Source organism: Nocardia sp. CA-119907, assembly GCF_050955995.1.
Lineage (GTDB): Bacteria > Actinomycetota > Actinomycetes > Mycobacteriales > Mycobacteriaceae > Nocardia.
The window spans coordinates 3,505,577-4,428,322 of sequence record NZ_CP192091.1 but is presented as its reverse complement, the minus strand read 5'-3'; the positions used below and the strand labels follow the sequence as shown (position 1 = coordinate 4,428,322).

General features: G+C 66.2%; 745 protein-coding genes, 25 pseudogenes and 1 riboswitch (2 of these 771 only partly in view). Of the genes and pseudogenes, 361 read left to right on the top strand and 409 right to left on the bottom strand.

The window, feature by feature from the left end; all coding sequences use genetic code 11:
- Positions 1 to 1,270: the 5' portion of a flavin-containing monooxygenase gene (locus ACQP2D_RS19395; RefSeq protein WP_433685105.1), read on the bottom strand. Its footprint begins 281 nt before the window's first position; only the first 1,270 of its 1,551 coding nucleotides appear in the window; it begins with the start codon at positions 1,268 to 1,270; the stop codon falls past the left edge of the window.
- A gap of 331 nt (positions 1,271 to 1,601) precedes the next feature.
- On the opposite strand from ACQP2D_RS19395, the gene ACQP2D_RS19390 reads away from it, so the two are divergent.
- The 3 genes from ACQP2D_RS19390 to ACQP2D_RS19380 all read left to right on the top strand — a co-directional run bounded on the left by ACQP2D_RS19390 (position 1,602) and on the right by ACQP2D_RS19380 (position 4,720).
- Positions 1,602 to 3,023, top strand: coding sequence for an APC family permease (locus tag ACQP2D_RS19390; protein ID WP_433685104.1), 1,422 nt, complete (start codon positions 1,602 to 1,604; stop codon positions 3,021 to 3,023).
- 139 nt (positions 3,024 to 3,162) lie between these two features.
- The gene (locus ACQP2D_RS19385; RefSeq protein WP_433685103.1) at positions 3,163 to 3,576 is read left to right on the top strand and encodes a YybH family protein; all 414 of its coding nucleotides are present in this window, start codon (positions 3,163 to 3,165) and stop codon (positions 3,574 to 3,576) included.
- A 103-nt stretch (positions 3,577 to 3,679) separates the two neighbouring features.
- Entirely contained in the window at positions 3,680 to 4,720 is a 1,041-nt protein-coding gene (locus ACQP2D_RS19380) for a crotonase/enoyl-CoA hydratase family protein (protein WP_433685102.1), read from the top strand.
- Between the two features lie 32 nt (positions 4,721 to 4,752).
- Here ACQP2D_RS19380 and ACQP2D_RS19375 read toward each other — a convergent pair whose 3' ends face one another.
- Complete coding sequence (locus ACQP2D_RS19375) at positions 4,753 to 6,141, bottom strand: phenylacetate--CoA ligase family protein (protein ID WP_433685101.1); 1,389 nt, start codon at positions 6,139 to 6,141, stop codon at positions 4,753 to 4,755.
- Between the two features lie 172 nt (positions 6,142 to 6,313).
- On the opposite strand from ACQP2D_RS19375, the gene ACQP2D_RS19370 reads away from it, so the two are divergent.
- Together ACQP2D_RS19370 and ACQP2D_RS19365 are read left to right on the top strand one after the other, a co-directional pair.
- Entirely contained in the window at positions 6,314 to 7,885 is a 1,572-nt protein-coding gene (locus ACQP2D_RS19370; RefSeq protein ID WP_433685100.1) for an alpha/beta hydrolase, read from the top strand.
- Positions 7,886 to 7,947: 62 nt separating this feature from the next.
- Positions 7,948 to 9,072: a BTAD domain-containing putative transcriptional regulator gene (locus ACQP2D_RS19365; RefSeq protein ID WP_433685099.1), complete on the top strand. Its 1,125-nt coding sequence runs from the start codon at positions 7,948 to 7,950 to the stop codon at positions 9,070 to 9,072.
- Here ACQP2D_RS19365 and ACQP2D_RS19360 read toward each other — a convergent pair.
- Positions 9,069 to 11,165 carry a serine/threonine-protein kinase gene (locus ACQP2D_RS19360; protein WP_433685098.1) on the bottom strand — a complete coding sequence of 699 codons (2,097 nt, stop codon included), beginning with the start codon at positions 11,163 to 11,165 and terminating at the stop codon, positions 9,069 to 9,071. The genes ACQP2D_RS19365 and ACQP2D_RS19360 overlap by 4 nt on opposite strands.
- A gap of 183 nt (positions 11,166 to 11,348) precedes the next feature.
- Between ACQP2D_RS19360 and ACQP2D_RS19355 the strand changes: the two genes are divergently transcribed.
- On the top strand, positions 11,349 to 11,957 hold the full coding sequence (locus tag ACQP2D_RS19355; RefSeq protein WP_433685097.1) for an HAD family hydrolase: 609 nt from the start codon (positions 11,349 to 11,351) through the stop codon (positions 11,955 to 11,957).
- On the opposite strand, the gene ACQP2D_RS19350 is transcribed toward ACQP2D_RS19355, so the two are convergent.
- The gene (locus tag ACQP2D_RS19350; RefSeq protein ID WP_433685096.1) at positions 11,954 to 12,601 is read right to left on the bottom strand and encodes a TetR/AcrR family transcriptional regulator; all 648 of its coding nucleotides are present in this window, start codon (positions 12,599 to 12,601) and stop codon (positions 11,954 to 11,956) included. The two genes, ACQP2D_RS19355 and ACQP2D_RS19350, sit on opposite strands and share 4 nt — an antisense overlap.
- Before the next feature lie 131 nt (positions 12,602 to 12,732).
- Between ACQP2D_RS19350 and ACQP2D_RS19345 the strand changes: the two genes are divergently transcribed.
- The 4 genes from ACQP2D_RS19345 to ACQP2D_RS19330 all read left to right on the top strand — a co-directional run bounded on the left by ACQP2D_RS19345 (position 12,733) and on the right by ACQP2D_RS19330 (position 15,252).
- Positions 12,733 to 13,881 carry an acyl-CoA dehydrogenase family protein gene (locus tag ACQP2D_RS19345; RefSeq protein ID WP_433685095.1) on the top strand — a complete coding sequence of 383 codons (1,149 nt, stop codon included), beginning with the start codon at positions 12,733 to 12,735 and terminating at the stop codon, positions 13,879 to 13,881.
- A gap of 35 nt (positions 13,882 to 13,916) precedes the next feature.
- Positions 13,917 to 14,669, top strand: coding sequence for a 3-oxoacyl-ACP reductase FabG (gene fabG / locus ACQP2D_RS19340; RefSeq protein WP_433685094.1), 753 nt, complete (start codon positions 13,917 to 13,919; stop codon positions 14,667 to 14,669).
- Between the two features lie 130 nt (positions 14,670 to 14,799).
- A complete protein-coding gene (locus ACQP2D_RS19335; RefSeq protein ID WP_433685093.1) occupies positions 14,800 to 15,018 on the top strand; it encodes a hypothetical protein in 219 nt (72 codons plus the stop codon).
- Positions 15,019 to 15,042: 24 nt separating this feature from the next.
- Positions 15,043 to 15,252: a hypothetical protein gene (locus tag ACQP2D_RS19330; protein WP_433685092.1), complete on the top strand. Its 210-nt coding sequence runs from the start codon at positions 15,043 to 15,045 to the stop codon at positions 15,250 to 15,252.
- Positions 15,253 to 15,267: 15 nt separating this feature from the next.
- Here ACQP2D_RS19330 and ACQP2D_RS19325 read toward each other — a convergent pair whose 3' ends face one another.
- Positions 15,268 to 15,987, bottom strand: coding sequence for an SDR family oxidoreductase (locus ACQP2D_RS19325; RefSeq protein WP_433685091.1), 720 nt, complete (start codon positions 15,985 to 15,987; stop codon positions 15,268 to 15,270).
- Between the two features lie 101 nt (positions 15,988 to 16,088).
- Here ACQP2D_RS19325 and ACQP2D_RS19320 point away from each other — a divergent pair, with 101 nt between their 5' ends.
- Positions 16,089 to 16,937, top strand: a complete 849-nt coding sequence (locus tag ACQP2D_RS19320; RefSeq protein ID WP_433685090.1) for a helix-turn-helix transcriptional regulator — start codon at positions 16,089 to 16,091, stop codon at positions 16,935 to 16,937.
- A 2-nt stretch (positions 16,938 to 16,939) separates the two neighbouring features.
- Here the strand turns inward: ACQP2D_RS19320 and ACQP2D_RS19315 are convergent, their stop codons facing one another.
- Positions 16,940 to 17,596, bottom strand: coding sequence for a hypothetical protein (locus ACQP2D_RS19315; RefSeq protein ID WP_433685089.1), 657 nt, complete (start codon positions 17,594 to 17,596; stop codon positions 16,940 to 16,942).
- Between the two features lie 61 nt (positions 17,597 to 17,657).
- A complete protein-coding gene (locus tag ACQP2D_RS19310; protein WP_433685088.1) occupies positions 17,658 to 18,080 on the bottom strand; it encodes a winged helix-turn-helix transcriptional regulator in 423 nt (140 codons plus the stop codon).
- A gap of 81 nt (positions 18,081 to 18,161) precedes the next feature.
- Between ACQP2D_RS19310 and ACQP2D_RS19305 the strand changes: the two genes are divergently transcribed.
- The 4 genes from ACQP2D_RS19305 to ACQP2D_RS19290 all read left to right on the top strand — a co-directional run bounded on the left by ACQP2D_RS19305 (position 18,162) and on the right by ACQP2D_RS19290 (position 22,787).
- On the top strand, positions 18,162 to 19,070 hold the full coding sequence (locus tag ACQP2D_RS19305; protein WP_433685087.1) for an NmrA family NAD(P)-binding protein: 909 nt from the start codon (positions 18,162 to 18,164) through the stop codon (positions 19,068 to 19,070).
- Between the two features lie 119 nt (positions 19,071 to 19,189).
- The gene (locus ACQP2D_RS19300) at positions 19,190 to 19,921 is read left to right on the top strand and encodes an arginase family protein (RefSeq protein WP_433685086.1); all 732 of its coding nucleotides are present in this window, start codon (positions 19,190 to 19,192) and stop codon (positions 19,919 to 19,921) included.
- A 208-nt stretch (positions 19,922 to 20,129) separates the two neighbouring features.
- A complete protein-coding gene (locus ACQP2D_RS19295; RefSeq protein ID WP_433685085.1) occupies positions 20,130 to 20,639 on the top strand; it encodes a hypothetical protein in 510 nt (169 codons plus the stop codon).
- A gap of 264 nt (positions 20,640 to 20,903) precedes the next feature.
- Positions 20,904 to 22,787: a serine/threonine-protein kinase PknD gene (locus tag ACQP2D_RS19290; protein WP_433685705.1), complete on the top strand. Its 1,884-nt coding sequence runs from the start codon at positions 20,904 to 20,906 to the stop codon at positions 22,785 to 22,787.
- 226 nt (positions 22,788 to 23,013) lie between these two features.
- On the opposite strand, the gene ACQP2D_RS19285 is transcribed toward ACQP2D_RS19290, so the two are convergent.
- Positions 23,014 to 25,296, bottom strand: coding sequence for an ATP-binding cassette domain-containing protein (locus tag ACQP2D_RS19285; protein WP_433685084.1), 2,283 nt, complete (start codon positions 25,294 to 25,296; stop codon positions 23,014 to 23,016).
- 285 nt (positions 25,297 to 25,581) lie between these two features.
- On the opposite strand from ACQP2D_RS19285, the gene ACQP2D_RS19280 reads away from it, so the two are divergent.
- Entirely contained in the window at positions 25,582 to 26,766 is a 1,185-nt protein-coding gene (locus tag ACQP2D_RS19280; protein WP_433685083.1) for a serine/threonine-protein kinase, read from the top strand.
- Between the two features lie 371 nt (positions 26,767 to 27,137).
- On the opposite strand, the gene ACQP2D_RS19275 is transcribed toward ACQP2D_RS19280, so the two are convergent.
- The 3 genes from ACQP2D_RS19275 to ACQP2D_RS19265 are packed head-to-tail and all read right to left on the bottom strand — an operon-like array spanning position 27,138 to position 29,367.
- The gene (locus ACQP2D_RS19275; protein ID WP_433685082.1) at positions 27,138 to 28,025 is read right to left on the bottom strand and encodes a TIGR03621 family F420-dependent LLM class oxidoreductase; all 888 of its coding nucleotides are present in this window, start codon (positions 28,023 to 28,025) and stop codon (positions 27,138 to 27,140) included.
- 47 nt (positions 28,026 to 28,072) lie between these two features.
- On the bottom strand, positions 28,073 to 28,288 hold the full coding sequence (locus tag ACQP2D_RS19270) for a hypothetical protein (RefSeq protein WP_433685081.1): 216 nt from the start codon (positions 28,286 to 28,288) through the stop codon (positions 28,073 to 28,075).
- 11 nt (positions 28,289 to 28,299) lie between these two features.
- Entirely contained in the window at positions 28,300 to 29,367 is a 1,068-nt protein-coding gene (locus ACQP2D_RS19265; RefSeq protein ID WP_433685080.1) for an NAD-dependent epimerase/dehydratase family protein, read from the bottom strand.
- A 111-nt stretch (positions 29,368 to 29,478) separates the two neighbouring features.
- Between ACQP2D_RS19265 and ACQP2D_RS19260 the strand changes: the two genes are divergently transcribed.
- The 4 genes from ACQP2D_RS19260 (at position 29,479) to ACQP2D_RS19245 (ending at position 32,088) form a co-directional block, all read left to right on the top strand.
- On the top strand, positions 29,479 to 30,093 hold the full coding sequence (locus ACQP2D_RS19260; protein WP_433685078.1) for a TetR/AcrR family transcriptional regulator: 615 nt from the start codon (positions 29,479 to 29,481) through the stop codon (positions 30,091 to 30,093).
- An 87-nt stretch (positions 30,094 to 30,180) separates the two neighbouring features.
- Complete coding sequence (locus ACQP2D_RS19255; RefSeq protein WP_433685077.1) at positions 30,181 to 30,492, top strand: nuclear transport factor 2 family protein; 312 nt, start codon at positions 30,181 to 30,183, stop codon at positions 30,490 to 30,492.
- A gap of 14 nt (positions 30,493 to 30,506) precedes the next feature.
- A complete protein-coding gene (locus tag ACQP2D_RS19250; protein WP_433685076.1) occupies positions 30,507 to 31,649 on the top strand; it encodes an alkaline phosphatase family protein in 1,143 nt (380 codons plus the stop codon).
- 70 nt (positions 31,650 to 31,719) lie between these two features.
- Complete coding sequence (locus ACQP2D_RS19245; RefSeq protein WP_433685075.1) at positions 31,720 to 32,088, top strand: hypothetical protein; 369 nt, start codon at positions 31,720 to 31,722, stop codon at positions 32,086 to 32,088.
- Between the two features lie 12 nt (positions 32,089 to 32,100).
- Here ACQP2D_RS19245 and ACQP2D_RS19240 read toward each other — a convergent pair whose 3' ends face one another.
- A complete protein-coding gene (locus tag ACQP2D_RS19240) occupies positions 32,101 to 32,526 on the bottom strand; it encodes an MmcQ/YjbR family DNA-binding protein (protein WP_433685074.1) in 426 nt (141 codons plus the stop codon).
- 147 nt (positions 32,527 to 32,673) lie between these two features.
- Here ACQP2D_RS19240 and ACQP2D_RS19235 point away from each other — a divergent pair, with 147 nt between their 5' ends.
- The 3 genes from ACQP2D_RS19235 (at position 32,674) to ACQP2D_RS19225 (ending at position 35,906) form a co-directional block, all read left to right on the top strand.
- The gene (locus tag ACQP2D_RS19235; RefSeq protein ID WP_433685073.1) at positions 32,674 to 33,894 is read left to right on the top strand and encodes a transcriptional regulator; all 1,221 of its coding nucleotides are present in this window, start codon (positions 32,674 to 32,676) and stop codon (positions 33,892 to 33,894) included.
- 90 nt (positions 33,895 to 33,984) lie between these two features.
- Positions 33,985 to 35,502 carry an acetaldehyde dehydrogenase ExaC gene (gene exaC, locus ACQP2D_RS19230; protein ID WP_433685072.1) on the top strand — a complete coding sequence of 506 codons (1,518 nt, stop codon included), beginning with the start codon at positions 33,985 to 33,987 and terminating at the stop codon, positions 35,500 to 35,502.
- On the top strand, positions 35,502 to 35,906 hold the full coding sequence (locus tag ACQP2D_RS19225) for a DUF779 domain-containing protein (protein WP_433685071.1): 405 nt from the start codon (positions 35,502 to 35,504) through the stop codon (positions 35,904 to 35,906). The genes exaC and ACQP2D_RS19225 overlap by 1 nt, the downstream gene beginning before the upstream one ends.
- A gap of 157 nt (positions 35,907 to 36,063) precedes the next feature.
- Here the strand turns inward: ACQP2D_RS19225 and ACQP2D_RS19220 are convergent, their stop codons facing one another.
- On the bottom strand, positions 36,064 to 37,617 hold the full coding sequence (locus ACQP2D_RS19220; protein ID WP_433685070.1) for a succinic semialdehyde dehydrogenase: 1,554 nt from the start codon (positions 37,615 to 37,617) through the stop codon (positions 36,064 to 36,066).
- 180 nt (positions 37,618 to 37,797) lie between these two features.
- Between ACQP2D_RS19220 and ACQP2D_RS19215 the strand changes: the two genes are divergently transcribed.
- Positions 37,798 to 38,166, top strand: coding sequence for a DoxX family protein (locus ACQP2D_RS19215; protein WP_433685069.1), 369 nt, complete (start codon positions 37,798 to 37,800; stop codon positions 38,164 to 38,166).
- Positions 38,167 to 38,209: 43 nt separating this feature from the next.
- On the opposite strand, the gene ACQP2D_RS19210 is transcribed toward ACQP2D_RS19215, so the two are convergent.
- Positions 38,210 to 39,487, bottom strand: a complete 1,278-nt coding sequence (locus tag ACQP2D_RS19210) for a hypothetical protein (RefSeq protein WP_433685068.1) — start codon at positions 39,485 to 39,487, stop codon at positions 38,210 to 38,212.
- Positions 39,488 to 39,676: 189 nt separating this feature from the next.
- On the opposite strand from ACQP2D_RS19210, the gene ACQP2D_RS19205 reads away from it, so the two are divergent.
- The 4 genes from ACQP2D_RS19205 to ACQP2D_RS19190 are packed head-to-tail and all read left to right on the top strand — an operon-like array spanning position 39,677 to position 43,505.
- Positions 39,677 to 42,172 carry a nitrate- and nitrite sensing domain-containing protein gene (locus ACQP2D_RS19205; protein WP_433685067.1) on the top strand — a complete coding sequence of 832 codons (2,496 nt, stop codon included), beginning with the start codon at positions 39,677 to 39,679 and terminating at the stop codon, positions 42,170 to 42,172.
- Entirely contained in the window at positions 42,150 to 42,545 is a 396-nt protein-coding gene (locus ACQP2D_RS19200; RefSeq protein ID WP_354960371.1) for a roadblock/LC7 domain-containing protein, read from the top strand. Before ACQP2D_RS19205 ends, ACQP2D_RS19200 begins: the two co-directional genes overlap by 23 nt.
- Complete coding sequence (locus ACQP2D_RS19195) at positions 42,542 to 42,916, top strand: DUF742 domain-containing protein (RefSeq protein WP_433685066.1); 375 nt, start codon at positions 42,542 to 42,544, stop codon at positions 42,914 to 42,916. Before ACQP2D_RS19200 ends, ACQP2D_RS19195 begins: the two co-directional genes overlap by 4 nt.
- Positions 42,897 to 43,505, top strand: coding sequence for a GTP-binding protein (locus tag ACQP2D_RS19190; RefSeq protein WP_433685065.1), 609 nt, complete (start codon positions 42,897 to 42,899; stop codon positions 43,503 to 43,505). Before ACQP2D_RS19195 ends, ACQP2D_RS19190 begins: the two co-directional genes overlap by 20 nt.
- 786 nt (positions 43,506 to 44,291) lie before the next feature.
- Here ACQP2D_RS19190 and ACQP2D_RS19185 read toward each other — a convergent pair.
- Positions 44,292 to 44,906 (bottom strand): hypothetical protein, encoded by a 615-nt coding sequence (locus ACQP2D_RS19185; RefSeq protein ID WP_433685064.1) that lies wholly within the window; start codon positions 44,904 to 44,906, stop codon positions 44,292 to 44,294.
- A gap of 381 nt (positions 44,907 to 45,287) precedes the next feature.
- On the opposite strand from ACQP2D_RS19185, the gene ACQP2D_RS19180 reads away from it, so the two are divergent.
- Complete coding sequence (locus ACQP2D_RS19180) at positions 45,288 to 45,515, top strand: hypothetical protein (protein ID WP_433685063.1); 228 nt, start codon at positions 45,288 to 45,290, stop codon at positions 45,513 to 45,515.
- 173 nt (positions 45,516 to 45,688) lie between these two features.
- Here the strand turns inward: ACQP2D_RS19180 and ACQP2D_RS19175 are convergent, their stop codons facing one another.
- From ACQP2D_RS19175 to ACQP2D_RS19165, 3 genes are read right to left on the bottom strand one after another with little or no spacing between them, the layout of a single operon-like run.
- Positions 45,689 to 46,186: a hypothetical protein gene (locus ACQP2D_RS19175; protein ID WP_433685062.1), complete on the bottom strand. Its 498-nt coding sequence runs from the start codon at positions 46,184 to 46,186 to the stop codon at positions 45,689 to 45,691.
- A gap of 48 nt (positions 46,187 to 46,234) precedes the next feature.
- Complete coding sequence (locus ACQP2D_RS19170) at positions 46,235 to 46,651, bottom strand: NUDIX hydrolase (RefSeq protein WP_433685061.1); 417 nt, start codon at positions 46,649 to 46,651, stop codon at positions 46,235 to 46,237.
- A gap of 25 nt (positions 46,652 to 46,676) precedes the next feature.
- Positions 46,677 to 47,165 carry a winged helix-turn-helix transcriptional regulator gene (locus ACQP2D_RS19165; protein ID WP_433685060.1) on the bottom strand — a complete coding sequence of 163 codons (489 nt, stop codon included), beginning with the start codon at positions 47,163 to 47,165 and terminating at the stop codon, positions 46,677 to 46,679.
- Between the two features lie 54 nt (positions 47,166 to 47,219).
- Between ACQP2D_RS19165 and ACQP2D_RS19160 the strand changes: the two genes are divergently transcribed.
- Both ACQP2D_RS19160 and ACQP2D_RS19155 read left to right on the top strand, forming a co-directional pair.
- Entirely contained in the window at positions 47,220 to 48,023 is an 804-nt protein-coding gene (locus tag ACQP2D_RS19160; protein WP_433685059.1) for an acyl-CoA thioesterase, read from the top strand.
- Between the two features lie 15 nt (positions 48,024 to 48,038).
- Positions 48,039 to 49,466, top strand: a complete 1,428-nt coding sequence (locus ACQP2D_RS19155) for an MFS transporter (RefSeq protein WP_433685058.1) — start codon at positions 48,039 to 48,041, stop codon at positions 49,464 to 49,466.
- 465 nt (positions 49,467 to 49,931) lie between these two features.
- On the opposite strand, the gene ACQP2D_RS19150 is transcribed toward ACQP2D_RS19155, so the two are convergent.
- On the bottom strand, positions 49,932 to 50,165 hold the full coding sequence (locus ACQP2D_RS19150) for a hypothetical protein (protein WP_433685057.1): 234 nt from the start codon (positions 50,163 to 50,165) through the stop codon (positions 49,932 to 49,934).
- On the opposite strand from ACQP2D_RS19150, the gene ACQP2D_RS19145 reads away from it, so the two are divergent.
- Positions 50,158 to 50,334 (top strand): hypothetical protein, encoded by a 177-nt coding sequence (locus ACQP2D_RS19145; RefSeq protein WP_433685055.1) that lies wholly within the window; start codon positions 50,158 to 50,160, stop codon positions 50,332 to 50,334. The two genes, ACQP2D_RS19150 and ACQP2D_RS19145, sit on opposite strands and share 8 nt — an antisense overlap.
- Before the next feature lie 164 nt (positions 50,335 to 50,498).
- On the opposite strand, the gene ACQP2D_RS19140 is transcribed toward ACQP2D_RS19145, so the two are convergent.
- The 3 genes from ACQP2D_RS19140 to ACQP2D_RS19130 form a co-directional block, all read right to left on the bottom strand.
- Positions 50,499 to 51,611, bottom strand: coding sequence for a winged helix DNA-binding domain-containing protein (locus ACQP2D_RS19140; protein WP_433685054.1), 1,113 nt, complete (start codon positions 51,609 to 51,611; stop codon positions 50,499 to 50,501).
- Positions 51,612 to 51,702: 91 nt separating this feature from the next.
- Complete coding sequence (locus tag ACQP2D_RS19135; protein ID WP_433685053.1) at positions 51,703 to 52,653, bottom strand: M56 family metallopeptidase; 951 nt, start codon at positions 52,651 to 52,653, stop codon at positions 51,703 to 51,705.
- Entirely contained in the window at positions 52,650 to 53,033 is a 384-nt protein-coding gene (locus ACQP2D_RS19130; protein WP_433685704.1) for a BlaI/MecI/CopY family transcriptional regulator, read from the bottom strand. Before ACQP2D_RS19130 ends, ACQP2D_RS19135 begins: the two co-directional genes overlap by 4 nt.
- A gap of 124 nt (positions 53,034 to 53,157) precedes the next feature.
- On the opposite strand from ACQP2D_RS19130, the gene ACQP2D_RS19125 reads away from it, so the two are divergent.
- Positions 53,158 to 54,036 (top strand): alpha/beta hydrolase family esterase, encoded by an 879-nt coding sequence (locus tag ACQP2D_RS19125; RefSeq protein ID WP_433685051.1) that lies wholly within the window; start codon positions 53,158 to 53,160, stop codon positions 54,034 to 54,036.
- Between the two features lie 214 nt (positions 54,037 to 54,250).
- Here the strand turns inward: ACQP2D_RS19125 and ACQP2D_RS19120 are convergent, their stop codons facing one another.
- Positions 54,251 to 54,967, bottom strand: coding sequence for a MerR family transcriptional regulator (locus tag ACQP2D_RS19120; protein WP_433685703.1), 717 nt, complete (start codon positions 54,965 to 54,967; stop codon positions 54,251 to 54,253).
- Between the two features lie 113 nt (positions 54,968 to 55,080).
- Here ACQP2D_RS19120 and ACQP2D_RS19115 point away from each other — a divergent pair, with 113 nt between their 5' ends.
- From ACQP2D_RS19115 to ACQP2D_RS19100, 4 genes are all read left to right on the top strand, one after another.
- Entirely contained in the window at positions 55,081 to 56,298 is a 1,218-nt protein-coding gene (locus ACQP2D_RS19115) for an erythromycin esterase family protein (protein ID WP_433685049.1), read from the top strand.
- A 43-nt stretch (positions 56,299 to 56,341) separates the two neighbouring features.
- Positions 56,342 to 56,713, top strand: a complete 372-nt coding sequence (locus tag ACQP2D_RS19110) for a nuclear transport factor 2 family protein (RefSeq protein WP_433685048.1) — start codon at positions 56,342 to 56,344, stop codon at positions 56,711 to 56,713.
- An 82-nt stretch (positions 56,714 to 56,795) separates the two neighbouring features.
- On the top strand, positions 56,796 to 58,067 hold the full coding sequence (gene dinB, locus ACQP2D_RS19105; RefSeq protein WP_433685047.1) for a DNA polymerase IV: 1,272 nt from the start codon (positions 56,796 to 56,798) through the stop codon (positions 58,065 to 58,067).
- 195 nt (positions 58,068 to 58,262) lie between these two features.
- Positions 58,263 to 58,640 (top strand): PLD nuclease N-terminal domain-containing protein, encoded by a 378-nt coding sequence (locus ACQP2D_RS19100; protein ID WP_433685046.1) that lies wholly within the window; start codon positions 58,263 to 58,265, stop codon positions 58,638 to 58,640.
- 21 nt (positions 58,641 to 58,661) lie between these two features.
- Here ACQP2D_RS19100 and ACQP2D_RS19095 read toward each other — a convergent pair whose 3' ends face one another.
- From ACQP2D_RS19095 to ACQP2D_RS19070, 6 genes are all read right to left on the bottom strand, one after another.
- Positions 58,662 to 59,828: a thiolase family protein gene (locus ACQP2D_RS19095; RefSeq protein WP_433685044.1), complete on the bottom strand. Its 1,167-nt coding sequence runs from the start codon at positions 59,826 to 59,828 to the stop codon at positions 58,662 to 58,664.
- Positions 59,829 to 60,035: 207 nt separating this feature from the next.
- Complete coding sequence (locus ACQP2D_RS19090) at positions 60,036 to 60,914, bottom strand: phosphoribulokinase (RefSeq protein ID WP_433685042.1); 879 nt, start codon at positions 60,912 to 60,914, stop codon at positions 60,036 to 60,038.
- A gap of 43 nt (positions 60,915 to 60,957) precedes the next feature.
- Positions 60,958 to 62,022 (bottom strand): class 1 fructose-bisphosphatase, encoded by a 1,065-nt coding sequence (locus ACQP2D_RS19085; protein WP_354956715.1) that lies wholly within the window; start codon positions 62,020 to 62,022, stop codon positions 60,958 to 60,960.
- Positions 62,023 to 62,037: 15 nt separating this feature from the next.
- Entirely contained in the window at positions 62,038 to 63,135 is a 1,098-nt protein-coding gene (locus tag ACQP2D_RS19080; protein WP_433685041.1) for an AAA family ATPase, read from the bottom strand.
- Positions 63,125 to 63,547: a ribulose bisphosphate carboxylase small subunit gene (locus tag ACQP2D_RS19075; protein WP_433685040.1), complete on the bottom strand. Its 423-nt coding sequence runs from the start codon at positions 63,545 to 63,547 to the stop codon at positions 63,125 to 63,127. Before ACQP2D_RS19075 ends, ACQP2D_RS19080 begins: the two co-directional genes overlap by 11 nt.
- Positions 63,548 to 63,563: 16 nt before the next feature.
- On the bottom strand, positions 63,564 to 65,006 hold the full coding sequence (locus tag ACQP2D_RS19070) for a form I ribulose bisphosphate carboxylase large subunit (RefSeq protein WP_433685039.1): 1,443 nt from the start codon (positions 65,004 to 65,006) through the stop codon (positions 63,564 to 63,566).
- A 126-nt stretch (positions 65,007 to 65,132) separates the two neighbouring features.
- On the opposite strand from ACQP2D_RS19070, the gene ACQP2D_RS19065 reads away from it, so the two are divergent.
- From ACQP2D_RS19065 to ACQP2D_RS19050, 4 genes are all read left to right on the top strand, one after another.
- Positions 65,133 to 65,999 carry a LysR family transcriptional regulator gene (locus ACQP2D_RS19065; RefSeq protein ID WP_433685038.1) on the top strand — a complete coding sequence of 289 codons (867 nt, stop codon included), beginning with the start codon at positions 65,133 to 65,135 and terminating at the stop codon, positions 65,997 to 65,999.
- Between the two features lie 271 nt (positions 66,000 to 66,270).
- Positions 66,271 to 67,443 (top strand): aminoglycoside phosphotransferase family protein, encoded by a 1,173-nt coding sequence (locus ACQP2D_RS19060; RefSeq protein WP_433685036.1) that lies wholly within the window; start codon positions 66,271 to 66,273, stop codon positions 67,441 to 67,443.
- Between the two features lie 136 nt (positions 67,444 to 67,579).
- Positions 67,580 to 68,845: a cytochrome P450 gene (locus ACQP2D_RS19055; RefSeq protein ID WP_433685702.1), complete on the top strand. Its 1,266-nt coding sequence runs from the start codon at positions 67,580 to 67,582 to the stop codon at positions 68,843 to 68,845.
- A 340-nt stretch (positions 68,846 to 69,185) separates the two neighbouring features.
- A complete protein-coding gene (locus tag ACQP2D_RS19050) occupies positions 69,186 to 70,061 on the top strand; it encodes a class I SAM-dependent methyltransferase (RefSeq protein ID WP_433685035.1) in 876 nt (291 codons plus the stop codon).
- Here the strand turns inward: ACQP2D_RS19050 and ACQP2D_RS19045 are convergent.
- The 3 genes from ACQP2D_RS19045 to ACQP2D_RS19035 are packed head-to-tail and all read right to left on the bottom strand — an operon-like array spanning position 70,052 to position 73,314.
- Complete coding sequence (locus tag ACQP2D_RS19045) at positions 70,052 to 71,329, bottom strand: FHA domain-containing protein (protein ID WP_433685034.1); 1,278 nt, start codon at positions 71,327 to 71,329, stop codon at positions 70,052 to 70,054. The two genes, ACQP2D_RS19050 and ACQP2D_RS19045, sit on opposite strands and share 10 nt — an antisense overlap.
- Positions 71,326 to 71,769, bottom strand: a complete 444-nt coding sequence (locus ACQP2D_RS19040; protein WP_433685033.1) for a hypothetical protein — start codon at positions 71,767 to 71,769, stop codon at positions 71,326 to 71,328. Before ACQP2D_RS19040 ends, ACQP2D_RS19045 begins: the two co-directional genes overlap by 4 nt.
- A 3-nt stretch (positions 71,770 to 71,772) precedes the next feature.
- Positions 71,773 to 73,314 carry a hypothetical protein gene (locus ACQP2D_RS19035; RefSeq protein ID WP_433685032.1) on the bottom strand — a complete coding sequence of 514 codons (1,542 nt, stop codon included), beginning with the start codon at positions 73,312 to 73,314 and terminating at the stop codon, positions 71,773 to 71,775.
- A gap of 117 nt (positions 73,315 to 73,431) precedes the next feature.
- On the opposite strand from ACQP2D_RS19035, the gene ACQP2D_RS19030 reads away from it, so the two are divergent.
- The 16 genes from ACQP2D_RS19030 to nuoN all read left to right on the top strand — a co-directional run bounded on the left by ACQP2D_RS19030 (position 73,432) and on the right by nuoN (position 90,298).
- Positions 73,432 to 73,842 carry an Rv3143 family two-component system response regulator gene (locus ACQP2D_RS19030; protein WP_433685031.1) on the top strand — a complete coding sequence of 137 codons (411 nt, stop codon included), beginning with the start codon at positions 73,432 to 73,434 and terminating at the stop codon, positions 73,840 to 73,842.
- A 421-nt stretch (positions 73,843 to 74,263) separates the two neighbouring features.
- A complete protein-coding gene (locus ACQP2D_RS19025; protein WP_433685701.1) occupies positions 74,264 to 74,632 on the top strand; it encodes an NADH-quinone oxidoreductase subunit A in 369 nt (122 codons plus the stop codon).
- 66 nt (positions 74,633 to 74,698) lie between these two features.
- Complete coding sequence (locus tag ACQP2D_RS19020; protein ID WP_354956693.1) at positions 74,699 to 75,253, top strand: NuoB/complex I 20 kDa subunit family protein; 555 nt, start codon at positions 74,699 to 74,701, stop codon at positions 75,251 to 75,253.
- Positions 75,250 to 76,020 (top strand): NADH-quinone oxidoreductase subunit C, encoded by a 771-nt coding sequence (locus tag ACQP2D_RS19015; RefSeq protein ID WP_433685030.1) that lies wholly within the window; start codon positions 75,250 to 75,252, stop codon positions 76,018 to 76,020. Before ACQP2D_RS19020 ends, ACQP2D_RS19015 begins: the two co-directional genes overlap by 4 nt.
- 8 nt (positions 76,021 to 76,028) lie before the next feature.
- Complete coding sequence (locus ACQP2D_RS19010) at positions 76,029 to 77,378, top strand: NADH-quinone oxidoreductase subunit D (RefSeq protein WP_433685700.1); 1,350 nt, start codon at positions 76,029 to 76,031, stop codon at positions 77,376 to 77,378.
- Positions 77,375 to 78,082, top strand: coding sequence for an NADH-quinone oxidoreductase subunit NuoE (gene nuoE / locus ACQP2D_RS19005; RefSeq protein ID WP_433685029.1), 708 nt, complete (start codon positions 77,375 to 77,377; stop codon positions 78,080 to 78,082). The genes ACQP2D_RS19010 and nuoE overlap by 4 nt, the downstream gene beginning before the upstream one ends.
- Positions 78,082 to 79,395, top strand: a complete 1,314-nt coding sequence (nuoF, locus tag ACQP2D_RS19000; RefSeq protein ID WP_433685028.1) for an NADH-quinone oxidoreductase subunit NuoF — start codon at positions 78,082 to 78,084, stop codon at positions 79,393 to 79,395. The genes nuoE and nuoF overlap by 1 nt, the downstream gene beginning before the upstream one ends.
- The gene (locus ACQP2D_RS18995) at positions 79,392 to 81,920 is read left to right on the top strand and encodes an NADH-quinone oxidoreductase subunit G (RefSeq protein ID WP_433685027.1); all 2,529 of its coding nucleotides are present in this window, start codon (positions 79,392 to 79,394) and stop codon (positions 81,918 to 81,920) included. The genes nuoF and ACQP2D_RS18995 overlap by 4 nt, the downstream gene beginning before the upstream one ends.
- Positions 81,913 to 83,745, top strand: a complete 1,833-nt coding sequence (gene nuoH, locus ACQP2D_RS18990; RefSeq protein WP_433685026.1) for an NADH-quinone oxidoreductase subunit NuoH — start codon at positions 81,913 to 81,915, stop codon at positions 83,743 to 83,745. The genes ACQP2D_RS18995 and nuoH overlap by 8 nt, the downstream gene beginning before the upstream one ends.
- A gap of 8 nt (positions 83,746 to 83,753) precedes the next feature.
- Positions 83,754 to 84,644, top strand: a complete 891-nt coding sequence (locus ACQP2D_RS18985) for an NADH-quinone oxidoreductase subunit J (RefSeq protein ID WP_433685699.1) — start codon at positions 83,754 to 83,756, stop codon at positions 84,642 to 84,644.
- Complete coding sequence (gene nuoK / locus ACQP2D_RS18980; protein WP_062982135.1) at positions 84,641 to 84,940, top strand: NADH-quinone oxidoreductase subunit NuoK; 300 nt, start codon at positions 84,641 to 84,643, stop codon at positions 84,938 to 84,940. Before ACQP2D_RS18985 ends, nuoK begins: the two co-directional genes overlap by 4 nt.
- A gap of 1 nt (position 84,941) precedes the next feature.
- Entirely contained in the window at positions 84,942 to 86,828 is a 1,887-nt protein-coding gene (nuoL, locus tag ACQP2D_RS18975; protein WP_433685025.1) for an NADH-quinone oxidoreductase subunit L, read from the top strand.
- Positions 86,825 to 86,947: a hypothetical protein gene (locus ACQP2D_RS18970; protein WP_433685024.1), complete on the top strand. Its 123-nt coding sequence runs from the start codon at positions 86,825 to 86,827 to the stop codon at positions 86,945 to 86,947. Before nuoL ends, ACQP2D_RS18970 begins: the two co-directional genes overlap by 4 nt.
- A complete protein-coding gene (locus ACQP2D_RS18965) occupies positions 86,944 to 87,066 on the top strand; it encodes a hypothetical protein (protein ID WP_433685024.1) in 123 nt (40 codons plus the stop codon). The genes ACQP2D_RS18970 and ACQP2D_RS18965 overlap by 4 nt, the downstream gene beginning before the upstream one ends.
- The gene (locus ACQP2D_RS18960) at positions 87,063 to 88,691 is read left to right on the top strand and encodes an NADH-quinone oxidoreductase subunit M (protein ID WP_433685022.1); all 1,629 of its coding nucleotides are present in this window, start codon (positions 87,063 to 87,065) and stop codon (positions 88,689 to 88,691) included. The genes ACQP2D_RS18965 and ACQP2D_RS18960 overlap by 4 nt, the downstream gene beginning before the upstream one ends.
- Positions 88,688 to 90,298, top strand: coding sequence for an NADH-quinone oxidoreductase subunit NuoN (nuoN, locus tag ACQP2D_RS18955; RefSeq protein ID WP_433685021.1), 1,611 nt, complete (start codon positions 88,688 to 88,690; stop codon positions 90,296 to 90,298). Before ACQP2D_RS18960 ends, nuoN begins: the two co-directional genes overlap by 4 nt.
- A 93-nt stretch (positions 90,299 to 90,391) precedes the next feature.
- Here the strand turns inward: nuoN and ileS are convergent, their stop codons facing one another.
- From ileS to ACQP2D_RS18940, 3 genes are all read right to left on the bottom strand, one after another.
- Positions 90,392 to 93,538 carry an isoleucine--tRNA ligase gene (ileS, locus tag ACQP2D_RS18950; protein ID WP_433685020.1) on the bottom strand — a complete coding sequence of 1,049 codons (3,147 nt, stop codon included), beginning with the start codon at positions 93,536 to 93,538 and terminating at the stop codon, positions 90,392 to 90,394.
- Between the two features lie 307 nt (positions 93,539 to 93,845).
- The gene (locus ACQP2D_RS18945) at positions 93,846 to 94,790 is read right to left on the bottom strand and encodes a serine/threonine-protein kinase (protein WP_433685019.1); all 945 of its coding nucleotides are present in this window, start codon (positions 94,788 to 94,790) and stop codon (positions 93,846 to 93,848) included.
- Positions 94,791 to 94,889: 99 nt separating this feature from the next.
- Positions 94,890 to 95,720, bottom strand: coding sequence for an alpha/beta fold hydrolase (locus ACQP2D_RS18940; protein WP_433685018.1), 831 nt, complete (start codon positions 95,718 to 95,720; stop codon positions 94,890 to 94,892).
- A gap of 300 nt (positions 95,721 to 96,020) precedes the next feature.
- On the opposite strand from ACQP2D_RS18940, the gene ACQP2D_RS18935 reads away from it, so the two are divergent.
- Both ACQP2D_RS18935 and ACQP2D_RS18930 read left to right on the top strand, forming a co-directional pair.
- Positions 96,021 to 96,614, top strand: a complete 594-nt coding sequence (locus tag ACQP2D_RS18935; RefSeq protein ID WP_433685017.1) for a TetR/AcrR family transcriptional regulator — start codon at positions 96,021 to 96,023, stop codon at positions 96,612 to 96,614.
- Positions 96,611 to 97,453 carry an alpha/beta fold hydrolase gene (locus ACQP2D_RS18930; RefSeq protein WP_433685016.1) on the top strand — a complete coding sequence of 281 codons (843 nt, stop codon included), beginning with the start codon at positions 96,611 to 96,613 and terminating at the stop codon, positions 97,451 to 97,453. Before ACQP2D_RS18935 ends, ACQP2D_RS18930 begins: the two co-directional genes overlap by 4 nt.
- Positions 97,454 to 97,616: 163 nt before the next feature.
- Here ACQP2D_RS18930 and ACQP2D_RS18925 read toward each other — a convergent pair whose 3' ends face one another.
- The 4 genes from ACQP2D_RS18925 to ACQP2D_RS18910 all read right to left on the bottom strand — a co-directional run bounded on the left by ACQP2D_RS18925 (position 97,617) and on the right by ACQP2D_RS18910 (position 102,730).
- Positions 97,617 to 98,825, bottom strand: coding sequence for a DUF418 domain-containing protein (locus ACQP2D_RS18925; protein ID WP_433685015.1), 1,209 nt, complete (start codon positions 98,823 to 98,825; stop codon positions 97,617 to 97,619).
- 101 nt (positions 98,826 to 98,926) lie between these two features.
- On the bottom strand, positions 98,927 to 99,700 hold the full coding sequence (locus ACQP2D_RS18920) for a hypothetical protein (RefSeq protein ID WP_433685014.1): 774 nt from the start codon (positions 99,698 to 99,700) through the stop codon (positions 98,927 to 98,929).
- 228 nt (positions 99,701 to 99,928) lie between these two features.
- Positions 99,929 to 101,335, bottom strand: coding sequence for a three-helix bundle dimerization domain-containing protein (locus tag ACQP2D_RS18915; protein ID WP_433685013.1), 1,407 nt, complete (start codon positions 101,333 to 101,335; stop codon positions 99,929 to 99,931).
- A 393-nt stretch (positions 101,336 to 101,728) separates the two neighbouring features.
- Positions 101,729 to 102,730 (bottom strand): zinc-binding dehydrogenase, encoded by a 1,002-nt coding sequence (locus tag ACQP2D_RS18910; RefSeq protein ID WP_433685012.1) that lies wholly within the window; start codon positions 102,728 to 102,730, stop codon positions 101,729 to 101,731.
- 177 nt (positions 102,731 to 102,907) lie between these two features.
- On the opposite strand from ACQP2D_RS18910, the gene ACQP2D_RS18905 reads away from it, so the two are divergent.
- A complete protein-coding gene (locus ACQP2D_RS18905) occupies positions 102,908 to 103,591 on the top strand; it encodes an AraC family transcriptional regulator (RefSeq protein ID WP_433685011.1) in 684 nt (227 codons plus the stop codon).
- Between the two features lie 387 nt (positions 103,592 to 103,978).
- Here the strand turns inward: ACQP2D_RS18905 and ACQP2D_RS18900 are convergent, their stop codons facing one another.
- From ACQP2D_RS18900 to ACQP2D_RS18890, 3 genes are all read right to left on the bottom strand, one after another.
- Positions 103,979 to 105,397 carry a S8 family serine peptidase gene (locus ACQP2D_RS18900; protein WP_433685009.1) on the bottom strand — a complete coding sequence of 473 codons (1,419 nt, stop codon included), beginning with the start codon at positions 105,395 to 105,397 and terminating at the stop codon, positions 103,979 to 103,981.
- Between the two features lie 62 nt (positions 105,398 to 105,459).
- Positions 105,460 to 106,056 carry a DUF308 domain-containing protein gene (locus tag ACQP2D_RS18895; protein ID WP_433685008.1) on the bottom strand — a complete coding sequence of 199 codons (597 nt, stop codon included), beginning with the start codon at positions 106,054 to 106,056 and terminating at the stop codon, positions 105,460 to 105,462.
- A gap of 88 nt (positions 106,057 to 106,144) precedes the next feature.
- Positions 106,145 to 106,780: a maltokinase N-terminal cap-like domain-containing protein gene (locus tag ACQP2D_RS18890; protein WP_433685007.1), complete on the bottom strand. Its 636-nt coding sequence runs from the start codon at positions 106,778 to 106,780 to the stop codon at positions 106,145 to 106,147.
- A 59-nt stretch (positions 106,781 to 106,839) separates the two neighbouring features.
- Here ACQP2D_RS18890 and ACQP2D_RS18885 point away from each other — a divergent pair, with 59 nt between their 5' ends.
- Positions 106,840 to 107,934: a fatty acid desaturase family protein gene (locus tag ACQP2D_RS18885; protein ID WP_433685006.1), complete on the top strand. Its 1,095-nt coding sequence runs from the start codon at positions 106,840 to 106,842 to the stop codon at positions 107,932 to 107,934.
- 238 nt (positions 107,935 to 108,172) lie between these two features.
- Here ACQP2D_RS18885 and ACQP2D_RS18880 read toward each other — a convergent pair whose 3' ends face one another.
- The 3 genes from ACQP2D_RS18880 to ACQP2D_RS18870 form a co-directional block, all read right to left on the bottom strand.
- Positions 108,173 to 108,622 carry a hypothetical protein gene (locus ACQP2D_RS18880; protein ID WP_433685005.1) on the bottom strand — a complete coding sequence of 150 codons (450 nt, stop codon included), beginning with the start codon at positions 108,620 to 108,622 and terminating at the stop codon, positions 108,173 to 108,175.
- 111 nt (positions 108,623 to 108,733) lie between these two features.
- Positions 108,734 to 108,976: a hypothetical protein gene (locus tag ACQP2D_RS18875; protein WP_433685004.1), complete on the bottom strand. Its 243-nt coding sequence runs from the start codon at positions 108,974 to 108,976 to the stop codon at positions 108,734 to 108,736.
- 362 nt (positions 108,977 to 109,338) lie between these two features.
- A complete protein-coding gene (locus ACQP2D_RS18870) occupies positions 109,339 to 110,289 on the bottom strand; it encodes a hypothetical protein (protein ID WP_433685003.1) in 951 nt (316 codons plus the stop codon).
- 699 nt (positions 110,290 to 110,988) lie between these two features.
- Here ACQP2D_RS18870 and ACQP2D_RS18865 point away from each other — a divergent pair.
- The 3 genes from ACQP2D_RS18865 to ACQP2D_RS18855 all read left to right on the top strand — a co-directional run bounded on the left by ACQP2D_RS18865 (position 110,989) and on the right by ACQP2D_RS18855 (position 114,453).
- Positions 110,989 to 112,503: a carboxylesterase/lipase family protein gene (locus ACQP2D_RS18865; RefSeq protein WP_433685001.1), complete on the top strand. Its 1,515-nt coding sequence runs from the start codon at positions 110,989 to 110,991 to the stop codon at positions 112,501 to 112,503.
- Between the two features lie 390 nt (positions 112,504 to 112,893).
- On the top strand, positions 112,894 to 113,301 hold the full coding sequence (locus ACQP2D_RS18860; protein WP_433685698.1) for a YciI family protein: 408 nt from the start codon (positions 112,894 to 112,896) through the stop codon (positions 113,299 to 113,301).
- A 6-nt stretch (positions 113,302 to 113,307) separates the two neighbouring features.
- Positions 113,308 to 114,453 (top strand): RNA polymerase sigma factor, encoded by a 1,146-nt coding sequence (locus ACQP2D_RS18855; protein ID WP_433685000.1) that lies wholly within the window; start codon positions 113,308 to 113,310, stop codon positions 114,451 to 114,453.
- A 183-nt stretch (positions 114,454 to 114,636) separates the two neighbouring features.
- Here ACQP2D_RS18855 and rox read toward each other — a convergent pair whose 3' ends face one another.
- Both rox and ACQP2D_RS18845 read right to left on the bottom strand, forming a co-directional pair.
- Positions 114,637 to 116,067, bottom strand: coding sequence for a rifampin monooxygenase (rox, locus tag ACQP2D_RS18850; RefSeq protein ID WP_433684998.1), 1,431 nt, complete (start codon positions 116,065 to 116,067; stop codon positions 114,637 to 114,639).
- Between the two features lie 883 nt (positions 116,068 to 116,950).
- Positions 116,951 to 117,841 carry an RNA polymerase sigma-70 factor gene (locus ACQP2D_RS18845; protein ID WP_433684997.1) on the bottom strand — a complete coding sequence of 297 codons (891 nt, stop codon included), beginning with the start codon at positions 117,839 to 117,841 and terminating at the stop codon, positions 116,951 to 116,953.
- 209 nt (positions 117,842 to 118,050) lie between these two features.
- On the opposite strand from ACQP2D_RS18845, the gene ACQP2D_RS18840 reads away from it, so the two are divergent.
- The 5 genes from ACQP2D_RS18840 to ACQP2D_RS18820 all read left to right on the top strand — a co-directional run bounded on the left by ACQP2D_RS18840 (position 118,051) and on the right by ACQP2D_RS18820 (position 121,795).
- The gene (locus ACQP2D_RS18840) at positions 118,051 to 118,257 is read left to right on the top strand and encodes a hypothetical protein (RefSeq protein WP_433684996.1); all 207 of its coding nucleotides are present in this window, start codon (positions 118,051 to 118,053) and stop codon (positions 118,255 to 118,257) included.
- Between the two features lie 35 nt (positions 118,258 to 118,292).
- The gene (locus ACQP2D_RS18835; protein WP_433684994.1) at positions 118,293 to 119,069 is read left to right on the top strand and encodes an ABC transporter ATP-binding protein; all 777 of its coding nucleotides are present in this window, start codon (positions 118,293 to 118,295) and stop codon (positions 119,067 to 119,069) included.
- The gene (locus ACQP2D_RS18830) at positions 119,066 to 119,842 is read left to right on the top strand and encodes an ABC transporter permease (protein ID WP_433684993.1); all 777 of its coding nucleotides are present in this window, start codon (positions 119,066 to 119,068) and stop codon (positions 119,840 to 119,842) included. Before ACQP2D_RS18835 ends, ACQP2D_RS18830 begins: the two co-directional genes overlap by 4 nt.
- An 86-nt stretch (positions 119,843 to 119,928) precedes the next feature.
- Positions 119,929 to 121,137, top strand: coding sequence for a site-specific integrase (locus tag ACQP2D_RS18825; RefSeq protein ID WP_433684992.1), 1,209 nt, complete (start codon positions 119,929 to 119,931; stop codon positions 121,135 to 121,137).
- A 133-nt stretch (positions 121,138 to 121,270) separates the two neighbouring features.
- Entirely contained in the window at positions 121,271 to 121,795 is a 525-nt protein-coding gene (locus tag ACQP2D_RS18820) for an AAA family ATPase (RefSeq protein ID WP_433684991.1), read from the top strand.
- A gap of 236 nt (positions 121,796 to 122,031) precedes the next feature.
- Here ACQP2D_RS18820 and ACQP2D_RS18815 read toward each other — a convergent pair whose 3' ends face one another.
- Positions 122,032 to 122,361, bottom strand: a complete 330-nt coding sequence (locus ACQP2D_RS18815; protein ID WP_433684990.1) for a hypothetical protein — start codon at positions 122,359 to 122,361, stop codon at positions 122,032 to 122,034.
- A 217-nt stretch (positions 122,362 to 122,578) separates the two neighbouring features.
- Between ACQP2D_RS18815 and ACQP2D_RS18810 the strand changes: the two genes are divergently transcribed.
- Positions 122,579 to 123,274, top strand: coding sequence for a lysophospholipid acyltransferase family protein (locus tag ACQP2D_RS18810; RefSeq protein WP_433684989.1), 696 nt, complete (start codon positions 122,579 to 122,581; stop codon positions 123,272 to 123,274).
- 73 nt (positions 123,275 to 123,347) lie between these two features.
- Here the strand turns inward: ACQP2D_RS18810 and ACQP2D_RS18805 are convergent, their stop codons facing one another.
- Entirely contained in the window at positions 123,348 to 123,920 is a 573-nt protein-coding gene (locus tag ACQP2D_RS18805; protein ID WP_433684988.1) for a TetR/AcrR family transcriptional regulator, read from the bottom strand.
- Entirely contained in the window at positions 123,907 to 124,758 is an 852-nt protein-coding gene (locus ACQP2D_RS18800; protein WP_433684987.1) for an alpha/beta fold hydrolase, read from the bottom strand. Before ACQP2D_RS18800 ends, ACQP2D_RS18805 begins: the two co-directional genes overlap by 14 nt.
- Positions 124,759 to 125,123: 365 nt before the next feature.
- Between ACQP2D_RS18800 and ACQP2D_RS18795 the strand changes: the two genes are divergently transcribed.
- Positions 125,124 to 125,534, top strand: coding sequence for a nuclear transport factor 2 family protein (locus ACQP2D_RS18795; RefSeq protein ID WP_433684986.1), 411 nt, complete (start codon positions 125,124 to 125,126; stop codon positions 125,532 to 125,534).
- Between the two features lie 51 nt (positions 125,535 to 125,585).
- Here the strand turns inward: ACQP2D_RS18795 and ACQP2D_RS18790 are convergent, their stop codons facing one another.
- Positions 125,586 to 125,729: a hypothetical protein gene (locus ACQP2D_RS18790; RefSeq protein ID WP_433684985.1), complete on the bottom strand. Its 144-nt coding sequence runs from the start codon at positions 125,727 to 125,729 to the stop codon at positions 125,586 to 125,588.
- A 292-nt stretch (positions 125,730 to 126,021) separates the two neighbouring features.
- Between ACQP2D_RS18790 and ACQP2D_RS18785 the strand changes: the two genes are divergently transcribed.
- Positions 126,022 to 126,597 (top strand): helix-turn-helix domain-containing protein, encoded by a 576-nt coding sequence (locus ACQP2D_RS18785; protein WP_433684984.1) that lies wholly within the window; start codon positions 126,022 to 126,024, stop codon positions 126,595 to 126,597.
- Here ACQP2D_RS18785 and ACQP2D_RS18780 read toward each other — a convergent pair.
- Positions 126,580 to 127,482, bottom strand: coding sequence for an alpha/beta fold hydrolase (locus tag ACQP2D_RS18780; RefSeq protein WP_433684983.1), 903 nt, complete (start codon positions 127,480 to 127,482; stop codon positions 126,580 to 126,582). The two genes, ACQP2D_RS18785 and ACQP2D_RS18780, sit on opposite strands and share 18 nt — an antisense overlap.
- Positions 127,483 to 127,581: 99 nt before the next feature.
- Here ACQP2D_RS18780 and ACQP2D_RS18775 point away from each other — a divergent pair, with 99 nt between their 5' ends.
- The 5 genes from ACQP2D_RS18775 to ACQP2D_RS18755 all read left to right on the top strand — a co-directional run bounded on the left by ACQP2D_RS18775 (position 127,582) and on the right by ACQP2D_RS18755 (position 129,568).
- On the top strand, positions 127,582 to 128,001 hold the full coding sequence (locus ACQP2D_RS18775) for a winged helix-turn-helix transcriptional regulator (protein ID WP_433684982.1): 420 nt from the start codon (positions 127,582 to 127,584) through the stop codon (positions 127,999 to 128,001).
- Between the two features lie 81 nt (positions 128,002 to 128,082).
- On the top strand, positions 128,083 to 128,556 hold the full coding sequence (locus ACQP2D_RS18770; protein WP_433684981.1) for a DUF5753 domain-containing protein: 474 nt from the start codon (positions 128,083 to 128,085) through the stop codon (positions 128,554 to 128,556).
- Positions 128,474 to 128,689: a DUF397 domain-containing protein gene (locus tag ACQP2D_RS18765; RefSeq protein ID WP_433684979.1), complete on the top strand. Its 216-nt coding sequence runs from the start codon at positions 128,474 to 128,476 to the stop codon at positions 128,687 to 128,689. Before ACQP2D_RS18770 ends, ACQP2D_RS18765 begins: the two co-directional genes overlap by 83 nt.
- 55 nt (positions 128,690 to 128,744) lie before the next feature.
- Positions 128,745 to 128,963 (top strand): DUF397 domain-containing protein, encoded by a 219-nt coding sequence (locus ACQP2D_RS18760; protein ID WP_433684978.1) that lies wholly within the window; start codon positions 128,745 to 128,747, stop codon positions 128,961 to 128,963.
- Between the two features lie 53 nt (positions 128,964 to 129,016).
- Positions 129,017 to 129,568: a DUF402 domain-containing protein gene (locus ACQP2D_RS18755; RefSeq protein WP_433684977.1), complete on the top strand. Its 552-nt coding sequence runs from the start codon at positions 129,017 to 129,019 to the stop codon at positions 129,566 to 129,568.
- Between the two features lie 32 nt (positions 129,569 to 129,600).
- On the opposite strand, the gene ACQP2D_RS18750 is transcribed toward ACQP2D_RS18755, so the two are convergent.
- Complete coding sequence (locus ACQP2D_RS18750; protein WP_433684976.1) at positions 129,601 to 130,998, bottom strand: amidase; 1,398 nt, start codon at positions 130,996 to 130,998, stop codon at positions 129,601 to 129,603.
- A 144-nt stretch (positions 130,999 to 131,142) separates the two neighbouring features.
- Between ACQP2D_RS18750 and ACQP2D_RS18745 the strand changes: the two genes are divergently transcribed.
- On the top strand, positions 131,143 to 131,781 hold the full coding sequence (locus ACQP2D_RS18745) for an MspA family porin (RefSeq protein ID WP_433684975.1): 639 nt from the start codon (positions 131,143 to 131,145) through the stop codon (positions 131,779 to 131,781).
- Complete coding sequence (locus tag ACQP2D_RS18740; RefSeq protein ID WP_433684974.1) at positions 131,778 to 132,125, top strand: hypothetical protein; 348 nt, start codon at positions 131,778 to 131,780, stop codon at positions 132,123 to 132,125. Before ACQP2D_RS18745 ends, ACQP2D_RS18740 begins: the two co-directional genes overlap by 4 nt.
- Positions 132,126 to 132,187: 62 nt before the next feature.
- Here ACQP2D_RS18740 and ACQP2D_RS18735 read toward each other — a convergent pair whose 3' ends face one another.
- Entirely contained in the window at positions 132,188 to 132,664 is a 477-nt protein-coding gene (locus ACQP2D_RS18735; protein WP_433684973.1) for a nitroreductase family deazaflavin-dependent oxidoreductase, read from the bottom strand.
- 114 nt (positions 132,665 to 132,778) lie between these two features.
- Positions 132,779 to 135,058: a molybdopterin-dependent oxidoreductase gene (locus ACQP2D_RS18730; RefSeq protein WP_433684972.1), complete on the bottom strand. Its 2,280-nt coding sequence runs from the start codon at positions 135,056 to 135,058 to the stop codon at positions 132,779 to 132,781.
- A gap of 358 nt (positions 135,059 to 135,416) precedes the next feature.
- Here ACQP2D_RS18730 and ACQP2D_RS18725 point away from each other — a divergent pair, with 358 nt between their 5' ends.
- Positions 135,417 to 135,707, top strand: coding sequence for a hypothetical protein (locus ACQP2D_RS18725; protein WP_433684971.1), 291 nt, complete (start codon positions 135,417 to 135,419; stop codon positions 135,705 to 135,707).
- Positions 135,708 to 135,890: 183 nt separating this feature from the next.
- Here the strand turns inward: ACQP2D_RS18725 and ACQP2D_RS18720 are convergent, their stop codons facing one another.
- A complete protein-coding gene (locus tag ACQP2D_RS18720) occupies positions 135,891 to 136,220 on the bottom strand; it encodes a rhodanese-like domain-containing protein (protein ID WP_433684970.1) in 330 nt (109 codons plus the stop codon).
- Between the two features lie 89 nt (positions 136,221 to 136,309).
- Between ACQP2D_RS18720 and ACQP2D_RS18715 the strand changes: the two genes are divergently transcribed.
- From ACQP2D_RS18715 to ACQP2D_RS18705, 3 genes and pseudogenes are all read left to right on the top strand, one after another.
- Positions 136,310 to 136,789, top strand: coding sequence for a MarR family winged helix-turn-helix transcriptional regulator (locus tag ACQP2D_RS18715; protein ID WP_433684969.1), 480 nt, complete (start codon positions 136,310 to 136,312; stop codon positions 136,787 to 136,789).
- 373 nt (positions 136,790 to 137,162) lie between these two features.
- Positions 137,163 to 139,418 (top strand): annotated as a pseudogene (locus ACQP2D_RS18710) (MMPL family transporter); the annotation flags it as partial.
- Between the two features lie 151 nt (positions 139,419 to 139,569).
- A complete protein-coding gene (locus tag ACQP2D_RS18705) occupies positions 139,570 to 140,370 on the top strand; it encodes a class I SAM-dependent methyltransferase (RefSeq protein WP_433684967.1) in 801 nt (266 codons plus the stop codon).
- 25 nt (positions 140,371 to 140,395) lie between these two features.
- Here ACQP2D_RS18705 and ACQP2D_RS18700 read toward each other — a convergent pair whose 3' ends face one another.
- Positions 140,396 to 141,106 (bottom strand): SDR family NAD(P)-dependent oxidoreductase, encoded by a 711-nt coding sequence (locus ACQP2D_RS18700; RefSeq protein WP_433684966.1) that lies wholly within the window; start codon positions 141,104 to 141,106, stop codon positions 140,396 to 140,398.
- Positions 141,107 to 141,434: 328 nt separating this feature from the next.
- Here ACQP2D_RS18700 and ACQP2D_RS18695 point away from each other — a divergent pair, with 328 nt between their 5' ends.
- Positions 141,435 to 141,614, top strand: coding sequence for a hypothetical protein (locus ACQP2D_RS18695; RefSeq protein ID WP_433684965.1), 180 nt, complete (start codon positions 141,435 to 141,437; stop codon positions 141,612 to 141,614).
- A gap of 106 nt (positions 141,615 to 141,720) precedes the next feature.
- On the opposite strand, the gene ACQP2D_RS18690 is transcribed toward ACQP2D_RS18695, so the two are convergent.
- Positions 141,721 to 141,993, bottom strand: a complete 273-nt coding sequence (locus ACQP2D_RS18690; RefSeq protein ID WP_433684964.1) for a hypothetical protein — start codon at positions 141,991 to 141,993, stop codon at positions 141,721 to 141,723.
- Positions 141,944 to 142,540, bottom strand: a complete 597-nt coding sequence (locus ACQP2D_RS18685; RefSeq protein ID WP_433684963.1) for an acyl-CoA thioesterase domain-containing protein — start codon at positions 142,538 to 142,540, stop codon at positions 141,944 to 141,946. The genes ACQP2D_RS18690 and ACQP2D_RS18685 overlap by 50 nt, the downstream gene beginning before the upstream one ends.
- A 287-nt stretch (positions 142,541 to 142,827) precedes the next feature.
- Here ACQP2D_RS18685 and ACQP2D_RS18680 point away from each other — a divergent pair, with 287 nt between their 5' ends.
- On the top strand, positions 142,828 to 144,150 hold the full coding sequence (locus tag ACQP2D_RS18680) for a family 1 glycosylhydrolase (protein ID WP_433684962.1): 1,323 nt from the start codon (positions 142,828 to 142,830) through the stop codon (positions 144,148 to 144,150).
- A gap of 67 nt (positions 144,151 to 144,217) precedes the next feature.
- Here the strand turns inward: ACQP2D_RS18680 and ACQP2D_RS18675 are convergent, their stop codons facing one another.
- The 5 genes from ACQP2D_RS18675 to ACQP2D_RS18655 form a co-directional block, all read right to left on the bottom strand.
- Positions 144,218 to 145,564, bottom strand: coding sequence for an LLM class flavin-dependent oxidoreductase (locus ACQP2D_RS18675; RefSeq protein ID WP_433684961.1), 1,347 nt, complete (start codon positions 145,562 to 145,564; stop codon positions 144,218 to 144,220).
- 9 nt (positions 145,565 to 145,573) lie between these two features.
- Positions 145,574 to 146,449 (bottom strand): ABC transporter permease, encoded by an 876-nt coding sequence (locus ACQP2D_RS18670; RefSeq protein ID WP_433684960.1) that lies wholly within the window; start codon positions 146,447 to 146,449, stop codon positions 145,574 to 145,576.
- A complete protein-coding gene (locus ACQP2D_RS18665; RefSeq protein WP_433684959.1) occupies positions 146,442 to 147,284 on the bottom strand; it encodes an ABC transporter ATP-binding protein in 843 nt (280 codons plus the stop codon). Before ACQP2D_RS18665 ends, ACQP2D_RS18670 begins: the two co-directional genes overlap by 8 nt.
- Positions 147,281 to 148,366, bottom strand: coding sequence for an ABC transporter substrate-binding protein (locus ACQP2D_RS18660; protein ID WP_433684958.1), 1,086 nt, complete (start codon positions 148,364 to 148,366; stop codon positions 147,281 to 147,283). Before ACQP2D_RS18660 ends, ACQP2D_RS18665 begins: the two co-directional genes overlap by 4 nt.
- Before the next feature lie 301 nt (positions 148,367 to 148,667).
- Positions 148,668 to 149,447 (bottom strand): IclR family transcriptional regulator, encoded by a 780-nt coding sequence (locus ACQP2D_RS18655; RefSeq protein WP_433684957.1) that lies wholly within the window; start codon positions 149,445 to 149,447, stop codon positions 148,668 to 148,670.
- 252 nt (positions 149,448 to 149,699) lie between these two features.
- On the opposite strand from ACQP2D_RS18655, the gene ACQP2D_RS18650 reads away from it, so the two are divergent.
- Together ACQP2D_RS18650 and ACQP2D_RS18645 are read left to right on the top strand one after the other, a co-directional pair.
- Positions 149,700 to 151,274: an FAD-dependent oxidoreductase gene (locus ACQP2D_RS18650; RefSeq protein WP_433684956.1), complete on the top strand. Its 1,575-nt coding sequence runs from the start codon at positions 149,700 to 149,702 to the stop codon at positions 151,272 to 151,274.
- A complete protein-coding gene (locus ACQP2D_RS18645) occupies positions 151,271 to 151,609 on the top strand; it encodes a 4Fe-4S dicluster domain-containing protein (protein WP_433684955.1) in 339 nt (112 codons plus the stop codon). The genes ACQP2D_RS18650 and ACQP2D_RS18645 overlap by 4 nt, the downstream gene beginning before the upstream one ends.
- Before the next feature lie 11 nt (positions 151,610 to 151,620).
- On the opposite strand, the gene ACQP2D_RS18640 is transcribed toward ACQP2D_RS18645, so the two are convergent.
- Complete coding sequence (locus tag ACQP2D_RS18640) at positions 151,621 to 152,319, bottom strand: TetR/AcrR family transcriptional regulator (RefSeq protein WP_433685697.1); 699 nt, start codon at positions 152,317 to 152,319, stop codon at positions 151,621 to 151,623.
- A 262-nt stretch (positions 152,320 to 152,581) separates the two neighbouring features.
- Here ACQP2D_RS18640 and ACQP2D_RS18635 point away from each other — a divergent pair, with 262 nt between their 5' ends.
- Positions 152,582 to 154,306 (top strand): GMC oxidoreductase, encoded by a 1,725-nt coding sequence (locus tag ACQP2D_RS18635; protein WP_433684954.1) that lies wholly within the window; start codon positions 152,582 to 152,584, stop codon positions 154,304 to 154,306.
- Between the two features lie 9 nt (positions 154,307 to 154,315).
- Here the strand turns inward: ACQP2D_RS18635 and ACQP2D_RS18630 are convergent, their stop codons facing one another.
- Entirely contained in the window at positions 154,316 to 155,935 is a 1,620-nt protein-coding gene (locus ACQP2D_RS18630) for a hypothetical protein (RefSeq protein WP_433684953.1), read from the bottom strand.
- 198 nt (positions 155,936 to 156,133) lie between these two features.
- Between ACQP2D_RS18630 and ACQP2D_RS18625 the strand changes: the two genes are divergently transcribed.
- On the top strand, positions 156,134 to 160,795 hold the full coding sequence (locus ACQP2D_RS18625; protein ID WP_433684952.1) for an FHA domain-containing protein: 4,662 nt from the start codon (positions 156,134 to 156,136) through the stop codon (positions 160,793 to 160,795).
- 335 nt (positions 160,796 to 161,130) lie between these two features.
- Here ACQP2D_RS18625 and ACQP2D_RS18620 read toward each other — a convergent pair whose 3' ends face one another.
- The gene (locus ACQP2D_RS18620) at positions 161,131 to 161,667 is read right to left on the bottom strand and encodes a DoxX family protein (RefSeq protein WP_433684951.1); all 537 of its coding nucleotides are present in this window, start codon (positions 161,665 to 161,667) and stop codon (positions 161,131 to 161,133) included.
- Positions 161,668 to 161,691: 24 nt separating this feature from the next.
- A complete protein-coding gene (locus ACQP2D_RS18615; protein ID WP_433684950.1) occupies positions 161,692 to 162,492 on the bottom strand; it encodes a dioxygenase family protein in 801 nt (266 codons plus the stop codon).
- A gap of 90 nt (positions 162,493 to 162,582) precedes the next feature.
- Between ACQP2D_RS18615 and ACQP2D_RS18610 the strand changes: the two genes are divergently transcribed.
- The 5 genes from ACQP2D_RS18610 (at position 162,583) to ACQP2D_RS18590 (ending at position 167,294) form a co-directional block, all read left to right on the top strand.
- Positions 162,583 to 163,032, top strand: coding sequence for a MarR family winged helix-turn-helix transcriptional regulator (locus tag ACQP2D_RS18610; protein WP_433684949.1), 450 nt, complete (start codon positions 162,583 to 162,585; stop codon positions 163,030 to 163,032).
- 85 nt (positions 163,033 to 163,117) lie between these two features.
- Positions 163,118 to 163,807 (top strand): organomercurial lyase, encoded by a 690-nt coding sequence (gene merB / locus ACQP2D_RS18605; protein ID WP_433684948.1) that lies wholly within the window; start codon positions 163,118 to 163,120, stop codon positions 163,805 to 163,807.
- A gap of 187 nt (positions 163,808 to 163,994) precedes the next feature.
- The gene (locus ACQP2D_RS18600) at positions 163,995 to 164,474 is read left to right on the top strand and encodes a hypothetical protein (RefSeq protein WP_433684947.1); all 480 of its coding nucleotides are present in this window, start codon (positions 163,995 to 163,997) and stop codon (positions 164,472 to 164,474) included.
- A gap of 1,180 nt (positions 164,475 to 165,654) precedes the next feature.
- A complete protein-coding gene (locus ACQP2D_RS18595) occupies positions 165,655 to 166,836 on the top strand; it encodes a cytochrome P450 (protein ID WP_433684946.1) in 1,182 nt (393 codons plus the stop codon).
- Between the two features lie 122 nt (positions 166,837 to 166,958).
- Complete coding sequence (locus tag ACQP2D_RS18590) at positions 166,959 to 167,294, top strand: histone-like nucleoid-structuring protein Lsr2 (protein WP_433684945.1); 336 nt, start codon at positions 166,959 to 166,961, stop codon at positions 167,292 to 167,294.
- A 280-nt stretch (positions 167,295 to 167,574) separates the two neighbouring features.
- Here ACQP2D_RS18590 and ACQP2D_RS18585 read toward each other — a convergent pair whose 3' ends face one another.
- From ACQP2D_RS18585 to ACQP2D_RS18575, 3 genes are read right to left on the bottom strand one after another with little or no spacing between them, the layout of a single operon-like run.
- Complete coding sequence (locus ACQP2D_RS18585) at positions 167,575 to 169,212, bottom strand: glycosyltransferase family 39 protein (protein ID WP_433684944.1); 1,638 nt, start codon at positions 169,210 to 169,212, stop codon at positions 167,575 to 167,577.
- On the bottom strand, positions 169,209 to 170,858 hold the full coding sequence (locus tag ACQP2D_RS18580; RefSeq protein WP_433684943.1) for an MFS transporter: 1,650 nt from the start codon (positions 170,856 to 170,858) through the stop codon (positions 169,209 to 169,211). Before ACQP2D_RS18580 ends, ACQP2D_RS18585 begins: the two co-directional genes overlap by 4 nt.
- Complete coding sequence (locus ACQP2D_RS18575) at positions 170,855 to 172,276, bottom strand: condensation domain-containing protein (protein WP_433684942.1); 1,422 nt, start codon at positions 172,274 to 172,276, stop codon at positions 170,855 to 170,857. The genes ACQP2D_RS18580 and ACQP2D_RS18575 overlap by 4 nt, the downstream gene beginning before the upstream one ends.
- 265 nt (positions 172,277 to 172,541) lie before the next feature.
- On the opposite strand from ACQP2D_RS18575, the gene ACQP2D_RS18570 reads away from it, so the two are divergent.
- The 4 genes from ACQP2D_RS18570 (at position 172,542) to ACQP2D_RS18555 (ending at position 175,750) form a co-directional block, all read left to right on the top strand.
- A complete protein-coding gene (locus ACQP2D_RS18570; protein ID WP_433684941.1) occupies positions 172,542 to 173,603 on the top strand; it encodes an alpha/beta hydrolase in 1,062 nt (353 codons plus the stop codon).
- 108 nt (positions 173,604 to 173,711) lie between these two features.
- Entirely contained in the window at positions 173,712 to 175,007 is a 1,296-nt protein-coding gene (locus ACQP2D_RS18565) for an NtaA/DmoA family FMN-dependent monooxygenase (protein ID WP_433684940.1), read from the top strand.
- 38 nt (positions 175,008 to 175,045) lie between these two features.
- Entirely contained in the window at positions 175,046 to 175,264 is a 219-nt protein-coding gene (locus ACQP2D_RS18560) for an SDR family NAD(P)-dependent oxidoreductase (protein WP_433684939.1), read from the top strand.
- An 18-nt stretch (positions 175,265 to 175,282) separates the two neighbouring features.
- Positions 175,283 to 175,750: a cupin domain-containing protein gene (locus ACQP2D_RS18555; protein WP_433684938.1), complete on the top strand. Its 468-nt coding sequence runs from the start codon at positions 175,283 to 175,285 to the stop codon at positions 175,748 to 175,750.
- A gap of 31 nt (positions 175,751 to 175,781) precedes the next feature.
- On the opposite strand, the gene ACQP2D_RS18550 is transcribed toward ACQP2D_RS18555, so the two are convergent.
- Together ACQP2D_RS18550 and ACQP2D_RS18545 are read right to left on the bottom strand one after the other, a co-directional pair.
- Positions 175,782 to 177,143 carry an NtaA/DmoA family FMN-dependent monooxygenase gene (locus ACQP2D_RS18550; protein ID WP_433684937.1) on the bottom strand — a complete coding sequence of 454 codons (1,362 nt, stop codon included), beginning with the start codon at positions 177,141 to 177,143 and terminating at the stop codon, positions 175,782 to 175,784.
- A gap of 11 nt (positions 177,144 to 177,154) precedes the next feature.
- The gene (locus ACQP2D_RS18545) at positions 177,155 to 178,396 is read right to left on the bottom strand and encodes an LLM class flavin-dependent oxidoreductase (protein WP_433684936.1); all 1,242 of its coding nucleotides are present in this window, start codon (positions 178,394 to 178,396) and stop codon (positions 177,155 to 177,157) included.
- 317 nt (positions 178,397 to 178,713) lie between these two features.
- On the opposite strand from ACQP2D_RS18545, the gene ACQP2D_RS18540 reads away from it, so the two are divergent.
- Positions 178,714 to 179,484, top strand: a complete 771-nt coding sequence (locus tag ACQP2D_RS18540; RefSeq protein WP_433684935.1) for a GNAT family N-acetyltransferase — start codon at positions 178,714 to 178,716, stop codon at positions 179,482 to 179,484.
- Between the two features lie 13 nt (positions 179,485 to 179,497).
- Positions 179,498 to 180,577, top strand: a complete 1,080-nt coding sequence (locus ACQP2D_RS18535; RefSeq protein ID WP_433684934.1) for an LLM class flavin-dependent oxidoreductase — start codon at positions 179,498 to 179,500, stop codon at positions 180,575 to 180,577.
- 67 nt (positions 180,578 to 180,644) lie between these two features.
- Here the strand turns inward: ACQP2D_RS18535 and ACQP2D_RS18530 are convergent, their stop codons facing one another.
- Positions 180,645 to 182,045 carry a lipase family protein gene (locus ACQP2D_RS18530; protein ID WP_433684933.1) on the bottom strand — a complete coding sequence of 467 codons (1,401 nt, stop codon included), beginning with the start codon at positions 182,043 to 182,045 and terminating at the stop codon, positions 180,645 to 180,647.
- Between the two features lie 202 nt (positions 182,046 to 182,247).
- Here ACQP2D_RS18530 and ACQP2D_RS18525 point away from each other — a divergent pair, with 202 nt between their 5' ends.
- Positions 182,248 to 182,886, top strand: a complete 639-nt coding sequence (locus tag ACQP2D_RS18525; RefSeq protein ID WP_433684931.1) for a TetR/AcrR family transcriptional regulator — start codon at positions 182,248 to 182,250, stop codon at positions 182,884 to 182,886.
- Positions 182,887 to 182,893: 7 nt separating this feature from the next.
- On the opposite strand, the gene ACQP2D_RS18520 is transcribed toward ACQP2D_RS18525, so the two are convergent.
- Complete coding sequence (locus tag ACQP2D_RS18520) at positions 182,894 to 184,264, bottom strand: ABC1 kinase family protein (protein WP_433684930.1); 1,371 nt, start codon at positions 184,262 to 184,264, stop codon at positions 182,894 to 182,896.
- Positions 184,265 to 184,615: 351 nt separating this feature from the next.
- On the opposite strand from ACQP2D_RS18520, the gene ACQP2D_RS18515 reads away from it, so the two are divergent.
- On the top strand, positions 184,616 to 185,833 hold the full coding sequence (locus tag ACQP2D_RS18515; RefSeq protein ID WP_433684928.1) for a PucR family transcriptional regulator: 1,218 nt from the start codon (positions 184,616 to 184,618) through the stop codon (positions 185,831 to 185,833).
- Between the two features lie 14 nt (positions 185,834 to 185,847).
- On the opposite strand, the gene ACQP2D_RS18510 is transcribed toward ACQP2D_RS18515, so the two are convergent.
- The 5 genes from ACQP2D_RS18510 to ACQP2D_RS18490 are packed head-to-tail and all read right to left on the bottom strand — an operon-like array spanning position 185,848 to position 190,521.
- Positions 185,848 to 186,426: a YbhB/YbcL family Raf kinase inhibitor-like protein gene (locus tag ACQP2D_RS18510; RefSeq protein ID WP_433684927.1), complete on the bottom strand. Its 579-nt coding sequence runs from the start codon at positions 186,424 to 186,426 to the stop codon at positions 185,848 to 185,850.
- Entirely contained in the window at positions 186,423 to 186,968 is a 546-nt protein-coding gene (locus ACQP2D_RS18505; RefSeq protein ID WP_433685696.1) for a 3-isopropylmalate dehydratase, read from the bottom strand. The genes ACQP2D_RS18510 and ACQP2D_RS18505 overlap by 4 nt, the downstream gene beginning before the upstream one ends.
- Before the next feature lie 8 nt (positions 186,969 to 186,976).
- Positions 186,977 to 188,224: an aconitase/3-isopropylmalate dehydratase large subunit family protein gene (locus tag ACQP2D_RS18500; RefSeq protein WP_433684926.1), complete on the bottom strand. Its 1,248-nt coding sequence runs from the start codon at positions 188,222 to 188,224 to the stop codon at positions 186,977 to 186,979.
- A gap of 6 nt (positions 188,225 to 188,230) precedes the next feature.
- Positions 188,231 to 189,100, bottom strand: coding sequence for an isocitrate lyase/PEP mutase family protein (locus ACQP2D_RS18495; RefSeq protein ID WP_433684925.1), 870 nt, complete (start codon positions 189,098 to 189,100; stop codon positions 188,231 to 188,233).
- The gene (locus tag ACQP2D_RS18490; RefSeq protein WP_433684924.1) at positions 189,097 to 190,521 is read right to left on the bottom strand and encodes an MmgE/PrpD family protein; all 1,425 of its coding nucleotides are present in this window, start codon (positions 190,519 to 190,521) and stop codon (positions 189,097 to 189,099) included. The genes ACQP2D_RS18495 and ACQP2D_RS18490 overlap by 4 nt, the downstream gene beginning before the upstream one ends.
- A gap of 184 nt (positions 190,522 to 190,705) precedes the next feature.
- Between ACQP2D_RS18490 and ACQP2D_RS18485 the strand changes: the two genes are divergently transcribed.
- The 4 genes from ACQP2D_RS18485 (at position 190,706) to ACQP2D_RS18470 (ending at position 197,400) form a co-directional block, all read left to right on the top strand.
- Complete coding sequence (locus ACQP2D_RS18485) at positions 190,706 to 191,749, top strand: Lrp/AsnC family transcriptional regulator (RefSeq protein ID WP_433684923.1); 1,044 nt, start codon at positions 190,706 to 190,708, stop codon at positions 191,747 to 191,749.
- 365 nt (positions 191,750 to 192,114) lie between these two features.
- Entirely contained in the window at positions 192,115 to 193,398 is a 1,284-nt protein-coding gene (locus ACQP2D_RS18480) for a hypothetical protein (RefSeq protein WP_433684921.1), read from the top strand.
- A gap of 13 nt (positions 193,399 to 193,411) precedes the next feature.
- Positions 193,412 to 194,017 carry a hypothetical protein gene (locus ACQP2D_RS18475; protein ID WP_433684920.1) on the top strand — a complete coding sequence of 202 codons (606 nt, stop codon included), beginning with the start codon at positions 193,412 to 193,414 and terminating at the stop codon, positions 194,015 to 194,017.
- Positions 194,018 to 194,235: 218 nt separating this feature from the next.
- Complete coding sequence (locus ACQP2D_RS18470; protein ID WP_433684919.1) at positions 194,236 to 197,400, top strand: multicopper oxidase domain-containing protein; 3,165 nt, start codon at positions 194,236 to 194,238, stop codon at positions 197,398 to 197,400.
- A 5-nt stretch (positions 197,401 to 197,405) separates the two neighbouring features.
- On the opposite strand, the gene ACQP2D_RS18465 is transcribed toward ACQP2D_RS18470, so the two are convergent.
- The 6 genes from ACQP2D_RS18465 to ACQP2D_RS18440 form a co-directional block, all read right to left on the bottom strand.
- Positions 197,406 to 198,377, bottom strand: coding sequence for an antibiotic biosynthesis monooxygenase (locus tag ACQP2D_RS18465; RefSeq protein WP_433684918.1), 972 nt, complete (start codon positions 198,375 to 198,377; stop codon positions 197,406 to 197,408).
- Between the two features lie 10 nt (positions 198,378 to 198,387).
- Positions 198,388 to 201,114 (bottom strand): molybdopterin-dependent oxidoreductase, encoded by a 2,727-nt coding sequence (locus ACQP2D_RS18460; RefSeq protein WP_433684917.1) that lies wholly within the window; start codon positions 201,112 to 201,114, stop codon positions 198,388 to 198,390.
- Complete coding sequence (locus ACQP2D_RS18455; RefSeq protein ID WP_433684916.1) at positions 201,111 to 201,938, bottom strand: FAD binding domain-containing protein; 828 nt, start codon at positions 201,936 to 201,938, stop codon at positions 201,111 to 201,113. Before ACQP2D_RS18455 ends, ACQP2D_RS18460 begins: the two co-directional genes overlap by 4 nt.
- Positions 201,939 to 202,092: 154 nt before the next feature.
- On the bottom strand, positions 202,093 to 203,109 hold the full coding sequence (locus tag ACQP2D_RS18450) for an alpha/beta hydrolase (protein WP_433685695.1): 1,017 nt from the start codon (positions 203,107 to 203,109) through the stop codon (positions 202,093 to 202,095).
- A 220-nt stretch (positions 203,110 to 203,329) separates the two neighbouring features.
- The gene (locus tag ACQP2D_RS18445; protein ID WP_433685694.1) at positions 203,330 to 204,364 is read right to left on the bottom strand and encodes an NAD(P)H-dependent amine dehydrogenase family protein; all 1,035 of its coding nucleotides are present in this window, start codon (positions 204,362 to 204,364) and stop codon (positions 203,330 to 203,332) included.
- A gap of 78 nt (positions 204,365 to 204,442) precedes the next feature.
- Complete coding sequence (locus ACQP2D_RS18440) at positions 204,443 to 205,468, bottom strand: Rieske 2Fe-2S domain-containing protein (RefSeq protein WP_433684915.1); 1,026 nt, start codon at positions 205,466 to 205,468, stop codon at positions 204,443 to 204,445.
- Between the two features lie 200 nt (positions 205,469 to 205,668).
- Between ACQP2D_RS18440 and ACQP2D_RS18435 the strand changes: the two genes are divergently transcribed.
- The gene (locus tag ACQP2D_RS18435; RefSeq protein ID WP_433684914.1) at positions 205,669 to 206,346 is read left to right on the top strand and encodes a TetR/AcrR family transcriptional regulator; all 678 of its coding nucleotides are present in this window, start codon (positions 205,669 to 205,671) and stop codon (positions 206,344 to 206,346) included.
- Between the two features lie 112 nt (positions 206,347 to 206,458).
- On the opposite strand, the gene ACQP2D_RS18430 is transcribed toward ACQP2D_RS18435, so the two are convergent.
- On the bottom strand, positions 206,459 to 207,103 hold the full coding sequence (locus ACQP2D_RS18430) for a dihydrofolate reductase family protein (protein ID WP_433684913.1): 645 nt from the start codon (positions 207,101 to 207,103) through the stop codon (positions 206,459 to 206,461).
- A gap of 15 nt (positions 207,104 to 207,118) precedes the next feature.
- On the opposite strand from ACQP2D_RS18430, the gene ACQP2D_RS18425 reads away from it, so the two are divergent.
- Complete coding sequence (locus ACQP2D_RS18425; RefSeq protein WP_433684912.1) at positions 207,119 to 207,382, top strand: hypothetical protein; 264 nt, start codon at positions 207,119 to 207,121, stop codon at positions 207,380 to 207,382.
- Between the two features lie 219 nt (positions 207,383 to 207,601).
- Positions 207,602 to 209,080: a dynamin family protein gene (locus ACQP2D_RS18420; protein WP_433684910.1), complete on the top strand. Its 1,479-nt coding sequence runs from the start codon at positions 207,602 to 207,604 to the stop codon at positions 209,078 to 209,080.
- Here the strand turns inward: ACQP2D_RS18420 and ACQP2D_RS18415 are convergent.
- From ACQP2D_RS18415 to ACQP2D_RS18390, 6 genes are all read right to left on the bottom strand, one after another.
- Entirely contained in the window at positions 209,075 to 210,514 is a 1,440-nt protein-coding gene (locus tag ACQP2D_RS18415; RefSeq protein WP_433684909.1) for an Hsp70 family protein, read from the bottom strand. The genes ACQP2D_RS18420 and ACQP2D_RS18415 overlap by 6 nt on opposite strands.
- 128 nt (positions 210,515 to 210,642) lie before the next feature.
- Positions 210,643 to 212,514, bottom strand: coding sequence for a dynamin family protein (locus tag ACQP2D_RS18410; protein WP_433684908.1), 1,872 nt, complete (start codon positions 212,512 to 212,514; stop codon positions 210,643 to 210,645).
- 66 nt (positions 212,515 to 212,580) lie between these two features.
- Positions 212,581 to 213,081: a hypothetical protein gene (locus tag ACQP2D_RS18405; RefSeq protein WP_433684907.1), complete on the bottom strand. Its 501-nt coding sequence runs from the start codon at positions 213,079 to 213,081 to the stop codon at positions 212,581 to 212,583.
- Positions 213,082 to 213,593: 512 nt separating this feature from the next.
- Positions 213,594 to 214,499, bottom strand: a complete 906-nt coding sequence (locus tag ACQP2D_RS18400) for a DUF4344 domain-containing metallopeptidase (RefSeq protein ID WP_433685693.1) — start codon at positions 214,497 to 214,499, stop codon at positions 213,594 to 213,596.
- A 581-nt stretch (positions 214,500 to 215,080) separates the two neighbouring features.
- On the bottom strand, positions 215,081 to 215,854 hold the full coding sequence (locus ACQP2D_RS18395; RefSeq protein ID WP_433684905.1) for a DUF4344 domain-containing metallopeptidase: 774 nt from the start codon (positions 215,852 to 215,854) through the stop codon (positions 215,081 to 215,083).
- 713 nt (positions 215,855 to 216,567) lie between these two features.
- Positions 216,568 to 217,215 (bottom strand): SanA/YdcF family protein, encoded by a 648-nt coding sequence (locus ACQP2D_RS18390; protein WP_433685692.1) that lies wholly within the window; start codon positions 217,213 to 217,215, stop codon positions 216,568 to 216,570.
- 231 nt (positions 217,216 to 217,446) lie between these two features.
- Here ACQP2D_RS18390 and ACQP2D_RS18385 point away from each other — a divergent pair, with 231 nt between their 5' ends.
- Positions 217,447 to 218,091, top strand: a complete 645-nt coding sequence (locus ACQP2D_RS18385) for a TetR/AcrR family transcriptional regulator (protein WP_433684904.1) — start codon at positions 217,447 to 217,449, stop codon at positions 218,089 to 218,091.
- 43 nt (positions 218,092 to 218,134) lie between these two features.
- On the opposite strand, the gene ACQP2D_RS18380 is transcribed toward ACQP2D_RS18385, so the two are convergent.
- The 10 genes from ACQP2D_RS18380 to ACQP2D_RS18335 form a co-directional block, all read right to left on the bottom strand.
- The gene (locus ACQP2D_RS18380; RefSeq protein WP_433684903.1) at positions 218,135 to 220,318 is read right to left on the bottom strand and encodes an MMPL family transporter; all 2,184 of its coding nucleotides are present in this window, start codon (positions 220,316 to 220,318) and stop codon (positions 218,135 to 218,137) included.
- Positions 220,319 to 220,352: 34 nt separating this feature from the next.
- Positions 220,353 to 221,786 carry a DHA2 family efflux MFS transporter permease subunit gene (locus tag ACQP2D_RS18375; protein ID WP_433684902.1) on the bottom strand — a complete coding sequence of 478 codons (1,434 nt, stop codon included), beginning with the start codon at positions 221,784 to 221,786 and terminating at the stop codon, positions 220,353 to 220,355.
- Between the two features lie 87 nt (positions 221,787 to 221,873).
- Entirely contained in the window at positions 221,874 to 222,386 is a 513-nt protein-coding gene (locus tag ACQP2D_RS18370) for a TetR/AcrR family transcriptional regulator (protein WP_433684901.1), read from the bottom strand.
- 43 nt (positions 222,387 to 222,429) lie between these two features.
- Entirely contained in the window at positions 222,430 to 224,340 is a 1,911-nt protein-coding gene (locus ACQP2D_RS18365; RefSeq protein ID WP_433684900.1) for an anthranilate synthase family protein, read from the bottom strand.
- Complete coding sequence (locus ACQP2D_RS18360; protein ID WP_433685691.1) at positions 224,337 to 224,966, bottom strand: isochorismatase family protein; 630 nt, start codon at positions 224,964 to 224,966, stop codon at positions 224,337 to 224,339. Before ACQP2D_RS18360 ends, ACQP2D_RS18365 begins: the two co-directional genes overlap by 4 nt.
- 44 nt (positions 224,967 to 225,010) lie before the next feature.
- A complete protein-coding gene (locus ACQP2D_RS18355; RefSeq protein WP_433684899.1) occupies positions 225,011 to 225,775 on the bottom strand; it encodes a 2,3-dihydro-2,3-dihydroxybenzoate dehydrogenase in 765 nt (254 codons plus the stop codon).
- The gene (locus ACQP2D_RS18350) at positions 225,772 to 227,256 is read right to left on the bottom strand and encodes an amidohydrolase family protein (RefSeq protein WP_433684898.1); all 1,485 of its coding nucleotides are present in this window, start codon (positions 227,254 to 227,256) and stop codon (positions 225,772 to 225,774) included. Before ACQP2D_RS18350 ends, ACQP2D_RS18355 begins: the two co-directional genes overlap by 4 nt.
- On the bottom strand, positions 227,253 to 227,516 hold the full coding sequence (locus ACQP2D_RS18345; protein WP_433684897.1) for a phosphopantetheine-binding protein: 264 nt from the start codon (positions 227,514 to 227,516) through the stop codon (positions 227,253 to 227,255). The genes ACQP2D_RS18350 and ACQP2D_RS18345 overlap by 4 nt, the downstream gene beginning before the upstream one ends.
- Positions 227,513 to 229,141 carry a (2,3-dihydroxybenzoyl)adenylate synthase gene (locus ACQP2D_RS18340; protein WP_433684896.1) on the bottom strand — a complete coding sequence of 543 codons (1,629 nt, stop codon included), beginning with the start codon at positions 229,139 to 229,141 and terminating at the stop codon, positions 227,513 to 227,515. Before ACQP2D_RS18340 ends, ACQP2D_RS18345 begins: the two co-directional genes overlap by 4 nt.
- Before the next feature lie 8 nt (positions 229,142 to 229,149).
- Complete coding sequence (locus tag ACQP2D_RS18335; RefSeq protein ID WP_433684895.1) at positions 229,150 to 230,184, bottom strand: ketoacyl-ACP synthase III family protein; 1,035 nt, start codon at positions 230,182 to 230,184, stop codon at positions 229,150 to 229,152.
- A gap of 197 nt (positions 230,185 to 230,381) precedes the next feature.
- Between ACQP2D_RS18335 and ACQP2D_RS18330 the strand changes: the two genes are divergently transcribed.
- The 3 genes from ACQP2D_RS18330 (at position 230,382) to ACQP2D_RS18320 (ending at position 238,097) form a co-directional block, all read left to right on the top strand.
- A complete protein-coding gene (locus tag ACQP2D_RS18330) occupies positions 230,382 to 231,719 on the top strand; it encodes a phenylacetate--CoA ligase family protein (RefSeq protein WP_433684894.1) in 1,338 nt (445 codons plus the stop codon).
- Positions 231,720 to 231,866: 147 nt separating this feature from the next.
- Positions 231,867 to 236,906 (top strand): type I polyketide synthase, encoded by a 5,040-nt coding sequence (locus ACQP2D_RS18325; RefSeq protein ID WP_433684893.1) that lies wholly within the window; start codon positions 231,867 to 231,869, stop codon positions 236,904 to 236,906.
- A gap of 375 nt (positions 236,907 to 237,281) precedes the next feature.
- A complete protein-coding gene (locus tag ACQP2D_RS18320; RefSeq protein WP_433684892.1) occupies positions 237,282 to 238,097 on the top strand; it encodes a hypothetical protein in 816 nt (271 codons plus the stop codon).
- Positions 238,098 to 238,345: 248 nt separating this feature from the next.
- Here the strand turns inward: ACQP2D_RS18320 and ACQP2D_RS18315 are convergent, their stop codons facing one another.
- The 13 genes from ACQP2D_RS18315 to ACQP2D_RS18255 all read right to left on the bottom strand — a co-directional run bounded on the left by ACQP2D_RS18315 (position 238,346) and on the right by ACQP2D_RS18255 (position 265,111).
- Entirely contained in the window at positions 238,346 to 240,067 is a 1,722-nt protein-coding gene (locus ACQP2D_RS18315) for an ABC transporter ATP-binding protein (protein WP_433684891.1), read from the bottom strand.
- Positions 240,064 to 241,827 carry an ABC transporter ATP-binding protein gene (locus ACQP2D_RS18310; RefSeq protein WP_433684890.1) on the bottom strand — a complete coding sequence of 588 codons (1,764 nt, stop codon included), beginning with the start codon at positions 241,825 to 241,827 and terminating at the stop codon, positions 240,064 to 240,066. Before ACQP2D_RS18310 ends, ACQP2D_RS18315 begins: the two co-directional genes overlap by 4 nt.
- Positions 241,828 to 241,895: 68 nt before the next feature.
- Entirely contained in the window at positions 241,896 to 242,138 is a 243-nt protein-coding gene (locus ACQP2D_RS18305; protein ID WP_433684888.1) for a helix-turn-helix domain-containing protein, read from the bottom strand.
- Between the two features lie 24 nt (positions 242,139 to 242,162).
- Positions 242,163 to 243,347: a thioester reductase domain-containing protein gene (locus tag ACQP2D_RS18300; protein ID WP_433684887.1), complete on the bottom strand. Its 1,185-nt coding sequence runs from the start codon at positions 243,345 to 243,347 to the stop codon at positions 242,163 to 242,165.
- Positions 243,344 to 244,660 carry an aspartate aminotransferase family protein gene (locus ACQP2D_RS18295; protein WP_433684886.1) on the bottom strand — a complete coding sequence of 439 codons (1,317 nt, stop codon included), beginning with the start codon at positions 244,658 to 244,660 and terminating at the stop codon, positions 243,344 to 243,346. Before ACQP2D_RS18295 ends, ACQP2D_RS18300 begins: the two co-directional genes overlap by 4 nt.
- A gap of 10 nt (positions 244,661 to 244,670) precedes the next feature.
- Positions 244,671 to 245,081, bottom strand: coding sequence for a type II toxin-antitoxin system RatA family toxin (locus tag ACQP2D_RS18290; protein WP_433684885.1), 411 nt, complete (start codon positions 245,079 to 245,081; stop codon positions 244,671 to 244,673).
- A gap of 46 nt (positions 245,082 to 245,127) precedes the next feature.
- A complete protein-coding gene (locus tag ACQP2D_RS18285; protein ID WP_433684884.1) occupies positions 245,128 to 246,909 on the bottom strand; it encodes an acyl-CoA dehydrogenase family protein in 1,782 nt (593 codons plus the stop codon).
- Positions 246,906 to 248,687: an acyl-CoA dehydrogenase gene (locus tag ACQP2D_RS18280; RefSeq protein WP_433684883.1), complete on the bottom strand. Its 1,782-nt coding sequence runs from the start codon at positions 248,685 to 248,687 to the stop codon at positions 246,906 to 246,908. Before ACQP2D_RS18280 ends, ACQP2D_RS18285 begins: the two co-directional genes overlap by 4 nt.
- The gene (locus ACQP2D_RS18275; protein ID WP_433684882.1) at positions 248,684 to 250,297 is read right to left on the bottom strand and encodes a PfaD family polyunsaturated fatty acid/polyketide biosynthesis protein; all 1,614 of its coding nucleotides are present in this window, start codon (positions 250,295 to 250,297) and stop codon (positions 248,684 to 248,686) included. The genes ACQP2D_RS18280 and ACQP2D_RS18275 overlap by 4 nt, the downstream gene beginning before the upstream one ends.
- Entirely contained in the window at positions 250,294 to 257,358 is a 7,065-nt protein-coding gene (locus ACQP2D_RS18270) for a beta-ketoacyl synthase N-terminal-like domain-containing protein (protein ID WP_433684881.1), read from the bottom strand. Before ACQP2D_RS18270 ends, ACQP2D_RS18275 begins: the two co-directional genes overlap by 4 nt.
- Positions 257,359 to 257,362: 4 nt before the next feature.
- On the bottom strand, positions 257,363 to 263,422 hold the full coding sequence (locus ACQP2D_RS18265; RefSeq protein ID WP_433684880.1) for an SDR family NAD(P)-dependent oxidoreductase: 6,060 nt from the start codon (positions 263,420 to 263,422) through the stop codon (positions 257,363 to 257,365).
- A 56-nt stretch (positions 263,423 to 263,478) separates the two neighbouring features.
- Positions 263,479 to 263,757, bottom strand: coding sequence for an acyl carrier protein (locus tag ACQP2D_RS18260; RefSeq protein WP_433684879.1), 279 nt, complete (start codon positions 263,755 to 263,757; stop codon positions 263,479 to 263,481).
- Positions 263,758 to 263,809: 52 nt separating this feature from the next.
- Complete coding sequence (locus ACQP2D_RS18255; protein WP_433684878.1) at positions 263,810 to 265,111, bottom strand: NAD(P)/FAD-dependent oxidoreductase; 1,302 nt, start codon at positions 265,109 to 265,111, stop codon at positions 263,810 to 263,812.
- 407 nt (positions 265,112 to 265,518) lie between these two features.
- On the opposite strand from ACQP2D_RS18255, the gene ACQP2D_RS18250 reads away from it, so the two are divergent.
- Positions 265,519 to 266,337, top strand: coding sequence for a UbiA family prenyltransferase (locus tag ACQP2D_RS18250; protein ID WP_433684877.1), 819 nt, complete (start codon positions 265,519 to 265,521; stop codon positions 266,335 to 266,337).
- Positions 266,338 to 266,367: 30 nt separating this feature from the next.
- On the opposite strand, the gene ACQP2D_RS18245 is transcribed toward ACQP2D_RS18250, so the two are convergent.
- From ACQP2D_RS18245 to ACQP2D_RS18210, 8 genes are all read right to left on the bottom strand, one after another.
- Positions 266,368 to 267,432, bottom strand: a complete 1,065-nt coding sequence (locus ACQP2D_RS18245; RefSeq protein WP_433684875.1) for a sensor histidine kinase — start codon at positions 267,430 to 267,432, stop codon at positions 266,368 to 266,370.
- 388 nt (positions 267,433 to 267,820) lie between these two features.
- Positions 267,821 to 273,331 carry a biotin carboxylase N-terminal domain-containing protein gene (locus ACQP2D_RS18240; protein WP_433684874.1) on the bottom strand — a complete coding sequence of 1,837 codons (5,511 nt, stop codon included), beginning with the start codon at positions 273,329 to 273,331 and terminating at the stop codon, positions 267,821 to 267,823.
- Between the two features lie 151 nt (positions 273,332 to 273,482).
- The gene (locus ACQP2D_RS18235; RefSeq protein WP_433685690.1) at positions 273,483 to 274,421 is read right to left on the bottom strand and encodes an extracellular catalytic domain type 1 short-chain-length polyhydroxyalkanoate depolymerase; all 939 of its coding nucleotides are present in this window, start codon (positions 274,419 to 274,421) and stop codon (positions 273,483 to 273,485) included.
- A gap of 76 nt (positions 274,422 to 274,497) precedes the next feature.
- A complete protein-coding gene (locus tag ACQP2D_RS18230; RefSeq protein WP_433684873.1) occupies positions 274,498 to 275,208 on the bottom strand; it encodes a thioesterase II family protein in 711 nt (236 codons plus the stop codon).
- Between the two features lie 35 nt (positions 275,209 to 275,243).
- Positions 275,244 to 275,747 (bottom strand): DUF2505 domain-containing protein, encoded by a 504-nt coding sequence (locus ACQP2D_RS18225; RefSeq protein WP_433684872.1) that lies wholly within the window; start codon positions 275,745 to 275,747, stop codon positions 275,244 to 275,246.
- Positions 275,748 to 275,786: 39 nt separating this feature from the next.
- Positions 275,787 to 276,176 (bottom strand): hypothetical protein, encoded by a 390-nt coding sequence (locus ACQP2D_RS18220; RefSeq protein ID WP_433684871.1) that lies wholly within the window; start codon positions 276,174 to 276,176, stop codon positions 275,787 to 275,789.
- Positions 276,177 to 276,434: 258 nt separating this feature from the next.
- Positions 276,435 to 276,908 (bottom strand): TetR/AcrR family transcriptional regulator, encoded by a 474-nt coding sequence (locus tag ACQP2D_RS18215; RefSeq protein ID WP_433684870.1) that lies wholly within the window; start codon positions 276,906 to 276,908, stop codon positions 276,435 to 276,437.
- Between the two features lie 260 nt (positions 276,909 to 277,168).
- Positions 277,169 to 277,819, bottom strand: a complete 651-nt coding sequence (locus tag ACQP2D_RS18210; protein WP_433684869.1) for a response regulator — start codon at positions 277,817 to 277,819, stop codon at positions 277,169 to 277,171.
- A gap of 667 nt (positions 277,820 to 278,486) precedes the next feature.
- Here ACQP2D_RS18210 and ACQP2D_RS18205 point away from each other — a divergent pair.
- On the top strand, positions 278,487 to 279,491 hold the full coding sequence (locus ACQP2D_RS18205; protein WP_433684868.1) for a heme/hemin ABC transporter substrate-binding protein: 1,005 nt from the start codon (positions 278,487 to 278,489) through the stop codon (positions 279,489 to 279,491).
- A 40-nt stretch (positions 279,492 to 279,531) separates the two neighbouring features.
- Here the strand turns inward: ACQP2D_RS18205 and ACQP2D_RS18200 are convergent, their stop codons facing one another.
- On the bottom strand, positions 279,532 to 280,821 hold the full coding sequence (locus ACQP2D_RS18200) for a metallophosphoesterase (protein WP_433684867.1): 1,290 nt from the start codon (positions 280,819 to 280,821) through the stop codon (positions 279,532 to 279,534).
- Between the two features lie 416 nt (positions 280,822 to 281,237).
- Entirely contained in the window at positions 281,238 to 286,700 is a 5,463-nt protein-coding gene (locus ACQP2D_RS18195; RefSeq protein WP_433684866.1) for a carboxyl transferase domain-containing protein, read from the bottom strand.
- Positions 286,701 to 287,097: 397 nt separating this feature from the next.
- Here ACQP2D_RS18195 and ACQP2D_RS18190 point away from each other — a divergent pair, with 397 nt between their 5' ends.
- Positions 287,098 to 287,463, top strand: coding sequence for a hypothetical protein (locus ACQP2D_RS18190; RefSeq protein ID WP_433684865.1), 366 nt, complete (start codon positions 287,098 to 287,100; stop codon positions 287,461 to 287,463).
- Between the two features lie 197 nt (positions 287,464 to 287,660).
- Here the strand turns inward: ACQP2D_RS18190 and ACQP2D_RS18185 are convergent, their stop codons facing one another.
- The 4 genes from ACQP2D_RS18185 to ACQP2D_RS18170 all read right to left on the bottom strand — a co-directional run bounded on the left by ACQP2D_RS18185 (position 287,661) and on the right by ACQP2D_RS18170 (position 290,905).
- Complete coding sequence (locus ACQP2D_RS18185) at positions 287,661 to 288,893, bottom strand: lipase family protein (RefSeq protein ID WP_433685689.1); 1,233 nt, start codon at positions 288,891 to 288,893, stop codon at positions 287,661 to 287,663.
- A gap of 235 nt (positions 288,894 to 289,128) precedes the next feature.
- Complete coding sequence (locus ACQP2D_RS18180) at positions 289,129 to 289,470, bottom strand: hypothetical protein (protein ID WP_433684864.1); 342 nt, start codon at positions 289,468 to 289,470, stop codon at positions 289,129 to 289,131.
- 345 nt (positions 289,471 to 289,815) lie between these two features.
- Positions 289,816 to 290,307: a nuclear transport factor 2 family protein gene (locus tag ACQP2D_RS18175; RefSeq protein WP_433684863.1), complete on the bottom strand. Its 492-nt coding sequence runs from the start codon at positions 290,305 to 290,307 to the stop codon at positions 289,816 to 289,818.
- Between the two features lie 10 nt (positions 290,308 to 290,317).
- Positions 290,318 to 290,905 carry an NADPH-dependent FMN reductase gene (locus ACQP2D_RS18170; protein ID WP_433684862.1) on the bottom strand — a complete coding sequence of 196 codons (588 nt, stop codon included), beginning with the start codon at positions 290,903 to 290,905 and terminating at the stop codon, positions 290,318 to 290,320.
- 137 nt (positions 290,906 to 291,042) lie between these two features.
- Here ACQP2D_RS18170 and sigJ point away from each other — a divergent pair, with 137 nt between their 5' ends.
- Entirely contained in the window at positions 291,043 to 291,933 is an 891-nt protein-coding gene (sigJ, locus tag ACQP2D_RS18165; RefSeq protein ID WP_433684861.1) for an RNA polymerase sigma factor SigJ, read from the top strand.
- A 200-nt stretch (positions 291,934 to 292,133) separates the two neighbouring features.
- On the opposite strand, the gene ACQP2D_RS18160 is transcribed toward sigJ, so the two are convergent.
- Together ACQP2D_RS18160 and ACQP2D_RS18155 are read right to left on the bottom strand one after the other, a co-directional pair.
- A complete protein-coding gene (locus ACQP2D_RS18160) occupies positions 292,134 to 292,616 on the bottom strand; it encodes a hypothetical protein (RefSeq protein WP_433684860.1) in 483 nt (160 codons plus the stop codon).
- A gap of 361 nt (positions 292,617 to 292,977) precedes the next feature.
- Positions 292,978 to 293,652, bottom strand: a complete 675-nt coding sequence (locus ACQP2D_RS18155) for an alpha/beta fold hydrolase (protein WP_433684859.1) — start codon at positions 293,650 to 293,652, stop codon at positions 292,978 to 292,980.
- A 286-nt stretch (positions 293,653 to 293,938) separates the two neighbouring features.
- Here ACQP2D_RS18155 and ACQP2D_RS18150 point away from each other — a divergent pair, with 286 nt between their 5' ends.
- The 3 genes from ACQP2D_RS18150 (at position 293,939) to ACQP2D_RS18140 (ending at position 295,217) form a co-directional block, all read left to right on the top strand.
- The gene (locus ACQP2D_RS18150) at positions 293,939 to 294,211 is read left to right on the top strand and encodes a hypothetical protein (RefSeq protein WP_433684858.1); all 273 of its coding nucleotides are present in this window, start codon (positions 293,939 to 293,941) and stop codon (positions 294,209 to 294,211) included.
- A 434-nt stretch (positions 294,212 to 294,645) separates the two neighbouring features.
- The gene (locus ACQP2D_RS18145; protein ID WP_433684857.1) at positions 294,646 to 294,843 is read left to right on the top strand and encodes a hypothetical protein; all 198 of its coding nucleotides are present in this window, start codon (positions 294,646 to 294,648) and stop codon (positions 294,841 to 294,843) included.
- Positions 294,840 to 295,217 (top strand): MbtH family NRPS accessory protein, encoded by a 378-nt coding sequence (locus ACQP2D_RS18140; RefSeq protein ID WP_433684856.1) that lies wholly within the window; start codon positions 294,840 to 294,842, stop codon positions 295,215 to 295,217. The genes ACQP2D_RS18145 and ACQP2D_RS18140 overlap by 4 nt, the downstream gene beginning before the upstream one ends.
- 226 nt (positions 295,218 to 295,443) lie before the next feature.
- On the opposite strand, the gene ACQP2D_RS18135 is transcribed toward ACQP2D_RS18140, so the two are convergent.
- Complete coding sequence (locus ACQP2D_RS18135) at positions 295,444 to 296,142, bottom strand: type 1 glutamine amidotransferase domain-containing protein (RefSeq protein ID WP_433684855.1); 699 nt, start codon at positions 296,140 to 296,142, stop codon at positions 295,444 to 295,446.
- A 117-nt stretch (positions 296,143 to 296,259) separates the two neighbouring features.
- Between ACQP2D_RS18135 and ACQP2D_RS18130 the strand changes: the two genes are divergently transcribed.
- From ACQP2D_RS18130 to ACQP2D_RS18090, 9 genes are all read left to right on the top strand, one after another.
- Positions 296,260 to 296,868, top strand: a complete 609-nt coding sequence (locus ACQP2D_RS18130) for a TetR family transcriptional regulator (protein WP_433684854.1) — start codon at positions 296,260 to 296,262, stop codon at positions 296,866 to 296,868.
- A 7-nt stretch (positions 296,869 to 296,875) separates the two neighbouring features.
- A complete protein-coding gene (locus ACQP2D_RS18125; protein WP_433684853.1) occupies positions 296,876 to 297,472 on the top strand; it encodes a YdcF family protein in 597 nt (198 codons plus the stop codon).
- Positions 297,473 to 297,764: 292 nt separating this feature from the next.
- Entirely contained in the window at positions 297,765 to 298,928 is a 1,164-nt protein-coding gene (locus tag ACQP2D_RS18120; RefSeq protein WP_433684852.1) for an ROK family protein, read from the top strand.
- Positions 298,929 to 299,083: 155 nt separating this feature from the next.
- A complete protein-coding gene (locus ACQP2D_RS18115; RefSeq protein ID WP_433684851.1) occupies positions 299,084 to 300,127 on the top strand; it encodes an ABC transporter substrate-binding protein in 1,044 nt (347 codons plus the stop codon).
- On the top strand, positions 300,124 to 300,972 hold the full coding sequence (locus ACQP2D_RS18110; protein ID WP_433684850.1) for an ABC transporter permease: 849 nt from the start codon (positions 300,124 to 300,126) through the stop codon (positions 300,970 to 300,972). The genes ACQP2D_RS18115 and ACQP2D_RS18110 overlap by 4 nt, the downstream gene beginning before the upstream one ends.
- Positions 300,948 to 301,670, top strand: coding sequence for an ABC transporter ATP-binding protein (locus tag ACQP2D_RS18105; RefSeq protein WP_433684849.1), 723 nt, complete (start codon positions 300,948 to 300,950; stop codon positions 301,668 to 301,670). The genes ACQP2D_RS18110 and ACQP2D_RS18105 overlap by 25 nt, the downstream gene beginning before the upstream one ends.
- A 12-nt stretch (positions 301,671 to 301,682) precedes the next feature.
- Entirely contained in the window at positions 301,683 to 303,026 is a 1,344-nt protein-coding gene (locus ACQP2D_RS18100; protein ID WP_433684848.1) for an LLM class flavin-dependent oxidoreductase, read from the top strand.
- Positions 303,023 to 306,856: an ABC transporter ATP-binding protein gene (locus tag ACQP2D_RS18095; protein ID WP_433684847.1), complete on the top strand. Its 3,834-nt coding sequence runs from the start codon at positions 303,023 to 303,025 to the stop codon at positions 306,854 to 306,856. Before ACQP2D_RS18100 ends, ACQP2D_RS18095 begins: the two co-directional genes overlap by 4 nt.
- A gap of 185 nt (positions 306,857 to 307,041) precedes the next feature.
- Positions 307,042 to 307,848 (top strand): VOC family protein, encoded by an 807-nt coding sequence (locus ACQP2D_RS18090; RefSeq protein ID WP_433684846.1) that lies wholly within the window; start codon positions 307,042 to 307,044, stop codon positions 307,846 to 307,848.
- A 226-nt stretch (positions 307,849 to 308,074) separates the two neighbouring features.
- Here ACQP2D_RS18090 and ACQP2D_RS18085 read toward each other — a convergent pair whose 3' ends face one another.
- From ACQP2D_RS18085 to ACQP2D_RS18070, 4 genes are read right to left on the bottom strand one after another with little or no spacing between them, the layout of a single operon-like run.
- Entirely contained in the window at positions 308,075 to 309,040 is a 966-nt protein-coding gene (locus tag ACQP2D_RS18085) for an ABC transporter substrate-binding protein (RefSeq protein WP_433684845.1), read from the bottom strand.
- A 28-nt stretch (positions 309,041 to 309,068) separates the two neighbouring features.
- Positions 309,069 to 309,842, bottom strand: a complete 774-nt coding sequence (locus ACQP2D_RS18080) for an ABC transporter ATP-binding protein (protein WP_433684844.1) — start codon at positions 309,840 to 309,842, stop codon at positions 309,069 to 309,071.
- Between the two features lies 1 nt (position 309,843).
- Entirely contained in the window at positions 309,844 to 310,617 is a 774-nt protein-coding gene (locus ACQP2D_RS18075) for an ABC transporter permease (protein ID WP_433684843.1), read from the bottom strand.
- Complete coding sequence (locus ACQP2D_RS18070) at positions 310,614 to 311,933, bottom strand: aryl-sulfate sulfotransferase (protein ID WP_433684842.1); 1,320 nt, start codon at positions 311,931 to 311,933, stop codon at positions 310,614 to 310,616. Before ACQP2D_RS18070 ends, ACQP2D_RS18075 begins: the two co-directional genes overlap by 4 nt.
- A 116-nt stretch (positions 311,934 to 312,049) precedes the next feature.
- Between ACQP2D_RS18070 and ACQP2D_RS18065 the strand changes: the two genes are divergently transcribed.
- From ACQP2D_RS18065 to ACQP2D_RS18055, 3 genes are all read left to right on the top strand, one after another.
- Positions 312,050 to 313,120 carry a LacI family DNA-binding transcriptional regulator gene (locus ACQP2D_RS18065; protein WP_433684841.1) on the top strand — a complete coding sequence of 357 codons (1,071 nt, stop codon included), beginning with the start codon at positions 312,050 to 312,052 and terminating at the stop codon, positions 313,118 to 313,120.
- A 168-nt stretch (positions 313,121 to 313,288) separates the two neighbouring features.
- A complete protein-coding gene (locus tag ACQP2D_RS18060; RefSeq protein WP_433684840.1) occupies positions 313,289 to 313,726 on the top strand; it encodes a TIGR03618 family F420-dependent PPOX class oxidoreductase in 438 nt (145 codons plus the stop codon).
- Positions 313,727 to 314,174: 448 nt separating this feature from the next.
- Positions 314,175 to 315,770 carry an ABC-F family ATP-binding cassette domain-containing protein gene (locus tag ACQP2D_RS18055; RefSeq protein ID WP_433684839.1) on the top strand — a complete coding sequence of 532 codons (1,596 nt, stop codon included), beginning with the start codon at positions 314,175 to 314,177 and terminating at the stop codon, positions 315,768 to 315,770.
- A 29-nt stretch (positions 315,771 to 315,799) separates the two neighbouring features.
- Here ACQP2D_RS18055 and ACQP2D_RS18050 read toward each other — a convergent pair.
- The 3 genes and pseudogenes from ACQP2D_RS18050 to ACQP2D_RS18040 all read right to left on the bottom strand — a co-directional run.
- Positions 315,800 to 316,063, bottom strand: a pseudogene (locus tag ACQP2D_RS18050) (alpha/beta hydrolase); the annotation flags it as partial.
- Between the two features lie 135 nt (positions 316,064 to 316,198).
- Positions 316,199 to 319,033, bottom strand: coding sequence for an ATP-binding protein (locus tag ACQP2D_RS18045; protein WP_433684838.1), 2,835 nt, complete (start codon positions 319,031 to 319,033; stop codon positions 316,199 to 316,201).
- Between the two features lie 26 nt (positions 319,034 to 319,059).
- A complete protein-coding gene (locus ACQP2D_RS18040; RefSeq protein ID WP_433684837.1) occupies positions 319,060 to 319,341 on the bottom strand; it encodes a hypothetical protein in 282 nt (93 codons plus the stop codon).
- Between the two features lie 96 nt (positions 319,342 to 319,437).
- Between ACQP2D_RS18040 and ACQP2D_RS18035 the strand changes: the two genes are divergently transcribed.
- Positions 319,438 to 319,899 (top strand): aminoacyl-tRNA deacylase, encoded by a 462-nt coding sequence (locus ACQP2D_RS18035; RefSeq protein WP_433684836.1) that lies wholly within the window; start codon positions 319,438 to 319,440, stop codon positions 319,897 to 319,899.
- Between the two features lie 48 nt (positions 319,900 to 319,947).
- Here the strand turns inward: ACQP2D_RS18035 and ACQP2D_RS18030 are convergent, their stop codons facing one another.
- The 3 genes from ACQP2D_RS18030 to ACQP2D_RS18020 form a co-directional block, all read right to left on the bottom strand.
- A complete protein-coding gene (locus tag ACQP2D_RS18030) occupies positions 319,948 to 320,148 on the bottom strand; it encodes a DUF6186 family protein (RefSeq protein WP_433684835.1) in 201 nt (66 codons plus the stop codon).
- On the bottom strand, positions 320,145 to 320,549 hold the full coding sequence (locus tag ACQP2D_RS18025) for a hypothetical protein (RefSeq protein ID WP_433684834.1): 405 nt from the start codon (positions 320,547 to 320,549) through the stop codon (positions 320,145 to 320,147). Before ACQP2D_RS18025 ends, ACQP2D_RS18030 begins: the two co-directional genes overlap by 4 nt.
- A gap of 164 nt (positions 320,550 to 320,713) precedes the next feature.
- Positions 320,714 to 321,760 (bottom strand): endonuclease/exonuclease/phosphatase family protein, encoded by a 1,047-nt coding sequence (locus ACQP2D_RS18020; protein WP_433684833.1) that lies wholly within the window; start codon positions 321,758 to 321,760, stop codon positions 320,714 to 320,716.
- 595 nt (positions 321,761 to 322,355) lie between these two features.
- On the opposite strand from ACQP2D_RS18020, the gene ACQP2D_RS18015 reads away from it, so the two are divergent.
- Positions 322,356 to 323,291, top strand: a complete 936-nt coding sequence (locus ACQP2D_RS18015; protein ID WP_433684832.1) for a hypothetical protein — start codon at positions 322,356 to 322,358, stop codon at positions 323,289 to 323,291.
- Positions 323,292 to 323,645: 354 nt separating this feature from the next.
- Here the strand turns inward: ACQP2D_RS18015 and ACQP2D_RS18010 are convergent, their stop codons facing one another.
- Positions 323,646 to 324,206, bottom strand: a complete 561-nt coding sequence (locus tag ACQP2D_RS18010; protein ID WP_433684831.1) for a TetR/AcrR family transcriptional regulator — start codon at positions 324,204 to 324,206, stop codon at positions 323,646 to 323,648.
- A gap of 37 nt (positions 324,207 to 324,243) precedes the next feature.
- Between ACQP2D_RS18010 and ACQP2D_RS18005 the strand changes: the two genes are divergently transcribed.
- Positions 324,244 to 325,284, top strand: a complete 1,041-nt coding sequence (locus ACQP2D_RS18005) for an epoxide hydrolase family protein (RefSeq protein WP_433684830.1) — start codon at positions 324,244 to 324,246, stop codon at positions 325,282 to 325,284.
- 459 nt (positions 325,285 to 325,743) lie between these two features.
- On the opposite strand, the pseudogene ACQP2D_RS18000 reads toward ACQP2D_RS18005, so the two are convergent.
- The 6 genes and pseudogenes from ACQP2D_RS18000 to ACQP2D_RS17975 all read right to left on the bottom strand — a co-directional run.
- Positions 325,744 to 325,923, bottom strand: a pseudogene (locus ACQP2D_RS18000) (IS21-like element helper ATPase IstB); the annotation flags it as partial.
- Positions 325,924 to 325,988: 65 nt separating this feature from the next.
- On the bottom strand, positions 325,989 to 326,573 hold the full coding sequence (locus ACQP2D_RS17995; RefSeq protein WP_433680362.1) for a DUF6262 family protein: 585 nt from the start codon (positions 326,571 to 326,573) through the stop codon (positions 325,989 to 325,991).
- Positions 326,563 to 327,024, bottom strand: a complete 462-nt coding sequence (locus ACQP2D_RS17990; RefSeq protein ID WP_433680363.1) for a hypothetical protein — start codon at positions 327,022 to 327,024, stop codon at positions 326,563 to 326,565. Before ACQP2D_RS17990 ends, ACQP2D_RS17995 begins: the two co-directional genes overlap by 11 nt.
- A 30-nt stretch (positions 327,025 to 327,054) precedes the next feature.
- Positions 327,055 to 327,216 (bottom strand): annotated as a pseudogene (locus tag ACQP2D_RS17985) (tyrosine-type recombinase/integrase); the annotation flags it as partial.
- Positions 327,217 to 328,813: 1,597 nt separating this feature from the next.
- Complete coding sequence (locus ACQP2D_RS17980; protein WP_433685688.1) at positions 328,814 to 329,935, bottom strand: site-specific integrase; 1,122 nt, start codon at positions 329,933 to 329,935, stop codon at positions 328,814 to 328,816.
- Positions 329,936 to 330,019: 84 nt separating this feature from the next.
- A pseudogene (locus ACQP2D_RS17975) lies at positions 330,020 to 330,541 on the bottom strand (ATP-binding protein); the annotation flags it as partial.
- 684 nt (positions 330,542 to 331,225) lie between these two features.
- On the opposite strand from ACQP2D_RS17975, the gene ACQP2D_RS17970 reads away from it, so the two are divergent.
- On the top strand, positions 331,226 to 332,677 hold the full coding sequence (locus ACQP2D_RS17970; RefSeq protein ID WP_433684829.1) for an amidase: 1,452 nt from the start codon (positions 331,226 to 331,228) through the stop codon (positions 332,675 to 332,677).
- Positions 332,678 to 332,741: 64 nt separating this feature from the next.
- Here the strand turns inward: ACQP2D_RS17970 and ACQP2D_RS17965 are convergent, their stop codons facing one another.
- From ACQP2D_RS17965 to ACQP2D_RS17955, 3 genes are read right to left on the bottom strand one after another with little or no spacing between them, the layout of a single operon-like run.
- On the bottom strand, positions 332,742 to 333,212 hold the full coding sequence (locus ACQP2D_RS17965; protein ID WP_433684828.1) for a nucleoside deaminase: 471 nt from the start codon (positions 333,210 to 333,212) through the stop codon (positions 332,742 to 332,744).
- A gap of 13 nt (positions 333,213 to 333,225) precedes the next feature.
- Positions 333,226 to 333,696 carry an ankyrin repeat domain-containing protein gene (locus tag ACQP2D_RS17960; protein WP_433685687.1) on the bottom strand — a complete coding sequence of 157 codons (471 nt, stop codon included), beginning with the start codon at positions 333,694 to 333,696 and terminating at the stop codon, positions 333,226 to 333,228.
- Positions 333,696 to 333,980 carry a hypothetical protein gene (locus tag ACQP2D_RS17955; protein ID WP_433684827.1) on the bottom strand — a complete coding sequence of 95 codons (285 nt, stop codon included), beginning with the start codon at positions 333,978 to 333,980 and terminating at the stop codon, positions 333,696 to 333,698. Before ACQP2D_RS17955 ends, ACQP2D_RS17960 begins: the two co-directional genes overlap by 1 nt.
- A gap of 117 nt (positions 333,981 to 334,097) precedes the next feature.
- Here ACQP2D_RS17955 and cynR point away from each other — a divergent pair, with 117 nt between their 5' ends.
- From cynR to ACQP2D_RS17935, 4 genes are all read left to right on the top strand, one after another.
- Positions 334,098 to 334,985, top strand: coding sequence for a transcriptional regulator CynR (gene cynR / locus ACQP2D_RS17950; RefSeq protein WP_433685686.1), 888 nt, complete (start codon positions 334,098 to 334,100; stop codon positions 334,983 to 334,985).
- A 158-nt stretch (positions 334,986 to 335,143) separates the two neighbouring features.
- On the top strand, positions 335,144 to 335,746 hold the full coding sequence (locus tag ACQP2D_RS17945) for a carbonic anhydrase (protein ID WP_433684826.1): 603 nt from the start codon (positions 335,144 to 335,146) through the stop codon (positions 335,744 to 335,746).
- Positions 335,747 to 335,852: 106 nt separating this feature from the next.
- Positions 335,853 to 336,323, top strand: coding sequence for a cyanase (gene cynS / locus ACQP2D_RS17940; protein WP_433684825.1), 471 nt, complete (start codon positions 335,853 to 335,855; stop codon positions 336,321 to 336,323).
- Positions 336,324 to 336,338: 15 nt separating this feature from the next.
- Positions 336,339 to 336,842: a nucleoside deaminase gene (locus ACQP2D_RS17935; protein ID WP_433684824.1), complete on the top strand. Its 504-nt coding sequence runs from the start codon at positions 336,339 to 336,341 to the stop codon at positions 336,840 to 336,842.
- Between the two features lie 94 nt (positions 336,843 to 336,936).
- On the opposite strand, the gene ACQP2D_RS17930 is transcribed toward ACQP2D_RS17935, so the two are convergent.
- On the bottom strand, positions 336,937 to 337,665 hold the full coding sequence (locus tag ACQP2D_RS17930; protein ID WP_433685685.1) for an IclR family transcriptional regulator: 729 nt from the start codon (positions 337,663 to 337,665) through the stop codon (positions 336,937 to 336,939).
- 231 nt (positions 337,666 to 337,896) lie between these two features.
- On the opposite strand from ACQP2D_RS17930, the gene ACQP2D_RS17925 reads away from it, so the two are divergent.
- A complete protein-coding gene (locus tag ACQP2D_RS17925; protein ID WP_433684823.1) occupies positions 337,897 to 338,787 on the top strand; it encodes a fumarylacetoacetate hydrolase family protein in 891 nt (296 codons plus the stop codon).
- Positions 338,784 to 339,548, top strand: a complete 765-nt coding sequence (locus tag ACQP2D_RS17920; protein ID WP_433684822.1) for an IclR family transcriptional regulator — start codon at positions 338,784 to 338,786, stop codon at positions 339,546 to 339,548. The genes ACQP2D_RS17925 and ACQP2D_RS17920 overlap by 4 nt, the downstream gene beginning before the upstream one ends.
- A 285-nt stretch (positions 339,549 to 339,833) precedes the next feature.
- Here ACQP2D_RS17920 and ACQP2D_RS17915 read toward each other — a convergent pair whose 3' ends face one another.
- Entirely contained in the window at positions 339,834 to 340,583 is a 750-nt protein-coding gene (locus ACQP2D_RS17915; RefSeq protein WP_433684821.1) for an SDR family NAD(P)-dependent oxidoreductase, read from the bottom strand.
- Positions 340,580 to 340,939 carry a nuclear transport factor 2 family protein gene (locus tag ACQP2D_RS17910; protein WP_433684820.1) on the bottom strand — a complete coding sequence of 120 codons (360 nt, stop codon included), beginning with the start codon at positions 340,937 to 340,939 and terminating at the stop codon, positions 340,580 to 340,582. Before ACQP2D_RS17910 ends, ACQP2D_RS17915 begins: the two co-directional genes overlap by 4 nt.
- Before the next feature lie 163 nt (positions 340,940 to 341,102).
- Between ACQP2D_RS17910 and ACQP2D_RS17905 the strand changes: the two genes are divergently transcribed.
- Positions 341,103 to 341,783 (top strand): class II aldolase/adducin family protein, encoded by a 681-nt coding sequence (locus ACQP2D_RS17905; protein WP_433684819.1) that lies wholly within the window; start codon positions 341,103 to 341,105, stop codon positions 341,781 to 341,783.
- A gap of 35 nt (positions 341,784 to 341,818) precedes the next feature.
- On the opposite strand, the gene ACQP2D_RS17900 is transcribed toward ACQP2D_RS17905, so the two are convergent.
- On the bottom strand, positions 341,819 to 342,298 hold the full coding sequence (locus ACQP2D_RS17900; RefSeq protein WP_433684818.1) for an SRPBCC family protein: 480 nt from the start codon (positions 342,296 to 342,298) through the stop codon (positions 341,819 to 341,821).
- The gene (locus ACQP2D_RS17895; RefSeq protein ID WP_433684817.1) at positions 342,295 to 343,197 is read right to left on the bottom strand and encodes an NAD(P)-dependent oxidoreductase; all 903 of its coding nucleotides are present in this window, start codon (positions 343,195 to 343,197) and stop codon (positions 342,295 to 342,297) included. Before ACQP2D_RS17895 ends, ACQP2D_RS17900 begins: the two co-directional genes overlap by 4 nt.
- A 131-nt stretch (positions 343,198 to 343,328) precedes the next feature.
- Here ACQP2D_RS17895 and ACQP2D_RS17890 point away from each other — a divergent pair, with 131 nt between their 5' ends.
- Positions 343,329 to 344,078 carry a GntR family transcriptional regulator gene (locus ACQP2D_RS17890; protein WP_433684816.1) on the top strand — a complete coding sequence of 250 codons (750 nt, stop codon included), beginning with the start codon at positions 343,329 to 343,331 and terminating at the stop codon, positions 344,076 to 344,078.
- Positions 344,079 to 344,285: 207 nt separating this feature from the next.
- On the opposite strand, the gene ACQP2D_RS17885 is transcribed toward ACQP2D_RS17890, so the two are convergent.
- The 5 genes from ACQP2D_RS17885 to ACQP2D_RS17865 all read right to left on the bottom strand — a co-directional run bounded on the left by ACQP2D_RS17885 (position 344,286) and on the right by ACQP2D_RS17865 (position 348,644).
- Complete coding sequence (locus ACQP2D_RS17885; RefSeq protein WP_433684815.1) at positions 344,286 to 345,926, bottom strand: long-chain fatty acid--CoA ligase; 1,641 nt, start codon at positions 345,924 to 345,926, stop codon at positions 344,286 to 344,288.
- Positions 345,927 to 345,958: 32 nt separating this feature from the next.
- The gene (locus tag ACQP2D_RS17880; protein WP_433684814.1) at positions 345,959 to 346,186 is read right to left on the bottom strand and encodes a hypothetical protein; all 228 of its coding nucleotides are present in this window, start codon (positions 346,184 to 346,186) and stop codon (positions 345,959 to 345,961) included.
- Positions 346,187 to 346,298: 112 nt separating this feature from the next.
- A complete protein-coding gene (locus ACQP2D_RS17875) occupies positions 346,299 to 347,150 on the bottom strand; it encodes an alpha/beta fold hydrolase (RefSeq protein WP_433684813.1) in 852 nt (283 codons plus the stop codon).
- Between the two features lie 3 nt (positions 347,151 to 347,153).
- The gene (locus ACQP2D_RS17870; protein ID WP_433684812.1) at positions 347,154 to 348,062 is read right to left on the bottom strand and encodes a VOC family protein; all 909 of its coding nucleotides are present in this window, start codon (positions 348,060 to 348,062) and stop codon (positions 347,154 to 347,156) included.
- Between the two features lie 39 nt (positions 348,063 to 348,101).
- A complete protein-coding gene (locus ACQP2D_RS17865; protein WP_433684811.1) occupies positions 348,102 to 348,644 on the bottom strand; it encodes a VOC family protein in 543 nt (180 codons plus the stop codon).
- 185 nt (positions 348,645 to 348,829) lie between these two features.
- On the opposite strand from ACQP2D_RS17865, the gene ACQP2D_RS17860 reads away from it, so the two are divergent.
- The gene (locus ACQP2D_RS17860; RefSeq protein ID WP_433684810.1) at positions 348,830 to 349,237 is read left to right on the top strand and encodes a YciI family protein; all 408 of its coding nucleotides are present in this window, start codon (positions 348,830 to 348,832) and stop codon (positions 349,235 to 349,237) included.
- A 23-nt stretch (positions 349,238 to 349,260) separates the two neighbouring features.
- On the opposite strand, the gene dmpG is transcribed toward ACQP2D_RS17860, so the two are convergent.
- The 7 genes from dmpG to ACQP2D_RS17825 all read right to left on the bottom strand — a co-directional run bounded on the left by dmpG (position 349,261) and on the right by ACQP2D_RS17825 (position 357,196).
- Positions 349,261 to 350,277, bottom strand: coding sequence for a 4-hydroxy-2-oxovalerate aldolase (gene dmpG, locus ACQP2D_RS17855; protein ID WP_433684809.1), 1,017 nt, complete (start codon positions 350,275 to 350,277; stop codon positions 349,261 to 349,263).
- On the bottom strand, positions 350,274 to 351,233 hold the full coding sequence (locus tag ACQP2D_RS17850) for an acetaldehyde dehydrogenase (acetylating) (protein WP_433684808.1): 960 nt from the start codon (positions 351,231 to 351,233) through the stop codon (positions 350,274 to 350,276). Before ACQP2D_RS17850 ends, dmpG begins: the two co-directional genes overlap by 4 nt.
- Positions 351,230 to 352,090 carry a 2-keto-4-pentenoate hydratase gene (locus tag ACQP2D_RS17845; RefSeq protein ID WP_433684807.1) on the bottom strand — a complete coding sequence of 287 codons (861 nt, stop codon included), beginning with the start codon at positions 352,088 to 352,090 and terminating at the stop codon, positions 351,230 to 351,232. The genes ACQP2D_RS17850 and ACQP2D_RS17845 overlap by 4 nt, the downstream gene beginning before the upstream one ends.
- 967 nt (positions 352,091 to 353,057) lie before the next feature.
- Positions 353,058 to 353,486: a DUF6069 family protein gene (locus ACQP2D_RS17840; protein WP_433684806.1), complete on the bottom strand. Its 429-nt coding sequence runs from the start codon at positions 353,484 to 353,486 to the stop codon at positions 353,058 to 353,060.
- Positions 353,487 to 353,649: 163 nt separating this feature from the next.
- The gene (locus ACQP2D_RS17835) at positions 353,650 to 355,368 is read right to left on the bottom strand and encodes a CocE/NonD family hydrolase (RefSeq protein WP_433684805.1); all 1,719 of its coding nucleotides are present in this window, start codon (positions 355,366 to 355,368) and stop codon (positions 353,650 to 353,652) included.
- Positions 355,369 to 355,836: 468 nt separating this feature from the next.
- The gene (locus ACQP2D_RS17830) at positions 355,837 to 356,454 is read right to left on the bottom strand and encodes a TetR family transcriptional regulator (protein WP_433684804.1); all 618 of its coding nucleotides are present in this window, start codon (positions 356,452 to 356,454) and stop codon (positions 355,837 to 355,839) included.
- A gap of 529 nt (positions 356,455 to 356,983) precedes the next feature.
- On the bottom strand, positions 356,984 to 357,196 hold the full coding sequence (locus ACQP2D_RS17825) for a hypothetical protein (protein ID WP_433684803.1): 213 nt from the start codon (positions 357,194 to 357,196) through the stop codon (positions 356,984 to 356,986).
- Between the two features lie 119 nt (positions 357,197 to 357,315).
- Here ACQP2D_RS17825 and ACQP2D_RS17820 point away from each other — a divergent pair, with 119 nt between their 5' ends.
- Positions 357,316 to 357,555, top strand: a complete 240-nt coding sequence (locus ACQP2D_RS17820; protein ID WP_433684802.1) for a hypothetical protein — start codon at positions 357,316 to 357,318, stop codon at positions 357,553 to 357,555.
- A gap of 625 nt (positions 357,556 to 358,180) precedes the next feature.
- Here ACQP2D_RS17820 and ACQP2D_RS17815 read toward each other — a convergent pair.
- Positions 358,181 to 358,291, bottom strand: a pseudogene (locus tag ACQP2D_RS17815) (IS5/IS1182 family transposase); the annotation flags it as partial.
- A 196-nt stretch (positions 358,292 to 358,487) separates the two neighbouring features.
- Here ACQP2D_RS17815 and ACQP2D_RS17810 point away from each other — a divergent pair.
- Both ACQP2D_RS17810 and ACQP2D_RS17805 read left to right on the top strand, forming a co-directional pair.
- The gene (locus ACQP2D_RS17810) at positions 358,488 to 359,198 is read left to right on the top strand and encodes a maleylpyruvate isomerase N-terminal domain-containing protein (RefSeq protein WP_433684801.1); all 711 of its coding nucleotides are present in this window, start codon (positions 358,488 to 358,490) and stop codon (positions 359,196 to 359,198) included.
- A 268-nt stretch (positions 359,199 to 359,466) separates the two neighbouring features.
- Positions 359,467 to 359,646: an alpha/beta fold hydrolase gene (locus ACQP2D_RS17805; protein WP_433684800.1), complete on the top strand. Its 180-nt coding sequence runs from the start codon at positions 359,467 to 359,469 to the stop codon at positions 359,644 to 359,646.
- A gap of 97 nt (positions 359,647 to 359,743) precedes the next feature.
- On the opposite strand, the gene ACQP2D_RS17800 is transcribed toward ACQP2D_RS17805, so the two are convergent.
- From ACQP2D_RS17800 to ACQP2D_RS17785, 4 genes and pseudogenes are all read right to left on the bottom strand, one after another.
- Complete coding sequence (locus ACQP2D_RS17800; RefSeq protein ID WP_433684799.1) at positions 359,744 to 360,532, bottom strand: FkbM family methyltransferase; 789 nt, start codon at positions 360,530 to 360,532, stop codon at positions 359,744 to 359,746.
- Positions 360,526 to 361,266, bottom strand: a pseudogene (locus ACQP2D_RS17795) (alpha/beta fold hydrolase); the annotation flags it as partial. The pseudogene ACQP2D_RS17795 and the gene ACQP2D_RS17800, both read right to left, overlap by 7 nt.
- Before the next feature lie 96 nt (positions 361,267 to 361,362).
- Positions 361,363 to 378,684, bottom strand: a pseudogene (locus ACQP2D_RS17790) (non-ribosomal peptide synthase/polyketide synthase); the annotation flags it as partial.
- Positions 378,661 to 384,957: pseudogene (locus tag ACQP2D_RS17785) on the bottom strand (amino acid adenylation domain-containing protein); the annotation flags it as partial. The pseudogenes ACQP2D_RS17790 and ACQP2D_RS17785, both read right to left, overlap by 24 nt.
- Before the next feature lie 637 nt (positions 384,958 to 385,594).
- Between ACQP2D_RS17785 and ACQP2D_RS17780 the strand changes: the two are divergent.
- The gene (locus tag ACQP2D_RS17780) at positions 385,595 to 385,768 is read left to right on the top strand and encodes a hypothetical protein (RefSeq protein ID WP_433684798.1); all 174 of its coding nucleotides are present in this window, start codon (positions 385,595 to 385,597) and stop codon (positions 385,766 to 385,768) included.
- A 1,068-nt stretch (positions 385,769 to 386,836) separates the two neighbouring features.
- On the opposite strand, the gene ACQP2D_RS17775 is transcribed toward ACQP2D_RS17780, so the two are convergent.
- Positions 386,837 to 387,835, bottom strand: coding sequence for an NAD(P)H-dependent flavin oxidoreductase (locus ACQP2D_RS17775; RefSeq protein WP_433684797.1), 999 nt, complete (start codon positions 387,833 to 387,835; stop codon positions 386,837 to 386,839).
- 320 nt (positions 387,836 to 388,155) lie between these two features.
- On the opposite strand from ACQP2D_RS17775, the gene ACQP2D_RS17770 reads away from it, so the two are divergent.
- The gene (locus ACQP2D_RS17770; protein WP_433684796.1) at positions 388,156 to 388,719 is read left to right on the top strand and encodes a PadR family transcriptional regulator; all 564 of its coding nucleotides are present in this window, start codon (positions 388,156 to 388,158) and stop codon (positions 388,717 to 388,719) included.
- A gap of 27 nt (positions 388,720 to 388,746) precedes the next feature.
- Here ACQP2D_RS17770 and ACQP2D_RS17765 read toward each other — a convergent pair whose 3' ends face one another.
- The 5 genes from ACQP2D_RS17765 to ACQP2D_RS17745 all read right to left on the bottom strand — a co-directional run bounded on the left by ACQP2D_RS17765 (position 388,747) and on the right by ACQP2D_RS17745 (position 409,697).
- The gene (locus ACQP2D_RS17765; protein WP_433684795.1) at positions 388,747 to 389,418 is read right to left on the bottom strand and encodes a DUF6875 domain-containing protein; all 672 of its coding nucleotides are present in this window, start codon (positions 389,416 to 389,418) and stop codon (positions 388,747 to 388,749) included.
- Positions 389,415 to 406,652, bottom strand: coding sequence for an amino acid adenylation domain-containing protein (locus ACQP2D_RS17760; protein ID WP_433684794.1), 17,238 nt, complete (start codon positions 406,650 to 406,652; stop codon positions 389,415 to 389,417). Before ACQP2D_RS17760 ends, ACQP2D_RS17765 begins: the two co-directional genes overlap by 4 nt.
- A gap of 830 nt (positions 406,653 to 407,482) precedes the next feature.
- Positions 407,483 to 407,992 carry a thioesterase family protein gene (locus tag ACQP2D_RS17755; protein ID WP_433684793.1) on the bottom strand — a complete coding sequence of 170 codons (510 nt, stop codon included), beginning with the start codon at positions 407,990 to 407,992 and terminating at the stop codon, positions 407,483 to 407,485.
- 25 nt (positions 407,993 to 408,017) lie between these two features.
- A complete protein-coding gene (locus ACQP2D_RS17750; RefSeq protein WP_433684792.1) occupies positions 408,018 to 408,914 on the bottom strand; it encodes an SCO6745 family protein in 897 nt (298 codons plus the stop codon).
- Positions 408,915 to 409,097: 183 nt separating this feature from the next.
- Complete coding sequence (locus tag ACQP2D_RS17745) at positions 409,098 to 409,697, bottom strand: TetR/AcrR family transcriptional regulator (RefSeq protein WP_433684791.1); 600 nt, start codon at positions 409,695 to 409,697, stop codon at positions 409,098 to 409,100.
- A gap of 159 nt (positions 409,698 to 409,856) precedes the next feature.
- On the opposite strand from ACQP2D_RS17745, the gene ACQP2D_RS17740 reads away from it, so the two are divergent.
- A complete protein-coding gene (locus ACQP2D_RS17740; protein ID WP_433684790.1) occupies positions 409,857 to 410,195 on the top strand; it encodes a hypothetical protein in 339 nt (112 codons plus the stop codon).
- A gap of 5 nt (positions 410,196 to 410,200) precedes the next feature.
- Positions 410,201 to 411,019 carry an enoyl-CoA hydratase-related protein gene (locus tag ACQP2D_RS17735; protein WP_433685684.1) on the top strand — a complete coding sequence of 273 codons (819 nt, stop codon included), beginning with the start codon at positions 410,201 to 410,203 and terminating at the stop codon, positions 411,017 to 411,019.
- A 45-nt stretch (positions 411,020 to 411,064) separates the two neighbouring features.
- Here ACQP2D_RS17735 and ACQP2D_RS17730 read toward each other — a convergent pair whose 3' ends face one another.
- The 14 genes and pseudogenes from ACQP2D_RS17730 to ACQP2D_RS17665 all read right to left on the bottom strand — a co-directional run bounded on the left by ACQP2D_RS17730 (position 411,065) and on the right by ACQP2D_RS17665 (position 423,328).
- Positions 411,065 to 412,066 (bottom strand): NADP-dependent oxidoreductase, encoded by a 1,002-nt coding sequence (locus ACQP2D_RS17730; protein ID WP_433684789.1) that lies wholly within the window; start codon positions 412,064 to 412,066, stop codon positions 411,065 to 411,067.
- A 26-nt stretch (positions 412,067 to 412,092) separates the two neighbouring features.
- Complete coding sequence (locus ACQP2D_RS17725) at positions 412,093 to 412,416, bottom strand: putative quinol monooxygenase (protein ID WP_433684788.1); 324 nt, start codon at positions 412,414 to 412,416, stop codon at positions 412,093 to 412,095.
- 35 nt (positions 412,417 to 412,451) lie between these two features.
- Positions 412,452 to 413,561, bottom strand: coding sequence for an acyl-CoA dehydrogenase family protein (locus ACQP2D_RS17720; RefSeq protein ID WP_433684787.1), 1,110 nt, complete (start codon positions 413,559 to 413,561; stop codon positions 412,452 to 412,454).
- Entirely contained in the window at positions 413,558 to 414,745 is a 1,188-nt protein-coding gene (locus ACQP2D_RS17715; protein WP_433684786.1) for an acyl-CoA dehydrogenase family protein, read from the bottom strand. Before ACQP2D_RS17715 ends, ACQP2D_RS17720 begins: the two co-directional genes overlap by 4 nt.
- Positions 414,742 to 415,779 carry a phosphotransferase family protein gene (locus ACQP2D_RS17710; RefSeq protein WP_433684785.1) on the bottom strand — a complete coding sequence of 346 codons (1,038 nt, stop codon included), beginning with the start codon at positions 415,777 to 415,779 and terminating at the stop codon, positions 414,742 to 414,744. Before ACQP2D_RS17710 ends, ACQP2D_RS17715 begins: the two co-directional genes overlap by 4 nt.
- Positions 415,779 to 416,231, bottom strand: a complete 453-nt coding sequence (locus ACQP2D_RS17705; RefSeq protein WP_433684784.1) for a MaoC family dehydratase — start codon at positions 416,229 to 416,231, stop codon at positions 415,779 to 415,781. The genes ACQP2D_RS17710 and ACQP2D_RS17705 overlap by 1 nt, the downstream gene beginning before the upstream one ends.
- A gap of 36 nt (positions 416,232 to 416,267) precedes the next feature.
- The gene (gene fabG, locus ACQP2D_RS17700) at positions 416,268 to 417,029 is read right to left on the bottom strand and encodes a 3-oxoacyl-ACP reductase FabG (RefSeq protein ID WP_433684783.1); all 762 of its coding nucleotides are present in this window, start codon (positions 417,027 to 417,029) and stop codon (positions 416,268 to 416,270) included.
- A gap of 22 nt (positions 417,030 to 417,051) precedes the next feature.
- A complete protein-coding gene (locus ACQP2D_RS17695) occupies positions 417,052 to 418,041 on the bottom strand; it encodes an NADPH:quinone oxidoreductase family protein (RefSeq protein WP_433685683.1) in 990 nt (329 codons plus the stop codon).
- 10 nt (positions 418,042 to 418,051) lie between these two features.
- Positions 418,052 to 418,804: an SDR family oxidoreductase gene (locus ACQP2D_RS17690; protein ID WP_433684782.1), complete on the bottom strand. Its 753-nt coding sequence runs from the start codon at positions 418,802 to 418,804 to the stop codon at positions 418,052 to 418,054.
- Positions 418,805 to 418,832: 28 nt separating this feature from the next.
- Entirely contained in the window at positions 418,833 to 420,050 is a 1,218-nt protein-coding gene (locus tag ACQP2D_RS17685; RefSeq protein WP_433684781.1) for an acetyl-CoA C-acetyltransferase, read from the bottom strand.
- A 324-nt stretch (positions 420,051 to 420,374) separates the two neighbouring features.
- Positions 420,375 to 420,678 (bottom strand): annotated as a pseudogene (locus tag ACQP2D_RS17680) (dehydrogenase); the annotation flags it as partial.
- A gap of 27 nt (positions 420,679 to 420,705) precedes the next feature.
- Positions 420,706 to 421,329, bottom strand: a complete 624-nt coding sequence (locus tag ACQP2D_RS17675; protein WP_433684780.1) for a TetR/AcrR family transcriptional regulator — start codon at positions 421,327 to 421,329, stop codon at positions 420,706 to 420,708.
- 660 nt (positions 421,330 to 421,989) lie between these two features.
- Positions 421,990 to 422,286 carry a hypothetical protein gene (locus ACQP2D_RS17670; RefSeq protein ID WP_433684779.1) on the bottom strand — a complete coding sequence of 99 codons (297 nt, stop codon included), beginning with the start codon at positions 422,284 to 422,286 and terminating at the stop codon, positions 421,990 to 421,992.
- 292 nt (positions 422,287 to 422,578) lie between these two features.
- Positions 422,579 to 423,328 carry a hypothetical protein gene (locus tag ACQP2D_RS17665; RefSeq protein WP_433684778.1) on the bottom strand — a complete coding sequence of 250 codons (750 nt, stop codon included), beginning with the start codon at positions 423,326 to 423,328 and terminating at the stop codon, positions 422,579 to 422,581.
- Between the two features lie 383 nt (positions 423,329 to 423,711).
- Here ACQP2D_RS17665 and ACQP2D_RS17660 point away from each other — a divergent pair, with 383 nt between their 5' ends.
- The 5 genes from ACQP2D_RS17660 to ACQP2D_RS17640 all read left to right on the top strand — a co-directional run bounded on the left by ACQP2D_RS17660 (position 423,712) and on the right by ACQP2D_RS17640 (position 430,827).
- Positions 423,712 to 425,589, top strand: a complete 1,878-nt coding sequence (locus ACQP2D_RS17660; RefSeq protein WP_433684777.1) for a peroxidase family protein — start codon at positions 423,712 to 423,714, stop codon at positions 425,587 to 425,589.
- Complete coding sequence (locus ACQP2D_RS17655; protein WP_433684776.1) at positions 425,586 to 426,707, top strand: catalase family protein; 1,122 nt, start codon at positions 425,586 to 425,588, stop codon at positions 426,705 to 426,707. Before ACQP2D_RS17660 ends, ACQP2D_RS17655 begins: the two co-directional genes overlap by 4 nt.
- A 125-nt stretch (positions 426,708 to 426,832) precedes the next feature.
- Positions 426,833 to 429,433, top strand: coding sequence for a LuxR C-terminal-related transcriptional regulator (locus ACQP2D_RS17650; protein ID WP_433684775.1), 2,601 nt, complete (start codon positions 426,833 to 426,835; stop codon positions 429,431 to 429,433).
- An 85-nt stretch (positions 429,434 to 429,518) separates the two neighbouring features.
- Positions 429,519 to 430,460 carry an FHA domain-containing protein gene (locus ACQP2D_RS17645; RefSeq protein WP_433685682.1) on the top strand — a complete coding sequence of 314 codons (942 nt, stop codon included), beginning with the start codon at positions 429,519 to 429,521 and terminating at the stop codon, positions 430,458 to 430,460.
- Between the two features lie 10 nt (positions 430,461 to 430,470).
- On the top strand, positions 430,471 to 430,827 hold the full coding sequence (locus tag ACQP2D_RS17640) for a hypothetical protein (protein WP_433684774.1): 357 nt from the start codon (positions 430,471 to 430,473) through the stop codon (positions 430,825 to 430,827).
- 233 nt (positions 430,828 to 431,060) lie between these two features.
- On the opposite strand, the gene ACQP2D_RS17635 is transcribed toward ACQP2D_RS17640, so the two are convergent.
- Entirely contained in the window at positions 431,061 to 431,687 is a 627-nt protein-coding gene (locus ACQP2D_RS17635; protein WP_433684773.1) for a hypothetical protein, read from the bottom strand.
- Positions 431,688 to 432,924: 1,237 nt separating this feature from the next.
- On the opposite strand from ACQP2D_RS17635, the gene ACQP2D_RS17630 reads away from it, so the two are divergent.
- The 4 genes and pseudogenes from ACQP2D_RS17630 to ACQP2D_RS17615 form a co-directional block, all read left to right on the top strand.
- Positions 432,925 to 433,122 carry a hypothetical protein gene (locus ACQP2D_RS17630; protein WP_433684772.1) on the top strand — a complete coding sequence of 66 codons (198 nt, stop codon included), beginning with the start codon at positions 432,925 to 432,927 and terminating at the stop codon, positions 433,120 to 433,122.
- A 1-nt stretch (position 433,123) separates the two neighbouring features.
- Entirely contained in the window at positions 433,124 to 433,693 is a 570-nt protein-coding gene (locus tag ACQP2D_RS17625) for a hypothetical protein (RefSeq protein ID WP_433684771.1), read from the top strand.
- A 377-nt stretch (positions 433,694 to 434,070) separates the two neighbouring features.
- A complete protein-coding gene (locus tag ACQP2D_RS17620) occupies positions 434,071 to 435,795 on the top strand; it encodes a phospholipase D-like domain-containing protein (RefSeq protein WP_433684770.1) in 1,725 nt (574 codons plus the stop codon).
- A gap of 73 nt (positions 435,796 to 435,868) precedes the next feature.
- Positions 435,869 to 436,048, top strand: a pseudogene (locus tag ACQP2D_RS17615) (alkyl sulfatase dimerization domain-containing protein); the annotation flags it as partial.
- A gap of 57 nt (positions 436,049 to 436,105) precedes the next feature.
- Here the strand turns inward: ACQP2D_RS17615 and ACQP2D_RS17610 are convergent.
- From ACQP2D_RS17610 to ACQP2D_RS17585, 6 genes are all read right to left on the bottom strand, one after another.
- Positions 436,106 to 438,811, bottom strand: coding sequence for a glycoside hydrolase family 73 protein (locus ACQP2D_RS17610; RefSeq protein ID WP_433684769.1), 2,706 nt, complete (start codon positions 438,809 to 438,811; stop codon positions 436,106 to 436,108).
- A 51-nt stretch (positions 438,812 to 438,862) separates the two neighbouring features.
- Positions 438,863 to 439,741 carry a hypothetical protein gene (locus ACQP2D_RS17605; protein WP_433684768.1) on the bottom strand — a complete coding sequence of 293 codons (879 nt, stop codon included), beginning with the start codon at positions 439,739 to 439,741 and terminating at the stop codon, positions 438,863 to 438,865.
- Positions 439,742 to 440,200: 459 nt separating this feature from the next.
- Entirely contained in the window at positions 440,201 to 440,752 is a 552-nt protein-coding gene (locus tag ACQP2D_RS17600) for a hypothetical protein (protein ID WP_433684767.1), read from the bottom strand.
- Positions 440,753 to 440,773: 21 nt separating this feature from the next.
- Entirely contained in the window at positions 440,774 to 442,027 is a 1,254-nt protein-coding gene (locus tag ACQP2D_RS17595) for a hypothetical protein (protein WP_433684766.1), read from the bottom strand.
- The gene (locus ACQP2D_RS17590) at positions 442,024 to 444,453 is read right to left on the bottom strand and encodes a hypothetical protein (RefSeq protein WP_433684765.1); all 2,430 of its coding nucleotides are present in this window, start codon (positions 444,451 to 444,453) and stop codon (positions 442,024 to 442,026) included. Before ACQP2D_RS17590 ends, ACQP2D_RS17595 begins: the two co-directional genes overlap by 4 nt.
- A gap of 65 nt (positions 444,454 to 444,518) precedes the next feature.
- Positions 444,519 to 444,704, bottom strand: a complete 186-nt coding sequence (locus ACQP2D_RS17585; RefSeq protein ID WP_433684764.1) for a hypothetical protein — start codon at positions 444,702 to 444,704, stop codon at positions 444,519 to 444,521.
- Between the two features lie 147 nt (positions 444,705 to 444,851).
- Here ACQP2D_RS17585 and ACQP2D_RS17580 point away from each other — a divergent pair, with 147 nt between their 5' ends.
- A complete protein-coding gene (locus ACQP2D_RS17580) occupies positions 444,852 to 445,649 on the top strand; it encodes an AfsR/SARP family transcriptional regulator (RefSeq protein WP_433684763.1) in 798 nt (265 codons plus the stop codon).
- Here the strand turns inward: ACQP2D_RS17580 and ACQP2D_RS17575 are convergent.
- The 4 genes and pseudogenes from ACQP2D_RS17575 to ACQP2D_RS17560 form a co-directional block, all read right to left on the bottom strand.
- Positions 445,542 to 447,329, bottom strand: coding sequence for a hypothetical protein (locus tag ACQP2D_RS17575; RefSeq protein ID WP_433684762.1), 1,788 nt, complete (start codon positions 447,327 to 447,329; stop codon positions 445,542 to 445,544). The two genes, ACQP2D_RS17580 and ACQP2D_RS17575, sit on opposite strands and share 108 nt — an antisense overlap.
- Before the next feature lie 64 nt (positions 447,330 to 447,393).
- Complete coding sequence (locus ACQP2D_RS17570) at positions 447,394 to 448,224, bottom strand: AfsR/SARP family transcriptional regulator (protein ID WP_433684761.1); 831 nt, start codon at positions 448,222 to 448,224, stop codon at positions 447,394 to 447,396.
- Positions 448,225 to 448,455: 231 nt separating this feature from the next.
- Positions 448,456 to 450,483: a hypothetical protein gene (locus ACQP2D_RS17565; RefSeq protein ID WP_433685994.1), complete on the bottom strand. Its 2,028-nt coding sequence runs from the start codon at positions 450,481 to 450,483 to the stop codon at positions 448,456 to 448,458.
- Between the two features lie 81 nt (positions 450,484 to 450,564).
- Positions 450,565 to 451,050 (bottom strand): annotated as a pseudogene (locus tag ACQP2D_RS17560) (hypothetical protein); the annotation flags it as partial.
- Between the two features lie 555 nt (positions 451,051 to 451,605).
- Here ACQP2D_RS17560 and ACQP2D_RS17555 point away from each other — a divergent pair.
- Entirely contained in the window at positions 451,606 to 451,764 is a 159-nt protein-coding gene (locus tag ACQP2D_RS17555; RefSeq protein WP_433685993.1) for a hypothetical protein, read from the top strand.
- A 27-nt stretch (positions 451,765 to 451,791) separates the two neighbouring features.
- Here the strand turns inward: ACQP2D_RS17555 and ACQP2D_RS17550 are convergent, their stop codons facing one another.
- Positions 451,792 to 453,171 carry an esterase/lipase family protein gene (locus tag ACQP2D_RS17550; protein WP_433684760.1) on the bottom strand — a complete coding sequence of 460 codons (1,380 nt, stop codon included), beginning with the start codon at positions 453,169 to 453,171 and terminating at the stop codon, positions 451,792 to 451,794.
- 365 nt (positions 453,172 to 453,536) lie between these two features.
- Positions 453,537 to 455,819 (bottom strand): glycosyl hydrolase family 65 protein, encoded by a 2,283-nt coding sequence (locus ACQP2D_RS17545; protein ID WP_433684759.1) that lies wholly within the window; start codon positions 455,817 to 455,819, stop codon positions 453,537 to 453,539.
- Between the two features lie 504 nt (positions 455,820 to 456,323).
- Between ACQP2D_RS17545 and ACQP2D_RS17540 the strand changes: the two genes are divergently transcribed.
- The 5 genes and pseudogenes from ACQP2D_RS17540 (at position 456,324) to ACQP2D_RS17520 (ending at position 460,774) form a co-directional block, all read left to right on the top strand.
- Entirely contained in the window at positions 456,324 to 457,532 is a 1,209-nt protein-coding gene (locus ACQP2D_RS17540; protein ID WP_433684758.1) for a glycoside hydrolase family 76 protein, read from the top strand.
- Positions 457,533 to 458,375: 843 nt separating this feature from the next.
- Complete coding sequence (locus ACQP2D_RS17535; protein WP_433684757.1) at positions 458,376 to 458,765, top strand: hypothetical protein; 390 nt, start codon at positions 458,376 to 458,378, stop codon at positions 458,763 to 458,765.
- Positions 458,759 to 459,097 carry a TniB family NTP-binding protein gene (locus ACQP2D_RS17530; protein WP_433684756.1) on the top strand — a complete coding sequence of 113 codons (339 nt, stop codon included), beginning with the start codon at positions 458,759 to 458,761 and terminating at the stop codon, positions 459,095 to 459,097. Before ACQP2D_RS17535 ends, ACQP2D_RS17530 begins: the two co-directional genes overlap by 7 nt.
- A gap of 91 nt (positions 459,098 to 459,188) precedes the next feature.
- Positions 459,189 to 459,434 (top strand): annotated as a pseudogene (locus ACQP2D_RS17525) (recombinase family protein); the annotation flags it as partial.
- 512 nt (positions 459,435 to 459,946) lie between these two features.
- On the top strand, positions 459,947 to 460,774 hold the full coding sequence (locus ACQP2D_RS17520; RefSeq protein ID WP_433684755.1) for a hypothetical protein: 828 nt from the start codon (positions 459,947 to 459,949) through the stop codon (positions 460,772 to 460,774).
- Between the two features lie 627 nt (positions 460,775 to 461,401).
- On the opposite strand, the gene ACQP2D_RS17515 is transcribed toward ACQP2D_RS17520, so the two are convergent.
- A complete protein-coding gene (locus tag ACQP2D_RS17515; RefSeq protein WP_433684754.1) occupies positions 461,402 to 461,959 on the bottom strand; it encodes a TetR/AcrR family transcriptional regulator in 558 nt (185 codons plus the stop codon).
- A gap of 103 nt (positions 461,960 to 462,062) precedes the next feature.
- Between ACQP2D_RS17515 and ACQP2D_RS17510 the strand changes: the two genes are divergently transcribed.
- Positions 462,063 to 462,992 (top strand): alpha/beta fold hydrolase, encoded by a 930-nt coding sequence (locus ACQP2D_RS17510; RefSeq protein ID WP_433684753.1) that lies wholly within the window; start codon positions 462,063 to 462,065, stop codon positions 462,990 to 462,992.
- 214 nt (positions 462,993 to 463,206) lie between these two features.
- A complete protein-coding gene (locus ACQP2D_RS17505; RefSeq protein WP_433684752.1) occupies positions 463,207 to 464,157 on the top strand; it encodes a TIGR03564 family F420-dependent LLM class oxidoreductase in 951 nt (316 codons plus the stop codon).
- Between the two features lie 113 nt (positions 464,158 to 464,270).
- Here the strand turns inward: ACQP2D_RS17505 and ACQP2D_RS17500 are convergent, their stop codons facing one another.
- The gene (locus ACQP2D_RS17500) at positions 464,271 to 464,531 is read right to left on the bottom strand and encodes a pyridoxamine 5'-phosphate oxidase family protein (RefSeq protein WP_433684751.1); all 261 of its coding nucleotides are present in this window, start codon (positions 464,529 to 464,531) and stop codon (positions 464,271 to 464,273) included.
- A gap of 323 nt (positions 464,532 to 464,854) precedes the next feature.
- On the opposite strand from ACQP2D_RS17500, the gene ACQP2D_RS17495 reads away from it, so the two are divergent.
- Both ACQP2D_RS17495 and ACQP2D_RS17490 read left to right on the top strand, forming a co-directional pair.
- Positions 464,855 to 466,369, top strand: coding sequence for an MFS transporter (locus ACQP2D_RS17495; RefSeq protein WP_433684750.1), 1,515 nt, complete (start codon positions 464,855 to 464,857; stop codon positions 466,367 to 466,369).
- 430 nt (positions 466,370 to 466,799) lie between these two features.
- Complete coding sequence (locus ACQP2D_RS17490) at positions 466,800 to 467,759, top strand: hypothetical protein (protein ID WP_433684749.1); 960 nt, start codon at positions 466,800 to 466,802, stop codon at positions 467,757 to 467,759.
- Here the strand turns inward: ACQP2D_RS17490 and ACQP2D_RS17485 are convergent.
- The 6 genes from ACQP2D_RS17485 to ACQP2D_RS17460 form a co-directional block, all read right to left on the bottom strand.
- Positions 467,756 to 468,415 (bottom strand): TetR/AcrR family transcriptional regulator, encoded by a 660-nt coding sequence (locus tag ACQP2D_RS17485; RefSeq protein ID WP_433684748.1) that lies wholly within the window; start codon positions 468,413 to 468,415, stop codon positions 467,756 to 467,758. The two genes, ACQP2D_RS17490 and ACQP2D_RS17485, sit on opposite strands and share 4 nt — an antisense overlap.
- A gap of 229 nt (positions 468,416 to 468,644) precedes the next feature.
- The gene (locus ACQP2D_RS17480) at positions 468,645 to 470,141 is read right to left on the bottom strand and encodes an AMP-binding protein (RefSeq protein ID WP_433684747.1); all 1,497 of its coding nucleotides are present in this window, start codon (positions 470,139 to 470,141) and stop codon (positions 468,645 to 468,647) included.
- Positions 470,142 to 470,358: 217 nt separating this feature from the next.
- On the bottom strand, positions 470,359 to 471,039 hold the full coding sequence (locus ACQP2D_RS17475; RefSeq protein ID WP_433684746.1) for a TetR/AcrR family transcriptional regulator: 681 nt from the start codon (positions 471,037 to 471,039) through the stop codon (positions 470,359 to 470,361).
- Between the two features lie 184 nt (positions 471,040 to 471,223).
- Positions 471,224 to 471,934 (bottom strand): hypothetical protein, encoded by a 711-nt coding sequence (locus tag ACQP2D_RS17470; protein WP_433684745.1) that lies wholly within the window; start codon positions 471,932 to 471,934, stop codon positions 471,224 to 471,226.
- A gap of 145 nt (positions 471,935 to 472,079) precedes the next feature.
- Positions 472,080 to 472,964, bottom strand: coding sequence for an SCO6745 family protein (locus tag ACQP2D_RS17465; RefSeq protein WP_433684744.1), 885 nt, complete (start codon positions 472,962 to 472,964; stop codon positions 472,080 to 472,082).
- Between the two features lie 990 nt (positions 472,965 to 473,954).
- Positions 473,955 to 474,254, bottom strand: coding sequence for a hypothetical protein (locus ACQP2D_RS17460; RefSeq protein ID WP_433684743.1), 300 nt, complete (start codon positions 474,252 to 474,254; stop codon positions 473,955 to 473,957).
- 496 nt (positions 474,255 to 474,750) lie between these two features.
- Here ACQP2D_RS17460 and ACQP2D_RS17455 point away from each other — a divergent pair, with 496 nt between their 5' ends.
- The 3 genes and pseudogenes from ACQP2D_RS17455 to ACQP2D_RS17445 form a co-directional block, all read left to right on the top strand.
- Positions 474,751 to 475,737, top strand: a complete 987-nt coding sequence (locus ACQP2D_RS17455) for a TetR family transcriptional regulator (RefSeq protein ID WP_433684742.1) — start codon at positions 474,751 to 474,753, stop codon at positions 475,735 to 475,737.
- Between the two features lie 492 nt (positions 475,738 to 476,229).
- Positions 476,230 to 478,062, top strand: coding sequence for an AMP-dependent synthetase/ligase (locus tag ACQP2D_RS17450; protein ID WP_433684741.1), 1,833 nt, complete (start codon positions 476,230 to 476,232; stop codon positions 478,060 to 478,062).
- Between the two features lie 90 nt (positions 478,063 to 478,152).
- Positions 478,153 to 478,710, top strand: a pseudogene (locus tag ACQP2D_RS17445) (SDR family oxidoreductase); the annotation flags it as partial.
- On the opposite strand, the gene ACQP2D_RS17440 reads toward ACQP2D_RS17445, so the two are convergent.
- Positions 478,693 to 479,226 carry a GtrA family protein gene (locus tag ACQP2D_RS17440; RefSeq protein ID WP_433684740.1) on the bottom strand — a complete coding sequence of 178 codons (534 nt, stop codon included), beginning with the start codon at positions 479,224 to 479,226 and terminating at the stop codon, positions 478,693 to 478,695. The pseudogene ACQP2D_RS17445 and the gene ACQP2D_RS17440 sit on opposite strands and share 18 nt — an antisense overlap.
- Before the next feature lie 134 nt (positions 479,227 to 479,360).
- Here ACQP2D_RS17440 and ACQP2D_RS17435 point away from each other — a divergent pair, with 134 nt between their 5' ends.
- A complete protein-coding gene (locus tag ACQP2D_RS17435; protein ID WP_433684739.1) occupies positions 479,361 to 482,726 on the top strand; it encodes a type I polyketide synthase in 3,366 nt (1,121 codons plus the stop codon).
- Between the two features lie 52 nt (positions 482,727 to 482,778).
- On the opposite strand, the gene ACQP2D_RS17430 is transcribed toward ACQP2D_RS17435, so the two are convergent.
- Genes ACQP2D_RS17430 through gmd form a run of 8 tightly spaced genes read right to left on the bottom strand, consistent with a single transcriptional unit; the run spans position 482,779 to position 492,585 of the window.
- On the bottom strand, positions 482,779 to 484,110 hold the full coding sequence (locus ACQP2D_RS17430; RefSeq protein WP_433684738.1) for a cytochrome P450: 1,332 nt from the start codon (positions 484,108 to 484,110) through the stop codon (positions 482,779 to 482,781).
- Positions 484,111 to 484,121: 11 nt separating this feature from the next.
- Entirely contained in the window at positions 484,122 to 485,417 is a 1,296-nt protein-coding gene (locus ACQP2D_RS17425; RefSeq protein WP_433684737.1) for a flavin-containing monooxygenase, read from the bottom strand.
- Positions 485,414 to 486,982: a glycosyltransferase family 87 protein gene (locus ACQP2D_RS17420; protein ID WP_433684736.1), complete on the bottom strand. Its 1,569-nt coding sequence runs from the start codon at positions 486,980 to 486,982 to the stop codon at positions 485,414 to 485,416. Before ACQP2D_RS17420 ends, ACQP2D_RS17425 begins: the two co-directional genes overlap by 4 nt.
- The gene (locus ACQP2D_RS17415) at positions 486,979 to 488,157 is read right to left on the bottom strand and encodes a nucleotide disphospho-sugar-binding domain-containing protein (protein WP_433684735.1); all 1,179 of its coding nucleotides are present in this window, start codon (positions 488,155 to 488,157) and stop codon (positions 486,979 to 486,981) included. Before ACQP2D_RS17415 ends, ACQP2D_RS17420 begins: the two co-directional genes overlap by 4 nt.
- The gene (locus ACQP2D_RS17410; RefSeq protein ID WP_433684734.1) at positions 488,154 to 489,350 is read right to left on the bottom strand and encodes a class I SAM-dependent methyltransferase; all 1,197 of its coding nucleotides are present in this window, start codon (positions 489,348 to 489,350) and stop codon (positions 488,154 to 488,156) included. The genes ACQP2D_RS17415 and ACQP2D_RS17410 overlap by 4 nt, the downstream gene beginning before the upstream one ends.
- Positions 489,337 to 490,317, bottom strand: a complete 981-nt coding sequence (locus ACQP2D_RS17405) for a GDP-mannose 4,6-dehydratase (RefSeq protein WP_433684733.1) — start codon at positions 490,315 to 490,317, stop codon at positions 489,337 to 489,339. The genes ACQP2D_RS17410 and ACQP2D_RS17405 overlap by 14 nt, the downstream gene beginning before the upstream one ends.
- A gap of 1 nt (position 490,318) precedes the next feature.
- On the bottom strand, positions 490,319 to 491,566 hold the full coding sequence (locus ACQP2D_RS17400) for a class I SAM-dependent methyltransferase (protein WP_433684732.1): 1,248 nt from the start codon (positions 491,564 to 491,566) through the stop codon (positions 490,319 to 490,321).
- Positions 491,563 to 492,585 carry a GDP-mannose 4,6-dehydratase gene (gmd, locus tag ACQP2D_RS17395; RefSeq protein WP_433684731.1) on the bottom strand — a complete coding sequence of 341 codons (1,023 nt, stop codon included), beginning with the start codon at positions 492,583 to 492,585 and terminating at the stop codon, positions 491,563 to 491,565. Before gmd ends, ACQP2D_RS17400 begins: the two co-directional genes overlap by 4 nt.
- An 86-nt stretch (positions 492,586 to 492,671) precedes the next feature.
- Between gmd and ACQP2D_RS17390 the strand changes: the two genes are divergently transcribed.
- Complete coding sequence (locus tag ACQP2D_RS17390) at positions 492,672 to 493,445, top strand: glycosyltransferase (RefSeq protein ID WP_433684730.1); 774 nt, start codon at positions 492,672 to 492,674, stop codon at positions 493,443 to 493,445.
- On the opposite strand, the gene ACQP2D_RS17385 is transcribed toward ACQP2D_RS17390, so the two are convergent.
- Genes ACQP2D_RS17385 through ACQP2D_RS17365 form a run of 5 tightly spaced genes read right to left on the bottom strand, consistent with a single transcriptional unit; the run spans position 493,417 to position 529,512 of the window.
- Positions 493,417 to 494,124 carry a hypothetical protein gene (locus ACQP2D_RS17385; protein ID WP_433684729.1) on the bottom strand — a complete coding sequence of 236 codons (708 nt, stop codon included), beginning with the start codon at positions 494,122 to 494,124 and terminating at the stop codon, positions 493,417 to 493,419. The genes ACQP2D_RS17390 and ACQP2D_RS17385 overlap by 29 nt on opposite strands.
- A complete protein-coding gene (locus ACQP2D_RS17380) occupies positions 494,124 to 494,537 on the bottom strand; it encodes a cupin domain-containing protein (RefSeq protein WP_433684728.1) in 414 nt (137 codons plus the stop codon). The genes ACQP2D_RS17385 and ACQP2D_RS17380 overlap by 1 nt, the downstream gene beginning before the upstream one ends.
- A 9-nt stretch (positions 494,538 to 494,546) precedes the next feature.
- A complete protein-coding gene (locus ACQP2D_RS17375) occupies positions 494,547 to 496,328 on the bottom strand; it encodes an acyltransferase domain-containing protein (protein WP_433684727.1) in 1,782 nt (593 codons plus the stop codon).
- Positions 496,325 to 508,513, bottom strand: a complete 12,189-nt coding sequence (locus ACQP2D_RS17370; RefSeq protein WP_433684726.1) for an SDR family NAD(P)-dependent oxidoreductase — start codon at positions 508,511 to 508,513, stop codon at positions 496,325 to 496,327. Before ACQP2D_RS17370 ends, ACQP2D_RS17375 begins: the two co-directional genes overlap by 4 nt.
- A complete protein-coding gene (locus ACQP2D_RS17365; protein ID WP_433684725.1) occupies positions 508,510 to 529,512 on the bottom strand; it encodes an SDR family NAD(P)-dependent oxidoreductase in 21,003 nt (7,000 codons plus the stop codon). Before ACQP2D_RS17365 ends, ACQP2D_RS17370 begins: the two co-directional genes overlap by 4 nt.
- A gap of 204 nt (positions 529,513 to 529,716) precedes the next feature.
- Here ACQP2D_RS17365 and ACQP2D_RS17360 point away from each other — a divergent pair.
- Together ACQP2D_RS17360 and ACQP2D_RS17355 are read left to right on the top strand one after the other, a co-directional pair.
- Positions 529,717 to 530,153: pseudogene (locus ACQP2D_RS17360) on the top strand (transposase); the annotation flags it as partial.
- Positions 530,154 to 531,038: 885 nt separating this feature from the next.
- A pseudogene (locus ACQP2D_RS17355) lies at positions 531,039 to 531,450 on the top strand (IS3 family transposase); the annotation flags it as partial.
- A gap of 183 nt (positions 531,451 to 531,633) precedes the next feature.
- Here ACQP2D_RS17355 and ACQP2D_RS17350 read toward each other — a convergent pair.
- Entirely contained in the window at positions 531,634 to 532,404 is a 771-nt protein-coding gene (locus ACQP2D_RS17350; RefSeq protein ID WP_433684724.1) for a DUF1707 SHOCT-like domain-containing protein, read from the bottom strand.
- A gap of 221 nt (positions 532,405 to 532,625) precedes the next feature.
- On the opposite strand from ACQP2D_RS17350, the gene ACQP2D_RS17345 reads away from it, so the two are divergent.
- Complete coding sequence (locus ACQP2D_RS17345; protein ID WP_433684723.1) at positions 532,626 to 533,684, top strand: NPCBM/NEW2 domain-containing protein; 1,059 nt, start codon at positions 532,626 to 532,628, stop codon at positions 533,682 to 533,684.
- Positions 533,685 to 533,917: 233 nt separating this feature from the next.
- Here the strand turns inward: ACQP2D_RS17345 and ACQP2D_RS17340 are convergent, their stop codons facing one another.
- Complete coding sequence (locus ACQP2D_RS17340; protein ID WP_433684722.1) at positions 533,918 to 534,091, bottom strand: hypothetical protein; 174 nt, start codon at positions 534,089 to 534,091, stop codon at positions 533,918 to 533,920.
- A gap of 52 nt (positions 534,092 to 534,143) precedes the next feature.
- On the opposite strand from ACQP2D_RS17340, the gene ACQP2D_RS17335 reads away from it, so the two are divergent.
- Positions 534,144 to 535,055: a hypothetical protein gene (locus tag ACQP2D_RS17335; protein ID WP_433684721.1), complete on the top strand. Its 912-nt coding sequence runs from the start codon at positions 534,144 to 534,146 to the stop codon at positions 535,053 to 535,055.
- Positions 535,056 to 535,084: 29 nt separating this feature from the next.
- On the top strand, positions 535,085 to 535,756 hold the full coding sequence (locus ACQP2D_RS17330) for a CDP-alcohol phosphatidyltransferase family protein (RefSeq protein ID WP_433684720.1): 672 nt from the start codon (positions 535,085 to 535,087) through the stop codon (positions 535,754 to 535,756).
- On the opposite strand, the gene ACQP2D_RS17325 is transcribed toward ACQP2D_RS17330, so the two are convergent.
- From ACQP2D_RS17325 to ACQP2D_RS17310, 4 genes are all read right to left on the bottom strand, one after another.
- Complete coding sequence (locus ACQP2D_RS17325; RefSeq protein WP_433684719.1) at positions 535,735 to 536,676, bottom strand: hypothetical protein; 942 nt, start codon at positions 536,674 to 536,676, stop codon at positions 535,735 to 535,737. The genes ACQP2D_RS17330 and ACQP2D_RS17325 overlap by 22 nt on opposite strands.
- A gap of 5 nt (positions 536,677 to 536,681) precedes the next feature.
- Positions 536,682 to 537,773 (bottom strand): diacylglycerol/lipid kinase family protein, encoded by a 1,092-nt coding sequence (locus ACQP2D_RS17320; RefSeq protein ID WP_433684718.1) that lies wholly within the window; start codon positions 537,771 to 537,773, stop codon positions 536,682 to 536,684.
- Entirely contained in the window at positions 537,661 to 538,533 is an 873-nt protein-coding gene (locus tag ACQP2D_RS17315) for a phosphatidate cytidylyltransferase (protein WP_433684717.1), read from the bottom strand. Before ACQP2D_RS17315 ends, ACQP2D_RS17320 begins: the two co-directional genes overlap by 113 nt.
- A gap of 70 nt (positions 538,534 to 538,603) precedes the next feature.
- Positions 538,604 to 539,455, bottom strand: coding sequence for an oxygenase MpaB family protein (locus ACQP2D_RS17310; protein ID WP_433684716.1), 852 nt, complete (start codon positions 539,453 to 539,455; stop codon positions 538,604 to 538,606).
- A 474-nt stretch (positions 539,456 to 539,929) separates the two neighbouring features.
- Between ACQP2D_RS17310 and ACQP2D_RS17305 the strand changes: the two genes are divergently transcribed.
- Genes ACQP2D_RS17305 through ACQP2D_RS17295 form a run of 3 tightly spaced genes read left to right on the top strand, consistent with a single transcriptional unit; the run spans position 539,930 to position 542,528 of the window.
- A complete protein-coding gene (locus ACQP2D_RS17305; protein WP_433684715.1) occupies positions 539,930 to 540,700 on the top strand; it encodes a hypothetical protein in 771 nt (256 codons plus the stop codon).
- A complete protein-coding gene (locus ACQP2D_RS17300) occupies positions 540,700 to 541,662 on the top strand; it encodes a hypothetical protein (protein ID WP_433684714.1) in 963 nt (320 codons plus the stop codon). Before ACQP2D_RS17305 ends, ACQP2D_RS17300 begins: the two co-directional genes overlap by 1 nt.
- Complete coding sequence (locus tag ACQP2D_RS17295) at positions 541,653 to 542,528, top strand: UbiA family prenyltransferase (RefSeq protein WP_433684713.1); 876 nt, start codon at positions 541,653 to 541,655, stop codon at positions 542,526 to 542,528. Before ACQP2D_RS17300 ends, ACQP2D_RS17295 begins: the two co-directional genes overlap by 10 nt.
- Positions 542,529 to 542,642: 114 nt before the next feature.
- Here the strand turns inward: ACQP2D_RS17295 and ACQP2D_RS17290 are convergent.
- Positions 542,643 to 543,154 (bottom strand): annotated as a pseudogene (locus tag ACQP2D_RS17290) (transposase); the annotation flags it as partial.
- Positions 543,155 to 543,988: 834 nt separating this feature from the next.
- Between ACQP2D_RS17290 and ACQP2D_RS17285 the strand changes: the two are divergent.
- Positions 543,989 to 546,520: a hypothetical protein gene (locus ACQP2D_RS17285; protein WP_433684712.1), complete on the top strand. Its 2,532-nt coding sequence runs from the start codon at positions 543,989 to 543,991 to the stop codon at positions 546,518 to 546,520.
- Between the two features lie 386 nt (positions 546,521 to 546,906).
- Positions 546,907 to 547,800: a hypothetical protein gene (locus ACQP2D_RS17280; RefSeq protein WP_433684711.1), complete on the top strand. Its 894-nt coding sequence runs from the start codon at positions 546,907 to 546,909 to the stop codon at positions 547,798 to 547,800.
- Between the two features lie 23 nt (positions 547,801 to 547,823).
- Here ACQP2D_RS17280 and ACQP2D_RS17275 read toward each other — a convergent pair whose 3' ends face one another.
- The 5 genes from ACQP2D_RS17275 to ACQP2D_RS17255 all read right to left on the bottom strand — a co-directional run bounded on the left by ACQP2D_RS17275 (position 547,824) and on the right by ACQP2D_RS17255 (position 552,798).
- Positions 547,824 to 548,432, bottom strand: coding sequence for a nuclear transport factor 2 family protein (locus ACQP2D_RS17275; protein ID WP_433684710.1), 609 nt, complete (start codon positions 548,430 to 548,432; stop codon positions 547,824 to 547,826).
- A gap of 1,206 nt (positions 548,433 to 549,638) precedes the next feature.
- A complete protein-coding gene (locus ACQP2D_RS17270; protein ID WP_433684709.1) occupies positions 549,639 to 550,061 on the bottom strand; it encodes a hypothetical protein in 423 nt (140 codons plus the stop codon).
- 6 nt (positions 550,062 to 550,067) lie between these two features.
- The gene (locus ACQP2D_RS17265; protein ID WP_433685681.1) at positions 550,068 to 551,339 is read right to left on the bottom strand and encodes a PucR family transcriptional regulator; all 1,272 of its coding nucleotides are present in this window, start codon (positions 551,337 to 551,339) and stop codon (positions 550,068 to 550,070) included.
- 130 nt (positions 551,340 to 551,469) lie between these two features.
- Positions 551,470 to 552,096: a hypothetical protein gene (locus ACQP2D_RS17260; protein ID WP_433684708.1), complete on the bottom strand. Its 627-nt coding sequence runs from the start codon at positions 552,094 to 552,096 to the stop codon at positions 551,470 to 551,472.
- Positions 552,097 to 552,246: 150 nt separating this feature from the next.
- Complete coding sequence (locus ACQP2D_RS17255) at positions 552,247 to 552,798, bottom strand: TetR/AcrR family transcriptional regulator (RefSeq protein WP_433684707.1); 552 nt, start codon at positions 552,796 to 552,798, stop codon at positions 552,247 to 552,249.
- A gap of 115 nt (positions 552,799 to 552,913) precedes the next feature.
- Here ACQP2D_RS17255 and ACQP2D_RS17250 point away from each other — a divergent pair, with 115 nt between their 5' ends.
- Both ACQP2D_RS17250 and ACQP2D_RS17245 read left to right on the top strand, forming a co-directional pair.
- On the top strand, positions 552,914 to 553,573 hold the full coding sequence (locus tag ACQP2D_RS17250; protein ID WP_433684706.1) for a class I SAM-dependent methyltransferase: 660 nt from the start codon (positions 552,914 to 552,916) through the stop codon (positions 553,571 to 553,573).
- A complete protein-coding gene (locus tag ACQP2D_RS17245) occupies positions 553,570 to 553,752 on the top strand; it encodes a hypothetical protein (protein WP_433684705.1) in 183 nt (60 codons plus the stop codon). Before ACQP2D_RS17250 ends, ACQP2D_RS17245 begins: the two co-directional genes overlap by 4 nt.
- Positions 553,753 to 553,755: 3 nt before the next feature.
- Here ACQP2D_RS17245 and ACQP2D_RS17240 read toward each other — a convergent pair whose 3' ends face one another.
- The gene (locus ACQP2D_RS17240; protein ID WP_433684704.1) at positions 553,756 to 554,055 is read right to left on the bottom strand and encodes a hypothetical protein; all 300 of its coding nucleotides are present in this window, start codon (positions 554,053 to 554,055) and stop codon (positions 553,756 to 553,758) included.
- Positions 554,056 to 554,252: 197 nt separating this feature from the next.
- Here ACQP2D_RS17240 and ACQP2D_RS17235 point away from each other — a divergent pair, with 197 nt between their 5' ends.
- Positions 554,253 to 555,323: a LacI family DNA-binding transcriptional regulator gene (locus ACQP2D_RS17235; RefSeq protein WP_433684703.1), complete on the top strand. Its 1,071-nt coding sequence runs from the start codon at positions 554,253 to 554,255 to the stop codon at positions 555,321 to 555,323.
- Between the two features lie 7 nt (positions 555,324 to 555,330).
- Here the strand turns inward: ACQP2D_RS17235 and mmsB are convergent, their stop codons facing one another.
- From mmsB to araB, 6 genes are all read right to left on the bottom strand, one after another.
- A complete protein-coding gene (gene mmsB / locus ACQP2D_RS17230; RefSeq protein ID WP_433684702.1) occupies positions 555,331 to 556,653 on the bottom strand; it encodes a multiple monosaccharide ABC transporter permease in 1,323 nt (440 codons plus the stop codon).
- Positions 556,650 to 558,203, bottom strand: a complete 1,554-nt coding sequence (gene mmsA / locus ACQP2D_RS17225) for a multiple monosaccharide ABC transporter ATP-binding protein (protein ID WP_433684701.1) — start codon at positions 558,201 to 558,203, stop codon at positions 556,650 to 556,652. The genes mmsB and mmsA overlap by 4 nt, the downstream gene beginning before the upstream one ends.
- A 98-nt stretch (positions 558,204 to 558,301) precedes the next feature.
- Positions 558,302 to 559,396 carry a multiple monosaccharide ABC transporter substrate-binding protein gene (chvE, locus tag ACQP2D_RS17220; RefSeq protein WP_433684700.1) on the bottom strand — a complete coding sequence of 365 codons (1,095 nt, stop codon included), beginning with the start codon at positions 559,394 to 559,396 and terminating at the stop codon, positions 558,302 to 558,304.
- 15 nt (positions 559,397 to 559,411) lie between these two features.
- Positions 559,412 to 560,806, bottom strand: a complete 1,395-nt coding sequence (locus tag ACQP2D_RS17215; RefSeq protein WP_433684699.1) for an L-fucose/L-arabinose isomerase family protein — start codon at positions 560,804 to 560,806, stop codon at positions 559,412 to 559,414.
- A 32-nt stretch (positions 560,807 to 560,838) separates the two neighbouring features.
- Complete coding sequence (locus ACQP2D_RS17210) at positions 560,839 to 561,543, bottom strand: L-ribulose-5-phosphate 4-epimerase (protein WP_433684698.1); 705 nt, start codon at positions 561,541 to 561,543, stop codon at positions 560,839 to 560,841.
- On the bottom strand, positions 561,540 to 563,210 hold the full coding sequence (gene araB / locus ACQP2D_RS17205; protein ID WP_433684697.1) for a ribulokinase: 1,671 nt from the start codon (positions 563,208 to 563,210) through the stop codon (positions 561,540 to 561,542). The genes ACQP2D_RS17210 and araB overlap by 4 nt, the downstream gene beginning before the upstream one ends.
- Before the next feature lie 643 nt (positions 563,211 to 563,853).
- On the opposite strand from araB, the gene ACQP2D_RS17200 reads away from it, so the two are divergent.
- The gene (locus tag ACQP2D_RS17200) at positions 563,854 to 565,974 is read left to right on the top strand and encodes an AMP-binding protein (RefSeq protein ID WP_433684696.1); all 2,121 of its coding nucleotides are present in this window, start codon (positions 563,854 to 563,856) and stop codon (positions 565,972 to 565,974) included.
- A 22-nt stretch (positions 565,975 to 565,996) separates the two neighbouring features.
- On the opposite strand, the gene ACQP2D_RS17195 is transcribed toward ACQP2D_RS17200, so the two are convergent.
- The 3 genes from ACQP2D_RS17195 to ACQP2D_RS17185 all read right to left on the bottom strand — a co-directional run bounded on the left by ACQP2D_RS17195 (position 565,997) and on the right by ACQP2D_RS17185 (position 569,296).
- Positions 565,997 to 566,170, bottom strand: a complete 174-nt coding sequence (locus tag ACQP2D_RS17195; protein ID WP_433684695.1) for a hypothetical protein — start codon at positions 566,168 to 566,170, stop codon at positions 565,997 to 565,999.
- A gap of 104 nt (positions 566,171 to 566,274) precedes the next feature.
- Positions 566,275 to 567,513, bottom strand: coding sequence for an MFS transporter (locus tag ACQP2D_RS17190; RefSeq protein ID WP_433684694.1), 1,239 nt, complete (start codon positions 567,511 to 567,513; stop codon positions 566,275 to 566,277).
- Positions 567,506 to 569,296 (bottom strand): HEXXH motif domain-containing protein, encoded by a 1,791-nt coding sequence (locus ACQP2D_RS17185; protein WP_433684693.1) that lies wholly within the window; start codon positions 569,294 to 569,296, stop codon positions 567,506 to 567,508. Before ACQP2D_RS17185 ends, ACQP2D_RS17190 begins: the two co-directional genes overlap by 8 nt.
- A 1,442-nt stretch (positions 569,297 to 570,738) precedes the next feature.
- On the opposite strand from ACQP2D_RS17185, the gene ACQP2D_RS17180 reads away from it, so the two are divergent.
- The 6 genes from ACQP2D_RS17180 (at position 570,739) to ACQP2D_RS17155 (ending at position 577,585) form a co-directional block, all read left to right on the top strand.
- Positions 570,739 to 570,918 (top strand): hypothetical protein, encoded by a 180-nt coding sequence (locus ACQP2D_RS17180; protein ID WP_433684692.1) that lies wholly within the window; start codon positions 570,739 to 570,741, stop codon positions 570,916 to 570,918.
- A gap of 425 nt (positions 570,919 to 571,343) precedes the next feature.
- Positions 571,344 to 571,499, top strand: coding sequence for a hypothetical protein (locus ACQP2D_RS17175; protein ID WP_433684691.1), 156 nt, complete (start codon positions 571,344 to 571,346; stop codon positions 571,497 to 571,499).
- Positions 571,500 to 571,566: 67 nt separating this feature from the next.
- Positions 571,567 to 572,805 (top strand): FxsB family cyclophane-forming radical SAM/SPASM peptide maturase, encoded by a 1,239-nt coding sequence (locus tag ACQP2D_RS17170; RefSeq protein ID WP_433684690.1) that lies wholly within the window; start codon positions 571,567 to 571,569, stop codon positions 572,803 to 572,805.
- A 16-nt stretch (positions 572,806 to 572,821) separates the two neighbouring features.
- Entirely contained in the window at positions 572,822 to 574,615 is a 1,794-nt protein-coding gene (locus tag ACQP2D_RS17165) for an HEXXH motif domain-containing protein (RefSeq protein ID WP_433684689.1), read from the top strand.
- Between the two features lie 22 nt (positions 574,616 to 574,637).
- Positions 574,638 to 575,873, top strand: coding sequence for an FxsB family cyclophane-forming radical SAM/SPASM peptide maturase (locus ACQP2D_RS17160; RefSeq protein WP_433684688.1), 1,236 nt, complete (start codon positions 574,638 to 574,640; stop codon positions 575,871 to 575,873).
- Between the two features lie 404 nt (positions 575,874 to 576,277).
- Positions 576,278 to 577,585, top strand: coding sequence for an acyltransferase family protein (locus tag ACQP2D_RS17155; RefSeq protein ID WP_433684687.1), 1,308 nt, complete (start codon positions 576,278 to 576,280; stop codon positions 577,583 to 577,585).
- A 74-nt stretch (positions 577,586 to 577,659) separates the two neighbouring features.
- On the opposite strand, the gene ACQP2D_RS17150 is transcribed toward ACQP2D_RS17155, so the two are convergent.
- Positions 577,660 to 578,070 carry a hypothetical protein gene (locus ACQP2D_RS17150; RefSeq protein WP_433684686.1) on the bottom strand — a complete coding sequence of 137 codons (411 nt, stop codon included), beginning with the start codon at positions 578,068 to 578,070 and terminating at the stop codon, positions 577,660 to 577,662.
- 474 nt (positions 578,071 to 578,544) lie between these two features.
- Here ACQP2D_RS17150 and ACQP2D_RS17145 point away from each other — a divergent pair.
- Together ACQP2D_RS17145 and ACQP2D_RS17140 are read left to right on the top strand one after the other, a co-directional pair.
- Positions 578,545 to 579,192 (top strand): annotated as a pseudogene (locus tag ACQP2D_RS17145) (tetratricopeptide repeat protein); the annotation flags it as partial.
- Between the two features lie 79 nt (positions 579,193 to 579,271).
- Positions 579,272 to 579,487, top strand: a complete 216-nt coding sequence (locus ACQP2D_RS17140) for a tetratricopeptide repeat protein (protein ID WP_433684685.1) — start codon at positions 579,272 to 579,274, stop codon at positions 579,485 to 579,487.
- 150 nt (positions 579,488 to 579,637) lie between these two features.
- Here the strand turns inward: ACQP2D_RS17140 and ACQP2D_RS17135 are convergent, their stop codons facing one another.
- The 3 genes from ACQP2D_RS17135 to ACQP2D_RS17125 are packed head-to-tail and all read right to left on the bottom strand — an operon-like array spanning position 579,638 to position 581,857.
- Positions 579,638 to 579,859, bottom strand: coding sequence for a hypothetical protein (locus ACQP2D_RS17135; protein WP_433684684.1), 222 nt, complete (start codon positions 579,857 to 579,859; stop codon positions 579,638 to 579,640).
- Positions 579,828 to 581,489 carry a caspase, EACC1-associated type gene (locus ACQP2D_RS17130; RefSeq protein WP_433684683.1) on the bottom strand — a complete coding sequence of 554 codons (1,662 nt, stop codon included), beginning with the start codon at positions 581,487 to 581,489 and terminating at the stop codon, positions 579,828 to 579,830. Before ACQP2D_RS17130 ends, ACQP2D_RS17135 begins: the two co-directional genes overlap by 32 nt.
- Positions 581,486 to 581,857, bottom strand: coding sequence for an effector-associated constant component EACC1 (locus ACQP2D_RS17125; RefSeq protein ID WP_433684682.1), 372 nt, complete (start codon positions 581,855 to 581,857; stop codon positions 581,486 to 581,488). The genes ACQP2D_RS17130 and ACQP2D_RS17125 overlap by 4 nt, the downstream gene beginning before the upstream one ends.
- Positions 581,858 to 582,048: 191 nt before the next feature.
- Between ACQP2D_RS17125 and ACQP2D_RS17120 the strand changes: the two genes are divergently transcribed.
- Positions 582,049 to 582,174, top strand: a complete 126-nt coding sequence (locus ACQP2D_RS17120) for a hypothetical protein (protein WP_433684681.1) — start codon at positions 582,049 to 582,051, stop codon at positions 582,172 to 582,174.
- Positions 582,175 to 582,929: 755 nt separating this feature from the next.
- Here the strand turns inward: ACQP2D_RS17120 and ACQP2D_RS17115 are convergent.
- On the bottom strand, positions 582,930 to 583,520 hold the full coding sequence (locus ACQP2D_RS17115; RefSeq protein ID WP_433684680.1) for a dihydrofolate reductase family protein: 591 nt from the start codon (positions 583,518 to 583,520) through the stop codon (positions 582,930 to 582,932).
- Between the two features lie 152 nt (positions 583,521 to 583,672).
- On the opposite strand from ACQP2D_RS17115, the gene ACQP2D_RS17110 reads away from it, so the two are divergent.
- Entirely contained in the window at positions 583,673 to 584,683 is a 1,011-nt protein-coding gene (locus ACQP2D_RS17110; protein ID WP_433685680.1) for a sigma-70 family RNA polymerase sigma factor, read from the top strand.
- 169 nt (positions 584,684 to 584,852) lie between these two features.
- Here the strand turns inward: ACQP2D_RS17110 and ACQP2D_RS17105 are convergent, their stop codons facing one another.
- Both ACQP2D_RS17105 and ACQP2D_RS17100 read right to left on the bottom strand, forming a co-directional pair.
- On the bottom strand, positions 584,853 to 585,398 hold the full coding sequence (locus ACQP2D_RS17105) for a dihydrofolate reductase family protein (RefSeq protein ID WP_433684679.1): 546 nt from the start codon (positions 585,396 to 585,398) through the stop codon (positions 584,853 to 584,855).
- Positions 585,399 to 586,091: 693 nt separating this feature from the next.
- Positions 586,092 to 586,316 (bottom strand): hypothetical protein, encoded by a 225-nt coding sequence (locus tag ACQP2D_RS17100; protein ID WP_433684678.1) that lies wholly within the window; start codon positions 586,314 to 586,316, stop codon positions 586,092 to 586,094.
- 413 nt (positions 586,317 to 586,729) lie between these two features.
- Between ACQP2D_RS17100 and ACQP2D_RS17095 the strand changes: the two genes are divergently transcribed.
- Complete coding sequence (locus ACQP2D_RS17095; protein ID WP_433684677.1) at positions 586,730 to 587,155, top strand: hypothetical protein; 426 nt, start codon at positions 586,730 to 586,732, stop codon at positions 587,153 to 587,155.
- Between the two features lie 80 nt (positions 587,156 to 587,235).
- Here the strand turns inward: ACQP2D_RS17095 and ACQP2D_RS17090 are convergent, their stop codons facing one another.
- Complete coding sequence (locus ACQP2D_RS17090) at positions 587,236 to 587,361, bottom strand: Rv1535 domain-containing protein (RefSeq protein WP_433684676.1); 126 nt, start codon at positions 587,359 to 587,361, stop codon at positions 587,236 to 587,238.
- A gap of 66 nt (positions 587,362 to 587,427) precedes the next feature.
- On the opposite strand from ACQP2D_RS17090, the gene ACQP2D_RS17085 reads away from it, so the two are divergent.
- The 3 genes from ACQP2D_RS17085 to ACQP2D_RS17075 all read left to right on the top strand — a co-directional run bounded on the left by ACQP2D_RS17085 (position 587,428) and on the right by ACQP2D_RS17075 (position 593,128).
- The gene (locus tag ACQP2D_RS17085; protein WP_433684675.1) at positions 587,428 to 587,694 is read left to right on the top strand and encodes a hypothetical protein; all 267 of its coding nucleotides are present in this window, start codon (positions 587,428 to 587,430) and stop codon (positions 587,692 to 587,694) included.
- Positions 587,695 to 588,161: 467 nt separating this feature from the next.
- Positions 588,162 to 588,554 (top strand): hypothetical protein, encoded by a 393-nt coding sequence (locus ACQP2D_RS17080; RefSeq protein ID WP_433684674.1) that lies wholly within the window; start codon positions 588,162 to 588,164, stop codon positions 588,552 to 588,554.
- Positions 588,554 to 593,128, top strand: a complete 4,575-nt coding sequence (locus ACQP2D_RS17075; RefSeq protein WP_433684673.1) for an HAD-IC family P-type ATPase — start codon at positions 588,554 to 588,556, stop codon at positions 593,126 to 593,128. Before ACQP2D_RS17080 ends, ACQP2D_RS17075 begins: the two co-directional genes overlap by 1 nt.
- Here ACQP2D_RS17075 and ACQP2D_RS17070 read toward each other — a convergent pair.
- From ACQP2D_RS17070 to ACQP2D_RS17045, 6 genes are all read right to left on the bottom strand, one after another.
- Positions 593,111 to 594,562 (bottom strand): phytoene desaturase family protein, encoded by a 1,452-nt coding sequence (locus tag ACQP2D_RS17070; RefSeq protein WP_433684672.1) that lies wholly within the window; start codon positions 594,560 to 594,562, stop codon positions 593,111 to 593,113. The genes ACQP2D_RS17075 and ACQP2D_RS17070 overlap by 18 nt on opposite strands.
- Positions 594,559 to 596,319, bottom strand: coding sequence for a DUF3556 domain-containing protein (locus tag ACQP2D_RS17065; RefSeq protein WP_433684671.1), 1,761 nt, complete (start codon positions 596,317 to 596,319; stop codon positions 594,559 to 594,561). The genes ACQP2D_RS17070 and ACQP2D_RS17065 overlap by 4 nt, the downstream gene beginning before the upstream one ends.
- Positions 596,320 to 596,352: 33 nt before the next feature.
- Positions 596,353 to 597,831 (bottom strand): class I adenylate-forming enzyme family protein, encoded by a 1,479-nt coding sequence (locus ACQP2D_RS17060; RefSeq protein WP_433684670.1) that lies wholly within the window; start codon positions 597,829 to 597,831, stop codon positions 596,353 to 596,355.
- Between the two features lie 128 nt (positions 597,832 to 597,959).
- The gene (locus ACQP2D_RS17055; RefSeq protein WP_433684669.1) at positions 597,960 to 599,192 is read right to left on the bottom strand and encodes a PucR family transcriptional regulator; all 1,233 of its coding nucleotides are present in this window, start codon (positions 599,190 to 599,192) and stop codon (positions 597,960 to 597,962) included.
- Between the two features lie 2 nt (positions 599,193 to 599,194).
- Positions 599,195 to 599,572, bottom strand: a complete 378-nt coding sequence (locus tag ACQP2D_RS17050; RefSeq protein ID WP_433684668.1) for a hypothetical protein — start codon at positions 599,570 to 599,572, stop codon at positions 599,195 to 599,197.
- A gap of 192 nt (positions 599,573 to 599,764) precedes the next feature.
- The gene (locus tag ACQP2D_RS17045; protein WP_433684667.1) at positions 599,765 to 600,094 is read right to left on the bottom strand and encodes a hypothetical protein; all 330 of its coding nucleotides are present in this window, start codon (positions 600,092 to 600,094) and stop codon (positions 599,765 to 599,767) included.
- Positions 600,095 to 600,861: 767 nt separating this feature from the next.
- Between ACQP2D_RS17045 and ACQP2D_RS17040 the strand changes: the two genes are divergently transcribed.
- The 6 genes from ACQP2D_RS17040 to ACQP2D_RS17015 all read left to right on the top strand — a co-directional run bounded on the left by ACQP2D_RS17040 (position 600,862) and on the right by ACQP2D_RS17015 (position 616,104).
- Positions 600,862 to 601,722, top strand: a complete 861-nt coding sequence (locus ACQP2D_RS17040; protein WP_433684666.1) for a neprosin family prolyl endopeptidase — start codon at positions 600,862 to 600,864, stop codon at positions 601,720 to 601,722.
- 876 nt (positions 601,723 to 602,598) lie between these two features.
- Positions 602,599 to 603,804 carry a M14 family zinc carboxypeptidase gene (locus ACQP2D_RS17035; RefSeq protein WP_433684665.1) on the top strand — a complete coding sequence of 402 codons (1,206 nt, stop codon included), beginning with the start codon at positions 602,599 to 602,601 and terminating at the stop codon, positions 603,802 to 603,804.
- A 13-nt stretch (positions 603,805 to 603,817) separates the two neighbouring features.
- Positions 603,818 to 606,907: a DUF6603 domain-containing protein gene (locus tag ACQP2D_RS17030; RefSeq protein WP_433684664.1), complete on the top strand. Its 3,090-nt coding sequence runs from the start codon at positions 603,818 to 603,820 to the stop codon at positions 606,905 to 606,907.
- Complete coding sequence (locus ACQP2D_RS17025) at positions 606,907 to 610,107, top strand: hypothetical protein (RefSeq protein ID WP_433684663.1); 3,201 nt, start codon at positions 606,907 to 606,909, stop codon at positions 610,105 to 610,107. The genes ACQP2D_RS17030 and ACQP2D_RS17025 overlap by 1 nt, the downstream gene beginning before the upstream one ends.
- A complete protein-coding gene (locus tag ACQP2D_RS17020; protein ID WP_433684662.1) occupies positions 610,107 to 614,324 on the top strand; it encodes a hypothetical protein in 4,218 nt (1,405 codons plus the stop codon). The genes ACQP2D_RS17025 and ACQP2D_RS17020 overlap by 1 nt, the downstream gene beginning before the upstream one ends.
- Positions 614,325 to 614,328: 4 nt before the next feature.
- Positions 614,329 to 616,104, top strand: coding sequence for a hypothetical protein (locus ACQP2D_RS17015; protein WP_433684661.1), 1,776 nt, complete (start codon positions 614,329 to 614,331; stop codon positions 616,102 to 616,104).
- 140 nt (positions 616,105 to 616,244) lie between these two features.
- Here ACQP2D_RS17015 and ACQP2D_RS17010 read toward each other — a convergent pair whose 3' ends face one another.
- A complete protein-coding gene (locus ACQP2D_RS17010) occupies positions 616,245 to 616,865 on the bottom strand; it encodes a glycosyltransferase (protein ID WP_433684660.1) in 621 nt (206 codons plus the stop codon).
- 46 nt (positions 616,866 to 616,911) lie between these two features.
- Here ACQP2D_RS17010 and ACQP2D_RS17005 point away from each other — a divergent pair, with 46 nt between their 5' ends.
- Entirely contained in the window at positions 616,912 to 617,226 is a 315-nt protein-coding gene (locus ACQP2D_RS17005; protein ID WP_433684659.1) for a CU044_2847 family protein, read from the top strand.
- A gap of 3 nt (positions 617,227 to 617,229) precedes the next feature.
- Here the strand turns inward: ACQP2D_RS17005 and ACQP2D_RS17000 are convergent, their stop codons facing one another.
- Complete coding sequence (locus tag ACQP2D_RS17000) at positions 617,230 to 621,369, bottom strand: NB-ARC domain-containing protein (RefSeq protein ID WP_433684658.1); 4,140 nt, start codon at positions 621,367 to 621,369, stop codon at positions 617,230 to 617,232.
- A complete protein-coding gene (locus tag ACQP2D_RS16995; RefSeq protein WP_433684657.1) occupies positions 621,356 to 622,456 on the bottom strand; it encodes a hypothetical protein in 1,101 nt (366 codons plus the stop codon). The genes ACQP2D_RS17000 and ACQP2D_RS16995 overlap by 14 nt, the downstream gene beginning before the upstream one ends.
- Before the next feature lie 114 nt (positions 622,457 to 622,570).
- Between ACQP2D_RS16995 and ACQP2D_RS16990 the strand changes: the two are divergent.
- Together ACQP2D_RS16990 and ACQP2D_RS16985 are read left to right on the top strand one after the other, a co-directional pair.
- Positions 622,571 to 622,687 (top strand): annotated as a pseudogene (locus ACQP2D_RS16990) (TauD/TfdA family dioxygenase); the annotation flags it as partial.
- Positions 622,688 to 622,855: 168 nt separating this feature from the next.
- Entirely contained in the window at positions 622,856 to 623,614 is a 759-nt protein-coding gene (locus ACQP2D_RS16985) for a peptidase inhibitor family I36 protein (RefSeq protein WP_433684656.1), read from the top strand.
- Positions 623,615 to 624,556: 942 nt separating this feature from the next.
- Here the strand turns inward: ACQP2D_RS16985 and ACQP2D_RS16980 are convergent.
- Entirely contained in the window at positions 624,557 to 624,985 is a 429-nt protein-coding gene (locus ACQP2D_RS16980; RefSeq protein WP_433684655.1) for an anthrone oxygenase family protein, read from the bottom strand.
- A gap of 248 nt (positions 624,986 to 625,233) precedes the next feature.
- Between ACQP2D_RS16980 and ACQP2D_RS16975 the strand changes: the two genes are divergently transcribed.
- A complete protein-coding gene (locus tag ACQP2D_RS16975) occupies positions 625,234 to 625,821 on the top strand; it encodes a TetR/AcrR family transcriptional regulator (RefSeq protein WP_433684654.1) in 588 nt (195 codons plus the stop codon).
- Positions 625,822 to 626,251: 430 nt separating this feature from the next.
- Here the strand turns inward: ACQP2D_RS16975 and ACQP2D_RS16970 are convergent, their stop codons facing one another.
- The gene (locus ACQP2D_RS16970; protein ID WP_433684653.1) at positions 626,252 to 627,184 is read right to left on the bottom strand and encodes an NADP-dependent oxidoreductase; all 933 of its coding nucleotides are present in this window, start codon (positions 627,182 to 627,184) and stop codon (positions 626,252 to 626,254) included.
- A gap of 122 nt (positions 627,185 to 627,306) precedes the next feature.
- Here ACQP2D_RS16970 and ACQP2D_RS16965 point away from each other — a divergent pair, with 122 nt between their 5' ends.
- Positions 627,307 to 627,726, top strand: a complete 420-nt coding sequence (locus ACQP2D_RS16965) for a winged helix-turn-helix transcriptional regulator (protein WP_433684652.1) — start codon at positions 627,307 to 627,309, stop codon at positions 627,724 to 627,726.
- Positions 627,727 to 627,917: 191 nt separating this feature from the next.
- Here the strand turns inward: ACQP2D_RS16965 and ACQP2D_RS16960 are convergent, their stop codons facing one another.
- Complete coding sequence (locus ACQP2D_RS16960) at positions 627,918 to 628,178, bottom strand: hypothetical protein (RefSeq protein WP_433684651.1); 261 nt, start codon at positions 628,176 to 628,178, stop codon at positions 627,918 to 627,920.
- Between the two features lie 179 nt (positions 628,179 to 628,357).
- Positions 628,358 to 629,641 (bottom strand): NADH:flavin oxidoreductase/NADH oxidase family protein, encoded by a 1,284-nt coding sequence (locus ACQP2D_RS16955; protein ID WP_433684650.1) that lies wholly within the window; start codon positions 629,639 to 629,641, stop codon positions 628,358 to 628,360.
- 61 nt (positions 629,642 to 629,702) lie between these two features.
- Between ACQP2D_RS16955 and ACQP2D_RS16950 the strand changes: the two genes are divergently transcribed.
- The 3 genes from ACQP2D_RS16950 (at position 629,703) to ACQP2D_RS16940 (ending at position 631,613) form a co-directional block, all read left to right on the top strand.
- Positions 629,703 to 630,284: a TetR/AcrR family transcriptional regulator gene (locus ACQP2D_RS16950; RefSeq protein ID WP_433684649.1), complete on the top strand. Its 582-nt coding sequence runs from the start codon at positions 629,703 to 629,705 to the stop codon at positions 630,282 to 630,284.
- Positions 630,285 to 630,399: 115 nt separating this feature from the next.
- Complete coding sequence (locus ACQP2D_RS16945) at positions 630,400 to 631,083, top strand: type 1 glutamine amidotransferase domain-containing protein (protein WP_433684648.1); 684 nt, start codon at positions 630,400 to 630,402, stop codon at positions 631,081 to 631,083.
- A 308-nt stretch (positions 631,084 to 631,391) separates the two neighbouring features.
- Complete coding sequence (locus ACQP2D_RS16940) at positions 631,392 to 631,613, top strand: hypothetical protein (protein WP_433684647.1); 222 nt, start codon at positions 631,392 to 631,394, stop codon at positions 631,611 to 631,613.
- 353 nt (positions 631,614 to 631,966) lie between these two features.
- On the opposite strand, the gene ACQP2D_RS16935 is transcribed toward ACQP2D_RS16940, so the two are convergent.
- Entirely contained in the window at positions 631,967 to 632,188 is a 222-nt protein-coding gene (locus ACQP2D_RS16935) for a hypothetical protein (RefSeq protein ID WP_433684646.1), read from the bottom strand.
- An 838-nt stretch (positions 632,189 to 633,026) separates the two neighbouring features.
- Positions 633,027 to 634,715, bottom strand: coding sequence for a sigma-54-dependent Fis family transcriptional regulator (locus tag ACQP2D_RS16930; RefSeq protein ID WP_433684645.1), 1,689 nt, complete (start codon positions 634,713 to 634,715; stop codon positions 633,027 to 633,029).
- A gap of 2,571 nt (positions 634,716 to 637,286) precedes the next feature.
- Here ACQP2D_RS16930 and ACQP2D_RS16925 point away from each other — a divergent pair.
- The gene (locus ACQP2D_RS16925) at positions 637,287 to 637,646 is read left to right on the top strand and encodes an ArsR/SmtB family transcription factor (protein WP_433684644.1); all 360 of its coding nucleotides are present in this window, start codon (positions 637,287 to 637,289) and stop codon (positions 637,644 to 637,646) included.
- 253 nt (positions 637,647 to 637,899) lie between these two features.
- Here the strand turns inward: ACQP2D_RS16925 and ACQP2D_RS16920 are convergent, their stop codons facing one another.
- Together ACQP2D_RS16920 and ACQP2D_RS16915 are read right to left on the bottom strand one after the other, a co-directional pair.
- Positions 637,900 to 639,534 carry a SulP family inorganic anion transporter gene (locus ACQP2D_RS16920; RefSeq protein WP_433684643.1) on the bottom strand — a complete coding sequence of 545 codons (1,635 nt, stop codon included), beginning with the start codon at positions 639,532 to 639,534 and terminating at the stop codon, positions 637,900 to 637,902.
- Positions 639,535 to 639,536: 2 nt separating this feature from the next.
- Complete coding sequence (locus ACQP2D_RS16915) at positions 639,537 to 641,369, bottom strand: phosphoenolpyruvate carboxykinase (GTP) (protein WP_433684642.1); 1,833 nt, start codon at positions 641,367 to 641,369, stop codon at positions 639,537 to 639,539.
- Between the two features lie 45 nt (positions 641,370 to 641,414).
- On the opposite strand from ACQP2D_RS16915, the gene ACQP2D_RS16910 reads away from it, so the two are divergent.
- The 12 genes from ACQP2D_RS16910 (at position 641,415) to ACQP2D_RS16855 (ending at position 651,429) form a co-directional block, all read left to right on the top strand.
- Positions 641,415 to 641,579: a hypothetical protein gene (locus ACQP2D_RS16910; protein ID WP_433684641.1), complete on the top strand. Its 165-nt coding sequence runs from the start codon at positions 641,415 to 641,417 to the stop codon at positions 641,577 to 641,579.
- Between the two features lie 131 nt (positions 641,580 to 641,710).
- Positions 641,711 to 642,094: a DUF5313 family protein gene (locus ACQP2D_RS16905; protein WP_433685679.1), complete on the top strand. Its 384-nt coding sequence runs from the start codon at positions 641,711 to 641,713 to the stop codon at positions 642,092 to 642,094.
- A 92-nt stretch (positions 642,095 to 642,186) separates the two neighbouring features.
- Complete coding sequence (locus ACQP2D_RS16900) at positions 642,187 to 642,993, top strand: alpha/beta fold hydrolase (protein WP_433684640.1); 807 nt, start codon at positions 642,187 to 642,189, stop codon at positions 642,991 to 642,993.
- 480 nt (positions 642,994 to 643,473) lie between these two features.
- Positions 643,474 to 644,055 carry a hypothetical protein gene (locus ACQP2D_RS16895; protein WP_433684639.1) on the top strand — a complete coding sequence of 194 codons (582 nt, stop codon included), beginning with the start codon at positions 643,474 to 643,476 and terminating at the stop codon, positions 644,053 to 644,055.
- Positions 644,042 to 645,781, top strand: coding sequence for a DNA polymerase/3'-5' exonuclease PolX (gene polX / locus ACQP2D_RS16890; protein ID WP_433684638.1), 1,740 nt, complete (start codon positions 644,042 to 644,044; stop codon positions 645,779 to 645,781). The genes ACQP2D_RS16895 and polX overlap by 14 nt, the downstream gene beginning before the upstream one ends.
- Before the next feature lie 90 nt (positions 645,782 to 645,871).
- On the top strand, positions 645,872 to 646,645 hold the full coding sequence (locus ACQP2D_RS16885; RefSeq protein ID WP_433684637.1) for an ABC transporter permease: 774 nt from the start codon (positions 645,872 to 645,874) through the stop codon (positions 646,643 to 646,645).
- Between the two features lie 344 nt (positions 646,646 to 646,989).
- Positions 646,990 to 647,325, top strand: a complete 336-nt coding sequence (locus ACQP2D_RS16880) for a hypothetical protein (protein WP_433684636.1) — start codon at positions 646,990 to 646,992, stop codon at positions 647,323 to 647,325.
- A gap of 37 nt (positions 647,326 to 647,362) precedes the next feature.
- The gene (locus ACQP2D_RS16875; RefSeq protein WP_433684635.1) at positions 647,363 to 647,869 is read left to right on the top strand and encodes a flavodoxin domain-containing protein; all 507 of its coding nucleotides are present in this window, start codon (positions 647,363 to 647,365) and stop codon (positions 647,867 to 647,869) included.
- A 118-nt stretch (positions 647,870 to 647,987) separates the two neighbouring features.
- Entirely contained in the window at positions 647,988 to 648,542 is a 555-nt protein-coding gene (locus ACQP2D_RS16870; protein WP_433684634.1) for a flavodoxin domain-containing protein, read from the top strand.
- A 454-nt stretch (positions 648,543 to 648,996) separates the two neighbouring features.
- Positions 648,997 to 649,251 carry a hypothetical protein gene (locus ACQP2D_RS16865; protein ID WP_433684633.1) on the top strand — a complete coding sequence of 85 codons (255 nt, stop codon included), beginning with the start codon at positions 648,997 to 648,999 and terminating at the stop codon, positions 649,249 to 649,251.
- Between the two features lie 357 nt (positions 649,252 to 649,608).
- Positions 649,609 to 650,526, top strand: a complete 918-nt coding sequence (locus tag ACQP2D_RS16860) for a universal stress protein (protein WP_433684632.1) — start codon at positions 649,609 to 649,611, stop codon at positions 650,524 to 650,526.
- Between the two features lie 33 nt (positions 650,527 to 650,559).
- Positions 650,560 to 651,429 (top strand): universal stress protein, encoded by an 870-nt coding sequence (locus ACQP2D_RS16855; protein ID WP_433684631.1) that lies wholly within the window; start codon positions 650,560 to 650,562, stop codon positions 651,427 to 651,429.
- A gap of 160 nt (positions 651,430 to 651,589) precedes the next feature.
- Here ACQP2D_RS16855 and ACQP2D_RS16850 read toward each other — a convergent pair whose 3' ends face one another.
- From ACQP2D_RS16850 to ACQP2D_RS16835, 4 genes are all read right to left on the bottom strand, one after another.
- Positions 651,590 to 653,851 (bottom strand): heavy metal translocating P-type ATPase, encoded by a 2,262-nt coding sequence (locus tag ACQP2D_RS16850; RefSeq protein WP_433684630.1) that lies wholly within the window; start codon positions 653,849 to 653,851, stop codon positions 651,590 to 651,592.
- Positions 653,852 to 654,162: 311 nt separating this feature from the next.
- Positions 654,163 to 654,441, bottom strand: coding sequence for a DUF1918 domain-containing protein (locus ACQP2D_RS16845; RefSeq protein ID WP_433684629.1), 279 nt, complete (start codon positions 654,439 to 654,441; stop codon positions 654,163 to 654,165).
- A gap of 198 nt (positions 654,442 to 654,639) precedes the next feature.
- Complete coding sequence (locus ACQP2D_RS16840) at positions 654,640 to 654,966, bottom strand: WS/DGAT domain-containing protein (protein WP_433685678.1); 327 nt, start codon at positions 654,964 to 654,966, stop codon at positions 654,640 to 654,642.
- A 386-nt stretch (positions 654,967 to 655,352) separates the two neighbouring features.
- Positions 655,353 to 655,712 (bottom strand): hypothetical protein, encoded by a 360-nt coding sequence (locus ACQP2D_RS16835; protein WP_433684628.1) that lies wholly within the window; start codon positions 655,710 to 655,712, stop codon positions 655,353 to 655,355.
- A 206-nt stretch (positions 655,713 to 655,918) separates the two neighbouring features.
- Here ACQP2D_RS16835 and ACQP2D_RS16830 point away from each other — a divergent pair, with 206 nt between their 5' ends.
- The 4 genes from ACQP2D_RS16830 to ACQP2D_RS16815 all read left to right on the top strand — a co-directional run bounded on the left by ACQP2D_RS16830 (position 655,919) and on the right by ACQP2D_RS16815 (position 659,815).
- Positions 655,919 to 656,539 carry a TetR/AcrR family transcriptional regulator gene (locus ACQP2D_RS16830; protein ID WP_433685677.1) on the top strand — a complete coding sequence of 207 codons (621 nt, stop codon included), beginning with the start codon at positions 655,919 to 655,921 and terminating at the stop codon, positions 656,537 to 656,539.
- Positions 656,536 to 657,516, top strand: a complete 981-nt coding sequence (locus ACQP2D_RS16825) for an amidohydrolase family protein (protein ID WP_433684627.1) — start codon at positions 656,536 to 656,538, stop codon at positions 657,514 to 657,516. Before ACQP2D_RS16830 ends, ACQP2D_RS16825 begins: the two co-directional genes overlap by 4 nt.
- Positions 657,516 to 658,478 (top strand): alpha/beta hydrolase family protein, encoded by a 963-nt coding sequence (locus ACQP2D_RS16820; RefSeq protein WP_433684626.1) that lies wholly within the window; start codon positions 657,516 to 657,518, stop codon positions 658,476 to 658,478. The genes ACQP2D_RS16825 and ACQP2D_RS16820 overlap by 1 nt, the downstream gene beginning before the upstream one ends.
- A 116-nt stretch (positions 658,479 to 658,594) precedes the next feature.
- On the top strand, positions 658,595 to 659,815 hold the full coding sequence (locus ACQP2D_RS16815; RefSeq protein WP_433684625.1) for an arylsulfotransferase family protein: 1,221 nt from the start codon (positions 658,595 to 658,597) through the stop codon (positions 659,813 to 659,815).
- 58 nt (positions 659,816 to 659,873) lie between these two features.
- Here ACQP2D_RS16815 and ACQP2D_RS16810 read toward each other — a convergent pair whose 3' ends face one another.
- The 3 genes from ACQP2D_RS16810 to ACQP2D_RS16800 form a co-directional block, all read right to left on the bottom strand.
- The gene (locus ACQP2D_RS16810) at positions 659,874 to 660,776 is read right to left on the bottom strand and encodes a helix-turn-helix transcriptional regulator (protein ID WP_433684624.1); all 903 of its coding nucleotides are present in this window, start codon (positions 660,774 to 660,776) and stop codon (positions 659,874 to 659,876) included.
- A gap of 101 nt (positions 660,777 to 660,877) precedes the next feature.
- Positions 660,878 to 661,441: a hemerythrin domain-containing protein gene (locus tag ACQP2D_RS16805; protein WP_433684623.1), complete on the bottom strand. Its 564-nt coding sequence runs from the start codon at positions 661,439 to 661,441 to the stop codon at positions 660,878 to 660,880.
- A gap of 238 nt (positions 661,442 to 661,679) precedes the next feature.
- Positions 661,680 to 663,167 (bottom strand): bifunctional phosphatase PAP2/diacylglycerol kinase family protein, encoded by a 1,488-nt coding sequence (locus tag ACQP2D_RS16800; RefSeq protein WP_433684622.1) that lies wholly within the window; start codon positions 663,165 to 663,167, stop codon positions 661,680 to 661,682.
- A 257-nt stretch (positions 663,168 to 663,424) separates the two neighbouring features.
- On the opposite strand from ACQP2D_RS16800, the gene ACQP2D_RS16795 reads away from it, so the two are divergent.
- The 3 genes from ACQP2D_RS16795 to ACQP2D_RS16785 are packed head-to-tail and all read left to right on the top strand — an operon-like array spanning position 663,425 to position 666,439.
- Complete coding sequence (locus ACQP2D_RS16795) at positions 663,425 to 664,909, top strand: flavin-containing monooxygenase (protein WP_433684621.1); 1,485 nt, start codon at positions 663,425 to 663,427, stop codon at positions 664,907 to 664,909.
- Positions 664,906 to 665,802 carry an SDR family oxidoreductase gene (locus tag ACQP2D_RS16790; RefSeq protein WP_433684620.1) on the top strand — a complete coding sequence of 299 codons (897 nt, stop codon included), beginning with the start codon at positions 664,906 to 664,908 and terminating at the stop codon, positions 665,800 to 665,802. The genes ACQP2D_RS16795 and ACQP2D_RS16790 overlap by 4 nt, the downstream gene beginning before the upstream one ends.
- 13 nt (positions 665,803 to 665,815) lie before the next feature.
- Complete coding sequence (locus ACQP2D_RS16785) at positions 665,816 to 666,439, top strand: TetR/AcrR family transcriptional regulator (protein ID WP_433684619.1); 624 nt, start codon at positions 665,816 to 665,818, stop codon at positions 666,437 to 666,439.
- 19 nt (positions 666,440 to 666,458) lie between these two features.
- On the opposite strand, the gene car is transcribed toward ACQP2D_RS16785, so the two are convergent.
- The gene (gene car, locus ACQP2D_RS16780; protein WP_433685676.1) at positions 666,459 to 669,938 is read right to left on the bottom strand and encodes a carboxylic acid reductase; all 3,480 of its coding nucleotides are present in this window, start codon (positions 669,936 to 669,938) and stop codon (positions 666,459 to 666,461) included.
- Between the two features lie 170 nt (positions 669,939 to 670,108).
- Here car and ACQP2D_RS16775 point away from each other — a divergent pair, with 170 nt between their 5' ends.
- The 5 genes from ACQP2D_RS16775 (at position 670,109) to ACQP2D_RS16755 (ending at position 676,697) form a co-directional block, all read left to right on the top strand.
- A complete protein-coding gene (locus tag ACQP2D_RS16775; protein WP_433684618.1) occupies positions 670,109 to 670,738 on the top strand; it encodes a peptide deformylase in 630 nt (209 codons plus the stop codon).
- Positions 670,739 to 670,856: 118 nt separating this feature from the next.
- Complete coding sequence (locus ACQP2D_RS16770) at positions 670,857 to 672,308, top strand: MFS transporter (RefSeq protein ID WP_433684617.1); 1,452 nt, start codon at positions 670,857 to 670,859, stop codon at positions 672,306 to 672,308.
- 191 nt (positions 672,309 to 672,499) lie between these two features.
- Complete coding sequence (locus ACQP2D_RS16765; protein ID WP_433684616.1) at positions 672,500 to 673,588, top strand: LLM class flavin-dependent oxidoreductase; 1,089 nt, start codon at positions 672,500 to 672,502, stop codon at positions 673,586 to 673,588.
- Positions 673,588 to 674,985, top strand: a complete 1,398-nt coding sequence (locus ACQP2D_RS16760; RefSeq protein WP_433684615.1) for an NtaA/DmoA family FMN-dependent monooxygenase — start codon at positions 673,588 to 673,590, stop codon at positions 674,983 to 674,985. The genes ACQP2D_RS16765 and ACQP2D_RS16760 overlap by 1 nt, the downstream gene beginning before the upstream one ends.
- Positions 674,986 to 675,101: 116 nt before the next feature.
- Entirely contained in the window at positions 675,102 to 676,697 is a 1,596-nt protein-coding gene (locus ACQP2D_RS16755; RefSeq protein ID WP_433684614.1) for a GMC family oxidoreductase, read from the top strand.
- Positions 676,698 to 676,703: 6 nt separating this feature from the next.
- Here the strand turns inward: ACQP2D_RS16755 and ACQP2D_RS16750 are convergent, their stop codons facing one another.
- From ACQP2D_RS16750 to ACQP2D_RS16740, 3 genes are read right to left on the bottom strand one after another with little or no spacing between them, the layout of a single operon-like run.
- Positions 676,704 to 677,441 carry an ABC transporter permease gene (locus tag ACQP2D_RS16750; protein ID WP_433684613.1) on the bottom strand — a complete coding sequence of 246 codons (738 nt, stop codon included), beginning with the start codon at positions 677,439 to 677,441 and terminating at the stop codon, positions 676,704 to 676,706.
- Positions 677,441 to 678,199 (bottom strand): ABC transporter ATP-binding protein, encoded by a 759-nt coding sequence (locus ACQP2D_RS16745; RefSeq protein ID WP_433684612.1) that lies wholly within the window; start codon positions 678,197 to 678,199, stop codon positions 677,441 to 677,443. Before ACQP2D_RS16745 ends, ACQP2D_RS16750 begins: the two co-directional genes overlap by 1 nt.
- Positions 678,196 to 678,864, bottom strand: coding sequence for an LppX_LprAFG lipoprotein (locus ACQP2D_RS16740; protein ID WP_433684611.1), 669 nt, complete (start codon positions 678,862 to 678,864; stop codon positions 678,196 to 678,198). Before ACQP2D_RS16740 ends, ACQP2D_RS16745 begins: the two co-directional genes overlap by 4 nt.
- 66 nt (positions 678,865 to 678,930) lie before the next feature.
- On the opposite strand from ACQP2D_RS16740, the gene ACQP2D_RS16735 reads away from it, so the two are divergent.
- Both ACQP2D_RS16735 and ACQP2D_RS16730 read left to right on the top strand, forming a co-directional pair.
- A complete protein-coding gene (locus ACQP2D_RS16735; protein WP_433684610.1) occupies positions 678,931 to 679,284 on the top strand; it encodes a PadR family transcriptional regulator in 354 nt (117 codons plus the stop codon).
- Positions 679,269 to 679,931, top strand: a complete 663-nt coding sequence (locus ACQP2D_RS16730) for a permease prefix domain 1-containing protein (RefSeq protein WP_433684609.1) — start codon at positions 679,269 to 679,271, stop codon at positions 679,929 to 679,931. Before ACQP2D_RS16735 ends, ACQP2D_RS16730 begins: the two co-directional genes overlap by 16 nt.
- A 415-nt stretch (positions 679,932 to 680,346) precedes the next feature.
- Here the strand turns inward: ACQP2D_RS16730 and ACQP2D_RS16725 are convergent, their stop codons facing one another.
- A complete protein-coding gene (locus ACQP2D_RS16725; RefSeq protein ID WP_433684608.1) occupies positions 680,347 to 680,694 on the bottom strand; it encodes a DoxX family protein in 348 nt (115 codons plus the stop codon).
- Between the two features lie 101 nt (positions 680,695 to 680,795).
- On the opposite strand from ACQP2D_RS16725, the gene ACQP2D_RS16720 reads away from it, so the two are divergent.
- Entirely contained in the window at positions 680,796 to 681,680 is an 885-nt protein-coding gene (locus tag ACQP2D_RS16720; protein WP_433684607.1) for a sigma-70 family RNA polymerase sigma factor, read from the top strand.
- Between the two features lie 117 nt (positions 681,681 to 681,797).
- On the opposite strand, the gene ilvD is transcribed toward ACQP2D_RS16720, so the two are convergent.
- A complete protein-coding gene (ilvD, locus tag ACQP2D_RS16715; protein ID WP_433684606.1) occupies positions 681,798 to 683,504 on the bottom strand; it encodes a dihydroxy-acid dehydratase in 1,707 nt (568 codons plus the stop codon).
- A 60-nt stretch (positions 683,505 to 683,564) separates the two neighbouring features.
- The gene (locus ACQP2D_RS16710) at positions 683,565 to 683,978 is read right to left on the bottom strand and encodes a MarR family winged helix-turn-helix transcriptional regulator (protein WP_433684605.1); all 414 of its coding nucleotides are present in this window, start codon (positions 683,976 to 683,978) and stop codon (positions 683,565 to 683,567) included.
- A gap of 73 nt (positions 683,979 to 684,051) precedes the next feature.
- Here ACQP2D_RS16710 and ACQP2D_RS16705 point away from each other — a divergent pair, with 73 nt between their 5' ends.
- Entirely contained in the window at positions 684,052 to 684,810 is a 759-nt protein-coding gene (locus ACQP2D_RS16705) for an alpha/beta fold hydrolase (RefSeq protein WP_433684604.1), read from the top strand.
- Here ACQP2D_RS16705 and ACQP2D_RS16700 read toward each other — a convergent pair.
- The 14 genes from ACQP2D_RS16700 to ACQP2D_RS16635 all read right to left on the bottom strand — a co-directional run bounded on the left by ACQP2D_RS16700 (position 684,807) and on the right by ACQP2D_RS16635 (position 704,356).
- Positions 684,807 to 685,043 (bottom strand): hypothetical protein, encoded by a 237-nt coding sequence (locus tag ACQP2D_RS16700; RefSeq protein WP_433684603.1) that lies wholly within the window; start codon positions 685,041 to 685,043, stop codon positions 684,807 to 684,809. The two genes, ACQP2D_RS16705 and ACQP2D_RS16700, sit on opposite strands and share 4 nt — an antisense overlap.
- A gap of 58 nt (positions 685,044 to 685,101) precedes the next feature.
- Complete coding sequence (locus ACQP2D_RS16695) at positions 685,102 to 685,575, bottom strand: HAD-IIIC family phosphatase (RefSeq protein ID WP_433684602.1); 474 nt, start codon at positions 685,573 to 685,575, stop codon at positions 685,102 to 685,104.
- A 165-nt stretch (positions 685,576 to 685,740) separates the two neighbouring features.
- Positions 685,741 to 686,517 carry an SDR family NAD(P)-dependent oxidoreductase gene (locus tag ACQP2D_RS16690; RefSeq protein WP_433684601.1) on the bottom strand — a complete coding sequence of 259 codons (777 nt, stop codon included), beginning with the start codon at positions 686,515 to 686,517 and terminating at the stop codon, positions 685,741 to 685,743.
- Positions 686,514 to 687,446 (bottom strand): diacylglycerol/lipid kinase family protein, encoded by a 933-nt coding sequence (locus ACQP2D_RS16685; protein ID WP_433684600.1) that lies wholly within the window; start codon positions 687,444 to 687,446, stop codon positions 686,514 to 686,516. The genes ACQP2D_RS16690 and ACQP2D_RS16685 overlap by 4 nt, the downstream gene beginning before the upstream one ends.
- Entirely contained in the window at positions 687,446 to 688,243 is a 798-nt protein-coding gene (locus tag ACQP2D_RS16680) for an HAD family hydrolase (RefSeq protein WP_433684599.1), read from the bottom strand. The genes ACQP2D_RS16685 and ACQP2D_RS16680 overlap by 1 nt, the downstream gene beginning before the upstream one ends.
- Positions 688,240 to 689,643, bottom strand: a complete 1,404-nt coding sequence (locus tag ACQP2D_RS16675) for a nucleotidyltransferase domain-containing protein (RefSeq protein ID WP_433684598.1) — start codon at positions 689,641 to 689,643, stop codon at positions 688,240 to 688,242. Before ACQP2D_RS16675 ends, ACQP2D_RS16680 begins: the two co-directional genes overlap by 4 nt.
- Position 689,644: 1 nt before the next feature.
- Positions 689,645 to 690,976: an aminotransferase class I/II-fold pyridoxal phosphate-dependent enzyme gene (locus tag ACQP2D_RS16670; RefSeq protein WP_433684597.1), complete on the bottom strand. Its 1,332-nt coding sequence runs from the start codon at positions 690,974 to 690,976 to the stop codon at positions 689,645 to 689,647.
- Entirely contained in the window at positions 690,973 to 693,717 is a 2,745-nt protein-coding gene (locus tag ACQP2D_RS16665) for a PEP/pyruvate-binding domain-containing protein (RefSeq protein ID WP_433684596.1), read from the bottom strand. Before ACQP2D_RS16665 ends, ACQP2D_RS16670 begins: the two co-directional genes overlap by 4 nt.
- Before the next feature lie 95 nt (positions 693,718 to 693,812).
- Positions 693,813 to 695,216: a cytochrome P450 gene (locus ACQP2D_RS16660; protein WP_433684595.1), complete on the bottom strand. Its 1,404-nt coding sequence runs from the start codon at positions 695,214 to 695,216 to the stop codon at positions 693,813 to 693,815.
- Entirely contained in the window at positions 695,213 to 696,934 is a 1,722-nt protein-coding gene (locus tag ACQP2D_RS16655; protein ID WP_433684594.1) for a fatty acyl-AMP ligase, read from the bottom strand. Before ACQP2D_RS16655 ends, ACQP2D_RS16660 begins: the two co-directional genes overlap by 4 nt.
- Positions 696,931 to 697,185 carry an acyl carrier protein gene (locus ACQP2D_RS16650; protein WP_433684593.1) on the bottom strand — a complete coding sequence of 85 codons (255 nt, stop codon included), beginning with the start codon at positions 697,183 to 697,185 and terminating at the stop codon, positions 696,931 to 696,933. Before ACQP2D_RS16650 ends, ACQP2D_RS16655 begins: the two co-directional genes overlap by 4 nt.
- Complete coding sequence (locus ACQP2D_RS16645) at positions 697,182 to 698,081, bottom strand: hypothetical protein (protein WP_433684592.1); 900 nt, start codon at positions 698,079 to 698,081, stop codon at positions 697,182 to 697,184. The genes ACQP2D_RS16650 and ACQP2D_RS16645 overlap by 4 nt, the downstream gene beginning before the upstream one ends.
- Positions 698,078 to 704,089, bottom strand: a complete 6,012-nt coding sequence (locus ACQP2D_RS16640) for an aminotransferase class III-fold pyridoxal phosphate-dependent enzyme (RefSeq protein WP_433684591.1) — start codon at positions 704,087 to 704,089, stop codon at positions 698,078 to 698,080. The genes ACQP2D_RS16645 and ACQP2D_RS16640 overlap by 4 nt, the downstream gene beginning before the upstream one ends.
- A gap of 3 nt (positions 704,090 to 704,092) precedes the next feature.
- Positions 704,093 to 704,356 carry an acyl carrier protein gene (locus ACQP2D_RS16635; protein WP_433684590.1) on the bottom strand — a complete coding sequence of 88 codons (264 nt, stop codon included), beginning with the start codon at positions 704,354 to 704,356 and terminating at the stop codon, positions 704,093 to 704,095.
- 828 nt (positions 704,357 to 705,184) lie between these two features.
- On the opposite strand from ACQP2D_RS16635, the gene ACQP2D_RS16630 reads away from it, so the two are divergent.
- Positions 705,185 to 706,402, top strand: a complete 1,218-nt coding sequence (locus tag ACQP2D_RS16630) for a PucR family transcriptional regulator (protein WP_433684589.1) — start codon at positions 705,185 to 705,187, stop codon at positions 706,400 to 706,402.
- Positions 706,403 to 706,531: 129 nt separating this feature from the next.
- Here the strand turns inward: ACQP2D_RS16630 and ACQP2D_RS16625 are convergent, their stop codons facing one another.
- Entirely contained in the window at positions 706,532 to 706,807 is a 276-nt protein-coding gene (locus ACQP2D_RS16625; RefSeq protein ID WP_433685675.1) for an SHOCT domain-containing protein, read from the bottom strand.
- Between the two features lie 749 nt (positions 706,808 to 707,556).
- Between ACQP2D_RS16625 and ACQP2D_RS16620 the strand changes: the two genes are divergently transcribed.
- Positions 707,557 to 707,811 (top strand): hypothetical protein, encoded by a 255-nt coding sequence (locus ACQP2D_RS16620; protein ID WP_433684588.1) that lies wholly within the window; start codon positions 707,557 to 707,559, stop codon positions 707,809 to 707,811.
- 7 nt (positions 707,812 to 707,818) lie between these two features.
- Here the strand turns inward: ACQP2D_RS16620 and ACQP2D_RS16615 are convergent.
- Both ACQP2D_RS16615 and ACQP2D_RS16610 read right to left on the bottom strand, forming a co-directional pair.
- A pseudogene (locus tag ACQP2D_RS16615) lies at positions 707,819 to 708,037 on the bottom strand (universal stress protein); the annotation flags it as partial.
- A gap of 56 nt (positions 708,038 to 708,093) precedes the next feature.
- Positions 708,094 to 709,843: pseudogene (locus ACQP2D_RS16610) on the bottom strand (SulP family inorganic anion transporter).
- A 124-nt stretch (positions 709,844 to 709,967) separates the two neighbouring features.
- Here ACQP2D_RS16610 and ACQP2D_RS16605 point away from each other — a divergent pair.
- On the top strand, positions 709,968 to 710,495 hold the full coding sequence (locus tag ACQP2D_RS16605; RefSeq protein ID WP_433684587.1) for a flavodoxin domain-containing protein: 528 nt from the start codon (positions 709,968 to 709,970) through the stop codon (positions 710,493 to 710,495).
- Positions 710,496 to 710,720: 225 nt separating this feature from the next.
- Here the strand turns inward: ACQP2D_RS16605 and ACQP2D_RS16600 are convergent, their stop codons facing one another.
- Together ACQP2D_RS16600 and ACQP2D_RS16595 are read right to left on the bottom strand one after the other, a co-directional pair.
- The gene (locus ACQP2D_RS16600; protein WP_433684586.1) at positions 710,721 to 711,194 is read right to left on the bottom strand and encodes an N-acetyltransferase family protein; all 474 of its coding nucleotides are present in this window, start codon (positions 711,192 to 711,194) and stop codon (positions 710,721 to 710,723) included.
- Positions 711,195 to 711,204: 10 nt separating this feature from the next.
- Positions 711,205 to 711,786 carry a flavodoxin domain-containing protein gene (locus tag ACQP2D_RS16595; RefSeq protein WP_433684585.1) on the bottom strand — a complete coding sequence of 194 codons (582 nt, stop codon included), beginning with the start codon at positions 711,784 to 711,786 and terminating at the stop codon, positions 711,205 to 711,207.
- Between the two features lie 239 nt (positions 711,787 to 712,025).
- On the opposite strand from ACQP2D_RS16595, the pseudogene ACQP2D_RS16590 reads away from it, so the two are divergent.
- From ACQP2D_RS16590 to ACQP2D_RS16575, 4 genes and pseudogenes are all read left to right on the top strand, one after another.
- Positions 712,026 to 712,139, top strand: a pseudogene (locus tag ACQP2D_RS16590) (Acg family FMN-binding oxidoreductase); the annotation flags it as partial.
- A gap of 192 nt (positions 712,140 to 712,331) precedes the next feature.
- On the top strand, positions 712,332 to 714,068 hold the full coding sequence (locus ACQP2D_RS16585) for a sensor histidine kinase (RefSeq protein ID WP_433684584.1): 1,737 nt from the start codon (positions 712,332 to 712,334) through the stop codon (positions 714,066 to 714,068).
- A 215-nt stretch (positions 714,069 to 714,283) separates the two neighbouring features.
- Positions 714,284 to 715,201 carry a universal stress protein gene (locus tag ACQP2D_RS16580; RefSeq protein ID WP_433684583.1) on the top strand — a complete coding sequence of 306 codons (918 nt, stop codon included), beginning with the start codon at positions 714,284 to 714,286 and terminating at the stop codon, positions 715,199 to 715,201.
- Positions 715,202 to 715,238: 37 nt separating this feature from the next.
- Positions 715,239 to 716,111, top strand: a complete 873-nt coding sequence (locus ACQP2D_RS16575; protein WP_433684582.1) for a universal stress protein — start codon at positions 715,239 to 715,241, stop codon at positions 716,109 to 716,111.
- Positions 716,112 to 716,132: 21 nt separating this feature from the next.
- Here the strand turns inward: ACQP2D_RS16575 and ACQP2D_RS16570 are convergent, their stop codons facing one another.
- From ACQP2D_RS16570 to ACQP2D_RS16555, 4 genes are all read right to left on the bottom strand, one after another.
- Entirely contained in the window at positions 716,133 to 717,971 is a 1,839-nt protein-coding gene (locus ACQP2D_RS16570; protein WP_433684581.1) for an AMP-dependent synthetase/ligase, read from the bottom strand.
- 285 nt (positions 717,972 to 718,256) lie between these two features.
- A complete protein-coding gene (locus ACQP2D_RS16565) occupies positions 718,257 to 719,228 on the bottom strand; it encodes an alpha/beta hydrolase (RefSeq protein WP_433684580.1) in 972 nt (323 codons plus the stop codon).
- A gap of 641 nt (positions 719,229 to 719,869) precedes the next feature.
- Positions 719,870 to 720,061, bottom strand: coding sequence for a hypothetical protein (locus tag ACQP2D_RS16560; RefSeq protein ID WP_433684579.1), 192 nt, complete (start codon positions 720,059 to 720,061; stop codon positions 719,870 to 719,872).
- 242 nt (positions 720,062 to 720,303) lie between these two features.
- The gene (locus ACQP2D_RS16555; protein ID WP_433684578.1) at positions 720,304 to 720,753 is read right to left on the bottom strand and encodes a tautomerase family protein; all 450 of its coding nucleotides are present in this window, start codon (positions 720,751 to 720,753) and stop codon (positions 720,304 to 720,306) included.
- Positions 720,754 to 720,764: 11 nt separating this feature from the next.
- On the opposite strand from ACQP2D_RS16555, the gene ACQP2D_RS16550 reads away from it, so the two are divergent.
- Entirely contained in the window at positions 720,765 to 721,043 is a 279-nt protein-coding gene (locus ACQP2D_RS16550) for a helix-turn-helix transcriptional regulator (protein ID WP_433685674.1), read from the top strand.
- A 61-nt stretch (positions 721,044 to 721,104) separates the two neighbouring features.
- On the opposite strand, the gene ACQP2D_RS16545 is transcribed toward ACQP2D_RS16550, so the two are convergent.
- Positions 721,105 to 721,524, bottom strand: a complete 420-nt coding sequence (locus ACQP2D_RS16545) for an ester cyclase (protein WP_433684577.1) — start codon at positions 721,522 to 721,524, stop codon at positions 721,105 to 721,107.
- 22 nt (positions 721,525 to 721,546) lie between these two features.
- Positions 721,547 to 722,350, bottom strand: coding sequence for an SDR family NAD(P)-dependent oxidoreductase (locus tag ACQP2D_RS16540; RefSeq protein WP_433684576.1), 804 nt, complete (start codon positions 722,348 to 722,350; stop codon positions 721,547 to 721,549).
- 58 nt (positions 722,351 to 722,408) lie between these two features.
- On the opposite strand from ACQP2D_RS16540, the gene ACQP2D_RS16535 reads away from it, so the two are divergent.
- The 4 genes from ACQP2D_RS16535 to ACQP2D_RS16520 all read left to right on the top strand — a co-directional run bounded on the left by ACQP2D_RS16535 (position 722,409) and on the right by ACQP2D_RS16520 (position 727,718).
- Complete coding sequence (locus ACQP2D_RS16535; RefSeq protein ID WP_433684575.1) at positions 722,409 to 723,071, top strand: TetR family transcriptional regulator; 663 nt, start codon at positions 722,409 to 722,411, stop codon at positions 723,069 to 723,071.
- Positions 723,072 to 723,408: 337 nt separating this feature from the next.
- Positions 723,409 to 724,989, top strand: coding sequence for a succinic semialdehyde dehydrogenase (locus tag ACQP2D_RS16530; protein WP_433684574.1), 1,581 nt, complete (start codon positions 723,409 to 723,411; stop codon positions 724,987 to 724,989).
- A 197-nt stretch (positions 724,990 to 725,186) separates the two neighbouring features.
- Positions 725,187 to 725,315 (top strand): hypothetical protein, encoded by a 129-nt coding sequence (locus ACQP2D_RS16525; protein WP_433684573.1) that lies wholly within the window; start codon positions 725,187 to 725,189, stop codon positions 725,313 to 725,315.
- Positions 725,316 to 726,212: 897 nt separating this feature from the next.
- Entirely contained in the window at positions 726,213 to 727,718 is a 1,506-nt protein-coding gene (locus ACQP2D_RS16520; RefSeq protein ID WP_433684572.1) for a catalase, read from the top strand.
- A gap of 334 nt (positions 727,719 to 728,052) precedes the next feature.
- Here the strand turns inward: ACQP2D_RS16520 and ACQP2D_RS16515 are convergent, their stop codons facing one another.
- Both ACQP2D_RS16515 and ACQP2D_RS16510 read right to left on the bottom strand, forming a co-directional pair.
- Complete coding sequence (locus ACQP2D_RS16515) at positions 728,053 to 729,330, bottom strand: RNA polymerase sigma factor (RefSeq protein ID WP_433684571.1); 1,278 nt, start codon at positions 729,328 to 729,330, stop codon at positions 728,053 to 728,055.
- A gap of 15 nt (positions 729,331 to 729,345) precedes the next feature.
- Positions 729,346 to 729,765 carry a YciI family protein gene (locus tag ACQP2D_RS16510; protein WP_433684570.1) on the bottom strand — a complete coding sequence of 140 codons (420 nt, stop codon included), beginning with the start codon at positions 729,763 to 729,765 and terminating at the stop codon, positions 729,346 to 729,348.
- A gap of 597 nt (positions 729,766 to 730,362) precedes the next feature.
- Between ACQP2D_RS16510 and ACQP2D_RS16505 the strand changes: the two genes are divergently transcribed.
- Positions 730,363 to 730,866: an NUDIX hydrolase gene (locus tag ACQP2D_RS16505; RefSeq protein ID WP_433684569.1), complete on the top strand. Its 504-nt coding sequence runs from the start codon at positions 730,363 to 730,365 to the stop codon at positions 730,864 to 730,866.
- A 209-nt stretch (positions 730,867 to 731,075) separates the two neighbouring features.
- Here the strand turns inward: ACQP2D_RS16505 and ACQP2D_RS16500 are convergent, their stop codons facing one another.
- Entirely contained in the window at positions 731,076 to 732,284 is a 1,209-nt protein-coding gene (locus tag ACQP2D_RS16500; protein WP_433684568.1) for an esterase/lipase family protein, read from the bottom strand.
- 352 nt (positions 732,285 to 732,636) lie between these two features.
- Between ACQP2D_RS16500 and ACQP2D_RS16495 the strand changes: the two genes are divergently transcribed.
- Together ACQP2D_RS16495 and ACQP2D_RS16490 are read left to right on the top strand one after the other, a co-directional pair.
- Positions 732,637 to 733,287, top strand: a complete 651-nt coding sequence (locus ACQP2D_RS16495) for a YdcF family protein (protein ID WP_433684567.1) — start codon at positions 732,637 to 732,639, stop codon at positions 733,285 to 733,287.
- A gap of 28 nt (positions 733,288 to 733,315) precedes the next feature.
- The gene (locus tag ACQP2D_RS16490) at positions 733,316 to 734,371 is read left to right on the top strand and encodes a fused (3R)-hydroxyacyl-ACP dehydratase subunits HadA/HadB (RefSeq protein WP_433684566.1); all 1,056 of its coding nucleotides are present in this window, start codon (positions 733,316 to 733,318) and stop codon (positions 734,369 to 734,371) included.
- Here ACQP2D_RS16490 and ACQP2D_RS16485 read toward each other — a convergent pair.
- Entirely contained in the window at positions 734,332 to 735,375 is a 1,044-nt protein-coding gene (locus tag ACQP2D_RS16485; RefSeq protein WP_433684565.1) for an LLM class flavin-dependent oxidoreductase, read from the bottom strand. The genes ACQP2D_RS16490 and ACQP2D_RS16485 overlap by 40 nt on opposite strands.
- A 169-nt stretch (positions 735,376 to 735,544) precedes the next feature.
- Here ACQP2D_RS16485 and ACQP2D_RS16480 point away from each other — a divergent pair, with 169 nt between their 5' ends.
- From ACQP2D_RS16480 to ACQP2D_RS16470, 3 genes are all read left to right on the top strand, one after another.
- Entirely contained in the window at positions 735,545 to 738,286 is a 2,742-nt protein-coding gene (locus tag ACQP2D_RS16480; RefSeq protein WP_433684564.1) for a discoidin domain-containing protein, read from the top strand.
- A 475-nt stretch (positions 738,287 to 738,761) separates the two neighbouring features.
- Complete coding sequence (locus tag ACQP2D_RS16475) at positions 738,762 to 739,229, top strand: hypothetical protein (RefSeq protein WP_433684563.1); 468 nt, start codon at positions 738,762 to 738,764, stop codon at positions 739,227 to 739,229.
- Positions 739,230 to 739,263: 34 nt separating this feature from the next.
- Complete coding sequence (locus ACQP2D_RS16470) at positions 739,264 to 739,413, top strand: Scr1 family TA system antitoxin-like transcriptional regulator (protein ID WP_433684562.1); 150 nt, start codon at positions 739,264 to 739,266, stop codon at positions 739,411 to 739,413.
- A 110-nt stretch (positions 739,414 to 739,523) separates the two neighbouring features.
- On the opposite strand, the gene ACQP2D_RS16465 is transcribed toward ACQP2D_RS16470, so the two are convergent.
- Positions 739,524 to 739,967 carry a TetR/AcrR family transcriptional regulator gene (locus ACQP2D_RS16465; protein WP_433684561.1) on the bottom strand — a complete coding sequence of 148 codons (444 nt, stop codon included), beginning with the start codon at positions 739,965 to 739,967 and terminating at the stop codon, positions 739,524 to 739,526.
- A 123-nt stretch (positions 739,968 to 740,090) separates the two neighbouring features.
- Positions 740,091 to 740,885: a murein transglycosylase gene (locus ACQP2D_RS16460; RefSeq protein ID WP_433684560.1), complete on the bottom strand. Its 795-nt coding sequence runs from the start codon at positions 740,883 to 740,885 to the stop codon at positions 740,091 to 740,093.
- Between the two features lie 53 nt (positions 740,886 to 740,938).
- Between ACQP2D_RS16460 and ACQP2D_RS16455 the strand changes: the two genes are divergently transcribed.
- Positions 740,939 to 741,376: a hypothetical protein gene (locus tag ACQP2D_RS16455; RefSeq protein WP_433684559.1), complete on the top strand. Its 438-nt coding sequence runs from the start codon at positions 740,939 to 740,941 to the stop codon at positions 741,374 to 741,376.
- A gap of 27 nt (positions 741,377 to 741,403) precedes the next feature.
- On the top strand, positions 741,404 to 741,643 hold the full coding sequence (locus ACQP2D_RS16450; RefSeq protein WP_433684558.1) for a hypothetical protein: 240 nt from the start codon (positions 741,404 to 741,406) through the stop codon (positions 741,641 to 741,643).
- 593 nt (positions 741,644 to 742,236) lie between these two features.
- On the opposite strand, the gene ACQP2D_RS16445 is transcribed toward ACQP2D_RS16450, so the two are convergent.
- From ACQP2D_RS16445 to ACQP2D_RS16410, 8 genes are all read right to left on the bottom strand, one after another.
- Positions 742,237 to 743,217: a TolB family protein gene (locus ACQP2D_RS16445; RefSeq protein ID WP_433684557.1), complete on the bottom strand. Its 981-nt coding sequence runs from the start codon at positions 743,215 to 743,217 to the stop codon at positions 742,237 to 742,239.
- Positions 743,214 to 744,518: an MFS transporter gene (locus ACQP2D_RS16440; protein WP_433684556.1), complete on the bottom strand. Its 1,305-nt coding sequence runs from the start codon at positions 744,516 to 744,518 to the stop codon at positions 743,214 to 743,216. Before ACQP2D_RS16440 ends, ACQP2D_RS16445 begins: the two co-directional genes overlap by 4 nt.
- Positions 744,519 to 744,627: 109 nt before the next feature.
- Positions 744,628 to 745,473: an alkaline phosphatase family protein gene (locus ACQP2D_RS16435; RefSeq protein WP_433684555.1), complete on the bottom strand. Its 846-nt coding sequence runs from the start codon at positions 745,471 to 745,473 to the stop codon at positions 744,628 to 744,630.
- 387 nt (positions 745,474 to 745,860) lie between these two features.
- A complete protein-coding gene (locus ACQP2D_RS16430; RefSeq protein ID WP_433684554.1) occupies positions 745,861 to 747,051 on the bottom strand; it encodes an ABC transporter permease in 1,191 nt (396 codons plus the stop codon).
- Positions 747,048 to 747,926 carry an ABC transporter ATP-binding protein gene (locus ACQP2D_RS16425; RefSeq protein WP_433684553.1) on the bottom strand — a complete coding sequence of 293 codons (879 nt, stop codon included), beginning with the start codon at positions 747,924 to 747,926 and terminating at the stop codon, positions 747,048 to 747,050. The genes ACQP2D_RS16430 and ACQP2D_RS16425 overlap by 4 nt, the downstream gene beginning before the upstream one ends.
- An 82-nt stretch (positions 747,927 to 748,008) precedes the next feature.
- Positions 748,009 to 749,031 carry an alpha/beta hydrolase gene (locus ACQP2D_RS16420; protein ID WP_433684552.1) on the bottom strand — a complete coding sequence of 341 codons (1,023 nt, stop codon included), beginning with the start codon at positions 749,029 to 749,031 and terminating at the stop codon, positions 748,009 to 748,011.
- Positions 749,028 to 749,978 (bottom strand): acyl-ACP desaturase, encoded by a 951-nt coding sequence (locus ACQP2D_RS16415; RefSeq protein ID WP_433684551.1) that lies wholly within the window; start codon positions 749,976 to 749,978, stop codon positions 749,028 to 749,030. Before ACQP2D_RS16415 ends, ACQP2D_RS16420 begins: the two co-directional genes overlap by 4 nt.
- 48 nt (positions 749,979 to 750,026) lie before the next feature.
- Positions 750,027 to 750,995, bottom strand: a complete 969-nt coding sequence (locus ACQP2D_RS16410) for a transcriptional regulator (RefSeq protein WP_433684550.1) — start codon at positions 750,993 to 750,995, stop codon at positions 750,027 to 750,029.
- 446 nt (positions 750,996 to 751,441) lie between these two features.
- On the opposite strand from ACQP2D_RS16410, the gene ACQP2D_RS16405 reads away from it, so the two are divergent.
- Positions 751,442 to 752,992: an acyl-CoA carboxylase subunit beta gene (locus tag ACQP2D_RS16405; protein ID WP_433684549.1), complete on the top strand. Its 1,551-nt coding sequence runs from the start codon at positions 751,442 to 751,444 to the stop codon at positions 752,990 to 752,992.
- A 212-nt stretch (positions 752,993 to 753,204) separates the two neighbouring features.
- Here ACQP2D_RS16405 and ACQP2D_RS16400 read toward each other — a convergent pair whose 3' ends face one another.
- The 7 genes from ACQP2D_RS16400 to ACQP2D_RS16370 all read right to left on the bottom strand — a co-directional run bounded on the left by ACQP2D_RS16400 (position 753,205) and on the right by ACQP2D_RS16370 (position 760,413).
- On the bottom strand, positions 753,205 to 753,813 hold the full coding sequence (locus tag ACQP2D_RS16400) for an Rv1733c family protein (RefSeq protein ID WP_433684548.1): 609 nt from the start codon (positions 753,811 to 753,813) through the stop codon (positions 753,205 to 753,207).
- Positions 753,810 to 754,457 (bottom strand): TetR/AcrR family transcriptional regulator, encoded by a 648-nt coding sequence (locus ACQP2D_RS16395; protein WP_433684547.1) that lies wholly within the window; start codon positions 754,455 to 754,457, stop codon positions 753,810 to 753,812. Before ACQP2D_RS16395 ends, ACQP2D_RS16400 begins: the two co-directional genes overlap by 4 nt.
- A 55-nt stretch (positions 754,458 to 754,512) precedes the next feature.
- Positions 754,513 to 755,355 carry an SAM-dependent methyltransferase gene (locus ACQP2D_RS16390; RefSeq protein ID WP_433684546.1) on the bottom strand — a complete coding sequence of 281 codons (843 nt, stop codon included), beginning with the start codon at positions 755,353 to 755,355 and terminating at the stop codon, positions 754,513 to 754,515.
- 48 nt (positions 755,356 to 755,403) lie between these two features.
- Positions 755,404 to 756,336: a helix-turn-helix domain-containing protein gene (locus ACQP2D_RS16385; RefSeq protein WP_433684545.1), complete on the bottom strand. Its 933-nt coding sequence runs from the start codon at positions 756,334 to 756,336 to the stop codon at positions 755,404 to 755,406.
- Positions 756,337 to 756,431: 95 nt separating this feature from the next.
- Positions 756,432 to 757,496 (bottom strand): fused (3R)-hydroxyacyl-ACP dehydratase subunits HadA/HadB, encoded by a 1,065-nt coding sequence (locus ACQP2D_RS16380; protein ID WP_433684544.1) that lies wholly within the window; start codon positions 757,494 to 757,496, stop codon positions 756,432 to 756,434.
- Between the two features lie 61 nt (positions 757,497 to 757,557).
- Positions 757,558 to 758,994, bottom strand: a complete 1,437-nt coding sequence (locus tag ACQP2D_RS16375) for a lipase family protein (protein ID WP_433684543.1) — start codon at positions 758,992 to 758,994, stop codon at positions 757,558 to 757,560.
- A 261-nt stretch (positions 758,995 to 759,255) separates the two neighbouring features.
- Positions 759,256 to 760,413 (bottom strand): lipase family protein, encoded by a 1,158-nt coding sequence (locus tag ACQP2D_RS16370; RefSeq protein WP_433685673.1) that lies wholly within the window; start codon positions 760,411 to 760,413, stop codon positions 759,256 to 759,258.
- Between the two features lie 335 nt (positions 760,414 to 760,748).
- Between ACQP2D_RS16370 and ACQP2D_RS16365 the strand changes: the two genes are divergently transcribed.
- Complete coding sequence (locus tag ACQP2D_RS16365) at positions 760,749 to 761,036, top strand: hypothetical protein (RefSeq protein WP_433684542.1); 288 nt, start codon at positions 760,749 to 760,751, stop codon at positions 761,034 to 761,036.
- Positions 761,037 to 761,041: 5 nt separating this feature from the next.
- Here the strand turns inward: ACQP2D_RS16365 and ACQP2D_RS16360 are convergent, their stop codons facing one another.
- Positions 761,042 to 762,157, bottom strand: a complete 1,116-nt coding sequence (locus ACQP2D_RS16360) for a lipase family protein (RefSeq protein ID WP_433684541.1) — start codon at positions 762,155 to 762,157, stop codon at positions 761,042 to 761,044.
- Between the two features lie 131 nt (positions 762,158 to 762,288).
- Between ACQP2D_RS16360 and ACQP2D_RS16355 the strand changes: the two genes are divergently transcribed.
- The 4 genes from ACQP2D_RS16355 to ACQP2D_RS16340 all read left to right on the top strand — a co-directional run bounded on the left by ACQP2D_RS16355 (position 762,289) and on the right by ACQP2D_RS16340 (position 764,384).
- Entirely contained in the window at positions 762,289 to 762,801 is a 513-nt protein-coding gene (locus ACQP2D_RS16355; protein ID WP_433684540.1) for a DUF2599 domain-containing protein, read from the top strand.
- A gap of 14 nt (positions 762,802 to 762,815) precedes the next feature.
- Positions 762,816 to 763,511, top strand: coding sequence for an NAD(P)-binding oxidoreductase (locus ACQP2D_RS16350; protein WP_433684539.1), 696 nt, complete (start codon positions 762,816 to 762,818; stop codon positions 763,509 to 763,511).
- Positions 763,512 to 763,543: 32 nt separating this feature from the next.
- Positions 763,544 to 763,846, top strand: coding sequence for a putative quinol monooxygenase (locus tag ACQP2D_RS16345; protein ID WP_354956968.1), 303 nt, complete (start codon positions 763,544 to 763,546; stop codon positions 763,844 to 763,846).
- A gap of 229 nt (positions 763,847 to 764,075) precedes the next feature.
- Positions 764,076 to 764,384, top strand: a complete 309-nt coding sequence (locus tag ACQP2D_RS16340; RefSeq protein ID WP_433684538.1) for a hypothetical protein — start codon at positions 764,076 to 764,078, stop codon at positions 764,382 to 764,384.
- Positions 764,385 to 764,425: 41 nt separating this feature from the next.
- On the opposite strand, the gene ACQP2D_RS16335 is transcribed toward ACQP2D_RS16340, so the two are convergent.
- On the bottom strand, positions 764,426 to 765,070 hold the full coding sequence (locus ACQP2D_RS16335; protein WP_433684537.1) for a TetR/AcrR family transcriptional regulator: 645 nt from the start codon (positions 765,068 to 765,070) through the stop codon (positions 764,426 to 764,428).
- Positions 765,071 to 765,116: 46 nt separating this feature from the next.
- Here ACQP2D_RS16335 and ACQP2D_RS16330 point away from each other — a divergent pair, with 46 nt between their 5' ends.
- Entirely contained in the window at positions 765,117 to 765,785 is a 669-nt protein-coding gene (locus ACQP2D_RS16330) for a class II aldolase/adducin family protein (RefSeq protein ID WP_433684536.1), read from the top strand.
- A complete protein-coding gene (locus ACQP2D_RS16325; RefSeq protein WP_433684535.1) occupies positions 765,782 to 766,735 on the top strand; it encodes a carbohydrate kinase family protein in 954 nt (317 codons plus the stop codon). The genes ACQP2D_RS16330 and ACQP2D_RS16325 overlap by 4 nt, the downstream gene beginning before the upstream one ends.
- A 39-nt stretch (positions 766,736 to 766,774) precedes the next feature.
- Here the strand turns inward: ACQP2D_RS16325 and ACQP2D_RS16320 are convergent, their stop codons facing one another.
- On the bottom strand, positions 766,775 to 767,662 hold the full coding sequence (locus ACQP2D_RS16320; protein ID WP_433684534.1) for a helix-turn-helix domain-containing protein: 888 nt from the start codon (positions 767,660 to 767,662) through the stop codon (positions 766,775 to 766,777).
- An 88-nt stretch (positions 767,663 to 767,750) separates the two neighbouring features.
- Positions 767,751 to 767,975 carry a DUF397 domain-containing protein gene (locus tag ACQP2D_RS16315; RefSeq protein WP_433684533.1) on the bottom strand — a complete coding sequence of 75 codons (225 nt, stop codon included), beginning with the start codon at positions 767,973 to 767,975 and terminating at the stop codon, positions 767,751 to 767,753.
- A gap of 443 nt (positions 767,976 to 768,418) precedes the next feature.
- Here ACQP2D_RS16315 and ACQP2D_RS16310 point away from each other — a divergent pair, with 443 nt between their 5' ends.
- The 3 genes from ACQP2D_RS16310 (at position 768,419) to ACQP2D_RS16300 (ending at position 770,045) form a co-directional block, all read left to right on the top strand.
- Entirely contained in the window at positions 768,419 to 769,216 is a 798-nt protein-coding gene (locus tag ACQP2D_RS16310; protein WP_433684532.1) for an SAM-dependent methyltransferase, read from the top strand.
- Positions 769,217 to 769,419: 203 nt separating this feature from the next.
- Entirely contained in the window at positions 769,420 to 769,653 is a 234-nt protein-coding gene (locus tag ACQP2D_RS16305; RefSeq protein WP_433684531.1) for a hypothetical protein, read from the top strand.
- A gap of 194 nt (positions 769,654 to 769,847) precedes the next feature.
- Entirely contained in the window at positions 769,848 to 770,045 is a 198-nt protein-coding gene (locus ACQP2D_RS16300) for a hypothetical protein (protein ID WP_433684530.1), read from the top strand.
- A gap of 16 nt (positions 770,046 to 770,061) precedes the next feature.
- On the opposite strand, the gene ACQP2D_RS16295 is transcribed toward ACQP2D_RS16300, so the two are convergent.
- Positions 770,062 to 771,216 (bottom strand): esterase/lipase family protein, encoded by a 1,155-nt coding sequence (locus ACQP2D_RS16295; protein WP_433684529.1) that lies wholly within the window; start codon positions 771,214 to 771,216, stop codon positions 770,062 to 770,064.
- A 289-nt stretch (positions 771,217 to 771,505) separates the two neighbouring features.
- Here ACQP2D_RS16295 and ACQP2D_RS16290 point away from each other — a divergent pair, with 289 nt between their 5' ends.
- The 7 genes from ACQP2D_RS16290 (at position 771,506) to ACQP2D_RS16260 (ending at position 779,591) form a co-directional block, all read left to right on the top strand.
- A complete protein-coding gene (locus ACQP2D_RS16290; RefSeq protein WP_433684528.1) occupies positions 771,506 to 772,765 on the top strand; it encodes a PucR family transcriptional regulator in 1,260 nt (419 codons plus the stop codon).
- Positions 772,766 to 772,850: 85 nt separating this feature from the next.
- Positions 772,851 to 773,285: a CBS domain-containing protein gene (locus tag ACQP2D_RS16285; RefSeq protein WP_433684527.1), complete on the top strand. Its 435-nt coding sequence runs from the start codon at positions 772,851 to 772,853 to the stop codon at positions 773,283 to 773,285.
- 220 nt (positions 773,286 to 773,505) lie between these two features.
- The gene (locus ACQP2D_RS16280; RefSeq protein WP_433684526.1) at positions 773,506 to 774,714 is read left to right on the top strand and encodes an aminotransferase class V-fold PLP-dependent enzyme; all 1,209 of its coding nucleotides are present in this window, start codon (positions 773,506 to 773,508) and stop codon (positions 774,712 to 774,714) included.
- 2 nt (positions 774,715 to 774,716) lie between these two features.
- The gene (locus ACQP2D_RS16275) at positions 774,717 to 776,003 is read left to right on the top strand and encodes a heavy-metal-associated domain-containing protein (RefSeq protein WP_433685672.1); all 1,287 of its coding nucleotides are present in this window, start codon (positions 774,717 to 774,719) and stop codon (positions 776,001 to 776,003) included.
- Positions 776,000 to 777,616 carry a decarboxylase gene (locus ACQP2D_RS16270; RefSeq protein WP_433684525.1) on the top strand — a complete coding sequence of 539 codons (1,617 nt, stop codon included), beginning with the start codon at positions 776,000 to 776,002 and terminating at the stop codon, positions 777,614 to 777,616. The genes ACQP2D_RS16275 and ACQP2D_RS16270 overlap by 4 nt, the downstream gene beginning before the upstream one ends.
- Complete coding sequence (locus ACQP2D_RS16265; RefSeq protein ID WP_433684524.1) at positions 777,616 to 778,935, top strand: pyridoxal-phosphate dependent enzyme; 1,320 nt, start codon at positions 777,616 to 777,618, stop codon at positions 778,933 to 778,935. The genes ACQP2D_RS16270 and ACQP2D_RS16265 overlap by 1 nt, the downstream gene beginning before the upstream one ends.
- Before the next feature lie 35 nt (positions 778,936 to 778,970).
- Positions 778,971 to 779,591: a TetR/AcrR family transcriptional regulator gene (locus tag ACQP2D_RS16260; protein ID WP_433684523.1), complete on the top strand. Its 621-nt coding sequence runs from the start codon at positions 778,971 to 778,973 to the stop codon at positions 779,589 to 779,591.
- Positions 779,592 to 779,731: 140 nt separating this feature from the next.
- On the opposite strand, the gene ACQP2D_RS16255 is transcribed toward ACQP2D_RS16260, so the two are convergent.
- The gene (locus tag ACQP2D_RS16255; RefSeq protein ID WP_433684522.1) at positions 779,732 to 779,977 is read right to left on the bottom strand and encodes a helix-turn-helix transcriptional regulator; all 246 of its coding nucleotides are present in this window, start codon (positions 779,975 to 779,977) and stop codon (positions 779,732 to 779,734) included.
- Between the two features lie 289 nt (positions 779,978 to 780,266).
- A riboswitch (M-box (ykoK) riboswitch) is annotated at positions 780,267 to 780,438 on the top strand.
- 231 nt (positions 780,439 to 780,669) lie between these two features.
- Here ACQP2D_RS16255 and ACQP2D_RS16250 point away from each other — a divergent pair.
- The 3 genes from ACQP2D_RS16250 (at position 780,670) to ACQP2D_RS16240 (ending at position 782,234) form a co-directional block, all read left to right on the top strand.
- Positions 780,670 to 781,389, top strand: a complete 720-nt coding sequence (locus ACQP2D_RS16250; protein ID WP_433684521.1) for an MgtC/SapB family protein — start codon at positions 780,670 to 780,672, stop codon at positions 781,387 to 781,389.
- A gap of 100 nt (positions 781,390 to 781,489) precedes the next feature.
- A complete protein-coding gene (locus tag ACQP2D_RS16245) occupies positions 781,490 to 782,068 on the top strand; it encodes an ABC transporter permease subunit (RefSeq protein WP_433684520.1) in 579 nt (192 codons plus the stop codon).
- Positions 782,069 to 782,105: 37 nt separating this feature from the next.
- Positions 782,106 to 782,234 (top strand): hypothetical protein, encoded by a 129-nt coding sequence (locus ACQP2D_RS16240; RefSeq protein ID WP_433684519.1) that lies wholly within the window; start codon positions 782,106 to 782,108, stop codon positions 782,232 to 782,234.
- 30 nt (positions 782,235 to 782,264) lie between these two features.
- On the opposite strand, the gene ACQP2D_RS16235 is transcribed toward ACQP2D_RS16240, so the two are convergent.
- Together ACQP2D_RS16235 and ACQP2D_RS16230 are read right to left on the bottom strand one after the other, a co-directional pair.
- Positions 782,265 to 783,386: a BTAD domain-containing putative transcriptional regulator gene (locus ACQP2D_RS16235; RefSeq protein ID WP_433684518.1), complete on the bottom strand. Its 1,122-nt coding sequence runs from the start codon at positions 783,384 to 783,386 to the stop codon at positions 782,265 to 782,267.
- A gap of 67 nt (positions 783,387 to 783,453) precedes the next feature.
- Positions 783,454 to 786,390 (bottom strand): tetratricopeptide repeat protein, encoded by a 2,937-nt coding sequence (locus ACQP2D_RS16230; protein ID WP_433684517.1) that lies wholly within the window; start codon positions 786,388 to 786,390, stop codon positions 783,454 to 783,456.
- 157 nt (positions 786,391 to 786,547) lie between these two features.
- Between ACQP2D_RS16230 and ACQP2D_RS16225 the strand changes: the two genes are divergently transcribed.
- From ACQP2D_RS16225 to ligD, 6 genes are all read left to right on the top strand, one after another.
- Positions 786,548 to 787,468, top strand: a complete 921-nt coding sequence (locus ACQP2D_RS16225) for a hypothetical protein (RefSeq protein WP_433684516.1) — start codon at positions 786,548 to 786,550, stop codon at positions 787,466 to 787,468.
- Between the two features lie 65 nt (positions 787,469 to 787,533).
- Positions 787,534 to 787,767 (top strand): hypothetical protein, encoded by a 234-nt coding sequence (locus ACQP2D_RS16220; protein ID WP_433684515.1) that lies wholly within the window; start codon positions 787,534 to 787,536, stop codon positions 787,765 to 787,767.
- A 42-nt stretch (positions 787,768 to 787,809) separates the two neighbouring features.
- Positions 787,810 to 788,910: an SPFH domain-containing protein gene (locus ACQP2D_RS16215; RefSeq protein WP_433684514.1), complete on the top strand. Its 1,101-nt coding sequence runs from the start codon at positions 787,810 to 787,812 to the stop codon at positions 788,908 to 788,910.
- Between the two features lie 32 nt (positions 788,911 to 788,942).
- Entirely contained in the window at positions 788,943 to 789,341 is a 399-nt protein-coding gene (locus ACQP2D_RS16210) for a cold-shock protein (RefSeq protein WP_433684513.1), read from the top strand.
- Between the two features lie 166 nt (positions 789,342 to 789,507).
- A complete protein-coding gene (locus ACQP2D_RS16205; protein ID WP_433684512.1) occupies positions 789,508 to 790,593 on the top strand; it encodes an ATP-dependent DNA ligase in 1,086 nt (361 codons plus the stop codon).
- Positions 790,593 to 791,603, top strand: coding sequence for a non-homologous end-joining DNA ligase (gene ligD, locus ACQP2D_RS16200; protein ID WP_433684511.1), 1,011 nt, complete (start codon positions 790,593 to 790,595; stop codon positions 791,601 to 791,603). The genes ACQP2D_RS16205 and ligD overlap by 1 nt, the downstream gene beginning before the upstream one ends.
- Positions 791,604 to 791,614: 11 nt before the next feature.
- Here the strand turns inward: ligD and ACQP2D_RS16195 are convergent, their stop codons facing one another.
- Complete coding sequence (locus ACQP2D_RS16195; protein ID WP_433684510.1) at positions 791,615 to 792,367, bottom strand: DUF4190 domain-containing protein; 753 nt, start codon at positions 792,365 to 792,367, stop codon at positions 791,615 to 791,617.
- A gap of 310 nt (positions 792,368 to 792,677) precedes the next feature.
- Between ACQP2D_RS16195 and ACQP2D_RS16190 the strand changes: the two genes are divergently transcribed.
- The gene (locus ACQP2D_RS16190; RefSeq protein WP_433684509.1) at positions 792,678 to 793,055 is read left to right on the top strand and encodes a hypothetical protein; all 378 of its coding nucleotides are present in this window, start codon (positions 792,678 to 792,680) and stop codon (positions 793,053 to 793,055) included.
- A 51-nt stretch (positions 793,056 to 793,106) separates the two neighbouring features.
- Here ACQP2D_RS16190 and ACQP2D_RS16185 read toward each other — a convergent pair whose 3' ends face one another.
- From ACQP2D_RS16185 to ACQP2D_RS16175, 3 genes are all read right to left on the bottom strand, one after another.
- The gene (locus ACQP2D_RS16185; RefSeq protein ID WP_433684508.1) at positions 793,107 to 793,766 is read right to left on the bottom strand and encodes a TetR/AcrR family transcriptional regulator; all 660 of its coding nucleotides are present in this window, start codon (positions 793,764 to 793,766) and stop codon (positions 793,107 to 793,109) included.
- Complete coding sequence (locus ACQP2D_RS16180) at positions 793,750 to 794,895, bottom strand: acyl-CoA dehydrogenase family protein (RefSeq protein ID WP_433684507.1); 1,146 nt, start codon at positions 794,893 to 794,895, stop codon at positions 793,750 to 793,752. The genes ACQP2D_RS16185 and ACQP2D_RS16180 overlap by 17 nt, the downstream gene beginning before the upstream one ends.
- A 133-nt stretch (positions 794,896 to 795,028) precedes the next feature.
- Positions 795,029 to 795,724, bottom strand: a complete 696-nt coding sequence (locus ACQP2D_RS16175) for a TetR/AcrR family transcriptional regulator (protein WP_433684506.1) — start codon at positions 795,722 to 795,724, stop codon at positions 795,029 to 795,031.
- A gap of 197 nt (positions 795,725 to 795,921) precedes the next feature.
- Here ACQP2D_RS16175 and ACQP2D_RS16170 point away from each other — a divergent pair, with 197 nt between their 5' ends.
- The 4 genes from ACQP2D_RS16170 (at position 795,922) to ACQP2D_RS16155 (ending at position 800,199) form a co-directional block, all read left to right on the top strand.
- Positions 795,922 to 796,860 carry an alpha/beta fold hydrolase gene (locus ACQP2D_RS16170; RefSeq protein ID WP_433684505.1) on the top strand — a complete coding sequence of 313 codons (939 nt, stop codon included), beginning with the start codon at positions 795,922 to 795,924 and terminating at the stop codon, positions 796,858 to 796,860.
- 112 nt (positions 796,861 to 796,972) lie between these two features.
- On the top strand, positions 796,973 to 798,157 hold the full coding sequence (locus ACQP2D_RS16165) for a hypothetical protein (protein ID WP_433684504.1): 1,185 nt from the start codon (positions 796,973 to 796,975) through the stop codon (positions 798,155 to 798,157).
- 104 nt (positions 798,158 to 798,261) lie between these two features.
- Positions 798,262 to 799,731 carry an SDR family NAD(P)-dependent oxidoreductase gene (locus ACQP2D_RS16160; RefSeq protein ID WP_433684503.1) on the top strand — a complete coding sequence of 490 codons (1,470 nt, stop codon included), beginning with the start codon at positions 798,262 to 798,264 and terminating at the stop codon, positions 799,729 to 799,731.
- Positions 799,732 to 799,809: 78 nt separating this feature from the next.
- The gene (locus tag ACQP2D_RS16155) at positions 799,810 to 800,199 is read left to right on the top strand and encodes a DUF2784 domain-containing protein (protein WP_433684502.1); all 390 of its coding nucleotides are present in this window, start codon (positions 799,810 to 799,812) and stop codon (positions 800,197 to 800,199) included.
- Here ACQP2D_RS16155 and ACQP2D_RS16150 read toward each other — a convergent pair.
- Together ACQP2D_RS16150 and ACQP2D_RS16145 are read right to left on the bottom strand one after the other, a co-directional pair.
- Positions 800,139 to 800,897, bottom strand: coding sequence for a thioesterase II family protein (locus ACQP2D_RS16150; protein WP_433684501.1), 759 nt, complete (start codon positions 800,895 to 800,897; stop codon positions 800,139 to 800,141). The genes ACQP2D_RS16155 and ACQP2D_RS16150 overlap by 61 nt on opposite strands.
- Positions 800,898 to 800,970: 73 nt before the next feature.
- Positions 800,971 to 801,876, bottom strand: coding sequence for a dienelactone hydrolase family protein (locus ACQP2D_RS16145; RefSeq protein ID WP_433684500.1), 906 nt, complete (start codon positions 801,874 to 801,876; stop codon positions 800,971 to 800,973).
- A 44-nt stretch (positions 801,877 to 801,920) separates the two neighbouring features.
- Here ACQP2D_RS16145 and ACQP2D_RS16140 point away from each other — a divergent pair, with 44 nt between their 5' ends.
- A complete protein-coding gene (locus ACQP2D_RS16140; protein WP_433684499.1) occupies positions 801,921 to 803,267 on the top strand; it encodes a CoA transferase in 1,347 nt (448 codons plus the stop codon).
- 176 nt (positions 803,268 to 803,443) lie between these two features.
- Here ACQP2D_RS16140 and ACQP2D_RS16135 read toward each other — a convergent pair whose 3' ends face one another.
- Positions 803,444 to 804,016 (bottom strand): TetR/AcrR family transcriptional regulator, encoded by a 573-nt coding sequence (locus tag ACQP2D_RS16135; RefSeq protein ID WP_433684498.1) that lies wholly within the window; start codon positions 804,014 to 804,016, stop codon positions 803,444 to 803,446.
- A 101-nt stretch (positions 804,017 to 804,117) separates the two neighbouring features.
- Here ACQP2D_RS16135 and ACQP2D_RS16130 point away from each other — a divergent pair, with 101 nt between their 5' ends.
- The 3 genes from ACQP2D_RS16130 to ACQP2D_RS16120 all read left to right on the top strand — a co-directional run bounded on the left by ACQP2D_RS16130 (position 804,118) and on the right by ACQP2D_RS16120 (position 807,291).
- Positions 804,118 to 805,326 (top strand): FAD-dependent monooxygenase, encoded by a 1,209-nt coding sequence (locus ACQP2D_RS16130; protein ID WP_433684497.1) that lies wholly within the window; start codon positions 804,118 to 804,120, stop codon positions 805,324 to 805,326.
- 61 nt (positions 805,327 to 805,387) lie between these two features.
- Positions 805,388 to 806,413, top strand: coding sequence for a nucleoside hydrolase (locus ACQP2D_RS16125; RefSeq protein ID WP_433685671.1), 1,026 nt, complete (start codon positions 805,388 to 805,390; stop codon positions 806,411 to 806,413).
- Positions 806,410 to 807,291: an amidohydrolase family protein gene (locus ACQP2D_RS16120; RefSeq protein WP_433684496.1), complete on the top strand. Its 882-nt coding sequence runs from the start codon at positions 806,410 to 806,412 to the stop codon at positions 807,289 to 807,291. Before ACQP2D_RS16125 ends, ACQP2D_RS16120 begins: the two co-directional genes overlap by 4 nt.
- A gap of 3 nt (positions 807,292 to 807,294) precedes the next feature.
- Here the strand turns inward: ACQP2D_RS16120 and ACQP2D_RS16115 are convergent, their stop codons facing one another.
- Positions 807,295 to 807,936, bottom strand: coding sequence for an NAD(P)-dependent oxidoreductase (locus ACQP2D_RS16115; protein WP_433684495.1), 642 nt, complete (start codon positions 807,934 to 807,936; stop codon positions 807,295 to 807,297).
- 117 nt (positions 807,937 to 808,053) lie between these two features.
- Between ACQP2D_RS16115 and ACQP2D_RS16110 the strand changes: the two genes are divergently transcribed.
- From ACQP2D_RS16110 to ACQP2D_RS16095, 4 genes are all read left to right on the top strand, one after another.
- Positions 808,054 to 808,548 carry a MarR family winged helix-turn-helix transcriptional regulator gene (locus ACQP2D_RS16110; RefSeq protein WP_433684494.1) on the top strand — a complete coding sequence of 165 codons (495 nt, stop codon included), beginning with the start codon at positions 808,054 to 808,056 and terminating at the stop codon, positions 808,546 to 808,548.
- A 286-nt stretch (positions 808,549 to 808,834) separates the two neighbouring features.
- Entirely contained in the window at positions 808,835 to 809,713 is an 879-nt protein-coding gene (locus tag ACQP2D_RS16105; RefSeq protein ID WP_433684493.1) for an Rv0361 family membrane protein, read from the top strand.
- A gap of 65 nt (positions 809,714 to 809,778) precedes the next feature.
- The gene (locus ACQP2D_RS16100) at positions 809,779 to 810,639 is read left to right on the top strand and encodes an Rv0361 family membrane protein (RefSeq protein ID WP_433684492.1); all 861 of its coding nucleotides are present in this window, start codon (positions 809,779 to 809,781) and stop codon (positions 810,637 to 810,639) included.
- Entirely contained in the window at positions 810,636 to 812,060 is a 1,425-nt protein-coding gene (locus ACQP2D_RS16095; RefSeq protein WP_433684491.1) for a neutral zinc metallopeptidase, read from the top strand. Before ACQP2D_RS16100 ends, ACQP2D_RS16095 begins: the two co-directional genes overlap by 4 nt.
- A gap of 16 nt (positions 812,061 to 812,076) precedes the next feature.
- On the opposite strand, the gene ACQP2D_RS16090 is transcribed toward ACQP2D_RS16095, so the two are convergent.
- The gene (locus ACQP2D_RS16090) at positions 812,077 to 812,478 is read right to left on the bottom strand and encodes a nitroreductase/quinone reductase family protein (protein ID WP_433684490.1); all 402 of its coding nucleotides are present in this window, start codon (positions 812,476 to 812,478) and stop codon (positions 812,077 to 812,079) included.
- Positions 812,479 to 812,526: 48 nt separating this feature from the next.
- Here ACQP2D_RS16090 and ACQP2D_RS16085 point away from each other — a divergent pair, with 48 nt between their 5' ends.
- The gene (locus ACQP2D_RS16085) at positions 812,527 to 813,123 is read left to right on the top strand and encodes a TetR/AcrR family transcriptional regulator C-terminal ligand-binding domain-containing protein (RefSeq protein WP_433684489.1); all 597 of its coding nucleotides are present in this window, start codon (positions 812,527 to 812,529) and stop codon (positions 813,121 to 813,123) included.
- A gap of 36 nt (positions 813,124 to 813,159) precedes the next feature.
- Here ACQP2D_RS16085 and meaB read toward each other — a convergent pair whose 3' ends face one another.
- From meaB to ACQP2D_RS16070, 3 genes are all read right to left on the bottom strand, one after another.
- Positions 813,160 to 814,161 (bottom strand): methylmalonyl Co-A mutase-associated GTPase MeaB, encoded by a 1,002-nt coding sequence (gene meaB / locus ACQP2D_RS16080; protein WP_433684488.1) that lies wholly within the window; start codon positions 814,159 to 814,161, stop codon positions 813,160 to 813,162.
- 91 nt (positions 814,162 to 814,252) lie between these two features.
- Positions 814,253 to 816,553, bottom strand: a complete 2,301-nt coding sequence (gene scpA, locus ACQP2D_RS16075) for a methylmalonyl-CoA mutase (protein ID WP_433684487.1) — start codon at positions 816,551 to 816,553, stop codon at positions 814,253 to 814,255.
- Complete coding sequence (locus ACQP2D_RS16070; RefSeq protein ID WP_433684486.1) at positions 816,553 to 818,430, bottom strand: methylmalonyl-CoA mutase family protein; 1,878 nt, start codon at positions 818,428 to 818,430, stop codon at positions 816,553 to 816,555. The genes scpA and ACQP2D_RS16070 overlap by 1 nt, the downstream gene beginning before the upstream one ends.
- A 175-nt stretch (positions 818,431 to 818,605) precedes the next feature.
- Between ACQP2D_RS16070 and ACQP2D_RS16065 the strand changes: the two genes are divergently transcribed.
- Complete coding sequence (locus tag ACQP2D_RS16065) at positions 818,606 to 819,298, top strand: TVP38/TMEM64 family protein (protein ID WP_433684485.1); 693 nt, start codon at positions 818,606 to 818,608, stop codon at positions 819,296 to 819,298.
- Between the two features lie 117 nt (positions 819,299 to 819,415).
- Here ACQP2D_RS16065 and ACQP2D_RS16060 read toward each other — a convergent pair whose 3' ends face one another.
- Complete coding sequence (locus tag ACQP2D_RS16060; protein ID WP_433685670.1) at positions 819,416 to 820,318, bottom strand: S1C family serine protease; 903 nt, start codon at positions 820,316 to 820,318, stop codon at positions 819,416 to 819,418.
- Positions 820,319 to 820,662: 344 nt separating this feature from the next.
- Here ACQP2D_RS16060 and ACQP2D_RS16055 point away from each other — a divergent pair.
- From ACQP2D_RS16055 to ACQP2D_RS16035, 5 genes and pseudogenes are all read left to right on the top strand, one after another.
- A pseudogene (locus tag ACQP2D_RS16055) lies at positions 820,663 to 821,068 on the top strand (metal-dependent hydrolase); the annotation flags it as partial.
- A gap of 86 nt (positions 821,069 to 821,154) precedes the next feature.
- Positions 821,155 to 821,349: a hypothetical protein gene (locus ACQP2D_RS16050; protein WP_433684484.1), complete on the top strand. Its 195-nt coding sequence runs from the start codon at positions 821,155 to 821,157 to the stop codon at positions 821,347 to 821,349.
- Positions 821,331 to 821,645 (top strand): annotated as a pseudogene (locus tag ACQP2D_RS16045) (NAD(P)/FAD-dependent oxidoreductase); the annotation flags it as partial. The gene ACQP2D_RS16050 and the pseudogene ACQP2D_RS16045, both read left to right, overlap by 19 nt.
- 242 nt (positions 821,646 to 821,887) lie before the next feature.
- Positions 821,888 to 822,022 carry a hypothetical protein gene (locus ACQP2D_RS16040; RefSeq protein WP_433684483.1) on the top strand — a complete coding sequence of 45 codons (135 nt, stop codon included), beginning with the start codon at positions 821,888 to 821,890 and terminating at the stop codon, positions 822,020 to 822,022.
- 34 nt (positions 822,023 to 822,056) lie between these two features.
- Positions 822,057 to 822,236, top strand: a pseudogene (locus ACQP2D_RS16035) (2Fe-2S iron-sulfur cluster-binding protein); the annotation flags it as partial.
- Between the two features lie 20 nt (positions 822,237 to 822,256).
- Here the strand turns inward: ACQP2D_RS16035 and ACQP2D_RS16030 are convergent.
- The gene (locus ACQP2D_RS16030; protein ID WP_433684482.1) at positions 822,257 to 822,625 is read right to left on the bottom strand and encodes a nuclear transport factor 2 family protein; all 369 of its coding nucleotides are present in this window, start codon (positions 822,623 to 822,625) and stop codon (positions 822,257 to 822,259) included.
- Between the two features lie 111 nt (positions 822,626 to 822,736).
- A complete protein-coding gene (locus ACQP2D_RS16025; protein ID WP_433684481.1) occupies positions 822,737 to 823,129 on the bottom strand; it encodes a hypothetical protein in 393 nt (130 codons plus the stop codon).
- Positions 823,130 to 823,294: 165 nt separating this feature from the next.
- On the opposite strand from ACQP2D_RS16025, the gene ACQP2D_RS16020 reads away from it, so the two are divergent.
- The 3 genes from ACQP2D_RS16020 to ACQP2D_RS16010 are packed head-to-tail and all read left to right on the top strand — an operon-like array spanning position 823,295 to position 824,995.
- Positions 823,295 to 823,612, top strand: coding sequence for a hypothetical protein (locus ACQP2D_RS16020; protein ID WP_433192451.1), 318 nt, complete (start codon positions 823,295 to 823,297; stop codon positions 823,610 to 823,612).
- A gap of 4 nt (positions 823,613 to 823,616) precedes the next feature.
- The gene (locus tag ACQP2D_RS16015) at positions 823,617 to 824,162 is read left to right on the top strand and encodes a DUF6879 family protein (protein WP_433684480.1); all 546 of its coding nucleotides are present in this window, start codon (positions 823,617 to 823,619) and stop codon (positions 824,160 to 824,162) included.
- Entirely contained in the window at positions 824,159 to 824,995 is an 837-nt protein-coding gene (locus ACQP2D_RS16010) for a helix-turn-helix domain-containing protein (protein WP_433684479.1), read from the top strand. The genes ACQP2D_RS16015 and ACQP2D_RS16010 overlap by 4 nt, the downstream gene beginning before the upstream one ends.
- A gap of 5 nt (positions 824,996 to 825,000) precedes the next feature.
- Here ACQP2D_RS16010 and ACQP2D_RS16005 read toward each other — a convergent pair whose 3' ends face one another.
- The 7 genes from ACQP2D_RS16005 to ACQP2D_RS15975 form a co-directional block, all read right to left on the bottom strand.
- A complete protein-coding gene (locus ACQP2D_RS16005) occupies positions 825,001 to 825,804 on the bottom strand; it encodes an LLM class flavin-dependent oxidoreductase (RefSeq protein ID WP_433684478.1) in 804 nt (267 codons plus the stop codon).
- A gap of 69 nt (positions 825,805 to 825,873) precedes the next feature.
- Complete coding sequence (locus tag ACQP2D_RS16000; protein ID WP_433684477.1) at positions 825,874 to 827,181, bottom strand: YhgE/Pip domain-containing protein; 1,308 nt, start codon at positions 827,179 to 827,181, stop codon at positions 825,874 to 825,876.
- A gap of 125 nt (positions 827,182 to 827,306) precedes the next feature.
- Complete coding sequence (locus ACQP2D_RS15995; RefSeq protein ID WP_433684476.1) at positions 827,307 to 828,938, bottom strand: tetratricopeptide repeat protein; 1,632 nt, start codon at positions 828,936 to 828,938, stop codon at positions 827,307 to 827,309.
- On the bottom strand, positions 828,935 to 830,755 hold the full coding sequence (locus ACQP2D_RS15990) for a hypothetical protein (RefSeq protein WP_433684475.1): 1,821 nt from the start codon (positions 830,753 to 830,755) through the stop codon (positions 828,935 to 828,937). Before ACQP2D_RS15990 ends, ACQP2D_RS15995 begins: the two co-directional genes overlap by 4 nt.
- Positions 830,752 to 832,044, bottom strand: coding sequence for an ABC transporter substrate-binding protein (locus tag ACQP2D_RS15985; RefSeq protein ID WP_433684474.1), 1,293 nt, complete (start codon positions 832,042 to 832,044; stop codon positions 830,752 to 830,754). Before ACQP2D_RS15985 ends, ACQP2D_RS15990 begins: the two co-directional genes overlap by 4 nt.
- Positions 832,045 to 832,217: 173 nt before the next feature.
- Positions 832,218 to 833,153 (bottom strand): CorA family divalent cation transporter, encoded by a 936-nt coding sequence (locus ACQP2D_RS15980; RefSeq protein ID WP_433684473.1) that lies wholly within the window; start codon positions 833,151 to 833,153, stop codon positions 832,218 to 832,220.
- A gap of 3 nt (positions 833,154 to 833,156) precedes the next feature.
- Positions 833,157 to 833,345, bottom strand: coding sequence for a hypothetical protein (locus ACQP2D_RS15975; protein WP_433684472.1), 189 nt, complete (start codon positions 833,343 to 833,345; stop codon positions 833,157 to 833,159).
- Between the two features lie 28 nt (positions 833,346 to 833,373).
- Here ACQP2D_RS15975 and ACQP2D_RS15970 point away from each other — a divergent pair, with 28 nt between their 5' ends.
- A complete protein-coding gene (locus ACQP2D_RS15970) occupies positions 833,374 to 833,652 on the top strand; it encodes a hypothetical protein (RefSeq protein WP_433684471.1) in 279 nt (92 codons plus the stop codon).
- A gap of 21 nt (positions 833,653 to 833,673) precedes the next feature.
- The gene (locus tag ACQP2D_RS15965) at positions 833,674 to 834,561 is read left to right on the top strand and encodes an LLM class flavin-dependent oxidoreductase (RefSeq protein ID WP_433684470.1); all 888 of its coding nucleotides are present in this window, start codon (positions 833,674 to 833,676) and stop codon (positions 834,559 to 834,561) included.
- Between the two features lie 52 nt (positions 834,562 to 834,613).
- On the opposite strand, the gene argS is transcribed toward ACQP2D_RS15965, so the two are convergent.
- Positions 834,614 to 836,377 (bottom strand): arginine--tRNA ligase, encoded by a 1,764-nt coding sequence (gene argS / locus ACQP2D_RS15960; RefSeq protein WP_433684469.1) that lies wholly within the window; start codon positions 836,375 to 836,377, stop codon positions 834,614 to 834,616.
- A gap of 204 nt (positions 836,378 to 836,581) precedes the next feature.
- On the opposite strand from argS, the gene ACQP2D_RS15955 reads away from it, so the two are divergent.
- Complete coding sequence (locus tag ACQP2D_RS15955; protein WP_433684468.1) at positions 836,582 to 837,121, top strand: DUF3558 family protein; 540 nt, start codon at positions 836,582 to 836,584, stop codon at positions 837,119 to 837,121.
- 79 nt (positions 837,122 to 837,200) lie between these two features.
- Here ACQP2D_RS15955 and ACQP2D_RS15950 read toward each other — a convergent pair whose 3' ends face one another.
- Both ACQP2D_RS15950 and ACQP2D_RS15945 read right to left on the bottom strand, forming a co-directional pair.
- Complete coding sequence (locus tag ACQP2D_RS15950; RefSeq protein WP_433684467.1) at positions 837,201 to 838,439, bottom strand: SPFH domain-containing protein; 1,239 nt, start codon at positions 838,437 to 838,439, stop codon at positions 837,201 to 837,203.
- Positions 838,439 to 838,870, bottom strand: a complete 432-nt coding sequence (locus ACQP2D_RS15945) for an NfeD family protein (RefSeq protein WP_354957258.1) — start codon at positions 838,868 to 838,870, stop codon at positions 838,439 to 838,441. The genes ACQP2D_RS15950 and ACQP2D_RS15945 overlap by 1 nt, the downstream gene beginning before the upstream one ends.
- An 80-nt stretch (positions 838,871 to 838,950) precedes the next feature.
- Here ACQP2D_RS15945 and ACQP2D_RS15940 point away from each other — a divergent pair, with 80 nt between their 5' ends.
- The 5 genes from ACQP2D_RS15940 to ACQP2D_RS15920 all read left to right on the top strand — a co-directional run bounded on the left by ACQP2D_RS15940 (position 838,951) and on the right by ACQP2D_RS15920 (position 845,097).
- Positions 838,951 to 839,778, top strand: a complete 828-nt coding sequence (locus ACQP2D_RS15940) for a DUF3097 domain-containing protein (protein ID WP_433684466.1) — start codon at positions 838,951 to 838,953, stop codon at positions 839,776 to 839,778.
- A gap of 209 nt (positions 839,779 to 839,987) precedes the next feature.
- Positions 839,988 to 840,806 (top strand): hypothetical protein, encoded by an 819-nt coding sequence (locus tag ACQP2D_RS15935; RefSeq protein WP_433684465.1) that lies wholly within the window; start codon positions 839,988 to 839,990, stop codon positions 840,804 to 840,806.
- 106 nt (positions 840,807 to 840,912) lie between these two features.
- Complete coding sequence (locus ACQP2D_RS15930) at positions 840,913 to 841,683, top strand: S1 family peptidase (RefSeq protein WP_433684464.1); 771 nt, start codon at positions 840,913 to 840,915, stop codon at positions 841,681 to 841,683.
- Positions 841,684 to 841,743: 60 nt separating this feature from the next.
- A complete protein-coding gene (locus tag ACQP2D_RS15925) occupies positions 841,744 to 842,424 on the top strand; it encodes an alpha/beta fold hydrolase (RefSeq protein WP_433684463.1) in 681 nt (226 codons plus the stop codon).
- A 243-nt stretch (positions 842,425 to 842,667) separates the two neighbouring features.
- Positions 842,668 to 845,097: an FHA domain-containing protein gene (locus ACQP2D_RS15920; RefSeq protein WP_433684462.1), complete on the top strand. Its 2,430-nt coding sequence runs from the start codon at positions 842,668 to 842,670 to the stop codon at positions 845,095 to 845,097.
- A 29-nt stretch (positions 845,098 to 845,126) separates the two neighbouring features.
- Here ACQP2D_RS15920 and ACQP2D_RS15915 read toward each other — a convergent pair whose 3' ends face one another.
- The 8 genes from ACQP2D_RS15915 to ACQP2D_RS15880 form a co-directional block, all read right to left on the bottom strand.
- Positions 845,127 to 846,188, bottom strand: a complete 1,062-nt coding sequence (locus tag ACQP2D_RS15915; protein ID WP_433684461.1) for a ferrochelatase — start codon at positions 846,186 to 846,188, stop codon at positions 845,127 to 845,129.
- A gap of 21 nt (positions 846,189 to 846,209) precedes the next feature.
- The gene (inhA, locus tag ACQP2D_RS15910) at positions 846,210 to 847,046 is read right to left on the bottom strand and encodes an NADH-dependent enoyl-ACP reductase InhA (RefSeq protein ID WP_433684460.1); all 837 of its coding nucleotides are present in this window, start codon (positions 847,044 to 847,046) and stop codon (positions 846,210 to 846,212) included.
- Positions 847,047 to 847,122: 76 nt separating this feature from the next.
- Entirely contained in the window at positions 847,123 to 847,839 is a 717-nt protein-coding gene (gene fabG1 / locus ACQP2D_RS15905) for a 3-oxoacyl-ACP reductase FabG1 (protein WP_433684459.1), read from the bottom strand.
- 97 nt (positions 847,840 to 847,936) lie between these two features.
- Positions 847,937 to 848,941 carry a VWA domain-containing protein gene (locus tag ACQP2D_RS15900; RefSeq protein WP_354957250.1) on the bottom strand — a complete coding sequence of 335 codons (1,005 nt, stop codon included), beginning with the start codon at positions 848,939 to 848,941 and terminating at the stop codon, positions 847,937 to 847,939.
- Entirely contained in the window at positions 848,938 to 849,888 is a 951-nt protein-coding gene (locus ACQP2D_RS15895) for a DUF58 domain-containing protein (RefSeq protein ID WP_433685669.1), read from the bottom strand. The genes ACQP2D_RS15900 and ACQP2D_RS15895 overlap by 4 nt, the downstream gene beginning before the upstream one ends.
- A 32-nt stretch (positions 849,889 to 849,920) precedes the next feature.
- On the bottom strand, positions 849,921 to 851,123 hold the full coding sequence (locus ACQP2D_RS15890; RefSeq protein ID WP_433684458.1) for an AAA family ATPase: 1,203 nt from the start codon (positions 851,121 to 851,123) through the stop codon (positions 849,921 to 849,923).
- 138 nt (positions 851,124 to 851,261) lie between these two features.
- Positions 851,262 to 852,689, bottom strand: a complete 1,428-nt coding sequence (locus ACQP2D_RS15885) for an NlpC/P60 family protein (protein ID WP_433684457.1) — start codon at positions 852,687 to 852,689, stop codon at positions 851,262 to 851,264.
- 265 nt (positions 852,690 to 852,954) lie between these two features.
- Positions 852,955 to 853,530, bottom strand: a complete 576-nt coding sequence (locus ACQP2D_RS15880; protein ID WP_433684456.1) for an Rv1476 family membrane protein — start codon at positions 853,528 to 853,530, stop codon at positions 852,955 to 852,957.
- A 331-nt stretch (positions 853,531 to 853,861) separates the two neighbouring features.
- Here ACQP2D_RS15880 and ACQP2D_RS15875 point away from each other — a divergent pair, with 331 nt between their 5' ends.
- Positions 853,862 to 856,678 (top strand): aconitate hydratase, encoded by a 2,817-nt coding sequence (locus ACQP2D_RS15875; RefSeq protein WP_433684455.1) that lies wholly within the window; start codon positions 853,862 to 853,864, stop codon positions 856,676 to 856,678.
- Positions 856,679 to 856,771: 93 nt separating this feature from the next.
- On the top strand, positions 856,772 to 857,338 hold the full coding sequence (locus tag ACQP2D_RS15870; protein ID WP_354958395.1) for a TetR/AcrR family transcriptional regulator: 567 nt from the start codon (positions 856,772 to 856,774) through the stop codon (positions 857,336 to 857,338).
- Here ACQP2D_RS15870 and ACQP2D_RS15865 read toward each other — a convergent pair.
- On the bottom strand, positions 857,318 to 857,668 hold the full coding sequence (locus tag ACQP2D_RS15865) for a hypothetical protein (protein ID WP_433684454.1): 351 nt from the start codon (positions 857,666 to 857,668) through the stop codon (positions 857,318 to 857,320). The two genes, ACQP2D_RS15870 and ACQP2D_RS15865, sit on opposite strands and share 21 nt — an antisense overlap.
- A 324-nt stretch (positions 857,669 to 857,992) precedes the next feature.
- On the opposite strand from ACQP2D_RS15865, the gene ACQP2D_RS15860 reads away from it, so the two are divergent.
- Positions 857,993 to 858,784 carry an SDR family NAD(P)-dependent oxidoreductase gene (locus ACQP2D_RS15860; RefSeq protein WP_433684453.1) on the top strand — a complete coding sequence of 264 codons (792 nt, stop codon included), beginning with the start codon at positions 857,993 to 857,995 and terminating at the stop codon, positions 858,782 to 858,784.
- A 158-nt stretch (positions 858,785 to 858,942) separates the two neighbouring features.
- On the opposite strand, the gene ACQP2D_RS15855 is transcribed toward ACQP2D_RS15860, so the two are convergent.
- The gene (locus ACQP2D_RS15855) at positions 858,943 to 859,704 is read right to left on the bottom strand and encodes an ABC transporter permease (RefSeq protein WP_433684452.1); all 762 of its coding nucleotides are present in this window, start codon (positions 859,702 to 859,704) and stop codon (positions 858,943 to 858,945) included.
- Positions 859,701 to 860,978 carry a glycosyltransferase gene (locus tag ACQP2D_RS15850; protein WP_433684451.1) on the bottom strand — a complete coding sequence of 426 codons (1,278 nt, stop codon included), beginning with the start codon at positions 860,976 to 860,978 and terminating at the stop codon, positions 859,701 to 859,703. Before ACQP2D_RS15850 ends, ACQP2D_RS15855 begins: the two co-directional genes overlap by 4 nt.
- 79 nt (positions 860,979 to 861,057) lie before the next feature.
- Between ACQP2D_RS15850 and ACQP2D_RS15845 the strand changes: the two genes are divergently transcribed.
- Both ACQP2D_RS15845 and ACQP2D_RS15840 read left to right on the top strand, forming a co-directional pair.
- Positions 861,058 to 863,643 (top strand): cytochrome P450, encoded by a 2,586-nt coding sequence (locus ACQP2D_RS15845; RefSeq protein ID WP_433684450.1) that lies wholly within the window; start codon positions 861,058 to 861,060, stop codon positions 863,641 to 863,643.
- A 41-nt stretch (positions 863,644 to 863,684) separates the two neighbouring features.
- Complete coding sequence (locus ACQP2D_RS15840) at positions 863,685 to 864,503, top strand: SDR family oxidoreductase (RefSeq protein ID WP_433684449.1); 819 nt, start codon at positions 863,685 to 863,687, stop codon at positions 864,501 to 864,503.
- 372 nt (positions 864,504 to 864,875) lie between these two features.
- Here ACQP2D_RS15840 and ACQP2D_RS15835 read toward each other — a convergent pair whose 3' ends face one another.
- Positions 864,876 to 865,667: a hypothetical protein gene (locus ACQP2D_RS15835; RefSeq protein ID WP_433684448.1), complete on the bottom strand. Its 792-nt coding sequence runs from the start codon at positions 865,665 to 865,667 to the stop codon at positions 864,876 to 864,878.
- An 85-nt stretch (positions 865,668 to 865,752) separates the two neighbouring features.
- Positions 865,753 to 866,262, bottom strand: a complete 510-nt coding sequence (locus tag ACQP2D_RS15830; protein WP_433684447.1) for a MarR family winged helix-turn-helix transcriptional regulator — start codon at positions 866,260 to 866,262, stop codon at positions 865,753 to 865,755.
- A gap of 149 nt (positions 866,263 to 866,411) precedes the next feature.
- On the opposite strand from ACQP2D_RS15830, the gene ACQP2D_RS15825 reads away from it, so the two are divergent.
- The 3 genes from ACQP2D_RS15825 to ACQP2D_RS15815 all read left to right on the top strand — a co-directional run bounded on the left by ACQP2D_RS15825 (position 866,412) and on the right by ACQP2D_RS15815 (position 868,595).
- Positions 866,412 to 866,837 (top strand): cupin domain-containing protein, encoded by a 426-nt coding sequence (locus ACQP2D_RS15825; RefSeq protein WP_433685668.1) that lies wholly within the window; start codon positions 866,412 to 866,414, stop codon positions 866,835 to 866,837.
- Positions 866,838 to 867,161: 324 nt separating this feature from the next.
- Complete coding sequence (locus tag ACQP2D_RS15820; RefSeq protein WP_433684446.1) at positions 867,162 to 867,620, top strand: hypothetical protein; 459 nt, start codon at positions 867,162 to 867,164, stop codon at positions 867,618 to 867,620.
- Positions 867,621 to 867,632: 12 nt separating this feature from the next.
- Positions 867,633 to 868,595 (top strand): hypothetical protein, encoded by a 963-nt coding sequence (locus ACQP2D_RS15815; RefSeq protein WP_433684445.1) that lies wholly within the window; start codon positions 867,633 to 867,635, stop codon positions 868,593 to 868,595.
- A gap of 65 nt (positions 868,596 to 868,660) precedes the next feature.
- Here ACQP2D_RS15815 and ACQP2D_RS15810 read toward each other — a convergent pair whose 3' ends face one another.
- The 3 genes from ACQP2D_RS15810 to ACQP2D_RS15800 all read right to left on the bottom strand — a co-directional run bounded on the left by ACQP2D_RS15810 (position 868,661) and on the right by ACQP2D_RS15800 (position 871,910).
- The gene (locus ACQP2D_RS15810; protein ID WP_063043281.1) at positions 868,661 to 868,894 is read right to left on the bottom strand and encodes a helix-turn-helix domain-containing protein; all 234 of its coding nucleotides are present in this window, start codon (positions 868,892 to 868,894) and stop codon (positions 868,661 to 868,663) included.
- A gap of 152 nt (positions 868,895 to 869,046) precedes the next feature.
- Positions 869,047 to 870,678: an ABC-F family ATP-binding cassette domain-containing protein gene (locus ACQP2D_RS15805; RefSeq protein ID WP_433684444.1), complete on the bottom strand. Its 1,632-nt coding sequence runs from the start codon at positions 870,676 to 870,678 to the stop codon at positions 869,047 to 869,049.
- 149 nt (positions 870,679 to 870,827) lie between these two features.
- Positions 870,828 to 871,910 (bottom strand): phage tail tip lysozyme, encoded by a 1,083-nt coding sequence (locus tag ACQP2D_RS15800; RefSeq protein ID WP_433684443.1) that lies wholly within the window; start codon positions 871,908 to 871,910, stop codon positions 870,828 to 870,830.
- Between the two features lie 161 nt (positions 871,911 to 872,071).
- On the opposite strand from ACQP2D_RS15800, the gene ACQP2D_RS15795 reads away from it, so the two are divergent.
- Positions 872,072 to 872,836, top strand: coding sequence for an SDR family oxidoreductase (locus ACQP2D_RS15795; RefSeq protein WP_433684442.1), 765 nt, complete (start codon positions 872,072 to 872,074; stop codon positions 872,834 to 872,836).
- A 121-nt stretch (positions 872,837 to 872,957) separates the two neighbouring features.
- Here ACQP2D_RS15795 and ACQP2D_RS15790 read toward each other — a convergent pair whose 3' ends face one another.
- The 6 genes from ACQP2D_RS15790 to ACQP2D_RS15765 are packed head-to-tail and all read right to left on the bottom strand — an operon-like array spanning position 872,958 to position 881,318.
- Positions 872,958 to 875,162, bottom strand: a complete 2,205-nt coding sequence (locus ACQP2D_RS15790; RefSeq protein ID WP_433684441.1) for an MMPL family transporter — start codon at positions 875,160 to 875,162, stop codon at positions 872,958 to 872,960.
- Between the two features lie 20 nt (positions 875,163 to 875,182).
- The gene (locus ACQP2D_RS15785) at positions 875,183 to 876,601 is read right to left on the bottom strand and encodes a cytochrome P450 (RefSeq protein WP_433684440.1); all 1,419 of its coding nucleotides are present in this window, start codon (positions 876,599 to 876,601) and stop codon (positions 875,183 to 875,185) included.
- A gap of 56 nt (positions 876,602 to 876,657) precedes the next feature.
- A complete protein-coding gene (locus tag ACQP2D_RS15780; protein WP_433684439.1) occupies positions 876,658 to 877,710 on the bottom strand; it encodes an NAD-dependent epimerase/dehydratase family protein in 1,053 nt (350 codons plus the stop codon).
- Positions 877,683 to 879,374, bottom strand: a complete 1,692-nt coding sequence (locus ACQP2D_RS15775; protein ID WP_433684438.1) for a fatty acid CoA ligase family protein — start codon at positions 879,372 to 879,374, stop codon at positions 877,683 to 877,685. The genes ACQP2D_RS15780 and ACQP2D_RS15775 overlap by 28 nt, the downstream gene beginning before the upstream one ends.
- Positions 879,371 to 880,279, bottom strand: a complete 909-nt coding sequence (locus tag ACQP2D_RS15770) for a hypothetical protein (RefSeq protein WP_433684437.1) — start codon at positions 880,277 to 880,279, stop codon at positions 879,371 to 879,373. Before ACQP2D_RS15770 ends, ACQP2D_RS15775 begins: the two co-directional genes overlap by 4 nt.
- Before the next feature lies 1 nt (position 880,280).
- Entirely contained in the window at positions 880,281 to 881,318 is a 1,038-nt protein-coding gene (locus tag ACQP2D_RS15765; RefSeq protein ID WP_433684436.1) for a 3-oxoacyl-ACP synthase III family protein, read from the bottom strand.
- Between the two features lie 455 nt (positions 881,319 to 881,773).
- Between ACQP2D_RS15765 and ACQP2D_RS15760 the strand changes: the two genes are divergently transcribed.
- From ACQP2D_RS15760 to ACQP2D_RS15750, 3 genes are read left to right on the top strand one after another with little or no spacing between them, the layout of a single operon-like run.
- Positions 881,774 to 882,877, top strand: coding sequence for a lycopene cyclase family protein (locus ACQP2D_RS15760; RefSeq protein WP_433684435.1), 1,104 nt, complete (start codon positions 881,774 to 881,776; stop codon positions 882,875 to 882,877).
- A complete protein-coding gene (locus tag ACQP2D_RS15755; protein WP_433684434.1) occupies positions 882,877 to 883,812 on the top strand; it encodes a Ku protein in 936 nt (311 codons plus the stop codon). The genes ACQP2D_RS15760 and ACQP2D_RS15755 overlap by 1 nt, the downstream gene beginning before the upstream one ends.
- A gap of 35 nt (positions 883,813 to 883,847) precedes the next feature.
- The gene (locus ACQP2D_RS15750) at positions 883,848 to 884,405 is read left to right on the top strand and encodes a GNAT family N-acetyltransferase (protein WP_433684433.1); all 558 of its coding nucleotides are present in this window, start codon (positions 883,848 to 883,850) and stop codon (positions 884,403 to 884,405) included.
- A 3-nt stretch (positions 884,406 to 884,408) separates the two neighbouring features.
- On the opposite strand, the gene ACQP2D_RS15745 is transcribed toward ACQP2D_RS15750, so the two are convergent.
- Together ACQP2D_RS15745 and ACQP2D_RS15740 are read right to left on the bottom strand one after the other, a co-directional pair.
- The gene (locus tag ACQP2D_RS15745) at positions 884,409 to 885,290 is read right to left on the bottom strand and encodes an SDR family oxidoreductase (protein ID WP_433684432.1); all 882 of its coding nucleotides are present in this window, start codon (positions 885,288 to 885,290) and stop codon (positions 884,409 to 884,411) included.
- Positions 885,291 to 885,398: 108 nt separating this feature from the next.
- Entirely contained in the window at positions 885,399 to 885,776 is a 378-nt protein-coding gene (locus ACQP2D_RS15740; protein ID WP_433684431.1) for a nuclear transport factor 2 family protein, read from the bottom strand.
- 87 nt (positions 885,777 to 885,863) lie between these two features.
- On the opposite strand from ACQP2D_RS15740, the gene ACQP2D_RS15735 reads away from it, so the two are divergent.
- Positions 885,864 to 886,643 (top strand): helix-turn-helix domain-containing protein, encoded by a 780-nt coding sequence (locus ACQP2D_RS15735; protein ID WP_433684430.1) that lies wholly within the window; start codon positions 885,864 to 885,866, stop codon positions 886,641 to 886,643.
- A 12-nt stretch (positions 886,644 to 886,655) separates the two neighbouring features.
- On the opposite strand, the gene ACQP2D_RS15730 is transcribed toward ACQP2D_RS15735, so the two are convergent.
- Complete coding sequence (locus ACQP2D_RS15730; protein ID WP_433684429.1) at positions 886,656 to 887,276, bottom strand: hypothetical protein; 621 nt, start codon at positions 887,274 to 887,276, stop codon at positions 886,656 to 886,658.
- 136 nt (positions 887,277 to 887,412) lie between these two features.
- Between ACQP2D_RS15730 and ACQP2D_RS15725 the strand changes: the two genes are divergently transcribed.
- From ACQP2D_RS15725 to ACQP2D_RS15715, 3 genes are all read left to right on the top strand, one after another.
- The gene (locus tag ACQP2D_RS15725; RefSeq protein ID WP_433684428.1) at positions 887,413 to 888,471 is read left to right on the top strand and encodes an isopenicillin N synthase family dioxygenase; all 1,059 of its coding nucleotides are present in this window, start codon (positions 887,413 to 887,415) and stop codon (positions 888,469 to 888,471) included.
- A 65-nt stretch (positions 888,472 to 888,536) separates the two neighbouring features.
- On the top strand, positions 888,537 to 888,869 hold the full coding sequence (locus ACQP2D_RS15720; RefSeq protein WP_433684427.1) for an ArsR/SmtB family transcription factor: 333 nt from the start codon (positions 888,537 to 888,539) through the stop codon (positions 888,867 to 888,869).
- Positions 888,866 to 889,393 (top strand): SRPBCC family protein, encoded by a 528-nt coding sequence (locus ACQP2D_RS15715; RefSeq protein ID WP_433684426.1) that lies wholly within the window; start codon positions 888,866 to 888,868, stop codon positions 889,391 to 889,393. Before ACQP2D_RS15720 ends, ACQP2D_RS15715 begins: the two co-directional genes overlap by 4 nt.
- A gap of 3 nt (positions 889,394 to 889,396) precedes the next feature.
- Here the strand turns inward: ACQP2D_RS15715 and ACQP2D_RS15710 are convergent, their stop codons facing one another.
- On the bottom strand, positions 889,397 to 890,263 hold the full coding sequence (locus tag ACQP2D_RS15710; protein WP_433684425.1) for a MetQ/NlpA family ABC transporter substrate-binding protein: 867 nt from the start codon (positions 890,261 to 890,263) through the stop codon (positions 889,397 to 889,399).
- A 130-nt stretch (positions 890,264 to 890,393) separates the two neighbouring features.
- Here ACQP2D_RS15710 and ACQP2D_RS15705 point away from each other — a divergent pair, with 130 nt between their 5' ends.
- The 3 genes from ACQP2D_RS15705 to ACQP2D_RS15695 are packed head-to-tail and all read left to right on the top strand — an operon-like array spanning position 890,394 to position 892,992.
- Positions 890,394 to 891,269, top strand: coding sequence for a MetQ/NlpA family ABC transporter substrate-binding protein (locus ACQP2D_RS15705; protein WP_433684424.1), 876 nt, complete (start codon positions 890,394 to 890,396; stop codon positions 891,267 to 891,269).
- Positions 891,266 to 892,276 (top strand): methionine ABC transporter ATP-binding protein, encoded by a 1,011-nt coding sequence (locus ACQP2D_RS15700; RefSeq protein WP_433684423.1) that lies wholly within the window; start codon positions 891,266 to 891,268, stop codon positions 892,274 to 892,276. The genes ACQP2D_RS15705 and ACQP2D_RS15700 overlap by 4 nt, the downstream gene beginning before the upstream one ends.
- A 53-nt stretch (positions 892,277 to 892,329) precedes the next feature.
- Positions 892,330 to 892,992, top strand: coding sequence for a methionine ABC transporter permease (locus ACQP2D_RS15695; RefSeq protein ID WP_433684422.1), 663 nt, complete (start codon positions 892,330 to 892,332; stop codon positions 892,990 to 892,992).
- Positions 892,993 to 893,071: 79 nt separating this feature from the next.
- Here the strand turns inward: ACQP2D_RS15695 and ACQP2D_RS15690 are convergent, their stop codons facing one another.
- Both ACQP2D_RS15690 and ACQP2D_RS15685 read right to left on the bottom strand, forming a co-directional pair.
- Positions 893,072 to 893,509 (bottom strand): DUF4189 domain-containing protein, encoded by a 438-nt coding sequence (locus tag ACQP2D_RS15690; protein WP_433684421.1) that lies wholly within the window; start codon positions 893,507 to 893,509, stop codon positions 893,072 to 893,074.
- 104 nt (positions 893,510 to 893,613) lie between these two features.
- Positions 893,614 to 894,066: a DoxX family protein gene (locus ACQP2D_RS15685; RefSeq protein ID WP_433684420.1), complete on the bottom strand. Its 453-nt coding sequence runs from the start codon at positions 894,064 to 894,066 to the stop codon at positions 893,614 to 893,616.
- A gap of 222 nt (positions 894,067 to 894,288) precedes the next feature.
- Here ACQP2D_RS15685 and ACQP2D_RS15680 point away from each other — a divergent pair, with 222 nt between their 5' ends.
- The 3 genes from ACQP2D_RS15680 to ACQP2D_RS15670 all read left to right on the top strand — a co-directional run bounded on the left by ACQP2D_RS15680 (position 894,289) and on the right by ACQP2D_RS15670 (position 897,456).
- The gene (locus ACQP2D_RS15680; RefSeq protein WP_433684419.1) at positions 894,289 to 894,399 is read left to right on the top strand and encodes a hypothetical protein; all 111 of its coding nucleotides are present in this window, start codon (positions 894,289 to 894,291) and stop codon (positions 894,397 to 894,399) included.
- Positions 894,400 to 894,426: 27 nt separating this feature from the next.
- The gene (locus ACQP2D_RS15675) at positions 894,427 to 895,809 is read left to right on the top strand and encodes a glycosyltransferase (RefSeq protein WP_433684418.1); all 1,383 of its coding nucleotides are present in this window, start codon (positions 894,427 to 894,429) and stop codon (positions 895,807 to 895,809) included.
- A gap of 117 nt (positions 895,810 to 895,926) precedes the next feature.
- Positions 895,927 to 897,456, top strand: coding sequence for an NERD domain-containing protein (locus ACQP2D_RS15670; protein WP_433684417.1), 1,530 nt, complete (start codon positions 895,927 to 895,929; stop codon positions 897,454 to 897,456).
- Between the two features lie 73 nt (positions 897,457 to 897,529).
- On the opposite strand, the gene ACQP2D_RS15665 is transcribed toward ACQP2D_RS15670, so the two are convergent.
- From ACQP2D_RS15665 to ACQP2D_RS15635, 7 genes are read right to left on the bottom strand one after another with little or no spacing between them, the layout of a single operon-like run.
- Positions 897,530 to 897,901 carry a metal-sulfur cluster assembly factor gene (locus tag ACQP2D_RS15665; RefSeq protein ID WP_433684416.1) on the bottom strand — a complete coding sequence of 124 codons (372 nt, stop codon included), beginning with the start codon at positions 897,899 to 897,901 and terminating at the stop codon, positions 897,530 to 897,532.
- Positions 897,898 to 898,392 carry a Fe-S cluster assembly sulfur transfer protein SufU gene (gene sufU, locus ACQP2D_RS15660; protein WP_433684415.1) on the bottom strand — a complete coding sequence of 165 codons (495 nt, stop codon included), beginning with the start codon at positions 898,390 to 898,392 and terminating at the stop codon, positions 897,898 to 897,900. Before sufU ends, ACQP2D_RS15665 begins: the two co-directional genes overlap by 4 nt.
- A 3-nt stretch (positions 898,393 to 898,395) precedes the next feature.
- The gene (locus ACQP2D_RS15655; RefSeq protein WP_433684414.1) at positions 898,396 to 899,649 is read right to left on the bottom strand and encodes a cysteine desulfurase; all 1,254 of its coding nucleotides are present in this window, start codon (positions 899,647 to 899,649) and stop codon (positions 898,396 to 898,398) included.
- A 1-nt stretch (position 899,650) separates the two neighbouring features.
- Entirely contained in the window at positions 899,651 to 900,427 is a 777-nt protein-coding gene (gene sufC, locus ACQP2D_RS15650; protein WP_433684413.1) for a Fe-S cluster assembly ATPase SufC, read from the bottom strand.
- A 37-nt stretch (positions 900,428 to 900,464) separates the two neighbouring features.
- On the bottom strand, positions 900,465 to 901,646 hold the full coding sequence (gene sufD, locus ACQP2D_RS15645) for a Fe-S cluster assembly protein SufD (RefSeq protein WP_433684412.1): 1,182 nt from the start codon (positions 901,644 to 901,646) through the stop codon (positions 900,465 to 900,467).
- Positions 901,646 to 903,082 carry a Fe-S cluster assembly protein SufB gene (gene sufB, locus ACQP2D_RS15640; RefSeq protein WP_433684411.1) on the bottom strand — a complete coding sequence of 479 codons (1,437 nt, stop codon included), beginning with the start codon at positions 903,080 to 903,082 and terminating at the stop codon, positions 901,646 to 901,648. Before sufB ends, sufD begins: the two co-directional genes overlap by 1 nt.
- Positions 903,079 to 903,900, bottom strand: coding sequence for a helix-turn-helix transcriptional regulator (locus ACQP2D_RS15635; protein ID WP_433684410.1), 822 nt, complete (start codon positions 903,898 to 903,900; stop codon positions 903,079 to 903,081). The genes sufB and ACQP2D_RS15635 overlap by 4 nt, the downstream gene beginning before the upstream one ends.
- 326 nt (positions 903,901 to 904,226) lie before the next feature.
- Between ACQP2D_RS15635 and mptB the strand changes: the two genes are divergently transcribed.
- The 5 genes from mptB to ACQP2D_RS15610 all read left to right on the top strand — a co-directional run bounded on the left by mptB (position 904,227) and on the right by ACQP2D_RS15610 (position 910,067).
- Entirely contained in the window at positions 904,227 to 905,972 is a 1,746-nt protein-coding gene (gene mptB, locus ACQP2D_RS15630) for a polyprenol phosphomannose-dependent alpha 1,6 mannosyltransferase MptB (protein WP_433685667.1), read from the top strand.
- 125 nt (positions 905,973 to 906,097) lie between these two features.
- Positions 906,098 to 907,033 carry an ABC transporter ATP-binding protein gene (locus ACQP2D_RS15625; RefSeq protein ID WP_433684409.1) on the top strand — a complete coding sequence of 312 codons (936 nt, stop codon included), beginning with the start codon at positions 906,098 to 906,100 and terminating at the stop codon, positions 907,031 to 907,033.
- Positions 907,030 to 907,821: an ABC transporter permease gene (locus ACQP2D_RS15620; RefSeq protein WP_433684408.1), complete on the top strand. Its 792-nt coding sequence runs from the start codon at positions 907,030 to 907,032 to the stop codon at positions 907,819 to 907,821. Before ACQP2D_RS15625 ends, ACQP2D_RS15620 begins: the two co-directional genes overlap by 4 nt.
- Before the next feature lie 141 nt (positions 907,822 to 907,962).
- Positions 907,963 to 908,937 carry a COX15/CtaA family protein gene (locus tag ACQP2D_RS15615; RefSeq protein ID WP_433684407.1) on the top strand — a complete coding sequence of 325 codons (975 nt, stop codon included), beginning with the start codon at positions 907,963 to 907,965 and terminating at the stop codon, positions 908,935 to 908,937.
- A 218-nt stretch (positions 908,938 to 909,155) separates the two neighbouring features.
- Positions 909,156 to 910,067: a 2-hydroxyacid dehydrogenase gene (locus ACQP2D_RS15610; protein ID WP_433684406.1), complete on the top strand. Its 912-nt coding sequence runs from the start codon at positions 909,156 to 909,158 to the stop codon at positions 910,065 to 910,067.
- 40 nt (positions 910,068 to 910,107) lie between these two features.
- Here ACQP2D_RS15610 and ACQP2D_RS15605 read toward each other — a convergent pair whose 3' ends face one another.
- The gene (locus ACQP2D_RS15605) at positions 910,108 to 910,941 is read right to left on the bottom strand and encodes a hypothetical protein (protein ID WP_433684405.1); all 834 of its coding nucleotides are present in this window, start codon (positions 910,939 to 910,941) and stop codon (positions 910,108 to 910,110) included.
- Between the two features lie 362 nt (positions 910,942 to 911,303).
- On the opposite strand from ACQP2D_RS15605, the gene ACQP2D_RS15600 reads away from it, so the two are divergent.
- From ACQP2D_RS15600 to ACQP2D_RS15590, 3 genes are all read left to right on the top strand, one after another.
- A complete protein-coding gene (locus tag ACQP2D_RS15600) occupies positions 911,304 to 911,513 on the top strand; it encodes a hypothetical protein (RefSeq protein WP_354958579.1) in 210 nt (69 codons plus the stop codon).
- A gap of 9 nt (positions 911,514 to 911,522) precedes the next feature.
- Positions 911,523 to 912,974 carry a flotillin family protein gene (locus ACQP2D_RS15595; RefSeq protein WP_433684404.1) on the top strand — a complete coding sequence of 484 codons (1,452 nt, stop codon included), beginning with the start codon at positions 911,523 to 911,525 and terminating at the stop codon, positions 912,972 to 912,974.
- Between the two features lie 145 nt (positions 912,975 to 913,119).
- Positions 913,120 to 913,794, top strand: a complete 675-nt coding sequence (locus tag ACQP2D_RS15590; RefSeq protein WP_433684403.1) for a respiratory nitrate reductase subunit gamma — start codon at positions 913,120 to 913,122, stop codon at positions 913,792 to 913,794.
- 5 nt (positions 913,795 to 913,799) lie between these two features.
- On the opposite strand, the gene ACQP2D_RS15585 is transcribed toward ACQP2D_RS15590, so the two are convergent.
- Positions 913,800 to 914,150, bottom strand: coding sequence for a hypothetical protein (locus ACQP2D_RS15585; protein ID WP_433684402.1), 351 nt, complete (start codon positions 914,148 to 914,150; stop codon positions 913,800 to 913,802).
- Between the two features lie 61 nt (positions 914,151 to 914,211).
- On the opposite strand from ACQP2D_RS15585, the gene ACQP2D_RS15580 reads away from it, so the two are divergent.
- Positions 914,212 to 915,177 (top strand): quinone oxidoreductase family protein, encoded by a 966-nt coding sequence (locus ACQP2D_RS15580; RefSeq protein WP_433684401.1) that lies wholly within the window; start codon positions 914,212 to 914,214, stop codon positions 915,175 to 915,177.
- 81 nt (positions 915,178 to 915,258) lie between these two features.
- Here ACQP2D_RS15580 and ACQP2D_RS15575 read toward each other — a convergent pair whose 3' ends face one another.
- Positions 915,259 to 915,861, bottom strand: a complete 603-nt coding sequence (locus ACQP2D_RS15575) for a TetR/AcrR family transcriptional regulator (RefSeq protein WP_433684400.1) — start codon at positions 915,859 to 915,861, stop codon at positions 915,259 to 915,261.
- An 86-nt stretch (positions 915,862 to 915,947) separates the two neighbouring features.
- On the opposite strand from ACQP2D_RS15575, the gene ACQP2D_RS15570 reads away from it, so the two are divergent.
- Positions 915,948 to 916,934 (top strand): zinc-binding dehydrogenase, encoded by a 987-nt coding sequence (locus ACQP2D_RS15570; protein ID WP_433684399.1) that lies wholly within the window; start codon positions 915,948 to 915,950, stop codon positions 916,932 to 916,934.
- A 74-nt stretch (positions 916,935 to 917,008) separates the two neighbouring features.
- Entirely contained in the window at positions 917,009 to 918,469 is a 1,461-nt protein-coding gene (locus tag ACQP2D_RS15565; protein WP_433684398.1) for an FAD-dependent monooxygenase, read from the top strand.
- Here the strand turns inward: ACQP2D_RS15565 and ACQP2D_RS15560 are convergent.
- The gene (locus ACQP2D_RS15560) at positions 918,466 to 919,455 is read right to left on the bottom strand and encodes a heme o synthase (protein WP_433684397.1); all 990 of its coding nucleotides are present in this window, start codon (positions 919,453 to 919,455) and stop codon (positions 918,466 to 918,468) included. The two genes, ACQP2D_RS15565 and ACQP2D_RS15560, sit on opposite strands and share 4 nt — an antisense overlap.
- A 386-nt stretch (positions 919,456 to 919,841) precedes the next feature.
- Here ACQP2D_RS15560 and tkt point away from each other — a divergent pair, with 386 nt between their 5' ends.
- Both tkt and tal read left to right on the top strand, forming a co-directional pair.
- Positions 919,842 to 921,983, top strand: a complete 2,142-nt coding sequence (tkt, locus tag ACQP2D_RS15555) for a transketolase (protein ID WP_433684396.1) — start codon at positions 919,842 to 919,844, stop codon at positions 921,981 to 921,983.
- Positions 921,984 to 921,989: 6 nt separating this feature from the next.
- A protein-coding gene (gene tal / locus ACQP2D_RS15550) for a transaldolase (protein ID WP_433684395.1) crosses the window boundary here: on the top strand, positions 921,990 to 922,746 show its 5' portion. Its footprint extends 374 nt past the window's final position; 757 of the gene's 1,131 nt are visible here — the first part of the coding sequence; it begins with the start codon at positions 921,990 to 921,992; its stop codon lies beyond the right edge, outside the window.

The window sequence follows — 922,746 nt, the reverse complement described above, 5'->3', positions numbered from 1 at the left end:
CCTCGGCAACCGCCAGCACCTTCGTGAAGCCGTGCGACTTCATGTGGTTGAGGATTCGGCAGAAGTATTCGGCGGCCAGATCCGCCTTCAGGGTCCAGGATGCGTTCGTGTAGCCGAGCACCAGCATCGCATTGGGGATGCCATCGAGCAGGGTGCCCTTGTAGACCACCCGCTCGCGGGTCAGCACCGGTTCGCCGTCCACTTCCAGCGTCGCACCGCCAAGGATCTGCACGGTCAGACCGGTCGCGCTGATCACGATATCGGCGGGTAGCTCCTCGCCGGAGGCGAGACGGATGCCGGTTTCGGTGAAGGTGTCGATGTGGTCGGTGGCGATCGTTGCCTTACCGCTGCGCAGCACCTTGAACAGGTCACCGTTGGGGACCACGCAGAGCCGCTGATCCCACGGGTTGTAGGACGGCGTGAAATGCCGCATGTCGATATCCTTGCCGACCTGCATTCGCACTGCGCCGAGGAACAGCTTCTTGGCCAGCTCGGGATTGGTGCGCGAGAGCTGGAAGCTGGCCCGCTGCAGGGCGATATTGCGCGCCCGCCCCGCCCGGTAGGCGACCTTCTCCGGTACCCGCGCCAGCTTCATCCCGACCGCGACCGGATCGTCGGCGGGCAGTGCGGTGATGTAGGTGGGCGAGCGCTGGAGCATGGTGATGTGCGCGGTGTCGTCGGCCATCGCCGGAATCAAGGTGATCGCGGTGGCGCCGCTGCCGATCACCACGACGCGCTTGCCCCGGTAGTCCAGATCCTGCGGCCAGTGCTGCGGGTGCACGATCGGGCCGCGGAAGTTCTCCTCGCCGGGAAATTCCGGGCGGTACCCGTTGTCGTAGTCGTAGTAGCCGGTGCAGCCGACCAGGAAGTTGCTGGTGAAGATCTCGGTCTCACCGGTCTGCTCGTCGAGCGCCTCGACGGTCCACTGTCCGGCCTCGCTCGACCAGCTGGCCCTGGTCATCTTGCGCCCGAAGTGAATGTGCTCAGTGACGCCGTACTCCGCGGCGGTCTCCTCGATGTACTGGCGGATATGCGGTCCGTCGGCGAGCACCTTGGTGCCGATCCAGGGACGGAAGCCGAAGCCGAAGGTGTACATATCGGAGTCGGAGCGGATGCCCGGGTACCGGAACAGATCCCAGGTACCACCGATGGCACGGCGGCGCTCCAGGATGGCGTAGCTGCGTCCGGTCTGCTCGCGGGTGAGATGGCAGGCCATCCCGATGCCGGACAGGCCCGCGCCGATGATCAGTACGTCGACATGCCGCGTCATTGAGGTATCCGTTTCGTCTGGTCTCACCCGGGCACCCTTGTCCGAGCGTCCCCACGAGGTTACGTGTTATCGACAGTAACGTCTAGTGGCCTGCTTTGCGATCGTGCAACCAGCCGCGCATTGACGCTTGCCCGAGAATTGCCCCCCTGCTGTATTGCGCCGCATGCAATACCGCGCCTGACGCGCAACCGCACGGCACGCATATTGGCACCGATGGTTGCCTGCCGGTCGCCCACAACCGCCCCGGCGTCAACCGCGTCGACTCCGCCGACCAGAATGGATAGCCGACTCCGTCCCGTCTGCGGAGCCAGAGCACGCAGTAAGGGAGTTCATGACCAGCGCAACCCGATGGCGCCGCCGTCAGCCCGACTCCGCGACGAGCCAGGAACCCGGGGCGACCCTCGAGCGCAGTCTGGGTCGCATCGATCTCACCGCCATGGGCGTTGGCACCATTGTCGGTGCGGGCATCTTCGTGATCACCGGAGTGGCCGCCGCCGAGAAGGCCGGGCCCTCGATCGTGCTGTCGTTCCTGCTGGCCGGTACGGTCTGCGTGCTGGTCGCACTCTGCTACAGCGAACTCGCGGCCATGACGCCGGTCTCCGGCAGTGCCTATACCTACACCTACGCCACACTCGGCGAAGGTCCGGCATTCCTGGTCGGCTGGAATCTGCTGCTCGAATTCGTCATCGCGGGCGCGGCCGTGGCGATCGGCTGGTCCGGCAGCGTGGTATCGGCGCTGGACACCATGTTCGGCATCACCCTGCCCACCGCGATCACCGCGGGCCCGTCCGAGGGCGGCATCGTCAACCTGCCCGCGGTACTCATCATCGCCGTCATCGTCGCGGTGCTCATCGGCGAGGTGACCCTGACGGCCCGGATCACCAAGGCGCTGGTCGCCGTGACGATCGGGGTGCTGGTCCTGGTCGTCGCGATCGGCGCACCGCATATCGATGTCGGCAATTGGACCCCGTTCGCGCCCTTCGGATTCGGCGGCATTGTCGGCGGCGCCGCCATCGCGTTCTTTGCCTTTCTCGGATTCGACGTGGTCGCCGCGTCCGCCGAGGAGGCGCGCAATCCGCGCCGCGATATCCCGTTCGCGATCATCGGCACCGTCCTCATCGCGACGCTGCTCTATGCACTGGTGAGCGCCGTGCTCACCGGCATCGCACCGTTCGCGAGCCTGAACAACGCGTCGCCGATCGCGACCGCCTTCGGAAATCTGCGCATCGGCTGGATCGGCAATGTCATCGTGATCGCCTCGATCATCGCGCTCACCAAAGGCCTGCTGCTCATCGTCTACGCACAGGTCCGGCTGATGTTCGCGATGTGCCGCGACCGACTGCTGCCACGCGGACTCGCCGAAACCGGTAAGCGCGCTACCCCGGTCCGGCTGACACTGCTGCTCGGCGGCGTCTGCGCGACCATCGCCGGTCTGCTGCCGATCGATATCGTGGTGGAGTTGGTGAATATCGGGGCGCTATCGGCCTTCGCCGTCGTATGCGTCGGCGTCCTCGTATTGCGCAAGCTGGAACCGAACCGGGAACGCCCGTTCCGCACCCCGCTGGTGCCGCTGGTACCGATCCTCGCGCTCATCGGCTGCGTACTGCTGGCAACCACCTTGGACGGGCTGACCTGGGTGCGCTTCGCGGTGTGGGTAATTGTCGGTATCGCGGTCTACCTGGGCTACGGTCGCAAACGCTCCACTTTGGCGACTCCGGCCGTAACCGTCTCAACGGTTTCAGCCGATCGGTAACCGGGGCGAATTTCGCCATTGGGATTCTGCACGAATGCATTCCGAGTCATTGCGTCGCACAGGCGAATTCGGCACGCTCTCTGAGTAAGAGCCACGGCGCATACCTCCGCGGCCGTGCTGGAAAGGACGACGACCCGATATGTCCGATGACGAAAAGCAGATCCGAATCCTGATCGAGCGGTGGGCGGCGGCGGTTCATACCGGTGATCTGCCCGGAGCACTCACCGACCACGCCGACGATATCGTCATGTTCGATGTGCCCCCGCCGAACGAGGGTGTGCGCGGTATCGACGCGTATCGGGATATCTGGCCCGGCTTCTTCGAATGGCAGGCATCGGGTGCGACATTCGACATCGTGTCGCTCGAGGTCGTCGCCGGCGCGGATGTGGCGTTCGCATATGCGCTACTGCTGTGCGGTACGGCGGAGGATTTCGCCCGCGATCCGGCCAAACGGCTGCGGATAACGTTCGGCCTGCGCAAGGAGTACGGTCGCTGGGTCGTGGTGCACGAACACCATTCCTTCCCCGACTACAGCGTCGGACCCGAGGTCTGAGACCACCCGGTTCGCTACGGTGGCATCGAGCGCAACGATGCACCGGCCGTCCGTGGCAGCATCGTTGCCGAGACCGCGGCATCGAGTGCACCGGGAGTTCCACGTGAATCAGCCTGATAACGACGCCTTTTCCAACCATGCGGGTACCCGCCCCGCCGCCTGGTACGAGAACTGGACGGAGGTCCCCGATTCGCCGTGGCGGGATCGGCCCGCCCCGGGCGACGAACGCGAATACCGCACGCTTACCTACGAGCGCGATGGACGCATAGCGCGGATCACCTTCAACCGTCCGGAGAAGGGCAATACGATCACCCCGGATACGCCGGTCGATCTCGCGCACGCGGTCGAGTGCGCCGACCTGGATCCGCGGGTGCACGTGATCCTGGTGTCCGGACGGGGCAAAGGTTTCTGCGGCGGCTATGACCTGGACATGTTCGCCGAACAGGGCAGCCACGGTGTCGATGGTTCGACCGAGACCACCGGCACCGTGGCCGATCCGGTGGTGCAGGCGGTCAATCACAATCCCTGGGGCACCTGGGATCCGATGATCGACTACGCCATGATGAGCCGGTTCAACCGCGGTTTCGCCAGCCTCATGAATGCCAATAAGCCGACGGTCGCCAAACTGCACGGCTTCGCCATCGCGGGCGGCACCGATATCGCGCTCTATTCCGACCAGATCATCTGTGCCGACGACACCAAGATCGGCTACCCGCCCACCCGGGTGTGGGGCATCCCGGCGGCGGGCATGTGGGCGCATCGCCTCGGCGATCAGCGCGCCAAGCGGCTGCTGTTCACCGGCGACTGCATCAGCGGGAAGCAGGCCGAGGAATGGGGTCTCGCGGTCGAATCCTGTCCGGCCGATGAACTCGACGAGCGCACCGAGGCACTGGTGGCCCGCATCGCGCGAATGCCGGTCAACCAGTTGATGATGGCCAAGCTCGCGCTCAATTCGGCGCTGCATTCGCAGGGCGTCACGAACTCCGCGATGATCAGCACCGTCTTCGACGGAATCTCCCGGCATACCCGCGAGGGTTACGCGTTCCAACTGCGTTCGGCCACCGTGGGGTTCCGCGAGGCCGTCCGCGAACGCGACGAACCGTTCGGCGACTACAAGCGCGCCCAGTTCCGATCCGAGGAATAGGGATCGAGCGCTGGTTCCCGATTCGCTCCGGCTCAGCGGGTGTAGCGGTGTTTGACGCCGGGTGGAAAGTAGTCGGGGTCGCCGGTGGGGCGTAGTTCGACGTGTGGGAGTTGGCGTTCGGCTGGCACGTAGTGTGCGTATTCGCTATTCCGGCGCAGCAATTCGTCTCGGATCGATGCGGCGACGCGGTGGGTACGTTCGGGTGTGTTCGCCGCATCGGGGACCAGTTCGACGATGACACGCAGCATCCGGTCGTGGTCGGCGTTCTCCCACACCTCCAGCACGAATTTGCCCGTCACCCATTCACTGACCTGCGGCTGTTCCAGTCCGATCGTCACGGTCTCCGGAAAGACGTTCGCGCCGAATACCGATACCGCGTGCAGTGTTCGCCCGAATACGTACACGAACGGCAGTTCGGGCCCGGTATCGGTACCGAGATCGAGGCCGTGCTCCGCACAGAACGCGAGCATATCGGCATGCGAGACCACGCCACCGTCATCGGCGATGTGATACCGGATCAGCGGAACTCCGGAGTCGGCGGTGAATGCCAGTGTGCCGTTGACGGATTCGAAGTACCGATCCGCCGGATCGTATTGCAGCAGCGTCGGCAGCCGCCGAGTGCCGAACAGTTCCACCCCGGCGGGATGGTCGTCCAGAAATCGGCGGATCCGCACGCTCAATGGCGTCTCATTGCCGAGCACTCCCCCATCAGCGGTCCCATAGAGGGAAGCCACATCCCGCACCGGGTCCAGCCCCGCCCGCCGCGCCATCAGATCGCGCCACTGCTCGCTGATCACCTCACCGGCCAGCACGAGTTTCACCGCGTAGCGCGACCATTCGATGCCAGCGCGCAGACCGGTGTCGATCACGTCCTTGAGGAACGGTGGATAGCCCAGCAGCACAACCTGGTCGACATCACCGCCCAACTCCGGTGTCACCCGCAGGATCTCCGCCTTGTTATTACCCGGCGCGACGATCGTCAGCGGCAACTCCGCGGTCAACGCACGCAGACACGACAGTGTGTACAGCCCGCCGACCCAGGTCCCGAGTGGAAAGCACACCACTGCCAGCGTGCGTGTTCGCGCGGCGTCGAATCCGTCGACGAGCACCTGCTCGAAGCGGCGCACCGATGCCGCCTCATCCGCGGCGGTGCGCGGCCAAAATGTCGGCGTACCAGTCGATCCCGAGGACACCGCGATCAGATCGCAATTGCTCAGATCACCGCCGCGGCACCGCTGCGGCAGCGGATAGCGTTGGTGATAGTTGGCCTTGGTCGTCAACGGCAGCTGCTGGAACGCCGCGGTATCGGTGATCTTCTCGGCGTCGATACCGTGCTCATCGAGAAATGCCCGGTACGCGGGCACCGTGGCCGCGGTCCGCGCCACCAGTTCGAGAATTCGCTGATTCGGATCGGCTGTCATGTCCGACCTTTCTCCCCGTTCGCGGCATCCACGCTACCGGCGTCGCCTTCACGACATGCCCTACTGACTCGATCAGAAGTGAGAAGATATTTTCATCGCCTTCGGCGTACGCCTCGGTGGAGGACCGACGTGGCGTCGAGGCAATCGCGCAGTAACCAGGGGGGGCCACACCATGCGGTATCGGTATCGGATCCTCCCGGCGCTGGCGGCCCTGCTGCTCATCACGACGGGCTGTGCGGGCTTGCTGACCGTGCCCGGCGCGCCGGTAGTCACGCAGCCGCTACCGACGGTCGAGGCCTATATGGCCCAGCACATCGACTGGCAGCCGTGCGAGAACGGCCAGGCCGAATGCGGTTCGATCCGAGTACCCGTGGACTATGCCGATCCGGGCGCCATGGCCATCAGCATGCCGCTGATCCGGCTGCGCGCCACCAATCCGGCGGCACGTATCGGCGTCCTGACCGCGAACCCCGGCGGGCCCGGCGAATCCGGCTACGAGCAGGTGCGTTATGCACTGAATCCGCGGGATACGAGCCTGCGCAAATTCCGTATCCGCTACGACCTGGTCGGTTTCGATCCGCGCGGCGTCGGCCGCACCGCCGCGGTCAGCTGCCTCAGCGATAAGGAAATGGACGACTACCTCGCCACCGACTTCACCCCGACCGATGCGGCGGGCGTGCGCCGGGTCGCCGACGCGCACAGGCGCTATACCGCCGCCTGCCTGCGCCATACCGGCAAACTCCTCGGCTTCCTCGGCAGCGAATTCGTCGCGCGGGATATGGACATCATGCGCTCGGCCCTCGGCGAGGAGAAGCTCAACTACTTCGGCTTCTCCTACGGCACCCGACTCGGCCAGTACTACGCCGACCGGTTTCCGGCGCATGTCGGGCGCATGGTGCTCGATTCGATCGACGATCCGAGCTGGACGACGAACCGTTGGGATTTCACCCCTGATCCCCAACCGCCGGATCCGACCCAGCTCTCCGCACGCGACCGGATCGTGCGCGACATGCTCACCGCCTGTGCCGCCCGCTCGGATTGCCCACTGGACCACAACCCCGATACCGCCATGCAACGGCTGCGAGAGCTGATCGACCGTGTGGACAAGGACCCGATTTCGACCAAGGACGGCCGCAAGCTCGGCTCGAATCTGGCGCTGCTCGGCATCTTCGAGGCCACCTACGACGAAGCCAAATGGCCGCGGTTCGAGCGGGCGGTCGCGGATGCGCTGCACGGCGATGGCACCGGACTCGCCCAACTCGCCGACGGCTATGTCGGCCGCAGTGACACCGGCCGCTACTCCTCCTCGGAACCCGCCTTCTGGGCAGTGCAGTGCGCCAACGACGATCCCAAGAGCTATCGCTCCAAGTCCGAGGAGCAGATTCTGGCGGAACTGCAGCACAATGCCGACCTGGCCGAGGTCACCTCGCCGCTGTTCGGCCGGAACCGAGCCTTCAGCACGCCGGTGTGTCTGTTCTGGCCGGTGCCGCCGACGAGCGTGTCGACGACCGTGCACGCGGTCGGCGCACCGACCATCGTCCTGCTCAACAACACCGGCGATCCGGCCACGGCGCTGTCCGACGCGCAGCATGTCGCCGAGGAACTCGCCGACGCGGTGCTCGTCATCCGCGAGCATGAGGGGCATATCGCCTTCGATAACGGCTCTGCCTGCATCGACGCCATCGTCGTCGGATATTTCTTCGACGGCGTGGTCCCCGACCGCGGCGCCCGCTGCACCGACTGATTGCGGAAACGCTCGGGTCGCGAAGCTCGATATTGATTTCGAGAACGGGAGGACTCACGGGGATGTCGGATATGCGGGCCCGGTTCGGTGTGCTAGGACCGGTTCAGTTGACGATCGACGAGGTGGCGCAGCCGCTCGGCGGCGTCAAACAGCGTGCGGTATTGGCGTACCTGGTGCTCAATGCCAACCGGCCGGTGTCGACGGAGGCGCTGGCGCAGGCAGTGTGGGAGGAAAACCCGCCGCCCGATATCCGCATCAGTCTGCACACCATGGTGTCGAATCTGCGAAAACCGCTACGGGAGGCCGGACTCGACGCACGCACCATCCTCTCCCGCGCCGGCACCGGATACCGGATCACGGTGGCCGGGGACGGCTGCGATGTTCAGCGGTTCCGCGCGCGGAAGGAATCGGGGCTGCGGGCGATGGCGGCCGGCCGGTTCTCAGTGGCAAGCGAGGTGCTGTCCAACGCGCTCGCGCAATGGCGCGGCACCGCGCTGGCGGATCTGCAAGGACTCGGGTTCGCTGATGCCTTCGCCACTGCCCTCGACGATGAGCGCATCGGGGCGGTGGTGGCCCGAGCGCAGGCCGAGATCGCGCAGGGCCGGGCCGACAATGTCATCTCCGAGCTGGCCGAACTGGCGGATAGGTACCCGTTGCGCGAGCCACTGTGGGAACAGCTGATCACCGCGCTGTATGTGAGCGGGCGGCAGAGTGACGCGCTGGAGGCGTTGCGTCGATTGCGTACGACCCTCGCCGACGAGCTCGGCATCGATCCGGTGGCATCGATCCGCGAACTCGAAGCGCGGATACTGCGTCAGGAACGGCTCACCCCGCCCGCGGACGCCGTCGCATCCGCGCTGCGCGCGACCACGATCGTCGATGTGGTAGCACCCGGATCCCACGCGCACCTGCGGGATTCGAGCGGGCAGACCTTCCCGATCACCGGCCCGTTCACCCGCATCGGACGCCTGCCCGATAACGATATCGTGCTCGACGACGGCAAGGTCAGCCGCCATCACGCCGTGATCGTCAGCAATGGGCTGTCGTGCCTGCTGAAGGATCTGTTGTCCTCCAACGGTGTTTATGTCGGCGGGGTCCGGGTCATCGATGGGATCGCGCTCACCGACGGCGCGGTCATCCGCATCGGCGATACCGAATTCACCTTCGGGATCGTGCCGCAGAACTAGCGGAAGTGCTTATCGAACCAATCCAGCAGTTGAGCTTCGGTTTTCGGGCCGGGCAGCGGATTCTCCGGTAGGAGTGTGCAGAATTGGCCGATCAGGCGTGCGTTGTCGTGCACGGCGATCAGGCAGGTCCGGGTGCCGATACTCGGATCGTTGTCCAGGAAGCAGAAGAACCGGCCGACCGGTTTGTTCGCCGTGCCCCACACATCGTCGGCGCCGCTGCCGCCACCGCAGGTGCGTCCGCCGAGCACGCCGAGATCGGCTCGGTACAGGGCCTGGGCCGACTGGCTATCCGGAAATCCGAAGAAGAGGGCGGACGGATAATCGGCCGGCGTACTGCACGCGATGGCGGCGTTGACCGTGCCGCCGGGCGGGGACATGTGCGCACAGTTCGCCGTCCGATAGTCGTTGCCGAGCCGGCTGAGGATCGCCCGGTCCTCCGGCGTGAAATAGTCCGGGTCACGGGCGGTTTCGTTGGTCAGGAACTGCGACGCGGTGAACTTGGTCAGGTAGTCGCGCAGCGGTTCATCGCTCGGTGTCGGCCAGATGAAGAATGCCAGCGCCAGTTGGGTTTCATCGGTCATCACCAGGGACGGCTTCGGCGCGTTCGGTGTTTCCGCGCGGTTGGCGACGCAGGCCTTGCGGCCGGTCTCCTTGCCGTCGAGGACAGAGGGTCCATCCGATCCGGCGGGGTCACCGGGGCAGTTCTTGGCCTGGAAGGTGCGCACCAGCAGGTTGTAGTAGTCGCGCAAGTCGTTGAGGCTGCGAAACCGCATGTATCGGGCCGCGGGTTCACTGGCTGCGGGGTGCTCAGCGCAGAAGATGACCGCGAGGGTGGTGGAGGTGTCGGGCTGCTCGTGCTGGCAGGTGGATCGTTTGCGGCCGGACTGGGCGACGATCTTCAGCAGGTCGACATCCGCGCCACGTAGCGCGGTAGCGTCGGCGAGCGCGGTGCCTTTGCGATCACCGAGCAATGTCCAGACCCCGAATCCGGCTCCGGCGGCGATGACGGCGGCGACGGTCAGGATGAGTGCGACAAGGACACGGCGACGCCGTCCGGGCTTCGGTGCGCCGGTTTTCTGGTCGCCGGTAGGCGCTTCGGGATGGGCAGGCTCTGCATCGCGGAGCCCGACAGCGGGTGAATTACCTATTCCCCCTGTGGCATTCGATGTTCGATCCGTGAGGGCATCCTGCACGCCGGTCGCGGGTCCAGGCGTTACCGAGGTCTGTGTGCGTCCCTCGGTGACGGCACCGGCACTCGTCAGCGCCGCCTGTGCGGCGCTCGCGAGTTCGCCTGCGGCGCTGAAACGTTCGCGCACATTCTTCGCCATGCCGCGGGCGACGACGGTATCGAGCGCGGGCGATACATTCGGCCGGATCATGCTCGGTCGCGGCACTGGCTCGAACAGATGCGCACTGATGATCTGGGCGTCGGTGGTGCCCGGATAAGGCCTTGCGCCCGTAAGGCATTCGTACAGCACACACGTCAAGGAATAGACATCGACCGCGGGGGTGGTGTGCTCGGCCCGGAATCGCTCCGGCGCCATATAACTGAACGAACCGATTACCGCACCGTGGGTTGTCAGCCGATGATCGGCACTCGAATGGGCGATACCGAAATCGACCAGATATGCGAAGCCATCCGGTGTGAGCAGGATATTGTCCGGTTTGACGTCACGGTGGATGAGTCCCTCGGCGTGCGCGGCATCCAATGCGGCGGCGATCTGCCGGATCACCGAAACCGCATCCGCCGGCGCCATCGGCCCATGGGTGTGCAGCACCGACGGCAAGCTGGCACCGTCCACCAATCGCATATCGATGTAGAGGCGGCCATCGATCTCGCCGTAATCGTGAATCGGGATGACATGCGGCTCCCGCAGCCGAGCGGCCGCATCGGCCTCGCGCTGGAACCGTTCGCGGTACCCGTCGTCCTGCGCCAGCTTTTCCAACAGCACCTTGATCGCGACAGTGCGGCGCTTGCGCAGGTCATAGGCCTCGTAGACCTCGCCCATGCCGCCGCGACCGATCAGCCGATCCAACCGGTAGTGCCCGAACAGCGAGCCCACCGCGAGTGGCTGGCGCTGCTGGCTCGTCATCTCGTCCTCCGCGATACAGACCAAAGCCGTTCGCTCGTTGGTCAACTGTAAATTCGGCCGCCGGTTCCCTGGGCGGTTTCGCACCGACTGCGGGAATGTTCCCCTCATTGATCTTCGCAGCGCCTCCGTTGGTTAACCAGGGATGCCGCGGCGCCGCGGATCGGGTGCCGATAGGGTCCAGGTGTGAGCTGGACCGTTGGCTTCGACCTCGATATGACACTGATCGATTCCCGCCCGGGCGTGAGCAAGGCGATCGACCAGTTGGGTGCGGAGTTCGGGCTGGCGCTGCGCGGGGCCGAATTCGCCGACCGGCTCGGTCCGCCGCTGGCGATGCTGCTGGCCGACGCCGGTGCGCCCCGGGAGTTGATCGCACCGCTCGTAGCCCGCTACCGGGAGATCTATCCCTCGATCGTGCCCTACATTCCGGCCATGCCGGGTGCCGACGCCGCCCTCGCGGCGGTGCGTGCGCGCGGCGGGCGGGTGCTCATCGTGACCGGTAAGCACGAGCCGCTGGCGCGGCTGCACGTCGCAGAACTGGATTGGCGGATCGACGCGGTGGTCGGTGATCTCTGGTCGGACGGTAAGGCGGTCGCACTGCGCGAGCACGGAGCCCACCTGTTCGTCGGCGATCACGAGGGCGATATGCGTGGCGCGCGCGCAGCCGAGGTCTACGCGCTCGGTGTCACGACCGGTCCGTGCGATGCCGAGGAGTTACGCGCCGCAGGAGCCGAGTGCGTTGTCCGCGATCTCCGCGAATTCCCGGACTGGCTGGCCGCGCACGGCCCGCGCTAACGTCCCCGCGCCGCACCCTCGAGCGTTGCGAAGCGCAACGCCAATCCATCCAGCAAGGCGCGCAGCCCGGTCTCGAATGCGGCGTCATCGATATCGCGCTGGCGCCCCGACAGCAGATGCGCCTCGTCCAGATGCGGATAGTTCCCGCGATAGACGGCCGCATCCTCGGGGAACCCGCCCGCGAACGACCCGAGCGTAGATCCGGTGACGAAGAACCGCATCAGCGCACCCACCTGGGTCGCCTCCCGCCGCGGCCAGCCCGCCGCCACCAAACCCCCGAAGACCGCGTCGGCCTGCCGCAACGCATTCGGTCGTCGGCCCATGCCGTGATTCAAGGCGGGCACCAACTTCGGGTGCGCCGCCAACGCCGCGCGATACGATCTCGCCCAATCACGCAGCGCCACTTGCCAATCCGAGATATCGGTGAACATCGACAGGTCGATTCGCCCGAGTACGGCGTCGACCATCGCGTCGAGCAGATCGTCCTTGGTGGCCACGTGGTTGTAGAGCGAGGGGCCCTGCACGCCGAGTTCGGTGGCGAGTCTGCGGATCGATACCGCTTCCAGGCCTTCGGCATCAACCAGATCCAGCGCGGCCGACACGATGCGGTCGCGGCTGAGCAAGGGCCGACGCGGTCTGCCCAATGGAAACCTCCTGGTAGATCCAATCCAGTGTTGCACGGCAGATGCCTGCGACAACAAACTTGCATCGTTAGTTTATCGAGGGTTAGCATGGCAGAAACTTTCACCGTTAGTTTTAGTAGCCGGGAGCCGTGATGAACCTGGAACTCAGCGACGAACAGGCCGCCGCCCAGCAACTCGCGGCGGACTTCGTCGACCGTGAGATCGCACCGCACGCCACCGCATGGGACCGGGCCGAATCCGTGGATCCCAAGATCGTGTCCGCACTCGGCGAACTCGGCTTTCTCGGCCTGACCATTCCCGAGGAGTACGGCGGCAGTGGCGGTGACCACCTCACCTACTGTCTCGTTCTGGAGGAACTCGGGCGCGGCGATTCCGCCGTGCGCGGAATCGTTTCGGTCTCTTTGGGTTTGGTCACCAAGTCGATCAACCACTACGGCACCGACGAGCAGAAGCGCAGGTGGCTGCCGCGCCTCACCGCAGGTACCGCACTGGGCTGCTTCGCCCTCACCGAACCCGGAACCGGTTCCGACGCGGCGCAGTTGCGCACGCGCGCGGTCCGCGATGGCGACGACTGGGTGTTGTCGGGAACCAAAATGTTCATCACCAACGGCACCTGGGCCGATATCGCACTCGTCTTCGCGCGCACCGGCGGTGAGGGACACCGCGGCATCACCGCATTCCTGGTGCCGACCGACTCCCCCGGCTTCACCGCCCGCACCATCCACGGCAAGCTCGGACTGCGCGGCCAGGCCACCGCCGAACTCGTATTCGACGGCGTCCGCGTCCCCGACACCGCCCGACTGCACGACGAGGGCAAGGGTTTCACCATCGCGATGGCGGCGCTGGCCAAGGGGCGGATGTCGGTGGCCGCTGGCTGCGTCGGCATCGCGCAGGCCTGTTTGGACGCCGCCGTCGGGTACGCCACCGAGCGCGAACAGTTCGGCAAGCAGATCGCGGGCCATCAGCTGGTCCAGGAGTTGCTCGCCGATATCGCCCTCGATGTGGACGCGGCTCGGCTGCTGGTGTGGCGGGTCGCCGATCTCATCGACCGCGGCGCCGAATTCGCGGTGGAATCGTCGAAGGCCAAGCTGTTCGCCAGTGAGGCCGCGGTGCGAGCGGCCGACCGCGCGCTGCAGGTCTTCGGCGGCTACGGATATATCGACGAATTCCCGGTCGGCAAATATCTGCGCGATGCGAAGGTGATGACCCTCTACGAGGGCACCAGCCAGATCCAGAAGCTGCTCATCGGGCGGGCGCTCACCGGGGTGAGCGCATTCTGATGACCGCCGTACACAACTCCCGAGGAGGACGTTAGATGACCAGATTCACCGACCGGGTCGCCGTTGTCACCGGCGCGGCCCAGGGCATCGGGGCGGCCACCGCGCGGCTGCTGGCCGCACAGGGCGCGCAGGTCGCGGTGCTCGACCGCAACGCACCGGAGGACACCGCCAAGCAGATCGTAGCTGCGGGCGGCGCCGCCCGCAGCTACGTCTGCGATGTCACCGAGCGCGCCTCGGTGGAATCGGTATTCGCCGAGATCGCAACCGATCTCGGCGGTCCGCACATTCTGGTCAATAACGCGGGCATCACCCGCGACGATCTGTTCTTCCGATTGTCCGAAGACGACTGGAACGCGGTGCTCTCGGTCAATCTGACCGGAGTCTTCCACTGCACCCAAGCGGCCCAGGAGTACATGGTCGCCCAGCGCTACGGCAAGATCGTCTCGCTGTCGAGTCGCTCGGCGCTCGGCAATCGCGGTCAGGCGAACTATGCCGCCGCGAAGGCGGGCATTCAAGGCCTGACCGCGACGCTCGCCATCGAGCTCGGGTCGTACAACATCAATGTCAATGCCGTCGCACCCGGCTATATCGCCACCGCGATGACGGCCGCGACGGCGAATCGGGTCGGGCTCAGTGCCGAGGCACATCAGCAGGCCGTGGCCGAGCGGACGCCGCTGGGGCGGGTCGGGCAGCCCGAGGAGGTCGCGGCGGTGATCGCATTCCTGGCCAGTGATGAGGCGTCCTATGTCAGCGGTCAGACGCTGTACGTCAATGGTGGGGCCCGCTGAAGGCTGTAATCGAAACCGATCGGTATGGGAAGATGGAGTCGGTTCGCGCACTCGGCAGCGGGAACCGACATATGGCATCAGGCCAGTAGAAATAGCGCATCGGAGATAGCCGTCGACTGAAGGAGCAACCATGCGCGCCAAGTCGAATCAGTTCTTCGGATCCGCGCTTGCCGCGGTATTCGGCAGCCTCATGATGGTGTCCGGTCCGGTCGCCATGGCTGAACCTCCGACTACGGATCCGACGCAGGAGTGCCGGCCCGGAGATTTTGAGGTCCAAGGCCCCTACGATTGCAACTGCGGGCAGAACGGCAAGTGGGTCTGCAACGAACGGGGGCACGGAGGCGTCTAAGGCGTGTCGACTGAAGGAGCAACCATGCGCGCCACGTCGAATCAGTTCTTCGGATCCGCGCTTGCCGCGCTGTTCGGCAGCCTCGTGATGACGTCCGGTCCGGTCGCCATGGCTCAACCTCCGTCTACGGATCCGACGCCGGAGTGCCAGGCCGGAGAATCTCAGAGCCAGGGCCCCTACTACTGCGTCTGCGGCGACGATGGTCAGTGGGTCTGTCACGTACAGGACCGCTGAGCCCCGGCGCGGCGTTCACCAGGGAACGGCGCCGAAACGGTTGAAGAACCCGCCGGTGGGTCCGTCCGGTCCGATCGTCGCCAGGTGCACGATCGCATCGGTGCCCTCGGTAACTGTTTGATGGCCCGAATTCCCGTTCAAATCCGTTGCGGTGTAACCCGGATCGGCGGCATTGACGCGCATCTGAGGCAGCTCGCGGGAGTACTGCGTGGTGATCATGTTCAGCGCGGTTTTTGAGGAGGGGTAGACCAGCCCGAGGATCTGCGATTCGATCCGGCTCGGATCGGAGGTATTGGTAATCGAACCGATGCCGCTGGACACCATGACGATGCGCGGGTGGGTGGCGGCACGCAACAGCGGTAGGAAGGCGCTGGTCACCTGGACCGGCCCGAAAACGTTGGTCTCGAAGACCTTTCGGAAATCGGCGGCCACGGTGTCGGCAGGCGTGGCGCGGGTGCCGCCGATACCGGCATTGTTGATCAGCACATCCAGGTGCGGCGTCCGGCCCGCGATGGTCTCGACGGCCGCCGCGATCGACGCGGCGGAGGTCACATCCAGCTGGACGAATTCGACATGCAACCCCTGGTCGGCGAGATCGAAGGCGGCGGCCTTGCCGCGATCCGCGTCGCGCGCACCGAGGAAGACCTGCCAGCCGAGTTCGGCCAGCCTGCGGACGGTCTCGCGGCCGAGTCCCTTGTTCGCACCGGTCACCAGGGCTGTGGTCGTGTTGCTCATGGCTCGAGCTTGGCCCGCCGGACGGGTTCGGCTCCAGGGCCGAGAACTCCTGGGATCGGCAGTACCACCCCAGCGCCTGGGCACTGCGGCATCATCGAGGCATGGATCGCACCGAACTCGCCGCACTGCTGCGCCAGGCCCGCGCTCGGGTGCGGCCGGGCGATGTCGGACTGCCGAACGGTGCGCGCCGTCAGGTGCCCGGGTTGCGGCGGGAGGAGGTCGCCCAACTCGCAGGTGTCAGTGTCGACTATGTGGTCCGCCTCGAACAGGGCCGGGGCCCGCGCCCATCCACCGCGGTGCTCGGCGCGCTGGCCCGCGCGCTGCGGCTCGAAGATATCGAACGGGATCTGATGTTCCGGCTCGCCGGTTCGGCGCCACCGCAGGAGGGGCGAATCGCCATGGTGGTGCGGCCGAGCGTGTTGCGGCTGCTGGACAGGATGGCCGATCTGCCCGCGCTGGTGATTTCCGCGAAAGCCGATGTGCTGGCCTGGAATTCGATGGCCGCGGCGCTGCTCGGCGATTTCTCCGCGTGGTCGCCGGCCCGGCGCAATATCATCTGGCAGTCGTTTCTCGGCACCGAGCCCTCGCGGGTGGTTTTCACACCCGAGGAGGCCGCCGCGGCGGCGGAGTCCTGGGTCGCCTCGCTGCGCGGCGCGAAGGCCGCGTATCCCGACGATCCGGATCTGGCCCGCTTGATCGCCGAATTGCGGTCGCGCAGTGAGCGATTCGATCGGCTGTGGCGCGAGGGGCGCACCGGGAACTGGCGCAGTGCCACCAAAACCATCGATCATCCCGAGGTCGGACGGATGGTGCTCGATTGCGATGCGCTGTTCGTCCCCGATACCGACCAGGCCGTTGTCGTCTACTCGGCGGCACCCGGCACCCCGGCCGCTTCCGCGCTGGAACTGCTGCGCATCACCGGGACTCAGCAGCTTTCCGAGCGGCGTTAGAGCTATGCCGAGAACTCATCGGCGAGAGTATTCCAGAACATGAGTTCGTAATTCTGGAACAGCCTCGCGTACAAATGCGCCTCCTCCGGCTGCAGCCGCCCGGTGTCGAGTCCGGCTTGGATGGCGGCGAGGACCCGCTGTTCGATCTCGGGGACATCGGCAGCGAAGAAGTCGAAAAACGCGCACGCGGCGTCGTCGAAATCGTAGTGGGTGCGCATGGCCTCGGCCACTGCCTTGCAGTAGCGCCCCCACGCGGTGAAATTCGAGTAGATGCCGGCCGCGGCGGCGGAGGGTTCGGCGTGCAACGCCAACCAGGCGACGTAGGCCGGATATGCCTGGCAACCCGCTCTCGGCAGTTCCATGCCCTGATCAGGTCCCGCCGCATCGACCAGCGCGTCCAGCAGATCGTGTGCCTGCTGCTCGCCCGGTGGAAGTCCGCCGAAGAAGGCTCTGGCGTTCGGTTCGTCCGTCCGCGCCGCCATGGCGTGGAAGCTACGCAAATCGCTGCTGGTAATGCGCTGTTCCTCCGCGGCGATCGCCGCGAAAACCGCCTGCGGGGCCTGGCCCGTCGTGATCAGCGGAAGCAAGCGGTTGTCGTCGTCGCGCGGGGCCAGCTCGGCCTGGATGCCGTCGAGTAGTGCACGGGCGGAAAGCGTCATCGGAACCTCCCAATCCGGGTGCCTCTATCTATTCAACCGCTCCGCGACGGCTGTCGCCGGGTCATTCGGTTCCGTCGACGCCGTGTTCGACGTCCCAGCGTTGCCGGGCCGAGGCGATGACGGCCTTGTGATCACGTGACCACTCGGCGAGCGCACCGATCGCGGCGGCGAGGCTGTGTCCGGCCTCGGTGAGCCGGTACTCCACCTGCGGTGGAATGGTCGGATAGGCGATCCGCTCCACCATGCCGTCGCGGCAGAGCCGTTTGGTGGTCAGTGTCAGCATCCGCTGCGAGATACCCGGAATCGCCCGCTCCAGTTCACGGAACCGGCGCACACCCTTGTTCAACTCCACGATCACCAGCACCGTCCACCGATCGCCGAGCCGGTCGAGCACATCGCGGATCCCGCAGTCGTCATCGCCACAGGGGCCTTCGGGAATAGTGCCCGCGACCTGTGCGGTGACCGCCGTGTTCGTGACCGACATGAAAGTGCCTCCTTATGCCGCGATGCGCGAGCGCCGATGCTGGGACGAGTTTCAACAACTACAACAATCGGGAGCTTTTCGATGATCCTGGTAACCGGCATCTCCGGATCCCTGGGCGGCCTCGTCCACCGCGGCCTGTCCGACCTCGATGACCTGACAGTGGTACCGGGCAGCCACTCGGGCGACGACACCGCCACGCGCCGAATCGATTTCGACGATCCGGCAACGCTGGCCGCGGGGTTGCGCGGTGTCGACGTTCTCGTCATGATCTCCGCCGGATACGCCGAGGACGATGTGGTGCTCGCGCGCCACGGCGCCGTGGTGGATGCCGCCGCGGCGGCCGGGGTTCGGCACGTAATCTATACGAGTCTAGCGGGTTCCGGTGATCTGATGACCATCGCCCTACCACATCGCTGGACCGAAAACCGGCTGGCCGCAGCACCTTTCGAGGTAACCATCCTGCGCAACGGCCTCTACGCCGAAGTGCCCGTAGGTCTGGCTGTCGCGGGTGCCGCCGCATCCGCCGAATCGGGTTTATTCGCGGCGCCATTCGGCACGGGCCGGATCTCGGTGGTGGCGCGCGAAGATCTTGCCGAGGTGGCCGTGCGGGTGGCCGCCGAGACCGAACGCGATCTCGCGGCGGGGCGGCGTAGTAGGCATGCGGGCAAGGTGTACGAGCTCGCGGGTGTCACCGCGATCGGCGGTTCGGATATCGCCGAAATACTGAGTGAATCCTTCGGCCGCGCGGTGAACTATTCGCCCATCTCCCTGACCGAAATGCGGAATATGTTGCAGGGCAGCGGATTGGAGCCGTATCAGATCACGCATACGCTGTCCTTGTTCGCGAACCTCGGTGCGGGATTGCTCGAGGCATCCGGCACCGACCTACTCGAACTGCTGCCGACCGCGCCCCGCGACGTTCGGGCGCTCATCACCGACGCGGTGCGGGCTGGCGGGTATCAATCCGTATCGGTCGGTTCGACCCGTTGAAGGCCGTTCTCGAGGCTTGCTTCCATGCGTGAAGAAGTCCCGCTGGCCAGCAGGGTGCTGAGTTCCGGCGTGCGAAATTCAGTGGCACGGCCGTTCACCACTGAATTAGTCTCGCGAAGATGCGCTTGCTCGTGCCGTACCACCTCGATGAGTATCGGCCGGAGATCGATGCTCCTATCACCCCGGACGCGGTGGTCACGGCCGTGCTGCCGGAGACCGACGATGCATGGGCTCGGATGGCCGTGCTGTATGACGTCGTGGCGGATCGGGTCGCGGAGTTGGTGCGCGGGGGTGAACGAGCGGTGGTCGCGTCCGGGGACTGCACGACCGCACTCGGGACCGTGACCGGGTTGCAACGGGCCGGGCTGGATCCCGCGCTCGTCTGGTTCGACGCACACGGTGACGTCCAGACCGTGGAGACCTCCGCCTCCGGATACCTCGGTGGATTCCCCCTGCGCATGCTCGTCGGCTACGGTCGCCACTTGCTCGCCGACCGAATCGGCTTGCGCGACGTCGCCGAAGATCGCGCCGTCCTGGTCGGCGGCCGCGACCTCGACCCGCCGGAAGTGGAGTACCTGCGCACCGCTCGGATCCGGCACCGCCCCGTCGACGATCTCGGCGAACTCCCGGACGGCCCGCTCTACTTACACCTCGACTTCGACGTCATCAACCCCGACGACCTCCCTGGACTCCTCTTCCCCGCCCCCGGCGGCCCCACCCTGTCTGCGGTCTCGGCCGCAGTGCACACCATCCTCGCCACCGGCCGAGTGGCAGCCTTCGGCCTCGCCTGCACCTGGCGCGATAACGCCGACGCCGCCCACCACGTCCGCCCCCTGATCGATTCCGCCTAACCCACACCCGGCGCGGCACCTCCACCAATCTCGCCCCTGATCTTCTCGACACCGCCGAGGACGACTGCACCGACCAACCATCGACCATCGATCGCAAAGCGGAAATGGTGGCTCGAGCAGGTAATACATCAAGTACCGACGATCGAGATCTCGGCGGGATACGACAGGTCCGAGACCATGAGCAGGCTCTCGCTTCTATCAAACTGAGGTGGAGGCCGACCGATGCTGGGATGATAGGCAGGTTGACATCCTTCGAACGAGCATCGACAGGAGAACAACCATGTTCAACAGTTCGCTTCGCTCGAATCTAGCCGTTGTCACCGGGGTAGTCGGCTGCTGCGGAGGAATCTTCGCGGCAACCGCAGCTGCCCAGCCGGCCTCATCGATCACTGTCCAGCCCGAACTCGGCTACAACGTCACCGCGTTGACCATCAACGGATCGGCTACTTGTGATGGCGGTGGAACCGCTGGAGTCGATGTTGTGGATGCTTCACTGGAACAAATGTTCCAAGGTGATATGGGTGGCCCGATCGCCGTGCAACTCGACGGACCGGTCATGGTCGACTGCGATGGCGCAGCGCACGCCTGGTCGGGCAATCTCACCGCGCCCGGTCGCGCACTGCCCAACGAATCTGGTGGCACGGTCACGGTCACCCTCAGCCAAGGCCAGACCGTCATCGCAACCACCGGCCCGCAGTCGGTTCGTATCGTGCGCTGAACAATTCCCTTACCGAGCATCGGGCTGCGACCCGGCATCCATGGCGGGCGCTGAAACCCGATGATGCTTGTCCGGGCGGGCCATCGCGATGTCCTGCCGCTTATCGAGCGGATTGATGCGGGCCCTATCTGGCGTAGGCCGCACTGGGCGTTCGATCACTGAGCGCCTGGTGCGGCCGGGCGGTGTTGTACAAGAATCTCACCAGCGATGCAGGTTCGAGCAAGTACGGCGCCGAGGTAGGTGACCGACGTGGATGAGCACGGCATGTTGGCCGTTGGTGAGGTGTTCGCCGGGTTCTCCATCGAGGCAGTGCTGGGCCGTGGTGGGATGGGAACGGTGTATGTGGCCGCCCATCCGCGCCTGCCGCGGCGGGTGGCCCTGAAGGTGTTGCACCCGAACCTGACTCGCGATGACTATGTCCGGACCCGATTCGAGTCCGAAGCCGATCACGCGGTGCGGCTCGAACATCCCAACGTCGTCACCGTCCACGACCGTGGCCGCGAGGGCGATCGGCTGTGGATCGCGATGCAGTACGTGCTCGGCTCCGACGCCGGACAGGCCCTCGCCGGCGGCGGCGCGCTGGATCCGGCGCGAGCGGTGCACATCGTCACCGAGACCGCCAAGGCCCTGGACTACGCCCACAGCCGAGGGGTGCTGCACCGTGACGTGAAACCCGGCAACATCCTGCTCGAACAGGACCGACCCGACCGCCCGGGGCGGGTCCTGCTCACCGATTTCGGCATCGCCAAGGCCCTCGACGAATCCCAGCACCTGACCCGCTCCGGAATGCTGGTCGCCAGCCTGCGCTATGCCGCACCCGAACAGTTCGAGGCCACCGCCCTCGATCACCGCGCCGATGTGTACTCACTGGGGTGCACCCTGTTCCACCTGCTCACCGGGCGGCCACCGTATCTGGGAACATCGCTGCCGCAACTGATGCACGGGCATCTGAGCATGCCGATCCCCCACCCCAGCCAGCTCCGGCCCGGACTACCCCCGGGATTCGATGCGGTGATCGCCTCGGCGCTGGCCAAGAACCGGGAGGACCGCTACCCCAGCTGCGGGGCGTTGGCCGCCGCCGCCCAGGCGGCACTGCAACCAGCACCCGAACCCGCATCGCCGCCGCACACACCGATCCGGCAGGAACGCATTCCGCTCGCAGACACCACAGCGTCGTCCGCGCTGGCATCGGATTCCGCGCGCCCCCCGCAGGAAGCCATACGGATCCATCCCGAGCCCGGATCAGTAGACCGGCAGGCAAAGCCGTCCTGGTGGCGCCGAACCTCGACCATGTGGGCAGCGGCGATCCTGTTCGTAGTGGTAGGGGCCGCCGTGGGGGTGATCGCGTACGAGGCACACAGGACTCAACCCCCGCCGAACCTCACCCAGACGGCACTGCCGTTCAGCGGGCTCAACGGAGTTGGTGGCGTGGCCGTGGACACCGACGGCGACCTCTTCGTCGCCGACGGTGTCAACAAGCGCGTGCTGAAGCTGCCTGCAGGGTCACAGACCCAGGTCGTGCTGCCCTTCACCGGGCTCATACAGCCTCACGGCGTAGCCGTGGACACCGACGGTCACGTCTTCGTCACCGACTACTACGGCAGTCGCGTGTACCAGCTGAATCCGGGGTCACAGACCCAGGTCCCAGTGGACTTCTTCGAGCTCGGCAACCCTGACGGCATAGCCGTCGACACCGCCGGCGACCTCTTCGTCGCCGACTCGAACCATCACAGGGTGTTGAAGCTGCCCGCCGGGTCACGGACCCAGGTCGTGCTGCCCTTCACCGACATCCAACCTTGCGGTGTGGCAGTGAATACCGCCGGCGACATCTTCGTCACCGAATACAGCAACAACAAGGTGTTGAAGCTGCCTGCCGGATCACAGACCCAGGTCGAGCTGCCCTTCACCGGGCTCGCCTACCCTTGCGGCGTGGCGGTGGACACCGACGGCGACCTCTTCGTCACCGACAGCGGAAACGACCGCGTGCTGAAGCTGCCTGCAGGGTCACAGACCCAGGTCGTGCTGCCCTTCACCGGGCTCAGAAACCCTGTCTACGTGGCCGTGAACACCGCCGGTGACCTCTTCGTCACCGACGGCGGCAACATTAGGGTGTTGATGCTGCCCGCCGCCGCTGTTCGCGGTCACTGAGTTTGCCGATGGTGGCATCATCGGCGGCCCACTCTCGGCGGCGGCGAAGTATTACATCGGTCGCGGGTCGATTTACCTACGAAACAGTCAACGGTGTCGGCTTCGCAGCGGCGTCGGCCTCGCCGACTTCCGCCTATTCGATGAGCAGGGCCTGATCGGGCGCGGCATCCAGACCCTGCTGTTGGGCACGCACGGACCTATGCGGCCCTCGGCCGCGCCCGATCGCTCAGGCGCCCTTGTACTTTCGCAGGTACTCACCTGTCAGTGACGTCGGGTGTGTCAGCAGTTCCGCGGGGGTGCCGGTGAAGACGATTTCGCCGCCGTCCTTTCCGCCGTCGGGGCCGAGGTCGATGACCCAGTCGGAATGGGCTACCACGTCGAGATTGTGTTCGATGACCACCACCGTATTGCCGCGGTCGACCAAGCCGTCCATCAGGGCGAGCAGCGTATCCACATCCGACATGTGCAGGCCGGTGGTCGGTTCGTCGAGAACGTAGGTGGTACCGGTGTTCTGGAGTTGGGTGGCCAGTTTGATGCGTTGGCGCTCGCCGCCGGAAAGGGTGCTCATTGCCTGACCGAGGCTCAGATAGTCGAGGCCGACCTCGTTCATCGTGCGCAATTTCGTGGCGAGTGCCTTTTCGGTGAAGAAGTTCAGTGCCTCCTCGGCCGACAGCTCCAGCACATCGGCAATCGACCTGCCGCGCAATGTCAATGCCAGCACCTCGTCGGAGAACCGCCGCCCGTCGCACGCATCGCAGTGGGTGGTCACCGGGTCCATATAGGCGATCTCGGTAATGATCACGCCGCGGCCCTCGCACTGCTTACAGGCGCCGGTCGAGTTGAAGCTGAACAGGCCGGGCGACTCGCCCGTCGCCTTCGCGAACAGCTTCCTGATCGGATCCATCAGCCCCAGATAGGTCGCCGGAGTCGAGCGGGACGAGGCGGCGATCGCCGACTGGTCGACAAAGATCGCGTCGGGATGCTCGCGCACGAACACATCCCGGATGAGGCTGCTCTTTCCGGATCCGGCGACCCCGGTGATCGAGGTCAGGATGCCGGTCGGGATCGCGACCGTCACATCCTTGAGGTTGTGCACGTTCGCACGCTCGATCAGCAACTCGCCGTTGGACTTCCGGAATGTCTGCTTGACGGTGAACGGCCTGCGCAATCCGGCGCCGGTCGGCGTATCCGCGGTGCGCAGGTCCGCGAAGCTGCCTGCGAACACCACCTGTCCGCCGTGCAGACCGGCCCGCGGCCCGACATCGACAATATGGTCGGCGATCTGGATGACATCGGGATCGTGCTCGACCACGAGCACCGTATTGCCTTTGTCCCGCAACGCCTTCAACAGGTTGTTCAACCGACCGACATCGCGCGGATGCAGCCCGACGCTCGGCTCGTCGAAGATGTAGGTCATCCCGATCAATGTGCTGGACAAGTGCTTGATCATCTTGAGCCGCTGCCCCTCACCGCCGGACAGTGTGGCGGTCGGGCGATCCAGGCTCAGATATCCGAGCCCGATATCGGTTACTCGCCGCAGCGCGGTCCGAATGGCGGCGGCCAGCCCGAGTGCGGCCGGATCGGTGATCTCGTCGAGCACCGCCATCAGATCGGTGATCTGCAGACCGGACCAGTCGGCAATGTTGCGGCCGTCGATCTTCGTGGCCAGCGCCGCGGGGTTGAGCCGTGCGCCGTCGCAGGACGGGCAGACGCCCTCGGTGAGGAACTTCTGCATCTGTTCGCGCGTCTTCTCGCTCAGCGTCGAGGTGTCTCGTTGCAGTCGCGTCCGGGTGAATTTGGCCGCCAGCCCTTCGTAATTCGCCTTCCAGGTGCCCTTGCTGAAGGTCAGCTCCACCTTCCCGCCGGTGCCGTAGAGCAGATCGGTGAACTCTTCGTCGGTGTAGTCGGTCAGCTGCTTGTCCGGGTCGAATCGCCCCGACTTGCCGTACATCTGCCACTCCCCGCTGCCAACGGCATAGCCCGGCAGCAGGATCGCACCCTCGTTGAGTGATTTGGTCCGGTCGAGTAGCCGGTCCGGATCGGCCCGCACCGTGACCCCGAGTCCGTCACAGTCCGGGCACATGCCCTGCGGCACATTGAACGAATAGTTGTAGACGAATCCGGCCGAAGGCGAACCGAATCGGGCGAACATGGCGCGCACCATGGAGTAGATATCGGTCATCGTGCCCACGGTCGAGCGCGGACCGCCGCCGACGGGCTGCTGGTCGATAATGACCGGAGCCGTCAGATTCTCCATCGCCTCGGCATGCGGACGCTCGTAACGCGGCAGGAAGTTGAGAATGAACGCGGGAAACGTCGCATAGAGCTGACGCTGCGACTCAACGGCAATGGTGTCGAACACGATCGACGATTTCCCCGAGCCGGAGACACCGGTGAATACCGTGATCTTGTTCTTCGGGATCTCCAACGACACATTGCGCAGATTGTGCTCACTGGCCCCGAGCAGGCGGATGACATCGGGAGCGGCGACGGAATCGGCAGAAGGCATGCCGACCACCATGCCATGGCCTACCGACAAAATGTCCGGGGAAATATGACGTAGATCACATTAATACCACTTGCACATTAATGCACTGAATCAGTCCGACCGGCTGTTCTCAAACCCGCGCTCAAGCTCGACCACGCCCTCGCTGGGCTCCCGTAGCAAACCGTGGAAAGTCCAACGGGTATTGAAATATCTGCTGGTAAAGCCGCCAATCAAGCGCAGACTCACTGCCGAGGCTGGCGATAGCAACCATCGTGCACGGTCGCGGCCTGGGCGAGAATGGTATGCATGCGGGAACTGACCCCAGGACAGGTGTTCGCGGGTTACAAGGTCCAACATCGGCTCGGCGCTGGCGGCATGGGCGCGGTGTATCTGGCCCGTCACCCCAATTTGCCGATGTCCATCGCGCTCAAGCTGCTGGACAGCACCGACGACGATTCTCGTGTCCGGTTCCTGAGGGAGGCCGAGCACATCGCGCTGCTCGACCACCCCAACATCGTCACCGTCTACGACCGCGGCAGCGAAGACGACCAGCTGTGGATATCGATGCAGTACATCGATGGCGGCGACGCCGCCAAAGCGGTGCGGACACGCGGTGCGCTACTGCCGGATCGGGCGGTGCGGATCATCTCCGAGGCTGCCAAGGGCCTCGACTACGCACACGCACACGGGGTGCTGCACCGTGACGTCAAACCTGCCAACATCCTGCTCGGCCGGCCCACCGGCGGTCAGGAAGAGCGGGTGGTCCTCGCCGATTTCGGTATCGCGAAGGCACTCGAGGACACCCAGGGACTGACCGGCAAAGGGATGCCGCCGGCCACCCTCGCCTACACCGCGCCGGAACGGTTCACCATGTCCACCGCACTCGATGCTCGTGCAGACGTGTACTCCCTCGGCTGCACGTTGTACCACCTCCTCACCGGATCCCTGCCCTATTCGGGCACGGCGACCCAACTTATGCGGGCTCACACCGAGGCGCCGATCCCACAGCCCAGCCGGGTGCCCGCGGCTCGCGACACCGGGCTGCCCAGCGCCATGGACAGCGTCATCGCACAGGCCCTGGCGAAGAACCCCGACGATCGTCCACCGAGTTGTGGCGCTCTCGCCGCGGCCGCCCGACAAGCCCTGGACTCGGCCCCACCCGCCCGAGCCACCGATGCGACCGGGACACGCTCGGGGCCATCTGTCGCCCGCCCTCCCCGGGACCGGCCCACCCGAAAACAGGTCCCCGCACCGTCTTCGCGACCATCGCCACCGCTCTCTGGACCAAGGATGGGATCGCTCGCTGATCACCGGCTGGCGGACCGTGCAATCCGGAACGAGCTGTGCACGAAAGGATGTGATCGCCGCCCACGCCGACCTTGTCGTAGCGATCGCAGACTCCGGGCTCGATCGTCGCCCGACGGTGATCAGCGACGGCCAGCGTGGCACCGCGAGGGTATGCGACCCCTCCACTGGAAAGGGTCTCGGTAGCCACGCGTTACCACGGCTTTCGGCCTGAATTGCGGGAGTTGGTCAGATGTTGAAACTAACGATTGTTCGCGAGACACCCTCGGGGGCAATGTTTGTCCGCAGATCGAACCTGTAGCGCATGCCGTGTACTCGGCAGCGTCAAGCGTTCGAGGGTTGGTGACCGGTAGTGCCAGGGACATCCGAGCGACCGAGAAGCCGCCATATCCGTTGCGACCCCTCGCAACAACCCGAGACCTGATAATCGGGGCCAGGAAGCGGTTGCCCGCGTCTACGAAATGCGAGTTGCGAAGGGCCCCAATCGACATTCAGCGCTGCTGAGCCCAAATGCTCTGCGCTGCTATGAGACTCGTAGGCCGATGCGGTCGACGCGCTCAGCGCAGCAATTCGATGACCGGAGCCAGCGACTCCATGCTGTCTTCCAACACGGTGATGTAGCTGAACCCGAACCGCTCCCGCCGCTGCTCCAAACGCTGCGCCATCTCCTTGGGTGTACCGATCAGCAATGCGGGCAACTCTTCCGGTTGTTCGGCGACATCGGCGGGCAGATGCGGCCCGTAGCGTTCCAGCGCTGCGGCCCGCTCACTCGGCGCCACCACCCGCTGCAGCAGGATATTCAACTCGACGTCCTCGATCCGCGGCCCGAGCAGCTCCCGCAGAAACGCGATCCGGTCGTCAGTGGCGGCGGGCCCGAGCAGTTGCAGCGGTCCGCCGTTGTATGCGGGCGCGGCTCCGGGCAAGGCGACGATATCGGCGTATTCGGACGCGACCCGCAGCAGCCGATCACCCCATCCGGCGATGGCCAGCGGCGGCCCCGCGGGTTGCGCGGGCCGCGGCTGATACTCCGGATCGGCGAACAACCGTCGCAAGGTTTCGGCGGTCGCGGCCATCTGCTCGACGCGCTCACCGCCGCTCGCGAACGCGATCCCGGCCGATTCGAACTCGGCCCGCACATATCCGGCCCCGAGTCCCAGTTCCACCCGCCCCTCGGTGAACCGATCGGCCGTTGCCACGTCCCGAGCCAGCAGCACCGGGTTGTAGAAGGGCGCATTCAATACGAAGGTGGTGAGCCGAACTCGCTCGGTCGCCTCGGCCGCCAGCATCAGCGCGGGAAATGGCGCCGGCAGCCCTAGATGATCGGCCACGCCGACCACGTCATATCCGAGTTGTTCTGCCCTGCGGCACTTTTCGACCCACTCGGCCCGCGAGGCGGGAGCCAGCAGAGTGACACCGAACCGGAACTTGCGTCGCGAGGCCGTCACCCCTCCTGTCTACCACCGCGCCGACCGCGCGCACCCCGGAACCAAGGTCAGCAGGGGACGAGCACCAGGCCCGCACACACCATCGCCGCCAAGGTCACGCCGACCGCCAGCACCGCGCCCGGGCGGCGCAACCTGGACCACACAACGATCCGTCGCGGCCAGCCGCGCCGCCGCGACGGACCTGACTCCGGCCCCGTCCGCGGTCTGCCCGACCAGCGCCGCACCAGCCCGACGGTGGCCACGATGAGTGTCGCGATCAACATGATCCGATCCCCTATGCTCCCACTGGATTCGCCGTGGCCGCCCGCCGCGGCGACGCGGCACCGCCCCGTGGGACGCGCACAATGCCGTGCTGAAGCAGACTCTCGGCCGTATCCAGGACGGTCTCGCGGACCGGCCGCATCGACCAGCCGAGTTCACTCCGCGCCTTCTCGGAGCTGAGCCGCTCGGTGCGTCCCAAGGTCGGCAAGGTCAGTCGAATTCCCTTGTCGAACAGGGCGATCGCCCGCACCACGACATCCGGGACCACCCGTGTCGGCACCCGGAAACCGCGCGGTCCGAACTCCTCGGCCAGCAGCCGCCCCATCTCGGCCATCCAAACATGTTCGCCCGCACAGATATACCGATTCCCGGCGGCCTCGGGAACCTCCAGCGCCAGCCGATGCGCCACCGCCAGATCTCGCACATCGACCACCGCCCACCCCACCCGGGGCGAGCCGGGCGCGTCCCGGGCCAGCAGTCGGCGCACCGGTTCGTGCGAGGTGCTGGTGGCGGCGGATTGCAATGGTCCGAGCACCATTCCGGGATTCACCACCACCAGGTCGAGGTCCGAGGCCGCCGCGAAATCCCACGCCGCACGCTCGGCGAGTGTCTTGCTCTTCGGATAGGCCGCGCTTCGTTCGACCACCGACCAGTCCGCCTCGGTGCGCACCGCATCCGTCGCATGGCCGGAGATCACCGCCACAATCGAGGAGGTGAGCACCACCCGCCGCACCCCGCCATCGGTACCGGCCCGCAGCACCCGCAAGGTCCCATCGACCGCGGTATCGATGAGTTCGCGTTCATCGCTCGGCGGTGCCGACGGAAACGGCGACGCCACATGCATCACATACTCACACCCCGAAACCGCCGCCGCCCAACCTGAATCATTGTTGAGATCCGCCGCGACGAACTCCAGCGCGCCGCCGACGCGGTCGGCCAGCGCCACCAGATGTGCGCGTTTATCCGTATTTCCGAGATCTCGCACCGTGCCGCGCACGGCGTACCCGTGCTCGAGCAGTTCGGCGATGACATGTCCGGCGACGAATCCTGTTGCGCCGGTGACGAGTACCCGTGAGCTCATATGCTTACCCGCTTCGAAGGAGGAGTCGCGGCCGATTTATCTGAGCGCCGCTCAGATCATCTAAGCACTGCATAGTTATGCTGTCCAGGAGGTGTCGAATACGCTCGATCGGTGACGAGGACGAGTTACCACCACGGCGCATTGCGCGATACGCTCCTCGCCGCCTGCCTGCGTCTGATCGAAACCGAGGGCATCGGCGCGGTGAGTCTGCGCCGGGTGGCCCGCGAGGCGGGGGTGAGCACCGGCGCCCCCTACCACCACTTCGCCGATCGTTCGGCCCTGCTCGCCGCACTGTCCACCCGGGGTTTCCAACACCTCGCCAGCGAACTGGCCGCCGCCCGCGCGACCGCCGATACGCCACAGACGGCATTGACCGCGCTGGCCGAGACGTACGTGCGGTTCTCCCAGGAACATCCTGGCTACTTCCGCCTCATGTTCCGCCCGGAACTCTCCCAGCCCGAGAAACATCCCGACGCCATGGCCGCGGGCGATGCGGCCTTCGAAGTCCTGGCCGCCACCATCGCCGAAGGCGTCACCGCCGGACTGCTACCCGCTGACCGGGCTGACACCCTGGCCATCATGTGGTGGAGCCTGGCCCACGGCATGGCCTCGCTGTGGCTGGACGGTCAGCTCGAAAAACGCAGCCGCCAACTGGGCACCACCGCGCCGACGCTGGTGGAGGACATCATGCGCACCTTTACCGCCTTGGTCGCGCCCGGCGCGTGACACCGAACGGTGCGCCGATCGGTGCCCTACAGTGAATGCCAAACGTTTGCTGTCAGATACACCCACACTCTTCGAGAGGGATGTCCGATGACGCAGCAGCTCGATCCCACGGTCCGAGAATTTGTCGACGCGCTCAATGCCAACGACCAGGATCGCTTCCAGGCGGTGCTCACCGCGGACGCGACCATGTCCGATGACGGAGTGGAGCGCAATCTCGCCCTGTGGACCGATTCCGAGATCTTCGCCAGCAACGCACGCATGAATGTCGAGTCCATCGATGACGGTGGCACCGCGCTGGTCGCCGACTACACGAATTCCCGCTGGGGATCGATGCGCACCGCATGGCGGTTCACCGTGCGCGACGGCAAAATCAGCCGATTCGAGACCGGCCAGGCCTGAGTACGCTCGAGCTCGTGCTTCTTACGCCCCACTACGGCACGGGCTCCCTCGCGGATCTATTCCCCTCCCTCCTCGCTGGGCACGGCGTGCGCGGCGAGGTCGATCGGCTGGGTCTCGAACTCACCGCCGGCCGTATCTGTGTGTTGCTGGTCGACGGCCTCGGCGCGGAGGCGCTCGCCGCGAATTCCGAAGTGGCGCCATTCCTGTCGTCTCTGGCGCAGCGCACGCTGACAGCGGGATTCCCGAGCACGACCACCGTCAGTCTGAGTTCACTCGGCGTGGGGGTCCCGCCCGGCGAACACGGGATCATCGGGTATCTGATGCGCGTACCGGGCTATGACCGGCTGATGAATGCGCTGACCTGGCGGCTGCACGGCCCCGGACCGAAAATCGACCTGCTGCGCGAACTGGTGCCCGAGCAATTCCAACCTACCCCAACGGTATTCGAGCGTGCGGCTGCCGCCGGTATCGCGGTGGCGCAGGTCGCCCCGCATCTGCAAGCGGGTTCCGGTCTCACCCGAGCCGTACTGCGCGGCTGCGAATTTCGCCCCTACGTCTCCTTCGGCGATTTCGTCGACGGTGTCGCCACCGCCGTGCGTGCGGGCCGGCGCTCGCTGGTCTACGCCTACCACGGCAACCTCGACACCACCGGGCATGTGCGCGGACCATCCTCTTACGCTTGGCTTTTGGAGCTCGCGCACGTCGACCGACTGGCCGCGACCATCGCCGAACACCTGCCGCCGGATGCCGCGCTCATCGTCACCGCCGACCACGGCATGGTGGAACTCACCGACCGCGTCGACTTCGACACCACCGAGGTCCTGCGCGACGGTGTGCGCCAGCTCGGCGGTGAACCGCGCGCCCGCCACGTCTACACCCAGGACGGCGCGGCCGCCGATGTCGCGGCGACCTGGCGCGAATACCTCGGCGCCGACTTCGAGGTCGTCACCCGCGCCGAGGCGATCGGGCGCGGGTGGTTCGGCCCTACCGTCACAACGCGGATCGCCGAGCGCATCGGCGATCTGGTGGTGGTGGCCGGTGGCCTGCGCGGCGTCGTGCGCACCGGGGCCGAACCGCTGGAATCGATACTCATCGGCCTGCACGGTTCGCTGACACCCGCGGAAATGAATGTGCCGCTGTGCACGTTCGGGTCGTAATCGCGCCGCTGCCCTAGGCTGTACCGCGACGTCGCGGGCATCGCCGCCCGCCCAGCCGCCAGGAGGAACCATGGGTGCAGCACCGCGTAGCGATTCGATGAGGGGTCGCGCTCGGGCGACGCATGGGCGCGTCGCGCTGTCACGGGTCGGACTCGCGCTCGCGGCGGTCGCGTTACTGCTGACCGGTTGCTCCGATATCCAGCGTGCGCTCAACCAGGGTGGTGACACCACCTGCCGCGACTACGTCAAGCAGGACCAGGACGGCAAGCGCATGACGATCACCAAATTCATCAAGCAGCAGACCAACGACGATCACGAACCCGCGGGAACGGCGGTCGACGCCACCATGATTCAGGTCGACCTGCTGTGCGGCGTCCAGGTCAATCAGGACACCCCGATCAAGAAGGCCGATATCGCAGGCATTTTCGTCAACAAGTAGGGGTGGGGCACCTCAGTCCGCGACGTTGTGCGCGGCCAGCCAGTCGGCGGCCCGCTTGCGCGAGGCCCGCGACAGCCAGGCATCTTGGATCACCTCGGCCAGTTCCTGCTTGCTGAGTTCGCCGATTCTGCTGGCGCGCACCAGGACCGACAGATGGCCATCGAAGTGTGGTGTGGTGAAGAACGGTGAATCCGGATCCTGCACCAGCGCCAGCTTGTCCGACTCCGAGGGCACCCAGATCACGATCACATCGGGATAGCGCTCACCGGTGTCCGGATCGAAGGCGTCCGGGCGCGGGTTGCGGAAGAATACGAAGGACTTGCCGCCGACCTGGTACACCGGATTGCCGCTCGGACCGTCCACTCGGCTGACGAACGGCATGCCGGTGGCAAGTTCGTGCACGTCGGCGAGCCGGGCCCGCCGCGATACGGTCGCCATACCAGCAGCCTAGAACCTTGGCCGCACAACGGGATCGAATTGTCAATGGGGACTGGTCGGTTTGCCATCAAAGCCTCCCCTAACCACCTTGCATACGCCATCATGAGAGAGCGAATGTGAGCTCACACTAACGATGGGGTTTACGAGGTGGCACAATCCCGCACCCTCACCCAGCAACGTGCAGCACTGGAAAAGGAATGGGCCCGGTGGGCGGCGGCTCCCAGCAGCGCCGTGCGCATACCCGTGGGCACCACCTCACTCCGCACCGAGGTGGTCGAATCCTGGCAGCGCTCACTGATGACCGTCGATCCGAATCGCACCGAGGCGCCCGGCCTGGGCGATATCCGCGATCGCTGGACCGAATCCCCGCTGCGCCAACCGATCACCGAACTCGCCGGTGATCTACGTGGGATCGCCGAGGATTCCGGATACCTCGCCGTGGTCACCGATGCCGCGGGCACCGTCCTGTGGTCGTGCGGCGATCGCGCCCTGCGCCGACAGGCCGAGGCGGTGAACTTCGCGCCCGGCGGCTGCTGGGACGAAAGCCATATGGGCACCAACGGATTATCGCTCGCCCTGCACGGCGACCGCCCGGCCAGTGTCTTCGCCGCCGAACATCTCGTCGCGGCACTGCACGGCTGGGTCTGCTACTCCGCACCGATCCACGCACCCGACGGCCGACAGGTCGGTGTGCTCGACCTGTCCAGTTCCTGGGACCGCTCGCATCCGATGGTGATGACCTCGGTGCGAGCCCTGGTGACCGCCGTCGAGACGATGTTGCGTGCCGCCGCACCCGATCCAGCCCCCGGTGTCCGGCTCGAATGTCTCGGTGGCGCACGGCTGGTCCGCGACGGGAGGCCGGTCCCCTTACCTCCGCGCCACCTGGAAATCCTGGCGCTGCTCGCCCTGGAACCCGATGGGTTCACGCCCGAACAACTGCAGGCCGCGGTTTATGGCGACCGTCCGGTCTCCTCCAGCACCCTCAAGGCCGATGTGTCGCATCTGCGCCGCACTACCGGCGGTGAGATCAGCAACCGCCGCTATATGCTGACCGGCCCGGTTTCCTGCGATGCGGTCGACCTGTTGGCCGCGATCCAGGCCGGGGACACCACCTCGGCGGTCTGGCTCTATCGCGGACCGCTGCTGCCCGCCTCGGACACCCCCGGCGTCCTGACCTGGCGCGACCATTTGGATGTCGGGGTCCGCACCGCCGTGCTGGCCAGCGATAGCGCCGACCACGCGGTGGCGTTCGGTGAGCGCTCCCCCGGTGATATCGAGGTGCACGAACACGCGTTGCGGCTGCTGCCCGACGACGATGTGCGCCGCGCCGTGGTCGTGGCCCGGTTGCATACCGCGCAGCGCGCCTGAGCATTCGCCGCCATCGCGGCGCCAACCTCGCACCAACCTTCTGGGGAGATAGTTGCCCCCGCAGAGATGATTCGCGAGGAGCGCCCACAGATGATCTATGCCAAACCGGGGTCGGCCACCGGCATCGTCAACTACGCCAGTCGCTATGAGAACTTCATCGGAGGCGACTGGGCGACTCCGGTCGAGGGTAGGTACTTCGACAACCCGTCGCCGGTCGACGGTGAGACCTTCTGCTCGGTCGCGCGTTCCACCGCATCCGATATCGATATGGCCCTGGAGGCCGCGCACCGCGCAACCGACGAGTGGGCCGCCACCTCCCCCACCGCGCGCGCCAACATCCTCAACAAGATCGCCGACCGGATCGAGCACAGCATCGAACCCCTGGCCATCGCCGAAACCTGGGACAACGGCAAACCCGTGCGCGAAACCCTCGCCGCGGACCTACCTTTGGCGGTCGACCACTTCCGCTACTTCGCTGGCGCCATCCGCGCCCAAGAGGGCAGCATCGCCGAAATCGACACCGATACGATCGCCTATCACTTCCACGAACCACTCGGCGTGGTCGGCCAGATCATTCCGTGGAACTTCCCGATCCTGATGGCCGCGTGGAAGCTGGCCCCGGCCCTGGCGGCAGGCAACTGTGTGGTGCTCAAGCCCGCGGAGCAGACTCCGGCCTCGATTCTGTTGGTGATCGAACTGATCGCGGACCTGCTACCGCCCGGAGTTCTCAACGTGGTCAACGGTTTCGGTGTCGAGGCGGGTAAGCCCCTGGCCGCCAGCCCGCGCGTGGCCAAGATCGCCTTCACCGGTGAGACCACCACCGGCCGGCTCGTCATGCAGTACGCGAGCGAAAACATCATTCCGGTCAGTCTGGAGTTGGGTGGTAAGAGCCCCAATATCTTCCTGCCCGATGTGATGGCCGCCGACGATGAATTCCTGGACAAGGCCGTCGAGGGTTTCGTGATGTTCGCGCTCAACCAGGGCGAGGTGTGCACCTGCCCGTCGCGCGCGCTGATCCACTCGTCGATCTACGACGAATTCCTGGCCCGCTGCATCGAACGGACCGAGGCCATCAAGGGCGGCAACCCGCTCGACGACACCACCATGATCGGAGCCCAAGCCAGTAACGACCAATACGAAAAGATCCTGTCCTACATCGATATCGGCCGGCAGGAAGGCGCCCGCGTGCTCACCGGAGGGGAAGTACGCAAGGTGGATGGACTGCCGGGTGGCTACTACGTCCAGCCGACGATTTTCGAGGGCACCAACACCATGCGGATCTTCCAGGAGGAGATCTTCGGCCCGGTGGTCGCGGTGACCCGGTTCGACACCGTGGACGAGGCTGTCAGGATCGCCAACGACACCCTCTACGGACTCGGTGCGGGCGTATGGACCAGGGATATCACCACGGCGTACCGGATGGGCCGGGCAATCAAGGCCGGGCGAGTATGGACCAACTGCTTCCACGCGTACCCCGCGCACGCCGCCTTCGGCGGGTACAAGAAGTCCGGCATCTGCCGGGAGAACCACAAAATGATGCTCGACCATTACCAGCAGACCAAAAATTTGCTGGTCAGCTATTCACCGACAAAGCTCGGACTCTTTTGATGCATGGCAGAGTGGCCCGCGTCGCCATAACCGAGCGGGCGCGAGAAGTGTTGCGCCGGTTGATCGAACAGCACGGCCCGGTGCTGTTCCACCAATCCGGCGGCTGCTGCGACGGCAGCTCACCGATGTGCTTCGGCGTGCGCGAATTCCGCATCGGCGGCGCGGATGTGCTGTTGGGTCGGCTGCCCTGGCATACCGAATTCTGGATCAGCGGCGATCAGTACGAACACTGGAAACACACCCATCTCACCGTGGACGTGGTGAGCGGACGCGGCGGCGGATTCTCGCTCGAGGCGCCCGAGGGCGTGCGGTTCATCATCCGATCGCGGCTGCTGACCGATGAGGAGACCACGGTGCTGGCGGACGGGCCGCCGCCGCGGACCGGAGCCGACCGAATGAACTGACTGCCGCGAGGCAGTCGCCTCGGCCCGATTCACGCCTGCGTAGGTGCGTCCGCGGGCGACAATCCGGTGATCGGCCAGGGGGTTCCGCAGCCCCGGGCCGACACCGCAAGGCCCCGCCGTCCCGTTGTGAACCGGGGCGGCGGGGTCGGGGGCCGGGTCAGCGGCCGGGCAGGAACCGGAAGCTGCGGGCCAGGGTCATCAGCAGCCGCTGCCACTTGTCCTGTGAGATCACCACTGGCGCATCGAGATTCATGAATCGCGTGACGACCACCGTCTGCGGTTCGGTGAACTTCAGCAGACCGTCCGGGCCGTGCCTGCGCCCGACGCCGGAAATGCCCATACCGCCCATCGGTGCGGCGGTGGTGCCCCAGGCCGGTGCGTATCCCTCGTCGACGCAGACAGTGCCCGCGTGCAGCCGCTCGGCGATCCGCTCGCCCGCCGATTTGCTCTGCGCCCACACGCTCGCGTTCAGTCCGTACTCGGTGTCATTGGCCAGCTCGATCGCTTGCTCGACATTCTCGACCGGGTAGATCGAGACCAGCGGGCCGAAGGTTTCATTGCGACCGCATTCCATCTCGTCGGTGACATCGGCGAGCACGGTCGGTTCGAAGAACAGCGGTCCCAGATCCGGGCGCGCCGAACCGCCGGCGAGCACCTTCGCGCCCTTGGAGGTCGCGTCGGCGACGTGTTTGTTGACGGTCTCCAATTGCGCCTCGGAGATCAGGCTGCCGATATCGGCCGAATAGTCATAGGCGGCACCGAGTTTCGCGGCCCTGACGGCGGCGACGAACTTCTCGGTGAACTCCGCGGCGACCGCCTTCTCCACGTACAACCGCTCGATCGAAATACACAGCTGTCCGGCATTGGAGAAGCAGGCGCGCACCGCGGCCTTGGCGGCTCGATCCAGTTTCGCGCCGCGGGTAACGATCATCGGGTTCTTGCCGCCCAGTTCGGCGGAGAAACCGATGAGCCTGCGCCCGCACTGTTCGGCCAGGGTGCGCCCGGTCGCCGAGGATCCGGTGAACATCAGGTAGTCGCAGCTGTCGACGATCGCGGTGCCGACCACGGTGCCCGGGCCGGGTACCACCGCGAGCAGGTCGCGGGGCAGCCCGGCCTGGTACAGCAGCTCCGCGCTGGCCAGTGCGGAGAACGGGGTCTGACTGTCCGGCTTGACGACCACCGCATTGCCCGCGAGCAGCGCCGGGATCGAATCACCGATGGACAGCAGCATCGGATAGTTCCACGGCGCGACCACACCGACGACGCCCTTGGGCTGGTGGCGCACGTTCGCGCGGTTGAGCACCGGGAAGGCGCCGGGCACGCGGTGCGCGTCGAGCAGATCGGGCGCGACCCTGGCGAAGTAGCGGGCCGCGAACATCAGGCCCATGATCTCTTCCTGGGCGGCCCAGCGCGCCTTGCCGGTTTCGGCCTGGATCACGTCCATCAGGAATTCCCGCTGTTCGATGACCAGTTCCCGATACCGCTCGAGCACCTCGGCCCGGTCCTTGGCCGACCGCGCGGCCCACCTGGCCTGTGCCGCCCTGGCCTTGCCGAAGGCGACCGTCACGTCCTCGGCGCTGCCCACCGGCACGGTGCCCAGTGGCTTGCCGGTGAAGGTCTCGGCGATCGTCTTGCGCGCACGCTCGGCCGGATCATCGATCGCGGCGAGCGCACTGAGACGGTCGAAGACTTCGGCATTCGGCGCGGGCATCGGTGCCTCCTACTTGTCAGTAACCTCGGGATACACACAACATACGCCGCGTGCGGTCACCGCAGCAGCCACTACCGCGTGGTTGACGGAGAATGGTGTGTATTCGGCTGGAACTGTCACGTTCCGCGGACCTGATTTGTCTGATGGACACCCCGCCCCCGACGAACTCAGGGAGGAATCATGAATATCGCCTTATGGATCGGACAGATCCTGCTGGCCATCGTGTTCACCGCATCCGGAATCGCGAAATCCACGCAGTCGAAGGAGAAACTGGTCGCATCGGGCCAGACCGGTGTCGCGGTATTTCCGAAGCCGGTCGTGCGACTGACCGCCTACAGCGAACTGCTCGGCGCCGTCGGGATCATCGTGCCCTGGTGGACCGGGATCGTGCCGGTGCTCACCCCACTGGCCGCGGTCGGCTTCGCCGTGGTCATGATCGGTGCGATCACCTCGCACGTGCGCCTGCGCGAACCCCGCAATATCGCGATCACCACGACACTGCTCATCATCGCCGTGCTGGTCGCCATCGGCCGCTTCGCCGGCCTGTGACCGCGGTGGCGAATTCGGTGGCGAGCCCGCCACCGAATTCGATTCAGGCGCCGCGTCTTTCCCAGATGCGTTCGAGTTTCGGGCCCAGCTCGAGTCCGATTTCGCGTTCGGCCCGCACCGAGCGGGCCAGCAGTTTGCGCGCACTGCGGAAGGGCAGCCGGTCGATGCTCCAACCCCACAGCCGTTCGTTGACCATCTTGAAGGCCTGCTCGCTCGCGGTGCCGACGATCGCGCCGCCGACCGCGCCGGGCGGGCCCGCGACAATGAGTCCGCCCATCGCGCCGAGTCCGGCACCGAGTGCCTTCGGCAGCACCTCGATCACGATGGGGCGCAATAGTTCCAGGCGATCGCGGGTGGAGTCGAGTTCGGCCGCCACGGCATCGGCTGCTTCGGCGAGGGCGCGGCGGGCCCGCTCGGAGCGGTCGGCGTCCTCGGCGGCGAGTTCGGCGCGCAGCGTCCGATAGCGGGCGACCGCCTTCTGCTCGCGAAGATCCTTGGCGCGCCGCAGCAGGGCCTCCGGGCCGCCGCGCGCACCGTCCAAGGTTTCCACGAGGTACGGGAGAAATGAAGGCGTCCAGGGCAATTCCTCATCGCGCCAGCCATCCCCGCCGGTGCGGCAGCGGCGGGCGAGCTCGGCGAAGACCTCCGCCTCGGTGGCGGCGCGCCGGTTGGCCGCGCCGACGCCGATCGCGCCGATCACCCGGCTGCGACACGCAGATACGACATGCGGTGCGCCGATCTGCTGTGCGTAACCGGTGAAGACCAGATGACCTACCAGAAAGCGCGCCAACTGTTTATCGCGTTCGTCGGGCAGTTGCGGGTCGAGATATTCCAGTGCCGGTTGCCATTGGTAGCGCATGCCGTGCAGCGTTCGCAGAATCTGGTCGGCGACGCCGCCGGGCACGAAGGGACCGTGGGCCATCCGGTCCTTGATCTGTTCCAGCGCGGCGGTTTTCGTTCGCTCGTACAGATCGAGCGCGACATCGACGTGCACCAGGGTCTGCTCGCCGTCGGCGTTCATCGCGCTGCCGAGACCGTCGCGGTAGTTCATCTCCTCGGTATCGAAGGTGTCCGGATAGTTGAAGGCGGGCAGCTTGTCGTGCAACACGATGAGGTCGAAGAAGGTCGCCAGCGCACCGAGATCCGCCGCGATAACCGACCAGCGATCGGGCCCGGCCGCCCTGCCCTCGAGGAAGAACTGGCCGACCCGGTACAGCAGCGGATCGACCACCACCGACAGCCCTTGCGGGACAAGGATTTCCCACTCCTCCATGCCGCTGATACGGACGTCGTATCGCGGGTCGATCGGACCGGCGTTCATCTTCTCAGGACCGCCTCTCACACCATCGCAATGCGCCGAATGTGCAGCGTAACCCCGGTCTGCTCGGTGCGCCAGAAGCCGTGTACATGCGCATTGTTTCCGGGACGGAACTATTTCGGATTGTCAAATCTCGTCCCGCTCACCGGGACTCGAGCAACGAAATGGTCACAACTGGTTTAGGTTGTGTCGATGTTCAGAGCGAGGCTCGGGGTCCGAACGCGGATTCTGGCGATCGCGCTCGTCCCGAGCCTGACTCTGCTCGTGGTCGGCGTGGGAGCGGCGGGATACCTGGTTGCCGAGGGAAATAAGGCCAAGGACTGGGCGTCGCAGAATCAGCAGGCGATTCCCTCGACCCGGGAATTGCTGGAGGCGGTCCAGGGCGAACGTCAGCTCACACTAGCCACGCTCACCGGCGACGAGACCGCGGGACCCGCGCTCGGCGCGGCCCGGATCCGGCTGGACAGCGCGCTGAAGGGCCTGCTCGCGGCTGGCGACAAGCTGCGCGCGGTCGACGATTCCAAGATCGGCGACAACGCCGCGAACTTCATGACTCTCTCGACGTCGATGACCCAGGTGCGCACCGCAACCGATGCGGGCGCACTGCCCGTCCCCGACGCGTACAACTTCTACAACCGGCTGCTCGACGTCATCTCCTTCGGCACCGAGATCGCCGAGCAGACCGCACCGGACGCCGAGATCGGCGTGCACATCGCCGACGGTATGCGGATCTTCCTGGCGGCCGAGGCGATGTCGCGCAGTAACGCGCTGGCGGCCACGATCGTCAATGCGAATGGGCCGATCCCGGTTCCGGTCGAGGAGTTCCTGCGCCAGACCGGCTTCTACCACACCGAAGTCGCCAATCTGGCGGGCGAACTCGACCCGAAGCAGCAGGAGAGCCTGCACTCGCTCATGGCCGGTCAGGCCTGGCAGCAGCTGACCGCCATGGAAAATGCTCTGGCGCAACGCAATATGACCGCGACCAGCACAACTTCCACCGGCACCAGTTCGTCGAGTTCGTCGAGCGCATCAAGTGGCACCACCAAGCAGTCGACGCCACTGCCACTTCCACTGAGCATGCAGGAGTGGCACAATGTCGCCGCCGAGGTGAACCGCGGACTGATCGACGTCTGGATCGACCAGAACAAGTACTCGCAGAAACTGGCCGAGGACAAGGCCGCCGACGCCACCACGAACTCCGCGTGGGCAGGCGGCGGTGTCGTGGTGGTCAGCCTGCTGGCATTCGTCATCGCGATCGTGCTGGCCAACCGAATCATCCGCAGGCTCAAGCGACTTCGTGGCGAGACCCTCGCCCTGGCCGATGAACGTCTGCCCGAGCTGATGCGGCGGCTGGGCGAGGGCGAACTCATCGATCCCGATGCCGAGGCGGCGAACCTGGATTACGGTTCCGACGAAATCGGCCAGGTGGCCAAGGCATTCCAGCATGCACACGCCGCGGCTGTCGCGGGCGCGGTGAACGAGGCGCGTACCCGCGAGGGTGTGAAGGCGGTCTTCCTCAATATCGCCCACCGCAGCCAGATCGTGGTGCACCGGCAGCTGGAGATCCTGGACAAAGCCGAAGAGCGCCAAGAGGATCCGATCCTACTGGATACGCTGTTCCGGCTCGACCATCTGGCCACCCGGGAACGCCGCAATGCCGAGAACCTGATCATCCTGGGCGGCGGTCAGCCCGGACGTCAGTGGCGCAATCCGGTGCCGCTGCTCGATCTGGTTCGCAGCGCGGTCGGCGAAACCCTGGACTACGCGCGGGTTCGGGTGGCCCGGCTTCCGGAGGCCTATGTACTGGGCGCGGTCGTGGCCGACCTCATCCACCTGCTCGCCGAACTGGTGGACAATGCGACCTCGTTCTCACCGCCGCAGTCGCGGGTCGAGGTGACCGGCAATGTGGTCGGCAAGGGTGTGGTCGCCGAGATCAGCGATCAGGGCATGGGCATGTCCGAGTCCGAGATCGCCAGGGTCAACGAAATGCTGCGCCAGCCACCGGATTTCGGTGTCGCTGCACTGTCGGCGGATTCGCGTCTCGGACTGTTCGTCGTCGCGCAGCTGGCCGCCCGCCACGGTGTTTCGGTTCGGTTGACCGAATCCGATTACGGCGGCATCCGCGCCATCGTGCTCATCCCGAAGTCCCTGCTCGCCGACGGAACAAGCCCCGCGCTCACCACAGGTTCGGAACCATCGGACTCGGTGCGCAGGCGACGGCATCCGGTCCCCTTCGTCGACTCCTCGCCCTATGGCGGCGCCGAGTCCGATTCCGCGGTGCTCACCGCGCCGCCACTGGCTCCGCCCGCGGTGGAGCCCGAGCCCTCGGCGGATCCGCCGAGGCCCGCATTCGAGGCGCCGCAGCCAACGGCATCCGACACCAGGCCCGCCCTGCCGCGCCGCAACCGGCAGGCCAGTATCGCACCGCAATTGGCGCAGCAGGCCCCGACGGAACCGGCTACCGAACAGCAGCCGGAGCGGGAGCGCTCGGCCGAGCAGGCCCGAGACCTGATGTCGGCCATCGAAAACGGGACGAGACAGGGCCGCCGCGCGGTCCCCGATTCCGCCATCCCTGATGCTGTGGTGCCCGAGGTGGCGTCCCCTGAGCATTTCGGCGCATCCGCTGCGCCTGCCGTCAATCCCTCGGATGAACAGGAAGGCAACGGTGACTTCTTCCAGCCCCGGTGACCTCAATTGGCTGCTCGATGATCTGGTCGATCGGCTGGCGGGCGTGCGCTACGCGGTGGTGCTGTCCACCGACGGCCTGCTCCTGGGCCGTTCCACCGCGATGACCCGCGAGGACGCCGAACATTTCGCCGCCATGTCCTCCACCCTCTACGGGCTGGCCCGCAGCGCGGGCAGCCGTTTCGACGGCGGCGGGGTCCGCCAAGCGGTGATCGAACTCGATCGGGCCGTACTGTTCGTGACCTCGGCCGGGGACAACGCCTGCCTGGCACTGCAGGCGGCCGAAACCGCGAATCTCGGGATGGTCGCCTACGAAATGAACGTCACCGTGCAACGCGTCGGCACCTACCTATCGACCCCAGCGCGACTGCCATGACACGCGGCGGCGGGCAATGGTTCGATGAGGACGCCGGTCCGCTGGTCCGGCCCTACGCGCTGACCCGCGGGCGGGTCATGGGAGCAGGCCACGATCTGGACATGCTCACCGTGGTCGTCACGGCCGATCGGGCGCCCACCCTGCGCCGCACCGAACCCGAATACGCGGACATCGTCGCGTTGTGTCGCGTCCCGCAGTCGGTCGCCGAGGTGGCTGCGCATGTGAAACTTCCCTTGGCGGTAACCAAGATCCTCGTCGGCGACCTGATCGGCGAAGGCCACTTGATCTTCCGGGCACCGGTGCAGCCGGACGCGGGCCCCGGCGATCTCAACGTATTGCGAGCGGTACTGGATGGCATCCGAAAGCTTTGACCCGACCCGTCCCGGTGCGACACCGCATCTGGCCGCCTCGGTCAAGATTCTCATCGCCGGTGGCTTCGGCGTCGGCAAAACAACCATGGTCTCATCGATCAGCGAAGTCGCGCCGCTGCGGACCGAGGAACTGATCACCGAGGTCAGCACCGGCATCGACGACCTATCCGGCGTCGAACAGAAGACCACCACCACCGTCGCACTGGACTTCGGTCGGATCACCATCGACGCCGACCTGGTGCTCTACCTGTTCGGCACTCCCGGCCAGGACCGATTCTGGTTCCTGTGGGACGAACTCTCGCGCGGCGCACTCGGCGCGGTCGTCATCGCCGACACCCGTCGCCTCGGCAATTCCTTTGCCGCCGTGGACTTCTTCGAACGCCGCGGCCTGCCCTTTCTCGTCGCGGTCAACTGCTTCGACGGCGCACCGGTCTACACCGTCGACGAGGTCCGCGACGCTCTCGACCTCGATCCCCACATCCCCACACTGCTCTGCGACGCCCGCGACCGCGCCTCCTGCAAACAAGTACTGCTCGAACTTGTACAACACCTCATCGAACGCGCAGGGCGGGCACCGGTCGCCACTTAGCGGTATTCGCGCCGGCTGCCGATGCAGTGGCCTGTACTCCCGGCGACCTTCCCGTCGTTGAACCAGCCGACGAGTCGGCGTTCGGTGTGTTCACCGAGCCCCGGTTCGAGGATGACCAGCCACATCCCTCGTGCTCGACGTCAAGGCCATGACCCCGGCGATCGCGGTCACCGTGGGCACGGTCAGGATGAGTAGTCGGCGCAACATGATTCACCACCGCACCAACGGGCCGTGCAGTAGTCGCAGCTGGCGCGGGGTGTCAGAAATCCGTTGGGCGGCAACTGGAGTCGACAGACGGCAGCGGGCATGGGAGTAGTGGTGCAGCCGAACGGAGTCCGGCGCTGACGCGGTGACCGCGCGGGTTGATGCCGGAGCATGGCGTAAACGATGGTGTCCGTGGCCATTTGCTGCCTGATCAGTTACTGGCGTTGGTCGCGGTCTTATCGGGCACGGCTGACACGATCCTTACCAGCACCCCCACTAGAAGGAACTCACGTTGTTCACTTGGTTCGGGGTCACGGTGCCGCCGGCGAGTTGACGCCTCCGCCGGTTCTTGTGGAGACGCCGACCGGCCAGCTCGCGGAGAAGCGTGGACACAAATGGCTTGCAGATCGCCCGGCGGTTCGCCACCCTCGGCCTCACGCCCGGCGACCTCGAGCCACACGTCAAAGGCAAACTCCGCGAGTACATCTCGCTCCGACCAGAAAGAGGGAGCCCTGACTCCCTCTTTGGCAGCGGCCCGCAGGATGACGAGCCGCGGTTCTAACCGTGGCAGGGCCCGGGGCATCAGTTCATGTCGGCAGTGGGGTCGATCTCGGCGGTGACGAGGTCCACGAGTTTCCCGGCCTCGCGGCTGTCGGGGTCGGTGGGCAGCTCCACGGACTGTCCGTTGATCGGGGCGGTCAGCGGCCGACGATTCGCCGGTGCCTTTCCAGTACCGTCGCCGAGCGGTACACCGGCCAAGGCCGCGATGCGGCCTATCCCGGTGTCGCCGACGTCCGCCGGGATGGCTACCGGCCAGGTAACGCCTGGGATGTCGAAGAACTGTCTGTAGCCGCCTATGTGCTGGTATCCGACCTGTTTCAGGTAGTCCGTCACCTTGGGGTTGAACGTGCCTTGGAATACGCCGTTGGTGGAGTCGAGGTGTGCATACTGGCCCGAGCTGGACGCCTGCTTGATCAGGTCGAACAGTCCGGGCCAAGGAGCGGGCAGGTTGTTGTCGGAGTAGAAGGTCTTGGCGCGATCGATGTCGTCCGCGTTCCAGACGTTCGGGATGACGTCGAGGCTGTTGGCGTAGCGCCGCCGGGGTCGGTGCCGCCCCTCCCCCACAGTATCGGCGACAACCGATACATCGACGGCGGTTACCGATCCAACGAGAATGCCGATCTGGCAGCCGGGCACGGGTGGGTACTGGTGCTGTCACCACTCGGCGGCAGATCACGGGCGCCACTGGACTGGCGCATCCGTCTTGCCGCGCCGCTCGACAAACTACGTGCACGCGGCAGCTGAGTCGAAATAATCTTCTCGGATAGCGACTCCCGCAACGCAATCGGCGTCACTCTGATGGATCTGTCGACGTGTCCGCCCTCGGCTCGGCAGGCCTGTCGTCATGGAGATCCTCAGCCAATTCCACTCACCGCCAGTCGACGACCGACACGACCTCGGATCTGGTGCCCGCAAAATGAGTGTCTCGTTGGGGCGCTCATGCATAGCTACTGTCCTCCCGTACCTGTTCGAATGTCCGTGCGGCCGAAGAGATTCGAGGCCACGGATCCGACACTCATGGGAGTTGTCCTGATGTTCAAAATGATTCGTGTTGTCACAATTGGCGCGGGCATCGCCGTTGCGGCGATCGCGGGTGCCGGGTCGGCAGTTGCCGACGAGGCACCCGTCGGCGCCGGGGCTCCCATCGCCTCCGACCCGCTCGTTCCGATCCTCCGTCAGATCGCCACCGGCTCCTTCAATCCTCGCTGCTTCTCGACCGACGACCCGACCTGCCTTTATTACTGACCGGTCGGATACGGTGACCGGCTGGTGGTCAAGTCCACCAGCCGGTCACCGCACGAACCGATCTGGCCGCCCAGCTGCGCCCACAATCGCTGGTCATCTTCTTGACGACCTTCGGCATGGAACGAGCGTTCGTTTTGCAGTAGCGGTCGTCGCATTCCCACGGCTCGGCAAGCTCAGATCTGGTGCAGCCAGGAAATGAAGAGCAGCACGCCGGCGACTGTCAACAGCAGCGATACCGGGAGCGGCCACCACGGACCATCCCGGCCGAGCAGCCGCCGGGTCAGCCGCACCTGCACGACGCCGAGTCCGGCAAGCAGCAGACCCCATGCGGGCAGCAGGCCGATCCCGAGCAGCGCGTGCACCGCCCAGGCCCCGGCCAAGGTCGGACCACCCCATGAGTGCTCCAGATCGTCGGCCGCTATCAGCGGGTAGACGGTCCCGCGCACCGCCGCGACGGCGGCCAGAAAGGCCAGAAACCAGGTCACCAGCCCGACCGCGGTGGCAAGCACCGAATGTACAGTCGCGCGCACCGCCAAGTTATCGCGCGGCGCGATGAAAATTCCGAGCATCCGGCGCGGAACGCGCAACCGGCTCGCGATGGGGCCGAGGGCGAGCACCGGCGCGACCAACGCGTATGCGGCCCAACGCAACAGTGTGCGAACCGTGGTCATGACATCGACGGTATCCCGCGCACGGCCCTCGGTGGGCGCGCTAGCGCATCATGCCAACTGACCCGCGTGGACGAGATCGTCGAAGAGCAGCTGATCCACCGGTGGCACCAGTGCGCGGTCGGCGTAGGAGAACCAGGCGACCTCTTCGATTTCACTGCTGGCCGCGAGCGTGCCGCGATAGTCGGCGGTGTAGCAACTCATCCGGACGATCACATCGGTGGCGGGTCCGTGCAACGCGGCCTCATAGGTTCCGACATGAGCGACGGTCTCCGGGACGAGCGCGACGGTCAGTTCCTCTTCGATCTCGCGCAGCAGCGTCTGCAGATCGGATTCCGTCCCCTCGCGTTTGCCGCCCGGAATGTAGAAGATGTCCTTGCCCTTCGGGCGGGCGCAGAGAATGCGGCCACCCTCGATGCGCACCCACGCGACCGTGTCGATCAGCTTCTGCACTCGCCCATCCGCCACCGCCGCAGCCTAATGGACGCCGCGCTCAGTGGGCGTGCTGGAGGTTGGCGGGCAGTATCGAGTGCGCGCCCGCGCCGGGCCCGTCGACGGGGCGCAGATCGGGCCCCTGCACGTGCTCACCGCATTCGGCGCAGACCGGTTCGATCACCGTGGTCTTGCCGCAGCGCTCATGGACCGCCTGCACCGGCGGACCGTCGGGCGCGGCCCATTCGTCGCCCCACTGCCGCATGGCGTTCACGACGAGCCACAGCGAGCGCCCCTTGGGCGTGAGCCGATAGTCGTAGCGGACCGGATTCTCCTGGTAGGGGACCTTGACCATGATGTCGTGCGCGACCAGGTGTTCCAGGCGCTGGGTGAGCACATTGCGTGCGATGCCGAGGCGCGCGCGGAAGTCGTCGAAGCGGGTCACGCCGAAGAGGGCGTCACGCACGATCAGCAGCGTCCACCACTCGCCGACCACCTCCAGACATTGGGCGACCGAGCAGTTCATCTCGTCGAAGCTGGTCCTGCGCATGAACCTCAGCATAGTCGGTTGCTTCAAAGAACTCGCTAGCCTATGGTTCGTTTCATGATGCAACTCACTAGCCGGCTGGGTGACGAGTTCGCCTTGGCCGAGACCGACTACCGCATCTGGCGGGCCCAGATCGATCAGACCTGGCGCGGCTGGACCGGCCCGCACGGTGGTGTTATCGCGGGACTGCTGGTCGAGGTCGCGCGACGCGCGGGCGGCGACGACCTCCCCGTGCGTGCGGTGGACCTGCGGTTCCTCGGGCGACCGGCGGACGGGGTGCTCACCTTCCGGGCGACTTCGCATCCGGTGGGACGCAGCACCGCGGTCATCGAGGTAATGGCCGATCAAGAGGGCAAATCCGTCGCATCCGCCGCGGTCACCTTCGGCCGGACGACGCCCACCCAGGTGCCCGATCTCCCGCCCACCACCGCGCCGCAAGTGCCCGCACCCTATGACTGCGTACCGTTCCGGCTGCCACCCGAAATCGTATCCGTCGGGGCGCATTTCGAGATCCGGCCCGCCCCTGGCCCGCTGCCGCTCACCGGCGCGGACGAGGCATGGATGTGCGCGTGGATCTCGCTGGTGCCACAGCTGCCGACCGATGCCGCGACGCTCGCGGTGCTCGCCGACGCGCTACCGCCCGCCTTCTTCCCCACCCTGACCATGCCGGTCGCCGTGCCGACGGTGGCCTTCTCGATGCATCTGCACACCGACCTGACCCAGTTGACCCATCAGCCGGTCCTCGTCCGCGCGACCAACGCCAGCACTGTCGGCGGTTGGTCGGTGGACGACATCGATATCTGGGATCGCGGCGGCGCGCTACTCGCCTCGGCTCGACAAACCCGCCGAGTGCTCGGCTGAATCGGAGACATAGTCGTGAGTTCTCTTGTCACATCGAAGGATCGGCCCGTCGATTCCCGGGTGGTGCTGGCCATCGTCTCGGTCGGCATCCTGCTGTCGAGCCTGGATCTGTTCATCGTCAATGTCGCACTGCCGGATATGGCCCGCGATTTCGGCGATACCCAACTCTCGGGCCTGTCGTGGGTGCTCAATGCCTACGCGATCGTCTTCGCCGCACTGCTGGTGCCGGCCGGACGACTCGGCGATCGAGGCAGCAACCGGGCCACATTCCTGATCGGGCTCGCCATCTTCGTACTGGGATCGGGGCTGTGCTCGGCGGCCTGGAATGTGCCGTCGCTGGTGGCGTTTCGGGTGTTGCAGGCGGTCGGCGGGGCGATGCTGACGCCGTCCTCGCTGGGTTTGGTGCTGGCCGCCACCCCGGCCGAACGGCGTCCGATGGCCGTACGGCTGTGGGTGGCCTTCGGTGGGCTCGGCGCCGCGCTCGGCCCGGTGATCGGCGGGTTGCTCGTCGAAATCGATTGGCGCTGGGTGTTCCTGGTGAATGTGCCGATCGGTTTGGCGGCGCTGGCGGTCGGGCTGCGGCTGCTACCGCAGGTGTGCGGAGACGGCGGCCCGCTGCCCGATGTCTTCGGTGCGGTCATGCTGATGGGCTCGATAGGCGCACTGATCCTGGCGTTGGTGAAGGGTGAGGATTGGGGATGGACGTCGGCGGGGGTGCTCATATCCTTCGCGGTCGCGGCGGTGTTCGGCGTCGCGTTCGGGATTTCCTCGGCACGCCACCATAGTCCGGTAGTGGACCCGTCGCTGCTGCGTACGCCGAATTTCGCACTGATGGTGGGCAATTCGCTGTTCTTCCAGATCGCGTTCGCGGGGATGCTGCTCTCGGTGGTGCTGTGGGCGCAGAACGTGTGGGACTGGTCGGCATTGAAAACCGGGCTGGCGATCGCACCCGGACCATTGGTGGTGCCGCTCGTCGCGGTTCTCGCGGGCCGGTTCATCGGCCGCGTCGGTGCGGGTCCGGTGATCGCCGCGGGCGGGGTGTTGTTCGCGGCGGGCATGGTGTGGTGGGCCCGGGCCATCACCCTGGAACCCGACTACATCGGTGGGCTGCTCGGCGGCATGGTGGTCAGCGGTCTCGGCGTCGGCCTCACACTGCCGACCGCCTTCGCCGCGGGCAGCGCGGGTCTGCCACCGCAGCGCTTCGCCACCGGCTCGGCGGTCCTGAGCATGTCGCGCCAGCTCGGTCTCGCCATCGGTGTCGCCGTCCTGGTCGCGACACTCGGCTCCCCCACCGGACCACAGGCCACCCTCGACGCATTCCACCGCAGTTGGTACGTCACCGCCGCCGTCGCGGCGCTGGCCGGACTCATCGGCTTCGGCGCACACATGCCCAAACCAGCTGCCGCACAACAGGAGTCGGTAAGCGAGCGCGTCACCGCCTGACCTCCCGACCAGTGCTCGCCTATCTCGAAGGTGGGCGAGCACCGGGCTGTTTCAACGGTTGAGTCGTTGAAAGCGCCCGACCCGCCACCGGGGCATCCACTGCGGCGCAACGAAAATGCTGGAGATCACTCGTCATCGGTCTACGCCTCGACCGGATCGCCGACACCGAAATCCGCGCACGGGCTCGCGCCTGGAGTCGCTACGTCCCCGCACCCTGTTGACGAAGGGACAGGATGCCGTCGCCTGCGCACCGAGTCCGATGGTTCCGAACCTGTGGTGAGCGTGGGGTTGTTCCGTCGGCGAGCAGAAACTTCCGATCACCCGACGGCAGGGTCTTACTGTTCACTTCCTCGCCGCTCGCTCTGGGCTTGCGCTGCGACACCCGCACAGGCCAGCACAGTGCCCACACCACCACCGCCAACGGCACACCAGCCGCCAGCACCAGCCCGGCCGTGCTCCAACTCATCACCCCTGCCTCCCACACGAGAACGCGGTCCACCGAGCGAAAGACATTCGCGGAGAAACGGTTTCGACATCCGCAACACACATCACCGCATGCAGTATCAGCGCATCCATGTGCAGCGGCGTCGGCATGATCACCGCATCCACATCCGCACCCCGAACCTGGTCGACCAGCGGCACCAGCGTGATGTCCGGCGGCCATACCAGGGCGTAGCCGAGCCTGCTGGCTGTGCGCATCCGCGACGTCGGTGAAGTGGTCGCGCAACGTGCGCTGCACCTCGCGCAGCCGCTGCTCGGACTCCTTGCCGACCGGAGGGGGACCTCGTCCATCTTGGTCCTCGACACCGTGACCGACCTGACCGACCAACGCTGCCTTCTCGAATTCCGGCTCGCTGCCGGCCGGTGAAGTACAACGGCACCGGCATAATTCAACATCTCAGGTCAACCGGCGGGCTTTCACACCGGTTGGGCCGAGCGCGGTCGAGGGTGTGGCGATTGTGCGCTCGCGCGACTGGCCGATCAGATATCAGCTAGGGGCACAACACAAGTCGGGCGTGAACGCGGCGTTCGCTATGCCACGTGCACAGCGAATCCGTTGTGGCTCATGGCGGCGGCGACGTGGTCGGCGGCGGCCTTCAGGTCGCGGGTCGGCGGCAGGGATCCGTCGAAGGTGGTGACGGACAGGTCGTTGCCGCTGATCTCCCATGTGCCTGCGATACGGCCGCCGATGACCAGGATCGGCGAGATCCAGCCTGCCGCCCGGCTGACTCGCGCGCGGTGCTCGGCGGGTAGCAGTTCGGTATCGCCGGTGCCGGGGCCGAGTACGTATTGGTCGAAGGCGCCCAGCAGATGTACCGAGGTGTCCAGCGGTTCGGTGGCGGCGAGTTCATCGGCGTGTTCGGTGAGCACATAGGCGCGACGGCCCGCGATATCGACCTCGGTCAGCTCCTCCCCCAATTCCGAAAACCACCGGCGCACCGTCGTTTTCTTCAGACTGTTGCGACTGAGCCACGCATCGAAGGTCTCCGGGGTGGCCGGGCCGTACGCGCCGAGATAGGCCGTGATGGCCACCGGTGCGGCCGCATCCGGATCGGGCAGGCCGCGCCAGCCGCGAATGAGGTGGGACGGACTGGTGAAGGTGACGCGATTGCCCTGCGCCGGACCGTGACACAGCGCGCCCTGCCAGGCCAGCGGCTTGAGCAGTGCACCCCAGCCGGAGCGCAACTCCGCACCGAGTCGATGGAAGGCGGGATCGGCGACCAGCGCGTCGACCAGTTCGTCGCGGCTGAGCACGACACCGTCGAGGACCTGCGACACCGCATCGGCCAATGCCGCGACCTCGGCCGGGGATGCGCCGAACGTGCGCTGCCAGGCGGGCTTTTCCCAGGTGCGGGCCGAACCGATCAGCGAAAGGACCGCCGCCGCCAGTTCCGGGACGAGCGCGTGCAGGGTGCCGCGCATGGCCCAGGTCTTCATCAGCGTGCCCGAGGCCAATTCCGGTAGTAGCGCGCCGGGTTCGGGTTTGCACCGCCGTAGCGCGACCGCGAGGTCGGCCGCCGCGGTCACCTGAGCCTGCACCCCGCACAGCCGCTCGACGATCTCGATGATCCCGATATCGACCGGTTTCGTGACGTACTGTCTGCGCAGTCTCCAGGTGAAGACCTGATCCCAGGTGACGTGCACCTATTTCCCCTTCTCCTATTCGACGGATCGGCGCGCGGCGAACTGAGCCGGGCACCGGATTGATCCCAGCGCCGGATTCATCCAGCCCGAGTCATCCCAGCACTGTGGTGCAGAACAGTACTCCGACGGCGATTTCGAGTAGACCGACAACCGTTGCCGCGATTACGGCGAGCAATGCCGTCCGGTTGGTCGCACGTCGCACCGGGCCGACCGGCGCGGCCAGGCGCTCGGCCCGCGCAAGTACCGCGGTCGCCGCAGCGCTGAGCGCACCCGCCGGGACCGGACCGGTCGCGCCGACGATCGCGAGCAGACCACCGAGCAGTGGCTCCGCGCCGTATCTGCGCGCAGCCCTATCGTCGGCGCACATCTCCAGCAACCGACCGATTTCGCCGACTCCGTCGGTCACCAGACGAACCCCGGGCAGGGTGATCGCGATGGCGCGCAGCAAGCCGATCAGCGTGCCATGGCGGCCGCTCAGATGCGCGTGTTCATGTGCGAGCACCGCGGCGAGTTGTTCACGGGTCAGCGCGTCGATCGCGGCGCTGGTGACGACAATGGTGTCGGGGCGTCCGGCCACACAATAGGCTTGGCGCTCCGGCGAATCCAGTACCACCGCACTCACGCCCGGCACGCGGCGGCCGACCATCCGCACGGCGCGCCCGTGCGCGTGAGTGGTGCGTCGGAAGCGCAGCATGGCGCGCGCGGTGTGCACCAGCATGCCGATGACGGCGATGGCGACCAGCGCCGCGAGTGTCAGGGTGCCCGTTCGGGCGATCGAACCGCCGGGTAGGTGGATGGGCGTGAACAGCACCGTGTAGGAGTCACGCAGGGTGTCGGCGGGATGCTGACAGAAGGTGGCGAATTCGATGATCAGCACTCCGGCCGCCATGGCCCATGCGCCGAGCGCGCCCGCGATCGCGACCAGCCAGGCGAGCACCCCCAGCCTGGGGGCGGCACCGCGGTGAGTGAGTCTGCGCAGCACGGTCGGGCCGAAGGTGGCCACCATGCTGCCGTAGATCATCAGGCTCACCGCTATGTTCACGGCGCCTCGGGGGTCTTGCGCGAGGTCAGCCGACGCAGCGCGGCGCGTAGCCCGGCCGACTCCTCCTCGCTGATCCGATCGACGAAATGGCTGAGCACCAGATCCGAGCGGCCGCCGGAGCCGAGCGCCTCGAGCATGAGCCGGGCACTGTGCTCCTCGCGGGTGAGGGTGGGCCAGTATCGGTATGCCTTGCCGGCGCGTTCGCGCGCCAGCCAACCCTTACGGTGCAGATTGTCCATGGTCGACATGACCGTGGTGTAGGCGATGCCGCGTTCGGCGGCCAGTTCGTCGAAGATTTCGCGGACCGTTGTGGTCTCCGCGTCCCGATCCCAAATGCGGTCCATGATCACCGCCTCCAAGTCCCCGAAACCACGCACGATGCCGACTCCCTCATCACTACTGGACTCCTCTGAAGTCCCAGGGTAGCTGCCCGGACCTCTTGCTACGTAGTCATACCGTAGATTCGCTCGTTAGGCTTTAGAACTCGGCTCGAGGAGGCAGACGATGGGCGATGACCTGGTAACCGGCGAATTCGCCATCGACGGGCTCGTCCGCACCTGCGCCGTGCGCCCGCCGCGTGCGCAGCACGCGCCGTTGGTGATGGTTCTGCACGGCAATCTGTCCGGGAATCCGGCCGCGGCCAACAGACCGATCATGTACGACTGGACCAGTTTCGCGGCCCACGCCGACGACTGGGGCATCGCGGTCGCCTACCCCGACGGGCACAGTGGTAGCTGGGCCGACGGCCGGGGCGCCACGACCGCCGACCAGGCGGGCGTGGACGATGTGTCATTCCTGCGCGCGGTGATCGATCGGTGCGCCGACCAGTTCGGCACCGCACCGGATCGGACCATTGTGGTCGGTATGTCCAACGGCGCCTTCATGTCGCACCGTTTCGCGCTGGCGGCCGCCGACCTGGTGCCCGTATTCGCCGCGGTCGCCGGTGGCTTCCCTGCGGCATTGCGCGATATCCGGCCCACCCATGCCGTGTCGGCGATGCTCGTCAACGGCGACGCCGACCCGATCCAACCGATCACCGGCGGCTTTTCGCGCCACCGCGGACCCGACGGTGAACCGCGCGGCCGCACATTCGGACTGCTCGAGACCGCCGAGCACTGGCGGGCACTCAACCGCTGTCGGAACGACCAGCCCGCGATCACAACCGAGACGTCGACCCGACAGACCGCGACCGGCGGCGCCGGAGGCACTCAGGTGACGGCCTGGACGGTATTCGGCGGCGGGCATACCTGGCCGGGCACACCGGTTCCGCCGGAATGGGCCGACCGCCCGGGTACCGGCGTGACCATGGAATTCGATGCCGCAAAGGAAATCCTCGGCTTCGCTCACCCGCTGCTCACCCCGCCCGAAGAGCGCAAACTCTGACGCGATCCAGCACACCCGCACGTGTGCGCCCTGAGACCGGCAACCATTCTTGGCGCGCTTCCGTCCTGTCTTGCGTCACGAAGTCGGCAGGATCTGCCAGCGTGGCGAAGGGCGGTGTGACCGCTCACTCTTGCCGAGTCGAGTATGTTGACCGGGCGCGCGGGGTGTGTGGCGGGCGGCGCCGTGCGGATGTTTCCAAGATCCTGCCTTGGCACTATCGCGCCGTGCGCCCCTGCTGCGTCTGATCGAGCAGGGTGAGATAGGTATCGAGCTGGGCCGCGCCGGCGAGAAGGTTGCGGCTGCGCACGGTCAGCCGGTCCTGCCAAGAGTCGAGGAAGGCGCGCAACGCGTCCGCCCCGCCCGCCTCGCGCAGCGATTCGATGAACTGCGCGACCTGGCGCAGCAGATACCCGCCTCGGCGCAGCTGTCGTGCGATCTCGGCGTCGCGCACACAGTCCGGTTCGTATCGGCGGTAACCCGTTGCCCGGTCGCGTTCGGGGCGCACGATGCCCGCGGTCTCCCAGGTGCGCAGCGTCGCCGGGTGCACGCCAAGTCGGCGCGCGAGTTCACCCACGGTCAGCGGTCGACCGTGGACCGGGGTCGGTGTCGTGGTGGACAGGCTGCCCAGGGCCATTGCGACCTCGGTGCGGGTGCCGCGTTCGGCGAGCAGCGCGACGTGCGCGGCGTCGATGAGCCGGTAGGCGGACTCGGTATCGCCCTGGTTGGTCGCACGCATGATTTCCATTGCCTGCTGATGTCCGTGGCCACCGCGCAATGCGAGGAAGGCGCGCAGGGCCTGCGCGTGCACGGGCGTGTAGATCCGGTAGCCGGCCTCGCTGCGCTCGGTCGGCGGGAGGATGCCCGCATCGTCGTAGTTGCGGATCGCCTGCGCGGACAAGCCGTGCTCTCGGGCGAGGTCGATGGGCCGCAGATTGCACCTCCGATTGAGGCTTTGATCTCTGAATCTTAGGTAGAAGTCGCCGAAGTTCCACCCGAATCTTCAACGATAGCGTCGAGGGCAGTTCCTTCTGAAAAGGGGTGTTCATGTCCACTACGGCATCACTGCGTGGGATCGGCCGCCAACTCGACGACCCGGCCAGCCTCGGCCGGGCCGTCGATGAACTGCTCGCCGCGCGAACCGAGCCGCCGACCCTGCTCGGCCTCGGCGAGCCGACCCACGGAATCGAGGCGTTCCCATTGCTGCGCAACGAACTCCTCGGCCACGTCGTCGAACGCGGGTATCGGTCGATCGTGCTGGAAATTGATGTCTTCGCCGCGTCCGTTGTCGACGACTACGTCGGCGGGGCAAGGACGGATGTCGATGAGGTGCTCGCGACCGGGTTCAGCCACGGGTTCGGCGCCGTGCCGGGCAATCGCGAACTCGTCGAATGGCTCCGCGCATACAACGCCGACCGCGCGCCGCAGGATCGGGTGCGCTTCTGCGGCTTCGACGCGCCGGTGGAGTACTCCGGTGCGCCGAGCCCGCGACGTGCACTGTCCTCGGCCAACGACTACCTGCCCGCTGGGCTGCGGTCTGAATCTGTCCGCGACCTCGACGCGCTGCTCGGTGCGGACGGGGACTGGACGAACGAGGCGGCCATGTTCGACCCGGCGGCGTCCATCGGGAACTCCGATCGTGCTCGCGCCCTGCGCATCGTCGCCGACGACCTCGCCAGCACGCTGCGCCGCGCGGCACCCGCCCTGCGTCCCGCCGACCCGAACGGCTACGACCACGCCATCGCGCACGCGCGCACCGCCCAGGGCCTGCTGCGTTATCACGCGGCCATGGCCAGCCCCGCACCCGATCGCATCGCGATCCTGCTCAGCGTGCGTGCCGAGATGATGGCCGAGAACCTGCTCGCGATCGTCGCCCAGGAGCAGCGCCGCGGGCCGAGTCTGGTGTTCGCGCACAACGCCCATCTCCGGCGTGCGCAGTCCGCCATATCGGACGGCGAGCACGACCTGAGCTGGGGCAGCGCCGGCGCGCTGGTCGGCCTCACCCTCGGCGAGCGCTACGTGTTCCTGGCAACCGACGCCAATCCCCATAGCGATCCGGGTACCCTCCAAGGCGTGCTGGCCGAGGCGACCACCCGCCGCGCCCTGTTCCCGACACCGGCCCTGCGCGCCGCCCTTGCCCAGCCGCTCGGCACCGGCGAACCGATCCTGACCGGCCACATCCCGCTCACCCCGGCAGACCTGGACGGTGCCGATGCGGTCATCTTCATCACCGATACCGACGGAAAACGGCATCAGTACTGGTAGCAAGTGTTGAACTGCAGCGACTACCCGCAGGAAAGGATTCGCCATGACCAGTTCCCCCGCCGCCCTCATGCGACGCAACCTTCTCGACGTCTTCAACGAACCCGACCCTGCGCGCCGGGCTGCGGCCATCGCCGAGACCTATGCCGAAGATGTGGTCTGGCACGAATCGGACCGAACTGTGCACGGGCGAAAGGACCTCGAACGCCGCGCCGGAGACTTGCGTGCCGAAAAACCGGACTGGGTCTTTCACCCCGCAGGCACCGCGGCGGAGCTCGACGACATCGGCCACCTCGGCTTCCAATACGGCCCTATCGACCAACCACCGGTGGTCCGCGGCATGGACATCGCTCGCACCAGGGATGGTGTCATCGTCGAGCTCTACACCATCGTCACCGAGATCCGTCAGCCGTCCTAGCTCAACGCCGAGATGACCGGACGGGGCTTTCCCGGAGACCCGGCACGAAGCTTGACCGGGACACCCCGATCTATGCGAACATATGTTCGTGTCCGAGTTGGTTCGCCCGCCGCAGCCCCAGGTCAATGGTGCTCGCGCGCGGTCGGGGCGGCCGCGGATCCAGGCGCGGGCCGACGCGTCGATTCTGCACGCGGACCTCGACTCGTTCTATGCCTCGGTCGAACAGCGGGACAATCCTCGGCTGCGCGGGCGTCCGGTCATCGTCGGGGGCGGGGTGGTGCTCGCGGCCAGCTATGAGGCGAAGGCGTTCGGGGTGCACACGCCGATGAATGGCGGTGCGGCGCTTCGGCTTTGCCCGCACGCCATCGTCGTGCCGCCGCGCATGTCGGCCTATGCCGAGGCGAGTAGGGCCGTCTTCGAGGTCTTCCACAACACCACCCCGGTGGTCGAGGGCATCTCCATCGATGAGGCGTTCCTCGATGTGGGCGGGTTGCGGCGGATCGCGGGCGAACCCATCGAGATCGCGCGGCGGCTGCGGGCTGCGGTGCGAGATCAGGTCGGGCTGCCGATTTCGGTCGGCATCGCGCGCACCAAATTCCTCGCGAAGGTGGCCAGCGCGGTCGCCAAACCGGACGGATTACGGCTGGTGCCACCGGAACTCGAACTCGACTTCCTACATCCACTGCCGGTCGAACGACTCTGGGGCGTCGGTGAGGTCACCTCGCGCACCCTGCACGAGCACGGCATCACCCGGATCGGCCAACTTGCCGAACTCGGTGAGGCGCCGCTGCGCTCGATCCTCGGACCTGCCGCCGCCCGGCACCTCTACGCACTGTCCTGGGCCCGCGACCCGCGCCGCGTCGAAACCGGCGTCCGCCGCCGCTCCATCGGAGCCCAACGCGCACTCGGCAGGAGGCACCGGCCGCCCGACGAGATCGAGGCCTACCTGCACGGCCTGACCGACCGCCTCGGCCGCCGACTGCGCGCGGCCGAGCGTGTCTGCCGAACCGTGGTGCTGCGCATGCGTTTCGACGACTTCACCCGTGCCACCCGCTCGCACACCCTGCCCGAGGCGACCGACCACACCGAAACGATCCTGTACGCCGCCCGCGCCCTGCTCGGCACCGCGATGCCCATGATCCAGGAGCGCGGCCTCACCCTGATCGGACTGGCCCTGACCAATCTCGACAATGCCGACGCCGTCCAACTCACCCTGCCCCTGGAACCCCGCGCCAACAACACCCTCGACGCCACCCTCGACGACCTGCGCCGCCGCTTCGGCTCCGCCGCCGTCACCCGCGCCGCCCTCATCGGCCGCGGCGAAGGTCTCTCAGTTCCATTGCTACCGGACTGATTCGGAGCACTCGACTCGGGCGGACACACGGCACGACGGCCGGAAATGTGGTGGCCCGACAGCCCGAACTGGACCGGACGCCACCGCCCGCACCGTGTATCCTCCATGCGGGCCGGTTCGGCGGGGGGTGAGCATCGAACTTCGGAAACCGCGGAAGAACAGGCCCCCAGCCACGCCGCGAACCGAGGAGTTCCGATGCCCTACGCGATACTCGGCCTGATCACCCTGGCCCTGTGGGTCTACTGCCTGGTCGACATCGTCACCTGCCCGGACGCGGGCATCCGTCACCTCCCCAAAATGGGCTGGCTCATCATCGTCATCCTGGTACCGACCGTGGGCGCGCTGCTGTGGTTGTTCGCGGGCCGCCCACTGTACGAGGCCCGCCCGCGAACAACCGCCCGCTACTCCGAATACGACCGCCCCGGCCGCTACGTCCCGCAGAATCCCGACGATGATGAAGCCTTCCTGCGCGGCCTGCGCGAACGCGCCGAAACCCAACGCCGCGAGGCCCGCCGCCAAGAGATAGAGCGTCAGCGCGATCTGGATCGGCGCCGCGAACAGGGCGAGCTGTAATCAGCAGCGGCGCAACGGAATCTACAGTCGCTCTATAATGGTGGCGTTGGCCAGACCGCCCGCTTCGCACATGGTCATCAGCCCGTACCGGCCGCCGGACTGTTCGAGGTGGTTGACCATGGTCGACAGAATGCGGGTACCGGAGGCGCCGAGCGGATGGCCCAGCGCGATGGCGCCGCCGCGGGGGTTGAGTTTGTCGGGGTCGGCGTCGAGGTCGTCAAGCCAGACCAGCGGGACGGGGGCGAAGGCTTCGTTCACTTCGTAGGTGTCGATCTGGTCGATGGTGAGACCTCCCTTGGCGAGCGCTTTGCGGGTGGCGGGGATGACCGCGGTGAGCATCAGCAGCGGGTCGTCGCCGGTGACCGCGAACGAGTGGAAACGGGCTCGCGGGCGCAGCCCGAGGGTCTTGGCCTTGTCTTCGCTCATGATCAGCGCGGCAGAGGCGCCATCGGTGAGGGGTGAGGAGTTGCCGGGAGTGATCGACCATTCGATCTCCGGGAAGCGTGCCTCGAGTTCGTCATCGGCGAAGGCGGGGCGCAGACCGGCCAGCCCTTCGGCGGTGGTGGCCCTGCGGATGGTCTCATCGGCGGTCAGGGTGCCCGCGGGGATGAGCTCATTGTCGAAGCCACCGGCCGCGGCGGTTTCGGCGGCGAGCCGGTGCGAGCGGGCGGCGAAGGCGTCGAGGGTCTCCCGGTCCAGCTTCCAGCGCTGGGTGATGATCTCCGCCGCAATACCCTGTCCGATCAGGCCTTCCGGGAAGCGGTGGGCCAGCGGGCCACGGTTGGCGTCCTTGCCCTGGGCATTGGAGAACATCGGCACCCGGCTCATCGACTCCACGCCACAGGCGATCGCGATGTCATAGGCCCCGGCGATCACGCCCTGCGCCGCGAAATGCGCGGCCTGCTGGCTGGATCCGCACTGCCGGTCGACGGTGGTCGCGGGCACCGACTCCGGGAATCCGGCGGCCAGCACCGCCGTGCGCGAAATATTGAACGCCTGCTCGCCGCTCTGGGTGACGCAACCGCCGATCACATCGTCGACGAGTGCGGGATCGATGCCGGTGCGCTCGAGCAGCGTCTCCAGCACCCCGGCCAGCAGCGTCGCCGGGTGCACATCCGAAAGTCCACCACCGGGTTTCCCTTTACCGGAGGGTGTGCGGACAACGTCGACGATGACTGCCGATGTCATGACGGCTCCTTGCTGTGTCTGCGATCGCCCGTGCGAACGACGATTAACTTATGACACTGTACGTCGAACCGATGCACGTCCGCGACCCCCCGGGTTCGCTCGCCATGCATTCGGACACCTACCCGCCTCCGCGCACGGCTCTCCCCGGCTCGACCTGGATTCGCCGCGGATACGCTGCCCATCGGCACCCGAACTGTCAGCAGCCCCTCAGCGAAAACGCTTGGGGCGCTTGTCCATCAGGCGCAGGATAAGGGGGGTGAAGATGAGTTGCATGGCCAGTTCCATCTTGCCGCCGGGGACGACTATGCAATTGGGGCGGGACATGAAGGAGTCGTGCAGCATCGACAGCAGGTAGGGAAAGTCGATCACCTTGGGATCGGCGAACCGGATGACGACGAAACTTTCATCGGCGGTAGGGATGGTGCGGGCGATGAAGGGGTTGGAGGTGTCGACGGTGGGGACGCGCTGGAAGTTGACGTAGGTGTGGGAGAACTGGGGGCAGATGTATTTCACGTAGTCGGGCATGCGGCGCAGGATCGTATCGATCACGGCCTCACTGGAGTAGCCGCGTTCGGTCTTGTCGCGGATCACCTTCTGGGTCCATTCGAGATTGACGATCGGCACCACCCCGACCAGCAGATCCGCATATTGCGCGACATTCACCGTATCGGTCACGGCAGCGCCGTGCAGGCCTTCGTAGAACAGCAGATCACTGCCGGGCGTCAGGTCCTCCCAAGGCGTGAACGTGCCAGCGGGTTGCCCATAGGGCTTGGCCTCGAACTCGTCGTGGAGGTATTTGCGCACCGAGCCGACACCGGTCTCACCGTAATCGCGGAACAGTGTCTCGAGCTCTTTCAGCAGATTCGCCTCCTCGCCGAAATGCGAGAAGGTGCGGTTGTGGTTCTGCTCCGCCTCGGCCATCGCGAGTTTCATCTCGTTGCGGTCGTAGCGGTGGAACGAATCGCCTTCCACGACCACCGCACTGATGCCTTCACGGCGGAATATCTCCTGGAATGTCCGCGTGACACTGGTCGTTCCCGCACCGGATGATCCGGTGATGGCGACGACGGGATGCTTGACCGACATGGCGCCTCCTCGATTGCCGGACAATATTCAATATGTGGGGCATTCAGCGCCCGGCCGGACGGAACAGCGACCGGGAACCGAACAGTGAGCTGTCGAAACTGGGCCCTTCCTCGGGCTCGCGGTGATAGCGCTCGATCCGCTCGACCTCATTGCGCGAACCGAAGATCAGCGGCACCTGCTGGTGCACCTGCTCCGGCGGCACCTCGAGCACCCGATCGCCGCCCGTGGTCGCCCATCCCCCGGCCTGTTCGACGATATAGGCGATCGGATTCGCGCCGTACAGCAGCGAGACCCGCCCCGGCCGCCGGGTGTCGTACGGGTACAGATACACCCCACCACGGGTCAGAATGTGGAAGGTATCCGCGACCAGCGACGCGACCCAGCGCATATTGAAATCCCGCCCGCGCGGCCCGTCCACCCCGTCGAGGCATTCGTGCACATACCGGCGCACCGGCCGCTCCCAGAACCGCTCATTGGCCGCATTGATCGCGAAACCCGAAGTGTCCTCCGGAATTCGCATTCGCGGATGGGTCAGCACGAACGCCCCGATCTCCCGATCGAGGGTGAATCCGTCGACGCCGCTGCCGGTGGTGAGCACCAGCATGGTCGCCGGTCCGTACAGAGTGAATCCGGCACAGACCTGGCGCACCCCCGGTTGCAGGAAATCATCGGCACTCGGGGGGCCGCCATCCGAGGCGCGCAATATGCTGAAGATCGTTCCGACAGGCAGGTTTACATCGATATTGGAAGATCCGTCCAACGGATCGAAGGCAAGCAGATATTTGCCGCGCCGGTGCGTGTCCGGCACCGGATGGACATCGGTCATCTGCTCGGACAACAGCGCCGACAGATGCCCCGTCCATTGGGTCTCGGCCACCATGATGTCATTGGCGATGGCGTCGAGCTTGCGGTGCACTGTCGGCGGCAGATTGTCCGGCTCGGCGGCGCCGAGGGAGCCGACGATGGCTCCCCTGGTCACCTGGTTGGCGATGATCTTCGTCGCGGTCGCGACGACATTCACCAGAGCGGAGAATTCACCGGACGATCCGGGATGCCGGTGTTCCTCCTCGATCGTGTATCGGGTGAGGGTCTTCAGTCCTTCTGGCATGGGTTCTCGATCTCGTCACGCGGGCGCCCTGGCGGTCGGCCCATCCGGCTGCTGTTCTGCCCGGTCGGATCGGCCGCACTCGCGGGGCCCTGCGTGCTCACGCAAGCTACCGCCTCCGGGTTCGTCGTTCGCGCCGCCGAACACACTGCTGCCGTAGACATCCCGGTCGGTCAGCGTGATCAGATCGGTCTTGGTGAGCGGTCGCCGCAGCTCGACCAGCCGCTTGGCCTGCCGTAACCGGCAGCGGTCCAGGGCATTGCGCACACTGCGCGCATTGGAGAATCGAGGTCTGCTCATCCGCAGTGCGAGATATTCACCGAAGGCGGCGGATCCGGTGTCGTCGAAGCGGAAGTTGTCGCGCGCCACCATGAGTTCGGCGATGCGGACGAGTTCGTCGTGAGTGTAGTCACTGAATTCCAGATGATGGGCCACCCGCGAGGACAGTCCCGGGTTGGCGGAGAAGAATTTCTCCATCCGATCCGGATACCCCGCGAAGATCACCACCAGGCTGGTGCGTTCGCTTTCCATTTCCTGCAGCAGGATTTCGATGACTTCCTGACCGTAGTCGCGTTCGTTCTCCGGGCGGAACAGGTAGTACGCCTCATCGATGAACAGCACTCCCCCGGCCGCCTTGGCGAGGGCTTCCTTGGTCTTGGGTGCGGTGTGCCCGATGAACTGGCCGACCAGATCATCGCGAGTCACCGTGTGCACCTTGGGTTTGCGGATATAGCCGAGCGCGTGCAGCATCTGCGCCATCCGCAACGCGACGGTGGTCTTACCGGTGCCGGGGCCCCCGGTGAAGCTCATGTGCATCGTCGGCCGGGACGCTTGCAGGCCGAACCGCTCCCGGGCCCGATCGATGAGCAACAGCGCCGCGATCTCGCGCACCCGCCGCTTCACATTCGCCAATCCGACCAGTTCGGCATCGAGCCTGGTCAATACGTCCTCGACATCACTGCCCGCGATATCGGTGGTCAGATCCAGTACGGCGTCCTCGGCCAGCACCTCGTCCGGTGGTGCGTCCGCGGGCACCGCTCGCACCGGTCTGCCGTCGTCGACGCCGGGCCGGTGCAATCGGAAACCGCTTGCCGCGCTCGACCTTTCAGCCGCCATAGCGGGTACCCGGCCGTTCGTCGGTGGCATACGGGCGCAGTCCGTAGATCTGCCGTCGGTCCGGGCCTTCGGTGCGGGTCAGCAGGAAGCCGGGTTCATCGGCGGGGCGCTGCACCAGAAAGCTCAATGCGGTGGTCTGCCTGCCGTAGCGGGCATCGTAGGCAAGGACCCGAATGTAGTGCCGCGGAAAGGTATTGCGACAGGCGTCGATCTCGGCGAGCACGCCGTCGGGCTCGTCGAGATCGAACAGCGGCAGCCCCCACATCTCCCAGTAGGCGTTGCGGGGGTGCGGATCATCGGTGTACTCGATGGACACCGGCCAGTTGTTGAGCAATGCGTAGCGCACCTGGGCCGCGATGTCGGCATCGGTGAACTCGGGCAGGTAGGAGAAGGTTCCGTGACGCAGATACATGGGAAGGTCCTGTCGTTCAGCGGCTGGCCGTCGGCACGGCATCCGGTGCGTCGGTGGAGGTGTAGTCGAAGGTGACATCGCCCCAGGTCGAGAGCGCGACATCGAGTGGGCGGCAGATCTCGGCGGCCTTGCGCAGCACCTCCGGACCTTCCTTCAGCAGGTCGCGACCCTCGTTGCGGGCCTTGACAACCGCCTCCAACGCCACCCGATTGGCCTCCGCGCCCGCGGCGATGCCGAGCGGGTGCCCGATGGTGCCGCCGCCGAACTGCAAGACCACATCATCGCCGAAAAGGTCGAGCAGCTGGTGCATCTGCCCGGCGTGGATGCCCCCGGATGCGACCGGCATGACTCCACCCAGACTCGCCCACTCCTGATCGAAGAAGATACCGTTGCCCGGGTTGGTCGGGATGTGGTTCTCCCGCAATGTGTCGTAGAAGCCCCTGGTCGTCGCCGGATCACCCTCCAGCTTGCCGACCACGGTGCCCGCGTGCACATGATCGACGCCGATCAGCCTGCACCACTTCGCCAGCACCCGGAAGCTCACGCCGTGGGTCTTCTGCCGGGTGTAGGTGGAGTGCCCGGCCCGATGCAGGTGCAGCAGCACACCGTTGCGCCGTGCCCAGTGCGACATCGACTGCATGGCGGTGAATCCCACGGTGAGGTCCATCATGATCACGATGCTGCCCAGTTCCTTGGCGAACTCGGCGCGCTCGTACATCTGCTCCATCGTCGCGGCGGTGACATTGAGATAGTGGCCCTTGATCTCACCGGTTTCGGCCACCGCGCGGTTGACGCCCTCCATGGCGAACAGGTACCGGTCGCGCCAGCGCATGAACGGCTGGGAGTTGATGTTCTCGTCGTCCTTGGTGAAGTCCAGGCCGCCCTTGCACGCCTCGTAGATCACCCGCCCGTAATTGCGCGCGGACAGACCGAGTTTCGGCTTCACCGTCGCACCGAGCAGTGGCCTGCCGTATTTGTTGAGGTACTCGCGCTCCATGACGGTGCCGTGCGGCGGGCCCTGGAAGGTCTTGACGTAGGCCACCGGAATCCGCATATCCTCCAGGCGCAATGCCAGCAACGGCTTGAATCCGAAGACATTGCCGATGACCGAGGAGGTGAGGTTGGTGATCGACCCCTCCTCGAACAGGTCGAGATCGTAGGCGACATAGGCGAAGTACTCCCCTTGGCGGCCGGGCACCTCATCGATGCGATAGCACTTGGCCTGGTAGCGATCGTGCGCCGTGAGACGGTCGGTCCACACGACAGTCCAAGTGGCCGTTGAGGATTCACCCGCTACGGCGGCCGCGGCCTCGATCGGGTCGACGCCCTTTTGCGGGGTGACGCGGAAGACGGCCAGGACGTCGGTATCTTTGGGGACATAGTCCGGCGCGTAGTAGCCCATCGAAGCGTAGGAGTGCACACCCGGATCCCAGCGGTTCGGTTCGGTTACCTCGGTCATCATTCCTCCGCTCCGGGTGAACGCCTGATGAGTTCAAGGATGACCGCGGTGTTAACGACAAACAATTTGATTGTTTCTCGGAATACTCAACGGATTCATAGGGTTTGATACCGTCGAATTGTGGGTATGGTGAGTGCGGCTCGGATGGAAACATTCCTGGCCGTGGCCCGGCAGGGCAGCATCCGCCGCGCGGCCACCCAGCTGCACATCACCGAGGCCGCGGTGTCCGCGGCTGTCGCCCATATCGAAAAGCAGCTCGGCGCGAAGCTCATCGCGAAGTCCGGACGTGGTATCGCGCTCACCGAGGCGGGGCGCATCTACTCCGAGTACTGCCGCACCATCCTCGGCCTCATGAAGGAGGCCACCGCGGCCGTTCGGCGCGCCGAAACCGGCAAGCTCCGGATCGGCGTCGTCGCCACCGCGGGTGAGTACGTGCTGTTGCGGCTGCTCGCGTCCTTTCGCAATCGCTATCCGGATATCGAACTCAGCCTGTCCGTGCACCCACGCGACGTGCTGTTCCTCGAATTGCACCACCACGAAACCGATCTCGTCATCGCGGGCCGCCCACCCCGCGACACCGGATTGGTCATCCGGGCCCGCCGCCCCAGTCAGCTCGTCGTCGTCGGCGCCCCCGGCTGCCCGGACCCGCTGCGCAGCACCTGGCTGCTGCGCGGCCGCGGATCCGGCACCCGCGACGCCACACTCAGCCTCATAGACCGCCTCGAAATCGCCCCGCCCACCCTGACTCTGGGCAGCCACGGCGCGGTCCTCGCCGCCGCCCGCGAAGGCCTGGGCGTCACCCTCATCCACAGTGACGCCCTCACCCAGGACTTGGAATCCGGTCTGCTGCAGGTACTCCCGGTGGACGGCACCCCCATGGACCGCCCCTGGCACGCCATCACCACCCGCACCCCCACCCCGACGACGCGCCTGTTCCTCGCCCACATCCTCGATCCCGCCGAGGTCGGCCCGCACGCCTTCCATGTCGGTTAGCTCCGGCACTCGCGGACCGCGCGGTCGATGCGCCGCAGCCGCTGATCCGGCAGGTGCACCAGCCGCGGCCGGTGCTCGGGCCGAATGCAAATGAACGCATGCCAACCGCGACATACCCCCGGGACCGTGTTGACGGTACGGCTGCATGCAGAGGCAGCGCCGGACTTCGGCAACGTCCTTGTCGTACAACGTCTTCCGAAATTATGGGGTACTGTCTGCGGGCCCGGCTGCTCGGGACAGTGTCGTCGTACTCCGGAATCGAGGCAAGCGCATGAACCACAAGCTCTGGTTGCTCGGGCGGTCCGCCACGGTCGGTGCTCATATGCTGGGCGAGAAGATCACCCGACCGAAGGCGCGGTCCGTCGACGATGTCCCGGTTTCCGGCGAAGAAATCGCTCCCGAGTGGCTGACGGCTGTCCTCTGCCGCGATGTTGCCGATGCCGAGGTGCTGTCGTTCGACACGTCCAACGGCAGCCGCGGCACGTCCACCCGGGTCGCGATCCGAGTCGAGTACAACGACGCGGGCACCCAGGCGGGCCTGCCCACGGAACTGTTCGCGAAGACGACCACGGCCTTCAGCCAGCGCATACTGCTCGGCGGCGGAAAGATGATCGAGGGGGAAACCCGCTTCTTCCGAGACTTCCGGCCGCGAGTCGAGATGGAGGCCCCGATCGGCTACTGGGGCGCCTCCGAGCCGTCGTCGTGGCGGTCGATCGCGCTGATGGAGGATATCGTCGCAACGCGCGGTGCGGTGTTCAGCGAGCCGACTGCTCCCATCGCCCGCGACCAGATGGAAGATCTGATCCGCAATCTCGCCCGGTTGCACGGCACGTTCTGGGAGGACTCGTCTATCGCTGTCCTCAACACCCCGGCCTACATGCTCGACGCTTATCTCGCTGCGATCGATATGAAGAAGCGCTGTGAGGTAGGCCTGCGCCGGGCAGAAGAGGTCGTTCCCGATGCCTTGCACGGGCAGAGCGAGCGGTTGTGGGCGGGGGTCGAGCGGGCCGTCGCGATCGCGACCAACGACGTTCCCGCGACCTTGTTGCACGGCGACCCGCACATCGGGCAAACCTACCTGACTCGCGCCGGACGAATGGGATATGTCGACTGGCAAGTGGTGATGCGTGGCGGGTGGGCGCACGATTTCGCCTATGCCGTCAACTCCGGCTGTGAGCCCGAGGACCGGCGTGCCTGGGACCGCGAACTGTTGGAGGCATACCTGGACGAGCTCGGACACGCCGGCGGCAAGGTGCCGTCGTTCGACGACGCCTGGCTGCTGTATCGGCAGCAGTCCATGTTCGCCTATGCGGCATGGGCTTTCACGATCGGCCGTGCGGCTTATCAACCCGAGATGCAATCGACCGAAACATGTCTGACGCTGTTGAAGCGCATCACCACCGCGATCGACGATCACGATTCGTTGGGAGCCCTCGGCGTCTAATCCCCTCGGGCGGGGTTCGGTTACCCAGGTCGGCAGGAGCAGCGGCTCGGCACAGCGCAGTGCCACAGCAACCTGCAAATACGAACAGTCTGGAGTCTTCTTCTTGAGTACGACGCAGTCCCAGGTGCGCCCACAGATGTGCCCGGTCGTCCACGGCTCGCCGATCGATTCCGACGGCCCGCGAATACCGCTGCACTCCCCGGAGTTCGCCGCCGATCCGCACCGTGTATACCGTGAAATGCGGAGACAGTACGGCTCTTTGGCGCCGGTCGAATTGGCACCCGGCGTGCCCGCGACGCTGGTGATCGGCTACAGCGCCGCGGTGCGAATCCTCAACGATCCCGATCACTTCCCTGCCGACCCGCGTGCCTGGCAGACGACGGTCCCCTCCGACTGTCCGATCCTTCCGCTGCTGGAGTGGCGGCCCATGGCCAGCAGAAGCACCGGGACCGACTTCGTGCGGTATCGGCAGGCGATCACCGCGAGCATCGACGCGGTGGATCTCTACGCCATGCACGACATCGTCGAGGACATCGCGACCCCCCTGATCAACAGCTTCTGCCAGGCGGGCCGCGCGGAGCTGATCAGCCAGTACGTGTACCCGCTGGTGTTCGAAGTCGTCAATTCGATGCTGGGCTGCCCGCCGGAGATCGGGCAGCAGGTCGCCGCCGGCACCGCCGCGTTGCTCGAGGGGGTCGATGCCGAAAAAGGCAGCCAGATGCTCGGCGCGGCACTGATGAATCTAGTGACCCTCAAACGAACGGAGCCCGGAAACGACATCACCTCGGTCCTGCAGCAGCATCCGGCCGCTCTGGACGATGTGGAGGTCTCCCATCACGTATCGCAGGTCTACGGCACGGGCATCGAGTTCGAACTGAACCTGATCGTCAACACTCTCCTGCTGATCCTCACCGACGATCGTTTCGGTGACAGTGTCCTGGGCGGGAATCTGTCCTCGCGGGAGGCCTTGGATGAGGTGTTGTTCGATGACCCGCCGCTGGCGAACCTGCTGATCACCTACCCTCGCCAGCCGATCCTCGTCGACGGCGTGTGGCTGCCTGCCAACCAGCCGGTCGTCATCAGCATGGCCGCCTGCAACAACGACCCCGCCATCCGCACCGACGACCTGACAGGCAATCGCTCCCACCTGGCTTGGGGCATCGGCCCACACGCCTGCCCCGCGCAATCCCTTGCCTATTTGATCGCTCAGGATGCCATCGACCAACTCCTCGATGCCCTGCCCGAGATCCGGCTCGACAAACGGGACGGCACGCCGACCTGGCGGCCGGGGCCATTCCACCGGGCACTGACGGAACTGCCCGTCACCTTTCCGCCCGCCTCTCCTTTGAACGCGAACATCGAACCCGTACGTCCACCCGACCCGCACGCAGCCAGACGCTAGTGGGTGATGTACGGGTACGCCTCTGCCGCTACGGGTGAGCCCACCGCTCGTACCGATCGATCGAGCTTCAGGCAGCGGGAAGGGTTGGGCGGTGGAGTCCGGGGTTACGACACCCGGACTCCACCCAACTGGCGATCGACTGATCGCGCAGGCTGTCGGCGGAAATTCACCGTTGCGATGATTGTTGCCCAAATACCGGCTCAACAGCATGTTTCCCTGTTACGAGCCCGTGAATATCGTGTTCCCAGACGGCCCGATTTCCCGTCCAGGTTCTCTCGGCGCGCACCGCCACGCCTGACCCTGCCCGACGAGGGCGCGCCGCTGTGCCAGACTGGCGCGCATGACCGGTGGGGAAGGGTTGATCACCAATGTGTCCGATACCGCGCGGTGGGTGGCCGCCTACCGGGCAACCGAGACGGTGCGTGCGGACGCGCTGTTCCGCGATCCACTCGCGCAACGGCTGGCCGGGGAGCGCGGCCATGCCATCGTCGCGGCCGCACCGCGGATCATGCGCGGCGGGTGGGCGGTGGTCACCCGGACCAAACTCATCGATGACCTGATCGCGACCGCTATCAGTGAGGGCTGCGACCGGGTGCTCAATCTCGCGGCCGGACTCGACACCCGCCCCTACCGACTGGACCTGCCCGCGGATTTCGTCTGGGTGGAGGCCGATCTGCCCGCCCTGACCACCGAGAAGGAAGCCGCCCTCGCGGACGAGAAGCCGCACTGCACCCTGATCCGCCGCGGCGTCGACCTCGCCGATCCGGCCGCGCTGTCAAATTTCCTGGACGCGGCCCTCGGCTCGTTGGGACCCGAAAACTCTCCCGCCACAAAGGCTTTGGTGCTCACCGAAGGCTTGCTCATGTACCTCGACGAGGAAACGGTCCGCACCATGGCCGCCGCCCTCACCCGGCCGGAGATCAGCTGGTGGGTCATGGACATCACCGTGGCGATGCGGCGCATGCGCGCCAGTTCGATGTTCGTGAACGCGCCACTGAAATTTGAACCGAGCAATGGCATCGCCTACTTCGAGGAGTTCGGCTGGCAGCCCCGGGAGGTCGAACATCTGCTCGTGCACGCCCGCAAATTCCACCGCGCCCCCTGGTACCTACGCCCCTTCACCTACCTCCCCCAGCCCGACCCGCGCCGACCGGGCCGCAACCCCTGGTCGGGAATCATTCGCTACCAGCGCGGCCAGCCTACGGATCAGAACTGACTGTGCTGGGAGTCGAAGGTCAGGATGCGGCCGCCGAGCAGGATCTGGCAGCCCGCGACCAGGGTGGTCGGGTGGTTCGGCATCGCCCGGATCCACTCCTGATGCCCCGGCATCCTGATGTAGGTACCGTTGGCCGACCCCTGGTCGATCGCGGTCACCTCCCACTCGACCAGTCGTATTTCCACATGCGCCCGCGACATTCCTCCCGACTGGTCCGGTAACCGAATCGGACGCGCACCGCGCCGCACCGCCGCGGCATGTTCGGGTTCCCGCCCGAGGACGATGTCATTGTCGAGCACGAACGATGTCCCGTCATCGAGCATCAGCAACCCGAGCGGCGGGCGAATCCCCTCGGTCAGCACACAGGTCAACTGATCCATCCGAATCCCGCACACCGCGCAGAACGACACTCGCGGGTCGTTCAGATGCTGCCGCGAACACATGAACCCCCGAACCACGACTCCGCCGCTATCGGGCATCACCACCGGAACCACCCCGCGCGTGCGAACCGGCACCGGAATCGGGACATTCGGCACCAACGTATCGGTGTCGAACTCCGGATCGGGCCAGGATTCCGAACTAGGGCGAGCATCCTCCCCCACCTCGTCAACCTTCCGAAGCCCAACCGGTTGCCCCACCCGGACGACCGATGGCGCCACCACCCCGTCGCCCGTCTCGTCCGATTCCGCTGACTGCGAAGTACGTGCGGCGCGCGACTTCGGTGCAGCCGTCCCACGATCGGCCGCAGGCGAGCCGAACCAGAGCACCGCCCCAGCGCCCGGCGCGATCCCCGCATCCAGCCCGGCGATACCGCGCCCCGGTAGCGCGCTCGTCCCGTCCTCGTCCACGAGCAACCCCACCCCGACATCGGGTGCCGGAATCACCACCCTATCCACGGTGAATCCGGCATCCCTGCCGTGCAGCACCTCCGCGCGATCCGAGTTCTCCAACACCGCTGTCACCCCGCCGTGCAGGAACAACGCCACCCCGTCCGCACTCGGTGTGATCACCCCGAACTCCACCTGATCCTCGTTGTCCAGGTTCATCAACCACGTGGTGGCAAGGCGTGCGAACATGCGTCCGGTGCGTGGTGTCTCCTCGGCGCCGGCCTCCCGCACCAGCCCGAGTAGCGCCGTCATCGTCCGGCCCGCGGGCGATTCGGCACTTGCCGCGATATCGGCGCGGTGGGCGACCACAACGACTACCCCATCGGCATTCGCGATCAGATGCGTACCACCCGGCAGCACCTCGAGCTGCGGATCGGTCACAGGAATCGACCACCCCGGAACCGCCACCGATGGAACACCGCACGCATCGGCCCGTTCACAATGAGCCAGAACACGATCCAGGTAGTGGTGAACTGGATGAGGAACGCAGTCAGCGAGGGGTGCAGCGCTCGCGGGAGCACGATGGTCGTGTAATGCACGAGGACCCACATCAGCGCCGCCTCGTTGACGATCGTCCAGAAGCCGAACAGTGTCGGCCAATCCTTCTCCCACCGGAACTGCTGCAGGAAATGGTAGAGCAACTCCCACAGCACGCCTACAAGCACGGTCGCGAGCAACACCGACAACGTCACGCGATACGCCTGCCCCAGTGATAGCGAGCCGGTCGGCAGCACCGGGGTAATGATCACCGCGACAAGGAATCCCAGGATGCCGAGTGCGAGTATGCGGGTCTGTATCCGCCCGTTCAAGGTGAGCAGCATCGTTCAGATCTTCTTGTTCGTCGCCCACAGCCACCATTGCCGGGTCGAGCGCAGCGGCCCCATGCGTTGGCAGAATCCCAGCGCCGCAAGATCGTCCGCGATCTCCTGCGCCGCGATCTGCAAGCCGAGGAAGGTATCCACCCCCGGAAAAGGACCACCCAGCGTCGCGCTACCAGATGCATAGATGCGTCCGCTGCCACTTCGCGTGCCGATCAATTCGAAGGTGGTCGCCACATCCATCCGCCCCACCGGATTACGCCCGGCCCCAGCGTGATCCAGCAGATCCGCCAACAAGCGATGCTCGCGCACATCGGCCTCCAACCCGGTGCAGTCGATGATGTAATCCGCGGCGATATCGAATGGCTGGGTCGGCGGCGCGAACGGCAGCGGCGCGGTCGGATCCGGCACGATGGTCGTGATCACCCCACCCCGGCCGGGTGCGGGCCGCAGATCACGCGCCGTGCCCGCCATCACCTGATACCAGCCCTGCTTGCGGCCGCGCCGCAATTGCTCCTGCCAACCGTCGCGGATGGGGGTGCTGGTGCCACCCATCTCCTGGTAGGCCCGCGCGCGCTGGTCTCCTTGCAGTGTGCGCATTTTCGCCTTGAGCTGCCCGCCCCACACCGACTTCGGATAGTTGAATCCCTGATAGGACCAGCCGTCCCCGGACCTGCGGCGGTTGAACAGGTTCGTCCCCTGCGTCTTGCCCACATAGTGGCGGAACAGGTGCAGGATCCGAGTATCGAGTTGAAGCTGGTCGCGATCGTCGATAATTCGCTGCAACACTCGGCTGGCAACGATCCCGCTACCGCGAATCATCACGGTGCACGGCCTGCGCTGCAGGGCCTGGTAAACGTGCTCATGCGGTTCGTAGGCATTGACCACCCGCGTCGGGTCGCGATACTTCTCTCGGTATTCCTGCAGATCGGGCAGCAACTTCAGTCCCGGATACCCAACAGCCACATGGGCATACGTACTGCGGAACGCGATCCGCTTGGTCGGTGTCGCACCGACAGGCGGGGTGAGGATGGTGAAATATCCACCGCCGTACCGCTTGCGCACCATGCGTACCTGCCCCTTGTGCAACGATCCAGCATACCCGATCCGATGGAACTCGCGCTCCATCGAAACGAACGCCTGCCCGGCCCTTGGCGTGTAGTAATTGGCGAAGATCGGCTCGGTGAACACATTCCACAGCGGCCGGATCGTTTTCTCCGCCAAGGCCTCGCGCACCGCATAGGACGGAAACCCCCAGATATTGTCCGGCGTCGACGCCGAATCACTGCGCAACCGCTCTCCGCGCGGAATCTGCGACACCCGCGTCAGATATTCATACGACGACCACGGCACCTCCTGCGGCCCGAGCACCGCCATCGATGCCGCCGCGACGCCGTAGATCCGCAGGGTGTCATAGGTGACGAAGGACCCGATACCGCTGCCGATCGTCACGAACGGAACATCCACCACCGGAATACCCGCCCGGCCCACCATCTCATCGGTCCACACGTCGGTTTCGACGAGCTCCCGGGTGATATCTCCCCGCATTTTCGGGATGCTACCGGCCGGGACTTAGCAATGGCTTTCGATTACCTTGTCCGACGCGCACCACCGATCTGCGCCAACCTGCCACGCCGCGTCCCCTCGCGGACGTACCATCCCTGCGTGGCCGACGCGAATCGTTCCACCCCGCTGCGGGTTCTCGTCTACAGCAACGACGCCGATACCCGGCGCCAAGTGATGCTGGCACTGGGCAGACATCCGCACCCCGAATTTCCCACCTTCGAATACCTCGAGGTGGCGACCGCCCCCGTGGTCATCGAGCAGATGGACGCGGGCGGTATCGACCTGGCCATCCTGGACGGGGAATCCGCCCCGGCCGGCGGTCTCGGCATCGCCAAACAGCTCAAGGATGAGATCGACCAGTGTCCACCGGTTCTGGTGCTGACCGGTCGCCCCGACGACGCCTGGCTCGCGAACTGGTCGCGCGCCGAGGCAGCGGTGTCGCATCCGATCGATCCGATCCGGCTCACCGAGGCCGTTGTCGCGGTGCTCCGCAATCGCACCGCGGCCTGACCGAATTTCGCTGGTAGGCCCGAGTAGATACGTCATGCCCGCGCCTTTCGGACGCGGGCACTCGAATGTCACGTGACGGGGCGATCGCTTAGCGATCCCGCGGATCGGATTACCCCCGATTCAGTCATAAATAGCAGTCCCGTTTTCGATCAAACACCCTATTCGAATGAACGGTCGACTCTTCGCGTCGGTTGTAGGCTGTGCCGTAGCTCACATGGGCGCGAGCCTCGATATGACAGACCCGCGCGGTGCGAGCAGGCCATGAGGCGAGTCTGACCGAGGCGGACAACGACGTCAGCCCGCCTCGGAAGCTGCCGTCATTCCGACGCCGACCAGCACAACTCCGGCGCCGTCGGGGGAAATGACGCCCAACCGCCAGCTACAGCTCGCAAGGAGGGGAAGTGCAGTCGTGAATATCGAGATGCCCACTCTGGTCCTCGGCGCGGTCGCCGCCGCATTCGCGGTTTTCTCCATCATCCTCTCGGCCCTCGTCGGCCCGAAACGACGCAACCGGGCCAAACAGGAGGCCTACGAGTGCGGCATCGAACCGACACCGCACGCCGTCGCGGGCGGGCCGGGAAACGTTACCGGACAACGCTTTCCGGTGAAGTACTACCTCACCGCGATGCTGTTCATCATCTTCGACATCGAGATCGTGTTCCTCTACCCGTGGGCTGTCCACTTCGATGCGCTCGGTCTCTTCGGTCTCGCCGCGATGGCGCTGTTCATCTTCAACGTCTCCGTGGCCTACGCCTACGAATGGCGCCGCGGCGGTCTCAGCTGGGACTGATCCCTGGCCCGCAAGGCATCAACGCCCGACGGACATACGCACAGTGGAAGTGAGAGTTAGTCGAACATGGGTCTCGAGGAAAAACTGCCCAGCGGCTTCCTGCTGAGCACGGTCGAAGATTTCGCCGGATACCTGCGCAAGGGCTCACTGTGGCCCGCCACCTTCGGTCTGGCCTGCTGCGCCATCGAGATGATGGCCACCGGCGCCGGACGTTTCGATATCGCCCGCTTCGGTATGGAGGCCTTCCGCGCCTCACCGCGGCAGGCCGATCTGATGATCGTCGCGGGCCGGGTCAGCCAGAAGATGGCACCGGTGCTGCGCCAGGTCTACGACCAGATGACCGAACCGAAATGGGTGCTGGCCATGGGCGTTTGCGCGTCCTCGGGTGGCATGTTCAACAACTACGCCATCGTGCAGGGCGTGGACCATGTGGTGCCGGTCGACATCTACCTGCCCGGCTGCCCGCCCCGCCCGGAAATGCTGTTGAACGCCATCCTGACCCTGCACGCGAAGATTCAGGAGATGCCGCTCGGCGTCAATCGCGAAGAGGCCATCCGCGCCGCCGAAGCGGCCGCGCTGGCGTCCACGCCGACCATCCGGATGGAGGGTCTGCTGCGATGACCTTCGATACCCCCGACAACACCGAGACCAGGACACCGCACGAGTTCATCGACGCCGCGGCCACCGCCGGTCCGGAAGGCACACCGCCGGAACCGGATTCGCCACCGGCCGAGGTGATCGGTGTGCGGCGCGGCATGTTCGGCGTCAGCGGTACCGGCGACACCTCCGGGTACGGCCGCCTGGTCCGCCCGGTGACACTGCCCGGCAGCACCCCCGCGCCCTACGGCGGCTATTTCGACGAGATCGTCGGCGAACTGCACGCCGCCCTCGGCGCGGTCGACACCCGCTGGGAGAGCGTCATCGAGAAGGTGATCGTCTTTCGCGGCGAACTCACCCTGCACGTGCGCCGCGAACACCTCGTCACCGTCGCCACGGCATTGCGTGACACCGCCGCACTGCGTTTCGAGCTCTGCCTCGGCGTGAACGGCGTGCACTATCCCGAGGACGCGGGCCGCGAATTGCACGCGGTGTATCACCTCATGTCCATCACGCACAACCGGCGCCTGCGCATCGAAGTCTCGGCACCGGACGCAGACCCGCATATCCCGTCGCTGTTCGGCGTGTATCCGACCACCGACTGGCATGAGCGGGAAACCTACGACTTCTTCGGCATCCTCTTCGACGGCCACCCCTCGCTGACTCGCATCGCGATGCCCGACGACTGGCGTGGCCACCCCCAGCGCAAGGACTACCCGCTCGGCGGGATCCCGGTCGAGTACAAGGGCGCGCGCATTCCGCCGCCCGACGAGCGGAGGGCGTACAAGTAATGAACGACATCGACACCCGGCCCGGCGTCAACAACGACACCGGGCCCGACCCCGCTGGCAAGCCGAAGTCGGAACCGACCGTGGTGACGGTGGCCGGCCAGGACTGGGACGCGGTCACCGAAACCCTCGACGGCGCAGGCGAAGAGCGCATCGTCGTCAATATGGGCCCACAGCATCCCTCCACACACGGCGTGCTCCGGCTGATTCTCGAGATCGAGGGCGAAACGGTCACCGAGGCCCGCTGCGGCATCGGCTACCTGCACACCGGCATCGAGAAGAATCTCGAATTCCGCAACTGGGCTCAGGGCACCACCTTCGTGACGCGGATGGACTACCTCTCGCCCTTCTTCAACGAGACGGCCTACTGCCTCGGCGTCGAACGGCTGCTCGATATCGAGGATCAGATTCCCGAGCGCGCCACCATCGTTCGCGTCATGCTCATGGAACTCAATCGGATCTCCTCACATCTGGTGGCGCTCGCGACCGGCGGCATGGAGTTGGGTGCACTCACCCCGATGCTGTTCGGTTTCCGGGAACGCGAACTGATCCTGGACGTCTTCGAGACCATCACCGGCCTGCGCATGAACCACGCGTACATCCGGCCCGGCGGTCTGGCCCAGGACCTGCCCGATGACGGTGTCACCAAAGTCCGTGAGCTGCTTGCGCTTTTGCCCAAGCGGCTGCGCGATATGGACCATCTGCTCACCCAGAACCCGATCTGGAAGGCGCGCACCCAGAATATCGGCTACCTGGATCTCACCGGCTGCATGGCGCTCGGCATCACCGGTCCGGTGCTGCGCTCCACCGGTCTGCCGCACGATCTGCGCAAGGCCGCGCCGTACTGCGGTTACGAGAACTACGAATTCGATGTTCCCACCACCACCGGCTGTGACTGCTACGGCCGCTACTGGATTCGGGTGGCGGAGATGAAGGAGTCGCTCAAGATCGTCGAGCAGTGCCTGGACGGACTGCGGCCCGGCCCGGTGATGGTGGACGACAAGAAGATCGCCTGGCCCGCCGATCTGCAGCTGGGCCCGGACGGACTCGGCAACTCCCCCGAGCACATCGGCCGCATCATGGGCACATCCATGGAGGGACTCATTCACCACTTCAAACTCGTCACCGAGGGCATCCGGGTTCCGGCGGGACAGGTGTATGTGGCCGTCGAATCGCCGCGTGGCGAGCTCGGCGTGCATATGGTCAGCGACGGCGGCACCCGCCCGTATCGCGTGCACTATCGCGACCCCTCGTTCACGAATCTACAAGCGGTGGCGGCGATGTGCGAGGGCGGTATGGTCGCCGACGTCATCGCCTCCGTCGCCAGCATCGACCCGGTCATGGGCGGAGTAGACCGATGACGGAGATCCTGCTGAAGCTTTCCACCCGGCCGCAGCCGTTCGCACCGTATGTGCGCGAACGGCTGGAGGTCGATGCGAAGGAGATCATCGCCCGCTATCCGGAGCCGCGCTCGGCGCTGTTGCCGTTGCTGCATCTGGTGCAGGCCGAGGAGGGCTGCGTCACCGGCACCGGCATCGAATTCTGTGCCGACCAGCTGGGCTTGACCGGGGCGGAGGTCACCGCGGTGGCCACCTTCTACTCGATGTACCGGCGCACCCCCACCGGCGACTACCACGTCGGTGTCTGCACCAACACCCTCTGTGCGGTCATGGGCGGTGATGCCATCCTCGATACGCTGCGGCAACGCCTCGGCATCGGGCACGGCGAGACCACCCCTGACGGGGCGATCACCCTAGAGCACATCGAGTGCAACGCCGCATGCGATTTCGCGCCGGTGGTCATGGTCAACTGGGAGTTCTTCGATAACCAGACCCCGGAATCGGCTGCCGCGCTGGTGGATTCACTGCGCAAGGGCGAACAGGTGACGCCGACGCGCGGCGCGCCGCTGTGCACGTTCAAGCAGACCGCGCGCATTCTGGCCGGATTCCCGGACGAACGCCCCGGCGTCCTCGACGGCGCGGCGGGCGAGGCGACGCTGGCCGGGCTACGCATCGCGCGGGAACAGAATATGCAAGCGCCGGAACCGAATTCGGAGGATGTGTGATGACACTGACTCCCGTACTCACCCGGTACTGGGATGACCCACAGTCGTGGACCATCGAGCACTACCGCAGCCACGACGGCTATCAGGCCCTGCGCAAAGCCCTGCGGATGCAACCCGATCAGATCATCCAGACTGTGAAGGACGCGGGCCTGCGCGGCCGCGGCGGCGCGGGCTTCCCGACCGGTATGAAGTGGAGCTTCATCCCGCAGGGGACGGGACCGGATGGCGTCACCAAACCGCATTACCTGGTGGTCAATGCCGACGAGTCGGAACCCGGTACCTGCAAGGACATTCCGCTCATGCTGGCCACCCCGCATACCCTCATCGAGGGCGTGATCATCGCGGCGTATGCGATTCGGGCGGCACATGCGTTCATCTACGTGCGCGGCGAGGTGGTTCCGGTGCTGCGCCGACTGCAGGCCGCGGTCGCGCAGGCGTATGCGGCCGGATTCCTCGGCACGGACATTCTCGGCTCGGGCTATGACCTGGAACTGATCGTGCACGCCGGAGCCGGCGCCTACATCTGTGGTGAGGAAACCGCGCTGCTGGATTCGCTCGAGGGCCGGCGCGGCCAGCCTCGACTGCGACCGCCGTTCCCGGCCGTCGCGGGCCTGTACGCCTGCCCGACGGTGGTCAACAATGTGGAATCCATTGCCAGCGTGCCGCCGATCATCCTCAACGGCACCGCCTGGTTCCGGTCCATGGGCAGCGAGAAGTCCCCGGGTTTCACGCTGTACTCGCTGTCGGGCCATGTCGCCCGGCCGGGCCAATACGAAGCGCCACTGGGCATTACGCTGCGCGAACTGCTCGACTATGCCGGTGGCGTGCGCGCCGGACATCAGGTGAAGTTCTGGACGCCGGGCGGTTCGTCGACACCGCTGTTCACCGATGAACACCTCGACGTGCCCTTGGACTACGAGGGCGTCGCCGGTGCCGGCTCCATGTTGGGCACCAAGGCATTACAGATCTTCGACGACACCACCTGCGTGGTGCGCGCGGTGCTGCGCTGGACCGAGTTCTACGCCCACGAATCCTGCGGCAAATGCACTCCCTGTCGCGAGGGCACGTACTGGCTCGTCCAACTGCTCACCCGGATAGAGGCGGGTCGGGGCACCGAATCGGATATCGAGAAGCTCCTCGATATCAGCGACACCATCAACGGCAAGTCGTTCTGCGCACTCGGCGACGGCGCGGCCAGTCCGATCATCTCCTCGTTGAAGTACTTCCGCCAGGAATACCTCGACCATCTGCGGCTCGACGGCTGCCCGTTCGATCCCGCGCGATCCACCGCCTGGGCCGAAGGAGTGCAATGAGTACAGCATCGCGTAGCGACTCCGTGAGGGGTGGCGGTCGGGCGACGGGTGGGCCAGCCACTGTGAACACCACTACCAGTGGGCTGGTTCCGGCCGATCTGGTCACCGTCACCATCGACGACACCGAAGTCAGCGTGCCACCGGGCACCCTGCTGATCCGGGCCGCCGAACTCATCGGCATCCAGATCCCGCGCTTCTGCGACCATCCGCTGCTCGACCCGGTCGGCGCGTGCCGGCAGTGCCTGGTCGAGGTCGAGGGTCAGCGCAAGCCGGTCGCCTCCTGCACGATGGCCGTCGCCGACGGCATGGTCGTGCGCACCCAGCTGACCTCACCCGCCGCCGATAAGGCGCAGGAGGGGGTGATGGAGCTGCTGCTCATCAACCATCCCCTCGACTGCCCGGTCTGCGATAAGGGCGGCGAATGTCCGCTGCAGAACCAGGCGATGTCCAGCGGTCGGCCCGAGACCCGGTTCGACGGCGTGAAGCGCACCTACCCCAAGCCGATTCCGCTCTCGACCGCGGTGCTGCTGGACCGGGAACGCTGTGTGCTCTGCGCCCGCTGCACCCGCTTCTCCCAACAGGTCGCCGGGGATCCGTTCATCGAACTGATGGACCGCGGCGCGCTCGAGCAGGTCGGCACCGCACAGGCCGAACCGTTCGACTCGTACTTCTCCGGCAATACCGTGCAGATCTGCCCGGTCGGCGCACTCACCGGCACCAGCTACCGGTTCCGGGCCCGCCCATTCGACCTGGTCTCGAGCCCGAGCGTCTGCGAGCACTGCGCGTCGGGTTGCGCACAGCGCACCGACCACCGGCGGGGAAAGGTATTGCGCCGCTTGGCCGGTGACGATCCGCAGGTCAACGAGGAGTGGAACTGCGATAAGGGCCGGTGGGCCTTCACCTACGCGACCGAACGCGACCGGCTGACCACACCGCTGGTACGCGGCTGGGACGGCAAGCTCGCCCCCGCATCCTGGTCCGAGGCGCTGGCCGCGGCCGCGGAGGGGCTGGCATCGGCCTTCGGCAACGCGGGCGTCCTGGTCGGCGGTCGCGTCACCGAGGAAGACGCCTACGCCTACGCCAAATTCGCTCGAATCGCCCTCGGCACCAATGACATCGACTTCCGCACCCGGGTGCATTCGGTGGAGGAGGCGGACTTCCTGGCGGCCCGGGTGGCCGGACAGGGCGTCACCGTCGACTACGACGCGCTGGAGAACGCGCCGGTCGTGCTGCTCGCCGGACTCGAGCCGGAAGAGGAGTCGCCGATCATCTATCTGCGACTGCGCAAGGCAGCGCGCAAGCGCGGCATGCCGATCTTCTCCCTCGCCGCCTACTCCTCGCGCGGTCTGGACCGGATGTCGGGCACCCTGCTGCAGGCCGTGCCCGGCATCGAGCCGCATCTGCTCGATGCCCTGCACACCGGTGAGACCGCAACGGACTCGGCCGCTTTGGCGACGGCTGCGCTGCTGCTGCGCCAGCCCGGCGCGGTGATCCTGGTCGGTGAGCGAATGGCCGGAATTCCGGGTGCGTTGTCGGCCGCGATCCGCCTCGCCGACGAGACCGGGGCCGCGCTGGCCTGGGTGCCGCGACGAGCCGGTGAGCGCGGCGCGATCGAGGCGGGCGCATTGCCCGGACTGCTGCCCGGTGGCCGCCCCGTGGTGGATCCCCGTGCGCGCCAACAGGTTCGCACGATCTGGAATGTCGCGGACCTGCCGGTCACCGTCGGTCGCGACACCGCCGCCATCCTGGAGGCCGCCCCCGCCCTGGGCGCGCTGATCGTCGGCGGGGTCGAGATCGCCGATATGCCGGATCCGCAGGCCGCGCTCGATGCCATCGACGCCGCCCGCTTCGTGGTCAGCCTGGAGTTGCGGCGCAGTGCCGTCACCGAGCGCGCCGATGTCGTCTTCCCGGTGGCCTCGGCGATGCAGAAGTCCGGCACCTTCCGCACCTGGGAGGGCAGGCCGCGGCAATTCGATGCCGCCCTCGGTGATTCGATGGTGCGCCGCGAACCCGCACCGCTGTCGGATCAACGGGTACTGCATGCCATCGCGGACGAAATGAAAGTGGCACTCGGACTCCCCGATACCGCCGCCGCGCGTGCCGAACTCACCGAACTCGGCGCCTGGGACGGCCCGCCGGTCGCCGCGCCCGCCCATCGGCCGCATCCGGTGCCCCAGACGGGTCCGGGCATCGCCATCCTCTCCGGCTGGCGGATGCTGCTGGATCAGGGGCGCATGCAGGACGGCGAGCCGAATCTGGCGGGCGTCGCGCGGCCGCCGGTGGTGCGCCTGTCCCCTGCCACTGCCGCCGAGATCGGTGCGGTCGACGATGACCAGATCGTCATCGCCACCGACCGCGGCACCGTCACGCTGCCGCTGCTGATCACCGATCTGCCCGATCGCGTGGCATGGCTGCCGTTGAACTCGCCGGGCTGCTCGGTCAACGAACAGCTCGCCACCCAGCCGGGCGGTGTGGTGCGGCTGCATCGCGCCGACGAGAGGATGAAGGAACACCGCCATGAGTGATCTCTCTCTTTTCGGCCACGACCCGCTGTGGCTTGTCATCGGGAAATCCCTGGCGATCTTCGCCTTCCTGCTGCTCACGCCGATGATGGCGGTGTATCTGGAACGCAAGATCGTGGCGTGGATGCAGATGCGCGTCGGCCCGAACCGGGTCGGTCCCAAAGGCACGCTGCAGGCCGTCGCCGACGGTGTGAAGATGGCGTTGAAGGAAGATATCGTTCCGACGATCGTCGACAAGCCGATTTTCATCCTGGCGCCGGTGATTTCGGTGGTGCCCGCATTCATGGCGTTCGCGGTCATTCCGTTGGGGCCGGAGGTCTCGATCCTCGGTCATCGGACCGCGTTGCAGCTCACCGATCTGCCGGTGGCGGTGCTCTATATCCTCGCCATCACCTCGATCGGCGTGTACGGCATCGTGCTGGCGGGCTGGTCGTCCGGCTCGACGTATCCGCTGCTGGGCGGGTTGCGTTCGACCGCGCAGGTGATCTCCTATGAGATCGCGATGGCGCTGTGCTTCGCGACGGTATTCCTGCTCGGCGGCACCATGGCCACCTCCGGCATCGTCAAGGCGCAAGAGGGCACCTGGTATGTCTTCCTGCTGCTGCCGTCGTTCCTGATCTACTGCGTATCGATGGTCGGCGAGACCAACCGCGCCCCGTTCGACCTGCCCGAGGCCGAGGGCGAACTGGTCGGCGGCTTCCACACCGAGTACTCCTCGCTCAAATTCGCCATGTTCATGATGGCCGAATACATCAATATGGCAACGGTTTCCGCGCTCGCCACCACGCTGTTCCTCGGCGGCTGGCACGCGCCGTTCCCGATCAATCTGTGGGACGGCGCGAATTCCGGTTGGTGGCCGGTGCTGTGGTTCACGGCGAAGATGTGGACGTTCCTGTTCGTCTTCATCTGGTTGCGCGGCACGCTGCCCCGCCTGCGCTACGACCAGTTCATGAATCTCGGCTGGAAGCTGCTGATTCCGACCTCGCTGCTGTGGGTGATGCTGGTCGCCACCGCCCGGGTGCTGCAGAACGAGGGCTACAAAGTCCAGACGCCGTTCCTGGTGATCGGCGGGCTGATCATCTCCGGACTGATGGTGCTGATGTTCCTGCTGGCCGGGCGCAGGCAGGGGGCGCCGCCGACGGCCGAGGAACCCAGCCGGGAGGAGTTGGGCGCCGCGGGCACGGTCTTCCTCGGCTTCCCGACGCCACCGCTGCCGGATCCCGCGACGCGACGTCCGGAACCGAAGCCCGGTCTGTTCGAACCGCTGGCCGGATTCGCGGTCACCCTGCTCACCATGTTCAAAAAGGCCAATACCGAGTCCTATCCGGAACAGAAGGTGCCGACCGCGCCGCGCTATCACGGCCGCCATCAGCTCAATCGGTATCCCGACGGCCTGGAGAAGTGCATCGGCTGCGAGTTGTGTGCGTGGGCCTGTCCCGCCGACGCGATCTATGTGGAGGGCGCGGATAACACCGAGACCGCTCGCTTTTCGCCCGGTGAACGCTACGGGCAGGTCTACCAGATCAACTACCTGCGCTGCATCGGCTGTGGATTGTGCATCGAGGCGTGCCCGACCCGGGCGCTGACCATGACCAACGACTACGAGATGACCGATGACAACCGCGCCGATCTGATCTACGAGAAGGACCGGCTGCTCGCCCCGCTGCAGCCCGGTATGACCGCACCGCCGCATGCGATGTATCCCGGTACGACGGAGGGAGATTACTACCGCGGCAATATCCCGGGCGGTGAAAGCGGTTCGAACACACCGGATTCCGGCACCACCAGGGAGCCCGCCACGGCGGGCGCGGAAGGAGGCGCACGGTGACCGAATTGATCCTTGCCGCCCGAACACTAGCGGCGGAGCCATTGACCCACACCTCCACCGGTGAGGCCGTTCAGTTCTGGATCCTCGGCCCGCTCGCAGTGATCGGGGCACTCGGCATGGTGTTCGCGGGTAAGGCCGTCCATTCGGCGATCTGCCTGGCGGCCACCATGATCGTGCTGGCCACGTTCTATATGGCCCAGGACGCGCTGTTCCTGGGTGTCGTGCAGATCGTCGTCTATACCGGCGCGGTCATGATGCTGTTCCTGTTCGTGCTCATGCTGGTCGGCGTCGACTCCCCCGAATCGCTCGGAGAAACGCTGCGCGGACAGCGTCTTGCGGCCGGCACCGTCGGTCTCGGCTTCGGGCTGCTGCTGATCAGCGGTATCGCGAACGGCATTCGCAACTCCGGAATAACCTATCCGGCAAAAGGTTTCGCGTACCAGGATGTGATCGCACAGCTCGCCGAGCTGATCTTCGTCCGGTATGTTTGGGCCTTCGAACTCACCGGCGCGTTGTTGATCACCGCGACCATCGGCGCGATGATCCTGGCGCATCGGGAGAACTTCGGACCCCGCATGGATCAGAAGGAACTCTCGCGCCGCCGGTTCCGCAGTGCCTACGACCCCAACCGCCCCTCGGATCGGGCCACCCCGCTGCCGACGCCGGGTGTGTACGCCAGGCACAACGCGGTCGATATTCCGGCGCGGCTGCCGGATGGCTCGTTCGAGGAGCTGTCGGTCAGCACGATCCTGCGGCACCGCCGCACCAGGGCGCTCGAGGAAGCCGCCGTCATCTCGGTCGGCACCAGTCCGACATTCGCTGGCGAAGCCCCGTACGAACCCGAAAACCCCACGGACGTCGACGATTCGACGCAGGCTGACGAGGAAGGCAAGCGGTGAATCCTGAGAACTACCTGTTCCTGTCCGCCCTGCTGTTCACCATCGGCGCGGCCGGTGTACTGCTGCGGCGCAATGCCATTGTGGTGTTCATGTGCATCGAGCTGATGCTCAATGCGGTGAACCTCGCCTTCGTCACCTTCGCCCGACTGCATTCGAATCTGGACGGACAGGTGTTCGCGTTCTTCACCATGGTGGTGGCCGCGGCCGAAGTCGTGGTCGGGCTCGCCATCATCATGACCATATTCCGCACCCGCCGTTCGACCTCGGTCGACGACGCCAACCTGCTGAAGTTCTGACGTGGATACCGCAACGCTCTGGGTGCTGCCCGCACTGCCGCTGGCCGGTGCCGTCGTACTGCTGCTGCTCGGACGCTACAGCGACAAGTGGGGTCATCTGCTCGGCTGCGCCACCGCGCTGGCCTCGTTCGGCTTCGCCGTCGTCGCGTTCTTCGATATGCGCGGCCGCGACGACGCCGCGCGCGCGATCCACAACGATCTGTTCAGCTGGGTCCCGGTCGATGGATTGCAGGTGGACTTCAGCCTCCAATTGGACCAGCTGTCAGTGTGTTTCGCACTGCTGATCACCGGGGTCGGATCGCTGATCCACATCTACTCCATCGGCTATATGGGCCACGATCCGGGACGGCGGCGCTTTTTCGCCTACCTCAATCTGTTCCTCGCGGCGATGCTGCTGCTGGTGCTTGCGAACAACTACCTGGTGCTCTACCTCGGCTGGGAGGGCGTCGGCTTGGCGTCCTACCTGCTGATCGGGTTCTGGTACCACAAGCCGACCGCGGCGACCGCGGCCAAGAAGGCATTCGTGGTCAACCGGGTCGGTGATATGGGATTGGCCCTTGCGATGTTCACCATGTTCGCGACCTTCGGCTCGATCGACTTCGGTGCGGTATTCGCGACCGCGCCGCGGGCGAGCGAGGGCACGCTGACCGCCATCGGGTTACTGTTGCTGCTCGCCGCCTGCGGTAAGTCCGCGCAGGTGCCGCTGCAGTCCTGGCTCGGCGATGCGATGGAAGGGCCGACCCCGGTTTCCGCGCTCATCCACGCGGCCACCATGGTGACCGCCGGTGTGTACCTGATCGCGCGCTCCGGGCCGATCTTCGATCTCGCGCCCAACGCGCGGCTCGGGGTGGTGCTGGTCGGTGCGGTGACGCTGCTGTTCGGTGCGATCGTCGGTTGCGCGAAGGACGACATCAAGAAGGCGCTCGCGGCGTCCACCATGAGCCAGATCGGTTATATGGTGCTGGCCGCCGGTCTCGGCCCGGCCGGATACGCCGTCGCCATCATGCATCTGCTCACCCACGGCTTCTTCAAGGCCGGGCTGTTCCTCGGGGCCGGATCGGTGATGCACGCGATGGACGACGAGACCGATATGCGCCGCTACGGCGGACTGCGCACACTGCTGCCGATCACCTACGTCACCTTCGGACTCGGCTATCTGGCCATTATCGGAGTGCCGCCGTTCGCCGGATTCTTCTCCAAGGATCGGATCATCGAGGCGGCGTTCAACCAAGGCGGCGCAAGCGGTTTCGCCTTGGGAACGGTGACCCTGGTCGGCGCGGGGCTGACCGCGTTCTACATGACCCGGGTGATGATGATGACCTTCTTCGGCGAACGCCGATGGAAGCCCGATACCCATCCGCACGAGTCACCGGCGGTGATGACCGGGCCGATGATTCTGCTCGCTATCGGATCGGTCGCCGCGGGTGGGGTTTTCGTCCTCGGGTCGTCGCTGCAGAACTGGCTCGAACCGGTTGTCGGGGCACATCACGGCGAGGAGGTCGTGCCCGCGGGCGTCGTGACCGCACTCGCCCTGCTGGTGGTCGCGGTCGGCATCGGCTTCGCCTACAACCAGTTCGCGCAGCGCGAAGTGCCCGAGACCGCACCGGAAGCCGTATCGGCGCTGACCATCGCGGCCCGCAACGACCTCTACGGCGACGCGTTCAATGAAGGCGTATTCATGCGCCCGGGTGCGTATCTGACCCGGTCGCTGGTCTTCCTCGACAATCGCGGCATCGACGGCATCGTCAATGGAACCGCCGCACTGATCGGCGGATTGTCCGCGCGGATCCGGCGGGTGCAGTCCGGATTCGTACGGTCCTACGCCCTGTCCATGTTCACCGGCGCGGCCCTGGTCGCGGCAGCACTTTTGGCGGTGAGGCTCTGGTGAGTTATCCCCGGTTGATCACGCGGGTGCGTCCGGCTGCGGCGGTGCTCGTACCCGATGTGTCCATGTTCACCGGCGCGGCCCTGGTCGCGGCAGCACTTTTGGCGGTGAGGCTCTGGTGAGTTATCCCCGGTTGATCACGCGGGTGCGTCCGGCTGCGGCGGTGCTCGTACCCGATGTGTCCATGTTCACCGGCGCGGCCCTGGTGGCCGCGGCCCTGCTGGCAGTGAGGCTCTGGTGAGTGACTTTCCCTGGTTGACCACGCTGTGGGTATTGCCGGTCGTCGGCGCGGTGGCGGTGCTGATGCTGCCCGCGTCCCGGCGCACCCTCGCCCGCGGGCTGGCGTTCAGTGTCGCGGTGGCGGTGCTGGTGCTCGGCATCGTGCTGGCCGTGCGCTTCGAACCCGGTGGGGCGCAATATCAATTCGTCGAATCCCATGAGTGGATTCCGGCCTTCGGCGCTGGCTATACGCTCGGTTTGGACGGAATCGCATTGGTGCTGATCCTGCTCACCGGGGCGCTGGTGCCGCTGCTGATTCTGGCCGGTTGGAACGACGAACGTGAGGTCGGCAGCGGACGCCGGGTGTCGCACACCTATGTCGCGCTGACCCTGCTCGTCGAGGCGATGGTGCTGATTTCGTTCGTCTCGCTGGATATTCTGCTGTTCTACGTGTTCTTCGAGGCGATGCTCATCCCGATGTACTTCCTCATCGGCGGATTCGGGCCGCGCAGCGCGGATCTCGCGCATCGCCAACAGCGTTCGCGGGCCGCGGTGAAATTCCTGCTGTACAACCTGTTCGGCGGTCTGATCATGTTGGCCGCGGTGATCGGGTTGTATGTGCTGACCGCGCGGCAGGGGCTCGGGTCCGGATCGTCGGGCACCTTCGACTTCCGCACGGTCGTCGCGGCGGCCAATGCCGGACAGCTCGGTGCGGGTCCGGCGGTGCTCAACGCGCTGTTCCTCGGATTCATGTTCGCGTTCGCGGTGAAGGCGCCGCTGTGGCCGCTGCACACCTGGCTGCCGGACGCGGCGGTGGCGGCGACGCCATCGAGTGCGGTGCTGATGATGGCGGTGGTCGACAAGGTCGGCACCTTCGGCATGCTGCGGTACTGCCTGCTGCTGTTCCCGGATGCTTCGGGAACCTATGCGCCCCTGGTCGTTACGCTCGCCGTGATCGGCATCATCTACGGTGCGCTGCTGGCCATCGGACAGACCGATGTGATGCGCCTGATCGCCTACACCTCGATCTCGCACTTCGGCTTCATCATCCTCGGCATCTTCGCGATGACCAGCCAGGGCCAGACCGGTGCCACGCTGTACATGGTCAACCACGGCATCTCGACGGCCGCGCTGTTCTTGATCGCGGGATTCCTGGTGTCGCGCAGGGGAACTCGCGCGATCGCCGCGTACGGCGGGGTACAGAAGGTGGCGCCGGTGCTCGCGGGCACCTTCATGATCGCCGGTCTCGCCACGCTGTCGCTGCCCGGTCTCGCGCCGTTCATCAGCGAATTCCTGGTGCTGTTGGGCACGTTCACCCGCTACGGGTTCGCGGCGGTGGTCGCGACGGCCGCGCTGGTGCTGGCCGCGCTGTATGTGCTGTGGATGTACCAGCGGATGATGACCGGTCCGGTCAAGGAGGGCAACGAGCGGCTCTACGATCTGGTCCCGCGCGAGCTGGCCGTGGTGGTGCCGTTGATCGCCGCGCTGCTGTTCCTCGGCGTCTACCCGAAACCGGTGCTGGACTTCATCAATCCCGCGGTGAGCCAGACGCTCACCACCATCGGCGTCCACGATCCCGCGCCGAAGACGCCCGCGATCCCCGAAGCGGGACCCGCCGGGGCCGATCACGGAGGTGCCCACAAATGACAGTGCTGCTCGCGGCCAGTGTGCCCGCGCCGAGCATCGAATACGCCAAGCTGTCGCCGATGCTGATCGTCTTCGGTGCCGCGGTGATCGGGGTGCTCGTGGAGGCGTTCGCACCGCGCCGCCACCGTTACGCCATTCAAGTGCCCCTCGGGCTCGCCGGATTGATTGCGGCGCTGGTGGCGGTGGTGCGGTTGTCGGGGACCAAGGCGACCGCGATGGTCGGTGCGGTCGCGGTAGACGGCGTGACGCTGTTTCTGCAGGGCACGATTCTGGTGGTGTCGATTCTGGCGCTGCTGTTCATGGCCGAGCGCGGTGCGGAGCCGCGGCCGCAGGGCCGCTCGGGACCGGGGACCTGGAGTCTGGCCGCGGCCACTGTCGGTAGCGGTGTGGACGCGTTCACCCCGCAGGCCTCCGCGGTTCCGGGCAGTGCGGGCGAATTGGCCGCGGTTCGTGCGGGTGTCGCGACCACCGAGGTGTTCCCGCTGGCGATGCTCGCCATCGGCGGCCTGCTGCTGTTCCCGGCGTCGAATGATCTGCTCACGATGTTCGTCGCGTTGGAGGTGCTGTCGCTGCCGCTGTATCTGCTGTGCGGGCTGGCGCGGCGCAGGCGCCTGCTCTCCCAAGAGGCGTCGCTGAAATACTTTCTGCTCGGGGCATTTTCGTCCGCATTCTTCCTCTATGGAGTTGCGCTGCTGTACGGGCAGGCGGGAACCGTCGAGCTCAGTGGTATCGCCGAGGCGATAAAGCAGCATCCACAGAACACCACCCTGGCGCTGCTCGGTGTGGCGATGCTGGCGGTCGGCTTGTTGTTCAAGATCGGCGCGGTGCCGTTCCAGTCCTGGGTGCCGGATGTGTATCAGGGCGCGCCGAGTGCGGTCACCGGATTCATGGCCGCCGCAACCAAGATCGCCGCAGTAGGCGCGTTGCTGCGGATCCTGCAGGTCGCCGTCCCCGGTCTGCGCGACGACTGGCGGCCGGTGCTCGCCGCCGTTGCCATTGCCACCATGGTCATCGGCGCGGTCATGGCCATTACCCAGACCGACGTCAAGCGCATGCTCGCCTACTCCTCGGTCGCGCACGCCGGCTTCATCCTCACCGGCCTGGTCGCGGCCAATGACGCGGGTACCTCGGCCATCCTGTTCTACCTGCTGGCCTACGGGCTCGGCACGCTCGGCGCCTTCGCGGTCGTCAGCCTGGTCCGCGACACCGCGGGCGATGAAGCCACCGCAATGTCGCAATGGGCCGGTCTCGGCCGCCGGTCCCCCTGGCTGGCAACGGTTTTCGCGCTCTTCCTGCTCTCGTTCGCAGGTCTGCCGCTGACCGGTGGTTTCGTCGCCAAGTTCGCGGTCTTCCAAGCCGCGGCCTCCGGTGATGCCACCTACCTGGTGATCATCGGTGTCATCTCCAGCGCGATCGCCGCCTTCTTCTACATTCGCGTCATCGTCCTGATGTTCTTCACCGACCCACCCGCCGAGGCCCCCACCGTCGCCGGCCCATTTTTGACCACCGCGGTGGTCGCCTTCACCGCGGGCGCCACGGTCCTGCTGGGCGTCCTCCCCCAGATGCTCCTCGATATGGCCGATCGCGCAGCGACTTTCGTCCACTGAGCCTGAACCAGAACACCGCCGGACCCTTCGTGGGTCCGGCGGTGTTCTGAGACGTCTTCGGCCGGTGCTCTCACGCTGTGCCGCGAGCGAAGCTCAGCTCGTTCGGGTGAGGTGAACGGTGAGTTCGGCCGAGCCCGCGGTGCCGTGGTAACCGTCGGTGAGGTCGGTGACCAGGGTGATGTCGTTGGCGAGTGTTTCTCGGCCGATGAACTCCCGGTGTTGCTTCACCGCGTCCAATACGTCGCCGGGGGCCGCGATGGTCAGTGTGATTCGGTCGGAGATGTCCAGACCGGCGTCGCGGCGGGCTTGTTGGGCGACGCGGATGACATCGCGGGCGATTCCCTCGACGGCGAGTTCGGGGGTGATGTGGGTGTCGAGGGCAATGGTGGTTCCGCGCTGGGTTTCCACGATCCAGCCGCTGCGCGGGGTTTCGGTGATCGATACGTCCGCACCGGTGATCTCGAGTGGTTCGCCGTTGTGATCGATGGTGGCTGTGCCGTGTTCGCGTAGCTGCGCGACAAGGTTCGAGGCGTCGGCGGCTCGGATGGCGGCGGCGACGGCGGGGGTTTGTTTGCCGAGGCGTTGGCCGAGGGCACGGAAGTTCGGCTTCACCGCGACATCGGTCAGGGAACCGGTCGTATCGAGGGCGTCGATCGTCTTGACGTTCAGTTCATCGGCGATGACTTCGATCAACTCCGGCGGGAGCTGGATGTGTGGCGGCAGGCCGAGAAATGCTCGAGCCAATGGTTGGCGGATGCGGATGCCGCTGGTTTTGCGGGCGGCGCGTCCGCCCTCGACGGCGGCGTGAGCGAGCGCGACCTGTTCGGACAGGGTGGCGTCGACCAGCGTGGTGTCGGCGGTCGGCCAGTCGCTGAGGTGTACGGATTCGACCGCGCCGGGGTTGCCGGGGCGGATGACGGTTTGCCAGATCTCCTCGGTGATGAACGGCATGATCGGCGCCAGCAGCCGGGTCAGCACGTCCAGGCATTCGTAGAGGGTCGACAGTGCATCCTGTGCGCCGTCCCAGAAGCGGGAGCGGCTGCGGCGCACATACCAGTTGGACAGATCGTCGATGAATCCGGCCAGCAGCCGACCCGCGCCAGCAGTGTCGTAGCCGTCGAGTTTTTCGTCGACCGCGCTGGTGAGAGTGTGCAGTTCGCCGAGGATCCAACGGTCGAGGATGGCGCGATCGTTTGTCGGGCGGGCGGTTTCGGGTCGCCAGTCGGTGTGGCTGGCGTAGAGAGTGAAGAAGGCCGCGGTGTTCCAATAGGTCAGCAGCACGCGCCGGATGATGTCCTCCAGCGGGCCGGCGCCGACACGGCGTGGTGACCACGGCGAGCCGGAGCAGGCCATGAACCAGCGCAGCGCGTCGGCGCCGTGGGTGTCCATCAGCGGGATCGGGGCGAGGATATTGCCCAGGTGCTTGCTCATCTTGCGGCCGTCTTCGGCCATGATGTGCCCCAGGCACACCACATTTTCGTATGGGGAGCGGTCGAAGACCAGGGTGCCGATGGCCATGAGGGTGTAGAACCAGCCGCGGGTCTGGTCGATCGCCTCGCAGATATACTGCGCGGGAAAGCGTTTCGCGAACGCTTCGGCACTGCCGGGAGCGTACGGGTAGCCGAGGGAGGCGAATGGCATCGCGCCGGAGTCGTACCAGGCGTCGATCACTTCCGGTACCCGCGTCGCGGTCCGGCCGCAGTCGGGACAGGGGAAGGTGACGGCATCGATGTAGGGCCGGTGCGGATCCAGATCCGACAGATCACGTCCAGCGAGCTGCCCGAGTTCGGCGCGGGATCCGATCGCGGTGATATGCCCGGAGTCGCAGCGCCACAACGGCAGTGGGGTTCCCCAATAGCGGGAGCGCGACAGGGCCCAGTCGATATTGTTGGCCAGCCAGTCGCCGAAACGCCCATCCTTGATGTGGTCGGGGAACCAGGTGGTGTGTTCGTTCTCCCGTTGCATCGCGGTCCGAACGCTGGTGGTGCGGATGTACCACGACGGCTGTGCGTAATACATCAGCGGCGTGTGGCACCGCCAGCAGTGCGGGTAGGAGTGCTCGTACTGCTGGAAGTCGAGGAGCAGCCCGCGCGCGGTGAGGTCGTCGGCGAGCACCTGGTCGGCGGCTTTGAAGAACAGCCCTCCGACCAGCGCGACGGTGTCGAGGAATTTCCCGTCGGGGGCGATCGGGTTGACCACCGGCAGATCGTTGGCCCGGCACACCGCCAGGTCGTCGGCGCCGAACGCGGGAGCCTGGTGTACCAGCCCGGTGCCGTCGGTGGTGGTCACGTAGTCGGCCACCACCACCCGGTGCGCGTTCGGGATCTCGACCAGATCGAACGGCCGCCGATAGCACAGCCCGGCCAACTCCCGGCCGGTGAACCGGGCCAGCGGCTCGGCGTGGTCCCCGAGCACCGCCGCCAACAGCGATTCGGCCACCACGAACAAACCGGCGGGGGTACGGGCCAGCACATAGGTGACGTCCGGGTGCACGGCGACGGCGGTGTTGGCGACCAGCGTCCACGGGGTCGTGGTCCAGATCAGTAGGTGCACATCGTCATATCCGGACAGCGGTTCGGTCAGCGGGAACCGCACGTACACCGAGGGGTCGGTGACGGTCTCGTAGCCCTGGGCGACCTCGTGATCCGATAGCGCCGTACCGCAACGCGGACAATACGGAGTCACCCGGAAGTCCTCGACCAGTCGGCCGTCACCGTGGATCTTCTGCAGCGACCACCACACGCTGTCCACGTACTCCGGGGACATGGTCGTATAGGGGTGGTCCAGGTCGATCCAGTACCCCATCCGGCGGGTGAGCTGCTCGAATTCATCGACGTGGCGCAGCACCGATTCCCGGCAGCGCGCATTGAACACATCGATGCCGATCCTCTCGATATCGGGTTTGCCCGACAGCTCGAGTTCCTTTTCTACGGCCAGCTCGACCGGCAGCCCGTGGCAGTCCCATCCGGCCTGCCGCGGCACCGAATACCCCTTCATCGTGCGATACCGCGGGAAGATGTCCTTGAAGACCCGGGCTTCGACATGATGGGTGCCCGGGGAGCCGTTCGCCGTGGGCGGGCCCTCGTAGAAGACCCAGCCAGCTGCGTCTCGGGTGCGTTCGGTGCTGCGGCGGAACACATCTTCGGCGCGCCACCAGTCGATGATCCTGGCATCGACCTGCGGCAGGTCCACCCGCGTCGGCAACACGGCAAACGGCGACGCCACAGCCTCGTCTGTCATCGAATCAGATCCCTCGCCTCGTCAACCCGCATGAGAACAGCCTGCTCATGCGGGGACGAAATACCCTGGCGCCAGGGAACTCCGCGGTACCACCCCGCTTGCACCAGTCGATACGGTGCCACTTCGTTCGCCGCTGTGACGTGCGGCCGACGTCCGGTTCTACTGGAGGTGGACCCCGTTCTTCCGGAAGCTCCCCGGTGATGGCCGGATCAATGCTGCTGCCGCGACTGTAACAAGCGTTGTCGGCCGCGCGCGAGATCTTTTCGGGCCCACGACCTTCGAACAGGTCGGCGCGCACGATATTCGCCTATCGCGGACCGGATTTCGCAGGTTCCCTTCGCCTGAATCTGGCGCTCAGCTGCGATCGGTTGAATGCCGTATTGAGGCGGTCCAGCAAGGGGGTGGGCGGATCGATGCCCTGTAGCGCCTCGGTGAGCAATCGGATCGGTTCGGTGCACGAGGTGTAGCGGGCGCCGGGGTCTTTGTCGAGCGACCGGTGCAGGATCGCGTCGACCTCGGGCGGGATCCAGTGTTGGCGCGCGGAGATTTCGGGCGGCGGGTCGTGCAGTTGGGCCTCGGCGGTGGCCATGAGGTTCCCGCGGGGGAACGGCGGGCGGCCGGTGAGCAGTTCGATGGCCGAGCAGGCCAGTGCGTACTGGTCCGTCGCTGGGCACACCGCGCCCGCCCGCAGCAGTTCCGGCGCGGCGAACGGCACCGAGACGACGACGAAACCATTGGTGGCCAGCGGTGGTTCGGGCCGGTGCAGCCAGCGGGCCTGATCGAAGTCCGAAAGTTTCACCGTCGCGGCCGCATCCGCGCCGACCAACACATTCGCCGGTTTGACGTCGAGATGGACCACATCGTTGGCGTGCACGAAATCCAGTCCGGCCGCGACATCGGTCAGCATGTGCAGCACCCACGGCAGATCCGGGCGTCGATGTGGCATCCGTACCAATGTCGACCCGGTCGAGCCCGCCACGTACTCGTGCGCCGACCACAGCCTGCCGTCGGTCTCGCCGTGGGTGTACATCCGCACGATATTGGGGTGCCGCAGTACCGACAGAATGTCGAACTCGTGCACGAATCGCGCACGCGCCTCGGGCGACCGGCTGTCCTCCGGCCCCAGAATCTTCAGTGATACCGGCCGCGACCGTTCCAGATCCTCGGCCAGATACACATCGCTGCTGCCGCCATGACCGAGCCGGGCCTTCACAACAAATCCAGCAAACTGGTCATTCGGCTCGAGTACCACGGCCTCACCATAGTTCGCCGACATCCGGCATCGAGGGCGCAACCCTCCGCTGCTGGGAAGAGATACTCCGCTGGTGAGTGCACCCGATGCGGTGCCGGCCTACGAGGTCGCCGCGAGCACCTCACGCAGTCGAGTGGCGAACGCGACTGGATCCTCGACGAATCCGGTGTGGCCGCCCGGGAATATGGTCGGCGTGACGCCGATGGCCGTGCCGAGGGCTCGGGAGGCGCGGTCACAGAGCTGATCGGTCGAATCGGCGCCGATGCCGATGATGACGCGCGCCGGAATCGATTGCAGCACATCACTGTTCGGCTCCCAGGTGATGGTGCCGCGGAGCTCATGGTCGAACCAGTAGCGCTCGCTGGCGAGTTGTCGTGGCTCGCGCTCGCCGCCGAACATCTGCTGCAGCACTGGTTCCGGCATGTGGATATTGGCGTTGGCCATGAACTTGCGCCATGCGCCGACCACATCGCCGGTGCGGTAGGTGGCGATCAGGTCTTCGGTGTTGGCGCGCACTCGATCGCGGTCGTCGAGCAATTCGCCGAGCGGAGGTTCGTGGGCGATCACGGTGGTGACCAGGTCGGGCTGGGATTCGGCCAGGGCCAGCGCACTCACGGCGCCGCCGCTGGATCCGAAGACCACCGCCGGACCGATGCCGAGGTGGGCGATGAGCCGGGCGAGGTCGTCGGCGCGCAGCTGCGGGGTCGAGTCCTGCTCCGGATCGTCTAGCGCACTGCCCTGATGCCCGCGCGGGTCGGTGGTGAGTACGGTGCGGTCCGTGGCGAGCAGTTCGGCCAGCGGAGCGAAGGCCGCCGCGTCCATCGGTGCGCCGACCAGCACGACCAGCGGTCCCTTACCGCGCACCTCGTAATGCAGCTGCGCGCCGGGCACGTCGAGGGTGTGTGCGGCGGCGGTCGAAATCGGGGTCATCAAGATCTCCTCGAGCAGTAGTCGTGGTTGTTCGTGAATATCGACCGCCCCACCGCCCCGAACTAATCGGTCGCCCACCAACTTTCTTGCGCAACCGTCCTGCCGCTACTCCCCTGCGCTGCACCCCGACTCCGGCGGAACGTCGCACGGCACCTGCGACGCCACGCTGCACCCCGGCTCCGAAGCGCTGCATCCGATTTCCCCGGCTCGAGTTGAGCGGGGTCGCCGCATACCTTGATGATTGCTAAAGCTAGGACTCTTAGGATATAACCTAAGTACCTTAGGTTTGAGAGGAGGGGCATGTCACCGCGTGCCGGACTCACTGCCGAGCGGATCACGCAGGCAGCGGCCGAATTGGCCGACGAACTCGGGTTCGACAACATCACCGTGGCGGCGCTGGCCAGGAAATTCGGCGTGAAGGACGCCAGCCTCTACTCCCACATCAGGAATCTCGAGGATTTGCGCAATCGGGTGGCCATGCTGGCCGCGGACGAGAAGACCGGCCGTATCGCCGCGGCGGTGGCCGGACGCGCCGGACGTGACGCGCTCGCCGCGTTCGCCGACGAGTGGCGCGGTTACGCATTGGCGCATCCGGGTCGCTATGCCGCCACGCAGCTGCCGATGGATCCCAGCGTCGCCGCCGGATGGGCCGGTGGGCGGCGCGCGATCGATCTGACCTATGGGATGCTGCGCGCCTATGGTCTCGGCGAACCCGATATCACCGACGCGGTTCGCCTGTTGCGCAGCACATTTCACGGATTCGCCACCCTGGAGACGAGTGGCGGCTTCGGCCACTCCCGGCCGACCACCGCGTCCTGGGACCGCATTATCGACGCTTTGCACATCACTCTGACCCATTGGCCGTCGACCGACGAGAAAGCGAAAACCCAGTGAGAACAGAAACATTGGCCGTGCCGGGTGCCACCCTGTATTACGAGGTGCGCGGGAGCGGCCCCGTGCTGCTCCTGCTGCCCGGCAGCGGCGGCGATGCCGGAATCTTCGATCTGATCGCCGATACCCTCGCCGAGCACTTCACCGTCGTCGCCGCCGATCCGCGCGGTTACTCCCGCAGCGTCCTGGACGATCCCGAACCGGTGGACCAGCGGATGGAGGTATTCAGCGACGATGCCCACCGGCTGCTCGAACACCTCACGCCCGCAGGCGAATACGCCTGTGTCGTCGGCATCAGCGGCGGCGCGGTCGTCGCACTGGACCTGCTCGCCCGCCATCCCGAACGACTGCGGCTGGTCGTCGCTCATGAGCCGCCGTGCTTCGCGATCCTGCCCGATGCGGACGTGCACCGGGCGATGGTCGAGGAGGTGATCGAACTGTTCAACGAGCAGGGCCCTGCCGCGGCCGGCGCGCGCTTCATGCAGGCCGTCGGCGTCCGGTCCAAGCCGCTGCCCGATCCCGCGGAGGTCCCGGCCCGCACCGCCGAAATGCTCGGCCGCCTCATGGCCAACACTGCCGTGATGTTCGCCCACGAACTGCGCCCGGTCACCGGCTACCGCCCCGATACGGTCGCACTCGCCGCCGTCCGGGATCGGCTCGTACTGGCCGCGGGACGCGAAACCCGTGGCCAACTCCCGTACCGCACCGCCGAAACCATCGCGAGCGAGTTAGAGCACCCGCTTGTCGAATTTCCGGGCGGCCACAGCGGAGTCCGCGAAACCCCAACCGAATTCGCCCGCACTCTGCTCGAAACGCTGACGGCCACCGCCGCCGAACGCTGATCCCGTCTGCACCATCGATACCGGTCGTGTGCGGAGCGGACGCTCGACGTGATCGGTGGTACGACAACAGTATTGGAGAGCTGGCCCGAGCCAGGGTCGACGCTGCGCTGAGCGAGCACCTTTCGTCCACATGCGGAATGTGCGCGCTCAGCGCAATGACCACTCAGTCCCGCTGCACCGAAACAGATTCCGACCGACGCCAGCCCGGAACCGATAAGTACGTCGCGGCCCGCAAAACCCACTCCACCGGCCCATAGGCATGCCCGCGCAACCATCGGCCGCTGAGCACGATCTGCACCGCATAGGTCACCAGAGCAATCCCGATGACGCCCGCCGGTGGCACATCGTCGGCCAGCGCGAACCCGTAGCCGGTGTAGATCACCATCAACACCACCGACTGCAGGATGTAGTTCGTGGCCGCCATCCGCCCGGCCGGGGCGAGTAGCGCGAGATACCTTGCGGTGCGGGCCGATTCGGTCAGCATGACGATCCCGGCGATATACGCGAAGGTCATCAACGGGTTCACCAATTCCTGGATCCCGGCCCAGTACGACGGCGAATCGAGCCGATCCATCACATTCGCGAAGGTCACCGCCGAGACCGGCAGCCCAACCGCCAGCCCGCCCACCAACACCCGAGGCGCCCAGCGGCGCAATACCTCCCGATCGGTGAACAACTTGCGCTTACCCGCCGCCATTCCGATCAGGAACAACCCGAGCGCCGGAACGCCCTGGGTGAACCAGATCAGGACCATCCATCCCGGCGCCTGCGACAACTGCATCGCGAAGGTGTCACCGAAGCTGCCGGTATACCCCTCGCGCAACGCCACCACGTCGAGCACATCGGCGAGCGCTACGACACCCCCGGAATTCGGCAGAAACGCCCACACCGACCACACTCCGTACAGCACCGCCCCGCTGATCACCGCGGTCCGCGGCTCCACCCACCGCAGCAGAATCAAGATCAGGCACAGGAACCCGTACAGGGTCAGAATGTCGCCGATCCACAGCAGAAAGACATGCGCCAGCCCGATCGCCATCAGTGCGCCACATCGCCGCAGCAATCGCGAATTCGCCGACACACCGGCCCGCTGCGCCGCCGCGATCTGCAGGGTGAACGAATAACCGAACAGGAATGCGAACAGCAGATAGAACCGGCCGCCGAACAGCGCCTCCACCACCGCGTTCACCACATGGTCGGCCGTGCCGTCGAAGCCGAGTCGCGGATCGTCGTCGGTACCGGCGAACGACCAGATCAGTGTGGCGACATTGACATTCACGATGAGGATCCCGAACAGCGCGAATCCCCGCAGAATGTCGACTTCGGGGATCCGTCGACCGGACGCCGGGGCGGACAGCACCGATTCGGACATGATCCGAAGGTAAGCGGCCGCACCGAACCGGTCGTCCTCCCATCGGCCGATTCCCACCCTGATTCGATTCACCCCGGACCGCTACCTCTGGCGTATTGACATCACGCCAGGTCGGCGACTTCCAGATGGATCTGCCGCTCGATGGCGATCTCGACGAGGAAGCCGCGCTCCCCACCCGCAGAGGTCGTCGTGTGGAATGCCGCCACCGCTATCTCCCCGACCCGCAACCGCTGGCCGGCGAAATCGCGCTGCCCCAGAATGATCGGCTGTGCCCGCTCGAACTCCAGCTCGCCGACATCATCGGGCAGCGGGTGGCCGAGCAGGTCGGTGACGGTGCCGGGGATCAGCCGGGCCGCGACGATCTGATCGAAACTCGGGCGTCGCACGATCCGATGCGCCAGATACATCTTGCCCGGCCGCCCGAAGCATAGATGCGTCAGCAGCTCGGCCTTGCGCAATCGATGCACATCGAGCTGGGCGAAGGATACGACGTTGCGCACCGTGACATCGATATCGCGCGCGATCACGGCGCCGCCGCGATCCAAATGGCCACGAATCAGATTGCCCCGGAACGCAGTTCGCGGATGTCGCGCGCTCGGATCGAGGTCGGCCAGCGACAGCCCCGCCGGAGCGAAGGCGTGACAGCCGACGAATCCTGCGCGTCGATCCGCGCCGAGCGCCCGGCGGCCGCGTTCATCCAGTTCGACATCGAGCAGTACTTGAAAGTCGTACGGCGCGAAAAACATCGGCCGATGCGAGAGATAGCAGTCGGTGCCGGTGCCGGTGCCGAACACCACCATCCCGTGTGTACCCACCGTGGGCGCCGACCGGCATGGACCCGCATGCACGGCCGTCTTGGTGAACATCCCACTCATGAGGAGGCTCCTTTCCTCCGTCCCCGACCTCCAGCCTGGCTCGAGCACGCCCCCCTGCCACGAGTGTCCGGCTACTCGAATCCCCCGACCCCCGCTACTCGACCTCCCAGATCCGATATGTCCCCTTCGTTCTCCACGATCCCCCGATGGCCCCGGCTGGGCAATCGGTCATGACCTGGACATATCGGTCGCCGGTACATGCCCTGGCGAAGGGCCTGCGGACCAGGACTAGTTGTAGGTCTTGGTGACGCCGTCGAGCAGGTGCTCGAGGGTGTCGTTGGTGGGGGTGTCGATCATGTCGATCAGGTCGGCCGCCACTGCGACGTGGTTGTCGGCGGTGACCTTGGCGAACTGAGTCGGATCGCTGGTGCGGAAGCCGTGCTCGGCGGCCAAACGCTGCAGGTCCGGGTCGGTGGTGAGCAGGCGGCCGACGCGATCACCGGACGCGTTCAGCGGCACCAGGGTGTGCTGGGAGAGCACGGTCGGAGACGGGTAGGTCAGCACCATGCCGGGCTTGATCTGCCCACGCACGGTCGCCTCGACGAACTGCGCCTCATAGATCCAGACCATCGGCGTCGGGCCCATGCCCGCCGAGAGGTATTCGCGGAATGGGCCCTCGGTGGAGTTCTCGGTGTACCCCTGCCGCACGAAGAGTCGCGAAACCGTGGGCAGCACGGCCTGTTCGGCGGCCGGGCCCTGCACGATGGTGTTGTCGTTGGCGACGTGGCTGGCAATGGCCAGGTACATGGCCGCGGAGTTCGAGGTGCGCGGATCGGTGGTGGAAACCAGGATGTTCTTGTGCACCGGGTACACGGTGTTGCCGGGAAGCTTGTCCCACTCCATGTCGGTGCGCACGAGCTCGAGATAGCGGGCCATGTCGAAGGTCGGCACCGGCCCCGGACGCAGCACGCCGGCCGCGGTCAGCAGGTCCGCGATCGGCTGGAAGGTCGCGATCGCCATCGGCGAGGAGAACGGCGTGTACTTGGTACTGATATTGCGGGCCCGCTGGATCCGATCGGCGGCCGGCGCACTGGACGGGAAGGCGAAGTCGTATTTCCCGAGGTCGACCGAGGTCGCGATCTGCCGCGACCCCGCCGGATCGACCGCCACCTTGACCCCCTTGCGGGCCAACGCCTCCACTACGCGCGGATCTTCGAAGAACGCCATCTTCTCCGAACCGACCACACCGTGCACCGTGCTCACCCCAGGCGCTGCCGCACCGGCTGCGGCTGGTTCGTCGGGCCGCCGCACGGCGAATCCGACGACGAGTGCGAGGACCAGGACCACAATGGCGGCGGCGAGTGCCAGCAGCCGCTTATCGGCGACGAACTTGCCCGCACCCGAGGCTACGATTGCGCGGATCCCCTGCGCCCGTATCCCCGAATCTCCCTGAACAGCAACAGCTTCCGTCGCGGGCTCGGTGGTTGTTGCGCTTTGGTCTTCCGTGGCCGCCGCCAATTCCCTGCGGGCGATCCGCTCGATGAGAATCGGCACGAATTCCCGCACCGGATGGCCTTCGAACCGCTGCCGTGCCGTGCCCACCACGGTCTCGACCTGCTCGGCCGGGTAGTCGTCGACCAGGCGATCGGTCAACCGCTGGATGGCCTGCTCTTCGCGGACAGTAACGACACCCACCACAGTCTCCTCGGCGTCCCTTCGGTTTTCCGGTCACGACGGCACTCACCCCTACCCGCGCCGCCGAACCCTACCGAAATTTTCCGCAACCCCGACACCGACGCCACCCCCATCGGTGGCGAGCGAATCCCATTTCGACTGCGCCAGTGGGCATCTGCCGCGGACCGGCACCCACCGCCTCTGCGCAGGTCAGCGCGAAATCACCGTGCGATGACCCGCTCGTATCAGGGCGGCCCCGCCCCCGAACCGGTACGAACTCCGGCCCGAACTCGCGCCGAAAGTTCAACGGGCTATTCACCTTTCGCCACCCAGCGTTGTCCGCATGTTTCCACCGCACCCTGGGGCCACCCAGCGGCAGACGCACAAGGCCAGCGTGTGGCGGCGGGCTGTGTGCTAGGGCACCACGACAAGCTTCCCGGTGGATTGGTTGTTCTCCATGTACCGGTGCGCCGCAACGATGTCGTCCAAGCCGAAGACACGGTCGACGTTGGGTCGGTAAACGCCGGTCTCGACCTCGTGGACGACCCGCTGCAACACGGTCCTGCCCGCGCTCCCCTCGAGGTTGTCGCTGTGGAAGGCCGTCAGCTTGGTTCCGGACGGGATCATCGCTATCGGTTCGAAATCTGGGATCAGCCATCCACTGAGCGAGCCCGCCACACACACCGTTCCGCCCCGACGGACCAGGTGCAGCGAGTCCACCGCCGTGCGCGCCCCGACGAGATCCAGCACATAGTCGGGCCCCTCGGGCCAGAGTGTGTGTATGCTCGCCGCCAGCGGTTCACCGGCGTCGATGAGCACGTGGTCGACGCCAGCCGCGGTCAAGGCATCGGACTTGTCTTGTCGCCGAGTGGTGGCAGCGACTTCGATTCCGTAGCTGGACGCGATCGACGCGGCCGCCATCCCCACCGACGAGGTCCCGCCGCGAATCAGCAACCGCCCCCCGGCACCCGGCACGATCCCCAACGCGTCCAGCGAGCCCCGCGCGGTCAAGTACGTCTCAGGTAGTGCGGCCAAGGCGTCCCAGGGCAGCGTGGTACTGACCGGCATCAGCAGCGAGTTCGGCAGTAGCGCATACTCCGCATAACCGCCGTCGAACTCCCGTCCCATCTCCCCCATCACCGCCGCAACGGTCGTCCCGTCCGGCACCGTAGGATCGGTCGAGGCTGCCACGATTCCCACACATTCGATCCCGAGCACACGTGGGAACCGCACATTCGGGGAATGCCCCTGCCGGGTCCTCAGCTCCGATCGGTTCAGGCCCGCGGCCTTGACCTGCACCAGGCTCCAGCCCTCCCGAACCGCGGGCATCGGCACCTCGCGGATCTCCAGCACGTCCGGCCCACCCGCCCGGACACAGACCGCCGCTCGCATTGTCGTCGTGATGTTCTCGCCCATGCGTTCACTGTGGCCGGCAAGCGGTGTGGCCTGCTACCGATAGAATGCCAACTTATGCCCGTTGGCCGCCAACTTCCCCGGCTCGGTGGCACATCCCTGCTATGGCCGTCCGGAGGGGTTCATCTATGGCCGTCGGGAGGAACAAGTTCGGCGCATTCCCATCCACGTGGACATCTGGTGTACGCGGCCCGTGGTGTCCTGTCGGTGCACACCGAACGCGGCACATCGATCGTTCCGGCCAATCGGGTCGCATGGACTCCCGCCGGGTTCATGCACTACCACCGTGCGCACGGCCAGACCGATATGCGGATCGTATTCCTCCCGGCATCCCTGGCCCGGCTCGTACCGGACCATCCTGCCGTGTTCGCGGCCTCCGACCTGGCCCGCGAAATCCTGCTGACCCTCACGGGCCCACGCAACTACGACCGTGCCGCACAGAACCAAGACCGCGCCGCGCTCGCTCGCCTTCGCCGAGTCCTCGTCGACGAACTCCACGAAGCACACGAGCAGCCACTGCAACTGCCGGAACCACACGACGACCGATTGCAGGCCATTGCGCAGTTGCTGTACCAGAACCCCGCGGACAACACGTCATTGGCCGAACTCGGGCTGACGATCGGAGCCAGCGCCCGCACTCTCAGCCGACTGCTCAACAACGAACTCGGCATGACCTTCTATGAGTGGCGCACACAGCTACGCGTCTATCACGCACTCGTCCTTCTCGCCCACGGCCACGACACCACCCACGTCGCCCACGCCTGCGGATGGGCGAACCCCAGCGGCTTCATCGCAGCGTTCACCAACATCATCGGCACCACCCCGGGCCGCTACCGCACCGGTCACCAACCCCGCGCCACCTGATGACCTGGGCAGCACGCCATGGACAACTGCTCACCCACGGTCGGAAGCCGATAGACAGCCCGCGATACCTCTGTATCTGTCGAGCCGCGTCGGTGTGATGGCTGGATTCGGTTGGGTCGCTGCGTCGTTCGTCTCGCGTCATCGTTGGCAAGGACAGATCGGCCAGGCCACGTTTGAAACAGCGCTTCGCCTCTTCCAGGGTCTTGCCTCAACCCCTGAAAACCCGAGCAGCAGCTCTACGTGGCGTTGCCGGCTCGGATCCGCCCGAGCCCAGCGGCGAAGACCTGTGCGCTGCCAGATCGCATCCGTTCAATGCCTGACCAGACCTGCCCGGTCGGTCGGAACAAGGTGCCGCGGCACCGCACGGCCGGTAGGACCCAGCCTGGATCACGGTGCGATCATGGCCTGGATATCGGGTAGATTCCCGATCCGCTGTGTCGCGGGCCGCCCCGGTGCGTCGGTTTGCGGTGAGCCGGTGGCGCGCAGCCGGGCCCGTACTTCGGCCGGGGTCTTGCGACCGGCGCCCGCGTCCGCCAGTCCCTGGTAGCTGGCGACCGAACCGACGACGATCGGGGATGCGCTCGAGGTTCCGCTGAAAGTGTCGGTGTACCAATAGTCTTCGTCGGTGCCGCCCTGCAGATCGCCGTATCCGGTGGTGGTCACCTCCAGGCCCCAGCCCTGTGCGTCGAGGCGGGATCCGTAGTTGGAGAACGCGAGCCGTGAGCGCGCGGGTCCGTTGTCGCGGCCGTGGAATCCCGGTGGCGGAGCACCCGCGCCGACCAGGATCGCGCCGGAATCGGCTGCGCCGCCACGGAACGGGTTGCGCCAGGAGGACGGGAAATCGGCGGGTCGGGTGTCGTAGAGCGCGCTGTCGAGGTCTTCGGCGCCATTGCCCGCGGCCCCGACCACGATGACGCCGCGTCCGATGGCATAGCGGATCGCCGCCCAGTCGTCGGGCCACCATTCGATCGCGATGTATCCCGCTTGGTCCGAACGGTTCTGGTAGTTGTAGCGCGGTCCGGGCCGATGCAGTTCGAGCAGGATGATGTCGCCCGCGCCGAGCGCGTCGGCGGCGGTGCGGATGGCCGCAGCGGAACCCGCGTCGAAGACCGACACCGCGCGGATGGCGGCATCGGCGGCAATGCCGGTAATGCCGAATGTGTTGACGTCACCACTGATCTCACCGGCCACCGCGGTGCCGTGATTGCGCCAGCCCAGATCCGCTGACGGCGCGTTGCCGATCACCCCGCCCTGGTTCGCCAACAGGTCCTCGTGGGTGAACCGCCACGCCCCCTCCACATCCACGATGCGCACGCCCGCGCCGCGACCACCGGGTCGGGTCCACGCCCAGCGCGCGTTCACCCCCTGCGGCGCGGCGTCCAGATATCCCTGCCGGACTTCGTAATTCGGCGTCACCGGCGGTGCGTCCTCGAGTCGCCGAGCCGCGATATCGGCCAGCACCACCGGTGGCGCGGTCGGCGGCTCGGCGGGCGGTTTGATGTAGGCCGCCTCGACCGCGTCATCGGCACGCAGCCGATCCGCGACCGCCTCGAGTTCGGCCGCGACGCCGCGCACCGCGAAGTAGTTCAGGTACTGCGCACCGATCGGCTCCTGATCGGTGTTCGCGATCCGCTGCGGCAGCCGATTGGCGGGCCCGAAGATCCGTAGCGGCGCACCGCCTTCGGGCAGCAACTCGACCAACCGGGATTGCGCGGCGAGACTCTCGCGCACCGCATTCTGGTCGATACCTGCCCGCGCGCCGTGGGTGACAACGATCAGTTCCGAACCACTCGCCGTGGGTGCCATGCCCGACAGTCAACCCGCCAACCGATCTTTGCGCCACCGCACCGATTCGAGTGTGTGCCAACTCAGTTCGGCACTGCCGGAATGGGCGCGGTGTCCTGGAGCGAGATGACCTCGCCCCGACCTCGGGCGACAGTGAGGATTTCCAGTGCGCCGATCACGATCGCGCAGCCACCGGCCGCGATGGCCAGTGCGTCGAACGAATCGAAGGGCACGACGATCACGACCATCCCGACCACCATGGTCAGCAGCCCGAATACCTCGTGCCAGCCACTCTCCGACAATTCGGCGGCCCAGACCGCGACGGTGGCCTGCGCGATGCCGCGGAGGGCCCAGCCGAGGCCGATCCATACCGCGAGCAACACCACCGAATCAGTGCTGCGTAACGTCAGCACGGCCAGGGCGACAGAGGCTGCGCCGCTGAGGAATACGAAGATCCGCAGCGCGGTCGCGAATCGCGAACTCATGGCGATGATGAGCTGTAGCGCGCCGCTCCACAGGAGATAGAGGCCGAACAACAGTTCCGCGGTCGCTTCGGTCTTGTGTGGCCACACGGCGATCAGCGCCCCGAGAATCATCGAGCCGACGCCTGCGACCAACACCGCCTGCCGCACTCCGCCGACAACCGAACCCCCAGGACCCGCACTCTCGTTTTCGGGCATAGCTCCATGGTATGACTCGAGAATGCGGATAGCCGAATGTTTGCTTTCGACTCGCGGAACTTCGATATTTTTACACCGGATTCCCGGCTTATGCCCCTATTGCGAGGATTACGCCGCGAGCGGTGGACCCGTCGCCGAGTTGCCACGGCACGCTTACTCGACCATGGGCCGTGTCAGGGGCGGCGGCAGTGTTCAAGACCTGGCGTAGCACTGCGATCACACCGCCCGACATCGCGATATCGGTCTGTGCACGTCCATCGATGGTCGAGACGAGTTCGCCTGCGGTGTCGGCGAGTTCGCCGACCGTGACGATGACCGACGGGTCCGGAGTGTTGCTCTCGCTCTGCGCCTGCGGCCGCGCTCGCCCGGTCAGTAGCGCGGCAATCTGGGCGGCCGCCACCGGATCCCGGGTTCCGTCATAGATCCAACGCTGGCCGAGCACGCCGTGTGTCGAGGTGCCGATGAGGGCTTCGTCGGCACCGTCGAGTCGCGCGCCACGGTAGGTCAGCGGCAGGTGGTAGGTGCGAGCGTCCGGCCCCGAGCCATCGGTCACCAGCATGAACTCGATGCCGACCGCACCCGCTGGATCGTCGAGCCGGAAGCCACCGGCCTTGGTCAGCTCCGGTGTGCGCCCACTGTCTCGATACCAGGGCCGGGTGGGCAACCAGGCGGTGAGCAGTTCGAGTTTGGTGGGAGACATTGTCGTGCGGTGGATTACAGCCATGGGGCACAGTATCCTTCGGCGACAGCGGATGCTGCTGTCGGCGCGGTTGTCACGTAGATGTGTCATCGATCCGCACGCCCGTTCACTTGGACGTGGTCTGCACGCGGCAGGCTGGTGTCGTGGTAGTTGCGTCTGATGTCGTTCCGGTGCGTGGTAGTGAGTACTCGGTCTTGTTACGTCGGATCCGGGAGGCGGATCTGTTGGACCGGCAGTTGTGGTACTACGGGTGGAAGAGTGCGATCACCGCGGGGGCGTTCGTTGCCGGGTGGGCAGGGTTCTTCGTCATCGGTGATTCGTGGTGGCAGCTGGGTGTCGGGGTGTTCCTGGCCGCGGTGTTTTCGCAGATCGCGTTCCTGGGGCATGACGCCGGGCACAAGCAGATCTTCGCTTCCCGGCGAGCCAACTACCTGTACGGCATGATCGCCGGCAATCTCGGTATCGGGCTCAGTATCGGCTGGTGGACCAGCAATCACAACAGGCACCATGCCCACCCCAACACCGAGGGTGCAGATCCCGACGTGATGGGAATCCTGGCCCATTCCAGCGCACGCGCACGCGCAGGCACGGGCATCCGCCGGCTGATCTTCCGCTGCCAGGCCTGGCTGTTCTTCCCAATGTTGTTGCTCGAAGGCGGCAGCTTGCACTATGCGAGCGTCCGGGCGGTGTTTCGCTGGCCGATCCCGAATCGCGTCTGGGAGGGTGTACTGCTGGCCGCGCACGGTGTCGGGTACCTCTCCACGGTGTTCCTGGTCCTGTCGCCGGGTAAAGCGTTGGCGTTCATCGTTGTTCAGCAGGGTCTGTTCGGGTTGTACATGGGCTGCACGTTCGCCCCCAACCACAAGGGGATGGAAGTTCTGCCCGAAGGCGACAACACCGACTTCCTGCGCAGACAGGTGCTCACCTCACGCAATATCCGCGGCGGCTTTCTCGTCGACACCGTCCTGGGCGGCCTGAACTATCAGATCGAGCACCACCTGTTCCCGTCGATGCCCCGCGCCAACCTGCGGCGAGCCCAGCCGATGGTCGCCCAATTCTGCGCCGAAATCGGTGTGCCCTATTGCGAGACGAGCCTTGTCGAGTCCTACGTCCAAGCGCTGAGCCACCTCAACGACGTCGGCCGCCAGACCTGGACGACACCTCAACCGGTCGAATAGTGCAGAGGGCCCGTAGGCGCCGATTCCGCATCGCACCGCTCACCGCGAACCACCCGCTACACCCCCTTCGGGTACCGACGTACGGGTCGCGATTTCGAGACCGCCGACCAGCATCGCATGGTTCATATGCTGGTCCATTCGGCCTACCAGGGGTTCCGGACTGGTGAAGTCGCATATTCAACTGTCGAGAGTTGTGGGGATGTCCCTGTGGCTTTCGGCGGCAGTGGGCGGCCCAGCGCTAGGCGGTGATCGCGGCGACAGGGTCGTGGAGTTGCGTGATCAGCTCTCGTATGGCCAGGGGCGCCGCAGGTAGGTCGCCTTCGATCCGGAGTTTGCCGCTGGTCGTTGCGAGGTGACGGCGATGTTGGGAGGCCGCGATGGCGTCTGGGTTGCCCGCCCAGACTCGTCGGGAAAGGTCATGGTGCGTGGCGTAATCGGCGACGATTCGGATTGCTGGCTCATCGACGGTGCCGCCACTCACCTCGAGCTTGTTGTCGCGGATGCGGATGAACCAGCTCAGCGTTCCGGCGGGCGTGTTGGCTCGCCCGGGTGGCGGGTTCGTCAGGTCCTCGCAGATGCAGTAGTCGAGTGCATCCAGCTCGTGGCCTTGCAGTAGGTCCGCGATAATGGAGGCGACGGCGTCGAGCCATTCAGGACTCCCGTATTCAAACTTGCTGATGGATGCCATCTTTCGGATGGTTCCACGAATCGATCCTCTGTTCTTGTGATGATCTGTGCAGACTCGGGCGAGGGTTTGCGAAGACGATGTTGGTAGAGACGGGTGAGGTCGTGCATTCCACTATCGCGGGTTCGATGGTCTCCAACCGGTGGGTGACCGGAGCCGGGACGCGGTGACGTAGCGGCTCCATGTGGTCGCCGCCTCGGCGGCGAGTTGCGTTGTGGTGGTGTGGTGGTAGCCGAGTGCTTCGGCGACAACCGCGGCCGGCATCTGCTGGACGTGCTGGCGCATGGCGGATGTTCGAGCCGGGACATTGGAGACGCCCAGCGCTTTGACTAGGCCGCTGAGTGTTTCGGGATGCATTGGCTGTCCGGCGCGTCGACCGGGGAAAAGCCAACGCGAGCCGCGGTTGGTCGCAGTGTTCATGTTGGTGCGGTTGGCGATCCAGGTAAGCAGGATGTTGGCGACCGGTTCCGGGACCGGAGACGGCGAACGTGACGTCATATCCGTTGTTTTCCGCGCGAGTTCTACCGGAACCCCTACCAGAAGCCCAGCTCAGTCTGGGCTTCTGCGTTCCGGTGCTACCTCGCGTCGGCCGATCTTCCAACTAATTCACAACTGAGTGTTCGATGCGCCTGGTCGGTCCCCACTGCTGATCTCCTCTGTGGACAGCTATTTCCGGAGACCGCTGTCGTCATCGAATTCGAAGGATGTATCGCGGTCTGCTATCCCGCAGCCGCATCGGATCCCGAGTCCCTTCGGCTCTCGCGAGATTCGGCGACCATATGGTCCAGCTGACGTTCCGCGCGCTCGGCCCGCGCCAATGTCTGCGCCCGGGCGTCATCGAGTGCGGCCAGCCGTTCGGCTGCTTCGCGGCGTGCCTGCTCGAGCGCCGCCGCCGACTCGGCGCGCACCGCCGCGACCTCCGTACTCGCCCCGCGGCGAACATCGGCGAGTTCGCCGCGAGTCCGATCCAGTTCCGTCCGCACCCGGTTCAACTCCTCACGCGCCTCGGCGACGGCCTGATTGCGTTCGGCGACAGCCTGTTCGGCGCGTTCGATGGCACGCTCGGCGTCGGCGGCGCGCTGCACCGCCAGATCGCGTTCGGCACCGGCCGCGGTGATCTGCTGGGCGGATTCGCGGCGGATCTGCTCGATCTCGGCGGACGCCTTGCGCCGCGCCAATTCCACATCCTCGGTTGCCTGCTGCCGCGCGCGTTCCACATCGTCGGCTGCCTCGCGACGGAGGGTACGAATCTCCGTTTCGGCCGCGCTGCGCGCCGCGAATACGTCGTCGGCGGCCTGTTTGGTTGCCCGCTCGACCTCACGCATCGCATCGGCCCGCGCAGTATCCGCCTGGGCGACCAGGGACTCCGCATGCTCGGCCGCACTCGCCGCATCGTCGGCCGCCGATTCCGCCGCAGCCCTGGCCTCGTCCGCCTCCCGACGCGACTGCTCGGCCGCGACCGTCGCGACCTCCGCCTCGGCGATCCGCCGCGCCGCATCCGCTTGCACGGCCTGTACCTGCGCCTCGGCGATCGATGGATCGGCGAGCGTGGACAGCTCGGCCACCGCCGCGGTCAGCGTATTACCCAATTGATCAGCCAGCCCACGGAATTGGGTGAGCAGCTCATCGGCACGCAACCGAGCCACCGTCACCGGCCCCTGCTGCGTCACAGTGACAGAACTCTGGGGTGCTTCCGATTCCTGTTGCTGCCGTTGCCGTTCCCGCCACGCCCGCCACCGCGTGTGGTCGGGATGGTCGCAGTATTCCGAGGGCCGCCCGGGCCCTCCTCCGCGCGTAATCGGTCGAGCGCACCCCGGGTAGCTACAAACGTTGGACACCGCAGAATCGTAGCGTTGATTTCGTCGATACCAACGTATTCACACGAAACGAAATACGTGTCGTCCCAGGAACTTCCCGTGTTAACCATCTCGTTCTAGCCCCCGATAAGTGAACATTATCGGGGGTCAACTCCCCTGACGCCGTCGCACATTCGCGGCTTTGGTTTCATTTCCGTTTGGTATGCGCAAACGAAACGTATCTCCAACGGAATTCATGAAAAACTGGGTACCCCCGCTCAGTCGAACCGTTCTGACCGATCGGTCAGATTCCCCGGTGATCTGTCGTAGCCGTCATGAGTTCTCCCCGATGTGTCAGGAAGGTGGCGTGCCGACAGTCTGAGCCGGCAAGGGTGTGTCAGTGCTGAATGCTGTTGAGCACCAGCGGGATTCAAGAGCGATGGTGCAGACTGGCGGTTAGAGGTTGTGTTCGTGGCCGCCGGTCGAGCGACGGGCGAGGTAGCCACCCGTGGTCGTCCACGAGATTGATGGGCCACGCAGTAGGTGATCTTCCGAAGGAAAGTGAGCACCCGCGTGAGTGTCGAACCCGAGATCCGCACGACTGCCGGAGTGGTTCGTGGCAGGTGGGAGAACGCCATCGCGGTCTTCCGGGGTATCCCCTACGCCGAGCCACCGTTCGGCTCACGACGCTTCGGGGCTCCCGTTCGGGTCCAGCGGTGGGATGGCATCCGCGACGCGTTGGAGTTCGGTCCACCGGTTCCTCGAGCGAGCAATGTCGGTGCGGCGATGTCGTCGGTGTCCGGCAACGTCGGTGACGGTTCCGAAGACTGTTTGACGCTCAACGTCTGGTCACCCGACCTCGGGGCCGCAGGACTGCCGGTGATGGTGTGGATCCAGGGTGGAACATACCTGGAGAACAACTCCGCCAACCCGGACTGCGACGGTGCGACGCTCGCCGGGTCCGGTGTGGTGGTGGTCAGCATGAACTATCGCGTCGGTGCGGACGGCTTCGGCCGCATCGACGGCGCCCCGGACAACCGAGGCATCCTCGACCAGATCGCCGCGTTGGGATGGGTCCAGGACAATATCGCCGGGTTCGGTGGCGATCCAGCCAATGTCACCGTTTTCGGCGAGTCCGCTGGCGCCGCGTGCATTGCCGCTCTGCTCGTCATGCCGATGGCGGCCGGGCTGTTTCGACGGGCGATCAGTCAGAGCATGCCGGGCACCTACTTCTCCGAACGGCTCGCCACCGCGATCTCCACAACGATCGCCGCGCAACTCGGCGTCCAGGCCACCGTCGACGAGTTGGCCCGTTTTCCACCGCGTGCACTGACCGACGCGACGGACGCGGTGATCCAGAAGATGCCAGAATTCGTCGAATCCTGGGGACCCATGGCGCTCACGCCGACGCCGTTCTCCCCCGTCGTCGACGGCGACGTCCTGCCACGCGCACCATGGCGTGCGCTGGCAGACGGCGCCGCGCGCGACATCGACCTGCTCATCGGCCACACCCGGGACGAATACCGGCTCTACACATCCCGGCCCGGCGGCGAGCCGACCGATGCGCGCATAACCGCAGCATTCGACCACCTCACACCCAGCACAGATGGCAGCAGGCGCTATCGCACCGCCTACCCGGACGCCACACCCGGGCAACGATTCGAGGTTCTCAACTCCGACTGGCTGTTTCGCATGCCCAGCCTGCACCTCGCCGATGCCGCACACGTCGGTGGCGGACCTGTGTGGTTCTATGAACTGGCCTGGAGTTTCAACTCCGAAGAAGGCGCCTCCCACTGCCTGGACTTCCTGCTCGTCTTCGGCACCCTCAGCCCCGAGGACGTGCGCGCCCACCGCTCCGCTCACCCGAACGCCGCGAACGAAATCACCGACGTCGCTCACACTATGCGCACCGATTGGGTGAGCTTCGCGACCACCGGAAAACCCGTCTGGGCACCCTACGATCCACACACGCGAACCACTCGCGTCTACAACACCGAACCAACCACCCAGCCCTACCCCGAGGAACGCTCGCGCCGCATCTGGTCCACACACCGATTCGACACCCTTGACCTAGCTCATGCCGAGTAAGAGTTGCTGGAGGCGGGCGACCTCGCTTCCTTCGGCGAACCGGAGCGCTACGAACACAGCTATCGGCTTTGCTTCGTCCGCGGCCCAGAAGCGTCATCGAGGACTTGGCAGAGCAAACCGGCTGACAAGGTCGTTCCACCGATGCGACGTCAGGTCATGCTGGTCGACCAGACGGTGTCGCAAACCGATCGAGCAACGGCGCGGGCGGGTCTGGCAGACCAGGAACCGCTTCGTGCCTCGGACGCGAAACGGCTCGTCAGGCGTCGAGTGCGCGGCGCCATGGAAGATCGCCGAAGAAATGTCGCGGTGGGATGTCGAGATCCCGAGTGCGGCTCCGTCCCCGAGGTGAACACGACCACAATGGGCCGTACCGCATCCAAGGAGAACATGATGGCCAAGTACCTGCTGCTCAAGCACTACCGTGGCGCCCCGGCATCGGTTAATGACGTGCCGATGGATCAGTGGACGCCGCAGGAGATCTCGGCCCACGTGCAGTACATGCGGGACTTCGCAGATCGGCTCGAGGGCACCGGCGAGTTCGTCGACGAGCAGGCGCTGTCCCCGGAGGGCACCTTCGTCCGCTACGACGGCGAGGGGCGCCCGCCGATCACCGATGGCCCGTTCGCCGAGACCAAAGATCTGATCGCTGGCTGGATGGTGATCGACGTGGACAGCTACGAGCGGGCATTGGAGCTGGCCGGCGAGCTGTCCGCGGCTCCGGGTGCGGGTGGAAAACCGATTCACGAGTGGCTCGAGGTGCGCCCGTTCTTTACCGCGCCTCCGACGGTTACGGAGTGACGCACGGTGGATGAGGCCCTGCTCCGGACTCTCACCCCCACTGTGATCGGGATCCTCGGCCGCCGCGGAGCCGACTTCGCGTCGGCCGAAGATGCCGTGCAGGATGCCCTGATCGAAGCGGTGCGGGTGTGGCCGGACGACCCACCGCGCGACCCCAAGGGCTGGTTGGTCGCCGTGGCCTGGCGCAAGTTCCTCGACGCCGCCCGCGCCGATACCTCCCGTCAGCGGCGCGAGGAGCTCGTCGACACCGAGCCCATGCCCGGCCCGGCCGAAACGGTGGACGACACGCTGCGGCTGTATTTTCTGTGCGCGCACCCGTCCCTGACCTCGGCCTCGGCGGTCGCGCTGACGCTGCGCGCGGTCGCCGGGTTGACCACGAGACAGATCGCGCAGGCCTACCTCGTGCCCGAGGCGACCATGGCCCAGCGCATCAGCCGGGCCAAGCGGACCGTCTCGGGTGTCCGGTTCGACCGAACCGGTGATGTCGCCACGGTGCTGCGCGTGCTCTACCTCGTCTTCAACGAGGGCTACTCCGGCGACGTCGACCTCGCCGCCGAGGCGATCCGGCTCACTCGCCAACTGGCGGCCATGACCAAGCATGAGGAGGTTGCGGGTCTGCTCGCGCTGATGCTGCTCCATCACGCACGGCGCGCGGCCCGGACGCGCAGCGACGGCAGCCTGGTGCCGCTCGCCGAGCAGGACCGCAGCCTGTGGGACACCCGATTGATCGCCGAGGGCGTCGAAGTGCTCCAGGCAGCCCTCACCCGCGACCGACTCGGGGAATTCCAGGCCCAAGCCGCCATTGCCGCGCTGCACGCCGACGCCCGCACGGTCGAGGAGACCGACTGGGTGCAGATCGTCGAGTGGTACGACGAACTGCTGCGGCTCACCGACAACCCCGTGGCCAGCCTCAACCGCGCCGTCGCCGTCGGCGAGGCCGACGGCGCACGGGCCGGACTGGCCGCCCTGGCGAAGCTCGACCCCGCCCTGCCCCGCTACACCGCCGTCGCGGCATATATGCACGAGCATGACGGTGACCCGGTGACAGCAGCCCGTCTCTACACCGAAGCCGCCCGAGCAGCACTCAACCTCCCCGAACGCGACCACCTCACGCGTCAGGCCGCACGGCTCAACGCAGAGCTCCGCGGTTGAGCGGCCGTACACAGCGGTGAACCTTGCCGCGGCCGACATCTCGCTTCGTACGGACCCCAAGACGATCGGCAGCCTGCTAGCCGATCCCGCCTCGCTCGATGCTGCCCTCGCCGCGGCCCTTGTGCGCGACCTTCCGGCCCTCAACCGGCTGCTGTACGGGGGTTGAGGACCTAAACCGCACGCTCAGCTGACGGCCGCGCCGAACCACTTGGGTAGCTGGCCGAGCAGTTCCTGCTGATCGTCGCCGACCCACGCCACGTGGCCGTCGGGCCGCAGCAGCACCGCGGGCACGTCCAGTTCCGCGCTGATATCGACGACGTGGTCGACCCGATCTGCCCAGCCCGTCACCGAGAGTCGGCCGGTCTGGTCGAGCAGCAGTCCGCGTCCGCCATGCATGAGCTCGTAGAGGCGCCCCCGCTTCAGCCCGATGTCGCGCAGCCGTCGGCCGAGCAGTTCGTGCCCGTCGCCGAGGTCGTAGCGGATCCCGATCGCGGTGATCTTCTCGGTCAGGTACCGATTCACTTCCTCGAAGTCCATCAGGTCCGACAGCAGTCGGCGCACAGACCGGGGACCCGGCTCGGTGGACATCAGCTCGGACTGCACCCGGGTGTTGTTCAGTACGTCGGCGGCTACCGGGTGCCGTTCGGTGTGGTAGCTGTCCAGCAGCCCCTCCGGTGCCCAGCCGTTGACCTCGGCGGCCAGTTTCCAGCCCAGATTCAACGCGTCCTGAACGCCGAGGTTGAGGCCCTGCCCGCCCAGCGGCGCGTGGACATGCGCCGCGTCGCCGGCCAGCAGCACCCGGCCGACCCGGAAGCGCTCGGCCAACCGGGTGGCGTCGCCGAAGCGGGACAGCGAACGCGGTGAGTGCACGCCGAAGTCGGTGCCGGCGAACACCCGCAGCTGTTGCTTGAACTCCTCGAGGGTCGGCGGGACCGACCGGTCCTCGGCCACCCCTTCGGCGGGCACGACGAGGCGGTACACCCCGTCGTCGCCGGAGGGCCCGGCACCGAACCCCTTGTGGATCTTGCGGACCTCGGCCACCACGGCGGCCAACTCCTCCGGCGGCGCGGCCACCTCCATCTCGCCCAGCAGCCACTCGACTGTGGCGGGCTCGCCAGGAAAGCCGACGCCGAGCAGCTTGCGCACCGTGCTGCGGCCGCCGTCGCAACCGGCGAGGTAGCGCGAGCGCAGCTGTGTGCCGTCGGCCAACTCGACGGTCACCCCGTCCGCGTCTTGGCTCAGCCCGACCACTTCACGGCCCCGCCGGATCTCGACGCCGAGTTCGGTGGCGTGCTCGTTCAGCAGGCGCTCGGTGACGGGCTGCGGGATGCCGAGGATGTACGGATGTGCGGTGTCCAGCCGGTCGGGCCGCGGCTTTGCGATCCCGGCGAAGAGGCCTCCGACCGGGTACTGCTTGCCGAGCGCGAGGAACCGCTCCAGCAGACCGCGCTGGTCCATTACCTCGACACTGCGCACGTGCAGGCCGAGCGACCGGACATGCCTGGTCGGCTCGGCCTCCTTGTCCAGCACGAGCACGTGCACGCCGTGCAGCCGCAACTCGCTGGCCAGCATGAGGCCGGTCGGTCCGCCACCGGCCACGATCACGTCGATCATGAAATCCCCATTCGCCTTGATTTCGCCCAGTTGCGACACGTGGTCCGCCGGCGCGCACACCGCACTTGGGTGCCGATTCCGGCGCTTCTACGTCCCGCGAGACCCGCACGCCGACAAGCGTGCACGTACTTCGCGCACCCCTGATTTCCGCAGGTTCTGACTTCGGCTGGAGATTCTGCAACACGACCGGGGTCTTGCCGCAAGGCCCCGGGTGCGTTATATGTTGAGAGTGGCAAGGAGTGGATTTTCTCCTTGCCTTCGCTATTTCTCCTCCGTTGTGGACAGACCAGCTCCTCCGAAGCGGTAGCGCCCGCGTACGGCGATACCGCCGCCAACTGAGCACACCTGGAGTCCATCCCTCCTCGGCGGCAAGGTCTGTGGCCAGGTCGTGCAGTGGCCGCCGCGAGTCGGGATGCAAGCGCGAAAGCTGTAGCAGCCCAGTATGTTCGAGGTTCGTTCGCTCGAGCGGGGAGAGTCGGGCTCAGCACATCTCGGTGGGCGGGCGCTCGCGGGCTGCTCGATGGAGTCCACATCCCTGGCGGTCCACATCCCTGGCTGTGGAGCCGACCTCGTAGCTCCCGAAGGCAGAGATCTAGACCCCTCCGTGCTGAGATACCGCTGTCCATCACCGATTTCGGCCGAGCGTGACCGGCGCGGGCGATCGGGGCGATTGTGAGGGTTACACCGATGCCGCCGCCGCATCGTCCGCGCCGGCCTCCTACCGAGATCTCGTAATTCGCTGCACGAGTTCGAAGTTCGACAACGGCTTCTCCGCTCCGCCCTCGACTACCGAAACGCACGGGCCCTTCGACGCACCTGCGGGTACGGGATCTGTCGCGCGGCACAGCGCGATTTCACGCAGCCTCGGTGAGATCGCCGGGACTCAACGACTCACGACGGTCTCGTGTTCTACACGCGACAGCTTCTCGGGATTGCGCACGATGTAGAGCCCGGTGATCAGGCCGTCATCGATGCGCGCCGCCACGACATTGTCGATCTCCCCGTCGATCCGCACGATCAGTGCCGGGCTGCCATTGATCTGTACCGGCTCGACCGACACCGCGCCGGTGACTCGGGGCAAGCCGACCGCCAGCAACCGAGCCACCCGATCGGCCCCCACGATGGGCCGCACCACGGCCTGCACGACTCCGCCACCGTCACCCAGCAGGACGACATCCGGTGCGAGCATGTCGAACAGGCTTTGCAGATCACCGGTTTCGATCGCCCGTCGGAATGCATCCAGCGCACCGCGGGTCTCGGCCGGGGAGACCGTCCCGCGTGGTCGTCGTGCGGCGACGTGTGCCCGTGCCCGGTGGGCGATCTGGCGGACCGCGGCGGGCGTCTTGTCGACGGCCTCGGCGATTTCGTCGTAGGCCAGATCGAAGACCTCGCGGAGTACGAATACCGCCCGCTCGGTCGGCGCGAGCGTCTCCAGTACCAGCAGCATCGCCATCGAGACGCTGTCGGCCAGTTCGACGTCCTCGGCCACATCGGGCGTGGTGAGCAGCGGCTCGGGCAACCAGGGACCGACGTAGGACTCTTTGCGGCGCCCGAGCGTGCGCAGCCGGGTGAGCGCCTGTCGGGTGGTGATCCGGACCAGGTAGGCGCGATGATCCCGCACGGTGTCGAGATCGACGTCCACCCACCGCAACCAGGTTTCCTGCAGGACGTCTTCGGCGTCGGCGGCCGAGCCGAGCATCTCGTAGGCGACGGTGAAGAGCAGGTTGCGGTGGGCGAGGAAGGCCTCGGTGGCGGGATCCGTGCGCTCGCTCATCGATGACTCCTGTCTGTTCGCTCTCGACTGTGTCACGCACAAGACGCCAGTCCGAACCGCTTTGTGACACCTACGCACAGTGGCACACGTCACGTCGCCGCACTTGCCACCAGGAAATGGTCGCCCGCATCTCGTGCCTCGTTCAGCCCTCGACACCCCCAAGAGAGGGCGAACCGCTCGAGAGCACACGATAGGCCCCAAGATCGCGCTTGCAGGCCGGGCTGCGCACCTGGGTGCACAATCTGCACAGCACCCTCGCCGACCACGGCATCTATGCCGCCGACGTGGCCGTCAACGTCATGATCGCCGACCAGGCACCCGCTGGCGTCCCGCATCGCTTCCCAAATGTCCTGGCGCAGCTGCATCGGGAGATCCATTCGGGCCGGGACCAGGCCGAATACGTGGGCAACCCCTGACCGGTCGTTCCTCGGCGCGACGCTGTGTTCGCCCCGTGTCGGCCACTAGAGCACAGTGGTCGCCGCCTTGCCCGGCGACCACGGGCCAGCAGCGCTACACCTTCGCGGCGACCGTCCTCGGCTCCGACCGGACACTGCTGCCGTTGATAGGGAATGGTGGGACGGTGCCGAATATCAGTCTGGATCGGGTCAGTGCGCGTCACGGAGACGCGCCGATACTCAGCGATATCACCGTGACGTTTCCCGCAGGTCGGTGTGCGGCGGTGGTCGGACCGAGCGGCACGGGCAAGACCACGCTGCTGCGGCTGCTCAATCGGCTCGACGAACCGAGCGACGGCCGGATCCTCCTCGATGACATTCCGATCACCCGGCTCCACGCCCCGGATCTGCGCCGCCGCGTCGGGCTCGTGCCACAGCGCCCCACGCTGCTCACCGATACCGTCGCCGATGAGATTCGAGTCGGCCGCGCCGATCTCGCGTCCGATCGCCTGGACACGCTGCTCGCCCGGGTCGGCTTGCCGGACTTTCGTGATCGGCGCTGCCTCGAGTTGTCCGGTGGCCAGGCCCAGCGTGTGTGCCTGGCTCGGGCGCTCGCCGTCGAACCCGAGGTGCTGCTGCTCGACGAGCCGACCTCTGCTCTCGACGCGGAATCCGCTGCGGCGGTCGGCGTTCTCATTCGGGAGCACACCGCGGGCGGCGGCGGTGCCATCCTGGTCAGCCACGACACCGCCTTCGTGACCGATGTCGCCGACGACATCTGGACACTGCGCGACGGGCACCTGTCCCTCAGCGATGAACGGAAATCCCAGTGACAGAACAGCTTTCCGTACCCGGCTGGCCCGGTGTCGCGACCTCGCTCGTGCTGGTCGCAGTGGCCGCCGCGATCGCCTACCGCCAGCAACTGCACCTGACGCGCGAACTGCTCATCGCCGCCACCCGCGCCGCGGCCCAGTTGGTGGCCGTCGGCGCCATCCTGGTGATCCTGTTCCGGCACACCGGATTGCCGGGCGCGCTCACGTGGGTTGTCCTCATGGTGCTGATCGCCGGACAGGTGGCGGGCCGCCGCGGCAAGGGTCTGCCGCGGGCGCGCCGGGCCGCCACCATCGGCGTCGGCGCCGGATCGGCCATTACGCTCGGCGCGCTGATCCTGCTCGGTGTCATCTCGACACAGGCCCGGGTCGTCGTTCCGGTCGGCGGCATGATCGTTTCCGCCTCGATGCAGGCCACCGGCATCGCGCTGCGCCGACTCCATGAGGACGCCCGCACTGCGCGCCCCGCCATCGAAGCCCGACTGTGCCTGGGTCTTTCGGCGCGCGAGGCCTTCCTGCCGCATCGCCGTTCCGCATTGCGCACCGCGCTGATCCCGACGATCGACGCGACCAAGGTCGTCGGCTTGATCAGTTTGCCCGGCGCCATGACCGGACTCATCCTCGCCGGTGTCGATCCGCTCACCGCTATTCGCTACCAGATCGTGGTCATGTACATGCTGCTCGCGGCCACCGCCCTGGCCGCGCTCACCGCGTCGCGGGTCGCGGAGTCCTATCTGTTCGATAATGCGCAGCGGCTACTGCCGCTGCCGGACTGACGGGTGTCGCGACGAGACGGGAATCGCCGCAGAACGCATAGGCTTTGGGCTGTCGAACTTCGGGCCGGGCAGATGGGAGCGAGCGGGTGGGCGATGCGGTGGTCGCGGTGCCGGAGTCGGTGCGTACGGAGTTACGGCGCGGGGTGCGCAGTGTGCTGGTGGATGCGGTCGCGCTGCGGTTGGTGCGGGAGCGGTTCGATGATGAGCAGGCCGGGGCATTGCGGCGCTATCTGGAGGCGTCGCAGTCGGCGAATACCTTGCGGGCGTATCGAACCGATTGGATCGCGTGGGCGGGCTGGTGTGCGGCGGAAGGTCGGCAGGCGCTGCCCGCCGATCCGCTCGATGTCGCGGTGTACCTGGCCGCGGCGGCGGATGCGTTGCGTCACAATGATGAGGGATCGCAGCGTTGGGCGTTCAGTGCGGCGACCCTCGAGCGCAAGTCGGCGGCGATCGCGGCGGTGCACGCCGCCAACGGACTACCATCGCCCACCCGCTCCGATGTGGTTCGCCTGACCTTGCGCGGCATCCGGCGGACCCGCCGCACACAGCCCAAGCGCAAGCGCCCGGTGCTGCTGCACACCCTCGAACAGTTGCTCGCCGAACTGCCCGAACCACACTGGCCGAGCGAACCGGCGCGCCGCCGCGATACCTTGGCATTGCTCGTCGGGTTCGCCGGAGCGTTGCGCCGCAGTGAACTCGCCGGATTGCGGATCGCCGATGTGCGGGTGGATCTCGACCACGGCACCGGTGAGCCGCTGCTGCTCGTACAGCTCCCGACCACCAAAACCGACCCCACCGGCATCGCCGAACAGCGTGTCGCGCTCCCGCGCGGCCAGCGTCCACACACCTGTCCGGTCTGCGCGTTCGCCGATTGGATCCAGCTGCTCGAAGTTCACTGCGCGCGTGGTGATGTGCGGGCCTGGCTCGACGACAACCCCGCGACGTCCCCGCGGATTCACCGCTGCCACGGTTATCGGGGCACCGCACTCGCCGAAAACGCCACGCTCCCCTTGTTCCCGACCATCACCCGCCACGGCGGCATCGGCACCGAGCCGATGTCCGGGCGCGCCATCGCCGAACTCGTCAAACGTTACGCGGCCCGCGCCGGACTGGATCCGGACCTGTTCTCCGGGCACTCCCTGCGCGCCGGATTCGCCACCCAGGCCGCACTCGGCGGTGCCAGCGACCGCGAGATCATGCGGCAGGGCCGCTGGTCCAATCCGCGCACCGTGCACAACTACATCCGCACCGCCAACCCGTTGGAAGACAACGCCGTCACCAAACTCGGCCTATAGATCCTGTTTCGGGATGAATCTCCCTGATCAGTAAACCCTCGCGCCAAGCCCCTCGAGTTCGGCGAGTAGTCGCATTCGACTGCCCCGGGCCAGCGGTCCGAACAGACTCGTACCAACCCGGTACGTTCGAAACATGATCATCTGGCTGAACGGAACCTTCGGAGCCGGAAAATCCACGACAGCAGGAGAATTGACCGCGCTACTCCCTGGATCGCGGATCTTCGACACCGAAGAGGTCGGGCTCATGCTCCGCCACGTCCTCGCCTCCGAGATCGTCCGGGACTTCCAGGACTGGCAACCCTGGCGCGGATTGGTCGTGGCTGCAGCGACACAGATCCTCGACTACGTCGGCGGCATTCTGATCGTGCCCCAGTCGGTCCTCGTCCACCAATACTGGCAGGAGATCCGCGCCGGACTCGAAAAAGCCGGCGTCCCACTGCATCACTTCGTTCTCCACGCCGATCATCGCGAACTCCTCCGCCGCATCCAAACCGATCCCAGCAAACCGAACTCACCATGGCGGCTGGAACACCTCGACGACTACAACGCCGCCCGCTCATGGCACAGCCAAGAGGCACACGTCATCGACACCACCGCACTGCAACCGCGCCAAGTCGCAACCCTCATCGCAACCCATACGGGTACAGTCATCGGCTGATCACCCGCGCAGACCAGCGAACCGAATACCGCACGGACGCAATACCGCTACGCCATCAGCCTCATGCGCAATGTTGTATCCGATGCAACTTCGCGCGCTGTGTGTGTTTCGGAGAGGCCGTGGCATGAGGCCGTCAGCGACGAGGGGTAACAGGCTGCCGAGTCTGCGTGCTGCCTGTCGTCGAGCCCGGATTGGTTGCACATCGGCTTTATCGCATCGGATGCTTCGACGCGTTGTCAGCCGCCGCCGCACCCTCCACCACCACAGCCTCCGCCGCCGCAACCTCCTCCGCCGCTGCAGCCGGAGTCGCCGCTTCCTGAGTCGCCGCCGCCGCAACCGCCGCCGTTGATGTAGGAAGCCAGGCCGATGCCTCCTGCGGCGGCTGCGCCGCGGGTGCGGGCGCTGGTGGTCCACAGTTCGGCGCGGCGGCGTTGGCGTAGGAAACGCACGAGTGCGACTGCGACGAATGTGGCGGCGATCGCGAATGCCACGGCGGCGGCGACCGGGTAGAACTGGACGAGTACGGCGCCCGCGAGTACGAAGACCACGGCCATCATTACCAACATCAAGACCTCCCCCACGGAAACGTTCTGTGATCAGGATACCCAGCACCACCGACGAACTCGGCTGCCCGACTGCCGATCTGCGGCAGGCCCCTCAGCGCCGAGCGGAAGGCCGGGCACCAGCTGATATCCAACCCGACGGAGTTTGTCGGGCCCATGCCATAGTCTTGCTGCGGAAGGCCGACGTGATGGGCGCGGCACTACACGGGGGCAGCGAAATATGACAGACAGCGCGTCATCGTCCGATCCTCGACGCGGCCGGCTTCGCCCGGTCGGGTTGGGTAAGCGTGCGTGGCTCACGACCAAGGTGGTGCGGCGCCTGCTGCGGTTTCTCGCCTGGTCGCGGTTCGTTCGCGTGACCGTGGTGAACCGGGAGGTCGTTCCGGCCCGCGGGCCGGTTCTGGTGGCCAGCAATCACATTTCGATGCTCGATGCGGTGTTCCTGTGGGGCGCATTGCGGCGGCGAGCGATGGCGGTGGCCATGGCGGAGTTGTGGTCGTGGCCGGTGGTGGGCTGGTTGGTGCGGCGGCTCGGGCATGTGCCGGTGGTGCGACGCGACCCCGAATCCGGGCAGCAGGCCCTCGAGCACGCCGAATGGATTCTGCGACACGGCGGCGTAACGCTCATCTATCCGGAGGGCCGATGCGTGCCGCCGGGAGAGTCCGAACCGTACAAGCCCGGCGTCGCGAAACTCGCACTGGCAACCGGTGTTCCGATCATTCCGGTCGCCACCACCGGCACCGACAATGTGCTACCCCTGCGCACCAAGGGCGGCGAGCGCCGCGGGTTCGACCGCTCCCATCTGGTCACGATTCGTTTCGGCACGCCGATCGACCCTACCGACTTCGACTCCCCCGAAAAACTCCTAGACCAGCTACGCGCCGATATCGAATCCCTGCGCGCCGAATCCGCCTGAACCACAGGTGGTCTCGGACTCTGCGGACTGGGACCGGCGAGGCTGCACAGAGCTCACAGGGGAATCGGCAGGCCTACCTCGCGGCGCGCAGTCCGCGATCGATGAAGTCGATCATCCAGTCGAAGCTGACCTCCGGGTCGCCGGTCCACTGGAAGCCGTGGGAGGTCTGGAGGGAGGCGAACCCGTGGAACGCGCAGCGCAGTGCGCGCAGCGCATGATCCATTTCGGCCTCCGGAATGTGGTATCCGCGCAGCACTGCCGCCATCGAATCCAACAGGCGGGCACTGGGTTCCAGCAACGGATCATCGGCGCCCTCGAACTCGGCGCCGATGGTGGCGGTATACCGGCCGGGATGGGCGATCACGTAGGCGCGGAACGCCCGGGCGAAGGCCGCCAAGGCGTTGGCGCCGGAGAGTCCGTGCATGGCATCGCGGATCTCGCGGTCCAGTTCGGTCATGGCCAGGACCGCGATGCCGTGTTGCAGGTCGGCCAGGTTGGCGACGTGCTTGTAGAGCGAGGGCGTTCGAACACCGAGCCGTTCGGCCAGCGGCGCCATCGCGAGATTGCCGTAGCCGACGTCGTCGGCGAGCTCCGCGCCCGCTCGAACGACGTCGGCCTTGGTGAGCCCGACCCTAGGCACGAGCATGCTCTCGCAGGAAGACCAGGGCGAGTTCGGCGACCCGGTCGGGCGCGTCCGCGTGCGGGTAATGCCCGGAGCCCTCCGACAATTCGACCCGGCCCAGGCCCTCGGGCATGAGCGCCACGATGGCATCGCCTTCGGCCTTCGGGTCCGGGAAGTCGGGGTCGGCGGTACCCATGACGATCAGCGCGGGCACGCTGAGGTTGGGCAGCTGTGCTTCGGCGTCGGCCGGAGTGGACTTGCCGGTCTTCAGGAACTCCGCGAATCGGCCCGGTTCACGCAGCAGCTGCGCCAGGTCGGCCATGTACTGGTCGTAGTCGGCGGGCTTGATCGGGTAGGCGACATTCAGGTAGCTCATCCACAGCCCGAGGCTCTTGAAGACCATCGCGCCCAGCAGTCGAGTCATGCCCTTGCGGTAACGCGCGACGGTGAATACCGCACCCGTGTCGAACTGCTGTGTCTTGGTGAACGGGTTGAGTTCGATGATGCCGCTGACGAGTTCGGGTGACTGCGCGGCGGCGATGGTGGCGGCACCCCCGGAGATGGAGTGGCCGATGATGACCGCGGGTCCGCCGAGGTGGCGGATCAGGGCGAGCAGATCACCCGCGATATCGGTGCGCGAGATGGCCGCACTGCCATCGTGGGAGGTCCAGTTCATGCTGGATTCCCCGTGTCCGCGCAGGTCGGCCGATGCGACCCGGAAGCCCGCCGCGACCAGCTTCGGCGCCAGCAGCCGATAGGCCTGGCGTCGGTCACCGATCCCGTGCGACAGCACCACCAGCGGGCCGTTGCCGGCCACTTCGTAGGCGATCTGTCCACCGTCGATGGTCAGGAACTCGGTCATGTCGAACTCCAAAGCGTGAGTAGCTAATACTGATAGCCATAAAGCTAATGCAATTAGCCTCGGACGTCAAGTGATGCTTCCGAACTTTCGAGGCCCGGCGGTAATCCGCGCGCTTGTCGCCCTCGGTCGCCGTCTTCGCTCCGCTGGTCTTGGCGCTCTCGACGCGCCAATAGGAGGCCTCGATGCCGGCGATCTCGCGGATTGGCCTGGAAGACAACGGTTTCGACGCGGCCGCGAGTGAGCGGTCAGCCCGATCTCGCGGTCAGGCGCCTCCTCGCCACTGCGCCATACTTCGTTGGTGAATCCAACGAATACATATATAGTTGGCGGCACCAATATTGGGTACGCCAACGAAAGAGGATGTCATGGCCACGGATACTCTGGTCGCCGACCGCATCGAGATCGCCGACCTGTTCACCCGCTACGCCCGCCTGCTCGACGAGAAGCGATGGGACGATGCCGCCACGATCTTCACCGACGATGTGGAGGTCGACTCGCCGCGAGCCCAACTCCGCGGCATCGACAAGGTCGTCGACTACATGCGACAGTCCGAGGTCGAGGGCGAGCACGCCCAGCACATGACCAACGACCTGCTGGTGAATATCAACGGCGACCAGGCCGCGGCCTCGGGAAACTCACTCGTGTACTTCTACCGCGACGGCCAACCGCCGCATCAAACCAGCGGCCTGCGACTGGCCTGCACAGTAGTACGGACGGCGGCAGGCTGGCGAATCAGCCGGACACAGATCATCCTCGCCTGGATGCGCAAGGATTGATCGCTCCCCGAGTGCTTGTAACGCCTCGAGCTACAAGCACTCGGGGCTCTGTCAGTGGATTTCGCGGCCAGCCTCGGCGCCATCAGGTCGGGCGGCCATGATGGCCTGCCAGGGTGTTGCGTCGAATATCAGCCTGATCGCGGTGATGCGCCCGTCCTGGATGCGAAAGTGCTCGGCTGTGTCGACTTCCAGCACCAGGCCGGTCAGGCGCTCGGCACATCGTGGCCAGGAACCGCCGCCGCTCCGCGAGCAGCACCGATATGTCCACCGCGTCTATCGGCCGTACGAACGAATCTGCGCAGCATCGACATTCAGCTGTCTCGCCAACCGTGCCACCGCCACTGGCGGCGCGCAGGCGACCTTGTCCGGCAAGAATCCCCGGTACCCGTGTGTCAGGGGCTGTTGAGCAGGGAATTCGGGTTTCGACTTGGGATTTCGGGGTGTTCGAACGGATTCGAGGTGAAGATCGCGGGGAGATCGGTTCCCGATGGGACAGTCATGCCGAAACCACATCACTGGGATCGGGGGTACGGACGTGTCGAACACTGGCAGTACGCTGCCGCGGCGGCAACTCGGACGGTATTTGCGCGACCTTCGGCAGCAGGTCGGGTTGACGTTGGATGAAGCGTCGAGATTGATCGAGCGCAGTGCCAGCAGTCTGCAGCGACTCGAGACCGGGCACGCGGAACGGATTCGGCTATTGGATGTTCGGGAGCTGTGCACGATGTACAACGCCGATGAAACCACGACGGCCGGGGCGATCGGGCTAGCGCAGCAAGCGTCGGTGAAGTCGTGGTGGCACCGGTATGGCGATCTCATCCCGAAGGACTCCGAGGTGTATCTCGGGCTGGAAGCGGCTGCGCGCCAACGCACTTCGTACACACCCGATGTTGTGCTCGGGCTGTTGCAGACACCGGGCCACACACCATTGACTGAACTAACGGGGGGCACCGAATCCGATCACCGGAAAGCCTGCGCTGGTGGATGGATACGCTCCGGCGACAATGACGCACTCGGAGACGGTGTTGCGGAGCTTCTACGACTTTCACCGCGACGCGGGTAGATGATTACGTGATCCGGGGGGTTGATCGGCGGCGAGGAAGGGCGTCACGAGACGGAGCAGTTCCCGGGGCCGGTCCAGCGGGATGATGTGGCCGCAGTCCGGAATGACCTGCCCGGTGAGGTCGTCGGTGATGGGGCGTAGTTGCTGTTCGAGCGCGGTGCCGACCGGGTGGGCGCCGATCGCCAGCGTGGGCATGGTGAGCCGCGCGTCGATCAAGGCGTCGTTGAGCTGGCGGGCGGTGGTGGGCAGTGCGCGGTAGTAGGAGAAAGCGCAGCGCAGCGCCTCCGATCCGGTGTAGGCATCGATGAACGCCGCGCGGATGTCCGGTCGCACGCCCTGGCCACGGGTGCCGGCCGTGAGGAACCAGTCGATGTACTGTGCCTCGTGTCCGATCAGAACCTTTTCGGCGAGGCCGGGGACGGCGTGGAAGCCGAACCACCACGGTGGCCCGGCAGCGAGAAAGTCCTCGGCGCCGGGCAGCGAGCCGAGCAGTGCCTCCATGACGATCAGCCGTCGTATCCGTTCGGGGTGCCGTAAGGCGAGCAGCACGGCGACCGGGGTGCCGGCGTCGATGGCGACCACGGCGGCGGTGGGTTCGGTGAGGGCATCGAGGATTCCGTTGATGTCGTCGGCCAGGGTGCCGGCGTCGTAACCCTCCGCTGGACGGGTGCTGGCGCCGAATCCACGGAGGTCCGGGGCGATGACCCGGTGGTGGATGGACAGCGGACCGATGATCTCGCTCCAGAGCGGCCAGGTGTGCGGGAAGCCGTGCAGCAGCACGATCGCGGGGCCGGTGCCGGCCGTGGCCACGTTGAGGTGGATGTCGTTGACGGCGATCCGGCGCAGCTGGACCTGCGGGACACGGGTTGGCGCGGTGTCGGGCACAATAACTCCCTGTCGGTTACTATTGGTTACCTCAAAACCGTAGGTAACTGCGGTTGAGGTTGCCAAGGCGGCACTTTGTCGACAGGTGGTGAGGTCAAGGTGACCACTCGGCCCGTGGATGCGCAGCGCGCAGGTCGCGGTGATCTGTTCGATCCCCGGTGCCCGACGCGTCAGCTGCTGGACCGGATCGGCACAAAGTGGACGTCGATGGCGGTCAAGGTGCTCGCCGAAGCCGTTCCGGGTGAGGTGCGGTTCGCCGAGTTGAGGCGGCGGATGCCAGGTGTCTCACAGAAAATGCTGTCGGTGACCCTGCACAGCATGGTCCGGGACGGGTTGGTCGCCCGCCGGGTCGAGCCGACTGTGCCGCCGCGGGTGCACTACCGGCTCACGGAACTGGGCCTGTCGCTGGAGGCCCCGCTGGCGGCGTTGCGGGCCTGGGCCGAGCAGCACATGGCCGAGATCGACCGCGCCAACGCCAGCAACGACCATGCGCAAGCCGACCCTCTCGGCGGCCAGTGACGCGTTACCCACACAACACGCGCACATGCCGCCGACAGCACGTTCCTCCAACCGTGGAGGCCAACACGCAGTCGACCTAGGTTGAGGTGCGCAGGCTTTGGTGCTCACCTGAATGTCATTCTCCTCGAGTGCGTGTTGCATCGCATGGTTGGCGGACCGAAAACCATGACCGCACAACTGCGCCATTTGGCAGACATGTCGACGTTGCCGAACGTAACCCTCCGGGTGCTTCCACTGCGTGCGGGGATTCCGCTGGGCGACCCGCTGGGGCAGTTCATCATCCTCGACTTCGATCCCGGCGCAACCGTGGAACCGTCCGTCGTGTACCCGCAAAGCTTCACGGGCAGCTTATATCTCGAGGACCAAAATGATGTGGGGCACTACCATAGGGCGTATCAAGCCATCCAACGTGCCTCGCTGGATGACATCGCGAGCAGGAACCTGATTCGTCGGGTAGCTGGGAGTACGCCTCGTGATCGACAAGTACGACGCCGACCTATCCAATGCGGTGTGGCGCAACAGCACCCGCAGTTCGGCCAGCCGGGAGTGTGTTGAGGTGGCGTTTCTCGACCGTGAGTTGGTCGGTGTGCGGGATTCGAAGAACCGCACGGGCCCAGCTCTGGTCTTCGCCTCCCGTGCATGGAATGCCTTCACGCACAGCATCATTGACGGCGATTTCGCGTCGTAGCCAAACCTACCGGACCGGGCCAGAAACTCTAGGCTGCAACGACAGGGGGTATCTCGTGATCCACGAGTACGAAGTCGATCTATCTCGCGCAGTGTGGCGCAAGAGCGGCCGCAGCTCGGGCAGTAGGGACTGCGTCGAGGTCGCGTTCCTCGACGCCGACCTCGTCGGAGTCCGGGATTCCAAAAACCTCACCGGTCCGGCTCTGGGCTTCACCAGCCACGAGTGGAACGCCTTCACCGCCGGGCTCATCGACAGTGAGTTCTCCGAACGGTGAATCCTGCTGAGGTGACACCTTTCCCCGCAGGGCGAACGATCCTCGTTCGAGACATGATCTTCGGCAGGTCGTTCACCGAATGGCCGCAGCGGGTCGTCGAGGACGGCGGCGACGAACTGCGGGTACTGCTGACGCCCGGTACGGTCGGGCTCGGTCCGGAGCTGTGGATCAAGTCGATGCGCGAGAACGACCCGGCGGCGCGCGGGCAGCTGCTCGAGGCGTATGCCCGCCGGGAATGGGCGATGGCGAACTGGACCTGGCAGCGCACCACGCGGCTGGCGATCATGTACGCCGAGCGCTACTTCGCCATTGCGCCGATGTGGAACGAGCGTGGCGAATTCCTGGGCTGGTATGTCAATTTCCAGCTGCCGTTCGTTCGGACCACCGACGGCGTCGATACCAGTGACCTGCATATCGACCTCGTCGTCGCACCCGATCTGAGCTACCGGTGGAAGGACGAAGACGAGTACGCACTGGCCATTCGGCTCGGACTGGTGCCCGACGAATGGCAGCGCGAGATCGAGGCCGCGCGCACCGAGGCGCTGACCATGGTCGAGCGTCGCGCTGGGCCCTTCGCTGCGGACTGGACCTCACTTCCTGTGTAGTGCAGGCCAATTGAATTGTAGTCCAAGCGGATTCAGTCTTGGATGCGGCGCCAAGGGCGTTCGGCTTCGAGCGCGAAGGCGATTTCCAGCAATGTGCGTTCGTCGCCGTAGGCCGCGGAGAATTGCATGCCGATCGGGAGCCCTTCGCTCGAGGTGCCCATGGGCAGCGAGATCGCCGGTGCGCCTGCGACATTGTTGAAAGGCGTGAAGGCGACCCAGGAAATCAGACGCTCGAACAGTTCGTCGAAGGGGACCGTCGGGTTCAGATAGCCCAGGCGCGGGGTGGCGTGCACCAGGACCGGTGACAAGATCAATTCGCTCTCGCGCGACATTTCGGCGTAGGCGCGTCGCGCCTGCGATAGGCGGTACAGGATGGCGGGAGTGCGCGCCATCGACTTCCGATACCGCGCGGCGAGTCCGCGGGTGAATTTATCGAGTCCGCTCGCCCGGAACCGCGGATCGATGGCGAACTTCCCGCCTACCGCGACCAGGAACGCCAACAACCCCCAGTAGACGGTGAAGTCGTCGACGAAACGGCGCCCGACCGGCGGCGGGACGGGCCGCACCTCGTGCCCCATCTTCTCCAGCACCGCGATGGTGTCATCGAGCACCGCACGGGTCTGCGGACAGGTTTCGGTGCCGGTGACCGAATCGGCGATCACCCCGATCCGCAGCCGCCGACGCGCCGGACCTTCCACCAGACCGACCGGCGGCAGCTTCGGATTGCGCCAATAGCGTTCGGCGGCGGCGAAATATGTCGCGGTATCGCGCACGGATCGGGTGAGCACCCCCTCGGACACCAGATTGATCGGCATCGACCGCGCCTGCGGCCCATCGACGTGGCGCCCCCGGCTCGGCTTCAATCCGACAATGCCGCAACATGCGGCGGGAATGCGGATCGACCCGCCGCCGTCATTGCCGTGCGCGATCGGCACCACGCCCGCGGCGACCAATGCGGCCGCACCACCCGATGACGCGCCCGGCGAATAGTCGGTATGCCACGGATTGCGCGTCGGATCGGCCGCGGCGAATTCGGTGCTCGCGTTCAAACCGAACTCCGGCAGCCGACTCTTGCCCAGCACCGTCATCCCGGTGCTGAGCAGCTGTTTGGTGTACGGCCCGTCCTTGGCGCACGGCCGCGCGACGAACGCCGCGGTGCCGTGGTTAGTCGGCAATCCCCGCACATCGGTGTTGTCCTTGACATAGGTCGGCACACCGAACAGCGGTGCGTCGGCATCACCCGAGACCGACCCGGTCGATTCGATCACGACGGCGCGCAATGTCGGATCCACGCGCGCCGCCCGCGCCCGCGCTGCCGCGGCGATTTCCGCGGCGCTGACGGCACCACGACGCACCAGATCGGCGATGGCCACTGCGTCGTGGTCGGCGAGCACATCGTCTGTGAAGGCATGTAATCGCTGTGTCGACATATCCGGATTCTGCGCGCTCCGATACCGACCATGTGCCGTTTTGAACGATCGTCCTATGTGGTGCGGCGATCTTGGTGGCGGTGGAGCCGACGGCATCGGGCTTCGATATCGTTCGACGAGCAACACACCGAGGAGACCTGACATATGAATAGCTCGATCACCGTCCCGCTATGCCTCATGGCCGTGGGTGTGCTGAGTATCGTTCCAGCACAATCGGCTTCGGCGGATGCGCTGCCCGATCAGTCCCGTACCGTCACCACCGAGGACGGATGGGAATTGACGGTCACCAAGGCCGCGGAAAACCTGGATCGAGTGCCCAATCTGGCGGATACCGCATTCACCCGCGAGGGGTTCGTCAGCCTGCGTGCGGTCGCCGATATCGGCGGCGCGGGCAGCGCGGCGGTGAACTCCGGAACGCTCACGCTGGGCTATCAGATCGGCTGCCAGATCGATGTGTCCAACGGGATATCGATCGGTCTCGCGGCCTCGGTCGGACCGAATGTCAATGTGATGGTCGCGCCGACCCCGGGGCTCAGTGTCGGCGTCGGCGCCGCCGCGCTACCCAGCGTGTCCACCACCTTCAAGCCGGGCACCATCACCACCATCCCCTTCGGCACCAAGGCCCTTGCCGGACCGCACGGTTCGATCACCACCGACCAGGTGCAGATCAAAATCGACGCCTGTATGGGGCCGGTCAGCCTGCGCTCGTATGTGATCGCCAATATCTCCACCAACACTGCGGACAATTCGGTCGCGGTGTACGGCGACCCGATCTGGTTGTGATCGCCGTGCCCACCACCGCCATCGCGTCCCATCCGCGACCAGCCGCCGCCGCACTGCTGGTCGCGGCCGCCGGCATCCTGGTCACCGGCGCCATCACGACCGGCACCGCCACGCTCGCGGCCCCGATCGTGCCCGCCACCACCTGCGACCGCTCCGTCGATCCCGACTGCACCGAGCCGGACAAGACGCCCCAGCAGGTCATCGTGCCGGCGCCGGTGGGTCCGCCCATCCTGACACCGGCCATGCCGCCTCCGCCCGCCAAGCCGAGTTCACCGGCGGCCGCGCTGACGCCGCCCGCGCCGGGCCCGAATCCAGGCGCGCCGATCGTGCCTGCCGCGCAGTGACCGCCATGTAACGACCGCAGCCGCGAGATGACCGGCAGCTCAGTGACCGACACCCGCCTCCATCAGCTGCGGCGCAGCTCGAAAATGCGGAAGGCCCGACTGCCGGACAGGTCGTACTCCATCTCGTAGCCCGGCCAGAACTCGACGGCGAGGTCCCACGCGCGTTTGCGGTCTACCCCGGTGACCTCGGTGACGCGCACCTCGAACTCCTCGCCCTTCAGCCGGGCGGTAGCGGTGCTCGCCGCACGCAGGTTGGCCGACCACATCGGATGCTTCGGGCTGCCCCAATTGGAGCCGACGAGCAGGATGTCGTTACCGCGCGGAACGTACAGCAGTGAGGTGGTCCGCGGAATCCCGGTTTTGCGCCCCGCCACGGTGATCTCGATCGACGGCAACCCCGCCAGATCGAGCACCCCGTGCCGACCGCGGCTGACCCACCGCACGAACCGCTCCAGCCACAGCACGAGCGGCGCCAGGCGCATGACCCAGCGTTGCTGCGCGATCCGGCGGGCTAGCGCGGGCAGCGGGTTCGACACCATAATCCGAAATCCTGACAGAAATCGCGCACCGGAGAGCGGCCGGGACCGTGTGATGAGACCAGCCTCACCCTCGGGGTTGCCGAGAGTGTGCCCTGAGTCACGAGAAGCGTTGGGCTACTGCGCAATCGAGGGTGGCTCATCGACGGCCAATTCCGGCAGCGGGCCGCGGTAGGGTTCGATCTCGACCAGGGCCAACTGCCCGGCGCACCCCTGACTGAGGGTGGACGCGGGCCGGTCCGCGGTCAGCACATTCGGGTTGCCGTGACGGCAGAACGTGGGGTCGGCCGGATCGGGGTCGTACCAGGCACCGGTGGACAACTGCGCGACCTGGGACCGGACCCCGTCGTCGACGACCAGACCGGCCAGACAACTCCCCCGGTCATTGAAGATCCGCACGATCTCCCCATCCCGGAGCCCCCGTGCCGCGGCATCGTCGGGATGCAACCGCACCGGTTCCCGCCCGGCGATCTTCACCGACCGGCTGTGCGCGCCGACATCGAGTTGACTGTGCAGTTTCGTCCGCGGCTGATTCGCGACCAGTTGCAGCGGGAACCGTGCCGCAGCGGCAGCGCCGAGCCATTCCTCGGGCTCGAGCCAGACGGGATGACCGGGGCAATCGGAGTATCCGAAGCCATCGATCGTCCCCGAGAAGATCTCGATCCGGCCGCTCGGCGTGGTCAGCGGGAAACGCTGCGGATCGGCGCGGAAATCCGACAGCAGCACCGGCGCGGGATCCGGCACCGGAAGCGCCAGCGACTCGCTGTCCCAGAACTCGTCGAAATCCGGCACCGCCGGATCCTTGGTCCCGGCGCGCCATTCCTCGTACAGATGGCGCAACCATTCGTCGACGGTGCGCCCCTCGGTGAATTCCTTACCGACACCGATACGTTCGGCCAACTCACCGAAGATCGCGTAGTCATCGCGGGACGAACCGTGTGGTCGGGTCAGCGCCTTCATCGGAAAGAAGTCGCGGTCGTTCTGCCCGGCGCCGTAGTCGTCGCGTTCGATGCTCATCGTCGCCGGGAGCACGAAATCGGCACGACGTGCGGTGGCGGTCCAGAACGCATCGTGCACGACCACTGTCTCCGGCCGCGCGAACGCCAGGTGCAGTCGGGCCAGGTTCTGGTGGTGGTGAAAGGGATTCCCGCCGCACCAATACACCAACTTGATATCCGGGTAGACCAACCGCGCGCCGTTGTAATCGAACGGCTGTCCCGGATTCAGCAGCATATCGGCGATTCTGGCGACCGGAATGAAGGTTGCCACACCATTGCGGCCTTGTCGAAGACGCGGCACCATGCCACCGTGCGCCGGTTCGCCGACATGCGCGGTCGACCCGTAGCCGTGTCCGAATCCACCACCGGGCAGTCCGATCTGGCCCAGCATCGCCGCCAACACCACCCCGAGCCACAGCGGCTGAACTCCGCGCTCGGCGCGTTGTAGCGACCAACTGACATTGATCATCGTTCGTGCCGCGGCCATCTCGTGTGCCAGCGTCCGGATCCGTCCGGCCGATATCCCGGTGATCGACTCCGCCCACACCGGATCCTTCGCTACGCCATCGGTTTCGCCGCGTACGTATCCGACGAACCGCTCGTACCCGACGGTGTACCGGTCCAGAAACTCCGTATCCGCCAACCCATCCGCGTCCAGCACCTGCGCGAGCGCGAGCATCAGCGCGGTATCGGTGCCCGGCCGCGGCGCGATCCACTCGGCCTCGGCTTCGGCCGGAATGTCATCGCGCAGTGGACTGATCGAGACGAACCGGCAGCCGCGCGCCCGCGCCGCGCCGATCCAGGTCTTGGTGTTGTGCCGTGACACACCACCCGGTGACACCGCGGAGTTCTTCGGCGACAAACCGCCGAACGCCACCACCAACTCCGCGTGCTCGACCAGCACACTCTTCGCGGTCGCGTGCCCCAACATCAGTTCGGCCGAGCCGATCACGTGCGGCAACAACACCTCCGAGGTACCGAGGCTGTAGCTGTTGACATGCCGCACATAACCGCCGAGGCAGTTCAGGAACCGATGCACCTGACTCTGCGCGTGATGAAACCGCCCCGCACTCGCCCAGCCATACGATCCGCCGTACACCGACTCCGCACCGTGTTCGCGATAGACCCGGCTCAACTCACCGGACAGCAGTTCGAATGCCTTGTCCCACGACACCGGCACAAACGGCTCATCACCACGCCCCGACGCCCCCGGCCCACGCTCCAACCACCCCTGCCGCACATACGGTTGGTCGATGCGCGTCGAATGATGCTGCGCCGACGCCACATTCTCGATCAACGCCATCGGCTCCGGATCCCCGCGCCACGGCCGCACCGAGGTCAACCGCTCTCCATCGCTGTCGGCCTCGAACACTCCCCAGTGCGTCAGATGCGTGGTCATCACCCCACGGTAGCCCGCCCCACCGACAGGCTCACCGCTTTATGAACGCCAGCGGCGTGCCGCCAGCCGCGAATTCCGAGCTGGCGCTTGCTCTATTGGGGACGCAGGCAGGGTTCCCGTGGTGCTGGGCCGCGCCACGATCCATGCTGGTCGTCGACGGGACGCCGAGTCTCGTCGACTGCGGCCGGTGTCGGTGATGGAGTATCGCGGAGCGGCGGCAATCGCCAGCGATCTTCGGACAATCGCTGTCAGGTGGACACCGCACTCTGCGGGGACCGGACCAAGGCAGGCGGCGGGCCCCCGACCAACTCGGCGATCACGAGGCCAGCAAATCCTGTGGCGCCGACCCCGTATTGCGGTGAGCGCACTCGATATTCACCTCGACGAGCTGCGGGTTGATGAACTCCTGCAGGTCGGCGACTGCTTGCCTGCTCGGCAACCTCAGATGCAGATGCTGAAGCTGAAGAAACCCAGCGGGATGTTGAAACACAACGCCACCGAACCACCCACCTCAGCGGCGGTCGGCGCGGGTGTTTCCGGTGCGGCCGACGCTACGGGAGCGGCGACGGAGAGAGCGATAGCGATCGCGGCGAATGCCGAAGCAATTCTTGTGGTCATCTCAACTTCCCTGGCTACTCGACGACGATGAGACCCCCGACCAGAAATAGTTACTCTTGAAATCATCCGCCGATCCCGGGGCGACCACAAGCCCGTATCTACTCGTGCACATGCGTCGGGCCTAGCACGAGCACCACTTGCGGAGCGCGGCGGCGGCGCTACCAGCCCTGATGCGTGGTCGGGCGGTGCACCACCCGACCACGACCCACCCGGATCAGGACTCGGATTCGACCGGCAGACCCGCCTCGGTCCAGTCCTGGATGCCAGCACGGTAGGCGCGGACGTTCGTGTAGCCGAGCGCGCGCAGTTTCACGGCGACGATCTCGCTGTTCTGGCAGGCGTTGTTGGCGCAGTAGGTGACGATCGGTGCGTGCTGGTCCGGAAGCAGCTGGGCGGCACGGGATTCCACATCGGCTTCCACCAGGGTGAGCGCACCGGGCAGATGCGCCTTCTCGTAATAGCCCGCACCGAGGGTGTCGAGGACGGTTACCGAACCGGCCTCGATCGCGGCCGCCAACTCTTCACGGGCGATAACTGTGGTCATGGGATTCCTTCCTAACGGTGCACGATTTTTATGTGCGTGCGCACGCTATTATATATGTGCGGGTGCACGCAAGCGGTTAGAATCGGTGCGTGACGCAATCGGAGACGCATCACCACGCGGCGAGCAGCGCGTGGTCGGCCCTACTGCGGGTGCACGCGCACCTGGTCCCGCGCCTGGACGCCGAGCTGCGCCGAGACTTCGGACTCCCGCTCGCGTGGTACGACGTACTGCTGGAACTCGATGGCGTCGAACCGCTGCGCATGACCGATCTCGGCGAACGCGTCGTCCTCAGCCGGACCCGGGTCAGCAGGCTCGTCACCGAACTGGCGGCCGCGGGCCTGGTTGCGCGCGAAGCGAATCCGGACGACGGCCGATCCGCCTTCGTCGCCATCACCGACGCGGGTCGCGAGCGCCTGCACGCGGCAACGCCCAGCTACCTCGCGAGCATTCAGGAATGCTTCGCCGACAAGCTCGATCCGGACGAATTGCGGACGCTCGCTGCGACTCTCGGCAAGATCCTGGGTCCGACCGATATCGCGCTCACGCCGCGGCCCCCGCGGAGTTCATAGGCCGCAACACGGCACAGCACGCAATTCGCTTGGTAGACAACCCGATCCGGTCGATGCTGCGGTCAGGCTCCCCGGGCGCGGTTATCCGTCCAGCCCGGCCGACCAGGAACGAGGCGAACTTCGATGTCTGTTGCGCCACAACCGGCACAACCGCGATCCATCGGGGTCATTCGATACACGTTCGCAGCCAATGCAATTCAGCTCACACTGGCACAATCGCGGCATCATTTCTGAAACAATGCCACTTCACATTGGTCTGTACCTTTGATTACAGGCACATCGAGCGTGCACCCCGGAAAGGATGCAGCCCCTTGGCGATCGACGCGGCAGAGCGAGCAGCACCACAATCTTCCCCGCGGCAAGGAACCCGCTGATGTTCAGGCGCTGGGGGGATCTCGTATACCGGCTGCGCTTCGCCGTCATCGGGATCGTGGTGGGTGCGCTACTGGCACTCGGCGGATACGGTTTCGGCTTGGACGACCATCTCAGCTCCGGCGGCATGGACGACCCCACCTCGGAATCCGCGCAGGCCGCGCGCCTCGCCGACGCCGCCTTCGGACGCAATCACGACTTCGACGTCGTCGTGCTCTACACCGCACCCGAGGGCAAGACGGTCGACGATCCCGAATTCAGCCAGCCGATCATCGACAACCTCACTAGCCTGCCGCACAGGTATCCCGACGAGATCATCGGCATCAACGCCTCCTATTGGCGCGTCGAGAACGCCAAGATCAGCGGAGCGAAAGCGGCGACCGAGGACAAGAAGCACGCGGTCGCCGCCGTCGCCATCGCCGGCGATAACGACACCGACTCCGTGCGCAACTTCCGAAAGGTCAAGGACGCCTTCGCCATACCCGGTATCGATGTGCAGGTCAGCGGGCTGCAGGCGGTGGCGGGCACACTCAACGACACCATGGCCGACGACGTCCACCGCATGGAAGTCCTCGCCATCCCCGCCGTCGCGATCCTGCTGTTCTTCATTTTCGGCGGCCTCGTCGCCGCCGCGCTGCCGCTGCTGGTCGGCGGACTCACCGTGATCGGCGCATCGGGCATCATCATGTTCCTGACGCGCTTCACCGAAGTGAATTCATTTGTCTCATCGGTGCTCTCGATGATCGGTTTGGGCCTGGCGATCGACTACGGACTGTTCATCGTCAGCCGATTCCGCGAGGAACTGGCCGCGGGCTATGACACCCGCCGCGCGGTGCGCCGCACCGTCATGACCGCGGGCCGCACCGTCGTGTTCTCCGCGACCATGATCATCGCGAGTCTCGGCGGCATGCTGCTGTTCCCCCAGGGCTTTCTCAAATCGATGGCCTACGGCGCGATCGCCACGGTCCTGCTGGCCGCCCTCACCGCCATCACCATCCTGCCCGCCAGCCTGGCCATCCTGGGGCCGCGCGTGGATATGTTGGGGTTCAAGCGATTCCGAAGAACCAGGACCGCCGAACAGGTCGAGAACGGACTGTGGGGCAAGACCACCCGCTGGGTCATGCAGCGTCCACTGACCGTCGCGATTCCGCTGGTCATTGCGCTGTTCCTGCTGATCATCCCGGTCAAGGACCTCATCTTCGGCGGTTTCAGCGAACGATATCTGCCACCGGACAACCCGACCCGCGTCGCTCAGCAACAGATCGACACCTACTTCCCGCAGCGCAGATCCGACCCCATCGAACTGGTCTTCGTCGCCGAGAGCAGCCGTCCGGTCGGCGATGCCTGGCGCGCCGCCGGGCATGCGCCGGGTCTGGCCGGTCCGTTCGATATGCCGTCCAAATCCCTGACGCAGGACAATGTCTACCGCACCAAGGCCACGCTGGTGAACTCCAACGAGGCGGGCGAAACCATCGAATACCTGCGCTCGATGGAACTGCCCGAGGGCGTCACCATGCTCGTCGGCGGAATCCCGGCAACGCAGAAGGACAGCATCGACGCATTGCTCTACCGAATCCCGGTAATGATCGCCCTCGTACTGCTGCTGACGACGCTGCTGATGTTCCTCACCTTCGGCTCGCTCGTCCTACCGATCAAGGCAGCGCTCATGAGCGCACTGGGCCTCGGCTCGACCCTCGGCATCCTGACCTGGATCTTCGTCGACGGACACGCCGCGGGGCTCTTGAACTTCACGCCACAGCCGATCCAGTCCAATGTGCTCGTGCTGATCATCGCGATCATCTACGGCCTGTCCACCGACTACGAGGTCTTCCTGCTCTCCCGCATGGTCGAAGCCAGGGCCAAGGGCGCGACCACTACCGACGCGGTGCGCACCGGCACCGCGCACACCGGACGCATCATCACCGCCGCCGCACTCATTCTGCTGGTGGTCACCGGTGCGTTCGCATTCTCCGATCTGGTGATGATGCAGTACATCGCCTACGGCATGATCGCCGCACTGTTCATCGACGCGACCGTACTGCGCATGCTGCTCGTGCCCGCCGCCATGAAGCTGCTGGGCGACGACTGCTGGTGGGCACCGGCCTGGATGAAGCGGCTCCAGGAGAAAATCGGACTCGGCGAACCTATTCTGGACGATGAACGCCCGGGCACCGAGGACAGCGCGCGCGACCTGGTCGAGACCACACCGATCACCGACACCGTCCGACCGAAGCTCTCGGCCACGACCGCAGGACGGTCGAAAGGTTCCTAGCAGAACCGACGGCTCCGCGAAAGGGACGCCACACGCCGCCTCGGGAGGTACGCTCTGCGCCGGAAAGCCCGCGGACCCGATCGCCGGACCTGGCGACCTGGTCAACCACCGGCCATTGGACCGAAGGACGACCGCGATGTGCAGCTACCGCCTCGATGCCGAATATGCCGATCCGACACCGCTGAAGGTGCGCATCGACACGCACGAGCGCTACTCCGAACGGCCCGACGATCCGGCCGCCGCCGTCCTGGCCGCGCTAGCGCTCACCGGAACCGAACATCTAGCCGACATCGGCTGCGGAGACGCGCGTTTTCTCGCCCAGCTCGCCGCCAGCGGTCACCAGGGTCCACTCGTCGGCATCGACACCTCCCCCGCAATGGTCGCCGCGGCCGATGCGGTACCAGGGGTGCGCGGGGTATTCGGCAGTGCGGAGCGTATCCCCTTCGACGACAACAGTTTCGATGTGATCACCGCGCGCCACATGCTCTACCACGTGGCCGATCCGATCGCCGCGCTCAGGGAGTTCAGGCGCACCACCAAACCCGGCGGGTCGGTCAGCGTGGTCGTCAATCATCCCGGAACCTACCCGTACACCAGCGAACTCGTGGCCGCGCATGCCGCGACCTATGGCGCAGGCTCCACGGTCGCCATGACCGTCGACTCCGATACGTTGCCGGAGATGATGACCCAGGTATTCGGCGATGTACGGCTACACCGGTCCGATAACGCTCTCGTCTTCGATACGCCCGAACCGCTGGTGCGGTTCGCCGAGGCGCTGCTCACGTTGTACGGCGTGACACCGAACCACCCACGGCGGCATGCCATCCTCACCGACCTGCGCGAGGACATCGAAGACTGGTTCACCCATCATCCGGAACGCACGTGGCGCGATCCGAAGGGCTACCTGGTCGCAACGGCCTTCGTCGAGTCGGAATAGTCGCGCCGCGGCAGCCGGTTTCGCATCACCAGGGCAGTGTGCCTTCGGCATCGAAGTAGCCACCGGTGGGTCCATCGGGCCCGATCTGCGCCATGCGCACAATGATCTCGGCGCCCTCTTCTACGGTCTGGATGCCGGTATTCACATTCAGATCGGTCTTCGTGAAGCCGGGCTCCACCGCATTGATCCGCATGTTCGGGAATGCCTTCGCGTACTGGACAGTAATCATGTTGACCGCCGTCTTCGACGCGGGATAGGCCACGCCGGGGTATGCGTATGCCGGGGTGCCCGCGGCGGTGACTCTGGTCAGTGAGGCCAGACCGCTGCTGACGTTCACCACGACCGCGGCGGCGGAACGCTGGAGCAGCGGCAGGAATGCGTGTAGGACGCGCACCGTGCCGAAGACGTTCGTGTCGAATGTCTTTCGCATGATGTCGGCCGTTAGGTCCGCGGCGCCGACCACGACATGGTCATCACTCATCTCTGCCTGGATACCCGCATTGTTGATCAGCACATCCAGCCCGCCCTCGGCCGCTATAGTCTCGACCGCGGCCGCCACGGACGCATCATCGGTGATGTCGAGCTGAACCACGCGGGCGCCCAGCTGATCGGCGGCCCGGCGACCGCGTTCGGCATCGCGGCTGCCGATGTAGACGGTGTGGCCCGCGGCAACGAGTCGGCGGGCGGTCTCGAAGCCGAGACCCTTGTTCGCTCCGGTGATCAGTGTTGCTGTCATGGCTTCACGCTAGGTTTTAGAGCGCGCTCGAAGTCAAGTCGACCTCTCCCCTCTGGGCTGAAGGTGATTGTTCGTGTCCTGCGTTGGGTTTGGAAGGTGATTTGTGGGTTGGGTTCATATGCTAGATTGCATGCGTAGATGCGCATATCTACCTAACTTAATGTTTAATTCGACATCTGCTAGACCTTCTCCGGCGACTCCTACGTCGATACGAACCCCCTGTGGGCCACTCCCCTCTCGGAGGGTCGGTCTTCGTGGGCCATGCCACTCCCCCACCCTGCTCCGAGCAGTCCCACTACATCCACTCCCCCAGCGGGCGCTGCTGAAGATGGCCGAGCCGGAGCTGGTGTGGGATCTGATCGAGAACACCGTGTCCGAGGCGGAGCTGCGGGCGGCGGTCGCAGCGATCGATCAGCTGGTGCCGCAAGCGGATCCGGAGTTCGACTCCCAGCGGCTCGGGAATTGGCGCGCCGATCCGCCACGGTGCGGGTGTTCCTGCTGGCGATGATGCGCTACCTCGACTTCGGCGCCGCCGGCGACGGCCTGCCGGTGCTGAAGGCAGTGCGGGAGTTGACGGATCTGATTGCGCCGCAATGCGGTCGCGGACTTCCGGGTCAGCGCGTGCCGAGCAACAGGGTCTGGGTACCGCGGCCGATCGGGCCGCTTTGATCGAACAGGCGCGACTCGGCTAGGCCGATGCCGCTGTGTTCCGGGTAGGTGGCCGCGTCCAGGCAGATCCACTCGCCGACCGGGTCGCCGTGCAGGGTCACGGTGAGATCGGTGTTGATGAAAAAGTATCGGCCCCATGGCAGGACGGAGCTGACGCCGTTGCCGAAGTCAGCGGCGGCGAGGGTGCGCCGCAACGGGCTGAGCGAGGTGCTGGCCACGATCGGGTAGCGCAGGCGAATCCAGCACACGGCCGGTCCCGGGGGTCCGGAAAGCGCCCGAGACGAAACGGTATTCGACCCCGGTGTGGAATCCGACCGGCTGCGTACTCGGGAAGCTGTGATCCGGGCTCGGCGTCACGGTCGCCGGGCCGGGCCGGGTGCCGGTTGGCAGCATCTCGGTCGGTACGTCGAGTTCGGGCTCGACTGGTCGAAGCCGCCAGGCGGTGGCCTTCAGCACCGGTCCTCGGTTGGAACTCAGTGTGGCCTCGATCAATTCGACACTGCGCCCGGGTTGGGCGACTCGCGCCTCGGCCCGGGTGACTCGTGTTTCGGCGCGCAGCGGCGCGATCGGCACCGGCCCGAGAAACTCCACCGTGACCCGTGCGACCCGGCACCCCGGCCGTGGTTCGCACTGCTCGATCACATACCCCAAGAGCGCCGACGGTGCCCCGCCGTGCTGTGCATCCGGCGACCACGGCCCACGGGTGAGTTCGGTGGGATGGAACAGGTCCGGGTCCGAGGCGTCGGGCAGGTAGAAAGCATCCATGGTGCTATTCCTTTCCGCCAAAGCGTGCGCGATTTCGATATGTTCGCTCTGGCGCCGAGTTTCGTGCGCACCAGCATCCAGCACCAGGTAGTGGGAGATCAGCAGGTGAAGAACTCGCGGGAGAGCCCGAAACCCTGAGCGCGACTTTCGCGTCACTGGACCCCATGTGCCGCGTAGATGCCTCGCGAAGGTCGACCGACCAGTTACTCTCGTCGCGTGGTCCTGCCCGACCCGGCACGCGCGCCGGAGGTCCATGAGCGCCCGTCCCCTCAGGAAGCAGGAGTTCGATGCGATCACAGAGTCGTCGCCATGTTTTGGTCACTCTGGCGGCTACCACTGCCGCGCTCATTGTCAGCGGTACCGTGCCCGCGGTGGCGAGCGCGGCCCCGCCCGCACAGCTGCAGCCGCTCGGCGCCGATTTTCTCTGGGGCGTAGCCGCGTCGGGCTACCAGTCCGAAGGCTATGCGCCGGATAGCAATTGGTCCCGATATGTGGCCGACGGCAAGACGAGCGATCCGTACCTCGAGTCGGTCGACTTCTTCCACCGCTACCGATCCGATATCGAGCTGGCCGCGAAGCTCGGCGTCAAGGTCTACCGCATCGGCGTCGAATGGGCGCGGGTACAGCCCCGACCGGGTGAATGGGATGAGGCCGGACTTCGCTTCTACGACAATGTGATCGCCGCGATCACCGCCGCCGGCATGCGGCCGATGCTCACCATCGACCACTGGGTCTACCCGGGTTGGGAGGTCGATCGCGGCGGGTGGTCGAATCCGAATATCGTCGCGGACTGGCTCGCCAATGCCCGCACAGTCGTCGATCGGTACGCCGCGAACAACCCCCTCTGGGTCACGTTCAACGAACCCGCCGCCTACATCATGAACGAGTCCACGCACGGCGGCCTCGACGCCACCGCCATCCCGGCGATGCAGGACCGCATCGCCCAGGCGCACACCGCCATCTACGACTACATCCACGCCGTTCAGCTCGGCGCGATGGTCACCAGCAACGTGGCCTACATTCCCGCGGGCGAGGATGTGGTCAATGGTCCGCTCATCGACAGGATCGCCGCGAAGCTCGACTACATCGGCATCGACTACTACTACGGCGCCTCCCCCGGCACCGTCACCCAGCTGAGCTTCAGCGAACTCTGGAAGAACCCGCTCGAACCCGAGGGCATCTACTATGCCCTGCAACACTATTCACGCAAGTTCCCGGGCCGCCCGCTCTACATCGTCGAAAACGGTATGCCCACCGAGAACGGCACACCGCGTACCGACGGCTACACCCGCGCCGACGACCTCCGCGATACCGTCTACTGGCTGCAGCGCGCGAAGGCCGACGGCATGAACCTCATCGGCTACAACTACTGGAGCCTCACCGACAACTACGAATGGGGTTCCTACACACCGCGTTTCGGTCTGTACACCGTCGATGTCCGGACCGACCCCACCCTCACCCGCAAGCCCACCGACGCCGTGCCCGCCTACACCGATATCACCCACAATGGCGGCGTCGCCCCTGGCTACCGCCCCACCCGCGACCCGAAACCCTGCTCATTCGTCGACGCCGCGGCCAGCTGCGCCGACCCGGTCACCGTGCCCCGCTAACTGGAGCACCGAGGTTCGCGGGCCGAGCGCAGCGCATGAAGTCGGCGGCGCAGTCAGGTCAGTGAAGTCATGCGCCGACTTCGGTCCGTACCCGTGCGAACTGGCTTTCCACCGGCGCCAGCCCGTAGTGCCCGCGCAGGGTGGTCGCGGTGTAGTCCGTGCGGAACAGGCCGCGTTCCTGCAGGATCGGCACGACTCGGTCCACGAAGACCTCGAGCCCGCCGGGAAGATACGGCGGCATGATGTTGAAGCCGTCGGCGGCACCGTTGTCGAACCACGACTGGAGTTCGTCGGCGATGTCGGTGGGTGTGCCCGCGAAGGTGCGGTGCCCGCGTCCGCCGCCGAGCTTGCCGATGAGCTGGCGCACGGTGAGGTTCTCGCGTTCGGCGAGATCCTTCACCAGTGTGAATCTGCTCTTGCCGCCCTCGATCTCGCTCTCCTGCGGCAGCGGCGGCAGTGGTGCGTCGAGCGCGTGTTCGGTGAGATCGACACCGAGCAGCGAAGACAGTTGCCGCAGTGCGTAATCCGGGGAGATGAGGTCGGTGAATTCCTGTTCCAGCGCCCGTGCTTCCGCGCGCGTGTCGGCGATGAACGGCACCAGGCCGGGTAGCACCTTCAGATCATCGGCCGAGCGGCCGTACTTCAACAGCCGTGCCTTCAGATCCCGATAGAACGCCTGTCCTTCCGCCAGTGATCGTTGCGCGGTGAACACCGCCTCGGCATAGCGCGCGGCGAAATCCTTACCGCTCTCCGACGACCCGGCCTGCACCAGCAACGGCCGCCCCTGCGGGCTGCGCGGCGAATTCAGCGGACCACGGACCCGGAAGCGCTCGCTGGCGTAGTCGATGGTGTGTACCTTGTCCGGATCGGCGAATACGCCCGCATCCGGATCGAGCACGATCGCCGAGGACTCCCAGCTGTCCCACAGCTGTACGGAGACATCCACGAACTCCTGTGCCCGCTCGTAGCGCCTGGCGTGCTCCGGAATAGCGTCGAAACCGAAGTTCAACGCCTCCTGTTCATTGGCCGAGGTGACAATATTCCATCCGGCCCGCCCACTGCTGATGTGGTCGAGGGAGGCGAATTTGCGTGCCAGATTGAACGGTTCGTTGTAGGTAGTCGACGCGGTTGCGATCAAGCCGACGCGTTCGGTCACCGCGGCGATCGCCGCGAGCAAGGTCAGCGGTTCGAACACGGCCAGCGTATTGCGCTCGATCCGCGGTCCGACCGCCAGTCCGTCGGCGAAGAACACCGAATCGAGTTTGCCGCGCTCGGCGATCCGTCCGAGTTCCTGGAAATGCCGCACATCCAGCACCCGGCGCTCCGCGGTCCGGGGATGGCGCCAGGCCGCCTCGTGATGGCCGACTCCCATGAGAAAGGCATTGAGGTGGAATTGCTTGCGAGGTAGAGACATGGGAGATCCTTAACGGGATGGTTCGGCGCGCCAGCGCGACAGACGCCGTTCGAGGGTGACCAGTACGCCATTGAAGGTCAGCCCCAACAGCGAGATCGCGAGGATGCCCGCATACATATTGGGAATCTGGAAGTTCTGCTGGGCCGCCGTGATCAGGTAGCCGAGTCCGGCCCGCGCACCGACCATTTCGGCGGCGATAAGCACCAGGATCGACGAGGCGGCCGCCATTCGCACACCAGTGAATATCGATGGCAGGGCGGCAGGCAGGATCACCTTCTGGAACAGTCGAATCGGCGAGAACCCGAGCGAGACAGCCGATTTGATCAGCAGCGGATCAACCGTGCGCACACCGGTGATGGTGTTCAGCAGGATCGGGAAGAAGCTCGCGTACACCACGAGCGCGATCTTGGACGTCTCGCCGATCCCCAGAATCAAGATGAACACCGGCAACAGCGCCAATGCCGCGGTGTTGCGGAACAATTCCAGGATCGGGTTGAGGAAATCCGCCACCGGTTTGTACCAGGCGATGGCCACACCGACCGGAATGGCCACCAACAGTGCGAGGGAGAATCCGGTCGCCGAGCGGGTCAGGCTGGTCGAGACGTGTTCCCACATCTCACCGCTCTGTACCAGGTCGACAAAGGCCTGCGCGACCGTCGAGAACGGCGGCAGGAAGACCTCGTCCACGAGCCCGAGCCGCGGCGCCGCCTCCCAGACCGCGACCAGCAGGCCGATGGCGAAGGTGGGCTTGAAGATTCGCCACGCCAGCAGCGCGATCGCGCGCAGCAGCCGCGCCGCGGCGATCTCCCTCGGTGCGGCGGATTCGGCCCGGCTCCGCACTACGACCGGCCGGGACTTTTCGACGACCTGTACTGCGCTAGACATGAACCGACTTCCTTTCGGTATTCGTGGTCGCGGACAGCGATTCCCGTTCGAGTCCCTGCGCCCGGGTGACCTCGCTCTGCAACTGCGACCAGATCTGATGCCGGGCTTCCCGGAAGCGTTCGCTCGACCGCACGTCCGCACCGGAATCGCGATCGATCTCGATATTGATCACGGCCTTGACCCGACCCGGCCGCGAGGTCAGCACGGCAACCCGCTGGCCGAGGTAAACGGCCTCATCGATGCCGTGGGTGATGAACAGAATGGTTTTCCCGGTCGCCCGCCAGATCCGTAACAGCTCGTCCTGCAACGACTCCCGGGTCTGGGCGTCGAGCGCGGCGAACGGCTCGTCCATCAGCAGCACCTCCGGATCGAAGGCGAGGCTGCGGGCAATGGCGACGCGCTGCTTCATCCCGCCGGACAGCTCATGCGGATAGCGATCGCCGAATCCGTCGAGCCCGACCAGCTCCAGATACTCCGCCGCGATCTTCCGGCGGTCCCGACGCCGGACCCCCTTGGCCTCCAATCCGAATTCGATATTGGCCCGGGCGGTGCGCCAGGGCAGCAGCGCATACTGCTGGAATACGATGCCGCGGTCCAGTCCCGGACCGCTGATCGGCTTGCCGTCCAACAAGATCCGCCCCGCGCTCGGCTTGCTCAGCCCACCGAGCAGATCCAGCAGCGTCGACTTCCCGGAACCGCTGGGGCCGACCAGCACCAGGAATTCGCCGTCATGCAGTTCCAGCGAGATATCCTCGATCGCGGTGAACTCCGCGTTGGCACCCCGGACCGGGAACTGTTTGCGCACTCCGGTGAGTGCGAGTTTCACCTGACTCATTTCGCCGCGACCACCTCTCCGGTCGGGCCGGTGGTCGGGCCGTAGGTGCCATTGGCGTACGGGTTGTCCTTATTGGTGAACAGATCCTTCGCAGACAGCTTTCCCGCAGGCAGATCACCGTTGCGGACCAGCCAATCGATCCAGATCTGCAGTTCCTTCTCGGCGATCACGGCACCGGGTACCGGAATGCCCGGACTCCTCCAGAATTTCAGCAGGTCGGTGTTCTCATTGCGCCCGCGCTTATTGATGATCGAGGCGAAGCGCGCCACCACCTCGTCACGCGGTGTCACCTGCAGCCAGCGCGTCGCCCGTGCGGTGCCCTGTACGAAGTCCTTGACCGCCTCCGGATTCTGGGCAATGTAGTCCTTGCGGAAAACGTAAGTGCCATAGTCGAATTGACCGAACAGGGCCTTGTCGGTGTAGAGCGGGTGGATACCGCCGCGCCCTTCCGCGCTCTCCCGGAACACGCCGCCGAGGGTGCCGACATCGATCTGACCCTTGCGCAGGGCGTCCTCGGTATTGGCGGGCGGCACCACGATCAGCTCGACCTGTTTGATCTCCTGGTCGGTCAGCCCCTGCTGGTGCAGCCATTCCCGGGTGATGAATTCATGGTGTGCGCCAAGGGTATTGACGCCGACCTTCTTACCGATCAGATCCCGGGCCGAGGTGATCCCGGAATCGTCGCGGACGAAGTAGCCCGTGAACGACTGCTCATCCGCGCCGTAGGAGCTCAGCACCGAGGTGACCGGCGCGCCGCCCGCGGACAACTTGACGACCGCGCCGTTGAACGCGCTGCCGAATTCGATCTGACGGGTCGCGGCGGCCTGGATATTCGCCGGGCCGCTGGTGGTGTCGCCCTCCCAGTGCAATGCGATCTTGGAGAAGTAGCCGAGGTCGTCGGCCAGTTCATAGGCCGAAACCTGGCCGGTCGAGCCCTGGTAGCGCAGCACGGCCTTGCCGTCGGCATCGGTGCCCGGCCCCGACTTTCCGCAGCCGGTGAGCACCGCGAGTGCGGCGGGAATGGTGAGTGCGGCGGCCAGTGCACGGATGAGCCGCGGCCTGGTTTTCTGGGACAACGTCATGGGGGTTCTTTCACCGAATGCGCCCTACCGCGCGGCGGCATCGGGCACGCCGCGACGGCAGGTAAGCGCGAGGATTACTGATTGTCGAATGCGGCTACCGTCTTTCGGCGACCGCGGATTCAGGCGCGACAGACTCCGTGCGGGAGGCGCATGAGATCCACCGTGCGACGGCGGATCAGCGCAATGGATTCAACCATGTCAACGACCTTCGTGGATTGTGTACAAGCGGCGACCCCGCGGCTGTGTGTCCATGGTGGGGTCGACCCCGCAGGGCGACAATGGCGATTTCACATTGTGAAAATCACCGTGAGTACAACTCGACCGGCACATCGGTAATGGCGGCGGTCGAGTCGAACAGTGGAGCGATCCGGCCCGCGATCTGGCGCATCGCCGGCACTATTCCCCGCACCAATTCCGCATTCAGACGTGCCGAACGAGCCTGCACGCCGAGCGCGCCCCAGACCTGTCGGTCGGGGCCGAGGATCGGCACCGCCACCGACCGCACCGGATCCTCGCGCTCGATGATCTGCTCGGCGAAACCGCTGCGGCGCACGCGATCCAGATCCGGTGGCGGCAGCGGCGTCGGGCGCCGGTCCGGTCCATCGGCAATGGCTCGCACCGGTGCGAATGCCAGCAGCGCGTGCCCGACCGCGCTGGATCGCAAGGGCTGGCGGGCGCGCGGTAGCTGGTTGGGGCAGAAGTACACCGGCGGCCGGGCCTGGAAGACGGTGACCGCGTCCCGATCATCGGCAATGCTCAGACTGACGGTTATCCTGATGCCCGCGGCCAGCGCATACAGATGTGGTGCGGCCGCGTCGATGCCCAATCGCGACAGTGCGGGCCGCGCCAGTGCGGCGAGCCCCTGGCCGATGCGGTAGCGATCGGTCGCCGGATCCTGCTCCAGCAACCGGCCCCGCACCAGCGCTTGGGCCAACCGATAGGTGGTGCTGACCGGCAGGCCCGCGCGATGGGCCAGTTCACTCACCGACAGTTCCGGATCATCACCCTCGAAGCAGTTCAGGACATGGATGGCCCGGTCGACCGCTTGGGCACCCGAACGGGGTTGATCGGCGGCAGTCATGGTTCCTCCTGATATTTCTACCGATCCGGATGTGGCCAGAACTATCGCTGGATGCGCCGGGCGCGGCAATGGTTCTGCGCCCGCTGCGCGGATTTCTCGCGCATCAATGCTCCGAGCGCCAAAATCGCGCTGATTCGAAGGGTTTTCCGCTGTCGATGACGCTCGTACATTTGGAATTCCTGCGCTGACCCCGCATTCCGCTGACGATTGCCGATTTTTCCGCCGCAATCCCGACGCCTCAGGAGCAGACGCATGAGTGAACTCTGGCAGACCGACACCGACGTCTTGGTGATCGGCGGCGGTCCCGCCGCGACATGGGCGGCCATCCACGCGCGCGAGTCCGGGGCCGAGGTGACCCTGGTCGATAAGGGCTACTGCGGAACCAGTGGCGCCACCGCGCCTTCCGGCACCGGTGTCTGGTACGTCGCCCCGGAGGCGACGGCACGTGCGAATGCGAAGGCGAGTCGCGAGGCGCTCGGCGGCCATCTCGCCGACCACTATTGGATGGACCGGGTCCTCGATCAGACCTACACGAATATGAATCACCTTGCGGTGGAGGGCAAGTACCCGTTTCCGATCGACCCCGCGACCGGCGAACAGCTGCGTACCGGGGTGCAGGGGCCCGAGTACATGCGCCGGATGCGGGCATGGATCAAACGACTCGGTGTCCGGATCCTCGACCACGCACCGGCTCTCGAACTGCTGGTCGACAATGACGGCACGGTTCGTGGCGCGGCCGGATTCCAACGCCAACTCGACCGCGACTACCGCATCACGGCGGGCGCGGTGGTGTTGGCCAGCGGCGGTTGCGCATTCCTCTCGCGCGCGCTCGGCACCAATGTCGACACCGGTGACGGTGCGCTGATGGCCGCCGAGGTGGGGGCGCGCTTCTCCGGTATGGAGTTCTCCAACGCCTACGCGATCGTGCCGAAGGGTTCGACCATCACCAAGACCGCTTACTACGGCTTCGCGACGTTCTTCCACGAGGACGGGCGGGTGCTCGAGGGCGCGGGCTCGACGAAGGGCCGATCGGTCATCGCCCGAACCCTGCTGTCCGAGAAGGTATTCGCGCAACTGGACCGGGCCGATGCGACGGTGCAGGCGCAGATGCGACTCGGCCAGCCGAACTTCTTCCTGCAGTTCGATCGGCGCGGTATCAACCCGTTCACCGACCGTTTCGAGGTCGACCTGCTCGCCGAGGGCACCGTGCGCGGCACCGGCGGCATCGATATCGTCGACGACGACTGCGCGACCACGGTGCCCGGCCTGTTCGCGGCGGGTGATGCGGCGACCAGGGAACGGATCTGCGGTGGTTTCACCGGTGGTGGCAGCCACAATTCGGCGTGGGCGATGTCGTCGGGGAGTTGGGCGGGCGCGGGTGCGGCGCGGTTCGCGCTCGGCTCGACGCGGCCCGACGCCGCGACCTTGCGCGGTGCGGGACGGGTCGGACTGCGGCCGACGGGCTCGGCCACACTGTCAGCCGCCGAGGTCGTCGAAGGGGCTCAGCAGGAGCTGATTCCGTTCCAGAAGAACTACTTACGCCACGGCGATCGACTGCGGCCCGCGCGCGCCGAACTCGACACGCTCTGGGAGCGCGCCGGTGCGGAGCTCGGCGGCCGCACCGGGGACGAGCGGATCCGCGCCCGCCAGGCCGCCGCCATCACCGCGGTCGGCAGGCTCATGTACGCATCGACACTGACGCGCACCGAGACACGCGGCATGAGCAAACGCGCCGACCATCCGGATCTGGATCCGACACAGCGCCACCACATCCACTCTGGCGGCCTCGATACCGTGTGGACCGCGACGGCCGAGGTGGCGTCATGATCGAACGCGTACTCGTCGACGCCTGCATCGGCTGCGATAAATGCGTCGACGCCTGCCCCACCAATGTGTTCGACCGCACCGAATCCGGAATCCCGGTCATCGCAAGGCAATCCGACTGCCAGACCTGCTTCATGTGCGAGGCCTACTGCCCCACCGACGCGCTGTACGTCGATCCCGAATCGACCCCGCTGGCTGCTGGCAGCCCCATCCCCGAAGAGCAGATCGGCCGCTACCGCGAGAAGCTCGGCTGGGGTAAGGGACGAACAGCAGGCGCGCTGGTCGCCATCGGCCCCCGCCTCCCGCACGGCGCACCCCCGCCCCGCCTCATCACCTGACCGCGGCCGGCTCAGCCGTGGTAGCCGAGTTGTTCGAGCAGACCCTCCAGTTGGAGTTCGAACAACTCGGCGCGATCGGCGAAGCTATCGGTGCCGTACTGGTCGAAGACGTCGAAGGTCACGGCACCGAAGAGTCCGGTCCACAGGGTGATGCCGCGGGCGATGAGCCAGTCCGGGACGTCGTGGCCGAAGACGGCTCGGATGTTCGCGAAATTTCCTGCGAGCGCCGATGATATCGGCCGCTCCCGCACCGGAGCGGTGAGCAGATTCGCGTGGTAGGCGCGGGCGAAGAGGGTCTGCATGGTCGCGATCACCCGGGTGCCGGGGACGGTGGTCTGTTCCGCCGGGGCGTCGTAGCCCGGGACCGGCGTGCCGAACAACAGCCCATAGCGCGCGGGTTCGGCCAGCGCCCAGGCACGCACGGCGCGGCCGACGATGCGCAGCCCCTCGATCGGATCGTCGGGGGCATCGGCCAGCGCCGCGTCCACCGCGTCACCGAGTGCGTTGTAGCCATCGATCACGAGCAGGGTCAGCAGTTCATCGCGGCTGCGCACGTAGCGGTAGACCGCCGAGGAGACGACACCGAGATCGCGGGCGACAGCGCGCAGCGACAGTGCTGCCGCGCCATCGGTGGCCAGATGCTCGCGTCCGATCCGGACGATATCGTTCATGGTCTGGGCCCTGGCGCGGGCCCGTGGTGTCGTCGCCATATCGATCACCATGCGCGCCGGCGAGAGCGATGTCAACTAATGCGAGCACCGCTCTTGATTCCGCGTCGCGGAGGCGTCCGCCCGTTCGTACTGGACTCCGCCGCCGGTGGGCAGCGCCTCGGCCTGCGCCCGACACCCATCGACCAGGCCATCGCGGCCACCGTCACTTGGCGGAATCCCAGCTCTGAACCCTCGAGCGAGGCTTAGCTACTCGGTAGTAGTGTTACCGGTGTCACTGGCGACACAGATCGAGGAGCACCACATGGACCAGCGGACGACGGATTTCGACGTACTCGTCGTCGGTTCAGGATTCGGCGGCAGCGTTACAGCACTGCGGCTGATCGAGAAGGGCTACCGGGTCGGGGTGCTCGAGGCGGGTCGGCGCTATTCCGATGACGAGCTCCCCGAAACCAGCTGGGACCTGCGCAAATTCCTCTGGGCACCTAAGCTCGGCTGCTACGGCATCCAGCGCATCCACCCGCTGCGCAATGTGCTGATCCTCGGCGGCGCCGGTGTCGGCGGCGGTTCACTGAACTACGCGAACACCCTCTACGTGCCGCCGGAGCCGTTCTTCCAGGACCAGCAGTGGCGCGATATCACCGACTGGCGCGCCGAACTCACCCCGTACTACGAGCGCGCGAAGAAGATGCTCGGCGTGGTGCAGAATCCGCATCTCACGCCGGCGGACGAGGTGTTCAAGAAGGTCGCCGATGATATGGGCGTCGGGGACACCTTCGTGCAGACCCCGGTCGGCGTCTTCTTCGGCGAACCGGGAAAGACCGTGGCGGATCCGTACTTCGGCGGCGTCGGCCCCGATCGCACCGGCTGCCTCGAATGCGGTGAATGTATGACCGGTTGCCGCCACGGAGCGAAGAACACCCTGGTCAAGAATTACCTGTACCTCGCGGAAAAGGCTGGCGCACAGGTGATCCCGATGACGACGGTGACCTCCGTCCGCCCGTTGCCCGATGGCACCTGGGACGTCTCGACCGAGCGCACCGGCGCGTGGGTGCGCAAGCGCCCGCACACCTACACCGCGGGCCATGTCGTGCTCGCCGCGGGCACCCTCGGCACGCAGAAGCTATTGCACGCCATGCGCGATCAGGGCGTACTTCCCGAATTGTCCAACCGGCTGGGCGAACTCACCCGCACCAACTCCGAATCCATTGTGGGCGCGGCGACCCGCAAGGTGAATCCAGATGTCGACTTCACCCGGGGTGTCGCGATCACCTCCTCGATCCACCCGACCGCCGACACCCATATCGAACCTGTTCGCTACGGCAAGGGCTCGAATGCGATGGGCCTGTTGCAGACCCTCATGGTCGACGGCGGCGGCCGGATACCGCGCTGGCTGCGCTTCCTCGGCCAGGTGGTGCGAAACCCGTTCACCCTCATCAGTTTCCTGAGCGTGAAGAACTGGAGCGAGCGCACCATCATCTCCCTGGTGATGCAGCACCTGGACAACTCCATCACCACCTACACCAAGCGCACCCTCTTCGGCCGCAAACTCACCAGCAAACAGGGCCACGGTGAACCGAATCCGACCTGGATTCCCGCGGGCAACGAGGTGACCCGCAAGGTCGCCGAGGAAATCGACGGCGTCGCCGGCGGCAGCTGGGGCGAAGTCTTCAATATCCCCCTCACCGCCCATTTCCTCGGCGGCGCCCCCATCGGCGCGGACCGCGACTCCGGCGTAATCGACGCCTACCACCGAGTTTTCGGCTACCCCACACTCAGCGTCGTCGACGGTGCCGCAGTCTCCGCGAACCTGGGCGTCAACCCGTCGCTGACCATCACCGCCCAAGCCGAACGCTCCGCCGCCTACTGGCCCAACAAGGGCGAACAGGATCAGCGCCCCCCGCAAGATGTTGCCTACCAACAGATCCAGCCCATCGCCCCCAAGAACCCGGTCGTCCCCGCCGAAGCACCCACGGCCCTGGTCCTCCCGATCGTCGAGATCCGGACCGACAAGTCCACCGCCAGCTGAGTCGCCCGGTCAGCGTCCAACCGATTCGGCGGCGGCCACCAATATCTGATGCAGCACCTGCGCGGGCGGTACAGCTTGCCTATTCATCACCACTTCGGTGAACGCCTCGGCCAGTGCCGCGGCGGGCTCGAACTGGCCGCGATGGAAACTACTGCCGCGCAACCGCGAACGCCACGTTCGGAAACCGGACACCGTGCGGCTGAGCGAACCGCGCTGCTCTCGATCCAGCTGGGGAAGGTACGCGGTGACGAGAGCACGGTGCGCGGCGGCGCGCGCACCAAATCCGCCCGCCACATCCAACGCGCCGCCGAGCTCGCGCACAATCGACGAATACACCGGCCGTTGCGCGCAGCCAGGGGCGAGCAGACCCTCCTGCTCAGCCCTGGCGACGGTCTGCGCCACATACTCTGGGTCGGTCGCAGCCCGAGTCCCGAGCACAATTCGTGCGGTGAACGGCGCCGGCCCATCCGGTCCCAGGTCCGAATCCCATTCCAGTCGAGTCAATTCCCCATCCGGGAGCTCATCGATGCCGATGGCGCGTAGGTCGATTTTCGCGTATTCCGGTAGCACGTCGTCGACCGCGGCTACCAGCTCCGTCAGCACATCGTCACGGACGCCAGGGGTTTCGAAGCCGAACGACCGCACCCCATGCCGCTCGGCGAGTTCCCGGGCGAGCCGGGCCGCGAGGGACTCGCGCGATTCACCTGCCTTGGATTTGTCGGACTTCCTTCCCGGAACAGGTGGTTTCGCGGCGGGTCTGCCAGGCATCCGCGGTGCACCCGACTCGGAACCAGGCGCGGAAACCTTCGGCGGGCCGCCGGATCCCCCCCTGGACCACGGTGTGCTGCTCGGCGCAGCGGCAGTCGACTTGTTCGCTGCCGCAGTGGCCACAGCGGCACGCGCTTCGGCCCTCGCCCGCTCCCGCGCGGCCTCGGCTGCCCGCGCCGCGTCGATACCGGGGACAGCCCGCCCACCTGAACTGGACGGGCGACTCCCACCGGACCGATCACCCGAACTGGACCGATCACCCGAACCGGGCAGGTTGCCTTCGGCCGGGTTCGCACCGCGCTGATCCCGACCACTGCGCGGCGGCTGCTGCGCGCCGGATGAGGCGGCAGTGACAGGCACTGACGTTTGGGGCGGAACTGGCGTCGCGGTGGTCGCCGCTTCGTTGGCATGCGGTGCACCGTTTTCGGCCTCCGCCGCGGCGGCCGATGGCAGGGTCGTCATCGGCATGGTCGGCGGGTTCGAGGTGAGTTGCGGTAGTGCAGTGCCATCCGTCGACAGCTGCGGTGTCGCTTCGTCCGGGGTCCGGTTTGCGACGTTCTTGATCAACATGGCGTTGTCCAAATCCGAGTTCTCGAAATTGGCCGCGAGCTGATGCAGGTCAGAGCCCGACTGTTGGAGCACCTGCACGAGGCTGGCCAGATCGGACATGGTCCGCTGTCTTTCCGGTATATATGAATCGGCGAAAGCGCGCCCGGCGTCGTCGTCACCCCAAGGCTCGCCTTGCTGAGCCAAGGTGTCGCGCAGTTGTTCAACGGCTTTCAGCACATCCGCGCCGATGTGATCGAAGTGCGGCGCGAGTTCCCGCAGCCGATTCCCGTCAGCAGAAAACCGCTCGCCCACTCCACGCTCCTTTCCCTCGACTGACCATTGTCGGTCAGCTGCGGCACGCGCGTTCATTCATGGACGAGAATCCGCTGTGCCGTACGGAAACCGTGGACGACGATGCGAGCGCACGGTATTCCCAATAGCGGTAAGAGTCTCGACGCCAGCTAACTACGCAACAATTGTTGCACGCACCTGGAAGGAGTGGGGCTATCGATGGCGGATGTGAGCAGCCTGCTGGCCGAACTGCCCGGCTTCGTCCGCGAACTGGTCCTCGGGCACTGGCCGAAAACCGAAGTCGAACCCATGCGCCGCTGCGGCGACGCCCATATGCAGCTGTGCCAGGCATTGAACAGCTCGGCAGACCAGTATGACGCCGAAGCACGACAGGCCGAAGCCGCGGTCGAAGGCAATACGCGCGGCGGGTTGGCCACGCGGCACCGCGCTGTCGCCCAGGCCATGCGCGATCAAGCCGCCGTCCATCACAGCTTCGGGCTGCAGTTCTACGGCACTGCCGACGCCACGCTGTCGACAGAACACCTGCTGATCGTCGCGGGGATGACCCTTGCCGCACAGGTCTCCTACGATGTACTCCTGTTCTACCAGGGCGGCGGGTTCAAGGCCCTCGCCGACCGAGCCGAAGCCGAAGCCGCCATGCGCGCCGCTGCCCGACAGCTACCGGTCGAGGTCGGCGAACGAGTCGCTGCGGGCACCGCCCAGCGCGTCGCCCTGCACGGCGCCATTCACGCCGCCAAGATCGGGGCGATGTTCGGCGCGGTCACGAGTGCCGGCGCGCAGGCCTGGGACCTCATCGACGGTAACCGCAAGACATTCGATGTGGGTGCATTCCTCGAACAAGTGGCAGGTGGCGCGCTAGGTGGCGCCGTCGGCGCGGAAGTCGGCCGTCGCATCGCTCCGGGTGTGCTCGGCAAACTCACCGGCAACGGAGCGAGTAACCTCAGCCGCCTCACCTCTCACATCGGCGGCACAATGATCATCGGCGGAGCAGGCGGGCTCTTCGGTGGCGTCGCCGGCGCAATCCCCGCACTCGTGCTGCACCACGAAGATATCCATAGTCTCGGCGACCTGTTCAAAGCCGTCCGCGACTCCGCGATTACCGGATTCGGCGGAGGTTTCGTCGGCGCGGCATCTGGCTCATTGCGGGTACACAAGGCGGGAGCCGATGCACACCGGTCGGCGGCACACCAACGCGAATTCAGTACCCACATAGACGAATTGCTGCGCTCGGGCCGACCGCCGCGCATCGAGCGCGTTACCCGCGCCGGTACCCTGGATAGTCCGCCGGAGTCTGTCCAACGCCTGACCTTCCACGACGGCACCCGCGTCATCCACACGGTCGTCGACAATCCACAGCAGGTCATCCAAGCGGCCCGGGCTCGCACGACGACCGGGGCCCCGGCGGTACACGTGGTCGGCAACCATATGTTCACGGAGATCGCACCGGGAAGATCAGCCGATGGCACTGCGAGCCACACCAATACCAACCAGAACCGGCAACGGGCCGAACAGCTTTCGCGAACAGTGGAGGGCACCCGTCGACAGCCACCCGAACGCGGCGTGTTCGTCCCGGCGCGCGGCGACCGGCCAGTCTCGCTCGGCGAGGATCCGCGCGCAGGCGTGTCCCGCATGCCGGGCAATGCGCGCCCCGCGGGTGACGGAGGTATAAGCGCTCCAGGCGGCCACGGCCCCGAGCACTATCGGGTACCGGAACCTATCGCCAGGGCCCACAGTGACCTCGGCGAACCGCCGGTACCGGGCCACCCCGATTCCCCCGCCAACCCTGCTGGAGAACACGCGCCCGGCGAGGGCTCTGTCGGTTTGATCACCGCGCGACACGAAGACCCGAACGGCGAGAGCGCAAGTGAACCTGAACCGCCGCACGAGCCGGATCCGTTCGACGACGATGCCGACGAGTACGCACTTCGACTGATCACCGCATCTGCGGGCTCGGGCCATAGCGACGACATTCCGCCGCCGGATCCGCCCGAGGGGATGAACTTCGAGGATGGCGACCCACCGAACGAGTCCGACCGCGAACTCGCCGCGCACGCGCTGTCACGACTCCCCGGTGCCGGCGAGAGCAGTGCGGAATCGGCGGCCGAACTGCTGCGACCGCTCGACCGATCGGCGTACTTGGACGACCACGCGAGCCCCGAGGACTTCGCCGCGCACGGACGCGCACAGGCCCTCAACAACTTGGCCTGGTGGCGCGGGCTGACCGACGAGTCGATTCCGGACGGCCTGCGTGCACAGGTCGCGCAGGAACGCTTCGAGAACTCCGGCTACGGATTGAGCAGACTCCAACGCGCCCTTCTGCGAACCCACCCCGAACTGCTCACCCGCGCCCTCGGCATCCCGGACGATGTCAGCACCCAAGCCTCCTTGCGTGTTCTGAAGGCGCGCATGCAGGCACTGATCGACAAGGCCGCGAGCGGAAGCAATTTCACCGGGGACGAACTCCTGGAGTACTTCCGGACCCCATCACTGATCGACTGCATCACCATGGATATCGACGGGGTACCGCACTATCTGCGGGATCTCGATCCGGTCACCGGTGAAGCGGCATTTGTCTTTGGGAACGCGGCCACCGCGGCCAAGCGAATCTATGTGGTGACGCCGATACATCCGAATACGTTCACGATCGACTATCACGAGAATTGGCTGACGGCCAAACGGCTCTACCAGGAAATGCAGCGAATGCAGCCGGGTGCCGACGTGGCCGTGGTGGGCTGGGTGCGCGGCACCGGCGGCGACAATGCCTCGGGCGATGCCCTCCGCGGCCCGCTGTTACGACGCGATATTGCCGTAGGAAACGCCATTTACCAACAGCACCGCGGAGTGGATCCCGATCTTGCCGCCGCGGGCATCGAACTCGATGTGGTCGCCGGCCACGATGTGATCACGTTCGACCACGCCTCGGCCGCCGCATACGCCGCACTGGGCGAAGACGGCCTGCACACCATTTACACGATCAATCCAGCCGAATCCCATGGGCCGTCGGCACCGCCGCACGACGTGTCGATGTACACCACCTACTCGCGGAAGGAGGACCCGCCCGAAACTCTGGCGCTGCACGGCGGACAGCGACTCGCCGCGGTCGACGGCACTTACCGTCCAGCTGCCCCCGACGCCGGCGAAGCGAACCCACTACTACGCGTGATGGCCCGAATCGGCCTCGGCCGCGACGTCTCCAGGTATGTCCCCGAGTTGTCCGATCATTTCGGGAATCTCGTACCCGACGGCCAGAACTTGCCCAGGGGCAACCGGGCACTCGTCGACCTCGGTGCCGACGACGTATTCCGTGTTCCCGATGGTCCGATTGCGTGGACTGCGCTCGAAGGCAGCGTCGGCGGCCGGCTGGTACCGGTCGCCGAGCTCGGACCGGGCCGATCCGATCCGGTGGATCAACTCATCAGCGATCTGCGGACAGGCGTGGCGCGCGACGACCACGGTGGCATCATCCCGGATGCGACAGCCGATACCTACACCGTCGTGCTCGACAACGGCACAACCGCCTACCGGATCGAGATGACCAAGGTCGGCGAGGACGTCATCGTATTCGATCCGCTCGTGGGCGGGCCCATGGAAGTCGGTCGCTGGCAGGAACTCCGGCTCCACCCGACCATCGACAAAGCCTGGGTAATCGCGCACAGCATCGACGGAGACGGCGTCCTGCGGCCGATCGACAGCACCCTGCACGATCCAAAGGTCGCCCACCCGGCGATGCCGTCACATCTCATCGGCAGCGAAGGCGTCCATGCGCCGCATGCCGAACGGGTCTCCGGAAAGCTGACTGTCTCGTTCGGGATCGTGAGCCGAACATTCCCGATGTCCATCGGAGGTGAGGTGCTGATCGGCCGAAGTGCCGCGGGTTCCTCGATGCTGGAGCCCTTCTCCAGTGTGTCCCGCAATCATGCCCGGGTCGGTGTGCTCCGGGACGGTCGTCTATGGATCGCCGATAGCGGCTCCAGCAAGGGCACATTCGTGAACGGCGAGCGATTGGCACCGGACGAGATGCGGGTGATCGGTCCCAACGATACGATCCGCTTGGGCCACGATTTCGAAACATCGATCAGTTTTCTTCCCAACCGGCCGCTGCCGGACTCGCATCCGCCCGTCGAACCGGTCGGACCGCCGAAGCCGGCCGAACCACCGCGGCCGGTCGAACCACCGCCGATGCCAGCCCAACCACCGCAGCCGATGCTCGGGTTCGGCGACACCGCCGACCCGATCCCATTGATTCCGGGCGAGATGATCAAACTTGGGCGCGCAGGCGATCCGCGGCTGCCGTCCGCTCTGCGGGAAAACCCGTACGTCTCCAGCAATCACGCCTTCATGTGGATCGATAGCCAGGGCCATGGTTGGATCCGCGACATAGGCTCCACCAACGGCACCTTCGTCAATGGCGAACGGATCAACCCGTACGAGAACGTGCGGGTACAGCACGGGGATAGGATTCTGCTCGGCCATACTTACGAAACGGAGCTACGTCTGCCGCATGCAGCGGCCGAGATCCCCGCCGCATTGCACCCAGCATTCATCCGGTCTCCGAACGACGACGGTCCGCCCTTGCGGCTGGATCCGGGTAGCGAATTCCCCCTTGGACGGCAAGACAGCCCCCTCGCGACAAGGCTCGGAGCCTTTACCGATGTCTCACGCAGGCACGCGACCATCGGCATGACCGAGAACGGCCGGGCGTGGATCCGCGACGAGGGCTCCAGCAACGGCACCTTCGTCAACGGCAAACGAATTCCACACGGCTATAAGGTTCCCCTCAACGGCGAAGTCCAAATACGTCTCGGCTTCGAATACCAACTCACCGCCAACTTCGATCCCCCCAATCCCCCCAACAAATAGCCCACCCCCCAAACCCAACCTCCAACCACCACCCCTCACCACCAGCGACTTGGACGAACGATCACCATGCGCTGATGCAGGCAAACGTCGAATGCACACCTGCACCAGCGCATTCTCGACGATTGACGTCAGGCGAGTCACGGTGGCTGGGGCCGCGCAGCGATTGCGCGCTGGGACGCGCGCATTGGCCATCGGCACTGATCCGGTCCGTGGCGACGGCGGGTGGGGACGCAGAGGAAAGCTGCCCCGGGATGGTGCTAGGCGGGGCGGCCTTTGCAGTTCGCGTGTGCGGATTCCCTTGCGGCCCTGGTCGGTACCGCAGTGCGGGGTGTGCGTTAGTTGCGTACGAGGAGGACTGCGCCAGCGGTAACCAATGCCAGCGCGATGGCTGCGAGGCCGAAGGTCAGGCGGTGGGTTCGCAGGGTGGGGATGAAGCGGTCGACAGCGTAGCGGCCGGGGCCGGTGAGGGACAGGGAGGTGGCGGCGAGGGTGAGGATCAGTTCGTATTCGATGCCCTTGGGGGCGAAGAAGGTGCTGCCCCATTTGACGGCGATGGCGTTGAGGAGGGTGCCGACCAGTGCTGCGGCGGCGAGGGGGGTGAGTAGGCCGATGGCGAGGGCGAGGCCGCCGAGGGTTTCGGTGAGTCCGGCGACGGCGGCCATCGCCTTGCCCGCGGGGTAGCCGCTCATTTCGAAGAACTTGCCGGTTCCGGTGAGGCCGCCGCCATTGAACCAGCCGAACAGTTTCTGGGTGCCGTGGGCGGCCATGGTGAGGCCGACGGCCGAGCGCAGCACCAGCAGGCCGAGGTCGTAAGGCTGTGTGGGGGCTGTGGTTTCGGTGCGCGGTGCGGGGGCGGTGAGCATGGCGGTCATGCGGATGCCTTTCGTGAGGGTGGATCAGCCGAACTGGATGGAGCGGCGGGCCATGCCCAGCCAGAACCCGTCGATCACGGTGCGTTGGTCGGCCAGATCGTCCGCCCCCGCGCCTAGGGCGACGAACAGCGGTGCGAAATGGTCGGTGCGCGGATGCGCGAGATGTGCCGCGGGGGCCTTGTTTTCGAAGTCGAGCAGGGCGTCGAGATCATGGGCGGCGAGGGTTTCCCGGCCCCAGTCGTCGAAATCGGCGGTGAAGCTGTGGACGCGCTCGTCATCGGCGGTGATGGCGCGCAGGTTGTGGGTGAAGAAGCCACTGCCGATGATCAGCACCCCCTCGGCGCGCAGCGGCGCGAGTTTGCGGCCGATCGCCAGCAGCCGCTGCGGGTCCAGCGTCGGCATGGACAGTTGCAGCACCGGAATATCGGCATCCGGATACATCTCCTTCAGCGGCACATAGGCACCGTGGTCCAGCCCGCGATCCGGGACATCGACCACGCCGCCGGCGAGCAGTTTGCGCACCTTGTCCGCCAGTTCCGGCGCCCCGGGCGCGGCATATCGCACCCGGTAGTAGCGCTCCGGAAAGCCGCCGAAGTCGTAGACCAGCGGCACCGTGGTGGTCGCACCGAGCGCGATCGGCGCGGCCTCCCAATGCGCGGAGATCATCAGAATCGCGGTGGGCCGGGGCAATTCGCGCGACCACGCGGCCAGCTCACCGGGCCATCGCGGATGGTCGGCCAAGGGCGGCGCGCCGTGCGAGAGGTAGAGCACCGGCATCTGCCCAGGCCCACCGCTCGTCGATTCGCGACGCGAAGCTGCACTCATCACTGCACTCCATCCAAGTAGTTCAAATTTGAACTCAGCCAGACTATAGCCTGTTGTTCAAATTTGAACAACCCGAGTAGGATGGATGCCGTGGCTGATGCGAAATGGCTCGATGAGCGGGAGATGCGCACCTGGCAGGGCTTCCTGGCGGCCTGGGCACTCGTCGGCCGCCAGGTCGAACAGCACCTCAAGCAGGAGGGGCTCTCGCACACCCAGTACGAAGTGCTGGTCCGCCTCGCCGCCGCCCCGGACGGCCAACTGCGGATGACCGAACTGGCCGATGCGCTCTACACCTCGAAAAGCGGTCTGAACTACCAGGTTACGCAGCTGGAGAAGTCCGGCCTCGTCCGCCGCGAGGCCTGCCCGACCGATATCCGCGGTGTCACCGCCGTTCTCACCGCGGACGGCCGTCACCGCCTCGAACAGATCGCACCCGGTCACGTCGAGACGGTCCGCCGCGTGCTCATCGATGTGCTGAGCCCCGAACAGCAGGAGGCCATAGCCACCGGACTCGGCGAGGTAGCACGCAGACTCGCGTAGGTCGCGCCCGCCGCACCAGCGTTCAAGACTTCCGATCCGCCCGGGCCGAGGCTGGGACACCGCACTTGGGTCAGGAGGTAGAGCAATGAACGATCCTTCCGCGGCGAAGCGGGAACAGGTTCGCGTGGCGGTGTACGCCCACTTCGCCCGCACCGGAACCGCCCCTACCCCAGCGGATCTGGCAGCCGAGACCGCACTCGCGCACCCCGAGATTCGCGACGCGCTCGCAGCGCTGCACGAACACCGCGATCTGGTCCTCGACACGCAGGATCGCGACCGGATCCTCATGGCGCACCCCTTCGCCGCCATCCCGCTCGGCTTCTCGGTAATGGGTGCCAGCACGCTGTGGTGGGGCGGTTGCGCATGGGATTCCTTCGCCATCCCACGCCTGCTGCATGACGAGCCGGACGTGCTGGTCGCCACGCGCTGCCCGGCCTGCGACACCCCCCACGCCTGGGTGGTCGGACGCGCGGCTCCGCCCGCCGGGGATCAGGTGGCCCACTTCCTCACCTCGGTCCCCCGCATTTGGAACGACGTCGTGCACAGTTGCGCCAACCAGCGCCTCTTCTGTTCGGCCGACTGCGTCGAAACCTGGCTCGAGAACACCGGGCAGACACCGGGTTACGTCATGGACCTGGCCACGCTGTGGCGGCTGGCCAGTGACTGGTACTCCGGGCGTATGGAATCCGGGTACATCCGGCGTGATCCGGCTTCGGCCACAGCCTATTTCGCCCAGGTGGGACTGCACGGAAAGTTCTGGGGTTTACCCGGATGACTCCGGCGCCGGTGTCCGACGAAAGGAGGACACCGGCCGCGACCATAGGCCGATGTCACGGCCCTGGGAACCCCGCAGAATCGGGGCCGTAAGAAATCTGTTGGGAAACTCTAAGCCCCAACAGATTTGATGCCCAGGTAGGGATGTGACGCTGATGGTCGCAGATTGACCCAGAACGGAGAAGACAGTGCCCACGACGTTTCCGAGTTCCGTGACCGAGGCCGTTTCGGATACGGTGCAGGACTGCCGCCGACGTGGGTGGACGGTCGCCGAAACGGTCAATGGCGTCTGCCTGATCACCGACGAGCAGATATCGGCCATCGAACTCACCGGCACACTGGCCGCCACCGTGCGCCGGTTCCTGCGGGCGAACAATCTGTCCGGTCCGGTGATCGAGATTCCGGGAGCGCACCGGCGCGAGATCCATGTGGTCGTCGGCGCCGCCAAGGCCGCGATGGCGATCGGCGCGCTGCGCGAGGCCGGCGCGATCGTGCACACCGGCGGTGCGAGCATCCCGTTGCCGCCGACCCGGCTCTCGGCCGGTTCGGCCTGCTGGGGAGTCTCCCCGGCCGAGGCCCGCTGGGTGCCGCCGGTCGTCGCCATCGCCGCCGCCGTGCGCGCCGCCGAAACCGGCCGCAAGCCGCACATCAGCGGCCTGGCCTGCTGAAATCTCGATCCACGACGCCGGAAATCGACTCGCGGGCAACGACCTTGCGCAGGACGCGTCGCATCCACGCCGGTGCCCACCGGCATGCGTCGCCGAGCTCGCATTGTCGCGGAGACCAGCACCATGCGCTGCACGGTCGATCCGACACGGATAAGGCCGAGGACGAGCACGCCGATGGGCAGATCTCGCAGTGGCAGTCGACCCGGTATTCATCGCCTGACCAGGGGATTCCGGCGCATCCGGCGGTCGCCCATACAGCGCGAACACCTGCCGACGACCGCTGGGTGTCGACCTTCGTCACGCGCGCACCTCCCAGCGCTCTTGTGTGCGCCGACGGTGGACCTCGATCACCGATGTGAACACCCGGTCCCAAATTTCTTGGGACAGCTGACCGGCGAGCCCTACCGAAGCTGGTGTCGGTCACAACCTGGGGCCCGCACGGCGTCACGACCACCCGCCGAACGAGCGAATGCGACTCGCACACACTGGTGCTCCTGTGGCGTGTGTGACGAGATGGCAAACCGGTAGCGCTATACGGCGGAGCCGATCCTCGACATTTGCAAGACGCCAGATTGCGACCGACTGAGTGCGTTCGACGTGGGCCAACGAATTCCGTGCCGAAAATGCGCGGCTTTGTCCACTGCCGACACGACTATCGGGCGCGTTAGCCCGGAGTCTGCTCGCCGGACTCCGGACGCGCCATTGTCTGCACTCCGGTGGATACAAAAGGTCCTCGTCCGCCGAGCTACGCCACGAACGCGCACGCTGTCAGCTACTGGACGGTCGGGTACGGCAAATATTCGCCGGTTTGCGGCGATAGTGCTATTCGGGCCGGTTCGCGCTGCGGACCGCGATAGGGAGGGAGTATGATCCCACGATGATCGAAACATGTTACGGTCAAACACATTTGGTGCACAGCTCGGTTTCGGACAGGCGTATGGACGATCGCGCCGACCGGGGACCGGGCACCGAGGTTCTAAACGCGTAAGGCCGTAACTGCCTGTGGATCAATGGGATCCATCCACCTCGTAGCGTTCCAGTAGCAATTTGCTTCGACCCGTATGACCGATAGTGGGCCGGCGATCTGGAGACGGTCGCATACACAGGCTTGAAAGACCGTGCAGTTGAACAGATCTCACCGTTAACGTGTTATTCGTTCTTGGGAGCTACTTTCTTGGCCATGTCCCTGCATTCGCCGGAGTTCGCAGCTGATCCGCACGCCGCATACGACGATATGCGGCGTCGTCACGGTCCGCTCGTTCCGGTGGAGATAGCCGTCGATGTGCCCGCGACGCTCGTGATCGGCTACCGCGAAGCACTGAACATCCTGAGTGATCCCGCCCACTTCCCGGCGGACCCGCGGGCCTGGCAGGCCACGGTTCCGGAGCACTGCCCGGTCCTACCGATGATGGAGTGGGGGCCCACCGAGTCGAAGGCGATGGGCGAGGACCATTCTCGTCATCGGGCCGCCTATACGGCCAGCCTCGACAAAGTCGATCTGTACGCCCTACGCCACGCGGTCGAAGCCATCGCGGTGCCATTGATCAACAGCTTTTGCGAGACCGGTTCCGTGGATCTGCTGGGCGAGTACGCCGTCCCGCTCACCGTGCGGGTGCTCAACGATCTGCTCGGGTTCTCGCCGGAGGCCGGGCAGGAAGCGTTCGCGGCCTTGGTGGCGCTGCGCGATGCCTCGGATGCGGCCTCGACCGAGCACAGCGAGCAGCGGTTCACAGCGGCGATATCGGATGTCGTGGCAGCCAAGCGCGTGGCGCCTGGTGCGGATGTAATTTCCTGGCTGATCGGACATTCCGCCCGATTCGACGATGCGGAGATCGTGGCCCAGACGGCGATGTTGTACTCGACGGGTACCGAACCGACGTGGAACCTTATCGTCAACGCACTGCTGTTGATGGTGACCAATGACCAGTTCCACGATGAGCTCCTGGGTGGCGCGCTGTCCATCCGTGACGCGATCGACGAAGTACTGTTCACCGATCCGCCGCTGGCGAACTTTTGTTCGCGCTTTCCACGGCAGCCACAGATAATCGGGGGTTCGTGGTTGCCGGTCCACCAGCCCGTTGTGATCAGTTTGGCGGCGTGCAACAACGATCCCGCGGTCGGTGGCGACCGGACCGGCAACCGGTCGCATCTGGCGTGGGGCGCCGGGCCGCGTTCGTGCCCGGCTCAGTCAATAGCCATGGTCATTGTGCAAGAAGCGCTCGACCAACTGCTCGACGCCCTACCCGATATCGAATTGGCCGTGCCCGCGGACCAATTGGAGTGGCGGCCGGGCGCCTTTCACCGTGCGCCGACCGCGGTCCCCGTGAACTTCCCTCCAGCACCACCGCTCACTTTCGTATAGGGAGAATCCCGGCCGAATTCACCGTGAGATTCCGGCCGAGCGAGACGCCTGCGAGTCGCCTCGCAGGCACTCGTTATGATCACGTTTCTCTGCCCGCTGTCGACTCATGAAGAGGAATGCCCATGGCACGCAAGGTCGTTGTGACGCTGGTCGATGACTACGACGGCAAGTCCCCCGCCGAGGAAACAGTGGCCTTCGCACTGGACGGGGTCGAATACCAGATCGATCTGTCCACGGACAATGCCAGCCAGCTGCGCGGCATCTTCGAAAACTGGACACCGAACGCCCGCAGAACCGGTCGCGTACCACGGAGTAAGGGCCACGCTTCTCGCTCGGCGAATGACCGCGCACGCACCGCCGCCATTCGCGACTGGGCGCGCAAGAAAGGCCTCACCGTCTCGGCGCGCGGACGGATTTCGGCCGAGGTGGCCAATGCGTACGAGAAGGCCAACGCCTAACCCGGCCATCAGGATTGCGCGCCCATACCGGCGGGGGAAATTTGGTGGCGCCATTACGGCGCGGCTTCCCGCCGCCGTGGACTGGGTTGGCTAAGCTTGCTGCGCTGTGCGACGTGGCGGCGTCCGCACAGCGAACGGGGAAGGGAACCCGCTCGGCGATACTCCGCGTATCGCCGGGCGGGCTCGCAAAGTCCACGACACCGTCAACTGATCCCGACTACCCGGTCCAGTCGCTGCGCTCGCGGCAGATGCTGCCCTGGCGCAGCGCTTCCGGGCGTGGTCACAATCCAGGATCGAGGACGGACGTGGTGCGGGTGCGCCAGAGTTCGGACCAGTTACTGGTCGGACCCAAGCATTTCCACACCGTCACCCTGCTGGAAATACCAGGGAAGCCGAGCGGGTCGTCGACTCGCACAACCGGCTCCACCTGGGAAAACAGCGGGCGCAGTGCTGGTTCCGCGGCTCCGGCGGTGATGTAGAGAACTGTTGTGGCCGAATCGGGCGGTGTGCCGAAGAAGGCGAAGCCGCGGTTGGGGCTGTACACCGCGGGCAGATCGGCGCCGCCGAGCCGATCGATCGCCGCGGCCTGCCAATAGGTTTGGGCGACTATAACCGTGCGGGGTCGTTCACTGGGATCCAGCCGCGCGTCGGCCGCGCGCACAGCGGCGACCAACTCCGACCACCCGGTGGTGCCGAATATACGCATGCGCGTTGACTGCTCGTGCGGTGTCCGCGTCGGGTTGTGCAATCGCGAGGTCGGCAATGGCAGCAATACGGTCAGCGCCACCGCGATCGTCACCGCCACCGCGACGACTGCGATGCCTACGCCGCGCCACCACCGTCGCAGGTCGCACACCGACACCCCCGCCGCACCGGCCGCGAACAGCACCGGCAACAACCCGGCCAGATAGTAGGGCCGCCCACCGGACACGAGCACGAATCCGATCTGGCCTGCCGCGGCGACAGCGAGGAACCGGTACTCACGCCATTCGGGATAACGAACCACTCGCCAAAACCCCCCTAGCGCCAGCACCGAACCGAGCACCCCTGCGAGGGTGGCCAGCTGGATCGGCACACTCGCCGGACCCCCTGCGGCCGCGAGCTGTTCCGAACGGATCACCGTTCCCATATCCAGCTGAGGCCACCCGTTTGCGGCCTGCCACCACAGCCCGGGAGCCGCGACGGCCGCGACAGTCAGCACCCCGAGCCACAGTGCCGGGCGGCCCAGCATCGCCCGGGGCCCGAAGACGATGACGCCGAGGCCGATCCCCGTTAGTAGCACCGGAATCAGTAGTTTGACTTCGATATCGAGTGCGGCGACCAACGCGGCGACCAGCAGCACGCCGTCGCGACGGGTCCGGATCCACACCAGCGACAGCCACACGATCACCGCGGACAAGGTGGCATCGAAGGCAAAGGTGGACAATGTCGCCGCCTGTGTGACCAGGAACGGACAGCTGGCATAACCGAGTCCGGCGAGCAGCTGTGCGCCGCGTCCGGCGCCGAACTCGCGGGCGAGCGCGGCGGCCAGCGCGATACCCGCAAGTCCCATGATGATCGCCGGAAGCCGCAGTGCGACAATTGATCCCGGTGCGATGGCGTCCATGAGCCGAGCGACGAGAGGAAGCAACGGCCCCTGATCGACATATCCGGCCGAGAGCCGCCGACCGGCGGCCAGGAAGTACAGCTCATCACCGAAATAGTCGTATCTGCCCGCCCGGACCACCAGGATCAGCCCGGCCACCGCCGCTATGGCCGCGACAGGTCCGAGCGCGAACGGCGCCAGAACCTTCGATGCGCCGACTGTCGTACGGCTCTTCGTCGCAACCGTTTCTATCGCAGCGTCGGGACCGGTGCCATCAGATGTCGTCGAGGTGCTGGCCGACCGCGGGTGGCTACGAGCTGTCGGGATGGTCATGAACTGTGCACCTTCGGCAGAGCCACAGTCAGTACGGTCAAGGCGAACGCGACACCGGACACCACCCACAGCACCGTCGAGTAGGCCGCCAGATAGGTGTGGCCTGTCGCCACACGAGTGGCCGCATCGATGGCCGTGGCGATTGTTGCATCACTTGCCGTACAACTGTGTTCGGCCAGCTTCGGAGTCGGTGATATCAACGCCGTGTGGACGCAGTCACCGAAGCCCTCGACGATACGAGCCTGCTGGTCGGCGGGCACACCGGTATCGGTGAGTCGTTTCACGAGAACGCTTTTCGCCTGTGCGGTACCCGCATCGGCCGCGCGGGCGACACGGTCGAAGAACAGCACACCGATCGCGGCCACCCCGATCGAGGTACCGAGTTGCTGCAGCGTCGGCACCGTACCCGTGGCCGATCCGGTGACCCGCTCGGCCACGCCAGCCATCATGACCGCCGGCAGCGGTGCGGCGAACCAGCCCATACCCGCCCCGGCAATGAGGACCGGGCCGCTCAGTTGTCCGAGATCAACGCCCGCCGCACGCGGGCTGATCGTCGCGGCCATTATCGCCACCCCGAGCGTGAACAGCAGCAGGCCGACGGTCAGGGTGCGCGATCCCCAGCGCGCGATGAGAATAGGCGAGGTCACTGCGCCGAATGCGCCGCCGACCGCGAACGGCACCAGCACCAGCCCCGTCCGCAGCGCGGAGAAACCCAATCCGGATTGCGCCGCGACCGACACGGTGAGCAGAGACGCCGCGAACAATCCGAAGAACACCATCGTGAGCACCGCCCCGACCGCGAACCCACGATCGGCGAACAACTCACCACGGAACAGTGGGCTCCCGCCACGGCGCGCCAACCGGTACTGCTGCCACCCGAATACCGCCAACAATGCGACCGCCGCCAGCATCATTATCAAAAAAGTTGGCGGCCAACTCTTTTCACGACCGACGGTGAGCGGATAGATCAACAGGAACAGCCCCGCCGTCGATAGCACCATCCCGAACACGTCCAGCCGCTCACCGGTCGCCGACACATCGAGATGCAGAAATCGATGCGCCAAGGCCAGAGCGATCAGTCCGATCGGCATATTGATCAGGAAGATCGCATGCCACCCCACCCCGAACGCACCCGAGGCGACGAGCAGACCGCCGACCAGCGGCCCGGCGATCGCGGCAAGCCCGGCACTGCCGCCGTAGAGCGCGAACGCCAGCGCGCGGCGGGCAGGGGGGAATGCGGCGGTGATGATCGCGATGATCTGTGCCGACATCGCCGCCCCTGCCAACCCCTGCACACCACGCGCCACGATCAGCTCATCGGCGCGGTGCGCCAGGCCGCACCACAGTGAGGCGCTCACGAATCCGGCCAGCGCGGTGCGGAACATGCGTCGACGTCCGATCAGTTCCCCGAGCCGCGCTGCCGTCATCAAGGTGCAGGCGAACGCCATGCTGTAGGCGGTCACCACCAGCAACTGCGCCGAGCCGGACGCGGCCAGGTCAACGGCGATATCGGGCAGTGCGGTATTGACGATCGTCAGATCCAGCATCTGCATGAACACCGCCAACAGGCACGCTGCCAGCGATCCCCACGCATCCCGCGAGACGACGGCGCGTGCCGGGGCTTCGACCGCTGCCGGTGCGCTCACGACGACACGGTGACGGGCACAGCGTAATCGCCGGTGGCCACGACCGCCGCGAAGACCGCCTGCAGCGCAGCGATATAGCATCGGATCGCCGCCTGCGCCTGCGGGGTGTCGGGGAACAGCAGGCTCAGCTGCGTCACGTCAGTGAACCGGTTCACCCAGATGTACACCTCGCGGGACAACCCGCGACTGCCGTACATGCCGCCGTTGATCTGGTCGAACATCTCGACACCGGGGATCTTGCGCACGTCGACATAGGAGAGCATGCGTGCCGACCAGCCCGGTTCGACGCGGATACCCAACTCCGGAGTGGCCAACTCCACCGCACGATGCAGTGACACATCGATGAGGTCTTTACCGCGATCGTGGGCCGCCTGGGCGGTCGCCACCACCGCGGTGAAACGGTCTCCGGCCCGGACCGGGAACTCGACCGGAATCAGGTTCGTGTACCAGCCCACCGACCCCGATTCCCCCGGCGTGCTACGGGTATTGGCGGGAGTCAGCCCGAAATACCATTCCCCACCGCCCAGTTCGGCCTCCGCCAGTGCGGCTGCGGCGAAGAGGCCACCGGTGAACCGCCCGCCGTGTAGCTGGCAGACGTGCTCGAATCGCACAGCATCGTCTTCACTGACCAACGGCACGGTTATCTGTGTGCCCCGAATATATTCCTGGTCACCGACCGCCAGATCCAGGGGGAATCCCGGAACGCCACCGCCGTTGCGCCGCAATAATTCCAACCACGTACGGACCTGTGGGGATCGCAGAGTCAATTCGGCGCTCGCTCGGCGCTCGCGCTCGCAATAGGCGAGATGTCCGTCCACCGGCGCGGATTCGACTTTGCCGCCGGACAATTCATTGCCGTAGAGCATCAGCAGATCGACACATGACAATGCCTGCGCGATACCATCGGTATGCAAATGATCGACCGCCGCGTACACGGTGAACGAATCGGCATGTTCGATCACCCCGAAACTGCAGCAGTCCCACCACAATGCCGCTGGCGTCTCCAGCTCCACATGTGCGCGTATCGCCGCACTCGCACCGAACTCGCCGTGCTCGGTCGGTAGGAATCGGATGGCCCACGGGCTCATCACATGCCGGCGTACGCTGCCATCGGGCTCGAAGGAGAACCAACTCCAAAAGGTGTCATGGCGCCGCAGGAATGCGTTGAAAGTCCTTGTCCAGGCGGGATAATCGGGTGCGCCCGGTATGGTGAAAGCGATCATGCACAACCGGGAGACCCGGAATCCGGCGTCGCCATGGCGGCGCACCGTGCGCAGATATTCCTCCTGCTGGTGCGAGGGCGGAGTCGGCACGATCGGCGCCCGCCGCGCTGCGTCCAGCGATTGCGGGGACGCGGTCCAACTGGTCAGTTTGCCCGGGGCGGGCACCCATTCCTCGATGAAACCGAAATTGACCACAGGTGCCTCAATTCATGCAGACAGGGGAATTCGCAGGAAAGACCGATGCGAACCAAATGCGCTGCGCCGCAGCATGATCACCGAGTTAACGGCAGAAACTTGTCGAGAGCCACAGGTCTTCGACAATCTTGTGACCGGAACCAGCCCGAAACCGATTCAACTGGGTGGGCACCCAAATCGACCGCCGACCGGTTGCCCGACAAGGAAACCGCGCCCTACCGTCGCCACAGGGCCGTCACCGCCGATTACCGCCGGGAGGTATCTAGTGGATGTCCGCACCGGAGCCGGCCTCGGCCGGGTCGCATGCCTTGCCCTATTCGCGACGGCGGCGCTCACCCTGCCGCTCGCGAAGCCAGTGGGCGTTGCCACCGCAGAACCAGCGGCGCGGCCCACCGACGCCGCGCCCACTGTTCCAGTGCAGCCCGACCCTGCCGGTGCACGCTTGCTCGGTATCGGTGCCGGAGTAGGTCGCATGCTCGACGTCGCCGTGCACTCCGCCGCGATGGACAGCGACATCGGCCTGGAAGTGTTTCCCGCACAGAACGATTCGAGCCCAGCACCGACGTTGTATCTGCTCAATGGCGCCAGCGGGGGCAACGAGGGCAGTACATGGTTCGACCAGACCGATATCGCGGACTTCTTCGCCGACAAACACGTCAATATCGTCATCCCCGTCGGCGGGGCAGGCAGCTACTTCACCGACTGGCACGACGACGACCCGGTTCTGGGACGGCAACGCTGGACCACCTTCCTCACCCGCGAACTCCCACCCATCATCGATAGCGCCTTCCACACCACCGGAACCAACGCCATCGCCGGCATCTCCATGGCCGCGACCTCGGTCTTCCAACTGGCGCTGGCCGCACCCGGGCTCTACCGCGCCATCGGCTCCTACAGTGGCTGTATCCAAACCTCTGATCCGCAAGGCCAGGGCATGGTCGCCGCCGTCGTCGGACGCTGGGGCGGCAACCCCATCAATATGTGGGGACCACCCACCGACCCCGCTTGGGCCGCCAATGACCCTTACGTGCACGCCGACCAGCTCCGCGGCACCACCATCTACGTCGCCACCGGCAGCGGTCTGCCCGGGACACTCGACACTCCCGACGCGGTGCACGGCAATGTCCCCAAGCTGGTCGGACAGCTTACCAGCGGGGTCATCCTGGAAGCGATCACCAACCAGTGCGCCCACCGGCTGCAGGATCGCCTGCGGGAGCGCAACATTCCCGCGATCTTCGACTTCCGACCCACCGGCACCCACTCCTGGGGCTACTGGCAGCAAGACCTGCACAACTCCTGGCCCCATTTCAGCGCGGCGCTGAATTGACCATTCGGCGAAGGCACCTCCGCACAATCGATTTCCGTGCGCATAGGATTCGCGTCCGACTGATCGCAATCCTGTTCGGCGGGCGGACAATACGGTTTGCTTCGGTAAATGAGTTCTGCACGACGTCGGCCGTTGAAGACGGTCACCGGAGTCAGCGGCGCGGTGAGCGTGTATGCGGCCGCCATCGACGCGAAGGAATCGACGGTGGCCTCCGCCATCGAGATCGCGAAGATCGCCGAGGCCGATAAGTTCGACGCATTGTTCGCCGCCGATCTGCTCAGCTTCGGTGCGCAGGGCGCGATCGGCGCACAAGAGCCGTTGATATTCCTGTCCGCGTTGAGCGCGGTGACCACACACGTCGGCCTGATCGCCACGGTGACCAGCACCTTTCATCATCCCTTCAACCTCGCCCGGCTGTTCGGAACCCTCGACCATGTGAGCAACGGCCGCGCCGCCTGGAACGTCGTGACCTCGTCGGTGGGTGAGGAGAATTACGGCGACCAGGACCTGCCGAGTCCGGAGGATCGGTATGCGCGTGCGACCGAATCGCTCGAGGTCGTCAACGCGCTGTTCGACAGTTGGGAGCCGGGGGCACTGACCCCCGACGGGCACGGTGGCGCGATCCTCGACGCGACCAAGGTGCGCCCGATCGAGCATGCGGGACAGTACTTCACGGTGCGGGGCCCGCTCAATATTCCGCCGTTGCCGCAGCGGCGCCCGGTCCAGTTCCAGGCGGGTCAATCGGCAGGGGGCATCGAGCTCGGCGCCCGCTTCGCCGAGGTGGTCTTCACCTCGCTGCCAACACTCGAGGACGCGGTCACCTACACGAAGACGGTCCGCGCCCGCGCGACAGAGCTCGGCCGCGCACCCGGATTGCCGCTGATCATGAGCTCACTGCACGCGACTTACGGAGCGACCGAGGAGCAGGCTCGCCAGCTCGTGCGCGAGGCAGCCGAAGCGACCGACTTCGACGCGGGCCGAATCCGCCTGGCCGATATGTTGGGCGGCGGCGTCGACCTGTCCGAACTACCGCTGGACCAACCGATACCGCAAACCCTACTGCCGGAGCTGAATTCGGTGAACCGCCGCCGGGGCCGCGTGGAGATCTTCACGAAACTCGCGGCATCGGGCCGCACACTGCGTGAGCTCATCATCGCGTCCAAGGACACCGGCCACTGGGCCGCCGCCGGAACTCCGGAACAACTGGCCGATGCCATCGAAGAGCGCTACCGCGCGGGCGTCCTCGACGTCATCTCACTGGGCGGACTGGCCGAACCCCGAACCCGCGACTTCGTCACCAACGGACTCCTGCCCGAACTACGCCGCCGCGGCATCGTCGGCAGCGACTACATCGGCGACACATTCCGCGACAATCTCGAACTCCCCCCACTACCCGCCCGCTGACCGCGGCGGTATGTCGGTGACCGCCGCGGTGCACTGTTATGGGATCGACGCCATCAACTATGGAGGCACACATGCCGGTCGCGATCGTCACCGGCAGCTCGCGCGGCATCGGCCGCGCCATCGTCGAACGGCTCGGTGCGGCCGGAGCGAGCGTCGTCGTCAGCTACCACTCGGGTCCCCCGCGACCGAACAGGTCGTGGCCAGAGTCCAACCCTGGCCGGAGTAGCCTGACGATAACCGCCCAATTCCACGATTGACGCCGAAAGGCCGATCCGATGAATGACAGCACACCGGACTGGCGGCTAGAAGGTGTACGGGTCGTCCCCGGCGACCGCCTCGACCCCAACACCGCGCAGACGCCCGGCATGTATCGCGAGGCCGCGATCAGCAATGCCATGGTGGGCGCCCAGAAGATCTGGGCGGGGACCGTGCGGATCGAACCCGGCGCCAAGACCGGTGCGCACCACCACGGCCCGCTGGAGAGCGTGATCTACGTGGTCGCCGGGCGCGCCCGCATGCGCTGGGGTGACCGGCTCGAGTTCATGGCCGAAGCGGGTCCCGGTGACTTCATCTACGTCCCACCGTTCGTACCGCATCAGGAACTCAATGCCGACGACGATGCGCCCCTGAGCTGCGTGGTGATCCGCAGCGATCAGGAGCCGATCGTCATAAATCTGGACATCCCCATAGCGGAGAATCCCGAATCGGTCCCGTGGATCGACCCGCACCACCCCGCTCGATAGACGTCCGAATTGTCAAGTCCCGCAACGGGACTCACGCACCGGCTGAAACCGCCGACCGCACCTTCGGGAGACCGAGGTTGTCGCGCAACGTGGTTCCGGTGTACTCGGCGCGCAGCGCGCCGCGGTCCTGTAGCAGCGGCACCACCTTGTCGACGAATTCATCGAGGCCCCAAGGGACCAGGTGCGAGCCGAGGATGAAACCGTCGGAGCCGTCGTTCTGGACGAAATTATCGATCTGCTCGGCGACCTGGGCGGGCGTCCCGACCAGGGGGCCGCGCTCGAACTGGTCGATCACCACCTCGCGCAGAGTGAGCTTCTTGGCCTCGGCGACCTGGCGCAGGCGCTCGACCGTGGCGAAGCGGTCCTGGTGTACGAAGGCGCGCCCCTGGATGATCGGTGCCGCGTCGGGGTCCGGATCAATATCCGGTACCGGGCCCTCCGGGTCATAGCCCGACAGGTCGCGGTTCCAGATCTGCTCCAGCAGAATCAGCGCGGTCTGCCCCGTGACCTGCTCATTGCGGATCGCGTGGAATTTCTCGATCGCCTCGGCCGCGGTCTCACCGAGCACGAAACTCGCCGACGGCAGGATCTTGATGTCCTCGGCCGCCCGTCCGGCCGCGACCGCGCGCGCCTTGATATCGCGGTAGAAGTCCGCGGCCTCGGGCAGCTTGCCGTACGGGGAGAAGATGGCATCGGCGTTGGCGGCGGCGAATGCGCGGCCCTGCGGTGAGACACCGGCCTGCAGGATCACCGGCCGACCCTGCGGGCTGCGCGGCACGGTGAACCGTCCGGAGATGTCGAATTGGTTGCCGTGGAAGGCGAATGCCCCGGCATCCGGGCGGGCCAGGAACCGGCCGGAATCCTTGTCGGCGACCAGATCGGCCGCATCCCAGGAATCCCACAGAGCGCGAACGGCATTCAGTGTCTCCTCGGCCCGTACATAGCGGTCGGCCGGATCGAGGTATCCGCCGCGGCGGAAGTTCTGGCCGGTAAAGGCGTCGAAGGAGGTCACCACATTCCAGGCGGCGCGACCATCGGATAGGTGATCCAGGCTCGCCAGTTGTCGGGCCAGCTCGTAGGGCTCGTTGAAGGTGGCGTTGATCGTGCCCGCGAGCCCGAGATGTTCGGTGACCGCGGCGATCGAGGCCAGCACGGTGAAGGTGTCCGGGCGGCCGATAATGTCCTGGTCGAAGATCTTGCCCGCGCGCTCGCGCAGGATGAGCCCTTCGGCGAGGAAGAAGAAGTCGAATTTGCCGCGCTCGGCAGTGCGCGCGGTGTGTTCGAAACTGCTGAAATCGATCTGGCTGCCCGCCTCGGGATGCCACCAGGAGGTGTGATGGTTGACGCCGCCGAGGTAGGCGCCCAGGATGACCTGCTTATGTGGAGTGCTCACGGTGACCTCTCTCAGGCAGTCGCGTAACGGTTGGGAACGTCGGTGGGCAAACCGAGCAGGGCGCGCAGCGAACCGTCCGGATAGCCGGTGCGGAACAAACCGCGGCGCTGCAGTTCGGGGACGAGCCGGTCGGCGATGGCGGCGAGGTCATCGACCGCGACACCGGGCCGCAACCGGAACCCGTCGATCCCGTGGCCACTCCATTCGATGAGCAGTTCGGTGAGTTCATCGGCGCTGCCGGCGAAAATCGCCGCATCCGAGGTGAATTCGGCAGCCCGGTTCAATCGCGCCAGGCGCTGTGGACCGGTCGCGTCATCGGTATCGAGGAAGACGGCGATGTCGGCATAGACCCGCAGCGGTTCGCCACCGCGATCCACCCGTGCCGCAGCGGCGGAGACCTGCTCGACAACCGGTCTGGGGCCGGCCGTGCGCGTCGGGGTGATGAAGACCAGATCCGCACCGCGGGCCGCGAATTCGTAGATCAGCGGGCCGTGTGCCAGCGCCGCCACCACCGGCTGCCCCTGCGGCGGGCGCGGTGTGATGGACGGTCCGCGGACGCTGAAGAAGCGGCCCTGGAAGTCGATGTAGTGCAGTTTGTCGCGATCGATGAAGCGGCGGGCGGCCGCATCGCGGATCTCGGCGTCGTCCTCCCAGCTGTCCCACAGTCGCCGCACCACCTCGACGGCGTCGGCGGCCTCATCGAACAGATCGTGCACTTCGCTGGGGAAGGTGCCCGACGCGACCGCTTCGGCCAACTCGGCGGCGGTAATGTCGCGCAGTTCCCGGCGTCCGAAATGTGCTGCCTCACCGGGGGTTGCGGACACCCGGACCTGCCAGCCCGCGCGGCCCCGCGAGGTGTAGTCGAGCGTGGCGATCGACTTGGAGACGTGGAACGGTTCGGTGTGGGTGGTCGTCACCGTTGGAATGAGCCCGATGTGCTGGGTCACCGGAGCGACCCGGGCGGCGATGAGGTTCGCGTCGATCCTGGCCCGGACCCGGTCGATGGTGTCGTCGGCAGGTGCGTGGCGGTCCCCCGGAATCGCCTGGCTGTCCTCGATGCTGACGAAATCGAGCAGGCCGCGCTGTGCGGTGGTGACCAGATCCGTCCAGTACCTTGCGCTGAACAGTTCGGTGGGCCGGGAATTCGGCTCCCGCCACGCGGCCGGATGCCAACCCGCTCCATCGAGCGCGACGCCGAGATGTAATTGTTCCGGTGCCATCGTCTCCCGTTTCTGTGCCTGCGCGAATGTCATGTCCTGCAACGCGCGAAGCCGGTGCGAGCCTCGTTCGAGCGTTGCGGTGCCGGTACTGCGGTGGTTCACCGATCTGTCGGCCGCGCTGCCCGTTGGCTCCCATACCTGGTGGCCAGGTGGGGGTCGTCGCGGCACGATCCCGCCCCGGCAGGCGTGCTGTCAACGATTGAGATCAGCTCGAGCGCTGGGAAATACCCGGTGGGCGAGCGGAATTGAAGGCCGCCACCGGATATGAATTGCGGTGAGCGCAACCGGTGCCAGCGGTCGTGTGCGTCGCTAACGTTCTCCGGTCGGATCCTGATGCGGAGGAGTGCGCGATGACCACCGAGTCGACCATCGACATCGATACCTCACTGCACCCGCTCGACGACCCGGTGCGGGCGTCGCTGCGTGGCGAGCACCGCAGGTTCGCGAGTTGGGTGGGCCGCGTCGGCCGCTACGACCCGGAGGTCGCCAGATTCTTCGGTCATCCGCCGGTATTCGACGATCAGGACTGGGCCGATCTGGCCACCCTGCTCGGACCTGGCGGCAGCACCGCACTGCGCGGCTACGGCCACGTGCCGCCGGCCGACTGGACGGTGCTGGACGAATTCGGCTCAGTGCAAATGGACGGCACCGCCCTGCGCGTCGCCCATGACCCGGAACTCGACGTACTCACCGCGGCGGATGTGCCCGAAATCCTCGACCTGATCGCCCGCACCGAACCCGGCCCATACGCGCCGCGGACCATTGAAATGGGTACCTACCTGGGCCTGCGAGTGGACGGCAGGCTGGTGGCGATGGCAGGCGAACGCCTGCATCCGCCGGGCTGGACCGAGATCAGCGCCGTCTGCACCGATGCCGAATTCCGGGGCCGCGGCTTCGCCGCGCGCCTGATCCGCGCGGTCGGCGCCGGCATCCGCGCCCGCGGCGAGACGCCATTCCTGCACGCCGTCGCCCACAACGCGACCGCGATCAGTTTGTACGAAACGCTCGGCTTCACCCTGCGCAAACGCTCGCCGCTGACGATCGTGCAGGCGCCAGCACTCAGCAGCCCGACTCCGACACCGAACCAGCCGTCGAATCGTCAAGACGCCGTACACCACTGAACAGGAATCATCCGTGAGTCTCGAATTCCTTTGGTACATCCCCAATCAGGTCACGCCCGGACACCGCGGCGAACCCGTCACGGCCGACCACAACAGCTTGGCAACCCTGCACGCCCAGGCACGGGCGCTCGAGGACCACGGCTGGAAGGGGGCGCTGATCGGCACCGGTTGGGGGCGCCCGGACACGATCACCGTCGCCACCGCACTGGCCGCCGGGACGACCACCTTCGAGCCACTCATCGCGATCCGGCCGGGCTACTGGCGCCCGGCCAACTTCGCCTCGGCCGCAGCGACACTCGATCATCTCTCCGGTGGCCGGGTCCGCGTCAATATCGTGTCCGGGAAGGACAACCTCGGCGCATACGGCGAAACCGAAAGCGACCAGCCCGACCGCTACGCCCGCACCAAGGAGTTCCTACAGCTCATCCGCAAGTTGTGGACCGAGGAGAACGTCACCTACCGCGGTGAGCACTACCAGGTCACCGAATCCACTCTGGAGCCACGGATCACCCCACGCGGCGACCGGCGGCACCCGACGCTCTACTTCGGCGGCGCATCCGAGGCCGCGGAACGAGTCGCGGCGACCGAGGCCGATGTGCAGCTGTTCTGGGGTGAGCCCCTCGAGGGGGTGCGGGAGCGTATCGAGCGCTTGCGGTCACTGAGCGAGGAACTCGGCCGTGAGCATGCACCCCTGGAGTTCGGCCTGCGGATCACCACATTCGTCCGGGACACCACCGAGCAGGCCTGGGCCGAGGCAGAGGCGAAGGTCGCGGAGATGGCGAAGAACGCGGGTGTGTCGCCACAGAACCCGCACGGCCGTACCGCCGTTGGACAGCAGCGACTGCTCGACCTGGCCGCCCGCGGTGACGTGCTCGACGACAATCTCTACACCGCACCGGGCCGGTTCGGTAGTGGCGGCGCGGCCACCACCTGGCTCGTCGGCTCCCCGGCGGACGTCGCCGCGTCGCTGCGCAAATACCGCGACCTCGGCATCACCCACTTCGTCCTTTCCGACACCCCGTACTTACGGGAGATCGAGCGTCAGGGCAGCCAACTGCTGCCGCTACTACAAGAAGTCGGCGCGAACACCTAGCGCCCGTTAGGTAACCCCACGCGCCCGCCAGTTCGGGAGGCCGCCACTGATCGACGCCGAATTTCGCTCAGGAACCCCCGCGGCATTCGTTCGGGGCGGGTTCGCCGCGCAGTCGTCCGTCGAGCCAGCCGATCTCGCCGGGGAAGCCGGTGAACAGGGCGATGATGTGCTCGCCGGGCTCGGTGCGGTGCACCGCGGGGACACCGCGGGCGCATTGGTCGCGGTAGAGGTCGTAGCCGTTCTCGAAGGGGATCCAGAAGTCGTTGGCGGCGTGGTAAATGTAAAGCGGGCCAGCGGATTTCCGGTTGGTCAGGGTGGTCCGCGCAAAGATCGCATCGGCGACATCGCTATTCAGCGGGTCGGCGATATCGGCCGCGGCCTCGATCGGGACGCCGACGACGCCGAGCGGGCCGTTGCTGTCACCACAGGTGTCCTTGATCGGCGAGGTCGCCACCCACTGCGCCAGGTGATTCATATGCCCGAGAATCTCCGGGTATTCCCGGCCCATTGCCAGCGCGACGACCAACAGAATGCCGGAGGCGGAGCTTCCATTGAAGCGGTGTGCGACCATTCGATAGTCGGTCACCAGTCCGCCCATGGTCGCGCCGGCCACCACACCGGCCAGTTCCGGCGCATACTCGTCGAGCAGCATCGCGGCCGCATACGATGCGATCGCACCGCCGGAGTACCCGCCGACCGCGAAACGGCTGCCGCCGAACTCCGCTGGCAATGTATTGCGCACCGCCCGAATGGCATCGAGCACCACATGCCCGGCGACCTTCGGTTCCGCATAGGCCATCCACGGACCTTCGTGATCGGGGATGAGCACCGCATAGCCACGGCTGACCGCCCACGCGGTGGTCGGCGGGAACAGATCACCCGCATTGAATTTGCTGTGCAGCCCGTGCGCCATCGCATAGCTCGGCGTGCAGCTGAGCCCGAGCGAATTGATCGGCAACGCATTGACCAGCACCGGCCGCTCCCCCGGACCGGTCCAGGCGGCAGCGGGAATCACCAAAGTCGCGGTACCGAAGGACGGCCTGCCCGTGGCGTCCGTCGTCCGGAATTTCAGCAGCACGGCCCGGTTGATCGGCACCACCACCAGCGGCGCGGAAGTCGCTGTCACATCACGCCATTCGACGATATCGCCAGGGGCGAGCGAGTCGAGACCACTCGGCCAATCGTCGAAGATCCGATCCCCCGACGGCGCGGACCGCACCGCTTGCCATAACGCGGCCAGTTCGGCGGGCAACACGCGCGCCGGCGGTGCTGGCGCGGGCGCGAGCGCTGGGGCCGGAATGTTGGCATCGATCCACTGCTGCAGCTCGGACGGCAGCGAACCAGCAGGCTGTGTCGGCGGTTGCGGATGTACGGAAGTACCGGGATCCGCGGATGCGGGCACCGGGCCGACCAACAGTGAGCAGCCCACCATGGCCGCAACGACAAGAACCGCTCGGAGTTTCGACATTTCGATCTGCTCCTCCGGAATTCGAGGCCGCCCCCTGAGCGGCCAGACTATGTCGCACCGGAACCGCGCTGAGCGCGGTTCCGAACTTCTCACAATCGAGGCTGTCTTCGGTGTGGCTCCAGCACAAAGCCGAAACCCACGGGCACGCAGGCGATAAGATGAGCGAGGCTCAGTTATTGTAACCGCACGTAGGAGGGGCCCGATGGCACCGAAGGCTGTCGGTCAGCGGCGCCGTCCGTCACAGGAGCGGGCGAAGGCAACCCGCGAGCACATTCTCGACACGGCGGCGCGGTTGTTCGGGGAGCGCGGTATCGCCGATACCTCGACCAATCGGATCGCGGCCGAGGCGGGGGTGAGCATCGGGACGCTCTACCGATACTTCTCCGATCGCGGTGTCATCGTCGAGGAACTGCTCGAGCGGTTGCTCGCGGATGTCGAACGGAGCTTCACGCAGCGGGTATTCGACCTCGCGGACAAGTCGGCGCACCGGCTGGTCGCCGACATCCTGGAGGTGATCTGCGAGGAACTGGTCGCCAACGCGCAATTGGTGCGGGCACTGGTGGCCGGAGTGCAGTTCTACAACAGCGGTATCCCGGAATTCGAACCGCGCCTGCGTCTGCTGGTCAAGGTGCTGTTGATCCAATTACTCGGTCCGGGTGACGATCACGAGTACGACGTGATGACATTCGTGCTGATCAATACGGGCTTCGCGGCGGTACTACGGGCAGCTGCCCTGGAGGTCGACAGTCATCAACGCAAAGAGGCGATCGATATGACCGCGCGCATGATGGGCGCATGGTTCGATGCCGAGTTCAAAAACCGCATGAAGAATGCGTCATGACTCGGCGTCATCGGCCGCCGCGCCATCGTGCGGTCGCCCGCCCGATTTCGGTTACCGGAGGCTCGTGGTAGAGCCACTCCCGTGCGATGCGATGCCAATTGTTGGTCGTCCGCAGCTGACCGAGTGCGGCGAAGGTGAACAGGTCCGCACGCCGCGAAAAGACGTGCTCCGGCGGCAGTGATTGGTGCCGCATACCGCGGAACTCGGCGGCTCGCGGGTCGACGGCGAAAATCACTGCGCCGGTGGCGAGCTCGGGGGTGATCGTGATCTGCTCATCGAGCAGATGCCAGCCGGCCGCCGCCCACACGTATTCCAGGCATTCCTGCGCGGCGACACCCGCGGTGGGGTCGATGATGCCGCGTCCGACCCAGGATTCGTACAGGTCATCGGCTCGGTATTCCCCGGCGGCGAGCAGGCACATGCGCTCGAAGTCGACATGCACCGGGTCCATTCGGTGGTAGAGCCCGAAATCCACGAAACCGAGCCGACCGTCCGCCGCGAGCAATATGTTGCCCGGATGCGGATCACCGCAGAATTCATAGTCGGTGAACAGCGAGCTGACGTAAAAGCGGTAGATCAGCTCACCGATCCGATCACGTTCCACCTCGGGCAGGGCCTGGATCTGTTGGAAAGATTCGCCGTCGACGAACTCCGTCACCAGCACATTGCGTGCGCAGTGCGCCTCGACGCTGTCCGGGACCGTGATGAAGGGATGGTCGCAGTAGCGCGCGGCGACCCGATGCTGGGTCCCGGCCTCGTGTAAATAGTCGAGTTCATTGCCGAGATTCCGGGCGATCTCATCCAATACGGCGCCATCGGCCGCACTCGGCAGGATCGACTTCCACAGCTTGCTGAACAACGCCAGATTGCGCATATCCGCCGCGACGGCCTCGTCCACGCCGGGATATTTCACCTTGACCGCCACCGCGCGACCGTCATGCAGTCTCGCCCGATAAACCTGACCGATCGACGCCGCGGCAATGGCCGTCTCGTCGAAATCGGCGAAGACCCGCGCCATCGGCCCGAGATCGTCCTCGATCACCTTCCGCATCGCCGCGAACGAGACTTCCGGTGCGCGATCCCGCAATTCGGCGAGCTTCACCCGGAACAATTCACGATGCGATTCCGGCACGAGATCCAGATCGAGCACCGACAACATCTGCCCGAGCTTCATTGCGGCGCCCTTCATACCGCCGAGCACCGTGACAAGTTGCTGCGCGGTCTGTAAGGCGGACCGTTCGGCGAGAATCTGGCGGGCTTCTTCGGTTCTGCCGACCATCGACAACCGAGCGCCCATCCCGCGCACGGCCTGTCCCGCGGCCAGCCGACCCAGCCTGCTCCCCCGCGCCAGACGGCCTTTGGGTACTCGACCGGCCACGATTCGCACCTCCATGGGGCTTGCGCGGCGGATGCCGCGCGTCACGATACCTACCCCGCATGCGCGCGGGTCAAGAGGCGAGCCCGATCGGGCGCCAGCCCTGCGGGCTCACCGACACCCGCTTCGTCGACCCATCGGATCCACAAAAACTGAGCACCGGTATTCAGAAACCGTTGCCCAGACCTCTTCGGCCGCTGCGGCTTCCGTCATCACAGCAGGTCAACGCAAGATCACCCGGAGAGTGAACCGAGCCGTGAAGCAGAGTGGAAGGTGAGCGCTCGACCACTTTAGAGTTCGATAACCCCATCGGAGTGCGGCCCGACCGCGTGACCGGGCGAAGGAGAGTCGACGATGACCGCCAACGAAACACTGCCCAGGGGACTCACCGTCTCCGGCAAACCGATGTCAACGCCGCTGCAGGACGTGCGCACGGTGTCTCGGCAACTGGTCGGACATTTCGTCGACAATGTGACCCCCTGCGCCACCCTGCCCGGCGATATCATCGCCGGCGATGTCACCACCGTCACCGGCGTCTGTCTCGAAGTGGCCGTCAGCATGCTCGACGGAGCCGATATCCCGGCCAAGACCGACCGGCTGGCCGAGGCCGCCGCCGGATGGGCCCGCGAAGGCGTGCCGATCGACACGATCCTGCATTCCATCCATGAGGGCTTCAAGATCGGTATGGACCTGGTCTTCTCCGATGCGACAGCGACCGACTACGAAAGTCTCGTCGACGGCGCCAAACTCGTCGTGGAAATGCTCGACACCATGAGCGCCACCGTCGCGCGCGCCTACATCCGCGAATACAAGGCCGTCGTCAGTGAACACCACACCGCCGTCCACACCCTGACCTCCGCCCTGCTCGGTGGCCACCCCAGCTCCACCATGGCCCGCGAATGCGGCATCACCATCGCCGAAACATATTCCGTACTGGCCCTTGCCATTCCGGCGCATGCCGATGAAGCACATCCGCTGGTGGACGGCAAGGTCGTCGCGCGCCGCAAACTGCGCCGCCTGCAGGCCGAACTCGCCCTCCGCTGTGGCGACACCGCCCTGTCGCTGCTGTCGGTGGACGGCGGCACCCTGCTCATTCCCACCGACACCCGCGCCGACGCCGATCTCGACGAACTGCTCGCCGCGTTGTCCAACGCCGCCCGCGTGCCGATCACCGCGACCGTGGTCACCGCGGCACCGGATCGGGTTCCCACCGCCGTCGACCAGGCCCACGAATTGCTGGACATGGTGCAACGCCTCGACGTCATCCCGGGTCTGTACCGATTCACCGAAATGGCACTCGAGTACCAACTCACCCGCCCCGGCCCGGGCCGCGAAACCCTCGGCGCCCTACTCGATCCCGTCGACGAACACCCCGAACTCTTGGAAACGCTCCAGATCCATATCAGCAATAACCTGAACCGCCAGCGCACCGCGCGTCGGCTGCACATCCACACGAACACCGTCGACTACCGGCTCAAACGCATCGGCGCCCTCACCGGCCTCGACCCCACCGCCAACTCCGGCCTCTGGTACCTGCGATCCGCCCTGATCGCCCGAACCTTTCGCCAGTAGGTTGCCCGCACAGATCAGCCGCGTTCGTACGTCCCGGTCAGCTTGCCCCGTGCGAGGACGTGTCCATCGATCGCGGACAGCGTGCTCGTTCGGGTCGCGTCGGTGCCGAGTCCGCTGGGTCGGTCGAGCGCGAACATCTGGAAGACGTAGCGGTGTGGACCATGGCCGGGGATCGGTCGCGGCCCGGCATAGCCACGGCGTTCGAACGCACCGACTCCGATCCGCATCGTCGCACCACCGGCGGTGGAAGTCGCTGCGGCCGAATCGATCCCGAGCGCACCTTCGGGAATGCCCATCGCGTGTGGGCCGATGCCGGTGACCAGTCCGTGCACGATCGGCCGCAGCAACGGGACATCCGGGTCTTCGATAATGAGGACCAACTCGACTGCGGAGGCCGGGATGTCCGACCATTGCAGTGGTGGTGAGATATTGTCTCCCACACCTTTTCCCGCGTAGCGGCGCGGTATGGCGGCGTTGTCCCCGAACGCGTCACTGGTCAGCGTAATGGTTTCCGGTGCGCCGTCGGTGGCCGAGTGGTACCAGGCAATGCTTCCGAATCCCGCGCGCACGGGGCGCAGCAGACGGCCGATCATGCGCCTGATCCGCTGTCGACGGGGATCGCACCGGATCGCAGGACATCGCGCAGTTCGATGGGCAGAAACCCCTGTTCGACCAGGCGGGCGAGAACACCACCGCTGGTGAGGATTTCCAGGATCAGCGGTGGTAGGGGCGCGGTATGTCCGGTCGCACCGGTGGTCTCGTTGCGGTATTCGCCGGTGGTGATGTCGAAGCTGCCCCGATCGCCATCGTCGAACACGTCGGTCACCCCGGGCGCGGTGAGTGCGGGCAGGCCCGCATTGACGGCATTGCGGAAGAACAGCGAGTTGAAGTCCTCGGCGATGAGTGCGGCGACGCCGAGGTGGCGAAATAGTGCCGCGACGGGACGCGACGATCCAACGCCAAAGTTCTTACCCGCGATCACGATGTCGCCGGGCTCGACGAGATCGGTCCAGCCGGACCGGATTTGGTAGAAGACATGCTTCGCGGCTTCGGAGATGTCGAGTTTCATGGCGAAGCCCGGATACATGGCGTCGGTATCAATGGATTCGCCGAAGACCCAGACCCGACCGGTAATGGTGGTATTCATGCGGTGACGCTCCGTGGATCGGTGATATATCCGGTGATGGCCGAGGCGGCAACCGTTGCCGGGGCGGCCATATAGATCTCGGCTTCGCTGCTGCCCATGCGGCCGCTGAAATTGCGGGTGCTCGAGGTCAGGCACACTTCGCCGGGACCGACCACACCCATGTGGTAGCCGAAGCAGGCGCCGCAGGTGGAATTGGTGACGACGCCACCGGCATCGGCGATGTCCTGTAGGTAGCCCAGTCGCATCGCGTCCCGGTAAACCGTCTGCGAGGCGGGCGTGACAAGTAACCGCACGCCGGGGGCGACGGTTCTGCCGCGCAGGATCTCGGCGGCGATGCGCAGATCGTCGAGCTGACCATTGGCGCAGGAGCCGATGAATGCCTGGTCTATCCTTCGTGTTTCGATCCTCGACACCGGTAATCCGTTGTGGCTGACGGTGCCCGGCCGGGCGATATAGGGCTCGAGGGCGGATAGGTCGACGGTGCGGACATCGAGGTAGCTGGCATCGGGGTCGGCGTCGGCGGGTTGGTAATCGTGGACGCCGCGGTCTCCGAGGAAGTCGCGGAGCAGTTCGTCTACACCGAAGGTGGCGAAGTCGGCCGATATTTCGGCGGCCTGGGTGGCGATGGTTCGCCGGTCGTGGAGGGGCACGCTCGACAGGCCGGGGCCGCCGAATTCGAGGTTCTGGTTGGTGGCGTCGCCGTAGGTGTCGGCGATGTAGAGGAATACGTCTTTGCCGCTGATTTCTTTCGGCAGCACGCCGTCGAGTTCGTACCGGACGGTGGGTGCCACCTGGAACCAGGTGGTGCCGGTGCACAGAATGGAGTAGAGCTCGGCAGGTCCGAGGCCCCGTGCGGCGGTGTTGTAGGCCCCGCCCGCGCACGTGTGCGAATCCGTGCACGCCAGCACCTCGCCCGGTCTGGCCAGTCCGTTTTCCGCGATCACCTGGTGGCAGATGCCGTGTCGGCCGACATCGAAGAACTTCTCGATACCGAAGTCGGAGACGAACTTTCGTGCCTTCGACCCGCCCTCGGCGTCTTTGAGCGTCGGGGCGGGGACCGCGTGGTCCATGATCACCGCGACCTTGTCCGGATCATGGATGCGGCCGGGTGGGATCCACAGCGTCGCGAATTGCAGATCGATCATGACGCACATGTCGACATCGACGGTGACGATATCGCCAGGCGCGACCCGTGCTCCCCCCGCTTTGCGGGCGAGCAGATTCTCGATCATGGTCATACCCATGGGTTTTCACACTCCTTCGGTGCGGTAGCGCTCGCCGAGTTCCGACCATTCGGCCAGGCCGACGAGATCGAAGAACTCGGCGGGCTTCGATGGCAGCAGCGGCGCGGGGTCCCGTCCGGCGAGTTCGGCGAGACCGGTCAGCATGGCGTAGGCGGCCGCGCCGAGTGGCAACGACGGATGGATGGCGATCGCGTACCCGAGGTCGCGCAGGCGTGCGGTGGATTCGATCGGGGTCAAGCCGCCGATGACGAGGTTGATCAGCAACGGCGCCTCGACGTCTCGGGCAATGCGCTCGATCTCCTCGACCCCTTGTGGAGCCTCGACGAACAGAATGTCGGCACCGGCGTCGGCGTAGGTATTGGCGCGCTCGATCGCGGCGTCGATGCCGAGCGGACCGCGCGCGTCGGTGCGCGCGATCACCATGAAATCGGGGTCGGTGCGGGCATCGAGAGCGGCGGTGAGTTTGGTGACGAACTCGTCGGTGGCGATCAGTTCCTTATCCGGCAGGTGCCCGCATCTCTTGGGAAAGGCCTGATCCTCCAACTGGATCGCGGCAACACCGGCCGCCTCGTACTCCCGCACGGTACGCACGACATTGAGCGGGGCACCGTATCCGGTGTCGGCATCGGCGATCAGTGGGATATCGCCGAGCGTGCGCACCAGCATCCGGGCACGTTCGACCATCTCGGTCTGGGTCAGCAACCCGATATCGGGCAGTCCGAATCCGGAAGCCGCAACACCCGCGCCGGTCAGGTAGGCGGCGGCAAATCCGATCCGGCACACCAGAGATGCGGAAAGGCCGTCGAAAACTCCCGGGGCGATAACGACGTCGTCAGCGGCAATGGCAGCCCGCAGGCGGGTCTGCGCGGCGGTCATCGGTTGCCGTCCAGGGCGCCTTCGACCGGCGCGGCAAGAAGATCGGCCAGTTCGCGGATGTCGGTGAGTTGGTCGAGGTTCAGTACCGCCCGCTGGATCGCGTCCAATCGCGAGGGCGCCACCAACGGGCCGACGAGGGCGCGGTACTTGGCGATGACGTCGTCGTCGGTGACCGGATCGTCGGGACCGCCGTGTGGTTGCACGATCCGCTTCTCCAGGACTGTGCCGTCGGTGAGGGTGATCGACAGCTCTGTCGCGAAACGCTCGCGCATCGGCCCGTTCTGGATGTTCTCGTCCAGCTTTACCTCGACCTTGTCGAGAAGGTCCCATACGTCGTCGGCGTCCAGACGCGCATCGGTGAATTGCGGCGGTAGGACCTGACCGTCGAGCAGGGCCACCGCGGCGGCGTAACCCAGATTCATTTGCGCGCCGATCGCGGTCAATGGACGCTCCGGCTGCCACCACCCGTGGTGATACACAGTGTGACCGACGCGAATCTCGATGTGCGAGACGGTTTTCGGATCGATGCCGTATTCGGCGCGCAGCTCGAGCGCGGCCTGGATGGTGCCATGCAGGCCGCCCTGGGCGGCGTAGGACTTGACCATGACGAATTCGGTATGCCAGCCCGCGCCGAGTCCCGCGATCACCTGTGTCGGGTCGGGATCGTGTCCCTCACCGAAGACGGCGAGGTAGCCGCCGTACGGGCGGTCGAAGACCTGCTTGATTCCGGTGTAACCGCCTGCGGCCAACCCGGCGGCGTAGTAACCGTTGCGAGCGGCGAATCCGTGCTGCATCCGCTTGGACATCGCTTCGTACTGGGCGGCCATCAGGCCCGCCGATTGGGTGCCCGCCATACCGAGTGCGTCCTCCAACTGTCCGGCCCCCAGGCCACGCAATTTGCCGGCGACCATCGCCGCGGTATGGGTGCCGAAGACCGGCCCGCTGTGCCAGCCCCGCGACAGCATCTGCGCGCCGTGCAGGGCCAGACCGACGCGTGGACCGATTTCGAATCCGGCGATCGCGGCCACCAGGGCCGCCGCGCCCGACGCGCCATCAACGTGCTGTGCGGTCGCCAATAGCACCGGCAGGATCAGCGCATTGTTGTGCAGCGGCGCGAGCGGATGGAAGTCGTCGAGTTCGAAGCCCTGGATGAAAGTGCTGTTGAGCAGCACAGCAGCAGGTCCGTCCGTGGTCTCGCCGGTACCGATGACCATCGCGTCCCCGGTCCCTTCCAGGGCGAGAACCGACCGGCGGGCAATACGCGACCACGGCAACTGGGCACCGACCAGACCGCAGGCCACGCCGTCGAGCAGTAGGTGTTGGGCGCGGACCTGAACCCGCTCGGGAATCGCGTCGAGCGTCAGTTGCTCGACCCAGTTCGCCAACGCGACCGTGACACCTGAAGTAGTCGATTCGCTCATGCGCCCAGTGAACGGCAAACACCACTTTCAGCTCCGAAACTGAAGGAAAACTCAACGGGATGTGCGAGGCTGCTCATGAAATACCCACCCACCACGCCGATAGTGTGGGTAATCAACACATCTCGGGACCGATGTGGTGTCCTCGATCCCGCCTCGGCCTCTCGACACCGGAGCGGAGCGTGTGGTGACCGCGGAACGACCGACACAGCGCGGCGTCGATGAGGTCGATGTGATGCTGCTGGATGCCCTGCACGTCAATCCGAGGGTCAGTTTCGAGCGGCTCGGGCCGGCACTGGGGATCTCGCCGGTCACCGCGGCCCGCCGCTGGCAGCGGCTGAGCGAATCGGGCCGCGCGTGGGTCTCATCGGTACCCGGACCACAGGTGGCGCTGACCGCGGCGGTGTACGAGGTGCGAGCACAACCGGGCCGCATTCTCGACCTCGCGCACGCGTTGGCGGTCGTTCCCCAAGTCGTCAGCGTGTACGCCACCGACGGCGCCTTCGACCTGCACACGCTGGTGCTCGCCGAAACCACTCAGGCCCTGAGCACGCTCCTGCTCGAGCAACTTCCGCGCATACCCGGCATAGCGAGAGCACAGTCCCACATCGGCATGGAGTGGTACAGCGGGATCCATTGGCGACTGGGCGCGATGGATACCGACCAGCAACAGTCGGTTGCAGAGCCCGATGACAATCGCCGACGCAGCAACCGCAACCGCACCCTCGAGCCCGAAGACCGCGACCTCTTCCTCGCCCTGCAGCGTGACGGTCGCGCCCGATTCCGCGACCTCGCACGCGAACTCGATACCTCCGAACATCTGGTGCGCCGGCGACTCGATTCGCTGGTCCGTCGCGGAATGCTGGGATTCCGAACCGATTTCACGCGTGGCGAGGGCGGCTGGCCGACCGAGTTCGTGCTCTGGTTGTCGGTACCACACCACCAACTGGTCGCCGCTGGCGCCGAGATCGCCGGATGGCCGCAGACCCGCATCTGCCTTTCCGCCGTCGGGTCCGCCAACCTGATGCTGATGGCACAGGTCCATCAGGTCGGCGGCCTGACCGATGTCCTCGAACGCATACGGCGCACCCTGCCCGACGCCGTCGTCGTCGACCAGCGGCTCGTACTGCGGGCATACAAATCCTGGGGCCGACTGCTCGACAGCGCGGGCCATGCCATCGGGGTGGTGCCGGTCGATCCCTGGGCGTCGGTCAGTGGGTCGACATCCTGACGTAGAGCTCTGCGGTCGCGCGGCGAATCGTCTCCGGCAGAGCGCGGGCGGCAGTATGCCCGGTCCGCGCGCCATGCGAAACACCTTGCGGTAGGCCGGGTCTGCGACTGATCAAGTTGCAACAGCACAAGCATCAACCACAGGCTCGGCGAATCGTTACCAATGCTCAGGATTTGCCTGTCATCCCCCGCGTCCCACCACCGCGCAACCTCGTCCCTTCGGCCGCGCATTTCACCGACGGTCCGTCGACAAACCCGCCCCTGCTTGCTCGATGGTATCCAGAGGTGTTGTCGCACAAGGGATCTTGACGTGCCCTGCGCAAATCTGCTTCGCTGAAAAGCAGACAACATCGTATGGGGGTCGAGATGTCTTCTCGCGTATCGCGTTTCACTCACCAAAGTCTCGTCGCCATCACGCTGTTGATCGGCCTCGTCATGCTGCTGGTGGCACCGTCACCGTGGGCAGGGGCGGATCCGGTCGATTGCGATGCACTGGTCGCGCAGATCCAGGCGCATAACCAAGCCGCCGATATCCACAATGCGAATCCACCGAATGCGAACGACGAGGCGGCGGTCGCGGCGTACAACGCCGAGGCCGAACGCGGTAATGCCGAAGCGGCGCAACTGAATGCGCAGGCCGAGCAGTGTCGCGCACAGGGGCACGACGAACCGGACGTCGGGGGCGCACCGACGCCCAACACCCCGACAACCCCCACCCAGCCATCCCCGTCGCCGTCTCCGGCGCCGAACCCAGCGGTCGCGATTCCGGCGCCGCCGACGCCCGCACCGGGCCGCGGCGCACCCGCCGCCACCGCCTCGCCGGCGGCACCGGCCCAGCCGGTTCTCGCTGCGCCGCAGGCGCTCCCGGTGCGCCCGAGCGCGGTGCTCGCGACCCCGAGCATCCAGCCCGGCACCGCCTACAACCTCGCCGCCGCGTCCGGCGCACGGCTCGGTGCGCCGTCGCCGCTACCCGGTAGCGTGGCCACCAATCCCCGCTTCTCCCCCGCCCCCGCCGAACCGATGCAGGCCCCAGGATTGAATACCCCCGCAGGACAACCTGGCATGACCGCCACGCAGCAGGAGTTCTTCGCCACCGCACCGCGACTGCTCGATCTGACCAAAGCCGCGCCCACTCCCTCGAATTCGGGCAATGGGCAAATCTATCGGCTGCCCGATCTCGACGGCAGCGGCACCGTCAGCAATAGCGGTCCCGCGCTCTATGTGGGGCCGGGCAGCACCCGCGCGGTCGCGGGTCCGCTCGACCCACTCGGCCGACCGACCGGCTCCTACGGATATCTCGACGCGGCCGGAGCCGTCAGCACCAGCGGCGGCGCGCCGACGATCAATGTGCCCGGCGCGGGTGTTCCCTATCAGCGAGGTCACCTGTGGCCCAACCGATACGGCGGTCCCGGCAATATTCCGCAGTTCCTCGCACCCGAACTCGGTGCGACCAATGTGGGCGCGATGCGCGTCTATGAGCGCTACCTCGGGCAGGTCGTCACGGGCGTCGACGATATTCCCCCGCAGAACGTCACCTATCTCAAGATCCCGATCTATATCGACGAAAAGGTCGTGCCTGACTACTATCTGCTCCAGGCATGGGGCGATCTGGGATGGAACCTACCGCCGACCTACGTGGAGAACTTCTAACCGCGAGGACCGAATGACCGCACTCGATGACCTCAAAGCCCTGCTGCCCCCACCCCTCGGCTACGGCCGCGACTACGACTGGGCCGGAGTGGCACAGCGGCTGGGCGTGACCGCCCTGCCGGAAGACTTCAAAGAACTGTTCGCCGCCTACGGCGATGTCCGGTTCTGCAATGCCATGCGCCTGTTCCGGCCCAGCGACAATGAGTACGTAGACTTGGCCGCGGTCACCCTTGCGGCACGAGAACCACTGGCCAGCGACGAATTCGGGGAGCCACCCGGATCGGTCCCCGACGGAGTTTCGCTGAATCCTGGCACGCTGATCCAGTGGGGCGCCTCTTTCGGCGGCGACTACTGTCTATGGGACGCCAGCAACCCCGACCCCGCCAAGTGGACACTGGTATTCACCGATATCGACAAACTCTTCTGGGGCTTCTACAACGGCACCGTCACCAGCTTCCTCAGCGACTGGCTACACGGCCGATTCGCACCAATTCCGATGTGGCGACTCGACAGCATACTTCCGCAGGGCACACCGCCGTTCTGCGAAATCTACGACCCCACCGACCCATCCGACACCGCCGTGTTCGAACGAATCGACGCCACACACACCATCGGATAACCACGCCACCCGAAACGCGACTCGACCGCAGTCCACAGGCCGCATTATCGGCCGGTCGCGGCACCTTGACTGAACCGAACGCATCACCAGGTGTCCTCGCCGCCGACCGGTCGGTATCAGATCGGTGAGTTCCCGAACCCCGGTCCTGTTCCTGAGTAGTCTTTGGATCGTCGATCGATGCTCTGGAACCCAGTCGCCGTCGTGGAGCGGGAACCCACATGGTCACCCATCGCAGGAATCCAATTGTCGCGGTCGTGGCGGTCGCCGCGTCGATCACTCTGGTGATCGCGGCATGCACGTCCGATCGGTCCGCACCATCGGGCGGTGGCAATGCCGGCCACGATGCCGCCCCGGTCGCCTATCGGGAGCCGGTCGAGCTCGCAAGCAAGGACGGCGTGCTCGAGGTGCGACTGTCGGCGCAGCAGGGCACCGTTGCCCTCGACACGGTCGCGAAACCGGTTTCGAACTTCCTGGTCTTCGGTTATGAACTCATCAGGGGAACCGCCTCGGATGGATCGACCAAGGGCGACAACGGCTATCCGGCCCCGACACTGCACGTCGATCCGGGCGAGCGTTTGATCGTGCACTTCGACAACGATCTGCGCGATCTGACGATCAGGGACTATTACAACCCCGCTTTCACTCCGGCCGGTGGGGATGTGCCGATCTACCCGCCCGCCCTCACCTCCTCGCCGCTGAACCTGCACACCCACGGGCTGCACGTGAGCCCCGGCGGGAACGCCGACAACGTCCTGCTCGATATCCCGTCGGGCAAGGGCAATGTCTACGACTTCGCGGTGCCGAAGAGCATGCCGAACGGCCTGTACTGGTACCACAGCCATCGCCACACGGTCACGGCTCAGCAGACCTACAAGGGACTGGCGGGTCTACTCGAAATCGGTCGACCCGACGGCAAGCTGCCGCTGGTCACGCGCAACAACATTCCGATCCGCACCATGGCGTTGCAGTACAACTTCGTCTTCGACCGCAAGGGCACCGGCCACCAGTTGAACGATCCGAACTGGCCGCAATATGTGAGCACGCTGCGGCCACCGGAGGGGGCACAGCTCGCCGACGGCACGTACCGGCCGAGTCTGGCCCCGGTGAACTTCGCGCAGACAACCATCGGCTCCCGGTATGTCACCAACTGGCACACCGGGCCGCTATCGCCCGCCAACCATCGTGGGCAGAACCAGTTCGTGCCGAGCAACCTGCAGAGCTTCACCAGCGATCCGACGACCCAACCGCCCGTCGCGATCCCGGCCGACCCAAGCCTGCCGGACAACCAGCGTGACGTGCAGTTCACGATCAATGGGCAGTTCCAGCCCGCCCTGCGGCTGAAGTCGGGCCAGACCGAGATCTGGGTGCTGGCCAATATCAGCGACTTCGCCTACATGCCGGTCACGCTGACCGAGACGGCGACGGGCAACCATCCGAAATTCGCGATCGTCGGCCAGGACGGCGTTCCCTTCCCCGAGGTCCACCTCCCGGTCGACGGCGACGGCACCCGGCTGGTCATCCCGCCCGCGTCGCGGTACGCGATCGCGGTGACGATGCCGAAGACCGGCGATCTCGTCCTCGAAATGCCCCCCATGCCAGGGGCCCGCCCGGTGACCAATCCCGGTGTGCTCTATACGAATAACGGCACCGATAACCCTCCCGCCGTCCTGGGTACGGCCACCGTGGACCCCGCGGTCATCAGCTACGAGGACGGCTTCTTCACCTTCCCCACCCAAAAGCTGCTCCAGGTGCGGCCCGACAAGGGCACCGGACAGACCACACCGTTCGTGCCCGGCCAGCAGCTCGACGCGTACACGTCTTTCACGGACACCTCGGTCAGCACGCCCGATGTGCGCCGAACGCTCACCGTCACAGGCGGATTCGGCAATGACAAGGCCAGCAGCAGCGATCCCAAGGCGTTCACCTACGAGTTCGACGACAACACCTTCCCGAATATCCCGCTGCTGCAGCCGCGACTCGAATCGGTCGAGGAGTGGCTGATCACGAATCTGAACAATGACGAGCACCCGATGCACATCCACGTGAACGATATGCAGGTGATGGCAATCGTCGATCCGGTGGCGAATTCCAGGACCGGCGTACAGATGTGGGGCGAGGACAACGTCAATGTGCCCGCGCCCGTGACCGACGAGTCCGAGAATCCGCTCGTGCCCGCCTCGGTGGCATTGCGCATGAGGTTCACCGAGTACACCGGCACCTTCGTGATCCACTGCCATCGCCTCAATCACGAAGACAACGGCCTGATGGCGCTCGTCAATGTGATTCCCGCGGTATCGACCTATGCGGTGGCGATCGCGGGTTCGACGGGCAGGCCCGCGACCGTGCGGGTCTACGACGGCAATGGCGACCGGCCGGTCGCGACGGTCACGCCGTTCCCGTCATTCGAGGGCACACCGACGGTTGCCATGGCCGATGTCAACGGCGACGGTGTGCTCGACCTCGTGGCCGGAACCGGTGCGGGAGTGGCCTCGGAAGTGGTGGCGTACAACGGTGCTGGCGTCGCACCCTTCAGCGCCGAACTGGCTCGGTTCGCGCCGTTCGGGCCCGACTTCCGTGGCGGGGTCGATGTCGCGGGGGCCGGTATCGATGGCAATGCGTCGGCCGACAACATCATCGTCGGCTCGGGTCCCGGCATCGAATCCCAGGTGAAGATCTTCTCCTCGACCCTGCCCGGTGAGCGGGGCAAGGCACCCGAGCAGTATTCGAGCTTCATGCCGTATCCCGGATCGACGACCGGCGTCACCGTCGCGGCCGGGCTCGTCGACACCGCCTCGGGCCGGGCCAGCATTGTGACGGCCCCGGGGCCGGGAGACGCCCCGCGGGTGAAGACCTTCCGCTATGACCTGTACACCCCGACCGCCGCCGCACAAGGCACACCGGACGCCGGTCATTCCGCCGAACCGATGATGACCTCGGAATTCCTGGCCTTCGACGAGAGCTACCGGAACGGTGTCTCACTCTCGACGGGATGGGTGGCCGGTGCCGAGGGCGGCGCGCAGAGCATTATCACCGGCATGCTCGGCGGCGCGGGCGCGGTGCGCGTGTGGTCGAGCGGATCGCGGCTCGACGGACAGCCGGTGATGTACACCGACAGCCCGAACCACCATGCGAGCCCCATCGCGTTCCGCGAGATCACCTCGTTCGCCCCGTTCGCCGACGGACCTGCTGGCGTCGGAGTGCAGGTGGGAACCACCAGCACGACCTCCGGTGCGGAGCTACTCGTCAGTGGGCAGGCGGGCGCTGGGACCGAGGTCCGAAAGTTCGGACTCGGCCGCGCCGAACCACAGGCCACCACCCTGACACCGACACTGATGAGCACGGTTCCCGCACCGACCGGACCCGCTCCGCTCGGCGGCCGATAGCAGGGTCAGGGCAGTGTCCAGAGCTGGGTCGTCACCACGTAGAAGATGACGACCCACACCAGCATGAGGGCGGCGACGACGGCGATGCCCTCGCGGTTCGTCTTACCGGCGGGAGCATCCGGGGGCGGCCACAGCCAGCGCCGCAGCAGCCGGTTCACGTAGTGGGGCATCGTCAAGAAACTCATCACGAAGCTGGACAACAGATTCCCGATGAGCAACCCCAGCCAGAGGGGCATGTGCAACGGTGACAATGCGAGGGTGAGCAGCACGACCGTCGGGTAGAGGCCGACCCACACCGCGACGGCGGTCTTGGTATCGGATGGGGCGGGAGTGTCGTGCCCGTTCTCGTCGAAGGCGAACCAGCTGCCGAAGGAGTTCTCGATGGTGCGCAATTCGAAGTCGCTGAACTTCTCGCCCTCGGCGAGCAGCTCCTGGCGCCGCTTCGAGGTGAGCCAGGTGGCCAGATTCGCGGCGGTATCGAAGCGGTAGAGTGCGGTCCACTCGTCCTGCACCCCCTCGATGGGACGGAAGAGTTCGGTGCCGCGGAAGCCTTCGAATTTCGCCTCCTCTTGGCTCAGATGTGCTTGCCATGCAAGGAAATCCGCGACGCTGTCGGGCGTAACGCGATGGGTCACGACGACCGTCACGAGGGGATCGACGGGCCGCGCGCCGCCGCTGATGACCTGCTGGGTGGCGGGACCGTCGAAATATTGCCGGCCGCGGTCCAGGAATTGCTGACGGGTGGCGCTGTTTATCCAGTCCTGTAGATGACCGACCGAGTCGAAACGGTAGACCACGATCCACTCCCGCTGCACCGCGGTGGGAGCGGCGATCTCCGCGCCGAGGAATCCGATATGCCCCGAGGCCGCCGCGTTCAGCTCCTCCTGCCAGATCTTGAACGCTTTCTCGAAACCCGGGCGCACGCGCTGGCCGATAATGACCGTCGCCGCACTGTCGGTACCTTTCCCGGCGTCCATCGCGCTCTCCTCACGGATCGGCTCGCGTCGGAACCGGCGCGTTCGCGATGAGCCGCCGGTAGATGCGCTCGGGCGTCAGCGGCAGCGCGCGGTATCGGATCCCCGTCGCGTTCTCCAGCGCATTGGCCAGCGCGGGCGCCACCGGGTTGACGCAGCATTCCGCTATCCCTTTCGAGTGCATCGCCCCGACGGAATCGGCGGAGTCGACCGTCAATACTTCGGTACGGGGAATATCGGCGTAGGTCGGGATGCGGTAGTTGCGCAGATTCGGGTTGACCATGACACCGTTCGCGTCGACGTGGAAGTTCTCGGTCAGCGCGAAGCCGATGCCCTGTGCCACGCCACCCTCGATCTGGCCCCGCACCTGGGCCGGGTTGATGAGGACTCCGGCATCGGTGGCGTGCACGCTGTAGAGGATTCGGATCTCACCCGTCCCCTGGTGGACCGCGATCCGAAATCCGTGGGAGTTGAAGACGACGCTGCGCGGCGATCCGAATGCCTTGCGCGCCTCCGTCAATCGAATACCGCGCCGGTGTGCGACATCGATCAGCTCCGATAGCGATAAGTGGCGGTCGCCGCAGATGACCCCGGTATCGCCCAACGTGCACGAAGCGATATCGACACCCAAATGTGCGGCCGCCAGAAACAGGATGCGATCGCGCAGGGCGTCGGCTGCCCGCAGCACCGCGTTCCCGGCGACGAAGAGTCCGGCGCTGGCGAATGCGCCGGTATCGAAACCCGTTCGGTCGGTATCGGATTGCACCAGACGCACCCGTGCCGGAGTGGTGCCGAGCCGATCGGCCGCGATCTGCACGTGTGCGGTCGGGGTGCCCTCGCCGAATTCGACAGTGCCGATGGCGAGTTCGTAGCTGCCGTCGTCACCGAGGGTCAGCCAGGCCTCGGAGAGGTGGTCGGTCGGTGGCGCGGTCTCGTGCAGTGAACTGGCGGTGCCGATGCCGATGAGCCACCCGTCGCCCGGTGGCGGTTCGGCGGTATTGCGCCGCAGCGCGCCATCGACGAGATCGATACAGCGCGCGAGGCCCCCCTCTCCGAACATGACATCGTCCGGGCCATCGTCGAATGCCACGAGCGCGTCACCGGGGCGCACGATATTGCGTCGCCGCAGCTCGAGCGGATCCATATCGAGTGCGACCGCCAGCTCGTGCATGGCGGATTCCATCGCGAACGCGGGCTGGGTCATGCCGTAGCCGCGCAGCGCGCCGCTGGGCACGGTGTTCGTATAGACCGAATACGCGTCGAACTTCTTAATGGGGCAGCGGTAGATCGCGACGGCGGCTCCACCGGCGAACAGCGTTTCGCCGCCGTGGTTTCCGTAGGCGCCGGTATTCGAAACATTGCGGACCTGGATCGCGGTGAGCGTGCCGTCGGCGCGCGCGCCGAGTTTGACCGTCATCGACATCGGATGTCGCGGCGAGGCCGTCGTGAACTCCTCTTCGCGGGTGAACTCGAAACACACCGGCCGGCCGGTGTCCAATGCGGCGAGTGCGGCCAGATCCTCGGTGATGACCTCCTGTTTGCCGCCGAACGCGCCGCCGACCCGCCGACAGAACACGCGCAGCTGATCGGGACGCAGATCGAACAGATAGCCGAGCTTGCCCTTGGCGATGGACGGGGATTGGGAGCTGGTGCGAACGTGCAGGCGGCCGTCTTCGAGCCAGGCGATCGATCCGTGCGTCTCGAGATGCGCGTGCTGAACGCGCGGTGAGGAATACGTGCCCTCGTGGATCACATCGGCCTCGGCGAATCCCGCCTCGACATCACCGATATGCCCGTGGATCTCGAGCAGAATATTGTGCTCGGGATCCCGCACGAAGGGGTCGTGCGAGCCGTGCAGCTGGGGCGCGCCATCGGCCATCGCCGCTTCCGGATCGAAAACCGCGGGCAGCACGTCGTATTCGACGATCACCGCGCGACAACCCGCCTCCGCCGCCCCGACGGTATCGGCCACCACCGCGACTACCCGCTGACCGACGAAGCGCACCACATTGTCGAGGATGTAGGTGTCGCTGGGATCGACCAGGTGATCGGTGTGGATCGCGGTCGTGAACCGCTTGCGCGGCACGTCCTCCCAGGTGTACACGCGATGCACACCTGGAACCGCGAGTGCCGCGGCGGTATCGATCGAGGCGATGCGGGCATGGGCATGCGGCGAGCGCAGCACCTTCAGATGCAGCATGCCCTCGATCGCGGTATCCATGGTGAATTCGGCGCGACCGGTCACCACCTCGGTGCCGGCCGGAGCGCCGACGCTGGTGCCGATGACTCGACCAGGCTGTGCGACCTCGATCCCGACGACACCGTGCACCGCATCTTCGATCGCCCGGTAGCCGGTACAGCGGCAGAGGTTGCCCTTCAGCGCACGCGACAGATCTTGTTTCTGGGCAGCGGTGAGCGCCACGCTGGTCATGATCATGCCCGCGGTGCAGAAGCCGCACTGAAAGCCGGGAGCATCGCGGAACTGCCGCTGCATCGGATGCAAGTCCGTTGGCGAACCGAGACCCTCGATCGTTGTGACCACACGGCCTTCGGCGCGGAAGGCGGGCGTGATGCAACTGTGCACGGGCTGCCCGTCCAGCCACACCGTGCAGGCACCGCAATCGCCCGCATCGCACCCCTTTTTCACCCCGTGCATGCCGAGCGAGCGCAGGAATGTGCGCAGACATTGACCGGGATTCGGCTCGTCCTCGAAGGTGTCTCCGTTCACGGTGTACATCACGCGGGACCGCCTTCGGTGAGCTCGACGCGGATCTCCTCGGCGAAGTGCCTCGCCAGGTGGGCTCGGTGGTCGGGGGTGCCGTTCGGATCGCTGAACCACAGGTCATCGGGGAGGGCGTCGATCCGCTGCCGCAGGGACTCGGCGTCGGGCATCCCGTCGAACGCCAAGCGCACCGGACGGGTGGTGCCCGCGGTGATGGTGAGCAACAGGTCCGCTGTCCCCGGCGACCGGGTGGCGATCATGAACAGCGTCGAGCGGCCCAGTCGCGTCAGGGAGAAGCGCCGGTACGCGCAACGCTTGCGCAGCGCGGTGACCGGGATATCGACGCGCCGCAGGATCTCACCGGGTGCGAGAAGGTTGCGGTGGTCGCCGATGACGAAGTCGGCGGCATCGATCGTGCGCTCGGAACCATCGGCAGCCCACAGGGTGTATGTGGCTTCGAGCGCGACCGTCAGTGTGATCATCGGGCCCGCGGGCAGCGACATGCAGATATTGCCGCCCACCGTCGCCGCGTTCCATACCTTGAATGAGGACAGGAACGCCTCGCAGCAGGTGCTGAACAGCGCGCTCGCGGACCAGTCACTCGGCGGCGCAAAGCCATTCAGCTCGGCGATGGTGCATGTCGCGCCGATCTCGAGGCCGTCGGCACCGGGCACCAGGCTGTCCCAGCCGAGTGCGGTGAGATCGACCAGACGCCGCAGTTCCGGCTGCTCGGTCGAGAACAACCACGTTCCCCCGGCCAGCCATGCGTCGCCGTCGCGCCAGGCGGCGCCCGGTCGGTCGGGGGGTCGCCGAACGATATCGGTGATCGTATTGAGATCCATAGCGCCGCTCCTTCGGAGAAGGTGCCGTGCTGCCGATCGCCCGCCGAGTTCGCCGCGCCACGAATTCCCTATCGAGGGCATCGCCGTTCACGTACTCGGCTGACGTCAACGTACCCGACTCGACGACGAGCATGGCGCTGATCAGCCCATATGCCTACAATCCCAGTCCCTGTGCCAGCACCGGCCAGGATGCTTTCAGTTCATCACCCCAGTAGCCCCAGGAGTGGGTGCCGTACGGGCGCAGCTCAACGGTCGCGGGGATATCCAGATCCGCCAACCGGGTGGCCATATTGCGGGTGCACTGCTCCACCGCGGCCTCGATGATGCCGCCGACCAGGATCTGGTTCGCCAGCGCGGCTCCGCCTCCGACCAGATGCCGATCACCGGCCTTGTCGTAGGGGCCGGGCAGTCCGTTCCCACTCGACAGATACAGGCTGATGCCACGCAGACCCGCCGCATTCAGGTACGGATCGTTCGCGCCCCACATCGGATCCTCCGGTGGGCCGTACATGTTCGCGGCATCACCGCCGCCGTAGGCCACGGTGAGACGGACATAGGCTTGACCGACCGCATCGGCGATCTGCGCGCATCCGCTATAGGCCGCCACCGCCCGATACAGGCCGGGCTTCGCGATCGGCAATTGCAATACCGAGGTACCCGACATCGACACTCCCGCTATCGCATTGATCCCGTTGGTGCCGAGCGCGGCATCGATGAGCGGGGGCAATTCCTCGGTCAGATAGGTCTTCCATTTCACGACGCCCAGCCGAGGATCCGGCGCCCGCCAGTCCGCATAGTAGGACGCGGCGCCACCGACAGGCTGCACCACATTGACGTTCTTATCGTTCAACAAGTCGGTTGCGCTGGTCAGCCCATCCCACGACGCCTGTCCCTTCCCGCCGCTACCGCCGCTGAGCAGATACAGGACCGGACGCGGCGCGGAGGTATCGGCCGGGCGCTGTACCTCCACCGTGAATTCGCTGTTCATCGCCGCCGAGAAGACGGTGAGAACGAGATGCCGATCATCGATGACGCGGGTATTCACGATCCGTGAACCGCCGGGCGAGGTATGTGCCCCATCGGGCACACTGACGCCCGGCTCCGCCGCTCCGGATGGTGTGAACGGTGTCGATGACAGCGTCGTACCGAATACGCCCGCCGCTATCACCATTGCCGCACTGCGCAAAAACGAGCGGTATCGCACTCTGAGCCCTGCTTTTCCTGCGCCACTGCCGATATCGCACAGCGGCGGCCACTTTCCGACAACTGAATCCGTCGCGCGGCACGGCGATAACTCGTCGGCTGCGCGGCCGCGAGTCTCACACCCCCTGACCACTCCTTGACCAACAGGAGGTTGCGCGTTGTTGTCTACGAAAGGGCAGCTTCACCCTTCAGCGCGATTGCTGCTTGAAGCGGCCGCCGAATCCGCGCAGGGGAAGGTCGGCGCTGGTGAGTATGCCGGGCGGCGCGGCGACGACCGATCGGATCGCGTTGAGAGCGGGCAATCCGGTGACGGTCATCCCGATGGATGCGAACGCTGCCGGATCGGACAGGTCGGTACCGGGTTTGGGGAGGATCATGTGTTTGCTGTAGATGCTCGGGTCACCGGTGATCTTGGTGATGTAGCAGCCCTTCACATTCCACTTCGGGTCCGTATGTGGTGTCATCTGCCACTCGAGATGGGCCTCGACCTTGGGTTCGCCGTCCACGATGCCTTGGTATTTGATGTAGTTCGCGCCCAGCGAGCCTTTGGGCAGGACGTACCAGCCGAGATCCACGTCCCGGGTGCAGGAGCCGAGTTCGTAGCTGAAGGCGACATCGTCGAGTTCGAGTCCGAAGCAGTCGGCCATCAGGTACACCGAGTCGGCGAATACGCGGGTGAACTTTTCCAAGGACGCGGGAATGGTCGGGTCGTCGATCGGGCGGCCGTAGCCGACGGCGATCCAGGTCTCGGCCGAGTGATGGCAGGACACGTCGACGGATTCGATAACGGTGACATTCTCGATATCGGCGACATCGCAAGAGTGGGTGATCCCCAGTATCTGGCAGAGGCCGGGATTCATACCCGTTCCGTAGAAGGTGGAGCCGCCGCGCTCGCACGCCGCTCGCAGCACCTCGGTGACCTTCTTCCCCGAAGGGTGCGGGTGGTTCTGGTCGCGATGGTGGCCGGTGATCCAGTCCGCGGTGGTGACGACATTGATGCCCGCTTCGAGGACGCGTTCGTAGAGGGCCTCGTCGGGGAAGACGCCGTGGAAGGTCATGACATCCGGTGCGGCGGCGATGATGTCCTCGACCGAGCCGGTGGCGATCACTCCGCTCGGAGGCAGGCCAGCGATCTCACCCGCGTCGCGGCCGATCTTCTCCGGGGTGTAGCAGTGCAGTCCGACCAGTTCGAGATCAGGGTGGTTGCCGATGCGTTTGATCATCTCGGTGCCGACATTGCCGGTGGCGACCTGGAATACGCGAAGCTTGTCTCGGTTGTGCACGTCTGATGGGGCCTTCCGTCATCGTGGCGTCGGAGCGATCGCTGGCGCCATGCGGGTTCCGGTCGGGTCGGGGTAGAACTGGGCCGCCCACTGCCGCAGGACCTTGAATCCCTGGAATTCCTTCTGCGACAGGCCGGGCGGGTCGGAGTAGCGCTGGTGGGCCCAAATGTGGATGTCGGCTTCGAACTGCTCGATGACGGCCCGAGCCAGCTGCTGGGCCTTGGCCGCCGCATCGGGGCGTTCGTTGCCGTGCGGGCGTCCGATCCATACCGAGAAGCGGACGTCGGAGGTTTCGTCGTCAACGGGTGTGACCGCCGAGAGCGTGCGGTTGTCGATCATCCCCCAGCTCTTGGTGACCGCCGCGCCCAGCCCGGCATTGATGGCGTGCACGCCGCTCTTGATCTCCTCGGCCACCGTCGAGTTGTCGAAGGCGATCGTGAAATCCACATACGACACCGGCTCGGCGAAGTCCTGGCGGGTGAACGTCGGGGTGATCGGAACCTTGTGGACGTACTTGAAATGGGCGAAGTCCACTCCGTTTTCCATGATGTATTGGGGGTGCAGTTCCAGCCGCTGCCGATACAGCGTGGACTGCGGGTAGGCCGGGAAGTAGTCGGCGGCGCTCAGCCCGTCGTCGAATCCGGTGAAGACGTCGGGCACCTCGAAGTAGGGACGCCGCTCATGGACGTCATGCCAGATCCAGATGGACTCGTTGCGCTCCACGACCGGGTAGCTGCGAATGCGTCTGCCCTTGTTCGGGTGTGTCTCGTACGGGACGCAGACATTGCGGCCCTCCTGATTCCATTCCCAACCGTGGAACGGGCACACGATGCGATCCCCTTCGACGCGCCCGCCGAAGCCTAGGTGCGCACCGAGATGTTCGCAGTAGGCGTCCATGACCGCGACCCGGCCGTCTGCCGAACGCCACGCGATCATCTCGCGGCCGAAGTACTTCATCCGGTGCACGGCACCGACACCGACCTCGGCCGACCACGCGACCTGGAACCAGCCCGTCGGCCGCATCGATAAGGGCGGTTTCGCCATCGCGGCAGTCCTCTCATCCGTCTTGGGCGGAGGACCCTTATCGTAGAAGTATCTTTGAAACTATACAAGAGGGTTCTGTCAAACTGGAAAAGGTCCTGCCCCAAAGGCTTTGCGGGACTCAGCACGCGGTCAGGCGGTGGCACGAACGCCTATTGCCCCGACAGCAGGAGACGGAAGGCGTGATGTCTAGGATTCGCACAATGACCGAGGCGGGTACAACGGGCAGGCGGAGCAACAAGCGGGGCATCGCCACCCGCGAGAGCATGCTCGAAGCCGCACTCGTGGCACTGGCCACCGGAGATCCGGGTGCGGCATCGGGCAATCGAATCGCCAAGGAAATCGGCGCCACCTGGGGTGTGGTGAAGTACCAATTCGGCGATATCGATGGACTGTGGGCAGCGGTGCTGCACCGCACCGCCGAGCGCCGCGGTGACCTGCCCGTGCGGGTCGACCCGACCGCCTCCTTGCGTGAGCGCGTCGCGGGCATTATCGAACTGATGTACACGGGGCTGACCTCGACCGATTCCCGCGCCATCGAGACACTGCGCGCGGCATTACCCCGCGACCACGCCGAACTCGAACGGCTCTACCCGCGCACCGCCGCGGAACTCGCCTCCTGGCAGCCGCTCTGGCACGACGCCTGCCAGAAGGCGTTCGCCGACTTGGACATCGACCCCGCGCGCGTGCGCGAAATGGCGGCACTCATCCCTGGCGCGATGCGCGGGCTGGTGTCCGAGAAACAACTGGGCACCTATTCCGACCTCGCCGAAGCCCGCCGCGGGCTCATCAACGCCATCGTCGCCTACCTCGAACACTCCCGGCCAGCCACGAAGCGATCCACCAGGCCGCCGAAGAGTCCTGACTCACAGAAACATTGACCGAATGGCCACGCGCTCGTAGCGTCGCCTCGTCAGCAGGCCGGGGATCGGTCGGTTCGGTTCACCGCCGCGCCGCACCCGACCGATGCGCGGCCCACCCATAAAGTCGCTGTCACTTTCTCCAGAAGAAGTGATGCACCACCCCGCTCGGGCTCGGGATCCGCTCCAGATGGAAACGGTCGACGAGTTCGTCGGGACTCGTCCAGAGTCGTTCGCCGCGACCGAGTTCGGCCGACGAGACGGCGATATGCATCGTGTCGATCAGGTCGGCCTCGAGGAACTCCCGGACCGTCGCGACCCCGCCGCCGATCCGCACGTCCTTCCCTTCGGCGGCTTCGAATGCCTGCGCCAGTGCGTCCTTGGGAGACGCATCGAGGAAGTGGAACGTGGTGTCGCCCAGCGTGAACGCGGGCCGCACGTGATGGGTGAGGACGAACACCGGCGTATGGAACGGAGGTTCATCCCCCCACCATCCCTGCCAGTCGTAGTTCTCCCATGGCCCCCGCTGCGGACCGAATTTGTTGCGCCCCATGATCTCCGCGCCGATGTTGTTGTGGAAGTCGCGAGTGCAATAGTCGTCGAGACCGTAGCTTCCCCCGGGGTCGGTCCGGTTCGGCCAGTGCGCGGTGGCGCCCGCCCACGAGAAAAGCGCACTCGGATCGGCGTGGCCGAACGGGCGCTCGAAGCTCTGCCTCTCCCCGGAACCGTATCCATCGCTGGACACATTGAAGTTCTGAACGCGGACCAACTGTGTCATCGGAACCCTTTCTGGTTGCAATCTGCAATCAGCATCCAACTCGTCCCGGTCATGGCCCAGCTGGGCGCCTGGGGCGCATCCTGGTTGGACACAACGCCGGAACTGACCGTGCGCGCCGAACTGCTGGCCGCCGGCGGTCCCCCGCTCTGGGAGCGATTCATGGCCGAACTGCGCGCCACCCACCTGGCCGGAGCGTCGATACCTACCGATGGAGTGCTCGCGGAACTGACCGCCGCCTATCACGAAGCAGCTGCCGAGCGCGGCCTCGAAGCCGAATAGGTCCGCGGAACTTCCGGGCCGATGGGCGATTCGTCGCCCCCGTCAGCTCACCGATCGCAATCAACCTGGCACGATCAACCGGCTCGCTACCGACGGGCAACTCGCCAAAGGCAGCATAGGCCTGCGTCGCGGATTCCGCGGCGCAATGATATTCGGTATGGACACAACCCTGCTGGGCGACGTTTCGACGCAGCTGGAACAGTTGATCCGGGCGCCGATATGAGCGCGCCGATCGCCAAGGTGGACAGAATCCTCGAGGCAGCGCACCGCGTCTACTTCGGTAACCGCGCGGTCACCGATCGGCTCGAAGCGGGTGCGCAACGACTGCGCGAACCGCTGCGGATAGCGTTGGCCGGGGCCGTCAAAGCGGGAAAGTCGACCCTGCTCAACGCGCTCGTCGGCCAAGACATCGCGCCGACCGACGCCACCGAATGCACTCGCGTCGTCACGTGGTACCGACACGGCGCTACGCCCGCGGTCACCGCCCGGCTCGCGGATGGCCGGTCGGCGAATGTTCCGGTCCAGCGAGCCGAAGGCGGTCTGACATTCGACCTGGGCAGCCTTTCGGCGGACCGGGTCGAGCAAATAGATGTGGACTGGCCCGTAGGTCGCCTGGCGCGCACCACGATCATCGACACACCCGGGACCACCTCGCTGTCGACCGAGGTGTCGGCGCGCACGCTGCGGCTGCTGACTCCGGACACCGGATCCGCCGGAGCCGATGGGGTGGTCTATCTGTTCCGTTCGCTCGACGATTCCGACCTCGCACTGATTCGTCAGATCGGTGCGCATGTCGGCGGCAGCGCCGGTCCGCTCGGCATTGTCGGCGTGGTGTCGCGGGCCGACGAACTCGGTGCGGGCCGCCCGGACGCCATGCATTCGGCCCGCGCGGCGGCCAAAGACTTCACGCGTGAGCTGGAGCTGACGGGGCTCTGTCAGGCGGCCGTGCCGGTCGCGGGTCTGCTCGCCTTCGCCGCGAAGACGCTTCGACAGAGCGAGTTCGTGGCCCTGCGCCAGCTCGCGCAGGTCGCACCGGCAGATCTGGAATTGGCCATGCTCTCGGCGGATCGATTCCAGCGAGCCGATCAGCTGCCGATCGATACCTCGACACGACAGCATCTCGTCAGACGTTTGGGGCTGTTCGGAATTCGTATGACACTGAGTCGATTGCGGGCCGGAACCGGCGATTCGCCGACGCTGGCCGAAGAACTGATCGCGCGCAGCGGCATCGGTGAACTCGAGCGGGTGATCGATATTCAATTCGGTCAGCGTGCGGACGAATTAAAGGCGCATACCGCTCTGCTGATGCTGATGCAGATATTCGATACCTATCCGGCCCCGTCGACCGCACCGCTTATCCGAGAAGTCGCGACGCTACTCGCGAATATGCACGGCTTCCATGAACTCCGGCTGCTCAGCCGACTCCGCTCCACCAAGACGGCGCTGTCCGAAGACGAACTCACCGACCTCCAGCGCGTAATCGGCGGTCAGGGGACAGGACCGGCCGAACGTCTCGGAATCGAGCCGTTCGCGATCGCGGGCGTCGGCCAAGACGTCGCATTGGCGGAAATCAGCCGATGGCGATCCCGTGCCGAACATCCGCTCGCGGATCAGTTCACGGCCAGTGCTTGTCTGGTGGCGGCACGCAGTGCCGAAGGTGTCCTCAGCGAGTTGCGGCACAACTCCGGTCAGCTATGAAACACGCCTGGTGGGGTACGGGATCGGGGTGGCGGACGGTGTCGGTGGAACCGAAACCTGTTCGCTCACTGCGGGCTTCGGCTCCGGCTTCGGGTCGGGTTGCGTCAGGGTGTTCGGCATGACGATCGCAACAACTCCGACAATCGCCGCGGCAATGGCGACTATCACCGCCGCGCCGAGCAGTGCTCGCTTGCGCCGACTGCCGACCTTTTCGCCACCTCCGCCGCCCTGCACAGACACCGACTTCGGGGCAACGACCAACGGCGGCTCGCTCTCGACCATGCCTGCGTAAGGATCCGGTTCCGGCGCTTCCGGTGCAGTAGTCGGTTCCGGTTCCGGCACGGACTGCGGCGGCGCCGATTCGGCGGCGCTCACCGAGGAAGACGCAATCAGAGCGGCGCCGTGCGCCGAGGTGAGGGCGGAATCGGTTTCTCCGATTACCGGCACATGGAACTCCGCGGACAATACCTCGGCGACCAGCGGGGTCGCTGCCGCACCACCGGCGAGCACCACTGCTCGCACATCACCAACATCGATATCGTTGGCGCGCAAAGCTTCTCGGATAAGTCCGGTCGAACCGACGACGGGCTCCCTGATCAACTCCTCTAGTTCGGAACGGACGATGCGCACCTCGTGACGGACACTTCCCAGTTCCACCTCGACCACCGCGACAGTCTCCGCGGAGAGCGTCTCCTTGGCCTGTCGGCAGCGCAGACGCAATTCGCTCAGCGGCGCAACCAATGCGGGATCCCCGAGATCGATATCGCCGAGTTCCCCATCCAGTCCACTGAGCACGTGCCGAAAGATCGCGTAGTCGATAGACGAACCACCGAATTCCGCGCTTCGAACGGTTGTGCCGATCCGCTCGGTGCCGCGGGCCAGCGAGATGCTGAGGCCATTGCCGCCGAGGTCGTACACCACAACGGTGCTGTCCGGTGGCAGGCCACGTGTCTCGTCGACTCGGGCGAGAATCGATCCGACCTCGTCCACGAGGTGCACACCCGTCATATCCATCCGATCGAGCGCCTCGCGCAACGCCTGCCGGTCGTGCGACTTCCAGTGGCTGGGATAAGTCGCCGCGATCGCGGGTGCCCCGGTGAACGCACCGGCCGAATACCGTGTCAGGTAGTGGACCGCGCCGGCGACCAGATCTTCCGGCCGATGGGCGGACCCGTCAGCGGCGATGAGGTCGATCGGATCACCGACGCGGTCGACGAACCCGGTGATCGCAAGTCCCGACTGCATCGGACGGGCGCCGCTGCCGAGGCGAGCGAGTGTCGGCGCTGTGCCCGGCGTCATGATCAACGTCGCTTGGTGCTGGGTCGTCTCGAGCCGCGGGGCACACCGTCCGGAACCCCCGGCCCGTGCCTCCGCCGCCACGGCAGCGGCAGCGAAACCGGTTGTGCCGATCTTGATGCCAAGACTTCCGGACATGTACTCCCTCTCGGTTGGTTGCTCTTACCTGCGCATATCAATCTCGTCCACGGCCGGATCGCGGGCCAGCTCCCCAAGTGCTGAGGCGGACCCCCGAAGGGGGTGGGGTTCATTCACCCAAGGTGAAGTTACGGCTGCGTTCGTGCGGCACTGGCCAGTTGACCGGCGCCGCTCGCCTGCGCGGTCTGCAACCTGCCGACGCTGTCGCGAACCCGGGCCAGCACGGCCAACTTCTTCTCGACCTCGGCGGCACGCTTTTCCCGCGCGGCGACCTCCAGGTTGGCAGCCTCCTGCGCCGCCTTCATCGAACCCTGCAGCGACGCCAACGCCTGATCGGCAGCTTCCCTGAAGTGATCGCGCAGCTCGCGCTGCACATTCCGGAGGCGGTCGCGGGAGAGCTTGTGCACCTGGAAGGAGACGTCGTCGAGGTACTTTCGCAGCGTGATCTGGGCTTCGTTGCGGCGGCGTGCGAGTCGTCCAGCCCGGTCCTGCTGATAGGCCTTCACACCGAGCGCGACACCGGCTCCGATCGTGATCGGATTCATCAGCGCCGCGCCGAGCATGGTCGCGCCCATGCCGATCATCATCGCGCCGCTGTAACCACCGCGCACCGCAGTCAAGCCCTTGTCCGCAAACGAATTCTTCGCATCTCTCAGCTCGCCGACCTGCAGTTCGGGATCGATGAGGTCGCCCTCGCAAATGGCATTGAGCGCTGGAAGATCAATGCGCGCGCCGTCATCGGCGAACGACGCCGCCACCCGCTCGGCCAGCGCCTGGGCGGACCGGAACGCCTCGACGAAATTATCGCCGACCGCGCCGCTCACCTGTTCCTGCACCCACCCGGTCAGCACCGGCCATTTCTTGTCCGGATCGCCGTCCGCCAATTCGGATTCGATGTACTTGCCGATGCTGCGCAGCCGTTCCCGAAGGTCATACTCGATTGCGGAATTGAGGTCCGTGACACCGTCGTTCAGCACATGCTGCCAGGACTTCGCCGACTTGATCCGCGCGTTCGATATTTCCTTCTCGGCCTTCAGCTCCTCGGCCATGCGCTGGTGGAAGGTCGGGTCACGCAACGCATTCAGTTCCGCTTCGAACGGCACTGTCAGGTGCTGCGCTACCGACTCGAGATCGCACGCCATGCGTACCCGCCGCTTGGTTCCGATATCTGCGAGGACCTCGCAGCGGAGAAACCGAAACAGCTCGGGATAGCCGGATTCGGCGTTGAGTTCCTTGTCATTGAGGCGCAGCGCGTGGCTGCGCAGCGTCGACGACATCGGAATGATCCGACAGTCCACCCCGGCATTCGCGAGATGGCGCCGGTCGGCGTCCGCGATCCGGCGCCATTCGGGGTAGAGGTCGATTTTGGTCAATGCGATGACGGCCGTGGGGCTCAGGCCGATCACCTGCTGCACGAACCGGAATTCGGGTTCGGTGAACTCTTGGCTGGCATCGCCGACGATGACAACGGCGTCGGCCTGCGCCACCTCGTTCAGTACGCGCGCCGCGTGCCGCTGGCCGGTGCCGCCGACACCGGGAGTGTCGACCAGGGCCAGACCGGTAGCAAGAGCCGCGACATCCACGCCGATCTCCGCGCGTGCCACCTGGCGGCCTTGTGCGCGTGGCGAATTCGCCAGGTCCGACTGCAATTCGTCGAGTGGCAATGGAACTGTTTCGAAACCCGCGGACTTTTCGATGACCAACCTCGCGGCCGGTTCGGCCGCCTGCCGGACCACCGTGACCACCGAGGTGGCCCGGCGATCACCGACCGCACAGACCTCCTTGCCCAGCAGGGCGTTGATCAGCTGGCTCTTACCCTGCTGGCGCAACCCGACAAAGACGACCCGGACGGAATTGTCGGCGGACCGGCGCCGCACGGCATCGAGGGTGCCGAATAGGTCATGCCGGTCCGCCGACCGGGCGAGCCGAGTCAGCGGATCGAGCAAGGCCGTAACGACGCCGACCGTGCTGCGGCCGTTCTCGGCAGCTGGCTTGTTCACCTGGTGCTGTCCTCCGATCGGCAGGCCCGAAGGACCTGCCTGTCGGTTGGTTGATCTGTCCTGCGCTCAGAAGGCGTCGAAAGCATCAGCGACGGCATCGCCGAAATCGGCCGCCGCGTCTCCGATGGCCTCGCCCGCATCATCGAATTCGCTACCGAAGCTCCCGTCCCACTGGGTCGCGTCACCGCTCGCCGCGTCGTCCCAGTTGACGTCATAGTCGGCCCAGTTGACGTCATAGCTGTCGTCGAATTCGCCGAAGACGTCGTCAGTCATGTCGCATGTCGACTGATCCACCGGCTCCCCTGTCGTCAAATCCACCGGCTCCCCCGGCGTCAAATCCACCGGCTCCCCTGGCGTCAAATCCACCGGCTCCCCTGGCGTCAAATCCGCCGGCTCTCCCGGCGTCAAATCCGCCGGCTCTCCCGGCGTCAAATCCACCGGCTCCCCCGGCGTCAAATCCACCAGTGCCTGCGGCGTCTGATCGACCGGCATGTTGTCGGAGGCGAAAATATCGCCCAGCTGATTCATGGCGTCGCGGAAACCAGGGTCCTGGTCCAGCTGATTCATCGTTTGCCTTCCATGGGTGTCTGTCGCTGAATGGTGATGAAGGAATCCGCGTCGGGACTTCCAAATATCACTGGCTCGTGATCCATGGTCTGGGCTTATGGCAGCCGAAAATAGGCACCCGAGGGGGAGGAAAGCTCACACCCTCGGTGATCGGTATCCGCCCCCTCCGGGTTGTGACGCAGGAGCGTTTCCGGAGCAGATTCAGTGCGAAAATAGCGGTGGATACGAGCAGATCCACCGCGGTCACCAAGCTGTTCGTCCCCTCGAGGCACCAGCGGCCATCGCCCGGTTTCGGCGAATTATCGACAAGCGATTACAACGAAGTCGGCGCTGTCTGAACGGCCGGAGACGCCGCTGAGCCGACGGCGGGGGGCGCCACCGGCGACCTCATAAAAGAATGGCGCCGCCACCCCGCCCGCCTGTCGTTGGGCGGACGGCGTCGCGAGGCCGGTGTTATCGGTGAATCAGATTCTGCGCTGGAATGCGTCGAGCACCTGCCGCGATGATTCGTGCTACCGCGTAGGGGTGGTTGTGGTCGAAGGCGTCGCATGCGCGCTGGTGCTGCTGCTGCCACTGGCGGGAATGCCGAGTTCGACCTTGATATAGGGCTTCAGAAGGGTCTCCCACGACGCCCGCATTTTGGTGTATTCGTCGGGACACCCGGCGGCACGCTGATAAGGCAGGCGCCCCTTTTCCTCCGGCTGACCCGGTTGTGCCACAAGCACCGAGAGCTTGTCGGGTACGGCACCGTAATCCCAGCACAACAGGTTGTAGGCACGTACCTGGGAGAGCGAGTGCTCATCGGCGAAGGTACGGGCATTGAGGGCCGCCGGGTTGTCGGAGATGTCGAACCAGAAGTCCGCCGCCGCGGCCACGCCAGCAGCGTCGCCGTAGCCGGGCTTGGTCAACTGCAGCAGGGCGCCGAGCTGGTCTGCCGAATCCTCCTCGCGACCTGTTGTGGGCAGCGAATAAATATTGATCGCCATGTGTGCGGACTCGTGGAAGGTGATCATGCGCGTTACGCCGTCGAAGTACAAGTTGTAGTAGTCGGGACGTCCCTCGGACTGCGCCTTCGCATAGCTGTCGGCGACTCCGAACATCTCGTAACAGAGGACGATCGACTGCTTCGTCGGGTCCCAGAAGGCGTTGAAATCACCGCATTCCGTGCCGACGACAGGAATATCCTTGGGCAGCTTGTATACCGACCCCAGCGCCTCGGCGATTTCCTCGATGACCTTGTTGTCCTGAGTGACCTGCTTGCCGGTCTTGGCCAGATCGGACATCATCGCACGGTCGTACTTGACCACGAACTTTCCGGTGTCGGCGACCTGGCTCGTCGTCGCAACGCTGGTCGTCCCCGATGACGCCGGTTTCTCATCCTTATTCGACGAACATGCTGCGGTCGCCGCCGCCAGCATGGCCACCGCACCAGCCCATCGACACCACCTGGGAACCATGGCAATCCGCCTCTCCAAACCGCAGGACCCCACCACTGCATGATTGCTAGATGGTAGCAATCGCGTGCGCGAAGCATGGCGGGTTTCTCTTACGCTCGCGACATCGTCTTGATCGCCGCAGCGACCACCATGACCGGCGATTGCTAGCCATAGCCGAATAGATGGCTCTGAACAGCCATGAATCGGCATCCAACAGCTCGAGAAGCGCCGATTTGAACGAGTAGCTGATAGTTGACACGCTCGCCTCGATGGACGGGCACAATGTTGCCACCCTGTAGCTAAACGGCCGCACACCAACCGAACAGGACAGCACCGCGCACCGCGACCAGCTCCCGGCGGCAGCCTGTCCGGCGCAGCGAGATGGCCGTCGCTGCTGGCGACGGTCGCTGCGCCGCAACCGCTTTCGTCGACGGACTATTTGTCACCTCGGCCGGTCGGAGTCGTGTTCGACCCAAATATGCACGGCAGGAGGAACTTCGGCGATCGTGTTGTCGGTGAACCGGGCAGGACCTGCGCCGGAATGGACCGCTCCGACGATTCTGCTACCGCGTCGGAGTGGTCGTCGTATAAGGGGTCGCATGGGCGGAGGTAGTCGCGGTAGCGGTGGCGGGGAGACCGAGGTTGATCTTGATATAGGGCTTCAGCAGGGTCTCCCACGAGGCTCGCATTCTGTTGTATTCGTCGGGACACGCGGCGGCACGCTGAGGCGGCAGGAGCCCGGTTTCCTCCTGCTGGCCCGGTTGTTGCACCAGAGCCGCGAGTCGGTCGGGCGCGGCACCGTATAGCCAGCACTCCAGGTTGTAGGCGCGTACCTGAGAAAGCGAATGCTCATCGGCGAAGGAACGCGCATCGAGGCTTGCCGGATCGTCGGAGACATCGAACCAGAAGTCCGCAGCCGCGCCCAACCCACCGAGGCCGCCGACGCCGGGGGCGGTCAACAGGATCAGGGCGCCGAGTTGGTCTGCAGCGTCCTCCTCGCGTCCCGTCGTGGGCAGCGAATACAGGCTGATCGCCATGTGTGCGGACTCATGGAGGGTGATCATGCGCGTTACGCCGTCGAAGTACACGTTGAAGAACTCGGTACTGTTCCCCGACCGCCCCTTGGCATATTTCTCGGCGATTCCGAACATCTCGTAACAGAGGACGATCGCCTGCTGCTTCGGGTCCCAGTAAGCGTTGAATTCACCGCATTCTTTGCCGACGACCGGAATATCCTTGGGCACCTTGTACACATTCCCCAGAGCCTCGGCAAGGTCGTCGATGACCTTGTTGTCCTGGGCGATCTTCTTGCCGTCCTTGGCCAGGTCGGAAGCCATCGCACGGTCGTACCTGACCAAGAACTTTCCGGTGTCCGACACCTGGCTCGTCGTCACGGCGCTGGTCCACGCCTGTGACGCCGGTTTCTCATCCTTACTCGAGGAACATGCCACGGTTGCCGCAGCCAGCATGGCCACCGCCCCAGCCCATCGACACCACCTGGGAACCATTGCAATCCGCCTCTCCAACCGCGGGGCCCCACCACTGGATGATTGCTAGATGGTAGCAATCGGACGCATCCGATAGGGCGGGTTCCCCTACCGTCGCAACATCATCTTGGCCAACATTTCGACAGCGCTGACCGATGATCGCTGGTCATGACCGAGGAAATGGCCCTGAACAGCCATGAACCGGCCTCCAGTAGCTGGAGAAGCACCGCCCTGGACGAGAATGGCGACGTCGAATTCCCGCAGTTGGTCGTCGACGGGTCGGCTTCAGCGGAACAGACGCGATGTTGCCAACATGTAACTATTGAGTCAGTCGCCCACCCCTGGTCGTCGTGGCACGTATCGACGGGCGTACACCGCCCGGCACGCGTCGTCGGAGGCCTGCGACACCGATCGTTCGCAACCAACTCGGTCGCGGCCTACCCGGCGAGCGACGTGGCCAGTCGGTGCTTGCGACAGTCGGTGTGCCGCAAAGGCTTTCGTCGACAATCGCTGAGGTTCGTCGTCAATTCTCGGTCGGAGATTCAGGGTAGCGGCGCAATCGGCTACTGGGGTATGGCGTTGATGGCGTCGCGGACTGTGGATTCTTGATTGCCGAGGAATTTCGGGGATGGGTGTGTGAGCATGTCGAATGCGGCCTTGGTGGCGGCTAGTTGGTCGCGGAGCCAGCACTTGTTGTAGGTGAGGTTGTGGGGTTGGGTGTCGTCGCCGATTCCGGTGGCGTCGATGCCTGCGTCGCGGCACAGGGCGATGGTGCGGGGGAGACTGAAGTCCTGGGTGACGACGATGGCCTGTCGGACGCCGAAGATCTCGTGGGCGCGGGCGCAGGATTCGTAGGTGCTGAATCCGGCGTAGTCGAGTGCGATTTTGTTGGCGGGCACGCCTTTGCTCACGAGATAGCTACGCATGGCGGTGGGTTCGTCGTAGGTCGGGCGGCCGTTGTCGCCGGTGAGCAGCAGTGCCCTGACCTTCCCGGTTTCCAGTAGCCTGCGGCCGAGGTCGAGTCGGGCCGCGAGATATGGGGAGGGCTGACCGCTCGCGTAGACCTGCGCGCCGGGAATCAACGCCACCTCCGCGGCGGGAACGGTGTCGAGCGAGTATGCATAATCGCTGGCCGCGTACCGAATCCAGATGATCGAGCTCAGGCCGATGATGGTGGCCAGTGCGGCGGCCACCGCCGCGATCCGGAGCATTGTGCGCACGCGAAGCCAGGATCGGATCCTCCCCCGACTTCGTGCCATGAAATCACGAAATCCCATTCCACCGAGTTTGCCAGATTGCGCTGACACGTTGCGAGCCGCCGAACGTCCACTGTGTGACGCCGGGGCTGTCGCGCAGGACGTCTCACCGACCGGCACACTCGACCACTCAATTCGGGCAGGTTTGGTTGTCATGCGATGTGTTCAGCTGCCAACATCGTCGGGGTGGCTGATTTGGGGTCTGCGGTGAAGCGCAATGGTCGCAAGGGTTCTTATCATTTCGGGGATCTGCGTAGCGCTCTTGTGCGGGCCGCGGTCGAACTGGCGGGGCGCGGTGGGCCATCAGCGGTGACCGTGCGGGCGGCCGCGCGGCGCGTGGGGGTTACACCGACCGCGGCCTATCGGCATTTCACCAATCATGGGCAGCTATTGCGTGTGGCCAAGGAGCAGGCGCAGCGCAGCCTTTTCGGAGCCATGTCGGCGGCACTGGCCACGCTCGAGCCGGGGACGCACGGAGTCACCCGGCTCAACGCCGCCGGGCGCGGATACATCGCATTCGCGATGAGCGAGCCGGGGCTGTTCCGAACTGCCTTCTGCGACACCGCCGATGACGAAGAGCGCGACTCACCTGCCTTCGACCTGCTGTCGGAGTTGCTCGACGAGCTGGTCGAGGTCGGGTTCACCGATCCGACGCATCGGCCGAATGCCGAAATGGCCGCGTGGTCCACCGTGCACGGCCTGGCGTCGCTGGTGCTCGACCGGGCCGGCATCGACGCGATCACGCGCGAGCAGACGATCACCGATACCTTGGCTGCCATCGAACGCTGCTTCGCTACCGGCCCCAACGCCACCGCCTACCACAGCCGATAATCCCCGGCCGCCGGATTCGACGGCCGGGGATCAGATGCGCGGGTCAGGTCAGCGCCGGCACGTCCGACTCGGTGGACGGCTTCGCTTCGGCCGGTGCGGGTTCGCCATCGGATTCCTGAATGCCGAACCGGGCGTAGAGCTTTCGCAGCGGACCCGGAGCCCACCATCCGGCCCGGCCGAGCAGGCGCATGATCGCCGGAACCAGCAGGATCCGCACGATTGTCGCGTCGAGAACGATCGCCGCCACCATGCCGACGCCGAAGAGCTTCATGGTGAGTACCTGACTGAAGGCCATGGCCGCCAGCGGAACACACATCAGCAGTGCCGCACTGGTGATCAACCTGCCGGTACGCTGCACGCCGGTAGCGACCGCCGCGGTGGGGTCGCCGAGCCGGTCGTACTGTTCGCGCACCCGCGAGAGCAGGAACACCTCGTAGTCCATGGACAGGCCGAAGATCAAGGCGAACAACATGATCGGCATATTCGGTTCGATGTTGCCGGTCGGATCGAAGCCGAGCAGGCCGGACAGATGTCCCTCCTGGAATATCCAGACCAGGATGCCGAAGGTCGCCGACAGCGACAGCAGATTCATCACAATCGCCTTGAGCGGCAACAATACCGAGCCGAAGGCGAGGAACAGCAGCACGTAGGTGGACACCGCGATGTACAGCAGCATCCACGGCAGCACCGCGCCGAGCTTGCGCAGCGTATCGTCGTACGCCGCGGTCTCACCGCCGAAGTACGCCGTCGCGCCCGGCGGTTTCGGCTGGGCCCGCAAGCGGTCGAGCAGTTCTCGGCTCGACTTCGATACCGCGGCACCGTCATACGACACCGACACCCGGGCCATCGTGCCCTCCGCACCGGTGATCTGGGCGTTCCGAACACCGGCAACACCGTCGAGTCGCGTCGCATAGGCGGCGAGCTCACTCTGCTGCGCGTCCGCGGGACCGGACAGCTTCAACACGGCGTCGATGGTCTTCGCACCGTCACCGTCGAAATCATGCGCCAGCATCTCGAAAACCTGTCGCCCCTGGGCGGTTTCGGGCAGCTGACGGGCGTCGTTGGCGCCGAAATCGATCTTCAGCAGCGGCGCGGCCAGCACCAGCAACAGTGCGATGGCGACCGCGGTCACCGCGATCGGACGCCGCATGACGCCGTGCGCGAGCCGGTACCAGAAGCCGCCGTCACCCGGGACGGCCGAACGCTGCTTCCACAGCGACAGCGCGTTGACCCGATGGCCGAGCACGCCCAGCGCCGCGGGCAGCGCGATCAGTGAGAAAACCATGGACAGCAGCACCGCGGCGATACCGCCGTAGGACATGGACTTCAGGAATACGAAGGGGAAGAAGCTCATCGAGGCCAGCGCCACCGCCACCGTGATACCGGATACCGCGACGGTGCGTCCCGCGGTGGCCAGGGTGTGCACGATGGCGTCCGCGCCCTCCCGGCCGCGTTCGGTTTCCTCGCGGTAGCGGCTGACGATGAACAGGCCGTAGTCGATGGCCACGGCCAAACCGAGGATGGTGACCAGGCTCATGGCGAATACCGAGATATCGGTGAACTGGGCCAGCAACCGCAGCACCGCCATCGAGCCGAGGATCGACAGGCCGCCGACGACCAGCGGCAGGCTGGCCGCGACCAGTCCGCCGAAGACGATCACCAGCAGGATGAACAGCACCGGGAACGAAAGTCCCTCGGCCATGCCGAGATCGCTGCCGACCTGCTCACCGGCCTCGTATCCGGCCGGAGTGTTGCCGCCGCGGATGGTCCGCAGCCCATCGACGCCGAGCTTGTCCTTGATCTTCAGATAGCTGTCCTGTTTGGCATTGTCATCCGAACCCGCCAGGTTCAGCCCCACATAAGTGGCATGCCGGTCCCGGCTGGCCAGATCCGGCGTGCCGGTGGTCCAGAAGTCGACCGATCCGCTGACCACTTCCTTGGGCAGCGCCGCGATCCGGTTCTGCACGGCGGTGCGGAAGGCGGAGTCGTCGACGGTCTTGTCGGTGGAGCGGTACACGATGACCGCATCAGGCGCGCGCTGCGGAAATGCCTTTTCGGCCAGTTCCGCGGCCTGCCTGCTCTCGGCGTCACGCGCCTCGAAACCGTTGGGCACCATATCGCCGAATACTCCGACGCCGTACGCCCCCGCCACCACCGCGAACAGCAGTGTCAATCCGAGCACCGCTTTGCGCCAGGTGTAGACGAACACTCCCAATTTCTCGAACATGATTACCTTCCATCAAGATTCGGTGCCGCAGCGGTCAGCCTCGGACCGGTGCCGCTTCGGGCTCGACGACCACGTCGGCCGGATCGGACGCCGCGGTGGCGGTCCGCCCGGGCAGCGCGATGGCGAACAGCGTGGCCGCACCGAGAATCGCGCAGCCCGCCCACACCGCAGGAGCGAAACCGTCGGTGAAGGTCTGTCCGGTCGCATAGCTGCCCTTGGCCGTGAAAACCGCACCGAGCGCGGCGATTCCGATCACAGTGCCGAGATTGCGCACGGTATTGGACACACCGGAGGCGACACCCTCGTACTCCGGCGCGACGTATTCCAGCGCCAGCCGGGCGATGGGCGGGAAGAACAGACCCATTCCGGCACCGCTGATCACGAAGGCGGGGACCAGCGCGGCATACGACACCTCCGGATCGGTGATGGCGGCCAGCCAGCCGAGTCCGATGGTCTGCAGCACCAACCCGGCGACCAACACCGGCTTACCGCCGATCCGGTCGATCAGAATGCCCGCGATCGGTGCGGTGAAGGTCGGCATCGCGGTCCAGGCCAGGGTGTACACGCCCGCCTTCAGCGCCGAATAATGCTGCACCGTCTGCAGGAACTGGGCCAGCAGGAAGATCGCGCCGAACATGCCGACGGCCATGGCGAATCCGGTCAGGATGGTCAGGGTGAAACCGCGACCGGCGAACAGCACGGACGGAACCATCGGTGCCGACGCGCGCAGAATCCACACCACGAATGCCGCGAGCACCAGCGCACCCGCGACGATCGGGCCGAGTACGCCCGCGCTCGTCCAGCCGTGGTCGTTGCCCCGGATCACACCGAATACCACACCGAACAGTCCGGCGGCCACCAGCACATTGCCGACCACATCCAAAGAGCCGTGCGCGCCGTAACTTTCGCGCACCATCCACACCGCGATGGGCAGCAGCACCACCCCGATCGGCACGTTCAACCAGAAGATCCACTGCCAGGAGGCGACGTCGGTGATCGCGCCGCCGACCACCGGTCCGAGCCCGACCGCCAAACCGCTCATCGCACTCCACATGCCAATGGCCGCACCGCGTTTCGCGGGCGGCACGGCATCGGCGAGCAGCGTCAGGGTGAGCGGGATGAGAATCGCCGCACCGATGCCCTGGATCGCCCTGGCGCCGATGAGGAATTCGATCGACGGTGCCAGCGCGCATGCCGCCGAGGCGGCGGTGAACAGCGCCAGTCCGAGCGCGAAGACCCGCTTACGTCCGAAGCGGTCACCGAGCGAGGCGCCCGCCAGCAGCAGCACCGCCTCGGTCAGGGTGTAGGAGTTGACCGTCCACTGCAGGCCGTCGAGGCCGGTGTGCAGTTCGGCACGGATGGTGGGCAGCGCGTTGAACACCACCAGGTTGTCCAGCGACACCATGAAGACCGCGAAGCCACAGACCACGAAGGTCCACACGATCCGATTCTTGTCGGGGTGTGTCATCAGTTTCTTCCCTGAGTTAGTTAGTGATCACTTAATTCCCGAGACACGGCAAAGGCCAAGGATCCGCGGGTTATTCGGCTGCGAGGGTTAGTCGGGCAGGTTCAGATCGAGTGCGCTGGCCACATTGAGCAGCATTCCGTCGGCCATGAATTTGGACTGCGCGTCCGGGTCCGCCCCGGTCAGCTCGTGCACCAGATCGAACAGTCGCTGGAAGCGCACCCGGCTCAGGTCGCGGATCTCCTCGTCCAGACTGGCCGCGGCGTAGACGTGCAATTGGAAGGTCAGCAGTTGGCGGTCGGCGAGCAGCGCGATATAGGCGTCCCCGATCGCCGCCAGGCGCTCTTCCTCGGTGTCGCCGACCGCATTGTCCCGAAAGGTCTGCTCGACAATGTCGAATGCGCGTTCGGCGGCTGCGAGGAAGATCGCCTTCTTGGTTTTGTACAACCGGAACAGGTATGGCTGCGAGACGCCCATCCGGCGGGCGATCGCTTCCGTCGCCGTCCCCATATAGCCACCGATCGCGAATTCGGCAATGGCCTCGGTGACGAGCTGCTCACGCCGCTCCTCCGAGGACATCCGCACTTTCGCCGGTGAACTCACATTCCCAACGTTAGTAATCAATCACATACTGGTCAATGAGTAGTCAGCTCATTGAGTAGTCGGCCGCGGCGCTGCCGACGGATTCGCCGAGCAGCAGCGGTGTGATCAGGCGATCGACGATGGCCGAGCCATTGGTCGTCATCACCGAGGCCGGATGGAACTGTACCGAGGCGAATCCGTTGCCGCGCAATGCGTGCACTGCTCCGGTGTGCGGATCACGGCAGACCTCGATCGGACCCGAGCGACGCTGGCTCCAGTAGACCGCATCGTCATGACGAGCCTGGAAGGTGTTGTAGAAGTACACCGATTCCGGCGCGCCGAACAGCTCGACGCGGCGCCGCACGCCCTGATTCGGGACCGGGCAGCGGACCACGTCCAGGCCGAGCTGGGTGCTGAGTACCTGATGGCTCAGGCAGACCGAGAAGAACGGCACCGGGCCGTCGAGCAGTGCGCGCGTGAGCGTGTGCAGCCGGGCGATCTTGGGATCGGACAGGTCACGGGGATCACCCGGACCGGGGCCCATGACCACCAGGTCATAGTGGCGCGGTTCGAACGGTGCGCCACATGGGTGCACGGTGACATCGAGGCCGAGTGCGCGCAGCAGCCGGGCGCCCATCGCGGTGAAGGTATCCTCGGCGTCCACGATCAGTACCCGGCGACCGGCATGCGGTCGCGCGATAGCCGTCGGTCGCAACCAGAGCGTTGCCAACGGCCCATTACGATCCGAAAGCGCCTGTTGCACAGCGGGATCCGCATCGAGATCACGGTTGGTTCCGATGCGGGCGCGGTTGTGCAGCGCGTCGAGCAGACCGGCGGCCTTGGCGCGGGTCTCACGCGATTCGGCGGCCGGATCCGAGTCACGCACCAGGGTCGCCCCGACCCCGATACGCAATCGGCCCACGCGATCCACCTCGGCGGTGCGGATCATGATCGCCGAATCCATTCGCGGGCGGCCGCGTTCGTCCCGTCCGGCCAGGGCGAGCACACCCGCGTAGTAGCCGCGGCCGGTCGGCTCGAATCGGGTGATCACCCGGCAGGCATTTTCCAGCGGGCTGCCGGTGACGGTGGGCGCGAGCAGCGTTTCGCGCAGCACCTCGCGATAGTCGCGGTCGCAGTCCCCGGCTATCCGATATTCGGTATGTGCGAGCCGGGCCATCTCCTTGAGCCGCGGACCGTGCACATATGGTTCGGGACAGATGCGGCACATCATCTTCAGCTCTTCGTCGAGCACCATATAGAGCTCATTGGTCTCCTTGCCGTCGGCCAGGAAATCCAGCACCCCGGCGACCGTGGGGCCCTCGGTGGGATAGCGGTAGGTACCGCTGATCGGGGTCATGGCGGCCGTGCCATCGGCCAGACTGACCTGTCGCTCCGGGCTCGCGCCGATGAAGGTGCGACCGCCGGTGTGCACCAGGAACGTCCAGTAGGCGCCGGTTTCCCCCGCGAGCAGCCGGACGAAGTACGCCACGGCGGTGCGCACACTCCAGTTGGTGACCTCGCATTGCCAGGTGCGGCGCAAGACGAAGTTGGCACCCGCGCCGTGGCCGATCTCCTCGGCGAGGACGCGACGGACCAACTCGGCATAGGCGGTGTCGTCGATATCGAACTCGCCCGGGCCCACCTCGATCGGCCAGTCGGCAACGGCGGCGCGCAGCCGGTCGACCGGCAGTCGGGTCTGCCGGTCGACATCGAGGCACAGCACCGGCGCACCGTCGTCGTGATGCGCGAAGCCGCGTTCGCCGATGGCCCGGTACGGCACGATGGCGAGCAGGGCGTGTGCGTCCACGGCCGGTGCCAGCGTAGGCAATTCGGCCGTGGTGGCCAGTTCCGACACCGTGCCGAGCAGTAGTTCGATCCGCTCCCCCGCCCCGGATTCCGGCCGGTGCAACAGCGCGAACGGCGTTGTTCCCGACAGGCATTCGGCGAGCAGCGGAGCGAATTCGTCGGGGCTCACCGTGCCGCCACCTCGGCCGCCGCGGACAGCTCGGCGAGCACCTGCGCGGATGCCACCACCCGGCCACAGCGGCTCGCGACGTAATCCAGTGTCATTCGGTGGAATTCGGGTGTGAAGTCGGCGATCGCGTCGGCGATGACGAAGGCCTGCTGATCGTTGGCGAAGGCGTCACAGGCGGTGAGCAGCACGCCGACGTGTCCGTATACCCCACAGATCAGCAGCTGATCGCGGCTGGTACGCCGCATCAGATCCAGCAATTCGGTGCGGTGGAAGGCACTGGCCCGCCATTTGGTGAGGACCGGATCGGCGGGCTCCGGGCGCAAATCGTCCGGGATGCCGCGGTGTTCGGGGGCCGCGCTCATGCCGGGGCCCCAGAAGTCCTTGAGCAGCCCGCGCTGCTCGTCGGTCATGCTGCCGGGTTGGGCGGTGTAGACGACCGGAACCGACAGGCGGGCACACAGATCGCGCAGTGCGGTGACATTGCGCAGCAGCGCGGTCAGCGGTTCCCGGCCCGTCGCATACGGCGCCAGGAAATAGTGCTGCATATCGTGCACGAGCAGTACGCAGCGCCGCGGCTCGATCCGCCACCGCACGGTGTTATCCGGCAGTTCCGCCGCGCCGGGCATCGGGTAGGGGGCTATCGGTGCGATGGCCACAGCTGTCTCCTTGTTCAAGCACCGAGCGTGGCGCCACCGTCGACGGTGAGCTGCTGCATGGTGATGTGGCGGGCCTCGTCGGACAACAGGAACAGGACGGCATCGGCGATATCGCTCGGGCGCGCGATCCGCCCGAGCGGGATGCCGATCCGAAAGTCTTGCGGCACACCCGCGATGGTGGCGCGCTCGGCATCCGAGCCGTCGAACAGCGCGGTCAGCATCGGGGTGGCGGTGGAGCCCGGAGCCACCACGTTGCAGCGAATTCCGTACTCCGCCAGCTCGAGGCCCAGGCAGCGGGTCAGCATGCTGGCCGCGGCCTTGGAGGCCGCGTACGCCGACATGCCGATTCGCGGTGTGGTCGCGGCATTCGAGGATACGGTGACGATCGCGCCGCGCCGACGCGACTGCATGCGTCGCGCCACGGCCTGGCAGACATGGAATACGCCACCCGCGTTCACGGCGAGGGTGGTCGCCCAATCCAGTTCGGCCATTTCCTCGATCCGGCCGTGTTGCAGAATGCCCGCGGCGTTCACCAGCGCGTCGACCGGACCGAGCACGGCTTCGGTACGGGCCACCGCCGCGGCCACTTCGTCGGGCACGGCGACATCGGCGGCAACGGCGAGTACCCGGCCACCCGCCGCGTCGAGCTTCTCCGCCAAATCCCACAGCGCCGGGATCCCGCGATCGACCAGGGCCACGGCTTTCTCGGATTCCACCAGGGCACGGGCGATTTCGCTGCCGATACCGCCCGCCGCACCGGTCACCAGTGCGACATTCATCGCCGCGCTCCGGCCAATATGCCCCCGACCACCTCGGCGGGCACCCCGAGGCAGCGGGTGGTGAACGAGCCGAGCGCGGTCAGATACCGCTCCCGCAACTCATCGACGTCGACGCCCACGCTGCCTCCGCCGGACAGCAGGACCTGCCCGCCGACGACCACCGTATCGACATCGTGGGATCCACCCAGCCACAGAAAGCTTTCCAGCGGACGGGGATTGAGCAGATAGCGCCAGTCGTCGGTGCGGATGAGCACCAGATCGGCCTGTTTGCCGACCTCGAGACTGCCGATCTCCCCGGCCCAGCGCAGGCCCTCGGCGGCGATACGGGTGGACATCGCCAGCGTGTCGGTGGGCAGCACATCGGTCTGGTCGGCGACCATCTCGTTGTACATCTGCCAGGCCGCGCGCATCGCCTCGGCCATTCCGGCGTTCGGGAGCGAGGCCCCGTCGGTGGACAGCGATACCGGCACACCCGCGCGACGCAGGCGCGACACCACACCGGTCTCGGTCAGCGTGGATTCGCCGGAGGGGCCGTACTTTCCGGGCGAATGGCTGATGTGCGCACCGGCCGCGCGTAGCAGCTCCTGCTCCTCGTCGTCGATGAACGCGCAGTGCGCGGCCATCAGCCGGTCGGTGACCAGGCCGAGGTCGTGCAGACGGCGAACGCCGGTGGCGCCGTAGTACTTTCGCATCAGTACCGGTTCGTTGCGCACCGCTCCGACGTGGGTGACGAAACCCGCGTCGTGGCGCTCGACGAGTTCGGCGAAACCGCGACCGAGTTCATCGGTCATATTGGTGACATACGCGATCGACGGACGACAGCGGATGCGGCCGGATTCGTCCTGGGCGCAGCTCTTCAGCAGCTCCTCGAGCTGGGAGAGTACGGCGTCGGCATCCCTGGTGCGGAGGAAGGAGTCGGCGGCGGGCGGGCAGATGGCATCGGATGCCCAGGTGGTGGCGCTGAACCGGATGCCGAGTGTGCGCGCGGCGGCGACGAGTGCGGCCGGGCGGTTGAGCGAACCCGCGTCGCCGAGCGTGGTGACACCACCACGCAATTGGGTCCACATCGAATATTCGGCGATCGCCTGGCCCTCGTCGGGGGTCAGACCGGAGATGAGACCGTCGAACGAGTCGAACATACCGGAGATCTTGTGCATATCGCCGCCACCACCGAACATGGCGACCTCATCGGCGCGGTCGCTGGCGGGACGCAGTGCGCCGCGCAGCGGGAAGCCCATGGCGAACATATCGTGCCAGTGCGCGTTGATCAGGCCGGGCAGCACCATCATTCGCGCGGCATTGATGGTGCGCAGTTCGGACCGCACCGGCTCGGCGAGTGCGGCCACCGCCGCGGCGACGGTCTCGGGGTCTCCGATCGCCGCGATCTTGTCGTCCACGACGAGAATCGAGCCGCGTGGGAGCACCGTTTCGGCGTCGTCGGCGGTGTAGACGACGCCGTTCTCGATCAGCAGGGCGCTCATGCGTTCTTCGCCCCCTGCGCGACGATGGCCGCGAAATGCCGCAGCCAGGCGGTCAGCGTGGGGGTGGCGACCAGTTCTTCGAATACCGCGGGCACCCCGGCCTTGTTCCAGCGACCGACCATGCGCATCAATTCGAGCGAACTCAGGCCCAGGACAACGAGATTGGCGTCGGGATCGAGTTCGGCGGCATCGACGAGGCCGAGTACGGGCGTGAGTTCGGCACGCAGCTGGGCCTCGGTGGGGACGGATACGACGGTCACGACGGCACTCCTGTTGTCGATGCGGCCGCGCGAGTGCGGACCAGGGCTTTCTTGTCGACCTTGCCCAGTGGGGTCAGGGGAAGTTCGACAACGATCTCGATGTCATCCGGAATCTTGTAGGCCGCGACCCCGCGGGCGTGCATGGCCTGCTTCAGTTCGGCCGGATTCGGCGCCGCGGCCGTGGGCACGACGAATGCGCAGGTGCGCTCGCCGAGGAAGGGATCAGGCACGCCGACCACGGCGACCGAGCGCACCCCGGCGCAGCCGAGCAGGTGTTCTTCGACCTCGCCCGCATTGACCTTGTCGCCGCCGCGAATGATCATGTCCTTGATTCGGCCCTCGATGACCAGATCGCCATCAGGGGTGAGCCGGGCCAGGTCGCCGGTCCGATAGAAGCCGTCGGCGGTGAAGGCGACTCGATTATGTTCCGGCGCAGCGTAATAGCCACGCAGCGTGTAGGGGCCGCGGGTGAGCAGCTCCCCCACCTCCCCCGGCGCCAGTGCGGTGCCGTCGGTGTCGGCGATCACGATCTCGTCGGCGTCGGAGATGGGCTTGCCCTGTGTGGTCAGCACCGACTCGGCGGGATCGTCCGGGCGGCTGAAGCACAGCAGGCCTTCGGCCATGCCGAATACCTGCTGCAGCTCGCAACCCAGTGTGGGTCCGATGCTCGCGGTGAATTCGCGGGTCATCCGTGCGCCACCGACCTGCAGCAGCCGCAGGCTGCTCAGATTCCAGGAGGCCCATTCGGCGACCTCCAGCCAGACCGCGACCAGCGAGGGCACCAGGGCGGTGACCGTCACCCGCTCCCGCTCGATCAGCGGGAAGCAGTCCATCGGATTCGGGGTGTCGGCCAGCACGACGGTGCCGCCGGTATGGAAGGTGCCGATCACGCCCGGACAGCCCCAGGCGAAGTTGAATTCGATCGGCAGCGCGGCGAGATAGACGTCGCGGTCGTTCAATTCGCACACCTCGGCGGCGCGCAGCGATTGATAGACGTAGTCGTCATGGGTGCGCGGGATCAGCTTCGGCAGTGCCGTAGTGCCGCCGGACAGCAGGAAGAACGCGACATCGGTCGGATCGGTATCCGGCAACTGCGCCTGATAGGGCTCCTGATCCGCGTCCTCGATCGAGACGAAGCCATCGGCGCGACCGCCGACCAGGAACAGGGTGCGCAACTGGTCGTGCGCCGCGCGGATGCGCTCGGCCATGTCGCGATGGCTGAACTCGCGGTGGGTGTCGGGCAGCACGTAATGGGTTGCGCCGCTGAGGCGCACCAAGTGGCCGACCTCGGTCTCGCGATGCGCGACCAGGCAGAACACGGGTTTCGCGCCGATACGCAAGAGCGCGAACGTAATCGCGACGAATTCGGGCACATTCGGCAACTGCACCAGTACCCGATCCTCCGGGCGCACGCCGTGCCGCTGAAACAGTGCGGCCAGTCGATCGGCCCAGGCATCGAGATCACGGTAGCCGATCCGACGGTCATCGTGGACCAGCGCGGTCCGGTCGCCATAGCGGTCGGCCGCCCGGCGCAATACGCTCCCCAGCGTTTCGCCGCTCCAGAACCCTTGGGCCCGATAGCGTTCGGCGAATTCCTGTGGCCAGGGTGTGAATCCCTCCAGCATCGACGCCTCTACTTCGCCGGCGCGGGCGCGAGGATCTCGACCACTGCGGCACCCGCTTCCATGCCGGTGCTCGCACCGATCATCAGCACGTGGTCGCCGGGGCGAACCTGTCCGGTCCGCCACACGTGTTCGAGACCGAGGAACATATCGGCAGCGCCGGTATGACCGATGGTGTTGGTGAAATCCCATACCTCCTGCGCCTTTTCGACGCCGAGCGGCTGCAGGAACATGGCCTCGAGTGAACCGCGGCCGAATCCGATGTGGCAGACCTTGCTGATCTTGTCGAACGAGACGCCCGCTTCCTCCATGGTGCGCTCGGCGATCGCGGCCACCGCCAGACCGAAGTTGCGGATCGGCGGGGCCTGGCCCGCGGCCCACTGTTCGCGGACCTTGGCCGCGCGCTCGTCGAAGTTCAGCCCGCGACCGCGGGTAATACCGGGCGGGAACAGCGCCTCACCGGCGCGGTGCAGGATTTCCATCGACGAATCCGAAAGCGAGCCGACCGCACGCACTTTCGCGAATCCCTCGCGCCGCGACACCACGGCCGCCGCGCCCGCGTCGGCGAACAGGAACAGCTTCGAACCGCGCCAGCGATCCACCAGCGGAGTGGAGAAGTTGTCACCGGTGGTGAGCAGCACCGCGTCATGGCTCGGGTTGGCGATGAGCCGGTTGGCGGCGGCCTCCAGCCCCGCCAGCATGCCGAGGCAACCCTGTTTGATCTCGACCGCCGGGATCGGGCGATCCACGGTGTTGTTGAGGATGTAATGCACGGCGGACCAGCCGTCGGGGCCCTGGTGGTGGGTGTAGCTGTGCAGTAGCGCACCGATATCGTCCGAATCGTGGCCGCATTCGGCCAAGGCGATGCGGGCCGCGCTGATCGCCAGATCCGGCGCCGGGGTGTCCGGGCTCACCACGCACGAGCGCATACCGGATGCGACGCGCTCGGCCTCGTCGTACCAGCCCGCGGCGACGGCGGATTCGGTGGAAATCGACTCGGGCAGGTAACTACCCACGCCGGCCAGATAGATATCCTCGGTTTGCATGCGGCCCAACTTTCTCGTGTCGCCGTGCTACACCTGGGATGCAACCATGCCGATGCGGGGAAATCGTGAGTAGTTGCTACTCAATTTCTGGGAGTCCGAAGCGCATTTTGCTCAATTGAGTAGCAATTGAGTAGCTGCCCGGCTGGCGTGGGCGTCGCGCGGGTGTTGTCCTAGGTCGTAGCATCCGAGGAGGATCGATGACCGTAATTCCCAAGGGCGATATAGCGGTTCGCAACCGTCCGGAAATCGGCGATTGGACCACGCCCGACGAACTCGCGCAATTACAGCGGGCACAGCTGCCGAGAATATTCGAGCGGGCCGCGCGGTCGCCGTTCTATGCCGCCCGATTCGAGCGCGACGGAACTCCGCGGGTGGTCGATGATTTCGCCGGTCTACCCCTCACGTCCAAACAGGATCTGCGCAATGCGTATCCGTTCGGAATGCTCGCGGTGCCCCGCGCGGAATTGGCGACCTATCACGAATCCAGCGGCACCTCCGGCGAGCCGACGGCCTCGTACTACACCGATGACGACTGGGCCGATCTCGCGGAGCGGTATGCCCGCAAGTGGGTCGGCATCACACCGGCGGACACCTTCCTGGTGCGCACGCCCTATGCGCTGGTGATCACCGGACATCTGGCGCAGGCTGCGGGGCGGTTGCGCGGTGCGACGGTGGTACCCGGCGATGCCCGCTCACTCGCACTGCCACTGGCCCGCATCGTCCGGCTCATGCACCGCCTGGATGTCTCGCTGACCTGGTGCAATCCGACCGAAGCCATGATGATCGCGGCGGCCGCCCGGGCGGCGGGGCTGCGACCCGAGCGCGACTTTCCGGCCCTGCGTGCGATGTTCGTCGCCGCCGAACCGATGACCGCGGCCCGCAAGCGGCGGCTGAGCGAGATCTGGGGCGGGGTGCACATCGTCGAGGAGTACGGCTCCACCGAAACCGGCACCATCGCGGGCGAATGTCCGGAGGGCAGGCTGCACCTGTGGGCCGATCGGGCCATCTTCGAGGTGTATTCGCCCGAGACCGGCACACTGTCCGATACCGGATGCGGGCAGCTGGTGGTGACGCCACTGTACCGCGCTGCCATGCCGTTGCTGCGTTACAACCTCGCCGACGATGTCGAGGTACGCCATGAAGCCTGCGCCTGCGGGTGGCGGCTGCCGACGGTTCGGGTTTTCGGCCGCACGGCGTTCGGATATCCGGTCGGCGGGGTGACGGTGCGGCAGAACGATCTGGAGGAAATGATTTTCCAACTGCCGCTGGCGTACGAGGTCGGCTTCTGGCGCGCGCGGGCCGAAACCGATGTGCTGCGAGTGGAATTCGAAGCGCCCGATGGTGTGCGCGACCGTGCCGCGGTGGAGTTGGCCGCGGCGATCGATCGGACACTCGGCGTCCGGCATGCCATTACGGCCCTGCCGGTCGGCAGCCTGGTGCCCGCCGAGGCATTGACCACGCAGCGCGACATCCTCAAGGCCCGCTATCTGTTCGGACCGGACGAGTCCTGGGATAAGGCACTCATGTATCAGTGACGCGGCCGATCACCGCCGCGTCCACCCGGACTCGTTCCGGGACAACACCTTCGCGTGCCTGCGCCGGGCGGTCTGCGGATCGCCGGTGCGGGCACCGCCGTTCGCACAATCGGTGAGGACCTTCTCGTGTACGAGCCCACTGCCCCTGTGACCACAACCGCCGACGACACCACCGCCGACGACCGGATCGCCGTCGTCGGGCTCGGCTGCCGCTTCGCTCCCGATCTGGGTTCACCGGACGAACTCTGGCAATTCCTGCTCGACAAGCGGTGCGCGGCCGACGCCGTACCCGAGGATCGGTGGGCGGCCCAGCGCGCCCACTCGCGCGAACACGCCGCGGTGCTCACGCGCGTCACTCCGCGCGGCGCATTCCTCACCGATATCGCCGGATTCGACGGCCGGTTCTTCGGTATCTCCGCCACCGAGGCCCGCCAGCTCGACCCCCAGCAGCGGATCGCGCTCGAAGTGGCTTGGGAAGCCTTGGAGCACGCCGGAATTCCACCGCACACATTGGCGGGGACCGATGCGTCGGTATTCATGGGCGTCGGCGCCGACGACTATGGCCGCAGGCTGCTGGAAGAGCTGCCGGAAGTCGAGGCGTGGACGGGTATCGGCGCCGCACCGTGCGCGGTGGCCAACCGCATCTCGTACACGCTGGACCTGCGCGGGGCCAGTCTCACCGTGGATACCGCCTGTTCCTCCTCGCTGGTGGCGCTGCACCAAGCCTGCGCCGCACTGCTGCGGCACGAGACGCCGCTCGCACTGGCGGGCGGGGTAATGGTAATGGCGGGCCCCGGGCTGACCACGGTGCTCGATCAGGCGGGCGCCATCTCCAAGGACGGACGCTCCAAGCCCTTCGATGCCGCGGCCGACGGATACGGACGCGGCGAGGGATGCGGCATCGTCGTGCTGAAGCGACTCTCGGACGCGCGGCTCGACAATGATCGGGTGCTGGCGGTGATCCGCGGCAGCGCGGTCCATCAGGACGGACGCACCGAAGGCATTATGGCGCCGTCCAGTTCGGCGCAGGAGCACCTGCTGCGCCGGGCATATGCCGCTGCCGGGGTCGATCCGCGCGAGGTGGACTACGTCGAGGCGCATGGCACGGGCACGAAGGTCGGCGACCCGATCGAGGCGGCGGCACTCGCCGCGGTGCTCGGACGTCGGGCCGACGGAGCCGCACCGTGTCTCATCGGTTCGGTGAAGGGGAATATCGGGCACACCGAGGCGGCGGCCGGGATCGCGGGGGTCATCAAGACCGTGCTCGCGCTGACGCGGCAGATCATTCCGCCGACCGTTGTGGTCTCCGGACCCAGGGCCGAAATCCCCTGGCACGATAATGGTTTGCGGGTGGTCACCGAGGCCGTGCCGTGGCCGCGGGTGGACCGGCCGCGCACGGCGGGTGTCGCGAGCTACGGCTACGGCGGGACGATCGCGCATGTCGTACTGGAAGAAGCGCCGCGGCACGGTGCCGGTGCGGGGCAACCCGGCATCGAGATCGCACCGGAGCCGGTGCGGCACAACCGATCCTGGATCTATCCGATTTCCTCGGCGACGCGGGCCGGGCTCGCCGCCCAGGCGGCGCGCTTGCTGCCTCTCGCCGAATCCGCCGAACTCGGCGATCTCGGACATACGCTGGCACGCCAGCGCGGACATCTCACGGTCCGCGCGGGTGTCGTCGCCGCCGATCGCGCCGAACTCGTCACCGGGCTGACCGCACTGGCCACGGGCGGCACCGAACGGTCGGTCGCCGTCGGAGAGCTGATCGGACACCAGGGCGATCCGGTGTGGGTCTTTTCCGGGCACGGCGCGCAGTGGTTGGGTATGGGCCGGGGATTGCTCTGTGCCGAACCGGTTTTCGCGGAAGTGATCGATCGGATCGGGCCGATCTATCGCGAGGAGATGGGGCTGACGCCGCGCCGGGTGCTGGAGAGCGGCCGATTCGACTCGGTGGATGTCATCCAGGCCATGCTGGTCGCCGTGCAGCTCGGACTGGCGGCGGTCTGGCGGCGCTACGGTGTGCGTCCGGGCGCGATTATCGGACATTCCGTCGGCGAGATCGCCGCCGCGGTGACCGCGGACGTGCTGACCGAGGCCGAGGGCGCACTGCTGGCCTGCCGCCGTTCCAATCTGCTGCGCAAGGTGGCGGGCAATGGCGCCATGATCATGGTCGACCAGCCGTTCGACGATGTGCTCACGCAGCTGGGTACGCGCACCGATGCGGAGGCGGCGATCTGCGCGGCGCCATCCTCGACCGTGGTGGCGGGCGAGGTCGACGCCATCGACGAGCTCGCCGCAGCCTGGCCCGAACTCGGCTGGACCATCCGCCGAGTCGATTCCGATGTCGCCTTCCACACCAGCCAGATGGAGCCGCTGGCCGCCGATCTCGCGATCGCCGTCGCCGATCTCGCCCCCTCCCCTGCCGCCGTACCGCGCTACGTCACGGCGGTGGACGACCCGCGCTCGGCACCGCCGCAGGACGCCGGATACTGGGCCACGAATCTGCGTGCGCCGGTGCGCTTCCACCAGGCCGTCGCGGCCGCGATCGCCGACGGGCACCGGGTCTTCGTCGAGGTTTCCGCGCACCCGGTGGTGAGCCATTCGATCCTGGAAACCCTGTCCGCCAACGGAATCGATGACGGGCTCGTCCTCCCGACCCTGCGGCGCAATACCGCCGAACAGGCGACCCTGCTGCGTTCGCTCGCCGCCCTGCATTGCCGCGGCATCGACATCGACTGGTCGGCGGCCGCACCCGCCGGTCGGCTGCTGGATCTGCCCACGAATGCCTGGCAACACCAGCGGCATTGGGTCGACGGTCCGCCGCGCGTCGAATCTCCCGTCGATACCCTGCTCGGCGCATACAGCGCGGTCCACGGCACCTCGGTCCGACTGTGGCGGACCACCCTCGACTTCCGTACCCGCCCGTATCCACGTCGGCATCCCGTACTCGGGACCGAAATCACCCCGGCCGCCGTGCTGCTGAACACCCTGGGCACCGCCGGAAGCACCACCGAACTGGTGGCGGTCCAGCTGAAACAGCCGGTGGTGGTACCCGATCCGGCGCAGACCCGCGAGCTCCAGGTCGTCCGCGACGGCACCGCCCTGCGTATCGTCTCGCGCCCCCTCGGCGCGGACGACACCGCATGGGCGACTCACACTCTGGCGCGTATCGGATCGGCTTCCGCCTCGGACCACCGATCCGTGCTCGACAATGCTGCGACCCGAGCCAACTCATCGCTCGACCCGAATTTCGTCGTCGATCGCCTGGCGGAACTGGGCGTTGCGGATATGGGTTATCCGTGGCAGATCGAGACCCTCCGGCAGGGCGAGACCACCCTGTTCGCCACCGCCACCGCTGATCTCGACCGCAGCTGGGCCGCCGTCCTCGACGCCGCCCTGTCGATGGCATCGGTCATCTTCCCCGGTCCCGCCACGCTGCGCATGCCCGCCCAGATCGACCGCGTCACCCTGACCGGCCCCGCACCGCGGCGCGCCGATATCGCCGTCCAACTCCACCCCGACCAGCCGACAACCGTTGATGTCGTTGTCGCTGGCGATGATTCGACGGCAATACTCATCGGACTGCGCTACGCCGAACTCACCGCCACTCCCGGCGCATCCGATGACCTCCACCTGCCCGTGACCCGCTTCGACCTCAGTTGGCAGCCCGTGGCCGACACCTCGCCGATCGCCGACACCTCGATCGTCGTGGTCGAATCCGCGGACGACACCAGGCTGGTCGATGCCGGACGCGGTGCGAACGTGGTATTCGCACCGCCGGTGGGGACGCCGTTCGACGCTGCCGCGACATTCGCCGCCGTCGTGCGACGAGTGGGCGCGGTTCCGGCGGAGCGACGGCCGCGATTGTGGGCATTGACGCGCGGGGTCCGCGAAGGCGATACCGCACAGGCACCCTTGTGGGGCATGGGTCGGGTTGCCGCGAGTGAGCATCCGGACTTCTTCCGGGCGGTCATCGATGTGTCCGCCGATGACGATCCGAATACGGTGACACGCAGGGTTATCGAAGCCGGTATCGCCGATCCGGTGGTCTCGGTTCGCGACGGCGAGGTCTTCGGACAGCGGATCGTGGCGGCCGAGCGCGAGCGGGATGCGGCCTTCGCCTGCCGTCCCGACGGAACCTATCTGATCACCGGCGGACTGGGAGCGCTCGGCCTGCTGGTCGCCGAACATCTGGCCGAGCGCGGAGCCCGACGCATCGTGCTGCTCGGGCGGCGGCCGCTGCCGTCCAGGGCCGAATGGTCCGATCACGACGAGCGGGTGACCGTGGTGCGGCGGCTGGAGAATGCCGGTGTGACCGTGCGGACCATCGCGGTCGATATCACCGATCGCGCGGCCACCGAATCCGCACTCACCGCATTGGATCTGCCGCCGGTGCGCGGTGTCGTCCATGCGGCGGGCACGGTGGACAGCGCGATGCTGCCCGACCTCGATCCCGAGGTGCTGCGAAAGGTCATGTGCCCCAAGGTGTATGGCGCGCGGGTGCTGCACGAACTGTTCCCACCCGGGAGCATCGATTTCCTCGTGCTGTTCTCCTCGGCCGGTCCACTGCTGGGACTGCCCGGCCAGGCCGCGTACGCCGCCGCCAACTCATGCCTGGACGCGCTCGCGGTGCAGCGCCGTCGCGCCGGCCATCGGGACACTGTGAGCCTGGCCTGGACCAGCTGGCGCGGCTTGGGCATGTCCACCTCGGCGGCCGCGACCGATCTCGAACTGGCCGCCCGCGGCACCGCCGATCTGACGGCCGAGCAGGCGCTCACGATCCTCGACGACGCCTTGGCCCACGCGAATTCCCCGGTGCAGGTCGCGCTGACCGTGCTCCGCGACCATCATGGCCCGCGCCCGGCGCTGCTGGATGAGCTGGTCCTGGAAACCTCCGAAACCGAATCCGCCGAACCGGATTGGGCCGAGCTGTCCGGTTCCGAACTGACCGACTACCTCCTCGATCTGGTCAGCACCCGCACCGCCACCACGCTCGGCGCCGCACCGGACGATCTGAACCCGCACCGCCCCCTCACCGAATCCGGCATCGACTCCCTGCTCGCCACCGCCCTGCGCGCGAATCTCGAACGCCACCTCGGCATTCCGCTGCCCGCCACCCTGCTCTGGAACTACCCGACGATCACCGATATCGCCCGCTACCTCGAGGAGGTCCTGCGGTCCCGCTGACCCGGCTGCCACATCCGGCTACCTGGGCCCGCCGCCAACGCACCGAATGCGATGGCGGCGGGCCCATAGTCTTTTGATCAGCGACCGCTTCATGCGCGGCGACAACGCCTCTCCAAACGGCAAACCACGAACTCCGGCGCCACCCTGTTCCAGGCTGCCTCCGCCCGCGCCGCACGACCCGGCCGCGGCGAGGTTTTCGACGCCGACCACGGACCTCGGATACCTAACAGCTCGGCAACGCTGCAGGCAAAGGCGGAACGTTGCTCTGCTGCCGTGCGTTATCGAGGCGTCCGGTCGTGCCGGACGAGGTTATCGGCATTCGATTGGGGGCCAGCAGCCATGGCAGATCCGACTTTCGGCGTCGGGGGGATGATATTGGCGGCGATCGCCACAGGGTTCGGGAGTCGCCTCGGTGAGGAGGGCGCCGCCGAACTGGTGAGCCGTTGGCGGCGAGCGTACGAGCCGCCGGTGCCCGCATCCGCCGACCTCGGCTCGCGCACCGGGGAGAAACGGCACAATCTCGCGGGACCGGGCGTCGTCACCAGCGATGTCGATCTCACGGTCCGATACCACCGGCAGCGGTCCGGGCGCACCAGCTTGGCGGTGGTTGTGTCGCTCCATGTGCGGGAGAATCTCAGCGATTGCCTGATTGTGCCGATGATGCCCGGCGAGACCGCCAAGCTGACCGTGCCGCGCAACAACTACTTTGTCGTCGCACTGGTGATGTCGGTTCCCAATACGCTCGGCACGCCGCCCACGCTGTACGGAATCGGCACGGCCATCGGACAGATCTCGTCGAACGACACGACCCGGGCCAGCGTGACCACTAAAGATCCGACTGTCGAGCGCATGATTGCGCTCGGACTAATGACCCCGGATGGCTACAGCCAGTTGCGGATCGCCGGGGCACAATCTCAGCAGTTGCCCGCGGCGCCATCGGCTCAGGCAACGCACGCCACGGGTTATGCCTACGGAAATGCTCCGTACAGCAACGGCAACAACGGGCACGGCAATAGCGACCCTTGGCATGGCGTCGGAACCAGCTACGCAAATGCTCCGTACGACAACGGCAACAACGGGCACGGCAATAGCGACCCTTGGCATGGCGTCGGAACCAGCTACGCAAATGCTCCGTACAGCAACGGCAACAACGGGTACGGCTATGGCAACACTTGGCCTGGCGCCATCTGAAACGGCTACAGCGGCCGAATATCGCTATGTTCCAACCGATTTCGGCAATGGCTGCCTTGCATACGGTTACGGCCGTCCGGGATATGCCCAGGTCGTATCTCCTGATGACCTGAGCCATTCGACGACGAGGGCCAGGGCGAATCCGGCGCGGCAGGTCAGGGCCAACTTGTCGTAGCGAATGGTGACGGCCCGAACGCACGTCGTCCCGCCGACCCCGGATCGGTCGGCGGGACGACTGCGTCGGAAGGTCAGCTGAGTGCCCCGACCTTCCATTCGGTGGCGCGGCGGCGCTGTGCCCAGAACGCCGCGTAACGGCCATCGGCGCCCAACAGGTCGTCGTGCGTACCCGCCTCGACAATCGTGCCATTGTCCAGGAACAGGATCTGGTCCGCGGCCGCGACGGTATTGAGGCGGTGCGCGATCACCAGCACCGTCCGGTCCGCGGTCAGCGCGCTCAGCGCCTGCTGCACGGCCTGTTCGTTCTCCGGGTCCAGCGCTGCCGTCGCCTCGTCCAGCAGCACGATCGGGGCGTCCTTCAGGATGGCGCGGGCGATCGAAACTCGTTGCCGCTCACCGCCCGAGAGACGGGAACCGCCCTCGCCGACCGTGGTGGCCCAGCCCTCGGGGAGGCGTTCGACGATCTCGTCGACTCGGGCGGCGGCAGCAGCCGCACGGACTTCGGCATCGGTGGCGCCGGGGCGACCGAGCCGGAGGTTCTCCTCGATGGTGTCCTCGAACAAGTAGACGTCCTGGAAGACAATCGAAATGCGCGACATCAGCTCGGCCGGGTCGATCTGGCGCACATCCACCTCACCGATCTGCACGCTACCGTCGTCGACATCCCAGAATCGGGCGATCAAGCGGGCGATGGTGGTTTTGCCGGATCCGGACGGCCCGACCAGCGCGGTGACCCGGCCGGCCGGAGCGGTGAACGAAACATCGTGCAGCACAGTGGATTCGCCGTAGCCGAAGCCGACCGATTCGAAGCGCACCGCATTGCCCTGCGGCACCCGGGCCTGCAACGGCTCGGGCAGCGGCCGTTCGACGACCAGCTCGCGCACCCGGTCCAGCGCGGATTCCGCCGTGCGCAAGGTGGATCCGAGGATGGCGAATTCGGCGATCGGCTCGGTGAACCGCACCGCAAGCACCAGCACCGCCAGCAGGGTCGGCACCTCGAGGCTGCCGCCGAGGGCCAGATAGGTGCCGTACACCAGGATCGTGGTGAATGCGGCCTGCACGATCAGGGTGAAGCCGACCAGCCCGGGCACACCGGTGACGAGTACCTTGCGCGACGTCTCATATTGGGTGCGCAGTGTGTCATCCAGCGTCTCCGCGCCGCGGCCGAATACCCGCAGCACCGGCTGCAGCTGCGCGAATTCCACCACCCGCCCGCCGGTTTCGGCATTGGCCGCGGTGCGCAGCTCGTCGGCGGTCCGGCTCAGCGACACACTCCAGCGATAGACCGCGATGATGACCGGAATGGTCAGCGTCGCGGCCAGCGCCAGTCGCCAATCGAAGACGTACATCAGCACGACGACCGTCACCGGCGTGACGAATGTGGTCACCATCGGCCGCAGCAGATGCGCCGGTACACCCATGATGTCCATGACACTCTTGGTGGCCAACTGCCCCAGCTGCCCCACCCGTTCGGGCCCGAACCAGCCCAGCGGCAGCCCGGCCACCGTGTCACCGATGCGCGTGTGCAGCGTCTTCGCCAGTGCCGCACCGACCTGCGCGCCGATACCCATGCTGACGTAGTACGCCAGTGCGTACAGCGCGGCCACCCCGAACAGGGTCCACAGCCACGGCCACACCGAATCCGGATCCGAACCCAGCAGCGCCTGCAGAATCGGCACCAGCAGCGCGAAGGCCAGACCTTGCAGCACCGCGCCGATCACCAGGACCGCGAGCATTTTGCGCAGCGCCGCCCCTTGTTCCGGGCCGACCACCGCGAGCAGTTTCCGAATCATGCCCCGGTCCTTTCCATCTGCCGGTTCCGCCAGCCCCCGGCATTCTCGTGCGCCCGCCACATCCGGGCGTAGCGGCCCTCGGCGGCAAGCAATTCGGTATGGGTCCCGCGCTCGGCGATCGCGCCGTTGTCGAGCACCACGATCTGGTCGGCCTCGACGACGGTGGCGAGTCGGTGCGCGATCATCAGCACGGTCTTGGCACCGGTCAGTGCCGACAGCGCGTCCTGCACCTCGGCCTCGGACTGTGGATCGACGTAGGCCGCGGCCTCGTCGAGCACGATGATCGGGGCATCGGCCAGCAGAGCCCGTGCGATCGAAAGCCGCTGTGCCTGACCGCCGGACAGCCGCGCGTCGTCCCCGATGACCGAGTCGTATCCGCGCGGCAGCGCCAGGATCTCGTCGTGGATGCGGGCCGTCCGCGCGGCGGTGTGCACCTCGAATTCCGACGCGTCGGGCCGGGCCATTCGGATATTCGCCGCGATCGAATCCTGCGCCAGCCGCACATCCTGGAATACGAACGCCACGCGACGATACAGCTCCTGGGGCGCCATCTCGCGGATGTCCACACCACCGACGCTGACCGCCCCGCCGGTGACATCCTGGAATCGCGGCAGCAGCGTGGCCAGGGTGCTCTTACCGGATCCGGACGGGCCCACCAGCGCGGTCACCGTGCCCACCGGCAACTCCAGGTCGATGCCGCTGAGCACCTCCGTCTCACCGTCATATGAGCACGACACCTCGGCGAAGCGAACGGCGTTGCCGCTGGGCAACTTCGGGGAGTCGACCACCGGAAGGGGTGCGGTGTCCAGCACCTCGGTGACCCGCGCCGCCGCCTCCTTGGCGAAGCGCAGTTCATAGCTCGCATAGAACAGTGCCAGGATCGGCGCGGTGAGTCCGACCCCGAGTAGCGCGAACGGCAGCAGATCCGCGGCGGCCAACCAGCCCCGGGTGACGAACCAGGCCCCGCCACCGAGCACCGTCGCCAGCACCGCGATCGGCGAGAGCACGATCTCGGCCGCGGTTTTGGAGATGAGCGTCGACTTCACCCAACCCAGGAAGAAGTCCGCGAAATCGCTTGCGGCGCTGGCGTATCGGCCGTGCGCGCGTTTGGCCTGACCGAAGGTCTTGACCACGGCGATGCCTTGCACGAATTCGACTGCGCTGCCGTTGATCCGGCCCATCGCCCGGTCGTATTCGGGCAGGTGCTTACCCATTCCGGCCATGGTGACGCTGTACAGACTCAGCCCGATCACCAGCGGAGCAATGGTCACCAAGGTCATCTTCCAGTCCACCCAGAACAGGTAGATCAACGCGGTGACCGGCAGCACCACGGCGGAGGTCAGCTCCAGCACAGAGTGCGCGACCAGGTGGTGCATCGCCGCCACATCATCCTGCACGATCTTCTTGACCGTGCCGGAGTTGTGCCCGGAGAACCAGCTCATCGGCACCTCGCCGAGCCTGCGCACCAGCCGTCGGCGGATGTCGAGGGCCAGCTCGCCGTCGGCGAAGTGGGTGAGCGCGCCCGCGGCCAGCAGGAAGATCAGCCGCACCAGCAGCGCGCCCGCGGCGACGGCGGTCAGCGTCCACGCCTGCCGGGTCCGATCGGGCCCGTTCTCGAGCAGCACCCGCCCCAGCTCGGCAACGGCGATGAAGGGCACCACCGCGGCAACGGACGAAATGGCTTGGGCGGCAACGGCTAGACGCACGCGAGCGCGGATAGGACGGAGCAGTTCGCCGAGAGCGGATCGTTCCGCGGCCATGGCGGAAACCTCCAATTTCGAGGGTCAGGAGTTCCTTGAGGAAAGATTAGTGATCACTAACAAACTAGTCAACGGCCGGAGGTGAGATCGAGCCTGCTGTGGATGCCGAGTTTGCTGTAGATACGGTGCAGGTGGTTCTCGACCGTGCGGACGGAGATGAACAGGAGCACTGCGATCTCACGATTGGACTTACCGTCGGCCGCCAGTTCGGCGATCACGGACTCGCGGCGGGTCAGCCGCGGATCGGTCTCCCGCAAACGCGCCGGATGGTGCGCGGTTCTGCTGGTCGGGTATGTGGTCGGCGCGGACATCGCGGTACTCCTGTCAGTAGCCGGTCAGGCGAAAGCGACCGGCGCGGGCAGGTGCCCGTGCCGGACGAAAAACGAGGCGTAGGTGCCGAAGAGCCGCTCGTCGATATTCGGGCACTCGATCCCGGTGCTGTCGAGCAGGCGGCGCGTGAGATGGTCGGTGAACAGCAGCGGTTCCTGCCGCTCCATCAGCATGGTGGTCCGGATCAGCGGGAACATCGCATTGGTGACATCGGCCGAGATGGCCTTGAGCCACTTGATGATGCTGACCTCTTTGATCTCGAATCCGGCCGAGCGGATGAAACCGAGAATGGTCTCGGAATCGATCGCCGCGGGTCCGATCTGGTGGTAGATCCCGCCGAGCGCGGCATCCTGGGCGGTGACCCCGGCGATGGCCGCGCACACGTAGTCGACCGGAACCAGATTCATCTTCAGCCGGAAGTTGCGCGGATATACCCCGGCCTGGATGGAGCCGGTGATGAAGCGCCAGACGAAGTCGTTCTTCTGGCAGGCGCCGGATTTCGAGTCACCCCACACCTGTGCGGGCCGGTGCATGGTGATCGGCACACCACGCCGATCGGCCTCCAGAATCAGCTGCTCGGCAACCCATTTGCTCTTGGTGTATCCGAGCGGCATATCCGCGGCGGGTCCGGTGGGATCCGATTCGCCGCGCGGATCCGAATCCGCGTCCCCGGCGAAGACGCCGAGCGTGGACACATGGTGCAGGGGCGCGGTCGCGGCGCAGGCGAAGCGCAACATCTCGTGGGTGCCCGCGATGGTCTGCTTGCGCAGCCACTTGTAGGGCGTGAGGAAGTTGACCTTCGCCGCGGTGTGGTAGCTGGCCTCGACCCGATCCGCGAGCTCGGCGTAATCGCCGTCGGATAGTCCGAACTTGGGCAGCGTCACATCACCGGGCACCACCCGGATCCGGTCGGTGGCAATGGTTTCGGCCAGCTCGTAGATGTCCAGGTTGGCGGTCAACCGCGCCAGGGCGCTGTCGACGTCGGCCGCGCGCACCAGGCAGTGCACGGTCCGTCCCCGGTCCAGCAGTTCCTTCAGCAGGAACACTCCGAGGAAGCCGGTTGCGCCGGTGAGGAATACGTCTCGCACCGAGGCCGCGCGCACCGCGGGAGTGAAGCCCTGGATATCGGCGGCCAGTTCGGTGTCGGCGGCCAACTGTTCGGCCGCGCCCTCGATTTCGAGCGATGTCATGACGATGCGTCCAATCCGGGTCGGGTCGGGTCGATGGCGGCGGCGGCCTGCTCGATCGCGCCGCGCAGCAGGAACAGCGCCTCCGCGACATCGTCGGAGGTGGCGATGATCGGCGGGATCAGCCGCAGCACTTCGGGTCGGCTCAGGCAGGTGGACACGACCAGGCCGCGCTGTGCGAGCCCGACCTGTACCTCACCGGCGAACTCGGGTGAACAGAAGTCCAGCCCCCACAGCAGGCCCCGCCCGCGCACCGCGGTGACGACGGTGTCGTGGTCGGCGACCAGCAGCGCCAGCCCCTCGGCCATTTCGCGCGCGATCCGAACCCCGTCGGCGACATGGGCTTCGATGGTGGCCAGCGCCGGGGCCACGGCCGAGACGCCGAGCGGATATCCGCTGAAGGTGGCGGTGTGCAGCACCGGATCCCCGGTCAGCGGGGCGTACAGCGCCTCGGTGCAGACCAGTGCCGAGACCGGCACCACACCGCCGCCGATCGCCTTGCCGAGCAGCACCGCGTCCACCGGCAACCCGTGCGCCAGGGCGACCGAGCGGTCACCGCAGCGGCGCAATCCGACCTGGATCTCGTCGGCGATGACGAATGCTCCGTGCGCGTGCGCGTCGGCACACCAGCGCGACAGGATCGCCGGATCCAGCAGCGTAACCCCGTTCTCCCCCTGCACCGGCTCGAAAATCAGTGCGGCGACGCGGTTTTCGGCCAGTGCACGGGAAACCGCGTCCGGGTCGGAAGGATCGATGTGCACGGTGTTGCCGAGCACTGGAGCCAAATTGCCCTTGAACCGCTCGTGGTGGGTGAGCGCCAGCGCAGCCAGTGTTTTGCCGTGGTAGGCGCCCTCGACCGCGAGTACCGTGCTGCGGCCGGTGGCCAGCCGGGCCAGCTTGGTGGCCGCCTCGACGGCGTCGGCACCGCTCAAGCCGAAGTACACCTTGGACAGTTCCGGCGCATCATCACCGCCGAACTCGGCGGCGGCCAGATATTCCACTACAGCCTCGGCGGCCTGCCCGGGCAGCGGGTTCAGCACCGACCTGGTCGAGGTCGGCATCCGATCCAGCTGTGCACGGACCGCCTCGACCACCGCGGCATTGCGGTGACCGAGCAGCGCGACGGCATAGGAACCGAAGTCCAGCACGGTGCGCCCGTCGGACAGGGTTACCCGGCTGCCGCTGGCCGAATCCTCGACGGCACCCTGACCGGTGAATTTGCCGGCCAGCGCCATCGACGGCGAGAAGTGGCGCTTGACCTGTTTGAAGGTGGCCTTCGCAATATCCTTGGCACCGCGAGTCTTGATGTCGCTCATGGCAATTCCCTCACCGTGCGGCCCGGGTGACGATCGAGTTCGCATAGCCTTCCAGCGCCGTGGCGATGGCCGGATGGATCATCTCGGCGACCAGCGGCAGCCCGATATCGAATTCGACATTGAGCTCCAGTTCGCCGCCCGCGCCGTCCTCGTGGAGCTGCCAGTAGCCGTGGTAGCTCTGCAGATCACCATCGGTCTGCCGGAATTCGATGCGATGCCGCTCGGCATCGATCAGATCCTCCTGCTCCCACTCCATTTCGGAGCCCTTGAGCTCGACGACCCAACTGCTCGTGCGGCGCGGACCGTCTTCCTCGAGGATTTCCACCTCGTTGACCCCGCCCATGTAGTCGGGGAAGGACTCACAGTCGAGCAGCACCTCCCAGACGTCCGCGGGTGCGGCCGTCTGGTGCCGCGAATTCATCGAGTACACAATGTGTCCTTCCAGGGTGTTACGTCCGAGATAGTGGTCAGGCTGTGGTCTCGCCGCTGGCCCGCAATTGGAACTGCCAGTGCGAGAAGAGTTTCCGGTCGCGGTGCAGGTCCAGCAGCACCGTCATGACGCGGTCCACGACGACCGCGTCGGTGACCGGGTCCGCCGGATGGAAGCCGCGCCAGATGCGCTCCAGGCACAGCAGCAGCACCGCACCGTCCGGGAACGGCGGAGCCAGCACCGCTGCCGAACGCACGACCAGGTGGATCAGTGCGGCGGCCGCGTGCAGTGCGCAATATTGTTCGGCGAGCCGGTAGATTTCGGCGGAGGCGCCGTAGCCGCGGCCGAGGGTCTGCTTGGCCCGCTGCTGTTCGAGCAGGATTCGGTCCAGTTCACCGAGTAGCCGTTCGGCGAGGTCGGCCGATTGTTCGAACCAGCTCCGCTGCTCACCTTCGCGGGTTCCGGCGAGTGCGCGCAGATCCGCGATCGCCTGCGGCAGAGCCAGTATGGCGGCATCACCGGCCCGGCTGAACAGCTGCTGCTGGGCGGGCTGCCACTCGTCGAGCTTCGCGTCGAGATCGTAGCTGCGCGCGACCTTGTCCGCCGCGGCGGACCGCTGTTCGACGGTCGCGGAATTGGCCGCGCTCAGGATCTGCTCGAGCTGCGCGCCAACGGATTTCAGATTCACCACGGTATTGCCGTCGGCGAATACCGACACCACGATATCGCGCAGCATCTTCTGGAAGATCGCGTAGTGCGGGTGGTCGCGCAGGTACAGCCGGGCGCCCAGCACCTCCGACAGCTGGGTCATGGTGCGCTCGAGCGAGGTCGGCACGAAATATTTGACGATGGCGGAATCGACCGCGATCTGCTCGGGCGTGGCCTGCAGTCCGCGCACGGCGCCGGTGGCCACCGCTTCGGACAGCAGCAGATCGGCGAAGCTCTCGGCGATCTGGCGGCGGGTATAGGGAAAGTCGACGACCTTCTGCCCGAAGATCTCCCGCGTCACGATGAAGTCGCAGGTGACCCGCAACGCGGTATCGACCGCACCGAGCGCCAGCCCGCTGATCGTGGTGCGCGCCACCTGGGCGCTTTTGAGCACCATCTCCAGGCCCTGGCCCTCGGCGCCGATGCGATGGCTGTCGGGGACGAAGAACTTCTCCAGCTGGATGCCGCTGAGATCGAGCGCGCGCAGCCCGTGCAGCCGCTCATTGGGCAGCTCCCGCACCGCGCCCGCAGGGCCGAGCCGCTTTTCGACCAGGAAGATGGACCAGTCGCCCGGTCCGCCGCGTTCGCCGGTGCGGGCGTGCACGGTCACCATATCGGCCAGGGTGGCATTGCCGATGAGGTATTTCTCCCCCGTCAGCAGATAGCCGCCGTCCACCTTCTCGGCCCGCATCTCATTCGAGAGCACATCGCTGCCGTGGGCGCGCTCGGACAGCCCCCACGCCAGCTTGGCGCCATTGTTGATCTGCGATACCAGCCGGGTCCGCTGCTCATCGGTGCCCGCGATCCAGGTGGGCATGAATGCCAGGTCGGTGAGCATCAGGGCGGCGGCGGTGGTGGGGTCGCGGCGGGCGACCAGGCGCAGCAGCGAAAATCCGGTCTCGACGTCACCGGCGCGGCCACCCCACTTGGCGGGCAGGCAGTATTCGTGCAGTGCCCAGCGCTGCAGCAGGCCGAGCAGATCGTGTGGGAACTCCTCGAGCTCGTCACAGCGCAGAATGCGCTGGAACGACATCTGATTCGCGGGATCGTGCGGATCGCCGAGGTAGCGTTCCAGCTCCTCGGCCAGCTCTGTCACGTACTGCACGGTCATGACGGTTCGGTTCCTTCCTCGGTGGCGAGCGGGAGCGGCCGCGCGGTGAACAGCCGACGGTCCCGGTGTAGCCGGGCGATCACGTCGAATGCGTTGTCCGCCAGCGCCATCGGCAATCGGGCGGTACGGCAGTCGGCTCGGTCGAGCAGTAATGCCAGTGCCGGGAGCAGCCAGTCGACCGATCCCGGGGTGGTGCCGTAGAGCGACCGGGCCCGGTTGAACCACCACAGCTGGACACACGCCGCAGCGGTGTGCAGGTAGGCGATGCGCAGGGCGAGATCCACTGTCGCGGTAGCGCGTTCGGAGGTGGACAGCTCGGTCAGACCGGTAATGTCGGCGCGCGCCGCCGCCAGCGCCTGCTCCAGCCGGTCGACCAGATCCAAAGCCCGGCCGGTGCACGGACGGGCCGCGCCGAGCACGGCGCGCATACCCGCCGCGGCCACCGGGAATCCGCCGGTGACGACCTCGAGCCCGCGCGCCGACAACGTCAGGTTGGTGAAATCCAGCGGGGGCAGGGTGGCGTCGAGATCAAAAGTGTCCGAGAGCAATTCGAGCGCGCCGTCCTGCGCCGCGGTGAAACCGGCTTCGACGAACCGGCCCAACTGCATGGCGACCAACCGGAGATTCGCGGTGGGGCTGGTATCGAAGTAGCGAACCACCGCATTATCGGCGCGCAGCACGTCGAAGGCGCCCTCGGGCCCCTCACGCAGTACGCCGCGGGTGCCGAGCACATCCGCACAGCGCGTGAACGCCTCGGTGGACAGCTCGGTGAGCACCGCTTTGAGCAGGCCGGACCACAGGCTCTGCGCCGCGGGGAAGGTGTGCATCGCACGCGCACAGGCCAGTGCGGCCGCATCGCTGGCCAGCAAGGCCCCCGCGGCCGTACCCAATTCGCGTCGGTTGAGCGCATGCTCGCCGACCGGGCGGCCCGCGACCACATGGCGCCCGGCGAACTCGAGGGTGAGCCGCAGCGCCGAATCGACCGCCGCCAGGTTGGCGCCCACGCTGGTGGCCCGGACCACCTGCATGGCGCGCATCGCGGTCTCCATCCCCCGCCCGATCCGCCCGACGATCGCGTCGTCGGCCACCGGCAGATCGGTGAAGTGGAAATGCGCGAAATCGGTGCCGCGCATGCCCGCCGGACGCTGCAGCCGGTAGCGAGCCGAACTCTGCCGCAGGGGATCGTGCACCAGCGCCATCGAGTACGCGGCCGGACCACGTCCGCCGGTGTGCGCGATCACCAGCATGGCGCCGGCCCGCTTACCGAATCCGGTGAGCCATTTCTCGCCGTCGAGCAGCCAGCCGCCGGTCACCGGATCCGGGGTCAGCGCACAGGTATTGGCGAGCAGATCGCTGCCGTGCTCGGGCTCGGAGAAGGCGAATCCGATGGACTGGCCCGAACCCAACAGCCGCACCACCTGATCGCGCTGCTCGGGCGAACCGGCGAGCAGCACACACAGTGTCGCGGTGATGTCGATCATCGTGGCGGGCATGATGGTCAGATCACGTCGCGCGGCCACCCGCACCAGCATCAGGGTCTGGTCGTAGGTGATCAGATCGCCGCCGTACTCGGCCGGGATATAAGACATCCGCAGCAGCGGTCCGGCGATATCGGCGAGCCCATCGGGAAAGGCATCCCGTTCGGCGCGTGCCAGCATGGCCGCGAATCCGAACGAATTATCCAGTGCCCCTGGATCTCCCAACGCCGCCTCCAGGGCCGCCGCCGCCGGATACGGTCCGAGATCGGTGGCGGCGGCGCGGCTTTCCACGGTGGTCACCGCGCGCCCCCGGAGTCGTCGGCCAGCGGTGCCGGACGGTAGTCGGCGCAGCCGCGCGGCACCCGCACGCCGTTCACGGCCAGCTGCTGGATGCGGGTGGTGAAGGCCGCACCGTGCAGCAGATTCAGCGCCACATCGGCGACCCGGCGGTTCTCGGTGGCGGCCAGGTAAGAACCGCGCACCCATTCATTGAAGCTGCCCATGGCCGGACCGCACCAGATCTGGTAGTCCAGGCCGCGATCGGCCTCACCCACCACGGCCCAGCGCGAGGCCATGCCCAGGTACCAGCGGAAGACCAGGGCCATCTTGCGCTTCGGATCGTCGGCGGCCCGGGTCAGCTGGTCCGGATCGCGGCGGGTGAAGTAGGCGACCACGTCCTGCCAGACATCTTCCACCGAGCGGCGCAGGATCTGTTGTTCCAGCCGGGCCCGCTCGGCGATCGGCAGCACGTCCAGACCGTCGTAGGTGCGGTAGAGCTCGTAGAGCCGCTTCGCCCGCATCGCGAACATGCTGCCGTTCTTCAGCACCTGCAGCTCGACGCCCATTTCGAACATATCCGCCGCGGGCGCCATATCCACATCCGCGACGCCCGCCGCCGCCAGCAGATGCCGGACTTCGTCGGAAGTGCCCGCCTCCAAGCAGGATTGGTTGACCGAACCGGTGACCACATAGTCGGCGCCCATGGCGAAGGCGGCCGCGGCGGCCACCGGGGTGCCGATACCGCCGGCCGCGCCCACCCGAACCGCCACCGGATAACCCAGATCCTGCTGCACCTGGTCGCGGCGGCGCAGGATGGACGGGAACAGTGTGGTCAGCGGGCGGCGGTCGGTGTGGCCGCCGGAATCGGCCTCGGCGGTGATGTCATCGGCCAGCGGCACGAATTTGGCCAACTCGGCCTGTTCGGCGGTGATCAGCCCGCGACCGAGCAGATCGGAGACGATCGCGGCCGGTGCGGGACGCATGAACTTCTCCGCGACCTCGGCCCGGGATACCTTGGCGATCACCCGATTCGCGATGAGCACCCGCCCATCGCCGGTGCGTGCCAGTCCGGCCACCCGGTAGCGGACGATATGCGCGGTGACGTCCATGAACGCCGACGCCTCGACACAGCGCACCCCGTACTTCAGGAACAGCTCGACCGCGGCGCGTTCCAGCTCCTCCTCACTCGGGCTGTGAATCAGGTTGGCGGCGTAGGGCAATCCGGGAATCTCGGCCGCGAATCGCTGCAGCGCGGCCTCCACGCGTTCGGGCAGCAACCCGGCCGCGCCGAACGAGCCGAGACAACCGGACCGGGCCAGCGCGATCACGTAGTCCTCCGAGGCGATACCACCCGCCATCGCGCCACCCATGTAGGCGTAGCGGACGCCGTGGCAGGCGCGGAAGGCGGCGGAGCCGAGCTGATCGGCGGGCAGCGGGCCGATCGCGGCGATGACCGAGGCATCGTCATCGGGACGGGTGGTGCTCAGACCGGTGCCGTGCGCGGTACGCACCACGTAGACCGGCTGGTGCAGGGCGGTCAACGTCTCGTAGAAGCCGTCCTGGCTGTGGTGGACAATGGGATCGACGGCGTAATCCGCGGTATCCCGCTCAGTTCCGACAGTAATGCTCATCGTTCGTCCTCTCTGCGTTCGTGAACCTCTACGGCGACGTTGGCGAGTTCATAGATGCGCATTCCCGGCTTCCACACATTGGCGTCGGCGATCACCAGCACCCGATCGTCGGCTCGCCGCACCTCCTTGACGTGCAGGTCGAAGGTCATCGGGCCCTCGGTGCGCAGAATCTGTCCTCGGTATTTCCAGACCATTTCGACATCCAGCGGCATCGCGAACACCGGGTCGGTGAAGCCGTCGCCCGCACCGATCTCGATCGCGTAGACCTGCAGTGCCTGGATCAGTGCCTCCACGCCGAGCGAGCCGGGCATCACCGGGTCGCGATAGAAGTGGCATTCGAAATACCAGTCGTCGTGGTCGATTCGGCGCAAGCCGCGCAGATAGCCCTGCCCGTGCGTGCCGCCGTCATCGACGACGTCGACCTCGTCGATCAGCCGCAGATGTCCATCGGCCAGCCGCAGGCCGGGGCGGGTGAACCAGCTGTCTTCGGTGCGCACCGCCAGCGTGCGCACTCGGCCCGGCGCGAGTTCGCCCTGCTGATCGAGCCAGGGCGCCACGTATTTGGCATTGTCCAGGCCGATCTGATTACTGAGGGCCTCGGCGGTGTGATAACCGAACATGGACTCGCCGTGGTAGAACAGCTCGCCGTCGGCGAAGAGCTCGTAGCGGAATTTCTGCAGCGAGGTACCCGGCATGATCTGGTTGAACAGCATCGTCGTGTGCTGGCGAATGGTCTTGCCGCGCAGGTCGATCTGCTTGACGACGGTGGCCTTACCGTCCAGGTTGCGGATATTGAGTTCCTGATCGGGCGTGGCCAGGCTGGCGCCGAGGTAGTAGCCGAGCAGGATGGCGGCCTGCAGCGAGGACTCCATATAGACGCAGTTCGGCATGCCGGGGAAGGCGTTCTCGTGGAAGTACCAGGCCTCCGGCGGGCAGTCGTATTCGGTCTCCATGGTGGCCCCGGCTTTGAGCTCACCGCGCACACCGCCGAACTTCATGATGCGGTCGACGAATCGGAAGTCGCCGTTGGGGATATAGGGCGCCTTGCGGTCGGCGTAGATCTCGAACTCCGGGCCCATGGCGGTGGCCAGGTCGCCCTTCGCCGCGTGCGCCAGATGCAGTTCGTTGATGAACGCCGGTTGCCCCGCCGCATTGCGGCGGCCCAGAAACGCTGGCACACCGCCGGTTTCGGGCCGATACGGCGTGCCGGGCTTCTCCCGGACCTGAACGCCGAAGTTGCGCATGCTGATCATCGCCTTATCGCCGTCGTAGACGATGATGTCGGCGATGATCGTCGGACGCGGCAGCATGGTGATCTCGGTGATCTCCACGTGGTAGCGGATGCTGGCCTGTTTCGGGGTGATCTGGCCGCGCACCTTCACCTGGGTCTTCAGCCCCGGCACCGACTGGAATTCGGCATCGGGCAGGACCAGATGCAGGCCGAGGTAGAGCGCATAGGTCTGCAGCAACTGCACGCCGCCCTCGGCGACCAGGGATCCGGCCAGCACCGGGTCACCGGTGAAGTGGCACTTGAAGTACCAGCCCTCGGGGTCCAGGTATTTGACCGCGGTCAACTCGCCCAGGGCGCGCGGGCCGCCGAGCCGGTCGATCGCGGTGATCTCGTCGATCATCCGCAGCATCCGATCCGGCAGGCGCAGTGAGCGATTCGAGCCATCGGCGGTCTGGTCCCAGGCCGGACCGAAGACCTCGGCCGGACGTCCGGCGGCGAGCAGTTCGAGATCCGCCGCGGTCAGGGCGGTCCGGTCGGTGCGCGCGAGCGGCTTGAACCAGGTCTTGGTCATCGACTCGCGGCGCTTGCGATCGGCGGCATTGAAGACCACGCCGAGGGAATCCTCGAGTTCGGCGGCGGAGAAGAAGCCCGCGCAAGCATCCAGCAGCTCCAGGATGAGCACACCGTCGGCGAAGCACCGGTAGTTGAAGAAGAACAGCAGGCTGTCGCCGTTCCAGACGAAGCGGTCGATCTTGATCTCGTAGCGCAGGGTCTGGCCCTCGCGGGGCAGGCCGCCGTGGAAGACCAGTTCGCTGTCGAGCAGCCGGTAGACCTTCTCGCCCCTGTTGCGGAAGTCGATGCCGAGGTAGCTGACCAGCAGCAGGTCGCACTGCCCGGCCTCGATGGTGACCGCACAGGGCACCAGCCCGTCCACCGAGTACCAGGCACCCTTCGGCACGTCGTATTCGGTGGTTATCGCCGACGGCACGTATTCGCCGGTGGTGGCCCGCAATTCGGTGACCCGGGTGACGAAGTGGTAGGGCGGCTCGGGCAGTCGCACCCGCACCGGGTAGGTATCGATCTCGGCGAACTCCGGGCCGAAGACATTGGCCACCTTGCCGTTCGCGAATTCCAGCAGCGCCGCCTCATCCCAGATCACCGGGCGCTCCGGTTTCGCTGCGGCGGAGGGAAATTCGGTCGGCGGGGGCGCGAAGCCGCGTCCCGCCTCGAGGTCGTCCAGGCTGCGCTGTACCAGGGCGCCGTGGACGCGCAGGAAGGACCGGTGCGCCTGCGAGACGCTATGGCTCATCGGCCGCAGCACCAGGGCACGGGCGGTGTCGAGCGGATCGGCGACGCGAGCGATCGGCGCGGCGGCCGGGGCGCCGACCGGAACTGGTTGCGGTGCGGGCTGTTCGGCGGCAGCGCGACGGGGCAGGTACACGAACGGCTCTCCCTCGATGATGATCCGATCCGGATCCACGATGGGGACCGCGGGGATGACGGTGACCGGATCCACCGTCGTGTGCGCCGCCGCCTGCTTCGCCGCCGCCAGGATCGGGGCGGTGCCCGCGGCGACCCGGTCGACCACCGATTCCCCTCCGCAGGTCACCGCGATGCGGTACCTCGGCTGGGCGGCGCCGGCTTCGGGGGCCGGGAACAGCAGGTCGAGGCGCACGGCGACGCCGTGGCTGACCAGCCGGGCCAGCGCCTGTCCCAGCGCGATGCCGCTCGGGATGCCGCGCCGGTCGGCGGCGATGGCGATATGGTCGCGGCCGGTGAGTGTTTCACCGATCCAGCGGGTGCAGGTGGCGCCGGGGCCGACCTCGACGAACACCCGGAACCCGCGGTCGTAGGCGTTGTTCACCAGTCGGGCGAAGTCGACGGTGCTGCAGAGGGTTTCGGCGATCCGGTCGGCTATGACCGCGCGGTCGGACGGATCCACCCGGTCGTAGTCGTAGCTGGACAGCAGCTCCAGGCCCGCAGCCGGATGACCGAGCGGGTGGCTGTTGAGTCCGGCGAAGGCGGCGCGTTCGGATTCGACTGCGGCACAGTGCATAACGTGGTTCGCCGGCGCCTTGGCGGATTTGCAGCCGAGCCGGGTGATCAGTTCCCGCACCGCGGCCGGACTACCCGCGACCACGACCTCACCCGGGGTATTCACATGGGTCAGGTACACCCGGTCCAGGTCGGTCATGGCCGCGCGCACCGCATCGGCCGGGGCCAGCAGCACCTGGGTGGTCCAGACCTCGCGGTCGGCCAGCGCGTCCGGCAGCCCCCACTGCTTGCGGATCAGCCGTTTCGGGCCGCGCAACTGGTCGACGAACAGCGGCGAGTTCCGCAGCGCGGCGTCATCGCGCACCGCGGCGTCCCAGACGTCCATCGCGAAGAGCATGCTGCTCTCCCCCAGGCTGTAGCCGAAGCCACCGTCGGCCCGGATGCCGAGCGAATCCCGCAGCAGCCGCGTCGACAGCACCGCGGCATTGGTGCCGATCGCCAGCATGGTGGGAATCGACTCGATGAGCTCGCCCTCGTGCCGCATCAGCGCGGTCCGGTCGATCCCGCGCGGCGCACTCGGATACAGCGCCGAATGCTTGTATTCGGCCCACGGCTGTTCCGATTCCCGCTCGAAGGCCGCGAGCAGCGATGGGAACAGCGAGAACAATTCGCGTCCTGCTCCCGGGTAGGCGGTGAACGCGCCCGGGTAGACGAAGGCGATCCGGGCGTCCGGTCCCACCGGCCGCGCGGTGCAGAAGCTGCCCGCCGGGGTGGCCCATTCCCCGCCCGCCGCAATGGTTTCCGGCAGATATCGCGCGGCGGCCTCCAGTTCCTTGCGCAGCTTGACGCCATCCGCGGCAACCACGACCGCGGTGTAGGTCCCGGACCGCGAAGCGGCCACACATTCGCGCGCCAGCTCGACCGGATCCAGACCCGCATCCAGCGCATCGAGACATGCTTCGGCCCGCGTGGCCAGCGCCGCACCGGTATCACCGTGCAGCGGGATCAGCAGCGGTCCACCGCCGCCCACCCAGTCGGCGACCGGCGCAGGTGCACCAACAGACCCGTTGACAGCCGAAACCGAGTCATCCGAGGTTCGTTCCTCGGAATGCGGCAGGGCGGTGGGAGCCGCCGAGAGCAGGATATGGGCGGCACTCGCGCCGCTGATCGCGTGCACCGCGGCGATCCGGCGGCGGTCGCGTGCCATGGCGAGCCAGCTCGCCGCAGCGTCCAGCAGGTGCAGGGCGGACTCATCGAGTTCCGCGGCGTCATCGGCGATCCGGCGCAGCGCCGCGGGGGCCGGTGGCAGTTCGCGGTGGCGCAGGGCGAGGACAGCGCTGACGACGCCGGCGAGCACTCCGGCCTGCTGTGCGTCGCCGGTCAGGGCGACGTGATTGCCGAGGGCACAGCTCGCGATGTCACCTGCTCGCGCCGGGAAGATTTCGGACAGCGCCGTCAGGTGGTGGCCGGAGACCGAGCCGGCGAGTTCCAGGTAGCCGACGTCGTCGGGCGTGACACCGGTTGCCGCATAGCTCTTTTCGAGCGCTTCGCGCAGCCCGCGATCGCCGCGGTGCGTGGTGATGTGGTCGATGGTCACCGGATCGGCGCCATCGGAGCGGCGCAGCACCAGGGCGGCGGCACCATCACCGAGATCCGGGTGGTCGCCTTCGGCGAGGACGCTCCGGACCAGCGTATTCTCCACTCCGGCCGCCAGTTCCACGCCACCGACGAGAACCGCTTCCACGCTCGGATCGAGCAGCAGCAGGCCGGCCACCTCGAGGGCTCGGGCGCCACCGGTGGCATCGGCCGAGATGGTGAAGACGGGGCCGGTCAGGTTGTGCGCGGAGGCGATCCGGCTGGCCATGATGTTGCCGATATAGCTGAGCACCTCATTGGCGCCGATCCGATCGTGCACACCGGTCCGGACCGCGGCCTCCAGCCGGTCCAACTCCTCCGGCCCCAGTTCGATACCGGCCCTGGCACATTCGGCCCGCACCTGGGCTCCGATATCGAAGCGAGCGCGATGCGCGTGCGAACGCGGCTCCATCTCCATGGCCACCACCACCGCCACCCGGCGCCCGGCCTGGTCCCGCCCGCTGCCGGTCAGCCCGGCCTCGGCCAGGGCCTCCTCGGCGGCCTGGAAGAACAGCAGATGTTGCGGATTCATCTGCGCGAGTTCGGCCGGCGGCAGTCGATAGGCGCGGATATCCACCTCGACGCTGTCGACATAGCCCGCGGCCCGCTCGTCGGCGAGTTCGGCGATCCCCACCTGTTCCGTGCCGTACCAACGGCCTTCGGGCCGCTGCACCAGCGCGGGTTGTCCGGACCGGATGGTCCGCCGCAGGGCGTTCGTCCCGGCCACCGCACCGATCCGAATTCCCATTCCGGACACCGACATTCGAGGCAGCTCGACACTGTTGGCGGCGTCCGGCGCGTCGATCGGAACCGGCGCAGCGAGGTTCGACTCGGGCGGCGAAGCCAGGACGAGGTGGGCATTGGTGCCACCGAAGCCGAAGGCCGAGACACCAGCGCGGCGCTGCGCCGAATCACGCTGCGGCCAAGGCTGATTGATGGTGACAATGCGGTCGGCGACGGACTGGGCGCCGGTCGGTCGGATCGCGTCGCCGACACCGGGCGTTGCGGGAATGACCCCGTGGCGCATGGCCAGCATCGCCTTGATGAGGCTGGTGAAGCCCGCGACCGTGAGCAGGTGGCCGACATTGCCCTTCACGGAGCCGAGCAAAGGCACATTCGCGCCGAAGAATTCGGCGAGTCCGCGCAGTTCGATCGGATCACCGACGGGGGTTCCGGTGGCATGACATTCGATGTAGTCGACGGCCGCCGGATCGACGCCGCCGTCGTAGGCCTGGCGGTAGGCGGCCAACTGGCCGTTGATATTCGGAGCCAGCAGGTGCGCGCCGGAACCGTCGTTACCGAGACCGATGGACTCGACCACCGCGTAGATGGTGTCGCCGTCACGCTGGGCGTCGGCCAGACGCTTGAGCACCACCACACCGGCACCCTGGCCGGTGACGATGCCGCTGGAATCGGCGCGGAACGGCTGACTGACACCGTTCTCCGGGAAGGCACGCAGATCCGAGAAGCACAGGTGGATGAGCAGCGGATCCGGCGCGCACACGGCACCTGCCAGCACCACATCGGCCGCGCCGGTGGCCAGATAGTCGCGGGCCAGCCCGATGCTGTACAGCGCCGACGAGCACGCCGCGTCCAGCGCCAGCCGCGGCCCGCCCAGGCCGAAGGCATCACCGACCACGGTGGTCGGCAGGCCCGAGGGCCACAGCGATTCGACCGGAACCTCCGGCTCCCACTGACGGACTCCGTTGTCCGGCAGTGGAAGTCCGGCCGCCCGCAGACCCTCGGCGACCGCGCGCCGGGTCAGCGGCACGCACAGGTCAACGGAGCGTTCGGTCGGGAAGGAATAGTTGCCGAGTACCAGGCCGGTGCGGGCGAGCACCGCGTCGTCCTCGGCGATACCGGCATCGGCCAATGCCTGCCGGACCACGTACAACGGCCAGCGCACCACCCGCCCCAAACCATCGATCCGCTCGGCCGAAACCCGCAGGCCGCTCGTGTCGATCGCCGGTTCGGTGACGAATCCGCCCCGGGTGGCGGTGATTTCGTGCTCCGGATCACCCCAGCCACCGGTGGTGGCCGGGTCGATCCCGAAGATGTCCGCGCCGCCCTCGGTGCGCAGATCCGCGCCGTCGAGCAGTCGGTCCCAGAATTGCCGTGGGGTGTGCGCACCGGGTAGCAGGCAGCCGATTCCGACGATCGCTACCGGCACGCGCGCCGCGCCGTTGTCCGTGTCTGACATGTCCTCACACAGTCCGATCCGTGTCGTCCGTCGTGAATTTCGCGCCGAGCGCCTCGCTGATCACCAGGTCGACCGCACCGAAGCGCAGCAGTACCCGTCCGGTCGCGCTTACCGCGGTGACCGTGCCGGTGGCCGTGGCCCCGCGGCTGATCAGCCGATCCACCACAATGTGGAACTCGACATCGCTGGGCACCGCGTCGTGCACCTCGATCGCGCCGACCGCGGTCGGCAGGCTGTTGTGTCCCGTGGTGCGGTGCACCTGGACCAGCGCGGCCTGCAACAGCAGATCGGCGAGCACCGGGCTGTAGTCCTCGGCCGCGAACGCACCGCCGAGCAGCGGTCGGTCGGCCAGGCGGCAGGTCAGCACCAGCCGCCCGTCCTCGGCCTGCACCGCGTCGGTGATACCGCGCAGCGCGGGACCGTGGAACAGCGTGCCGTCGGTGTAGACCGAAACCGGCTGTGCCGCGGCCATATCCGGCAGCCCGGTCAGGGTCTCCGGCGTCGGGTCATCGTCGACCACGCTCGCCCGGAATCGGGGCCGGCCGTCGGAGTCGGTCACCAGTACCGCGGTCGCCACGGCGCCCGGGGTGTAGGTGAGCCGCAGTTCCGTCGGCGCGGCAGCGTCGAGGACGACGCCCTTGAGCACCGAGAACCCGGTCAACCGCCGCACGGTCCGTCCGGTGATCCGCTGCGCGGTACCGAGGATCGTGCCGATCGCGGCCGTCGCGGGCAGCACCGGAACTCCGCCCACCGCATGGTCGGCCAGTACCGGATCCTGTGCGGCACCGGTGAGATCGCGCCGCACCACCGTCGGCTCGGCCGACAGTGTCCGCGGCGGCGCGGCCGACAGCGGCGCATTCGGCCCGACCACGCACACCACATCCGCGGACCGTGCGGTGCGGAACTGTTCGGTGAAGAACTCCACACCGGTGCGCAACGGGATCAGCGTGACCCCGCGCTCGGTGAACATCCGCTCCAACTCCGGTGTCACCATGCCGCCCGCCCACGCACCCCAGTTCACCGAGGTGACCCGGCTGCCGGGCATCCGCCGCCGCAGTGCGGCGGCCACCCGGTTGAGCGCCTCATTGGCGCTGGCGTAGCTGGATTGACCGCGATTGCCGAAGAATCCGGCGATCGAGGAGAACAGCACCACGTGCCGCAGCCGCTCCGTATCCAGGGCCGCCAGAGTGGACGCCAAACCGGTCAGCTTGGTCGCCAGCACCGGCGCGACATCCGCACGGCGCTGATCGGTGATCGCCTTATCGGCGAGCACCCCCGCGCCGTGCACCAGACCGGTGATCCGACCCCGGTACGGTGCCAGTGCCGCCGCGGTCGCCTCGGCGTCGGTGACATCGACGGCGAGGTATTCCGCGGTGGCGCCGGCGGCGCGAATCGCGGCCAGGGTGGCCCGGATCTCGCGGCCCGCGACCAGGCCGCGGAAGATCCGTTCGACCTCGCGTGGCGTCGGCTTACCGCCGCCCGCGCGCAGATCGGCGACAATGGCGCCCTTCAGCTGGGCCTCGGAAACGTCGGTCGCCCAAGCGGGTTCGGGCTCGAGCGGGCTGCGCCCGAGCAGCAACAGCCCACAGCGGTACTGTTCGGCGAGTCCGATCACGCATGCCGCGGTGACACCGCGGCCGCCACCGGTCACCACCAGCAGATCCGCGACGTCCGGTTCCGGCACCGAATCACCCTGCGGCAGCAGCGGATCGGTGCCGTCGTCGGTGGAGGCGCGCAGCGTGCGACGGGTGCCGTCGGCGCCGATGCCGACCTCGGCGGTGCCGGTATCGGCATCGGCGAGTTCGTCGAGCACCCGGGCCACCGCCTGCTCCACCGCGAGTTCCGGACTCACATCCAGTGCCCGGCAGAACAGCGAGGGTGCCTCGATCGCAAGGGTTTTCACCAGGCCGGGCAGTCCACCGAGCAGTCCGGCGGCGTCGACCGTCCCGGACAGGCCGAGCAGGCCGTCGACACGGCTGACCGTGAGGAAGGCCGCGCGGCCCCGCGCCGCCGCCTGTTCCAGGGTGCGCTGGGTCGTATGCGCCAGCTCCAGCGCATCTTCCAACGCCGCAATGGAACTCGACCACCGGGCCGGTGCCTCCGGGGCGAGGAATACGACCAGGTCCAGCCGGTCGTCGGGGCCGAGGTCGGCACCGGTGACGACCGACCAGCCCGCCGCCGCGAGGGCGGCGGCGAGCGGTTCGGCCAGCGCGCTGCCGCCACCGGCGATCAGCGCGACGGGCTCGGCCGCGTAGGCCCCGACGAGCGGGGCGACGGCAGGCAGCTCGGAAAGGCGCGCCTGCATCCGCGAGATGCGGGACGCGCCATCAGCTTTTGGGCGCACCACCTCCGCCGCGCCGACCGCACCGGAACCGCCGATCGCGACACTGATGAAGGCGATGATCCCGCCCAGTGTGCGCAACTCGCCCATCTGCTCCGGACCCGCCTGCGGGCTGTCCGGGAAGCGCTCCTGCAGTGCGCCCATGATCTCGACCCGTTTGATCGAGTCGATACCCAGATCGGCCTCGACATCCATGGATACGTCCAGCATGTCGGCCGGGTAGCCGGTCTTCTCCGCGACGATCGTCAGCAGCGCGTCCTGCACCACCTCGGTGGCGTCACCGGTGACCGGCGTCTCGGCCGGGGCGCTGACCACCGGTGCGGCGACCGCAGCGGTCGCGACCGGAGCCGGTTGCGCGACAACCGCTTCCGCGACGGGCTGCGGTGCGGCCACCGGCGCGGGCGCCGGGACCGGGGCGGGGGTGTACGCCGGAGCCGACACCGGAGCGTAGGTGGGGGCGGCCGTCAGTTCCGCCTGAGCCGCCAGCTCGGTCCGGGGCAGCCGCTCGACCGGGCGGCGGATGGCCGGAGCGTCGATGCTCTGACCCGCCTCCAGGTACGCGAAGCCCAGCAGCACCTCACTGGCCTGGCTGTGCGCATGTCCGATGGCCACGCTGTGGTCGCTGACCGAGGCCAGTCCGGCGATGGTGCGGTCGTCCAGGGTGCCCTGGCGCGAGTCGTATTCCAGGATGCCGCTGAGCCTTTCGGCCACCCGCAGCTGGCTGCTCAGGTACTCGCGGTGCAGCGCCAGGTGATCACCGGCCAGATCGCCCTGGCCACCGGCCGCCGCGAGGGCGGGCGGGGCGGCGGGCGCCGGGGCGGCATTGCCGTTGCCATTGCCATTGCCGTTCCCATTGGCGGGGGCGGGCTGCGGTACGCGATATCCGTTCTCGAGAGCGTCGCGGTAGGAACTGCGCCGCTCCTCCGAGACATAGTTGATGCCGTTCAAGGGGATCCTCATTCCTTTGCTTTCGACTACTTCGGATTCCTCGGCGCTGTACCGGTTCAGACCGGTCAGCGGCAGTCCCAGCACCGCGAGCCGCGCCGCGAGCTGCTTGAGCGCGCGGTCGCCGTCGGCGCCCGCGTCGGCGGCGAGCACCACGACGTCCGGCATATCGGCCAGGATCTTGCGCACCAGGGCGGAGAGCACCGACTTGGGGCCGAATTCGACGAAGACCCGGTAACCCGCGTCGTACATCTGCTGGATCTGCGGTGCGAACCCGACGGGCTGGGACAGCTGCTCCACCAGCACATTCCGGTTCGCCGCCAGATCGGCGCCGTATTCGGCGCCGGCGGCGTCGGCGAACACCTCGAGGGCGGGCTTGCCGATCGTCTCCTCGGCCACGGCCGCCCGGAACGCGTCCACCGCATGCGCCACGTAGGACGTGTGGAAGGCGGCGGCTACCGGCAGCAGCTGGGCGTGCAGGCCCTGCTCCTGTGCGGCCGCGGCGAATTCCCGCACCGCCTCGGTACCGCCGCCGACAACGGTCTGCTCCGGCGCATTGAGGTTGCACACCACCACATCCGGGTGTGCCGCCAACAATTCGGTCAGGGCGTCCGGACCGCAGCGCAGCGCCGCCATGGTGCCGCGATCGGCCGCACCCTCGGGCAGTGTGGCCATGGCGGTGCCGCGGGCGCGCGCCAACCGGTAGAACGTGTCGTCATCGAACGCCCCGGCCGCCCACAGCGCGGTGAGCTCACCGAAGCTGTGGCCGAGCGCGCCGTCGGGTACGAAGCCCAGTTCGTCCAGGAAGCGGTACTGTCCGGCGGCCAGTGCGCCGATGGCGGGCTGCGCGAAATCGGTACGGCGCAAAGCTTCTTCCTGGGCCGCGGCATCCTCCGGGGTGAACGCGGGCGGCGGGAAGATGGCCCGGCTCAGCGGATCGGCGGGATCGGAATACTTACTCGCGGCATCGAAGGCGGCCCGGACCGGCGGCACCGCGACGGCGGTCTGCGCGCCCATGCCGACGTACTGACTGCCCTGTCCGGCGAACAGCGCGCCGATCTTGCCAGCAGCCGCCGCCGCGCGCCGGTAGTAGGCACCACCGGGCACCTCGAACGCGTCCACCGACTGCTCGGCCCGAAGCCGTTCGACGGCCTTGTCCCGCAACGCCGTCAGCTCGTCATCGGACTGCGCGACCACGGCCAAGCGGGCGTGCGCCTCCGGAATCGCCGCATCCAGTTCGACACCGCGCGGCCGCTCTTCGATCGCGGCGAGCAATTCCTCCGGCGTCGCGGCGTGCCACGCGTGCACCCGGTAGTCCCGGTGCAGCGCACGGGCATCGGCGCCGGCGGGATCGTATTCCTCCAGCACGCAGTGGAAGTTCGTGCCGCCGAAGCCGAAGGAGGAACTGGCGGCCCGCCGCTTCTCCCGGCCCGGCTCCAGCACCCACGGCCGGGTCGCCGAGTTCACGTAGAACGGCGAGTTCGGGAAGTCCACCGACTCCTTGGGCCGCTCCACATTGATCGTCGGCGGCAGCACCTTCTGGTGCAGCGCCAGCGACAGCTTGATCAGCCCGGCCGCGCCCGCCGCCGCCTTGGTGTGTCCGATCTGCGACTTGACGCTACCCACCGCGCAGAACTGCTTCTCATCACTCGCCTCGGCGAAAACCTCGCGCAGCGCGGACAGTTCGGTGTAGTCACCGACCGCGGTACCGGTGCCGTGGCATTCCAGCAACCCGATCTGCTCGGGGCCGAATCCGGCATCGGTGTAGGCCCGGCGCAGCGCCAGCTGCTGCCCCTCCTTGCGCGGGGCGTAGATGCTCTTGAACCGCCCGTCGCTGGAGGTGCCGATGCCGCGCAGCACCGCGTAGATGCGGTCGCCGTCGCGTTCGGCGTCGGCCAGGCGCTTGAGCGCCAGCATGCCCATGCCCTCGCCGATCATGGTGCCGTCGGAATTCTCGTCGAACGGCCGGATGATTCCGGTCTTGGACAGCGCGGGCGTCTTGCTGAAGCACAGGTACATCAGGATGGTGTTCTCGGCGTCGCAGCCACCGCTGATCATCAGATCGGCCCGGCCGGACACCAGTTCGGCGGCCGCCATGTGCACCGCGGCAAGCGAACTGGCGCAGGCGGCGTCGATGGTGCAGTTGGTGCCGCCCAGGTCGAACCGGTTGGCGATGCGCCCCGACACCACATTGCCGAGCATGCCCGGGAAGGAGTTCTCCTCCCAGGGCGCGAAGGCCTTGACGAATTTGGCCGCGATCTCCTCGGCGTCCTGATCGCTCAGGCCGCAGCTGCGCACCACTTCCTCGAGCACCGGGGTCTGCAGGCGCGTGGCCAGCGGCTGGGTCAGCGAGTTGGCGCCGGTGATACCGAGAATGACGCCGGTGCGGCTGGGGTCGTACCAGGACGACTCGGGTGCGCCCGCATCCGCGAGCGTCTGCTTGGCCACCACCAGACTCAGCAGCTGCAATACGTCGGTGACCTCGAGGATGTTCGGCGGCAGGCCGAACTCCATGGGATTGAAGTCGATGGTGGGCAGGAAGCCACCGCGCTTGGCGTAGGTCTTATCCGGCGCGCTGGGGTCCGGATCGTAGTAATCCTCGATCTTCCAATGGGTTTCGGGTACGTCCTCGATGCAGTCCGCGGCCGCGACGATATTCGACCAGTATTCGGTCAGATCAGCCGAACGCGGAAACAGCGCGCCGAGACCGACGATCGCGATGGGCGTATCGCCGAGCCGGGTACTCGGCGTGGGCGAGAGCGTTGTCTGTGATTGCATGGGGTCACTGCTCCTCGACGGCGTTGAACGCAGCGGCGGTGGATGATTCGCGACACTCAGGCCGCGAGCCGGTCCTTCTCGGCGACGATGTACTTGGCCAGTTCGGCGATGGTCGGGTGGTACCAGAGCGCGGTGGTCTCCAGCTCGAAGCCCAGCCAGGACTCCAACTCACCCGCGAGCACCAGCGCCTCGGTGGAATCGAGGCCGAAGCTGTCGAAGAAGTCGTCCACCGACACCTCTTCCGGCTCGACGGACAGCTTGTAGGCGATCTTCTCCCGCAGCCAGTTCTCCACTTCCTCGACGGAAAGCGATGCGGTGGTGGCCTGCTCGGTCATGGGAAACACACTCCTGATGCGGTAACAGCGAATTGTTCGGATGAGGGAGAACTCATTGCGCGGGCGCGGCGGACAGGCTGCGCACCACCGCGTCGGCCGCGGCGGCGCCGGAATCGAATCCGGATTCGTGGTTGCCGACGATATCGATGCCCATCTTGCGCGAGTGGAAATACGAGCCCGCGAACTTGACCCGGGAGCTGCCCTCGTTGATGGTGTGCAGCACTGGACGCAATTGCCGGGCTTCGTAGGTGAAAATCGGGTGGCGGTAAGCCAACTCGCGGATCACCCGGTCCGGGTCGATGTCGACGCCGCAGTCCAGCGTGAGGAAGTAGTCGGTCTCGCTGGTGAAGCACTGCAGCTCGTTGAGGTAATAGACGACCCAGGACTGCATATCGTCGAGGCCGCCCGAGCGCACATAGTTCCAACTGCGCCAGATCGAACGGTCGCCGGACATGCAGACCGGATCGGTGTGCAGGGTGGCGCGAGTGTCGTTGTAGGACAGGGCTTCGAGCATGCGCTGTGCGGCCGTGGGCGCGGTGAGCATGGCCAGCGCGTCATCGGCGTGCGCCGCGATGATCACCTCGTCGAAGCGCCGGGGGCCCTCGGCGGTGTAGACGGTGACTCCGGTTTCGTCCTCGTCGACCCGATCGACGGCGGTGCCGAGCGCGATCTCCTGCCCGGCCGCACCCAGGTGCTCCAGCGTCGCGCGGACATAGTTGATACTGCCGCCGGTGACCGTATTCCACGGGGCGGTGCGCCCGCCCAGGCCCTCGCGGCCGTGCCCGAGAAAGAACGCGATAATGGTTGCCGCGGGCATTTCCCAGATGCGATCGGCCGGTACCGACCAGGCGGCGGTGGCGATCAGCACAATGAATCCGTAGCGGAAGTCCTGGCTATAGCCGTTGACGTCCAGATATTCACCCATAGGCATCTCGGCCTGCTTGCGGATGAAATGCTTGGGCGATTCCCGGTAGAAGCGCTCCGCCTCGGCCCACATCGGCACGAATTCCGGTCCGTACTTCGCCCGGATCTCGTCCTCGGGGAGTACGAAATCCTCCGAGACGAAACCCAGTCCGGTATCGGCGTGGTAGAAGCTGAAGGTGCCCGGATGCGATTGTGTCGGCACGCCCAGATCGGCGAAGAATTGCGTCAACCGCTGGTAGTGCGCCTCGTTGTAGACGATAAATGCGGTATCCAGTCCAAGGATACGACCATTATCGTTCACTTCGATAGAGTTGGCGTGACCACCGGCGTTCACTTCCTTTTCGAACAGGGTCACCTCGGCCCGTCCACGCAGGTGGTAGGCGGCGGACAGACCGGCGATCCCACCACCGATCACGGCCACTGCGGACATACTGCCCCCAATTCATCACGAAATGTCAGGAATTCGATCCCGAGGCCACTCCGACGCGGGATCGAAACTGACGATATCTGTTCGTTACCACCACCCCAAGGGACACTTTGGGAACATCGGGGCATGTATCGAAAGAGGTATGCGCCGCCATTACCTGGTCTTTTCGGACGATTTTCAGCGACATCGGAACTCTCCCCCAACTCTTCGTTAATTCGCCCCGAACGACCAGAAACGGATTCCCCGAATTAATCGGAAGATAAGTGTGGACCGCACTCGGGCGCTCGCGTTAGCGTTTGTCCATGGCCACCGCCGCAACGCAACAGCCACGCCGAGTACGCGCAGTAACGGAAACCGCCTACCACCGACTCCGAATGTGTTTCCTGGAAGCGCGGCCCATGGTTCAGCTGATGTTCTTGCTGCGTTTCCTGGCCGCATCCGCAATCGCTGCGGAATACGGTATGGGACACCGAGAATTCTCCGTCCGAAGTTATGGCTGCGCACTGCTGTCCTGGTTTTTCGCGACCGTGTGCATCTATCTCGCCAACGGCATTGCCGACGGTGCGAACGACCGGGTCAACGGCGTCGGCCGCCCGATCGGGCGCGGCGAGCTGACACCCGCACAGGCGCTGCCGGTCGTGGTCGCCGCCGCGGTCGGGGCCGTGCTACTCGGTGCGCTGGCGGGTCCGATCCCAACCCTGCTCGTCTGCGCGTTCCTGTGCATTGGCTATGCCTACTCGGCGCCACCGTTCCAACTGCGCCGCGGCTGGCTGGGTTCGACTTCGGTGGTGATAGCCGGTGGTCTGCTCACGTATGCGGCCGGGGTGGTGGCGGTCGGCGCGCGGCCGACGCCGACGCTGGTCGCCTTCGCGGTTGCGATGTCGCTGTGGATGGGCTGCATCGGCGCGGTGACCAAGGACTTCTCCGATGTGGACGGTGACCGCGTCGCGCGCCCGCGGACCCTGATCGCGCTGGTCGCCGAGTGGCCGCTGCGCCGTTTCGTCGCCGCGGTCGCGACCCTCATCGCACTCGGCATAGTGCTTGCCGCACAACAGATTCCCGGCCTCGTCCCGACCTGCGCCTGCCTGCTTCCCGGCGCGGTGGCGGTCGGCTATCTCACCCTTACCACCCGCCATCATCATCCGCGCCGACGCAGCCGCCGCCCCTACCACGCCTTCATGGCCACCCAGCTCGCCGCCAACGCCGCGATGGGTTTGAGCGGCCTGTAACCGGCCCGAACCGCAGAGGCCGGCCAGTGCTCAGATCGCACAGGCCGCCAGCACCGGAATCCACACCCCGACCGTGGTGCCGCCGTGCTTGCGCGAGACCACGGTCACCGCGCCGGAAAGCAGTTCGGCGCGTTCACGCATGGAGTCCAACCCGTTCGTGCGATGCTCGGCCCTCGGGTCGAATCCGATACCGTCGTCGGCCACCGTCGCCCAGACCTCGTGCGGTGCGATATCGACCGTGACCACCACCTGCTCGGCCGCCGCGTGCGCGAAGGCATTGCGCAGACCTTCCCGCAGGATCAGGAAGATCTCGTCGAGTACCGGCGAGTCCACCCAGGACTCCACCCCGTTGACCTGGATCCCGACCGTCGGTTCGGTCAGTCGCATGGCACCGACGAATGCGGTGAGCGCATCGCGCAGACTGCCGGTCCCGTCGTCGGTGCGCAGCCCGGTGGTGATGTACGAAAGTTCGTGCAGCGTATCGGTCAATGCCGCGATGGCGTCGGAGATGGTCGGATCGCCCGCGGGCTGCGACGCGGCGCACAATTCCAGCCGCCGCATCGCCACACTGATGCTATTGCCGATCCGGTCGTGGATATCGCGGGCCAGCATCCGTCGCTCGGCGTCGTTGACCATGCGCACCTGGTTGAGCAGGAACGAGTCGTAGCCCTTGGCCCCGGCCTCGAGCCGGGCGTATATCGCACGGTTCAGCGTGATGGCGGCGATCCCCAGGCGCCGCGTCGAATCCGGTAGCGGGGCAACGATTTCGGCCACCTCGGTGAGCACCAGCTCGGACAGCACCCGGGCCGCGCGCACCGAGGCATCCGGCCGAATACCCCGGTCACCGCGCCGCTGCGCCATATCGGCGATGGCGTGCAGATGTCGGGCCACAATGCCGACCCGACCGGAGGCGAGCGCATCGGCGCAGTCGGCAATGATGCGCTCGGCCTGAATCGAACATTCCCGCCAGGTGACCTCATCGGCGACCAGCGCACTGTCGATCGCCGCCAGTTCCGCGCGATAGCGGTCGAGAATCAGCTGCTGTCGAGCGCGCAGGTCAGCGACCGCTGCTGGCGGCCCCACCTCTGTTGTCATCGTGTCGATCTCCATCGACGGGCCGGACCTGCCCGTCCCACTGACCTCGGCGCGCGGCGGCACAGCGCTGTGTCCCACGCACCCGGTCGTCCTGCTGTCGGGTCAACCGATGGGTTTCGCCGACCCATCTGAAGTGAACGCAGTGTCACATCCGGGGCCGACTCGACCACGGCGCAACACCATCCAAGTCGTGACCATTCTTATACGGTTGTGTTAACTCGGCCAGTCGAACAGTAACGCCCCCAATATTTTCCGGACCGCCATACCGCAAATGTCCGCAACCGCGCCGAATGAGGGAAATATCCCAAATTTCAAGTTAGATCAACCGACCAGTTTTGGGACCGAAAGCGCCGCCACTACTTTTACTGAAACCGGTTACACTCCAATCTCATTCCTGCTCCGGCGAAAAAGGCGCGTCCCGCATCCAGTCGTCGATTGCGGTCGCGATCCGCAGGCGCAGCTCACTCGCGGCGACCACGGAATCCACCGACCCGACTCCCACCGCGCGTTCAATACTGTGCACCGCGTCGAATTCCGCAGCGAGCGTTGCCAGATGCTCGGCGCGCACCGCCGTGCGCTGGTCAACCAACTCGGCGGCCAGTTTGGGCCGCTCGGACACATCGGCACGGGCCAGGCGGTGTTCCAGGTCGCGGACGCGGGCGTCCGCGACGGTGCGTGCGTCCACCGTGCGCGCGAACACCACCGCCGCCGCCGGCGCCCCGCCGATCACCGAGGCGAAGGACCCCTCGACCGCGAGCACCGTCATATTCGGATTCAGTGCCTTGGAGAAGACCACGAAGGCGCCGCCGTGGTAGCGGGAGATCACACAGAAGACGATCTTGCCGTCGAAGTTCACCACCGCCCGGCCGATCTCGGCGCCGTACTCCAACTGCAGCGTGCGCATGGATTCCGGCGATCCGTCGAAGCCGGACAGATTGGCCAGCACCACCAGCGGCCGATTGCCGCTGGCCGCATTGATCGCCCGCGCCACCTTCTTCGACGAACGGGGGAACAGCGTGCCCGCGGTGTAGGTGTCCGGACCGTCTGCGGGCGGAAAACCATGTCGGACAACGGGCTTGGATTCTATCCCGATCAGGCAGACCGGCCAGCCGCCGATCCGGGCGTCGGCGACCACCGCGGTGTCCGCGTCGGCCATATCGGCCCAGCGTTCCAGCAGTTGGTGGTCCTGGTCGGTGACCGCGCGCAGCACCGCGCGGATGTCGAAGGGCTTCTTGCGATCGGGATTGGCGGTGGCGGAGAAGATTTCACCGACCGTGCGGAACTCCGCACCCGGATGCGGGAACGCGGTGATGTCGCGCGCTACCGGGTCGGTGCTGGCGGCCCGGCGCGGCACCGGCTCCCCCGGACCGCGGTAGCTGTGTGCGTAGTGCGCCAGCAGCACGTCGCGGGCCTGCGCCAAGTTCGCGGCCCAGTACTGCGCCTGCCCATTCGGGCCCATCACCCGCGCGTAGCCGCCGATGCCGAAGTTGTCCTCGGCCGACACACCACCGGAGAAGTCCAGCGACTGCTTGCCGGTCAGCACCATCGCGCCGTCCGGGATCATCACCAGGATGCCCTTGGTGTGCATCAACATGGTGGCCTCGGCGTTCCAGTACGGCTGCGCGCCCACATTGATACCGGCGACCACCACATTGATCTCGCCGCCGTCCTGGGTGAACGTGACGATGCGGCGCAGCGCGCGAGCCACCCAGTCCATATTCTCGGTGCCGGAGTCCAGCGAGATGCGCGCACCCGCCGAGAGCGCGAACCACTCCACCGGAACCGCAAGCCGCTGCGCCAGATCCAGCGCCGCGATGATACGGGCGCATTCGGCCTCCGATACCGCGCCGAGCGCCTTGGTGGGGTCGCCGAACAGGGTCACCCGGGACACGCCCTCCGGGTGCAGCGCGGTCGGCGTGGACGCCACACCCACCACGATGCCCGCCGTATTGCGCCCGCGCGGTCGGTCCACCGGGACCAGCCGCGCCGAGGTGGACTCGGAGTCGAGATCGTATTCGGTGAAGGTACCGACCGCACCGGTGAGCAGCGGGATCAGCTCGTACGGGTACACGGTGCCGCGCCGGCGCGCCCGCACCACCTTCTGGTCGTAGTCGTCGAGCGGTTCGAGCGCGACCTGCGGAGGTCCGTCGATGGTCACCTGTGCGCTGGAACCGGGCTCATAGCGCAATCGGGTGACCGCCTCCCGGAAGGGCCCCTCCCGGGTGGCCAGGCGCGCCTGGACCAGCACCTCCTGCACACCGGCCTCGGTGAATTCCGGTGCGACGGAACGCTGCCAGGCCGCGAACTCCGCCAGGTCGACCTCGATACCCGGCCGGATATCCAGCCAGATGTGGTTCATATCCAGCCAGGCCCCCGCCGGGTCCAGATCGTGGCGAGCGCGTCCGATCGCCTCGACGCACGCCGAGAGCACCGTGTCGACATCACCGACCGCCGCGATCGCCCCCTGTTCGTCGCGGGTCAACTCGAAGCGGCCGACCTGGGCCAGCGCCACCAGCCGCTGGTCGTCCGGGTTGTCCTTGGCCACACAGTGATACAGCAGAATCGCTTCGGGAGTGTGGATCCGCGACAGATGGAAGTGCCGCAACCGCCACAGCGACAGCCGCCGCCCGACCAGCGGGTGGACCCCGCGCACCAGCCGGTCCTCGACCAGATCCGATTCGGCCCGGCGGAAGGTGTAGAACTCCACTTCCGGTCCGGCCACGGCAACCACGATCCGCCGCGCCTGTTCGGACAGCCGGGCCGCGATCAAACCGCGGCACAGTGCCTCGGCGCGCTCGTCGGGCGAGGCGGGTGCGTCCGGCCAGACCAGGTGCAGGTCCGCCACGGCCACCTGCCCGACCGGCACCGCGAGCAGTTCGGCGCGCAATGCCGCCACCAGTGCGGTATCCGGCTGATCGGCGTACTCCGGCAGCTCGGCGAAGGTGCCCACGGTAGCGACGGCGGTGGTCGGCACGGCGTGGGCCGGATGCAGTTCCAGTCGATAGTCACAGACCACGAACGGACGGCCCGCGATATCGAAGGCGCGCAAGGCGTGCAGATGCTGTTCGCCGTAGTGCCAGCGGGCCAGCACCTCGAGCATGGGTTCGCGCGGGGCGAATCGACCGTCCGGACCGGCGAGCAGACGCTCGGCGAGGAACTCGTACAGCGGCTCCGGAATGTCGACCAGCGCGGCGATCCGACGCGACCGCTCCGGCGAATCCGGCGCCGCCGCGAGGGCGGCCAATTCTTCCGACACCCCGGTCAGCATGGCGGTACGGGCGGCATCGGTCGCCGGGCGCATGAACCAGGCGAACGCGACGCTGCGGGCCAGGTCGGCGACCGCGGGGAACCGCGAACGGGACATCCGGATCACCCGCTCCAAGATCTCGCGAGTGTGCGCGTGGTGCGCGACCGGCGGCGGATCCGCACCGATCCACAGCTTCAGCAGTTCGGTCACTGCCCTGACTCCGGCGGCAATCCGATTGGTGCCCAGGAAGATTCGGAAGACCGCTGCTTCCAGTTCGGGAGTCCGGTCCAGTTCCGCGACCCCGTAGTGGGCGAGTGCGCGCCCGAGCCCGATGCGGAACTCGGCCGGAATCGCGCCCCGCTCGGCGTCGAGGCTCTGCAGGTAGATGTGCAGCTGCTCGCGCGGACTGTCAGCGCCGCGGCCCGATGCCTCGGGGGAGGCCAATTCCGCGATATCGGCGAAGATTTCGGCCAACTCGACCTCGCAGACGAGCCAATCGCCGTCCGCGACCGCCAGCGCGTCGCGATCGAGCAGATAGCGGGCCCAAGCGTCGGGGGATGCGGCGTCGAAACCGAGCAGTTCGGCCCGCACGTCCGTCCGCGCGCGGCGCGCTCGATCGGCCGCGCTCGGCGGCTGCGCGGGCGACGGGATCATCAGATCGATCGACCGCGACGGCGCCACCCGTGTCGCACCACCCGCCGGTTCCACCCGCGCCAAGAGCTCCCCCGCCGCGACTTGACTGCCGACGGCGACCAGCAGCTCCCGCAGCCGACCAGCGCAGGGCGCGGGCAGTACGGTTTCCAGCTTCATGCTCTCGAGCACCAGCACCGGTGCACCGCTTTGCACTTCGCCGCCGACTTCGACCGGGGTCGCGACCACCAGCGCGGGCGCCGGTGCGCGCAGCACACCACCTTCGTCCCGACTCACCCGATGTGCGACGCCGTCGATCTCGACCAAATGGACCGCGCCGTGCGTGGCCGACACCAGGCGGTAGCGCTGACCGGCCACGGTGAGCGCGGCCAGGTGCTCGTCGATCCGCTCGACAGCCGCCTCGAATTCGACGCGATCGGCGATACCGTCCTCGATCGCGACCCAGAATCGGCCGAATCCGTTCTTGGCCACCGTGACCCGGTACCCGCGCTCGCCGACGCGCAGTTCGACGGCCCGACCGACCTCGTGCTGCACATGGGGACGCCGCCCGCGCCCACTTTCCCAGAGCCGCTCGCGGGCACCGTGTTCGGTGTCCTCGTAGCCGTCGATCGCCGCGGCCGCCAAGGCGAGGCCCAGATGGTGCTGGGTGGCCAGCCCGCCCTCGGCCGATGCGCGATCCACCCAACGGGTATCGGCGGTACCGTCGATCACTTCGGGCGCATCGAGCAGCGTCAGCAGGAAGCTCTTATTGGTCGCACCGCCCTCGATCACCACCGTCGTATCGGCCAGTGCCCGGCGCAGTCGCTGTAGCGCCTCGGTCCGGTCTTGGCCGTAGGCGATGATCTTGGCGATCATGGAATCGAAGTCCGCGGGGATTTCATCGCCCTCGCCGACACCGGTGTCCACCCGGACGCCCGGCCCGGTCGGCAAGCGCAGCAACGCGATTCGGCCGGGGGCCGGCGCGAAGTCACGGTCCGGATCCTCGGCGTTCAGCCTGGCCTCCACCGCGTGCCCGCGTTCGGCGGGCACCGGTCCGCTCAGCGGAATTCCGGCCGCCACCTGCAGCTGGGCCTTGACCAGATCGACGCTGGTGGTGGCCTCGGTGATGGGGTGTTCTACCTGTAGCCGAGTGTTCACCTCCAGGAACGCGAAGAACCGTTCGCCCGGGTGATACAGGAATTCGACGGTGCAGGCCCCGCAGTAGCCGACCGAAAGTGCCAGCCGTCGTGCGGATTCCTTCAGCTCCAGCGCCTGCTCGGCGGTGAGCACCGGCGAGGCCGATTCCTCGATGATCTTCTGGTTGCGCCGCTGCACCGAGCAATCGCGCACGCCCAGCGCCCAGGCGCCGCCCTGTCCGTCGGCGATCACCTGCACTTCGACATGCCGGGCACCGGTCACCTGACGTTCCAGGAACACCACACCGCTGCCGAAGGCCCGCTCGGCCTCCTCGCTGGTGCGCTGGTAGGCCTCGCGCAGGTCGGCCTCCGAGGCGACCACCCGGATCCCGCGTCCACCACCGCCCGCGGTCGCCTTCAACATCAGCGGGTAACCGATCCGCTGCGCGGCTTCGATTGCGGCGTCCAGCGTTTCGACCGGACCGCCGCTCCACGGCGCGACCGGCACGCCCGCCTGCTCGGCCAGCAGCTTCGCGCCGATCTTGTCACCGAGCCTGCGCATCGCCTCGGCACTCGGCCCGATGAAGGTGACCCCCACCCGCGCGCACAGTTCGGCGAAGGCCGGATCCTCGGCCACGAATCCCCAGCCGACCCAGGCCGCGTCCGCGCCGGTCTCCCGTAGAGCGCGTTCCAGCAGTGCCAGATTCAGATATGGGCGCTCGCTCGCCGGTCCCAGGCAATACCGCAGATCGGCTTCCCGCACGAAGGTCGCATGACGTTCGCCATCGGTGTACAGCGCGACGGTTTCGACACCCAACTCCCTGGCCGTGTGAATAAGCCTGCGGGCGGCCTCGCCGCGATTGACAATTGCGATCCGGGTGAACATCTGCTGCCTTCCGTGCACGCCTGTCCGACCGATCATCGGCCCCTATGCACTTACAACTGTGGCGGCAGATGCAATCCCGGTCGAATCGAGAGCACGAAATAAGTAGTGGCAGTGCCGATTCCAGCTGACCCCGACGAGCCGTTCGGCCCGGTCAACGGGAGTGGGCTGCGAAGAACTGCCAGCTGGCCTCCGAGGCGTCGAAGATGTCGGTGGTCGGGCCGATGAGGGCTTTGGGGAGGTACTGGAGGCCGCCGGGCCAGGTGTGTCCTCCGTTGTCGACCTGCATGAAGGTCACCTCGGTGCCGTCGGCGCACGCGGTGGCGGTGAGGCGGTGGACCTGGGTGGCGTCGTTGCCCGTTTCCGGGAGCAGCTCTTCGGTCGGCGCTTGGCAGCGGTCGGCCTCGCGCCAGCGCGCCGCGATGGTGCGGGCGGGCAGAATTGTCGATTGTCCGCCTCGGCCGGTCATGATTCCGCCGGTGAAGGGCACGATCGGATCGGCGGTGCCGTGTGTTTCGAGTACCGAGACAGGGCGCGTGGGCGCACAGTTGACGTTTGTACCCAGGGTGCCCGCGACCGGCGCGATGGCGGCGAATACATCGGCGCGATCACAGGCGAGTCGATCGACCATGAACGCACCGTTCGACATACCGGTGGCGAATATGTGACCGCGGTCGATATCGAAGTCGCGGGCGAGTTTATCGACGAGCGCGACGAGGAAACCGACATCGTCGATGCCCCGACGGTCCGGCTCGGACGCACCCCGGCCATCGGCCCAATTACGGTCGATACCATCGGGATACACCACGATGAAGCCGTGCCGGTCCGCGACGGCGTCGTAGTGCGTGAGCGATTCCTGGCCGTGCCCGGTCGAACCACCGCCGTGCAGGTTCAACACCAGGCCGGCCGGATGTTCGGATCCAGCGGGGACGTGCAGGCCATAGGTCCGCACCAACCCGCCGAACGACAATTGCCCGCGCTGATCACCATCGGAGCCGGTTTCCGCGCGCGATATGTGATGCAGACCCAAAACAGCTATGGCGCAGCTCATTACGCAAACCAACACCATCGTCAACACCGACCGACGGGGAATCCGGTTGTGCAGCCTTTCCGACACGAGGCAAAGATACCGCACGCTCGTGAACGTCGGTCGATGTCGAATCGGCCGCTCAGATAGAGCTATTGATCACCTTCGCGACCGCCGCCGGTTGGGCATCCAAATAGAAATGCGAACCAGGGAAGACATGCAGATCGAACGACCCCGAGGTATGAGTGCGCCACCGCGCGAGCTGGTCCGGTGTGACCACGGGGTCGTCGGATCCGGTCAGGCCGATTACCGGGCAGCGCACCGGATCACCGGGTGCGTAGACGTAATTCTCGATCGCCAGGTAGTCGTTGCGAACCGCGGGCAGCACGGCGGCGGCGAGTGCCGAGTTGGTACGCAGCACGGCCACTGACGCGGGATCATTTGCCAAGCGCTCCACTTCGGCGATCAGCGTGGCATCGTCGGTGTCGGCCAGCCGGTCGGCGGCGGGCTCGGACGGGGCCGTCCGACCGGATACGAACAGTGCGATCGGTGTCCGGCCGCGCGCCTCGAGCCGACGGGCGGTCTCGAAGGCGATGGTCGCGCCCATGCTGTGGCCGAACAATGCCAGCTCACCGCCGAGCAGTGGTGCCGAGGCCGCGGCGATATGGTCCGCGAGTTCGGTGAGGCATGGAATCAGCGCCTCGCCGATCCGATCGCGGCGACCCGGATACTGGACCGCGTAGACGCCGACCCCCTCGGTGATGTGGTTCGCCAGATCGCGATAGCCGCCGGCCGCGCCGCCACCTGGCGGAAAGCACACCAGGGCCGGTCGGCCGGGCCGTCCCGGGCGCATTCGTCTCATCCATACCGCGAACGGGTCCCCGGCCATCACGCATGCTCCCGACGCAGCCAGCGCTCGGTGAAGGCATCCACCGCACCGGAGTCCTCGATGATCCCTTTCGCGAAGGCCCCGGCGATCAACCGGCCCGCCATCGGAATTCCGGAATCGACCGTCACCGAGTATTCCGAGACGCATCCATCCGCGCTGTCGCGCAGCTCGCAGGTGCCCGCCATGGTGCCGACGCCAGCGATACTGCCGCGTATCTCGGCGCGGGCCACCCCCTCCACCAGCGGTGACCAGTGCTCGGAGTACTCCAGCCGCAGCCCGGACGGCCAAACCCGCGCCAACCGCGGCGGAATCTGGTCCGGGGCAACCGGTTTGGATATCGCGGCCATGAGCACGCCGTCGGCGTCACGACTGAGAGACAGTTCGGCATGCGGGCCGTCCAGCTCGGCCACGCGGGCCTGCCAGTACTCGGCACTGACGAGTGCCTCATGGAAAAGCACTGCGGGAAAAGAGAACTCACTGATCAAGCGAATCTTCTGCGGCATCACCACTCCTCGATCGGCTGGTCCGGCTAGGTTCAGGGGCTAGAGCGCGGAGATCCGGACTCGTGCGTCGGCCCAGGACAGCGGTATGTCAGCGGTCGACGCGCTCGACTCGACGAAACTCGGATCGCCGATCCGACCGGCCATATCCGCGAGCATCTTCGCGTGGGTACCGCTGTGCGCGAACTGGTCCATGGCCGCCTTGTCCGACCACGCGGACAGCGTCCAGAAGGTCTTGGAGATCAGCTTCGCGTCCAAGGCGAACCCGACGCAGCCCGGTGCGGACACCAGTTGGGTGCGAATCCGCATTGTCCAGTAGAGAAATCGGGGCACATCAATGTAGTTCGTCAGCGGCAGCCGGGAGGTGAGCACGTGCAACTGGTCACCGTCCGCGGGCTTGTGCACCCCTGCGGTCCAGGGCAGAGCGGGCATGGAAATCTCCTACATCAATGGGTTGGGATCAAACATTCTTCGGGAAGCCATCAAGGCCAATATGTAGCACTGTTCTGATGTCGGAAAAATATTCAGTCCGACCAGATTGTCGAGCGAAACCATGACGATCGCGATAATGGTGACGCCGGGGTCGGCAGCACGCGACGACAGCCGTGCCTGTCGTCGATGAATTCCATATTCAAGAATATGGCTTGTCACGCAATATGATCGCGCGATGAAACCACTCAGAATATGGCGTTATTCTTCACTGTCCGGGTCCAGTAGTTCCAGTTCCAGCACACTCGTGACATTCAGCAGCATGCCCTGCGCCATGAAATCGAACGCACCCCCGGCATCGCTGCCGGACAAGTCCTTCACCACCTGGTAGAGACGGTGAAACCGTTCGCGAGCGAGGGCGCGGATCTCATCGTCGAGCGCCGATGCCGCATACACCTGCAGTTGAAACGTCAGCTGCTGACGATCACTCAGCAGCTCTATATAGGCGTCCGCCATCGCGGCCAGCCGGTCGTCTTGCACGCTTTCCGAGGCGGCCGCACGGAAGGCCCTCTCGACGGCGTCGAATGCTCGATTCGCCGCGGCGAGAAAAATCTCCTTCTTGGTCTGGAACAAACGGAAGAGATACGCCTGCGAAATTCCGGCATGCCGCGCGATCGACTCCGTTGTCGTCGCCGTGTAGCCAGCGGCTGCGAATTCGGCGATGGCGACAGCCAATACCTGTTCGCGTCGTGCGCTCGCTGACATTCGCACCCGAGCCGGTGAACTCATATCCCGAAGTTTAGTGATCACTCACCTAACTGATCAACCGGTGCGGCGGACAGTTCAGCCCGAGTTAACAGACCGGACACCAGAAGCGCCACGATCCCGCATCTAATGCGCACTCACGACGTGCTATCGCGATCCACGACAGGCGACCGCGACGCACATAGATGGCCGCCGGTCACGGCGCGGCCCGCAGCGGCATGACGGTGTGATCAGTCCGGCGGGTACGGGACGATCAACTTGGCCGCCGTCGCCCGGTTGACCATATCCAGCCTCGACACGGCGCCGAGCTTCTGGAAGATATTGCGCAGGTGCCGCTTTACGGTGCCCTCGGTGATGCCGAGGGCATTCGCGATCTGCCGGTTGCTCATGGCGCTCGCGACCCGTTCGACGACCTCCAGCTCGCGCGCGGTGAGCGCCTGATCCGGCGAGGTGTTGCCCTCGGCCGATCGGCGATCCTCCTGCCAGGACACGTAGACGATGACCTCGCCATCGCTGTCCGCGGTGCGGATCGCCGACAGCAGCGTTTCCCGCCTGGCGCTCTTGTGCAGATAACCGGCGATGCCGCACTCGACCAATTCGCGGATCAGACCCATGTCCTGGTGCACGCTGACGATCAACACTCGCGTGTCGGGACTCACCTCGCGCAGCCTGAGCAGTGTCGTCATGACGTCTTCCCCGGGGATCTCGACATCCAAGATCACCACATTCGGGTGCAGCCGCTGCGCCTGCTCGATGCCCGAGCGGCCATCGGCGGCCTGGCCCACCACCGTGAGATCGCTCTCACGATCCAGGATTTCGCACAGCGCGCCGCGCAGCATGTTGTGATCGTCGATCACCAGCACCGATATCATCGCGGTCATCACGCCTCATCGATCGATAGTCGTATCCACAACGCGACGCGTGTGACTGCCGCCAGGATTCCTCTGCGGCCCTTGGGCCCTCCGGCCATCAGCCGGCGGCGATGACCGTCGGGAACGCGCCGGACCGCCACGCGGACGGGCACCATATCCGGCGGATGCTGCGTCATACACCGATCTCCCGGCCGCCCGGATAGTCAGCAATTGATCGGCTATTATTGCCGCGGCGAATCGCCCAGTGCCAGCACTGCATTCGTGCCACGGTTACCATTTCGGTTTCCCCTTTGATACCCACCCATGGTGCCCCGGGCTATCCCTCGATGGATATCCTCAGGCGAACCGCACTGTACCCAAGGATCGCACGGTGTTCGACCGGTCCACGGTCCGGTTCATCCGGGCGGACCGGACCGAAACGCACTGCCATACACCTGGCCGTTTGACCAATTTTCTTGCGGTTCAACCTGCTTTAACTTCCGCCGCGTCGAGTTCACTTCCGGACTCGCGCCCGTCCCCACCAGGCAACACACATCAAGACCTGGCAGCCGGTCCGCGATCGGCCAGTAAACTACTCATGAACGCCGGAAAACCATTGCGGGAAAACAACTTCCGATACAACATCCACAAAAATTGAGTAGCGAACAGTGCGCTGCCCCCGGATACTGTGACAATCATGTTCAGCCGCGCCGGACTCGGAATCCTGGCATTCGGACTCGCCTGCACGCTGGGGCTCAGTGCCTGTTCGTCACAAGGGCAGACCGATGTCACTACCAAGGGCGAAATCACAGCAACCCTGACAGATCCCGATCCGCAACCGATCGCAGCCGACCCGCGGCCGAGGCTGCCCGTCACCGTCCGCGGTTTCGACGGCACCGACGTGACGGTCTCCGACACCAGACGCATCATCGCGGTCGACCGCTTCGGCACCCTGGCGCAGACGGTGTACGCACTCGGCCTGGGCCCACATCTCATCGGTCGCAGCACCGCGGCGAAACTCCCGGCGATCATCGACCGCACCGACGTCACCCCAGGCGGTGAGGCCATGAGCGTCGAGGCCGTGCTGGCCTTGCACCCCACCGTATTGCTGACCGATACGACCACCGGGACCCCCGCGGTCTTCGAGCAGTTGCGCGCCGCTGGCGTGTCGATCGTCTTCTTCGATCCGGCGCGAACATTGACGGGAACCGGTCCGCAGATCCAGGCCGTCGCGGACGCGCTCGGCGTCCACGACCAGGGTGTCGCGCTCGCCCAGCGCACTACCGCGGAGATCGCTGCCGCGACCGCGGCCGTCCCGGCGGGAAAGCCCAAGCCGCGCATCGCATTCGTGTACCTGCGCGGTACCGCGCTCACCATGCTGGCCGGACCGGGCTCGGGCGCGGACGCGCTGATCACCGGGCTGGGGGCGGAGGACGCCGGAACAGCGGCCGGACTGACCGAGCCCTTCGTCACCATCACCAGCGAGGCGCTGATCGCGGCCCGCCCCGACATCCTCCTGGTCATGACCGATGGCCTCGCCTCGGTGGGCGGCCCGGCCAGCCTGCTCGAACTGCCCGGCATCAGACAAACTCCAGCTGGACGTGCCGACCGGATCATCGATATGTCCGATAGCGTCCTACTCTGCTTCGGCCCCAATACCGGACGGGTGATGACCGCACTGCTCCCAGCTGTCTATCGCTGACCGCTAACGGCGGCGGTACGGGCACCCGGCCAGCGCGACATCACGCCTGCCGCGAAGCGAGTTCGACCACGGTGATGTCGGATGGCGCCCCCACCCGGACCGGCGGGCCCCACGCCCCGGCGCCACGCGTGACATACAGTTGCGTGTCGCCGTAGCGCTCCAGCCCGGCAACGGTCGGATTGGCCAGGCCCGCAAGGAAATTGCCCGGCCATAGCTGTCCGCCGTGAGTGTGCCCCGACAGCTGCAGATCGACGCCGTGGGCAACCGCATCGTCGACCAGCACGGGCTGGTGCGCCAGGAGCACGGCCGTGCGCGACCGATCCCGATCGCCCAGCGCCCTGCCGAAGTCGGGACCTTGTCCGGTCGACGCGCCCTGCACATCGTTGATGCCTGCGAGGTCGAATCCGGGCAGCTCCGTTCGGGTATTGGCGAGCAAGTGCAGTCCCAATTCCTGGACGTGCTCGATCCATTCCTCCGCGCCGGAGAAGTACTCGTGGTTGCCGGTCACGAAATACGCACCGTGGCGGGCGCGCAACCCGGCCAGCGGCGCGACAGCGGGGCGGAGATCCTCGACAGTGCCGTCCACCAGATCACCGACGACGGCGATGAGGTCGGGCTGTGTGTCATTGATCGTGGCGACCACTCGCTCGGCGAACCCACGTCCGAGAATCGGCCCGAGATGGATATCGCTGACCACGGCAATACGGAACCCGTGCGCACGGCGAGGCAGTTTCGCCAGTGGCACGACGATGCGCCGCACACTCGGGCCGCGCAGCACACCGTAGGTTCCGTAGCCCACGGTCGTCACCGCGGCAGCAGCGGCCGCACCGCCCACGGCACGAGATACGAAGAGCCGGCGCGGAATTCGATTGACCGCAGCAGCGGCCACCTCCGACGATGACTCCGGCTGCGTCTCGGCACCGCGCCCCGGGATCGGCGCAATGGGGGCGGCCGTTTCTCTTACCGGGATCGTCGCGGCGGTGTCCCCCGCCGAGTCGCCGCGACCGGCCCATCTCAGCAACACGAATCGGACCACCTCGCCCACGAACAGCGCCATCAGCAAGTACACGAAGACAGCACCCCATAGAAAGCCCGGCCAGGCGATGACCTGAACGAGCCGAAACGGTGCCCGCATGCGTTCGGCGACCACGGTCCCGATCAGCAGCACAGGCCCAGCCACCACGATGGCGCTGCCGATACGCCGGGAGACGGAGCCCGCGACAGTCGTATCACGCACAAGACGCCGCCAGACATACCAGTGCAGCGCAACACCTGACACCGCGACACCGACAACCCCCACCACAACCGCGACAACCACAACAACGACCACCACGCACTCCCACATGCCGAAACCCGCGGCTCCCCAACCTACGTCACCGAACCGCCCACCGCGCCCGAACGACCCACAACACCAGCGGCTTTCAGAGCTGGCTCACTCGGACCCACCGGCCCGATCACCCTGCCGCTGCAATTCCGGGACCGGATAAGGACTTCCACGCCGATGCAGACCGACTCCCGTCGGCGGACTCGTACGAATCCCTGCACTGCTGCGGTGTGCCCGGTCCCGGTCACGCAGCCGAGCACGCGCGCCGCATCGAATCCACAGCGGCCTCAGACGCCGGGAGGCGGCGTTGGTACAACGCCGCCTCCTCCAGCTCGCCTCCGCGGGTAGCCGTTTCACCGACTAGGGGCCCGATATCGAGCCCGTAGTCCTGCCTGCCTCAGCAATCAGATGGTCCGCGATGGTCAGCCGGGCAGACCTGCCTCGATGGCTTCGATGATGCGCGGGCGCAGTTCGGCGGCGCGGATGATGGCATCCACCGAACCGACCTCGACAGCGCGCTGAATATTGTGCACGCGGTCGAATTCCGCTGCGACCTCACCGAGTTTCTCCGTGCGGACCGACGTCCGGACCTCGTCGCGTTCCGCTGTCAGTGCCGCGCGGTCGGCGCCGACCGCGTTCGCGGCGCGTGCCTCGAGGTCCCGCACCCGCTGATCGGCCGTGGTGCGCGCATCGACCTCGCCGGAGAACACCACCGCGGCCGCGGGGGCGCCGCCGAGCACCGAGGCGAACGAGCCTTCCAGCGCGAGCACGGTCATATTCGGGTTGAGCAGCTTCGAGAACACCACGAACGCGCCGCCGTGATAGCGCGAGATCACGCAGAACACGATGGGCCCTTGGAAGTTCACGATCGCACGGCCGATCTCGGCGCCGTACTCGAGCTGCAACTTCCGCATCGATTCCGGCGAGCCGTCGAAGCCCGACAGGTTCGCCAGCACCACCAGCGGCCGATTGCCGCTGGCCGCGCTGATCGCCCGTGCGGCCTTCTTCGACGACCGCGGGAACAGTGTGCCCGCCGTGTAGGTGTCCGGCCCATCGGTGGACGGGAAGCCGCGCCGCGGCACTCCCCTGGACTCGATGCCCAGCAGGCACACCGGGATACCGCCGAGCCGCACGTCCTGCACCACGGCCGTCTCGGCGTCGGCCATCCCCGCCCAACGTTCCAGCACCGGGTGGTCCTGATCGGCCACCGCCCGCATGACGGTCCGGATATCGAACGGCTTCTTGCGGTCCGGGTTGGCGGAGGCGGAGAAGATCTCGCCGACCGTGGTGAAGTCACTGCCCGCCACGACATGCGGGAAGTCGGAGACGTCGCGATCGATCGGGTCACTGGTCCGAGACCGCCGCGGCGACTGCTCGCCGGGTGCCACGTAGGTGTGGTCGTAGTGCGACATCAGCACATCGCGCGCGGCAAGCAGATTCGGCGCCCAGTACTGTGCCTGCCCGTTCGGGCCCATCACCCGGTCGTAGCCGCCGATGCCGAAGTTGTCCTCGGCCGACACACCACCGGAGAAGTCCAGCGCCTGCTTGCCGGTGAGCACCATCGCCGAGTCCGGCGTCATCACCAGGATGCCCTTGGTGTGCATGAGCATCGTCGCCTCGGCGTTCCAGTACGGCTGCGCACCGACATTGATGCCCGAGACCACGATATTGATCTCGCCGCCGTCCTGGGTGAATTCGACGATCCGCTTGAGCGCCGCCGCCACCCAGTCCATGTTCTCGGTGCCCGACTGCATCGAGATCCGGGCGCCGGAGGACAGCGCGTACCACTCCAGCGGCACCTGCATCCGTTCGGCCAGGTCCATTGCGGCGATCACGCGACGGCACTCCGGCTCCGAGAGCGCGCCGAGAGATTTCGTCGGATCACCGAGCAGCACCACCCTGGTGATGCCGTCCGGGTACTGCTCGGTCGGTGTGGTGACCACGCCCGCGACGATCGCGGCCCTATTGCGTCCCTTGGGTCGGTCGACCGGCACCAGCGTGTGGTCGGCATCGAGGTCGTACTCTGCGAACTCACCGAGCAGACCGGTCAACTCGTAGGGGTAGACGGTATTGCGGCTGCTCGCCCGCAGCACCTTCTGCCGGTACTCGTCGAGTGGCTCGACCACCTCGTCGGACCGCTCGCCGATGGTCACCTCGGTACCGCCGGTGGTGTCGAAGGATATGCGCACGGCGACCTTGATCAGCTCACCGGACCTCGGGGCCCGGTGCCGCGCGATGAGCAGGATCTCCTCCAGCCCGGCTCCCGCGGTCGTCGGCCGCACGCGATCGACGATCGTCTCCAACTCGGAGCGGGTGATGTCAACCGGCGGCCAGATGTACATCACGATGCGGTTGGTGTGGAAGCGCTTGGCCGACGGCCGCTGCGACTGTGCCCGGCGGATCGAGTCGAGGCAGGTGGCGATGGTGCTCTCGGCCGTCGGCAGTGCCAGCAGCCTGCCGTCGTGCTCACGCAGCGCGGCCAGGTCACGCACCTGGGCGAACGCGACGAGGCGCTCGTCGGACGGGTTTTCCTTCGCGATGCAGCGGAACAGGTAGATCTCCTCGTCCGAGGACGGCAGCCGGGTGAGGTCGAACTTGCGCAGCCGCTTCATCTGCATCCGCTCCGCGATGTAGGGATGCAGGCCGCGGATCAACCGCTCCTCGGCCATGCCCGTCGCGGACGGGCGGAAGGTGAAGTGATGGTGCATCACCGCGCCGCCGCTGCCGGCGACGGTCGCGGTGATCCGGTGGATCTGGTTCGGCATTGGCCGCGCACCGAGCACTTCCTGCAGCGCCGCCGCCATCGCGTCGAAGTCCTCTGGCTGCTTCTCCCAGCTCAGGTAGATGTCGACCTCGATGGACGCGGCCCCGCTCGCCAATTCGGTGAGACCGCGCAGCACGGTGTCGAGCGCGTCGAAACTCACCGCTGCGGACACCAGGCTCAGGCCCCGGCGCTCGGCGATCACGAAGGTGCACCCGCCGGCCTGTCGGGTCTGCACACTGGCCAGTCCCTTGTTTCCGTAGTACCGCCGGGTCAGCACCTCGAGCATGGCGGTGTTGTCCGCACTGCCGCGCACCAGCCGCTGACCGAGCAGCCGCACCAGCGGCTCGGTGCTGCGCACCATCTCGGAAATGCGCTCGGCGCGATCGGGCGTTTCCGGGTGCGCGTCGAGGTGGCTCAGCTGTTTACGGACATTGGTGTAGACGCGGGCGCGGTTGCGCCGCAGCAGCGGCTGGCCGAACCAGGCGTACACCAGGCCGCGGGTGAGGTCGGCGATCACCGGGAAGCGCACCTGCGTCGCGGCCACCAGTCGCTCCAGCGCCAGGCCGACCGGTTCGCGCAGCGCCCGGTCCGGCACCGGCTCGCGCAGCCATTCGCGCAGCAATGTGGTGATGACCGTGACGGTGTCGGATGGACGTTGCTGGGCGAGGAAGATCCGGAAGACCGCGGCTTCGAGCTCGGGAGAACGCTCCAGATCGGCGACGCCGTAGTGCCCGAGCGCCTTGGCGAGCGTGGCCTGATACGACTCCGGCAGCCCGGCCCGCTCGACATCGAGGCTCTGCAGGTAGGTGTGGAAGTACTCGCGGGCGCTGTGGACATGCCCGTGGCCACCGTCCTCGTCCCCCGACCGGTTGTGGCTCAGTTCGGAGAGATCGGCGAACACCTGCACGAGTTCGATTTCCTCGGCGAGGGGGCGACGGTTGTCCGCGAGAGCTGCCCGGCGCACGGCGAGGTAGCGGTCGAGTACGCGGCGGTCGTCATGCGGGTCCACGTCGAAGCCCAGCAGCAAACTGCGCAGGTCCTGCAGGCTGCGTGCCGTACCCTCGTGCGGTCGGTCCGGTGCGGACTCACCGGGCAGATCCAGCTCGACCGACTCGACCACCGCGGCGTCCGTGGCCTCGTCGTCCTCGGCGAGCGGCTCCAACCGCAGCAGCGGCGCACCGGTCTCCACCTGGGTGCCGACCGAAACAGCGCATTCCTTCAACCGAGCCCGGAACGGCGCGCGCAGCACCGTTTCCATCTTCATGCTCTCCAGCACCAGGACCGGCGCGCCCGCCTCGACCTCGGCGCCGATCTCCAATGGCGTGGCAACGACCAGCGCGGGAGCGGGCGAGCGAACGACACCACCCTCGTCTCGGCTGATCCGATGCGTCACACCGTCGACATCGACCAGATGAATCGGCCCGTGCGTACCGGTGATCACGCGGTAGCGGGTGCCGTTGACCACGATCTGCCCGGTATGGCGGTCGAAACGCTCGAGGTCGACATCAGCGGCGGCCGTATTGCCGCCCGCCTCGATGCCGACGCGGAACCGGTACGCACCGATACGTGCGACGCGCACGCGGTAGCCGACGCCGCGCAGCTTGAGGTCGTGCGGGCGACCGCTCTGATGCTGCACCTGGGGACGTCCACCGGCCGCCGTGGACAGCAGCCGGTGCCGCTCGACCCGCTCTTCCTCTTCATAGGCATCGATGGCGGCGACGGCCACCGCGATCGCGGAGTGTCGATGCGATACGAGACGCCCCTCGGCGCGAACACGGTCGATCCAGCCGGTGTCCGCGCTGGCGTCGATCACCTCGGGCTGGTTCAGCAGGTCGAGCACGAAGCTCTTGTTCGTCGCGCCGCCCTCGATGACGACCCGGGTCTTCGCCACTGCCCGGCGCAGCCTGCCCAGCGCTTCGTCGCGGTCCCGGCCGTAGGCGATGATCTTGGCGATCATCGAGTCGAAGTCGGCGGGAATCGTGTCGCCCTCGCTGACGCCGGTGTCGACTCGAATGCCGGGCCCGGCAGGCAGGTCCAGCCGCGCGATGCGGCCCGGAGCGGGCGCGAAGTCGCGGTCGGGGTCCTCGGCATTGAGCCGGGCCTCGATCGCGTGCCCGCGCTCCGCCGGAGGTTCGCCCTCGAGCTTGCCGCCCGATGCCACCAGCAGCTGCGCCCGAACCAGGTCGAATCCGGTGGTGCACTCGGTGATCGGGTGTTCGACCTGCAGGCGGGTGTTGACCTCGAGGAAGGCGAACAGCTGGTCACCCGGGTGGTACAAAAACTCGACGGTCGCAGCGCCGCGGTAACCGACCGCGATCGCCAACCGCTCGGCCGACGCCTTGAGCTCGGCCGCCTGCTCGGGGCGCAGCACCGGCGACGCCGACTCCTCGATGACCTTCTGATTGCGCCGCTGCACCGAGCAATCGCGGACACCGAGCGCCCACGCGGTCCCCTGGCCGTCCGCGATCACCTGGACCTCGACATGCCGGGCGCCGGTCACCAGCCGTTCCAGGAAGACCACGCCACTGCCGAAGGCGCGCGCGGCTTCCTGACGGGTGCGCTCATAGGCATCGACGAGCTCGGCCTCGTTCGTGATCACCCGGATACCCCGGCCGCCGCCGCCGGCGGTCGCCTTCAGCATCAGCGGGTAGCCGATATCGGCGGCGGCCTCGAGGGCCGCGTCCACGGTTTCGACCGGACCGCGGCTCCACGGCGCGACCGGCACGCCGACTTCCTCCGCGATCAGCTTCGCGCCGATCTTGTCGCCGAGCTTGCGCATGGCCTCCGGACTGGGGCCGATGAAGGTGACGCCGATCTGCTCGCAGAGCTCCGCGAACGCCGGATCCTCCGCGACGAAACCCCAACCGACCCACGCGGCGTCGGCCTTGGTCGTCACCAGAGCACGCTCGAGCGCCTTCGGGTCGAGATATGGGCGTGCGGACGCCGGACCGAGGTCGTAGGCGATATCGGCCTCCCGCACGAATGTCGCGTTCCGGTCGACATCGGTGTGCAAAGCGACGGTTTCGATCGGTCTCCCGGTCTCCGCGGCCAGATCTTGGACGGCATGGATGAGGCGCATGGCGGCCTCTCCGCGGTTCACGATGGCGATGCGGCTGAACACTCGCCCGCTCCTTCCACTCCACAGCACTGGCCCGCTCGGGCTAGGGGTTGCGACTACCGGTCCCGCGTAGTCTGCACCTCATACTGCTCGCAGGTACAGGGCGTCACGCGGTTACCCGCGCGTATCGTGGGAAATCCCTCATGCGAGCCCATGCCAGTCGGTGGCGGAATCCCTCGGTCCGGCCAGGTTCCAGTACCGTGCCCGTGATCGGGGGTAGTTCGGCCTAGGTATCGATGAGAGCATTCGAACGAGAGTGGCGGGCGGCGATTCCCGACCAGCATCGCCAGATGTGTTGACCTGCAACGTTTCTTCGTTTTCGAGCCCGCGCGGCGGCGGGGGCGTATCCGATTGGCGAGGGCACCCGAGCAGCTCTGCCGCAGTGTAGGAGGTGATCGGTGTGGCCGACATTGTCGATGCATTGCACGCTCGCTGCGCGGAGGTCGCGGGCGAGGCGATCCTCTCCGGAGCCGAGCACCCGACCCTCACCCTGAGCACGCGTGAGGTAGCCGACCTGCTCAACCATATGGCCGACCTACGCCGCCGGCACCACGACATCGACCTCGCCTACCGCGAACTCGACCACCGCTACACCGTGCTGCGCCGAGCCGCCAGCGATGCCACCGCATCGTTGGATCGGATCCGCGCTGTGCTGGAGCAGCGCACCGCGCATCCGGAAGCGCGTGCACGCCAGGCTTGCACCATCGCCCGTTTCGCTGCTCAGAACCTCACTGCCGCAAGCCTGAACACCGAGAAGGCGAATTGACCATGCGGCCCGCGATGCGGCTCGTCACGAAGATCAGGGTGAACACCTCGATATCGAGCCCGGTCAGGATCTTGCGGTCCGCCCGGTCGCGCCGCAAACCGGCGCGCGATCGGTGACGTGGACGACCAACGATTGCCGTCCACGCCACCGACACCGTGCTCGGGCCAAGCGACCCCCTACGACGATCCCGTCGGATCTCAGCAGGCGACAGGGGCCGGTTCGCCGCGAACCCGCCCCTCGAGCCACCGCAGCACCTCAGGTGCGCCCGCTGCCGCAGCGGTCAAATGCTCGGGCACGGACACCGTCATCGTCTGCAGCTGCACCCCGGAATTGCACCAGCGGCGGTCGGTGTTTTCGATGGCCTGGACCGGAACCAGCGGGTCGCTCGGCGAATGCCATTCGAACACGGGCATTTCCGGCACCCCTGGGTACAGCTCCAGGCTGTTTTCCTGTACCACAGTCCAGGCCTCGGGCCTGTCGAAGATCGAGGTGGTGGTGACGTACTCGCGAGCGCTGCCGTTGACGCCGATGGCGAGGATCTCGTTGGTGCAGCGGTTGGCCATGGCGTCACGCAGCGCCATGCCACGCTGGTTCAGATACCTGGCCATCGGCACTTGGTCCGGATACTCACGCTCCAAACCGATTGCCGTCGCCATGGCCAGCCCGAATGCCGGGTGCGGTTCGAGGCCGAGCGCCTCCGCCATTGTCAGCAGGTTCATCGGTGCGCCGCCGATGGCCGCGCCCGCGATCCGCAGCTCACCGGCGTAGGACGGCTGCAGCACTGACGCCCATGAGGTGGCCAGGCCGCCGCCGGAGTAGCCTGCCATCGTCACCGGGCTGTGCTGCACGGCGAGTTCGGGCAGCCGTTTCACCGCCCGGATGCCGTCCAATACGATGTGAGCACCCAACTGCGCAGCTCCGAGTGCGAACTGCGGTCCCAGGTGATCCGGCATCGCGACAGTCCACCCCTCCTGCAGCACCACGTTCAACATCGTCGCCGTCGCCGACAGATTCAGATCGCCGCTGTACAGCTTGTGCGATACCGCGCAGTCGGTGCCGAGCGCATTGATGAAGTGCTGATACGACAGCAACGGCGCATCGGGCTGATGGCCCAGGGGGGTGAGGACCGTTGTGGTCGCCGCGATCGGCCCACCATGCGAGTCGGTCGAGCGGAATTTGACCAGTGTGACGGTGGCGCCGGGGAAGAGAGGCACCGGCGGCATCGCCCGCACGTCGAGAATGTCACCGGGTTGGTGCGCTGCCACATCCCCCGGGGCGGCATAGAACGGGTCCGGATCGGCGGCCGGAAACAGCGGTTCGGCGGTTGCCGTCGTCGCCAGCAGCGCGAGTGCCACACCGCTGAGTACACCCAGGACCTTGATCCGAACGCTGCGTCTACTACCGGAGAAAGCATGGAACGGACGAGTCACGACCTTGACCTCCACGGATAGTTCGCGGACATTAGTCGACAAGCCAGGCTGAATACAAATACCACATCCGGCAAACCTCCAGCGACACTATGGAAAGAAAGCCGAATTGGTCCAAATAAGTAGCAGCCACGCATCCGCTGTGAACCCAAGCCGGTGGCGCTATCGTCAAACAATTCAGGGCAAAACGACAGCTACACCGACAGTTACGCCATGCCGGGACGCCCCCGGCATCCGCTCAACCGAGGCTGATCCGCAGCATGTCCGCGCGCCCGACAATCTTGACCCGCTCGCGTCCCGCACGTTCACCGCGTGTCCGCTCGAGCGCGTCGAGGCGATACCAGCGCGCCCAGGTCGGGAATGGAATGCCCTTGGCCGTCAGGAAGGCGATGACCGACTCCGGCGCGGAATCCACCGCACCTGGGCGGATTTCGCGATCGTCGAGCAAACAGGCCACGGTTTCACCGGCGTCGCCCTCGGTGTGCCCGATGAGACCGACCGGACCGCGCTTGATCCAGCCCGCGACGTACACACCCGGCAGGTAGTGCACCCAACCGTGCGCATCCGCATCGATCAGCACCCGACCCGCCTCGTCACCACACCCGCGCGCTTGTCGAACGGCAGCTCGGCCGGGCTCTGGAACAGGCAGCCGACGGCACTAGACGGCGCCCACCGGCCAGGCCCGGAAAACGCCTGTGCCCTCGACACTTCCGGTTCCGTCGAGCCGGGTGCGCGCGGTGCGCAGGCCGACGACGCCGAGGATCTCGGTTGTTCGGCGGCGCGCTCGCACTGCCCCTGGCCGTCAGCAGCCTGGCGTTGCAAACCGCCACCGGATGGCGCTGATCACGCCGATGACGGGGCCGATCGCAATGGGAATGCCGCCCACGGGGTTGCCGGTAGCGGCGGCCCCGTGGGCAGCGCATGATCACCCGTGCAGTTGGGCAGCGGATACGTCCACACCCAGTCCGTTCTCTCCCGGCGGTGAGCCCGGCAGCGGCGAGTTGTCGAGGTATCGGATCTCGTAGACCCGCTCGGTGAACTTCCAGCCGTCGGCCGTTCGCCGGTAGCGATCGTGGTAGATCGCGTAGTTCAAATGTGAACTGCCACTTCGTAACCGACCGAATTCACAGATATGGGCACGACCGGAGGCGGTATCGCCGTCGACATCGACCGCGCCTGGATGGGTGTGCTGCACGAAGTAGTCCCATGCGCCTTGCATTCGCGGCATTGCGTTCTCCAATTCGGCGCGTCCGGAAACTTCGATACCCGCGTCGGGGATACGCAACACCGCGTCGTCGGTGAACAGTGCAGCCAGGCGCTCGAAGTCGTGCATCATCACCGCGTCGGTGAATCCGGCGCAGAGCGCTTCGATCTCGATACGGTCGGCGAGTGACCGAAAGTCGTTCGGCGTAGACATTATTGGCTCCTCAGGAATTGACGAGAGTGGTTTCGGCACCGGTCTGCCGTAGCGGTGCGAGCGCGGCGCTCCATGCGAGGACCTGGTCCAGCAGCGCGTTCAGGGCCGTGGTGTGGCGGTCGCCCGGTGTGAAGGCGGTGTAGTTCTCGAAATCGGTGAGCACCGAGATCGTGACCTGTTGGCTCACATCGGCCATGCCCAGCGCGCTGCAGACCAGCCGCAGATGCTCCACCGCGCGGACGCCGCCACTCGCGCCGTAGGAGACGAATCCGACCGCCTTATCGGCCCACTGCGCGAACAGGTGGTCGATCGCGTTCTTCAGCACTCCGGGGGCCGAGTGGTTGTACTCGGGAGTCACTATCACGAAGCCGTCGAACGGGGCGATTCGCTCGGCCCAGGCTCGGGTGTGCTCATGGACGGAGGGGCCGAACATCGGCGCCACCGGCTCGTCCAGATGCGGTAGCGGGTGGTCGCGCAGGTCGATCAGTTCGAACTCGGCGTCGTCGCGACGCGATGCCGTGTCCAGAACCCACTGGGCGACCTGTGGGCCGTTGCGATTGGGCCGGGTACTGCCGAGAATGATGCCGATTCTGATCATGTCCGGGAACTCCTGCTCTGCTGAAGGTGTCACGACCTTCCGACGACGCAGCCGATCGGAATGTCAGGCCGCCTCACAGTTCGGGTCGCTATTTCGTCAATTGGGTGAGGGCCGCATCGACCGAAGGAGCCGACACCATGACCGATCCGCACCTGCGCTCGGTGATCAGCGAACGCCGGCAGCTGATCAATCTCGCCTACCGGCTGCTCGGCTCGCTGGCCGAAGCCGAGGATGTTGTGCAGGAGACCTATGCGCGCTGGTACGCGCTATCCGAGCGGCAGCGGCAGGATGTGGCGGCGCCCGGCGCTTGGTTGACGACGGTCGCCAGCCGCATCTGCCTCGATCTGCTCGGCTCGGCGCGGGCCCGGCGGGAACGCTATGTGGGCGAATGGATTCCGGAGCCGGTCCCCGACCGTGCCGAATGGCTCGGCGGTCCCGCCCCCGCCGATCCCGCCGACCGGGTCACCCTCGACGAGTCGATCAGCATGGCCTTCCTGGTCGTGCTGGATTCCATGACACCGGCCGAGCGGGTGGCATTCGTCCTGCACGACGTCTTCCGCTACTCCTTCGCCGAGGTCGCCGACATCGTCGGGCGCACCCCCGCGGCCTGCCGCCAGCTCGCCTCCTCCGCCCGCCGCCGCATCCACACCGCGCAGGCGCCGTCGAGCACCCAGCGCGCCGAGGTGGTCCGGGACTTCAAAAGGGCCTGGGAAACAAGAGATATCGAGGCGCTGATCGGCCTGCTCGATCCGCAGGCGACCGCGACCTCCGACAGCGGCGGCCTGGCCCCGGCCTTCCTGCACCCGATCAACGGCGGTGAGCAGATCGCCCGCGCCTGGGTCGAAATCGCTGCCCGAGCCCCCGAGGTGACGCTGCTCGAGCGCACCGTGAACGGCCAACCCGGCCTGGTCGCACAGCTCGCCGGCACCATCGTGTCGGTCTACGCCTTCGATATCGACGACGGCCGCATCACCCGCATCTGGGCGATCCGGAACCCGGAGAAACTGCGTCCCTGGACAGCGGACTGAACCGCGCACGCGGCGGGCGTGCGTGACCGTTCGACGGGATGAGCGGGGCGCGCAATTGGGCGGGCAGGTCGAGGTCACACCGCCTTGCCTGAGGCGGACCGGTATCTCGGATTCAGTGGGCCTTCTGGAGCCAGTCCTGGTAGTGCGTTGGTGCCAGAGTCGTTTGTGCGGATCCCTCGTGGTGACGGAGACAGCCGGGCTCAAAGAGCCGTGAAAGTACCCAACCCCGAGGACAGAGTGATGGCGAAGCCACCGGCGGTCGCGATGGCGACGATCTGTCCCGCCCCGGTGAACACCGGCACCGGACCCGGAGCGCAAGCGCAGGGCTGCTGCGCCGTTTCCCGATCTGCCACATCCACCACACCGATCGCTCCGGTCGTCAGGTTCGACCACTGAATCCGCGCGTGGGAGTCGAAAATGGTGCCACCGCTGAAGGGTGCCGGGTTGGCGACCCCGAAGGTAGTGACTCCCGGGGCGTCGCCGACGGTCGCCGTCAGGTAGATACTGAATTGCGATGGCACACCCCATGCTTGGGATATCTTCACCAGCGGCAACTGGAACGTGGTCAGTTCCGCGGCGCGAGCGGCGGTGTGCTGCCCCAGCACGGACGCACCGACCACCGCACCGATGACACCGAGTTTGGCGACCACGCCAGCAACCCGGCCAACCACGTCGTTCGTCACTAGCCCTCCTCACGGTCGATTCCGGCCTGCATCCACATCGGCGACGCCATGACCTCCGATGACGTGATCGCCGGATCAGCTTCACCGACAGCCCCATTCACAGCGCTGCCCGCGCATTCGACAAGGCGCCACGAACGGGCATCCCGCCTAGTAAACAACCAGAGGTGCGATATTTGCCGCATCGACCCGCCCAGACTTGCGGCTGCTGGTCGAGCGATAGGGCTCGAGCATGATCGGGACACCGCCCGGCGGCCATAAAGACATCGGCGCCCCTGTCGGCAGCCACGGTGCAGAAATCCGTGCCGACGGTGGCAGCGTTCGAGTCGTGTGAGCGCATCGGAAAGGCACGCCACGACGTCGGCTAGTGGCCGCCGAGCAGTCCTTGTTCAGCGGCGTACGCCTGTAGGCGGTCAACCAGCTCGCGTGGGCGGCTCAGGGCCGGGGTGTGCCCACTGTCGATCTCGTCGGGGGTGATACCCAGGCGCTCCTGGGTGATGCGGCGCAGGAAGCCAGCGGGGAACAGGCGATCGTCGCGACCGATCAGGACTCGCGTAGGGACATCGGGCCAGGTCCCGAGCGGTGACGGTTCGCCCATCCGGGCCTCGGACTGGGTGCGTGCTCGGTTCAGTGCTTCGGCGGCCAGCTCCGGCGGAACATCCTGGTAGAACAGGGCGATCGTATCGTCGTACCGGACCCGCACCTCCTCGCTGAATCTCGTATGGGTCCAGTAGTCGGCGGGCGCCTCTCCCGGCGCGGGGATCATGGGCGCGACCAGGACGAGCAGTTCCACCGCCACTCGGTCGCAGACGAGCGGGGCGGTGAAACCGCCGAAGGATTGTGCGACCACGATGAGATCGGTCCGTTCGCCGATGGCACCGACCACGGTGTCCACGTACTCGGGCAGGCCGGCCGAGTCGTCGTCGCATGGAAGATCCGGGGCGATGGCCTCATGACCTCGTGCGCGCAGTTCGGCCGCCACCAGATGCCAGTACCAGCCGACATCACCAGCGCCGTGGATCAAGACGAATGTGGCCACCCGGCCTCCCTTCTCGAGATGCTGCCGCCTGGCTCCGGTGCAATCGATCAGCCGCAAGCACTCCGGTTTCGTGCTGAGGTTAGGCGGCAGTACCGACAATCTCGGCCGCGTTGCCGGGCGTGAGGCACAGTGTTTGCCAGGGGAGTTGGGGTTTCTCACCGTCTCGATTGGTCAATATTTATGCAGCGGACCGTCGGTCCCGCGCGATCGGCGCCCGCCGCACACCCACACTGCACCACCCCGCCCGCGAACCGCGCGACCCTGCGCGAACAAGGAGGAAGAACAAGTGCGATCCAGCAAAGTCGGTGCCATCGCCATTGCACTGGCCGCCGCCACCGTGGCCGCGGCAAGTCCGGCGCAGGCCGATGAACCCGCCCCCGGTGCGCCCAGCGAGATCATCTCGATCGATCTCAACCTGCTGGGATGTTCCATCGGCGCTGGACTCGGCGTGGATCTCGTACTCGCCCTCGCCAGTAGCGGTTCCAGTTCCAACGCCAGCGTTTCGTCCGGTCTGGCGGCCCGCCTGCGCGCCGCCGGGTGCCTGCCCTGGCCTCGGTAATCGTGATGCCCCGCGTCGGCTGGCGCGATGTGGGTTGATCTCCCTATCCGCGGTCTCGGTGTGGCCTGGTAACCAGACCACACCGAGACCGCAACTAGCTTGTGTGGCAACGATTGTCGGTTCGGAATCGCAACAGCGTCGGTCGAGCTACTTGAACAGATCGCGCGAATCTCGCACTCCGATCGGCGATTCCGGATTCTCGATGTCGTCGGGCGCGCCCCCCGGAGGCTCACCGCCATGAGAACGTCAACTCCGTAGGGAATCACCAGGGACGCATACACATTCAAGCACCACCAGATCTGTATCAACCGAATCCACTGCGTACCAGCGACATTCGCAATATTCCCATCATCGGGAATGGTCGACAGGCAACGGCGACCCACGCCATCGGGTTTACCGGCAGGACTCAGCCCTCGCTGCAATGGAGCGTCCACGTGGGGTCAGATTCGTCGGAGGCCACCCGACGCGGTGGCATCGTCCCGCCCGGTTTCGTCGACCTCGAGCCGGGTGCCGGCGAATACCTTGTGGTGGCAGTCGATTTCGACCTCACCAGCCGCGGTGAAGCAGGGTTTCGTGACCTCGCGACGCTGCTGCCCGAGCCGGCCGCGGCAAGTACCTCGCCGCGTATGTGACGCTGCGCACCGGGTCCACCGCCGACGAGTCGGACCTGCGCGGCCACATGGCATCCACTGTCGTCGACCACCTTCGGCCCCACATCTATGTGCTGCGCACCGAAGCATCCGTCACCGCCAACGGCAAACTCGACAGACGCCGCCTCATCGACGGCACGGCCGCGCCAACGACACCGACCGCCGGTCCACCCCTGCGCACAGTCGTGGTCAATGACGATGACCAATACGCGATCTGGCCCGCGCACCGACCCGCGCCCACCGGCTGGACAGCGGTCGGCCGTCCCGGCACTCTCGACGAGTGCAAGGCACTCGTCCGTCGACTCTGGTCCGACATCCGCCCCTCCCGCCGACGACCCGCCCTCGAGACCTCGTAGCCGCGGCATTCGCCCCCGTGTGCCTACCGGACGCTATCGGCATCCCCATCATGGCCGCCGCGGTCACCCGAACTCGGCCGACACCAGCTGATGACGCTGGGCACCTACGCCTAGTGCGCGGCCGGGGTGGACCTCAGCGATCGGGTGATCAGATCCTCGACCGCGTCCGGGGCTTCCCACGGCGGGGTAGGTCCGACACCGGGCAGGACCGTGACGGCAGCGCCGCTCACCCGCGCAGTTCCGACACCAGCAGGTGCGCCAGCTTTTCCGAGGACTGCGGGTTCTGGCCGGTGTAGAGATTGCGGTCGGTCACCACGAACGGCCGCAGGGGCATGCCCTTCAGGTAGTCGACACCGGCCGCCTTCAGCTCGTCCTCCAACAGCCAGGGCGCCTTGCGGGCAAACCAGTTCAATCGCTCTTCCCGGTTCGACAAACCGGTCATCCGGTAGCCCGAAAACGCCGAACCGCCATCCGGATTCGTGGCCGCCAGGATCGCCGCCGGCGCGTGACACAGCAGGGCCAGCGGCTTATTCGAGGCGAGCCGATGCCTCAGCAGCTCACCCGAAACCTCGTCGTAGGCAAGGTCTTCCATCGGACCGTGACCGCCGGGATAGAACACCACATCGAACTCGTCGGCATCGACCTCGTCCAAAGGTCGCGGAGCGCTCAGCGCGGCGCCGATGCCGTCCAGGTAGTTCTTGATCGCACGCCGCTTCTTCGGCATCCCACCGGCGAAACCCAGACTCAGCTCATCGAGAGTGGGCGGCTTACCACCCGGTGTGGCGATCGTGATATCCCATCCGGCCTCGCTGAAGATCCGATGCGGAACCGCCAACTCCTCCGCCCAATATCCGGAGGGGTGGACGGTGCCGTCGCCGAGTGTCCAGCGATCCGCCGCCGAGACCACGAAGAGAACCTTTGTCATGTTTGCTCCGCCTCCTTGTGCGTGGTTCTTCGAGATTGAGTGTCACTGCATGACAGATATGTCATGTGTCGACACTTTTGGCAGTGTACGTCACATTTGGCATTGTATGCTTTTTGCATGGCAGTAGCGGACACCAGCGGTTTGCGCGCCCGCACGCGCGAGGCATTGAAGGAATCCTTGGCCGAAACGGCGATCGAGCTGTTCGACGAGCGCGGATACGACCAGGTCACGGTCAATGACATCGCAACGGCCGCCGAAATCTCCACGCGCAGCTTCTTCCGCTACTTCCCCAGCAAGGAAGACGTCGTCTTCGGCAGCCGAATACCCACTGCCGAGAAGGTCCGTGAAGCATTCGTCGCCAAGCTCGGCGACACCGATATCTGGTCCGCCCTGCACGCGACCTTCCGCGAGGGCTCCATCTGGATGGAGGAGGACGCCGCCAGCTGGAAACGCATCATGCGCGTGATCACCCACACCGGCGAGTTGCGGGCGAAGAATCTCGAAAAGCACCTCGCCTGGTCCGCTGCACTCTCCCCGGAAGTCGCCCGCCGTCTCGAGGCTCACGATGACACCGCTGACCTCGAGGCACGTGCAGTGGTCAGCGCCGCCCTGGGATGCTTCGAGGTCGCGCTATCGCAGTGGGCCGATAGCGAGGATGCGCGACCACTGCCCGAGATCATCGATCGTGTCTTCGCATTCATCCGGATCCGACCTCCTCTCGATTGAGAACCACATGCGGAAACGAACTCGGCTTTCGGCCATCGGTCTCGTGCTCGTGCTGCTGTGGGGCGAGTGGGAGAACTGGCGCGCTTCCCGCAGGCTGGTGGGATCGGCCACGGGTGGCTCCGAGGCCGTTGTGGTGCTCGGCTATCGCAACGCGGGCACCCGCGCGAACATCATGAACCGGTGGCGGGTGCGAGCCGGTCTGCGGTCCATCGACCCGCACGCGGTCAGCACTCGTCTCGTCCTCTGCGGAGGGGCATGCGCGGGCCCGCACACCGAGGCAGCCCTGATGGCCCGCTACGCCACGGCGACCCGCGGGTACCGCGGCGAGGTCGTCTTGGAAGACCAGAGCCGGACCACATGGGAAAACATCGGTTTCGCGCTCCCGCACCTGAAGGACATCGATCGAATCAAGATCGTCTCGCTGCCCCTGCACGCCGCGAAGGGGCGACGATACCTCGCCCAGCAGTGCCCGGAGCTGGCGTCGCGCCTGGTGCGAGGAGCGGAATACCGGTTCGGTGAATGGATAGCGGCAAAGCCACTGATGGCCGTCCACGGCCGGTGGCAGGACGCTCGCGACCGACACGGTGACCGTCCAGCTCGCTGATCCGAAAAGGCTACCGCGACAACCTTTCTGGGCCAGGCGCGGTGAGTGGGAAGTCCGCTCGCGCGTCAGCCGACCAGATACCGATCATCGTCTCGGAACCACAGGTGGGCCAGTCTGCGCGGCACCTGGCGGGGACATAAAGAAACCTGCAGCTCAGAAGGCAATTCGTGGCACGCCCCTCGGCGAATGGTCTGATTCCGGACGGACAGAATCGGCTCGAGCGCAACAGTTCCTCGAGGGGCGCGACTCGACGACGATGGGGGCGTTTGGGTCGAGGTGAAGGTGAGCTCGGATGGCGGTGGCAGGGGGCAATAGCGCGGGGGCGGTATTGCGGGCGGTGCTCGAACAGGGAGTGGCGACGCGGACCGCGATCGCGCGGGTGGCCGAGCTGTCACCGGCGACCGTGACCACGCAGGTGCGGGCGCTGGTGGCGGCCGGGTTGCTGATCGAACATCCGGAGACGGCCAGCCCGGCGGGGATGGGGCGGCCGCATTCGCCGCTGGAATTGAACAGCGCGGGCAATGTGGTGATCGGCGTGCACATCGCGGCCGAACACGTCACCGTCGCGGTGCTCGATATCGCTGGGACGGTGCGACTTACGCATCGGGTGCCGCACCCCAGTCTGGATCCCGATGCGATTCTCGATGGGGCGGCCGCCGAGGTACGGCGGTTGCGGGCCGAGCTCAGCGAACGGGTGATCGGGCTGGGGGTGGCGGTCGGCGGGTGGGTCGACAGTTCGGCGGGGGCGGTCGTCGATCATATTTCCCTGCGGTGGCGCAATGTCGCTGTGCGACAGTACCTTTCCGAACGAACCGGGCTTTCGGTCGGTCTGGACAGCCATACCAGGGCGCTGCTGCACGCGGAGCAGTTGTTCGGAAAGGCGCACAACGCCTCGGCGACGGTGGCGCTGTTCGCGGGCAATGTGATCGATGTGGCGTTCGCGGTGCACGGGCGAGTGCACTACGGTCCACGGTCGGCCGCCGGAGCCATCACGCGACTCGCCGGTGGGGAGGCGGCCGATGCGGCGCTTATCGAGTGCACCGATCGTGCTCTGGTCGCGCGGGCCAGGCGGGAGTCGCTTGCGGTCAGCGGCATTCGGGATCTCATCGCCGCCGCCGGGCGCGACGAGGCGGCGCGCGAACTGTTCAAGGATCGCGCCAGGGTGCTCGGCCGGGTGGTCGCGGTACTGATCGACCTGCTCGACCCGGATGCGGTGGTGATCGTGGATCCGGCCCTGGTGCGGGTGCCGGGCGTGCGCGCGACGTATCTCGATGTGGTGCGACGGTTCTCGTCGTGTGAGCGGCCCGAGGAGGTCGTCACGGGATCGTCGTTCATCGGGCGGGCACTGGAGACGGCGGCCGGCACCGTGGTGTTGCAGCAGCTGTTCACCGATCCGCTTGCGGTGGTGGCCGCGGCCGCGCCGGTCCCTCCGATCACGGCCTTTAATTCCGAGTAATTTTAAGTCGAACGAATGTTGCCCGATCGCAACGTCTTCCGGGACAGTCTGTGCATGGATAAGCACGCACGCGCCACCCGGTTCGAAATCCTCGATTGTCGCCGCACCTCGGATTTCCGTTATACATTCCGGCACTTGCCATCGAGGAGAGAGAAATGCGAACCACGATTCGCGGAATAGGATTGGCCGCCGCGGCGGCGGTACTGTTCCTCAGTGGCTGCGCCACCCGCAACAGCGGGGATACGGATCTGTCCGCCGGTCTGCCGACCGCGGTGCCGCCGGGCACGAAGCTATCGATTTCGGTGAACACCACCCGCGTGGCACTGCAAGCCGCCGGGCAGCTGAACACGCTGCCGTTCACCGTATCCGATTGGCCCGCGGTGCAGGCCGGACCTGATGTGATCCAGGCATTCCGCGGCGGTGCGCTGGATGTGGCCAGCAATGCGGGGATCCCACCGATCCATGCCCACGCGACGGGCGTGGACGCCAAGATCGTTGGGGTCAAGGTCCGGGAAACCCCGCAGTACAAGCTGGTGACCGCGCCCAATTCGGCGATCAACGCGCTCGCCGATCTGCGCGGTAAGAAGATCGGTTTCTCCCCGGGACAGGCGCAGGGCGTGATCGTGCTGCGCACGCTGCAGGCGGCCGGGATCGGGCTGAACGAAGTCGAACTCGTGGAACTCAACAGCACCCAATTCCTCACCGCACTGCAGGGCAAGCAGATCGATATCGCCCCGCTCGGGGAGCCCTCGATCACGAAATACCTTGCCCAATACGGTGATCAGGGCGCAAAGGCGGTGGACACCCCCGCCGTGGACGCACTGACCATCCTGTGGGCACCGACCGCGGTGCTGCAAGATTCCGCGAAACTCGCTGCCGTCACGGAATTCGTGAAGATCTGGGCACGTGCCGATATCTGGTCCTGGGAACATCCCGAGGAATGGGCCGACGCATATTACGTGAAGGACCAGAAGGTTTCGGCCGAGGACGCCCGGCGAATTCTGCGGACCGTGGAACGCCCCTATTACCCCGCGAATTGGGACGAGGCCCTCAAATGGGAACAGGAGACCATCGACCTGGTCACGAAATCGGGCTACTTCGGTAAGAGTTTCGACGCCGCCGCCCTGTTCGACCGGCGATTCGAGCAGTTGGCCGCCGATGCGGTGCCCACCCAATATCGGACCAAGGAGAAGTCATGACGCTCGCATTGCCGCGCCTCGCGGTGTCGGCCCCCGTGGCCGCGGACGGCTTCGTCGACCGGCGTAGCCTGCGTCGATTGGGACTGCGCAAGCCCGTGCCCTTCACCCGCCTGCTCGGTGTGGCACTGCTGCTGGGCGCCTGGGCCGCCGGAATCCATTTCGGCCTGCTCGACGAGCGCAAACTGTCCGCACCGTGGACCGTGCTGGACACCGGCTGGGAGCTGTTCCGCGACGGCAGCCTGGTGGACAATGTCGTGGCGTCGCTGCGCCGCGCGGCGCTCGGACTGGCAATCGGCGTGGTGGTCGGGACGGGACTGGCCCTGCTGTCGGGTCTTTCGCGGTTGGGTGAGTCGCTGATCGACGGTCCACTGCAGATCAAGCGCGCCGTCCCCACGCTCGGCTTGATTCCGCTGATGATCCTGTGGCTCGGTATCGGCGAGGAGTTCAAGGTCGTGCTGATCGCCTTCGGCGTGGTCATCGCCATGTACATCCAGACCCATGCCTCGCTCACCACCATCGATAAGCGATTCGTGGAACTGTCGGAGGTGCAGGGTGTTTCGCGGACGCAGTTCATCCGCCGGGTGGTGATCCCGGGCTCGCTGCCCGGCTTCTTCCTCGGGCTGCGATTGTCGGTCACGGGATCGTGGCTGGCCCTCGTTGTCGTCGAATCCATCAATGCCACAGACGGATTGGGCAAGATGATGAGCAGCGCCCAGAACTATGGGCAGGCCGATGTGATCCTGGTCGGCCTGGTCATCTACGGCATCTTCGGGCTGGTGTCCGATGCCGGTATCCGTTTGCTCGAACGCAAGGTGCTCTCATGGCGTCGAACCATCGCGAATTAGGCGTCCAGACCAGGGATCTGGTCAGATCCTTCGGCGACCGGACCATTCTGGACAAGATCACGCTGAGCATTCCGCCCGGCCAGTTCGTCGCCCTGCTGGGCCGCAGCGGCTCAGGGAAAAGTACCTTGCTGCGTGCGCTCGCCGGACTGGATCACGACGTGGCCGGGTCGGGCACGCTGCGGGTGCCCGCGAAAACCGCTGTGGTGTTCCAGGATTCACGCCTGCTGCCGTGGCAGCGAGTGCTGGCGAACGTGCTGTACGGACAACCCCGCGCCCTGCGCGACGCCGGTGCGGCGCTGCTGGCGGAGGTCGGGCTGGCAGGCCGGGAACGCGCCTGGCCGACGGAACTGTCCGGCGGCGAGCAACAGCGCGTGGCACTGGCCCGATCCCTGGTGGGTGCACCCGATCTGCTGCTGGCCGACGAACCCTTCGGCGCGCTGGATGCCCTGACCCGCATCCGCATGCACGAACTGCTGCGCGATCTGATCCAGCGGCACACCCCGGCCGTACTGCTGGTCACCCATGACGTGGACGAGGCGATCACCCTGGCCCAGCGCGTGCTGGTGCTGGATTCCGGCCGCCTCACCGTCGACCTTCCCATCGAACTTCCCGCCGAGCGCGACCCGGGCGACCCGGAATTCCAAGGCATCCGCCGCACCCTACTGACCGCGCTGGGCGTTGTCCCGGCCGGTGTCTGAAAGGACTCACACATGTCGAAACAACTGCACCTCAATGCCTTTCTGATGTCCACCGGGCATCACGAGGCCTCGTGGCGGCTCCCGGAATCGGATCCGCACTCGAATACCAAGATCGAGCACTATGTGCATCTCGCACAGATCGCCGAGCGCGGGAAGCTGGATTCCATCTTCTTCGCCGACAGCCCCGTGCTGTTCGGCGACACCGGACGCCGACCCAGCGGCAAGCTCGAGCCCACGGTGCTGCTCACCGCCATTGCCGTGCAGACCTCCCGGATCGGTCTCATCGCCACCGCGTCCACCAGCTACAACTCACCGTTCAACCTGGCGCGCCGGTTCGCCTCCGTCGACTGGGTGTCCAATGGTCGGGTCGGTTGGAATATCGTCACCACCGCCGGAGCCGATGCGGCCCGCAATTTCGGACTCGACGATGTGCCCGATCACAAGCTGCGCTATGAGAAGGCCGCCGAATTCGTCGAAGTCGCCACCAAACTGTGGGACAGCTGGGCCGATGACGCGGTGCTGGCCGATAAGGAATCCGGTGTCCACACCGATCCCGACAAGGTGCGCAAGATCGAGCACGAGGGCCGGTTCTTCAAGGTGGCGGGGCCGCTGAACCTGCCGCGCTCGCCGCAGGCGTATCCCGTTCTGGTGCAGGCCGGTTCGTCCGAGGACGGCAAGGAGTTCGCGGCGCGCTACGCCGAGGCCGTATTCACCGCGCAGCAGACCCTCGAGGACGGTCTCGAGTTCTACACCGACGTCAAGCGTCGTGCGATCGCACTCGGCCGCGATCCGGAATCGATCAGGATCCTGCCCGGCATCGTTCCCGTCATCGGCGACACCGAGGAGCATGCTCGCGAGCTGGACGCCGAACTGGAGCACCTGATCTCACCCGAATACGCGAAGCGCCAGCTCGCCCGCACCTGGGGTATTCCGGTGGAGGATCTCGACCTGGACAGCGAACTGCCCGACGACCTGCCCACCGAGGACGAGATCCAGGGCGCGAAGAGCCGGTTCACCCTCATCGTGAACCTCGCCCGGCGTGAACGGCTCACCCTGCGTCAGCTGATCGCCCGCCTCGGTGGCGGACGCGGTCATCACACCTTCGCGGGCACCGCCGAACAGGTGGCCGACACCATCGAGGAGTGGTTCACCCGCGGCGCGGCCGACGGATTCAACATCATGCCCGCGGTACTGCCGTCCGGTCTGGAGCGGTTCGTGAACGAGGTGGTGCCGATCCTGCAGCGGCGCGGTCTGTTCCGCACCGAATACACCGAGACCACGCTGCGCGGCCACTACGGCCTGGCGCGGCCGGAGAACCAGTACACGGCCGCGGATGCGCTGGTGGTCGCCGGATGAGTTCGGACTCCGGCTGTTTCGACGCCGCGGCCTCGGATTTCGGGGCCGCGCGGTCGACTTCCCACCCCTCGAACACACGGTCCACCGGTTGGATCCGATACCTGCTGCGGCGCTGTGCGGCGCATCGCCGGACGGTGCTCACCGCTGCCATAGGATCGGTACTCGCGGCGGTGCTGACCGCGGTGCTGCCGCTGATCGTGCGGCATACGGTCGACAGCCTCACCACCACCGAGGCATCGGTGCTGCCGTGGATCGGGCTGCTGCTCACCGTCGGCGGCGTGCGATTCGTCGCCGGATATCAGCGCCGCACCGGATCCTCGCGGCTGTCGCTCGATGTGCAGCACGATCTGCGCCGCGATCTGTTCGCGGCGCTGCTGCGCCTCAATGGGCGACAGCGCTCCGGCTTGTACACCGGGCAGGTGGTCAGCCGCGCCATTACCGACGTGACGCTGATCCAGATGTTCCTGCAACTGGTTCCACTGGTCGCCGGAAACGCGGTGCTGCTCGCGGTGTCACTGGTGCTGATGGCGACGATGTCACCTGCCCTGACGGTGATCGCGCTGCTCGTGGTCCCGGCACTGTGGCTGATCACGACACGCAGTCAGCGAGAACTGTTTCCGGCCAACTGGGATGCGCAGGCCCGCGCCGCCGAGGTCGCCATGCGGGTGGAAGCCGCGGTGACGGGCGTGCGGGTGGTGAAGGGGTTCGGTCAGGAATCCCATGAGCTGGATCAGCTGGCCGCCTCCGCCCGCGACCTGTACCGGTCGCGGTTGCGGATCACTCGGATCACCAGCCGATTCACGCCCACGCTGCAGGCGATCCCGGCGGCGGGCCAGGCACTGGTCCTCATTGTCGGCGGACTGCTCGCATTGCGGCAGTCCATCACCTTGGGCACCTTCCTGGCTTTCATGACCTACCTGGGGTCCTTCGTCCACCCGATCCGGATGTTCTCCATGCTGCTCACCGTCAGTCAGCAGGGAAAGGCGTCGCTGGACCGGGTGCGCGAGGTGATCGAGACTCCGGTCCCGGACGAGGCGCGCGCCGCCACGCCCGCGGCACCGATGCCGCCGGGCAGTGCGCCACGCATCGAATTCCACGGTGTGCGTTTCGGATTCGAGGATCAGCCGCCGGTACTCGACGGACTCGACCTGGTGGTCGAGCCGGGCGAGACCATAGCGATCGCGGGTGCGGCGGGCTCCGGAAAGTCGATTCTCGTGCAGTTGCTGCCGCGACTGTTCGATCCGGATGCTGGCCGAATTCTACTCGACGGCACCGATATTCGGGAACTGCCGCAGCTGCGCGGCCACGTGGCCATGGTCTTCGAGGACACCTCGCTGATGGCGGATACGGTGCGCGCCAATGTGTCCTACGGGCGTCCGGACGCGGACGACGAGCAGGTGTGGCACGCACTGCGTCTCGCCGCCGCCGACGAATTCGTGGCCGCGCTGCCCGACGGGCTCGACACACTCATCGGTGAACGCGGACAGCGGTTGTCCGGCGGGCAGCGGCAGCGACTCGCGCTGGCCCGTGCGCTGATCACCGATGCGCCCATCCTGGTGCTCGACGACGCCACCTCCGCGATCGATGCCCAGGTGGAGGAGCAGATCTTCGCGCGCATCGCCGGCGAGGTTCGACGGCGCACCACCATTGTTGTGGCGCACCGCATCTCGACGCTGGCGCTGGCCGACCGGGTGGCGGTGCTGGACGGCGGGAGAATTGTCGAACTGGGTTCGCTGCACGAACTGCAAAGCTCCGGCGAGCTGTTCCGCACCCTGTTCACCCCGCCCGATCCGGCGGGTATCGCCGCCGATCTGGATACCGTGGCGGAATCCGTGCCCACCGCCGGACTATGGCTGCACACCGAGACCGACGGCGACGAGACCCGGGCGCTCGAGCAGATGGCGAAGGCGTTCTCGCAACGGGCGGCCGGCTCCCCAGGAGCCATGGGCGGACAGCTGGGCGGCGGCATGATGTCGAGCGCCCCGCCCAGCGGCGATGTGCGGGCGCTGATCGATAAGCTGCCGCCGGTCACCGGGGAACCCGATGTGCCCGAACACTTTTCCCACACCCCGGATACCGCATTCGATCTGCGCGGACTGCTGCGGCCGTTCGCGCTGCCGCTGCTGGCCGGGCTGGGGCTGGTGGCATTGGACGCGCTGGCGCAGATTCTGATTCCGTTCCTGGTGCGCTACGGCATCGACCACGGTGTGCTGATCGGTGCGCGCGACGTGCTGCTGATCGCGGCCGGGCTGGCGTTGCTCGTGGTCGCGGTGGACTGGGCGATCACTGTCGCGCAGGTACGGGTGACCGGCAGGGCGGGCGAACGTCTGCTGTACGGGCTGCGGGTAAAGGTGTTCGCGCAGCTGCAGCGCCTGGGTCTGCAGTTCTACGAGCGAGAACTGGCCGGGCGCATCATGACTCGGATGATCACCGATGTCGACGGTCTGTCCACCTTCCTGCAGACCGGATTGGCGGTCGCCCTGACCAGCACCCTGACCATCGCCGGGGTGGTCGTCGCGCTGGCGGCGATCGATGCCGGGCTGGCACTGGTGGTTCTGCCCCTGATGCCGGTGCTGGTGGTATCGACGATCGCGTTCCGCCGTGCCTCGGTGCCCGCCTACAACCTCGCGCGTGAACAGGTCAGCGCCGCCAATGCCTACCTGCAGGAGAATGTCGACACCATCGCGGTGACCCAGGCATACCGTCGCGAGGCGGTCAACCAGCGCGAATTCGAGCGCCGCTCCTGGGGATACCGCAACGCGCGGCTGCGCAGCCAAACGCTGATGGCGGTGTTCTTTCCCTTTATCGAGATCATGGCGGTGATCGCCACCGCCGCGGTACTGGCGGTCGGTGTGCACCAGGTACGCGAGAACGCGCTCACCGCAGGCACTTTGATCGCGTTTCTGCTCTATGTCGACCTGCTGTTCGCGCCGATCCAGCAGCTGTCCCAGGTGTTCGACAGCTATCAGCAGGCGGTGGTCGGCGTGCAGCGGATCGCGGTCCTTATGCGGGAGCCGGTCACCACCCCCGACGTGGACCGCGCCCATCCGGTGCGGCGCCTCACCGGTGAAATCGAATTCCGCGGTGTCGGTTTCGCCTACGACCGCGATGGGAAACGAGTCCTGTCCGATATCGATCTGCGCATCGCGCCCGGCCAGAAGGTGGCGGTGGTCGGCGAAACGGGTGCGGGCAAATCCACTCTCGTGAAGCTGCTCGCGCGCCTGTACGACACCACCGACGGTGCCGTCCTCGTCGACGGCGTCGACATCCGCAACTACCGATTGCGGGACTATCGCAAGCGGCTCGGCGTCGTACCGCAGGAACCGTTCCTGTTCGGTGAAACCGTGCACGCGGCCATCGCCTACGGCAAACCCGCCGCCACTCCGGCCGAAATCGAATGGGCCGCGAGGGCGGTCGGCGCACACGAGATGATCGCCGCGCTGGAACACGGTTACCGCCAGCCCATCGGCGCACACGGCGCGAGCCTGTCGGCGGGCCAACGGCAACTGCTCGCGCTGGCCCGCGCCCAACTGGTGGAGCCCGATATCCTCATCCTCGATGAGGCCACCGCCTCGCTGGACCTGGCCACCGACGCCAGGGTCCGCGCGGCCGTCGATGTCCTGACGGCCGGACGCACCACCGTCGTGGTCGCCCACCGATTGGCCACCGCCGCCGACGCCGATCTGATCGTCGTGGTCGGCGAGGGTCGCCTGCTGCAGACCGGCCGCCACGAAGACCTGCTCACCGCGGACGGACCATACCGACGGCTCTGGGCCGCATACGTGGGCGAGGAGGTGAGCGCTGCACCACCGGTGCCATCAGGTCGTTGACCGCTCGAAGAACTCTGCGACGGCCTTCGGGGCGACTCGCCGATGAATTCCTGCGCCATCCGGCTGTGCGGTGGCGGCAATCGGAGCAAACTCTTAACCGGCTCGATCCCCTTTTTTCGAAACAGTGCAAGGCCGCCCGCCCAGATTCGACGCGGCGGATCCGCCCTCGATTAAGGAGACAAACCATGCCTACTCGTGACTCCGCTTGGCCACAGGGCACACCGTGTTGGGTCGACTGTCAGGTCGACGACACCGGCAAGGCCCGCGAGTTCTACGCCAATCTCTTCGGCTGGGACATCCAGGACAGCCCAGCCGAAGCGGGCGGCTATCTGATGGCGCTGCGCAACGGCAAGCCTGCTGCGGGTATCGGTCCGAAGCCCGAGGGTATGCCGATGCCCTCGGCGTGGACCACCTACTTCGCCGCGGACAGTGCCGACGATATCGCCGATAAGGTCACCACAGCGGGTGGGCAGGTGTTCATGCCGCCGTTCGATGTCATGGACGTCGGGCGGATGTTCGTCGCCGCCGATCCCGCGGGCGGCGTATTCGGCGTATGGGAAGCCAAGGCGCACACCGGCGCGGGCGTCTACAACGAACACGGCACCTACTGCTGGAACGAACTGCACACCCGCGGCTACCAGCCTGCACAGGACTTCTACCGCAAGGTGTTCGGCTGGAGCTACACCGAGATCGGCGACGGAGCGCAGTTCATCTACTCCACCTTCACCAACCCGGGCGGCGGCGACAGCGTCGGCGGCATCATGGATTCCAGCAAGGAGCCCGGTGAGGGTATGAGCTACTGGCTCACCTGGTTCCAATACGACAACGTCGACGCCGCCCTCGAACGCGCCGCCGAACTCGGCGCCACGGTCATGATGGGCCCCGATGACAGTCCCTTCGGCCGCATGGGCGTGCTGAGGGCGCCGCAGGGCGAGATCTTCGGCGTCATCGACACCAAGGTCACCGTCGGCGAGCCGCCCACCGGGTCCTAGATTCGCCTCGGCGGATCCGCCACTGAACCGGCGGATCCGCCACCGGCACCGGACACACCCTTTTCATCACCATCCGCTCACCGATGTGGCTGATCCCGCTGACAATATTCGCGGTCGGCTGAGTCGCCGGCGTAATGACCATGCGCGGCCGCCACTCGCGGTAGCCCCCCGCCCGGGATCGGGCGCTGATGTGGGTGATCCACGTGATCGAAGCGGACCTGACCCGCTAGCCGACGTGCGGCAGGAAGGCAGTCACGAGCAGGGTGCCGTAGTTCGGCAGCTGGGTCGACTGGTCGATCTTTCCCTGGGACTTGGCCCAGGTGCCGAGGCCCGTGAGATTGTCGGCGAGGTCGGACTGCAACTGAATCGTGTAGTCGAATTCGGGCAGGATCGTCCGGAGTAGGTCGGGTGCGAGCTGGGTGGCGGCGGCAATGGCCGAGATCGCGCTGTCGGTGCGCGTCGACAGTGCCGCGCTCGCCTCGTTCAGAGCCGCGAAGAATCCGCTCAGGGCAGCCGATTTCTGGGCTACCGCGGTATCGGAGGCCAGGTAGAGGCTGTGCTGGTTGTAGCTGCCGCCCGGGAGTTGGACCGCGTCCTCGCCCAGGGCAGCGATCACCTGCGCCTGATACGGCTGGAAGATGGAGACGGCGTCGACATTGTGCTGGGTCGCGGCTGTCAGCGTCGCCTGCGGCGCCACCTGCACCAGATCGGCTTTGATGCCATTGTCGGAGAGCGCCTTCGCGGCGAAATAGGCCGCACTGGTGCCCAGCGGGGTGCCGATGGATCGTCCGGCCAGGCCCTCGAGCGAGGTGATTCCGGCACTGCGCCGGGCGACGATTCGTGATCCCTGCCAACGGGACCCGTCGGCGACGACGCGCAGCGACGGGGACCGCGACAGGGTGGCGGCGGCCGGGACATCGGCGGCAGTCGCGACATCGACCTGGTGCGCGGCAAGTGCTTGCAGCGCTTCCACGCCCGAGGGGAAGTTCACGACTTTGACTTTCACGCCGTTCTTTTCGAACAATCCGTCGTGCTGGGCGACGGGTATCTGCGCCCAGGACGGATCGACGACGAACGCGACGGTGAGGGTAGTGGAATCGGACCCGTCGGAGCTGGCGCATGCGGCGAGCGTGGTGGATATCGCGGTGACTGTCAGGACTGCCGTGAGCAGCCGGTTCACAAGTGTTTTCACGGGTCTCTCTTCGTGTTGCGATAGGGATTCAGCTGTCGAGTAGCTGTCGAGCGACGTGCTCGACGCCGAGTTCGTGATGCAGGGTGCGGCGCAGCTCGCTGTAGCCGGGTAGATCGGCGAGCGCATCGGCGGGTCGCGGGCGGCTCAGCGGATTGGTGATGTGCCGGGTGAGCTGCCCGCCCCTGAGCACACTGATGGTGTCCGACAGCCGAATCGCCTCGTCGACATCATGGGTGACGAAAATGACGGTCCGGTTCAGCCGCGTCCACAGATCGATGAGCAGGTCCTGCATGCGCAGGCGGGTCAGCGCGTCGAGCGCCGCGAACGGTTCGTCCATCAGCATGACGGCGGGTTCGCCGGCGAGCATGCGCGCGATGCCGACGCGTTGGCGCATACCGCCCGAGAGCTGGCTCGGGCGTTGCTCGCTCACCTCGCCGGAAAGTCCGACGAGGTCGAGAAGTTCGTCGGTGCGCGCACGCCGCTGTTTGCGCGGAACGCGATGTGCGCGCAGGGCGTAGCCTATGTTGTCGGCAACGCTCATCCACGGAAACAGCACGTCGCGCTGGAAGGCCACACCGCGGCGCGGGTCCGGGGCCGTGACCGGTTCGTTGTTGTCGACCACGGTGCCGGAGGTGGGCGTGATGAGCCCGGCGAGACAGTGCAGCAGAGTCGATTTGCCGCTGCCGGACGCGCCGACCAATACGGTGAACGAGCCGTCGGGCACACTCAGCGTGATGTCCCGCAGTGCGGGGGCGGACTTGTTCGGGAATTGAACGACCAGATCCTGCGTCATGATGGTCATATCAGTGCTCCTCATGCGCCCAACGCGTGATCGGCGCGGAAATCGAGGCAATCGCCAGATCACATGCCGCTCCGATCACCCCGAGCACGATCAAGCAGAAGATCAGTCGATCGGCCTGCGAGAACAGTTGGGCTTGATAGATGCGGTAGCCGATTCCCGCTGTGGTCCCGGTCATTTCGGCGACGACGATGAGTACGAAAGCCATGGCCGCGCCCACTCGGAGGCCGGAAACCACATCGGGCGCCGCCTCGGGCAGCACGATCCGAGTCATGGCCTGCCAGCGCCGAGCGCCGAGGCAGCGCGAAGCCAGTAGGTAGTCGGCCGGGGTACTCGCGAATCCGGCATGACTGTTGATCCACACCGGGACGAACACGCCGAGCGCGATCACCAGGGTCTTGCTGCTCTCGCCGATCCCGAACCACAGAATCGCCAGCGGCACAACGCCGATCGTCGGAATGGGAGAAAGCAACCGGAGCACCGGTTGCAGAATTCTGTGCCCCAGCCAGGTGCTCGCGGTGATGATCGCCGCCGAGATTCCGGCGATTGCGCCCAGGACGAATCCGAACAATGCGCGCTGTAGGCTCGCTGTGATATCCGGAACCAGTAGCCCCTCGGACCACAGGATGTGCCCGGCCCGAATGACCTGCGGCACAGTTGGAAACAATTCCTTGGGGAAGCGCCCGGTGGCAACGATGAGGCTCCACAGAATTCCGGCCAGCGCGAGCCCGCCGACGATTCCCCCGATCGCCGCCCAGCGTTTGTCCGAGGTTTTCATGGCGCGGTCCGCCGGTCGACGGGTGCGGGAGCCGACAGCGGGGCCCCGATGGGCACCCACTCGAACGGAACCGCCTGTGCGCGATAGATGAGCGAGGTCCGGCTGAGGCGATCGACGCCCGGTACCCGGGGTTCGTGCACTTCCGGTTCCCCGGCGACCCCGTAGCCTTCGTACGGAGTCTGGTACTCCCAGACCACCTGGCCGTCCGGAGTCACCTGGAACAGACGGCCGTTCATGCCCTCGGTGATGAGGGTGTTGCCGTTGGGCAGGCGTTGGGCATTGCTCACGAAGGAGCTGAAGAACGTCCACGACGGCTGTCCGGAGTCCTCGGCCGTGTACTGCCACACGATCTGCTCGGTGGCCGGGTCGATCTCCAGGACGCGTGATCCCGCGTAGATCCCCAGCGCCGCAGGCGGATAGCCGGCCCCGCCCTGATTGTCGAAGACCAGAATATTGCCCGCGCCGGGGAGGCCGTCGGCGATGAAGTGCGGATTGTGCTGTCCGGAGATCTGATCGAGCGGGCGCGGCACCTTGTGCGCGTTGATCCGCTGATGCTGCGCCCCGGGCTCGGCAGCGAAATACGGACCCAGTTTCCACACAATGGCTTTGGTGGTCTTGTCGATCAGCGCGATCACATTCGCCTTGCGCAGACTGATGAGGATGTTGTCGGGATGGAATACGCTGCGCGGATCCGCGCGGTGCCACCGGTTCGGTCCCAGCGTCTTGGCGCTGTTCATCTCCAGATAGCCCCAGGGATCATTCGGGTCACGGGACACGGTGTCCCGCAATGCTTTCCAGCCATCCTCCGAGAAGCCGAGTTCATCGAGGTGGTCGCCGGCCCGCCACTCCCATACGATCTCGCCTTCGGGCGTGACCTCGTACAGTCCTTGGTCGCCGACGATCTCGTCGCCCAGACCGGGCACGATGCGTGGGATGGTGACCAGCAGCAGCCGATTCCCGTTCGGCAGCAGTTCCCAGTCGTGGTTCTGCCGCGCCGACCCGCCCGGGGCCCGCTCACCCCATTCCCATACCCGCTCCCCCGACCAAGTCAGCTGCCCCACTGTGCCATTCGCGTAGATGCCACCCCTGGCGTCACCGCTGGGCAACAGTTGCACGCCGACATCGCCCAGCCGACCACCGGTGAGTGCGGGATCAATGATGCGCGGCGGCACCCCCGCGAACGGCCACTCGTGCAGGACCGCACCGTTCAGGTCTATGAGGCGGGTGATCGAATCCGATCCGGTGTAGAGGACATAGCTGTGGTGCGCCAGATCGGGGTCGTAGTAGGTGACGCCAGTGAACCGAACGAATGCCATGCCAATTACTCCACCAGTCGGTTGTTAAGTGCGTGAATCGCGAGCGTTACCAATCTAATCGATTTGCGTAGGCTTCCCCGCGGTCGTAGCGTGTGAGAATCAGGACGATTCAAACCATGTCCGACCTGCACAATGTCGACCAGAATGGGGCAGTTGTGACCGTCAAGCGTGTGACCCTCGCCGACGTGGCACGGCGGGCGGGGACCTCCACCGCTGTCGTCAGTTACGTGCTCAACGACGGCCCGCGACCGGTATCGGATGCGTTGCGCGCACGCGTGAACGAGGCGCTGGACGACCTCGACTATCGCCCGGACCGCATCGCCCGCGCCCTACGGCGCCCGCGCCGATGGCGGCAGATCGGGCTGCTCATCCCCGACGTGACGCTACCGCTGTTCGGAGCGCTGGTCGGGCACATCGAGGTCGAGGCGCGGCTGCGCGACCATCTGACGCTGATCGGCAACACCGGATACGACCCGGAGCGGGAGCTCGAATTCGTCGGCGCCTTCGCCGACTCGGGTATCGACGGCCTGATCGTCGTCGGCGGCGCCAACGGTGCCGCTGCCGCGAAACTCTGTGCCCAGCACCGGATTCCGATCGTCTGGGTGCACAACAACCGGGACCACGTCGATGCGCCCGTCATCGGCGCCGACCATCTCGAGGCCGGTGCGCTGGCCACCCGTCATCTCGCCGCCGCGCACCACCGCGGCGACATCGTGTTCGTCGGCGGATTCACCAGCGAGGACGTCGAGCACGGTGACCGCGAAACCGTGGCGCAGCGCTATGCGGGCTATGCCGCTGTCGTGGGCACGGCGGCCGCACGCCAGATCCGCACCGATCTCACCCCGGCGGGGGCGTACCGCGCGGTGAGCCGGTACCTGGCCGACAACCCGACACCCGGCGGCATCGTCATCGGCACGTACGCACAGGCCGCCGCGGTGCTGCGTGCCATCACCGATACGGGAGCGCGTATCCCCCAGGACATTTCGGTCGTCGGCTTCGACGGCGACCGCACCAACGCCTACGGGCAGCTGGTCCTCACCACGGTGCAGCAACCCATCGACACAATCGCCCGCGCGGCCCTCAACGCGGTGCTGAGTACACACAGCGCTGCCGACGAGAGCCCGGTGGCCATCGATGTCCACCTCGATCTCGGGGAGACGTGTGGCTGTCGGCCGCCGATGTCCTAGCGCCGCTCCCGATCAGTTCGCGCAGGAACCAGCGGCCGGACCGGTCATGAATCGGTGTTCGCGATGCTCCGATGGTCAGGATCGAATAGGACCGGCCGGAGCATTGTTCTAATAAACGCACAACGGACCATGCGACGATCTGCCGGGCACACAACCATGGGAGATGTGATGACCACACTGGCACAGGCGGCTCAGCTCGCTCGTGACGAGAACGGCCTCGCCGTCGTCTCGACCCTCCGATCCGACGACACCATCCACTCCACGCTGGTCAATGTCGGACTGCTGGCTCATCCCCTGTCGGGCCAGCCGGTCCTGGGCTTCGTCACCTACGGCAAAGTGAAACTCGCCAATTTACGTATCCGACCCCAGGTGACCACCACCTTTCGGCAGGGCTGGGCATGGGCAACGGTCGAGGGCCGCGCCCAGATCGTCGGTCCCGACGATCCTCAGCCGTGGATCGACGCCGAGGGGCTGCGCCGGCTGCTGCGCGATGTGTTCACCGCGGCCGGTGGGAAACACGACGACTGGGACGAATACGACCGCGTGATGGCAGCGGAACGTCGCGCCGCGGTCCTCATCGAACCGAGCCGGGTCTACAGCAACTAGCACTTCACGACGGATCCGATCACCCGCGGCGCCGATAAGGTGTTGTCCTCGAAAATCCCCGGCGCCGCCGCACCTCTACCGGTGACTCCGAGAGGCGGATGATAGCGTGGGCGTGTGCTCATCGAGGTCGACAGACTCTAGCCGCCCTCTCGAAGGCGGCGCTCCCGATTACACATTCCTCGCGTCGCTCGAATGTGTCTTCCGCGTGCTCAATTGACCGCGGCCGCTGTCGCGTGCACTGTCAACCGCGCCGAATCGGCGTTCTCCCGATGGTGGTGTTCGTACCACCGAATAGGTGATCGTGCACGCCCGCGGTCGCGTGGTCGCACCCGCCTCGCCTTCGTCGGGTTCCGCAAAGTTCCGAAACCCCCACGCGCCCATGGTCCCTGTGGCCTCGGCGCGAAACTTCGCGGCCGCTCGCTCGCGAGCAGGAAGAGTCAACCGACCCATGTCCATCTCCACGCATTCGGCGATCACACTGCACGACCTGTCCTTCGAATGGCCCGACGGAACCGTCGCGCTCTCCCGTATCAACGGCGTATTCACCACCGGGCGCACCGGTTTGGTCGGACGCAACGGCACTGGAAAATCGACGCTGTTGCGCTTGATCGCCGGACTTCTCACACCCAGCTCCGGGCGCATCGAAACCACCGGCGAGGTGGGGTATCTGCCACAGACCCTCACCCTCGGCCGCGATGACACCATCGCGCAATTGCTCGGTATCGCAGACAAACTCGTGGCCCTGCGCGCGATCGAGGCCGGTGAGATCGGTGACAGGCACTTCGAGACGATCAGCGACGACTGGGACATCGAAGCCCGCGCCGATGCGGCGCTGCACGAGATCGGTTTCAGCGCAGCCGATCTCGATCGGCGGATAGGCGAGATCTCCGGAGGTCAGGCCGTTCTCGTCGCGATCACGGGACTGCGGATCCGGCGGACCTCGATTACCTTGCTCGACGAGCCCACCAACAATCTCGATCGCGAAACTCGCGCCGAGCTGGCCGGATTCGTGGATTCGTGGCCCGGCACCCTGGTGGTGGTGAGCCACGACCTCGAGCTGCTCGAGCATATGGATGTCACCGCAGAACTGCACGGCACGACCCTGGATGTATTCGGCGGCCCGCACAGCGCCTGGAAGCAGCATGTCGAACAGGAACAGGCAGCGGCCGTGCAGGCGGCCCGAACCGCAGAGCAAGCGTTGAAGGTCGAGAAACGGCAGCGGATCGATGCCGAGACCAAGCTCGCCCGGCGTGAACGGACCGGCCGGACCACCCAGCGCAACGGCGGTATTCCCCGAATCCTGGCGGGCAACCGCGCCAGTAGGGCGCAAGCCTCGGCCGGCGCGATGCGCACCACACTCGACGCGAAAATCATTGCGGCCCAGGATGTCCTGGACGCAGCAGCGGCTCGGGTGCGCCGCGAGGAGCGCATCCATCTAGATCTGCCCGATCCCGATGTGCAACGCGGCCGACGCATCGCGGAGCTGCGCGATGGCGACCGGAGCGTGGTCATCCAGGGTCCGGAACGCATCGCTCTCGTCGGTCGCAACGGTGCGGGAAAGTCGTCGCTCATCGAGAACCTGCTGCACGGCCGCCACCCCGAACGCGGCATCCTGTTCACCGACCGGGTGGGTTATCTCCCGCAACGCCTGGACGGCCTGGACGAGCAGGCCAGCGCTCTCGAGAACGTTCACTCGGCGGCCGCGGCCACTCCGGCGGCCACCATCCGCAATCATTTGGCCCGGATGCTCCTACGCGGCAACAGTGTCGAGCGGCCGGTCTCGACACTGTCGGGCGGCGAACGCTTTCGAGTCTCCTTGGCGCGCCTACTGTTCGCCGATCCGCCGGCCCAATTGCTGATCCTCGACGAGCCGACCAACAATCTCGATATCGCCAGCGTCGACCAACTCGTCGAAGCATTGGCCACCTATCGTGGCGCGATCCTGGTCGTCAGTCACGACTACCCCTTCCTGCGCCGGATCGGCATCGACACCGTCGTCGAGCTCGATCCCGCAGGCCGCATCCGCTCGCGCAGCTCTCTGTAGTACCGCCCGGGAGGCCCCGGCCGTGACGCTCAATGGTGGTCGGCATCGATGATCGCCTGGGCGAACGGGTGCGGGGCCTCCTGTGGCACATTGTGGCCGATGCCGTCGAGGACTCGGTGTTCGTAGGGGCCGGTGAACTTGGCGCGGTACGGTTTTCCGTCCTTCGCCGCGCCGTCGAAATCGCTGCCGATGGTGATGGCGGGCACGGTGATGGCGGGTCCGGTGGCGAGTTGCTGTTCGTAGGCGTCGTATTGCGACTCACCCGGAGCCAGGCTCAGCCGCCATCGATTGTTCTCGCGGCACCGGCCGCGAGTGCACCACCGAAAAGTCGTCGGCTGATTTCCATATGCCCGACGCTAGGCAGCGCGCGACCGCTGCCGCGACCGTCGGATGACGTAATCAGTGTCGGTGGGCCGCGCGAGTGCCGGTCACCGAGTCGCGTCGTCATCGGGCGGCAGCAGTGCCGCCAGATCGCTGCGCGAACTGATCCCGAGCTTCGGGAAGATGCGATGCAGATGGGTGCTGACGGTCCGATGCGACAGGTACAGCCGTTGGCCGATCTCCCGGTTGGTCAGTCCCCGCGCGGCCAGCTGCGCGATGCTCAGCTCGTGCGGAGTGAGCCGTTCTCGGGCATCCGGGCTGCGGTTCGGGCTCGATTCACCCGCACTGCGCAGTTCCAGGCGTGCCCGTTCGCTCCAGGCCGCGAAGCCGAGGGCATCGAAAGTTTCTCTGGCCGTGCGCAAATGGGTCCGGGATTCGACAACCCGGCGCTGTCGCCGCAGCCATTCGCCGTAGGCGAGGTGCAGGCGGCCACGTTCGGCCGGCCAGCCGGTGAGGTCGGCGGCCAGCGCGGCGGCGAACCGCTCTTCGGCCGCGTCGGTGGCGAGTACGGCCCGCGCATACCGCATTCCGATGTGCAGGGCGGGTGACGGTGTGGACGCCGCCGCCGATTCCAGGCCGCCCAGCAGATCCCGCAGGGTGTCGGCCTGTCCGGCGCGTACCGCGGCCTCGGCGAGTTCGGCGAGGAAATAGCCGCGCAGCGCCGGTGAATGGGACGGATCACGCGGATCGTGGATCCGACTCAGATCGGCGAAGGCATCGTCGAACCGGCCCTCGCCGAGCGCGGTGAGCCCGCGCGCGAGCTGGACGGTGGCCAGCACGGGGCGCGCACCGGAGGCGAGCCCGATCCGCTCGGCCTCCGCCGTGAGCGCGATCGCCTGCGGGTAATTCCCGAGCAGTGCGGCGATTTCGGCCTGGACGGCGGTGGCCAGTCCGTGCATGAACGGCTGGCCGGTCTCGCGCGCGAAGGCCGCGGCCTCGGCCGCGATGGGCGTCGCGGTGGCGAGATCACCGAGCCGGGCCAGACTCCAGGCGTGGACCGTGAGCGCCCGGGGCAGCAGCCCCAGCCGCCCGGCGGCGCGCAGTCCGGGAGCCGCGGCGTTGGAGAAGTGGGCGGCGAGGTCGAAGGCACCCACTTGCAGTGCCGCGCTGCCCAGGAAGCGGTCCACTTCCGGGTCGCGTCCGGTGGTCGAGGCCAAGGCGTGCAGGTGGCGCAGGACGCGGTCGCCGCGTTCGAAGGGAGCCACGTACGCGTCGACCGCGACCAGGCGGGGGTCGCTGTCGGCGATGGGGAGTGCGTCGGCGACGGCGAGCAGCGCACGCCGGGTGTCGGGTCCGGGTTCGGACCAGAAGCACCGCATGGCCGCGCCCCACAGAATCCGCATCGCGGCATCGGTGTGCCCGTCAACGGCGACGGATGCCGCCAGGGCGGCCAGTTCGCCTATGCGCGACGGGTTTTCGCGGATTCCATCGTCGAATCCGCTGAGCAGCCAGTGCGCGGTGCTCTCCTGTCGCGGCGTCAGGGACAGCGTGCGCGCGGTGTGCACCAGTCGTTCGGCGGTGTCGCGGCGGCCGGAGTCGACGGCCAGTTCGGCCGCCCGTAGCAGCCGGTCCGCGCGCCGCACCGGACTGTCGCTGAGCGCCGCGGCCTGCTCCAGCGCCGCGACCGCGCCCCCGCGGTGCCGCGCCCGTTCGGCGGCGTCCTCGAGTTCGATGGCCACCTGTTCGTCGGGAACCGATGCGCCCGCCGCGCGATGCCATACCTGCCGATCCGGCAGCCCGCCGAGTATCTCGGCCAGCGCGAGGTGGGTGCGGTGGCGCTGCTCGATCGTCGCTGCGGCGGCGAGAGCCGAGCGCACCAGCGGATGCCGGAAGGTCACAGTGCCGGAACCGATTTCGATCAGCCGTGCCTTCATCGCGGGTATGAGGATCTCGGGCTCGACCGTGCAGCCCAGGAGAACACCTGTGGCAGTGAGTGTTTCGGCGAGCGAGTCGCTGTCGTTGAGCGCCGCGACCAGCAAGGCGTCACGACTTCGCGCGGGCAATGCGGCGCACCGCGCGGAGAAGGCCCGCTCGAGGCGTTCGGTCAGCGGCAGGGCGGTGGCGAGTTCGGTGAGATCCGTAACGGCCGTGGGCAGTTCGGTCAGCGCGAGCGGATTCCCCTGGGCCTCGGCGAGCACGCGGTGGCGGACCGGCGCGGGCAGTTCCGGTGCCGTGTTGTCGAGCAGCGCCGTCGCGTCGTCGTCGGACAGCGGACCTATCCGCATGGCGGTCAGTCCCGCGTCGCAGAGCGGTGTTGCGGCGCCGTCTCGAAGGGTGGCGAGTACGGCCACGGGTTCGGTGTCGATGCGGCGGGCGAGGAAGGCGAGCACATCGGCGCTGGCGGCATCGAGCCAGTGCAGGTCTTCGGCGACGATCAGCAGCGGCCGCTCGGCAGCCGCATCGGTCAGCAATGTCAGTGCGCCCAGTCCCACCAGGTAGGGACTCGGATCGCCGATGGTGTCCGATACGCCCAAAGCGGTCGCCAGAGCGTCCGATTGCCGCACGGGCAGGGCGTCCATCCCGCGGCGGAGGGGATACAGCAGCCGATGCAGTCCGGCGTAGGGGAGGTTCTGTTCGGCTTCGACCCCGGCAGTCCGCAGCACCCGCACGCCCGCGAGGGCAGCAGCCGCCACCGTCTCGTCGACGAGCGCCGATTTGCCGATGCCCGGTTCCCCTTCGATCAGGGTTCCGCTCCGATCACCGGGGCCGTCCACGAGCGCGCCCAGGTCTTTCAGCTCGGTGTCTCGTCCGATCAACGGCATGGTGGGGTACCCCTTCTCCGGTCCCGCGCGACATCCGGGTCCCGCCGCGACCCTACCGAAACCGGAATACGTCAACCCAGCGTCATCCGACTGCTTCGCCGCCCCGCCCACGACGGCCACGGTGTTTCCATGGCTACCGTTCGTTTTCACCTGTTGTCGGCGCCGAACACGGCGCCGAGGCCACACGCCGCATCCAGGAGTTCGCCGCCGCACACATGGACCGGCCGGAACTGGATGGGGTACGCGCGGCATTCGCTGCGATGCAGGACATTTCGAGTGACGAGCAGACCCTCGCCGCCGCGCGCGGCGTGCTGCCGTCCTACATCGTTGACGACTGGGGCGACCAGCAGCGGTGGGCTCCCCTCCGGGATGCGCTGCGGGCGAACTTCGACGATGACGGTGCTGAGCCCGGCGGCCCTTCTCCGCACAAGAGTGACGTTCGGTCACGGCGTAGCAGGGCTAGCATGAAGGAATAGGGCCGCCGGGTTCGAAAGTGGTGCCAACCAGCCAGTGGAGGTTCCGTCATGCCCATATCACCGACCGTGCACACCTGCCTGAGCGATGCAGGTGTCGAATATGAAATCGTGCGTCATCCGCACAGCCATAGCAGCACCGAGACGGCCGTGACCGCGGCTATCCCCGGCGACCGGCTCGCCAAGACGATCCTGCTCGAAGACGAGCACGGGTACGTCGGTGCTGTGCTGCCATCCACTCATCACCTGCGGTTGGCGAAACTGTGGGACCAAACCGGACGGCGGTTATCGCTGGCCAACGAGTCGGACATACGCGAAGTCTTCAAAGACTGTGAACTCGGCGCCATCCCTCCGGTCTGCACCGCCTACGGCATGACGACGCTGATGGACGAAAGCCTGAGCGCACAACCCGATATCTACTTCGAGGCCGGCGACCACGAGACGCTCATCCACATGCGTACCGAACAGTTCATGCGCTTGATGGAACAGGCAGAAACGGGACTCTTCTCCTAGCGCACCAAGCCCAGATGTATCGGCGGGTTTCTCCTGCGCCGGCAGTAGCTACCGCGCGAGAAAGTGCCAGCCGACCCATCCCCACATGAGCACAGCGACAATCCTCACCACCCGGGCGTGCGTGAGGTAGGCGATCGTTTCCCCCACGGGCGCGACCAGATCCCGGCGCACATGCGTGACCACGACCACGCCGAGGGCGACCACCAGTACCAGCGCGAACCCGACGATGACGATCACCCGATCGCTCATCGCGACACCAGCCACCAGCCGACGCCCAGCCACACCAGCCATCCGGCGAACCGCAGCGGCCAATGCTCGAGTGCCGGATCCAGCAGCGTCGACAAGGTCGGGTGTGCGTAGTTCGCCCGCGTCCAATCCGGTTGCCGCACAAAGGCATACACCTCCCACGCCGACGCAGTGACCAGCAGCGTCGACCAGACGGCCACTCCGCGCCGCAGCCGGGCGGTGCGTGGAATCCGCTCGGGCCTCGCCCGGATAGCAAGCACCAAAACCACAACCACCGGCACCACGACCAGCACGGTTGCCGACCAACTGAACGGCCGGGTGGCCGCCCCACCCGCTGCCAACGCCGCACCGACGGCCAGCAGCACCAACTGCCACCGGAATCGTCGCGCCGCTGCCCATGTCACACGGGCAGAATAAGTCCCTGAGCACCGGATTCGGGCAGCTATCGGTGCCAGATCCTGCACACCGCAATGTCGACCCGACGATATTGCCGCGCCCTCACACTCGCTCGAGATCTGATGCACGCAACCACGCCAGCCACGGGCGGAAGCGCGCCCCATCCTCTCTTTCAGTCGGTGAGTTGGTATTCCGCGAGGATGCCTTTGTGGTCGCTGCCCCACTGCGCTGGCGTGGCGAGGAAGTTGTCCCGGGTCGGTTCTTGCCGACGGGTACCGCGCACGACGGACCCGCGCGGGCCGACGATGCCGACGGCGGACAGGCACAGCGCGGCACCATGAGCGAAGATGTAGTCGACGCGGTCGCGTTCGTCGGCCCCGGGAGCCCAGGCGAGCTCGGAGACATCCACATCGATGTTGTCCGAAGGCCAGGTGAGTCCGGGATACGTGGCCGGGTCCGGGTACATCGATCGGTAGGCATCGATGAAACCGGCTTGGTGCAGGCGTCGAGTGGTCTCCCACGCCATAACCACACCGTTGTGATCGAACAAGTTGGCAGTGGCAGGCGTCCAGTCCAGCAGAGACGGCTCGTTCAGGTCGCCACCGATGATGACCGAGGCCCCGTCGGCGATCTCGGCTTTCGCGTCGGCGAGAAAGCCACTGATGACCTCGGAGCGACCCGAGGCCGCGTTGATGCGCTGGATTGCGGCAGGGTCGGTCACTGGGCCGTCCGGCAGCTTGTTCCACTCGTGCTCGGCGAACTCGCCCGGCGCTGGGGTCCCGGGTCCGTATCCTCTGGGCAGGTTGGAGGCATACCAGCGATACTCCAGATGCGCGGAGTAGACGGTGAGGCGCTTTCCGTCGATGTTCAACCGCGCCTTGACCATCCATTGCAGATCGGCGCTGTCCTGGACCGGAAACACCGACAGAATTCCCGTGTCGTGCGAGGGAACGGCATTGAACTCGCGCCCCCGCCGCACCAGTTCGGCCGCGACGGCCGTGGTCGCCTCGGTTGCCTCCGAGAGCAGCACGATCGAGGCCTGCGTCGAGATGACGAGATCAGCGATCAGCTGAGTGCCATTGGAGATCTTGCTGCCGCTGTGCCACGTGTTCAATGCCAGCACCCGGATCTCTCGTGCCGCCGGAACGGACATCACCGAACCAGCCGCGAGCACTCCGCCCGCCCCCGCCGACCCCAAGTCATCACCGCTTCGCGTCATCAACCCATCATGGGGGGCGAACAGATCGGCTGCGCGGACATCTCGGGCAATCAATTCGCTATCTTCCGCCTGCCGCCGGCGGCCTGAGCCCTGGTCGTGGTGCCGCCCGCGAAAGCGCGGGGTGAAGGCGGCCAGGTGGTCGGAGTCGAGGCCGATCCAGCGGACCGGCGGTCTCCCGAGCCGTCGTGTCGGCGAACCCGGGGCCCTTGCCCGCGTTGCAGGTCTTGGTGGCCTGCCATGACACACCGTGGGCCTTCCGGAGCTTGCGCAGCGCCGCATAGCTGATATCGGCAATCTTGTTGATGCGCAAGGCAATCACGAAACTTCGCCGGGCTCCACACCGAGAACGGCAGACCACGTCACCGGAACAGTACCGAGCGATCTGACCGATACGCTCACGCGTCGCCTGATCGGTCTTGCGCGGCCTACCCCGGCTCCATTTCGGGTCCGCGCAGCATCCAGCTGACACAGGGTCCACGTTCCGCGATCCCACCTTCAGCAAAACATCAGCTACTAATATCGGCATGGTTGCCACGCCACGAGAGCCACGTCGCAAGCAGAGCAGCCGAACATGACACTGAAAGGGAAATATCCCATGCAGCGATCCACTCTCTACCGTGCGTTCGCGGTCACAGCGGCCGCCGTCATCGCATCCACCGGCGCACATCTCATTGCCGGATCCGGCACTGCGTCGGCACTGCCGTGGCCCGGTAGCGCCGACCAGTTCACCCTTGCCGCAGACAAGTCGGGGCACCGATGGGCGTCCGCCGCGTCCGCCACCATAACGCCAGGGGTGCAGATCAACACCCAGGGTGGGAGGCAGTGCACGGCGAACTACACCTTCGTCGACAATGCCGGCAACGTGTACCTCGGTCAGGCCGCGCACTGCGCGGGTACGGGTATCGGCGACCTGGCAGACCCCGACGGCTGCACCGCCGAGAGTCTCCCCCTCGGCACCGAGGTCACCTTCAACCGCGGCAGCCTGCTGATGTTCCCGGGCGAGGTCGTGGGCACCGGTCAACTGGTCTACAGCAGCTGGTTGGCCATGCAGCACGACGGCGAGCGGGACCACAATACCTGCATCTACAACGATTTCGCGTTGGTGAAGGTCGCTCCCCAGGACGTCGGCAAGGTCAACCCGAGCGTGCCGTACTGGGGTGGTCCCGTCGGCATCAACACCACCGGAACCGACATCGATGACTGCGTTTACGGTTACGGCAACTCCGGCCTGCGGTTCGGAATCGCCGAACTGTCCCCTCGGACCGGCCAGAGCAAGGCCGATGGGCAGGCTACCGCCGGTTGGACACACGCACTGACCGCACCCATGCCAGGGATACCCGGCGACAGCGGCAGCGCGTTCCTCGACCGCAACGGCTATGCCCTCGGGACGCTGTCGACTCTGGGCATCAGTTTGCCGATCGTCAACAACATCGGTGACATGAGCCACGAACTTGCCTACGCGCGAGCCCATTCCAACATCTCGGGACTCTCGCTGGTCCTCGGCACCGAGCCGTTCAACCCGAACCGCTGAGCGGAGCGGTCGGCTACGGCGATGACGAGCAAGACCAGCTCATGCAGACTGCGCTCTGAGCTCGCCGTGATGACACCTGACCTCGATCCGGCAGCACGGATCGGACTTTCTCGGTCTGTCGGATCGCAGGACCCAGCACAGCGGTGGGCCAGCTCGCTGGGCATGCATGGGAACCCCCTCATTCTCTTGGCCGCTCGCCCGACATCGGCGAGTTCTCCTGTGCGGCAAGTGGTTCGACCCCGGCGTGGGAATCTCGGGCGCCAGTGCCGTGATCGCGACGGGCGGGCAGATGTCAATGACTGGACCGCAGGGCTGACCAGAAGTGGAAGGTTCAGTACTTCTTGCGGTCGTGCATCACCCGTCGGCGAGGCGTTGGATGGTGGCGCTGAGCCAGGCCTGGAGATCAGCGGGGTCGCCGAGTTCGGAACGCAGGACCCGGCGGCGGGTCGAGACGCCGAGCACGAAGGCGTCGATCGCTGCGGCTCGGCTGCGGGCGTCCGCGTCGTCCAGGCCGCTGTCGCGCAGGTAGCGGTACAGCGGCTCCAGCGAGTTCGTGTCGAGGAAGGCGGCCAGCGCCTCCGCCGCTTCCGGGCGTTCGCCGGACGCGCGTTGCAGCACGAGCAGCGGATCCTGCCCGGGTGCACCGAACCAGCGCTGGACGATGCTCGCCGCGAGGCGCGAACCCAACGCGGAATGGTCGCCGTCGAAGGAGTTCGAGACCGGGATCTCCACCCGGGTTGCCGCCAGGAAAAGGCCATCCTTGCCGCCGAAATAGCGAGTGATGAGGTTGGGCGACACGCCGGCCGCGTCGGCCACGCCTTTGACCGTGATCGCTGCGTACCCGTGCTGGGCGAACTGGCGTTGCGCGTGCTGCAGGATCCGCTGCCGGGTGGCGGTCGCATTGCGAAAGGTCATGTGTACGAGCATACACATCATGTGTACGCTGATACACATGAACGACGAGATGCGGGAACGACTCCGGCGGACACGGCGGGTCACGACCCCGTGGAATGAGGACGGGACGCGCGGCATCAGCGGCACCCACCTCGACGAACTGCTCGAACGCTGGGCGAACGGGTACGACTGGGGCGAGCACGAGCGCCGCATCGGCGAGTTTCCTTGGGTGACGGTGCCCGCAGGCGACACCGACCTGCGTGTGATCCACCAGCGGTCCGCGGATCCCGGCGCCCCGGTTGTCGTGCTGCTGCATGGCTGGCCGGACTCGGTGTTGCGGTTCGAGCGCGTCCTGCCTTTGCTCGCGGACATGCACGTGGTGGTTCCCGCGCTGCCGGGCTTCCCGTTCGCGGCCCCGCTCACCATTGCCGGCATGACGGTCAACCGGATCGCCGGGATCGTCGCGGCCGCTCTCGATGAGCTCGGTTACTCGCGGTACACGGTGTCCGGCGGCGACGTGGGTGGCACCGTCGCGGAAATCCTCGCGGCCGAACACCCGGACCGGGTAGCGGCCCTGCACCTCACGAACATCGCCCCGCGGCGTGCGCTCACGGCGGACCCGACGAAGCTCGCGCCCGACGCGGCGGCCTACCTCGACAGGGCGGCGCAGTGGTTCCGGACCGAGGGTGGGTACATCGCGGAGCAGTCGACGCGGCCGAACACGCTCGCCGTCGCCCTCGGCGACTCACCCGCCGGCCTCGCGGCGTGGATCGTCGAGAAACTGGAGTCCTGGTCCGACGAGTCGGCCTTCACTCTGGACGAGCTTCTCACCTGGGTCACCGCCTACTGGGTCACCGGCACGATCGGCACCTCTTTCACCACGTATGTCGAACCGGTCACCCTCCCCGACCGGATCGACACGCCGACCGTCCTGTCGGTGTTCCCGCGCGACATCAAACCGGAGCCCCGAAGCTACGCCGAGGCGTTCCTGAATGTCTGCGATTATGTGGAACACCGTGCCGGCGGCCACTTCGCAGCCTGGGAACAGCCCGAGGCTTATGTCGGCGACATACACCGCGCGGTCGAGCTGGGCGGCTGAAACAGAGCTCGCGGATGCTCCATCGCTGCAACATCGTGCGCCCGACACAGCCCATGGCGTGGCAGCCGACACCGTGAACCTTCGCGGTCACGCCACTAGCCACAGTGCCTCAACTTCATGAGACAAATCCCAAAAACGCCTCAACTCGACGAGACTGCCTCGGATTCAACGAGATCGGACATCGGTTCAGGTCGGCTTGTAGGTCGGTGAGTGCGTAGCCGTCCGCGCCGACGAAGGCGTGGAAGGACTGCGCGACGGCCGGGTGGCTGTCGGTTAGCCAGTTGTCGATGAAACGTCAGCATCTCGGCGAGTTCGATCGCGTCGTCGACGGTGAGACCGGAAAAGAGCGGGCTGGGCTGGTCGTGGGTGTCGGGTTTGGTCATGGGTTGTCGTGCCTTCCGGTTCCTGGCCTGTGTTCGGGTGCCGGGGTGGTGTCGTAATTCGCCGATAGACCGCTGGTCAGGGCACGATTTCCAGCGGCTGCTGAGCATCGGTGAATACTGGTTGCTGCGGCGTCGGCGCCTGCGCAGTGGTGGTAGCGGTGTTGTTGAGGGCGGTGCGGGTGAGCCGGTAGGAGTCGGTGCCGGTTTCGATGATCTGCCCGCCGAAGGTGAGGCGATCGACGATCGCGGCGGTTATCTCGGCCCCGACTGCTAAATTATGTTGTTGACCAGCGCATTTGCGTCGTGGACAGGTGTCTTCGATTACTGGGCTTCGGTAGTTGGGGATGGTGGTTGGTCGAATTGGCCGAGTAGATAGGCGAATCGGATCAGGTTCTCGCGCAGGCGCTGCGAGGTGCAGGGGGCGCCGATGAAGGTGTCCAGGCTGACGCGGGCTGCTTGGTCAGCAGCGAGCCAGTCGTGCAACAGCTGCAGCAGTTCGCCGAGTTCGGCCAACTGCTGGCCGTCGGTGCCGAGGCGCGCAACGCGGAGCTGGCCGTGGGTGTGCGCGAGCGCGTCACGGAGCTGCTGGTTCTCAGCATGCAGCTCGCGTGTTCGTTCGTGGGCCAGGGCGAGCCGCTGGCGGATCGAATCGTCACTGGCCCGGGTGACGGTGTCGCGGACAAGGTCCGAGCTGGCCTGGCGGTTGCGCAGCTGATTGATCCGCTCCTGTAATGCGGGTTGGGTGTAGATCCACGACCGCGACACCCCGGCTCGGTCGGCCAGCCGTGCGACGGTCACCGGTTGGCCGGCGTCGGCCAGTTCGGTGAGGGTCTGCTCGGCGCGTTGCAGAGTTTCGCGATGCCGTCGGCGGGCGTGCTCGGCGAGTCGGTTGGGGTCAGCAGGCATGCGAGTCGCCGTTTCCGGTGCAGGTGCAGGATTTCCCGGTGCTGCAGCAGCTGCCGGGTGTGGTGAGGCCATCGATGATGGCGAGCAGGTTCTTCTCGACGGTGCGGTTCATCTCGGCCAGACGCTGGTGACCGTTGTGGTCGGCTTGGTTGATCAGCGCTCGGGTTTGTTCGAGCTGGTGGCGGTGCTGCGGCAGGAACTCCGGGGTCGTAACGAAAACCGGACATGTCAAACAAGCGTTGGCGAATTCGCACTTCTGCTGCACGGGCAGCGCGCAATAGCCGTTGGGCAGAGCCATTTTCGCGCGGGCGAGATTGTTCTTCATCCAGACGGCCTCGGCGAGCGGCCCGGTGTCGGGAGCCAGCTGCTCGCCGGCGATGTTGACCTTGCGGGCGCGTTCCCACTGTTGCCGGATGGTCTTGTCCGAGAGCCGGGCGTAGTGAGAGGTCATCGCGTGGGAATCGTGATCGAGAAGACGACGGACGGTCTCCTGCGGGACCTCGTTGTTGATCAGTCGGGTTCCGAAAGTGTGGCGCCAGCAGTGCGGAGAAACATGGACCAGGCGGCCGAGTTCGTCGCGGATATCGCAGGTGCGTAACCATTCCAGGAGTTCGCCTCGGAAAGTGGCGGTGCTGAACGGCAGCTTGCCGTCGGGGTTCCGGGTCGGGCGTGGAAGGAGATATTCTGGGTCGTCGAACTCGGCGAGGACGGCCTGCTGTTGAGGGTGATCGCCTCGGCCAGTTCGGTGTCGATGGGGACGAACGCGTCGCGGCGCATCTTGTGGTTGGTGTAACGCAGGTATGGCGCGTTCTGGTTGTCCCGGACGATGCAGTCCAGGCGCAGTCGGCTGCCGTCGCCGACGCGCAGTCCGGTGCTCATCAGGATCCGCGCCAGCAGCCGGCCGCGCGGGTCAGCGAAGCGGTCCAGGTTGGTCGGGTTTTCCAGCTGTGCCATCACCGCCTCCGACAATGCTCTGGGTGCGCCGGCGATCAGGCGGGGATAGTCCTCGGCGAACAGATCGACCTGCGGTGCCAGGCGGGGTTCCCAGCCGTGCTGGCGGGCCGCGCGCAGCAGACCAGCGAGGCTGCTGATCTGGCTGGTGCGGCTTTTCGGGTTGGGAAACCGGTCGGCCAGGTGCGCCAGGTGGACCTCGACCAGTTCACGGGTGAGCGCTTCGGGGCCGCGGTGCAGGACCGGGAACGATTGGGCGAACAGGGTGAGCGCGCGGATATCGGCAGCGACGGTGCCGACCACGATGCCCGTCGACAACCGCCAGCGGGCCCAGCGTTTGGTCAACTGTCGCAACCAGATCGGCTCGATGCCGGTGAATCGGAACTGCGCGTCCCGGCCGGGGAAGCCGAGTCTGCGCAGCAGCCAGACATCGCGCGGGAACTCCGTGTCCCAGCCGGTGCCGTCGATGACATCGTGCAGGTAGCCGATCGCATCCAGCAGGAACCGGCGTTCGATGTAGCCGCGCTCGCTGGAGAATCCGAGATAGCTCATCCAGGAATCAGGTGCGCGATCCAGCAGCGAAGCGACGCCGCCGCCCGGCAGTGCGCGCAGCAGCCGCCGGATCTGATGCGGGCGGGTCTGGGTGCGGCGTTCGTCGACGCGGCATTGGATCGCGTAGGCGATCTCGTGCCGCATCGGGACCGGTAACGGACGCAGATCGAATCGGTCCTGCCCGAAAGTAGAGCAGCTGATCAGCCAGGATGACAGCGGTGGCCGGTCCGCACGAATCCACCGGCTGCGGTGGTGATCACACAATCCCGCCTCACCCTCGGCGTCCAGGCCGCAGTCGGGGAACCGGCATCCGGTCGCGGCCGGCAACTCTGGGCCTCCGCCGCCGTCGGTGATCCATTCGGCCAGCTCGGGGCGGCCCCGGTTGTCCCAGCGACTGAAGTGGGAATGGCACAGTCCCTTCTCGCGGCCACTGCGGCGGCAGGTCGTGATGGCGCACTTGCGCGGCTGCTGCAACCAGCGGCGATTCGCCGGCGTCGCGGCGGCCCAGGCGCCGACGTCGGCCGGGCGGCCGTCGTCGTTCCAGCGCCGGTGGTGCGCCGAGCACTTGCCCAGCACCACGGCCTGCCGTTCGCAGACCGGAACCATGCATGCGGGTCCACCGATCACCGGGTCGTCAGGGTGGACCAGGATCACCGGCTGCGCGAACCGGGGACGCAGTCGATCAGCCACGTTCGTTCCGGAAACGTTGCCGCTGTCCGGGATTGGCTGCAACGTGGTCATTCGCTCGTCTCCATGGCGGGGGTGTCGAGGAACCCGGCGGCAGCCAATGCCCGGCGGGCGTCTTCGATCTTCAGATGGGAGTAGGTATCGACGGTGACGCTGATGCTCGAGTGACCCAACAGCTTCTGCACCACTTCGGCGGCGACGCCGCGACGAAGTAAACCGGTAGCGTAAGAATGACGAAATAGATGGGGCGAGAACATGATTCCCGTTCGGGTTCGCAGCCGACGCACCAGCCGGTCGACGCTGGCGTAGCTCATCGGCGCTCCGACCGGAGCGCCCCAGAGATTGACGAACACGTAGTCGCAATCGAGCAGCCCATATTCCTCATGCAGGTAATCGCTATAGAGACGGAACAAGGCCGCCTCGGCGGGGACCTCTCTCGACCAGGTCTTCGCTCGTGCTCGGTTCACATTCACCCGGGGCCGGACCGCGATCAGCCGACGACGGGCATCAATGTCTTCGTGCCGCAGACCCAGCGCTTCACCGATCCTCAGACCGGTGCTTCGCAGCAGGCTCAGCAAGAACCGGTCGCGCAGCCGGTCGCATGCGCTGATCAAGGCGGTCATCTCGGCTTGGGTCAGCTCTCGCGGCGGCCGTCGCTCCGCCCGCAGCGAGATCGCGCGATGCCGTTCCGGCCGCGCACCCAGATGCGCCAAGAACGGCTGCCACGATCCACCGCGCCGTCCGGGCCGCCACCGGGTCAGCAACTCGCCCAGGCCCACACCGTGGCGCTGATGGAACTCATAAAACGACGCCAACGCCGAAAGTTTCCGATTGACTGTCGCCGCAGCAAGATTCGCCTCAGCCCAGGGCAACATAGCCACTCGCCCGTCGCGAGCACTCTCCGGTAGCCGCAACCAGGCCACGAACCGGCCCAGATCCTCCAATACCACCCGATCCCATTGCAGCCCACGGCATTCCAGAAACTCGAAGTAGTCACGCAGATCGTGAGCGTAGGCGCGGATCGTGTTCGGTGACCGATCGATCGTGGTCAGATGCGCCAGAAACCGGTCCACCGACTCCACCACCAACCCGCCGGCCAAAACAGTCGCCGACTCCTCGCCCGAGGGCATCACCACCCGCTGAACCCGCACCCCGTCTCCCGTCCTGGGCATGGTGAACCCTGCTGTCCACCACAGCAGATTCGGCGCCGTCACCCGCAAGGATTGGACGTCATAGACACAGGGAAGCGATGGTCAGATAACGGCGCAGAGGCGCGGTTCGGGAAAGGTGTTCGACCAGCCGGAGAACGCCTCGTTCGAGGCGATCGCGACAGAATTCTTTTCCTCGCGTTCGGTCAAAACCTGGAACAACAACTCGGCGCCGCGCTTGTCGAGCTCCATATATCCGAGTTCGTCAATGCAAAGAAGATCCACTCACCCGTAGCGGGTGATCATCTTGGCCAGCACCTTCTCGTCGGCGGCTTCGACCAGCTCGTTCACCAGTTTCGTTGCCAGAGTGTATTTCACGCGGTAGCCGCGCATCGCGGCTTCGGTGCCCAACGCGATCAGCAGGTGGCTCTTGCCGGTCCCGGAGTCACCGATCAAACACAGCGGTGTGCCCTTGCGCACCCAGTCGCAATTAGCGAGGGTGTTGATCACGGCGGGGTCGATGTTCGGGTTGGCGTCGAAGTCGAAGGCCCGCAACGATTTATCGCGCGGGAACCCGGCGGCGCGGATGCGGCGTTCGGAGCGGCGCCGCGCCCGGTCGTCGGTCGACGCAGGCTACGCATGTCCGGTGACGAAATCCTCAGGCGGACTTAGTCTGTCTCGCGTGGTGAATTCTCGTAATTCCGGCACGCGCCAGAGTCCAGTCCAGGCGTAGGCATTGGACGGCGATCCGAACCGCGGAGCTATGCATCGCGGTTCGACAGCGTATCCGGCCGCATGGTGGAGTGGGTTGTGCTCATCGCCGCATGAAACGATGCTGCTCAACTGGCCGGAGGTATCGGCACGATCTGCAGTCCGTCGACGAGGGTGTCGATATCGGGTTGGTACATGTTCCGATCGGCGGCCGTGGCCTCGACCGACATTCGGATCGGGTACAGCATTTCGCCTTGCGAAAGATGTAGCCCAACAGGCAGCCGCACGCCTCGCCGAGGATGAGCGCATTCGGACGTTGCGTGAATCGCAGCAGGCTCAGCAACTCCGCAATCTGGGTCACGACGCCGGCCGACGAACAACTGAGGTCGCCCGACAGGCTCTGACATCGGAACGAGGACAGCAGGCACTACGTATTGCGAAGCGGATGGGTGCAGGGCTGAAGACACCGATCCCGCCGCGCATCGCCATGGACAGTGGTTGAGCGAAGGGTCTGCAGTGAAGGTGGTCTGTTTCGACTTTCTGGTGTGTGTGGGCGACTTGTGTGGGGTCGAGCGCCTACGGCAGGCCGGTAGGTTCGGATTCATGGAGTGGAGTTTTGTAGCGGCCGAAGAGCTTTCGGCCGCATTGCGTGCCGGTGAGGTGACCTCGGTGGAACTGACCGATGAGGCGATCGCCCGTATCGAGCGCGACGACAAGGTGATCAACGCGATCTGTGTGCCGGATTTCGACCGCGCGCGGGCCGCCGCGCGCAGTGCCGACGAGGCACGCGCTCGCGGCGAGGATCGGCCGCTGCTCGGTATTCCGGTGACGGTCAAGGAGTCCTACAACATCGCTGGGCTGCCCACGACCTGGGGGATGCCGCAGTACGCGAACTATCTGCCCGTTGAGGACGCGGTGGCGGTGTCGCGGTTGAAGGCCGCGGGCGCGGTGATTCTCGGCAAGACCAACGTGCCGTTCATGCTGCAAGATTGGCAGAGCTTCAACGAGATCTACGGCACCACCAACAACCCGTGGGATCACGGCTGCACGTCGGGCGGATCCTCCGGCGGATCAGCGGCGGCGCTGGCATCGGGATTCGGCGCGCTGTCCATCGGCTCCGACCTCGCGGGTTCACTGCGCAACCCAGCGCATTTCTGCGGTATCTACGCACACAAGCCGACATTCGGTCTGGTGGCGACCCGCGGGATGGTGCCGCCGCCCGCACCGGCGTTGCCGGTAGACGGCGACCTCGCCGTCTGCGGTCCGATGGCGCGCACCGCCCGCGACCTCACACTGCTGCTGGACGTGATGGCGGGACCGGACCCGCTGACACTCGGCATCGCCTACGACGTGACGCTGCCGCCCGCGCGCCACCAGCGGCTCTGCGACTTCCGTGTGCTGGTCCTCGACGAGCATCCGCTCATCGCGACCGGGTCCGCGGTGCGGGCTGGGGTGAACCGGGTCGCCGACGCGCTGGTCGACGGCGGGGCCCGCGTCGAACGGCACAGTCCGCTACTGCCCGACCTGACCGAAGCCGCGACGCTCTACGCGCAGTTGATGTTTTCGAACGTCGGCGCGCGTATTCCCGCCCAGGCGTACGAGCAGCTGCGGAACCGCGCTGCCGATCTAAGCGCGGACGACCAGGGTCTCGACGCGGCGCGGCTGCGCGGCATGGTCTTCAGCCACCGCGATTGGATCGAGGCGAACATCCGCCGTGAATTGCACCGCTACAGCTGGCGGCAACTGTTCGCCGAGTTCGATGCTGTGGTGTGTCCGATCACGCCGATTCCCGCGTTTCCGCACGACCACAACCCCGATCCGGTGGAACGACGTATCGACATCGACGGCATCGAGTATCCGTACTCCGACCAACTCGTCTGGGCCGGTCTGGCCACCATGCCCGGCCTGCCCGCCACCGCGATACCAGCGAGCCGGTCACCCGAGGGCCTGCCGGTGGGAGTGCAGCTCATCGGTCCGATGTTCGAAGACCACACCCCGCTGCGGCTGGCCGAACTGCTCGAGCAGAAGATCGGCGGCTTCCAGGCACCGAAGTAGGGCGTACTCCGCTCCGCTGTCCGCCGGGACACCGAGATGGGACCGTCGGCGTGGGGAATGACCGTCATGGATTCGCGGCGTAACGCCAGAACGGCGCGAGCGCCTCATCGCCCAGATTCGGGCCGGAGACGGTGACCGACGTGTCGCTGGACCCGATGACCTCGGCGCAGCGCAGGGCGAATCGTGGGTGCCCGCCGATGATCGCGGTGAAATCCGGCTCGGCGGCACCGAAGACGACGCGCGTGATCCCGGCTAAGACGACCGCCGCACTGCACATGGGACAGGGCTCACCACTCGCGTAGATCGTGGCGCCGATCAGCTCCCCGGCGTGCCCGGCCGCGATTGCGGCCGTGATGGCGACCAGCTCCGCGTGAGCGGTGACGATGCCCGTGCTCGCCACCTCGTTGCGGCCCTCGGCGACCACCGCGCCGCCGGCCGCGGCGATGACGGCACCGAAAGGACGATTGCCCTCGACACCGGCGTGCTCGGCGAGCGAGATCGCCCGCCGCAGATGGGTTTCCTCGCTCTTGATCATGTTGTTCCCTCTCTCATGCGTGGCCACGCAGAATCGAGACGATCGCGATCTGCCCAGAGCGCTGCGCGTTGTAGAGCGCGGTGCGGCCGGATCCGTCGCGGATCGACGGGTCGGCGCCGGCATCGAGCAGGGCGGCCACGACCCGTTGGTATCGCTCGGATCCGTCTCCGTAGACGATCGCCTCGTGCAGGGCGGTCCAGCGCGGGTTGTTGATGTGGTTGACGTCGACACCCGCCTCGATCAACATCCGGACGGTGGCGACGTAACCGTGTTCGCTCGCTGGGATGAGGGCTGTTCCCCCGTACCGGTTCGTACTTCGAAGGTCGGCGCCATTGCGCAGCGTCATCTCGAGGATGTCGTCGAGGCCTTCGGCGCCGGCATACAGGTAGGCCGAGTCCTCGAGGTCGTCTTTGGCGTTGACGTCGGCGCCTGCCGCGATCAACGCCTGCGCTGCGGCGGTGGCCCGGTTCTTCGTGGCCGCGATCAGCGGGGTGCGATCATGATCGCCTCGGCTCTCGATGTCGGCCCCGCGGGCGACCAGCTCTCGTACCGTCGCGGCGTCGTTGCTCGCGCAGCCCGGAGCAGGCCCGCGTCGAGGGCGGGATCACGCGGCCGGTGGATCGGCTGGGGCGTGCCGGTGGTCGGTGCTGGCGCGGATTTGTCGGCTGTCGGAGCAGCGAGAGGATCGGCCGAGCACGCCGCGGCGGCGAGAGACAGCGCGGCGAATGCGCTCGCGGCCAGCGCTGTTCGGAGAGGACGCTTGTTCACCCGAGATCTCCTGACTGGTTGTTGATTCCACCATGCCCAGCGCACCCAATAGCGTCCAAGACTTACTTTCCATGACACCGATAGATTTCATCTATGGTCATGGTCATGGTCATGGTCATGGAGCTGCGCCACATCCGATACTTGTTGGCGGTCGCCGATCACGGCAATTTCACCCGCGCGGCCGAGGCATTGCACATCTCCCAACCCACCTTGTCGCAGCAGATCAGGCAGGCCGAGCGAACACTGGGCGTACAGCTGCTCGACCGGTCCGGCCGCACCGTACGCCTCACCGAAGCCGGCGAGGCGTACGCGCATCATGCGCGACTCGCCCTGCGCGACCTCGACGCCGGCGAGCGCGCGATTCACGACGTGCAGGATCTGTCCCGAGGGCACCTGCGGGTGGCAATGACGCCGACCATCACCGCCTACCTCATCGGCCCGCTGGTGCACCAGTTCCACGTCGCGCACCCGGGCGTGACCCTCACCGTCGTGGAGACCACCCAGGATGGGATCGAGGCGGACCTGCTCGCCGACCGCGTCGATCTCGGCATCGCGTTCACCGGCACCCACGCCGCCGGGATCGAGAACTCCGCATTGTTCACGGAGAACCTCAGCCTGGTGGTCGGATCAACGCACACCCTCGCCGCGCGATCGCAGCCGCTGCCGGTTCAGGAGCTCGCACACCATCCGCTGGCGCTGCTCAGTCGCGACTTCGCAACCAGAGCCCACATCGACGCCTACTTCGATCAATGCGAGATCACGCCGAGCATCGGGGTCGAAGCCAACTCCATCGGCGCACTGGTCGAGTTCGTTCGCCGCGGTCGGCTCGCCACTGTCCTACCCGACGCCATCACGCGTGCCCACCCGGACCTGCTGCCCACAGCACTGACCCCCGCGTTGCCCACCCGAACCGTGGAACTCTTGCGTCGCAGTAGCACCTATCACTCGGCAGCCGCACGCGCCTTCGCCGCGATCGCCCAGGCGGCGGCCGCACAATCGAACTGAGCGCGCCGTACCAGAGGGCGTCGGATCGCCGTCGGATCAACTATAGATGAGACCAATCGTCACGGTGGGCAGCAAGTATTGGACTCTATAGCGACAGGTTGTGCATGGTGGGATCGGTCGGGACCAACCGGCCGAGCGACCCTCGAAGGGAGCGATCCATGCACGATCTCGCCGCCGGAGTCACGCACTTTCAACGCGATGTCTTCCCCGTCAAGGCGGATCTCTTCGCCCGCCTCGCGACGACCCACCGTCCCGACACTCTGTTCATCGGCTGCTCCGACGCACGCGTCGTTCCGGAATTGATCACCAACAGCGAGCCGGGCGACTTGTTCGTGATCCGCACGGCAGGCAATCTCGTCCCGGTCCACACCCGCGGAGCCGACGGAGTCGCGGCGAGCATCGAGTTCGCCATCGCGGTGCTCGGGGTTTCCCGCATCGTGGTGTGCGGCCACTCCGGGTGCGGTGCGATGACCGCCGTGGCGGAGCGCCACGACCTCAGCGGCACACCGGCGATCGCCGAATGGCTCGGACACGTCGATGCCACCGACACCCCGGCCACCGGCGCCGAGCCGGACGACCGTGTCTCGATGCTCGTGCGATCGAATGTCGTTGCGCAGCTGGCCAACTTGTCGACCCATCCGTCGGTGTCCGGCGCCGTGGACGCCGGCACCGTGACCGTCGAGGGATGGGTGTTCGATATCGGCACCGGCGCGGTCACCGTGTTCGACGCCGCCGGATCCGAAGCCGCACCGGCCGCCTGAGCGCGTAGTCACGGTCTCCGCGCGCCGCACGGGAACCACCCACCCTCGACAACGCCAACCCCTCCTTGCCGTCGGGACGGCGTTCGACCAGAAAGAAATCACACAGATGGTGCACGCACAGTTCGACCCCACCGCCCGCCAGGCACTGGCCGCCACGGCGGTGGAGGCCAAGACCGCGAAAAACCTCACCTGGCAACAGATCGCGGATGCCGCCGGTTACTCGGTGGCCTTCGTGACCGCCGCGGTCCTCGGCCAACACGCCCTCCCCGAGCAGGCCGCGACGGCGGTTGCCGAACTGCTGGGGATGGACGACCACGCAGCGATGCTGCTCCAGACGATCCCGACCCGCGGATCCATCCCCGGAGGCATCCCGACCGATCCGACGATCTACCGCTTCTACGAGATGCTGCAGGTCTACGGCACCACCCTCAAGGCCCTGGTCCACGAGCAGTTCGGGGACGGGATCATCAGCGCGATCAATTTCAAGCTCGACGTGCGGAAGGTCGCCGATCCCGAGGGCGGCGAGCGCGCCGTCATCACCCTCGACGGCAAGTACCTGCCCACCAAGCCGTTCTGAAAACGAGGACAACCCATGACCGATTTCGCACACCACACCATCGACCTCGCGCGCCGCAATGTCGCCGAGGGCGGGCGTCCGTTCGCGACCGTTGTCGTCAAGGACGGCCAGATCCTGGCGGAGAGCGCGAACAGGGTCGCGCAGACCAACGACCCCACCGCACACGCGGAGATCCTTGCCATCCGCGAGGCATGCACCAAGCTCGGCACCGAGCATCTGACCGGCACCACGATCTACATCCTCGCCCTGCCCTGCCCGATGTGCCTGGGCGCGCTGTACTACTGCTCACCCGACGAGGTCGTCTTCCTCACCACCCGCGATGCCTACCAACCGCACTACGTCGACGACCGAAAGTACTTCGAGCTCAACACCTTCTACGACGAGTTCGCCAAACCCTGGGACCAGCGACGCCTGCCCATGCGCCACGAGCCCCGCGACGAAGCGGTGGACGTGTACCGCCTCTGGCAGGAGGCGAACGGCGGCGAGCGTCGCGTCGCCGGCGCGCCAACCGCCGACTGAACCCCCATACCCAAGCCGTCCGAACAGCCCGCCGAAAGCAGCCGGTGTCGCGCCGGTCCCGTGCCGCACCGCGCTCTGTCCAGCGGCGACGATGTCACTCCCGCTTCCGAAGTGCATCGCGCCGCGCCAGGGTCGCCGCGATGCCGTCCGCGGCAGCGCGCACCGACGCCGCGTGCTGCTGCGGGCGGAAACGGGTTACCGGACCGGTGACGCTGACTGCCGCGAGGACCCGCTCATCGGCATCGAGCACCGGCGCGGCGACGCACACAATCCCGATTGCGGACTCCTCGAACTCGAAGGCGATCCCGCTCTCGACCACGTTATCGAGCTGTTTACGGAGCGTCCCCCGTGCGGTGATCGTCCGCGGCGCCAGTCGCGGCAGCGGCTCCGCAAGGACCGCCTGCCGCACGTCCGCGGGGGCATGGGCCAGCAGCGCCTTGCCGATGGCGGTGGCGTGCAAGGGCATCCGGCCGCCCAGTCGGGAAGGCGAGCGCACCTGGCGGTGGCCACCTATCTTCGCGACGTACACCACCTCGTGGCTCTCCAAGAGCCCCAGGTGCACCAACTCATGCGTGCGTTCGTAGAGGTCCTCGAGGAAGGGGGTGGCCACCTCGATCAGGCCTCGCTCAACCGAGGCCCGCATGCCGAGTTCGAAAAGATGACCGCCCAGATGATAGGCGCCGCCGACCCGATCCAGCAGGCGTGTCGACTCGAGATCGCCCAATATGCGGTGCAGCGTCGCCTTGGGCAGCCGCGTACGCCGTTGCAACTCGGCGAAACCGATTCCATGGTCCTCGACCTCGAACGCGTGCAGCACCGACATCACCTTGCCCAGCACTGTGTCCGGATCCGGCTCGGCGCGCCTTACGGAATCAGGCACCTCACGCCCCTCGATCAGCAGGCACCCAGTATCTCAGTCACGCCCTCTCTCGAAGAAGTGACCGCCCAGCAAATTTCGGCCTCCGGAATAGCGGGCCCGCCGAGCGAGCGAGCTTGACAACCCTCACGAAAGTGTGTGCACTTTAGGGAGCTCATCGATTTTTAAGGGGTTTTCATGTCGTCGCAGCGTTGGAGTCTCGTCCAATTCGTCGAGAACAACCGAGCCGAGCCGAGCATTGGCGTGCTCGCGGACGGCAAAGTCAGTCGAGCGCCGCGGTCGCTGTCCGGTCGCACCCTGCTGGAAGTCTTCGACCGGTGGGAGGAGTTCACGCCACTGCTGCAGAATCTCCAGCTCTCGGCACTGGAGGTCGCGCCGGACGCCGATCTGGTCGCCCCCCTGACCTACCCCCGCAAGATCCTCTGCGCAGGGGCGAACTATTACGGACACGCGCAGGAGATGGGCACACAGCGCCCGGACCCCGACGGCGAGCCGTTCTTCTTCCTCAAGCCACCGACCACGACAGTGGTGAGTGCGCACGCCGACGTGCGGCTGCCGGATAACGCAGACGTGGACTGGGAGGCCGAGCTGGCCGTCGTCATCGGCACGGGCGGGCGCGATATCGACGAGCGAACGGCCCTCGAGCACGTCGCGGGCTACACCGTCGCCAACGACCTGTCCGCACGCGGACGGTTCCCGAGGAAGGATGCGGTCCTCCCGCCATTCGGCTGGGACTGGTTCCAGCACAAGGCATTCGACGGATCGTGCCCTTTGGGGCCCGGAATCGTCCCGAGCTGGCAGATCGGCGACCCGCATGACCTCACACTTCGGCTGACCGTCAACGGGGAGATCAAACAGGAAGCATCCACCGCCGACATGGTGATCACGGTGCCACGGCTGATCGCTGCGGCGAGCCGCGTTCTGACACTCGAGCCCGGTGACGTCATCCTGACCGGAACGCCGGCCGGGGTGGGCATGCCGCACAAGACCTTCCTGCACGTCGGCGATCTGGTCGTCACCGAGATCGACGGCATCGGCCGACTGGAGAACAGAATGGTGGCGTCGTGACCACGGCGACAATGCCGTCGCACGAGTCGGTCTCCTCAGCCGAGAACGTCCTCACCCTCCTCATTGCTCTGCGCGAGCACGGCCGGTTGCGCGTGGCCGATGCCGCCGAGCTGCTGTCGGTGACGCCTCCTACCGCACACCGGCTGCTATCGACCCTGAAGCGACATGAGTTCGCTGAACAGGACCGGAAACGCGTCTACCTGCCGGGACCGCGGCTGGCGCGATTGCCGTCGGGCGCCGAGCCCCCGCATGACCTGGGCGCCCTGGCCCACCCCTATCTGGCGGCGCTCTCGCGCAAGGTGGGCACCACAACCTTTCTGGTGACGTTGCAGGGCAACGGCTGCCGCTTCATCGACGGCGTGGAAAGCAACCACGCGCTCCGAGTCGGCAGTCGCATCGGACTCCTGCTCCCCGCGCACACCACATCGGGCGGCAAGGTACTCCTTGCCCAGCTTCCGGACACCGAACTGGTCGCGCTCTACCCCAACCGCCATGTCCGGCTGCGCGATGGCTCGATGCGTGATCTTGTCACGCTACGTCGTGAGCTCGGTGTCGTCCGCCGGAAGGGTTATGCCCTCAGCCTCGAGGAAACCGAGCAGTGCGTGAACGCCGTCGGCGTCCCGGTCACCAGCCGGTCGGGCAAGGTCGTCGCCGCGGTCGTGCTGGTGTGCCCGTCGGTGAGCTCGAGCCGCCGGCAACTTGTCGATCTCGTGCCCGACGCCAGGGCGACCGCGACCGCGATCGCGGAGAACCTCACCTAGGAGCGGGCCTCGCTCCAGTCGGTCTGGTGCTGACCGCACCGCCGGTACGACGGCCTCCGCGAACTCTGCGACCTGCTCGGCGGACGCCCAGTAGACGAACGCATTCATCGGGTGTCGAGCCATCGGATTCACGTTGGCGCCGAACAGAACAGGCACCGTCATGGCGAACCCTCTCGCCCGGGACGGGACGGCCGGACCTCACATGCGAAGGTCCGGCCGGTCGGTCAGCGGGACGTGCTGCCCGGCATTCTCAGCCGGAGGCGGCGGTGAAGTCCTTCCCTTCGTTCATGCCCGCATCCACCCGCCGTCGACAACCAGGGTCTGGCCGGTAATGAAGGCCGCATGGTCCGAAGCCAGAAACGACATTGCCCCGACGAGGTCGTGCGGCTCCTGGGTCCGTTTGATCGCCTGCAGCTGGGCGAGCGCGTCGAACCATGCCGCTTGGGGGCCCTTCTCGGTGGTGGCCGTTCGCACCAGCCCCGGGGCAATCGTGTTCACCGTGACCCCGTGCTCTCCGACCTCGGCCGCGAGGGACCGGGAGAACCCGATCACACCGCCCTTGCTCGCGGTGTAGTGCGTGTTGAGTCCGATCCCGGAATGGAAGGTGGTCGAGGAGACGCTGATGACGCGACCCCAGCCCCGCTGGACCATGCCGGGAACGAAGGCCTGCCCGAGCAGGAATATCGAGTTGAGATTGACGCCCAGCACCCGCTGCCATTCCGCCCAGCTCATCCCGAGGAAGGCGGTGGCCGGGTAGATGCCCGCATTGTTCACCAAGACGTCCACTTGTCCGAATTCGCCCTCGACCTCGGCGGCGAATGCGCGCACGGACTCGGGCGAGGACACATCGCAATGGGCGGCGAACCCGCGGCCACCCGCCTTCTCGATCAGGCGCACGGTCTCGTCCGCTGGGCCGAGGTCGGCGACGGCAACCGCATGTCCGTCCACGGCCAGGCGCTCGGCGAACGCCTGCCCGATGCCGGCAGCGCCTCCGGTGACGACCGCGACGCGTCCTGTCGCGCTGCGCGTGGTCATGCGAACACCGGTGCCAAGTCGAAGAAGACCCGGTATTCATCGATCAGGCCGCTGTCACCGACGGTCCAGATCGACACCACCGGGATCGAGACCTTTCGACCATCCTTACGCGTGTACGTGACCACGAGTTCGACGATCGTGTCCTTGCCCACGACCCACTCGTTGACGATGTCGTGACGCATCCCACCGATTGTGTCGAAGAAGCCCGCGCAGCCGGCCTCGACCGCATCGCGGCCTTCGAGAGCGGCTCCGTTGCCGAAGGTGATCTTGCCGTCAGGTGCGAAAAGCTCGGCATAGCTTTTGGCGTCGAGAGTGTCGACCGCCTGGAAGGCAGCGGCGGTCAGAGCGCTGGTCATGGTGAATCCTTTCGAGCAGAAGTGCATACACCTTGACCTTCGATAGTGATGTCGGTCACGTCGAGTGCTCGCAGATTTCACCTAGCGGAACGAGTCCTCGGCAGGGCCACCGACTTTGCGTCCAGCGTGGTGTCGCCCTCGCCGAGTGCATACAGTTACCTGTGTGCGCTCCCTCATGACCCAGTCCCTCGATATCCAAGTTGCCGAAGCAGCGCGAGCCTTGGCCGCGCTGGGGCTCGTCGACGCGTTCGGGCACGTGTCCGCCAGGGACGTCGAGCACATGGTCATCACACCTGCGGCCGATTTGGCGGCCATCGCGGCTTCGGACTGCCTCCGCGTCCCGTTGACCGCCACGGCATTGCCCTCCGGGTGCCCGGCCGAGGCATGGGCCCACCTGGCCCTCTACCAGCGCTACCCAACGACCGGAGCGATCGCTCGTGCGCAGCCGGCGGCGTCACTGGCCGTCGGTATGCGCACCGACCGCATCGCCCCGACACATGGTCAGGCGTGCTGGCTCGGCGACTCCATTCCGGTGTATCCGTCCGCGCTGCTGGTCCGCGAGGCCGAACGAGGCCGCAGGCTCGCCGAGGCGATGGGGTCGGCGGACGCGATGATTCTGCGTGGCAACGGTGCGATCGCGATGGGCAGCGACCCGGCCACGGCAGTGGCCACAATGTCGGTGCTGGCGACGGCATGCACCGTCTGGCTTCAGATGAGGGGCGAACCCGCGGCGCCCCTGTCAGCAGAGGAGATCCGCTCTTGGCAGGCCGTCAAGCCGGAATTGCTGCCCCGACTGGGGGCGCACCTGCTGCGCAAAGCGGCAGCGGCGGGTCCGGCTCGCTGAGCCGGACCCGCCGCAACGGTTCAATCGACGGGAAGTCAGGTCGCGGGCAACGCGACGGGTGCTTCTCCACGCGCAACACGACGCATGGCGTTGAGCGTGGCGCCGACGGCCGCTATGTAGTGGGTCGTGGTCTCGTCGGCGTACGCCGACTCCTCGGGAGAACCGCTCTGGACGCCGCCGAGCACCAGCGCAAAGCTGAACCGGAGGAACAGCTCCCCTGCGTCCTCCTCGATGTCATTGGTGATCGTGCCGAGGACCGGACCCGAGAGGCGCGTGAACACCACCCGCCGCTCGGGCTGCAGGGCGATCCGTTCGGAATAGCGGTCACCGAACAGCTCCATCTCGCGATCGAAAGTCCAGTCGTCGAGGCGAGCGGTGACCTCGCAGTGCGTCATGGCCGGCACGAAGGGCAGCGCGTTGTTGGCCTTCATGACCAGTCCCTGCCACACGGCAATCCGATCGAGAGTGGGCTCGCCCGGCTCGTTGACCGGGAGGCGGTGGGTGACATAGATCATTTACTGACTCCTTGCGCGAGAGCGTCTTCGTGGGAAATCTGGTCGTGCACGCTGGCGATATCGAGTGCACCCCAGCCATCGACCAAGGCCTGGTCGAATACCGCTTTGGCCGCCTCGAACACCGGCCGACGCTCGCCGAGATCGTGCAGGTGCACCTCGACCTGGTCGAGGATCTCCTGCAACGTCGCGATGGGCCCGGGGGCGGGCAGCCATGAGCGGTGCGCCATGAGGGGACCTCGCTGCTGGAGCAGCGCCGAGCCCGCGATGGACGTCTCCAGGGTGCGCTGGACCATGTCCAGGTCCAAGTTGTTGCGGCGGGCCAGCACGATCGCTTCCGCAGCAGCGACCGTATGGGTCGCCACGAGCATGGAGGAGATGTACTTCAGGTGGGTGCCGGTGCCGAAGTCACCGGTTCTGACCCAGGGCCCCGAGATGGCGTCCAGGACATCTGCCACTCGATCCATCGCCTCCGCTGCTCCAGAGGCGAAAACGGTGGCCAGACGCGGGCCGACCATTCCGGGACTACCACTGATCGGACAGTCGAGCATGGTGGCCCCGACCTGCTCGAGCTGACGCATCAGTCCGAGTTTGCTCGTGACCGGGATCGTGCTCATCTCGAGGTGGACCGCCCCGGGGCACATCGTCGACAGCGTGCCCTCGGGCCCGCTGATGACGTGCTCGACATCGTCCGCGGTCGGCAGGATCGACACAATGACCTCGCACGAGGCGGCCAAGTCCGCCGGCGACGACGCGACGGCGCCACCCGCGGCCTCGAGCTCGGGACACTCGATGCTGCGCCGGTACCCGACGACGTCGAAGCCGCGGCCCAGCAGGTTCTCAGCGATCGGCAGGCCCATCTTGCCCAGGCCGATCACCCCGATAGTTCTCAAGTTCGTCACGTCCTCACGTGTTTTCGTGCGGGGAGGGGACGGCTACACAGACGCCACACCTCCGTAATACTGTATGCACTTTACCTGGCGGACACACGAAAGAGAAGGAATATGTATACACATCGCTTACGCTTATGGTCATGAGTCGCAAAGTGCTCGTCCCGCACATCACCAAAGTCGAGCTGCCCGAGGCACGCCAGGCGATCCCGCACGTACACGCCTACCTGCGCGAGCGAATTCTCGACGGCACGCTGCGACCTGGGACGAAGCTCTCGCAAGTATCGCTGGCCGAACAGCTCGGTGTCAGCCGTACGCCGCTGCGCGAGGTGCTGCGGATGCTGCAAGAGGAGGGCCTGGTCCAGATCGAACCGAACCAGCGCACCCGCGTCTCCGTACTCGACCCTCGTGAGCTCGACGAAATCTATGCGAGCCGAATCGTGCTCGAGTCGCTGGCCGTGGCCATGACAGTGGGCGACTTCGACGCCGACGCCCGACAGCAGGCGGATGACCAGCTGGCAGCCATGCGAGTCGCCGCGGAGGCGGGCGAGACCGAGCGCTGGTTCGTCATCCACTCGGCGTTCCATCGCACGATCACCTGCGGCGCCAGCGACACGATGCAGAAGCAGTTGCGTCAGCTGGCCGACCGGTGCGTCCGGTATATCCGGATCTACCAGGGTGGGGAGCCGAACAGCTGGCACAAGGCCGGTGATCAGGAACACGCGCAGATTCTGTCCGCGCTGGCGGAGGGCACCAAAGCCGTGGCCCAAGCTCGCATGGCCAGCCACTTGGCCCACACCGCCCTCAAGGTATTGAGCGACACCTCGCCCGACTACGAGCCGACCGCGGTGCCGGAGGCATTGGCGATGGTCGGCGTCCCGGACCAACGGTGAGCGGCCGCCTCGAGCAGCAACGATCTTCGCGATGAGATCGAAGCCAGGCTGACGCTGTGGCAGCGACAGCTCGGGGCGGACCGCACCGCCTCTCCGATCATCCGGACCACCACTTGCACCGCAGGCCATTTCGCTGGCTGCATGGGCATTTGCGGACCAACCCCGCGTCACCGACGGTGATGCGGGGCCGGTCACCGAGGGAAGCGCTCAGCCGAGCGTGGTGACTTCCATGTCGCCGTCGGCGTACTGCGCGCGCAGGCGCTTCTTGTCGAACTTGCCGACGCTGGTCTTGGGTACCTCGGCGATGAAGGTCCACCGTTCCGGCAGTTGCCATTTGGCGAACTTGTCGGCCAGGAATTCACGCAGCTCCTCCGGCTTCGCCTCGGCACCGTCGGCGAGCACGATGGCCACCAGCGGGCGCTCGTCCCACTTCTCGTCGGGCACACCGATCACCGCGGCCTCGGCGACGGCCGGATGGCCTATCACCGCGTTCTCCAGATCCACCGAGGAGATCCACTCGCCACCGGACTTGATGACATCCTTGGAACGATCGACCAGCGTGAGATAACCATCGGGGCTGATCTTGCCGACGTCGCCGGTGCGCAGCCAGCCGTCGTCGAACTTCTCCGGATCCACCGGCGCGCCATCCGGGGAGTAGTAGGAGCCGGTGATCCACGGCCCGCGCACTTCCAGCTCACCCAGCGACACACCATCGTTGGCCACCACACTGCCGTCGTCGCCGACCAGACGCGCCCGCACACCGGCGGGGAAACGCCCCTGCGTCACCCGATAGGCCCACTTGTCTTCCGCGGTGACCGCGGTCGCGGGCGGATGCGCGACACTACCCAACGGCGAGGTCTCGGTCATCCCCCACGCATGCAGCACCCGCACACCGTGGCTGTCCTCGAAGGTACGCATCATCGACGGCGGAACAGCCGAACCACCCACCACAACCGCACGCAAATGCGTGATGTCCTGCGGATTCGCCGCCAGCCCCGCCAACACCCCACCCCAGATCGTCGGCACCGCCGCCGCGAAGGACGGCTTCTGCGCGGCCATGCACTCCAACAGCGGACCCGGCTGCAGGAACCGGTCCGGCATCAACAGATTCGCACCCGACATCAACGCCGCGTACGGCAAACCCCAAGCATTCGCATGGAACAACGGCACGATCGCCAAGATCGTGTCGGTTTCGAACAGCCCCATCCCGTTGTTCGCGCTGACCTGCATGGCATGCAACCAATTGGAGCGATGCGAATACACCACACCCTTCGGATCACCAGTGGTGCCGGAGGTGTAGCACATCGCCGCGGCGGAGGTTTCGTCGATCACCGGGAAGTCGTAGCTATCGGGCTGCGCGGCCAGCAACTCGGTATAGGAATGCACCTGCACACCCTGCGGCGCGGTCAGCGCCGCCGCATCACCATTGGCCACGATGACATGGCGCACGGTCTTCAGATCGGGCAGGATCCCGGCGAACATCGGCACCAGCGAACCGTCGACGATCACCACCTGATCCTCGGCGTGGTTGGCCACGAAGGCCAACTGCTCGGGGAACAGCCTGATATTGAGCGCGTGCAGCACCGCCCCCATCGCGGGCACCGCGATATAGGCGACCATATGCTCGTTGTTGTTCCACATGAACGTACCGATCCGATCGCCGACACCAATTCCCAAGCCGCGCAACGCATTTGCTAGACGCGCCGATTCCGCGCCCAGCTCACGGTAGGTCATCGTGCGTACGCCGGTACCGGTCCAGGTCGATACGGTCGAATCGCCCAAGAACGTCGATGCGTAGCGCAGCAACGTCGCCAACGACAACGGCTCGTCCTGCATGGTGCTCAACATCGGAACTCCTCTTTTCTCCAATGACTTCCCGCTCAGAAAGCCAAGTCGGTATCGGCCACCTTCGGGGTCTGCGGCGTGAGCCCGTAGCGCAACATCCAGCGGATCCCCTCGGGATACAGAATCGGCTCGCCGCTGGTGCGCACGGCACATGACAGCGCACGCTCGGGGTCGGCCCAGGCCACGTTGTCGGTGAAGCCGAGATGACGGAGAGCACGCGTGGTATCGCGGCCGAACAGGCTGAGCACCCGACTGCCGAGCATCGGCCTGCACCCGAAATTTCATGCCCAACGTCGGATCCGGCTCGATCCGGGACTGCGGGACCGGCGCCGCCATGATGTTGTCCGGCGTATCGAGCGCGGGGGCTCAGCCAGGTCAGGCCTCGGACAGGAACGGTTCCACGACGCCGAGGAACTCGGCGGTCTTCTCGATCATGGTCCAGTGGCCGCAGTTGCCCAGCACGTGCAGCCGGACGTCGGGCAGCAGTTCCAACAACGCTCCCGAGGATTCCTTCCACGGCACCACCCGGTCGTCACGCCCGTGGATCATCAGGGTCGGCTGCCCCACCTGCGCCAGCTCGGCCCCCGAGAGTGCCAGGTCATCGACCCACCGTTGGCGCGGTTCGGGGAACATCGCCGCCCAGGATTCGGCAATGGCCGGCTCGGCACTGGCCCCGTAGCGCATCTGCACCAGCTGATCGGTGATCAGTCCGCGATCGTAGGCGAACAGCCCTATGATTTCGCGCATGTTCTCCATCCCCGGCCGGTAGCTCCAGACCGTATCGAGCCCCTGGGGCAGCGCCATCGCGACACCCATCGAGCCCATGAGGACGAGGCGACGAACGGCCTCGGGGCGCTCGGCCGCCAGCGAAAGGGCGATTGCCCCGCCCATCGAGTTGCCGATGATGTCGTAGGTCTCGATACCGAGTTCGTCCATGAGCGCGAGCGCGTGCCGGGTCCACGCTTCCCGGCCCCACGTGCGCGGCTCACCGGTGGCTGTGCCCCCGAAGCCCAACTGGTCGGGGGCGATGACGCGCCGGGTCGCCGACAGCGACGGCAGTACGGGACGCCAGTTTGCCGCGGCGCTGACACCGGGACCGGATCCGTGCAGGAGCAGCAGCGGCGGCTGCGTGCTCGAGCCGCTGGGTTCCCCGGTGTCGATGACGGCGGTGCGCACCCCATCGACCTCGCGGATCGATGCGGTCAGCTGATCGCTGGTGACGGTCACTTGCTAGCTCCTCGTTGGGGTGGAATGAGTTTCGGCCACCGGGGCCGGACGCTGTGTCGAGACCCGCTTGACCGGGCCCAGCCACATATCGATCGATCCGGGTTCGTCCGGATCGAATGTGCGCGGTCGCCAGGCCGCCTCATCCTCGATGCGACGCACCCCGAACGAGTACTCGTAGGTGAAACCCTCGGGGCCGAGAAAGTAGAGGAACACCGCTGTCGACTGTGGGTGGCGACCAGGTCCCATTTCGATCTGGACGTCGTGCTCTTGCAGGAAGTGCCAGGAACGGAACACGTCGTCGATGGACTCGACCTGAAAGTTCATGTGGCACAGACCAGCGCTCTCCCCCTGGAATACGGCGAGCTTGTGGTGCACGGGATCGATCCGCATCAGGCACGCGGCGTCGCCGATCCAATCCGATACGCGGGCGTTGAAGTGCCCGTTCCAGAACCTGTAGGCCTCGTGCACATCCGGGGCGTCGAGACAGAGGTGCCCGAACTCCGTGATGCCGGCCGGCCGAGTGAAAGCGACCGGGCGGGGGATCGTCTCCTGCTGGCTGACCAGCTCGATGCGATTGCCGAAGGGGTCGTCGAAGCCGATGAACTCGGCCACGCGCCGCGAACGAGCCTCTTGCTTCGCCCCCCGCCGCACCGCGAAGCCAGCCCGCTCGAGATCACTCTCGGCCGCCTCCAGCGCATCCGAGTCGGCGACGGTGAACCCGGAGGCCAGGACCCCCGACACCCCCTCGACCAGGGCGAGACAGTGGTGGCGGGAGTCGGCGCGAAGGTGTGCGACGCCCGGTTCGGTCTCGGCGGCGAGCTCGAGACCGACGATGCGAGTCGCGAAGTCGACGGCAGTCCTGAGATCGGCGACTCCTGACCGCACGTAGGCGATGTCGGTCAGCGTGATCATGGGTTTCCTCTCCTGTGGAACCTTGCCGAAGGCGCGCTGTCAGGAGTCGATCGCGTCCGGGATGAGGTTCTTCACCAGCCCCGGCTGCAGATAGCCGGTCTCTCCGTACCGAGCGACCAGCGCCGCGTTGTCGGCCAGCAGCTTCTCGATCGGTTCGGTGAGGTCGATCGCCGCCAGGAATGGCTGGCGGGCGGGCAGCCCGGTCTGCCAGTACACCTCGCACCGGTTGCCCTCGGGATCGAAGAAGTAGATGCCGAAGGCGTTGCCGTGCGTCACGATCATGTCGAAGTCGACATCGTGCTCGATGAATCTGCGGTGCATCTCGAGCAGCTCGGTCAGATGATTGACCCGGAACGAGACCTGCTGAATGAGCTTGGTGTCCTCGTCGGCGCGCGCCACGGTCCGGCCTTCGACGAGCTGGAACTCGTGGTGCTCGAAGTTCGGTCGGGCACTGAAGAACCGCATGCCCAGATTCAGATCCTCATCCGTGACGGTCAATCCGAGGACATCGCGGTAGAACGCTGTGCTGGTCTCCAGGTCATTGCAGAAAACTCCGAAATGACCGAGTTCAGCGATCGGCATGGTGAACCTTCTTTCGATGGGTGGTGGCCGGGTCATGTGGTGGTCGATGAGCTGCGCCTCGAACGGCTCGGCTGAGGAGTCCGCACGTGGCCTCACTCCTGTTCGCTAATACCGACCGTAATGTGTATGCACTTTTGCTGTCAAGATTTCTGGATACTCAGGCTCAAATTGCATACAGTTTTGGGATGGATTCATTGCCCCCCGCTACCGATCACTACACTCCGGAACTCTCACAGCTCCTGTCACGGCTCCTGGGCCGGGACTACTGGATGGTGACCTCGACTCCGGCAGACGGAACGACCGCCGAGGACATCGCCGCCCTCCTCCCGGCCCATATCGCCTACCTGCTGGACCTCGAGGAACGCCACCTCGTCTTCGTGTCGGGCCCCCTCCTCAGCGGCCCTGGCGCTCGCATGGGATCGGGCGTCACGGTCCTACGCGCCTCCGACGAGGCCGAGGCAACTGCCATCGCGTCAGCGGACCCCTTCGTCACGGCAGGTCTGCGAACCTTTGTTCTTCATCAGTGGCGCCTCAACGAGGGCAGCGTCTCGATGCGCCTGTCATTCGGTCGCGGTACCTACGAATGGCAGTGAGCGAGTAGGGAATTCAGCCTTCCCTATGAGGTGCGGGCGGCCGTCAGGTCCAGGGCGATGTCGATGATCATGTCTTCCTGTCCGCCGACGAGCCCGCGCCTCCCAACCTCCAGCAGGATGTCGCGCACGTCGATGCCGTATCGCTCGGAGGCGGCTTCCGCATGGCGCAGGAAACTCGAATAGACGCCCGCATAGCCGAGAGTGAGGGTCTCGCGGTCCACGCGGACCGGCCGGTCCTGCAATGGACGAACGAGGTGGTCGGCAGCGTCCTGAAGCGCGAAGAGATCACATCCGTGCTTCCAGCCGTACAAGTCGGCGACGGCGACGAAAGGCTCGATGGGACAGTTTCCAGCGCCCGCGCCGTGGCCGGCCAGCGAAGCATCGACCCGGGTCACTCCCTCCTCGACCGCCACCACGGAGTTGGCAACCGACAGCGACAGGTTCTCGTGCGCGTGAATGCCGATCTCCGTAGTCGGGTCGAGTGCGTCGCGATAGGCGCGAACGCGCTCGCGGACCCCGTCCATCGTCAGCCGTCCCCCAGAGTCGGTGACATAGACGCAGTGTGCGCCATAGGACTCCATGAGCGCCGCCTGCTTCGCCAGCTCGGCGGCCGGGGCCATGTGGCTCATCATCAGGAAGCCGGACACGTCCATGCCGAGTTCGCGGGCGGTGGCGATGTGCTGCGCGGAGACGTCGGCCTCGGTGCAGTGTGTGGCCACCCGGACGGAGCGGACGCCGAGGGAGTACGCCTGCTTCAGGTCAGCGATGGTGCCGATTCCCGGCAATAGCAACGTGGTCAAGCGAGCGTGCTCGATGGTGGCCGCGGCGGCTTCGATCCACTCCCAGTCGGTGTTGGACCCGGGGCCGTAGTTCAGGGAGCCCCCGGCCAGGCCGTCACCGTGCGCGACCTCGATGCCATCGACACCGGCGGCATCGAGCGCGGCCACGATTGCGGCGACATTCTCCGGCGTGATGCGATGCCGGACGGCATGCATGCCGTCACGCAGCGTCACGTCCTGGATGAACAGGTTGGCTGTCATCGGGCTTCTTCCTTCCGCTGGGCAATGCGCTCGGCCACCTGCACGGCGGCAGAGGTCATGATGTCGAGATTTCCGGCATAGGCCGGCAGGTAATGGGCAGCGCCCTCGACTTCGAGAAACACCGAAACCTGATGGGTGGGCACGATGTCGGTGCCCTCGCGCAGCAACGTGTGCACCGGTTGGCCGTCCAGGATCGGGCTGATCTGGACCGCCTGCTTGAGCCGGTACCCGGGCACATAGGCGGCCACGTCGCCGACCATCTTCTGCACCGATGCGGTGATCTCGGCATGGACCGCCGGGTCGGGGGCTTGCACGAGGCACAAGACGGTGTCGCGCATGATCAACGGGGGCTCGGCGGGGTTGAGGATGATGACGGCTTTACCGCGCTCCGCTCCCCCGACGCTGGTGATGGCATGCGAAGTGGTCTCGGTGAACTCGTCGATGTTGGCGCGTGTGCCCGGGCCTGCCGACTTCGATGCGATGGACGCCACGATCTCCGCGTACGCGACCGGCACAACCCGCGCGACGGCCGCCACGATCGGGATCGTCGCCTGACCACCGCAGGTGACCATGTTCACGTTCGCGGCGTCGATGTGCTCCTCGATGTTGACCGCCGGAACCACGAAGGGTCCGATTGCCGCCGGGGTGAGGTCGATCAGTCGCTTGCCGTACGGCGCCAGTTTGGCCGCGTTGGCCTCGTGCGCCTTGGCCGATGTCGCGTCGAAGACGATCTCGATGTCGTCGAATCCGGCCATGTCGATCAGGCCGTCGACACCGTCGGCCGTGATGGGCACGCCGAAGCGGCCGGCGCGGGCCAGGCCGTCGGAGTCCGGGTCGATGCCGACCATGGCGCCCATCTCCAGGTGCTTGGAGAGCCGAAGCACCTTGATCATCAGGTCGGTGCCGATATTCCCGGACCCGATGACGGCGACCTTGGTCTTGCCGACGTGGTTCATGCTGCCTCTCCTGCGTAGATGTCAGTGGTCTGGCTCGGGGTTGCGCCACCTGCGAAGCGCGCCTGGACCATGCCCAAGCCGCTGATCTCGGCGATGACGTGATCACCGGCGACGACCGGTGCCATCGGGCCCAGTGCGCCCGAGAGGATGATCTGGCCGGCCCGTAGCGGATCGCCGAATTCTCGGGCGGTTTCGGCGAGCCACCGCAGGGCTTCGAGTGGATCGCCGAGGCAGGCGGAACCGGTGCCGGTGGACACTTCACGACCGTTGATCCGCATGCTCATGGTGACATCGACCGGTTGGAACTCGCTCAGGTCGCGGCGTGCACTGCCGATCACGAACAGGCCGCTCGACGCGTTGTCGGCGACAGTGTCCCCGTAAGTGATGTCCCACCCGGCTATACGGCTGTCGACGATCTCCAGGGCGGGCGCGGCGTACGCGACCGCACGACATATCGAATCGATATCGAGCGGTCCGTCGTCCAAGTCCCTGTCCAGGACGAAGGCGACCTCCGCCTCGACCTTCGGCTGGAGCAGCCGGTCCATCGCCACGACCTGCTCCTCCGAACATTGCATGTCGGCGAAGAGGACACCGAAGTCCGGCCGGTCGACGCCGAGCTGGGCCTGGACTGCCGGTGAGGTCAAACCGATCTTCCGACCGACGATGGTGGCGCCGACGTCGAGCCGGGCGGCGGTCAGGCGCTCCTGGACGGCATAGGCGGCGCCGACATCGGTGCTGCCGATCAGATCACGGACCGGCGCACAGGGTTGCCGGGTCGCTGCTGCCCGGATGAGGCGGGCCGCGGCCGCCTCGACAACGTCGGGCCCGGATCCCGGGCTGTTATTTACGAAGGACATGGACATACCGTGACCCATCTATGTGCAGCGTGGCGACGGATGAGTTCCGGTGAGCCGAACTCTTCGCGATCCGTGCATTCCGACAATTCGCCGCATCGCACGAATCGGATGCTGGAACTTCTGATTCGAGCGCCGACCGAATCAGCGATCGACAATGCGTGCGGCGCAGACGAGCACGTCTCGCGGCGGGTGTTGTAGTTCTCGGAATCGGTGACGATCGCTTGCCGAACCATTGCCCCATCCATCCAGGGCACGATTGGCGATCAGCACGTGGTGTGTTCGAGTCCGAGTCGAGTTCGACTGGATCTCGAACTGGTGGGCCCGGCAAAAGATTCGTCTCCGACCGAGCCCCTCAGATGCCGCAGCGGGCGGCACCGGTCATGTTTGTTCATCGCCAGAGCCGCTGACAAGGCATGGGCTGCAATGCTTTGCGCATATCCTGATCGATTTGAATTGTTGCCAGTCCCATTTCATACACTGCCTTCGCAAAAGTGTGCGCTGCCACGGAGTCGGCGTGGAAGTGCAACGGCGGCCAACCCGGGAATTGGACTGTGACATGGCATTTCATTGCATTACCTTGGTCGTACGGCGCGGTCAGGTGCGGACCTCTCGGTAATGCTCTGATCGAGAAGCGGGCATTTCGCCTGTCGCATACTGATATCCGGCCGCTGGCCGATGGAATCTGTCCGGTGATCACCTGGCGATGGAACTGCCCCAGGTCGCGGCGGGCGGCTCGGGAGTCGGAGGGATGCGGCTCGGGCACTCGCCTCGTCGACTTCGGCGTACCGCAGGGTGGCACCGTCGAGCCGGACGGCCGGGCGGTCGAGGTGGAGCGCCGCAAAGTCCACCGCGATCGCGGCGAAGTTGGCATGAGCACTGGGCATGTGCATGGCTCCTTCGACGTGCCGGGCCGTCGGCCGGATCAGGCTCCGCACTTTCGAACGGATCGGTTGGTTGTTTCTTCGTGCTACTTCGTTCCGGGCCGACCACCGCTACCGCGGGCCAGGAGCGGAATGAGTACGGCGGCGACCGCCACGTGCATCAGGGCGAGCGTGGCTTTGGCGGTGCCGGATGCCTGGACGTAGGCCATGGGCGCGAGCGATACCAGCAACACGGTGACGGTCAGTCGGATCCAGACGGTCGGGGCCCGGTCGGCATACCGGTCCAGCCACTTCCGCGTCGCTGAGGCGAGCAGGGAGACGACGAGCGTGCTGCCGGCGACGAGGGGCAGGCCGACGACCTGGGGCGGCCGTCCGTTGCGAGCATCGACGCGAAGTTCGACGTCGAGGCCGCGGGCTGCGGCCCACAGCAGGGCTGTGCCCAGGACGGCGCCACCGATCGCGGATGCGTAGCGGAGAAGGCTCGGGCTGGTTCGACGGGTGGATGTAGTGGTCATCAGGGCACTCCAATTAGAGGTTGGGATGGTCTTGCCTGGGCGGGTTCGCCGCGGCGTGAACAGGGGTATGTGAGGCCACGCCGGTTCCGGGCCGGGCCTCACCGAGAGGGTGATCGAGACGGAGCGGACCGCCGGGTCGGCGCGCCTGGAGGGCATTCCGTTCTCATTCGCCGTCCAGGATCGGAAGGAGCAGGCGTGAGCTGGAGTGCACCGTGTTGACGCCCGCGATGCCGACGGGGGCGTGACTGAACAGCATCATGGGGCGGAAGTCCTCGCGGGTGTCGTCACTGGTGAGGATCAGCCGGATGCGGTGCCCGCGGCGGAACCGGCGGGCATTGGCCACCAGCGGGATGCGGTAGTCGACCGGCTCCCCCACCGGGATGGGATCCCGCGTCTTCATCGGAAGGACGGGCCTGCCCGTCGCACTCGCGTCCTCGTCGACGTGGCGCATGCTGGCGCGCAGCCAGCCCTGGGTGACGTCGGTGGACTCGCCGTCCGCTCCGATGTCTTGCAGGAGCAGGATCCATCCCGTGTCGGCCGCATTACTGGTTGCGGTGAGCCGTAGCTCGGAGTGACCGACCATGTCGAGGTCATCGGGAAGGGGGTCGCTGGTCCAACTCAGCTGTGCGGGCATGGCATTCGCGCCGTCCGTGGCGTAGCTGCGCTCCCCCGGCCGCTCGTCGGCCGTGAGGGAGCCGTCCGCGTTGAGGGACAGGGCCATGTGTGTGGCCGGCGGAGGCCAGGAGTCGGCGGTGCGCCACTGTTCGGCCTCGGGCAGCCAGTAGCGGACGGCAGGGCCTTCGAGAATGCCGGTGTCCTGCCCCTTGAGCCAGTGGTCGAACCAGGCGAGCGCCTCGATGTGCATGCTCTCCCATGGCCAGGGCAAGCTGTGCTCCCCGAGCATGGCCATGCGCACGTGTGGGTTGTGGGCGAGGGCCTGCCAGGCTTTGAAGAGGCTGGGCAGATGGAGAGCAATGTTGGACCACTCGCCGCCGAGGTAGACGGGAATATCTACACGGGCGAGCAATTCGGTCAGGTCACGGTCGTCCCACCACGCGTCCCGGATGGGGTGCTCGGTGGCTACTGCGTTCAGCAGGGTCTCCCATGGGTGGGCATCGTGTCGGAAGCGGCTGACCAGCCGCAGGCCGGCGGTCACCTGAACGGCGTCGGTGTGATCGAACCGGCGGTGGACGGCGGGAATGGCGAGAACTTTGCGCAGCAGACGGGACAGGCCCTTGCGGTAGAGACGGTCGCCGTGGGCGGACAGGAACCCCAGCGAACGGAACCAAGGGGTAATGAAAGACTCGCTCAACAGGCCGTTGTGGTAGCTGGCTCCCCACGCCTCGATAGTGACGTTGAAGGGAAACAGCGCCTTGAGGTGAGGCGGGCGCTGGGTGGCCGCCTCCATCTGGGTCATGGCGTAGTAGCTGATGCCGATCATGCCTACGTTCCCGTCGCACCACGGCTGCCCGGCGACCCACTCGATCAGGTCGAACAGGTCCTTGCGCTCCTGCTCGTCGAAGAAGGTGTAGGTGCCGCCCGAGCCCACCGTGCCGCGCAGGTTGGCAATGACATGGGCGTAACCGCGGGGCACCCAGAAGTCACTGGCGCCGGCCTCGATGATGGCCGCAGGGGCACCGAGGTCCTGGAGTTGGCGGGGATAGGGTGCCGCCGCGATGAGCGCGGGGAATCTGCCTTCCGCGTCGGGCCGGTGAATATCGGCCAGGAGCTGGGTGCCGTCACGGACCGGAACGGACACATTGTCCTCGCGGATCGTCCCGTGCAGAGCCGGGGACAGGTTGCGGTACTGACGACCTGTGGTCTGCGGTCCGTTTAGCTCACGCTGACCGGGCTCCACACCTGCGGCCTTGAATCGCGCCATTGCACTCCATTTCCACGTGTACGGAAATTAACAGTCCTCACCGTACGCGTGCCGGCTCACTGCGGGCAAGGAAAATTTCCACAGTCCGTGAAAATATGGTGGGTCTGGTCGGGTGCAGCCCCGAGCGGTCGCTGCTTACCAGACGTTCACGGGAGCTCGCCGCCACAGCGGCACACGTTCAGGGCGGGCACAGGAAGCCTTGGACACGCCCCTCCATCGGGCACGCGCTCGCCGCGGTGGCGCGGTAGGTCTACAACCCGAACCAGACGTGCTGGCCACGCGGGAGCAGGACCGCACCTTGCGGCGGACCAGGGCGTAGACCAAGAGCACGGGCCGCGCCCACCTCACCCTCGCCCCTGGCCCGGATCAGGCGGACAGAATGCGCGAACCGTCGGTGACGCCACCGGGCGCCGCACTACAAGGCGAAGGGCTGGCGGGCGATGTCCGGGCCCGGACACTCGCTTCCGGTCAGGCGTTCCCCGGGATGTCCTCGCCCAGGGCGCCCGTGAGGTAGTGCTGCACAGTTGGCGCGATCAGGCGGATGACCTGCTCTGAGGGGATGTCGGCGATGCGGTCGATCGCCCAGACGTAACGTGTCATCGCCAGGCCCACGATCTGCGTGGAGACCAGATCTGCACGCAACTCGGCCTCGTCGTGGGGAAGACTCGCCGACACGACCTGCAGGACAAGAGCGGAGAAGACGGAGCGGAGGCGCTCCATGGCGAAGGGCGCGTGACTTGCCGCGAGGATGATCGAGCGCAGGACCTCCGAGGTGGCCGGGTCGTCCCACATGCGCAGCGCCGCCTCCACGAAGGCTCGCCCCCGCTCCTCCAGCGGCACCTGGGCGGCCTCGGCAATGCCCTTACCGAAGGCATCCGGCGGCTCCAGCGCCGCCTCGAGCAGTCCCGTCTTGTTGGAGAAGTAGTAGTTCACCAGGGTGGGATCCACATCGGCGGCCTGTGCCACCGACCGCAGTGAGGTCCCGTTGTAGCCCCGCTCGGCGAAGGATTTGCGAGCCGCCGTCAGGATGCGGTCCGCCTGCGCGCCACGTTCCCCACGCGGCCCTCTTCCTGCTCGTGCCGCCATGTCCCACTGTCCCCCTTTTTGCCCGTTTCATGAGCGTGCGTGATTGCCTGGTGATGCTGTTTCAGCATCTACTGAAATATATTTCAGTATGCCGTGAAATTGCAACCAGGACGAGGCCTGGGGCGCTCTGGGCAGATCGGTTCGGCAGCGGTCGGCTTCTTCGGCCGGCCCGGCCGCCGCGAGCTCAGTCGTCCCTGATCCGTGCCGACTTCTGTTGACACTCCCGTGATCTGGCACGAAAACGTGGGGCAGGGATCGGTCCCATGCGGACCTGGGACGCATTGGGCCGAGTCCGCACCGTCCGCCGCTGAATCCCGCCCACGGCCACGGCATGAGTGCAGATCACGTTGCTTACGTCAGCACCCATTTCGATCTAGCAAACTAGTTGGATGCGCGACAGAGCAGTGGCGCACCTGCGGTTTTCTGCAGCGGTTCCCACATTCCCCTATACATAGTTAACCGACTGTGCGTAAACTGTGACCAAGCTGATATCAAAAGACGACCGGGAAGGTCGGCAGCCCTGTAGGCGCTAGGTCGAAACGATCACACGTCCCGCGAGTTGCCCATGAGGTCGGCGAGCAGAAGTCCACAACCGGCTCGCGATCTGCAGGCTCACCCTCTCGTCATCATATTGAAGATCGACCGCCATGACACTGCGGCGGACAGCAATAACGAGACGGTAGCCGCGATTTCGTGCGTTGCCGAACAGGTAAGCGTTTCCACAACACCAGAACTGCTGCATCGGCGAGCCTCAGCGGCTCTTGCTTCCCGGGTCCGCGCTACCCGACCACGTTGCCGGAACCCGATCCCCCTGTCCGAGAAACCAATTCACAAGATCAGTACAGCCACGAAGGAGCTGCAATGCGCAAGAAGGTCGAAGAAGCACTACATCAAGATTTCAATCGCTGGAGCGAACTGGTCGACCGCGCGGCACACGCGGATAACGAATTCGAAAGAGAGAAACCCGCTTTGGCTGCGGCAGAGCTGGAAATGAAGTGGATCCGCACCGCCGCCGAAGACTGGAGAACACTGCACGACCAGTGGTGCGAAAGAATCGACCGAGCGCGAGCAAGTCTGAAGTCCGAATACGCTCTGCTCTGAGCCATATCGTCGAATCGACCTGAACGGTCGAGGAGCATCACGAACCCGAGCGGTCCTGTACCGGCCATGTCTCAGATCGGCTGGTCACCGGTCAACTAGTGGCGATGCCGTACTTCCGTCCATTTGATGACCGGTGTGTATTGCCCGGTCCAGCAAGGACTTTGGTCAACGCCCGCATGGTGTTGCCCAGCCCTTCCCCAGGCGTGGGTTCACGCGTTTTGCGACCGCGAGAACGCGGCGCAATGGTGGTTGACCGCGCCCCAGGTCAAGCGTCGTCGAGCATGGCGGCGAGAAGTACGCCGTCGAGGAATCCTCCGGCAGCGGGTCGCCGACCACGCCTTGCTCACCCTGGGTCGCCGGAGTTACTTGCGAGTCGCCGGAGTTACTTGCGATCGGCCGCCGCGATCACAGCCAGCTCGACCACGTCGATGGCGGTTCCGCCAGCGAACCAGTGCCGCACCAGTTTTCCTGCCGCGAGCGACGATCGGGTGCCGACTCCCCACGACGGCGTCGCGGACAGCGAATACGGGTCGCAGCACCGTCACTGAACCGCTTCCAGTAGATCCCCAGCAGTCGGCAATTGCGGATCGGGCGAGCGAGCTTTCCGGGTAGAGGCGTGTCATGGTCATGCGGTCCGATCGTGCTCGATGTGAAGCAGCATGAGAGTCACGGCGACGAGAGCACCGATGCGCCACGGGCACAAGCTGATTCATTGCAGGGCTTTGAACATGGTTTGAGCAGAGGGGGCGGCTGCGGGCCATCACCCGTGCTGGTCGAGACTGCCGATTGCCCAGCCGTACCGGGCGGGCGAGCCCTCGTACGGGCACGCGCGATCGGGCTGACCCGCGAGACGATGAGCGACTCGCGGGCGAAGATGAGCAGTGTGAACTTGCCAGTCGATAGTTGTGCAATGACCAGGAGCAATGTCGATCATGAACGCTGAACGCCCTCGCACCGCCATGTCCGAAGCAACCGGTGAAGATATTGTGCTGCAGGCTTTCCGCGCGGAGAGTTCGCGATTGTCCGAGGTGCTCGGGGAACTGACCGAGGCGCAATTCGCCCTGACGACTCCGTGCCCGCCATGGAACATCGCCGAATTAGTGGTGCACATCACCTCCGCTGTCGCCCGTGTCCTCGCGGGACTCACCGCGCCCGCGCCACCTCGAGCGAATATCGTTGCCGCCGACTACTACCGGCCGGCGATCTTCGACGACGCTGCCAATGCCGAGCGGGTGCGCATGGCCCAAAGCGACGCCGCCATGTATCGGAATGCGACCGCGATCACCGCGGCATTCGACGACACTTGGCGGCAGACCGACACAGCGATATCGGGGCAACCCGCCGATCGCCTGATCACCACCCGATGGGGCGACGGCATCCTATTGAGCGAGTTCATGATCACCCGTGTGGTCGAACTGGTTCTGCACGGCCTCGACATCGCCATCGCACTCGGCGTATCTGCATGGACTACATCAGAAGCCGCTACCGTCGTGGGCGATTTCCTGCAGATCGAGCCAGCCACTACCCACCTGGGTTGGGACCGCCGGACCGCATTGGCCAAAGCCAGCGGCCGCTCCGCGCTGTCCACCAGGGAGTCAGCCGAACTCGCGCGCCTGAACATCACCTGGAGACGGTTCGGTTAGTTGAACAACAACTCGATTAAGACCGGCCGCCTGATGTCGGCCATCGTTGTGCGCAGATGCAGGCCGCCGCCGCGACAAGCCGGCCCCGCCCCCGAGTCGCCCCGTCAGCCGTGGTTGCCGAGAAGACCACGGGAGCGGCCGCCAGGACAATTCCACATTGCGGCAACATCTCTCATGTACTCCTTGATTCGCCGGCTCGGCCGCATGGACTCCGACGAGGAGTACTTCACGCTCCCGCTCGTCGTCCCTCTGGGCTCGGGCGCAGACGATGTCGACACACCACCGGATAGATCCCATCGGATCGCCGCACATCGACGACTCCATTCTCGAGATCGTCCCCAACTGCGGCCACACCAGCACACTCGAACAACCCGAAGCGATCACCGATCTGCTCGTCGCGTTCCCGACATCCCTCGACCGCGCGGCCACCCCGCCCCACGGCACCTGACCAGACCGAGGCCACCGGTTACGAGGTAGCTGTCCCGACCACGAACCGCTGTGCACAGGTAAGTCGACAGTCGAATATGCAGTCCGGCCACCGCTGGTCAGTCGGCGCGGGGCCTGGTGGCGAATACCTCGTGCATTTCGGTGCCGATCAAACGCGGGTCCTGGTGAGTCTGAGCGGACATGCCCTGCCGACCGAGCAACTCGCAGACTTCTCGCAGGCGACCGTCGCGATCATGGACTTCGGCGACGACAGCGTGGATACGACGCCAGTGCGCTTCGGTGATGCCATGCAGGACATCCAATTCGGCGCGCTCGACATCGACTTTGAGCAACCCGATCTCGCTGTCACGGCAGTGTTCGTCCAGTATCGCCGAAACCGTGGTGACCCCGACCTCCAGCGGTACGCCGTCGTGCAGGCCGGTGGTGATGAGCGCGATCGCCTTGTCGTCCAGGCCGCTGTTGTGCAGATAGATCTTGGTGGCTTCGTCATCTGCCTCGCGATCGGCGAAGAAACCGGAGTTCGCCGATGCGCGCGGATACCAGGTGAACGGGCGCGTGCCCGGCGTGGCGCCGACCGCGATCTGCAGGGATATCCCGCCCGGAACATGCGCTGCAATATTGCGGTCCAGGCAACGAAAGGTCATCGGCACGGGCTCGACCGCGATGACCTGGATTCCGGGGCAGGTGTCGGCGAACATCATTGCGGTGAGTCCGATATTGGCGCCGATGTCGAGGGCCACGTCTCCCGGGCGAAGGCGCGCGGCGGCACGCCGGTAGAACCCCTGCGTCGCGGTCGTCTCGCCCCACAGCATCCGGGCCTCCGCCGGGCTCGTGCAGGTCACCGTTCTGCCGTCGTCGAGACGCAGTTGCTGCAAAGTGGTCAGCATTGTTCCATGAACCTTTCCAGGACAGGGCCGACGATGGCCAGCGCATGTGGATGGCTCAACTCGAGGTGGCGGGCGTCGACAACGACGTTGTGAATGTCGCCGCTGACATAGGGCCGCCACGTGTGCGCGAGAGCGTCGTGATCTGCGGCGTCCTTTCCGGCGGTGAAGAAGACCAGGTCGCCGTCGAAGACATGCGGCCGATAACCGGCGGAGATATCGCTCGCGGTTCGGAAGCTTTCCATCACCCGATCGGTCTGTTCGGCGGTGAACAGTCCGGTTGCGATCACCTGCTCCCGGATGACGTGCCACGCTTGCTCGTTGGTGGTCGCCTGCAGCTCGTCGCCGAGGTCGAACAGCTCCCGCCAGCCGCCGAGCAGATCGGCCATCAGCTGTCCGGGTGCGGGCTGGCCCGCGCTGGATGCGGCGGGTTGCGATGGTGCACCTGCCGCACTGTCCAGCAGGGCCACGATGCCGACCCGGTCACCGTCGCGCTGCAGCTGGACCGCCATAGCGTGCGCGATCTGTCCGCCCAACGACCAGCCGAGCAGGTGATACGGACCCGTGGGCTGCACTCGGCGAATCTCGGCCACATAGCGTGCGGCCAGTTCGTCGACGGACTCCGCACCTGGTTCGCTGGATACGACATGCGGATCCTGCAACCCGTACACCGGCCGATCCGGATGCAGATGTTCGATGATGCCGCCGTAGAACCACGCCAGACCGCCCGCCGGGTGCACGGCGAAGACCGCTGGCTCGGATCCGCTCGCGCGCAGCGCCAGCAGCACCTTCAGGCCCGAGTCGCCGTCCGATTCGTCGGCCCTGCGCGCCAATGCCGCCGGAGTGGCATCCTCGAACATCCAGGGCAGTTCGAGTGTCACACCACGAGTCCGCAACTCTGTTACCGCCATGGTGGCCAGCAGTGAGTTGCCGCCCAGATCGAAGAATCCGTCGATCACCCCGACTCGCGGTGTTCCCAAGACCTGCGCGAACACATCGCTGATCACTTTCTCGGTATGAGTCCGCGGTGCGACGAACCGATATACCGCTCCGTCGAAATCGGGAGCGGGCAAAGCTTTTCGATCCAGCTTTCCGTTGATGGTCAACGGCAGATCGGGCAGGACCATGACCACCGAGGGCACCATGTAGCTCGTCAGCACCTCAGCGGCGGCCGCCCGGACCTCGCCTGGATCGATCCGCTGCCCATCGGTGCCGACGACGTAACCGATCAGCTGATCGATGTCGCGCTCGTGGCGGTGCACCGCCGCCGCGGCCCGCGACACCAACGGATGCCGTAGCAGCGCCGACTCCACCTCGCCCAGCTCGATCCGGTACCCGCGCAACTGAACTTGGGCGTCGCCCCGGCCGGCGTAGATCAACTCCAGCCCGCTGCTGGTCTCGCGCCAGCGGCCGACATCGCCCGTCCGATACAACCGGCCGCCGCTCGGATCGAACGGGTTCGCCACGAATCGGCTCGCTGTCAACGCCGGAGCCCGCAGGTAGCCGCGCGCGAGTTGCCCTCCGGCGATATAGATCTCGCCACGGACCCCGATCGGTACGGGCCGCAGCCGGTCGTCGAGCACATAGACGCGCAGCCCCGGCAGCGGTGCGCCGATTTTGGCTGTGCTCGGGTCATCGACCTCGGCGAATGTCACGTGCACGGTTGTCTCGGTGATCCCGTACATGTTGACCAATTGCGGCGATCCGGGGGCATGCGCGGCGAACCAGCCGGTCAACCGCGCCGCATCCAATGCCTCGCCACCGAAGACGACATACCGGAGCACGAGATCGCCACAGCCGCGACCGGATTCGCGATATCGGCGCTCCGCGTCGACGAATCCGTAGAAGGCCGAAGGAGTTTGGCTCAACACCGTGACGCGCTCGCGCGCCACCAGTTCCACCAAGGCCTCCGGCGACCGAGAGGTGTTGTAGTCGACGACGACCAGCCTGCCTCCGGTCAGCAGCGCGCCCCACATTTCCCACACCGCGAAATCGAAAGCGTACGAATGGAACATCGTCCAGACGTCGTCGGGGTGGAAGTCGAATCGTTCAGCGGCGTGGGTCAACAATGTGACGGCTTCGCGATGGCTGACGGCCACTCCCTTCGGGGTGCCGGTCGACCCGGAGGTGTAGATCACGTAGGCGAGGTTGTCCGGTCGCGCGGTCGGGGGCACCGGACAGTCCGGGATCGCGGCCCGGGATTCTTCGATCAGTACCGTCGGTGCCGCGTATGCCGGTACGTCCGTTGCCATTTCGACCGAGGTCAACACCGCGGCCGGACGCGCGTCGTCGAGGATGAAGCGCAATCGCTGCGGCGGGTTCGCCATATCCAGCGGCAGATATCCGGCGCCCGCGCGCACAACGGCGAGCAAGCCCACGACCAAGTCGACCGAACGCGGCAATGCCACTGCCACCAGGGTTTCCGGCCCCACACCGCGCTCGGTGAGCCGAACGGCGAGTTGGGTGGCGCGCCGATCCAGCTCCGCATAGGTCAGCTGCGACACACCAGCGGTCACCGCGACCGCATCCGGCTGCGCCGCGGCGCGGGAGGTGAACAGCTCGGCCAGGGTCACATCCGCGACCGCGACGCCGTCGACTCCGGCAGCGGCCAGCATCTCGCGCCGCTGGTCGGGATCCACGATGTCGAGATCACCCACGGCGACAGCCGGATTCACCGTCGCCTGCTCGAGGAGCCGGGTATACGCGTGCGCGAACCGAGTCATCGTCTGCTCGATGTACAGATCGGTGGCGAAGGTCAGTCGTCCGACCATGCCGGCCGGCCGGCCCCCTGCACCGAACCGTTCGACGAGCTTGACGTTCAGATCCGCGCGGGCCTGGTCGAAGCCGTTCTCGATCGGTTCGACGGTCAGCCCCGCCAGCTCCAATGCGGCCGCGCCGAGATCCTGGACGTCGAGCGTCACCTGATAGAGCGGCATGTGCGCGGTCGACCGCCGCGGATTGACCGCCTCCACGACCTCTTCGAAGGGCACATCGGAATGGGCGAACGCGGCGAGATCCGTCTCGCGGGTGGCAGCGAGCAGGTCGGCGAACGACTGCCGCGACGAGACCCGCGACCGCAACACCAGCGTATTGACGAACATGCCGATCAGATCGTCGAGTTCGCGGTCGCCGCGGCCGGCCACCGGTGTGCCGACAGCGACATCGTCGACGTCGGCCAGCCTGGACAGCAGCACGGACAAGGCGGCGTGCAGGACCATGAACACCGTCGCGTTGGCCGTGCGGGCGAGGGCATCGATGCGGGCGTGCAACTCCGCGGACAGCTCGAAATCGACCACGCGGCCGTGCATGGACGGCACCGGCGGCCGGGGCAGGTCGGTCGGCAGCTCGAGCAGTTCGGGCAGCCCGGTGAGGTGGTCGGTCCAGAATCGCAGCTGCCGGGAGACGAGTGAGTCCGGATCGTTTTCGTCGCCGAGCACCTCACGCTGCCACAGCGCGTAGTCGGCGTACTGGATCGGAAGGGGCGACCAGTTCGGTTGTGTCCGTTGCCTACTCGCCTCATAGGCCACGGCCACGTCCCGCGCGAGCGGCATCATCGACTGTCCATCGGCGCAGATGTGATGCACGCAGATCACCAGCACGTGATCACGGTCGCCGAGGGCGAACAACTCGGCTCGCACCGGAGGTTCTCGGGTCACATCGAAGCCCGTAGAGGCCACCTCCGCCGCCCGCTCCAGCACATGTTGTTCATCGACCTGGATCGGAGTCAGACCCGGTGCCACCTCGTCGACGCCGACCATGACCTGACAGGGCGTCCCATTGATCATCGGGAACTTGGTTCGCAGCGACTCGTGCCGGTCGATGACCAGCCCGCACGCGTGCCGCAGCGCATCGATATCGAGCTCGCCCCGCAGCCGGATCACCAGCGGAATATTGTATGCGCCGACCGAGGTGTCGAATTGATTGAGGAACCACATCCGCTGCTGCGCTGGGGACAGCGGTACCAGCGCTGGGCGGGTACGCGGTGTCAGCGGTACGTCGAGGTTCCGGTCGGCGGTGGTGAGATGCGCGGCCAGTTCGGCGACTGTCGGTGCGTCGAACAGGTCCCGAATACCAACCCGCACACCGAGTGCCGTGCGCAATCGCGCGACCACGCGCGTCGCCGACAGCGAATTACCACCGAGCTCGAAGAAGCTGTCCGCTGCGCCCACTCCGCCGCCACCCAAGACGTCGCCGAAAACGTCCGCGACGCACTGTTCGGTGTCGGTACTCGGGGCGACCCATTCCCGCTCGGCCGGGAATTCCGGCGTCGGCAATGCCGCCCGATCCAGCTTTCCGGTCGCGGTCAGCGGGAGCTCGGCGAGCGGCATCAGTACGTCGGGCACCATGTGCGTGGGCAGATGACGTCGAGCAGCGGCCTTGACCTCGCGCGGATCGATGCGTCCGTCGCCGAGCAGATAGCCGACGAGCCGATCGGTGCCGCGCTCGTCGGTGCGCAACACGACCACCGCGTGATCGACCCCGGGATGCTCGGCGAGCACGGCCTCGATCTCGCCGAGTTCGATGCGTTGACCGCGAATCTTGACCTGGAAATCACGACGGCCGAGGTACTCCACTGCGTGGTCCGAGGTCCAGCGGGCAAGATCGCCGGTGCGGTACATACGCGACCCCGCCGCGCCGAAGGGATTCGCCACGAAGGAACCCGCGGTGGTCGCAGGCTGGTTCACATACCCGCGCGCCAACTGGATGCCGGCGAGGTACAGCTCCCCCACTACCCCGACCGGCACCGGCCGCAACCACGGGTCGAGCACGACGGCCTCCACGCCGCGGATCGGTCCGCCGATCGTCACCACATCGCCCGGGTACAGCGGACCGCTGATCCCGGCCAGAATCGTCGTCTCGGTCGGTCCGTACCCGTTGAGCAGCCGTCTGCCCGGTTCCCACACCGAGACCAGTTCCGGTGTCACCGCCTCGCCGCCGGCCATCAGCACTCGCAGCGAATCCATACCGTCCGGTGACATGGTGGCCAGCACGCTCGGGGTGAGGAACGCATGCGATACCCGTTGCGCCCGAATCAATTCCGCCAGCGCGTCGCCGGCGAATGCGTCCGGCGCCGCCACCACCAGCAATGCCCCGTTCGCATGTGCCAGCAGTACTTCGAGGACCATCACATCGAACCCGGGACCGACCGCCTGCAGCACGCGCGAATCGGTGTCCACTCCGAAGCGGTCACGCACCACCGCGGAGAAATTCGCCAGCCCCTCGTGGGTGACCGCGACGCCCTTCGGGATTCCGGTCGACCCCGAGGTGTAGGTCACGTACGCCGCATCCCGGATCTGTGGCGTACGCAGGCGATCGGCGTCGGTAACGGCGGCCGCGGACTGCGCCACGAGAGCGGTCTCGATGTCCGGATCGTCGAGGACCAGCGGGCATACCGCATCGGGAAGCAGATCCCGTGATGCCTCGACGGTGAGCGCGACCCGCACACCGGAGTCCGCGATCATGTGTGCCACGCGCTCGGCCGGATTGCGCGGATCGATCGGCAGGAACGCCGCACCCGTCTTGGTCGTCGCCCACAGGCCGAGCACGAACTCCGCCGACCGGCCCAGCGCCAGCGCGACTTGGTCGCCGGGGCCGACACCACACTCGATCAACTGCCGTGCCAGCTGGTTCGACCGCGCATCCAACTCGGCGTAGGACATTGTCCGCCGACCCGAAAGCAGCGCTGTCGCAGTGGGATTCACGCTCACACCCGCGGCCAGCAACTCCGCCAGCAGCTGCGGCGACGCGGCACTGCCACCCGTGGCGGGCACCAATTCGCGCCGATCGACCGTGGACAGCAGATCGACCGAATCCAGCCGCGCGTGCGGATCAGTCGTGATCGCGCGCAGCACGATGTCGAGCCGGGCGGCGAGACCGGACGCAGTCTCGTCGTCGATGTGGTCCCGCTGGTAGCGCAGGCGGATGTGCAGTTGGTCGGTGTGGTGCGCCTGCACGGTGATCGGATAATGCGCGGCGTCGCGACCTTCCGCCGCGACCACCCGCATGCCATCGATGTCGGCGTCGCCCAATCCGCTGCTGTCGACCGGGTAGGACTCGTACACGACCAGCGTGTCGAACAGGGACACGGCGTCCACGGCCGCCAAGATCTGCGGTAGTTCGAGGTAGTGGTGGTCGAGCAACCGGGTGTTGTCGGCCTGCACTCGAGTCAGCGCGTCCTCGATGGTCCGGTCCCGGCGCACCTCGACGACGACCGGAATCGTATTGATGAACAGACCGATCATCGACTCGACCCCGGACACGTCGGACGGACGGCCGGACACGGTGCTGCCGAACACCACACGTTCGGCGCCGAGCAGGTTGCTCAACACCACAGCCCAAGCGAACTGGACGATCGTTGCCATCGTCACCGCGTGTGTCCGGCCGAATTCCACCAACGCGGCCGTCGCGGCGCGATCCAGAACGACCGGTAGATCGATCGGGATGGTCGCGGTCGTATCGGTGTGCGGATCGGCGACGAGCGTCGGCTCGGCGACACCGCGCAGCGCATCCCGCCACGCCTCGACGCTTCTGCTGTGGTCGCGCCGGTTCAGCCATTCCAGGTAGTCGCGGTAGGGCACCGCATCGGGCAACAGTTGCGGCTGTGCGTCCACCGCGTACAGGCCGATCAGTTCACGCCACAGCAGCGGCAGCGACCAGCCGTCGAGCAAGAGGTGATGGGCGGTCAATATCAGCCGGAAGTCCTGCGGCGCCACCGTAACGAACACGAACCGCAGCAGCGGCGGATCAGCTGGATCGAACCCGGCCACCCGCTCGGCATCGGTCACCTCGTCCAGGCCCGATGCGCTGTCGGACAGCGTAATGCTGCGCCAGGGAATGGCTGTATCGGCCGGAATCACTTGTACCGGAACGCCTTCGGCGGTTCGGGTGAAGGCGGCCCGCAGGTTGCCATGGCGTGCGAGCAGGGTCTGCGCGGCGCGCTCGAGCCGGTGCTCGTCGACCGCGCCCGACAGCGTGAGCACCGATTGCGCGATATAGACGTCGACCCGGCCCGCGGCGACCTCGGCGTGGAACAGCAGCCCCGCCTGCAGCGGCGCCAACGGCCACACGTCGCTCAATCGTCCATACCGGTCGGCGAAGTCCTCCAGCTCGCGCTGGGTGACCTCGACGAGCGGAACGTCCGCCCGAGTCAGTCCCCAGTCCTGGTTCGCGTCGGCCGCGATGGCGGTCAGGACATCGACCCATTCTTCGACGAGTTCGGCCACGTCGTCGTGGTCGAGCAACCGCGAGGCGTAGCCGACGTAGGCCGACAGCTCGGGTCCCGCCGCCGCGTCGACGATGTTGACGTCGATCGTGAGGACCGCCGCCGCCGGCATATCCGGATCGAATGCGGCCCGTCCGTCGAAGGATTCGTCGGTCGGAACCCATGCCAGATCCGACAGTGCCGTGAGATCGATGCCGGTTCGCCCGAGATTGTTGACACTGATCTGCGGCTCCGGCAGTGCCGCGAGCCGCTCGGCCGTCTCGGTATTGAGATGGCGCAGCAGACCGTAACCGATCCCCTTGTCCGGGATGTCGCGCAGCTGGTCTTTCACGGATTTCACCGCAGCGCGCACATCAGTGGTATCGACACCACTCAGGTCGAGCGCCACCGGATATCGAGTGGTGAACCAGCCGACGGTCCGGGAAAGGTCCGCGCCCTCGGCGATCTGCTCCTCGCGACCGTGCCCCTCCAGCAGGACCTTCATGCCAGCATGCGCAATGCCACGCCGCCGCCGCCAGCGGGTCAGGGCCACGGTCAGAGCGGCCAGCAGCGCATCGTCGACGCTGCCGCGCACGGCTTCGGGCACCCCATCGACCAACGCCGAGGTAACCGCGGCCGGGAGCGACACGGTCAGCTGACGCACGGTCGACTGGGTGTCCAGTGCAGGATCCAGATCCGCATGTCCGAGCAACGGATCGGGTGCCGAACAGATCCGATGCCACAGCTCGAATTCGCCGGCGCGCGCTGCCGCGGCGGCGACCGACGCGGCCGACCAGCGACGCATAGAAGTGCCCGGCGCGGCCAACTCGACCGGCCGTCCCTCGGTGATCTGCTGCCACGCAGTCGCGAAGTCGGGCAGCAGAATCCGCCACGACACCGCATCGACTGCCAGGTGATGGATCACGATGAGGGCGCGAGCCTGCGCGTCGACGCCCGTTTCGGGCAGCAGACACACGACGTGCACCATCCTGCCCGCCGCCGGGTCGAGCCGGTCGAACGCCGTGGTGGACGCCGCCTCCACCACGGCGGTGAAGCCGGCACTACCCGGCGCCTCGCCGGCACCGAAGGTCCGGACGGACACCGAACCGGCGGTATCGGCAGCGCTCGGTGGCAGCACCTCCCAGTGTCCGGCGTCGAGCCGCGAGCGCAGCGCATCGTGGTGTCCGACGATTGCCCGCACGGTCGAGCACACGTCATCGACGCGCACGTCACGCGGCAAGCGCACCAGCATCGACTGTGCGAACCGAGCCGGTGCCCCGAGTTCCTCGACGAACCAGGACACGATCGGCGTGAACGCAATCTCGCCCACACCACCGCCGGGCAGTTCGGCGAGCGACGCCCGCTCGGCGGCCTGCGCAACCTGGGCCAGGCCGCGAACTGTCTTGCGCTCGAAGATGTCTCGAGCCGTCACGCCGATGCCCGCCGCCTTCAGCCGCGAGGCCAACTGGATCGACATGATGGAATCGCCGCCGAGCGCGAAGAAGGAGGTTGTCGCGCCCACCGTCGGGACGCCGAGGACGTCCGCGAAGGCGGCCGCGACGGCGCGTTCCAGTTCGGTCGATGTCGCGGCGGCACCGTCCTGGGTGGTCTCGAAGACGGGCTCCGGCAACGCTTCTCGATCCACTTTGCCCGTCGAGGTGAGCGGCAGGCGGTCGAGCACCGTGATCGTCGCCGGCACCATGTGGGCGGGCAGGGCGGCCGCCGCGTGATCGAGTACTGCGCTCGGATCGGCGACCGCTCCGGCTTCGGCCGTGATGTAGGCGGCGAGCACAGAATGCCCGCCGGGCCCCCTACGACTCACGGTGACCGCGGTGGCGACAGCTGGATGCGTGAGCAGCGCGCCGTCGATCTCGCCCAGCTCGACACGCTGGCCCCGAATCTTGATCTGGAAATCGAGGCGGCCGATGTATTGCAGCGCGCCCTGCGTGGTCCAGCGGACGATGTCGCCGGTGCGATACATCCGCGACCCCGGCACACCGTAGGGGTTCGCCACGAACGAACTGGCCGTTGTCGCAGGGCGATTCAGGTAGCCGCGCGCCAGCGCGGTCCCTGCGAAGTACAGCTCCCCCGCTACTCCGATCGGTACCGGTCGCAGCCGCGCGTCCAGCACCACGGCCTCCGCACCGCGGATCGGTCCGCCGATGGTGAGCACCTCGCCCGGGTGCACAGGATCACTGATCGTGATCACGATCGTCGTCTCGGTCGGACCGTAGATGTGGTGCAATCGTCGACCGGCTGCCCAGGCGGCAATCAGATCCTCCGCCACCTTTTCACCGCCGACCGCCAGCATCCGCACCGAATCCACCTCGGCCGGCGACATCGTCGCCAGCACACTCGGTGTCAGAAACGCATGCGTCACCTGATGCGCTCGGATCAGCGCGGCCAGGTCCGCACCGCCGAGTACTTCCGGCGGCGACACCACCAGCGCCGCGCCGGCAGCGTGCGCCATCAACGCTTCGAGCAGGACCGCGTCGAAGGCGGGTGCCGCAGCTTGCAGCACGCGCGAGGTGCCGTCCACCTGGTAGCGCTCGCGCTGCTCGGCCGCGAAGGCCGCCAGCCCCTCGTGGGTAACCACCACGCCCTTGGGCGTCCCGGTCGAACCCGACGTGTAGATCAGGTATGCCGCGTCCCGAATCCGCAGTGCGCGTGGGCGGTTCGCGTCCGTGACCGCGTGGCGGGGACGTTCGGCGATATCGGCGGCCGTACGCGGCTCGTCGAGCACCAGCCAGCGGACGTCGTCCGGCAGGGCTGTGCGTGCGGCCGCGACCGTGATGCCGACTTCGGCACCGGAGTCGTGCATCAGGTAGGCGATCCGCTCCGGCGGATAGCGCAGGTCCACCGGTACGAAGGTGGCGCCGGTCTTCGTGATCGCCCACATGGCGACGTGGTAGTCGGCCGATCGCGGCACGGCCAGCGCGGCGCACGTTCCCGGCCCTGCGCCGCAGGAAAGCAACTGTGCCGCAAGCTGATTCGCACGATGGTCGAGTTCGATGTAGGTGAGGGTCCGGGAGCCGTCGATCAGGGCGATCGCCGAGGGGGTGGTTGCCACGGCCGAGGCCAGCAGATCGGGAAGCAGACGCGGCGCGGGGGCGGCGCTGCCGCGCGCCGGGACCAGCCGTTCGGCCTGCTCGGTGCCGATCAGCGGGATATCGCCCACCGGCCGCGTCGGATCGCAGACCACTGCATCGAGGACGCGGATGAACCGCTCGGCCAGCGATGCCGCGGTCGATTCGACGAAAATATCTGTGGCATAGATGATTTCGCCCTCGATACCGGCAGGTCGGTGCCCGTCGATGCGTTCGGTCAGCAACACCGTGAGGTCGGTCTTGGCCTGGGCGATTCCGGGATCGAGCAGTTCGACATCGACGTTCGGCAGCTCGAACCGGGCCGCCGAGGCGTTCTGCAAGCCGAACAGCACCTGATAGAGCGGCGTATACGCCGTCGACCGGGGCCGGTCGAGCAGATCGACCAGTCGCTCATGGGGCAGATCCGCGTGCGCGAGCGCCTCGAGGTCGACACCGCGCACCTCCGCGACAAGGTGGCGGAACGACATGTCGTCGCGGACCGACGTGCGCAGCACCACGGTGTTGACGAACATGCCGACGAGATCGTCCAGCGCTGGGATGCCGCGGCCCGCTACGGGCGTGCCGACCGATACGTCGTCGGTATGCGCGGTGCGCGCCAAGACGATTGCGAGTGCGGAATGCAGCACGACGAAGACGGTCACGCCCTCTCGACGGGCCAGCTGCACGACCTCGTCGTGGAGCCGCTGCGGTATGCCGAAGCGAACACTGCCACCGACCATCGACATGGTCGCGGGCCGAGGTCGATCGGTCGGCAGGTCGAGTAGCTCGGGGGCGTCGGCGAGAACCTCGGTCCAGTAGGCGATCTGGCGCGCGAGCACCGACGACGGATCGTCCTCGGCGCCGAGCATCTCCCGCTGCCACAACGCATAGTCGCCGTACTGGACTTGTAGCGGTTTCCATTGCGGCGCTCGTTCTTTCACCCGCGCGTGATAGGCGGCGAACACGTCGCGAGCCAGTGGCGCCATCGACGAGCCGTCGGCGGCGATGTGATGAACGGCCAGCACCAGAATGTGCTCGTCAGGGCCGGTGCGATACAGCCGCGCCCGCACGGGCACCGCTGCCGCGACATCGAAGCCCGTCTCGATGGTCTGCCGGATCCGCTCGCCGAGCACGATTTCGTCGGCGACCGGCTCCGCATCCAGTGCCAGGCCATCGACTACTGTCGCCACATCCCGCATGACCTGACACGGTTCGCCGCCGACCGTGGGATATACCGTCCGCAGTGGCTCGTGCCGGGCCACCAGGTCCTCGAACGCCGCACGTAACGCGTCGACGTCCAGCGCGCCGGTCAACCGGGCCGCGAGACCGATGTTGTAGGCCGCCGAGGCGGTATCGAACTGGTTGATGAACCACAACCGTCGCTGCGCCGCCGCCAGCGGGATCGTCGCCGGGCGCGGCCGCGGCACGAGCGGTATCAGCGCCGACCGCGTGCGCGGCGCCAGGCGTGCCGCCAATCCGGCGATCGTCGGCTCCTCGAAGATATCGCGGATACCGACCTGGACACCGAGCGCCGCCTCGGCGCGCGCGGCGATCCGGGCGGCCGAGAGCGAGTCGACACCGATCTCGAACAGGTTCGCCCGCACGCTCACCCGGTCGCCGCCCGTGATGGTGGCGACGATATCGGCCAGTGCCGCTTCGCGTTCGGTGCGCGCCGCCACGAACTCCTCGCCGTCATCGAATGTCGGCTGCGGCAACGCGGCTCGGTCGAGCTTGCCGTTCGGAGTGAGCGGCAGCTGTGCGAGCACCTCGACGCAAGCCGGAACCAGATACGACGGCAGCGTGCGCGTCAGCTGGTTGCGAATCGCGCGGCCATCGGTCACCGCTCCGGGCGCGAGCGTCACATAGGCGACGATTCGCTGCGAGGTGGCGACAGCAACGGCACGAGCAACCTCCGGTATCGCGCAGGCCGCCGCTTCGATGTCCCCCGGCTCCACCCGCTGACCGCGGACCTTCACCTGGAAATCGCTGCGGCCCAGAAAATCCAGCTCTCCGGTTCCCGCCCACCGCACCAGGTCGCCGGTGCGATACAGCCGCTCCCCCGGCGCGCCGAACGGATGCGCGACGAAGGCTGTGCACGTCAGGTCGGCGCGGCCGTGATAACCGCGCGCCAACTGCACACCCGAGATATACAGCTCGCCGACAACACCGACCGGCACCAGTTGCAGTCGCTTGTCGAGCACGTAGACCCGCATACCGGACACGGGCGCGCCGATCGGGACCGTCGCGGGAATCGTCACACCGGACAGGCAGCGCTGGGCGGTGACTACCTCCGCCTCGGCCGGGCCGTACCAGTTCACCACCTCTGCCTCGGTGAACACGCGCAACGCGGCGTCGACGGTGTGCTGCGCCAGCGCCTCGCCAGCGACGAATATCCGTCGGATCGAGGGCAATTCGGTATCACCGACCGCTTCGAGGAGAACATCGAGCATCGACGGGACGAAGTGCACGGTGCTGATGTTTCGGCTCGCGATGACCTGCGCGAGGTAGACCGGGTCGCGGTGCCCGTCGGGCTCGGCAACCACGATGTGCGCGCCGCTTTGCAACGGCCAGAACAACTCCCACACGGCGATGTCGAAAGTGATCGGCGTCTTGTACAGCACCGTGTCGGCCGCGGTGTGCGGCCACTGCTGCTGTGCCCATGCCAGCTGACTCATGGTCGCGGCATGGGTCAGAGCCACCCCCTTGGGAACGCCGGTGGAGCCGGAGGTGAACAGGACGTAGGCCACATTGTCCGGCCGCAGCGGTGCACACCGTTCCATGTCCGTGATCGGGGCGCCGGACAGCTCGGCCAGATCCAGCCGATCGACGCGAACGGAAGTGAATCCCTCGGGCAGTGCGTCGCCGTCCGCTGATGTCGTGAGCATCATCAGCGGTCGCGCTGCACCCAGCACACCGGCGATTCGCTCGCTCGGTTGATTCGGGTCGATCGGCAGGAACGCGGCACCCGCCTCGAGCACCGCATACAGGGCCGTCACGAGGTCGACCGAGCGCCGAATGGCTATGGCCACAACGGTTTCCGGCTTCGCACCACGCGATATGAGCCACCTGGCCAGCCGATTGACGCGGGCGGCGAAATCCCGGTAGGTCAGCGCGTCGTCGTCCGGAAGCCGAATCGCCGGAGCATCCGGGGTGCGTTCCACCTGTTCATGGAAGGCGTCCACGAGGGTTCGGCCCACTGATATCGGGTCGCCGGTGTCGTTCCAATGCTTGAGCACCAACTGCCGCTCGGTGCCATCGAGCAGATCGAGCTCACCGATCGGAGCGTCGGCGTCGGTCGCGACGCCGTTGAGCAGGCGAACGAACCGGTCGGCGAAACGCTGTACGGAATCCGCGTCGAACAGGTCGGTGGCATAGGTCAGGCGCAGCGTCATGCCGGTCGGCTCGTTGTCCGGGCCGTGCTCCTCCGTCATCATGAGCAGCAGGTCGTAGATCGCGGCACTGTCGCCGGGATCGATATTCTCGACGGTGAGACCCGGAAGTTCCGCGCGCGCCCGCACCATGTTCTGGTAGGCGAGCATGACTTGGAACAGCGGCGTGTGCGCTGTCGACCGTGCCGGATTGAGCGTTTCCACCAGCTGCTCGAATGGCACAGTGGCGTGGTCGAAGGCCTCGATGTCGCTGTGCCGCACCGCATCCAGCAGACTGGTGAACGTCTGATCGAGTGTGACGCGGGTGCGCAGGACCAAGGTGTTGACGAACATGCCGACCAGATGGTCGAGCGTTCGGTGGCCGCGACCCGCATGTGGCACGCCGATGGTGACGTCGTCGCTGCCCGACAGCCGTGACAGCAGCACCGCGAGCGCCGCATGTACCACCATGAACGTCGTCGCCCGGGCTCGCTGGGCCAGGGACTCCACTCGGCTGTGCACATGCGCGGGAATCTCGATGTGGATCAGCTCGCCGCGGTGACTCTGCTGCACCGGGCGCGGTCGATCGGCAGGCAGCTCGAGCAGTTCGGGTATGCCCGCGAGTCGGGTTCGCCAGTAAGCGATATCGCGGGACACGGGCGAATCCGGGTCGTCCGGCGAGCCCAGCACCTCGCGCTGCCACAGGGAGTAATCGGCGAATTGGACGGTGAGCGGCGCCCAGTCCGGCAGGTTTCCGGCGGTCCGCGCCCGATAGGCCGTCACGATATCGGCGGCCAGCGGCGCCACCGAATAACCGTCGCAACTGATGTGGTGCACGGCCACCGCGATGACCCAGGCCGTGTCCGGCAGCTGGTACAGCGCGACCCGCACCGGCACGCCCTTCGACACATCGAATCCGGTGTTCGAGAATGCGGCCAGCCGATGTGTCAGCTCGCGCTCATCGATCCGCTGTGGGCTGAGGTCCCAGCCCGCGACGATATCGGCCGCGTCCAGCACCACTTGCGTGGGTGTGCCGTCGACCGCCGGATACACGGTGCGCAAACTCTCGTGCCGCTCGACGACATCTCCGATGGCCGCCGCGAGCGCATCGACATCGAGCACTCCGTCGAGGCGAATCGCCAGCGGCACAATGTATCCCGGCAAATCCGGATCGAACTGATTGAGGAACCACATCCGGGCCTGCGCAGTCGACAGCGGCAGACGGTCCGGTCTCGGCTGCGCCGTCGGGGCCGGCAGGCCGGGCACCCCTCGCAGGTGCGCGATGCGCTCGGCCAGCTCGGCGACAGTGGGCGCCTCGAATATCATTCGCACCGGTACGGTCGCGTCGACCGCGGCGCCGATCCGGCTCAGCGCCCGCGTGGCGACCAGCGAATTCCCGCCGAGGTCGAAGAAGTCGTCGTCCGCACCGACCGTCGGCACGCCGAGCAACTCGGCGAAAACCTCGGCGACGACCTGCTCCACGAGCCCTCGCGGCGCGCGATATTCCGCATGATCGTTCAGGTCCGGAACAGGCAGCGCGCGGTAGTCGACCTTGCCGTTCGCCGTGAGTGGGACCGCGTCGATCCGAACGATCGCGGACGGCACCATATAGGCGGGCAGTCGCTCCAGCAGGAGGCGTCGAATCTGCTTGGTGTCCGATGTCTCCGGAGTGACCACGTAGGCGACCAAGCGTTGCTCGTCGCGGCCGGAATGCACCCGCGCGACGGCCGCGGTCACCTGTTCGTGCGCGAGCAGGGCTGCCTCGATGTCGCCCAATTCGATCCGCAGCCCGCGAATCTTCACCTGATCGTCGGCGCGGCCGACATAGTGCAGGGTGCCGCCCTTGTCCCAGCGGACAAGGTCGCCGGTGCGGTACAGGCGAGATCCGTGCGCGCCGTCGAGCGGGTCGGCGACGAAGGTCGCCGCCGTCAGATCGCGACGTTGATGGTATCCGCGGGCCAGCTGGATGCCGCCCAGATACAGCTCACCGGTCACTCCCACCGGAACGGGGTGCAGCCGCGAATCCAGCACGTGCACGATGACATTCGGCTCGGGCACCCCGATCGGCACCGCAGAGCCGTCGATCCCGTCGATGCGATGCGCGGTGACGCTGACCGCGGTCTCCGTCGGCCCGTACAGGTTGTCGATGCGCGCGTCGCTGAGATCTCGGAAACGGCGGACGATTTCGGCCGGCAGCGCCTCACCGATGCACAGCACGCGCCGCAGGTCCGGGAACCGGCGGCCGGCGGCCGTCTCGCAGAACACCGAGAGCAACGACGGCACGAAATCCGCTGTCGTTATGTGATATTCGGCTATCAATCGGGCCATCGCATCCGGATCGCTCCCGTTGCGACCCGCGACAACCAACTTCGCACCACATGTCAAGGGGCAGAACAACGCCCAGACCGACAGGTCGAAGGTGATCGGAGTCCGCAACAGCATGACGTCGTCGCCGAGTCGGTAGTGCTCGTGCATCCAGCGGAGTTGATTGACCACCGCTGCATGCGGTACCGCCACACCCTTCGGTACCCCGGTCGAGCCGGAGGTATAGATGACATACGCCAGGTTCGCCGGACGCAGCGGCTCGAGCCGATCGGCGTCCGTCACCGGAGACGCATCTTGGTACTCGCCGTCGAGTTCCGCGAGCGCCCATACCGGGACGTCTTCGGGCAGATTCACGTCGTCGAACCGACGGGTGAGCACCGCCCGCGGTCGCGCGGCAGCGAGGACGGCGCGCACGCGATCGAGCGGGTGATCCGGGTCCAGGGGCAGGTAGGCCCCGCCGGCCGCGTGAATCGCATACAGTGTGACCAGTAGGTCGATGGAGCGGTGCATCGCCACGGCCACAACGGTTTCGGGGCCAACTCCGCGTCCGATCAACGAGCGCGCGAGCGAATTCACCCTTGCCGCGAACTCTCGGTAGCTGAGTCGCGTGCCGTCTTCGGAGTCGAGCACTGCCGTGTTGTCCGGTGTCGCCGCGGCCTGCGCGGCGAACAGGTCAGCGATCGTCGCAGACGACGGCGGCATCGTCCCCCCGGTTTCGCGCACGGCCAGCGCGCGCGCCTCGTGCGCGGTCAGCAGCTCGATGTCGCCGACCGCGCGCGCCGGATCGGCGACTATCGCACGCAGCAGCAGCACGAACCGGTCGATCATCGAAATGATCGTTGCCTCATCGAAAAGATCTGTGGCGTAACTGAATTCGACTGCCATCGCGCCGGGTGCACCGTCGCGCTCCGCGGTGTCGACGAGATTCAGATGCAGATCGTATTTGGCCACGCTCGGATCGGCCGTCCGAGCCGATACCGTCAGTCCCTCGAACCGCACCGTGGGAATCTCGATGTTGTGGAACGAGAAACCCACCTGCGTCAATGGCGCGTGAGCCGCCGTGCGTGGTGGATTCAGCACTTCGACAAGGCGCTCGAACGGGATGTCGGCGTGGTCGAAGGCCGCCAGATCGGTAGCCCGGACCTGTTCCAGGATGTCCACGAAGGACGCGCCGGGTTCGATGCGCGTCCGCAGCACCAGGGTGTTGACGAACATTCCGACCAGGCGCTCGAGTCCCGGTTCGCCGCGACCGGCGATGGGCGTGCCGACGGCGATGTCACCGGTTCCCGAAAGCCTGGCCAGCAGTGCGGCATACGCCGCGTGCAGCACCATGAAGACCGTGACATCGCGGCTGCGGGCCAGGGCGACCAGGGCACGACCGAGGTCGGCGGGCAGTGTCGCCGACACCGTCGCACCGCGGAACGATTGCCGCGCCGGGCGCGGACGGTCGGTGGGTAGGTCGAGCACTTCGGGCAGATCGGCCAGAGCAGCTCGCCAATACTCGATCTGGGTGGCGGCCGGGCAGTTCGGGTCGTCCTCGGTGCCGAGCCATTTCCGTTGCCACAGAGCGTAATCCGCGTACTGCACGGGCAATGGCGACCACTGCGGCGCCACGTGCTTTGTACGGGCGTTGTAGGCGGTCATCAGGTCCGCGGCCAGCGGTGCGAGCGAGGATCCGTCGAAGCTGATGTGATGGACGATGAGGACCAGGGTGTGTTGATCGGATGCACTGCGCAGCAATGTGATTCGGAAAGGAACCTCGCGGGTGACGTCGAATCCGGCCGCGGCGGCCGCCGCGATGCGCGCCTCGATATCTGCCGCCGCCACCTCGACCGGCTCCAGCGGGGGAAGTGCCGCCTGCACCGGCACGATCAACTGGTGCAGTCCGCTGTCGCTGTCCGGGTAAACGGTCCGGAGAGCTTCGTGCCGGTCGAGCACATCGGCGATCGCCGCATGCATGGCGGCTACGTCGAAGGGGCCCGACATGTCCACGACCAGGGCGATGTTGTACAGCGCCGAGCCCGTGTCGAACTGATTGAGAAACCACATGCGGGCCTGGGCGGGAGACAGCGGGATCCGCGCCGGGCGTTCCTGCGGAATCAGCGGTTCCCGCCCGGGTGCGTCGATGGCCCGCAGATCCGCCGCGAATGCCGCGATGGTCGGCGCGTCGAACACGGTGCGCAGCGGAATTTCGACGCCGAATACAGCGCTCAGCCGCGCGGCTACCCGCGTCGCCGACAGCGAGTTGCCGCCGAGATCGAAGAAGTTGTCGAGGACACCGACACGATCAATGCCCAGAACAGCGCCGCACACATTGGCGACGATCTGCTCGGCCGCGTCGCGTGGCGCGACGAACTCGGCGGTCTCACCGCCGAACACCGGTGCCGGCAACGCGAGACGGTCGACTTTGCCCACCGATGTCAGCGGTAGGGCGTCGAGCACCGTCACCGCGTCCGGAACCATGTGCAACGGAAGGCGTTGCGTGGCATAGGCCGTCAACTCCGTGACGTCGACGGCATCCATTGCCGGCGTCACATAGGCGGCAAGCCGCGGTCCGCTCTCCGTCGCAATGCTGACCGTCACTACGGCCGCCACCGCTGGATGCCCGGCGAGGACGGCTTCGATTTCGCCGAGTTCGATGCGCTGGCCGCGGATCTTCACCTGGAAGTCGGTGCGCCCGATGTATTCGAGGGTGTGCTCGGGTGTCCAGCGGACCAGGTCGCCGGTGCGGTACATGCGTGCCCCCACCGCACCGAACGGATCGGCCACGAATGCCGACGCGGTGTCCGCGGGTCGGCCGAGATATCCGCGGGCGAGGTGGATACCGGAGATGTACAGCTGTCCCGTCACCCCGACCGGTACCGGCCCTAGATTCGCGTCCAATACCAGCGCCTCGACACCGCGGATCGGGCCACCGATCGTGACGCGGGCACCGGAGCACAGCGGATCACTGATCGCGACCATGATCGTGGTCTCGGTCGGCCCGTACCCGTTGAACAGCCGACGGCCGGGACTCCACGCCGCGGCCGTTTCCGCCGACACCGCTTCCCCGCCCGCGACCAATACCTGTAACGAATCCACATCGGCCGGCGACATCGTGGCCAGCACGCTCGGTGTGATGAACGCATGCGAAACCCGTTGCGTGCGAATCAATTCCGCCAACCGATCCGCCGCGAAGACATCCGGCGGCGACACCACCAGGGCCGCACCGTTCGGGTGCGCCATCAGCAATTCCAGAACCAACGCATCGAAGCCCGGAGCCGCCACCTGCAACACCCGCGCGGAACTGTCGATCCGATAGCGTTCACGTTGTTCGGCGGCGAAATTCGCCAAGCCCTCGTGCGTCACAGTGACGCCCTTCGGCTCACCCGTCGACCCCGAGGTGTACACCACGTACGCCGCGTTGGAGGCACGGCAGGCGCGGATCCGATCCGCGTCCGTCACGGCGGCCGCGGATCGGGCCGCGATGCAGACCTCGGTGCCCGGATCGTCGAGAATCAATCGCTCGACCGCGGAGGGAAGCAGCCCCTGGGTTGCTTCCACCGTCAACGCCACTCGAACATCCGCGACCATGAGCGCGACTCGCTCGGCCGGATGCCGCGGATCCACCGGGACGAATGCCGCACCCGCCTTCGCCACCGCCCACATCCCCACCACGAGTTCCACCGACCGCGCCATCACCAGCGCGACCTGATCATCCGGGCCTATCTCCCACTCGATCAGCAACCGGGCCAGCTGATTCGACCGGGCATCCAACTCCCGGTACGACACCGTGCGTTCTCCCGACACGATCGCCGCGGCATCCGGTTCCTGGACCGTCAGCAACTCCGCCAGCACCCGTGGCGCCTCGGCACGGCCGCCCGACGCGGGCACCAACGCGGCTCGCTCGGTCGTCGACAGCAGATCGACAGCACTCACTCGCTGCAGCGGATTCGACACGACCGACTCGAGGATCCGATTCAGTCGCGCGGCGAATTCCTCGATCGTCCCCCGATCGAAAAGGTCGGTCGCGTAGTTGACCCGCAGTGCGAGATCGCCTGCCGCCCTGGCATTCTCGGCGACGGTGACAATGATGTCGACCTTCGCCGGTTGCGGTCCCGGATCCAAGATCTCCGCAGTGAGCTCGGACAGCTCGAGGCTCGGGCGGTCCATATTGTCGAAGGCGAGGTACACCTGGCACAGCGGTTCGTGCGCTGCCGACGCCGTCGGATCGACCGCTTCCACGACGCGTTCGTACGGCAGGTCGCCGTGGGCGAAAGCCTCGATGTCGATGTCTTTGACTCGCGTCAGAAACTCCATGAACGATTCGTCGCCGCGCACCTGGGTGCGCAGCGGCACCGTGTTGACGAACATGCCGATGAGCGGTTCCAGCGCGCGCTGGCCGCGGCCCGCGACCGGCGTCCCGATGGTGATGTCCGCCGAATCCGACAGCCGGGCGAGCAGAACCGCCAACGCGGCATGAACGACCATGAAGGTCGTGACGTTCGCCGTGCGCGCCACGCGTTCGATCCCGGCGCACATCTCGGCGGGCAGCACGGTGTCGACGATGTCCGCGAGCATGGACCGGCGAGCCGGCCGACGGCGGCCGGCGGGAAGTTCCAGCGGTCGAGTCACACCCGCCAATTGCTCTGTCCAGTAATGTAATTGGCGTGCTGCGAACGAGTCCGGATCGCTTTCGTCGCCGAGCACATCGCGATGCCAGACGCTGTAGTCGGCGTACTGCACGGTCAGCGGTCGCCAATCCGGGGCGTGTCCCTGCGACCTCGCTCGGTAGGCCGCCGCGAAATCGGCGGCGAGCGGTACCAGCGACGATCCGTCGCAGCAGATGTGGTGCAGAACGACGACCAAGACGTGCCTGCGCTGGTCGGTGGATGCGAGCAGTGCGACCCGGATCGGCGGCCGTCGGCGCACATCGGTCCCGGTCGCGGCCAGCTCGCGGATCCGGTTGTCGAAATCGTCGGGATCGGTGAGCTGCGGGGTCGAATCGAGATCGGCGGCGACCTGCTCGGCCGACAGGATCACCTGCGTCCCTTGACCGTTCACGGCGGGATAGACGGTTCGCAGGGATTCGTGCCGTTCGATCACATCGGTCAGCGCCGAGCGCAGCGCCGAGGTGTCGAGGTGTCCGGTCAGCTGCAGCACCAGCGGAATGTTGTACGCCGCCGACTCCGGGTCGACCTGATTGATCAACCAGATCCGATTCTGCGCGGGCGCCAGCGGTATGGGCTCGACGCGTGGCCGCGCCCGCAGGGCGGGGCGGCTGGAATGCCGACCGGCTTCGATATGGACGGCGAGTTGGGCAGCGGTCGGCTTGCCGAACAGCTCGCGCACCGATACCTCGCACCGGGTCAGCTCGGCGATCCGCACGGAAGCGCTGGTGGCGGTGAGCGAATTGCCGCCCAACTCGAAGAAGTTGTCCAGCACGCCGATCTTCGCAGTGCCCAGGACCTCGGCGAAGACGTCGACGATGGTCTCCTCGACGACGGTGCTCGGCGCTACGTACGCCGCGGTCGAACCGACCGCCGGCTCGGGCAGCGCCCGATAGTCGATTTTGCCGTTGACGGTCAGCGGCAACGCCTGCAGAACGACAATGTGGGCCGGAACCATGTATTCCGGCAGCATCGACCCGACGTGCGCACGCAGCACCTCGGGCTCGCAGAGCGCGTCGACCGCTGGCACGACGTAGGCGACCAGCCGGGCCGCTTGCGTGCCCGGCAGGTGCACGATGACGACCGCTGTCGAGACCGCACTGTGGCTCAGCAGCGCACTGCGGATCTCGTCCAGCTCGATCCGGAACCCGCGCAGCTGCACCTGCTGATCGGCGCGTCCGCGATATTCCAACTCGCCCTTGGCATTTCGTCGAGCGACGTCGCCGCTGCGATACAGACGCCGGCCCGGCTCGCCGAACGGGTCGGCGACGAAGCGGCCCGCGGTCAACCCGGGGCGGCCGAGGTAGCCGCGGGCGAGTTGCGTTCCCGCGATATAGATCTGACCCCAGGCTCCCAGCGGCGCCGGGCGCAATCGTTCGTCCAGGATGTAGACGCGCAAGCCCGGCAGCGGTGGGCCGATCGTGCTCGGTGCGCCCGGCGCGGCGCTATCGGGTGTCAACCGGAGATAGGTGACGAAGACGGTGGTTTCGGTGATGCCGTAGCTGTTGGCCAGTACGGGCGGGTTCGGATTGTGTTCGTACCAGTCCGACAAACCCGCCGGATCGAGAGCTTCGCCCGAGAGAACGCCCAGTCGCAAGCAAACCTCACCGTCGGGCTCCCCGGCCTCCGCATATCGCTGTCGCGCGGCCGCGAATTGCTGGAATGCCGAGGGGGTCTGGCTGAAGATGCTCACCTTCTCGCGCGCCACCAGGCGCACGACGTCGTCCGGCGAACGCGTGACAGGGCCGTCCACCACGACCACCCGGCCGCCGGTAACCAGCGCACCGAAGATCTCCCACACCGAATAGTCGAACGCGAACGAATGGAACAACGTCCACACATCGCCGGCGCGGACGCCGATTTCGGTACACGCGTTCGTCAGGTAGGTGGCGACCGCGCGATGAGTGATCGGCACGCCTTTCGGCCGTCCCGTCGATCCGGAGGTGTAGATGACATAGGCGACGTTGTCGAGGCGCAGCGGGCGAGTGCGGTCGGCATCGGTGATCGGACGAGCGGTGTCCACACCCGAGTCGTCATCGAACAGCACCACGGAGCCGGCATTGCCGGGCACCTGATCGCGCATGCTCCGGTTCGTCACCACAGCGATCGGATCGGCGTCGTTCAGCACGTAGTCGAGCCGATCGAGCGGGTGCGCGAGGTCCAGCGGCAGATACCCGGCGCCCGACTTCAGCACCGCGAGAGCGACGACGATCAGATCGGCATCGCGCGGCATCGCGATGGCCACCAGCGATTCCGGCCCAGCGCCGAGGGCGATGAGCTTGCGGGCGAACCGGTTCGAGCGCTCGTCGAGCTCACGGTAGGTGAGAGCGGTCGTACCCGACGTGACGGCCACCGCGGACGGGGTGGCCGCGGCCTGTCGTGTCAGCAGATCGACGAGCGTCGCAGAGCTCGCCACGCCGTCGCGGCCGGCGAGTTCGCCCAGCACGCGCCGCTCCTCGGTGGGATCGACGAGCGGTATGTCGACCAAGCGGGTGTCGACAGGGGAATCCATCATGCGGTGCAGGAAGTCGACGAATCGACTGATGTGCAGGTCGAGTTCGTCCTGCCGGTACAGGTTGGCGTTGCCGTGCAATTCGATGAGCAGCGGCGCGTCGGCCCCGGAGCGGTACATATTGAGCTGCAGGTCGTCCAGGGCACCGGACGTCAGTGCGCGGTAGCGGCCGACCGCCGAACCGAGCCGAATCTCGGAATCGAAGAACAAGATATTGACGATCGGACCGAATGAGGTCGCGGCCGCGTCCAACGCGTTGGACTCGCGGCGCAGATCCTCGAACCGGTAGAGCTGGTGCCGCATCGCCAGGACGAGCTCGGACACCGACGCCCGAATCAGCCCTTCGACGGTGGTCGTCGCGTCCACGGCGAATCGGATCGGCACCATGTTCGCCAACATCGCGGCGGCGTTCCGCATGGGCATCGTCAGACGTCCGGTCACCGGCAGCGATAAGACGACGTCGTCGCTGTCTGTCATGCGGGCGAGAAACGCGGCGAACGCGGCCACCACCACTTGCGCGGTCGATGCGTGCTGGTCGACGGCGAAACGGTCGAGCATGGCCGTCAACCGCGACGGCAGCGGCCGACCGGCGAAGCGGTCGTTTTCGCTCCACTTGGCGGTGCGACCGGACAGACTCGTCGTCGGCGGCAGATCGGCGACCTTGTCGAGCCAGTACGCCCTATCGGTGTCGAACCGGCGGCTCATACGATATCGGCGCTCCGCCGCGATGATGTCCGCCAGCCGGGCCGCCGCCAGCCGAGCCGGCGGCCTGCCCTCGAGCAGCGCGTTGTAGTGCTCGGCCATTCGGCTCACGGTGTTGACCGCGCCATAGCCATCGATCACCAGATGATGGGCGCGCGCGTACCACAGATACCGGTCCTCGCCGATCCGGATGAGCCGCGTCGCGGCGAGCCGGTCCCGGGCCAGGTCGATAGCCTTGGTGTTGTAGTCACGGCGCATCCATTCCATCGCCGCTGCGTACGGATCGGCTTCGGCGCTGAGATCCAGCAGTGGCTCGTCGTAGACAATGCTGCGGTCGACGAATTGATACGGCTGACCGCCGGATTCGACCACCCGGACGATAAGAGACTCGGTCTCGTGGCCGGCGTCGTGCACCGCCTTGACGAACAGGTCGTAGGCTACAGGGCCCTCGATCTCGACGTAGTGTGCGATATTGACGTTCGGGCCGCCGGGCAGGTTGTCCGCGAGCCACATTCCGTATTGCGCCCTCGAAAGCGGAATCAGATCCGGATCTCGGTCGGCAGGTGTGGCTGAATTCCGACTCATCGTTTAACCCCTCCTCGAATTCCGAGAAACAGGAGCAGCGCGCAACAAAGACCCGTCCGTGCCCGGAACTTCCCGTAGGTGTTTTCTTCCTTACCGATGCAATTGCATATGCACTTCACCGACGTTCAAGCGAGCGTCCATCCGCTGCTGCGGTCATGCGCCCGCCGAAGCGCACGACCTCACTGATGACAGCTCGAAATCGTAGCCGCTCCATAGGCACAACAAGCCCTACCACCGAGCGTGCCGAGAAACTTTGCAAAAATTCGTCGTAACGGCGACACGAGGATCTGGCGCCGCAAGCGGGTAGACGTCCAGAAACCCCCTGTTCACGCGAGGTCGACAGCGACCACGCAGGACATCGAGCTACGTACGATATGTCCGTATTAAAAGATCCGCGTTATCGAAGCGGCTGATTCCCGCACCCCAACCTCGGGTTCGGGATCTCATTCCGAAGTTGAGTCCGGCCCGGGCGGCTGCTGCTTCGGACATTATCCTGCCCCTCAAAAGACAAGAGGCTCACACGTTCACGTGCCGGAACTGCATGTGGCAACCTTCTGCGCCCGTGATATAGGGAAACCCGTTGCGCCACATCCATCTAATGCTACTAGACTCCGGCCTTTTATGTCTCACACTGTACGTGAATCTCGACGCCCTCAACACTTCCGCAGCCTCCGGTTTTGTCCAGTATCCGCAACCAATGTTCGCTCCCTGGCTGTTCGCCACCATCCTCGCGGCGATAACCCGGGCAAGGCTTGATCTCTCGATCCTCAGCGTTGTGATCACCGCGATCATAGCTGGAGCCGATCAGTGATTCCCCTTCTGCCACACCGAGACGAGACCAGTTGGTCCCTCAAAGTGCCGAGGTCGTGTAGGTCGCGACTTGCCCGTCGACCGGCATGCGGTCCGAATCGCGAGCAGCGGCGCCAGCTCCGGCCTCGACCGAGAAGCAACCCGCGCTAGGGCCGCGGCGGCCGGTGCTGCCCTGTCGGCGACAGCGCATCGATCGGTTCATCGACAAGGCCCTGGCAGGTGTGGACGCGAACGTTTCACTCTCAGTGCACAATTCAATGATGAATCCTGCTAGCCGGGATCACCGAGATTCCTCGCATACGCACCAAACAAATAGCCGACCATCCGACGCAGATCGTTCCAGTTGTGGTGATAGGTGTTGCAACATTCAGGCATGAGGAACAAGCGCGCTCGAACCCAACCCGTGCCTCGACAGCGAACCATGAACCTCACCACCGTCCGCATCGCCTCTGCCCCAACGCAATCGGCGCGATGTTGCCAGACTCATGGTCATGCAAGCTCTCACGATCCTCGAGCACGGGACCGGACCGGCGGTGGCACTCGTACACGGTGGCCGGGCCGAAAACAACCTGGACCGGGCTGCAATCGTTGTCCGCACGGTGGACGCTGCTGCTCGTGCACCGACGGGGCTTCGGGGCGAGTCCACCGCCGCTTGGCGGGCGACAGGACTTCGAGATCGACGCGGACGATCTCGAAGGTATTTTCCGGCAGCGCCACCCGCACGTGGTCGCCCGGCAACCCCGGACCGTGCGCTCGCTACTGCTCGCCCGGTTGCGCGCCGCCAGCCTCGAAGAACCCGCCAACCTGTCCTACGAGTACTTCCAAAACGTCGACGACCCAGCGCATCTGGTGGTCTCGGGCGCTACACCGACGCCGAGGGCGTCGCCGCCCACCGCGAATACGAGCACTTCCGGATGCCGGGAATCGGCGAAATCATTCCGCACCTCGCTCGCAGACAGGTCGACACCTATCCGGTCGGCTGACACGTTTGAGTTGCTCCGAGCCGAAGGTAGCGATGACAGGGCCGATCATGGAGATATTGCGTCTCCAGTCCTAACGTGCGCGCCGGTCAGGCGAGCTGCGCGACACTGTCGACGCTCAGCGCTTTGTGGGCGAGAGCCCTCGCCGCCTCGTCGTACTGGGCCTTGAAGACGGCCACCAGGTCGGCGACGGTGAGGTTTTCCTTGATCGCGCCGATGCCCTGCCCAGCGCCCCAGATGTCCTTCCATACCTTGGCGCCCGAGTTGCCGCCGGAGCCGAAGTTCATGGCCGACGGGTCGGACTGGGGAAGGTTGTCCGGGTCCAGGCCTGCGGCGATGATGCTGCCGCGCAGATAGTTGCCATGGACACCGGTGAACGAGTTTGTGTAGACGATATCCCTGGCCGTGGACTCCACGATCATCTGCTTGTAGTCCGCAGCCGCGACAGCCTCGGCTGTCGACAGGAACGCCGAACCGACATATGCGAGATCAGCGCCAGCGGCTTGGGCCGCGAGGATGGATCGACCGTGGGCGATGGCACCCGACAGCAGCACCGGCCCGTCGAACCATTCGCGGATCTCCTGAACGAGCGCGAACGGTGACTGGGTGCCGGCGTGGCCGCCGGCGCCGGCGGCCACGGCAATGATGCCGTCGGCGCCCTTGTCGATGGCTTTGCGCGCGAACTCATCGCTGATCACGTCGTGCAGAACGATTCCGCCGTAGGAGTGGACGGCCTCGTTGATCTCCGGGCGCGCCCCGAGGGAGGTGATCACGATCGGCACTCGATGTTTCACGATCACCTCCATGTCGTGGTCGAGGCGGTCATTGGTGCGGTGGACGATCTGATTCACGGCGAACGGCGCCACCGTGGCATCTGGGTTGGCGGCCGCATACGAAGCGTTTTCCTCCGTGATGCGGTCGAGCCAGTCCGCCAGCTGTGTGGCGGGGCGGGCGTTCAGGGCGGGGAAGGAACCGATCACTCCGGCCTGACACTGAGCGATCACCAGCTCGGGCCCAGAGGAGATGAACAACGGCGATCCCACGATGGGCAGTGTGAGGCGACCGGACAGAGTTGCGGGTAGGGCCATGACGGGGGTCCTTCGGAAGATGCGGAAGCGTTTGTCTCGCGGCGCGTGGGCCGCGCAGGAAGGGCGCTACGACGAAGTTATCGCCGCGACAATCTTTATGCAATAAGTTGCATAAACATGTGGCGCCCATCACACTGACGGCCTTGCGCTCACCGTTGCGGCTGCCCGAAATGCGATGTGCCGGACCGAGGCACTCCCGACCGAGAGAGATTTCTCCGCCGATGATCGACTCATCACAGACTTCGCAGCGAACTTCTCGGCCGGAACTCGCGGATTCGGGCAGCGCGATCAGGTCGTTCGATGCTCTCTACGATGGGGCCGTGGCCCTGCAGTTTGCGATCCTGACCGCGTTGACCGAACGCGAGTCGACCGGCATCGAGCTCGCCCGGCGGTTCGACCGCGCATTCGGATACTTCTGGTCGGCCACGCACCAGCAGATCTATCGCGAACTGGATCGACTTCGCACTGGGGGGCTGGTCGCCGAGGTTCCCCAACAGGAGCCTCCCGGACGTGGCCAACCGAAGCGCTTCTCGATCACACCCGCGGGAACCGCCGCTCTCCACAGCTGGATGAGCGAGACCGACGAGCCGACTCCGCTGCGGGACGCGCTGATCGTGCGGTTGCGCGCCGCAGCCGCTGTCGGGGACTTCGAGGGCATCCGAGATGCGGTCGCCAACCATCTCGAAGTGCATGAAAGGACGTACGCGACCTATCGGGAGATCGAGGAGCGTGACTTCTCGGCTATCGGCGACAACAGCGACAAAGTGCGGCATCTGGTCTTGAAGGCCGGCCTAGGGACAGAACGCGCCTGGGCCGACTGGTGTCGCGAGGTCATCGCGACACTGGATGCCATACAGAGGCCGAGCGAATCGCGACCTACCTGACTCCGGCCGAGCGTCCAGCGGCGAACCTCAGGGAGCTTCGTCCGATGCCTCGGGTTCCTGTACCAGCCTGTCGGCCATGGTGGAAGCGATGAACTTGGGGATCGTGGGGGCGAAGAGTTTGAGGTAGGAGTCCATCCATTCGTGGCGGGTGTTGAGGAATGGGAAGTCGGTGGGGGCCATGTAGCGGACGGCGAGCATGGGCAGTGGCGCGTCGAGTGCGGGGAAGTCCGGGTTGTGCAGCCCCGGGGCGGTGCATCCGGGATAGAACTGACCGAGCATCAGACCCTTTTCGACGAACCGAGACTTCTGATCCTGTTGAATATCGTCGATGTCGGAGTACTCGGTGAGGTTGGGGAATACCGCGAGGACCGCCTTCGATTGGGCATCGGGTTCACCCTGCGGTGGCAGGGCGGGGAACAAGTCGTACAGATCGTCGATGATCGCGGCTATGCGGTCGGTATCGATGGAACGACTTTCGAAGGCGGCCCAGATGAACTCGTTCCGGACGGCACGGTTGGTGTAGGGACATACCGGGCCGGTTCGGCCGAGGTCGGGGTGCGGTCGGCACAGGTACTCGACCGTCCACCGCTGTAGTTCGGCGGCGCAGGGATGCAGGGCACCGCGGGTCGCCTCATCGGTAGCGAATAGGTTGACCGGCTCGACGCCGGAGCGGGTCCCGACGATTTGGGAGGTGGTCATGGTCGGCCTGTCCTTCCGGTTGTGATGGCCCCCGGTTGCGTGCTGCGGGCAGAGCGGAAGTGCTCGGTGAGGACGAGGCCGATCGCGCGGAGCGAATCGGGTTCGATCATCCGTTCGTGCCGGACCGGAATGGGATGTTCGGTGATCCGGCCGGTGATGAGGTCGTTCCATGCGAGGGCCGGATCGGGACCGCCGTCCGTGTCGTCGGCGGCGCGGAAGTAGATCAGATCACCGTCGAAGCGCGTCGGCCGGTGCTGCCGGGTGAGCTCGACGAGCCGGGTGTAGTCGTCGCGCAGAGTCACCAGATGCTCGGGGGTGACGGCGGTGAAGAGTCCACCTTGCTGGTGCAGCAACTCGGCCGCGGCCTCGGCGTTGAAATCGGCGGCGTCCGTCGGCATCGCGACTCCGCCGAACTCGGCGAGCATCTGCGTGATCGTCGGGGTGGAAACGCGGACGGTGCGGGCGGTGACAACGCGGGTGTCCATCATGGCCAGGGTGGCGACGGACTCGCCGTCGCGCCGGAGCCGGGCCGCGATCGCGTGGGCGATGGTGCCGCCGAGCGAGTAGCCGAGCAGGTGGTACGGGCCGTGCGGCTGGATATCCCGGATCTCTCGGACGTAGCGGGCGGCGAGTTCGTCGAGCGTCTCGAATTCCGCGGTGGCGTCGCTGAATGCCGGGGACTGCAGCCCGTACACCGGGCGGTCGGGATCGAGGTGCTGCACGAGTCCGCTGAAACCCCAAGCCAATCCGACGGCCGGGTGGACACAGAACAGCGGCGCCTCGGCACCGGCGGCACGCAGCGGGAGCACGACGGCGAGTACGTCGCCGGTGTCCTGTTCGTCGAGGCCGTGTAGTCGGGCATCGATGCGGGCAGCGAGCGTCGCCGGCGTCGGATCGGTGAAGATCCACTGCACCGGCACGGTCGCACCGGTCGACTCCACCAGCCGCGCCACCAATTGGGCGGCGGCCAGCGAGTTGCCTCCGATGGAGAAGAAGCCATCGTCGACGCCGACTCGTTCGATGTCGAGGGTCTCGGCGAAGGCGTCGCAGACGGTGGCCTCGAGTTCGGTCGACGGCGGCCGGTACGGGGAGTGACGCAGGTCGGGACTCGGCAGCGCCTTGTAGTCGAGTTTGCCGGTTGCGGTGCGCGGCATCCGGTCGAGGGTGATGATGGCGGTAGGAATCATATGGGTGGGCAGACGTGTCGCGAGTTGAGTGGTCAATGTGGTGATATCCGGCGCGGCGTCGGGGGCAGGTACGACATAGCCGATGAGCTGGCGGGTGCCGTCGGATCTGGTGTGGACGGTGACCGCTGCATTAGCTATATCGCGCTGGCTACGCAGCACCGTTTCGATCTCGCCGGGTTCGATTCGATGTCCGTGCATCGTCAACTGCAGGTCGCTGCGGCCGATGAACCGCAGTGTGTGGTCGACGGTCCAGGCGACGAGATCGCCGGTGCGATACATACGTGTCCCGGGCGGCCCGTAGGGGTCGGGGACGAATCGGGCCGCGGTGGTCGCGGATTGCCGGTGGTAGCCGCGGGCCAGGCCCGGTCCGGACAGGTACAGCTCGCCGGGAACACCGGGTGGGACGGGACGCAGTCTGCGGTCCAGTACCACGGCGGTGAAGCCGCGCACCGGACCACCAATTGTCATCGGACCGTCCGCATGCGCGGTCAGGGGAGCATCGGCGCAGCTCATGATCGTGTTCTCGGTAGCGCCGTAGGTGTTGATCACCGTGTGGCCCGGTACCCATCGAGCGGCGAGGTCGGGCGGGCAGGCCTCGCCGCCGAGGATGAGCGTCCGGAGGGTGTCGAGCCCATCGGTGGGCAGCGATCCGAGCACAGTCGGGGTGAGCGCGGCATGGGTGACGTGTTCGGCGTCGATCACCTCGGCCAGTTCGGCGCCGGCGGCCACCGGTGTCGCGGCCAGGACCAGAGTCGCACCGGCCGCCGCGGCCGTGAGCCATTCGAGGATCGAGACGTCGAAGCTCGGCGAAGCGGCACCAAGTATGCGGCTCGTCGGTGTGACACCGAACCGTTCCCGCGTTTCGGCGGCCAGGTTCGCTACTCCGGCCTGAGTGACCACGACTCCCTTGGGAGTGCCGGTGGAACCGGAGGTGTAGATCAGGTAGGCCGGGTGTTCGGGCCGCAGTGTGGTGGTGCGCTCGCGGTCGTCGATCGGGCGCGGCGCGGCCGCCTCCGTCGTCGCGGCGAAGGTGGGATCGTCGAGGTCGAGCCAGCTGATCTCGCCGGGTAGCTGATCTCGGTAGGTTCCGTAGGTCAGCCCGACGGCGGCGCCGGAATCGGCGAGAATGCCGGTGATCCGGTCGTGCGGATGGATGAGGTCGACCTGCACGAACGCGGCGCCGGTCTTGGCGACCGCCCATACGGCGATCATGGCGTCGATGGAGCGCGGTAGGGCCACGGCCACCACCGATTCTGGTCCTGCTCCCGCGTCGATCAGTACGCGCGCCCACCGGTTCGATGTTTCGTCGAGCTCGCGGTAGGACAGCGTCGCCCCGGCACAGACCAACGCTGCGGCGTCCGGCGTTGTCGCGGCCGCGTCCGACAACACCTGCGGCAATACCGACATCTCTGCGCCGGGCCGACCGCGGACGGGCACCAGCGTGGCCTGCTCGACCGGCGACAGCAGTTCCAGTCGGGCGAGGGGGAGGTCGATATGCGCGGCGATGGTGTCGAGCACCCGCAGCATCCGGTCGGCGAGGGCGTCGATCTGGTGTTGGCCGAAGAGTTCCGGCAGGTATTTGAAGGTCAACTTCAAATGCGTGTCGTGATGGACGATCAGGCCGAGCGGATAGTGCGCGGCGTCTCGTCCCTGGACGTCGAGGACGTGCATTCCGGCGATATCGGTGTCTTCGGACAATCCGGCCGAGTCGACCGGATAGGACTCGAAGACGGTCACGGTGTCGAACATCGCGCCGGGACCGGCCAGCTGTTGGATACGGGCGAGCCCGAAGTGGTGATGGTCGAGCAGCGCGGCCTGTTCGGATTGAATCCGCCGCAGCAGTTCGGCCAGGCTTTCGCGGTGATCGAGCCGAACCCGGACGGGAACGGTGTTGACGAACAGTCCGATCATCGATTCGATGCCGGGAAGCTGTGGGGGACGTCCGGAGACGGTGGTGCCGAAGACCACGTCTTCGCGGGCGGTCGCGTTGGCGAGCACGAGCGCCCAAGCCGCCTGGATGACGGTGTTGAGGGTGGTCTCCTGCTGCTGGGCCGCCGTGACCAGCGCCGCGGTGTGGGTTTCACTCAGCTGCACTTGGACCTCGCGCGGGGCGGTGGTGTTGCGGCGGGCGCGGTCCGCGGGTGCCAGCAGAGTCGGCTGCGTGATGCCATCGAGTGCCTGGGTCCACGCGGTTTCCGCCGCGGCCTGATCCTGGGCCTTCAGCCACGTCAGGTAGTCGCGGTAGGGACGGACCGAGGGCAGTGCTGCGGTGTCGCTGTCGGTGGCGTAGAGGATGAGTAGTTCCCGGACCAGCAGTGGTGTGGACCAGCCGTCGATGAGGATGTGGTGCATGCTCAACAGCAGTCGGTGCTGGTGGGGGGCGATGTTGATCAGGGTCAGTCGCAGCAGTGGGGCCGCGGTCATGTCGAATCGGCGGTCGGTGGTCATGATCTGTTCGAGTGCGGCCGCGGTGTCGTGGTGTGCGGTCAGGTCGATCTCGGTGAATGGGACCTCGACGGTGTGGGGCACCACTTGGACGGGTTCGTGGGCGCCGTCGCGTAGGAAGGCGGTTCGTAGGTTGGGGTGTCGTTGCAGGAGGGTGTGTGCGGCGCGGTGTAGCCGGTTCGCGTCGACGACTCCGCCGAGTTCGACACTGAGTTGCACGATGTAGGCGTCGATGGCGTCGGTGGCGAGTTGGGCGTGGAACAGCAGTCCGGCTTGTAGGGGTGTCAGCGGCCAGATGTCGTCGGGTGCCGGGTACCGGGTTTCGAGTCGGTCGATGGCGGGTTGGTCGAGGTCGAGCAGGTCGAGGTCGGAGGGGGTGAGTCCGCCGACGCCGGGGCGGCAGGCGTGGGTGGCCAGCGCCCTCACCGCCTCGCACCACAGGTCGGCGATCTCGGTGACCTCGCCGGTGGTGAGCAGACCGGTGGGGTAGTCCCAGGAGGCGGTCAGGGCGGGCCCGTCGGGTGTGTCGGTGGTGGCTGCGTTGATGGCGAGCACGGCTGCCGCGGCGGCGTCGGGGTTTTGGATGCCGCCGCCGTCGGCGGCGCCGCCGGCGGGCATCCATCCGATCTCGCGCAATGCGGTGGGGATGGTGTCGAAACGACCGAGGTAGTTGAAGCTGACCTGCGGGTCGGGTAGTTCGCCCAGGAGGGGGGCGGTGTCGGTGTTGAGGTAGCGCAGCAGCCCGTAGCCGATTCCGCGGTTGGGGATCTGGCGCAGTTGTTCCTTGACCGACTTGACCACCGCCGCGGCGGCCCCACCGGCGGTGTACGCGTCGTCGATGTCGATGCCGGACAGGTCCAGGCGCACCGGGTAGGTGGTGGTGAACCAGCCGACGGTGCGGGTGAGGTCCGCGCCGGGCAGCGGTGGGTCGTGGCGGCCGTGGCTTTCGAGGGTGAGCAGTGTTTCGGTGCTGTTCTCGCCGTGGCGGTGACGCCACCGGGTCAATGCCAATGCCAGTGCGGCGATCAGGGCGTCGTCGACGTTGCCGTGGAACGCGTGGGGCACGGTGGTGAGCACCGCACGGGTCACCGCGGTCGGCAGCGTCACCTCCACGGTCGCGACCTCGGCTTGCACATCCACATTCGGGTCGAGCGGGCGGGGACCGATCGGTGGGTCGGTGGTCTCGAGGGTGGCGCGCCACCAGTCGAGCTCGTCGAGGTGTTCGGCGGCGGTGCTCAGGCCGTGGGCCCAGCGGCGCATCGAGGTCCCCACGGGCGCGAGTTGTGGTGGTTGCCCGGCACTGATCTGAGCCCACGCAGTGGCGAAGTCGGGAACCAGGATCCGCCACGACACCCCATCGACAACCAGGTGATGGGCGAGCACGAGCAGCCGCCCGGGCCGGTCGGCCCAGTCGAACCAGACCAACTGCACCATGACGCCCGCAGCGGGGTCGAGACGCTCAGCGGCCGCCTTCGCCTCCGCGTCGGCGATGGCCGCGAAGTAGGCGCTGTCCGGCGCTACTGTCACCGGCACGCGCCGGATCAGCCGGGCGGCGCTCACCCCGTCCACGCTCACCCCGTCCACGCTCACCCCGGTCGGGGGCACCTGTAGCGCCCATCCGGTCGGGTGTGTGGGGTCGGGAAGGAGTTGGGCGCGCAGCATGTCGTGGTGGTCGATCACCGCTTGCACGGTGGCTTCGATTCCGGTCCTGTCGATGCCGCTGGGCAGTGTGAGTGTGACCCACTGGCAGAACCGGTCGAACCCGCCGCGTTCGAACATCCAACACATGATCGGCGTCAGCGGCACCGACCCCACGCCCGCCCCGGGAAGCTCCGCCGGCAACGCGACCACCGCGGCACTGTCCTGGACCGCGACCTGAGCCAGCCCGGCGACCGTCTTGCGTTCGAACACCTCCCGCGTGGAGAACACCACACCGGCCGCCCTGGCCCGGGTGACCAACTGGATCGACATGATGCTGTCGCCACCCAAGGCGAAGAACGAATCATCGAGACCGACCGTGTCGATACCCAACACCTCACCGAACAGCCCGGCCAGCATCCGCTCCACATCGGTCACCGGCGCCCGGAACTCGGCTCGGCTCGCGGTGAAGTCCGGCACGGGCAACGCGGCGCGGTCGAGCTTGCCGCTCTCGGTCACCGGCAGCGTGTCCAGCACCATCACGGTCGCGGGCACCATATGCGGGACCAACCGCTGTTCCACGAACGTGAGGACCCCGGCCGGATCGAGGTCGACCCCGGGCTCGGGCACCACGTACCCGACCAACCGGTCACCGACAGCGGTGCCATGGTGCACGGTCGCCACGGCACGGGCGACACCGGTACAGGCCAGCAGGCCCGATTCGACCTCGCCCAACTCGATGCGGAAACCACGCAGCTTGACCTGGAAGTCGGCCCTGCCCACATAGTCCAGTTCCAGACTCCCCTCCGGTTGCCGCAACCACCGCACCAGGTCACCGGTCCGATACATGCGCTGTCCCGACTCCGCGAACGGATCGGCGACGAAACGCGCCGCCGTCAGCCCCATCCGGTTGCGGTAACCACGAGCCAGACCGGGTCCCGTGAGATACAACTCGCCCACAACACCGACGGGCACCGGCCGCAACCGGGCATCGAGCACAACCTGCCCGACCCCGCGGATCGGTTCGCCGACCGTCACCATCTCTCCCGCCACCAGCGGCGCACTGGCATCGGTCTGGATCGTGGCCTCCGCCGGACCGTAGGTGTTGAACAATCTGCGGTCCGGCGCCCACCGCGACACCAGGTCGGTCGAGGGCGCTTCGCCGCCGACCACGACGGTCTCGAGGTGCTCCAGCCCGGCCGGATCGACCGTCGCCAAGGCCGTTGGCGTGAGCGCGGCATGGGTGACGCGCTGGCTCGATAGGATCCGCGCCAGCTCGTTGCCGCCGTAGACGGTCGGCGGTGCGATGACCAGCCGGCCACCCGATGCGAACGCCCACAGCAGTTCCAGCACCGCCGCATCGAAACTGGGGGACGCGACATGCAGGACACCCGCGTCCGGCCCGATGCCGAATCGTGAACATTGTTCTGTCACCAGGTTCGCCAGGCCCTGGTGCGTGACGACCACGCCCTTGGGCACACCCGTCGAACCGGAGGTGTAGATCACGTATGCCGCCTGGTCGAGCCGAACCGGTCCGGTTCGCTCCGCGTCGGTCACCGGCGCCGCCGACAACTCCCCCGCGTCGGCCGCCTCGTCGAGGACCAACCAGTGCACCGATCCGGGGAATCGATCCCGCCACTGTGACAGGGTGATCCCCACTGTCACACCGGAATCGGTGAGCATGTGCTCGATGCGGCCGGTCGGATACTGCGGGTCCACCGGAACGAATGCCGCCCCCGACTTCGCCACCGCCCACACCGCAAGCACCGACTCGACCGACCGTGCCAACCCCACCGCGACATTCGTCTCCGGCCCCACCCCTTGATCGATCAACAACCGCGCCAACCGATTCGACTCCGCATCGAGCTCACCGTAGCTCCACTGCCGATCCTCGTACACCACCGCGACCGCCTCGGGATCGCGCTGTACCGTCGCCGCCAACAGTTCCGCAAGCGCGCGACCTGGCACCGGCGGGTTGCCCGAAACCGGTGTCAACTCACGGTATTCCGCGGGAGAGAGGAGGTTGAGCCGGGCCAGCGGCAGATCCGGGTCGGCGGCCATGACGTCGAGCACGCGCAGCACCCGCTGCAGGGTCGCGTCGACTGTGTCGTGGTCGAACAGTTCGGGAAGGTACTTGATCTTCAGATGCAGTCGCGTGTCGACGTGCGCGACCACGCCCATCGGATAGTGCGCGCCGTCCACACCCATGACGTCGACGACCCGCATGCCCGCGATATCGGTATCCGCGGTCAGCCCGAAACGATCGACCGGGTACGACTCGAACACCGTCATCGTGTCGAACACCGCTGCTGGCCCGGCCACCCGCTCGATCTCGGTGAGACCGACGAACTGGTGATCGAGCAGAGCGGTCTGCTCCGCCTGAACCCGGTCGAGCAACTGCCCCAGGCTTTCGGTGGTGCCCAGACGGACGCGCACCGGCAGCGTGTTGATGAACAGCCCGATCATCGATTCGATGCCCGCCAGCTGCGGGGACCGCCCGGACACCGCGGCACCGAAGGTCACATCGTCGCGGGAAGTCAACGAGCCCAACACAATTGCCCAAGCCAGCTGGATCACAGTGTTGAGCGTGATCCCACGCGCCCTGGCCAGGTGGTTCAGCGCTGCGGTCTGCTCCTCGGTCAAATCGCCGACCACATCGCGGGACTCGGTGTAGCGACGGCCGGGATCGGCTTGCGCCACCAGGGTCGGCCCTTCGGTGCCGTCGAACGCTCCGGCCCACGCATCGAGCGCCGCAGGCAGGTCCTGCCCGGCGATCCAGGCCAGGAAGTCCCGATAGGGACGGACCTCGGGCAGGATCGCGGCATCGCCGTCGGTGGCGTAGAGCACCAGCAGCTCCTTCAGCAGCAGCGGCGTCGACCAGCCATCGAGCAGCAGATGATGATTGGTCAGCACCAGCCGGTACTGCTGCGGTCCCGTGCTCACCAGCATCCAACGCAGCAACGGTGCACGAGCCGGATCGAACCTGGTCGCCCGATCCGCGGCAAGCAGCACCTCCCACTCGCGCTCGCGTGCACTGTCATCGAGCCCGGACAGGTCGACCTCCGACCAAGGAGCCTCGACGTCCTGCTGGACCACCTGCACCGGACCGGCACCGGTGGCGTCGAACGCGGTGCGCAGATTCGGATGCCGGTCGAGCACAACCTGCCCGGCTCGGCGCAGCCGCTCCGGATCGACCTGTCCACGCAGTTCGAGGACCAGCTGGGTCAGATAGGCGTCCACCGACTCCTCGGACACCAGCGCGTGGAACAGCAACCCCTCCTGCAACGGAGTCAACGGCCACACATCGCTCAACGTCGGATACCTGTCCTCGAGTCGCTCGATTTCGGACTGCCCGAGCCGGACCAGATCCAGATCCGACGGCGTCCGTCCCCCGCTTCCGGCATGGCGGGCATGAATCGCCAACGCAGTCAAAGCCTGGCACCACGACTCCGCCACCGCAGATACCTCGTCGGCCGTGAGCACGCCGTCGGGATACGACCAAGTCGCCCGCAACCGCTGCCCGTCCCCGTCGTCGCGGGTGCAGGCATTGATGTCGAGCACCGCCGCGACCGGCATGTCCGGGTTCTGCGCACCGGAGAGCTCGCCGCCACCCAGGTCGCCGCTGCCGGCGATCGGCAGCCAGCCGAGCGCCGGTAGCCCTTCGGGAACCCCCGTCGAGATGCGGCCCAGGTAGTTGAATGCGATCTGCGGCCTCGCCAGCGCGGCGAGTGTCGGGCCGGTGTCCTCGTTGAGGTACCGCAGCAAGCCATAGCCGATCCCGTGATCCGGGATAGCGCGATGCTGCTCCTTGACGGACTTGACCGCTGCGCCCATCGCGGGCCCACCCGCGTACGCGTCGTCGAGATCGATGCCCGACAGATCCAAACGCACCGGGAAGCCCGTGGCGAACCAGCCGACCGTCCTGGTCAGATCCGCGCCCGCGACGACGCCTTCCTCCCGACCGTGTCCTTCGAGACCGATCAGCACATCCGTCAGCTTGGCGGTCTCGGACTGTCGGTCGCGCCGCCACTTCGTCACGGCGACCGCCAGCGCGGCCAGCAGCCCGTCGCCCACCCCGCCGTGGAATCTGGCGGGCACGTTGGTCAATAGCGCCTCGGTCACCTCGGGAGACAGCTCGACCTCGACCGTGCGGGCGGCGGCGGCCACATCGATCGCGGGGTCCAGGGGCCGCGACCCGATCATCGGATCGGGCCCGTCGGCCATCGCTCGCCACAGGTCGAGCTCGGCGGTGCGCTCCTCGCTGTGGGCCGCCTCGACCAGCCCATGTGCCCATCTGCGCATGGTTGTACCGACCGGGGCGAGCTCGGGCGGCTCGCCGGATTCGATCCGCGCCCACGCGAGCACGAGGTCGGGCACCAGCACGCGCCAGGAAACCCCGTCGATCGCGGAATGATGCACCAGCACAAGGGCCCTGCCCGGTTCCGCCGGGTCCACCGGATCGAACCAGACCACCTGCAGCACGATCCCGGCACCCGGATCGAGCCGGTCCGCGGCGGCCGTCAACTCCGCCGCCGCCAACGTTCGGAACTCGCTGCTTTCCGGCGTCGCGTCCATCGGCACCCGGTGGATCAGGTCATCGGCGCGAATCATGCCGACCGGCAGCGCTTCCCACGTCCAGCGCCCGTCGTCGTCTCGAGACAGCCGTGCGCGCAGCATGTCGTGCCGATCGAGCACCGCCTGCACCGTGCTCGCCATCCGCGGCTGGTCGATCCCGATCGGCAGACCGAGCAGCATCGACTGCGAGAAGCGGCCGAAACCCGACGCGGACCGCTCGAGCATCCAGTGCATGATCGGCGTCAGCGGCAGCGGTCCCACACCCCCGCCGGGCAGTTCCTCCGGCAAGGCGACAGCCGTGCGGTCGTGCACGGCGACCTGGGCGAGTCCAGCGACGGTCTTGCGTTCGAACACATCCCGTGCCGAGAACGCCACACCGGCTGCCCTGGCCCGAGTCACCAACTGGATCGACATGATGCTGTCGCCGCCCAGGGCGAAAAACGAATCGTCCAAACCGACCGCTTCAGTGCCGAGAATGTCGGCGAACGCTTGCGCGATGATGTGTTCGATCGGTGTGTGCGGCGCTCGGAATGGTTTGTCGGCAAGGAAGACCGGATCCGGCAGCGCCTTTCGGTCGAGTTTGCCGACCGGTGTCAGTGGGATACGGTCCAACACCATGATCGCAGACGGCACCATATACGACGGCAACCGGTCGGACAGGTAATCGACCACCAACGCAGTATCGATCGACTGCCCCGGAGCGGCAACAACATAGGAGACCAGCGACTGGGTACCCGCATCGTTACGATGACCGACAGTCACCGCGTAGGCCACGGTGACATGGGCAGCCAGAGCAGTATCGATCTCACCGAGTTCGATACGCAGACCACGAATCTTGACCTGGAAATCGGATCGACCCAGATGCTGGATCGTACGATCACTGGTCCACCGCACGACGTCGCCGGTGCGATACATACGCTGGCCCGGAATCCACGGACACGCGACGAAACGCTCCGCCGTCGTGGCCGCTCGACGATGGTATCCACGCGCGAGTAGGTCACCCGCAACATACAACTCACCCGCCACACCCGCCGGTACAGGCTGCAGCCGTTGATCGAGTACCCAGATCGAGGCACCGCAGACCGGGCGCCCGATGGTCACCAGCTCGTCTGCCGTCATGGGGGAGGTCAGCGTCGCGGCAATGGTGGTTTCGGTTGGCCCGTATTCGTTGAGCACTGTGCGGTTGTCGGCCCAGCGTTGGACCAATTCGGTGCCGTAGTCCTCGCCGCCGACCATCAGATACTTCAGATCCGGTAGCGGCCAACGGGTGTGGTCGATGGTGGACAACGCCGAGGGAGTGATCAGGACGTGGCTGACATGCTCGCGATCGAGCAGGGCGGCGAGCTCGTCGCCGCCGTAGACATCAGTGGGTGCGATGACCATGGCCGCGCCGCCGAGCAGCGGCAGGACCGTTTCCAGTACCGAGACATCGAAGCTGGGTGACGCCAAATGCAGTGTGCGGGACGTAGATTCGACGCCCATGGAGACGCGGTGTGTCGCTGCGAAGTTGCCGAGGCCGCGGTGGGTGACCGCAACGCCCTTGGGCAGCCCGGTCGATCCGGAGGTGTAGATGACATAGGCGATATCGTCGATCCGCAGTGGACGTACCCGGTCGCTGTCGGTGACGGACCGATTCGCGTCTGCGTCCAGGTTGTCGTCGGCTGAGTCGAGGTCGTCCGATATAAGCCAGCCGATGCTGTCGGGTAGTTGTGCTCGTACGGAATTCACGGTCAGACCGGTCGTTGCTTTCGCATCGGTCATCATGTGGATGATGCGTTCCGCGGGATGGGTCGGATCGATCGGCAAGAACGCCGCCCCCGTTTTGGCGACCGCCCACACCGCGAGAACAGAATCCGACGAACGCGGAATACCGATCGCGACAACATCTTCCGGCCCGATACCCCGCCGAATCAGCAACCGCGCCAACCGATTGGAACGTTCGTCCAACTCACGATAACTCAACCGCTGTCCGTCGAACACGATCGCAGTGGCATCGGGATCGAACGCCACCGCCGCACCCATCAGACCGGGCAACGTGGCCGGTGCCGCCGCAGGAGCACCGGAACGGGTCACCAGATCAGCTCGCTCGGCAGGCTCGAGCACATCGATCGACCCGACCGCAACGGTCGCGTCGGCGGCTATCGACTCCAGGATCCGAATCCACCGACGCGCAACCGAATCGACCGTGGCGGCGTCGAACAGGTCGGTGGCGTAGGTGACCGCGACGGTCATATCGCCGCTGTCGCGATCCTCCGACAGGATGAATTGCAGATCGAACCGGGAGACCTCATTGGGCAGATCGACCACCGACAGCTCGAGCTCGGGGAGTCGCAGTGTTACCGGTTCCAGGTTCTGGAACGCCAGCATCACCTGGAACAGCGGGTGCCGTGCCTGGGATCGCTGTACACCGAGTTTGTCCACTACCTGCTCGAATGGAACGTCGGCGTGTTCGAAGGCGTCCAGATCGGCTTGTTTGACCCGGCCGAGCAGGTCGGTGAACGATTCATCGAGATCGATCTCGGTGCGCAACACCAGAGTGTTGACGAACATGCCGATCATGTCGTCGAGTGCGGCCACACCGCGCCCGGCGATCGGTGTGCCGATCGGAATGTCGGTGGTGCCACTCAACCGGGCGAGCAGGACCGCCAACGCGCCATGGATCGCCATGAACAGCGACGAATTATGTTGGCGCGCAAACTGTTCCAATGCCCGTATCAAATCGGCAGGCACCGAGTAGTTGACAGTAGCGCCGCGATTCGACATCACCACCGGTCGCGGCCGATCGAATGGCAGGCGCAGTTCCTCGGCAACGCCGTCAAGAGCCTCGGTCCAGTATCGGATCTGCTGGGCAGACAGCGATTCCGGATCATCGGGCGCGCCGAGGGTGGCCTGTTGCCACAGTGCGTAGTCCGCGTACTGGACCGGCAACGGCGTCCACGCCGGGGCGCCACCGCGGATCCGCGCGGCATAAGCAGTCGCCACATCACGGGCCAGCGGCGTCAGGGAGAATCCATCCGCGGCGATGTGGTGCACCACGACGGCAAGGACGTGTTCCGGTTCCTCGCCACCGCTGACGCGGAACAATCGGGCACGCGCAGGCGCCTGTGTGCTCACATCGAAGCCTTCGGTGACGAATTCGGTTACCGCCGAGACCAACTCGTCCGGTACGACCGGCACCACCACCAGCTCGCGGTCCACATTCTCGACCGGCTCGATCTGTTGGATCAGCATGCCGTCGTGATCCAGGTACCGCGTTCGCAACGACTCGTGCCTACCCAGCACGTCGAGGACCGCCGAGTGCAGGGCGTCGATGTTCAATTCGCCGCGCAGCCGGATAGCGATCGGCATGTTGTACGCACCCGATGCGGTGTCGTACTGGTTGAAGAACCACATCCGTTGTTGGGCCGGCGCCAACGGCACAAGATCGGGGCGCGGCCCGGCGACCAGTGGCGGGCGGCGGCGTCCCGTGCCGGCATGCTGGTCGATGCGGCTGGCCAGTTCTGCGACCGTGGACGCCTCGAACAACAGCCGCACCGGAATCTCGGCATCCAAGGCGGTCCCGAGCCGCGCCGCGACGCGGGTCGCGACCAAGCTGTCGCCGCCCAGGGCGAAAAACGAGTCATCGAGACCGATGGTGTCGATACCCAATACGTCGATGAACGCTCGAGCGATCGTGTGTTCGGTCGGTGTCTGCGGTGCCCGGAAGGGTTTGGTGTCGGTGAATACCGGCTTGGGTAGTGCTTTTCGGTCGAGTTTGCCCACCGGTGTCAGTGGGATACGGTCCAACACCATGATCGCAGACGGCACCATATACGACGGCAACCGGTCGGACAGGTAATCGACCACCAACGCAGTATCGATCGACTGCCCCGGAGCGGCAACAACATAGGAGACCAGCGACTGGGTACCCGCATCGTTACGATGACCGACAGTCACCGCGTAGGCCACGGTGACATGGGCAGCCAGAGCAGTATCGATCTCACCGAGTTCGATACGCAGACCACGAATCTTGACCTGGAAATCGGATCGACCCAGATGCTGGATCGTACGATCACTGGTCCACCGCACGACGTCGCCGGTGCGATACATACGCTGGCCCGGAATCCACGGACACGCGACGAAACGCTCCGCCGTCGTGGCCGCTCGACGATGGTATCCACGCGCGAGTAGGTCACCCGCAACATACAACTCACCCGCCACACCCGCCGGTACAGGCTGCAGCCGTTGATCGAGTACCCAGATCGAGGCACCGCAGACCGGGCGCCCGATGGTCACCAGCTCGTCTGCCGTCATGGGGGAGGTCAGCGTCGCGGCAATGGTGGTTTCGGTTGGCCCGTATTCGTTGAGCACTGTGCGGTTGTCGGCCCAGCGTTGGACCAATTCGGTGCCGTAGTCCTCGCCGCCGACCATCAGATACTTCAGATCCGGTAGCGGCCAACGGGTGTGGTCGATGGTGGACAACGCCGAGGGAGTGATCAGGACGTGGCTGACATGCTCGCGATCGAGCAGGGCGGCGAGCTCGTCGCCGCCGTAGACATCAGTGGGTGCGATGACCATGGCCGCGCCGCCGAGCAGCGGCAGGACCGTTTCCAGTACCGAGACATCGAAGCTGGGTGACGCCAAATGCAGTGTGCGGGACGTAGATTCGACGCCCATGGAGACGCGGTGTGTCGCTGCGAAGTTGCCGAGGCCGCGGTGGGTGACCGCAACGCCCTTGGGCAGCCCGGTCGATCCGGAGGTGTAGATGACATAGGCGATATCGTCGATCCGCAGTGGACGTACCCGGTCGCTGTCGGTGACGGACCGATTCGCGTCTGCGTCCAGGTTGTCGTCGGCTGAGTCGAGGTCGTCCGATATAAGCCAGCCGATGCTGTCGGGTAGTTGTGCTCGTACGGAATTCACGGTCAGACCGGTCGTTGCTTTCGCATCGGTCATCATGTGGATGATGCGTTCCGCGGGATGGGTCGGATCGATCGGCAAGAACGCCGCCCCCGTTTTGGCGACCGCCCACACCGCGAGAACAGAATCCGACGAACGCGGAATACCGATCGCGACAACATCTTCCGGCCCGATACCCCGCCGAATCAGCAACCGCGCCAACCGATTGGAACGTTCGTCCAACTCACGATAACTCAACCGCTGTCCGTCGAACACGATCGCAGTGGCATCGGGATCGAACGCCACCGCCGCACCCATCAGACCGGGCAACGTGGCCGGTGCCGCCGCAGGAGCACCGGAACGGGTCACCAGATCAGCTCGCTCGGCAGGCTCGAGCACATCGATCGACCCGACCGCAACACTGGGATCAGTGGCGATCGATTCCAAAATCCGAATCCACCGCTGCGCAACCGAATCGACCGTGGCGGCGTCGAACAGGTCGGTGGCGTAGGTGACCGCGACGGTCATATCGCCGCTGTCATGGTCCTCCGACAGGATGAATTGCAGGTCGAGCCCAGGCGTTTCGCCGCTCGAGTCGACCATCGGCGGCTCGAGATCGGGCAGGGCCGACCCCACCGGCTCTTGATTCCGCAACGCCAACAGCACCTGGAACAGCGGATGCCTGGATTGGGACCGCTGCGGCGCCAACTGGTCCACCACCTGCTCGAACGGCACATCGGCGTGCTCGAACGCGTCCACATCGACTTGTTCGATCCGGCCGAGCAGTTCGGTGAACGATTCAGCGGGATCGATCTCGGTGCGCAGCACAACGCGCGCCGCGGTACCGTCCCCGGCGATCGGTGTGCCGATCGGAATGTCGGTGGTGCCGCTCAACCGAGCGAGCAGGACCGCCAGCGTGCCATGGATGACGGTGAACGGCGACGAACTATGCTGCTGGGCAAACCCTTCCACCGTCCGAACCAACTCGGCAGGCAGCGCGTAGTTCGCCATGGCCGCTCGATTCGACGACACCACCGGCCGCGGCCGGTCGAACGGCAGCGGAAGGTTCTCGGGCAGATCCGCGAGTGTTTCCCGCCAGAATGCCAGATTCTCACGGCGGCGGCGGATCCGAGCGCCTTCGCCAGCGCTTTCGGGGTGAACCTGCGCGAGCGCAGTGTCCGGCGCCGCGGCGAATGCGTCGAGGAACTCCTCGAACCTCGTGCAGTGCGCCGAGAGTTCGGAGTCGGTATAGAGGTTGGGATTGGCCAGGAGGTGCAGGATCGTCCGCGGCGGCTCCCCGGTCTGATACAGATCGATCAGCAGATCATCGACCGGCCCCGAACTGAGGATATGGAACTCCCCGGGCACCGATCCGAACCGGATCTCCTGGCGGAAGAACATCACATTCACCACCGGACCCGCGAAGCGCCGCAGTCCGCCGTTGTATCCGACGGCGGTACGGATGTCGGTCAGGCCGCACCGCTGGTGCCGCAACGCCCCGATCAGATCGGACTGCACCCGACGCGTCACCGTCGCGACGGTGTCGCCCGCATCGAGGGCGAGCGGAAGCGGAGCGACATTGACGAACATCCCGCCGGACCGCCGCAGTACCGCGTTCGTGCGACCGGAAACGGGAATGTTGACCATGACGTCGTCTCGGCCGGTCATCCGGGCCAGATAGCAGCCGAATGCGGCGATCACCACCGCGGCCGGGCTCGCGTCCAACGCTTTCGCGGCACGTTCGATCCGGTCCACCGTCGTCGGCGACAGCTCGGCCTTCGCGACTGTACTGTTCGCACACGCGGGTGCTTGCCCGTCGACCAGACTGGACTCGTCCCCGACATCGGCGAGTCTGTTCACCCAATATTCCTGGTCGTCGGTGAACCGCTTCGACTCCCGATAGTTTCGGTCGGCGTCGTAGAGCGCGCGTACGTCCGCCGCCCGGTTCGGCTCCGCCGCCCGTCCCTCCACGGCCGCCGCGTACAGCGCGGCGATCCGGTTGATGATCATCATGCCGGCGTAACCGTCCAGCGCGACGTGGTGGATTCTGCTGTACAGCAGGTAGTGCTGCTCCCCGACCTGGACGATCGCCGTTCCCACCAAGCGGTCTCTGGTCATCTCTAGCGGAGTGGTGTACTCCCGATGCATCCACTCCAAGCCCGCCGCGACGGGATCCGGTGCACCGCGCATATCGATCACCGGCGCCGGCGACTCGAGCGACGGGTCGAACACCTGATACGGCTCGCCGTCGACCTCTACCAGCCGCAGGTATCCGGACTGGAACTCGTGGCCTGCTCGAATCGACACCTCGCGCAGCAGATCGACGTCGAGATCTCCACGCAACTCGATGTACTGTGCCTCGGATATCGGCACATCCGGACTCAATTTCTGTGCCAGCCACAACCCCCGCTGCCCGGCCGACAGCGGCACTTGCTGCATTGCTGACGCGTCGGGCTCGGTATCGACGCTCGATCCCCGCTCGGGATGAAACTGCGGTCGCGAAACGGTCATTTGGCCTCCTTCAGCGCCGACCACAGCCAGTCCGAGTCGAATGATGTGCGTGTGCGTGCGCGGCGTTCGGAATTCGACGGCGAAATATTCACCGAATTCATCAAGGCAATTGGCGGCATACATGACTATCGCGGGATCCCGCCGGTGCGTATCAGATGTCGAATGGAAACCGCTGTCCCGCAGAGGCCTTCACCCCCGTGTCATCGACTGAATACGCTTACTTTCAACGACTTTCGTCTTGTATATAGTCAACCGAATCGCGTTCTCGAATTTCACAAATCGGCATAATTCACCCAGGGCCGTTAACGCATGACATTCGTATCGCGATTCTCGAATTCTCGCCCGAACCCGCTAACTGTTCAGCGCGGTCCACCACTGCTCTATCCGCCGGTGCCCCATCGCCCGTGGCGTCGTTCGCGCCAAGGCCACACCGGGGTAGCGGTGGTGTCGCGCCAGCATCTTCCCCCACGCCGCCTCATCAGTCGGGGTATAGATCCGCATCCACGCATACGGAACCGACGGCAAACCCTTCTCGTCAAGAAAATCTCCAACTCCCCCATCACCAAATTGCGAATCCGCTTCGTCCGACTCGCCGGAACCGCCACATCATTACGAGCCCACGAGGAAGCGAAACTCTCACTCTCCGAATGGACTGAGCACCACCCCCGGCGATTCCAGATAATACAGAATCACCTGAAGTTCTTCCAGCAGAGTGATTCCCGCGTGTGCGGTCGGCACTTCACCGCCGCGGCGGTGAAGCATTCCTCTGACCATTTCCATCACCGGGTGGGTGGCGATGGGGGGCGAGCACATCGGCTGGCCTGCATTTCTCAGTCGCGTGCGGGTGCGGCAACCCCCCGCAGCTCGAGCACACCGTGCTCGGGACCGAACCCCAGCGCACGGGTGCGCGCGATGGACTCGTCCAGACGCCGCGCCACCGGGTCGGGCAGGGCCGCTGGTCGGCGCGTCGCCAAATCGACATTCACACTGAGGAACTCGAATGAATTGGCGATCTCACCGGCGGTGCGATTGACGAGATAGGAGATGCCGTGCACGGCCTTGTCGGTGCGGCCCAGATCGCAGAGGTGTACCGAAACCTCCTGTCCCACCAGGACTTCCCGGTAATAGGTGAGGTGCTGCTCGCTGGCGAACAGCCCGAACCCGGAGATCTCGCCGAAGCCGAGCCGATGGTGCAATTGCCACATCGCCTCACCGTGCAACTGGAAGTAGCGCAGCACGTTCATGTGCTGGTTGCGGTCCTCGAATTCCGGCGGGACCAGCCGGGTGAACGCGGTTCGCAGCGCGAGTACCTCGGTGAGTTCCGGTTCGACTGCCTTCATGCTCGCCCTCTTCACCTGTCCGGATCTACCGTGCACCAGCCCGGATCGCTTTCCGGTAACGCTCCGACAGCGCCGGCGGGAAGCCCAGATCACCTTCGATCACCCGGATCGCCAACGGCGCGGCGAGCGATTGCAGTCGCTCGCATCCGGCCGCACCGATCGCCTCGTACGGATAGATCGCCAAGTCGTCGGTGCGGTTCTCGATCGCCTGGCGCCGCGCGGCGCCGTGCCCGCTCAATGCGATCTCATCGCGCGTAAGCCAGCCGCGCTCACGCAACCCCTGTACGCCCGCGGCCCACTCTTGTTCACTCCAGGATCGGCTCATACGCAGGACTTCCGGGGCGATCTCCCCCGTTGCGCTGTGCGTGATCAAAGCCTCGATGCCGCTCAGCCCCTCGGTCAGCAGCAGGGCGACATGGCCGTCGCCGCGGAACTCCCGCAGCAAGGACTGCGCATGCCACAGCACCAGATGCGGTTCGTCCGGCCAGGGCAGTGCCGCGTGGGCCCCGAATAACGGCCGTCCGTGCAGTCGCTCGCAGGCCCGCTCGGCGGCCCGCCTGGCCAGGTCGGCGGCCTCACGCACCTCCGCGCCGACGACGTCGTCACCCCACGCCTGCCGCAGTGATCGGTCGACTGCCTTCAGCCGCGCGCGCAGAATGTCCCCGGGAGCCGCGATCTCCCACGCGGCCGGCAGGACCGCGCGTACCGCGGCCGGGTTGAAGTTGAAGAAGGCGCCGATGGTGACCTCGGCGGGGACCGGGCCGAAGGCAGCGGACCGCGACGCGAAATACATCATTCGGGGATCGGTGATGCCGAGTTCGCGATACACCTCGGGACCGTGCGGGGTGAAGTAGATCATCCCGTGCACCGGTTCGAGGGCACGGAAGGTCAGCCGGGCATCCTGCGGGGAAATCTTGCTCACGAGATCGCTCCGATATCTCATCACGATGGAGAGGCCGACTCTGCTTGTGGCCATGCATCACTCGGATCATTCGCCACCGAACGTGACGAGCGTCATTACATGGTTACCCGAATCCGATGTCAACTTCAAGCCTTCGGATACGGAGCGACACCACCCTGTGGCGGCGATATGGAGCTGACCGGCCTACTTGCGCGCGCCCACGATCCGGAGTGCGAGATCGACGTAGTAGTCGCCGATATCCTCGGGCGACATCGGACCGTCCTCCCGATACCAGCGGGCGAGATCGATGCCGAGCGACAAAAGTGCGACCGCCGCCATGTGCGGGTTCGGATTGTCGAACGCGCCGGCCGTGACACCGCGTTCGATCAACTGGCGCATCTCCGCATCGATGACGTGCCGGATGGCTTTGATCTCCCGCTGATGCTCCGGGTTGAGCGCGGCCAGTTCGTAATTGATCACCCGGGCCACAGTGTGCGCCCGCGCGTGATGGATGGCGAAGTCCCGCATGACCGCGATCAACTGCTCTACCGGATCGTTCGAGGAGGCCATGGCGACCCGGATGCGGTCCAGCGTGTTCTGGTGCCCGCTGCGCGAAACCTGATAGAGCAGTTCCTCCTTTGAGCGGTGGTGCACATAGATGGCCGCCGTGCTCATGCCCGCGATCGAGGTGATGTCACGGGTGGTGGAGCCATGGAAGCCCCGCTCGGCGAAGGCGGCCACGGCGGCCTCCAATAGCCGAGCCCGCGTCTCGTCCGCGCGCGAGCGATCCTCTGATCCGGTCACTCGAACAGTGTGGCATCCGATCATTGAAAATCTCCTGGCGGTCCACCCGATATGGATTGCGTCGACTGAGAATCCCCCGCTCACACCATGATCCACATATTGAATCTGAACTCGGATTCAATTACGCTCGGTCCGCAGACGAAGCGGAAGGGGATTTCCATGATCAGCCCGACACCCCCATCGGCCGAGCACGGCCGAGCAGCGACCGCGCTGCTGTTCGACTTCGGCGGTGTCCTGACCTCCAGCATGTTCGGCGCATCCCTCGGTTGCGATCCCGGGCTGCCGTTACGCCTGATCAGCAAGGATCCCACGGCACGAGCCCTGCTGGTCGAACACCAGGAGGGGCGTTCCGCGCCGCAGACCACCGTGATGGTGGACAACCCGAGGCAGCATATCGACGCCGCCGAGCGGGTGGGGCGCACCGGCGTCCCGCATCGCGAGCCATCCGCCACCGCCGCGCTGTGTGGCGCACCGACCAACGAAAGGGCAATGCCGTGAGCCCGATCCTCCAGGAGTCCACCGATACCGTCTTGGCCGAGAAACGCGGCCCGGTGCTGATCCTGACCCTTAATCGGCCGGACCGACTCAATGCCTGGAACGACACGCTCGAACAGCGCTACTTCGAACTACTGGACGAGGCGGACAACGATCCCGGGGTCCGGGCCATTGTCGTCACCGGAGCGGGACGCGGATTCTGCGCCGGTGCCGATATGGCGGACCTGCGGCAGGTCAGCACCGCTGACGCCGCGAATCTCGAACTGCCCCAGCGAAACCGGCCCCGCGAGTTCCCACTGTCGGTCCGCAAGCCCCTGATCGCTGCGATCAACGGCGCGGCGGCCGGTCTCGGACTCGTGGAGGCGCTGTACTGCGATCTGCGGTTCAGCGCCCCGGACGCCAAGTTCACCACGGCGTTCGTACGCCGGGGGCTGATCGCCGAGTACGGCATCGCCTGGCTGCTCCCCCGCCTCATCGGCCGCGGACGCGCAATGGACCTACTGCTGTCCGGCCGCGTAATTCGCGGCGAGGAGGCGCACGCGATGGGACTCGTCGACCGAATCTGCCCGCCGCAGACGCTGCTGGACGAGGCGGTCGCCTACGCGACCGAGCTGGCGAACCACTGCTCCCCCACCTCGATGAGCCTGGTCAAAAGCCAGATCAATCAGGCCATGGACTCGAATTTCGCGACGGCGATCGCAGTCGCCGACGATCTCATGCTGTCGTCGTTCGGCCACCCGGACTCGACCGAGGGTGTGATGAGCTATCTCGAACACCGTGCGCCCGCCTTCGCCCCGCTGGGGCCGATCGCTACCGACCTGAAATGACAAGAGGCCCCGCCGCATTCAGCGCGGGGCCCCTCGTTTTTCCGCTCAGAGCGCGAGCACCAGTTTTCCGGTGTTTCCACCGCTGAACAGCATGTTCAAGGTCTCACCGAACCGGGTGACCCCACCCTCGACCACGTGTTCGCGGCTCTTCAGCTTCCCCTCTGCCACCCACTGCCCGATCTGCGCGACCGCTTCGCCGTAGCGGTCGGCGTAGTCGAAGACCACGAATCCGGTCATGCTGGCGCGGAAGACCAACAGCGACATGTAGCGTGACGGCCCGGGCCGCAGTGTCTCGTCGTTGTACGCCGAGATCGCCCCGCACAGCACGACGCGAGCACCGCGGCGGAGATTGGCGAGCGCGGCATCCAGAATTTCCCCGCCCACATTGTCGAAGTAGACGTCGATCCCCTTCGGCGCGAGCGCACGCAAACGCTGCAGGACGTCTTCGCTGCGATAATCGATAGCCGCGTCGAAACCGAGTTCCTCGGTGAGTAAACGGCACTTCTCCGGCCCACCGGCGATCCCGATCACGTTCGCGCCCTTGGCTTTCGCGATTTGACCGACCACGCTGCCGACGGCCCCGGCCGCGGCCGACACCACCACGGTCTCACCCTCCCGCAGCTTCCCGACCTCCAGCAGGCCGAAATACGCTGTCATGCCGGGCATTCCGAGCGCACCCAGCCAGGTGGGGCCGGGCGCGATACTCAGGTCCACCTTCTGGACGCCCTTGCCGTCGCTGATCGCGTATTCGGCAACCCCGAAGGCGCCGCTCACGGTGTCGCCGGCGACGAAGTCCGGGTGCTGCGACTCGACCACGGTGGCGATATCCAGTGAGCGCATCACCTCACCGAGCCCGACCGGCGGCACATACGAGCGCACGTCGTTGAGCCAGCCGCGCATGGCCGGGTCGAGGGAGATGAAGTCGACCTTCACCAGAATCTGCCCAGCGGACAGCGCGGGCAGCTCCTCGGTCGTCACGTTCCAGGTGTCGGCGTCGGGAAGTCCGGACGGCCGCCGCGCCAGCCGTACCTGCTGAGTTTTCGTCATTGAGAGACCTCTTCTTTCAGAGCGTTTCAGAGTGCGCCCTGCTCGGGATCACCGATCGGCAGCGGATCGAAGACCAGCACCTCCGGCGGTGCGGCGAGGGCGTCGGCCAAAGCCGCGCCGACCTCGGCCAGCGCCGCGCCCTGGCCGTGTGCGCGCAGCGCTTCCTTTGACGCCCACTTCTCGATCATCACGAAATGTTCGGGCTTGTTGCGCTGCCGGTGCAGCGCGTACCGCAGACAGCCGGGCTCGGCGTGCACGGCGGGGGCCGCCGCGCGCAGGGTCTTCTCGACCAGTTCCTCCTGGCCGGGCTTGGCGATCATGGTCGCCACCACGATATAGGGATCAGCCACGGGATCCTCCTCGGAAATTGGGTAGATGGATGAATTCAGTTGCCGCCCAGCCGAAGATCGATGAGCTCGGCGAGCGCCGACCGGTGCCGGCCGGGACTGCCGAGACCGAGCTGATCGGCCTTGGCGCGCTTGAGATACAGATGCACCGGATACTCCCAGGTCATGCCGATGCCGCCATGGAGTTGGACGGCCTCCTCGGCGGCCGTGACCGCGACATCCGCGCAGTAGGCCGCCGCGACCGCGGTACCGATGCCCACGTCGGGATCGGCGGCCGCGATGGCTGCCGCCGCATACCGTGCGGTGGCCGCCGCGGTCTCGACCTCGACGTAGAGGTCGGCCAGTCGATGCTTGAGCGCCTGGAAGCCGCCCACGACACGGCCGAACTGGCGGCGCAGCTTCAGATAGTCGACCGCCGTCTCCAGACACCACGCGGCGACGCCCGCTTGTTCCGACGCCAACAGTGCCGCGCCGATCGTCAAGCCTGCCTGCAGGGCTGCGACCCCTGAGCACGCCGGGACGACAACCCGGCCCGGAACGGATTCGACGACGATATCGGCGAGCTGGCGGGTCATGTCCAGCGATATCACCGGCGTGACCGACGCCGCGGCCGCGGAAATCGCGTGAATCTCTGTGCCGGTATCGGTTTCGACCGCGGCCAGCAGCACATCGGCGTCGAGAACGCCCGCGACGCTCGACACGCGACCCGACAACCGCCCGTCGGCATCCTTCCAGAAGGATGGAACTCCGCTCGCTGAGGCGGCCGTGAACGGTGCGAGCAGCGCCGCGGTCACCTCCCCCGCGGCGAGCTGACCGACCAGCTCGGAATCACCGGCGAGCAGCACCGTCGCAGCGATGACACTGCTGGTGAGAAAGGGAACGGGCGCGACGAACCGCCCGAGTTCTTCGAGCACGACCGCGGCGTCGCGGGCACAACCCCCAGCGCCACCGCGCTCTTCGGGCACGAGCAGTCCGGCGAGTTCGAGATCGCCGGCCAGGGCCTTCCACAGTCGCGTGGTGAGTGTGCGGTCGCCGTCGTAGACGCCCGCCACCGTACCCGGACCGCAGTTGGCCTCGAGCAGATCGCGTACGGTCCGACGCAGCGCGATCTCGGTGTCGGTGTCGAGCAGGAGGATGTCCTCACTCATCGGGCCAAGTCCTTCCAGGCGATATCCTTGTCCGCGCGCGGTTCCACCGGCAGGCCCAGGACCCGCTCAGCGACGATGTTCCGCAGGATTTCCGAGGTTCCGCCCTCGATCGAATTGCCTTTGGCGCGCAGATAGCGGTAGCCAGCGCTGCGCCCGGCGAAGTCGACCCGCTCGGTCCGCTTCATGGTCCAGTCGTCGTAGCGCAGACCATCCTCACCGAGGATCTCCAGTTCGAGACCGGACAGCTGTTGATTGGAACGAGCGAAAGACAGCTTGAGCGCGGAACTTTCGGGTCCCGGCTGCCCGCCGGAGACCTGCTGGCGCAGCCTGGTGGCGGCCAGGCGTCCGGCTTCGGCCTCCACCCAGAGTCGCAGCAGCCGATCGTGCAGTTCGGGGGTGTGCTTGTCCGGATTGTTGCGCCAGGTGTGCGCCACGGCTCCCAGGACGCCACTTTCGCGCGGGACAGCTCGCCCGCCGATCGAGACCCGCTCATTGTTGAGCGTCGTGGTGGCAACGCGCCAACCCTCCCCCTCCTTGCCCAGGCGGTGGGCGTCGGGGATGCGCACATCGGTCAGAAAGACCTCGTTGAACTCCGCTTCGCCGGTGATCTGGCGCAGCGGCCGCACCTCGACACCCGGGTCCGTCATATCGCAGATGAAGTAGGTCAGTCCGGAATGCTTGGGACGGCTCGGATCGGTGCGCGCTACCAGGATCGCCAGCTGCGCCTTGTGCGCGACCGAGGTCCACACCTTCTGCCCGTTGACAATCCAGTCCTCGCCGTCGCGGACGGCCCGGGTGCCGACCGCCGCCAGATCCGATCCGGCCCCCGGCTCGCTGAACAGCTGGCACCAGATCTCTTCACCGGTCCACAGCGGGCGTAGGAATCGCCGCTGCTGCTCCGGCGTGCCGTAGGCCAGGATCGTCGGTGCCGCCATGCCGAGACCGATGCCGTTGACTTCGGCGTTATTGCCCGGGGCTCCGGCCTTTTCGAACAGCTCGTCGACGAACGGCTGAAGTTCCCGGTCGACCCCGCGACCGCCCAGACCGATCGGGAAGTACACCCAGGCCAGTCCGGCATCGAAGCGGGCGCGATGGAAGGTCACCGCGTCGGTGGTGGTCGGATCGTGTTCGGCGAGTAGGGTTTCCACCCGTCCTCGCAGGTCGTCGCGAACCGAGTCGGTCATCGGTTCTCCTCCTTCACTGAGGTGATTCCGGCGCGCAGGAGGGGTTCGACCGCGTCCCCTATCTTGTCGAAGCCGGAGCCCACGGTCTGGCCGTGCAGATAGCGGTAGTGGATGCCCTCGAGGATGGCGCTGAGTTTGAATGCCGCCAGCCCGAGGTAGAACCCGAGATGCGCCAGGTCGCGGCCGCTGCGTTCGGCGTAGCGGTCCAGGATCTCGGTTTCACCGAGAAACCCGGGCGCACCGGATGCGTCACTGACACCGGGCAGGCCCAATTCGCCCAGCCGCTGATACAGCAGCAGCAAGGCCACATCGGTGAGGGGGTCACCCAAAGTGGCCATCTCCCAGTCGATGACGCCGGCAACGCGATCCCGTGCATCGACCAGGATGTTGTCGAGCCGGTAGTCTCCGTGAACGATGCCGTCCGGCGATTGTTCGGGCTGTCGCTCGGCGAGCAGTGCGTAGAGTTCATCCGCACCGGGCAGGTCCCGGGAGTAGGAGGCGTCGAGCTGCTTTTTCCAGCGATATACCTGCCGCTCCAGAAATCCGGTCGCACGGCCGAAGTCGTCGAGCCCTACTGAGACCGGGTCGACGGAGTGCAGCGCGGCCAGCGCGTCGACCATCCCGGCCGAGATGACCCGAGTCCGTTCGGGACCGACGGCCACGAGTTCGGCCGCCACCCGATAAGGCGTCCCCGCAACGTTTTCCATGAGATAGAACGGTGCGCCGAGGATGTCGTCATCCGCGCAGTGCACGTAGGTCCGCGGCACCGGGACGTCGGTACCGGCCAGCGCGCTCATCACCCGGTACTCCCGGCCCATGTCGTGCGCGGTCGCCAGCACGTGGCCGAGCGGTGGGCGGCGCAGGATCCATTCCGAGCTGCCGTCGCCGATCAGGTAGGTCAGATTGGATCTGCCACCGGCGATCAGTCGGCCGGTCAATGGGCCCGTGACGAAATCCGGCCGGGTGGCGGCAAGCCATGCCGCCAGGCGATCCAGATCCAGTCCCGGCAACTCCCTGACGTCCGAGTCGCCCATCACGGCACCAGCAGCGCGATGGACTCGGCCACGCATGCCGGTTTGGCAGCACCCTCGATCTCGACGGTCACCCGGCTGACGGCTTGGAATCCCATGCTCGCGGGCGCGAGCGAAACCAGCTCCACACCAGCCCGGACCCGCGACCCCACCGGGACCGGGGCGGGGAACCGCACCTTGTTGGCCCCGTAGTTGACTCCCATCGATAGACCCTCGACGGTGTAGACACTCGCGGTCAGCATCGGCAGCAGCGACAAGGTGAGGAAACCGTGCGCCACGGTGGTACCGAACGGACCGGCTGCCGCCTTCTCCGGGTCGACATGGATCCACTGGTGATCACCAGTGGCGTCGGCGAAGCCGTTGATCTGGTCCTGGGTCACCGTGTGCCAGTCGCTGTATCCCAGATGGGTGCCGACGGCCTTCTCCAGTTCGGGCAGGCCCTGGAAAATCTTCATCGTGTGCGATCCCCTTGTTCCGATGTCGTTGCGCGGCTAGTTCTTCGGCCCGCCGGCCACGTAGATGACCTGTCCCGAAACAAATCCCGCACCCTCGCTCACCAGGAACGACACGGTGTGCGCGATATCCTCGGGATTTCCGGCCCGCGCCATCGGGATCTGCGAGATCACAGCCTTCTTGAAGTCCTCGAAATCGACGCCCATGCGCTCGGCCGTGGCCCGGGTCATCTCGGTCTCGATGAATCCGGGCGCGACGGCATTGGCGGTGACACCGAACTTGCCGAGCTCGAAGGCCAGCGTCTTGGTGAAGCCCTGGAGTCCGGCCTTCGCCGCCGCGTAGTTGGCCTGGCCGCGATTGCCCAGCGCCGAGGTGCTGGACAGGCTGACGATCCGGCCGAAGCCTTGATCGATCATGTGGCGCTGCACCGCCTTCGAGCACAGGAACGCACCGCGCAGGTGCACGCCCATCACCGCGTCCCAGTCGTCGACGCTCATCTTGAACAGCAGGTTGTCGCGCAGGATGCCCGCATTGTTGACGAGCACGGTGGGCGCGCCGAGTTCGGCCACCACCCGCTCCACGGCTTTCGCGACGGCATTCTCATCGGACACATCCGCACCGACCGCGAGCGCCCGACCACCGGCGGCCTCGATCTCCGCGACGACCGGCTTGCACGCGGACTCGTCCAGATCGACTACGGCGACGGCCATTCCGTCCGCCGCGAGCCGCCGCGCGACCGCGGCTCCGATTCCCCGGGCCGCGCCGGTGATGACCGCTACCCGCTGTGTTTCGTTGCTCATCATGTTCTCCTGTGTGGTGTGGTTAGGACGACGGCGCGTAGACCACGCGCCCGACGGTCTTGCCGTCGGCCAGGCGCTGCACGCCATCGGCGATGTCCGCCAGGGCCAGTCGCTCGCTGACCAAGGGGCGTATCGCGCCCTCGGCGGCGAGGTGGGTCAGGGCCCGGTGGCATTCGGCGACGGCGGCCGGGTCGTGGGCGTTGTAGAGACCCCAGTGCAAGCCGACGATCGAGTAGTTCTTCACCAGCGCATGATTCAGTGCGGCGCTTTGGATTTCGCCGCCCGCGAAGCCCACCACCAGGATGCGGCCTTCGAAGGCGATGCACTTGGTCGAGCGCGCGTAGACCTCACCACCCACGGGGTCGTAGATGACATCGGCACCACGATTGTCCGTCACCTGCTTGACGACCTCGACGAAATCGGCTGTCCTGCGGTCGATGACGACGTCGGCACCGAGTTGCCTTGCGTACTCCGCCTTTTCAGCACCGCCGACGACGCCGATCACCCGTGCCCCGGCGGCCTTGCCGAGCTGGATGGCGGCGCTACCGACGCCACCGGCGGCCGCGTGCACCAGCAGGGTCTCCCCCGCTTGCAGTGCGGCGCGGCGATGCAAGCCGAACCATCCGGTCTGGTAACCGATGTACAGCGCTGCCGCTTCGGCATCGTCCAAAGTCGGTGGCGCGGGGAAGGTTTGCGCCGCCTCCATCAGGGCGTACTCGGCGAATCCGCCGTAGGGCAGCGAGGTGCCGCCGATCACGCGATCACCGATCGCGATCCCATCGACATCGTCGCCGACGGCCACGACCTCACCGCACAGCTCCACTCCCGGCGTGAACGGCAGCGGCGGCTTCACCTGATACAGGCCACGGCACATCAGGACATCGGGGAAGTTCGCCGCCGCACCGGTCACCCGGACGACCAGCTGCCGCGGACCAGGTTCCGGGCGCACCACGGTGTCGAGGCGCAAGACCTGCCCCGGCTCACCGAGTTCGTGTACGCGCCATGCCTTCATCTCGGCCAACTCACACACCGCCGGTCAGGGTGATGCCACCGTCGACGACCAGCAGTTGCCCGGTGAGCCAGGCGGCGTCGTCGGAGAGCAGGAAGGCGACCACGCTGCCGATGTCCTCGGGAACACCGAGCCGCTTGAGCGGGTAGGTCGCCGCGAGCTGCTCCTCGTGGCCTTCATAGAGGGCACTGGCGAATTTTGTCTTCACCACGGCCGGCGCGACGGCGTTCACACGCAGGTTCGGTCCGAGCTCGACCGCGAGTTCCTGGGTGATGTGAGTCAGCATCGCCTTGCTGGCTCCGTAGAAGCCGATTCCCGGCGCGGGTTTGATGCCCGCGACCGAGGAGACGTTCACGACCGCGCCGCCGTGCTCCTTCATCCACGCCTGATAGGTCTGCTGCACCCACGACAGTGCGGCCAGGCAGTTCACCTCGACGATCTTGCGGGCCGCGTCCAGGTCGAGCTCGACCATCGGACCGAAGACCGGGTTGATGCCGGTGTTGTTGACCAGCAGATCGGCGCTGCCGAAGGTGTCGATCGCCCGCTTGACCGTTTCGGCCTGATGCGCGACATCATCGGAGCGACCGGCCACCGCCAGCGCCCGCTCCGGCCCGCCCAGCACCCGTACGGCCTCGTCGAGCGCCTCCTGCTTGCGGGCGGTGATCACGACCTTCGCGCCCTCATCCACCAGACGCTGCGCGATACCCAGCCCGATACCGCGGCTGGCACCGGTGACAATGGCGGTCTTGCCTTCGAATCTGTTCACGGAGAAGTCCCTTCGGTTGTTGCTGCGGTCACGACAGCCGTTCGAGCACCATGGCCATGCCCTGGCCACCGCCGACGCACATCGTTTCCAGGCCGATCTGCTTGTCATGGAATTGCAGTGAATTGACGAGAGTGCTGGTGATCCGCGCACCGGTCATGCCGAAGGGATGACCCACGGCGATCGCACCGCCATTCACATTGAGCTTGTCGAGGTCGACCCCGAGCGCACGGGCGGACGGAATGACCTGCGCCGCAAAGGCTTCGTTGATTTCGACCAGGTCGACGTCGCCGATCGTCATGCCCGCGCGGGCCAGTGCCCGCCGCGACGCCTCGACCGGGCCCAGACCCATGATCTCGGGCGAGAGCGCACTGACACCGGTGGCGACGATGCGGGCGAGCGGAGTCAAGCCCAGCTCGGCGGCCTTGGTGTCCGACATGACCACCACGGCGGCGGCCCCGTCGTTGAGGGGGCAGCAATTGCCCGCCGTGACCGTGCCATCGGGCCGGAATACCGGCTTCAGCGCGGCGACCGAGTCGAGCGTGACGCCGGCGCGCGGGCCGTCGTCGGCGGATACGACGGTACCGTCGGGCAGGGTGATCGGCGTGATGTCGCGCTGCCAGAAGCCGTTCGTCAGGGCGATCTCGGCGAGGTTCTGGCTGCGCACCCCGAAGGCGTCCTGTTCCACGCGGGTCACCCCTTCGAGCTGAGCCACGTTCTCAGCGGTCTGCCCCATCGCGATGTAGACGTCGGGCAGCTGACCATTCTGCCGTGGATCAGCCCAAATCTGGCCTCCCGCACTGAATTTCACGGTTCGTTCGACCGCGTCGTCGAATCGCGGGTTCTGGGTGCCGGGCAGGCCATCGGCATTGCCCATGCCGTAGCGGCTCACCGTCTCGACCCCGGCCGAGATGAACACGTCGCCTTCCCCCGCCCGAATCGCGTGCAGCGCCATCCGGGTCGTCTGCAGGCTCGAGGAGCAGTAGCGGTTGACGGTGACTCCGGGCACCTGATCGAGCCCGGCCAGTACGGCGACAACGCGGCCGAGATTGAATCCGGATTCCCCGGCAGGCTGACCGCAGCCCAGTATCAGATCGTCGATCTCGGTCGGATCGAGCGCGGGTACCTTGTCCAGCGCGGCTCGCACGATCTGTGCGGCCAGATCGTCGGGTCGCATGTCCTTGAGCGAACCCTTGACGGCACGCCCGATGGGCGATCGAGCGACGGAAACGATGACGGCTTCGGGCATGGGGGCCCAACCTCCCAGCAATGAACTTACTAAGCGCTTATTTTCTTCCCACACCATGCTGGATTCGCCCCGTCCGGTCAATACCGTCAACCCGAGGTTTTGAGTGTGATATGTGGCACATTCATCACGAAAGCGCAGGTCGAGCCATGGAACTCAAAGTAATATTGAATTCGAGTTCAGATTCTGCTGGCTGCCGATCGACTCGATCCGGCGGCATTCGCCCAGAGGCGGGTAGCAGTCCGCACCATTCGGACACACCATGTACAGCGGCGCGGCGCGGGTGCGCGCGGAACCGCCTCGTCCACTACTTCGCGGTCTGCAAGAGGCCGCGTGGTAACGGCGCGTACCGGTGAGCCACCTGTCGCAGGCGGCGCCTTCGCAGCGGTACATGTCGAGCACTTCCGGGTGGGGCAGGATCAGGAATCGCTCGTCATCGATGGCGTCCAGCACGATCTCCGCGACGACATCCGGGGGGCAGGACAGCCCGGCGGAGGTCACCGCCCGGGTCGCCGCTTCGCCGAGCGCATCATCCGAATTCTCACCGGCCCGTGGCAGTTTCGTCTCCACAACCATTCGGACAACGGCAGCTCACTCGAATTCCTTTGTCGCCATGGGTAATCGACAGCCATCAGACCGAGCGCGGATGGAGTACGACTCAGTCGGACTTCAACTGCAGGCCATCGACCCAGAGCTGAGTCAGGGTATGCACCAGCTTCTCGAACGCGATGCGCTGATGCTGCACGAAGACCATGTAGGCCATGCGGCTGACCATCACCGACAGCGCCTGCGCGGCGATCATCGGATCGAGCTCCGCCCTGGCCTGGCCGGATTCCTGCAACTCACGGATCATCTTGGCATTTCGCTGCACGAATGCCTTGTTCCGTTCGATGCGCAAGCGGCGGAAGTCCTCGTTGATGAGGGCGACCTCCTCGAACACGGCCATCAGGCGCGCATTTCGCTTGTAGGAGAGCAGGTATTCACGATTGGCCGCCTCGATGAGATCTCGAGCATCGGTCACGCCGGTGCGCTTCCGGACATGCGGGTGCAGCATCTCCTCCCGCACCTGGTCGACCACCGCGGCGAAGACCTCTTCCTTGCTGTCGAAGTAGGTGTAGAAGGAGCCGGCGGCGGTGCCCGCGGCCTTGGAGATATCGGCGATCTTGGCGTCGAGGTACCCGTCGCGCTCGAAGATCTCACGCGCCGCGGTGATCAATGCGGTGCGCGTGCGCTCGCCGCGCTTCGTACGCGGGGGAACTCGACGAGGCTCGGCCTCGCTCACAACGGGTTCGGACGCCAACGCTGATCACTCACTCGCTCATCGGAACGGACTATCGATTTTGTCACCGTATCACCGCCGGCGCCGGCGGAGTTCCTTCCGCAGACCGTAATATCGCTGATCTACCTGCGCCGATAGCCCTGGATCGAGCAGCGGAAGCCGCTATGAACAAACCCCTCGAAGGTGAGCCCCGAAACCAACCCTATTACTCGATAACCGCTTTCGAGCGTTCCCTCTCTCCCACGGCGAACTTGCGTACCGCAGCATGGCATTCGGAGGTCACCTCGCCGAATCCGTTGCCACGGAGAAAACTGTCCCACGTCCTGCTCGCCTCGCTGACCGCGAGCCAACCGTTCCTCGTTGAACAGTCGACGTGGCGGTCCAGCCGTTGGCACTCGCGTCGGTTGTGCCGCTTCTGGATGCAATCGGCGGTGGGACGGTGTGGGAGCCGCGTCGACGTTGTCGCGGCTCTGGGCCGGGCCGCGGTAGTCGGCCGCCCGCAGCCTGAGCTCCGGATATAGGAATGCCACATCGAATTCCCAGAAATTGTCCGTTTGCCGTCGGGTCGCCTTGCATCCCTTCCTCGGTATGGCGCGCGAGTGATGTCGGACGGTCCCCAGACGGCCGCCATTTTCACTGCGCCGCGAAGATGTCGGCAATGTGTCAGCTCGGCGGGCCCATCGTGATTGTGCGAATCCTGTTGCGGGCCTCCTCCGCCGCCGCGCTGTCATCGCTGGCACCAACGACCTCGATGAAGGTCCTGGATCCCTGCGACAGGCAGGTGACCAGCACCGCGACCCCGGATCCGTTGAGATCACCGGCACCTCCGATGTGCGGGTCGGAGGTGAAGGTCACCGCGAGGCCGGTCTCTTGAATGGCGAATTTCGCGTCCCGGAAAGCCTCTGCTTGCGACTTGGCCCGTGTGTCCGAACCGACATGGATTGCTGGCGTTTGCACCATGATCGCCTCCTTACGAGCGTATGAATTCTGTTCTCCCGCACTGCCATCGTCCGCTGGGGCTGGATACCGAGCTAGGGTATTCTGCTACTCGATTCGCCTGTGGTTCTCGCAGTTCACGATCATGGCCGCAAAATACAGCGAAACCGTTGTCCCGGTGCCGGATGAACCGGCGGTTTCTACCGGAATTCGGGTCGGGAATTCGACAAGATGCGCCGAGGATGCGGCCGGCTCATGCGCGGCGGCGGGCCGTGCGGTCGAAGGTTGCTCGCGCCGCGGTTCGTCGGCGAAGGGATCAGCGGCCGATCGATCGCGCTCTCAACACGGCGAGCACCTGTTGAGTCTTGGTTTCGCCGGTCTCGATCTGCAGACCATGTCGACGTACTGCGGTCTCGAATCTGCGTTGTCGGTCGATGGCGCGGTTTCGTACTTCGGCGTGTGACTCACTGTGTTCGGGAGTGACTCTCAGTGACAACTCGAGCAGATCCAGGCCCGCGATCCTCCAGCGTTCGGCATCGACCTCCAGATCCCCTACACGCACCTGCGTCCACTTGGTCGACGAGATGGGCCCCATGGCCGTCAGGCGGTCAACCGCTACGCCCGGTGGTGTGCAGCTCACCAGGAACTGGCGTTGGGACGTGTCCAGGACGGTGGTGACGTCGGCACCGAGGATCGTGGCGTCGTGCAGGGATCCGGCCGGTCGCTGACTGACAGCAGAGGCCGACAGCGCCCGGCGGTCCGAGTTCCAGTCCTCTTCGATGCGATACCGCAGGGCATCGTTGGTGAAGGAGGTCCGCCATCTGCCGACCAGTTGCGATTGCAGACAGGGGCGCAGTTTGACGGTGATGTCGTCGTTCTCGCCGCTGCGTAGTCGGATCACGATCCGGCTCGACAGCAATGTCGGCGCTGGGTCGGGACCGGCGGGGCGGGGCTCGGCGAACCAGATACGACGGTCGATCGCCGCACGGCCCGTACACCCCAGGCAGGTCAGTGCGTCCGCGACGTCCCCGTCGAGATTGACCTTGATTTCGATCGGAGTGATCACCTGGACGCCCTTCCTGTTGCTTGCTTGCGGGTGCCGCCCGCTCTCGGGTAGCACCACCGAAGACAGAGTCGCCCACCCCTCGGCGGACCGGCGCGCGTACCGCGCTACCCGTTTGCTCGGTGTCGATACCCGTTGCCGCATTACGTCGACGGCGTCACCGCGATACGGGGAGCAACAGCCCGAGTTGCTCGCTATCGAGCGGCGCGCCCCGTGCGGGGAGGTCGACGCATTTCTCGGTCTCCGAGGACTGGCACTTCTGGTGCGGCGATCGGTGTTTGGAGTAGTCGACTACCCGTGACGGGTGTCTTCTCGGCCCCGGAGACTGGGCATTCGATTCGATCTTGGGCGCGTCCCAACTCGCGCCAGTCACCTGGAGGTTCTCGATGGTCAGAGCAAAATCGATGATTCCACCGCCGGTGACCGCTCCGCCGACCCCTCGGTCGGCCAGTGGCCGGTCGCCCATCGCCCGCTTGTTGGTGGCGGTTGCCGAGGCGCTCGACCGCGGCGTCGGCTGGTTCAGGTTGCCCACCCCGATTGGGTTGGCCGTCCTTGTCGGCCTGCGCAGTCGGCTGCGGTCGGAGAATCTCTTCGACACCGGTGCCCATCCGGCCGGGCCGCTGCCCGCTGACGGGTCGGCCGTCGGCGAACACCTGCGGGCACGAACCGTCGACGGGACCTACAACAATCTCGACGAACCCCGTGCGGGTTCGGTCGGCTGCCGGTTCGGGCGCAACTTCCCGCTGAAATACACCTACCCGGAAGATTCCGATCGGCTACTGGAACCCAACCCGAGGCTCATCAGTCAGGATCTGTTGACCCGCGACCGATTCCAGCCGGCGACCACCTTGAATCTATTGGCGGCGGCCTGGATTCAATTCGAGGTCCACGATTGGCTCAGCCACGGCGAAGCCGACACCGAGCCCTGGACGGTTCCGCTGCGCGATCGGGATCCGTGGCCGGCGCCGTGCATGACGATCCCGCGCACCCCCGCGGTCCCCAGCCCCGAACCCGGCGGCCCACCGACCTACACGACCGAAGACACCCATTGGTGGGATGCCTCCCAAATCTATGGCAGCACAGCCAAATTCGCCGCCGCGCTACGGACCGGCGAGAACGGGCGACTCCAGGTCGACAAAGTGGGATTACCGCCGATGGATGTCGAGGGCCTGCTGGATCTGTCCGGTGTGGCGGCCAATGCCTGGGTCGGACTCGCTTTGCTGCATTCGCTGTTCATGCGCGAACACAACGCGATCTGCGAGCGCCTTGCCCGCCGCTACCCGGACATGAACGACCAGCAACTCTATGACACCGCACGGCTGGTCAACTCGGCATTGATCGCCAAGATCCACACCATCGACTGGACACCGGCCATCATCTCCCACCCCACCACCGTCGCTGCCATGCGCGCCAACTGGTTCGGCGTCCTCGGTGAGCGGATCGCTCGCAGGTTCGGTCGGCTCAGCAGCAACGAAGTGCTGTGCGGCATACCAGGATCCGTCGTCGACGACCACGGGGTCCCGTACTCGCTGACCGAGGAATTCGTCGCCGTGTACCGGATGCATCCCCTCATTCCCGACGACTTCGTGGTCCGCAGCCTGACCGATGACAGTGTCCTCGCCGAGCACCCCTTCCCCGATCTCTTGGTCGCCCACATCCGCGAGCGCCTCGAAGAGACAGACATGGACGAATTGTTCTACTCCTTCGGCCGCGCCCACCCCGGTGCGCTGACCCTGCACAACTATCCGGGCCACCTACAGAAACTTGCTCGCCCCGGCCACCCACTGATGGACCTCGCGACCGTGGACATCCTGCGGGCCCGTGAACGGGGAGTGCCGCGCTACAACGAGTTCCGCCGCCAACTGCGCCTGCCACCCGCCGCGTCGTTCGAGGCATTGACCGACAACCCGGTGTGGGCGCGTGAACTCGAGCAGGTCTACGGCGATGTGGAACGTGTCGATCTCATGGTCGGGCTCTACGCCGAGCCCAAACCACCCGGATTCGGCTTCAGCGACACCGCATTCCGGGTATTCGTGCTGATGGCCTCGCGACGGCTGTCGGCTGACCGGTTCTTCACCACCGATTTCCGGCCCGAGGTCTACACCGAGGCCGGTATGGCGTGGGTACGCGACAACACCATGCGCGGCGTGCTGCTGCGTCACTTCCCCACCTTGGCGCCCGCTCTCGACGGTGTCACCAACCCGTTCGCTCCGTGGCGGAGCGTCGCCCCGCCGCGAGAGCAGGAAAGGAAACGATCGCGATGACCGACGTGGCACCGCACACGACCACCCGCACCTATCTTCGCTACCGAGACGACCTCGAACAACCGCGCCCCGACGAAGAACACGATATCGACAAGATCATCACGGTGCTGCGCGGCAACAACGAACGCGCCTACCGCAAATACAAACACGGCCTGCGTGACGCGCACGCCAAGAGCCACGGCATCCTGCTCGGCGAGCTCAAAGTCCACTCCGACTTGCCGCCCGAACTGGCCCAGGGCCTGTTCGCCACCCCCGCCGAGTATCCCGTCGTCGCCCGGCTGTCCAGTACCTCCGGTGTGATCCGCAGCGACCAGCTCCGCGGCGTGCGGGGCCTGGGAATCAAGGTGCTCGATGTGGACGGGCCACGCGCCCTGCCCGACGACGGGGCCACCACGCAGGACTTCATCATGGTCACCCACCGTGAATTCCTGTTCGCCGACGCCCACGCCTACCGCACCCGGGGAATGCCCACCGCATGGGTGCTGGCCCGCCTGCCCGACCCCGTCCTGCGGACGGGCAGCACGATCCTTTCCGCGCTCGACGAGCACGTGTTGCGGCGTATCGGGCGTCCCCTGCCACCCAACCTGAACGTGTTCGTGCGACCCAACACCCACATCCTGGGCGAAACCTTCTACTCCTCGGCGCCGCTGCGCTACGGCGACTACATCGCCAAACTCCTCTACACCCCGGTCTCACCGGAAGCCGGCGCATTGCACGGCCAACCGGTGGACCGTGATGCCGGCATCAACGCCCACCAGGACATGGTCGTCGACTTCTTCGCCTCACACAGCGCCGATTACGAGCTTCGTGTGCAGCTGTGCACCGACCCGGACACCATGCCGATCGAGGATGCGACCGTCCCCTGGCCCGAAACCGAGTCACCACACCGGACCGTCGCAACCATCCACTTCGACATCCAAGACCCCTACACCCCGCAACGACGCGCGTTCGGCGACGATGTGCTGTCCTTCAACTCCTGGCGCGGCCTCGCCGCCCACCGGCCGCTGGGATCGATCAACCGGCTCAAACAACGCGTGTACGAGGCATCCAGCAACTACCGCCACAATGTCAACAACGCCCCCCGACTCGAACCCACGCCCGACCAGCTTCCACAATGACCACCTCGCCGCCCGTACGCCCGCACCGGTCCTATGCGGCGGGAGACCGGGCCCGCGCCGACGCAGGGCGCTCGCCAGCGAAAACTCGTCGCGGCATCGGCGGACCAGATCTACACTTGATGCTCATGGGGGACCGCTGGCAGCTGCTGGATCGCCCCATCGAATTCGAGGCGGTTCGTAAAGCGTTGACGAGCGGTGATGTCGGCGGTGTCGTACTCGTCGGCGCCGCCGGGGTCGGTAAGACCACCCTCGCTCGGCTCGTGACCTCGGCACTGAGTTCTCCCGTGCGGTGGGCGGCTTGCACCGAGTCTTCGCAGTCCATTCCTCTGGGTGTATTCGCGCCGTGGGTCGCGCCGTCGGCATCTCGTGACCCCATCGCGCTACTGGGCTCGGCCCGGGAAAACCTTCTCACCCAGCAAGACACCGTGATCGGCGTCGACGACGCGTACTTGCTCGACAAACTCTCCGCGACCCTGCTGCACCAGATCGCCGTCGACCACAGTGCCCACATCGTGGCCACCGTGCGTACCGGTGAACCGGTCCCCGACGCAGTCACCTCCTTATGGAAGGACGGCTACCTCGAACGGATCGAACTGGAGCCGCTGACCAAACAACAGTGCGTCGCCCTCGTCGAGACCGTCCTCAGCGGCACCCTCGAAGGCCTCAGCGCCGATGTCATGTGGGAATCCTCAGGCGGCAACCCCCTGTTCCTGCGCAACATGGTCGAAGGTGCTGTCGAGGCAGGCACCCTGACGGAGGTCAACGGGGTCTGGCAACTGCGCGGACCGACCGCGGTGCCCTCCGGGATGGTCGCACTGCTCGACGGGCGGCTCGACCGGGTGAGCGAGCCGGTACTGGACGCGCTGAAGATGCTGGCGCTCTACGAGCCACTCGACATCGACGTCCTCACCGACCTCGTCGGCGAGGACGCCGTCGATGCCGCCGAGATCGCCGGCCTGATCCGCACCAGCCGCGACGGCTGGTGCCTCACTGTCCGGTTCAGCCACCCACTGCTCGGTGAGGTAGTGCGCCGACGGATCGGCACGGCCGCTGCCCGCAAGCGGCGGGGCCGCATCGTCGAGATACTGCGCGAACAGGATCTCAGCACCGCCGCCCACCGGATCCGATTGGCGCAGCTGTGCGTCGACAGTAGCCAGCCCATCGACAACGATCTGTTGGTCACCGCCGCCAAAGACGCTGTCGCCCTGTCCAACCTGCCGCTGGGCGAACGCCTCGCGCGCGCCGCCTGTGACCGCGGCGGTGGGCTGCCCGCAGCCGAACTGCTCTCACGGGCCCTGCTGTGGCAGGGCCGACCGCTCGAAGCCGACAAGATCCTCGCAGACTTCGATCCCGATCGACTCGACCAACTTCAACTCGTCCAATGGGGTATTCCGCGCGCCAGCCTGCTGTTCTGGTGCCTGGGTGATATCGAACGCGGCCACGAAATATTGGACCTGCTCGGCGACCGCGTCGAACATCCCGCACTGCACCTGATCGTCGATGCCGCGAACGCGGCCATGGCGGTACACGAGAACAAGATCGCTGCCGGTATCGACGCCGCCGAATGTGTGCTCGATGACCCGAACTCGCCGAAACAAGCTATCGACTGGGCGGCGTTCGCCCTCGGCCTGGCGATGCCGGTCGCCGGGCGCGGCGCCGACTTCGCGCCGATCGCGGCCCGGAGCCGGGCCCAGCAGAAAACCACCGACGGCATGATCCGGGTCATGGTGCGCTACGGCGACGTGCTGGCACTGACCACCATCGGCGAACTCGACCTCGCCGAGCAGCGGGCCAACGAATATTGCGAGTTCTCCTCCGCCGCACAGTTTCTCGGCTGGGCTATCGCCAAAATCGCCGGTGGTGTCGTCGCCACCTACCGCGGCCGCTTCCGGGAGGCGATCACCGCCTTCGAACAGGCGCTGGCGGCACTCAACGCCGAAACCTCACTGCCGTGGAAACTGCCGGCGCGCCTGCTGCTGACCCGCGCCTACGCGGCGCTCGGCGATGTCCGGCAAGCCGAGCGGGTCATCGGAGACGCCGAAGAACATGCCGGACCACACCTGGCCCTGCACGAGCCGCAGCGGATGATCGCCCGCGCATGGCTGGCGGCCGGGTCCGGCAGTCAGCATTCCGCGGTCGAACTGGCTCGCACGGCGGCCGATATCGCTCACACTGCGGGCCAGTACGCGCTGGAAGCCGAAGCCCTGCACCACGCCACCCGATTCGGCGACCGTACCCTCGCTCCACGCCTGGCATCGCTCGCCGGCCGTGTCCAAGGCCCCGTAGTGGCGATCTACGCACGCCATGCCGCCGCCTTCGAACACTCCGACACGCACGCGCTGTGCACAGTCAGTGTCGAGTTCGAAAACGCCGGACTACTCCTGGCGGCCGCAGACGCTGCCGCGCAAGCGGTACCGATTCACGACCGCGCGGGACAACGCCGACTCAGCGCACAGGCCGCGGCCCGCTCCCTGGACCTCGCGGCGCGGTGCGACGGAGCGACCACACCCGCCCTCGCCTCCGCTGCCCACCCCTTACCGATCACCGAACGCGAACGTGAGATCACCGCCCTCATCGCGCGCGGACTGTCCAACCGTGAGATCGCCGAGCGGCTGTATGTCTCGGTCCGCACCGTCGAGGGCCACATCTACCGGGCCTGTACCAAACTCGACGCCACCGACCGCGAACAACTCGCCAAACTGATCTGGGGCGACGTCAAACGATAGCCGCCATGCGTCGTGAGAAACCGCTGCGGCGATTCGGTGGCGTTTACTCGCCGGTACATCATCCGCCATCACTGCAACGTTGCAGGTGCTGGTGCCCTCCGTCGCCCAATGGCTATATCAGCAGCCCTGCCAGCGATTCTGGGGTGGCTCATCTCCTCGAAACACGCGACTGGTCCGAATCGAATTGCAGTCAGGTAGTCGAATACTCATTTCAGATGTATTCGTCCTCGAGAAAATTATGGATGTGGAGCGGTTGGTTATCCTCCGCCCGCCGGAATTGGCGGGTACGGTACTGCGACTGGGTTCCGGGCGGCAGTTGCTCGGCCGCGGCTCGCGTGCTCATCTGCGTCTCGATGATCAGCACCTCAGCACCATGCACGCCGCAATCGACAACGTCAGTGGTCACGTCACTGTGGAGGATCTCGGCTCCTCGAACGGGACCCGGATCGGCGGCGAAACGATCAGGGGCGCCAGACCGCTCCGCGACGGCGACATCGTCACCTTTGGCAATATCGACGCGCGTTTCGAGCAGACATCAGGACCGCGCACCGTAATGCTCTCGCGCGACACCATCGACCGGAATCGACCGAGCCCCGTCACTTACGACATCGATCGCCAGGCCGCGCGCCAGATCAACAATGTCGGACGCGACCAGTTCAACAGCTACATCCAACAACGCGAGAGCTTCCTGCGCGAGGCCGCGGCATCTCGGACAAAAGCGCGGTTCGTATTCTGGATCGGCCTGTTCCTGACGGTCGGCGGCGGGCTCGGATTCGCCTACTTTCTCGTGAAGGCGATGGGCGAGGGGAACTCTTCGTTTCGGACCGGAACGCAGCCTGCCGACTTTCCGATCTTCGGTCCCGATACGAGCCTCGGCATCCCTGCCGGGTTGATCTGCTTCATGATCGGGTTCGTCGGCAACATCCTGCTCTTCGTCGGGCTGATCATGTGGATCGTCGCGGCCGCCCGTGCACGCAAGGTTGATACGGACCCGCGGCACGCGTGGAACTCGCCGTTCATCAGATAAGGGGAATCTCGTGGTCTTCAATATCGGCTCGCAGCAGGGCAACATCAACAACGTCGCGGGCGACCAGACGATATATGGCGGTCAACACGGCACATTCGTATCCGCCCAGACGGTCGAGTTCGCTGTCGAACTCGCGGCCACGTTACGTCGCATCGGAATGGGTCGAGCCGCCACCGACGCGGATGCGGTCCAGCACGAGTTGGAGCAGCCACAGCCGGACCGCGAGAAGATCTCCGAGCGGCTGATCCGGATCGCTCGGGCGGTCAACGCGGTCGCGGGTGCCGAGTCGGCAGTGCACCGGCCGCTCGTAGCGCTCGCACAGTGGTTGGGCGCGTTCGGGTCACCGATAGTGGGCATGCTCGGGTAGGGCGGCGACATCGGGGCACGACACTGATGAGTGCAGGACACTGAAATGTCCACAGTCCCAACCCGTTCGACCTCTTGCTGTTCGGCCGGATTCATGAACCGGTCTCCGAGGCCCCGCCCCACCAGAGCGGCTCCAAAGTCTGTGGCGACGGCCGTTGGATATCGTCCAACTGTCGCGATGAAGTCGAGGGCTGCTCCATGAGAAGCAATGCAGCAGTGGAGAAACCGTCGATATCAGTGCGTTCGCGTCGCCGGCGACGAAGGTGTGTGCGGACTCGGCACGTCGGTGGCGTCCGTTTCGAGCCCGGCGGGCGGGCTGATGGGACGGTCGTCACGAACGAGAAACACGGCGGTGTCGCCGACCTCTGACTCGAGGTCGACATCGAAGCCGGCGTCGCGCGCCGCATGGGCGCCGCGCTCGGTCACCATGGCGAGCACCAGTCGGTCGGACGCGACGCGCACCGGCACGATCTCGGTCGCGTCGGCGATCCCGCGCAGTTGCGCCAGGGTTCGGTTCTCATCGACGTGAATCTTGGCCCACAGCACGGTGTCGCCCCGTACGGCCGCGGGGGCGAACACCGGGTGCGGCGCGGTGCGCATTCCCGATCGGCGTGCCATGGCGCGCTCGGACGGATCCTCGCCGATGAACACGCAGTTGCCGGGCCCGCCGGCCGCGGCCGCGGCCGCGTCGAAGATGGTGCGCGAAGTCTTGTCGCCCCAGTGGACAAGGTTGTCGGAAAAGATGTCGCCGAAAGTGGCGGCGAGTGCCGCTGCCGCCCGTGTACGGGCGGTCGGATCGTTACCGGGGTTCGAGATGATGCCCAGCCGATGCGCCGAAACGGTGGCCAGGACATCGCGCACCCGAGGTAGCGGCCGGAATCGGAACGAACCGTCCACCGCCACGCTGACATCGGCCAGAGTGCCGCCGATATCGAAGTACAGCACAGCCATTGTCGCCTCCAGGTGCGTTGGCTACTGTCGGCTTGGCAGTAGCGGGATCATTGCTGTGGATCGCCGAGGATGGCGAGGCTTTGGCGGGCCACGGCGGTGAGCTTCACGCAATTCGCGCGCTCGGGTGCGCCGGGCTCGAGTTTGTCGATGTCGTCGCGCGCCTCGGCAAGCCGTGTGCTCCGACGAAATCGACGGCTTTGCGGTAGCCGCGCTCGGGCAGCTGCTATTCCAGCCGTCGCTGAAAATATATGTGCCGGTGAAGGTTCCGGTGCGCAATGCGTCGACGAGATCGTGTTGCGTCTGCGCGCTCGTCGACGTGCCGTCGGCATCGAAACGGAGCGTGTAGAGCAGTACACCGGTGCACGGAAGCCGTCGGCCGTGACGAAATGGTCGAAGGGGCCCGTGTCCAGCGGCATGGTGCACCTCGTTTCGTGGCGTACTGTGCGAGCGCATCAAGTGTGCGCCGGATCATCAGACGCCATCGCGAGTATTCGGCTACCCGAAATCAGCATCGACGTACCCGCGCCCCAGGCCTCGCCTGGCCCGAGGCTCATCGGCAACACGGCGCGTGCGGAAGCGGAATGCGTTGCCGTACACCGAGGAAGTCAAGTCGCGATGACCAGCCCGTTCGCCGGGTCCTGGAGCTATCGAAGCTTTTCGCAACAACCCGGACCGTGCCGTTCGCTTCGATGCCCTGTGCTTCGGTGCTGGAACCCTGGACTTGGCTGAGCCAACCTTCGGTCAGGTATACGGGACCTTCGGCGGCCCGGGTGGAGTCTTACGCTGGCCGGCCAGTTCACCCACGGCAATCCCGCCCATGCGAGGTTTCAAGCCAGTGGACATCGGCGGCGAGCGTTGGGGCGACGACTACATCGGTTACCTCATGCCCGCGTGGCCGAAACGGTGTCGGTGAGACACCCGCGATCATGGGTCGGTCATTCGCACCGTGTCACATTCGAACGGGCAGGCGGCCGCAGGCTACGTCCGTCGTTCGTCGCCGTGTGCCGATCCTGACGACGTCTTTCGCAACGAATCACGTAGCGCCCTACGCGCGTGGCCGCGTTCAAGCGCGCCCTACCGTTGGTGTGCGGGACTCGTTATTGATGCGTGAGGACATCGAGTCCGCTCCTTGCGTAAGGAGCCGATTATGGCCATGTACATCGCCCATTCCAGGCCGACACTGAGCGGTATTGCCTCCAGGTTCGGAGTGGGTGCGGCGGCACTCCCAGCCGCCGATCCGCAGATCGTCAATCCGAACTTGTCCGGCAGCAGCACGCCGCAACATCGACTACGGCTCGCCGAGCCCGCCCTCGGAGCGCACGATGCCTTTCAGGAGGTGCTCTGAAGTGAGTTCGATCAAGCAGTGGGGACCGTTGATCATCTCGTTCATCGCCCTGGTTGTGGCAATTACGTCCGCGTTGTTCGCGTACCAAGGTAACAACACCTCCAAGAAGGCGCTGGACAACGCCAGCCCCGCCATTCAGGTCGAGGTCAAAGTCGGTCAGATTGTGAACGACAAATTTGTCGAGTCCAAGCATGTCTCGTTGCTGTCGCTCGACCAGATCACAAGCGATCTCGATTGGGCAGAGTTAATTTTCACAAATGGCGGCGGCCGACGTATTTCTGTCGATGACATAGGAATTAAGGCAGCAAACGGGCAGACGATTTACAGTACGCAGATCGACTGGCATAGATTGCTCGGATGCAACTCCGGCACGATCGGCTGTCCAGGCACAGCAGACTTCACGGTGGAACCTACTCAGCGGGTTGCACGGCGCTTCCCATTGTGGGCGGAGGCCGAGTTCCTCAGGGCCGGCAACGAAGCGAAGACAGCAGGACTCACATTCCGCTACAAGTCGTCGGATGTTATGGACAAGGGGCGCGATATCACATCGGATATCTCTATATCGCCCTGATGAGGTCTGTGGTCCGGCTTTGTCGACAAACATCGAGCCAAGGAGTGGCCGCCTGCGCCGAGATACGAACAACCTGAACAACCCACCCGTCCGACTCCCGACAATGGTCGATCAGCAGGTGGTCAACCGATCAGCAACCCAACACATTTCGGTCGGACAGGCGGGCAACGATTGTGGATACATTCGGCGTACATCGGACCTGAGTAGCTGAGAACGCGTGTACGAACCGTCCTGGTCATCCATACTGAGGACGTAAGCCCCCAGCTCAGCCAAGGTTTCACCGGCCGGAAATCAGTGCATGCCTCGACCCACAAGTGGAGGTTGACGTGCGGTTTCGTTCAGATAGTCCTGGTGGCAGGCTTGTCGCGGTCAGTGGCGTGAACACCATTTCCTTCGCGGTGATCGCCACCGATCAGCTCGAACAAGGGTTGCTCGGCTTCGCCATCGAACGGATCGACCCGACGGCAAACGAACGCTTCTTCATGCCCGGTTTCAAGGTCTTCAAATCGGTCATCTCCCAGCCCCAGCCCGGGATACAGGTCAGCACCTTCGACCAACCGATACAAAGTTTCGTATGGGACGACTTCACCGCCAAACCCGATCGCGAATACCAGTACCTATTCCACCCGCTCAAAGGCGCACCGAAAAACCTCGACCGCTCCACGCCACCACTGTCGATCACCGTCCACACCGAGCCACTTTTCAGCAACCTGAGCCACGACGTGTTCTTCAACCGCGGTGTCGCCAGCAGCCAGGCCTACACCCGCCGCTTCGGAACAGCCCCGATCGACGATTTGAAGCCCCCAGCCAAACACGACGAAGCCCTGCGTTGGCTCAGCCGCGACCTGGACGTAGCGCTACTGCGGTTCATCGACCACTGCGACGCGGGTGACCAGCTGCTGTGCTGCTTTTACGAGTTCCGCTACAAACCCGCGGTAACAGCACTGAAAGCGGCCATTGACCGCGGTGTCGACGTCCACATCATCATCGACGCGAAGGTCAACGAATTCACCGACAAGCACGGCGAATTCCATCCCAGCTTCCCCCGCGTCGACAACCTCGACATGATCACCGAAGCCGGCATCCCCACCCAGAACGTGATCCGGCGCGAAGCACGCGCCTCGGTGATCCAGCACAACAAGTTCATGGTCCGGATCACCGCTGCTGCCGGGCCGGTCGAGGTATGGACCGGCTCGACCAACCTCTCCCAAGGCGGCATCTCCGGACAAACCAACGTCGGACACTGGCTGCGCAACCCCGACACCGCCGAACACTACGTCCAATACTGGAACGAGCTGTCGAACGACCCGGGCGGCACCGACTCGGATACGTTGGCCGAGGTCAAACGCAAGAACAAGGCATTCAAGACTGCCGTCGAAGCGGTGTCGCCAGTACCGGCCGATCTGCGCCAGGTTCCCGCCGGTACCACCACGGTGTTCAGTCCACGACTGAAAGACACTGTGCTGCAGTCGTACTCGACGATGCTCGACACCGCGCTGCGGCAGGGCTGCATCACCCTCGCCTTCGGCATCGCAGCATCGTTCAAGGACCTGCTCGAGGACAACACCCCACAGAACGCGCTGATCTTCATGCTCCTCGAGAAACGGGACAAACCAGACCCGAAGAAACCGGAAGCGTTCGTCGCCATCAACGCCTCCAACAATGTCTACAAGGCCTCGGGATCATTCCTGCGTGATCCCGTCTACCAATGGGCGAAGGAAACCAACGCCGGACTACTCGGGCTCAATGAGCACGTCAGCTACATCCACTCCAAATTCATGCTGATCGACCCCCTCGGCACCGACCCCGTCGTCGTGACCGGGTCAGCCAACTTCAGCGAACCCTCCACCACGGAAAACGACGAGAACATGCTCGTCATCCGCGGTGACACCCGCGTCGCCGACATCTACCTCACCGAATTCAACCGACTGTTCAACCACTACTACTTCCGCAGCGTCGTCGAAAACCTCACCGCGCACGGCGAACCCACCGACACAGCCAGCCTGTTCCTGACCGAAGACCCGACCTGGCAAGCGAAATACACACCCGGATCATTCCGTGCGAAACGCCTACAACTCTTCGCCGACATTACGGTCGTTTAACAGCAGCGCATCCGCACGCGTCGATGCCGACGGTCGAACCACTGCCAGGCTTGGCCTCGCCCCCAGCTGTGGCATGATCGTGTGCCCAACCGAAGGCGACTACCGCTGGGTCGTGCAATTGCTGAACTATGCGATCTTCGCCGCCCTGGACATGAGACGGCGAAGTCGTTGCAGGCCAGCACATTTGAGCGGCTCGGCTACGGCGCCGAGGAACGGCACCCGGCGCGATTTCTACCTGTCCGGCGCCTGTGAGCTGCGCAACGGCAAGTTCGGCCCACTCACCAAGGCGCCCTCGCCGGCTTCGACATCGTCATCCCGTAGGCGACGCGACCGCGGGTACGTTGTTGCATTGCTGCGATACTCGCTCGATCAGACGCATCACGCCGTTCAGTGCCGTGGCGTAGTCGGGGGCGGTGGCATAGCCTGCCGCGGCCACCTCCCGGGCGAAGGCGTACGGATCGGTGTGGGCGAAGGCCTTCGCGTACCGCGGCTTCAACAAGACGCGCGCGTGTTCATCGAAGGAGCGGTCGGGAGAGTCGAAGGCGCGGAACCAGTCTCGGACGACATAGTCGTAGCGGCCGTCGGCACGCTGGGTGACCGAGATGACCTCTGGATACCGCACGGACGGCGTCTTGTGCACTTCTCGGGTAGTGCACAGCCTGCGCTGCGACACGGGAACACTCGTCCGCGCCTTGATTCCGAAGAAGTTGTTACCGCAGGCCCGCCTCCCCCAACCGGATTCGATTGCGGCCTGGCCGAGAATGACCAGCCATGGAATGCGGGTGCGGGCCTGGTTGGCGACCGCATGGGGGCGATATTTGCGCACGAACTCGACGACGTGGACCGGCACGCCGCGCGCCCGCTTCGGCGACGGCCCGGGCGCGGCTTTCCGTGATGGCAGTGCGGGTTTCGGTTTCGGTGACGGTATGGGCGCCGGTGCGCCACCGGAACCCATACTGGGAACCGGTCCGTCGAACAGCGGGCTGGGCGTCAGCGCTCCTTCCCAGCTGAGGTCGACGTGAATGTGGTTGGTGTGCGGATTGCTGCCGCCGTAGGGCCGCCAGCCCAGGTGGCGGAGCTGCCAATTCCACTGCTGCCGATTCCAGATGATGTAGGCCACTTGCAGTGCCACCGCATTGTCCTGCAGCCACCCGATATATGCCTCGGCCTGTGCGCGCTGCACCGGATCGGATGCCAGTGCGAACAGATCGATCGATCGGCCCTCACCGTGCAGGGACGGGGTACCGAAGGTGGTGCTGCGGCAGTTGTAGGTGCCTGCCCTCCGGCCGGTCAGCCGCCGCCACTGCGCCGCCATCGCGCGTGCGCCCGGCTGTTCGTGACCGGAGCACTTGGTGAATGTACCGCGACGGACGATGCCCTTGGCGCGGTCGGTGGGCGGCGCCTCCTCGAGTTCGGCGTCCTGGAATTCGATATCCTCGGCGTCGACGTCCTCGTAATCCATTTCGCCGTAGCCGATCGCCCCCTGGTCCGCTGCCTCGAAATCGGCGGCCTCGTAATCCGGTGTCTCGTAATCGGCAGCCTCGTAATCGGTGGCTTCGTAATCGACATTCTCGTAGTCACCGGCCTCGACGTCGAAATCCTCATGATCGGCCTGTTCCTGGTCGTATTTGGTTGCGCCGGAGAAAGTCTCGTCGGCATAGACCTCTTCGGCCGACTCGCCCGAGTCGTGCGACTCCATCCATTCGGTATCGGAAAGCCGACTCTGCCAACTTGTTTCATCGACGTACTCGGTATCCCCGGTGTTCTCGGCGAACACGTCCTCGCGGGTGGGCCACGTTCCCGGGTCGGGCGTCGATTCTGGCGAGGCGAAGATCGGTGATTCGGCGTAGGTGCTCATGACAGACTCCATCGGATTCGCGTCGGCGGGTGTTCTGATAGACGACATCGCGTCGTTCTGTGGGCGAGCGGGACGGCGCGGCTGGGGTGTGCGCGCGGCCGCTGCCTTCTCCTCGATCGGCCCCTTCCGACACCTGCAGCCGCCTTCCCGTGCACCCTGTGCAGCGCCGAAATCATCCGATTCCCGGCCGGTTTCGTTCGCCTCCTGCGGAATGCACGGTTGCTCGGCTTTGCGGCTGCGAGTCAGCCCGCGCAGGTCGGCCGATGCGTCGGTCAGCAATTGCCAGCCGAACCGTCGCGGAATGTCGTTGTGCGGCAAGCTGGTTCGCTCCACCCGGTAGTTCGGAGAACAGGCCGGGCGCACCACCGCTGCTACGCGTTCGCTGTGCCGCGCGGTGCCCTCACCCGGTCGGTACACGATCCGCAATGCGCCCGTACCCGCCGTCATGCGCCGGCGGACCCAGTCGATCAGTGGCTTCGGGTCGTTGTACAGCGCGTCGAAGATGTGCACCTCATCCGGATCGGTATGGCCCAGGATGGCCATCAGCGCCGCACCACCGCCGGAGTGGGCGGTAAGGATCAACCGGTTGCGCCGCACCACCGCCCCGGTTGCCGCGGCGAACCGGGCAAGCGCATCATCGATCAACTGCTGGAGCGCACCGGGTGGTAGCAGCGCGGGGAAGGTGTACCGCGCCGGATTCTCATAGCGCCCCTTGGGTTGATGATGACCCCGGGGCAGGATCAACACGGTGGGCGTCGTCCGCCCTACTGCGGCCGGATGGTCGGGATCCGCGAAATCCAAACCGCTGATCGGCTTCTTGTGCTCGACAATATTCATCACCGCACCGTGTCCCGAATATCCGTGCAGATGGACGACGACATCCACCACCGACGGCTGGACCATGCCGTTCCACTCGATGAGCACATCCGGCGGTGTGCCGGCATGCGATTGCAGCAGCGGATGGCGGGGCACTATCAATCGGCCGGGCGATACGGCCGTCAGGGGTGATTCGTGCTCATCGGTCTCATGGTCGTATTCGCCGGTGTAGGTGTAGGTTTCGTCGAAATCTTCGGCGAATACGTCCTTGCGAGCGGGCCACACGCCGGGATCGGGGATCGATTCCGGGGCGAGGATCGACGATTCGGCAACGGTGCTCATATCAACTTCCAATCGAGATCGCCTGGTGGACAGCGCATCTGTGCTTGCGGCTCAGCCTCGGGGAACCGCGGTGCGCTGGCCGTTCGCCGACGACGCGGGCGCGCTTACGGGCGACAGCGTCGCCGCGGGCAGCAATCTCGCCGGTTGCGCAGATCCGGCCGGCTGGTTCCACTGCCGCCGGGTGGTGACCGCCAGATCCTTGACCCGGTCGCCGGTCGCCGACTGCCACAGGTCGATGATTTGGTTCATCGTTCTCGCGGGAGCGGGGCCAGGAGTCGTGATGCCTGTGGAGCGATAGAGGAGCTCCGCTTGGTCCGCGGTATCGAACAACCCCAATTCGATCGCCCACATCAGCGGCGAGATCACATCCGCCAGTTCGAACATTTCCCGTGCCTGGCGTGAGGGTGCGACACCCACCCGAGCGCCGACGGCCGCGAGCCGGTCGGCGGGATTGCCGACGAAGCCTGCCCGGGCGTTCAGGTCGCGAATCACGTCGTTGTCGCTCCCCACAGCGAGGTGGAACCAGGCGAGCATACAGACGTAGCTGAACTCCTCCCGCGACAGCATGCCCCCGACGCGACGTAGTCGCAGCATCTCACCGAGCGTCTTGCAAAGGTACGCGATGTAGTTCGAGTCGGTGGGGTTCGCCCCGGAAGTGTTGCGTTCGTTCTCGATACCAAGCCAGACCTGCCGCAGCAGCTCGGTCCAGATCTCGATGAATCGAATATTGCTGGTGGCACCCGCATCCCGCTTCCACGGCTGGCCGCTCACACCCGGCGCCGCATGCGGCAGATCGAGGCCGAACATCCGCCAGTAGGCATTACGCCGGTTCACGCGCGCGTCCGGGCGCAGCTGGCTGGTCAATCCGCCCACCCGGAACAGCGGCGGGTCCCGGAAAAACAGCTCCTCGGTCGCGCGGATCCACGCCATGGTCACCGGCGTCGGCGGAGGCAGGGTCTCCCCGACGACGTAGCGCCGCACTACCTCCGCGAAAATTTCGAAGGCACCGGTACTTTCGACCAGGTAGGCGTAGAACATGTGGTCCCAGATGAGTAGCTGCCCGCTGGTGCCGAGCGCGGGTGGGTGGTAACCGGGCGGCTGCGTGGGCGGATTGGTCGGGGGTCCGTTAATACCGGACTGGAACGACGCGGCGATCAATTCGGGCGGGAGCTGGGTCGACCCGACAGCCAACGGATCGCCCAGCGGTACAGGCTTGTTCTCGAACACGGGTGTCAACGTGGAGATGCCCCCGCATGCCCACATCTCGTCCAGCCACCGGCTCAACTGTTCGGGGTGGAATGTGAAGACCGCATTCGCCTGTGTGGCAGAGAGGGTATCGTTCGGAATCAATAATGTGGCCAGCGTGCGAAACATGGCGGTGCCCCTTCCTCAGGGTGTTGCCGGTCGGCGAGAATCGATTTGTGCGATGGAACCGGTCGGCCGGACAGCAGGCAGAGTGTCGGGTGCATGGGTCACGAAAGTGACGAGACGTACCTGCTCATGGTCCGAGAGTCGTACCGCGATCGCTTGGCCAGGATTGTCGAGCGGAATTTCCGGCCGAGTCCCAGGGCACACAGCCGCTGTCTGATCCGGCCCCTTGCCGCTGTGCACGATGGTGGCTGTGACCGCATAGGCCGGGATCTCTTTAAGGAACACCAACACGTATCCATGCCCGGCGTCGTCGGCCGTGTTGCCCTCGGTGTCCCCGTGGACCCTCCTGATCTCCGCGGGCAGCGCCTGGTCCCGCACCGGCCCGAATTTCGAGAGGTCACGAGACCGCAACAAGAATTGCAACCCCCCGAAGAGCCACAGCGTACTTTCGTTGCCCTTCTTGAAGATGCTGGGCTCGGCACAAACGGTCGGTCCGTACTGCCCCAGTACCTCTTCCAGGAGGTACTTGATCTCGTTCCGCGTCATCCCTTGTCCCGGTTCGTATTCCATCTCGGTTTCCTCTCTCTGCGTTCAGGCGGCGGCGGCTCGGTCGCCGCCCATACGCCGCAGCCACGTCTCCATTTCCGTTGGCGCGGTGGGTGCTTCGAGCCCGCGCAGCACGGTCAGTGCCAGAATCCGCATCGGTTCGACCCGCTGCAGATACGTCGAGGTGTACAGCGACGCACCGGCACGGTCGGCGAGGCGGTTCAGTTCGTGCGGCGACAACCGCCGCGGGTCGGCGAGGACCGACAGCGGCACGCCCTGGAAGGCCCGCATCGGCATCCGGGAGCAGACATCGGCGAGCGCGGGCAGCAGCGGCAGGCTGGCCGAGATGATCGCGCGGACCTCCGACGATGCCCGGGCCAGCGGATGTCTCGCCAGCCAGCGTTGCCCGAGCGAATCCCAGGTGCCGGCGCCGAACCAGGCGCGGCATAGCGCGACATTGAACTGGACCCGCAGTGCCGAGACGGGATGCGGGTCGCCGGGCACCATCCGGAACACCTGACGCGACGTGCCGTCCACCACGGTCGACAGCGCCGGGACCGGCGCGAAGCCGAGCAGGCAGAACGCATACACATCGGCCGCCACCTCGGAGGCCCAGCCCTGCCAGGCGGAGGCGGCGAGCGCGCTGTGCGGAGCGATCGCCTCGTACAGCACGGCGGCCAATTCCTTTGTCCAGCCGGTCAAATGGGCGACCTGATGGCCGGTCTCGTGCACGAGTGAGGTGGGCTGCAGCAGATTGTGCCGAGTGATCTTGATCGCCGCGGCCGGCGACAGGGACGCGTCCCACAGCCGTACACCGGCCCGCAGGATCGATGCGCCCATCCCTTTGTCGAGATAGGTCAGCACGGACGGTGTGTCGATGCCCAACGGGCGCAACACCTGATCCATGCTCTGTACCGCCAGGGCGTCGAGACCGCGCAGCACCGCCGCCGTGCGCGGATTGGTCCGGGTATTTACTGCGTCGCAGTAGAAATCGACGATCGTCTCGGCCCGCTGGTACCGCCGCCGCAGGGCCAGCAGCTCCGTGCGCGCCGTCTGCAGATCTGCCGGGCTCGTCGCGCCCTGGATCGTGAAGATGGTGCGATCGGCCTGGGCGGTGAGCCGTTTCGCCTGCGCGCTCAGATTCGCCCGCACACTGAGCCCGAGGTAGGACTCGAGTTCCCGCCAGGCGGCCGGGGACGCGCTGACCTCGAGGTCGCCGAGGCCGGCGCAGGCCCGGCGCCAATGTCTCGCCTCGGACGCGAGGGCGGCGGTTTCGGTCGCGAAGTGATCGGCCTTCATGACAACCCCGGGGTGGCAACGACTTCGGGAGCCGGGACCTGATTCGGGTTCGCCTGGATCCCGGTGAACGTCACCGTGAGCGTGACGCCGTCAGCCGGGTCGGCCACGGCAGCGGCGAACTGGGCGCCCCGCTGCGCAAGATAGGTCGCGATACCGGTGCTGGTGGCCGCGGCGATGTTGCCCGCCAACCGCGCCGCCGCTACGGCATCGGTGGCGACGGTGGCCCGCAGCAGCCGCCGGGCGATCCGGTAGTGCAGGCGCGGCAGGAAGATCTCGCGCAGCGCCGACAGCACCGCGGGCAGATCGCGCTGCCCCGCGGGTGCGGCCCGCTGCAGGCGTGCCTGCAGGCTGCGCGCCCGCCGCTCCGACATCCGGATCACGATCCGCATCCGCTGGTCCGACGGATCCCAGCGCACGATGACGAGGCGGCGGGGCCGGCGACCGCGCCGGGACCGCAGGCCGGCGACGCGCACCCGGAAGTACCGCTGACCGGGCACGGGCCGGTACGCACCGGGCGTGTTCCCGACCTTCCGGCGTCGGCCCAGCGCCGGCTCGCGCAGCAGCAGTCCCGCGGCCTCCGCGGTGAGCGGCTGGTATTCGTCGCCGGTGGGATGTTCGGCGGCGGGCAGGGTTTCGTCGCGGGTGAAGTGCCCGGGCAGGGTGCCCGGCAGCGTCTCGTACAGATCGATTTCCGCCTGCACCGGCCAGCGGTCGACGCCGCGGTCGAGCAGATAGGTCTCCATGGTGCCGCCGTCGTTCCAGGGCACCGCCCGCGCCACCTGCCGCGGGATCGGCACCACGAAAACCCTGGTGTACTTGCGGAACCGGTACCGCGGGCGGGCCGCGCGCGGCATCATCACCCAGAACCCGCCCTCCTCGGCGGATTCCCGCTCCGGCAGGTCCGCGCGCAGCAGCAAGTCCGGCAGGTAAGCGGCCGCGGATTCCGCGAACGCCCGCTGCACGGCGGCGCTGACCTGCAGCGGATCGGTCATCGCCGACTCCGGCAGCTCATCGAGGACGCGCATCACGCTCGCCTCGACCGCAGAGGCCAGGGCCTCACCGGGAATCGTCTGCTCCTCCGATCCCGCGGTCTCCAACCCGAGCGCGGTGAACCCGACATCGACGACCGCGCGGGCGAGCAGCCGCGACGGATCCCGCCCGGCGGCGCGGGCGATGGTCCGGGCGGCCTGCGGACCGATCATTTTCTTGATCAGCTTCGCCAGCGGCCGTGCGATGAGGTTGATCAGCTTGGGTCGGGCGCCGGTGACCTTCAGGCCCAGCTTCAGCAGCGGCCGGATCGCCAGCACGGCCGGTATGAACTGTTCGATTTCGGCGATCGGGTCCGCACTGTCGGTGTAGGCACTCAGCTGTGCGGCCAGGCGGGCGCGGGCGTCGTCGAGCTCGGCCACCGGATCATGTTCCGGCTCTTCGGAATCCGCCTCCAGCATGTCCTCGGCCGTCATCTCGTCGGCAGCGGTTTCGCCGGTGTCGGCACGGAAGAGCTCGAGCAGTTGCTGGTCGAATGCCTCCGCCAGGTCGGCGGCGGTGCCGGATTCGCCGTCCGGGCCCGCCTCCGCGTCGGTGCTCTCGTCGTCGGCCTCGCGGATACCGAGCCGCTTGGCCAGGATCGGCACCAGTGGGCGCGCCGCGGCGGGCAGGACCTTGGCCAGCGGCCTGAGCAGCTTCTTCACCACACCTTTGAGCAGCGCGCGCCCGGCGGCCTTCAACTTGGCGAGGATCGGGCCGAGCACGAATTTGCCGATGGTCTGCAGCCCGCTCTTGACCGCCTTCAGGCCGCTCTTGGCGATGTTCACGACGCCCTTGATCGGGTTCTTCACGAACCCGACCGCCTGCTTCACCTTCCGTTTGATGAACGACTTCGCCTTGCGTATCAGCTTGCCGAAGAAGCTCTCGAACGCCTCCGATTCCAGCGCGGGGGGTGTTTCCAGCGAATCGAGCAGTTCGTCGAGTTCCTGTTCGGTGAGCCCGTGCAGGTCGGCGTTCTCCAGTCCGCTCGCGAAGGCATCGATCGCGTGCTCCCATTCGGTGACGAGCGGGGCCATCCACTCCTGCAGCGATTCCCGGGCCTCGGCCTCGGACGGAGTGACCGTCCATTGCTGGGCATCGGCGAGGATGCGGGCGGCGCCTTCGTCGAGAAGCTGTTCGAGCGCGTCGGTGAACTCCTCGTCGTAGAGCGCCTCGAGAAATTCGATCGCCTCCTGCGACTGCGCGTCCGCCTCGGAGTCGGTGTGCTCGCCGAACGGGGACTCGGTGACCGAGTAGCCCTCGAAGGGGGAGCCCTCGGGTTCGGCGCCCGGCTGTTCGTCGGTGAGCGGCGCTGTCTCGGTCAGGGTGGAAAGCCCGGCAAAGGGCGAGACGAACTCCTCCGCGTCGCCGGGAGACTCGGCGTATGGGTCGATTCGCATAGTGGTTACCTCCGCGCATGACGGCCGTTTCGCGTTACTGTGCGCGACCGCGGTATGCGCGAGCGTCAACACTTCGTCTCGCTGCGCACGGTGCCCAGCACCTCGGCAATACGCGCGACCGTGGCGTCGATATCGGTGAACACCCATTCCTGCGTAGAGCTCGGCTCGCCGGTCCCCGCGAGCACGCGGATCAGCATCCGCCCACCGTCGCGCCAGGCCCGTATCACGATCACTTTGCTGTCGTCGGTCACACGGTTCACGGTCACCCGCTGCCATAACACGCTGCGTCAATGGTCCGTGCGCGGTGTTGACGTGGTGTTGACGCATTTGCGGCGGCGCCCACGCACGCTGGTCCGATCCGGCCTGGACAGGTCCCGTCGACGAAGGAGGGGATTCCGATGCCCGTGTCCGCCTGCGCCCCGAGGGGCGAGCTCGCCATTTCCCTGCTCGGCGGTTTCGCGTTGCGTGTGGGGACCGACCGGTTCGCGCTGCCGATGCATTCGCGCCGTGTGCTGGCATATCTGTGCCTGGACAAGAACTCCGAGCCGGACTGCGACCGCGGGCTGCTGGCAGAGCGGCTGTGGCCCGACGCCACCGTGGACCGTTCCCGGGCGAGTCTGCGCACCGCGCTGTGGCGGATCCGGCAGGCATCCCCGGTGCTGGTGCACAGTGGCGGGGGCCGCGTGCGGCTCGCCGACGGCGTCGCGGTCGACGTCCACGAATTTCGCCGCAGTGCGGAACGGGTGCTGGCCGAACAGCGCGACTGTGCCCGGGATCGGGCGCGGCTGCTGGCCCGCACCACCGATCTGCTGCCCGGCTGGGACGAGACCTGGCTGCTGCTGGCGCGAGAACAGCTGCGGCAGTTGCGACTTCATGCGCTGGAGGTGGAGGCGCGACGGCTCGCCGAGCGCGGCCGCTATCCGGAGGCGATCGATGTGATGCTCGCCGTGGTCGCCGAGGAGCCGCTGCGTGAGTCGGCGCAGGCGGCACTGATCGAGGCGCATCTGTGCGAGGGCAATGTGGTCGAGGCGCGCCGCCAGTTCACGCACTTCGCCGAGCTGCTGTGGACCGAATTGGGTATCCGGCCCTCACCGCAGCTGTGCGGCCGGGTCGGTGCGGTTCCCGCACCGCCGCGGTCGGTCGATCGTCAGGTCGCGCTGGGCGGTCGAGTCCTGCTCCCACGGATGGGTGCCTGATGCCGGGTGTGAGCGGCGGGCGTGCACTGACGCCAGCAGCGATACCGTGGTGCCGGGCGGCGGGACCAGGGCGGCCGGCCAGCGGGCCGACACGATCCGCGACTGGCCGGATACCAGATCGAAACCGACGGTGACCGCGGTTGCGGGCAGGAAGTCGTCCGGGTAGGTGAAACTTGCCGCCGCAGGGCGGATCGCGAAGGTGACGATGAAATGGCGGCACACGCTCGCGCCGGCTGGATTCCGCACGCGGGCGTGAAACCAGTTGTCCCGGCCTGGTTTCGGGGGCTCGGGGGTGCTGGATCGGTCGTCGGTGCCGCGGACCCATACTGCCGATGCTCGGGCCAGATCTTCCGGCGCGGCGGAAAAGATGATGCACGGGTTGGGAGCCGGCTCGTCGAACCCGTAAACGAATCGATGGAACGCGTCCACGAGTTCGGTTGCACCGCAACCGGTGACGAGATGAGCCTCGAGGTCGGCAGTGGATACGGATGTACCCCGGTACTTGCGATACAGATCGGTCATGAGGGCGCGCAGCCGGTCGGGCCCGATCCCTGCCGCGACACCGCGGAAGAAGCGGCTGCCCTGTGCGTAGGACGCTGTCGGTGTGGTGCGCTGGAACGGCAGGCGCGAGCAGAGCTCGATGGGTGGTTGTGTGAAATCGAAAGGCTCGGTGCGGGTATCGCCGTTTTCGTGGAAGCTGGTGTATGCCTCGTCCCACCAGCCGTCGGCTGGCGTAGCGGGGCTGACTCCGCGCCCGAACCACGAATGGAATATCTCGTGGCCGATCGCGCTCACCGACGTGGTGGCCGCATGGGCGTATTCCATTCCACCGGACGCTCCGTGGAGGAGGCAGACGAATCGGTTGCCCAAGAACGCGCCGTAGGTTCGTTCGTTGTCTGCCAGGAATTCCGAAATGCGGGAGATCAGCGCGGCCAGATTTTCCTTGCCGGACGACTGCTTCCACACTTCGATCGAAACCGGGTGCGGCGATACTGGAAGTGCGATCGCCGCCGACTTCCATTGCACGGCATCTTCCGGTCGTATTTCGACGAGCGGTGACATCGGCGTGAACCACGCCGGAAATCGGACCGACCAGGAATTGGTGCCGACGACCGTGGCATCTCCATTGGTGATGAGGGAATGCGCGAGAGTTGTTCCGGTGATTCGCAATTCGAGCCGGAAGGGGAACCGGTCGAAGGGCAGATTCGACGGAAACCACGTCTCCAGGTATCGGCCCGCATGCAAATCCGACATTCCGAACGACCACCGCACTCGGACACACTGCGACCAGTGCAGGTCAGGGGGATGCGTGCCGCTGAGATCGTTTGCCGGAGTGGTCAATTCGTAGGTCAGGGTCATCCGGTGCACCGATCCCGCGTCTTGCACGGCATCGAGGACGCGCACCGTGCCGTGTGGCCCGGCGCCGATATCGCGTGCTGCGATCAGCCCGGGATCGATCGCCACACCGTCGAGCGTGCAGGTCTGAACCGGCTGGCGCAGATCGAAGATCGGCGATCCGGAATGCGGGCCTACGACATACGTCATCGTCGCCTGCGCGAACGCGGCCTCCGCCGCCGTATCGAGTGTCAGCACCGCGCGCAGGTCGCGGATGTGGACCGGCACCGCGTGCAGTGCGCCCACAGCAGTCGGAGGCGGTGCATGAGCGAAATCGATCGGCATCGTCTTCCTCGCGCTCGTGGGGTGCGGGCTGTCCCACGATGCCGCGCCCATGTATTCGTCGGCGTCAACGACGTGTGCCGGGACCCGGCATGCCCACCCGCTGCCCGAGGCGCGCCGACGGCCGCAGCCCGAGTTCTCGCCAGAGATTCGCGGCGAACACGTCGAACTGCCGCCGGGCCTCCGCGGCATTGCCGGCGCCCAAGTGGGCGTCGATGAGGACGGTATGGGCCGATTCGCGTAGCGGTTCCTCCCCGACTACGCGCAGAATCAGATCGATGGCCTCCGGATGATGCCCCTGTTCGCAGTACCTGCGCGCCACGGTTTCCAGGGTGTGCAGCCGCAGCAGGCGCAGTTGTTCGCGGAACAGCACCAGCCAGTCGTCGTCCCATCCCGGTAGCAGCTCGCCAGCAGCACACAACAGGCGCAGATCCGCGTGGCCGATGTCGTCGGCCAGCATCGACTCGGCCTGCCGTCGGAACCGGTGCACGTCGACGTCGACGTGGTCGGCCAGCGCCACCCGTTCCGCATCGCTGGACAGCAGGCAGGGACCGGCGCGGCGGATGAGCCACAGCGCGGTGCGCAGACTCGCCAGCGACCGCTCAGGGGAGGCGTTCTCCCAGAGCCGCTCCGCGAGAATCTGCCGGCAGCAATCGTTTTCCGTCATCTTCCGCAGTGAAAGATAGGCGAGTACGCGCCGCGCATGCATCGGCAGATAGACCCTCGTTCCCGCCACCGATAACACGAATCCACCGAACAGCACCAGCCGAGCGGCGGGCACGGCCACTTCGGCGATCCGGGGTTCGGGGGCGTTCATGGTTATTGCGAATTCCGCGCGCACGATCCGGCACTGCGGTCCGTTCGCCGTGAATCGACGGAACCCGAAGACGGTGTCCACATGGTTGATCGCCTCTTGGTAATCGGAAATACCTCGCAATTCCAGCAGACCGCCCGGTCGGTGGTTGGCGCACGAGTAGATCCCTACTCGAATCGAGACGAGAGACGCCTGATGCGTGTTTCGAAAGTGCCGTTCGTGAGCAGCAGCGCCAACGGCCTACGACCCTGTTCGTCGGCCAGGTGCAGCTTCGTGGACAGGTGGGGCGTTCGCACTCGGCAGTCCCGGAGCAGGTTATAACGCGGCCGCTCGATGACGCCGCTTGAATACCCAACGGATCGCGGCCGCTACCCATACGCTCACGAGAGCCGCCAACATCACGAAGACCGGGTTCGAGCCGAGTGCGTCGGGAGTGGTCGGCAGCACCGAAATGCCGAGCAAGACCAGAAGCGCCGCCGCGAGCGAGGCAGTCCAATAGCCGAGGATGCGTCGAGCGGGCTGCGTGGTGGTCGCGAACGTCTCCTCGATCGGGGTCACGAGTGCGAGCATCGCCAAGCCCGTGGCGGCGATCCCGGTCCCGGGGTGGCTGAATATCATGCCGCCTGCCAACATGACCGCACCGCCCGCAAGGGAAAGAACGCTCAGCTGTGCAGCGCGTCGCTCGTCGCCGCGTAGCAGCCGCCGATGGCACCGATCGCGCGACAGTCGCCAGGTGAGCAGGGCGTCGGCTGTCCACAGAACCCAGTACACGACCGAGAGAATTCCGCAGAAGGGGATCAGGACAGCAAGCGGAAGCCACGGCTGATCCATCCCTTTCAGTACACGAAACAGTTTCCGGTATACGGGGTTTCGTTGCTTGAGTGCCTCGATGAGCTGTCGCCGCGCCAAGTCCATGGACGGATCGAGACGGAGCGCTTCCCGGAAGGCGCTGGCGGCGTTCCCGGTGTCACCGATCGCCAGGGCAGCGAATCCGTATGCGAGGTGTGCCAGCGGCTCTTTCGGACCCAGCCGCACCGCCTCGGCGGCATTGGCCATCGCCCCAGGAGCTTCCGCAATTTCGGAGAGCGCCATCGTCATAATGCCGACGAGTTCGCTATCATGCGGGTCGTAGGTCAGCCCCTGCCGAGCAGCCTGAACGGACAACCACCACTCCTCCCGGGCCAGATGCACCCATGCCAGCAAGATCCAAATCCTGGGAACCGTAGGGTCGATCTGTAGTGCGGCTTGCGCAGCCCGCAGCGCGTCGGCCTCGCGGTCTGCCTGATGCAGAACACAACCCGCGACGTAGTGGGGGTACCACCAATTCGGTGCAAGTTGAATTGCCTTCTTCGCCTCCGTCACCGCGGCAACGTGCTTGGCCTGGTGCGAGAGCGCGAGCGCCAGTACCGCACGTGAGATGACGTGCTCGGGGTCGCGCATCAGTGCCACGCGCAGCTGGTGTTCGGCCGCCTCGGGTCGCCGGTGCAGCAGCGTTCGAGCGCGCTCGGCGACCACGTCGGCGGGGTCGAGGTTGTGGATCAGGGCGCTCGACGCGAGTTCGGACCATGCGTCGGCCGTGGCGACGTGCGCCGACAGATGGTGGACGAGGTATGGGTTGGGTGGGGCGGGCAGATCCTGTTCGGCAGTCGAGATCAGGGCGCGGGTGATCAGGCGGTGACGGTCCGACAAATTCGGTTCCGTACGTCGGCGTTTGTATCGCGCGAGAAAGTGCTCCTTGAACGTCTGGTGAGCGAGCCGGTACACCGACTGGCCGTCCTCCGCGTCGAGCATCACGTAGGAAGCGGCGTCGCGAAGCAGGTTGTCGATGTCGGTTTCGGTGACGTCATCGCTCGCGAGCTTGGAGGCGACGTTCGCCCAGATCCGGTCCGCCCGTGGCAGGCCACGCCCCTCGGCCAGGGCGAGCGCCTCCAGCAGGGCGCCGTTGACGGGTGCCTGGTCGATGAGACGGTCCACCGCGGCCGCGAACAACGCCTTATGATCTTTGCTCAACATGCGTTTCAGGTCGCCAGCAGACTTCGATTCCAAAAGCGATGGCGCGAGGAGGATCTCGTGTATCGCCAAGCGGGCGAACAGGAACTGTCGTTGCTGCGCGCGAATGAGTTCCACCACCCGCTCGATCGTCGGGTCGTCGATGGCGATGCGGTCGGCGTCGCGTGCGCCGGCGAGCCGTCGACGCACATAGGTCTCGACCGCCGCCGGGTCTCGCTCGACGTCGACGACGACCGTCGATGGCGCCCTGCCGAGCGCATCGAGCAGATCTTCGGCTGAGGTGTCCGGCTGATCCGGTCCCTCTCCGGTGGACCGTCGCGTGCCGACCACCACCCTGCCCGCAGGCAGAGTGGCGACTCGGTGGAGCACCGCAGCGATCGCTAGCGGCTGTTGGGCTTCGTCCAACGCGTCCACCATCAGACAGAATGGGCGTTGGGCGAGCGCGGTGAGCACAGCTTCGATTTCCCGGCCGAGCTCCCTGGTCGTCGTCAATGGTGGTGGGAGATGCGCCACGTCGACGAGCCGACCGACGAGTTCGCCGGTCGTCATCCCGGTCAGGTGCACGACCGCGTCGAAAACCTGCTCGGGTGGGCGTTGTTCGTCCGGGATCGGCTCCAGCTGGCGGGCCCGGGAGAGCAGCTCCCGCAACGCCGGGTTGGTATGCACCAACACATTGCCGAGCAACGCCGACTTTCCCGACCCGGCCCGGCCGGTGACAACAAGCATCCCGGACGTTCTCGTGCGCAGCCAGTGCGCGATCTTTTTCCGTTCGGCGCCGCGGCCGACGAAATACCAGGCCAGTTCCCCCTGCTCGGCGCTCTGCGCCTTGGGGAGGAAGTAGTCACGCTCGTCCGGGCCGAGGTTGCGGAGGAAGTCCTGTAGTTCGGTGTAGATGTCCATCGGCGCTGTCACAGTGACGCCCGGTCGCCTTCGCCGCCTGATCGGCCGCGCGTCGTGCAGTCCGAGCAGGAGGACATATCCCTCGTGTAGATGGTCTTCGACACGGCCCATCAGATCGCGAAGCCGAATCCACTCGTCGTTGTCGGTGTACGAGGCGAGAGCCTTCGCCAGCGCTATCCGGAACTCACCGAGATGCCCCCTACCTTCGCTGCCCGACGCCACCAATGCGAGCCGCTGCGGGGGATTCCCCTTGGAATGCAAGGCCGCGTTGAGCCGGTGCACAAATGTTGTGGATCCGCAGGCCTCGACCACCACAATGGTCCATGCGCGGTCGTCAATGTTCCGAGATGCCCACTCGTCTCTGATCTCGCGAGCAAGGTCTTCCGGTGCGATCCCCTTACCCGAGCGACTTTCATAGGTGGCAAGACGTGCATCGTCGCCATCGGACGATCCGTGTCCCACCCAGAACAACATCGAACTCCGGGCCCGGTCAACAAGTGACCAGTGTTCCAACCGTGCGGCCACCTCCATCCGATTGCGGCTCTCCCCAGACACTTGCCACGAATCCGGCTCCCCACCGAGCTCGCGGAGGAGTTCGCTCAGAAGCGTGGCCTCGTCATCGGCGGGCAGATTCGGGTGGGCGTCGCGGTGTCGGTATTCACCGATCGCAACGCAGACCACGTCGAACCCATCGGCGGTGGTGTCCGACTGTGATGAGGAGGAGGGGCTCATCTGTCGTCCCTAATCAGATGCCTTTTCGCCCGACATATCCGGTGGCCCGGCCATCACGAGCTCGCTGACCGGTGAGTTGCCGCCGCGCTTGACCTTCACGCGGTATACACCCGGTGCACGGAGGATCACGCTCGCCGTGAGTGTTCGGTCTCCGCGCTTCAACTGCAGGCGGGCGACCTGGGTATGTCTGCGTGCTTCCTCGACGACACAGCTGATTCGGGTCGGATCGTCAGTGTTCAGCACCCGCACATCGAAGGCCTCGCCTGCGGCGACCACGTCAGGTACCTCGATACCGAAAGCGGCCGGCCCGGCCAGCGGCGGACCGAGCGGCTTGTCGGTGAGCTTCGCACGGACGAAGGTGACCGCTTCGGCAGTTTTCGCGATGGAACCGTGGCACTGGGGAAGGACAGACGGATCCAGGCCCCGCGGAGCCGCGGCGTCTCTATAAACCGTCGAGTCGCCCATCCGGTCGACCCGGGACAGCTTCCCGTCCGTATCGGTCTCGACCGCGTAGTACTTCGGCTCGACCACGCCATTGCGTAACAACATGCTCTGCGCGGTCGGCTGTTCCACCCCGACCAGTGCACGGAGCCCTTGTTCCCCGGAGGAAAGGAGCAACTCCCTGCGAGCGAACGACTGCCGCGCCAAGTCGATATCGCCTCCCAGGCAGTCCACATCGGTCGGTGTGAGTCGCCGTACCGATGTGCCCTCGTCGACACAGCGATAGGACGGCAGCAGGTCGTGCAACCCGGGCAATGTAGCTGCCAGCGTCCGCAACCTCCGACTCGGCAGCGGGACCGGCCCACCACGGCCCGAGTTCAGGATCATTGCCGCCTTCACCGCACCGTAGAACGGTGTGCCCAGCGTAATCGTGGCGCGAACCTCGGATGATCCACCAAGGACGGTCGTGAAGTATCGTGCGACGAGACCGCCCATCGAATGCGCGACCAACACCAATTTCGCGTCCGCACTTCCCTCCGAATGCGCGCGCCACCTCCTCAGGTGCACATCGGCCCGCCTCGCGAGTTCCTGCGCGTTGTGCTCGATGGACAGCCGCCAGTCATACGGGAACTCAGCGATAGCGTCAGGGTGCGGCACCACGCGACGTAGGCCGCGCAACAACTCCGTGTACGGCTCGACGCCCCGCAAAATCGGGCTGAACGCGGGGAACTTCAACAGACCGGTCGCGGCGACCCGACCAGTTCGCCCCGCACGCTCATCGTCGGTCAGCGCCAACGCCTCCATTGAGCACCCGGTAGTCCAGGCGCTCACATACCAGCCCAGATCCGCGAGCCCCCACAACCTCTTCCCCGTCGTCGTGTCGACCAGTTCACTGCCCATGATTCCCGGCAACAACATGACCGCATCCCGGGTTACGTCCTTCGTCACCACCAACCCTTTCGCTGCACCGATTGCTGCCGTCATCGCGCCGGAAGGACCGCGCACCATTGCCCATTCCTGCGCGGTAACCGAGGCTCCACAACGGGCTCTCGCCAGTTCCGCCATGTAGGTGGAACGGAGGTCGGACGACCGCTGCCGAGCGCGAAGGACTCCAACCAACGCGGGCTGAGGACACGTTGTTCATATGAAGCTTCGGTCGACGAGTGCCGTCTCTACTCGATCGCACGTTGATCTTCATATCGCTGACGAGACAGCCGTCTTGCCCGACCGATTACTGCCTCGTACACATCATGTACACAGCGCATATCGGGCGGCGCGAGTAGTCCGCTACGCGATCTTGGCCGCCAGGGAGGTCAGGGACAGGCGCTCCTGGTCGGCAGCGTCAGCGGTGTTTCCGGGCGGACGGTTGCCGGGCCGCTGGGCGTCTCGACGGTGACCGGACCACCTGAAGTGACGTCGACTGTCGTGCCTTCCGGTCGGATGCGCAAGGTCAACCTGCTATCGCGTACCGCGAGGTCGCGCACCGTCATCCCCTCGGGAAACCCGCTGGGCAGCATCGGGTCCAGCCGTGGACCGGTCTCCGCCCACCGCAGCCCGCTCGGTCCGTACAGCAAACCTTGCAGGAACCCGCCCGCACCGGTGACGAAGATCCACGCCGGTTGACCGACCGTGTTCGCACCCGACCGTTCGCCACGCGCCTCGGACTGGAACCCATATGGCGGTCGGACATATGGCTGCACCGATTGATCCAGGAACTGCTGAGTGCGGCAGGGATCATACTGCGCGCTGAGGATCGCGCCGGCGCTGTTGCTCATGTTGGGGCCGTCGGGATCGGTGCGGTCGAAGTAGTACGCCAGCGTCTCCTCGGGCGAATAGCCCGGTGCCGCATAGGAGTACGGGTAGCTGATCAGCACCGTGTCGGCCTGCTTGATCTTCTCCCCTTGGTACCCGAGATACTCGGCGGGTACCCCTGGCACGATGTCCGGCGGCATCGCCATATGGGCGGCGATATCGGCCCACCGTGGGTTCACCGGCAGTCCGGCCAGCCGGGCGGCCGACATCGCGGTCCGCATCGTCGCCATCACACCGACGTTGGTGAGTGCGTTGTCCACGGAAACCGAAACGTATTCGTCGGCGCCCGCCGCGGGTGCGTAGTGGTAGCGACCGTCGGGCAGCTTCGGGCCGACGCGGGCAGCCTGGTAGTTCGCGATAGCCGTGATCACCGGCGCGCCGCTGTCACGCAGCCATTGCTCGTCACCGGTGGCCGAATAGTACTGCCATTGCGCGAGCGCGATCTCATTCCCCAAATGTTCCTGGACCAGTCCGCACACCCACGGCGACGCACACCGCTGTGTCGGTCCGTCGTTCCAGGGGAACAGTGCGCCGGTCAGCCCGTAGGCGCGCGCGTTCGCCTCGGCCTGCGGTAGTGCCGCGACGCGGAAATCCACCACGGTGCGGGCCAATTCGGGATAGAGCGCGAGCAGGGTGGGAAAGATCCAGGCCTCGGCGTCCCAGTAGGTCAGGCCGCCATAGTCGTCGGAGGACAATCCCGCGGGCTGCACGGACCACCGCTGTCCGGCCCGGACGCTGGACAGCACCGAATACAGTGCGGGCCGGATCCAGTCCCGATAGTCGTCGCGGCCGGGGATCTCGATGGCGGGCTGCCACAAGCGATCCCACTCTGCTGCGTGTTCGGCGTGGGCGGCGGCGAAACCACGCGCCGCGCTGGATTCGGAGACGTCAGAGGCGATCGCGCGCGGGTCCGCGCCGTCCGCGCTGGAGGCGATTCCCACGTACTTGGTGACCGTGTAACTGTGGCCCGCCACGACGGTGCCGTCGAATCGTGTTCCAGCCGTTGCCCCTTTCGCAGGGAGCGCGACGCCACCCAACTCATCGGGCGTGGTGACCGTTGATACCAGGAAGGCGGTGTGGTCGGTGCCGTCGGCGCGCACGCCGACCGTGGTCTGCCCTCGGTTCGGATCGGAGGCTGCCGTCGTCGGGGTGACCCGCCGCGCGGCGGCCCCGTCGATCAGGTCGGTGACCGTGAGCGGTCCCGAGAAGTGCGGAATGACAGTGAGTTGCTGGACCGCAAGGTTCTGCTGCGCCCGTGACACGAAGGTCCGATAGGTCAGATCCAGTCGGTGTTCCGCGTCGGGTGTCCAGGTAGCTTCGGTGGTGACGGTGGCATCGCGATAGTTCAGGCGCTGCCGGTAGTGCGTGAGCGTGGCCGGGTCGACGTCGGCCTGGTAAGTTCGGCCCGCGACGTCGACGGTTAGGCTCGACCACGCGGGGAGCGCAGCGATCGCCTCTGTGTTGTTCCACGACATGGACTTCATGGCATAGAAGCCCGCGAGATACGTTCCGGTGTAGCGCGGTTCCACCAAGGGGAACGACGTGCGCACCGAGACGCCGTAGTCCTGATATCCGCCGCCGCTCGGCGGGATCATCGCGCCGATGCGCCCGTTGCCCAGATACGGGGCAGCGCGGAAGTTCTCGGGTTCGAACGTCTCGGAGACCGCCGACCACTCGTCTCCGACCGCCTGCCCGTCCTGCGCGGCCGCTACCGCAGACGGCCCGGGCAGCGGCACGAACGCGCAGGTCAGTAGCACCGCACCGATACTCGACACGAGTCGCATCGGGCCGACAGTAGCAGCGGTCACGCTGGGCCGATCGAAACGACACGGCGGCCGCACCACGCCCCTGCTACTCGGATACGGCGCGGTGCAGCAGCTGTCCGATGAGGTCGTGAATCGCCGCGGCTTCGAACCCGGTGCGGCTCTTACCAGTCGCTGAGTCGCCGAGCAGGACGACGCGCGTCCAGCCCAATAAACGTTCGGTATTCGGCAATACGATGTATTCGGCGGCGTGGCCGTGTCGCCATCTTCAGCATGCCTGATAGAGACTTGGCGGCCCCAACCTTACGGCCATCGAGATTCTGCCAGGAGGTTGACGATGAAGATCAAGGGTCGTGTAGGCGCCGGGTTCGACCTCGAGTTCGACCGACTCTCCTTCGGGAGGTGTCCTTCTTTCGCACCTGGGGCAGCCGGTCGGCGCCGCGCGGCGGTGGTCGTTGCGGGATAGGACGTTGCTGCACGGTTCCCGGCTCCAGTGATCGTTGTCAATAAAGGGAGTCCGAGCGAATGGATCGCCGGAACAAGGGAATCAGCCGGCGCAGTGTGCTGTTGGCTGCCGGAGCCTCGATGGCACTCACCGCAATGGCGCAGCCGACGCAGGCAGGGACGATCACGCGGAAGGTGTCAGCCGGCGGCCCCGACGAGCCCGGGAAGCGGGCGGACCTGGCGGAACAGGCGATCGTGCAGCGACACGTGCGCGCGCTCTGGGGTCAGCCGCAGGTGCGGCTGGGCACGCTTGTCTGGCCGGCGTCCCTGCTGGACCAGTCGTTCGTGCGATGGTGCTACTGGTGGCAAGCCCACCTTCTCGATTGTGCGGTGGACGCCGCGTACCGCGCCCGCACCCCCGAACGCATCGACCGGGTCGTCGCCCTCGCACGCGGTATCCGAACCCGCAACCTCACCGGCTGGACCAACGAGTACTACGACGATATGTCGTGGCTGGTGCTGGCGCTCGAACGCACCGACCGGCTGCTCGGTGTCCAGTTCAGCGACGCTGTCGGGGACCTGCGGGCCGCCTTGATCGACGGCTGGAACCCGGTCGTCGGTGCGGTGCCCTGGCGCTCCGGCGACGATTTCTACAACACCCCGGCAATCGGTCCGACCGGTATCGCTATGGCGCGCTTGGGCGAATTGTCCCGCGCCCGACAACTTGCCGATTTCTTGCACACCCGGTTACGCGACACCGACAGCGGCCTGATCCTCGACGGTGTCCATGAGCCCGGCGGACGAGTGGACCGGACTGTCCACACCTACAGCCAGGGCGTGACCATCGGGCTGGAAACCGAGCTGGCCGTGCGCACAGGCGAATCGAGCCATCGCAGCCGCGTGGCAGCACTGGTTGCCGCGACCGAGGACCGGCTCACGGACGCGGGGGTGATCGCCGCGGCCGCGGGGAACGACTCCGGACTGTTCATGGGCATCCTCGCCAGGTATCTCGCCGAAGCCGCACTGGCCTTGGACGACACCACCGCCGCGAATATCGTGCACGCTTCCGCGCGGTCGGCCTGGGAAAACCGCGCCGAGGTGGACGGGCTACCCCTGTTCGGTCCGGACTGGACCCGCGCGGTCACGGTCCCGGCGTATCCGAGAAGCTTTGCCCCGCTCACGCACTCGTCCGCCGCTTCGTCGACGAACCTGAGCCGCGATCTCTCGGTACAGCTGAGCGGGTGGATGCTGCTCGAAGCGGATTACCAACTCACCGCCGCGGGACGCTGAGCCCACAGCATTCGGGTGTAGTGGGCAGGCGGCATCGGTATGGCTGGCATCGGATATGCGCAGACCACCATCCTGCAGGGCCGAGTCCACTGGGCACGAACGCACACAGGGCGTCAGTGAGTGCTTCACCAACCTGGACGGTGCTTCGAAAGTTGTTGCGGTGTATAGAGTGGCAGCGTGGCTTTGGAGTGGGTGGCTGTCGTGGGGACGTTGGGCGGCGCCGTCCTCGGGACAGGTTCCACGATCTTCGTCGACGCACTCCGAGCTCGGCGGGAGCGGTCAGCACGCCTCGAAGACACACGACGCCAAGCCTACGTAAAGTATCTGACGGCACTGACCCAGACCGACAATGCGATGCAAGCCCTCGCAATCGGACGGTCGTCTCCGCTGGATCGCGCCGAAACTACCGCGGCGTTTCGGTCGAACCACCTGGTCGCAGCGATATACGAACTCGAATTGTTCGCGCCGAAATCCGTATGTGACAACGCCTGGCTGGCATACGACAGGCTGAGAGAGATCCGGGAAACGCTGATCACTCAGAGCGTGACAATCGAACATGCCGGCGCTGGCTCACCGGAGTGGCGGGCGGTCCACGAGCCGTTCTTGGCTGCGCTGAAGCAGCTGCGCGGATCGATGCGGAGGCAGTCGGGTGGTCTCGACAGGGCACAGCCCTAGGCCAGACGATTGCGTACATAGCCCGAACAACCGGCACCGCTCCCCCTGTACCGCTTGTCGGTGTTCCAGTAGCAGCAACCCATATACCGCGCAGCCGCCCGCCAACCACTCTCGAAATCCGACTGCCGGCTGGCGCCATTTGACGCGACAAGCAGTGAACATCCGTCCATGATATTGGGCCGGTTCGTGCTGCGGCGCGACCCACGGGACATCTCCCGGATCTGGGCGCTGGATCCTGATACCGGCGACTACCTCGAGGTGCCGTATCGGACGTGGTCACGCCCGGCAATCAGCGTGTGGGAGCAGACTGCGGCAGTGGCCCGGCTACACGAGCAGGGCCGCACCGAGGTCGACGAGAACGCGCTGTTCTCGATGGTCGAGCAGATGCGCCACATCACCGACACCGCGACCGCGACCAGCCGCAAGGCCCGCCGCAACATCGAGCGTCGGCGTCTAGCGCCAGTGCAGGCACGAGCCGCCGGGACGCGCCCGTCGCCGCCGGTCACCGATCCCGCCGCCACTGCGGTGGCACCGTTCGAGGTGATCGAGCAATGGTGAATATCGGTGAGCCGGTTGACTTGTCGTACCTGCATCCCTCGGCGCAGCGGCTGGCGATGCTGCCGGCCGAGGAGCGGGTGCGGTACGTGCGGGCGGATCGCTGGATCGGCTACACCCGCGCGGCCGAGGCTCTGACCAGGTTGGAGGGGTTGTTCACCATGCCCGCCAAGCAGCGGATGCCGAATCTGCTGCTGGTCGGGCCGACGAACAACGGCAAGTCGATGATCATCGAGAAGTTCCGCCGCGACCATCCCACGATCGCGCACATCGACCGGGAAGAGATTCCGGTGCTGGTGGTGCAGATGCCTTCGGAGCCGTCACCGACCCGCTAGCGCGGTCTTGGATTCCCCTGCCGCCGCGCGGGCGCGCAGCCGCTCGGCCTGCTCAGCGGTCAGTGCTGGCTTACGCCCCTTATAGACTCCGCAGGGTGACACGGTGATCGTGCATTCGATGGATCGCCTGGCCCGCAATCTCGACGATCTGCGCCACCTCGTGCGACTGCTGACCGGCAAGGGCGTGCGCGTCGAATTCGTCAAGGAGGCACTGACTTTCACCGGCGAAGACTCACCGATGGCGAACCTGCTGCTGTCGGTGATGGGCGCCTTCGCCGAGTTCGAGCGAGCCCTGATCCTGGAGCGTCAGCGTGAGGGCATAGCGGTGGCGAAGGCTCGGGCGATCAGAACACCGATCGCCAACTCGATGGCATCGACGTCGGAAAGACCTTCACCGATCGGGCTTCCGGGGAAGAACGCCGTCCGGCCGAAGCTCGACGAGTTGATCGCCTTCGTTCGCGAGTGCTGACCCGGATATAGCCGACACGCATCGCTGGTCGCCATTGGCAGCAGCGCGGCTCAAGCCTCACTCGGCCGTCCCGGCTGTGGGGACAGGCTGATGAGATCGGGGTTTAGCCTGGGAACTCGCATCGCGACAGCCTGCGCGTGCGCCAGCCAGCCCGACGTCCTTGCCTTCGTGGAGGTTTTTGCATGACCCGCACCACCGCGCCCCGGCCGGTCGATATAGCAGCGGTGATTCCCGCTCTGGCGCCGCTTGCCCGGACCGCGACTCGGCTGCACCCTCGCCCCGGCAGCCCCTCGTGCCACGACAGTTCCGTGGGTGGGCCGCTGCTGTGGCCGGCGGGTGAGCCCTGGCCGCACTGTCACGACCCACACTGGGGAGAGGTGATGTCGCTGAGGCAGGCACGGCCGAAGCAGCAGGACACCGTCTGCGACGAGGCTGCGCTGAGCGAGGACGACTACCAATGGAAAAACACCCCGGAGGATCTGGCGAAGTTTCAGCAGCTGTATGACCCGGATCCAATGCTTCCCGAGGGCCCGGTTGCCATGCTCCCGATCGCGCAACTGTATGTCCGCGACGTTCCCGGCCTGCGAGCGCCCGCGGGCAAGGATCTGCTGCAGGTGTTGTGGTGCCCGTTCGAGCACGACGAGTACCTGATCCCCAAGACCGTTGTGGTGTGGCGGTTCGCGGCCACGGTTACCGACATTCTGGCCGATCCCCCCGAGCCCGCGGTGGTTCAAGCCGGGCTGGGGCAGTTCGTCCCCGAACCGTGCACGATCGCGCCGGAGCAGGTGACCGAGTACCCCAGGTCCTGCGAACTCGACGATGATCTGCAGCAACAGCTGCAGCAGTGGGAGGCCGGATACCTCGGCATCGATGTGGAAGACCTCGGTGAGATCGAGAGTCCGTACAACTCGGACCTGTCTGTCGCGCCCGGGTGGAAGATCGGTGGCTGGATCGGCTGGCACGGCGGCGGTCCCTGGGTGGAGCCATGCCCGGCCTGCGGGACGCCCACCGAACCGTTGCTGACCATCGCCTCATGGGAGCGGGACGGGGCACAACACAGCTGGGTCCCCGACGAGGATCGGCCTGACATGTTGGTCGGGGGCAACGGGTGCCCGACCAAGATCAATATCGGTGACGCATGGGACCTGGTCATCTGCGGCTGCCCCGCATCGCCCGATCACCCCCATGTGCCGAACCTGTTGAGCTAGCCGGACTGGTCAGATCCGGCGCCGTGCCCCTGGGGGCGGTTTCGGGTGTCTCGGATCTCACTTTGCGGCCCCGGGGGCGGCTTCGCGATTCTCGGGACCCGTGGTGAGCGAACTCGACGGGTTGGGCCGCGCTGGCGGGGTGCATTGAAACCGAGCCTCAACGACCCGGTGTCGCCTTTGGGCACAAATACTTTCATGCCGCACCCCGCAGTCGCCTCGCTCTACCGCACCCTCGCCGACAACGACGCCTGACCAAGGCATACAGCCCGCGCCACAGCCAAGTGCACCCGACTTCGAACACCGGTGACGACGACTTCGAACATCGACACCGCGACTTTCTGCCGCGAGTCACAGCGGTGTCCAAGAAATGTGTCGAAAACGATTGGTGTTCAACAAGTCCTGTCAGACCTTGCTCGTACAGTCCGGGTTTGCCCAACCTGACCCGCGCCCTCGACGGCGCCCAACCACTCGCCCTCGACGGTGATACGTTCGATCCGAGCGGCGGCGGTGGTGCCCCTCCGCAGCGGCGGCCGGGTGGCCGTCGAGAACTGACCACTCTCTCTCGCGCGCCTGGCCCTTCGAGGACCAGCTCCTACGTAATTTGAGCCGTTCTGCCCAACCCCAGCCTCAGCCGCCATCCGAGCATCGGCAGGTAGCCAGGTCGATAGCGGCGATACGGAGATCATCACGGGGCTCATTACCGTACAACTCGGCCAACGCGATTTCGGCGACCATCGCAATGAACAGCTCAGCTGCCGGCGCTGGCACCCTTCTGCCGATCGCCGCGAGGTCCGGTTCCACCAGCTCGGCCATTGTGCCGTTGCGGGCGCGCACTTCATCGAGCAAGTCGCTTTCCGTGCGTGATTGGGCGAGAAACGCCTTCGTACCGCGCGTACGCAGGCATGCGTCGAGGTAGGCGTTCATCCCCAGACGCAGCCGGTCGGCACCGGGCTCGATCTCTTTGATGGCAGCCAGGATCGACTCTGTGATCGCGTCATGGTACCTGCGATGCAGCGAGACGATGTAATCGCGGCGACTCGGAAAATGCTGGTAGAAGCTCCCTTTCGCCATGCCGGCGACACCGACGACCGCATTGACGGTCAAGCCGTGCAAACCCTGTCGTTCGGCTACGACCGCTCCTGCGTCCAGTAGGGCGTTGCGACCGGGATCGGCGGGACGTGCCATGGAGGTCCTTTCACTGCTGCCGTCTTTCGTATGACCCTAGACCTTGCTAGCGTATGACCGACTGGTCGGTCATCGTGCCATGGACTGACCGACCAGCCAACGAATGTGGGATGAAGAGGGGCGCAGCATGACTACTGATCCGAACACTGCAGGTCCGCGCGGCGCAGGAACGGCGGCAACCTCCCTCGTTGCGCCGACCGACCTGGGGGATGTTGCGCTTCGGCTGGCTCGGCATGCCGACGCAGGATCCTCAGCTGTGCTGCTGTTGCATGCCAATCCGGGCGACAGTCGGGATTTCGATGCAGTGTTACCGGCCCTGACCTCGGAGCACACCGTGGCCACGGTCGACTGGCCGGGCTACGGCGACTCAACGGCCCATGCCCCGGAAACGATCACTGCCGCATCGCTGGTCAACGTTGCCGGAGAGGTGCTCGATACCCTCGGCGCCCATGGGATCGAGCGGGTTTCGATCATCGGTAACAGCGTGGGAGGCTATGTTGCGGTCCGGCTCGCGCAACTCCGACCGGACATGGTCACCAGTCTGGTGCTCGTCGACCCGGGCGGCTTTACGAGGCTGAACCCGCTCACTCGCGCAGCATGTCGATCGGTGTTCGGTCGCCCAGCCATTGCCAGGCACCTGGTCGGCCCGATGGCGCGGGCGTATCTCGGCCGTTTGAGCACTCCCAGTGCTCGTGAAACCTATCGCCGTACCAAGGCGATCAAGAGCGATCATGCTCGCCTGGCCGTGTACTCCTCGGTGTGGCGCAGCTTCGCCGACCCGGCGTCCGACCTGAGCGCCCCCGCTGAGGGAGTCGGCGTGCCGACGCTATTGATCTGGGGGCGTCGCGATCCCGTCGTCTTGTCCGCCCTCGACGGGCGACGAGCACGGCGCGCGATACCGCACGCGCAATGGGTGTCGCTACCGACCGGTCACGAACCGTACAACGAACGACCGGAAGCGTTCCTGGAATACGTAGCGCCTTTCCTGCGAAGACACGCTGGTGGTGAGAGACAGCGTTCGGAAACGGAATGAGCGGGACGACATCTGCTCGAACACCCGCGGCCAAGGAACCGGCGAAGCGCATGTCCTCCTCACGACAGCGCGTCCGGTCGCCACTGCCGCGTCGACCCGTCCCCTCCCCAGAGGATCGACCAGCAGACTCCCGGACGACGAAAATCCTTGCGATCAAGCTGATTTCATTTCGCCGTTCGGGAACAGGCACTCGCGCACGCAGGTTGCCCCTGGCATGACTCTCGGAATTGCGCTCGCTGCCTCGAATTCGGGCAACTACGTCGACCAGATCGTGGCGCAGGCCCGCTCGGTCGCCGAGCTGGGTATCGGGTCGGTGTGGTTCGGACAGCGGATGGACTACGACTCCCCCGCCCTCGCCGCCATCGTGGGCCGGGAGGTGCCGGGCGTACAGGTCGGCACCTCGGCCATCCCCGTGGTCGGCCGCCATCCGCTGCTGGTCTCCTCTCAGGCGCAGACCGCCCAAGCCGCGACGCACGGGCGCTATCATCTGGGTCTGGCCGTCGGTTCGACGCTGGCCGCCGGCGCGTTCGGCACGGCCTTCGATCGGCCGATTACCCGCTTGCGCGAGTTCCTTACCGCGCTGCGGGAATTGCTCGACACGGGCACCGCCGACTTCCACGGCGAACTGCTGACGGTCACACCGCCGCTGCCGACCGCGGTTCCCGGGGCAGAACCACGCGTACCGGTGTTGGTGGCCGCGATGGGGCCGCAAGCACTACGCGTCACCGGAGAACTCGCCGACGGTATCCTGCCGTATCTCGCGGGCCCGAAAACCTTGAGCGAGCACATCGTGCCGGTGATAACCCAGACGCCGGAAACCGCACCACGCATCGTCGCCTTCGTCCCGGCAGTCGTCACCTCCGATGTCGAGGGCGCCCGTGCGACGGCGGTGCGGCAGTTGGCGTTCTACGAGCAGGTGCCGTCCTACCGCCGGGTCATCGAACTCGAAGGTGCCTCGCGGGCGGCGGAACTGGCGCTCATCGGCGACGAGGAGACCATCGCCGCCGGAATCCAGCGCTACTACAACGCGGGCGCCACCGAGGTCGTGCTGACCACCACGGATCTGGCCGGTCCGGACGATCAGCACCGCACCTGGGCGCTGGCCGGGGCGCTCGCGGCCGACCGGGCCGGCTCCTCGGCGGCTGCAGCACTGCCCGCGGTGTAGCATCGCGCGATCCCGAACTCAGCTCCGGCGCACCCGCGCACGGCGTCACCGACCAACCCGAACGCTTGATCCACATCCCATCCCGATCGAGGGGAAGCGGTAGCGTCGCCCCATCACCGGACCCGCTTGTTCGGCCTCTCACCGTCGGCGCGCAAAGCGGCCTCCACATCGATGCCGAGCCCGACGAGAGGGTTTCGCATGATCCGATCCAGATGCGGGCTGGCCGCGTAGCTCGTCAGATAGCGGACCTCGCCCAGCCACAGCAGCCAGATCGAGGTGACGTGCGGGTATCCCTCCGAGTCGATCGTCGCAAAATGTGCGACAGTATCGAGGGACGGCAGGCCTTCGGCCTCGGATTCATCAAATCGTCGCATTGGTGATACAGCGAACTTTCTTATCTGGAAACAGATCTCACGTCCATGCCGGTCATGCCCGCGCGCATCACGCATTCGGCATCGGCACACGCACGGCCAGCCAATCCACGGCGTGTGGGGGCTCGAGCCCGGCGCATACTACGGGCGCGTGGTCCGAAGGCGACGTTCTCGAGCGCCGAGAGGTGTTGGAACAGAAGGTAGTCCCGGGGCGGGTCATCCCACATCGGGGTCGGCGACGCCGATACATCCACCTGCGAGTGGCGAGTGTGGCCTATGGGTCCTGGTCGAAGGCTCGTTGGTAGATCTCGTCGGTGATCGGGCCCTTGGCCCGCCCATGGTCGAACACTCCATCGCCTGACTGGTCATCCACCAGCGAGGAAATCCGACCAAAGCTATTGAATCCGACGTCAACTTCAAGTAGCGTTCCCGACCACTGCGTGACCAGCGTCACATCAGTTTCGTTTCTCAACTTGGAGATAGGTATGACTCCGAACTCGGATTCCGGCAGGCCGGATCAGAAGAAATTGCGGCGACTCATGGCCGCTGCCCTGGTCGGCAGTTCGATCGAATGGTACGACTTTTTCATCTACGGAACGGCCGCTGCCCTGGTATTCGGCAAGCTGTTCTTTCCCAATGCGTCACCACTCATGGGTACACTGCTGTCCTTCAGCACATTCTGGGCGGGCTTTATCGCCCGACCGCTAGGCGGTCTGGTGTTCGGGCACATCGGCGACACCTTCGGCCGCAAGCCGGCGCTGGTCTCGTGCCTGATCCTGGTCGCGGCATCCACCTGCGCGATCGGCGTGCTGCCAACCGCCAAGTCGATCGGGGTGGCCGCGCCAATTCTGCTCGTTGCCTTGCGGTTCCTGCAGGGCATTGCCGTGGGCGGTCAGTGGGGTGGGGTCACCCTGCTGCTCACCGAAACCACCAGGCCCAACCGCAAAGGCCAGGCGGGTACTTTCGGCCAGATGGGCGTGCCCCTGGGCCTCATGCTGGGTACGGGCGCATTTCTCCTGGTCAGCGGATTCGTCAAGGGTCGCGACTTCCTGAACTGGGGTTGGCGGATCCCGTTCCTGGCCAGCGCCGTACTGTTCCTCGTGGTGCTGTTCATTCAGCTGCGCATCGAAGACTCCCCTGAGTTCCGCCGGCTCCGAGACCGTGCCGACGAAGCCTCGACCACGATCGCGCAGGCCCCGATTATCGAAGTGCTGCGCAAGCATTCGAAGCGAGTCCTGCTCGGCGCCGGACTGCTGTTCGGAAGCAATGCCATCTTCTACATCAGCGTCGCCGGCGTACTCGATTACGGCGTCCGGAAACTCGGGCTGGAGCGCCAAGGCCTGTTGACCGTCTCGCTGATCTCCTCCGCCATCAGCGTGCCCGTGATCTATCTCGCCGGCTCGCTGTCCGACCGCTTCGGTCGCCGCCCGTTGATCCTCACCGGCGCAGCGATCATGGCGCTCTGGGCATTTCCCTTCTTCTGGCTGGTGGAGACGGGCTCGCTCGCCGCGATCCTGATCGCGACCGTCGTCGGCAGCGGGCTCGGGTCGGGGCTGGTATACGGCCCGCTCGCGGCGTATCTCGCCGAACTGTTCGAGCCCCGAATCCGCTACTCGGGCATCACGATGTCCTACCAGCTGGCCGCCATCCTGGTCAGCGGCGGCACTCCCTTCCTCATGACCGCGCTGCTCGCAGCGACCGGATCGACCAGGGCGGTCTCTGTCTTCGTCATGATCATGGCGCTGTGCACGCTCGGCAGCGCCTGGGCACTGCCGGAAACGGTTGCACGCAAGCAGTCCGCGACGGCCGGCGAGAGCGCCTCCGTCGCCGTGCAACCCTGACCGATCCCGACCCGGAGCGGCGATGTCCTAGGACATCGCCGCTCCGGTCGGCGTTCAGAGTCAGTTGCTCTGAACACTCAGGGCGCGGCTGGCCACCACTTGCCGCTGGGTGGCTTCTCGAGAGTGGCCACCCTCTCGTTCTGGCAGGCCGGGGTGAGCGAATTGTCAACTGCCAAAAAGATTCCCGGAAACACCGCCGATGGGGCGTCACTCTGCTAAAAGTTGTAAACATTCGCGTACCCCACTCATACGCATGCGTACCCTACTCCATGCCCATGATCGGATCAGAGATTTCATGACGACAAACACCTCTGCTGGGGCGGCCGGCGCCGTCACTATCACAGCCCTGATCGTTGGAACCGCACTCGGATTCCCCGGAGCGGCCCACGCCGACACCGCACCCGGTGCCGGCTCTCCAGGGGTGATCACGGTGAACACGACCGCCGACGAGATCGCGGTGGACCCCCGAAGTGGGCTGTGCCGCACGGCCTCTGGCAGCTGCACACTGCGCGCCGCGGTGCAAACGGCCAATGCCCGTCCAGGAAGTACGATCGTGGTGCCGGCCGGACGGTACGTCTTGACGATTCCACCCGACCCGCTGAAAGTGCAGGGCCGCAACCCTGATGCGACCACGGGTGACCTGAACCTCACCGCGCCGACGGTGCTGCGCGGCGCCGGCCGCGATCGGACAGTGCTGGACGCCAACGGGATCGACAGAGTGCTCAGTACCGCTGCGCCCGTGACGTTGACGGGATTGACCGTGACCGGCGGAGTCGCCGCCCAACACGAGATCCCGTTCTACGACACCGGCGGGGGCGGCATAGCCAATTCGTCGAACCTGGTACTCGACGAGGTCGTGGTCCGGGGTAACAGCGCCGGGTACGGCGGCGGCATCTTCAACGTGCCGGGGTCGGACTTGCAGACGAAGAATACGACTATCACCGGCAATACTTCCGGCGAGGCGGGCGGTGTACGGTGCGACAACACCTGTACCTTCACCGACTCCACCATCTCCGAGAACCGCGTGGTCAATCCCGGAGAGTGGTACCGCCCTGGTGGATTCGCCGGGCGCGGCGGCGGTGTGGATGTCCGGGGCCGGGGCGTGGTGACTTTCGATCACGCCGTAATCACCGGAAACACTGCCCCGGACGGCGGCAGCGGCATCAACGTGGCGCCCGCCTACCTCGACACCCTCCCGGACCAGGTGACGGATCGGGTCGATGTTCCATTGGGCACCGTCATCTTGCGGAACTCCACTATCACGGCGAACACCGGTGCCGCTTCGGCCAGCTGCACCAAGGTGTTCGCGCGGATCGTCTCCGAAGGCGGCAACACCGGCGACGATGCTTCCTGCGACCTCACCGCCGCAGGCGACAGAGTCCTGTCCTAATCGGCAGCAATTGCCAGCCCGAGCAGCGCTTGGTGCATGTACATCACACTGTCCTCGAGCTCGAGCAAATCACCTCCGGCACGGAGGGTTCGGCGCACGGCCTCGTTGGTCGCATCGGTCACCGCCAGATACGCGAAATCGGGGACCGATGGATCGACGGGGCCTGCCGCTTCGCGCCACGATCGGATGAATCCGGCAAACCAGCGTTGGCAGCGTTCGAACGACTCGATCGCGCGCGGGCCGGCCACGGCGGTCTCGAGATAGAACGAGCGGGCGAACGATGGTTCGTCACGTAACAGGGTGAGATACTCCCGAATGCCGCGCCGGAGAGCCTCGACAGGCTCCACCGGTTCGGACAATACCTGCGCCATCGCGTGCTCGAGATGATCGATCATCAGATCACGACCAGTCTCGGCCGCGGCGAGGAAGCACGCTTCCTTGTCCAGGAAATGCTGATAGAACGTCCGCCGCGAAACCTTCGCTGTCGCAGCGATATCCGCGACTGTCGCGTTGAGGTAGCCACGGTCCGCGACGACGACCGTCACCCCGAACAACAGCCGCTGACGCTGCGATCCCGTCACCAGATCACGAGCAAGACCGTGCGGCCCGTGCGGCAAGGTCGTCAGTGTCGGTTCCAACAACTTCCTACGTCCCATCCACACCTTCATATCAGGTGCGCCCGCCGGCCCCGCACGAACTCGGCCAGCCGATCGGCGCACACCGCCACCCGCACCGATCAACTACCGCGTCGAAACGCTGTCGACCCACCCCGGGACATCTCGAGAGCGTCACCGGCGCGGGACTCGCCGAGCCCGAGCATCCCGAATACGCTGTCCTTTCAGACATTCCGAGTATGCCGAGGCAGGTCGACCGCCCCGGCGTAGTTCAGGCTCGGCCTGCCAACGAGTTCCAGTCGATCGCGCGTTTCAGGATCTTTCCGGTGGCACCCTTCGGCAGCTGGTCCACGAACGCGAACAGGCGCGGAACCTTGTATGCCGACAGCTGCTCCTTGGCCCAGCTCCGCAGGTCATCCGGTGCCAGTTCCACTCCGGCGGCCAGCGTTATCACCGCGGCGACCTCCTCGCCGTAGTGCTCGTCGGGCACACCGATCACCGCCGCTTCGACGATGTCGGGGTGCTCGTACAGCACTTCTTCGACCTCACGCGGGTAGACGTTGTAGCCGCCTCGGATGATCATGTCCTTGGCCCGGTCGATGATGTAGACATAGCCGTCTTCATCCACCTTGCCGAGATCACCGGTGGCGAGCCAGCCGTCTCGCAGGTCGGATGCGGTGGCCTCGGGCCGGTTCCAGTACCCCCGCATCACCGTCGGCCCGGACAGGTACAACTCGCCTACCTCACCGGGAGCGAGTACAGAGCCCGAGGTGTCCCGAACTTCAATTCTCATGCCCGGCAAAGGAAGCCCCACGGATCCAACTCTCGGATCCTTACCGCTCGGGTTGAACGTCGCTATACCCGACGACTCGGTGAGCCCGTAACCTTCGATGATCTCGCAGCCGAACCGTTCGCGAAAAGCACGGATGACCTCCGCCGGCAGCGAGGCGCCGCCCGATGAAGCCATCCGCAGCTTCCGGAACTGCTCGGGCCCGAAATCTCCTGCGGCATGCAGCATCGCGTTCCACATCGTCGGAACACCCGACATCAGGGTCATCTCGTCCGCACGCACCATCTCGAGCATGCGGCCGGGATCGAACGGCGACAGCAGCGACAGCGATCCACCCAGGTGCAGAGCGGTATTCAAGACAACCGACTGCCCGAAAACGTGGAACAGCGGCAGCGCTGTGCCCAACCGGTCTTCGCTTGTCACACCCAGATAGTCGATCAATATCGTGGACGCCGCTTGCAGGTTGGCAACCGTGAGCTCGACACCCTTCGGCTTCCCCGTGGTCCCGGAGGTATAGAGCAGAACCGCGATATCGCCCGGGTCGAGATCGACCGGTTCGGACAGCGGCTCCGCCTGGTCGCACTGTGCGCCATGCTCGAGCACCCAGAGCGGGAGCCCGCGCTCCCGCGCAGCCTTCTCGGCCGATGTCGTCGCCTCGTGCCACGCGACGACCAGCCGTGCCGTGGAATCATCGAGCACATAACCGATTTCGGCTCCGGTCGCCATCGTGTTCATGGTGATGACGATGGCACCGACGAGGTGCGCACCCATATAGGCCACGACGAATTCCGGGACGCTGGGCGCCACCAGCAGCACGCGGTCGCGACTTTCGATCCCGGCCGCACGCAGGGCGCCGGCGAATGTCGCCGCCGAATCCTTCAGCCGGCCATAGCTCCATTCCTCACCCCATGCCCGCAGCGCGACCGCCTCGGGCTCATCGAGCGCGTTCTTCCACATCGGACCGGCGACGTTGACCATCCGAGTCCACTCCTTCTGGCCTAGCTGGTATGTGATCCACCTCGCACCGTAATTGAACTTGGCGTCAACTTCAACTAATTCCCGAAACGAGAGCTATGCGACAACCGCATGAGCGGAACACACGTCAAAGCGATCGGAACAGCCCCGAACGGAGGCACGCCTGGACCGACTGAAGCGCCGGTATTGCCGGAGACAGCGCGGTCTACGGACAATGCACTCAGTCGGCGGCCTCGTCGATTTTCAGCGCATTGGCCCACAGACGCGTAGCTGTTCGAACGAGATCGTCGAGCGAGGTCTCCTCTTCGAGGGAGAACGCGTAGTACGCCATCCGGCCGACCATGCCCGACAGCGCACGTGACGCGGTGTAGGGATCGAGTTCCCGGTCGGCCTGGCCTCGTTCCTGTAGATCCCTGATGGATCGAGCGTTACGGTCGGCAAAGGCACGGGCGCGACGTCGCCGCATTTCGCGAAACTTCGGATCGATCGCGGCCACTTGATCGAGGATCAGCATCAATTTCGCGTTCCGCTTGTACGCCTCGAAGTAGGCACGGTTGCTCGCCTCGATTACCGCTATCGGAGATGCCGCGTCGGCGCTCAGCCGCGGCATGCCCGGATGCAGCATCTCGTGCTGCGCGGCATCGAGCACCGCCTGCAAAATCTCTTCCCTGCTCGAGAAATACGTATAGAAGCTACCCGTGGAGCATTTCGCCTCGGTCGTGATATCCGATAGCCGCGCATCGAGGTAGCCGTCGCGCTCGAACACGACTCTGGCCGCGGCCACCAGCGCCGCCCGCGTTCGCAAACCGCGGGCCGTGAGCGGAGGCTCTCGAAGGACAGAGGTATCGGCCAGTGCGGGGATCTCCGCGGATACCGCTTCGTCGTCGGCCGTCCTGGCCATCAACCGCCCTCCCTGTCCTGCCGTGCATTCTCCGAGTGATCGTCGCATACCTGTTGTCGGCCTGCACTCGGCTCTGCAACTCGCGGTCACGGCGTCGGCCGTGAAATGCCAGGGCCCTGCCCAGCCGGAGTGGGAACCGACTGGGCAGGGCTATAGCCGCACCGGTTTGATGTGCGAGTTGGCGTTACTTCGCCGGGGCCGGGGCCGGGGCCGGGGCCGGCTGGTTGATTGTCGTGAAGTACTGGACAGCCGCCATGATCGCGACCGGAGCGGTGATGAGAAGCTGGCCCGCCAACGTCCCCAGCGCCCCGAGGGCCATGATTCCTCCTATACATCCGATCGCGGCTGCTGGAATGAAGGCTCCGAACAAGCCGATAATCGCCGCGGAAGCGACAGTCGCCCCGGCGATCCCGCCCAGCACGCAGCCGACCGCCGCGCCGCCGATGCCGCCGACGGTGGTGCCGATCGTTGCGCCCATGAGGATCGTGGAGGACAGTCGCGCCCAAGCGGCTTGTTCCCGGTCGTACTGAGTCTTCCAGGGTGCCTGGTCTTCGTAGGGCAGCGCCACCGGCTTGTAGACAGCGTGCTCGAGGTCGAACTGCGGCGTCAAAGTAGCAGTGCGGTCGCGAATTTCGGCGGCGATCGGGAAGACGTAGTCATCGACCCGGAAGGACAATTCCGAACCCGCCAGCACAGCACCGCCGGGCGCCTTGATCTTCAGCACTCCCTCTTCGACGGTAACCGAGCCGGCCGCGAGATCGATCACCGAGGATCGCTCTCCCACCGATACCTTGTACCCCACCGCCCCGGCATCGGCCGGTGCCGCCGACGCCGTTCCGGCCGTTACGCCGAGTGTCGAGACGAGCAGCGTCGCTGCTGCAATCGTTTTCCTCATCTGTTTCCTTCTTCTATCCGCCTCGAACCTCACGTTCGAGAAACTTCGAATACGCGCCGCTGGCGGCGATTCGGTCGCCCCCTCATCCCGGCTCTCTTCGCATCAAATGGAGTCGAGGAACTTCACAAGCGCCTCGGTCCTCCTGTCACCGGGCGTTCGTATGCCGGGCAACCAGTTCGGCCGGGAAACCCAGATCGGCTTGCACGACCGCCCTCGTCAGCGGCAGGCACAGTTCACGCAGACGCGCACACCCCTGCTCACCGAGTTCTTCGTACGGATACACCGCGAGTTGGTCGGTCCGATCCTCGATCGACTGCCGGCGCCACCGTCCTTCCTCGCTGAACGCGAGGCCCGGTCCCTCGAGAAGCCAACCGCGCGAACGCAACCGCTCGATTCCGGCAGCCCACTCCTGTTCACTCCAATACCGGCTGACGCGTAGGACTTCCGCGCTGATAACCCCCGTCGCGCTGTGTGTGATCAGCGCCTCCAGTCCGTCGAGACCTTCGGTGAGCAGCAGCGCGACGTGGCCGTCTCCGCGGAACTCCCGAAGCAAGGTCTGTGCGTGCCACAGCACCATGTGCGGAGCGGTGGGCCATGGCAGCTGTGCGTGTCCAGCGAAGAGCGGACGGCCCTGCGGCCGCTCGCAGGCGCGTTCCGCAGCCCGGCGGGCAAGATCGGCCGCCTCGCGCACCGCGCTGCCGTCGACTTCCTCGCCCCATGCTTGGCGCAGCGAGCGGTCGACGGCTTCGTACCTCGCTTCCAGGACGTCCGCAGGCGTGGCGATGCGCCAGGCCTCTGGCAGCGCCGAGCGGACGGCCACCGGATTGAAATTGAAAAATGTCGCGACGGAGACGTCCGCGGGTACCGGTCCCATCGCTGCCGATCGGGGCGCGAAGTATATCATGCCCCGCTCTGTCAAGCCGATCTCGGCGTAGCGCTCCCGCCCGTGCGGGCTGAAGTAGATCATCCCGTGAATCGCTTCGAGAGCACGGAAGGTGAGCCGGGCGGTCTCCGGCGAAACATTGGGCATCGTCGCAGATGGAGCCATGTAGTTCTCTCAGTCGTCATGTCATGGTTCGGGTCCGTCGTCCAGGTTGCGCGGACGGTTCGACCAACGAATTGAAACTGAACTCAACATCAAGTTGTGATCTACGTCAAGTCTTGAATCTGAAATCAACTTCACCTACCGTCGGGTTGTCGCCGGCGGTGATGAGCTGGGCCACGGCAGTGTCGGGGCCGATCCCGTAGCAGTCGAGCGGGGCGGGGCAGGTTGCCACGGCCCGATGCTGTTCGAGCTGGTTGACGCCCCTTTCGACCGCATTTCGGTCGCGGTAGGCGATCGAGTCGACCGCCGGCCGCGCCGCGGTTGCGGATGGGCGCCGTTTTCACCGACCTGCGGGCAGTGACGCCCGCCGCCTTCCGAGTTCGATTGGGGTGAAGGCGGGAAAGAAGACCTGCGCGCGTAGAACCAGCAGATCGGCCGCCGGGTTGCGGCGACATCCCGACTGCCACCGAGGGCCAGTGTTGAGAATCGTTCAGTTCTTGAACACTTGGCCCGGCCCGCGCGGAGCTCGTCGAGTGGCCGCACCAGGGTCCCGGCCGCGATCGACCCGCTGCAGGACCATCAGAGCACCGTCGACCACCGCCTCGAGCGCATCGGCCGGCTCATCACTCGACGCCGGTCGACCGGAATTCCTGTGGCGCCCGCGCCGGGCATTGATCGCCCGGAGCTGTGTCCACCCTGATTCGCACGAGGTTGATCCGACGAGATCGAACCCAACGGTCGATACCCGTGGCCACGCGAAGGGCGTTGAGTGGCAGGCAGATTCCCACCGGAACCGTCTCCAGGTCCACACCGTTGCGAACCTCCCGACGTCGTCGTCGGGACGGTGAGAGTGTCGCGCACCCTCACCTGGAGGCGAATCCATCCGGGATCGCTCCGGCTGCCACAGGCGTGACATCCGCTGCGGCCACCGGGCTCACTCACTTCCTCAGGGGATCGAACAACTCCACACAGTCATCACGGTGTCGACTTTTCTTGCACTCTGGACTCATGAAGGAGGACAGCTTCACGAGCTTCGCCAGGCTGTGGAAGCTCCTGGTAGAGCATGGAACCGAGATCCTGCACAAGGTAGGTTCGCTTTGCCCATTCATATGCGTAGAGCGCTCTCTGCAGCCATCGTGATGGACAATCTTGAAAGTAATCACCAAGGTGATCACTGGGGTGAGGATCGTCCATCATCAGGGCTTCCATAGCCGCATGAAACCCGGCTCTGTTGATATCGATGTCGTGAGAATTATCTATGTCGTGAGAATTCATGATCAATCCTTGGTTCGAATTAGCGTGAGACACCTCCGGCGGTAGCAGTAATAGCAAGAGGTAGCCGGATCGCATTTACCTGTCTGCTGGGAACGACGCCAGCAACCCGCGGCCCGCCGCAAGCCAGAGGACCGGATCGACGTATTCGCCGTTCTGCGGCCGGTGGTGCGCGAACCGGCGAATGGCAGCGAAGTTCTCGTCGCGACAGTCCTGTGCGCAGAGGGCTATATCGCCAGTCGTAAGCACCGGGCGACACGGTGGAAGTGGGTTCCCGATGCGACTGGAACAAGATTTCCTCGTCCCGCCGAGGCGTGAAGAGGTCCGTGTGGGTATGTCCCGGCGCGCTGACGCTCACGGCGTAGACCGCTGGGCCGATGACCTCGCGCGATCGGCGAGTAGCAGACCACTAGGGACGAGAGTCTCAGCCATCACGCATCCTTCCATTTGCCGGGGGGCTGAACATTCACCGTACGTTCGATAGGTAACCGTTCAGGTGGTGACCATCGTCACCGTACTCCGGAAGGATGTCAAGCGGTTTGCTGGTACTTCTGCAAGCCGATTTGCAAGCCGATGTATTATGTTCAGCGTGCCTGAACATGCGACTGTGAGCGAGGGTTCTGGCGGCACCGGTTCGGGTCATCTGGTGCGCCGGGCTCGGACGGCGGCTGGAGTCTCGCTGCGCGAACTGGCGCGCAATATCGGTGTCAGCGCCGGGACCCTCAGCGCCATAGAGAACGACAAAACACCACTGACCGTCGGTCGGCTCGACCGGATCGCTGCCGAACTCGGGATCTCCACCGTCGACATACTCGCCACCCGGCTACCATCAGCCGCCGACGCTACCGGCACATCACCCGCCCGGCCGGCCGGCGACGGGCAAACATGGCGCACTTTTGAGCCCCTGACACTTGATCCCGCTCTCGACGCGGCGATCTCAGCACTTCTGCAAACCGGTTACCACGGCGCGACGATGCGGAGTATCGCGGCCAACGCCGGTATGAGTGTCGCCGGCGTCTACCACTACTACCCGAGCAAACAAGACCTGCTCGTCGCCATATTCGACCTCGGGATGTCCGATCTGTACTGGCGAATCCCGGCAGCCCGCGACGACGGCGCAACCGTGGTCGAACGATTCGCCAACATGGTCGAAGCCCTCGCATTGTTCCATGCACACCGCAGCGACCTCGCGTTCATCGGGGCCAGCGAGATGCGCAGCGTCAGCGAACCCAACCGTTCCCGAATCGCTGCTCAGCGAAACGACGTTCAGCGAATGATCGACGACCAAGTTGCCGCCGGAATCCGGGTAGGCGAGTTCACCACCCGCTACCCACGCGAAGCTGCCCGTGCGGTCGCCACCATGTGCACTTCCCTGCCGCAGTGGTTCCGCCCTGTCGGCCCTGTCTCTCAACAACAAATCGCCATCGAATACGCGCAATTCGCCGTCGACATCATGCGCGGACACACACGACCCGAGCCGGCGTAGCACGTCCACGGCCACCCTCGCTGGAGCACTGCTCGCGGCCATCGGCATCCACGTCCGCTGGGGTCTCGGCCTACCACTCACAGGCGCAACAGGCTTCGCAATTCTGCAACAGAACGACCGCGTCTGTGCGGCGAATCCTGTTGGGCCAGGCTCTGATCCGAGTGCGCGGGAGCGGGCAGCGTCGATCGTGACGATCTCCGGCGCGGACAGCGCAATCACATTCCCCGCTGTGACAGGCCGAACGCCCTGGCCGCCTGCACGATCCGCGCCCACTGTGCGGTGCCCTACGCCGGTCGGGCGGGAGATGGCAGATGTAAGCAAGGACACCTCCGCCCCGATCTGGCTACTATGAGTGAGCCGCACCACAGGTGCGTCGCCAGTGCTGCGTGTTGACGAGAGGTCTCCCCGTCCTCTCCGGCCGCGGCGCCCTTCGGCAGGGCGCCTAGCGGCGCGCCACGGCATGGTTCATGAGAGGCATCGGGAATCAGGAATATGACGACGGCAGAAATCCACTACGTGCATAAATCGGGCAAAACGGTCCATACGGTCGTGGAGGCGTTTCAGGAGACCGTGACACTGCGACCCGATCAGATCGCCCTCCGCACGGTCGGCGGCACCCGGCAGATCACCTGGCGCGAGTACGGCGAGCGAGTGCGGTCGATTGCCGCCGGGCTCGCGAAACTCGGTGCCCGGCACGGCGACACGATCGGCATCATGCTGACCAACCGGCCCGAGTTCAACCTGGTCGACACCGCGGCGCTGCATGTGGGCGCTACCCCGTTCTCGATCTACAACACCAGCTCGCCCGAGCAGATCCAGCACCTGTTCACCAATGCCGGGAACAAGGTCGTGGTGACCGAGCAGGGCTTCCTGCCCGCCATCCAGGCCGCCGGGGTGCCGGTCGAGCACATCGTCATGGTCGACGGCCCGGCCACCGGCGCCATCACGCTGGAGGACCTGGAGGCGAATCCCGCCGAGGACTTCGATTTCGACGCCGCCTGGCAGGCCGTCGGCCCCGATGACCTGGCCACCCTGATCTACACCTCCGGCACCACCGGTCCGTCCAAGGGCGTGGAGGTGACCCACCGCAATGTGCTCGCCCAGATCGTCGGCCTGCTCGACGGTCCGCTGGTCACCGGCATCGACGATCGCGCCGTGTCCTACCTGCCGGCCGCGCACGTCGCCGACCGCATCTCCGCGCATTGCGCCAGCTTGCTCACCGGTATCCAGCTCACCTGCGTACCGGACCCGCGCGAAATCGCAGCCGCCCTGCCCGACGCCCGTCCGACCGTGTTCTTCGGTGTGCCGCGGGTTTGGCAGAAGATCAAGGCGGGCATCGACTCTCGCCTGGCCACCGAGGCCAGCCCGGTGAAGAGAGCCCTCGCCCACTGGGCCATCCAGACCGGTATCGCGGCCGCACAGGCAGAGGTGTCCGGCACGGGCCGCGGGGCGCTGCTGTCGGCACAGCACAAGCTCGCCGACGCCCTGGTGCTGAAGAAGCTCCGCCACGCGCTGGGCCTGGACGAGCTGCGGGTGGCCGCCTCCGGCGCGGCCCCCATTCCACCCGACACCCTGCTGTATCTGCTGGGCCTGGGCTTCACCGTCACCGAGGTGTGGGGCATGTCCGAGACCACCGGCGTCGGCACCTATACCGCCATCGACCGGCCCAGGCCGGGCAGCGTCGGCCGGGTGCTCGACCGCGCCGAGATCCGGCTGGCCGAGGACGGCGAGCTACTCATTCGCGGCCCTGTTGTCACCCGCGGCTACCGCAATATGCCGGACAAGACCGCCGAGGCCATCGACGCCGACGGCTGGCTGCACACCGGCGACGTCGCCACCATCGACGGCGACGGCTATGTCACCATCGTCGACCGCAAGAAGGAACTGATCATCAGCGAGGCGGGCAAGAACATCGCCCCCTCGAATGTGGAGAATGCCGCGAAGGCGGTCTCCTCGCTCATCGCCCAGGTGGTCGCCATCGGCGACAACAAGCCGTACATCTCGGCGCTGATCACGCTGGATCCGGATGTGGCCGCGCTGCGGGCCAAGGAGCTCGACGCCACCGGCGACGATATGGCGGCCCTGGTCACCCGCAAGGAGATCGTCGACGAGGTGCTGGCCGCCGTGCGGGAGGGCAACAAGCGGCTGGCGCGGGTGGAGCAGATCAAGCGGTTCACCATTATCGGCTCGGTGTGGGAGCCGGGCGGTGACGAGCTGACCCCGAAGATGTCGCTCAAGCGCAAGCCCATTGCCGAGAAGTACGCCGAGCGCATCGCGGCCCTGTACGTCAACCCCGCCCCCGAGGGCATCGTCAACGTCGGCTGACCATGAAAACAGCTGGGGCCCAGGCACACCCGTGCCGGGGCCCCACCTTTGGCGGCACTACAGGCGAGCGGTGCGGCGGTGCTTGCGATCGCCTCGGCCATCGATACCGCACCGACCGAGACCATCTCCATGCGCAAGTACGACCTCATGCAGGACGTCAATTGCCGTGGCAGCGCAGCCTGCTGCTGTCGAAGCTGTGCATCCCACATCTGCGCGCATCCGCGGCCGCTGGGCACAATGCGCACATTCTCACGCTGTCGCCACCGCTGAATCTGAATCCGCGCTGGGCCGGGACCGCGCTGGCGTACCCCATCGCCAAGTACGGGATGAGCCTGACCACGCTCGGCCTGGCGGAGGAGTTGCGCGACAGCGGTGTCGGCGTCAACTCGCTGTGGCCGCGTACCACGATCGCCACCGCTGCGGTCCGCAATCTGCTCGGCGGCGAGGCGGTGGTCGCGCGGTCGCGCACCCCCGAAATCTCCGCCGACGCGGCCTATCTCGTGCTCACCTCTTCCGCCGCGCGGACCACCGGCAATTTCTTCCTCGACGAGGAGGTACTGGCCGCGCACGGGATCACGGATCTGGACCGATCCCGGGTGACACCCGGCAACGGGGAACTTCGAGACGGACCTATTCCTCGACGGGTAGAGGCATCTCGGGCAGTTCGTCCGGCAGGTCATCGGCCGGTTCCGGAAACACCACGCGCACGAAGGCCCAGAACCGGAATCCCATGCCGAGAACGGTGCCCACCAGTTGGGCGGCAACGAAATCCGCCGCCTCCTGGGTGGTGCGCGACACCTCGGGCACCTCCAGGTGCAGCGCATAGCGCGATACCACCAGCGGCGCGGTGTTGATCGCGATGGCCAGCAGGCTCACCAGGTAGAACAGCGCCGCCTCGTGGTGCCCCGGACGCCCGCCCCGCTGCCGGAACGACCACTGCTTGTTCAGCAGGTACGACCAGGTGATCGCCGTCAGCACCGCCACAACCTTCGCGGTCACCGGGCGCGATTCCAGTACTGTCGACTTCAGCGTCAGGAATACCGCGGTGTCCACCGCGAACGCCGTCGCGCCGACCACGGCGAACCGGATCAGTTCACTGCGGCGGGGTTCCGAGCGCACCGCCGCGCGAGCCCGCGGCCACGCCGAGCGAATCCAAGGAAACACAGCTGGAGTGTGAGCTATATTCCTCAGCAGCGCAATACAATTCATTGATTTCGCGAATCCCTACCGGATCTCGCGGCGGGCGCCAGGCAAGCGCTTCGCGATCGCATCCCGCTATCGGACGAGTAGGCAGCACCGTGAGATGGAAGCCGACGCGGCCCAATCGCCGCGACCAGATCGAAACCCCCGCGACGGCGACGCCGATCGCCGTGATCGGCCTCGGCTGCCGTTTCGCCGGTGGCGCGAGTTCGCCGGAAGCACTGTGGCGGTTGCTGATCGAGGAGGTCGACGCAGTCGCCGAAGCGCCGCCGGGGCGCTGGCACAGCGCCGACTACGTCGACCCGGATCGCGCCGCACCGGGTAAGACGGTCTCGACGGCCGGAGCGTTCCTGCCCGATGTGGCCGGATTCGATGCCGAATTCTTCGGCATCACACCGCGCGAGGCCGCGGATATGGACCCGCAGCAACGGCTCATGCTGGAGCTGGTCTGGGAGGCGTTCGAGGACGCCGGAATCCGGCCGGACGAGGTACCCGGAGACGCGGCCGGGGTGTATGTCGCGAGCAAGTTCAACGACTATCGCACGCTGAAACTGAACCGCGGTGTGGCAGCGGCGAATCCGTTCACCAGCACCGGTGACGTGGAGGGCGTCATAGCGAACCGGGTGTCGCATTTCTTCGGGTTCGACGGCCCGAGCCTGACCGTCAACGCCTCATGCGCGGGCGCGCTGGTCGCGGTGCACCTCGCCTGCCAGGCACTGCGCGTCGGGGATTGCGCGGTGGCGGTGGCGGGCGGGGTACAGCTCAACCTCATCCCCGACACCGCCGTGGGGCTGTCGAAGCTGGGCGTGCTGTCGCCACAAGGGCGTTCACGCACCTTCGACGCCTCCGCCGACGGGTACGCGCGCGGGGAGGGCGGCGGTGTGGTGGTCCTCAAACCCCTGGCGAACGCGGTGCGCGACGGCGACCGGATCTACTGCACGATCCTCGGCAGCGTGACCAACAATAACGGCCGCACCGCGAGCATGCCCGCCAGTAGCGCCGACGGTCAGCGGCGGCTGCTCCGGCGGGCCTGTGAACGCGCCGGTGTGGACCCCGCTTCGGTCGACTATGTGGAGGCACACGGCACCGGCACCGCGGGCGGCGACCGCGCCGAACTCACCGCGCTCGGGACGGTCTACGGTGCCGCGCGCACGCCCGGCGACCCCCTGCTGGTCGGCTCGGTCAAGACCAATATCGGTCACACCGAGGCGGCGGCGGGCATTGCCGGTCTCCTGAAAGCGGCGCTGGCGCTGGCACATCGGCGGATTCCGCGCAGCCTGCATTTCGAACACGCACCGGCCGATCTCGATCTCACCGCGCTCAACTTACGCGTCACCGACGCCGCGAGGGCCTGGCCGGATACCGGCGCGCCCGCGCGAGCGGCGGTGAGCGCGTTCGGCTTCGGTGGCTCCAATGCCCATGTCATCCTGGAGGCAGCGCCGCCGTCGGTGCGGCGGCCGCAGCCGGAGAGCGGGGACCGTCTGGTCGCGCTGTCCGCCCACTCCCCGGCCGCGCTGCGCGACCGTATCGACCAGCTGCGCCACCATCTCGCCACCCATCCCGAACTCACCTTGGCTGCCGTAGCCGACACCCTGGGCCGCACGAGAGCGCATTTCCCTCATCGTGTTTCGGTGGTCTCGGCCACAGTCTACGAGGCCGTGACCGGGCTCGGCGAGGTGCCCGTCAGCGTCACGCGGACGGATTCGCCGCGTCGTGTCTTCGTCTTCGGCGACGCCCAAGGACCGGTTCCCGGCCTCGCCGACTTCCTGAACTCCGAACCCGAGTCCGCTGCCGTGCTGGCCGAGTGCGCCTCGGTCGTACCGGAACTGGGCACGCCAGCGGCACACCAGCTGCTCGACGGGACCGAGGCCGGGCCGCTGCGACCGGTCGCCGCCCTCGCCGTGGATATCGCCGTCGCCCGGATGCTCATCGCTCGAGGCATCAGTCCGGATGCGGTGATCGGCTGGGGTGCGGGAGAATTCACGGCCGCCGTGCTCGCGGACTGTCTTCCGCTGGAACGGGCCATCCGCCTGGCCGTGGCGCACGGACGCCTGAGCGACCGATACGCGCGACCCGCCTCCGTGGCGGTTGCGGCGGCCGACCCGCGGCAGGTGCTCGCCATTCTCGACGAGATCGACAGCGGGCTGTCCGTGGACGCCGTCGTGGACACGAGAACCACCTGGTTCAGCGGCGCCCCAGAGGCAGTGGAGAAGGCGGCGGCACGGCTGTGCGAGCACGGATTCCGGTGCCGAGTCAGCACCGCCGCGCAGACGATCTCGCGCACCGATCGAGCCAGGGCGGCAAAGGAATTCACAGCTGCCAGCCGTTTCACCGGCGAGCGCCCGGGCCTCCCCTACTTCTCGGGGGTCACCGGAGCTCAGCTCGACACTGCACCCGACAGCCGCCTGTGGTCCGACATCATCCCCAACCCCATACGACTCGAGTCCTTGCACGCTGCCCTGGCGGACGGGCCCGCCGTACTGCTGACCGTGCGTCCCCTTCCACTGCTGACTGCCGCCCTGGCGACCGAAGCCGAGGCGCCGCACGAGCTTTCCGCGCTGCGCCCCGGACTGACACCGCGCCGGAGCCTTCTGGAGGCATTGGCCGAACTGTACCGCCACGGCATCGAGCCCGACTGGGCGGCGGTGAATCCGCCGGGCGCGGTCACGCGCCTACCCACCTATCCATTCCAGCGGCAACGCCACTGGGTCACGCCCGCCGCGCCGGCGGCGGCAACCTCGTCCGACACAGCGCCGATGCGTGGTGTCTCCACACCTCACCCCGATACACCAGGGTCAGCGTCCGGTGCCGCGGATGCGCCGATCGCGACATCCGCGCTGCCCGGGGCGAGCGAAATCAGCGCGCCCGGTGTCGGAATCGATCGCTCGACGGCGGCCTTGGCGCTCGATCGGACAGCGACATACGCAGCGCCCGCCGCGCTGGTACGCGATTCCGCGAACGGCACTGTCACCGCGGTGAGCGGTACCACCTCGCCTCCTCCCGGCGTGCATCGGCCGACCGATGATGTCGGGCCGTTGGCCGCACCTCACGATCCGAACCCGGGGGGTGCCGCGCTGGCCGATCTGGTGGCGGCGGAACTGGCCGCCGTCGTCGGCGTGGCGGCGGAGCGAATCGACCGGCGGCAGAACATGGTTGCGATCGGCGTGGGATCGGTGCACGTTGTGGAGCTGGCGCACCGGCTGACTCGCACACTGGGCCTCGAGGTACCGCAGGCGATCGTCTGGGGTTGCCCCACCGTGGAACTGCTGGCGGCCGAACTGGCGGTACGGCAGGGCACGACGGAACCCGCGACGACCGCTGCCCCGGACCGCCACGAACCGTTTCCGGCGGCTGATGCCGGGGCGGCGCCAGCGCATACCGCGGACTCGGTGCGTGCGGAGCCCGAGCCGGAGGCGCTGTCGGCCGACGAACTGATCGCGCTGGGGCGGCGGCTGCTCGGCTGAGGCCGTGCGGATCGGCCGAGGCCGCCGTCAGCCGGCTGCGGTCGCGCGGCGGTCAGCTCCGGCGTATCGGCCGTGCGCGAATACCGGTCTGCGGCCGCAGGTTCACCGATGCCAGCGGGGCGACCACGTGGTCCGGGTCGAGTTCGAGGCGGAAGCGCTGCGCCACCATGGCGAGAATGAGCACCATCTCGGTCATGGCCAGGTCCTTGCCGAGGCAGATGCGGGGGCCGCCGGAGAACGGGAAAAAGGCGAACCGGTGTCGCTGGGCCACCTCTTCGTCGGTGAAGCGCTCGGGCCGGAACGCCTCTGGATCGTCCCACAGCCGCTTGTCGCGGTGAATGTGATACATGCACAGCGTCACTCGGGCACCGGCGGGCACCTGGTAGCCGCCGATCTCGTCGTCGGCGATGGGGGTGCGCTCCACGATCCAGGCGGGCGGATACAGCCGCATGGACTCCTCGATCACCATGCGGCAGTAGCGCAACTGCTTCACGTCGGCGAAGGTCGGGGGGCGGTCACCCAGTACCTGCCGCACCTCGGCGGCGAGCGCCGCCTCGGCCTCCGGGTGGGTGGCCAGCAGCTGGCACGCCCACGACAGGGCGTTGGCCGGGGATTCGTGGCCCGCGACGAGCAGCGTCTTGATCTCGTTGAGCAGGTCCTCTTCGCGCATGCCGCGGCCGTCCTCGTCGCGGGCACGCACCAGGGCGGTGAGCAGGTCGGCGGTATCGGAGCCGTCGCGGCGCTCGGCGATCAGGCGGCGTACCAGGTCGTCGAGCTCGCCCACCTTGTGCGTGACCCGGCGGGCCTGCGGTGTCGGGAAGCTGCGCGGCAGCTTCACTGGCGCGTTGACGCGTTTCATGATGAAGTCGAACGCCGCCCGCAGTGCCTCGGTGACCTGAGTGGTGTCGTCGGACAGGTCGATGCTGAACAGGATGCGGCCGGTGACGCTCAGCAGCAGCCGCACGAAATCGTCGTAGATATCGCGGTACCGACCGGCGCCGGCGTCCCACCGCTCCAGCATGGCGTCGGTGCTGCGGGTGATGTCCTCGGCGAAGCCGCGGACGTGCGAATGCGAGAACGCCGGGTGGATGAGCTTGCGCTGGGCGCGCCAGTAGTCCAGGTCGTTGGTCGTCAGCTGGCCGTCGCCGAGCAGGATGCTGAACTCGTCGTAGATGGGGCTCTTGCGGTAGTTGGTGTAGTTGTCCTGGAGCACGTACTTCGACAGCGCGGGATCGGCCACCAGGTACACCAGCATGGGCCCGGCCTTGACGCGTACCACGTCCCCGTAGGAGCCGATCAGCCCGTGCAGGGTGGCCAAGGGGTCGCGGGCGAGTCCGGGCAGCATGCGCGCGGTCTCGATGGCTCCTGGTCCGGGTGCTTGCACTGCTCGTCCTCTCACTTGAGCAACTTCGCCTGTCGGCGTAGTTGGTTGGTGTATTCCTGCTTCTCCACCACCAGCGGGTACTGCTCGACGTGGTAGAGCTCGAGGCCCGCGTGCAGATTCGGTTGCGCGCCGAGCAGTGCATGCTCGAATCTGGCCGCGCGGGTGGGGTTCTCGCCGCGCACCAGCAGGTAGTCGGCGATCAGGTCGGCTTGGCGCGTGTAGACGTCCCAGTGCGAGCCGATCGGGCGAACCATGCCCACCACGAACAGGTTTCGGGTATGTGGCGGAAAGATATTGAGGTACAGGCCGGGTCGCGGCGTGCCATCGGGCCAGTTCAGGTGCTCCCGGTCCACGACCGGGTAGTCCGGGACGTAACCCGTTGCCAGCAGCACCAGATCGACCTTCTCCTCGGTGCCGTCCGCGAAGGTCACCCGGTCGTCGTCGATGCTCTGCACCCCGGGTTTGGCCACGATGTCGCCGTGCGCGTAGTGATGGTGGATCTGGTCGCCGAGCATCGGGATCACGATCTCCGGACCGGATGCGGGCACCGGCAGCCCGAAGGTGGCCGATCGTCGCCGCAGATAGGCGAAGAACAGTTCCAGGGACCGCCGCCGCAGCGGCCGCCACATCCGGCCCTGCAGCATACTGTCCGTGGTGCGGCCGAACATGTACTTGGGCATGCAGTAGAAGCCACGGCGGCTGCTGTGCAGGGTGAGCGCCGCGTTGACGGCGCTGTCGGCGAGGATATCGGCGGCGGACTGGCCCGCGCCCACCACCAGCACCCGTTTGCGCAGCACCTGGTCCGGATGCCGGTACTCGCTGGAGTGCAGCACCGGCACACTCGGAGTGCCCGGAATATCGATGTGCCGGGGCAACCGGTCGTGCCCGGTGGCCACGACCACGCCCGCGTAGGTGCGACGCACCCCGTCGGCGAGGGTGACCTCCCAGCCCGCCTCCGGACCGTCGGGCAGCGGACGCACCCGGTCCACGGCCGTGTTCAACCGGATGTGCGGCCACAGCTCGTAGGTGTCGGCGAAGGCCCGCAGGTAACGCATCACCAGCTCGTGCCCGGGGTAGTCCGGATACTCCTGCGGCATGGGGAAATCCGGGAAGGCCTGCAGCGCCTTGGAGGCGATGACGTGGGTATTGCTGCTCATCCGGGTGTCGGCCCGGCGGGCGTCCCACAGGCCGCCGATATCGCCGGCGGCCTCGAACACTTCGACCGACAGCCCGCGGCCGGTGAAGGCGCGGGCCGTGGCCAGCCCGGCCGCCCCCGCGCCGATGACGCAGTAGGTTCCCTCGGTCATGCCGCTCCGATCGGCTGGGGCTCCGGTTTCCCTGCGCCGCTGGGAGTTTCGGCGGGTTCGGTACCGTTCGCGGCACGCAGCGCCAGCGCGAAGCAGGCCAGGTACATCAGGAACTGGGCGATGAGCGTGAAGTACACGTTCTCGGTGTAGAGGGCCAGGATCAGCCAGACCACGGTGAGCGCCGCGACATTGCGCGCGGTGGCACGCATCAGACCGGCATAGGCCGCCAGCATCCACAGCGCACCGACGGTGATGTACACCCAGGGCCCGAACGGCGCCCGGAACGACGCGAGCGTCAGTACCGCCAGCCAGACCACCACCTGTTCGGCGCGGAACCGCGGCCCGGCGGTCACGGCGGCGGCGCGTCGCCGCAACCGCAGCGCGGTCACCGCCACCAGCACCACCAGCAGCAGGGTGTACACATTGGTGATCAACCGCGCGGGCCCGGTCGGATCTCCGATATCCCAGCCCATGATGTTCGCCTTGTACGGCAGCCCGAACGGCGAATAGTTGACCAGCTGGTTGGACCGCTGCTCCAGCACCCATTGGTGGAATTCACCGCTGGCCAGCCGCTTCCAGGTGCCGTCGGCGAGGAACTGCCGCCACGGCTCCCAGCCGAACACCAGATAGGTTGCCGCCGAGTATATTCCGCACCACGCGCCGGTCCACAGCGCAGGTTTCCAGCGCCGCTGCGCCAGCAGGTACACGACCAGGATGGCCGGTGATACCTTGGCGACGATCGCGAAAGCCAGTGCGGCCCCTCCGAGTACATTGCGGCGCAGTTCGAACAGCACCATCGCCCCGACGACTCCGACGTACAGCACGAGCACGTGGATATTGCCGATTTGCAGGGTCGCCAGCGTCGGCAGGCTGATCCACACCGCGGGCGTCAATGCCGCCAGCACCGCGCCCTGGCGCCCGCCGATCCAGCGTGCGATGGCGAGCATGCCGATCAGGACCGCGGCGACATACAGCGAGTACCACAGCGCCCGCAGCGTGGCGAAATCGTGGCTGAAGAGCAACAGCAGCCGCGGCAGCAGCAGGAACGGCGGCGGGTACAGATAGGCGTCGCGGTCCTGCGGTGCGACGCCGGGCAGCACCGAGTCCGCGTCCGGGGAGTCGTAGCGGTGCCGGTTGTAGAGGTCGGCGGGATCGTGTTCGGCCACCAGCGCACCGCTGATGTATCCGGACAGGTGGGTTTTCTTCACCAGGAAGTCGTCGTCCGGCGACAGCGAGGCGTCGGTGTTGTGGGCGTCGAGGATGAACTGGGTGAGCCGGGCGAGGAGCGCGACCACTAGCACGATGGGCACGCTCCACAGCACCCGCACCCAGATCTTTTTGGTGCGCACCATCTCGCGCCACTCCGCCGGCACCAGCGGCACCCCGATGACGAAGAGCACTGCGGCGCAGGCGATGCCGAGTACGGCCACCAGGATGTTGGGCGCCCCGGCCACGGCCAGCACGATCATGACGACCGGTGCCAGCACGCCCACGGCGAATACCGCGAACATGGCCGAGTAGTAGTCGAGGGAGCCGCGGAACCGGCTCCAAACCGTCGCGATCATCGGGCGCTTCCTTCCACCGCGGTGCGGACGTGTTCGGCGACGGCGCTCGGATCGGCGGCCGCGCGCAGTGCCGCCCCGACGTCGTGCGCCGCGGCCGCGTAGGCGGGCTCTTCGAGCAGGGCGGTGACCGCATCGGCGAGCGCGCCGATATCCTCTTGCGCCTCACGGCTTTCCGCCGTCCGGCCGGCGCCCGTGCGCACGACGCCCTGGGCATAGTCGAACTGGTCGAACATCTGTGGCAGCACCAGTTGCGGCAGCCCGAACCAGCAGCCGGTCAGCCCGGTCGTGGAGCCGCCGTGGTGAACGAGCGCATCGCAGTCGGCCAGGAACAGTTGCAGCGGTATGTTCTCCACCACCCGGATGTGCTCGGGCTGCTCGCCGAGCAGCTCTCGCTCCCCTGGCGACAGCGCCACCACCACGTCGGCGTCCGGCAGTTTCGCCAGCGCGTCCACCGCGGCGCGCAGCGGCCGCGCTCCGGTCAGGGCGAGCACGCTGCCGCCGAAGCAGACCGCGATCCGCTTGCGGCCCTGGCGTTTCGGCATCGGCTCGGGCAGCGTGCCGGTGCCGTTGTACGGGACGAATCGCATGAGGATGCCCTCGAGTGCGTCGGGGGCCTGCACCGGCGGCGGGCAGATGTCCAGCACCGCAACGGGTTCGGCAAGGGCGCGCCCGCCCGGCGCGGTCGATTCGGCGGCCAGCTGGGCGGTGTGTTCGGTGAACGGCCCGCCGGTGGGGTCGATGCCCCAGCGATGCGACACCACGGGCAGTTCGAGTTCGGCGCCCAGTGCCCGCCCGATGGTAGCCAGCGGATCGGTGACAATGACGTCTGCGTCCCAGTCGCGCGCCACCTCGGCGAAGGCGTCGAGGTGGTCGATGGCGTGCCGGTGCCAGTTCTGCGCCGCGATGTGCCACAGGCCCGCGCCGCGCGGCTGCTGCCGGTCGGCGAATAGCGGCTGCGGGAACATGTCCGGGTTGACGACAGCGCGCAGGTCGTCGAGCGGGACGTCCAGCGCCGTCAGCGGGGCCGCGTGCAGGCCCGCCCGTACCGCGGTGTCGGCGACATCGCGCCGGGAGGCGACGAGCACCTCGTGCCCGGCCAGCCGCAGCGCCCAGCAGAACGGCACCATGGCCAGCAGGTGGCCCGGTGAGGGAGTGGGAATGATGAGGAATTTCATGCCGATTGCTCCGGGATCTGCTTCAGCCACTCCATGGGATTGGTGTGCCGCGGCACCCACGGTGCCGCGGATTGCTCAGCGTTGCACCGCTTTTCGATGAACACGATGTTGTGGTAGAAGTGCACGCCGCCGATCCACTCGTCGTGCGGACCGGCCGGGCGCGCGGCGTCGGACTCGAACTCGCGGTGGTGCAGCGCGTCCACGAGGGTCTTGAGGTAGCCGACCGAGGTGGACGGGTCGTCCGGGCGGGTGCTGCTGCCGCCCCAGCCTGACCAGTAGGAGGTCTGGGTGTCTTCCACCACGTACAGGCCGCCGGGCCGCACATGGGGGAACAGCGCCTCGAACGAGGCGATCACGTCACCGCTGATGTGGCTGCCGTCGTCGATGACCACGTCGAACGGCCCCAGGCCCCGGCCGAGTCCGTCGAGGAACTCCCGGTCGCCCTGGTCGCCCTGGATCGGCTGGATGCGCGGCTGTATCAACCCGGACTTGTCGAAATAGTCCAGTCCGAGGACCATGCCGCGGCGGAAGTACTGCTTCCACATGAGCAGTGAGGCACCGCCCGCGCTCGGGTTCTGGAAGCCGCCGATGCCCAGCTCCAGCACTCGGACCCGGCTGTCTCGCAGCGGTGCGAAATGCCGCTCGTAGTGCTGGGTGTACCAGTGTCCGGCCCACTTGTCGGAGCCGTAGGACAGCGACAGCTCGCCCAGATCGTAATGCGTAGGGGCGCAGGCGGTCACGATGCGGTGGGCGGCCAGCTCAGCGGCGGAGCGGGCGACCCGCCACGGGTCCGCCGGATCGAAGCTACCCGGACCGGGTTCGTCCTTGATCGCGATGCCGCGGGTGGCGCTGCCCGCGCCGGGCGGACCGTATACCGCACGCAGCAGCTCGACCAGGTCCTGGCGTATCACCAGCCACGGATCGCTCACGGCACCCGCGGCGATGGCCGGATCCTCCGCGCCGACGGTCATCACATAGTCGAGCCGTTTGCCCTCGTGGCTCAGTTCGAACACCGTCGTCACCGGCTGCGCGGGCGGAGTACCGAATCGGCTGCGCCAGGCGATCTCCCGCAGCACCGCGACGGCGACGGTGTCGGGACCGATTTCGCCGAGCCGCGCCGCGGTGTCCTCGTAGGTGCCGTCCGCGATCGAGATCAGCTGGCCGGCGAGTACGTTCTCGTCACTGTAGTTCACGTGATCCATCTCCTCCGCCGGTCGCGACCGGCTCCGAAAACACTCGAGCCGGTGGGTCGTCCACCAGCTCCACCCCCTCGGCGGTGAGCAGGGCGCGCACCATGCCGGTGAAGTCCACCGACGGCCGCCAGCCGGTCCGTTCCCGCAGTCGCCGGGCGTCGCCGACGGCCGGCGGATCGCTGCGCGTCAGCACCGACGGCTCCTCCCGCACGTACCGGGTCCACTCCAGGCCCGCCAGACCGAAAGCGGTGGCGCAGAATTCGGCGACGGTGTGGTGCTCACCCGTCGCCATGACGAAGTCGTCGGGTACGTCCAGATCGAGGACGCTGGTCATGGCCTCGACATAGTCGGGGGCGTACCCCCAGTCCGCGCCCGCCGCCAGCCGTCCCACCACGAGTTCACGGGCCCTGCCGCGCTGGATGCGCGCCACCGCCGTGACGATCTTGCGGGAGACGAATTTCTCCGGCCGCAAGGGTGATTCGTGGTTGAACAGGATTCCGGCGGTGGCGAACACCCCGCGGGCCCGATAAGTGCGGCAGGCCAGCAGGCCCGCCGCCTTGGTCAGCCCGTACACCGACGCCGGCCGCAGTCCGCTGCCCTCGTCGCGCGGCACGCCGTCGCCCGGACCGAAGACGTGCGAGGAGGCGGCGTAGAACAGTCGCGTCCCGGTGTGGTGCCGGAGCACGGCCTCGGCGAAGTGCTGCACCTGCAGGGTGTTCACCAGGTGCGAGTCGCGGGCAAGCCGCACCGCGTCGGGCGGCGGATCCTGTGACGAATGCTGCACGGCCGCAAGCAGATACACCTGACTCGGCCGTTCGGTGGCGATGAGCCGGTCGACGGCCTCCGGGTCGGTGACGTCCACCGGGCCGGCCCGGCCGAGTCCGATCACCCGGTGGCCCCGGGCGGTGAGCAGCCGGGTCAGCAGGGTGCCGTCCTGACCGCCCGCCCCGGTGACGACGACGGTCATCTCACACCACTTCCAGTTCCGGCAGCGGGAATACCATCCGGCCGCCCGCGGCCCGGAAGTCGCGTTCGCGGTCGAGCAGCATGGCCCGGAAGTGCCAGGGGAGCACGAAGTACTGGTCCGGGGCGAGTTCTCGCGCCTGCTCCTCCGAGACGATCGGAATGCCGGTGCCGGGGGTGTACTTGCCGAACTTGTCCGGATTGACCTCGGCCATACAGGGCAGGTCGGCGGTGTCGATACCGCAATGCTGCAGTACCACATTGCCTTTGGTGGAGGCCCCGTAGCCGAGGGTGCGCAGGCCCGCATCCCGGGAGCGGTCGAAGAACGCGCGTACCTGCTCGCGGTGCCGGTCGACCCGCTTGGCGAAGTCGGCGTAGACCTGCGGCCCGTCCAGGCCCAGCCGCGCCTCCTCCTGCCGCATCCGGATCAGCTCGACCGGTTCGGGACGGTCGCTCGCGCCGCGCTTGCCCAGCGTGAGCGCGAAACTGCCGCCATTGACGCCATTGCCCTCCACCTCGAGCACCTCGAAGCCGGTGCTCCGGGCCATCCACTCGATTTGGTGCAGCGCGTAGTACTCGAGGTGCTCGTGGCAGATGGTGTCGTAGGAGGTGGTCGCGAGCATGGCGGGCAGATAGCTCTGCTCCAGCACCCAGATGCCGTCGTCGGCCAGGCCGGCGTGCACGGCCGCCATGAATTCCAACGGCCTCGGCACGTCGTAGAACATGGCAATGGAGGTGATCACCTTCGCCTTGCGCGCGCCGAGCAGGTCCGCGGCCAGCTCCCGAGTGAAGTACGCCGGCACCAATTCCACGTGCCCGGGATAGAACTCGCGGAACTTCTCCCCCAGTGGATCGATGCCCAGCAGCGTGGCCGAACCCGCCGGGTACCACCGCAGCAGCGTCGCGTCATTGCTGCCGATGTCGATCACCAGATCGTCGGGCCCCAGGTCCACCCGCTCCCGGATGCGCGCCACCCGGTGCCCCAGATGGTCGATCATGGACCGGTTCAGTCCGGACCGGTAACCGTAACCGGCGGAATACATCTGATCGAAGTCGGCGGTGTGGCGCAGTTGCACCAGGCCGCACTGGTCGTCGCCGTCGCGCACACAGCGCACCAGCTCCAGCGGATAGCGCGGCGCAGCGGTGGGGTCGGCGGCCGGGAACACCCCCGTCAACGCCATGTCGCCGAGGTCGAGAACCGTTTCCAGCCGGGTGTTCTCACACACCCGGCAGCGGTCGATGGCATGTGTCACGCGTTCTCCATATCGTGGGCCACCATCAGCCGGACCAGCTCCTCGAAACTGGTGCGCGGTGCCCAGCCGAGCTTCTCGCGGGCCTTGGTGGGATCGCCCGTCAGGTGGTGGACTTCGGCGGGGCGGAAGTAGACCGGATCGACCTCCACCAGCACCCGCGAGGTGCGCCGGTCGATGCCCTTCTCCTCCAGGCCCGTTCCCTCCCAGACCAGGGGGATGCCGACGGCGTCGAACGCCACCTCGCACAGCTCGCGCACGCTGTGCGTCTCGCCGGTGGCGATCACATAGTCGTCGGGTTCGGATTGCTGCAGCATGAGCCACATCGCCTCGACGTACTCCTTGGCATAACCCCAGTCCCGCCGCGCCTCCAGGTTGCCGATGAAGAGCTTCTCCTGCTTGCCCTGGGCGATCCGCACCGCCGCGCGGGTCACCTTGCGGGTTACGAAAACCTCTCCGCGCCTGGGTGATTCATGGTTGAACAGGGTGCCGTTCACGGTGTACATGCCGTAGGCCTCACGATGGTTCACGGTGATCCAATAGGCGTACAGTTTGGCTACCGCGTAGGGCGAGCGGGGGTGGAACGGGGTGGATTCGTTCAGCGGGGTGTCGTGCAGTCCGCCGTACAGCTCCGACGAGGACGCCTGGTAGAACTTGGTGGCGATGCCGGTCTTGCGGATGGCGTCCAGGATGCGCAGTGTCCCAACGGCATTGGTATCCGCGGTGAACTCCGGGATCTGGAACGAGATGTGCACGTGGGATTGCGCGCCCAGGTTGTAGATCTCTACGGGCCGCACCTCCTCCAGGATGCGGTTGAGGCTGGAGGAGTCCATCAGGTCCCCGTAGTGCAGGAGCAGGCGGCGCCGCGAGGGCGAGTCCGCGTACAAGTGATCGATGCGGTCGGTGTTGAAATTCGAGGTACGCCGCACAATTCCATGCACTTCGTAACCCTGCTGTAGCAGGAATTCGGTCAGATACGAACCGTCCTGCCCTGTTATACCGGTAACCAAAGCCTTCTTCATCAGCCCTCCGAGCGCCAAGGCTAACTGTGCGCGAATTCACGGTCAATACCTATCTTTTCAGGCTCTTACGGTTTAATCTCCTTACCATGGAAGCGGCCGCCGAAAAGACCTTGATAATGATTCCGACCTATAATGAGCGGAATAATGTCGGACCACTGGTCACTCAAATATTCGAGCAGGGCGACGATTTCGACATCCTTTTCGTCGACGACAATTCTCCGGACGGCACCGGGGAATTTCTGGACGAGCTGGCCCGCACGCACGCACCGCGCCTGCACGTACTGCACCGCCAGGCCAGACGGGGGGTCGGATCCGCACATCAAGCGGGTATTCGGTGGGCGTACGAGCATGGATACAACGCCCTCGTAACAATGGATTCCGATTTCGCTCATCCGCCCTCGTACCTGCCCACTCTGCGCGCTGCTGCGGCCGGTTACGACATTGCGGTCGGATCGCGCTATCTGAAACCCGACAGCCTGGCCGACTGGACTCCCTTCCGCAAAATCCTCACCCGCGTCGGGCACTTCCTCACAGTGACCCTGCTGCGCATGCCATACGATGCCACCGGCGCTTTTCGATACTACCGGCTCGACACCGTCCCTGTCGCGGCATTCGATCTCGTGCGATCTACTAGCTACTCCTTTTTCTTCGAAAGTCTCTACATTCTCAACAGGAACGGTTTCTTGATTCGACAGATCCCGATCCATGTACTGAACCGCACTGCGGGCGCGTCCAAGATGCGCACTCGCGACGTGGCCACCAGCGTCCGGTTCCTGCTGCTGCTGTGCACCGAGCAGTACCTGCGGCCGAGCCGCCACCGGATCGCCGCGCCTACGCATCGCCGCCCCGCATCCGCCTGAGCCAGCCGATCACGTCGCGGGCGTCGGGCCAGTCGGGCTCGGTGCCCGTGACCGGGAACTGGTCGTCCACATAGTCTTTGGCGAACTCCGAGCGCGACCCGACGGCGTCACGTACCTCGGCGAGCGTGACCGCCGTGCGGGCGCCGACCTCGGCCAGGCCGGTGCGGTCGAGGCGGGCGGCGATCCACTCGGCGCACCAGGCGACCGGCGCGAAGCTCTGCCGCGAGGTGCCGCTGGCATAGACGGGTCGGTCGGCGACCAGGTCCGCCAGTACACCCTTGCGGTAGTCGCCGCCGTACATGGGGCCCAGCCGGACGATGAGATCCGCGGGGCCGCAGAGCTGCTCGGCTTCCACGCGGTGCCGCCCGTACACCGTGTCGAGCTGGGTGCGCGCCGAAATGCTGCTGATCTGGACGAACCGGTCCCACTTCCAGTCCTGCCGCAGTCGTTCGGTCTTGCGCACCGTCTCGGTGTGGTCGTCCGCCGGATTGTGTTCGGCCCAATAGCGTTTCGAGGGGCAGGCGGCGTTGACGAGCACGTCGTAGTGGCCCGCGTCGCGCAGCCGGTCGTGGTCGGCGCGCACCACCGGCACCACGTCACAGTCCCCGCCGCGGCGCAGCGCCGCCACCAGCTCCGAGCCGACGTAACCGGCAGCCCCGACGACGGCGACCCGGACCATCAGCTGTTGCCTTCCAGTGTGTGCGGCAGCGGCTGCACCTGCACGATCGGCGGATCGCATTCGTCCCAGGGTTTGGTCAGCATGGCCACGAAGGTCAGCGGCGTGATGGAGTAGACGGCGTGCATCACACCGATGGGGGTGCGGGTGCAGATGCCCTTGGAGATGTGGATGAACTCCTCCGGGCAGTCCGGGTCGTTGTGGTCGTCCTTGGTGATCAATACGCCCTCGCCCTCGACGAACAGCAGATATTCGACGAAGTGCGGGTGGTAGTGCAGGCCGCGCACCTTGCCGGGATGCATGTAGATGAGGTTGAACTCGAGCAGCGGTTCCGGTGGCACCCAGGTGAAGATGCCGCCCCGGCCGTCGCGGATGGTGTCGAGATTGCACGTGGGCTTGAGGACGTCGACCTTCATCATTTTCCTTCATCGGATGGACGCTGCGTCCGGACGGAGCGCATCGAGTTTGTCGGCTATGGACGCGACCACGGCGTCGCGCTGATCGGTCAGGAAGAAGTGGCCGCCGGGGAACAGCTCGGTGGACAGCACCCGCGGCAGGACGTCGCGCCACGCTTCCAGTTGGCTGGTCGCGACTTGGCGGTCCGCGCGGCCGCCGTAGAGGTGGACCGGGCACCGCGGCGGTTGCCGGGGCGTGAACCGGTAGTCGTCGAAGATCTCGAAATCGCCGCGCAGCGCGGGCAGGAACAGCGCCATCACCTCCGGCGTGTCCCGCACCTCCGGTGGTATGCCGCCGTAATGGCCGATGGCGGTGCGGAAGTCGTCGTCGGACAGTCCGGACAGGCGTGGCGGGCGCGGCAGGTGCGGGGCCGCGACGGCGCCGAGGAACAGCGCCACCGGCGCGGCCCCCTCCGGCAGACGGCAGGCGACCTCGTAGGCGGTGAGCGCGCCGAGGCTGTGCCCGAAGAACGCGAACGGCAGGTCGGTGAGCGGAAGCACCTGGGCCAGTGCCGATTCCACCAGGTCGCCGAAAGCCCGAATGGGTTCCTGGGCGCGGAACGGCTGCCGCGCGGGCAGTTCGGCGACGCAGACCTCCACCCAGTCGGGCAGCAGTGACCGCCATTCCCCGTACACCGTCGCGCGGCCGCCGGCGAACGGCCAGCAGAACAGCCGCATCCGGGGCGGCCCGGCGGCGCGCCGGTACACCGCCAGCTCGCCCGCGACCGCCGTCCGCTGCGCCACCCGGCTTGCCGCCGGACCGTCGGCCGCGATCGGCCGGAGCGCGGCGAGCGTGCGTGGCCGGCCCGCGGTGGTATGCGCAGGTGCCGGATGCCGCGCGGCGACCTCGCGCAGCTGCCGCACGGTGGACACCGCGCTGACCTGGTGTCCGAGGGCGGCGAAGAACTTCGACAGCGGTGCGGAGGGGCCGATTTCGTAGATGTCGGCGGTGGTCCGGGTCAGGACTTTCATGGTCTCGGTCCAGCGCACCGGTGCGCTGATCTGGCGGACCAGGTGGTCGGCCACCGTCTCGGGCCGGTGGAAGTCGCCGGTGTAGTTCGAGACCACCGTGACCGCGCGGGCGGACCGGATGCGCGGTGCGCACTCGGCCAGCCGCGCCGCGAACTCCGCTTCGATCGGGCGCATGAGCCGGGAATGGAACGGCGCGCTGACCCGCAGTGGCACGAACCGCAGGTCCGGGACTCGCCGGGCGAGCGTCTCGCGCAATGCGGCCACATCGGTGGCGCGGCCGCTCACGACGAGTTGGTCCGGCGAGTTGTCATTGGCGATCTCGACGCCCGCCGCCGCCACCAGGTCACGGATGCCGGTGGCGGCGATATCGGGCCGGATGAGCGCGGCCATGGCCCCCTCGCCCTCCGGTACGGCGCGCTGCATGAGCGCGCCGCGGGCCCGCACCAGCCGGACGGCGTCGGCGAGTTCCAGCGCGCCCGCCGCTACCAGCGCGGTGTACTCGCCGAGGCTGTGCCCGGCGAAACCAGCTGGTGCGAGCCCGGTTTCGGTGATCAGCACCCGGTACGCCGCGATCTCCATGGTGAGCACGCTCGGCTGCGTGTACTCGGTCAGGTGCAGTCGCGGGTCCCGGTCCCGGCATACGGCGAACAGATCCTCGCCGACGGCCTCGCTCGCCTCGGTGAATACCGCACGGGCGAGCGGGAATTCGGCACAGAAGTCCACGCCCATCCCGGTGCGCTGCGCGCCCTGCCCGGGGAATACGACGACCGGTCCGTTCATCGCGCCGCCTCCGCCGTCGGGGCGTCCACGCGCGGCGGCGGCAGGTAGCCCGCCTCCGCGCAGTGCGCCAGGTACACCCGCACCAGGTCCTCGGTGGTCGGGCAGTCGATCCCGGCCGCCCGGAGTATCCGGCGCGTGTAGGCGCAGTCGGCGTAGGAGCTCTGCTGATAGTGGACGAAGCCGAAGATCTCGATGCCGAACTTGAACATCTCGAGGGTTTGGCTGTCGTAGGGTTCTTCGCTGCCGCGCCACCGGATTTCGCGCTCGGTCACGCGGGCGTGGAACTGTTCCAGCGGAACGAAATCCACGCCGTATCCCGCCTCGCGCACATAGTGGACGACGTCGTAGTAGCGGCGGATGTCCGGGTTGGTGAGGTGGTAGGTCTCCCGGTAGGTGGGACGGCGCAGGGCGATGTGCAGGATGCCCGCGGTGACATAGTCCACCGGGGTGATGTCCCAGTGCACCGGCGTCAGCATGGTCTCACCGGTCTCGATCATCGTCTTGAGGATGTCGTAGTAGACGCCCTTCACGCTGACCTCGGAGAACGGGTAGCGGCCGGTCGTGCCGTCGCCCATGATGTTGCCGGGCCGCACGATGTCCCACAGCAGGCCCTGCTCACTCGCCGCCCGCACCAGCTTCTCCGACTCGTACTTGGTCTGCTGGTACGGCAGGTGGTCGTAGCCCTGACCCAGCTCCAGGTCGCGCTCGGTGAACGGCGGATTGTCGTAGTTGAGCCGGTCCCCCATCATGCTGAAGCTCGACACGTACACCAGGTACCGGCCACGCGAGCGCAGCGCGAAATCGATGGCGCGGCGGGTGCCTTCGACATTGATCGGCGCGAGCGCGTCGTAGAACGTCACCAGCGTCGTGCGGCCCGCCACGTGGACGGTCAGGTCCACCTCGTGCGGCAGCCGCTGCCAGGTCTGCTCGTCCAGTCCCAGCCGATCCTGGGAGACGTCACCGAGCACGACGCTCACCCGCGCCTCGAACGCCTCGCCGAGGCTGCCGTCCGGGTCGTAGGTGTCGAGGAAGTGCTTGACGCGGCTGCGGGCCGCCGCCACGGACTCGCCGCGCACCAGACAGGTCACCCGCACAGCGGTCGTGGCGAGCAGATCGTGCAGCAGTTTGCCGCCGAGCACCCCCGTGACGCCGGTGATGAACACCGACTCCACCGCAACGGGCGCGTCGAGCGTCACCACCGGAATCTCGCTGTGCTCCAAGGTATCCCGGTCATCGGCAGTGGTGACCGATGTCGTCGCCCGCGGCGTTGCCGCGATGATGCCCTCGTCCACGAGGTAGTCCGCCAGCGCGCGGATAGTCGGATACTGCTCGGTCGACTGCGCCGGAATGCGCACGTCGTACTGCTTCATGAGCCGGTTGAGCATGCGGACGGTGGCCACCGAGTCGAAGCCGAAGTCGGTGAAGTCGGCATCGAAATCCAGTTCCGCCGGATCGGTCTTGGTGAGATCGGCGAAAATGTCCCGGATCTCACCCCGCAACCGGTCCCGCAGGTCGTCGGTATCGGTGCCCGGGTGCCGGGCCGCACCATCGGTGCCGACGCCGTTCGATCCGGCCTTCGTTTCGTGGCCCACGTCCGGGCGGTCCACCCCGTCCGCGGCTGCGGGCATCCCCGGCCGCGTGGCGGAGGCGCCGTTGGCGCTGGACACCACGGCAGTGGTGCTGGACGCCGACCACCGCATCGGCTCAGGAATGTGCCCATTGCGGTGGGGTGCGTCCGGGCCGCTCCGATCGGATGCGGGTGTCCGGCGCTGATAGTCCTCCGGCACGATCCAATACCGTTGCCGGGCAAAGGGATAGGTGGGCAGGCTGACGATGCGCCCGAACGGCTCTCCGTACAGGTCCGCCCAGTCGACGACCCAGCCCGACGCCCACAGTTCCGCGACCCGGGCCAGCTTGCCCGCGCCGAGCAGGCCGCGGAGATAGTCGCGGTCCGTCTCGGACTCGCCGGGCAGCTCGTCGGCGTCGCGGTGGGTGCGGGCCACGCCCCGGAAGACCGGGGAACCTGCTGCCGGAGAATGGTTTTCGCCGACCTCAGCGAGCCGCGCCAGCAGCTCGTCTGCGGATTCCGCCACCACGGCCAGTCGGTGGGTGAACTGGGCGCGGCCCACGGCGAGCGTCCAGGCCACATCCGCCAGCGACGACGGCCGCTCCCGCAGCTGCCGAGCCAGCCGGTCGGCGGCCTCGGCCAGGCGGTCGGCGTCGCGCGCCGACAGCACCACGATTCGCGGTCGCCGCTCGGCCTCCCGATCCGCCACCGCGTCACCGTCGGTGAGGATGACGTGCGCATTGGCGCCGCCCGCACCGAAGGAGCTGACCGCGGTGACCCGCCGCGTGCCGTCGGCGGGCCGCGGCCACGGTGTGGCCGCGTCGACGACCCGGAAGGGGCTGGCCGCGAAGTCGATTCCCGGGTTGCGTGGGTCGCTGTGCAGGGTTGGCGCCATGGTGTCGTGGCGCAGTTGCAGCAGTGCCTTGACCACCCCGGCCGCTCCGGCGGCGGCCTCGAGATGCCCGACGGACGATTTGGCCGAGCCGATGCCGCAGTAGCCGCGCTCGGCGGTGTGCCGCCGGTACGCGGCGGTGAGCGCGGCGATCTCGATGGGATCGCCGAGGGCGGTGCCGGTGCCGTGGGCCTCCACGTACCCGATGTCGCGGGCGTCGATTCCGGCCGTGTCGAGGGTGCGGCCGATGAGTTCGGCCTGCGCCTGCGGGTTGGGCACGGTGAAGCCATTGGTGTGACCGCCGTGATTGACGGCCGTGCCGCGGATGACACCGTAGATGCGGTCGCCGTCGGCGCGGGCGTGCCGAACCGGTTTCAGCACCAGTGTCACCACGCCCTCGCCCGGCACATAACCGTCGCCGCCGGCGCCGAACGCGCGGCAACGCCCGTCGCTGGAAGCCCAGCGCCCATAGCCGAGCAACTGGTATTTACCGGGATGGATGGACACGTTCACACCACCGGCCAACGCGTACCCCGCCTCACCGCGGCGCAGGCTCTCACAGGCCAGGTGGATCGCGGTGAGTGAGGCCGAGCAGGCGGTGTCCACGGCCAGGCTGGGTCCGGTGAACCCGAAGTGGTAGGAGACCTTGTTCGGGATGGCGAAGTAGCCGGAGATGGGCACACCCACGTACGCCTGGTATTCGGCGTAGCCGACGCCCGCGAAGACTCCGGCGTCGGGAAGCCCGCGCGAGCGGGCACTGGCCCGCAGCCGTTCCGGCGGGTATCCAGCGTCTTCCAGTGCCGCCCACGAGGTTTCGAGGAACAGTCGCTGCTGCGGGTCCATTTCCTCGGCGTCCTTGCCGGTGACGCCGAAGAAGCGGGCGTCGAAGGCGTCGACGTCGTCGATGAATCCGCCCCAGCGCGCATAGGTGGTGCCGGGCTCGTCCGGGTCGTCGCTCAAGTAGCGGCTGTGGTCCCAGCGCTGCGGCGGCACTTCGATGATGCAGTCGCGGCCGGAGACCAGGTTCGCCCAGAACTCGTCGATATCGCGCGCCATGGGAAAGCGACCGGCCATGCCGATGATGGCGATTCCGTCGTCCTCGGTGTCGCGGGGTTCGGAGCGGCCGCGAGACAATGGGCTGCCGTGCGCGGTCCGGGCGGGAGCGGAATCCCGCTGCCGCACGGCATCGGTCGTCGCGCCGAGTGCCGCCACCCGCGCGGGGTGCGCCTCGGCCAGGTAGCCCGCCAGATCCCGCAGCGTCCGGTACTCGAAGAACAGGGTGCTGGGCAGCGACCCGAAATCGGTTTCCAGGCGGTTGGTGAGAGTAGTGATCATGACCGAGTCGATGCCGTAGTCCTGCAAGGGAATACGGGTCCGGATGCGATCCGGGTCGAGTCGGCCGTAGGTGGCCAGCAGGCCCTTGAGGTAGGTCTCCGCAAGGCGCCACAGCGGCTGCCGCACCGGCTCGATGTCGTCCCGCGACTCCCCCACGGCGGTATCGGCAGACGCCGGGAGCGCTTCGACGACATGGGCCGGCGCGGGGTCCGGCGCGAGATCGGTGGCGATCGGCATCCGATCCCGCTCCACCGAGGTGCTGTGCTCCGGGAGCCAGCAGCGTTCCCGGGCGAACTGGTACCCCGGCAGATGGATCCGTCGCCCGCCGGACCATCCGGCGAACTCCACCGCGGCACCGGTTACCCAGCGCCGTGCCGCTTCGTCGGCATCGACGAGCGGTTGTGCGCGCGCAGCCTCCGCCACCGCGTCTTCGGGCACGCTCCCGGTGAAAACTCCTGCGGCCCGGTCATTCTCGGCGAACTCCATGAGCCGCCAGGCGCAGTCCGCCAGGCTGTCGGCCACGACCGCCGCGCGGTGCTCGAATGCGGTGCGGCCCGCGGCCAGGGTGTGCGCCACGTCCGGCAGTGACAGGTCCGGGCGGGCGGCCAGGTGCCGGGCCAGGGCGCGGGCGGCGTCGCGCAGGCTGCGCGGTGTGCGCGCCGACAGCACGACCACGGTCCGGCCCTGGGCCGGCCGGGTGGCAGGTGCGTCCTGATAGCCGTCCACGACGAGATGGGCGTTGGTGCCGCTGAACCCGAACGAGCTGATCGCCGCCCGCCGGGTCCGCCCCGGCCACTCGCGCAGCGCGGTGTTGACGAAGAACGGCGAATTCGCCACGTCCAGTAGCGGATTCACGGTGTCCGCGTGCAGCGACGGCGGAATCTGCCCCGCCCGCATGGCCAGCAGCACCTTGCACAGGCTCGCCACACCGGCGGCGTGGGAGGTGTGCCCGACATTCGACTTGACCGAGCCGATGGGAATCGTGCCGACGGCGGCCGTGTGGTCACGGAACGCCGCGGTGAGCGCCTCGAATTCGATGGGGTCGCCCAATTTCGTTCCGGTGCCGTGGGTTTCGACGTACCCGATGGTGGCGGGGTCGATACCGCTGTCGCGGTAGACGGCCAGCTGCAATTCGGTCTGCGCACGTCCGCTGGGGGCGGTGATGCCGTTGGTGCGCCCGTCGTGATTGACGCCCACACCGCGGATCACGCCGTGGATGGGGTCGCCGTCGCGTTCGGCGGCGGCCAGGGGTTTGAGCACCACCGTGCCCACGCCCTCCGCGATGACGAACCCGTCGGCGTCCGCACCGAAGGCGGCGCAGCGACCGCGCGGTGACAGCATCCCCATCGACGCGGCCAGCAGGTGGTATTCGGGAGTGACGAAGACCGCCACCGCGCCCGCCAGTGCGATATCGCAGTCCCCGGCGGCCAGGCTGCGGCACGCCTGGTGGATCGCCACCAGCGCCGACGAGCACGCCGTGTCGAGGCCCACGCAGGGCCCGGTGAGATCCAGGTGGTAGGCGATGCGGGCGGGCAGGATGGCCGGGCTGTTGCCGGTGAACACGTGGTGCGAGGCGACGCCCGCGCGGTCGCGGATCAGGGTCGCGTAGTCCGATCCCGGCGAGCCCGCGAAGACGCCGCAGCGACCGCGTCGCAGCGACCGCGGATCGATGGCGGCGTCCTCGAGCGCGAGCCAGCTGTGCTCCAGGAACAGCCGCTGCTGCGGATCCATGTAATCGGCCTCGGCGGGCACGATATCGAAGAAGGCCGGATCGAATTGCTCGATGTCGTCGAGGAATCCACCCCACTTCGAATACGTCCGGCCCGGTGTCGGCGGGCCCGCCCGGAAGTAGTCGGCCACGGACCAGCGCGCGGGCGGCACCTCGGTCACGCTGTCGTGGCCGGTCGCCAGATTGCGCCAGAACTCGTCCAGATCGGCCGCGCCCGGGAAGCGCCCCGACATACCGATGATCGCGATATCCGTTTGGCGCGGCGCGGTGTTGCGCGAGTCCGCGCCCGCCTGCGCCGATCGCGGTGCGGCGTCGGTTGCCGCCGCATCCTGGACTTGCGCCCGGCCCCTCGCGCTCGCCGAGACAGTGGTGGGCGCGGAGTGGTCGTTGCCCGTCGTGGCACCGGACCACGCGGCGGCGGGCGCCCTGACCTCGTCGTGTTCCGAAGCGGCCGGTTGTATCACGTTTTCATGCCGCTCTGCAGCGGGCGGTACGGCGTCCGTCTCGAACGGCGTGGGGTGAGTGGCGGACGGTTCGGCGATGATGCGCAGGCTCAGTCGCCGCACCGACGGGTGGTCGAAGACGACGGTGGGGCGCAGCGTGATTCCGTAGCGGGCGTTGACGCGTTCGACGATCTTGACCGCGAGGATGGAGTCGACGCCGTACTCCGACAGCGGTAGCTCTGCCCGCACCTCGGCGGCGGTCACCCCGAGTCCCTCGGCCACGACGGCGGTTACCTCCGCCTCGACCGCGGCGGCGCTCTCGGGCCGCACCGGCAACTGTCGCGGCTCGTGTGAAAGTCCCGATGCAGCCGTGGATTCCGCTCGAGCCGGGGCCGTCTCCGGAGCGGCATCCGCGGTGTCCGGGCTGATCCCGGCGAGCACCCGGAAGCTGGGTTCCGGGTCGGCGGTGAGGTCCGGTCCCCAGGCGTGCAGGTTGGTGAAGCCGGCCTCGGCCAGTGCCGCCCGCCAGCCCTGCTCGGACAGCAGCGGCGAATCCGGCAGGCGCAGGTGCGGATCCCGGTACGCGTGCCAGCCGTCGAGCAGGCCGAAGGTCAGCGCCAGCGCCTCGACATCGGAGGTCACCTCGAACAATGCCAGCATGCCGCCCGGTGCGAGCAGCCGCCGCACGTGCCGCAGCGCCGGAATGATCTCCGGGGTCGCGTGCAGGACGTTCGCGCACAGCACGACATCCGCCGACTGCGCCGGGAAGCCCTGCGTCCCTGGGTCTTCGCTGATGTCCAACACGTCGAACCGCAGCTGCGGACCACCGAAGGTGCGCCGGCCATGTGCGACGAAGCTGTGCGACACATCGGTGTAGCGGTATTCGAACGACACCCCGGCCGCGGTGAGAGCGGCCAGTACGGCGTGCGTGGTTCCGCCGGTGCCCGCGCCCACCTCCAGCACCCGCAGTGGCTCGGTGCGCCCGGCGCCGAAGGCGGCAATCAGGTCGGCGATGAGGGAGTTGGCGAAGTCGTATGCCGGATTACCCCGGTAGATGTCGCCGACCAATCCGAAATCCCCGCCCGGGAACAGCACTTCGGTGGCCTCCCGTGTCCCGCGCAGCACCGCGGGGTAGGCGTCGAGGCAGGTGTCCAGCAGCACGGCGTACGGCTCGGTCTCGGGGTACCGGGCGATCAGATCCGCGCGCATCCATGACGTGCCCGGTGCCGGACCGGTCACCTCGACCCGGCCGTCGAAGCTCCGGATCAGGCGGTGGCGCACCAGGACGCCGAGAGCGGCGCTGAGCAACCGTCGAAACCGCGGCGGGATATCCAGGGCCGCCGCCACACCGCTTTTCGGCCATACCCCCGGCGCGAGTCCCATCGCCGTGAGCGTCCCGAACAACCGCAGTGCCGCATAGCGGGCCAGTTCCGCCTGCCCGGGTTCGACGATGCGCGGGTCCCGCTGCCGAATATCGAAGCGCCGCAATACATCAGCCGCGGAAGCTGGCACGATGCCGGACTCGACGGTGGGCGCGACCGCCGTGCGGCCCACTTCCCCGGCAACCGAAGCCTGCCCACCCACGTCTTCAGCGGCCGGAACCGCTGTGCCGCCGGGATCCCCGGTGGCGGACCGGGTCGGCGGTGTGCTGATCCAGTATTCGTTGCGTTCGAACGGGTATCCGGGTAGCGGCAGGCGGCGCATCGGACCGCCGCGCGACGCCCAGTCCACGATCGCGCCCGAGACCCATTGCCGGGCAATCTCTTCCAGCGGTGCGGCCGGGTCGATCACGGATCGAGCGCGCACCGGGTCGGCCGTTCCGGTGTATACCGTGCCGGGGCGGCCGGTCAGGAAACCGTCCAGCGCGTCGGCCAGTTCGTGCGGCGTGGCCGCCACGACCGCGAGCCGATGGGCCAGGGCGGGCCGCCCGACCTGTAGGGTGCGCACGGCGTCGGAGAAGTCGGCGTGGTCCAGGGCGCGCAGGTGCCGGGCCATCGTCTCCGCGTACCGGTGTAGTCGGTCGCCGGTGCGCGCCGAGAGCACGAACACCTCCGGACCGCCCGCAGCCGCAGGCCGGACCCGCTGCTCGAAATGTTCGGCCAGCACGACGTGCGCGTTCGCACCGCCCGCACCGAAGGCGCTCACCCCGGCTCGGCGCGGCACCGCCGTACCGGCGGCTCGGCGCGGCCACTCCTCGAACCGCTGTGGCAGCCGGAACGGGATCGCGTCGAAGTCGATCGCCGGATTGGCCGGCTCCGCATGCAGTGCCGGCGCGATGCCACCGTGCCGGAACTGCAGCAGCACCCGCGTGAGCCCGGCGATTCCGGCGGCCGCCTCCAGATGCCCGATATTCGACTTCGTCGACCCGATCACGCAGGCCGGCGCGTCCGCTCGGGCACCGAATACCGTTGTCAAGCCATTGATCTCAATCGGATCACCGAGTGCCGTACCCGTGCCGTGCGCCTCGATGTAGTCGATCTCGCCGGGCTCCAGCCCGGCCTCACCCAGTGCCTCGGCGATCACCTCGGCCTGTGCGCTCGGATGCGGCACGCTGTAGCCGGCGGTGTGGCCGCCGTGATTGACCGCACTGCCCAGCACGACGCCGTGAATGGTGTCGCCGTCGGCCAGCGCCGCGCGCAGTGGCTTCAGGTAGAGCGCGCCGACGCCCTCACCCGGCACGTAGCCGTCGGCTCCAGCGCCGAACGGGCGGCACCGCCCGCCGCTCGACATCATGCCCAGGCTTCGCAGCAGCAGGAACTTGTCCGGGTGCAGCAGTAGATTCACCCCGCCCACCACGGCGGCATCGCATTCACCGGCCAGCAGGCTGCGCCGGGCCAGGTGCAGCGCGGTCAGCGATGCCGAACAGGCGGTGTCCACGGTGAGACTGGGCCCGCGCAGCCCTAGCGAGTACGAGACCCGGTTGGCGATCGACGACGGTAGCGACGCCACCGCGACGGCATCCCCCGCGCGCGCGGCGTCCACCCCGAGCAGCCGGTAGTCGCTCCAGGTCGCACCCACGAACACACCGACGCGCCGGTCCCGCACCGCGGGCTCCTCCGGCTGATAGCCCGCGTGCTCCAGCGCCGCGTATGCCTGCTGCAGGAACAACCGCTCCTGTGGATCGAGCAGCGGCGCGTGCGCGGGCGGGATGCGGAAGAACTGGGGATCGAATCCGGCGACGTCCCGCAGGAACCCACCGGTCGTCGGCAGCCGTCCCGCCGTACCGTACTCCTCGCCGAGCCACCACCGTTGTGCCGGAACCGGACCCACCGCGTCGACGCCATCGCGTAGCAGCCGCCAGAACTCATCGATATCGTCCGCGCCCGGAAACCGGCCGCTGAAACCGACGATGGCGATGGCGGTGTCGCCGCGCTCCGGTGTGGCCGTGCCGGCTGGTGCGAACTCGCCCACCGGCCCGGCCACACCGCGCCCGAGGTGCGCATGCGACGCTGTCAGGGCGTCCGGCTGGTCGGCACCGGCCGCGCCCGGGTGGGCTGCCCGGCCGGTGGGCGCGGTGTCGCGGGGGTCCGCCGCGGCGCGGGCGGAACGCACGCGGGTGCGGATCGCGCCCGGTTCGCCCCAGGCGCAGGATAGGTGGGCGCGGCCCGCACTCACGGCGGCGGTCAGCAGATCGAGTCCGATATCGCTGGGCAGCAACCCGATTCCCATGCGCCGTAGCGCCTCGATCTGGTCGGCGGGTGGGCGCATGCCGCCATCCGCCCAGATCGGCCAGCCGACGCTGATCACCCGGGTGTGGCCCGAGGCCTGGGCGTGCTGTTCGGCGAAGACATCCATGAAGCGGTTGGCGGCCGCGTAGTCGGCTTGACCGGGGTTGCCGAGTACCGCCGACACCGACGAGAACAGCATGAGCAGACGAGCTTCCGGTATCGCGCGTGCCAGGCGTATCGTCCCCGCGACCTTCGGCGCGAGCACGGCCCGCGCGTCATCGCGGGTGGTGTTCGACAGCAGTCCGTCCCGCAGCTGCCCGGCCGCGTGGAAGACGGCATCGATCGGCCCGTAGGTGGCTCGGGCGATCCGGGCCACCCGCTCGACGTCGGCGGCGACGGAGATATCGGCCCGCACATGTACCGCTTCCCCACCGAGACCGCCGATCTCGGCCAGCAGCCGCGCCCCGGACTCGTCCAGCGCACCGCGCGATACCAGCACCAGCCGCGCCTGGCACTGCCGCGCCAACCGTTCGGCCAGCAGCCGCCCGATACCGCCGAAACCGCCCGTCACGACCGCGACCAAGCCCTGCGACAGCGCGCCGGCTTCGGACGGTGCCGGGAGCTCCCGAGGTATCCGCACCTCGCGCCGCCCGTTCCGGTAGCGGATCTCGACGGCTGGATCCTCTTCCCCCACAGCCAGTTCCGCGGCGACGGCGATGACTGTCTCCGCGGTCGGGCACAATACCGCCCGGGCCACGGGCCTCGGGAACTCCAGACGCGCGGTGCGCGCGAAACCGGCGGCCAGCGCATGGGTCAGCGGATCGTCGGAGACGGCGAGTACACACCGGCAGACCGGATCCGGGATCCGCGCCAGCTCCCGCACCAGATCGCGCAGCGGCAGGTGCGCCCGTTCGATCAGCGGTTCCGGATCGAGGCCGTCGGAGCGCGCATCCCACAGGTACACCGCCGCATCGAAGGTGCGGCGGTGTGCCGACAGGTCGGCGAGGAGTGCGCGCAGCTGCTCCTGATCGGCGGGGTCGACAACGTATCCATCCGGGCCCGAGGCGAACTGGCCGCCCGGCCGCACCCGCACCACTTCGATCTGCGGCTGCGCCGGATACGGCCGTTCCGCGGTGTCGAAGACGAGCAGGGACGCCGGTACGCGCGAGGCCGGTACGGAATCGTCGGCCTCCCAGTCGAATCCAAAGGTGACCAGTGTCCGGTTCGCGTCACCGCCGGATACGGCGTCAGCGGTAAAAATCGTCCGCGCCGGACCGCCGACGGGCACTGCTGCAACCGACGACACGGAATGTTGGTTGGCTACCGGATCAGCGGCGACCTCCGGATGAGCAGCAGCCATCGGCGGCGCGACGGGCGCTGCTGCGGCCGGGCGATAGTGCGCGCCCGCCGTGCGAGCCAGGTACTCCGCCAGCGCCTCGATCGTTTGGTACTCGAAAAGCAGTGTGGGATACAGCGGTTCCCCGACCCGGGATTCCAACACCGCCGTCAACCCCAACAACTGTGCCGAATCCAGCCCGAGTTCGTAGAACCCGAGGTCAGTGGCGACGGCGGCCGGATCGCCGCCGATCGCCTCGGCTACCAGCGCCATCAGATCCGCGGTGATCGCCGCCCGCGGGTCACCCGATGGGGCGGGCACCGCCGCGGCCGCCTCGGGGACCACGGACGCGGACACACCCTGCTCCGAGAACAGCAGGCGCTCGATATCCTCCCGGCCCCGCACCCGCTTGGATGTCAGCCGATACGCCGCGACCGGTCCGCCCGTCGAGTCGTACAGCCGTACCTCGGCCTCCAGCAGATCGGTGCCGCCACCGCGCACCGCCGCCCGGACGAATACCCGCTCGGGTGTCGCCTGCCAGACCCGTACATTCCCGAAATAGATGGGAATGAAAGCACTCTCGTCGTCCACACCGAGCCGTGCCGGATCGACGAACGGCACGATGGTGGAGGCGTCCAGAAAGGTCGGATGCAGGACGAATCCGGCACTATGGGCCCGCGCCTCCGCGCCGAGGGTCAGCTCCGCCGTCACCAGGTCGCCCTCGCGGGCGAAAACACCGGTGGCGCGCATGAATTCCCGATGTTCGATACCGCGCGCACCGCTCTGCCGGTACATCTGCGCCAGATCCCGAGCACCCACCAGCGCCGCACGCAGCTCCGCGACATCGGCAGAATCCTGGAGCAGGGTCGAATCCCGCTGCGCCAGAAGAGCTTCGGCAAGCAGCACCGGCGCTCCGTGTGGCGCTCCACTGGCATCCAGTCGTTGTGTTTCGATCCGGATCCGGCCCGTCGCCGCATCCACCCGGAAGGCGATACGCGACGCCGCCCCCGCATCCAGGGCGACCGGCCGATGAAACAGCGCCTCCCGGATCTCCAGCTCGACCGGCGGATATCCGCCCACCATCGCCGCGCGCAGGATGGCGTCGAGGTACACCACGCCCGGCAGGATCCGCACGCCGTGCACCCGATGGTCGCGCAGCACCGGGTCCTCGGCGCGCACCGTCGTGGCGAAACTGCCCAATTCGATCGTGTTCACAGCGGCTCCACCTGGAGGAAGGACGGGGTCGGCGCGACCACTGCGGGCCGGATATCGGGCACGACCGCGGGCAGCGGTTTGGGCAGCATGAAGCTCCTCTTACGGAAAGCCGGTGGGGGCAGTGCGCCGCGCACCGGAATATGTCCAGTCGGGGCCTGTTCGACGACCAGGTGGGCGTTGGTGCCGCCGAACCCGAACGAGCTCACCCCCGCGGCGCGCGGACGGCCGTCGGCTGTCCGCCACGCCCGCAGCTCGCGGTTGATATAAACGGGCGATCCGGCGAACCGGAACCGCGGGTTGAGGGTGTCGCAGTGCAGCGACGGCGGCAGCGCCGCGTGGTGGACGGCGAGGATGGTCTTCACCGCTCCGGCAATCCCCGCGGCCGAGAGCAGGTGCCCGATATTGGTTTTCACGCTGCCGACCGCGCACGGTCCGATGCCGCCGGGCCGCTCGCCCAACACGGTGGCGAGGCCCTTCAGTTCGATCGGGTCGCCGATCATGGTGCCGGTGCCGTGCGCCTCCACATATGACAGGTCGTCCGGCGACATGCCCGCCGTCCGCAGCGCCGCCGTGACGACCTCGATCTGCGCCCGCATGTTCGGGGTGGTGATGCCCATGGTGTGGCCGTCGTTGCCGATGGCCGATCCGCGCAGCACCGCGTAGACGCGGTCACCGTCGGCCTGTGCGTCGTCGAGCCGCTTGAGCATGAGCAGTGCCGCGCCTTCGCCCGGCACGAAGCCGTCGGCGTGCTCGGAGAAGGTGGCGCAGCGGCCGTTCGGCGACAGCACTCCGGCCGCCGCCAGGGTCACGTACGGCATTTCGTCGAGCAGCACTTCGACACCGCCGGCCAGGGCCGCGTCCAGTTCACCGGCCCGCAGCGCCTGGCAGGCCAGGTGCACCGACACCAGTCCGGAGGAGCAGGCGCTGTCGAGGACGAGATTGCCCGCGTGCCAGTCGAAGAAGTCGGAGATCCGGGCGGCGATGAAGTTCTGGCCGATTCCGACGATGGTGTGGCGGTCGGCGACCGGGATGCGCCCGAAGTAGTTGGCCGACCGGCTGCCGGCGTAGACGCCGATCCGCTTGCCCGCCAGCTCCTCTCGCCGATAGCCCGCGTCGGCGGTGGCCAGTGCCGAGCATTCGAGCAGCAGCCGCTGCAGCGGGTCCATTTGCCAGGCCTGCTCCTCGCTGACGCCGAAGTAGTCGGGATCGAATAGGTCGACGCCGTCGACGAAGCCGCCCCACTTGCTGTTGGTGCGTCCGGAACCGCCGCTCGGGCGGTAGAACTCGGCCGGATCCCAGCGCATGGGATCGACCTCCCGAATCGCACTGCGCCCCGTCGCCAGCATCCGCCAGAACTCCTCCGGGGAATCGCCCCCGGGGAGGCGGCAGCCGATGCCGACCACGGCAATCGGTACCGCGCCGGCCGGCCGCACCCGCTCGCCAGGCGCGGCATAGCCCGACGGCACGGCGGCCGCGGCGGCATGGGAGTTCGCACGGTCGGCCGGCGGATCGACCTGTGGCACAGCGGTGGCATCGGTCCCGGCAGCCGCGGCGAAGCGGTCCGGATAGTGCTCGGCCAGCAGGCTCGACAGGTCGTCGAGGGTAGGGAATTCGAGCACCAGCGCCGGGTCGAACGGCTCACCGATCACCTGCTCGATGCGCCGCACCGCCGAGGCGATGAGCACCGAATCCGCGCCGTAGTCCTCGAAACGCCGGTCACCCTCGAACCGCTCGGGGGCCAGCTTCAGCTCATCGGAGAAGATGCGCAGCAGTTCCGCATAGGCCTTGCCGGATCCGGCCGCGGGTGCGGCGGTATGACCGTTCGTCGCCGCGATGACCTGTCGCAGCGCGGGTTCCGGCCGGGCCGCGGCCGGGGGCGATGCCGCCGATATCGGCGAAAGCCGCAGGGGCGCACCGTGATATGGCAGCACCACCGGCGCATCGGGCACGCCGAGCACGGCGTCGAGCAGATCGAATCCCTCGGCCGCGGTCATGGCCGGCAATCCGGTGGCGCGGTAGGCGGCGGTGGTCGCCTCGCCGAACCCGGTGTCGCGGAACGACGGCCAGTTCACCGCGCGGAACCAGGTGTGCCCCGCCGCATGCTGCGCCTCGGCGAAGCGGTCCAGATGCGCATTGGCCATGGCGTAGTCGGAAAGCCCGACCGCCAGCCCGGGCAGGACGGCCGAGACGGAGGAGAACAGTACGAAGAAGTCGGGCCGGTCGGCGGCCAGCACATCGGCGAGCACCCGAGTGCCGGTGATCTTCGGTTCCAGCACGGCCGCGATCCCGGCTCCGGTCTTGCGGATGAATGCCGGGCTCTCCGCGGACACCGCACCCGCACAGTGCAGTACGCCGCCGATGGGTCCGAGTTCGCGGCGCACGTCGCTGAAGAAGCGGGTGAGCGCGGCCTCGTCGGCGAGGCTGCCGCTATAAGTGCGGATGGCGACGCCCTGGGCACGCAGGGCCAGCAGCCGCCGCACCTTCGCCGCCACGGCGTCGTCACCGGCGGCGACTCGTTCCCATTCGGTTTCCGGCGGCAGCGCTTCGCGGCCGAGAACGGCCAGCCTACGCGCCCCGCGGTCGACGAGCCGGGACGCGAATTCCGCTCCGAGACCGCGGGTTCCACCGGTCACCACATATGTGCGTGCCGGGTCGGCCACCAACCCGGCACGCGGTGTGACCGGTGCGAGGTCCACGACCTCGCGCACCTCACCGCGCCAGCGCACGCGCGGCGCGCCCGCGTCGGGGGCGGCAGATTCCGCGCCCAGGATGCGAAGCAATCGGTCGGTGGCAATGCCGCCGCGCTCGCCCAGCACATGCACGCTGCGGGTGCGCACACCGCGGATCTCCGCCGCCAGCGCGGCCACCAGCCCGCCCAGCGGCGCGTGCTCGGGGCCGTCGGTGCCGGGGCGTCCGGCGCTCAGGTGCAGCAGCAGGAGTTCGCCGGCGTGGGCATCGATTATGCCCTGGTACAGCCCGATTCGCCCGAAATCTCCGGTAGGCCGGTGTACCGGTGGCAGCGCCGCCAGATCGCACACGTCGATCACGCAATCGGTGTCCGGGTACTGTGCCAGCACGGCCCGGCCCAGCCGGGCGCCCGCCTCGAACTCGTCCCGTTCCACGTCCGCGTCGATCCGAACCATCCGCCCCGGATCGCCCACCACTGCCGCGAGCGCGTCGACCAGCGCCGCGGGCATCCGCGCGGGGTACACCACCACGGGCCGCCGTGTCCGCAGATCCCCGCTCGTCACCGGCGTCTCATGCCATAGCGGAACCAGTACGCGCCGGTCCTGCTGAGCGGGCGGCACATTCGCAGGCGCGTCGACCTCCGCTCCGTGATCCACGACTTCGCCGTGCGCCGCTATCGGAACGACCGCGGCGTCACCGCGCGCGAAAGCCGTTCCGCTGTAGGCGGTCATCGGCACTGCCGGTGACGCGCCGTCCGATGCGATGGTTCGCGTGGCGGCCGGCTCGACATCGGGGATCCAGTAGCGTTCGCGCGCGAACGGATACGTGGGCGACGGGATGCGCCGCCGGAACCCGCTGTCCCGCAGCACTTCCCACTCGATGGTCTTGCCGGTCAGCCAGGCGGCCACGCGCGGATCGGCGGCGGCCCGCGCCGAGGTGCGGGCCCCGGGATCGTCGTTCAGCCACGCCCGCAGTTCCGCCCGGAAGTCGTCGATATCGACGGCGGCGAAGGCGGCCCGCACGGTCAGCGGCTGCCGCCCGGTTTGCATGGTGTAGGCGAGGTCCGCCAGGTTCGGCCGGTGCCCGGCGAGGTAACGGTCCAGTGCGGCAATGTATTCGGCGAGGCGCTCGGCGTCGCGCGCCGACACCGGGATGATTTCGAGTCCGGCGGCGGGGGTAGAGGGACGGGTGTCCACGTACTCCTCGATCACGATATTGGCATTCGAGCCGCCCGCGCCGAAGGAGCTGATGGTAGCGCGCCGTGGCGCGCCGCCCGCAGGCCACGGCCGCGGCTGATCCACCACCCGGAACGGCGTTTTCGCGAAGTCGATATGCGGGTTGGCCGGTCGGCTGTGCAGCGAGGGGGCGATGACACCGTGTTCGAGCTGCAGCAGCACCTTGGTCAGCGCCGCGACTCCGGCCGCCGCCTCCAGATGGCCGATATTCGACTTCACCGATCCGATCGGCAGTTCGGCCCGCTCCGCGTCACCGAATACCTGCGCCAGACCGGCGATTTCGATGGGGTCGCCCAGTGCGGTGCCGGTGCCGTGTGCTTCCACGTAGGAGACGGTGCCGGGATCGACGCCGCTGACGCGCAGCGCAGACCTGATCACCGCCGCCTGTACGGCCGGATTCGGCACCGTGAACCCGTTGACGCGGCCGCCGTGGTTGACCGCGCTGCCCTTGATCACGGCGTGGATGGTGTCCCCGGCTGCCTCGGCATCGGCGAGCGGTCGCAGCACCAGTGCCCCGACCCCTTCCCCGGCCACATAGCCGTCTCCGCCGTCGCCGAAGGACCGGCAGCGGCCGTCGGTGGAGGCGAACTGCCCCTGGCTGAGGGCCACGAACTTGTACGGGTGCAGCGAGAGGTTCACTCCGCCCACCACCGCCAGCCTGGTCTCGCCCGTGCGCAGGCTCTGGCAGGCCAGGTGCAGCGCGGTCAGCGATGACGAGCACGCGGTGTCGACGGCCATGCTCGGCCCCTGGAAGTCGAGGGCATGCGAGACCCGGTTGGGGATGCTCCAGAAGGTCGATCCCGGCAATGTGCCTTTGCCGAGCCGGGATTCCTCCGCGCCGTACATGTGATAGGTGCCCCACATGACGCCCACGAAGACGCCCGCCTCCGCCGGCCGCAGCCCGGAACGGGCCAGTTCGGCCCGCGTATACCCGGCGTCTTCCAGTGCCGCCCAGGCGGTTTGCAGGAACAGCCGCTCCTGCGGGTCCATCACCTCCGCCTCGCGCGGTGAGATGCCGAAGAACAGCGGATCGAAATGATCCACGCCGTCGAGGAATCCGCCCCATTTGGTGTAGGCGGTGTGCGGGTGGTGCCGGTCCGGATGGAAGTACTTCGAGTGGTCCCAGCGCTCGGCGGATATCTCGGTGATGCAGTCGCGGCCCTCGATCAGGACCCGCCAGTACTCGTCCAGGTCGGAAGCACCCGGATAGCGGCCGCTCACACCGACAATGGCGATGTCGCCGATCCCGCCGCCGTGCCCTCCGGCAGGCTCTGGGGAGCGCTGCGGCGTCCGGGCCATGGCGGCACCCTCATCGACTCGCGCCGCGGACTCGACGGGCACACGGTGGTGCACAGCCGTGCGCCGATCCTGTTCACCAGGATGGTGGCCGTTCGAAACTCGCTGGGCGCCAGCATATTCGAGCTGACCTGCGCCGTCCGGAACCGCCTGGGCAGCAACATGCTCGGCAGGACCTGTGCTGTTCGCACCGCGCTGGACAACGGGCTTGTTCGCGGCATTGCCATTCGAAACGTGCGGTGCTGTGGCCCCGAGGTCACCGATAGTCGCACGCGACTCCCCCGCAGGTGCGGCGGCTCCGCCGGCGCTCAGGACGACCCGGTGTGCGGGTCCGGGCTCATACGCGGCACGGCCGTTCCGAACCCCTTCGCGATCAGCGGGACCGAGTTCGATCAGATAGTCGATGACTGCCCGCGGCGTCGGGTACTCGAACGCCAGCGTGGACGGCAACCGGTGCCCGCTGGCGCGGGACAGCTGGTCGCGAATCTCGACCGCGGCGACCGAATCCAGCCCGAGTTCGTGCAGTGGGCGGTCCAGATCATCACCGGGCCCGAGGCCGAGACAGCGGCGCACCAGCGCGGTCATCTCCGCCGCGTAGTCGGCGCGGTCCCGACCGTGGTCGGCCGGTACCAGATCCGCCAGTACCTCCGGCACGGTGTGGTCTGCCGCGTAGACGGTCAGCGCGGTACGGTCCAGCGGGAGCACGGCGACAGACCCGCGGAGATCGGCCGCCAGCACGGCGTCGAGGGTGCTGGTCGCGGTGCTCGCCGCCAGCAGCCCGTAGCCCCGTGCGGCGAGCCGGCGTAGTTCGGCATCCCCCAGATCGGCCACCATCCCGGTGTCCGCCCATGGGCCCCACGCCACCGCCAGGCCGGATTGTCCTGTCGCGCGGCGCAGTTCGGCCAGGCCGTCCAAAAACGCGTTGGCCGCACCGTAACTCGACTGCCCCGGCAATCCCACCACGGCGGCGGCGGAAGAGAATAGGAGGAAGTACCGCAGCGGCAGGGCGGCGGTGAGCTCGTGCAGATGCCATGCGCCGGAAAGTTTCGGCGCGAGCACGCGGCGCACCCGCTCCGCCGACAGCGCATCGAGCACCCCGTCATCGCGCACCCCGGCCAGGTGCACCACCCCGTGCAACGGCGGCAGCCTGCGGGCGATCCAGTCCAGGGTGTCCGCGACCGCGTCCCGGTCGCAGACGTCCAGCGTCCGCACCTCGATCCGGGCACCACGCTCCCGTAGCCGGTCCAGCGCGGCCGCCGTCGCGGCTTCCGGTGCGCCGCGTCCGGCCAGCACCAGCGTCCGCTCGCCGCGCTCCACCAGCCAGTCCGCGAGGATCAGGCCGATGCCACCGAGGCCGCCCGTGATCAGTACGGTCCCGGTGCCGGCAGGCTGCACCCTCGCCGCGGCCGAAAGACCGTTCACCGCTTCGATTCTCGGTGCCAGCCGCCGTCCGGACCGCAGCGCCAGCTGGCGGTGCGGAGCACTGGCGAGAAGTTCGCCGACAATGGCGTCGGGGTCGACCGAGTCATCGATATCGACTATGCCGCAACCGATTTCAGCGTGCTCGAGCTGGGCGCTCCGGGCGAATCCCCACAGCGCCGACTGGGCCGGGTCGATCTGCTCGCCCGGTTCCACGGCCCGGCCGCCGCGGGTGAGCAGCCACAGCGCCGGCGCGCCGGCGGCCACTCCCACCTGAGCGAGATGCAGTGCGCCCACCACGACCCGTTCCGCCTGCTGCGCGACCGTTCCGGCGGGCGCGGGGTCCGGCGCGTACACAATGCCGCGCAGACCGTCGCCCGCGGCGGCCAGCAGCGCCCGCACCGCGACGGGCGAGTCGAGATCGGCGCGGAACTCGGCATCGCCGAGAATCTCGAAACCCACACCCGGCCGGGCCGATACGATCTGCGCGCCGCGCGCCCGCAGCCGCTCGGCGACCGCTCCCCCGATGCCATCGGGTCCGGCGACGACCAGCCAGCGTCCTACCGCGGCGCCCACCTCGGGTGTCCCCGCATCCCGCCACACCGTGCGATACACGTCGCCGATACCGCCGACGTGCCCGGAGCCCGGCGCGGTCGCAGTCCGCATGATGCGTAGTCCCTCCGTGACGAGCACGGGTTCACCTTCCTCGTCCAACAATCGGACATCGGCGACGCACACTCGCTCCGACCGCTCCACCAGCCGCACGTGCGCGTAGCGAATCGGTGGGAATCGAACCGCCGTCACGATGCGATCGACGGCCACGGGCACCCAGGTGTGCTGGGCCGCTTCGGGTTCCAGCACCGCGTAGGTGGCGTGGAAGGCCGCGTCGAGCGTGGCCGGGTGCACGAGCAGGCCGTCGGCGCCGGAGTCGGCCAGGGTGACGAGCGCCTCCCCGGCACCGGCACGGACCTCCACCACACGCTGGAACGCCGGGCCGTACCGCAGCCCGGCGGCGGCCAGCACGGTATAGAGGTTGGCACCAGCTTGTGTTCGTGGGCAGCGGGCCCGCATCTCGGCCAGGGCCGGGCCGCGATCCGGCGCCGTCCCCGCGGCGGCGATCCGCGCGCGCACATGCACGCGCCGGTCGGCCCCTTCCGAGGTGGAGATGTCGGCCGTGAACCCGTTCGCCGCGGCGGCGGCCCGCACGCGCACCGCATGCCTGCCGGTCACCGCCAGCCCGTCGCGAATCACCAGATCGTCGATGGATACCGCTGCGGCACCGATCATCTCGCGTGCGGCCGTGGCGAGTACGGACACATACCAGGCGCCGGGCACGACCACGGTGTTGCCCACGACATGGTCCGCGAGGTAGGCGGGCTCGTCGACGGACACCTCGACGGCGAATTCGAAGTCTGCTCCCTGAGATCCGACGCGCCGCGGAGCCGACGCGGGCTGCCGCAGGTCCGGCTCGGCGTGCCGCGCAACCGCCTCGGCGTGCCGCAGGATCGGGTCGGTGTTCTCCGCAGCCGACCCGGCATACCGCAGGGACGCGCCCCCGCGCCGCACGTCCGGCCCCGAGACGGTTCGGCCGGTGTCCGGCGCGGTGGCGACGGCATTGTCGATCCAGTACCGCTGCCGCTGGAACGGGTAGGTCGGCGCCAGCACCCGGGTACGCCGGTGCGGCCGGTGCACACTCTCCCAGTCCACCGCCACCCCGTGCACATACAGCTCGGCGAGCGCGGTGGCCATGCTCTCCCGGTCGTCGCGACCGCGCCGCAGCGACCCGATGAACCGCGCCGAGTCCGGGGCGATCCGCGCACCCAGCGCCGAAAGCGTAGGCTGCGGGCCGATTTCGAGGTGCACGCCGATGCCCAGCTCCGCCAGTGCCGCCATGCCCTGCGCGAACCGCACGGGCTGGCGAGCGTGCCGCGCCCAGTAGTCCGCCGTCAGCTCACCGGTGGCCAGCGGCGCGCCGGTCACGTTCGAGATCACCGGGATGACCGGGTCGGTGCAGTGCATCGACCGCGCCGCGTTCGCGAACTCGCCGAGAATCGGGTCCATCAGCGGGGAATGGAAAGCGTGGGATACCGGCAGCACCGTGGCTCCGATTCCCGCCGCCTCCAGTTCCGTCTGCAACCGCCGCACCGCGTCGCGTCGCCCGGCCAGCACGATCTGGGCCGGACCGTTGAATCCGGCCACGGCGACCTCGGCTCCCAAGCCCCGCAACAGCGGGGTGACGGTGTCCGCATCGGCACGGACGGCCAGCATCGCACCGTCATCGGGCAGGCCCTGCATCAATCGGCCGCGCGCGGCCACCAGCCGCAGCGCGTCCGCCACGGAGATGGCCTGCGCCGCGCAGGCGGCGACGTATTCGCCCACACTGTGGCCGAGCACCGCGTCCGGTTGGATTCCCCGGTCGCTCCACAGCTGCCACAGCGCCCACTCGACCGCGAACAGCGCGGGCTGGGTGAATACCGTGCGGTCGAGCAGGTCCGGATACCCCGCCGAGTAGAGAGCATCCAGCAGGCCGATTCCGTCCGCGATGGGTCCGAGCAGGTCGTGGCACTGCTGCAGGGCGCGGCGGAATACCGGCTCGGAGTCGTAGAGGCCGCGGGCCATGCCTGGGTACTGCGAGCCCTGTCCAGTGAACAGCAGCGCGAGTTTCGGGGTCGCGCCGCGCTCGACCCGCCCCCGCAGCAGCGTTGGACGATCACCCGAGACAGCCGAAAGCAGATGTGCGGCAGCGGTATCCGCCGTATCGGCGACTATGGCCGAGCGCTCCTCGAAGTGCGTGCGCGCGGTCGCCGCCGTGTAGGCCAGATCGCCGAGGTCGGCGTCCGGCGCACGTAAGGCGTCGGCCCAGCGCCGCGCGGTGTCGATGAGCGCATCGGGAGTACGCGCCGACAGCGGAACCACCTGTGGCGCAACGCTATCCGGCTGCGATGTGACCGCCGCGGGCCCCTGCCGCAGGATCACGTGCGCATTGGTGCCGCTCATTCCGAACGAGCTCACCCCGACCGTGCGCCGACGGCCGGTCACCGGCCACGGGCGCCTGCGCACGACGACCTCGATGGGCAGCTCGTCCCAGGCGATGTGCGGGCTGGGCGTGTGGAAGTGCAGGCTCGGCGGAATCTCGCCGTGCTGCAGCATGAGCAGTGCCTTCATCACACCGGCGATACCCGCCGCGCCCTCGGCATGCCCGATATTGGTCTTGATCGAACCGATCAGCAGCGGTGCGGCGCGGTCCGGCCCGTAGGCGGCGGCCAGTGCGGTCGCCTCGATGGGGTCGCCCAACGGCGTTCCGGTGCCGTGGGTTTCGACATAGTCCACCTCCGCGGGCGTGATCCCGGCCGCCGCCAGCGCATCCGCGATCACCCGCCGCTGGGCGGGCCCGTTCGGTGCGGTGAGGCCGTTGGAGCGGCCGTCGTGATTCACCGCGATCCCGCCGACCACTGCCAGCACGGTGTCACCGCGCCGCCGGGCCTGGGACAGTCGCGTCACCACCAGCACACCGCAGCCATCGGCGCGGATGTAGCCATTGGCGTCGGCGTCGAATGCCCGTGACCGACCGTCCGGCGACAGCGATCGCAGGCGGCAGAACCCGATGGTGGTCTCCGGCGCCAACTGCAGATTCACCCCGCCCACCAGCGCCAGATCGCAGCGCCCGGCGCGCAGGCTGTCGGCCGCGGCCTGCAGGGCCACCAGCGAGGACGAGCACGCGGTGTCGAGGGTGAGAGCCGGGCCCTGTAACCCCAGCGTGTAAGCGAGCCGCCCGGCGGCCACACTGGGCGCCGAACCGATTACCGAGTACGCCCCGATATCCACCGGATCGATTGCCGCCGTGCGGGTTCCGGGATACTCACTGAAACACAACCCGACGAACACGCCGGTGCGGCTGCCCGCCAGGCTGCTCGGCGCTCGGCCCGACCGTTCGACGGCCTCCCAGGCCACCTCGAGCAGCAGTCGCTGCTGCGGATCCATGGCGCGGGCCTCGGCGGCGGTGATCCCGAAGAACGCCGGATCGAACTGGTCCACGCCATCGACGAATCCGCCCCACCGGGTGTACATGGCGCCCAGCGCCGCCGGATCCGGATCGTAGAAGGCATCCACATCCCAGCGATCCGCAGGCACCTCGCCGATTGCATCCCGCCCCGCGCACAGCAACTCCCACAGTTCCTCGGGTGTGTGCACGCCACCGGGAAAACGGCAGCTCATGCCGACGATCACCATCGGGTCGTCGGCATCGGTGCGAGCGCCGAGGCCGGGCGCATGCTCTCCCTCCCTCCGCGCGGGTCCGTGCGCCGCCGTGCCGTCGGTCACAACCTCGTTTTGATCCGGACTGCTCGGATGCGGCGGCGGAAGTTCGGCACCCGATCCACCGGCCGAGAGGGGTGCGCTGGCGTGTCGCTCCGCGACCGGCCGCGTTGGAGCGGTGCGCACCGGGATGCTGGGTACCCCCGCATCGGATGCGGCAGTCGCTGCGCCGGGATCCGTGTGACCGTCGGCAGGGCGCAGCCGGCCCTGCTCCCCGCGGGCCGCAGCCGCGCCGTCGTCCCCGGCCGCGATCTCGACGGCCCCGGTCGTGGGCGCCGCATCGGTTTCCGTCGCGCTCAATCCTTTGTCCCCCAGCAGGCGCGCGATATCCCGCACGGTCGGATAGTCGAACACCAGGCTTGCCGGAAGGGGGGCGCCGATTTCCTTGGACAAGGCCGCCCGCAGCTCCATACCGGTGAGCGAATCGACTCCGGTATCGTGCAGCGGCTGTTCGGGATCCAGTTCGGTGTCGCGGTCGAGCACGCGCATGGCGACTCGCTGGACCAGCTTCTCCGCCTCTCGCAGATCGCCGGTCGAATGCGTCGCTGTTCGACGAGTACTGCCGGACTTCATGTCCGGTGGCAGGGCGCTCGGCGCGGTGGTCGCACGCCCGGCGAACCAGCGGTCCGCCGCGAAGTCGAAAACGCCAACACCGGCGATGTCCTGCCCGGTCAGGTGATCCAGTGCCGCGGCCGCATCGGGTTCGCGCAGTGGCGGCAGGCCGCGCCGAGTCAGACGAGCCGTCACCTCCGGGCGACCGGCCGCCATCCCCACATCGGAGAATGGGCCCCACGCGATACTCAGGGCGGGCAGCCCGTCCGCGCGGCGCCGCCAGGCCAGGGCGTCGAGGGCGGCATTGGCCGCGGCGTAGTTGGCCTGTCCGGGGGTGCCGAGCACGCCCGCGACCGAGGAGTACAGCACGAACAAATCCAGCGTCTGTCCCCGGGTCAGCTCGTCGAGATGTTGTGCCGCACGATATTTCGGCCTCAGTACGGTCTCGAACCGCGACCAGCTCTGTTCGGTGGCCACACTGTCGTCGAGGACCCCGGCACAGTGGATCACACCCCGCAGCGGCGGCAGCGCGGACGCGGTGAGATCCGCCAGCAGGGTGGCGACCGCCTGCCGGTCGCCGATATCGGCGCGGCGGGCTTCGATCCGTACCGCCCCGGCGCTCATCGACGCCATCCAGCGCCGCGCATCCGCATCGGGTTCGCGGCGGCCCACCAATACGAGGGTCCTGGCGCCGCGGTCGATCAGCCAGCGAGCCGCGGCCGTGCCGAGTCCGCCGAAGCCTCCCGTGATCAGGTAGGTGCCGTTGGCGGACACCTCGGCGTGCCGGGATGCGCTGTGCCGCAGCACGATACGTCCCTGATTGCGGCGCTGCTCGAGCATGCGGAAGGCAGCCTCACTGGCCCGCAGGTCGTGCACCTCACAGGGCGGTGCAACCAGCTCACCGCGATCGAACAGCGCGGCGATCTCGCGCAGGATCTCGCCCAGCCGATGCGGCGGCACGGTATCCACGCCGCGGAACTCGCGATGGTCGACGCCTGCGGGAACCGGCTCGCCACGCCACTGCGCGATATCAACGATGTCAATGAATCGTCCACTGGCGGTAAGTAATTGCGGTGCACGCCCGACGAGCTCGCTGGTGATCGTATTCACCGCCACGTCCACTCCGGCGCCGAGGTGACCGCGGATCTCATCGGCGAAATCCGCACCGCGCCAGTTCCCTACCCGGGTGACCGACCACCCGGCGTCGGCGGCCCAGTCGCTCAGCGCCGCGGTGGCGAGCACGCGCGCCCCGGCCCGGCACGCCAGCTGCACGGCCGCGATACCGAACCCATCGGCCGGGGCATGGATCAGAATGCTCTCTCCGGCACGCAGCTTCGCAAGATCGAACAGTGCGAACGAGGCTGTCGCGAACGCCACCGGCACGGTCGCGGCGGCGGTATGGGACAGCGGCAGCGGTGTGCGCGCCACCAACCGCTGATCCACGGTGACGAACCGAGCGAAACTGCCGCGCGCCACAGCGATTACCGAGTCACCGATCTGCAGTCCGGCGACTCCCGCGCCGACCGCGCTGACCCGACCCGAACATTCACTTCCCAGTGGCCGCATTCCGTCCGGGTGAATACCCCTGGCGATCCACAGCTCACGGTGGTCGAGCCCGGATGCCGCTACCTCGATCTCGACCTCACCCGGACCGGGCGCCGTGCGCGGCGCGGATTCCAGCCGCAGCCGAGCGAGTTCACCGGAGCGGTGCGGTACGAGACGCCAGTTCCCGGCCGGCAGCCCGTCGGCCAGCCGCGCCCGGAACCAGGTTCCGCCGCGAACGGCCAGCTGCGCCTCGGCCACGGCCCCGGTGAGCACGGCTCCCGCGGCCGATCCCACGGCAGCTCCGGGCTCCAGATCCAGAATCCGGCAACCGAATTCGGGATGCTCACCGGCGACCGTACGGGCCAATCCCCACAGCATCGCCTGATCCGGATCGGGCCGGTCACCGTCGGCGACACGCTGGGCGCCCACGCTCACCATCCATAGCGCCCACAGTGCGCGGTCGGCCCCGGCCAACTCCCGAATCACCCGCAGCGCCAGTTCGATCCGCACGTCGATCGCGGTCGCGGTCCAGGCGAGCACAATCCCGTCGACCGCCGGCACATGCATCCGCATCGGCGCGCTCACCGATGGCTGCCCCGCACCGAATACGTCGTCCGGGCGCACCAGTTCGGTCTCCACACCGTGTGCTCTCAGCGCGGCCGCCAGCGCCTCGCCCTCTGCGGCGTCGGCGTATACCAGCCAGCGGCCGCTGCCCCGCGACGCAGCGATCGTATTCGCCTCCGCCGCAACCCATTCGACGTGGTGCAGTAGCCCGCACACGCGTTCGTCCACCACCGTGGGACCGGGCTCGGCCGCCGCCGGTACCGCGATCGGCACGGCGGCCGCCGCGGACGCTGCGGCAACCGCCCCGGCGACGGGTCGATACCGCTGCGCCTCGGCGTCGATTCGCGCGGCGGGGGCGGCTGTCTCGGCCGATCGGCTGGCCGGCGCACTCGAGCCCGGATCCGCCGCCCCGAGTTCGACCGACCGAGTGCGCGCGGGGACCTCGAGCCAGTGCCGTTTGCGCTGGTACGCGTAGGTCGGCAGGTCGATCCGGCGCCACGACTGTGCTGAATACACTGCGTTCCAGTCGATTTGCTCGCCGCCGACGTAGCGCCGCGCCAATGTGTCGGCCGCTCCCGCCGGTCCGTCCGCTACCACCGTCACGGTGTTCGGCTCCCCGGCCGCCTCGGTGACGGCGCCCAGCCCGTCCAGCAGCCGCGCCGGGGTGTCGAACACGATCGCGGTCCGGACGTCGAAATGGGTGCGACCGGTATTCGCCGATGCACACAGATCGTGAGCATCGACATCCGCGGCCGCGGCCACGAAATCCCGGTAACGCGAGGCGAGTCCCCGCAAAGCGGCCGCGCTCTTCGCGGACAGGGCCAGCACATGACGGCCGCCCGCACCGGCGGGGTCCGGCACTGCCTCGGGCGGCGCCTCCTCCAGCAGAATATGCGCGTTGGTGCCGCTGATTCCGAACGCGCTCACCCCCGCTCGGCGCGGTTCCCCGGTCCGCGGCCACTCGCGAGCGGCGGCGACCACCCGCACGCCAGCGGTATCCCAGTCGATATGCGAGTTTCCGGAGCGGAAGTGCAGGGTCGCCGGAATTCTGCCGTGCCGCATGGACTCGACCACCTTGACGATATTCGCGATACCGGCGGCGGCCTGGGTATGGCCGAGATTCGACTTCACCGCGCCGATCCACAGCGGACGCTCCACCGAGCGGCCCCGCGCCAGCACCGCGGACAGCGCATTGACCTCGATGGGATCCCCGAGCCGGGTGCCGGTGCCGTGCGCCTCCACATAGTCGATGTCGTGACCGGACAGCGCCGCGTCGGCGAGCGCCGCCCGCAGCAGCCGCTCCTGGGCGGGACCGTTCGGGGCGGACAGTCCCTGGCTGCGGCCATCGGAATTCACGGCCGTGCCGCGAATCAGCGCCAGCACCCGGTCGCCGTCACGGCGGGCGTCGGCATACCGCTTCAGCACCAGCGTGCCCGCACCGTCACTCCACACCACCCCGTCGGCGCGGTCGTCGAAGCTTTTGCAGCGGCCGTCTGCGGCCAGGCCCCGAGCGCGGGCGAAATAGATGTCCAGCGACGGCGTCAGCACCACGGTGGCGCCGCACGCCAGCGCCAGATCGCATTCGCCGCGCCGCAGGCTCTGCACCGCCAGATGCACCGTCACCAGCGATGACGAACATGCGGTGTCGACGGTCAGGCTCGGCCCGGTGGCGCCCAGGAAGTACGACAGCCGACCCGACGCCACACTGCCCAGGGTGCCCGTGCCGAACCAGGCGTCCGGCGCCATATCCGCGCGGGCCATGCGTTCGGCGTAATCGTGGGACATGAGGCCGACGAACACCCCGGTACGCGACCCGTCGAGCCGGTGTGCTGGAGTGCCTGCGTGTTCGAGTGCTTCCCAGGAGGTTTCGAGCAGCAGCCGCTGCTGCGGATCCAGCATCCGCGCCTCGCCGGCCGAGATATCGAAGAAACCGGCATCGAAATCCTCTACGTCGTCGACGAATCCGCCCCAGCGGGTATAGGTCTTGCCCTCGGCGTCCGGATCGGGATCGAAGTAGGCGTCGACATCCCAACGACCGAACGGCACTTCGCTCACCGCATCCGTTTCATCGGTGACCAGCCGCCACAGGTCGGCGGGGCCGTGAACTCCGCCCGGGAATCGGCAGCCCATTCCGACAATGGCTATCGCGTCGTCGAGATCGTCGGCGGACCGCTTCGATGCGGTCGATTCCGCACCGGCCGGTGTGGACGCGGCCGACCGCGGCGTCGCGGACTCGTTACGGCGCGGCGCGGTGGTCTCGGGCCGAGGCTGCACCGGGGCCGGCATCGAACCGGCTGCGCGGCGGGCGATTTCGTCCGCCACCGCCCTTACCGTCGGATAGTCGAACAACAGTGTCGCGGGCAGCCGCACACCGAGTTCGGCGGACAGGCTGTTGCGCAGATCCACCGCCATCATCGAGTCCAGGCCGAGATCGCGCAGTGGAGTGCGGTCCGGTACCGGGGTCGTGCGCCCGAGCGCCGCGGTGGCATGCACCCGGACCAGGGCGACGACATCGCGTTCAGGATCGACCATAGGTTCGTCCGGGTGCATCGTATCCGCGTTCTGTCCCGTCTCATCATCGAATTCCGTTGTGGCCGTGGGATATACCGCCACCACACCGTCAGCGGCCAGCAACGGGCGCAATATCGCCGAACCCGTGGCGGCGTCGAGTTCGGCGACACCGTGCCGCCGCCACGCCCGCCGCGCGCCCACGCCCAGGCCCTGGGCCATGCCGGTATCGGCCCACGGACCCCACTGGATGCTCAGGGCGGGCAGCCCGCTCGCCCGGCGATGCTGTGCCAGGCCGTCCAGATACGCGTTCGCCGCGGCGTAATTCGCCTGCCCGGCCGTGCCGATCGCGGCGCTCGCGGAGGAGAACAGCACGAACAGCTCGAGCTCGTGGGCGACGCTGAGTTCGTGCAGATGCCAGGCGCCTTCGGCTTTGCCCGCGAAGACCCGGCGTAGCCGGCTCGCGTCCTGCTCGGGCAGGAGCGCATCGTCGAGCGCGCCGGCACAGTGGACCACACCGGCCAGGCGTGGCAGATCGCGGCCGAAGCGGGCCAGGAGCGCGGCTACCGCGACGCGGTCGGAGACGTCCACGGCGACGGTCTCGACCCTGGTCCCGTCGGTGGCGAGTTCGGCAATCGTGCGCTGGGCATCCGCATTCGGCGTGCCGCGGCCGGCCAACACCAGGGTTCCCGCACCCGCGGCGCCCAATACCCGCGCCGCCCGCGACCCGAGGGCACCCAGCCCTCCGGTGATCAGATAGGCGGCGGAGCGATCGAGGACGACGAACCCAGTGCGGTCCCCCTCGGCGACACGGATGCGGTCCCCGGATATTACGGTGCCATCGGCAACCGCGCCCAACCCGTCGCGCAGTGTTTCGTATCGCCGCACGTGACGCTCGCCGTCGCGCAGCGCGACAGCGAAATCGTCTGTCTCCCGGAATAATTCGTCGACGAGTTGCCGATCGTCCAGCGCAGTGCCGGCCGCTCGGTCGATCACTCGGCAGTGCAACTCGGGTAGTTCCGTCCGCACGACCGCTACCAGACCCCACAGCGCGGCCGCCGCCGCGCGCACGGCATCACCCGGCACAACCGCCGCCGCACCGGTGGTCACCAGCACCAGTCGCGCGGTGTCGACGCGTGCGGCAAGGGCCTGCGCCAAGGTCAGGACCGTCTCCGTCTCCGCCCGCGCCGACGCCGCATCGTTCGCCTCCCCGGCCAGGTAGACCACCGAGGCGCCCGGGACCGCCGCGAGCGCGAGGTCCAGCCCGGCGCGGTCGTCCGTCGGTTCCACCACCGCGCTGATGGCCCCCGCGTCCCGCAATGCTCCGGCCAGCCGCTCGGCCACCGCGCGGGCACCCACGACGAGCCAGGGGCCGGCACCGGCCACATCGCTCGCGGCGACAACGCCACCTGAGGTCGCGATGGGCATCGTGCGCCACACCGGAATTCGGGCCAGCTCCGCGAGCACTTCATTGTCCATGAACTCCGCCTCGACCGGCGCGAACCGCACGTCCGTGAATTCCGCCAGCACACCGCCTTCGCCATCGAACACCCGAATGCGCACACCGCGCCCGGTCCGGACGGCATAGGCCCACTCCGCCGACGCGCTGTCGTCGCGATATACGCGCAAGCGGCCGATCGCGACCGGCAAACGCAGCGCACCGTCACCCCGCACCAGGACCGCGAGGCCCGTCTGGATCGCCGCATCGAGCAGGCACGCCAGCGCCACGTCCGGTGTGCCCGCCAACCGCGGGGGCCGGGCCAGGTGAGCGAGCATCCGGTCGGCACCGGCGTACATCTCGGTCAGCCAGCGGAAACTGGGACCGAACGTCAAACCCGAGGCGGCACATCGAGCATAGAAGTCGGCGACGGTCCAGACGTCGCGGCAGGCCGCCCGCGCCGCCTCGAGGCCATCGCCGTCCCCCGTGACCTCCGGTGGCGCAGTGACAGTGGAGGCCGATGCGGCAGCCGGCTCGCCGGGTGCGAGATGGAAGGCCAGGTCCATCCGGTCGCCCTCGACCCGCACCCCGGGCTGCGTCAACCGCTCCACCGGAATGGGTTGTGCTACAACGAAATCGGTCAGTTCATGGGTCAGCACTCCGCCACCGGATCGCAATGCCGACCAGGCCAGGTAAGCGGCCGGTGTCACCGCCCGCTCCCGGAACCGATGCTCACCGAGGAGGTCACGATCGGCGGCGATACCGGGCGTCTCCAGGCGCTGGCGCTGAAACGGATAGGTCGGCAGACCATTACGACGCCGCGCCTGTGCAGGCAGCACCGCCGACCAGCTCACATCAGCACCGGCACAGTATAATTCGGCCAAGCTGGACAACATGGTCTCGTCCGTGGCGACCATCCGGCGCATACTCGGCAACCACAACCCGGCACCGCCGACGATCGGACGCCCGAGTTCCACCAGCACCGGATGCGGCCCCACTTCGAGATAGCCGTCCACCTCGAATTCGGCCAGCGCCCGCACACCATCGGCGAACAACACCGGGCGACGGGCATGATCGCGCCAGTACCGGGGCCCCATCTCGGCCGCGGTGATCACGCGCCCTGTCGTATTCGATACCACAGGTAGCACCGCGGAACGCTCCTGCGGTAGCAGGCGCGCGGCGACGCTCTCGAATTCGTCGAGGATCGGATCCAGCAGTGGTGAATGGAAAGCCGTGGTCCCGGGCAGCTCGACCACGCGAATATCGCGCTGTCCGGCCAGCTCCCGCACCCGCGCCACCGCGTCCTCGGTGCCGGACACCACGAACTGCCGGGAGCCGTTCACGGCCGCCACCGCCAAGTCGTCCGGCGATGCGCCGACCAGATCCGCGAATTCCTCCACCGCGGCGAACACCGCCGCCATGGCACCGGTCGCGGGCAGCGACTGCATCAGCCGGCCGCGTTCGGCCGCCAGCCGCAGCCCCTCCTCGATCCCGAACACACCGGCCACGGTGGCCGCCACCAGTTCGCCCAGGCTGTGCCCGAGCACGACGGCCGGGCGGATTCCCCAGTCGGCCCACAGCTGCGCGACCGCCCACTCGACCGCGAAGAGTGCGGGCTGGGCGAACTCGGTGCGCGTCAAGGCCGCATCGTCGAACAGCAGGGTACGCAGTCGCCGACCACCGGAGAGTTCGCCGAGAAGTTCGTCGCAGCGGTTGATTTCGCGCCGGAACACCGGGAAGCGCTGGTACAGTGCCTCCCCCATGCCCGCGTACTGCGCGCCCTGCCCGGTGAACAGCATCGCCATTCGGGGCGGCCGGTGCTCCTCGGGGATATCGCGAATCGACTCGCGCGGACGCAGCTTCCGGATCGCCTCCGCACCCGTGTCGGCGACCACCGCGACCCGGTACGGGAAGTGCGCGCGGCCCAGCGCCGCCGTGGCGCCGACGTCGGCAAAGGGTGGATCGGCGCGCTCCAGGTAATCGGCGTAGCGAGAGGTGAGTTCGGCCAGTGCGGCTGCCGTCCGCGCCGAGACCGCCAGTACCTGTGGTCCGTCGGGCACGGCCGTGACGTGCGCAGCCGCGGGTGCTTCCTCGACGATCACATGGGCGTTCGTGCCCGCGAAACCGAAGGAACTGACCCCCGCCCGACGCGGCACCTTTCCGGCCGGCCAGGCGATATCCGCGGTGGGCACCGCCAGTGCGGTGCCGTCCAGCGTGATCCTCGGGTTAATGGTGTCGAATCCGGGCTGCCGGGGGATTCGTCCGTGCTGCAGCATCAGCACCGTCTTGATCAGTCCCGCCACACCGGCGGCCGCCTCCAGGTGACCGATCTGTGCTTTCACCGAGCCCACCCGGCACAACCCGCCGTCGGCACGCCGCGCGCCGAGAACCGCTGCCAGCGCGTCGATTTCGATGGGGTCGCCGAGCGGTGTGCCGGTGCCGTGCGCCTCCACATATCCGATACCGTCGGCATCGCACCCGGCATCGGCCAGCGCCGCACGCAGCAGATCCCGCTGCGCCACCGGATTCGGGGCGGTCAACCCCATCGACCGACCGTCGTGATTCACACTCGTTGCGCGGATGACCGCGCGCACCGCGTCGCCGTCGGCGAGCGCGCGGGACAGCGGCTTCAAGACGACCATTCCCGCGCCCTCACCACGCACATAGCCATTGGCCGCCGCGTCGAACGGACGGCAGCGGCCGTCCGGAGAGAGCGCGCCCATACGCGCAAGCGCCGCCGAGGTCAGTTCGGACTGCAGCAGATTCACGCCGCCCGCCAGTGCTGCATCGCATTCGCCCGCGCGCAGTGCTGCGCAGGCCTGGTGCACGGCCACCAGCGAGGACGAGCATGCGGTGTCCACCGCCACGGCAGGCCCGCGCAGCCCCAGCAGGTAGGACACTCGCCCGGCGACAATGCTGGACATGGTGCCGGTGAGGGTGTGCGTGTCCACCGACCGCGCCCCCTCGGGGGTGATGGTGCGCTGATACTCCTGCCAGCTGACGCCGAGGAAAACCCCGGTCCGCGAACCATCCAGGCCGTCCGGCGCGATGGCCGCGTCTTCCATTGCCTCCCAGGCGATTTCGAGCGAGAGGCGCTGCTGCGGATCCATCGCCGCCGCCTCCCTGGGCGCGATCCCCATGAAGTCGGTGTCCATCGCGTCGATCGGGCCGGTGAGCAGGCCCGCGCGGCGCGGGGCTCGCCGCGACTCGGCATCCGGGCTCGGCCAGCGGTCGGCGGGGACGTCGGTGATGGCGTCGTGCGCGGAGGCGATCAGGTCCCAGTACCGCTGCGGACTGTCCGCGCCACCCGGAAAACGGCACGCTAGCCCGATGATTGCGATGGGTTCGCAGGGAGAATGCCGTGCTGCTTCCAGTTCCTCGATCCGGCGAAGCGCCCGCGTCAGCAACGTACGTAGTTCGTACTCACCATCATCTGTCATCCGCGCTACCCCACGTCTATCAGGGATTGTGCTCGGAAACATACTTTTCGTTTGAAGTCGCTGTCAATTGCACTGCGCGACAGTGGTTTTGAGAGTTACAGATACTGAATATTTGCTGATGTCGACAGATCGCCGACAAGACGGGATCTCACATGGATGAAATTCTCGCCCGTCGTAATGGGTTGTGTTGCATGATATTTGGTCGTGGCGGATGCGTTGTCGCAGCGGTTGGTGCCGGACGAGTTGTGGGAGTTGGTGGAACCGTTGCTGCCGACGTTCACTCCGCGCGCACAGGGCGGTGGTGTGGCTCCGGTGGACCAGCGGGCCGTGTTCACAGCGGTGGTGTACGTGCTGACCAGCGGTTGCGCGTGGCGGATGCTGCCGCCGTCGTTCGGGGTGAGCGTGCCGACGGCGCACCGCCGATTCACGGTGTGGACGAACGCTGGGGTGTGGCAGCGGCTGCATCAGGCGGTGCCAGATGAGCCGGGCAACCAGGGGTTGATCAACTGGTCCAGGGCAGTGGCCGCCGGGGCGCGCATCCGGGCGAAAAAGGCGATCTGACCGGCCCCGAAGCCGACCCGCTCCACTCCGGCTCGCAACTGCACGCACCGTCCGTTCGTGCGGGAATCCCGGTGGCCGTAACGAAAGCGAACAAGGCCATATGAGACACGGGCCAAGTGCCCAAACCGTGAACACAGCTTCATTTCTTGGGGACGCGCGATGATTGCCGCCTACAGACCGATGAGTCTGTTCGTGTCGATGGTGACAACGGCGGACGGGCCGGGCGATCTCGCTTTGGGCGAACACGCCGCGTCGTCACATCCATGACCGCTCGTCTCACGACCATCTACCTCTGGCACATCCCGGTTCATCGCAGCGTCACCGGCACCGCCCTGCCGACTCCGCCGCGTGTAGCCCGACATCTGACAGATCGGCCTCGGCTATCCGATCGTCCAGAAGATCAACGAAGGCGTCGACGGGCAACTCGTATGGTCCTGCGCTGCTCGGCCACGGCCCAGTCCGTGGATGAGCCGAGAATGGATGCCAGCATTGGCCCGGCGACTTGCCGGAGCAGTTGTCAAGCTGCTGACCGTGCGCCTGACCGGCGGCGTGCCGCTCGGCGGAAGACTGAATCGCCGCGCACGCGTCGAACAGATCCAACCGGCTTACGCACGCTGCCTGTGGCGACCACACCCCACCGGACCAACAGCATTTCCGTCGCGCGGTTCCCGGCCACGCCACCACACCAAACAATCCACCCAAAGGCCCCGCCAGCCGTTACCCCGCTGCCACGTGGTACTGCTGTCGATGCTCGATCCACGGACGCTGCGGTGCTCCCCGCTCATCGCCGACAACTCCCGCAACTTCCCCCACGCCACCTCATCGGCCGGGGTATAGATCTGCATCCACGCATGCGGAAGCGACGGCAACGACGTGAAGTCCTCCCAACCCGGATCACCCAGACTCTTCGCATACGACCCACGCAGGTCCCCGTAGACCGCACGAACCCCGACCGCACGGAGAGCCGGGACGAGGAATTGATCGTGGAGATCGGGCGGGTCCACGCCGAGAACTTCGGCGTCTACGGTGCGAGATAAGTAGGTGTGGTTGCAACTGAACCGGGAAGGGATCGCGGTGGCGCGCTGCACCGTCGAGCGGCTCATGCGTCAGGCCGGGTTGCGTGGTGCGACGCGTGGACGGGTCGAACGCAACCACGATCGTTGATCCTGCCGCGGCGCGGCCCGGCGGATCTGGTTGCGGCGAAAATTCGCGCCGTCCGCACCGAATCGATTATGGGTAGCCGACATTGCCTATGTCCGTACATGGTCAGGGTGGGTGCATGTCGCATTCGTCGTCGATGCGTATGCGCGGGGGATCATCGGCTGGCGCACTGCCACATCGATGACCAGCTCGCTGGTGCTCGATGCCATCGAGCGTCCGAACCCGGCACCCTGAAATGACGGACGCTTCGCGCTGGGCACCTCGTGATCGAATCCCCAGCCGTATCTGAGGTCCGTCACGACGAATCGGCTGAACGGTTGGCCGTAGGCAGGAGTCAGTGTCTGCTGGCGTTGTCGCGCACCGTTGCCGCCCGTTCGATGATCGTTTGGCGACACTCGGCTACGGGTCGATCACAACGAAGCGATATGCGGCTGAGCTGGTCGTACCGTCGTTCAGCTCGACGTTCGCGTCCAACCGCCACTCACCGACTTCCAGCACGTCGAGATGGATAGCCTCGCCGCAGGTTACGTAGCCCTTGTCATACACGTCAGGGCTGCTTTCCTTGGCGAGCTGCCAGAAAAGGTGGCACCCACTCGAGATCGGACCCGACGACCCCAGAACCACGTTGTCAATAGTGATGCACCAATAGAAGCGACTCGAACATACCTTGGCTTTGTCTTTCCCGAGTGCGGAATCCGAATCCATATTCAACTTGATAATGAGTCCCGCTGGGCCCGGTTTCTTCACGGTTGATGTCAGCGACGACGTCGTGGCTGTCGTAGCCGATGGCGCAGTGGTCGTAGTACTGGCCGGCACGGAAGTCGTTGTCGGCGCGGACAGCGATGGCGTTGTTATCCGACCTGCGCTCGCCGGCGCCGTGTCGTCGTGCTGTGTGATAACAGCCAGCACTATCACGACTGCGATAGTCCCGATACCAGCGACACCACCTAACCAAAGCCATCGCAGGTTCGAGCGCTTCTTCGCGATGGTCTCCGGAAGGTCGACCATCATCGCATCGAGGTCTCGCCGCGTTGTCGCCTCGGCGATCACACGGCACCGCTCGTCGAATTCTGCGACATCCAACCGTCCGGCTGCGAGGTGTTCGCTCAGGGTGGCAAGCGCCGCTTCACGTTCGGCGGTACCGATCCTCTTGTCTGCGCTCGCGTCCACACGCGAAGGCTAATCGAAATCTGTTATCTGTGGGGATTTCCCGGAAAAGTGCTGGTATGCATTTCCACCGCCCGGCCCGCAATTGATACCGGACAGTTTCTTGTTTTACTACGTAATTCGGGACGAATCGGAAACGGCATAGCGCGCACGTCCGCAGCGTGATATTCATTCTGCGACGGCCCACGACGGTGCCGCAGGGTTCTTCCAATCGCAGAGGTACTGTGGCCGATCTTGATGAACGGCGACTGCGGCTCCGAAATGCGGTGCTGCAGTGGCTGTATGCCGAGTTGCTGGCCGGCCGTTCGAAGTCGGCTCCCACACCGCAAACGATCATGCGGTATCCCGGATGTTCGATATCGGATGTCGGCTGGGATGAATTGTCCGATGCCGTGGACAATCTGGACCGCGTCGGCTATGTGCGCCGCGGTCCTCGCGCGGGCCGCAGAATCGCTCAGCTGGCACTGACCACCGAGGGGCAGCTTGCCGCGCAATCGTTTGGCGGACAACAGGTTCGCGATGCCACCGAAGCGGCCGCGCGCAACGATCCGCACATTGTGATGGGCCGCGACGGAACGGTCAACATCGTCCACAACAGCGCGCATGCCATCGTTGGGGGCGGGAATGGGCAGGCGCCGGACGAACACAACCGGCGCATGCTGATCATCGGCCTGGCGGGGTTGCTGGTCGCGGCGATCAGCGCTGGCGTGGCCATCATTCGATGGGCGCCATGGGATGGGAAGAGCGACACCGCGCCCCCCGCCGGGCCGGTGACGACGCAGTCCCTACCGACCACGCAGAGTCCAGTAACCACCACTTCGCCCACTACGACCGGTCCGCGTGAAACCTGGTACAACCTGGTCGAATACACCGCCTCCGGCGGGGGCAACGGCTTCAACACGGTCAATTCGATCCGCATCGGCGTTCCTACGCGGACCTTCCCCGGCAGCATTGTCGGCTACTACCAGTCCAGTCTCAGCGAGCAGAATGATCGCGCCACCTGGACCGTCGGCGGAAGGTGCACGAAACTGTCCGTATGGGTCGGCAAGGACGCCGATTCCTCCTCGTCAGCGGGCGTCGGACGTTTCTACGTCCGTGGTGACGATGCCGATCTGGCGGCACCCGTGGAGAAGTCGATGACCGACGCTCCGGAGGAGATCACTGCAGACATCTCCGGCGTTGGCCGCTTGACTCTGCTGGATACCCGCGCCCTCTCGGATGCGAGGAACGCCTGGGGATCTCCTCGCGTTATGTGCTGGGACCCTCCTGGATCGAAACGATGACCCCACGGATTTTCGGACAGAGCCGCCGCACTGCCGACATCGCGGCCAGCCTCGTGGTCTCGGCCATCGCGCCGGTCTCCCGGCACGACATGGCCAGAGTCCACCAGCAAGCACTGCCGATCTCGTGGCACGACGCGACATTCGGGCAGCGTCATCGGTACAGCACAACAGGACCGCATTCACCTTCGGCTCACTTCGCCTATGACCCCGATCTGCACTCTGGTGCGGCGCCTCTACGGCTGCTCACTGTCACTGCTGGAAGATGCGTGACGTCCGGTTGGAAACAACCCTGGTTGTTTTGGAATCTCTTCGGCGGCATCAGCATTGGTCGATAGTTCAGATATTGCGAATTCGAACATTTCGACGAACCGTAGTGGTCGATCGTCCCCTTGCACGTCGTCCTGCACGGGTGCTCCTCATCGCATTGCGCTCTGACGTCAGCGTATGCGGATCGATTCTATGGCTGCGAATGGCTTTTGGTGGTCGGGTTCGACGTCGATCATGGAAGTGACTGCGGTCGCACTGATAATCATATGGCGAAAGCTGCTGTGGCAGAAACCTATTGATATTCATCTGGTGGACGTACCATGTCATGGTCGACGGCGAATGCCGGGCGATCTGGGTTGGCTACAGAGGATTCGCCTCATGGCGTGGAACACTATTGGTCGGCAATTCGCTCAGTGGACTCCTTTCTGGAGCTCGGGTGAACGTGAGGATCGCCAGCAGCCCGGTAGGGTGTGGCTAGTTCTATTGCTGATGTGCCTGGCCTTGGTATGGGCGGCGCAGACAGCGGCCAAGGCTTGGCTTCCCATGCTGCTCAGGGATCATCCGTTAGTGCTGATCTCGCTGGATTCGCGGACGCGCGACCTCGTATTGGCGAGCTCGAAGCTCGGGATCGGCGAATTCATCACGGTTGCGGTCGCCTGGCGGTTCGGTGTTCATTTCTTATACTACCTATCGGGTCGGTGGTACGGGGATGCGGCCGTGGGTTGGATAAGGGCTCGATCGAGGGTGGGCGGCAAGGTCGCCGATCGCCTCGAGCGAACATTTCGGCGCTGGTCTATTCCGGCCGTGTTCCTTGTGTCGAACAAGCTGGTGTGTGTGCTGGCGGGCTCGGCTCGTATGCGGTCCGTGGCGTTCGTTCCGATTCATCTGTCGGGTACGGCCATTCGCATCGTCGCGTTGTGTGTGATCCTGCGTTCGAACAACTCGAGGCTGCTGCCGTTGGTCACTGCGATGGACCGCAACGCGAACTGGTTGACTGTGCTGTTTGTAATCGGAACCGTTGTCGCTGTACCGGTTTCAGCATATATGCACTACCGAGTCGCTGTACGCTCATCGGAGCGTGATTCCGCCTGGCCTCCGTCGTGAGCCGATAGCCGAGTCGAGAGCGGGGAACAATGAGCTCGAATGTCGAAAAAGTACGAGGGAGGCTGCTGCCCTGGGCGGGCGGCCGGCTGTTCCGCAGTGGAATCCCACTGGACCAACCGGTCGTGGTGACCGATCGGGTACTCACCGCGGCCAATGGCATCACGATCTTCCGTCTGCTCGCGTTGCCGGTGTGTGTCTATCTCGTTGTGGCGCACGAACAGTGGGTCGCCGCATTCGGATTACTCGGCTTTCTGGTCTTCCTCGATACGATGGACGGCTACGTCGCACGCAGGTTCAATCAGGCGACGAAGCTGGGCACCTACCTTGATCCGGTTGTGGACCGGATCACGGTGTTGACTGTCGGCGCGATGCTGGTAGTGGTGCACATCATCCCCGCATGGCTGGCCTTGCTCGTGGTCTTGCGGGATGCGCTTCTCGTAGTCCTGGGCCTGACATTGAAGCGGCTCGGCCGACCGCGGCCCGGAATCCAGGTTCCGATCACACGGATTTCGAAGCTCGCGACAATCCTGCTACTGACCGGGTTGGCCTTTCTGTTGCTGTCACGTGCGGACCTGAGCGTGCACACCACCGTGTACTACGGTGCGTTGCTGATGCTCTGGATTGGCATCGTGCTCTACTACATCGCTCTCGGACAGTATTTCAAGGCAGGCATGACCGATCAGTCAGGATCATCGGAGTAGGGTGTCCGGACCGTCGAGACGGTCCAGAACCTACGTGAATGCAGGAGCATAAGAAAGATGTCGAGCGGTAGCCGGAGGTGCGGCGCAACGACCGCGCCGTAGTACCGGTCGATGTGTCGCAAGTACTCCAGGTAGATGATCGGGCAGTGTTCGCGCCACCAGCGCATGGTGAGCGGTTTCCCGGCATTGAGTGCGGCGCGCACCTCGGCCAAACCTTCGGCTCGCTCGGTGACGAAGCTGTTCAACAGGTTCGGACAGCTGTCACCGACGTCCTGTGAGAAGTCCGCGATATCGTCGAGGAACTTTCCGGCCAGGCCCAGGTTGCGGAACTGCTGCGCGCACCGCTCGTGATACGGATGGCCATTGAACAGCCGAATCACCTGGTACGCCGTGTGAAGCACTTCTCCGGAGTCGAAGGCAACGACACACATCGCAGCCGTGAACGGGCCGCCGGCCTCGGCGTCCGCCACAGCGTCGCGATAGTCGTCGAAACCGGTGCCGAAGAAGTCGGTCAGTATGTAGTGCCTGATCGAACCGTCGCGCCCGGTCGTATCCAGGTAGGAGCCCAAGGCATTCCAGATCATCGCCACGCTCGGTGAGTTGAGGATCGTGTCGGCGTCGGTGGCTTCGCCGCGGCGGTGCCGACGTTCGAATTCGTCGTCGAACACATACATGAACACCGCGAACAGGACCGTGGCCAGTCCCGTCGCCGGATCGACGCGCAGTCCGGTCGATTCTCGGTAGCCGCGCAGAAACATGGCGCAGTAAACGTCGTGCACGACGCGCCGGAATTCGGGATGGTCCAGTTCGGCTGTGCTGCATCGTGCCTGAGCACTCCGACGGTAGGGCTTGCGGAACGCGTGATCGACGACGTACGGGAGTGCCGCGAGGATGATTCGATAGCGTCGCCATCGTGACATGCGTGTCATGTCCATGGCAGCAACCTGGCTACATCACGGGATACGAGACCGGATAGTGAGCGCTTGGGCTCGGAAGCAGCTGTTGGATCCGGCGCGCACACCCACAGAGATCGTGGAAGCACCTGGAATTCGAGACGTGCGGAGATGCCGACGTAGTCACCGTCGCATTCCCACGGATAGGGCTGATCGCCGCAGACCGTGATCGTCGTGGCTTGAAACCAATCGAGTGGCGGCGGGCGGCGAAGTCGCAGTATCGGCCTGTCCTGTCTTATCCAGTCCAGCAGTGGCTTCACACGCAATACACCGACTTCGACGATGCCATCGTCGAGTGCAGTTCGCGCGAGCCGCGGTTTGGTCATAATCTCTCCGAAGTTTCCGATGAGGATCGCGTGCGCCCGTCGGATCATCGGCGGCTCGTCGTCGACCTGGATTGTGAAGGTCGCCAGGGGATCCCGCAGATGCTTCAGGGCACTTGCCGCATATGCGAACATTCCGATCCGGCCTTTCAGGGTGGCAGTAGCGTCGCGCATTACAGCGGCGCTGAACCCGATGCTGCCCGCGAAGAAGGCACGGCCGGAATCCACGACGCCCAGGTCGACGCGTCGGCGGTCGCCGTGCAGAGCGTTTTCGACCGCATCCTCGACCACAACCGGTGAACGCAGGCTGGTGGCCACGATGTTTCCGGTGCCGGTGGGCACTATCGCCAGCGGAACGGATTGGCCGATGAGAACATTCGCACACGACGCGACAGTCCCATCACCTCCGGCCGCGATCACGAGGTCGGCTCCGGCGGCAAGCGCCTTGTGGGTCGCGATAGTGCCGGTGTCACTGCGGGCGGCCTCGAACCACAGCACCGGGACATCGTGCGCGGCCAAGGCTGTTTCGAGTGCCACGCGACGAGCGTCGCTACCGCCGCGGTCGGGTGCCCCGCTGACCGGATTGTGCACTACAGCGACGAGCCGCGCGCCGACGGGTGCGTTGCATTTAACCAAAGTGATTGTCCCCCAATGCAATACAGTATGCGACGGGAATACTGATGAACAGTGAGTCGAAACGGTCGAGCACGCCACCGAATCCGGGCAGTGCGACTCCGGCATCCTTGACGTGGAAGTCTCGCTTCACGACGCTTTCGATGAGGTCACCCCAGATAGCGCAGGTTGCGATCGCGCCGCCAAGGAGGATTTTATGGACGATTCCGACCGTGACCGGGGATAGTGCAGCGTCGATGATGACAACACCGACCACGGCACCGAAGAACCCGCCGATCAGACCACTCCACGTCTTTGCCGGACTCACAGTCGGACGCAGTTTCGGACCACCGACCTTGGATCCGATGACATAGCTACAGGTGTCGGCCAGCCAGGCGCCGGCCACCACCAGCAGCAGCAATCGCGTTCCCCATGGCTGAGCCGAGCGAATGAGGACGACGAACGCCATGGGCAACCCGACGAGGATGTGACCGAACAGCACGCCGCTCATCTGCCGGTGCGCCCCGGCAACGCGTCCCGTCGCGATCGGAATCAATGTGGCAGCGAGGAACAACCCGAGCGGCATCAGCAGGATCAGTTCGATCGCTCGGTGTGCGGCCGCCAGGAGACCGGCCTCAGACCAGACCATTAGTAGGCTCCGATAGCCTCGATCGAGGCCGATCATGGTTGAGTACTCGGCGATCCCGCACAGCATTACTCCCGCAATCACGGCAAACAGCACGATCCCGCCCGCGAACAACGCCAGCCCTGCCACAACGAGGAGGACGCTGGCCGTCGCCACGGGCACCAGCAGCGACCGTTCCTCCGGCAGGCGTCGCCGTCGCCACTCGCGCCACCCGGCACCTATCAGCAGGATCAGCACGGTCACGGCGACCGCGACACCGACCTGTCCGAACAGTGGGTCGTTCCACGGAGCGTGTGGCATCGCGGTCTGATTCCTATTGCCTTGCGAGGATAGGGGTTTCGGATACCTGGGCTGGCTCGCCGCGCATTCTTGCCTCGGCGGCACGGGCAGGACCGATTATCCGGCTGCTGCGCGGCCGCACGGGGCGGGCGAGACGGATGGCACCACACAGCGTCGCGAGCCCGTACTGCTCGAGGGCACGATGATCCACGTCATAGAGCCGTCGGATCTGTGGCGGCAGGGTATGCAGGGCCAGGAACGCGACGGCCCACAGCTTCACGCCCGCGATGCCTCGTTCTCTGCGACGCATGAAATCCACCAGCCGCCGTGAACTGTCGGTCCTACGGAGCAGCCCGCTGTCGGCGGTCTCGGTGATGTAGTTCTCCAGCGCGTCCGTATCAGGCGGGATACGGCTGCGCGATAGTCCGAGGAGGTTGGCCACCAACGCCGACTCGGAATGGAACCGTTGTCGGGAGGCGTCATCGAGACTGCCGACCGTAAGGCGCTCGAACAGAAGGAAACTCGACTCCAGCGACGCGTGGACCCACAGCATTGGGCTGGGATCGCCTGCGGTGTAGGGGAACCCGTCGACCGGATCGATGCCGCGAACCGATCGGTGCGCCGCATTGATTTCGCGCACGGCGGCTGAGGCTTCCGAGCGCGTACCGAATATCACCGTGAAGATCAGTCGCAGCGTCCGCTCATGACGTCCCCATGGGTCGTCCTGATAGAGATGCGTGCGCGCAAGCGCATCCGCGACGACCGGATGGACGGCGTGCATCAACAGCGCCCGTAGACCGCCCATCAGTACGGATCGCTCACGGAGCACACGCCACGATTCGCTGTCCGGACCGAACAGTCCAGTATCGGGTCCGTTGATTTCCACCTGTTACCACCAATCGTCGAATGACCGCTGATCATCACCGACCCGGTACCCGGCGCATGGGTGCGACCACCGTCCACAACGCAATTAATGATGCTGCACATGGGATTACCGTGCACGGCGAACTTGCTGTAACGCACCCCGACACACCATCCGGACACGCGCAAACGGCGGGCATTCGGGGACGGAAACCTGTCATTGCCGCATTGAGTGCTTGTAGGCTTGCTCGCGACCGGCCTCGAGGCCGAGGTATGAGCCCGCGATCCAGAAGAAGGATCTCCCGTGTTATATGCGTATTCGCCCAAGGGGATGCGACGAGCCCGGATCCTTCAGTTGAGAACAGCGTCGCGTCTGCTCCCGTACGCGGTCCGGCATTCGATACTCAAACCTTTCCGGTCGACTCCGCAAGCGCGCCGTGCCATGTCCGGCGTGCGGAGCGCCGAGTTCCGACGCCCGGCTCACGATATGTACTGCGAGATGTTCCTCGACGGTTACCGCCAGGTCACGTCCTATCCGGTGTCGTCGGATACAGGGCTGGCCCTCGCGCTGTTCATGGTCTTCATCTTCACTTTCGACCAAGAATTCGAGCGAGCCAGGCATCGAGGCGATTCGCACACCTATCAGGAACTGACCGAGACAGCTCGCGTTTCCGAGATATGGATGGCGATGGAGGCATACCTTCGGGAATTCGATCGAGACGAAGTGATCCTCACCCATCTCAGGGCGACCTTCGCGGCAAATTTCGAACAGTACTGCAGTGATGTCACCGCGGCATCTCATCGCCCCGAATTCGCGTTGACACTGCGCCTGGCCGAACAAGATTCAGGGATGACCCTGCGTACGTGCTACGAGATAATCCGCCTCTTCAACGACCACCGCTCACATCCCGAATGCGCGCGCCAGTTTTATGGCATCGGCATGGCAGGAAAATTTCTCGACGATATCCGCGACATGGTCGACGATGTCACTGCGGGTGAGCCGAACCTCCTGCACTCTCTTGTAGCCGGTCATGCGCGTGAGAGGGTAGCCGTCGAGGAGGCGCTGGCGTCGCGGACGCGGATCGACCTGTCATGGTGGCAGAGGACCTGCCCGGACACCTTGCACTCGTTCTTCGAGTACACATTTCGCTACTACGATCTGGTGCCTGCGGCGAAGCTACGCCTGCCGCTCGACATCTGCCACAGCCTGCTCTACAGCCGCTGGTATTGGCGCCGCCCGATCCACCGCAGTCCGACCGAGGTCCACTGATGTTGCAGACCAGTCGTTTTCAACTGGCGATTCGCCTAATTCCCGCCTATGCCCTTCACGCAACGCTGCATCCCTATCGGAGGGACCTCGATGAGCCGCAGGCTGCGCTGCGTATCGACCGTATTCGCGCCCGTAACTCAGCCGCCGCGCTCGATGCGTGGGTTCAACTCCTCATCGGTGCGTACTCGAATCGTGTTGGTGCACAGGCACGGCGCGAATCGGGGCGACTCGCTATCCGCTACATCCGCTTGATGGCAGCAATGAACCGGGAGTTCGAGTACCGCCTGGCGACAGGTCAGTCCGTGCAGCTCGCCAGTGTCCTCTCCCAGCCTCTCGTCGCGGAGTGCGCCATGGACTGGCGACGGTTCACCGCACAGCACAGTCGAAACCCGGCGATCATCGATTTCCTCGAACAGCGCGACCTGATCGACGACTACGCCTCCTACGTCGCGGTGACGACACGGGACGAGTTCGGTTCGAGTGCCGACCTGCAGCTGGAGAGCATGCGATTGGATTCGGGAGGTTATCTGGCTCGCCTCGTCAGACTGATCGGCGAGTTCAGCGAACTACCAACGACACCAGACGTATTAAGGGAGTTTCGCACTCTGGGTCTGGCCGCGAAACTTGCCGATGATTTCGCCGACCTCGCCACCGACTCCGCCGAGGGGCGGTACAACCTTCTCCTCACGTTGCTCGCGGCGGAGCCCGCTGAACACGCGGCCGTCACGGCGGCGCTCGCGAACTCTGAACGACTTCGTCCTCGATGGTGGCAATCCAACGCCCCGCGATCGTTCGGCACTTTCTCGGCGATGTACGAGCGGCATTATGCGGAGATCGAATCCAGGTCACTGCAAGTGATTTGCGATCTGACCATGCTTCACGCCGCTCGTGGCCCCCGTCCGAGGCAGAATTCCCGGCCCGGTCAGCACGTCACCGAACCACCTTGCGAGTCATGGAGGTAAGGCAATTGGGCCGGTATATCGCCGACCTCATCGCACTCGCCCGACCGCTGGCCGCTGCGTTCGCCGGTGCCCAAGTCGTCGTCGGAGCACATCTGACCGGTTCGATCACAACGTCGGTGAGTGAAGCGACGTTGCTACAGGAGGGTGTGGCGATCACCTTCATCGTGGCCGCCGTGAACGGCGTCAACGACATCGTCGACATCGAGGCCGATGCGATCAGTCGCCCGCACCGCCCGCTTCCCGGCGGTAGGGTCTCCCGATCTGTGGCCTGGCGCCTGGTGGGTGCGGAATCCGTTGCCGCGCTGGCATTGTCGATCGGAGTTCCGGCGGCGGCGATGGTGAACCCTGTACTACTCTTCCTCGGAATCTTCTACTCCTATAGGCTGAAAAGCACCGTGCTCGCGGGAAACTTCACCGCTGCGTTCTTGGCCGCAACCCCCCTCGTGTATGGAGGCTGGCTGGGCGGAGTTCCCCGCATCAGCTCATCGACAGCTGCGGGGTTGATCTTCATATACATGTTCGCCTTCGAAGTCCTGAAAACAATCAGAGACAAAGACGCGGACCAGGCAACCGGCTACCGCACCGTCGCGACCCAGTGGGGTGAGGGGACGACCACCGCGATCTATCGCGGGACACTGGCGATCTACACACTCCTCGCCGCAGTCCCAATTCTCCTGGCTCACGCCAACTCGTCCTATTCGGCCCTCATCTGGCCGGGCGCGGTACTACCCCCGCTGATCGCCGGGTGGCTGCTTCCGGTCTCCCGCTCTCCCAACGCAGTGCGCACTGCGCTGCTGGTAATGACGTTGGCATGGTTTCCCGGCATTGCCGCTCTCGCCATCGGCTTCCATACGGTTGGCGCCTGACGATCAGCGGTCCTCCCGAGTTCGATCGCACTCCGCATCCGACCGAACACGTTTCGTTGAGCGTTGCACCCAGAATCAGGTTGGGGACGGCGTCAAATCCTTCGATGACGGTTTTCAGGCGACCTCCGTTGTGGTGGTGCCGGCCGGGCAGGTTGGTGGCGTCGGGGTGATTTCGCGGGGACGTTCGAGGAGCTTGCCCTTGTGGAACAGGGCTCCGGCGCGGACGAGCGCGACGAGGTCGGGCGCGTTGACCTTGCGCCAGCGTGTTTGTGCGGCCTCGATCAGCTTGTAGGCCATGGCGATTCCGACCGCTCGCGAGCCTGGCCCCTTGGTGACCTTGGTCCGCAGGCGTGCGGAGGCAAAAGTCGACTCGATCGGATTTGTCGTCCTCAAATGAATCCAGTGCTCGGCCGGGTATTTGAAGAACTCGAGCGGCACGTCGAGATCACCGGTGATCTTCGCGACCGCTTTCGGACACTTTGCGCCGTAGTCGATTTCGAACGCCGTCACTGCGAGCTGGGCTTTGTCGATATCCTCAGCGTTGTAGATCTCCTTCATCGCCGCGATCGCGCCTGCGTGCCCGATTTCGGCAGCGCGGCGAGCACATTCGCCGATTTGTGGAACCACTCTTCGTCGCTCTCCTCAACCGGATTGTCGACCAGAAGTACAAGCGCATCGCACTCGGCAATAGCCCGCTCCGACAACACGAGATCAGGGTCCCCCGTCTCGGCGTACCCTTGCATCCGCTCGGTCATCGCATTCAGCAGGTCACCCGACACCACACCCGCCCCTCCGGAACACGTGGAACTCCTTTATATCCCAAGCCGAAGCCGTGGCGACAGCGTTCCAGCAGCAGGGCCGGACCAGCTCGGGCCAGCGCCACAAACTCGCACGAGCTCGATCTTCCGGCGGGTTCCCATCGACGAACACCCTCCGATGAGTGCAACGAAACAACGACCGTCCGGCCGCGAAAGCCTATGCCGGACACGTTGAGAACCGATCACCATGAGGCTGTCGTCCCTTCCCGACACGCCAGCTCTACAACGTTCGGGGTCCATCCCGAGATCCCAATGAAGAAGGAATCCGATCCCCCGGGCCATAGCCGAGACTCGATCTAGGCGGTCTGTCGAGGGTAGTACCGACCGATCTACCTTGACCAACGCTATTGCGTCCCGACTCGGAGTTCATCAGGCGAATCAGTCCTGATAGATACCCGCCAGTCGTTCTGGGTGCTCGACAGCTTGATGAACTCGACACGGTGGTCACCGAAATCGGATTGCACACGCCTGCAACGGTTTACATCTGCCAGTCCACACGATTCCGCGCTACGCCGTCACGTCGGATCTCGAGCAGGTCACGGCTGTCTGAAGCCTTCGCGCTTTGTCTCGCCGACTTCGTGCACAACCGCTACAGTACCGACGTTCGGGCTGGTTGGAGACCTGGGATGTGGTGTAGCAGTCATGGTTTCGTTGGACAGGCACATGCTCGGCGGCCGGTTCGGGTTGTGGAGTCTCGCGAGAAGGGCCGCGCAGCGCCTTCGTGGAGCGCCGCGTCCGGGTGAAACCGCTCGAGACGAGCCGGCGGTTGGTGATCAGGGCTCCCCGGCACTGTCCGATGTCCACGCGTTTCCGCTGAATTACTCACCTGCACCGCAGGATTCGGACAGCGACAACCTCGATTACGTGCGAACGTACGGCCGCCGGGATGACGAGGCGGGGATCGATCACAACTTTTCGAAAGGCCAGGCAGATATGACAACTCCCGACGACCGGGCGACGATCACCGAGGACGCGGCCGCCGCCGAGGAGACGACGACAGCTACCGCAGGCGAGGAGGCGGTAGCCGAGCAGGAGACCGCCACCGCGACCGAGGTCGAAGCGTCTGTCGCAGCGGGCGACGCGATATCAGCTGAGGGCGAACCGGCAGCTGAGGAAGACATGGCGGTTGCTGAAGGTGAAGCAGAGAAGGAGGTTTCGGTAGCGGTGGCCGAGGACGAGGCCGTTGCCGAAGATGAGGAGGAAGCCGCAAACGTGGCGCCCGAGGCAACTGCATCCTCGGTTGCCGAGTACGAGCCGGTAGCCGAGGCCGAAGCCGAGGCAGTCGAGGGTGAGTCCGCGGCCGAGGAACCGGCTGTCGAAGCAACTGTCGCCGAGGCCGAAGTAGAAGCGGACACAGCCGAGCGGGAGGCGGCAGCCGCCGATGCCGACCCAGCGAGCGAAGGTGAAGTACCGCAAGCCGAGTCGGCTGTCGACGCCGAAACCGCAGTCGAGATTGTGGACGCGGCTGAGGAATCGGAGGTGGTGGCTGCGGAGGGCGAAGCTGCTGCTGAAACCGAGGTTGCGGAGGATGCCGGTGATGTTGCCGTCGAGGCTGAAGCGGAAACGGCAGCCGAAGGTGAAGTGTCGGAAGCCAGGTCGGTTGTTGAGACCGAAGAGGTTGCCGAGGTATCGGAGGAAGTGGCTACTGGAGACGAGGGTGAAGCCGAGGCCGAAGTCGCGATCACCGCAGACGGCGATGTCGGCGAAAGCGAGTCCGGGGTGGTGGCCGACGAGGACGCGGTCACGGACGGCGCCTCGGATGCGGAGGTGGTAGCTGAAGGCGCTTCGGGCGTCGAGTCCGATACATCGGCCGAGGTGGATGTCGTCGCAGAAGTGGGCGATCCGGTTGCCGCCGAGGCAGAAGCGGCTGCGGCGACGGAGTCATCTATTGCCGAGGTGGCTGCTGAAAGCGAGGCGCACGCGGTGGACGAGACCGAGGCCGAGGTGGATGCCGTTGAGGTAGCTGAAAAAGAGGGTCAGCCCCAGCCCCTCGAGTTGGAAGTGGCCGAAGTGCAGGCGACCGCCGTGGAAGCGCCTGCGGTCGAGGAGGCTTCGGAGCCGGAGGAGGGGCTGGTGGCTGAGGCAGAGATGACGGAGCCGCCTATTACCGAGGGTGAAGACGTCGTCGAAGCCGACTCCGTGGTTGACGAGGAGCGGGTGGTGACCGAAGGCGAACTGGCCGAGACCGAAGCCGCTACTGCGTCCATAGTGGTGAGCATGGAGGCTGTCGCCGACAAAGAAGCAGCAGCTGAAGCCAGGGAAGATGCCGAGACCGAAGCGGTCGCCGAGGTGGAGGCTGCCGAAAGCGAGGCATCCGCTGAAGACGAGGAGATAGCCGAGGCCGTAGCGGCTGCGGCCGAGTCACCCGTTGCCGAGGGTGAGCAGGTCGTCGATGCCGAGTCGGTGCTCGACGAGGAGCAGGTGGTGACCGAAGTCGAACTGCCCGAGGCCGAGTCGGAGTCGGCGGTAGTGGTTGTGGAAGCGGTCGTCGCCGAGGAAGAAGCAACAGCCGACGGCGCGGCGGATGCTGAGACCGAAGAGGTCGCCCAGGCGGCCGCCGAAAGCGAGACGTTCGCTGTCGACGAGACCGTGGCCGAGGTGAGTGCGGTTGACGTAGCTGAAGAAGTGGACGAGGCCGAGCCCTTCGAGGCGGAAGTGGCCGAAGTGTCAGCGGCAGTTGAGGAAGTGCCCGCGGTTGAGGACACGGCAGAGCCGGTGGACGTGGCAGAGGTAGCGATTGCGGAAAGCGGGAAGGTAGTCGAGGGCGAAGCCGTCGGTGAGGTCGAGCATATTATGGCCCACGCCGAGGGCGATCCCGGCGAGAGTGACGTAGCCGAAGTAGCAGCAGTCGCCGAAGACGTGTCGGCGGTCGAGTCCGAAAATGAAGTGGGTTCGGTGCCGACCGGAACCGGGGACCTGGTGAGGTATTCGAGTCCAGTCGTACTGGACGACGGGAACGCGCCCGCCGCCGGTGACAGTGCGGCGGCGGTCATCCGGGACCAAGCGACGACGATCAGCGATCAGGCGCGGATGATCGCGAAACTTCGGCGGAAGGTGATGGTCCTCGAAACCATCATCAAGACGCAGGAATCCCAATCCAACTCGATGGTCGGCGTCATATCTACCTATAAGAACGAATTGACCAGTCTCGCAGTAGATCTCATGGATCTCTGACCAGCCGACCACGGAACGCCGGGAAGTGCCTGCACGCTGAAAAGCCTGGGGCGCTTCCGGGCGGTTCCCACGGTATGCCGGTGTAGTCCGGGCCGAGTATTCGCGATCGCGACAATGACTCCGCTCGTTCCAGGGGCCAGGGGCAGCGGTTTCGTAGTCGTCGAGAACCACGCGCCATAGATGCTCGGGCGCCGGTCGTGCGCGGCGACGAACTCTGTTGAGTGATCTCGCGGTGGGGTCGGCCGCTCAGGCGGCAAACCTGTTGACCGGACGGATTGCGATGCCGCGGCATCGGCGCTCAGGTCGGTGAGCGAACGGCGGTGCCGCGAAGGGGAATCGAGGACGATGCCGGATCGGACAAACAGGTGGGCATTTAAGATGCATCGATGACTGATCGGGAGCCGAGCCAAGTCGACGTGCCCGGGGGCTCCCCGGCGAGACAACCGGTCGATGTGCCTGTCACCTTCTCGTGGCCACGCGATGTCGCATACGTCAGTCCAGGCGCGCATATGGTGGTGCGGGCTGTCGGGTCGGACGTGGGGCATGCGCTGCTGATAGAAGTCGACTTCGGCGAGTTTCCCGACCTGAGAGAAGTATCTGAGACACAGAGTGTCGTACGGGCGTTACTGCTCGCGCTCGTCGACTACGAGGTATCGAAACTTCCTGAGCGGCGGCCAGATCCGGACTCGGAGACCGCGGAAAAGCTGATGCAGATCATCAACGAGGCTGCGCAGGATCACACCGAAGTCGGCGACTTGGTCCGGGAAATCCTGAAAACTCGAGATGCCGGTGTACTGGCCACCGTCGTCTCCGGTCTCGCGGGGCGGCTTCCCGCACGCATCGAAGCGTCGTTGTCGATCTCCAGCAGTGTGACGGTCAACCCGTGGCAGGAGGTCGTTCAAGTTACCGTTCCTGCCGTCACAACAGCTGGATTGATGGCGGCTGCGGCACGCGCGGGGTGGGTCGCGCTGCGCAACGTACCGGCGATTCTCGATGTCATCGTGCGGGCCTCCACGATCAAGGCGGAGCGAGCGGCCCGGATCGCAGCTTTGGAAGCGGAAGCGTCCATCCATCAGAACGAGGCGTTGCTGGAGATAATCCGAACCTCGACACAGGCCGCAGCCGCGCGCCGCTCGCTCGATGCGATCTTGGACATGTCACCCGATATCGCCAGACGTATTCACGTTCAGTCGATTACCGACGACGAGGCGAACGAACGGCGGCATCGCTTGCTTCGAGCAGTCAGACCAGAGGCGGAGCCCTCTGATAGTCCCTCTTGAGCAGTATTGGCTGGTGCAATCGGTCAGCTCTGTGCGACGTTCGCCTCGGCCAGCCATGCGCTGCCTGCTTCCAGGATGGCCGCTTCCTGCTCGCTGAAGCGAGTCGGGTAGGTGCCGGTCACCGGGTGCCCGGCGGTTTCGAGCAGGTAGGCCAGCGCCGCGTATTCCCGAGGATGACGACCGGAAAGCGACTCCGCGTCGATGTCCGGGGCACCTGCGACGCCGAACGGGTAGGTGAATCCGCCCATGTCGTAGACGGAGTCACGATGCTCGATGCGCCAGATCCCATCACGTCGGCTCACGCGGTCGAGGAATCGGTTGTGGATGGTCGCGCCGATCCCAGCACCAGCGAGTTCCGCGAGGAGGATCGCGTTGGTCTCGACGAACGCGCCATCGCCGGCGAAGCGGATGGTGGGAGCGCCGATGAAGTGCTTACTACGCAGCGGCCCGTGCCCCATACGACGAGCGGCGTCGATGAAGTCGTGGGCAGAGCCGGAGAACCACAGGATCCTCAGCGTGGCGTCTTCATGGAACAAGCCGGCCAGCTCGTCCCACTGCTCCTTGTCTCGATGGATCCAGCCTGTCATCAACTCGCTGATCGCCCAGCGGTCTTCGATTCGGTTGTCGCTCATGGCTTCCCACCATGCCTCAACACACCTCAGCCCGCACCCCTACCGCCATCACCGTCTGGACCGGGCACACAGGCGCCGTCCAAATCCGCGGACACTACCCCTGTCCGAATTTCCGGTGCCGTCCAAATGCAGTGTGATCCAGCGCGCGATTGAATGCGCTGGCTCCGTCTGCACCCACTTCCGCCGACACGCTACCGCCGCCAACTCGCGCCGCGACTCCTCACGCCCGGGCGGTCCTTACGGCCGTGGCGTGTCGCACTCAAAGCCCCTCGTCGATTACCTTGCACACAGTCCAGCTGAATCGCGCACACTTGACACATCCCCAGACAATCGCTCCCGGGTTGAGCGCCTGGTTTTATGCTTGCCTACCTTCGATACGCGGGCTGACCTATGGCGTCCAGCCCAGGGAAATCCTTGGGGCTAAGACCGCCCTACCTGCCGCTACAGATCCGTATCCAGAATGCGCGCGCCTGATGCAACCGACGTGGCTGGCAGATCTTTATTTATTGCGCTGCGTGGATCCACTATTCTGATCCCATCTGTCCTGTCGGATGATTCCTGCCTGGGTTGAGCCAACAAGCGACAGCTTTCCAATCGGCAGAAGTCATTCCGGTACGAGCGACCTCCCCGGCGCAGGAGGAGGTGGGCAGATGTTGGCACCGCTCCATTGTCGATGGCAACTCTGTCCCGCATAGATGGCAATGAATGTAATCCATTAGGAGAACCGGTTTCATCTGGTCACGCTCCTGAGCGCGGAGGCGCAAAGTCATCGATATCTCAGGCCTCTGACGTCGACTCAGGGAAATTGTGGCTAGGGCCCGTTTCGAGGTCCACGCCATTGTTGGACCGTCATCGGCGTCGTTGCCGGACAGCGGGGTGTCGAGCACCCACACCTGAAACGGGCAGTCGGGAAGGACTTGATCGGCGTGCAGTTCTGATCCGTCTGTCGCGGGCGCGAGACAATCACTGCACCGGGGCCGAAACAGCGGCAAGGCTGCAGGTGCTAGTTCGTTGTGCCAGGCGAACGAGTCCCGGAGCGGGCAGCGCTGAAACATGCTCTGGTATCTGCGGCGGCGGAATCAGCGGGCTTGCTGACCAGATACTCGGCGCCGGTTTGCTGAGAGCCCTGGATTTTCCAGTCGCGTTGAACCACATGGTTGGTTGACAGCCCGATAAGCACGCGGTAGTGGAAGCGGGGCTTCACGATCATGTCCATCGCCATTGTCGATACCGTGGTTGCGGCGGAATGAGTTTGGTCCAGAAGTCGTGGCGCACTGCGTCCCACAACTTGTTCATTTCCGGAAGGAGTTCTCGTGCTTGCGCGAGATCCGGAAAGTCCTCGGGGCCGAAGGATACGATCGGCGTGGCGCCGGATGCCTCGTGGACGGCGACGATAGAGATCAGGTGGTCCTGAAACAGCCGCCATGTCGCGCGCAATCCCTCGACTTCGGTTCGTCGCATATCATCCATGTCTTGCTTCCAACTCGTCGACTTTGTTCCAGAGCGTTTTCGGCCGTTGTCAATGTCGACCTCCTGCGGTGGTGCTCGCCAGCGCGGGCGCCGCCGTGCTGCGGGCGGGAACGGCGGACGCTGATCGACGGCAGTAATTTCGCACCCGCTCGACCGCATTCCGAATCACCTGCGGTATGTGTGGGCAACCAACGCCGAACGCAGGTGCCACAACCCACTCGCCTGGGTGGGATCGAACCCGGTGAGCTGACCGATTCGCTTGAGCCGGTAGTCCACGGTGTTGGTGTGTACGTGCAGTAGCCGCGCAGTGCGCTGGCGGTTCAGGTTGTGCGCGATATGGACCTGCAGGGTCTCCAGCAGTTCCGGATACTCGTCCAGTGGATCGAGCAGCGACCCGAGATGTTCGCGGGCGGGGCCGGGGCGGGTGAGCTGGTATTCCAGAGCCAGATCGTCGAAGCGATACAGGCCCGGCACCGACCCCAGCCGGGTGACCATGTCGAGCAGTTCGTGGGCTTGATCCGCGGCGGTGGGCACGGTGTCGGTGGCGGCGGTGACCACGGTGGCGGTGATGTGCACGCGGGCTGCCCGCGACAGATGCCCGATCAGTTCCTTCAGGGTGCCCTCGGTGAGGTGGTCGGCGGGGATGAGCAAGGTGCCGCCGTCGACCGACAGCAGCGACAGCACGGTGTCGTCGCAGCGGGTGGCCAGCTCCGCCTGCACGCGCCGGAGTTTGCGGCGGGCAACGACTTTCGAGTCCAGCATCGGGTTGGACTCATCCGGGTGAGACGGAATAGCAAGGGCTATTACGCGATAGCGATCGGAGATATCGATGCCACACTCGCGGGCCATGGTGGAGGTGGGGTGCCCCCCCAGCAGCGCCGAGGTAAGCGTATGCACCGCGGTGTGGTGCTCCGACACCACCGCGCGCAGTTCGCGCACATAGGCTACCGAAACCGCCGTGGTCATGGTGTCGAGCATTTCGACGACGAGTTTGGCGCCGTCGAGGATACTTTGGTAGTCGGCCATGCTGACGGTGAGCATCGGCTCGGTGTCAGCTGAGCCGGCGGCACGCTGCTCAGCCAAGGCGGTAGACACCACCAGGTCGAAGCCGATCTTGAAGCCCTCGTGGATAGCGTGGTGAATGGTCCCAATCGGCACGCCTTCGCGAGCCCATTGGGCCGCAGCGTCCTCGAGCTGCCCGGTCTTCTCGGGAATGTTGCTGCCGTCGAGCATGCTGACCGCCAGTTCCAGGCACACGCGGGTGATGATGGTGATGTCGCCATGGATCGCGTCACCAGGCAAGGTGCCGCAGGGGGCGACGGTTTCGACGAAATGCCCGACCATCTGCCGCGACAAGGCCCGCACGTCTTTCAACGGCAACGACATGAGCCGGCCGGATACAGTAAGTCCTTGCCGTCCGGCGAAGGTGACAGACATGGTCGAACTTCCTTCCATCCCCGTTAACTGCACTATTGCACCAGCGTAACCAGAACAAGATTCGAGAGAACGGTTTACTCCGAGTAACGTGATATTTCGGCAAGAGCGGTCAGCAAGCGATAGTGATAGTTCACAAAGGCGGTCGGCTGACCGCGACTGAAGTGCCGAGATGCCGGAGAGCAGCGAGTCGAGCACAACTGGGGCAAGTCGCCGAAACGAGCGCAAACGGTGAGGTCGACGGTGTGGATCCACACCTCTCGCGTACGCATCCATTCCGTCTCGGCAGCAGGCGCGGTGCGACCTGGGCTGGGCGGAACTCGGTCGACCATGCGATCAATGGAAAGTTCGTTTTCCTAATCAAGGTCCACCTGGTCTGCTGCTTTGCAACTCGCCTGTTGTAGATGGTCCGGAACCGGTACCTCCATGTACATTGCGTCTCCAATGCGTCACCATCCGCGATCGCGCCGGGTCGCGGCCCAATGCCGCCGATGCACAGGTTGTAGGCGATCAGCGGTTTCGGCCGCATCCTCGCCGCCGCGGCCATCGCCGCAGCAAAGAAACCATGCTTGTTGGCGATCGCCTTGCCGCTGTTGCCCGTCTCCTCGAGATGCGAAACCCATGCGGAGTCGGTGAACTGGGTGACCGCTTCCAACGGTAGGTGTCCCTTGAACAGCGCGACGTCGTTGCCGATGTAGGCGCGGTACTTACGTTTGGTGTGCGGCTCGACCTCGGTCAGATGATCGACGTAGGCGTGCAACCACTCGTTCGGTTCTGCCGGTCCTCGCGTGGTGCACTGCCGGTTCGAGCGTGGGTAGTTTGTGATCGCAGACTCGCGAGACTGAAACGATGCCCAGCAGGGCTTCTCACTGATGACGCGGTGGATTCGGTTCCACCAGTATGTGAAGTGTCATGCGCCGAGGTGGTCTTCGAGCCGCGCTCGATCGGGCATCACGGCGCTGCGGAAGCGGTGTGCGGACAGGAACGACAACACCATCCAGGCGGCGGCTTCGGGGTCGAGGTCGGCGCGGAGTTCGCCTGCTTCCTGTCCTCGGATGACGACCTCGGTCAACACTTCGGCGAGCTCGCCGATGTGCCGACGGACCGCCTGCTCGACGGCGGGTTCCGCGGTCAGTGTCATCGCGTCGGCGAAGATCACCCCGAGCGAGCCGGGTGCGTGCAGCTCGTCGATGTGACCGGGGCTGAGCAGGTGCGCCAGCAGCGCGGCGATCGAGTCGGTCTCGGCGGCGAAGGTGCGCATCACAGTGGCGATCTGCCCGGAGGCGTGTTCCACGACGGCGGCATACAGGCTCGGTTTGGAGCCGAAGTTCTGGAAGAGCACGGGTTCGGTGACACCGATCCGAGACGCGATCTGGGCCATTGTGGCCCGCTGGAACCCGGACTCGGCGAACACCGCGGTGGCGGCATCGATGATCGACGCACGCCGGTCCGCGGCGCGCAAACGAGTGCGCCGAGGGTCGGCGGGGACCGAGCCATCGGATCCAACCCTTGCACTTTAACTTAGTTCCAACTAAGTTAAAGCACATCTTAGTCGTCACTAAGTTAAGGAGTGGGCCATGGGCCTCGGACATTTGCTGCATCACAACCCAGCCCCCGGCACCGCGGGGCTCACGATCGACCACGGCGGTAGTTATGACGTGTTCGGTGCGGTGTTCTTCGGTGGCCGCCGCGACCGCGTCTACCGCCGCCTCGCCGTATTGAGCGGCGCCGGGCCCGGCGATCTGGTCCTCGACATCGGTTGCGGCACGGGCTATTTGACCCGCCGCCTGGCCGCAGTGGTCGGCTCTGGAACAGTGGTCGGTCTCGATCCGTCCGCCGCGGTACTCGACCATGCGCGCCGGATCACCAAGGAACCGAATTGCACCTACACCGTGGGCGTAGCGGAATCGTTGAGCGCGCAAGACAATTCGTTCGATGTGGTCGCCAACTGTTTGATGCTGCATCATCTGCCGGAGGATTTGCGTGCGACCGCGTTGGCGGAGATGCGCAGGGTGCTGCGTCCGGGCGGGCGGCTGCTGATCGGCGAGTTCCGGCCTCCGGCGAATCCGGTCGGACGCCATCTCGTCGGGGCGCTGACCGGTCCGGCCATGGAGCACAACCCGATCGACTTACTCGCGCCGATGGTGGTAGACGCCGGATTCGAGCAGGTCGATTCCGCAGACCTGCACCCCTGGATCCGCGTAGTCACCGCCGTCAAACCCGGCGCGGTCGAATGAGACACCTGACCGGCCCGCTGCGGGTCATCGCACTGCCGCTGATCATCGGCGGCATCGCCGTGCACCTATGGCTGGGCAGCATGGTCGGGCTCGCGGTCGCGGGCCTCGGCCTAGCCACCCACGTAGTCCTCGCCGCACTCGGTAGCCGATGGCTGCGGCACCGCAACCGGGCGCGGTAACCCTCACCACCCGAGCACAGCGCACGGCCCGAGAGTCAGCGCCCGCCTGCCCACCGAGCGGCGGACTACCAGGGTCGCAGGCGAGATCGGACCGAGTGACGGACTCGGAGTTGGGCATGGTCCCCCTCGAGGCGTCGATGCGGCGTCGAGCACCACCGCCTTGGAAACCAGTGTCGTCTCCGGTGGTACCCCGACGGTGTAGATCGTGGTGGTGAACGTCTGGATCACCAGCGCCCCGAGGACGGTCCCGCCGAACTCTCCCTCGAATTGCGAAACGTCCTCGAATTGTGAAACGTGTTGCACCGAGGTGCGGTAGTCCTGATAGTGTTAGCGCTCACATTCGTCTAGTCAAGAGCTGTCACGGCCGTAATCCAGTGGCCACGACCGGAGATCCCTCGTCGAGGTCATCGCGGCAGTTCGGGTCGCGGTGCGGCGATCTGTTGTGTGAGCGTTAACCTGGGACCAGAATGCTGCTCGGGGCATCGCTGGGAAGGTGGGATGTGAGGGACAGGGACGGATTCGCCGCCGGGGATGCCTCGACGGCGGTGCGGCCGGCGGGTGCGCGCCCGGCGGTCATGACCGATGTCGCCAAACTCGCCGGAGTCTCCCATCAGACGGTGTCGCGGGTGCTCAACGGCAGTGCGAATGTGCGTGCGCAGACCCGCGAGCGGGTATTGCGCGCCGTCGAAGAACTCGGCTACCGCCCCAACGCCATGGCCAGGGGTCTGGTCAGCAGGCGCTCGAATATGCTCGGCGTGGTCAGCTTCGACACCATCCTGTACGGGCCGGCGTGCACCCTGCTCGGCATCGAACGTGCCGCTCGCACAGCGGGTTACGGTGTCAGTATCTTCGCGCTGGAGACGGTGGACCGCTCCAGTGTGTTGGCGGCCGCGAACAGTCTGGCCGATCAGGGCGTGGACGGCATCATCGTCATCGCCCCACAGATGGCCGCCGCCGCGGCACTGCACAATCTGCCCGAACGCCTGCTGGCCGTCGCGGTCGAGGCCGGACAGGACAGCGGCTTGCCATCGGTGTCGGTCGATCAGATCGAAGGCGCCCGGATGGCGGTGCAACATCTGCTCGACCTGGGACATCGCACAGTATGGCAGGTCGCCGGTCCGAGTGACTGGCTGGAGGCACGCGACCGCATCGAGGGCTGGCGACGCACGCTCGAGGCCGCGGGAGCGCCGGTTCCGCCGGTCATCGGCGGAGATTGGAGTGCGCGCTCCGGATACCAAGCGGGCCTGCTGCTGGCCGCGCAACCCGATGTGACCGCGGTATTCGCAGCCAATGACCAGATGGCGCTGGGCATGCTGCGCGCGTTCACCGAACGCGGCATCCGAGTGCCCGCCGATATTTCAGTGGTCGGTTTCGACGATATTCCCGAGGCCGCCTACCTTTCGCCACCGCTGACGACCATCCGACAGGACTTCGACGAGGTGGGCCGCCGCAGTATGCAGACGCTGTTGCGGCTGTTGGAATTCGACGGAACCACCCCCGAACCGGCATCGCCTTCGGTGATGCCGACACTGGTCACCCGCGACAGCACCGCGGCACCGACCCAGCAGTGATACGAGCTCACGCCGCCGCGCGCTTCTTGTTGTAGACGTCGAATGCCACCGCGGCCAGTAGCACCAGGCCCTTGATGACCAGCTGCCAGTCGCTGCCGACGCCGAGCATCGACATGCCGTTGTTCATCACGCCCATCACCAGTGCCCCTACAATGGCGCCGACAACGGTACCGATGCCGCCGCTGGCCGACGCGCCACCGACGAATGCCGCGGCGATGGCGTCGAGCTCGAAGTTCTGTCCCGCCTTGGGCGTTGCCGCACCGAGCCGGGCCGCGAAGATGACACCCGCCAGTGCCGCGAGCACGCCCATATTCACGAAAACCCAGAACGTATTGGCCTTGGTATTCACCCCGGACAGCTGCGCGGCCTTCTCATTGCCGCCGACGGCGTAGATCCGGCGCCCGATTACCGAGCGATTCATGACGAACGAATACAGCACGATCAATACGATCAGGATGACGCCGATAATCGGAATCCCGTTGTAGGACGCCAAAACGAAGCTGAATGCCAGGATGACCGTGCCGAGCGCCGCCAACTTGGCGATGAACAGCAAGCGCGGTCCGGCAGGCAGACCGTAGGAATGGCGGCGCTGGCGCACCCGCCATTGCGCCCACACCAGGGCCGCCACCGCGAGCACGCCGATGAGCAGCGTCAAACCGTTCAGCTCGCCGACGCGCAGCCGGATGGCGATTCCGTTGAACCCGGCGAATTGAACGGCATGCAGCGGTAACCAATTCGGGAGGTACCCGGCCGCGATATTCACGAACCCCTGCGGGAACGGACCGATCGACTGGCCCTCGAGCACCAGCTGTGCCAGACCGCGGAACAGCAGCATGCCGCCCAGGGTGACGATGAATGCCGGAATCTTGACGTAGGCGATCCAATACCCTTGCCAGGCACCGATTGCCGCGCCCATCGCGACGGCCGCTAGCACGACCAACGGCCACGGCCAGTGCCACTGCACTATGGCGATACCGGTCACCGCACCGACCAGTGCGCACAGTGATCCCACCGAGAGGTCGATATGGCCGTTGATGATCACGAGCATCATCCCGATGGCCAGCACCAGGATGTAGCCGTTCTGCAGGATGACATTCGTGACATTGAGCGGCGTCAGCAGGCTGACACCGTCGGAAAGCTTTGCCGTGGTCAGAATTTGGAACAGCAGCGTGATCACCACGAGCGCCACGATCATGCCGTATTGGCGTACATTGCCGCGCAATGTGCGGCGCAGGACCGCGAGCGCGCCGACCTGTTTCTGCTCGACGGCCTTCGCGATAGCCTCGGCGGAGGTGTCGTCGCCGTCTTCCAGCTTGTCCAGCAACGTCATTCGGGTACCGCCTCGGCCATAGTGGTTCCGCGTGTCATCAGTTTCATGACAGCCTCCTGTGTGGCTTCGTGTTTCGGGAGTTCGCCGGTAATGCGGCCCTGGCTCATCGCATAGACGCGGTCACACAGGCCGAGCAGTTCCGGCAGCTCCGAGGAGATGATCAGCACGCCCTTTCCGGCGGCGGCGAGCTGGTGGACGATCAGGTAGATCTCGTATTTGGCGCCGACATCGATGCCGCGGGTCGGCTCGTCGAGGATCAGCAGATCGGGTTCGGTGAAGATCCATTTGCCGAGTACGACCTTCTGCTGGTTTCCGCCGGACAGGTTGCCCACCTTCTGGAATACCGTCGGTGTCTTCACCGTCAGCCGGGTGCGCAGGCGCTCGGCTTCGACGATCTCGCGGTGGGTGTCGATGACGGTGTGCCGGGAGACCGCGGGAAGATTGGCGAGGGTCATATTGCGCCGGATGTCCTCGTCGAGGATCAGTCCGTATTGTTTACGGTCCTCCGAGACGTAGGCGATCCCGGCAGCGATCGCATCCCGGACCGACGAAACTCGCAGTACCGCACCATCTTTGCGAATCGTGCCACGAATATTGCGACCGTAGGACCGGCCGAAGACACTCATCGCCAATTCGGTGCGCCCGGCGCCCATCAATCCGGCGATACCGACGATCTCACCGCGCCGGACCTGTAGGGCCGCGTCCCGGACGATCCGGCGATCGGCAATGGTCGGGTGGTCAACATTCCAATCGGCGATTTCGAAGAACACCTCGCCGATCTGCGGATCGGTCCGCGGCGGAAACCGGTGGTCGAGATCGCGCCCGACCATGCCCTTGATAATGCGATCCTCGGTGACCGCCTCGGCCGCCACATCCAGGGTCTCGATGGTCCGGCCGTCGCGCAGTACGGTAATCGAATCGGCAACCGCCAAAACCTCATTGAGCTTGTGCGAGATCAGGATCGAGGTAATGCCCTGTTCGCGCAGTTGCCGCAGCAGCGCGAGCAGACTCGCGCTGTCGGTTTCGTTGAGTGCCGCGGTCGGTTCGTCGAGGATGAGCAATCGCACCTGTTCGGACAGCGCCTTGGCGATCTCGACAAGCTGCTGTTTGCCGACACCCAGCGCGGCGACCAGGGTTTCGGGATCCTCGACGAGACCGACCTGCCGCATGAGCAACATCGCCTGCCGGTTGGTCTCGTGCCAGTCGACGGTCCAGTTGCGCAGCCGTTCATTGCCGAGAAAGATGTTCTCCGCGATGGAAAGCTGCGGCACCAGCGCCAATTCCTGGTGGATGATCGCGATGCCCGCCGCCTCGCTACCGCGAATATCCTTGAACGCCACATCGGTACCGTCCATGCGCATCTGTCCGCTGTAGGAGCCGTGCGGATAGACGCCGCTGACCACCTTCATGAGCGTGGATTTGCCCGCGCCGTTCTCGCCGACCAGCGCGTGGATTTCGCCATCGGCCACCGCGAAATCCACGGCGTCGAGCGCCTTCACACCTGGGAATTCCATGGTGATCCCGCGCATTTCGAGAATGTGCTTGGTCATGCTGTGTCCTTCTCTGCGTGCCCGAGGGGCCCTCCGTGGTTACGCAGGCTGCCTCCTCCGCGCCCTGACTCGGCCATGCGGGGCGTTCTTCCGGATCGTCAGGCGAAGTCACGCTCGGAGTAGTAGCCGGAGTCGATCAGCACCTTCCGGTAGTTATCTCTATCGACCGATACCGGCTGCAGCAGATACGACGGCACCTTCTTGGCGCCGTTGTCGTAGGAGGTGGTGTCATTGGTTTCCGGTGTGCCGCTGGTCAGAATCGCATGGACCATCTGTACGGCGCGTTTGGCGAGGTCACGGGTGTCCTTGAAGACCGTCATGGTCTGCTCGCCCGCGATGATCGACTTCACCGACGCCTTCTCGGCATCCTGACCGGTGACGATCGGCATCTTCTTATCGCCCCTGCCGTAACCGACCGCCTTGAGGGCCGAGACGATGCCGATGCTGAGGCCATCGTAGGGGGACAGCACGGCATCGATATTCGCGGTGGAGTAGTTGGCGCTGAGCAGGTTCTCCATCCGGGATTGGGCGGTGGCGCCGTCCCAGCGCAGCGTGGTCACCTGATCGATGGCGGCCTGTCCGGAGCGGACCACCAGCTTGCCCGAGTCGAGATGGGGCCGGAGCACCGACATGGCGCCGTTGAAGAAGTAGTAGGTGTTGTTGTCATCGGGGGAACCGGCGAACAGTTCGATCGAGAACGGGCCCTTGCCATCGCGCAGACCGAGCCGGTCCACAATGTAATTCGCCTCCAGCACACCGACTTTGAAGTTATCGAAGGTGGCGTAATAGTCGACATTCGCAGTGTCGCGGATGAGCCGGTCGTAGGCGATCACCGCGATCTTGTTCGTCTTGGCCTGCTGCAGTACGCCGGTGAGCGACTTGTTGTCGATCGCTGCGATCACCAGGGCCTTGACGCCCCGGGTGATCATATTCTCGATCTGCGAAACCTGCGTCTCGATGACGTCCTCGGCGTATTGCAGATCGGTGTCGTAGCCGAGGTCCTTGAACTGCTTGACGATATTGTTGCCGTCGGCGACCCAGCGTTCGGAGGATTTCGTCGGCATGGCGATGCCGATCATGCCGCCGGAAGCGGACGAATTCCCGCTGTCCTCAACGGAACACGCGGCGGCGGCCAACAGCGCGGCAATACCGGCGGCGCCGGCGAAGAGTCCGCGACGGTTGATGGTGGGCATGGCACAACTCCTTGACTAGACCTGGACGAACTCGATGCCGGTGAGCTGACAGAAGACCTGCCAGTCGGCGGCGTGGTGGCCGATATTCATGACCTGGTGGTGCGGCCCGCCCGCGGTGAGCCAGCCATCCATGCATTCGCGCACGCCGTTCGCGGGCCGGAACTGGCCGTAGGGCATTTCCAGTGCGGGCAGTTGCTGGCTGTCGAGCACCGTGCCTTCGGCCACCACCATGCGGAACTTTTCGCCGCCGAGCGAAACCAGACAGGCCAGCGTCGCGGGTCCCGGCCGGTAGCGGAACAGGAAGGTCGGCGGCTCGTCGAGCTTGCCGATGCCGAGTTCGCGCCGGATCAGCCGGACCGGTTCATCGGTGCGTGCGATCCGCCAATTCCCCTCGCCCATATGGCTCATCAGGATCGAGTCGGAGGGAAAATCCATCGCGTACATTTCGGTGAAATGTCCGTCGCCGATCAGCTGATGTCCCGCGTAGACCATGGCGGCCGCCATCGCATCACCCTCGGCGCCATAGCCGTAGCCCTTGGCCATCAGGCTCGATGCCGCGGCCAGCGGCAACCGCTGGAACCGGCCGTCCTCGCCGATCGCGTCGAAGTGCGTCGAGTAGGCGCCGTAGCCGCGGTCGGTGAGAATGCGTTCGATGGCGATCTGCATCCGGGCGTGGTCTTCGCGCTCCGCTCCGGTCAGTGCCGGATCGATCGCGAATTCCCCGTCCTCCCAGGCCATCAGTACCGCAACCTCATCATCGGTGACCGCCTGGCTGCCGCGGTAGAGATCGCCGGGTGCGACGAAGCTGATCTCCGGGCCGAGCGCCCGCAACAGCGCGTTCTCGTCGACGCGGATATCGCCCATATCGTTCATGGCATAGCCGAATACGCCGACTTTCAGCGACCGCCATGCGGTGACCGCCCGCGCGGCCCGCGCCCAACGATCAACGCGCGCAGCGAATTCCGGTGTGCGCCAATCATCGGTCACCACCGTGAACGGACGGTCGGCGCGCACCATCGCGTTTGCGGTGTCCTGGGCGCCGTGGATCCCCTGGTTGTAGGTCATATCCGCCATATCCCAGTCCGGAGTGACGGCTGGTTCGGGCTGAATATTGGCCAGTAGCACCGGAAGTCGGTTCTCGTTGAACAACCGGGCCACCCGCATAGCCGGGCCGTAGGTGAGCATCACCACCATGACGCCGTCGAGATCGGCATTGACGAATTCGCGCATTACCGCCTCGGCGTCACGCCGGTCCTTGACGGGGCGGCCGACGGTCCAGTCGGCGAGATCGGCGAGTTGTTCGGCGATCTCGTGGGCGTAGCTGTCCTGGCGGTCGGCGATGCCCGGGATCATCTCGTCGTAGAGGGCCTGCATGATGCCTAGCAGGCCGATGCGTGGTTTCGGGTTCATCGAGGACGTACTCCTTTGTTGGCGGCCGGAATTCAGTGCTGGCCGTACACGTTCTGGTAGCGGTCGTGCAGGCTGTCGACATCGGCCTGCGCAATGGGGACCGGCTCACCGAGCTGGCGCGCGATATGCACGGTGCGAGCCACGTCCTCGCACATGACAGCCGCCTTCACCGCGGCGCGGGCGTCGCGCCCGACCGCGAAGACGCCGTGATTGCGCATCAGGACGGCGGGAGAGCGGTGGCCCGACAACGACGCGACCACACCCCGGCCGATATCGTCGTTGCCGATGAGCGCGAAGGGACCGACCGGAATTTCGCCGCCGAACTCATCGGCCATGGCGGTCAGCGTGCACGGAATCGGTTCCGCGCGTGCTGCCCACGCGCTCGCGTAGGTCGAATGGGTATGCACCACACCGCCCACCTCGGGCATCTCTCGGTAGACGTAGGCGTGTGCGGCGGTATCGCTGGACGGTGACAAGTCGCCTTCGACCAGCTTGCCGTCGAAATCGCAGACCACCATCGAATCCGGGGTGAGTTCGTCGTAGGACACCCCGCTCGGCTTGATGACCAGCAACTGTTCCCCGGGAACCCGGGCGGAGACGTTGCCCGCGGTCCAGACCACCAGACCCCAGCGCAACAGCTCTCGATGCAGATCGACGAGTTGCTCGCGCAGGCCGGTAATGGCGGCTGCGACCGTTCGCTCGGCTGTGCCTACTGTTCGCTCGCTGCGCTCGTTCATGCGGTGGCGACTTCCCTTCGTGCGTCGTTACGGATGCGCCGCAGCCGGTGCAATACCTTGGTGCCGCCGCGGCCGAAATGGTCGTGCAGGGCTTGGTATTCGGCGTAGATGGCGTCGTAGGCGGCGGCGCGGTCGGGATCGGGGAGGTAGGCGTTGCGGTGTACCCGGCCCATCGCCGCGGCGGCGGTACGGACATCCGGGTAGGCCCCGGCGGCGACGGCGGCGTGGATGGCCGCGCCGAGCGCCGGCCCCTGATCGGAGCCGATGATCGACAGCGGTAGCCGCGTCACATCGGCATAGATCTGCATCAGCAACGAGTTCTTCAGCAGGCCACCGGCAATCACGAGTTCGCGAACGGGAACGCCTGCGGTGTCGAAGGATTCGATGATGGTGCGGGTGCCGAAAGCGGTGGCCTCCAGCAATGCGCGATAGATGTCTTCGGGTTTCGTCGCGAGGGTCAGGCCGACCAGGATCCCGGATAGATCGTGGTCGACGAGCACCGAGCGGTTTCCGTTGTGCCAGTCCAGCGCGACCAGGCCGTGTTCGCCGACCCGCTGCCGCTGCGCCAGGTCGCTCAGATAGGCATGGGCGTCCATGCCGCGCGCGGCGGCCTCGGCGTGATAAGCACCGGGCAGTGACGAGTCGACGAACCACGCGAAGATATCGCCGACTCCGCTCTGCCCTGCCTCGTAGCCCCAACTGCCACTGATGATTCCGCCGTCGACCACGCCACACATGCCGGGCACCTCGGCGAGGTGATCGCTGTTCATGACATGGCAGGTGGAGGTGCCCATCACCGCGAGCAAGTGCCCGTTGGCGACGGCCTGCGCGGCCGGTGCGGTGACGTGCGCGTCGACGTTGCCGACCGCGACCGCGATCCCGGCCCGCAGCCCCGTCCAACCCGCTGCCCGCTCGGTCAGGCCGCCGGCACGACCACCGAGCGGGGACAGCGGGTGGACCAACTTGCCGACGGCGAAATCGGCGAAGTCCGGATCAAGCGCAGCGAGATAGTCGCTGCTCGGCCAACTTCCGTCCTGGTGAATTCCCTTGTAACCAGCTGTACAGACGTTTCGTGTCTCCCGACCGCACAGTTGCCAGACAATCCAGTCCGCCGCCTCGATGAAACGCTCGGTCCGGGCATAGATCTCCGGATCCTCTTCCAGCATCTGCAGCGCCTTGGCGAACTCCCACTCCGCCGAGATCTTGCCGCCATACCGGTTGATCCACGGCTCACCTCGCTGATGGGCAAGAGCATTGATCCGGTCCGCCTGCGGTTGTGCCGCATGGTGTTTCCACAACTTCGGATAAGCGTGCGGCCGCCCCGCGAACTCGGGTACCTTACATAACGGCGTCCCATCGGCAAGCGTGGGCAGCACCGTACACGCCGTGAAATCCGTCGCGATCCCGATGACATCGGACGGGTCGACCCCCGATTCGGCCAGCGCGGCGGGCACCGCCGTCCGCAACACATCGAGATAGTCCTCAGGATCCTGCAGCGCCCAATCCGGAGGCAGCTCGGCACCGGTAGCCGGCAGGCTCCGATCGATGACCCCGTGCCGGTATTCGGTTACCGCACTGGCGAACTCGGCCCCATCCCGCACCCTGACCACAAGTGCACGCCCGGACAACGTGCCGAAGTCGACACCGACCACATACTCGTCCGCCACTGTGACGCTCCTAACAATGTTAACGCGAACATTGTTAGCGCGAACATTCGCCCCGTGTCAAGGAGTCACCGGTTTAGTACGTTGTGATCGCTCACGTCCAGGTGTGGCCCATCTCGAATGATGGCTCGAGACGTCGGTTGTACGTCAGGCCGCTCCAAACGAGAAGCCCTCGACCTGGAGCAGGTGGTCATCCCGTGCGGGATGGTATGGGGCCACGTCGGCCAGGTGCCGGGCTATTCCAGCCAGAGCTACACCGACGACACCGGTCACCGCACCGTCGCCGTCTTCACCGCCACCGCGTTCGGCCTGGCCGAACCTGAAACCCACGCCGCCGGCCAAGCCCTCGTGGACGCCGCCGTCTGCGCGATGCTCGGCAAACCGATTACCACGGCAACCGCGCCGCCTCCCATGGATGTCACAAATTCTGACCTTCTACGGCAGAGAAGTATCACAATAATTGACGGACCGGACCGGAAATTACTTCCGGAGCCATTAAAATGCACTTTCAATAGAGCGCAGGTACCCCTTTTCACACCGGAGCCAGTGATCGCGAGACTTTTCTTGACCGGCGTCCGCCGCACCGGTTACAAAGGAGTTACCGCTGGTCCAGCGCCCCGGACCGGCCTGCGAGAAGTATGCGAAATTGGCTATCGATGTGATCGATGCGGCGGTAGAATTACCGGCTGCACGCAATACCGTTTGGGATCTTCTCACTGATCCACAGAGCTATTCGAGAATTTTCACCGGCATCGGCGCGTGCGACCAAGTGGAAACCATCGCCGGTCGTCCGCTGTGGCAGTTCCGGATAGGTACTCGGGACACCGGGATCCACACACTGGCCGTAACTCTCGTTGCCCAACGCGGCCGCAAGACCATCGAACTGCACTGCGCCGCCACCGGCAGCTTCGTCGTTATGCGGCTGCGCGACGTCGGGAAGGGCGCCGGGAGACAAACCGCCACGGGTGCCACGCGGGACACCACCACGGGCACTCATGTCAGCATCACTTGTTTCGCTGCCGACCGCATCCACCCAGGCGTGGCCGGGCTGCGGAAATCCGCCGTCACCGCATGGATCGAGGCGGGGATGCGCCGGTTGGGCGACTTGCTCGCGGGCGCACCAACCTCGGTGGTCGTCAACGGCGAGAACGCTCCGATGCGGCGGCGTGCCGACGTGGCCCGGCAGATCGTCAGCACCGGCGTGGGCCGCACCTATCGCCTCGACCTCGGCGTGAAACAGATTGCGCGCCTGGCCAAGTGGGGTTTCAACCTGGCCGGCGGCTACGCTGCCGCGGCCGCGCACTCACCGCGGCGGGTCGCGATCGTCGACGATCACGGCAGCCGCACCTTCGCCGAGGTCCACGAGCGCAGCCAGCTGCTGGCCGGCGCGCTGTCCACGCTCGGGCTCGGATATGGCGACGCGATCGGGCTACTGACGCACAACCACGCCGGCATGGTCGAAACCATGGTCGCCGCCGGGAAACTGGGCGTCGACGTAGTGCTGTTGAACGCGGGCCTGTCGGCCCGGCGAATCGAGGAGATCGTGCAGCACCATCGCCTGGCGCACCTGTTCGTCGACACCGACCTGGAAAAGCTGGTGCACTACCTGCACCCCGGCATCCACCGCTTCGGCACCGACCCGCACCGCCCGGCACCCGGCCGCACCACCATCGACGACCTGATCAACGAGGGACACAACGACTTTCGCCGCCCACCCCGCCCCGGCCGGCTGATCGTACTCACCTCCGGCACCAGCGGCACCCCCAAGGGCGCGCGCCGCCCACAGCCGAAGGGGTTCGCCACCGTAGCCGCGCTGCTTTCGCGAATCCCATTGGAGATGAACGAGACCATGCTCATCCCGTCGCCACTGTTCCACACCTGGGGGCTGGCGGCCCTGCAGCTGAGCACCGCACTGCGCGCCACCGTGGTGCTGACCGAACACTTCGACGCGCGCGACACCCTGCGCCTGATCGCCGAAAACCAGGTCACCACCCTGGTGGCAGTGCCCACCATGGTGCAGCGCATCCTCGACCTGCCGCAGACGACGCGAGCCCGGCACGACACCACGAGCCTGCGCATCGTGGCCAGCTGCGGCGCCCCACTGGCGGGCGTCACGGTCCTGCGGTTCATGGACACCCACGGCGACATCCTCTACAACATCTACGGTTCCACCGAGGTGTCCTGGGCCACCATCGCCACGCCCGAGGATCTGCGTATCTCCCCCACCACCGCCGGCCGCCCACCGCTGGGCACGAGAGTCGTGGTGCTGAACCCGGATCAGCAACCGGTCCCGATCGGCGCGACCGGCCGCATCTACGTCGGCAACCACATGCTCTTCGACGGCTACGTCAATTCGGCGCCACCGGCCGAGACCGACGGCATGCTCGACACCGGCGATCTCGGCTACCTCGACGCCGCCGGGCGGCTTTTCATCGCCGGTCGCGACGACGAGATGATCATTTCCGGCGGCGAGAACGTCTTCCCACGCCCGGTGGAGGAGGCGCTGGCGCATCTACCGCAGATCACCGATGTCGCCGTGATCGGGGTGCCCGATCACGAATTCGGCCAGCGGCTGGCCGCGTTCATCGTCAAACGCGAAGGCTCAGGCCTGGATCCGGACATGATCCGCACCTACATCCGGCATCGACTCAGCCGGTACTCGGTGCCACGCGATGTCACCTTCCTGCCGGCGCTGCCGCGCGGGGACACCGGAAAGGTGCTCAAGCGGCTGCTGACCGGCATCCCGGCACATCAATCGCCGCTCTAGCTCTTGCCCCGTCCGCCAGCCGCTACCCCGCCGCCACGTGGTACCGCTCGCGATGCTCGACCCACGGACGCTGCCGCTGCTCCTCGCTCATCGCCAACAACTCACACAACTTCGACCACGCCACCTCATCGGTCGGGGCATACACCCGCATCCACGCATGCGGCAACGACGGCAAACTCATACTCGTCAAAAACATCTCCAACTCCCCCGCCGCCAAATTACGGATCCGCTTCGTAACTCATCATGGATCGCGCTGCCCGAGCGGCACTGCTGCGCCGCTGGGACGAGCATGCTCTCGCATCAGGAATCGGGTGATGTCAGCGCAAGCGGTAGATCGCGAGAGCGGGTGGTGTGAGTACTCGCGTATGCGGCGAGTGTGAACATGGCCGTGAGTGCTAACCATCGCGTGGCGACGGCGCCCACTGTGGACAACAGATAGCCCGCCCCGAGCGCGCCGAGCGCGACCGCACCGTTGCAGAACAGTGCCATCGTCGCAACCGCGCGACCGAGCGTCTGTTCGGGGATCACATCGAGCCGGGATGTCGTCAACGCGACGTTGCTGACGACCCCCACGCCGCCGACGCCACACCAACACGTGGCCAGCACAAAGGGATTGGCGCTGAACGCCATGGGAACGAGCAGCGCAGTCCATGCCCACAGCGCGCCCCGATAGACATTCCGGGGAGGGAAGCGAGTGGTGAGCCGTGATGCCGCGGCGGCGCCGAGTACTCCGCCGACGCCCGCGGCGCCGAGCACTACGCCGACGGTCCACGCGGGACCGTCGCCGTTCTTCAGTTCGACCAGTATCAGCAGCAAGACGAGCTGAATGACGATATTCGACAGTCCGATCATTGCCGTCGACGTCCGCAGGAAAGGTTCGGTCCATACGACACGGAAGCCGTCGGTGATGGTGCGTCGGACCGAATGACGCTCGGACTCGGCGGCTTTCGGCGGTGCTGGCGAGTCCGGACGGATCAGCGACAGCGCGACGAGGCAGTAAAGATACGACACGGCGTCGGCGATGAACGGCAGCCAGCGGGCCACGCCGTAGACCGCCGCACCTGCTGCTCGTCCGACCAGGATGGCGATCGGTTGCTCGGCCTCGAGGAACGAGAACGCGGCGGGTCGCTGTGCGTGCGACACCACGTCGCGGATCGCGCCCAGCTCACTGAGGCCGACGAAGACGTAGACACTGCCCTCGATGAACGCGGTGATACTGACTATCAGCGCGAGGCTCGGCAGCTGGGCAGCGACCGCTCCGGCAGCCAGGCAGGCCGCGATCAACCCGGTGATCTGGCATATCACCAGGGTCCGGATCCGGTTGGAATAGTCCGCGACGATGCCGGCCGCGATCTGGAAGATCAGACTCGGCAGGCTCAACGCGAAACCGACCCATCCCGCCGCGGCGGGCGAGCCCGTCACCGCGAGAACCAGCATCGGGTAGGCGATTCGGACGCCGTGGAATCCCACCAGCGATGTCGCGTTTCCGGACCATAGCAGCAGGAAGTTCCGGTTGGTGTGGATTCCCGATCTACCCATGAGTGCGCGGATACCTCGACAACCACCGCACGAGATCGACGATCTCGACACCTTCGGCATCCGCCAGCAGTACCTGGCACAGGTGGGCGGCGACCTCGGCCCTGTCATCGAGAACGCTGAAGTCATCGTCCGGGTGGAGCTTCGGCAACGCCAGCGCCAATCCTGCCCACAACTGTGGGCGGAGCGGGTCGAGGTGCACCTCCTCGGTGTACAGCGCGACCGCCGCGGCCAGGTCACCCGCCAGGTAGGCCCGGTCGCCGCGCGGCTGCTCCAGGATCGACAGAGCTTCGGCCGCGACGTGGTCCAGCAGCTTCAGCTGCGCTGGAAGGTGCAGGCGGCGATGGTCGTTCGGTACGGCCCGCTGGTCCACCTGATCCGCGGGCGGCAGGACGTCGGGCCGTGGCGCCTGCGCGATCCAGCACGCGGCCAGCTCGGCGATGCCGCCGATGTCCGGTGTCAGGTTCCGCACTTGCCAGAACGTCCGATGCGCTATCGCCACCTCGGACGCGGCGACCCTGGCCGCCGTGGGCACGTCCTCCTCGCCCCAGGGGCGCATTTCAGCACTGAGCGCGTTCAGGAAATGCGAACCCGCCTCGGTGAGCAGGCTCGAGGTCGATGCCTGCGCCACGGCGCCTTCCACCTGCAGACGCCACAATTCGAAATCGACGTTCGCCTGCATCGATCGGTGGCAGTCGGCGTGACGATGTATTCGCCAGAAGTCGGTGACTCCGAAGAATGCGTAGATCCCGTGTAGCAGGCCCATCATCGGACGTGGGTCGTCGCGCCACGGCGCGTAGAAGCGGCACACCGGATCGGGATCGAACAGCACGACCTGATCGGTCAGCAGCGCGAACTTCGTGTGCTGGACCTCATGGATCAGCGTGAGCGCCAGCTGGCAGGGGTCCACGGGGGCCGTGGTGTAGACGCAGCCGACTCCGTTGAATGCGGTGTGGCTCGTGCTCGCCGCGAGTGGTTGTGTGCTCAGCGGTGCCAAAGACTGCAGGCAACTGCGCATCGGCACGAGGTACCGGTTGAAGTCTCGGCGCAGTAGTTCCCAGGCCGCCGCGAAATCCTGTTGCCATGTGCTGGTTTGGGCGGTTGTGAGCCGGGGTGGCTGCTGACCGTCCAGCAAGTGTCGGAACGGGTCCAGGTCGTCCAGGAACACCTCCCGTTCCGCATCCGCACCCCGCAATCGCCGCAGCGGCAGCCAGGCGGGATCGGACTCGTCATCCCGGGACGGGACGAGAACTGTGCTGGTGCCCCGGGTGAAGCGCAGTGCGCCCTCCCGTGTCCAGTGCAGTTCGCAGTGCCCGTTATCTCCGGCAGGGCCGAGCTCGGCCCTGCCAATGCCGGGCAACATCACCACGCCGTTCCGCACTACGAGGTTGATGGAACCTTCGGGTAGACAGGCGATGGCGCCTGCCGCGGCGAGCCAGCCCAGGTAGCCACAGTCTGCCCACAGTGGGGTCGGTGCGTCGTCGGGCTCGGCATGAAGGCGGTGCAGGACGTCGGCGAGCCACGGGCCGACGTGCGGGTACGACAACAGCGTCGCGACCTCGGCCGGATGGGATCGTTGCAGTTCGGCCAGCGTCTGGTAGGCAAGGGAAAGTCCTGCGGCGTCGGCAATTTCGGGGCGCGACGTGGTTTCGGCGATGAGTGTGCGCAGCAGGATCAGCCGCATCAGTAGCGCGCCTTCGGTCAGCGTCGCGATGGCCGACTCGGTTCCGTGGCCGGAACTCAAACTGGCCGTGACATCGTCGATCCCGGTGACTGTCGTTGGCATGTGGGTGTCCCGTCGCTAGGTGTTGATGGCAGAGTCGATGTCCGCACGGACACGAGATTCGATGTGGTAGATCAACTTCTTCAGGTCGGCGCGCTACACCGCACAGCTGCCGGTGCCACGCCGATGCCGCCGATGACGGTCGTGCCCGCTTTCGCCGCCATCGATGCTGACGCCGACTCGAATGCCCCATTGCTCGCAGATGCGCAGGAACTCCTCGTCGAGCAGCGCCGTTGGTCTGCATCCCGAGCCGCACTTCGGTGATCGGCTCGAGCAGTGCCCGCACCTGTCGGGCAAAATACTTCAGATCTCGATGCCCGACCTACAGCGGGCTCACCGCCATGGAATACGAGAGCGACAGCGGGCAGCGGGAATCGGCGCGCGTGCTCGCCGAACAACCGGCAGGCGTCGTCGAAAACCTGATGGCTCATCGTCTTCGGTTGCTCACGCCAACTCTAGTCGGCCCTCTCGTAGATATAGCAGTGGTCACAAGCCGAATTGCACCTACTGTGAATCTTGACGACGAACTCGACGAAGCGCAGCGGCTCCCAGCCGCCGCGACATATTTTGTCGACATCCAATCCCGCCGCGGGCCAAGAGGGTTGCTCCCGGAAATGTCCCATCGATACAGGAAACGGCGCCATCTCTTGCTCCCTCTACCTATGTGAACGACCATGGTCAGCACTGCGCCAGGCCACCCGTGGCCAATTTCTATATCGCCGGACTACTTACCGGGATTGATGAACGAGTGGGATCCCCCGTGGCGTTAATCGGCACGGCTGAGATGACGCTCGACCGCGGCACGCGGAGCGGGAAGGAGTTGGTCGTCAACTGCGCCGCACCTGTCCGGCGAGTTCGGCAAATTTCCCACGAGATACCTCCTCCTTCACTCCCGTTTACGGATAGTGAAACTGCCGATCGCACAGTCGAATAATCGACCTCCAATTCCGGCTACAGTCATCGTAGATTACCTTCGCCAGACGACATGTCGTCGACTCGACTGACTGAAGCCTATTGCAAGACAACGGGATTCCCGGCAGTCACAACTCCCATGGTTGGGAATTGGGAGTTCCCGAGAGCATCAGCGAACGCGGGCACGGCAGCGGGTGCCCTGATCCGCGGGAGGGGATCTGGCGTGGCAAGAGAAATTCCGAGCGAGGTTGCCTTCTTCCTCAATATTTGCGGCGCGCCGTATCCGAATGTCAACGAAGACCATGTGCGCGAACTGGCCGGGCAGGTGCGGGGCTTTGCGACGAGTGCAGGGCAGCCGCATGGGTCGGCGACCGGTGCGATCAAGGATGTGGGTGCGGTCTACTCGGGTATTCGTATGAGCAGTTGGTTGCGGCATGGGCGAGGAGTGGATGCAAGGCCTCCGGGCCCGTGGATGGCGCCGTGGATCGTCTCAACCCGGTCGGGCGAACTCGACGAGCCCGACGACCCTCGGCTTGACGCCGACCGTTCCGGGCGAGATCCGCAGCTACTCGCGCCGAGCCGATGCGGAACAGACGTCCGACCGGCTGTCACTGGCGGATCGGTTGCACGAGATGATCGAGGGCGCACCCGCGTACTTGGCGGCACAGAGCTGGCGGCCGCTCATCGCCCTACACATCGTGCCGCCGCGCTGACATGCGGCAGGCACTACCGGCCGGTTGGCGGATTGTCCGTAATGGGCGGTATGCGACTTTCCTATCAAACTGGCCGGTTCACGCTTGCAAGCCGAATTCCTCTGAAGCAAAGCAGGTTCGAGTTGAATGCAACACCCAAGAGCCGACCTGACGGCCCACCCGCAAATCTGAGCTCGATGCCGAACCTCGCACTCGCCCACCGCCGTGAATAGCTGTTGTACAAGTGCGAGATACCCTTCCCAGCAACGGGAACAGGCGTGTGCGATCGCACGTTTCGCGCGATTAAGATCGCTCTCGGGACGACAACCGGTCACCCATTGGTAGATATCCCGTTTCACTTGTCGGCATTGTCGAGCCGATCAATTCTTGCAACGCCTGGCAATTTGTCGCGCCGGTACGGGAATACAGAAAAGGAGGTCCCGTAAATGGGAAGACTCGATGAACTCGCCGCGCTCAACACGGAAGAGCTGGCCACCCAGTGCACTCCGGCCATGCGAGCCGCCCTCGAGCGCTACGCCAAGGGTTCGCGGGACAGGGCCCCTGGCGGGTTCAAGTCGTTCATCAACAACCCCATCAAGTGATCACGCGGCCACGGGCGACTCGGTAGCAGCGCGCCCGTGGCTGTTCCCGCAGCTCGAGGGAGCGAATATGGAGTCCGGTCCGGTGCCGTTGGGCGTTCCAAAGGTGCAAACATCCTGGCCCGCACATGGATTGGATGTCGACGGGCTGCGCCGCAGCGGCTGGGAGCCGCTGCCGTTCACGGAATTCGTTGTCAAGATCCACAGCCGTTGCAACCTGGCCTGCGACTATTGCTACGTCTACGAGATGGCCGATCAGAGCTGGCGCGATCAACCGAAGACTATGAGCCGCAGGGTTTTCGACGAGGCCCTCCGGATGATCGCCGATCATGCTCGCCGCTTCCAGCTGCCCGCGGTGGATCTGGTGTTCCACGGTGGCGAACCGCTGCTGGTCGGACATCGCGATCTCGAATACTTCGCCCGGTCGGCGCGCGAATCGCTGGAGCCGATCACCGAGGTACAGCTGGGCGTGCAGACCAATGGCATGCTGCTCGACCTGGAGTTCTTGCGCATCTGCGCGCGCTGGAATGTTCGCGTCGGAGTCAGCCTCGACGGCGACGAGAGCGGTAACGACAGGCATCGCCGGGATCGGCGGGGCGCCGGGAGCTACACGCGCGTCGCGGCCGGGATCACGCAACTGACGGCGGACGAGAACCGGCACCTGTTCGCCGGCCTGCTCTGCACCATCGATGTGGCCAACGACCCGGTGCGGACCTACGAAGCGCTGCTGGCGTTTCGACCTCCGGCGGTCGATTTTCTGCTTCCGCACGGAAATTGGATGACGCCACCACCACCAGCGTCGACCGCCGACAACACCGCTACCCCCTACGCCGACTGGCTCATCCCGGTGTTCGATCGCTGGTTCCGGGCGCCGGAGCTGGAGACCCGGGTCAGGATCTTCGATGACATCATCGACCTGCTGCTGGGCGGCTCCGTGACATCGGAATTACTCGGCCTGGCCCCCATTCAGCTGGCCGTGATCGAAACCGACGGCACTCTGGAGCAGGTCGACGAGTTGAAGTCGGCCTTCGCGGGAGCCACCAAGTTGCGCACCGCGAAGGTGGGCAATCCGCTCGACCTCGCACTGCTGGAACCCGCGATCGTCGCTCGTCAGATCGGCGCGGACGCCCTGAGCGAAACCTGCCGGACATGCTCTGTCCACAGCGTCTGCGGCGGCGGGCATTACGTGCACCGGTACCGCGCCGACAACGGCTTCCGCAATCCCTCCGTGTATTGCGCCGACCTGACGAAGCTGATCCACCACATCGGAGCACGGGTCCGCACCGACCTCGCCGCCGCCGATCACTGACGACAGGAGTGCAACCATGTCCGCCCCGACCATCGGTATCGACGATGCAGCGGCCGAGCTGTTCACTGGTTACGGCACGGAGTCAGCCGTCGTCCGGCTGACTTCGGACATGCTGACCGTACGACTCGTACTACTGCGCGCGCTCATCACCGAAGTCACCACTCACCAACCGGAAATCGACGACGCCGCCGGCCTTTCCGATGCCTATCGGGTCCTGACCGAGCTGGAGGAGTCACATCCGGCCGCGGTCGAGGCACTGCTGGTCTACCCGCACACCGGAGTTTGGCTCGGCCGCGTGCTCCAGCGTGTGCGCAACGCCTCGGACGATCGGGAACCAACTCCGTTGTGGGCCGACTGCGGCTACCTCGGCTGGTTGGCGGCGGCCGCCGTGGTCACGAATCTGCCCAGCGGATCGATGCGGGTTGTCGTACGCAACGGCGAAGTCATGCTGCCCGGGATCGGGTTGGCGCGGGTTGGATCCGCGGGCGACTACGGCCACTGCAAGCTGACCTGGGTGGATGGCGCGATACGCATCGTCGCTGACGGCAGCGCCCCGATCCTGGTGGCGTCGCCGACGGACGAGTCCGACCCGGCGTGGCTGCCGCTGCGGCGGGTGCACGGCGGGAACGGCGAACCGGAGGTCGTCCTCGATGATCTCGATCCGTTCCGCGACCTGCCCTCGGGTACGGCACCGCGGCTCACGACCGACGAATTCCGCACTTGGCGAAAGGATTTCGCGCAGGCCTGGCACCTGCTGCAACGAGACTTCCCCGGCTATCTGACGCCGATGCGTGCCTGCCTGCGGCTACTGACGCCGCTCACCGCGCGACCGGTGGCGGCGACCATCGGCCACACCGCCTTCAGCGGGACCGGCTGTGTGTACACCACAGCCCCGAAGGACTCTTGTGAAATGGCGGTGTCGCTGATCCACGAGGTCCAGCACAGCAAACTCGCCATGCTCGCCGATCAGGTGCTGATAGTGGATCCCGACCCGACGTGTCGCTTCTACGCGCCGTGGCGCGATGATCCACGGCCGATCCTCGGTCTGATGCACGGGATCTACGCCTTCTTCGGGGTCACCGACTTCTGGCGGGTACACCGGCACGCCGACTGCCACCGATCGATGCGGGCGCACATCGAATTCGAGCGCTGGCGTACACAACTGGCGACCGCGATGGTGGAGGCATCAGGTTCGGGCCTGCTGACCGAGCGTGGCGAGGAGTTCATGAGCGCGCTGACCGCAGGCGTCCGGCCATGGGCCAATGAGGACGTGCCGACGGAGGCGCGCGACGCGGTGGCCGAGATTCTGGTAGCACATCGCGCTTCTTGGCAGGTGCGCAATCGCACATCCAACGACGCCGAGCTGGCCGAGCTGGCAGAGCTGTGGGTCGCGCGAGCGGCACCTCCCGCGATACTGCCGTCCGTACGGTACGTGGATCAGGAGACGATCCCGCATCGCCACCGCGATCTACATATTCCGGTGCGGCTGAGATTGCACGACCCGGCCGCCGCTTCGAGCGTCGCGCCCGCTGATCTGCCCCGCGGCACTCGCGCCTACCTGGCCGGCGAGCCAGCCGAGGCCGTCGAGTTGTACGCCCTGGAGCTGCGCGGCGACCCGCTGCTCCCGCAGCTCTGGGCCGGTCTGGCCTTGAGCCTGCCGGAACTGTTCCCCGACAACGACTTCGGCGTTCTCAACGATCGGGCCGAGGTGGCGGCGCGCCTGTACCAGCGGCTGCTGTCCAACGGCACCGAGACCGACGTGGTCGAGCTGGTGCGGTGGTTGTCCGACCGCCCACGCACCGATATCTGAAACCAGGAATCGAGAGCACACAATGGAACCGACATCGGTGGCACTGGGGCTGCCCGCAGTCCGGAAGTCATGGCCCGAAACGGGACTCGACGTGGCCGCATTGCAGCGCAACGGATTCGAGCCCCTTCCGTTTACGGAATTTCTCCTCAAGATTCACAGCCGATGCAATCTGGCGTGCGATTACTGCTACATCTACGAAATGGCCGATCAGAGTTGGCGGGAGCAGCCGAAGGCGATGCGTCGGGAGGTTTTCGACGACGCCCTCCGAATAATCGCCGATCACGTTCGCAGGTTCGGCCCTCCCGCGGTGAGTCTCGTCTTCTTCGGCGGCGAGCCACTCATGGCGGGTCATGCCGATCTCGAGTATTTCGCATCGCACGCGCGGGCGGCGCTGGAGCCGATTACCGCTGTCACCCTCACTCTGCAGACCAACGGCGTGCTGCTCGACGACGAGTTCCTGAGGATCTGCGACGACTGGGACATCAGCATCACCGTCAGTCTCGACGGTGATGAGCACAGTCACGACCGCCATCGCCGGGACCGCCGCGGCGCCGGGAGCTACTCCCGGGTCGCTACCGCCCTCGAGAAATTGACGGCCGGCGATCGGCGGCATCTGTTCAACGGACTGCTCTGCGTCATCGACCTCGCAAACGACCCCTTGCGGGCCTATGAAGGACTGCTCGCGTTTCAGCCCCCGGCAGTCAATTTCGAGATCCCACTGGGCAATTGGACGACGCCGCCCCCGGGGTTTTCCGCCGATCCCGGAGTCACTCCGTATGCGGACTGGCTGATCACGATCTTCGACCGCTGGTATGGCGCGCCGCAACTGGACACGCGGATCCGAATGTTCGAGAACATCATGGACCTGCTGCTGGGCGGGACCGTGGAATCGGAGGTATGGGGCCTCGGTCCCACCCGAATAGCGGTGATCGAAACCGACGGCAGTGTAGCGCAGATCGACGACTTGAAGGCGACCTTCTCGGGTGCGACCAAACTGCGTGCCGGCCAACGCAATCCGCTCGACCGGGCAATGCTGGAACCCGAGATCGTGGCGCGCCAGATCGGCGTGGACGCGCTCAGCGACACCTGCCGCGCCTGCTCGATACACACCGTGTGCGGCGGTGGTCACTACGTCACGCGATATCGTGAGGGCGACGGCTTCCGAAATCCCTCGGTGTATTGCGCCGACCTGACCAAATTGATTCGCCACATCGAATCGCGAATGCGCGCCGACGTCGCCACGGCACTCCACGGGTAACCACTGTCAGGGCGCATGGATCCTGATCATCGTCGGATGCTGGGGGTGCGACTCGTATGGCGCTGAGGCGAAGCCATGTCCCCTGCACGAACCGGTCGCGCATACCCTCGCCTCCGAGCAAAGGCGGCGGGGTGCCGGAACCGCAGAATCCAGGACACACGATGGCCCGCCCTTCCCAGCAGAACAGCTCCAAGCCGAGGGCTCATGCTTTTGAGGACCAACCAGAGCTGGCCCAGCGGCAGCAGCTACGTCCTTGATCCGCAACCGCCACCCGGCGTGTCGCCTACTTGGCACGCCGATCAGCGTCGGCCACGTGAACAAATCTGCACGTCGACGGCGATACGAGGCCGGTTTGCACGCCACATATTCACCACGCGTTCAGCCGGGGCGAGTAATCCGAAGTCATGGTGACCCAACCCGACCGGGCGACCCGGTCCGACGTGCTCGAGCGCGATTGGACTATCGATATTGTGCGCGTCTGCTCGATTACGGTGGTGGTTGTCGTGCACTGGATATCGGTCAGGGTCATCCTGGTCGATGGCGCCGTTCGCGGCGAGCAGGCGCTGCACGGGCGACCCATCTGGGTACTGACCTGGCCGCTGCAGGTGATGCCGATGTTCTTCCTTGCGGGCGGATTCGCCAACACCCTGATCGTCGACCGATACCGTGCCCGCGGCCGAACTTACGGGGACTACCTCGGGCTGCGGGTGCGGCGGCTGACGACTCCGATGATCGCGCTGATCGCCTTCATCGTCGCACTCGATGTCGGCCTGGATGCCTTCTCCGAACGGGCCGCCGCGGCGGCCGCCGATATCGTCGCCAGCCCGCTGTGGTTTCTCGCGGTATTCCTGATCGCGGCCATGGTCGCGCCGTTTGCCGTTCGCGCACACGATGTTTCGGCGTTGCTGGCACCGGTGGTGTTGTTCGGCTGCTCATTCGCGGTGGACCTGCTTCGCTTCGGCGGGGTGTACTGGTTCGCCGAATGGAATCTGATATTCGTCTGGCTGTTCTGCCATCAGCTCGGAATCCTTTACGCCCGTGGGACATTGGGTCCCGTCGGGGACGGCACAGTACTACTGATCGCGGCGGCGGGTATCGGCGTGCTCATCGTCATGGTGGTGCCTGGACCGTACTTTCCCACGATGCTCGGGCTGGCCGATGCTCCTGTCTCCAATCTCGCACCGCCGACGACGGCGATGTCGATTCTCGCGGTGACGCAGTTCGCGGCGCTGGTGCTGGTATCCCGGCGGTTGACCGGCTGGGAGCCGCACGGACGCGCCCGCCGCGTGATCACCACCGGGGCGACGCAGTCGATGAACATCTACCTCTGGCACGTCCCGGCGATGGCCATCGTGACAGGAGTGGCGTTGGCAGTTCCGGTGTTGCTGCCCAGCGATGCCGGCACCTGGTGGGCCGCACGCCCGCTGTGGATGGTCGCGGCCGCGGTCGTACTGTTCGGATTCGTCCGGATCACCGGTCGGTGGGACGCGTTCTGCGCCCGATACGCCGCCCGCACCGCGACACTGCCGGTCCTTGCAGGCTCACTGCTAGCTGCGGCGGGCATTTTCGCGCTCTGGCGCTATGGCCTTTCGCCATACGGGATGGCTGGTCTCGCCACGCTTACTGTTGTCCTCGCCGCCGCACTGCTCACCACGACCCGGCGAATCACCCCACCCGATAACTACAACCCGTCATCCGCGCGGACCGGATGACCTGAGCCGCCGGCAGCTCGGTCGGATCTCGCCGAGTCACCTTGCCAGGCAACCGGAAGCTGGCTTCACACTGATCACGTGACCAGCCGAGCGAGTTGCTTCACCTGCGACGTTTTCAATCGCACTTCCACCCGTCCCGACTGCCCCGGATCGGTCGCCGCCGGGTTGTAGGTGAAGCACACTCGGTTCGGTCGGTCGATGCTGAACTCGATTGCCGCCCAAAGCGGATGCGTCATCGGCACATCGATGTGTTTGAACCGGCCCGCCCACACCAGCACCCGTCGGCCGACAGTGACAGCGATCGCACCTGAGACCGCCTGCCGCTCCCACTCGACAAGACGACCGGATGAGCGGACAAAGCGACGGGTGACCGAACCGGTCAAACCCTCCTCCAAGAACACAACATCATCGGAGGCAACCAGGGACGCACGCAGATCCTCTGGCAACCGCCCCGACCCGAGCAGCAGCCGCAGCAGGGCGTTCACTCATCCAGCGTAACCCCGCATGCCCACCCGCCGCCCCCAGATCCCCCCGGCTCACAACCAGTTCGCGGCGTGAGAGCTGTATCCACTACGCCACTACCGGATTCGGTAACTTCATCCGCTTCCCCGCAGGGGTCGTTGCCGCATGAGAGAGTCGAGGGCCGTCTTCACCGTTCTCGGAGCAGGTCAGCGACCCAGTCGGCCAGCGCTTCTCGGACGTAGGAGCCGTCTGCATAGTCGTCATAGGTGCGCAGGTAGCTGGTGCTCACGCTCACCACGAAACGTGGTCCTCGTTCTTCGAAGGCGAGCGCAGACGCCGGGACGCAGCCCGTCGGCGGAGGCGTAAGTGACCCTCGCACCCCTCTTCCAATATCCGCCGGAGGGAACTGGAGGGAGCGAAACATGTTGCAAGGGAGCAATTGTCAAATTCTGTGGACCGGTTGAGATTGTTCATGCCGCGAGGGTTTGAGAGCGGCCGTGTCAGTGGTGTTCTCTACGCTCGCGCTCGCTTACTGGTGGATGGGGCGAACCAGCGAGGCCATAGCACTGTACGAGCAGATCCTCACCGATAGCGGGCGCATACTCGGCCCCGACCACCCCGACACACTTGGGTACCGCCATAGCCTTGCCTTTGCCTACGAGGCGGTGGGGAGGATTGCTGAAGCGATCACCTTGCACGAAACCAATCTCGCCGACCGGCAACGACTCTTCGGGCCGCATCACCCCAACACTCTCCACTCCCGCCACGGCCTTGCCTACGCTTACAAGGTGGCGGGCCTGGCTGACAAAGCGATCCCACTGTTCGAACAGACTATTGCCGACCGCGAGCGGGTCCTAGGTATCGACCACCCCGACACTCTCCACTCCCGCCACGGCCTTGCTCTCGCTTACGAGTGGGTAGGACGACTGGTCGAGGCGATCCCGCTGTTCGAGCGGACCCTTGTTGACCGCGAACGTCTCATCGGCCCCGACCACATCGATACCCTCTACTCGCGCCACGACCTCGCCTTCGCCTACAACAGAGCGGGGCGGTTCGACGAAGCGATCACCCTGCACGAAGCCAATCTCGCCGACCGACAACGACTCCTCGGACCTGACCACCGTGACACCCTCCACTCCCATCACGGCCTCGCCCACGCATACAGAGCGGCGGGCCGGGGCAACGAGGCAATCACCCTGCACAAAACCAAACCTCGCCGAGTTCATGCGGGTCTTGGGTGCCGACCACCCCGACACTCTCCATTCCCGCCACGGCCTCGCCCTTGCCTTCGAGGCGACCGGGCAGGTGGCCGAAGCGATCACCCTGCACGAACAGAATCTCACCGACCGGCAACGCCTTCTCGGACCCGAACATCCCGACACCCTGACCTCTCGCGACAAACTCGCTCAATTGCGCGATCTACGCCTGAATGACCAATGATGCGGACCCGACCTCTTTCGTGATCTACAGGGACGCCATAACTTTCGAGTTTGCTGCGCTCGACGTAGGGAGGAGTCAGGTTGTTGGCGCAAGTGGTGGCCGGCCTAACGCGCCACAACCCGAACACTGTGACGGGGCCCGGAAATCGGGTCAGGCCACTGGGCGACAGCCGGGTTTTGTCCAGCGCGTAGCCGGATGAAGTCGGGTCAGCACGAACTCGACCAGCAGACGGCGGATCTCCGATAGCGTAAGTGCGATCACGTTGTCGTCGCCGTCGGCGAGTCCCCCCTTGCAACAACGGTTTTCGTCGCGGCGAGCCAGGCCGTAGTCGTAGGCGATCTCACTGTGCTCGAGGTTCCGGACGTTTGTCATGGTCTGAGATTTCTGAGGAAAACAACTTTCGAGCCGTAAAAGCCCCGATTAGCACGAATCCGGCCACAAGCGGCGCAAAGCTTGCTTTGCTGACCTCTGAACCGAGTTCGAGGATCACCGCTCCCAGCCCAAGAGCGAGCAGTCCAGTTGCAATCAGGATGAAGCCGGGCAGATCGACGCTGTGATCTACACGAATGTATTTCTGATGTTCGGGCAGCCGACCGAATACCAGCAGAAAGGCAAGGAGCCCAAGGGGCACTTGGCCCAAGAAGATCCAGTGCCAGGATGAGACCTCGGCGATGGTGTTGTCGAACAACGGACCCAATACACACACGATGGCAACCGCAACGTTCCAGATGACGGTTTCGGTACGTCGCTGACCAGCAGAGACCGGACCGGTGATGTAAGCCAGGCTTTGTGGATAGATCAGGCCTGCGCCTACAGCCTGTACCGCACGAGCCCAGATGAAAATATCGAAGTCCACCGAAGAAAACACGCAGAGGGCAGTACCAATGGTATAAACCGCTATTCCCGCGGCGAGCTTCAATCGGCGACTGACGCGGTCGGCGAACACCTCACCGAGCGCAGTCGTCGCACCGAAGGCGAGCATGTATATCGTGAAAGACCAAGCCAACCCCCGATAGGAGTTGCTCATCGCTTCGGCGATGTCTCTGCTCACCGGGAGTCGCGGTATGGGCGGAGGGGTGAACGTTAGGTACTCCGGAGGGCGAACATGGGTCGGAAACCACACGTCGGCACCGACAAGGACATTCGAGGCGGCGAGCAGCACGGCGAGGTAGGCCGCAACAAGCAGGCGGCCGGGAACTGTAATTTGTCGTACCGGACTGCGCTGTGGTGCCGGTTTCATAGGTTCCGGCGACCATTGGTCGGGATCTGGGCCAACTGACAAACTCTTGAACAGCGCCAGGTCGCCTGCCGCGTTGACTGTGCGGCGCTGCGGCCGGGGATGCGCGTTGGCCACGAGATGACGGTCAACACGGTGGAAGAGATCATCGAGCGTCAAAGGGCCAGGAGAGCTCAATGTGGCCAACAGCGCACCGGTGAAGGCTGTATGCGTCGCTCCCACGGGTGCGTGAGCGAGGGCGTTGGCCGCTGTCGAGGTGAAAGTGTAGGTGCCCGCCACATCGATCTGGCCGGTGATGACGCCCTGCTGGTCGGCCATGGCCTCGATCGCCCGGCCAGAGAAGCAACAGTCCAGCACCAGCACTCGGGTGGTCGCCGGGCTGGACACGATTTCCTCCCGCAGCACCTCGAACGGCAGCGCGGTCCACCGCGGATGAGTCGGGTCGGTCGAAGACAGCGCCAAGTGCAGCCTTCCTCGATCATCGACCAGGCCGTGCCCGCTGTAATAGATCAAAAGCAGGTCAGTTGCCTCGGCAGCCGCCGTCGCGATCGCGCCGCCGAACTCGGCGGTGGAAGTAGGTTCGGACACCACCGTGCAATGCTGCGATGCCAAAGTCCCCGTCGCCGCATCGGTCAGTGCGGCCTCGAGATCGATCAGGTTCCGCTCTACCGCAGGGATATTGGGCAGAGCCGGCCCGTTGATGTACCGGCTCGCGCCGATCAAAACCGCCCGCGATGTATCCGGATCTGGGAAACGACTGCTCATTGTGGGGGCCCCTCCGAAGACAGCAGCCTGCCAACCTCTCGTATAACGGTCTCGGCGTCGACGCGTTTACCGTCCAACTCGATCTCGACGCCGTCCGAGTTGGTCACCGTAATCTTCACATCGGAACGCCGTTGCGAAATCCACGTGGATAGTGACCCAGCCAGAACCGCACCCATTCCGCCAGAGCCGACCGCGACGACGAGCGCGTCGAGAACACCGCCCATCTGCCCTGGCACCACGTCGGAGTGGACGAGGCGTACCCGCCCACGTAGCCCATCGTCATGCAGCAGCCAGTCATGGAGCGATCGAAGTTCGTCACCCCCCACTGCCGTCCTGATCCACAATTGCGCTGTAGCCAAGTCGGTCACACGGTCATCCTGCCCGATCGAGGCGGATGCAGACCAGGATTGCCAACGAAATCGCCGAGACATGCTGTGACCCCTCATATTTCGGTGCCGCTCCTCAGCGACACCGTGTTCATCGGATTCTCAGTGGACACCGGGGTGTTTCACGACCTTCTTCCGAAACTCCGGCGAGGGTGCCGCCACCGACCGCCGGCATGTTGACTCTTTCGACACGCGTCGAAAACCAGCGGCAGGATGCTCGCCGTCGGCTGCGCTTCATGGCACTGATCAAGGAGATCGATGCGTTGTTCGGCGGTGATTCGGCTGTGCGCATGTCCTGACACTTCCTCCGGTCCCGTCCGAAGACATGAGCTTCGCGTGGGGAGGCGGCGCATCTCGCGGTTCTGCAATATCCGGAATTCGGCTACTTATCGCGCGTTGGACGCCACTGTCGGTCAGTCGATCATGAAGTGCTTGCGGATCTGCCGTTCTGATCGACGTCTGAGATCGTAGCGGGAGTTCGGTTTCGAACACCTCGGCCGCAGTTCGCCATCCGAGGACTTCCGAGGGTCCGGTGTTGATTCGATGCCAGACTCGCGAAGATCGTCCGGCCGTGCAGCGACAGGTTCCGTTGTCTTCGGAAAATACTGACGCAGAAGGCCATTCATGTTCCCGTTAGTCGCCAGCACCCATGGCGATCCGGGATGCACAAAGTAGATGCCCTCGGGAACAGAGGATTTGAACCTGCGACTGACGTGACCCCATGATTTCGGCGCGGGTGATGTGGACCGAACTCCGGGGTCACGTCACCGCCCTGGGATTTCGTTGTGTTGTGTTATGCGGGGTCGTAGGAGGGTTCCAAGTTTGTTGAGTTTCTGGTGTGGCGGCGGGTTCGCCGCGGGTGTTGGAGGCACGCAACGCGATCCGGTGCGGGCGATGGAGATCGACATCAACACCGAGTGGGTCTCGTTCATGACCTACGACAGCTCCGCGACCCCATCAACCCGCCTGCCACCAAGCTTCTCCCCGAATTCCGTCAAAACGGGGGACGCTACTTCAACACCGACGAACGCGACTTCGTCGCCGTCTACAGCCGTTAGCCTTGCACGAATTGGTAGGTGTAGAACACCAGGCCGTCACCGATCTTTCGTGTGTTGACCAGGTGCAGCGGCTTCTTGTCGCTGGTCTCGTAGAAGAGACGCAGGCCGGTTCCCAGCACGACCGGGAAAACTACCAGCCGCAGTTCATCGGCCAGGTTCTGTTCCATCAGTGTGCGCACGAGCTGATAGCTGCCGTAGACCAGGATTTCCCCGTTCACTTTCTGCTTCAGCTCCGAAATCTCCTTTACCACATCGCCGTTGAGGACCGTGGTGTTGCTCCACTGAGGATGTTCGAGAGTCGACGACACGACGTACTTGGGGAGGCTGTTCATTCTGTCCGCCCACTTGCGGCTTACGCGGACATCGAACGATGGCATGCGGGACGCGAACCACTCACTGCTCCGCCTGCCCAGCAGTACCGCCTCGGCACCCAGCGCTTCCTCCGTCTCGCGGGCGGTCCAGTCTTCGAGGTCCTTGCTGCCCACGAACTGGTGGAACCAGCCGCCCAGCTCGAAGCCTTCCTGGCCGTCCGGGTCTTGGACTACTCCATCGAGTGTGGCATTTGAGCTGATGACGATCTTTCCCATTTCCGTGCTCCTTTGACAATGTTGTCGGCTATCACTGGTCTAGACGCCGCGGCATCGGAAAAGGAGGCGCTGCGCGACCGCCCCGTTCGCGCCTTGGCCGGCGTCCATAGAGCATGGAACTGCACACAAGGAATGAGGTGGCGGGAGTGGAGTTGGCGAGCACGGACCTGATGTCGAGGGCGCAGGCCGGCGACGGCGAGGCATTCCGAGCGCTGACCGAGCCACACCGTCGCGAGCTACAGGTGCACTGCTACCGGATGCTCGGATCGTTTCAGGATGCCGAGGACGCTCTCCAGGACACGATGCTCGCCGCTTGGCGAGGTCTCGAACGATTCGACGGGCGCGCCTCACTTCGCACCTGGCTCTACCGCATCGCCACCAACCGGTGCCTGGACGCGCTGCGCTCTGCTCGTCGACGTCCTGCAAAGCAGTGGGACATCCCGGGAATCGAACCACCGGAACCCACCGGACTCGGCGAAATCCACTGGCTCGAGCCCTATCCCGACACCCTTCTGGACGGTGCGATCAGTGTGCCGCTCGGTCCGGAGGCGCGCTACGAGCAAACCGAATCCATTTCCCTGGCCTTTGTGACCGCCCTGCAGATCTTGCCGCCTCGCCAGCTCGCCGTCCTCATCCTGCGCGACGTCCTCGGATTCCACGCGAACGAAGTAGCCGACATGCTGGACACCACCGTCGAATCGGTCAAAAGCGCCCTCAAACGCGCGCGTGCAGGAATGCAGCGCCGACTGCCGGTGACTACTGCCCGAGAGCAGCCGCCTGCTAGCGACTCACCTGCCGAGGACGCGATCGTGGCGAAGTTCGTCAGCGCCTACGAATCTGCCGACATCGACGCGTTGGTAGCTCTGTTCACCGACGACGTCTTCATGTCGATGCCACCGATGCCGCTGGAATACCAGGGCCGAGACACCGTGGCCCGCTTCTGCGCACTCATTTTCGGCTCGGCACAGAGATTCGAACTGGTGCCGACGCGAGCCAACGGTCAGCCGGCATTCGGGGTCTATCGACACACTCCCACCGGCATCCACGGAGCCGGCCTCTTCGTCCTCACTCTCGCCGACGACCGAATCCGCGCCATGACCGTCTTCGAAAACACAGTCCTCCCCATATTCGGCCTGCCGCAATCCCTCCCGAGTGCACAGTAGACCGGCTTCGAGTCCACTGTGGACTCGACGGCGAGCGCATCAGTCAACGGGCGCTTCTTGTCAATCGCGTCCTGCCTGGATCAGGGTGTCGGCGAGTTCGGTAGGGCGGGTAGTCATCGCGTAGTGAGCGCCTTGCGTTTGGAGAATTGGTGTGGACCGCAGATTCTGCCTATCGGTCCACCTCGTAGGTCAGCTTCACCACCTTCGAGAAGGCCTTAACGGCTGCGAGTCTCAACGTGGCGTGCTGACCGGGCCGGAAGTAGAACTGCCCTCCGCTGCCCACCAGAAACGGGTAGATCGCGAGGTCGATCACGTCGATCAACCGCTCGCGCAGCAGCGTCTCCCCGAGCAAACCGTGCCCCAGAATCAGCAGGTTCCCCCCGTCCTGCTGCTTGAGCCGCGCCACTTCGGCGACGGCGTCGCCTCGAACGATGGTCGTCTGGCCCCAGTCGGCCTTCTCCAGAGTGGAGCTGAACACGTACTTCGGCATCGCGTTGAGCCGATCAGCCCACATCGGCTTGTGGGTCCCACTGCCATACAGTTGCGCGAACTGCTCGTAGATGGTGCGGCCGAACAGCAACGCGTCACACGATTCCAACAGGCCCAGACCATCGCGCAGGTAGGCCTGGTCTTGGTGCTTGCCCACCCCCATTCCCACCGGATCCTCGGTGACACCATCCGCCGAGACCAGTACGTACTCGATCACCTTGCGCATCGCGTCGCCCTCGGTTGGCGGAGTCCGCGAAACAGCGCGGTCATGGCGTCGCTCACAACCCGGCAACTTCCATCACGGGGCCAACCTCGAACCCGCCGCCGACCCGCACCGCCGGGCAGTCCTCGGCCAGCGCCACCGTGGAGTCCATGTCCCCGACGGACACCCACCGAGTAGCCGACCATCCGGGAGCCGCTGCCGCCGACCTCGCCGAGCGACGCGTTGGTCCCCGCGTTGCCCACGTCCACCAGCGCCGAACCCAGCCCACCGAACCAGGCCCGCCACTCGCCCGGCGTCCCTTCGTTGGGCGCGGAGCCGGCGGGCACACGGAAGGAGACAACGTAGTTGGCCATGATCTGTAGTCCTGTTCTGTATCCGGGGCGCGCCCCGGACCGGGACCGCCTCCAGGTAGACGCCGGCGCCCGCCCGAAAGGGGCGGTATAACGCCGCCCAATCCGCCGAACCGACAGCGTCCTTATCGTTCGAGCCGAACGCGCCCGCGGAAAACCAATGGACTGCGCCGACAGCAGTGCGTTGACGTCTTGTGCGGCTACATGCGCTTGCCCTACAGCCCCGGACTCGGCGGCAATCACCAGAGCAAATTGGTCCTCGAACAGCACCGCGCGACCGCTGCCGGTACCCGCGCCGACGATCGGGAACACCACTCGAGTGCCGGCAGAACGACCGGGAAGTCCGTCAGACCATCGTCCGCGTCATTGCCGACCCCTCCAACCCGTAGCCGAATACAGTTGGTCGAAAAGCGATTTCGACTTCCGTACCGGCCATGTCGAACCGAGCGTTGCCGCTGAACCTCGCCCCGTCGAACGAGACGTCGCCGGTGCCCACCTCGAAGACGTCAACTTCACCGGCGCCGAATTCTCCAGCCTCGCTCGGTAGCCCATCCCACGCCTGCGCCAGCACGAACCCCGAAAGCATAGGTCTCGAACGCGGCGATCTCGTCCTCGGTCACCGGAGCCCGCAGCACCCGCGCAAGTTGCGCACCGCCGCCAGCGCAAACCCACGAATCCTTGTCCGCACTCGCAGTGAGATCCCATCAGCCGCATCGCATTCCGATCGGCCGCACCGACAACACTTCGGCGCCGAGCAGGCTCGGGATGACCCAGGTCCAGGCCGGGATGGGTGAGGTGAGAGAAGCCCGAGGCAGTCAGGGACTCATCGACTGTGGGTTACCCATGTACGGGAGGCGACAGATGGCAAAAAAAACGCCGGGGGCCCGCTGTGGAGTTGCGGAGCCTCCGTTGGCGTCCTGGACTCTCCTCGGTAAACTTCGGTTTGCTCGTTGGTGTCCAAATGGTGAACTCGACGGGGTGTATATGAACATTTCCGACGGTGTGGTGGACGTGATTGCCCGAACGGCTGACGCGACGACGGCTGCGGCCGGGGCCGTGGGCGGCGCCGCTGTCAACGGTGTGATCGGCGGCATCCAGGGTGTCGCGGTCGGTGTGAAAAATGGGCTGAGCACCGGCAGTCACTCGACATCGGCGGCGGCGCTGACATTTGCGGCGATCGGCGCCGCAGGTCTGGTGGACTGGCCCGTGCTGCTGGGTGTCGGCGGCGCTGCCCTGGTGGTCCAGCGACTCGGGCAGCGATCGGGCAGAGTGCCGACGCCTGGCTCCGACAGGCGTGCCGGAGACTCCAAGCCGCACCTGGAAGGTGACCGGACGGCGCGCGGCAACGAAGACGCGATTTCCGCACCCAAGAGCGCGGCCCGGTCGCGACGCTCGCCGAGTAAGCGTTAACTATCGGCTGCCGCCAGTGCTGCCACGATCGCCGTCGCTGCGCGGTTGCTATTGGCCGTGGACGGTCGACGGTGGGATGATCAGTCGACGATCTCGATGACTCCCAGGCGCAACAGCACGGCATACAACTCGCGCAACGGCACGGCCAGCACCTGCGTCAGCGCATCCGCCAACGGGTCCGACCCGACGCCAACACCAGTACTCATCACGCTGGACACGGTGCGGATCCCAGACGTCGAATACTCGAACACGCCATGTCCGGGAGGCAACAATTGGCCGAAAAAACATCTACCGACCACCGAAACGCCGTCGATCGGGTGCTGGCGGCACAGGGCTTCGCGGTGGATCTGCCGGTAATCGGTCGGGTCCGCGTCCCACGGCCCGAGCAGTTGGCGTACTACGGTGCGCTCGGCGCGCTGGCCGCGGCGGAGATCATCGAATGGCCTGTCGCGGTGATCCTCGCAACCGGTCATTGGCTGATGCAGGATGAGCACAACCGCATCGCCCACGAAATCGGCGAGGCCCTCGAAGACGCTTAGTTCCGATGCGCCGCCAGGGGATCTTTGGCAAAGGTTGGCGCTAGGCGTAGATCATTGCGTGGGAGCAGGTTGCGGACGAGCGTGCAGAACGAGCCGAAGACAGTCGCCGATCTTCCGGCCTGGGGATGACACTCCGAGTCGCCGCGGAGAATTCCGAGCGGGTGGCCCGCACCGCGCTCTGAGGCCAGGGAACAGCCAATGAACGCTATTAGCAATCTATTGGCAATTCAGACTGGCGAGGTAGCCGGAACTCTGTCATCGCATCAATAAGACCGTGTCGATGCCGTCGTTTTACCTGGACTTTTCCGTCTGCGCCCGCAGTGGACGACTCGAACGCGCGCGTTTCGGTGTCGGCCGTGTGGACTGATTCGGGCGTCACGAAATATGGAATCCCGAGTATGCTGGCAACGCACTGGTTTCCGCAGGAGGAAGTTTAATCGCTACCTACTACGACTGAGGTGTGGATGATGAGCGTTGCATCGGGCACCGTGGAAAAGTTGGGGGCTACGGCATCGGCGACTGTCCATGTGGTCGAGGCGGCCGGTGGAGCCGCGGTCGGGGCGGTTACCGGTGCAGCGCGCGGCACGGTCGAGGGCGCTGTGTCCGGCGCTCGTAGTGGGATCGACGTATCGACCGCGACTGTGCTCGGCGTCATTGCGGCGGGTGTGACGGGGCTGGTCGAATGGCCAGTGGCTGTGGCCGCGGGCGGTATCGCGGGTGCGGCCTACTTACTGCGGCACACAAGGACCGAATCCGGCAAGCAAGTCACTGCCAAGAAGCCGCAGCCGCGGCGGCGTACAGGTACTCGGCCCAAGAAGGCCGCCGCCGCTTCTCCGCGGGCGCGAACCCGCGCGAAGTGATGGGGTCTCTGCAAGGCCTGGCCACTGCGCCGATCCGGCTGCCCCTAGCGGCGACCGCGGCCACGCTGGGATTGCTCCGGCGGCCGGTCGCGATGGCATCGCGGCTGACGAACCCAGCAGTCGCCGAGATGGCCGCCGAACTCACCGAGGGCATCGGCCGGGAATTGAGCGCCCTTGTGGATCCGCGGCGGATGCGCATGCAGCGGCGGATCACGGTGCATGCCAACCGTATTCACGCCGAAGTTCGCGGCTTGCAGTCGGCACAGAACGCTCGGGTGGCCGAGTTGGTGCGCAAGCACCTCGAGCAGGAACCGGAAGTGCGCTGGTTCCACGTCAATGCCGCCACTGGACGGGTCATGGTGGCCGCGGACCCGCAACGCCTGTCTCCGGCACAGCTGGAAACGATCCTGGAACGTGTCGAAGCTCTCGCCGGAACCGGCGAGGACCCATGGAACCGCCGGGCCGAACACCCCTCCGATCGCGAGCCGGTACTCACCTCGGCGCTGCAGCTGGCCGGCGATGTCATCGGCATCGGTGCGACCGTCACCTCACGGGTGCTCCCGGTGCCTGCGCCAGCGCACGTGCTCCGGGGGGCAGTGGCATTGGTGGACGGACAGCCGCGGTTGCGCGGCGCTCTGGAAGCTCAGCTCGGCCGCCACCGCGCCGACACTGTGATCGTGGTCGGAAACGCCCTGAGCCAGGCCCTGGACTCGGAACTGACCGGCCTGTGCGCCGATGCGATGCAGCGGGCGGTGCGGCTGGTCGAGGCCACCGCTCGCTTCGCGCAGTGGCGGCGCTGGGAACAGCTGATCGCGGACCCGGACCTGCCGGGCGTCGATGAATACGACCCGCCCGAGCCGCGGCCGGCACCGCTACCGCATGGGCCGATCGAGCGCTGCACCAGCGAGGTCAGCAGCGCGGCGGCACTGGCATCGGCGGCGACGCTGACCGGCGGCCGCGACGTCGCCGATGCCGCCGACGCCGTCGCGGCGGGAGTGCCGAAGGCGGCGCGAGCCGGTCGCGAGACCTTCGCCGGTGCGCTGTCGACCCTCATGGCCGCGCGCGGGGTGCTGACCCTCGACCCGCTCATGTGGCGCCGCCTGGACCGGGTCACCGCAGTGGTCATCGACCGGGACGCCGTGCGCGGTCAGCGGGCCGTGGTGCTCGACGCCGAATCCCATGACGACAGCTGGTCGGTCGAACACGTATGGAGCGCCGCTCAGCGGCTGCTCTGGCGCAACGGTGAGAAACTGCCCATCCCGCCACCACCTCGGCACCAGCGCGAGGATCTGCACCTGAGCGTCGGTGCCCACAACGACCCGTATTCACCCGGCACCGACACCGATCTCCCCGGCCCAGGAGACGGTTTCGGTGGCCCGCGCTGGTACCTGCTGCACGAGAACCGACGTGTGGTCGGGCGGGTGCTGATCGGTAACGAGCCACATCCAGGTGCGGCCGGGCTGCTGGCCACCGCCAGAAGGGCCGGCCTGCGGGTGGTACTCATCGGCGACGAGGGCACCGGCGAACTACGGCGCAGTGCAGACGAATTCGTGCGCGCGGGCGGCTCGATGTCCGAGCTGGTACGGCGACTGCAGCAGCAAGGACATGTAGTGGCGGTAGTGAGCGGCGACGCACATCGCGCCCTGGGTGCCGCCGATCTGGGGATCGGTATCGCCACCCTGACCCCCGGCACCCCGGCGCGGATCCCGTGGCAGGCGGATGTGTTGTGCCCGGATCTGAGTTCGGTACGCCAGATCATCGCCGCCACCGGCCCGGCACGCTTCGTCAGTGAGCGCGGACGGGTCCTGACGCTGTCGGCGGCCACGCTCAGCGGTCTGCTGCTCGCGTCTGGTCCCGCTGAGGCCAGGGCGATGCGCGCCACCAGCCCGGTCGCGGCGGCCACCCTGATGGGGTGGGCCACCGGTCTGAACTCCGGGCGCCGGGCCGCCCGCGTGGCCGGACCGGCCGACGTGCGGCTGGTGCCGTGGCATGCGCTGGAACCGGACGAGGTGCTGGCCCGACTGCCTGCCCCGCACCGGCCGCCACCGCTGCCTCACTCGCACATCACCACCGCCGTCAGCCGCATGTCACAGCGATTGGCCACGCCCGCAAAGACTCTCGCCGATCTGGTCGCAGATGTGCGCCGCGAGCTGGCCGATCCGATGACACCGCTGCTGGGTGTCGGCGCGGTCGCCTCCGCGCTGCTGGGCTCGCCCACCGACGCGGTGCTGGTCGGCATGGTGCTGGGGCTCAACGCCACAGCCTCGGCCCTCCAGCGCCGCCGCGCCCGGCTGTCGCTGCACAAACTGCTGCTCGGCGAGCGATTGACCGCTCGCCGACTCACCGCAGACGACGAAATCGAAACTCCCGCAGACGATCTGCTGCCCGGTGATGTGATCGCGCTCGCCACCGGCGAGGTGGTCCCAGCCGATGCCCGGCTGCTGGAAACCGACGGGCTGGAGGTGGACGAGTCCGGCCTCACCGGCGAGTCGGTGACCGTGGAAAAGCAAACCCCCGCCACACCCGGAGCCGCGCTGACAGAGCGCACCAGCATGGTGTTCGAGGGCAGTATCGTGGTGAGCGGTGCGGCGCGTGCGGTCGTGGTCGCGGTCGGAAACGGAACCGAGGCCGGCCGTGCCCTCGCCGCCGCCGGGCCGCCCCCCAGCGGCGGCGTGCAGGAGCAGCTGCACAGCCTGACCGGACGCGTGCTGCCGTTCACTCTCGGCGGCGGAACCGCTGTCACCGTCACCAGTTTCCTGCGTGGACTGGCGCTGCGCCCGGCCCTGGCCGACGGTCTCGCCGTCGCCGTCGCCGCCGTACCCGAGGGGCTACCACTGGTGGCGACGGTCGCCCAACTGGCCGCCACCCGCCGCCTGTCCCGACGCGGCGTACTGGTCCGCTCCAGCCGCACCATCGAGGCGCTCGGCCGCATCGACACCATGTGCTTCGACAAGACCGGCACCCTCACCGAGGGCCAGTTACGGCTCGTCGCGCTTGCCGACCTCGACCAGCAGTGGGACAGCGATCATTTCGCGAGCACGCCACAGTCGCGGGTACTGTTGCGCGCCGCCGCCCGCGCCTGCCCCAACCCTGAAGACACTCCACTGGTACATGCCACCGACCAAGCCGTCGTCGAAGCAGCAGATACCCACCTGGGCCAAAGACCACCCCACACCTGGGATCCCATCGAGGAGGTGCCGTTCGAGAGCTTCCGCGGCTACTCCGCGACTGTGGGCAACACCGCCCGCCACATCCGGCTCGCCGTCAAAGGCGCCCCGGAAGTGCTCCTGCCACATTGTGATCGGATCCTGCGCATCGACGACGAAGATCGCCATGAGGTTTCGCCGTTCACACCCGAGTGCCGCACCGACGCGGAGACAGCGGTGCGGCGGCTGGCCGCGCAGGGACTGCGGGTCCTGGTGGTGGCGCGGCGCGATTTCGCCACCGCCCCCCACGACGTCACCGAGGAGATCGAGCAACTCACCCTCCTCGGCTTCCTCGGCATCGCCGACAGCCCCCGCCCACAGGCCCTGGAACTGCTCGCCGAACTGGCCCGTAACGACATCAGCGTGCGGATGATCACCGGCGATCACCCCATCACCGCGCGCGCGGTCGCCCAACAGCTCAACATCCGCGCCGACACAGTGGCCACCGGCGCCGACCTGGATGCGCTCGACGAGGACGGCCAAGCTGAACTGATCGAGCAGGCAACGGTTTTCGCGCGGGTATCGCCCGAACACAAAGTACGCATCGTGTCCGCACTCCAGCGGCGCGGGCACACCGTGGCGATGGCAGGCGACGGCAGCAACGACGCGGCCGCCATCCGCACCGCCGATGTCGGGATCGGGCTGGCCGCCCGAGGATCGGTCTCCGCACGCGAGGCCGCCGACCTGATCCTCACCGAGGGCGTCGAGCTCACTGTCCTGCAGGAGGCACTGGCAGAGGGCCGCGGCATGTGGCAGCGGGTACGCGACGCGATCGGCGTGCTGGTCGGCGGCAACGCCGGTGAGGTGGCGTTCACCGTCCTGGGCACACTGCTTTCCGGTCGAGCCCCGATCGGCACCCGGCAATTCCTGGTGGTCAACCTGCTCACCGACCTCGGTCCGGCAATGGCGATCACCCTGGCGGACACCCAGCCCACCGACGACACCGACACGACCTGCACGACACTCGGACCACCACCTGGCATCGACACCGACTTCCTACAAGCCGTCGCCGTCCGCGGCACCTGCACCACTGTCGGCGCCGGCGCGGCCTGGCTGCTCGGCCGCGCCACCGGCCGACGCCGCCGCGCCGAAACCATGGCGCTGGCCGCCCTGGTCGGCACACAGCTCGGGCAGACCTTGGTGATCGGCCGGCACAGCCCCCTGGTCTGGACCACCGTGGCAGGCAGCTCCGTACTCCTCGCCACGATCATCATGACCCCCGGAGTGAACCGGTTCTTCGGTTGCGTACCACTCGGGCCGATAGCCTGGTCGATCGTGGTCGGCTGCGCCGCAACCGGCACCAGCGCCGCCCTCATCGCCGGCCGCGCACTATCCCAACCCCTGCCGCGCTCAGGCCAGAGCACGTGATGCCGGCGGGCTCTCGGTGGGGGCGGCGAACTTTCGCATGGCCGCAGATGCTGCGTTGTATCCGCTCATCCCGTGTGCTCCCGGCCCTGGTGGGACGGCGGCCGAGCAGATGAACATCCGGTCCGCTATCCGGTAGGGGCGCAGGGTGATGCGTGGTCCGCCGAAGAGCAGTTGGCGAATGTTCTTGTCTCCGGTGAGGATGTCTCCGGCCACATAGTTGGGGTTGTAGGCCTGCATGGCGGTGGGGCCGACCACGGTGATGGCGACAATGCGGTCCCGGAACCCGGGTGCGAACCGCTCGACCGCGTCGAGCAGTACGTCGGTGGCGTCATCCGAATATCCTTGTGGCACATGAGCGTACAGGTCGATGGGGTGTAGGTTTCCGCGTGATCGTGTGGGGTCGGCGAGGTACTGCTGTCCGACCACGATGAAGGGCCGGTCGGGAAGCCGGCCTCGATGAATTGCGCGTTCGGCGCGAACCACATCGGCGGCGCTGCCGCCGATGTGCAGGGTTCCCGCTTTGCCAGCATGGGGGTTGGTCCACGGGATGCCGCCCTCGACAGCCAGGCTGACCTTGTAGGCGGCGGGCCCGTGCCGGAATCGCCGGTACGCTCGGGAAACCCGCGACGGCAGCCGGTCACCGGCGATGTCGGCGATCGTGGCCGGGGCGAGATCGAACATCACGAGGTCGGCTGGCGGCAGTTGGTCGAGCGACTCGACCCAGAGGCCGGTCTCGATCTTTCCACCCAGATCTGTCAATGCGGCCGCCATGGCGTCCGCGATTGCGCGCGAGCCGCCCACCGCGACCGGCCACCCGTAGCGATGGCCGGCGGTGGTGATGCCGAGACCGATTGCCGCGGAAAGGATCCGGTGCTGTGGTTGCCAGCCGTGCGCCATGTTCCCGGCGAACAGCGCCCGTCCCTGCTCGGTCCGGAACAACCGTCCGAGCGCGGCGGCGGGGATCAGGGTCGGGATGCCGAATCGTGCCAACCGCACCGGATGTGACGGTATCCGCAGGAGTGGTTGCATAAAATCGGTCGCCAGCAGCTCGTATTCAGCGGAGGGGCCGGCGAACAGGCGGCGCCAGATCGAGCCGTCGGCGCCGAGGCCCGCGGCGGTGTCCTCGAGGGACCTGTACAGCACTCCTGCTGTTCCGTCGTCGAGCGGGTGCACGCAGTCGATTTCCGGCCACGCCCATTCCAATCCGTATCGGGCCGCATCGATTCCGGTCAAGAACGGCGACCCGACGGCCATGGGGTGGGCCATTGCGCAGTGGTCGTGCAGCAGCCCGGGGAGGGTGAGCTCGCCGGAGCGGGTGCCGCCGCCGATGGTGGCGGCACCCTCGAGCACGGTGACGTCGACGCCGTGCCGGGCCAGCGTGACGGCGGCGGCCAGTCCGTTCGGCCCGGAGCCGACGACAATCGCCGTGGTCATCGCACACGCGCCGAGGGCGGAACCCAGGTGTCGTCGCGGCGGAGAGGATGAACCGGGAACGGATCGCCCGGCTCCGGCCACGGCTGGCGGGCCAGCATGTCCTCCACCAGCACGTAGCCCTCCTCGATGACTCCGGTCTCGGCATCGATGATGCGATATGCCTGGCGTTGCCGGTGGATCGGCTGGGATTCGAGGACGACGATGCGCAGTTCGCCTTCCTCGAACCGGCAGCGACGCTGCAGCGCTGCCAGCAACTGTTCGTTGTGCAGATGCCCTTCACCGAAGTTCCAGCCGAGCAGCGGGCCGGCGACGATCTCTCCGTCGCGGATGGCGTAGTCGTCTTCGTTGTCGACGGCCCGTGTGATCAGACCGTTGAGCGCCCGGCCATGCGTGTGCATCGATCGCCAGCCCATGCCGGACTGGATCAGGATGTCGGCGATCTCGGGGCCGTACAGCTTGGTCAACTGGGTGACCGGTAGCGCGGCGCTCTTGGTCACATGCTGTTCGAGCTTCAGCTCGGCGTCCCCGCGGAAACACCAGGCGCTGGTGGCCCAGTTTCCAGCGTAGTAGCGCATCGACGTCAGGAACGAAACCCATTGCGGCCGAACATGTCCGAGGATGACAACGAGCGTGGAGAACAGCATCAGCGCGAGCACCAGCGGAGATCGAAGCCCCGAGACATGGATGTAACCGTAGTGTCCGAACAGGTAGAACAGGCTGAAGATGAAGAAGATGTTCCATTCCAGCGGCACGCCCATCGGCACCGTGGAGATGATGTGCAGGTGGAAGACCGCCATGAAGATGATCGCCGCCCAGGTCAGCGGGCCGCCGTGGCCGAGGAAGACCAGGTAGGCGGGAACCAGGTATTCCACGATGGTGCCGCCGTGTGCGAGCAGGGCCGGGATCCGTGACGGGCGCAGGTCCTGCGGCGGGTCGCGGTACATCTTGCGCTCCAGCCATTTGATCCGCATGACCGGACTGTTGCTCATCATGACCGCTACCACGTGCCCGAAGTGATGGTTGAGCTTGGATGTGGCCGCACCCCACCACAGGGCCAGCATGACCAGCTTGAATCCGATCACCATGTCGGTGAACGGGACGAAGAACATCAGCAGCATCAACAGATAGTGTTCGGGGCGGGCCGCCAGAAACACCGTCTTGTCCCGCAACCCCAGCGCGCCGAGGGCAACGACCAGAGCGACGACGACCGTGGGATCGAGCAGACCTACGTGACTGCCGTCTGCTTGCGGAGCGCCATGACCGGGGGCGAGCAAAGCCCAGATTCCGGATCCGAGGACGACCGCATACAGGGCGACGTCGATGATGCCGCGCTCGTCACCACGGGTGAACGGCACCTTCCCGGGCCACGGCGGCAGGCGCAGGGTGCCGGGGCGCAGGAAGTACAGCAGCCCGCCGATCGGCGGCAGGAATCGCATGGTGAGCGGCCCGAACCCACACCCGAACCCGAGGATTTCGAACAGCAGGGTCCACACGACCAGTTTCTGGTAGACGATCGGCTCGGTCCACCACGAGGTGATGTCGGTGAGTGCTCCGAGTCCAGGGGTCAGGGAGATCACCGCTGCCGCGCCGAGGACGTACAGGGCGCACTTGACGAGGTAGAGCAGGTAGACGGCATAAGGGGTGCCGAAGCCGTGCTCGACCCAGTGTTCGGCAACGGTGCGGAGCCGTTCGCCGCGTGGCCGGGTCTTCCATTCGGCGTAGTCGATGTCCGGAAGATCCGGTTTCGTGAATCCCATGGCAGATGTCTTTCGAGAGGGAACGGGAGGTAATCAGAGGCGCGCTTCGACCGAGCGGGCGCGCAGAGTCCGCTTGTCGATCTTCCCGACGGGGTTCTTCGGGATCTCGTCGACGGTCACGATCAGTTCGGGAAGCTTGTAGCCGGCCAAGGACTTCCGGAGAAGATCGAGCATCTGTTCCGGCTCGACCGCGGCGCCATCGCGATAGGACACGAAGGCGATGGGTACTTCGCCGTAGACAGGGTGCGGTCGCCCGATCACGGCGGCCTCGAGTACCTGTGGATGGGTGTAGATCGCGGACTCGATCTCCTTGGGATAGATGTTCTCTCCGCCGCGGATGATCATGTCCTTGATGCGGTCCACCAGGGTGAGGTAGCCGTCGGCGTCAATGCGACCGACATCGCCCGTGTGCAGCCAGCCATCGACGATCACCTTCGCCGTCTCCTCGGGCCGACCCAAATATCCCCGCATCACAGTCGGACCTTTGATCACGACCTCGCCCGCCGATCCGTCACTGAGGAAATTGCCGTCGCTGTCGACGACGGCGATCTCCTGCCCCGGCAACGCGATACCGACGGTGCCGGGTTTGCGGACACCGTCGAGCGGATGGCCCGTGCTCGCGCACGTCCCCTCCGACAGGCCATAGCCTTCGTAGATCGGGACGCCGTAGCGCTCCTCGAACCGGGCGAGCAGTTCGACAGGCATCGGAGCCGCACCGCACAGGGCGAACCGGACCGAGGAAGCGTCGGGTCGGGTCTCGGCCGGCAGCGCCGACAGCATGGCGTAGATGGCTGGCACCGCGGAGAAATAGGTCGGCCGTGCCGCCTCGACCCTGTCGAAAAAGGTCCGCGGCGAGAACCGGCCGGCGATAGTGGTCTGGCCGCCGGCGAGCAGCGGCGACAGCACGCTGACCACGATGCCGTTGACGTGGAACAGCGGCAGAATCAGCAGACTGTGGTCGTCAGCGGTCAGCCGCATGCCCGCGACCATCGTCTCGGCCATCGCCATGATGTTCGCGTGCGTCAGCTCGACGCCTTTGGGGCGTCCAGTGGTACCGCTGGTATAGATGATCAAAGCCAGCGCGTCGTTCGAGAACTCGGTCGCCTCCACGCCGCCGACGCGGCCTTCGTGCCGATCCAGCTCTGGCACCGAAAGCCGTTGCGCTGCATCGATCTCGCCGGCCTCGCCGTCGTCAGCACAGACCAGTACGCGAGCGCGGGAATCGCTCAGCTGATAATCCACCTCGGCCGAGGTCAGCGACGGGGCGATCGGCGTCGCCGCGGCACCCAGCCGCCAGGCCGCGAACAATGCCACGATCAATTCGAGCCGGTTGGGCAGCATCACGGCGACAACATCGCCGACACCGATCCCGGCGTTCGACAACCGATCGGCGTACTTCTGCACGAGGTCGAGGAACTCGACGTTGGTGATCCGCCCCTGGTCGTCGTCGGCAAGACAGGGGTTGGTGGGGAAGATCCCGGCTCGTACATCCGGGAGGGCGGCGAAGTGCATGTCGATCTCCTTGCTAACGCAGCAGCTCACTTGCGTGAACGACACGTTAGGAAGGCGATGTGACCTGGACCATATCGCGAGCGCATGAACATAGCCGGAGTGATCGTGCGCACCGCACGACGGATGACTCAGTCACCCACGGGCTGCAGCACTGTCGACCCCAGCCATCGGCAGGCCAGCAGGGCGACCTCGACGTCCAGCCGTCCCTCCCGCAGCGAATGCCCCAGTACCGCCTCCGCCTTGCGAATCCGGTACTGGACGGTATTGCGGTGCAGTACCAACCGCTCGGCCGTTGTCTGGAAGCTGCCGTTGGTGTCCAGGAAGACACGCGCCGTCTCGCGCAGCTGTGCCGTGGCGTCGTCGTCACGCGCCAGCGACCCGAGGATTTCGCTGATCCATGCCCGCGTGGCGGCCAGATCCGAGCACATCAGCGCGATCGGCCCGACCTGTGCCGAAGACGACACCGACGCACGCTGCGGCGCCGGCGCGGACATCGCGACCACCTGCGCTTGTGTCGCCTGACGATAGGTCAGCCGGAAGCCTTCCAGCCCAGCCGCAGGCCTGCCCACCGCCACCCATGTCGCCCTCGGAATGCTCACCGCGGCGGGATCCATTTCCACTTCCGGTTGCGGGAGCCAGGCCCACAGGGTCGATTCGTCGGCCGGGATCAGCAGAGGTTGTCCTTGGCAGGACAACTGATCGGCGATGGTCGTCACCACTTGTTTGGCCGCACGCAGTTGATCGGCGCCCACGTCGGACCAGACAACCAAGCCCAAGTGGGTTCGGTCGAGCCGATATCCCAGCGCACGCTCGCTGTCACCCGGATCGACACGCTGTCCGGACAGGATCGAGCGCACCCTAGCGGTGCGAACAGCCATCTGATTCTGCAGCCACCGGTCCCGCTCGTCTTGATAGGCGGTCACGACTTGTTGGGAGACCCGATCGATATAGGCGAACGAGCGGTCGGTCATTTCGGCCACCGACGCTGTGACCAAGTCGAGGTCGTTCGTCGCGGCGGTGATCTCACCGAGCATGTGGTCGTTGAACAGTCGCTGCCCGATGCGGTATGCCCGCAGCAGCGCGGCGATCGAGGTGCCGCGCTGGGCCATGCGACGGGCGTACTCCAACGCCTCCGCCGGCGCATCGAGCTCGTCGATGTCCAGCCCCAATTCGTAGATATGCAACGCGATCACGACGTTGCTGGTGACGCTGGCGCGCAGCAACGACTCCACCCGGCTGTCGCCGCGCAACTCCGGCTCGATCTGGAGCATCTGTTCCGTCAAACGTTCGGACAAGGCCAGCGCATGCCGGCTCAGTCCTCCCGCGATCCGCGCGAGCAGTTCTGCGGCGTCGCTCTGCATGTTCACGATCGAGCGGGCCCGGGCGGACTCGACCTCCGACTGCCTACGATCCGTAGCGCAAGGTCCGCGTAATGGTCACCGATGTCCTTCGGTGACCAGGAACCACCCTCGTGATACCAGCGCGCGATATCTATCCCCAGCGAAAGCAGGGCGGTCGCGCGAATACGCTCCAAGCTGTCCAGGTGACCGCTGCGCGATATCTGGTAGAGCAACTCTTCCTTGGAGCGGTGGCACACGTCGATCGTGCTCACCTCGGCGATCGAAGTGATGTCGCGGGTCGTCGAGCCGCGGAAGCCGCGCTCAGCGAAGGCAACCACCGCCGCGCCGAGCAGCCGCGCTCGGGTCAGGTCCGCGCGCGAGCGGTCCTCTGTATCGGTCACCTGGACAGTATGGCTCTACACAGCGAGCACGAGTTTGCCGGTGTTGGCACCGGCTAACAGCATGTTCAAGGATTCACCGAAACAGGCCACACCGCTGGCCACGATATGTTCCCTGCTCTTGATCCTGTCGCTCGGCCAGCCAATTGGTAAGTATTGCAGCACTCCGGAGTCAGAAACACCCGACGAGCCACATTACCTTTCACCCATCACGATTCCCGGGCACAGCGCCTCATAAGACTTATTGTGAGCCAGCACGTCATAACGCGAACTGAGCACCCCCCCCGGCAACGGTTCCACATGATCCAGGATCACCTGAAGTTCTTCCGGCAGAGCAGTTCCGGCGTGCGCGGTCGGCACCGTCGGCACATCCGCCAGGCGATACAAATGCGCCTTCTCCGCACCATCCAGAGATAACGTCCGCGCCACCGCATTCAAAACTTGGACACTCACATTGATGTTTCTGCCCTGCTCGAGCCAGGAGAACTTCGGAAAGGGGCAGTGATGGACCCATACGAACACCATCGCTACATCTCGGATAGGAACCAAGCAACCACCGTGGCGGTGATGCGGAGTGTCGATGGTCGGACTACCCGGCTGGATTCGGCTCGCCGACCGGGAAACAAGTACCGCGCTACCCGATACACCAGGTTGCGATCGGCACATCCTGAATATTCAGAACAGGTTGCTGAGTTACATGATTTCGCGTCGCTATCGAGTAAGAGGTCGGCGTGGCCACACGACTCATCGCGCAGATTGGTGGCACGCCTTTTCATCGCGCCGCCCCGAAGCATGTCGGGCGACAATAGCCCAGCCCAGGATTCACAATCACCGCCATCCAGTTCGCGTACACCACGACCGAGAGGTCTATCGGCATGACTCACTACCTAACACCACAACCGTTTGACAGCTTCCTCCAGTCGGTTACGTCTGCACAATATGAGAAATTCCGTCATCTACCGAGCGCAAAGGTAGAAAGTACGTCTGCGTTCGATGAGATGCGAACATTCCTACTGAACCTGTACAAGGACGTGCGAGTCAACACGAGCTTCGTGGAGAACGACGGCCAAATCATCGATTGCATCCCCGCTGAACTGCATCCCGCCACGAAAAGATGGAAAGACACCATTCCCACGCCTCCAGAACCACCGCCGGAGCCACCACACGAATCCCACGATTCGAGTCCGTCCCCGCCACATGCCGCATCACCGGCAACTAGAGAAGTCCGTAACGCACTCCCCCGCCCCCAGTATCGCGATGCCACCCGAGGTTGGCCGTCAGACACTATCCCGATGTATCGAACTACATTGGAACAACTGTCACGGTTCCCCAATCTGGCCGCTTTCTCGACGAAAGGCGGTGCTCCAGGCGCCGCCACTGACCCCGCTTTCGTCACCGCACTTCAGGAGGGTCGATACTCGACCGGCGAGGAGACTGTGGATTGCCTGGGAGGCGCCAGTGTAATTAATGTGTGGAAGCCCTTCGCCCTACCGAATTACCAATCCTCGTTTAGCCAGCAATGGTACTCGGCAAAAACCTCTTCACTGATGCAAACAGTCGAGTGCGGTTGGCACGTAGACCCTGGCCGCTACTCCGGAAATTTCGACCCACATCTATTTACATACGCAACAAGAAATACCTATGAGAATCCGGGCATTGATAGCGTTTACAACGAACACGGCGGAGTGTTTCGGAAGGTCGACAATCCCTATACGAGTCCCGGGGCGCCCTTGCTATCCTCCCTGATCGACGGATCTCAAATAGCCTACAAAATGGGTTTCTATTTGACCGGCGGCAAATGGTGGTTTTACTTTGAAGACCACGCTATCGGCTATTATCCGGTGGCGTGGTTCAACAACGGCCCCCTGAGCACCCGCGCCCAAGTAGGCGAATTCGGCGGCGAAGTGGCACGATTCACCCCATCTGGCTGGACGGAAATGGGATCTGGACGGCACGCCTCGAACGGCTTCGGCAAAGCGGCGTACCAGAACAAGGCATTTCTCCACTATGCAAGTGGAGGCGCATTCCAGGCAAACCTCTCAGTGACCGGTTCGAACAGTCCCTGCTACTCTCTACAAATTACCAACCACTCGGTGAGCCCCGACTGGGGCACCTACCTCTTCTTTGGGGGTCCGGGCGGCTCGTCATGTTGAACGGCGCCAACCGGAGCACCGGCTTGTTGTATGAGTTCATGCCATTTGTGATGGCGGTGCGGAGGCGGGTCGCTGGTGGCCGGTTCCCGTCGGCATCTCTACTCGTGCGGCCGGGCCTGACCGAATCTTGTGTCCGCGCCGCAGAAGATCTCCTGAGCGAAGGCGGCGTATGCGCTGGGGTTGGCAATGGCCTGGGGCCTCGCGCAGCTCGAGTGCGTGCATGACCTGACGGCGGTCCCCGGGCAGGTATGCCTGGCGCCGGTGCAGGTCGGTGATGGTCGCCTCCACGGCTTGCTGTGCGGCGGTGAGTGTTCCCGCCGGTTGCCGAACTCGGGTGGAGGCCATGGCTGGTGCTCCTGGATCTCGCTTGGTCCCGAGTTCCTCGAGGTAGTTGCCGGAGATGGCCACGCGTATGGGACGGTCGATGGTGACCGTGACGAAGCGCGCTGTTGGTGATCAGCGGCGTCGCACCCCTCTCGTGCCGTAGGGAAGCTTCGAATCGTATTTGCGGAAGCGCAGTTCGGCGGGTGGCTCGTCCAGGAGGAGCCAGTACTGGTCGAAGGTGTCAGGGTCGATGTCGAAGGAGAAGAACACGATGTCCGTGGCGAGGGCACCCTGGAAGATCGGACCGAAAGATTCCGGTTCACCCGGTCGCCGGGGTCGATCCGAAAATCGTCTGCTCGAGCCGGCCTTCGAGTTCGGCTGTGGTGCCGGGCATCCGGGTCAGGTAGACGAGGGCGCGCGGGTAGCGCCGGGGTCAGCTGATAGCCGAGGGAGGCGTTCCGCGATTCGAGTAGTTCGGTACTCACGCCGCGACTGTCGCTGGCCATTAGCGTTTCGATGGTCGTGGATCGGCGAACTGGGGAGCATCCGCACATGGGATATCTCAAGGCATTAGAAGTCTCGGTGGCCCTGAACCAGCTGGCGACGGACTTCCGCGCCACCTGCACGCGGATCCCGCTGACCACCACCAGTGGTGGACGGACCGTGGAGGCGGTTGCGCTGAAGAATCCCGAGCCGGAAGATCGGATACCCGTGCTGTTCGTCGGCGGAGTGCACGCGCGCGAATGGGCGCCGCCAGACGCGCTGCTCGGATTCGCGCAGCGGCTGCTCACGGCGCGCGCGAATGCCAGCGACATCGTGTATCCCGAATTCGTATCGGGCGGCATCTCCTACAGTTCGCCGAACTATCGGATTACTGCGGCCCAAATCGCGGGGTTCTTCAAGAAGTTCGAGCTCATCATCCTGCCCCTCGTAAACCCGGACGGCCGCGATACCAGCGTCAAAGCCACCACCAAAACCGAGCAGGGATGGCGAAAGAACCGCAGACAGACCACTGGGCAGTGCCGCGGAGTCGACATCAATCGGAACTTTCCGATCGCCTGGGAGCACACCGACTACTACAGCCCCGCAGCCGCGATGAAGGCGGATATATCGACCAGACCATGCCATCCCGAGGTGTACAAAGGCCCCAGCGCCGGATCGGAAATCGAGACGCAGAACGTGATGAATCTGGTAACTACGCGCAAGATTCGAGCCTACGTAGATGTGCATATGTCGGGTCGCAATATTCAGCATCCGTGGGGGATGGAACGCAACCAAACCGACAATCCGGCGCGCACTTTCGACGAGGCCGGGTTCAACCATCTACCGGCGCTTCCGAACAGCGGACGAGACGGACTACTCGGCGACGGATACTCCGAATTCATCAACGACACGCTGCTGCAGCGACACAAGGCCATCGCTGAGGCGATGCGGGCGGAAATCGAGTCCTCTGCGGGCGCGAACCCTCTGGCGATCCGGCGCTCGAAGTATCGCGTCATGCAGTCCGTCGACGCGGGTATCCGACAGAGGGAGACCTTCATCGGGTGCTCCGACGATTGGGTGTTCAGCCGGCAGTTCGTGGATCAGACCATGCCCGAATGCGTGGCGTTCACCATCGAGTGCGGGCTGGAAGCGGGCGACAACCCTGACAACCCCGCGGACAACGACGGCGGCTTCTTCCCGAACTTCAACACACAATTCCCGAAGATCGAGCGCGAAGTTCACGCCGGACTGTTCGGACTTCTGAAAGCCCTGTAGGAAGGCGGACCTCGTGGAGCGAGTGCGCATTACCGGCACCGACGCGCAATTGGCCGCCTTGCGCGAACGTGACGACATACTGCCGGTCAGTGGCGGTCCGGACAATAACGGCGCCTGGTGGGTGATCGCCTACCTCCATGATGGCGTCCGCGCGGAATTGCTCGCCGACGGGCTGACGGTTTCGCTGCTCGCCGATGCCCAAACCGTTGACACACATTGGAGTACCGCCCGCGACCAGGTCGCGCCCGGTCCGGTCCCGGACGGAACGCGGATCAAAGGCGAGTTCTCCGTCGAGTTACTCCTCGCGGCCGTGACCTTTGCCAGGACCAGATTCGACGTTTTCGCGATGACTGTGCTCCGCTCCCCCGAAGCACTCGCCGCGAAACTCGGCGCCGCAGGGCGTGGCACCGAGATCGCGGTCGAATACGACAGCGCACTGACCGATCTGGACGTCTTCTTCGGCTCGCTCGACGCCGTGATCCAGCGGCCGACCATGGACTCGCTGCGTCCGGTTCTCACCTTCCTGGCAGGTGTTATCGACTCACTGGACAAGGCCGCCGTCAAACTGGGCGGATCACTGACAGCTCTATTGGGTGACGCTTTCGGAGTGAAAGTCCCCGATACCGGCGTGCTGAATCAACTCAGCCTGGCCACGCGCCCCGGCGCACTCTCGGCCACCGGTGGCCTCATCAAATTCACGGTGAGTGTGAACCCTCCGACCATCGTCGGGCTGTCGGTCGAGAAGGTGGAGTTGGTCGCGGGCCTGAAGTACCGGGACGGCGCGGCCGCACTTTCGGTCACCGTGACCGTTACCGGCCTGCGCATCGCCATACCCGGCGCCGGAAAGCTCATGTCCACCATTGGCATTGCCGGAAGTGATATCGCCGCGGATCTCACCGTCGGTGTCGATACGGCCGCCGGGCTGACGGTGGCAGGCGGCTCCCGCGGCCGCATCGCACTGCCCGCCCGCGATCCGAAGGGCCCGATCCAGGTGAAGGGTCTCGCGCTGGAGATCGGCAGGGATGGCGACCGGATAATTCTAGACCTGTTCGGCCTGGTCGTCGGACAGCTGGGCCCACCACTGCGGCTCACTGTCGACGGCGCCGGACTGCGGGTGGTGATCGATCCGGCGGGCGCGAAGCCGATACAGCTGCCCACACCCAAACTGCCGACCGGCTTGGGCATCGCACTCGATGCGGGTCCGGTCCGTGGTGGCGGCTATCTCGAGATCAAACCCGTTCCAGGACACCCTGATTGGACCCGCTACGGCGGCGCGCTCCAACTGCGGATCGGTCCGATCGACGTGAAGGCATTCGGTGTCATCACCGACCGCCCGGACGGCTTCGCCATGGTCGTAGTGATGTCGGTCGAGTTCAGTCCACCGATCGAGCTCGGATTGCTGTTCTCACTCAACGGAATCGGCGGCATCGTCGGGGTCGAGGTCGCCGCCGACACAGACGCATTGCTCGCCGGCTTGCGCACCGGGATCCTGAGCAGGCTGTTGTTCCCAGCCGATCCGATCGGATCCGCACCGGCCATCCTCGATTCGCTGGCCGCGGTATTCCCGCCGCGACACGGCGGATTCGTCATCGGCCCGATGGTGAAACTCGGCTGGGGACGGCCGATTTCGTTCGTCACCGCGGAACTCGCGCTGATTCTGTCGGTGCCCGATCCCAAGGTGCTGCTACTCGGCCGGGTGCGGCTGGCCGTACCCGCGCCGAATCTCGCATTGATCGACCTGCGCGCCGATGTATACGGTGAATTCTCCGCCGACCGGGTGCTGGTCATCGCCTGCCTGTCCGACTCGCGGATCGGTTTCTTCCCGATCGGCGGAGATATCGGACTGCTGCTGCGCTTCGGTGACGACCCGACCTTCGTCCTGTCGGCGGGCGGTTTCCACCCCCGCTACCAGCCTCCCGCCGAACTCGCCGGCCTGCACAGGCTCAGCGCGGACCTCTCGGCATCGGCGCTGTTCCGGCTGCGTGTCGAGGCCTACACCGCGCTGACCACCAACTCGGTGCAGTTCGGCGGCCGGCTGGAGCTGGCCTACGGTGTCGGCGGCACCGGCGTCTACGGCCACCTCGCCCTCGACGCGCTCATCAGGTTCGCACCAGCATTCGGTTTCGAGGTGGATGTCTCCGCGGCGGTCGCGGTGCGCGCCTTCGGAGTTTCGATCGCGTCGGTCAGCCTGGCGCTGCGGCTCGCGGGTCCGGCGCCCTGGCTTGCGCACGGTACCGGGACCGTCGGCCTGCCCTGGCCGCTGCCCGATGTGTCCATCGATGTCGGACCGATCCGGTGGGGCGAGGAACACCAAGACCCGCCGCCGCTGGTCTCCCCCCGCAAGCTGGTCCGCGACGCGCTCGGTGCGGCAGCGGCCTGGCGGGCAGCGGCGGCACCGGGGCGCGAACCGCCTGTCCGACTGCATCCCGACCCCGCCACCACCCCTGGAGTGCTGGTCGTCGAACCGTGGTCGCTGCTGCAGGGCACGCAGTCGGCCGTCCCGCTGGACACCGATATCGTGCGCGTCGGCGGCAGTCGCGTCGCCGAGCAAGAACGCCGGATCGGCCTCGGCACACCGTTTTTCGTGGATGGCCTGCCGAGCACCGAGGTCGCGCATTCGCCGGTGCCCGACCGCTTCGCGATCGGCCAGTATCTCGATCTCCCCGAAGACCAGCAACTGCGCCGCCCGGCCTTCGAAACCTTCCCGGCGGGTATCCGCATCGACCCGCAAGGCATCGCGGAGACCGAGGCCCAGTTGCAGGAGGCCGAATTGCGTTACGAGACATCCTTTCCGCATCGTGCCCGCCGCCGGAAAGGCGTGTATTGGGACCTTCTCGACGCCGACGCCGCCGGCAAGAACCTCGCCCTGAGTGCGATGGCGGCCGGTGCCAGCACACTGCGTACCGCGGACCGGTACGTGAGCCAGGCCACGCCACTGCCCATCGCCCCCGCGGAACATGTTGTGCTGCGCAATGTCGCAAACCTGATTCCGGTTCCGGGGCTTACCCCGCGGCCGCTCACCTGGACGCATGCCGAACAGATCATCGCGGCCGCGGGGCTGAACGCCAAGACTGTCCAACTGGTCACGATAGGGGGTGTGTGATGGCAGGAAAGGTCGTTACAGATGCCTTTCGGACGTTCGCGCCGGTCGCCGCCGAGGAGCTGGTGCTCGGCAACTATACGTTCGTTTCCTACCACCGCACGGGAATCGCAGCTGCGCTGCGCCGCCCATTCGACACGAATCTGCCACTGCGCGCAGACATTCGACTGAAGGTACCGGTCACAGCGGCCTCCGGTTCCGAAGACGCAGAGATCACGCTGCAGGTACGCGGCCCCGGCGACGTGGCGGCGCTCGACACCCGCCAGATCATCAGACGATTCCCGACCCCTGGAACAGCCAACGCCGAGCCGGGAGATCTGGCGCACATCGAATTCGACGCACCGGATCTCCCGTGGCAGTTCACCCCCGCCGGACCCGATGCGAACAAACATCTTCCGCCATGGCTGCGCCTGGTGGTAGTGGACGCCGCACTGTCCAGGATCGAACCCGCGACCGCGAAACGCCTTGCGGTACTGCACACCCCGCGCGCCGAGCTGCCGCCGCCTGAGGATGCCTGGGCGTGGGCGCACGCGCAGGTGCTCGGCAAGTCCACCGGCGACCCGAGTGTCGCCGCCCGCCTGGCGCCCGCGACACCGCTGGCCAATCTATCCCGGCTCATCGCCGGACGGCAGCTGCCCGCATACCGGGACTGGATCGCCTGTGTCGTACCGACTTTCCTCGCCGGCGTGCAGGCCGGATTCGGCCCGGTCGTGACCGAGACGAAGCTCACGTACGCGTGGGGCGCCGGTGCCGGTGAGGTCATGCTGCCGGTCTACGACCACTGGACCTTTTCGACGGGCCCGGCCGGTTCCTTCGAACTCCTCGCCGAACGCCTGTGGCCGGTGCGGGCGACCGGCCCGGTCGGGCAACGCACGGTAGACGCGGCACATCCGGGAAATGGCATCGCGCGAGTACCAGTCGGCGGCACCGGGCGTCTACGCAAGGTGCGCGGAGCCCTCACCCGCCCGGACGACAACGGCGCCGATGACCATTGGCCCGCCGCGACGACCGAAGCGCTGCGCACCCAGCTCGAGGCGCCCAACGCCCAACGGTATGGCGCGGAAGCAGACCCATCCATCGGGCCGCCGATCTACGCGGGCGCACACACCGCGACCGGACGTGTTCCCGATGGCCCCGCCCAATGGTTCCGCGATCTCAATATCGATCCCGCCGCCCGCATCGTGGCCGGCCTCGGTACCCGGGTCGTACAGATGGATCAGGAATCGCTGATGGCCAGCGCCTGGGCACAGGTGGAGGGCGTCGAGAACACCAATCGCGCGCTGCGCCTGTCTCAGCTGAGCCGCTATGTCGCCGAGTCCCTTCATCGCCGCCACCTCGCCCGGATGCATCCGGCCGATCTGCTCGCTGTCACCGACCGTGTCGCGACGCGCGTTCTCGCCGCCCCGGCGCAGACGTTGCGGGCTCGAGTCGACACGTCCGTGCTGCCGATCGCGGCGACGGCGGGAACACTACGCAGACTGGCCGCCCCGCGCGCCCGCTACACCCGCTTCACCGTTCCCGCCGCCGAGGAGAAGATCGGCGCCGCGCGGAGCCGGGTCGTACGAGCACTGCTCACCGATGCCGTTGGGAATTCTCGCAGCTGGGTGCGCACCTACACCGATCCCGATGCGATCACCGACTTCGACACCGCGGGTTCGGCTCTGATTCCCGCCGACCTGCGTCCGACGATCGCCGCGTTAGCCGCCGCCCTGCGGGAACCCCCTGCCCTGGATGCGCTGGCGCAGGCCGTCGCCGACAGCACCCTGCGAGAGCGTCTCGCGCAGGCAACCCCGGCACGCACCATTCGCGCCGCACTGCTGGATGCCCTGTTGACGGCCGTGCCGACCCCAGCCGACATCGACCGGGACCGAACGGTCGCACAGGATCTGCCCGGCCTGGTCGCACAGATCGAGGCGATCGTGCAGGTCGGCAAACGCACGCACGTGACCCACTGGACAGTCCGCGGATCCAGCGTCACACCATTCGGCTTGGTAACCCACGGCCACGACATGGTCGAGATCACCATCGACGATGTCGGACGCATCCTCGACTTGATCGCCGACTGGGCGCACACGGCCGGTGTCTCCACCGATGTCAACGCCGACGCCACGCTCATCACAACACTGCTGCAGGCCGAGGGCGCGAACCCTGACCGGGTTGCGGTCGACTTCAGCACGCTGACCGGGGTTTTCGTTCGGCCTCTCGGCCCACGCGATATCGCTCGCGCGCCCTTCGCCGTCGGGCAGACTCCGCTGCTGACGGCGCTGCAGCCGCGCATTGCCCTGACCCGCCGGGTGCTGGCCCGACTACCCGCACGCGATACCTGGCCACACTGGTTGCCACAGGACTGGTTCGACGACCAGCGCATCGAATCCGTACTCGCGGCACCGCGTTTCAACCACCCGATGTACGAGGCCCTGGACCGCTACGACCGGGAATGGCTGATGCCCGGCGTCGGCACCATGACACCACACGAAATGGTGACCCTGTTGAAGACCAACGCCCGGTTCGCGGAGGCGTTCCTGATCGGGCTGAACCATGAATTCGCCCGCGAACTGGTGTGGCGCGGCTATCCCACCGACGGGCGGGCCACCTCGTTCTTCTCCTTCTGGACCCCGGCGATGGAGCTGACGCGGCCGGTACACGCACTCGGCAACCAAGCCCTCGGCAGACATATCGACCCGAAACTGGATGGGGCGATTGTGCTGCTGGTCCGGGGCGAGTTGATCCGCCGGTACCCGGATGTCTTGGCGCACGCGGTAACGCAGCCGGTGACCGAGGATCCGCCGAAGTCGTTCGCGCGGACCCCGGCGCCGAGCCTGTTCCGGCTGCGGCTCGCACCGGATCTGCTGCTCGTCGGCTTCGACCTGCGCGCGACCGATGTCGCGACGCCGGCGGCAGGAAAGGCGGGGGCTTGGTGGTTCACACTCAGCGAGCATGTGGGCGAACCGCGCTTCGGCCTCGACGAAGTGGATTCGCCCGCCGATCGCAACCCGCCGGGTTCCGTCGTCGCCCGCGACGAGCTGCAGTGGGGAGATCTGCCGCAGCTCGACGGCGGATTCCTCAGCACCGCAGCGCCTTTGGTGACACTCGCGGGCAATATCCCGTATCGCGCCGACTCGGCGTTCCTCGGCTGGCTGCTGTTCCAGCAACCGGCACGGGTCGCGTTCGCGGCCGCCGAGATGATGGAAAGGATGCGCTGATGGCCGACGATCATTGGGGCGCTGCCGATCCCACGGTGCCGGTGCTGTTGCTCCCGGTGCGGATCGAGACGCGATCCACGGCGGATAGGGCGGCGCTGCGCGTGCGCATCTATCCCGACGACATCCACGCCCGCGCCGGGGAAGCCGATGTACGCACCGCACTGCTGCCCGACTGTTTCCGGGTGGTCGCGGTCCAGGGCGATGCGCGATCGACCAAGGTGGGCGAGCCGATCGATCCGCGCGGTGTCGCGCTCGGTCCGGGATCGGCACCGGAGAATCTCGGCGCCCTCGTCGACGGGCTGCGCGGCGCACCGGGCGTGGCACCGGACCCGGAACTGGCCTGGCTCACCGAATACAAGGCGGCCGAGGATGCGGGCATGGCGGTCACCGTCAGGCTGGAGAAGCCGGATGTCCGGGTCGATCGCCTCTTTGTCCTCGGCATCCGAACCGGTGTCGACCCGGCCGATGCCGCGGCACAGTTCGGTGCGCTCATCCGAGCCCACGCCGAACACGACGGCGCGGGCTTCGTACCCGCTGGCACCGCGACGAACAACACCGCGTCGGCACGCTCAGCATGGAGTCGCCCACTCGTACCGACCAACCCGTCGCATACTCCCCGGCCCGCGGCGGTCGCCGGATCCAATGCCGAAGTGCTTGCCGCCGCATTCGATCTCGATCCGACGCTGCTGACCGATCTCGATCATGCGCAAGACACCGACCAGCTCTCGGCCGCCGCGTTCGCCACCGCGCTCTGGCCGGTGACGTGGGAGACCGCGCTGGAGAAGTTGCTCGCACCGACCGCAAAGGGCGCTGTCATCTCCGCACGCGCTCGGCGGGAGTTGCGCGAGCACGCGCTCGAGTCGGTCCGGGGCCGCGGCCCACTGCCGACGCTGCGAATCGGCAAGCAGCCCTATGGGATTCTGCCGGTGTCCGCGTCGAATCGGTGGCGGCCCAAAGGATCCGGCACAGTCGAAGGCCCGCTCGCCCGGTTCCTCGCGCGAATCCGCCCGCTGTGGTCGGCGGGCGCCGCCAAGGTTCCCACCATAGCCAGTGGCGACCTGGAACGCGATCTGCCATTGATCCTCGGACAGTCGGCCGTCTCCCGCGCACTGCGCGTGCGCAGCGTACTCGACGCCACCACCGCCGCAACAGTCGCCGACGCTCTCGGTACGGGCCGTAATACACTGATCCAGCAGGTGCTTTCGAACGCGCTCGCGGCAGTGACCGGGGCAGGTCCCGCAGCGCTGCGACCACCCGATCTGCTCGGGCGCACCGCGCGCATCCTCGCCCTGCCGCTCGCGCACGACACCGACCCGGCATTCTGTGCGGCGCTGCTCGCTTCCGCGCCGCTGCCCGAGGGCGCCAGCGTGCTGCAGGCACTGCTCGCACTCGCCGAGGCGCGCGCCAGGCATGAGGTCGAGCAGTTGCTCGCCCAAGAACGGTTGTGGAGGCTGCGGGGTTGGCTCAGCGACGCCACGGCTCTACTCCCCGACGAGGTCATCCAAGCGGGCACGGATGCGCTGGACCGACTCGGCGGCCATGCGTGGGACGATCCAACGCCGTTTCGAAGGGCGGCTACGGGTATCGAGCGCTCCGTCGGCGCGTTCGACATCTTGCGGCATCGTGCGCTGTTCCCGCTCGCCGCCAGTCGCCCACATTATGCCGATACGGTGCGCACGGCCGAGACGGGCGCCCGCGGCGCTGCCGAAGCCGCCCGCGCCGGACAGCGCCTTGCCGAACTGCGCACCGCGATCGCCCGGATCCGCACGATCACCGACACGCCGACGCGGGCGCTACTGCTGTCGGAAACCCTGGACTGCGCCTCTCACCGACTCGATGCCTGGCGAACATCCGTGGTGACCAACCGGTTGACGACGGCTCGGAAAGCGGGTGTGCGTGGACTCGCCGTCGGCGCGTACGGCTGGGTGGAGAACATCGAGATCGCACCGCCGCACCCAGTGCACGATCCGGTGGCCGGCGTCGACGCGACGGTTTTCGATGCGTGCCGCGACGGCGGATACATCGTGGCGCCCAGCCCGGCGCATGCGGCGACGGCGGCGGTGTTGCGTGGGGCGCGGTTGACCCACGATCCGGGCGATACGGGCGACGCCGCGCTCGATATCGATCTATCCAGCACCCGGGTACGTGCCGCGCTGGGGGTGCTGGACGGGGTCCGGGCCGGCCAGCCGCTCGGCGCACTACTCGGATACCGTTTGGAACGCTGGCTGCACGACACAGTGGCCGCCGGGCACCGGCTCGACCGGTTCATCTACTGCTTGCGCTCTCTGGCGCCGATCGTGACAGCGAAATCCACCGATCGGGCGGTTGGCGCGGTGCCGACAACCCTGGAGTCGATCGCCGCGGCGGAAGTGGTCGACGGCGTGCGGCTGCTGGAAATCCAGCGCGCCGACCCGACATTGATCACCGCCCGACTCGGGCAACCTCCGGCGGCCTACGCCGCGTATCTGGAGAAGTGGCCCGCGCCGACCGACGACGAGGTGACCGCCGTGCTCGCGGCGATCAAACGACTCGATCGCCTGCACGACGCGGTCGCCGATCTCCTGCTCGCGGAGTCGGTGCATCAGTTGGTGCTCGGTTCGCCCGCGCGATCTGCCGCCGCGATGGACGCGCTCGCGGGCGACGGTCTGCCACCCGAACCCGAGGTGATCCGCACCCCGCGCTCAGGGGTGGCCCTCTCGCACCGGGTTGTCGTGCTGCTGCCACCGCCTGCACCCGCAGTGGGATGGGCCAGCACCGCGCGCTCCGACACGCATCCGGCGCTGGCGGCCTATGCCGCCGCCGCGTTCGGCCCACCCACTCGGATCGTGTTGGCGGTAGACGAATTCGGTACGCCGACGGCGACATTCGCCGCGGCCGCGCTGTCCGCACTCGATTTGGTCGTGGCTTCCGACGGTGGGGCAGCGGATCCGGCGGCGTTCTGGGCGCTGCTGCGCCGCAGGGTGCCCGCATTCGCGACCATCGAACAGCCCATCCTGATTCGACCAGCAGGGCTGGCACCGGAGCTGCTCACGTTCGGTGAGGCCTGGGCGCTTGCGGGTTCGCTGTACGCGGCGATCACCAGTAGCAGGGCACTCACACCCACCGATCTGGTACGGGCCGGTGATGTGGGCACCGTGGCAACCCGTGTCATCGACCGCGGCGACCTGCGACAGCGGGCCAATGCCGCGGTATCTGGACTGCGGAAGGTCATCGATACCCCCGCTGAACCGCTCGCCCGCGCTGACGCCTACACCGCGTTCGGACTCGGCACCCCGATCACCGGAGCCATACCCACCGATACCGAATTGTCCGAGCATGTCGCGGCACTCACCGCGGCCGCGAACCAGCGCCACGCCACGGCCGTCGCCGCGCTCGCCGCATACGACGCCACACCCCCGGCCGCTGATACCGATGCCGTGGCCGCACTGACCGAGGTGATGTCGGTTGTGCTCGGCGACCGACTGCCGACGCTGCCAGTCTGCCTCGCCGCCGCGGATGCGTTCGCGACCGCGCTGAACAACGGGACACCAGTCGTCACGGAGGCCAGGAAGGTCACCGATGGACGCGACATCCGGCCATGGCTGACCCGGGCGGCCCGGGTACGGCCCGCGGTCGGCCGATTCGCCGAAACCATTCTGCTACGCGAAGCGTTGGGGCGGCCGGTCGCGCTGCGGACCGCGCAACTGCCCGGGGGCGGATTCGGCACATGGATCGGCCTGCCGTTCAGCACTGCGGCCGCGCCCGAGCAGCCGGTGACCGGCTGGGTCGTCGAGGTGCCTGCCGGACTCGCTGCCACGGGAACCATCAGCGGCATGATGGTCGACGAATGGGCCGAGGTAGTGCCGTTGCGGCGACCGGTCCGCGATCCCGTGGACGGAACGCCGACGGGTGAGCTCCGCGAAATCGGCACCGCCGGAATCGCTGTCAATGCCAACGGACCGAATGCGCGTGCACCGCAGGCACTCTTGCTCGCGGTTAATCCGACCACCGAGCCGTGGACACCGCAGACCGTCGTCGACGTGCTCGACGACACGCTCGCCTCCGCCCGGGAACGCGCGGTCACCCTGGAACGACTCCCACTTGCCGCTCGGCTACTCCCCGCGACCTATGTGCAGGACTGGTCGCTGCAGGGTGAGCCCGTGCTCGATCTGCGGGCCATTATGGCGGATCCGGCCGTCCGCGCGGCGATCCTCACCCACGTGGCGGAGAAGGAGTAGCGCGATGGCCAGACCGATCACCATGCGCCCGTGGAACGCGGCCTTGTCGGCGACTCTGCTGCAACCGCCTTCGTGGACCAGGCTCGAACCGCAGTCGCTGTCCGGCGATCCCGGTCCCGGGCTCGCGGCACCGGTACACGATCCGCTCTGGCTGCTCACCCGGCAGTGGCAGTTCGGCGAATTCGTGGGCGAGGATGCGGGGACACCGCTCAGCGTCCAGATCGAAGCCACCGCCGCGCCGATAACACGGTGGCGGCCGGGCGACTGGACCGCACCGGAACCGCAAGCGGCCCAAGATTTCCCAGCGAATGTCTCACTCGAGCAACTCGTCACCCGGGAATCGAGCGCACGTCCGCCGGGGTTGCGGTTACGTGCCGAGGCCGGCGCGGCACTGCTGGCGGCACTGCGCGAAGCGGACCTGCACACCGCGGCTGCCGCGGTGCTGCGGGAAACACCGCTGATCGAAACTCCGCCGCCGGGGTCACGGTGGTCGGCGCCCGCGCTGGTACTTGCCGGGCGCGCGGTCGACGCCGAACGCGTCCGTGCCGCATGCGAATCGGCCGGACCCGGCGCACTGCCCGCATGGCTGGACGGCCCGGACCGCGCCGAGATCGCGATGGTGCTGAGCCGATGGCTCGACTGGTATCACGGCGAGATGGCACCTCCGATCGAGGCCGATTCCTGGGTGGGCCCGCGGCTCGAGCACCGATTCAGTATCGGTGTAGCCGAATCCGATGGCTCGCTGACGCTGCGGGCCGCGGAGGTGGGCAGCGGTGAACTGGACTGGTGGTCATTCGACCTCGGCCCCGACGGGCCCGCCACCGGCCCCGACGCGCCCGAACATCTGACCCACCGCGCACTGGCTACCCCACTGCGCTACGCGGGTATGCCCGCCGACCGCTTCTGGGAATTCGAGGACGCACGCGTCGATTTCGGCGCACTGGAAAGTCAGCCGCACGATCTCGCTCGGCTACTCGTCGCCGAATGTGCGCTGATCTACGGCTGCGACTGGCTCGTGCTACCGCTCGATGTGCCGACCGGCTCGGTGGTGACCATCGAATCCGTCACCTACCGAACGACATTCGGCGAAACCTACCTGGCCGGCCGCCACGTGGACCGGCCTGTCCCGACCGAACCGTGGCGCATGTTCACCCTCACCGCCGAACCCGCCGCATGGGAGAACCGACAAACGACGAGCGACGCCCGCTCTGCGCTGGTCGTCCCGCCCGCAGTGGTCGGCCGACTCGAAGGTCCGGCGGTGGAGGAGGTCGCATTCCTGCGCGACGAGGTGACCAACCTGGTGTGGGCGGTCGAACGGATCGTCGAGGACCGGGCCGGCGAACCGTTCACCCGCGATACCCGCCAGCACGGCACGCAGGATGACCCGGTCGATCGCGTGCCCGACGCCGAACTCGACTACCTGCTCCAGACTTCGATCCCGGAGACCTGGATCCCCTACCTGCCGCGGATCGCAGGCTCCGTCGGAAAACCGGTACGCCTCGAACTCCGTCGCGGCGCCCTGCGCCGCTTCGGTCACGACGATCCGCCGTCGGGAACCCCCGTCGTCGGACTCGGCCGGCTACTCACCGGACCCGAACACGCCGTGCTCGAAGACGCCGAGGTGCCACGAGAAGGCATTGTGGTGCGACGCATCCCAACCATGGCCCGCCTGCGTGACGGCTCCTACGCGCTCTGGACCGCTCGCCGCATCGCCGTCGGCCGCGGCGAAGGACACAGCGGACTCGCCTTCGATTCGACTCTGCCCCGGCACCCAGCCTGAACCGCGACGACAGTCGCAAGAACGTTCAGCGAGGCCGGGCCGCGGTGGCGGTGTTTCGCAGCAGCGGCTATTCGACGGTCCTCTCCAGCGACGGGGGGCTCGCACTGATTCATAGCGGACCCACGGCTTTCACGAAACGCTCATCGGTGGCGCAGTAGGTCGAGAAGCTTGCGGTGGGCGTGGGCGATCCCGGACGGGGTGTAATGGGCGACCACCACACCCTGGTCCGCGGCGCGACCGTCGAGGTGAGCACGCAGATAGTTGTATTCGGCGGGCAGGAAATAGGTCGGGGTGTCCAGGGTGCGGACCGCGTAGTTCAGGGCGGACTGATCCTCGATCGGAAGCGGCCGCGCGTTGTCGCGCCACAGCTTTGTCGCGAGATCGAACACGGGGTGATGGGCGCGGCGATTCACGATGAACATGCCGGAGTTGAAGTACGTAGGCCGCGGGATATCAGCGTCGTAGTCCGGGTAGAGCTCGATGAACTGGTCGCGGACACAGATGAACTCGGCACGGTCCGTCAGTGCGGCGGGCCGCCACTCGCGCAGCACGACCGCGTCGGCGTCCAGATAGCAGATGTGATCGGCGGCCACGAGATCGAACAGCGACAGTTTGGCGTATCCGGGGAAGGCCTCGGGCGGGAAGTTCGGTGGCGGATGTTCGATGACAACGAATTCCAGCCCCGTCATGCGCTCTGCCCGGGCGGCGCTCAGCCGCGCGGTTTCGCGATAGGCGCCGAGTCCGAGCATCACTCCGATCATAGGTCAAAGATAGTGCGCTGCAAGGGAACACCGGTACCGTTGCACCATGAGCGAACTCTTGCGTTTCCATACCGGCGACGGTGGCGTGATCGTGGTCGAGGGTGATCCGTCCGATGCCGGTGTGCAGCGGGTCGGTCGCGGTGGTGTGGTGGAGGTGAATCGCCGCTTCGAGGATGCGCTTGCTGACGTCCAGCGGGCCGCGGCGGCCGCATTGGCGGTGTTCCGGGACGGAAGCCTGAAGCCGGACGCGGTCGATCTGGAGTTCGGTATCAAGCTCAACGCCGAGGCCGGCGCGGTGATCGCAAAGACATCGGTCGAGGGCCATCTGACGGTGAAGCTTTCGTGGAAGCCGGGGGCATGAGGCTCACTCTTCGCACAACGTGAGTATGTGTACGGCGCCCGCCGCCTCACCACACGCCACACCACCGTCGGGCAAGGGCGCGATCGCGGTGATGCGGCCGTCGCCGGTGAAACAGGCCACTTCGATTCCGGATTCGAGGTCGTAGACAGCCAGCAGGTCACCGGCGCCAACCGCTATGCGCTGCCCCCCGTGCAGCGCTGCGATGGCGCGCACGGGTGCACCGAGTTCGGCGAGCACGCCGATTCGCGCTCCGTCGGTAAGTCGCCACAACCGGATCGCACCGTCGCCGCCACCGGTCACGACCCGGTCCCCGATGATCAGAATGCCGGTCAGCAGCGAATCGTGCGCCTGCTGCTCCCAAACCAGTTCCGGGGATCCGAGTCGCCAAGCCGACAGCACCCCGGAGACGCAGCCGGACAGGACCTGGTCGACGGCCGTCGCCAGGCTGATGATCGGGCCGCCCTGTCCTCGATAGGTCTGGATCTGTTGGTGGGTAGTGACGTCCCACACGCTGACTTGCCCCCGGATGCCGCCGACCATGACGTGGCGCCTACCAGCTTCGACCACCAGCATTCGTGGTGGCTCCGCGAGCTCGGCGTCGATCGCTCCCGGGTCGAGGTCCCAGATCGAATTGGCGGGGCCGAAGAACCGCATCGCGGTGGTCGACGCCACCACCAGGCATCCGTCCAGGGCGACGGCTCCCCGCACCGCGTCGCAGGCGACCGCACGGCGCACCACCTGCCCGGGGACGGGTTCGCCCATCGCATCCGACCGTATCTCCGAGCCGATGTCGGCCTGATTCGACATACTGCCCAAGGCCTCACCGGGCAGTACCATCGCGGCACCCAGCTGGTCCAACACCATCCACCCGAGATTCGCCACCTCGACGACGGCGACCGCGGTGGCCGTCATCGACACAGTTGTTGATCGCCGTCCGGTCGCCGTGTCCCAGACCGAGACCGATCCGTCATCCGCAGCGGCCACAACCGTGCGGTCATCTACCGCGGTAATCGCTCCGATCCACGCGGCGTGCATCGGAGCGCCACGCTGAGTCGGCGAAGCGGTCACATCCCACACCCGCAAAGTGGATTCGTTCGCGGCAGACACCAGACGTGTTCCGTCGGAGCTGAATGCGGCGACTGCGATCCACCCCGTATGGCCACGCAGCGTCCGCGCCGATTCATCCCCGATCCGGCGATCGCGCAACCGCAGGATGCCATCGTCGGCGCCCGACAGCACGTGATATCCATCCGGAGCCACCGCCACCATCTCGACCCACCCGGTGTGCAGGCCGACTTCGACTGCGGGGGAGCCAGTTTCGAGATCCAGCAATAGCACCTCCCCCGACGCACAGCCGACCACCGCATGCCCGCCGTCGGGTGTCGCCGCGACGGACCACACCTGCCCACGGCCGGGATCCCGGTCGATCCACACGACCGATCCGTGACGGTGATCCCAGCAGTACACGGTGCCGTCGTCGCCCGCGAACAGCGCGTGCCGATCAGTCAACGCCATCGCGCGCGACTGCACACCGCGCTGACCGGTGTCGAAACACCATGTCTGCGTGCCGGTTCCGAGATCCCAGATCCGCAGCGTGCCGTCCTCGGACTTCGACGCGATCGTCCGTCCGCCACGCGCCGCGAGCACGGTGTACGCGATACCTGTATGTCCGTGCAGCACCCCGGCCTCCCGGCCGGCGGCCCAATCCCATACGCGCACCGTTGTATCGACCGATGCCGACACCAGCAGTGTGCTGCCTGGAACGAGCGCGATCGACCACACCGCGGCCTGATGACCACGCAGCACATGCCGGGTACTCCCGTCGGCGAGGTCCCACACGCGAATGGTGCCGTCGGCAGATCCGGACATCGCATAGCGGCCGTCGACGGATACCGCAAGCTTCCACACACCACCCGAATGCCCGTGCAGCACATACCTTTCACGGCCGTCGTCCGCCAGATCCCAGACGCGCACCGTGCCATCCCAGCCGCCGGACAGCGCATACCGATCATCGGGTGTGAGCACGACATCACGGATCGGACTCGTATGCCCGACCAGCATGAACAGCAGGGGCCCGCCCGGGTCCGTCAGACTTGCGGCTCGCGGTCGAAGCCAGGGTTCGCCGCGCCAGCCGCCCGCTGCGGCAACGAGACCCTGAACTTGGGGCCACTCCGACTCGCCGAGACGTCCGACCAGCTGGGCGGGCAGCTGCCCCCTACCGCGAGCCAGCGCATGGCTGCTCAGCCGCAACGCGTCGCCGACAACCGCGACCGGATCCGACTGCGGCAGTAACCGATAGGCGGCGATCAGCTCCGTCGCGTCGGTGGCCCACAGCATCCTCTGCAACCACGCCAGGTGCGACAGCAGCGCGCGCAACTCTTCGCCCGCGCCTGCCGCGGCAAGGTGATGCGGCAAGTTGCGATAGAAGTAACCGTCATCCGGACCATGCTGCCAACCGTCCGGCGCCTGCTCCCGATATGCCTCGACCAATCGCCGATGCAGCTGCGCCAGATCTGAAACCTGGTGGCGCACATAGTCCATTTGCAGATCGTGCATCCCGAAACGGCCGCCGCTACCGAGATGGATCAGCGATCGGTCGGCGAGGCGGTCGAGCAGCTCCGCCACGTCCAGTTCGTCGAATCCAGCGTGCTGCCAAAGCGCCTGTGCCGCACTGACGGTCGGATTCCTGCCGTCGAATACCGCGAGTTCGAGATAGCGGGCGCGATCGACAGGATCAAGGGTGTCGACGCTAACGCTGATTGCGCGCAAAAGATCTGGGTATGGATAGTTGCTGAACGGTTGGGCGATCTTGGCGAGATCGGCCTGGCGCAATCGGCGCAGCACTCTGGGCCAGCGCTCCGGGCGGCCAGCGATCATGGCGCCCGCCATCGCCATCGCCAGCGCCAGATAGCCACATTCGGCCGCGATCTCCAACGCCTCCCGCGGTAGTGCCTCCACCGCGAGCCGCGCCCACCGGGCCAATAGCACCAGCGATTCCTGGATGCTCAGCCCGGTCACCTCGAAGCAGGTCGCGCCCACCGATCGCACGATGGCGGTATCCCGGGTGGTGAACAATAGCCGTCCCGGCGCCTCGACTACCTCGAGATCGCCGAGATCCTGTGCCGCCCAGACATTGTCGACGACCAGCAGACAACGCCGGCCCGCCAGCAACTGTGTGAGCAGCGCCTTACCCTGCTGAGCGTCGGCGAAGACCACACCCTGCTGCCCGAAGGCGGCCGCCACCTGCGCTTGTCTGGTCGGCATAACCGGATTCGGGCCCAACTCCACCCACACTATGCCATCCGGAAAAGCCGCCCGTACCCGCTCGTCACGGCAAACGGACGCTGCGAGAACAGATTTCCCGACACCGCCCATGCCTACCGCGGCGATCCGTGCGCCGTCCTCAATCGGCGCCAGTAGCGCGGCGCGGATCTCCGATGCCCCGGACCGCATGACGAACTGAGTGGGTAAGGTCGGCACATTGGACAGCAGACCCATCGTCGGCCGGGCCGACCCGAGTTCGACGCCGAATTGCGCCACTACGGGAGCGATGAGCGCCGCGGGCAGCATGAAGCCGATCTTGCGGGCCGCGGCACGGTCGCGAGCAACCACCATGCCGACCACACCATCGGCCAGGTCGTCGCACACCGCGCCACCGCTGAAGCCGCCTTCGATCGCCGAACCGGGTACCTTGACATCCTCGAGCTGATACCAGCCACCACCCACCCGATCCCTGATCACCCCGGTCGCCCACAGCCCTTCGTCATGGCCCTCCGGGAATCCGTAGACGCGAAAGGGATGCCCCCACAACGTCGTCGAATCCGAGTCCAGCAGGCGGATCGGGACGGTGGGCGGGGCGCTCGCAAGCAGCAATACCGCGATATCACCGGTTTGTACCGCATCGACCGGCGACCAGGCCACCACCGTCGCCTCGATCGGGTCACCGCCGGGTACCTGCGTGAACTCCACCAGTACCTGTTCGGTCGGCACCGCATCGGCCGCAGCATCTGCTCCGGTGGCATCGCCGATGACATGGGCGCAGGTCAGTACGTGCTGCTCGGTGATGAGGAATCCGGCGCCGTAGGTCGTACCATCGGCAGACTGAATCGCGACCAACGCGCGCCGCCACTCAGGCGTAGGCATTCCACTGCTCCCCATTCACCTCACACCGTCCGGTGCGCAACTCGCCCGCCGCCGTGCGGACGAACAGTTCCAGCCGATCCGGTCGACTCGCACACACCGCAGGGCGGCCGACCGAGCCGATTCCATCGTCGAGCACGCGCTGGCGTGCCGAGGAACCGCCCGTCTCGGTGGTGAGCCAGCCGACCGTCCCCTCGGGCACACCGAAGAACACATCGACGCGGCGGGGCCGCGCCGAGACCGCCACGGGATCCGAGGCCACCGTGGGCCCAGTCAGTACGCGGTTACCCAGACCCGTCGGCCAGTCGGGCCCGGGTTCGAACTGGACAAGCCGATCCTCTTGCCGCGCAAAGGCGACCAGACGGTTCTCGACCGCACCGACGCCCCGGCACCACACCAGGGTCGGATCACCGGTACAGCGCAGCGATTCCCCGGTCGAGGGCGCGACATCGGGACCGATATCGAAGGTGGTGCGGCCGGGCAGCATCGGTGTCGAGGTCCACTCGTGTGTGCGCTCCTCGGGGACGTGATACTGCCGCCGCAACACCCCGTCGAAGCTGCCGCGCGCGACAACTTCCAGCCCATACAGGCTGGTAACCACCACGGCGGGCTGTCCGACCACAGGACGGGCCAGACTCTCCGGTCCCATCAGGCCGATCGGCTGCTGATACCAATAGTGTTCGAGCACGCCGTCCGCGCCTGTGCTGAAGACATCGAATCTGCCGCGGCTCCAACTGACGAAGCTCGCATCCGATACCGCCCCCGCGGACCGAGCCAGCCGGGGCGGCCCCCAGCGGCCGTCGAATTCGCAATGCCACAACCGCGTCTCGACATCACGGACGAACACATCCAACCGATCGGCACCCCAGGACCCGACGGTCGGGCGGCCAACGGGCGGGACGGGCAGTTCCAGCCGCTCGACGATCCTTGCCATACCGGCGGCTACGACGAGATGACAGAGCCGGTTTCGGTCATCGATCGCGACGACATCCACGCACTCCGGTGTGCGTGCGATAGCCACCGGATCGGTCACGATGCCGTCGGCGAGCACAGGGAACCTCGGTACCCGCAGCACGGCGCATTCGTCCACGACTCCTCATGATCCTATGACGCGGGCGAATGCGCTGTACCGTCGATGAATTCGAGCACACCAACCGGTTTCAGCCGATCACGGAGTTCGTGATGGTCCCCGCGCTGGTCGCGCAGAGGCCGCTCGATCGGCCATGCCGAGCAGATCGCTTTCGCACGCCGTTTCGGAAAGGTCACACCGGCGCATCCGTACGAGGAGAGCACGCCGGAGGGGTTCCCGGAGATCCTGCCCAACCTCCCATCTGCGCGCCGCTGAAATCAAGGGCTCCGATTCGAGTCACGCACGGCTCGCGACCGCCGAAAGTTCGTTTGGCACAGGAACGGCCGCCGCGCCCGACGCGTGGGCGGTCTGCCCGAAAAGACCTTGCCCCAGTGATGAATACGCGTGCACTCTGGTTCGGTGCAGAAACTGTTGGTGGCGTTGTTCGCGATCATGGTCGGATTCGGGATCATTGGCTGCAAGCCGGGAGAAGCGACCGATGTGGCCAAAGATGTCACCTGTCAGATGGTGGTACCCGTTGTGGAGGCCGTCGCGACGAAGCTGCGGGCGGGGGCGACGGTCACCGCAGCGCTGATCGTGGCCGCCACCGGGATCGTGTTGAGCGAAGCCTGCACCTTGCTGCTCGACCAGTTGGGCGCGGCTCCGGACAAGGAACACGATGTGGTCCTGGAGAATGGAAAGGGTGGGGAACCTGCCAAGGTCAGCGGAAAGACCTTCATCAGCGTGACCGACAAGTGGTGCAACACAACTGGTGGCTGCACTGGTTACGACCGCTGCCCCACCGGCTGGACGTGCCTGTTCACCGGAAGTGAAGGCACCGGAAAAATGTCGTTGTTCACCATCGGTTCGCACGACCTGTCCGAGCAGCACATCGATGCCGCCACGATCTCGGTGTTCAATCGAGCTGAAAAGATCGCCACACTGTATGCCGCTCATGACTACCACGGCGACACCTACACCGTCGCGAAGTCAGCGAAGGGCGACCTGCCAAGCGAGTGGCGAGGGAAAGCGCGGTCGATCGTTGTCGGGGCATCCAAGACGTCGACCCAAACCACGACCGTCACAACTGTACCGCCGACAGGCTCGATGACAACGAGGCCACCGATCAGCCGCACGACCTCGATCACGCCGTCGTCCGGTGCCTCGACCACTCACTAAACCCCGGCCCGCAAGAGCGCCATCGATCCGGCCGCCGGCGAACGACGCAACGTCACAGGCCGCCACACAGCCGGAGACCACGTCGCCTTCCCTTCCAACGGCACCTTGCTTTCCAGCGCGAAACCGCGACGGAATGATGCGCATCTCGCTTCTGTAATCCCACAGCCCCAAAGCCACAACATGTTTGGGCACAACGTCGCTCTATTGCCAGATGGCACGTTGCTGGCGAGCGGCGCCGGTTCGGGGCTGCGACGCACTCGGTACTCGCGGACCGGTGGTACAGCAGCTGCAGCGGGTGATCGCCCAGAGCGCGACGGCGCGGACTGCCGCGTCATTGTGGGCTGTGTCATCGTCCGCTGCCGTGAAACCTGCGGATTCCAACACACTCCATGCGGATCGACACCATCGGCGCTCGCCATGGTTTTCGTACCAAGTCCAGCCGAGCTCGTCCAGGACAGGTTCAATCTGTTCAAAGGAAGCGGTAGTGGTTTCCAATATCCCCTCCTATTCGATTTGGTTCACATCGTTGCACGACGGTCGGACACCCGCGTTGTTTGCCCCGCGCTGCTGGGTCAGAAATCGTTGTGGGAGCGCGAATAACGGCCGAGCTTCCGGTTTCGGACACGCCTACCGACGGGGGTGAGCACTGTCTTCTCGACGTGCCCGGACTGCCGACCGGGACGGGTGCGGGCGCAGGTGCAACGTTGATCTGCAGCCTCCAGATGCGGGAGCAAGACCGTGAACGGTCCGAGATCAAGAACACCGGCAACACGATCGATCATCAAGCGCCCGTTTGTATTCCGAGCCGAGTCGAGCACGCAGGCCGTGCCGGATGCTGGTTTCGGCATGCCGACAACGACGTCGACAGAACGTCGCCGACCTCGAAACATGTCCATCGGTTGGGTGCCGGGGGTGACTGTTACGTCGTCGCCTTAATTCGGGTTACGCGATCGGGGCCCGCGGAGTTCCCGCCTGCTTGCTACCTGTGGCCCGTGCGGTCGGGGTGGTCTCGGGCGAGCGAGGAAGGACGACCGCGAGGACGAGGAGGATGAATCCGATGATGACCACCGTCGTGCGGATATCGTGCAGCAGATCCCAGAGGCGCAGTCGCGACAGATAGTCGGTCGGCGGAGCTGCCGGATCCCAGCTTCTGATCTCGTCGTTGATCGGGACGTTACCGAACATGGTCACGAGGAAACACGCAACTATCGATAAGCCCGCGGCGGCGGCACACAACCGCGCGTTCCTATCCCGGGTCAGCACCGCGAGCGCGATCGACAGCAGCAGGGCGATCACCATTCCCCACGGCATCCACGGCGAGTTGTGGGGAATGAACTCCGCCCGAAAGGCGAGGTGGACATCAGGTGGCACAGCATAGAAAGTCCGTCGGACCACAAGCGATCCGTAACCGAACGCCCCGGCCAGAAGTCCTGTGCACAAGAGCGACAGCACTGCGATCAGTCGAACAGCCACGACATAGATCCTTCCGACGGCAACGGCTGGGCGTCACCCATAATCTGCTAGAGTGTCGACTATTCGATATAGTCTTATATAGCCAACAATGCCGAGTCTGATCCTGAGGATGCGGAATGTCAACATCTCGTGAGTACCGATCACCGATGCGTCAGAGGCAGGCGGCCGAGACCAAGGACCGCATCGTCGCGGCTGCGCGCCAGCTGATGACCGAGCGTGGGTTCGACGGAACCACGATCGCTCAGATCGCCAGCATCGCAGGGACTTCAGCCCCGACCGTCTACGCGGCATTCGGTTCGAAGAGGGGGATTCTGGTCGAGTTGATGAACCGCGCACGCTTCGGCGCCGCCTACCAGGACCTGGTGCGAGACTCGGGGGCCACTGATCCGGTCGAGCGGCTTCGGAAAGTCGCGGCGATCACCCGCAGAATCTACGACGGCGAAAGCGCAGAAGCGCAGCTACTGCACGGAGTCGGCGCAGTGGCACCAGATCTGGCAGCGCTGGGCCAAGAGCAGGAGACCACACGTTATGACTCGCAGGCGCGGGCAGTCGAAGCGTTGTCGGCGTCCGGCAAGCTTCGACCCGACTTGAGCGTGGAGGCGGTTCGCGACATTCTCTGGACGCTGACCTCCCGGGACACCTACCGGATGCTGGTCGCCGTTCGTGGCTGGTCATCCGAAGCATACGAGGCGTGGCTGGCAGACCTCTTGGTAAGCGCATTACTCGCGGACTGAAGTAGCCGAACTCATTTCCATTGAGCGTTCGGCGAGCACGTCGGTGCCAGCACCTTGATACCCCGGTCGGCATCCGATCGAAGCAGGCCTTTGGTGTCTGGTCCTCATCATGGACCGGCGGTGTGCCGTGGGCACGGTGACTCCTGCGGGTCACGCGGCTTGGGGCAGGTCCAGCCGAGGGTTTGCTCGAGCATGCGGCAGATATGCTCGATGTCGAACGGCGAAGAAACGCCTGCCACAACTGATCGACCTCACCGGCATCGAGATCGACATGGGAATGCCACAGCCACACCGGTTTCGGGCTCGCACGCTGGGCAGGCGGGCGACGTCGAGCCGACACCCGCGATTCGGCAACCGCTGCCGCATGAATATCCCAGCACGATGCGGCTTTCGACGAGACGGTCGACTTGCCGATCAAGGGGGATCGTGGTCACGCGGTCAGGACGATTTTGCCTTGCACGTTGCCTTGTTCTACCAGTTCGTGTGCCTTGGCGGCGTTTTCGAATGGCATTGTCTGCTGCACGTAGGGATGCAGCTTGCCGGACTCGACCAGCTGAGTGAGCGCCTCGAGCCCGACGACGTCGGGTTCGACGGAGATCCCGGCGAATCGAACACCGGCTGCCGCGGCCAGTTTCGGTAGGGCAGTGCTGGCCTTCTCCACCGCGGTCACGAGGATGCCGCCCTTGCGTAGGGTCGACAGCGAGCGTTCGGCTGTGCCATCGCCGATGGTCTCGAGTACGACGTCGACATCGCGCACCACATCGACGAAATCGGTGGTGCGATAGTCGATCAGCTTGTCGGCGCCCAATCCGCGCAGGAACTCGTGTTTGCCTGCGCTGGCGGTTCCGATCACGTAGGCGCCGCGGGCCTTGGCGATCTGAACGGCCAGGTGGCCTACTCCCCCACCGGCTCCGTGGATCAGAACCCGCTGTCCCGCTTGCAGTTCCGCGATATCGACCAGCATCTGCCAGGCGGTGAGCCCGGCCAACGGGAGCGCGGCGGCCTCAGCATGGGTCAGACCGCTCGGTTTGCGCACCAGCTGCCGCGAGGGAGCGACCACGTACTCTGCGTATCCACTTGCCGCCTTGGGGAAATACGGCATCCCGTACACCTCGTCACCCACCCGGAACCGGTTGACGCCGGGATCGACTTCTTCCACGACGCCGGACAGGTCCCAGCCCAGGGTGAACGGTGGCTGCCCGATCAACGGGAAGGCGCCGGAACGGATGATCGGCTCCACCGGGTTGATGCTCACCGCCCGCACCCGCACCAGCACTTCGGTCGCACCCGGCACCGGCCGGGGGACCTCGGCGACCTGGAGCACCTCCGGACCTCCGAACGACTGTTGCACGATCGCGCGCATTGCCAAACCTCTTCTGTATCAAGGGCTCTTGCTTCCGGGCCCGGATTTCCCGGTCCGGAGACAATCTTGGGCGCTAAGGAACCTGTTGAACAGTACGCACTCTGATGGTATATACGCACCTCATGGGTACTACCTCTGATCTGCGATTTTATGGTGGAGCTGACGCGTATCTGGCGAAGTGTCCATCGCGCACCATTCTCGACGTCTTGGCCAACAAGTGGACGATGCTGGTGATGGGTGCGCTGGCCGAAGGGCCAGTGCGTTTCGGTCAGCTGCGGCGGCGCCTGGATGGAATCACCCAAAAGATGCTCACCCAGACATTGCGCAACCTGGAGCGCGACGGCTTGGTCACCCGCGCGCTCTATCCGACAGTGCCGCCGCGGGTCGAATACTCCGTCACCGAGCTGGGGCGCAGCGTTCTCGGGCTGCTGACCTCGATCCGGGAGTGGTCGGAGGTGAACATCAACGAGGTACTCGCCGCCCGATACGCCTACGACGAACGAGCAGAACAAGACCCCGAACCAATCATCACAGCCTCCTGAATCACCAACCGAATTGACGTCAGCAACAGGTGGATTCGAGTCGGCGAACGGCAACACGGTACGCATGGCGGAACGCCTTCAGCCACGTGTGCGGCGTGAGAAAATGCCACCGTTTCGAGATCGGCGACGGTCGTTGATCGGCGAACTCGAGATGATCGACCGCAAGATCAAAGCCGCCGCTGATCGCCCTCTCAGGGCAGATCGAATTCCCGTACCGAGCCCCTGAACTCGAATACTGCGGAGGCGGGCGCGCGGGGCAGCCGCACCGGCATGTTCACGCTGTACAGCGACGCGGCCAACGCGGACTCGCACTCCGCGGCTGCCGGGACCTTCCAGCCGACCGAGGCCCGCAACGCTCGGTACTCGACCACCGTCGGCACGCGTTCAACAATCCGCACCGATTCCCCCACCTCGGCGCGTGAAAGTTCGGACTCCTCACCCACCAGCGTCACTGCCGCTACTTCTGGAGCGAGTAGCGGGGTAACTGGGCAGTGGTGGTCCACCAGTTACCGACCGGCATCGGTGATTCGGCGCAGCCCATCGGCTCACGTCAGGTGAGCGTTGTCCGGTCGATGAGATATGGGGCCGCGACTGCGGGAGCAGGGCCTCTGGTGGTGGGCGCCGATACGGTTCACGCGGCACGGTTGTTCAGCCAGGTGCGGTAGCGGCGCAGTGCGCGACGCTGGAGCACGGTCTCTTTGAGTAGAGCGACCTTGGGATCCATCCCGGGGCGCGTGCGCCGTCCGGCGCCGAGGCGGCGAAGCTGTTGTCGCACGCGGGCCATGCTCGCGGCGGACGCGACGGCCTTGTCCTTGATCTCCACGGGTGTGAGTTCAACCTTGGCGTCAGTGTCCTGGCGCCACCTGTTCGGCAGGTCAGGGTCGACGGCCAGCGCGCTGCCCATGCCGACGAGATCGATGCCGCCGGCCAGGACCTCCTCGGCCACCGGTCGCCGGAGGACACCCCCGGTCAGCATCAGTGGCAGCGGGCTGGTCGCTGCGAGCTCTTCGGCGAGGGAGAGGAAGTAGGCCTCGCGGGCACGGGTCCGCTGGTCACTGGCTTGGCCGGTCATGGCAGGCGCCTCGTAGCTGCCTCCGGAGAGCTCGACGACGTCGACGCCGAGCGGAGCCAGCATCGCGATCACCGTCGCGGCGTCGTCGGTATCGAAGCCGCCGCGCTGGAAGTCGGCGGAGTTGAGTTTGACCGCGACGGCGAAGCTGGGAGCGACCGCGGCCCGCACCGCGCGCACGATATCGAGCAGCAGCCGGGCCCGGTTCTCCAGGCTGCCGCCCCACTGATCGGCGCGCCGGTTGGCCAGTGGCGAGAGGAACTGCGACAGCAGATAGCCGTGGGCGGCGTGGATCTCCACACCGTCGAACCCGGCCTCCTCGGCCCGACCAGCCGTCTGGGCGAAGCGCTGCACGGTTTCCTCGATCTGCCGCGGGGTCATCTCGACCGGGTCGGCGAATCGCTTGCTGTTCTTGCCGACATCGACACGGATCGCCGACGGCGTCCAGGCGACGCCGGGCATGTCCGCGCGCACCTGCCGGCCCGGATGGTTGATCTGCATCCACACCCGCGCGCCGCCGCTCTTCGCGGCGACGGCCCACCGACGGAACGGTTCCAGCGGCGACTCCGCGTCCAGGACGACGCCGCCCGGCCCGGTGAGCGCCTCGGCGTGGACCATCACGTTGCCGGTGATGATCAGCCCGACTCCGCCTCTACTCCAGCGCCGATAGAGCCGGAACAGGGACTCGTCGGGGAGTTGACCGGATGCGGCCATGTTCTCCTCCATGGCGGCCTTGGCCAGCCGGTTCGGGACCACAGAGCCGTTCGGGAGGGTGAACGGCGCGAAGACCGGCGAAGTCCGCTCCGCACCGCCGGACCTAGCAGGGGTGGGGGCTGTTGATGGCATCGCTGCTCCTGAATGCGGTAAGTTTACGTTGCTAACATGAGACTAGAAGGGGATGTAAGCGATGTCAACTTCGGCTAAGAAGAGTGGCTACCATCACGGCAACCTCAAGGCGTCGCTGCTGACGGCGGCGATGCACATGCTCGAAGTCGGCGAACCGTTCTCGCTGCGTGCCATCGCTCGCGAGGCGGGCGTCTCGCCGACCGCGCCCTATCGACACTTCGCCGACCGCGACGCCCTGGAGTCCGCGCTGGCTGTGCAGGGCTTACGTGATCTGAAGGCGGACCTGAGCGACGGACGCGAGCTCCCGGCCTCGGCGGCAGGCCTCGGTGAGCTGGCGGTCGCCTATGTCGAGTTCGCTCTGCGCCGACCGGCATTGTTTCGTCTGATGTTCGGCAACGCCTGCGACGAGGGCAACGAGGAGCGGGTCCAGGCGGCAGAGGAAATCCACGATCTCGTACAACTCGCGATGACACAGGTCTTCCCGGACGCCGACGCCCGGGCGCTGGCCTCGGCATGGTGGGCGCTGGCCCATGGGATGGCATACCTACACCTGGACGGCAAGCTCCCGGCGGAGTCGAGCCGCGAGGTGGCCGATCACGTGCGCGCCGCGTTCGCCGCAATCCTTTCCGCACGCGCACAGTAGGCCGGCACCGCCACGGAGTGCGCCCACTCACACCGGCTCAAGTGTTGACAGTGCTTACATCTCGTCCTAGCCTTCTCGATGTACGCAATGTAAACATTCAGGAGGATGACCACGCATGACCAAACGCATCTTGAACGTCGTCACCAACGTCGGCCACTACGACGACCCGTCCCATCCGACCGGTTTGTGGTTGTCCGAGCTCGCCCACGCCTGGGAGGTCTTCGAAGAGCACGGATTCGAGCAGACCATCATCAGCCCGGCGGGCGGCCCCTCTCCCCTGGAACCGCGGTCGCTGAAGTTCCCCAACTACGACAAGACCGCGAAAGCCTGGCATGCCGATCCGGCACGGATGGCGCTGCTGGAGACGACCGCCAGCCCTGACCAGATCGACTCGGCCGACTATGACGCCATCTATTTCACCGGCGGGCATGCGGTGATGTACGACTTCCCGGACAGCGAGGGCCTGCAGCGGATCACCCGGGAGATCTACGAACGCGGCGGCATCGTCTCCTCGGTCTGCCACGGCTACTGCGGGCTGCTCAATACCAGGCTCTCCGACGGTTCCTACCTTGTTGCCGGTCGCAGGGTCACCGGGTTTGCCTGGCAGGAGGAGGTCCTCATTCGCGTCGATAAGCTAGTGCCCTACAACGCCGAGGACGAGATGAAGAAACGAGGCGCCCGCTACGAGAAAGGCAAGCTGCCGTTCTTCTCCTACGCGGTGGTCGATGGCAACCTCGTGACCGGCCAGAACCCCGGATCAGCCAAGGAGACGGCGAAGAAGGTCGCCGCCCTCCTGTGACCCCTGCGCACCGGCACCCGACCTCGACGTGGATGGCCTACGCGCCACCGCGCCGGGTGGATGCCACCAGAAGCGTCCGGCAAAGCGGTGTTCGGCTCCCGGTAAAAGCGAGTCGGCGCGGAACTGACGACGGTCACCGTGTGATCCTTCGAGCCAGAGCTCGACCACCGACTACCCTCTGGCAACTCCCGTCCCCTCCAAGGTGCCTCGTCCGGAAAGATTGGTCTGGTAATGGACTGGTGGGATGATCGCGGGCCTGCCGCTGAGCCAGAGGTATTCGTCCGGCATTGCCCGAGCAGGGCCGGGCCATGACAGCCGAAGCATGGTTTGCGCCCGGAAGTGATGTGCACCTGCGGATCTGGTTGGGCGGCTTGATCTTCGACTACGCGGCCACCGCGGTGGCGGTTCGCAATGTAATCGATGATTGGAGCCGAAAGCGTTGGTTCACAATCGAATTGATCCGCGACACCATCGAGGAACGTCTACTACTGCCACGCCTGCCCTACGAACGATTGTTCCTCGGCCCATGACAAGCACGTGTAGAACCGTACATTCCGATAACCGGATCAACCTTTCCGGACGGGGCACTAGCCGCCGACAACATCGCCACCGAAGTCCGCCGGCTTCGTGACCAGCGGGGTGCGGGCGTGGTGTCCATCGTTGTTCCTGGCGTGGTGGCCTGACGCTGTTTCATCTGACGCATCACTACTTGGCAAGCGCTGCTAAAAGTTACCGATCGTATCGACCTGCCGTTTGAGGCACCCGCGCCCTGATGCGGCACGGATACCGTCCGAGCGGCCTGTATTTGCTGGATGAGCCGGAAGCGACGCTGTCGCCACGCGGATGCATGGCGGGGTGAGGACGAACAGCTCGGCGCCGCCAGTCACGGCCCAAGGAACAGCCGTTCGCAGGGTAGGCGCGGCAGCAGACAACAGTCCTCGATGGCGTCATGGATCAATTCGACTGTGCACCAATGCTTTCGCATCCAATCGTGGATCAAATGCGCTACCGCCGCGGCGGTGGCCGTATAGTCGAAGGCCACTCCACCCAGCCAGATCCGCAGGTGCATATCGGCTGCAGACGGGAACCATCCTTCGGCGATCATGGCCTACCCTCCTGATACAGCGCAACGCAGATAATCTTTCAGCTTCCGACGTTCCTTCGGAGTCACGCGCGGACGAACACCTCTGACTCGCCACCGCGGCAGCATCGCCACCGGCGGCATCAGCGGTAAGCCCGGATTGCCGGTCAACCCCGGACTGCCAGATCAACCTTTCCGGACGAGGCAGCAGAACCTTCGCGGGACAAGTTCGGGCATTCGGGACGGCAGGAGAGCGACTACTGCATATGCGAATACATTCCCAGTGACGGGATGTCGCTGTCCTGACGTTCCTGGCATCGTTGCCGGGAAACGCGGCTCCATTGCCGGTCCGAGCGCCTTGATGACAAAGTTAGTGTCTGGCGAACCCCGGAGACTGTCCAAGTTTTGGACAGTATCTCCACGATGTCCTAATCGAAGGCCGACGCTGGCCGCTGCAGATCGGCATAGGCATTCGATCGCTGTTCGAACGTGAAGGATGGTCTCGGCCCTGGTTGACGACCACGCCCGGAATGTTCTCATCGTTCGGCAGGTCGTCGTAGCCGAGAGAGCAATTGCCGTGTCGGGACGTGTCGTCGATCTGTCGCAGTGGTTGCTCACGCTGCCTCCGCCCCTCGTGTTGGAGGAGGATTCCGCGCTCGAAACGGGCCCCCGCACGGACAAACGCGACCAGATGGGGCGACGACCGCTCGCCAGCGGGCCGGTGCACTGTGCACCCTCGATCAGGCAGGCGCGGACCCGGGATCTCGGGCCGGTGCGGCGGCAGCGGGTAGAACAGGTTGCAGCAGCTCGTTGAACGCGGTCGGCGAGGTTGGTAGCACGTAGCTCGGCAGGGCGGCGGACGCTACCGGGACCCGGATCGTGGCACCGGTGGCTGTCCGTCGGTGATGCGTAGGGCCTTGAGCCTGGCGTACAGCGTGGTGCGGCTGATACCCAGCTCGTGTGCCGTCTTCTGTTTGTTGCCGTTGTAGCGGCGCAGCGATTCGATGATGACGTCGCGTTCGGCTCGTTCGCGACCGGACAGGCTCCGCGCGCGCGACGCCACACGGTAGCGGTCGGGCAAGTCGCGGACCGTGACATCGCCTTGGTGGCGGTATTGCAGGATGTGCGCCAGCACGGCCTTGAGTTCGTGCAGGTTACCGGGCCAGGGTTGGGCGGCCAGCAGTTCGATCACGCTCGGGAGGAGCCGGAGGTCGGCGGTTGGATCGAGTTCGCGCAGCAAGTCTTTTGTAATCGCGGGCAGTTCCGCGATGCGATCACGCAGCGGCGGTATTTCCACGCGTTCCACGCACAGTGCCGCCAGCGCGGCGTGTGCGCCGTGCGCGTCCCGCAGCGGCAGTGAGCTGAGGATGATCTTGGGACGGGGCGTGGACTTGATAGCGCTGATCAGCTGATCGACCACCCGCTCTGGCAGGGCATCGACACCGTCGAGGCACACGGCGCCGGTCGGGCGGGAAAAACGCTCTTGCAGTCGGCGGACCCATTGCTGCTCGCCGCACGTCGCGATATCCGCACACTGGTGGAACTCCACCTCCTCCGCGCGCGCCAGCCGACGGGCTGCGGTGCTGCGACCGGTGCCATGGTCGCCCACGATCAGAACCGGTCCGCTGGTGGTAGGCGCGTGGTCGGCTGGCCGGGTAGCAACTGGCCGCGCAGACATGGTGACGACCGAGTCGGCGATCGGTTCGAAGTGGAAAAGGACACCGGCGTCCGACCCCGTCACCTGTGCGATATGAAGGCGGACCGCCGCGCCGGAAGCCAAGCGAACGTCCGTGCTGCGTGGGCGTGCGGGTGCCTGTTCTGCCAGCATGTGCAGCAGGGCGTAGTCCGACGGACCGAGCAGGTCGACGGCACTTTTGTTGGTCAATACGATGTCGTCTCCGACAGCCGCGACGGCCCGGCGTTGCCGTGAGATCGTCTGGAATGCGGCCAGCAGCGCGCGTTCCGATGCCTTGGACTGGTCAAGGAGTCGATGTTGGATGTCGTTCACCGCGCGCTGCAGAAACGGAGCGAGTAGCGGGTCGGCATGAGAATTGGTGCTGGTGATGTCGAGGACGCCCGCCAGCCGCCGGGTGACCGGATGGACGATCGGGTGGCCATAGCAGGTGAGTCCTTTGAAGCGCTCGATGTAGTGCTCGGAGCCATTGATAATGATGCCTCGCCGCGTTTCGAGCGCAGTGCCGAGAGCATTGGTGCCGATACTATCCTCGGCCAGGTTGGCGCCGTCCCGGATCCCGAGCGTTTCCAGCGCGGTTTCGACCCGCGGATTGTCGAACCAGCGATAGACGAGTCGGCAATCGCGGTCCACGAGCAGCAGACTGTATGCGGTACCGGTGAGCGCGGCCGCGATCTGATCGAGGACCGGGGCCGCGGCGTCGAGAAGCCTGCTGCGCGGGTCGAATTCCATCACCGGCAGATCGGCGAATCCAGTGAATTCCGGCTGCACGCCGGATAGTTGCGAGCGCCGCCACGATAGCTCGATTTCGCGGCGTAGCGCCGACATGGGTGCACGGTTGCACTCCAATGACGTCATCTGGTTCCTACTCCTTGCCACTGCCCAGCACGCGGCGCCGGAGTCGGTGCCGAATGCCGTCCGATCTGTCGGCTTCGGGTCCGCGTCCCAGGGCTCAGCCTACTCGCACGTGTGCCGTGGATCACTTCTCACTGCTCATGGGCATAGTGTGCGCGTTGTTCGCCGCGTCGCAGTGTTCAGAAATTGAACACCCCTGGTCGGAAGTTGCTTACCACGGAGGTTGTGTGAGACTGGCTGTCCATCGGGTGCGCAGATGCGGCGCTCCCCGATGCGCTCGGAGATAGCCGCGGTAGCCAGTCGACGGGCGGCGCGACCAAATCAGCGGTCCACTGCCGGAGTAGTGAAATCGACTGCGGTGCAGACCATCCGATAGTGCTGAGGGACGGGCGTTTCCCTCGTGACAGACACGACCCCATGTCGCCGGAACGACTGAACCGCATGTGTGGATCGGTTCAGTGGGCCACCTGAACTACATCCTGTCCGCCTACACGGCCTCAGCTACATGACATCTCAATCATCCGCACATGGCTTCCCTCTCGTGTCAAGGCGCGGTTTGCGGGCCGGGGCTAGGCGAGCGTCACCCAATCCGTTGGCGAATTGGCGTACTTGGCTGGATCGACCTGGCCGGTGCGCTCGGCGGGGCGGAGTTGCGAGCATGGCGTGCAGCCCAACTCGCAGAACAGTATTCGCGAAGTGGATTGGCCGAAGCTCCGGGCAGCAGTCCAAGCACGGACAGGCATCCAGCAACTCATGGCGGTGCACTTCTTCGCCGCGACCTCCACACCCTGTTCGACAGTGGTGACTTGGCCGTGGACTCTGACGGCAGAATCGACGTTCGTGATGCGTTTCGGGCGATCCCCCTGTACGGCGATCTTCATGGCAAGCCCTGACCATCGCCGTGGAACCTGCACGACGCGAGTGGTTTCGTCTGCATTGGGCGTTGCATCGGGCCCCGGAAGGCGTGTCCGGCGCGTGATCAGCCGCGAGTGCTGCCGCCCTATGCGCCAGGCAGTCCGCGGCTGTCGCCGTCGCGGTCACAGCATTCGGGCGGCGGCTCAGTTCGGCAACAGTCGGATGAGTCTCCGAAGCGACGACAGCCTGCCTACGAGCTCTGCTGGGTCCAGTTCAACCCGCGCTGCTTCTATGAACTCGTTTCGGCTGTCGTTCATGAATGCACTGATCTCCTCTCTGGTCAGGACAGTTCCCCATACGGCTTGGTTCAGTACATGCGTATATGTCTCGCAGGTCGATCGAAGGCGCGGGCTGCCGATGACCGAGATGCATTTCTGTCGGTGCCAAAGCTGATGTGTCGCAGTAGCTTTGGTGTCGCCATCGGTGTTGATGTGACTCGATCTGTCCAGTGCGATTCTGTCCATCTGCTGTGCCGCTTCTAGGAACGCGTACACCGCTTCCCGCTTGTCCGTACGAAAGGACAGATGGTGCTGGATATGAGCGGAGGCCGAATTGACTTTGACGGTTATGAGGGCGGTCGCGAACGCAGTGGCAGCCACTGTGATCGGAACCCACGCCACACTGGACCAATCCACAAGCAAGAGGATAGGTCGCAAGCCGAGTGCCGTCCGCCGAACGGAGATGACTCGCGCCCAGGTTGCGGGAGGCCGTGGGGCATGGTGCGAAAGACCAGATACCGGTGCTGCGAAGGGCTGAGCCGTGGGAGTGAACTGTATTGAGTCCCATCGAAGTACAGCTCGGACTACCACCTGGACGTTTGCTGTAGTTAGCGGCGTTGGTGAAGATGATCGACCAGCGGATTCCGTGTTGGCGATGTTGGATTCGCGACGAGCCGGATCGGTGCTGCTGCGCACTTTCTGCGTACCGAACCCGACTCCGCACGGCTCGACTAACCCAGGACTATCCGCAGTCGCCATGGCAGTGGTCCGATGAGAGTGACCAACTACCCACTGAGCGTGAACTCCACCATCAAGCTTGTCGGGTGGATCGCGAATCCCCATGGAGGACGGTTTCTCTAGTGCATGTACATCTGAAGCGACACAACTGCAACCGAATTGCTGGGATTTGAACCTACGACCACCTGACACAGGTTCTAGTCTCATCGACACGGCTCGGTGAATCTCAATGCGCCTGGTCAAGCCCTATTTTCAGTATGGCGACCTGCCCATTATGTCCGATCAGATCCGGTCGATTCCCATCAAAAGTGTGAGATTTTGGTGGGACGGATCGAATGACGGAATCACATCTGTCAGTACGTTCGCTACCAGCTGGCGGTCGCAGTCAGGCCGAACGAGCTTGTGCGGCTTGTCGATGACAACCGAACGACGCCAACCTCGTACCACGCGGATATCTGCTGCTATGTTTTCGGCGACGGGGCGGCACGGGGGCGGTGGTGAGCACAAGCAGCAGTTCCAGGTCGTCGAGATCGAGTTCGATATCGTGCGGGCTGGTCAGCATTCATACGATCCACACCAGTTCATCGACGCCGGGTGGCTCTGTGGCGGCGGGGAGGTCGCGTTCAATCTCACTGATCTGGCGAGTTGCTAAGATTAGAAAGTAACCTCGATGCTGTTGGTTCTTCGGAGGGTGGAGGACACCATGGCGGATGCACGCCAACCGCTCTATCGGATGAAGGCCGACTTCTTCAAGACGCTGGGGCATCCGGCGCGTATTCGGGTGTTGGAACTGCTCAGTGAACGCGACTACGCGGTGTCGGAGATGTTGCCGGAGGTCGGTATCGAGCCGGCGAATCTGTCGCAGCAGTTGGCCATTTTGCGGCGTACCGGTCTGGTCACCGCGCGGCGTGAGGGGCTTTCGGTGTCATATGCGTTGACGTCACCGCGGGTTGCGGAGCTGTTGGCGGTGGCGCGGGCCATTCTCACCGGCGTGGTCGCCGGGCAGGCCGAACTGCTCGAGGAACTGTCCGAAACCAGCCTGGCGGTCGAGTCCACCAGCTGACTCGACCGCTTCAGAAGTGGGCATCGTTCGCCGGTGCTGACCGCCGACGCACTCGCTGCGTGCGGCCCGACGATCATCCTCCCTGGCCGATCGCAGGCTGCCCGGGGCGTCGGCAACCCACCCGACACAACGGTGACTTGGCGCTGCCCTCGGTGCGCCTGGTCAATGACGGCGTCGCCGTGAGATCGCGTGCCGCCAGCCCGACTGCACATTGTTGTGGGTGATCTTCCCCGCCTGGTCGGGTAGATCCGCGTTACAGGTTGTGCGACATCGGTATATACCGGCGAGCATGATCGATGGCCTCACGTGTATTCGCGAAGATGCTGTCTTCACCTCCGACGGGTAGCGCGCCAACCGCTGCCAGTCGGCGTCGGTGATCGGCGCGTAGCCCGGACAGCAGCACGGTGATGTGGCGGTGCTCGAGTTTGGTGATGGCGTCCTTGAGCACGAGCGCACCCGTGGTGTCCAGGGCAGTCACCTTCGACATGCGCACAATGACGACCTTGACGTCGGTGACCTCGGCCAGCTCCAGCAAGAACCGGTGTGCGGCGGCGAAGAACAGCGGCCCGTCGATCCGGTAGGCGACGATGTGATCGCGCAGCAGGTCGTGTTCCTCGGCGAGATGGTCGCTCTCATCGAGGGGCACCTGCTCGAGGCGGGCCTCTCGCGCGACCGACCGCAACGCGAGCACGACCGCGAACCCGACACCGACCGCGACTGCGGTGACCAGGTCCAGAGCGACCGTGACACCGAAGGTGACCACCATGATGATCGCGTCGCCACGCGAGGCGCGAGCGATCGCGAGCAGCGACGCGGTTTCCACCATCCGCACCGTGGTCGCGAGCAGCACACCCGCCAGCGCCGCGACCGGGATATCGGCCACCAACGGCGCGGCCAGATAGATGATCGCGGCCAGCAGCACCGCATGGATGAGCGCGGCCAGCCGGGTTCGGGCGCCGGAGCGGACGTTGACCGCGGTGCGGGCGATCGCGCCGGTCGCCGGGACACCACCGAACAGTGGCGCCGCGATATTGGCCAGCCCCTGCCCAAACAGCTCCCGATCCGGATTGTGACGGGTGCCCACGCACATGGAGTCGGCGGCGGTCGCCGACAGCAGCGACTCGAGGGCGGCCAGCGCCGCCACCGCGAGCGCGGGCCCGATCAACGACCCCAATTCGCCCAGGTGCAGAAAACTCAACGAGGGCGCGGGCAGCCCAGAGGGGATGGTCCCGATCCGCGCGAGGTCCAGGTCGACCACGGCGGTGACGATCGTGCCAATGGCGACCGCGACCAGCGCGAACGGCACCTTCGGCAGAAAGCGTCCACCGATGAGGATGACGGCGGCGACCACCAGCGCGGTCACCGGCGTCGCGTAGCTCGGTTCGTCGACAAAGCGGCGCACGGCATCGGCCGCGGACTGCCACACCTTGTCGCCTTCGGCGTGCGCGACGCCCAAGGCGGCCGGAAACTGTTGCAGCGCAATCACGACCGCGATCCCCGCGGTGAACCCCTCGATCACCGGGGCGGGCATGTAGCGCACCGCACGCCCGACGCCCGCCACCGCGAGCACCACAAGCACCACACCCGCCAGCAAGCCGACCGTCAGCACACCGGTCGCGCCGTGCTGATGCACGATCGGCACGAGCACCACCGTCATCGCGCCCGTGGGCCCCGACACCTGAAACCGGGAACCGCCGAACACCGCGGCCAGCGCACCCGCGACCACGGCCGTGGCCAGCCCCGCGGCCGCACCCAGGCCCGAGCTGATCCCGAAGCCGAGCGCCAGCGGCAGCGCCACCAATGCGACGATCAGCCCGGCCAGCAGGTCCGCTCCTGGGGCACGGACGGCGGGCGCCCAGTCCGACCAGGCTGGTAGGAGGCTACGCATGGTCAGCGGGCGCCGAGCAGACGCAACTTCAGCGCAGCGAGCTGCTCGCGCAGCACCTCGGGTAACCGGTTGCCGCCGATGGTGGCGTACCACTCATCGATGGAACGAGTTTCGGCCACCCATTCCTCGGTGTCGACGGCGAGTGCGTCGCCGACCAGCGCGCGGTAGCCCTCACCTAGGCCGTTGAGGTCGAGCGCGTTCTGGGTCGGTACATGTCCGATCGGCGTCCACGACGCGGGCGCGCTGCCGTCGAGGCGTTCCAGCGCCCACTTCAGCACACGGACGTTATCGCCGAAGCCCGGCCAGAGGAATTTGCCGTCTGCGTTGCGACGGAACCAGTTGACCTGGAAGATCTTCGGCAGCTTCGCCGGATCGGCCGCCGCACCCAGCTCGAGCCAGTGCGCGAAGTAGTCCCCGACGTGATAGCCCAGGAACGGCAGCATCGCCATCGGATCGCGCCGCACGACACCGACCTTGCCCGCCGCAGCGGCGGTGGTCTCCGACGACAGCACCGATGCGGTGAACACCCCATGCTCCCAGTCGAAGGATTCGGCGATCAGCGGCACCGTGGTGGCACGGCGGCCGCCGAAGAAGATCGCCGAGATCGGCACGCCCGTTGGGTCGTTCCACTCCGGCGCCACCGACGGGCACTGCTCGATGGGCGTGCAATAACGCGAATTCGGATGCGCCGCAGGGGTACCCGACTCCGGCGTCCAGCTCTGGCCGCGCCAGTCGGTGAGGTGCGCGGGTGGCTGCTCGGTCAGCCCCTCCCACCACACATCGCCGTTGTCGGTGAGCGCGGTATTGGTGAAGATCGAGTTGCCGACATCGATAGTGGCGATCGCGTTGGGGTTTGTTTTCGCGCCAGTACCCGGTGCGACACCGAAGAATCCGGCCTCCGGGTTCACCGCGTAGAGCCGCCCGTCCGCACCGAAGCGCATCCAGGCGATATCGTCGCCGATGGTCTCGGCTTTCCAGCCCGGCAGCGCCGGTTCGAGCATGGCGAGGTTGGTCTTACCGCAGGAGGACGGGAACGCCGCCGCGATGTAGTGCGTCTTGCCTTGCGGGGAGCTGAGTTTCAGGATCAGCATGTGCTCGGCCAGCCACCCCTCGTCGCGGCCGAGCACCGAGGCGATCCGCAGCGCGAAGCACTTCTTGCCGAGCAGGGCATTGCCGCCGTAACCCGAGCCGTAGCTCCAGATGGTGCGGGTCTCCGGGAAGTGGGCGATGTACTTGGTCCTATCGCACGGCCACGGCACATCCTGCTGGCCAGGGCTCAGCGGCGCGCCCACCGAGTGCAGGCACTGCACGAATTCCGTATCGCTGGTGAGCGTTTTCCACACCGGCGCACCAGAGCGAGTCATGATCTGCATCGACACCGCCACATATGCCGAATCGGTGATCTGCACACCATATTTCGGCTCCGCCGCATCCAAAGGCCCCATGCAGAACGCGATCACATACATGGTCCGCCCCGACATCGCGCCACGGAAGTGCTCGGTCATTACCGTTTGCATATCGACCGGGTCCACCCAATTGTTCGTCGGGCCCGCATCCGATTGCTCCTCGGAGCAGATGAAGGTGCGATCCTCCACGCGCGCGACATCCTCCGGATCCGATACGCACCAGAACGAATTCGGCTTCCCTTCGAGCGGGACGAACGTGCCCTTCTCGACCAGCTCCGCGGTCAACCGATCCCACTCATCGCGCGAGCCGTCACACCAGACAACGCGATCCGGCGCGGTCAGCTCGGCCACCTCGGCGACCCACGCAGTGATACCCGGATGATCGGCCGGGGCCGGAGGAACCAAGGTGGACGCAAAGCGATCGGTCACAGGTCTTCTCCTTACGAAACTAACTAGGTGTCTAGTTTAGAAATCATGCAATCAGTTGCCATAGGTGTAGCGGGTGATCGCGCCCACTGCGATCAGCCCTCGCGTTCGCTCGACAGCTCCGAACTCGAATACGTCCGGGGACGACTGAGCGTCTTGGAGAAGTTGGCCTTCATCCGATACCGCAGCGCCCTCGATCCCCACATGTGGTGAACCATCCTCCCGGGGTGTTGAGGTATCGGCGCGGACAACCGATATCCTGGTTGCGAACTTTAGCAAACAGTGCAGCCCCGGTGGACACCGCACGCATGCACAACCACACCAACGACCAGAATGCCGAGCCGATGACCGAGCGCACGTCCCCCACCTTCCGTCAGCGGATCGGCTACATCTGCGGGGCCACGCTGCCCGCGGCGATGTCGGACTGGGTACGCAACGACCTGATCGGACCGGGTGCGGTGCGCCGCTACCTGATGCGGTTCCTGATCCCCGTGATTCCGGTGCTGTGCCTGTTCCTACTGATACCGGGCCCGAAATGGATGGGCGTGGCGATGATGGCGCTGCTGTATCTGCCGCTGATCTATTTCACCCTCGCGCTGATGTATGTCTACCGACGCCACCGTCTGATCAAACATGGCCTCGACCCAACCCTGGCCGAATCCGGCGTCAATCAACAACGCGCCGAGGCCGAGCGCCAAGCCTACGAACACCGCCACGGTCGCGCCTGAATCCGCAACGTTCACCTCTCGATACCACTGCTGAAGTCGCAGCGCCACAACACTGTTCGTCACTCGACGCGCCACGAGACGGAAGAAGGACCATGCCGATCGCCACTCTCAACGGGATCCGACTCAGCTACGAAGTCACTGGGACCGGTCCGCTGGTGCTGCTGGTCATGGGAACCGGAAGTCCGGGTCGGGTCTGGCGCACCTATCAGGTGCCCGCGCTGGTAAATGCGGGGTTCCGGGTCGCGACTGTGGACAACCGCGGGATCGCGCCCTCGGACGAATGCGCCGACGGCTTCGGTATCGACGATCTCGTCGCCGATACCGCAGCGCTGATCGAGCATCTGGGCGGGGGTCGCGCCCATGTGGTCGGCCACTCGATGGGCGCACGGGTCGTGCAGGAACTGGCGCTGGCTCGACCCGGTGTGGTCGCCAAGGCCGTCATGCTCGGGGCCGCGGGACGACCACATCCGCTCTCGCGCACGCTCAACCTCGGCGAACAAGCCTTGTACGACAACGACATCCAGCTGCCCGCGCCCTACGCGGCGGCCATCAAGGCAATGCTGAACCTGTCACCGCACACCCTCAAAGATGAAGCCAAGGCCCAGGAATGGCTCGACATCTTCGAATTCACTACCGGCAAAACGCCACCCGGCGTACGAGCCCAGATCAGCATGGACCGCTCCCGCGACCGCCTGCCCGACTACGCGCGCATCACCGCACCCAGCTTGGTCATCGGATTCGCCGACGACCAGATGACACCCGCTCTCTTCGGCCGCGAGGTCGCCGCCGCCGTCCCCGGCGCGCGTTACGTCGAGATCGAACGCTGCGGACATTACGGCTACCTCGAGCGGCCCGAGGAAGTCAATCGCGTGATCATCGAATTCCTCACCACCGCATAACAACTCACGAAGAGAAACTCGGGGACCGAGACCCTACCGCTCTGTCCCGCCTGCTCGAGTTCGCCGACTGCGACACCGTGACCGTCATCAAAACCCTCGAGTCAAGGGCAGCCCTACCGGCATCGAGGCAGCCACCAAAGTCCGCAACATCCGCCTCGTCAACGATCAAGGCCGTGATGTCGCGATACCGCTGATGCCCTTGGCGTATTTCGCATCGACACCCTCTTCCATGGCGCCGGCGGAGATGACCGAAGTCCTTCCACAGGACCAGCCGCAGCGCCACCATGGTCACCTTGTGCCCGAGGCAGTCGGTGCCCGGCATCGACTACTTTGCCCGGTCGAATCCGGCCGGAGCAGAGTCGGCGGGCCCTGCACCGGGATGACGTAAGTCCTCGCGGTAGGTGCCTGTCGGACCGCGCGAACCGCGTCCGAACCGGACGATGCTGATAGCAGACCGCGTGCCGAGGAGGTGAATACGCCGTGCCCGAGCGATCGGGACCGATCGATGGCGTCGTCGACGACGTGGGTCTGCAGCCGACTGCGCTCGCTGTGCTGGCGCAACGCTACCTGCGCCGCGACGCCGAGGGCCGTATCCGCGAAACTCCCGGGCTTCCGATCGAGGACTCACTGGAGTCGATCTTCGGATCGCTACGCACCAGTGCGCTGCTGCACCAGGCCGGTGCGGGCACCGGATTCTCGTTCTCCCGCCTGCGACCTCGTGGCGATGTGATCGCCTCGAGCGGCGGCATCGCCAGCGGGCCGGTCTCGTTCATCGAGCTGTACGACGCTGCGTCACAGGTGATCCGGCTCGGCGGGCGCCGCCGTGGGGCCAATATGGCGGTCCTCGACGTCCGCCATCCCGATATCGAGGACTTCGTCATGGCCAAGGCCGAGCCCGGACCCCTGGCTACCTTCAACCTCTCGGTGGCGGTCACCGCCGGCCAGGTGCTGCAGCGCACCGATTCCTCCGTTGCGGAGCATATCGACGTGGGCCTCCGCGGCACGGTCGCAGCGCCGGCGCCCGATCGCGAGATGTGCCGAGTCGTCCATGCGCTCGAATGACGTTGCGGCCCAATCGTTATGGGAGATGGCGGATCTGATCGCGATCTCCGGCGGTGATCCGTACCGGGTGCGCTCGTATGAGAAGGCGGCCCGTTCGGTCACGGGGTATCACCTCGACATCGACACCCTCGACCGCAAAGGGCTGATGGCGATTCCGGCGGTCGGCGCACACACCGCCGACCGCCTGCTCGAACTGCGCCGCACCGGCCGGATCGCGGACCTGGAAGAATTGCACGCCCAATTGCCCGCCGGGCTGCGTGCCCTGCTGGGGATTCCGGGACTCGGACCGCGCCGGGCCCAGCAGGTGTACGAGGAGCTGGGCATCTGCTCGATGCCGGAGCTGATGACCGCGCTGCACGACGAACGGCTGCGCACCCTGAAGGGCTGGGGCGAGACCAGCGAACGCAATCTCGCAGAGTCGATCCGCCACATGCAGCAGTCCGGGGGCCGCATCCCGCTGGCGGTCGCACTCGACATCGCCGAGGGTCTCGTCGCCGATCTTGCGGCGCTGCCTCAGGTGAGCCGGGTCGACTACGCCGGGTCGCTGCGCCGCATGCGCGACACCGTCGGCGATATCGACCTACTCGTCGCGGCCGACGACCCGGACACGGTCATGGACCACTTCTGCACGCGGCCGCTGGTCGATCGGATCCTCGCGCACGGCCGCACCAAATCATCGATTGTGACAACCCAGGGCATTCAGGTGGATCTGCGCGTCGTTCCCGCCTCCTCGTGGGGTGCCGCGCTGCTGTATTTCACCGGATCCAAGGCCCACAACATCCACATCCGGAAGCTGGCCGTCCGGGCCGGACTGAAACTGAGCGAATACGGACTCTTCGACGCCGACACCGACCGCCCCTTGGCGGCGGCCACCGAGGCAGAGGTCTACGACGCGCTCGAACTGCCTTGGATTCCGCCGACCCTGCGCGAGGACCGCGGCGAAGTGGAGGCCTCAGCGGCCGGACAGTTGCCCCGACTGGTCGAGGTCACCGACCTGAACGGCGACCTGCATATGCACACCGATCTCACCGATGGCCTGGCCGGCGCCGAGGACATGATCGCCGCCGCGGCACACCACGGCTACCGATACTGCGCCATCACCGATCACGCTCCGCTGCTCGCGATGCAGCGGATGACCCGCCAGAAGGCCCTCGGCCAGCGGCGCGAGCTGCGTGAGATCGCCTCGAGGTACCGGATCGCGGTGCTGCACGGCTCGGAACTGAACATCGCCGCCGACGGCACTCTGGATTGGGATGACGAATTCCTCGCCGGCTTCGACATCCTCATCGCCTCCGTGCATTCCCACTTCGACCAATCACCCGAGGCGATGACCCGCAGGCTCATCACCGCCATCGAACACCCCTGCGTCGATATAATCGGCCACCCCACCACCCGCATCCTCGGCCGCCGGCCACCGATCGAATTCGATGCCGACGCGGTGTTCACCGCCGCCGCCCGGAACGGAACCGCCTTGGAGATCAACGCATTTCCCGACCGGCTCGACCTCGATGACGAACTGATCAGGCGGGCCCGCGAACTCGGCGTCATGTTCGCCATCGACACCGACGCCCACGCTCTCCCCCACTTGGACCACATGCGCTTCGGTGTCGCGACGGCACAACGCGGCTGGGCCGAGCCGGCCCAGGTCATCAACACCTGGCCCCTGCGCCGCCTGCGTGGCTTGCTCGCCAAGGGCGACCGCCGGTTGTCTACGCGGCGGGCGTGATCAGAGACGGTGTAGTGATGCTCATCGTCCTTCACGATATCGGTGGCTGATTCATGTTGTGGCTCTGATGATTTCGTCCTCGAACCGGGTGTGCATCAGCTCGTGGAGCTGTCGGTCGGCGCGAGACGGATCGGCGTGGTTGTCTCGGTGAGCCTGGTGATGGTGTTCGCCGGCCTCCGGGACACCGTCGTCACCTTGATCGATCGCCAGTACGGCCGAATCACGGTGCAGGACGGCGAGATCGCCACCGTTCCCGGCGCGACCGACTCCGTGTTGGCACGCGTTCGGCAAGACCCCGATGTCGCGGTGGCCGAACCCGTCGGCCGCTACGACATTGTCCTCTCCGCAGGAGGGCGGCACTACGACACCCTTGTGATCAGCCTGTCCACCTCGACACAGATGCACCGGTTCACCGCGACATCCGGCTCGAACCAGCTGTCCGACAACGGCTTACTGTTGGGATCCGGGTTGCAGGACAGACTTGGAATCTCGATCGGCGACACGGTCGAGATTTCCGACACGGCGACAGGGCACCGCTTCACCGCGCCGGTGACGGGTTTCGTCGACGAACCGTTATCGCCGGTCGTCTACGTATCGACCGACTCTCTCCGGCAGAGGATCGGACCGGTGCCGGCCACCAGGGTGCTGGTGAAACTTCGCCCCGGCGTGACCGACGAGCAAGCCGTCTCCGACCGGCTTACCGCAATACCCGGAGCGGTTGCGTATGCTGCCGCTCTGCTCGTCCAACTCCCATCACCTACGCCACATCCGCCACATCGACATCGCGCGGATCGTCCGGGAGCGGTCGCTGTGAACCACAGCTGCTCGGATCACCTCCTCATCGACTACCTGCACTGCGAATGAGCGCAGCGCTGGTGCTTGCCGGAACCTCAGCCGCGCCATCAGCCAGGCTGGCCGGGCACCAGCCGACTGCGCTGTAGAGCAGCCGGTTGGCGCCGGAGTGTCGGATCAACGGCGGATGAGTTCTTGACACGGTCGGCACCGGGCTCGGTGCCAAGCGTGGTTCGAGAACCCGATCGGAACCTTCCTGGTTGCGGTATCCGTTGTGCTCAGCCGGGTACGACGGGCCGGGGAGGGGTCATCGGCGGTGACGCTCCACCGACCTGGACGGGGACCAAAGACTCTTGATCGGCGGCCGTGAGCCGCGATTGACTCGGGTATCCCCGGAGGATGTCGAAAGGTATGCCATGGCCGAGAACAGGCTGCACGTCCATGCGGGGAACAACCAGAAGACCCCCGCCGGAACACTGTTTCCCGAATCGTGTGTCGCGCAGGTCTCCGATTCGTCCGGCACCGAAGTCGAAGGTGTCGAGGTGCGTTTCACCCTGCGCGGTTCGGCGGCACCGGTCTTCCTGTCACCGCCCAGCTCCGACGGCATTCGTTGGCACGCCGTGACCAGCTCCGCCGGTCTCGCGGCTGCGATCCCGATCACGCCCTACTTCGCCGGGGCCGTCGAGGTCCACGTGACCGTGGAAATGGTCCCAGGTCCAGACCCTGTCGACAGCCACCTCGTCGCCACCTGATCCAGCACCACACCGCACGCACGGAGAGGAATTCGTCATGACACACGAATCCGTTCTGGTGGCCTACGGTTCCAAACGCGGCGGTACCGCCGAAATCGCGCAATGGATCGGCGACACGCTGCGCGAGGCGCATATCGCGGCGGAGGTGAAGTCCGCCGACGAGGTCCGCTCGCTCAGCGGATATGGCGCAGTGGTGCTCGGCGGTGCGCTCTACTCCGGCCGATGGCATCGCCACGCCCGCGGCTTCGCGCGCCGCTTCGCCCGTCAGCTCAGGGAACGACCCGTCTGGGTCTTCGGCAGCGGACCTCTCGACCACTCGGCCGATCAAGACCCCGACAAGGTCTACGGCGCGCGCACCGTCCGCAAGGCGGCCGATCGGCTCGACGCCCGCAACTACGCGATATTCGGTGGCCGCTTGGAGCGCGACGCGCGCGGCTTCCCGGCATCGGCAATGGCGAAGAAGATGGCCGGCGACTACCGCGACCGGGATGGAATCCAGGCGTGGGCGAACGGCATCGCGGCCCAGCTCGCACACGCGCCATGACACCCCCTGCCGGCGGATTGTCATATTGACAGCCATTTCGCCGGCGGGGCCATTGGTCCCGAGACCACGGGCATCACGGCTCTGACCGGTGAGCCCCAGGCTGCGCCACGCTGAGGGGATGGAATCGAATACGCCTCGGATCGCGGTCATCTACGCGACCGCACAGGGATCCACCCGCGATATCGCCGAGTTCATCGCTGCCGATTTCCGCGCTCGTGGCGCCGAGGTGGAATTGAGCGACGTCGAACACGCACCCGAGTTGTCCCGCTTCCGCGCGATCATCCTCGGTAGCGCGGTGCACAATATGGACTTCTTGCCCGCCGCGACGACTTTCGTCCGAACCCATCGCGAAGCGCTGCGCAACGCCGATGTCTGGATGTTCAGTGTCGGCCTCGGCCCGGCACTACGCGGCCCGATCGGGCGGCTGATCGGTCGCACCGTGCCGAAGAAGATCGCGGCCCTCATCGCGTCGGTCGCCCCGTGGGACTACCGCGCCTTCGCCGGGCATTACGAACGCGCCGGGGTTTCGCCGCGGGCACGCATGCAGTACCGACTGATGGGCGGCGGCCGCTACGGCGATCTGCGCGACTGGAGCGCGATCCGCACCTGGTCGTCGATGATCGCGCAAGCGCTCGGCCTGCCGCAGCCGCAATCGACGGTAATCGCGCCCTGAGCTGAGGTGTACCCGACCTGCCAGGAGGTCCAACGCCACTGCAGCCGCGGCCTTCGACCGTAATGATCGGTGCCGACATCGAGAGACGCTCAGACCCAGAACAATTCGATAGTTCGGCGTCGAACGACCCCGAATTCGCCGAAGGCCGTGTGCGCACGGGCATCACATCGGTCTCGGTCACGCCGGTCGCTGCCCAGCCGCGCGGTCGCCGCAGCGGAACGCCGCTCACTACGGGACTGCACCTTGTCCGGCCAGTAACCCGAACTCCCGAAGATGCGACGGCGGTGTACTTTCCGCCGCTTCGCACGGGGGCATCTCCGCAGATGACCTTGGTCCGATTCCCACAGGACCAACGCCCCTGCCCGCACGGCCCCCGCGCGGGCAGGGTGATCGATGGGCCGCGGCGAAACCGCCCCGCCGCGCCCCGATCTCAACCGACACTGGAGGAAATATCGTGAGCGACAGGACATCCGGCGAGCCGTACCACAGCAAGCCCGGCGAAAGCCTCGCCGACCCGTACAACATCCCCGGCATCGTGGTCTTCATCGCCGGAGTTGTGGGCCTGGCATCCACCCTCACCGCGGCCGGCTATGGATTCGCGGGCTGGACCGCCCTCGGGGCCATCGTCACCGCGCTGTGCTTCATCACCAGCGTCACACTGTTCGTCCTCGAGCACGAACGCCTGCGCCGACTCGCCCGTCGCGAGTGATCGGGCAGTGAAAAGCCCGGAGCCGCTGCGGCACTGGGCTTGCACTGCCCGATCAGTGTGAGCGAACCACGATCATCGGGACCTCAACCGAATGCCGCGGCGCAGCGGGCTGGCGAATCCGCCGGTGCGCGCCGAGCGTGCGGGCCGCAGTTTCAGCATCGACAACGGCGTCCGAAGGTGCCGTACTGCGCTGGTCCGCACCGTTGGCATGACGATGCCGAGGCCGCCTTTACCCGTCGCGGAACCGGCTGGAATCAGCGGCCTTTGGCCCCATGGTTGAGGACCAAGGACCAGCGTGCCGCACTGTGCCGGATTCCTAATCTACGAGTACCTGAACAACATACCCGAAGGACGCGCATGACCACCGAGCACAACGAAGATCCACACCGGCTGGAATCGGCCGCGGTGGTGGTCGGTGTAGACGGCTCCGAAGCCTCCGATCTCGCCGTCCTCTGGGCCGCGGAAACGGCATCTCAGCGGCATCGCCGGTTGGACATCGTGCACGGCCTCGGCCTCGCCGCGACACAAGCCGTCCTCGGAACCTACGAACTCATGGTGCCTGCCGTAACCGATACGATCCGCGACCATGGCACCGACCATGTCGCTGCTGCCCGCAGGCTGGCCCACGACGTCGATCCCGATCTGACCGTGGAATGCGAAGTCTCCGAGGCTGATCCGGCGCGGCTGCTGATCCAGCGGTCCGAGTCGGCGCACCTGGTGGCGATCGGGGCGTCGGGCGATGGCGGAACCATCAGCCACCTCGGCTCAACATTGCTCGCCGTGGCCAGCCACGGCCACGGCGCCATCGTCGTCGTCCGTGACACCGGCACCGAGCAGCAGACCCGACGCGGCGGCCCAGTGGTGGTCGGCGTCGACGGCAGCGAGTTCAGTGAGACCGCCGTTGGCATGGCATTCGCCGAAGCGAGCGACCGCGACTCCGCACTCGTCGCCGTGCACGCGTGGAGCGATCTACGCTTCGACCGATTCGCCGGAATCCCGAGCAGCATCCCCGATCGCGCGGTGGCAGCCGAGGCGGAGAAACTGCTCGCCGAGCAGTTGGCTGGATGGCAGGAGAAATACCCTGACGTCAGGGTAATCCGCAAGGTGTATCTGTCCGGGCCGCGGCATCAGCTCATCGAATGGTCGAAGTCCGCGCAGCTGGTCGTCGTCGGCAGCCGCGGCCGTGGTGGATTCCGTGGACTGCTGCTCGGCTCCACCAGCAACACGCTGATCCAGCGAGCCCATTGCCCGGTCATGGTCGTTCACCCGCACTGAGCGGACTCCTTCTCGCAGAGAACGCGAAAACACATGTCCACCACCGCAAATCCCCCAGTCCTGATCGGCACCGATGGCTCCGCCACCGGCACCGTCGCCGTACGCTGGGCCGCTCTCGACGCAGCCCAGCACGGCGCGCCGCTGCACATCGTCTACGCGATCGGCGCCCCAATCGACTTCGGCCCTGGGATCGCCTTCGCGCAGATGGACTACGACGCGTACCGGGCAGCCGGGGCCGCCGCGATCACTGCCGCAGAAGAAACCGCAAGGGCGGCAACCGATCCCGTACATCCAATAGACATAACAGCATTCGTGGTCGAGGCGCCGCCGATCCCGGTGCTGATCGACCGATCCGAGGACGCGCGACTGCTGGTCGTCGGCACCCGCGGCTTCGGAGCATTCCGTCGCGGCCTACTCGGCTCGGTGAGCACCGCGCTCGCCCGACACGCCCAGTGCCCGGTCGCCGTCATCCCCGAGCACGTCGCACCGCAGCGGGCACGCGGACCGGTAGTGGTCGGCGTCGATGGCTCACCGGGCTCCGCCCACGCGCTCGATGTCGCCTTCGACGAGGCATCCCGACGCCGTGCCGCGCTGGTCGCGGTGCTCACCTGGTCCGAATTCAACCGCTACATCCCGCGTACCGAAATGCAGAACGAGGCAGAGGAACTGCTCGCCCAAACCCTGGCAGGCTATAGCGAGAAGTACCCCGATGTCCGAGTGCAACGCGTGGTTGTCGAGGATCGGCCCGCCAAACGGCTGCTCGCAACCGCCGACCACGCCCAACTGATCGTGGTCGGTAGTCACGGCCACGGCGGCTTCGCGGGCATGACCCTCGGTTCCACCAGCCAAGCCGTCCTGCATGCAGCCGACTGCCCGGTGATCATCGTGCGACCGGCGCGCTGACCAGCAGAAAATACTGTGGCCCTGTGCAATTCGCAGGGTCATCGGCTGCGCCAAGTGTTCGACCCGGTGCTGCTGACTTGTTGCGCCGCATCGCGCGCCGTCGCGACGCAATCCTCGGATTCGTTCCCAGGGCAATGCCCACGGCTACTCCGTACACGCCTCACCCATCGGTGTGCGCCAGGGTGAACAGCGCCTCGTCCTCCTGAGCGAAGTGCAGAGTCAGGATCGCGTCGAGCCCGTAGAGGGTGGCACGGAGGTCTGCGAGCTGGTCCGCGCGCAGGCCGTCCGGGGATTCGGCGAGGTGGCGGCGGATACGGTCGACGAGACGCTCGATCTCGCTGTGTTCCCGGCTCATCGTCACCATTGCTTCGGGGTCGTGCAGGAATTCGGCCAATGCCGGATACAGCTGGGACTCCTCGGCATGCTCATGAGGCAGCAGATACTCGGTCAGCAGTTCCAGGCACCGCCGGACCGCCGCGTCCGCACTCCCAGCGGAGCCGTCCGCTAGCGCATCGGCCGCCTGGCGCACCGAGGCTCGCGCCGACTGCAGCCGGTTGTGCTCGCGCGCGAATCGTGCAACCAACGGATCGATCGCAGCAGTATCGCGATGCGGGCCGATCCGCAAGGCACGCAACGCATTCAGGATCACGGCGATGTCGATACCCTCCTGCACCAGCGCACCCGCCGCAGGCACCAGCAGGCCGAACGCGGCGGCGATCATCGCCAGCAGCGACAACGCCATGCCGACGACGGCGCTCTGCACCGCCAGCCGATGCGAGCGCTGTGCGATGTCGACGGCGTCGGCGAGCCGGTCGATGCGATCGTCCACGATCACCGCGTCGGCCGCCGACACCGCCGCCGTCGATCCGCGCGAGCCGAGTGCGATACCGACGTCCGCGGCGGCCAATGCGGGTGCGTCGTTCACGCCGTCACCCACCATCACTGTCACCCCGTTGCGGCGTTCCGCGTGCACGGCGGCGATCTTGTCGGCCGGATCGGCGTCGGCCCGCACCTCGCTGAGGCCGAGCATGCGCGCCACCTCGGCCGCGTTGTCGACCCGATCGCCGGTGAGCAGCAGCAGCCGCTGCAGGCCGGCGGCCCGCAAACGGCGCATCGTGCGGCCGGCGTCGGGACGGATCCGGTCACGCACCAGCAGGGCGGCGACGGGCACCTCATCGACGGACACCCAGACGATGCTCGCCAGATCAAGCCGTGCACGCCGCAGCGCCGCCTCGGCCCACGGCGCGGGCTCGGTGTGCTCCGGCAGTCGCCCCACCCGCACCCGGCGCCCCTCGACCACACCGGTGGCACCACGCCCGGGCTGTTCGGATACCTCCTCCGCCGCAAGGGGTTTCACACCGCGTTGCCGTGCGGCGCGGGTTACCGCGCAGGCCAGCACGTGCGGGGAGTACCGCTCGACTGCCGCTGCCTGCCGCAGCACCATGTCATCATCGATGCCCGGAGCCATGGCGACGTCGAACACCTCGGGCCGCCCAACAGTTACCGTGCCGGTCTTGTCCATGGCGAGAGTGCGTGCGCGGCCGAGGGTTTCGAGGGCAGCGCCGTCCTTGACGACCACGCCGGCCCGGGCGCTGCGCGACATTCCCGCGGTGACCGCCACCGGGACCGCCAGCAGCAGCGGGCACGGTGTCGCGGTAACGATCACCGCGACGGCCCGGACCGGGTCCGCAGTGACCGCCCACGCCGCGCCAGCGACCGCCAGCGCGATCGGCAGGAACCACACCGCGACACGATCGGCCAGACGAGCGACCGGCGCCCCCGCCGCTGCCGCCTCACGCGCCAGCGTAACGATCCCCGCGTACGTGCTCTGCTCCGCACTCGCCGATGCCCGAATATCAACCGTGGCACCAGCATTCGCCACGCCGCTGCGCACATCGTCACCCGCACGGCGCACCACCGGCGCCGATTCGCCGGTCAGTGCGGATTCGTCGAACACTCCCTCCATGGCGAGTACACCGTCGACCGGAACGGTCTCCCCCGGGAACACAACCACCGTGTCACCGGCGATCACCCCGGCGGCCGGGACCGTATCGACGGAGCCTCCACGACGTAAGTGCGCCTGGACCGGCGCCCGCGCCAGCAGCGCCGACAGATCCCGGCTCGCCCGCCGACCGGCATAGGTGTCCAGCACTCGGCCGGTGGCCACCATCAGCGCGATCAGCGCACCGGCGAAATACTCACCGACCGCGGCGGCGCCGCCCAACGCCACCAAGGCCAGCAGGTCCGCCCCGTATCGTCGCTTCCGCAGATCCCGAACCACCCACACCGCTGCCGGAACCGACGCGGCCACGGTCGCCGCCAACCACAGCCCGTCGGCGACCGGCGCGCTGACCACTCGTGCGATCAGGCCCGCCGCGACCAGCGCACCGATCGACGACAGCAGCGCCACCTCACGAAACATCGGCGTCCCCCGCGTTTCCGGCGTACTCCGACCGGCTGTCGCCTCGGCTTGTCCGACCTCGGACTCCGATGTCCGCCCGCCGATCCGCGCCTGTCCGTGCATCGTCGGGGGGGCTTGCCGATTCCTACGGTTGCGCATCATCGAATCTCATTCCTGCCGACGTGACCCACTCATCGTCACCACGCCCGCAATTGGCCGATTGAGCCGTAGGTCTCCCGTATGCAGTGCCGTCGGTCTCGGCCATGTAGTCGAACGGCCTGGTTGGCCGGCACCATCGATGGGCGGGCGCGCGTCCATCGGCGATTCATAGGTCAACTCGACCGGATTTCCTTCGCGGCGCGCTCCGAACGGCGTTGCACCGACGAGAATCGACTCGCCGCAACCTCTTCCTGGGCCCGCAATTCAGCCGCGCTGAGCACATGGGAGTCCGGACCGGGAAATGTCAGCGCCCGATGCCCTGTGTCGACCCAATGCACGAAATACGGCGGCGCCCCATCCGCACCGTGCACCTCTTCGATCAGCCCCCGCCGCACGTCGCCGTCGATGGTCCGCGCTTCGACCACCAGCCAATCTCCTGGCTTCGCCCGCATCCCGGACCTCCTTCATCCACGTCGTCCACCTCATCGTCGCCGCACCGGCGATGCGCGGACAGGGCCGTAGGTCTCCGCCATCCGGGGCTGTTGTCACCGATGCCCGATGCGCTTTGTGCAGCGTGCAGATCCGTGGTGCGCACCGACATCGCGATCGGGAGGCAGGCCAGATCCCCACCCCGTCCGGGCCACCCAGCATCAGCCGACACTTCGGCCCGGGAATGTTGGTCCCCAGCGTGCTGCGCCTGCCCTGGGGAACCATGCGACGATCCGGACGAGCGCCGCTGTGAACACCGTCGGCGCCCGCGTGGTCAGCGACAGCAGCGACTTCTTGGCCTCGGGTTCGCGACGGAACCGATGCCGCGCAATCTGTTCGTGGACGGCAATGAGGCGTTCGACCGGCTCGTCGATCTTGATCGGCAATCCAGCGATGATCGCCGAAACCCAGTTGTCCAATACAAATTTCGCGTCAGCCGTCCCCTGGTCGTCGCAGTTCCCATCTGACGAGCGCCTCGCCGAATACACCAACTTGCGACGCGCCGATTACGGGTACGGACGACGCGTTCGATTCCCGGGCTGAATCCCGGAGTTCGGGAACGTCAGAGCCACGCGTCGCGACCATGTACGCGACCGCGGGCATCGCTACCAGGAAGCAGGGCGATCAGCATGCGTAAGCGGGAGCCGACACGGACCCCGCCTGCGGGAAGGCATGGACCAGCCCGCGCTAACCCGCCGCCGCGTGGTACTGCTCGCGATGCTCGATCCACGGACGCTGCCGCTGCCTCGGTCATCGCCGACAACTCACGCAACCGTCGCTACGTATCTCGCCGGCCTCGAAGCCCGCCACTGGACTGGCATCCTTCTGTGGGCTACCACCTTGCAGCCACTGACATTTTCGTGCGGCCTCGAGGTCACGCATTGTGACGGCGCTGACGAAGGTGAATCGTCATCGTCTGCTTACTGACCGAGGCAGTGGTGCCCACCCCGTATCGAGAACGTCGATGGGAACTGCTGGCCTTGGCGCTGTACCGCGGTGGCAGACAAGCCGATGCGCTGCTCACCTGCTCGAGGAGAACACGCCGGGAGGAGAGTTGCTGAGCGTGACCAGCGATGGTCCCGGTGTGCTCGCGGATAGCCTGGCGATGGGGCGTGATCGCGCCTAAGTCGGCCGCCATGCCGAGCTCGAACAGTTCCAGGTCGCATTGGTGTTCACCCGCCAGAGCACCCCGCTCGTTGTGCAGATCCTCATGCGGGTCGCGCCGGTCAGTCATCGGCCAACTCCCTTTCAGAGCAGTCCGAGGCAATCATCACTATCGACCATCTCTCAGTCAAAGAGTTCTGAATTCTTCGTCACTATTGACTGCAACTGCAGAGTTGACGCTAAACTTGCGTCCGATGTGCCGAGCCCCGGAAAGGTGAAACAACCGTGGTCGAGCAGACTGGTGGGACCAACCTCGAGCCCACGCAGCCCAACCGCATGCAGCGACGCAAGGCGATCACACGTGGCGCGCTGGTGCAGGCGGCGCAGTCATTCCTTGCCAACGACAAACCCAATGTCCCGATTCTGGAGATCACGCGGGCGGCCGATGTCGGTATGGGCTCGTTCTACAACCACTTCGACAGCCGAGAGGAACTGTTCGACCTCGCCTTCGAGGAGGCGTTGGACCATTTCGGCGCGATATTGGACCAGCTCACGACCGACCTGGACGACCCGGCGCACGTGTTCGCACAGAGCTTCCGGCTCACCGGCAGGCTGCACCGTCGCCATCCGGTGCTCAGCAAGGTGTTGCTCAACAACTGGATCGCGTTCATCGGCTCGGACAGGGGGCTGGCCCCGCGCGCCCGCCGCGACATCGAGGACGCCGCCCGCGCGGGCCGGTTCGCCGTGGCCGATCCGGAGCTCGCACTGACGATCGTCGCCGGTTCAGCGCTGTTCCTGGGCCAGTTGCTGCACGATGCCCCCGAGCGTGACGACGCCGCGGCGACCGACCAGGTCACCGAGGACCTGTTGCGCATGTTCGGGATCCCTGCCGACGAGGCCCGCGACATTTGCCGCCGGCCACTGCCCGATCCCGACCAGCAGCCGGACAACTCGTGACCACCTCGGGCACCGGATTCATTGATGCGCACGCCCATTTCGTCACCGGCGCGTATGTCGCGGCCGCGCGGGCCGCGGGCCACGAACGACCCGACGGCATGCCCGGCTGGCCCGAATGGTCGGCCGAAACCCACCTCGACCTGATGGACCGCAACGGCATCGACACGGCGATGCTGTCGATCTCGTCTCCCGGTGTCCACTTCGGTGACGACACGGCCGCGCACCGGCTTGCCAGACACGTCAACGAGTCCGGCGCCGAGGTGGTGCGCACCCACCCCGGCAGATTCGGCTTGTTCGCGTCGCTGCCGTTGCCGTCGGTCGACGGCGCCGTCGACGAAATCGGCTACGCCTTCGACGTGCTCGGCGCGGACGGGGTAATCATCGGAACCAACAGTGGTGGTGTCTATCTCGGCGACGAGCGCCTCGAGCCGGTCTGGGCCGAACTCGATCGCCGCGGCGCGGTCGTGCTGCTGCATCCGACCGCGCCGGTGTGCTGGCAACAGACCGCGCTGGGCCGCCCGAGCCCGGTCATCGAATTCATCTTCGACACCGCCCGCGCGGTCACCGACATGGTGTTCGCCGGCACCCTGGTGCGGCACCCACGGCTGCGGGTCGTCGTCCCACATTGCGGCGGCGCGCTACCGGTACTCGCCGACCGCGTCAACGGCTTCCTCGGGCTGCTCCGAGGCCGCTCTGCCGACACCCACGATGTGGTGGAGCAACTGCGCCGACTGTATTACGACACCGCGGGCACACCGTTTCCACGACAGATCCCGGCCCTGCTCGGCCTGACCGAACCCACGCACCTGCTCTACGGCAGCGACTATCCCTGGACCCCGGCCCCGATCGCGGAGCTGCACACGGCCGCCTTCACCCACGCCCCATGCCCGGGCAACACCACCTGGCGGGCGTTGACCACCGCCAACGCCCGCCGACTGTTTCCCCGCCTGGCCGGACCCCCGGCAGAGGAGTCATAGTGAACAAGACCCAACGACACCACGACCGCGGTTACCCCCGACGAAACGTCCTCGCCGGGTTTGCCGTCGCCGCCGGAGCTCTGGCCGCGACTGGACTGAAACAGACTGCCGCACACGCTGATCCGGCCACAACCGCCGCCGGTGTCCAGCAGTTGCGGCTGCTGGACGGGGCGATCACCGGGCGCTATCGCCTGGCCGATCGATCCCACGCCGGAGCACCGCTGATCGTGTACCTGCACGGCGGCGGGTCGTCCTCGGCCGAAGCCGACATACCCGGGCATTCCCAACTGGAGTTGAGCGCCGTCCACGGGTATTCCGCGTTCGCGCCCGATCGGCCCGGCTACGGCGGCAGCGCCTCGCTGAACGTCCCCGACGACAGCGACGACGGGCTCTTCGACGCCAACGCGGCCCGGCTCGACGACGCCATCGCCGAGATATGGCGCACCTGGAGCAGCGATTGCTCCGGCGTCGTGATCCATGGCTCGTCCATCGGCGGCGCGGTCGCGCTGACCCTGATCGCCCGGTGGGCGGCCGGGAACCGCCGCGGCGAAAACCGGTGGCCGCTGCTCGGATTGGGGGTCTGCGATATCGGGCAGCAACCCCGGCCCTACGCGACCGATCTGTGGCACGCCTTGCCCGACGTGCAAACGCTCAGCCTCGGCGGCTCGAGTATCGTGCGGCCGGAGTTGCTCGAGATCACCGGGGCGTGGCCACGCGGAAACTGGGCGCGGGTGAGTTCCGAGGTTCCCGTCCCGGTCTACTACCGCCTGGCCCGCAACGATCAGCTTTGGGTCGAAAACAACACGCTCACTAAGCAATTCGCCGACTCCCTGCGTACCCGCTCGCCACGGGTCGATGCCGCAGTCATGGACGACGGAGCGTTCCACCCGATCCCGAAAAGCCCCGCCGCCGATCCCTACAACGCTCAGTTCATGGACTTCGTCGCCGGTCTCACCGCCTGACCGGCCCCTTCGATCGCCCGTCGCCGATGCCACGAAATTATCTGCCGCCGGACTCGCTCAACACCGACAACAACTAAGTACCCCGTCTTGCCGCAACGACTTTCGAAAGGACTCAGATGACCAGGACCGTTCAGAATGTGCGACGGATTGCCGCGATCTCGCTCGCCGCGGCCGTCACGGCGTCGATACCGCTGGCGGCGTCGGCAGCGCCGTTGCTGCCCAGCATGCCGGTCGGTACGCCGACATACACGGTGAACGTCAACGACCCGAACGGCGCCCCCGGCTACATCTACTACTCCACCGGGGTCAGCGCCGCGGCCATGCTACCCGGACTCGGGCAAACCCTGTCCCAGATTCCGACGCTCGCCCCGGCCAACGTCGTGCTGGACAAGGCCGGCCACCAGGTGTGGCGCTACGACCCGCCGAAAGGCCAGGACGTATCCAACTTCCGCACCCAAACCTATCGTGGGCAGCGCGTGCTGACCTGGTGGCAGGGCAGCGCGGTAGGCGGGCACGGTTCCGGTGCTGACTACATCGCCGACGAGCACGGCCACATCATCGAAACTCTCACTCCTGGTGACGAATTGGCCTCCGATGTGCACGAGTTCCTGCTGACCCCGGACGGCCGCGCACTGATCACCTCCTACCGGCAGATTCCCGCGGACCTGTCCGCTATCGGCGGCCCGAAGGACGGGCAGCTGTACGACTCCATCGCGTCGGTGGTCGACGTCGCGACGAAAAAGGTTCTGTTCCAATGGGACCCGGCGCAGCACGTCCCACTGACCGACACCACCCAGACCGGCACGTTACCCAGCGACACCATCTACGACCCGTACCACATGAATTCCATCGCACTCGACCCCGACGGGAACCTGGTCATCTCGATGCGCAACACCTCCACGGTGTACGACGTGGATATCCACACCGGAGCGATCAACTGGCGGCTCGGCGGCAAGCATTCGACCCTGGACCTCGGCCCGGGCGTCGAGTTCGCCTTCCAGCACGACGCCGAATTCGCCGACCCGTCCACAGTGCGGCTGTTCAATGACAACTCCAGCGGCCAGACCACGCTCGGCGCCTCTAGTGTGGAATGGATCCACATCGATCCCGCCGCCCACACCGCCACCCTCGCGCGCAACCAAACCCACCCGGACGGCTTCGTCTCCGCCGCCATGGGCAATGCGCGAGACCTGTCGGGCGGCGACACGTTCGTCTGCTGGGGCTGGGCGCCGCACCTGTCCGAATTCACCCCCACCGCACAGCTGGTCTACGACGCCACGCTGCCAACGGGCGCCTATCGGGCCTACCTCGAAGATTGGGCACCCACGCCCCAGTAATCCGGCCCGGCACCTCGACACCATCCGGTCCACGGCAGCTCACGCAACGAGCCTCCCGCTACCCCGCAGCAGCGTGATACTGCTCGCGATGCTCGATCCACGGACGTTGCCGCTCTTCCTCACTCATCGCCAACAACTCACCCAACTTCACCCACGCCCCCTCATCGACCGGCGTGTAAATCTGCATCCACGCATGCGGCAGCGCAGGCAAGCTCATGCTCGTCAAGAACATCTCCAACTCCCCCACCGCCAAATTCCGGATCTGCTTGGTCCGACTCGCTGGCACCGCCACATCATTACGCGCCCACAACGACGCGAAAGGCTCACTCTCAGTACACAACTCAGCGATGAAATCCTGCCAACCCGGATCACCGAGGTTCTTCGCATACGAACCACGCAGATAACCGACCATGCGCCGCAGATCATCCCAATTATGGAGATACGTATTGCAACACTCCGGAGTCAAGAAAACCCGGCGTGCAACGTTACGTTCCCCCATCACAAAGCCCGGGCACAGTGCCTCATACGACTTGTTGTGCGCGAGCACGTCATAACGAGGGCTCAACACCACTCCCGGCAAAGGTTCGAGATGATCCAAAATCACCTGAAGCTCTTCCGGCAGAGCCGTTCCCGCATGCGCGGTCGGCACCGTCGGCACATCCGCCAGCCGATACAAATGCGCCTTCTCCGCCGCATCCAACGACAAAGTCCGCGCCACCGCATTCAAGACCTGTACGCTGACATTGATTTGGCGCCCCTGCTCCAGCCAGGTGTACCAAGTTATTCCGATTCCGGCCAGTTGGGCGACCTCCTCGCGGCGTAGGCCGGGAGTGCGGCGGCGTGGGCCTGGGGGAAGGCCGACGTCTTTGGGGGTGATTCGCGCGCGGCGGGACTTCAGGAAGGCGCCGAGTTCGGCGCGGCGTGCCTTGCGTACTGCGCGGACATCTACCACATCGGTCATCCTGTGATGATCCCGGAATCTGCTAGCGGTATCCAGGTGCTGCCAGTACTAGTTTCAGGCGGCGCGGGCCGTGGCCCTCGTCGCCTCGGCTGGACTGCGCGTCAGTGACCGTTCGTATGGCGCCAATCGCGGACGGCGTCGCGGACCCGGTCGAATACCGCCAATGGTGGACTCGTCACGAGGTTCGCCAGTCCGGTCTCGCCGGCGTGCGGATGCGGGCGGGTGGGCGCGACCTTTTCGGCGGCGCGCAACATACCTGCCCAGCGTTCGAGTTGATTCACCGAGAACTGCTTGCGCAGGAACGGGAATTCCTCGGTCTCCTCGTTCGCGGCGTGCGCGGTGAAGGCAGCGGCGAAATCGACTAGCTTCGTATCGAATTCGGGATGGTCGACGCCGAGATCGTACAGTTCGGCAAGCGCATGCTTGACCGCGTTCTCCTCCACGAGTCTCGGCCTGATGATTTCATCGGCGCCGAATGCCGAGCGCCGCGCCACCGCGTGTACGACTTCCTCTTCGGCGGTTTCGTGCACCGCCAGCAGCCGCACCATCTCGGTGAACAGTTCCCGCTTATCGTCCTGGCCCGCTTTCAGCTTGTCGAGCAGGTGCCGGATCTGCTCGTGCTGGGCAGTCAGCAGGTCGATCGCATTCTCATCCAGGTTTCCCATCGTGCACCTCGTTTCTGCGCCGACGGCGGCGGTGTATTTCATATACTCCTCCGTGGACCGACCAGCGCGCCACGTTCCGGTCGAATAACCAGCCGACCGTTTATCCGCCCCGAGATGCGGTAGCAGGCCGTTTGCCCGCCGCGCCCGGGTAGGTCGGCGGGATGACGGTCGTCGTCGGCTACGTGGGACCTGCGCCGATACCGGGGTATCGCCGAAGCCTGCCATGAGCGGGGCTGGGTCAGTGGACATCGGCGGGACGGAACAAGGTCAATGTCGCGGGTCGGCTGGTGAAGGTGAAGTCCGTGCCGCGCTCGTCGACCTCACCATCGGCGGCCAAGGCGACCGGGCCGCTGTCGACGTGCACGGTCAGCCGTTCGGATCGGCGGTGTACGTAGGTCGCGGAGCGGTCGAGCGTCCCGGTGAGCGTGGCCCAGATCAGGCGGGTTCGCGAGAACGGCATATCCGCGCGCAGATATCGCACGTCGAGGGCGCCGTGGTGCAGCGCGGGGCGCGCCATCGGGATCTGGTGGGCGGGCCGGTAATGGCCGTTGCCGACGAACAGCATCCAGATGCCGGTATCTACGCCGTCGATGCTCACCCGCAGCGGCTGGGCCCGAAACAGTGCGCGCACCATGGCGATTCCCGCGGCAGGCCATTTGCCCAAGCGCGACTCCCAGCGTTCCCTGGTCCGGACGAAGTCCGGATAGCCACCCAGACTTGCCGTGTTGACGAAGGTGCGGGCCGCGAGCCCGTCCGATCGCACCTGGGCCGTATCGGTCTGGACCACTTGGCCCGATGCCAATGCGGTCAGGGTCTGTTCCAGCCGCTCCACGCCGGTGTCGCGGGCGAAATGGTTGAGAGTGCCACCCGCGAACACCGCGAGCGGCAGCCGATGTTCGACCGCGGCCGCCGCGACGGCCGATACCGTCCCGTCGCCGCCGAATACGCCGAGTGCGACGATATCGTCCCGGCTGGCTCGGTCGTCGAGTTGCGCGGCGAGATCGTCGGCCACCTCCAGAATCGTTGCGTCGGGCAGACTTTCGCGAAGTGACCGAAATTGTTCGGCATCGGTGCCACCGCCGGATTGGGTATTGGTCACCAGCAGCAGGCCGCCACCGTCGGTCACCGGGGCGATTCGAAGATCCGGCCCGAGTTCGGCGGGCATATCCTCGCGCTGCGCCCACCACCGCCGGGTGCCGAGGGCTATCGCACTGCCCAATGCCGCCCCGGCGAGCACATCCGAAGGCCAATGCACGCCGATGTGCACGCGTGAATAGCCGACGGCCACCGCTATCGGCGCGATGGCGACCGCCGCTGCCGGGGATTCGAGGGCGACACCCGTCGCGAAGGCCGCGGCGGATGCGGCATGCCCGGAGGGGAACGAGGAGGACACCGGCGGTGTCACCAGCCGCCGCACGAACGGCACCGACTCATCGGGCGGCCGGCGCCGAGGAAATAGTGGCTTGGCCACACCATTCGCCACCGAGCTGGCCAGCGCGACGGATACGAGCCCACGCACGGCCGCCCGTCGCGGTGCGCGACCGCCGAGCAGCGCCAGCACCGCCGCCACCGCCAACCACAGTCGGCTGTGGTTGGCACTCGTGCTCAAGGTCCGCAGAAACCTATCGGCGGGCGTCGGCCGCACCCGCGCACTGCGCGCCACCAGCCACGCATCCATCCGTCCCGCGAGCTTCCGCCGCGGCGCATTCGATTTCCGCTGCCCCATGCTCCCAGGCTATCGGCACCCACGCGGTCGGCCACCGCGCAGAAGGCCATTGCCCCCGGTCGAAGATGCGCCATGAGTGACGCGATCGACGAGTCGAACCCCCATTCGACCAGCATGGAGCCGGGTCAGACACCACCGCGCCCTTGACACTCGATGTCCATATAGGAATCATCTGATGCCATTGGAATCAGATGATTCCTACAAGGCGCGAGAGCGCTGGCGCCACGTGTGCGCGACCCGTCCGGCGAGGAGTACAGATGGATCAGCCGACAACGCGACCACAGGACAACCATGTGCCGATCGTGATCATCGGCGCCGGATTCGCGGGGATCGGGTTGGCCGCGAAATTGCGTGAAGCCGGATTCCGTAACTTCGTGATTCTCGAGCGCGGCACCGATCTCGGGGGTACCTGGAGCGCCAATACCTATCCCGGCTGCGCGTGCGATGTCCCCTCGATGCTGTATTCGTATTCGTTCGCACCGAATCCGAATTGGTCTCGGCGTTACGGCACGCAGCCGGAGATCCTCGAATACCTGCGCGGCGTCGCCGATAAATTCGGTGTGCCGCAGCATATTCGCTACAACAGCGAGGTGCTCGACGCGAGGTGGGACGAGACCGCCGGACTATGGCGTATCTACACCGGGCAACGTTCGTTTACGACCGATGTGCTCGTCTCGGCGATCGGGCCGTTCAGCGAGGCGCAGATCCCCAGCCTGCCCGGCATCGCGAATTTCGCCGGTACCCAATTCCATTCCCTGCACTGGGATCACGGCCACGACCTGACCGGTGAGCGGGTCGCGGTGATCGGCACCGGCGCATCGGCGGTGCAATTCATTCCGGAGATCCAGCCGGTGGTTGGTCAGCTGACGGTATTCCAGCGTTCGGCGCCGTGGATCGTGCCGCGCATGGATTGGGCGACGACCGCTGTCGAGCGCACACTGCTGCGACGGATGCCGTTGCTGGGCAAGACGATTCGCGCCGCCTATTTCACCGGCATCGAGGGATTCGGGCTGGTGGGGTTCGTGGACAAGCGGTTCCGTCACCCGTTCGAGGCATTGGGCCGGTGGCAGCTGCGTCGGCAGGTTCCCGATCCGCTGCTGCGCCGAAAGCTGACACCCGACTACATGATCGGTTGCAAACGCGCGATCTTCTCCGACGCTTATTATCCGGCGTTGACACAGCCGAACGTCGACGTGGAGACCTCCGGCATCGCCGAAGTCCGGCCACGATCGATCATCACCCGCGACGGCACCGAACACGACGTGGATACGATCATCTGGGGTACCGGATTCGGCGTACCACCGCGGATATTCGAAGCCATCCACGACACCGCCGGGCGCACCCTCGCACAGCTGTATCGGCAACGCCCGCAAAGCTATCTCGGGACCTCCGTCACCGGATTCCCGAACTTCTTCACCACCCTCGGCCCGTTCGGCGCGGCCGGAAACCAATCCGCCATCTTCATGATCGAGGCCCAGATCCGCTACATCGTGGATGCGGCAAAGCGCATGCGCGACAATGGTCTTCGCCGCATCGAGGTGCGACCGCAGGCGCAGCGGGCCTTCGTCGAGGAGATGGAGCAGCGCAGCCGGGACACGGTATGGGTCACCGGCGGCTGCCGCAGCTACTACCAAACCGCCGACGGCAATCACAATGCCGGGCTATATCCGAACTGGAGCTTCGAATACGCTCGCCGCACCATGCGATTCGACGCCGACGCCTATCTCACCGAGGCACCATGAACCTCTCGCGACTCTTGCCGACGGACACCGACTTCGACGTGGCTGACAGGGTCGCCGTCATTACCGGGGCCGGGCGCGGCATCGGCGGCGAACTGGCCCGCATCCTGCATCGGCGTGGCGCCACGGTCGCGATGCTCGATCTCGAAGAGGCCGAAGTCGGCACTGCCGCAGCGCGACTGGGATCGCGAGCGTTCGCGCTGCGCGCCGATGTCGCGGACCGCGACGGCATGGTCGAGGCCATCGCAACGGTTCGTGAACGTTTCGGCCGGATAGATCTAGTGGTCGCGAACGCCGGTATCGCCCCGACACCCGCCACGCTGCGGACCATGGACCCGGCCGACTTCGACCGCGTCATCGGCGTCAATCTGACCGGCGTCTTCAATACCGTCCGCCCCGCGCTCGACGATATCGTCGCCACCGGCGGACATGTCGTGGTGGTGTCCTCCTGTGCCGCGTTCGCACCGGGTATGGGCGGTTCCCCGTACATGATCAGCAAGGCCGGTGTCGAACAGCTCGGTCGCGCATTGCGGGTCGAACTCGCCGTGTCCGGCGCCAGCGCCGGGGTCGCCTACTTCGGCATCGTCGATACCGCGATGACCCACCACACGCTCGACGACGACGAATTCGGCCGCGCCGCCGACGCCATGTTGCCCTGGCCGCTGAACCAGCGCATCAGCGCCGCCGACGCCGCGCTCGCCGTCGCCGATGGCATTGCCCGCCGCGCCCCGCGCACCATCGCACCTCGCGTATGGGAGCCCTATTCCCTGCTGCGCGGCGCGATCAATGTGCTGATGGATCAGTACCTCAGCACCGATGAACAGCTCCGGGATCTGCTCCGCAAGCTGGAACAACGCGCGGGCACGCGCCCGCCGAATGCGTCGACGCGCCCATGACATGATCGAATCCGTGAGTTCGTCAGCCAGCACGTGGCGCGGCAGCACCATGGCGAGCCGGTCCGCCGAACGCCGCGAACAGCTCGTGCGGGCCGGATACGCGCTGCTCGGCGGCGAGGGCGCGGCGGCGACCACCATGCGGGCGGTCTGCCGCGAGGCGGGGTTGAGCCTGCGCTACTTCTACGAGAACTTCCCCGATCGCGAAGCCCTGCTCATCGAGGTCTACGACCAGACGGCCCGCGGACTGCTCGATACCGTCACGACCCGGCTGCGCAATGCCCCAGCCGACGAAACCGGCCGAGCCCGAGCGGCTTTCGACGCCGCGGCACAGTACTTCCAGGACGACCCCCGCCGCGGACGGATCATGTTCCGAGAAACCCTGGCCGATGACACCCTTCGCGCCCACGGCGCCGACGCGCTTCCGGCCTTCGTCACACTCGTCGCCACCCAACTCGCACCGGAGCAGGCCGCACGGTTCGCCACCGCTTCCGGCCGGATTCCCCGGCCGGTCAGCGCGATATCCGGTGCACTGCTCGCGCTATTCCTCGACTGGCTCGACGGCGATATCGAGTCCGACCGCGAGACGGTGGTCGACTACGCCACCCGCCTCACGATTACCATCCTCGAGCTCGGCTGAATCCCAGCTTCGAGCGGATTCACAGCAGACCGCGCAGCCGAAGATCGCTGACGTACTTTTCGATGAGCGCGGGTGTCAGGTGCGGGATATCGTGCTCGGGCCCGATATTCGCGGCTTGGACCGCGGCGGTGAAACCCTTCGCCGGAATGGCGGAGCCGCGGATGGGCGGCGCCGGACGGCGGTAGGCGTGCAGCAGCGGCAGCACCGACGCCTGGCGCTGCTTCTCGGGCAGAGCGCGCAGGGCGGTCTCGAACCGGGTGAACCACTCCTGATAGTCGTCGATCCGCCGGATGGGGTGGCCGGATCCGACCAACCAGTCCACGAATTCGTCGAGGGAGATGCCATCGTCGTGCGGGTTGAGCACGTCGAAAGTTCGGAAGCCTTTGCGCACCTCGGCACCAAGGGTGGTGATCGCCTCGGCGGTGAAGTCGGCGGGCAGGCCGTCGTAGTGTCCGCGTCGACGTTTGCCGTCGGCATCGGTCTCATAGAAGGAATACGGGGCGATGCCGGTGGCGACCAGACTGAGCAGCAGCCGGGTGAACATATCCGGGATATTGAGCTGGCCGCTGAATCGGCTGTGAGCCAGAATCATGTCGGATCGGAAGACCGCGACGGGTAGTCCGCACCGATCGTGTGCTTCCCGCAGCAGCACCTCGCCCGCCCATTTGCTGTTGCCATAACCATTGGCGTAGCTCTCGTTGATGGCACGTGTGGGGCTGATTCGACGGATATCGCCGTCCTCCTCGAAGGCCGAGGGCTGAACCTGATCGGCGACGGCCACGGTGGACAGATAGGTAAAAGGCTTGATCCGCGTGGTGATGGCCAAGCGGATGAGTTCCGCGGTACCAACGACATTGGGGCCGAAAAGCTGGTCATAGGGCAGGACGTGATTGACCAGTGCGGCGGGGTGCACGACCAGATCGACCGTATCGGCCAGCCGATGCCAGGTCGCATCGTCCAAGCCGAGATTCGGCTCGCCGATATCGCCGGGCAGCACCTCCAAGCGGCGGGCGGCCAGCTCCCGGTAGTGTCGGATCAGTTCCGGGTCACCGCTGTCGAAGGCGGCGTCGAGCCGGGCGCGGGCGGCGGCCGCATCTTTGCCGCGGATGACGCAGATCAAGGTGCCGCCGGTTTTATCCAGTCGCTCCAGCCATTCCAGGCACAAAAAGCGGCCCAGGTAGCCATTGGCACCGGTCAGCAGCACGGTCCGGGTCGCGGTCGTGTGCGGGAGAGACGTTGCGGTGGTGAGTGCTTGCGCATCGATGAATTTGTCGAGCGTCAGTTCATCGGCACGCGCGAGGTCTTTCCGAGCATGTACCGAGCCAAAGGTGGGCCGGATCGCCCCGGAACCCTGTGCCGATTCGACGTAGTCGGCCAATTCGCGCAACCCGTTGGCCGGGCTGACGATGACGCCGACCGGCACCTCTACATCGAAGATATCGCGGAGCAGATTCGAAAACGACAGTGCGGAAAGGGAATCGCCGCCGAGATCGGTGAAATGCGCATCCGGTCGCAGATCGGTGGTGGCACAACCGAGTAGCGCCCGTGCGGCGCGGCTGACGGTGTCCAGCACCGGTAGTTCGGCGGCTTCACGGCGCAACGTCCGCAGTTCGTCCGCCTGCCCCTCGGCCAGTTCGGCGTACAGCTGCTGCAACCGGTCGCCGTAGCGCTCGATCAGCTTGGGGCGCAATAGTTTGCCGATACCGGAGAGCAGACCGTTGTCGGCGCTGAACGGTTCGGTCTCGATCAGGAAATCGCGCGGGATCTCATAGGAGTGCAATCCGGCGTCCTTGGCGATCCGTTGCAGCGAATCGCTCAGTGCCGCTTTCGGATCGGCGCTGCGCAGCACCGCTTCGGTGGGCACGATCACCGCGAGCAGATAGGCGCGCTCACTGCTGCCGTAGACGAAGATCTGCTCGAGCAGCGGACTGGTGGCATATACGGCCTCCAGATGCGCGACTGCGACGAATTCACCCTGGGACAACTTGAGCACATTGTTGCGGCGATCCACGTATACCAGCTGATCGGGCCCGAGTTCGGCCACGATGTCACCGGTCCGGTAGAAGCCGTCCGCATCGAAGATCTCCGCGGTGACCTCGGGCCGCTTGTAGTAACCAGGAATCATGGTCGTGGTCTTCAACAGCAGTTCGCCGCGCGGATGCGGCTGGTCGGTGCCGAAATACCCCAGCTCGGGCACGTCGACCAGCTTGTAGTCGATGACCGGTGGACGGCAGATCAGGTTATCGATCATGATGCTGCCGCCGGCTTCGGTCGAGCCGTAGCCGTCGTGCAGGTCCAGATCGATGACCGACTCGATGAAGGTCTTCATCTCAGCGGCCAGCGGTGCGCTGCCGACGATCGCGGTAATGAACCGGCCGCCCAGAAAGTCACCGCGCAGTTCGGCTTTCACCACACGCTCGAGTTCGGCGCGGTCGATACCCGGTTCGGAGCGTCGCGCCATTTCACTCTGATAGCGCTGAAAGACCATATCGCACACGCGAGGTACGAAGAACAGCTCGGTCGGGCGCACCAGGCCGATATCCTCGAACAACGTCGAGATATCGCTCTTGGCCGTGAAATAGGCGGTGCCGCCGCGGGCCAGCACTCCGTACAGCGCCATGCGCCCGGCGACATGGCTCATGGGCATGTAGTTCAGGTTGACCGCGGCCACCTCGGCTTGGGCCAACCACATCGCCGTCACCAGCCCAGCGGTGTACATGGCCCCTTTGGGGGTTCCGGTACTGCCGGAGGTGTAGATCAGCAGTGTGAGCGCGTCGCCGTCGGGAACGAACAGTGGCGCGGGTGGCAGAGCGCGCCCGCGTTCGACTACCGAATCCAGTGACTCCACCACTATCGGTGTGTTCGCGAGCCGATGCCGGGCCGATTCGAATGCTTCGCGCTGATCGTCGTCCTCGGGGTGGTAGTCGAAGACGACCAGCCGTTCCGGCGTCGGTCCCGCCACTACGCATTCGATCGCGGCATCGAGGTTTTCGGGGGTCGCGGCGAGGATGCGCGGAGCGGTCTCCGCGAGGATCGCCGACAGCTGCGCGGGTGATGCGCTCGCCTGCAGCGGCACGGCAACCGCGCCGAGGTACAGACATGCCAAGTCGAGGGCGATGTAGTCGCTGCTGGTGAAACCCAGCGTCGCGACGAAATCACCGACGCGCAGCGGGTTTTCGGGATGGTGCTGCCAGTCCGCGGCGATCGCGGCGACCCGCGCCCACAGCTCCCCGTAGGTGATGGTCTCGAATTCGGGCAGCAGTCGCAGGGTGCGGCGGCCCGCATCGTCGGTGGTCGGTTCGCTGACGCGATGCCCGAGGGCCGGGCGATCCGCATAGCCCGTCATCACCATCTCCGCGATCTGGGCCGGACTGAGTCCCGGCTCTCGAATCGCGGCGAAGATCTGTGGGTCCGGTCGCGCGTCGCGGATCTGCGGATAGGTGGCATACAGGTCGGTGATGCGGCCGATCAGCCGCTCCATCTGGGTATCAGTCATCATCATGGCCAGCCTCCTTCGGCGGGTTGCCAACCGACGGTTGTTCCGTTCACATAGAAAGGCGCCTATATTTACTAATAAGTTAGCTTGCCTAAATATTCCTGGCTCGACCGAATTGGGCAGTGAATCCGGCCGGATCATGCCGCCACCTGCCGACTTGCGATCCTGAGACCATGATGGTCCCCCTCCCCGATCTGGTCGAGAGCCTGCTCGACAGCCCGCGCCCACTGCCCATTGTCACCGCGGGCGACCCCGTCCTTCGCACCCCCGCCGCCCGATACGACGGGCAGCTCACGGACGCGCAGCTGGGCCGATTGGTGCTCGCGATGCGGGAGACGATGCATGCCGCGCCGGGTGTGGGGCTCGCCGCGCCGCAGGTCGGGGTACCACTGCGACTGGCGGTGCTGGAGGATCCGGCCGAGGTGACCGACGAGGTGCGCGCGGCCCGCGCCCGGGTCCCGCTGCCGTTCCGGGTCCTGATCAATCCGACCTACGAACCGATCGGCGATATCCGGGCCGCATTCTTCGAAGGCTGCCTCAGTATCCCGGGTTGGCAGGCCGTGGTCGCACGCCACGCCAGCGTGCGGCTGCGCGGCCAGGACGAACGCGGTCGCGAACTGGATGAGGAAGTGTCCGGCTGGCCCGCGCGCATCGTGCAACACGAGACCGACCACCTCGACGGCACCCTCTACATCGATCGCGCCATCACCCGCTCCCTCACCAGCGCCGAAGCCCTGACCGACCGCTGGTCCCAGCCGACTCCCGCTGCCGCGGCCGCCGCCCTCGGCTTCGAGTTCCCCTGACCGTTTCGCATGTGCATACTGCGATGGGACCGAGCGTTCGGTCGCTATCCAGGTGTTGCCAGTACCAGTGTTACTGGACTCCTGTTACTGGTGTCGGGTCGGCTGCAAGCTCTAGAACATGACCCAGACCTTGCAGCCGAGTACCGCTGCGGCCACGTCGGCCGTTGCGGGTCCGGCCGTTCAGCCCGCCGCGTTCGGTGCGCGGCGGACCATCGCGGTGCTCGCGGTATTGCTCACCGGACAGTTCATGGCGGTGCTCGACGCGTCGATCGTCAATGTCGCCATACCTTCTATTCGTACCTCGTTGCATACCAGCGGATCCGCATTGCAGTTGATCGTCGCCGGATATGTGATCGCCTATGCCGTACTGCTCGTCACGGGTGCACGATTGGGTGATCGGTTCACCCAGCGTCGCACCTTCATCACCGGGCTCGCGGTGTTCACCGTCGCCTCGCTGGCGTGCGGGCTGGCGTGGAATGAGCTGTCGCTCATCGTGTTCCGGTTCGTCCAGGGTGCGGGTGCGGCCGCGATGATTCCGCAGATCATGACCATGATCCAGCGGAACTTCACCGGCAATGCGCGGGCCAAGGCGCTCAGCGTGTACTCCGCGATCATCTCCGGCGGCATGGTCGTCGGCCAGGTGGCGGGTGGACTGATCGTCAATGCCGACCTGTTCGGGAGCAGCTGGCGTGGTGTATTCCTGGTCAATGTGCCGATCGGCGCGGTGCTCCTGCTGATCGCCCCGCGGGTTCTGCCCTCGGCCACAGCGCGATTCGATCGAAAGCTGGATCTGGCCGGTCTGACGATGCTCACCGTGTCGGTGCTGCTGCTCGTGCTGCCCATGGTATTGGGACATGAGCAGAGCTGGCCGCTGTGGACGTGGATTGCCTTGGGCGCCAGTGTGATCGGTATCGGATTGTTCGTGCTGATCGAGCGGGCGGTCGCGGCACGCGACGGTGAACCGCTCTTCGCCCAGCGCGTGCTGAAGTCGCCGGGACTGGCACTGACCGCGGGCACGCTGTTCACGATCATGGCCACCTTCGGCGGCTGGATGTTCGTCATGGCCATCCACTTGCAGAGCACCCTCGGCTACACCGCATTGCACGCGGGCCTGCTGTTCATCCCGATGGGTGCGACCTTCGCACTGGCCAGTCTGAACTGGGAGCGCATCCCGCATCGCTTCCACGCCACCATGATTCCGCTCGGCCTGGTACTCGCCGCTATCACGATGGTGGTGCTCGGCGTGATGCTGCGCGACGGTGCGGATTTCGGCCCGCTGGCGCTGGTCGTCTTCGGCATCCAGGGCATCGGCAACGGTCTGGCCTTCAGCCCGCTGATGACCCGCACGCTGGCCAAGATCCCCATGGCCCTCGCGGCCGATGCCAGCGGCATTCTGGTCACCAGCGTGCAGCTCGGCGTTGTGGTCGGCATCGCCTGCTTCGGGTCGGTATTCCTGGGCCTCGCGGGAACCACGGCGGTCTCGGCAGCACATGCCTTGGGCGGGACGGCGGTCGCGGAAGGTGTCACGGTGCTGGCGGCTGCGGCGCTGTCCGCTCGTGCAGCACGGTAATCCCGACAGATGATCCCGGGTTCGCCGTTCGGACGGCGAACCCGGGATCGCGCCGTTGCCGGACTCGGTTCGGAACGGTCACGGTGTAGCGGCCCGACACTGCGCCACACCGCGATCCGAAGCTGGGCCGATTCGGATCAGCGCGACGCTAATGCTGGCGGCAGCGAGCAAGTTTGACGATCGTCATACCTATGAGCAGGAGCGGAAATGTCTTCGCCGTGGGCATCGAATTGGATGGCGAGGGATATCACCCGGCTGCGTGGCGGCGGGCCGCGCATGCGCCCGATGCCTTCCTTACTGGCGATACGCTGCGCAAACGCGTCAGTGCGGCCGAGAACGCAGGCTTTACGCTCGCGAGCTTCGACGATTCGATCCTGCCGCCCGTCGGACATGCGGCCGCACGCATCGATGGGGTGACGCGGGCCTCGTTCGTTGCGGCGACCACCAGCACCATCGGACTGGTGGCGACCGTGGCGACCACCTACGCGGAACCGTTCCACACCTCCTCGCAGCTGGCCACACTGGACTATGCCTCGCGCGGGCGCGCCGGCTGGATCGCGACCACCATCGCCGACCCGGCGGCCGCCGCCACCTGGGGTCGGCCCGCACGCAGCACCGAATCGGAGCTCGCACGCGAACAACGGGATTCGATCGAAGTCGCGCGCCGACTGTGGGACTCATGGGAGGACGACGCCGTCGTGCGCGACTACGCCGCGAGCCGTTTTCTCGATCGAGACAAGTTGCACTACATCGACTTCACCGGCGAGACCTTCTCGGTGAAGGGTCCGGCGATCGTGCCACGGCCACCGCAGGGGCAGGTGGTCGTCTTCGCCGATGACACAACCGAATCCGGCGCGGCGGACGTAATACTCGTCGCGGGGCGCGATCTCGCACAGACCCGCGCCGCCGCCGACCGCGCGCGGGCCACCGGCGCACTGGTCTTCGCCGAACTCGATGTCGCCCTGGACATCCCGCATGCGACCGCCGCTGAACGCATCGCCGATCTCGACACGAACGCCACCGCGAATCCCACAGAGCGCCTGACGTTCTCGGGCTCACCCACCGACCTCGTCCGCCTCCTTACCGAACTCGCACACCATGTCGACGGCGTGCGCCTGCATCCGGCCGTCATCGACGAAGACCTCCCGGCGCTGGCGCGCCATGTCCTGCCCGCACTGTTCCGATCCGGTGTGATCCACCGCCCGGTGCCGGGTTCGACCCTGCGCGCCAACCTCGGCCTGGCGCGGCCGATCAATCGATACGCGAAGGATCAGCACTGATGACTACAGTCTCGGGCGACAGTCGGGCGGCGGGTGGACGCGAGGTTCCGTTCCCCGACGCACAGGTTCATTTCGGCGTCTTCTTCCAGGGTGTCAACCACTCCACCATCTGGTCGGATCCGAGCAGCGGTTCCCAGATCGACTTCGAGACGTTCCGGCGCATCATCGGCACCGCCGAGCGCGGACTCTTCGACGCGTTCTTCCTCGGTGAGGGCCTGCGACTGCGCGAGCAGAACGGTCAGCTGCTCGATACCGATATCGCGGGCCGTCCCGATGCCATCGCCCAGCTGGCGGCGCTGGCCGGAATCACGCGGCACATCGGTCTGGTCGCCACCCAGAACACCACCTATAACGAGCCCGCCGACCTCGCGCGCCGACTCGCCGGACTGGACCTGCTCTCCGGCGGCCGCGCGGGCTGGAATGCCGTCACCACCGACAATGCCTGGACCGGTGAGAATTTCCGCCGCGGCGGTTTTCTCGACCACGCCCAGCGCTACGAGCGCGCGGGTGAATTCATCCGGACGGCCCGCGAGATCTGGGATGCCTGGGCCGACAATGCGATCGCGAACGCACGTCACGACATCCACTGGGCCGCACCTGATTCGGTGCGCACCGTGACCCGCGATAACGAGCACTTCCAGGTCTCCATCACCCCGACCCTGCCGCGCAGCGCCCAGGGCCATCCCGTGATCTTCCAGGCCGGTGATTCGCCAGCGGGCCGCGATTTCGCGGCGGCCAACGCCGATGTCATCTTCTCCAGGCACGGAACGCATTTCGATGCCGCGCTGGCGTTCGCGAACGATATTCGCGAGCGTTCGGTGGGTGCGGGCCGGCCGGCCGATGACATCAAGATCCTGCCCGGGACCCAGATCGTGCTGGCCGAGAAGGAATCCGAGGTGGAGGAGAAGGCGCGGTGGGTGCTGGAGGCGCAATTCACCGGTCAGACCGCGCTTTCCCTGGTCGGCCAGGTGTGGGGTCGCGATCTGTCCGACCTCGATCCGGATGGCCCGCTGCCCGCCGACGATCCACGGCCCCAGGTGATTTCCGGTGAACGCGGCGCCCAACGCGACGGGCAGGACCCGGTGGCGATCGTGCGGGAATGGCGGGCGCTGGCCGAGGCCAAGAATCTGTCGCTGCGTCAGGTCGCCATCGAGACCTCGCAGCGATCCGGCTTCGCGGGCACCCCCGGCCAGGTCGCCGATGAGCTGACCCGCTGGGTCCGCCACGGCGCGACGCACGGGTTCAATATTTCGCCGTATCTGGTGCCCACCGGTCTCGATGAGATCGTCGACTGGCTGATTCCGGAACTGCAGGAGCGCGGCGCGTACCGCACCGAGTACACCGGGACCACCCTGCGCGAACATCTCGGACTCCGACCGCCGCTGACCTGGCGCTGACCGCCACACCCACTAGATCTGATCCGGGAAAGACGTCCGGTTTGTCACCGAAACCGAACGCCGGACCGCGTTTTGCTCGTATGTTTGCCATACGCAGCGCAGATCGGAGTGGGACAGTGCAAGCAGGAGCTACCGCGGACTATGTGATCGTCGGCTCCGGGTCCGCGGGTGCGGTCCTGGCCAATCGGCTCAGCGCCGACCCGAATGTCACAGTGGTGGTGCTGGAGGCGGGACCGCCGGATAAGAACAGGTTCGCCCATATTCCCGCGGCGTTCGCGAAACTGTTCCGCTCGGAGGTGGACTGGGACTACCTCACCGAACCGCAGCCCGAGCTGAAGAATCGCCAGATCTACTGGCCGCGCGGCAAGATGTTCGGCGGCTCGTCGTCGATGAACGCGATGATGTGGGTGCGCGGATTCCGCGCCGACTACGACGAGTGGGCGCTGCTGGCCGGAGACGAGTGGGGGTTCGCGGCGGCGGTCGAGCAGTTCCGCAAGATCGAGAGCGTCGAGGACGCCCAATACCCGGATGAGGGCGCGAACGGGCCGCTGCATGTCTCCCGACAGCGCAGTCCGCGCGCGCTGACGGCGGCCTACCTGGCCGCGGTCAAGGAGTCCGGGTTCGAGGTCGAGCCACCGAACCGGCCGCAGCCGGAGGGGTTCAGCGAGACCATGGTGACCCAGCACGGCGGCAGGCGCTGGAGCACCGCCGACGGGTACCTGAAGCCCGCCATGCGCCGCCCGAATCTCATTGTGCATACCGAGGCGCTCGCGTCCCGAATCATCTTCGAGACCTCACCCTCCGGGGCGCGGCGCGCGACGGGGGTGGAATACCGCCAGGGCGGCAGCACCCATACCGTGGCGGCCCGGCGCGAGGTGGTGCTCTGCGGCGGCGCGATCAACAGCCCGCAGCTGCTCATGCTCTCGGGTATCGGCGACGAGGATGAACTTGCGCGCCACCACATCCCGCTGGTGCACCATGCACCCGAGGTGGGTGCCAATCTGCAGGACCATCTGGTTGCGGCGCTCGGCTACGGTGTCGAATCCGATTCGCTGTTCACCGCGGAAAAGCCGCTTCAGCTACTCGACTATTTCATCCGGCACCGCGGCATGCTCACCTCCAATGTCGGTGAGGCGTACGGGTTCATCCGCAGCCGCTCGGATCTCGAATTGCCGGATCTGGAGCTGATTTTCGCGCCAGCGCCGTTCTTCTACGAGGGCCTGGTGGATCCGACCGAGCACGGCGTGGTGCTGGCGACCGTACTGCTGCGCCCGCACAGCCGGGGTCGCATCTCACTGGCGTCCAGCGATCCGACCGCCAAACCGGTCATCGACCCGCGCTACCTGTCCGATAGTGGCGGCGCGGACCGGGCCGCGATCATGTCGGGTCTGCGGGTCTGCGCCGAACTCGCCGCCGCTCCGGCCATGAAGGCGGTACTCGGTCCGCTGATCTATCCGCCGCAGGCGCCCGCGGAAATGGAAGCCGCGATGGAACTGACGCTGAACGGCTTCTCGCACACCCTGTACCACCCGGTCGGCACCTGCCGGATGGGTTCCGACGCGAGCAGTGTGGTCACGCCGCGACTGGAAGTGCGTGGAGTGCAAGGACTTCGCGTCGCCGACGCGTCGGTCATGCCACTGCTGATTCGCGGACACACACACGCGCCGAGCGTGTTCATCGGTGAGCAGGCGGCCGATTTCATTCTCGGCTGACCAGCGTCACTCTGCTCGGCGGCGCAGGGTAGCCGCGCCGCCGAGCAGAGTCGCGACCGCGAACCCTGCGATGGCCAGCAGATCCAGCCACAGCGTGGTGGTCGGCAGTGGGAAGGTGCCGACCTCACTCATAGCGTCGGCCGCGTAGCGCAGCGGCATGACATCACTGGCCAGTTGCAGCGCGGTGGACATCTCTGCGCGCGGCCAGATCAGCCCACACATCAGGACCTGCGGAAATACGACGGCGGGCAGGAATTGCAGCGCTTGGAATTCGGTGCGGGCGAAGGCACTGGTCAGCAGGCCGGTGCAGCAGCCGAGGATGGCCGTCGACACCCCGATCAGCAGTACCGTCGCGATATTGCCCTGGGTGCGCAGCCCGAGCAGCCCGTAGGCGACGGCCGCGGCGATACACGCCTGTAGCGCGGCGAGCGCCGCGAAGGCGAGGGCATAGCCGAACAGCAGATCCAGCTTCTGCAAGGGTGTGCTGAGCAGGCGTTCGAGTGTGCCGCTCACTCGCTCACGCAGCATGGCCACGCTCGTGACCAGGAACATCGACGTGAACGGGAAGATGCCGAGCAGCATCAGGCCGATCTGGTCGAAGATATCGAGGCGATCCACGAAGATGAACCGCAGCAGAGTCAGCAGGAGACTGGGCACGAACAGGACCAGCAGCACGGTACGGCGGTCGTGTCGGATCTGGGTCAGTACTCGGGCCGTGGTCCAGAGTGTGCGTGAAATCGACATCAGGTCAGCACCTTTCGTGCCTCGGAGGTGACGTCCCGTGCCAGAATCAGTCGGAGGAATGCCTCTTCCAGATTGTCGGCGTCGGTGGCGGCGCGCAGATCGCCCGGCGTCGCGTCGGCGAGCAGTCGGCCCTCGCGCAACAGCAACAGCCGGTCGCAGCGGTCGGCCTCATCCATGACATGACTCGATACCAGCAGGGTGGTGCCCGCCGCAGCGAGGGCATGGAATTGCTGCCACAGGTCCCGGCGCAGCACCGGGTCGAGTCCGACGGTCGGTTCGTCCAGCACCAGGACGGCGGGACGGGCCAGCAGTGCGCATGCCAGCGAGACCCTGGCGCGCTGGCCGCCGGACAGCGAGTCGACGAGGCGATCGGCGAGGTCGGCGAGTCCGACATCACGCACTGCCTCATCCGCGGCGGCGAGGCCGCTGCCCTGGATGCGGGCGAAGTAGTGGGCGTTCTGGCGAATCGTGAGATCGCCGTAGACCGAAGGTTGTTGAGTGACATAGCCGATCCGTGCGCGCAGCGCGACCGCGCCCGCGGGCAATCCGAGCACGGTGACCCGACCGCCGGTGATCTTTTGCACGCCGACGATGGCGCGCAGCAGGGTCGTCTTGCCGGAGCCGCTGGGGCCGAGCAAACCGGTGACACTGCCCGTGGCGACGGTGAAATCGAGGTTGTGCAGTATCTTCGACTTCCCGCGCCTGACCGTTAGTTCCTGTACTTCGATTGCGCTGCGTGCTGTTTCGAGTTCGGTCATGCTCTGCCGCCCTGTCGGCTCTTGATCGGCGAAGTCGTGCTCACATCGGAGACCGTTACGTCCAGTTGTGCGCCCGGGCTGTTCGGGAAGGTGATGGTGGTGTGCAGTGGTAGGTGCGCGCCGCGCACGCGCAACCACACGGTCAAAGTCGCGTCGGTGCCGGCCGCGGGCAATAGGGCGCGCAGCGTCTCCGCCGGTACCACGGCCCGCACCTCGAACGCGTCGATACCGGTGAAGTCCGCTCGCGCAACGGTTTCGGCCTCGCGCAGCGAGCCGATCAGGCGAGCCATGGCACCGTTGCGTCCGATCAGTCCGGTCGGATCGCCTACGCCGACATTCGACGGCAGAGAGGTCCTGGTCCCGTCCGGGGCGATGCCGACCACTTTGCCCTCGGATGTGACGAACCGGGTCGTCGGTCCGATCACCGGAATCGCCGTGCCCGTCGCCGTACCGCCTTGCGCGGTCGACAGGTCCGCCTCGAGTCGGCGCAGAGCAAGCCCCGGCACCGCACCGTCGGCCCGCAATACCAGATGCGCGGAATGCACCGCGCCGGTGGAGATTGCGGCATCACGCAGCATCAAGTCGGCGTCGGGCAATCCGCCGTCGCCGCACCCCGCGATCACCGCGGTGCCCGCGACTACGAAAGCTGCTCTTCGGTAGCGCACCGAAATACCTCCTATGGGTAGTGTCGCTACCCATAGACTAGGGGGCGAAGGGTAGGATTACTACCCATGAGTGCCGAATTGCTGAAAGGGCATCTGGACGGCATGATCCTGGCCGTGCTCGCCGATGGCCCACGGCACGGCTACGGCGTCATCGACGCGCTCCGGGATCAGACCGACGGCCACTTCGATCTGCCCAAGGGCACGATCTACCCGGCACTGCATCGCCTCGAACAGGCCGGACTGATCAACGGCTCATGGTCGACCGAGGCCGGACGGCGGCGGCGCACCTACGTGCTCAGCGCCGCGGGACATCGGCAACTCGGGATCGAGCGGGCCTCCTGGCGCCAATTCGTCAGCGCCGTGGGCGCATTGATGGACGGAAACGGAGGAATAGGGGAAACACCGTGTCCGGCAATGTAATCGATGACTACCTCAGCGATCTCGACCGACGCCTGATCGGCGCACGTCGCGATCGGCGCGCAATCCTGACCGAGATCGGTGACGGACTGCACGAATCGGTGGAACATTTTCTCGCGCGGGGCTTTTCCCTACCACAGGCCCGCGCGGCAGCGATACACGAATTCGGCGCGCCCGCGCTGCTCGCCGCCGATTTCGCGCCGGTCACCTCCTCGAAGCGGATCAATCGCTATGGTCGCGGATTTCTGATGATCGGACCGTTGATCGGAATCCTGTGGGGCACAGCGGCATTACTCGGATCATTCGCTGCCGTGCCGTGGCCCCTCACGGTAACGGGCTTGGTCGTGATGGCGGTCGCCGTGATGATCGGCGCACCGTTCACCGCGGTCGCGACAGTCGCGACGGGTCGCGCGAGTCGTTGGCTGCGCATGGAGACCCGATTGGCCGCAAAAGCGTTGGTGGTTACCGCGGTTGTCGCCTTGAGTATCGACGCGATTCTGATCACGACCTTGGCGACGGTAATCACCCTCGCGCCACAGGGTGTGGTCGTCTTGCCGGTCGCGCTGGCCACGATCGCCAGCCTCACCCGCATCGCCATCGCCGCGGCCAGCATCCCGCGCCTCGGTCCCGCTCGAGCCATGACTTCCTAACGCCGCTCCCCGTCTGTGGCGGCCGCGGTCGGCTACATCGTCATGCGGTACGTCGGCGGGAATTCCCTGAAGTAATTGCGTTCGCGCGGACAAGGCGCCATTGCCGGATGGCCGAACTGCTGCCCTATGGCGGTGCGCTCTTGATCGTCGCGTTGGCCGGCATCGGCATTCGGCCCCGGTTGGCCGAGTATCGCTGAGCGAGTCGGCATCAGCGCCCATTCCTGAGCTCGATCCGCGAGATCCCCGTGATCAGGCGGAAATGGGCGTTCACGCCAAGGCGATTCGATTCCCTCGGCTCGTGCCGGCCCGAATTGGCATGCAGTGCACTATTGCACCCTCTGCGCATGCGCAGAAGGTGCTGTGCCGCACCGAATGTCGTGATGCCGAGCACGCCGTGCGGGGCTGTGAGGCGGAATCAGGCGAAGGCGAACAGGCCCAGAGATGCTGCGGACAGGACGAGGTATGGGAGAGGGTAGCCGAGGTGGGTGTACCACCTGGCGCGGAGGATGGTGATTTCCGCGCCGAGGAAGAACAGCACGAGGCAGATGGCGGCGGCCAGGGCCAGCGGTGGGATGGCCAGGCCGATCAGCAGGCCGAAGGCACCGAGGGCTTTCAGCGCCGCCAAGGGGGTGAGTGTCCAGTACGGGAGGCCATAGCCCCGCATGGTCTCGCGCACCTGATCCGCCCTGACGATATCGAAACCGGCGGCGAACAGGGCGCCGACTGCGGCGAGGATGGTGACGGCGACATACGCGACTGACATGGCAATACCCTCCGGGTGTCTCGGTTGTGTGAGTCTGCGATCGTGGTGCGGCACCCGATCGCCTCAACCACGTGACGGATGCCGAGCGCGAAAGGTGACCGATGCACGCACAGGATTTGTTGGCGCGACGATTCGAGGCGCACCGCGATCACCTGCGCGGCGTCGCGTACCGGATGTTGGGGTCGGCCAGCGAAGCCGATGACGCGGTGCAGGAGGCGTGGCTGCGGCTGTCCCGCTCCGATACCAGCGAGGTCGAGAATTTCGCGGGCTGGCTGACCACGGTGGTCTCCCGGATCTGCCTCGATATGCTGCGCTCGCGGGCCGCCCGGCGCGAGGATCCGATCGATCGGATCGCCGATCTCGGCGACTCCGCCTATGACCGCGATCCGGAAAGCGAAGCAGTACTGATCGATTCGGTCGGACGGGCGCTGCTGGTGGTTTTGGATACGCTCGGGCCCGACGAGCGGGTCGCGTTCGTGCTGCACGATATGTTCGCCGTACCGTTCGACCAGATCGCGCCCATAGTGGGCCGGACATCGGCCGCCACCAAGAAGCTCGCCAGCCGGGCCCGCGCGCGGGCCCACAGCGATGCCACCGCATCCACCGCGGAGCTCGCCGAGCAGCGGCACGTCGTCGACGCCTTCCTCGCCGCCGCCCGCAGCGGCGATCTCGACGCGCTGCTCGCGGTACTGGCCCCCGACGTGGTGCGCACGGCCGATCCCGCCGCACTGCCCTCGGGTATGGCCCTGGTCGTCCGGGGCGCGCAGGAGGTGGCCCGCGAGACCGTCATCCTGCGCCGCCGCTCGCAGGTCGCCACGCTCGCGCTCGTCAACGGGGCGGTCGGCATTATCGTCGCTCCGCGCGGCAAACTGCTTCTCGCCCTTGCCGTTACGGTCGAGCACAACCGGATCGCGGGCTACGAGGTGATCGCCGATCCGGCCCGGCTGCGCGGCCTCGACTTGGCGGTGCTGCCCGAATCGCGCTGAGCCGTCAGGCGTAACGCAGCGCGGATGCGACGATCGACGGGATCAGGATCGATATCGGCGAAGGATTGTTCTGTCGATCCTTCGCCCACACCGAGCCCGACCCCGCCCGACCAGCCGTCAGTCGCAGACGGCACCGAATGAGGCCGAGCCGACCAGCTTCGAATACTTGGCGAGCACGCCGCGGGTGTAGCGGGGCGGCAACGGTTTCCAGCCCTCGCCGCGGCGGGCGAGTTCCGCGGGGTCGATCAGCAGGTCGAGGGTGCCCGCGGCGACGTCGAGGCGGATCTGGTCGCCGTTCTGGACGAAGGCGATCGGACCGCCGTCGACCGCCTCCGGGGCGACGTGTCCGACGCACAGTCCCGTGGTGCCGCCGGAGAATCGCCCATCGGTGAGCAGCAGCACGTCCTTGCCGAGTCCCGCGCCCTTGATGGCCGCGGTGATCGCGAGCATTTCGCGCATTCCGGGACCACCTTTGGGGCCCTCGTAGCGGATGACCACCACATCGCCCGCGGTGATCGTGCCATCCTCCAATGCGTCCATCGCCGCCCGCTCACCGTCGAAAACCCGTGCGGTGCCGGTGAATACGTCGGAGTCGAAGCCCGCGGATTTGACCACGGCGCCACCGGGTGCGAGGGATCCGGCGAGGATGGTGATACCGCCGGTCGGGTGGATCGGGGAGGTCATGGCCCGCACCACTTTGCCGTCGGGGTCCGGTGGGGCGATATCGGCGAGGTTCTCGGCCACCGTCCGACCGGTCACGGTCAGGCAGTCGCCGTGCAGCAGGCCCGCATCGAGCAGCGCCTTCATCATCACCGGCACGCCGCCGATCCGATCGATATCCGTCATCACATGTCGCCCAAAGGGTTTCACATCGGCGAGGTGGGGCACCCGGCGACCGACGCGGGCGAAATCGTCCAGTGTCAGATCCACATTCGCCTCGTGCGCGATCGCGAGCAGGTGCAGTACCGCATTGGTGGAGCCGCCGAATGCCATGACGACGGCGATGGCGTTCTCGAAGGCCTGCTTGGTGAGGATATCGGCGGTGGTGATCCCACGACGCAGCAATTCCACCACCGCCTCACCACTGCGCCGCGCGTAGCCGTCGCGCCGCCGATCGGTCGCGGGCGGCGCCGCACTGCCCGGCAGCGACATGCCCAGGGCCTCGGCCGCGCTCGCCATGGTGTTGGCGGTGTACATCCCCCCGCACGCACCCTCGCCAGGACAGATGGCGCGTTCGATGGCGTCCACATCCTCGCGGCTCATCAACCCGCGCGAGCACGCGCCGACGGCCTCGAACGCGTCGATGATCGTCACCTCACGCTCACTCCCATCGGAGAGTTTCGCGACACCGGGCAGGATGGAGCCCGCGTACAGGAATACGCTCGCCAGATTCAACCGCGCCGCCGCCATCAGCATGCCGGGCAGCGATTTATCGCATCCGGCCAGCAGTACGGAACCGTCGAGCCGCTCGGCCTGCATCACCGTCTCGACGCTGTCGGCGATCACCTCCCGCGAGACCAGCGAGAAATGCATGCCCTCATGGCCCATGGAAATGCCGTCGGAGACCGAAATGGTGCCGAATTCCATGGGATACCCGCCGCCCGCGAAGACGCCCTCCTTGCAGGCCTTGGCGAGCCGATCCAGCGACAGGTTGCAGGGCGTGATCTCGTTCCAGGACGAGGCCACCCCGATCTGGGATTTGCCCCAGTCCGCATCATCCATGCCGACGGCCCGCAGCATGCCACGCGCGGCCGTCTTCTCCAGCCCATCGGTGACGTCGCGGCTGCGCGGTTTGATATCGGGAACGTTCGGATCATTGGCCATGGCCACATCATTCCCGCCCGGATCGCCGAGCGCCGCCGACCACGCCGATCAGCGCGCCGATTATCGGTGCGTGCCGATTCGCTGGAGCAAATTCAGCAGAGTCGCACGTTCGTCGGTCGACAATGCGGAGAAGGAGTCGACCAGTACCTCGTTCGCGACCTGGTTTCCCGCGCGCAGCACCTGCTCGCCGGCGGTGGTCAGCCGATGTTCGATGGCGCGACCGCGGCCGGGCGTGCGGTCGATCAGACCACGCGCGACCAGGCGGTTCGCGAGGGTGCCGAAGGCCTGCTCACTCTGGAATGTCTCCTCGGCCAAGGCGCGTGCGGTGGCACCGGGATTGCGATCGATGGCGCGCAGGGCATCCCACTGGGCCAGGGTGCTGCCGATGGCCGCGAGCCGACCGTCCAGCGCGCGATGGTGGCGATACTGCGCTTGTTTGACGGCGCGTCCCAGCACTTGCAGATCATCGGGCATGGACATCACCCTAGCAGAGTGACTAAGCTTGTTTATATCAACATGTTTAGTCAATGGATCGAGGCACTTCCCGATGACCGCAGACGCCCAGCCGCAACCGCTCACGATCGCCGAATCAGGCAGCGGCCCAACAATTCTCGTCCTACACGGCGGCGCTGGCCCGGCCTCGGTGGCCGGTATCGCCGAGCACCTGTCGCGCACGTCCCATGTCCTTATGCCGACCCATCCGGGTTGGAATGGCACGCCGATGCGATCGGGCGGCATCGGCGACCTCGCGCGCGCCTATCTGGACCTGCTCCACGACCGCGAACTGGATGACGTTCTCGTCATCGGCTCCTCCATCGGCGGATGGATCGCCGCCGAAATGGCCGTTCGCGATGACGAGCACCGCATCGCCGGGCTGGTGCTGATCGACGCGACCGGCGTGTGGTTCGACGACAAACCGATCATCGACTTCTTCGCTCTCGACGCCCGGGGCGTGGCCGAGCACTCCTACCACGACCCCGCACGCTTCTACCAGGACCCCGCCGATATCCCTGCCGCGCAATCGGCCGTGCGCCAGGCGAATATGGTCGCGCTCCGGCATTACGCGGCCGACCCGTACATGCACAATCCGCAATTGCTGCCGCGACTGGCCGCGGTCACCACACCGGCCCTATTGCTCTGGGGCGAAAGCGACCGTATCGTCACCCCGGCCTACGGCGCGGCCTATGCCGCCGCCTTCGGCAATGCCCGCTTCGAAATCATCCGCGCGGCCGGCCACTTGCCCCACCTGGAGCAACCAGAGGCCACCTTCGCCCACATCGACGCATTCCTGCCCGCATTGCGTTAGCGGTCGACTCGGTCAGCTCCGCCGATCGATCTCGGCCATGCGGGTCGAGGTCGATTCGGCGTTCGCAGGCGAAGGTGGCGGGTGACGAAGACGAGCAGGGCCACGAGTTGGATGGCCGCGGTGATGCTGACGACAGCTGTCAAGGATCGGGTGTAGAGCAGGCCGAGCAGCGCGGATCCGGCGACGAACCGCCAGGGGGTCATCGCCGTTGGCGCGGGCACGACCGCCGACACGGTCAGAGAATAACGACGATCCGCCCGCGGGTCAGGCTACGCGGGGGCAGAAGAGCGCCTACCCCGTGATGCTCGCGAATCCCATGGGCGGCGTGGCCGATGGCCCCGTGCGCAGCACCGGACGGAAGTCGGGTAGGGCGGGCAGTACGTCGGCATTGCGGGCGGCGTAGCAGCGCACGCGCGGGAGCCTCCGGGCGACCTCCGCGCGTTCCACCGGTTCGGCATCGATGAAACCGATGGTGTCCAGCGCCAATCCGAGCGTCTGCGCGATGCGGACCACGGATGCCGACTTGCGGCCCCAGCCGATCTCGATCACCGAGAACATGTCATAGAGCCCGTGCCGGTACAGCTTGTTCAGGGTCAGGTCGCGATCGCTGCGGCTGGCGACGGCATGCCAAATGCCGCGTTCGCTGAGCCTGTGCAGGGTGCGTAGGGCAGCCGGCCGTGGTGCGCCGCTGGTCGCGTCGCACACGACACCATCCCAGAGGGTGTTGTCCAGTTCCCAGACAAGACATCTCAGAGCCGGTGCCATCGCCTGCCCCTATCGGTTGGTCATCGCTGCCTCCCCTGCCGTGTCATCGGCGGATGGGGTACCAGCACACCATCCAGCGAACGGCAGGTGCCGGGCAAGCCCCCGCTTTCCTGGGAGCCCATCCGGCCGACGTGATCCTACCGGTACCGCCCGCAAATGCTCCTGTCAAAAGCCGTAGTAGCGGCGGACCAGGCGTTCGTAGACCCGCGCGGGCGTGAATCGCCGGGTCCAGAACGACAGCCGAACATCGCTGCCGCACAGGTAGGTCTGGCGCGGTTCATCCGCTTCCAGGATCGTCCGCACCTTCCTGGCTACCGCCTCGGCGGGCTGTCCGGCCTCGAGATAGCCGGTGACCCGCGCCAGCACCGAGATCCGATCGGGTGTGTACGCCTCGATCGGATCGGCAACGCGCACAGCGGAATCGATGATCGGAGTGACCGTCCACCCCGGTGCCAGCACTGAAACATGGATGCCGAATGCGGCGGTCTCCATGCGCGTGGCCTCACCCAGACGTTCGATGGCCGCCTTGGTGGCCGAGTACCAGCCGCCGTAGGGTTCGGCGATCGCACCCGCACCGGAACTCACCACGATCACGCGGCCGCTGCCCTGTGCCCGCATGATGGGCAGCACCTCGCGCAGTACGCGGTGCGCGCCGATCACATTGGTGTCGATCAGCGCAGCGGCCTCGTCCGGGTCGGTCTCCTCCACCGAGCCGACAATGCCGTAGGCGGCAAAGGTGACCACGGCATCGATCCGCCCGTGCTGTGCGTGCACGGACTTCACCCAACCGCGCACCGCCTCGGTATCGCGGACATCGACCGCGCACACGCCCGCCCGCGCGACCTTGTCACTGCCCTCGACCGTATAGCCGACTCGTGCAAGGTATTCCATGGTCGCCGCACCCATACCGTTGGCGGCACCGGTCACCAGGACGACGGTCATAGCGCACACACCTTCAGCACCTGCGGCAATACCTCGAGACGCGCCGATTCGACGATGGTGATCTCGCCGTCCAATTCGAGCGGCGCCGGCGCGGCGGGGCGCAGTTCCACCGATGTGTCGCGGTGGCAGGTGGCCAGTGCGGAGCCCGCGAATTTGCCACGGTAGAGGCCGGCGATCAGACCCAGAATCCGGGCACGGCCAGCGGCTTCCCAGATATTGATATCGAAGCGGCCGTCGGCGCGAGTGACCGGGGTGTCGTAGTACATGCCTCCGGCGAAGTGCACACTCTTGAGTACGCCGACGTTGGTGATCGGCGCGGTGTGCACCCAGTCCGAGCCGCGCACCTGGATGGCCAGCGGCTTGTGGGTGGCGATATTGCTCAGCGCGGTGGCGATAATGGCCGCCTCCACATTGCGTGACTTCAGCCAGCCGATCAGGCCGTGGGCGTGGTTGAACGAATGATTGCCCGCCGCAACGAGTCCCATGCTCGCATTGAGCAGGAAGTAGCGGACCGTGCGGGTGCCGTCGGGCAGCAGCATGGTCGCCTTGCCGACATCGACGAGCTCGGCCGGACCGAGCCGGACCGGGATATCGGCGATCCTGGTTCGCCCCGGTTTGTGGAAGTCATTGGAGCTGCCGAGGCCGACCGCGCCCAGCGCGGTCTTCTCCGCTCCGCGGTGCGGTCGGTCGGTCTCGGAATCCATGATCGCGTTCAGGACCAGGTTGACCATGCCGTCGCCGCCCGCCGCCACAATGACATCGGGTGCCTCCGACTCGAAACTCGCGCGCACCACCTTCGCGGCTTGCTCCGCGTCGCTGGGCATTTCGACGGTGAGATCGGTATCCCGGTCGCGCAAGGCGTGTTCGACCGGACGCCACCGCTGTAGGGCCGTCCCGGCATTGGACTGTGGATTCAGGACGACGAGCATTAATCCTCCTCGATACCCAGCCACTCACGCAGCCGGGGCCAACCCCCGGTACTTACTAGACCGGTACTCGAACACTCTTGTGGGACAGCTGATTCCGGCACATTCACCAGAAAAACTGGTATTCCGATGCGCGCCGCCTGCGCATCATTGGCGGCGTCATTGCCGATCATCACGCACTCCCCCGGTTCCGCGCCGAGCCGATCCAGCAGCTCGCGGTAGAACTCGATGCGTGGCTTCGAACGGCGCATGTTCTCGCCGCTGGTGCGAAAGGTGAAGGCGGACGGGTCGTAGCCGCCCCAACCCAGCCGGGTGACGACGGTGCTGTCCGGCCACAGCGGATTGGTCGCGATCACCTGCATGATGCCCGCCTCCTGGAGCCGGGTCACCGTATCCAGCGCCCACGGCTCGGGCGGAAAGCACTGCCGCAGGCGTGGAAAACCCGTCTCGGCCAGGATCTTCAGTTGCGTCGCGACGGCATCGGGTGCGATGCCGAGCCGGTCGGCGAGCAGCCGCACCATGAGTTCGGTATTGGTGTGCTCGGTGTCGTTGGCGCGCACTTGCTTCAGCACGCCGTACAGGACGCGCAGAAACCGATGCCGCGGGGTCAACTCGCGGAACACCTGCGCGGCCGCCAGCGGCATGAGCGTCTTGAACCTGCGCCGGTGCAGCCGCACCAGGGTGCCGTCCAGGTCCCACAGCACGGTCCGATATCCGGGCGCACCCCGTCGCGACGCGGCGCGCCCACCCGCCACCCGACCACCACCCCTCATCGGGTCGCTGCGCGACGCTGTGCTCATTCTTGGCTGTCCAGAACCGCTTGCAGATCGTCTCGGGTCAGGCCGAGCCGCGCCGCGTATTCGTCGATGCCGGGACGTTCGGCCGCGCTCGTGCCGAGACCCGCCCGGCTCGCCAGTTCCGAACCATAGGCGGCACCGAGATCGAAGACCGTCTTGGCCAGAGCCGCCGGGAACAGCCAGCGGCCGAGGTCGCGCTGGAATACCCGGGTCAGGCGGTACGGAGCCGAGATTCGCGCGCCGAGGTCGGAGAGCGCCGACGGGTCGCGCAGTGAACTCATCTTGCGCGCCTCCGCGCCGGGTACCAGCAGCAGATCCGACCACAGCCGCGCGAAGCTGCCGCGCTTCTCGGCGGCGACCGCGGTCATATTGAATTCGGTATAGGCCTTCTCGATGCGCGAGGTGTGGGTGGAGCGGCTGCGCAGCAGGGCGTGGATATCGGCGGTCTTGCGCGCGGTGTCATAGCGGGTGAAGCGGTTGATCTCGGGAGCGATCCAGCCGATCAGGGCCGCGAATTCGGAAATGGGGACGATCCGATCGGCCAGCGAAAGGGCGTGGTACATCAGGTTTTCACTGCCCGCTTTGGCGATTTCACCGGCGAGCACGTCGTAATCGAGATCGGTCGCGTAGCGTGCCAGATTCCAAATGTCGGCGAGTTCGCGCACACCGGTCTTGTAGTAGGGCAGGTGGATGCCGAGGTGGTGCAGATTGTCCTCGTGCGACATGGCCCAGGCGGGCACACCGTAGAAGTCGATGCGCCGCACCCGGTTCCAGATGGCGGTGTAATCGATGGTGTACGGGGCGAGCGGGGTGATCAGGCCCCAGTGCGTGCCGACGACCAATGTGCCGTCACGGGAGACGAACGAGGGCAGGTGATGGGAGCGCTCGGCGCGCACCTTGGGCGCCTTGCCGAGCAGTTCCGAAGTGGCGAAAAGCCCCAGTTCGCGGTAGATCTCGATGACGGTGTCGACCTGGTCGAGTTCGACGAGGATGTCGAGGTCGTTCATCCGCTTATAGCGCGGGTCGTGATAGATCTCCGTCGAGAACAGCATGCCCTTGAGCACCACACAGCGCACACCGCGTTCATCGAAGCGCCGCAACAGCTCGAGGGCACCGGCCAAACGCCGATCGTTAACGGCGGCAATGTGATCGGTCACGCTCGCGAAATGCGTGCGAACCGACGCGGGCACCAGCTCGTAGAGGTCTTCGGATTCCAGGCGGCGCTGCACCAGCGGGACAGTCGCATTGACCTTCGCCAGCTCGAAAACCTCAGTCCAATCGGTGATCTCATGGGCGAGCTTCGCCAATTCGGACTGCTCGTCCGGGCTCGGGTCCGCCAGTGCGGCGTGCACCAGCAGACGTTCGGAAGCCGTTGCGCCAGCGGCGATCTCGGTTCCGGTCATATCAGCGGATTCCTTCGTATTCGGTGGTGCCGATTTGTTCGGGGTGGAAGGCGAAGCGGCGCGCGACGGCCGAGATCTTCTCCAGCGCGAAATCCAGCTGCTCCCGGCTGAGGGTGGCCATCATGCTGATCCGCAGCCGCTGCTGTTCGCGTGGCACGGCCGGGAATTCGACGCCATTGACGAAGACGCCCTCGGCGTGCAGCGCCGCCACCACCTCGGCGACGGCCAGGTGTTGCGGTACCAGAATCGGAATGATCGCGGTCTGCGGATCGACCGCGAAGCCCATTCGGCGCAATTCCCGTACGAAATAGTCGACATTGTCGTGCAATTGGCGGATGCGCTCGGGATGCGCGTCGATGAAATCGATGGCGGCGAGCACCGAGGCGACCACCGCGGGCGCGAGCGAGGCCGAGAACATGTAGGACCGCGCGAAGAAGCGCAGCGTATCGACCAGATCCTTCGAGCCGGCAACGAAGCCGCCGGTGGTGGCGAACACTTTCGAGAACGTGCCCATATAGAGCTCGACCGATCCGGGCCCCATACTGAAATGTTCGGCGGTGCCATGACCTTGCGCACCGAGGACACCGGTGCCGTGCGCGTCGTCGATGGCCAGCCAGGCTCCGAACGAATCGCACAGCGCCCGGATCTCCGGCAGCGGCGCGATATCGCCGTCCATCGAGTACACGCCCTCGACGGCGACCACGATATTCGCACCCGGATTGCGCCAGCGGATCTGCATCAGCCGGTGACGCAGATGCCGAAGGTCATTGTGGTCGAAGGCCATCGAGCGGACCCGGCCGAGTTGGATGCCGTCGTAGAGGCTGGCGTGGCTCTGCTCGTCATAGAGCAGGATGTCGCCGTTGCGCAGCAGACCGGTCACCCAGCCCACATTGGCGGCGTAGCCGGAGGAGAAGACCAGCGCGGATTCGCAGCCCTTGGTCTCGGCGAGACGTTCCTCCAGCCGCCGATGCACCGAGGTGGTGCCGTTCAACAGCGGCGGCCCACCGTGGCCGACACCGAATTCCCGGACGGCACGGACGGCGGCCTCGACGATCTCGGGTTCGTTGCCGAGCCCCAGGTAGTTGTTCGAGCCCAGCATGATCAGGTCGCGGACCGCACCACCGTCGGGATCGCGCACCTGTACGACGGGTCCGGCCGGCCCGGTGATCTCGCGCAGCACGAACCCGGTGCCGCGCGCATTCGCGACATAGGGCCGGAAATCCTCGAAGCGCTGTTCGAAGGTGTGCGCGGCGGGATCGAGATAGTGTTCGAGGCTGAAGTTCTCGCCGTGCCCGGCACCGGTCTGGTGCGGGACGGCCGCGGTGGAAGTCATGAGCTGTGTTCCTGAACGATGGTTGCGGTTCCGGCCTTGCCGTCGAGAATCAGCACATCCCCGCTGGCGACCAGGCGGGTGACGCCCGGAACTCCGACGACGGTGGGGATGCCGAGTTCGCGGCCGATAATGGCGGTGTGCGAGAGCGGACTGCCCTTCTCGCTGACCAGTCCCCCTGCGGCCACCATCAGGAAGACCCACCCGGGATCGGTGCTGGCGGCCACCAGGATCTGCCCGTCGACGACCACATCCGGCTCCGGTGTGGTCAGCACCAATGCCGGAGCTTCGACGCGGCCCGGCGCGCAGCCGATTCCGTGCAGCACACTGCCGGAATCGCCGGTCGGGGCCGGATGTTCGAAGGCCGGATCGTTGATGCCGACGGCCGCGATACCCGCGGTGACGATCCGTGTCGGCAGCTCCTCGGTGCGCCACCGCTCATGGTCGCGTTTGCGGGTGGCCACCGTGCGCGCGGCATCGGTATCGACGGCGGTACCGCGGGTCAGTGCCGCGATCTCCTCGTAGGTGAGCCAGAAGATATCGCGCGGATCGTCGAGCAGTCCCGCCGCGTGCATTTGCCTGCCGTACTCGCGGAACACCCGCTTTACCAGGCCGAATGAGCGGCTGCGGCCGAGACGCATATTCTCGCGCTGTTTGACGTGCTCACGCGCGCGACTCAGTGCGAACCGGAATACCGTCCGCTGCGCGAACTTTCCACCGAACAGTGCCGCCGCGGTGGCCTCGGCCTCGCGCCGGATCAGCTTCTCGCGCGCCGCCATCTCGTCGATGTTCTGACCGCCGCGCAGATAGTTGCGCAGCATCGGCACCAGCCGCTCCGGATGTTCGCCCAGCGGGTCGGTCTCCAGCTTCAGCTCATCGACGGTGCGGTCGCCGAACAGCGCGATGTGGCGCAGGCAGGCGGCGCGGAATTCGGCGAATCCGGATTGCGCCAGGGCTTTCCACACTTCCTGCGGCTCCAGCGGGCCCTCGAACAACTCGCGCAGCGCGGCATCGGACCGGACCGTTGCGGTCAGTGCGAGTGCGGAGCGCACCGGGTCGACGCTGTCGACACCTTCTTCGCCGCAGAACAATTCGTTGCGCAGCGTGATGGCGGCGGTCTCGGTGAGACCTTCACGTTCCAGCAGCAGTCCGACCACGTGGAACATCTGCTGGGCCAGGAAGTCGTTGAAGATCTGCACCGCGTAGGCGGGCACGAGTTCGTGCAGGCAGCGTTCCATCCACTCCAGCAGCGCCTCCGGGTCCCGTTCTCGCTCCGGCGTCTCCGGGGCGAGGCGGCGGTCCAGGTCGGCGGTGAAGGACTGCAATTCGGTGAAGAATGCGCGCAGTCGGCGCGGCAGGCGCAACCAGCCGACGGCGATAATGGCCGCGATGCGCAGCCGCAGCAGATACATCTTCGCCCGTGCCAGACCGCGTTTCGGTGCGGCGGGACGCTGGTAGCGGTTCTCGATATTGAGGGCGGCCTCCCAGCCCTCGATGGCGAACTCCATGCCGGGAATCTGCAGGAACAGCCGGTACCAATTGCTGATGTTGTAGTAGATGCGACCGTGCGCGGTGCCGACCAGATATGGGTACAGGCTCGCGGCATTGCGGTCGACGATCGCGCCGCTCGCGCCGAAGTCCTTGTGGCAGGCCCGGAATACCTGTTCGTAGGCATTGCGCAGGATGGAGAAGGTGAGCGGAGTGGACAGGCCGGGATAGGACTCGGCCACATTGACATTGTCGAAGATGGTTTCGCGCGCGCCCGTCGCGGTGATCGGACGGGCCTGGAGCAGGTACAGCACTCCGCCAGCGTCATAGGCCCATTCGACATCCTGTGGGGTGCCGAAGGTTTCGGCCAATGCCGTCGCGGTGTCGACGAGTTCGACCACCTGGGCGTCGGTGAGCGCCTGATCGGTGACTGCGGCCATCTCTTCGATGACCGTGCCGGAACCATCGGCGGCCACCACCACTCTGCTCTGCTTCTCGGCGACCGAGCGGGACACGATGGTGCGCGCGGCGGTATCGACGAAATAGGTGTCACACTCGACGGTTCCGGCGACCACCCCCTCCCCGAGTCCGAGCGCGGCCGAGACCACGGCCTCGGCCGGATCGCCGGTCTGCGGATTGCAGCTGAAGGCGACACCGGAGACGGCACTGTCGACCAGCACCTGAACCAAAACGGCACAGTCGATCTCGGCGTTGTCCAGACCGCGGTGCGCCCGGTAGAACAGCGACCGTTCCGAATAGGCGGAAGCGAGGACTTCCAGCACCGCCCCGGATACCTCCGCGGGAGCGATATTCAGCAGCGTATCGAGTTGACCCGCGAAGGAATCGGTCGCCGAATCCTCGCCGCTCACCGAGGAGCGTACGGCCAGTCGGATATCGGATTGTGCTGTGCGATCGATGATTTCACTGACATCGGCGTCGAGTTCGGTTCGAATGTCCGCCGGTATCGCCGTGGCGAGAATGAGCGCGCGAATGCGCGCCGACACCGCACGCAGCGCGGACGGATCGGTGTACTCGAGCGAATCCAGTTCCGCGGCGATGGATCCGCGGATCGGTTCGAGTATGCGTGCGCAGGCCGCGGAGCTGAGCACCACGAACGGCGGCACTCGGTATCCGGCCGCCACCAGCCTGCCGAGGTTCGCCGCCTTGGCGCCGACCTGGGTCGTCAGCGTGGCATCGGCGGCCAGCGCGATGTCGCTGACTGTCGCGCCGAGGGCTGTTCCGGGCTCAGCCGCCATCTGGCCACCGCCCATCATCGAATCGCTTCTCGATGCTGTACGCCCACCCGTCACCCGGCCACCACCCCTCGTCGAATCGCTTCTCGATGCTGTACTCATTGCGCGGCCTCCTGCATGGTCTTGGCCGTCGGCACCGCGGGCGCACGCCGAGTGAGCCGCACCAGTACCGGATCGGGGGTATTGGAGATCTCCGGGTTCTCCCGCACCCGCATGCCATTGACGAGTTCGATGTCGTAGCGGGCCAACAGCATCGCGATACCGACCCGCAACTCCGTCAGCGCCATATGCTGGCCGACACACAGATGTGCGCCCCAGCCGAACGGGAAGTAGTGGAACGGCGGGCGAGCCTTGGTCTGTTCCTTGGTGAACCGATCGGGATCGAAGGTCAGCGGGGAATCCCAGAATTCGGGAAGTCGGTGATTCACGAAGGGGCTGATCACCACGATCGCGCCCGGTCGCAGATCGAAGCGGTCGAAGCTGTCCGGCTCCAGCGCGGTGCGGCTGAACGCCCACGCGGGTGGGTGCAGGCGCATCGCCTCGTCGATCGCACGACCGGTCAGCTCCAGCGCGGGCAGCACCCGGCCGACATCGTCGGTCAGCGCCAGCGCGACATCGATCTCATCGTGCACGCGGGCGAGAACGGCCGGGTTGCGGCACAGTTCGTAGATCGTCCACGCCATCGCGCCGCCGGTCGTCTCGTGGCCGGCGAGCAGAAAGGTGAGCACCTCGTGACGCAACTGTTCGTCGTCCATGGCGTGTCCGGCGTCATCGCGGGCGGCGAGCAGCCGCGCCAGCAGGGACGTCGTGTCTGCCTCGGCGGCCCGGTGCCGCTGAATCACGCTGTCCACCACACGATGCAGCCGTTCGAGCACGCCCTGGAAGCGCCGGTTGGCCGGAGTCGGCACGCTCGGCGGCACCTGGATGGGTGCGGACATATGCCGCATCACCCACGAAACACCCTCGCGCACATCATCTTCGATCTGCGGCAGCACGCCGTCGATATCGGCGCCCATGACCGCGCGGCACACCACATCGGCCGCGAAGCCCATCACCTCGGGAACCAGGTCGAAGGCCGTGCCGCTCGCCGCGTACCCGTCGAGCCGGTTCAGCATCCGCTGCCCGCACTGTTGCATCAGTGGAATCTCGGTATCGACGTGGCGACGCGAGAAGGCCGGTTTGATCAAGGCGCGCTGGCGTTTCCACAGTTCGCCGCCGCTGGTGAGCAGGCCGGGTCCGAGCAGGTGGTTCAGGCTCTGGTAGCTGATCCCCTTCTCGTATTTGGCCGCATTGGTGACCAGCACCTGGTTGATATGGTCCGGCTCCACCAGCAGGTGCAGTTGCTGATGTACCAGGCGCAACCGGACGCTGCCGCCGTGCGCGACGGCCTGCTCGTAGAACAGCGCGAGCGGGTCGGCGCGGTAGTCCGGATACACGCCGAGCGGATGCCGCAGCGTCGGGCCGCCGAGCCGACGGCCGCGGAACTTCGGCTGCACGCTCATACCGCGCCCCCGGCGCCGACCAGATCGTCCTCGACCAGGAAGAGCCGCCGAGCCTCCGCGCGCTGCACCTTGCCACTGGTGGTTTTCGGGATGCTGCGCGGCGGCACCACCCGAACTCCGGCGGGCAGCACGCCGGTGCGCTTGCTCACCGCGACGCGCACGGCCCGCCGCAGCGCATCGTGTTCGTCTGCGTCGGCACCGGATTCGACGATGAGGTGCAGTTCCTCCGAAAGCCCTTGGGTATCGGCATGGCCGACCGCGGCGACACCGCCCAATCGCACACCCGCGACCTCCTGTGCGGCGAGTTCGAAATCGGTCGGCAGGTAGTTCGCGCCGCGGATGATGATCAGGTCCTTGTGCCGGCCGGTAATGCGCAACCGGCCCTCGCGCAGGTAGCCGATATCGCCGGTGTCCCACCAGCCGTCGCCGGTGGCGGCCGCGGTCTCCACGGGCAGCCGGAAGTAGCCGGTGGTCATGGAGGGGCCGCGGAACTGGATGCGGCCGACGACATCCGCACCGCAGATCGCGCCGTCCTCGGCCACAATGCGAACCTCGGTGCCCGGCAGCGGTGCGCCGCAGTCGACGATGTGCATCGCGTCGGGGTCGTCCTGCGGAATATCGAGGGCCACACCGTTTCCGGTGAGCGCACGGCGCGATATCGAGTCGTAGGCGATCGGCGCGTGTGGGCGATTGACCGTGACCGCGAGGGAGGCCTCGGCCATTCCGTAGCACGGCACCAGCGCGTCCTTCGGCAGCCCCCACGCGGCGAATCGATCGACGAAGCGCTGCACGGTCGGCGGATGGATGGGCTCCGCGCCACAGAACAGGAATCGCCAGCTCGACAGGTCGACGCCGTCGAGTTCGGCATCGGTGACCCTGGCCGCGGCATACCCGTAGGCGAAATTCGGTGCCGCCGTGAATGTTCCGCGATACCGGCTGACCGCGCGCAACCAATCCCCCGGACTGCGCAGGAACCGACTCGGCGGCATCAGCACCGCATCGAAGCCACGGAACACCGGCGTCAGGAATCCGCCGATCAGCCCCATATCGTGGTGCAGCGGCAACCAGCCGACCCAGGTGTCGCCCCACCCCATCGAGGCGACCGCGGCGATCTGTTCGCAGTTGGCCGCGAGATTGGCGTGGGTGACCTGCACGCCCTTCGGCGTTCCGGTCGACCCGGAGGTCGCCTGGATGAAGGCCAGATCCCCCGGTTCGGGCAGCCTGGGGGCCAGCGTGGGCGCATCCGGTGCACAGGCCACGGCGTGCAGCACATCGCCATCGATGGCCGCCACGGCATCCGGCAGTGCTCCCCCAGCGAGCACCGACGGTGTCGCGACCACCGCCGCTGGTTCCAGATAGGCGAGCAGCCGAGTGAACTTGTCCCGGAAGATATCCGCCGAACCGAAGCCACCCGGCGTGGCCACCGCGGTCGGCACCGCACCGAGCAGCAAGGCCCCGAAGAATGCGGTGACGAACTCCGGCGAGGTGGGCAGGCACAGCATCACCCGATCCCCCGGCTCGACTCCCTGCGCGGCCAATGCGGCCGCGCTCCGTCCCGCTGCGGCCGCGAGATCATCATGGCGCCAGGCGGTTTCGCCGCCGGACCCGTCACCGCTACGTTCCGGGACGAAGATCGTCGACGGGCCGGTCGCGGCACGCTCGGCGTTGGCCAGCAGCGCGTGCACGATAGTCGGATGCTGGGGAGTCGGCGAGGTCACTGCTCACCCCGCACGTACTGAACGATCTGGCCGACCGTATTCAACTGTGCCGCGGCATCTTCCGGAATTGCGATGCCGAAGGCCTGCTCCAGCTGAATGGTCAGCTCGATGGCCGTCGGCGAATCCAGTCCGTAGTCGATCAGTTGGGCCGAGGCGTCGATATCCTCCGCCGAAACCCATAGCACCTCACCGACAATGGCGCGCACCCGCGCCTCGATATCGATGGCCGGGGTGCCTGCCTGTGTACTCATCCGAGCAACTTCCCTTCCGTCACGCAGGCGCGCACCGACTCCTCCAGGTCGACACCGTCAGCGGTGTCGATGCGGTGGAATTCCACTTCGGGGAAGGCCGCCGCGAGGGTGTCGCGCACCTGTAGGTATCCGTCACGCAGGGCTCCGAGCCGCTCTGCGGTTTCATGGGCCTCCTTGGGCCCGTCCCCCGAACGTTCCGCACACCGCGCCGCTGCCTGCTCCGGCGGCGTGTCCAGCCAGAGCACCGCGTCGGGCAGGGTGGTGCGGAAGCGGTCGGCGAAGCCGGGGACCGATTCGGTCACGTCCCGGCGCACCAGATCCGCGATTTCCGAGAGCAGGTCCCAGATATCCGGGGAGCTGCCCAGGCGCGCGGATTCGGACCGCTGCCAGGCCAGGATGTCATCGAAGGTGCCCGGCCGGTGGCGTTCCAGTACGGCCGCGATCTCCGCGGCGCGGTCGTGACCGTTCCATTCCGGCCGGGCCAGTGCGACATACAGCGGTCCGTAGACCAGCAGTTCGATCAGCGGATGCCGTTCGAAGACCAGCACATCCGGCGACCAGGTGCTCAGGAAATGCCGCTCCACCGGGCCGAACAGCGTCATCTGCAGATACATCGCCGTGGCCTTCATCTCCAGGCTGGCGATTTCGTCGCATCCGACGCTGAAGGCCTTGAGCTGCTGGGACAGCTCGGTCAGCGGCACATTCCTGGTGTTGTGGAAGTCCGGGCAGGTCATCGAGGCGAAAGAGCCGGTGACCGGTGCCAATTCGCGCAATCGCGCCAGCACCGAGGATTTGCCGGCGCCGTCGATGCCGACGATCGCGACACGGCGGGCCCTGCCCGTCGCCCGAACATCGGCTCCCAGCGAATCGCCGCGCATTACTGTCTCGGTGCTCACCGGTCGTCCTCCCGCAGTTGGGCGAGTACGGCCTTGGTGATATCGGCTGGAGCGGCGGTGCCGTCCAGCCGAATCCAGCCGAACTCCGACGACAGTGCCTCCAACGCGTCGTGGCTGCGGCGCTGGAATTCCAGGAAGGTCTCCTCGTCGCCGTAGCCGCTTTCATAGTCGCTGCGCAACTGCTTGCGCCCCAGCGCATCCTCCGGACGCACCGAGAGGTAGAAGGTTCGGTCGGGTTCCGGGAAACCGGCCGCCAGCTTGCGCAGCACCGTCGCATCGCCGCCGTGGGCGACCTCGGTGGCGAAGTACTTGTACCAGTAGGCATTTGCCAGCAGGATGTCCGCGCCGCGCTCGGCGGCCAGATCGAAGGACAGCTGCATGGCGTGGAACAGGAAGTGTGCCCGGCTCAGCGGGGACAGCAGCTTCAAGTAGCCGTAGATCTCGGCCGGACTGCGCCAGGGCAGTTTCGAGGAGACCTTCGGGTCGAGGAACGCATCCCAAATGGTCACGGCGGCAACGCTCTGGCCCTGCGCCTCGAATTCCGCGGCGATGCGGGCCACCTGGGTCGTCTTACCCGATCCGTCGGCACCGGCGATGCAGATCAGGCGCTTGCGTGCGGTCAGTGGTTCATCCGTTCTGCTGGCCGCCGGACGCTCCGGGGGCTGGGGTTGTTGTTCGGGCTGCGTGGGCCGCAATGGCAGGGCACGCGCGGGCTCATCCGGCTCCGACACCGGTGGTTCGGCGGGTACCGGCCGCTTCCGCGGCGGCTCCGGTTCCGCGACGGCGGTCACGCTGATATCGAGGACTTGTTCGTGGTCGCCGCCACCGGACACCAGCGCCAGCGGCGCCGCCTCGGATGACACGGCCACCTCCAGCACGCTGATGACTCCGGCACCACCGTCGACCCGGATCCGCTGTCCGGAGCGCACCGCCGTCGTCGCACCCGCGACATTGAGCACCGCCGGAATTCCGTACTCGCGCCCGATGACCGCGGCATGTGAGAGCATCCCGCCGACCTCGGTCACCACGGCGGCGACCAGCCCGAGCGCGGGCGTCCATCCCGGATCGGTGAACCGGGTGACGAGAATGTCGCCCTCACGCAGCTGATCGATATCGGCCAGCGAGGTGATCACCCGGGCGGTGCCCTCCGCGACACCCGGACTGCATCCGAGTCCGGTCAGATCACCGTCACCGATCTCGCGGACCGCGCCCACCGTGACGCCACCGCCGAGCTCATGCGGCGGCTCCAGATCCCGATAGCCCGCGTACACCGCACGGCGGTAGGCGATCTGGGGTGCGAGCGTGGCGATGTCCACCCGTCCGGCCGCGAGATCGCTCAGCTCGTGGATGGACAGCTGGAACACATCGTCGGCCTGCTCGAGCGTGTCCGCCGCGGCGAGCCGCACCCCGGCCTCGACGACATAGGCGCGCACGATGGCGTAGCACTGCGAGGAGAACTCCCGCATCCGCTCGCGCGCGACCAGATACCGACGCATCCGATCGACCTGCTTGTCCAGCGCCTTGGCGTGCTTGACCCGAGCCAGCGGCTTGGCCCGCACCCGCGCACGCACTGCGGCCAGTTCGTCCTCATAGCGTTTGCGCTGATCCACCAGCGTCACATCGGGATCCGCTGGCGCGGTGCCGTGTTCGAGCATCACCGCGATCATCGATCGCACCCGCTGGGGCTCCTCCGACCAGCGCGGACTGGTCAGATCCAGCTCCGCATCGGCGTGGAAACCCTGCTCGTCCAGGAAGGCCTCGATGGCCTTGGTCCACTCGGGACTGTCGAGTCCGTGATCGCCTGCCACCCGGTGCAATTCGACGATGCCGCGCTGCAACTGCATATGGCTGATATCGGCGAGCCCGCCCATCAGATCGATCGCCGAGGTGGTCGCGCCGGTCGCGGCGTCGACCTTGTCGAGCAGCTGCTTGAAGTCGGTCTGCACGCTGGAGTTGTTGTAGATGGTGGTGAAGTAGGTGCGCTCGGTGTTGGCGTGGAAGGTCAGCAGGCAGTCCGCCAGATCGGCGACGAAGGTGGCCTCGTCGGTGCGCGGCAGCTCACGAACCCGCTCGCGCCATACCGCGTACTTCGCGGGCCATTCGGCCGCGAAGGCCTCGACCGCGGCCAATTGGTCCCGGTAGCTCTTCGGCACGGCCAACGCCGCTGGCAGCGCCTTGGCGATGGTCTTGGCATTGGTTGGGGTGCGGTGCGCTCCGGCGGGACCGTAGTCGTTGAGTACACCTAGGTCGTCGTCGAAATGCTGTTCGTCGAAGCCGGGAATGCGGAAGAAGCACTGCTTGACAGCACTGACGTTCCAGTAGGCGCGGCCGTAGTACATGGCCATCCAGTCCGGCTCCACACCGGGTTCGGCCAGCTTCAACCGCTCCATGAACTGCTGCATCGAATGCTGGAAGGCGTTGTCGTACAACGAGAACATCATCGGCGTGCAGACGCGTGCCGAGACGCCACCGTCACGCAGATCGGCATCGGAGAACTGGTCGATATCGGTGCGCCAGGTGATAGCGGTAATGGCCCGCGCCTGCAGCAGCCACAGCTTCCCGTCGCCGTCGATGGCCCATTCGATGTCCTGCGGACGGTGCCGGTGCGCCTGCACCGCGAGCATGAGCGCGGCGAGTTCCGCCGTGGCGCTGGCATTCAGCTCCACATCCTCATCGCCCGCCACCCGCTCGACCACCGACCCGTCGAACAACCGCAGCGTGTACCTGGTCGGCGCGACATGTCCGGAGACGAGTCGTTCACCGAGGCCGTTGCACGCCTCGACGACCGCGTTGTCCTCGATGCCGGTGAGCGCGTCGATGCTGAAACCCACTCCGGCACAGCGGGCCTCGACCATGCGCTGGACCAGCACGGCCACCGAGGCGCCTGCCTCGCGGTATCCGTGCCGGGCCAGATAGGTGCGAACTCGCTCGTTGTGCACCGACTCTCGGCATTGCTCGATATATCCGCGCAGGGCCACCACATCGGTGATATCGAGATAGGACTCGTACTGACCGGCGAAGCTGGCGTCGTCGAGGTCCTCGAGCACACCGCTCGAGCGCGCGGCGACCGGGAAACCGCCCAGTGCGCGCACCCAGCCGCTCAGGTCCTCGTCGGAGACCTGGGCCAGATCGAGATCGGCGGTGACGACGAAGCCGCGCGGGACCTCGAATCCGGCAACGATCAATTCGTGCAGCGTGCCAGCCTTGCCACCGGCGCGGTCCGGTGCGAAATCGGCCGCGCCGAGGAACATCGGGGCGGGTGTGGCTGCGGTGGGAGTTTCGGACACGGTGGGAGCTCCTGTCGGAAGCAGAACCGGGCGCACATCGTGACGGGCGGCGAGATCGCGGGCGGCGCGCACACCTGCCGCGGTCAGGCCGCCATAGGACGGACTCGCCGTGCGCGGTTCGAAACCGAGCAGAATGGTTTCGGCCATACAGGCGTAGACGACCCCGGCGGGCAGCCCGGTTTCGGGAAACGGTGGTGTCTGGCCGAGCGGCAGCGCCATGCGCCCGCCGGAGACCAGGGTGATATTCGGTTGGTGGGACACCGCGGGATCCACATCGCCGGGGACCGCGAGATCGACCACGAGCACCGGATGGTCGTCGGCCAGCCGCTCGGCGGTGACCACGGGCACGGCCGAATTGGTGGCGGTGAGGACGATGCGGCAGGTCCGCAGCGCGGTCAGGTCCTCACTGACCGTTACCGCGCCGGGCAGCGACGATGCGACCCGTTTGAGCCGCGACGCCGATCCGGCGCGCCCGACCAGGGTCACCGAATCCGCCAGTGGCGCGAGCAGTTCCGCCATCACCGCGCCGATATTGCCCAGCGCGCCGAGGATCCCGACCCGCCGCTGCCCCGGTTCGAGGCGGGCGAGTTCGGCACGGACCACCTCGTAGGCGCAGGCCGCGGTGAGCGAATTGCCCGAGGTCACCTTGACGGTGTCCTCGATGACATCGCGCGAGGCGTTGGTGACGATCGAGGTGTAGCCGCCGAGCCCGATAACGGTGGCGCCCAGAGCGATCGCCTGCTCCACCGCCTCGAGCACCAGATCGCGCAGCCAGGCGCGATGTCCGGCGCGCTGGCATTCGATGATCTGCTCCGCCGAGATCGGCACCGCGATCAGGCAGACCTCGACCGCGGCGCCGGTCGGCGACGTGACGATCTGCCTGGTCAATTCGAAGGGTTCGGCCACCCCGCGCAGCCGTTCGAACAGTGCGGCGAACTGGCCGTCGGACCATTCGGCCAGTTCCGGTGCGAATCTGCGCAGATCCGCGGCATCGGGCAGATTGGCGAGGAAGACCACCCTGGTCGGGGCGTTCCATTCGCGCGCGACCTCATGGGTGTGCCGCCGTGACGGCGACTTGTGCTCCGGCACCGGCCAATTCGTGGTGACCGGGGCGGCCAGATGCGCGAGCAGCCGTGGATAGTCGCCGCGATGCAGCAGTGCGGCGAGATCGTCGAGCGCCGCCGCCAGCCGGTCCAGCTCCACATCGGCGAGGAAGGCCGAGGGCTGGATACGCAGCGTGGTCGGCGCGGAAAGTGTTGGCAGCATTCGGATCTGGTGGGCGTGCAGCAGATAGCCGGCCACCACGTATCCGAACATCTCCGGATCGCAGATCTCGCGCAGCAGTGCCGATGCCGGTTCCAGCGGCGATAGTTCGATGCCCTGCAGCAGTCCGCGACCGCGGACCGCCACGATCTCCTTCGGCCAGCGTCGCGCCACCTCGTCCAGCCGGGACCGAAGTCGCGCGCCGGTATCGGAAACGCGGATCTGGTTGTCCCGCAGCAGGTCCAGCGCGGCATCGGCGACGGCGCAGGACAGGTCGTCATCGGCGAAGGTCGAGGTATGGTAGCGGCCGAAATCGGCGATGGAGTGCTGCCGGTCGACCAGCAGCGCCGAGATCTTCACCAGGCCGCCGCCCAGCGACTTCGAGAGTAGGTAGTAGTCCGCGGCGACCCCCGACGGCGTCGACGCCAGGAACGTTCCGGTGCGGCCCATGCCGCACTGGATCTCGTCGAAAACCAGCGCCGCCATGTGCACGTCGGCCAACTCGCGCAATGCGCGCAGAGTCGCCGCCGGAACCTCGCGGACACCGCCCTCGCCCTGGATCGGCTCGGCGAACACCGCCGCGATCGGCGAGATCCTGGTCCACGACCGCACCGGCCGGCCGGTGCCGTCGAAGGTGATCCGGCATACCGGTCGCAGGTCCTCGGCGAACGCCGCGGTGACCTCCTCCGGCTCCCAGGTCTCGAGCCTGCGCCGCTCCGGACCCGGCACCACCAGATCCGACGGGGTATCGGCCTGCTCGGTCAGCGCGAACGCACCGGCGGTCTTGCCGTGGAAGGCTCCGGACAGGGAGACGAAAATCGGTCCGCGACGGCGCAGTTCATCGATCTCGCGCAGCGATTCGGTGAGAATCTCCGCGACCGAACGGCCGTCGTCGTCGATGGCACCGGATCCATTGTCGGCCACGGTGATCGGACGCACATCGGGCAGACCGTCGCGCCGAACCCGGCGCAGCGAGCGACGCAGTTCGGTCTCCAGCTCACCGAGTGCACGCGCATGCGCGACGGCCGCGTGCCGGATCGCCGCCTCGACCGCGTCCGCGCCCGTGGATCCGAAGCTCACCACGTAGTCGCGGCCGGTGCTGGCCGCCACCGCTGCCGAGAGCCGTCGCGCCAGCCGCGCGGCCCCGGGCCGGACACTGCCCTGGGCGACGAACGGGGTCTGCTGATTGAGCCGCGCGGTCGCCACCCGCACCAGCGCCGGATGGTTGTGCCCGAACAGTGCCGCTCCGAAACCGCCGACAAGATCCAATACCCGCGCACCATCCGGGCGGATCAGGTAGTCACTTTCGGCACCCGCATACACCAGATCCAGATGGCACGCACGCAGCAGCCGGGCCAGCCCCGGGCGGTTGTGCCGGGCGAAATCATCGAATAATTCGTGTTCGGAAACAATGGCGGCGGAATTAATTTGTTCCGGAAACAGAACGCTCGCGGACAAGACCTACGCTCCGATACCCGAGTGCCGATTCGCGGCGGACTTGGCCACCACACAGTCGATTACGTCGCGGGCGGTGTGCAGCGTCGCGGCCTCCTCATCGGAGATCTCGATGTCGAAGGTGCGCTCGAGTTCGATGACGAGTTCGGCCGACCGCACCGAGTCCAAGCCATAATCCAGCAACGGCGCATTCACATCGATCTCGGGCACTCGCAGTCCCCGCGAAAAGAGTTCGCGCACCCGCTCGTGAACATCGTTCAACCCGGTCATCACTCACCCTCCGTCGCACTCGAACCTGCCGCGTCCGCCATGCGCGCAACGCGGACCGAGACCGTGGACTCCGCCGAACCAATCATGAATCTCTGCTGGTCAGTGCGGAATTCAACACCAGTCGAGACTGCGCTCACTTGCCCTCCGATACGGCAATCGGGACTGTTACGTCCAATATCTCGTCCATGTGCACAACTGTTAGCAATCACAGCGGTGCATGCACACATCTGTACACCGCTGATTTGCGGCTGGCAATCTCAATAGCCTTGCCGCACAGTCGGTTCGAGCCGACAGCAACTGTCTCGCTAATTCGACTCGGCAAAGTGCGCGAGACCCACGCATACCCACCGAAAAGGGGGCCTGACGAGTCCCCGTCTGAGACAACACATTCCGCGATTTGCGGTCACAGATAATTCATCAATTAGACCGCACCATCGGATGTCGGGATCAATTTCCAATAAATGCGCTGTTCACGCCCGGTTCACTGAGCGGACAGCAGAGTTTCCAAACCAACTCATCGGTATTTTTCTTTTGGATTGCGCGCTAACACATTTCGCGGCCGAATGCAAAGTCGCGTAACGACATTTTTACGTCGCGCCGCACGGCGCGCGCCCCTCCCGAACTCCCCGCTAACTTCTGGTCCGATCCACGGATGTGACGGCTCTCATTACTCGCTGGTAGCCCCTCTGAAACACTGTGACCCGTCACAAGGGCATCCCGGCCCGGCTGGCGCACTCTCACAGAACCGTGCGAACCGGTCCACAGCCAACCTCGGGCGGTTAGTGTGAATGCGCCACACAGCAACATTGGAGGCAAAAGGAGTCGCCCATGTCCGTCGACCACTCGGCACGGCCGACCCTGACCCTCTCGGGTAAGCCGATGTCGTCACCACTCAAGGACGTCCGCGCGCTGTCGCGGCAGATGGTCGGCCACTTCGTCGACAATGTCATCCCGTGCGCGACGATGCCGGGCGAAGCGATCACCGGCGATTTCACCGCCAGCACCCGGGTCTGCCTGGAGATCGCGGTCAGCATGCTGGACGGCAAGGACATCCCGGAGAAGGTGCGGCGGCTCGAGGACCATGCCGCCGGGTGGGCCCGCGAGGGCGTGCCGATCGACACCATCCTGCACTCCATCCACGAGGGCTTCCAGATGGGCCTCCAGCTGGTGGTGTCCAAGGCGACGATGAAGGACTACGACAATCTCGTCGACGGCGCCAAGATGGTTGTCGCACTGCTGGACAAGCTCACCTCGGCGATCTCGGTCGCCTATATCCGCGAGCTGCGCGCGGTCGTCAGCGAGCACCACACCGCGGTGCACACCCTCACCTCGGCGCTGCTCGGCGGGCACAGCACCTCGACCATGGCACGCGAATGCGGCATCGCCATCGCCGACTCCTATAACGTTCTCGCCGTTGCCATTCCGCCCCATCGCGATGAAAGCAATCCGATGCTCGACGCCCAGGTGGTGGCCCGGCGCAAGCTGCGTCGACTGCAGGCCGAACTCGCGACGCAGTGCGGTGCCAGCGCGCTGTCGCTGCTCAGTGTGGACGGCGGCACCGTGCTGATCCCCGCGAAGCAATTCGACAACGATCAGCTCGAAGCCGTGGTGACGCGCCTGTCGCAGGCCGCACAGGTCGGGATCACCGTGACAATGGTCCAGGCCACGCCGGAACAGATTCCGAACGCGGCCGACCAAGCGCACGAAGTGCTCGATATGGTGCAGCGGCTGCAGGCGGTGGCCGGGCTGTATCACTTCGACGAACTCGCCCTCGAATACCAGCTGACCCGACCAGGTCCGGGGCGGGAATACCTCGGCTCGCTGCTGGATCCCCTCGACGAACATCCCGAACTGCTGGAGACCCTGCAACGCCATATCGGCAATAACCTCAACCGGCAGCGCACCGCCCGGGTCCTGCACGTGCACACCAATACCGTGGACTACCGGCTCAAGCGCATCGGACAGCTCACCGGATTCGATCCGTCCCAGCCGTCCGGGCTCTGGTACCTGCGCTCGGCCCTGGTCGCGCGCACGTACCGCACCTGACGCGGGTCCACCGGGCGAACGGAGGGGATCGCCCGGTGGGCCATCGCGCGGCATATCAGGACGCAATGCCGAGCCCTCGCCTGCACCGGCCACCAACTCTTCAGTGCCTCTTTCGGGGAAGACCGTTCATCACCGCCGTGACCCCGGCGGTGCGGCATGCGCGTGCAGCGTCTCGAGCCGACTCACGTATTCCTTCTCATCGATCTCGCCGCGCGCGAAGCGCTCCGCGAGCAGATGCTCAGCCGTCCGCAGCGACGGACCGGTCGACGCCGGGTGATCGGAACGAGTGATCATGCGAACCACCAGGACGAACGCGGCGATCAGCAGACCCCAGAACAACACCATCCCGACGCTCATCCAGGCGTAGCTCCACCCATTGAGATCGTGGTCATACCAATACATCATCTCGGGCATCTCCTCGACATCACGAGCCGGCGCAGACTGCGGACCGGTTCGGCAGGTAGCACCACTGTGCGCCCGCACGCACGGCATCGGCAGGGCCGATCGCCCTGTCCTGCGGGTACCAATGACACACGCCCCGAATGACACCTACCGACGACTTCCGGTGCCCCGGACCAGCGCGGCGATGGCCGAGCAGGCACCCGCGCCCACGATGAGCAAGAACACGCTGCCGCACAATTGGACCAGGTCGACGTTGGACTCGAGCCTTCGCCGGGCATTGCGAGCGCGCCGGGGTCTCGCTGCGGCACGCACGCTCTACCACCTCATGGGCGGCTGTCAGCGCAGTCTGCGTGACTTGGGCGCTATCCGCACCTGGTCATCGATGATCGCGCAATCGCTGGCCCTGCCGCAGCCGCAGTCGACGACGCTCACGCCCTGCCCGGAGGTATGGCCGGCCTGCCCCGAAGGTCGCAACGCTGTTGAAGCCGGGATCTTATCGGCTCTGAGTTCGAGAGACGCTCACGCCCAGGATATTTCGTGAGGTCCGAGTCGACACCGTCGACAATGCGACGGGTTCGGACGCATTGCGACTCGCTGATGTGGACCAGGTCGGCGGGAAATATGACCTTGGTCCGATTCCCACAGGACCAACGCCCCTGCCCGCACGGCCCCCGCGCGGGCAGGGTGATCGATGGGCCGCGGCGAAACCGCCCCGCCGCGCCCCGATCGCAACCGACACCGGAGGAAATATCATGAGCGACAGGACATCCGGCGAGCCGTACCACAGCAAGCCCGGCGAAAGCCTCGCCGACCCGTACAACATCCCCGGCATCGTGGTCTTCATCGCCGGAGTTGTGGGCCTGGCATCCACCCTCACCGCGGCCGGCTATGGATTCGCGGGCTGGACCGCCCTCGGGGCCATCGTCACCGCGCTGTGCTTCATCACCAGCGTCACACTGTTCGTCCTCGAGCACGAACGCCTGCGCCGACTCGCTCGCCGCGGCTGATCTCCGCTCAGTGCGCGCGGACCACGATCATCGGGACCTCTACCGCATGCAGGAGGGTGTTGCTGGTCGAGCCGAGCAGCATACTCGTGCATCCGCCGCGACCGTGACTACCGACGACAACCAGCTGCGCGGTCCCGAACTGGTCGGGCAGAGCGCGAACGGGCCTGTCGGCCACGGTGATCCGATGCACCACGACGTCCGGATAGCGTTGGCCGAAGCCTGCGAGCCCCGTCGGTAGGCACTGCCTCCTACGCCTGCCGATCCCTCGGACAGAGAAGAAGGTCATCCACCATGCGGGTCATCCGACCCCCCATCCTGCTCGGCCCGAAAGGCCTCGATCGCGGTCGGCAAGGTTGGATAGAGGTGCTGGTCACCGATTTTGGCGGTTAGTCCCGCGGCGACGAGGTCGTCGCGCAGATCCTGTTTGACGCGCGCCATCGCGAAGACGATACCGCGCTCCGCCAGCTCCGATCGGAGTTGTTCGACCGCGTCGAGCGCAGTGAGGTCCACCTCCACATTGGCCTCGGCGTTGAGCACGAACCAGCGCACCGGCCGTCCACCATGCTCGGTCCACGATTCGACCGCCGCGAGTGCGCGGCGCCGGAAGTCCTCGGCATTGGCGAAGCACAGCGGCGCGTCGTAGCGGTAGATCACCAGTCCGGGAGCGGGTTTCGCCTCCGGATAGTCATCCACGTCGTGCATGCCCGCGAGCCCGGGAACGAATCCGAGAATGGCGTCGTGGGCGCGCGCGATCCGGCGCATGAGGTCGAAGACCGACAGCGCGATTGCCACCAGTACGCCGTACAGTACGCCGAGCGCCAGTACCGCGACGACCGTGCCGAGCGCCAAAATCAAGTTCACTGCGCCGGAACCGGGCGATCCGCCGGAATTCGGCCAGGTCGATCAAGCGCAATGCCGCGTAGATGACGAGCGCACCGAGCGCCGCCTTGGGAAAGGCCGCCAGAATACCTCGCGCGCCGAGCAGTACCGCGAATAAACCGCACAGTGCCACAACGGAATACAGCTGCGTGCGCGCGCCCATAACATCCGCGATCGTGGTTCGGCTGCCGCTACAGCTCACCGGGAAACCGTGCAGCAGTCCGGCCGCCACATTGGTCGCGCCCAGCGCGGCGAGTTCGGTGTTCACCTCGACATGCGCACCGTGGCGAGCCGCGAAGGCCCGCGCGGTGAGCGCATTGTCGGAGAAGCCGACCACAGCGATGCCGACCGCGGGCAGAATCAGCTGCGTGATATCCGCTGCCGCCACACCGGACAGTCCGGGCACGGGAATCCCGGGCGGGATCGCCCCGACGACCTCGATGCCGTACTGCCGCAACGAGGACATCGTCACTGCCGCGGTGGCCAGCAGCACCACTACCAGCGGTCCCGGCACGCGTGGCATCCGCCAGGCCAGTAGCAGCAGTCCGGCGAGAACCGCCGCGGCGAGCACGCTGGTCTGCCAATGCCACTGCTGCAATCCTGCGGCGAACGAACTCAATTGGGCAAGAAACGACTCCCCCTGGACCGGCACACCGGTCACCCGCCCGAGTTGTCCGGCGATCATCATTCCCGCGGTTCCGGCCAGATATCCCACCAGAACCGGTTTGGACAGCAGGTCGGCGAGTACGCCGAGCCGGGCCACCGCACCGATCAGGCACAGCGCGGCGAGCACCGCCGCGAGCGCCGCGTAGCGGTCCGGATCGCCGAGCGCGAGCGGGGCCAGCGCGACCGCCGTCAGCAACGCGGTTGTCGACTCGGGCCCCACCGACAGCTGCCGCGAAATAGCGAACAAGGTGTAGACAGCCAGCGACCCGATCGCCGCCCACAGCCCGACCACCGGCGGCAAGCCCGCCACGGTCGCGTAAGCCATCACTTGCGGAACGAGATACGCGCCCACAGTGATACCGGCGACCACATCGGACCGAAGCCACGCCCGCTGGTAGCCATCGAATTGCCGCAGCCCAGGAAGAAACGTGCCAGCACCGTTCCAGCATTGTGCGCCGTGGGCCCGGACGCGACGGCCGAAAGTCATCGGGAACTCCCTCGGATGTCCGAAGGTCCCCGGGTAAGCGTCGGTTCGGCCCTGTTCGGCGGTACCGTTCGCCCGTAGCGTTGATCTCACCTTCACCCAGCTTCCGCAGTACAAGGAGACCGACATGCTGGCGCGGGTCATCTACGAATCGATGTTCGGCAACACCGCCGCCATCGCCGCCGCCATCGCTCAGGGGCTCAGCGAGTACGCCACCGTGGAGCTGCTCAACGTGGCGGCCGCCGCGGAGCTGCCCCAGCCGACTGCGGATCTGTTGGTGGTGGGCGGGCCGACACATATGCTCGGGCTCAGCCGACCCCGGACCCGCCGTGATGCTGCGCAACGGACCGACGCGCTGGTCCCGGTCGAGACCGGCATCCGAGAATGGCTCGCCCGGGCGCTGCCGGTGGCAGCGGGTGCCCAGGCCGCGGCCTTCGGCACCAAGCCCGTAAAGCCGTCGTGGATGCCGGGGTCGGCCGCCCGCAGCGCCGGTAAGCGATTGCGGCACTTGGGTTATGAACTCGTCGACGAGCCGGTGGACTTCTTCGTCGACGGCGTGACCGGACCATTGGCCGCAGGTGCGCTGGAATGCGCTCGCGCTTGGGGCGAACGCCTCGCACATACCGGGGCCGACCGGATCGCGCATCAATTCTGAGGCCGAGCTCGACCGGACCGTCGACAACCGGGTTCAACCTTTCCATCGGGTGACAGGGCGATGAGTCGACCGAATGCCCGGAGTCGAACGGTCCGCGCGGTGTTTCGGGATAGTGACAACCACTGCCCGAGCTTCCGTTCCGCGAGGTCGGTCGGGCATCGGTACGCCGGTGTTGCAGATCCTCGCGATCGACCTGGGCGCCGAAACCCTGCTGGGCACGGTGGATCAAAGCTGGACGGCGACTCGGACGATGCTGCCGTGCCGTTGAGCGCCAACCGGAAAGTCGGAGTCGATGATCAGTTGCATCATTTTCGAGTTCGTCGACAGCACGTCCGCGACGAATCGTTCGACACCGCGTTCGCGAGCCAGGTCGGCGAGTCGGTGCAGCAAATCGGTGCCGATACCGTGGGCTTGTTCATCGTGCGCGACGACCATCGCTATCTCAGCTGTTCCGGGCTGTGCGAGTGCGACGAAATTCGCGACCCCCACCAGTCGGCCGCTGATGAAGGCACCCACGGCGCAGTGCGTCGGATCGTTCTCGGCTATGGCTGCAGCCACCTTGCCGAGGTCTTCGGGTGCGGCCCCGAAGAATCGGAGGTAGGTGTCCTGCTCGTCCAGTCCGGCGTGTAGCTCCCGCAGCGCGTCCACGTCGCCGGTGCCGAGTTCGCGGATGGAGACAGTGGTACTCGCTGTGGACATCACTGGCCTGTCACGAGCGGTCGGTCACGCGCACGGTCTGGAATTCGATGCGTTGGCGCTCGGCAACGATCGCTGCGGTGATGGCATCGGTCCATGCGGCGATCGCAGGCCAGTCGCGCAAATCCCCGAACCCGCAGCCGAGCAGCCACATGATCACCCGTGTCGGGAGGCTGTCCGGGTGCGGGACTTCTCCCGCGAACCGCCCGAATCCCCACGGGCACAGCTGATTTCGAACTCTAACAATCGCACCCGGAGTGTAGTGCCGCAGCACGAAACCAAGGAGACCGGGTATCGCCGGGCCAAAGCCCACGCTGAACAGCCACGCCGGGCGCACTCGCAGTGCCAGACAGTGCCGATCGATGTAGTCGGAGAATCCGGGCAGGAATGCGCGATAGTGAATCGCGCTGCCGAGCACCACCTCGTCGAAACGCGTCGGGTCGGGATCCTCGTCCACAGACACGACGCGCGCGGACAAGCCCTTGTCCCGCATGCGTGTCGCGATGAACTCGGCGATCTCGGCGGTGCAGCCATGGACGGTCGCGTAGACGATGAGCACCGTCTCGACCGTGCGGTCGGAGTCGTCAGTGGTCATAACATCACGGTCCGCAGAATCCGCTCGGCCTGACAGGGTCTTCCGGCGCCTACCAGATCGACCTTCGTCATTCGATAGGCAAAGGATCGTGTGGATGTGACATTTTCGGCCACAGCGAGCCCTTGGACGAGTGGCGTCCCCTGCTACGCTCCCACCCGGCGTCTCGGCCGCCGAAGAGCCGAAAGACCACAAGCCGATGGGCTGGCGTCCTGTCGGTCGGCTCTGGCGAACCCCAGGCTCTGAGCAGTAAGCATCCCGATGCCGACACCGTGCGGGCTGCGCTGGCGCTGGCCGTGCGGACGCCCTCGGTACACAACACTCAGCCATGGCAGTGGCGCGTCGAGATCCCGGGCGGCCGAACCCGGACCCGACTCGTGCGGGCCTTCCCGGAAGCCGCCCGCCGACATCACGGCGACCACGCATACACCCAGGCCGCGGTGCTGGCCTCCGAACTCAACGCGCCCACCAAGAAGAAACGGGAATGATCCCGGCCAGAGGTTTACACGGCGCCGCATGGGGTAGATGATCATGCCAAAATGGGGGGTATGGATGGCAAGTCCACCGGCCCCCGCCAAACCCCGGTGACGGAAACCCTGGCTCAGCTGCGGCTGCGTGAATTGCTCGGGGAAGCTCAGGACCGGATCGCCCAGATCGTCGGCGTCCGCGACCAAATGGACCGCCTGATCGAGGCCTTGCTGGTCGTCACCACCGGACTGGACCTGGACAACACCCTGCGCTCGATCGTGCACACCGCCATCGAATTGGTCGACGCCGAATACGGGGCGCTGGGCGTGCGCGAAACCGATAAGAACAGCCATCAGCTCGCCGAATTCGTCTACGAGGGCATCGACGACCGAACCCGGGTCATGATCGGCGATCTGCCGCGCGGTCACGGTGTCCTCGGCCTGCTGATCGAGGAGCCCAAACCCCTTCGGTTGACCAACCTTTCGAAACATCCGTCCTCGGTCGGCTTCCCGGCCCACCACCCGCCGATGCGCACCTTCCTCGGCGTTCCGGTGAAGGTTCGCAACGAGGTGTTCGGCAACCTGTATTTGACCGAGAAGGCCGGTGGTCAGGAATTCACCGAGGACGATGAGGTCGTGGTGCAGGCGCTGGCCGCCGCCGCGGGTATCGCCATCGCCAACGCCCGCCTCTACGAGCAATCCCGCATCCGTCAGCAATGGCTGGAAGCCAATCGCGATGTGGCCACCGAACTGCTCGCAGGCGGCGAACCCGACACCGCACTCGAACTGGTCGCCAACCGGGCCCTCACGCTCAGCCAGTCGGCGTGCACCTTCCTCGCCCTGCCCGAGGACCCCGACATCCCCACCGAGGACATCACCGAACTAGTGGTCGCCGCGGCCGCAGGCGTCGGCGCCGACGAACTGCTCGGCGAGCGCATCCCGATGGGCGAATCGAATTCCGGCGAAGCGTTCCGATCCGGCCAGTTCATCGCGGTCGACGAACTGCGCTTCCGGCCGGTCTTCTACGAGCCCTCGAAATTCGGGCCCGCGCTGATCCTTCCGCTGCGGGCCAAGGATTCGGTCATCGGCGTGCTCGCCACCGTACAACCGCCCGGTGCACAGCCATTGGACGAGGCCGGACAGTCGATGATGGCCGCCTTCTCCGATCAGGCCGCGCTGGCCTTGCAGCAGGCGACCACCCAGCGACGGATGCGCGAACTCGACGTGCTCTCCGACCGCGACCGTATCGCCCGCGACCTGCACGACCACGTCATCCAACGGCTGTTCGCAGTCGGCCTCTCACTGCAGGGCACAGCGCAGCGAGCCCGCGCACCCGAGGTCAAATCCCGTCTCACCGACACCATCGCCGACATCCAATCGATCGTCCAGGACATCCGGCACTCGATCTTCGACCTGCACAACGGCACCACCGCGGACGCCCCGACGCTGCGCAAACGCTTGCACGCCGTCATCGCCGACATGATCGGGGAAAGCGGTCTGCGCACCACGATTCGACTCGCCGGCCCGGTCTCCGTGCTGGCGCCGCCACTGTCCGAAGATGTCGAGGCGGTACTGCGCGAAGCAGTCAGCAACGCGGTGCGGCACGCGCACGCCACAACGGTGACGGTCCATCTGCGCGTAGGCGATGACGTCACCATCGAAGTAACCGACGACGGCATCGGCATCCCCGACGACATCAACCGCATGAGCGGATTGGCGAATCTGGCCACGCGCGCCGAACAGGCGGGTGGCAGCTTCAGCGTGACCAAAGGCGCGGAGGCGGGCACGGTGTTGCGCTGGTCGGCGCCGCTGCCCTGACTTCTGCCGCTACGGCACGCACAGTCCCCCGGGAGGGGGCGCCTTTAACCGGGGTGGCACCCGTGTGTCACCACGCAGGACCCGCATGCCGAATCAGCTACGACAGGAGCGGCCTTTGTGCCCTGCGGTTCGGGACCAACGCCAGGCGTGCCGGGCCGCCTCGGATTCCTAATCTTCGGGTAGCCGATTTCTCGGAATCCGAAGGGACACTGTTCATGACCACCCAGCACCACGATGATCCGCACCGGCTGGCGGCGGCCGAAATAGTGGTCGGCATCGACGGCTCCGAAGCCGCCGACCTCGCCGTCCGATGGGCCGCCGAGACGGCGTCACAGCGGGGCCGCGGCCTGCGGATCGTGCACGGCCTCGACCTCGCCGCCGCCGGAGCCGTCTATGGGATCTACGACGTGATCATGCCCCCGGTGATCAATGCGATCCGCCGCGAAGGTGCGGACCTCGTGCGCACGGCGTGCCGCCTCGCCCACCAGGTGGATCCGACCCTTACCGTGGAAACCGAAGTCTCCGAAGCCAATCCGGCCCACCTGCTGATCGAGCTGTCGGAAACGGCACATCTGGTCGCGATCGGGGCGGCCGGATCGGGCGGCACCCTGAGCCATCTCGGATCGACCCTGCTCGCGGTCGCCAGCCATGGCCGCGGTCCGATCGTGGTGGTCCGTGACACCGGCACCGAACAGCAGACCCGGCGCATCGGCCCGGTCGTGGTCGGCGCTGACGGCGGGCCGGTCAGCTCGGCCGCCATCGCGGCCGCGTTCGCCGAAGCCAGCGAACGCAACACCCAGCTCGTCGCGGTGCACGCCTGGAGCGATTTGTACTACGACCGCTTCGCCGGGCTCCCGTGCGCCATCACCGACCGCGACGCCGAGACCGCCGGACAGGCAATCCTCGCCGAACAACTCGCGGGCTGGCAGGAGAAGTACCCGGACGTGCAGGTCATCCGCAAGGTCTATCTGTCGGGCCCGCGGCGGGCACTGCTGGAGTGGTCGAAGTCGGCACAGCTGCTCGTACTCGGCAGCCGAGGTCGCGGTGGTTTCCGCGGACTGCTGCTCGGCTCCACCAGCAACGCACTGGTGCAGACCGCGCACTGCCCGGTCATGGTCGTCCACCCACAGTAAGCACCGATCCAGCCATCCAGAAGGGCAACGAATTCACATGTCCGCCAACGCCATCAATCCCCCCGTGCTCGTCGGTGTCGACGGCTCCGACGCCGCCGCCGAGGCCGTGCGCTGGGCCGCCGTCGACGCCGTCCACCACCGCGCCCCCCTGCACATCGTGTACGGCATCGGCGCCCCGATGGACTTCGGTCCCGGAATCGCCTTCGACCAGATCGATTACGACGTCTATCGAGCCGCCGGTGCCTCGGCCGTTGCCGCCGCAAGCGAATTCGCCACCGCCGCGGCCGCACCCGTCGGCGATCTCGACATCAGCACCTTCGTGGTCGAAGCGCCGCCGATCCCGGTCCTGCTCGACCGATCCAAAGACGCCCGCATGCTGGTCGTCGGCACCCGTGGTCTCGGCGCGTTCCGCCGCGGCCTACTCGGCTCGGTGAGCACCGCCGTGGCCCGCCACGCGCACTGCCCGGTCGCGGTCATCCCCGAACCCGAGAACTACACGCCGGATCGGCTGCTCGGTCCGGTGCTGGTCGGCATCGACGGCTCCCCTGCCAGTGTCCGCGCCATCGGAATCGCATTCGACGAGGCCGTCAATCGCAATGTCGCGGTGCGAGCAGTACTCGCCTGGTCCGAATTCAACCGCTACATCGCCCGCGCCGACATGCAGAAAGAGGCCGAAGAACTGCTGTCCGAGAGCCTCGCCGGTTACGCGGAGCAGTACCCCGACCTCGAGGTGCAGCGAGTGGTCGCCGAGGACCGGCCCGCCCGACGCCTCCTCGCCGAATCCGAAGACGCCCAACTGATCGTGGTCGGCAGCCACGGCCGCGGCGGCTTCGCGGGTATGACACTCGGCTCGGTCAGCCAAGCCGTCCTGCACGCCACCGACTGCCCACTCATCATCGCCCGACCCTGAACCGCGCTCCATCGTTCGCCCTCAGTCATAGAGGGCGTCGATGCGGTCCGCGAGACTGTCGACGACTATTCTGCGGCGCAGCTTCATACTCGGTGTGAGATCACCTGCCTCGATGGACAGTTCACGGTCGATGATGCCGAATCTCTTGATCTGTTCCCAGCGATTGAGTTGGGCGTTCAGGTCATTGATGTAGCCGGCGATCACGTCGTGGGTCTGCTCGTCCCGCGCGATTTCGGCGAGCGGCCGGTCGGCTAGGCCGTGCTTGTCGGCCCACTCGGTGATGGCTTGGGCGTCGAGACCGACCAACGCGACGCAATAGGGTCGTGTCTCGCCGTAGACGATGAGTTCTCCGGCATACGGACAGAGTCCCTTGAACGTCGCGGCGATCGCGGACGGTGCGACGTACTTGCCTTGCGAAGTCTTGAACAAGTCTTTCTTGCGATCGGTGATGTGCAGGAAACCGTCGGCGTCGATCTCGCCGATGTCGCCGGTGCGGAACCAGCCTTCCGCGTCGAAAGCCTCGGCGGTGGCGTCCGGGCGGTTGTGATAGCCGCTCATCACACCCGGGCTTTTCAGCAGGATCTCGCCGTCCTCGGCGATCTTGACCTCGGTGCCGGGGAACGGTTTACCGACAGTGCCGAACCGGTATGCCCCTGGGCGGTTGATGAACGAGGCGGCGGCGGTCTCGGTCAGGCCGTAGCCCTCGAGCACGATGATGCCTATCGCGTCGAACCACAGCGCGACATCGCGGTCCAGGGGTGCCGCTGCCGAAACGAAGTACCGCAGCCGCCCACCGAAGCGTTCACGGATGGTGGACAGCACCAGCCTGTCCGCAATTTTGTGCTCCAGTGAAACGAGCAGCGACGGCTTCTCGCCGGCTTGTGTGGCACGCGAGACTTTGAGGCCCACCCCGATCGCCCAGTCGAAGACCTTCTTCTTGATCCCGCCTTCTTCGGCCACTATGCCTTCGATGCGCGCGTGCGCCTTCTCGAAAATGCGGGGGGCGGCCCCCACGATGGTGGGGTGGAGTATCGCGAGGTTCTCCACGATCTTGTCCACCCGGCCGTCGATTGCCGTAGGAAAGCCGATCAGCGGTGACAGCGCCAACATCACCTTGCCGAACGCGTGGGACAGCGGCAGCCACAAGAAGTTGAGGTCGTCCGGGCCGAGAACGTTCAGGGCATCGATCGCGGCGGCGCTGTAGGTCCATGCGGAATGCGGTAGTAGAACCCCTTTCGGGGTGCCGGTCGTGCCGGAGGTGTACATGATGCTGCCCAAGTGCTCGGGACGGATCCCGCGGATGCGGTCGACCACCGCCTCGGGCGATCCGGCAAGCAATTTCCGTCCGCGCTCTTCGAGGTCATCGAGAGTGATCACCCAGTCTCCGTCGCCCTCGCCGTCGACGATCACCACCTGTTGTACGTCGGGCAGTTCGGCGCGGTGCTCGATCAGTTTGTCGACCTGGGTCTGATTCTCGGCAACAACGACACGGCTGCCCGAGTTGGCGACGATGAAGGTGACGCCGGCGGCATTGGTGGTGGGGTACACGGTGGTGGTGGCCGCTCCAGCGCACATCACGGCGAAATCGACGAGCACCCATTCATACCGTGTGGACGACACGAGCGCGATCCGGTCCTGAGCCTCGACTCCCAGCGCGATCAACCCGGCGGCGAGGATATTGACCCGGTCACCGACCTGCTGCCAGGACACGCTGGTCCAGCCCTCGCCGTCAGGGAATCGGAACGCCTCCGCGTCCGGAGTCGCGGATACCCGCTCGACCAGCATCTGGGCGACCGACGATGCCCGCCTCTCGATCTTGCTGAGGTCGGGAGGTTCCTCAGATTCTCGGAGGAACGTCATCATTTGATCCTACGAGTCCCTGGCCGATCGCTCGGGCGTTCGGACGAGAAACATGTACTCGCGGAAGATGCGTTGCACCGCGGCCGCCGCAAACTCAACTCATCGATCGCGAGGATGCGCAGTTTCAGGCCCGCATTGCCCGACTCGGATTCGGACGCCGAACCCATGGTGCGGACACCTCGGCCATGCCGTGTCCGTCGCGCACGAAGATCTCCGGCGCCGGCGAAAGCCGCGGCATAGACATCGATGGCATCGGAAAATTCGAGCTCAGACGGCGCGCCGTATTCAGTGCGGCAGACCCAACCCATCGGCGAGCACCGGCCACGAATTCTTCAGCGCCTCTTGCCAATACCCCCACGAATGAGTCCCGGTCTGCTGAAAATCGTAGGTGGCGGGGATACCAAGGCTGTCCAGCCGATCACGCATGTTGTGGGTGCACCAATTCACCGCAGCCTCGATCACACCGCCCAGCACCAGCTGATCGAAGAAGCCGCGCGGACCGGGCTGCGTATACGCGCCGTTGTAGGTGTCGTACATGCCGGGTACGCCGGTACCCGTCGAGATGAACAGATGGAGGCCGCGCAGCTGGTCGGCGTGCAGATAGGGGTCGTTGGCCGCCCACATCGGATCATTGGATGGCCCATACATATTGACCGTATCGCCACCGCCCCAACCTTCGACAGCGAGCTCGACGAACCGCTGCCCGATCGGATCACTGATCTGCGCGCAGCCACTGTAGGCCGCAACCGCCTGGTACAGAACAGGTTTCGCGATGGGCAACTGCAAAACCGAAGTACCCGAGGTCGAAAGCCCGGCGATCGCATTGACACCGGTCGTGCCGAGCTCGGCATCGATCAGCGGCGGCAACTCCTCGGTCAGGAACGTCTTCCATTTGTACAGACCAAGTTTCGGATCGGGCGCACGCCAATCGGTGTAGTAGCTCCACTTACCGCCCACCGGCTGAACCACATTCACGTCTTTGTCGGCAAGGAACTTCAGCACATCGGTGTTCTTCTGCCAGGTCGCCGAATCCTGCCCGCCACCACCGCCATTGAGCAGATACAGCGTCGGGCGCGGGGTCGACCGATCGGCCGGGCGCAGCACCTTCACCATGACGTCCTGTTGCATCGCAGCCGAATACACACGCAGTTGCACCGTGCGGTCACCCTCGGCCCACGACCCGGTAATCGACGACGGCGCATCCGCACTCGCAACCGGCGCCCCCGCGACCGCGACCGCGGTAACAGCGAACACCACCAGCGCATGCACCCAACGGCGGCAGAGAATGCCGCCCCGTGCGTTACTCGAATCAGCAGCAGGTCCAGCCGTATTTCGGGCGGCAACGTCGGAACTTCGTTTCATTACGTGCTTTCCTCCAGGACCACAGCGCTCATCAGTTGGCAGCATTCGCGCTGGTCAACGGCATCAAACTGCGTCAACGCCAAATCGGAGAGGACACCGGGTGCACACGACTCGACCGGGTCTGGACTGCTCACGAATACGTCTGACACCCCTAGGGATGCGACACAACGGGGCACACTGGCACCGAACCCCGGCGATCTACGCAGTTCGCGCCGACCCGCGCCTGAGCCGCCGTGATCTTGTGAGTAGGCGGTTTCGATGTGTCATGGGCGGTGGTCTATCAGTGCGGCAAGCCCTTCGCGGCTGTTGATGCCCGTGCGTTGGGAAGCGCGGAACAGGTGGCCCTCCCGCCAACCGTGTCTTTCCGACCCCGGCCGGGCCGACCAGCACCGAACCACCGGCGGCGGGCGCGGTGGATTCCCGCAGCCGGTCCAGTTCCTCGGCCCGCCCGATCAACGGCCACGCGGCCACCATCGCCTCAGAATAATCAACCGCGACCGGCGACAGGAGCGGGTTGCGCACACCTACGGTCATCCTCACTCCTGGGTGCGGATCGCGGCGAGTTTCACCTCGGCCATCTGCAACACCGACCCCACAGAATCGACATCGACGGCCAACACCTGCGCGATCACCTCGTCACTGACACCGGCAGCGCGCAGCCGCAGCGCCTCCGCGTAGGGGAACGGCAGCCGATCCAACGCCCACCGATCCCGCTCGTCCTCACTCATCACCTACCGTGACCTTTCCCGAACCCGGCACGGGTCCCCCACCACCCATTCGGACTGCCAGCGCGAGCAATGCTTGCGAATCATGTTGCGCCGCATCACATACCTCCGTTCTCGGCCACACAGGATCAGCGCCCCACTACTACGGACCGTGCGGACTGAACCGCCCCTGCAATCAGTCTTGGCCGGGCAAAAGCGATCGGTTGAAGTAGCGGCCTACCCCAATCCACACCGCAGATCGCCCCTCACGAGAACGTGAAACCCGCACCACCGTCAAGCCGAGCGCCTCCCCCGGCAGGCGGCGGATCGCGCCGTTCTGCGCCCACTGACTGCCAGTCGACGAACACGACCGCGACCGCCGCCTCGGCTTGCTGTCCCGCCGAATAGAAGCACCCTGGTGCGAGCTCCTCGAACAGCACCAGTGCACGCATCCGGCGTCCAGGTTCGTCGGGCACCGATTCGGCGCGGCACGCTGCCTCTGTGAGCGCGGCAGCGAGGCGCGCTTTCTGCGCGTCGTCAAATGCGCCGGGAGTCAACGCAACTCGCATCAAGGGCCCTCCTGCACGGCCGTGTTCGTGCTCGCGGCCACCGGCCTGCTCGACGAACGCCGCTGCGTCACAACATGGTGGCTGGGCGCGGAGCTTGCGAAGCTCGCGCCCCGCGCCCGCGTCGTGATCGATGAAATGGTGGTGCACGACGGGCCGATCTGGACGGCGGGCAGCGCATTTGCCCGTGCAACATCAGCCCGCGGACATTGGCGCGGCGCACCGGCCAGGCAGTCGGCCTCAGTCCGATGCAACTCGTCCAGCGGATTCGTCTCGATCACGCACTTCATCTGCTCCGCACCACCCACCTGCCACTGGGGGAGATCGCCGCCGCCGTCGGCTTGGCCGATCCGGCGACGCTGCACCGGCTCGTCAAACGCCACACCGGGCGATCGCCAGGGTCGCTGCGCCCCGGAACGACACGACAACGGGTGCAGTGAAAGGCATAACCGGTGTATTCGGCATCCGTCGGGCAGTGCGGTCAGGATGAATTCGGCGAGGTTATGTCGTTCCGGTGCCGGCGCATCCGTTGAGTTGACGCAGGACTGCCGCGGTGTCGAGGAAGACGCGTTCGCCGATGACGTAGCCGTCGTCGTCGAAGGTGACGACGGCGACCATCTCGATGGCAATCGTGTTCCCGCTCGGCGCTATTCCCGCGTAGTGCCCGTCGTGGGTACCGTCGAAGCGAACCAGCGCGGCACCAGTGGAACCCTCTTGCCCGAGGGGCTGGATAGTGGCGGAGAGGTCGCTGAAGCCGTCGAACAGCGCGGACTCTCGGGCGGATAGCGCCGCCAGCCCTTGCTGTGGACCCGTCAGGGGTGAGTCGTAGGCGGCGGGCTCTCGCCACAGGCCAACGACCTCATCGACGCTGTGCTTGTTTACCGCGGCCGCGGCCGCTCTGGCGAACTGTTGGATGAGCATGTCGTGTCTCTTTCCGAATCGATCAATTGGTTTGGGGTACAGGAGATTCCGGCCGGACGGAACGCTCGGCGAGCCCGATCGCCCACTTGGCGGGAATTCGGCCGGCGATGCGCGCCAGCAACGCGTTCGCCGCGCCGTCGACGATGTCCGGGCGGTTGGACCCGAGCGCCCGCAAGGCCGCTTCGACAACCTGTTCGGGAGCACGCCGGCTGCCGACCGAGGCGTCCTCGCCGGCGATCTCGAAAAATGCGGTGTCGGTGGCACCCGGGCTCACGGCGAGTACCCGAACCCCTGTGCCGCGGGTTTCGGACCAGAGCGCGCGGGTGAAGGACAGCACGTACGCCTTGGTCGCCGCGTACACCGCCATGTGCGGAACCGGCTGAAACGCGGCGGTACTGGCCACATTGACGACGGCTCCGTGTCCGCGAGCGATCATGCCGGGCAACAGGATTGCGGTGAGCTCGGTCAAAGCGGTGATGTTCACCGCGATCTGACTCGAGACCGCCCCGAGGTCGGCATCAGCGAAGTCGCCATGGATTCCGAGTCCCGCGTTGTTGACCAGCGCGTCGACGGTGATCGCACGCTGGGCGAGCAGTTCCGCGACGCCCACGGCGGCGCCCGGGGCGCTGAGGTCCGCGGGGATGACCTCCACGCTCGAACCGAATTGCGCGTGTAGTTCGTCGGCCTGTGCTCGCAATACCGCCTCCCTCCGGGCGACCAGAACGAGGTCACCACCGTCGGCGGCGACGCGCGCGGCGAACGCGCGTCCGATACCCGATGACGCCCCGGTCACCAGTACTCGCTGTCGGTCGAAGTATCCGGCCACCACTACCTCTTTAATTAAACCTGCATGCCGGTCTAATTAATACCGCTATGATGAGGCCATGGCAAGCCCCCACCGCAGCACGCCGGCCCAGCGACGCGTCGGCCGCCCGCCGGGCCCGACCGAACATGGAGCGGCATCCCGAGAGCGGATCCTCGATGCCGCCGCCGCAGTGTTCGCGCAGGTCGGTTACGACCGGGCACGCATGGCCGACGTGGTCGAAGCGAGCAGGATGACCAAGGGCTCGGTCTACTTTCATTTCGAGAGCAAGGAAGCCCTCGCCGTTGCCGTGCTCACCGAGAAGCACGCGCAATGGCTCGATCGGGTACAAGCACGACTGGCCACGACACCCCCCGGGCTACGGCGGCTGGAAGCGCTGCTGCCCGCCATGCTGGACCTGCACCGTGACGACCCCGACGCCTGGGTCATCTCGCGCCTTGCCCAGAACCTCGCCGAGGTCCCGGCGACCCGAACCCTGGCCATGGAACTGACCCGCCGATGGATCGACGGCGTCGCCGACCTCATTCGCGACGCCCAGCACATCGGTGAGGTGTCCGGCGAAGTCGACCCGGACGTGCTCGCCACCGTCCTCGTCGGCTCCTTCGACGGCCTGAAGACGACCATCGAAACAGTAAGCGACGACCCCCGCACCGCCGATCAACGACTCGAGGCCGGCGGCGCCCTCCTGCTGGCGATGATGCAGTCGGTCGTCCTGTCACGCTGATCGACTTCGACAGAACGCTGGAATGGAAATCCGCCGACCTCGACATCGCCGTCCGACAGCCGCCGGAGCCGCTTTCTGGCTCTTGGTGCGTGCCGAACCGCGCCGCCGATGCGGCCACACGTCCGACTGCTGCCACGCGGTGACGCATCGGTCGTAGCCGACGCGCAGAAAGCCGTGTTGCGATTTCGGCCCGTCGTTTCCATCCAGCCCGACGCCCCGTCTCGCCGCGCATGGGTTGTGCTGCGGCACAGCCCATGCGCGGCGAATGAGTTGCGCTAGCACATGGTGATCAGCCTCATATCTAGAGACGCTGATGAGCGCAGACTAGGAGCGAACAATGAATCAGCTATCGAGCATGACGGCGGCGCGATCCGTCGGTGAGAACGCCCTGCCGAATGCCTTGATCGAGCAGCTCATGCGCGGCGTCACGGGTCCTGCGGCGCCGGTGACCACCATTTCCCCGTTGGACGGCCGGACGCTGGCAGCAGTGCCGCAGAGTACGCCAAAGGATGTCGAGGCGGCGTTCGACCGAGCTCGTGCGGCGCAACGCCGGTGGGCCACCGTGCCGGTAAAACAGCGCGCGGCCCCGTTCCTGAAATTCCACGACTTGATGCTCGCTCGGCAGGCCCAAGCTCTCGACATCGTCCAATGGGAAACCGGCAAGGCCCGGCTTCACGCACTCGAGGAACTGATGGACGGCGTAGGGTCCACCCTCTACTTCGCCCGCCGTGCGCCGAAGTTGCTGTCCCCCAAGCGACGCGCTGGCGCGCTTCCTTTGTTCACCCAGACCCGGGAGACTTATCACCCGAAAGGGGTCGTCACCACAATCACGCCGTGGAACTATCCCCTGTCGCTCACGATGGACGTTATCCCGGCGCTCTTGGCGGGAAACGCGGTCGTACACAAGCCCGACACACAGACCGCGCTGTCCAGCCTGTGGCCGCGTATGCTCCTCATCGAGGCCGGACTGCCGGCGGACCTATGGCAGGTCGTTGTCGGCCAGCCCGCCGACATCGGTGATACGTTGATCGACAATGCCGACTTCGTCTGCTTCACCGGATCCACGGCTGCGGGCAAGGCAATTGCGACCCGGGCCGCCGCGAACCTCACCGGCTGCTCCCTCGAGCTCGGTGGCAAAAACCCCATGCTGGTTCTGCGCGACGCGGACATCGAAGCGACCGCGGCCGCCGCTGTACGCGGCTGTTTCGCTAATGCCGGGCAGCTCTGCGTGTCGATCGAACGCATCTATGTGGACAAGGCGATCTACCAACAGTTCATCGACACCTTCGGTGCCCGTATTCGCGCGCTACCACTCAGCGCTGCAATGGAATTCACCGGCAGCATCGGATCACTGACCTCGGCGAAACAACTCGACCGAGTCAAGACGCACGTGCAAGATGCGGTGGCGGCGGGCGCGGTGGTCGTCGCCGGCGGTACCGCTCGGCCGGATATCGGGCCTTACTTCTATGAGCCCACGGTGCTCATTGATGTACCCCCGACAGCGAAGCTCTACCGCGAGGAGACCTTCGGTCCGGTGGTGACGATCGTACCGTTCGACTCCGAGGACGAGGCGATCGCGCTCGCCAACGACACCGAATATGGTTTGAATGCTGCGGTTTTCAGCAAAGACGTCAAACGGGCCCGCCGTATCGCCGCTCGCATCCAAGCAGGCACAGTGAACATCAACGAGGGCTATGCCGCGTCCTACGCCTCGCAGGATGCACCCATGGGCGGCATGAAGCAGTCCGGGCTGGGACGCCGCCACGGAACCGCAGGGTTGATGAAGTACGTTGAGCCGCAGAACATCTCCGCACAACACGTCGTCGGCTTCGACCCTGCCTTCGGTCGCACTCCAGCACAGCACGCGGCATTCCTGCTCCATGCGATGAAGACGATGAAAGCCGCCCGAATTCGCTGACCTATCCCCCGCCGACCATGCCCACCCGGCTGGTGCCGCCGCCCTTCAGGCCGCCCGAGTCCAGCTCGCCGAGATCGCTGCAGGCAAGCCATGACCCGAGCAGTCAGAAGCACAGCAACCCCATCGATGAAAAGCGTTGCACACCTCCGGCTTCGAGGCGATGGTCCGCGCAGGTACCCGAGAAGGAGAGTTCGTCCATGACATCGGTCTTCGACCGGCCCGCAGCCGACCTCGTCGGCTCGGTGCTCGAGGCCCATGGCACTTCCGTGGTGACCGGAATGGTCGTGCCCACATCCGCGGCAGAGCGGTACTTCACCCGATGTTGAGACTGGGCAACAGTGGGGAGCGGGCAGGGCTCGAGGTGCAGTGCCTGGATCCTGCGGGCTGGGCACTGAACTGATCGGCACCGTTGCGGCAGGTCACACCAAGGAGATCGCACGCGGGATCCATCCGGCGATCCGGTCGAAAGGCGGACTGGGCGCGGCGCTCGCACCTTGGCGCTGACGCCGGTGACCACCGACGCGGGTGAATGGCTGGAGAAGCGCGTGGGGCGGTCGCCGGCGCTGCACACCCGCACCCACCTGGGTGACACTCTGCTCTATTTCGTGCTGCCGATGCTGGTTGGCCGCCGGGCTGCTGGTGGCCGTCCATCTCCGGGAGCGGCGCAGCAAGCCGGTGGCTCGCGCGGCGGTGGTCGCGGATCGGGATTCCGGCGCCCGGGCGACCTGGGGCGACCGCAACCAAACAGTGCAGACGCCGCCGACCCCGCGGTAGATCCCCTACGAACACGCATAACGCCGCGGCGCGGCGACCGCTCATTGGTGTCGGTGCCGACCGGTCGCCGGATGGGTTGAAAGGTTCCCTCGGCCGTGATCGAATTGGAGCACGACGGGATGGTTGGTCGTGGCAGACGCTGGACTGCTTCGCGGTGTCGATCTGCAGGCTGCCATGGGGTATACGGTGCTCACGACTGTCGAGAAACACCCGTCGTGCTTGTCTGCGTTTCGGTCTCGACACGAGCACTCGACCAGTGCTCGCCGCCTGCACACAGCCGGGTTGTCCGCGGTGCCGGGTCCGACACCGACCGACGACTCGGCTGACCAACCGCCTTCGGCGAGGTGAAGCCAGGTTCAGCCACCGATCATGCGGCCCACGACCGCCACGCCCGCCGACGACGCACAACGCTCCGATGGGGCCGTGTATGTCTGTGGAAGAGGAGAAAGATGTCTGAGCCGAACTACACAACCGATGCCGCCGGAATTCCGGCACCGAGCGATGACCATTCCCTGACAGTTGGCCCGGATGGCCCGATTCTGCTGAACGACGCGTATCTGATCGAAAAGATGGCGGCGTTCAATCGTGAGCGCCTGCCGGAACGGCAGCCGCACGCCAAAGGCGGCGGGGCGTTCGGCACATTCGAGGTGACCCACGACGTCAGTGCCTACACCAAGGCCGCGGTGTTCCAGCCCGGCAAGCAGACCGAAGTGCTAGCGCGGTTTTCCGCTGTCGCCGGCGAACAGGGATATCCCGACACCGTGCGGGATCTGCGTGGATTCGCTGTGCGGTTCTACACTGAGCAGGGCAATTTCGACCTGGTCGGCAATAACACACCCATCTTTTTCGTGCGGGATCCGATGAAGTTCCAGGACTTCATCCGGTCACAGAAGCGCCGCGCCGACAACAATCTGCGCGACAACGACATGCAATGGGATTTCTGGACCCTGTCGCCGGAATCGGCGCACCAGGTGATCTGGCTGATGGGAGATCGCGGCATCCCGGCCACCTTCCGGCACATGAACGGGTACTCCAGCCACACTTACATGTGGATCAACGCTGCCGGCGAACGGTTCTGGGTCAAGTACCACTTCAAGACCGATCAGGGCATCAAGTTCCTCACCCAGGATGAAGCCGCTCATATGACCTCGATCGACATGGACTACCACCAGCGTGATCTGTGGAAAACGATCGAAGGCGGTGAGTATCCGAGCTGGACCCTGAAGATGCAGATCATGCCGTTCGACGACGCGAAGACCTACCGCTACAACCCCTTCGATCTCACCAAGGTATGGCCGCACGGCGATTATCCGCTGATCGAGGTCGGCAAGATGACCTTGAACCGTAACCCGGCCAACTACTTCACCGACATCGAAGAAGCGGCGTTCGAGCCCAGCAACGCAGTACCCGGCACCGGCCCCAGCCCCGACAAGATGCTGCTCGGGCGTTGGTTCTCCTACGCCGACGCGCACCGACACCGGATAGGAATCAACTACAAAGAACTACCGGTCAATTCGGCACACGGCACGGAGGTCCGATCGTGGGCGAAAGACGGTGCTATGCGCCACCACAACCCGGGCGATCCGGTGTATGTGCCCAACTCGAAGGGCGGACCGCACGCCGATCCGGCTGTGACGGGAACGCCCGCGGGTTGGTATGCCGACGGTGAGATGGTGCGAACCGCCTACACGCTGCGCGCGGACGACGACGACTGGGGACAGGCTCGCACCATGGTCCGCACGGTTCTCGACGACGCCGCCAGGACACGACTGGTCAACAACATCATCGCGCACCTGCTCGACGGAGTGAGCCCACCCGTGCTCACCAGGACGTTCGCATACCTGCACAACATCGACCAGGATCTCGGTGACCGAGTCGAGCAAGGAGTACGGGCCAAGCAGGCGCAACACGAACCAACCGCAGCCGAGCGACCGAAAGTCGGCCATACGAGGTAGATGAAAACCAACCTCCGCCGGTTACCGGATCGTGAGATCGGCGCAGCGCGGGGCTGGATAGATTCATCGGGATCGGTGGTCGACGAGGAGACGGCAGCTGTGGCTGGCACCATCTCGGTCCGCGTCTACCCTGCTTCCGGTCATCTCGCGACAGTTCTCCCCACCGCCTCTTGACATAAAGCACGCGAAAGAGGAGTTGACTTCCAAGCTCGCTGGTCATCGCCCTGCTGTCGCTGCTCGTCCCCAGAGAGCGCCGCAACACTGTGAACTGAGATGGTTTCAGATCCTGCGTGAAACTCGAACGCTGCCGAAGCATCGACGCGACTGCCCACCGTCAGCCGAGCTCAGCGAGCTTGCGCCGCAACACCGCCCGCTCGCGCTCGTTGCCGCACAGCTGTGCCGCGCGCTCCAGTTCGGCGCGCGCCTCATCGGTGCGTCCCATGCGGGTGAGCAGCTCACCGCGAACGCTCGGCAGCAGATGCGAATTCGACAGCGCCTCGGCCGCCACCAAGCTGTCCACGATCGGCAGCGCCGCCGACGGTCCCCGGGCCATGGAGACCGCCACCGCCCGGTTGAGGTCTACCACCGGCGACGGAGCCAGTCTGCCGAGCGCCTCGTAGATGAGCACAATGCGCTCCCAGTCCGTCGCCTGGACGCTGACCGCGACGGCATGACATTCGGCGATCGCCGCCTGCAAACCGTAGGCCGCGAGGCCACGGCCGACCTGCTCCGCGCGGGCGAGGGCGGCGCGACCCCGGCGAATCGCGGCGCGGTCCCAGCGGCGGCGATCCTGCTGCTCCAATAGCACCGGCTCGCCATCGGGTCCGGTGCGGGCCGGAAAGCGCGCCGCGGTCATTTCGAGCAGTGCGAGCAGACCGTAGACCTCGGGTTCGTTCGGCACCAGCCGGGTCAGCACCCGCGCCAGGCGCCGTGCCTCACCCGCGAGCTCGAATCGGATCAGCTCGTCACCGGAGCTGGCCGAGGAGCCTTCGGTGAAGATCAGATAGATCACATTGAGCACCGAGCCGAGGCGCTCGGCCCGCTCTTGGGCCGACGGCACCTCGAAGGGCACCCGGGCCGCCGCCAAGGTCTTCTTCGCGCGGGTGATCCTGGCCTGCACGGTGGCGGTCGGCACCAGGAACGCCTTGGCGATCTCATCGCTCGTCAGACCGCCGACCACCCGCAGGGTGAGCGCGAGTCTCGCCTCCCGGGACAGCACGGGGTGGCAGGAGATGAACATCAACGCGAGCACGTCGTCATCGATCCGGTCCGGATCCCAGAGCATGTGATCGGCTGCGCGGGTGGGTTCGCTCCCGGAGATCACACCGCCCTCGTCCAGATCACGGGCCAGGGCGGCATATCGCTCGTCGAGGGCGGAGCGCCGACGGAAGGCGTCGATGGCGCGACGCCGACCGACGGTGAGCAGCCACCCCGCCGGGTTGCGGGGCGCGCCGTCACGTGGCCAGGTCACCAGGGCCTCGGCCAGCGCCTCCTGGGCGAGGTCCTCGGCCAGCGCGAAATCGCCGGTGTACCGCGCGAGCGCACCGACGATCCGCGCCGACTCGATCCGCCAGATGGCGGCGACGGCCGCACGACCGGTGTGATCAGCCATCGCCGTTCGATCCGCTCAGAGCTGACCGGTCGCTTCCCGCCACGCCCGCTCCTTTTGCACCCACTCGTTGTCCTGCGGGAACTCATCGATCGTGGTGACCCGGCGGATCTCGGTCTTGAAGCCGGCACCGGTGATCGGCGACCGCTTGGCCCACTCCACGGCTTCTTCCTTCGATGCCACGTTGAGAATGTAGAACCCCCCGAACAGCTCCTTGGTCTCGCCGTAGGGGCCGTCGGTGACCACGGGCGTCTCGGCGGAATAGTCGACGACCACGCCGTCGGCGGCGTCGTCGAGGCCCTCGGCGGCGACCAGCACGCCCGCCCGGATCATCTCCTCGTTGTACCGGCCGACGGTCTCGAGCATCTTGTCGAAGTCGATACTCGCCATCCCCGCGTAGGCCTCGTCGGTGGCGCGCCAGATCAGCATGTACTTCATGGTTCTGTCTCCTCGAGTATCCGGGTCCCTCTCGGACCCTCTCACCCCTGAGTCGAACGGGGAACGTCGTAGATCGACATGCCGCCGACAAATTCTTTACCAGCGCGCGACTTTGTCATCCCAGGACCGGAATTCGCAGGTAGGTCGTCCTCGGACAACAGCGGCAAATCGGACAGCGGCGCGCCGCCGGATCCTCGCTCATGGTGGCACGCGAGTGCAGGTCCAGGGCCAGCGTGATCCGGGTTCGATCTCGGGTGCGGGACGATGCCGGAACCTTCGCCCTGGGCGTATCGTGTTTGCGCGCAACGTTTCACGCCAAGGTCTGCCCGCATATCGAGCGAATCAACGTCGGCACCGCGCCACGCCGACACCGAGATACTCCATCCTCGTGCCGATCGGCGCTCCGGTCCGTATCGATGAATTGCCGCTGCTGCGCTCGGTGCGGCCCCCATGGCCGGGGTCGAACTCCCCTCGGCCAGCCGAGATCGAAGTTCGGCAGGGCCGGGACTGGACGGCTGCCGATATCGAGCGATATCTACTGCACGAGAGCGCTTCTGGTACCGGCTGTCATATGGCAGTCATGTCACGATAACATTGATGGGGTTGCTCTACGTTGATGCGGCGCATCCGCCCGAACAAAGGTTGGTGAGTCCACCGATGTCGGTTTCGATATTCGATGAGGCGCTTCCGCGCGGCGAACGTGACGGCTTCGGGCTACGAGTCGGTGCGATCATCGACCGGGGCGGGGAAGTACTGCTATTGGAAGCCCTCAGCACGGGGCCGATCCCGCTTACCCGCAAGCTGCCGGGCGCCACCGTGGAACCGGGAGAGTCGGTTGCCGCGGCGTTGATTCGCGGGGTCCGCGAGGAGACCGGTTTGACCGTTACCGGCATCGCCCACCACATCGGCGACTTCGACTACCTGTCTCCGGCCGGAAAACCGGTCCGGCGCCTGCATTTCGCCGTGGACGTGGCATCCACCGAACCAATTCTGCTCAGCGCACACGCCGGGTACGAGTGGACGCCGTTGGATGGAGAATTGCTCGTGACGCCATCGATCCGCGGGATTCTCCAAACCTATAAGGACCTCGTCTACCGCTGAGCGGTCCGGACACGAGAATGCCCACCGAGCCGATAGTGCGGAATCGACTCGGTGGGCATACCGCCACGCGCCGTCACGGACCGGGAAGCGGAGGCGGGGTAGGAGTCCGCTGCACCGGTACGGGTCGCATGGCGGTCGGCGCACCCGCCGAACAGGCTCGGGGAGTCAGGGTTTCGTCCTGTTCGGCGCGGTGCACGTTCAGCCGGTTATCACAGTGAGCCACCACCGCCGAGCAGCCACGGATTGAAGGCGCACTCCAGATTCGGATGCCCGACCGGGTCCAGCGCGTGCAGGGCGATCGACAGGGCGCGCGGTGAGTACATGATGGTCAGGTGGTCGGAGAGATCCTGTTCGCAACCGTCCTGCAGGGTGATGTTGTGGACGGTGACACCGGGTCCGGCCTTCAGGAAGGTCAGATCATACGGATTGGTGACCTCGTCATAGCGGGTGCCGACGACCGTGTAGTCGACCCCGGGGATGGTATCGCCGTTCGCATTGAGCTGGTTCACGAAATCCGAGCCGATGGTCTGCTGGATGCCGGCGTGACCGACGAAGATCTCGATGAAGCCGAGGATGTCGATGCCGAAGTTATTGATGGCCCGGCCCAGCGCGCCGATGCCGTCGAGGCTGGTGCCGTGGTGGGTGGCGCCGAAGGTGACCAGATTCTTCACCTTGGCCGCGCCACCCTCGAACTTGGTGTACCAGTTGGCCATCGAGCCGCCCTGGGAATGCGCGACGATATCCACCTCGGACGCACCGGTCGCGGCCAGTACCCGGTCGACGAAGGCGGCGACCTGTTCGGCCGAATCCTGGATATAACCGGTGCCCATCACACCGGGCAGCACCGAACCGAGGCCGCCGCCCTCCAATAGATTCGAGCGACCGTAGTTGAAGGTGAAGACGCAGAAGCCCGCGTCCTTCATCGGCTGGCCCATATAGGCGAATCCGTTGTAGGCGTTCATCCAGGTGCCGTGCAGTGCGATCACCGGGCGTGGATGTTCGGCGGTCGGCTTGCAGTTCCAGTCATTGGTGCCCGGCGGCGCGACATCCGGATTCAGCAGGCCGTAGCCGAATGCGGCCAGCCACGATGTCATCGGCGGGCCGTAACCCTTTGTGTCACTGGCATATCCACCCGAGGATCCGGAACTGCTGCCGGATCCGCCGTAACAGTCACCGGAGCCGTTGCCCGATCCGGCGCCGGATCCGGAGGTGCACGCCGATCCGGAACTGCCCGCGCTGCCCGAGCCGGCGACCGGCGCGGCCCTGCGGCCCGCGGCGATGTAGTCGGCCAGCGCCTGCTCGGTCGGCACCGGATCCGGATTCGCATTGGCCGCGACGCCGGTCATGCTCATGGCGAGCACCGAGACGCCCATCATTACCGCGGCGCTGACCGACCGGCCGCATCTACTTCGTTTCATGATTTGCCTTCCTGCAGAACGTCAGCGTTCGAGTGACAGCACCGAGGACGGTGCGCCCAGAAGTGGCGAGTCGACGGGGCTGAAACTGGGCCGAACGCTAAAGCGGTGCAGCGGCGAAACCGATGGGTCGGCGAGGTAACTGGACACCTCACCAAACGGCTTTGTCCCCGTTAGGGATACGACACAGCCGCAGATTTTCGACCGCGCGGCAAAGGCACAATTCGAACGATCATGTTCGGTGAATTCTCCAGATCACCAACTGATCACAAGGGATTCGGGCCGAACAGGACGACCATGGTTTCACGTTTTCCCGCCGTCGGCGGCCACCCGATGGCTAATAACTGGAGCTGCCATGTTCGACCGGATCGAATCGACCGTCCGCCTCGGCCGCGGCATCGCACGGATCACGGCTGGTGCACTGCTCGGCGCGGCCGCGTTGGCGGCGACGCTGCTGCACAGTCCACCCGCCAGCGCGGACAGCACAGGCTCGGCCGCGCGGCCGCAAGGCGCACTGTTCGGACTGCCGCCCGGCGAATCCGCCGGTCGCGCACCGGCACTCGGCTTCCGTGGTCCAGCGACCGCGATCGTCGTACTCGGCTACGGGCTGCTGCCCGACGGCACCATGCGGCCGGAGCTGATCAGTCGGCTGCACGCCGGATATGTGCAGGCGCTGCTCGCCCCGCTGTCACCGATCATCGTGACCGGCGGCAATCCGCGCAATGGCATCACCGAGGCGCGGGCGATGGCGAATTGGCTCATCGGCCACGGCATTCCGGCCGCGCGGGTCTACCTCGAGCCCGAGGCCGATTCGACCGCGCAGAACGCCGAATGCTCGGCCCGGATCATGCACGATATCGGCATGCGCGACGCCGTCGTGGTGACCTCGGCCGACCACATCGACCGGGCCGCAGCGCTTTTCGGCGATGCGGGCGTAGCCGTGGTCGCCAGGGTTACTCCGGAACAAGTGCCGCCGCTCGCCTGGAACTTCGGACCGACACCGTAGCCCGCACTACCGCAAAACAGGAGCGAATATGAATGACAACGTCGTCGATGCCGTTGCCGATCCCGCGGCCCAGGCTCGCGCACTACTGGACCACCGATATCGGTCCGCCACCTGTTATGAGGTCGGGCGGGAAAAGATTCGCGAATTCGCCCGTGCGATACAGGATTTTCACCCCGCCCATTGGAACGAGGATGCGGCCGCACAGCTCGGATTCGGTGGACTCATCGCACCGGCGACATTCGCCTCGATAATCCTGCTGCGGGTCCATCGCGAAATAGTGGACACGCTCATCACCGGCTACGACGCGACCCGGATTCTGCACGCCGACCAAGTGCTCGACATCGGCAGGCCGCTGATCGCGGGCGATCGACTGACCTGCGATGTCTATTTCGAATCATTCCGGCAATTCGCCGATTACGACGTGCTCGCGGTGAAGAGCGTCTTGATCGATCAGCGCGGCGAGGTGGTGCAGACCGGGTCGACGGCCCTGCTCGCGCGCACCGGCCCCGCTGGCACCGGCTTCGCGGAACGGGTCGGCAAGATCGCCATGCATTCCCTCGGCGGGCCGCCGCGCACGTCGGGCGTCGTCGTCGCGGGCGAGGGTGACGGGATATCGGCACCGACAATGCCTCGAATACCGTGCACCACAGTAGATTTCGAATCCTTGTCGGTCGGTACCGAGCTGCCGGCTCGCGTGATCCACCTGTCCCGGGGCGATCTGGTCAACTACGCCGGGGTGACCGGCGACAGCAATCCGGTGCTGTTCAGCGAGCAAGTCGCCGCCGCGACAGGACTGCCGACGGTAGTCGCGCCCGGCATGCTCAAACTCGGCTTGACCGCCGGATTCCTCAGCGGCTGGCTCGGCGATCCCGCCGCCGTCACCCGCTTCCGTGCCCAGTTCGCTCATTACACGCACTACTTGCACATTCCGCCGCTGCAGGCCAGTGCTATCGAATTCCGTGGCCGGGTGAGCTCACTCGACCCGTACCGACGCAAGGCCACGATCGCGTTGGACGCAAGATCGCACGGCCGTAGGCTTTTCGGCTATGCCGCCGCGGAAGTCCGCTTCCCCCTGACGTATTGAGCGGTGTCGAGCAGGCCGGTGAGCCGCGCGAGTCGGCGATGGGAGTCCAGCCGCGCGGCCCGGTCGTAGGTGCTGGTGTGCACCAGGATCTCGTCCGCACCCGTGCGCGATACCAACGCCGCCAACGCGTCGGCGACCTCGTCCTCGGTGCCGTGGATGTGGTCGCGCAGCGCATCGTCGAAGATCCGGCGCTGCCGCTCGGTCATCGCTATGGACTCGATTTCCGCGGGCGGGATGAGAACCGGGAATTCGCCATGCGTGCGCGCATACGCGGCCGACCACGCCTCGGGCAGCAATAGCCGATGGGCTTGCTCGGTCGTATCGGCGACCACCACCGCCCCGGAGACGACGACATACGGTTGCGCGCCCCACGGCGTCGGGCGGAATTCCGCTCGATACCGCTCGATCGCCTCGACCATGCGGTCCACCCCGGCGATCGAGGCGATCACCAGCGGCAGCCCGAACCGTGCCGCACGCTCCGCACCCGATCCGGTGGCCAGCAGGAATGCGGGCACATACAGCCCCTCCGCGGGCCACGCGTGCACACCCGACCGACCGCGCGCGAAGTACTCGAGCACATCGGTGAGCTGCCGGTCGAAATCATCGGCATCGGTCTTGTCGTGCCCGAGCGCACGCCGTACCCCATCGGTGAAGCCGACCGAGCGTCCGAGTCCCATATCGATCCGCCCCGGATACAGCGATTCCAAGACCCCGAATTGCTCGGCGACCACCAGCGGCTGATGGTTCGGCAGCATTACCCCGCCGGTCCCGATCCTGATCCGGGATGTCGCCGCCGCGGCCGCCGCCGCCAGTACCGTCGGGGCCGAACCCGCGACCCCGGGCACACTGTGATGTTCGGACACCCAGAATCGGTGATAGCCCCACTCCTCGGCCAGCCGCGCGAATTCGACGGTCTCCCGCAGCGCCTCCGGATGGCTTTGTCCGCGCCGAACGCGCGAGCGATCCAGAATCGAAAACCGCACCGCACCGAATCCCGAAGTCATATCTGTGTCAACACGCCCCGCCCCGGCGCATTCCGCCGTGCGGTGAGCCGGACACCACACCCTGGATGCGAGAATGAGTCCCGCAACTGCGTAATCCGGTGGTCGGTCCCGCGGTAGTAGGCGCGTATCGCGGCTCGACACGAATGCGGCGCACGCCGTGGAGGCGCGAATGTCGGGGATCGTCCAGTTTTTCCAACGAGCAGGCCGTCGCACCACCGCGTTGGTGGGCATCGCGCTCGTCGCCATTCTCGCCGTGGTGGCAACGGCGGTGATCGTCGCGGTGCGCCATACCGAACAGGCGTCCAGCTTTGTGTGCCCAGGTGATCCCGTCGCATCGTCTCCGCCATGGGCGCTGTCGAATACGCAGGTGGACGCGCCGATCGACGCACACCCCTTCGTCGGAAACGGCTATCTCGGCTTGCGCGTTCCGCCGCGCGGTATGGGCTATGCCGCGACCGATGAAACGACCGGGTGGCCGTTGTACACGCCCGCGTACGACGGCGCTTTCGTCGCCGGCCTCTATGCGCGCACACCCGGTGTCGCCGATAACCGCGAGGTCGCCGCGGCCATTCCGAACTGGTCCGGACTGCTGGTCGGCGTCGGCGATCAGACCTATTCGCCCGCCACTCCCGCGACCGAGATCACCAACTTCGAACAGACACTGCTGCTGCGCTGTGGACTCGTCCGCACCCGCCTGACTTGGACCGCGCCGGACGGTAAGGCCACCGATCTGGTCTACGAGGTGCTCACCGATCGGACCGATCAGCACGTCGGCGCGGTCCATCTCACGATGGTTCCGCGCTGGTCGGGCGAGCTGGTGGTCTCCGACCTGATCGATGGTGCGGGAGCTCGGCGGGTCGGCCGGACCGATGCCGGTGGCCGCGATGACGACGCCATCCGGGTCGGCTTCCGCACCGATGGGACCGATATCAGCGGCGATATCTTCTCGGTGCTGCGGCCCGGACAGGGCATCCAGTCATCGGCGATCGAGCAGACACCCCCACCGCGCGACCTGAGCGCGCGCCAAGACGTTCGATTTCCGGTGCGGGACGGCGACACGTACCAGGTGACGAAGTTCATCGGCGTCGACACCAGCCACACCGCGGACGACCCAGCCGCTTCGGCGTACGAGGCGGCGCAGCGAGCCGTTCGGTCCGGGTGGGCGGAACTGCTCGCGAGTACGTCCGCGGCGTGGCGGGAGCGGTGGCGCGGTGATATCGAGGTGCCCGGTCAGCCGGAGGTGCAGACCTGGGCGCGCGGCGCGCTCTACTCGCTGTACTCGAGCACGAATTCCCGCCAGGACAACAGTATTTCACCCGTTGGGCTCAGCAGCGACAACTATGCGGGCGCGGTGTTCTGGGACGCCGACATCTGGATGTTCCCGGTTCTACTGCAATTTTCGCCGGACTTGGCGAGAGCCATTGTGGAGTACCGCTATCGGACCCTGCCCGCCGCGCGGACGAACGCACAGCGGCTCGGCTATCGCGGCGCGTTCTACCCGTGGACCAGCGCGAGTCGCGGTGATCTCGACGAATGCCACAGCTGGGATCCCCCACACTGCCTGACCCAGATCCATTTACAGGGCGATATATCCCTCGCGGCCTGGCAGTACTACACCGCTACCGGCGATACCACCTACCTGCGCACCCGCGGCTGGCCGATCATGCGCGAGGTCGCCGCATTCTGGGCTTCGCGGGTCACCCGCAATGACGACGGCAGCTACTCCATCCGCAATGTCGCGGGCCCCGATGAATACAGCAACGGCGTGAACGACGCGGTCTACACCAATGCGGTCGCCGCACTCGCCCTGCGCAATGCCGCACGGGCCGCCGAGATTCTGGGCGAGCGGCACCCGCCCGAATGGACCACGATCGCCGACCGCCTACGCATGCCGTTCGACAGCGCGCAACGGATCTTCGTCCAATTCGACGGGTACAGCGGCACTCCCATCAAACAGGCCGACACCGCCCTGTTGATCTATCCCCTGGACTGGCCGATGCCGCCGGATGTCGCAGCCCATGTACTCGATTATTATTCGCAGCGAACAGATCCCGACGGCCCGGCCATGACCGATTCGGTGCACGCAATCGACGCTGCGAAGATCGGCCTACCCGGTTGCGCGGCCGACACCTTCCTCGAACGCGCCGCACGTCCGTTCGTGCGCACACCCTTCGGACAGTTCGCCGAGGCGCGCGGCGAGAAGGTCGGGGCCAAGGACCCGCTGGCGGGCGCACCGGCGTTCACCTTCGTCACCGCCGCGGGCGGATTCCTGCAGACCTTCACCAATGGACTCCTCGGGCTGCGCTTCGACACCGATGACATCCGTATCGCCCCCACCCTTCCGCCCGAGCTGAGCGCGGGCCTGACGATCCGTGGAATCCACTGGCAGGGGCGGACTTTCGATGCCACGATCGGACCCGACGAGACCACATTGACGCTGACCCACGGTCAACCGATGCAGGTCCGAACAGAGTCCGAAACCCGCCTGCTCACCGACGACGCCACCTTCACCACCCGGCGCCCGGACCTGACCCCGACCGGCAATCTCGCCCGCTGTAAGCCGGTCATGACCACCTCCGACGAACCGGGCAAATACGCGGCCGCCGCAGTCGACGGCAGCACCGCCACCGGCTGGGCACCCGACGGACCGCAGGGTGCGCTCATCATCGACCTCGGGAAAGATACCCGCATCGATCGAATCGTTCCGCACTGGACCGAACCGGCCACAACAACAACCACTTTCACGGTCTCCCCGGACGAGCACGCCTGGACTCCGGTCACCGTGGATCCGGCGACGGGAACCCTGCCCAGCCCGGTCTCGGCCCGTTATGTGCGTCTCGAACTCACGGCCACGAACCCGGCCACGCACCCCGGTATCCGCGAACTCGAAATCTCCGGCCCCCGAACATAATCCGTGACCAAGCCTTTGAGCAGATACGTTGCGTCCAGATCACATAGACACTGAAATCGAGGATCAGGGACGGAATTCCGACAACAACGAAGCCGATCAGCCAGCGCAGATCGCTCAACGCCTCGGAGGAGTTCCGATACACCCATGGCTTGGCATGAATATTGATGAGTTTTGTTCGGGCCGTGACGGTCTCCCCCGCACGCACATCGCTCAGCCAGACCTCGCGACCAGAGCCGACTATCCGTCCTTCCCCCGGATCGCCGCCGCCCGACACCGACGCGCGAACTCTTCGTCACCTCGACCTGTACCGAATCCCAAAACCGACGTAATACGCGAACGTATTGATCGGCTGCGGCAATGCGAACAGCGTCCCGAGCGTGAAGAACAGCCCGGACCGTACGGCGACACGCCGTTGGGTGATGCCACTTTTCGCTGTCACAAATCACCCGGGCCGGACGAGCACTAGCCTGAGACAGTGCGCTGGTTCCTTCCGCTTTTGTTCCTTCTCGCGGCCTGCGCCTCCGACCCGGCGCCGGCCCCGATCCCGCCGCCGGTCACTCCCACCGAATACGTCCGCACACCAACGGATTGCGCCAAACTGACTGTCGAAGCCCTTGTCGTCGACGCCGGGCACGGCTACCTCTTCGGCACTCACGCCGAATGGCTGCCGAAGGGCCAATTCGTCCGCATCCGAGTGGCGATCACCAACACCGACAACACATTTCACACCACGCGAACAACGGACTACCAGCTGTCCGACGCGGCGGACGCTGCCCACCCGGTCAACAACGACGCCATGGCGATCAAGCGCCAACCGACCGATGTCACCATCGGAGCGGGCAACCGTCTGGAACTCGATCTCTGGTACGACATTCCGCTCGATACCGCGCCAAAGCTCCTCCGCGACACCGTGTGCACGATAACGACTCCGCTCCCGAGTTAGCGCCGTCCTTGGACGCGACTCACCCAACCCGAGTTTGTTCCCGGGGCTGTTACAGACTCCGGCCTACGCCAGTTCTGTGATACGAGCTGCCCATCCAGAGGACAGCGTTGACGAACATGCGAGACGGGCCGAGTGGACCACCTTCACCCGCGCGGCACCTCTGCGACTGATCCAAAGCCGGTAGTACACTCCGCGACCTCAGTTCGGCCTCGATCCATGCCTCGATCCCTCGCGCCGTGATAGCGAATAGCTCCTCGCGCTTCTGGTCGTCGACCTCCAGCGTCACGGCCCGCACTACGGCCGCAAATCCGGTATTGACCAAGACGATGGTATGACGTCGTACCGGTGATCATCGCCGGGACCGAGCACCTGGATCACCAGCACCTTGACCAGTAGACGCAGACGTCGTTCGAGTTCGGGGATACCGCTGTCGGGCAACCGCACCCCGGCCGCCAGCGCCCGCACCAGCTCGGCGTTGACCACCAGTTCGTCGGCGATCGTCTCCAGAACAGCAACCGCCAGCTCCGCGATGGATTTGTCAGCGATCGCGAAAACCCGCTGGGTGAAGCGCTGTTCGATGTTTTCCTGCAGCCGTCCCAGCAGCTCTTCGACCAAGGCGCTACGATCCGCGAAATAGCGATACACGGTCCCGATGCTCACGCCAGCCTCAACCGCGATCCGGTTCATCGAGGTGTCCACGATCCCGCGTTCTCCGAACAGGCGCGCCGCGGCATCCAAGACGTGTTCCCTGGTCACCTTGGCGCGTTCCTGCCTCGGACGACGCTGACCGGAGGATTTCGGCGGCATAAGACTCCTGCCCACAGTCGCAAGAAGATCCGCGGGCATCAGCCTAGCGCTTTGTCAGGCAGCGCTCCCGTATCCCATTGCGGCGCTGCGCACTTGGTTGACGTAGACAGTGGAGTGGTTGTAGGCCAGGATGGCTTGCCGCCACCCGCGGGCGGTGGCCAGATCACCACCCGCCGCGCACAGGTAGCGGCCCGCGGCAAGCGCCGCATCGTCGATATTGTCGGCGCTGCCCGAAAGATTGCTGGTGGCAGCTGGTTTGCCGCTCTCCAGGGTCTTGGCGAGGGTGTCGTAGTCGGTGCTTGCGCGCACACCCCAGCGCTTCCAGGTGTCGGGGATGAACTGAAACGGCCCCATCGCCCGGGCGTACACCGTGTGCCCGGCTCGAGCCGTGGCGATGGGGTCGACGATCAGGGCATTGCCGCCGGTGCCGTTCAGAGCGATTCCGCGGATCGGTGGCCGCACCAAACCGTCGGCCGCGATGGTGGCTCCGCCGAATCGGGCGTGATCGCTTTCCACACGGGCGATCCCGGCCAGGGTGACCCACCCGAGATGGCACCCCGGTTGCGCCTTCGCCATGGCCACCGTCGCGTATCCGTAGGCCTGTAGCGCGCGCACCGGGATTCCGTATCTTTCGGCCCGGGGTCGAGCCCAGTCACGAAGCTGGTCGAGCGGGTGATCGACCGCGTCGAGCCGAATCGCGGGCACCGACCCACCGGTACTGGGCGGCACAGGATCGGGAGTTCCATCCGATGCGCTGCCACAGCCCGCGAGGACTACCGCTACCACCGGCACCAGCAGCGCCCAACGCGCTGTCATCACACCCCGACCGCGCGGGTACGAACTTGTCATATCGCCACTACTTGCCCGGGACGGGCAGAGGCGTAGCGGACGGCTTCGGCGCCTTGGGCGAGTTCGTCGGTTTCGGTGCGTTGGTCGGCTTGGGCGTGGTCGGCGCCGTTGTGTGCGGCGAACTCGTGGTCGGTGGATGCGCGATGGTCGGCTTGGACGGTGACGGCGCTGGCTTCCGCTCGGTCGTCGTGGTGGTTGTGGTCGTCGCCGGAGTGCGTTGGGCGGACGTGGTTGTGGGCCTGCTGGCCGACGTCGTTGTCGTGGCGCTGGCCGGCGTCGTGGCCGTAGTGCTGGCCGATGCTGTCGTTGTACCGATGGAGGTCGTGATCGTCGTGCCGGTCGGCGGTGTCGCCGTCGTGCCAGCCGTTGTTGTGCCCACCGGCGTCGTTGTCTCGGTCGGCACGGGGCTCGTCGGGAGGATGGTGGTGCTGGACGGGCCAACGAGGGTCGTGGTGGTGACCGGATCCTGGTTGAGGCTCACACCGGGCTGAGCAGTCGCACTCACGAGCGGTTGCGGGGTGGCCTCGATCGAGAAACTCGCACTCGCGCTGACGGACAGACTGGGTGCTGTGGTCGGGGTATCGGTGGTCACCGTGGTCGGCTCGCTGGTGGTCGTGTCGGTTGCGGCCGTCGACTCGCTGGTCGTCGTGTCCGTCGTTGTATCCGCCCCGCTGCTGACGGTGTCCGCTGCTGTGGCGTCACTCGGAACAGGCACATCATCCGGGGTCTCCAAGGTGCTGACAACGTCGCTGGCCTGAATCGCCCCGACCCGCCCGGTCGTATCTTCCGCGCTCGACGTCTCTGGGACCTCTGACGCCGCAAGGACATTGCCCACGCGGTCGGTTCGCCTCGAATCCGCTGTGACCACGCCCCCGATAGCGAGTGTGATCAGCGCGGCGATAGCCGCGGCGGCGAGCATGTGCTGGCGATCATCGCGGGGCACGAGATTCGACAGGCGCGAGCGGAAATACCCGGCGTAGCGATGCCATCGCCCCGAGTCCGATGATGCGAGCCGGTCGTCTTGTTCACCGTCGCCGAAATTGTCCGCACCGCGTTGGTCGCCAGGACCGGCGACAGCATGATCAGGCGTCCGGATGAGTATTGTTTCGTCGTCAGCAGTGGTCGCGCCGTCAGGAATGCGGACCAACTGGGTCGCATCGGGGTCGGCGATATCGGTATCAGGCGTGCCGATGAGTTCGGTCGCATCGGGATCGTTGCGGTCGGGTTCGTTACTGTCCAATGATTGCATCAGGAATTGTTTTCTTCTCTGCGACGAGTCGAGCCTGTCAGGATTTCCGAAAAAGAAATTCGGCAAGATAATTTGGAGTCGAGTAGCACGCCATTGCTCCCGTCAACGCAGTGCCGCCGGGGATTCGGCGTGCGGGATCAGCAGCCGCGGACTGCCCGAGCCGTCCGCCGGGACCGCCCAGATGTCCGAATCGTCGGTGTCCCGGGCAATGGCGTAACCGATGGTGTTCGGGTCCAGCCAGGCCGACTGGTCGTCCACGCTGCGGGTTTCGGCCAGCGAGGTCCGCACGCCCGACGCCAGATCCAGTACCGACAGCCGCCAGCCCTTCGCGGGGTCCGCGTCGATCGCCGACTTGAAGGCGATACGTCTGCCGTCCGGGGACAGCGATGGACATTCCACGTTCTGCGCGATGGTGCGGATGCTTTTCGCCGCGATATCACCTGCCACGAGGTACCGGCGTCCGTCGGTGGACATCGTGGCGTAGAAGGTGTTGTCGTCGGCGGCGAAGGTGATACCCCAGAAGTTGAGGTCGGCTGCGGTATAGGGACGGCCGTCCAGGGTCACCGGGAGGAATTCCAGTGAGTCGATCATGTCCTCGGTCTCGAGGTCGATCAGCCCGGCGCGGGTGGAGAACCGCCCGTTGTTGTACGAGTCGCCCGCCACGAACACCGTCCAGGCCACCAGCCGCCCGTCCCCGGATACCCGGGTGCGGTTCGGCACGCCGACCAGCGGGATCTCCTTCTTCACAGCGAGTTTGCGGTCCAGGATGGTGGCCTGGAAGGTGGGGAGCGCGCCGTCCTGCCGTAGGCAGATGCCGGTGCCACCCGCCGCGTCGACCCGTAGGCAGTTGAGCGCGGATACCGAGCGTGGCCCGCCCGGATCTTCGGTGGCCACCATCGCCAGGTGACCCCTGCTGTCCGGTGCGGTGCTACGGAACAGGATCCCCGGCCCGGCCGTGAGACTCAGCCCGTCGGTCACCGACACCGCGGGTTGCACGCGGGTCATCGTGAACACGCCGTAGCCGACCGCGACCGCGGTCAGCAGCACCGCCCCGAGCAGTGCCAGTAGCACCCGCCGAGTCATGCCTGCCCCTCGGTGGTCTCGGCGAGGTCGCTCGGATCGGAGCCGCCGGTGTCGGTGGCCGGGACGCCGCGCAGCAGCAGGCCGAGGACGAGCACAGCCACCGCGACCAGAATCGCGGCGATCCGGCTCGCGCTCGCCGGTCCCCACACCGTCCAGGCCAGCCCGAACAACACCGAGGACACCAGATAGGACAATGCCTGTCCGGTCTGGATCAGCGCGATTCCCGTGGTACGCAAGGATTCCGGCAGGACCGGCCCGGCCAGGGCCATCAGCACGCCGTCGGTGGCCGCGTAGAACAGGCCGTAGAGAGCGAGCACCACCAGCACTAGCGCAGTCCCACCGAATGGCCCGAACAACAGTAGATACACCAGCACCAGCGCGGCGTAGCCGCCGAGCACGACCTTCAATCGGCCGATCTTGTCGGCGAGCAGGCCCAGCGGCGTGGCCAGCAGCAGATAGGACAGGTTCGTGCCGACGGCCAGCAGCGGGAACCAGCTGACGCTGAGATGCTCCCGGTGTTGCAACAGGAGATAGACGAAGCCGTCGCCGATCGTCACCATTCCGGCCAGACACGCGGCCAGCACCAGCCGCCGAACCGGCGCCGTCCGGATCAGGCCGCCCAGCGCAGAGGGTGACACCGTGCCCTTCGGTGGCTGCGCGTCGCGGTGATCCCGAACGAACAGCACCAGGACCAGTACGCCGAACGCGGCGATGCAGAAGCTGACCACGAAGACCGCGTCGTAGGCCTGCGCGGTGGCGGCGAGGATGCCGAGCGCGACCAGCGGCCCGGCGAACGCCCCGATGGTGTCCATCGTCCGGTGCACGCCGAACGCGCGGCCGTACAGCTGCGGTGGGGTGGACAGGGTGATCAAAGCGTCACGTGGCGCCGTGCGCAGGCCCTTGCCGGTACGGTCGATCGTGATCACCGCGCCGATCGCGCCGACGGCGCTGCCCACGGCCAGCATCCCGAGTTTCGCCACCGCCGACAACCCGTAGCCCAGCCCCGCGATGAACTTGCGGCGGCGCGTCAAGTCGGCGATGTATCCGCCCACCAGCCGCAGCAGCGCTGTCGCCCCGGTGTACGTGCCGTCGACGACGCCGTAGACGGCGGGGCTCAGGTGCAGCCCGACGACCAGGTACACCGGAAGAACCGCGGTCATCATTTCCGAGGAGATGTCGGTGACCAGGCTGACCGCGCCGAGCGCGAACACATTGCCGCTGAGCAGGAAGAACGCGTTCCGGCGGGACGGTTTCGCGGCGCCGTCCCCGGTGTGCGGATGGTCGATTGTGGACAGATACACAGGTGTGCCACCTTCGTGAGTTGCGCGAGCCGCTCGCGGACAGGCCGTCGGCATGTCCGCGAGCGGGGTGATTACCAGCTACCGATCACTCGCGGATATCTGCGAATGGTCAGTTCCACACGTTGGTGATCTCGGCGGCCGAGTTCAGGTGGGACAACCCGTAGGCGCTCTCGATGGTGCTCAGAACGTTGTAGTGGTTGATCTGGTTGGAGAAGCTGCCGACCTGGGTGTGCGCGCCGACGAACGTGGTGAAGATGTGGTTGGACGAACCGCCGTTGTCCTCGTCGAAGGTGACGATGAGCAGGCTGTTGTGGGTCTTGGCCCACTGCGCGTAGCCGTCCATCTTGTTCTTCAGCCAGGTGTCACCCGTGCTGATCGAACAGTCGTGCATGTCGTTGCACATGTCGGGCGCCACATACGAGACCGTCGGCAGGGTCGTGTAGTTCGTCGGGAACTGGCTGAACCGCACGTTGCTGGTCGCCGGAACGTTGCTGAAGAACGGGGCGGCGTTGTGCTTGCGCCGGTAGGTGCCGCTCGAGCAGCCGGTGTAGCCGTCCGAGGGCATGGCCTCGGAGTAGCTCTTGTAGGACTTGCCCGCGGTGATCAGCTGGTTGGCGATGTTGTTGCCGCTGAAGGTGTGCGGGCAGCTGTCGTCGGTGATGCCCTGGGTCGACCCGGAGAACATCGCCAGGTAGTTGGGCTCACTCGGGTGAGTGACCGCGAAGGACTGGGTGAACTTCGCACCCTGACCCGCCAGGCTGTTGAAGTAGGGGGCGCTGGAACTACCGTTGATCTGCGAGTAGGAATGGTTCTCGAACATCACCAGCACGATGTGGTCGAACACCGGCACAGCCGTTGCCGCCTGCGCGGGCGACGAGCTGACGACGGTAGACGTCGCCATACCGATCAAAGCCGCCGCCGCAACGAATGCGGCCGCAATGCGCTTGCGAATCACGAATCCTCCTGAAGGATTTGAACAGACCCTGGCAGCACCGCCAGGGTCGGGCAATAGTAAGGACCGCCAGTAGCCGTGATTCCAAATGTTCTGGGGACGCTGGATGTGCGCGAAGTGAACAAGAAAAGCGGAAAACCCATTCTTCCGGGAAAACGGCAAAAACTGGTCAAGCGCCTTATCAGAACTGGTCAAGTGCATTAAACGAACTGGTCACATGAATAAATCTAGAACCGTAGATCTAATGATGGTTCGGGCCCGATTCGCTGAAAGAAGTTCAGCGGGAAGATGCCGTGATGACGACATTTGATAACCGAGTGCGGCTGCGCCGATAGCGAGGCCGGGCGCGCGGCGGTGTCGGTCGCACCGGGTGGACAGTGCTGTGAATCCTCAGTCCTGCACCTGTAGCGCCTGCCGAATCGTCAGGCGCCCTTGGGTTTGCATCAGCGAACGGCGGTAGATCTTCTCCGCGATGACGACGATGCCGTAGGTGGCGGCCGCCATCAGCGCCAAGGCGATCAGCGGCTCCCACCACGAGGCCGTGCCCTCGGCCAGTCGGCCGGGCATGGCGACTATGGAGACCACGGGCACGTAGGACGCCACCACACGCGCCGTCCCGGAGAGGAAGATTCCGGCGAACAGCACCCCCACGATCAGCAGTGACAGCGGCGTCGCGGTGGATTGGATGTCCTCGGCACGCGTCGCCAGCGACCCGGCGACGGCCCACAGGCTGGCCAGCGCGAGGAAGCCGACGACGAAGAACACAATGAACCAGCCTGCGGCACCGGCGATTTCGCTGACCTGATCGCCCTTGCCGGTAAAGGCCAAACCGATCAGTCCGGCGCTGACGAAGAGCGCGAGCTGCCCGAAGGCCATGAGCGTATTGCCGATCACCTTGCCGATCAGCAACTGCCGCAGGGGAATCGCGCTGGCGAGAATTTCCACGATCCGGTTCTGCTTCTCCTCCACCACACTCTGGGCGATGGACATGCCGAACAGGAACGAGGCCATATAGAACAGGAAGGCGAAGACGAAGGAGACGGCCCGCGCCAGGCCGGGATCCACCGCGGATGGTTCGAGCAGATCGTAGGCCACCGCACCGCCCTGGCTCAGCGCCTCCATCGAGGTGCCCGCGGCGGCGGCGTTGCGCTGCACCGTGATCTGGCGCACCGCGGCCGTCACATAGGTGGCAGCGTTATCGTCCTTTCCGGCCTTGCCGACCAACCGCCAGCCGCCACCCGCCGCGGGCACCAGCCCCACATCCACCGCGTCGTCACGCACCTGCCGTTCGACGGCGGCCACATCGGCCTGCGGGCGCGCGGTGAAAGTGACCCTCTTATCGGCACTTTCGACGAGGCCGTTCGCGGTCGCGACGATCTGCTCGGCACCGGTACCGGTGATCGCCACATCGACCTTGTCGGTGCGACTGCTGACGTAACCGGTGATGGCCAGCGACGCCACGATCGCCACAATCGTGATGACGGTGGAGATGAGGAAGCTCCGGTCGCGCAGTTTCACCATGACCTCACGCTCGGTGACGATCCGCCACACCCCGCGCGGCGCGGATTCGGGGACGCTCATGCCGTCACCTCCCGATAGATCTCCGACACCGACGGCCGCACTTCGGCCAATTCCCGCACCGAACCACGCGCCAACGCCTCGGTGAGCAACTCATCGGTCGTCGCGCCGACCAGCTCCAGCAGCACACCCGCACCATTGGTCTCGAGCACACGCACCCCGGTAAACCCGTCGAGCCAACCCGTATCCCCACCGAATACCAACCGATATCGCGAACCACCGGCACCGCGCAACTCATCGACGGCCCCCTGCCCGACCACCCGACCGGCCGCCAGAATCACCAACTGATCGCACAATCGCTCCACCAGATCGAGCTGATGCGAGGAGAACAGCACCGGCACGCCCTGTCCGGCATACTCCCGCAGCAGCTCCGCCATCGAATCGACGGCGACCGGATCCAGTCCGGAGAACGGTTCGTCGAGAATCAGCACTTCCGGCTCCGCGATCACCGCCGCCGCGATCTGCACGCGCTGCTGGTTACCGAGCGACAGCGACTCCAACTTGTCCTTACCCCGGTCCCCCAGTGCGAACCGCGCCAACAGTTCGGCCGCATGCTGTTTGGCAGCGGCGGTCGAAAGCCCACGCAGCCGGGCCAGGTAGACGAGTTGATCGAGCACCGGCTGCTTCGGATACAGGCCCCGCTCCTCCGGCATGTATCCGAACGAACGCCGATCCGCGATCGTCACCGGCCGCCCGCGCCACCGCACCTCGCCGCCGTGGATGGCGAGCACACCCATGATCATTCGCATCGTCGTGGTCTTGCCCGCCCCATTGGCACCGACGAATCCGGTCAGCGCCCCGGGAAGCACTGGGAAGGACACATCGTCCACCGCCACCTTGTCCCCGAATCGGCGCACCAGGTGCACGGCTTCCAGCATCGGATCCCCTCCGTCGATTTGCCCCAACACTACCGACGCGCTATGCCGGGGCAAGCCCACCGGAACAGGGGTGTCGCGCGGATCAGTGCGGTTCGGGCAACCCGAGCGCCGGGGCGAGGACGCGCCAGGCACGCGGCAGTTGCGCCTCGAAATCGGGCCAGGTGTGCATGCCCGCCGGGGCGTAGTCGACGGTGGCCGGAATCTTCAGCTCGGCGAGTCGGGCGGCGAAGCGTTCGGTGCACAGGCGCGCACCGGCCTCGAGTGCCAGTCCCCCGCCTGCCATCTGCAGGGCTTCGACGAGGTTCGGCGCATGCGATACGGCGACGAGATCGGCGTCGGTCGGCAGGCCGGTCGCCGCGGACAGATAGATCGACGTACCCCGCAGGTCGGCCGCCCCGAGCACACTGTCATGCGCACCCCACTCCGGCGAACCGGGTGGGCCCCAGAGGTTTTCGACATTGCCGCCGCGCGAGGCGACCGTGATGGTGGTCACGGCGCGGCCGAGTTCGTCCGCGGTGGAATAACATCCGCTCATCCCCGCGACCGCACGGTACCGGCCCGGATACCGCTGGGCCAGCATCATGGCCGCCTGCGCGCCCATCGATACGCCCGCGATCGCCCGCCGCCCATCGGTTCTCAGATACGACTCGACGATCGGCGGCAACTCCGAGGTCAGAAACGTCTCCCACCGATTGAGTCCGAGGGTGGCGTCGCGACGCATCCAGTCGCTGTACATGCTTCCGGTGCCGCCGCTGGTCAGGACCACATCGACGGGCTTATCAGCGAAGTACTCCGCCGCCCGCCCCTTGCTCAGCCACCCCGAGATCTGCTCGCCGTCGACACCGTCCAGCAGATACAACAGCGGATGCGGCCCGGAACCGCTGCCGCGCAACACATCCACAGTAATGACCCGGCGCATGGCGGCCGAGGCGATCGAAAAGCGTTCGTGTCGCGGTCCGACGGTCTCGATATTGATGGTGCCGGTCCGTGTCATGGCCGGATCCACGGGCGGCGGTCCGGCGGGTGGATCCGCGAGCGCGGGCACAGCACCCACCACGGCGATGAGGGCCATCGCCGCCGCGGTGATCGGTGCTCGAAGACTCATGGCGCGACGGCGGCTCGCTCTGCCTGTCTGGCCGCGGCACGATCGCGCTGCTCCTCGAAACGCGTTGCCCTGAGTGCCAACTCGTCGAGGTACGCGGCGATCTCGTCGCGGGCGCGTTCGCCGTCGCCGGATAGGTCGTTGCGCTCGAAGACATTCCAGGCGCGCAGCACCGGGCGCAGCACACCGTCGAGATGCTGGCGCAGATCGTAGATACCGTGCTTGGCCAGTACCACGGCATTACGCCGAAAGTTCGGCTGAGTGAGTCCGGGCATCTGGAACCGGGTGACGATGTCGGTGATCGCGCGCAGGGTCTGGTTCGGTGTGAGGTCGAGGGCGGCGGCACTGAGGTTTCGGTAGAAGATCATGTGCAGGTTCTCGTCGGCGGCAATCCGTTGCAGCATACGCTCGGCGATGGGCTCATTACAGGCCGCACCGGTATTTCTGTGACTAATCCTCGTCGCCAGTTCCTGTAGCGTCACATATGCGACAGATCGCAGGAACTGCGGTCCCTTCACAGGTTTCGCGATACCCGTCGTCATATGCGCCATTCTGGCCTGCTCCAGGATCACCGGGTCGACCGCGCGAGTGACCACCAGATAATCGCGCATGACAATCGCATGACGATTCTCCTCCGCGGTCCAGCGCCCCACCCAGGTGCCCCAGACCCCGTCCAGCGAGAACGACTCCGAGATCTCCCGGTGATAGGAGGGCAGATTGTCCTCGGTGAGCAAGTTGGTGACCATCGCGGTACGGGCGACCTCGGACAGCTCGGATTGTCCTGGCTCCCAGTCGATACCGCCCATGGCCGCGAAATTCCGGCCATCGTCCCAAGGCACATAATCGTGCGGGTTCCATGCCTTGGCCTTGCGCAGGTGCTCTTCGAGATGGCGCTCGGCGACAGGCTCGAGTTCGCACAGAATGTCCAGATCGGTCAGCGTGGTCGGCACACGTACTCCTTCGTTCACACCCCGGAACCGCAGATTAAGGGCGTTCGGTCAGGCCGAACGGGTGATTCGGTGATCATTGGGTGAGGTGACGACCGGGCGGCGAGCCTGCTGGAGCCCGTCACAATCGGGCAGATCGGCCAGCCGGTAGAGCCCCGGCGGTCGGCCATCGGCCTGCAGGCGGGCGAGCAGCTCCTGGGCCAGCCCGGCCAGTTCGGGAATCCGGCCGGTATCGCCGGACGTCACCACCGCGGTCAGCGGAACCTCGGCGGCCTCGCCGATCAGCTCGAGCACCTCGGGGGTGAGTGCGAGCGGGGTCATGGCCGAGATCTCGTCGATCGGAACCAGGACCGTCCCGCCCTCATCGGACAGCAGCGACAGCGCCCGGGAACCGAGCGGAGTCGCCAGCGCCGCCTGGACCCGGCGCAGCTTCCGGCGCGCCGCGGACGGCGCGCCTATGCCGGGTCTTCGCTCATCCGGATGCGCGGGAATCGCGAGGGCCACGACCTGGTACGACGCCGCCACACTGATTCCGGCCCGGCGCGCCAAGTGCGCGACGCCGTGCCCGCTGAGCAGCGCCGATACCAGCGTCTGCGCCGCGGTCTGCTGCTCCCGCGCCACTTGGCGGTGTTCATCGAGATAGGCCGTCAGCGTTGCCGTCGTCACCGTTTCCAGCACCCGGACGATCAGCCCGGCCGCGGCCGCCACAGCATCGGCGTCTTCGCCCGCGGCCTGCTCGGTGAGGAATTCCAAACCGATGCGGACACCATCGTGATACGCGTCGAGCACGGTTTCCAGGGCTATCCCCTCGCGCGCCCAGCGCGCTGCCGACCCGGTAATCGCCGCAGGCTGTGCCGTCACCGGAACCAACCGCGCCTCCAGCATCCGCGCGGCCTCCACCAAACAGGTGCGCGTGATAGTACCGAGATCTTCGCGTCGTGCGCGCCGAGCCTGAAAAGTCAAATGCTCGACCAGTTTTGCTTCCAAGGTCTTGGTGCCCGAACCGGTCTGTTTGCCCATCATGACTATGAAAGGCTAGCCAAGTTCGAACCGAAATCGCATATCCGGCCCGGTAATTAGGAAAGTCATCACTTCGCACCGACGGCCTTGGGCGAAATCACAAGCAGCGGACGGATTCTCGGTTGCAATATTCCGGTCATCCGGATGATCAGATTACGACAGCGGGATCCGTGCGCCGCCGGCCCGCTGGCGCACGGGTGGCGCCCGCGCGACCGCCGCTGTAACGCCCGGCGGCCCGCCAGCGACGGCATCGGCATGACAGCCCGCGGTACCCAGACACTGGTGGTTCAAACCAGAGCACGCCGACCGAACGTGTGAGCTGTCCCATGACTAAAGTGGATCCCTGTGCTACGGGTCATCTGCCCGATAGCATCGACCGCCTTGCCTCAGTTCGGTGAACCCGGGCGGTGCAACTGGCGACGAGTTCGAAGGATGGCTGACCCCCTATGACCGGTACGCGAGAAAAGCTGGAGGAACTCCGCGACGTCCTCGAGCTCGCCGAGGAGCCCGCAGGCGAAACCGGCATCGCGAAGCGCAAGAAGAAGGGCATACCCAGCGCGCGCGAGCGCGTGCGGATGCTGCTCGACAGAGGCTCCTTCGTGGAGATGGGCGCGCTGATGCGCCAGCCCGGCAGCGCCGACGGCATGTACGGCGACGGCGTGGTCACCGGCCGCGGCTATATCGACGGCAGGCCGGTCGTCGTCATTGCCCACGATCAGACCGTGCACGGCGGTTCGGTCGGCGAGATGTTCGGCCGAAAGGTCGCCGCCGCAATGGAGTTCGCGCAGGAAAACGCCTGCCCGGTGATCTCGATCAACGACTCCGGCGGCGCCCGCATCCAAGAGGCGGTGACCTCGCTGGCCTGGTACGCGCTGATGTGCCGCCGCCAAGAGGACCTGTCCGGTTTCGTGCCGATGGTCGCGGTCATGCTCGGCAAATGCGCGGCCGGTTCGGTGTACGGCCCGGTCAATATGGATGTGCTGGTCGCGACCGAGAAGTCCTATATGTTCGTCACCGGTCCGGAGGTGATCAAGGGTGTCACCGGCGAGGTGGTCAGCGCCGATGATCTCGGCGGCGCTGCCGCCCTGCAGGCCAATGGCACGGTGCATCACGTCGCCGCCGATGAGCAGGCCGCCTTCGACTGGGTCCGCACCTACCTGAGCTACCTGCCGTCGAGCTGCCTCGAGCAGGCTCCGGTGGTGAATCCGGGCCTGGAGCCGGAGCTGACCAGCCACGATCTGGAACTGAACTCGATCATTCCGGATTCGGCCCGCTCCGGCTACGACATGCACGAGGTGCTGCTGCGCATCTTCGACGACGGCGACTTCCACGAGATCAGCGCGGGCACCGCCCCGAATCTGATCACCGGGTTCGCCAGGGTCGACGGCCGCAGCGTCGGTGTGGTCGCCAATCAGCCGCAGGTGCTCGGCGGAGCGCTGGACGGGCTGTGCTCGGATAAGGCGGCGTATTTCATCCGCCTGTGCGACGCCTTCGGCCTGCCGATCATCTTCGTCGTCGACACCCCAGGCGTGCTGCCCGGCCTCGAAGAGGAACGCAACGGCGTGATCAAGCGCGGTGGCAGGTTCTTCCGCTCGGTGATCGAGGCCACCGTGCCGATCGTGTCGATCGTGACGCGCAAGGCCTATGGCGGCGGCTACGCGGTGATGGGCTGCAAGCCGCTCGGCGCCGACCTCGCGCTGGCCTGGCCGACCGCACAGATCGCGGTGATGGGTGCGGAGAGCATGGTGGGCATCATCGGCCGCCGCCAACTCGAGGCGACCCCGGCCGACCAGCGCGCCACCGTGCGTCAACAGATGATCGACTTCTACAACGCCACCGTGGCCACCCCGTGGACCGCGGCCGAGCGCGGCTATATCGACGCCGTCATCGAGCCGTCCCAGACCCGTCTGGAGATCCGCAAGGCGCTGCGCCTGCTGCGCGAAAAGGGTTCGGTCAAGAAGCACAACCCACGCAAGCACAGCCTCTTCCCGGTCTAGGTTGTCGCCCGTTTGTGTTGCGTCACAACACAAACGGGCACCGATCGTGCGATCTCCGATGTTGGCCCGCTCGCTGAGCGGCCCGGTACCGCTGTGCCCTAACGTCATCCATGCCCGGCCCGTGTTCGCCGCACGGCGGCCCGGCACGCGGCGTGCCCACCGAGTGTGTCCCTACCCACTCTGGGTGGGCACGCCGCACTCGCGCGAGGCGACTAGGCCTGATCGGGACGGGTGCCGTGGTTGCCCCAGGTCCGTTCCACCGTGGCCCATTCGGCCTCCCAGAGCCGGGCCCGGCGCCGATCGAGGCCACGGCGCAGCAGAGCGTAGCCGCCGCCGAAGCAGGTTCCGATCGCGAAGACCAGCCCCGTGGTGATCAGCAGCGCCTTGCTCAATGCCCGGGTACTCGACGGCGGCTCGGTGACCTTACCCGAGCTGTCGAGCCAGATCTTCACCGTGGCACCGGCTTTCACCACTCCGGTGGCCTGATAGTCGCTGGTGTGCGCGACCCCGAGTGCGTCCTTCCACTGCACCCGGGCCGGGGTGATCGGCGCGTACAGCGGGGCCTTGCCGACCTCGACCACGGTCGCCTCGACCGGGTGCAACTGCGCCGCCTGCGCCTTCGCGAGACGGTCTTCGGTCTGGTAGATCCGGCCGCCGACCGCCATCGACAGCAGCGGGGCGATGATCAGGAACAACACCGTCAGAACCGCCGCGACCGCCAACTGCACGCGGTCCTCGCGGCGGCGCATCGGATTTCGATCCAACCCGACGCGCCGGCAGGTGCGGCGGACAACACTCGGTGAACCGGCTGCTGCGGTCATGACGATGACACCTCGCTCTGGAAGTCGGCTGTCAGCCCGTTAAGGGTGTCGAAGAATGTGTCGATGAGATCGGGCAGTCCGTTGGTATCCGAGCCCGCGCCCCAGACCTGCAGGGCGGCGACGAGCAGTCCGGACCCGGCCGCGACGGCCACCTCGGGGCGCCGGTCCACCGTGGGGTCGACGCCGAGCCGGGCCGCGATGATCCGCACCGATTCGCGCTGTCCGTCGAGTCGGATGCGCTGATAGCCGGCGGCCAGCGTCGGCTCCTCCTCGAAGCGCTGGAACAGCGCCCAGCGTCGGGCCAACCCGGCCGCCTTCGGCCCGGCGTATTCGGCGGCCAGCCAGTCGTGCAGCGCGTTGTGGTAGGCGAGCAGCGGCGGCTCGCCGAGCGGGCGACGACACAGGGCCTCGTTGAACAGGTGCACGTCCTGATCGATTTCACCGAGTACCGCCTCCTCGATGGAGGAGAAATGACGGCTGAAGGTCCGCCGGGTGACTCCGGCCCGCTCCGCGATGTCCTCGACCCCCACCGAATCCAGTCCCCGCTCGTTGAGCAGGTCGAATGCGGCGCGTGACATCGCCGCGCGACTGCGCAGCGTGCGCAGCCTACGGCCGTCGAGGTCGACCCCGTCGTCGATACTCATATCGGCAGTCTACGCGCTATTGTCCCAACGGGACATTAGTTCGGTGTGATCCGAATCAGGGTTTACGGGCCAGCCCGGTGACGATGAGCTGCTCCCAGACCGTCAGTTTGCGGTCGACGGCGCCGACCGATGCGCCGGGACCGGCGGGCGCGTCCGGGCGCCACTGGGCCGAGGGGACGATACCGGGCTCGAGGATCTCGAGCTCGCCGAAGAGGTCGCGGATCTCATCGGTATCGCGCCAGCGGCCGCGACCGAAGGTGCTCTGCAACTTCTGCTCGGCCGCGGTGGTCTCCGGATTGTGGCCGGAGCGGAAGTGCGTGATGAAAACGTAACTGCCGGAAGGAATCTGGTCGTTCCAGAACCGCACGACAGCCGCCGGGTCCTCATCATCGTTGAAGTGATGCAGGATCGAGCTGAAGATGACGGCCACGGGCTCTTCGACATCGATCAGCCGCGCGACCTCGGGATGATCACGGATCGACTTCGGGTCGCGAGCGTCGGCCTGGATCACCGTGGTGTTCGCATCGGTGGCCAGCAGCGCACGGCCGTGCGCGAGCACGATCGGATCACTGTCGACATAGACCACGCGCGCGCCGGGTGCATGCCGCTGGGCGACCTGATGCACATTGTCCGCGGTCGGCAGGCCGCTGCCGAAGTCGATGAACTGCCGCATGCCGGCGACGGCCATATCCCGGACGCCACGAATCAGCGCCTGCCTGCTGGTGAAGGCGATCGCCACCGAACCGGGCAGGTTCAGCTTGAAGTGGTCACCGACCTCCTGGTCGACGAGGTAGTTGTCCTTCCCACCGAGCAGATAGTCGTAGACCCGCGCGATGCTCGGCTTACTCTGATCGATCTCCCGGTCGAGCCGATTCGGTGGCGCAACATCGTCGGTCATTCTCGACACATTACCGAGTTCAATTGGCGCGCTTGCCGGTTTCGCGCCTCAGCGCGGATCGGCCGGGTGGTCGAGCGTCGCCGGATGTCGTTCGCACAGCGCGTGCAGCAGTCCCGGGGTGTATTCCGGCGGCGCGGCATGGACCGACAGCTGATTCACCACCGCGCGATAGGCGTCGAGGTCGGCGGCCTTGTCCAGATACAGCGCGCTGGTCAATTGCTGCAGGTAGACGATGTCGGGCAGATCGGCCTCGGTGAAGCGCAGCATGGTGAACGCGCCGTCGGCCAGTGCCGGTCCGCCGACGTGGTCGGGCAGTACCTGCAGGGTGATATGCGGTTCCTCCGCGATGCGCAGCACCTGTTCCAGTTGGGCCCGCCACACCGTCGACCCGCCGATGGGTCGCCGCAATGCCGCCTCCTCGACGATCAGCCACAACTGCGGCGGGTTCGGGCGGCGCAGGATCTCCTGACGGCGCAACCGCAGCACGACCCGCCGCTCGATCCCCTCCGCCGATTCGGCCGGATGGGCGAGTGCGAGCAAAGCTCGCGCATAGTCGGCGGTCTGCAACAGCTCCGGCACCGCTCTCGGCTCGTAGCAGCGAATCAGCTTGGCGGCCTGTTCGAGTCCGAGATAGGTGTCGAACCACTTGGGCAGCCAATCGCTGTCGCGATGCCACCAGCCGGAGGCATTCGCTTGGCGCGCGAGCTCCTTGAACTCCTCGCGCTCCACGGGATCGGTGACCCCGTAGAGTGTGAGCAGATCGACCAGGTCGCGTTCCCGGAAACCGGTGCGGCCCAACTCGAGTCGGCTGATCTTGGAATGTGAACCGCGGATCGCCTCTCCCGCGTCCTCGCGGGAGATATCGCAGCCCTCGCGCAGCCGTCGCATCCGACTGCCGAGCATCATCCGCAGGACGGTGGGCCCACCGTCGGTGGCCGGGTTATTACCGGAGAATGAATGTCGCACTTCCGAAGCACGCATGGTGCGAGTCTGCCATGGATTCGCCACGACTCTCTAGGACCAAAATGCCCCATTTCCACAAACATTCGCACATCGGTAAGTACAGGTGGCGACGATCAGCGCAGCAGCACCTCGGCCATGGCCCGCCCGAACAGCTTGCGTCCATTGCAGGTCGCGGTCAGCATGATGGTCGCCGCGCGGCGCACCGGATCCAGCGCCTTGATCCGGCCGCGGAACTCGATCTCGCTGTTGTGCGTGGCCGATACCGGTGCGAAGCCGGAGAATCGCACCCCGTAGTCGACGATGGCGGCCGGATCGCCGAGCCAGTCCGTCAGATAGCTCGCGCCCAGCCCCATGGTGAGCAAGCCGTGCGATACCACATCGGGCAGCCCCGCCGCGTCCGCGACGTGGTCGCTGTAGTGAATCGGATTCGAATCACCGGATACCCCAGCATAGTTCACCAGATCGCCGCGCGAGAGCGGGATCACTCGGGTGGGCAGTTCGGCACCGACGGTGAGTCCGTCGAATTCCGGCATCGTGCACGGCACCCGAACCTGCGTCTCGTCCACCGCGAACCCGGGCAACTCCTTGTCGAAGCATTCGATCATGCCGCTCTCCACGGCCTGCGACGGCGCGTGCTGGGGCGCATTTCGCTCGGTCAGCGCCTGACCGGTCATGATGACACCGTCGACCGCCGTCACCAGCTCGCTCGCCAGCTGGGCGCCGGTCTGCGCGACCACTGTGGCATGCGCGGTCTGCAGCAGTTCCCGGTGCTGGTTGGTGAGGACGGTCTTGATGACCATGAAGTCCATATCGCCGAACTGCCGGAACGATTCCAAACAGGAGTCACAGCGCAGGCGGTCACCGGCGACCAGCGGCCGGTGCACCTTGATGCTCTGCTCGGTATGCAGCATCTGGCTGATGTCGTAACCGGTCAGCACCGAATCGAACATCTTGCGTTGGACCAGCAGCCAGACGATTGCGGAGAAGGTCGGCGGCGCGATCAACGCGTCGTAGCCGAGGTCCCCCGCCGCGGCCTCGTTCCAATGCGCGGGGTGAAAATCTCGCACCGCACGGGAGAATTCCCGAATCTTCTCGCGGCCGACCTCATAGTGATCGGCCATTCGGTAGTGGCGCCCCACCAACGCACTTGCCTGTTCGGATCCGGTCAAAACCATCATGTGTGATAAATCGCCGACTCGGCGGCCAACGTAACGCAGGCAACCCTTCGTCAGCGGATCCTTAATTTTGACCGTTCGCTCCACATTCATCGGGCGCGGGCACACCCCGCAGGCGCTCGTCCAGCCAGATCATCGCCTCCGGATACCCCACACCACCAGCGATGATGTGTTCACCGAGCACACTGCGGTACACCGCGGCCACCCCCAGGCCGCATTGCTCGAGGTATAGGTTGTGGGCGCCTTCGGCGGGGATCCAGAACTCCTGTTCACCGTTGTAGATATATAGCGGTGTGGCCGACATGATGCCCGGCATCCGCGTCACCGCGTAGATATCCTGGGCGACCTCGGAGTGCAATGGATCGGGAATGTTCGCGGCGATATCCATGGGCAGCATGAGCACACCGACCGCACCGAAGACGTTCCCGCACGTGTCTTTGAGCGGTGAGGTGGCCGCCCACTGCGCCAGATTGTTCATCCTGGCCAGGATCTCCGGGCGTTCCCGGCCCACACCGAAGGTCGCGGCCAGGAAGACCCCGGAGGCGAGGTTGCCGTTCATGCTGCGGGCGAGAATCTCGTAATCGGCGGGCACACCGCCCAGCGCCGCACCGACGATCGATGCGGCCAATTCCGGCGCGTAGCTGTCGATCAGTTTCACCGCCCCGTGTGTGGCGATGGCGCCGCCGGAGTATCCGGTCATGCCGAAGCGGCTGTCGCCGAATTCGTCCGGGCGCAGTTCGCGCACCGCCCGGATGGCGTCCAGCACGGCGTGCCCGGCGACATAGGGCTCGGCGTAGGCCATCCAGGGCCCCTCGTGATCCGGGATCAGCACGGCGTATCCGCGCAGTGCCGCCAATTGCGTCGTCGGCGGGATGAAGTCGGTCATATTGGTATTGCGCGACCAGCCGTGGGCCAAGGTGTAGCCGGGCGTGCAGTCGCGGCCGAGGCCGTCGATCGGCAGATTGTTCACCACGACCGGTCTGGTACCGGGACCGGACCAGGTGGCGGCCGGGATGATCAAAGTCGCGGTCGCGTAGGAGGCCGCACCACGCGAATCGGACGTGCGGTACTTCAGTAGCAGCGCCTGCCGGATCGGCACCAGCACCAGCGGTGCGGCCGTCGCGCTGATATCGCGGACCTCCACCACGTGTCCCTCGGCGAAGCTGTCCAGATCCGCCGGCCACGCGTCGAAGATCGGATCGCCGATGGGGCTCGGCAGCGCGGCCTGACGCAATGCGGCCAGCGCCGGGGAGACCGTCGTGGCCTCCAGCATGGGGCCGGAAGGCAGCGGTGCCGCGGCGATCGGCGGTGGCGGGATGAGGCCATCGATCCACTGCTGCAGATCGGGCAGGATCTCACCGGAATCCGCTGGGATCGGCAACGTGGGCAGACTCGGAAGGGTGGGTAGTCCGGGTATGGACTGTGGTTCGGCGGCCGCCTCACCTGTCGCGGCCGAACACACCAGCAATAGCGCGAAAAGGATGACACGCAAACAACTCATGGCACACGCCCCAGGGTGCAACGTCGGGTTCCCTGGCGCCCGGTTGAGGTGGTGCCTCCGACGCCCAAAGGCCCCTGGAACCGAGGCCAGAGCGTCAGGCTAACCGACCATGCTCGCCCGGAGACCCCACTGTGCCCGAGTTGTGTGTGACACGTCTCCGAATCGCAACAATTCGAGCCGAATCCGCTTGTCAGCAAGGCAGATCCGGCTCGGTGACGACCCGGCGGTCCGCCGGGTCATCACCAATTCAGCTGTGCTCGTTCAACAGTTGCTCGGTGCCGCCTCCCCTCGGTATCGCGCATCCAGCCATGCCAGCGCCGCGGGGATACCGAGCACCGCGGCGGTCAGGTGATCGGGGACCGGAATCTGTTCGGACTGCACCCGGGCACCGGCCGCGCACCAGCGCTTATCGGTATGCACCACCGCATCAACCGGAATGAGTCCATCGATCGGCGAATGCCATTCGAAGATGGGCATTTTCGGCACACCGTCGTAGAGCTCGAGGCTGTTCTCCTCCACCACCGCGCGTGCGGTGGCGTCGTTGATCATCGAGGTGGACTTCGCGAAGTCCAGGGCGCCGCGGCCCGCGCCCGCGGCCAGAATGTCATTGGTGCAACTATTGGCGATCTGGGCACGTGCGGCCAGGCCGCGGTCGTTGAGTTGATCGCTGATCGGGAAACGATCCGGATACTCGCGTTCCAGGCCCAGTCCAGCCGCCAAGGCAAGTCCGAAGACCGGATGCGAGTTCAGTCCGAGCGTCTCCAGCATCGTCACCAGATTCATTGGCACACCGCCCATCGCGGCTCCGGCGATATCCAGTTCCGGCGCGTACTTCGGCGCCAGTGCGGCCGCCCACGCGGTGGCCATGCCGCCACCGGAGTAACCGACCATGGCAACCGGGCTCTTGGTCACCTGCAATTCGGCGACCTGTTTCACCGCCCGGATGCCGTCGAGGGTGATCATGCCGCCCAATTTGGCTGCGCCATAGGCGAAATTCGGGCCGAGATGGTCGGGCAGCGCGACGCTCCAGCCGCGCGAGAGCAGCACATTCCAGCCCGGCGCCTCCCGGACGATGAGATTCGGATCGCCGGTGTAGAGCACCCGCGAAACCGAACACTCCGAACCCAGGCCGTTGATGATGTGCTGGTAGGAGAGCAAGGGGCCGTCGGCGGCGTGCGCCTTCGGGGTGAGCACCGTGGTGGTCGCCGCGATCGGCTGCCCCTCGGAACTGGTGGACCGGAACCGCACAACGGTGACGGTGGTATCCGGGAAGATCGCCAGCGGCGGCATCACCCGCGTCGCGAGCACCTCACCGGGTTTCTTATCCGCCAGATCCGACGGCGTCGCGTAGAAGGGGTCGGGATCCGGGGCGGGATACAGGGGTGTGGTGTGGGCGGCCCCCGCCACCGCGATCACCATCAGCAGACCGGTCGCCAGCGCGGTGAATGCGCGCAACGGTCTTCGCAGGGCCTGTCTCATCGACGGGTGCCTCCAGAGTGGGTCCAACGTTGCGAATATCTTTGACGGCCACCGCCGGGAAGGGCAGGGGGCCGCGCCAATCCTATTGGTAAGTCACAAGTCCCGGGAGTGTGCGTTGTGATCGGTGTGCAGTCGCATTCGTGACTGTCTCCCATAACTACGTGTCGTGTCTGTGACATATCCAGGTGATCGCCGGAAACATAGTCCGCGCCATGGTCGGCGACTTACCGTCAGTGCTATCGACACGACGGGTCGGGTCCCAAGGAGACGGTGGCATGGACGGCACTGCGCAGAACTCGACTGGACAACGCGCGACCGAGCAGGACTCCGGCGCGCGAAATCCGGCGTATCCGACCGATATCCAGGAATCGCCGACGCGGCGGATCACCGTCTACTTCGATGGCCCGACACCCGAGGACGCGCTGATCCTGGAATACGCGGCCACCCGGGCCGAGGCCTGGGAATTCACCTCGGCGGCACTGCACGACGGCCTGACCGTAACGGTGGACGGCAAGGTACGACCGGGACTGCGTCGCCTGCCGTGCCGTTCACTGTGGCACTGAGGCAATTACGCCAGCACACGGTGCAGGAAGGCGAGTGCGTCCGGTAGCGCCTCGGCCGCCGCGCTCAGATGATCACCCGGATAGACGCCGACCTGGAGATCGGCACCGGAGGATCGCAGATCGGCGATCAGCTCGACGCTCAATGGAGCCGGGACCTCCAGATCGGTCAGCCCCTGTCCGAGGAACAGCGGCACGCTCTGCCCCTCGGTCGGAATCCGCAGCATCGAGCGCACCGCCGATTCCAGTGCCGGCCCCGCCAACTGCCTGCTCAGCATCTGTCCGATCGCAATATCGCGCACCAGCGCATCGGCGTCGTCGACACATTCGGACTCCACGATCCGCAGCACCTGCTCGCCGATGGGCGTCAGATAGCTGTCGATATCGAGTTCCGGTGCGGTAGCGCGCAATCCGGCCAGGAACAGCCCGAAATACGTGGTGGTCTTGCGCAATGGCAACCGCGGGACCCACGGCCCGGCCGCGGTCAACCCGTACTCCAGATTCGACGGTGCGCCGGTGGCCACGGCGCCGCGCAATGCCAACTCCGGTGCGTCGGTGGGTGCGAGCGCCGCGGTGAACAGCGCGGTCTGGCCGCCCTGCGACTGGCCGAAGACCGCCCAGCGGGCGCCGAGGGCCGGTGTCACCGCGCGGGCCGCCCGCACGCCGTCGATCACGCTGCGCGCCTGTGAGGGACCGTCCAGGTACGGATGCGTGCCGGGCGTACCGAGTCCGACGTAGTCGGAGATCACCACGGCGAATCCGGCGGCCAGCAGCACCGGATAGACCGTCGCCAAATAGAACTCGCGTGGCCGCAGCGTGAACGCGCACTGGTCGGCAATGCCGACGCTGCCGTGCGCATAGGCCACGACCGGCCAGCCGCCCGGGGGCGGTGGACCGGGCGGCAGGTAGATCGCGGCGGTGCTCTGCATGGGCCCGCGCGGCCCGCGTGACCAATACGTGATCCGCTGCGCCAGCGCCGCACCGCGCACCCGCAGCGCACCGGACAGCTGCGTGGTCTCGGTGACCACACCGGGAGCGTCGCCTCCCTGCGCCATCGCGGCCCCGGCCGAAGCCACCGTCATCGCGACCAATGCCGCACCGACCACCCTGCGAACCCGCGCCATCGACCGACTATCACCATCCCCTCCACCGCTGACAAGACACCACAATCGGTGGCCTCGATCCCGGTACGGCTGTTGCGTCGCCACGCTATGACTACCCTCGGTTGGCAGACAACCATGCGGAAGGATCGACAGTGACCCAGCGCAAGGCCGATCGGACGCGAGCGGTGCGAATGGGCGCCGCGCTGCTGTGCTGCGGCACGCTCGCCAGCACCGTGGGCGCATGTGGTTCCGATGAAGCACCGCCGGTCAGCACGTCGGCCACGCCGACAACGGTCACGACCGCGGCGGCGACGAGCACCCCCCTCGCCACGGTGCCGAGCGTGGATCCCTACGCCGATATGCCGCTCATCGACCGCACCACCTGGACCGAGGGCGTGGACGGACCACGCCTGCTGGTCTTCCCGACCCAGGCCGGGCGGCACGAGACCTTCCCCAACACCGAAGAACGGGCGTGGCAGGAGGTGCTCACGCTGGCCCCCGACGCCGACACTCCCGGCATGCGCGATCAGTTCGTCTGCCATTGGGTCTGGGCCCGCATGGTGCAGCCGAACAAGGAGAGCTGGAATCTGGAACCCTGGCGTCCGGCGGTGGGCTATCAGGCCACCGTCCAGGCCTCGTGCAATCCCGGCGGACCCGAACGATGAGAAAGGAACCAGCCATGCGCGTCGTCATCGCGGGCGGACACGGCAAGATCGCACTGCTGCTCGGCGAACTGCTCACCGGGCGCGGCGATGAGGTCGACAGCCTGATCCGCAATCCCGAGCACGCGGCCGAGGTCGCCGCCACCGGCGCCCGACCGGTCGTCTTCGATCTCGAGCACAGTACCGTCTCCGAACTCGCCGCCGTCGTAAAGGATTCCGACGCCGTGGTTTTCGCGGCCGGCGCGGGTGCCGGCAGCGGTGCGGCCCGCAAATACACGGTGGACAAGGGCGGTTCTGTCCTCTTGGCCGATGCCGCCGAAGCGGCCGGTATCCGCAGGTTCGTGCAGATCTCCACCATGGGCGCCGGACAACCGCCCGCACCCGGCACCGACGAGGTCTGGGCCGCCTATATCGACGCCAAGACCCAGGCGGAAGACGATCTGCGCGCCCGCGATCTGGATTGGACGATTCTGCGGCCCGGCCGCCTGCTCGATACAGCGGCGACCGATCGGGTCACACTGGGCGCGCCGCCGCTGCCCTACGGCAGCGTCGCGCGCGCCGATGTCGCCGCCGCACTCGCCGAGATTCTGCACGCGCCGCGGACCGCACACGCCACGCTGGAGCTCATCGCGGGCGACACACCGGTGTCGTCAGCGATCTCCGCGACCGGTAGCCAGTCGGTCGCCGAAGGCGGTGCCGCAGTTATCGATTGACATTTTTCGCCGCTGGAATGGAGAACATTACCGTGTTCAGCCGCATCACTTCCCTGAAGCTTCGACCCGGATCTCGTGGTGAATTCCTCGCCGCGGTGAACCGCAGTGCGACCGCATCGGTGCGCGAGGAACCCGGTTGCCTGCGATTCGATGTATGCGCTGACCGCGTCGATCCGCACCGGTTTTTCCTCTACCAGGTCTATATCGATGAGGAGGCGGCCGAAGCGCACCGTTTCACCGAACATTTCCTGGCCTGGCGCTGCGCGGTGGAGCGATATGTGGAGCCGGGCACTCAGGTGCACTACAGCACCGATGTGGTGATCAATGCGAAATGATCGCGCGAAATTCGCCACCGTCCGAATCGGTTCGCGGATGGTTAGCAGATGCGAAAACCCAACTGCGAATGCACAATCGATCGTGCAGATGTGCTTGCATCTGAAAGGCACACCGACCTAAACTCAGTCCCGCAAGGCATTACAGGGGACAACCAGGGGAGGCCGCGTGGGTGAACCAAGGGCCGATGTCGCCAGGGGTTTGCTGCCGCCAGACGTCAGGGGCGTTCTAATGGATCAACCACTTCTCGGCGGCCGGCTCGGGATCGCCGAAGCCGCACTGGCCGACCAGCCAGCGAACGGTATAACAACTATGAGCACACCGTCGACCCGAAGCGGACAGCGCAGTACCGCATACTCGCGAGAAACCGCAGTCGCTTTCGTCATCGATGCTGTCGAGTCCACCGGTGCGGCCACTCGACATGATTTCGATATCGATCGGATCGTCACCACCGCGCACGCGATGGCCGACGACTGGGATCTCGAGGCCCTGCAGCCCGCCACCTTCTGGCGCATCGCCTCCAGCTTCATCAAGCAGTGACCCCACGGCATCCGAAGTTCTAGCGGCCCAATCGAATTACCTCACGGTTCGGGCGGCGATGCCCACTGCGACGCATACGCCCGCAGCGCGATCTTCGCCTCCTGCAACAGATTCGGGTCACCATCGGGATCGCATCGGAATGCCTCTTGCATGACCGCATCGCCCATCAGATGTGCGGCGCGGCATGCGATATCGAGTCCCTCGGTGTCGGCGACGGCGCCCTGCGCGAGCATAACCTCGCGCAGCGTCACCGCCATTCGGCGTTTGTGCTCACGATCAGCGGCCCGTGCCGCCTCGTTGAAGTCCTTGCCGAACCACAGCGCACGGAAGCCGGGCTCGTCCCGGTACACCTGCGCGAACGCGTCCACCAGGACGCCGATCGGATCGTCCCACCGTTCGCGGTGCGCGATCTCGAGCAGCAGCGCCGCCTTGGCCTCCAACTGCTCGAGATACAGCGCGGCGAGGGTTTCGATCACGGCCTCGCGATCCGGCAGGTACTGATACAGCGATCCGACCGAAATCCGTGCCTCCGCAGCCACTCTGATCATGGTCAACGCCCCGACACCCTCGGCGGCGATCAGTCGATCGGCCACCTCCAGCACGCGTGCCAGTCGCTTCCGGCTGCGCGCCTGAATCGGTACGCGACGCAAGCCCGCTTCGGGTAGAGCCCGGACCGGCACGATCACCTCCGAGATAATGTGAATTGAATTCAGGTTTCGGTAGGGTATCCGGATGACCACCATTGCGCCAACCGAATGTGCACAGGTCGCTGCGGCCTGTCTGCACCTGGCCGAGCACGGACTGCTGGTCGGCACCGCGGGCAATGCGAGCCTGCGCTTCGGCGATCTGGTCGCCATCACCGCCACCGGCGCCGTACTCGCCGAGGCTACCGTCGACGATGTCACCGTGGTCGACCTGACGGGCACCGTGGTCGCGGGTCGCTATGCGCCGACCTCCGAATTGGGTTTGCACCTCGACATTTATCGCACCTATGACACGCAGGCGATCGTGCACACTCATGCGCCGAGGGCCACTGCCATCGCCTGCGTGCTGGACGAACTGCCGGTCATCCACTACCAGCAGCTGCTGCTCGGCGGTTCGACGCGAGTCGCGCCATTCCACCCCTTCGGCACGCCGGAACTCGCCGATGCGGTGCGAGAGGCGTTGCGGGGCAGGCAATCCGCGTTGATGGCCAACCACGGCGCCGTCACGCTCGGCGGATCGCTGGACCAGGCGGTCGAATCCGCGCTGCTGCTGGAGTGGGCCTGTGCGCTGTATCTGGACGCCATGGCGATCGGCAAGCCGCGCGTGCTCTCCGAACAGCAGCAGGCTGCGGTCGTCGAGGTGGCACTGCGCACCGGATACGGCACCCGTAAACCACTGAACAAGGATATCAAATGAGGGTAATCGCCTTGGGCGCACAGGTTTTGGATGTTCTCGTGCGCCCCGTCACGGCTATACCGGAGGAGCAGCAGACCGCACTGGTGGAGGATATCCGCATCACCGCTGCGGGCACGGCCGCGGGTACCGCGCTGACATTGGCCAAACTCGGCGCGCGCGTGCGGACCGCGGGGGCGATCGGCACCGACACCTCCGGCGATATCCTGCTCGCGCTGCTCGCCAAGGCGGGCATCGACACGAAACTGGTTGTGCGCAAGGACAATCGGCCAACCTCGTCGTCGGTACTGCCGATCCGACCCGACGGCGCCCGCCCCAGTCTGCATCTGCTCGGCGCCAATCCGTTCTACACCCTCGACGACGTCGACTGGGACGCCCTCGCCGCCGCCGACCACCTGCATCTGGGCGGTCCGGAGCTGATCGGCGCGACCAGTGCCGCGCGAATCCTGCAGTATGCCAAGGAAAACGGCGTCACCACCTCGGTCGATCTCATCGCGCCCGGCGCACTCGGCAGCCTCGATGCCATTGCCGCCACACTCCCCTACACCGACTACCTGCTACCGAATGACGAACAGGTACTCGGCTTCACCGGCAGCACCGATCTGCGCGCGGGCGCGGCGCTGCTACAGGACGCGGGCGCAACGGTTCTCGCGATCACTCGGGGCGCCGCGGGAACCTTGCTCGTCGGTCCCGACGGATATCGGGACATTCCCGCCTTCGCCATCGATGTCGTCGACACCACCGGTTGCGGCGATGCCTTCTCCGCCGGATTCATCCGCGCCGTCGCATTGGGCCGCTCACTGCGGGATGCCGCGATCCTCGGCAATGCGGTCGCCGCACTCGTGGCTCAGGGACTCGGCAGCGATCACGGCGATTTCGATCTCGCGACCGCGGACGCGTTCGCAGCAGCGAACCCTACCCGCGCTACCGACCCGAGCGAGTCGGGTCGGTAGCGCGAGGTTCGTTCCGAATCACCACTGCCGCAATGGCAGTCAAGCCTTCTTGGCATATTCGGCGAGGATCTTCAGCGACTCGCCGGGCGACTCGGCCTGGACACTCAAGCGGTCCATGACCGAGAGGTACAGCGCGAGATCCTGCCGCCGATCCAGGTACAGCGCGCTGGTCAGGTGTTCGAGGTAGACGATGTCGGGCAGCTCGGATTCGGCGAAACGCAAGATGCTGAACGAACTGCCCGCAGCGGCATGCTCTCCCGCCGAATATGGCAGCACCTGAACGGTGACATTCGGCAGTTGCGCGAGCTCGATGAGATGTTCCATCTGCTCGCGGTGCACCCGGGAGCCACCGACCGGCCGATGCAGCGCGGCCTCATCGATGATCGCCCAGACCGTCGGTGGATCGGCGCGTCGCAGCACCTCTTGTCGCTTGATGCGGACCTGCACCCGCCGATCCATATCGGCGTCCTCGTACCCGAGTGACATTACCGCCCTGGCATATTCGGGCGTCTGCAAGAGCCCGGGCACCAGGTGCGCCTCATAGGTACGAATCTTGGTGGCCGCCTGCTCGAGGCCCAGGTAGGTGCCGAACCAGGACGGCAGCAGATCGCTGTAGCGATGCCACCACCCTGGCTCGTTCGCCTGCCTGGCCAGATCGAGGAAGCGTTCGCGTTCCTCGGGGTCGGACACGCCGTACAGGGTCAGCAGGTCGCGGATATCGCGTTCCTTGAAACCGGTGCGGCCCAACTCGAGACGACTGATCTTGGCGTGTGATCCGCGGATGGCGTCACCTGCGGCCTCTCGGGTGATGCCCTTCTTCACCCGGAGGTCACGCAACTGCCCGCCCAGCGCGATCCGCAATACGGTCGGACCACGTTCCACTACAACCGATTGCACACGACCGTCGTCATCGGGTTCTGCGATCATGAAGTCATCTCCGATACTCGGGTTTGACCACAGTGTGTCATAAACACCACGTTTAGAAACACACCGCACCGATCGCCAATGTTACCGCTCAGCTAGTCAGGTCGTCGAACTCCCCGGCCTTCGCGCCGCGTACGAACGCGTCGATCTCCGGCCGAGTGTAGAACAGCATGCCACCTTCCGGGTCGCGTGAATTGCGAACGGCGATCGAACCATCCGATGCCTCCGCGACCTCGACGCAGTTACCGCCGGACGGACCGCTGAAGGAGCTCTTACGCCAAGCGCTCGTGATCTTGCGTGAACCGGTGTCCAACATCTTCCCCACTCCTCGGGCTGCTTCCAGTGTGAGATGTGCGCTCGAGCGGCCTTACAGATGTGCGCTCAAACGTTCTTGCATTTGCACCTACATCTGCAAGATAGCACGGAGCATTCCCCAGTGGGATAGCAGAATTCAGACCTTTCGGTCCGCTACGTGACCATTGTTCGACGGGTTACGCGAGTGTCGTATGCGCCACTCGGCGCAGGGCCATCCGTCTACCCCCCGTGCCACGCCACGCGGGCGACAGATACTCCTTGGTACGTAGAGGATTCCGCGCGCCACCGGACGGGAACGCGTCGGCGAACCACTCGAACCGACCGGTCGAGCAGACGCGAATCTTGTACTGTCACAGTGCACATCGGATGTGCCAGCCATGCGCGACACCCGCCCGCTGGAGCACTCCGGTCAACGCTTATTCGCTCGCCGAGGAGTCCAGCCCCATGTCCGAAGACCAGAACCCGCTCATCCGTACCGACATCCCACATTCCGCGCGCATCTGGAACTACTGGATGGGCGGCAAGGAGTATTACGAAATCGATCGGATCGCCGGTGACGCGGGCATCGAGGTGGATCCCGATATCACCACCATGGCGGTGCAGTCGCGTCAGTTCCTCATTCGCGCGGTCCGCTATCTGGCAAGCGAGCAGGGCATCCGTCAGTTCCTCGATATCGGTACCGGGCTGCCGACCATGCAGAACACCCATGAGGTTGCCCAAAGCGTCGCGCCGGAATCGAAAGTCGTTTACGTCGATAACGATCCGCTGGTGCTGGCCACCGCGCGGGCGCTGCTCACCAGCACCACACCGGAGGGTGTGACCACCTACGTCGACGCCGACTTCCACGATCCGGAACTGATCATCTCCGATGCCAGGAACGTGCTCAATTTCAATGAGCCGATCGGGGTGATGTTCATGGGCGTGCTCGGTCACGCCAAGACCTACGAGGACCTGCTTCGCATCGTGCGCACCGTGCTCGCCGCGGCGCCGTCGGGCAGTTTCCTGGTCATGTGGGACGGCACCGACGACAGCAAGGACTACGTCACGCTGTGTGAGAACTACACCGGCACCGGCGGCGTTCCTTATATCCCCCGCCCCCAAGCCGAAATCCGTGCCGTGTTCGACGGTTTGGAACTGGTGGAGCCCGGATTCGTCTCCATCACCCAGTGGCGCGCCGACGCCACCGAGGTCGGCGAGATCCGGCCGATCTCCGCCTATGGCGCGGTCGCCCGCAAACCCTGAAGCGCAAGCGGGACAACGGCGGTCGTCGGCCATCCGGTCGTCGCCCGCCGTTCATATTTCTGTCGGTCGTTCGTACAAATGTACTTGCATCTGTAAGTGCTGGCGGCCTAAACTCGGAGCCAGCATCGGGGAGGTACGCAGGGAGTTCGCACCGGCGTCACCACATTCGACCTCCCCACCGGCAGACGCGAGGGGCGGTCGAGATGAGTACGCCATTCCGAACTCCCCGCGGGGCTACGATCTCCGGCGGCGGGATCGACACCTTGCGGCAGGGCTCGGCGCCGGAGTACGCGCCACTCGATTGCGCACTCGAACCGCGCGGCCTCACCTATCGACAGGCCCGCGAGATCCTACATTTGCACGAGGTCCACGGCCCGCAATGCCGCCAGTGGCTGGCCGCTGCCGCCTACCTATCGGCCGGGCTCGACGACGAATAGCCTTAGGCACCAATAGCTCCGCAAACGGCTGGTCGCCAAATCACCTCGCCCGCAGCGATGTTCGTGCAAATGTACTTGCATCTGCGCAACTCGTCGCTCTAAACTCGTGCGCGACAAGGGAGTTTCGCACCCCGGGAGCCCGTGCCGTAGTCGCCACCGGGACCGCCCGGCGTCAGAGGCACAGGGGCGTTCGCATGAATCCACCACACGCTGCCGGTCGACTCGGGATCGCCGATGTCGCCGCCGCCTACGGCACCGAAGCGCTACAACGGCGCATCGCCGAGCTACGCGCCAGCGGCCAGCACTACGCCGCCAGGGCGATCGAACACGAAATCCGAAGCGGCGCAGCGATAGATGAGCTGTCTCTGCACAACCACCAAGGCGCCGCCTAGATTTCGCGCGCCGACGCTAGAGCCCGCCGCCCCCACCGATGAACCAGGGGTTGAACGTGCACACCAGATTCGGATGCGCGTCCGAATCGAGCGCTCGCAGGGCAATGGAGACCGCGCGCGGTGAGTACATCATCGTCAGATGATCCGACATGTCCTGAGCACAGCCGTCCTGCAGCGTGATGTTGTGCACCGTGGCATCGGGACCCGCGGTCAGGAAGGTCAGCTCATAGGGATTGGTGACCTCGTCGTGCTGGGAGCCGACGACCGTGTACCCGACACCGGGCACAGTATCCCCCGCCTGATTCAACTTGGCGTAGAACGGTGACCCGATCGCCTGCTCGATATTCGCGTGGCCGACGAACAGCTCGTTGAACCCCAGGATATCGACACCCAGACTATTGATCGCCCGTCCCAGGGTGGCCATCCCGAGCAGGGTGGTCCCGTGGTGGGTGGCGCCGAAGGTGACGACCCGCGCCACCTTGCCAACTCCCCCTTCGAATTTCAGGTACTGATCGGCCACGGCGCCGCCCTGGGAGTGCGCGACGATATCGACCTGGTCGACCCCTGTCGCGGCCCGCACCCGATCGATGAAATCGCCGAGCTGCACGGCCGAATCCTCCATGTAGCCAACGCCATTGCGCCCCGGCAGGATCGCCCCGAACCCACCGCCCTCGAGCAGATTCGCCTGTCCATAGTTCAGTGCGAAGACACAGAAGCCCGCGCGCGCCAACTGCGGCGCCAAGTAGGCGAAGCTGTCATAGGCGTTGAGCCAGGTGCCATGCGCCAGCACCACCGGACGCGGATGTTCTTGTGTGGGACGGCAGTTCCAGTCGTTCGCACCCGGCGGCGAGGCATCCGGATGCAGGACCCCGTAGCCGAACGCGGCGAGATAGCCCGCGACCTCCGGCCCCGCGCTCACCGGAACCGACGCCCGGCTCCCCGCCGAACCCGAGCTGCTACCGGTGCCAGCGAAGGCCACGGGGGTACGCCCACCCACCGGTGCGCCGGGCGCCGCACCGATGAAATCGGCAAGGGCCTGTTCGGTCGGCGCGATATCCGGATCGGCGCCAGCGGGGCCGGGACCGAACCCGACCGCGAGGAGCGCGGCACTCCCGATCACCGCGCACGACAGCGCATTACGTCGCAATCTCCGATGGTTACGTCGTGTCATTGTTCGCACCTTCCATGGGCTACCCGGCAGTGGGCACAGCGGCGCAGGCGAACCGTTCGCAAACACCGAGCCAATGGCAACGTTAAGACGGCTGGTCACGGGATTTCGGCGACTCGGAGCGGTGCTGGAGCTTCCCACCACGGCACATGCCGCGCTTATGAGCAATGCACAACAATGCGGGCCCACAAGAGATCTCGCGTACCCTTCCCCAGTTCATAACCTTTTCGTATAGTGATGCAACGATTCGGGCGCAGATCTATCACGTCCGATTGGCACTGGAGCGACGCGTATGACCTTCTCCGCGCTGGATCTGTCCGTCGAACCGACGGACCCTGTCCTAGAGATCGGCGGGCAGCCCGCGTCGATTCCCCTGATGAACACCGACCGTGTCGCCTCGCGCATGGTCGGTTACTTCGCGACCTGCATGGCGCCGTGTCGCACGCTGCCCGGCGAGCAGCTGCGCGGCGACGTCACCAAGCTGACCCGCAGCTGTCTGGCGCTGGCCGCCGAAATGTTCGACAAGCGCATGGTTCCCGGCGATGAGCAGCTCGGCGAGGTACGCGAGGCGGCGTCGCAGTGGGCCCGCGAGGCAGTGCCGCTCGGCACTATCCTGCGCGCCTATCACGAGGGACTTCGGATCGCGTTCGGGTTGGTGACCGCGCGCGCCAAGGCCGACGATATCGCTGAACTGCTGGTTGCCACCGACCTCATGCTCGAACTGCTCGAGGCGATCACCGTGGCGGTCTCCGACGCCTATGTCGAGGAACAGCATCTGGTCGCCCGGGAGCACCAGACCGCGACCCAGACCCTGGCCTCGGCACTGCTGAGCGGTCGCGGCAGTTCCGCGCTGGCCCGCCAGGCGGGCATCCCGATCGCCGACGCGTATCAAGTGGTGGCGCTGTCGATTCCCGAACATCCCGACGAACGCGATCCGCGGGTCGACAGCCAGGTCGCCGCCCGCAGGAAGCTGCGCAGGCTGCAATCGGAACTGGCCGTCGCCTTCGATTCCCGCGTACTCGCGCTGCTGAGCACCAGGGGCGGCACACTACTCGTCCCGGTCGATGACGACGCGATGACCCTGACCGCCGAAACGCTGGATCGACTGGCCAAATCCGCCGAGGTTCCGCTCACCGCCACCGTGGTCACCGGCCAGACCGATGAGATTCCGGAGGCCGCGGACCAGGCCCACGAGCTGCTCAATCTGGTGCGGGTCGGCGGACGCAATCCGGGCCTATATCAGATGACCGACCTCGCCGTGGAGTACCAACTCACCCGTGGTGGCCCCGCCACCCGGCGCATCGCCACGATTCTGGACCCGCTCGACGCCCATCCCGAACTCTTCGACACCATGCGCGCATACCTCGGTAACGATATGAACCGCCAGCTCACCGCGCGCCAGCTGTATGTCCACCCGAATACCGTCGATTACCGGCTGCGCCGCATCGCCCAGCTGACCTCCATCGACCTGGCCACCTCCGCCGGGATCTCCCAGGCGGCCATCGCCCTGCTGGCCCGTGATCTCGACCGGAGCGTGGCCCGGCGGCTGTGAATCCCCGCCTGATGCGGATTCGTGCTGGTCACGAGGTCACGAACGAGTCATCCTGATAGGTGCCACGACATCTGGATGGTGGAATATGCAAATAGCGGAGATCTTGCGCAGGAAGGGTAGCGACGTAGCCACCGTCGCGCCCGAGACCACGGTGCGAACCCTGCTCAGCACGCTCGCCGAACACAATATCGGGGCGGTGGTGGTATCGCCGGACGGCAGCCGGATCACCGGCATTGTGTCCGAGCGCGATGTGGTGCGCAGCCTGCACGCGCGTGGCGCCGACCTGCTCGACACCCCGGTGTCGGAAATCATGACCGTCGATGTGCGCACCTGCGCGCCCGATGATCTGGTGGACGGGTTGCGCACCACGATGACCGAGCACCGCATCCGGCATCTGCCCGTGGTCCACGACGGCCGCCTGATCGGCATCGTCAGCATCGGCGATGTCGTCAAGAGCGCGATCTCCGAACTGGCCACCGAACGCCAGCATCTGGTGGAGTACGTACAGGGACAGTACTGAAGGGCCTTGCGTACCTGCGACTTCCGAAAGGCGTTGGCTACGAGAAACGTTCGAAGTCATCATCGAAAGTGCGTATCGTTGGTGGCGTCCAGCGCGGTTCTCGGAAGGGAGTGGCACGTTGCGGTCACCTGCGTCCGGGACGCACTCAGCCCGACCATCCACCACCCGGCCGGTCTCCACCCCGCCGATACCGGCACCGCCACCCCCTATTACCGCCGCCGTGCGCGGACTCTTTCCGGCGCTCGCCGAATCCACCGAGGTCTATCTCGACAGCGCGGCCACCACGCAGAAGCCGCTGCCGGTCATCGAGACCATCCACCGCTACCACACCTCACGCACGGCCAATGCCGGTCGCGGTACCTACCCGTGGGCCACCAACCTGACCACCCGCCTGGCCCGGGTTCGGGACCGCACGGCGAGCTTCCTCGGCGCCGCGACACCCGATGAGGTGGTTTTCACCGCCGGCGCGACCGCCGCGCTCAATGCGGTCGCGCTGTCCTGGGGTCTGGCCGAACTCGATGACGGCGACGAAATCCTCTACAACCCACGCGATCACGCCTCGAATGTGCATCCGTGGCACCATCTGCGGCAGGTGCTCGCCCGCTTCGGCCGCCGTATCGAACTGGTCCCCTATCGGGTAACCGAACTGGGCGAGGCCGATACCGACGACATCCTGGCCAAGATCACCCCGCGCACCCGGCTGATCACCACCAGCCATCTGCACCATGTCTTCGGCGGACTCACCACGCTGGAGGAATTGCGCGGCCTGATCGACCCCGAAATCCTGCTGTGCTTCGACTGCAGTCAGAGCGGCGGGCATCTGCCGGTGAACGTCACCGAACTCGGTGCGGACTTCGCGGTCTTCGCGGCGCACAAGATGTTCGGAGCGCCTGGTACCGGAATCCTGTACTGCAACCGCAGAGTTCACGATCGGCTACTGCCGTTCCTGCCCGGCGGCAATACGGGGGTCGACCTCACCGACACGGGATTGGCGTCGGCCGGAATGCCGGAACTGCTCGAGGGCGGTACACAGAACATTCCGGGCATCCTGGCCCTCGGCAGCGCACTGGAGGTGCTGGAGTCGCTGGATGTCGATGTCATCGCCGCGCACAATCGCACACTGACATTGCGGCTCATCGACAACCTGCGTCCGGTGCCGGGTCTGGAATTCTTGCCGGGGCCAGCGCATGCACCGTGCGCGATCGGCTACGGCATCGTGTCCTTCACACTCGCGGGCATCTCCGCGACGGACCTCGGATTCGTGTTGAGCGAGTTGGGTTTTCTGGTTCGCACCGGCCTGCACTGCACGCCCGGGGGTGACCAGGACAGCGCGGACTCGGTGCGGGTCAGCACGCACATCTACAACACCCTCGACGAGATCGACCGCTTCACGACATGCGTCACGACGATTGCCGAGGAGGTCACGTGAAAATGGACGACACCCCACGCTATGACAGGCGGGCCGCGTCCCGGGTGCTGGCGGGACTCACCGAACCCGGGTTGTTCACCACCCCCATCGCGGTTTCCTCCGTTCGAGAAATCGAATACACCTGCGCCGCACTGCGTCCCGAGCCCAATAGCCACCTGACCTACTCGCAGCGGCTGTACCTGCAGAACTTCATGCGCCCGTGTCAGCCGTATCAGGTCACCAGTGCGACACACCGCATTGCCTGGACCGATAGCGACGGCATCCCCAATACCGGACACTTCCGGGCCGACGGCCTCGGTCCGCTGGTACCGATCGCGATGCGCGAAACGGTTCTGCTGCTGTGGCATGCCCTGGCCGCGAATTCCGCACTGGCGCAGCGTGTCGACGGCCTGGGCCCGCGTGAGCACGCGGTGCTCGACGGCACCACCACCGATCACGATCCGATCGAGATCCTGCGGGTCGGCATCGAGGCCGCCGGGCGCGCACTGGCCCAGCACGCGCTGCTCGCCCGTCAGACGCGGTATCGTAGTGCGGCCGAATTCGCCAGGGGCGTACATGATTCCGGCATCTTCGCGGCGGTCGCCACGCGCTGGTATTGGGAGTTGCAGGCCTCTACCTACCGGCGCGGGATGATTCCGGTGACCCTGGCGGCCCAGCCCGACGGCACAGTGCGCTACACCGCCGACACCGTGGCGACGCTGCGCGCGATGAAGGACGCCACCATCGAGGATGCGCACACTGTCATGCGGCGCGCCACCCGGGTGGAGGGACTGAGCGTGGCCGCGGCCATCGCCAAATACCACGACGACCTCGATCTGATTTCCCGGCAGTACGCGCTGCTGCCGCCGAATACCCGGCCCGCATGTCTGGCCGCTATGCCCCATAACCTCGGTGGCGGGCACTACAGCCTGCTGCCGGTGATGGTCGACCAATTCGTCGCGATCTTCACACAGCTCGTCGAGCGGATCCTGATCACCGAGGTGAGCGCCGATCTCGACGAACGCACCGCCGACGCGCCCGCCACCGCCGAGGATCAGATCTTCTATGTGCCGGATATGAGCTGCCAGCACTGTGTCCGCACCATCACCGGGGTGTTGGAGACGATGGGCGTCAAGGTGCTCGAGATCGATCTGCCCAGTAAACGGGTGGTCGCCGAATTCCGAAGTCCGCGCAATCGGGCCCGCGCGTTCGAATCGATCCGCGACGGCGGCTACAACCCGGTGGCCGAGAAACCGGCGCATGCCGCAGTGGATTCGTCGCGGTCGCAGCCCACGGAAACCGCGGTATGACGGCACCGCTACCGGCGCTACCCGCGAAGATCCATCCGCTGGTGCGCGCCTTTCTCGATACCCGCGAGGCCGTCGAAGAGACACTCATTCGCTTCGGATCCCCGACCCACCTGGTATTTCCGCAGGTCTATGCGGAGAACCTGAAACGGTTCCGTGCCGTACTCGACCGCAGCGGGACGCGCTATCGAATCTGCTACGCGCACAAGGTGAATCAGTCCCGCGCCTTCGTACGCACCGCCGAACACGCCGGCATCGCGATCGACGTCGCCTCCGCGCACGAGCTCACCAGTGCCATCGGCGCCGGATTCGGGCCGATGCGCATCGAGGTGACCGGTCCGAAAGGTGAAGCGTTCCTGCGTGATCTGATCGATTGCGGGGTGACCATCAATGTCGACAACCTATGGGAGCTGCGCCGGATCACCGAGTTGGCCGGTGACCGCGCGCGAGTTCCCGTGCTGCTGCGGGTTTCCGGCTTCGACGAAACATCGGTGAGCCGATTCGGCGTGCCGCTGGTGCATATGGATCGCGCATTTGATCTGCTGTCGGCCAACCGACGAGCAATCGCGTTCCTGGGCTTCGCATTCCACATCGATTCCGGCGATCCCGCGGAACGCGTCCGTGCCATCGACGCCTGCCTGGCCCTGGTCGAGCGCGCGTACGAACACGGGCTCGGCCCTTCGGTACTGAATATCGGTGGCGGCTTCCGGCAGGTGTTCACCGCCGACGCGGATCGGTTCGACGGGTATGTGCGCGCGCTGCGCGAATCCCTGCTCGGCCGCGGGGAACCAATGAGCTGGTCGAACAATACCTTCGGCTATCACGTCGATGATGGTGCGGTGCACGGAATTCCGGTCTTCCACAAGTACGCGAATACGGTGCCGGCGACGCGGATGCTCGATGATCTGCTCGGCGCGCCCTTGCAGCGGCACGGCGGCCGCACCGTCGCCCAGGTGGCCGGGGACAATATGCTCGACATCTGGCTGGAGCCGGGTAAGGCGCTGGTGGATCATGCCGGGGTGACGGTGGCGCGGGTGGAATTCGTCAAGGAACTCGCCGACGGCACGATGCTGGTCAATCTCGATCTCAGCCGCGATCAGGTGACCCCGGCCGATCAGGAGGTCATGATCGATCCGCTGGTCCTGCCCAGCATCGCGCATACGCCGAGCAGCGCACCCGGGCCGGCCGCGCCCGGTCGCGACGGCACCGCGGCGGGCGACGGTGTGACACCATTGCGCGGTGCCGCCGACACCATGCCCACGCCGCGTCCCGCGCCCGAATCCGGCTCTGTCGGTGTGTATTTCGCCGGACGCCTCTGCCTGGAGCGCGATCTGATCACCAACCACAAGGTGTGGCTGCCCGAGCGCCCGCGCCAAGGCGATCTGGTGGTTTTCCCGAATACCGCCGCGTACCACATGGATCTGTCCGCGGCGTCGGCCTCGATGCATCCACTGCCCGCGAAACTCGCTGTCGTACACCGCACCGGCAGTTTCCAGGTGTACCGCGATGTCGATTACGAACCGCTCATCCCGGTCGGCCTGCCACCGCCGCGCCGCACACCCCCGCGCGGTCCGCGCCGTCGGCCGCTGCCGCGCCGACCCTCCGGAGCGCCGTGATGCGCTATGACCACATCACCGAATTGATCGGCAATACGCCGCTGCTGCGCCTGGATCCGGCTGTGCACGGACTCGACAATGTCGAGTTGTACGCGAAGCTGGAGTCGCACAACCCGTTCGGCTCGGTCAAGGACCGGGTGGCCTGGGGCATGATCCGCGATGATCTCGACGAGATCCGCGCGAGCGGACAGACACTCATCGAGGCATCCAGCGGCAATACCGCCAAGGCACTGCGGATATTGGGCGCGGTGCACGGCATCGGCCTGCGCGCGGTGACCAACCGGATCAAGGTCGCCGAGGTACGAAATCTGTTGCAGCTCTTCGGTACCGAGATCGTGGAGTTGCCCGGTCTGTCCGAATGTCCGGACCCGACCACACCCAACGATGTGTACTCGGTGATCGAAACGACCATGGCCAAGGATCCAGGCGCCTACTATCACCCCTCGCAGTACACCAACGAGAAGAATGTCGAGGCCCATCACCACGGCACCGGCCGCGAGATCCACGAGGACCTCGCCGCCGATGGCATCACCCGGGTCGACTATCTCATCGGCGGACTCGGCACCACCGGCTCCACCCGCGGCGCGGCCACCTACCTGCGTAAACACAATCCCGAATTGCGTACCATCGCGGTCGTCTCCGAGCGCTCGGACTTCATACCCGGCATCCGCTCGGAGAGCGAAATGTGGGATGTCGGGCTGTTCCAACCCGATTTCTACGACCGCATCGTCACCATCGACTCCGCCCGCGCGGTGGACGCCACGCTCGCACTAGCCACCGGCTACGGCATCCTGGCCGGTCCGACGAGTGGCGCCAGCTATGCCGCCGCACTGGAAACCCTTGCTGAGCAAGCCGTTTCGGCGCAGGAGCCAGTGGTCGCGGTATTCATCGTCTGCGATCGGCTGGAACCGTACCTGTCCTACCTCGAGAAGCGCAGACCGGAACTGTTCGACCGCGCCGACCGCCGCCACACACCCAGTGCCGCCGACCGCGCCGCCACCCCGGCCCTGACCCCACATGAGCTGGCCGAACTGGATCGCACCGACCGCCCCACCATCGTGGACACCCGCGGCGCGATGGCCTACCGCATCGGCCACGTGCCGGGCGCGATCAATATCCGCGACGATCAACTCGACGATATGTTCACCCACGACATACCGTTCCCACGCTCACGGCCGCTGGTCTTCGTCTGTCCGGTCGGCGAACTATCGCTGCGCTTCGCGGCCATCGCTCGGCAGGCCGGATTCGACGCCAGCAGCCTCGGCGGCGGGATCGTCGCATGGCGTGATGCCGGATTTGCCCTGGAACGCGGCGGCTGAACCCGGTCATGACGGCCAGGCATTAATGTGGGCGGGTGCAGACAGGCCAGGAATCAGACGACGATGCCGGTCCCCGGATCTGGGGCGGAACCACGCTCACCGAGCGCAGAGAGGCCCGACGCGCCGCACTGCTCGAGGCCGCGCTCGACCTGATCGGCGAATCGGGCGCGAGCGGGGTCACCATGCGCGCGGTATGTCGGCGGGCCAATCTCACCGACCGGTACTTCTATGAGAGCTTCGCCAGCCGCGACGAACTCCTGGACGTGCTCTACCGCCAGGTCGCCGACGAATTCCTGGAGCCGATGACCGCGTTCGCGGCCGCCGATCCCTCCCGCGACCGCGAACTGTCCGAAATCGTGGTCGACAAGGTACTCGCCGATCCACGCAAATCGCGGCTGTTCCTCGTCGAACCGTATTCCAGCACCGGCCTCGGCCAGACCACCATCGCGGTGATGCCGGTCTTCACCCGCCTCATGCAGGATCACCTCTTCGCCCATATCGAGGACCCGGTGCGGCGCAGATTGGCCGCACTCACCATGGCCAGCGGTAATGCGGGCATGTTCTCCGCCTGGTTGAACGGCTCGCTGCGCGCGACCCGTGAACAGGTGATCGACCACTGCGTGGCGACAATCGCCGCCTACCGCAGCATCTATTGACGGCGGTTCGGCGGGAGACCGGCCTCCTCCCGCCCCGCTGCCAGGATGCGAGCCAGATCCTCGGGAGTCGGCATGCGGGTCGTGAGGCCGACGGCGGTGCGGCCGGTGTTGCCGAGTAGGACGCGGTCCTGCGGATACGCTCAGGCGGGAAATTCGGTGATCCAGTGCAGGCGAGCGAATTCCGAAGGAGCACAGCCGAATACGCGTCGGCACACCCGATTCAGATGCGAGCTGTCGGCGAATCCGGCACCGTGCGCGGCGTCGGTCACAGGGCGGCCGGTCGCGATCAGTTCCGCCGCACGCTGCATCCGCAGCCAGCGAACGTAAGACCGGAACGGAAGTCCGACCTCGGCCGCGAACAGATGCAGCAGACGCGTGCGGAACATCGGGCGGAACTGCGGCCGCACGGCATGTCGAACGTTCCCCTGTCGCGTCTGCCAGCACGATGTCCGTCGACGACATGATCACCTGGACCGTATGGTGCGCGTGCAGACCGGCCGTGCCGAGTTCACCGGTGACCGTTATCATCCCGGTCCGTAGCAACGCCGTCCCCGCCCAGCAACGATCGTCGTCACTCATGCCCGACAGTGTCCACCATCGCCGCGACTGCCCGGGGGGGCTCGGTCGTCCCCCATTTGCCAGATGAGCCGGGCGGGTGTTTACTAGCGGACGCAAGGTGCCGATCGTTCGCTGAGGCTCCTTCACGGATATAGGCCAGCGACCCCGAACGTCGAGAGACGCCCCGGGTCAGGACAGGTCTCCCCGGCTTAAGGGGTGACCCCGATTGGCTCCCGACGTGGTCGGGTTCACGCCGTGAAGTGCCAAAGGTCTTACGAGGAGGGGTACTCACCGGCATATTCGCCGGGTCCCCGCAGGCTCCGTGACGATGACGTACCGCGCTCGGCTCTGCCGTGCGCCGGATCGGTGGAAGGAGGTGGGCCGGATGACCGGCGGTGATAGTCCCGAACCCCTGTTAGCCAAATATTCACTCGGCGACACCTCCACGGCGGAATCCACCACGGGATGAGCCCGTAGCCTGCTGTTCGATGGTGCGCTCGACCCAGTCAGGGAGTGCATGATGTCAACGGTAGAGATGATCCTGCGGTTGCTGGCCGGTGTCGGCCTCGGCGCGGTGATCGGATTCGAGCGGCAGTACCGGGCCAGGATGGCGGGGCTGCGCACCAATGCTCTCGTCGCCGCGGGCGCGACGCTCTTCGTGCTGCTGTCCGCGCACGGCTTCCACGGCGGTGACGCCGACCCGACCCGGGTCGCCGCGCAGATCGTCTCCGGCATCGGTTTCCTCGGAGCCGGCGTGATCATCCGCGACGGTTTGACTGTGCGCGGACTCAATACCGCTGCGACACTGTGGTGTTCGGCCGCCGTCGGCGCGCTGGCCGGTGCGGGCATGTTCACCACCGCGGCCGCGGGCACCCTTGCGGTCATGGTGGTGAATATCGTGCTGCGCGCCGCCGGACGTGCGGTGGACCGGCAACCCGATGCCGCGGCCGAACAACCCGCGTCCTATGTCTTCGTCGCGGTGACCACTGACGAGCGGGAGGCACATGTGCGGGCGCTGCTCGTACAGGCCTTGACCCGCACCGACTTCCGGCTCATCTCGGTGGCCAGCACGAATACCGATACCTCCGGCCGCGTGGAGGTCCGCGCCGAACTGACCGGTGATCAGCGCGATGACCAGCAGATGGAGTCGGCGGTGAGCAGGCTCAGCTTGGAACCGTCGGTCACCAGCGTCGGCTGGCATATCTCGGTCGTGGATTCGGCGGACGAGGCGCGGGCATGACCATATTGCGCGCCTACCCGTCGCGGGACGCTCTCGATCGGCCACGCCATCGCGCGGCCGATGTGCTGGTGTTCGTCGGTGCGGCGGTACTCAGTGGAATATGACCTTCGTGTTCTACCACAGCCTGGTATCGCAGCCGCGTGAGCTGGATGAGGCATCGCGGAATCTGAGATTGTCACGCTGGCAATGGTTCTGGCGGGTCGATGTGCCCAGCGGCATGATCCCGCTGGTCTGGAACGGCATGATGAGTTTCGGCGGCGGATGGTTCTTCCTGGTCGCCGCCGAGGCGATCAGCGTGAACAACCGCCGGTACGCACTGCCCGGCATCGGCTCATATGTAGCGACCGCGACCGCCGACGGCCAGCTCGACAAGGTGTTCATCGCCATCGGCGTCATGATCGTCATGGTCGTCGGGGTGAACTTCTGCTTCTGGCGGCCGCTGGTGGCCTGGGCCGAGCGCTTCCGAGTCGAAGACTCCAAGGCCGCCGATGCGCCGCGCAGTATGGTGCTGAATCTGCTGCGGCATTCGCGGACTCCGGGACCGGCTCGGCCGGGTCTTCGGACCGCTTGTCGCACCGCTGGATCGGGTGATGAGCGCGCTTCGGGCTGGCCGAATATCCGCCGCATGCTTCGGTTTCCCGACGCCGCGCCGGTGATGCGGTGTTCGCGGCGGTGGTAGTGGCCGCGATCGCCTACGGCGGGTGGTCGATGTGGTCATGATCGAGCTCCTGCCGAGGCGAGCGGGCGAGTGGGGTCGCTACGCCGAGTTGTACGACTACGACACCGATTCCGATCGGATCACCGCCGACCCGGCCGCACAGATCTTCACTCCGCGATCGGCATGATATGTCGAATGCGCTGTGGCACTGGATCTTTCACTGCGGCACCACACTGAAGACCAATTCGAATCCGCCGATGCGCAGCACCGCGCCGTCGGTGAGTGCCACGCTATCGATGATGCGCTCGCCATCGACGTACACACCGTTGGACGACCACAGATCCTTGATCACGAAGCTCGATCCGTTGTCCACCAGCACCGCGTGCTGACGGCTGACCTTGCCGTGTTCGAGCACGATATCGTTATCGGGCAGCCGCCCGATCCGCGTCACCGATCCGGCGAGCGGGTAGACCGTGCCGTCGGTATCGCGCAACTCCGCGCGCGCACCCGCCACCGACTGCTCGATAATGGTGGTCCACCGGGTCACCGTCGCATCGGCCACCGTACGGGCGCTCAGCGGCTCCTGACGCAGAATCCGCGCCTCCAACTCATGGATGGCCGGTCCCGGATCGATACCGAGTTCGTCGTCGAGTGTGGTGCGCAGCCGGCGCACGGCCGCGAGCGCGTCGGATTGCCGCCCGCTCAGATACAGCGCGGTGATCAGCTTCTCCCACAATGGTTCTCGCAACGGATGCGCCCCGACGATCAGGGCGAGTTCGGCGGCGACATCATTGGCATGGCCGCGTGCGATATCGGCCGAGGCGCGCGCTTCGATAACCCCGATCCGCTCATCATCGAGCGCGGCGGCGTAGGCGTCGGCGAATCCGAGCCCACGCAGATCCGCCAGCACCGGCCCCCGCCACTGCCCCAGCGCACCGGACAGCGCTTCGCTCGCCGAGCTGAACCGCCCGGCCGCTAGGTCGCGCAGGCCCGACTCCTTGCGCGCGCGGAACCGATGCACGTCACAGGCCCCGTCGGCCACCGCGATCCGGTAGCCGGCGCCGACTTGGGCGAGTACGGCCCGGGCATCGAGTCCCGCATCGCGCAGCGGTTTGCGCAGATTCGAGGTGATGGCGTGCAGGCTCGCCCGCACATCCGAGGGCGGCGTTTGTTCCCACACCGCTTGGGCGAGCGCGTCCACCGAGACCGGATGATTGGCATTGACCACCAGATATGCCAGCACCGCACGCTGTTTCGGCCCGCCGACCGACCGCTGGACACCATCGATCGACAGCTGCACCGGCCCGAGCACGCCGAATTGCGCCCGCGTATCGGCCATCACCGCCACTCCTTAGGACTGGGCCTGCCGATGGCCCCCCGAGAACAGTAGCGTCGATGCGCCCGGGCTACCCGCCGGATCGAGCCCGCCAATACTCCAGATTGCTGCGGGTGAGCAGGGTGTGCGGATGGTCGCGGCCCAGGACACGGATCTGATCGGCGAGCAGTGGTTCGTATTCGGCGATGGCCGCGCCGATATCGCCCGCCTCACCGTGGCAGCCCGCCAGACAGTTGCGCGTGTGCAGGGTGTCCGGATGATCCGGTCCGAGAATGCGCAACTGATCGGTCAGCAGCGTCGCGTATTCGGTAATGGCCCTGGCCGTTTCGCCGCTTTCCCGACGCCAGCGCGCCATGCTGGTGCGGGTGCGCAGGGTCTGGGTGTCATCCGGGCCGAGGATGCGGATCTGGTCGATGAGCAGCAGCTCGAATTCGGCGAAGGCGCGGACCAGTTCACCCGCCATGGCCCGGGAACGCGCCAGATGCAGTCGGGTGCGCAGGGTTTGTGGATCCACCGGACCGAGAATGCGTTCCTGATCGGTGATCAGCTGTTCGAATTCGATGACCGCGCGGCGCAGGCTGCCGCGTTCACTGCGCCAGTAGGCCAGGCTGTTGCGGGCGCGCAGCGTCCAGGGGTGGTCGGTGCCGAGGATACGAGTGTGATCGATGACCAGTCGTTCGAATTCGGCTACGGTCCGCTCCAATTGGCCGATATGTCCGCGCCAGTCCGCGATGTCGTAGCGGGTGGTGACGGTGTCGAGGTCATCGGCGCCGAGCACCCGGGTCTGGTCGCGCGCCAGCTCCTCCAGTTCGGCGACGGCGGCGGCGACATCGCCGCTGCGGCCACGGCAGTTCGCGAGATGGTTGCGGACCAGCAGCGTGACGCGATGATCGGATCCCATGACGGCGGCGAAGCTCGGCAGCCAGGCCGCCCAGAGATCCCGATTGTCCACCACGCGTGTGGTTTCCAACGATTCGAGGTAGCCGAAGGCGGCGGCCGCATCGCCATAGGCCAGATAGTGGCGGACCGCCGAGCCGCGGGCATACGCGGCTATCCGATCGGTGGTGCCCGCTTCGATGGCCGCGATCACCGCCCGGTGCGCATCGTCGCTGTGTACGCCGAGCCGGTCGCATTCATCGGCGACCCCCGGCATCAAGGCGGCATGGGTTATGCCGAGCGATTCATCGTCGGTACCCGGCAGACTCCGGATCACCAGCACACCCAAACCCGCGGTGAGATCGCGGATTCCGGCGATACTCGCATCGGACCCGAGTTCGCGCATGGCCGCGTCCAGCAGTTCCAGCGGCAGTACCGGCCCCACCCCCGCCGCGACGAGCACACCGAGCAGCGCGCCGATCGCCCAGGCATCGGTGGTATTCGACGCGATATTCGGTCCATCGCCCGCCGCGGAGCGCACGGCCGCCGCGACCCGCAGTGCGACCAGACCGTCGACGCCGATATCCTCCGCGACTACTCGATCGGTGACCTCCGTCGCGACTTCGGCCAACAACCCGGCCAATAGCCAGCCCGCCGCAGCTGGCGGGGAATCTGTACGCGCCGTTGGTGTTTCGGCCAGCCGTGCATCGATCCAGCCGACCCACTCCTGCTCGTCTACGGCGGCGCGCTCATATCCGGCCGACTCCACAATGGCGGCGATATCCTCGGCCACCGGCTCGGCCACCACGATCCGGTGCATATGCGCGAGCGCCGGATCGTCTTCGAAGCCGAGGCCCGCCCGGATCCCGACGATCACCCGGACGTGCGCGAGCTCAGGACGCCGGGTCATAGCCGCGACGGCGGTGACGAGCAGCCGCCGCGTACCCTCCTCCGGTTCGTTCAGTCCGTCGACGACGATGGTGACCCGGCCACCCCATCCGCCCAAATCCGCCAGCGGTTGCCGCACCTCGATATCGAAGACATCGAACTCCGCGGCACCGTGTCGGGCCAGCCCCCGCGCGGCCGCGACCGCCGCACGAAATCCGGGCAGGCGGGTGCTCAGCTGCGCGGACAGTTCCGCGGCGACCGCCTCGATGGAACTGTTGACCGTCAGGAACACCGCGGCCGTGATGTATTCGGGCGCGAGCGGCAGGGTGTCGACCAGACTCGGCCGAATGAGCATTGCCAGCAGCGTCGATTTGCCGACCCCGGGCGGTCCGATCACACCGCGCAATCGGTAGCTGCCGGAGCCGACGATATCATCGAGTGTTTCGCGCACAGCTGGGGTCAACAAGAGCCTGCGGGTGAGGTGATCGACGAAACCCGCTGCCGGACGACCGGTTACGGCATCGCGGCGCCGGGCGGTATTCGGCACCAGCCACAGGCCGGGATCACCGCCCTCGGCGGCGGATACGGTGCCCGAGGTGAACGACAGATGTTCGGGCTGCTGCCGGGTGCACGCGGCGGCGATCGGATCGACCAGATCCGACGGCAGCAGATTCTCCCCGCGCGCGGGCAGTCCGACTTCGAAGGTGGACAACAGCGTTCGGGTGAAACATCCGGCGTACGCGGGCCCGTCGCCGGCGGCGACCAGCAACTCCATCCGGCCCGCCGCCCGTGACAGCAGATCGGTCCAGCGCCGGGCCGCACCGAGCACACCCTGTTCGGTCTCACACGCGTCGACCAGTACCACCAGCCCATCCAGTGCCGACTGGTTCAGCCGCTCGCGAATCTCCTGTGTCAGATGGAATGCCGTATGCGAGTTCGGCACCGCGGGCGAATCATGACCGAGCAGAAAGAAATCCTCCGCGCTGGTCGAGGTGCCGTGCCCGACAAAGCCGATCAATAGTGTCGCCTGCTCGCGCGCCGCCGCCGCGAACGCCTCGTCCACCGCCGTAACCAGCTGTGCCACCGTCGGATTCAGTACCGGCCCGGGTTCCGCCCTGGCCGCCCGCCACCCGCCGGATTCGGTCAGACTCCCGTACAGCCCCGTCGCCAGCTCACCGGTGAATCCCAGTTCCCCCAGCGCCTGGCATTCGGATCCGATAACAAGGGCGAACCTTCCTCCCATACCAGCACCACCATTCCCACCATCGACTCCCCAACGACCCTCGACAACCCGACACCGGTCGCGGCAACTGTTCGCAGGTCGCTCGAAAGGTTCGGCCGCGCGTGGTAGGAAAGTACCCGAACACCACATCGTGGCGAGCGACAACGGGGGCGCGAAGATGGCAGCGATAGTGTTGGTGCACGGGATCGCGCAGGAACAGTACGGTGCGGATCTCTTGGAGGCGCAGTGGCTTCCGGCGCTGGCGGCAGGTGTCCGCACGGCAGGATACGGCGAGCTGGCGGATCAGCTGTGGCGAGCACAGCGGCCGGGCGCACTCGAGGTTCGAATGGCGTTCTACGGCAATGCTTTTCTCGCTCCCGGCGCACAAGGTGGTGGCGGACCGGTCGGCGATGAGGACGCCGAACTCACCGAGCGGATCGCCGAGGCCTGGTTGGCGACGGCGGCCGGCCGGGCGGCCGACCAACGTGATCGGCTCGAAGCGCAGCGCTTCCTGGATAATTCGGTGCTCGGTGCCGAAGGTGCGCAGGGCATCGGCCGCAAGGCCAGGCCCGCGGCGAATGCGCTGACCAAGCTGAAATGGTTCGCGCCCTTCGGTTTCGGCATGGCGGGCAAATTCGTCAACCGGTCGCTGGCCCAGGTCAGCCGGTATCTGTCCGAAGAGGCGGTGCGCGAGCACGCGCAGCGGCAGGTGCTCGATCTGATCGGTCCGCAGACCAGCTTGGTCATCGGTCACTCGCTCGGTTCGGTCGTCGCCTACGAGGCGCTGCATCGCACCCAGCGGCCCGTCGCGCTGATCACCCTCGGTTCGCCGCTGGCGCTGCAGTCCATCATCTATCCGCTGCTGCGACCGCAGCCGCCCACCGTCCCCGCCGCGCTCACCCGCTGGGAGAATTTGGCCGACCGCGACGATATCGTCGCGGCACATCTGGACCTCGCACCGTATTTCCCGCCCGCTCCCGGTCGCGACGTGGTGCCGACAACACATCCCGAACTCGACAATGGTTCGAGTCCGCACGATGCGGCGCACTATCTGACCAAGAAATCGGTCGGGCGCATCATCGCCGAGTCCCTCTCGTAACCAGAGGAATCCCCGATCGCGCGTACGCTGACAACTCTGGCACCGAGTGCGAGGAGTTCACCGCGATGACCGACCCCGTGCAAGGTTTGACGGGTACGCTCACCTCGCCGATCCGGGGCGCCGGAATGCTCGGCGAAGTATTGGTTGCGATTCGCGGGGGCACGGAGATATACATCGCGCGGGCGGCCGAGCCGATCTCGGCAGGGGAATCTGTCCTGGTCATCGCGGTACATCCGGGGCGCATCGTCGACGTGGTGCCCTGGATTCCGCTGGAGCCCGCGCAGACCGAGCAAATGTGACATCGCGACCGCGATCTACGAAGTACGAAACTGGGAGGCACTGTGCTGGGTTATCACGTTCCGGATCCTGACGAGGCAATGCTGGTCAGCGGCGGCACGAGCAAGGACAACGCACCATTCGGCGTGGTCATCGGGCGCGGCAAATGGGTGATGCCGTTCTTCCGCAAGGTGAGCTATCTGTCGCTGGCGATGTTCGAAGCCGAGATCAAGGAGCGGTGCGTCACCAAACAGGCCATCCAGCTCGAGGTGCGCGCGGTGATCGCGTTCAAGGTGGCAAATGACACCCAGTCGATTGTCAATGCGGCGCAACGCTTCCTGTCCGAACAGGAGCGGGAGATGTCGGTACTGACCGGACGCATCTTCTCCGGACATCTACGCTCGATCGTCGGCTCGATGACGGTCGAGGAGATCATCCGCGAGCGCCAGCGGCTGGCCGACGAGGTGCTGGTCGCCTCCAAGGTGGAGATGAGCAATATCGGCCTGTGGGTCGATTCGTTCCAAATCCAGTCCATCGATGACGGCAATCTCGGGTACATCACCGCACTCGCCGCACCGCACAACGCGGCGGTGCAGCGCGATGCGCAGATCGCACAATCGCAGGCCGCCCAGCACGCCGCCGAGGCCGAACAGGAATCGCTGCGACGGCAGGCCGAATATCAGCGCGAGACCGCCATTCTCCGGGCCCAATATCAGCAGGATATCGACAAGGCCAATGCCGAAGCGGCGCAGGCCGGTCCGCTCGCCGAGGCCATGGCACTGCAGGAAGTGCTCAGCGCACAGGCCGAGCAGGCCCGCAAGGAAGCCGAACTGCGCGAGCAACAACTGCAGGCCGAAGTCGTGAAACCCGCTCTGGCCGAAGCGGAACGGGTGCGTATCCTGGCCGAGGCCGAGGCGGCCCGGACCCGGATCCAGGCCGAGGCGGCGGCCTCCAACAACCGGATCGCCTTGGACCAGTTGTTGATCGAGCAGCTGCCCGAAATCGTCAAGCAGGCGTCCAACGGGCTGGCAAACGCCAACTTGACGGTGCTGAACGGACCGGACGGTGTCGGCGAATTGGTCAACGGAATGGTCGGTCAGGGTCTCACTGTATTCAACTCGTTACAAAAAGCGCTTTCATCCAACGACGGGGAAAATGCGGGCTAAAGTTGGCCGGGTAGAGACGGCGCGAGGAGCGGGTGTTGGTGTCCATCGGGAAATTGGTGTCGTTCGACAGTTCGCGGGGATTCGGGTTCATTCGGCCCGATGATGGTGGCCCGGATGTGTTCGTTCATGTGAACGACATCGGACTGGACGAGGACGAGCTCCGCCAGGGCCGGGTGTTCGAATTCGATGTGACCGAGGGTGATCGCGGGCCCAAGGCGGTCAACCTCGCCGTGGTCGGGGGCCAGCCGACCCCACCCGCTGCTCGGCACAAGAAGGACAGATCCGGATCCGGCCAGCTCACCGCCACCGAACACAAACGCCTGATCACCGAGCTACTACTGGATGCGAGCCCCGCCCTCACCGCCGGTGAGATCCTCACCATCCGCGACCGCCTCACCGCCTTCGCCGATCAACACGGTTGGCTCGACTAGCCGCGCGCACCGCACGCCGAGTCCCGAGCGCCACGTCCGACGCCCGGTCAATCGAAGTGCACGACCTTGTCGGACCAGCGACTTACGATCGAGCTCGAGCCCGCACCGATGAATCCGCGTCGCCCGCGACGTCGATACGGGTGGGGAACGAACCGAGGAGGATCGCGTGGACCTACCGGTCATGCCACCAGTGCGGCCGATGCTGGCGAAAACGGCGCCGTCCGTGCCGCGAGAGCCGGGCCTGAGTTATGAACCGAAATGGGATGGTTTTCGCTGCGTGGTCTTCCGGGACGGCGATGAGGTCGAACTCGGTTCACGCAACGACCGGCCGCTGACCCGCTATTTTCCGGAGGTCGCCGAACTGCTGAAGGCGGCGCTGCCGGATAAATGCGTGGTGGACGGCGAAATCGTGGTGGTCACCGATGAGGGGCTCGATTTCGATACCCTGCAGAACCGGCTGCACCCGGCGGCCTCGCGCGTCAACAAACTGGCCAAGGAAACGCCGGCCAGCTTCGTCGCCTTCGATCTGCTCGCCCTCGGCGACAAGGATCTGACCGGCGAACCGTTCGCCGAACGCAGGCGGCTGCTCGAGACCATTCTCGACACCGAACTCGCCCGGGTGCATCTGACCCCGATCACCCAGGATCCCGATATCGCCGAGGACTGGTTCACCCGCTTCGAGGGCGCCGGTTTCGACGGCGTCATGGTCAAGGCCGACGATCTGGCGTATCTGCAGGACAAGCGGGTGATGCTCAAGGTCAAGCACGAGCGCACCGCGGACTGTGTGGTGGCCGGTTTCCGCTGGCACAAGGATGGCGAGGGTATCGGATCGCTGCTGCTCGGACTATTCGACGACGAGGGCAATCTGCACCACGTCGGGGTGGCGAGCAGTTTCACGGCGGCCAGGCGCAAGTCACTGGTGGAAGAGCTGAAACCTTTGCGGGACAACGCATTGGCGAACCATCCGTGGCGCGAATGGGCGGATGCGGCCGCGCAGGCCAAGGCCGACGGCAAAATGCCCGGCGGGGTGAGCCGCTGGACCGGCGGCAAGGATCTGTCCTGGGAGGCCCTGCGTCCGGAATTGATCGCCGAGGTTCGCTACGAACATGTGCAGTCCGGCCGATTGCGCCACGGCGGCAGGCTGGTTCGCTTCCGCTCCGACCGCACCCCCGAATCGTGTACCTACGCCCAGCTCGACGAGGTCGCTCCGGCCGAATTGAGTGCCATTTTCAGCGAAGCCCGGGGGCAGTGATGGGTGAATCGATCGATATCGAGGTGGACGGCAGATCCGTCGCCATCAGCAATCCCGACAAGGTCTATTTCACCAAACGCGGTGAGACGAAACTCGATCTCGTCCGGTACTACCAGGCCGTTGCCGAGCCGTTTCTGAAAGTGGTCCGCGATCGGCCGTTACTGTTGGAGCGGTATCCCGATGGGGCCTCGGGTAAATCGTGGTTTCAGAAACGGGTGCCGAAATCCGCGCCGGACTGGCTGCACACCGTCGAGGTCGCCACACCCAATGGCACCACCAGCGACGCCTTGGTGGCCCACGATCTCGCGCACATTCTGTGGGCGGTCAATCAGGGATGCCTCGGCTTCCATATCTGGCCGAATCACGTCGGCGATCTGAATATCGCCGATGAGCTGCGCATCGATCTGGATCCCTCCCCCGGCATCACCTTCGACGATCTCAAATACGCCGCGGTGCTCACCCGTGAGCTGTTCACCGAACTCGGCATCGATTCCCGGATCAAGACCTCCGGCTCGCGTGGACTACACATTTACGTTGCGCTGGAACCGAAATGGGACGGCTATCAGGTGCGCGCCGCCGCGGTCGCGCTGGCCAGGGAGTTGGAGCGGCGGCATCCGGACCGGATCACGGCGCAGTGGTGGAAGGAGGAGCGCGGCACCCGCGTTTTCATCGACTTCAACCAGAATGCCCCGCACAAAACGGTTTTCGGTGCGTGGTGTGTGCGACCGAAGGTCGGTGCGCAGGTGTCCACCCCGATAGCCTGGTCCGATCTGGACACCGTTGTCCCCGAGGAGTTGACCATAGCCACCGTGCCCGCGCGGCTGGCCGAATTCGGCGACCCGTGGGCGGACCGCCCGGCGCAATCCATCGAGCCGCTGCTGAAGATGTCGGAGCGGGATATGGCCTCGGGGCTCATGGATGCGCCATGGCCGCCGCAATATCCAAAGATGCCCAATGAGCCGCCACGGGTGCAACCCAGCCGGGCCAAGAAGGCGGATACGGAGGGCTAGTTACCGAAAGGCTATTCGGTCCAGAGCACCCACACCTTGCTCTCACAGGTGAGTGCGCGCCCGTCCGCCGTACGGGCACTCTTGGTCGATCCATCGCATTTGGCTCCGGCCTCCGCGACGGTACCGCCGATGGTGTACGGACCGTTCCATTGGTAGACGCCGCCGCTGGCCAGGCACAGCAGGGTCGAGCCGTCCGCCCCGGTGCCGATGCGGCCCGGCTCGGTGCACACCGTGCCCTTCTTCGGAGTCGCCGTCGACGGGGCAGTCGTCGTGACCGGGGGTGCGACCACGGTCGGCGCCACCGTGGGCTGCGGGACGGCGGTCTGGGCGATGGTCGAGGGCAGCGCGACACTGGACACGGTAGGAGTACGGTTCACCCCGGCCAGCGCATCGGAGAAGTTGCTGCCGGACAGCACGACATATCCCGCGATGCCGACTACCTCCACCACACCCAGCAGCAGCGCGCACACCGCCATCGTCTTGCCGCGCGGATGGCTGAAGGCGATGAACCCGAAGACGATCGCGACCGGGAACAGGCCGAGCAGGGCGGCAACCAGCGCGACGATCGCGTACGGATTGACAATGGGCGGAACCTCGACCCGTAGTCGACCGGCGCGGCGACTCCGGTTCGGCGGCTCGGTCTCGGGCCAGCGCTCGGTGGGATCCGGGTCCGGCCATCGGCCGACCGGTCCCATCTCCTGCTCGTACTCCTCCGCCTGCGCCTCCGGCCAGCGCTCGCGCTCACGGTTATCCGTCCGTGCCATTCAGGTCCCTCTTCCACACCACCAAACCGCGCAGGAACCACGAACTGCCCGGACCCGCCCCGATACCGACAAAGGATAGGGGCCATTGGCCGCAGCATCATCCGAAACGGCCCATCAATCGTCATCAAACCGTAATCGCGAATGCCGCCATGTCAAACCGGACTGTACTTCCAGTCGGCAGGTTGGATTCGATAAGGCCCGCCCTTCAGCCGGAGTAACAAACCGGCAAACACCACTCGCGGACGGCGAAAATGAGGTGGATCCTGGGTACAGCGAGTGACCTGCGGTGACTTTCAGTTCAGGAGGATCCATGCGCCGCAAAACGGATTCGAACGAAGACCGAACCCGGCCGTGGCATTCCCACGCGGGCGATCTACTCGGTGACGATTACAACGTTCCCGGCATCATTCTGTGTGCGCTCGGTGTCGTCGCCATGGCGTGCACGCTCACCGCGGCCGGTTACGGCTTCACCGGATGGATGCAGATCGGCGCGATAGCGACGGCGGCTTTGTGGATCACGGGCATCGGCGCGTTGCTGGTGGAACATCACCGGGAGGAAGTCATCGAGTTGAAATACGGACGGCACGGGCACGCGCCGGGACATAGGCGGCCGGTGCGCTACAGCGGTACGCAGGAGCGCAGGATCGCGGTGCGTCGAACCAAGTCCGAGTTGACGAGTAAGCCGTAGCGACCGCTCGCGGGTCGCTCGAGCAGCACCGGATACCGAAGGTGGATCGGGTCAGCGCCCGCGGTCCACCTTCGGCATTGTTTCGGTCATCAGCGTCATCAGCATGTCCGCGAGTAAGACGTGTACCTGTTCGCGGGTGAGCGTGCCGCGGGTGATCCATTCCCGGCCCGCCACCTTCACCAGACCACCGAACGCGCGGACCATGGCGCGCAATTCGGCACTGTGCGCCGATTCCGCGCGCCCGACCATCAGCAGCATGCGCTCGGCGGCCGCGTCGTCGGCCTGGTCCAGGATGTGCTGTACCTCCGGATCGTCGCCGACCCCCTCATGGCTGGTCACCTTGACCCAGGTGCTGCCGTGTTCGGAGATCACATCCAACAACCAGTGCACGCTCGCGTCTACGCGCTCGCGATCGGTACCGGTCGGCGTGACCATATCGTCGAGGCGCGGCAGGGTGACCATCCGGCGCACCACCGCGAGATACAGGTCGCGCTTATTGCCGAAGTAGTGGTTGATCAGACCGCGCGCGACCCCGGCGCGTTGCGCCAGTTCCGCGGTGGATACCGCCGCATACGGCCGTTCGCCGAACATATCGATCGCACATTCGAGGATCTGCGCGCGACGTTCGTCCGGCTCCAGCCTCCGTCTGCGCGGCTGCGCCGCGGTGTTCCGCAAGCGATCGCTGGCGGCGACCTCAGAGTGACCTGGCAATGAGATCCTTCATCACCTCGTTGCTGCCCGCGAGGATGCGCAGTACGCGGGCACCGGTGTACAGCTCGGAAATCGGATACTCCGTCATGTAGCCGTAGCCGCCGAACAGTTGCAGGCAGCGATCGACCACAATACCGAGTTGATCGGTGAGCCAGTACTTCGACATCGCAGCCGTGGGAATATCGAGTTCGCCGCGCAGATGCTTCACGATGCAGTCGTCCAGAAAGATCCGGCTCACCTTGGCGATGGTGGCGCATTCGGCCATCTCGAATTTGGTGTTCTGCATCGCGAACAGCGGCTTGCCGAAGGCCTCGCGTCCCTTGGTGTAGTCGACGGTCAGCCGCACGGCCTGCTCCATCATGGCGACCGCGATGATGCCGGTCACCAGTCGCTCCTGGGCCAGCAGCTGCATCATCTGGTAGAAGCCCTGGCCTTCGGCCTCGCCGAGAAGGTTCGAGACCGGCACGCGCAACCCGTCGAAGAACAGCTCGGCGGTGTCCTGGGCCTTGCCGCCGATCTTGTTGAGGATGCGGCCGCGCTTGAAGCCGGGGGTGTCGTCGCTGACCTCGGCGAAGATCAGGGAGACGCCCGCCGCACCCTTGGTTGGGTCGGTCTTGGCGGCAATGATGATGCCGTCGCAGAGCCAGCCGTTGGTAATGAAGATCTTCGAGCCGGTGATGACGTATTCGTCGCCCTCGCGGACCGCACGGGTCTTGATGTTCTGCAGATCCGAGCCGGTCCCCGGTTCGGTCATGCCGATGGACAGCACCATTTCGCCGGTCGCGGCCTTGGGCAGCACCCGCTGCTTGAGGTCCTCGGTGCCGAAGTGGTGGATATAGGGTGCGATGATCGAGCTGTGCACGGGCATGCCGAGCGAGCCGTCACCCGCGAAAGCCTGCTCCTCGATGATGGCGGCCTCGTGCGCGAAAGTGCCGCCACCGCCACCGTATTCGGCCGGGATGGCGGTGCACAGCAGGCCGAGTTCACCGGCCCGGTTGTACAGCGCGCGGTCGGGATGCCCCTGCGCGACGAACTTCTCCTCATGCGGGACGACCTCCTTCTCGAAGAAGGTCCTCGCTAGTTCCCGGACCGCCTCGACCTCGTCATCACTCCATGCGGCGCGTGCCATCGCAGAAATCCTTTGTTCGTGCGCGCAGGCCGGCTCGCCCGCGTCTCGTCATCAGATTCGCGCACTATTGGCATGATGTCAACAAAGCGGGCACGCAGCAGATCCAGGTGGGGTCACGAGGACGGAATGCGGATCAGCCGGTCGGCCGTTGCGCCTGGTTGACGGCCGCGAGCGAGGTGAAGATCGGGTTATCCGGATCGGCCGAGATGCCCTGCCGACGCAGGAATCCGTCGATCAGACCCCAGACGAATTCGGTGGACTGCTCGACGAATTCGGCCGTATCACCGGGACGCCCGGAATCGGCTTCGCCGAGCCACAGGTCGGTGACCGCGACGACGACACCGACGACCGCGCGGGCCAGATAGTCGATGCCGGTGGCATCGATCGGGATGGATTCGGCGACTTCGCGCGCCTGCCTGGCGAATCGGCCCGCGGCGGCGCGGCCGAGATCCAATTGCAGTACCGAACCGTCCGCCTGCTGGGTGACGTGGGCCTGGCCGAGAAACCGAAAGACGTTGGGGTGCTGGAGGATACTGTCGGCATAGCCGGTGAGCACGCGCCGCAGCGCGACCCGCGGCGGTTGCAGCATGAGTGTCAGATCATTGCCCGCGGCGGCCCCGGCCGCTTTCGCCATCCGATTGCCGATCTCGGTGTACAGGTCGGCCTTATCGGCGAACTGACGGTACAGGCGCGGCTTGGTGATCCTGGCCTCGCGGGCGATGTCATCCATACTCGGGTGCGGACCGTCCCGGTCGATCACCCGAATGGCCGCGTCGACGATCTCCTCGCGGGTGATCTTCCGCGGCGCGGATCTGTCCGAACGAGCCATGGTTCCGGAGCATACACGTACCGGCGGTACGCAATCTCGATCCGCGCAAACCCCTGGTCGACGGCGCGGTACGGGTGACCTACCTCATATTCGAGGCAGGTTTCGCCCCATTGCTCCAGGTGCATTCGTACTGTCAGTATCGGGTCACGTACCGGCGGTACCCAGGCAGCACTCAGCGCATCGATCGAGGCAAGCAGATGACCGAACAGCTCGACTCCCCCGACCCGACCGGCGCCCGGCGGCCACACCGACAGTCGACCGTGGACGGCGCACACGGTGCACTGGCCGTCTTCGAATGGGGTGCGGTCGACGCCGAACCCCTGGTACTGGTGCACGGACTGTCCGATACGCACCTGGTGTGGTCGGCGGTGGCGGCGCTGCTCGCCGACGGATTCCGGGTCATCGCCTATGACGTGCGCGGGCATGGTCGATCGGCGAAACCCGGTGCGCCGCAGGACTATCGACTCGATGCGCTGGCCGAGGACTTCTTCGGGCTGATCGATGCGGTCAGCCCGAAGCGGGCGGTGCACGTCTGCGGGCACGGCTGGGGCGCGGTGCAGGCCTGGGAGGCGGTCTGCGATCCGCGCGCCAATACCCGTATCGCCTCGTTCACCGCGGTCGCCGGTCCGAATCTCGATCACGTTGGCCTGACACTGCGCGAGTTGGCGGCACAACCGCGGCGGGCGCTGCGACTGATCGCCGATCCGAAGTTCTGGCGACACGGGGCCGGATCGGCCCAGACCGCGGCGCAGCGGATCGCTTATCCGCCGCGAGTGCGCACCTGGTTGATCGACCAACTCGGCGGCATCGCCCGTGTGTACGCTCCCCTCGCCCCGACCTGGCGCGCGGATCTGGCCGCGGGCGCGCGGATCGCTGCGGCCAATCTCCCGCACCGTCTCCTGTGGCCGCGCGAACGCAGCACCGCAGTACCGGTACAACTGGTCGTCGACACCACCGATGTACTCGTACCGCCGTTCCTGTACTACGGCAGCGCGCGCTGGGTGGACCGGCTGTGGCGCTGCCCGATTCCGGCCGATCACTGGCTGCCGGTGACCGAACCGCTGCTGGTGGCCGAGGCCATCGCCAATTTCGTCGAGGATCTGCGCGCCGCGCATACCAGCATTCCGCACCAGTGAAACCGAAGTCCATTAGCGGAGAGCAATATTCATACTCGACGCAGCCAGCACACCCACCGATGGTGGTCGGTCTGGATGGCCGGGCAAATGAACGAGATGGTACTTTGCGCGCATGACCGGACCGGGGGAACAGCAGAATCAGCCCAACGACGCCTGGTGGGCGCAGGAGCAGCAGCCGCCACAGGCACCGCAGTATTCACAGTCGGATCCGACCATGGTCGGGCAGCCCGGTTTGCAACTGCCACCGCAGCCCGCGGCTCCGGCTGCGGGGCAACAGCCCGGCGCCGCCCAGCAGCAGCCCGCTGATCCGACACTGCTGCGGCAGCCGTTCGATCAGCCGGGGGCCGCGCCCGTCGGATATCAATCCGGTACGGGCTATCAGCAGCCGGGATATCACCAATCGTCCCCCGGATATCCGCAGCCGGGATTCCAGCAGGCGCCGGGCACACCCGGATTCCCACAAGCCGCACCAGGTTTCCAGCAGCCCGCCCCCGCATTCCCGCAGAGCGCACCAGGATTCCAACATCCCGGTGCCGGATTCCAGCAGTCCGCAGCGGGATTCCAGCCGGCGCCGGGATTCCCGCAGCAGACACCCGGATACCCGCAGCAACAGCCACCCAAATCCGGTGGTAAAGGCTGGCTTTGGGCGCTCGGCGCGATCGTGCTCACCTCCGCGGTCTGGGCGGTCGCCATGTTCGCGATCGGCGCCTTCGACGCGGGCAAGGCCGATATCAGCAAGGACGCCGACCTGCGCGGCTACAAATACGTCGCCAATCTCTGCGATATCACCGACACCTCGCCCTACACCAGCACTGGCTTCACGCTGTCGAAGTCCGATTCTTCGGGCAAGACCTACCCGCAGCACGACGGCTCCCAGCACGCGGCGGTCGATTCGATGGGCTGCGATGTTCGCTTCACCCCATCCGGGTCGAGTGAGAAATACGACTACGCCGCGATCTACACCAGCGCGCAGGTACACAAGCAGTCCAACCCCGGGCCGGAATTCACCGCGTCGTACGAGACCTGGACGCAGAGCGAGTACGGCAAGGACTCGAAGGTCGACAAGATCTCCGGCCTCGGTGACGAGGCGTATGTGATCACCGGCAAGCACAAGTCCGACGATCCGACCGCCGATGTCTCCCTGGCCGTGCGCGACGGCTGGGTCACCTACCACATCAGCTGGTCACAGTATTCGTCGAGCACCTCGAAGTCCTCGGGCAAAATCCTCAGTGCCGCCGAGGCCACCGAACTGCTGAAGAAGACGGCGAACTCGACACTGAGCAAGCTGCGCAAATAGCTGACGTCCGGTCGGTGCGGGACCGCCGTGCCGACCGGTCGAAACCGCGAATGCGACAATGGGTGGGTCAACCCCCCGTTCACAAAGGACACATCCGCATTCCGATGGCCGAGTACACCGCGTCGACGTCTACCGAACCAGCGCCGAGCGGCACCGCCATCGACCCCGATGAGCTGGCGATCTGCCTGCGGGTGCTGGAACAGGCCGGGCAGTTGGACAAGGCCGATCCGGATTCGATCACGGTGCAACGCGCCGTCGGCCATATGTTCAAAAAGCTCAAGCAGCGCCGTCGGACCGAAGCCAGGGATGCGGTCGCCGAGGCCGACCGCGCGGTGGTCGCGGCCACGGCGACCGGATCACCGAACCGGATCGATGACGAGACCGCGGGCATTCCGCTGACCTCGAACGCCGTGGGCGCGAGTGCGGGCACCCTGGTCCGGCCGCGGCCCTGCTATATCTGCAAACAGCGCTACACCCGGGTCGACGCGTTCTACCACCAGCTGTGCCCGGACTGCGCGGCAAGCAGCCACGCAAAACGGGACGCCCGTACCGATCTCACCGGGCGACGCGCCCTGCTCACCGGCGGTCGCGCCAAGATCGGGATGTACATCGCGTTGCGGCTGCTGCGCGATGGTGCGCACACCACCATCACCACCCGCTTCCCCAACGATGCCATCCGCCGCTTCGCCGCCATGGACGACAGCGCTGACTGGCTGCACCGACTGCGCATCGTCGGCATCGATCTCCGGGATCCGGCCCAGGTCGTCGCGCTCGCCGACGATGTCGCGGCGCAGGGTCCGCTGGACATTCTGATCAACAATGCCGCCCAGACCGTGCGCCGCTCCCCCGGTGCCTACAGCGCACTGGTCGATGCCGAATCCGGGCCGCTGCCCGCTGGCGCGCTACCGGATGTGGTCACCTTCGGCAAGACCATGCAGGCGCATCCCACCGCACTCACCGCCTCCCTGACGCCGACGCTGTCCTCCGCCGATGTCGCCGAACTGGCACTGGTCGCGGGATCGGCCACGCCGGAACGCATTTCGCGCGGCATCGCGATCGACGCCGGTGGTCTGGTGCCGGATCTGGCGCATACCAACAGCTGGGTGCAGACCGTCGGCGAGGTGCATCCGACCGAACTGCTCGAGGTCCAGCTGTGCAATTCGGTGGCACCGTTCATCCTGGTCTCCCGGCTGCGCCCGGCCATGGCGGCCGCCGCGGCCCGCCGCAAGTACGTCGTGAACGTCTCGGCCATGGAGGGCCAGTTCTCCCGCGCGTACAAGGGCGCGGGCCATCCGCACACCAATATGGCCAAGGCCGCGCTGAATATGCTCACCCGCACCAGCGCCCGGGAGATGTTCGAAGAGGACGCCATCCTCATGACCGCCGTGGACACCGGCTGGATCACCGACGAACGCCCGCACTACACCAAGATCCGCCTCGCCGAAGAGGGCTTCCACGCTCCCCTCGACCTGGTCGACGGCGCGGCCCGCGTCTACGACCCGATCGTCCAGGGCGAAACCGGCAACGATCTCTACGGCTGCTTCCTCAAGGACTATCAACCCTCGCCCTGGTGATCAGGTCCTCGGCATACGATCGACCCAGCGCACGCCCGAGCCGCGATATCGCGCGGATTGCGGGACTACGCTGGGCATATGCTGTATCGGCTGCTGGCCGATGCCACCGCCGCGGTGCATTTCGCGTTCGTGGCGTATGTGGTGGTCGGTGGGTTCATGGCGTGGCGCTGGCCGCGCACCATCTGGCTGCATCTGCTCGCGTTCGGGTGGGGGTTCAGCACAATTCTGTTCGGATTCGTCTGTCCGCTCACGAATTTGGAGAATTGGGCGCGGCATCAGGCGGGTGTGGCCGGACTCCCGCCGAGCGGTTTCATCGACCACTACCTGACCGGGGTGATCTATCCGGAAAACGCCTTGGGGCTGGTGCGCGCGTTGGTCGCGGTGTGCGTGGTGGTGTCCTGGGTCGGCTACGTCTGGAGGGTGCGGGCGATGAGATCGGCGACCTCGGAGACCTTGTCGTCCAAGTAGAAGTGGCCACCGGGGAAGACGGTGTGCGCGAAGGAGCCGCGGGTGTACTCGCGCCAGTCTCGGGCCTGCTCCGGTGTCATGGTCGGATCGTCGGTACTGACCAGGGCCGAGACATCGCAGCTCAGTGCGGCACCCTCGCGGTAGCGGTAGGTCTCGATGGCCTGGTAGTCGCTGCGCACGGCGGGCAGCACCAGTTCGGCGAGGCTCGGTTCCTCGCGCAGGATCCGGACCGACGCGGGATCGGTTGCCAGGCGCTCCAGATCGCCGATCAGATCGTCATCGGAGCCCAGATGCAGGCGACCAGGCTCGACGAAAGTCGGTGCGGGACGGCCGGATACGAACAGCGTCGTCAAGGGTTGTCCCTTGCGCTCGAGGCGGCGCGCGGCTTCGAAGGCCACGGTCGCGCCCATGCTGTGACCGAACAGCGAAAGTTGCTGCACCGGGCCCTGGTCCAGCACCTGCTCCACGATCCGGTCGACGAGGGTATCCATATCGTCGATGGCGGGCTCACCGAGCCGGTCCTGCCGACCCGGATACTGCACGGCCACGACGGCGATACCGTCGTCGAGCCGTTCGGCCAGTGCGCGATACGCGGTGACCGAACCACCGCCCGGCGGGAAGCACAGCAGCTGGCGGCGCGGCGCGGGATGCGCGCGCAGCACTCGCAGCCAGTCCGTCGCGACAATGGCCTTGCCCACGTCGATCTCCCTCTCCGTCGAAAGATTCGTCACTGTGCCCCGACCCCGATATCGGTATGCGGCCCGCGGCGTTTCAGCCGAGATATGTTCCGTACCAATCCAGGACCCGTCGCCAGGCCTCGGCCGCAGCGGTCGGGTTGTAGCGAGGGCCGGTGTCGTTGAAGAAGGCGTGGTCCGCGTTCGGGGCAACGTAGATCTCATGGGTGAGGCCAGCGCGGTCGAGCGCCGCTTCCGCGGTGGGTCGCGAGGCGATCACCCGTTCGTCCTTGGCGGCGTAGATGCCGAGCACCGCGGCTTTCGCGCCGGACAGGTCCCCATTCTCCGGGAAGGGTCCGTAGAACGGTGTTGCCGCGGCGAGTTGCGGGGTACCCGCGGCCAGCAGCAGCCAGACCAGACCGCCGCCGAAACAGAACCCGGTGGCGCCGAGCTTCTTTCCCGGCACCCGGCGCTCCAATTCGGCGATTCCGGCCTGCAGATCAGCGGTGAACTGCTCCGGCGCGATCTTGCCGAGTTCGGCGGTGGCCGCCGCCGGATCCTTGAAGGCGGCGGTGCCGCCCAGTTCGGAGAGCAGATCCACGGCCAGTGCGGAGTATCCGGCACCCGCGAAACGTCCTGTCACCGAGCGGATATGGTCGGTCAGGCCCTTGTTCTCATGGATGACCAGCACACTTCCGCGCGGCTGCGCGGCGGCCGCCCATGCGGCCTGTAGCTGACGCCCGCCGGGTCCGGGAAAGGTGATCGCGGTGGCCGCGACCGCGCCGTTCACCCCCGGCGGGGGCGAGGATTCCGCGGGTGTCGAGCCCGTCGACCTGGAGTTCGCCTGATCGCCACTGTTCGAGCAGGCGGCGAGCAGCGCGACCGCCGCGGTGGCGCCGACCCCGAGCAGCCCTAGTCGGCGCAGTGCTTCGCGGCGGCCGATCAATCCGTCGGCGTGATCGGTGGCAATCTCTTCGGCTATGTAACGCTGCAGCGGCGTCATGGCCCCGACCCTACTACTGCCGTGCAACAACTACTCTCGGTCTCGTGATTGCGCACGAACAGCTGGTCCGTGACTACGAAGCCGGAATCGGTGTCCCGGCCTCCGACACCACCCCCTCCGCCGACCCGGGCGGCTGTTTGGCTGCGACGCTGCCGGTTTGGGCGCTGGCCGCCGGATCGGTGGCCGCGGTGACGGCGGCGGCCAACCGCATACGCGACGTACACCACCTGAATCCGGTGGCGCACCGGCTCGATCCGGACCGGATCACCGCCGCCTTCTCCAGTGAGCGTGTGCTGCGCATCGGCGGTGCGCCCGCGTCGGTATTCGCCGACCTATCCGGATTCTTCCCGACCTTCGACGGCTGGGTCCGCACCCACGCCAACTACCCGCATCATCGCGCGCGACTACTCGCCGCGCTCGGACTTCCCGATGACGCGCCCGTCGATCTGGCGGTCGCCCAGATGGCGATGAGCCGCGCCGGCGATGTCGAGGAACTCGCCGCCGCGCACGGCGCGATCGCGGTACAGGTGCGCACCGAAGCGGAGTGGGCGGCCACTCCGCAAGGCCAAGCCGCCGCATCGGGTCCGCTGGTGGCGATCGATACCCGGATCGATCGGGGCGAGATCGGCTTGCCGATCGGCGCATCGCCGCTACAGCCATTGCGTGGTGTCCGGGTGCTCGATCTGACCCGCGTTATCGCCGGACCGGTGGCGACCAGAACGCTGGCACTGCTCGGTGCCGATGTGCTGCGGATCGACCCGCCGCGACTACCCGAAATCCCCTGGCAGTACCACGACACCTGCCAGGGCAAGCGCTCGGCGCTGCTCGATCTGCGCGCGCAGCTACCGGTGGTCAATGACCTGCTCGCCGCCGCCGATGTGCTGATCACCGGATATCGGCCCGGCGCGCTGGAACATGCCGGACTGACCGCCGCCCGTCGTCCCGGCCTGGTGCACGGGCGGATATCGGCGTGGGGCGAATCCGGCCCCTGGGGTCGGCGCCGCGGATTCGACAGCATTGTGCAGGCCGCGGCCGGTATCTCGATCATCGAAGGCGCACCCGCGGTGCCGGGGGCGCTGCCCGCGCAGGCACTCGACCACGCCTCGGGCTATCTGCTCGCCGCCGGTGTGATCGACGCGCTCGTCGCCCGCGCCCACGACGGCATCGGACGCGATGTCCGAGTGGCGTTGGCGCGCACCGCATCCTGGCTGCTCGACGCGTCGGACCGCACCCCACGGCATCCGCAGGCCGCGGCGCCGAATCCGATGGCGGCGGTCACGCACGGCAATATCATCACCGCTGCGCCGGTACTCGCCGAATATCCGGACTACGCCTGGCCCGCACCGCGGTACGGCGCGGACCGGCCCGCTTGGCCCTTGCCAACGCGGTAGCCCCCGCGCGGACCTGCTCCTGGGCCGCGGGTTCTGCTCGCGACGCGCGGCATTCCTTGACGGCGTGCACGTCACCGCGACCATTGTCGGTCTTGCTGCACTGGCACTTTCGGTGATCGCGGTGCTGCGGCTGCGGCACATCCCGGTCGGAGCGCCGTCGGATCAGTCCTGACCGGTCAGGACTCGCGAGCCAGAGCCGCGATGGCCTTGGCCAGTCGCGCGCCGTCGGGCAGATTGTTGCCACTGGTGATGGTCCGCAGGATGCCGAGCCCCTGGGTCAGTACGAAATACAGTTCGGCGATCGCCTCGGCGGTGTCCTGATCCAGATCCGGGCGGGATTCCCGCAGTGCCCGACCGAGGTCTGCGTAGGCACCGGTGAGGCTGTCGTCCATGTAGGTCTTCGACTCCGGTGTCCGCGCAACCCGGACCAGATTCTCCAGACTGGCCAGCATGCCCTCGCGGTTGTCCTCGAAGACCTGCGGCATTCCGTCCCACAACCGGGTGAACGCCGCCAGCGGCGACTGACCGGCGCCGTCGCGGATCAGCGCCTCCATCCGGTCACCGATATCGGTGCCGAGCGCCTGCGCCAGCGCCTCGGTGATCAGCCGATCCTTGGAGCCGAAGTGGTAGCCGATCGCGGCCAGGCTCACACCCGCCGCGGCGGCGATATCACGGGCGGTCGTCTTCGCCACGCCACGTTCGATGATGGCCTTACGCGCTCCCGCCAACAGGTCTTCCCGATTTCCCATGCGCTCAGCCTACACTCGGCTAAGACATTTGTACTAGACGCTCGTGCCAACTGTGTGTTAAACATTTGTCTGACACATTCGTCTGACAGATTGGCACGGACATGAGCACCACCAACACCCTCCACATCCTGATCAGTGGCGGCGGTATCGCTGGCAACGCGCTCGCGCTGCAGCTGCTGCGCGCGGGCATCCGAACCACTGTCGTCGAGCGCTCCGCCAAGCCGCGCCCCGGCGGTCAGGCCGTCGACCTGCGCGGACCGAGCCGCGAGGTCGCCGAGCGGATGGGAATCATGCCGGGCATCCGCAAGTACCAGCTCGACGAGCGCGGTATGGCCTACGTCGACGAGCACGGCCGGGAGTTCGCCCGGATGCCCGCGGACATGTTCGACGGCAAGGGGCCGGTGGCCGATATCGAGATCACCCGGGGCGATCTGAATCAGGTGCTGCTCACCGAACTCGCCAGCAGGGCAGGCGAACTCGACTACCGCTACGGCGAATGGATCGAGGCATTGCGGCAGCACGACACCGGGGTCGATGTCACCTTCGCATCGGGTCGCACCGAGTGCTTCGATCTGGTCGTCGGCGCCGACGGGGTGCATTCGGCGACCCGGCAGCTCGCCTTCGGTCCGGAGGAACGGTTCGTCACCTACCTCGGCGGGTACATGTCCTTCTTCACCATCCCGACGCCCGCCGGAACCGAGCCCGGCTGGTTCAAGATGCACACGGTGCCCAGCGCTGCGGTCGCGATTCGACCGGATGCCGATCCGGCGACCTCGAAGGCGATCATCACCGTGCGCACCGAAGCCGATCCGGCGCTGCGCCGCGACGTGGCCGCGCAGCAGCGGCTCATCCACGACGCGCTGGCCGAGGCGGGATGGCAGACGCCCGCCGTACTGGACGCGATGAGCACCACCCCGGACTTCTACTTCGACATGCTGGCCCGCGTCGATATGCCGTCGCTGTCCAACGGCCGGGTCACCCTGCTCGGCGACTCCGGCTTCTGCGGTTCCCCGATGACCGGCATGGGCACCGCGATGGCCATTGTCGGCGCGTACGTCCTGGCCGGTGAAATCGCCTCCGCCCCTGACGATCTCACGAAGGCTCTGACCCGCTACGCGGAGGTCGTCACGCCGTTCCTGGACAAGGCCAAAGAACTGCCCGGCGGTGGCATCAAGATGATGCTGCCGACCTCGCGCATCGGCACGCGAATGGCGAGGGTGACCATGCGGCTCATGACCTCGCGACTGTTCCGGCCGGTAATGATGAAGATGATGACCGACACCGACGACTACGTGCTGCCCTCCTACTGAGCCTCGCGGCGAGGCGGCGGTAGCGGCTCGCTAGGCTCGACTGGTGCGGCAAAAGATCATTATGGACGTCGATACCGGCATCGATGATTCACTCGCGCTGCTATATCTGCTCGCCTCCCCGGAGGCCGAGATCGCGGGAATCGCCGCCACCGCGGGCAATGTGCCCGCGCCACAGGTGGCGGCGAACAATCTCGCCTGGCTCGATGTGTGCCGGGCACCCGATATCGAGGTCGCGCTCGGTGCCGCGACACCGCTCGCGATCCCATTGCGCACCACCGAGGACACGCACGGTCCACAGGGCGTCGGTTATGCGGAATTGCCGGAGTCCGCTCGTTCGCTCTCGGCCCGGTCCGCGGCGCAGATGTGGGTCGATCGTGTGCGTGCGGCACCCGGCGAGATCATCGGGCTCTGCACCGGACCGCTGACCAATCTCGCACTCGCCCTTCGGCTCGAACCGCGACTGCCACTGCTGCTGCGGCGGCTGGTGATCATGGGCGGGGCCTTCAACCATCCCGGCAATACCACCCCGACCAACGAATGGAATGTGCACGTGGACCCGGAGGCGGCCAAGGAGGTCTTCGACGCCTTCTCCGCCGCCCCCGCCGATCGACGGCCCATCGTGTGCGCACTCGATATCACCGAGACCATCGAGATGCGGCCCAAACATGTGGCCCAGCTCGCCGAGCGTGCGGCCAGCCTGCCCGTCGAGATGGTTTCGGAGACCGATCCGCCGGAGGCCAGATCGGCGACGAGCAATCCCATCGTCCGCCATTTCACCGATGCGGTCCGGTTCTATTTCGATTTCCACAAACTCTACGACCAGGGCTATCTCGCGCATATGCACGACCCGTTCGCGGCGGCCGTCGCGCTGGATCCCGCACTCGCCAGCACCCGACCGGCCACGGTCGATGTCGAGCTCGCCGGCACCCTGACGCGCGCGACGACGGTGGCGGACTGGGCTGGCATGTGGGGCCGGGAACCCAACGCCGACATTGTCATAGGCACCGATCCCGATGTGTTCTTCGAGCGATTGATCACCCGGGTCGGCGACTTCGCGCGCGCGATCTATCCGGAAGGGGCGCAATGACGGGCGACGACAATACCTATCTCGCCGAGTTCCGCACCCGACTCGACCTGCCCGGAATCATCGATGTCCATACGCATTTCATGCCGGAGCAGGTAATGGCCAAGGTATGGGCGTACTTCGATTCGGCCGGTCCGCTGGTCGGCCGCGAGTGGCACATCGCCTACCGCGACGATGAACAGGTCCGATTGAAGACATTGCGCGGCTTCGGTGTTCGCGCATTCACGTCGCTGGTGTATCCGCATAAACCCGATATGGCGGCCTGGCTCAACGAATGGACCGCCGAGTTCGCTGAGCGCACCCCGGATTGCCTGCACACCGCGACGTTCTATCCCGAACATTACGCCGACAGTTACGTGGAGGCGGCCATTGAACGCGGTGCCCGGATATTCAAGGTCCACGTGCAGGTCGGCGACTTCCATCCCGGTGATCCGCTGCTGAATCCGGTGTGGGGCATGCTGGAGGATGCGCAGATACCGGTGCTGATCCACTGCGGCTCCGGTCCGGCACCCGGCGAATTCACCGGACCCGAGCCCATTGCCGGTCTGCTGCAACGGTTTCCGCGCCTGCGGCTGATCATCGCGCATATGGGTACACCCGAATACTCCGAATTCCTGGATCTGGCAGAGGAGTACCCGGGAGTGTATCTGGACACGACAATGGTGTGGACCGATTTCACCGAGGCCAACGCACCCTTCCCCACCTCCGAACACGGCAGGTTGCGCCACTTCGGTGACCGAATTATGTTCGGCAGCGACTTCCCGAATATCCCTTATTCCTACAGCCATTCGATCTACGCGCTGGAACGCCTGGATCTGGGCGACGCGTGGCTGCAACAGGTCTGCTACCGAAACGCCGCCCGCCTCTTCGGGATCCAGTAGCGCTCAGGCCCATGCGACCGTGAATCTGGTCCGGCGGTGCGCTGGCCGCTCGGCCTCATCGAGCAGCGCTACCGCGAAATCCTCCATGGAGATGGTCGAGACGCCGTCGGCGCGGATGAGCAGTTCGTCGGCGCCGACGCGGTAGTTGCCGGTGCGCTGTCCCGGTACCAGTTCGGCGGGCGGGCTCAGATACGTCCAGTCGGCGGCGGTCTCGGCGCGGCAGATGGCCAATTGATCGGCGCAGGCCTGTGCGATGGCACGCAACTCATCCGGAAAGTCCGGGCTTTCGTGCAGGGTCAGCGGATCCGCGCCGGGCACGACCAGGGTGGCCGCGCCCCCGACCACCAGCAGGCGGACGCCGGTGCGCGCCAGACCGGACAGGAGCACCGAGGTGATCGCGGGTAGTTCCTGCTCGTAACCGGGGGCGGGGCGGGTCGCGGTGATCACCAGATCTTGCCCCGCGCTGAGCGATACGACATCGTCGAGGTTCGCGGCATCTCCGGTGCGCAGCGTCGCCGCGGCGGGCACCGCACGGACCCGCCCGAGATTCCGGACCACCGCGGTGACCTCGTGCCCGCGGTCCAGCGCCTCGGCCACTACCCGACTGCCGACATCGCCCGTCGCTCCGAACACGGTGATACGCATGATGATTCGCCTTTCGTCGGGGACGGCAATTGCTTAGCTCTAAGCAACATAGCTTAGCGTTAAGCAATTCCGGATTATGAGATACCTCACCGGTGAGGTATTCGCTAGGCTGCGGACGTGACCGATCATGTCGAACGGGTGCTCGACCAATGGCGCACGCAGCGTCCCGACCTGGACGTCTCGCCGATGGCCGTACTCGGCAGGCTGACCAGACTGTCCCAGGTCGTCGGCGCGGAGCTGCGCAAAACCTTCGCCGCGCACGGGCTCGACGCCGCCTCCTTCGATGTGCTCGCCACCCTGCGCCGCAGCGATCCACCCCACCGCCTCACCCCCACCGAACTCATGCGCTCGGCCATGATCACCTCGGGCGGAGTCACCCAGCGCCTCGACCGCCTGGAGGAACGCGGCCTCATCACCCGCGCCCGCAGCGAATACGACGGGCGGGGTGTGCACGTCACGCTCACCGAAGCGGGGCGCGAACTCATCGACGCGGCACTCCCCGACCACGTCGCCACCGAGGCCCGCCTGCTCGAACCCCTGACGCCCGCGCAACGCAAGCACCTCGCATCCGCCCTGCGCACCCTGCTCGAGGCACACGGCGATTCGGTCTGACACCCAGAATCGGAGTTGCTCCAACTCGTCTTGCGGTCGAAATCGATACCACCGCAAATAAATTGCAAATCAGCGGCACTCATCCTAGATTGCCGCGCGATGACTCCGCGCACCATGATCCGTGACGCGGCCATTCTCGAATTTCGCAAACCAAGTCGGAATTGTTAACAGCCGCTATCGCTATTTGCCCGATGGTCCATCGCGCGGATTTCTAAGATTGCTGCCCGTTAACAGTGGGCATCCGAACGCAGATTTAGTGACAACGGTCACAAACGGGAGGAAAGGTATGTCCGAGTCCGAGAACAATTCACAAGCCCCCGGCGGGCCCGCTGACGGTCCACCGCAGCAGGGCGCGCCAACGGACCGGTCGACGCCGAGCCGCCGTGGTCGCCGGGCTGTTGTGATCGGTGCCGTATCACTGCTGGTATTGGGGGGTGTCGGGGCGGGGGCATACTTCCCGGTTCGGGCGCATCTGGACCGGCCGACCGCGGAGGATCACGTACGGGCAGCCGTCCGATCCGCCACGGACGCACTGCAGGACGGCGATATCGGGCGGCTGCGATCCGCTTTCTGTGCAGAGTATTCGGAGCAGCTGGCGCAATTCTCGCCCGGCCAGTTTGCCGCATTGACGCGATTGGACAACAGCAAGAATGGTAGATACACGATCGATGCGTTCGACACCGTCGAGGTTTCGGGTGATCGCGCACGCGCCACGGTATCCGGACATGTGGATCGCGGTGATATCGGCGTGCAGCACACCAGCTTTGCGCTGACCCGAATCAATGACGACTGGAAACTGTGCAAGTGGCCGGAAGACGATCCCGCGACCAAAGCCAGGCAGGAGCAGGCGGCCGCCGAACAAGCCGTACGCGATGTGGTCACGAAGTTCTACGACGCGGTCGCGGACCGCGATCGTGAGCGGCTTGTCGCGCTGAGCGACGGCCCTGTCGCACAGTCCATCGCCGGCGCATCCCCGGATCAGTTCGCGCGCACCCTGCGCAGCTGGGGCACGCTCGAATCCGTCGACGAGGTCGTGATCCGCAGCGACTCGGCCAAGGTCACGGTCACCGGCAAGGACCGCGACGGCAGATACGTCGCCGAGCTGACCCTGCAGCGGATCTTCGGCGAATGGAAGTTGTCCGACTCCGCGGAGATCAGCCGATGAGCCCGCACCCCGGCGCGGACGCACCGCCGCCGCCCACCGACCTCGCAATGCCGAAAGGATCCATCATGTCGACTCCCCCCTCGCTCACGGAGCCGCCGGCGCCGATGCCGGACGTGCCCGCGAAGCCCGTTGCACGCAAACTGAGACGCTGGGCGCTCATCGCGGTGGGCAGCATTGCTGTCGTCGCGATCGCGGGCGGCGCGGCAGGCGGAAGCTACCTGCTCACCCGCCCGACGGCGTCCGGGCCGACCGCCGAAGTGCGGGTGCGCGCCGCCGTCGACAACTACTACGCCGACTGGCAGCGCGGCGATCTGACGAAGGTCCGTGCCGACGTCACCGACGACGTGGCCAAGGCCGAATTCGACGTACAGCCGAGCGCATTCGCCGACTACGTCAAGCAGGTGACGGCACAGAACGGCCGCTTCGTGGTCAATTGGTTCGACGACGTCGAGATCGACGGCGATCGCGCACGGGTCGCCGTCACCGGCCACTCGATCGGTGGCGAGCAGGCCGATATCGGCGATGAGCACCCGCGGATCGAACTGACGCTGATCGACGGAACATGGCGGATCAGCAAACTGCCCAGCGATCCCGCCGCGGAACGCAAGCGGACCCAGCTGTCGGACGAGGCCGATGTGCAACAGACGGTCCAGGCCCTTTTCGATGCGTCGGCCAGCGGTAATCTCGCTGCCGCACAACAGATTGCGGATATCAGTGCGGAGAACTTCACGGCGCTGAAGGGATTCGCGATCCGCTCCGTCGATCGGACCGTCGTCAACGACGATTCGGCGAGTATCACGGTGACCATTCAGCGGGCCGATATGACGCACCGCGTGACCTTCCTGCTCGAGCGCATCGGCGGGCGGTGGCTGATCGTGGATTCCGCCGTGCTGAACACGGTCCAGGCCGGAGGTGTGCACCGATGAACGCACGAACCTCGCGCGGGGCTCTGCTGGCGACGCTCGTCCCGGTCACTGTGCTCGCACTGGTCGCCGGGTGCGGCCATGATCCCGCCGCACCCGCGCGCGCCGGCTACGACGCGACCAAGGTCGCGGGCCTGACGGTCGCGGACGGACCCAGCGGCCTGCGCGAGCACGTGCCGCCGCCCGCGATCACGGTGGACGGCTTCACCGGCACGCCGGCTGATCGGCTGGCGGCCGATGCGGTCGCCGATGTCGAGGACTTCTGGCGCGTCCAGTACCCCAAGATATTCGGCCGCCAATTCATTCCCGTCGACCACCACGTCTCCTACGACTCCGACGATGCGGCCGCGACCGTCTGCGGCGAATCCGTTGCCGGTATGCCGAACGCCTTCTACAGCGGCGACTGCCAGCAGGGCAGACTCATCGCGTGGGACCGAGCCTTGATCTCGATGTACGCCCAGCTGGGCGAGGAGACCGTCCCTTATATTCTGGCCCACGAGTACGGACACGCGATCCAGGATCAGGCCAGGCTGGTCAACGATTCCACCACGACCATCGTGCGTGAACAGCAGGCCGATTGCTTCGCCGGGGTCTACCTGAGATCCGTCGCCGAAAACAAGTCCACCCGCTTCGCCCTCAATACAGCCGACGGGCTGAATCGGGTGATCGTCGCGGCAATGTCGTTGCGCGACGGCGACTACATCGGCACGATGCCGTTCGAACACGGAAGCGGATTCGAGCGGGCCGGTGCCCTGCAACTCGGCTTCACCGACGGCGCGGACGCCTGCAGCAGGATCGACGATGCCGAAATCGCGGCACGCCGCGGCAATCTGCCCACCATCCTCAGCTCCACCGAAACCGGCGAGCAGGAGATCACCCGGGACTCGGTGCAAGCCCAGATCGATTTCGTCACCCGGTTGTTCAAGCTGAAGGACAAGCCCAAGGTGGAATACACCGGTGCGATCCGGGGCTGCCCGGACGCGCACGAAACCACGCCGGTCTCGTACTGCCCGTCCACCAACACCATCGGTATCGACCTGCCCGGGCTGGCGAAACGCGGACGCAAGGTCGATAGCCTGGTGCCCAGTGGTGACTTCGACGCCTACGCACTGGTTGCCTCTCGCGTCCTACTCGCGGTCGAAAAGGCTTCCGGCCGATCACTTTCCGAGCAGACCACCGCACTGCACGTCGCGTGCTACACCGGCGTCTACACCGATGCCCTGGCCAGGGGCGAGCAGCCGGACAGCGTGCTGTCCCAAGGTGATGTGGACGAAGCGCTGGCCGGGCTGCTGCGGGACGGGCTGGTCGCCAGCAACGTCGACGGCCTGTCGGTGCCCAGTGGTTTCGCCCGCATCGAGGCCTACGAGCTGGGCCTGAAACACGGTCGTACGGCCTGCGACAACACCTACACCGATGCGCGGTAGGCGGTTCGGCAACTCGTCAGTCGGTCAGGTCGATGCGGATGGTCAGGAGGTTGGTGCCGAAGGCGCGGACCATGGCGCTGTTCATTCGCGGGAGGGTGGCCAGGCGGGCGATCGCGTCGTCATCGGGGAGCGGATGGGCGATGCCGTTGTGCCAGCGGCCATCGATGCGTACGCGAACGGCGGGGTCCGCGTTGATATTTCGCACGTAATCGGAGTGCTCGCCATGGTTGGAGACCATCCAGAACTGCTCCCCCTCCACCTTCCCGCCGACCGGGGTGCGCCGCGGTTCACCGGATTTGCGGCCGGTGGTTTCCAGCAGGATCTGATCGCGCATGCGCGTGGTGATCGGGTTGGCGAGGCGGCGGTGGAAGGCGCGATCGAGACGCAGCCGCCAGGAATTGTTAGCCGGTGAAGTCATGATTCGAGTGTTGTCGAGACTGCCAGTCTCGTCAAGGTAGGATCGGGCATGGCCGAAAACGCGAACACCCGAGCGCACACCGGATCCCGCCGCAATGAGGCGGCGCGCGCGGCGATTCTGGCCGCCGCCGCCGAACTCCTTGCCGAATACGGGAGTTCAGGTGTCACGGTGGACCGCATCGCCGCGCAGGCGGGCGTCGGCCGGCAGACCATCTACCGCTGGTGGCCGTCCAAGGACGCGGTCCTACTCGATGCGCTGGTCCACTCGGCCGAACAGGCCGTCGCGATTCCCGATACCGGAACCCTGCGTGACGATCTCGAAATCTTCCTGCGCGAGACCTTCGCCGCGGCGCGCACCGAACGCAACCGCCAAGCCCTGATCGCCGCGGTCATCGCCGCCCAGGACGACGCGCACCTCGAACAGGCCCTGCGCGATTTCCTGGCCCGCCGCCGAGCGGCATTGACCGGCGTCATCGAACAGAGCAGATCGCGCGGCGAGATCCCTGCCGCCGCACCGATCGAATTGGCCGTCGAACAGGCCTTCGGCGTGCTGTGGTACCGAATCCTGTTCCAACCCAACGCCCTACACGCCGAGGGTGCGGGCGCACTCGCCGGGGCGCTGACCACCCAACTCGCTGCCGTCTAGTCGGAGGCGTGCCGGATCTTCCCGAACGGCCCAAACTCAGCTATCGAAGGCCTCGAGAAGCTGTTCAGCGGCCAATGCGGCGGTCAGCGTGCCGTCGCGCACCTGCTTCTCCACTTGCGCGCGAATGGCTTTGACGTTCGGGTTCTCGGCAAGGCGGCGCAGAAGTTGATCGTGCACCATGGTCCAGGTCCAATCGACCAACTGGCGGCGACGCTTTTCAGCGAATTCGCCCGCCTCGGTGAGGATGCGGCGGTGTTCGAGCACCGTGTCCCAGAACGTGTCCAGCCCATGGCCTTCCAGCCCGCTCATGGTGAGCACCGGTGGACGCCACAGCGCGTCGTGCGGATGGATCAGGCGCAGCGCGCCGGCCAGTTCACGCGCGGCGGCCTTGGCCTCGACCTCGTGTTTGCCATCGGCCTTATTGACCGCGACCAGGTCGGCGAGTTCGAGGACGCCCTTCTTGATGCCCTGCAACTGATCTCCGGTGCGGGCCAGGGTGAGGAAGCAGAACACGTCGACCATATTCGCGACGGTCACCTCGGACTGGCCGACACCGACGGTTTCCACCAGGATCACGTCGTAGCCCGCGGCCTCGAGCAGCACGATGGTCTCGCGGGTCGCCTTGGCGACGCCGCCGAGCGTGCCCGCGGTCGGCGACGGACGGATATAGGCGTTGCGCTCCAACGACAGTCGCGCCATGCGGGTCTTGTCGCCGAGGATGGAGCCCCCGGTGCGGGTGGAGGACGGGTCGACGGCCAGCACGGCGACCCGATGCCCCTTGCCGATCAGATCCATGCCGAGGGCATCGATGAAGGTCGACTTGCCGACGCCGGGAACACCGGTGATGCCAACACGATTCGAGGTGACGGTATCGGTGGGCGGGGTCAGTTGCAGCAGCAGTTGCTGCGCGAGCTCCCGATGATCGGCCCTGGTCGATTCGACCAGGGTGATGGCCCGGGCAATGGCGGCCCGCTCCTGAGAGCGGACCGCCTGCGCGAGTGCGTCGATATCAATGACGCGCTTCGACCCGCCCGTCACCCGGCTACCCCCATCGAATCGCTGCCCGATGCTGGAAGCCCGCCCGTCGCCCGACCACCGCCCCCCATCGAATCGCTACGCGATGCTGAAATCATTCGCCGCTGCCGCCACCGATCTCGTGACCGAGTTCGCCCGCCAACTTCTTCAGCAGATCGATCGCGGCGTCCGCGATCACCGTGCCGGGCGGGAAGATCGCCGCGGCACCCGCCGCGTACAGCTCGTCGAAATCACCGGGCGGGATGACACCGCCGACGATGACCATGATGTCGGGACGCCCGACATCGGCCAGTGCCTGCCGCAAGGCGGGCACCAGCGTGAGGTGGCCGGCCGCCAGCGAGGAGACACCGACGACGTGCACGTCGTTATCGGCCGCCTGCTGCGCCACCTCTTCCGGGGTCTGGAACAGCGGGCCCACGTCGACGTCGAACCCGAGGTCGGCGAAGGCCGTCGCGATCACCTTCTGACCTCGGTCGTGTCCGTCCTGGCCCATCTTGGCGACCAGGATGCGCGGTCGACGGCCTTCCGCATCGGCGAACTCCTCGACGAGTTCGATCGCCTTGCTGATATTGGTCACCTTCCCGGCCTCGTCGCGGTACACACCGGCGAGGGTACGGATCTCGGCCTGATGGCGGCCGTACACCTTCTCCAGCGCATCGGAGATCTCGCCGACGGTGGCCTTGGCCCGCGCCGCATTGATGGCCAGCGCCAGCAGGTTGTTCTCCATGCCACCCGCTGAAGAGGCCGCCGCACGGGTCAATTCGGCCAGCGCCCGCTCGACCTCACCCGCATCGCGTTCGGCCCGAAGCCGGTTCAGCTTCTCGATCTGCTCGGCCCGCACCCGCGAATTCTCGACCTTGAGAACCTCGACCTGCTGATCCTCTTCGACCTGGTACTTGTTCACACCGATCACCGGCTGCTGGCCGGTATCGATGCGCGCCTGCGTGCGCGCGGCGGCCTCCTCGATGCGCAGCTTCGGGATGCCCTCGCCGATCGCCTGCGCCATGCCGCCGTGCGCCTCCACCTCGGCGATATGCGCGCGGGCCCGGTTGGCCAGCTGGTGGGTCAGCCATTCGACGTAATACGAACCGCCCCAGGGGTCGATCGGCCGCGTGGTGTTGGACTCCTGCTGGATCAGCAGCTGGGTATTGCGTGCGATGCGCGCGGAGAAGTCCGTCGGCAGGGCCAGTGCCTCGTCGAGGGCGTTGGTGTGCAGCGACTGGGTGTGCCCCTGGGTCGCGGCCATGGCCTCGATACAGGTGCGCGCCACATTGTTGTAGGCGTCCTGCGCGGTCAGCGACCACCCGGAGGTCTGCGAATGGGTGCGCAGCGATAGCGATTTCGCACTCTTCGGTTCGAACTTCGCGACCAGTTCGCTCCAGAGCAGCCGTCCCGCACGGAGTTTGGCGACCTCCATGAAGAAGTTCATGCCGATGGCCCAGAAGAACGACAGCCGCGGCGCGAACTTGTCGACCTCCATGCCAGCATCGATACCCGCGCGGATGTACTCGACACCGTCGGCGAGGGTGTAGGCCAGCTCCAGATCGGCGGTGGCTCCGGCCTCCTGAATGTGGTAGCCGGAGATGGAGATCGAGTTGAACTTCGGCATCTTCGCGCTGGTGTAGGCGAAGATATCGGAGATGATCCGCATCGAGGGCTTGGGCGGATAGATGTAGGTATTGCGGACCATGAACTCCTTCAGAATGTCGTTCTGAATGGTTCCGGCCAGCTGTTCCGGTGCGACGCCCTGTTCCTCGGCCGCGACGACGTACAGCGCGAGAATCGGCAGCACCGCGCCGTTCATGGTCATCGACACACTCACCTGGTCCAGCGGGATGTGGTCGAAGAGCTGACGCATGTCGAGAATGGAATCAATGGCCACACCGGCCATGCCGACATCACCCTGTACGCGCGGGTGATCGGAGTCGTAGCCGCGGTGCGTCGCCAGGTCGAAGGCGACCGAAAGGCCCTTCTGGCCCGCCTGCAAGTTGCGGCGGTAGAACGCATTCGAGTCCGCGGCGGTGGAGAAGCCCGCGTACTGGCGAATGGTCCACGGCTGGTTGACGTACATGGTCGGGTACGGACCGCGCACGAACGGGGCGATACCGGGCACGCTGTCGAGCGGATAGCCATCGGCCGCAACGGCATCGCGATCGGCCTTGGTGAAAACCGGTGGCACGTCGATGCCCTCGGGCGTCGACCACACCAGCTGTTCGGGGGTGTAGTTGTTCGCCTCGGCGGCCGCGCGCACATAGGCGTCGACCTGTGCGGCGTCCACCTCGGCGGGTTCGGCCGGACGCTCGGACAGCGGCACCTCGGCGAAACTGCCGATCCGATGTTCGAAACCGCCCGGCTCGTCGATCGGACCCGGCTTGTCGATATGACTCAGTGTCATCAGGCTCCCACCTTCTCCAGCAGGTCGGACAGTGCGGCGACCGCATCGATGCGGGCCGCGAGATAGCCGTCCGGGCGCTGTGCACCGCTCAGCTCGGCAACGGCCTTCTCCGCACCGGCCAGCAGCACCGTCTCGATTCCGGCGGCGCGCAACTGTTCGACGGCCGCGCCCGCCTGTTCGCCGTAGCGTTTGTCCGAACCACACAGTACGGCGATCGCGGCACCGGATTCCGTTGCGGCCATGCCGATTCCGGACACCTCCAGCGGACCCGGATGCACCGCTTCGATGCCGCCGGAGGCCAGCAGGTTCGCGATGAACGTCACCCGCACGTTGTGCTCGGCCACCGTGCCGAGCGGCACCAGCAGCGCACGCGGGCGCGCACCCTTGGCCGCGAGGTAGGCATCCGAGCGATTGCGCAGCGCCTCGAAGGCCGCGCCGTAGCGGGCCACCTGCCCGGCCGCCCGCGCGGCCTCCGACAGCGGCGCCTCGGCCAGATTGGGGAATTCGTTCACGCCGGTGACCGCCGTCTTGCGGTGTGCCACATCGGCATCGCGGGCCGACCGGGTGGCCGCGATGCGCTCGGCGAGCAGCCCGGAATCCAGTGCGGTCGAATATCCGCCCGCCGCCTCGATCGCCTGCATGAACTCCCATGCCTTGGCGGCGAGCGCGGCGGTGAGATCCTCCACGTACCAGGAGCCAGCACCCGGATCCTGCACATGTCCGAGATGCGACTCCTCGAGCAACAGCAGCTGGGTATTGCGCGCCATGCGGTCCGCGAACGACTTCGAGACGCCGAGTTCGCCCGGCGGCAATGCCGAATCGAAGGGCAGCACGGTCACCGTATCCGCGCCGCCGACGCCGGCGCCGAAGGCGGCGAGGGTGGTACGCAGCATATTCACCCAGGGATCGCGCTGGGTCATCATCGCCGCGGAGGTCACCGCGTGCTGGGGCGCGTCACCGAATGCGGGTGCGCCGCACACATGCGCGACGCGGGCCCATAGTTGGCGGGCGGCACGGAATTTCGCGACGGTGGCGAACTGGTCGTCGGTCGCGGCGAAACGAAACGCCATCTGGTCGAACGCATCCGCGATGTCGTGCTCAGCGGTGAGCGCGCGCAGATAGTCGAGGCCCGCGGCCACCGCGGCACCCAGTTCCTGTGCGTCCGAGGCACCCGCATTGTGAAAGACGGTGCCGTCCACCGTGATAGCGCGCACGGTTTCCGACCGCGCCACCGCCGCGCCGGCCAAGGCGATCGCCTCGGCCAGCCCGACATCGGCGGTTCCGGCGAAGCGACTGGTGAGCGGGGCCGCGCCGAGTGCCACCTGGATACCGGACCGGTCGGCCACCTGGTAGCCGTCGAGCACCGCGAAAACCTGTTGGGCCGCATCGGAAACCGCGGCACCGGCATCGAGGGTCAGCGGCGCCAGTTCGAACAGCAGTCCCGACAGCGCCGCGGGGAGTTCGGCGACCGGCACACCCCGCTCGCCGACGGCGAGCCACAGTGCGCTGATCCCGTTCTCCAGACCCGCGAGGATCTCCCGATTCGCGGTGGCTCCATCTTTCGCGTTGACGAAGGCACTCACATACCAGCCACGATGCACGTCCCTGGTGGCGTCGCGACCACGCACGAATGGATATTCGCCCGGCAGCGGCAGCTCGGCCCGCTCATCCCGGCGGGTGTACAGCGGGGCGATGGTCAGCCCGTCATAGGTCTTTTCCTCGAGCAGCTTCTCGGGCTCCTCGGGAAGCTCGGCGACCCCGACCCGGCTGGCCTTCGCCAGCACTCCGGCCACACCCTTGCGCCACGCGGCGTAGTCGGGAATGTCCGGCCGTTCCGCGGGCTCCGCGCCGGCCACCGGCTCTGAAGCAATCGGCATAGCTGCTGTTCCTCTTCTCCTCGACGCACACCGCGCGTGCGCCCGAAACCGTTGCATTCGCCCAGCTCAGCGAGCACATCAGTTAACGAGCATTCGTCCCGTTTCCTTCGATGCTAGCGGCAGCGCGACAGCCGGTGGACCGTGGCCGCCACTACCAACCGGTAACCTGGCGCGGGTGACAAGGCTGATCCGTGCCCCTCGCGTCGTCGCCCTGCTCGTCTGCGGCGCGGCGCTGTTCATCGCGGCGATGCTGGTCCCGCTGCCGACGCCACAGCAGATGCAGGACTGGGCCACCTCGGTCGGCCCCATCTTCCCGCTACTGTTCTTCGTGGTACACGCGCTGGTCACGGTGGCGCCGGTACCGCGAACGGTACTGACGGTGAGCGCGGGCGTCCTGTTCGGCCCGGCACTCGGCATCGCTCTGGCCGCCTCCGCGACAACTGTGAGTGCCGCACTGGCCATTCTGCTCGTTCGCGCCCTCGACCGCGACCGCGTCGCCGCCCACCTCACCCACCCGGCGGTGCGCTCCATCGATGAGCGCCTCGAACGCCGCGGCTGGCTCGCCGTCGGCTCGCTGCGACTGATCGCCTTCGCCCCCTTCTCGGTCATCAACTACTCCTGCGGGCTGTCCTCGATCCGGTTCTGGCCCTATATGATCGCCACCGTCATCGGCATCCTCCCCGGCACCATCGGAACCGTCATCCTCGGCGACGCCCTCACCGGCGGTACCCATCCGGGAATGCTCGTGGTCTCCGGAGCGCTGATCGCCATCGGCATCATCGGACTGGTAGTCGATGCGCGCTGGTCGCATGCCCATCAGCCGATTCAGGAACCCGCCACCGCGACACCGGCCTCGATCGCCGACTGATCGAATACCCACGCACAACACCACATCCGACACCGCACGAGCCTGCTCGTCGGGCTTGCCTCGCCTGCGCGCGGTCCTCAGCCAGACCCCTGAAGGGTGCGAATATTCGGCGGTTCCCTAGTCGACGGTCAGTTCGATGGGAATGGCGAACACGTCCACCATCGCACCGTTGCGCAAGACGGTCACGGGCATGGAGACGCCGATGGCGTCGCCGAACAGTTGGCGTTGGATGCCCTGGGCGTCGGCCACTTCGGAGCGGGCCACGCTGAGAACGAGATCGCCCCGGCGCAGGCCGGCGTGGTCGGCGGGGCCGCCACGAACCACCTCGACGATCCGGACACCGGCGTGCTGGCCGGTGCGGTCCGCCACCGACGCGGGAAGCGGGGCGGGAACACCGACGAGGCCGAGATAGGCGCGGCGGACTCGGCCGTCCTTCAGCAACGTGCTGATGATGCGCCGGGTGGTGGCATTGATCGGAATCGCAAGGCCCAGACCGACTCCGGCGACCGCCGTATTGACGCCGACCACGCGGCCCGCCGAATCCGCGAGCGCACCACCGGAATTGCCGGGGTTCAGCGCGGCGTCGGTTTGGATCACGTCCTCGATCACCCGTCCGGCGCGTCGGGAGGCGACCGGAACCGCGCGGCCCAGAGCGCTCACCACGCCCGCGGTCACCGAGCCCGCCAACCCCAGCGGGCTCCCGACCGCGACCACCAACTGCCCGACCACCAACTTGTCCGCGTCGCCGAGGACGACCGCGCCCGGAGCGCCGCCGCGGGCCCGCAGCACCGCGAGATCCGATAGCGGGTCGACGCCGACGATATCGATGCGTGACTCCACACCGTCGGCGAAGACGACATCGCCGCTACCCGCCGAGCCGACCACATGCGCGTTGGTCAGTAGGAATCCATCATCGGTGAACACCACCGCGGATCCACTCCCCCGCCGGGTCCGCACGCTCGCCACGTGCGGGGTGACCGACGCCGCCACCGCGATGACGGTGCGCGAATACGCGTCCATCGCGGACTCGTCCAGGTTGTGTTGTCGTGCGGCGTCGCCCTGGCCCGACAACGGGACCGACTCGTCGTCCACGCTGACCACCATCCTGCTCATCGGGCGCGCACTCGATTCGAGGGCGCCCTGTCCAGGATGCCCCGCCGCCACCGCCAGCGCACCGTGTTCGCCACAGGCGCAACCGCATTCATCCGACGCCGACGAACAGGTACCGACGCGTTCGAAAACAGCGCCTTCATATCAATTCGCGCGAGACGGTCGCCCCAACCGTCTGAGACGGTACCGTACTTGTAGTACCTCATACCTGCGGTACCGAAACCAATGAGGTGCGCTATGACCGAGTAGACCGTGTGCGGGCAAAGGGCCGCACGACCCCCGGCTATCCCAAGACCAGACGAGTCACCTTCCGCTTCGGCGAGCCGGAGCCGATGTCCAAGTACTTCGCGGACGGCGATACGGTCTTCAGCCATTTCATCGCCGGACTCTCGGCGGGCTTCCCGCCGGGCGAGGAGTCGTTCATCAGATCGGTCCGCAAATTCGCCGATCAGATCACCGATCCGGTGCTGAAGAAGCGGGTCGCCGGATTCATCGGCCAGGAGGCGACGCACGGCCGAGAGCACCGGCGGCTCAACGAGAAACTGGTCGATATGGGCTACCGCATCGAGTGGGTGGACGCCCCGGCCGTGATCGAACGGCAGCAGCATCGAAGCGCGGCTCCCCGACAAGCTGCATCTGGCGGCAACGGCGGCGGGAGAGGCAGCAGGAACTGTTCGGCGCGGACGGCGCGCTCGTCGATCACCTGAAGTAATAACCGAACAACCCTTGAATCAACGGAGATTCACATGACCACCAGCGCGAATTCCAATGGCGCGTACCCGAGGGCGCGGCGCATGCGGTTCCGGTTCGGCGATCCCGCACCGATGCGCAAACACACGGCCACGCTCGTGCGACGGGTTCTGAGCAACGCCGAACTACCGGCGATTCCGGCCGATCAGCAGGTGCGCGACCTGCTCAACTGGCCACGGCCGCACATCTGAGCCGCGCCATCGCCGAGAACAAGCGGCGCGGCGCGACGGTGTGCGAGATCAGCCGGGCCGCGCACGACGCGTACTTCGCGAAATGTCTACGTCGCCAGCAGAAGAACTTCTTGTGCACCCCGACCTGCGCCGGCTCGAATACCTGCTACATCAACAGCCACGGCGATTCACCGTTCCGTTTCTCGACACACGGCGAGATGTACTGGCAGAACCGGCATTTCGACCACGACGACTACCGGTACGGCACTGGCGTCACCACCCGCAGCACCGATCCCGTGCTCGAGGAGTCCGCATGAAGCTCGACACCCGCAGTCGGCCGCAGCCGGTACGACCTCGCGATGGTCCCGGTGCGCGCCGAGGCGTAGCTCGGCTATTTCCTGCTGTGGATCGCGCTGGGTGTGAATCGCCGGATCGCCCAACCGCTCTCGGTGGACCTGCTGGAACGGCTCGGTCGGGCGCTCGCCCTTGTCGATCAGCAATCGGCGAATCACGCGGTACCGCAGAGCAATTCGCCCGTTCTCGGCACGAAGAGCTCGGGATGAACCCCCGCACCCATACCGTGAAGGTCGCCGAGGTCATTGTCGAAACCGCGGATGCCACCACCCTGGTTTTCGATATCCCCGGCGATCTCACGGATCGATTCACCTACCGGCCGGCCAATATCTCACGCTGAAGGTGCCGAGTGACCGCACCGGGTCGGTGGCGCGGTGCTCGACTGGCCCAAGCGAACCAGACTTCTGGACCTGTTGCTGGACAAGGGCATCGATGCCCCGTACGTCTGCCGGGAATCCGCCTGCGGCACCTGTGTCTGCTCGGTCAGGCAGGGTCGAACGCGGATGCTCCAGAACGAGGCCCTCATCGACGACGAACTGGCGCAGGGCCTCACTCGGTCATTGCGTCGTGGTGTTCACGCCCCTGGCACCCGATCCAGAAAGCCGTGCACACCGAGGATGCGGCCGTCCTCGGCCAAGGTGATCACATCGGTCCCGGCGACCGGCGCGCTCCCGTCCGCCACCGATACCAACTCCCACGAGAAGCGGGCGGTGTCGTGGTGTCCGTCCACCACGCCGAGCTGACGGAACTCGAAGCCGGGGAATTGCTGGTGCACTCCCCCGATGGCGGCGCTCAACTGCTCGTGCCCGGCGACGTCGGCCAGCGGATCGGTGTAGAAACCGTCCTCATGCCAGGCCGCGGCCACTGCTCGCGCCCGCACGTCATCGTCGGTGGCATTCCACGCCGTGAAGTACCGGCCGACCGCGTCCTCATAGTGCGACATAGTGAATCTTCCTCTGCTGAAAGGTATTTCGGTCATCCGTCGAAGTTCCGAAGCGGATACCTCAACCTTGCCCGCTGCCGATCGCGGAGTCGATTACGTGCGAGGTAAGGATTATCTGGCGAACCATCGCGGCCACTGATGGCCGCGCTCCCACACCGTGTCTCCGGAGACCACGATGAGAGCGCAGACCTCGGTGACCGCCCGCCGCGACGCCCAGATGTGCTCTCGACTCGGCACGAGCACCGCATGTGCACCACAGCGCGCGATCGCCGTCAGCAGCCGCGCGACCGGATCACCCTGCGGCCCCACCGTCATCGGGACCAGGTCGTAGCCGAGTCGAGTCGCACAGTTGCGGATACCCCGCACGTCGCGATCCACCAGGGATCCGGAAATGTCCCACCGCACGAACCCGATCGCCCAGGGTTTCGTCGCCACCCCATTGCCAAATGCCCCCGTTTCGCCTCCCAATCCCTCGACACCCTCCCATGGCTCGGACCCGCTCATCTCGCACACCCTGTCTGCCGACACCTAGCTGAAACGGTAGGAAATCGGACTCCGGCGACACCATGGTTTTGCGGGGATTTGCGGAATCTGTTGACCCTCATCGCGCTGACCGGCGACGATTGGTCATAGCCAGCGCAATTCTCCACGCGAGACGAGGCCACTCTCATGCGTATACAACTGCTCGGCGGACCCACCAACAACACCGGCTCACCCCGGCTCTGGATCGATGAGGATCGACATCTGTATCTGGTCCAGGGCTACCGGGTGGCCCACCACGCCAACCACGTCGAAATACCCCATATGTTGCTGGGCTGGCTACAACCCGGCACTTACATCGGCGCTCCACTGCACGACTCCGGGCACGGATCCTTCACTCTCGCCGGGCAGCCGGTCACCGATCCGGATGCCTTGGCGCACATGCGGATTCCCGATCACGAAACCGCGATCGCGGTCCCGGTCGGACAGAGCCCGTGGGAATGGTAATGAAATGCTCTACTTCACCATCGAGGAAACCAACGATCTCATTCGTGAGACCCGAAGCGACGCTTTCCATCTCGAGGTGTCCGATGATCACTCCCAGGTCGCCGACGAGACCGAGCCGATGCGCCGGGTGCTGGCCGGGCTTCCGCCCTTCGAGGAGCAATCCTATCCGCCGTCGTGGCGGGCCTGGGAGGAACTAACCAGCGAGGTCTCTGGACGCGGCGTGCCGATCCGGCGCGTTCGGGTGGTCTCGGAACCGCTCACCGACTATGTTCGATTCCTACACGCACTCACCGACCGAAATCAGCGCTACGGCGAGGATATTCGCTGGCTGCCAAGACATCTCGCCGATCCATCGGAGTACACCGACGACGAGTGGTGGCTGCTCGACGAGACGGTCGCCTTTACCATCTTCACCAAGTCCGGCGATCTCGCGGGCGCCGCGGTAACCACCGACCCCGTCCTGGTCGCACGATGCACGACAGTTCGAGATACGCTGTGGAACAAAGCAATTCCCCACGACGACTATATGCCCGGCGGGCGGAGTGGATGACCGGTGTCGAGCAGTCCCGGCAAGCCTTCGGGGCGCGATTACGTGAAATGCGGAAGGCCGCACATCTGACCGGTGTGCAGCTGGCCGCCGATGCGGGCTGGCATTCGGCGAAGGTGTCGCGCATCGAGCACGGCAAGCAGACGCCGAGCGATAACGACCTGGCCGAGTGGTGCCGATTGTGCGGCGCCGAACTGCTGCTGCCGGATCTGCGTGCGACACTGGCGAATATCGAGGCACTCTGGCAGGAGTGGCGCCGTATCGCCGCGACGGGACATGCCCAGCAGCAGCGCCGCCGCATCGAATTGGAAGCGCGCGCCAGCACGATCCGCAACTATGAGAACGCGGTCGTCCCCGGACTGTTGCAGACCGAACAGTATGCCAGGGCGGTCCTGCAGCGTTGCATCGACTTCGTCGGCGGCATCGACGATATCGACCGCGCGGTGGCAGCACGCATTGCGCGCCAGCGGATTCTGCACCATGGCACCCACCGCATCTGCATCCTGCTGGCCGAACAGGCGCTCTACACCACCGTCGGCGACGACGATGTGATGACCGGCCAACTCGAGCGACTGATCGATGTGATGCCGCTGCCGCGGCTCGGACTCGGCATCATTCCCCGGACGGCGGATTTCCTCTACACCACCACGTGTTTCGTGCTGCTCGACAAGCGCGTCGCCGAGGTCGAGACGATTTCGGCGGGCCTGACCATCACCCAGCCGCGGGAACTCGCGTACTACGAGAAGACCTGGTCGGCGCTGCACCGGCAGGCGCGTTACGGCGAAGCCGCCCGGGCCATGATCACCGATGCGCTGAAGCGGCGGCTGCACCAGTAGCGCCGCTACAGTGCCGCACGGAGTTTCGCGGCGTTCTCATAATCGCGCTGCCATTGCGGGCCGGTCGGAGCGAGGATGACACGTTCGACTCCCGCATCCCGGTGCGCGGCGAGCAGTTCAGCGGCCGCGGCGTGATCTTCTGGTAAGGCTGGTGCGACGACGGTGACGGTGGGCACCGGTCGATCGAATTGCGCTGCGAGCGCTCGCAATTCGTCGATGTCGGTCGCCAACTCGGCGAGGCCGGGCTGCAGGGTGATCCAACCCTCGGCATACTGGGCGGCCCGACGCCGCGCCCGAGTCCCATTGCCCGCCACCAGAATCGGGGGCATCGCCGATCCGGGCGACAAGGTCACGTCCACACCGTTGACCGTGGCACTCGCCCCCGTGACGAGTTCGGGCAGCACCCGCAACCCCTCATCGGTACGGCGGCCGCGATCCTCGAAGGCCATACCGGCCGCGCGCCAACCGATGTCGCCGTGCGCCGGATTCCCGGTACCGATGCCGAGCAGCAACCGGTTCCCCGATACGTATTGCAGCGTGCTGATCTGCTTGGCCGCCCAGGCGACCGGGCGCAGTGCGAGCAGCATGACGTTGTAGCCGATCCGGATCCGGTCGGTGGCGGCCGCCGCTGTCGCGAGCGTCACGGTACTGTCCAGCATCGGCGCACTCGCCACGAGATGGTCTGTGGACCAGACCGATTCGAGTCCGAGCTGTTCGGCGAGCCGGGCGCTGGCGCGCACATCGCCGAGGATCGGCTGCGCGGGATCGGGTGTCGAGGTCGGGAGGATAACGCCGATTTCCAAGGTCATGGGCACAACGTTAGGTACCGGAGGTGAGCGTTCCAATGGCTTGGAAGCTCACTCCGATGTCCCGAACGCTCACTCCGCCGCGGCTGCCTGCTCGGCGGGCTTACGGTGCAGTCCCTTTCGGTCGTAGTACAGCGTCACCGCGGCGCCCAGTGCCAGGCCGATGCCCACACCGAGCACCGCCATCCAGCTGCCGCGCGCGAGCCCGGCGTCACCGTTGGCATTGAAGTACAGGATGGCGCGCACACCGAGATAGACCTGGTGCATCGGTTCGAAGGTGGCCAGCCACGCGAAGTAGCCAGGCGTCGCTTCGATCGGCACACTGCCGCCCGAGGAGGGCAGGCCGAGCACGATGAACAGGATCAGATTGACCAGCAGACCCGCGGTGCCGAGTGCGGCGAGCACCGACAGCGCGGTCAGCCCGACCGCGATGATCGCGAGCGCGCAGTAGAGGAACAGCGCGAGCGGATGATCCAGCGGCACATCCAATGCCGCCGCGATACCGAGGAATACCCCGGAGACGATGGGCGCGGTGACGATCAGGATCGCCCACTTCAGCAGCAGGGTGCGAAATCGGGAGATCGGCGCGGGCGGGTAGTGCACGTACCACGGGCCGTATTCGGTCGGTGCGAATCCGAGTGCGGAGTCGGTCATCGAATGGATGATCATCGCGCCGGTGAATCCGGCGAGCAGCACCATGATCGTGTAGAAGAACGCGGACAGGCCCTGGCCGGTGCCGTCGGGCAGCGGCCGATACGGTGCGACCACCACTTGGATCGGGTGGGCCAGCATCAATTGGCTGGCTCCGGCCAGTTCGGGCGCCGCGCCGCCCCCGGCGGGTCGCAGTTGGGCCTGCACGGTATCGGTGAGTTGTTTGCCGACGGTCTCGTCGACGCGAGTCAGCGCCTGTTCGGCGATGCGCTGCATCACCCCGGTGGCGAAACTGCCCGCACGCGGGTTCGTATGCACCGTGATGATCGGCTGCTCGACCTTGCCGGGCACCACCCCCGCCGCGCCGAGAATGGCCAGCCGCTTGGTGAAGTCACTGGGGATGACGATCGCGCCATAGGCCCGGCCCTGGTGCAGTTGCCGCTGCGCCTCGGCGAATCCGACGACCTGCAGGTCGATCTTGTCGGCGGGGATGCCGGCGATGAGCGCCTCGGTGATCTGATTTCCGACATTGGTCGGTTTGCCGCCGAGAGTATCGCCGTCGTCCTGATTGACCAGTGCCACGCGGAAATCGTGCAGATTCTTGGTCGGATTGACCACGTACGCAAGGTACATGGTGGCCAGTAGGGACATGAGCAGAGTGACCACGGCGATCGGGGCGATCCAGGCCCGGGGCCGCAGATGGCGGGCGGCTGTGTCGGCAGTCGTCATGGGCGCACGGTAATCCGTCGGACGGGTGTTTCGGTAGCGATCGGGCGTGGGTCGGCTGCTGGTCACATCGCGGGTCCCGTACCCATCAGCGAGACAGCCATCACAGCTGGGCGTATCGGACCGGTTCAGGATGGATCAGGTGCGGGCAGGGGCCAGCGATCCACGGTGTGCAGGGTCGAACCGGCTTGCTGGGCATAGTGTTCGGCGTGCAGGGCACCCGGGTGGAATCTGCGCGAGGCGGCCAGCCAGCCACCGGCTTGGCGCAGTACCTCTGCTCGGGTCAGGGGCGGGTCGGTGCCGAGCAGGAGGGCACCGTGTTCCGGGGCGACGATCGCGGCGGAGCCGAGATGTTGCAGGCAGCGCCCGGTGCCGAGATCGTCGTCGAGTTCGCGATAGGCCGAGAGGGCGCGCTGCCAGTGCCGCAGCGCGCGTCGGGGTTCACCGCGTGCCCACCAGACGATTCCGAGCGTTTCGCGGGTGTGCGCGCGCCCCGCGGGATCGCGGCCGCCCCGCGTAAGCGATTCGGCCAGCTCCAGGTGGCCCTGGGCGGCGTCGAGGCGGCCCTGATGCAGATGAACGACCGCCAGATTGATCAGCGCGCAGACCTCAGCGGGCACATCCGTGCGGGGCAGCAGCCACCAGGCGACCTCCAGCCGATCTTCCGCCTCGCTCAGCACGATCGGGCTCGGTGGCGCGGTGTCGAGCGAATGCAGTGCGGTGTAATGCGCCCAGCGCGCGGACAGACTGGTCGACAGGCCACGTGGACGATACTTCGGTGGCCGCACCCGCAGGCGTCCGGCCCGCAGCAGGGCCAGATCGCGGGACAGTGGGAACTCGTCCGATTCGGTCAGGCGGCAGAGGGCCTCGGCCACACCGGATGCGTGCTCCGGCAGGCCCTTTCGGGCATACCACACGTCCAGGGCGTCGGCAATGCGCGCGAGCTCGTACACCGCGACCCTCGGCACCGGCACCGTGGGCGCCGGAAACAACGTGCGCAGATACGGTTCCTGCGCCTCGAACCAGCGGCGGGCACCCCTGGCGAAACGAACCGTTTCCAGGGCGATCGCCCACCGGGTCGCGCGATCGGCGTAGTGGTGCAGCAGCGCGGGCAAAGCGGCCTGCCAGCGTGGCCCGGCGACGACCTCCGCCGTTGCGGGCAGTCGAGGCTTCTTGCGCAGGCAATACCGATCGGCCCCGAGATATGTCACGATCCCGCGCACCTCGAGATCCTCGAGCAGCAATGCCGAGGTGCGCCGCTCCGCGGCCGAATCCGACGGCAACCGTGTCGGCGCGTCGAGAATCGCCGACAGCACGGCCAGCAGTGCGGCCGTCTCGAATTCGTGGACCGGCAGGTCCCGCAGTGCCGCCAGGATCGGATCGTGGTCCAAATCGGTGAGTTCTTGCGGCTCATCGGGACAGCTGGTGGTACCGACGAACCGGACCGGCTCACCCGGTTCGATCAGTTCCGCGATCAGGGCGAGTTCTTGTTCGGTGCGCACTCTTTCGCGAAACTTCTCGATGCGCCGATAGGCGACGTACGCCCCTACCGCCAGCACCCCGACAACGGTCAGTCCACGCAGCAGTCCACTGATCACCTTGACGGCATCGTTGTCACCGAGCGAATTCACCACGATATTCCGGGCGAGCTCCAGCACCACCGCCCAGGCCACCACCTCGGCGGTGCCGAGCACGCCCTCCCAGATCGTCGACCGCGGTGTGGTCTGCTGTGGCGATTCGTGCCCGCGTGGCTGTGTCATCGCAGCGTTCCTCCCGTCAGTCCGGGCACCAGCCAGCGCCGCCATGTCGAGAGCAACAGCAGCACCGGCAACACGGCCGACAGCAGGGAGCCCGCCGCGAGTTGTGCGGCATTCTCGTTGAATTGCCGTGCCTCGCCCCACAGCAGCAGCGACCACGGGCTCGCACCCGCGCCGTTCATCATCAGCCCGATGAAGAAGTCGTTCCACACCTGGGTGAATTCCAGCACCGCGACCGCGACCACGGCCGGACCCGCGGCGGTCAGCAACCGCCGCATGATGGTGCCCGGACTGGCCAGCCCGTGCAGCACATCATCGGCCGGACCGTCCAGCGGGGCCAGCATGGCACCGCGCAGGATCAAGATCGCGACCGGCAATCCGGCGGCGGCGTGCACGAAGATCAACGGAATTCTGGTGCCGGACAAGCCGAATGCGTCGATGAACGCGTCGAGCGAGCCGAGATAGCCCTGCGCGGGCAGCACCGACAAGACGACCAGCGACACCACCGCGATCCGTGCCATCGCTCGATCCGGGCCGACCGCGGCCAAACGATGTGCCACCGGCAGCGCCGCGGCCACCACGACTACGGTGGCCAGCCCGGCCACCAGGAATGTCGTCTGCCAGGCATGACGGAAGGTCTGGTCCTGCCACATACCCGTGAGGGCGGCGAGATCGAATCCGGAAGGGCCGTCGAAACATACGACGATCAGCACCAGGATCGGAATCGATGCGAATACCGACACCAGCGCGATACCCGTCGCGCGCACCAGGCCGATCCGGGACCTGCCCGCCGAACCGGACGCCGTCGCGGAGGCGGTCCATCCGGTCCGATGCCCGCGGACGCCGGTCTGCAGCAGCCAGGCCACGAACCCCACCAGCACCGCCAACGGCAGGGCGTAGGCGGCCGCCACACCCGCGCCGAGATCGGAGTCGGTGACCAGCCGCCACCACTGCACGGTCGCGCTATCGAGCTGATACTGCATCGACCCTGGCACCCCGATCAGCACCACATCGAAGACGCGGGCCGCCGCCACACCCACCACCAGACCGAGGATCAGCAAGACCGGACGCACCAACTCCAGTAGGCGCGGCAACGGGAATCGCCGCCCCTGTCCGTGCAGATGGCCCGAGCGCACCGGGTCGGCCTCGATGGCCCGGATATCGGCGCGGAGCAATCCGGTGAGGAAACCGAGCCAGGTCCACAGGAAGGCGGAGCCGAGCATTATCGCGTACCACATCCGGTATCCGCCGACGCTCCGGATGCCGAACCGGTCGGCGAGATATTCGAAGATCAGCCGGAATGCGACACCCGAGACGAATGCCGAGATGCCGAAGGGGACGATCAGCGGCACCCACAGCGCGCGCGAATTCCGCGACCACCATGCGATCACCAGCGCGGCGAACAGCAGCATCAGACCGAAGACAACCCACAGCAGAGTGCGCACATATGCCCAGATTCCGTCCGTGGTCAGCGCGGCGCCGAGCGACCACAGCCCGAGCGCGGCGGTCGCGGCGAAGGCCGACCGCAGCGCCAGTCGGAGGCGACCGCGGCGGCGATGCCGGGATATCAGTGTGAACGTCACGGCAGCGACGGCGACGACGGTGCAGGAGACCACGATGCGCGGACGGGCCTGCACCGCGATCGCGACGGTCCACAGCGCGGGAGCCACCAGCAGCACCACGATCAACCCGACCGCGAGCAGACCCGCCCAGCCGAACCAGCGGTGCGGACGGCCACCGGGTACCAGCGGACCGCGCATCCGGCGGGTGGCCAGTTCCAGGCGCAGACCATTGGCCCGGAAGTCGGAGACACCCGTCATCGACGGCTCCGCTCGGCGGCGTCGAGAGCGGTGATCGCGGCATCGATCGCGGCATCCGGATGCTCGTTCGCACCGTCGCCGATCGTGGTGAGAAAGCTGGTCAGGATGCGCCACAACCCGTTTCGGCCGCCCACGGCCCCGAGCTGGTCGGACAGGTCGAATGCGCTCCACGAGGTCTGCGATCGCGCGATCGGTTCGAGCAACGCCGAATATCGTGCGGAGGTCCGCAGATTCGGGGCGATGAAGCCGCCCACACCCTCGATCCACGGCAGCGGCGCCTCGGGTGCGGCCAGCGCCGCCACCACCTCGTCGGCCCGCTGGTCGGCGTATTTGGTTACCACCAGGACATCGCCACCCACGATACGCGGGCGCTCGCCGCCCAAACCGACCGACGGGAACTGCGCGATGCCGACAACGTCTTCGGAGCGCCGTCCGGCGGCCCGAAGGCTTTCGCGCACAATAGGTTCGGCGAAATCAGGGGCGATCACCATGGCGGCGCGACCGCGTTCGAACACATCCCGGATGGCATCCGGGAATTGTCTGGTCAGGGCCACCGCGACACCGCCGGCGAAGGTGTGGCGCTGTCCCCACAGTCGAGCGAGGTGTCCGAACGCGGCATGCACGGCGGGACGGTCCCAGGTCCGGTCCTTGCGCGCGCCCGCCAATTCGTCGTAGGTGCGCGGCGATTCGGCGCGCAGCACATTCTCGAAGACGTCGGTCAGTACCCAACCGTCGCCAGCGGCGAGGGCGAGCAGTCGGATCGGCGTGTTCGCCAGCACCTCCATTCGGTCGATCCAGTCCGGGATCGTCCAATTGGCCGGATCGCCGAGACGATAGCGGTCGATCGCCTGCCGGTCGTACCAGACCAGCGATTTATCAGCGGCCTTGAACGGCACACCATACGGTTTTCCGCCGTGATACAACAGTTGCTGCCACGGTTCCGAATAGCGTGCCCCGTTCTCATCGGCCCAGAAACCCTCGGCGACCGGCCGTAGCTTGTCGTCTTCGACGAGAGCGCGGACCTCTCCCGCCTGCGGCAGCATGACGATATCCGGCGCCGACTTCCCGCCCGCGGTGAACGCGGTGCCGATTTCGTCGCCCAGGGGGATCACCTCCACCGACCCCGCAAACGGCACACGCGCCAGGACCGATCGGAACGCCGACAATTCCGTCCCGCTCCACGACACCCCGATCCGGACCAGTCTCGAATCACCCCATAGCAATTGGGGAGCACACGCGGCCAGCGGCAGCACCAAACCCGCTTGCAGCAATGCTCGTCTGGTCCCCATGCTCTCCCGACAGTGCCTCGTGACAGTCGCCGAGAATTATTCCATCAACCCCGCCGGTCCGGAGCGATTCCGCGCACACAGCTCGATGGACAGGCCATCGAGCTGTGTGACGCCGACCCGAAACCGCCCTGGATCCAACGGAATTCGAGGCAGACCCGCCCGCCGTCACAGCCTCAGCGCAACCAGCCCTTGCGTTTGATATAGACCAGCGGAATCACCGCCGCCACCAGGGTCATCAAGGTGGTGGCGAGAAAGCCGTGCTCCCACTCCAATTCCGGCATCCACGTGAAATTCATGCCGTAAAAGGTCGCGATCAGCGTCGGAGGCAGGAAGACAGCGGTGATGATGGTGAAGACCTTCACGATCTGGTTCTGTTTCACGTCGAGCCAGGTCATCACCGACTGTTGCAGATAGCGCACCTTATCGTGCTCGAAACCCGCGTGCTGCTTCACGCCATCTATATCGGCGATCAGGATGGCGATCAGGCTTTTCAGATCGCCCGCGGGTGTATCGGCCATCAGATGTCGTGCCGCGCGGGCCAATTGCAGTTGGGTCTCCTGCACCCGGGAGACGATCTCCTCCGCGGCATTCATCCGCGACATGGTGCCGCGCATATCCGCGACGCCGATTTCGCGGCCCCGGTGGTCATAGCCGTTGGTGGCCATCTCGATATCGTCGTTCATCGCCTCCAGCGCGTCGCTGGCGTAGTGGATGACCCGTTCCGATGCCTCGTTCATCGCCCAGAGCAGCGCGTACATGACCCCGTGCGGGGAACCGGTGAGGCTCGGATTGCGGCGCATTTTCGCGACGGCCTTGTCGAACGGGGTGAAATGCAGGTCCGGTTGCAGGGTGATCAGGAAATCGCTGCCGAGCGCGAAGACGATGGTGTCGCGTTCGATGACGTCCCCTCGTTTATAGGTGAGGACGACGGGCAGATAGATGAACTCATCGGTCTCGAAGACCCGATTCCGCGCGGTGGCGAAATCCACACCCAGACGATTGTGCAGCACCGCGGCGGTCTCGGCGTCGGTCACCGAGAGCGGAATCCAATGCTGCTGAAGGACGTCGGTATCGAAGCGGTCGATCGGAGCGGCGGTGGTCGTCGTCATCGGCTACTGCCCGTACGCCGAATGCGCTGGCGACATCGATGACGATCCGACCGGCTGCTGTGGATGTGCATAGTGCATCGTCAATAGTCCCGCGCTGATCAGCAGATACAGACCGATGGTGAACCAGATCGCCTGTCGCTCGAGATTCGGTGTGCGGTACAGAGATTCGACCTTGTTGAACAGCGTCGCCATGGTGGGCTCCAATACGTCCGTTCGTGCAGTGGCCGCGCTCGCCACGATGCACCGACGAGCGCCATTGGCGGGGCACCCCGCTTCGTTGGTTGATCTCAGCGCACGAATTGCGCCGTCAATCATTAGAAACCCGCTGCGGCGGTCCGTCAATCAGTTGCGCAAGTATGCGCAACCGTGCGGCAAGCCGGCCGCCACCGCCCGCCGCAGCATCTGCACCATCACCGATCCCGATATCGCCGATATCGTGCGGTTCGCATCCCGCCACCACCAACCGCGCGGTGGACCGCCGGGTTCGGATGCGCGCTGACGGGCTGGCATCATGCGCTCTGTGAACCTTCGTTTCGGAATCCAGCTGGCGCCGACCGCCGACGAACTCCCGCGTCTTCGGACTCTCGCCCGAGTCGCCGACCGGGAAGGGCTGGATCTGCTCGGGATTCAGGACCACCCGTACGCGGGTGGGCTCGCCGACACCTTCGCGGTCATCGCGACCGTCCTCGCCGAGACCGAGCGGCTGCGGGTCTTTCCCGATGTGGCCAGCCTGCCGCTGCGCGGTCCGGCGCTACTCGGCAAACAGGCGGCGACACTCGATCTGCTCAGCGGCGGACGGTTCGAGCTGGCCGTGGGCGCCGGGGCCTTCTGGCCCGCCATCAGCGCGATGGGTGGTCCGTCGCGGACGAGTCCCGAAGCGCTGCAGGCGCTCACGGAGGCCACCGAGATCATTCGGGCCATGTGGGTGCCGGGCGCGAAGGCCACGGTGGCGGGTACGCATTACTCCGTGCGCGGTGTGCAGTCCGGTCCGGCGCCGGCGCATCCGGTCGGAATCTGGTTCGGCAGTGTCGGACCGAAGGCCAATGCATTGACCGGGCGGATCGCCGACGGCTGGGCGGCGCCGATCCCGCACTACCTGCCCTACGAGAAATGGCAAGGCGCACAACAGATCATCTCGGCCAGCGCCCTCGATGCCGGACGCGATCCCGGCACCATCATGCGGATGGCGCAACTGGTCGGCGATATCACCGAGGCCCCCGGCTCGGTGACGTTGCGCGGCGAGGAGCCGATTCGCACCGATGCCGCCGGCTGGGCCCGCATCCTGGCCGACCTCGCTACCGATACCGGATTCGACACATTCGTGTACTGGCCGGAATCACCGGAGGAGACCCAGTTGCGCCGGTGGGTCGCGGAGGTAGTGCCGCGCGTGCGCGAACTCTGCGCCTGACCTCGGACGGCCGTCGCGTCACGTAGGCGTGACGGCCGATCGCAGGTGTGGTTCACATGCGCTCAGGTGCCGCTATGCCCAAGAGACCGAGTCCGTGTGCGAGCGTTTTCGCGGTCAATTCGCAGAGTGCGAGGCGGTTTCCACGGACGGGGTCGGGTGCGGTGAGCACCGGGCAGCTCTCGTAGAAGCCGGTGAAGTCGCGGGCGAGGTCGTAGAGATAACCACACAGCCGATGGGGTTCCAGGGTCGCGGCCACTTCGACGACCACCGTGCCGTACGCGTCGAGTTCCAGCGCCAGTGCCCGTTCGGCGGGTTCGAGCGCGATGCGGGCATCGATGCGTGATGTGCGGTCTTCGGCCTTGCGCAGAATGGACCGAATTCTCGCATGCGCGTATTGGAGGTAGACGCTGGTATTGCCGTGCAACGCGACCATACGGTCCACGTCGAAGGTGTAATCCTTGACCCGGGAGGTGGACAGGTCGGCGTATTTGACCGCGCCGATGCCGGTGGGTTCGGCGATCGCATCGAGTTCGGCGGCGGGCAGGTCCGGGTTCCGTTCGGCGACAACGGCTCTGGCCTTGGCGACGGCCTCGTTCAGCAGATCCGTCAACCGTACGGTGCCGCCCGCGCGGGTCTTGAACGGCCGTCCGTCCGGGCCGAGCACCGTGCCGTACGCGATATGTTCGGCATCGATATCATCGGTCAACCATCCGGCCCGCCGCGCGGCCTCGAAGACGAGCCGGAAGTGCAGCGCCTGACGCGAATCGGTGACATAGAGCAGCCGCTCGGCGCGCAGAGTATGGACGCGGTAGCGAATGGTCGCCAAATCCGTTGTGTCATAGCCATATCCGCCGTCACGCTTGCGCACCATCAGCGGGACCGGCTGGTCATCGGGGCCGGTCACCTCCTCGGAGAACACAACGAGGGCGCCGTCGCTGTCGACGGCGATGCCCTTGTCGACCAACTCGGCGATGGTGTCGGCCAGCAGTGGGTTGTAGAACGACTCCCCGACATAGTCATCCGGGGTGAGGAGTACGCCGAGCCGATCGTAGATTGCACCGAACGCCCGCTCCGATTCGGCTACGATCTCCCGCCACCGCTGCAAGGTGGCCGGATCGCCGGACTGCAGCGCCACCACCCGGGCCCTGGCGCGGTCGGCGAATGCCGGATCGCCGTCGAATTCCCCGCGGGCGGCCTTGTAGAGACCGTCCAGCGCCGATACGGCCGAGACATCGCCGCTCAGCTCATCGTGGCGCCACCGCGGCTCTGGGTGCTCGTCCAAGTACTGGATGAGCATGCCGAACTGAGTTCCCCAGTCCCCCAGGTGATTCTGCCGAATTACCGGGGCACCGAGGAAGTCGAGCACCCGGGCGATGCTGTCGCCGATGATCGTCGTCCGGAGATGGCCGACGTGCATCTCCTTGGCGATATTGGGTGCCGAGTAGTCGACCACGGTACGGCGTCCGGCCTCGGCTGCCGGTACGCCGAGCCGATCATCGCACGATCGCACCGAAACCTGTTGCCAGACCGCTTGATCCGCTACCGCGATGTTGAGGAATCCGGGCCCCGAAACCGTTGCCGTGAACTGCCCGTCGCCCGGCTCTGCCAATGCCGAGGCCAACTCCGCGGCGAACTCGGCAGGCCGCATCCCGACCCGCTCGGCCACCGCGAGCGCCACATTGGACTGGAAGTCCGCGCGTTCGGAGCGTCGCACCACCGGATCCGCGCCAGCCACCGCCGGGCGGACTCGCCCGATCGCCGCCGAAACCACGGCAGCAGCCTGGCCCAGCAATGGCAGCACTCCGGAATCACCCACGCGCTTCCCTCCCGTCGGTTCGGATCCGTGAGTATTCCAGCGCAGCCGAATCGCGCCGAATGATTTTCCGAGTCGACCGTCGTGTTCAGCGGATCATGATCGTCCCGCACGCGCCGTGCCGACCCACAGGGACTGCCCGCCCAAGCGAGCGCCGGTAACCTTGGCAGGCACTCGCCGGGCTGGGTTCTTGGGAAGGGAGCGGACGTGGCCGCATTCCGCACACGCGGCATCGGACTGACCGCTCTCGCGCTCGCCGGACTGCTGACCGGCTGTTCCGGTCATGGCACGCCGGATGCGGGTCCGACCGCCGCCCCAACCACCAACTCCCTGGCCAACTGCACGCCGCTGACCGATGAGCAGATCAGCCGCACCGCACAGGCCAACACCCTCACCGCACACCATCGTCCGCCGGTCTGCGTCTGGCAGGCGCAGCGCGGCGATGACGAATCCGACCTCACCTTCACCTACACCGACCGCGAATCGCTGCAACAGACGTGGCAGCGGGCCGAGAACGACGGTTTCCAGAACGAACATCTGACCATCACCAGACAGATCTTCGGGACCACGGTCACCGCGACCGGCTTCTACATCCGCAATCCGCACGACCCCGGTGATTGCGCGGTCGCCGCCGCCGATAACGGCACCATCGTCTGGCGGGTGCAAAACCACTCGCACACCACGGCACCGGACCCCTGCGCCATAGCGCTGCAACTGGCAACGCTGACCATCGATCTCGCGCCTTAGTACCCGACCGGGTCCGCGCGGACCGCGTCGAACGAAACGCCCCGGACCGCTGGGTCCGAGGCCGCTTCGTGTCGGTTTCCTACTGTGACGGCGGCTGCCAGGGACGGCCCTGCGGCCCTGGCCCGTCCGGGTGGTACGGCTGCTGCTGCGGCGGAATCGCCTGCTGTGGTGGCACCTGTTGATACGGCGCGGGCTGCGGCTGGCGGGTCACCGGGGTGGACATGCCCTCCACCGACGCACGGGCATCGGCCTCCGCTGCGCGGACCGCCTGTTCGATGGCGGGGTCACGGGCCGTATCGAACCAGTCCGCCACATCGGAATCGTCCTCCGGCTTGCTCTGCACATCGTCGGCCGGAGCGGGCTCGTAGCGGAATACCCCGTCCTCGCCCTTGGTCGCGAAGTTCTGGGCGAAACCTTCGAGGGCCTTGCCGAAATCGCTCGGCACCAGCCAGACCTTGTTCGCATCGCCGCGCGCGACCAGCGGCAGGGTCTGCATGTATTGGTAGGCGAGCAGTTCCGGCGTCGGCTTGCCGGATTTGATTGCGGCGAACACCTTTTCGATGGCCTTCGCCTGACCTTGCGCCTGCAGATAGGACGCGGCACGTTCGCCCTGGGCGCGCAGAATGCGGCTCTGCCGTTCACCCTCGGCCGCCAGGATCGAGGCCTGCTTGGCACCCTCGGCGGAGAGGATCTGCGCCTGCTTGGCGCCCTCGGCGGTCTTGATCTGCGACTCCCGGGTGCCTTCCGCGGTGAGGATCATGGCGCGCTTCTCGCGGTCGGCCTTCATCTGCTTCTCCATCGATTCCTGGATCGATGGCGGCGGATCAATGCTCTTGAGCTCGACCCGTGCGACGCGCAGACCCCAGCGCCCGGTGGCCTCGTCGAGCACACCACGCAGCTGGCCATTGATCTGATCGCGCGAGGTCAGCGTCTGCTCCAGGGTCATACCGCCGACCACATTGCGCAGCGTGGTCACGGTGAGCTGCTCGACGGCCGCGATGTAGTTGCTGATCTCGTACACCGCCGCCTGCGGGCTGGTCACCTGGAAGTACACGACGGTGTCGATATGCAGGGTCAGATTGTCCTCGGTGATCACCGGCTGCGGTGGGAAGGACACCACCCGCTCGCGCAGGTCGACCTTGGCCCGGACCCGGTCGGCGAACGGCACCAGGAAGGTCAGCTGACCTGACACTGTGCGCGAATACCGGCCCAGTCGCTCGATGACTGCCGCCTCCGCCTGCGGGACGAGGGCGATCGATTTGAAGACCACCACCACGACCAGCAGCACCAGGACGGCGGCAACGATCAGTACACCCATTAAGGCCCCTTCCAGACGACCGCGGTCGCGCCGTCGATCTTCATGACGTACACCGTGGTTCCCTTCGGATACTCGACCGTCGTATCGAACGGCCGCGCGGTCCATTCCTCACCGCCGATTTTGACCAGGCCGCTGTGCTCGGCCACCTGTTCGAGCACCAGCGCCTGCTTACCCATCAGCGCGTCCACATTCGTCGGAATCGGCGGCGGAGTTCCGAAGCGGCGCCGCAGAACTGGGCGCACGCCGAGCAGCAGAACCAGCGCCAGCACCGCGAAGATCACCGCGTCCACGACCAGACCCGTACCCGCCACCGCACTCACGCCGGCCGTGCCGAGCGCGGCGACGCCCAACATGAGCAGTGTGAGGTCCCCGGTGAGCATCTCCGCCGCCGCGAGCAGTAAACCCGCGACCAGCCAAACGATTGCGGCCACATGCCCACTGTAGTTGTCCGTGACACTTCTGTGGCGCGACAAACCGAGATCAACCGAAGTGGCAGTGCTAGTTTCGGCGGGTGAGCGGGCGTGACATGTATGGCGGCGATATCTTCTCCGGGCATTCGCGAGCGAACAAGCCAGCGGTGCCGACTGTGACGGCGGAACGCGACCTCGTGGTGGAGGATGCGGCGAGCGGATTCTGCGGCGCCGTTGTCGGATTCGATCGAAGCTACGACGGTGAGTTCGTCAAACTCGAGGACGCGCGCGGTGCGGTGCGGTTGTTCGCATTGCGCGAGGCAGCGTTCCTGATCGACGGTGAGCCGGTGACGCTGGTCCGACCCAAAGCCGGGGTGCCCAAGAAGCAAACCCGGTCGGCGTCGGGCTCGACGCGCGTGGAGGGACTGCGCGCGCAGGTCGCCAAGACCAGCCGGATCTGGGTGGAGGGTGTCCACGATGCCGCGTTGGTGGAGCGGGTCTGGGGGCACGATCTGCGGGTCGAGGGCGTGGTGGTCGAACATCTCGAGGGTTTGGACAATCTGGCCGACCGGCTGACCGAATTCGCGCCGGGGCCGGGTCGGCGGGTCGGTGTGCTGGTCGACCATCTGGTGACCGGTTCGAAGGAAACCCAGCTGACCACGAGCCTCGGTAAATATGTGCTGGTCACCGGGCATCCTTATATCGATGTGTGGCAGGCCGTGCGCCCAGCGGCGGTCGGCATCGCGGCATGGCCGCAGGTGCCGCGCGGTGAGGACTGGAAGACCGGCATCTGCCGCCGCCTCGGCTGGGGCACGCCGCAGGAGGGGTGGCGGCGGGTCTACAACGCCGTCGAATCCTTCCGCGATCTGGAATCCCCTCTGATCGGCGCCGTGGAGCGGCTCATCGACTTCGTCACCGAACCGGAATGACCGGATCCGCAAGATCAATTCCGGATCCAATCGCTGAAATCATGTCCCACTACGCGGAATTCGACTCGGTAGACGTAGCCGTGAAGCGGCGTCGGCCGGTCCGGCATTGCAGGTACTCGCGGTACTGGTAGACCGATCGATGCGCGCAGCTCACCGGGGTATCCGGCATGATGCCCCCGAGTCGCAACCCTCCTTTATGCTCGATAATTATGTGCTCTCCTAGTGCCACGCTGACGGTGTGGGCTGGCTCATGGCTGGCCGGTCGCAGCGCGCCCGACGACATCCTGGAGGCGTTGTACGCCTGGGCGCCGCGGCACACGATCGCCGCGGGCGACCCGATCACCGGCGGTCGCGACGACCTGCCCTGGTCCTCCCGCAGCAATCTGTCCGGCACCGGAGTCATGGCACTGCTCAAGGTGATTCGTGAAGCGATGGCCCTGCCCGGTGCGCAACTGCGACTGGTGCTGCCGGTGCCCGGCGATGTGCGCGGTCTGCCGACCGGAACCGCCTTCGCCGCCGATGCCATCGAGGTGGGCGAGGGCATGCTGTTCGGCGTGCCCGGCAGCGACGGCACCGGACTGATCCCGCAGTGGGTCGATGACGACACCTTGCAGTGGACCGTCTACAGCACGCCGATCCCCGCCACGCTCGGATCGGATATGTCGCTCGGCGAGGCGGAGTACACCATGCGCGAGGCGGTGCGCGATGCCGCCGACGCCCTGATGCGCCTGCACACCACCGCCGTCGGCGCGGCCGCCGACACCGACCCGCGCGAACTCATCGAGGCCGAGCTCGCGGACTACTCCCGCCACGACTATCCGGATTCGATCCCGTTGCGCGCCAGGCGAATCCTCGACAGCGCCGATCATGTCGCCGCCATCCTCACTGTCGCCCAACGCGAACCGGCCTCCTCCCCCACCTCCGCCACCGCCATCGGCGCCCAGGAAGACCTGCTACGCCCACTGTGGGACGCGATCCGCGCAGCACGGTTGGTGGCGGTACACGCCGCGGCCCGAGGCAATTCGTAAGCACCGGCATTCGGCGCACGAGGCAGCCACCGGTCCCCGAAGCCGCGAGACCACCGGCGTCCTCTGGTTGAATAGACCGACAGGGCGACTGAATCAGGGAGGCGGCATGTTCCGCATACGTCGCGTTGCCGCGGCTCTGACCACCACAGTCCTCATCGGTCTCGGCGTGCCAGCCGTTCCCGCCACGGCGATCGTGGGCGGCGATACCACCGAGGCGAGCGCCTACCCGTGGCTCGCCGCCGTCGGCTCCCCGTTCTTCTTCCCCCGACCGTCCGGACAGTTCTGCGGCGGTGCGCTCATCGCGCCCGATCGGGTGGTGACAGCGGCGCACTGCGTCGAGTTGGCCCGGCTGCTGCCGCACGGGATCACCGTCACATTCGGGCGCACCGATCTGCGCTCGCACGACGGAGTCATCGTGGGGGTCAAGGAGATTCGCATTCACCCGAACTTCTGGGAGAGTGATTTCGAGGGCGAGACCGTGCACCACAATGATCTCGCGATCCTCATCCTCGACGAGCCGAGACCGGGCCCTTTCCTGGAAATAGCTGCGCCACAGAGTGATCCGCGCGCATACGGCGATACGGGCACCATCGTCGGCTGGGGCGCGACCAGCGAGACCGACACCTCGAATACGCACCTGCGATCAGCCACCGTCCCCATCGTCCCCAACTCCACATGCGCCGCCGCCTTCGGCTCCGCCTTCGACCCGGCCGATATGTTCTGCGCCGGATCCACCGCCGCCGATACCGCCGAATACGACAGCGGCGACCCACTTCTCGCCTCGGGCCGCCTGCTCGGCCTCACCTCTTGGGGCAAGGGCAGCGCCCGCCCAGGGTTCCCCGGCGTCTATACCTACGTCACCACCGTGAGCTTCTGACCCACCACGGCATCTCAGGCGACCAGGGGGATGAAATGCGATCGACGATGGTGTCAGCCGATGACGGGGACCTTGCTGCACGTCGGCGTCACGGGACAGGGTCCCGATGTCGTGGTCCTTTCCGGCGGACCAGGCTGTGTCCACTACCTCGAGGATGACGCGCTGGCACCTCGCGGAATGCGGGCGTGGTACCCGGAGCCGAGGGGCGTCGGACGCTCCCAGGGTGGGCCACACGACGTCGATCGGGCAGTCGCTGATATCGAAGCGGTGCGACGAGCCGCGGGTATCGGCAGCTGGGTGGTGCTCGGCCACTCCTGGGGCTCGGACCTGGCTGTGCATTACGCGCTGGACCATCCCGACCGCGTCGAATCCGTGGTCGGCGTGGCCGGGCACGGACTACACAAGGACCGCACCTGGTCCCAGGCCTACGAGGCCTCGCGGCATCAGGAAGCCGATATCGAGATCGACTGGGAACCAGACGTCTACGCCGCACTGAGCGCGTCGTTCGTGCAGTGGATTCACGAACCCGACCTGCTCCGCCGACTGGCCGATTCCACCGTGGCCATGACATTCATCGCCCCGCAGCACGACATCCGCCCGTCATGGCCCCTACGGCAACTCGCCGCCTTGATCCCGAACGGCAGATTCGAAGAACTACCCGGAGTCGCCCACAACCCATGGGCGACCGATCCACACGTATGGGTCGACCTCGTCACAAGAACATGCCGCGCGCACCCATGATCACCCGCTCTGGGTGAACGGAACGGTGTGCATCGCCGGCGACCGGCCGATCACCGGTTCGAGTGACGCCGGCGCCACTGAAAGAACATCTCGCCGCCGGCCGGACCGGCGCCGTGTACGTCGTCGACACGTACGCCAATCGGCTGGTTGACCTGGCAAGCGTTTGGCAAGTGTCTGGCAATCGAGATCACGAGGTGGCCGAATCATTGCGGCGACACAGCAGCCCAGTCGTATACTCACGTCATGGCGGGTGAACCGTCTTCCACGGAATCCCTCGCGGCACCAGTTCTTGTGGTGCAGACGAGAGAGCGCGTCTACCGGCTACGCGCTGGTGACGTCTACAACGTCGGTCGTGATCCGGCCGCCGACGTTGTGGTGAACGATCCGCGCGTATCTTCGATCCACGCAGTTCTGGAGCTGGGTGCCGACGGCTGGGAAATCGAGGATGTCGGCAGCCGCAACGGCACCTTTTTCGCCGGGCGTCGTGTCGATCGCATGGTGATCGACCACGACGAGACATTCCGGCTCGGGCACTCCGAAGACGGCGAACAGCTGGCCTGCTCACCGGAGGCGCCGCCCGACGGTGACGATGGCGAAACGCTGATCGTCCCCAACTACAACCTCGACGAGGAAGCAACGGTCACGGCGTTCCAATCGGCCCTGCCTCGGCGAGCTGCGCGAGCGCCACGGCCGACCAGCCACCCCAGCGAGGTCGTCCGGATCACCTCGGACAAGCTTCGAATCGGACGTGCCGCCGACAACGACGTCGTCGTGCCCGACCTCCTGCTCTCCCGCCATCACGCCGAGCTGCGCAGGCTCAGCGACGGTAGGTACCGGATCGTCGACCTCGACAGCCACAACGGCACCTACGTCAACGGCGCCCGGGTCGACGCCGCCGACCTGTCCGAATCCGATTTGATCGGCATGGGGCACACCACGTTCCGGCTCGTCGGCGACGAGCTGCGCGAGTTCGTAGACACCGGTGACGTATCGGTCTCGGTGCAGAACCTCATCGTGCGGACGCCCGAGGGCAAGGTGATCCTCGACGGGGTGAGCTTCCCCATCCCGCAGCGCTCGCTGGTGGGCGTCATCGGCCCCAGCGGAGCGGGCAAGTCGACGCTGCTCGGCGCGATCACCGGATTGCGGCCCGCGACGGAGGGGACGGTCCGCTACGACGGACGCGACCTGTACACCGATTACGACGAACTCCGGCACCGGATCGGGCTGGTCCCGCAGGAGGACATCCTGCACAACCAGCTTCCGACGCGGCGTGCGCTGCTCTACGCGGCCGAACTGCGCTTCCCCGGTGACACCCGCAGCGAGGAGCGCGAGCAGCGGGTCGACGAGGTCCTCGACGAGCTCGGCTTGGCGCGGCACGCCGATACCCGCATCGACCGGCTCTCGGGTGGGCAGCGCAAACGTGTGAGCGTCGCACTGGAGTTGCTGACCAAACCGTCCCTGCTGTTCCTCGACGAACCGACCTCCGGCCTCGATCCGGGCCTGGACAAAACGGTCATGGAAATGCTGGCCGAACTGGCGCACGACGGGCGGACCGTCATCGTCGTCACGCACAGCGTGGCGAATCTCGATTCCTGCGACCGTCTGCTGGTCTTGGTGCCCGGCGGTCGACTGGCCTACTACGGACCTCCCGCGGAGGGGCTGCTGGAGTTCGCGCAGCGCAGCTGGGCCGAGGTGTTCCAAGCCTTCGATCGCGAGCACGAGCGCGACTGGGCAGGTGAGTTCCGGACGTCGCCACGCTTCGAGAACTACGTGGCGGTCGGACTGACCGACGATGTCGGCCCAGCGGAAGTGCACACACCCGCGCCGCCGCCCGCGCAGCAATCCAAAATCGCCCAGCTCAGTACCCTGTGCCGCCGATATCTGGCGGTGATCGCCTCGGACCGAAGCTATTTGGCTCTCCTCGGCGTGATGCCCCTGCTGCTCGGTGCCTTGATCGCCGCAGTGCCGTCGGGCCAGGGATTCGCCGGAACACCGGGATCCAACATCGATGCCGCGACCAAGCTCATGATTCTGGCGTTCGGCGCATGCTTCGTCGGCACCGGCAACTCGATTCGCGAGATCGTCAAGGAACAGACCATTTACCGCAGAGAACGCGCGGCAGGCCTGTCACCAGGGGTCTACCTGATGTCGAAACTGCTGGTCCTGGGCGTGATCACCGCCCTCCAGGCGGCGGTATTGGTCCTGATCGGCACCATCGGTGTGGCTATGCCCCCCAAGGGGCTCTTCACGTCGGTCGTGCTGGAGTTGATCCTGGTGATGGCGCTGCTCGGCATCGCATCGCTGGCATTGGGCTTGCTGGTTTCGGTGTCGGTGAACACCTCGGAGAAGACACTGCCGCTGCTGATCGTGCTGTCGATGGCACAACTGGTACTCACCGGCGGGCTAGTGCGACTCCCTGGCACACCCGTCCTGGAGCAACTGGCGTACATATCGCCGGCGCGTTGGGGGTTCGGCGCCGGAGCCGCCACCATCGACCTCGACACCCTCTCACCGCACGAGGGCGCGGCCGACCCGATGTGGAAACACACCATCGGCACGTGGCTGCTCGACATGGGAGTCGTCGCCGGGCTGGGGGCGATCTTCCTCGCGCTGGCCTGGTACCGCCTGTACCAGTTGCGTCCACGGCGCCGCGGTGCCCGCCGCGCGATCTGACGCCCAGGACGTCCGCTTCAGAAGCTGGGCTAGGTTGCCGTGGCGGGACGACGGGGCGGGGTGCAGCAGTCGACCGCACAGGGTGCACCGTTTACGGTGCAGCCATAGCCTGGGATGTCGCCGAGGCGGCGCGGCGAACTGCCGGCCAGGTGCTCGTTGATCAACTCGACGACCAACCGGGCGAAGCGGGGATCGGTGCCGGGGGTGGCGGCCCTGGCGAACGCCATGCCCAGTTCTTCGGCCTTTTCTCTCGCTTCGTTGTCCAGATCCCAGATGACCTCGAGGTGATCGGATACGAACCCGACCGGGCAGACCACGATCGCATCCACCCCCTTGCCGGACAGATCCTCGAGATGATCGACGATATCCGGATCGAGCCACGGGATCTGCGGTGGACCGGAACGGGACTGCCACACCAGGTCATAGTCGGTGAATCCCGTTGCGGCGGCGCACAATCGGGCGGCCTCGGCGACCTGGCGGCTGTACAGGCGGCCACCATCGGCAGGCGGCCCCGCGGAAATATCGGCCGATACCGGAATCGAGTGTGCGGTGAACACCAGTCGAGCGCCGTCCCGGCGCTGCGCGGGCAGTGCATCCACCGCGGCACGAATAGCCGCGGCGAATGCCTCGATCAACAGCGGATGGTCGAAGTACTGCCGCAACTTCACCAGTTCCGGCGCGTCCGGCCCGAAGGCCGCGCGCGCCCTGCTGATGTCCTCGTCGTACTGCAGACAGCCGGAGTACCCGCCCCACGCCGAGGTCGGGAACACCAATGCCGACCGCACCCCGTCGGCCGCCATCCGCGCGACGGTGTCCTCGACCATCGGAGTCCAGTTGCGGTTGCCGAAATAGACCGGTAATTCGATGTCGGCGCCGGCCAGTTCGCGCTGCACCGCGGCAATGATGTCGCGGTTGAGCGCATTGATCGGCGAGACACCCCCGAAGTGCAGGTAGTGCTGGGCGACCTCTTCCAGGCGTTCGCGCGGCACGCCCCGGCCCCGGGTGACGTTCTCCAGGAACGGCATGACGTCCTCGGGACGCTCAGGGCCGCCGAACGACAGCAGCAGCAGGGCGTCGGCGGCCCGAACCACGATGTCTCCCTTCGAAATACGTCAGTTGATCGACATGTTCTCCGGGAACCAGGTGTTGTGGCTGGCCCCGCCGTCGACGTAGATGATCGAACCGGTGGTAGCCGGCAGCCAGTCCGAGAGCAGCGTCACGATCGACTTCGCGACTACGGTCGGATCATCGACATCCCAACCGATCGGCGAGGCACCGTCCCAGTAGGTGTTGAGCTGGTTCAGCTTGGCCGCATCATCGGTCGCGGTGCCCGCGATGGCCTTGGCCGCGAGAGTCTTGATCGGCCCGGCGGCGATCAGATTCGAGCGAATCCGCTTGGCGGTACCGACCTCGCGTGCCACATAGCGGTTCACCGACTCCAGCGCGGCCTTGGCCACACCCATCCAGTTGTAGAACGGCATCGCGGTGCGCGGATCGAAGTCCATGCCGACGATCGAGCCACCCTCGTTCATGACCGGAAGCACCGCGCGCGCCAGCGAGGCGTAGCTCCAGGCCGAGATCTCGAAGGCCTTGGCCGCGTCCGGACCGGGACCGTCCAGGAACGGACGCGCCTCCGGACCCATCAGCGTGCGCGGCGCGAAGGCGATCGAGTGCAGCACGCCGTCGACACCCTCGGGCGCGAGCTCACGCACCTTCTCGGCGAGCGCGCCGAGATCGTCCTCGCTGGTGACATCGAGCGGGATGGCCGGGCCGACCTCTTGCGGCAGCCGCTTGGCGATCCGATCGATCAGCCGCAGCCGCTCCGGAATGCCGGTGATGAGCACCTTCGCGCCCTGCTCCTGCGCCACCGCGGCCGCGTGGAACGCGATCGAGGAATCGGTGATGATGCCGGTGATCAGTACGGTCTTGCCTTCGAGCAATCCGCCCATGGGTTTTCGGTTCTCCTGTAGTCGAAGTTCGTGAGGTTGCGCGACCGCCGAGGCGGCACACCGTTTTCGGGTCGGCTCAGTGGCCCATGCCCATGCCGCCGTCGACCGGGATCACCGCGCCGGAAACATAGGCCGAATCATCGGAGGCCAGGAAGCTGATCACCGCGGCGACGTCTTCCGGCTGACCGAGGCGCTGCAGCGGAATGAACTTCTTCGCCGTATCACGCAGATCGTCGGGCAGCTCGGCGGTCATATCGGTCTCGATGAAGCCGGGTGCGACGACATTCGCGGTGATCGAGCGCGAGCCGAGCTCACGGGTGATCGAACGCGCCAGACCGATCACACCGGCCTTCGACGAGGCATAGTTGATCTGGCCGGGGCCACCGCCGAGACCGACGACCGAGCCCAGGAAGATCATCCGGCCCCAGCGCGCCCGCAGCATCGCGCGGTTGGCCCGCTTCGCACAGCGGAACGCACCGGTCAGGTTCGCATCGATGACCCGGGTGAACTGCTCCTCGGTCATCCGCATCAGCAGGGTGTCGTCGGTGATCCCCGCATTGGCGACCAACACCTCGACCGGCCCCTGATGCTGTTCCACCTCGGTGAAGGCGGCGTCGACCGATTCCGCATCCGTCACATCGCATTTCACGCCGAACAGACCGTCCGGAACCCCCGACCCGCGATGCGTGACGGCCACCTTGTGCCCGTCGGCCAGCAGGCGCTGTGCGACCGCGAGGCCGATGCCGCGATTACCGCCGGTCACCAGGACCGACCGGGATGTGATGTTCGACATGAAGACCAACCTATCTGTTCGGGTTCGTGCGCCACGCCCGGGCCACATACAGTGCGCTATGCGGCGCCGGGCACGTCGCGACGGCGGACATTGACGACTACGGCAGGCGTTGACGATAGAGCAAGCCGGTAACTACACCGGCAGCGACGACCAACATGCCGAGCAAAAGCCATGGTCGACTGGCATCGCCCCTGGTCATCTCGAAGCCGATCTGCTCTTCGAGGGTGTCGTAGACCGCAGTCAATTCGGTCAGGCTGGAGGCGGTATAGAAGTCGCCGCCGGAGAGCTTGGCGATCTCGCGCAGCGCATCGTCGTCGACAGGCACCTTGACGCGCTGTGCGCCCTTACCGTCCTGGTCCGGGATCTCCACCGTGCCCCATGAGGTGCCGAACGAAATCGTCGATACCGGAACGCCTTTGTTCTTCGCCAGGCGGGCCGCGGTGAAGCCGTGCCGTGGATTGTCGACATCCTTATCGTCGGGCACGGTCTGCTTACCGTCCGACATCAGCACGATGCGCGCGGGTGGCGGTGTTTCCGCACCGCCGAGCACGGTGGCGATGGTGTCGATCGACTGCAGCGCGGTCAGAATGCCCTCACCGGTGGCGGTGCGCTCGGCGAGTTTGATGTTGTCGATAGCCGCCTTGACGGCCTCGCGGTTCGTCGTCGGCGGCACCATGACCGAGGCGGTGCCCGCGAAGGTGACGAAGCCGAGATTGATACCGGGCGGCAGTCCGTCGACGAATTCCTTACCCGCCTTCTGCGCCACCTTCAGCCGCGACGGCGGCACATCGGTGGCCTCCATGGACAGCGAAACGTCCATCACCAGAACGACTGTCGCGCGATTGCGCGGCACCTTCTTGACCGCGGTCGGCCCTGCGGCAGCGATGGTGAGGAAGACCAGACCGATCAGCATCAGTGCGATCGGCACATGCCGGATCGGACTCGGCCGCGACGGGGCGACCTTCTCCAGCAGTTCCATATTGCTGAACTGCAGCATGTGCCGGTGGCGGCTGCGTTGCACGAGGATATAACCCAGCGCGATCAGCACGACGACGGCGAGAAAGCCCAGCCAGATCAGCGCGGTGAAATGCGAAATACTCACTGGCGCGGCGCCCGTCCGCTCGGGGCGCCGAACGCGTGGCGCCGGGTGGACACGAACCGGACCACATCCGAGATCCAGTCCCGATCGGTCTGCAGGGTGAGCACCGGTGCGCCGCAACTGCGCAGCGCCTGTTCGACCTGAACGCGATGCCGCTGGGCGGCGGCCGCGAAATCGGCGCGCAGCGAAGGAGTCACGCTGAATTCGCGGGTGCGCCCGGTCTCCGGATCGTGCAGCACCACATCACCCACATCGGGCAGCGACAGATCGCGCGGATCGAGCACCTCCACCGCGAGCAGATCGTGACGCGCGGAGATGGCGCGCAGTGAGCGCTGCCAGTTGATGTCACCGAGGAAGTCGCTGATGATCACCGCGAGTCCGCGCTTGCGCTGGGGGCGGCGCAGCGATTCGATCGCCTCGCGCAGATCGCCGCGCACCCCGTCGCGGGCATGCGGCGTTGTCGCGATCTCGCGCAGCATCGACTGCGCGTGCACCCGGCCGCTGCGGGCGGGAATGCGCGTCAACTGCTCACCTGTCGCGACGACCGCGCCGATCCGATTGCCACCGCCACTGGTCAGGTGGGTGATCGCTGCGGCGGCCGCGATCGCCAGATCGCGCTTCTGGCACAGCGCGGTGCCGAAGTCGAGGCTGGCCGACAGGTCGACCACCATCCAGGTCTCCAGTTCCCGGTCCGCGATCATCTGCCGCACATGCGGATGGGTGGTGCGGGCGGTGACCGACCAATCCATCTGCCGCACATCGTCGCCCGGCTGGTAGGTCCTGGCCTCGCCCGGTTCCGAGCCGGGGCCCGGAATCAATCCGAGATGATCGCCGTGCAGCACACCGTCGAGCCTGCGGCGCACGGTCAATTCCAGCGTTTTCAGCGCCGCCGTCAGTTTCGGATCGGACAGTTCACCCGATCGGAAGGACGGCGGTGCGTGGGACGACATCGGCACTGGTGGAACCGGATCCGATGCTGAGGTCACTTCGGCTGGTTATTGCTGGCGGCCGGGGACATCTGCGCCACCGGCGGCTGCGGCACCGCATCCTGAGGTGCGGGCGGCTGGGGAATCGCCGAGCCGTGCGGCCCCATCGCGGGCGGGGCGGCAGGCGCCGGCGCGGCCGCGGCGCCCGGTGCGACCGCCTGCGGCGCGACCTGCGGCAGGCCGACCGTCTGCAGCACCCGCTTGATTACATCGTCCGGGCTGATCTCGTCGGCGAGTGCGTCGTAGGACAGCACCAGACGGTGGCGCAGCACGTCCGGGATCACCTCGACGACATCCTGCGGCACCACATAGTCGCGGCCGCGGATCAGCGCGACGGCGCGGGCGGCGGCGATGATGCCGAGGCTGGCGCGCGGCGAGGCTCCGTAGGCGATCCAGCTCGCCACATCCTGCATGCCGAAGTCGGCGGGCTTGCGGGTCGCCGCGATCACCCGGACCACATAGTCGACCAGCGCGTGGTGCACGAAGGTATTCGCGGCCACCTGCTGCAGCCGGATCAGCTCGACCGGTTCCAGGATCGGCTTGGCCTCCGGCGGGGTGACACCCATCCGGTAGATGATCTCGCGCTCTTCCTCCACCGACGGGTAGTCGACGACGACCTTGAACAGGAAGCGGTCGCGCTGTGCCTCGGGCAGCGGGTACACGCCCTCGCTCTCGATCGGGTTCTGCGTCGCCATGACGAGGAACGGATCGGGCATCGGGTAGGTCTTGCCGCCGATCGACACATGCCGCTCGGCCATCACTTCCAGCAGCGCGGACTGCACCTTCGCGGGCGCGCGGTTGATCTCGTCGGCGAGGACGAAGTTCGCGACGACCGGGCCGAGTTCGGTATCGAATTCCTCGCGGCCCTGGCGGTAGATCCGGGTACCGATGAGGTCGGTCGGCACCAGGTCGGGGGTGAACTGGACGCGGGAGAACGAACCGCCGACCACCCTGGCGAAGGTCTCGACCGCAAGGGTTTTGGCGATACCCGGCACGCCCTCGAGTAGTACGTGACCGCGCGCGAGAACCCCGACGAGCAGCCGTTCGACGAGCCGATCCTGACCCACGATTACGCGCTTGACCTCGTATATCGCCTTTTCCAGGGTCTGGACGTCACGCTCCAGGGTGCTGGATGCGGGAGCAGCGGCCGCTTTCGCCAAATTTGCCCCGCTCACACCGTCCGTCGAAGTCACCAACATCCCCGCTTTCGCTTTGGTCCTGTGCGTGCTGCCACAACTATTCCAGGTAATGGCCGCATACGCCGCAACCGGACCCGAGATCACGGCAAATCAACAGATTCGCGCGTCGGGTTCGCGGCGTACGGCCCCAGCCTAGGGTCAGGTGACGATCCGCACCGCGTACGGCATGATGCCGCCCTCGCGCACCGGGGACACCCGCACGACCTCGCCGGATTGTGGCGCCTCGACCATCTTGCCGTTGCCGAGGTAGAGCGCGACGTGTTCACTGCCGTTCGGCCCCCAGAACAGCATGTCGCCGCGGGCGCGCTCGCCGACGGGCACCCGGGTGCCCGCGTTGTACTGGTAGCCGCTGTAGTGCGGCAATGACACGCCGATTCCGGCGAAGGCGTAGATCATCAGACCCGAGCAGTCGAAGCCGACCTTGTTGTAATCGCCGTAGCTGTCGGCGACGCCGCCGTCGTGGATGCCGAGGGTCGGCCCGTCCTCATCGCCGCCGCCCCAGGAGTAGTCGACACCGAGCTGCGACATGGCCCGATCGACAACGGTTTCGACGGCCTCGGAGCCGCGGATGGACGGCATGCTCGGCCCGGTGGTCCGCGGCCGGGTCTTGCGTGGTGGCGGCGAATCATCCAGCTGGACATGCGGTCGCCTACCCTCACCCGCATGCGCCGCGCGATCCTTCGCGGCCTGATCCTGTGCGGCCCGCGCGGCGGCGGCCGCGGCGGCCGCGCGCACAGCGGCCTCCTCGGCCTTGCGCTGCTCGTCCCAGGCCAGATAGGCCTCGCGTTGTCCTTGTAGCCCGGCCACATTCGCGCGCGCGACATCCAAACGTCCCTGTGCCGCGGAGCGCTCGCGCAGCAGGCCCTCCCGCTGCGCGGCCTGCTGATCCTGTTCGGCCTGCACCGCGGCGACGGCGTGCTCGGCCTCGGCCTTCTTCTGCTCGGCCGCCGCTGCGGCCGCGTCGGCAGCCGACTTCGCTTGGCGCGCAATGGAATTCTTATTGCCCTGATCGATCTGAGCGCGGCGCAACGAGTCCAGGACCGACTGCTGGTTCTTCGACACCAGGGTGAATATCTGAGCGCGGCCGAGTGTCAGGTCCGGAGTCGCCGACGACAGATAGGTCACCACCGAGGTCTCCGCCGGCCGGGTGTAGGCCTGCACCGCGAACTGGTCGAAGTTGCGGCGGGCCTGTTCGACCTGGGCTCCGGCATCGGTGAGTTCGCGCTGGGTATCCACGACCGCCGCCGCGGCCACATCGGCCGCATCGCGCGCGTCCTGCAGATCGACAAGGGCCTTATTGACCTCTTCGCGCTTCTTGGCGACCACGCCGTCGAGTTCCCGCAGCTTCTGATCCGTGGCGGCGACCTGGTTGATCAGCGCGCCGACCTCGCCCACTCCGGCGTCGACCTGCGCTCCGGCATCGGCGATCTGGCTGTCGCTCGGGTTGGGTGGAGCGGGCGGCACCGCTGCTACGGGCCCGGCCGTGACGAATACCGCCGCGGTGACCAGCAACCCCAGAGCGACCCACAGCGGACGCCGAGAACCGGCTACGCCGACATTGCGCATCGCACCTCCCAAAGGACCCGATTCGGCTTAACCTCACGAGCCCCCTGCGAACCATCGCGCTCAGTGGTTGACAGATAGCTCTCTCAACACTTCTTCCCCATCAGGCATTATTCGAACCGTACGACACATCCTTCACTAAGGAAACTCTGGCAACAGAAATACAGCCGCGTAATTTACCCGTTGCCGTGCGATAGCCAGACGGGTACAAGGATTCGATCGGATAGAACAAACCGACCGTCAGGAAAAGTTGCGGAACGGATACCCGTTATGCAGTGGAGTCCAGCTCGTCGCCGCGCCCCGAAACCCCCACCGGAACAGACTGCTCGGCAGCCCGACGAGACTTGATCCAATAGAGTCCGCCGACCACGACTGCCGTGCCGACCAGCAACAGACTGGTGATCGCGGTCCAGGAGAACGTCTCCGGCCGTTCCAACTGATCGACGAAAAGCTGCGCCGCCTGCGCCGAATTCCCCTGCGTGCTCTTGGAAAAGTCCTCGGCCCGTTCCAGCTTCACCCGGCTGATCGAATCGCTGTAGGTGCCGACCCAGTCGTCGCTGAACACCGCCACGGTTCCGTGTTCGGTCTTACCGATCTCGGTGGCCAGGTCACGTAGATTGGAGTCGTGACCGGGATTGCCGGGAATCACCACGATGCTGAGCTCGATGCCATGGGCCCGAGCGTCGGCGACAACCGCTTCGAGTGCGTCCTGATCCTTACCCTTCGGGGTGGCGACGTGGTTGTCGACCACATCCTCTTTGATCTGAACCAAGGTCTTGTCGTCGATACCAGGCGGCAGTTCGGCGCGCATGGGGGTAAGAACCGAGGTGTACGAGACGGTCATCTTCCATCCGGTCTGTCGAGCCGCATCGGGACGCGAGGCGACGGGCATACAACACTGCGGGATCAACCGGTGCCTGCCCACCGGTCGTCCCGACCACGCAAGCACAGTACGCGACGGAGTGTCGCAGCACCTTCGGACGGCGCACCGAACGGCACCCGCGCGTTTCACAGGACAAGCGTACTGTTAGGCTCGAAGGCGCGAGGAGCCAGCACCTTCCAGCGCTGGAACCCTCCAAAGACGTAACCGTAGCGACCGCTTTCGGGTCGTTCGGAAAGACCGGTCTTCGGCACAGCCCCGCCGATGACCACCCTCACAGACGAGTGGAGCTGACGTGACGACAAGTATCGATACTTTCGGCGCCAAGGGCACCCTCGAGGTCGGAAGCAACTCCTACGAGATCTTCCGTCTCTCGGCCGTGCCGGGCACCGAGAAACTCCCCTACGCACTGAAGGTCCTTGCGGAAAATCTGCTCCGCACCGAGGACGGCGCCAATATCACCGCCGACCATGTCCGCGCGATCGCGAACTGGGATCCGTCGGCCGAGCCCGACACCGAGATCCAGTTCACCCCTGCCCGCGTGATCATGCAGGACTTCACCGGCGTGCCCTGCATCGTCGACCTCGCCACCATGCGTGAGGCCGTCACCACCCTCGGCGGCGACCCGAGCAAGGTCAACCCGCTCTCCCCCGCCGACATGGTCATCGACCACTCGGTCATCCTCGATGTGTTCGGCCGCGCCGACGCCCTCGAGCGCAACGTCGACCTGGAATACCAGCGCAACGGCGAGCGCTACCAATTCCTGCGCTGGGGCCAGGGCGCCTTCGACGACTTCAAGGTCGTCCCGCCGGGCGTCGGCATCGTGCACCAGGTCAACATCGAATACCTGGCCCCCACGGTCATGGTCCGCAACGGCCAGGCCTACCCCGACACCTGCGTCGGCACGGACTCGCACACCACCATGGTCAACGGCCTCGGCGTATTGGGTTGGGGCGTCGGCGGTATCGAGGCCGAGGCGGCCATGCTCGGCCAGCCCGTCTCGATGCTGATCCCGCGCGTCGTCGGCTTCAAGCTGACCGGTGAGATCCAGCCCGGCGTCACCGCCACCGACGTGGTGCTCACCGTCACCGACATGCTGCGCAAGCACGGTGTGGTCGGCAAGTTCGTCGAGTTCTACGGCAAGGGTGTTGCCGAGGTGCCCCTCGCGAACCGCGCCACCCTGGGCAACATGAGTCCCGAATTCGGCTCCACCGCAGCGATCTTCCCGATCGACGAGGAGACCATCAACTACCTGCGCCTCACCGGCCGCACCGATGAGCAGCTCGCGCTCGTCGAGGCGTACGCCAAGGAGCAGGGTCTGTGGCACGACGCCGACAACGAGCCCGCCTACTCGGAGTACCTGGAGTTGGACCTGAGCACCGTGGTGCCGTCCATCGCCGGCCCGAAGCGTCCGCAGGACCGAATCCTGTTGTCGGACTCCAAGACCGCGTTCCGCAAGGACATCCACAACTACACCAGCGACGCGGAGTCCGGCCCCGCTGCCATCACCCCGCACTCGCACCTGGACGAGGCCGTCGAGGAGTCCTTCCCGGCTTCCGATCCGGCCGTGCTGTCCTTCGCCGACGATGACGCCGTGCTGCCGTCCGCCGCCAACGGCAGTGTCGGCCGCCCGTCCAAGCCGGTCAAGGTCTCCGATCCGGAGCGCGGCGACTTCGTGCTCGATCACGGCGCGGTCGTGGTCGCGGGTATCACCTCCTGCACCAACACCTCCAACCCGTCGGTCATGATCGGCGCGGCGCTGCTCGCCCGCAACGCGGTCGAGAAGGGCCTCGCGTCCAAGCCGTGGGTCAAGACCAACATGGCCCCGGGCTCGCAGGTCGTCGCGGACTACTACGAGAAGGCCGGCCTGTGGCCGTACCTGGAGAAGCTGGGCTTCTACGTCGGCGGTTTCGGCTGCACCACCTGCATCGGCAACACCGGCCCGCTGCCCGAGCAGATCTCGGCCGCGATCAACGACAACGACCTGTCGGTCACCGCCGTGCTGTCCGGTAACCGCAACTTCGAGGGGCGCATCTCCCCCGACGTGAAGATGAACTACCTGGCCTCGCCGCCGCTGGTCATCGCGTACGCGCTCGCGGGCACCATGGACTTCGACTTCGAGACCGACGCCCTGGGCAAGGACACCGACGGCAACGACGTCTTCCTGAAGGACATCTGGCCGTCCCCGCAGGAGATCGACGACACCATCAAGACGGCGATCAGCCGGGACATGTTCACCAAGTCCTACGCCACCGTCTTCCAGGGCGACGAGCGCTGGCAGGGCCTGAGCACCCCCGAGGGCGACACCTTCGCGTGGGACGAGAACTCGACCTATGTCCGCAAGGCGCCGTACTTCGACGGAATGGCTATGGAGCCGGCTCCGGTCGAGGACATCAAGGGTGCGCGCGTGCTCGCGCTGCTCGGTGACTCGGTCACCACCGACCACATCTCGCCGGCTGGTCCGATCAAGCCGGGCACCCCGGCCGCGCAGTACCTCGACTCGCACGGCGTGGAGCGCAAGGACTACAACTCCCTGGGCTCGCGTCGCGGTAACCACGAGGTGATGATCCGCGGCACCTTCGCCAACATCCGGCTGCGCAACCAGCTGCTCGACGATGTCTCCGGCGGTTACACCCGCGACTTCACCCAGGACGGTGGCCCGCAGGCGTTCATCTACGACGCCTCGCAGAACTACCAGGCCGCGGGCATCCCGCTGGTCGTGCTGGGCGGTAAGGAGTACGGCTCGGGTTCCTCGCGTGACTGGGCCGCCAAGGGCACCTCGCTGCTCGGTGTGAAGGCCGTCATCACCGAGTCCTTCGAGCGCATCCACCGCTCGAACCTCATCGGTATGGGCGTCATCCCGCTGCAGTTCCCGGCCGGTGAGTCGGCAGCGTCGCTGAAGCTGGACGGCACCGAGACCTTCGATATCGAAGGCATCACCAAGCTGAACGAGGGTGCGACTCCGAAGACCCTGAAGGTCACCGCCACCAAGGAGAACGGCGATGTGGTCACCTTCGACGCGGTGGTCAGGATCGACACCCCCGGTGAGGCCGACTACTACCGCAACGGTGGCATCCTGCAGTACGTGCTGCGCAATATGATTCGCGGCTGATCGACTGTGCTGTAGTGGGTCCGCGCACCGCATTTGTGCGGTGCGCGGACCTCTTCACATTGCCTGCCCGCTTCGCTCGGAGGAGCCCGCTAGATGCCCAAGGTCAGTGACGATCACCTCGCCGCCCGGCGTAGTCAGATACTCGACGGGGCGCGGGCCTGTTTCGCCGAATACGGGTACGACGGCGCCACCGTGCGCCGCCTGGAGGAAGCCATCGGCCTGTCCCGTGGCGCGATCTTCCATCACTTCCGGGATAAGGACGCCCTGTTCCTCGCACTGGCACAGGAAGACGCCAATCGCATGGCCGATGTCGCGGCCAACCAGGGCCTCGTGCAGGTCATGCGCGATATGCTGGCCCATCCCGAGCAATTCAATTGGCTCGGAACACGTTTGGAGATCGCGCGCCGGTTGCGCACCGATCCGGAATTCCGCGCGGGCTGGTCGCAGCGCTCGGCCGAGCTGACCGCCGCGACCCTCGCCCGACTCGAACGCCGCAAGGCCGCCGGCGCCCTACGCGACGACGTGCCCACCGACGTCCTGCTCGGCTATCTGGACTTGGTGCTCGACGGGCTCATCGCCCGCATCGCATCCGGCCACACCAACGAAAACCTTTCCGCGGTACTGGATCTGGTCGAGGCCTCAGTGCGTCGCAAGGACTGAGTCCAGCCGCAGCATCCCCCGCGCGGACCGTCTGGCGGCGGCGCGGAATCGACCGCCCGCCAGATCCACCACCCGCACCTGCGGCGGCAGGGGCAGCTCCGCAAACTCACCCACAGCCACAATCCGGTCCCCCGCAAGCACAATGGTCGTATCCGGGCGGGCCGCCGCACCGGTCCCATCGATCAGTGTCGCACCGGACAACACCGAAATCGGCTCGGCCGCAGCCGGATCCGCACCGGCGGGCGCGCCGCCGACCACACCACCCGCGATAACCCCGGTGGCCGCGCCGGTCAGCAACCCCAGAAACTCGGCCCGACGGATCTCCCGCACCACGACTCCTCCCTGATCACCGCACCGATGCTACGACAGGCGCGACCAGTGCTGCGCCTGATATGTTGGCATGCAACGTCTTTCGAGCATTGACCAGCGGAAGCGGCAGCTTGGCCGGACTATCCGACAGGAGACGATCCGGGGGTAGCGGGTTTCGCCGAGCCGAACTTTCGCCGTCACCCGCGTCGATGCGAACCAGATCGACCATTACCTGGACTCGGGCAAGCGCGACCAATTCCGGGACCGAGGGCAGCCGCCACGCACGACGACACCGGGGGCGGCGAATGTCTCGCGAAATGCGGAATCTCGATCATAATCGTCGGCATGGACCTGAACGGAGCACGCGTGCTGATCACCGGCGCGACCGGCGGAATCGGGGTCGCGATCGCGGCCGCGGTCGCCGCACGGGGCGCGAATGTGGTGCTGTCCGGACGCCGAGCCGAGGAACTCGACAAGGTCGCGACCCGGTTCGGCGCACGGGCGGTGGTCGCGGACCTCGCCGTGCCCGGCGGTGCCGAGAAGCTGCTCGAGCAGGCCGGTGACCTCGATGTCGTCATCGCCAACGCCGCACTGCCCGGTTCCGGCGATCTGCTCGACTATTCGCTGCCGGAGATCGATCGGGCGCTGGAGGTCAACCTGCGCGCCCCGATCGTGCTGGCCCGCCTCGCCGGTGCGCAAATGGCCGAGCGCGGCAAGGGCCACCTGGTCTTCATCAACTCCCTGTCCGGCAAGGCCGCATCCGGTAAGGCGGCGATGTACAACGCGACAAAATTCGGACTCCGCGGCTTCGCCCTGGCCTTGCGCGCCGATATGGATGAGCGTGGCGTCGGTGTCTCGTCGATCTACCCAGGATTCGTCAGGGACGCGGGCATGTTCGTCAAATCCGGCGCGGCCCTACCGCGGGGCGTCGGCACCCGCAGCCCGGAAGACGTCGCCAACGCCGTGGTCCGAGCGATCGAACACAATATCGCCGAAACCGACGTAGCCCCGCTGCCGGTCCGCCTGGGCGCAAGCTTCGCCTTGATCGCCCCCAATCTCTCGAACCGCGTGCAAGGCATCTTCGGCGCCGACAAGGTCATCACCGAACTAGCCGCCGGTCAACGCGACATGCGCTGAGTCCTACAACAGGATGCGACGCGGCTTCGACGCCGACTATCTCGCCCGCCACTTCCGATGACGAACAACCCGTTCGCGCCAGATGGCACCAAGAACGCCGCGACACCCGATTTGGGCGCCGCGGCGTTTTTGCGCTCGGGCGACCCGGTCGCCAGAGGTCAGTGGTGGGACAGGCGGCTGAAGACGATGCTGGCGCCGGCGAATCCGAGGAGACCGAGGATGACGCACCAGAGGATGGCCAGCGCGGCGTGGTGTCCGGTGCCGGTGGAGTTGAGCAGGCCGCGCACCGTTTCGATGATGGGGGTGGCGGGTTGGTAGTCGGCGAAGCCGCGCAGCCAGTGCGGCATGGTGGTGGTTTGGACGAAGGCACTGCTGATGTAGGGGATGAACATGATGGCGTAGGTGAGGCCGCCCGCGGCTTCCGGGTTCTTGGCGACCAGGCCGAGGGCGACCGCGATCCACGAGATGGCAGTGACGAACAGGGTGATCACCGCGAGGGCCGCCAGCCAGCCGAGCAGACCGGCCTGAGGACGGTAGCCGAGCGCGATCGCCACCGAAACCGCGATCGTGATCGCCGCGAGATTGCGCATCACCCCCTCTGCGACATGCCCGGCCAGGACCGCCTGCCGGAACATCGGCAAGGTGCGGAAGCGGTCGATACTGCCCCTCGTCATATCGGTGGACACGGCGGTGGCGGTGATCGATGAACCGAAACCCGTGCACAGCAACATGATTCCGGGCACCACATAGTCCAGGTAGGGGCCGCCGACATCGATGGCCCCGCCGAAGACATAGGTGAACAGCAACATCACCAGAATCGGCATGAGCAGCGAAATGATCAGCGTGTCCCGGCTGCGCAGCGTATGCCGGACACAGCGACGGAACATGACGGTGGTGTCGGCGAAGACAGCGATCGTCACCGGGCGGCGGCCTCTACGATATCCGCGGTGCGCGCGGCGGCGTCCTCGGTACTCAGCGTCTTGGCGAATTCCGCTGCGCGGGTGCGACGTTCGGGGGTCAACACTGACGCAACCCCCTGTTCGAGCCGTACCTCGGTAAGCCGGGTGAACGGCAGATGCGCACCGACACCGAGGCGCTCGACCTGCCCACCCCACATCGGCTGCTCGAACGATACCGAGCAGACGAGCGTCGGCAATCCGGCGCGCAGACTCTCGAACAGCGTCCCGATACCACCGTGATGCACCGCGGCGGCGCAGTGCGGAAAGACCAGGTCGTGTGCGAACGGGCCGACGACCTTGACGTTCGGTCCCGCCTGCGCATCGGCGATATCCAGATCACTCCATCCCGCGCTCACCAGCGCCCGCACCCCCAGCCGAGCTGACACCTCCGACACCATCGCCAGCACCGCCGCGGTATCCCGGATCGGCATGCTGCCGAAACCGAAGAATACGGGCGCCTCGCCCGCCTCGATCCAGGACAGGATCCCCGCATGGTCGCCGGCGAGATCGCCGACGGCCGCGCGGGCGGCGTGATCGAGGGTCAGAAATCCGGTGAACGGCCTGCGCTCGTCCCATTCCTCCGGTAGTCCCGGAACCAGCGCCGGATCGTAGATCTGTACCTCGGGGACGTGCGCGCGGGCCAGCACCGCGGCCGTACTCGCCCGCGATTTCGGCAGCCCGAGCGTTACCCGCAGATCATTGAGATAGCGCATGAACACCACGCGGCGCAGATTCTCCGCGATCGTCCAGGTCGCCCGATTCACGGCTGCGGGCGGATTCCACTGCGGCGGCAGCGCACCGGGAAACGGATACGCGCCATTGCTGCGGCACGGGAAGTAATGCAGGCTGACCAGCGGCACGCCCATCGCCTCGGCGACCGAACTGGCCCGGTCCTCGGTGACCGTACTCGCCACGATCAGGTCGGCCCCCGCGCAGACATCGATGACCTCGCGATTCATCTGCTGGGCGTAATCGGCCATCTGACGGGCCACCAATTGCATCAGCCGCAGCGTATTTCCGGCCGCGAGTGCCTGCTGTCCGGCATCGGAACTGTAGAGCTGCTGGACATCGGGTCCGCAGGCGACGGCGGCGAGGCCGGTGGCCGTGGCGAATTCGACGAGGTTCGGCGGCGCCCCCAACAGCACGTCGTGGCCGCGGCGACGCAACTCCAGTCCCAGCGCTACGACCGGCTGGACGTCTCCACGAGTTCCGGTGAGCGGAATCGCTATTTTCAAGGCGGCTCTTTCGGGTATTGGGCACCTGACCCGACTCCGAGCGGATAGTCCACAGAACTATGGGCTCTCGACGCAGGGCATGTATCAGTACAGTGCCATTGTGCACATCGCGATGTTCATGGACTACCACCCGACCACGCTGGGCGGGATCCAGACCGCGGTCGGCTCGCTGTGCCGCGGACTCGAACTCGCGGGTCACCGCGTCACTCTCTTCGTCGCGCCGCTGTCGGGGGCGCATGCGGACCCGAATGTGATCGAGCTGCGCGCCGTGGGCGGTCTCGAGGTGAACGGTTTCCCGGTTGTACTGCCGACCGAGCGCAATGCCGAACTGATCGACGCCGCCTTCGCCGCGCGCGGTCCGATCGACCTGGTGCACACCCACACCACCTACGGTGTCGCCATCGCTGGCATGAAGGCGGCACGGCGACACCGGATTCCGCTGATCCACACCGCCCAGAGCCGCGACGACGCGTTCATCGAGAACACCTCGCCCGCACCGTATCCGGCGGCCCTCGCGCTGCGCGCACTACACGGCCGGTTCGTACCGCATCGCCAGCACATGCCGCACCGCGCTGAAAGCCGCGCGGCCCGCCATGCCTGGTGGACCATCGTCGGACAGGCGCAGGCGGCCGATCGGGTGATCGCGCCGACGCGGCACTTCGCCGATCTGCTACTCGCGCACGGTCTGACCCGCCCGATTCGGGTGGTATCCAACGGCGTCGACGATAACCTGATCGAAAGCAACGGCGGCATAAAGGGTTCCGATCGCACGCCGGACGCACCGCTGCGGCTCATCTGGTGCGGGCGGTTGTCCGCCGAGAAGCGGCTGCTCGAATCGATCGACGCGGTGCGGCTGGTCGATGACTGCACCCTGGATATCTACGGTGATGGCGACCTACGCGGCGCGACCGAGGCCGCTATCGCCGAACACCGTCTAGCGGACCGAATCCGCCTGCACGGCAGGGTCACTCAGTCCGAATGCCTCGCCGCCATGTCCGACGGCGACGCACTGCTGTTTCCCTCGCACGGTTTCGACACCCAGGGCATGGTCCTCTTGGAAGCGGTAGCGGTGGGCCTGCCGATCATCTACTGCGATCCCGATCTGGACGAATCGGTGCCGACCGGTGGTGGCGTGCGTACCGCCGATCCGTCGGCCGTCGCGATGGCCGACACCATCGCGAAACTCGACGCCGATCGCATCGCCTTCGACCACATGCGCGAGGTCCTCGCCGCACACAGCGACTCGGTGCGGCAATCACAGCAGACCGGGACGGTGCTCGAAATCTATCGCCAGGCCCGCGAAGAGTCCGCACGGAGTCCAGAATTGGTCATGCCACAATCTCTTTCGGAGGTCCCGACCGCGCCCGGCGCGCTACCGCTGGTGGGACACAGCCTGCGGGCCCTGCGCGACGCGCCCGGATTCGTCACCGCACTGGCCGACCTCGGGCCGATCGTGCGTATCCACTTCGGCCAGAAGACCGGATATCTGCTCACCACACCGGATCTCGTCCGCGAAGTCGGACTCGGCGATGCCGAACTCAATCGCGATGACCTGCGTGAGGCGATCAAGGACGTCGCGGGCGGATCGGTGAACGTGCTGCGCGGCGACGAACACAAACTGCGCCGCCGGATGATCGCGCCCGCGCTGCGGCAGAGCCGCCTCGCCGAATACACGAATTCGGCCGCCGATATCGCCGAAGCCTGGTCGGCGGGACTGCCTTCGGGTGGGCGCGTGAACCTGATGGACGAGGCCCACGGCCTGATCCTCGACACCGTCTCCTCGACTCTGTTCACCGCCGACTTCAGCGATGACGCACGCCGGGAGATCCGGGACAATGTGCCGTGGCTACTCGGTCAGGTCATCCTGCGCACCGCGCTACCGCCGCAGGTGCGCCGCCTGCGGCTCATCGCGAACTGGCGCTGGCGCAGGAAGGCACATCACCTGCGCGCCGCCATCGGCGATGTCATCGCCGAATACCGGCGCCGCGACGAGGATTTCAACGATGTTGTGTCCGCGCTGATCCGGCATACCGACAGCGAGACCGGTGCGAAACTGTCCGACGAGCACATTATCGACGAGGCGATTCTGATGCTGGCCGGTGGCGTCGGCTCGATGGCGTCGCTGACCGGGTGGCTCTGGCACGAGGTCATGCGCCGCCCACACATCGCCGAGCGGCTGTACGCCGAACTCGACTCAGTCGTCGGATCGGGCCCGGTCCGGCCCGAACATCTCGGCACCCTCCCGTACCTGAAACAGGTTGTGGCGGAGACACTTCGCTTCTGGGGCCCCTGGATCAGCGCTGGCACCGCCGACGGCGATGTCACCATCGGCGGACTGACCATTCCGGACGGTACGGCGATCATGTTCAGCCCCTACCTGGTTCAGCACGACAAGCGGTACTTCACCGATCCGGAATCCTTCGACCCGGACCGCTGGTCGCCCGAGCGCGCCGCCGATATCGATAAGAAGGCCAACCTGTCCTTCGGCGTCGGCCGCCGCCGCTGCCTTGGTGACCATTTCGCCATGATCGAAATCGGCCTCGCCGCCGCGGCCCTGCTGGCCCGCTGGCGGCCGATTCCCGACCCTAACTATGTGGTGCGCGCATCGAATCGGGACTTCGTCCTGTCACCGTCGGCGCTGCCGGTCACCCTGCGTCCACATTAACCACTTGCTTGGAGTGCACTCCAGGTGGCTACCGTCATCACATGAGCAAAGTTTGGTTCATCACCGGAGTCTCACGAGGATTCGGCAGGGAATGGGCACTCGCCGCACTCGAGCGCGGCGACCGGGTGGCCGGTACAGCCCGCGATCTGAGCACACTGGAGGATCTGGTCGCCAAATATCCGGATACCTTCCTGCCGCTGCGGTTGGATGTCACCGATCGCGCCGACGACTTCGCCGCGGTCCAGCAGGCCGCCGAACGGTTCGGACGGCTCGATATCGTGATCAACAACGCGGGCTACGGCCAGTTCGGCATGATCGAGGAGCTCAGCGAGGACGAACTCCGAGCACAGTTGGAGACCAATGTCTTCGGCGCGCTGTGGGTCACCCAGGCGGCGCTGCCGATTCTGCGAGCCCAGGGCAGCGGCCACATCATCCAGGTCTCCAGCATCGGCGGTATCTCGGCCTTCCAGAATCTCGGGGCGTACCACGCGTCGAAGTGGGCATTGGAAGGGTTCTCACAGGCCCTCGCACAGGAAGTCGCGCCGTTCGGCATCCATCTCACCCTGATCGAGCCGGGCGGTTTCGATACCGACTGGTCCGGTCCGTCCGCGCGTCACGCCACCCCGATTCCGGCCTACGATCCGGCCAGGGCAGCCAGGGCCGCACAGCGTTCCACGGTGCGCCGGGGCGATCCGGCCGCCACCCGCGGCGCCATCCTGGCCGTCGTCGACGCACCGGAGCCACCGCTGCGGATCTTCCTCGGCGAAGTCCCCCTGGCGATCGCGACCGCGGATTATGAATCCCGCCTGGAACTCTGGCGCAAGTGGCAGCCGGTATCCGCTGCCGCGCAGGGCGACTGAGGGGTATCAGAACGAGTGCGGTGCCGCCGGGGAGAGTCGGGATATTGTGGTGGATCCCTCCCCGGCGACGCCACTATCCGAGACCGCGCCGTCGCTGGCCGATGGCGCGGGTACAGGCCGAAAGGGTGCGGCCCGCCGCCGCCACGCCATCTGGAAGTCCCGGACGCCTCCGTGACCCCTCCATCGAAACCCGATGGCGTTTCAGCGAATTCAGACTCTACGATGCGACCACTCGCCGCGTAGCATCCTTGCAGCAAATTAGGGACTGTGACGCACGCAACTCCGCGCAAGTGCGCTGGTGATCACCGGAATCCGCGCCGCACTCGGGCATTCTCCGACTTCCGGTACGAAAACCACCCCGGCACACGGCGTTCAGTAGGCGGCATTGAGGTAATCGGCGGCATGGGTCGTCCACAGCACACTGGTGCCGGGCATGTTGTGCCCGGAGTAGAGCACGTGCTGACCGTCCGGCCAGGGCGTGAGATAGCCGATGACGCCATCGACCGCGGCGGCGTACCGGTTGAGGTTGGCGATCGGATCACTCATCAGGAAGCGGAGCAGTTCGGCGAAGATCAGCGGAGTCACATTGCCGATGCGGGCGCCTTCCACAAAGGAGAACGGCGAAATGCCGACGTCGATCACGCGCAATGGGGAGTCGCCGGGCGAAGAGGTGATGATGTCACCCGGATTCGCGTACTCCTTGACGTCGAGCGCGGGCCAGGCACCGCGTTCGCCGTGCAGCCCATAGGTCGATGCCGGGCACAGATTGCCGACCGACTGACCGCGCTTGCGCAGCGGGTTGGCGATATTGACCGCGAACGCGATCTCGAGCGGTGAGCCGTCGGTGTTCTTGTATTTCCCCGACCGCACCCCTTCCAGGATCTTGCTCGCGCAGATGCCACCGAGCGAATAGCTCAACAGCCCACAGACATTCGGCGAGTCCTGAATCGCTTTGACACCGGCGGCGACACCGAGGCGGATGGAGGTGTCCAGCGATGGACCCCACACATCCGGACTCGGTCCGACCGAGGCGGGCCAATCCGGCTCGAAGGCGGTGAAGCGGCCGGTATCGAGCAGTTTGGTGACATCGCGGAGCATCCCGGCCGGAGTCCCATTGCTGTTCCGCGGCTCGCCCGTGCCGCGGAGGGTGATGATGTCGATCATCGGTAACCTCCCTGTGCATCGCGCTTCGGTGCGATAGCTCCAGGTTGAACCGATAACCTCGCCAGCACCCGAGTATCGGGCTACTTCATTTCCCGCCGTGTTCGAGACTGCCGAGCAGTACTCGGACGATGCGGTCCAGATCGTTGCGGTCCTGCGCCGAAAGCACCGACAAGATGCGGGTTTCATTCTCGGTATGCGCGGTGACGACCTTGTCGATCAGCGCGCGGCCGGCCTCGGTCAAGGCGACCCGGACGGCGCGGCGATCCGCCGCGTCTGCGATGCGCCGGACCAACCCCGCGGACTCAAGACGGTCGAGCCGGCCGGTCATTCCGGCACGCGACATCATCAGCGTGTCGGCGAGCACCGACGGATTCAACTCGAACGGCTCCCCCGAACGACGCAGCGCGGCAAGCACATCGAACTCCCCGCGCTGCAGTCCATGCGCGCCGAAGACCGCCTCGATATCCCGCTGTGCGATGACGAACAGCCTGCCGAGCCGTCCGATGACGGCCATCGCCTCCAGTTCGAGGTCCGGCCGTTCCCGGCGCCACTGCCCGACGATCGCGTCCACCGGATCCGACTCCATCTCACCCATGGACAAGATTCTATTCGATGGGATATAGTTCGGTAGCGAATTATCAACAAGCGAATCAACTGGAGAACATCATGAACGCCACCACCGACCGCAAGTTCGCCATCCGCCAACCGCAGGATGCCGAGACCCTGGTGACCCCTTCGGTCACCATGCGCCTGCTCATCGACTCGAACGAGGCGGGCGGCGCGGTCAGCCACCTGGAGGTCACCATGGATCAGGGCGCGGACGGCGCGGCGCCGCACTACCACACCAAGTCGGACGAACTGTTCTACGTCGCCGACGGCGAACTGCAGGTCCTGGCCGGAGACGAGATCGTCACTGTCGCGGCGGGCGGATCGATCGTGGTGCCCAAACTCATGCCGCACGCCTTCGGGGCCACGCCGGACAGCTCGGCCCGGATCCTGATCGCCCTCATGCCCGCCGTCGAACGCTTCGGCTACTTCCGCCTGCTCGACCGTCTCGTCAAGGGCGAGGCCACCTTCGAGGAACTGCAGGCCTCCCAGGAGGAGTTCGACAACTGGTTCGTGGACTCGCCACAGTGGTGGGCCGAGCGCAATGCGAATCGGCGCAGCTGATCACGCGCGGCGGAACCGTGGTCGCGATCGAGCCCGAATTCGGGTGGGACGATGCGACGTGTGCATCCGCACCCGCGGATGCACAACCGCCAATCCTGGGCAATACCAACCGAACGACAACCGTCCGATAGTTGCTGAAGGATTGCGGGAACCGGTTTGCCATCTTACCGAAAAACTTTCGGCGCTAGTGCATCCCGAGCCTGAATCCAGTTTGCCAGCGGCGGCGAAATCTCCCGATCCGGACCGTGCGGGACCCCCCGCGCGTTATGATCCAGTTCCCGCTCGGGAGTCCTGGCAAATCGCGAGCAGATCGGAGAGCTCACTATGACCGACGCAATCCACCTCCCCGGTACCGCACCGACGGGTGACCGCGTCCCCGCGTTGCAGGGACTGTTGGTGGCCGAGTCGGAACGAGATTTCACCGTCAGAGTGACCGAAGGAACGTGGACCTTCCGCCGGGACGATGTACTTCGCGTAGTGGACTGGACCGATGGCGCGGCTACCGAGCGCGATGGCCGCCCGGTGCTGATGGATATCCGCCCCGGCGCCACCGCCGATTTCACCCGGCGCCTGCGCATCGACCTCGTCGACCGCCCGATGACATTGGCCGCGGAACCCTCCGCGGCGCTGGGAGATGAAGCGCTGCAACAACTCACCGCATCCTGGGCCGACGGCCTTCAGCTCGCCGACTACCCGGGCACCAGCGGAGCGACCTTCACCTACTGCCAAACCAAATCGCTCGCAACCAGCGACGACGGCATCAACTGCGACAGCCTCGACTGAACAGGACTGCGCATGGCGGCGCGCCGGACAGGTTCGGTCCTCATCGTCTCCGAATCCGATGATCTGCACGGCACCGCGATGGCGGCGACGTTGCGAGAACACCACGGGCTCAGCCCGATTCAGCTCGACCTGCGCGACTTCCCGCGCGAATCCGGAAGTTTCCGGCTCGATCGGCACGGTACCGCGCGTTCGCTCTCACATGTGATCGGGCTCGACGACGTCCAGTCGGTCTGGTGGCGAAGGCCGCATCCGGCACAGGTGCCCGCCGGCGTGCGTGCCTCGGATGACGCCTACCGCCAAGCCGAATGCGACGGCTTCATCCAGGGAATGCTGTGGTCGATACCCGCGTACTGGGTCAACGACCCCGGCGCCGATCGAACCGCGAGCCGCAAGATCGTGCAGTTGGAGACCGCACGGCGGGCCGGATTCGCGATTCCGGAGACGCTGATCACCAATGATCCGGACGAGGCGCGCAGCTTCGTCGAATCACGTTCCGGCGCGGTCGTTTACAAGCGCACCGGCACCGGGCGCGCCGAATTCGCGGAGACCAGAATCATCACCAAGGCCGATTTCGGCCGACTCGCGGGCATCCGCTCCGCGCCGACCACCTTCCAGGACTACATCGAGGCCAGCTGCGATCTGCGGGTGGTGTGGATGGACGGCGTCGAATGGGCGGTCCGCATCGACTCGCAGTCCGGCGTCGGCCGGGTCGACTCGCGGCTGGATACCACCGTCGACTTCGCTCCCGAGCATCTGCCCGCGTCGGTCAGCAAGTCGCTGGCCACGCTCATGGGAGCACTCGGCCTGAGCTTCGGCGTGCTCGATCTGCGCCTCGGCCTCGACGGCGAGTACTACTTTCTCGAGGTCAACCCACAGGGCCAGTTCGCGTATCTGGAGATCAAGACGGGCCTGCCGATGTTCCGCAGCCTCGCCAACCTGCTGGTCAACGGCGACGGCGCGGTACCTGGCTATTAGCGCGCTCGACTGTGCTCGGTGTCAGCGAAATCCATTCGCCGACACCGGGATCCAGATCCGTAACGCTACTGGCTTTTGCGGCGGTTGGCACCGCCGCGGCTGCGGAGCTGCACATGCGACTCCACCAGCACGTTGTGGATGAAACCGTAGGAGCGGCCGGTGGACCGGGCCAGCGATCGAATGCTGGCACCCGCCTCGTACTGCTTCTTCAGCTGGGTTTGCAAACGGTCTCGTGATTTCCCCGTGACGCGTGTGCCCTTACCCAGTGTGGCCTTGACTTGTGTGGGCCTGTCGCTCATGGCTTCCTCCGAGTCGCCGAGCCGCGTCCTTCCAGGCTAAACACTCAGCAAGCTGTGATCAACGGGTCTTTGTGATGAATATCACCGATCACCCGATTCGAGGGAGTGAAAACCTACCGCCCACAACGAAACTCCGTCGAGACAAGTCCCGATCAGGCCAGCTGAATCAGCTCCAAATACTCCGCCGACCAGTGATCTTCCTGGCCGTCCGGCAGCAAGATCACTCGTTCCGGGGACAGCGCCTCGGCCGCGCCCGGATCGTGGGTGACCAGGACGACGGCGCCCGCGTAGGTGCGCAGCGCATCGAGCACCTGTTCGCGCGAGATCGGGTCGAGGTTATTGGTCGGCTCATCGAGCAGCAGCACATTGGCGGCCGAGGACACCAGTCCGGCCAGCGCGAGCCGGGTCTTCTCACCGCCGGAGAGGGTGCCAGCGGGCTGTTCCAGCTGTGGTCCGGAGAACATGAAGGCGCCGAGCAGACCGCGCAGCTCCTGTTCACCGGCGTCCGGTGCGGCGTGACGGATGTTCTCCCATACCGTGGCCTGGTCGTCGAGGGTGTCGTGCTCCTGCGCGAAGTAGCCGATCTTGAGCCCGTGGCCCGGGACGAGACCGCCCGCCGTCGGCGTCTCCACCCCGGCGAGCAGGCGCAGCAGCGTCGTCTTGCCCGCACCGTTGAGGCCGAGCACCACGACACGGCTGCCGCGGTCGATGGCCAGATCGACGCCGGTGAAGATCTCCAGCGAGCCGTAGACCTTGGTCAGGTTCTCCGCCATCAGCGGCGTCTTGCCGCAGGCGGCGGGTTCGGGGAATTTGATCCGCGCAACCTTGTCCGCCACGCGCACGTCATCGAGTTCGGCCATCAAGCGGTCCGCGCGCTTGGCCATGTTCTGCGCCGCCGTGGCCTTCGTGGCCTTGGCGCCGAGCTTGGCCGCCTGCGCGCGCAGGGCGCTGGCCTTCTTCTCGGCATTGGCGCGTTCCCGGCGGCGGCGCTGTTCATCGGTGGCACGCGCGTCCAGATACTTCTGCCAGCCCATGTTGTAGACGTCGGCCTCCCCGCGCACCGCGTCCAGGAACCAGACCTTGTTCACCACATCACCGAGCAGTTCGACATCGTGGCTGATCACGATCAGACCGCCGTCGTGGTTCTGCAGGAAGCCGCGCAGCCAGGTGATGGAGTCGGCGTCGAGATGGTTGGTCGGCTCATCGAGCAGCAGGATGGTGTCCGAGCGCCCGCCGCTGCCGTCGGAGGCGGCGAACAGGATGCGCGCCAACTCGATTCGGCGACGCTGTCCACCGGACAGAGTGCGCAGCGCCTGGCCGAGCACCCGATCGGCCAGGCCGAGACTGTTGCAGATGCGGGCGGCTTCGCTCTCGGCGACATAGCCGCCGAGCGCCGAGAAGCGCTCCTCGAGGCGGCCGTACTTGCGCACCGCCTTCTCGCGTTCGGCGTCATCGACGACCTCGGCCATCAGCGCCTGCTGCTTCTCCATATCGCGCAGCAAGGTGTCCAGACCACGGGCGGAGAGCACGCGATCGCGGGCGAGTACGTCGAGGTCGCCCTCGCGCGGATCCTGCGGGAGATAGCCGATATCGCTGGAGCGCAAAATCTTTCCCGCGTAGGGCTCGCCCTCGCCCGCCAGAATGCGCAGCGTGGTGGTCTTGCCCGCGCCGTTGCGCCCGACCAGTCCGATCCGGTCTCCGGCCTGCACCCGCAGTGCCGGCCCGGGGGCCGACAGCAGGGTGCGGACTCCGGCCCGGACCTCCAGGTCCGTCGCGGTGATCACAGACTTCTCCTACGGGTACGTGGTGCTGGTCGGTTGCCGCTCGATTGTGCGACGCGAAGACACACAAGAACCACTGATTTTACCCGGCTCCAGAGGTGCTACCGACACCCGCCTTCCGGGTGTGACCGCGCTAACTCCGCGGCTCGGCGCTAGGCCGCCACGCCGGCCATGCTCGACTCGATGCTGGTGGCATTCGCGACGCGCTGGCCGCGGGCCTCACCGGAGCTGCGTTCGTAGTACTGATCGAACGCCGCCGCCGCGGCACCGGCCGATCCCGCCGACATCAGATGGCTGTACGCGCTCGATTCGCTGCCCTTCAGTTCGGAAACCATGAAATCGACTTGGAGCGTGTAATCGGTGACGGACCGGTGTTTGGGGTCGTTGGCGGCAAAATTCTCGAGAGCCGTCCGTCGGCCGCCTTCCCACTGGCAGAGGCCGATGGCTCCTTCTCCGGGGTTGTAGGCACCGGTATCGAAACCCGATTCGACCTGCATATTGCCCAAGATGCCCGCCGCTTGCGCCGGTGTGAAGCCCTTCTCGAGCAGGTACTGATAGATCTTGCTGGCCTGTACTTTCTGACCGCCGCTGATGGGTTCGGCACTCGCGCTGTTGCCAAGACCTGCGGGTCCGCTGGAGTTGCGGCTGTTTCCACCGCTCCCGGTATAGGTGGGGAACTGATTGCCGCTACCGATCGAATTCGGGGCACTTCCGCTGTGGTCCGACTCCGGGTCGGTGACCTTTCCGGCGATATCGCCCAGTTTGTCGTACGCGTCCGAGACTGCCGTCGCCGTCTTGTCGACCGCCTTATTGATCTTGTCGATGGCGGTCAGCTGTACCGCGATGCTGTGCGTCTGCGGCACATCGGTCTGATTCGGCACTTCGGCCACAAACCCCTTGACCGTGTGCACCAGGTTACCTACCTCGGTGCTCATGGTTATGGATACGTCGGCCGACTTCTGCGCGATCTGGGCGATATTGCTGTCCATCGAGTTCAGATCGGTCCGGTATTGCTTGTCCTGGCTCTCCTTGGCGTGGTACTTCGTGACGAGATCACCGGACTTCAGCTGCGACTGCCCCAGGCCCTCCAGCTCCTTGACCGTAATCGACTTCGCCGAGCCGTCGCCAACCGCCTTCACCAACGTCGTCAGCGCCGTCTCCGTATGGCTGAGGCAGGCGTTGAGGATAGGTGCGTCCGGGCGCGGCGGCAGCGTTGTGTCGACGTCGCCAGCCATATCTCACCTTCCGTCGATACCTCTCCGGCAGCTTAATCGCAGCTAGACGCCTTCCCTTTGCCATCGGGTCCCCGCCGGTGGGAACAGTCGCGCCGGGTCGATATCGCGCAATCCCGACCGGGTCCACTCGGCGGAATTCAACAGCGGTAGCGTGCCATCACATGACGACCGATCTGTTGGGCAAGAGCGCACTCGTTACCGGAGCCAGCCGTGGCATCGGTAAGGCCGTCGCGGCGGAACTGTTGCGGCGTGGGGCCAATGTGGTGATCACCGCGCGTAAGCCGGAACCGCTCGAGGAGACGGCCGCCGAGCTGCGGGCGCTCGGCCATCGGGGCGAGGTCAGCGCGCTGGCCGGCAATTCGGGTGATGCCGATAGCCGGGCCGCGGCGGTGGGCCGGGCGGTCTCGGAATTCGGCTCGCTGGACATCCTGATCAACAACACCGGCATCAATCCGGTCTACGGCTCGCTGATGGATGCCGATCTGGAGGCGGTGCGCAAGATCTTCGACGTCAATGTGGTCGCCGCGCTCGGCTATGTGCAGGAGGCGTACAAGGCGTGGATGGGCGCGCACGGTGGCGCGGTGGTGAATGTGGCCAGCGTCGCCGGCCTGCGCTCGACCGGTGTGATCGCGGCGTACGGCGCGTCCAAGGCCGCGCTGATCCGGCTCACCGACGAACTGGCCTGGCAGTTGGGCCCGAACATCCGGGTGAATGCGGTTGCGCCCGGTGTTGTGAAGACGAAGTTCGCCGACGCGCTGTATTCGGCCGACGAGGACCGGGCGGCGAGTGTGTATCCGATGAAGCGTCTCGGCACGCCGGAGGATGTCGCGCGGCTGATCGGATTCCTGGCCTCGGATGAGGCCGCGTGGATCACCGGAGAGACGATCCGCGTCGACGGTGGGTTGCTCTCGACCGGTGGAATCTGAGTCGTATCAGGACAATCCGCTATCGGCCGACGGAACCTGAGACGGCCGAAGGCAATCCGAGTTTCCGCTGAGACCGATGGCCGCGCGACGAATACCGCGCGGCCATCGGCTTTCTCGCTGTCTATACCCGCTGAGGCTGGCGCAGATCGTCCGGATCGGGCAGTGACGACGGCGCGGACGGTCCCTCGTCGAATCCGAAACGCTCGTGCAGCTTTTCGAGCGGACCCGGCGCCCACCAGTTCCAGTCACCGAGCAGTTTCATGACGGCGGGCAGCAGGAAGCCGCGCACCAGGGTCGCGTCTACCAGCACCGCCAGCGGCAGGCCGATGCCGAAGGACTTCATGAAGGTGATGTCGGAGGCCAGGAACCCCAGGAACACCAGGGAGATCAGGACCGCGGCGGCGGTGACGATCCGGCCGATCTTCTCCAGTCCGTGCGCCACGGCGGAATCGTTCTTGCCGGTGCGTTCGTACTCTTCGAGAATCCGCGACAGCAGGAACACCTGATAGTCCATGGCCAGACCGAATGCGACGCCGAAGAGCATGACCGGCACCGTCGGCGGCAGATCGCCGGTCACGGTGAAATCGAGCAGACCCGACAGGTGACCGTCCTGGAAGATCCAGACCAGTGCGCCGAAGGTCGCGGTGAGACTGAGCGCGCTGAGCACGATCGCCACCAGCGGCAGCACCACACTGCCGGTCAGCAGGAACAGCACGATCACCATGATGATCACGACGTAGGCCAGGGCCACCGGCAGCGCCGCGGTCACCGCATCGAGTGAATCGGCGCTGGCGGCCGCGATACCGCCGACCAAACGCTGCGACGGTGCCGGCACCGCGCGCAGATCCTTGGCGACCCGATCCAGCTCACCCGGATCGCTGGTATCCGGGGTCACCGAGAGGTATGCGGCGTCCTTGGTCTCGAAACGCGCGTGCTGCGCCGTGCCCGGGACGAGCTGACCGCCGTGCGCGTAACTACCGGTGGCGGTGTCGACGCGGCGGACATTGTCGACCTCGGAGAGTTTGCGCGCGTAGGCATCGAGTCCGGACTTGCCGTCGGGCAGTACCACGAACAGTCCATTGGTCTCTGTCGCCGTGAATTCGCGCTGGATGATCTCGGTGATCTGCCGGTTGTTCATCGACTCCGGCAGTGCCCGCTGATCCGGGAAGCCGAGTTTCACCCCGAGGAACGGGGTACCGAGCAGCAGTAGGAAGGCCGCGACCGCCAAGCCGATGGGCATCGGTTTGCGCATGACGAAGACCGCGAGCCGGTGCCAGAAGCCCTCGCCCGGAGCGGGCCGCTGCGGACGGAAGAACCAGCCGAGCTGACCGCGATCGATGCGGCTGCCGAGCAGTAGCAGGATCGCGGGCAGCACCGTCAGCGAGACCGTCGCGGCGATGGCCGCGACCGCCAGACCCGCATAACCCATGGAACGCACCGCCAGCAGCGGGAAGAACAGCAGACCCGACAGCGCCACCGCGACGGTGACGGCCGAGAAGGCCACGGTGCGTCCGGCCGAACGCATGGTCGCGGCCACCGCTGGTCCGGTCGGTGCACCGGCGGCCAGTTCATCGCGGTAGCGGCTGATGATCAGCAAGCTGTAATCGATCGCCAGGCCCAGGCCGAGCAGCGTGGCGACATTGGTCGCGGTCGCGGCGAGATCGGTGACCAGCGTGATGAGCCAGAGCGCACCCATGGTGATCATCACGGTCACCATGGCAACGACCAGCGGCAGGCTGGCCGCCACCAAACCGCCGAAGACGAACAGCAGCGCCACCAGCGTGATCGGGAAGGCGATGGATTCGCCGAGGGCGGCGTCCTTCTCGCTCTGTTTCACGGTCTCGTGCAACAACATCGCGTAGCCGCCGACCCGCACCTCGACCGGGCCGTGGGTGCCGCCGTAGCGATCCGCGAGCCCGCCGACCTTCTGGTCGACCTCGCCCTCCTCGCCGAGGATGCTGGCGACGATCAGGCCGGATTTGCCGTCGTCGCTGCGCAGGGCGGGTGACTTGTCCATCCAGTAGGACATGACACCCGCGACGCCCGGTTCATCTTTGAGCTTCAGCGCCAATTTGACCGCGGCGGTGGCGGCGTCCGGATCGTCTACGGAGGTGTCGCTGTGCACCAGCAGCACCAAGTTCGGCGGCGCCTGGCCGAAGGTTTCGCGCAAAATCTCGGTGGCCTGGCTGGCTTCACCACCGGGATCGCTGTAGCCACCCCCCTGTACCTTGTCGAACAACGTCGAGCTGAGCATCCCCATCGCCAGCGCGAGCACGACGAATACGCCGAGTATCCACTTGCTGCGCCGCTTGGTCAGATCGAACACCGCCACACCCTCATCACTCGTTAAGCCGCGCCGCGTTCGCTCCCTGACGAATCCGCGACGTGCCCGGATTGCACCTGCCTGGCCACCACCCGCATCGGCAGATGCTTCGGGTGCACCAGGGCGCCGATCACTGTTTCTTGCACCGCGATACCGGGCATCGGGCGCAGGCGCCAGCGCCCGCAAATCGTAGCAACCTGCAGCGCAACCTCGGTGAGCGAGAACACATTTCCCGGACACTGGCGGGTGCCCATGCCGAAGGGCAGGTAGGCGCCCTTGGGCCGGGACTCCATGGCCGCGGGCAGCCAGCGGTCCGGGTCGAACCGGTCCGGATCCGGGAACACCGCCGGATCCCGGTGCACCGCAACCGGACACACCAGCAGCATGGACCCCTTGGGCAGCGCCCGGCCGCCGAGTTCATAGTTCGCCGGCACATCGCGCACGGTGAGCCACGGCGAGTACACGCGCAGCGTCTCCATGACGATCCGCTTGGTCAGATCGAGCTGGGCGAGATCGGCGAATTCGGCGGGACGACCGCCGAGCACGGCGTCGATCTCCGCGTGGAAAGCGGCCTCCAGCTCGGGATTTCGGCCCAGTTCGTGGAAAACCCAGGACAGCGTCATACCGGTGGCTTCGGTGCCGCCGACCAGGAAGTTGATCAGCTCATCGTGCACTTGGGCGTCGGTCAGCGCGACACCGTCCTCGTCGCGGGCCTTGATCAGGGTGTCGAGCAGGTCGCCGTGGTCGAGAGTCGGATCGGCGGCGAGGTCGGCCCGATATGCCGCGATGATCTTGCTGGTGGCCGACTTCATCCCGGCGACAAGACCTTCGAAGCGACGGTTACTCGGCAGCGGCAGCCTGTCGATCCAGGCCGGGCGGGTGACCCGGCGGGCGAGCAGCGTCATCACCGGCGTGAGCATCTCGTGGATTTCCGCGCCGGTCTCCGCACCGAGGTCCCCGGAGAACAGCGCTCCGGCGACGGTGCGCAGCGCGAGGTCGTGCATCTCGGTATTGACGACGACCATTTGGCCATCGCGCCAGGCATCGGCCTGTTCGGCACCGAGGCGGGTCATCACGGTGGCGTACTGCGCGATGCGGCCGCGGGCGAAGGCCGGAGCGATCATTCGGCGTTCCCGCTTGTGCTGTGGACCAGAGAGCACGGTGACACCAGCGCCGAGCAGCGCCTCGGCCCGATCGATCATCGAACCCTGATCGGAAAGACCGACGAAGGCCTCGCGGATCAGATCCGGTTCGGTGACGACGTAGGTGTCGTAGCCGGGAATCTTCACCCGCACCACCGGGCCGAGCTCCGAGAGCGTCTGCAGGAAGCGGTAGGGCCTGCGGGCCAGACGGTGCGAATGTCCGATGAGGGGTAGGGCGCCCGGTGCGGTCGGCACCTCGGCGGTGCGGGTCGGGCGGCTGGTCAGCCGGGTGGTCATCATGCGAGCCTCCTAGGCGTGGATCGACTTTCGCTCCGGGGCGGGGCGGCGGCCGTAAGTCATCCGCGGGCGATCACGGCATCGACGCCACCGACCTGTTCGACCCAGTCGATGTAGGCGGCCAGCCCGTCGGTCAGCGATACCGTCGGCGCGTAGCCGAAATCCCGTGCGGCGGCACTGGTGTCGTAGGTATTGGAAACGGTCAGTGCCGCGGTGGTCCAGCTCGACAGCGGCGGCGCGTAGCGCTCCTTGATCGCCGGCACCCGCCAGATGGTGTCGAAAACCGCGATGGCGGCGTCGAAAACCGGCTTCGGAATGGTGCGGGTCGGTGGCGTCAGGTTCAGGGCGACGGCGAGGTCCTTGACGAACTTCCACAGGTCGACGTCCTCGGGATCGGCGAGGAAGTAGGCATTGCCCGCGACCTGATCCGAGCGCGCCGCCTGTAGGCAGGCCTGGGCGGCGTGTTCGCAATAGGTGATCGACACCATGACGCTCTTGCCACCGGAGAGGTCGGGCAGCCTGCCGGACTTCAGCTTGCGCAGCAGCAGCGTCATCCAGCCCGATGAGCGCGGCCCCCAGATCATCCGCGGCCGCAGCGCGCAGGTGACGAAATCGGGGGTGTTGCTGGCCAGGACGAGCTGTTCCGCGGCGGCCTTGGTCTCCACGTACAGGCTCTTCGGATCCGTCACATACGGCTCGGACTCGTCGATGCCGAAGCGGTCGGCGTCATAGGAGGTCGCGACCGAGGGACTGCTGACGAAGACGAACCGGCCGACACCGGCCTCCCGCGCGGCCCGCATCAGCCGCCGGGTGCCTTCGACATTGGCCTCCCAGAACTGGGCCCGGCTGCCGACCTCGGCGACCAGTCCGGCGCTGTGGTAGACCACATCGACGTCCTTACAGGCGGTGACCAGCGATTCGTAGTCGCCGAGATCGCCTGCCACCGTTTCGAGTTCGGGCACCGTCGACAGGTACCCGAGATCGCTCGACGGCCGCACGACGGCACGCACCTCGTCGCCCGCGGCGACGGCTGCGTCGACGAGATGGCTGCCGAGGAATCCGGTTGCCCCGGTGACCAATGCCTTCATGGCCTCATACCCTTTCCGGCCCATTCGGCCAATTCCTCGCGCCCGATCTTGGCGTTGTGCCGGATGTCGACCGGGAATCCCGGATGGGCACGGAATACCTTGATGGACCTGGTGACTTCGCGTTCACGCGCGATGGACCACAGTTCCCTTTGCACCCGTGAGATCTCCGAGGTGGCGACGCCGGAGCGCAATTCGAAACACAGCACCGGGATCTGTGCGCCCGGCTCGCCGACTCCGACGAGTGCGGTGCGGTGCACATCCGGATGGGTGTTGAAGATCTGCTCGCACTGGACGGTGAACAGGTCACCGGCCGCCGTGCGGACCCGCTGGGCCGCGCGGCCGCAGAACCACAGTCGTCCGGATTCGTCCTGCCAAGCCAGATCTCCGACGCGGTGCCAGCGGCGCACGGTGCCGTCCGGGCGCATTTCATCGATCTTGTTGCGGGCATCGGCGGTCGGGTTGCGGTGGTATGCGGTGCTGACCTGCGCACCGGTGGCGACGATCTCGCCGATCCGGCCCTGCGGCAGCACCAGATCGTCGTGCCAGGTCGGGATTTCGTCGTCGGAGATGGCGATGATGCGAACTCGAGTGTCACTCTCCGATTCCGCGATCGGGCGTCCGACACAGGTGCCGGCGCCCTCGGCGGTCTGCTTGCGCGTTTCGTCGAGTTCGGACCATTCGAGGGTGGTCAGCGGCAGCGCCTCGGTCGCGCCATAGGTGGTGAAGACCTGAGCGGTCTCGCCGAGTGCCGCCCGAACATGGGCCAGTGCGTCCAGATTCGCGGGCGCGCCCATGGAGATGACCCGGACCAGGCTCGGCAGTGCGGTGCCGGTCCGCGTCAGGTATTCCCCGAGTGGCCCGAGCAATGCGGGCGATGCGGTGACATCCGTGGCTTCGAAAGACCGCACCACATCGGCGAGCAATGCCGGATCCGCCTTCGACACCCGCACCGGATCCACCGGGCCGAGCACCACATGCGCGCCCTGCAGCAGATCGAAGATGCCGAACAGCGGTACCGAGGTCAGCGAGACGAAACCCGTTGGGCGGCCGTGCAACCGCTCGATCACCCGCAGCGAGGCGGCGAATCCGGCTCTGCTGAACTCGACGCCCTTCGCCGGTCCGGTGCTGCCGGTGGTGAAAGCGATCATCAGCAGATCGTCGGGTGCGTGGGTGCTCTCGGATGCGACCGCGCCGGGTGTCTGCCGCATGGCGGGCAGCGTGTGCCCGCCCCAGTACGAACGTCCCGCGGTCACGTGCACCCGCACCGAACGGAAGGTACGCCGCGCCGCGAGCCGCACCAGATGCGCCAGCGGGATTCCGATGAACGCCTCCGCACCGACACTGCGGAAGCAGTGCAGCATGCGGCGCACACCCATGCCCGGATCCACCACCACGGGCACGGCGCCGACCCGGAACAGCGCGAAGATCACCGCGAACAGATCGGGATCGGGCTTGACCATGACAATGGTCTTGACGCCCTTGGTGATCCCGATCCGTTCGAACGCCGCCGCATACGCCTCGACCCGCGCGCCCAGCTCGGCGAAGGTCAGCAACGCGAAGCCGAGATCTGCGGCGCGCTCGGCACGTTCGGGGTGCGCGACAGTCGGATAGCTGATAGCGGGCAGATCGGCGCGCTGTCGGATCTGGTGATCCAGCAGCGCGCTCAGATCGGCAAGCTCCTGGCTCACCCCGCACCACCGGCGGGGACGGTGTAGCTCACGCATCCGGCGATCGGACCGGATCCCGCGGCCACCAGCAGCAATTCGTCACCGGCCGACAGCGCACCGGTTTCCAGCAGCTGGTGATAGCCGATGATCAGACCCGAACTGCCCGCGTCCAGATCGCCGGTCGCGGCCTGATGTGTTCGGGCGAAACCGAATTCGCCCGCCAGGGTGGCCGCGAAGTCGGGCACCGGGTTATTGGTGACCAGCACGCGCCGCGCCTCCGGCCGCTCGGCGAGATAGGAGCGGACCGCGGCAAAGGCCGCGCCGGTGACCAGTTCGGCGTAGTCATCGGCAACGTCAACGGTGATCGAACGCTGTCCGTCGTTGCCCATCGCCTTCAGATCGAGGTATCCGGCGACACCGGGATGGGTGCCGACCGCGCGCGGCAGCGGCGCCGGGATGTGCACCCGATCGAAACCGGTGCCCTCATCGATACCCTTGGTCACCAGCAGCGCCGCACCGACCGCGGCATAGCGGAAGCCGGCCGGCGCGTGCTCGGCGCCGCCTGGATGGGCGTCACTGGCGACGATCAGCACTCGCTCGACCGTGCCGTTCTCCAGCAGCGCGCCCGCGGCCTGCAGTGCGTTGAGCACACCGCAGGACCCATTGCGCAGATCGAGTGAGAACCCCGCCCGCGAGGAGCCGACCTGGTAGTCCAGGTGCATCCCCAGTTCCTTCTGGATCAACGCCGCATTCGACGGTTCGACGATATTGCTGTCGCGGTAGACGCCCACATTGATCAGCACGTCGATATCGTTCGGCGCCACGCCCGCCCCCGAGAGGCACTCCTCGCCCGCCCGCACCGCGTGATCGATGGAACCGAGGGTCGGGTCGGCGCTGACGGCGGACCGGCGAATAATGAACGTCATTTCATCCCACCAATGCACTGATAGTTGCCGACAAGACGCCGAAGACCATTCCCGACGCGGTCGGTACGAAACATATCTTCGCGCCCTTCGGGATCTCGCCACGGGAAATGTAGTCGTGCAGTACCAAGAAATGCGTACTTGCCCCGGTGTTGCCGTATTTCTCGACGGTCGCCAGGCGCGGCGGCATCTCGGTGCCGTGAATCTTGCTGCCGGACTCGGCGAGCTTCTCGGTGAATCCGACACCGAGCTGATGGAACACGATGAAGTCGAACTTCTCGTCGGCGAATGTGGTGCCGCGTTTTGCGAGAATATCGCTGTGGAATTTCGCCCAGGTTTCACGGCGCGGCGCGGCCTGCATGGTGAGATTGTCGGTCAACATGATCATGTTCTCGCTGGCATCGCTCGGTTTGGCGATACATAGCGGCGAGTACTCGGCGCAGGTGGTCAGATCGACATAGTGCAGCACATCGTCTTCGTCGACCGCCGGGTCGAGAATGACCGCCACCGCCGCGTCCGCGAGGGTGAGTGCGGCGAACTGCCGATCGCGCACATCGATCGCCTCGGCGAGCGCGCCCTCGGTCACCGGCGAGATCACTTCGGGCGTCACCACCATGCCGTTGCGCACGACACCGGCACGAATCATGTTGTCGAGCAGATAGATTCCGGTCATGGTGCCGCCGCAGGCATTCGCCACGTCATAACCGGAGGCATTGACCGCACCGATGCGCCGGGCGATCTCCTGCGATGCCGATGGTTCGAAGACCATATGGAAGCCTTCGTGCACCGTGGTGCCGCCGCAGATGATGATGTCCAGGTCGGCGGCGTCCAGGCCGGATTTGGCCAGTGCGTCCAGCGCGGCTCTCGCACCCAGGGTCAGCGTGTCCTCGACGGTGCGATCCACCATATAGCGGTGCGTGATGCCGGTAATTCGCTCGACGTCGAACTCGCCGCCGCTCGTCATCCGACCGAGTACTTCGGAGGTAGTGTATTCGCCGGCCGGAAGGGCGGCTCCAAGGGCGCGTAATCGGGAAGAATTCACCGTAGCGGTCCTTTCGACAGAGACAGGCAGCACGAACTGCCCAATGGCACGACAATGGCCTCGGGCAGGGGTGCGGGAATTCCGTTCCACAGAATTGGGGAACAGCGAGCGACGAAATCCACACTGATTTCGGCAATCACGTCCGGATTGCCCAACCCTGGGCAATCCATCCGACAACGCCGAGCATACGACGCACGGCACAAAGTGACCAGTCCGATTGCGACGCCGAGCTACTCGCGGGTCACATCGGTGCTGGAAAATCCAGATTCGACATGATCGCATTATGAAAAATGTCACCGTCGATATCTGTGAACTATCACCACGCAACGGCGCTCGATCCGCCGCGCAGTAGGCTCCGCACGACCGACGAATCGATCCGCGAACGGAGGATCCGCCCTGCATACCGCCGAACTCGCTGTGCCACACCGGCATCCGCATTCCGACGCGGCCGCGCGATGACCGCCGACATCATCGTGTGCGGCCTCGGCCCCGCCGGTCGCGCGCTCGCGCACCGCTGCCTCGCACACGGAATGTCGGTCACCGCAGTCGATCCGCTTCCGCATCGCCGCTGGTCAGCAACGTATGCGGGGTGGTACGACGAGTTGCCGCGATGGCTGGATCCACAGGTCGTCGCCGCCACCGTCGATCGCCCCGCAGCCTGGGGCACCCGGATACACCGACTCGACCGGACCTATGTCGTCTTCGATTCCGACCAGCTGCGAGATTCACTGAATCTCGACGGCGCCCACATATCGGCGGATCGCGTTGTCGAAATTCGGCACAACACAGTAACTTTGGCTTCGGGCACAATATATACCGCGAATCGTGTTATCGACGCACGAGGAATTGCCCGCTCTCCCGCGCTGGCCGAGCAAACCGCGTACGGCGTTGTCGTCCAACGGGATACTGAGATCGAGTCGCTGTTCATGGACTGGCGCCCGGACAACGGCGCGGAACCCGGTGCGCCCCCGTCATTTCTGTACGCGGTACCGTTGGGTGCGCGAACCATGCTACTGGAGGAGACCTGCCTCGCCGGGCGTCCCGCCCTCGGCACCGCGGTCCTGCGCGACCGGCTGCACCACCGGTTGCGGGCACGCGGCATCGAACTCACCGGGACCGAACCGATCGAGCGCGTGCGATTCCCGGTGCAGGGCGGGCGGCCCGGGCGACGCGCCTTCGGTGCGGCGGGTGGCTTCACCCATCCCGCAACGGGTTACAGCGTCACCGCCGCACTCGCCGCGGCCGATATGGTCGCGCTCGGAGCCACGGCATGGCCGATACGGGCGCGTGCCGTACATACGCTGCGGACCGCCGGTCTGCGGGTGCTGCTCGCACTGCCGCCCGCCGATATACCGGTCTTCTTCGATGCCTTCTTCACGATTCCGCCGGAATTACAACGAGCGTATCTATCGGACCGCACCGACTTCGGCGGCACTGTCGCCGCTATGCGCACCCTCTTCGCCGCCCTGCCGACTCCCCTGCGTCAGCGCGTCGCGACCACGACACTCGGGATACCGATTCGCTCGCGCATGCGAATGGGTTCGTCCATGATGGAGTGATGGCACGAGCTATCTGGAAGGGCTCGATCGCATTCGGGCTGGTAAACGTCCCTGTCAAGGTGTACACCGCCACCGAGGACCACGATATCCGGTTCCACCAAGTGCATGCCAAGGACGGCGGACGGATCAAGTACGACCGGGTCTGCACGGTCTGCGGCAAGTCCGTGCAGTATGCCGATATCGACAAGGCCTACGAATCCCCCGAGGGTGACAAAGTCATCCTGACCGACGAGGACTTCGGCAAACTGCCCGCAGCGGAAAAGCACGAGATTCCGGTGCTGCAGTTCGTGCCCTCCGACCAGATCGATCCGATCCTGTTCGAGAAGAGCTACTACCTGGAGCCCGATTCGAATACCCCCAAGGCCTACGTGCTGCTGGCGACCACGCTGGAACGCATCGACCGGACCGCCCTCGTGCACTTCACCCTTCGGCAGAAGACCCGGCTCTCCGCGCTGCGCGTGCGCGACGGTGTGCTGGTGTTGCAGACGCTGCTGTGGCCCGACGAGGTCCGCGCGGTCGACTTCGAATCCCTCGACGGCGTCGCCGAGCCGAAGCCGCAGGAGATCAAGATGGCCGAGACGCTCGTCGAGACCATGTCCGACGATTTCGATCCCGACCAGTACACCGACGAATACCAGATCGAGCTCAAGAAGGTGCTCGACGACGCGATCGCCAGCGGTACCGGAAAGATCGTCAGCCAGCCCGAGGCCGTGCCCGCCGGGATGGATGCCGAGGTCGTCGACCTGGTGGCGGCATTGCAGCGCAGCCTGGAGGCCAGCGGGCGGCGGGCCGCGGAAGGCTCCGCGAGCGCGGCCGCGAAGCCGAAGGCCAAGGCGGCACCGGCGAAGAAGGCCACCAAGGCGGCTGCGAAGAAGACCGCCACCAAGCCGGCCAAGAAGACCGCGAAGAAGACCGCCGCCCGCAAGGGCGCATAACCGGTCACCCGCACACCCCTGGCAAACTGGGCGGCATGGACCCCGCCATAGCGATCGTCCCGATGGGCCTCGGCCATCTGCGCCAGGTGCTGGATCTGGGACACGAGGTATTCGACACCACCGTCAAGCCGTACACCTCGTGGTCGCTGACATCGGTTGCCGAGCATCTGGACAGCCCGGATAACGCCTGCTGGGTCGCTCTCGACTCCGATCGGGTGGTCGGATTCGTCCTCGGCTCGATGGAATTCGAACATCGTGACGACTGGGCCTATCTCGAATGGATCGCCATCGCACCCGATATGCAGGGTCTCGGTATCGCCCGCCGCCTCGTCGACATCTGCTCCGAGGCGCTGTTCGCACGTGGCGCGCGACGCATCGTCACCGATGTCGAGCAGCGCAATACCGCCTCCGCGACGCTCATGACACGCAACGGATTCCGGCCAGCGGCAACCGTGACGCTATTCGTCCGACCGAATCCGGATGAGCCCGAACCGGATTCCGCTGACGAGGCCCTGCCCGCGATGCCGCCGGGGGCCAAGCGGGCGCTGATCCGCCACGGCCGACTGGCCGGTGAGGGACGCGTCGCCCGCTGAACCCTAGTCTTCGCCGAGCGCCTGCGTCCTGGCGCTGAGCGAACGACCGAGCCTGGTCACCTCGGCATCGATTTCCGGCAGCATCGTCGGGGTGGTTCTACCACCTTCACGCTCGGCGAACGGCGTCTGCAGCAGCGGCTTCAGCCAGCGCAGCACGCCGACCCAGGCGGGCACGTTGATCCGCCTGGCGCGCCGCGCGATTCCCCGCTCGAACCTGGCGGCGCACTCGTGCACCGAGGTCGTCTTGCGGAGCGGGTTCGGCAACTCGGCGAGCGCCCGGGTGACCGCGGGCAGGTCCGCGAAACCTTCCCGCACGAGCGGGGTGTCGATCCACGACATGTGCGCGGACCCGACATCGACGCCGCGGTGCGCGACCTCGAGCCGCAACGCGTTCGCGAAGTGCTCGACCCCGGCCTTGGAAGCGTCGTAGGCCACCATCCCCGGCATCGCCATATAGGCCGCAAGGGAGGAGACGATGAGCACGTACCCGCGCCGCTCGATGACCGATGGCAGGGCGGCGCGGACGGTGTGGAAACACCCGAGGAGGTTGACCTCGATCACCCGCCGGAAGGCAGCTGGATCCACCCCTAGGACCGACCCGTAGCTGGCGATGCCCGCATTGGCCACGACGATGTCGATGCCGCCGAATCGCTCGATCCCTCGCGCGACCGCGGCCTCCATCGCGCCGAGGTCGCGCACGTCGGCGGAGACGGCGACGACGTGGTCGTCGCCGCCCAGTTCCGCCGCGAGCTCCCGCAGCGGGGGCTGGTCGATATCGATGAGCACCAGGTGCGCGCCGCGCGCGCGCAACCGCCGGGCGACCTCTGCGCCGATGCCGCGTGCGCCGCCGGTAATGAGTACGACCTTGCCGGTGAAGGCGGTCATGATCCTAGAGCCTAAACCCCTTGGCCGCGTTTCAGTAATGATTCAGCAACCACATGCAGCCTGGCCGGGCGCTCCGGTGTCACCACTTTGGCACACTGTCTGGCCGGATCAGAACATTCCGTGCGGGATCTGATCGTCGTCGGGTACCGGTTGTACGACATCCCAGTGTTCGGTGATCACGCCGTCGACCAGTCGCCAGATATCCACCACCGCGATGCCGCGCGCGTCGTCGGGCGGCATCATGTGGTAGTGCACGACGGCATAGTCGTCGTCGGTGATAACCCGTTTGATCTCCAGTCGAGCCTTGGCCACCGGCGAATTCGCGGTGAATTCGATGAAGGCGTCACGGCCGGACGGGTTCCCAGGACTGTGTTCGATGAAGTTCTCGTGCAACAGGTTTCGCAGCACCTCGATATTGCCGTCGGTGAACTCGGCGAGGCTGCGCAGCAGGAGTTCCCTATTGCGGATTGCCAGATTGTTCGTCATGCGGGTAACCGTCCCAGCAGGAAGGTAAGCCTGTCGATTACCAGGCATGTAATGGCGCGGCGCGGCGACGCGGTGATACTGGTGTGCGTGGACCGAGATCGGCACGCGGGTGTGCTGTTACGTGAGTGGCGGACTCGGCGCAGGATCAGTCAGCTCGAGCTGTCGGCGCAATCCGGAATTTCCACGCGGCATATCAGTTTTGTCGAAACGGGGCGGACCGTGCCGAGTCCGGCGATGATCGAGCGATTCGCCGAGCACCTGAACATTCCGCTACGGGAACGCAACCGGCTGCTGGTGGCGGCCGGGCACGCACCGACCTACCGACACCGGACGCTGGACGATCCGGATCTGGCCGAGGCACGGGCCGCGGTGCAGCGGGTACTGCGGGCACATGAGCCGTTCCCGGCATTGGCCATCGACAGCCGCTGGAATCTGTTGTTCGCCAACGCGGCGACCGAGATGTTCTTCGATGAGGTCGATCCGGCGCTGCTCGAACCACCCATCAATATGATGCGAGTAGGGCTGCACCCCAAGGGTTTCGCGCCGCGTGTGCGCAATATCGATCAGGTGCGCGGGTTCCTGCTGCCGCGCCTCGCGAGGCAGGCGGCACAGACCGGGGATCCCGAATTGGCCGCGCTGCATGGGGAATTGAGTGCTTTCGCACCCGATGACGGTCCCCCGCGGATCGATCCCGCGGATATCGCACTGCCCCTCCACATCCGCCATCGCGGTACGGAGCTATCGCTGTTCAATACGATCATGCGGTTCGGCGCGGCCTTCGATGTGACGCTCGACGAGATCGCGATCGAGTCCTACTTTCCGGCCGACCCCATCACCACCGCCTACCTGCACTCGCTCGCCAGGTAGCGGCTGCGGGGTTCACCCCTCCGAGGCCCGGGCCTTCCCCTCCGCGAAGAAGTCGAGCAGGCTCGCGACCGTGTCGACCTGCTCGCGGGGGCGCAGTGCACCGAAGGAGGTATTCCAGAAATCGCCAGTGCGGGGTGTCCACGGGCCGACATAGGCGTATGGCCCAGGATGTGCGGAATCACCTGGCGATACACCGTAATTCACTTCGTGCACTGTGCTGGACAGGTCGAAATGCTCCGGCCAGAGCACCGGAATGACATCGGGGGCCGCACAGCGCAACGCGGCATCGCCGAGCGCGAACCAGTCCGCGATCTGCGTCGCCGCCTGCGGATCGACCCGGATCGCATCGCCGGGATCGGTTCCGGTGGTATCGACGTAAACCCCCTCGGGGGCCTGCGCCTCGAATCCCGCGCTGGCCGCCACCTTGTCGTAGGTCCCGGCCAGCGGCGTGCGCCCCTCCGGCCACACCAGATCGGCGCCGATCACCGATACCGGCCAGTGCGCGCCGCCGAAGCCACCGTGGACGACGCGCATGCGGATGGTCCCGAACCGCCGAAACTGCGGTCCGGCGATCAACAACTCCCCCGCCGCGTGCAGGGCGAGCCGGGTGTCCCGATACGTAGTGTCGTCCACTCCAGCATCATGGCCGCCACGGGCCGCGCGCGCCATACCCCGCCGGATATGCCCCGATGTCATTTCTCGTGCGCTGACCAGCGGCACCCGGGCAAGCAGCGCTTACTATCGAGATGTCGAAGAGGGAGGACCAGCGATGGAATTCCATGTGCCCGTCATCGATATTTCGCCCTACGTCGACGGCGGTTCCGAAACCGAGCGCCGACCGGTGGCCCGTGCGATCGATGCGGCGGCGAGCACCGTCGGCTTCCTGCAGATCACCGGTCACGCGATCCCACGGCAGGTGCTCGACGACTTCGCGGCTGCCGTCGACTCGTTCTTCGACCTCGATCCGGCGACGAAGCGGGACTACCGCACCCCGCACGAGATCAACCGCGGCTACTCCCCACCCCATAGCGAAAGCCTCAGCCTCAGCCTCGGCGTCGAATCCGCGACTCGCATGAACGACTTCTTCGAGGCCTTCAATGTCGGCATTTCCGCGGCCGCTTACCCGCACGTCGAGTTTTCGGCGGACGACTACGCCGAAAACCTCTGGCCGACACAGGTTCCCGGCTTCCGTGCACCGGTGGAGGCCTACTTCGCGCACGCCGCCCGCATCGCCAGAACCCTCACCACCGCCTTTGCGGACGCCCTCGAACTGCCGCCCGGCTATTTCACCCGGTTCACCGACCACTCCCTCGACGTCCTGCGGATGAACAACTACGCACTGCCGCCGGGCGCCATCGATCTCGACGGCGAACTCACCGGCATGGGCGAACACACCGATTACGGCATTGTCACCGTCCTCTGGGCCGATCAGGCCCCCGGGCTGCAGGTTCTCGGCGCGGACACCCGCTGGCACGATGTGCAACCCGCCGACGACGCCCTCCTGGTCAACCTCGGCGACCTGATGGCGCGCTGGACCAATGAACGCTGGCTGTCCACCCTGCACCGCGTCATGCCGCCCATCACCAATGGCACCATTCAGCGACGCCGCAGTGCGGCGTTCTTCCACGATGGCAACCCCGACGCCCGCATCGAAACCCTGCCATCCTGCATCGGCGCGGGCAGTAGGTACGAGCCGATTACCATCGCCGAACACCTGCGCGCAAAACTCGGGGGTTCCCGCGCACTGCAACCGAATACGACCGCCACCAGAGAGGCCGCGCGCGTCCTCGCGGCAACCTCCGGCGATACCGCCCCGGTCGAGCGATAGGTCGAATTGCCAACTTATTCAACCAATCGGTTGACTGTCGGGTACTGTGCGGGCAGACTCACCATGTGGTTGAGGATGAAGCCGAGCTGGATACGTTGTTCCATGCGCTGTCCCACCCCACGCGGCGCGCGATGCTGCGGCAACTGGCCGATGGTGAGCACAGTGTCGGCGAATTGGCCGAGCCGTATGCGATGTCGTTGGCGGGGGCGTCCAAGCATATCCAGGTGCTGGAGCGGGCCGGGCTGGTCGAGCGCATGGTGCGTGGGCGGGTTCATGTATGCCGCCTCGACGCGCGGCCGATTCGCGGTGGCGTCGAGTGGATGCGCTTCTACGAGCGCTTCTGGACCGAACGACTGGATCGACTCGAAGAAATCCTGCGACGGGAGGACGAATCATGACGATGCGCGACGGCGATTACGGGACGCTGGTGGAACCGGGAACGGTGCGGCTGGAGCGGCTGCTGCCCGGGCCGATCGAACGGGTATGGCGCTACATCACCGATGCCGAGTTGCGCCGAACCTGGCTGGCCGCAGGCGATATGCAGCTGCATGAGGGCGGTGCTGTCGAATTGGTATTCCGCAATTCCGAACTCACCGGTGCCGACGATCCGGCACCCGCGGAGTATGCCGGAGAGCACCGCGAGCCCGGTGTGATCCTCGCCTGCGATCCGCCGAAGCTGCTCACCTTCACCTGGTCCGACGGTTCCGAAGTGACCTTCGAGTTGACCAGCGTCGAGGACGAGGTCCGCCTCGAGCTCACCCATCGCAAACTCCCCGACCGCTCCCGGGTGCTGAATGTCTCCGGCGGCTGGCACAGCCACCTCGATCTGCTCGCCGCACGGCTGGCGAACCGCACGCCGGAACCGTTCTGGCCCAAATTCACACGGCTCGCCACCGAATACGCCGAACGCATTCCGGAGTGATCGCTACTTGCGGAACTTGGTCTGCAACTCGGCCAGCGTGGCCTGTAGATCCGATGGATCGTTGGTCTTGAAGATGCCCCGATATCCGGATTCGGCGCGCACCACCGCCTCGACCTCCGGATCGTGGTAGAGGTTGGCCAGCGCCAGCAGTTTCGGATTGTCCTTGTCTTCGGCTCGGGCGGCGAAGACATTGATGTATTGCTTCAACTCCGGGCGCTCGGGATCGTCGGTGAAGATGGTCTCGTTCTTGGTGAGACCGGCCGGACGCGCGAAGGTGTCGTCGACGAACGCGGCATCGACGCTCTCCAGCGACTGCGCGGTCAGCGTGGGATCGATGGTCTTCAGGCTCACCTTCGAGGCGTCGGTGTCCACATCCTCGATCTTCGAATCCCAGCTCGCGCCGCCCTTCAGCACGATCAACCCGGCGGCGGCCAGGCCGAGCAGCGGTCGGACCTGATTGGCCGGATTGTTGCTCAACGTGATCTGTCCGCCCTTGGGGATCTCCGCCACCGACTTGTGCTTACGCGAGTACAGGGTCAGCGGGAAGATCTCGGTCGCACCGATCGGCACCAGGGTGTCGTTATTGCGGACGTTGTAATTGGCCAGGTACCGCACGTGCTGGAACTTGTTGAGGTCGATCCGGCGCTGTGCCAGTGCCGGATTCGGCTGGTTGTAGTCGGTGAAATTGACGAACTCGACGGCAATGCCCTGTTCGGCGGCCTTCTTCCGATAGACGTCCCAATGCGGCAGCGAGATATCGTTCACGCCGATGCGCACCACGTCGTCGTGGTGCTCCCGGCCACACGCGACCCCGCCAGCGGTCACGGCAAGAAGCAGGGGAATCACCAGAACACGGCGCAGCCATCGCATTGCAGGCAACCTAGACGTTCGTCCAATTAGTTGCCAGAGTTTCGCTCAGCTCAATCGAAACCGTTGTCCGACAGCCGGGGACATCGCTTGGATTACCGGGTTCATATCGACAAGCATTTCGGGAGCACGAGTGAAATTCCATCGGGTACTGGCGATCCCGGTCCTGGTAGCCACCGCGGCCCTCACCCTGACGGCGTGCGGCAGCGACGATAAGGCTTCCTCCGACAACGTAGTGCGCATCGGCACCACCGACAAGGACCATGCCTGGGACGTCTTCGAGGAGAAGGCGAAAGCGCAGGGCATCACCCTGCGGATCACCAACTTCTCCGACTACAAGCAGCCGAATCTCGCTCTGTCGCAACGGCAGATCGATCTGAATCTGTTCCAGCATCTGCAGTTCCTCGGCGCCTACAACGTCGCCAATAACGACACCCTGACCCCCATCGCCTCGACCTACATCGTGCCGCTCGGGCTCTACTCCAAGAGGCACAAGTCGCTCGCGGACCTGCCGCAGGGCGCCGAGATCGCGATCCCGAACGATCCGACCAACCAGGCCCGGGCGCTGTTCGTCCTACAGGCTGCCGGTTTGCTGAAGCTTTCCGGTGACAGCAAGGCGCCGACACCCGCCGATATCGATAAGGGCGCGTCCAAGGTCAAGGTGACCCCGGTCGACGCGGCGCAGACCGCGCTCTCGCTCGCCTCGGTCGACGGGTCGATCATCAACAACACCTTCCTCGACCGTTCCGGCATCGACCCCAATTCGGCGCTCTACAAGGATGATCCGAAGAATCCGGCGGCCGAACCGTATATCAATGTCGTGGTGTCCAGGGCCGAGGACAAGAACAATGAGCTCTACCAGAAGGTGGCCCAACTCTGGCACGACCCCGATGTGCAGCAGGCGCATGCCCAGGTCACCAAGAACACCGCGGTCGAGGTAAAGCGCACCGGTCCCGAGCTGGAGCAGATTCTGGCCAGGGTGCAGCAGACGATCAAAGATGGCAAGTGAGCCACACATCGGTTCCCGCGGTCGAATTCCGTTCGGTCACCAAGGTTTTCGGCAAGGGCGCGGATAGGCATATCGCGCTGGACGCCATCGACCTGCGCATCGAACAGGGCGAGATCTTCGGTGTGATCGGCTATTCGGGCGCGGGCAAGAGCACCCTGGTCCGACTGATCAACGCGTTGGAGAGACCGACCACCGGCACCGTCGAGGTCTCCGGCACACCCGTTACGGGCGTGCGGGAGGCCGAGGTGCGACGCATCCGCCGGGATATCGGCATGGTGTTCCAGCAGTTCAACCTGTTCCGATCGCGCACGGCCGCGGGCAATATCGAATATCCGCTGAAGGTGGCGGGTTGGAAGCGCGCCGAACGCAAGGCGCGGGTCAAGGAGCTGCTGGAGTTCGTCGGGCTCGCCGATAAGGCCCGCAGCTATCCCGATCAGCTCTCGGGCGGTCAGAAGCAGCGGGTCGGCATTGCGCGGGCGCTGGCGACCTCACCGTCGCTGCTGCTCGCGGACGAATCGACCTCGGCACTGGATCCGGAGACCACCGGTGAGGTGCTGCGGCTGCTGAAGAAGATCAATCGCGAACTCGGCGTCACCATCGTGGTGATCACCCACGAAATGGATGTCATCCGCGCGGTGGCCGATCGGGTCGCGGTCCTCGCGGAGGGAAAGATCGTCGAACTCGCCAGCACCTTCGAGGTTTTCGCGAGTCCGCAGGCGCCGCCGACACAGTCGTTCGTGGAGACCGTGCTGCACAATCGGCCCGACGCCGAGGAATTGCGGCGACTCGGCGAGCTGCACGGTGGCCGGTTGGTCACGGTGGATATCGATGACCGGCGCGGGATCGGCGCGGCGCTGGCCACCGCCGCGCACGCGGGTGTCGAGTTCGAGGTGGTGTACGGCGGGGTGAGCACGTTGCAGGACAGGACATTCGGCAGTGTGACGCTGGCCCTGCACGGTTCGGATGACGACGTGGACAAGGTGATCGACGCACTCGATCGCCGCTAGTGCCTGCACGCAGGTCGATAGAAAGTGATCTGCGTCGGCTGAAAGGACTAGCCGTGCATACGGATTGGGACAAACTCCGACCGGTACTGACCGAGGCCATCGGCACCACCATCTACTTGGTACTGCTCACCTTTGTGGTGGGCGGATTGATCGGGCTGTTCCTCGGCACCGCCCTCTACACCACCCGCAAGGGCGGACTGCTGGCGAACGCGCCGATCAACCTGCTGCTGAATGTGCTGGTGAATGTGGTCCGGCCGATCCCGTTCATCATCCTGCTCGCGGCACTCGGTCCGGTGACCCTCGAAGTGGTCGGGACGACGATCGGCACGGAGGCCGCGGCCTTCGTCATGATCGTGGCGGCGTCCTTCGGCATCGCCCGCATCGTGGAACAGAATCTGGTCACGGTGGATCCGGGCGTTATCGAGGCCGCCAGGGCCGTCGGGGCCGGGCCGCTGCGGATCATTCTGACGCTGCTTATCCCGGAAGCGTTGGGGCCCTTGGTGCTCGGCTATACCTTCGTGGTGATCGCCATTGTCGATATGTCCGCCATGGCGGGCACGGTCGGCGGTGGCGGGCTCGGCGATTTCGCGCTGGTCTACGGGTATCAGCGCTTCGACTGGCAGGTGACTCTGGTCGCCACGTTGATCATTATCGTTGGCGTGCAGGGCATTCAGTTTCTCGGCAACTTGATCGCCCGAAAGGTGCTGCGCCGCTGAGTCTTCGGCGTGCGGCTCGCGAACCCAGTGCGCTCTCGATGCGGATTGCGTCGAGAGCGCACTCGGTCCGGTCAGGACGTCAGCCCGCGTTCGCGGTGCACTGCGAATCGACGATGCGCGGTCCGCGCGGCACCGAGCTGCCGAAGTTCAGCAGTGGCGGCGGTGCGGTCGGCCCGGCATTGGCGATCGCCTGCTGTTCGGCCTCGGCCCGCGTCGGCGCCCAGGCCCAGCCCAAGTGCTCATCGCCGTTGCGAGCCACGGCCGCGCAGCCATTGGCGAACTGGACGATGACGTGGCAGCTGGACAAGCCACACTGCTGCACGGCGGCACGATCCGAATCGGCCCAGTTCGAGTAGTTGTACGCCCATCCGAGGGTCGCATCGCCCCGCGGCGAGGTCGAGATCGCCAGCGAGCCATAGAGGCCCCCATCCGCCTGTGCGGCGCCGGCACCAGCGGCGATGCAGGCACCAGCGGATGCGGCCACCAGACCCATGGCAGCCTTCGACGACAGTGACATGTGATATCTCCCCAGTTCAGAAAAATCGCCTCGGATCGAGGTCCTGGTCGGCCCGATCCGAATTGTCCAGATCTTTCTAGCACTGGGATCCGACAAACCGGGAATCAGCGATCCCGCAGCGCCACCGTACCTCTCGGCGCGGCTGCGACCCGGCCCCACGGCGGCACCACATCTCGCCAGTCCGCGGGCCAATTCGCGAGCGCGACGATCATCATGATCACCAGATGAATCGGCGCCGAGGTGCCCTGCCAGAAGGGCGCGTCATCGATGAGATGCGTGGTCATCGCCCCGGTCAGTACCAGCACTAGCATGGCCGCACCCAAGAATCTGCTCTCTCGGCGCGGAATCACCAGCAGCACAGCGGCGATCAACTCCAGCGCGCCGACCACGAACCGCATATTCGGATGAAATCCCCAGTCCGCGAACTTCTCCGCATACGCGGGCCCGAAAAATGTAGACCCGGGCCAGAACTTGGTAGCGAAGCCGACGAAGAACTCGAATCCGAGGAACCAGTAGAAGCCGGTCCGTAGCCGTCCCGAGCGCGAGCGTTGCGACATATTTCTCCCTCCAACAGATCATCCGCCGCGGCGGTGACGGGCGCCTGCCGTCACCGCAATGACCAGCGCCGCCCGCAGAATGTGACGGCCGCGGATTCGGAACCAACGCGACAGCTGCGCCGCGCATCCGAATCAATGTCCGCCCCGGCTTCATCCACACCGACCTGCACACCCTCGGCGGCGAACTCGACCGGGTCGACCGCCTGTCCCCCCACCCTCCCGATGCAACGCGGCGGCCGCCCGGAAGAGGTACCCGAGGCCATCGGCTGGCTACTGTCCGATCAAGCCTCCTACGTCACCGGCACCTTCATCGATCTCGCAGGTGGGCGATGAATGCACGGTCGGGCTAATGTTTCGACAATGGCGGTGATAGTCCTTTCGACCCGAGGCACGCTCGGTGACCACATACCGGGCGTGGAACTCGGCCGGGCGTTGCTTGCGGCCGGTCATCGAGTCCGGTTGGCGGTCAATGGCGCTCAGCGCTCGCTGGTCGAGCGCGCGGGTCTGGAATTCCGCTCGATCGGCTACGAACTCGGTCCCGAGCAGGCGCGGAATCAGGCCTGGGTGTGGGACCAGTGGCACAATCCGCTCGCCGACCGCGCGGCCGAGGATTTCGGGGATCGGGCGGCTGCTGCCGAACTGGACTACATTCGACGCCTCGAGGACATATGCGATGGTGCGGATCTCTTGATCGCATCGACGACCACCGCCAATCTGGCCGAGATGGTCGCCGAACGACAGCAGATCAGCTGGATTCACGTGTCGCCGATGGCGATGGCGTTCCACGAACCACCGTCGCGGCCGGATCCGGTGTGGTTCACCGCCTTCCTGGATCGCCTCCGCGGCGACCTCGGGCTCTCGGCCGGTGCCGAATATCCGCCACTGGCCGATATTCTCGCGAGCAGTCGCTGGTTTTCCCGACCCCACGCCGAGCGGCGGGTAGTGCAGACCGGCTTCTGGTTCGCGGAGGCTCCCGGCAGGCGGGAATTCACACCGTCACCGCAGCTCGCGCGATTCCTGCAACGGTCGCCGTTGGTGTTGACGCTGAGCAGTCAGCCCGTCACCGATCCGGCGCACGTGGTCGATCTGCATGTGCGCGCGGCGGAACTACTGGACCGACCGCTGATCGTGCAGCGTGGTTGGGCCGATCTGCACCCCATCGGCGCCGTCGACCCGGATCGAGTGCAGTTCATCGACAGCGTCCCACATTCCCAACTGTTCCCCCACGCCGCCGCCGTGCTCACCCACGGCGGGATAGGTACGCTGGCCGCCGCGATGCGGGTGGGCTGCCCGATCGCGGTCGAACCCTACGGCAACGATCAGATATTCAATGCCCAGCGGGTGCGCGCACTCGGCATCGGCACCGGCATCCATCCGCACCGCGCGACCCCCGAGAAGCTCGCGGAGATTCTGGAGGCCCGCGTGCTGACGCCGCAAACCCGTTCGCGTGCTCTGGCTTTGGTGACTCGTGTCAACGCTGAACCGGGGCTCCCTGCGGCAGTTCGCACCATCCTCGACCACCTACCCACCAACGGGTCACGTCCGACGTCCGACACCATCGGCAAGTCCCTGCACCTGGGGTCCGAAGACACGATCGTCGACGTACCCGGCTGGACGGATCAGATCAACGATGCCGAACTCGACCCGACAGGGCCCTACACTCCAGGCCCCGAACCTGTGACCAGCAGAGTGGACGGAGGTTGCGCCGCCGCGACACTTCCCTCTGCCTACGCACCGAACTAGTCACACCTTTTGTCGCCAAAACCCTGCTCTTTGTATGCCTTTCGCATTCTCGGGGGGCGTCTGAGATGAATACCGTTGTGGGGTCGACTGTGCGAGCGAGACGGAAGAGTTACCTCGATGCTGGTTGTCAACGAAGGGTCGACGCGACGACCCGAACAGTGTGTGCTCGATTGGCTACGGACTTGGAACGGCCAATACGTCATTGTGGGGCTTGCTGTTTCGGGGTATCCCATACCCGACGGCAACCCAAGTGGCGCGACACGGCAGATGGACGTGGTGGTCATTACTCCGCGCGCTGTGGCCGTGATCGAAGTCCAGGAGATCGCTTCGGAGGTGACCGGCGGGGACCTGTCGATGGGGGCCGACGGGCGCTGGCAGCTTTCCGGATTCGACGGGGAGCCGGTTCCCCTCCGCGACGGTGATCCATTCGACAAGGTGACGAGCAATGCGAACCTCCTGAGCCAGATAGTGCGCAGGCGGCACCCGGACGCCCACGCCGACAAGCTGATCGTGGTCGTGCCACCCCGGGAAGCGACCATCACACTGGACATCGAATCGCGAAAGCCCGGCGGCACCGTGGTCCTCGACTCGTCGGCGGGGTTGCGAGCCTGGTTCCTTCGAACGGCGAACCGGAAGCTGATCTGGACCGCGGAGCAGGCCTACGAACTGCTCGGCGAGCTCGGCCTTTCCCATGTGGTCACGATCGAAGAACTTGTGGCCGAAGGGTTTCCGTCGCAAACCAGACGAACCCAGCGTCCCGCGTCGAAGGTGCTGGTGCAAGCCCATGCGTCGTCCGCGCTCGGCGTCGTCGAACGTGCCGACGACGGTCGCACGTCGTCGGAGCTGTCGCATTCCAGCGCTCCATTTCCACCGTGGCTGCTGACCGATATCGACGGGGAGCCATCGACAGGCGTGGCACATTCGCGACCCGAAGTCGGTACCGATACGGAGGTCTCCGCGCCGCCGCCGGAGCCGGTGGACCGTCCGGATGCGCTACGGCCGCCGTCGCCTCGGCAGGCCCCGCAGTTGTCGTCGGCATTCACGGGCCAGTGGTCGTCGTGGATCGAGTCCGGTAGGTCGTCGGACGAGCCTCTGTCCCGACGTGACCTCGACCGTCGAGGTCGATCGGTGGAAGGGCGGCAGCCTTCGACCGAGGCCGGGGCGGAGTCCGTGGCGCAGATGCAGCCGCAGACACTGTCAACAGCACTGGCCCAGCCTTCGGCAACGGTTGAGGCGCAGCCTGTCTCGGAGGAAGAGCCACTGCGTTCGACGACCGTTGCGTCGGAACCGCCGCCGAGGGCCGAGCCGCAACCCATGCCATTGGTGCGGCCGGTCAGCGCACCCGCCGCCGAGCCCACGCATCGGGCTTCGGCGCCGCGGCTGGCGTCGGTGATGCGCATCTGCGTTCTCACCGTGTGCGCCAAAGGGGTGAAGCTCATCTCGGGCCTGCCGCAACTGCTCGCGACGGTGGTGGTGGTCGGAGTGATAGTCGGCACGACCTGGTTACTTATTTCCGAAGGTATGGACCCGACCCCTACTGTCGTCGAGCCCCGCCCGGGATCGAGCACCGAGCCGGCTGGGCCGCCGCAACCACCACCGTCCGAGCCGCCTTCGGCACCGTGCTTCCCATTCCAACAGCAGTGTTGATCGGCGCGCTGTTCTCAGGGCAGTCTCGCCAAGGCCGCCGCGACGGGCTCGTCGCGGCGGTGTGTTCGCGGTTCTAGACCGTAAAGCCCAAGGCGCGCAACTGTTCGCGGCCGTCTTCGGTGATCTTGTCCGGGCCCCACGGGGGCATCCAGACCCAGTTGATCTTGAGGTCTTCGGCCAGGCCGGAGCGGACGAGGGCGTTACGGGACTGATCCTCGATGACATCGGTCAGCGGGCAGGCCGCCGAGGTGAGGGTCATATCGAGGGTGACGATATTGTCCTGGTCCACGCTCATGCCGTAGACCAGTCCGAGGTCGACGACATTGATGCCGAGTTCGGGGTCGACGACGTCGCGCATCGCCTCCTCGATATCCTCGAGCTGCTTGATGGCCTCGGCCGAAAGTTCGACCTGCTCGGTCATTTCGGTCGCTGGTGTCTCGCTCATGACGGCTTTCCATTCGTGGAGATATCGCTGCCCATAGTCCGCTTGGCCTCTTCGGCGGAGGTTATCCGAATCACCGCATCCTTGAACGCCAGCCAACCCAGCAGCGCGCATTTGACCCGCGCCGGATACTTCGACACTCCGCCGAGCGCGATGCCGTCGCCGATCATGTCCTCATCGCCCTCGACGGTGCCGCGGCTCGAGATCATCTCGCTGTAGGAGTCGACGACCTTCAGCGCCTGCTGCACCGGCAGTCCGATGACCTGGTCGGTGAGGATCGAGGTGGCGGCCTGACTGATCGAGCAGCCCTGGCCGTCGTAGGACACATCGGCGACATCACCGTTGTCGTCGAGCTGGACGCGCAAGGTCACCTCGTCACCGCAGGTCGGGTTGACGTGGTGCACCTCGGCCCCGAACGGCTCCCGCAGCCCGCGGTGATGCGGGTGCTTGTAGTGGTCCAGGATCACTTCCTGGTACATCTGCTCCATGCGCATGTCTTATGCAACTCCGAAGAAGCTCTGGGCCTTCCGCACGGCGGCTACCAGCTGGTCTACCTCGTCCAGGGTGTTGTAAACCGCGAACGACGCGCGGGCCGTCGCTGGCACGCCGAGGCGGCGCATCAGCGGCCACGCGCAGTGGTGGCCCACGCGCACGGCGACGCCCTCGTCGTCCAGAATCTGTCCGACATCATGGGCGTGGATGCCCTCGACCACGAACGACACCGCGCCGCCGCGGTCGATATTCTCGGCCGGGCCGACGATCCGCACGCCCGCGATCGCGGCGAGTCCGTCCAGTGCCGCGCCGGTGAGCGCATGTTCATGTGCCGCAACGGCTTCCATGCCGATTGCTTCGAGATACCGCACGGCTGCGCCCAATCCGACCACTTGCGAGGTCATCGGCACACCGGCCTCGAAACGCTGCGGCGGCGGCGCGTAGGTGCTGCCCTCCATGGTGACGGTCTCGATCATCGATCCGCCGGTGATGAACGGCGGGGTCTGCGCGAGCAGCGCCCGCCGCCCGTAGAGCACGCCGACACCGGACGGTCCGAGCATCTTGTGCCCGGAGAACGCGGCGAAGTCGACACCGAGTTCGCGGAAGTTCACCGGCATATGCGGCACCGACTGGCAGGCGTCGAGCACCGTCAGCGCGCCGACTTCCTTTGCCCGGCGGACCATTTCGGCGACATCGGTGACCGCACCGGTCACATTCGACTGGTGCGTGAACGCGACAACCTTGGTGGCGGGCGACAATTCGAGCGAATCGAGATCGATGCGGCCGTCATCGGTGATGCCGTACCACTTCAAGGTCGCACCGGTACGGCGCGCGAGTTCCTGCCACGGTACAAGATTCGCGTGATGTTCGAGCTCGGTGATGACGATCTCGTCGCCCGGACCCACGTGGTACGGGAAGCGATTGTCGGAGAACGCGTACGTCACCAGATTCAGCGATTCGGTCGCATTCTTGGTGAACACGATCTCATCGGCGTCCACACCGACGAACCGGGCGATATCGGCGCGCGCGCCCTCGTAGGCGTCGGTGGCCTCCTCGGCCAGTTGGTGCGCACCGCGGTGCACGGCCGAATTGCGCTCGATGAGGAATTCGCGTTCGGCGTCGAGCACGGCGAGGGGACGCTGCGAGGTCGCGCCGGAGTCCAGGTACACCAACGGTTTCCCGTCCCGAACCGTGCGGCTCAGGATCGGGAAGTCGGCCCGGATCCGGGCGACGTCGAGGGTACGGACCGTGGCGGTCATATCAGGCTCCAGCGGTAGCGGTCTGAGTAAAGCGGACGTAGCCGTTCGCATCGAGTTCTTCGGCCAGCTCGGCGCCGCCCTCGGCGACGATGCGGCCGCCGACGAATACGTGCACGAATTCGGGCTGGATGTAGCGCAGGATGCGGGTGTAGTGCGTGATCAGCAGGATGCCGCCGTGCTCGCGCTCCTTGTACCGGTTCACGCCCTCGGAAACGATGCGCAGCGCGTCGACGTCCAGGCCGGAGTCGGTCTCGTCCAGGATCGCGATCTTCGGCTTGAGCAGACCCAGCTGCAGGATCTCGTGGCGCTTCTTCTCACCACCGGAGAAGCCCTCGTTCACGCTGCGCTCGGCGAAGGCGGCGTCGATCTCCAGCTCGCTCATCGACTCCTTCACCTCCTTGACCCAGGTGCGCAGCTTGGGGGCCTCGCCGCGGACCGCGGTGGCGGCGGTGCGCAGGAAGTTCGACATCGAGACGCCGGGAACCTCGACCGGATACTGCATGGCCAGGAACAGACCCGCACGCGCCCGTTCGTCGACGGACATCGCGAGGACGTCCTCGCCGTCGAGGGTGATCGAGCCGGAGGTCACCGTGTACTTCGGGTGTCCGGCGATCGCGTAGGACAGCGTCGACTTGCCGGAACCGTTAGGGCCCATGATGGCGTGCGTCTCACCGGATTTGATGGTGAGGTTCACGCCCTTGAGGATCTTGATGGGCTCGGCGGTCTCGTCCGGGTTGGCGACCTCGACGTGCAGGTCCTTGATTTCCAGGGTGGTCATCGAATTCGGATTCCTTACTGACAAAGGGTTTGGTTGGTCATGCGCCGATCGCGGCGAGCTCGGCCTCGATGGCCGACTCCAGCCGCTCCCGGACCTCGGGGACCGCGATCTTCTGGATGATCTCGTGGAAGAAACCGCGCACTACCAGACGGCGGGCGGCGTCCTCCGGGATACCGCGGGCGCGCAGGTAGAACAGCTGCTCGTCATCGAAACGACCGGTGGCGCTCGCATGGCCTGCGCCGACGATCTCGCCGGTCTCGATTTCCAGATTCGGCACCGAATCGGCGCGCGCGCCATCGGTGAGCACCAGGTTGCGGTTCACCTCGAAGGTGTCGGTGCCCTCGGCGGCCGCGCGGATGAGCACGTCGCCGACCCATACCGTGCGGGCATCGCCCTTGGGTGAATGCGGATCACCTTGCAGCGCACCCTTGTACAGCACATTGGACTTGCAGTGCGGGACCGCGTGGTCGACGAGCAGGCGCTGCTCGAAATGCTGACCGGCGTCGGCGAAGTAGAGGCCGAGCAATTCGGCATCGCCGCCGGGACCCGCGTAGCGGACATTGCCGGTGAGGCGCACCAGATCACCGCCGAGGGTGACCGAGGTGTGCCGCAGCGTGGCATCGCGTCCGAGCTGGGCGTGGTGCGCGGTGGCGTGCACGGCGTCGTCGGCCCAGTCCTGGATCGCGACCACGATCAGCTTGGCGCTGTCGCCGAGCACGAATTCGATGTTCTCGGCATAGGTTCCGCTGCCCCGCTGGTCGATGACCACCGTGGCGACGGCGAAGTTGCCGAGCCGGATCTGCAGGTGGCCGTATGCGGTCTTACCCTCACCCGGACCGGTGACGGTAACGGTAACCGGTTCGGCGACTTCGGTTTCCGAACCGACCGAGATCACGGTCGCCTGTTCGAAACCCGAATAGGCCTGGGCCGCAACCCGATCCGACGGCACACCGGCAGCGCCGAGCCGAGAATCGGTGCGCGCCACCGTTTCCACCGTCACACCGACGACCGGCGCGACCTCGACGGTGACCGATCCGTCCCGAACGGCGGTGCCGTCCTGCAGGCCGCGCAGGCGGCGCAGGGGGGTGAACCGCCACGCCTCATCCTTGGCCGAGGGCACTTCGAAGGCGTCCACGTCGAAGGAAGTGAATACCTCCCCCTTGTTGACTGCCGGGGTGCGAGCCTCAGCGGCCGCGGCAACGTTGTCCAGGGCTGCCATCAGCCGACGGCTCCTTCCATCTGCAGTTCGATCAGGCGGTTCAGCTCGAGCGCGTACTCCATCGGGAGTTCCTTGGCGATCGGCTCGACGAAGCCGCGCACGACCATCGCCATCGCCTCGTCCTCGGTGAGGCCGCGGCTCATCAGGTAGAACAGCTGGTCCTCGGACACCTTCGAGACGGTGGCCTCATGGCCCATGGTCACGTCGTCCTCACGGATATCGACGTAGGGGTAGGTGTCGGAGCGGCTGATCGTATCGACAAGCAGCGCATCACATTTCACGGTCGACTTGGAACCGTGCGCACCCTTGTTGACCTGGACCAGGCCGCGGTAGGAGGCCCGGCCGCCGCCGCGCGCCACCGACTTCGACACGATGGTCGACGAGGTGTGCGGCGCCAGGTGCAGCATCTTCGCGCCGGTGTCCTGGTGCTGGCCCTCGCCGGCGAACGCGACCGAGAGCACCTCGCCCTTGGCGTACTCACCCATCATCCACACGGACGGGTACTTCATGGTGACCTTGGAGCCGATATTGCCGTCGATCCACTCCATGGTCGCGCCCGCCTCCGCCTTGGCCCGCTTGGTGACCAGGTTGTAGACGTTGTTCGACCAGTTCTGGATGGTGGTGTAGCGGCAGCGGCCGCCCTTCTTCACGATGATCTCGACCACCGCGGAGTGCAGCGAATCCGACTTGTAGATCGGTGCGGTGCAGCCCTCGACGTAGTGCACGTAAGCGCCCTCGTCGACGATGATCAGGGTCCGCTCGAACTGGCCCATGTTCTCGGTATTGATCCGGAAGTACGCCTGCAGCGGGATGTCGACGTGCACGCCCGGCGGCACGTAGATGAACGAACCACCCGACCACACGGCGGTGTTCAGCGCGGAGAACTTGTTGTCACCGGCCGGGATCACCGTGCCGAAGTACCTCTCGAAGATCTCCGGGTGCTCGCGCAGACCGGTGTCGGTGTCCAGGAAGATCACGCCCTGGGCCTCCAGATCCTCACGGATCTGGTGGTAGACGACCTCGGACTCGTACTGGGCGGCGACACCGGCGACCAGGCGCTGCTTCTCCGCCTCCGGGATGCCGAGCTTGTCGTAGGTGTTCTTGATGTCCTCGGGCAGATCTTCCCAGCTCTCGGCCTGCTTCTCGGTCGAGCGCACGAAGTACTTGATGTTGTCGAAGTCGATGCCATCGAGGTTGGAGCCCCAGCTCGGCATCGGCTTGCGCTCGAAGATGCGCAATGCCTTGAGCCGGTGCTCGAGCATCCACTCTGTCTCGTTCTTCTTGGCCGAGATGTCGCGGACGACAGCCTCGGACAGGCCTCGTTGCGCACTGGCACCGGCCACATCCGAATCGGCCCAGCCGTAACCGTATTTACCCAGGGAAGCGATGGTTTCTTCCTGAGTGAGCGGTTGCACCTGGTCGGTGGTCGTCGTCATTCGGCACTCCTTCCGGAGTCGTTCGTACGTACCGCTGCGGGCTGTGCAGCGGCCTGGTGGGAAGCGTTCTCGGTATCGGTAATAGGCAGAACGAACAGCGGCACATGGGTCGTGCACGCGCAATCGCCGTTGGCGATCGTCGCAAGCCGCTGTACATGGGTGCCGAGCAGGTCCCGGAAAGCCTCGAGTTCGGCCTCGCACAGCTGCGGGAATTCCTCGGCGACGTGCGCCACCGGGCAGTGGTGCTGGCAGATCTGGACGCCAGCGCCGACCTTGCGGGTGGACGCGGCGAATCCGGCGTCGGTGAACGCCTCCGCGATCTCCTCCGCCTTGGCGGTGGTGTTTTCCGCGGTGTGCTCGGCGACCGGTTCGATGCCCTTGACGACGGTCCTGGCCCGCCTGCGCGCGAATTCGGCGATGGCCTGCTCGCCGCCGATCTCACCGAGCTGCCGAATCGCCGCCCCGGCCAGATCGTCGTAGGCGTGGCCCAGCCGTCCGCGGCCGATGGCCGTGAGCTGGTATTGCTTGGCAGGGCGGCCGCGACCCTTCTGCTGCCACGGCGCCGAGCGGCTCGCCCGCGCCTGACCGGATTCGATCAGCGCGTCCAGGTGTCGACGGACACCCGCTGGCGTCAGGCCGAGCTTGGTGCCGATCGCGGTCGCGGTGATCGGCCCCTCTTCGAGCAGCAGCTGGACAACGGCGGCTCTGGTATGTCCCTCACCGCCCGTGACCAGGGTCGCAGGCGCAGCAGAAGCGGCGGCACCGGTACGGCGACCGGTGCCTCCATCCTCGTCGTGCGGCAAACCCACGGTTTTCACAACACCAGTGTGACGGAATTAGTTCCCGGAATCTAATAAGGGTGCCCTGAGTTGCCATGCCGATGACCTGCGCGGGAGCACTCCGGCGGCGGACAGGAGACCGCAACAAGTTCACCACCTGCGCCTCCAGCGCCGCAGCGGGCCCGCCCACCCGGCGGAATTGCCAGTGCGATTTAGGACACACCTCGATGATCAAAATCCTCGGACACCGGTGAGCGCCCGGCGACCACTCCCCTGCCGCAGCGTTGACGGCGAATAATGCAACCCAGCGGTCGGTTCCGCGGAGCACCGGAACCGCCGGTGGCATCGGCTACGCTGGCCGCGTGATGTCAGGCGAGCACGGCGAAGAAGGTGTCGAACGCCGGTCGAACACCGCGAGCACCCTGATTCGACTGCGCCGGACCGCACCGATCAGCACCGCCATTTCGCTGGGTCGCCGCATCATCGGACTCGATGCCCCGCCGGACCACACCGTCGGCGACACCTTGCACGTCAACGAACCCGAAGCGGCCGAGCTCAATCCGCAGGAGACCGCGCAACTACGCCGGGTCCGGCTGCTCGGCGCGACCGGTTCGGTCATGATGGCCATCGGCGCCCTCGGGCTCGGCGCCCAGCCCACGCTGCAGAATCCGACCTACGGCCGGGCGATTTTGGGACTGCCCGCGCGCGTCCACAATTCCGGGCTGGCGACGACCATGGTCGGCACGGTCATCGTGATGTTGGCCTGGTTGCTACTCGGCCGCTTCGCACTCGGCCTGCAGTCCAATCGCATTCGCCGCATCAGCCGTTCGCAGTTGGACCGCACCCTGCTGCTCTGGATCATCCCGCTGTCGGTCGCGCCGCCGATGTTCAGCCAGGACGTCTACTCCTATCTGGCGCAGGGGGAGATCGCGGCGAACGGGCTCGACCCCTACGACGTGGGTCCGGTACAGGGCCTCGGCCAGGACCATATTCTGACCCGCAGCGTCCCCAATATCTGGCAGAATTCGCCCGCGCCGTACGGGCCGCTCTCGATCTGGCTGGGCAAGGGCATCGCCGAAATCGTCGGCGACAATATGCTCGCCGGAGTACTGCTGCATCGCATGCTGGCGCTCATCGGTGTCGCCTGCATCGTCTGGGCATTGCCCCGACTGGCACAGCGGTGCCGGGTATCGCCGGTAGCCGCACTGTGGCTCGGCGCGGTCAACCCGCTGGTGATATTCCATCTGGTCTCCGGCGTGCACAACGAGGCGATGATGCTCGGCCTGATGCTGGTCGGATTGGAATATTGCCTGGCGGCCCTGAGCAATACCGGCCCGATGCGCGGACACACACTCGTGCTGCTCTTGGCGGGCACCACCCTGATAGCGCTGTCCACCACCGTCAAGATCCCGTCGATGCTGGCGCTGGCGTTCGTGTGGATGGCATTGAGCCGAAAATGGGGCGGCGATATGCGCGCCGTACTCAGCTCAGCGCTGCTACTCGGCTGCGTCACCGGGGCCGTCATGCTCGCGGTCTGTCTCGGCAGCGGTCTCGGATTCGGGTGGATAGACACCCTGACCATGGCCAACTCGGTGCGCAGCTGGATGTCGCTGCCCACCGCACTCGGGGTCGCCACCGGATTCGGCGGTGTCCTGCTGGGATTGGGCGACCACACCACCGCCCTGCTGAGCATTACCCGCCCGATCGCGGCGGCCGCGGCAACACTGGTCGTGGTGCGGCTGATGGTGGCCACCTGGCGCGGTCGGCTGCATCCGGTGGGTGCGCTCGGTGTCGCCTTCGGCGCGGTTGTCCTGCTGTTTCCGGTGGTGCAGCCCTGGTATCTGCTCTGGGGCATCGTCCCGCTTGCGGCCTGGGCCAGCCGACCCGCCTTCCGTGTTCCGGCGACGATCGCCTCGGCGGCGATCAGCGTCATGCTCATGCCGTCGGGCAGCGAAATCCCCCCGTTCGTCCTTATCTATGCGGCCTGCATCACGGTCCTCACGTGTGCGTTGATGATCCTGGCCACCCGCAAGTCACTGCCATGGCGGCTGCACCAGTCCGGCGCCGACTCCGCGGCCACCGCGGCCGGTCCGGCCGGACCACCGAGCTGACTTGGCAGGGGTGTCGTCCCGGTCACATCCGCCGACCGCTTACGGTGTGACACCGTGAGGGAGCGAAGCGAGCGAACAATGGGCACAGCACCCTTGGACGCGACGGAGCCGAGCACCGAGGCGCGATGGTGACCGCAGCCTCGGGACCCGCCGTCTGTATCGACGGCGTCGTCAAGCGATATGGCGAGACCACCGCGGTCGACGGGATCAGCTTCGCTGTCGAACGGGCGCAGGTGCTGGCCCTGCTCGGGCCGAACGGGGCGGGCAAGACCACCACCGTGGAAATGTGCGAAGGCTTCCACGCTCCGGACACGGGTTCGGTCCGGGTGCTCGGGCTCGATCCGATCGCCGATTCCGACCGGCTGCGCTCGCGCATCGGCGTCATGCTGCAGGGCGGCGGCGCGTATCCGGGCGCGCGGGCGGGCGAAATGCTGGATCTGGTCGCCGCCTATTCGGCGAATCCGCTCGATCCGGACTGGTTACTGAAAACCCTTGGCCTACAGGACAACCGGAGCACCCCCTACCGTCGCCTCTCCGGCGGTCAGCAGCAGCGGCTCGCCTTGGCCTGTGCGCTGGTCGGGAAGCCGGAGATCGTCTTCCTCGACGAGCCGACCGCGGGCCTGGACGCACAGGCCCGACTCATCGTGTGGGAACTCATCGACGCGCTGCGCCGCGACGGGGTGAGCGTACTGCTCACCACGCACATGATGGACGAGGCCGAGCAACTTGCCGACCAGCTGGTGATCATCGATCACGGGCAGATCGTCGCGTCCGGAACACCGGCCGAGGTGACCGCACACGGCGCAGCCGGGCAGCTGCGCTTCACCGCCCCACCGAAACTCGATCTGCGCCTGTTGAAAACCGCACTGCCGGAAGGCTTCTCGCCACGCGAGACGACGCCGGGATCGTATCTGGTCGAGGGCGAGATCAACCCGCAGGTGCTAGCGACGGTGACCGCGTGGTGCGCACAGCAGAATGTGCTGGCCACCGATATCCGGATCGATCAGCGCCGCCTCGAAGACGTCTTCCTGGAACTGACCGGACGGGACCTACGCGGATGAACCAGCCAGATCGCGTCGAGAACCGCTTCGCACCCGGAACCTTCACCCCCGATCCGCGCCCGAGCAGCCGCATCGCGATGATGACCGCGCAGACCCGGCTCGAGCTGATCTTGTTGCTGCGCAACGGCGAACAGCTGCTGCTGACCATGTTCATCCCGATCACCCTGCTGGTCGGGCTCAGCCTGTTGCCCTTCGGCGACCTCGGTACCGACCGGGTCGACAAGATCGTGCCCGCGGTGATGATGGTGGCGGTCATGTCGACCGCCTTCACCGGACAGGCCATCGCGGTCGGATTCGACCGGCGCTACGGCGCGCTCAAGCGCCTCGGGGCCACCCCGCTTCCCCGCTGGGGCATTGTCGCGGGCAAGAGCGCCGCGGTCCTGATCGTGGTGGTGCTGCAGGCAATCCTGTTGGGCGCCATCGGATTCGCGCTCGGTTGGCGACCCGACGTCGCCGGGCTCGGCCTCGGCGCGCTGGTGATCGCGCTCGGCACCGCTACCTTCGCGGCGATGGGGCTGCTGCTGGGCGGCACGCTCAAAGCGGAGATCGTGCTGGCGCTGGCGAATATCCTGTGGTTCGCCATGCTCGGCATCGCGAGCGTGGTGTTCGCATCCGACGATCTGCCGTCGGCGGTGAATGTGCTTGTGCGGCTGGTGCCCTCGGGGGCGCTGGCGGTCACCCTCGAAGACGCCATGCGCAGCAGCGTGGACTGGTTCGGTATCGCGGTGCTCGCCGCGTGGGGCGCGGTCAGCGGTTTCCTCGCTACCCGTTTCTTCCGTTTCGACTGAGTCGGACCCGGCCGCGCCTTCGCGTCGAATCCGGCGCTCACAGTTGCCTCGAAAGCGCAGGCCAACGCAGTCCGACCTCGCAACGACGAGATGTAGTAGACCGCCTGCAGGCGGTCCAACCCGCCGGGCTACCATCGTTGCGTGCTGTATCGCGCATTTCTGCGACTCGTCGATCTGCTCCCGCTGCCCTCGTTGCGGGTGCAGCGATTGATCGCCCTCGCGGTCATCGTCTCCCAGGCCGGGATCGCCGTCACCGGCGCGATCGTACGCGTCACCGCATCCGGACTCGGCTGCCCGACCTGGCCGCAGTGCTTCCCCGGCAGCTTCACTCCGACCGGAGTCGCCGAGGTTCCGGTACTGCACCAAACCGTCGAGTTCAGCAATCGCATGCTGTCCTTCGCGGTGACCCTGTGCGCGGCGCTCATCGTGCTCGCGGTCACGAGGGCCCGCCGCCGTCGCGAGGTGCTGGTGTACGCGTGGCTCATGCCCGGCGGTACCGTGCTGCAGGCGGTCATCGGCGGTATCACCGTGCGCAGCGGACTGTTGTGGTGGACGGTCTCGGTACATCTGCTGGCGTCGATGCTGATGGTGTGGGTCTCGGTCGTCATGTTCGCGAAGGTCGGCGAACCCGATGACGGCATCGAGGTGACCCAGGCTCCCACACCGCTGCGCTGGCTGACCGGGCTCAGCGGTATCGCACTCGCCGCCGTCCTCATCGCGGGCACGCTGGTCACCGGCGCGGGACCGCACGCGGGAGATAAGAGTATCGAGCGCCCCGTCGAACGCCTCCAGGTCGAGATCGTCACCCTGGTGCACCTGCACTCACAACTGCTGGTCGGCTATCTCGCGCTGCTCATCGGCCTTGCCTTCGGCCTCTTCGCGGTAGGCATCACCCCCGCCGTGCGCACCCGCCTGTTCGTACTGCTCGGTCTGGTTTGCGCGCAGTCCCTGGTCGGTGTCGTGCAGTACTTCACCGACGTCCCGGCCGCCTTGGTCGCCACCCACGTCGGCGGCGCCGCCGCCTGCACCGCCGCCACGGCGGCGCTGTGGGCTTCCTTGCGAACCCGCGAACACATCTCGGCACCGGTCCCGAACCCGGCCGAACAGTCCGCGTAGTCGGCTCGACCCCAGAACGCTGCATCGCTCCCGAACTCCCCTCGACACGGGATTCAATACGCTGCGCGCCCTGGCGCACCGGGATGCATGCATACGGACCGCGCGATTCTGGAGACACTGGCCCACTTCGGTGGTGCCGGAGGTTGATATCACGGGAATAGATCCGATGATCGGATGCAATCGTGACCGGAACGGCGGGCGCGGTTAGTCTGGCAGACATGCCGGTCACTGTCCTTGTGCCAGATGATTACGGAGTCGGCGTGCTGGCCCGGCTCGATGGGATCCGCCCGGTGCGGTACGCGCCGGGTGAACCATTGCCCGCCGCAGCGGAATTGGCGGAGGTGCTGGTTCCGGCGTTTCTGACGGGACCCGAATCGATCGATTTGGCCGCACTGCCGAAACTGCGGCTGGTGCAGATGCTCACGGCCGGGACCGAACGGTGGATCGGTCGGCTGCCGGACGGGGTAATGCTATCGAATGCCCGTGGCGCGCACGGTGGCAGTTCGGCGGAATGGGTTGTCGCGGCCCTGCTGACCATCTATCGCGACCTGATCGAATTCACCGATTCCCGGCGGCAGCGCCACTGGCACTACCATCAGACCGATACCCTGGCCGGCAAGCGAATTCTCGGCATCGGCGCGGGTGATCTCGGTATCGAATTGCGCCGCAGGCTGGAGGCTTTCGATGCGACCCTGACGCTGGTCGGCACGACGGCCAGAGACGGGGTGCACGGCGTCGACGAACTACCGGGACTGCTCGGCGATTACGACGCCGTCGTACTGATGGTTCCGGTGACCGACCAGACCATCGGTATGGTCGACGCGCAATTCCTCGCCGCGATGGCAGATGGCGCGATAGTGGTGAACGTCGCGCGGGGTCCCATCGTCCAGACCGAAGCACTACTCGCCGAACTCGACTCGGGACGGCTGCGTGCTGCCTTGGACGTCACCGACCCGGAGCCGCTGCCATCTGATCACCCATTGTGGACAGCGCCTGGGCTACTGCTGACGCCGCACGTCGCGGGCAGCAGCCGAGGCAGTCTCGACCGTGCCTACGCCGTAGTCACCGCGGAAATCACCCGATACGCGGCCGGGGAACTTCCGAAAAACCTTGTGCGCGGGGACTACTGACAGCTGGGATACCGTCAGCGTCGATGGGTCGCAAGACAGATCACGGCCGCGGCCGAGTAACCCGCGCAAGCGTCCTGATCAGCGCATCCGATGCCAGCCGCGCACGCTGGATGCGAAATCCCGCGTAGCACGGGTCTCCGTTCTCGACGAGGCCGACGATCATCGGCTCATCCAGATGTTCGGCGGCAAACGCGTATACATGCTCCAGCTTGGGGACGATCAGTCCGTAGTCGAGTGCCCGCGCGACACGGCCCTCCAGCGCGAGCACCGCGTCGACCGACAATTCCGTCAGCGGATACACCTCGGGAAATACATTGCGCAGGTCGAGGAACAGGCGAACCGAGCTGCGCCGCGGATCGGCCGACCAGCCGCCGAGACGGCCGAACCGGCCCAGCGCCAGTGTCGGCCGCGCCACCAGCACATGAGTGAACAGCACCCGCATGAGCGTCACGTTGATCATCAGTCGCTCGGCCGGCAGCTCCGCCTCGGCCAACTCCTGATGCTCCAGATAGCCGGAGACGATGCTGCGGTTGTGCGCCCGGTACCACGCCGCGGGAGAAGGCCCGATGAGGAAGTCGAGCCAGAGCCGGGCACCCGGTGTCGACGCGTCGCGGATACCGTCCCGATGGAGCAGCGCGGCCTCTAGTTTGTCGTGCAGCAGACGGTCATTGATGGCTCGCCACCATGGGCTGCCGGTCTCCGGATCGAGCACACCGCGCGCGAGTTCCCAACGCAGGAAGGCGATTTCGGCGCGGCTGTAGCCGCGCAGCGCCGGTGGATAGCAGCTCTCGGCCAGCGCGACACGCTGGTGTGCGTCGGCGTGCGCGGCACCGACCCGCCGAGCCGCCAGCTCACTCGCCTTATCCGCGTTCATCGTCACCTACTCTACGAGTCGAACACGAGACCGGGCACTCATCACTATTCCGATGTCACTGACTCGAGTTCCTATTGATACTTCGATGAACAACCGGCTCACCGTCGGCAGACCATTTCGCTGCGGCACAAGCCCTCGTCGACCTGTCGAAATCCATGGCGATATCGCCGATAGCCCCGCCAGCTGATCTTGGTCTCCCGCCTCGCACGGCCGGACGAACCCGGGAAATCCAGTGGTGCGAATTGGCGTCAAGGGCGCGAGACTGGAAGGCATAAGGGATTCGTAAAGATCGCTTGCATGAACGGCTGGCGAATTTCGCCAGGTCTACCGTGGAGTGGTCGAACCGCGGCAGGGAGGTGTCGGTGGCGACAGACGTGATCGGCAAGATCGCCCGGGTGACCGCGACGATCAAGCCGGACCATCTCGGCGAGGTTTTGATCGAGGTGCGGGCAGGGACAGAGCGATTCCTCGCGCGTCCTGCTGACGGGGAGACAACCATTCCGAGGCATACCCAGGTGCTCGTGGTCGGGAGCCTGGGTGGGCGAACAGTTGAAGTCACTCCCTTGAAATGAAGGTTCATCATGGACGTCCTGCTAGTGGTCGTCGTCGGCATCGCCGTTGCGGTGCTTTTCCTGGCCGCCATCCTGTTCCGGCTCTCCTGGCGAGTCGCCGAACCCGATGAGGCGCTGATCATTTCCGGTTTCCGCGCGGGCGAAGGGCAGGCCTTCGGCGAGAGCATGGGGTTCCGGATCATCACTGGACGCGGCAGTCTGGTCGCACCCGGATTGACCAAGGTGCGTCGAATCTCCTTGGAGGCGCATGAAAGTCAGATCACCGTGCCCTGCGTGAGTCAGCAGAAGATCAGTCTGCAACTGGCGGGTGTGGTGGTCTACAAAGTCGGTGACGACTACCGGTCCATCGCGAACGCGGCCCGCCGCTTCCTGGACCGACCGGCCGACGAGCTGGAAACCAAGGTGCAGAACGTCTTCGTCGGACATCTGCGCGCGATCGCGGGCTCGATGACGGTCGAGGAGATGATCAGCGATCAGGACAAATTCTCCGAGCAGGTCCGCGACCGCTGCTCCCAGGAGATGGAATCGTTCGGCCTGGTGATCGACAGCTTCCAGATCCAGTCCATTTCCAGCGGTTCGAATTACATTGCCAACCTTGCGATTCCACATCAGGCGGCGGTGGAACAGAAGGCACGCATCGCCCGCGCCAATGCCGAGCGCGAGGCCATCGAACAGGAACAGGCCGCGCAGGCACAGATCGCACTCGCGGTGCGCGACACCCAGATCAAGAAGGCCGGATATCAGGCCGAGGTCGACAGCGCGAGTCAACAAGCCGCCCAGCAGGGCCCGCTCGCCGATGCCACCGCCCGGCAGGCCGTCGTCGAAATGGAAACGCGGGTAGCACAACTCGAGGCGCAGCAGAGGGAACAGCGGCTGCAGGTCGAGATCCGCAAGCCCGCCGACGCCGAGGCCTATCGCCAGACCACCCTGGCCACCGCGGGCCGCGACGCCCGGATCAGCCAGGCCGAGGCCGACGCCCAGGAGACCCGCCTGCGCGCGGAAGCCGCTGCGGCACAGACGAAGATGCAGGCGCTGGCCGAGGCCGATGCGATCAAACTGCGCGCCGCCGCACAGGCGGAGGCCACCCGGCTCACCGGTCAGGCCGAAGCCGACGCCATCAAGGCCAGGGGTCTGGCCGAGGCCGATGCGGTCCGCGCGCATATGGCCGCCGAAGCGGCGGGTATCCAGCAGCGCGCCGAGGCGATGAGCCAGAACCAGGAGGCCGTCATCGCACAGCAGATCGCCGACAAGCTCCCCCAGATCGTCGCCGCGGCGGCGGCTCCGTTCGAACACGTCGACCAATTCACGGTGCTGAACGGCGCGCAGGGGGTGACATCGGCGCTCGCCGAGATCATCCAGCAGGCCGGTGCGCTCACCTCGATCGCACGCGAATCCCTGCTTCCCGCAATGAATCTCAGCACGAACGGACAGCAGAACGGCGAGGTCGACCTACCGAAGTAGACGGTGCGTCAGCGGCGAGCCCGCGACAGCTCGCCGCTGACTGCCGCAGTACCTCGTGGTAAGGGCCGTTGGTCCCTTGTTCGGCATCGGCGGCTCTGCGAATCTGATATGTCCGATCGTCGGCAAGCGGAAAGCGGAACTCGCCGTGACATCGCTGTTATGGATCGCCCTGCCCTACGGCGCGTTTCTCTCGTTCATCCTGGGGCACGTGTGGCGCTACCGGCGCGATGGCTTCCGCAGCTACACCAACTTCCCGGAGATGGACCGCGAACAGCGCTTCGGGATGACCGCGTTCCGGTGCGGGGTGTGCCTCATCGTGATCGCACGCGTCAGCAATATGCTCGCCTCGCAACCGCATGCCCATCCGGCCGGTGCGATCCATGTCGTCATTACGATCGTGCTGCTCGTCGGTGGCGCGGCGGCGGCGATCGGCGCGGTGCTGCTGTTCCTGCCCGACCTGATCGCGGGCCCGGCGCACCCCCTGATCACCCCGCTCGATCGCATCACCTTCCCGGCCTTGGCGGCCGCGGTGCTGTCCGGGGTGCTCATCGATTTCGATCCGGCCTCGAGACGCGAATACCGAACCGGCGAAACACTTTTCGCCTGGTTCCGCTCGCTGTTCACGATCAATCCCTCTGCCGAGGCCATGCACCACGCCCCGCTCATCCACCAGGGGCGCGGTCTGATCCTGCTGCTGATCATCGGGATCTGGCCCTACACCCGGCTCGCGGGCATCTTCGCGGGCCCGGTCGCGCGGCTGGCCCTGCGCGTGCTCCCGCGCCGAGCCCGTCGATTCGAGGGCGCGAGCGCGGGAGCGTGAACGGCTCAGCGCTCGTTGCGCGCCTTCGGGAAACGGGTCTGGCGGGCGACCCAACCGGCCATCTTGGCCCAGTGCCCGGTGCGCGGGGTGACGATCGAGGTCAGCTCGCGATCCCATTCGTCGGCCTCGGTGAGGCTGTTGATGGTGGCCACCAATTCCTTGGCCGTCGCCAGGTCGGCGACCACGCGATCACCGAGAACGCCGTCGGAGCCGACCAGCGTGACGCGCACGCCGAGGCGGCCGATGGGCTGCAGGACAGCGGTGGCGGAACCGCCGTGCTCGGCGACGAATCCCTTGACCGAGTCCACGACGGAACCCGATAGTTTCTCTGGGGCCAAGGCGACATCAGAAGTCATGGCGGCTAGTTTACTGGCCGGTACGTTCGGGGCCACCCCGCGTGGGTGTAGAACGGATCTCATGCACGCCATTCAGGTTTCCGAGCACGGTGGTCCCGAGGTCCTGAACTACGTCGAGGTGCCGGATCCGCAGGTCGGTCCGGATCAACTGCTCGTCGACACCGAAGCGATCGGCATCAACTTCATCGATACCTACATCCGCACCGGCCGCTACCCGCAGGCGGTCCCCTATGTTCCCGGTGCCGAGGGCACCGGTGTGGTGGCCGAGATCGGCGCGAATGTGACCGAATTCGCGGTCGGCGATCGAGTGGCCTGGGCCGCGGCGCCCGGCAGTTACGCCCAGCGGGTCGCGGTACCGGCCGCGGTCGCGATCAAGGTGCCCGATGGTGTCGACGCACCGGTTGCAGCCTCGGCGCTGCTGCAGGGCATGACCGCGCACTACCTCATCGAATCGATCTACAAGCCCGAACCCGGCGAAACCGTACTCGTGCACGCGGGCGCGGGCGGCGTCGGCCTGCTGCTCACCCAGCTCGCCGCCGCACGCGGGGTCCGGGTGATCACCACCGTCTCCTCCGACGCGAAGGAAAAGCTGTCGCGCGAAGCGGGCGCCACCGAGGTGCTGCGCTATACCGACGACCTCGCCGAGCGGGTCCGCGCGCTGACCGGTGGTGTCGGCGTCGCCGCGGTATACGACGGCGTCGGCGCGGCCACCTTCGAAGCCAGCCTCGCATCGCTGCGCATCCGTGGCACGCTCGCCCTCTTCGGCGCGGCCAGCGGCCCGGTACCGCCGTTCGACCTGCAGCGCCTGAACCCCGCGGGCTCACTGTTCGTCACCCGCCCGACGCTGGTGCACTACACCCGCGACCGCGCCGAATTACTCTGGCGCGCAACCGATATCCTCACTGCCATCGCCAACGGCACGCTGCATGTCCGGATCGGCGCGACCTATCCGCTGGCCGAGGCCGCACAGGCGCACCGCGATCTCGAGGGCCGCAAGACCACCGGGTCCATCGTCCTGCTGCCCTGACCCGCGTCCAACGGCCGCGCACCGGTGCGGCCGTTGGTTCGGAATCCATTGCCCGTCAGCGTGATCCGATCCTTTGACGGATCAGTAGTCCTGTCCGGTCAGTCCGCGGTAGATGAACCGCGTCAGTCCCTCGATCGCCTGTTCATCGGTCAACTGGACGGTCCCGTCCTCGACCGCCGTCAGCATGCCCTGAGCGACCTGGAACATCATCGCCAGGCTGGCATCGACACTGCTCGGCAGCCGTAATCCCTTGTCGGCCAGGCCATCCAGATGGTCGGCGATATCCGCACGCTGCTCGACACCGAACTGCCCGATGACGCGCGCGAAGTCCGCGCTGACGATCGCCGCCTGACTGATCGCGCGCAGCACGGCGGCGTGCTCCCGCGCGAAGGTCCAGTACCCGGCGATGTGGTACCGCACCGCCGCCGGATCACTGAAATCGGGATTGTGCTCGGGCTGCTCCGCGCGCTCATCCCCCGCCGAGGCCAGATCGTTCAGCAGCGCCTGGAGTAGCTCCTCCTTGCTCGCGAAGTGGTTGTAGAACGACCCCGCCGCCCGCCCCGCGGCGGCGGTGATGTCGGTGATCTTGGTGTTCAAGTAGCCGCGTTCGGCGAATACCCGCCGCGCCGCCTCCTTCAGTGCCTCTTCGGTCTCTGCGGACCTCTCCCGGCGACTCGACGTCACTCGCACCCACCTCCTTGACAAGAAAACCTATCAACCCCCATACTGAATTCAGATTCAGTGAATTTTAATTCAGAATGGTGGAGATCATGAAGGCAGCAGTCCTGGGCAGCGCTGGCGAGGTTCCCGCGTACGCCGACTTCGACGAACCGCAGGTGACCGAGGGTCGGGAACTCGTCGACCTGGTCGCGGCCGGAATTCATCCGATCGTGCGCTCGCTGGCGGCCGGCACGCACTACGGCAGCACCGACGCCTACCCGCTGATCCCGGGCATCGACGGAGTCGCCCGCACCGCCGACGGCGCGCTCGTCTACACCGGCTTCCCGCAGGCGCCCTTCGGCACGCTGGCCGAGCGCATGGCGGTGCCATCGCGGATGCGGATTCCGCTCCCGGCCGACGCCGATCCCGCGCGGATCGCCGGTGGTCTCAACCCCGGGTTGTCCTCCTGGCTGATCCTGCGCGAGCGGCGCGACGCGCTGCGTGCCTCGGACGGCGAGAAGTCGCTCGGCACCGTGCTGATCCTCGGCGCCACCGGGGCCGCGGGTCTGCTGGCCGTGCAGAACGCATTTCTGGTCGGCGCGGATCGGGTGATCGCGGCGGGACGCAATCCGGAGGCACTCGAGCGCGCGGCCGGATATGGCGCGACCACCGTCACCCTCCGGGACGACAAGGACGCCACCGCGGCGGCTCTGGCCGAGGCGATCGGACCCGAGGCGCCGAGTCTCGTACTCGACTATGTGTGGGGTGCACCAGCCGAAGCCGCTTTCGCGGCGCTCGGACGCCAGGGCATGACCGAGGACGACGCGGATATCTCCTATGTCCAGATCGGTTCCATGGCGGGCGCGGAGGCGGCGGTCCCGGCCGCGCTGCTGCGCAGCCGGCGCATCACCATCTCCGGCAGTGGCGCGGGATCCGCTTCGGTGCAGTCGATCCTGGCCGCGATTCCGGAGTACATGCAGTTCATTGCCGACGGCCGGGTCGACATCGCCGTGCAGGAGTTCCCGCTGTCGAAGATCGAAGACGCATGGGCGGCCGCACAGTTCGGCGCCGCCCGGGTCGTGGTGGTCCCGGACTAGTCCGCGACGCATATCGAAAGTCCGGGTGGGCCGCAATTGCGCGGCCCACCAAGTCAATTCAGTTCGGAGTTATCGTGAACGACCACATCCTCGACCATCCCCAGGTACTCATCACCGGTGCCGGCCCCACCGGCCTGACCCTTGCCATCGAACTGGCCCGCCGCAATATCCCGGTGCGCATCATCGACCGGGCCACGGCATTCTTCGCGGGCTCACGCGGCGACGGCATCCAGCCGCGCACGCTCGAGGTCTTCGACGATCTCGGCGTACTGGACGCGGTGCGTGCGGCCGGAGCACCGGCACCGGTGATGCGCGCATACTCCGGCGGTGAATTCGCGGGCGAACATCGCATGGCCGAACCGGTCGAGCCTACGCCCGCGGTCCCCTACCCCAATCTCTGGGTGCTCGGTCAGTCGCGAACCGAGGCGATTCTGCGCGACCGGCTCGCGCAGTTCGGTGTGCGCGTCGAACTGGCCACGACGCTGGTGTCTTTCGAACAGGACGAGACGGGCGTCACCGCCGAACTGGCGCACGACGGTGGCGCCGAAACGGTGCGTGTCGCGTACCTGGTCGGCGCGGACGGCGGCCGCAGCACGGTCCGCAAAACGCTCGGCATCCCGTTCGAGGGCAATACCGACGATTCGATCCGAATGCTGCTCGGCGATGTCAGTGCGGACGCGCTCGATCACGACTACGGCTACTGGTTCGCCGCGGTCGGCCGCCCGATGGAGGGAATCGCGTTGTCCCCGTTGCCCGGTGGCAGCCAGTTCCAGTTCGGCGCACCGCTGAGCGAGGACGTCGAACCCTCGCTCGAGGTGCTGCAGCAGCTCGTCGACCAGTACTCCGGCAATCCGGATATCGTCCTCACCGATCTCACCTGGGCCACGGTCTGGCGGCCGAATATCCGTCTGGCACAGCGATTCCGGGAGGGGCGCGTATTCCTGGCCGGTGACGCCGCGCACGTCCATCCGCCCACCGGCGGGCAGGGAATGAACACCGGCATTCAGGACGCCTACAACCTCGGCTGGAAGCTCGCCGCCGCCCTGGCCGGGGACGAATCACTACTGGACAGTTACGAATCCGAGCGGCGAACGGTGGCCGCCCGGGTGATCGGTATCAGCACCGAGTTGTTGGACAAGCTGGTCGACGGCCATGCGGACGCCATGGACCGCGGCGAGGAAACCCGCCAATTGGATATCAGCTACCGGGATCCCGCGGCTCGAGGCGCACTGGTCGCCGGTGATCGCGCCCCCGATGGCCCAGTGAAAGATGAGGCGGGGCAACCGATCCGACTGTTCGATCTGTTCCGTGGACCGCACGCCACCGTGCTGTCCTTCGGCGCGAGCAACGAACATGCCGACCAACCCGGCACAGAGCGTTACGAGGTGATCCGGCCCGGCGATCACCCGAGCGGACGCTATGTCGTCGACGTCGACGGCCACGCCCACGCCGCCTACCACGCAGTCCCCGGCACTACATTCCGCATCCGACCGGACGGCTATATCGCCACTGCCCCGGCCCACCGACCGAACTAGCCGAAGAAGCTGCCGACGGTGTCCCACCCGAGCACCGAGTCCACGGCGAGGCCGCAGAACACCACCGCGAGGTAGTTGTTGGACTGCAGGAACAGTCGCAGCGGCTTCACCGATTCACCGCGCCGCACACCGGAGTACAGCTGGTGCGCCATGAGCAGGAACCACGCTCCGGCCACCAGCGCCACGGCGGCGTAGACCACGCCGGTCGCGGGAACCAGCGCGAGCGTGGTGAGCACGGTGAGCCAGGTGTAGATGACGATCTGCTTGGTGACGGCCTGCTCGGTGGCCACCACCGGCAGCATCGGCACCCCGGCCGCGCGGTAGTCCTCTTTGTAGCGCATGGCCAGCGCCCAGGTGTGCGGCGGTGTCCAGAAGAAGATGACGCCGAACAGCGCGATCGCGGGCCAGCCGATGGTGCCGGTCACCGCCGACCAGCCGACCAGGGCGGGCATACAACCGGCCGCGCCGCCCCACACCACATTCTGCGAGGTGCGGCGCTTGAGCCCGAGCGTGTAGACGAAGACGTAGAAGAGGATGGTCGCCACGACCAGCACACCGCTGAGCAGATTCGCCTGCCACCACAGCCAGGCGAACGAGCCGATGCCGAGCACCACGCCGAAGACGAAGGCATGCGAAGTGGGCACGGCCTCCCGGGCCAGCGGGCGCTTGGCGGTCCGCTTCATCACCTTGTCGATATCGGCGTCGGCGACGCAGTTGAGCGTGTTCGCGCTGGCGGCGCCCATCCAGCCGCCGAACAGGGTCGCCAGGATCAGGCGGATATCGACATGGCCGCGGTCGGCCAGCAGCATCGTCGGGATGGTCGCGACGAGCAACAGTTCGATGACGCGCGGCTTCGTCAACGCTATATAGGCGAGCGGTCGCCGCAGTAGTCGGGACAGCAGGCCATCGCCGGTCAACCGGTCGGCCAGCGCCGTCGCGGAGGAGCCGTGTGCACCATTGCCACCCGGCTGTTGCCCAATCCGCACTGTCTCTCCTCGCACGCTGTGCATCGCATCCGGCATGGAACAGCAGCGCGCTGTTCCCTGCTCGTGCTGGTGCGGCGCGGCTACTACTACACACGATGGTAGACCCAGCCGCACAGCGTTCTTTCCATAGCCCCTCGCTCATGCCCGGCGCCGGAGCGATTCCACACCACCGCCACGACCGGTCGGTACCCGGCCACGAATGGGTAACCCCGTGGTCCGCGACGGGAAACGAAATCGGACACGTAACCGGAGTAAGCCGGGTTCCTCACATGCCGGTCACCGGGCACATCTAGGGTAGTTGGGGTAAACCCGGTCCGCATTCCACGCCCCCACGCGTGCACCCTCCCGCCACCCTCGACGAAACCAATGTCAGGAGAACCTCGGTCGTGTCAGTCACAGACGACATCCGCGCCCTCACTCAGCCGAACCACCCGGACGACTGGACGGATCTGGACACCAAGGCCGTCGACACCGTTCGGGTTCTAGCCGCCGACGCGGTGCAGAACGCCGGGAACGGGCACCCCGGCACCGCGATGAGCCTCGCACCGCTGGCCTACACGCTCTACCAGCGCACCATGCGCCTGGACCCGAGCGATCCGAGCTGGGTCGGTCGGGACCGTTTCGTCCTGTCCTGCGGTCACTCCAGCGTGACCCAGTACATCCAGCTCTATCTCGCCGGTTACGGCCTGGAGCTCGACGACCTCGAGCACCTGCGCAAGTGGGGCTCGCTGACCCCGGGTCACCCCGAATTCCGCCACACCGACGGCGTCGAGATCACCACCGGCCCGCTGGGTCAGGGTCTGGCCTCCGCGGTCGGCATGGCGATGGCGGCGCGGCGCGAGCGCGGACTCTTCGATCCGGAGGCCGCACCCGGTACCAGCCCGTTCGACCACTTCATCTATGTGATCGCCTCCGACGGTGATATGGAGGAAGGCGTCACCTCCGAGGCGTCCTCACTCGCGGGCACCCAGCAGCTGGGCAATCTGGTCGTGATCTACGACGACAACAAGATCTCCATCGAGGACGACACCACCATCGCCTTCACCGAGGACGTCGCCGAGCGCTACGCCGCGTACGGCTGGCACGTGCAGGTGGTCGAGGGCGGCGAGGATGTGGTCGCCATCGAGGCGGCGCTGGCCGCGGCCAAGGCGGAGACTGGCAAGCCGTCGATCATCGTGCTGCGCACCATCATCGGCTACCCGGCCCCGAACAAGATGAACACCGGTGCCGCGCACGGCGCCGCACTCGGCGCCGACGAGGTGGCCGCCACCAAGAAGATACTCGGCTTCGATCCGGAGCAGAACTTCCAGGTCGACGACGAGGTCATCGCGCACACCCGCAAGGTGATCGAGCGCGGACAGCAGGCGCATGCGGCCTGGCAGCAGCAGTTCGACGCGTGGGCCGGCGCCAACCCCGAGCGCAAGGCACTGTTCGATCGGCTCGTCAAGCGTGAGCTGCCCGCGGGCTGGGCCGCGAATCTGCCGACGTACGAGGCGGATCCGAAGGGCATGGCCACCCGCAAGGCGTCCGGCAAGGTGCTCGCCGCGCTCGCGCCGGTACTGCCCGAACTGTGGGGCGGTTCGGCCGACCTCGCCGAATCCAACAACACCACCATGCCCGACGCACCGAGCTTCGGTCCGGAGTCGATCTCGACCGGCATGTGGAAGGCCAACCCGTACGGCCGCACCCTGCACTTCGGTGTGCGTGAGCACGCCATGGGCGCAATCCTCAATGGCATCGCACTGCATGGACCGACCCGTCCGTACGGCGGCACCTTCCTGGTGTTCTCCGACTACATGCGTCCGGCCGTGCGCCTGGCCGCGTTGATGCGGGTGCCCGCGATCTACGTCTGGACCCACGATTCCATCGGCCTCGGCGAGGACGGCCCGACCCATCAGCCGATCGAGCATCTGGCCGCGCTGCGCGCCATCCCCGGCCTCAATGTGGTTCGCCCCGGCGATGCCAACGAGACCACCTACGCCTGGCGCACCATCCTCGAGCGCGACAGCAGCGAGCACACCTCGCACTTCTCGGTCTCCGAGCCCGCCCACCAGGACGGACCTTCCGCACTGGCGCTCACCCGCCAGGATCTGCCGATCCAGGAGGGCACCAGCTACGAAGGCGTCAAGAAGGGCGGCTACGTGCTGGCCGAGGCGTCCACCGGTATCCCGCAGGTGATCCTGATCGCCACCGGTTCCGAGCTTCAGCTCGCGGTGGCCGCGCGCACTACGCTGGAGGCGCAGGGCATCGGCACCCGGGTGGTCTCGATGCCGTGTGTGGAGTGGTTCGACGCGCAGGACAAGGCTTACCGGGACGAGGTGCTGCCGCCCGCGGTCGCCGCTCGGGTGGCCGTCGAGGCCGGTATCGCAATGCCGTGGTACCGGTTCACCGGCGATGCGGGCGAGATCGTGTCGATCGAGCATTTCGGCGCCTCGGCCGATTTCAAGACCCTGTTCCGCGAGTTCGGGATCACCGCGGAAGCCGTAGTCGCTGCCGCGCAGCGCACCCTGGAAAACGTGAAGGGATAAGAGCTCATGGCACAGAACGAAAATCTCGCCGCTCTCTCGGCCGCGGGCGTATCGGTGTGGCTCGATGATCTGTCGCGGGACCGGATCCAGTCCGGCAACCTCGCCGAACTCATCGAGACCCGCAGCGTCGTCGGCGTCACCACCAATCCGACCATCTTCCAGGGCGCCCTGAGCAAGGGCCACGCCTACGACGGACAGGTGAAAGAGCTTGCCGCCCAAGGCGCGGACGTGGATTCCGCGATCCGCACCATCACCACCGACGATGTGCGTGCGGCCTGCGATGTACTGGCCGGGGTCTACGAGGCCTCCAACGGCGTCGACGGCCGGGTCTCCATCGAGGTCGACCCTCGGCTGGCCTTCGATGCCGACGGGACCGTCGCCCAGGCCATTGATCTGTGGAAGACGGTGGACCGGCCCAACCTGTTCATCAAGATTCCGGCCACCGAGGCGGGCCTGCCCGCGATCACCAGGGTGATCGCGGAGGGCATCAGCGTCAATGTGACCCTGATCTTCTCGGTCGAGCGCTACCGCCAGGTGATGGGCGCCTACATCGACGGTCTGCGCAATGCCAAGGGCGCCAGCCACGATCTGGCCAAGATCCATTCGGTCGCTTCGTTCTTCGTCTCCCGGGTGGATACCGAAATCGATAAGCGGCTCGAGGCCATCGGCACGCCGGAGGCTCTGGCACTGCGCGGGCAGGCGGGCGTCGCGAACGCGCGCCTGGCCTACGCCGAATATCAGGACGTCTTCGACGGTGGCGCTC

Coding starts and splice junctions, on each gene's coding strand:
- ACQP2D_RS16855 (WP_433684631.1), top strand. CDS start 650,560: ATGTCCACCACCGCAAATCCCCCAGTCCTGATCGGCACCGATGGCTCC.
- ACQP2D_RS17170 (WP_433684690.1), top strand. CDS start 571,567: ATGGAGTCCGGTCCGGTGCCGTTGGGCGTTCCAAAGGTGCAAACATCC.
- ACQP2D_RS16365 (WP_433684542.1), top strand. CDS start 760,749: ATGGACGGCACTGCGCAGAACTCGACTGGACAACGCGCGACCGAGCAG.
- ACQP2D_RS16720 (WP_433684607.1), top strand. CDS start 680,796: ATGCACGCACAGGATTTGTTGGCGCGACGATTCGAGGCGCACCGCGAT.
- ACQP2D_RS16650 (WP_433684593.1), bottom strand. CDS start 697,185: ATGAGTACACAGGCAGGCACCCCGGCCATCGATATCGAGGCGCGGGTG.
- ACQP2D_RS18640 (WP_433685697.1), bottom strand. CDS start 152,319: ATGGCGACGACACCACGGGCCCGCGCCAGGGCCCAGACCATGAACGAT.
- ACQP2D_RS19050 (WP_433685035.1), top strand. CDS start 69,186: ATGACCGGTGGGGAAGGGTTGATCACCAATGTGTCCGATACCGCGCGG.
- ACQP2D_RS15715 (WP_433684426.1), top strand. CDS start 888,866: ATGACGATGCGCGACGGCGATTACGGGACGCTGGTGGAACCGGGAACG.
- ACQP2D_RS19205 (WP_433685067.1), top strand. CDS start 39,677: ATGTTCAGAGCGAGGCTCGGGGTCCGAACGCGGATTCTGGCGATCGCG.
- ACQP2D_RS18030 (WP_433684835.1), bottom strand. CDS start 320,148: ATGAGCGATCGGGTGATCGTCATCGTCGGGTTCGCGCTGGTACTGGTG.
- ACQP2D_RS16935 (WP_433684646.1), bottom strand. CDS start 632,188: ATGATCGCCGAAGGATGGTTCCCGTCTGCAGCCGATATGCACCTGCGG.
- ACQP2D_RS16220 (WP_433684515.1), top strand. CDS start 787,534: ATGACCGACCCCGTGCAAGGTTTGACGGGTACGCTCACCTCGCCGATC.
- ACQP2D_RS15815 (WP_433684445.1), top strand. CDS start 867,633: ATGGCGGCGCGCCGGACAGGTTCGGTCCTCATCGTCTCCGAATCCGAT.
- ACQP2D_RS18795 (WP_433684986.1), top strand. CDS start 125,124: ATGGCCACGGATACTCTGGTCGCCGACCGCATCGAGATCGCCGACCTG.
- ACQP2D_RS19210 (WP_433685068.1), bottom strand. CDS start 39,487: ATGAACGCCGGTCCGATCGACCCGCGATACGACGTCCGTATCAGCGGC.
- ACQP2D_RS16635 (WP_433684590.1), bottom strand. CDS start 704,356: ATGACCGGGTTGAACGATGTTCACGAGCGGGTGCGCGAACTCTTTTCG.
- ACQP2D_RS17810 (WP_433684801.1), top strand. CDS start 358,488: ATGAACGCTGAACGCCCTCGCACCGCCATGTCCGAAGCAACCGGTGAA.
- ACQP2D_RS16400 (WP_433684548.1), bottom strand. CDS start 753,813: ATGACCGCAGCAGCCGGTTCACCGAGTGTTGTCCGCCGCACCTGCCGG.
- ACQP2D_RS19025 (WP_433685701.1), top strand. CDS start 74,264: ATGCCCACTCTGGTCCTCGGCGCGGTCGCCGCCGCATTCGCGGTTTTC.
- ACQP2D_RS18420 (WP_433684910.1), top strand. CDS start 207,602: ATGAGCGCGCCGATCGCCAAGGTGGACAGAATCCTCGAGGCAGCGCAC.
- ACQP2D_RS16380 (WP_433684544.1), bottom strand. CDS start 757,496: ATGATGGTTTTGACCGGATCCGAACAGGCAAGTGCGTTGGTGGGGCGC.
- ACQP2D_RS17710 (WP_433684785.1), bottom strand. CDS start 415,779: ATGGGCGACTCGGACGTCAGGGAGTTGCCGGGACTGGATCTGGATCGC.
- ACQP2D_RS16695 (WP_433684602.1), bottom strand. CDS start 685,575: ATGGCACCGGCTCTGAGATGTCTTGTCTGGGAACTGGACAACACCCTC.
- ACQP2D_RS19390 (WP_433685104.1), top strand. CDS start 1,602: ATGACCAGCGCAACCCGATGGCGCCGCCGTCAGCCCGACTCCGCGACG.
- ACQP2D_RS17945 (WP_433684826.1), top strand. CDS start 335,144: ATGCACGATCTCGCCGCCGGAGTCACGCACTTTCAACGCGATGTCTTC.
- ACQP2D_RS17660 (WP_433684777.1), top strand. CDS start 423,712: ATGGTCAGAGCAAAATCGATGATTCCACCGCCGGTGACCGCTCCGCCG.
- ACQP2D_RS17075 (WP_433684673.1), top strand. CDS start 588,554: ATGGGGTCTCTGCAAGGCCTGGCCACTGCGCCGATCCGGCTGCCCCTA.
- ACQP2D_RS17090 (WP_433684676.1), bottom strand. CDS start 587,361: ATGAGTACTGGTGTTGGCGTCGGGTCGGACCCGTTGGCGGATGCGCTG.
- ACQP2D_RS16625 (WP_433685675.1), bottom strand. CDS start 706,807: ATGATGTATTGGTATGACCACGATCTCAATGGGTGGAGCTACGCCTGG.
- ACQP2D_RS17285 (WP_433684712.1), top strand. CDS start 543,989: ATGGTTTCGTTGGACAGGCACATGCTCGGCGGCCGGTTCGGGTTGTGG.
- ACQP2D_RS16385 (WP_433684545.1), bottom strand. CDS start 756,336: ATGCGTGCTTCGGAAGTGCGACATTCATTCTCCGGTAATAACCCGGCC.
- ACQP2D_RS17845 (WP_433684807.1), bottom strand. CDS start 352,090: ATGTCCTTCGTAAATAACAGCCCGGGATCCGGGCCCGACGTTGTCGAG.
- ACQP2D_RS16545 (WP_433684577.1), bottom strand. CDS start 721,524: ATGCTCATCCAACAGTTCGCCAGAGCGGCCGCGGCCGCGGTAAACAAG.
- ACQP2D_RS17475 (WP_433684746.1), bottom strand. CDS start 471,039: ATGGCCAGGACGGCCGACGACGAAGCGGTATCCGCGGAGATCCCCGCA.
- ACQP2D_RS16410 (WP_433684550.1), bottom strand. CDS start 750,995: ATGGGCAAACAGACCGGTTCGGGCACCAAGACCTTGGAAGCAAAACTG.
- ACQP2D_RS17605 (WP_433684768.1), bottom strand. CDS start 439,741: ATGGCGTGGATCCGCGCGACCGAGGAGCTGTTTTTCCGGGACCCGCCG.
- ACQP2D_RS18650 (WP_433684956.1), top strand. CDS start 149,700: ATGAGTGAACTCTGGCAGACCGACACCGACGTCTTGGTGATCGGCGGC.
- ACQP2D_RS16085 (WP_433684489.1), top strand. CDS start 812,527: ATGGCCGAAAACGCGAACACCCGAGCGCACACCGGATCCCGCCGCAAT.
- ACQP2D_RS17755 (WP_433684793.1), bottom strand. CDS start 407,992: ATGAAGGCAGTCGAACCGGAACTCACCGAGGTACTCGCGCTGCGAACC.
- ACQP2D_RS16600 (WP_433684586.1), bottom strand. CDS start 711,194: ATGTCCACAGCGAGTACCACTGTCTCCATCCGCGAACTCGGCACCGGC.
- ACQP2D_RS17970 (WP_433684829.1), top strand. CDS start 331,226: ATGGAGTGGAGTTTTGTAGCGGCCGAAGAGCTTTCGGCCGCATTGCGT.
- fabG (WP_433684783.1), bottom strand. CDS start 417,029: ATGAGCAACGAAACACAGCGGGTAGCGGTCATCACCGGCGCGGCCCGG.
- ACQP2D_RS17385 (WP_433684729.1), bottom strand. CDS start 494,124: ATGGTCCGGGTCGCCGTCGTCGGGGCTGCCGGTTACGTCGGCTCGGAG.
- ACQP2D_RS18375 (WP_433684902.1), bottom strand. CDS start 221,786: ATGACACACCCCGACAAGAATCGGATCGTGTGGACCTTCGTGGTCTGT.
- ACQP2D_RS17670 (WP_433684779.1), bottom strand. CDS start 422,286: ATGGTGCAAACGCCAGCAATCCATGTCGGTTCGGACACACGGGCCAAG.
- ACQP2D_RS17590 (WP_433684765.1), bottom strand. CDS start 444,453: ATGCGAATCGACCCATACGCCGAGTCTCCCGGCGACGCGGAGGAGTTC.
- ACQP2D_RS17115 (WP_433684680.1), bottom strand. CDS start 583,520: ATGGGAAAGATCGTCATCAGCTCAAATGCCACACTCGATGGAGTAGTC.
- ACQP2D_RS17005 (WP_433684659.1), top strand. CDS start 616,912: ATGAGCGAACTCTTGCGTTTCCATACCGGCGACGGTGGCGTGATCGTG.
- ACQP2D_RS17840 (WP_433684806.1), bottom strand. CDS start 353,486: ATGACCACTACATCCACCCGTCGAACCAGCCCGAGCCTTCTCCGCTAC.
- ACQP2D_RS18910 (WP_433685012.1), bottom strand. CDS start 102,730: ATGGGCGAGAACATCACGACGACAATGCGAGCGGCGGTCTGTGTCCGG.
- ACQP2D_RS17655 (WP_433684776.1), top strand. CDS start 425,586: ATGACCGACGTGGCACCGCACACGACCACCCGCACCTATCTTCGCTAC.
- ACQP2D_RS18250 (WP_433684877.1), top strand. CDS start 265,519: ATGTTCTTGCTGCGTTTCCTGGCCGCATCCGCAATCGCTGCGGAATAC.
- ACQP2D_RS16315 (WP_433684533.1), bottom strand. CDS start 767,975: ATGTTGGACACCGGTTCACGCAAGATCACGAGCGCTTGGCGTAAGAGC.
- ACQP2D_RS16175 (WP_433684506.1), bottom strand. CDS start 795,724: ATGGCTCGTTCGGACAGATCCGCGCCGCGGAAGATCACCCGCGAGGAG.
- polX (WP_433684638.1), top strand. CDS start 644,042: ATGCGCTCGAATGACGTTGCGGCCCAATCGTTATGGGAGATGGCGGAT.
- ACQP2D_RS19165 (WP_433685060.1), bottom strand. CDS start 47,165: ATGCGCAGGACCAGCTTCGACGAGATGAACTGCTCGGTCGCCCAATGT.
- gmd (WP_433684731.1), bottom strand. CDS start 492,585: ATGAAGAAGGCTTTGGTTACCGGTATAACAGGGCAGGACGGTTCGTAT.
- ACQP2D_RS15820 (WP_433684446.1), top strand. CDS start 867,162: ATGACCGACGCAATCCACCTCCCCGGTACCGCACCGACGGGTGACCGC.
- ACQP2D_RS17885 (WP_433684815.1), bottom strand. CDS start 345,926: ATGTTGAGCACCATGCAGGACGAGCCGTTGTCGTTGGCGACGTTGCTG.
- ACQP2D_RS16870 (WP_433684634.1), top strand. CDS start 647,988: ATGGAATCGAATACGCCTCGGATCGCGGTCATCTACGCGACCGCACAG.
- ACQP2D_RS16020 (WP_433192451.1), top strand. CDS start 823,295: ATGCGTATACAACTGCTCGGCGGACCCACCAACAACACCGGCTCACCC.
- ACQP2D_RS15995 (WP_433684476.1), bottom strand. CDS start 828,938: ATGACACAGCCACGCGGGCACGAATCGCCACAGCAGACCACACCGCGG.
- ACQP2D_RS17595 (WP_433684766.1), bottom strand. CDS start 442,027: ATGAAGGCCGATCACTTCGCGACCGAAACCGCCGCCCTCGCGTCCGAG.
- ACQP2D_RS15845 (WP_433684450.1), top strand. CDS start 861,058: ATGTATCAGTACAGTGCCATTGTGCACATCGCGATGTTCATGGACTAC.
- ACQP2D_RS16130 (WP_433684497.1), top strand. CDS start 804,118: ATGAGCACCACCAACACCCTCCACATCCTGATCAGTGGCGGCGGTATC.
- ACQP2D_RS17195 (WP_433684695.1), bottom strand. CDS start 566,170: ATGTTTTTGACGAGTATGAGTTTGCCGTCGTTGCCGCATGCGTGGATG.
- mptB (WP_433685667.1), top strand. CDS start 904,227: ATGTCAGGCGAGCACGGCGAAGAAGGTGTCGAACGCCGGTCGAACACC.
- ACQP2D_RS16910 (WP_433684641.1), top strand. CDS start 641,415: ATGCAATCAGTTGCCATAGGTGTAGCGGGTGATCGCGCCCACTGCGAT.
- ACQP2D_RS17535 (WP_433684757.1), top strand. CDS start 458,376: ATGATATTGGGCCGGTTCGTGCTGCGGCGCGACCCACGGGACATCTCC.
- ACQP2D_RS17375 (WP_433684727.1), bottom strand. CDS start 496,328: ATGAACGGACCGGTCGTCGTATTCCCCGGGCAGGGCGCGCAGCGCACC.
- ACQP2D_RS17835 (WP_433684805.1), bottom strand. CDS start 355,368: ATGGCGCGATTCAAGGCCGCAGGTGTGGAGCCCGGTCAGCGTGAGCTA.
- ACQP2D_RS16265 (WP_433684524.1), top strand. CDS start 777,616: ATGCGCTATGACCACATCACCGAATTGATCGGCAATACGCCGCTGCTG.
- ACQP2D_RS17420 (WP_433684736.1), bottom strand. CDS start 486,982: ATGATCGCGACGGTTTGGAGCCGGTTCCGCGGCTCCCTCGACTACTAC.
- ACQP2D_RS15760 (WP_433684435.1), top strand. CDS start 881,774: ATGACCGCCGACATCATCGTGTGCGGCCTCGGCCCCGCCGGTCGCGCG.
- ACQP2D_RS17460 (WP_433684743.1), bottom strand. CDS start 474,254: ATGAATTCTCACGACATAGATAATTCTCACGACATCGATATCAACAGA.
- cynS (WP_433684825.1), top strand. CDS start 335,853: ATGGTGCACGCACAGTTCGACCCCACCGCCCGCCAGGCACTGGCCGCC.
- ACQP2D_RS17040 (WP_433684666.1), top strand. CDS start 600,862: ATGTATCGAACTACATTGGAACAACTGTCACGGTTCCCCAATCTGGCC.
- ACQP2D_RS16305 (WP_433684531.1), top strand. CDS start 769,420: ATGAGTACGCCATTCCGAACTCCCCGCGGGGCTACGATCTCCGGCGGC.
- ACQP2D_RS15800 (WP_433684443.1), bottom strand. CDS start 871,910: ATGGCTGGCGACGTCGACACAACGCTGCCGCCGCGCCCGGACGCACCT.
- ACQP2D_RS15665 (WP_433684416.1), bottom strand. CDS start 897,901: ATGAGCGAGACACCAGCGACCGAAATGACCGAGCAGGTCGAACTTTCG.
- ACQP2D_RS18940 (WP_433685018.1), bottom strand. CDS start 95,720: ATGACCCCGATTTCGACCGCCGCCGCACACACCCTCGACGTGCCCGGC.
- ACQP2D_RS18500 (WP_433684926.1), bottom strand. CDS start 188,224: ATGGGTATGACCATGATCGAGAATCTGCTCGCCCGCAAAGCGGGGGGA.
- ACQP2D_RS19315 (WP_433685089.1), bottom strand. CDS start 17,596: ATGACGCTTTCCGCCCGTGCACTACTCGACGGCATCCAGGCCGAGCTG.
- ACQP2D_RS17820 (WP_433684802.1), top strand. CDS start 357,316: ATGCGCAAGAAGGTCGAAGAAGCACTACATCAAGATTTCAATCGCTGG.
- ACQP2D_RS17925 (WP_433684823.1), top strand. CDS start 337,897: ATGTCGTCGCAGCGTTGGAGTCTCGTCCAATTCGTCGAGAACAACCGA.
- ACQP2D_RS16975 (WP_433684654.1), top strand. CDS start 625,234: ATGCGTCAGAGGCAGGCGGCCGAGACCAAGGACCGCATCGTCGCGGCT.
- ACQP2D_RS16225 (WP_433684516.1), top strand. CDS start 786,548: ATGGCAGCGATAGTGTTGGTGCACGGGATCGCGCAGGAACAGTACGGT.
- ACQP2D_RS16800 (WP_433684622.1), bottom strand. CDS start 663,167: ATGGGGCAGCGGAAATCGAATGCGCCGCGGCGGAAGCTCGCGGGACGG.
- ACQP2D_RS16060 (WP_433685670.1), bottom strand. CDS start 820,318: ATGGACGCGTATTCGCGCACCGTCATCGCGGTGGCGGCGTCGGTCACC.
- ACQP2D_RS19245 (WP_433685075.1), top strand. CDS start 31,720: ATGGGTGCAGCACCGCGTAGCGATTCGATGAGGGGTCGCGCTCGGGCG.
- ACQP2D_RS18750 (WP_433684976.1), bottom strand. CDS start 130,998: ATGTCGACACAGCGATTACATGCCTTCACAGACGATGTGCTCGCCGAC.
- ACQP2D_RS16310 (WP_433684532.1), top strand. CDS start 768,419: ATGTCCGAAGACCAGAACCCGCTCATCCGTACCGACATCCCACATTCC.
- ACQP2D_RS17210 (WP_433684698.1), bottom strand. CDS start 561,543: ATGAACGAGCGCAGCGAGCGAACAGTAGGCACAGCCGAGCGAACGGTC.
- ACQP2D_RS17860 (WP_433684810.1), top strand. CDS start 348,830: ATGGATTCATTGCCCCCCGCTACCGATCACTACACTCCGGAACTCTCA.
- ACQP2D_RS15950 (WP_433684467.1), bottom strand. CDS start 838,439: ATGGGTGTACTGATCGTTGCCGCCGTCCTGGTGCTGCTGGTCGTGGTG.
- exaC (WP_433685072.1), top strand. CDS start 33,985: ATGATCTATGCCAAACCGGGGTCGGCCACCGGCATCGTCAACTACGCC.
- ACQP2D_RS16805 (WP_433684623.1), bottom strand. CDS start 661,441: ATGGGAAACCTGGATGAGAATGCGATCGACCTGCTGACTGCCCAGCAC.
- ACQP2D_RS15670 (WP_433684417.1), top strand. CDS start 895,927: ATGCTGGTTGTCAACGAAGGGTCGACGCGACGACCCGAACAGTGTGTG.
- ACQP2D_RS18815 (WP_433684990.1), bottom strand. CDS start 122,361: ATGTTGGTAATGATGGCCGTGGTCTTCGTACTCGCGGGCGCCGTACTC.
- ACQP2D_RS16815 (WP_433684625.1), top strand. CDS start 658,595: ATGACCAGGACCGTTCAGAATGTGCGACGGATTGCCGCGATCTCGCTC.
- ACQP2D_RS19075 (WP_433685040.1), bottom strand. CDS start 63,547: ATGTATCTGCGTCACGGAACCTTCTCCTACCTGCCCGAGTTCACCGAT.
- ACQP2D_RS17105 (WP_433684679.1), bottom strand. CDS start 585,398: ATGCGCAAGGTGATCGAGTACGTACTGGTCTCGGCGGATGGTGTCACC.
- ACQP2D_RS16495 (WP_433684567.1), top strand. CDS start 732,637: ATGTTCGACCGGATCGAATCGACCGTCCGCCTCGGCCGCGGCATCGCA.
- ACQP2D_RS15895 (WP_433685669.1), bottom strand. CDS start 849,888: ATGTCGTCCCACGCACCGCCGTCCTTCCGATCGGGTGAACTGTCCGAT.
- ACQP2D_RS18075 (WP_433684843.1), bottom strand. CDS start 310,617: ATGAAAACCTCGGACAAACGCTGGGCGGCGATCGGGGGAATCGTCGGC.
- ACQP2D_RS17160 (WP_433684688.1), top strand. CDS start 574,638: ATGGAACCGACATCGGTGGCACTGGGGCTGCCCGCAGTCCGGAAGTCA.
- ACQP2D_RS18380 (WP_433684903.1), bottom strand. CDS start 220,318: ATGTTCGAGAAATTGGGAGTGTTCGTCTACACCTGGCGCAAAGCGGTG.
- ACQP2D_RS16745 (WP_433684612.1), bottom strand. CDS start 678,199: ATGACCGAACTCGAAACAGCACGCAGCGCAATCGAAGTACAGGAACTA.
- ACQP2D_RS19160 (WP_433685059.1), top strand. CDS start 47,220: ATGATGCAACTCACTAGCCGGCTGGGTGACGAGTTCGCCTTGGCCGAG.
- ACQP2D_RS15610 (WP_433684406.1), top strand. CDS start 909,156: ATGCCGGTCACTGTCCTTGTGCCAGATGATTACGGAGTCGGCGTGCTG.
- ACQP2D_RS16880 (WP_433684636.1), top strand. CDS start 646,990: ATGGCCGAGAACAGGCTGCACGTCCATGCGGGGAACAACCAGAAGACC.
- ACQP2D_RS18430 (WP_433684913.1), bottom strand. CDS start 207,103: ATGACACAGTTGGTCCGCGTTCAGAACTTCAATGTGTCCAGCGATGGA.
- ACQP2D_RS18685 (WP_433684963.1), bottom strand. CDS start 142,540: ATGGATGCTTTCTACCTGCCCGACGCCTCGGACCCGGACCTGTTCCAT.
- ACQP2D_RS15810 (WP_063043281.1), bottom strand. CDS start 868,894: ATGAGCGACAGGCCCACACAAGTCAAGGCCACACTGGGTAAGGGCACA.
- ACQP2D_RS18530 (WP_433684933.1), bottom strand. CDS start 182,045: ATGTCGAAACTCCGAGCGGTTCTTGTCGTTGCGGCCATGGTGGGCTGC.
- ACQP2D_RS19225 (WP_433685071.1), top strand. CDS start 35,502: ATGCATGGCAGAGTGGCCCGCGTCGCCATAACCGAGCGGGCGCGAGAA.
- ACQP2D_RS16405 (WP_433684549.1), top strand. CDS start 751,442: ATGACCGGTACGCGAGAAAAGCTGGAGGAACTCCGCGACGTCCTCGAG.
- ACQP2D_RS16765 (WP_433684616.1), top strand. CDS start 672,500: ATGAGCAGGAGCGGAAATGTCTTCGCCGTGGGCATCGAATTGGATGGC.
- ACQP2D_RS17060 (WP_433684670.1), bottom strand. CDS start 597,831: ATGCACTTCGCCGCCCTCCCGGATGTACGAGCCGGGATCTTCCCCACC.
- ACQP2D_RS16420 (WP_433684552.1), bottom strand. CDS start 749,031: ATGAGTCTTCGAGCACCGATCACCGCGGCGGCGATGGCCCTCATCGCC.
- ACQP2D_RS18350 (WP_433684898.1), bottom strand. CDS start 227,256: ATGAGCGCCCTGCTGATCGAGAACGGCGTCGTCTACACCGCCGACGAC.
- sufC (WP_433684413.1), bottom strand. CDS start 900,427: ATGACCACCCTGGAAATCAAGGACCTGCACGTCGAGGTCGCCAACCCG.
- ACQP2D_RS17175 (WP_433684691.1), top strand. CDS start 571,344: ATGGGAAGACTCGATGAACTCGCCGCGCTCAACACGGAAGAGCTGGCC.
- ACQP2D_RS18620 (WP_433684951.1), bottom strand. CDS start 161,667: ATGACCGCCATGCTCACCGCCCCCGCACCGCGCACCGAAACCACAGCC.
- ACQP2D_RS18755 (WP_433684977.1), top strand. CDS start 129,017: ATGATCTTCGGCAGGTCGTTCACCGAATGGCCGCAGCGGGTCGTCGAG.
- nuoE (WP_433685029.1), top strand. CDS start 77,375: ATGACGGAGATCCTGCTGAAGCTTTCCACCCGGCCGCAGCCGTTCGCA.
- ACQP2D_RS15975 (WP_433684472.1), bottom strand. CDS start 833,345: ATGGCGACGCTGTTCAACAAGGTCGAATCTCTGTACCGCACACCGAAT.
- ACQP2D_RS18810 (WP_433684989.1), top strand. CDS start 122,579: ATGACAGACAGCGCGTCATCGTCCGATCCTCGACGCGGCCGGCTTCGC.
- ACQP2D_RS18735 (WP_433684973.1), bottom strand. CDS start 132,664: ATGGTGTCGAACCCGCTGCCCGCGCTAGCCCGCCGGATCGCGCAGCAA.
- ACQP2D_RS16685 (WP_433684600.1), bottom strand. CDS start 687,446: ATGCTCGTCGTCCTGAATCCACAGTCCAATGCCGGGACGGCCCTACAG.
- ACQP2D_RS18510 (WP_433684927.1), bottom strand. CDS start 186,426: ATGATCGGCCGTCTGCTGCGCCCCGTGCGCGCGGGATTCGGAAGCATT.
- ACQP2D_RS16360 (WP_433684541.1), bottom strand. CDS start 762,157: ATGGCGCGGGTTCGCAGGGTGGTCGGTGCGGCATTGGTCGCGATGACG.
- ACQP2D_RS18845 (WP_433684997.1), bottom strand. CDS start 117,841: ATGAGCGAGCGCACGGATCCCGCCACCGAGGCCTTCCTCGCCCACCGC.
- ACQP2D_RS15825 (WP_433685668.1), top strand. CDS start 866,412: ATGCGCCTGCTCATCGACTCGAACGAGGCGGGCGGCGCGGTCAGCCAC.
- ACQP2D_RS17695 (WP_433685683.1), bottom strand. CDS start 418,041: ATGAAGGCATGGCGCGTACACGAACTCGGTGAGCCGGGGCAGGTCTTG.
- ACQP2D_RS17545 (WP_433684759.1), bottom strand. CDS start 455,819: ATGCGACTCGTGTCGAGTATCGGTGCGGTGCTACTGACCTGCGCGTTC.
- ACQP2D_RS16515 (WP_433684571.1), bottom strand. CDS start 729,330: ATGGCTGATCACACCGGTCGTGCGGCCGTCGCCGCCATCTGGCGGATC.
- ACQP2D_RS17020 (WP_433684662.1), top strand. CDS start 610,107: ATGGCCGACGATCATTGGGGCGCTGCCGATCCCACGGTGCCGGTGCTG.
- ACQP2D_RS15920 (WP_433684462.1), top strand. CDS start 842,668: ATGGCGGGTGAACCGTCTTCCACGGAATCCCTCGCGGCACCAGTTCTT.
- ACQP2D_RS16510 (WP_433684570.1), bottom strand. CDS start 729,765: ATGAAGTACATGCTGATCTGGCGCGCCACCGACGAGGCCTACGCGGGG.
- nuoN (WP_433685021.1), top strand. CDS start 88,688: ATGACAGTGCTGCTCGCGGCCAGTGTGCCCGCGCCGAGCATCGAATAC.
- ACQP2D_RS15925 (WP_433684463.1), top strand. CDS start 841,744: ATGACGGGGACCTTGCTGCACGTCGGCGTCACGGGACAGGGTCCCGAT.
- ACQP2D_RS16835 (WP_433684628.1), bottom strand. CDS start 655,712: ATGACTGACCGGCGCGACCCGCATGAGGATCTGCACAACGAGCGGGGT.
- ACQP2D_RS19240 (WP_433685074.1), bottom strand. CDS start 32,526: ATGGCGACCGTATCGCGGCGGGCCCGGCTCGCCGACGTGCACGAACTT.
- ACQP2D_RS16770 (WP_433684617.1), top strand. CDS start 670,857: ATGACCCAGACCTTGCAGCCGAGTACCGCTGCGGCCACGTCGGCCGTT.
- ACQP2D_RS19180 (WP_433685063.1), top strand. CDS start 45,288: ATGGGAGTTGTCCTGATGTTCAAAATGATTCGTGTTGTCACAATTGGC.
- ACQP2D_RS18225 (WP_433684872.1), bottom strand. CDS start 275,747: ATGCCGCAGAAGATTCGCTTGATCAGTGAGTTCTCTTTTCCCGCAGTG.
- ACQP2D_RS17165 (WP_433684689.1), top strand. CDS start 572,822: ATGTCCGCCCCGACCATCGGTATCGACGATGCAGCGGCCGAGCTGTTC.
- ACQP2D_RS16790 (WP_433684620.1), top strand. CDS start 664,906: ATGAACCTCTCGCGACTCTTGCCGACGGACACCGACTTCGACGTGGCT.
- ACQP2D_RS19090 (WP_433685042.1), bottom strand. CDS start 60,914: ATGTCGGTCAAGCATCCCGTCGTCGCCATCACCGGATCATCCGGTGCG.
- ACQP2D_RS17270 (WP_433684709.1), bottom strand. CDS start 550,061: ATGCGGTCGAGCGGGTGCGAAATTACTGCCGTCGATCAGCGTCCGCCG.
- ACQP2D_RS18475 (WP_433684920.1), top strand. CDS start 193,412: ATGACCGCACTCGATGACCTCAAAGCCCTGCTGCCCCCACCCCTCGGC.
- ACQP2D_RS17035 (WP_433684665.1), top strand. CDS start 602,599: ATGGGATATCTCAAGGCATTAGAAGTCTCGGTGGCCCTGAACCAGCTG.
- ACQP2D_RS17505 (WP_433684752.1), top strand. CDS start 463,207: ATGACTCTCGGAATTGCGCTCGCTGCCTCGAATTCGGGCAACTACGTC.
- ACQP2D_RS19220 (WP_433685070.1), bottom strand. CDS start 37,617: ATGCCCGCGCCGAATGCCGAAGTCTTCGACCGTCTCAGTGCGCTCGCC.
- ACQP2D_RS18495 (WP_433684925.1), bottom strand. CDS start 189,100: ATGACCGCCGCGCAGACCCGCCTGCGGGCTGCCATTGCCGCTGACGAC.
- ACQP2D_RS16670 (WP_433684597.1), bottom strand. CDS start 690,976: ATGACTTCCACCGCGGCCGTCCCGCACCAGACCGGTGCCGGGCACGGC.
- sufU (WP_433684415.1), bottom strand. CDS start 898,392: ATGCGCATGGAGCAGATGTACCAGGAAGTGATCCTGGACCACTACAAG.
- ACQP2D_RS15840 (WP_433684449.1), top strand. CDS start 863,685: ATGAGCAAAGTTTGGTTCATCACCGGAGTCTCACGAGGATTCGGCAGG.
- ACQP2D_RS18925 (WP_433685015.1), bottom strand. CDS start 98,825: ATGTCCGAATCGGTGCTGTCCGCCCCGGCGTCCGGTCGACGGATCCCC.
- ACQP2D_RS16605 (WP_433684587.1), top strand. CDS start 709,968: ATGCTGGCGCGGGTCATCTACGAATCGATGTTCGGCAACACCGCCGCC.
- ACQP2D_RS16290 (WP_433684528.1), top strand. CDS start 771,506: ATGACCTTCTCCGCGCTGGATCTGTCCGTCGAACCGACGGACCCTGTC.
- ACQP2D_RS18010 (WP_433684831.1), bottom strand. CDS start 324,206: ATGACCTTTCGCAATGCGACCGCCACCCGGCAGCGGATCCTGCAGCAC.
- ACQP2D_RS18820 (WP_433684991.1), top strand. CDS start 121,271: ATGATCATCTGGCTGAACGGAACCTTCGGAGCCGGAAAATCCACGACA.
- ACQP2D_RS18395 (WP_433684905.1), bottom strand. CDS start 215,854: ATGGCTTCCGACCTGGCCAAGGACGGCAAGAAGATCGCCCAGGACAAC.
- ACQP2D_RS18730 (WP_433684972.1), bottom strand. CDS start 135,058: ATGACCACGCATCTGACGCACTGGGGAGTGTTCGAGGCCGACAGCGAT.
- ACQP2D_RS18230 (WP_433684873.1), bottom strand. CDS start 275,208: ATGCGCCCGGGACGGCCCGGCCGACCGGCCCTGGTGTGCTTTCCGCCA.
- ACQP2D_RS16350 (WP_433684539.1), top strand. CDS start 762,816: ATGCGCGTCGTCATCGCGGGCGGACACGGCAAGATCGCACTGCTGCTC.
- ligD (WP_433684511.1), top strand. CDS start 790,593: ATGGGTGAATCGATCGATATCGAGGTGGACGGCAGATCCGTCGCCATC.
- ACQP2D_RS16070 (WP_433684486.1), bottom strand. CDS start 818,430: ATGCCGATTGCTTCAGAGCCGGTGGCCGGCGCGGAGCCCGCGGAACGG.
- sigJ (WP_433684861.1), top strand. CDS start 291,043: ATGACCGATCCGCACCTGCGCTCGGTGATCAGCGAACGCCGGCAGCTG.
- ACQP2D_RS19255 (WP_433685077.1), top strand. CDS start 30,181: ATGACGCAGCAGCTCGATCCCACGGTCCGAGAATTTGTCGACGCGCTC.
- ACQP2D_RS19020 (WP_354956693.1), top strand. CDS start 74,699: ATGGGTCTCGAGGAAAAACTGCCCAGCGGCTTCCTGCTGAGCACGGTC.
- ACQP2D_RS17880 (WP_433684814.1), bottom strand. CDS start 346,186: ATGCTCGGCAGTCGGGTGCTCAGCCTGTTCGGCCGCGATACCACGCGT.
- ACQP2D_RS18450 (WP_433685695.1), bottom strand. CDS start 203,109: ATGGTGATAGCGGCGGGCGTATTCGGTACGACGCTGTCATCGACACCG.
- ACQP2D_RS18205 (WP_433684868.1), top strand. CDS start 278,487: ATGTTCAGCCGCGCCGGACTCGGAATCCTGGCATTCGGACTCGCCTGC.
- ACQP2D_RS16575 (WP_433684582.1), top strand. CDS start 715,239: ATGTCCGCCAACGCCATCAATCCCCCCGTGCTCGTCGGTGTCGACGGC.
- ACQP2D_RS18680 (WP_433684962.1), top strand. CDS start 142,828: ATGCGATCACAGAGTCGTCGCCATGTTTTGGTCACTCTGGCGGCTACC.
- ACQP2D_RS16505 (WP_433684569.1), top strand. CDS start 730,363: ATGGGGTTGCTCTACGTTGATGCGGCGCATCCGCCCGAACAAAGGTTG.
- ACQP2D_RS17530 (WP_433684756.1), top strand. CDS start 458,759: ATGGTGAATATCGGTGAGCCGGTTGACTTGTCGTACCTGCATCCCTCG.
- ACQP2D_RS19320 (WP_433685090.1), top strand. CDS start 16,089: ATGGATCGCACCGAACTCGCCGCACTGCTGCGCCAGGCCCGCGCTCGG.
- ACQP2D_RS17305 (WP_433684715.1), top strand. CDS start 539,930: ATGTTCCTCGACGGTTACCGCCAGGTCACGTCCTATCCGGTGTCGTCG.
- ACQP2D_RS18080 (WP_433684844.1), bottom strand. CDS start 309,842: ATGACCATCATGACGCAGGATCTGGTCGTTCAATTCCCGAACAAGTCC.
- ACQP2D_RS15795 (WP_433684442.1), top strand. CDS start 872,072: ATGACGACCGATCTGTTGGGCAAGAGCGCACTCGTTACCGGAGCCAGC.
- ACQP2D_RS15685 (WP_433684420.1), bottom strand. CDS start 894,066: ATGTCGCAACGCTCGCGCTCGGGACGGCTACGGACCGGCTTCTACTGG.
- ACQP2D_RS15745 (WP_433684432.1), bottom strand. CDS start 885,290: ATGACCGCCTTCACCGGCAAGGTCGTACTCATTACCGGCGGCGCACGC.
- ACQP2D_RS18295 (WP_433684886.1), bottom strand. CDS start 244,660: ATGAGCGACATCAAGACTCGCGGTGCCAAGGATATTGCGAAGGCCACC.
- ACQP2D_RS18340 (WP_433684896.1), bottom strand. CDS start 229,141: ATGCTGGAGGGATTCACACCCTGGCCACAGGAATTCGCCGAACGCTAT.
- sufD (WP_433684412.1), bottom strand. CDS start 901,646: ATGGCAGCCCTGGACAACGTTGCCGCGGCCGCTGAGGCTCGCACCCCG.
- ACQP2D_RS18220 (WP_433684871.1), bottom strand. CDS start 276,176: ATGCCCGCTCTGCCCTGGACCGCAGGGGTGCACAAGCCCGCGGACGGT.
- ACQP2D_RS19325 (WP_433685091.1), bottom strand. CDS start 15,987: ATGAGCAACACGACCACAGCCCTGGTGACCGGTGCGAACAAGGGACTC.
- car (WP_433685676.1), bottom strand. CDS start 669,938: ATGATGACTGATACCCAGATGGAGCGGCTGATCGGCCGCATCACCGAC.
- ACQP2D_RS17330 (WP_433684720.1), top strand. CDS start 535,085: ATGAGCTCGAATGTCGAAAAAGTACGAGGGAGGCTGCTGCCCTGGGCG.
- ACQP2D_RS16830 (WP_433685677.1), top strand. CDS start 655,919: ATGCAGCGACGCAAGGCGATCACACGTGGCGCGCTGGTGCAGGCGGCG.
- ACQP2D_RS18785 (WP_433684984.1), top strand. CDS start 126,022: ATGGGACAGTCATGCCGAAACCACATCACTGGGATCGGGGGTACGGAC.
- ACQP2D_RS17010 (WP_433684660.1), bottom strand. CDS start 616,865: ATGATCGGAGTGATGCTCGGACTCGGCGCCTATCGCGAAACCGCGCGG.
- merB (WP_433684948.1), top strand. CDS start 163,118: ATGAACGATCCTTCCGCGGCGAAGCGGGAACAGGTTCGCGTGGCGGTG.
- ACQP2D_RS18490 (WP_433684924.1), bottom strand. CDS start 190,521: ATGAGCGAATCGACTACTTCAGGTGTCACGGTCGCGTTGGCGAACTGG.
- ACQP2D_RS19065 (WP_433685038.1), top strand. CDS start 65,133: ATGGTGAGTGCGGCTCGGATGGAAACATTCCTGGCCGTGGCCCGGCAG.
- ACQP2D_RS16970 (WP_433684653.1), bottom strand. CDS start 627,184: ATGCGCGCGATCGTGCAACAGTCGTTCGGAGGTCCGGAGGTGCTCCAG.
- ACQP2D_RS17185 (WP_433684693.1), bottom strand. CDS start 569,296: ATGCCAACGACAGTCACCGGGATCGACGATGTCACGGCCAGTTTGAGT.
- ACQP2D_RS16090 (WP_433684490.1), bottom strand. CDS start 812,478: ATGACTTCACCGGCTAACAATTCCTGGCGGCTGCGTCTCGATCGCGCC.
- ACQP2D_RS17300 (WP_433684714.1), top strand. CDS start 540,700: ATGTTGCAGACCAGTCGTTTTCAACTGGCGATTCGCCTAATTCCCGCC.
- ACQP2D_RS17135 (WP_433684684.1), bottom strand. CDS start 579,859: ATGACAAACGTCCGGAACCTCGAGCACAGTGAGATCGCCTACGACTAC.
- ACQP2D_RS17900 (WP_433684818.1), bottom strand. CDS start 342,298: ATGATCTATGTCACCCACCGCCTCCCGGTCAACGAGCCGGGCGAGCCC.
- ACQP2D_RS18895 (WP_433685008.1), bottom strand. CDS start 106,056: ATGCCCGAAAACGAGAGTGCGGGTCCTGGGGGTTCGGTTGTCGGCGGA.
- ACQP2D_RS16250 (WP_433684521.1), top strand. CDS start 780,670: ATGTCAACGGTAGAGATGATCCTGCGGTTGCTGGCCGGTGTCGGCCTC.
- ACQP2D_RS15860 (WP_433684453.1), top strand. CDS start 857,993: ATGGACCTGAACGGAGCACGCGTGCTGATCACCGGCGCGACCGGCGGA.
- scpA (WP_433684487.1), bottom strand. CDS start 816,553: ATGACACTGAGTCATATCGACAAGCCGGGTCCGATCGACGAGCCGGGC.
- ACQP2D_RS17915 (WP_433684821.1), bottom strand. CDS start 340,583: ATGACCACGCGCAGCGCGACAGGACGCGTCGCGGTCGTCACCGGAGGC.
- ACQP2D_RS18880 (WP_433685005.1), bottom strand. CDS start 108,622: ATGGCATCCATCAGCAAGTTTGAATACGGGAGTCCTGAATGGCTCGAC.
- ACQP2D_RS18060 (WP_433684840.1), top strand. CDS start 313,289: ATGACCACACTGGCACAGGCGGCTCAGCTCGCTCGTGACGAGAACGGC.
- ACQP2D_RS18415 (WP_433684909.1), bottom strand. CDS start 210,514: ATGTCCGGAAGTCTTGGCATCAAGATCGGCACAACCGGTTTCGCTGCC.
- ACQP2D_RS19125 (WP_433685051.1), top strand. CDS start 53,158: ATGGGCGATGACCTGGTAACCGGCGAATTCGCCATCGACGGGCTCGTC.
- ACQP2D_RS17800 (WP_433684799.1), bottom strand. CDS start 360,532: ATGCTGACCACTTTGCAGCAACTGCGTCTCGACGACGGCAGAACGGTG.
- ACQP2D_RS15990 (WP_433684475.1), bottom strand. CDS start 830,755: ATGACGGGTGTCTCCGACTTCCGGGCCAATGGTCTGCGCCTGGAACTG.
- ACQP2D_RS19190 (WP_433685065.1), top strand. CDS start 42,897: ATGGCATCCGAAAGCTTTGACCCGACCCGTCCCGGTGCGACACCGCAT.
- ACQP2D_RS15690 (WP_433684421.1), bottom strand. CDS start 893,509: ATGTCACTGTCGTCGAAGGCTGCCATGGGTCTGGTGGCCGCATCCGCT.
- ACQP2D_RS17120 (WP_433684681.1), top strand. CDS start 582,049: ATGTTGACTCTTTCGACACGCGTCGAAAACCAGCGGCAGGATGCTCGC.
- ACQP2D_RS18625 (WP_433684952.1), top strand. CDS start 156,134: ATGGCGGATGTGAGCAGCCTGCTGGCCGAACTGCCCGGCTTCGTCCGC.
- ACQP2D_RS16330 (WP_433684536.1), top strand. CDS start 765,117: ATGACCACCATTGCGCCAACCGAATGTGCACAGGTCGCTGCGGCCTGT.
- ACQP2D_RS16675 (WP_433684598.1), bottom strand. CDS start 689,643: ATGACCGGAACCGAGATCGCCGCTGGCGCAACGGCTTCCGAACGTCTG.
- ileS (WP_433685020.1), bottom strand. CDS start 93,538: ATGACAGACGAGGCTGTGGCGTCGCCGTTTGCCGTGTTGCCGACGCGG.
- ACQP2D_RS17965 (WP_433684828.1), bottom strand. CDS start 333,212: ATGATCAAGAGCGAGGAAACCCATCTGCGGCGGGCGATCTCGCTCGCC.
- ACQP2D_RS18335 (WP_433684895.1), bottom strand. CDS start 230,184: ATGCAAACCGAGGATATCTATCTGGCCGGCGTGGGTAGTTACCTGCCC.
- ACQP2D_RS15725 (WP_433684428.1), top strand. CDS start 887,413: ATGGAATTCCATGTGCCCGTCATCGATATTTCGCCCTACGTCGACGGC.
- ACQP2D_RS16195 (WP_433684510.1), bottom strand. CDS start 792,367: ATGGCACGGACGGATAACCGTGAGCGCGAGCGCTGGCCGGAGGCGCAG.
- ACQP2D_RS18125 (WP_433684853.1), top strand. CDS start 296,876: ATGCGGAAACGAACTCGGCTTTCGGCCATCGGTCTCGTGCTCGTGCTG.
- ACQP2D_RS18170 (WP_433684862.1), bottom strand. CDS start 290,905: ATGATCAGAATCGGCATCATTCTCGGCAGTACCCGGCCCAATCGCAAC.
- ACQP2D_RS16535 (WP_433684575.1), top strand. CDS start 722,409: ATGGCAAGCCCCCACCGCAGCACGCCGGCCCAGCGACGCGTCGGCCGC.
- ACQP2D_RS19365 (WP_433685099.1), top strand. CDS start 7,948: ATGTCGGATATGCGGGCCCGGTTCGGTGTGCTAGGACCGGTTCAGTTG.
- ACQP2D_RS16300 (WP_433684530.1), top strand. CDS start 769,848: ATGAATCCACCACACGCTGCCGGTCGACTCGGGATCGCCGATGTCGCC.
- ACQP2D_RS16295 (WP_433684529.1), bottom strand. CDS start 771,216: ATGACACGACGTAACCATCGGAGATTGCGACGTAATGCGCTGTCGTGC.
- ACQP2D_RS18270 (WP_433684881.1), bottom strand. CDS start 257,358: ATGTCAGACACGGACAACGGCGCGGCGCGCGTGCCGGTAGCGATCGTC.
- ACQP2D_RS17520 (WP_433684755.1), top strand. CDS start 459,947: ATGTCGCTGAGGCAGGCACGGCCGAAGCAGCAGGACACCGTCTGCGAC.
- ACQP2D_RS17910 (WP_433684820.1), bottom strand. CDS start 340,939: ATGACCAGCGCTCTGACCGCCGCTGCCTTCCAGGCGGTCGACACTCTC.
- ACQP2D_RS18480 (WP_433684921.1), top strand. CDS start 192,115: ATGTCTTCTCGCGTATCGCGTTTCACTCACCAAAGTCTCGTCGCCATC.
- ACQP2D_RS17095 (WP_433684677.1), top strand. CDS start 586,730: ATGAACATTTCCGACGGTGTGGTGGACGTGATTGCCCGAACGGCTGAC.
- ACQP2D_RS18400 (WP_433685693.1), bottom strand. CDS start 214,499: ATGCTGGCGGCGGCGACCGCAGCATGTTCGTCGAATAAGGATGAGAAA.
- ACQP2D_RS18665 (WP_433684959.1), bottom strand. CDS start 147,284: ATGAGTCAGGTGAAACTCGCACTCACCGGAGTGCGCAAACAGTTCCCG.
- ACQP2D_RS17515 (WP_433684754.1), bottom strand. CDS start 461,959: ATGGCACGTCCCGCCGATCCCGGTCGCAACGCCCTACTGGACGCAGGA.
- ACQP2D_RS19335 (WP_433685093.1), top strand. CDS start 14,800: ATGCGCGCCAAGTCGAATCAGTTCTTCGGATCCGCGCTTGCCGCGGTA.
- ACQP2D_RS17630 (WP_433684772.1), top strand. CDS start 432,925: ATGGCCATGTACATCGCCCATTCCAGGCCGACACTGAGCGGTATTGCC.
- ACQP2D_RS18995 (WP_433685027.1), top strand. CDS start 79,392: ATGAGTACAGCATCGCGTAGCGACTCCGTGAGGGGTGGCGGTCGGGCG.
- ACQP2D_RS16025 (WP_433684481.1), bottom strand. CDS start 823,129: ATGAGCGGGTCCGAGCCATGGGAGGGTGTCGAGGGATTGGGAGGCGAA.
- ACQP2D_RS16165 (WP_433684504.1), top strand. CDS start 796,973: ATGACCGGACCGGGGGAACAGCAGAATCAGCCCAACGACGCCTGGTGG.
- ACQP2D_RS16240 (WP_433684519.1), top strand. CDS start 782,106: ATGATCGAGCTCCTGCCGAGGCGAGCGGGCGAGTGGGGTCGCTACGCC.
- ACQP2D_RS16595 (WP_433684585.1), bottom strand. CDS start 711,786: ATGACCACTGACGACTCCGACCGCACGGTCGAGACGGTGCTCATCGTC.
- ACQP2D_RS18245 (WP_433684875.1), bottom strand. CDS start 267,432: ATGACAACAGAGGTGGGGCCGCCAGCAGCGGTCGCTGACCTGCGCGCT.
- mmsB (WP_433684702.1), bottom strand. CDS start 556,653: ATGACGTTGCTGGACAAGCTGGAAGACGGCGACGACACCTCCGCCGAG.
- ACQP2D_RS16490 (WP_433684566.1), top strand. CDS start 733,316: ATGAATGACAACGTCGTCGATGCCGTTGCCGATCCCGCGGCCCAGGCT.
- ACQP2D_RS16180 (WP_433684507.1), bottom strand. CDS start 794,895: ATGGCACGCGCCGCATGGAGTGATGACGAGGTCGAGGCGGTCCGGGAA.
- ACQP2D_RS16705 (WP_433684604.1), top strand. CDS start 684,052: ATGACCGCAGACGCCCAGCCGCAACCGCTCACGATCGCCGAATCAGGC.
- ACQP2D_RS17365 (WP_433684725.1), bottom strand. CDS start 529,512: ATGACAGATGATGGTGAGTACGAACTACGTACGTTGCTGACGCGGGCG.
- ACQP2D_RS16710 (WP_433684605.1), bottom strand. CDS start 683,978: ATGCCCGATGATCTGCAAGTGCTGGGACGCGCCGTCAAACAAGCGCAG.
- ACQP2D_RS17890 (WP_433684816.1), top strand. CDS start 343,329: ATGAGTCGCAAAGTGCTCGTCCCGCACATCACCAAAGTCGAGCTGCCC.
- ACQP2D_RS19195 (WP_433685066.1), top strand. CDS start 42,542: ATGACACGCGGCGGCGGGCAATGGTTCGATGAGGACGCCGGTCCGCTG.
- ACQP2D_RS17870 (WP_433684812.1), bottom strand. CDS start 348,062: ATGATCACGCTGACCGACATCGCCTACGTGCGGTCAGGAGTCGCCGAT.
- ACQP2D_RS16095 (WP_433684491.1), top strand. CDS start 810,636: ATGAACGCACGAACCTCGCGCGGGGCTCTGCTGGCGACGCTCGTCCCG.
- ACQP2D_RS15740 (WP_433684431.1), bottom strand. CDS start 885,776: ATGACGAACAATCTGGCAATCCGCAATAGGGAACTCCTGCTGCGCAGC.
- ACQP2D_RS18015 (WP_433684832.1), top strand. CDS start 322,356: ATGCAGCGATCCACTCTCTACCGTGCGTTCGCGGTCACAGCGGCCGCC.
- dmpG (WP_433684809.1), bottom strand. CDS start 350,277: ATGACAGCCAACCTGTTCATCCAGGACGTGACGCTGCGTGACGGCATG.
- ACQP2D_RS16725 (WP_433684608.1), bottom strand. CDS start 680,694: ATGTCAGTCGCGTATGTCGCCGTCACCATCCTCGCCGCAGTCGGCGCC.
- ACQP2D_RS19055 (WP_433685702.1), top strand. CDS start 67,580: ATGTGCCCGGTCGTCCACGGCTCGCCGATCGATTCCGACGGCCCGCGA.
- ACQP2D_RS18860 (WP_433685698.1), top strand. CDS start 112,894: ATGGCCAAGTACCTGCTGCTCAAGCACTACCGTGGCGCCCCGGCATCG.
- ACQP2D_RS16760 (WP_433684615.1), top strand. CDS start 673,588: ATGACTACAGTCTCGGGCGACAGTCGGGCGGCGGGTGGACGCGAGGTT.
- ACQP2D_RS19080 (WP_433685041.1), bottom strand. CDS start 63,135: ATGGCGGCTGAAAGGTCGAGCGCGGCAAGCGGTTTCCGATTGCACCGG.
- ACQP2D_RS18210 (WP_433684869.1), bottom strand. CDS start 277,819: ATGACCGCGATGATATCGGTGCTGGTGATCGACGATCACAACATGCTG.
- ACQP2D_RS18285 (WP_433684884.1), bottom strand. CDS start 246,909: ATGACCGTGCAGTACGTGACAGAGCTGGCCGAGGAGCTGGAACGCTAC.
- ACQP2D_RS19290 (WP_433685705.1), top strand. CDS start 20,904: ATGTTGGCCGTTGGTGAGGTGTTCGCCGGGTTCTCCATCGAGGCAGTG.
- ACQP2D_RS18135 (WP_433684855.1), bottom strand. CDS start 296,142: ATGACAAAGGTTCTCTTCGTGGTCTCGGCGGCGGATCGCTGGACACTC.
- nuoH (WP_433685026.1), top strand. CDS start 81,913: ATGAGTGATCTCTCTCTTTTCGGCCACGACCCGCTGTGGCTTGTCATC.
- ACQP2D_RS18090 (WP_433684846.1), top strand. CDS start 307,042: ATGCCTACTCGTGACTCCGCTTGGCCACAGGGCACACCGTGTTGGGTC.
- ACQP2D_RS17245 (WP_433684705.1), top strand. CDS start 553,570: ATGAGACACCTGACCGGCCCGCTGCGGGTCATCGCACTGCCGCTGATC.
- ACQP2D_RS18455 (WP_433684916.1), bottom strand. CDS start 201,938: ATGGATCTCAATACGATCACCGATATCGTTCGGCGACCCCCCGACCGA.
- ACQP2D_RS18440 (WP_433684915.1), bottom strand. CDS start 205,468: ATGGCGAAACCGCCCTTATCGATGCGGCCGACGGGCTGGTTCCAGGTC.
- ACQP2D_RS19060 (WP_433685036.1), top strand. CDS start 66,271: ATGAACCACAAGCTCTGGTTGCTCGGGCGGTCCGCCACGGTCGGTGCT.
- ACQP2D_RS18875 (WP_433685004.1), bottom strand. CDS start 108,976: ATGCATCCCGAAACACTCAGCGGCCTAGTCAAAGCGCTGGGCGTCTCC.
- ACQP2D_RS19070 (WP_433685039.1), bottom strand. CDS start 65,006: ATGACCGAGGTAACCGAACCGAACCGCTGGGATCCGGGTGTGCACTCC.
- ACQP2D_RS18660 (WP_433684958.1), bottom strand. CDS start 148,366: ATGACGTTGTCCCAGAAAACCAGGCCGCGGCTCATCCGTGCACTGGCC.
- ACQP2D_RS18330 (WP_433684894.1), top strand. CDS start 230,382: ATGACCGTAATTCCCAAGGGCGATATAGCGGTTCGCAACCGTCCGGAA.
- ACQP2D_RS17130 (WP_433684683.1), bottom strand. CDS start 581,489: ATGAGCAGTCGTTTCCCAGATCCGGATACATCGCGGGCGGTTTTGATC.
- ACQP2D_RS17390 (WP_433684730.1), top strand. CDS start 492,672: ATGGAAGCGGCCGCCGAAAAGACCTTGATAATGATTCCGACCTATAAT.
- ACQP2D_RS18260 (WP_433684879.1), bottom strand. CDS start 263,757: ATGACCGAGCAGGCCACCACCGCATCGCTTTCCGTCGAGGAAGTGGAG.
- ACQP2D_RS16585 (WP_433684584.1), top strand. CDS start 712,332: ATGGATGGCAAGTCCACCGGCCCCCGCCAAACCCCGGTGACGGAAACC.
- ACQP2D_RS15595 (WP_433684404.1), top strand. CDS start 911,523: ATGGACGTCCTGCTAGTGGTCGTCGTCGGCATCGCCGTTGCGGTGCTT.
- sufB (WP_433684411.1), bottom strand. CDS start 903,082: ATGACGACGACCACCGACCAGGTGCAACCGCTCACTCAGGAAGAAACC.
- ACQP2D_RS18065 (WP_433684841.1), top strand. CDS start 312,050: ATGTCCGACCTGCACAATGTCGACCAGAATGGGGCAGTTGTGACCGTC.
- ACQP2D_RS16860 (WP_433684632.1), top strand. CDS start 649,609: ATGACCACCGAGCACAACGAAGATCCACACCGGCTGGAATCGGCCGCG.
- ACQP2D_RS15935 (WP_433684465.1), top strand. CDS start 839,988: ATGTGCTCTCCTAGTGCCACGCTGACGGTGTGGGCTGGCTCATGGCTG.
- ACQP2D_RS17025 (WP_433684663.1), top strand. CDS start 606,907: ATGGCAGGAAAGGTCGTTACAGATGCCTTTCGGACGTTCGCGCCGGTC.
- ACQP2D_RS18615 (WP_433684950.1), bottom strand. CDS start 162,492: ATGAGTGCAGCTTCGCGTCGCGAATCGACGAGCGGTGGGCCTGGGCAG.
- ACQP2D_RS15780 (WP_433684439.1), bottom strand. CDS start 877,710: ATGGGCCGGAAAGGGTATGAGGCCATGAAGGCATTGGTCACCGGGGCA.
- ACQP2D_RS19330 (WP_433685092.1), top strand. CDS start 15,043: ATGCGCGCCACGTCGAATCAGTTCTTCGGATCCGCGCTTGCCGCGCTG.
- ACQP2D_RS17470 (WP_433684745.1), bottom strand. CDS start 471,934: ATGAGGAAAACGATTGCAGCAGCGACGCTGCTCGTCTCGACACTCGGC.
- ACQP2D_RS16620 (WP_433684588.1), top strand. CDS start 707,557: ATGAGCGACAGGACATCCGGCGAGCCGTACCACAGCAAGCCCGGCGAA.
- ACQP2D_RS15620 (WP_433684408.1), top strand. CDS start 907,030: ATGAACCAGCCAGATCGCGTCGAGAACCGCTTCGCACCCGGAACCTTC.
- ACQP2D_RS18900 (WP_433685009.1), bottom strand. CDS start 105,397: ATGGCACCCACGGCGAGTGGTTCGGAACTGATCGTTGTCACCCACGGC.
- ACQP2D_RS18100 (WP_433684848.1), top strand. CDS start 301,683: ATGTCGAAACAACTGCACCTCAATGCCTTTCTGATGTCCACCGGGCAT.
- ACQP2D_RS19285 (WP_433685084.1), bottom strand. CDS start 25,296: ATGCCTTCTGCCGATTCCGTCGCCGCTCCCGATGTCATCCGCCTGCTC.
- ACQP2D_RS17980 (WP_433685688.1), bottom strand. CDS start 329,935: ATGCCCAGGACGGGAGACGGGGTGCGGGTTCAGCGGGTGGTGATGCCC.
- ACQP2D_RS19360 (WP_433685098.1), bottom strand. CDS start 11,165: ATGACGAGCCAGCAGCGCCAGCCACTCGCGGTGGGCTCGCTGTTCGGG.
- ACQP2D_RS16570 (WP_433684581.1), bottom strand. CDS start 717,971: ATGACGTTCCTCCGAGAATCTGAGGAACCTCCCGACCTCAGCAAGATC.
- ACQP2D_RS15770 (WP_433684437.1), bottom strand. CDS start 880,279: ATGACGTTCATTATTCGCCGGTCCGCCGTCAGCGCCGACCCGACCCTC.
- ACQP2D_RS18255 (WP_433684878.1), bottom strand. CDS start 265,111: ATGTCCGCAGTGGCCGTGATCGGTGGTGGGATCGCCGGTCTGTCCGCC.
- ACQP2D_RS16285 (WP_433684527.1), top strand. CDS start 772,851: ATGCAAATAGCGGAGATCTTGCGCAGGAAGGGTAGCGACGTAGCCACC.
- ACQP2D_RS16340 (WP_433684538.1), top strand. CDS start 764,076: ATGGATCAACCACTTCTCGGCGGCCGGCTCGGGATCGCCGAAGCCGCA.
- ACQP2D_RS16905 (WP_433685679.1), top strand. CDS start 641,711: ATGACCGAGCGCACGTCCCCCACCTTCCGTCAGCGGATCGGCTACATC.
- ACQP2D_RS15710 (WP_433684425.1), bottom strand. CDS start 890,263: ATGCGATGGCTGCGCCGTGTTCTGGTGATTCCCCTGCTTCTTGCCGTG.
- ACQP2D_RS16170 (WP_433684505.1), top strand. CDS start 795,922: ATGACCGAACAGCTCGACTCCCCCGACCCGACCGGCGCCCGGCGGCCA.
- ACQP2D_RS18705 (WP_433684967.1), top strand. CDS start 139,570: ATGTGCAGCTACCGCCTCGATGCCGAATATGCCGATCCGACACCGCTG.
- ACQP2D_RS16580 (WP_433684583.1), top strand. CDS start 714,284: ATGACCACCCAGCACCACGATGATCCGCACCGGCTGGCGGCGGCCGAA.
- ACQP2D_RS18700 (WP_433684966.1), bottom strand. CDS start 141,106: ATGACAGCAACACTGATCACCGGAGCGAACAAGGGTCTCGGCTTCGAG.
- ACQP2D_RS16000 (WP_433684477.1), bottom strand. CDS start 827,181: ATGACGACTGCCGACACAGCCGCCCGCCATCTGCGGCCCCGGGCCTGG.
- ACQP2D_RS18130 (WP_433684854.1), top strand. CDS start 296,260: ATGGCAGTAGCGGACACCAGCGGTTTGCGCGCCCGCACGCGCGAGGCA.
- ACQP2D_RS17450 (WP_433684741.1), top strand. CDS start 476,230: ATGACGACGGCAGAAATCCACTACGTGCATAAATCGGGCAAAACGGTC.
- ACQP2D_RS17825 (WP_433684803.1), bottom strand. CDS start 357,196: ATGCAGCAGTTCTGGTGTTGTGGAAACGCTTACCTGTTCGGCAACGCA.
- ACQP2D_RS16925 (WP_433684644.1), top strand. CDS start 637,287: ATGGCGGATGCACGCCAACCGCTCTATCGGATGAAGGCCGACTTCTTC.
- ACQP2D_RS19150 (WP_433685057.1), bottom strand. CDS start 50,165: ATGCGCACAGCCAGCAGGCTCGGCTACGCCCTGGTATGGCCGCCGGAC.
- ACQP2D_RS17930 (WP_433685685.1), bottom strand. CDS start 337,665: ATGTCGGTGCTGCACGCGTTCGAGGTCGAGGACCATGGAATCGGTTTC.
- ACQP2D_RS18115 (WP_433684851.1), top strand. CDS start 299,084: ATGCGAACCACGATTCGCGGAATAGGATTGGCCGCCGCGGCGGCGGTA.
- rox (WP_433684998.1), bottom strand. CDS start 116,067: ATGATCGACGTGATCGTGGCCGGTGGCGGACCGACCGGCCTCATGCTG.
- ACQP2D_RS18805 (WP_433684988.1), bottom strand. CDS start 123,920: ATGCTCGTGCCTAGGGTCGGGCTCACCAAGGCCGACGTCGTTCGAGCG.
- ACQP2D_RS16040 (WP_433684483.1), top strand. CDS start 821,888: ATGAACCCCCGCACCCATACCGTGAAGGTCGCCGAGGTCATTGTCGAA.
- ACQP2D_RS16370 (WP_433685673.1), bottom strand. CDS start 760,413: ATGGTGATCGCGGTGGCGGGGGCCGCCCACACCACACCCCTGTATCCC.
- ACQP2D_RS18515 (WP_433684928.1), top strand. CDS start 184,616: ATGACCGCCAACGAAACACTGCCCAGGGGACTCACCGTCTCCGGCAAA.
- ACQP2D_RS16155 (WP_433684502.1), top strand. CDS start 799,810: ATGCTGTATCGGCTGCTGGCCGATGCCACCGCCGCGGTGCATTTCGCG.
- ACQP2D_RS18635 (WP_433684954.1), top strand. CDS start 152,582: ATGGACCAGCGGACGACGGATTTCGACGTACTCGTCGTCGGTTCAGGA.
- ACQP2D_RS16245 (WP_433684520.1), top strand. CDS start 781,490: ATGACCTTCGTGTTCTACCACAGCCTGGTATCGCAGCCGCGTGAGCTG.
- ACQP2D_RS16875 (WP_433684635.1), top strand. CDS start 647,363: ATGACACACGAATCCGTTCTGGTGGCCTACGGTTCCAAACGCGGCGGT.
- ACQP2D_RS16190 (WP_433684509.1), top strand. CDS start 792,678: ATGCGCCGCAAAACGGATTCGAACGAAGACCGAACCCGGCCGTGGCAT.
- ACQP2D_RS18105 (WP_433684849.1), top strand. CDS start 300,948: ATGGCGTCGAACCATCGCGAATTAGGCGTCCAGACCAGGGATCTGGTC.
- ACQP2D_RS18525 (WP_433684931.1), top strand. CDS start 182,248: ATGGCACCGAAGGCTGTCGGTCAGCGGCGCCGTCCGTCACAGGAGCGG.
- ACQP2D_RS16940 (WP_433684647.1), top strand. CDS start 631,392: ATGACAGCCGAAGCATGGTTTGCGCCCGGAAGTGATGTGCACCTGCGG.
- ACQP2D_RS18305 (WP_433684888.1), bottom strand. CDS start 242,138: ATGTCCGCGCCGACCACATACCCGACCAGCAGAACCGCGCACCATCCG.
- ACQP2D_RS16680 (WP_433684599.1), bottom strand. CDS start 688,243: ATGAGCACAGCGTCGCGCAGCGACCCGATGAGGGGTGGTGGTCGGGTG.
- ACQP2D_RS18565 (WP_433684940.1), top strand. CDS start 173,712: ATGAGTTCTGCACGACGTCGGCCGTTGAAGACGGTCACCGGAGTCAGC.
- ACQP2D_RS16120 (WP_433684496.1), top strand. CDS start 806,410: ATGACGGGCGACGACAATACCTATCTCGCCGAGTTCCGCACCCGACTC.
- ACQP2D_RS18055 (WP_433684839.1), top strand. CDS start 314,175: ATGTCCATCTCCACGCATTCGGCGATCACACTGCACGACCTGTCCTTC.
- ACQP2D_RS17320 (WP_433684718.1), bottom strand. CDS start 537,773: ATGCCGGAGTCGCACTGCCCGGATTCGGTGGCGTGCTCGACCGTTTCG.
- ACQP2D_RS16105 (WP_433684493.1), top strand. CDS start 808,835: ATGTCCGAGTCCGAGAACAATTCACAAGCCCCCGGCGGGCCCGCTGAC.
- ACQP2D_RS16690 (WP_433684601.1), bottom strand. CDS start 686,517: ATGACCGTCGTCCTGGTGACCGGTGCCGCCAACGGTATGGGTGCGGCG.
- ACQP2D_RS15625 (WP_433684409.1), top strand. CDS start 906,098: ATGGTGACCGCAGCCTCGGGACCCGCCGTCTGTATCGACGGCGTCGTC.
- ACQP2D_RS17610 (WP_433684769.1), bottom strand. CDS start 438,811: ATGAGCACCGTTGCCGAATCGTCGATCCTCGCCCCGGAATCGATCCCC.
- ACQP2D_RS18675 (WP_433684961.1), bottom strand. CDS start 145,564: ATGTCTCTACCTCGCAAGCAATTCCACCTCAATGCCTTTCTCATGGGA.
- ACQP2D_RS17995 (WP_433680362.1), bottom strand. CDS start 326,573: ATGCCTGCTGACCCCAACCGACTCGCCGAGCACGCCCGCCGACGGCAT.
- ACQP2D_RS19215 (WP_433685069.1), top strand. CDS start 37,798: ATGAATATCGCCTTATGGATCGGACAGATCCTGCTGGCCATCGTGTTC.
- ACQP2D_RS16520 (WP_433684572.1), top strand. CDS start 726,213: ATGTCTGAGCCGAACTACACAACCGATGCCGCCGGAATTCCGGCACCG.
- ACQP2D_RS16460 (WP_433684560.1), bottom strand. CDS start 740,885: ATGACAAGTTCGTACCCGCGCGGTCGGGGTGTGATGACAGCGCGTTGG.
- ACQP2D_RS16005 (WP_433684478.1), bottom strand. CDS start 825,804: ATGACCTTGGAAATCGGCGTTATCCTCCCGACCTCGACACCCGATCCC.
- ACQP2D_RS17850 (WP_433684808.1), bottom strand. CDS start 351,233: ATGAACCACGTCGGCAAGACCAAGGTCGCCGTCATCGGGTCCGGGAAT.
- ACQP2D_RS16945 (WP_433684648.1), top strand. CDS start 630,400: ATGACCAAACGCATCTTGAACGTCGTCACCAACGTCGGCCACTACGAC.
- ACQP2D_RS15580 (WP_433684401.1), top strand. CDS start 914,212: ATGCACGCCATTCAGGTTTCCGAGCACGGTGGTCCCGAGGTCCTGAAC.
- ACQP2D_RS17275 (WP_433684710.1), bottom strand. CDS start 548,432: ATGAGCGACAACCGAATCGAAGACCGCTGGGCGATCAGCGAGTTGATG.
- ACQP2D_RS19310 (WP_433685088.1), bottom strand. CDS start 18,080: ATGTCGGTCACGAACACGGCGGTCACCGCACAGGTCGCGGGCACTATT.
- ACQP2D_RS17335 (WP_433684721.1), top strand. CDS start 534,144: ATGGCTGCGAATGGCTTTTGGTGGTCGGGTTCGACGTCGATCATGGAA.
- ACQP2D_RS17775 (WP_433684797.1), bottom strand. CDS start 387,835: ATGGCCCTACCCGCAACTCTGTCCGGTCGCCTCACACTGCCCATCGTG.
- ACQP2D_RS18315 (WP_433684891.1), bottom strand. CDS start 240,067: ATGATTCGGAAACTGCTCGCGGTGGTCGGCCCGGAACAAGGGGCGGCG.
- ACQP2D_RS17415 (WP_433684735.1), bottom strand. CDS start 488,157: ATGAAATTCCTCATCATTCCCACTCCCTCACCGGGCCACCTGCTGGCC.
- ACQP2D_RS16425 (WP_433684553.1), bottom strand. CDS start 747,926: ATGCTGGAAGCCGTGCACCTGGTGCGCCGATTCGGGGACAAGGTGGCG.
- ACQP2D_RS18935 (WP_433685017.1), top strand. CDS start 96,021: ATGTCACCGCGTGCCGGACTCACTGCCGAGCGGATCACGCAGGCAGCG.
- ACQP2D_RS17155 (WP_433684687.1), top strand. CDS start 576,278: ATGGTGACCCAACCCGACCGGGCGACCCGGTCCGACGTGCTCGAGCGC.
- ilvD (WP_433684606.1), bottom strand. CDS start 683,504: ATGGCCAATGATCCGAACGTTCCCGATATCAAACCGCGCAGCCGCGAC.
- ACQP2D_RS18070 (WP_433684842.1), bottom strand. CDS start 311,933: ATGGCATTCGTTCGGTTCACTGGCGTCACCTACTACGACCCCGATCTG.
- ACQP2D_RS18240 (WP_433684874.1), bottom strand. CDS start 273,331: ATGTTCACCCGGATCGCAATTGTCAATCGCGGCGAGGCCGCCCGCAGG.
- ACQP2D_RS17190 (WP_433684694.1), bottom strand. CDS start 567,513: ATGGGTAGATCGGGAATCCACACCAACCGGAACTTCCTGCTGCTATGG.
- ACQP2D_RS19385 (WP_433685103.1), top strand. CDS start 3,163: ATGTCCGATGACGAAAAGCAGATCCGAATCCTGATCGAGCGGTGGGCG.
- ACQP2D_RS16395 (WP_433684547.1), bottom strand. CDS start 754,457: ATGAGTATCGACGACGGGGTCGACCTCGACGGCCGTAGGCTGCGCACG.
- ACQP2D_RS15655 (WP_433684414.1), bottom strand. CDS start 899,649: ATGACCGCCACGGTCCGTACCCTCGACGTCGCCCGGATCCGGGCCGAC.
- ACQP2D_RS17055 (WP_433684669.1), bottom strand. CDS start 599,192: ATGCAGAGCGACGCCGCAGAACTGCTCGCGCGGATCGCGGGAGGACTG.
- ACQP2D_RS17015 (WP_433684661.1), top strand. CDS start 614,329: ATGGCCAGACCGATCACCATGCGCCCGTGGAACGCGGCCTTGTCGGCG.
- ACQP2D_RS16930 (WP_433684645.1), bottom strand. CDS start 634,715: ATGACGTCATTGGAGTGCAACCGTGCACCCATGTCGGCGCTACGCCGC.
- ACQP2D_RS18265 (WP_433684880.1), bottom strand. CDS start 263,422: ATGCAATCACAGACAACGCTCTCGCCCACGCCGAGTACCCGGCTCGGC.
- ACQP2D_RS16430 (WP_433684554.1), bottom strand. CDS start 747,051: ATGAGCGTCCCCGAATCCGCGCCGCGCGGGGTGTGGCGGATCGTCACC.
- fabG (WP_433685094.1), top strand. CDS start 13,917: ATGACCAGATTCACCGACCGGGTCGCCGTTGTCACCGGCGCGGCCCAG.
- ACQP2D_RS17740 (WP_433684790.1), top strand. CDS start 409,857: ATGATCAGCCCGACACCCCCATCGGCCGAGCACGGCCGAGCAGCGACC.
- ACQP2D_RS16560 (WP_433684579.1), bottom strand. CDS start 720,061: ATGAGTGAGGACGAGCGGGATCGGTGGGCGTTGGATCGGCTGCCGTTC.
- ACQP2D_RS17140 (WP_433684685.1), top strand. CDS start 579,272: ATGCGGGTCTTGGGTGCCGACCACCCCGACACTCTCCATTCCCGCCAC.
- ACQP2D_RS18005 (WP_433684830.1), top strand. CDS start 324,244: ATGAACGACGAGATGCGGGAACGACTCCGGCGGACACGGCGGGTCACG.
- ACQP2D_RS18595 (WP_433684946.1), top strand. CDS start 165,655: ATGTCCCTGCATTCGCCGGAGTTCGCAGCTGATCCGCACGCCGCATAC.
- ACQP2D_RS16775 (WP_433684618.1), top strand. CDS start 670,109: ATGATGGTCCCCCTCCCCGATCTGGTCGAGAGCCTGCTCGACAGCCCG.
- ACQP2D_RS16255 (WP_433684522.1), bottom strand. CDS start 779,977: ATGTTCCGCACGCGTCTGCTGCATCTGTTCGCGGCCGAGGTCGGACTT.
- ACQP2D_RS17325 (WP_433684719.1), bottom strand. CDS start 536,676: ATGTCACGATGGCGACGCTATCGAATCATCCTCGCGGCACTCCCGTAC.
- ACQP2D_RS17065 (WP_433684671.1), bottom strand. CDS start 596,319: ATGGGATTCACGAAACCGGATCTTCCGGACATCGACTACGCCGAATGG.
- ACQP2D_RS18020 (WP_433684833.1), bottom strand. CDS start 321,760: ATGACGCGAAGCGGTGATGACTTGGGGTCGGCGGGGGCGGGCGGAGTG.
- ACQP2D_RS16445 (WP_433684557.1), bottom strand. CDS start 743,217: ATGACTCGGCGGGTGCTACTGGCACTGCTCGGGGCGGTGCTGCTGACC.
- dinB (WP_433685047.1), top strand. CDS start 56,796: ATGTTCGTGTCCGAGTTGGTTCGCCCGCCGCAGCCCCAGGTCAATGGT.
- ACQP2D_RS17000 (WP_433684658.1), bottom strand. CDS start 621,369: ATGCCTACGCCTGAGTGGCGGCGCGCGTTGGTCGCGATTCAGTCTGCC.
- ACQP2D_RS15785 (WP_433684440.1), bottom strand. CDS start 876,601: ATGATGACCACCCGGCTGACCAGCCGCCCGACCCGCACCGCCGAGGTG.
- ACQP2D_RS18120 (WP_433684852.1), top strand. CDS start 297,765: ATGGCGGTGGCAGGGGGCAATAGCGCGGGGGCGGTATTGCGGGCGGTG.
- ACQP2D_RS18445 (WP_433685694.1), bottom strand. CDS start 204,364: ATGATCAAACGCATCGGCAACCACCCTGATCTCGAACTGGTCGGACTG.
- ACQP2D_RS18890 (WP_433685007.1), bottom strand. CDS start 106,780: ATGGCTGTAATCCACCGCACGACAATGTCTCCCACCAAACTCGAACTG.
- ACQP2D_RS17865 (WP_433684811.1), bottom strand. CDS start 348,644: ATGCCGATCGCTGAACTCGGTCATTTCGGAGTTTTCTGCAATGACCTG.
- ACQP2D_RS19175 (WP_433685062.1), bottom strand. CDS start 46,186: ATGACCACGGTTCGCACACTGTTGCGTTGGGCCGCATACGCGTTGGTC.
- ACQP2D_RS15890 (WP_433684458.1), bottom strand. CDS start 851,123: ATGTTGGTGACTTCGACGGACGGTGTGAGCGGGGCAAATTTGGCGAAA.
- ACQP2D_RS17685 (WP_433684781.1), bottom strand. CDS start 420,050: ATGCCCGAAGCCGTCATCGTTTCCGTCGCTCGATCGCCCATCGGGCGT.
- ACQP2D_RS18355 (WP_433684899.1), bottom strand. CDS start 225,775: ATGAATGTCGCACTGGTGACCGGTGCGGCGGGCGGTATCGGCAGCGAA.
- ACQP2D_RS16160 (WP_433684503.1), top strand. CDS start 798,262: ATGGCCGAGTACACCGCGTCGACGTCTACCGAACCAGCGCCGAGCGGC.
- ACQP2D_RS15675 (WP_433684418.1), top strand. CDS start 894,427: ATGGCGGTGATAGTCCTTTCGACCCGAGGCACGCTCGGTGACCACATA.
- ACQP2D_RS16485 (WP_433684565.1), bottom strand. CDS start 735,375: ATGACTTCGGGATTCGGTGCGGTGCGGTTTTCGATTCTGGATCGCTCG.
- ACQP2D_RS19280 (WP_433685083.1), top strand. CDS start 25,582: ATGCGGGAACTGACCCCAGGACAGGTGTTCGCGGGTTACAAGGTCCAA.
- nuoF (WP_433685028.1), top strand. CDS start 78,082: ATGACACTGACTCCCGTACTCACCCGGTACTGGGATGACCCACAGTCG.
- ACQP2D_RS18110 (WP_433684850.1), top strand. CDS start 300,124: ATGACGCTCGCATTGCCGCGCCTCGCGGTGTCGGCCCCCGTGGCCGCG.
- ACQP2D_RS17805 (WP_433684800.1), top strand. CDS start 359,467: ATGTCGACACACCACCGGATAGATCCCATCGGATCGCCGCACATCGAC.
- ACQP2D_RS16390 (WP_433684546.1), bottom strand. CDS start 755,355: ATGACCGACGATGTTGCGCCACCGAATCGGCTCGACCGGGAGATCGAT.
- ACQP2D_RS19370 (WP_433685100.1), top strand. CDS start 6,314: ATGCGGTATCGGTATCGGATCCTCCCGGCGCTGGCGGCCCTGCTGCTC.
- ACQP2D_RS16500 (WP_433684568.1), bottom strand. CDS start 732,284: ATGAAACGAAGTAGATGCGGCCGGTCGGTCAGCGCCGCGGTAATGATG.
- ACQP2D_RS16630 (WP_433684589.1), top strand. CDS start 705,185: ATGTCCGTCGACCACTCGGCACGGCCGACCCTGACCCTCTCGGGTAAG.
- ACQP2D_RS16660 (WP_433684595.1), bottom strand. CDS start 695,216: ATGAGCGTGCAGCCGAAGTTCCGCGGCCGTCGGCTCGGCGGCCCGACG.
- ACQP2D_RS15870 (WP_354958395.1), top strand. CDS start 856,772: ATGCCCAAGGTCAGTGACGATCACCTCGCCGCCCGGCGTAGTCAGATA.
- ACQP2D_RS17425 (WP_433684737.1), bottom strand. CDS start 485,417: ATGACCGAGGGAACCTACTGCGTCATCGGCGCGGGGGCGGCCGGGCTG.
- ACQP2D_RS16375 (WP_433684543.1), bottom strand. CDS start 758,994: ATGAGTTGTTTGCGTGTCATCCTTTTCGCGCTATTGCTGGTGTGTTCG.
- ACQP2D_RS19110 (WP_433685048.1), top strand. CDS start 56,342: ATGACCAGTTCCCCCGCCGCCCTCATGCGACGCAACCTTCTCGACGTC.
- ACQP2D_RS18555 (WP_433684938.1), top strand. CDS start 175,283: ATGAATGACAGCACACCGGACTGGCGGCTAGAAGGTGTACGGGTCGTC.
- ACQP2D_RS18300 (WP_433684887.1), bottom strand. CDS start 243,347: ATGACATCGCTCGAAATCGAGGGCGCGGCCGAACAGTTGGCCGCCGAC.
- ACQP2D_RS17650 (WP_433684775.1), top strand. CDS start 426,833: ATGGGGGACCGCTGGCAGCTGCTGGATCGCCCCATCGAATTCGAGGCG.
- ACQP2D_RS16010 (WP_433684479.1), top strand. CDS start 824,159: ATGACCGGTGTCGAGCAGTCCCGGCAAGCCTTCGGGGCGCGATTACGT.
- ACQP2D_RS18670 (WP_433684960.1), bottom strand. CDS start 146,449: ATGTCTAGCGCAGTACAGGTCGTCGAAAAGTCCCGGCCGGTCGTAGTG.
- ACQP2D_RS17465 (WP_433684744.1), bottom strand. CDS start 472,964: ATGCCCAATGTTTCGCCGGAGACCGCCCGGCTCACCTTCCGTGCTCTC.
- ACQP2D_RS17990 (WP_433680363.1), bottom strand. CDS start 327,024: ATGACCTCTCACTACGCCCGGCTCTCGGACAAGACCATCCGGCAACAG.
- ACQP2D_RS16810 (WP_433684624.1), bottom strand. CDS start 660,776: ATGACCGATGTGGTAGATGTCCGCGCAGTACGCAAGGCACGCCGCGCC.
- ACQP2D_RS17250 (WP_433684706.1), top strand. CDS start 552,914: ATGGGCCTCGGACATTTGCTGCATCACAACCCAGCCCCCGGCACCGCG.
- ACQP2D_RS16230 (WP_433684517.1), bottom strand. CDS start 786,390: ATGGGAGGAAGGTTCGCCCTTGTTATCGGATCCGAATGCCAGGCGCTG.
- ACQP2D_RS17720 (WP_433684787.1), bottom strand. CDS start 413,561: ATGAGTGAGGACATCCTCCTGCTCGACACCGACACCGAGATCGCGCTG.
- ACQP2D_RS17480 (WP_433684747.1), bottom strand. CDS start 470,141: ATGGTCAACGTCGCCGGTCCGATGTGGAAGAACGCGCTCGATGAGCCC.
- ACQP2D_RS18360 (WP_433685691.1), bottom strand. CDS start 224,966: ATGCCCGGCGCGGCGGAACTGCCGGATAACACCGTGCGGTGGCGGATC.
- ACQP2D_RS18745 (WP_433684975.1), top strand. CDS start 131,143: ATGAATAGCTCGATCACCGTCCCGCTATGCCTCATGGCCGTGGGTGTG.
- ACQP2D_RS16850 (WP_433684630.1), bottom strand. CDS start 653,851: ATGTTTCGTGAGGTGGCGCTGCTGTCGTCGATCGGTGCGCTGGTCGCG.
- ACQP2D_RS17705 (WP_433684784.1), bottom strand. CDS start 416,231: ATGAAGATTTTCCAGGGCCTGCCCGAACTGGAGAAGGCCGTCGGCACC.
- ACQP2D_RS16100 (WP_433684492.1), top strand. CDS start 809,779: ATGTCGACTCCCCCCTCGCTCACGGAGCCGCCGGCGCCGATGCCGGAC.
- ACQP2D_RS15830 (WP_433684447.1), bottom strand. CDS start 866,262: ATGGGTGAGATGGAGTCGGATCCGGTGGACGCGATCGTCGGGCAGTGG.
- ACQP2D_RS18545 (WP_433684936.1), bottom strand. CDS start 178,396: ATGACATTCGCGCAGGCACAGAAACGGGAGACGATGGCACCGGAACAA.
- ACQP2D_RS16325 (WP_433684535.1), top strand. CDS start 765,782: ATGAGGGTAATCGCCTTGGGCGCACAGGTTTTGGATGTTCTCGTGCGC.
- ACQP2D_RS16530 (WP_433684574.1), top strand. CDS start 723,409: ATGAATCAGCTATCGAGCATGACGGCGGCGCGATCCGTCGGTGAGAAC.
- ACQP2D_RS16270 (WP_433684525.1), top strand. CDS start 776,000: ATGACGGCACCGCTACCGGCGCTACCCGCGAAGATCCATCCGCTGGTG.
- ACQP2D_RS15755 (WP_433684434.1), top strand. CDS start 882,877: ATGGCACGAGCTATCTGGAAGGGCTCGATCGCATTCGGGCTGGTAAAC.
- ACQP2D_RS17405 (WP_433684733.1), bottom strand. CDS start 490,317: ATGACCGTCGTCGTCACCGGGGCGGGCGGTCAGGACGGCACCCTGCTG.
- ACQP2D_RS17280 (WP_433684711.1), top strand. CDS start 546,907: ATGACTGATCGGGAGCCGAGCCAAGTCGACGTGCCCGGGGGCTCCCCG.
- ACQP2D_RS16735 (WP_433684610.1), top strand. CDS start 678,931: ATGAGTGCCGAATTGCTGAAAGGGCATCTGGACGGCATGATCCTGGCC.
- ACQP2D_RS17575 (WP_433684762.1), bottom strand. CDS start 447,329: ATGCCGATCGATTTCGCTCATGCACCGCCTCCGACTGCTGTGGGCGCA.
- ACQP2D_RS15570 (WP_433684399.1), top strand. CDS start 915,948: ATGAAGGCAGCAGTCCTGGGCAGCGCTGGCGAGGTTCCCGCGTACGCC.
- ACQP2D_RS15750 (WP_433684433.1), top strand. CDS start 883,848: ATGGACCCCGCCATAGCGATCGTCCCGATGGGCCTCGGCCATCTGCGC.
- ACQP2D_RS19095 (WP_433685044.1), bottom strand. CDS start 59,828: ATGACATCGGCAGTCATCGTCGACGTTGTCCGCACACCCTCCGGTAAA.
- ACQP2D_RS18435 (WP_433684914.1), top strand. CDS start 205,669: ATGACCGAGGCGGGTACAACGGGCAGGCGGAGCAACAAGCGGGGCATC.
- fabG1 (WP_433684459.1), bottom strand. CDS start 847,839: ATGTCGAACATCACATCCCGGTCGGTCCTGGTGACCGGCGGTAATCGC.
- ACQP2D_RS16525 (WP_433684573.1), top strand. CDS start 725,187: ATGACATCGGTCTTCGACCGGCCCGCAGCCGACCTCGTCGGCTCGGTG.
- ACQP2D_RS18290 (WP_433684885.1), bottom strand. CDS start 245,081: ATGAATTCGCGGCACCAGACGGCCGCACCCGCGGACGTCTGGGAGGTG.
- ACQP2D_RS18470 (WP_433684919.1), top strand. CDS start 194,236: ATGGTCACCCATCGCAGGAATCCAATTGTCGCGGTCGTGGCGGTCGCC.
- ACQP2D_RS16845 (WP_433684629.1), bottom strand. CDS start 654,441: ATGCGGGCGAAGCCAGGAGATTGGCTGGTGGTCGAAGCGCGGACCATC.
- ACQP2D_RS15930 (WP_433684464.1), top strand. CDS start 840,913: ATGTTCCGCATACGTCGCGTTGCCGCGGCTCTGACCACCACAGTCCTC.
- ACQP2D_RS15680 (WP_433684419.1), top strand. CDS start 894,289: ATGCAACGCGGCGGCCGCCCGGAAGAGGTACCCGAGGCCATCGGCTGG.
- ACQP2D_RS17765 (WP_433684795.1), bottom strand. CDS start 389,418: ATGACCACCTCCCAAATCGTCGGGACCCGCTCCGGCGTCGAGCCGGTC.
- ACQP2D_RS16965 (WP_433684652.1), top strand. CDS start 627,307: ATGGGTACTACCTCTGATCTGCGATTTTATGGTGGAGCTGACGCGTAT.
- ACQP2D_RS16920 (WP_433684643.1), bottom strand. CDS start 639,534: ATGCGTAGCCTCCTACCAGCCTGGTCGGACTGGGCGCCCGCCGTCCGT.
- ACQP2D_RS18800 (WP_433684987.1), bottom strand. CDS start 124,758: ATGACCGAGTTCCTGACCATCGACGGTGGACAGATCGCCTACGAAGTG.
- ACQP2D_RS19015 (WP_433685030.1), top strand. CDS start 75,250: ATGACCTTCGATACCCCCGACAACACCGAGACCAGGACACCGCACGAG.
- ACQP2D_RS18720 (WP_433684970.1), bottom strand. CDS start 136,220: ATGACCACAGTTATCGCCCGTGAAGAGTTGGCGGCCGCGATCGAGGCC.
- ACQP2D_RS15980 (WP_433684473.1), bottom strand. CDS start 833,153: ATGACGACGACCACCGCCGCTCCGATCGACCGCTTCGATACCGACGTC.
- ACQP2D_RS17070 (WP_433684672.1), bottom strand. CDS start 594,562: ATGACCACGGCGATTGTCGTCGGCTCCGGGCCGAACGGACTGGCCGCC.
- ACQP2D_RS17215 (WP_433684699.1), bottom strand. CDS start 560,806: ATGAACCCGAAACCACGCATCGGCCTGCTAGGCATCATGCAGGCCCTC.
- ACQP2D_RS17540 (WP_433684758.1), top strand. CDS start 456,324: ATGGATCGCCGGAACAAGGGAATCAGCCGGCGCAGTGTGCTGTTGGCT.
- ACQP2D_RS16665 (WP_433684596.1), bottom strand. CDS start 693,717: ATGGCGGCTGAGCCCGGAACAGCCCTCGGCGCGACAGTCAGCGACATC.
- ACQP2D_RS19035 (WP_433685032.1), bottom strand. CDS start 73,314: ATGCGGGGAGATATCACCCGGGAGCTCGTCGAAACCGACGTGTGGACC.
- ACQP2D_RS17510 (WP_433684753.1), top strand. CDS start 462,063: ATGTGGGATGAAGAGGGGCGCAGCATGACTACTGATCCGAACACTGCA.
- ACQP2D_RS16125 (WP_433685671.1), top strand. CDS start 805,388: ATGGACGTCGATACCGGCATCGATGATTCACTCGCGCTGCTATATCTG.
- mmsA (WP_433684701.1), bottom strand. CDS start 558,203: ATGACCAAGCACATTCTCGAAATGCGCGGGATCACCATGGAATTCCCA.
- ACQP2D_RS18540 (WP_433684935.1), top strand. CDS start 178,714: ATGACCACCGAGTCGACCATCGACATCGATACCTCACTGCACCCGCTC.
- ACQP2D_RS16320 (WP_433684534.1), bottom strand. CDS start 767,662: ATGATCGCAGAACCCGATGACGACGGTCGTGTGCAATCGGTTGTAGTG.
- ACQP2D_RS15585 (WP_433684402.1), bottom strand. CDS start 914,150: ATGACTTCTGATGTCGCCTTGGCCCCAGAGAAACTATCGGGTTCCGTC.
- ACQP2D_RS16750 (WP_433684613.1), bottom strand. CDS start 677,441: ATGTCGATTTCACGCACACTCTGGACCACGGCCCGAGTACTGACCCAG.
- ACQP2D_RS16275 (WP_433685672.1), top strand. CDS start 774,717: ATGGACGACACCCCACGCTATGACAGGCGGGCCGCGTCCCGGGTGCTG.
- ACQP2D_RS19100 (WP_433685046.1), top strand. CDS start 58,263: ATGCCCTACGCGATACTCGGCCTGATCACCCTGGCCCTGTGGGTCTAC.
- ACQP2D_RS17500 (WP_433684751.1), bottom strand. CDS start 464,531: ATGCGACGATTTGATGAATCCGAGGCCGAAGGCCTGCCGTCCCTCGAT.
- ACQP2D_RS15880 (WP_433684456.1), bottom strand. CDS start 853,530: ATGACCGTCTCGTACACCTCGGTTCTTACCCCCATGCGCGCCGAACTG.
- ACQP2D_RS18645 (WP_433684955.1), top strand. CDS start 151,271: ATGATCGAACGCGTACTCGTCGACGCCTGCATCGGCTGCGATAAATGC.
- ACQP2D_RS19375 (WP_433685101.1), bottom strand. CDS start 6,141: ATGACAGCCGATCCGAATCAGCGAATTCTCGAACTGGTGGCGCGGACC.
- ACQP2D_RS16030 (WP_433684482.1), bottom strand. CDS start 822,625: ATGTCGCACTATGAGGACGCGGTCGGCCGGTACTTCACGGCGTGGAAT.
- ACQP2D_RS18920 (WP_433685014.1), bottom strand. CDS start 99,700: ATGAGTGGGATGTTCACCAAGACGGCCGTGCATGCGGGTCCATGCCGG.
- ACQP2D_RS18275 (WP_433684882.1), bottom strand. CDS start 250,297: ATGAGCATTACTGTCGGAACTGAGCGGGATACCGCGGATTACGCCGTC.
- ACQP2D_RS15835 (WP_433684448.1), bottom strand. CDS start 865,667: ATGATCGACATCATCACCCTCCGCGGCACGGGCGAGCCGCGGAACAGC.
- ACQP2D_RS16900 (WP_433684640.1), top strand. CDS start 642,187: ATGCCGATCGCCACTCTCAACGGGATCCGACTCAGCTACGAAGTCACT.
- cynR (WP_433685686.1), top strand. CDS start 334,098: ATGGAGCTGCGCCACATCCGATACTTGTTGGCGGTCGCCGATCACGGC.
- ACQP2D_RS19115 (WP_433685049.1), top strand. CDS start 55,081: ATGTCCACTACGGCATCACTGCGTGGGATCGGCCGCCAACTCGACGAC.
- ACQP2D_RS18175 (WP_433684863.1), bottom strand. CDS start 290,307: ATGTCTACGCCGAACGACTTTCGGTCACTCGCCGACCGTATCGAGATC.
- chvE (WP_433684700.1), bottom strand. CDS start 559,396: ATGCCCACCATCAACCGTCGCGGACTCTTCGCCGGCGCCGCCGGTATT.
- ACQP2D_RS16145 (WP_433684500.1), bottom strand. CDS start 801,876: ATGACGCCGCTGCAGCGTTACATAGCCGAAGAGATTGCCACCGATCAC.
- ACQP2D_RS16795 (WP_433684621.1), top strand. CDS start 663,425: ATGGATCAGCCGACAACGCGACCACAGGACAACCATGTGCCGATCGTG.
- ACQP2D_RS17580 (WP_433684763.1), top strand. CDS start 444,852: ATGCCCGTGTCCGCCTGCGCCCCGAGGGGCGAGCTCGCCATTTCCCTG.
- ACQP2D_RS16950 (WP_433684649.1), top strand. CDS start 629,703: ATGTCAACTTCGGCTAAGAAGAGTGGCTACCATCACGGCAACCTCAAG.
- ACQP2D_RS17600 (WP_433684767.1), bottom strand. CDS start 440,752: ATGGAATACGAACCGGGACAAGGGATGACGCGGAACGAGATCAAGTAC.
- ACQP2D_RS18405 (WP_433684907.1), bottom strand. CDS start 213,081: ATGAATCAGCTGGACCAGGACCCTGGTTTCCGCGACGCCATGAATCAG.
- ACQP2D_RS15605 (WP_433684405.1), bottom strand. CDS start 910,941: ATGAACGCGGATAAGGCGAGTGAGCTGGCGGCTCGGCGGGTCGGTGCC.
- ACQP2D_RS18465 (WP_433684918.1), bottom strand. CDS start 198,377: ATGGACGCCGGGAAAGGTACCGACAGTGCGGCGACGGTCATTATCGGC.
- ACQP2D_RS19300 (WP_433685086.1), top strand. CDS start 19,190: ATGCGCTTGCTCGTGCCGTACCACCTCGATGAGTATCGGCCGGAGATC.
- ACQP2D_RS17265 (WP_433685681.1), bottom strand. CDS start 551,339: ATGTCTGTCACCTTCGCCGGACGGCAAGGACTTACTGTATCCGGCCGG.
- ACQP2D_RS16955 (WP_433684650.1), bottom strand. CDS start 629,641: ATGCCATCAACAGCCCCCACCCCTGCTAGGTCCGGCGGTGCGGAGCGG.
- ACQP2D_RS19040 (WP_433685033.1), bottom strand. CDS start 71,769: ATGCTGCTCACCTTGAACGGGCGGATACAGACCCGCATACTCGCACTC.
- ACQP2D_RS18095 (WP_433684847.1), top strand. CDS start 303,023: ATGAGTTCGGACTCCGGCTGTTTCGACGCCGCGGCCTCGGATTTCGGG.
- ACQP2D_RS18035 (WP_433684836.1), top strand. CDS start 319,438: ATGCCCATATCACCGACCGTGCACACCTGCCTGAGCGATGCAGGTGTC.
- ACQP2D_RS17295 (WP_433684713.1), top strand. CDS start 541,653: ATGGAGGTAAGGCAATTGGGCCGGTATATCGCCGACCTCATCGCACTC.
- ACQP2D_RS16015 (WP_433684480.1), top strand. CDS start 823,617: ATGCTCTACTTCACCATCGAGGAAACCAACGATCTCATTCGTGAGACC.
- ACQP2D_RS17830 (WP_433684804.1), bottom strand. CDS start 356,454: ATGGCGGCACGAGCAGGAAGAGGGCCGCGTGGGGAACGTGGCGCGCAG.
- ACQP2D_RS17045 (WP_433684667.1), bottom strand. CDS start 600,094: ATGGTGTTCGTATGGGTCCATCACTGCCCCTTTCCGAAGTTCTCCTGG.
- ACQP2D_RS17080 (WP_433684674.1), top strand. CDS start 588,162: ATGAGCGTTGCATCGGGCACCGTGGAAAAGTTGGGGGCTACGGCATCG.
- ACQP2D_RS17715 (WP_433684786.1), bottom strand. CDS start 414,745: ATGACCGACTCGGTTCGCGACGACCTGCGAGGACGGGTGGAAACCCTA.
- ACQP2D_RS19345 (WP_433685095.1), top strand. CDS start 12,733: ATGAACCTGGAACTCAGCGACGAACAGGCCGCCGCCCAGCAACTCGCG.
- ACQP2D_RS16135 (WP_433684498.1), bottom strand. CDS start 804,016: ATGGGAAATCGGGAAGACCTGTTGGCGGGAGCGCGTAAGGCCATCATC.
- ACQP2D_RS16050 (WP_433684484.1), top strand. CDS start 821,155: ATGACCACCAGCGCGAATTCCAATGGCGCGTACCCGAGGGCGCGGCGC.
- ACQP2D_RS19270 (WP_433685081.1), bottom strand. CDS start 28,288: ATGTTGATCGCGACACTCATCGTGGCCACCGTCGGGCTGGTGCGGCGC.
- ACQP2D_RS17485 (WP_433684748.1), bottom strand. CDS start 468,415: ATGGGACGTAGGAAGTTGTTGGAACCGACACTGACGACCTTGCCGCAC.
- ACQP2D_RS18390 (WP_433685692.1), bottom strand. CDS start 217,215: ATGCTCCGGATCGCGGCGGTGGCCGCCGCACTGGCCACCATCATCGGC.
- ACQP2D_RS19265 (WP_433685080.1), bottom strand. CDS start 29,367: ATGAGCTCACGGGTACTCGTCACCGGCGCAACAGGATTCGTCGCCGGA.
- ACQP2D_RS18585 (WP_433684944.1), bottom strand. CDS start 169,212: ATGACCATCCCGACAGCTCGTAGCCACCCGCGGTCGGCCAGCACCTCG.
- ACQP2D_RS18695 (WP_433684965.1), top strand. CDS start 141,435: ATGGCCGAGCCGGAGCTGGTGTGGGATCTGATCGAGAACACCGTGTCC.
- ACQP2D_RS16235 (WP_433684518.1), bottom strand. CDS start 783,386: ATGGCCGATACGCGGGCGCAATTCGGCGTGCTCGGGCCGGTGCAGCTG.
- ACQP2D_RS19305 (WP_433685087.1), top strand. CDS start 18,162: ATGATCCTGGTAACCGGCATCTCCGGATCCCTGGGCGGCCTCGTCCAC.
- ACQP2D_RS18655 (WP_433684957.1), bottom strand. CDS start 149,447: ATGACTGCCGCCGATCAACCCCGTTCGGGTGCCCAAGCGGTCGACCGG.
- ACQP2D_RS18310 (WP_433684890.1), bottom strand. CDS start 241,827: ATGGCCGCGGAACGATCCGCTCTCGGCGAACTGCTCCGTCCTATCCGC.
- inhA (WP_433684460.1), bottom strand. CDS start 847,046: ATGGGCGGATTGCTCGAAGGCAAGACCGTACTGATCACCGGCATCATC.
- ACQP2D_RS18590 (WP_433684945.1), top strand. CDS start 166,959: ATGGCACGCAAGGTCGTTGTGACGCTGGTCGATGACTACGACGGCAAG.
- ACQP2D_RS19085 (WP_354956715.1), bottom strand. CDS start 62,022: ATGCCAGAAGGACTGAAGACCCTCACCCGATACACGATCGAGGAGGAA.
- ACQP2D_RS17935 (WP_433684824.1), top strand. CDS start 336,339: ATGACCGATTTCGCACACCACACCATCGACCTCGCGCGCCGCAATGTC.
- ACQP2D_RS16480 (WP_433684564.1), top strand. CDS start 735,545: ATGTCGGGGATCGTCCAGTTTTTCCAACGAGCAGGCCGTCGCACCACC.
- ACQP2D_RS16115 (WP_433684495.1), bottom strand. CDS start 807,936: ATGCGTATCACCGTGTTCGGAGCGACGGGCGATGTCGGCAGTCGGGTA.
- ACQP2D_RS15885 (WP_433684457.1), bottom strand. CDS start 852,689: ATGCGCAATGTCGGCGTAGCCGGTTCTCGGCGTCCGCTGTGGGTCGCT.
- ACQP2D_RS17730 (WP_433684789.1), bottom strand. CDS start 412,066: ATGACGAAAACTCAGCAGGTACGGCTGGCGCGGCGGCCGTCCGGACTT.
- ACQP2D_RS17760 (WP_433684794.1), bottom strand. CDS start 406,652: ATGACCGTTTCGCGACCGCAGTTTCATCCCGAGCGGGGATCGAGCGTC.
- ACQP2D_RS18560 (WP_433684939.1), top strand. CDS start 175,046: ATGGGATCGACGCCATCAACTATGGAGGCACACATGCCGGTCGCGATC.
- ACQP2D_RS17380 (WP_433684728.1), bottom strand. CDS start 494,537: ATGAAGGTCGACGTCCTCAAGCCCACGTGCAATCTCGACACCATCCGC.
- ACQP2D_RS15985 (WP_433684474.1), bottom strand. CDS start 832,044: ATGGGGACCAGACGAGCATTGCTGCAAGCGGGTTTGGTGCTGCCGCTG.